At 50.9% G+C, this 922,746-nt stretch carries 726 protein-coding genes, 8 tRNA genes and 2 pseudogenes (2 of these 736 only partly in view); 321 read left to right on the top strand and 415 right to left on the bottom strand.

Annotated elements, in window-relative coordinates:
- Window positions 1-2,320 carry the 5' portion of an Ig-like domain-containing protein gene (locus JT719_RS15735; RefSeq protein WP_207434270.1) on the bottom strand. Its footprint begins 1,688 nt before the window's first position, so the window shows 2,320 of its 4,008 coding nt (coding positions 1-2,320); its start codon is at window positions 2,318-2,320; its stop codon lies beyond the left edge, outside the window.
- A gap of 492 nt (window positions 2,321-2,812) precedes the next feature.
- Here JT719_RS15735 and JT719_RS15730 point away from each other — a divergent pair, with 492 nt between their 5' ends.
- The 5 genes from JT719_RS15730 to chrA (JT719_RS15710) all read left to right on the top strand — a co-directional run bounded on the left by JT719_RS15730 (window position 2,813) and on the right by chrA (JT719_RS15710) (window position 10,437).
- Window positions 2,813-3,658, top strand: coding sequence for a chromate resistance protein ChrB domain-containing protein (locus JT719_RS15730; protein ID WP_207434269.1), 846 nt, complete (start codon window positions 2,813-2,815; stop codon window positions 3,656-3,658).
- A gap of 545 nt (window positions 3,659-4,203) precedes the next feature.
- Window positions 4,204-4,274, top strand: a tRNA-Cys gene (locus JT719_RS15725).
- Window positions 4,275-4,776: 502 nt separating this feature from the next.
- The gene (locus tag JT719_RS15720; RefSeq protein ID WP_207434268.1) at window positions 4,777-7,653 is read left to right on the top strand and encodes a TonB-dependent receptor; all 2,877 of its coding nucleotides are present in this window, start codon (window positions 4,777-4,779) and stop codon (window positions 7,651-7,653) included.
- A 464-nt stretch (window positions 7,654-8,117) separates the two neighbouring features.
- A complete protein-coding gene (locus JT719_RS15715) occupies window positions 8,118-8,891 on the top strand; it encodes a DUF2490 domain-containing protein (RefSeq protein ID WP_207434267.1) in 774 nt (257 codons plus the stop codon).
- A 181-nt stretch (window positions 8,892-9,072) separates the two neighbouring features.
- Window positions 9,073-10,437: a chromate efflux transporter gene (chrA, locus tag JT719_RS15710; protein WP_207434266.1), complete on the top strand. Its 1,365-nt coding sequence runs from the start codon at window positions 9,073-9,075 to the stop codon at window positions 10,435-10,437.
- A gap of 26 nt (window positions 10,438-10,463) precedes the next feature.
- On the opposite strand, the gene JT719_RS15705 is transcribed toward chrA (JT719_RS15710), so the two are convergent.
- Window positions 10,464-11,576 carry a serine hydrolase domain-containing protein gene (locus JT719_RS15705; protein WP_207434265.1) on the bottom strand — a complete coding sequence of 371 codons (1,113 nt, stop codon included), beginning with the start codon at window positions 11,574-11,576 and terminating at the stop codon, window positions 10,464-10,466.
- Between the two features lie 188 nt (window positions 11,577-11,764).
- Between JT719_RS15705 and JT719_RS15700 the strand changes: the two genes are divergently transcribed.
- Both JT719_RS15700 and JT719_RS15695 read left to right on the top strand, forming a co-directional pair.
- Window positions 11,765-14,611: a sensor histidine kinase gene (locus JT719_RS15700; protein ID WP_207434264.1), complete on the top strand. Its 2,847-nt coding sequence runs from the start codon at window positions 11,765-11,767 to the stop codon at window positions 14,609-14,611.
- Window positions 14,608-15,243 carry a response regulator gene (locus tag JT719_RS15695; protein ID WP_207434263.1) on the top strand — a complete coding sequence of 212 codons (636 nt, stop codon included), beginning with the start codon at window positions 14,608-14,610 and terminating at the stop codon, window positions 15,241-15,243. The genes JT719_RS15700 and JT719_RS15695 overlap by 4 nt, the downstream gene beginning before the upstream one ends.
- A 100-nt stretch (window positions 15,244-15,343) precedes the next feature.
- Here JT719_RS15695 and JT719_RS15690 read toward each other — a convergent pair whose 3' ends face one another.
- Complete coding sequence (locus JT719_RS15690) at window positions 15,344-15,928, bottom strand: hypothetical protein (protein WP_207434262.1); 585 nt, start codon at window positions 15,926-15,928, stop codon at window positions 15,344-15,346.
- Window positions 15,929-16,174: 246 nt separating this feature from the next.
- A complete protein-coding gene (locus tag JT719_RS15685) occupies window positions 16,175-16,918 on the bottom strand; it encodes an SDR family oxidoreductase (protein ID WP_207434261.1) in 744 nt (247 codons plus the stop codon).
- A gap of 1,287 nt (window positions 16,919-18,205) precedes the next feature.
- Here JT719_RS15685 and JT719_RS25655 point away from each other — a divergent pair.
- The 4 genes and pseudogenes from JT719_RS25655 to JT719_RS15670 form a co-directional block, all read left to right on the top strand.
- Window positions 18,206-18,526, top strand: a pseudogene (locus JT719_RS25655) (immunoglobulin domain-containing protein); the annotation flags it as partial.
- Between the two features lie 645 nt (window positions 18,527-19,171).
- Complete coding sequence (locus JT719_RS15680; RefSeq protein ID WP_207434260.1) at window positions 19,172-22,690, top strand: T9SS type B sorting domain-containing protein; 3,519 nt, start codon at window positions 19,172-19,174, stop codon at window positions 22,688-22,690.
- Window positions 22,691-22,695: 5 nt separating this feature from the next.
- Window positions 22,696-23,688 (top strand): PorP/SprF family type IX secretion system membrane protein, encoded by a 993-nt coding sequence (locus JT719_RS15675; protein WP_207434259.1) that lies wholly within the window; start codon window positions 22,696-22,698, stop codon window positions 23,686-23,688.
- Window positions 23,689-23,708: 20 nt separating this feature from the next.
- Window positions 23,709-24,866 (top strand): hypothetical protein, encoded by a 1,158-nt coding sequence (locus JT719_RS15670; protein ID WP_207434258.1) that lies wholly within the window; start codon window positions 23,709-23,711, stop codon window positions 24,864-24,866.
- Window positions 24,867-25,959: 1,093 nt separating this feature from the next.
- Here JT719_RS15670 and JT719_RS15665 read toward each other — a convergent pair.
- The 11 genes from JT719_RS15665 to JT719_RS15615 all read right to left on the bottom strand — a co-directional run bounded on the left by JT719_RS15665 (window position 25,960) and on the right by JT719_RS15615 (window position 41,121).
- Window positions 25,960-29,382, bottom strand: a complete 3,423-nt coding sequence (locus JT719_RS15665; RefSeq protein WP_242693266.1) for an amidohydrolase family protein — start codon at window positions 29,380-29,382, stop codon at window positions 25,960-25,962.
- A 979-nt stretch (window positions 29,383-30,361) separates the two neighbouring features.
- Entirely contained in the window at window positions 30,362-31,324 is a 963-nt protein-coding gene (locus JT719_RS15660) for a sugar phosphate isomerase/epimerase family protein (protein ID WP_207434257.1), read from the bottom strand.
- Between the two features lie 66 nt (window positions 31,325-31,390).
- The gene (locus JT719_RS15655) at window positions 31,391-32,281 is read right to left on the bottom strand and encodes a hydroxypyruvate isomerase family protein (protein WP_207434256.1); all 891 of its coding nucleotides are present in this window, start codon (window positions 32,279-32,281) and stop codon (window positions 31,391-31,393) included.
- 16 nt (window positions 32,282-32,297) lie between these two features.
- Complete coding sequence (locus JT719_RS15650; protein ID WP_207434255.1) at window positions 32,298-33,581, bottom strand: nucleoside permease; 1,284 nt, start codon at window positions 33,579-33,581, stop codon at window positions 32,298-32,300.
- Window positions 33,582-33,937: 356 nt separating this feature from the next.
- Complete coding sequence (locus JT719_RS15645; protein WP_207434254.1) at window positions 33,938-34,675, bottom strand: 3-keto-disaccharide hydrolase; 738 nt, start codon at window positions 34,673-34,675, stop codon at window positions 33,938-33,940.
- 7 nt (window positions 34,676-34,682) lie between these two features.
- Window positions 34,683-35,153 carry a c-type cytochrome gene (locus tag JT719_RS15640; protein ID WP_207434253.1) on the bottom strand — a complete coding sequence of 157 codons (471 nt, stop codon included), beginning with the start codon at window positions 35,151-35,153 and terminating at the stop codon, window positions 34,683-34,685.
- A 252-nt stretch (window positions 35,154-35,405) separates the two neighbouring features.
- On the bottom strand, window positions 35,406-35,969 hold the full coding sequence (locus JT719_RS15635; protein ID WP_207434252.1) for a gluconate 2-dehydrogenase subunit 3 family protein: 564 nt from the start codon (window positions 35,967-35,969) through the stop codon (window positions 35,406-35,408).
- 59 nt (window positions 35,970-36,028) lie between these two features.
- Window positions 36,029-37,495 carry a Gfo/Idh/MocA family protein gene (locus JT719_RS15630; RefSeq protein WP_207434251.1) on the bottom strand — a complete coding sequence of 489 codons (1,467 nt, stop codon included), beginning with the start codon at window positions 37,493-37,495 and terminating at the stop codon, window positions 36,029-36,031.
- Between the two features lie 49 nt (window positions 37,496-37,544).
- The gene (locus tag JT719_RS15625; protein WP_207434250.1) at window positions 37,545-39,224 is read right to left on the bottom strand and encodes a GMC oxidoreductase; all 1,680 of its coding nucleotides are present in this window, start codon (window positions 39,222-39,224) and stop codon (window positions 37,545-37,547) included.
- 491 nt (window positions 39,225-39,715) lie between these two features.
- Window positions 39,716-40,504, bottom strand: a complete 789-nt coding sequence (locus JT719_RS15620) for a TerC family protein (protein WP_207434249.1) — start codon at window positions 40,502-40,504, stop codon at window positions 39,716-39,718.
- Window positions 40,505-40,629: 125 nt separating this feature from the next.
- Complete coding sequence (locus tag JT719_RS15615) at window positions 40,630-41,121, bottom strand: YajQ family cyclic di-GMP-binding protein (protein WP_207434248.1); 492 nt, start codon at window positions 41,119-41,121, stop codon at window positions 40,630-40,632.
- A gap of 109 nt (window positions 41,122-41,230) precedes the next feature.
- Between JT719_RS15615 and JT719_RS15610 the strand changes: the two genes are divergently transcribed.
- The gene (locus tag JT719_RS15610) at window positions 41,231-41,668 is read left to right on the top strand and encodes a GNAT family N-acetyltransferase (protein WP_207434247.1); all 438 of its coding nucleotides are present in this window, start codon (window positions 41,231-41,233) and stop codon (window positions 41,666-41,668) included.
- A gap of 89 nt (window positions 41,669-41,757) precedes the next feature.
- On the top strand, window positions 41,758-42,306 hold the full coding sequence (locus tag JT719_RS15605) for a lipocalin family protein (RefSeq protein ID WP_207434246.1): 549 nt from the start codon (window positions 41,758-41,760) through the stop codon (window positions 42,304-42,306).
- Between the two features lie 433 nt (window positions 42,307-42,739).
- Here JT719_RS15605 and JT719_RS15600 read toward each other — a convergent pair whose 3' ends face one another.
- Window positions 42,740-43,621, bottom strand: a complete 882-nt coding sequence (locus JT719_RS15600; protein WP_207434245.1) for an ion transporter — start codon at window positions 43,619-43,621, stop codon at window positions 42,740-42,742.
- 235 nt (window positions 43,622-43,856) lie between these two features.
- Between JT719_RS15600 and JT719_RS15595 the strand changes: the two genes are divergently transcribed.
- Together JT719_RS15595 and tamL are read left to right on the top strand one after the other, a co-directional pair.
- Window positions 43,857-48,875 (top strand): translocation/assembly module TamB domain-containing protein, encoded by a 5,019-nt coding sequence (locus tag JT719_RS15595; RefSeq protein ID WP_207434244.1) that lies wholly within the window; start codon window positions 43,857-43,859, stop codon window positions 48,873-48,875.
- A 17-nt stretch (window positions 48,876-48,892) separates the two neighbouring features.
- The gene (gene tamL, locus JT719_RS25545) at window positions 48,893-51,220 is read left to right on the top strand and encodes a translocation and assembly module lipoprotein TamL (RefSeq protein WP_207434243.1); all 2,328 of its coding nucleotides are present in this window, start codon (window positions 48,893-48,895) and stop codon (window positions 51,218-51,220) included.
- A 215-nt stretch (window positions 51,221-51,435) separates the two neighbouring features.
- Here tamL and asnB read toward each other — a convergent pair whose 3' ends face one another.
- From asnB to mutM, 8 genes are all read right to left on the bottom strand, one after another.
- Window positions 51,436-53,130 carry an asparagine synthase B gene (asnB, locus tag JT719_RS15585; RefSeq protein WP_207434242.1) on the bottom strand — a complete coding sequence of 565 codons (1,695 nt, stop codon included), beginning with the start codon at window positions 53,128-53,130 and terminating at the stop codon, window positions 51,436-51,438.
- A gap of 315 nt (window positions 53,131-53,445) precedes the next feature.
- Window positions 53,446-53,865 (bottom strand): inner membrane protein YiaA, encoded by a 420-nt coding sequence (yiaA, locus tag JT719_RS15580; protein WP_207434241.1) that lies wholly within the window; start codon window positions 53,863-53,865, stop codon window positions 53,446-53,448.
- Window positions 53,866-53,947: 82 nt separating this feature from the next.
- Window positions 53,948-54,511: a Crp/Fnr family transcriptional regulator gene (locus JT719_RS15575; protein ID WP_278251870.1), complete on the bottom strand. Its 564-nt coding sequence runs from the start codon at window positions 54,509-54,511 to the stop codon at window positions 53,948-53,950.
- A gap of 508 nt (window positions 54,512-55,019) precedes the next feature.
- A complete protein-coding gene (locus JT719_RS15570; RefSeq protein WP_207434239.1) occupies window positions 55,020-55,631 on the bottom strand; it encodes a DUF6985 domain-containing protein in 612 nt (203 codons plus the stop codon).
- Window positions 55,632-55,722: 91 nt separating this feature from the next.
- Window positions 55,723-56,352: a hypothetical protein gene (locus tag JT719_RS15565; RefSeq protein ID WP_207434238.1), complete on the bottom strand. Its 630-nt coding sequence runs from the start codon at window positions 56,350-56,352 to the stop codon at window positions 55,723-55,725.
- Between the two features lie 85 nt (window positions 56,353-56,437).
- Entirely contained in the window at window positions 56,438-57,265 is an 828-nt protein-coding gene (locus JT719_RS15560; RefSeq protein WP_207434237.1) for a hypothetical protein, read from the bottom strand.
- A 69-nt stretch (window positions 57,266-57,334) separates the two neighbouring features.
- Entirely contained in the window at window positions 57,335-57,937 is a 603-nt protein-coding gene (locus tag JT719_RS15555; RefSeq protein ID WP_207434236.1) for a hypothetical protein, read from the bottom strand.
- A gap of 204 nt (window positions 57,938-58,141) precedes the next feature.
- Window positions 58,142-58,957, bottom strand: coding sequence for a DNA-formamidopyrimidine glycosylase (gene mutM / locus JT719_RS15550; RefSeq protein WP_207434235.1), 816 nt, complete (start codon window positions 58,955-58,957; stop codon window positions 58,142-58,144).
- A gap of 392 nt (window positions 58,958-59,349) precedes the next feature.
- Between mutM and JT719_RS15545 the strand changes: the two genes are divergently transcribed.
- From JT719_RS15545 to JT719_RS15530, 4 genes are all read left to right on the top strand, one after another.
- Window positions 59,350-59,874 (top strand): YfiT family bacillithiol transferase, encoded by a 525-nt coding sequence (locus JT719_RS15545; protein WP_207434234.1) that lies wholly within the window; start codon window positions 59,350-59,352, stop codon window positions 59,872-59,874.
- Between the two features lie 120 nt (window positions 59,875-59,994).
- The gene (locus JT719_RS15540) at window positions 59,995-63,531 is read left to right on the top strand and encodes a DUF7948 domain-containing protein (protein WP_207434233.1); all 3,537 of its coding nucleotides are present in this window, start codon (window positions 59,995-59,997) and stop codon (window positions 63,529-63,531) included.
- A 233-nt stretch (window positions 63,532-63,764) separates the two neighbouring features.
- Window positions 63,765-64,328, top strand: a complete 564-nt coding sequence (locus JT719_RS15535) for a hypothetical protein (RefSeq protein ID WP_207434232.1) — start codon at window positions 63,765-63,767, stop codon at window positions 64,326-64,328.
- Window positions 64,329-64,486: 158 nt separating this feature from the next.
- Window positions 64,487-64,765 carry a (2Fe-2S) ferredoxin domain-containing protein gene (locus JT719_RS15530; RefSeq protein ID WP_207434231.1) on the top strand — a complete coding sequence of 93 codons (279 nt, stop codon included), beginning with the start codon at window positions 64,487-64,489 and terminating at the stop codon, window positions 64,763-64,765.
- A 69-nt stretch (window positions 64,766-64,834) separates the two neighbouring features.
- Here JT719_RS15530 and JT719_RS15525 read toward each other — a convergent pair whose 3' ends face one another.
- The 3 genes from JT719_RS15525 to JT719_RS15515 form a co-directional block, all read right to left on the bottom strand.
- On the bottom strand, window positions 64,835-65,368 hold the full coding sequence (locus tag JT719_RS15525) for a ferritin (protein WP_207434230.1): 534 nt from the start codon (window positions 65,366-65,368) through the stop codon (window positions 64,835-64,837).
- Between the two features lie 868 nt (window positions 65,369-66,236).
- Window positions 66,237-66,590 (bottom strand): hypothetical protein, encoded by a 354-nt coding sequence (locus JT719_RS15520; RefSeq protein WP_207434229.1) that lies wholly within the window; start codon window positions 66,588-66,590, stop codon window positions 66,237-66,239.
- Window positions 66,591-66,757: 167 nt separating this feature from the next.
- On the bottom strand, window positions 66,758-67,024 hold the full coding sequence (locus JT719_RS15515) for a hypothetical protein (protein WP_207434228.1): 267 nt from the start codon (window positions 67,022-67,024) through the stop codon (window positions 66,758-66,760).
- A 138-nt stretch (window positions 67,025-67,162) separates the two neighbouring features.
- Here JT719_RS15515 and msrA point away from each other — a divergent pair, with 138 nt between their 5' ends.
- Complete coding sequence (gene msrA, locus JT719_RS15510; RefSeq protein WP_207434227.1) at window positions 67,163-67,828, top strand: peptide-methionine (S)-S-oxide reductase MsrA; 666 nt, start codon at window positions 67,163-67,165, stop codon at window positions 67,826-67,828.
- An 85-nt stretch (window positions 67,829-67,913) separates the two neighbouring features.
- On the opposite strand, the gene JT719_RS15505 is transcribed toward msrA, so the two are convergent.
- Window positions 67,914-68,264 carry a histidine kinase gene (locus tag JT719_RS15505; protein ID WP_207434226.1) on the bottom strand — a complete coding sequence of 117 codons (351 nt, stop codon included), beginning with the start codon at window positions 68,262-68,264 and terminating at the stop codon, window positions 67,914-67,916.
- 46 nt (window positions 68,265-68,310) lie between these two features.
- Complete coding sequence (locus JT719_RS15500) at window positions 68,311-69,567, bottom strand: PAS domain-containing protein (protein ID WP_207434225.1); 1,257 nt, start codon at window positions 69,565-69,567, stop codon at window positions 68,311-68,313.
- Between the two features lie 267 nt (window positions 69,568-69,834).
- Here JT719_RS15500 and mfd point away from each other — a divergent pair, with 267 nt between their 5' ends.
- From mfd to JT719_RS15485, 3 genes are all read left to right on the top strand, one after another.
- Complete coding sequence (gene mfd / locus JT719_RS15495) at window positions 69,835-73,191, top strand: transcription-repair coupling factor (protein WP_207434224.1); 3,357 nt, start codon at window positions 69,835-69,837, stop codon at window positions 73,189-73,191.
- Between the two features lie 127 nt (window positions 73,192-73,318).
- Window positions 73,319-76,789 (top strand): PAS domain-containing protein, encoded by a 3,471-nt coding sequence (locus JT719_RS15490; RefSeq protein ID WP_207434223.1) that lies wholly within the window; start codon window positions 73,319-73,321, stop codon window positions 76,787-76,789.
- Between the two features lie 28 nt (window positions 76,790-76,817).
- Window positions 76,818-77,222 (top strand): response regulator, encoded by a 405-nt coding sequence (locus JT719_RS15485; protein WP_207434222.1) that lies wholly within the window; start codon window positions 76,818-76,820, stop codon window positions 77,220-77,222.
- Window positions 77,223-77,345: 123 nt separating this feature from the next.
- On the opposite strand, the gene JT719_RS15480 is transcribed toward JT719_RS15485, so the two are convergent.
- Window positions 77,346-77,504, bottom strand: coding sequence for a hypothetical protein (locus JT719_RS15480; protein ID WP_207434221.1), 159 nt, complete (start codon window positions 77,502-77,504; stop codon window positions 77,346-77,348).
- Window positions 77,505-77,712: 208 nt separating this feature from the next.
- Here JT719_RS15480 and JT719_RS15475 point away from each other — a divergent pair, with 208 nt between their 5' ends.
- The 3 genes from JT719_RS15475 to JT719_RS15465 all read left to right on the top strand — a co-directional run bounded on the left by JT719_RS15475 (window position 77,713) and on the right by JT719_RS15465 (window position 80,854).
- Window positions 77,713-78,696 carry a hypothetical protein gene (locus JT719_RS15475; protein WP_207434220.1) on the top strand — a complete coding sequence of 328 codons (984 nt, stop codon included), beginning with the start codon at window positions 77,713-77,715 and terminating at the stop codon, window positions 78,694-78,696.
- A 379-nt stretch (window positions 78,697-79,075) separates the two neighbouring features.
- A complete protein-coding gene (locus tag JT719_RS15470) occupies window positions 79,076-79,654 on the top strand; it encodes a uracil-DNA glycosylase family protein (protein WP_207434219.1) in 579 nt (192 codons plus the stop codon).
- Window positions 79,655-79,705: 51 nt separating this feature from the next.
- Window positions 79,706-80,854, top strand: coding sequence for a pyridoxal phosphate-dependent aminotransferase (locus tag JT719_RS15465; protein WP_207434218.1), 1,149 nt, complete (start codon window positions 79,706-79,708; stop codon window positions 80,852-80,854).
- 779 nt (window positions 80,855-81,633) lie between these two features.
- Here JT719_RS15465 and JT719_RS15460 read toward each other — a convergent pair.
- Window positions 81,634-82,173 carry a 5' nucleotidase, NT5C type gene (locus tag JT719_RS15460; RefSeq protein WP_207434217.1) on the bottom strand — a complete coding sequence of 180 codons (540 nt, stop codon included), beginning with the start codon at window positions 82,171-82,173 and terminating at the stop codon, window positions 81,634-81,636.
- 132 nt (window positions 82,174-82,305) lie between these two features.
- On the opposite strand from JT719_RS15460, the gene JT719_RS15455 reads away from it, so the two are divergent.
- Window positions 82,306-83,082, top strand: coding sequence for an amidohydrolase (locus tag JT719_RS15455; protein ID WP_207434216.1), 777 nt, complete (start codon window positions 82,306-82,308; stop codon window positions 83,080-83,082).
- A gap of 241 nt (window positions 83,083-83,323) precedes the next feature.
- Here the strand turns inward: JT719_RS15455 and JT719_RS15450 are convergent, their stop codons facing one another.
- A complete protein-coding gene (locus JT719_RS15450) occupies window positions 83,324-85,558 on the bottom strand; it encodes a T9SS type A sorting domain-containing protein (RefSeq protein ID WP_207434215.1) in 2,235 nt (744 codons plus the stop codon).
- A gap of 37 nt (window positions 85,559-85,595) precedes the next feature.
- Between JT719_RS15450 and JT719_RS15445 the strand changes: the two genes are divergently transcribed.
- A complete protein-coding gene (locus JT719_RS15445; RefSeq protein ID WP_207434214.1) occupies window positions 85,596-86,882 on the top strand; it encodes a UDP-N-acetylmuramoyl-tripeptide--D-alanyl-D-alanine ligase in 1,287 nt (428 codons plus the stop codon).
- A 559-nt stretch (window positions 86,883-87,441) separates the two neighbouring features.
- Here JT719_RS15445 and JT719_RS15440 read toward each other — a convergent pair.
- From JT719_RS15440 to JT719_RS15430, 3 genes are all read right to left on the bottom strand, one after another.
- Window positions 87,442-100,149: a DUF7948 domain-containing protein gene (locus JT719_RS15440; protein ID WP_207434213.1), complete on the bottom strand. Its 12,708-nt coding sequence runs from the start codon at window positions 100,147-100,149 to the stop codon at window positions 87,442-87,444.
- Window positions 100,150-100,781: 632 nt separating this feature from the next.
- On the bottom strand, window positions 100,782-101,324 hold the full coding sequence (rfbC, locus tag JT719_RS15435) for a dTDP-4-dehydrorhamnose 3,5-epimerase (protein ID WP_207434212.1): 543 nt from the start codon (window positions 101,322-101,324) through the stop codon (window positions 100,782-100,784).
- An 8-nt stretch (window positions 101,325-101,332) separates the two neighbouring features.
- Window positions 101,333-102,460: a glycosyltransferase family 4 protein gene (locus JT719_RS15430; protein WP_207434211.1), complete on the bottom strand. Its 1,128-nt coding sequence runs from the start codon at window positions 102,458-102,460 to the stop codon at window positions 101,333-101,335.
- Window positions 102,461-102,607: 147 nt separating this feature from the next.
- Between JT719_RS15430 and JT719_RS15425 the strand changes: the two genes are divergently transcribed.
- From JT719_RS15425 to ppk1, 4 genes are all read left to right on the top strand, one after another.
- A complete protein-coding gene (locus tag JT719_RS15425) occupies window positions 102,608-103,306 on the top strand; it encodes a SirB2 family protein (RefSeq protein ID WP_207434210.1) in 699 nt (232 codons plus the stop codon).
- A gap of 9 nt (window positions 103,307-103,315) precedes the next feature.
- Window positions 103,316-104,515, top strand: coding sequence for a GTPase HflX (gene hflX, locus JT719_RS15420; protein WP_207434209.1), 1,200 nt, complete (start codon window positions 103,316-103,318; stop codon window positions 104,513-104,515).
- 217 nt (window positions 104,516-104,732) lie between these two features.
- A complete protein-coding gene (locus JT719_RS15415) occupies window positions 104,733-105,230 on the top strand; it encodes a SixA phosphatase family protein (protein ID WP_207434208.1) in 498 nt (165 codons plus the stop codon).
- Window positions 105,231-105,265: 35 nt separating this feature from the next.
- Window positions 105,266-107,398 (top strand): polyphosphate kinase 1, encoded by a 2,133-nt coding sequence (gene ppk1, locus JT719_RS15410; protein ID WP_207434207.1) that lies wholly within the window; start codon window positions 105,266-105,268, stop codon window positions 107,396-107,398.
- Window positions 107,399-107,517: 119 nt separating this feature from the next.
- Here ppk1 and JT719_RS15405 read toward each other — a convergent pair whose 3' ends face one another.
- Both JT719_RS15405 and JT719_RS15400 read right to left on the bottom strand, forming a co-directional pair.
- Window positions 107,518-108,570 carry a DUF6268 family outer membrane beta-barrel protein gene (locus JT719_RS15405; RefSeq protein ID WP_207434206.1) on the bottom strand — a complete coding sequence of 351 codons (1,053 nt, stop codon included), beginning with the start codon at window positions 108,568-108,570 and terminating at the stop codon, window positions 107,518-107,520.
- A gap of 22 nt (window positions 108,571-108,592) precedes the next feature.
- Window positions 108,593-112,348, bottom strand: a complete 3,756-nt coding sequence (locus JT719_RS15400) for a metallophosphoesterase (protein WP_242693264.1) — start codon at window positions 112,346-112,348, stop codon at window positions 108,593-108,595.
- A 573-nt stretch (window positions 112,349-112,921) separates the two neighbouring features.
- Between JT719_RS15400 and JT719_RS15395 the strand changes: the two genes are divergently transcribed.
- A complete protein-coding gene (locus JT719_RS15395; RefSeq protein ID WP_207434205.1) occupies window positions 112,922-114,109 on the top strand; it encodes a Pycsar system effector family protein in 1,188 nt (395 codons plus the stop codon).
- 82 nt (window positions 114,110-114,191) lie between these two features.
- On the opposite strand, the gene JT719_RS15390 is transcribed toward JT719_RS15395, so the two are convergent.
- Both JT719_RS15390 and JT719_RS15385 read right to left on the bottom strand, forming a co-directional pair.
- Window positions 114,192-115,334 carry a DUF2652 domain-containing protein gene (locus JT719_RS15390; protein WP_207434204.1) on the bottom strand — a complete coding sequence of 381 codons (1,143 nt, stop codon included), beginning with the start codon at window positions 115,332-115,334 and terminating at the stop codon, window positions 114,192-114,194.
- A gap of 429 nt (window positions 115,335-115,763) precedes the next feature.
- Window positions 115,764-115,964, bottom strand: a complete 201-nt coding sequence (locus JT719_RS15385; RefSeq protein WP_207434203.1) for a hypothetical protein — start codon at window positions 115,962-115,964, stop codon at window positions 115,764-115,766.
- Window positions 115,965-116,318: 354 nt separating this feature from the next.
- Between JT719_RS15385 and JT719_RS15380 the strand changes: the two genes are divergently transcribed.
- A tRNA-Arg gene (locus JT719_RS15380) sits at window positions 116,319-116,390 on the top strand.
- 576 nt (window positions 116,391-116,966) lie between these two features.
- Here the strand turns inward: JT719_RS15380 and JT719_RS15375 are convergent.
- Window positions 116,967-117,335: a T9SS type A sorting domain-containing protein gene (locus tag JT719_RS15375; RefSeq protein WP_207434202.1), complete on the bottom strand. Its 369-nt coding sequence runs from the start codon at window positions 117,333-117,335 to the stop codon at window positions 116,967-116,969.
- 152 nt (window positions 117,336-117,487) lie between these two features.
- On the opposite strand from JT719_RS15375, the gene JT719_RS15370 reads away from it, so the two are divergent.
- From JT719_RS15370 to JT719_RS15355, 4 genes are all read left to right on the top strand, one after another.
- A complete protein-coding gene (locus tag JT719_RS15370) occupies window positions 117,488-118,606 on the top strand; it encodes an NAD(P)/FAD-dependent oxidoreductase (RefSeq protein ID WP_207434201.1) in 1,119 nt (372 codons plus the stop codon).
- Between the two features lie 234 nt (window positions 118,607-118,840).
- Complete coding sequence (locus JT719_RS15365; protein ID WP_207434200.1) at window positions 118,841-119,950, top strand: type III polyketide synthase; 1,110 nt, start codon at window positions 118,841-118,843, stop codon at window positions 119,948-119,950.
- Window positions 119,943-120,668 (top strand): methyltransferase domain-containing protein, encoded by a 726-nt coding sequence (locus tag JT719_RS15360; RefSeq protein WP_207434199.1) that lies wholly within the window; start codon window positions 119,943-119,945, stop codon window positions 120,666-120,668. The genes JT719_RS15365 and JT719_RS15360 overlap by 8 nt, the downstream gene beginning before the upstream one ends.
- A gap of 224 nt (window positions 120,669-120,892) precedes the next feature.
- Window positions 120,893-121,039, top strand: a complete 147-nt coding sequence (locus tag JT719_RS15355; RefSeq protein WP_207434198.1) for a hypothetical protein — start codon at window positions 120,893-120,895, stop codon at window positions 121,037-121,039.
- A 67-nt stretch (window positions 121,040-121,106) separates the two neighbouring features.
- Here the strand turns inward: JT719_RS15355 and JT719_RS15350 are convergent, their stop codons facing one another.
- Complete coding sequence (locus tag JT719_RS15350; RefSeq protein ID WP_207434197.1) at window positions 121,107-122,009, bottom strand: histone deacetylase family protein; 903 nt, start codon at window positions 122,007-122,009, stop codon at window positions 121,107-121,109.
- Between the two features lie 175 nt (window positions 122,010-122,184).
- On the opposite strand from JT719_RS15350, the gene JT719_RS15345 reads away from it, so the two are divergent.
- Complete coding sequence (locus JT719_RS15345) at window positions 122,185-122,820, top strand: porin family protein (protein ID WP_207434196.1); 636 nt, start codon at window positions 122,185-122,187, stop codon at window positions 122,818-122,820.
- 169 nt (window positions 122,821-122,989) lie between these two features.
- On the opposite strand, the gene JT719_RS15340 is transcribed toward JT719_RS15345, so the two are convergent.
- Window positions 122,990-123,547 carry a type 1 glutamine amidotransferase domain-containing protein gene (locus JT719_RS15340; RefSeq protein WP_207434195.1) on the bottom strand — a complete coding sequence of 186 codons (558 nt, stop codon included), beginning with the start codon at window positions 123,545-123,547 and terminating at the stop codon, window positions 122,990-122,992.
- 72 nt (window positions 123,548-123,619) lie between these two features.
- Between JT719_RS15340 and JT719_RS15335 the strand changes: the two genes are divergently transcribed.
- A complete protein-coding gene (locus tag JT719_RS15335) occupies window positions 123,620-124,150 on the top strand; it encodes a TlpA family protein disulfide reductase (protein ID WP_242693263.1) in 531 nt (176 codons plus the stop codon).
- A gap of 4 nt (window positions 124,151-124,154) precedes the next feature.
- Window positions 124,155-124,784 carry a thioredoxin family protein gene (locus JT719_RS15330; RefSeq protein WP_207434194.1) on the top strand — a complete coding sequence of 210 codons (630 nt, stop codon included), beginning with the start codon at window positions 124,155-124,157 and terminating at the stop codon, window positions 124,782-124,784.
- Window positions 124,785-124,892: 108 nt separating this feature from the next.
- Here JT719_RS15330 and JT719_RS15325 read toward each other — a convergent pair whose 3' ends face one another.
- Window positions 124,893-125,246 carry a hypothetical protein gene (locus JT719_RS15325; RefSeq protein WP_207434193.1) on the bottom strand — a complete coding sequence of 118 codons (354 nt, stop codon included), beginning with the start codon at window positions 125,244-125,246 and terminating at the stop codon, window positions 124,893-124,895.
- A 285-nt stretch (window positions 125,247-125,531) separates the two neighbouring features.
- Here JT719_RS15325 and JT719_RS15320 point away from each other — a divergent pair, with 285 nt between their 5' ends.
- The 3 genes from JT719_RS15320 to JT719_RS15310 all read left to right on the top strand — a co-directional run bounded on the left by JT719_RS15320 (window position 125,532) and on the right by JT719_RS15310 (window position 128,299).
- Window positions 125,532-126,176, top strand: a complete 645-nt coding sequence (locus JT719_RS15320; protein ID WP_207434192.1) for a C40 family peptidase — start codon at window positions 125,532-125,534, stop codon at window positions 126,174-126,176.
- A 301-nt stretch (window positions 126,177-126,477) separates the two neighbouring features.
- Window positions 126,478-127,356 carry a YkvA family protein gene (locus tag JT719_RS15315; RefSeq protein WP_207434191.1) on the top strand — a complete coding sequence of 293 codons (879 nt, stop codon included), beginning with the start codon at window positions 126,478-126,480 and terminating at the stop codon, window positions 127,354-127,356.
- A 190-nt stretch (window positions 127,357-127,546) separates the two neighbouring features.
- Complete coding sequence (locus tag JT719_RS15310) at window positions 127,547-128,299, top strand: M48 family metallopeptidase (RefSeq protein ID WP_207434190.1); 753 nt, start codon at window positions 127,547-127,549, stop codon at window positions 128,297-128,299.
- 749 nt (window positions 128,300-129,048) lie between these two features.
- Here JT719_RS15310 and JT719_RS15305 read toward each other — a convergent pair.
- The 8 genes from JT719_RS15305 to JT719_RS15270 all read right to left on the bottom strand — a co-directional run bounded on the left by JT719_RS15305 (window position 129,049) and on the right by JT719_RS15270 (window position 138,990).
- Window positions 129,049-129,306 (bottom strand): acyl carrier protein, encoded by a 258-nt coding sequence (locus JT719_RS15305; RefSeq protein WP_207434189.1) that lies wholly within the window; start codon window positions 129,304-129,306, stop codon window positions 129,049-129,051.
- Window positions 129,307-129,339: 33 nt separating this feature from the next.
- On the bottom strand, window positions 129,340-132,717 hold the full coding sequence (locus JT719_RS15300) for an efflux RND transporter permease subunit (protein WP_207434188.1): 3,378 nt from the start codon (window positions 132,715-132,717) through the stop codon (window positions 129,340-129,342).
- A gap of 67 nt (window positions 132,718-132,784) precedes the next feature.
- Complete coding sequence (locus tag JT719_RS15295) at window positions 132,785-133,915, bottom strand: efflux RND transporter periplasmic adaptor subunit (protein ID WP_207434187.1); 1,131 nt, start codon at window positions 133,913-133,915, stop codon at window positions 132,785-132,787.
- Between the two features lie 33 nt (window positions 133,916-133,948).
- On the bottom strand, window positions 133,949-135,430 hold the full coding sequence (locus JT719_RS15290) for a TolC family protein (protein WP_207434186.1): 1,482 nt from the start codon (window positions 135,428-135,430) through the stop codon (window positions 133,949-133,951).
- 5 nt (window positions 135,431-135,435) lie between these two features.
- Window positions 135,436-136,050, bottom strand: coding sequence for a TetR/AcrR family transcriptional regulator (locus JT719_RS15285; RefSeq protein ID WP_207434185.1), 615 nt, complete (start codon window positions 136,048-136,050; stop codon window positions 135,436-135,438).
- A gap of 307 nt (window positions 136,051-136,357) precedes the next feature.
- A complete protein-coding gene (locus JT719_RS15280; RefSeq protein WP_207434184.1) occupies window positions 136,358-137,101 on the bottom strand; it encodes a LytR/AlgR family response regulator transcription factor in 744 nt (247 codons plus the stop codon).
- Window positions 137,098-138,123 carry a sensor histidine kinase gene (locus JT719_RS15275; RefSeq protein WP_207434183.1) on the bottom strand — a complete coding sequence of 342 codons (1,026 nt, stop codon included), beginning with the start codon at window positions 138,121-138,123 and terminating at the stop codon, window positions 137,098-137,100. Before JT719_RS15275 ends, JT719_RS15280 begins: the two co-directional genes overlap by 4 nt.
- Window positions 138,124-138,195: 72 nt before the next feature.
- On the bottom strand, window positions 138,196-138,990 hold the full coding sequence (locus JT719_RS15270; RefSeq protein ID WP_207434182.1) for a LiaF transmembrane domain-containing protein: 795 nt from the start codon (window positions 138,988-138,990) through the stop codon (window positions 138,196-138,198).
- 269 nt (window positions 138,991-139,259) lie between these two features.
- On the opposite strand from JT719_RS15270, the gene pheS reads away from it, so the two are divergent.
- From pheS to JT719_RS15210, 12 genes are all read left to right on the top strand, one after another.
- Entirely contained in the window at window positions 139,260-140,285 is a 1,026-nt protein-coding gene (pheS, locus tag JT719_RS15265; protein ID WP_207434181.1) for a phenylalanine--tRNA ligase subunit alpha, read from the top strand.
- A gap of 205 nt (window positions 140,286-140,490) precedes the next feature.
- Window positions 140,491-140,564, top strand: a tRNA-Asn gene (locus JT719_RS15260).
- A 268-nt stretch (window positions 140,565-140,832) separates the two neighbouring features.
- Complete coding sequence (locus JT719_RS15255; protein ID WP_207434180.1) at window positions 140,833-141,387, top strand: GNAT family N-acetyltransferase; 555 nt, start codon at window positions 140,833-140,835, stop codon at window positions 141,385-141,387.
- 334 nt (window positions 141,388-141,721) lie between these two features.
- Window positions 141,722-143,449, top strand: coding sequence for a tetratricopeptide repeat protein (locus JT719_RS15250; RefSeq protein WP_207434179.1), 1,728 nt, complete (start codon window positions 141,722-141,724; stop codon window positions 143,447-143,449).
- A 445-nt stretch (window positions 143,450-143,894) separates the two neighbouring features.
- On the top strand, window positions 143,895-146,609 hold the full coding sequence (locus JT719_RS15245; RefSeq protein WP_207434178.1) for a TonB-dependent receptor: 2,715 nt from the start codon (window positions 143,895-143,897) through the stop codon (window positions 146,607-146,609).
- A gap of 37 nt (window positions 146,610-146,646) precedes the next feature.
- Window positions 146,647-147,681: a hypothetical protein gene (locus tag JT719_RS15240; RefSeq protein ID WP_207434177.1), complete on the top strand. Its 1,035-nt coding sequence runs from the start codon at window positions 146,647-146,649 to the stop codon at window positions 147,679-147,681.
- Between the two features lie 54 nt (window positions 147,682-147,735).
- Window positions 147,736-148,848, top strand: a complete 1,113-nt coding sequence (locus tag JT719_RS15235) for a phytase (protein WP_207434176.1) — start codon at window positions 147,736-147,738, stop codon at window positions 148,846-148,848.
- A 324-nt stretch (window positions 148,849-149,172) separates the two neighbouring features.
- On the top strand, window positions 149,173-150,228 hold the full coding sequence (locus JT719_RS15230) for a threonine aldolase family protein (protein ID WP_207434175.1): 1,056 nt from the start codon (window positions 149,173-149,175) through the stop codon (window positions 150,226-150,228).
- Window positions 150,229-151,445: 1,217 nt separating this feature from the next.
- Window positions 151,446-155,285: an Ig-like domain-containing protein gene (locus tag JT719_RS15225; protein ID WP_207434174.1), complete on the top strand. Its 3,840-nt coding sequence runs from the start codon at window positions 151,446-151,448 to the stop codon at window positions 155,283-155,285.
- Window positions 155,286-155,556: 271 nt separating this feature from the next.
- Complete coding sequence (locus tag JT719_RS15220) at window positions 155,557-157,035, top strand: PhoX family protein (RefSeq protein WP_207434173.1); 1,479 nt, start codon at window positions 155,557-155,559, stop codon at window positions 157,033-157,035.
- 67 nt (window positions 157,036-157,102) lie between these two features.
- Window positions 157,103-158,899, top strand: coding sequence for a cytochrome-c peroxidase (locus JT719_RS15215; RefSeq protein ID WP_207434172.1), 1,797 nt, complete (start codon window positions 157,103-157,105; stop codon window positions 158,897-158,899).
- A 327-nt stretch (window positions 158,900-159,226) separates the two neighbouring features.
- Window positions 159,227-159,919 carry a PAS and helix-turn-helix domain-containing protein gene (locus JT719_RS15210; RefSeq protein ID WP_207434171.1) on the top strand — a complete coding sequence of 231 codons (693 nt, stop codon included), beginning with the start codon at window positions 159,227-159,229 and terminating at the stop codon, window positions 159,917-159,919.
- A gap of 169 nt (window positions 159,920-160,088) precedes the next feature.
- On the opposite strand, the gene JT719_RS15205 is transcribed toward JT719_RS15210, so the two are convergent.
- The 6 genes from JT719_RS15205 to JT719_RS15180 all read right to left on the bottom strand — a co-directional run bounded on the left by JT719_RS15205 (window position 160,089) and on the right by JT719_RS15180 (window position 166,167).
- On the bottom strand, window positions 160,089-161,420 hold the full coding sequence (locus JT719_RS15205) for a DUF58 domain-containing protein (protein ID WP_207434170.1): 1,332 nt from the start codon (window positions 161,418-161,420) through the stop codon (window positions 160,089-160,091).
- Window positions 161,420-162,415, bottom strand: a complete 996-nt coding sequence (locus JT719_RS15200) for an AAA family ATPase (RefSeq protein ID WP_207434169.1) — start codon at window positions 162,413-162,415, stop codon at window positions 161,420-161,422. The genes JT719_RS15205 and JT719_RS15200 overlap by 1 nt, the downstream gene beginning before the upstream one ends.
- A gap of 11 nt (window positions 162,416-162,426) precedes the next feature.
- Window positions 162,427-163,605, bottom strand: a complete 1,179-nt coding sequence (locus JT719_RS15195; RefSeq protein ID WP_207434168.1) for a DUF4350 domain-containing protein — start codon at window positions 163,603-163,605, stop codon at window positions 162,427-162,429.
- Window positions 163,602-164,264, bottom strand: a complete 663-nt coding sequence (locus tag JT719_RS15190) for a DUF4129 domain-containing protein (protein WP_207434167.1) — start codon at window positions 164,262-164,264, stop codon at window positions 163,602-163,604. The genes JT719_RS15195 and JT719_RS15190 overlap by 4 nt, the downstream gene beginning before the upstream one ends.
- An 81-nt stretch (window positions 164,265-164,345) precedes the next feature.
- Window positions 164,346-165,224, bottom strand: coding sequence for a hypothetical protein (locus JT719_RS15185; protein ID WP_207434166.1), 879 nt, complete (start codon window positions 165,222-165,224; stop codon window positions 164,346-164,348).
- Entirely contained in the window at window positions 165,205-166,167 is a 963-nt protein-coding gene (locus JT719_RS15180; RefSeq protein ID WP_207434165.1) for a stage II sporulation protein M, read from the bottom strand. Before JT719_RS15180 ends, JT719_RS15185 begins: the two co-directional genes overlap by 20 nt.
- 70 nt (window positions 166,168-166,237) lie before the next feature.
- Between JT719_RS15180 and JT719_RS15175 the strand changes: the two genes are divergently transcribed.
- Window positions 166,238-166,966 (top strand): RDD family protein, encoded by a 729-nt coding sequence (locus JT719_RS15175; RefSeq protein WP_207434164.1) that lies wholly within the window; start codon window positions 166,238-166,240, stop codon window positions 166,964-166,966.
- Between the two features lie 29 nt (window positions 166,967-166,995).
- On the opposite strand, the gene JT719_RS15170 is transcribed toward JT719_RS15175, so the two are convergent.
- From JT719_RS15170 to JT719_RS15065, 22 genes are all read right to left on the bottom strand, one after another.
- The gene (locus JT719_RS15170) at window positions 166,996-167,484 is read right to left on the bottom strand and encodes a DUF421 domain-containing protein (protein WP_207434163.1); all 489 of its coding nucleotides are present in this window, start codon (window positions 167,482-167,484) and stop codon (window positions 166,996-166,998) included.
- 16 nt (window positions 167,485-167,500) lie between these two features.
- Window positions 167,501-167,974: a hypothetical protein gene (locus JT719_RS15165; protein ID WP_207434162.1), complete on the bottom strand. Its 474-nt coding sequence runs from the start codon at window positions 167,972-167,974 to the stop codon at window positions 167,501-167,503.
- A 291-nt stretch (window positions 167,975-168,265) separates the two neighbouring features.
- Window positions 168,266-169,870 (bottom strand): family 43 glycosylhydrolase, encoded by a 1,605-nt coding sequence (locus tag JT719_RS15160; RefSeq protein ID WP_207434161.1) that lies wholly within the window; start codon window positions 169,868-169,870, stop codon window positions 168,266-168,268.
- Between the two features lie 27 nt (window positions 169,871-169,897).
- Window positions 169,898-171,112: an aldose epimerase family protein gene (locus tag JT719_RS15155; protein WP_207434160.1), complete on the bottom strand. Its 1,215-nt coding sequence runs from the start codon at window positions 171,110-171,112 to the stop codon at window positions 169,898-169,900.
- Window positions 171,113-171,153: 41 nt separating this feature from the next.
- Window positions 171,154-172,239: a glycoside hydrolase family 43 protein gene (locus tag JT719_RS15150; protein WP_207434159.1), complete on the bottom strand. Its 1,086-nt coding sequence runs from the start codon at window positions 172,237-172,239 to the stop codon at window positions 171,154-171,156.
- 213 nt (window positions 172,240-172,452) lie between these two features.
- Window positions 172,453-173,613, bottom strand: coding sequence for a cellulase family glycosylhydrolase (locus tag JT719_RS15145; RefSeq protein ID WP_207434158.1), 1,161 nt, complete (start codon window positions 173,611-173,613; stop codon window positions 172,453-172,455).
- A gap of 181 nt (window positions 173,614-173,794) precedes the next feature.
- Window positions 173,795-174,943 carry a glycoside hydrolase family 172 protein gene (locus tag JT719_RS15140; protein ID WP_207434157.1) on the bottom strand — a complete coding sequence of 383 codons (1,149 nt, stop codon included), beginning with the start codon at window positions 174,941-174,943 and terminating at the stop codon, window positions 173,795-173,797.
- A 220-nt stretch (window positions 174,944-175,163) separates the two neighbouring features.
- A complete protein-coding gene (locus JT719_RS15135; RefSeq protein WP_207434156.1) occupies window positions 175,164-176,243 on the bottom strand; it encodes a glycoside hydrolase family 43 protein in 1,080 nt (359 codons plus the stop codon).
- Between the two features lie 310 nt (window positions 176,244-176,553).
- Window positions 176,554-177,774: a sialidase family protein gene (locus JT719_RS15130; protein ID WP_207434155.1), complete on the bottom strand. Its 1,221-nt coding sequence runs from the start codon at window positions 177,772-177,774 to the stop codon at window positions 176,554-176,556.
- A gap of 102 nt (window positions 177,775-177,876) precedes the next feature.
- Window positions 177,877-179,667 (bottom strand): T9SS type A sorting domain-containing protein, encoded by a 1,791-nt coding sequence (locus tag JT719_RS15125; RefSeq protein WP_207434154.1) that lies wholly within the window; start codon window positions 179,665-179,667, stop codon window positions 177,877-177,879.
- Between the two features lie 68 nt (window positions 179,668-179,735).
- Complete coding sequence (locus tag JT719_RS15120; protein ID WP_278251878.1) at window positions 179,736-181,223, bottom strand: RagB/SusD family nutrient uptake outer membrane protein; 1,488 nt, start codon at window positions 181,221-181,223, stop codon at window positions 179,736-179,738.
- Between the two features lie 67 nt (window positions 181,224-181,290).
- Window positions 181,291-184,428, bottom strand: a complete 3,138-nt coding sequence (locus tag JT719_RS15115) for a SusC/RagA family TonB-linked outer membrane protein (protein WP_242693261.1) — start codon at window positions 184,426-184,428, stop codon at window positions 181,291-181,293.
- A 1,649-nt stretch (window positions 184,429-186,077) separates the two neighbouring features.
- Entirely contained in the window at window positions 186,078-187,958 is a 1,881-nt protein-coding gene (locus JT719_RS15110; RefSeq protein ID WP_207434152.1) for a glycoside hydrolase family 2 protein, read from the bottom strand.
- Between the two features lie 131 nt (window positions 187,959-188,089).
- Window positions 188,090-190,981: a family 43 glycosylhydrolase gene (locus tag JT719_RS15105; RefSeq protein ID WP_207434151.1), complete on the bottom strand. Its 2,892-nt coding sequence runs from the start codon at window positions 190,979-190,981 to the stop codon at window positions 188,090-188,092.
- Between the two features lie 112 nt (window positions 190,982-191,093).
- Window positions 191,094-192,224 (bottom strand): exo-alpha-sialidase, encoded by a 1,131-nt coding sequence (locus JT719_RS15100; RefSeq protein WP_207434150.1) that lies wholly within the window; start codon window positions 192,222-192,224, stop codon window positions 191,094-191,096.
- Between the two features lie 202 nt (window positions 192,225-192,426).
- Window positions 192,427-193,461 carry a glycoside hydrolase family 43 protein gene (locus JT719_RS15095; RefSeq protein WP_207434149.1) on the bottom strand — a complete coding sequence of 345 codons (1,035 nt, stop codon included), beginning with the start codon at window positions 193,459-193,461 and terminating at the stop codon, window positions 192,427-192,429.
- Window positions 193,462-193,513: 52 nt separating this feature from the next.
- Window positions 193,514-195,244: a sugar-binding protein gene (locus JT719_RS15090; protein WP_207434148.1), complete on the bottom strand. Its 1,731-nt coding sequence runs from the start codon at window positions 195,242-195,244 to the stop codon at window positions 193,514-193,516.
- 223 nt (window positions 195,245-195,467) lie between these two features.
- The gene (locus JT719_RS15085; protein ID WP_207434147.1) at window positions 195,468-196,589 is read right to left on the bottom strand and encodes a glycoside hydrolase family 43 protein; all 1,122 of its coding nucleotides are present in this window, start codon (window positions 196,587-196,589) and stop codon (window positions 195,468-195,470) included.
- Window positions 196,589-197,764, bottom strand: a complete 1,176-nt coding sequence (locus tag JT719_RS15080; protein WP_207434146.1) for a cellulase family glycosylhydrolase — start codon at window positions 197,762-197,764, stop codon at window positions 196,589-196,591. Before JT719_RS15080 ends, JT719_RS15085 begins: the two co-directional genes overlap by 1 nt.
- 11 nt (window positions 197,765-197,775) lie before the next feature.
- Complete coding sequence (locus tag JT719_RS15075) at window positions 197,776-198,882, bottom strand: glycoside hydrolase family 43 protein (RefSeq protein WP_207434145.1); 1,107 nt, start codon at window positions 198,880-198,882, stop codon at window positions 197,776-197,778.
- Window positions 198,883-199,022: 140 nt separating this feature from the next.
- Window positions 199,023-200,555, bottom strand: coding sequence for a RagB/SusD family nutrient uptake outer membrane protein (locus JT719_RS15070; protein WP_207434144.1), 1,533 nt, complete (start codon window positions 200,553-200,555; stop codon window positions 199,023-199,025).
- A 22-nt stretch (window positions 200,556-200,577) separates the two neighbouring features.
- On the bottom strand, window positions 200,578-203,592 hold the full coding sequence (locus JT719_RS15065) for a SusC/RagA family TonB-linked outer membrane protein (protein ID WP_207434143.1): 3,015 nt from the start codon (window positions 203,590-203,592) through the stop codon (window positions 200,578-200,580).
- 837 nt (window positions 203,593-204,429) lie between these two features.
- Between JT719_RS15065 and JT719_RS15060 the strand changes: the two genes are divergently transcribed.
- On the top strand, window positions 204,430-205,515 hold the full coding sequence (locus tag JT719_RS15060; protein ID WP_207434142.1) for a LacI family DNA-binding transcriptional regulator: 1,086 nt from the start codon (window positions 204,430-204,432) through the stop codon (window positions 205,513-205,515).
- Between the two features lie 270 nt (window positions 205,516-205,785).
- Here the strand turns inward: JT719_RS15060 and JT719_RS15055 are convergent, their stop codons facing one another.
- From JT719_RS15055 to JT719_RS15045, 3 genes are all read right to left on the bottom strand, one after another.
- A complete protein-coding gene (locus JT719_RS15055; RefSeq protein WP_341350769.1) occupies window positions 205,786-206,868 on the bottom strand; it encodes a glycoside hydrolase family 43 protein in 1,083 nt (360 codons plus the stop codon).
- A gap of 72 nt (window positions 206,869-206,940) precedes the next feature.
- A complete protein-coding gene (locus tag JT719_RS15050; RefSeq protein ID WP_207434141.1) occupies window positions 206,941-208,497 on the bottom strand; it encodes a RagB/SusD family nutrient uptake outer membrane protein in 1,557 nt (518 codons plus the stop codon).
- A 34-nt stretch (window positions 208,498-208,531) separates the two neighbouring features.
- Window positions 208,532-211,657, bottom strand: a complete 3,126-nt coding sequence (locus JT719_RS15045) for a SusC/RagA family TonB-linked outer membrane protein (protein ID WP_242693259.1) — start codon at window positions 211,655-211,657, stop codon at window positions 208,532-208,534.
- Window positions 211,658-212,320: 663 nt separating this feature from the next.
- Between JT719_RS15045 and JT719_RS15040 the strand changes: the two genes are divergently transcribed.
- From JT719_RS15040 to JT719_RS15030, 3 genes are all read left to right on the top strand, one after another.
- Window positions 212,321-213,958, top strand: coding sequence for a sodium/sugar symporter (locus JT719_RS15040; protein WP_207434140.1), 1,638 nt, complete (start codon window positions 212,321-212,323; stop codon window positions 213,956-213,958).
- Window positions 213,959-214,044: 86 nt separating this feature from the next.
- The gene (locus JT719_RS15035) at window positions 214,045-215,211 is read left to right on the top strand and encodes a galactokinase (protein WP_207434139.1); all 1,167 of its coding nucleotides are present in this window, start codon (window positions 214,045-214,047) and stop codon (window positions 215,209-215,211) included.
- A gap of 38 nt (window positions 215,212-215,249) precedes the next feature.
- Complete coding sequence (locus JT719_RS15030; protein ID WP_207434138.1) at window positions 215,250-216,275, top strand: UDP-glucose--hexose-1-phosphate uridylyltransferase; 1,026 nt, start codon at window positions 215,250-215,252, stop codon at window positions 216,273-216,275.
- A 321-nt stretch (window positions 216,276-216,596) separates the two neighbouring features.
- Here JT719_RS15030 and JT719_RS15025 read toward each other — a convergent pair whose 3' ends face one another.
- On the bottom strand, window positions 216,597-218,138 hold the full coding sequence (locus JT719_RS15025) for a SulP family inorganic anion transporter (RefSeq protein WP_207434137.1): 1,542 nt from the start codon (window positions 218,136-218,138) through the stop codon (window positions 216,597-216,599).
- Between the two features lie 423 nt (window positions 218,139-218,561).
- Here JT719_RS15025 and JT719_RS15020 point away from each other — a divergent pair, with 423 nt between their 5' ends.
- Window positions 218,562-219,929 (top strand): MBL fold metallo-hydrolase RNA specificity domain-containing protein, encoded by a 1,368-nt coding sequence (locus tag JT719_RS15020; protein ID WP_207434136.1) that lies wholly within the window; start codon window positions 218,562-218,564, stop codon window positions 219,927-219,929.
- 131 nt (window positions 219,930-220,060) lie between these two features.
- On the opposite strand, the gene JT719_RS15015 is transcribed toward JT719_RS15020, so the two are convergent.
- The 3 genes from JT719_RS15015 to JT719_RS15005 form a co-directional block, all read right to left on the bottom strand.
- Entirely contained in the window at window positions 220,061-222,031 is a 1,971-nt protein-coding gene (locus JT719_RS15015; RefSeq protein ID WP_207434135.1) for a YDG domain-containing protein, read from the bottom strand.
- Between the two features lie 623 nt (window positions 222,032-222,654).
- Window positions 222,655-224,379 (bottom strand): T9SS type A sorting domain-containing protein, encoded by a 1,725-nt coding sequence (locus JT719_RS25540; RefSeq protein WP_207434134.1) that lies wholly within the window; start codon window positions 224,377-224,379, stop codon window positions 222,655-222,657.
- A gap of 875 nt (window positions 224,380-225,254) precedes the next feature.
- Window positions 225,255-229,586 (bottom strand): T9SS type A sorting domain-containing protein, encoded by a 4,332-nt coding sequence (locus JT719_RS15005; RefSeq protein WP_207434133.1) that lies wholly within the window; start codon window positions 229,584-229,586, stop codon window positions 225,255-225,257.
- A gap of 1,125 nt (window positions 229,587-230,711) precedes the next feature.
- On the opposite strand from JT719_RS15005, the gene JT719_RS15000 reads away from it, so the two are divergent.
- Together JT719_RS15000 and JT719_RS14995 are read left to right on the top strand one after the other, a co-directional pair.
- On the top strand, window positions 230,712-231,881 hold the full coding sequence (locus JT719_RS15000) for a S8 family serine peptidase (protein ID WP_207434132.1): 1,170 nt from the start codon (window positions 230,712-230,714) through the stop codon (window positions 231,879-231,881).
- Window positions 231,882-232,320: 439 nt separating this feature from the next.
- Window positions 232,321-232,491, top strand: a complete 171-nt coding sequence (locus JT719_RS14995) for a hypothetical protein (protein ID WP_207434131.1) — start codon at window positions 232,321-232,323, stop codon at window positions 232,489-232,491.
- An 89-nt stretch (window positions 232,492-232,580) separates the two neighbouring features.
- Here JT719_RS14995 and JT719_RS14990 read toward each other — a convergent pair whose 3' ends face one another.
- The 4 genes from JT719_RS14990 to JT719_RS14975 all read right to left on the bottom strand — a co-directional run bounded on the left by JT719_RS14990 (window position 232,581) and on the right by JT719_RS14975 (window position 235,632).
- Window positions 232,581-233,189 carry a sterol desaturase family protein gene (locus JT719_RS14990; RefSeq protein ID WP_207434130.1) on the bottom strand — a complete coding sequence of 203 codons (609 nt, stop codon included), beginning with the start codon at window positions 233,187-233,189 and terminating at the stop codon, window positions 232,581-232,583.
- A gap of 87 nt (window positions 233,190-233,276) precedes the next feature.
- Window positions 233,277-233,798 (bottom strand): shikimate kinase, encoded by a 522-nt coding sequence (locus tag JT719_RS14985; protein ID WP_207434129.1) that lies wholly within the window; start codon window positions 233,796-233,798, stop codon window positions 233,277-233,279.
- A gap of 171 nt (window positions 233,799-233,969) precedes the next feature.
- Window positions 233,970-235,082 (bottom strand): BT_3928 family protein, encoded by a 1,113-nt coding sequence (locus JT719_RS14980; protein ID WP_207434128.1) that lies wholly within the window; start codon window positions 235,080-235,082, stop codon window positions 233,970-233,972.
- Window positions 235,063-235,632: a DUF1599 domain-containing protein gene (locus JT719_RS14975; RefSeq protein ID WP_207434127.1), complete on the bottom strand. Its 570-nt coding sequence runs from the start codon at window positions 235,630-235,632 to the stop codon at window positions 235,063-235,065. The genes JT719_RS14980 and JT719_RS14975 overlap by 20 nt, the downstream gene beginning before the upstream one ends.
- Window positions 235,633-235,673: 41 nt before the next feature.
- Here JT719_RS14975 and folP point away from each other — a divergent pair, with 41 nt between their 5' ends.
- The 4 genes from folP (at window position 235,674) to JT719_RS14955 (ending at window position 241,539) form a co-directional block, all read left to right on the top strand.
- Window positions 235,674-236,537, top strand: a complete 864-nt coding sequence (gene folP / locus JT719_RS14970) for a dihydropteroate synthase (RefSeq protein ID WP_242693258.1) — start codon at window positions 235,674-235,676, stop codon at window positions 236,535-236,537.
- Entirely contained in the window at window positions 236,534-237,364 is an 831-nt protein-coding gene (gene cdaA / locus JT719_RS14965) for a diadenylate cyclase CdaA (RefSeq protein ID WP_207434126.1), read from the top strand. Before folP ends, cdaA begins: the two co-directional genes overlap by 4 nt.
- A gap of 468 nt (window positions 237,365-237,832) precedes the next feature.
- Window positions 237,833-238,759 (top strand): serine hydrolase, encoded by a 927-nt coding sequence (locus tag JT719_RS14960; RefSeq protein WP_207434125.1) that lies wholly within the window; start codon window positions 237,833-237,835, stop codon window positions 238,757-238,759.
- A gap of 11 nt (window positions 238,760-238,770) precedes the next feature.
- On the top strand, window positions 238,771-241,539 hold the full coding sequence (locus JT719_RS14955; RefSeq protein WP_207434124.1) for a DEAD/DEAH box helicase family protein: 2,769 nt from the start codon (window positions 238,771-238,773) through the stop codon (window positions 241,537-241,539).
- A 179-nt stretch (window positions 241,540-241,718) separates the two neighbouring features.
- On the opposite strand, the gene JT719_RS14950 is transcribed toward JT719_RS14955, so the two are convergent.
- Entirely contained in the window at window positions 241,719-243,164 is a 1,446-nt protein-coding gene (locus tag JT719_RS14950; RefSeq protein ID WP_207434123.1) for an FAD-dependent oxidoreductase, read from the bottom strand.
- Between the two features lie 131 nt (window positions 243,165-243,295).
- On the opposite strand from JT719_RS14950, the gene JT719_RS14945 reads away from it, so the two are divergent.
- Both JT719_RS14945 and JT719_RS14940 read left to right on the top strand, forming a co-directional pair.
- Complete coding sequence (locus tag JT719_RS14945; RefSeq protein WP_207434122.1) at window positions 243,296-243,973, top strand: 3'-5' exonuclease; 678 nt, start codon at window positions 243,296-243,298, stop codon at window positions 243,971-243,973.
- Window positions 243,974-244,201: 228 nt separating this feature from the next.
- Window positions 244,202-245,539, top strand: a complete 1,338-nt coding sequence (locus JT719_RS14940; protein ID WP_207434121.1) for an erythromycin esterase family protein — start codon at window positions 244,202-244,204, stop codon at window positions 245,537-245,539.
- A 199-nt stretch (window positions 245,540-245,738) separates the two neighbouring features.
- Here JT719_RS14940 and JT719_RS14935 read toward each other — a convergent pair whose 3' ends face one another.
- Window positions 245,739-246,662 (bottom strand): NYN domain-containing protein, encoded by a 924-nt coding sequence (locus tag JT719_RS14935; RefSeq protein WP_207434120.1) that lies wholly within the window; start codon window positions 246,660-246,662, stop codon window positions 245,739-245,741.
- Window positions 246,663-247,539: 877 nt separating this feature from the next.
- Entirely contained in the window at window positions 247,540-248,733 is a 1,194-nt protein-coding gene (kbl, locus tag JT719_RS14930) for a glycine C-acetyltransferase (protein WP_207434119.1), read from the bottom strand.
- A 169-nt stretch (window positions 248,734-248,902) separates the two neighbouring features.
- On the opposite strand from kbl, the gene JT719_RS14925 reads away from it, so the two are divergent.
- The 12 genes from JT719_RS14925 (at window position 248,903) to JT719_RS14870 (ending at window position 262,336) form a co-directional block, all read left to right on the top strand.
- The gene (locus JT719_RS14925) at window positions 248,903-249,865 is read left to right on the top strand and encodes an NAD-dependent epimerase/dehydratase family protein (RefSeq protein ID WP_207434118.1); all 963 of its coding nucleotides are present in this window, start codon (window positions 248,903-248,905) and stop codon (window positions 249,863-249,865) included.
- Between the two features lie 294 nt (window positions 249,866-250,159).
- Window positions 250,160-250,819: an outer membrane beta-barrel protein gene (locus tag JT719_RS14920; protein ID WP_207434117.1), complete on the top strand. Its 660-nt coding sequence runs from the start codon at window positions 250,160-250,162 to the stop codon at window positions 250,817-250,819.
- 242 nt (window positions 250,820-251,061) lie between these two features.
- Window positions 251,062-251,790, top strand: coding sequence for a DUF3891 family protein (locus tag JT719_RS14915; protein WP_207434116.1), 729 nt, complete (start codon window positions 251,062-251,064; stop codon window positions 251,788-251,790).
- A gap of 197 nt (window positions 251,791-251,987) precedes the next feature.
- Window positions 251,988-252,317, top strand: a complete 330-nt coding sequence (locus JT719_RS14910; RefSeq protein ID WP_207434115.1) for a thioredoxin family protein — start codon at window positions 251,988-251,990, stop codon at window positions 252,315-252,317.
- A gap of 79 nt (window positions 252,318-252,396) precedes the next feature.
- A complete protein-coding gene (locus JT719_RS14905; RefSeq protein ID WP_207434114.1) occupies window positions 252,397-253,833 on the top strand; it encodes a DUF4403 family protein in 1,437 nt (478 codons plus the stop codon).
- Window positions 253,834-254,035: 202 nt separating this feature from the next.
- Window positions 254,036-254,998 carry a YihY/virulence factor BrkB family protein gene (locus tag JT719_RS14900; protein WP_207434113.1) on the top strand — a complete coding sequence of 321 codons (963 nt, stop codon included), beginning with the start codon at window positions 254,036-254,038 and terminating at the stop codon, window positions 254,996-254,998.
- 456 nt (window positions 254,999-255,454) lie between these two features.
- Window positions 255,455-255,949 (top strand): hypothetical protein, encoded by a 495-nt coding sequence (locus JT719_RS14895; protein WP_207434112.1) that lies wholly within the window; start codon window positions 255,455-255,457, stop codon window positions 255,947-255,949.
- 205 nt (window positions 255,950-256,154) lie between these two features.
- Window positions 256,155-256,826, top strand: a complete 672-nt coding sequence (mnmC2, locus tag JT719_RS14890; protein WP_207434111.1) for a tRNA (5-methylaminomethyl-2-thiouridine)(34)-methyltransferase MnmC2 — start codon at window positions 256,155-256,157, stop codon at window positions 256,824-256,826.
- A 51-nt stretch (window positions 256,827-256,877) separates the two neighbouring features.
- A complete protein-coding gene (locus JT719_RS14885) occupies window positions 256,878-258,182 on the top strand; it encodes an outer membrane beta-barrel protein (RefSeq protein ID WP_207434110.1) in 1,305 nt (434 codons plus the stop codon).
- A gap of 169 nt (window positions 258,183-258,351) precedes the next feature.
- On the top strand, window positions 258,352-260,862 hold the full coding sequence (locus tag JT719_RS14880; protein WP_207434109.1) for a S9 family peptidase: 2,511 nt from the start codon (window positions 258,352-258,354) through the stop codon (window positions 260,860-260,862).
- 453 nt (window positions 260,863-261,315) lie between these two features.
- On the top strand, window positions 261,316-261,906 hold the full coding sequence (locus JT719_RS14875; protein WP_207434108.1) for a hypothetical protein: 591 nt from the start codon (window positions 261,316-261,318) through the stop codon (window positions 261,904-261,906).
- A 46-nt stretch (window positions 261,907-261,952) separates the two neighbouring features.
- Window positions 261,953-262,336 carry an SRPBCC domain-containing protein gene (locus JT719_RS14870; RefSeq protein WP_207434107.1) on the top strand — a complete coding sequence of 128 codons (384 nt, stop codon included), beginning with the start codon at window positions 261,953-261,955 and terminating at the stop codon, window positions 262,334-262,336.
- A 97-nt stretch (window positions 262,337-262,433) separates the two neighbouring features.
- Here JT719_RS14870 and JT719_RS14865 read toward each other — a convergent pair whose 3' ends face one another.
- From JT719_RS14865 to JT719_RS14840, 6 genes are all read right to left on the bottom strand, one after another.
- Window positions 262,434-263,855 (bottom strand): SusD/RagB family nutrient-binding outer membrane lipoprotein, encoded by a 1,422-nt coding sequence (locus tag JT719_RS14865; protein ID WP_242693257.1) that lies wholly within the window; start codon window positions 263,853-263,855, stop codon window positions 262,434-262,436.
- Window positions 263,856-263,866: 11 nt separating this feature from the next.
- Window positions 263,867-267,067 (bottom strand): SusC/RagA family TonB-linked outer membrane protein, encoded by a 3,201-nt coding sequence (locus tag JT719_RS14860; RefSeq protein ID WP_207434106.1) that lies wholly within the window; start codon window positions 267,065-267,067, stop codon window positions 263,867-263,869.
- 492 nt (window positions 267,068-267,559) lie between these two features.
- A complete protein-coding gene (locus tag JT719_RS14855; protein WP_207434105.1) occupies window positions 267,560-268,039 on the bottom strand; it encodes a hypothetical protein in 480 nt (159 codons plus the stop codon).
- Window positions 268,040-268,058: 19 nt separating this feature from the next.
- Window positions 268,059-269,519, bottom strand: coding sequence for a SusD/RagB family nutrient-binding outer membrane lipoprotein (locus JT719_RS14850; RefSeq protein ID WP_207434104.1), 1,461 nt, complete (start codon window positions 269,517-269,519; stop codon window positions 268,059-268,061).
- Window positions 269,520-269,532: 13 nt separating this feature from the next.
- On the bottom strand, window positions 269,533-272,622 hold the full coding sequence (locus tag JT719_RS14845) for a SusC/RagA family TonB-linked outer membrane protein (RefSeq protein ID WP_207434103.1): 3,090 nt from the start codon (window positions 272,620-272,622) through the stop codon (window positions 269,533-269,535).
- A gap of 323 nt (window positions 272,623-272,945) precedes the next feature.
- The gene (locus tag JT719_RS14840) at window positions 272,946-273,536 is read right to left on the bottom strand and encodes a hypothetical protein (protein WP_207434102.1); all 591 of its coding nucleotides are present in this window, start codon (window positions 273,534-273,536) and stop codon (window positions 272,946-272,948) included.
- A gap of 199 nt (window positions 273,537-273,735) precedes the next feature.
- Here JT719_RS14840 and JT719_RS14835 point away from each other — a divergent pair, with 199 nt between their 5' ends.
- Window positions 273,736-275,319 (top strand): PQQ-dependent sugar dehydrogenase, encoded by a 1,584-nt coding sequence (locus JT719_RS14835; RefSeq protein ID WP_207434101.1) that lies wholly within the window; start codon window positions 273,736-273,738, stop codon window positions 275,317-275,319.
- Window positions 275,320-275,362: 43 nt separating this feature from the next.
- On the opposite strand, the gene JT719_RS14830 is transcribed toward JT719_RS14835, so the two are convergent.
- The 9 genes from JT719_RS14830 to rpmB all read right to left on the bottom strand — a co-directional run bounded on the left by JT719_RS14830 (window position 275,363) and on the right by rpmB (window position 283,739).
- Window positions 275,363-275,959 (bottom strand): 5-formyltetrahydrofolate cyclo-ligase, encoded by a 597-nt coding sequence (locus JT719_RS14830; protein WP_207434100.1) that lies wholly within the window; start codon window positions 275,957-275,959, stop codon window positions 275,363-275,365.
- A 1-nt stretch (window position 275,960) separates the two neighbouring features.
- Window positions 275,961-277,517 (bottom strand): bacillithiol biosynthesis cysteine-adding enzyme BshC, encoded by a 1,557-nt coding sequence (gene bshC, locus JT719_RS14825; protein WP_207434099.1) that lies wholly within the window; start codon window positions 277,515-277,517, stop codon window positions 275,961-275,963.
- 627 nt (window positions 277,518-278,144) lie between these two features.
- A complete protein-coding gene (gene rimO, locus JT719_RS14820; protein ID WP_207434098.1) occupies window positions 278,145-279,506 on the bottom strand; it encodes a 30S ribosomal protein S12 methylthiotransferase RimO in 1,362 nt (453 codons plus the stop codon).
- A 128-nt stretch (window positions 279,507-279,634) separates the two neighbouring features.
- Complete coding sequence (locus JT719_RS14815; protein WP_207434097.1) at window positions 279,635-280,219, bottom strand: cysteine hydrolase family protein; 585 nt, start codon at window positions 280,217-280,219, stop codon at window positions 279,635-279,637.
- 35 nt (window positions 280,220-280,254) lie between these two features.
- The gene (gene ftsY / locus JT719_RS14810; RefSeq protein WP_207434096.1) at window positions 280,255-281,214 is read right to left on the bottom strand and encodes a signal recognition particle-docking protein FtsY; all 960 of its coding nucleotides are present in this window, start codon (window positions 281,212-281,214) and stop codon (window positions 280,255-280,257) included.
- Between the two features lie 111 nt (window positions 281,215-281,325).
- Complete coding sequence (locus tag JT719_RS14805; protein WP_071885388.1) at window positions 281,326-281,478, bottom strand: DUF4295 domain-containing protein; 153 nt, start codon at window positions 281,476-281,478, stop codon at window positions 281,326-281,328.
- Window positions 281,479-281,480: 2 nt separating this feature from the next.
- Window positions 281,481-281,669: a 50S ribosomal protein L33 gene (rpmG, locus tag JT719_RS14800; RefSeq protein WP_062543030.1), complete on the bottom strand. Its 189-nt coding sequence runs from the start codon at window positions 281,667-281,669 to the stop codon at window positions 281,481-281,483.
- Window positions 281,670-281,870: 201 nt separating this feature from the next.
- Entirely contained in the window at window positions 281,871-283,454 is a 1,584-nt protein-coding gene (locus JT719_RS14795; RefSeq protein ID WP_341350768.1) for an aminopeptidase P N-terminal domain-containing protein, read from the bottom strand.
- A gap of 45 nt (window positions 283,455-283,499) precedes the next feature.
- Window positions 283,500-283,739, bottom strand: coding sequence for a 50S ribosomal protein L28 (rpmB, locus tag JT719_RS14790; protein ID WP_205500663.1), 240 nt, complete (start codon window positions 283,737-283,739; stop codon window positions 283,500-283,502).
- A 53-nt stretch (window positions 283,740-283,792) separates the two neighbouring features.
- Here rpmB and JT719_RS25650 point away from each other — a divergent pair, with 53 nt between their 5' ends.
- The 3 genes from JT719_RS25650 to hemB all read left to right on the top strand — a co-directional run bounded on the left by JT719_RS25650 (window position 283,793) and on the right by hemB (window position 286,972).
- Window positions 283,793-284,275: a hypothetical protein gene (locus JT719_RS25650; protein ID WP_423227976.1), complete on the top strand. Its 483-nt coding sequence runs from the start codon at window positions 283,793-283,795 to the stop codon at window positions 284,273-284,275.
- On the top strand, window positions 284,272-285,513 hold the full coding sequence (gene rocD, locus JT719_RS14780; protein WP_207434093.1) for an ornithine--oxo-acid transaminase: 1,242 nt from the start codon (window positions 284,272-284,274) through the stop codon (window positions 285,511-285,513). The genes JT719_RS25650 and rocD overlap by 4 nt, the downstream gene beginning before the upstream one ends.
- A gap of 478 nt (window positions 285,514-285,991) precedes the next feature.
- Window positions 285,992-286,972 carry a porphobilinogen synthase gene (gene hemB / locus JT719_RS14775; protein ID WP_207434092.1) on the top strand — a complete coding sequence of 327 codons (981 nt, stop codon included), beginning with the start codon at window positions 285,992-285,994 and terminating at the stop codon, window positions 286,970-286,972.
- 104 nt (window positions 286,973-287,076) lie between these two features.
- Here the strand turns inward: hemB and JT719_RS14770 are convergent, their stop codons facing one another.
- The 3 genes from JT719_RS14770 to JT719_RS14760 all read right to left on the bottom strand — a co-directional run bounded on the left by JT719_RS14770 (window position 287,077) and on the right by JT719_RS14760 (window position 291,397).
- The gene (locus JT719_RS14770) at window positions 287,077-287,844 is read right to left on the bottom strand and encodes a TlpA family protein disulfide reductase (RefSeq protein WP_207434091.1); all 768 of its coding nucleotides are present in this window, start codon (window positions 287,842-287,844) and stop codon (window positions 287,077-287,079) included.
- A gap of 107 nt (window positions 287,845-287,951) precedes the next feature.
- A complete protein-coding gene (locus JT719_RS14765; RefSeq protein ID WP_207434090.1) occupies window positions 287,952-290,831 on the bottom strand; it encodes a FlgD immunoglobulin-like domain containing protein in 2,880 nt (959 codons plus the stop codon).
- Between the two features lie 86 nt (window positions 290,832-290,917).
- On the bottom strand, window positions 290,918-291,397 hold the full coding sequence (locus JT719_RS14760) for a hypothetical protein (protein WP_207434089.1): 480 nt from the start codon (window positions 291,395-291,397) through the stop codon (window positions 290,918-290,920).
- Between the two features lie 167 nt (window positions 291,398-291,564).
- Here JT719_RS14760 and JT719_RS14755 point away from each other — a divergent pair, with 167 nt between their 5' ends.
- From JT719_RS14755 to JT719_RS14745, 3 genes are all read left to right on the top strand, one after another.
- Window positions 291,565-292,377 carry a metallophosphoesterase family protein gene (locus JT719_RS14755; protein ID WP_207434088.1) on the top strand — a complete coding sequence of 271 codons (813 nt, stop codon included), beginning with the start codon at window positions 291,565-291,567 and terminating at the stop codon, window positions 292,375-292,377.
- Window positions 292,377-292,994, top strand: coding sequence for a hypothetical protein (locus tag JT719_RS14750; RefSeq protein WP_207434087.1), 618 nt, complete (start codon window positions 292,377-292,379; stop codon window positions 292,992-292,994). The genes JT719_RS14755 and JT719_RS14750 overlap by 1 nt, the downstream gene beginning before the upstream one ends.
- 144 nt (window positions 292,995-293,138) lie before the next feature.
- Window positions 293,139-293,666, top strand: coding sequence for a CopD family protein (locus JT719_RS14745; RefSeq protein WP_207434086.1), 528 nt, complete (start codon window positions 293,139-293,141; stop codon window positions 293,664-293,666).
- A gap of 406 nt (window positions 293,667-294,072) precedes the next feature.
- On the opposite strand, the gene hemN is transcribed toward JT719_RS14745, so the two are convergent.
- The 12 genes from hemN to ruvX form a co-directional block, all read right to left on the bottom strand.
- On the bottom strand, window positions 294,073-295,470 hold the full coding sequence (hemN, locus tag JT719_RS14740) for an oxygen-independent coproporphyrinogen III oxidase (RefSeq protein WP_207434085.1): 1,398 nt from the start codon (window positions 295,468-295,470) through the stop codon (window positions 294,073-294,075).
- Between the two features lie 224 nt (window positions 295,471-295,694).
- Window positions 295,695-297,032, bottom strand: a complete 1,338-nt coding sequence (locus JT719_RS14735) for a hypothetical protein (protein WP_207434084.1) — start codon at window positions 297,030-297,032, stop codon at window positions 295,695-295,697.
- Between the two features lie 286 nt (window positions 297,033-297,318).
- Window positions 297,319-297,699 (bottom strand): co-chaperone GroES, encoded by a 381-nt coding sequence (locus JT719_RS14730; protein WP_207434083.1) that lies wholly within the window; start codon window positions 297,697-297,699, stop codon window positions 297,319-297,321.
- A 200-nt stretch (window positions 297,700-297,899) separates the two neighbouring features.
- Entirely contained in the window at window positions 297,900-299,858 is a 1,959-nt protein-coding gene (locus JT719_RS14725) for a tetratricopeptide repeat-containing sensor histidine kinase (protein WP_207434082.1), read from the bottom strand.
- A gap of 275 nt (window positions 299,859-300,133) precedes the next feature.
- Window positions 300,134-301,333, bottom strand: a complete 1,200-nt coding sequence (locus JT719_RS14720; protein ID WP_207434081.1) for a homogentisate 1,2-dioxygenase — start codon at window positions 301,331-301,333, stop codon at window positions 300,134-300,136.
- A gap of 277 nt (window positions 301,334-301,610) precedes the next feature.
- A complete protein-coding gene (locus tag JT719_RS14715; RefSeq protein ID WP_207434080.1) occupies window positions 301,611-303,263 on the bottom strand; it encodes a S41 family peptidase in 1,653 nt (550 codons plus the stop codon).
- Between the two features lie 136 nt (window positions 303,264-303,399).
- Window positions 303,400-304,125 carry a hypothetical protein gene (locus JT719_RS14710; protein WP_207434079.1) on the bottom strand — a complete coding sequence of 242 codons (726 nt, stop codon included), beginning with the start codon at window positions 304,123-304,125 and terminating at the stop codon, window positions 303,400-303,402.
- 135 nt (window positions 304,126-304,260) lie between these two features.
- Window positions 304,261-304,962 (bottom strand): hypothetical protein, encoded by a 702-nt coding sequence (locus JT719_RS14705; protein ID WP_207434078.1) that lies wholly within the window; start codon window positions 304,960-304,962, stop codon window positions 304,261-304,263.
- Between the two features lie 114 nt (window positions 304,963-305,076).
- A complete protein-coding gene (locus JT719_RS14700) occupies window positions 305,077-306,039 on the bottom strand; it encodes a zinc dependent phospholipase C family protein (RefSeq protein WP_207434077.1) in 963 nt (320 codons plus the stop codon).
- 352 nt (window positions 306,040-306,391) lie between these two features.
- A complete protein-coding gene (locus JT719_RS14695; protein ID WP_207434076.1) occupies window positions 306,392-306,901 on the bottom strand; it encodes a hypothetical protein in 510 nt (169 codons plus the stop codon).
- A gap of 403 nt (window positions 306,902-307,304) precedes the next feature.
- Window positions 307,305-307,871 (bottom strand): peptide deformylase, encoded by a 567-nt coding sequence (def, locus tag JT719_RS14690; protein ID WP_205500348.1) that lies wholly within the window; start codon window positions 307,869-307,871, stop codon window positions 307,305-307,307.
- On the bottom strand, window positions 307,868-308,287 hold the full coding sequence (ruvX, locus tag JT719_RS14685; protein ID WP_207434075.1) for a Holliday junction resolvase RuvX: 420 nt from the start codon (window positions 308,285-308,287) through the stop codon (window positions 307,868-307,870). Before ruvX ends, def begins: the two co-directional genes overlap by 4 nt.
- Before the next feature lie 194 nt (window positions 308,288-308,481).
- Here ruvX and JT719_RS14680 point away from each other — a divergent pair, with 194 nt between their 5' ends.
- From JT719_RS14680 to JT719_RS14670, 4 genes and pseudogenes are all read left to right on the top strand, one after another.
- Window positions 308,482-310,065: a serine hydrolase gene (locus tag JT719_RS14680; RefSeq protein WP_207434074.1), complete on the top strand. Its 1,584-nt coding sequence runs from the start codon at window positions 308,482-308,484 to the stop codon at window positions 310,063-310,065.
- A gap of 335 nt (window positions 310,066-310,400) precedes the next feature.
- Window positions 310,401-311,597, top strand: a pseudogene (locus JT719_RS25645) (M16 family metallopeptidase); the annotation flags it as partial.
- Window positions 311,598-311,750: 153 nt separating this feature from the next.
- Complete coding sequence (locus tag JT719_RS25640) at window positions 311,751-313,385, top strand: M16 family metallopeptidase (protein WP_423227978.1); 1,635 nt, start codon at window positions 311,751-311,753, stop codon at window positions 313,383-313,385.
- A 176-nt stretch (window positions 313,386-313,561) separates the two neighbouring features.
- A complete protein-coding gene (locus JT719_RS14670) occupies window positions 313,562-314,305 on the top strand; it encodes a hypothetical protein (protein ID WP_207434072.1) in 744 nt (247 codons plus the stop codon).
- Here the strand turns inward: JT719_RS14670 and JT719_RS14665 are convergent.
- Window positions 314,302-316,566 carry a TonB-dependent receptor gene (locus JT719_RS14665; protein WP_207434071.1) on the bottom strand — a complete coding sequence of 755 codons (2,265 nt, stop codon included), beginning with the start codon at window positions 316,564-316,566 and terminating at the stop codon, window positions 314,302-314,304. The genes JT719_RS14670 and JT719_RS14665 overlap by 4 nt on opposite strands.
- 402 nt (window positions 316,567-316,968) lie before the next feature.
- Here JT719_RS14665 and JT719_RS25635 point away from each other — a divergent pair, with 402 nt between their 5' ends.
- From JT719_RS25635 to JT719_RS14655, 3 genes are all read left to right on the top strand, one after another.
- Window positions 316,969-317,295 carry a DUF7683 domain-containing protein gene (locus JT719_RS25635; RefSeq protein ID WP_423227977.1) on the top strand — a complete coding sequence of 109 codons (327 nt, stop codon included), beginning with the start codon at window positions 316,969-316,971 and terminating at the stop codon, window positions 317,293-317,295.
- 4 nt (window positions 317,296-317,299) lie between these two features.
- Window positions 317,300-317,521 (top strand): hypothetical protein, encoded by a 222-nt coding sequence (locus tag JT719_RS14660; RefSeq protein WP_207434070.1) that lies wholly within the window; start codon window positions 317,300-317,302, stop codon window positions 317,519-317,521.
- Window positions 317,522-317,821: 300 nt separating this feature from the next.
- The gene (locus JT719_RS14655) at window positions 317,822-319,588 is read left to right on the top strand and encodes an APC family permease (RefSeq protein ID WP_207434069.1); all 1,767 of its coding nucleotides are present in this window, start codon (window positions 317,822-317,824) and stop codon (window positions 319,586-319,588) included.
- A gap of 152 nt (window positions 319,589-319,740) precedes the next feature.
- On the opposite strand, the gene JT719_RS14650 is transcribed toward JT719_RS14655, so the two are convergent.
- Window positions 319,741-320,775 (bottom strand): LLM class flavin-dependent oxidoreductase, encoded by a 1,035-nt coding sequence (locus JT719_RS14650; RefSeq protein ID WP_207434068.1) that lies wholly within the window; start codon window positions 320,773-320,775, stop codon window positions 319,741-319,743.
- A gap of 253 nt (window positions 320,776-321,028) precedes the next feature.
- Here JT719_RS14650 and JT719_RS14645 point away from each other — a divergent pair, with 253 nt between their 5' ends.
- The 7 genes from JT719_RS14645 to JT719_RS14615 all read left to right on the top strand — a co-directional run bounded on the left by JT719_RS14645 (window position 321,029) and on the right by JT719_RS14615 (window position 326,909).
- Window positions 321,029-321,943, top strand: coding sequence for a pirin family protein (locus JT719_RS14645; RefSeq protein ID WP_207434067.1), 915 nt, complete (start codon window positions 321,029-321,031; stop codon window positions 321,941-321,943).
- A 35-nt stretch (window positions 321,944-321,978) separates the two neighbouring features.
- Window positions 321,979-323,091 (top strand): DUF4932 domain-containing protein, encoded by a 1,113-nt coding sequence (locus JT719_RS14640; protein ID WP_207434066.1) that lies wholly within the window; start codon window positions 321,979-321,981, stop codon window positions 323,089-323,091.
- A gap of 139 nt (window positions 323,092-323,230) precedes the next feature.
- A complete protein-coding gene (locus tag JT719_RS14635; protein WP_207434065.1) occupies window positions 323,231-323,815 on the top strand; it encodes a Crp/Fnr family transcriptional regulator in 585 nt (194 codons plus the stop codon).
- A 93-nt stretch (window positions 323,816-323,908) separates the two neighbouring features.
- Complete coding sequence (locus tag JT719_RS14630; RefSeq protein ID WP_207434064.1) at window positions 323,909-324,262, top strand: nuclear transport factor 2 family protein; 354 nt, start codon at window positions 323,909-323,911, stop codon at window positions 324,260-324,262.
- Window positions 324,263-324,274: 12 nt separating this feature from the next.
- Window positions 324,275-324,736: a DoxX family protein gene (locus tag JT719_RS14625; RefSeq protein ID WP_207434063.1), complete on the top strand. Its 462-nt coding sequence runs from the start codon at window positions 324,275-324,277 to the stop codon at window positions 324,734-324,736.
- A 276-nt stretch (window positions 324,737-325,012) separates the two neighbouring features.
- Window positions 325,013-325,897 carry a PhzF family phenazine biosynthesis protein gene (locus tag JT719_RS14620; RefSeq protein WP_207434062.1) on the top strand — a complete coding sequence of 295 codons (885 nt, stop codon included), beginning with the start codon at window positions 325,013-325,015 and terminating at the stop codon, window positions 325,895-325,897.
- A 1-nt stretch (window position 325,898) separates the two neighbouring features.
- Window positions 325,899-326,909: a quinone oxidoreductase family protein gene (locus JT719_RS14615; protein WP_207434061.1), complete on the top strand. Its 1,011-nt coding sequence runs from the start codon at window positions 325,899-325,901 to the stop codon at window positions 326,907-326,909.
- Window positions 326,910-327,016: 107 nt separating this feature from the next.
- Here JT719_RS14615 and JT719_RS14610 read toward each other — a convergent pair whose 3' ends face one another.
- Entirely contained in the window at window positions 327,017-329,653 is a 2,637-nt protein-coding gene (locus tag JT719_RS14610) for a glycoside hydrolase family 3 C-terminal domain-containing protein (RefSeq protein WP_207434060.1), read from the bottom strand.
- Between the two features lie 430 nt (window positions 329,654-330,083).
- Here JT719_RS14610 and JT719_RS14605 point away from each other — a divergent pair, with 430 nt between their 5' ends.
- Both JT719_RS14605 and JT719_RS14600 read left to right on the top strand, forming a co-directional pair.
- On the top strand, window positions 330,084-330,644 hold the full coding sequence (locus JT719_RS14605; protein ID WP_207434059.1) for a cupin domain-containing protein: 561 nt from the start codon (window positions 330,084-330,086) through the stop codon (window positions 330,642-330,644).
- 95 nt (window positions 330,645-330,739) lie between these two features.
- A complete protein-coding gene (locus JT719_RS14600; RefSeq protein WP_207434058.1) occupies window positions 330,740-332,782 on the top strand; it encodes a S9 family peptidase in 2,043 nt (680 codons plus the stop codon).
- A 161-nt stretch (window positions 332,783-332,943) separates the two neighbouring features.
- Here the strand turns inward: JT719_RS14600 and JT719_RS14595 are convergent, their stop codons facing one another.
- Entirely contained in the window at window positions 332,944-333,573 is a 630-nt protein-coding gene (locus JT719_RS14595; RefSeq protein WP_207434057.1) for a hypothetical protein, read from the bottom strand.
- A 166-nt stretch (window positions 333,574-333,739) separates the two neighbouring features.
- Window positions 333,740-334,330: a Crp/Fnr family transcriptional regulator gene (locus JT719_RS14590; protein WP_207434056.1), complete on the bottom strand. Its 591-nt coding sequence runs from the start codon at window positions 334,328-334,330 to the stop codon at window positions 333,740-333,742.
- A gap of 459 nt (window positions 334,331-334,789) precedes the next feature.
- Here JT719_RS14590 and JT719_RS14585 point away from each other — a divergent pair, with 459 nt between their 5' ends.
- The 19 genes from JT719_RS14585 to JT719_RS14495 all read left to right on the top strand — a co-directional run bounded on the left by JT719_RS14585 (window position 334,790) and on the right by JT719_RS14495 (window position 354,414).
- Entirely contained in the window at window positions 334,790-335,788 is a 999-nt protein-coding gene (locus tag JT719_RS14585) for a PDDEXK nuclease domain-containing protein (RefSeq protein WP_207434055.1), read from the top strand.
- Between the two features lie 169 nt (window positions 335,789-335,957).
- Window positions 335,958-336,446 carry a hypothetical protein gene (locus tag JT719_RS14580; RefSeq protein WP_207434054.1) on the top strand — a complete coding sequence of 163 codons (489 nt, stop codon included), beginning with the start codon at window positions 335,958-335,960 and terminating at the stop codon, window positions 336,444-336,446.
- A gap of 96 nt (window positions 336,447-336,542) precedes the next feature.
- Window positions 336,543-336,977, top strand: coding sequence for a hypothetical protein (locus JT719_RS14575; RefSeq protein ID WP_207434053.1), 435 nt, complete (start codon window positions 336,543-336,545; stop codon window positions 336,975-336,977).
- Window positions 336,978-337,084: 107 nt separating this feature from the next.
- Window positions 337,085-337,666 (top strand): Crp/Fnr family transcriptional regulator, encoded by a 582-nt coding sequence (locus JT719_RS14570; RefSeq protein ID WP_207434052.1) that lies wholly within the window; start codon window positions 337,085-337,087, stop codon window positions 337,664-337,666.
- Window positions 337,667-337,868: 202 nt separating this feature from the next.
- Complete coding sequence (locus JT719_RS14565) at window positions 337,869-338,453, top strand: hypothetical protein (protein WP_207434051.1); 585 nt, start codon at window positions 337,869-337,871, stop codon at window positions 338,451-338,453.
- Between the two features lie 182 nt (window positions 338,454-338,635).
- Window positions 338,636-339,484, top strand: coding sequence for a hypothetical protein (locus tag JT719_RS14560; RefSeq protein ID WP_207434050.1), 849 nt, complete (start codon window positions 338,636-338,638; stop codon window positions 339,482-339,484).
- 225 nt (window positions 339,485-339,709) lie between these two features.
- On the top strand, window positions 339,710-340,600 hold the full coding sequence (locus JT719_RS14555; protein ID WP_207434049.1) for a pirin family protein: 891 nt from the start codon (window positions 339,710-339,712) through the stop codon (window positions 340,598-340,600).
- Between the two features lie 109 nt (window positions 340,601-340,709).
- Window positions 340,710-341,309, top strand: coding sequence for an NADPH-dependent F420 reductase (locus JT719_RS14550; RefSeq protein ID WP_207434048.1), 600 nt, complete (start codon window positions 340,710-340,712; stop codon window positions 341,307-341,309).
- A gap of 311 nt (window positions 341,310-341,620) precedes the next feature.
- Window positions 341,621-342,220 (top strand): hypothetical protein, encoded by a 600-nt coding sequence (locus JT719_RS14545; protein ID WP_207434047.1) that lies wholly within the window; start codon window positions 341,621-341,623, stop codon window positions 342,218-342,220.
- Between the two features lie 322 nt (window positions 342,221-342,542).
- Window positions 342,543-344,111: an ArnT family glycosyltransferase gene (locus JT719_RS14540; RefSeq protein WP_207434046.1), complete on the top strand. Its 1,569-nt coding sequence runs from the start codon at window positions 342,543-342,545 to the stop codon at window positions 344,109-344,111.
- Window positions 344,095-345,093, top strand: coding sequence for a glycosyltransferase family 2 protein (locus tag JT719_RS14535; RefSeq protein WP_207434045.1), 999 nt, complete (start codon window positions 344,095-344,097; stop codon window positions 345,091-345,093). Before JT719_RS14540 ends, JT719_RS14535 begins: the two co-directional genes overlap by 17 nt.
- Window positions 345,094-345,361: 268 nt before the next feature.
- Window positions 345,362-346,150: a nucleotidyltransferase family protein gene (locus JT719_RS14530; RefSeq protein WP_207434044.1), complete on the top strand. Its 789-nt coding sequence runs from the start codon at window positions 345,362-345,364 to the stop codon at window positions 346,148-346,150.
- A 176-nt stretch (window positions 346,151-346,326) separates the two neighbouring features.
- The gene (locus tag JT719_RS14525) at window positions 346,327-347,793 is read left to right on the top strand and encodes an SDR family oxidoreductase (RefSeq protein ID WP_207434043.1); all 1,467 of its coding nucleotides are present in this window, start codon (window positions 346,327-346,329) and stop codon (window positions 347,791-347,793) included.
- Between the two features lie 264 nt (window positions 347,794-348,057).
- The gene (locus tag JT719_RS14520) at window positions 348,058-348,561 is read left to right on the top strand and encodes a VOC family protein (RefSeq protein ID WP_207434042.1); all 504 of its coding nucleotides are present in this window, start codon (window positions 348,058-348,060) and stop codon (window positions 348,559-348,561) included.
- A 146-nt stretch (window positions 348,562-348,707) separates the two neighbouring features.
- Window positions 348,708-350,102: an MATE family efflux transporter gene (locus JT719_RS14515; protein ID WP_207434041.1), complete on the top strand. Its 1,395-nt coding sequence runs from the start codon at window positions 348,708-348,710 to the stop codon at window positions 350,100-350,102.
- Between the two features lie 195 nt (window positions 350,103-350,297).
- Window positions 350,298-350,657, top strand: a complete 360-nt coding sequence (locus tag JT719_RS14510) for a DUF6370 family protein (RefSeq protein WP_207434040.1) — start codon at window positions 350,298-350,300, stop codon at window positions 350,655-350,657.
- Window positions 350,658-350,670: 13 nt separating this feature from the next.
- Entirely contained in the window at window positions 350,671-352,077 is a 1,407-nt protein-coding gene (locus JT719_RS14505; RefSeq protein ID WP_341350767.1) for a glycoside hydrolase family 140 protein, read from the top strand.
- Between the two features lie 84 nt (window positions 352,078-352,161).
- A complete protein-coding gene (locus JT719_RS14500) occupies window positions 352,162-353,973 on the top strand; it encodes a serine hydrolase domain-containing protein (RefSeq protein ID WP_207434038.1) in 1,812 nt (603 codons plus the stop codon).
- A 90-nt stretch (window positions 353,974-354,063) separates the two neighbouring features.
- On the top strand, window positions 354,064-354,414 hold the full coding sequence (locus JT719_RS14495; RefSeq protein ID WP_207434037.1) for a hypothetical protein: 351 nt from the start codon (window positions 354,064-354,066) through the stop codon (window positions 354,412-354,414).
- A 27-nt stretch (window positions 354,415-354,441) separates the two neighbouring features.
- Here JT719_RS14495 and JT719_RS14490 read toward each other — a convergent pair whose 3' ends face one another.
- Window positions 354,442-355,356, bottom strand: coding sequence for a M90 family metallopeptidase (locus JT719_RS14490; protein WP_242693256.1), 915 nt, complete (start codon window positions 355,354-355,356; stop codon window positions 354,442-354,444).
- 315 nt (window positions 355,357-355,671) lie between these two features.
- Here JT719_RS14490 and JT719_RS14485 point away from each other — a divergent pair, with 315 nt between their 5' ends.
- From JT719_RS14485 to JT719_RS14475, 3 genes are all read left to right on the top strand, one after another.
- Window positions 355,672-356,127, top strand: a complete 456-nt coding sequence (locus JT719_RS14485; RefSeq protein WP_207434035.1) for a DUF1801 domain-containing protein — start codon at window positions 355,672-355,674, stop codon at window positions 356,125-356,127.
- A 128-nt stretch (window positions 356,128-356,255) separates the two neighbouring features.
- Window positions 356,256-357,329 (top strand): hypothetical protein, encoded by a 1,074-nt coding sequence (locus tag JT719_RS14480; RefSeq protein WP_207434034.1) that lies wholly within the window; start codon window positions 356,256-356,258, stop codon window positions 357,327-357,329.
- A gap of 98 nt (window positions 357,330-357,427) precedes the next feature.
- Window positions 357,428-357,988 (top strand): dihydrofolate reductase family protein, encoded by a 561-nt coding sequence (locus JT719_RS14475; protein WP_207434033.1) that lies wholly within the window; start codon window positions 357,428-357,430, stop codon window positions 357,986-357,988.
- 422 nt (window positions 357,989-358,410) lie between these two features.
- Here the strand turns inward: JT719_RS14475 and JT719_RS14470 are convergent, their stop codons facing one another.
- Both JT719_RS14470 and JT719_RS14465 read right to left on the bottom strand, forming a co-directional pair.
- Window positions 358,411-359,205 (bottom strand): SDR family NAD(P)-dependent oxidoreductase, encoded by a 795-nt coding sequence (locus tag JT719_RS14470; RefSeq protein ID WP_207434032.1) that lies wholly within the window; start codon window positions 359,203-359,205, stop codon window positions 358,411-358,413.
- A gap of 279 nt (window positions 359,206-359,484) precedes the next feature.
- Window positions 359,485-360,363, bottom strand: coding sequence for a c-type cytochrome (locus JT719_RS14465; RefSeq protein WP_207434031.1), 879 nt, complete (start codon window positions 360,361-360,363; stop codon window positions 359,485-359,487).
- Between the two features lie 247 nt (window positions 360,364-360,610).
- Between JT719_RS14465 and JT719_RS14460 the strand changes: the two genes are divergently transcribed.
- The 4 genes from JT719_RS14460 (at window position 360,611) to JT719_RS14445 (ending at window position 363,265) form a co-directional block, all read left to right on the top strand.
- Window positions 360,611-361,117: a GbsR/MarR family transcriptional regulator gene (locus JT719_RS14460; RefSeq protein ID WP_207434030.1), complete on the top strand. Its 507-nt coding sequence runs from the start codon at window positions 360,611-360,613 to the stop codon at window positions 361,115-361,117.
- Between the two features lie 73 nt (window positions 361,118-361,190).
- The gene (locus JT719_RS14455) at window positions 361,191-361,559 is read left to right on the top strand and encodes a hypothetical protein (RefSeq protein WP_207434029.1); all 369 of its coding nucleotides are present in this window, start codon (window positions 361,191-361,193) and stop codon (window positions 361,557-361,559) included.
- A gap of 2 nt (window positions 361,560-361,561) precedes the next feature.
- Window positions 361,562-362,473, top strand: a complete 912-nt coding sequence (locus tag JT719_RS14450; RefSeq protein WP_207434028.1) for a TIGR01777 family oxidoreductase — start codon at window positions 361,562-361,564, stop codon at window positions 362,471-362,473.
- Between the two features lie 54 nt (window positions 362,474-362,527).
- Window positions 362,528-363,265 carry a YqjF family protein gene (locus JT719_RS14445; protein WP_207434027.1) on the top strand — a complete coding sequence of 246 codons (738 nt, stop codon included), beginning with the start codon at window positions 362,528-362,530 and terminating at the stop codon, window positions 363,263-363,265.
- Window positions 363,266-363,313: 48 nt separating this feature from the next.
- Here JT719_RS14445 and JT719_RS14440 read toward each other — a convergent pair whose 3' ends face one another.
- Both JT719_RS14440 and JT719_RS14435 read right to left on the bottom strand, forming a co-directional pair.
- Window positions 363,314-365,437 (bottom strand): sensor histidine kinase, encoded by a 2,124-nt coding sequence (locus tag JT719_RS14440; protein WP_242693255.1) that lies wholly within the window; start codon window positions 365,435-365,437, stop codon window positions 363,314-363,316.
- Between the two features lie 264 nt (window positions 365,438-365,701).
- Window positions 365,702-368,497 (bottom strand): outer membrane beta-barrel protein, encoded by a 2,796-nt coding sequence (locus JT719_RS14435; protein WP_207434026.1) that lies wholly within the window; start codon window positions 368,495-368,497, stop codon window positions 365,702-365,704.
- Between the two features lie 392 nt (window positions 368,498-368,889).
- Here JT719_RS14435 and JT719_RS14430 point away from each other — a divergent pair, with 392 nt between their 5' ends.
- Complete coding sequence (locus JT719_RS14430) at window positions 368,890-371,880, top strand: M16 family metallopeptidase (RefSeq protein ID WP_207434025.1); 2,991 nt, start codon at window positions 368,890-368,892, stop codon at window positions 371,878-371,880.
- A 339-nt stretch (window positions 371,881-372,219) separates the two neighbouring features.
- Window positions 372,220-372,885, top strand: a complete 666-nt coding sequence (locus JT719_RS14425) for a YceI family protein (RefSeq protein ID WP_207434024.1) — start codon at window positions 372,220-372,222, stop codon at window positions 372,883-372,885.
- A gap of 131 nt (window positions 372,886-373,016) precedes the next feature.
- Here the strand turns inward: JT719_RS14425 and JT719_RS14420 are convergent, their stop codons facing one another.
- From JT719_RS14420 to JT719_RS14410, 3 genes are all read right to left on the bottom strand, one after another.
- Entirely contained in the window at window positions 373,017-373,676 is a 660-nt protein-coding gene (locus JT719_RS14420) for a hypothetical protein (protein ID WP_207434023.1), read from the bottom strand.
- 221 nt (window positions 373,677-373,897) lie between these two features.
- On the bottom strand, window positions 373,898-374,809 hold the full coding sequence (locus tag JT719_RS14415) for an alpha/beta hydrolase family protein (protein WP_242693254.1): 912 nt from the start codon (window positions 374,807-374,809) through the stop codon (window positions 373,898-373,900).
- Window positions 374,810-375,073: 264 nt separating this feature from the next.
- Entirely contained in the window at window positions 375,074-376,120 is a 1,047-nt protein-coding gene (locus JT719_RS14410; RefSeq protein WP_207434022.1) for a hypothetical protein, read from the bottom strand.
- Between the two features lie 763 nt (window positions 376,121-376,883).
- Between JT719_RS14410 and JT719_RS14405 the strand changes: the two genes are divergently transcribed.
- Together JT719_RS14405 and JT719_RS14400 are read left to right on the top strand one after the other, a co-directional pair.
- Window positions 376,884-377,192: a hypothetical protein gene (locus JT719_RS14405; protein WP_207434021.1), complete on the top strand. Its 309-nt coding sequence runs from the start codon at window positions 376,884-376,886 to the stop codon at window positions 377,190-377,192.
- A gap of 227 nt (window positions 377,193-377,419) precedes the next feature.
- Entirely contained in the window at window positions 377,420-377,869 is a 450-nt protein-coding gene (locus JT719_RS14400; protein WP_207434020.1) for a hypothetical protein, read from the top strand.
- A 191-nt stretch (window positions 377,870-378,060) separates the two neighbouring features.
- Here JT719_RS14400 and JT719_RS14395 read toward each other — a convergent pair whose 3' ends face one another.
- The 3 genes from JT719_RS14395 to ettA form a co-directional block, all read right to left on the bottom strand.
- On the bottom strand, window positions 378,061-378,261 hold the full coding sequence (locus tag JT719_RS14395; protein ID WP_207434019.1) for a helix-turn-helix transcriptional regulator: 201 nt from the start codon (window positions 378,259-378,261) through the stop codon (window positions 378,061-378,063).
- 4 nt (window positions 378,262-378,265) lie between these two features.
- A complete protein-coding gene (locus tag JT719_RS14390; RefSeq protein WP_207434018.1) occupies window positions 378,266-378,712 on the bottom strand; it encodes a hypothetical protein in 447 nt (148 codons plus the stop codon).
- 216 nt (window positions 378,713-378,928) lie between these two features.
- Complete coding sequence (gene ettA, locus JT719_RS14385; protein WP_207434017.1) at window positions 378,929-380,596, bottom strand: energy-dependent translational throttle protein EttA; 1,668 nt, start codon at window positions 380,594-380,596, stop codon at window positions 378,929-378,931.
- Between the two features lie 253 nt (window positions 380,597-380,849).
- On the opposite strand from ettA, the gene JT719_RS14380 reads away from it, so the two are divergent.
- The 4 genes from JT719_RS14380 to JT719_RS14365 all read left to right on the top strand — a co-directional run bounded on the left by JT719_RS14380 (window position 380,850) and on the right by JT719_RS14365 (window position 384,231).
- Complete coding sequence (locus JT719_RS14380; protein ID WP_207434016.1) at window positions 380,850-382,166, top strand: DUF349 domain-containing protein; 1,317 nt, start codon at window positions 380,850-380,852, stop codon at window positions 382,164-382,166.
- Between the two features lie 50 nt (window positions 382,167-382,216).
- Window positions 382,217-383,014, top strand: coding sequence for a porin family protein (locus JT719_RS14375; protein WP_207434015.1), 798 nt, complete (start codon window positions 382,217-382,219; stop codon window positions 383,012-383,014).
- A 167-nt stretch (window positions 383,015-383,181) separates the two neighbouring features.
- Window positions 383,182-383,403, top strand: a complete 222-nt coding sequence (locus JT719_RS14370) for a DUF2795 domain-containing protein (RefSeq protein WP_022821757.1) — start codon at window positions 383,182-383,184, stop codon at window positions 383,401-383,403.
- Between the two features lie 90 nt (window positions 383,404-383,493).
- On the top strand, window positions 383,494-384,231 hold the full coding sequence (locus JT719_RS14365) for an ABC transporter ATP-binding protein (protein ID WP_207434014.1): 738 nt from the start codon (window positions 383,494-383,496) through the stop codon (window positions 384,229-384,231).
- Window positions 384,232-384,330: 99 nt separating this feature from the next.
- On the opposite strand, the gene JT719_RS14360 is transcribed toward JT719_RS14365, so the two are convergent.
- The 4 genes from JT719_RS14360 to queA all read right to left on the bottom strand — a co-directional run bounded on the left by JT719_RS14360 (window position 384,331) and on the right by queA (window position 389,987).
- On the bottom strand, window positions 384,331-385,044 hold the full coding sequence (locus JT719_RS14360; RefSeq protein ID WP_207434013.1) for a 2-C-methyl-D-erythritol 4-phosphate cytidylyltransferase: 714 nt from the start codon (window positions 385,042-385,044) through the stop codon (window positions 384,331-384,333).
- A 135-nt stretch (window positions 385,045-385,179) separates the two neighbouring features.
- Window positions 385,180-387,759, bottom strand: coding sequence for a PAS domain S-box protein (locus JT719_RS14355; RefSeq protein ID WP_207434012.1), 2,580 nt, complete (start codon window positions 387,757-387,759; stop codon window positions 385,180-385,182).
- A gap of 362 nt (window positions 387,760-388,121) precedes the next feature.
- Entirely contained in the window at window positions 388,122-388,766 is a 645-nt protein-coding gene (locus JT719_RS14350; protein ID WP_207434011.1) for a CatB-related O-acetyltransferase, read from the bottom strand.
- A 174-nt stretch (window positions 388,767-388,940) separates the two neighbouring features.
- A complete protein-coding gene (queA, locus tag JT719_RS14345) occupies window positions 388,941-389,987 on the bottom strand; it encodes a tRNA preQ1(34) S-adenosylmethionine ribosyltransferase-isomerase QueA (RefSeq protein ID WP_207434010.1) in 1,047 nt (348 codons plus the stop codon).
- A 238-nt stretch (window positions 389,988-390,225) separates the two neighbouring features.
- On the opposite strand from queA, the gene JT719_RS14340 reads away from it, so the two are divergent.
- The 8 genes from JT719_RS14340 (at window position 390,226) to uvrA (ending at window position 399,848) form a co-directional block, all read left to right on the top strand.
- Window positions 390,226-391,479, top strand: a complete 1,254-nt coding sequence (locus JT719_RS14340) for an ABC transporter permease (RefSeq protein ID WP_207434009.1) — start codon at window positions 390,226-390,228, stop codon at window positions 391,477-391,479.
- 112 nt (window positions 391,480-391,591) lie between these two features.
- Entirely contained in the window at window positions 391,592-392,455 is an 864-nt protein-coding gene (locus JT719_RS14335) for an LOG family protein (protein ID WP_207434008.1), read from the top strand.
- A gap of 132 nt (window positions 392,456-392,587) precedes the next feature.
- Complete coding sequence (locus JT719_RS14330; RefSeq protein WP_207434007.1) at window positions 392,588-393,214, top strand: PepSY-associated TM helix domain-containing protein; 627 nt, start codon at window positions 392,588-392,590, stop codon at window positions 393,212-393,214.
- A gap of 127 nt (window positions 393,215-393,341) precedes the next feature.
- Window positions 393,342-394,223, top strand: coding sequence for a helix-turn-helix domain-containing protein (locus tag JT719_RS14325; protein WP_207434006.1), 882 nt, complete (start codon window positions 393,342-393,344; stop codon window positions 394,221-394,223).
- Window positions 394,224-394,337: 114 nt separating this feature from the next.
- On the top strand, window positions 394,338-394,934 hold the full coding sequence (locus tag JT719_RS14320) for a 3-keto-alpha-glucoside-1,2-lyase-like domain-containing protein (RefSeq protein WP_207434005.1): 597 nt from the start codon (window positions 394,338-394,340) through the stop codon (window positions 394,932-394,934).
- A gap of 212 nt (window positions 394,935-395,146) precedes the next feature.
- On the top strand, window positions 395,147-395,791 hold the full coding sequence (locus tag JT719_RS14315; protein WP_207434004.1) for a hypothetical protein: 645 nt from the start codon (window positions 395,147-395,149) through the stop codon (window positions 395,789-395,791).
- Window positions 395,792-396,022: 231 nt separating this feature from the next.
- A complete protein-coding gene (locus JT719_RS14310) occupies window positions 396,023-396,640 on the top strand; it encodes a hypothetical protein (protein ID WP_207434003.1) in 618 nt (205 codons plus the stop codon).
- A 181-nt stretch (window positions 396,641-396,821) separates the two neighbouring features.
- On the top strand, window positions 396,822-399,848 hold the full coding sequence (gene uvrA / locus JT719_RS14305; protein WP_207434002.1) for an excinuclease ABC subunit UvrA: 3,027 nt from the start codon (window positions 396,822-396,824) through the stop codon (window positions 399,846-399,848).
- 152 nt (window positions 399,849-400,000) lie between these two features.
- On the opposite strand, the gene JT719_RS14300 is transcribed toward uvrA, so the two are convergent.
- The 14 genes from JT719_RS14300 to rpoN form a co-directional block, all read right to left on the bottom strand.
- Entirely contained in the window at window positions 400,001-400,264 is a 264-nt protein-coding gene (locus tag JT719_RS14300; RefSeq protein WP_207434001.1) for a hypothetical protein, read from the bottom strand.
- Window positions 400,265-400,483: 219 nt separating this feature from the next.
- The gene (locus JT719_RS14295; RefSeq protein WP_207434000.1) at window positions 400,484-400,795 is read right to left on the bottom strand and encodes a hypothetical protein; all 312 of its coding nucleotides are present in this window, start codon (window positions 400,793-400,795) and stop codon (window positions 400,484-400,486) included.
- Between the two features lie 246 nt (window positions 400,796-401,041).
- On the bottom strand, window positions 401,042-401,905 hold the full coding sequence (locus JT719_RS14290) for a DUF4142 domain-containing protein (protein WP_207433999.1): 864 nt from the start codon (window positions 401,903-401,905) through the stop codon (window positions 401,042-401,044).
- Window positions 401,906-402,030: 125 nt separating this feature from the next.
- Window positions 402,031-402,261 (bottom strand): hypothetical protein, encoded by a 231-nt coding sequence (locus JT719_RS14285; RefSeq protein ID WP_207433998.1) that lies wholly within the window; start codon window positions 402,259-402,261, stop codon window positions 402,031-402,033.
- A 152-nt stretch (window positions 402,262-402,413) separates the two neighbouring features.
- Complete coding sequence (locus JT719_RS14280; RefSeq protein ID WP_207433997.1) at window positions 402,414-403,076, bottom strand: DUF4142 domain-containing protein; 663 nt, start codon at window positions 403,074-403,076, stop codon at window positions 402,414-402,416.
- A 62-nt stretch (window positions 403,077-403,138) separates the two neighbouring features.
- Window positions 403,139-403,729 (bottom strand): DUF4142 domain-containing protein, encoded by a 591-nt coding sequence (locus JT719_RS14275; protein WP_207433996.1) that lies wholly within the window; start codon window positions 403,727-403,729, stop codon window positions 403,139-403,141.
- Entirely contained in the window at window positions 403,730-404,314 is a 585-nt protein-coding gene (locus tag JT719_RS14270) for a DUF4142 domain-containing protein (protein ID WP_207433995.1), read from the bottom strand.
- A gap of 288 nt (window positions 404,315-404,602) precedes the next feature.
- Entirely contained in the window at window positions 404,603-405,070 is a 468-nt protein-coding gene (locus tag JT719_RS14265; protein WP_207433994.1) for a hypothetical protein, read from the bottom strand.
- A gap of 8 nt (window positions 405,071-405,078) precedes the next feature.
- Window positions 405,079-405,264: a hypothetical protein gene (locus JT719_RS14260; protein ID WP_207433993.1), complete on the bottom strand. Its 186-nt coding sequence runs from the start codon at window positions 405,262-405,264 to the stop codon at window positions 405,079-405,081.
- A gap of 122 nt (window positions 405,265-405,386) precedes the next feature.
- On the bottom strand, window positions 405,387-407,036 hold the full coding sequence (locus tag JT719_RS14255) for a beta-N-acetylhexosaminidase (protein ID WP_207433992.1): 1,650 nt from the start codon (window positions 407,034-407,036) through the stop codon (window positions 405,387-405,389).
- A 154-nt stretch (window positions 407,037-407,190) separates the two neighbouring features.
- Window positions 407,191-408,747: a M20/M25/M40 family metallo-hydrolase gene (locus JT719_RS14250; protein ID WP_207433991.1), complete on the bottom strand. Its 1,557-nt coding sequence runs from the start codon at window positions 408,745-408,747 to the stop codon at window positions 407,191-407,193.
- Window positions 408,748-408,856: 109 nt separating this feature from the next.
- A complete protein-coding gene (locus JT719_RS14245) occupies window positions 408,857-409,447 on the bottom strand; it encodes a hypothetical protein (protein WP_207433990.1) in 591 nt (196 codons plus the stop codon).
- A gap of 130 nt (window positions 409,448-409,577) precedes the next feature.
- Window positions 409,578-410,198: a hypothetical protein gene (locus JT719_RS14240; RefSeq protein ID WP_207433989.1), complete on the bottom strand. Its 621-nt coding sequence runs from the start codon at window positions 410,196-410,198 to the stop codon at window positions 409,578-409,580.
- A 149-nt stretch (window positions 410,199-410,347) separates the two neighbouring features.
- The gene (gene rpoN, locus JT719_RS14235; RefSeq protein WP_207433988.1) at window positions 410,348-411,829 is read right to left on the bottom strand and encodes an RNA polymerase factor sigma-54; all 1,482 of its coding nucleotides are present in this window, start codon (window positions 411,827-411,829) and stop codon (window positions 410,348-410,350) included.
- Between the two features lie 223 nt (window positions 411,830-412,052).
- On the opposite strand from rpoN, the gene asnS reads away from it, so the two are divergent.
- The 5 genes from asnS to JT719_RS14210 all read left to right on the top strand — a co-directional run bounded on the left by asnS (window position 412,053) and on the right by JT719_RS14210 (window position 417,136).
- Window positions 412,053-413,441 carry an asparagine--tRNA ligase gene (gene asnS, locus JT719_RS14230; RefSeq protein WP_207433987.1) on the top strand — a complete coding sequence of 463 codons (1,389 nt, stop codon included), beginning with the start codon at window positions 412,053-412,055 and terminating at the stop codon, window positions 413,439-413,441.
- A 355-nt stretch (window positions 413,442-413,796) separates the two neighbouring features.
- Entirely contained in the window at window positions 413,797-414,273 is a 477-nt protein-coding gene (locus tag JT719_RS14225; RefSeq protein WP_207433986.1) for a cell envelope integrity TolA family protein, read from the top strand.
- A gap of 712 nt (window positions 414,274-414,985) precedes the next feature.
- Window positions 414,986-415,828, top strand: a complete 843-nt coding sequence (locus JT719_RS14220; RefSeq protein WP_207433985.1) for a hypothetical protein — start codon at window positions 414,986-414,988, stop codon at window positions 415,826-415,828.
- Between the two features lie 185 nt (window positions 415,829-416,013).
- Complete coding sequence (locus JT719_RS14215) at window positions 416,014-416,475, top strand: GNAT family N-acetyltransferase (RefSeq protein WP_207433984.1); 462 nt, start codon at window positions 416,014-416,016, stop codon at window positions 416,473-416,475.
- Between the two features lie 85 nt (window positions 416,476-416,560).
- The gene (locus JT719_RS14210; protein WP_207433983.1) at window positions 416,561-417,136 is read left to right on the top strand and encodes a DUF4252 domain-containing protein; all 576 of its coding nucleotides are present in this window, start codon (window positions 416,561-416,563) and stop codon (window positions 417,134-417,136) included.
- Between the two features lie 124 nt (window positions 417,137-417,260).
- On the opposite strand, the gene JT719_RS14205 is transcribed toward JT719_RS14210, so the two are convergent.
- A complete protein-coding gene (locus JT719_RS14205; protein WP_207433982.1) occupies window positions 417,261-420,170 on the bottom strand; it encodes a CHASE domain-containing protein in 2,910 nt (969 codons plus the stop codon).
- Window positions 420,171-420,303: 133 nt separating this feature from the next.
- On the bottom strand, window positions 420,304-421,653 hold the full coding sequence (locus tag JT719_RS14200; RefSeq protein ID WP_207433981.1) for an FAD-dependent oxidoreductase: 1,350 nt from the start codon (window positions 421,651-421,653) through the stop codon (window positions 420,304-420,306).
- 105 nt (window positions 421,654-421,758) lie between these two features.
- On the opposite strand from JT719_RS14200, the gene JT719_RS14195 reads away from it, so the two are divergent.
- Window positions 421,759-422,262, top strand: a complete 504-nt coding sequence (locus tag JT719_RS14195) for a methylated-DNA--[protein]-cysteine S-methyltransferase (protein ID WP_207433980.1) — start codon at window positions 421,759-421,761, stop codon at window positions 422,260-422,262.
- A gap of 111 nt (window positions 422,263-422,373) precedes the next feature.
- Here JT719_RS14195 and JT719_RS14190 read toward each other — a convergent pair whose 3' ends face one another.
- The 5 genes from JT719_RS14190 to JT719_RS14170 form a co-directional block, all read right to left on the bottom strand.
- A complete protein-coding gene (locus tag JT719_RS14190; protein WP_207433979.1) occupies window positions 422,374-422,991 on the bottom strand; it encodes an alpha-ketoglutarate-dependent dioxygenase AlkB family protein in 618 nt (205 codons plus the stop codon).
- Window positions 422,992-422,998: 7 nt separating this feature from the next.
- Window positions 422,999-424,318 carry a cation:proton antiporter gene (locus JT719_RS14185; RefSeq protein WP_207433978.1) on the bottom strand — a complete coding sequence of 440 codons (1,320 nt, stop codon included), beginning with the start codon at window positions 424,316-424,318 and terminating at the stop codon, window positions 422,999-423,001.
- Between the two features lie 210 nt (window positions 424,319-424,528).
- Window positions 424,529-425,377: a glutaminyl-peptide cyclotransferase gene (locus JT719_RS14180; protein WP_207433977.1), complete on the bottom strand. Its 849-nt coding sequence runs from the start codon at window positions 425,375-425,377 to the stop codon at window positions 424,529-424,531.
- Between the two features lie 98 nt (window positions 425,378-425,475).
- Window positions 425,476-426,747 carry a kynureninase gene (gene kynU, locus JT719_RS14175; RefSeq protein WP_207433976.1) on the bottom strand — a complete coding sequence of 424 codons (1,272 nt, stop codon included), beginning with the start codon at window positions 426,745-426,747 and terminating at the stop codon, window positions 425,476-425,478.
- Between the two features lie 145 nt (window positions 426,748-426,892).
- Window positions 426,893-427,942, bottom strand: coding sequence for an amidohydrolase family protein (locus tag JT719_RS14170; RefSeq protein WP_207433975.1), 1,050 nt, complete (start codon window positions 427,940-427,942; stop codon window positions 426,893-426,895).
- Between the two features lie 228 nt (window positions 427,943-428,170).
- Here JT719_RS14170 and JT719_RS14165 point away from each other — a divergent pair, with 228 nt between their 5' ends.
- From JT719_RS14165 to JT719_RS14155, 3 genes are all read left to right on the top strand, one after another.
- Window positions 428,171-428,554: a RidA family protein gene (locus JT719_RS14165; protein ID WP_207433974.1), complete on the top strand. Its 384-nt coding sequence runs from the start codon at window positions 428,171-428,173 to the stop codon at window positions 428,552-428,554.
- Between the two features lie 256 nt (window positions 428,555-428,810).
- Window positions 428,811-429,668, top strand: a complete 858-nt coding sequence (locus JT719_RS14160; RefSeq protein ID WP_207433973.1) for an SDR family oxidoreductase — start codon at window positions 428,811-428,813, stop codon at window positions 429,666-429,668.
- Between the two features lie 65 nt (window positions 429,669-429,733).
- Entirely contained in the window at window positions 429,734-430,453 is a 720-nt protein-coding gene (locus JT719_RS14155; RefSeq protein WP_207433972.1) for a YebC/PmpR family DNA-binding transcriptional regulator, read from the top strand.
- 127 nt (window positions 430,454-430,580) lie between these two features.
- On the opposite strand, the gene JT719_RS14150 is transcribed toward JT719_RS14155, so the two are convergent.
- From JT719_RS14150 to JT719_RS14140, 3 genes are all read right to left on the bottom strand, one after another.
- Window positions 430,581-430,934, bottom strand: coding sequence for a DUF5615 family PIN-like protein (locus tag JT719_RS14150; RefSeq protein WP_207433971.1), 354 nt, complete (start codon window positions 430,932-430,934; stop codon window positions 430,581-430,583).
- Window positions 430,931-431,167, bottom strand: coding sequence for a DUF433 domain-containing protein (locus JT719_RS14145; RefSeq protein WP_207433970.1), 237 nt, complete (start codon window positions 431,165-431,167; stop codon window positions 430,931-430,933). The genes JT719_RS14150 and JT719_RS14145 overlap by 4 nt, the downstream gene beginning before the upstream one ends.
- A 190-nt stretch (window positions 431,168-431,357) precedes the next feature.
- Window positions 431,358-431,888 carry a 3-hydroxyanthranilate 3,4-dioxygenase gene (locus JT719_RS14140; RefSeq protein ID WP_207433969.1) on the bottom strand — a complete coding sequence of 177 codons (531 nt, stop codon included), beginning with the start codon at window positions 431,886-431,888 and terminating at the stop codon, window positions 431,358-431,360.
- 165 nt (window positions 431,889-432,053) lie between these two features.
- Between JT719_RS14140 and JT719_RS14135 the strand changes: the two genes are divergently transcribed.
- The 4 genes from JT719_RS14135 (at window position 432,054) to JT719_RS14120 (ending at window position 437,105) form a co-directional block, all read left to right on the top strand.
- On the top strand, window positions 432,054-432,842 hold the full coding sequence (locus JT719_RS14135) for an SDR family oxidoreductase (RefSeq protein WP_242693253.1): 789 nt from the start codon (window positions 432,054-432,056) through the stop codon (window positions 432,840-432,842).
- A 34-nt stretch (window positions 432,843-432,876) separates the two neighbouring features.
- Window positions 432,877-433,314 (top strand): hypothetical protein, encoded by a 438-nt coding sequence (locus tag JT719_RS14130; RefSeq protein ID WP_207433968.1) that lies wholly within the window; start codon window positions 432,877-432,879, stop codon window positions 433,312-433,314.
- A gap of 38 nt (window positions 433,315-433,352) precedes the next feature.
- Entirely contained in the window at window positions 433,353-434,795 is a 1,443-nt protein-coding gene (locus tag JT719_RS14125; RefSeq protein ID WP_207433967.1) for an aldehyde dehydrogenase, read from the top strand.
- 111 nt (window positions 434,796-434,906) lie between these two features.
- Window positions 434,907-437,105 (top strand): S9 family peptidase, encoded by a 2,199-nt coding sequence (locus tag JT719_RS14120; protein WP_207433966.1) that lies wholly within the window; start codon window positions 434,907-434,909, stop codon window positions 437,103-437,105.
- Between the two features lie 629 nt (window positions 437,106-437,734).
- Here JT719_RS14120 and JT719_RS14115 read toward each other — a convergent pair.
- From JT719_RS14115 to glmM, 3 genes are all read right to left on the bottom strand, one after another.
- On the bottom strand, window positions 437,735-438,697 hold the full coding sequence (locus JT719_RS14115) for an L-threonylcarbamoyladenylate synthase (protein ID WP_207433965.1): 963 nt from the start codon (window positions 438,695-438,697) through the stop codon (window positions 437,735-437,737).
- A gap of 148 nt (window positions 438,698-438,845) precedes the next feature.
- A complete protein-coding gene (locus tag JT719_RS14110) occupies window positions 438,846-439,988 on the bottom strand; it encodes a cysteine desulfurase family protein (RefSeq protein WP_207433964.1) in 1,143 nt (380 codons plus the stop codon).
- A gap of 100 nt (window positions 439,989-440,088) precedes the next feature.
- Window positions 440,089-441,483: a phosphoglucosamine mutase gene (glmM, locus tag JT719_RS14105; protein WP_207433963.1), complete on the bottom strand. Its 1,395-nt coding sequence runs from the start codon at window positions 441,481-441,483 to the stop codon at window positions 440,089-440,091.
- A 553-nt stretch (window positions 441,484-442,036) separates the two neighbouring features.
- Here glmM and mazG point away from each other — a divergent pair.
- From mazG to JT719_RS14070, 7 genes are all read left to right on the top strand, one after another.
- Window positions 442,037-442,849, top strand: a complete 813-nt coding sequence (gene mazG, locus JT719_RS14100; RefSeq protein ID WP_207433962.1) for a nucleoside triphosphate pyrophosphohydrolase — start codon at window positions 442,037-442,039, stop codon at window positions 442,847-442,849.
- A 268-nt stretch (window positions 442,850-443,117) separates the two neighbouring features.
- Window positions 443,118-443,966 (top strand): MotA/TolQ/ExbB proton channel family protein, encoded by an 849-nt coding sequence (locus tag JT719_RS14095; protein ID WP_207433961.1) that lies wholly within the window; start codon window positions 443,118-443,120, stop codon window positions 443,964-443,966.
- A gap of 29 nt (window positions 443,967-443,995) precedes the next feature.
- Window positions 443,996-444,601, top strand: a complete 606-nt coding sequence (locus JT719_RS14090; RefSeq protein ID WP_207433960.1) for an ExbD/TolR family protein — start codon at window positions 443,996-443,998, stop codon at window positions 444,599-444,601.
- A 15-nt stretch (window positions 444,602-444,616) separates the two neighbouring features.
- Window positions 444,617-445,156 carry an ExbD/TolR family protein gene (locus JT719_RS14085; RefSeq protein ID WP_207433959.1) on the top strand — a complete coding sequence of 180 codons (540 nt, stop codon included), beginning with the start codon at window positions 444,617-444,619 and terminating at the stop codon, window positions 445,154-445,156.
- A complete protein-coding gene (locus JT719_RS14080) occupies window positions 445,156-445,980 on the top strand; it encodes an energy transducer TonB (protein ID WP_207433958.1) in 825 nt (274 codons plus the stop codon). The genes JT719_RS14085 and JT719_RS14080 overlap by 1 nt, the downstream gene beginning before the upstream one ends.
- Window positions 445,981-446,359: 379 nt before the next feature.
- The gene (locus tag JT719_RS14075) at window positions 446,360-447,307 is read left to right on the top strand and encodes a PstS family phosphate ABC transporter substrate-binding protein (protein ID WP_207433957.1); all 948 of its coding nucleotides are present in this window, start codon (window positions 446,360-446,362) and stop codon (window positions 447,305-447,307) included.
- 40 nt (window positions 447,308-447,347) lie between these two features.
- Window positions 447,348-448,844, top strand: coding sequence for a tetratricopeptide repeat protein (locus JT719_RS14070; protein ID WP_207433956.1), 1,497 nt, complete (start codon window positions 447,348-447,350; stop codon window positions 448,842-448,844).
- Window positions 448,845-449,236: 392 nt separating this feature from the next.
- Here the strand turns inward: JT719_RS14070 and JT719_RS14065 are convergent, their stop codons facing one another.
- The 13 genes from JT719_RS14065 to JT719_RS14005 form a co-directional block, all read right to left on the bottom strand.
- Window positions 449,237-450,307 carry an RluA family pseudouridine synthase gene (locus JT719_RS14065; RefSeq protein ID WP_207433955.1) on the bottom strand — a complete coding sequence of 357 codons (1,071 nt, stop codon included), beginning with the start codon at window positions 450,305-450,307 and terminating at the stop codon, window positions 449,237-449,239.
- 94 nt (window positions 450,308-450,401) lie between these two features.
- On the bottom strand, window positions 450,402-451,016 hold the full coding sequence (locus tag JT719_RS14060) for an OmpH/Skp family outer membrane protein (protein ID WP_207433954.1): 615 nt from the start codon (window positions 451,014-451,016) through the stop codon (window positions 450,402-450,404).
- 19 nt (window positions 451,017-451,035) lie between these two features.
- The gene (locus JT719_RS14055; RefSeq protein WP_242693252.1) at window positions 451,036-451,719 is read right to left on the bottom strand and encodes an OmpH/Skp family outer membrane protein; all 684 of its coding nucleotides are present in this window, start codon (window positions 451,717-451,719) and stop codon (window positions 451,036-451,038) included.
- 26 nt (window positions 451,720-451,745) lie between these two features.
- Complete coding sequence (locus tag JT719_RS14050; RefSeq protein ID WP_207433953.1) at window positions 451,746-454,328, bottom strand: BamA/OMP85 family outer membrane protein; 2,583 nt, start codon at window positions 454,326-454,328, stop codon at window positions 451,746-451,748.
- Window positions 454,328-455,080, bottom strand: a complete 753-nt coding sequence (locus tag JT719_RS14045; RefSeq protein ID WP_207433952.1) for an isoprenyl transferase — start codon at window positions 455,078-455,080, stop codon at window positions 454,328-454,330. Before JT719_RS14045 ends, JT719_RS14050 begins: the two co-directional genes overlap by 1 nt.
- Before the next feature lie 53 nt (window positions 455,081-455,133).
- Window positions 455,134-455,925: a type IX secretion system protein PorG gene (gene porG / locus JT719_RS14040; protein ID WP_207433951.1), complete on the bottom strand. Its 792-nt coding sequence runs from the start codon at window positions 455,923-455,925 to the stop codon at window positions 455,134-455,136.
- Window positions 455,926-455,952: 27 nt separating this feature from the next.
- Complete coding sequence (locus JT719_RS14035; RefSeq protein ID WP_207433950.1) at window positions 455,953-456,912, bottom strand: DUF6089 family protein; 960 nt, start codon at window positions 456,910-456,912, stop codon at window positions 455,953-455,955.
- A gap of 121 nt (window positions 456,913-457,033) precedes the next feature.
- A complete protein-coding gene (locus tag JT719_RS14030) occupies window positions 457,034-457,912 on the bottom strand; it encodes an NAD kinase (protein WP_207433949.1) in 879 nt (292 codons plus the stop codon).
- Between the two features lie 79 nt (window positions 457,913-457,991).
- The gene (locus JT719_RS14025; protein WP_207433948.1) at window positions 457,992-458,657 is read right to left on the bottom strand and encodes a CBS domain-containing protein; all 666 of its coding nucleotides are present in this window, start codon (window positions 458,655-458,657) and stop codon (window positions 457,992-457,994) included.
- On the bottom strand, window positions 458,654-459,418 hold the full coding sequence (locus tag JT719_RS14020) for an alpha/beta fold hydrolase (protein WP_207433947.1): 765 nt from the start codon (window positions 459,416-459,418) through the stop codon (window positions 458,654-458,656). Before JT719_RS14020 ends, JT719_RS14025 begins: the two co-directional genes overlap by 4 nt.
- A 35-nt stretch (window positions 459,419-459,453) precedes the next feature.
- Window positions 459,454-460,029: a glutamine amidotransferase-related protein gene (locus JT719_RS14015; RefSeq protein ID WP_207434316.1), complete on the bottom strand. Its 576-nt coding sequence runs from the start codon at window positions 460,027-460,029 to the stop codon at window positions 459,454-459,456.
- Window positions 460,030-460,205: 176 nt separating this feature from the next.
- Window positions 460,206-460,715, bottom strand: a complete 510-nt coding sequence (locus JT719_RS14010) for a CvpA family protein (RefSeq protein WP_207433946.1) — start codon at window positions 460,713-460,715, stop codon at window positions 460,206-460,208.
- 12 nt (window positions 460,716-460,727) lie between these two features.
- Complete coding sequence (locus JT719_RS14005; RefSeq protein ID WP_207433945.1) at window positions 460,728-461,189, bottom strand: GatB/YqeY domain-containing protein; 462 nt, start codon at window positions 461,187-461,189, stop codon at window positions 460,728-460,730.
- 117 nt (window positions 461,190-461,306) lie between these two features.
- On the opposite strand from JT719_RS14005, the gene JT719_RS14000 reads away from it, so the two are divergent.
- The 4 genes from JT719_RS14000 to JT719_RS13985 all read left to right on the top strand — a co-directional run bounded on the left by JT719_RS14000 (window position 461,307) and on the right by JT719_RS13985 (window position 464,268).
- Complete coding sequence (locus JT719_RS14000; RefSeq protein ID WP_207433944.1) at window positions 461,307-462,023, top strand: pyridoxine 5'-phosphate synthase; 717 nt, start codon at window positions 461,307-461,309, stop codon at window positions 462,021-462,023.
- Between the two features lie 82 nt (window positions 462,024-462,105).
- Entirely contained in the window at window positions 462,106-462,672 is a 567-nt protein-coding gene (locus JT719_RS13995; protein ID WP_207433943.1) for a PH domain-containing protein, read from the top strand.
- 39 nt (window positions 462,673-462,711) lie between these two features.
- Window positions 462,712-463,479, top strand: a complete 768-nt coding sequence (locus tag JT719_RS13990) for an alpha/beta fold hydrolase (RefSeq protein ID WP_207433942.1) — start codon at window positions 462,712-462,714, stop codon at window positions 463,477-463,479.
- A 69-nt stretch (window positions 463,480-463,548) separates the two neighbouring features.
- A complete protein-coding gene (locus JT719_RS13985) occupies window positions 463,549-464,268 on the top strand; it encodes an SAM-dependent methyltransferase (RefSeq protein WP_207433941.1) in 720 nt (239 codons plus the stop codon).
- A 336-nt stretch (window positions 464,269-464,604) separates the two neighbouring features.
- Here the strand turns inward: JT719_RS13985 and JT719_RS13980 are convergent, their stop codons facing one another.
- The 7 genes from JT719_RS13980 to JT719_RS13950 all read right to left on the bottom strand — a co-directional run bounded on the left by JT719_RS13980 (window position 464,605) and on the right by JT719_RS13950 (window position 472,555).
- Window positions 464,605-465,858 carry a murein hydrolase activator EnvC family protein gene (locus JT719_RS13980; protein WP_242693250.1) on the bottom strand — a complete coding sequence of 418 codons (1,254 nt, stop codon included), beginning with the start codon at window positions 465,856-465,858 and terminating at the stop codon, window positions 464,605-464,607.
- Between the two features lie 133 nt (window positions 465,859-465,991).
- Entirely contained in the window at window positions 465,992-466,753 is a 762-nt protein-coding gene (gene lolB1 / locus JT719_RS13975; protein ID WP_207433939.1) for a lipoprotein insertase outer membrane protein LolB1, read from the bottom strand.
- Window positions 466,746-468,503 carry a tetratricopeptide repeat protein gene (locus JT719_RS13970; RefSeq protein WP_242693249.1) on the bottom strand — a complete coding sequence of 586 codons (1,758 nt, stop codon included), beginning with the start codon at window positions 468,501-468,503 and terminating at the stop codon, window positions 466,746-466,748. The genes lolB1 and JT719_RS13970 overlap by 8 nt, the downstream gene beginning before the upstream one ends.
- An 18-nt stretch (window positions 468,504-468,521) precedes the next feature.
- The gene (locus tag JT719_RS13965) at window positions 468,522-469,529 is read right to left on the bottom strand and encodes a sugar phosphate nucleotidyltransferase (protein WP_207433938.1); all 1,008 of its coding nucleotides are present in this window, start codon (window positions 469,527-469,529) and stop codon (window positions 468,522-468,524) included.
- 123 nt (window positions 469,530-469,652) lie between these two features.
- A complete protein-coding gene (dut, locus tag JT719_RS13960) occupies window positions 469,653-470,099 on the bottom strand; it encodes a dUTP diphosphatase (RefSeq protein WP_207433937.1) in 447 nt (148 codons plus the stop codon).
- 19 nt (window positions 470,100-470,118) lie between these two features.
- Window positions 470,119-471,615, bottom strand: a complete 1,497-nt coding sequence (locus JT719_RS13955; RefSeq protein WP_207433936.1) for a lipopolysaccharide biosynthesis protein — start codon at window positions 471,613-471,615, stop codon at window positions 470,119-470,121.
- Between the two features lie 157 nt (window positions 471,616-471,772).
- Window positions 471,773-472,555 carry an enoyl-CoA hydratase/isomerase family protein gene (locus tag JT719_RS13950; RefSeq protein WP_207433935.1) on the bottom strand — a complete coding sequence of 261 codons (783 nt, stop codon included), beginning with the start codon at window positions 472,553-472,555 and terminating at the stop codon, window positions 471,773-471,775.
- Window positions 472,556-472,822: 267 nt separating this feature from the next.
- Here JT719_RS13950 and JT719_RS13945 point away from each other — a divergent pair, with 267 nt between their 5' ends.
- The gene (locus JT719_RS13945) at window positions 472,823-473,221 is read left to right on the top strand and encodes a hypothetical protein (RefSeq protein WP_207433934.1); all 399 of its coding nucleotides are present in this window, start codon (window positions 472,823-472,825) and stop codon (window positions 473,219-473,221) included.
- Window positions 473,222-473,453: 232 nt separating this feature from the next.
- Here JT719_RS13945 and infB read toward each other — a convergent pair whose 3' ends face one another.
- The 5 genes from infB to JT719_RS25630 form a co-directional block, all read right to left on the bottom strand.
- Window positions 473,454-476,765 carry a translation initiation factor IF-2 gene (gene infB, locus JT719_RS13940; RefSeq protein ID WP_207433933.1) on the bottom strand — a complete coding sequence of 1,104 codons (3,312 nt, stop codon included), beginning with the start codon at window positions 476,763-476,765 and terminating at the stop codon, window positions 473,454-473,456.
- 170 nt (window positions 476,766-476,935) lie between these two features.
- Window positions 476,936-478,189: a transcription termination factor NusA gene (nusA, locus tag JT719_RS13935; RefSeq protein ID WP_207433932.1), complete on the bottom strand. Its 1,254-nt coding sequence runs from the start codon at window positions 478,187-478,189 to the stop codon at window positions 476,936-476,938.
- Between the two features lie 7 nt (window positions 478,190-478,196).
- Window positions 478,197-478,670: a ribosome maturation factor RimP gene (locus JT719_RS13930; RefSeq protein WP_207433931.1), complete on the bottom strand. Its 474-nt coding sequence runs from the start codon at window positions 478,668-478,670 to the stop codon at window positions 478,197-478,199.
- Window positions 478,671-479,002: 332 nt separating this feature from the next.
- Window positions 479,003-481,165 carry a ferrous iron transport protein B gene (feoB, locus tag JT719_RS13925; RefSeq protein ID WP_207433930.1) on the bottom strand — a complete coding sequence of 721 codons (2,163 nt, stop codon included), beginning with the start codon at window positions 481,163-481,165 and terminating at the stop codon, window positions 479,003-479,005.
- A 3-nt stretch (window positions 481,166-481,168) separates the two neighbouring features.
- The gene (locus JT719_RS25630) at window positions 481,169-481,417 is read right to left on the bottom strand and encodes a FeoA family protein (RefSeq protein ID WP_207434314.1); all 249 of its coding nucleotides are present in this window, start codon (window positions 481,415-481,417) and stop codon (window positions 481,169-481,171) included.
- A 150-nt stretch (window positions 481,418-481,567) separates the two neighbouring features.
- On the opposite strand from JT719_RS25630, the gene JT719_RS13915 reads away from it, so the two are divergent.
- Entirely contained in the window at window positions 481,568-482,320 is a 753-nt protein-coding gene (locus tag JT719_RS13915; protein WP_207433929.1) for a Bax inhibitor-1/YccA family protein, read from the top strand.
- A 304-nt stretch (window positions 482,321-482,624) separates the two neighbouring features.
- On the opposite strand, the gene JT719_RS13910 is transcribed toward JT719_RS13915, so the two are convergent.
- The gene (locus JT719_RS13910; protein ID WP_207433928.1) at window positions 482,625-485,096 is read right to left on the bottom strand and encodes a bifunctional UDP-N-acetylmuramoyl-tripeptide:D-alanyl-D-alanine ligase/alanine racemase; all 2,472 of its coding nucleotides are present in this window, start codon (window positions 485,094-485,096) and stop codon (window positions 482,625-482,627) included.
- A gap of 250 nt (window positions 485,097-485,346) precedes the next feature.
- Between JT719_RS13910 and JT719_RS13905 the strand changes: the two genes are divergently transcribed.
- The 5 genes from JT719_RS13905 to JT719_RS13885 all read left to right on the top strand — a co-directional run bounded on the left by JT719_RS13905 (window position 485,347) and on the right by JT719_RS13885 (window position 493,632).
- Complete coding sequence (locus JT719_RS13905) at window positions 485,347-486,252, top strand: EamA family transporter (protein WP_207433927.1); 906 nt, start codon at window positions 485,347-485,349, stop codon at window positions 486,250-486,252.
- Window positions 486,253-486,282: 30 nt separating this feature from the next.
- Window positions 486,283-487,611 carry a glycoside hydrolase family 2 TIM barrel-domain containing protein gene (locus JT719_RS13900; RefSeq protein ID WP_207433926.1) on the top strand — a complete coding sequence of 443 codons (1,329 nt, stop codon included), beginning with the start codon at window positions 486,283-486,285 and terminating at the stop codon, window positions 487,609-487,611.
- 764 nt (window positions 487,612-488,375) lie between these two features.
- Window positions 488,376-491,444, top strand: coding sequence for a SusC/RagA family TonB-linked outer membrane protein (locus JT719_RS13895; protein WP_207433925.1), 3,069 nt, complete (start codon window positions 488,376-488,378; stop codon window positions 491,442-491,444).
- 12 nt (window positions 491,445-491,456) lie between these two features.
- Window positions 491,457-492,971 (top strand): RagB/SusD family nutrient uptake outer membrane protein, encoded by a 1,515-nt coding sequence (locus tag JT719_RS13890; protein ID WP_207433924.1) that lies wholly within the window; start codon window positions 491,457-491,459, stop codon window positions 492,969-492,971.
- 199 nt (window positions 492,972-493,170) lie between these two features.
- Complete coding sequence (locus JT719_RS13885) at window positions 493,171-493,632, top strand: hypothetical protein (RefSeq protein ID WP_207433923.1); 462 nt, start codon at window positions 493,171-493,173, stop codon at window positions 493,630-493,632.
- Window positions 493,633-493,755: 123 nt separating this feature from the next.
- Here JT719_RS13885 and gloA2 read toward each other — a convergent pair whose 3' ends face one another.
- The 5 genes from gloA2 to JT719_RS25535 form a co-directional block, all read right to left on the bottom strand.
- Window positions 493,756-494,145: an SMU1112c/YaeR family gloxylase I-like metalloprotein gene (gloA2, locus tag JT719_RS13880; protein ID WP_207433922.1), complete on the bottom strand. Its 390-nt coding sequence runs from the start codon at window positions 494,143-494,145 to the stop codon at window positions 493,756-493,758.
- Between the two features lie 65 nt (window positions 494,146-494,210).
- A complete protein-coding gene (locus JT719_RS13875; RefSeq protein ID WP_207433921.1) occupies window positions 494,211-496,853 on the bottom strand; it encodes a DUF5686 and carboxypeptidase regulatory-like domain-containing protein in 2,643 nt (880 codons plus the stop codon).
- Window positions 496,854-497,028: 175 nt separating this feature from the next.
- Entirely contained in the window at window positions 497,029-497,892 is an 864-nt protein-coding gene (locus JT719_RS13870; protein ID WP_242693247.1) for a DMT family transporter, read from the bottom strand.
- 175 nt (window positions 497,893-498,067) lie between these two features.
- Window positions 498,068-499,174: an alpha/beta fold hydrolase gene (locus JT719_RS13865; protein ID WP_207433920.1), complete on the bottom strand. Its 1,107-nt coding sequence runs from the start codon at window positions 499,172-499,174 to the stop codon at window positions 498,068-498,070.
- Between the two features lie 106 nt (window positions 499,175-499,280).
- The gene (locus JT719_RS25535) at window positions 499,281-500,432 is read right to left on the bottom strand and encodes a helix-turn-helix domain-containing protein (RefSeq protein ID WP_207433919.1); all 1,152 of its coding nucleotides are present in this window, start codon (window positions 500,430-500,432) and stop codon (window positions 499,281-499,283) included.
- 81 nt (window positions 500,433-500,513) lie between these two features.
- Here JT719_RS25535 and JT719_RS13855 point away from each other — a divergent pair, with 81 nt between their 5' ends.
- Window positions 500,514-501,062, top strand: coding sequence for a regulatory protein RecX (locus JT719_RS13855; RefSeq protein WP_341350765.1), 549 nt, complete (start codon window positions 500,514-500,516; stop codon window positions 501,060-501,062).
- A gap of 433 nt (window positions 501,063-501,495) precedes the next feature.
- Here the strand turns inward: JT719_RS13855 and JT719_RS13850 are convergent, their stop codons facing one another.
- The gene (locus tag JT719_RS13850; RefSeq protein ID WP_207433918.1) at window positions 501,496-502,134 is read right to left on the bottom strand and encodes a DUF4230 domain-containing protein; all 639 of its coding nucleotides are present in this window, start codon (window positions 502,132-502,134) and stop codon (window positions 501,496-501,498) included.
- Window positions 502,135-502,275: 141 nt separating this feature from the next.
- On the opposite strand from JT719_RS13850, the gene JT719_RS13845 reads away from it, so the two are divergent.
- Window positions 502,276-503,409 carry a glycosyltransferase family 39 protein gene (locus JT719_RS13845; RefSeq protein WP_207433917.1) on the top strand — a complete coding sequence of 378 codons (1,134 nt, stop codon included), beginning with the start codon at window positions 502,276-502,278 and terminating at the stop codon, window positions 503,407-503,409.
- Window positions 503,399-504,610, top strand: a complete 1,212-nt coding sequence (locus JT719_RS13840) for a hypothetical protein (RefSeq protein ID WP_207433916.1) — start codon at window positions 503,399-503,401, stop codon at window positions 504,608-504,610. The genes JT719_RS13845 and JT719_RS13840 overlap by 11 nt, the downstream gene beginning before the upstream one ends.
- Before the next feature lie 5 nt (window positions 504,611-504,615).
- Here JT719_RS13840 and JT719_RS13835 read toward each other — a convergent pair whose 3' ends face one another.
- From JT719_RS13835 to JT719_RS13820, 4 genes are all read right to left on the bottom strand, one after another.
- Window positions 504,616-505,524 carry a 1-aminocyclopropane-1-carboxylate deaminase/D-cysteine desulfhydrase gene (locus tag JT719_RS13835; RefSeq protein ID WP_207433915.1) on the bottom strand — a complete coding sequence of 303 codons (909 nt, stop codon included), beginning with the start codon at window positions 505,522-505,524 and terminating at the stop codon, window positions 504,616-504,618.
- Between the two features lie 83 nt (window positions 505,525-505,607).
- On the bottom strand, window positions 505,608-508,025 hold the full coding sequence (locus tag JT719_RS13830; protein WP_207433914.1) for a YfhO family protein: 2,418 nt from the start codon (window positions 508,023-508,025) through the stop codon (window positions 505,608-505,610).
- 61 nt (window positions 508,026-508,086) lie between these two features.
- Window positions 508,087-508,386 (bottom strand): DUF4834 family protein, encoded by a 300-nt coding sequence (locus JT719_RS13825; RefSeq protein WP_207433913.1) that lies wholly within the window; start codon window positions 508,384-508,386, stop codon window positions 508,087-508,089.
- The gene (locus tag JT719_RS13820; protein ID WP_207433912.1) at window positions 508,386-509,138 is read right to left on the bottom strand and encodes an FkbM family methyltransferase; all 753 of its coding nucleotides are present in this window, start codon (window positions 509,136-509,138) and stop codon (window positions 508,386-508,388) included. Before JT719_RS13820 ends, JT719_RS13825 begins: the two co-directional genes overlap by 1 nt.
- A gap of 296 nt (window positions 509,139-509,434) precedes the next feature.
- Between JT719_RS13820 and JT719_RS13815 the strand changes: the two genes are divergently transcribed.
- Window positions 509,435-511,099 (top strand): T9SS type A sorting domain-containing protein, encoded by a 1,665-nt coding sequence (locus JT719_RS13815; protein WP_207433911.1) that lies wholly within the window; start codon window positions 509,435-509,437, stop codon window positions 511,097-511,099.
- Window positions 511,100-511,333: 234 nt separating this feature from the next.
- Entirely contained in the window at window positions 511,334-512,572 is a 1,239-nt protein-coding gene (locus JT719_RS13810) for a serine hydrolase domain-containing protein (RefSeq protein ID WP_242693246.1), read from the top strand.
- 99 nt (window positions 512,573-512,671) lie between these two features.
- Here JT719_RS13810 and JT719_RS13805 read toward each other — a convergent pair whose 3' ends face one another.
- The 8 genes from JT719_RS13805 to JT719_RS13770 form a co-directional block, all read right to left on the bottom strand.
- A complete protein-coding gene (locus JT719_RS13805) occupies window positions 512,672-514,912 on the bottom strand; it encodes a glycoside hydrolase family 3 N-terminal domain-containing protein (RefSeq protein WP_242693245.1) in 2,241 nt (746 codons plus the stop codon).
- 386 nt (window positions 514,913-515,298) lie between these two features.
- On the bottom strand, window positions 515,299-516,777 hold the full coding sequence (locus tag JT719_RS13800; RefSeq protein WP_207433910.1) for a glycoside hydrolase family 30 protein: 1,479 nt from the start codon (window positions 516,775-516,777) through the stop codon (window positions 515,299-515,301).
- A gap of 143 nt (window positions 516,778-516,920) precedes the next feature.
- On the bottom strand, window positions 516,921-518,357 hold the full coding sequence (locus tag JT719_RS13795) for a glycoside hydrolase family 30 protein (protein ID WP_207433909.1): 1,437 nt from the start codon (window positions 518,355-518,357) through the stop codon (window positions 516,921-516,923).
- Between the two features lie 291 nt (window positions 518,358-518,648).
- On the bottom strand, window positions 518,649-520,076 hold the full coding sequence (locus tag JT719_RS13790) for a glycoside hydrolase family 30 protein (protein ID WP_207433908.1): 1,428 nt from the start codon (window positions 520,074-520,076) through the stop codon (window positions 518,649-518,651).
- A gap of 296 nt (window positions 520,077-520,372) precedes the next feature.
- Window positions 520,373-522,103 (bottom strand): SusE domain-containing protein, encoded by a 1,731-nt coding sequence (locus JT719_RS13785; RefSeq protein ID WP_207433907.1) that lies wholly within the window; start codon window positions 522,101-522,103, stop codon window positions 520,373-520,375.
- Between the two features lie 180 nt (window positions 522,104-522,283).
- On the bottom strand, window positions 522,284-523,768 hold the full coding sequence (locus JT719_RS13780; RefSeq protein ID WP_207433906.1) for a RagB/SusD family nutrient uptake outer membrane protein: 1,485 nt from the start codon (window positions 523,766-523,768) through the stop codon (window positions 522,284-522,286).
- 12 nt (window positions 523,769-523,780) lie between these two features.
- Complete coding sequence (locus tag JT719_RS13775; RefSeq protein WP_207433905.1) at window positions 523,781-527,059, bottom strand: TonB-dependent receptor; 3,279 nt, start codon at window positions 527,057-527,059, stop codon at window positions 523,781-523,783.
- A 146-nt stretch (window positions 527,060-527,205) separates the two neighbouring features.
- The gene (locus tag JT719_RS13770) at window positions 527,206-528,240 is read right to left on the bottom strand and encodes a FecR family protein (RefSeq protein ID WP_207433904.1); all 1,035 of its coding nucleotides are present in this window, start codon (window positions 528,238-528,240) and stop codon (window positions 527,206-527,208) included.
- Window positions 528,241-528,439: 199 nt separating this feature from the next.
- Between JT719_RS13770 and JT719_RS13765 the strand changes: the two genes are divergently transcribed.
- On the top strand, window positions 528,440-529,066 hold the full coding sequence (locus tag JT719_RS13765; protein WP_207433903.1) for an RNA polymerase sigma factor: 627 nt from the start codon (window positions 528,440-528,442) through the stop codon (window positions 529,064-529,066).
- A 111-nt stretch (window positions 529,067-529,177) separates the two neighbouring features.
- Here the strand turns inward: JT719_RS13765 and JT719_RS13760 are convergent, their stop codons facing one another.
- Together JT719_RS13760 and JT719_RS13755 are read right to left on the bottom strand one after the other, a co-directional pair.
- Complete coding sequence (locus tag JT719_RS13760; RefSeq protein WP_207433902.1) at window positions 529,178-530,023, bottom strand: hypothetical protein; 846 nt, start codon at window positions 530,021-530,023, stop codon at window positions 529,178-529,180.
- Between the two features lie 130 nt (window positions 530,024-530,153).
- Window positions 530,154-530,229, bottom strand: a tRNA-Gly gene (locus JT719_RS13755).
- 211 nt (window positions 530,230-530,440) lie between these two features.
- Between JT719_RS13755 and JT719_RS13750 the strand changes: the two genes are divergently transcribed.
- The 7 genes from JT719_RS13750 to carB all read left to right on the top strand — a co-directional run bounded on the left by JT719_RS13750 (window position 530,441) and on the right by carB (window position 542,399).
- Window positions 530,441-532,384, top strand: a complete 1,944-nt coding sequence (locus JT719_RS13750; RefSeq protein WP_207433901.1) for an LTA synthase family protein — start codon at window positions 530,441-530,443, stop codon at window positions 532,382-532,384.
- 468 nt (window positions 532,385-532,852) lie between these two features.
- On the top strand, window positions 532,853-533,497 hold the full coding sequence (locus JT719_RS13745) for a DsbA family protein (RefSeq protein ID WP_207433900.1): 645 nt from the start codon (window positions 532,853-532,855) through the stop codon (window positions 533,495-533,497).
- A gap of 109 nt (window positions 533,498-533,606) precedes the next feature.
- On the top strand, window positions 533,607-533,846 hold the full coding sequence (locus JT719_RS13740) for a hypothetical protein (protein ID WP_207433899.1): 240 nt from the start codon (window positions 533,607-533,609) through the stop codon (window positions 533,844-533,846).
- Between the two features lie 243 nt (window positions 533,847-534,089).
- Window positions 534,090-534,548, top strand: coding sequence for a MarR family winged helix-turn-helix transcriptional regulator (locus tag JT719_RS13735; RefSeq protein ID WP_207433898.1), 459 nt, complete (start codon window positions 534,090-534,092; stop codon window positions 534,546-534,548).
- A 56-nt stretch (window positions 534,549-534,604) separates the two neighbouring features.
- A complete protein-coding gene (locus tag JT719_RS13730; RefSeq protein WP_207433897.1) occupies window positions 534,605-535,720 on the top strand; it encodes an alkene reductase in 1,116 nt (371 codons plus the stop codon).
- A gap of 510 nt (window positions 535,721-536,230) precedes the next feature.
- Window positions 536,231-539,179, top strand: a complete 2,949-nt coding sequence (locus JT719_RS13725; RefSeq protein WP_207433896.1) for an ATP-dependent DNA helicase — start codon at window positions 536,231-536,233, stop codon at window positions 539,177-539,179.
- Between the two features lie 406 nt (window positions 539,180-539,585).
- On the top strand, window positions 539,586-542,399 hold the full coding sequence (carB, locus tag JT719_RS13720) for a carbamoyl-phosphate synthase large subunit (protein ID WP_207433895.1): 2,814 nt from the start codon (window positions 539,586-539,588) through the stop codon (window positions 542,397-542,399).
- Between the two features lie 728 nt (window positions 542,400-543,127).
- Here the strand turns inward: carB and JT719_RS13715 are convergent.
- Window positions 543,128-543,529, bottom strand: coding sequence for a thiol-disulfide oxidoreductase DCC family protein (locus tag JT719_RS13715; protein WP_207433894.1), 402 nt, complete (start codon window positions 543,527-543,529; stop codon window positions 543,128-543,130).
- Between the two features lie 211 nt (window positions 543,530-543,740).
- On the opposite strand from JT719_RS13715, the gene JT719_RS13710 reads away from it, so the two are divergent.
- The 3 genes from JT719_RS13710 (at window position 543,741) to JT719_RS13700 (ending at window position 545,982) form a co-directional block, all read left to right on the top strand.
- Entirely contained in the window at window positions 543,741-544,169 is a 429-nt protein-coding gene (locus JT719_RS13710) for a hypothetical protein (RefSeq protein ID WP_207433893.1), read from the top strand.
- 101 nt (window positions 544,170-544,270) lie between these two features.
- Complete coding sequence (locus JT719_RS13705) at window positions 544,271-545,770, top strand: HTTM domain-containing protein (protein WP_207433892.1); 1,500 nt, start codon at window positions 544,271-544,273, stop codon at window positions 545,768-545,770.
- 35 nt (window positions 545,771-545,805) lie between these two features.
- Window positions 545,806-545,982 (top strand): hypothetical protein, encoded by a 177-nt coding sequence (locus tag JT719_RS13700; RefSeq protein ID WP_207433891.1) that lies wholly within the window; start codon window positions 545,806-545,808, stop codon window positions 545,980-545,982.
- A 108-nt stretch (window positions 545,983-546,090) separates the two neighbouring features.
- Here the strand turns inward: JT719_RS13700 and JT719_RS13695 are convergent, their stop codons facing one another.
- Window positions 546,091-546,594, bottom strand: coding sequence for a hypothetical protein (locus JT719_RS13695; RefSeq protein WP_242693244.1), 504 nt, complete (start codon window positions 546,592-546,594; stop codon window positions 546,091-546,093).
- Between the two features lie 292 nt (window positions 546,595-546,886).
- On the opposite strand from JT719_RS13695, the gene JT719_RS13690 reads away from it, so the two are divergent.
- Window positions 546,887-548,230, top strand: a complete 1,344-nt coding sequence (locus JT719_RS13690) for a DEAD/DEAH box helicase (protein WP_479725267.1) — start codon at window positions 546,887-546,889, stop codon at window positions 548,228-548,230.
- Between the two features lie 125 nt (window positions 548,231-548,355).
- Here the strand turns inward: JT719_RS13690 and JT719_RS13685 are convergent, their stop codons facing one another.
- Window positions 548,356-548,682 (bottom strand): hypothetical protein, encoded by a 327-nt coding sequence (locus JT719_RS13685; protein ID WP_207433889.1) that lies wholly within the window; start codon window positions 548,680-548,682, stop codon window positions 548,356-548,358.
- Window positions 548,683-549,292: 610 nt separating this feature from the next.
- Between JT719_RS13685 and JT719_RS13680 the strand changes: the two genes are divergently transcribed.
- Window positions 549,293-550,585 carry a M20/M25/M40 family metallo-hydrolase gene (locus tag JT719_RS13680; protein WP_207433888.1) on the top strand — a complete coding sequence of 431 codons (1,293 nt, stop codon included), beginning with the start codon at window positions 549,293-549,295 and terminating at the stop codon, window positions 550,583-550,585.
- Between the two features lie 787 nt (window positions 550,586-551,372).
- On the opposite strand, the gene JT719_RS13675 is transcribed toward JT719_RS13680, so the two are convergent.
- Window positions 551,373-553,778: a TonB-dependent receptor gene (locus JT719_RS13675; protein WP_207433887.1), complete on the bottom strand. Its 2,406-nt coding sequence runs from the start codon at window positions 553,776-553,778 to the stop codon at window positions 551,373-551,375.
- A gap of 31 nt (window positions 553,779-553,809) precedes the next feature.
- Window positions 553,810-554,289 carry a GNAT family N-acetyltransferase gene (locus tag JT719_RS13670; protein ID WP_207433886.1) on the bottom strand — a complete coding sequence of 160 codons (480 nt, stop codon included), beginning with the start codon at window positions 554,287-554,289 and terminating at the stop codon, window positions 553,810-553,812.
- Window positions 554,290-554,551: 262 nt separating this feature from the next.
- On the opposite strand from JT719_RS13670, the gene JT719_RS13665 reads away from it, so the two are divergent.
- A complete protein-coding gene (locus JT719_RS13665) occupies window positions 554,552-555,757 on the top strand; it encodes a C40 family peptidase (protein ID WP_207433885.1) in 1,206 nt (401 codons plus the stop codon).
- 429 nt (window positions 555,758-556,186) lie between these two features.
- On the opposite strand, the gene JT719_RS13660 is transcribed toward JT719_RS13665, so the two are convergent.
- A complete protein-coding gene (locus JT719_RS13660) occupies window positions 556,187-557,569 on the bottom strand; it encodes a D-alanyl-D-alanine carboxypeptidase (RefSeq protein ID WP_207433884.1) in 1,383 nt (460 codons plus the stop codon).
- Window positions 557,570-558,046: 477 nt separating this feature from the next.
- Here JT719_RS13660 and JT719_RS13655 point away from each other — a divergent pair, with 477 nt between their 5' ends.
- The gene (locus JT719_RS13655; protein WP_242693243.1) at window positions 558,047-559,099 is read left to right on the top strand and encodes a S66 peptidase family protein; all 1,053 of its coding nucleotides are present in this window, start codon (window positions 558,047-558,049) and stop codon (window positions 559,097-559,099) included.
- A 124-nt stretch (window positions 559,100-559,223) separates the two neighbouring features.
- Window positions 559,224-562,280 (top strand): serine hydrolase domain-containing protein, encoded by a 3,057-nt coding sequence (locus JT719_RS13650; RefSeq protein ID WP_207433883.1) that lies wholly within the window; start codon window positions 559,224-559,226, stop codon window positions 562,278-562,280.
- A 432-nt stretch (window positions 562,281-562,712) separates the two neighbouring features.
- Here the strand turns inward: JT719_RS13650 and JT719_RS13645 are convergent, their stop codons facing one another.
- From JT719_RS13645 to JT719_RS13610, 8 genes are all read right to left on the bottom strand, one after another.
- Window positions 562,713-563,603, bottom strand: a complete 891-nt coding sequence (locus JT719_RS13645) for a carboxypeptidase-like regulatory domain-containing protein (RefSeq protein WP_207433882.1) — start codon at window positions 563,601-563,603, stop codon at window positions 562,713-562,715.
- A 139-nt stretch (window positions 563,604-563,742) separates the two neighbouring features.
- The gene (locus tag JT719_RS13640; RefSeq protein WP_207433881.1) at window positions 563,743-564,843 is read right to left on the bottom strand and encodes a DUF3616 domain-containing protein; all 1,101 of its coding nucleotides are present in this window, start codon (window positions 564,841-564,843) and stop codon (window positions 563,743-563,745) included.
- A gap of 134 nt (window positions 564,844-564,977) precedes the next feature.
- Window positions 564,978-565,457, bottom strand: coding sequence for a hypothetical protein (locus tag JT719_RS13635; RefSeq protein ID WP_207433880.1), 480 nt, complete (start codon window positions 565,455-565,457; stop codon window positions 564,978-564,980).
- 91 nt (window positions 565,458-565,548) lie between these two features.
- Entirely contained in the window at window positions 565,549-566,664 is a 1,116-nt protein-coding gene (locus JT719_RS13630; RefSeq protein ID WP_205500599.1) for an efflux RND transporter periplasmic adaptor subunit, read from the bottom strand.
- 374 nt (window positions 566,665-567,038) lie between these two features.
- Complete coding sequence (locus tag JT719_RS13625) at window positions 567,039-568,289, bottom strand: ABC transporter permease (protein ID WP_205500600.1); 1,251 nt, start codon at window positions 568,287-568,289, stop codon at window positions 567,039-567,041.
- A 168-nt stretch (window positions 568,290-568,457) separates the two neighbouring features.
- Window positions 568,458-569,702, bottom strand: coding sequence for an ABC transporter permease (locus tag JT719_RS13620; RefSeq protein ID WP_205500601.1), 1,245 nt, complete (start codon window positions 569,700-569,702; stop codon window positions 568,458-568,460).
- Between the two features lie 12 nt (window positions 569,703-569,714).
- On the bottom strand, window positions 569,715-570,434 hold the full coding sequence (locus JT719_RS13615) for an ABC transporter ATP-binding protein (protein ID WP_207433879.1): 720 nt from the start codon (window positions 570,432-570,434) through the stop codon (window positions 569,715-569,717).
- 375 nt (window positions 570,435-570,809) lie between these two features.
- Window positions 570,810-571,679 carry a hypothetical protein gene (locus JT719_RS13610; RefSeq protein ID WP_207433878.1) on the bottom strand — a complete coding sequence of 290 codons (870 nt, stop codon included), beginning with the start codon at window positions 571,677-571,679 and terminating at the stop codon, window positions 570,810-570,812.
- A gap of 105 nt (window positions 571,680-571,784) precedes the next feature.
- Here JT719_RS13610 and JT719_RS13605 point away from each other — a divergent pair, with 105 nt between their 5' ends.
- The gene (locus JT719_RS13605) at window positions 571,785-572,756 is read left to right on the top strand and encodes an isopenicillin N synthase family dioxygenase (protein ID WP_207433877.1); all 972 of its coding nucleotides are present in this window, start codon (window positions 571,785-571,787) and stop codon (window positions 572,754-572,756) included.
- Window positions 572,757-572,853: 97 nt separating this feature from the next.
- Window positions 572,854-574,029: a chromate efflux transporter gene (gene chrA, locus JT719_RS13600; RefSeq protein ID WP_207433876.1), complete on the top strand. Its 1,176-nt coding sequence runs from the start codon at window positions 572,854-572,856 to the stop codon at window positions 574,027-574,029.
- A gap of 121 nt (window positions 574,030-574,150) precedes the next feature.
- Here chrA (JT719_RS13600) and rfbA read toward each other — a convergent pair whose 3' ends face one another.
- From rfbA to prmC, 7 genes are all read right to left on the bottom strand, one after another.
- Window positions 574,151-575,035, bottom strand: a complete 885-nt coding sequence (rfbA, locus tag JT719_RS13595) for a glucose-1-phosphate thymidylyltransferase RfbA (RefSeq protein ID WP_207433875.1) — start codon at window positions 575,033-575,035, stop codon at window positions 574,151-574,153.
- A gap of 4 nt (window positions 575,036-575,039) precedes the next feature.
- The gene (locus JT719_RS13590) at window positions 575,040-576,047 is read right to left on the bottom strand and encodes an SDR family oxidoreductase (protein WP_205500607.1); all 1,008 of its coding nucleotides are present in this window, start codon (window positions 576,045-576,047) and stop codon (window positions 575,040-575,042) included.
- A gap of 231 nt (window positions 576,048-576,278) precedes the next feature.
- The gene (gene rfbB / locus JT719_RS13585; RefSeq protein ID WP_207433874.1) at window positions 576,279-577,325 is read right to left on the bottom strand and encodes a dTDP-glucose 4,6-dehydratase; all 1,047 of its coding nucleotides are present in this window, start codon (window positions 577,323-577,325) and stop codon (window positions 576,279-576,281) included.
- Between the two features lies 1 nt (window position 577,326).
- Window positions 577,327-578,358 carry a UDP-glucose 4-epimerase GalE gene (gene galE, locus JT719_RS13580; protein WP_207433873.1) on the bottom strand — a complete coding sequence of 344 codons (1,032 nt, stop codon included), beginning with the start codon at window positions 578,356-578,358 and terminating at the stop codon, window positions 577,327-577,329.
- A 9-nt stretch (window positions 578,359-578,367) separates the two neighbouring features.
- Window positions 578,368-579,657, bottom strand: coding sequence for a nucleotide sugar dehydrogenase (locus JT719_RS13575; protein WP_207433872.1), 1,290 nt, complete (start codon window positions 579,655-579,657; stop codon window positions 578,368-578,370).
- Window positions 579,658-579,668: 11 nt separating this feature from the next.
- Window positions 579,669-580,259 (bottom strand): acyltransferase, encoded by a 591-nt coding sequence (locus JT719_RS13570; protein WP_207433871.1) that lies wholly within the window; start codon window positions 580,257-580,259, stop codon window positions 579,669-579,671.
- Window positions 580,260-580,399: 140 nt separating this feature from the next.
- Complete coding sequence (gene prmC / locus JT719_RS13565; RefSeq protein WP_207433870.1) at window positions 580,400-581,257, bottom strand: peptide chain release factor N(5)-glutamine methyltransferase; 858 nt, start codon at window positions 581,255-581,257, stop codon at window positions 580,400-580,402.
- A 77-nt stretch (window positions 581,258-581,334) separates the two neighbouring features.
- On the opposite strand from prmC, the gene ribD reads away from it, so the two are divergent.
- Window positions 581,335-582,372, top strand: coding sequence for a bifunctional diaminohydroxyphosphoribosylaminopyrimidine deaminase/5-amino-6-(5-phosphoribosylamino)uracil reductase RibD (gene ribD, locus JT719_RS13560; protein WP_207433869.1), 1,038 nt, complete (start codon window positions 581,335-581,337; stop codon window positions 582,370-582,372).
- Between the two features lie 187 nt (window positions 582,373-582,559).
- Complete coding sequence (locus tag JT719_RS13555) at window positions 582,560-583,042, top strand: GAF domain-containing protein (RefSeq protein ID WP_205500614.1); 483 nt, start codon at window positions 582,560-582,562, stop codon at window positions 583,040-583,042.
- 178 nt (window positions 583,043-583,220) lie between these two features.
- Here the strand turns inward: JT719_RS13555 and JT719_RS13550 are convergent, their stop codons facing one another.
- The 4 genes from JT719_RS13550 to JT719_RS13535 all read right to left on the bottom strand — a co-directional run bounded on the left by JT719_RS13550 (window position 583,221) and on the right by JT719_RS13535 (window position 587,274).
- Window positions 583,221-583,907: a phosphatidylserine decarboxylase family protein gene (locus JT719_RS13550; protein ID WP_207433868.1), complete on the bottom strand. Its 687-nt coding sequence runs from the start codon at window positions 583,905-583,907 to the stop codon at window positions 583,221-583,223.
- A gap of 115 nt (window positions 583,908-584,022) precedes the next feature.
- Window positions 584,023-585,297 carry a Glu/Leu/Phe/Val family dehydrogenase gene (locus tag JT719_RS13545; protein WP_207434307.1) on the bottom strand — a complete coding sequence of 425 codons (1,275 nt, stop codon included), beginning with the start codon at window positions 585,295-585,297 and terminating at the stop codon, window positions 584,023-584,025.
- 128 nt (window positions 585,298-585,425) lie between these two features.
- Window positions 585,426-586,256, bottom strand: coding sequence for a phosphatidate cytidylyltransferase (locus JT719_RS13540; RefSeq protein ID WP_207433867.1), 831 nt, complete (start codon window positions 586,254-586,256; stop codon window positions 585,426-585,428).
- A gap of 73 nt (window positions 586,257-586,329) precedes the next feature.
- The gene (locus JT719_RS13535) at window positions 586,330-587,274 is read right to left on the bottom strand and encodes a CPBP family intramembrane glutamic endopeptidase (protein ID WP_207433866.1); all 945 of its coding nucleotides are present in this window, start codon (window positions 587,272-587,274) and stop codon (window positions 586,330-586,332) included.
- Between the two features lie 56 nt (window positions 587,275-587,330).
- Here JT719_RS13535 and dusB point away from each other — a divergent pair, with 56 nt between their 5' ends.
- Together dusB and JT719_RS13525 are read left to right on the top strand one after the other, a co-directional pair.
- Window positions 587,331-588,329 (top strand): tRNA dihydrouridine synthase DusB, encoded by a 999-nt coding sequence (gene dusB, locus JT719_RS13530; RefSeq protein WP_207433865.1) that lies wholly within the window; start codon window positions 587,331-587,333, stop codon window positions 588,327-588,329.
- Between the two features lie 359 nt (window positions 588,330-588,688).
- On the top strand, window positions 588,689-589,597 hold the full coding sequence (locus tag JT719_RS13525; RefSeq protein ID WP_341350764.1) for a DMT family transporter: 909 nt from the start codon (window positions 588,689-588,691) through the stop codon (window positions 589,595-589,597).
- Between the two features lie 9 nt (window positions 589,598-589,606).
- On the opposite strand, the gene JT719_RS13520 is transcribed toward JT719_RS13525, so the two are convergent.
- Together JT719_RS13520 and JT719_RS13515 are read right to left on the bottom strand one after the other, a co-directional pair.
- Entirely contained in the window at window positions 589,607-590,029 is a 423-nt protein-coding gene (locus JT719_RS13520; protein WP_207433864.1) for a hypothetical protein, read from the bottom strand.
- A 161-nt stretch (window positions 590,030-590,190) separates the two neighbouring features.
- Window positions 590,191-591,933, bottom strand: coding sequence for an amino acid permease (locus JT719_RS13515; protein WP_207433863.1), 1,743 nt, complete (start codon window positions 591,931-591,933; stop codon window positions 590,191-590,193).
- 93 nt (window positions 591,934-592,026) lie between these two features.
- On the opposite strand from JT719_RS13515, the gene JT719_RS13510 reads away from it, so the two are divergent.
- The 3 genes from JT719_RS13510 to JT719_RS13500 all read left to right on the top strand — a co-directional run bounded on the left by JT719_RS13510 (window position 592,027) and on the right by JT719_RS13500 (window position 594,361).
- Complete coding sequence (locus JT719_RS13510) at window positions 592,027-592,770, top strand: carboxypeptidase-like regulatory domain-containing protein (protein WP_207433862.1); 744 nt, start codon at window positions 592,027-592,029, stop codon at window positions 592,768-592,770.
- A gap of 142 nt (window positions 592,771-592,912) precedes the next feature.
- On the top strand, window positions 592,913-593,563 hold the full coding sequence (locus JT719_RS25245) for a carboxypeptidase-like regulatory domain-containing protein (protein ID WP_207433861.1): 651 nt from the start codon (window positions 592,913-592,915) through the stop codon (window positions 593,561-593,563).
- A 108-nt stretch (window positions 593,564-593,671) separates the two neighbouring features.
- Window positions 593,672-594,361 carry a peptidase associated/transthyretin-like domain-containing protein gene (locus JT719_RS13500; protein WP_207433860.1) on the top strand — a complete coding sequence of 230 codons (690 nt, stop codon included), beginning with the start codon at window positions 593,672-593,674 and terminating at the stop codon, window positions 594,359-594,361.
- Between the two features lie 42 nt (window positions 594,362-594,403).
- Here JT719_RS13500 and JT719_RS13495 read toward each other — a convergent pair whose 3' ends face one another.
- A complete protein-coding gene (locus JT719_RS13495; protein WP_207433859.1) occupies window positions 594,404-595,591 on the bottom strand; it encodes a sensor histidine kinase in 1,188 nt (395 codons plus the stop codon).
- 181 nt (window positions 595,592-595,772) lie between these two features.
- On the opposite strand from JT719_RS13495, the gene hemA reads away from it, so the two are divergent.
- Together hemA and JT719_RS13485 are read left to right on the top strand one after the other, a co-directional pair.
- The gene (hemA, locus tag JT719_RS13490; protein ID WP_207433858.1) at window positions 595,773-597,047 is read left to right on the top strand and encodes a glutamyl-tRNA reductase; all 1,275 of its coding nucleotides are present in this window, start codon (window positions 595,773-595,775) and stop codon (window positions 597,045-597,047) included.
- Window positions 597,048-597,122: 75 nt separating this feature from the next.
- The gene (locus JT719_RS13485) at window positions 597,123-598,076 is read left to right on the top strand and encodes a phosphodiester glycosidase family protein (RefSeq protein ID WP_207433857.1); all 954 of its coding nucleotides are present in this window, start codon (window positions 597,123-597,125) and stop codon (window positions 598,074-598,076) included.
- A 71-nt stretch (window positions 598,077-598,147) separates the two neighbouring features.
- Here the strand turns inward: JT719_RS13485 and JT719_RS13480 are convergent, their stop codons facing one another.
- Both JT719_RS13480 and JT719_RS13475 read right to left on the bottom strand, forming a co-directional pair.
- On the bottom strand, window positions 598,148-598,705 hold the full coding sequence (locus JT719_RS13480; protein ID WP_207433856.1) for a Riean_0653 family protein: 558 nt from the start codon (window positions 598,703-598,705) through the stop codon (window positions 598,148-598,150).
- A gap of 305 nt (window positions 598,706-599,010) precedes the next feature.
- On the bottom strand, window positions 599,011-599,319 hold the full coding sequence (locus JT719_RS13475; protein ID WP_048921996.1) for an ArsR/SmtB family transcription factor: 309 nt from the start codon (window positions 599,317-599,319) through the stop codon (window positions 599,011-599,013).
- Window positions 599,320-599,421: 102 nt separating this feature from the next.
- On the opposite strand from JT719_RS13475, the gene JT719_RS13470 reads away from it, so the two are divergent.
- Both JT719_RS13470 and JT719_RS13465 read left to right on the top strand, forming a co-directional pair.
- Window positions 599,422-600,495: an anhydro-N-acetylmuramic acid kinase gene (locus tag JT719_RS13470; protein WP_207433855.1), complete on the top strand. Its 1,074-nt coding sequence runs from the start codon at window positions 599,422-599,424 to the stop codon at window positions 600,493-600,495.
- Between the two features lie 585 nt (window positions 600,496-601,080).
- A complete protein-coding gene (locus tag JT719_RS13465; protein WP_207433854.1) occupies window positions 601,081-602,307 on the top strand; it encodes a Glu/Leu/Phe/Val dehydrogenase dimerization domain-containing protein in 1,227 nt (408 codons plus the stop codon).
- Between the two features lie 107 nt (window positions 602,308-602,414).
- On the opposite strand, the gene JT719_RS13460 is transcribed toward JT719_RS13465, so the two are convergent.
- Window positions 602,415-602,786 (bottom strand): hypothetical protein, encoded by a 372-nt coding sequence (locus JT719_RS13460; protein ID WP_207433853.1) that lies wholly within the window; start codon window positions 602,784-602,786, stop codon window positions 602,415-602,417.
- Between the two features lie 109 nt (window positions 602,787-602,895).
- On the opposite strand from JT719_RS13460, the gene JT719_RS13455 reads away from it, so the two are divergent.
- Window positions 602,896-603,969, top strand: a complete 1,074-nt coding sequence (locus JT719_RS13455; RefSeq protein WP_207433852.1) for a mechanosensitive ion channel family protein — start codon at window positions 602,896-602,898, stop codon at window positions 603,967-603,969.
- Between the two features lie 328 nt (window positions 603,970-604,297).
- Here JT719_RS13455 and JT719_RS25430 read toward each other — a convergent pair whose 3' ends face one another.
- Both JT719_RS25430 and JT719_RS13445 read right to left on the bottom strand, forming a co-directional pair.
- Window positions 604,298-605,143, bottom strand: coding sequence for a tellurite resistance TerB family protein (locus tag JT719_RS25430; protein WP_207433851.1), 846 nt, complete (start codon window positions 605,141-605,143; stop codon window positions 604,298-604,300).
- A gap of 115 nt (window positions 605,144-605,258) precedes the next feature.
- Window positions 605,259-606,431, bottom strand: a complete 1,173-nt coding sequence (locus JT719_RS13445) for a serine hydrolase domain-containing protein (RefSeq protein ID WP_207433850.1) — start codon at window positions 606,429-606,431, stop codon at window positions 605,259-605,261.
- 392 nt (window positions 606,432-606,823) lie between these two features.
- On the opposite strand from JT719_RS13445, the gene JT719_RS13440 reads away from it, so the two are divergent.
- The 5 genes from JT719_RS13440 (at window position 606,824) to JT719_RS13420 (ending at window position 612,540) form a co-directional block, all read left to right on the top strand.
- Window positions 606,824-606,898, top strand: a tRNA-Val gene (locus JT719_RS13440).
- Between the two features lie 79 nt (window positions 606,899-606,977).
- A tRNA-Val gene (locus JT719_RS13435) sits at window positions 606,978-607,052 on the top strand.
- 498 nt (window positions 607,053-607,550) lie between these two features.
- Window positions 607,551-609,977 carry a TonB-dependent receptor gene (locus tag JT719_RS13430; RefSeq protein WP_242693242.1) on the top strand — a complete coding sequence of 809 codons (2,427 nt, stop codon included), beginning with the start codon at window positions 607,551-607,553 and terminating at the stop codon, window positions 609,975-609,977.
- Between the two features lie 24 nt (window positions 609,978-610,001).
- Window positions 610,002-611,246, top strand: a complete 1,245-nt coding sequence (locus JT719_RS13425; protein WP_207433848.1) for a DUF4374 domain-containing protein — start codon at window positions 610,002-610,004, stop codon at window positions 611,244-611,246.
- 73 nt (window positions 611,247-611,319) lie between these two features.
- Window positions 611,320-612,540 carry a PepSY-associated TM helix domain-containing protein gene (locus JT719_RS13420; RefSeq protein ID WP_207433847.1) on the top strand — a complete coding sequence of 407 codons (1,221 nt, stop codon included), beginning with the start codon at window positions 611,320-611,322 and terminating at the stop codon, window positions 612,538-612,540.
- A gap of 256 nt (window positions 612,541-612,796) precedes the next feature.
- Here JT719_RS13420 and JT719_RS13415 read toward each other — a convergent pair whose 3' ends face one another.
- Window positions 612,797-613,264 carry a hypothetical protein gene (locus tag JT719_RS13415; RefSeq protein ID WP_207433846.1) on the bottom strand — a complete coding sequence of 156 codons (468 nt, stop codon included), beginning with the start codon at window positions 613,262-613,264 and terminating at the stop codon, window positions 612,797-612,799.
- Between the two features lie 227 nt (window positions 613,265-613,491).
- On the opposite strand from JT719_RS13415, the gene JT719_RS13410 reads away from it, so the two are divergent.
- The 3 genes from JT719_RS13410 to JT719_RS13400 all read left to right on the top strand — a co-directional run bounded on the left by JT719_RS13410 (window position 613,492) and on the right by JT719_RS13400 (window position 615,378).
- Entirely contained in the window at window positions 613,492-613,992 is a 501-nt protein-coding gene (locus JT719_RS13410) for a GNAT family N-acetyltransferase (protein WP_207433845.1), read from the top strand.
- Window positions 613,993-614,233: 241 nt separating this feature from the next.
- Complete coding sequence (locus tag JT719_RS13405; protein ID WP_207433844.1) at window positions 614,234-614,632, top strand: hypothetical protein; 399 nt, start codon at window positions 614,234-614,236, stop codon at window positions 614,630-614,632.
- A gap of 185 nt (window positions 614,633-614,817) precedes the next feature.
- Window positions 614,818-615,378 carry a heme NO-binding domain-containing protein gene (locus JT719_RS13400; RefSeq protein WP_207433843.1) on the top strand — a complete coding sequence of 187 codons (561 nt, stop codon included), beginning with the start codon at window positions 614,818-614,820 and terminating at the stop codon, window positions 615,376-615,378.
- A gap of 43 nt (window positions 615,379-615,421) precedes the next feature.
- Here JT719_RS13400 and JT719_RS13395 read toward each other — a convergent pair whose 3' ends face one another.
- Genes JT719_RS13395 through JT719_RS13380 form a run of 4 tightly spaced genes read right to left on the bottom strand, consistent with a single transcriptional unit; the run spans window position 615,422 to window position 622,025 of the window.
- Window positions 615,422-616,621 carry a sensor histidine kinase gene (locus tag JT719_RS13395; RefSeq protein WP_207433842.1) on the bottom strand — a complete coding sequence of 400 codons (1,200 nt, stop codon included), beginning with the start codon at window positions 616,619-616,621 and terminating at the stop codon, window positions 615,422-615,424.
- Window positions 616,611-617,183, bottom strand: coding sequence for a chemotaxis protein CheB (locus tag JT719_RS13390; protein ID WP_207433841.1), 573 nt, complete (start codon window positions 617,181-617,183; stop codon window positions 616,611-616,613). Before JT719_RS13390 ends, JT719_RS13395 begins: the two co-directional genes overlap by 11 nt.
- Window positions 617,183-618,013, bottom strand: coding sequence for a CheR family methyltransferase (locus JT719_RS13385; protein WP_207433840.1), 831 nt, complete (start codon window positions 618,011-618,013; stop codon window positions 617,183-617,185). The genes JT719_RS13390 and JT719_RS13385 overlap by 1 nt, the downstream gene beginning before the upstream one ends.
- The gene (locus JT719_RS13380) at window positions 618,003-622,025 is read right to left on the bottom strand and encodes a response regulator (RefSeq protein WP_207433839.1); all 4,023 of its coding nucleotides are present in this window, start codon (window positions 622,023-622,025) and stop codon (window positions 618,003-618,005) included. The genes JT719_RS13385 and JT719_RS13380 overlap by 11 nt, the downstream gene beginning before the upstream one ends.
- A gap of 418 nt (window positions 622,026-622,443) precedes the next feature.
- Here JT719_RS13380 and JT719_RS13375 point away from each other — a divergent pair, with 418 nt between their 5' ends.
- Entirely contained in the window at window positions 622,444-622,638 is a 195-nt protein-coding gene (locus JT719_RS13375) for a hypothetical protein (protein WP_207433838.1), read from the top strand.
- A 77-nt stretch (window positions 622,639-622,715) separates the two neighbouring features.
- On the top strand, window positions 622,716-623,882 hold the full coding sequence (locus JT719_RS13370) for a hypothetical protein (RefSeq protein ID WP_207433837.1): 1,167 nt from the start codon (window positions 622,716-622,718) through the stop codon (window positions 623,880-623,882).
- A 392-nt stretch (window positions 623,883-624,274) separates the two neighbouring features.
- On the opposite strand, the gene coaE is transcribed toward JT719_RS13370, so the two are convergent.
- The 8 genes from coaE to JT719_RS13330 all read right to left on the bottom strand — a co-directional run bounded on the left by coaE (window position 624,275) and on the right by JT719_RS13330 (window position 631,430).
- A complete protein-coding gene (gene coaE, locus JT719_RS13365) occupies window positions 624,275-624,886 on the bottom strand; it encodes a dephospho-CoA kinase (RefSeq protein WP_207433836.1) in 612 nt (203 codons plus the stop codon).
- Window positions 624,887-624,891: 5 nt separating this feature from the next.
- Window positions 624,892-625,872, bottom strand: coding sequence for a YbbR-like domain-containing protein (locus JT719_RS13360; protein ID WP_207433835.1), 981 nt, complete (start codon window positions 625,870-625,872; stop codon window positions 624,892-624,894).
- A gap of 8 nt (window positions 625,873-625,880) precedes the next feature.
- Window positions 625,881-626,213, bottom strand: coding sequence for a preprotein translocase subunit YajC (yajC, locus tag JT719_RS13355; RefSeq protein WP_207433834.1), 333 nt, complete (start codon window positions 626,211-626,213; stop codon window positions 625,881-625,883).
- A 15-nt stretch (window positions 626,214-626,228) separates the two neighbouring features.
- Entirely contained in the window at window positions 626,229-626,774 is a 546-nt protein-coding gene (locus JT719_RS13350) for a DUF1573 domain-containing protein (RefSeq protein ID WP_207433833.1), read from the bottom strand.
- Between the two features lie 31 nt (window positions 626,775-626,805).
- On the bottom strand, window positions 626,806-627,804 hold the full coding sequence (locus tag JT719_RS13345) for an isocitrate/isopropylmalate dehydrogenase family protein (protein WP_207433832.1): 999 nt from the start codon (window positions 627,802-627,804) through the stop codon (window positions 626,806-626,808).
- 11 nt (window positions 627,805-627,815) lie between these two features.
- Window positions 627,816-628,121: a YtxH domain-containing protein gene (locus JT719_RS13340; RefSeq protein WP_207433831.1), complete on the bottom strand. Its 306-nt coding sequence runs from the start codon at window positions 628,119-628,121 to the stop codon at window positions 627,816-627,818.
- Between the two features lie 130 nt (window positions 628,122-628,251).
- Window positions 628,252-629,391: a transcription antitermination factor NusB gene (gene nusB, locus JT719_RS13335; RefSeq protein WP_242693241.1), complete on the bottom strand. Its 1,140-nt coding sequence runs from the start codon at window positions 629,389-629,391 to the stop codon at window positions 628,252-628,254.
- 938 nt (window positions 629,392-630,329) lie between these two features.
- Window positions 630,330-631,430, bottom strand: coding sequence for a Glu/Leu/Phe/Val dehydrogenase dimerization domain-containing protein (locus JT719_RS13330; protein WP_207433829.1), 1,101 nt, complete (start codon window positions 631,428-631,430; stop codon window positions 630,330-630,332).
- 145 nt (window positions 631,431-631,575) lie between these two features.
- On the opposite strand from JT719_RS13330, the gene JT719_RS13325 reads away from it, so the two are divergent.
- Together JT719_RS13325 and JT719_RS13320 are read left to right on the top strand one after the other, a co-directional pair.
- Window positions 631,576-633,363, top strand: coding sequence for an ABC transporter transmembrane domain-containing protein (locus tag JT719_RS13325; protein ID WP_207433828.1), 1,788 nt, complete (start codon window positions 631,576-631,578; stop codon window positions 633,361-633,363).
- Between the two features lie 111 nt (window positions 633,364-633,474).
- Window positions 633,475-633,548: transfer RNA gene (locus JT719_RS13320), tRNA-Pro, on the top strand.
- A gap of 121 nt (window positions 633,549-633,669) precedes the next feature.
- Here JT719_RS13320 and JT719_RS13315 read toward each other — a convergent pair.
- The 15 genes from JT719_RS13315 to JT719_RS13245 all read right to left on the bottom strand — a co-directional run bounded on the left by JT719_RS13315 (window position 633,670) and on the right by JT719_RS13245 (window position 650,759).
- Window positions 633,670-634,290 carry a DUF2490 domain-containing protein gene (locus JT719_RS13315; RefSeq protein WP_207433827.1) on the bottom strand — a complete coding sequence of 207 codons (621 nt, stop codon included), beginning with the start codon at window positions 634,288-634,290 and terminating at the stop codon, window positions 633,670-633,672.
- Between the two features lie 204 nt (window positions 634,291-634,494).
- A complete protein-coding gene (locus JT719_RS13310; RefSeq protein WP_207433826.1) occupies window positions 634,495-636,519 on the bottom strand; it encodes a DUF3857 domain-containing protein in 2,025 nt (674 codons plus the stop codon).
- Window positions 636,520-636,622: 103 nt separating this feature from the next.
- Entirely contained in the window at window positions 636,623-638,536 is a 1,914-nt protein-coding gene (locus JT719_RS13305; RefSeq protein ID WP_207433825.1) for a DUF3857 domain-containing transglutaminase family protein, read from the bottom strand.
- A gap of 29 nt (window positions 638,537-638,565) precedes the next feature.
- Window positions 638,566-640,599 (bottom strand): DUF3857 domain-containing protein, encoded by a 2,034-nt coding sequence (locus JT719_RS13300; RefSeq protein ID WP_207433824.1) that lies wholly within the window; start codon window positions 640,597-640,599, stop codon window positions 638,566-638,568.
- A 373-nt stretch (window positions 640,600-640,972) separates the two neighbouring features.
- The gene (locus tag JT719_RS13295) at window positions 640,973-642,193 is read right to left on the bottom strand and encodes a carboxypeptidase-like regulatory domain-containing protein (RefSeq protein ID WP_207433823.1); all 1,221 of its coding nucleotides are present in this window, start codon (window positions 642,191-642,193) and stop codon (window positions 640,973-640,975) included.
- 144 nt (window positions 642,194-642,337) lie between these two features.
- Window positions 642,338-643,696, bottom strand: a complete 1,359-nt coding sequence (locus tag JT719_RS13290) for a sensor histidine kinase (RefSeq protein ID WP_207433822.1) — start codon at window positions 643,694-643,696, stop codon at window positions 642,338-642,340.
- Window positions 643,686-645,065, bottom strand: coding sequence for a sigma 54-interacting transcriptional regulator (locus tag JT719_RS13285; RefSeq protein WP_207433821.1), 1,380 nt, complete (start codon window positions 645,063-645,065; stop codon window positions 643,686-643,688). The genes JT719_RS13290 and JT719_RS13285 overlap by 11 nt, the downstream gene beginning before the upstream one ends.
- 412 nt (window positions 645,066-645,477) lie before the next feature.
- Window positions 645,478-646,452, bottom strand: a complete 975-nt coding sequence (locus JT719_RS13280) for an adenylate/guanylate cyclase domain-containing protein (protein WP_207433820.1) — start codon at window positions 646,450-646,452, stop codon at window positions 645,478-645,480.
- A 32-nt stretch (window positions 646,453-646,484) separates the two neighbouring features.
- A complete protein-coding gene (locus JT719_RS13275) occupies window positions 646,485-646,790 on the bottom strand; it encodes a GNAT family N-acetyltransferase (RefSeq protein WP_207433819.1) in 306 nt (101 codons plus the stop codon).
- Between the two features lie 28 nt (window positions 646,791-646,818).
- Window positions 646,819-647,457, bottom strand: coding sequence for an alpha/beta hydrolase (locus tag JT719_RS13270; protein ID WP_207433818.1), 639 nt, complete (start codon window positions 647,455-647,457; stop codon window positions 646,819-646,821).
- 18 nt (window positions 647,458-647,475) lie between these two features.
- Complete coding sequence (locus JT719_RS13265; protein WP_207433817.1) at window positions 647,476-648,024, bottom strand: NADPH-dependent FMN reductase; 549 nt, start codon at window positions 648,022-648,024, stop codon at window positions 647,476-647,478.
- A 39-nt stretch (window positions 648,025-648,063) separates the two neighbouring features.
- The gene (locus JT719_RS13260; RefSeq protein ID WP_207433816.1) at window positions 648,064-648,441 is read right to left on the bottom strand and encodes a cupin domain-containing protein; all 378 of its coding nucleotides are present in this window, start codon (window positions 648,439-648,441) and stop codon (window positions 648,064-648,066) included.
- Between the two features lie 10 nt (window positions 648,442-648,451).
- Window positions 648,452-649,387 carry a ring-cleaving dioxygenase gene (locus JT719_RS13255; RefSeq protein WP_207433815.1) on the bottom strand — a complete coding sequence of 312 codons (936 nt, stop codon included), beginning with the start codon at window positions 649,385-649,387 and terminating at the stop codon, window positions 648,452-648,454.
- 7 nt (window positions 649,388-649,394) lie between these two features.
- The gene (locus JT719_RS13250; protein ID WP_207433814.1) at window positions 649,395-650,105 is read right to left on the bottom strand and encodes a pirin family protein; all 711 of its coding nucleotides are present in this window, start codon (window positions 650,103-650,105) and stop codon (window positions 649,395-649,397) included.
- A 117-nt stretch (window positions 650,106-650,222) separates the two neighbouring features.
- Window positions 650,223-650,759, bottom strand: coding sequence for a YceI family protein (locus JT719_RS13245; protein ID WP_207433813.1), 537 nt, complete (start codon window positions 650,757-650,759; stop codon window positions 650,223-650,225).
- A 404-nt stretch (window positions 650,760-651,163) separates the two neighbouring features.
- Here JT719_RS13245 and JT719_RS13240 point away from each other — a divergent pair, with 404 nt between their 5' ends.
- The 8 genes from JT719_RS13240 (at window position 651,164) to JT719_RS13205 (ending at window position 660,102) form a co-directional block, all read left to right on the top strand.
- Complete coding sequence (locus JT719_RS13240; protein WP_207433812.1) at window positions 651,164-652,414, top strand: efflux RND transporter periplasmic adaptor subunit; 1,251 nt, start codon at window positions 651,164-651,166, stop codon at window positions 652,412-652,414.
- A 212-nt stretch (window positions 652,415-652,626) separates the two neighbouring features.
- Entirely contained in the window at window positions 652,627-653,316 is a 690-nt protein-coding gene (locus tag JT719_RS13235) for an ABC transporter ATP-binding protein (RefSeq protein ID WP_207433811.1), read from the top strand.
- Window positions 653,317-653,327: 11 nt separating this feature from the next.
- Window positions 653,328-655,742, top strand: a complete 2,415-nt coding sequence (locus JT719_RS13230; protein WP_207433810.1) for an FtsX-like permease family protein — start codon at window positions 653,328-653,330, stop codon at window positions 655,740-655,742.
- A gap of 304 nt (window positions 655,743-656,046) precedes the next feature.
- On the top strand, window positions 656,047-656,913 hold the full coding sequence (locus JT719_RS13225) for an STAS domain-containing protein (protein WP_207433809.1): 867 nt from the start codon (window positions 656,047-656,049) through the stop codon (window positions 656,911-656,913).
- 11 nt (window positions 656,914-656,924) lie between these two features.
- Window positions 656,925-657,323: an STAS domain-containing protein gene (locus JT719_RS13220; RefSeq protein ID WP_207433808.1), complete on the top strand. Its 399-nt coding sequence runs from the start codon at window positions 656,925-656,927 to the stop codon at window positions 657,321-657,323.
- On the top strand, window positions 657,307-657,720 hold the full coding sequence (locus JT719_RS13215; RefSeq protein WP_207433807.1) for an anti-sigma regulatory factor: 414 nt from the start codon (window positions 657,307-657,309) through the stop codon (window positions 657,718-657,720). Before JT719_RS13220 ends, JT719_RS13215 begins: the two co-directional genes overlap by 17 nt.
- On the top strand, window positions 657,710-658,753 hold the full coding sequence (locus JT719_RS13210; protein ID WP_207433806.1) for an ATP-binding protein: 1,044 nt from the start codon (window positions 657,710-657,712) through the stop codon (window positions 658,751-658,753). The genes JT719_RS13215 and JT719_RS13210 overlap by 11 nt, the downstream gene beginning before the upstream one ends.
- Window positions 658,754-658,761: 8 nt before the next feature.
- Window positions 658,762-660,102: a sensor histidine kinase gene (locus JT719_RS13205; protein WP_207433805.1), complete on the top strand. Its 1,341-nt coding sequence runs from the start codon at window positions 658,762-658,764 to the stop codon at window positions 660,100-660,102.
- Window positions 660,103-660,192: 90 nt separating this feature from the next.
- Here JT719_RS13205 and JT719_RS13200 read toward each other — a convergent pair whose 3' ends face one another.
- Window positions 660,193-660,615, bottom strand: coding sequence for a response regulator (locus JT719_RS13200; protein WP_207433804.1), 423 nt, complete (start codon window positions 660,613-660,615; stop codon window positions 660,193-660,195).
- A gap of 351 nt (window positions 660,616-660,966) precedes the next feature.
- Here JT719_RS13200 and JT719_RS13195 point away from each other — a divergent pair, with 351 nt between their 5' ends.
- The gene (locus JT719_RS13195) at window positions 660,967-661,371 is read left to right on the top strand and encodes a hypothetical protein (RefSeq protein WP_207433803.1); all 405 of its coding nucleotides are present in this window, start codon (window positions 660,967-660,969) and stop codon (window positions 661,369-661,371) included.
- A 20-nt stretch (window positions 661,372-661,391) separates the two neighbouring features.
- Here the strand turns inward: JT719_RS13195 and JT719_RS13190 are convergent, their stop codons facing one another.
- The gene (locus JT719_RS13190; protein WP_207433802.1) at window positions 661,392-661,712 is read right to left on the bottom strand and encodes a hypothetical protein; all 321 of its coding nucleotides are present in this window, start codon (window positions 661,710-661,712) and stop codon (window positions 661,392-661,394) included.
- A gap of 139 nt (window positions 661,713-661,851) precedes the next feature.
- On the opposite strand from JT719_RS13190, the gene JT719_RS13185 reads away from it, so the two are divergent.
- The 3 genes from JT719_RS13185 to JT719_RS13175 all read left to right on the top strand — a co-directional run bounded on the left by JT719_RS13185 (window position 661,852) and on the right by JT719_RS13175 (window position 665,158).
- The gene (locus JT719_RS13185; RefSeq protein ID WP_207433801.1) at window positions 661,852-662,022 is read left to right on the top strand and encodes a hypothetical protein; all 171 of its coding nucleotides are present in this window, start codon (window positions 661,852-661,854) and stop codon (window positions 662,020-662,022) included.
- Window positions 662,023-663,233: 1,211 nt separating this feature from the next.
- Window positions 663,234-663,908 (top strand): hypothetical protein, encoded by a 675-nt coding sequence (locus JT719_RS13180; protein ID WP_207433800.1) that lies wholly within the window; start codon window positions 663,234-663,236, stop codon window positions 663,906-663,908.
- A 104-nt stretch (window positions 663,909-664,012) separates the two neighbouring features.
- A complete protein-coding gene (locus JT719_RS13175; protein WP_207433799.1) occupies window positions 664,013-665,158 on the top strand; it encodes an alkaline phosphatase D family protein in 1,146 nt (381 codons plus the stop codon).
- A 60-nt stretch (window positions 665,159-665,218) separates the two neighbouring features.
- Here the strand turns inward: JT719_RS13175 and JT719_RS13170 are convergent, their stop codons facing one another.
- The 4 genes from JT719_RS13170 to JT719_RS13155 all read right to left on the bottom strand — a co-directional run bounded on the left by JT719_RS13170 (window position 665,219) and on the right by JT719_RS13155 (window position 669,354).
- The gene (locus tag JT719_RS13170; RefSeq protein ID WP_207433798.1) at window positions 665,219-665,743 is read right to left on the bottom strand and encodes a GyrI-like domain-containing protein; all 525 of its coding nucleotides are present in this window, start codon (window positions 665,741-665,743) and stop codon (window positions 665,219-665,221) included.
- Between the two features lie 123 nt (window positions 665,744-665,866).
- On the bottom strand, window positions 665,867-667,633 hold the full coding sequence (locus tag JT719_RS13165; protein WP_207433797.1) for an ABC transporter ATP-binding protein: 1,767 nt from the start codon (window positions 667,631-667,633) through the stop codon (window positions 665,867-665,869).
- Window positions 667,634-667,925: 292 nt separating this feature from the next.
- Window positions 667,926-668,729: a tRNA pseudouridine(38-40) synthase TruA gene (gene truA / locus JT719_RS13160; RefSeq protein WP_207433796.1), complete on the bottom strand. Its 804-nt coding sequence runs from the start codon at window positions 668,727-668,729 to the stop codon at window positions 667,926-667,928.
- A 181-nt stretch (window positions 668,730-668,910) separates the two neighbouring features.
- On the bottom strand, window positions 668,911-669,354 hold the full coding sequence (locus JT719_RS13155; protein WP_207433795.1) for a hypothetical protein: 444 nt from the start codon (window positions 669,352-669,354) through the stop codon (window positions 668,911-668,913).
- Between the two features lie 239 nt (window positions 669,355-669,593).
- Between JT719_RS13155 and JT719_RS13150 the strand changes: the two genes are divergently transcribed.
- Window positions 669,594-670,061, top strand: a complete 468-nt coding sequence (locus tag JT719_RS13150) for a DUF4293 domain-containing protein (RefSeq protein ID WP_207433794.1) — start codon at window positions 669,594-669,596, stop codon at window positions 670,059-670,061.
- A gap of 450 nt (window positions 670,062-670,511) precedes the next feature.
- Here the strand turns inward: JT719_RS13150 and JT719_RS13145 are convergent, their stop codons facing one another.
- The 6 genes from JT719_RS13145 to JT719_RS13120 form a co-directional block, all read right to left on the bottom strand.
- A complete protein-coding gene (locus tag JT719_RS13145; RefSeq protein WP_207433793.1) occupies window positions 670,512-671,198 on the bottom strand; it encodes a proline and serine-rich protein 1 family protein in 687 nt (228 codons plus the stop codon).
- Between the two features lie 151 nt (window positions 671,199-671,349).
- Window positions 671,350-672,519: an AIR synthase related protein gene (locus tag JT719_RS13140; RefSeq protein ID WP_207433792.1), complete on the bottom strand. Its 1,170-nt coding sequence runs from the start codon at window positions 672,517-672,519 to the stop codon at window positions 671,350-671,352.
- Window positions 672,520-672,931: 412 nt separating this feature from the next.
- The gene (locus JT719_RS13135) at window positions 672,932-674,851 is read right to left on the bottom strand and encodes a CHU_0125 family OmpA-like outer membrane integrity protein (RefSeq protein WP_207433791.1); all 1,920 of its coding nucleotides are present in this window, start codon (window positions 674,849-674,851) and stop codon (window positions 672,932-672,934) included.
- Between the two features lie 15 nt (window positions 674,852-674,866).
- Window positions 674,867-675,358: a hypothetical protein gene (locus JT719_RS13130; protein WP_207433790.1), complete on the bottom strand. Its 492-nt coding sequence runs from the start codon at window positions 675,356-675,358 to the stop codon at window positions 674,867-674,869.
- A 521-nt stretch (window positions 675,359-675,879) separates the two neighbouring features.
- On the bottom strand, window positions 675,880-676,653 hold the full coding sequence (locus tag JT719_RS13125) for a (Fe-S)-binding protein (RefSeq protein ID WP_207434305.1): 774 nt from the start codon (window positions 676,651-676,653) through the stop codon (window positions 675,880-675,882).
- Window positions 676,654-676,782: 129 nt separating this feature from the next.
- Window positions 676,783-678,135 carry a 4Fe-4S dicluster domain-containing protein gene (locus JT719_RS13120; protein WP_207433789.1) on the bottom strand — a complete coding sequence of 451 codons (1,353 nt, stop codon included), beginning with the start codon at window positions 678,133-678,135 and terminating at the stop codon, window positions 676,783-676,785.
- Between the two features lie 181 nt (window positions 678,136-678,316).
- On the opposite strand from JT719_RS13120, the gene JT719_RS13115 reads away from it, so the two are divergent.
- A tRNA-Phe gene (locus JT719_RS13115) sits at window positions 678,317-678,392 on the top strand.
- 84 nt (window positions 678,393-678,476) lie between these two features.
- On the opposite strand, the gene JT719_RS13110 is transcribed toward JT719_RS13115, so the two are convergent.
- On the bottom strand, window positions 678,477-679,064 hold the full coding sequence (locus tag JT719_RS13110) for a C39 family peptidase (protein ID WP_207433788.1): 588 nt from the start codon (window positions 679,062-679,064) through the stop codon (window positions 678,477-678,479).
- A 349-nt stretch (window positions 679,065-679,413) separates the two neighbouring features.
- Window positions 679,414-679,824, bottom strand: a complete 411-nt coding sequence (locus JT719_RS13105; protein WP_207433787.1) for a cupin domain-containing protein — start codon at window positions 679,822-679,824, stop codon at window positions 679,414-679,416.
- A 556-nt stretch (window positions 679,825-680,380) separates the two neighbouring features.
- Here JT719_RS13105 and JT719_RS13100 point away from each other — a divergent pair.
- Entirely contained in the window at window positions 680,381-680,980 is a 600-nt protein-coding gene (locus JT719_RS13100) for a DUF2971 domain-containing protein (protein ID WP_207433786.1), read from the top strand.
- 52 nt (window positions 680,981-681,032) lie between these two features.
- On the opposite strand, the gene JT719_RS13095 is transcribed toward JT719_RS13100, so the two are convergent.
- Window positions 681,033-682,175: a putative sensor domain DACNV-containing protein gene (locus JT719_RS13095; RefSeq protein WP_207433785.1), complete on the bottom strand. Its 1,143-nt coding sequence runs from the start codon at window positions 682,173-682,175 to the stop codon at window positions 681,033-681,035.
- Between the two features lie 412 nt (window positions 682,176-682,587).
- Here JT719_RS13095 and JT719_RS13090 point away from each other — a divergent pair, with 412 nt between their 5' ends.
- Together JT719_RS13090 and JT719_RS13085 are read left to right on the top strand one after the other, a co-directional pair.
- Window positions 682,588-683,463, top strand: coding sequence for a DNA/RNA non-specific endonuclease (locus JT719_RS13090; protein ID WP_207433784.1), 876 nt, complete (start codon window positions 682,588-682,590; stop codon window positions 683,461-683,463).
- 66 nt (window positions 683,464-683,529) lie between these two features.
- Complete coding sequence (locus JT719_RS13085) at window positions 683,530-683,922, top strand: nuclease A inhibitor family protein (protein WP_207433783.1); 393 nt, start codon at window positions 683,530-683,532, stop codon at window positions 683,920-683,922.
- A 38-nt stretch (window positions 683,923-683,960) separates the two neighbouring features.
- Here JT719_RS13085 and JT719_RS13080 read toward each other — a convergent pair whose 3' ends face one another.
- The 4 genes from JT719_RS13080 to JT719_RS13065 form a co-directional block, all read right to left on the bottom strand.
- A complete protein-coding gene (locus tag JT719_RS13080) occupies window positions 683,961-684,101 on the bottom strand; it encodes a hypothetical protein (RefSeq protein WP_207433782.1) in 141 nt (46 codons plus the stop codon).
- A gap of 298 nt (window positions 684,102-684,399) precedes the next feature.
- A complete protein-coding gene (locus tag JT719_RS13075; RefSeq protein WP_207433781.1) occupies window positions 684,400-684,990 on the bottom strand; it encodes a hypothetical protein in 591 nt (196 codons plus the stop codon).
- Window positions 684,990-685,793 (bottom strand): metallophosphoesterase family protein, encoded by an 804-nt coding sequence (locus JT719_RS13070; protein WP_207433780.1) that lies wholly within the window; start codon window positions 685,791-685,793, stop codon window positions 684,990-684,992. The genes JT719_RS13075 and JT719_RS13070 overlap by 1 nt, the downstream gene beginning before the upstream one ends.
- 651 nt (window positions 685,794-686,444) lie before the next feature.
- Window positions 686,445-687,530, bottom strand: coding sequence for a tetratricopeptide repeat protein (locus JT719_RS13065; protein WP_207433779.1), 1,086 nt, complete (start codon window positions 687,528-687,530; stop codon window positions 686,445-686,447).
- A 239-nt stretch (window positions 687,531-687,769) separates the two neighbouring features.
- On the opposite strand from JT719_RS13065, the gene JT719_RS13060 reads away from it, so the two are divergent.
- The 3 genes from JT719_RS13060 to JT719_RS13050 are packed head-to-tail and all read left to right on the top strand — an operon-like array spanning window position 687,770 to window position 689,548.
- Entirely contained in the window at window positions 687,770-688,141 is a 372-nt protein-coding gene (locus JT719_RS13060) for a phage holin family protein (protein WP_207433778.1), read from the top strand.
- Between the two features lie 14 nt (window positions 688,142-688,155).
- Window positions 688,156-688,791 carry a hypothetical protein gene (locus tag JT719_RS13055; RefSeq protein ID WP_207433777.1) on the top strand — a complete coding sequence of 212 codons (636 nt, stop codon included), beginning with the start codon at window positions 688,156-688,158 and terminating at the stop codon, window positions 688,789-688,791.
- A gap of 40 nt (window positions 688,792-688,831) precedes the next feature.
- Window positions 688,832-689,548, top strand: coding sequence for a geranylgeranylglyceryl/heptaprenylglyceryl phosphate synthase (locus JT719_RS13050; RefSeq protein ID WP_207433776.1), 717 nt, complete (start codon window positions 688,832-688,834; stop codon window positions 689,546-689,548).
- A gap of 243 nt (window positions 689,549-689,791) precedes the next feature.
- Here JT719_RS13050 and JT719_RS13045 read toward each other — a convergent pair whose 3' ends face one another.
- The 7 genes from JT719_RS13045 to panC form a co-directional block, all read right to left on the bottom strand.
- Entirely contained in the window at window positions 689,792-690,712 is a 921-nt protein-coding gene (locus JT719_RS13045; RefSeq protein WP_207433775.1) for a helix-turn-helix domain-containing protein, read from the bottom strand.
- 168 nt (window positions 690,713-690,880) lie between these two features.
- On the bottom strand, window positions 690,881-692,020 hold the full coding sequence (locus tag JT719_RS13040; RefSeq protein ID WP_207433774.1) for an acyl-CoA dehydrogenase: 1,140 nt from the start codon (window positions 692,018-692,020) through the stop codon (window positions 690,881-690,883).
- A gap of 220 nt (window positions 692,021-692,240) precedes the next feature.
- On the bottom strand, window positions 692,241-692,921 hold the full coding sequence (locus JT719_RS13035; RefSeq protein ID WP_207433773.1) for a zinc metallopeptidase: 681 nt from the start codon (window positions 692,919-692,921) through the stop codon (window positions 692,241-692,243).
- A gap of 25 nt (window positions 692,922-692,946) precedes the next feature.
- Window positions 692,947-693,438, bottom strand: a complete 492-nt coding sequence (gene rfaE2, locus JT719_RS13030) for a D-glycero-beta-D-manno-heptose 1-phosphate adenylyltransferase (protein WP_207433772.1) — start codon at window positions 693,436-693,438, stop codon at window positions 692,947-692,949.
- A 121-nt stretch (window positions 693,439-693,559) separates the two neighbouring features.
- On the bottom strand, window positions 693,560-694,576 hold the full coding sequence (locus JT719_RS13025) for a lysylphosphatidylglycerol synthase transmembrane domain-containing protein (protein WP_207433771.1): 1,017 nt from the start codon (window positions 694,574-694,576) through the stop codon (window positions 693,560-693,562).
- Window positions 694,577-694,589: 13 nt separating this feature from the next.
- Window positions 694,590-694,937, bottom strand: coding sequence for an aspartate 1-decarboxylase (gene panD / locus JT719_RS13020; protein WP_207433770.1), 348 nt, complete (start codon window positions 694,935-694,937; stop codon window positions 694,590-694,592).
- 87 nt (window positions 694,938-695,024) lie between these two features.
- Window positions 695,025-695,867, bottom strand: a complete 843-nt coding sequence (panC, locus tag JT719_RS13015; RefSeq protein ID WP_207433769.1) for a pantoate--beta-alanine ligase — start codon at window positions 695,865-695,867, stop codon at window positions 695,025-695,027.
- 142 nt (window positions 695,868-696,009) lie between these two features.
- On the opposite strand from panC, the gene JT719_RS13010 reads away from it, so the two are divergent.
- The 7 genes from JT719_RS13010 (at window position 696,010) to JT719_RS12980 (ending at window position 706,098) form a co-directional block, all read left to right on the top strand.
- Complete coding sequence (locus JT719_RS13010; protein WP_207433768.1) at window positions 696,010-696,822, top strand: glycogen/starch synthase; 813 nt, start codon at window positions 696,010-696,012, stop codon at window positions 696,820-696,822.
- Window positions 696,806-698,206: a DUF4270 family protein gene (locus JT719_RS13005; protein WP_207433767.1), complete on the top strand. Its 1,401-nt coding sequence runs from the start codon at window positions 696,806-696,808 to the stop codon at window positions 698,204-698,206. Before JT719_RS13010 ends, JT719_RS13005 begins: the two co-directional genes overlap by 17 nt.
- A gap of 48 nt (window positions 698,207-698,254) precedes the next feature.
- Window positions 698,255-700,093 carry a glutamine--fructose-6-phosphate transaminase (isomerizing) gene (gene glmS / locus JT719_RS13000; RefSeq protein ID WP_207433766.1) on the top strand — a complete coding sequence of 613 codons (1,839 nt, stop codon included), beginning with the start codon at window positions 698,255-698,257 and terminating at the stop codon, window positions 700,091-700,093.
- Between the two features lie 383 nt (window positions 700,094-700,476).
- Window positions 700,477-701,229: an SRPBCC family protein gene (locus JT719_RS12995; RefSeq protein ID WP_207433765.1), complete on the top strand. Its 753-nt coding sequence runs from the start codon at window positions 700,477-700,479 to the stop codon at window positions 701,227-701,229.
- A gap of 29 nt (window positions 701,230-701,258) precedes the next feature.
- Window positions 701,259-702,437 (top strand): zinc-dependent alcohol dehydrogenase, encoded by a 1,179-nt coding sequence (locus JT719_RS12990; RefSeq protein ID WP_207433764.1) that lies wholly within the window; start codon window positions 701,259-701,261, stop codon window positions 702,435-702,437.
- Window positions 702,438-702,775: 338 nt separating this feature from the next.
- Window positions 702,776-704,806: a DUF1800 domain-containing protein gene (locus JT719_RS12985; protein WP_207433763.1), complete on the top strand. Its 2,031-nt coding sequence runs from the start codon at window positions 702,776-702,778 to the stop codon at window positions 704,804-704,806.
- Window positions 704,807-704,829: 23 nt separating this feature from the next.
- Window positions 704,830-706,098: a DUF1501 domain-containing protein gene (locus JT719_RS12980; protein WP_207433762.1), complete on the top strand. Its 1,269-nt coding sequence runs from the start codon at window positions 704,830-704,832 to the stop codon at window positions 706,096-706,098.
- A 520-nt stretch (window positions 706,099-706,618) separates the two neighbouring features.
- Here the strand turns inward: JT719_RS12980 and JT719_RS12975 are convergent.
- Complete coding sequence (locus tag JT719_RS12975) at window positions 706,619-707,020, bottom strand: hypothetical protein (protein WP_207433761.1); 402 nt, start codon at window positions 707,018-707,020, stop codon at window positions 706,619-706,621.
- A gap of 48 nt (window positions 707,021-707,068) precedes the next feature.
- On the opposite strand from JT719_RS12975, the gene JT719_RS12970 reads away from it, so the two are divergent.
- Complete coding sequence (locus JT719_RS12970; RefSeq protein WP_207433760.1) at window positions 707,069-707,452, top strand: RidA family protein; 384 nt, start codon at window positions 707,069-707,071, stop codon at window positions 707,450-707,452.
- A gap of 181 nt (window positions 707,453-707,633) precedes the next feature.
- On the opposite strand, the gene JT719_RS12965 is transcribed toward JT719_RS12970, so the two are convergent.
- A complete protein-coding gene (locus JT719_RS12965; protein WP_207433759.1) occupies window positions 707,634-708,587 on the bottom strand; it encodes a YihY/virulence factor BrkB family protein in 954 nt (317 codons plus the stop codon).
- Between the two features lie 210 nt (window positions 708,588-708,797).
- Here JT719_RS12965 and gltX point away from each other — a divergent pair, with 210 nt between their 5' ends.
- From gltX to JT719_RS12950, 3 genes are all read left to right on the top strand, one after another.
- A complete protein-coding gene (gene gltX / locus JT719_RS12960) occupies window positions 708,798-710,336 on the top strand; it encodes a glutamate--tRNA ligase (protein WP_207433758.1) in 1,539 nt (512 codons plus the stop codon).
- A 228-nt stretch (window positions 710,337-710,564) separates the two neighbouring features.
- The gene (locus tag JT719_RS12955) at window positions 710,565-710,930 is read left to right on the top strand and encodes a hypothetical protein (RefSeq protein WP_207433757.1); all 366 of its coding nucleotides are present in this window, start codon (window positions 710,565-710,567) and stop codon (window positions 710,928-710,930) included.
- A 12-nt stretch (window positions 710,931-710,942) separates the two neighbouring features.
- A complete protein-coding gene (locus JT719_RS12950) occupies window positions 710,943-711,704 on the top strand; it encodes a TIGR00266 family protein (RefSeq protein ID WP_207433756.1) in 762 nt (253 codons plus the stop codon).
- Window positions 711,705-711,800: 96 nt separating this feature from the next.
- Here JT719_RS12950 and JT719_RS12945 read toward each other — a convergent pair whose 3' ends face one another.
- From JT719_RS12945 to lptB, 3 genes are all read right to left on the bottom strand, one after another.
- Window positions 711,801-712,421 carry a c-type cytochrome gene (locus tag JT719_RS12945; RefSeq protein WP_207433755.1) on the bottom strand — a complete coding sequence of 207 codons (621 nt, stop codon included), beginning with the start codon at window positions 712,419-712,421 and terminating at the stop codon, window positions 711,801-711,803.
- A 506-nt stretch (window positions 712,422-712,927) separates the two neighbouring features.
- Window positions 712,928-714,445, bottom strand: coding sequence for a GH3 auxin-responsive promoter family protein (locus tag JT719_RS12940; RefSeq protein ID WP_479725266.1), 1,518 nt, complete (start codon window positions 714,443-714,445; stop codon window positions 712,928-712,930).
- Between the two features lie 316 nt (window positions 714,446-714,761).
- Complete coding sequence (gene lptB / locus JT719_RS12935; RefSeq protein ID WP_207433753.1) at window positions 714,762-715,493, bottom strand: LPS export ABC transporter ATP-binding protein; 732 nt, start codon at window positions 715,491-715,493, stop codon at window positions 714,762-714,764.
- A 293-nt stretch (window positions 715,494-715,786) separates the two neighbouring features.
- On the opposite strand from lptB, the gene JT719_RS12930 reads away from it, so the two are divergent.
- Window positions 715,787-716,422 (top strand): glycoside hydrolase family 25 protein, encoded by a 636-nt coding sequence (locus JT719_RS12930; protein ID WP_207433752.1) that lies wholly within the window; start codon window positions 715,787-715,789, stop codon window positions 716,420-716,422.
- A 76-nt stretch (window positions 716,423-716,498) separates the two neighbouring features.
- Here the strand turns inward: JT719_RS12930 and JT719_RS12925 are convergent, their stop codons facing one another.
- The 3 genes from JT719_RS12925 to recJ form a co-directional block, all read right to left on the bottom strand.
- A complete protein-coding gene (locus JT719_RS12925; protein ID WP_207433751.1) occupies window positions 716,499-716,870 on the bottom strand; it encodes a spore germination protein GerW family protein in 372 nt (123 codons plus the stop codon).
- Window positions 716,871-717,007: 137 nt separating this feature from the next.
- A complete protein-coding gene (locus JT719_RS12920) occupies window positions 717,008-719,932 on the bottom strand; it encodes a S9 family peptidase (RefSeq protein ID WP_207433750.1) in 2,925 nt (974 codons plus the stop codon).
- A 260-nt stretch (window positions 719,933-720,192) separates the two neighbouring features.
- Window positions 720,193-721,902, bottom strand: a complete 1,710-nt coding sequence (gene recJ, locus JT719_RS12915) for a single-stranded-DNA-specific exonuclease RecJ (RefSeq protein WP_207433749.1) — start codon at window positions 721,900-721,902, stop codon at window positions 720,193-720,195.
- Window positions 721,903-722,228: 326 nt separating this feature from the next.
- Here recJ and JT719_RS12910 point away from each other — a divergent pair, with 326 nt between their 5' ends.
- Window positions 722,229-722,663 (top strand): PH domain-containing protein, encoded by a 435-nt coding sequence (locus tag JT719_RS12910; RefSeq protein WP_207433748.1) that lies wholly within the window; start codon window positions 722,229-722,231, stop codon window positions 722,661-722,663.
- 81 nt (window positions 722,664-722,744) lie between these two features.
- Here JT719_RS12910 and JT719_RS12905 read toward each other — a convergent pair whose 3' ends face one another.
- The 10 genes from JT719_RS12905 to JT719_RS12860 form a co-directional block, all read right to left on the bottom strand.
- On the bottom strand, window positions 722,745-724,568 hold the full coding sequence (locus JT719_RS12905; RefSeq protein WP_207433747.1) for a tetratricopeptide repeat protein: 1,824 nt from the start codon (window positions 724,566-724,568) through the stop codon (window positions 722,745-722,747).
- Between the two features lie 162 nt (window positions 724,569-724,730).
- Window positions 724,731-726,836, bottom strand: a complete 2,106-nt coding sequence (locus tag JT719_RS12900; RefSeq protein ID WP_207433746.1) for a peptidylprolyl isomerase — start codon at window positions 726,834-726,836, stop codon at window positions 724,731-724,733.
- Window positions 726,837-726,919: 83 nt separating this feature from the next.
- A complete protein-coding gene (locus JT719_RS12895) occupies window positions 726,920-728,185 on the bottom strand; it encodes a hemolysin family protein (RefSeq protein WP_278251866.1) in 1,266 nt (421 codons plus the stop codon).
- A 16-nt stretch (window positions 728,186-728,201) separates the two neighbouring features.
- Window positions 728,202-728,360, bottom strand: coding sequence for a hypothetical protein (locus JT719_RS12890; RefSeq protein ID WP_207433744.1), 159 nt, complete (start codon window positions 728,358-728,360; stop codon window positions 728,202-728,204).
- Window positions 728,357-728,923, bottom strand: a complete 567-nt coding sequence (lptC, locus tag JT719_RS12885; RefSeq protein ID WP_207433743.1) for an LPS export ABC transporter periplasmic protein LptC — start codon at window positions 728,921-728,923, stop codon at window positions 728,357-728,359. Before lptC ends, JT719_RS12890 begins: the two co-directional genes overlap by 4 nt.
- A 98-nt stretch (window positions 728,924-729,021) precedes the next feature.
- A complete protein-coding gene (bamG, locus tag JT719_RS12880) occupies window positions 729,022-730,362 on the bottom strand; it encodes a BamG family beta-barrel-assembly machinery protein (RefSeq protein WP_207433742.1) in 1,341 nt (446 codons plus the stop codon).
- Window positions 730,355-731,071, bottom strand: a complete 717-nt coding sequence (locus JT719_RS12875) for a type III pantothenate kinase (protein ID WP_207433741.1) — start codon at window positions 731,069-731,071, stop codon at window positions 730,355-730,357. Before JT719_RS12875 ends, bamG begins: the two co-directional genes overlap by 8 nt.
- A 15-nt stretch (window positions 731,072-731,086) precedes the next feature.
- On the bottom strand, window positions 731,087-732,883 hold the full coding sequence (locus JT719_RS12870; RefSeq protein ID WP_207433740.1) for a pseudouridine synthase: 1,797 nt from the start codon (window positions 732,881-732,883) through the stop codon (window positions 731,087-731,089).
- Between the two features lie 51 nt (window positions 732,884-732,934).
- Window positions 732,935-733,504, bottom strand: coding sequence for an SMC-Scp complex subunit ScpB (gene scpB, locus JT719_RS12865; RefSeq protein ID WP_207433739.1), 570 nt, complete (start codon window positions 733,502-733,504; stop codon window positions 732,935-732,937).
- A gap of 16 nt (window positions 733,505-733,520) precedes the next feature.
- Window positions 733,521-733,904 carry a TraR/DksA family transcriptional regulator gene (locus JT719_RS12860; protein ID WP_205504279.1) on the bottom strand — a complete coding sequence of 128 codons (384 nt, stop codon included), beginning with the start codon at window positions 733,902-733,904 and terminating at the stop codon, window positions 733,521-733,523.
- 317 nt (window positions 733,905-734,221) lie between these two features.
- Between JT719_RS12860 and JT719_RS12855 the strand changes: the two genes are divergently transcribed.
- Both JT719_RS12855 and JT719_RS12850 read left to right on the top strand, forming a co-directional pair.
- On the top strand, window positions 734,222-734,755 hold the full coding sequence (locus JT719_RS12855; protein WP_207433738.1) for a DUF3575 domain-containing protein: 534 nt from the start codon (window positions 734,222-734,224) through the stop codon (window positions 734,753-734,755).
- A gap of 350 nt (window positions 734,756-735,105) precedes the next feature.
- Window positions 735,106-735,648 carry a DUF3575 domain-containing protein gene (locus JT719_RS12850; protein WP_207433737.1) on the top strand — a complete coding sequence of 181 codons (543 nt, stop codon included), beginning with the start codon at window positions 735,106-735,108 and terminating at the stop codon, window positions 735,646-735,648.
- Between the two features lie 79 nt (window positions 735,649-735,727).
- On the opposite strand, the gene ribH is transcribed toward JT719_RS12850, so the two are convergent.
- The 3 genes from ribH to pdhA all read right to left on the bottom strand — a co-directional run bounded on the left by ribH (window position 735,728) and on the right by pdhA (window position 738,220).
- Window positions 735,728-736,210 (bottom strand): 6,7-dimethyl-8-ribityllumazine synthase, encoded by a 483-nt coding sequence (gene ribH / locus JT719_RS12845; protein WP_207433736.1) that lies wholly within the window; start codon window positions 736,208-736,210, stop codon window positions 735,728-735,730.
- Between the two features lie 163 nt (window positions 736,211-736,373).
- Window positions 736,374-737,063, bottom strand: a complete 690-nt coding sequence (locus tag JT719_RS12840; protein ID WP_242693238.1) for a tetratricopeptide repeat protein — start codon at window positions 737,061-737,063, stop codon at window positions 736,374-736,376.
- A gap of 110 nt (window positions 737,064-737,173) precedes the next feature.
- Window positions 737,174-738,220 (bottom strand): pyruvate dehydrogenase (acetyl-transferring) E1 component subunit alpha, encoded by a 1,047-nt coding sequence (pdhA, locus tag JT719_RS12835; RefSeq protein WP_207433734.1) that lies wholly within the window; start codon window positions 738,218-738,220, stop codon window positions 737,174-737,176.
- Window positions 738,221-738,358: 138 nt separating this feature from the next.
- On the opposite strand from pdhA, the gene recF reads away from it, so the two are divergent.
- The 4 genes from recF to JT719_RS12815 all read left to right on the top strand — a co-directional run bounded on the left by recF (window position 738,359) and on the right by JT719_RS12815 (window position 741,505).
- Entirely contained in the window at window positions 738,359-739,477 is a 1,119-nt protein-coding gene (gene recF, locus JT719_RS12830; RefSeq protein WP_207433733.1) for a DNA replication/repair protein RecF, read from the top strand.
- 593 nt (window positions 739,478-740,070) lie between these two features.
- A complete protein-coding gene (locus JT719_RS12825; RefSeq protein WP_242693237.1) occupies window positions 740,071-740,397 on the top strand; it encodes a DciA family protein in 327 nt (108 codons plus the stop codon).
- A gap of 39 nt (window positions 740,398-740,436) precedes the next feature.
- On the top strand, window positions 740,437-740,766 hold the full coding sequence (locus JT719_RS12820; protein ID WP_207433732.1) for a hypothetical protein: 330 nt from the start codon (window positions 740,437-740,439) through the stop codon (window positions 740,764-740,766).
- Window positions 740,767-740,929: 163 nt separating this feature from the next.
- Window positions 740,930-741,505 carry an acyl-CoA thioesterase gene (locus tag JT719_RS12815; protein ID WP_207433731.1) on the top strand — a complete coding sequence of 192 codons (576 nt, stop codon included), beginning with the start codon at window positions 740,930-740,932 and terminating at the stop codon, window positions 741,503-741,505.
- 165 nt (window positions 741,506-741,670) lie between these two features.
- Here the strand turns inward: JT719_RS12815 and cls are convergent, their stop codons facing one another.
- From cls to JT719_RS12780, 7 genes are all read right to left on the bottom strand, one after another.
- On the bottom strand, window positions 741,671-743,143 hold the full coding sequence (cls, locus tag JT719_RS12810) for a cardiolipin synthase (RefSeq protein ID WP_341350763.1): 1,473 nt from the start codon (window positions 743,141-743,143) through the stop codon (window positions 741,671-741,673).
- Window positions 743,144-743,228: 85 nt separating this feature from the next.
- Window positions 743,229-744,278 (bottom strand): metal-dependent hydrolase, encoded by a 1,050-nt coding sequence (locus tag JT719_RS12805; RefSeq protein WP_207433730.1) that lies wholly within the window; start codon window positions 744,276-744,278, stop codon window positions 743,229-743,231.
- Between the two features lie 304 nt (window positions 744,279-744,582).
- Window positions 744,583-745,275, bottom strand: coding sequence for an ABC transporter ATP-binding protein (locus tag JT719_RS12800; RefSeq protein WP_207433729.1), 693 nt, complete (start codon window positions 745,273-745,275; stop codon window positions 744,583-744,585).
- Between the two features lie 37 nt (window positions 745,276-745,312).
- Complete coding sequence (locus JT719_RS12795) at window positions 745,313-746,800, bottom strand: DUF5687 family protein (protein ID WP_207433728.1); 1,488 nt, start codon at window positions 746,798-746,800, stop codon at window positions 745,313-745,315.
- 600 nt (window positions 746,801-747,400) lie between these two features.
- Window positions 747,401-748,039, bottom strand: coding sequence for a hypothetical protein (locus JT719_RS12790; protein ID WP_207433727.1), 639 nt, complete (start codon window positions 748,037-748,039; stop codon window positions 747,401-747,403).
- Window positions 748,023-748,541 carry an RNA polymerase sigma factor gene (locus JT719_RS12785; protein ID WP_207433726.1) on the bottom strand — a complete coding sequence of 173 codons (519 nt, stop codon included), beginning with the start codon at window positions 748,539-748,541 and terminating at the stop codon, window positions 748,023-748,025. Before JT719_RS12785 ends, JT719_RS12790 begins: the two co-directional genes overlap by 17 nt.
- Before the next feature lie 730 nt (window positions 748,542-749,271).
- Window positions 749,272-750,696, bottom strand: a complete 1,425-nt coding sequence (locus JT719_RS12780; protein WP_207433725.1) for a Glu/Leu/Phe/Val family dehydrogenase — start codon at window positions 750,694-750,696, stop codon at window positions 749,272-749,274.
- A gap of 217 nt (window positions 750,697-750,913) precedes the next feature.
- Here JT719_RS12780 and JT719_RS12775 point away from each other — a divergent pair, with 217 nt between their 5' ends.
- From JT719_RS12775 to JT719_RS12765, 3 genes are all read left to right on the top strand, one after another.
- Complete coding sequence (locus JT719_RS12775) at window positions 750,914-752,290, top strand: M28 family metallopeptidase (RefSeq protein WP_207433724.1); 1,377 nt, start codon at window positions 750,914-750,916, stop codon at window positions 752,288-752,290.
- Window positions 752,291-752,454: 164 nt separating this feature from the next.
- Complete coding sequence (locus tag JT719_RS12770) at window positions 752,455-753,822, top strand: HTTM domain-containing protein (RefSeq protein WP_207433723.1); 1,368 nt, start codon at window positions 752,455-752,457, stop codon at window positions 753,820-753,822.
- 352 nt (window positions 753,823-754,174) lie between these two features.
- The gene (locus JT719_RS12765; RefSeq protein ID WP_207433722.1) at window positions 754,175-756,493 is read left to right on the top strand and encodes a patatin-like phospholipase family protein; all 2,319 of its coding nucleotides are present in this window, start codon (window positions 754,175-754,177) and stop codon (window positions 756,491-756,493) included.
- Between the two features lie 92 nt (window positions 756,494-756,585).
- Here the strand turns inward: JT719_RS12765 and JT719_RS12760 are convergent, their stop codons facing one another.
- The 3 genes from JT719_RS12760 to JT719_RS12750 form a co-directional block, all read right to left on the bottom strand.
- Window positions 756,586-757,584, bottom strand: coding sequence for a hypothetical protein (locus JT719_RS12760; RefSeq protein ID WP_207433721.1), 999 nt, complete (start codon window positions 757,582-757,584; stop codon window positions 756,586-756,588).
- Window positions 757,585-757,779: 195 nt separating this feature from the next.
- Window positions 757,780-758,775 carry a hypothetical protein gene (locus JT719_RS12755; protein ID WP_207433720.1) on the bottom strand — a complete coding sequence of 332 codons (996 nt, stop codon included), beginning with the start codon at window positions 758,773-758,775 and terminating at the stop codon, window positions 757,780-757,782.
- A gap of 419 nt (window positions 758,776-759,194) precedes the next feature.
- Window positions 759,195-759,923 (bottom strand): head GIN domain-containing protein, encoded by a 729-nt coding sequence (locus tag JT719_RS12750; RefSeq protein ID WP_207433719.1) that lies wholly within the window; start codon window positions 759,921-759,923, stop codon window positions 759,195-759,197.
- Between the two features lie 263 nt (window positions 759,924-760,186).
- Here JT719_RS12750 and JT719_RS12745 point away from each other — a divergent pair, with 263 nt between their 5' ends.
- The gene (locus JT719_RS12745; RefSeq protein WP_207433718.1) at window positions 760,187-762,556 is read left to right on the top strand and encodes a TonB-dependent receptor; all 2,370 of its coding nucleotides are present in this window, start codon (window positions 760,187-760,189) and stop codon (window positions 762,554-762,556) included.
- Window positions 762,557-762,577: 21 nt separating this feature from the next.
- The gene (locus tag JT719_RS12740) at window positions 762,578-763,381 is read left to right on the top strand and encodes a DUF4249 domain-containing protein (protein WP_207433717.1); all 804 of its coding nucleotides are present in this window, start codon (window positions 762,578-762,580) and stop codon (window positions 763,379-763,381) included.
- Between the two features lie 114 nt (window positions 763,382-763,495).
- Here the strand turns inward: JT719_RS12740 and JT719_RS12735 are convergent, their stop codons facing one another.
- The 5 genes from JT719_RS12735 to JT719_RS12715 all read right to left on the bottom strand — a co-directional run bounded on the left by JT719_RS12735 (window position 763,496) and on the right by JT719_RS12715 (window position 770,499).
- Window positions 763,496-763,996 (bottom strand): fasciclin domain-containing protein, encoded by a 501-nt coding sequence (locus tag JT719_RS12735; RefSeq protein ID WP_207433716.1) that lies wholly within the window; start codon window positions 763,994-763,996, stop codon window positions 763,496-763,498.
- A gap of 101 nt (window positions 763,997-764,097) precedes the next feature.
- A complete protein-coding gene (locus JT719_RS12730) occupies window positions 764,098-764,718 on the bottom strand; it encodes a rhomboid family intramembrane serine protease (RefSeq protein WP_242693236.1) in 621 nt (206 codons plus the stop codon).
- A 268-nt stretch (window positions 764,719-764,986) separates the two neighbouring features.
- On the bottom strand, window positions 764,987-765,961 hold the full coding sequence (locus tag JT719_RS12725; RefSeq protein ID WP_207433715.1) for a polyprenyl synthetase family protein: 975 nt from the start codon (window positions 765,959-765,961) through the stop codon (window positions 764,987-764,989).
- Window positions 765,962-766,144: 183 nt separating this feature from the next.
- Window positions 766,145-768,496, bottom strand: a complete 2,352-nt coding sequence (gene rnr / locus JT719_RS12720) for a ribonuclease R (protein ID WP_207433714.1) — start codon at window positions 768,494-768,496, stop codon at window positions 766,145-766,147.
- Between the two features lie 179 nt (window positions 768,497-768,675).
- The gene (locus JT719_RS12715) at window positions 768,676-770,499 is read right to left on the bottom strand and encodes an ABC transporter ATP-binding protein (RefSeq protein WP_207433713.1); all 1,824 of its coding nucleotides are present in this window, start codon (window positions 770,497-770,499) and stop codon (window positions 768,676-768,678) included.
- 229 nt (window positions 770,500-770,728) lie between these two features.
- Between JT719_RS12715 and JT719_RS12710 the strand changes: the two genes are divergently transcribed.
- Window positions 770,729-771,340: a hypothetical protein gene (locus JT719_RS12710; protein WP_207433712.1), complete on the top strand. Its 612-nt coding sequence runs from the start codon at window positions 770,729-770,731 to the stop codon at window positions 771,338-771,340.
- Window positions 771,341-771,390: 50 nt separating this feature from the next.
- Here JT719_RS12710 and JT719_RS12705 read toward each other — a convergent pair whose 3' ends face one another.
- Complete coding sequence (locus JT719_RS12705) at window positions 771,391-772,008, bottom strand: lipoprotein signal peptidase (RefSeq protein ID WP_207433711.1); 618 nt, start codon at window positions 772,006-772,008, stop codon at window positions 771,391-771,393.
- A gap of 98 nt (window positions 772,009-772,106) precedes the next feature.
- Window positions 772,107-775,664 (bottom strand): isoleucine--tRNA ligase, encoded by a 3,558-nt coding sequence (gene ileS, locus JT719_RS12700; protein ID WP_207433710.1) that lies wholly within the window; start codon window positions 775,662-775,664, stop codon window positions 772,107-772,109.
- A gap of 513 nt (window positions 775,665-776,177) precedes the next feature.
- On the opposite strand from ileS, the gene JT719_RS12695 reads away from it, so the two are divergent.
- Window positions 776,178-777,455, top strand: coding sequence for a dipeptide epimerase (locus JT719_RS12695; protein ID WP_207433709.1), 1,278 nt, complete (start codon window positions 776,178-776,180; stop codon window positions 777,453-777,455).
- 714 nt (window positions 777,456-778,169) lie between these two features.
- Here JT719_RS12695 and JT719_RS12690 read toward each other — a convergent pair.
- Window positions 778,170-779,666 (bottom strand): glycine--tRNA ligase, encoded by a 1,497-nt coding sequence (locus JT719_RS12690; protein ID WP_207433708.1) that lies wholly within the window; start codon window positions 779,664-779,666, stop codon window positions 778,170-778,172.
- A gap of 243 nt (window positions 779,667-779,909) precedes the next feature.
- On the opposite strand from JT719_RS12690, the gene JT719_RS12685 reads away from it, so the two are divergent.
- Window positions 779,910-781,316, top strand: coding sequence for an inorganic phosphate transporter (locus tag JT719_RS12685; protein WP_207433707.1), 1,407 nt, complete (start codon window positions 779,910-779,912; stop codon window positions 781,314-781,316).
- A 602-nt stretch (window positions 781,317-781,918) separates the two neighbouring features.
- Here the strand turns inward: JT719_RS12685 and JT719_RS12680 are convergent.
- From JT719_RS12680 to JT719_RS12635, 10 genes are all read right to left on the bottom strand, one after another.
- The gene (locus JT719_RS12680) at window positions 781,919-782,398 is read right to left on the bottom strand and encodes a hypothetical protein (RefSeq protein ID WP_207433706.1); all 480 of its coding nucleotides are present in this window, start codon (window positions 782,396-782,398) and stop codon (window positions 781,919-781,921) included.
- Window positions 782,399-782,968: 570 nt separating this feature from the next.
- A complete protein-coding gene (locus JT719_RS12675; protein ID WP_207433705.1) occupies window positions 782,969-784,558 on the bottom strand; it encodes an Ig-like domain-containing protein in 1,590 nt (529 codons plus the stop codon).
- Between the two features lie 68 nt (window positions 784,559-784,626).
- Window positions 784,627-785,514, bottom strand: a complete 888-nt coding sequence (locus JT719_RS12670) for a class I SAM-dependent methyltransferase (RefSeq protein WP_207433704.1) — start codon at window positions 785,512-785,514, stop codon at window positions 784,627-784,629.
- 1 nt (window position 785,515) lies between these two features.
- Window positions 785,516-787,378, bottom strand: coding sequence for a tRNA uridine-5-carboxymethylaminomethyl(34) synthesis enzyme MnmG (mnmG, locus tag JT719_RS12665; RefSeq protein WP_207433703.1), 1,863 nt, complete (start codon window positions 787,376-787,378; stop codon window positions 785,516-785,518).
- A 70-nt stretch (window positions 787,379-787,448) separates the two neighbouring features.
- Window positions 787,449-787,880 carry an rRNA maturation RNase YbeY gene (ybeY, locus tag JT719_RS12660; protein WP_205501136.1) on the bottom strand — a complete coding sequence of 144 codons (432 nt, stop codon included), beginning with the start codon at window positions 787,878-787,880 and terminating at the stop codon, window positions 787,449-787,451.
- The gene (locus tag JT719_RS12655) at window positions 787,861-788,280 is read right to left on the bottom strand and encodes an ATP-binding protein (RefSeq protein WP_205501138.1); all 420 of its coding nucleotides are present in this window, start codon (window positions 788,278-788,280) and stop codon (window positions 787,861-787,863) included. Before JT719_RS12655 ends, ybeY begins: the two co-directional genes overlap by 20 nt.
- Window positions 788,281-788,313: 33 nt before the next feature.
- Window positions 788,314-791,604: a DUF4175 family protein gene (locus JT719_RS12650; RefSeq protein ID WP_242693235.1), complete on the bottom strand. Its 3,291-nt coding sequence runs from the start codon at window positions 791,602-791,604 to the stop codon at window positions 788,314-788,316.
- Between the two features lie 401 nt (window positions 791,605-792,005).
- A complete protein-coding gene (locus JT719_RS12645; RefSeq protein WP_207433701.1) occupies window positions 792,006-792,785 on the bottom strand; it encodes an exodeoxyribonuclease III in 780 nt (259 codons plus the stop codon).
- Window positions 792,782-793,126: a hypothetical protein gene (locus JT719_RS12640; RefSeq protein ID WP_205501145.1), complete on the bottom strand. Its 345-nt coding sequence runs from the start codon at window positions 793,124-793,126 to the stop codon at window positions 792,782-792,784. Before JT719_RS12640 ends, JT719_RS12645 begins: the two co-directional genes overlap by 4 nt.
- A gap of 236 nt (window positions 793,127-793,362) precedes the next feature.
- Window positions 793,363-793,719: a carboxymuconolactone decarboxylase family protein gene (locus tag JT719_RS12635; protein WP_205501147.1), complete on the bottom strand. Its 357-nt coding sequence runs from the start codon at window positions 793,717-793,719 to the stop codon at window positions 793,363-793,365.
- 71 nt (window positions 793,720-793,790) lie between these two features.
- Here JT719_RS12635 and JT719_RS12630 point away from each other — a divergent pair, with 71 nt between their 5' ends.
- A complete protein-coding gene (locus JT719_RS12630) occupies window positions 793,791-794,504 on the top strand; it encodes a ComF family protein (protein WP_242693234.1) in 714 nt (237 codons plus the stop codon).
- 68 nt (window positions 794,505-794,572) lie between these two features.
- Here JT719_RS12630 and gldJ read toward each other — a convergent pair whose 3' ends face one another.
- Together gldJ and JT719_RS12620 are read right to left on the bottom strand one after the other, a co-directional pair.
- Window positions 794,573-795,760, bottom strand: a complete 1,188-nt coding sequence (gldJ, locus tag JT719_RS12625) for a gliding motility lipoprotein GldJ (RefSeq protein ID WP_207433700.1) — start codon at window positions 795,758-795,760, stop codon at window positions 794,573-794,575.
- Window positions 795,761-795,834: 74 nt separating this feature from the next.
- Window positions 795,835-796,911, bottom strand: coding sequence for a PorP/SprF family type IX secretion system membrane protein (locus JT719_RS12620; RefSeq protein WP_207433699.1), 1,077 nt, complete (start codon window positions 796,909-796,911; stop codon window positions 795,835-795,837).
- Between the two features lie 45 nt (window positions 796,912-796,956).
- On the opposite strand from JT719_RS12620, the gene JT719_RS12615 reads away from it, so the two are divergent.
- Both JT719_RS12615 and JT719_RS12610 read left to right on the top strand, forming a co-directional pair.
- Window positions 796,957-799,974, top strand: coding sequence for an AsmA family protein (locus JT719_RS12615; RefSeq protein ID WP_207433698.1), 3,018 nt, complete (start codon window positions 796,957-796,959; stop codon window positions 799,972-799,974).
- Between the two features lie 149 nt (window positions 799,975-800,123).
- Window positions 800,124-800,915, top strand: a complete 792-nt coding sequence (locus tag JT719_RS12610) for a DUF4382 domain-containing protein (RefSeq protein WP_242693233.1) — start codon at window positions 800,124-800,126, stop codon at window positions 800,913-800,915.
- Window positions 800,916-801,027: 112 nt separating this feature from the next.
- Here JT719_RS12610 and JT719_RS12605 read toward each other — a convergent pair whose 3' ends face one another.
- The 3 genes from JT719_RS12605 to JT719_RS12595 form a co-directional block, all read right to left on the bottom strand.
- The gene (locus tag JT719_RS12605) at window positions 801,028-801,513 is read right to left on the bottom strand and encodes a DinB family protein (protein WP_207433697.1); all 486 of its coding nucleotides are present in this window, start codon (window positions 801,511-801,513) and stop codon (window positions 801,028-801,030) included.
- Window positions 801,514-801,602: 89 nt separating this feature from the next.
- The gene (locus tag JT719_RS12600; protein ID WP_207433696.1) at window positions 801,603-801,989 is read right to left on the bottom strand and encodes a diacylglycerol kinase family protein; all 387 of its coding nucleotides are present in this window, start codon (window positions 801,987-801,989) and stop codon (window positions 801,603-801,605) included.
- A gap of 156 nt (window positions 801,990-802,145) precedes the next feature.
- Window positions 802,146-803,276 (bottom strand): acyltransferase family protein, encoded by a 1,131-nt coding sequence (locus JT719_RS12595; RefSeq protein WP_341350762.1) that lies wholly within the window; start codon window positions 803,274-803,276, stop codon window positions 802,146-802,148.
- Window positions 803,277-803,880: 604 nt separating this feature from the next.
- Here JT719_RS12595 and JT719_RS12590 point away from each other — a divergent pair.
- The 3 genes from JT719_RS12590 to JT719_RS12580 are packed head-to-tail and all read left to right on the top strand — an operon-like array spanning window position 803,881 to window position 809,625.
- Window positions 803,881-806,973, top strand: coding sequence for a SusC/RagA family TonB-linked outer membrane protein (locus tag JT719_RS12590; RefSeq protein WP_207433695.1), 3,093 nt, complete (start codon window positions 803,881-803,883; stop codon window positions 806,971-806,973).
- 11 nt (window positions 806,974-806,984) lie between these two features.
- Complete coding sequence (locus JT719_RS12585) at window positions 806,985-808,685, top strand: SusD/RagB family nutrient-binding outer membrane lipoprotein (protein ID WP_207433694.1); 1,701 nt, start codon at window positions 806,985-806,987, stop codon at window positions 808,683-808,685.
- Between the two features lie 13 nt (window positions 808,686-808,698).
- A complete protein-coding gene (locus JT719_RS12580; protein ID WP_207433693.1) occupies window positions 808,699-809,625 on the top strand; it encodes a DUF4397 domain-containing protein in 927 nt (308 codons plus the stop codon).
- A gap of 162 nt (window positions 809,626-809,787) precedes the next feature.
- Here the strand turns inward: JT719_RS12580 and fumC are convergent, their stop codons facing one another.
- The 4 genes from fumC to JT719_RS12560 form a co-directional block, all read right to left on the bottom strand.
- A complete protein-coding gene (gene fumC / locus JT719_RS12575; protein WP_207433692.1) occupies window positions 809,788-811,185 on the bottom strand; it encodes a class II fumarate hydratase in 1,398 nt (465 codons plus the stop codon).
- Window positions 811,186-811,318: 133 nt separating this feature from the next.
- Window positions 811,319-812,860 carry a glycoside hydrolase family 10-like protein gene (locus JT719_RS12570; RefSeq protein WP_207433691.1) on the bottom strand — a complete coding sequence of 514 codons (1,542 nt, stop codon included), beginning with the start codon at window positions 812,858-812,860 and terminating at the stop codon, window positions 811,319-811,321.
- 131 nt (window positions 812,861-812,991) lie between these two features.
- The gene (locus tag JT719_RS12565; RefSeq protein WP_207433690.1) at window positions 812,992-813,711 is read right to left on the bottom strand and encodes a M15 family metallopeptidase; all 720 of its coding nucleotides are present in this window, start codon (window positions 813,709-813,711) and stop codon (window positions 812,992-812,994) included.
- Window positions 813,708-813,872, bottom strand: a complete 165-nt coding sequence (locus JT719_RS12560; RefSeq protein WP_207433689.1) for a hypothetical protein — start codon at window positions 813,870-813,872, stop codon at window positions 813,708-813,710. Before JT719_RS12560 ends, JT719_RS12565 begins: the two co-directional genes overlap by 4 nt.
- A 350-nt stretch (window positions 813,873-814,222) precedes the next feature.
- On the opposite strand from JT719_RS12560, the gene JT719_RS12555 reads away from it, so the two are divergent.
- The 4 genes from JT719_RS12555 (at window position 814,223) to JT719_RS12540 (ending at window position 818,706) form a co-directional block, all read left to right on the top strand.
- The gene (locus tag JT719_RS12555) at window positions 814,223-817,087 is read left to right on the top strand and encodes a M16 family metallopeptidase (protein WP_242693232.1); all 2,865 of its coding nucleotides are present in this window, start codon (window positions 814,223-814,225) and stop codon (window positions 817,085-817,087) included.
- A 241-nt stretch (window positions 817,088-817,328) separates the two neighbouring features.
- Complete coding sequence (locus JT719_RS12550; protein WP_207433688.1) at window positions 817,329-818,033, top strand: hypothetical protein; 705 nt, start codon at window positions 817,329-817,331, stop codon at window positions 818,031-818,033.
- A 104-nt stretch (window positions 818,034-818,137) separates the two neighbouring features.
- On the top strand, window positions 818,138-818,458 hold the full coding sequence (locus JT719_RS12545) for a thioredoxin family protein (RefSeq protein WP_207433687.1): 321 nt from the start codon (window positions 818,138-818,140) through the stop codon (window positions 818,456-818,458).
- A 5-nt stretch (window positions 818,459-818,463) separates the two neighbouring features.
- Window positions 818,464-818,706, top strand: coding sequence for a DUF6952 family protein (locus JT719_RS12540; RefSeq protein ID WP_207433686.1), 243 nt, complete (start codon window positions 818,464-818,466; stop codon window positions 818,704-818,706).
- A gap of 78 nt (window positions 818,707-818,784) precedes the next feature.
- Here JT719_RS12540 and JT719_RS12535 read toward each other — a convergent pair whose 3' ends face one another.
- The 4 genes from JT719_RS12535 to JT719_RS12520 all read right to left on the bottom strand — a co-directional run bounded on the left by JT719_RS12535 (window position 818,785) and on the right by JT719_RS12520 (window position 823,361).
- Window positions 818,785-819,393 (bottom strand): TetR/AcrR family transcriptional regulator, encoded by a 609-nt coding sequence (locus tag JT719_RS12535; protein ID WP_207433685.1) that lies wholly within the window; start codon window positions 819,391-819,393, stop codon window positions 818,785-818,787.
- Window positions 819,394-819,700: 307 nt separating this feature from the next.
- Complete coding sequence (locus tag JT719_RS12530) at window positions 819,701-821,128, bottom strand: hypothetical protein (protein WP_207433684.1); 1,428 nt, start codon at window positions 821,126-821,128, stop codon at window positions 819,701-819,703.
- A 178-nt stretch (window positions 821,129-821,306) separates the two neighbouring features.
- A complete protein-coding gene (gene crtD, locus JT719_RS12525; RefSeq protein WP_207433683.1) occupies window positions 821,307-822,794 on the bottom strand; it encodes a 1-hydroxycarotenoid 3,4-desaturase CrtD in 1,488 nt (495 codons plus the stop codon).
- Window positions 822,795-822,917: 123 nt separating this feature from the next.
- Entirely contained in the window at window positions 822,918-823,361 is a 444-nt protein-coding gene (locus JT719_RS12520) for an SRPBCC family protein (RefSeq protein WP_207433682.1), read from the bottom strand.
- A 106-nt stretch (window positions 823,362-823,467) separates the two neighbouring features.
- On the opposite strand from JT719_RS12520, the gene JT719_RS12515 reads away from it, so the two are divergent.
- On the top strand, window positions 823,468-824,163 hold the full coding sequence (locus JT719_RS12515) for a hypothetical protein (protein WP_207433681.1): 696 nt from the start codon (window positions 823,468-823,470) through the stop codon (window positions 824,161-824,163).
- 215 nt (window positions 824,164-824,378) lie between these two features.
- Window positions 824,379-825,038, top strand: coding sequence for a hypothetical protein (locus tag JT719_RS12510; protein ID WP_207433680.1), 660 nt, complete (start codon window positions 824,379-824,381; stop codon window positions 825,036-825,038).
- A gap of 208 nt (window positions 825,039-825,246) precedes the next feature.
- On the opposite strand, the gene JT719_RS12505 is transcribed toward JT719_RS12510, so the two are convergent.
- From JT719_RS12505 to rbfA, 6 genes are all read right to left on the bottom strand, one after another.
- Window positions 825,247-826,887, bottom strand: a complete 1,641-nt coding sequence (locus JT719_RS12505; protein ID WP_207433679.1) for a hypothetical protein — start codon at window positions 826,885-826,887, stop codon at window positions 825,247-825,249.
- Window positions 826,888-827,077: 190 nt separating this feature from the next.
- The gene (locus tag JT719_RS12500) at window positions 827,078-830,017 is read right to left on the bottom strand and encodes a DEAD/DEAH box helicase (protein ID WP_207433678.1); all 2,940 of its coding nucleotides are present in this window, start codon (window positions 830,015-830,017) and stop codon (window positions 827,078-827,080) included.
- Between the two features lie 226 nt (window positions 830,018-830,243).
- Window positions 830,244-831,467, bottom strand: a complete 1,224-nt coding sequence (locus JT719_RS12495) for an FtsX-like permease family protein (RefSeq protein WP_207433677.1) — start codon at window positions 831,465-831,467, stop codon at window positions 830,244-830,246.
- Window positions 831,468-831,621: 154 nt separating this feature from the next.
- A complete protein-coding gene (locus JT719_RS12490) occupies window positions 831,622-832,095 on the bottom strand; it encodes a GNAT family N-acetyltransferase (RefSeq protein ID WP_207433676.1) in 474 nt (157 codons plus the stop codon).
- A gap of 177 nt (window positions 832,096-832,272) precedes the next feature.
- Window positions 832,273-833,082: a class I SAM-dependent methyltransferase gene (locus JT719_RS12485; RefSeq protein WP_207433675.1), complete on the bottom strand. Its 810-nt coding sequence runs from the start codon at window positions 833,080-833,082 to the stop codon at window positions 832,273-832,275.
- Window positions 833,083-833,127: 45 nt separating this feature from the next.
- Window positions 833,128-833,580: a 30S ribosome-binding factor RbfA gene (rbfA, locus tag JT719_RS12480; RefSeq protein WP_207433674.1), complete on the bottom strand. Its 453-nt coding sequence runs from the start codon at window positions 833,578-833,580 to the stop codon at window positions 833,128-833,130.
- A 96-nt stretch (window positions 833,581-833,676) separates the two neighbouring features.
- On the opposite strand from rbfA, the gene JT719_RS12475 reads away from it, so the two are divergent.
- The gene (locus tag JT719_RS12475; RefSeq protein WP_207433673.1) at window positions 833,677-835,086 is read left to right on the top strand and encodes a hypothetical protein; all 1,410 of its coding nucleotides are present in this window, start codon (window positions 833,677-833,679) and stop codon (window positions 835,084-835,086) included.
- A 791-nt stretch (window positions 835,087-835,877) separates the two neighbouring features.
- On the opposite strand, the gene rpiB is transcribed toward JT719_RS12475, so the two are convergent.
- The 10 genes from rpiB to JT719_RS12425 all read right to left on the bottom strand — a co-directional run bounded on the left by rpiB (window position 835,878) and on the right by JT719_RS12425 (window position 847,664).
- A complete protein-coding gene (gene rpiB, locus JT719_RS12470) occupies window positions 835,878-836,309 on the bottom strand; it encodes a ribose 5-phosphate isomerase B (protein WP_207433672.1) in 432 nt (143 codons plus the stop codon).
- 12 nt (window positions 836,310-836,321) lie between these two features.
- Window positions 836,322-837,176: a twin-arginine translocase subunit TatC gene (gene tatC, locus JT719_RS12465; protein WP_242693231.1), complete on the bottom strand. Its 855-nt coding sequence runs from the start codon at window positions 837,174-837,176 to the stop codon at window positions 836,322-836,324.
- Window positions 837,177-837,191: 15 nt separating this feature from the next.
- A complete protein-coding gene (locus JT719_RS12460; protein WP_207433671.1) occupies window positions 837,192-838,466 on the bottom strand; it encodes a serine hydroxymethyltransferase in 1,275 nt (424 codons plus the stop codon).
- A gap of 172 nt (window positions 838,467-838,638) precedes the next feature.
- Entirely contained in the window at window positions 838,639-840,630 is a 1,992-nt protein-coding gene (locus JT719_RS25530; RefSeq protein ID WP_207433670.1) for a T9SS type A sorting domain-containing protein, read from the bottom strand.
- Between the two features lie 577 nt (window positions 840,631-841,207).
- Window positions 841,208-842,395: an IPT/TIG domain-containing protein gene (locus JT719_RS12450; RefSeq protein WP_207433669.1), complete on the bottom strand. Its 1,188-nt coding sequence runs from the start codon at window positions 842,393-842,395 to the stop codon at window positions 841,208-841,210.
- Window positions 842,396-842,962: 567 nt separating this feature from the next.
- Window positions 842,963-844,759, bottom strand: a complete 1,797-nt coding sequence (locus JT719_RS12445) for a T9SS type A sorting domain-containing protein (protein WP_207433668.1) — start codon at window positions 844,757-844,759, stop codon at window positions 842,963-842,965.
- Between the two features lie 498 nt (window positions 844,760-845,257).
- Window positions 845,258-845,953 carry a metallophosphoesterase family protein gene (locus JT719_RS12440; RefSeq protein WP_207433667.1) on the bottom strand — a complete coding sequence of 232 codons (696 nt, stop codon included), beginning with the start codon at window positions 845,951-845,953 and terminating at the stop codon, window positions 845,258-845,260.
- A gap of 201 nt (window positions 845,954-846,154) precedes the next feature.
- On the bottom strand, window positions 846,155-846,397 hold the full coding sequence (locus JT719_RS12435) for a hypothetical protein (protein ID WP_207433666.1): 243 nt from the start codon (window positions 846,395-846,397) through the stop codon (window positions 846,155-846,157).
- 57 nt (window positions 846,398-846,454) lie between these two features.
- Complete coding sequence (locus JT719_RS12430) at window positions 846,455-846,742, bottom strand: hypothetical protein (RefSeq protein WP_207433665.1); 288 nt, start codon at window positions 846,740-846,742, stop codon at window positions 846,455-846,457.
- Between the two features lie 61 nt (window positions 846,743-846,803).
- Window positions 846,804-847,664: an SDR family oxidoreductase gene (locus JT719_RS12425; RefSeq protein WP_207433664.1), complete on the bottom strand. Its 861-nt coding sequence runs from the start codon at window positions 847,662-847,664 to the stop codon at window positions 846,804-846,806.
- A gap of 208 nt (window positions 847,665-847,872) precedes the next feature.
- Here JT719_RS12425 and JT719_RS12420 point away from each other — a divergent pair, with 208 nt between their 5' ends.
- The 6 genes from JT719_RS12420 (at window position 847,873) to JT719_RS12395 (ending at window position 852,263) form a co-directional block, all read left to right on the top strand.
- Window positions 847,873-848,121 carry a 4a-hydroxytetrahydrobiopterin dehydratase gene (locus JT719_RS12420; protein ID WP_207433663.1) on the top strand — a complete coding sequence of 83 codons (249 nt, stop codon included), beginning with the start codon at window positions 847,873-847,875 and terminating at the stop codon, window positions 848,119-848,121.
- Window positions 848,122-848,225: 104 nt separating this feature from the next.
- Window positions 848,226-848,915 carry a 16S rRNA (cytidine(1402)-2'-O)-methyltransferase gene (gene rsmI / locus JT719_RS12415; RefSeq protein WP_207433662.1) on the top strand — a complete coding sequence of 230 codons (690 nt, stop codon included), beginning with the start codon at window positions 848,226-848,228 and terminating at the stop codon, window positions 848,913-848,915.
- Window positions 848,887-850,521, top strand: a complete 1,635-nt coding sequence (lnt, locus tag JT719_RS12410) for an apolipoprotein N-acyltransferase (RefSeq protein WP_242693230.1) — start codon at window positions 848,887-848,889, stop codon at window positions 850,519-850,521. The genes rsmI and lnt overlap by 29 nt, the downstream gene beginning before the upstream one ends.
- Before the next feature lie 42 nt (window positions 850,522-850,563).
- Window positions 850,564-851,364, top strand: a complete 801-nt coding sequence (locus JT719_RS12405) for an inositol monophosphatase family protein (protein WP_207433661.1) — start codon at window positions 850,564-850,566, stop codon at window positions 851,362-851,364.
- 128 nt (window positions 851,365-851,492) lie between these two features.
- Complete coding sequence (locus JT719_RS12400; RefSeq protein WP_207433660.1) at window positions 851,493-851,678, top strand: FeoB-associated Cys-rich membrane protein; 186 nt, start codon at window positions 851,493-851,495, stop codon at window positions 851,676-851,678.
- Window positions 851,679-851,927: 249 nt separating this feature from the next.
- A complete protein-coding gene (locus JT719_RS12395) occupies window positions 851,928-852,263 on the top strand; it encodes a hypothetical protein (protein ID WP_207433659.1) in 336 nt (111 codons plus the stop codon).
- A 38-nt stretch (window positions 852,264-852,301) separates the two neighbouring features.
- Here JT719_RS12395 and JT719_RS12390 read toward each other — a convergent pair whose 3' ends face one another.
- The 5 genes from JT719_RS12390 to radA form a co-directional block, all read right to left on the bottom strand.
- Window positions 852,302-853,282 (bottom strand): mechanosensitive ion channel domain-containing protein, encoded by a 981-nt coding sequence (locus JT719_RS12390; RefSeq protein WP_207433658.1) that lies wholly within the window; start codon window positions 853,280-853,282, stop codon window positions 852,302-852,304.
- Window positions 853,283-853,386: 104 nt separating this feature from the next.
- On the bottom strand, window positions 853,387-854,412 hold the full coding sequence (locus JT719_RS12385; RefSeq protein ID WP_207433657.1) for an SPASM domain-containing protein: 1,026 nt from the start codon (window positions 854,410-854,412) through the stop codon (window positions 853,387-853,389).
- Between the two features lie 95 nt (window positions 854,413-854,507).
- Window positions 854,508-854,945, bottom strand: coding sequence for a DUF5713 family protein (locus JT719_RS12380; protein WP_242693229.1), 438 nt, complete (start codon window positions 854,943-854,945; stop codon window positions 854,508-854,510).
- Window positions 854,946-854,980: 35 nt separating this feature from the next.
- On the bottom strand, window positions 854,981-856,402 hold the full coding sequence (locus JT719_RS12375) for a peroxiredoxin family protein (protein WP_207433656.1): 1,422 nt from the start codon (window positions 856,400-856,402) through the stop codon (window positions 854,981-854,983).
- 110 nt (window positions 856,403-856,512) lie between these two features.
- On the bottom strand, window positions 856,513-857,892 hold the full coding sequence (gene radA / locus JT719_RS12370; RefSeq protein ID WP_207433655.1) for a DNA repair protein RadA: 1,380 nt from the start codon (window positions 857,890-857,892) through the stop codon (window positions 856,513-856,515).
- A gap of 209 nt (window positions 857,893-858,101) precedes the next feature.
- Here radA and JT719_RS12365 point away from each other — a divergent pair, with 209 nt between their 5' ends.
- The 3 genes from JT719_RS12365 (at window position 858,102) to JT719_RS12355 (ending at window position 861,168) form a co-directional block, all read left to right on the top strand.
- Window positions 858,102-858,536, top strand: a complete 435-nt coding sequence (locus tag JT719_RS12365) for a hypothetical protein (RefSeq protein WP_207433654.1) — start codon at window positions 858,102-858,104, stop codon at window positions 858,534-858,536.
- A gap of 124 nt (window positions 858,537-858,660) precedes the next feature.
- A complete protein-coding gene (locus tag JT719_RS12360) occupies window positions 858,661-859,665 on the top strand; it encodes a hypothetical protein (RefSeq protein ID WP_207433653.1) in 1,005 nt (334 codons plus the stop codon).
- A gap of 87 nt (window positions 859,666-859,752) precedes the next feature.
- On the top strand, window positions 859,753-861,168 hold the full coding sequence (locus JT719_RS12355) for a methyltransferase RsmF C-terminal domain-like protein (RefSeq protein ID WP_207433652.1): 1,416 nt from the start codon (window positions 859,753-859,755) through the stop codon (window positions 861,166-861,168).
- Window positions 861,169-861,824: 656 nt separating this feature from the next.
- On the opposite strand, the gene JT719_RS12350 is transcribed toward JT719_RS12355, so the two are convergent.
- Window positions 861,825-863,012 (bottom strand): class I SAM-dependent rRNA methyltransferase, encoded by a 1,188-nt coding sequence (locus JT719_RS12350; protein WP_207433651.1) that lies wholly within the window; start codon window positions 863,010-863,012, stop codon window positions 861,825-861,827.
- 166 nt (window positions 863,013-863,178) lie between these two features.
- On the opposite strand from JT719_RS12350, the gene JT719_RS12345 reads away from it, so the two are divergent.
- Window positions 863,179-864,180 carry a dipeptidase gene (locus JT719_RS12345; RefSeq protein ID WP_207433650.1) on the top strand — a complete coding sequence of 334 codons (1,002 nt, stop codon included), beginning with the start codon at window positions 863,179-863,181 and terminating at the stop codon, window positions 864,178-864,180.
- 162 nt (window positions 864,181-864,342) lie between these two features.
- Window positions 864,343-867,054 carry a TonB-dependent receptor plug domain-containing protein gene (locus JT719_RS12340; protein WP_207433649.1) on the top strand — a complete coding sequence of 904 codons (2,712 nt, stop codon included), beginning with the start codon at window positions 864,343-864,345 and terminating at the stop codon, window positions 867,052-867,054.
- 75 nt (window positions 867,055-867,129) lie between these two features.
- On the opposite strand, the gene JT719_RS12335 is transcribed toward JT719_RS12340, so the two are convergent.
- Window positions 867,130-867,885 (bottom strand): hypothetical protein, encoded by a 756-nt coding sequence (locus tag JT719_RS12335; RefSeq protein ID WP_207433648.1) that lies wholly within the window; start codon window positions 867,883-867,885, stop codon window positions 867,130-867,132.
- A gap of 181 nt (window positions 867,886-868,066) precedes the next feature.
- Here JT719_RS12335 and prfA point away from each other — a divergent pair, with 181 nt between their 5' ends.
- From prfA to JT719_RS12320, 3 genes are all read left to right on the top strand, one after another.
- Window positions 868,067-869,140 carry a peptide chain release factor 1 gene (prfA, locus tag JT719_RS12330; protein WP_207433647.1) on the top strand — a complete coding sequence of 358 codons (1,074 nt, stop codon included), beginning with the start codon at window positions 868,067-868,069 and terminating at the stop codon, window positions 869,138-869,140.
- Between the two features lie 118 nt (window positions 869,141-869,258).
- The gene (locus JT719_RS12325; RefSeq protein WP_207433646.1) at window positions 869,259-870,677 is read left to right on the top strand and encodes a hypothetical protein; all 1,419 of its coding nucleotides are present in this window, start codon (window positions 869,259-869,261) and stop codon (window positions 870,675-870,677) included.
- 12 nt (window positions 870,678-870,689) lie between these two features.
- A complete protein-coding gene (locus JT719_RS12320; RefSeq protein WP_207433645.1) occupies window positions 870,690-871,112 on the top strand; it encodes a secondary thiamine-phosphate synthase enzyme YjbQ in 423 nt (140 codons plus the stop codon).
- Window positions 871,113-871,202: 90 nt separating this feature from the next.
- Here JT719_RS12320 and JT719_RS12315 read toward each other — a convergent pair whose 3' ends face one another.
- Window positions 871,203-872,084 carry an outer membrane beta-barrel protein gene (locus tag JT719_RS12315; protein WP_207433644.1) on the bottom strand — a complete coding sequence of 294 codons (882 nt, stop codon included), beginning with the start codon at window positions 872,082-872,084 and terminating at the stop codon, window positions 871,203-871,205.
- A 204-nt stretch (window positions 872,085-872,288) separates the two neighbouring features.
- Complete coding sequence (locus tag JT719_RS12310) at window positions 872,289-874,523, bottom strand: ATP-binding protein (RefSeq protein ID WP_207433643.1); 2,235 nt, start codon at window positions 874,521-874,523, stop codon at window positions 872,289-872,291.
- A gap of 171 nt (window positions 874,524-874,694) precedes the next feature.
- Here JT719_RS12310 and JT719_RS12305 point away from each other — a divergent pair, with 171 nt between their 5' ends.
- Window positions 874,695-874,994: an antibiotic biosynthesis monooxygenase family protein gene (locus JT719_RS12305; protein WP_207433642.1), complete on the top strand. Its 300-nt coding sequence runs from the start codon at window positions 874,695-874,697 to the stop codon at window positions 874,992-874,994.
- 6 nt (window positions 874,995-875,000) lie between these two features.
- Here the strand turns inward: JT719_RS12305 and JT719_RS12300 are convergent, their stop codons facing one another.
- Window positions 875,001-875,639, bottom strand: a complete 639-nt coding sequence (locus tag JT719_RS12300; RefSeq protein ID WP_207433641.1) for a hypothetical protein — start codon at window positions 875,637-875,639, stop codon at window positions 875,001-875,003.
- 125 nt (window positions 875,640-875,764) lie between these two features.
- Window positions 875,765-877,300 (bottom strand): 2,3-bisphosphoglycerate-independent phosphoglycerate mutase, encoded by a 1,536-nt coding sequence (gene gpmI, locus JT719_RS12295; protein WP_207433640.1) that lies wholly within the window; start codon window positions 877,298-877,300, stop codon window positions 875,765-875,767.
- 141 nt (window positions 877,301-877,441) lie between these two features.
- Here gpmI and JT719_RS12290 point away from each other — a divergent pair, with 141 nt between their 5' ends.
- From JT719_RS12290 to JT719_RS12245, 10 genes are all read left to right on the top strand, one after another.
- Window positions 877,442-877,843 carry a DUF4783 domain-containing protein gene (locus tag JT719_RS12290; protein ID WP_207433639.1) on the top strand — a complete coding sequence of 134 codons (402 nt, stop codon included), beginning with the start codon at window positions 877,442-877,444 and terminating at the stop codon, window positions 877,841-877,843.
- A gap of 77 nt (window positions 877,844-877,920) precedes the next feature.
- Window positions 877,921-878,784, top strand: coding sequence for a carboxylating nicotinate-nucleotide diphosphorylase (gene nadC / locus JT719_RS12285; RefSeq protein ID WP_207433638.1), 864 nt, complete (start codon window positions 877,921-877,923; stop codon window positions 878,782-878,784).
- A 132-nt stretch (window positions 878,785-878,916) separates the two neighbouring features.
- Complete coding sequence (locus JT719_RS12280) at window positions 878,917-879,516, top strand: hypothetical protein (RefSeq protein ID WP_207433637.1); 600 nt, start codon at window positions 878,917-878,919, stop codon at window positions 879,514-879,516.
- Window positions 879,517-879,561: 45 nt separating this feature from the next.
- Window positions 879,562-879,858: a hypothetical protein gene (locus JT719_RS12275; RefSeq protein ID WP_207433636.1), complete on the top strand. Its 297-nt coding sequence runs from the start codon at window positions 879,562-879,564 to the stop codon at window positions 879,856-879,858.
- An 81-nt stretch (window positions 879,859-879,939) separates the two neighbouring features.
- On the top strand, window positions 879,940-880,230 hold the full coding sequence (locus JT719_RS12270; RefSeq protein WP_207433635.1) for a heavy metal-binding domain-containing protein: 291 nt from the start codon (window positions 879,940-879,942) through the stop codon (window positions 880,228-880,230).
- Window positions 880,231-880,294: 64 nt separating this feature from the next.
- Complete coding sequence (locus JT719_RS12265) at window positions 880,295-881,029, top strand: SAM-dependent methyltransferase (RefSeq protein WP_207433634.1); 735 nt, start codon at window positions 880,295-880,297, stop codon at window positions 881,027-881,029.
- Window positions 881,030-881,031: 2 nt separating this feature from the next.
- Window positions 881,032-881,817, top strand: a complete 786-nt coding sequence (locus JT719_RS12260; protein ID WP_207433633.1) for a ZIP family metal transporter — start codon at window positions 881,032-881,034, stop codon at window positions 881,815-881,817.
- 235 nt (window positions 881,818-882,052) lie between these two features.
- Window positions 882,053-882,727, top strand: coding sequence for a DUF2939 domain-containing protein (locus JT719_RS12255; RefSeq protein ID WP_207433632.1), 675 nt, complete (start codon window positions 882,053-882,055; stop codon window positions 882,725-882,727).
- A 96-nt stretch (window positions 882,728-882,823) separates the two neighbouring features.
- Window positions 882,824-883,654, top strand: a complete 831-nt coding sequence (purU, locus tag JT719_RS12250; protein WP_207433631.1) for a formyltetrahydrofolate deformylase — start codon at window positions 882,824-882,826, stop codon at window positions 883,652-883,654.
- 186 nt (window positions 883,655-883,840) lie between these two features.
- Complete coding sequence (locus JT719_RS12245; RefSeq protein ID WP_207433630.1) at window positions 883,841-885,742, top strand: redoxin domain-containing protein; 1,902 nt, start codon at window positions 883,841-883,843, stop codon at window positions 885,740-885,742.
- Window positions 885,743-885,836: 94 nt separating this feature from the next.
- Here the strand turns inward: JT719_RS12245 and JT719_RS12240 are convergent, their stop codons facing one another.
- From JT719_RS12240 to JT719_RS12230, 3 genes are all read right to left on the bottom strand, one after another.
- Window positions 885,837-887,204: a deoxyguanosinetriphosphate triphosphohydrolase gene (locus JT719_RS12240; RefSeq protein WP_207433629.1), complete on the bottom strand. Its 1,368-nt coding sequence runs from the start codon at window positions 887,202-887,204 to the stop codon at window positions 885,837-885,839.
- A gap of 168 nt (window positions 887,205-887,372) precedes the next feature.
- Window positions 887,373-889,451: an IPT/TIG domain-containing protein gene (locus JT719_RS12235; protein ID WP_207433628.1), complete on the bottom strand. Its 2,079-nt coding sequence runs from the start codon at window positions 889,449-889,451 to the stop codon at window positions 887,373-887,375.
- 688 nt (window positions 889,452-890,139) lie between these two features.
- The gene (locus JT719_RS12230; RefSeq protein WP_207433627.1) at window positions 890,140-890,541 is read right to left on the bottom strand and encodes a YciI family protein; all 402 of its coding nucleotides are present in this window, start codon (window positions 890,539-890,541) and stop codon (window positions 890,140-890,142) included.
- 197 nt (window positions 890,542-890,738) lie between these two features.
- Here JT719_RS12230 and JT719_RS12225 point away from each other — a divergent pair, with 197 nt between their 5' ends.
- The 4 genes from JT719_RS12225 to JT719_RS12210 all read left to right on the top strand — a co-directional run bounded on the left by JT719_RS12225 (window position 890,739) and on the right by JT719_RS12210 (window position 895,601).
- Window positions 890,739-891,197 (top strand): hypothetical protein, encoded by a 459-nt coding sequence (locus JT719_RS12225; protein WP_207433626.1) that lies wholly within the window; start codon window positions 890,739-890,741, stop codon window positions 891,195-891,197.
- A complete protein-coding gene (locus JT719_RS12220) occupies window positions 891,169-892,311 on the top strand; it encodes a hypothetical protein (protein ID WP_207433625.1) in 1,143 nt (380 codons plus the stop codon). Before JT719_RS12225 ends, JT719_RS12220 begins: the two co-directional genes overlap by 29 nt.
- A 72-nt stretch (window positions 892,312-892,383) precedes the next feature.
- Window positions 892,384-894,570: a prolyl oligopeptidase family serine peptidase gene (locus JT719_RS12215; RefSeq protein ID WP_207433624.1), complete on the top strand. Its 2,187-nt coding sequence runs from the start codon at window positions 892,384-892,386 to the stop codon at window positions 894,568-894,570.
- Window positions 894,571-894,755: 185 nt separating this feature from the next.
- On the top strand, window positions 894,756-895,601 hold the full coding sequence (locus tag JT719_RS12210) for a LytR/AlgR family response regulator transcription factor (protein WP_207433623.1): 846 nt from the start codon (window positions 894,756-894,758) through the stop codon (window positions 895,599-895,601).
- A 64-nt stretch (window positions 895,602-895,665) separates the two neighbouring features.
- On the opposite strand, the gene JT719_RS12205 is transcribed toward JT719_RS12210, so the two are convergent.
- Window positions 895,666-896,364, bottom strand: coding sequence for a hypothetical protein (locus tag JT719_RS12205; protein ID WP_207433622.1), 699 nt, complete (start codon window positions 896,362-896,364; stop codon window positions 895,666-895,668).
- Window positions 896,365-896,546: 182 nt separating this feature from the next.
- Entirely contained in the window at window positions 896,547-898,625 is a 2,079-nt protein-coding gene (locus JT719_RS12200; protein WP_207433621.1) for an acylase, read from the bottom strand.
- 331 nt (window positions 898,626-898,956) lie between these two features.
- Between JT719_RS12200 and JT719_RS12195 the strand changes: the two genes are divergently transcribed.
- Window positions 898,957-899,433, top strand: coding sequence for a GNAT family N-acetyltransferase (locus tag JT719_RS12195; protein WP_207433620.1), 477 nt, complete (start codon window positions 898,957-898,959; stop codon window positions 899,431-899,433).
- Between the two features lie 139 nt (window positions 899,434-899,572).
- Here the strand turns inward: JT719_RS12195 and JT719_RS12190 are convergent, their stop codons facing one another.
- The gene (locus tag JT719_RS12190) at window positions 899,573-899,878 is read right to left on the bottom strand and encodes a DUF4286 family protein (protein WP_207434294.1); all 306 of its coding nucleotides are present in this window, start codon (window positions 899,876-899,878) and stop codon (window positions 899,573-899,575) included.
- 92 nt (window positions 899,879-899,970) lie between these two features.
- Between JT719_RS12190 and JT719_RS12185 the strand changes: the two genes are divergently transcribed.
- On the top strand, window positions 899,971-900,780 hold the full coding sequence (locus JT719_RS12185) for an energy transducer TonB (protein WP_207433619.1): 810 nt from the start codon (window positions 899,971-899,973) through the stop codon (window positions 900,778-900,780).
- Between the two features lie 47 nt (window positions 900,781-900,827).
- Here JT719_RS12185 and JT719_RS12180 read toward each other — a convergent pair whose 3' ends face one another.
- Entirely contained in the window at window positions 900,828-902,063 is a 1,236-nt protein-coding gene (locus JT719_RS12180) for an MFS transporter (protein ID WP_207433618.1), read from the bottom strand.
- 206 nt (window positions 902,064-902,269) lie between these two features.
- Between JT719_RS12180 and JT719_RS12175 the strand changes: the two genes are divergently transcribed.
- Window positions 902,270-903,157, top strand: a complete 888-nt coding sequence (locus JT719_RS12175) for a TraB/GumN family protein (protein WP_207433617.1) — start codon at window positions 902,270-902,272, stop codon at window positions 903,155-903,157.
- Between the two features lie 154 nt (window positions 903,158-903,311).
- On the opposite strand, the gene JT719_RS12170 is transcribed toward JT719_RS12175, so the two are convergent.
- The 3 genes from JT719_RS12170 to JT719_RS12160 form a co-directional block, all read right to left on the bottom strand.
- Window positions 903,312-903,866 (bottom strand): hypothetical protein, encoded by a 555-nt coding sequence (locus tag JT719_RS12170; protein WP_207433616.1) that lies wholly within the window; start codon window positions 903,864-903,866, stop codon window positions 903,312-903,314.
- Between the two features lie 36 nt (window positions 903,867-903,902).
- Window positions 903,903-906,305, bottom strand: coding sequence for a TonB-dependent receptor (locus JT719_RS12165; protein WP_207433615.1), 2,403 nt, complete (start codon window positions 906,303-906,305; stop codon window positions 903,903-903,905).
- A 150-nt stretch (window positions 906,306-906,455) separates the two neighbouring features.
- A complete protein-coding gene (locus JT719_RS12160) occupies window positions 906,456-906,809 on the bottom strand; it encodes a hypothetical protein (protein ID WP_242693227.1) in 354 nt (117 codons plus the stop codon).
- Window positions 906,810-907,104: 295 nt separating this feature from the next.
- Here JT719_RS12160 and htpG point away from each other — a divergent pair, with 295 nt between their 5' ends.
- Entirely contained in the window at window positions 907,105-908,925 is a 1,821-nt protein-coding gene (gene htpG / locus JT719_RS12155) for a molecular chaperone HtpG (protein WP_207433614.1), read from the top strand.
- Window positions 908,926-909,012: 87 nt separating this feature from the next.
- On the opposite strand, the gene JT719_RS12150 is transcribed toward htpG, so the two are convergent.
- Complete coding sequence (locus tag JT719_RS12150) at window positions 909,013-909,933, bottom strand: hypothetical protein (protein WP_207433613.1); 921 nt, start codon at window positions 909,931-909,933, stop codon at window positions 909,013-909,015.
- 285 nt (window positions 909,934-910,218) lie between these two features.
- On the bottom strand, window positions 910,219-911,169 hold the full coding sequence (locus JT719_RS12145) for a hypothetical protein (protein ID WP_207433612.1): 951 nt from the start codon (window positions 911,167-911,169) through the stop codon (window positions 910,219-910,221).
- 242 nt (window positions 911,170-911,411) lie between these two features.
- Between JT719_RS12145 and JT719_RS12140 the strand changes: the two genes are divergently transcribed.
- Complete coding sequence (locus JT719_RS12140) at window positions 911,412-912,680, top strand: exo-beta-N-acetylmuramidase NamZ family protein (protein WP_207433611.1); 1,269 nt, start codon at window positions 911,412-911,414, stop codon at window positions 912,678-912,680.
- Window positions 912,681-913,235: 555 nt separating this feature from the next.
- Here the strand turns inward: JT719_RS12140 and trxA are convergent.
- The 11 genes from trxA to JT719_RS12085 all read right to left on the bottom strand — a co-directional run bounded on the left by trxA (window position 913,236) and on the right by JT719_RS12085 (window position 921,253).
- Window positions 913,236-913,556: a thioredoxin gene (trxA, locus tag JT719_RS12135; protein WP_207433610.1), complete on the bottom strand. Its 321-nt coding sequence runs from the start codon at window positions 913,554-913,556 to the stop codon at window positions 913,236-913,238.
- Between the two features lie 78 nt (window positions 913,557-913,634).
- Window positions 913,635-914,447 (bottom strand): AraC family transcriptional regulator, encoded by an 813-nt coding sequence (locus JT719_RS12130; protein ID WP_207433609.1) that lies wholly within the window; start codon window positions 914,445-914,447, stop codon window positions 913,635-913,637.
- 85 nt (window positions 914,448-914,532) lie between these two features.
- Window positions 914,533-915,300 carry a DoxX family protein gene (locus tag JT719_RS12125; protein ID WP_207433608.1) on the bottom strand — a complete coding sequence of 256 codons (768 nt, stop codon included), beginning with the start codon at window positions 915,298-915,300 and terminating at the stop codon, window positions 914,533-914,535.
- Between the two features lie 245 nt (window positions 915,301-915,545).
- On the bottom strand, window positions 915,546-915,908 hold the full coding sequence (locus tag JT719_RS12120; RefSeq protein ID WP_207433607.1) for a hypothetical protein: 363 nt from the start codon (window positions 915,906-915,908) through the stop codon (window positions 915,546-915,548).
- A gap of 12 nt (window positions 915,909-915,920) precedes the next feature.
- A complete protein-coding gene (locus JT719_RS12115; RefSeq protein ID WP_207433606.1) occupies window positions 915,921-916,595 on the bottom strand; it encodes an HAD-IA family hydrolase in 675 nt (224 codons plus the stop codon).
- Window positions 916,596-916,699: 104 nt separating this feature from the next.
- The gene (gene ygiD, locus JT719_RS12110; protein ID WP_207433605.1) at window positions 916,700-917,530 is read right to left on the bottom strand and encodes a 4,5-DOPA-extradiol-dioxygenase; all 831 of its coding nucleotides are present in this window, start codon (window positions 917,528-917,530) and stop codon (window positions 916,700-916,702) included.
- 174 nt (window positions 917,531-917,704) lie between these two features.
- Entirely contained in the window at window positions 917,705-918,295 is a 591-nt protein-coding gene (locus JT719_RS12105) for a Crp/Fnr family transcriptional regulator (RefSeq protein WP_207433604.1), read from the bottom strand.
- A gap of 5 nt (window positions 918,296-918,300) precedes the next feature.
- Window positions 918,301-918,627, bottom strand: a complete 327-nt coding sequence (locus JT719_RS12100) for a DUF5615 family PIN-like protein (protein WP_207433603.1) — start codon at window positions 918,625-918,627, stop codon at window positions 918,301-918,303.
- On the bottom strand, window positions 918,611-918,853 hold the full coding sequence (locus JT719_RS12095; protein WP_207433602.1) for a DUF433 domain-containing protein: 243 nt from the start codon (window positions 918,851-918,853) through the stop codon (window positions 918,611-918,613). Before JT719_RS12095 ends, JT719_RS12100 begins: the two co-directional genes overlap by 17 nt.
- A 340-nt stretch (window positions 918,854-919,193) precedes the next feature.
- Window positions 919,194-920,138, bottom strand: a complete 945-nt coding sequence (locus tag JT719_RS12090) for an NAD(P)H-dependent flavin oxidoreductase (RefSeq protein ID WP_207433601.1) — start codon at window positions 920,136-920,138, stop codon at window positions 919,194-919,196.
- 116 nt (window positions 920,139-920,254) lie between these two features.
- The gene (locus JT719_RS12085) at window positions 920,255-921,253 is read right to left on the bottom strand and encodes a sugar phosphate nucleotidyltransferase (protein ID WP_207433600.1); all 999 of its coding nucleotides are present in this window, start codon (window positions 921,251-921,253) and stop codon (window positions 920,255-920,257) included.
- A gap of 318 nt (window positions 921,254-921,571) precedes the next feature.
- Between JT719_RS12085 and JT719_RS12080 the strand changes: the two genes are divergently transcribed.
- Window positions 921,572-922,150 carry a LemA family protein gene (locus JT719_RS12080; protein WP_207433599.1) on the top strand — a complete coding sequence of 193 codons (579 nt, stop codon included), beginning with the start codon at window positions 921,572-921,574 and terminating at the stop codon, window positions 922,148-922,150.
- Window positions 922,151-922,323: 173 nt separating this feature from the next.
- Window positions 922,324-922,746: the 5' portion of a TPM domain-containing protein gene (locus JT719_RS12075; RefSeq protein ID WP_207433598.1), read on the top strand. Its footprint extends 39 nt past the window's final position; 423 of the gene's 462 nt are visible here — the first part of the coding sequence; it begins with the start codon at window positions 922,324-922,326; its stop codon lies off the right edge, out of view.

The following is a 922,746-nucleotide window of genomic DNA, read 5'->3' as shown; positions in this document are numbered from 1 at the left end:
TCACGGTTACGGTAACCGTACCGGCCACACTGCTACAGCCATTGATGATGGCCACTACACTGTAAGTACCGGAGTGAGCAGTGGTGGCATTTGGAATAGTTGGGTTCTGTTGGGTTGAAGTGAAACCATTTGGCCCGGTCCAGGAATACGTGGCACCGGTTACGGTACTGGCACTCAGTTTCAGGGTACCACCCACCTGGGTTGCCGAGGCAGTGGCTACCGGCGTTGCCGGAGTAGCTTTTACTGTAGCAGTAACAGGAGTTCTGGTGCTTTCGCAATTAGCGCTGCTTACCACAGATACATAATAAGTAGTGGTGGCGCTCAGGCTTGGGGTGGTATAAGAAGCACCGGTAGCACCGTTGATGGCGGTTCCACCCGTAGCCACTATGTACCAGCGATACGTGGCTCCGGCGGGAGCACCACTGGCAGTTAAGGTGAGCGAACCCGTACCACAACGTTCCGCAGCTGTTACAGTTGGGGCATTGGGTTCAGCATTGATGGTAGCTGTTACGGCTGTTCTGCCGCTCTCGCAGTTGGAGCTATTCACCACCGACACATAGTAAGTAGTGGTGGCCGTTAAGCTTGGAGTAGCGTACGTGGTACCAGTAGCCCCACTGATTGCTGTTCCGCCCGAAGCGGCAGTATACCAACGGTAGGTGGCTCCAGCTGGCGCCCCGGAAGCTGAAAGCGTCACGCTTCCGTTTCCGCAACGCTCAGCACCTGTAACAGAAGGGGCGGCAGGTACTGCATTCACGGTAACAGTGACAGCCGTTCTGCCACTAACACAACCAGCCGTGCTGGCAGCTTCTACATAATAAGTAGTGCTGGCGCTCAGGGTAGCGGTGGTGTAAGAAGAACCGGTAAAGAAAGCAGTTCCTCCGGTAGCTACCGTGTACCAGCGATAGGTATAGGCAGTATTGGGCGAGTTCACCGCAAGCGTGGCTTTCTCCCCGTTACAAATTGCTGCATTAGAAAGAACCGGACTGGCTGGCACCGGAGAAACAGTTACTTTCACAGTAGCACTTACATTTACCGGGCAGGAATTACCCGAGGTTACTTTTCTTCTGAACCAGGTATCAGCGGTAAGAGCCGCAGGAGAATAATTCTGTCCGGTGGCTCCGCTGATGGGTGCGAAGGTAGTGCCATCAGCACTTCTCTCCCACTGGTAGGTATAGGTACCGCTACCACCAGTTGGCTGGGTACCGGTCAATTGCGCAGGGACGCTGCCACTACAGATGGTCTGGGCGGCGGAGATAGTGTTGTTCGTTAAAGCAGGCACCACGGTGGCGACTACGGCCACCCGGCTGCTCTCACAACCGGCACTATTGGCGGTGGCTACATAATAAGTTGTAGTGGCACTCAGGCTTGGGGTAGTGTACGTAGCTGCTGTGGCACCGCTAATGGCGGTTCCGCCGGTAGCTACGGTGTACCAGCGGTAGCTACCTCCCGTAGGGGCTCCACTGGCCGTCAACGTCACGGTTCCCGGTCCGCAGCGCTCAACAGAAGAAATGGTGGGGGCTGATGGAAGCGTACTGATGGTGATGTTGCTTCCATTATCTGTTCCCGTGATAGCCGGAGAAGAAGAAACCACTCTGATTCTGTATCCCGTCCCTTGCACGGTAGTAGCTGGAATAGTAGCAGCAATGGGGCTAGCAGCACCTGTTCCAATTACCGTAGGGCTGGCAAAAGATCCGCTTGCGTTAGAAAGTTGTACGGAGAACGTGTTATTGGAAGTGTAGCTGCCTTGTCTTGTGAAGGCTACGCTTACGCTGCTCCCGGCACAAAGGCTATTATTGGAGAGGGCACTGGTAGTGATGGCATATGACGGCACTTGCACCTTACCCGACTGCACCGATGTCTGTGCCGTAGCAAAAGCCTTGTCTACAAACTCCAGAGGAACGGGACTATTGGTAAAGCTGATGCTGGTATTGGTACCGTAGGTTCCCACCACCTTCAGCCGGATGACAAAAATCATGGAGCCATCTGTCAGGGTCTTGCCCGCCAGGGTAGCATCATCCCAGGAGAAAACAATTCTACCGCTGCTGGCCTGGGTGGTTCCAAAATTGGAGCTTGTCATGCCAGGCAACCCGTACTGCTCTACTCCCACATAGGTGGCCACCGCCGGGTTAAAGGTGATGGTTCCCTGGCCAGTAATCATGTTGTTGAAGCCTTTCACCCGCACCGGTACTAACACCTCAGTGTTAGGCAGACCGGCCACAGAGTCTGCATAGAGGGTGATGGCTTCCGCCGCGAGAGCTCTATTTGCCTGCGGCGATTTCTCTTTACCTGAAGCAACCGCATTCCCTTTAAAGGGTAGCATGGCTGCGCCAAGCGTCAATAGGAAAACAAAAAAGAAGCGAAGTAGATGTTTAACCATATAGTTGTTTGTTCAAGAAGTGCAAGGGGAGGAAGGACCCTGATTGACGGAATCCACTATTACCAAATTCATTTGTTTGTATATCAATATTTTATAACCTTAACAACCTATATTTATCTCTATATATGAATATTATTTTATAAAAATTTCCTAAAAGTATGATTATTCTTCTTCCTCAACAAACCTTTATAAATATTTTTATTAATTAATTGTATTGATCTGAAAGGGTTAAAAACTTCAAGCTAAGTTTTTGCATTTCTAACTGGACCAACAAAGGCTTAGAGCTCTGTAATGACATGTTAGGTTAAGGACATTGAGAACCGTTTCTCCCCTGTTTCCCGGAAACCAACCCTAAAACACAAACCTCCTCTACTACCTTTATCCAACTTACCCCTTATCTTTACTCAGGGCATCAAATCAGGCCTTGAACAACATATGAAATGGATTACCCGCGAGCGTCCCAAAATTGACCGGTTGGCCTGTCCCTGGCTGATCAGGCGTTTTATTGATGCCTCGGCGGAAATCATCTACGTGCCCGAGAACCAGGTGCTGGACAAGGCAAAGGAATTGGACGCGGTGCCCTTTGACATTCCGGGGGTGGAATACTCACACTACCAGGACCGCTGCACCTTTGACTATTTCCTGGAGAAGTACAACCTTACTGATCCGGCATTGCAAACCATGGCCGTGATTGTGCGCGGCGCCGATACCGATGACCATAGCCTGGCGGCGCAATCGGCGGGGTTGTGGGCCATCTCGCACGGCATGTCGTTCAACATCTCAGATGACCATGAATTGCTGGAGAAAGCCATGGTACTTTATGACGGGCTCTACAGTTGGGCCAAGCATCTGCAGAAACAGAAGCATACCACTGAGCCCACGGAGCAGCTGTTTCTGCAGGTGTACCACAGGTATCTGCAGGAAAAGAAAGAGAATCAGCAGAAAGTACCGGCCTGGGCGATGCACCTGAAAGAAATCATCCAGGACCAGATTGATACCAACCTGAACCTTAACCTGAAGGAAATCTCGGAGGCGCTGGACGTTCACCCGGCCTACGTGTCCAGAGTGTTTTCCAAGTACTTTGATAACCTCTCGTTTGGCGAGTACATCCGCAAGCTACGTATTGAGAAGGCGCTGAATTTGCTGCACACCTCTGGCTACTCCCTGGCCGAGGTAGCTTACCTCACTGGTTTCTCAGACCAAAGCCATTTCACGCGCATTTTCCGGCAGTACATGGGCCAGAGCCCTTCTGAGTACCGGAAAAAGTTGCGCAAAAAGTAAACCCCGTTCCAAAGGTTAACTGCGTTCTAGCATCTCCAATCCCCTCAGCGTAATCTTGCATTGCTTTTAGCTTGATTCCGGAATTGTAGCCGATAAACGGGACTCAATTCTGGCTACGGCTCTTGTTTTCACGCTGCCTATCAAAGACTACGAAGCGTTCTGAATGACTTTCCCAAGGAAAGGCACTGCCTAATACCCGAGGAATTCTGGGATGGTCTGCCTCCACGTCTCAGCAATGCCACATACCCATAAAAGGCTCCCTTTTCAACAAACCGGAAGAAGGCAACCTATCAGGCAGACTCAAAAAACAGCAAAACTGCCTGCCAAGCGAAGAAAAACCGGAAGCCACGCGCTAACTTTAATTTACTAACTATCAGTCTATTATGAAATTAACCTCAAAAATTTGTGAGTAAAAATTTGCAGAAGCCGTAAAAAGCAATTCTATTTGTCTACCAAATCTATAGAGATTAAGAGTATATAGAAGATCAAGGGATTAAATTGCTCACGAAGCTTCTTTTGGGTTCTTCTCTCTGGTGATTTATACAGGTCGTGTGGCTGAGTGGCTAAGCAAAGACCCGCAACGTCTTTTACGGTGGTTCGATTCCGCCCGTGACCGCAACCTTCCTCTACCCAAAGAGCTCCGCCGAAGCAGGTAAGGGACAATCGACGGAGCGTTTTGGGGCTGTTTTTAGAAAACAACTCTAAAACGGTAAGGAGGAGGAGTACGGTGGGTAAGAGATTGGTAAGGCCATTGCGGGTATTAGGCCAAGCCGTCTCTCCCACCCTACTAACAAGATAAAGCGAAAGCCTACGCCTGAAACCCGTGCAGCCACATAACAGAACAGTAGAATTTAACTCAAAAACCCAAAGCCCCTGCACCCGCAACTACCATGTGTTGATTCACCCCGCAACCAGAAGAAAACACCATGGTATTACCCGTGAAAAATCATCCATAAACACCGCATCAACCCATCAAGTTAAAGTTCTATGAAAACCGATGTCTTCCTGAAAAGAGCCAAGAAACGCATGCAGGGCCAATTTGCTGGCTTTGGCTGTTGTTGCTGTCGCTAATCGCCTCCAACCTCCAGTTTCCTCCTTATTTTTTTAAGACATCATCCATGAAACCAAAATATTTACTTCTTCTTCATTTCCTTTTTCTTCCACTCATCGCCCTGCACGCGCAGGAAACCAATCTGGTGGAAATCAGTGGTCGGGTAACCGATCAAAGCAACAAAGAGCCACTGCCGGGCGTGAGCGTGTTTGTGCGCGGTACCGTAACGGGCACCACCACCAATGCCGCCGGTGAATTCATCCTGAGAACCCGTCTCAAATTCCCGTTCAACCTGGTCATCTCTATGTTGGGCTACCAGTCCCAGGAGTTTAACATCACTGAGCCGGGCTCCAAGCTGGACATCGCGCTGGTGACTCAGACCCTCTTGGGCAAAGAAGTGGTGGTAACGGCCTCACGGGTGGAGGAAAGCATCCTGAGATCGCCGGTGGCCATTGAAAAACTGGATGTGCGGGCCATCAAGGAAACCCCGGCCCCCAGCTTCTATGACGCGCTGGAGAACGTGAAAGGCGTGCAGATGACCACTTCCAGCCTTACGTTCAAAGTGCCTAATACGCGCGGTTTCAACATCCCCAACAACTTCCGGTTCATGCAGCTGGTAGACGGCGTAGACATGCAGGCCGCCACCCTGGGCGTGCCGCTGGGCAACGCCATCGGACCCACGGAGCTGGACATTGCCAGCGTGGAGATTACCCCCGGCGCGGCCTCGGCGCTGTATGGCATGAACGCCATCAATGGCATGGCCAACCTGATCACCAAAAGCCCTTTCCTGTACCAGGGCCTGAGTGTGTACCAGAAAACCGGCATCAATCACGTAGACGGCAAAGACTACGACCCCAGCATTCTGTCTGAAGTGGCCGTGCGCTACGCCAAAGCCTTCAATGACAAGTGGGCCTTCAAAATCAACGCCAGCTACATGAGCGGCACCGATTGGCGCGCCAACACCGCCACCGACCAGAACCCCAATACGCTGAACACCGCCAACCCCTTGTTCCCCGAGCTGTCCGGCGCCAACAACCCGGCCTATGACGCCTGGAACAAGTACGGCGATGAGAACAACAATGCTGTGACCATTAGTGGCGTGCAGTACGGCGGCAAAAACCAGACGTTCCTGGTGCGCCGTACCGGTTATTGGGAAAAAGACGTGGTGAGCCCCAAAGTGGATAATTTGAAGTTCGATGCTGCTCTGCACTACCGCCTCTCTGATAACGCCGAGCTTTCCTACGGTTACCGCATCGGTAAAATGGACGGTGTGTTCCAGCGCGGAAACAAGATTCAGCTGGATAACGTGGTGGTGCAGAACCACCGCTTGGAGCTGAAAGGCGCCAACTACTTCCTGCGGTCCTACGTCTCCCTGGAGAACACCGGCGATTCTTACAACGTGAAGCCCATGGTAGACAACCTGGACATCACCAGTGGCGGCTCTAACAGCGAGTGGGGCGCCAAGTTCAAGACTTCTCTGCAAACGCAACTGGACGCTGGTACTGATCTGGCCACCGCCATGCAGATTGCCCGCCAGGCCGCCGATGCTGGCAGAGTGGTGCCCGGCACGCCTGAGTTTGAGGCTTTGAAAAATACTATTAGAGGCATTAACAACTGGGACCACGGCAAAGTAATTCCGGGCGCTCCGGCTACCGGCGGGGCCTGGCTCACGCAGAAAAGTCGTCTGTACCACACCGATGCCCAGTGGGATTTCACCGATCAGATCAAGTTCGCGAACGTGCTGGTAGGCGCTGATGCCCGCGTGTACGAAGTCATCCCAGACGGGAACAACTTCGTGGATTTCACCCGCCCCATTGAGCAACGCACGCAGCCCGGCGGCAACAACGTGTACTACAAGAAATTTGGGGCGTTTACGCAGCTTACCAAAACCTTCTTCGCCGATAGGCTGAAACTGTACGGCTCCCTGCGCATTGACTACAACCCCGAGTTTGACCCCAAACTGAACCCCAGAATTGCGGCAGTGTACACCTTCGCGGAGCACCACAACTTCAGGGCTTCGTTCCAGAATGGGTTCCGGTTCCCGGCGCTGTTTGAGGCCGTGTCTTATGTGAACAACGGAAACGTGCGTCGCGTGGGTGGCCTGTCTTACATCAACGAAGGCCTGGGATACCTGGACAACTCTTACACGCTGGCCTCGGTGAACGATTTCAACGCCGCCGTGAACCGTGACGTGACTGCCGGGCTTGCCCTTAACGATGCCGCCTTGAAAAACCGCAACGTACTGCAGATTACCAGCCTCTCGCCTACCCGCCCCGAGCAGATCAACTCCTTTGAAGTGGGTTACAAGAGCGTGCTGTTTGACAGCAAACTGGTGATTGACCTGGATACCTACACCAACGTGTACGATGGATTTCTGGGCCAGGTAGAGGTATCGGTACCGAAGAACAACACCGTGCAGGTGGGCACCGATGAAGCCGTGATTGCCATGCTGGCCGCCAACCGCAACGGGCAGCAGACCCGCTACCGCGTGTACACTAATGCCAAGAACAAGTACAACAACTACGGTTCCTCGTTGGGCATCACGTACAACTTCTACAAGAAGTTCACCCTCTCGGGAAACGTCAACTACAACGACATCAAAACCAACGAGGAGCGTGACATCTTCGTGACGGCTTTCAACACGCCCAACTGGATCACGAACGTGTCCTTCGGGAACCGCGAGATTGTGAAGAACCTGGGCTTTAACGTGGTGTGGCGCTGGCAGGACTCATTCCTGTGGGAAAGTCCGCTGGCCAACGGAACCGTTCCGGCGTACCAGACGGTAGACGCACAGGTGACGTTTACCGTGCCTGAAAGCAAAATCACCATCAAAACCGGAGGCACCAACATCTTCAACAAACGCTACATCCAGTACGCCGCTGGCCCCACCATTGGCGGACTCTACTACGTAGCCGTAACCTTAGACGGTCTCCTAGCCAAGTAATTAAACCAGCAGCGGCAGGGTAAAACCTGCCGCTGCTGGTTTCTACCTGTTTTTCTGTTATCAGCCCGATTTTCAGAAAATAGGTAGAAAATGAAGTCTATTTCGCAAGCCACTTCTCAAGATTCAATTTTTTCATGTCTGGCTCACCGGACCATCTCTCAGAATTTTGAGCAACTTTCTCGTCCCCTTTGAAGGGGGCAGGGGGATGACAAAACGGATTGAAGAACCGTTTTCTTTTGCTATTAAGCAGCTACTATGGCGCAGAAGTTACTTCCGTGACTTCCACTCAATACAAAAATCACACGCCATAGAAAAAAATGTGTTTATCCGAACTGCCCTGATCCGCACGAGTCATCATCCCCCTACCCCCTTCGAAGGGGGACGAAGTTCCAGAAGCATTTGCCAGACTTAACTATCCATTAAGAGTCATTCCACATACAACCACTCCTAACCTGCTCTACCCTATGAAACAACTTCTACGCATTCTCATTTCAGCTGCTTTTCTGCTTCCTTTCCAAACTCAGGCACAAACCCCGGAAAAGCAGGTCACCGATCGGCAACAAGTTTGGTTGGGCTACTTCAACCAGACGCGGCTATCAGACAAGTTCTCTCTGTGGTTGGACCTGCACTCCCGCCGTACGGATTTCCTGGACCGCTGGGCCACTACCATTGTACGCCCCGGGCTTACCTACCATATCTCAGACCACACGCGCTTTACCGTGGGCTACGCCTACGTTTCGCACTGGCCCGCCTCAGAAACCGAGGAAACCGTACGCCCCGAGCATCGGCTGTGGCAACAGGTGAACTGGTCTGGCAAGAGCAAGCGCCTGCAAACCAACCAATGGGTGCGGCTGGAGGAACGCTTTAACCGGAACATCGCCAATGATCAGTTGCAGGAAGGCTACCATTTCAATTTCAGGGCCCGGTACATGATTGGCCTGATGGTACCCCTCACCGCCGATGCTATTGCGCCGGGCGTACCGTTCCTGGTGCTGAATGATGAGTTGCACGTGAACTTCGGGAAGGAGATTGTCTACAATTACTTTGACCAGAACCGATTGTTCGGCGGAGTGGGCTACCAGTTCTCCAAAGGCTTTAATGCTCAGCTGGGCTACATGCAGGTGTTTCAGCAAACGGCCGCCGGTAACCGGTACTTCAAAACCCATGCGCTGCGGCTTTTCCTGTTCCATAACATAGACCTGCGCAAACCTAAGGCAGACCCGGCAGCCGGCAAATAACCAGAATGTTTTTAGCCTGTTTTTGTAAAAAGGAGCCTGAAACAAAGCCAATGGCAGGCTTGGGTGGCCTTTATGAACAGAAAAAGTTTGCCCAAAAGTAAACCTCGTACTAAAAGTTAAGCTTGTTCTATCTTACCATTTCGGCCCTACGTAGTATTGTAATGATCTTTAAGAGAAAGGTATGACACAGAAAGTTCTACTTACGCCGGAGCAAGAGGCTGGCCTCACTCCCCCAGAAAAGCCCTCGTTTAGAGAGGCATTTCTGTTTTGGCTTAAACTGGGGTTTATCAGCTTCGGCGGGCCGGCCGGGCAAATAGGCATCATGCACCAGTTTGTGGTGGACGAGAAACGCTGGGTCTCTGATTCCCGGTTTCTGCACGCGCTCAACTACTGCATGCTGCTGCCCGGCCCCGAGGCGCAGCAATTGGCCACCTACCTGGGCTGGCTCATGCACGGCGTGCGGGGCGGCCTGGTGGCCGGCATCTTCTTTGTGTTACCCTCGGTGTTCATCTTGCTGGCGCTGAGTGCCGCCTATGTTACCTTCGGGACCATTCCGTGGGTATCAGCGCTATTCTATGGGCTCAAACCAGCGGTAGTAGCTATTGTGATATTGGCGCTGATGAAGATTGCGGGAAAGTCTCTGAAGAGCTGGTTCCATTACGCGGTGGCGGCCGTGAGCTTTATCTGCATTTTCTTTCTGAAGGTTCCATTTCCTTTGATCATCCTGGGCACCATAGTGCTTGCCTTCATTCTGCAGAAGTTCCATCCGTCGTTCCTGGCCGAGAAACCCTCTACCGCCAAAGCTCAGTCAAACGAAGACGGCTATTACCTGAACGCCAACAGTGCTGTGGTGGGCGAGGGAGTAGGCCTGGGCACCAGTATCATGCGGTTGGTCATCACCCTGGTTCTGTGGGCCTTGCCGCTGACATTGTTCTACCTGCTCACCAGTGAGTTCGCCTTCTGGAACACGCTCATCCTATTCTTTACCAAAGCCGCCCTTATCACGTTTGGGGGCGCCTATGCGGTGTTGCCGTACGTGGCCCAGGTAACGGTGGAGCAACTGAACTGGCTTACCAAGTACCAGATGATTGACGGCCTGGCCCTGGGCGAAACCACGCCGGGTCCGCTCATAATGGTGCTAGCCTTTGTGGGATTCATGGCCGGGCACAACCATTACGGCGGCTCCCTGGCTATGGGCGCGGTGGGCCTTTTCACCACTACGTTTTATACCTTCCTGCCCTGCTTCCTGTTCATTCTGGCCGGGGCTCCGCTTATTGAACGCACCCGCAGCAATACTGCCGTAAAATCAGTGCTGGGCGTGGTGACAGCGGCCGTGGTGGGCGTAGTGCTGAACCTGACGGTGTACTTTGGGCAAGCGGTTCTGTTCCCCAGGGAAATCTCGTTCACCGGACTGGACTACTTCGCCTTAGCCTGGACGCTGATTTCCTTCGTGGCCATGTACCGCTTCAAAATAGGCATGATCACCTGGATCGGCATCAGCGCTTTGGCTGGGTTAGGATATTACCTGATTACCGGAATCTCCTAAAAAACCGGCTTGTTCACAGATGGGTGTTACTCCAGGGTTAGCCAATAGTTGGGAGGCAGGTTGGGGTTCCTGAGGCCGGGAATGTAGTAGGTAGCCAGTTTCTTGGCTAAGTACGGATAAAAGCCCCGCTGATTGGTAAGCACCACAAAGGTTAGTTTCTGGTCATCGAAGCGCACGAAATCTGCCAAGGCTGGTCCGCCGCTGTGCCCCGAGGTTTTGTGGCCCTGGTACATCTCAGAAACAAACCCCACCCCAAAATCGCCTTTCCCTTCTGTTTTCAAAGGCAGGTTGTTCAGCAGCAAGGCTTGCGTAGCCGGGGTAAGAAACTTGCCATTGTCTAAAGCCTGGGCAATTTTAGCCATATCCAGGATGGAGGTGTACACGCCCCCGGCGGTGTAACCGGTGCCGGTGAATTGCATATCGCTCACTTTGTAGGCATTGTTCTGATAGGTATACACGGTGGCTTCTTTGGGCAATACCGCATGCGTCCGGATAAAGCTGTCGTCATTGTTGTTCACAAAGGTGTGTTGCATGCCCAGCGGGTCCAGCACATAGCTTTTCAGGATCTGGTAATAGGGCTTGCCCAGTTTCTTCTCCATGATGTGCTGCAGAATCCAGTAGTCTGAGCTCACGTAAAACGATTTGGTCCCCGGCTCATAGCTCATCTCCTGTTTTTTAGCCAGGTCAAAAGCTTCTTTGGTTGTTTTCAGCTTAGCGAAATCAGCGATCCAGATGCCCGATTGGTGCGCCGCCAGTTGCTGAAGGGTGATGGGTTTCCAGTAGTACGGAATAGAATCCAGCAACTCGCCCATGGTTTGCTCAGGTAGCAGTACCTTTTCATCGAACAAACGACCTAACAGGAGGGCGGTAAACAACTTACTGCAGGAGGCCGTCTGGAAAACCGTCTCTTTGTCTACCGGTACGCTCCAGGAGAGATTCGCCATGCCGTACTGCCCCTGGTGGAGAATCTTTCCGTCTTTCACTACGGCATAGGCCAAACCGGGAATGTGCTCGCGGTCCATGATTTCCCGCAGGAACTTGTCGGCTTCCTTCGGAAGAGTTTTCTGGGCCATCGAAGCAGTGGCCATGAGAAGGGCTACCATCAACAGACTGCCCCATTTTTGAAGTGTTTTCATCATTTTAGAAGGGTTTGAAGTGCTTGAAAGAGAACAGGTCAAAGATGGCAGATTTACCAACCGCACGTCAATCGCATAAAAGGGGGAAACACCTGTGCACCCAGCCGGGCGAATCCCATAAACGGGGGATATTGCGCGCAGCTGTTTCAGGATAAGCCGCTAACTAGTACCTTTAGTTAGAGCAACTTCATATGCGAAATCCACGGGCACTCTTTGGTTGGGCACTCCTCGTTTTCGGGCTGTTTTTAGGCTTTGAGGGGAGGACCGTGGCAACGCCTCACCCTTACGTGTACCAGCACCTGGACCGCGAGGACGGACTGGCCAGCAGCATTGTGCTGGCGATACTGCAGGACCAGGAAGGTTACATGTGGTTTGGCACTGACAATGGCTTGCAGCGCTATGACGGCCGGCAGTTTCTGCATTACCGGTTTGAGCTGAACAATCCCAATAGCCTGGCCTCTGATATTGTGGAGGCGCTTTTTCAGGACAAACAAGGCACCATTTGGATTGCTTCCCCAGACCAGGTTACCCGCTATTCTCCCCAAAAACGGCAGTTCACCCGTATCCCCATCCGCAAGGCCGCCCGGTACGCCAGTGGCCCTAAACGGTGGCGCCTGCTTGAATGCGGGGGCAGTATCCTGCTGCAATCCGGGAATCAGGAGGAAACTTACGTGTACGCCCCGCATCAGCAGGCATTTGTTTCGCCCGGCTCAGCTTTCAGACAAAAGAATTCTTGCCTGGCAGCAGCATCTAACCTGGCCGTGCCCGCTCCCAGCCACGAGCCCTATGTTTACCTGCAAGACCAACAAGGCACCCTCTGGGCCGCCTCAGAACAGCTGTTTTTCCGGAAACCCGGTGCTATACCATTTGAGCAGGTGCCCCAGAACAATGATTTCCGCTACGGCATTTCCTATGACCAGATCTATAGCATCGCGCAGAACCGCGAGGGTACCATCTGGCTGGGCACCAACAAAGGCCTTTATTATTTCAACCCCCAAAAGCAGCAATTCACCACCATCAGCACCTTTGGTAAGGCCCAGGGCCAAACGAAAGAACTGGGCGTGGTCTCTGGCTTTCTGGAAACTAAGAATGGTGAGATTTGGGTAAGCACGCTCAACAGCGGAATACTAGTTTATGACCAGGCACTTCGCTTACAGAGGAGCTACGGGAAGGAAACCTTTGGCAAGACATCGCAGGTCTGGTGCCTGATAGAAGACCAGTCTCGCCGTATCTGGGCTGGCTCTGAGAAGGGTACGCTCCTGCTCCTGGAGCCGGGGAAAGCCTCTTTCAAGCCTGTTGCCCCACCTGCGTTAAAGGGCCTCAGCATTCTAAAAGGGGCCATGGATGCACACGAGCAGATCTGGTGGGGAACCAGCAAAGGAGAATTGGTGCAACATAACCCTAGCACAAATCAATTCCGGGTGTTCGCCTTCCGGGAGCAGCTTGCTGGGCAAGAGCCAGGGTCAATCAAGCGTATTCTGTTCGGTGATAATAACTCTGTGTGGCTGGCTACTTCCCAAGCCGGGGTGTTACGCGTGGATGCTACCACCGGAACCATCAGGAAGCAGTATTCCGCAGGCACCAAACCGCAAGCCCTGCTGAGCAATGCCGTTGGGGAAATAATCTGGCTTCATGACAGCACCCTGGCTATTTCTACCAGTTTAGGTATTCATTTTCTGAACATTCCCAAAGACCAGGTAACTACCCTTACCACGGCTAACGGTTTGCCCTCCAACACCATTCTGAATCTGGTGAAAGCTACGCCCACTCACCTGTTTTTCACCACTCAGTTCAGTTTAGGGCGCTGGAACGCGCAGACCAAAACAGTTACCACGTACGGCACCAGAGATGGTCTCATCAACGAGTCTTACGCCTTCAATACCGCTTATACCCTGCAAGACCGGCGCATTCTGCTGGGCACGCTCCAGGGCTTTTACTATTTCCATCCAGACAGCCTTACCCAAGCCGCAACGCTGCCCCCAGTAGCCATTACCGGGTTTAAGGTCTTTGACCAGAACATTGCCTTAGATGCCACTACTCTAAACAAAAAAGGACTTCAGCTGGCGTATAACCAGAACTTCTTCACCATAGAATTTGCCTCGCTCAACTACTACGATGACGCAAAGATCCGGTACCAGTACCAGCTGGAAGGCGTAGATGACACGTGGCGGCAAGCGGGCAGCAATAGGTTTGCCAGTTACACCAATCTGGACGGTGGCACGTACCTGTTCAAGGTGAGAGCATTCAGTGATGACGGAGCTATTACTCCGCAGATCACCACTTTGCAGCTTTCCATTTCCAGCCCCTTTTGGAAAACCTGGTGGTTTTTGACCTTGCTGGTTCTGCTGGCGGCAGCCGGCGTGTACGGGTTGTACAGGTTGCGCATCAACCGGCTGTTGGCTTTGCAGCAAGTGCGCACCCGCATTGCCCGCGACCTGCACGATGACATGGGCTCTACCCTCAGCACCATCACCATTTTCTCTGACCTGGCCGATCAGCAGGTGCTCGCCAACCCTACCCTGGCGAAGGGCTATTTACAGAAAATCAGCCGGTATTCGCACCAGATGATGACCGTGATGGATGACATTGTCTGGTCTATCAATCCGCACAACGATCTGGTGCAGAACCTGATCTCCCGCATGCGCGAAGTGGCCACTGAGCTGTTTGAAGCCAAAAACATAGCCTCCGTTATTGAGGCAGACCCCGCCGTGAACACCCTGCGCTTGCCCCTGGAGGCCCGGTATGACTGCTTCATGATTTACAAAGAGGCCCTGAACAACATTGCCAAGTACGCCCACTGCCGCCAGGTCTGGATCAGCGTTCACCTTACCGGCAATGGCTTACACCTGGAGATCACTGATGACGGGCAGGGATTTGACGTGCATGCCGCCCATGACGGCAACGGCCTGCTGAACATGCAGAAACGCGCCCACAACCTGAAAGCTCAACTGAACCTTACCTCGGCACCGGGCAAGGGCACTACCCTCCGGCTCAGGGTTCCGCTTCCTAAAACCACGCTCCAAACCTTACGGGTATGATCAAAATCCTACTTTACGAAGACAACGCGCCCCTGCGGGAAGGGCTCTCCATGCTGTTCAACGGCACCCAGGGTTTTTCTGTGGTAGGCGCTTTTCAGAATTGCACGCAGGTGGTACAACAGGTCAGCCACCTGCAACCCGATGTTATTTTGATGGACATTGACATGCCCGGTCTAGGAGGCATTGCCGGACTCAAGCTCATCAGGAGCCAGTTTAAGCAGGTGAAGGTGGTCATGCTCACCGTTTTTGACGATAACCAGAATGTGCTGGAAGCCATGCAAGCCGGGGCCGATGGCTACCTGCTCAAGAAAACCCCACCCGCCAAACTCCTGGAAGCCGTTGCAGACGTGTGCGAAGGCGGCGCACCCATGACCTCCTCCGTTGCCCGGCAAGTGCTGCAGTTATTCGCGCATAAAGCCCCGGCACAAGCGCCTACCTCCTACCAGTTAAGCGACCGCGAGAAAGAGGTTCTGCATTGGCTGGTGCAGGGCTACTCGTACAAAATGGTGGCGGCCCAACTCTTTATCTCCCTGGAAACGGTGCGGTCTCATGTGAAAAAGATTTACGAGAAACTGCAGGTCAATTCAAAATCTGAGGCGGTGGCCAAGGCTTTCAAAGAGAACATCACGTAGCTGAATAAAGGTGGCTATGGGCCGTTAACCCGATGACCTAAAAAGCAGAAGCCGGGCATTTACCCGGCTTCTGCTTTTATATTAACCTAGCAGCCAACGCCTAGTCTCTGCCATCTATGTAGTTAAAATCACCGGAATAATTGCCTTTCACGGTTTTACCGCCATCCAGGGTAAGGTTATATTCCACGGTGTAGTCATTGTTGGAGCCTGACACCTTTATTGTTCCGCCGGTGACCTCCAGATAGTCATCGTCCATATCCAGCATATTGTCATTGTTTGAGTCTACCACCACTTCGACATACTCAAAGACATGCTTGTCCCGGTTCTGGGCCGCATTCACATCTTGCACGAACGTGAACGTGCCCACCTCAAAGGCATCTGCGCCCGGAGACAGAAGCTCAGCGTACACAGAAATCTTGGCGTTGGGTATCTCAAAAATCTCCTCGGTGTCTGGCAAGATGCCATCTGTAACCATAAAATCATAGTTGTAATGAGTATCCTCATCGCCGGTTACACCATAGTCTATAACCACCCCTGATTTAAGGGTATAGGAAGCGCCATTGTACTCAATTCTGTTTTCGGTGTCAGGCGATACCTCATCGTCATCGTCGGAACAGGCTGAGAACGTGAATCCCACCAAAACGGCAAGGGCAAGAGACCTGATTGGGTAAAACTGTTTCAGCATATCGTTAGGATAAATGGGTGAGAAAAGAAATAAATGTAACGATGTAGACTGACCGCTGAAATACCGATAAATAGGTAATCTTGCTCCTCTTTAGCTGCGCAAAGCCCTATGCTACAGCCCCTTCTGTGGAAGAAGGCTGCAGTTAAAAAATCTGAGGCTGATGCTATCCAATGGCCGCACAGACCATCTGGGTAGAAGAGAAAACCTGTTTTGGGGCTGTTTTCAGGAAAACAGCCCCAAAACAGGTTAAGCCCAGCGGGAATTCATTTCCTGGAAGAAAGCGTCGTTCTCTTCGCGGGAGGCTTTTCTCCTAACCTCTGAGGTGCCAAAGCCTACTTCCAACTCACCCTGGTCAATGCGTTGCATCACAGAGTCAGCGAACTCATTCAGCGGTGCCCCAAAGGTGTGCAAACCGGCCCCACCCAGATCAGTATTCACGGCCGGAGGCACTATCTCCACTACTTCCACGGGGGTATTTCTCAACAGATACCGCAATGACAAGGTGAAGGAATGCAGCGCCGCTTTGGTGGCGCAGTACACCGGCGCAAACACCGCCGGCGTAAAGGCTAGCCCCGAGGTTACGTTGATGATGGCCGCCGAGGCTTGCTGCCGAAGATGCGGCACAAACAGATTGCACAGGTGAATGGGTGCTTCCAGGTTGATGGCAATCTCCTGCTGCGTCTGGCTCCAGGGCTCCTGCTCTTCTATGATGTTGACCCGCCGCTGAATCCCGGCGTTGTTCACCAGTACATTCAACTGCGGAAACTCAGCGGTAGCCCGTTCCAGCAAAGCAATACGGTCGGTTTCCTGGGCCACATCACAGACAATGGTGTGCAGCGCTGGATGCTTTTCTTTGGCTTCGTTCAGCTTATCGGCGCGGCGGCCGCAGATGATGACGGTACTGCCTGCATTCAAAAAGCGCTCGGCAATGGCCAGGCCAATCCCGGAGGCTCCCCCGGTTACCAGCACGGTATTTCCAGTTAATTTCATAAGTCTTGTTAATGGTTGATGGATCTAGATCTTTCTGTGTTTACTGATTGGCACTGCGGGAGGTTCTACGCGACTAACCTCCAGGGACTGCAAACGGGTTTTCGTCTCCTTTTTAGAAAATAGCCCTGAAACCCACTTGTAAAGTTTGCCGCTGGGTTCTGCCCCCCTGCTCTCCAAAGCAGATTGCCACATAGAAAGGGCGCTTTCCGGGAAAGAGGGAACCTGCGTTTCTAAGTTATTTGCTCTAAACAGGCTGAAAAACGCTCTACTGGCACGAAGCTTACTGCAGAAGCCTTGCTTCTTTTATTCCAGAACAGGTTTTCACACAGAGAAAGCATTCCTAAAAGTACAATTCAGGCAATTCCACCTTTCTCACTTCGCTTTATCACTCCATCCTATAAATCAAGTGGTACTCCAATAAAGATATTTATTTCAACCAAAGCTCTTTACTCAGCATTAAAATTTATAAAATCATATTTTTATCAAGCTCAGACTACCAAATAACTAAATTGACCAGAACCTATAGTATATACAGAAAACCAAAACAAGTTACCAGAAAGCTACGCACAAGTGAATCAACGTTCAAGACCTTTCAAGTTGAACTATCACAAGCAATCACAAAGGCCAACTTATAAGTTAAATTCTAATTTTAGCACTTAAAAAAGGCACTATAGTTAGTTTCAAAGTATTTTAATCAAAATTTTGCACCAACAAAAAATTGTTAAAAATTTGCACACGCTAAAAAAATCTTCATTCAAAGGATTTTAGAACTTGCTGTTACATCCCCAAAACAGCTAAGGAAAACACTCATTTATATAGCAACTTCTATCCACAGATAGACAACACAGCTTTCATGACCCACAGTTACGCCTGACGCAAATACATCATAAATTCTATTTCATTCTCTTTGCTTCTCAAGACAGATCTGCTGACAAGCACAGGAACCCGAAATAGGAACGCAGGTGGTTAAGACTCCCCAACAAGCATGACTCTTACTTTAAACAATGATCCTATAGTTTAATTTCTACTATCCCATTCCCATGAATTTCTTTGTCGCTAACTCTTCATAAAAAGAGTGAAAGTAAAAGCCACGTCCTCTTAAAACTGCTTCAATCAGGCTTTACCAGACATGGCAACACAAGCCTCTTGAACCAAGAGCAACCTACCACGGGCCCTTTATGGTTCTGACACTCCTACCAGAGAGCCATTCTCTGTGAGGCTCACCTTTCTTCTCCTGAAAGGTGAGTCTGCGCGCTCATACCCTACTAAACCAATTAACCCTTTATTATGAAACACTTATACGAACCGCCATCCTCACCCCGATGGCAAAATCTAGTCTTCAGTAGAGCAAAGGCTAAAATGCCCTACCTCTGGTTTATTCCAGCACTCCTTTTGGGATTGTGTTTTAACAGCCAGGCACAAATCATCAATTTACCTGCCCCAAATGTTACAACTCCTGTTAATGCGTGTTCTGGTAGCCCAGTTACGCTTACAGCTTCTCCTAGAAGTGGTGGATCTTTAACCTGGTATACCACTGCAGAGGGAGGAACCGCTATTGGCACCGGAACATCCATCCAGGTAAATCCAGCGATTAACACCTCTTATTTTGTTCAAGAAAATGTGAGTGTGAGCAACACCGTTGATCATAATTCTCTCACCGGTGATGACAGAGGAAGCATTGCTGTCACAAATAACCATGTTTATGTGACAGGTGACCAAAATACTGCCCGGTTTAATCTGGATTTAACTGGCGGCATTTCCTTACCTATGCGTGACGCAATTTTCTCAGACCTTTCAACAGGACAACTTTGGTCTTTTGTTGGAGACGCAAATCCTACACAACCTATTGCGGAATACTATGATGGTAGTAATTCGTTTATAGGAATTGTGCGATTAGATGAGAATACTTTAAACGCACAAGGGGCAATCATTCCATTGAGTACTGGAATCCCCTTCTCAGAAGGAAGTATATTAGCAGCAGGTCCTGGATATGTACTTTTGCATTTACAATATGCTTATAATAATACATTCTACAAAATAGCGCTTCCATCTGGTCAAGTAACAGCAATTCAGGGACCCGATATCACAGAATTCATGGGGCCTGAGTCATGGGCGGCATATGGGTGGTCTGAACAAGTGGGGAATGACTATTATCTAATCTATAGGAGTAGTAACGGCAACGAACAAATTGTTAAAAGGAACATTAGAACTGGTTCTGAATCCGTCCTGTACGAGTTCAATAACCTTTCTGACATGGCCGCCATTACGTATGCACCGTGGGTTAATCGTATGTATTTCCATCATGAGGGCACTAGCCAATTCGGGGGCGGATATGAGACTCTAGGGTACTTGACTAGTACGTTTAATAGCCCGGTAATAGGATTTGAAAGTCCAAGAGCTGAGATAGTTGTTACAATTAACACCGCTCCTACTGTAACAGCACCTGCCAACATTGTAATCACTTCAGAAGCAGGAAGAAACGGAGCTTCCGTTCCTTTCGCAGCAACCGCTATTGGAACTCCAAATCCAACCATTGCTTACACAATCAACGGTTCTGCTGTTACTTCTCCTTACTTCTTCCCCATTGGGGTAACTACGGTAAAGGCAACAGCTTCTAATTCCTGCAGCACAGACTCTAAGACTTTCACCGTTACGGTAACTGACACCCAGAAGCCTACCATAACGGCTTCCAACGTAACGGTGAACACAGATGCCACTAGTTGTAATGCGCAACCAACCATACCAACACTGACGCTGAATGATAACTCTGGCATAGTAGGCTATATTGAGACCTTTGAGAAGTTCACGGTAGGCAATGTAAGTGGCCAGAATGGCGTATGGGCGGCATGGCCTGGAGGCGCATCGTCTTCTCAGGTAAGCTCCTCCCAAGCCAGCAGCGGGCAAAAGAGCCTTAAAATTGAGGGAGGACGTAACGAAGACCAGCTTTTCTTCATGGGAGACCAAACTTCCGGCACCTGGACTCTCAAGTTTAAGATGTATGTTCCCGTTGGCAAAAGAGGCTACTATAATATCCAGCATACCGAGGAACCCGGAGTTGAGTGGGCACACGAAGCCTACTTCTATGAAGATGGAACCGGTGAATTCTACGCCGGAGCTCCCCACGCATTTTCCTATCCACAAGGCCAATGGTTTGAGGTTTCCCAAACCATGAATTTAGACACCGACCAGGCTACCCTATTGATCAACGGGGTGGAGGTTGCTACGTGGCAATTCTCTAACCAACAATCAGGTGATCCGGGCATCAAAAAACTGGGTAGCATAGACTTCTACCCAGCCGATGAAACATACCTGTTCTACGTGGATGACCTCGCTCTCTATGGTACCCCAACCGCTATGGGGCAATACGTTGCCAGAACCCTTACCAAAGCATATGCTACCGGTAAAACCACGCCTACGTTCACCATCTCTGACCTGTCAGGCAACACAGAAACGGCAAGCTTTGATGTAACCGTAGAAGATAAAACCAATCCGGTAGCCATCGCTAAGAACATCACAGTACAATTAGACGCTACTGGTGCTGTTTCCATCACCGCTAACCAAGTGAACAATGGCTCTACAGACAACTGCGGCATCGCGTCTCTGGCTTTGTCCAAAACTACCTTTGACTGCAGTAACGTGGGCCCTAATCCCGTTACCCTCACCGTAACCGACAACAGCGGCAACACGCATACCGCCAACGCCACGGTGACAGTAGAGGACAAAGTGAAACCAGTGGCGCTTGCCAAGAACATTACCGTTCAGTTAAACGCTACCGGCAGTGCCACTATCACTATTGACCAGGTAAACAACGGCTCTACCGACAACTGCGGAATCGCTTCGGTTACCCTGTCCAAAACAGCCTTCACCTGCGAAAACGTAGGCGCCAACCAGATAACCCTTACCGTAACCGATGTGCACGGAAACGTATCCACCGCTACCGCTACGGTAACTGTGGAAGACAAAATCAATCCTACGGCTATCGCTAAGAACATCACAGTTCAGCTGAATGCCCAGGGTACCGTTACCATCGCCCCGACCGATGTAAACAATGGTTCTTCTGACAACTGCGGGATTGCCTCTGTTACCTTAGACAAGACATCGTTCAATTGCGCCAACGTAGGGGAAAACACCGTTACCCTGACCGTAACCGATGTCAACGGGAATTCTGCTACTGCCACAGCAGTGGTTACCGTGGAAGACAAGGTGAAGCCGGTTGCTTTGGCCAAGAACATCACCGTTCAGTTAGACGCCACAGGTAACGCCGCTATCACTGCCGCTGAGGTAAACAACAACTCTACCGACAACTGCGGCATTGCTTCTGTCACCTTGGATAAGACAAGCTTTACCTGCGCCAACGTAGGTGCCAACACGGTTACCATCACCGTCACTGATGTGAACGGCAATGTATCTACCGCCACTGCCACGGTAACGGTGGAAGACAAGGTAAAACCAGTAGCGCTTGCCAAGAACATCACGGTGCAACTGAACGCCAGCGGTACTGCCACTCTTACTGCGGCAGACGTAGACAACGGTTCTTCAGACAACTGCGGCATCCAGTCCATCACGCTGTCTAGAACTGCTTTTGACTGCGCCAATGTGGGTACCAACAACGTGACCCTCACCGTGACCGATGTACACGGCAATGTGTCTACCGCCCCGGCGGTTGTGACCGTGGAAGACAAGATCAACCCAACCATTACGGCGCCGGCAGCGGTGACCGTGAACGTGGATCCGGGTAAGACTACCGCTTCCAACGTGAACCTGGGCACTCCGGCAACGGCAGACAACTGCTCTGTAGCAACGGTGACCAACGATGCCCCAGCTGAATACCCAACAGGTACCACTACCATTACCTGGACCGTGACCGATGCCTCCGGCAACACCTCTACCGCTACGCAAATTGTTACGGTAAGACCAAACGCGGTATCGGTGGTGAGACCTGCCACCCTGGAGGTGCCTATCCGCACCACTTTTGCCCAGGTAACCAAGCCTGCCACCGTAGGCGTGACGTTCACTGACGGCAACACCGTGCAAGTACCGGTAACCTGGCAGCAAGGAACCTACAACGGCTTGGAAAACGGAGATTACGAGATCACCGGCATCCTGAGCGTACCTTCAGACAAATCAAACGTGAACAACGTGGAGGCGAAGTGGACCGTGCGGGTAATGCCAAACAAGGCTCCTACCAACATCACCCTGAGCAAGTCTACTTTCCAGCCTAGCATAGGGCCAGATCAGGCGATTGGTTCTTTCACCACCACTGATGAGGACGACCCAATTGACAACCAACCGGAAAACCAGCACCTGTATGAACTGGTAACGGGTGCCGGCAGCACAGACAATGCCCTGTTTGAGATTGACGGTAACCAACTGTACCTGAAATCAAACAAAGGCCTGTCCGGCAAAACGTCCTTCTCCATCAGAGTGAGAACGGTAGACCCTTACAACAACACGTTTGAGAAAACCTTCACTCTTACCAAAGAAGGGTACAACGTGGCTACGGTAGATCTTAAGATAGTGAATGCCTTTTCTCCTAACGGCGACGGCGTGAACGACAACTGGACGGTACCAGAGCTAAGATTCTACAACAATGTGGAGGTGCAGGTATTTGACCGCGCCGGGGTACGCTTGTTCCACACCACCAACCCTGAGCAGGGCTGGGACGGCCGCAACCAACGCGGCGAGGTGTTGGCAGGACCTTACCTGTACATCATCCACGTGAAAGACATCAACTATGTGAAGAGAGGTACCGTGACCATCCTTAAGAAATAACGAAGATGAAAAAGTTGACCCTATCTATTTGTTTACTGCTTTCTGCTCTGGGCGTTTCCGCCCAGAGCCGGAAACACATTGCCAACTTCTCGCTGTTCCAGCAGTACTTCAACCCGGCCCTGACCGGTTATGAAGGCTCTATGGTGAAAACCTTTTACCGCGACCAGTGGAGTGGCTTTGAAGACGCACCGCGCACCCTGTTCGCCTCGGTGGAACTAGACCAGGCAGACATCGCAGCCTGGAAGAAAACAGACGTGCTCAAAACCCGCGAGACCGACTATTACAGCCGTCAGGCCGGTGCCAAGCACGCCTGGGGATTATCGGTGCTGCATGATTCCTTCGGGCCGTTCGTGCAAACCCAGTTCAACCTGAGCTACGGTTCGCGCATCCGCTTATCAGAAACCCTGAGCCTGCGCGCGGGTGCCGCCGTGACCTATGACCTGCAGCGCTTCAACGGAAACAAACTGGTGCTGGACCAATCCGGTGACCAGGAGTTTGCCGAGTACCTGGGCAGAGAAAACAGGGTGGGTAAGCTGGACGTGAACCTGGGCGCCATGCTCACCGGCGAGGACTTCTACCTGGGCTATGCCCTGCAGGATGTGTCCCAGGGAAGCCTTACCTCCGGTGATGATTTCATGGAAAACACCTACGCCCTGCAGCACGTGGCGCAGGCTGGTTACCGCACCGCTTTGTCAGAGCAGGTAGGTCTGGTGGCGAACGGAATCTTCCGCTATGACAGCAAGCAGAAAGAAACCACCGAGGTGCAAGCCAAAGCCGTGTTCCAGAACATTATCTGGGCCGGGGGCGGATATCGCCACAACCTGGCGTACACGCTTAACGCGGGCATCCGCCTGAATCAGTTCAGAGTGGGGTACGTGCTGGAGATGCCTACCGGCGATGCCAGCCACGTGGGCAGAAACACCAGCGAGTTCATGGTGACCTACAACCTGTTCTCGGTGAAGTACCCTAAACTGGGCAAGAAAGTAACTATGTGGTAACCCGTACGCACGCAGCATCAATGAAGAAGACTATTTACACCATTGCTTTACTTCTGTCTACGGCGGCAGTAACCCATGCCCAGACTCCAATCAAAGAAACCCGCGAGAAACTAGCCGATGTGTTCCTGGTGGGCCAGGACCTGGTCCTGTACACCGTTAAAACCCAGGAGGGGCAGTTGATCTACTCTGAGAAAAGAAGCGATCAATCTTACAGAAAAGAAACCGCGCTGAACGCCGGAGCCGTGAATGGCATTATTGGCGCCAACGCCGCCGGAGATGAAGTGTACGTCTATCAGAAAACCAGCCCTACCAAAGAGAAGATTGCGATCTACCGCTGGAATGGGGCTGATTTCCAGAAAACAGGCGAAAAACCGTTTCCAAAGCTCACCAACCATTCCTACAACCTGGGAGCTTACCTCTCGCCGGACCAAAGCACGCTCCTGCTCACAGCCGATCTGCGGAAAACCAAAGGTTACGAGGATTTGTACCTGAGCAAATGGGAGAACGGCAAGTGGTCTAAACCCGCCAATCTGGACGTGCCGGTGAACACCCGTGAGGCCGAGTTTTCGCCCTACGTGGTGAATGATTCGCTGTACTTCTCCCAAAGAACAGGCGAGCAAGCCTTTGTCCACTCCCTGCCTTTGGGCAAGGATGGTAAAACGACTGGCCAACCCACGAAGGTGGGCAACGTGGTGAACAAGGAAAATGCCTTCACCTCGGCCTACAAGCGCCTCGGGAAAAACGAGATGTGGATTTCCCGCACGCCAGACGGCCTATACACCGCCTACCTGACAGGGCAAGCCAAAATGCAGGAAGCACCTGTGGTAGCTCAACAGCCCACCGAAGTTGCCCCTGCTACTGCTCCTGCTCCAACCGAGGTAACGCTCGCTTACGGCTTCAACGAAGTGTACCTCTCTATCGGCCAGACGGCAGCGTTTGACGCCTTCCTTTCCCAACAACCCGACAATGCGTCGCTGTGGGTGAAAGGCTACTCAGACAATGTTGGTCCGGACAAAGGCAAGAAACAGGTGGCCAGGCTGCGCGCCGAGTTGCTGAAAAAGTACATCCAGCTATACCACGGCAAACGCAACTTCAAAGTGGAAACTTCCAACGATGTGCTTGGCGGCGAAGGCCAGGAGTACCGCAAAGTGGAAGTGCACCTGCACTCGCAGTTCTAAGCTAATTTAGAACCGTTTTCTCAAAAGGAGGCTCTTTTCAAAAGGAGCCTCCTTTTTTTTATGGACCTAAGCATCCTCCTTTCTGCGCTGAAAAGTTATGGCTGGAGCGAAAGCGTTTCTGGGCTGTTTCAGGAATGAGGTTTTAAGATTGTTTTGCAGAAAATAGACCAAAAACAGTTTTTCAGCAGATTGTGACCTTAGAGGCAGCGAAGGAGATACTTACTGTTCTCCCCCCTCCTTCCTGGTTCAAGTCTGTGACTTGGACCTATTATTGTCTGAAGTTTGCAACTTTAGTGAGGCACCAGCCTCATAATCACTATGGGCACTATGGCGCGGATTTACTTCCGTGACTCACTTTCTTCTGCCTTTGCTTCCTACTTCCTTCCTTACAAACTCCCGTTCGCCGTCGTTCGCCGTTGTTGGAGTTCTCACCAACAACCCAAACTGCGCCTCTACCTAACTTAAGCTCCTACTTCCTATTCCCTTCCATACCAAGCCTAAGGGCTGCAGCCGCGGTCTGCCCGCGTTTGTCACTTTTCTCCTTGATGAGAAAAGTAACCAAAAGAATCAAGAAGAAAAGAAACTCGCTGCCGCTCAGACAGTCTTTTCTTCATCATGGTGACACCTGGCCACCGTCCTCTGTTGCATAGCTAGCCTACGCAACTACCAATTGAGGAGCCACTGCTTGCGGTCAGCGGAGGTTGGGTTACGCATGCGCCCAACCTCCGCCTCCCTACATGTTCCTCCCTTGGTTCTGGAACCGCTGCAATGCCTGCATCGTCCTTCCGGACGAAAATTGGGAAATGAGGCAAGAAATACACCAGGAGGTAGGGCCGAGATAACCATATTTTTTATTCTGGTTCTCGGCGAGTCTGGAGACTCGCATCATCCCAGGTCACGAGACTGGAGTCTCGCGCCAGCGACTTCAATCTCCGTGCTCCAGCAATGACGCTGCTCCAAAGACCTCGTAGTGTGCGCAGCTCCTACGAGTGTCTCCGCCAATCCCGTTTCAAGCCCAACTTCCAAAACCAGCCCCAAAACAAAAACGCCTCACCCGCTTAGCAGGTGAGGCGTTTTCAAAACATCAGAAAGGTTATTCCTGAATACCGGGCACGCCCAGCGGAAGGGCGCTGTGCCAGTCAAAATCAGGGGCTTTCTTTTTGGTTGGAGCCAGTTCATCTAACGTGTTGGCATCGTAGAGACGACCGTTGCGCATCACGTATTTGATGGTGTTGGTGTTGCGGATGTTCTCCAGCGGGTTCTGGTCCATGATCACCAGATCCGCCAGTTTGCCGTTCTGGATAGATCCCAGGTCACCGTCTAAGCCCAAGGATTTCGCACCCAAGATGGTGGCTACTTTCAAGGCATCCAGGTTCTTCATGCCTCCCGACTGGATAGACCACAGTTCCCAGTGGTAACCCAAGCCCTGCAACTGACCGTGTGAACCCACACCAGCCAGACCACCGGCTTTCACCAGGTTATCCACAAACTGGGCATGTTTGTCAAACACGTGCTCTTCTTTCATGAACCAACCGGCTCTGCGGCGAGACTTCTCATCCAGCTCCACTTTCGGCGTGAAGTAGTTCAGTTTCTTGTCGCCGGCCAGGTTCTCGGTGGCGTAGTAGTAGTTCTCGGCCCAAGGGCCGCCGTACGCCACCAACAAAGTTGGCGTGTAGGCAATCTGCGACTTAGACGCGAAATCAATCATATCTTTGTACAGCGGATAGATGGGGTACGAGTGCTCGTGGCCCGGGTAGCCATCCAGAATCTCCGTCAGGTTCAGTTTGAAATCCAAACCGCCTTCGGTGGTAGGCATCAGGCCCTGCTCTTTGGCCGCCATAATGATCCACTGACGGTGCTGGCGGTTACCCACCAGGTACATTTTAATGGTCTTGGTGTTGTAGTAGTCTGAGTACTGCTTCAGCACACTCTTGGCGTGATCCAGGCTCTTCAGGTTGTAGGACCAGTAACCAACGCCTGGACCAGTAGAGTACACGCGCGGCCCAATCATTTTGCCGGTTTCCACCATGTCTGAGTAGGTCAGTACGTCTGTAGTGGCGGTTTGTGGGTCGCGGGTGGTGGTGACGCCGTAGGCCAGGTTAGCGGCGTAGATCCACACCTGGTTGGAGTGCACACCCCAACGTGGCCACATGTGCGCGTGGGTATCCACAAAGCCCGGCGTGATGGTTTTGCCTTTCACGTCCATCACAGTGGCGTTCTGCGGCACAGATAAGGTACCCGAAGCACCTACGGCTTTGATGCGGTTGTCCTGGATCAGGATGTCGCCGTTTTCAATCACTTCATCGCCGTTCATGGTGATGATGCGGGCACCCTGCAATAGGATATTTCCGGTTGGTATGTCACGCGGCACTGTGATAGCAATTCTGGTTTCCACCGGCTTGTAGCCTTCAATCTTCACGGCTTCTTTGGCGCCGGTGCTGTCTTTCTTAGCTTCAGTGCTTGGCTTGGCTTCTTTCTTCAGCTCCTCGGCAGCCTCCATCTCGCGTTTCTTCGCGAAGGCCTGGTCTAAGTTATAAGCGAAGAACGCGTTCCCGATGGACCAGTACACAGATTTTCCATCCGCAGACCAGCTTGGGAACTGACCCCCAATATCGGTCAACTTCCAGCTTGGGAAAGAAGAACTGGCTACATCGGCTACGGATATAGTTGGCGTTTCACCACCCACAAACGGAATGGTCACCACGTAAATCTCGTTGTTGATCAAGGCCAGGGCTTTGTCGCCTTTAGGGGCTTTGATTACCGTAGTAGCGGTAGAAGCCTGCATTTGCGGCTCACGCTCGTTTACGTGCGTGTTGTGGCTCATTTCTTCTTCCAGCATATCGGCGAACGATCCGAAGGTGGTGATCCCTTTCACTTTCACGTACGGCTTCTTATCAGTACCATCCCAGCGGATAGAAATCAACCCGTCCGAGGAGCTGTACAGGTAAATGCGGTCATCGCCTTGCACAAAGTGCGGGTTCGCGCCCAGGTTGGCCTTGGTCACAAACGTGCTGGGTCCGCCTTTAGACGAAATCCAGTTGATGGTCTGGCGAGAATCAAACGCACCCGGACCGGCCGATTCGCGGTAAGTCTGCGCTGAGCCTTTCACGAACACAATCTTGTCTCCTTTAGGCGACCAAACCGGCTCCTGGAACACCGAGTTCTCCTGGCTCAACTTCACCGGTTTTCCTTTGCCGTTGGCGGCCACTTTGTAGATAGCGCCGCCGGTTTTCTCGTGCCAGGTCACAAACACCAGTTCCTTGCCATCGGGCGACCAGGCAGGCTGAGCCTCGGTGAAATCATTGGTGGTAACGCGTTTAGGCGTACCGTTGGGGTACTCGGTTACGTACAAGCGATCCAGCGCGGTAAAGGCCAGGCGCTTGCCATCTGGTGACATAGCCGCATCGCGGATCTGCGTCACCTTCATGGTTTTATCGTCGTTGATGGGGTATTTGAATTCCAGTTTCGGACCGATGGCAATTTTGGTATCCACCTCAAACGGGATCTCCTTGGCCGCCCCGCCGTTCACCGGAATGCGGTAGATTTTACCACCGTAAGACGCCACCAGTTCTTTGCTGTCTGGCGTGAACGACATGGCCGGCAACACGCCCAGCGGCGCAATGGATTCCTGCTCGTCGCGCTGCACCGGATACGCCAGCCACTTCTCGTCGCCGGATTTCAGGTTCTGTACAATCAGGCCGGTCTGGTTATTGTAGCGGGTTCCGTACACCAGCATAGTACCGTCTGGCGACAAGGTTGGCGAGAACGCCGAGCCGTAGCGCGAGGTTCTGGTATCGGTCTCACCGGTTTCGCGGTCAAACGTGGCCAGCTGGTACTGCGGTAATTGCGCGTTGTAGTTCCAGGCCCCTGTCCGGCGCGAATACCAGATGTACCGGCTGTCTTTCCCGAAGGCGGGCTCCACGGTCTTCAAAGTCTCCGGGGTTTTGATCAACGCCGTTCCGCTGCCGCTGTCTTTGTGGTACAGGTGCAGTTTCAGGTTACGGCGCCCCTGCGACACCACCAGGTACTCGCCGTCTGGCGTCCACTCGGCCGCCTGAAAGTTCTCATTCTTGCTTTTGCTGATCTGGCGGGTTTTCTTGGTAGCCAGATCCATGATCCAAACGTTGTCATTCCCGTCGCGGTCCGAAAGGAACACAATAGACTTCCCGTCCGGGCTGAAACGTGGCTGCACATCCAGGGCCATGCCTTCGGTGAGCTGCTGGGCTTTTCCGCCGCCTATGGGTAGCAGGTACAAATCGCCCAGCAAGCTGAAGATGATCTGGCTCCCGTTGGGGTGCACATCCAGCGCAAGCCAGGAGCCCTCGTTGGTTTTGATGTCAATGGTGCGGCCCGCCTCCAACGGCAGGTCCTTTTTCTCTTCTTTTTTGGGGTTGTCTTTCTTGGCAGGCGCAGGTGCGTTCTGGGCCATGGACGGCTCCACGAACAGCCCTAACGTGCAAAGCAGCAACACGGGTTTCCGCCAGCCAGAGACATGGTTGGTAAAAAACTGCTTCATAAATAAAGGGTTAGTGGTGTGTTTGGGATTGGTGAAGATAAGGATTGTTTCTAAATTTTATGGATGATTTAGCATCTGTTCGAAAATCCTCTTATTAAGAAGCACCACTTACCCGGTAAGAAATATTGGGAACTGAGGAGACAAGGCATGCCTTGTCTCCTCAGTTCCCCTTGCAAAAATCTGTTGCTTTCTAAGAAGACAGGAATTCACATTTCGGGCCTATTTTCCGAAAACAAACCCGAAATGGAATCAGGCGTGTACAACCTAACCTACGCTTACGTACCGCAGATTCCCCCTTTGAAGGGGGCCAAAGGAGATGTTTACACCTGCCAATGATTCTTTTTCCCTATGGTTCAAGTCTGAGACTTGGACCTACCATGGTCTGAAGTTTGCAAATCAGTGAGGCGCTAGCCTCAAACCTCTTTGCCTTCTATGGCGCGGAAGTTACTTCCGTGCCTTTCTTTATTAATTGCTGTTTCGCCAGCCGTCCGCCGTTGTTGGTGTTCTCACCAACAACCCAATCTGCCCCTTAAGCCGCTACTTCCTATTACCTTCTCTCTAACTTCTGGACTTCAGCTGCGCTCTGCGGGCGTTTGTCACTTTTCTCCTTGATAAGAAAAGTAACCAAAAGAATCAAGAAGCCTCAAACTCGCTGACGCTCAAACAGTGAGGCTTCGGATAGGTACCACCGGGCACCGTCCTCTGCTGTGTAGGGAGCGTGGGCCATTGCCACTGGAGACGCCAATGCTTGCCCCAGAGCCCCTGTTGGGTTACGCAGGCGCCCAACAGGGGCTTTCGGGCAAGAGCCGAATTTGGGCATGAACCACTGCATTGCTTTCATCGTCCTGCGGACGGAGTGGAAATTTCTTGTTTGTTTTATGCCTATTTCTAAAGAAATAGGCATAAAACAGAACGGCATACCTTGCTTCCAGATGGGAAGCAAGGTATGCCGTTCTGTTTTTGGTATGTACCGGGTGACTTAAGCCAGCAACGTATTTTTCACGTAGTCACGGCTTTGTTTGATGCTTTGGTAAGGGTCCTTGGAGGCGGCAAAGTTTTCCTGCTCCACGAAGATGCGGTCCACGCCGGAGGTTTTGGCCTGCGCGAAGATGGCTTTGTAGTCAATGGAACCGGTGCCTACCTCGGTGTTCAGGTCTGGCGAGTTTTTGTCCATGTCTTTCACGTGCCACATCACAAAACGGCCCGGGTTCTGGCGGAACATGTCTACCGGTTTGCGGCCGGCTTTTTCCATCCAGAATAAATCGGCCTCGAAGCTTACCAGCGCCGGATCGGTTTCTTTGAGCAGGATGTCGTAGCCGGTGGTGTTGCCGTATTGCTTGAACTCGAAATCATGGTTGTGGTAGGCCAGTTTCAGGTTAGAGGCTTTACACAGCTCGGCGGCTTTGTTCACCTTCTCCGCAATGTTTTTGTAGGCATCGGCACTGTTTCTCAGTTCCTCGCCCAGATAAGGCACCGTAATGTATTTGTGGCCCACAATATTGCCCGCCTCAATGTAGCGCTTCACAATATCGGTGTTGCCGTCTTTCATGTACTGGCCAAAATCATAGTGCCCGCTGGTAGACACCAGTTTGTTGTCGGCCAAGAGCTGTTTGAACGCTTTGGGCTCCAGGTTCCAGTAGCCGGTTTGGGTAGAGTAGCCGTAGGTTTCCACGTCATTGTAGCCGGCCTGCGCCACTTTGCCAATCACGCCTTTAGGGTCTTTGGGCAGGAAATCGCGCAGGGTGTACAGCTGAATACCGATGTCGCGGATGGCAGCGGCGCTGCTTCCGCCAGAGGTGTTAGCGCTGCTGGACTCGGCTGTGGAAGAGGCCGTTCCCTGGTTTTGGTTGGAAGAATCGCAGGAGGTGAGCAAAGAGGGCGCAACGGCAACCCCCACGGAAAGAAGCCCTAGCTTCTGTAAAAAAGATCTTCTGTTGTTCATTTATTTCGGGTTAAAGCGAAGTTGAAAAACGGGTAATTTTCTGATTTCAAGCGAAAAACAAGCACCTCAGACATCACAAATCTGAACGGCTTGCCTCAGAGATTGCAGCTTGTCTTTGGCCTGCGGGATGAACTCCTGCGCCACGTAGCCTTTGAAACCAGTGGCTTTGATGGCCCGCATAATGGCCGGATAATTGAGTTCCTGCGTGTCATCCAGCTCGTGCCGACCGGGTACCCCGGCGGTGTGGTAGTGCGCAATGTATTGGTGGTTATCCCGGATGGTCTGGATCACGTTGCCCTCGTCTACCTGCATGTGGTAGATGTCATAGAGCAGCTTGAAGTTCTCGGAGCCCAGCCGTTTGGCCAGCTCTGCGCCCCAGGCGGTGCGGTCGCACTGGTAATCGGGGTGGTTCACTTTGCTGTTCAGCAGCTCCATCACCAACACTACTTTGTGCTTCTCGGCGAGGGGCAGCAACTTCTTCAGGCCTTCTACGGAGTTTTTCAGACCGGTTTCATCGTCCATGCCTTTGCGATTACCACTGAAGCAGATGAGGTTCTGGTAACCGGCTTTGGCCACCAGCGGAATCATGTCTGAGTAGTTTTTCAGCAAAGTGGCGTGGTACTGCGGGGTATTCCAGCCCTCGGTGAGGCTGATTTCCGCACCGTTGCACATGGTAGACACCAACCCGTATTTCTGCAGGGTAGGCCAGTCTTTAGGGCCCACCAGGTCAATGCCCTTCAGACCCATTTCCTTCGCCACTTTGCACAGTTCCTCTACTGACAAGTCATTGAAGCACCAGCGGCAGACCGAGTGGTTAATGTTTCCTTTCAAGGCATATTTCGTTTCGGCTTCCTTCTCGGTGGCCGCAAAGCAGGCCAGGGAACCCGTAGCCGATAAGGCAGCGGTACCGGCCAGAATGCCTTTGAGCGCCGTTCTCCTTTTGTTTACAAATGCCATAAGTAGCCTGAAAACGTTAGGGCAAGCTGGTTACTGCCGGTGATTTATCAGTCTCGGGTTCAAATGTTCCGGCGGGCACCTTTGGCGCGCTTTGGTCTCTGAACAGCAGCAGGAACAGCACTGCCACTACGGCCGCAATTCCGGCTGGCACCAGCCATACGCTTTGCCACAGGTTCTCCGCGCCTGCGCCTCGGTAATACTCACTTACGTACCCCGCAACCCAGAACCCAATGAGCATGCCCACGCCATACGTAGCCAGCGTCACCAATCCCTGGGCCGAGCTTTTATATCTTTCACCCGCGCGGGCATCAGTATAAATCTGGCCCGACACGAAGAAGAAATCATAGCAGATGCCGTGCAGCGCAATGCCAATGATAAGCATAAACGACAGCTCGCCCGCGTTCCCGTAAGCGAACAGCACGTACCGAACGGCCCAGGCCAGCATGCCCACCAGAATGGTTTTCTTGAACCCGAACCGGGAGAAAAACACCGGCAACAGCAACAGGAACAACACCTCAGAAATCTGCCCGATGGTCATTTTCCCGGTGGGGTTATCCAGCCCAATGTCGGTGAGGAAGGGGTTGGCGTTTTGATAGTAGAACGCCAGCGGAATACAGATCAGCACCGAGGCCAAAAAGAAAATCAGGAAGTCTTTGTTCTTCAGCAGCTTGATGGCGTCCAGGCCCAGAATCTCGGAAATAGAACTGCTTTTGGCCTCGTTTCTCACCGGCGGCGTTTTAGGCAGCAAAAAGCTGTAAATGCCCAAAATCAGCGAAGCGATGCCAGCCATCATAAAGGTATTTCTCAGCAAACCCTGTCCAATGCCCTCGGCTGAATCCCAGTGGAAAATGTAGCTGATGGAAAGACCGGCCGCAATCCAGCCAATGGTTCCCCACACCCTAATGGTGGAAAACTCTTTCTCGGGGTTTTTCATCTGCCGGAAAGACACCGAGTTCACCAGCGCCAGCGTGGGCATATACGCCACCATGTACGCAAACACGTACGGGTAAAAGGTGCTTACATCATCTGAATTGTACATCTGGTACATCAGGAAAGCGCCCACCAGGTGCAGCATTCCTAAAATGCGCTCGGCGTTGAAGTATTTGTCGGCGATGAGGCCGATGATGAAGGGCGCGATGATGGCCCCGAAGGATTGGGTGGAGAAAACGCTGGCCGTTTCCAGCTCGGAGGCTTTCAGGTTGTTGCCCAGAAAGGTCCCCAAGGTTACGAACCACGCGCCCCAGATGAAAAACTCCAGGAACATCATGGCCGATAACTTAATGCGGGTAAGGGTATTCATAGTTGGTTTTGTTCGTTCAATGGGTGTTAAGTGTGGGAGGTCTCTCCTTCCGTTTCTGGCTTCTTCTGGCGCGTGTCTCCAGACTCGTGCCTACGGTTGCCGGGTAGTCTCCAGACTACCCTCGCTGCCCCGCAGCGACACTACGCATGGCTGGTTCCAGAGCATTTCCTGATCATGGTTCCCGGCGAGTCTGGAGACTCGCTTCATCCGAAGGCACGAGTCTGGAGACTCGCGCCAGCGTATATTTCAAATGCTGCCGGAAATCTTCCAGCTCAGATTCATTCAACTGTTCTAAGCCTACTTTTCAGAAAACGGGCTTAAAATGCTTCCGTCTTCCATAATCCAGCCGTGGCGGGCTACAACCGTTTGATCTGGATGTTGCGGTACCAGACATCATCGCCGTGGTCTTGCAAAGCAATCTTGCCGGACTTGAAAGTGCCGAAGCCGGGCATGCTGGCGAACTTGCTTCCGGCAATGAGGGTGCGCCAGTTATCGTCCCACATGGTGGTGGAGACCACTTTCTTTCCGTTCTGGATTACTTCCAGGCGGCCGTTCTGACTGATGATCTCTACCTGATTCCACTGGCCTGCGGGTTTCGCGGTCTCGGGGCTGCTGGCGATAAGGTCATATACATCGCCGGCGCGGTGCTTGTGGATTTTGGCATCGGGGTGGCCGGCGTTGTCCAGCACCTGAATCTCCAGGCCGGTGTTCCAGGTCTGCTGGTACTTGGCGGGATCTTCCTGCACAAACAGAATGATGCCGCTGTTGCCGTTAGGGGCAATCTTCCAGTCCAGTTTCAGGTGAAAGTTGTCGTAGCTCTCTTGCGTGACAATATCGCCGCCCTGGGCCTGGCCGGCCTTGAGAGCGGCGGCATCCAGGTGCAGCGCTCCGTCTTCTACTTTCCAGCCGTTGCTAGCAGTGGTTTTGCCGTAGGTGTGCCAACCCTGGGTGGATTTGCCGTCAAACAAGGACTGCCACTCTCCCGCTTTTGATCCAGATGATTGGTTTTGGCTTGTCATGGAGATGGAATCTGAGGACTGGCAAGCCACCAAAGCCGCCAGGGAAAGAACCGGAAGTAGATGACGGAGCGCCATAGGTTATCTATTTTTTAAGAGATAAGATGTACTGTGCCATAGCCTTGGCGTCTTCCTTGCTAAGGTCTGGGTGCGGTGTCATCGGGATTTCGCCCCAAACGCCTTTTCCGCCCTGGATGATCTTGGTAGCCAGATAATCGGTGTCTTTGTCATTGGCCTCGTATTTCTGGGCCACGGCTACGTAAGCGGGTCCTACCAGTTTGTCTTCTATTTTATGGCAGCCAGTACAGTCAGACTGGGCAATGAGTTGGGCTCCTTTTTCATGTACACCGCCACCGCCGGCGGTACGTTCTGTGCCAATGTTCATGCTGCTGGTGTCTGCATCGTTCTGGCGGGTAGCGGCACTCATGGCCGCCGCATCTGCCGAGTCAGCGTCTGCCGCCGCAGTGGTTCCGTTGTTTTCATTAGCAGTAGAAGAATTGCTGCTGCAGGCTGCCATAAAAGCGCAGCAGGAAAGAAGGAGAAAAGCTTTTTTCATGGGTGTGTTAAAAGTTTGAAACAGTAGCTGAACGCAGACAGGTATTTTCTGTCTGCCTTTGGTTCTATGAACCAATCTGCCTCTTTTCTATCTATTTGTCAATTTTTATCTGAAATAAGTTAAACTCTGCCCACGGCCTCTGAACCGTTTGCCTTTTGTTAGAGGCTGTTCTGCCAGAATTCTGTTTTTGGGCGTATTTGCGGGAAACAGCGTAAAAACGGGGCATCCCATCAGCACGCCACAAGCTTTACCTCAGATTGCCCAGGCTTTATCGCCTTTCTTGTAAGGCATGCAGCCATCATAGCGGCCGGGCACGGGCAGGTAGCGCAGGGCCTGGGTAGCGCCCACCTCAGAGGTAAAGTAGCCCAACAGGGTGAGTTCCTTCATCATCCGGAAGTAATGGTTAGGCTCTTCTTCTTTCTTGTTAAGCTGGTGCTTCTTCTGCTCGGCATCCAGTTGGGTGAGCAGGGCGGTACGCTCCTGCGGCATGGCCTTCATGAACTTCTTATCATATTTCTTCTCGCAGGCCTCGTCTAGTTGCTTGATGCCGTTCAGGAATACCTTCTGGTCCTCGGCGTTGTAGCAATCCTGCACCATGGTGGCCATGAAATTGCCAATCTTAGCGGCTTTGGCCCCGGGCGTGGACGTGGTGGGCAGAATGGTCTCGCCTACCTCGTCTAAAAAGGCTACCTGGTCCTGGTCAAATAACTTGTTTACCTTAGCCGAGCTGGAAGTGCAGGACACCAGGAACTCCGCTCCTATCAGGGTGCCGCCTAACATTAACCCGATGGCTGCAACTGCTTCTCTTCTGTTCATATTTACTGCAGGTTATTCTTCTTTCTTTTTAAGTGAAGGCATGGTTCAGCACCGGCCCATCAGGCTCCTAAGGTCCAGCCGCTGCGGTACTCGCGCTTCACAAATTGGTTTACTTCGTCAAAGTTGGTGATGCGCATGTTCTGGTTGTCCCAGAGCAGTTTGATGCCGCGGCCGGGGTAATCAAACCCGGTTCCGTCGGCTTTGGAGCGGCGTACGTCCACGCCCCTGATGGCCAGGTTAGCCATGAGCAGGGCCTCGGTGAGCGGACCGGCAATCTCAAACGGAGAGCTTACCTCCATTTTGCCTTTGCCCGCCAGACAGGCTTCTACCCACTGCGCGTAGTGCCCCTCGGCCCCGCCGGGTACCCGGGCTAACTGGTGCTTGGGTTTTACCTCAAAGGTGCGGGAAGTAGGCAATAAACGTGGATCGGCGCCATAGGTGCTGCACATCATCTTGCCTTTAGTGCCCACAAACAGCGTTCCGTTACCGCCGTCGCCAAACACTTCATTAGGTCCCAACTCCTCCGGACGAACGGGCTGAATGCCGCCGTCCATCCAGTGCAGGGTCACCGGGCCTTTGGTTTTGTCTGTCTTGGGGAACGTCAAAGTCACGTGGCTGGAAGGCGGACAGCTTTCTGGGAAGTAGCCGCGCTTGAACTCGTCCACGTACACGCTGCCCACGCTGGCCTGCACATCAGAGGCGTAGTCCAGATCCAGTACCCGGAACGGTGCTTCAATCAAATGGCAACCCATGTCGCCCAGGGCACCGGTGCCGTAATCCCACCAACCGCGCCAGTTAAATGGCACCAGTTTGGGCACGTAGTCTTTGTACGGCGCAGTGCCCAACCACAGGTCCCAATCCAGCCCGGCCGGCACCTCGGCTTTAGCGGTAGGCCACGGAATGCCTTGCGGCCACACGGGCCGGTTGGTCCAGCAATAGACCGTGTGCACTTTGCCAATGGCTCCGGAATCATACCACTCGCGCAGTTGGCGCACGCCATCGCCGGAGGCACCCTGGTTTCCCATCTGGGTGACTACGTTGTAGCGTTTGGCGGCATCGGTGAGCACGCGGGCCTCATAGATGTCATGGGTGAGCGGTTTCTGCACGTACACGTGCTTGCCCAACTGCATGGCCGCCAACGTAGTGATGGCGTGGTTGTGGTCTGGCGTAGACACCGAAACGGCATCAAAGTTCTTGTGTTCTTTGTCAAACAGCTCGCGCCAGTCTTTGTAGTATTTGGCCTTGGGAAAGCGCTGCCGCGTGTTGGCGGCGCGGGTATCATCCACATCGCAGAGGAAACCGATTTCGGCTTTGCCGCTGGCGTGGAAACTCTGGATGTCGCTTTCGCCTTTGCCGCCTACGCCCACAGCCGCTATAACCAGGCGGTCGCTGGGGGCCAGGAAACCTTTGCCACCCAGCACGTGGCGGGGCACAATCATGAACCCAGCCGCCGCCAGGGCACCGGCTTTCAGGAACTGCCTTCTGCTGTTGTCCTGGGCTTTGGGTTTATTTTCTTCGGAAGCCATACAATTTGAGGGAAAATGCGTTTTAAGGCTAATTTGCGGAAAACAGGCGTTAAATGTTCAGCTTTTTCATCTCGCCCACGGCGTGGTCTACGGCCCGGGCAGTGAGCGCCATGTAGGTCAAAGAAGGGTTCTGGCAACCCGCCGAGGTCATGCAGGCTCCATCGGTCACGTACACGTTAGGCGCATCCCACACCTGATTGTGCTGGTTCAGCACCGAGGTCTTGGGATCTCTGCCCATGCGCGCGGTGCCCATCTCATGGATGCCCTGGCCCATGGCGTAGCCGGAGTCATAGGTGGTCACGTTCTTGAGACCGGCAATCTCCAGCATCTCCTTGGCGTCATTGGCCATGTCTTTGCGCATTTTCAGCTCGTTTTCTTTGATTTCGCAGCTGATATCCAGCACCGGCAGGCCCCACTTGTCTTTTTTGTCTTTATTCAGTCTAACCATGTTGTCATGGTACGGCAGGGTCTCGCCAAAGGCGTTGATGCCCATGCGCCACGGGCCGGGCTCGCACATAGCGTCTTTGAAATCGGCCCCGATGCTCATCTCGGCAATCTCGCGGCCCCAGCCAGAGCGACTGGCGCTGCCCTGGTACCCGAAGCCCCGGATGTAATCACGCTGCTCGCCGTTCAGGTTCCGGAAACGCGGAATATAGATGCCGTTAGGTCTGCGGCCGAAATAGTATTTGTCATCATAGCCTTCAGCATCGCCGTTAGCGCCGGCCCGGAAGTGGTGGTCCATGAGGTTATGGCCTAACTGCCCGCTGCTGCTGCCCAGGCCGCCTTCCCACACATCGGTGGCGGAGTTCATCAAGACCCAGGTAGAGTTTAAGGTAGAGGCGTTCAGGAACACCACTTTGGCGAAGTACTCATAGGTTTGGTTTGTTTCGGCATCCAGCACCTCCACGCCTTTGGCTTTCTTGGTGTCTTTGTCATACAGGATCTTGGTCACGATGGAGAACGGCCGCAGCGTCAGATTCCCCGTAGCCACAGCTGCCGGCAGCGTAGCCGATTGCGTACTGAAATAAGCCCCAAACGGACAGCCCAGCCAGCATTTGCTGCGGTACTGGCAGTTCACGCGGTCATGGTGCGGTGCGGTTAGGTTGGCCGTGCGCCCGATGATCATGTGCCGGTTGCCTTTGTAGTGCGATTTGATGCGGGAGGCCACGTCTTTCTCCACGCAGTTCATGTCCATGGGCGGCAGGAACTCGCCATCGGGCAACTGACTCAGCCCGTCTTTGTTCCCGCTGATGCCCGCGAATTTCTCCACGTAGCTGTACCAGGGGGCAATGTCTTTGTAGCGGATGGGCCAGTCTACGGCAATACCGTCTTTGGCATTGGCTTCAAAATCCAGGTCAGAAAGACGGTAGCTCTGGCGGCCCCACATGAGCGAACGCCCGCCCACGTGGTAACCCCGGTACCAGTCAAACCGCTTTGATTCTGTATACGGGCTTTCCTTTTCGTTTACCCAAAAATCAAGGTTGGTTTCCTGCAGGGGGTAGTCGCGTTTGAGAACGGGATAGTTCTCTATCATTTCCTGGGTTCGGCCGCCGCGGTGCGGGAAGTCCCAGGGGTTCTTGTTGGCGTTGACGTAATCTTTGACGTGTTCAATATTTCTGCCTCGCTCCAGCATGATTGTTTTGAGTCCTTTCTCGGTCAACTCTTTGGCGGCCCAGCCTCCAGAGATTCCAGAACCTATCACAATTGCGTCGTAATGATTATCGGCCATAACTCAGTAAAGAAATTTATTGGGTTTAGTAGAGACTACACGTAGCTTACCTTTAGCAAGCACAATAAGAAAATAGCAGCAGTTTAGTTAACATATTCATCTGTGTTAAAATAGTATCAACAAAACGGCCTTTTAATAATAAATTTTAAAAATCAGAAAAACAAACTAGAGGTAGGCAGTCGGGGCAAAAAACGCTGTTTCGGCTATATTTTTCAGAAATGAAGCCAAAAACCGAAGCGATCAGGAAAGCGGCAGAGCAGAATAAGGCGGCTGTGGCGGTTAAATAAAAGTTACTTTTCTATGGGGGTGGCGAGCCGCATAAGAAAGGAATTGGGCAAAAAGAAGAGCCTTCTGTTTTAAGCCCGTTTTCTTTAAAACAGACTTAGAACAGAAGGCTCATAACCCAGACCCGAAATCAAGCAGGCCTATAAAGCAGAAGCGGGAACCAATCACCTGGCTCCCGCTTCTGCGGTTACTTTCTATATATAAGGTTAGCGCCCTTGCACCGTAATGTCTTCGGTCTTGATCTCGCTCTGGCGCAACTGCACCGGATCTGATTTCTTCCGAAGTTTCATGTTCAGCATTTCCACTACCAGTGAGAAGAACATAGCGAAGTAGATGTATCCCTTAGGAATGTGGGCGTGCAGCGCCTCTACCACCAGCATCACCCCAATGAGGATGAGGAAGGAAAGCGCCAGCATTTTCACGGTTGGGTGGTTGTTCACAAAATCGCTCACGTATTTAGAGAAGGCCAGCATGATACCCATAGAGATAATCACGGCCACAATCATCACGCTCACGTGGTCTACCAGACCCACCGCGGTTAAGATGGAGTCAAAGGAGAACACAATGTCTACCAGCACAATCTGCACAATGATTTTGCCCATGGTAGAATTTCCGCCGCCGGCCCCGTGATGCTCTTCCTCGCCCTCCAGTTTGTTGTGAATCTCGGTGGTACTCTTGGCCAACAGGAACAAGCCCCCGGCAAACAGGATAATATCACGCCAGGAAACGGCATACGGCTCATCCAGCCAAGGCAAATTCCAGGTGAACAAAGGTTGGTTGGCGTGTACAATGTAGCTGATGAAAGACAGCAGAATGATACGGAACACCAAGGCAAGGATCAACCCAATGGTGCGGCCTCTGCCCTGCTGCTCGCGCGGCAACCGGGACACCACAATAGAGATGAACACAATATTATCAATCCCCAAGACTACCTCCATGAAGGTAAGCGTGAGCAGACTTAGCCAGACATCTGGGCTGGAAAATACATCAAACATAGTTTTATCAGATCAGGTAGAACGTACTAGGTAGCAGGATACCTGAGTTAAACGCAGAGTATCCGGCTGGGTTAAACCAACTTGGGCTAACCTTTCGCTTTTGGGCAATGGGCAGGCAGCGTTGCTTACGACTTCATGTTCACAAACTGCAGCGGAATGCCCAGTTCGGCCCGTCTCAGCATGCCAATCACCTCCTGCAGATCATCAATCTTTTTAGCCGTTACGCGCACCTGGTCATCCATGATGGCGGGCGTTACTTTCAGCTTACTGTCTTTGATGAGCTTCACAATCTTTTTGGCATCCTCTTTGTCTATACCGGCCCGTACCTTAACGTCTTTCTTGATCATGGGACCACTGGGGAACGCCTCGTTGCTGAAATCAAGGGCGGTGGAGTCTATCTGCTGCTTTACAATCTTGCTCAGGATGATGTCCTCAATCTGGCGCAAGCGCATGTCATTCTCTGTGACGATGTGCACAATGTTGGATTTCTTGTCCAGCTCCACGCTGCCTTTGGTGTCTCTGAAGTCATAGCGGGTCTGGATTTCCTTTTTTACGGTGTTAATGGCGTTGTCCAGCGTCTGCGGATCAACTTTACTCACAATATCAAAAGAAGGCATAGATCTAGATTTAGTGGAAAGAATAGGTATTTAGAACTTTTATTGCCGGAAGCCGAACAAAGTTACTAGTTTAGCGGAATTTTACGGAAAAGAGCTAAAAAACGCAGTCATGCAAATTATTAAGCCCTCTACCTTTCACGAGTTTGAGCAGTATTACCGCCTGCGGTACGAGATGTTACGCAAACCTTGGCATCAGCCTTTCGGCAGCGAGCGCGCCGAGGACGATGACCATGCCATTCACCTGATGGCTATTGACGAGAACACCGGCGAGATCATGGGCGGTTGCCGCGTACACATGGAAAGTGATTCTGAAGCGCAGTTGAGATTCCTGGCCGTTGGCCCCAAGTACCAGAACAAGCAAGTTGGCCGCCGCCTGCTGCAGGCCGTGGAAGATGAAGCCCGCCAGATGGGCGCCAAAGACCTCATTGTACAAGCCCGCGAGTACGCCAAAAACTTTTACAAGCGCAACGGGTTTACTGAAGAGTACCCTACGCACTTGCTCTTTGGAGAAGTGCAGCATTACCAGATGCGCAAGCCCCTCCAATAACCAGCGACGGATAAAGGCCATTGCTCCGCTTGCCATCTGTGGTGTTCCAGACCAACAGGGTAGCGGACGCAATCTTTTATCCACCTGACATGAAAAAAGCACTTCTCTTTGCCGGAGTTACAGCGGTTTTACTGGTGGTAGCGGGCCTTTACATGGCCCTGAAACCCAAACCCGCCCCTCTGCCCACCGTAGCCTCCGTTGACTTGCAGCGCTACGCCGGCAAATGGTACGAGATAGCTCTTATTCCCAACCGGTTTGAGAAAGGCTGCCACTGCACCACCGCCCAATACTCACAAAAAGACGGGTATGTGGAGGTGCGAAACACCTGCCGCAAAGACAGCCCCACCGGCAAAGACGATGGCGCCTTGGGCAAGGCTTTTCCGGTAGAAGGCAGCAACAACGCCAAACTGCGGGTCCAGTTCTTCTGGCCTTTCTGGGGCGATTACTGGATTCTGGATCTGGCCCCAGATTACTCCCATGCTCTGGTAGGCTCCCCAGACCGCAAATACCTCTGGATCCTGGCCCGTTCCCGCCAGTTAGCTCCTTCTATTTACCAGCAATTAGAGCAGAAAGCCCAAGGCCTGGGGTTTGATACGCGCCTGCTTGTCAAGACGGATCAAAGTTGTGGGGAGCGGTAAATGCTGATCTCTTAGGCTGGCCTGGAGCAGGCAGGTTGCCGATGCTGGCGTAGGGTACGCTGATTCAGTGGTTCATAAGCTTAGTTGTTTCATAGCTACCCTCCGTGCGCTCACGGCCGCGGGGCCCCGTCTTCCGCGCTCGCGCTGTACCAGCTTCCTTTGCTCCCTTGCGGTCGCAATGCCTGCGGCACCGGAACCTGCTAAGGCGCTCGCCCGAAAGACTGGAATTGGGGAAAGTAACAGAATCGGTGACGATGGTGGTGGAACCGTAGAGACAAGGCACTGCCTTGTCTCCTGCACGCATTGCACTTCCTCCCCAAAAGCGTATTTCCCTCTTGAGAGGGGAAGGTTGGGTTCTGTTTCCCAAAGCAATACCGCTTATGCAAAAGACCTCGTAGTGTGCGCAGCTCCTACGAGTGTCTCCGCCAAAGGCTTACCCATCTAGACCGTCATGGTTCTTATCAGCCCCGGGATTTTGGGTTGGAGTACCAGAAGCAGCATTTTGATGCAGCGCCAGCACCGCCCTCAACTCCGCGCGCAGTTGTTTTACTTCCTGATGCAGTTGCTCAATCTGTTGGGCACCGGCCACTTCTGAACTGTCACTGGCGGCATCGCGGTCCAGGAAAAAACTGGCCAGCAAGGCAGTGAAATACCCAAATACGGCAAACCCATAGAGGGCCAGCACGAAACACAAAGCCCGGCCTTCGGGGGTTTTAGGCCAGTACTCGCTACCCAGTGAAATCAGGATCATGGCCGTCCACCAGAGCGCTTCGCCGTAAGAGGCAAGTCCGCCCGGCACTTCGTTTTCAAAGGCGTACATGCCCGCCGCCCCTGAGAACAAAACCGCCAGCGACAAGGTGAGCATGTACCCAAAACCTCTTCGGCCCATGGTGGCTCCCAGGCTCTTCATGCCCCGGTTCAATGAACTGAGCACCCGCACCAGCCTGATGCCTCTGATGGCCCTCACCGTCCGGAAGACTCTAAGGAAACGCGTGATCCGCAATACCCTTAAGGCGGGCACAGCCAGAGAAACAAGGGTTAGCCAGTTCTGCTTTATGAAAGTCAGTTTCTCAGGGGCAAGCGTAAAGCGCAGGGCAAAGTCCTGAATGAAAATCACCCAGATGGCATAGTTGAGCAGCTGCAATACCGGGCCCAAACCCCAGATCAATTCTACCACTATCAACACCAACCATACCAGCCCCAGCAAGATCATAGGGCCTTCCAGGGCATGCTGAATCCGGCGGAGCAATTGCCGGCGCTCCTGGTTTAAAGCGGTGTCTGAGTTGCGGGGTTTAGGAGTAGGTTGAGGAGGCATTTACAGGTGCTTTTCTTGTAGAATACGCAAGCCCTGCGCAAGGTTTGGCACCGGCCGGGCTCAACTCAGAACCACTGCAATAGCAGGCGCAGGGAGCAGCGCCTGTTTTGGACTTATTTTCATGAAAACAGCTCAAAAACTACGCTAAACTCATTGTTTAACATACAAATATGTAACCACAGCTATATAAGTGGAGTACAAGTAGCATCTCCATTAACTGCTACCCTTTTTCGTTTTGTCTACGCATACTATAAAGAAATATACGCTAAAGACACTGGCCGTACTGCTATGGATTATAGGCATAGTGTTGGTACTGGTAGTGCTTCTGTTGGTGGCTCTGCAGATCCCCAAAGTGCAGGATTTTGCCGCCAGCAAGGCCGAGAACTACCTGCAGAACAAGCTGGGCACCGAGGTGCAGATTGGCAAGTTCCGCAGCGATTTCCGGAAAGACATTCTGCTGGAAGGCGTGTACCTGGAAGACCAGAAAGGCGACACGCTCTGGTACTCGCAACGGCTGGCCGTGAACCTGGACATTCTGGGAATCCTGAAGTCAAAGGTTGCCTTGAAGTCCCTGGAACTGGAGAACGCCACTGCCCACCTCTACCGCACCCTGCCCGACAGCACCGCCAACTTTGATTTTATCCTGGAGGCCTTCGCCTCACCCGCAGATACCACCACCGTCACAGATACCACCAGTGCCGGGTTCACCTATGACATAGGCACCATTGACCTCAAGAACATCTTTCTCACCTACCGCGATGAGGTAAACGGCCAGAACGTGCGCACCCGCGTGGGCAACCTCAACGTGAAGATGGATGAACTGGACCTCACCAAGGAAATCTACCGCATTGGAGACATCGCCCTGCGCGACACCTATGTAGACATGGTGCAGACCAAGGTTCCGCCCGAAGGCGAGCAGGAGCCGATGACCATGCAGTTCGGTTTGAAGACCGTGGCTCTGGACCGGGTCAAGCTGAAATACCGCAACGGCGTGGCCAAACAGTACATTGACGTGAACCTGGGCCAGGCCCGGATGGCCTCCGAGAACATTGACCTCATCAACTCGCGCATTGACCTGCGTAACCTGGAACTGCACAACAGTACTCTGGCCTACGCCCAGAACGCCGAGATGCCCGCCGAGTACCGCGTAGTGAACCCCGCCGAGGCCGTGGAAGCCATTGAAGAAGCCGTTTCCAAAGCCACCGGCGAGCCTGTGAACTGGGTCTTTACCCTGGACAGGCTGAACGTAACCGAAGTAGACGCCGCCTTTGACAACTACGATGCTCCCAAGCAAGCCCGAGGTATGGATTATAACCACCTCATGGTCCGTAACCTGAACATTCAATTAAACGATCTTTTTTACAGCACCAACCGCACCACGGCCAAACTGGAGCAGCTCACGTTCCAGGAGAAAAGCGGCTTTGAGGTACGGCAGTTCACCGCTGGCATTCTGTTTGATTCCGTTGAGACCGAGCTTTCTGACCTGGTGCTGGAAACCGGTAACAGCCGCATCGCCCGCCGTATTAAAGTGGGCTATCCTTCTCTGGAAACAGCCGCCGATGACCTGAGCAAACTCACACTTTCCGCCGATCTGCAGAACACCTACATCGGGTTCCGGGACATTGCTTTACTGCAACCGGCCTTGGTGAACCAGCCTCCGTTGGCGGGCAATCTGAACCAGACTGTGCGGCTGAGTGGCGTGGTAAACGGCCGCATGGACAACCTGCTGCTGAGCAACGTGCGCGTGAGCGGCTGGCGCAACACAGAACTGGCCCTGAACGGCCGTATCCGGGGTTTGCCTAACCCAGACAACCTGGCCGCCAACATCCAGATCAACCGGTTCCATACCACCGCTGCAGATGTGAAGTCCCTGTTGCCTGCGGGCACGCTGCCGGCCAACATCACCTTGCCGCCATCCATGGATGTGGAAGGATCCTTTAGCGGCACCATGACCGCCTTTGACGTAGATGCCACCGTGCGCACCACCTTCGGGAACGCCGTGGCCCGGATAGACATGACACCCGGCCGGGCACCGGGTCAGGAGCGTATTCAGGGCAATGTGCGCCTGTTACGCTTTGATTTAGGAAAACTGATGCAGAATCCGGCACTGGGCCGGGCAACGTTAGGGGCAAACATCAATGGCACCGGGCTTACCCCTGAGACCATGGTGGCCAGCATAGACGGTACCGTGCAGAGCTTTGAGTACGGCGGCTACAACTACCACAACATCGGGTTTGACGTGGATGCCAACCGTAACCGTTACGTCATCAAAGCCAACAGCAACCGGGACCCCAACCTCAACTTCGCCCTGAACGGAACCGTGAATTTACGGGGCACCCAACCGGCCATTGCCATGAACGCCAACCTGAGAGCGGTAGACTTCCAGGCGCTTAAGCTGTACTCAGAAGACCTGCGCCTGCGCGGCGATATTGTAGCTGATCTGCGCGGGGCCGATGCCAACAGCCTGAACGGCTCTATCATTGCCCGCAACACGGCCCTCACCAGCAACAACCGTCCGCTCCGTTTTGACTCCCTAGCGGTTTACCTGGTGCAGCAACCCCGCAGAACCGAAGTACGAGTGCTGTCAGACGTGATCACGGCTAACCTGAACGGCAACATCGGGTTGGGTGATATTGGGCCTGAACTCATGAACCACATCAGCCGGTACTATGACCTGGGAAGCGGCCCTTACAAGCCAAGCACCTCGCCGCGTCAATTCACGTTTGCCATGGCGCTGCACAAGCCGCGTGTGTTCCAGGCGTTCGTTCCCGGGCTTACCCGTATCCGGTTAGACACGCTGTACGGGGGCTACAACAGCCAGACCGCCAACCTGCAGGTGGTTGCCAACGTGCCGCGGCTGCGCTATACCACTACCCGGCTTGACTCGCTGGTGCTGGAAATGAACTCTAACCCAGAACAGCTGAACTATGCCGTACGGGCCGAACGGGTGCGCCAGGACACCTTGAAGATTGAGAACATTGTTCTGGCAGGCAACGTGCAGGACAACATTGTAGCCACACGGGCCGCCATTCAGAACGAAGCCGGCGAAGACCAGACCTCGTTGGGGGTTCGATTGCAGCAGTTGAACAATGCGCTGGAAGTGCGTTTTGACCCTGATTTGCTGATAAACCGCGATAAATGGAATGTCTCAGACAACAACTACGTGCGCTACTATACTACCTCCGGGGCAGTAGTGGCCGATGCCCTGCGTTTGTCTAACGGGCCTATGTCTCTGGCCTTGCAAAGCCAGAATCCGCAGAATCCTAACTCACCGCTCAATGTCAACATCACTGATCTGGACATTGGGTACCTGGCCCGCGCCTTTATGGACCAGGACAGCTTGGTAGGAGGTATCCTGAACGGTCAGGCCACGGTGAACGATATTACCGGCAACATGAGCTTTACGGCAGACATGCGCCTCACGGGCCTGGAGTACCAGACTTTCCCGGTGGGTGATCTCACCTTGCTGGCCAATAACCCAAGCCCTAACCGGTACAACATGACCGCCCGTCTCACCGGCTACGGCAATAACGTGACCATGGACGGGTATTACCTCACCACCGAAGGGCAGCCAATGTCCTTTGATGTAGACTTAGGCCAACTGAACCTGGCCAGTATCCAACCCTTCACCGCGGGCATGGTTAAAAACATGGGAGGTAATCTGCTGGGCACGGTAGCCATCCGGGGTACTGTGAATGATCCAGATATAGTAGGTGATCTGCAGTTCAGAGATGCCACCTTCAACGTGGCTATGCTCAACTCCACCTTCCGGGTACCTGAGGAGCACATCAGCATCAACAACCAGGGCATCCAGTTCAATGACTTTGTGATGCTGGACTCTCTGAACAACCGGGCTACTGTGAACGGAGCCATTCTGACCTCCAACTTCACAGAATACCAGTTTGATCTGCGCGCCACCACAGATGACTTCATGGTCATGAACAGCACCGCCCAGGATAACCCGCTGTATTACGGCCGGGTGCTCCTGGACAGCGACACCCGCATAACCGGTGACCTGAACGTGCCTGTCATCAACACCACCGTAACCGTGGCGCCTAACTCCAATTTCACGTATGTGGTGCCGCAGGAAGAAACCACCGTGAACCGCGAGGGCATTGTGGTCTTCATCAACCCAGACAGCAGCCGGTTCCTTAACCGGAAAAAGGACATAGACACCACCGAGGCTGAAGTACAGGGTATTGAAATGACCATGACCCTGAACCTGACAGATGAGACTCCTATTTCGGTGATTGTAGACCCTGAGACTGGCGATAATCTTACCATTAGAGGAGAAGCCAGCCTGAACGTGGGCTATGACGTAACCGAGAACATCACCTTGTCTGGCCGCTTTGATGTAACGGAGGGCCGTTACGCCATGAATCTGTACGAGCTGGTGAAACGTGAATTCACCTTTGACCCGGAAAGCTACATTGCCTGGACCGGCGACCCTTACAATGCAGACGCCAACATTACCGCTATTTACAACGTGGAGGCAGCTCCGCTGGAGTTGATACAGAGCCAGACTGCCGGGTTAGACGCAGCAACAGCAGGGCAGTACCGCCAGAAACTTCCGTTTGATGTGCGCCTGAACATGAAAGGTGAACTCATGAGACCTGCCATTTCCTTCAACATTGAGCTGGACGAGAAAGCCAGGGGCGGCATTGTGGAAGAAGTGGATGCCCGTCTGGAACAATTAAGCCAACCAACGCAGGAATCTGAACGCACCAAACAAGTCTTCTCGCTGCTGGTGCTGGGCCGGTTCATGGCGCAGGATCCGCTGGCATCTTCAGGGGGTGGCGGTATTAACAGTGCCTTGCGCGGTAGTGCCAGCAAAGTACTCTCAGACCAACTCAATGCGCTCACCGGCAGGTACCTGGGCGGCCTGGGCCTGGAACTGGGCCTGAACACCTATGAAGACTATTCTTCCGGCGAAGCCCAGAACCGTACAGACCTGAACGTGGCTCTGCAACGCCAACTGCTCAATGACCGCTTAACAGTACGTTTTGGGGCAGACATAGGCTTAGAGGGTAGTGAGCAGAACCTGGGCAATAACACCAGCGGTTTTGCGGGTGATGTACTGGTAGAATATTCCATTACCCAGGACGGCAGGCTCCGGCTGCGGGCCTTCAGGCAGAATGCGTATGAAGGCTTCCTGGACGGACAGCTGCAACGTACCGGGCTCTCCCTCATTTTCGTGCGCGAGTATGACAGTCTCGCTGAACTCTTTAAAAATACTGGTAAAGCAAAAGAATGATATCGCCTTACAAACCTGTGAAGTACCTCCGTTCCTCTCTTCCCTTCAGCATGCCTTTGGTATTGTTGCTGGCCTTTCTGGCTGGTTGCAGCAGCACCAAAAGCGTTCCCCAGGGCGACTACCTCTACATCGGCGGCGATATCAAGGTCAACTCCCCTAACCCAGACACAGACACCAAAGCCCTGGAAACTGAACTGGGAGCCGCTATAAGACCGCAACCCAATATCTCTTTTCTGGGCATGCGGCCTAAACTCTGGATCTACAACGCTATGGGCGGAAACCGTGAGCGTAAAGGGATAGCCAACTGGATCAAAACCCGGTTGGGGGAACCGCCCGTGCTGCTGAGTGAAGCCCACCCAGAGCGGGTGCAGGGCCAGATGATCAACCGCTTGTACAACAACGGCTACTTTGCGCCAACCCTGGAGCACCGCATTGACAGCACCAGCAAACGCAAAATGGCCAAGGTGCACTACACGGCCACCGTGAACAAGCAGTACACCATCCAGCAGATTCAGTTCCCGCAAGGAAATGACAGCCTGGCTTTGGCCATCAGGGAGACCGAGCCGCAGACCCTGCTGAAGGTGAACGACCCTTATAACCTGGAGACCTTGATTGCGGAACGGCTGCGTATTAATGATGCCTTAAAAGAAAAGGGCTTTTTCTTCTTTGACGAAGACTACCTCATTTACCACGTAGACAGCACCCTGAACAACAAGGTCAACATCTTTTTGCGCATAAAAGATACCGCTCCCACTAAAACGCTGATTCCGTACCGGTACCAACAGGTAAGAATCTTCAGTGACTTCTCTTTGGGTGATACCCTGGGCGACGTGGGTCCGCCGGTGCACTACCGCGATTACCTCTATTACCCAGACGAGAAAACCTTTAAAGCCCGCACTATCCTGAACGCGGTGTTCATTGAAAACAATGACCTGTACAGTCGCAAACGGCACCTGCAGACCATTAACCGTCTCATGGATCTGGGCACCTTCAAGTTTGCCGAGGTCCGGTTCACGCCGCTTGACTCTGCCGGGCGAGACGGCCGCCTGAACGCCGATATCTTGCTCACGCAGGCTAAAAAGAAATCACTACGGGCAGAGATACAGACGGTACAGAAATCTAATGGCTACGCAGGCCCTGGGGTCACCGTCAGTTTCCGGAACCGGAACGCGTTGCGCGGGGCGGAGCTGTTACTCATAAACCTGGTGGGTTCTTTTGAATCGCAGATCAGTGGTGATTCGGCCCGCACTGGTCTTTCCTCTTTTGAAGTAGGTGCCGATGCCGAGATGCACGTGCCCCGCATTATCTCGCCGTTTGACATCCGCATCTCCACCAGTATGTACCAGCCCAGAACCCGTTTCAGGTTGGGTTTCCGGTTCATTAACCGGCAGCAGTACTTCCACCAAAACTCCTTCAACTTTGAATATGGGTACTCCTGGCGGCAACGGTCTACCACTGAGATCTCCATTAACCCGGTGCAGGTACAATACGCCCGCTTGTTGAATACCACTCCAGCTTTTGAGGCAGAGTTGGCAGCCCGTCCGTTCCTAGCCAGGTCCTTTGACCAGCAGCTGATCATTGGCGGGAACTACCGGTTTGTCTACAACACGCAAGGCCTGGAAGGGCGCAAGCACCAGTTCTACATCAGCCCGGGTTTTGACGCATCTGGTGGGTTATGGGGCTTGTTCTACCGGGTGAAGAATCAGCGGCCCGCCGATCCAGCGAACCCTAACCGTTTCAGAGGGCAAGCGTTGTCTCAGTACGTTAAGTTCGATCTGGAAACCCGGTATTACTTCAACATCACCGATAAACTGGTACTGGCTACTCGCCTGCTAGGCGGGTACGGTTTGCCTTACGGAAACTCTAATGTGTTACCCTACATTAAACAGTACGGCATAGGCGGACCCAACAGTATCAGGGCGTTCCCGGCCCGCAGCATTGGCCCGGGCTCTTATGACCCCACCAGGTTGGTAAACGTGGGCGACCCGGTTTCGCAGAGCTTCACGTACTTTGACCAGACCGGTGACATCCGCCTGGAAGGTAACGCGGAGTTCCGGTTCCCGCTTTTAGATCCTTACCTGAAGGGGGCTGTGTTTGTGGATGCGGGTAATATCTGGCTCGTGAACGAAGACCCCACCAGACCGGGCGGAAAGTTCAGCGGCAACTTTATGAGCCAACTGGCCATTGGTGCCGGTGCGGGGGTTAGGATAGATGTGCAGTTCTTTGTGATACGGGTAGATTTGGCGTATCCGCTGCGTGACCCTACCTACCCTAACGGAGGCCGGCCCGCCTCGGGACTCTTCGGGACGGGCGTGCTGAACCTGGCCATCGGCTATCCATTCTAAAAAACTTAGTTACCTATTGCTCCCGTTTCAAGGCTGTTTTAAAGAAAACTGCCTTAAAACGGGAGCTTATTTATTGCCACTTCCCTACTTATCCACTACCAGTATCCTGTTTTTGCGCTGCGTCCTTTTTCCAGGATTTCAGAAAATCAGCCCATAAACAACAGAGCCCTGCCCGCTTTTAAGCAGACAGGGCTCTGTTGTTGTAAGACGTAAATTTAATTAGCTGTCTCCGTAACCAGGTCTTTTTTATACGCATCGGCGTGCACGTTGGCCACGGCTCTGCCCGATGGGTCGTTCAGGTTCTTGAAAGAGGCATCCCACTCCAGCGCAATAGGCGTGCTGCACGCTACGGATGGCACCGAAGGCACCGAGAGGGCGGCGGCATCGCTGGGGAAATGTTGCTCAAAGATGGAACGGTAGTAGTACTCTTCCTTGCTTGAAGGCGGCTGGATGGGGAACCGGGTGCTGGCGTTGGCTAGTTGCTCATCGGTCACTTTTCTGTTCACCATTTCTTTCAGGGTATCAATCCAGTTATAGCCTACCCCGTCTGAGAACTGCTCTTTCTGGCGCCAGGCCACGCTGGCTGGCAGGTAGTCTTCAAAGGCTTTCCGCAGCACCCATTTCTCCATGCGCTCGCCGTTAATCATCTTGTCTTTAGGGTTGATGCGCATGGCTACGTCCATGAACTCTTTGTCCAGGAACGGCACACGTCCTTCAATGCCCCAGGCGCAGAGAGATTTGTTTGCACGCAGGCAGTCATACATGTGCAGTTTGTCTAACTTCCGGACGGTTTCCTCGTGGAATTCCCGGGCGTTTGGCGCTTTGTGGAAGTACAGGTAACCACCAAAAATCTCGTCTGAGCCTTCGCCTGAGAGCACCATTTTAATGCCCATGGCTTTGATGGCGCGGGCCATCAGGTACATAGGAGTAGAAGCCCGTACGGTGGTTACATCATACGTCTCCAGGTGGTAAATCACATCTTTGATGGCGTCTATCCCCTCCTGGATAGTAAACTTTATCTCATGGTGCACGGTGCCTAAATGGTCGGCTACTTTCTGGGCGGCGGCTAAGTCTGGCGAGCCTTCCAACCCGATGGCGAACGAATGCAGTTGCGGCCACCAGGCAGCTTCTTTGTCATTGCTTTCAATGCGCTTATCGGCATACTTTTTGGCAATGGCCGAGGTGATAGAGGAGTCTAACCCACCCGATAGCAATACGCCATACGGCACGTCGCTCATTAACTGACGGTGCACCGCGGCCTCCAGCGCTTCTCTCAGGGCCTGGATATCGGTTTCGTTTTGGGCCACGTTTTCATACTCCGTCCAGTCGCGGGAATACCACCGCTGGAAACCTTCTTCTTTGCTGGACAGGTAATGGCCCGGCGGGAACAATTCAATTTTGGCGCATTTTCCTTCTAACGCCTTCAATTCAGAGGCCACATAGAATGTACCGCTTTGGTCCCAGCCTATGTACAGCGGAATAATGCCCATGTGGTCACGGGCAATGAGGTACTCATTGTTTTCTATATCATAGATGGCAAACCCAAAGATGCCGTTCAGGTCGTCCAGGAACCGGGTGCCTTTCTCTCTGTACAGCGCCAGGATTACCTCGCAGTCTGACTTGGTCAGGAAGTTATATTCTATATTGAGATTGGCGCGCAGCTCCAGGTGGTTATAAATTTCTCCGTTTGCCGCGAGCACCAGTTTACCGTCTTGGCTAAACAATGGCTGCTTGCCCGAGGTAGGATCTACAATAGCCAGGCGCTCATGCGCTAAAATGGCTTTCTCGTTACTGAAGATTCCGCTCCAGTCTGGCCCACGGTGGCGAATGCATTTCGCCATTTCCAAAATCTGAGGTCGTAACGCTTCAGAAGTTTCCTTTAGATCAAAAGCACAAACAATTCCACACACGATACTTGAATTTTAAAGTTATGATTAACAAATATCGTAGTATTCATTTAAAAACAAAGTAATATTGACAAACTTTTAAGTTTTTTGTTAGTAATTATTCAACCAAACAGCTGTTTGGTTAATGTCTTTGCTCCTGAAAAGAAGGAATTTTTCAGAAAATACCCCTAAAACGGTATCAAGTTGGCAAAGTGATGAAAGGGCGTTAGCAGAGATGGGAGAAAGGAAAACAGTGGATGGGTAGTGACCACTTATAGGGAGTTTACTTGGTTGGCTTGCCTTTTCTGCTTTCCTCTTGAGGCAAACCCTGCCATACTGTTAATAAACCTCAGCATTGTTCTTAGCAGGCGCTTCTTTCCCTAAGCTGTCTCTGGTGTTTTTCTGAACCGTGATAGCAGCAAAAAGGCTTAGTAAGAATGACATTGCATAAAAACCTTTTTCGCTAAGAAGTAAACTGGCGTTCCAAAGCCCCACTGTTAGCAGCACCACCGCCAGAATGGTAGAAAACCAACTGAGCCCATAATAGATACTGGTAACAGGTATGCCGTCCAATTGGTCGCGCACGCTTTTCTGGAGGGAGATGGCCGAGAACAAACCGTACATCAGGATGGTGAAAAAATAGCCTTTTTCGTTCAGCAACATTTCGGCATTCCACAGCCCTATGATGTATGCGGTTACACCAGTGAGTAAAGTAGCCCAAGCGGCCGCAACAAACGCGTTTGAAGGTTTCTGATTCATCTTTGTCTTTTGTGAAGTGATGAATCAAAGGTATACCACCCCTAACTCCTTTCTTTTGACAATTGTCAAAAAAGGCAGGAAACTAAACCTGGCTTCTGATCCGGCTCAGCGTTTCCTGGCTGATCCCAAGGTAAGACGCTGTTTGCCCCAGAGAGATCCTCTGAAGAATATGCGGGGAGGTTTCAATGAGCTGTTCATACCGCTCCCGGGCCGTTTTGAACTGCAGGCCCATCAACCGTTCTTCCAGCCTGATGTAGTACTGCTCATTTATGATACGAACAAGGCGCTCAAGATCACTATGAAGATCAAACAACTGGTTCAGGGCTTCAAAACTGATGCCCCACAAGGTGGAGTCCTCTAAGGCTTGTATGTTTTCTACGCCCGGTTTCCGGGAAATGAAGCTGTAAAATGAAGTAATGAAATTATTCTCGAAGCCAAACCAATAGGTAATCTCCTTCCCATCCAGGTTATAATATCCGCGCAAACAACCTTGCTCCAGAAAGTACAGATGATTGCACACCGTTCCTTCCTGTACTAAAAAAGAATTCCTTGAAAGTTCTACCCGTGTTAATGCTTTGGAGAGGGCCTCCCAAGCTACTAAAGAAATGGGATGGTATTGCGATATGCAATGAAGCAATGCATTCATTAATAAGCTCTTTTACTTTGGATATGGAATGAGGTTTACTTAATAAGGAAAAGGGATTTCAATCTTTAATAGTAGCCTGATGGTCTTGTCATGAGGCGTGCAGGACCTACAGACAAGGTGACGTTTACCCATTATTCTTCTACTGCTTTATAAATTGATGTTGATCTTCCTTTATCTGAGCCCCCAGCAAAAAGAGCAAAGCCCCATGCCAGAAAAATGATCTATCTTCCCAAATACAGTATCCTGAACACCATTATAGCGACCATTTAACTTTATTAATTCGGTTTTAGAGATCGGTTCAATTAGATACGTTGCAGGGCTCAAATTCCTTAAAGGGCTACACCCTACAAGTAAAACCACTGGAATCAATATCAAGAACCTAATTATTCCCATTTAGCTATACGTCCATTGTATTTCTTAATCAGCGACAATGGTCACAAATAAGAGTAGTGGAAGATTTAAGACCACAGTCTTTTCCACCAAGACCGTATTTTATCTTTACTTTCTTTTAGCTCAACATTTTCCCTGCCATTGCTCTTATGCATTGTTGGCGGTTGGCTTTTTCTTCCATTTCAAATTGACTCAACAATTCATCTTCTTCGTCTGGTTTGTCATAAGCATCTGCATCTGTCAAGTGTCCGTCAATTTGGCTAACTCGGGCTATTTTCTTCCCCTGTCTAAATACTAATTGCAACCCGTGTTCTTGTTCCCAGTCACATTCACAATTAATATCAACATAAACATCTTTGTCTTTGTAAGGTCTTCTAGTAATATAAATATGACTTGGCTGAACGTGATTCCAGATTTCATTTTTGTCTTTCATTCTCCAAAGCGACTGATCAGTTTCATCATATTCAATAGCATTTAGAAAATCCATACAGTTTTTATAAACAAGACCAGAAATCAGAAATTTATCAGTCCCAGCCTTTTGCAAAAAGCTTTTAAGTGCTTCGTCAGATTCTTTGATAAATTCAGGATCACTTTCAGGAACAAAATACATAAAGGTGATTTTCATCTTTTTATTGAAAAAAGGAATCTCAATCAATTCGCTTTCCCACCAATCTTCAAACTCGTCATATTGTCTTAGTTCACCTATGATGTTACTGGTTATTGATTTCATTTTTTAAGCTTGTTGCTAACGTATGGTATAAACGACAGGCAAAGCCATCGACTGAAGCTGGCGTTTAGGTGTTATTACAGCCTGATCTTTTTTAAACGATTGAGTAACTCAGCGTAATGACCTTAACTTCTGGCCCCAACTCGCGAACAATTGAATAGTTCCTATCTATCAAAATCTCATTTGAGAATGACGCTATATCTGCGTGGTCATATTTCTCAACCTTTACTTTATTCAATTCTATGTCCTGTTTGAGTTCTTGGTAGTCAAACTCTTTGTCAAGAATCTTTGCAACCCACAGCACTTTCTTGTAGACGTTACGCCATTGGGTGTAGTCAGTTTTGTCGTTTCTTAGCCTGAACTCAGCCGATACAGTAAAGTGGTTGCAACCGCCCCTGTAGATTAACAGCGTGTCACCAGTTTCAAGCACAAAGGTCGCTGTCCGTTTTTCATGGTCCCACTTGTAGCCATTGAGTTCTTTAATATTCCGCAGGAACTTATCGGTTTGAGTTGTCTGATCAAAAACACATTCTTCAGATTCTTCTTCATCAGGAGATGTGTCCGCCACTTTTTGAATGGAGTCCCCATGATGTTCCTGGGCTGGTTGGATGACAGAATGCGCTGTCGGCTTTTCTTCTATTGAAGTGCTAGGCGCACTTTCTTGGGTTGAGTTAGAACAAGATGTAATTAAGAGTACAAATAAAATTTTGAATACATGTTTCATTCATTATAATTAATAGAGTTGGCCATAACGTACTTCTCTAAGGCAGACTTTATTGTGCTTTGGCTGTTGCTGTGAGGTGTACTTTCTATTCTTCTTTTATTCGTGAGTAATACTCCACAAGGTATCTGCTTTCTTTAGTCTCTCTTGAACAGCCAAACAGAGTCTCCACTGTTGGCACCTCTTTGTAGACTTGCTCAATCCAATCTTCTACCTGTCTTTGATTCCTGAACTTATCCTTATGCTTTTTATAGTATTCAATTGCTGTAAGCCTACTGGCTGGGTTTATGGAGTACATCAACAAGATAGCTTTCTCTGATGACAAGCCAGGTTCAATACTGATAAACTCCTCTCTGTTCGATAATAATTCGCCACTGTAGCCGCCTGCATACCCATATGTTGTTCCTGAATATGGTGTCATATAGGTAAGAACCTCATGGGAAACTTCTTGGGTTGTTAAAGGACCATCGTACTCTGCTAATGGTTTAAATAGAGAGCTTTCTCTATATCTGTAGGGCTTTACCTTTCCTGAATCAACATCAAAGGTTTTCTCAAACCATTTAGTGTATTTCCCAATTAACTTTTTGTCGTTGGGCAAGTCCGAATACATTCTGTAGCTGATAATACTGTCATTGTGATAAATAATCACAGCGCTTAGTGAGATATAACCGCCACCTATTCTTGTGTTCCATAATGACCAGCCGAAACCCAGATTTACTTTTTCAGGATTACGTCTATGTTGTAAGAAGAAAGACTCAACTTGGCTAGGATCAGCTTTATCCAACTCATTAAGCTGCTTCAGAATTTTCTTGTCCATTTGAACCCAGAATGGATTTGAAGCTAATGAAGCAAGGCAAACCATCCAAAACAAAAAAGTTATACCGATTCTCTTCATATCTGGATTATATCCATGCATACTCCACAACAACGGCTAAACGAAGGGCAAGTCCGCCGGCCGAAACTGACGTTTAGGTGTTGTAGGTAGTTATTTTTTCCTCACGAACTCAATTACCCCGTTCAGTCCGATGAGACCGTATTTTTTATATGCAGGCTTACCTCTTAAGATGCTCATAGAGTAGTCGTCGCTTTTTACCTCGCTTAATCTTTTTCTCAACCTCCTGCTCATCTTATAGTCCTTCCTAACCAATCCGTATCCGTCTACTACTGCTGCACGTTGCTTAAAAACCTCTCCCTCTATTGCGTAGATGGTGTATCTATCCTTAACTAGGTTCTTATCAATATAAGTATAATCAGAAACAAAGTCATGAAGCTTATTCTGAGTATTGGTAGTGAAGCGCGAGTCAAGAAAGCGCTGTATCAGCGAGTCATTTTCAACTGGTTCTGTAGCTGAAAAGTATATTGTATCGTCCTTTTTTGTGTAGGTTAAATGGAAGTCTCTTTTTTGCCTGACCATTGCATCCGCATGGTTGCGCGCTGGAACTGCAAGTCTGCAATTTTTACTATCGAGAAAGATTAAGTAGTGAATCGGTTTATTCTCTTCGGATACTGTTCTATACCATGCGCCAATCTTTTGCGCTGTCCCGCAAGTAAAGGTGAGCGCAAAAAAAAGTGTCAACAATAAGCGCATTTTTTATTTCATTGATTACCTAAAACTATCATATAACTACAACCTACTCCGGTTCTCAGCTCTCTACCTACAGAATCAGGTTCGGTTATCCAACCAAGGGTAGACTGATAACCAGAACTGAACGAACGAATATACAATATTTCGTCAGTCATATATAGCCTCATTTTCCCCTTTTCACTTGAAACGGATTGACCCCAGGAAGAATCATACCTGGCAAGTGGGGCAAAAGTAGGTGGCGCGGCCGGCCACGTATTTTTTCTGGATGAAGGTGCCGCAGCGGGGGCAGTTGAGGTGCGCATTGGTTTCGGCAGACACAGGCGCGTCGTCCCATTCACGGGCGTGGATGAGGTAATGCGATGGGAAATCGCGGTAAATGGCTTCGGCGGCGATAGCCGTTTCCAGCACTTCCCGGATGGTGGTGGCCAGACGGTCAATCTCGGCGGGCTGCAGGGTATCGGCGGGGCGCTCGGGTTCCAGCTGCGCCTGAAACAGAACTTCATCGGCAATCCAGTTGCCTACACCGGGCGCAATGCGCTGGTCCAGCAGCAGGGGCTTGATAGCCGATTTCTTTTTGGCTATCCCCCGGGTCAGTTCCTCGGTGGTGAGGGTGAGGGCATCGGGGCCTAGCTTTTTCTGCTGCCGAAAGGCATCTACGCTCTGGGCAAGCCCTAAACGCCCGAACTTACGGGAATCAATGAACGCGAATTTAAAGCCTGTCTCAAAGTAAAACACCGCCCGGGCAAACCGGGGCGTATCGGCTTCATCGCGGTAGTAGGCCACATCGCCGGTCATTCCAAAGTGCATGGTCACCAGGGGGCCATTTGCGGTGAGCAGGAACAGTTGCTTGCCAATGCGTTGGGTACCGATGAACTGATTACCCCGCAAGGCTTTCCGGAAATCGTCCAGATCTACCAGCAACTGGCGCTTGGGGTCCTGCACCTCTACCTCGGTAATGAGTTGGTACAGGCAGGTTTCATCAATGAATCGGCGGTAAGTTTCTACCTCGGGCAACTCCGGCATGGCAGCAATGTTTGGTTTGGGGCTGCTTTCAGAAAATCAACCTGAAAACGATGCACTACCTTCAACCACCAGCGGCCATACATTGTTGCGAAACGGCTTATTTTAGTTGGTTCCTGAGCGTTGCGTTTGGCCCTGCAAAGCACCAATGAATGCTTTTTCCATCCCGCTTTCATGGTTTGGGAGCTGGCCTGCGTTTCTTTCTGCCAGGATAACGGCTCCTCAACTCCTTCTCGGTTTTCTGTAAACGAGTAAATACGGAATCAACTCCGTGGGTCATAGGCTTTTACCCTGAAAATCAAAAATACAGGCCAAAAACGCAGCCTAGAACCGTGTTATTCGTTAGATTTGTTAAGACCAGTTCTCTTATCTGTATGGAAACCTCTACTCTACCCTTGGAAAAACTAAGATATCCTGTAGGTCGGTTTGAAACCCCACCCCTGTACCGGTCAGCCCTTGTGAAACAGGCCATGGCGTCTATTGAGGCGCTTCCGGCTCTGTTGCGGGCAGCGGTGGTGAACCTTTCAGACGAACAACTGGATACTTCTTACCGGGCCGGCGGCTGGACCCTGCGGCAGGTGGTGCATCACCTGGCCGATAGCCACATCAACAGCTACACTCGCTTCAGGCTGGCCTTAACCGAGGACCGTCCTTTGATCAAGGCGTATGAAGAATCTGCGTGGGCGTACCTGCACGACGCCCGCTGGGCAGATACAGAATTGTCACTGCGTTTGTTGGAGGCGCTGCACCACCGGTGGATTCTGCTGCTCAGGTCTTTTGACATGGAAGACTGGCATAAATCTTTCCTGCATCCGCAGAACGGTGAGGTGTATTTGTTTCAGGCGGTGGGCATGTACGCCTGGCACGGCGAGCACCACCTGGCGCACATTACTTCCCTAAAAGACAGAATGGACTGGTAGTTTGGGTTTTGTGCCTCTTTTTCCCAAAATCCTTTTAAAACAGCGCAGGTTTAAGCAGGTATTTCAACTATCATATAAACAATTTTAGCTAGATTAGTCAGAAGTTAATGATTTCTGACCATGTGCCTGCCTGCCCCCGCTTTTGTAATTACCGCGTTCTGGTCGCTGTTACAAATCTTCCTGAATGCACCTACTCCTGCGGTTGTTCCAACGCCACAGGCCATCGCCCCTGCAAGCAAAAATATTTCTGACTCAAGAACCCTGGAGTTTGTTGAAAACCGGGGGCAATGGCCCAAACAGGTCACCCATGCCGCTGATGTTCCCGGCGGAAAGATGTTCCTGCAGCCCAATGGCTTTGTGTACGTTTTGCGGGATCCATCTGCTACGGCAGCCCACGGCCACACCTCAGAGAAACCGGCTCCTACCCTGCGCGCCAATGCACAGGCAGACAAACGACAGAGCCACGCGTATTCTGTCACCTTTGAAAATGCCAACCCGGCGGCTTCTGCACAGGGGCAGGAAGCCACTCAGGGTATCCGGAACTATTACCTGGGCAAAGACCCGGCTAAGTGGGGAACCAACGCCCGGGGCTTCCGGCGGGTACAGTACCAGAGCCTTTACACCGGCGTAGACATGGCTCTGTATGAACAGAGTGGCAAGCTCAAATATGACCTGCACGTGGCCGCCGGCACTTCACCGGATCAAATTAAACTCCGGTACAACGGAGTTAGCCAGCTCTCCTTACAGGATGGCAATCTGCACGTGGAAACATTGGTGGGCAAGGTGCTGGAGCACAAACCTATTGCGTACCAGATGATCCAGAACCGGCGCGTGGCAGTGCCTTGCCAGTACCAGCTTAACGGCCAGACGCTTTCTTTTCAGTTCCCAAAAGGATTTGACAAACGGCACCCGCTGGTGATTGATCCCGTGGTAGAATTCTCTACGTTCAGCGGCTCCACCGCCGATAACTGGGGCTTTACCGCCACCTATGACAGCCAGGGCAATATGTACTCTGGCGGCATTGTGTCCGGCGTTGGCTACCCTGTTTCTTTGGGCGCTTTTGATGAATCTTACAACGGTTCCTGGGACATGGCTATCACCAAGTACAATACCCAAACCGTAGGCGATGCCGCCATGTTATACGCTACCTACATTGGCGGCATTGAAACAGATACTCCGCACAGTCTGGTAGTGAACTCCTCTGATGAACTGATCATCTTGGGCACCACCAGCTCCGCCGATTATCCCACCTCCCAAACCGCTTTCAGCCGTGATTTCAAAGGCGGGCCGTTTATTGCTCCTTTAGGCGCAGGCGGCAACCCGGCCTATTTTGAAGGCTCAGACCTGGTGATCACGCGGCTCAGCTCTAACGGAGATCGGATGCTGGCCTCCACGTTTCTGGGCGGCACCGACAATGAAGGACTCCTCTCCCGGATAATCACCCCGGCATTGGTGCAAAACTACGGCGACCAGCACCGCGGCGACATCATCACTGACCCAGACGGCAACGTTTACATTGCCACCAACACCGCCTCCAATGACTTCCCGGCTCAGAACGGTTTCAAATCTCAGTTCAACGGGGGCTCGCATGATGCCGTTATCTGCAAGCTTTCCCCAGATTTAAGCCGCATCCTTTGGTCCAGCTTCTACGGAGGCAACGGTTCTGATGCCGCTTACTCCATCCAGGTAGACCAGGACCGCCAGGTGTACGTCTGCGGAGGCACCACCAGCACTACCCTGCCCGGCACCGCCAATGGCTTGAATCCTGCCTCGGCCGGCGGCACGGATGGTTTCGTGCTCAAGATCAACAGTACCGGTACCGCCACCATGGGCGCCACGTTCCTGGGCACTGCTACCTATGACCAGACCTATTTCCTGCAGTTAGACGGAGACAACAGCGTGTACCTGCTGGGGCAAACCCTGGGCAGTTACCCGGTTTCCCGGGGCAGATACACCAACAACAACGGCCGCCAGTTCATCCATAAACTAAGCAATGACCTTACTACCAGCACCTGGTCTACCGTGTTTGGCTCGGGCAGGAGCAGCATAGATATCTCGCCCACTGCCTTTCTGGTAGACGAATGCCAGCGGATTTATGTGTCTGGCTGGGGTGGCAGCAACAACGGCGGCGTGTACGGGAACGGCAACACCATTGGGTTACCAGTAACCCCAGGCTCTGCCCAGACCACCACCGACGGCGGCGACTTCTACCTCATGCAATTAGGCACCGATGCCAGCGAGCTTTTATACGCTTCCTTCTACGGAGGCAACCAGCAAGTTACCGGTGGCAGCAATGAGCACGTAGACGGCGGCACCAGCCGCTTTGACAAAAAAGGATATGTGTACCAGGCCGTATGCGGCGGATGCCAGGGTCGGTCTAACTTTCCGGTTCCTATTGGGGCTAACTTCTATTCCAGAACCAACAACAGCGCTAACTGTAACAACGCCTCCTTTAAGTTTGATTTTGCCGAGGAACTCCGCGCCGATGCCGGCCCTGACCAGGAAATCTGCGCAGGGGCTGTCCCTACCATCTTGCGCGGCACTCCTTCCGGCGGGGTCTGGTCCGGCGATGGTGTTACCCAGGTGGGCGGAGTATTTCGGTTCACGCCTACTAACGCCATGGTTGGTACTCACACGCTTACCTACACGGTAACCGGTACCGGTTCCTGCTCCATTTCCAACACCATGGTGATGAACGTGACGCCACCGGCACCGCACACCCTGTCTGTCCCAGAAACTAAATATTGCGCCAACGCCAATGTACAGGTGCCCTTGACTGGCTCTCCGGCAGGAGGCGTTTTCTCCGGCCCAGGCGTAAGCGGTTCTAATTTCAACCCGTCTGTGGCAGGGGTTGGCCGCCATACCATTACCTACCGGAGCGATGGTTCCAATGGGTTCTGTGGCTCCATTACCCAGGAAATAGAAGTGATTCTGCCGCAGGTGAGCCTGGGTCCTGATACTACGCTTTGCCCCGGCAGTACTACTCCTTTCCAGTTAAAGGCTAACCTGGCCGGCGGAACCTGGACCGGAGCCAACGTTTCGCCTACCGGCATTTTCACGCCGCCACCCGGCTTTGAGGGCACCATTGAGGTAACATACTCAATCACCTCGCCCTGCCCAGCCACCGACACCAAGCGCATTACGGTGCCGCCTAAACCAACCATGGAGGCCCGCTTGACCAATGCGTGCTCGGATAATCCTGAGATCTCGGGGTATGCGCCGTTCAATGCGGCTTTCTTCAATGGCACCAACAATGCCGTAAGCTTCACCTGGTTTTTCGGGGACGGCTCCCAATCAGATGAAAAGTCGCCGCGGCATCTCTACCAGCAGCCGGGCAAATATAAAGTAACCCTGGTTGCCACCTATGGCAACGGCTGCCAGGAAACCCTGGAGATAGGAGATGTAGTGGTGGCCCCTCCGTTTGTGCCCAATATCTTCACGCCCAACGGCGATGGCAAGAACGATACCTTTGTGCAGCACTTCAGTTGTTTCCCTACCGAGATCATCATCTATAACCGCTGGGGCAAACAGGTACACCAGGAGAAAATCTACAACCAGAAGTGGGATGGCGGCAAGCTCTCAGACGGAAGTTACTTTTATATCCTGAAAGACACCGAGGGGAATTCGGCCAAGGGCTGGGTTGAAATTGTAAGATAAAAAGCACGGCTTGCTCTTACTGCACAAGCAAGTCTGCATCTAAAGATACGAGGTCAGTTTTAGGGCTGCTTTCCAGAAAATAGCCCTAAAACTGACCTCGTTTTTATTGAAAATCCTTTCTTCAGGCATCATACGATACACCGCACAAACGCATAAGAATACCGGAAAGAAGCGAACTCTTCTAAACCCCCAATAGTTTTAATATTTTTAGGACCTGATACATTTTAGATACTATGTCAAGACGCGGTAGACGCACTTTAGGCGTTCCTACTTTCCCCATGCCCATCTCGGGCCGGTTTCTGCCTGCTACCATTCTGATTATCCTGGGCTTGGCTCTCCTGATTTTCAAGAGCTTCACGCAGGAAGTACGCGGCGAGCAGGACCTGGTGGCAACAGAAGGAACCCTCAGCAATTATTCATTCAAGAAAACCCCCGAGGGGGAAAAGGATTACGGCATCTGGCTCAGGGAATTCTCTGAGCGCTTTGAACTGGCGGGCCCGCAAGAGACCTCTTTTGACACGGCGGCGTTTAGGGCCCAGGTGAAACCCGGCGACAAGGTACGGGTAGAGTACAGCACCCGTGAAGACGTGATTGAAACTGGCGGCACCCGAAAACTCTACGGTCTGGCGGCACCGGCCAAGAACCTCTCTTTCTTTGTGGGCAGCGAAAGCGTGGCCAAACAAAACAGCGGAGGCATCAACTATGCCATTTACGGTTTTCTTGCGCTGGGCATTTTGTTGTACATCTGGCAAGTGGTAAGGTCGCAGCGCCGGTCCACTGCCTACGATGAAGAATAAACCCTGCACCTTTCCGTTAGGCTGTTTTAGAGGTATTTTCCTTGAAACAGGCTAGAAACACCCGGAATACTTTTTCTTAACCTAGCAGCTCTTCTCATGTAAACCAGCCAGTGCCCAGGATTGGCCGTACAACCACGGAAGAGAGGCAAAAAGCAATTATGAGTAAAAGCCCCAAAACGCCCCGCCAGGTTATCTATGCCTGTGGCAGCGGCAAATGCCAGAAACGCGGCGGCAAAGAGATACGCAAGAACATGCGCGACCAATTGAAGATGGCGGGCCTCAAAGACGAGGTGGAGATCATCAAAACCGATTGTACTGACCGGTGCAAGCACGGCCCTATCTTCAGCATACAACCGCAGAATGTTTGGTTGCAGGACATGACCGAAGGCCAGATTTTACAGGTTTTCCGGGAGCAGGTCCTGAACCAGGGCCAATAAAAAAATCCCTCAGACTTACGGGCCTGAGGGATTTTTCTTTCTTATACGCATAGCCGACTGGCCAGGTTGTTACTCGTCGCCGTTATCGTATTTTATTTTACGCACCTGCTTGTCAATCTCCCAGCGGCCGGTGCCTTCTTCGCCAATCACATCAAACAGTTCCAGGGCGCGGCGGGCCACATACTCTTCTTCCACCTGCTCTTTCAGGAACCACTGCAGAAACTGGAACGTCATGTAGTCCCTTGATTTCATGCACTGATCTGCCAGGCGGTTGAACTGCTGCGTCACGAAGATCTCCTGTTGCAGCGCCTTTTCAAATACATCTCTAAAAGAGTCAAACTCCTGCGGAATGTTCACCACCTCCGGCGAGATAGCGTTGCCCCCCAGGTCACACACAAAGTTGAAAATCTTAAGCATGTGCTCACGCTCTTCATGGCTCTGCTTCATGAAGTAATCGGCGGAGTAATCAAAACCCTGGCGGTTGCACCAGGAAGACATAGCCAGGTACGTAGCCGAGGAATGCGCTTCTACTTTTATCTGTTCGTTCAAGAGCGTCTCTATTTCTTCTGAAAGCGAGGTACGCAGTCTCAATAAATCTTTCATAGTCTAAATCTCCATTGTAACGGCACTTCCAAACACAAGCGCCTCAACTCAAATATACCGGTAAAACCCTTCATTGGTTCTTCCAGATGCACCATTTGGGTTAATACAGATTCAGTCTAAATTCAGGAAAGGACAAGCGTAAGTCCCCTGCTTCACTCCTTGCAAGATCAAGCCCAAAGCCACACGTCCGCAGAACGATGAAGGTATTGCAGCAGTGAAAAACAGCAATCAATTGAATGCCCCCAAGCCGCTGTTGGGCGCCTGCGTAACCCAACAGCGGCTTGGGGGCAAGCAGTGGCTTTTCCCTTGGCAACGGCCCACGCTCCCTATGAAACAGAAGACGGTGCCGGGTGGTACCGAAATGAAGCCTCACTGTTTGAGCGTCAGCGAGTTTGAGGCTTCTTGATTCTTTTGGTTACTTTTCTCATCAAGGAGAAAAGTGACAAACGCCCGCAGAGCGCAGCTGCAACCCGAAAGTTAGGAGAAAGGAAGTAGGAAGTAGCGGCTTGAGGGGCAGGTTGGGTTGTTGGTGAGAACACCAACAACGGCGGATGGCTGGCGAAACAGCAACTAAAAAAGAAAGGCACGGAAGTAACTTCCGCGCCATAGAAGGGCTCCAAAGAGTTTTTGAGGCTAGCGCCTCACTGAAGTTGCAAACTTCAGACCATGGTAGGTCCAAGTCACAGACTTGAACCATGGGGAAAAAGAAGGTTCAGTAAATGAAGGTTCAGTAAATGTAAATAAACATCCCCTTACCCCCTTCAAAGGGGGTAAGGGGATGTTTAGTAGCGCTCTTGTGGTTTGAGATGATATGAGGAAAAAGAGGCTACTTTCAGGAAAATAGCCTTGAAACGTCTAAGGAAAACCCTTAGTACACTACCGGAGCATACAGACATTCATACAGAATGCTGTTCAAAGAAAGCATCACCTTGGCGCCCTGTAACAACTCCTGAAAGTGCAGCACATCAGTCAAGGTAAGCACAAAGCAGCGCTCAGAACGGTAAGGCATTAAGATATGGACGTCTAACGCGCGGGAAGGATCCTTGGCCATTTCTTCTACGTTGATGGCATCCACCTGCTGCTTCAGGGTAAGGAAATCCTGCACCTTGAATGCCGAAATGCCCCCGGCAAACTCTACAAAATAACAGTTGTAACGGTTGCATTGGTACACAGCGCCGTAAGCAGTCCGGAATAACTCAAGCAGGTTGGGGGAAGTTGGCATAAGGCAAGGTCTCTGGTTGCTCAAAAGGAACAGCACAAATTTAGCCTCTGTTTAGAATTGGTCCAAATAATAATTAATGAATTTCTCACTTCATAGACAATTCTAAACTACGTTTCGGGCCTGTTTTACAGAAAGCAGGCCCGAAACGTGAGTTGCCGAACAAAATACTAGTCGCGGTTCACCAGTTTGGAGAAGCGGCTGTCTTTCTCGTCCTGGTACAGGAAGGCGAGTTTCTTTTCCTCAAACTTCTCAAAGAACTCCTCCCAGGTAATGTCCTCCAGGTTGTCTTCGGCGTAGCCGGGGAAGTTGATGCGCAGCAGACCGGCCTCCTCGCCTTTGCCGGTGCCTTTTACGGTAGCCGGTTTGCCGTCGCGGGCCTCGGCCCATTTGCGGATAGTATCATGATCGGTGGTGGTTTTCGCTGATTCAGACATAGTTTTATCTTGCTTTGGTTTACAGGTATTTGGACGAGACGAGGCTTAAAAAGTTACCCTGCCGCCTCCGTAGTCTTAGAAACTTCTACCGTACTTTTACGGTTGTACCTGTAGCCATTACGTGCACCCTCTTGCCTTATGAAACATCTCCTCTTTGCCTTGGTTTTATTACTGGGTTTCACCTCCTGCGCCCAGAGCCGAAAAGAAAAACAAACCGCCTCGCAGAAAACACCGGCGCAGAAGGAAGTTGCTATTCCGCGCGACAGCCTGGCCGTAGCCACCTTTGCCGGAGGTTGCTTCTGGTGCACAGAGGAGGCCGCGGAGAAACTGAAAGGCGTACATGACGTGGTTTCTGGCTATACCGGTGGCGCAACCAAGAACCCCACCTATGAACAGGTGAGCACCGGGCTTACGGGCCACGCCGAGGCCGTTCAGATTTACTATGACCCCAAAGTGATCTCGTACCAGACCCTGCTGGAAGCCTTTTTTGCAGCGCATGATCCTACCACGCTCAACCGTCAGGGCCCCGATGTAGGAACGCAATACCGCTCGGCTATTTTCTACCGCACGCCGCAGGAGAAAGCCCAGATAGAAGCGTACATCAAGAACCTGAATGCCACCCGCGCGTTTCAGGCTCCTATTGTGACGGAAGTGGCCGCCCTGAAAGAATTCTACCCCGCCGAGAAGGAACACCAGGATTTCTACCGGAACAACCCCAACAACCCGTACATGCGCGCAGTGTCTACACCCAAGGTGGAGAAGTTCAAAAAGAAAATGGAAGGCAAACTAAAGGAGGGCGAGTGACCTTAGAAAACCTCATTAACCTATATAAAGAAAGGGCGCTGTTCTGGTTAGAACAGCGCCCTTTCTTTATATGTTTTTATTTGATCTAAGCGGCCAGTTTTCCTTCCAGCCTGGAGAGGAGCTCCAGGAACTGCTCAGACAACTTCTCAATCTTAACAAGGCCATTCTGCGCCTCATCTATTTTTCCCCGTTCATAGAGGCTAAACAGGGAATCGGCGACGGAGCTCAGGTCTTGTTGCACCTGCTTTAGCTCCAACATCTCAGACACGTTCCTGTACCTGGAGAAACCCACGGAGTTAAACCAAATGTTGATGGGTCCATTACGCGAAAAGAAGTCAGCATCGTACGTGCCGCCGTAAAGCACAGACCGTACTTTTGACTTGAAAAGAATATGCTTGATCCGTAACTGTTGGAAATCTACCTGCGCTTGATTCATTTGCAGCAAACTACTTTTATAGATAGTTCTAAACCTCAACTAGGGGTTACCCTTTTCTGAGTGTTTCCAACTCTTGTCTTAACTTAACTTTATCTGTGACATTGTACCCAAAAACAATGATTCCGGTTACCTTGTCTGCCTCAATAAGAGGCTGGTACGTGGTGGTGAAGTAGCGTTTCTCTACCTGCCCGGTGTTGTCCCAGTCCAGTTCTACCCCAATTTCTTCGGCCACAAAAGGAGTACCAGAACTGTAGACATTGTCCAGAATCTGGAGGAATCCTTGCTCTACTACCTCAGGCACAGCTTCTGCTACGGTGTTGCCCACCAGATCTCTTCCCGGCATCAGTTGCTGGTATTGCGGGTTCACCAGTTCAAACCGGTGTTTTTCCCCTTTCAGGATAGCGAAGATAGCAGGGGCCTGCATAATGAGCCGCTCCAAGGTCAGGCGCTGATCCTCGGCTTTCTGAAAGGCTTGCTGCACCTGGTCAGAGAGGAGAGACATCTGCTCATTGGATTCCAGGATCTCCTGCACCATTAGTTTGGTGCTGTGGATGTCATTGGCACTGCCCACGCGCATGATCACCTTGCCTTTCTCATCCTTCATGGGAAGGCTTCTTACCAGGTGCCAGCGGTAGCTGCCGTCTTTGCTCCTGATGCGCAACTCAGCCTGGAACTCGGTCTCGGCGTAGACAGCTTCCTTCTGCCGGTTTGTGACCCGGTAAATATCCTCTGGGTGAATTACTTTCTGCCAGCTGTTGCCCATGAACTCCGCAAACGGCAGACCGGTATAGTCCAGCCAACGCTGGTTCACGTAGGTACAGGCCCCGTTTGGCTCGGCGGTATGGATGAGCTGCGGCACGGCATCGGTCAGGAACTTGAATTTCTCTTCGCTGGCTTTGCGGGCCTGTTTGGCTAGTTCGCGCTCCGTTACGTCATGGGTGTTCTGGATCACGAACCGTACATTCCCGGCCTCGTCCAGCACCGGCGTGTGCGAGGCCTCCCAGTAGCGGGCTTCGTAGCCGCCGCCTTCACCTTCGGGCTTTTCCAGATCGTATCTAAGCACATCCAGAAAGTCTACCTTCTTGGTTTCTATGGCTTTCCTGATGGAAATGATCACCGGGTTTTCCTCAAAAGAGATAGACGGGTCCTGGTACACTTCCTTCAGGAAAACCTTGCCTATAATTTCTTCCCTTCTGCGCATGGTAGTTTTCAGGTACCGGTCTGTGGCAGCCAGAATCTTGAAATCAGGAGAAACAATCACGATGTTCTCAGGGACATTGACGAAATAATCAAAGAATTCCATATGCAGAGGTTAAGCTTAGGAAGGAATGCGGTGCCAAAAATAAAGCATTTGCAGTACATATTTTACTGCGTAATCAAATTACCTCTGGTTTGCGTTAGGCCAGCGTTCTCCATTTTTTGACTGTTTTGGAGAAAATACGCCTAAAATGTTGTTGACAGATAGGCCTATACCTTTAGGTTTGAAGGCAACTAAGCCCTCTTGCTCTTCGTTTCCAGTAACCGGCAAGAATGGCTAGCTTTGCCCCTGTTTTTCTAGATTAGATTTACTTTGAAAGCAACTCAATTTTTGGAACTGTACCGGCAAGACCCCGTGGTGCAAACCGTGGCGCAGCGCCTGCAGTCTCCTGAACCTCATCATATACAATTGAAAGGGCTGGTGGGCAGCTTAGATGCCGTGGTGGCGTCTGCCCTGCAAACCCTGCAGCCCAATACGCACCTGTTCATTCTGCATGACCGCGAAGAGGCCGCTTATTTCTACAGCGATCTTTCTAACCTGCTGGAGAATGACCAGGAAGTGATGCTCTTCCCCAGCTCGTACAAACGGGCTTACCAGTTTGACCATACCGAGAACGCCAACATTCTGCTGCGCGCCGAGGTCCTGAACCGCCTCAATGACCGCGCCGGAGCCGGGTCTTTCATTGTGACCTACCCAGAGGCCCTCACCGAGAAAGTGATCAACAAAAAATCACTGGTGGCCAATACGCTGGGTGCCAAAGTGGGCGAAAAGCTGGACGTGAATTTCCTCTCTGAGGTACTCACCAGCTATGACTTTGAACGTACCGATTTTGTCTACGAAGCTGGTCAGTTTGCCGTGCGCGGGGGCATCATTGACGTGTTCTCCTACGCCAACGACCTGCCTTTCCGCCTGGAGCTGTTCGGTGATGAGATTGAAAGCATCCGGACGTTTGATCCCAACACGCAGCTTTCGGTAGAGCAGAAGAAGCAGATCTCCATCATCCCTAACGTGCAGACCAAACTGCTGCAGGAAACCCGGGAGTCGTTTCTGGACTTTATTCCTGAAAACAGCAAGATTTGGGTGAAGGACTATCGCCACACCGTGGAGGTGGTGTCTGAGTCTTACGAGAAAGCCGAGCAGTCTTTCCAGGAAATGCTGGAGGCCAGCGCCGGCGTGCAGATTGTGTCCAAACCCGAGGATCTGTTTGAATCTGGCAAGGGTTTCAAGAAACGGCTGGAGGCATTCACTTTGGTGGAGTTTGGCAAGCGCTTCAACTTCAAGAACGCCGAGGTCATCCAGTTCCAGGCGCACCCGCAGCCTTCGTTCAACAAAGATTTCCAGCGGCTGGTGAGCAACCTGCACGAAAACCAGAGCAACGGTTACGTGAACGTGATTGCTGCTGAGTCGCCCCGCCAGGCAGATAGGCTCCGCACCATTTTTGACGAGTTGGACCATGACGTACGGTTCCAGCACATGATGCTGGCCCTGCGCGAAGGGTTCATTGATGATCTGGTTAAAGTGGTGTGCTACACAGACCACCAGCTGTTTGAGCGTTTCTACAAGCACAAAACCAAAGAAGGCTACTCCAAATCAAAGGCCATCACGCTTAAAGAACTGCGCACCCTTAAACCCGGCGACTACGTCACGCACATGGACTACGGCATCGGGCGTTTTGCGGGGCTGGAGAAAGTGGAAGTAGGCGGCCGCCTGCAGGAAGCGATACGATTGGTGTACCGCGATGACGATTTGCTGTACGTGAGCATTCACTCGCTGCACAAGATCAGCAAGTACACCGGCAAGGAAGGCACGCCGCCTACCATGAGCAAACTGGGCTCGCAGGAATGGGAAAACAAGAAGAAGCGCGTCAAAAGCAAAGTCAAAGACATTGCCGCCGAGCTTATTTCTTTGTACGCCAAACGCAAAGGTGCCCCCGGGTACGCCTTCTCCCGCGATGGTTTCCTGCAAGCTGAGCTGGAATCTTCGTTTATCTATGAAGACACCCCAGACCAGGGCAAGGCCACCGAAGACGTGAAAAACGACATGGAGCAGCCCCACCCTATGGACCGGCTGGTCTGCGGCGACGTGGGCTTCGGGAAGACCGAGGTGGCCATACGGGCGGCGTTCAAAGCGGCCTGCGACGGCAAGCAAGTGGCCGTGCTGGTGCCTACCACCATCCTGGCCATGCAGCACTACAAAACGTTCCGGGACCGTTTAGAAGCATTTCCGGTAAACGTGGAGTACATCAACCGCTTCAAGACCACTAAGCAGATAAAAGAAACCCTGGGCCGTTTGGCTGAAGGCAAAACCGATATTCTCATAGGCACGCACCGCCTGGTGAGCAAAGACGTGAAGTTCAAAAACCTGGGCCTCCTGATTATTGACGAGGAACAGAAATTTGGCGTGAAAACGAAAGACCGGCTCAAGGAGATGAAAGTGAACGTAGACACGCTCACGCTTACGGCCACGCCAATTCCGCGCACGCTGCACTTCTCCCTGATGGGGGCTCGTGACCTTTCCGTGATCGCTACGCCGCCGCCTAACCGCCAACCGGTGCAAACCGAGCTACACGTCTTTGATGAAAGCCTTATCAGAGATGCCGTATCGCATGAGCTCAAGCGCAAGGGGCAGGTGTTCTTTGTGCACAACCGCATTTCAGACATTGAGGAGATGGCTAACCTCATCCTCAAACTGGTGCCCGATGCCAAGATCACTTACGCGCACGGCCAGATGGACCCAGAGGAGCTGGAGAAACGCATGATGCGCTTTGTGGAAGGCGAGTACGATGTGCTGGTGAGCACCAACATCATTGAAAGCGGGCTGGACATTCCTAACGCCAACACCATCATCATCAACCGGGCGCACATGTTTGGGTTAAGCGATCTGCACCAGATGCGGGGGCGCGTGGGCCGTTCCAACAAGAAAGCGTATTGCTACCTGTTAACGCCTCCGGTATCCGGTTTGCCGTCTGATGCCCGCAAGCGCCTGAGCACCCTGGAAGAGTTCTCAGACCTGGGCGAAGGCTTTAAGATTGCCATGCGCGACCTGGACATCCGCGGCGCGGGTAACCTGTTGGGCGGCGAGCAGAGCGGGTTCATCAATGACCTGGGCTTTGAGGCCTACCACCAGATTCTGGACGAGGCCGTGCAGGAACTCAAGGAAACCGAGTTCCGCGACCTGTTCTTCAAAGACATGGAACTGGAGAAAGTGATAGAGCCGGTGCGCGAATGCTCTGTAGAAACCGACCTGGAGATCCTCATCCCAGACACCTACATCAGCAACATTTCTGAGCGTCTGCAGATGTACAGCAAACTGGACAGCGTGAAAGACCTGGAGAGCCTGGAGAAACTGGTGGAGGGCATGGTAGACCGGTTCGGGCCGCTGCCGCCCGAGGTGCAGCAGCTGGTAGCCATTGTGAAGATGCGTTGGGAAGCTTGTCACCTGGGTTTTGAGAAACTCACGCTCAAAAAAGACACCCTCAGGGGGTACATCCCCAGCCAGAACAATGACTCCTTCTTCCACTCTGAAACCTTTAGCCGTATTTTGCAGTACGTGCAGCAGCACTCCCGCCGGTCCAGATTGAAAGAAGCCAAAGACAAGCTTATTGTAGTTGTGGAAGATGTATCTACCTTAGATGAAGCGAAGGAGATCTTTGAGCAACTGCAGGCTTAAGGTTGTTTCCAGCCTGTTTCACAGAAAACAGGCCGGAAACAAACAAGCTGTTCTTCGGTTATCCTTGGCAATTGGCAAAATGCCGTTTATGAGGTGAATCTCACCAGAACTTTTGAATTCATTGCGCATGAACTCGTCTACAGTCCCAGCTATTGCCCAAGATATCTTATCTGTCTTTAGGGCATTACCTGGGCTTTATATTGTGCTTACCCCAGACTTCACCATTGTGGAGGCTAGTGACGCTTACCTGCATTCTACCTTCAAAGACCGGTCAATCATTGGCCGCGGTTTGTTTGAAGTGTACCCAGACAACCCAGATGTGCCGGAGGCCAAGGGCGTACTGAACCTGCGCCGTTCCCTGGAATACGCCAGAGACCACAAGGTTCCGCACAAAATGGAAGTGCAGCGCTACGATGTCACCAAGCCCGCAGCCTTAGGGGGCGGGTTTGAGGAGAAATACTGGCAACCGCTGAACACTCCGGTGCTGGACCCAACCGGCGACGTTCTCTACCTCATCCATAACGTAGTAGATGTCACGCAGGAGCAGAAAGAGAAAAAGAACTCAGAAACGGCCCATAACAGCCTGGTTGCCATTGCCGAAGCCTCAGGAGGTGTTTCCTGGGACTATGACGTAGAAAGCAAGAAGTTTTTCTGGAGCAAGAACTTTGAGCAGGTCTTTGGCTACCAGGTTTCAGAAGACGGAGAAGCCCCAGACTCCTGGGACTTAAAAGTGCATCCGGAAGACTACACGCCCATCAAACAAAGCCTGCGGCACATCATTGAGCGGAAAGAGAAAGTCTGGACGGGCAGCTACCGCTTTCAGAAAGCAGACGGCTCCTTTACCCAAGTCACAGACCACGGGTTCATTCTCTATGACCAGGCCGGCGAGCCCTACCGCATGATGGGTACCATGGTAGACATTGAATACCAAGAAAGCCAGGCCCGGCAAGCCAGAGAGAACCTGAAGCGTTTTGAACTGATTGCCAAAGCCACCAATGACGTTATCTGGGACTGGGATTTAACCGATGACACCATCTGGTGGAACGACGGGTTCAAAATCACCTTTGGGTACAAAGAAGAAGAAATAGAGCATGATGTAAACTCGTGGTACAGCCGCATTCATACAGAAGACGCCCAGCGCGTGGTAGACGGCATCCATGAGGTCATTGACGGTGACGGCGTCACCTGGCAGGATGAATACCGGTTCAGGAAGGCAGACGGTACCTACGCCGAGATCCTGGACCGTGGGTTCATTTCCCGTGATGCAGACGGCAAGCCCTTGCGCATGATTGGGGCCATGCTGGACCTCACAGAGAAAAACCGGTATGCCGCGGAACTGAAGGCCAGCGCCGATCACGTACGCGCCTTGCTGGAGGGCATCCCGGAAATAGCCTGGGTAGCCCGTGCCGATGGCTACATTTACTACTTCAACAAAGCCTGGTATGACTACACCGGCAATCAGGGCCCGGATGAGGGCTGGGACAAAGTAGTACACCCAGACGACCTGGCTTCTACTGCCGCTATCTGGGCCAGGGCGCTGGAGAGCGGCCAGGAGTACGTGAACGAGGCCCGGCTGAAGCGAGCCTCAGACGGCCAGTACCGCTGGTTTACCATGCGTGCCACACCGCTGCATGATGAGCAGGGAAATATCCAGGCCTGGATTGGGGTAGACACAGACATTCAGGAGCAGAAAGACATACAGCAAACCCTGCGGGAGCGGGACAATTACGTGCAACGCATGTTGGCCCAGGCCCCGGTGCAGTTTGCCGTTCTCAAAGGTGCCAACTGGGTAGGCGATTTCGCCACGCCACTGTTCAGACAACTCATTGGTGGCCGCGACATTGTAGGCAAACCTTTCAAAGAGGCACTTCCAGAATTAGAGCATCAGGGGTATTTTGACATCCTGGAGAAAGTGTATGCTACCGGTAAGTTGTACCGGGGCAATGAGCAGCAAGCCTATCTTGACCGCCAGGGCAACGGCACCCTGGAAGTAGGGTATTTTGATTTCATCTACCAACCCTTGTTCAGCCAGGACCAAACGGTGGAAGGCGTCATGATGCTTATTGTGGAAGTAACTGAACGGGTACGGGCCAAGCAAAAAGCTGAAAAACTCACCGCCGAACTTCAGGCTTCCCATGACCGCATAACCCAGATCCTGGATGCCCTGCCCCACATGACCTTTACCAGCAAGCCAGACGGGTACATAGATTACTACAGCCAGCAATGGTATGACTATTTAGGAGGCACCCGTGAGGAACTCACCGGCTGGGGTTGGGAAGAATACATCCACCCAGATGACCTGCAAGCTACCAACACGGGGTGGCAGCGCTCGCTGGCTACCGGGCAGCACTTTGTCATTGAAAACCGGTGGCGTTCCAGCAAAAGCGGAGAGTACCGGTGGTTCCTGGTAAGAGGCGTACCCATGCGCGACGCCCAGGGCAACATTACCATGTGGGTAGGCTCCCACACCGATATCCACGACCAGAAAGAAACCCAACTGGCCCTGCAGGAAAGCATCCGGCAGTTCCAGTTCCTGGCAGAAAGTATGCCGCAACTGGTCTGGACCACCGATGCCCAGGGCTACCATGACTACTTCAACCAGCGGTGGGTAGACTTTACCGGCTATGACGTGGAGACCAGCAAAGGCAAAGACATGTGGAACAAACTCCTGCACCCAGATGACCAGGAACGTGCCGCAACCCGCTGGCAATACTCCCTGGAGACCGGTGCCCCCTACGAGATTGAGTACCGCTTTAAGCGGAGTTCTGACGGAACTTGGCGCTGGTTCCTGGCCCGGGCATTGCCTCTGCGCGACCAGGAGGGCAACATCATCAGGTGGTTTGGCACTTGCACCGATATTGAAGACCAGAAACAGAACGAGGCTCTCATGGAGCAGACCAACCGTGAGTTGCGCAGCATCAATGAAGACCTGGACAGCTTTGTCTACACCGCCTCGCATGACCTCAAGTTGCCCATCATCAACATGGCCGGCATTTTCCAGGAGCTTACCCAGAATGCCACGTTCCATGACCCAGACGCAGAACTCTTGATCAGTATGTTCAACAAGTCTCTGCGGCAGATCAATACCACCATCTCAGACCTGGCCGAGATTGTGAAGGTGCAGAAAGAGATTGATGCCCACCTGGAGGAATCTTCGCTCTCTGAGTTGGTAGACGAGGTAAAACTCAGCATCCAGGACCTTATTCAAAACTCTAAAGCCAAGATAACCTGTGACTTCTCCCAGGCTCCTACGCTGGTATTCTCCCGCGTGAACCTGAAAAGTATTCTGTACAACCTTATCAGTAATGCGGTGAAATACCGCTCCCCAGACAGAGTGCCGGAGGTGTATTTGCACACCTACAAGCAGGCCGACTTCACTGTGCTCAAAGTACAGGACAACGGCATGGGCATGGACCTGGAGAAACACGGCGCCAAACTGTTCCAGATGTTCAAGCGCTTCCATAACCACGTAGATGGGTCTGGCCTGGGACTGTATATTCTGAACCGGATTGTGCAGAAAAACGGAGGCCGCATAGAGGTGGAAAGCGAAGTAGGCCAAGGCACCACCTTTACTATTTATTTTAAAAATAACGCTTAATAGCCTACTGGCTTTCTATATTTGTCCTATGAAAAGGTTGAACTTGATTTTGCTGGTAGACGATGACGAAACCACCAACTACCTGAACAAACGGCTTCTCACCCGTATGAACATTACTGACCAGATTGAAGTGGTCACCAACGGAGAAGAAGCGCTCAGGTATTTGACCAACGCCATTGACAACAACCAGCCCCTCCCAGACCTGATGTTCCTGGACATTAAAATGCCGGTGATGGATGGATTTGAGTTCCTGGACCAGTACCACCAACTACCCGAGTCTGCCCAGAAATGCATTGTGGTCATGATGCTTACGTCTTCGGCCAGCTTCTATGACCTTGAAAAGCTGAAGAAATACAACGCCGTACAGCAGCATATCTCCAAACCCCTGGAAGAAGCCCATGTGCGCGAAATCCTGCAAGACTACTTCCAATAACAAGATAACGCTTAAGAAAAGCAGAAGGGCGGCCCGTACTGAACGGGCCGCCCTTCTGCTTTTTTGTTTGGTTTGTTGGTGTAAGAGGCATTTCTGAAAGCTTACGCAGCCCTCAGCCCCTCGTTATGGGTGCATGTTGGTTTCAGAAGCCACGTGTGCTACCTGCTGCACAAAAGCCGTTTTAGAAACATTTGATTCTTTGCGGGGCTCCCCGTAGGCAAACCCAGACATCACCAGAAAAAACAACAAGAAAACACCCAGCAGAGGTAAATATCTTTTCATAAATGGAGCTAAAAAAGTTGTCACCTGCTCTTACTGTTTTTTGCCTCAAAGGTTCTGAAAAAGTCTGTTTATAGCCTGCATTTACAGAAATAAGGCAAAAACCGCCAACCCGGCATAGCCCAACTTAACCCTCTGGCAAGCCTACCGTACATATACCTATCCGCCTCGCAAACAGGGGCATTGTTCTTAGAATCTTAAAATTACTACCATGCAGGATAATCAAAGAAACTGGCAATCTCCGGAACAGAATGACGAGATTGAAAACCACCGCGTTGGTCGTGAATTGTACCAAAGAGACCAACAACGCAACCAACCTACCCAACGCTCGCATGACAACCAATGGAGCAACGGCAACAATTTCCATACTGGGTATAGCAACCAAAACCGGAGCCACTTCCCAGAAGATTCGCACCAGCGCAACTCCAATGCAGATCTGGGCGGCAGCTTAGGCAAACACTACGGCGAGCGCGAGCACAGCGTGTACCGCAACCCCAACAGCCTGAACTACGGCGATGGCCGGGGCAACAGCACCCGCTCCTCTAACCAGCACCAGGACAGACCGGCCTTCGGGAACCACAATAACCAGAACCAGAACCGGTCTCCGTACGGCGACGGACGCGGTAATTACTCGGCCCGTCAGGACTCCTACGGACACGGCCACGACCGCATCCATTCAGACAACAGAGTCAATGAGCAGCGCCGCCGCGATGACTCCAACGAGAACTACTACCGTGGTGCCTACATGGAGCCCCGCGGCGTACGCGATGAACTGCCTCGCCCAGACTCTAACCCGTACAATGAATATCCGGGCTCACGCAGCCGCTACAAAGACGATGACTACCGCTACGGCAGCGGAAACCACACCTGGTATGACGAGCACCGCTACACCGGTAACGATGGCCGCCGTGCAGACCGCGACCGTGGCGATGTGATTGGCGACATGGGCGAAGGCTTACGCGAAGCCTGGCATGACATCAAACACGGCGTACAGAACATGTTCAACCGGTCAGGCAACCAGCATGACAACGATCGTGATCACCGCTGGAACGATCAGGACAACCGCCGGAACAACCATGAGTACCGCTCCCGCGATGACCGCGGCTATGAAAGAGGTCCGCGCTGGTCAGACGAAACCGACAGCGGAGACGATTCTTTCCCTTACAACCGCGACAATAACCCACGGTACTATTAATCAGTAGCCTTTCATTCTGGTCAAGATGAAAGCCCTCATGATTACCCTTGCCGTGACCAGCGTAGCTATCTCCATCTTGCTTCTGAGAGCTTTTCCGGAAGACGAGGTATCTACCGATGGTTTACTGGACACCTAGAAACAACTTCATAACAGTGCCGGGAAGTCGGTGCCATCAGGCATCGACTTCTTTTTTGCGTAACTACTTTCCTTACGTTACCCTCGTTCGCTTCTGGCACCCCTGAGTTGCCATGCGGAATTGCTGCACACAACCCAAGCCTTTGGTCTACTGTTCAGGGGGGAAAGAAAAGGCAGAAAATATCCTCAAGCGTTTTGGCGTTATCTTCCCGAAATTTGCCCCAAAACCCTGCTTTACCCTTTCATGCTAGAAGAACTGCTGCCCCAGATAAGAGCCTGCCAGCTATGCGCCGCCCATTTACCGCACGGCCCGCGTCCGGTACTGCGGGCGGCGGCCTCGGCCAAACTCATGATTGTGGGCCAGGCCCCGGGCACCAAAGTTCACGCCACCGGCATCCCCTGGAACGACCAAAGCGGGAAACGCCTGCGCCAATGGCTGGGCCTCTCACCCCAGGAATTTTACGATGAGCAGAACGTAGCCATTGTGCCCACCGCGTTCTGCTATCCGGGCACCGCCCGCTCCGGCGACTTACCACCCCGCCCTGAGTGTTTCCAGCACTGGCATCCGCAGTTACTGCCCTTGCTGCCCAACATCAAATTAACCCTGCTCATAGGCACCTACGCCCAAAAGGCTTTTCTGGGAAGCGTCGCCAAAGCCACCCTCACCGAAACCGTAGAAGCCTGGCGTGATTACTTGCCCAAGTACCTGCCTCTGCCTCATCCCTCGCCGCGGAACATTGCCTGGTTTAAGCGCCACCCGTGGTTTGAGATGGAAGTAGTGCCCACGCTACAAGAGATTGTGCAGGCCACGCTGCATGGCTAGGTTGGCCTAATCTGTTTTTTGCCTATTTTCACAAAAACAGGCCGAAAGCGCATGAGCATTTCTTTGCAGAGCAAGCTACCCAACGTAGGTACCACCATTTTCTCTACCATGAGCCAACTGGCCCAGCAGCACGGGGCCATTAACTTGTCACAGGGTTTCCCAGATTTTGATTGTCCGCCGGAGTTGGTGGACTTGGTGACGGAGGCCATACGGGCTGGCTTCAACCAATACGCGCCCAGCCCCGGGTTACCGTTGCTCCGCCAGAAAATTAGCCAGAAAACGCAACTGCTGTACGGCCACCTACCCAACCCAGACACCGAGGTCACCGTCACCTCCGGCGCTACCGAGGCGCTGTTTGCTGCCATTGCCGCCGTGGTGCAGCCCGGCGATGAGGTACTGGTGCTGGAGCCCTGCTATGACTCCTATGTGCCGGCCATTGAGTTAAGCGGCGGCGTACCGGTGTTTGTGCCCCTGCGCTTCCCGGATTTTAGCGTAGACTGGCAGCAGGTAGAAGAAAAGCTCACCCAGAAAACGCGCCTGCTCATCATCAACTCGCCGCACAACCCCAGCGGCGCCGTATGGCAAAAAGAAGACCTGGAGGCGCTCACGCAACTCACGCAAAAGTACCCATTCCTTATCCTCAGCGACGAGGTGTACGAGCACATGGTTTTTGACGGGCAGCCGCACCAGAGCGTACTTACGGTACCCGCTTTGGCAGAGCGGTCCTTCGTAGTTTCTTCCTTCGGGAAAACGTACCACACCACCGGCTGGAAAGTAGGCTACTGCATTGCCCCCGCCCTGCTCACCACCGAGTTCCGGAAAGTGCACCAGTACCTCACCTTCAGCACCGCCACACCGCTCCAACACGCCATCGCTGCTTATTTAGATAACCAGGAGCATTACCTAACGCTGCCCCAGTTCTACCAGCAGAAACGTGACCTGTTCACCTCCCTGTTGCAGCCCTCCAAGTTTGAGCTACTGCCCAGCGCCGGCACGTATTTCCAACTCGCCCGCTACCCCCAAATCTCTGATTTATCAGACGTAGAATTCTCACAATGGCTCACCAAAGAAGCCGGTGTGGCCGTGATCCCCGTATCCGTGTTCTACCACAACGGCCTGGACAATGGCGTCATCCGCTTCTGCTTCGCGAAGAAAGAAGAGACTTTGAAGGCTGCGGCAGAAAGGCTGTGCCAACTGTAGTCCTGAGTTCTGAGCTTTAGGGCCATCCCATTGGGGTGCCGCCTCTATGGCGCGGAAGTTACTTCCGTGACTTCCGCGCCATAGAAATAAGGAGGACTGGCAGGTGTAATCATCCCCCTACCCCCTTCAAAGGGGGACTTAGCGTTTGAGGAGCGTTGTTCAGGTTGTTGATGAAAACACCAACAACGGCAGAATTCAACGGTAGAAATCAATTATGGCCGTCCGCAGGACGATGAAGGCATTGCAGCGGCACCAACAGCAAGAAGCAGAATGCCCCCAAGCCCCGGTTGGGCGCCTGCGTAACCCAACCGGGGCTTGGGGGCAAGCAGAGGCTTTCCCAGTGGCAGTGACCCACGCTTCCTATGCAACAAATAGCGTTTACCAGGTGGTACCGAAATGAAGCCTCACTGTTTGAGCGTCAGCGAGTTTGAGGCTTCTTGATTCTTTTGGTTACTTTTCTCATCAAGGAGAAAAGTGACAAACGCCCGCAGAGCGCAGCTGCAACCCGAAAGTTAGAAGACAGGAAGTAGGGAGTAGCGGCTTGAGGAGCAGATTGGGTCGTTGGTGAGAACACCAACAACGGCGAATGGCTGGCAAAGCAGCAATAAAAAAGAAAGCCACGGAAGTAACTTCCGCGCTATAAAAGAGCAAGAGTGAATTTGCGGCTAGCGCCTCACTGATTTGCAAACTTCAGACCATGGTAGGTCCAAGTCACAGACTTGAACCATGAACCCGTTTCAGGGCTGATTTCCTGAAACCAGCCCTGAAACGACATAACGTTACAATAACTTCTCCGCTACTTCCCTCCACGTACTCACCCGCTCAAACTCATGAATGTTCACGTTATGCGGCGAGGTGAACAGCATCTTCCGTTCCCCGGTGAAAGTGCGCAGGTTGCGCGGACGGTCATCAATCATGATATCGGCACCAATGATGCTTTTGTCGCCGCACAGCACGTAGTTGCGCCAGCTGATGAACGGGAAATGGTCCTGCAGCCAGTCAAACTTGTCAATAAGCGAGTTCCGGAACTCCATGCCCGCGCTAACAATAAAGACATCATATTTCTCGCACAGCGCCTGAATGACCTCTTGGGCATCTGGAATTACGTTAAGGTCGCGGAAGAAGCCCTCGGCATTGATATACTCCCAGGTTTTGCTGGAATGCTCAGGCGGCACTACCTCGTGGATGTCTTTTCCGTGCAACGCTTCTAAGGTCAGTTCCAAGGCACAGTCGCGGTTGTATAGTCTGATGAATTTCTCGATGGGGTCGGCCATGACCTCGTCCATGTCAATGGCAATCTTTTTCTTTTGTATCTCCATGGGGGATTGTTTGGTGTAAACAGAAGTGAGTACTTTTATCGTGTTTGAAATGGAGAAGTTCTCCTGTCCCAGAAAAATCAAGGACAACCGCCTCAATTTCTAACTTCCACTTCTTAATTTCTAATGAAACAGATGTCTGATCTGCGTGTTTCCCTTCTTCAGTTAGACCTGGTGTGGCACGATGCCGCCGCCAACAGAGCCAGGTTCCAGGACAAAATACAACAACTCCCTGAAACGGATCTGATCATCCTGCCCGAGATGTTCACCACTGGTTTCAGCATGGACGCGCCCGCGTTGGCCGAGGAAATGACCGGCGAATCGGTGGCTTGGATGCGGCAGATGGCCCAGGAGCGGAACGCCGTGGTCATGGGCAGCCTGATCATCACCGAAAACGGAAACTACTACAACCGCGTGGTCTGGATGCGCCCCGATGGCACCCATGCGCACTATGACAAACGCCACCTCTTCCGGATGGCGGGTGAGTGCGAGGCCTATTCTCCCGGCACTGAGAAACTGATCGTAGACTTAAAAGGCTGGAAGATATGTCCGCTGGTGTGCTATGACCTGCGTTTCCCGGTTTGGTCGCGCAACACGCCCATTGCGTATGATGTGCTCATCTACATCGCCAGTTGGCCAGACCGCCGCCGCCTGGCTTGGAGAACGCTGCTGCGGGCCCGTGCCATTGAGAACCTGTCCTACTGCATTGGCGTGAACCGCGTAGGCACCGATGCCAAAGGTCACGCCTACTCCGGCGACTCGGCCGCTTACAACCTACTGGGCGAGGAACTGACCCACCATGAACACGAAGAAGCCTTGACCACCCTCACCTTATCGCGCCAGCACCTGGAGGAAACCCGCCAGAAACTCCCCTGGGACATTGACGCTGATGCGTTCACGATCCACGTGTGATTGAGTGAATGAGAGATTGAGTGAATGTGTGAATGTGTGAATGAGAGATTGAGTGAATGATAAGATGAAGGAATGTCTTCCTTTGTGTCATCCTGAAAGGACCTTGGTAGCGAACTGTGACTGTGCTTCTAAACGCTATTACTGCTTGCCACAAGATCGTTTCAGGATGACAAATGAGAGAGATAACATTTCTATTCAAAAGTCCTTTTCCTGAAATCAAGCTAAAAACAGGAAATACCCATTAGTGCCTCACCACCAACTTATGCGTCACGGCGCGGCCATCTACCAAATGTACCCGCAGGAAGTAAAGACCTGCCGGTAAGGCTGCGGTGGAGATGTAATAGGCTTGGACGGCCAATGTCTTTCCTTTAGAAACCAGAGCTCCGGCGGCGTTGTGTAGTTGGTAGGTGGCGTTTTTGGGCGTGATGAGTTGCACCGCTCTATCTGCGGGGTTGGGGAAGAGTTTGATGGCGACTAGCTCTTCTTGCAGGCTCTCCACGCTTAGCGGTTCAGAGATGGCTTTCAGGAAACGAAGGCCGCCGGCGTGGGTTCCTAAGATGAGCTCGGGCAACTGATTTTCCTCTTGGTCCAGATTTCCCGTTGCGATCACCAGCCCTGGCCCGAACTTGGCTTTTCCGTATTGCTGCTTGAACGGTATCCAGAGCACGCTTTCCTCTGCGGGGAATGAGCCGGTGAGATGCGCCTGAAAAGCAGGGAACACCCGCAGTTGACCGGAGTTATCGGTGGCAAGCAGATCGGGTTGGCCGTCGCGGTTCAGATCGGTGACGGTGACCTGCAAGCGGTTACGCTCCGGATCGGCGGTAATTCCGCCAAGCGCTTCAGAGACCAAGGTCCAGGTAGGGGTGGCAAGGGTACCCGAGTTTCGGTAGTAGGTTAATCCGCCGGAGGCGCGGCCAATCAGCACGTCCATCTTCCCGTCACGGTCCACATCGTACCAGTACGGCGTATCACCCCTGAACAGCAGAATGCCGGGCACGGTCACGGCATTCGCCATGGTGTACTGGGCGGGCTGACCCACCGGGGCTTCGTTCAGAATGTACCTGAATTCCACGGTATTTGCCGACTGCCGGTAAGCGCTCCAGGCCAAATCTGTTTTCCCATCGGCATTCAAATCTACCAACTGGGGCTTGAGGGAAGTGAGGTTCTGCGCCGAAAAGCTAAGGTAATCTATGGCAACTGCTTCAAAAGCAGCCTGGCGGGCGATGCCTTTGTTCTCGTACATCGTGAGGGAGGCAGTATAGCGGCCATTCTCCAGAACCGCCGTGTTGCCTACCAGCAGATCCAGGGTTCCGTTGCCGGTGAGGTCTGCCAACGCGGGCGCAGCTCCTTCGCCCACGTCTACCATCTGGTCTTGCAGGAACGGCTGTTTAGGACTGTTGAACCGGGGCTTGGCGGCGGTACCGCTGTTGGCATACACCCACACCGAATTTTTCAGGTTCACGTTCTGGTGCGAGTTGGAAGTCATGTTAGGCGCCACCACCAGATCGGGGAGGCCATCAAAAGTCACATCCAGGTAATAGGCCGCCGGGAAAACACTGAACTGCTGGCCGGTGATATCGGGCGGAAGGTTGTAAGCGGCACTGGTAATTTTAGGCTGCAGGTTGGTACCCGTGTTGTAAAGGCTCACCAGATCGGGGCAATCGTCATGGCCGGTCACCAGGTCCAGCACGCCATCGTCATTCAAATCCAGGGGCAATACGCTGGAACCGCCAATGTGCTCCGTTGACGGGCACGTTTGTCCAAAACTGTAGTTGTTGCAGGAACCTACGCAGCGGGTCACCTGCCCCCACCAGGTAGAGACACGGGTAAACGTAAGCGAATTGCAGCCTAGCCCCTGCTCTACCCGCTCGTTCCGGTAGTACTCCAGTACGGTGCCGTGCGTCCACTCCCAGGTAAGAATGTCCAGGTCGCCGTCGCCGTCCATGTCTACAATGGCGGGCATGTCCTCAGAACCCACCAACAGGTTGGCCCCTGAATTGAAATACACCACCGGGTGGGTAAGGTCAAACTGGAGCCCTATACTGGCCGAAGACGTATTGGTGTACACCACCAAGCCCAGGTTAGAAGCCGTGAACAGGTCTGGAGCCCCGTCACAGTTGAAATCGCGGAGAACGGCAAAGAAACGCAGGCCGGATGGAAAGGCGTTTTCGTACTGCGGTGCGTGCTGGTAAGACCATACCCCATTGGTCTGCACCGCCAGAAAAGTGGTTACCTGTTGCGAGCTTCGGTCAAATACAAATAAATCCTGCTGCCCATCGCGGTTCAGGTCAATGGCCGAGAACTGCGGGCTATTGAACCCACCCGCCCACGGCAGGAGTAGCGCTTGTCCGGCCTGGTTCCGTAGCTCGGGTCCGGTCACCTCTTGTAGTCTGATAGGTGCCTGGGCCAGGACGGTTTGCCCCAGCGCACCTATCCAACTTAAAAAAAACGCTAGTACCTTTAATGCTCGATTCATTTATTCGTATCCTTGACTTGACAAAGCAATCTATCCTATGGCGGAGCTAATAGAGCACCTGTATCAGAAATATCTGGAGTGCCGGAAAGTAAGCACTGATTCGCGGGCCGAACAAGACAACACCCTTTTTTTTGCCTTAGACGGGCCTAACTTCAAAGGCAGCCAGTTTGCCCAAATGGCCCTGGACAAAGGCGCCCGCTATGCCGTTGTGCAAGACCCAACTATCACGGGTCCTAACATCATCCAGGTGGAAGACTCTCTCAAGGCCTTACAGGCTTTGGCGCTGCACCACCGGTTGCAATTGAACATCCCGTTTATTGGCATTACCGGAAGTAACGGTAAAACCACTACTAAAGAACTCATTAATGCGGTCCTGAGCCAGAAATACAACGTGCTCTGCACCAAAGGGAACCTCAACAACCACATCGGTGTGCCGCTCACCTTGCTCAGCATTCAGCCGGAGCACGAGCTGGCCATCATTGAGATGGGTGCCAACCACCCCGGCGACATCGCGGAGCTTTGCTCTTATGCGCTGCCTACCCACGGCATTATCACCAACATTGGCAAGGCGCACCTAGAGGGCTTCGGGAGCCTGGAGGGTGTGGCCCGCACCAAAAGCGAACTCTACCTGCACCTGGACAAAGCCGATGGAACTGTGTTTGTGAATACTTCTAACGAACACCTCATGCGCATGGTACGCAGAATAGCCAAGAAAGTCACCTATTACCAACCCGAAGATGATTATACCGCCGAACTGCTTCAGGCCGCCCCACAGGTGATTTACCGCGCCGCCAACGGAGAGGAAGTGCATACCCACCTGATGGGTTCCTACAACTTTGAGAACATGGCCGCTGCTGCGTGTATCGGGCAGTTTTTTGGCGTGCCGCACGAGGCAATCAACGCCGCCATTGCCGGGTACGTGCCCACCAACAATCGCTCCCAGATTGTACAGAAAGATACTAACACCGTGCTGCTGGATGCTTACAACGCCAACCCAAGCTCTATGGGCTTATCGGTTTCCAACTTCGCGCAGATGGCCGGTGAATCAAAGGTGGTCATCTTGGGCGACATGTTGGAACTGGGCCAGGAAAGCGAAGCCGAGCACCGCGCCTTAGGCGAGCAACTGAATGGACTGAACTTCGCGCAGGTGTTTCTCTGCGGCAAGGAAATGCGCTACGCCGCCGAGGTGAACCCCGACTTCCGCTACTTCGCCGAGAAAAGCGCCCTGGAACAATGGCTCACCGATCATCCCGTGCGCAACAGCCACGTGCTCATCAAAGGCTCCCGCGGGATTGGCCTGGAGACGGTGGTGAATTTGCTGTAGTGGCTTTTGGGTTGTTTTTAGGAAAACAGGCCTGAAACGCTACTGTCGAAGACACTCGTAGGAGCTGCGCACACTACGGGGTCTTATTGAGTTCTGAATTCTGAGTCCTGAGTCTAAATGATAGAAAAGCTGGCGCGAGACTTCAGACTCGTGACCTGGGATAAAGCGAGTCTCCAGACTCGCAATAAACCACCAGCCGGAACTCGGGAGTCTGGAGACTCCATTCATCCAGCGGCACGAGTCTGGAGACTCGCGCCAGCACATTGCCAAAATAGACCTCAGTTGCGGGAACAGGTAGGCTCCAAAGACCTCGTAGTGTGCGCAGCTCCTACGAGTGTCTTCCGCAAACGGCGTTTCCCAAATCGCCCAGACAACAGGAACAAAAACCCTCACAGGTCTTCAAGACCTGTGAGGGTTGAACTCGCCGGCACTGCAGGAGTTCTCACAAACGATTTCAGCCTGTTTTTCTGAAAACACCCGCAAACGGTAGCCACTTCTATCTGCCAACAAAAAGGGAGACCATACACATGGTCTCCCTTTTTGTTGATGGGCAAGCTTTTTATTGTCTCACCACTGTGTTGTAGAAAATCTGGTCTTTGTCAATCAGCCTCATGAAGTAAGCACCGCTGGCCAGGTCGCTCAGATCCAGCTCAACTTTGAACGAGCCATTCTGCACCTTCACTTCTTTCTCCAGGATAGGCGTACCCACCGCGTTGTAGAGAATGATGGTCACTTTCTGCGAGCCTTTGCTTGAGGTGTATTCTACCTGCGCCTTGTCGCGGGTTGGGTTAGGATACAGTTTCACGAAGGCGTTGCCCAGACCGTACGGCGAGCCGGTGATGCTGTTCTTGGTAGTAGCGTTGGCCACGGCACTGTACTCAGACTGCGCGTTGGTGGCGTTGATGGCTTTCACGCGGTAGTAGTACGTGGTTTTCGCTACCAGGCCATTGTCGGTGTAGGCGGTGGTGTTGGCCGGCAAGGTAGCCACTACCGTAAATGGTCCGTTCTGCGCGTTGGCCCGCTCCACTACTACGCCTGTTTCAGAGGTGGTATTATCTGCCCAGGTTAAAGCGATCTGAGTAGAAGTGATGCCCTCTGCGGCAAGCGTGGTGGGTGCCTGAATCACTGGGTTCACCGCAATGGTTCTGGAGGCCGAGGCACCGCAGTCTCCGTTCACGGTGTAGGTGATGGTGAAGGTTCCGGTTTCTACCAGGGCAGGATTGAAGGTTCCGTTCACAACGCCCATCCCGGTGTAGGTACCTCCGGCCGGTGAACCACCGGTTAAGGCAAACGGGGCCGCAGATTCTGCAACCGGGGCAATGGCCGCTAAGGTCACCGCCGAGGCCGCTGTCACGGTCACTTTCTTCGTAGCAGTGGCAGTACAGCCGTTCACTTGCACCGTGTAGGTGAGCGTATGGGTTCCTACGCCGGCGGTGGCCGGGTCAAATGTTCCGGTGGCGCTTACGCCGTTTCCGGCCCATTTTCCGCCTTCGGGGCTAAAACCACTGAGGGCAAATGCCGCCTGGTTCTGGCAAATAGTTTGGTCTGCCCCGGCATTCACCGGCGTGGTGATGCCCACGGAGAAAGGCTTATCGCTCACGTCTTTCACATTGGTGTTAGCGGCGTCTTCCACCTTAATCACCACGTTGTCAGAGGCGGCCAACGTGGCAGGAACCGTCCAGTTAACAGAACCCGTAGCCGCTTGGTTTGTGGCGATGCTCTGGAACGATTGTCCGCCGTTGGTTGAGTAGAAAACATTCACGTTCTGCACGCCCTGACTTCCCCACGTTACCTTAACCGGTGAACCTGGGCAGTACAGCTCGCCGCCGTTCGGTTGCAGCACGGCCACTTTGCGGGTATTGTCATTGCCTTTCACCAGCAGACAAGCCTCGCCGGTAAATTTCATGGCTTCCAGGTTGCCCACGTTGTCTCTGCCTATGGAGAAGAAGCAGTAGGTTTTGCCCGGCTGACCCGTGAACGCATAGGCCGCGGTTGGCGCCAGTTTCTCTTTCAACAAGGTGAAGGCACCGCCGTTTTCAGACACGTACAGGTCATAAGACTGCACCCCGCTGCCTTTGGCCTCGTCCTGGATGGTAACCGCTACCGCCGTAGAGGCTTCCACAATGGCTGGCAGATCCGCTACCTTAGATTCCGGCGCTTTCGCATCCAGGATGTTTTGGGCCCGGTTGGTGATAATCGGGTCATTTGTATCGAAGACAATGGAGCCTCTGGCGTGGATAGTGTCTCCGGTGGCAGCGGCGCTCTTCGGCAGCACGGTGTAGGTCACAAAGCCTTCTCCGGCCCCGCTGGCGTTGTTCTTCGGCAGGAAGCCTTTCAACGGATCTGCGGGTGGTAAACCGGTAGCTGGGTCAATGGTTTGCAACATCCAGAAGGCTTCGTTCTCCAGTACGTCTACCCCGGCGGTTACTTCCACGTTGTAGCCCAAGGTATCGGCCAGCGCCAAGGTAGTCTGGTAACTGGCGACATCTGCCGGCACGTTGAAAGTGAACGGCCCGAACCCAAAGGAACCCAGTCTAAAGCTCAGCGGATTCAAATCAGCATCCAGCGGTACCTTCACCCGTACGCGTTGCGCCGGTGCCGAGGCCAGGGTTGAGTCATTCTCATAGGTTACTTTGTAGCTCATCGGCATGGTAGCCGCCACCATGCGGTTCGGCCCGAAGCCTACCGGTCCTATGATCTCGTTCGGGTCACAGGAAGCCACAATATCCGTGCAAAGGGCTTTACCGGCACAGGTTGCGATGTTAATGGCCACCTCTATGCCCGAAGAACCATTGAGACAGCTGATTCCGTCAATGATGTACTGGATCATCTGCTTTTTCCAAGGATCCGTTTCTGCACAGTTTACCCAGGAAAGGCCAAATTTCACCACATTCAGGCCGGTGCTTACGCCCAGCACAATTGGGTTTGGCCCACCCGTAGAGACGGAGGCAATCAAGCTATTGAGTCCATCGCCCGCAATACCCACCGCAGCACTTATTCTACAATCAGAAATGGAAGTAGAAACCATGCCCACTGCCGCTGAGTAAGGATCACTGGCACCCGTACGCACTTTGACCACCTGGTTTAAGTAGTCCAGGCTTTTCTTACAGTCATCGGCTGAGAAGAGCGTCTCGTCACACTTCTTCGGATCGGTGGGCGGTTCCACGTCATCTTCTGGTTGCTGCGGCTGCTGAGGCCAGTCAGGAATGTACGATTTGCTGTACCGGTAAGAACCCGGTCCTTTTGGTCTGGAAGTTGGTCTTCTGTGCGGAGGCGTACCCGGAGGGGTTCCCGGAGGCGGGCCTGGTTGCTCTGGACCCACCGGACCTGTAGGACCGGTTGGACCTTCCGGACCCGGGCCTTGCGGGCCTGGACCACCTTCACCTCCACCGCCGCCCTGGCCACCACCCGGACCACCGGGTCCACCAGGACCGCCTGGCCCACCAGGGCCCGTTGGACCTGCCGGTCCGCCTTTACCGCCTGGTCCACCCGCACCGCCGTTTGGTCCACCGGCTCCCCCGGGGCCACCTGCGCCCGGTCCAACAGTTCCCGTGCCAGCACCACCTTGCCCGCCGGGGCTTCCGGCTTCGCCCCATCCGCCGGGGGCACCCGGCACGCCTTGTTCGCTTGGTTTAGGCACATAAGCGGTAAAACACAGGTATAACGTGTTGCCGGTCACCCGCAGCGAGAACTTGCCTTTGTAGGTATAGTTGTGGGCCACAAAGCGCGAAGTGTCAATCGCGAATTTGTTTTCGGCGAAGCCGGTGATTCCGCCTTCGGCTACGGCAATGGGCCAGCACTTATCCACAGCCGGGTACCAGCCTGCCAGGTAGCTTGGGTAATTGTCATAATCCAGCGAGGAAACCCTGATCACAAACGGGTTCTGGGCCGTAGCCGTGATGTTCAAACGACCATTGATCTTGATCAGATCCCAGCCTGGATCTGCCCCCGCAGAGCCATTGTACTTGTTGATCTCCCACAGGTAATCCTGCCCCGGCGCAAAGGTGGCCGTAGGCATGATGATGGATCCCGGGCTCGCCCCTGGGTCATAGTCAAACGCTACTACCTCTGGGTTCTGCTCTTCTGCTTCATCGGGTTGGTTGTTCGCAGGTACGCTACCGCAGGTTGGACAGGTAAAATCAAAGCCGGTCGTATCGGCGGTGGCCAGGAACCCGTTGGCGAACAGAGGAGCAATGGCTTGGTCAGCGAATTTCCGCTGGTTGCCTGCCAGGTTAACCAGCCCATCAATTTTGTGTGCATTCAACAGCTCCGGATTGACCAGGATGGCCCGTCTGGTGATTTCAATCTGCTCAATGAGGTTAGTCATGAAATACTCCTGCGGATACGCCATCAACTGCACGGTGAGCGGGAAGCGGTTCAGTTTGAAATCCTTCAGCCCAACATTCACTGCGATGGTCAGTTTTTCGCCGGGAGCCACATTCCGGGCGATAAACGGAACCTGTTTTGAGCCGCCCACAATGGTGTAATCTGAATTGGGTACGCCCGGGGCCAACGGCCAGTCAGAGCCGGTCAGGAATTTTCCTTCTACTTTCTCCACCGATACCTCGGCATCATCCAGCATGGTGAAATTGCCGTGCAGCACCGGAATGTCTACGTTAGACGTGTTGCGGAACGAGAAGGTGTACAAGCCGCCTTTGCCCTTACGCAGCACATTGGGCGCCTGCGGAATGTAGTCTACCGTGTACGGCTTGATCTCTTCCACGGTCACTCCTTTGGCCAGCACCTGTTGCTGGTTGTTAGGATTGGTGGCCACCACATCATAAATCCCTTTTGGTGTGTTGGTCAGGTTCCAGCGCAGTTGCAGTTCCATGCTGCTCACCATTTTCACTACCTGAGCGGTTGCTGCCGTAGCACCATTAGCACCTTTCAAGGTAACCTGAATGCCCTGGCGGAACCCGGCTCCTTGCAGCGTACCGGTCACCTTGCCCTGCCCCATGCGGTTAGGCGTGATGCCCATGATGGAGAAAGGCAGTGACTTGGCCAGCAAGGTAACGTTCTGGCTTCCGCTGAACCCTGAAGAGGCCCTTACCAGCACATAGTAGTTGCCGGCTTTGGTCTGCGGAATGAGTACCTTCTGGTTAGGTCGGTTGAGGTCTGAATACTTGAAGTCAAAGTTGGCGGCCGTTGGAATGCGGTTGTAGGCTACGTACACCTCGTTCAGGCCATACTCCTGGTCGCTGTTCAGGGTCAATAACAGATCTTGGTCAGCGGTAACGGCTACCTGGTAGAACAACTGGTCATTCAGCTTCAGCGGCGCGATTTCCGGCACATTCAGGAAAAGCGTCTTGATTTTCACGTTGACCGGCGCGTCTCCTGTTTTCTGGTTGTTATTCAGGTTATTCTCAGCAACAGCGTTGCTGGAGTTGGTGAGCAGGATTCCCTGGTAGTTGGCAGGCAGCAAACCGGGTACCGGCGCCATCAACGTTCCGGAGAACGACTTGCCAGGCTCCAGGTTGATGCGGGTTTCTCCATAGTTGAGCAGCACATCAGAGGCCGGGTTCAAGTTACCATCAGCGGAGAGGAAGGCGCTATTCCGCAGGTTGCCCACGGCCGGCACGGTGCCCACGTTTTTCACGGTATAGGCCGCCTGCAGATTTTCGCCCAGGTAAACGCTTGGCGTGAGGTTCACTTTCTCCACGATCAGGTCAGCCGGAGGTGCGGTGGTGATCTTCACCGGAATGGCCACTGAGAGGTTATTCTCTTCCTTGTCATGCTCAAACACCATGTCCTGGTTATCGGCGCGCACAAAGAGGTAATACTCGCCGTTGAGGTACGTTGGAATCTGCACCTCAATGCTGTCTGTATAAGAATCGCCTTTCGCCAACGGGTCTGTTTTCTGGTTGCTGCCCAGCGTCTGGCTCGTAGCCTTGGAAGCCAAAGCCGGATCTAATCCCAACCATACGGCATCGCGCCAGTAGGCCAGATCTGGGTACTTGCTGGAAGCTACTCCCTGGCCCTGGTTCTTGACGGTGAACTTCACCTTCAGGTACTGGCCCGCGTAGGCTTCGGCCGGAGCCTCGATCTTAGTCACTACCAGGTCTGCCGGCGGAGCTGTTGATAAGATGATTTCTTTAATTTCCAGGTTGTTCTTGCGGTCTGGATCATTGGTCACCAGTTTGTCAGGGTCCGTGAGTACAATCAGGTAGTAGGTTCCGGACAGGCCTTTCGGCACTTCGGTGGAATACGTAGCGTCGTAAGAAAGGCGCGGGTTCAGGCCACCGCTGCGGAAGTATTTAGAGAAGAGAACCTTATCTCCGGCGTCCAGAGTCCGGTCTTTGGAAAGGTACACGGCATCTGACCAGGTAGAAACCTCGGGGCTACCGCTTCCTATGTTAGACACTTTCCAATCCAGTTTGATGGTGGTTCCGGCCTGGGCCACCGGCGGCACGGTAAAGTCTGTCACCTTCAGGTCTGGTTCCAGAGGTGCATATTTCACCGTCACTTTCTTGCCGTACGTTTTCAGGTTGTTTTCCTCATTATTCTCGTAAACCTTGCCCGAGAAATCTGTCTGCACAAAGAAGTAGGCATCGCCTATGGCATAAGGGGCTCTTACGATCATTTCTCTGTTCTGCGTCTGTTTTGGCTCTGGCTGCCCGTCATAGTTCTGGGTCTTCAGGCTTTTGGTAGGATCCCAGGTGGTGGTGCTGGAATAAGAGGTCTGGTCCTGGTACACCCCGGCTGGTTTACCGGTACCGTTGTTCTTCACCTGGTACTTGATTTTGAACTCAAGCCCGGCAGTTACCTCATCTGGCATATCAATGTTGAGCACTTCCAGATCGGCGTAACTTCCCACGGAGATGTTGATCTGTTTATCGCTTCGTTTCTGGTTATCTGAGGTAAAAGTGTGCTCAAACACCTTGTTGTCCTCGTCGGTGATCAGGTAGGCATAATACGTACCGGAGATTCCGTCTGGCAAGCGGATGCTCTTGGTCTCGGTGTAGGAACCCTTGTTGCCCACGAAATCAGGACCGGCGGTATGGTAGAATTTGCCCAGGCTGATGCTGGTAGCCTTGTCAAAGGTGCTTTCCTTGGAAATGTACAGGTGATCATGCCACACATTTTCTGTAGCCCTTGGCGCGGAGGCTCCGCTGTTTTTCACTGTCCAGGAGAAAGTAGCCTCTTTTCCGGCAACCCCGGTGTTCTGAACGGTGAGCGCACTTACCTCCAGGTTGGGTGGAGGCGTCAGTTTGATGTTGATTTCCCCGCTGGCCATCACGTTGTTGCTCAGGCGCGCCCCTTCATCTACTCCGTCTTTATCGGCGGCTACCACAAACACGTAGTATTTCCCTAACTTATCTACCGGCAAGGTGACCGGGGTAACCAGGGTATAGTCCTTTTTAGTGGGCAGCGGAATGCCAGCAAAATCACCGCAGGCGTTTTTCTGAGTGGTGCTTTTCAGGCTCACAAACGAGGCACCCAGGTAGATGTCTGTCTCAGGGGAGAAATTCTTGTCCGTAGACAGGTAGATGCCGTCTTGCCAGTAATGATCATAGCAATGGGCGGTGGCTCCCAAGCGGGCGCCTCTTCCCCCAAGCACTTGCGTCTGAGGAATTACTCCACTGGCATACGTTTTCTTACCCAGGGCACTGGCTTCGCCCCTGTTGAAAACCTTATAAGAAACGTCAATAGTGCTTCCGTTGAATACTTCTGATTGTACCCCCACAGAAATCATCTCTAAGTCTGCCGTTGGCCCGGTCTGGATGTTGATGAGCTGGTATGCGTAGTTGTTCTGTTCATTGGCCTCGTGGAGGTTATGCGCCCCAATCAGCCGGTCAAGAGAGCATTTATCACCGGTGAGGTCTCCTCTACAGTTGGCGTGCTCATTATCTGTGATGATAAAGAGGTAATAGGTACCCGGCGTGGAAGGTAATTTCACTTCCTGCACCTGCCGGTACGATTGGCCAGGCTGCAGATACGTCATCTGTGGGAAGGTGCCCAGCAACTCGTCTTCATCGGCGCGCAGATCCAGGTCGCTGGACAGGTACACTCTGTCTACCCACTGGGCACTGCCTGTTCCGGCTTTTCCGGTGTTCTTCACATCCCAACTCACCGGAATGGTGCCACCGCTGGTAGCCGTTGCCTGTACAGACTTGTTCAATACCTCCAAATCTGGCAGAGGTCTGGTATGGAACGTCTGAACAGGTCCTTCGGTCTGCTTACAGTTGTTGCGAGACACTACCTGCCATTTGTACGCCACGTCTGAATCAAGATGCCGCGCTGGCGGAATGGTATACCCAGGTTCCTCTACATTAGCTACAAACGGATGGTTTGGACGGGTAGCTTCTGACGCTGGCCAGATATAAACATCATAGGAAGTGGCGTTGGCCGCCGCCGCCCAGGAGAGACTTGCCGAGGGAAGCACGTTTTTCATGTCATTTGCCGGCTTCATGCTGGTGACTGCCGCCGGAGTAACCGGGTTGCCTACCACCACGGTAAGGGTCTGGGGCTCTCCTGCGGCTCCGCAAGCCGAAACCGGTGTAACCGTAATGGTGTAGGTACCCAAAGCAGTCCAGTTGATGGTCACCTCCTGGTTGTCTTCGGTCTTGGTGCCACCTCCTGAAATTTGCCACCTGTGCGTGGCGCCGTTGCTGTTTTTAACCTGGTATTTCCAAATACCCGGACAAACGTTCACTACCCCTGTAATGGCTTCTGGCTTATAGGGAGGCAGGCAGGACGGTTTCAAAGTTTGAACGGGTCCTTCTTTCTCCTTGCAGGCATTCTTGGCCACCACCTGCCACTTGTACTGCACCCCGTACTGAATGCTACTGGTCACCCGTACCGTAGTAGCGGTTACATTATCATAGGTAGGGAACGCTGGCCGGGGCTTTCCATCATCGGGCCACAGGTATACGTCATAGGAAGTGGCATTCTGAGCAGCGGTCCAGGAAAGATCAAAAGGTACCAGCAAATTGGTAGTTCCGTTTACCGGCTTCATATTGGAAACTACTCCCGGAACAGGCGGATCTTGCACCGTTACCTGTATGGTCCGCGCCGGACCTGCCTGTCCACAACCCACCGAAGGCGTTACGGTCAAGGTATGGGTACCGGCCTTGTTCCAGGTAACCTGCACCATGTTTCCGGTTCCGGACACAGTACCGGCCCCGTTGGTAGACCAGGTATAGCTGATTCCGCTTACCTGAATCACACTGTAGGTCTGCTGAACACCCAGACAAACATTGGCCACGCCTGTAATCGCCGAAGGCTGACCTGGGGTAACGCACTTGAGGGTGAAGGTCTGGGCTACGCTTTCCACCTGGAAGCAGCTGTTCCTGGCTATTACCTGCCATTTATAAACCTCGCCATAGTTCAACCCGGTGGTGAGGGAATATGAGGTAGTAGTAAGGTTATCTGCCAGTGGTGCGCTTGGTCTTGTGGTGCCGTCTTTCCAGACGTAGACATCATACTGCGTGGCATTGGTTGAGGCCGCCCAGATGAGATTCAGCGGTAAAGAAAGATTGGTGCTTCCGGAGGCCGGCTGCATGTTGGTAATGGCAGTAGGTAGCTGTACGTTCTGTACCGTCACCTGCAATGTACGGGCAGGCCCGCTCTGGCCACAGCCCACCGATGGGGTCACGGTCAAGGTATGCGTTCCGGGTTTGGTCCAGGTCACCTGAACGGCGTTGCCGCTGCCCGAGATGATTCCGGCCTCTGACGCGGACCAGGTATAGGTCACTCCTTCTACCCGTTCTACACGGTATTGCTGCTGCTCCAGGCAGACGGTCGTTTTTCCGGAAATGACGCTTGGCTGCAGAGGTGCAACGCAGTTGATGATGAACGTCTGGATGGGCCCATCGGTCTGGTGGCACGTATTTTTGGCTACCACCTGCCAGTTATAGGTAACCCCATTGATGATGTTGACATCATCATCGGTGAGGGAGGCAGAGAGGGCCTGTAAGTCTGCTTTCACCGGCGAGAAAGGACGGGTAGTACCTTCGCGCCACACATACACGTCATACAGCGTAGAATTGGCGGCGGCAGACCAGGACAAGCTAAGCGGAAGCGAAAGATTCCCGCTGCCAGTAACCGGCTTCATATTGCTTACCTGACCCGGTGCCGCCATCTGCTTCACGGTAACCTGAATGGAGCGCGGGGTACCTGCAATGCCGCAGCCTACCGGGGTGACGGTAAGGGTATAGGTACCCGGCGTTTTCCAGGTGATCATCGCCAGGTTTTCCACGGCTTGCACCTCTCCCCCGCCTGACAGAGTCCAGTTGTAAGTGACTCCATTGATTGAGGCGACGGAGTAAATTTCCATTCCGGCACAAACCTCGGTTTTACCGGAAATAGCAGCGGGTTGCGCCGGAGGAGTACAGCCCAGGGTAAACGTTTGTACCGCACTTTCCGTGGACTGGCACTCAGACTTGGCTACCACTTTCCACTTATAGGCTACGCCATTGGTCAAACCAGAAGTGATGGATACCGTGGTACCCTCCAGATCATCTTTAAAAGGGGTAGAAGGCGCATTCGCCAGACTTGCCGGCCAGATGTACAGGTCATAACTAGTGGCATTGCTTGAAGCGCCCCAGGAGAAGGTGAGCGGCAAAGACAAATTAGCCGCATTCTGCGCTGGTACCAGGTTGGCAATGGCTCCGGGCTTGGGGCTGGTAATAACGTCTACTTCATACGTCTTGGTGATTCCGGTTGGCTGGCAGTCACTGGAGATGGTAAGGGTGAGGGTGTGCTTGCCGGTTCTGGCCCATTGTACGGTCACTTCATCCTTGGTAGAGCTCAGGATGGTTCCGCCGGAAGAAACCGTCCATTTGTAGATGGCTCCTTCCACTTCACCGGCCGAGTACGTTTGGGTTCCCACGCAGTTATTCCCCTCCACGTCAATGTCTTCCGGCATCACAATTTTTACGCAGAAGCTTCGCTCCACCGCCGGGGCCGGGGCATACACGCTGTTCCCGTTCTGGTTGGCCGTAACGGTTACTTTCCCGAACCCATTCAGTAAAACCAAATTGCCGTTGAATAACTGGGCAGGACCAGAAACGGAATAAGAAACGGGTAACCCTGAACTGGCTTTGGCATTCAGGGTTAGTGTTTCGTAGCTTTCCCGGTCTTGTATCTGGTCAAACGTGATGGTTTGGGCGGTTTGCCCGGTAGACAGCCTGCCCGCCCCGGTCAATTGCAGGACCACAACCCGCTGTGTATGGCTTCCCCCCTGGCTATGGCCTCCTTGGTTGGTGACCACCGGTAAGTCTGTACTGAACGAGGAACCTACCGCTACCACATTCCCTTCAGCATCTGTTGCAACGCCCTTTAGGATCTCTTCCCCGGTTGCCCCGTAATACGTAGCCCATTGGCGAGCCCCCGCGGCATTGAATTTCAAAAGGTACCCATCTGAATAATCATCCCCGGAACCTTGCAATTGGTTTAACCCACCGGCAATGGCCTGGGTTGGAAATGCTACTCCGTTGGTAGAACCAACCACAAAGATGTTATTGCTTTTATCGGCGGTTATGCTGCTGCCCAGGTCTTCGTCTGGACCACCGTAATAGGTAGCCCAAGTGCTGGCTCCCCCGTTGGTGAATTTCAGGATAAAGGCATCGCTCTCGCCCCCGAAGGTGCTTTGGTTGTATGCGCCGGTTAAACTCTGCAGCGGGAAAGACATGCCGTAGGTGGTACCGGTCACCAGCACGTTGTTGGCCGCATCAACGGCAATGCGTTCCCCGGAATCATCGGCCCTGCCGCCGTAATAGGTTGCCCATTGCCGAACGCCCCCCGGCGAGAATTTTAGAAGGAAAGCATCGGTTCCGTTGGAAGAACCGGTGGCAAAGGTCTGGTTATAGGCGCCGTTTAAGGTGTGCAGCGGCATGCCGACTTCGGCTGATCCCGTTACCCAAATGTTTCCGTTCTGGTCGGTGGCTACCCCTTTGGCTATTTCTTCCTCGGCTCCGCCATAATACGTAGCCCACTGCCGGACACCACTGGCACTGAACTTCAGAATGAACGCATCGTCACTCCATCGGCTGGAACCGCCGCCCCGGGTAGCTTGGTTATACCCTCCGGCAACCGCCTGCACCGGGAAATTGGTGCTGTACGTACGTCCCACCACAATGATGTTCCCGGAGTTGTCAATGGCTACATCGGTTCCTTCTTCCTCTTCATCGCCGCCGTAATAGGTACTCCAAAGCCGAACCCCGTTGGAATTCATTTTTAGGATGAAAGCATCCTGGTTTCCTTTGAGCGTGGTTTGTTCGTATCCGCCGCCTGCTAATCTGGGCAGGTTGGTGCTGGAGGTATAACCGGTGACCACCACGTTGCCGCTGGCATCAACGGCCAGGCCATTGGCTTCCTCATTGCTGCCTCCGCCAAAATAGGTGGCCCATTTCAGCACTCCGTTTTTATCGAATTTTACCAAAAACGCGTCATAAGCGCCGCCATGCTGCGTCTGGTTGTAACCGCCGCCAATGATCTGGGTAGGAAAATCCTCACTGTATGTTTTACCGGTGAAGTAGATGTTGCCCGCTGCATCGGTGGCTACATCAGTGGCTTCATCCAACAGGGAGCCTCCGTAATAGGTAGCGAAGGGATCTATGACCAAGTCTTTTTGAGTGTCATACTCCCCTACCTTGAAACCGATGTTGTTCTTGCTTTTAAGCACGAAGTTGGAGTGAACCGCTCCCTCTTTGCCTTCCTTTTTCTGGTAGGTATAAGGCGCCTCCTCCTGAATGCCTCCCAGCGGATGCTTGATCTGCAAGTGCCCTTTGGCATCAATGCTGATGTCGGTGGCTCCTTCATATTGCATCTGGATATCGGCAGGGTTACCGCCCGGGTGCACCACAAAGTCATATTTCACCCCCTCAGGATTGGCATGGAAGACCAAGTCTATGTTAGGGTACACCTCTTGGTACACCAGTTGCTGATAAGCGGGCACCCCGGTAATGCCTTGCGGGCAATGGGGCAAATAGTAGTTATAGAACTCCCCCGCTTTCTGCTCGCTCAGGATCTTAGTCTTCGGATTGGCATTCACTAACCGCATCACCACTTGTTGGGTTTTGCTTTTACCGGTACTTTCTTTTTGCTGAAAGTTATACACCACCCTGTCTGGCGTGAAGTAAAGCGTAGCCCCGGGCACCGTAGCCGTGAACGCCACCCGAGCACTGGAATTTACCGCCTGAATCTGCCCCCGGTTCTGGATGAAGTGAACAGGTTTGGCTGGCTTGACTGGTGCCGCTTGCAGGTGCAGCACATTTACTAGAAAGACAAAGAACGCAAGAGAAAATCTGGTACAGTAGCGCTTCATTGGCAAGGGTTAGCTGAAGGTAGGTTATAGGAAGTAGTTGCACTGAGAAAGGCAGGAATGATGCAAGGCTAAGGAGTTGAGGCAACCGGGCATTTGCAAAGTGGCTTATCGCTCCAAAGAGCAGCCGCTTTGGGGAGCCAGAAAGAAATCAGCGCGCTCCGTACACCCTTTTCTCATCTCCTTAAAGGAAAACATCACTCATGTCTAGAGATGATAGACAGGGCTAAAGAAGAAATCCCCTATAAGTATTATAAAAAATTAAAATAATTTTAAAACAGGAAAACTTTAGGATATTTCTGTAAGGAAGAAGAGCTGTATTGTGGGAGGTTGGTAAATTTTATACTACGTTTCTTGCCGTTTTTGCCCTGTTTTTAAAAACTAACCCTTAAAATGCAACTAAGCCTAACCCAATTTGTGCGACTGCTTTCAAGTTTAAGGAGAGGAAAACCAGTAAAGGCGGAAGGCCTTACGGCGATTAGTGAAGGGACTGCAGAAGTTTAGTGTTTGCAGCAACTGAGAGAACGGAGAAGCTGTTTTTGCCCCTTTTTCACAACCCGTGCTTAAAACAGACAGACAATAAAAAAAGCCTCTGCTTGTGGGCAGAGGCTTCTGTTTAGGGGCTGAATTCTCAATTAGAAAGGAGAATCAAAGTTCTCAAGCGTAGGAAGAATTTCATCTTTTTCAGATACTAAAGGAGTTTCAATTCCCCAATCAATGGCTAACGCCGGATCATTCCACAGCAGACCACCTTCCGATTCTTTATGATAGTAGTTGCTGCACTTGTACTGGAAAATGGTGCCTTCTTCCAGGGCTACAAACCCATGCGCGAAGCCAACCGGGATGAAAAAGGAATTCCGTTTTTCGGCGTCTAAGATGCAAGTCACGTGCTGCCCGTAAGTGGGTGAATTTTTGCGGATGTCTACCGCCACGTCCAGTGCTCTGCCCACGGTCACGCTCACCAATTTCGCCTGCGCGAAGGGTGGCTTCTGAAAGTGCAGCCCGCGCACCACACCTTTTTTGGAAATGGACAGGTTATCTTGGACAAAGGTCTCGGTGACACCGGCTTCTGCGAACAGTTTCGCGCTGAAGGTTTCCAGGAAAGCTCCGCGGTCATCGGCAAAAATTCTGGGCGTGATTTCTAATACTCCCGCAATTGGGTAGTTCTTTACTTGCATAGGATCTGTTATTTTATCTTTCTGGCTACTTTCCCGGTAGCACCTTCTATGGCCGCAAAATAGCGATCAATCACAAATTTCTCGTCGAATTTTTCTTCTGCTAAGCGGCGGCTCTTCTGGCCCATGCACTGGAGTTCCTGGTCTGATAGTAGATAGACCTGCTCCATTTTGGCGGCCAGATCGGCGCCGTTGCGTACCTCGCAGAGATAGCCGTTGTAGCCGTCTACCACGGTTTCCTTGCAACCAGGCACGTTGGTAGTCACAATGGGTTTGCCCATAGCGGCCGCTTCCAGCAGGGTGCGCGGGGTTCCTTCGCGGTAAGAGGGCAGCACCACGCAGTCAGAGCCGTGCACTACGCTGGCCACATCATCTGAGGTACCCAGGTACTCCAGCCATCCTTCGTTGGCCCATTGCTCTACTAGTGCCCGTTTGATGCCAATGTTACCTTCCTCGTCAATGGCACCCAGCAACTGGACACGCAAATTTGGGTATTTCACTTTCAGGATTTTGCTGGCCTCCACGTACTCCACCAGACCTTTCTCATAAAGAGCCCGGGAAACCATCAGGAACACGAAAGGCTCCCGGCGTTTGAAAGCGGCGGGTTGGTATTTCTTGGTGTTGATTCCCGAACCGGGAATGACTTCGGTGATGGAGTCGCGCACCAGTTTCCGGTCCAGGAACAGGGCCTGGTCATCGGAGTTCTGGAAGAAGACTTTGGCCGGGAACTGGAACGAGAACCGGTACAGCGCCATGGCAATCTTGGACACCAGGTTCTGCACAATGAAAACCGTCCCCAAGCCAGACACGTTGTTGATGGTAGGAATGCCCGCCAGTTTGGCCGCAATGGAGCCGTAGATGTTGGGTTTGATGGTGTATTGCAAGATCACATCGGGCTGCACGCTTTTGTAGGCCTTCAGGAATTTGCGCACCAGCAGCATGTCTTTGAACGGATTGGTGCCTTTGCTTTCCATGGGCAGATGCACAAACTGGCATCCTTCGGCTACCAGTTTAGCGGAATAAGCATCTTCCGGGGCAATGGCCACCACCTCGTGCCCGGCGGCCAGAAGGGCTTTCACTAAGCTTAATCTAAAATTGAAGATATTCCAGGACTTGTTGATAACAATGGCAATGCGCATGGGGTAGTATAAAGCAAAAGACAAAGATAGCAGCAGATTCGGCAGCAACCTGCACCTACGGACAGAAACTGTTCTGGTTTGTCGGTTTTCAGGGCCTTTGTGCTTATTTTGCGCCGAAACCAGCCTTCGGTTTGCCGTTTTATTTCTATGACCACCGCTTTCTTGCATACCCATGTTCTGGTAGTAATCCTATTCCTGATCCTGTTTCTGGTAAAGGCGTTTCTGCTGTTTCTGAACAAACATGACCACCTGAACAGAACCCGTTCCTCCACCAAAATGCTGGACATGGTGTTTGGCGGCCTTACCCTCGTTACCGGTGGGTACCTGGCCTTCAGCTACAACGGCCCGCTCCCAACCTGGCTGTTTGTGAAAGCAGTGCTGGTGCTGGCAGCCATTCCCCTTTCTATTGTGGGCATCAGGAAGCACAATAAGCTATTGACAGCCACCGGGGTACTGATCTTTCTCTATGTCTATGGCGTGGCCGAAACCAAAAGCCTGAAAATGCGTCCTGATAAAGGTGAAGCGGTATCGGTCTCCCCCAACGGAGAGATTGGCACCGCCTCTCCTGACCCCGAGAAGGCCAGCCACCCTATTTTGTCTCAACTGGAAGGAACGCAACTGGAAAACGCCAAAGCCATCTACAACAACCTGTGCGCCAACTGCCACGGAGAAGACGGCCAGAAAGGCGCCAGCGGGGCGGTAAACCTGCAGTTGAGCACCTTGAACGTGGAGGGTCGCCGGGAAGTGATTGCCAACGGACGCGGGCTTATGCCGGGCTTCGGCTCCCAATTATCGGAGCAGGAAATAGAGGCCCTGGCGCTCTACTCCACTTTGCTTAAAAAGTAACCGAACTACATGAAAAACCAATTATACATCACGGCCAAAGAACAGGAGACCGCTGTTTTGGTAGCCGTTCCGGAATACCGCCAGTCAGACGAGAAAACCAAGGAGTACCTGGATGAGCTCGCGTTCCTCACCGAGACCGTAGGCGCCAGAACCCTCAAGCGCTTTATCCAGAAACTGGACAAGCCAGACTCCAAAACCTACGTGGGCAAGGGCAAGCTGGAGGAGATTGTGGCCTACGTGAAAGAGCACAACGTAGACATGGTGATCTTTGACGATGACCTCTCCCCATCGCAGGTGCGCAACCTGGAGCGCGAGCTGGGTGTGAAAATCATTGACCGCAGCTTGCTCATCCTGGACATCTTCGCGCTACGGGCTCAAACGGCCACGGCCCGCGCCCAGGTGGAAATGGCCCAGTACCAGTACCTGCTGCCCCGCCTGACCAACCTCTGGACTCACTTATCGCGGCAACGAGGCGGGGGCGTGGCCATGCGTGGTCCCGGTGAAACCGAGATTGAGACCGATAGACGGATTGTGCGTGACAAGATCTCTTTGCTTAAAGAAAAGCTGGAGAAATTTGAGAAGCAGAACTTTGAGCAGCGCAAATCGCGGTCTGGCATTGTGCGCGTGTCTTTGGTAGGATACACCAACGTGGGCAAATCCACCATCATGAACCTGCTGGCCAAGGCCGATGTCTTCGCCGAGAACAAACTCTTTGCCACAGTAGACGCCACGGTGCGCAAGATTGTGATTGACAACGTTCCGTTCCTGCTCTCAGACACGGTAGGGTTTATCAGAAAACTGCCCACCAAACTGATTGAAAGCTTCAAGTCCACGCTGGACGAGATCCGGGAATCTGACCTGTTATTGCACGTGGTGGATGTGTCGCACCCGTCGTTTGAGGAGCACATTGAAGTGGTGAACGATACCTTGAAAGATATTCAGTCTGCCGAAAAGCCCGTCATCCTGGTCTTCAACAAAACCGACCTTTACCTGGAGCAACGGGAGCAGGAACTGAAAGAAGACCACCCAGATGCCCGACCAGACATTAACGAACTGAAATCGTCTTACCTGGCCAAGCAGCACACACCGGCCATCTTCATTTCGGCTACCAACCGGAACAACATTGATGAGATGCGCCAGGTGCTGGTAGAGCAGGTTTCCAGGATCCACTTTGAGCGGTACCCTAACAATGCGCCCCATGTAGAATAGCGTCTGTTTCGGGCTTGTTTTAAGTAAAACAAGCCCGAAACAGACCAGAAAGCCTTTGCCAGGGAGGCCTGGTTCCCAGGGTGAGCATCCGTCCAGAGTGCAGACAGAAACTCCGCAAGGCAGGCTTTCCAAAGCACAACTATTTTCCAGCGCATCCAGTAAAGATGAAAGCCACAGCTGTCTGTCAGTTGTGGCTTTCATCTTTACTGGATGCCAAATGAAAACGCTATATCTGTTAAGACACGCTAAATCCAGCTGGGACTTTGAGGAGCTGAGTGACCATGACCGGCCTTTAAGCACGCGCGGGCGCTCTGATGCTCCGCTGATAGGTCAGGAATTGTCAGAAAGGAAAGTGAAGTTGGATCTGATTATCTCCAGTTCAGCGGTAAGAGCCATTAGTACGGCCACCCTGGTAGCCAAGGAGCTTGGTTTTGCCCCAGAGAAGGTTGGGGTGCAGGAAGAGCTGTACCATATCACCGCTGAGGATCTGCTCATGTTCATCCAGTCACTGCCGGAGGAGTATACCCATGTGATGCTGGTGGGCCACAACCCCACCTTCACGGAAATAGCCAATCTGCTGCTCCCGGAAAGAAGCATTGTGAACATACCCACCGCTGGTATTGTGGCCATCAGTTTTGACTGCGGCTACTGGGGAGAAATCTCGCCAGACAATTCCAAGCTACTTTTCTTTGATTACCCTAAAAACTATCGTTAACGCGTGCCCGTGCTGCCACGCATAACTCCACCTGAATGGCTGCCAACGAACCAACCGCCCCTACAGAAACTACGCTCGCCAATGCTGCCCAGCCCTCGGTCCCGCTCATCAGCAGAGACATGAGCTGGCTGGCTTTCAATTACCGGGTGCTGCAAGAAGCCAAAGACCCGCGGGTGCCCCTGTTGGAGCGCCTCAACTTCATGGCCATCTTCTCCTCTAACCTGGATGAGTTTTTCAAGGTGCGGGTGGCCACCATGCGCCGCCTGGTCAACCTGAAAAAGAAAACCCGCGAGAAACTGGAAGAAGACCCATCGGCGGAGCTGGAGAAGATCATTGAGGAGGTTTCAAGGCAACAGAAAGAATTTGGGCAGGTGTTCCGGAACGAGCTGTTGCCCGAGCTACGCAAAGAGCACATCCACCTGATTAATGAGGCTGAGTGTACCGATGGTCAATTTAACATGGCCCTGGTGTACTTCCGCCGGAACGTGAAGCCCTTGCTGGTGCCCATCATCTTCAGCACCAACCCAAGTCCGCTCTTCCTCAAAGACCAGACCGTGTACCTGTTGGTGCGCCTTAAACCCAAGGCAGAGCAGGCAACAGCCCAGGAACAATACGCCATTCTGGAGATTCCTACCCAGAAACACGGCAGCCGTTTTGTGCAGTTACCGGCAGAACAAGGTGAAAACTACGTCATGCTGCTGGACGATGTCATCCGGTTGGGCTTGCCGGAACTGTTCCCCGGCTTTGCCCAGATTGAGGCCTACGCCGTGAAACTCTCCCGCGATGCCGAGCTGGATATAGAGGAAGAAGTCTCTGGTAACTTAATGGCTAAAATCAAGAAAAGCCTCAAAAAACGGGAGAAAGGGCACCCCAGCCGTTTGCTGTATGACCCCGCCACGCCGGAGCCTATGCTGCAGGCCCTGTTGGAGCGCATTGGCATCACTACCGATGAATTGGTAGTAGGCAGCCGTTACCATAATTACCGTGATTTCTTCGGGTTTCCTAAGTTCCAGAAGCCTGATCTCTCCTATGAGGCCAAGCCACCGCTGCCGCACCCCGGCCTGGAGAAGGCCAGCAGCATCCTGTCGGCCATGAAAGAGCAGGAGTTCCTGGTGCATTACCCGTACCAGAAGTTTGACTACGTCATCAGATTCTTTGAGGAAGCCGCCAATGACCCGGCCGTCACCAGCATCAGCGCCACCCTGTACCGCGTAGCCGATAAATCAAAAGTGGCCAAAGCCCTGGTGCGCGCCGCCGAGTTCGGGAAGCTGGTAACGGTGGTGGTAGAGTTAAAGGCCCGCTTTGATGAGGAATCCAATATTTACTGGGGCAGCAAACTGGAGAAAGCCGGAGCCAACGTGATCTACAGCTCACCAGATTTGAAAGTGCACAGCAAGATTGGGCTGGTTACCCGCCAGGAAGAAGGGAAAGCTGTGCAGTATGCGTACCTGAGCACCGGTAATTTTAACGAGAAAACCTCGCTCATTTACACAGACCACGCGCTTTTCACCACAGACGAAAGGCTTACGAACGAGCTCACCAAGGTCTTCAATTTCCTGGTAGATGGCGGCGGAGACCAAACGTTTGAGCACCTGCTGGTGGCTCCCATTAACCTGCGCGAAGGGTTTGAGGCGTTGATCCAGCACGAGATGCAACTGGCCCGCGAAGGAAAACCCGCCTACCTCATCGCCAAGATGAACGCCCTGCAAGACACCCGCATGATCAAGCAATTGTACGCGGCCAGCCAGGCGGGCGTGAAGATTGAACTGCTGGTGCGCGGCATTTGTAGCTTGATTCCGGGCGTGCCGGGTTTCAGCGAGAACATCACGGTACACAGCATTGTGGACAGGTTCCTGGAGCACGGCCGCATCTATGTGTTCGGTAACGGGGGCGAAGAGAAAATCTACATCGCCTCCGCCGACTGGATGAACCGCAACCTGAGCCGCCGGGTGGAAGTAGCGTTTCCGATGTATAATCCGGAATTAAGGCAGGAAATACGGCAGATGCTGGACCTGCACCGCAAGGATAACCAAAAGGCCCGCACCACCGACAACCAGTACTGGGTGTCAGACGATCCCTCGGTCTCTGTAAGAGCCCAGTACGAAGCCTATGATTTTCTGAAAGCAAAAGCCGTTGCCGCTGGCCTCCTGCCTGAGGCGGAAGGTTAGAAAATATACTATCAAAAAAGCCAGAAGCCCGCTTCTTCTCAGAGGCGGGCTTCTGGCTTTTCTATGCAACCTGTTTTGGGGCTGTTTTCAGGAAATCAGCCCCAAAACAAAGGCTAAAGTTACTGCTTGAGGAACCGGCGCGGCGGCACCAGGAAGAGCTCTACGTTAAAGAATACGGCGTCTTTGATGTGGGTTTCAATCAAAGGATTGGCATCACGCCGGCGGCCGTCATACACGTTGAAGCGGTGGTTGTACCGGTAACCGGTTTCCAGCCCAAACCACAGGAAATCATAAATCTCGCGGTCCCATCTCAAGCGGCCTTTGATTTCAGACTTGCGCAGTTCCACGGTCTCGTACTGGTTGAACGGCGGCGTGTCTATGTTGATGTTGTAGGTGGCCCCGTCAATTCTGTAGCCCATGTACAGCAATGATTTTTCTGAGAAATTCCGCCGGAACGTCACGTTGGCCGGAAAGATGGCTTCCACGCCCCATTTATCATTGAAGGTGCGGTTATAGAGCAAGGCCGGGTAAATGGTCTGCCGCCCAAAGGCATAACCCAACTGCACCCCTACCCCAAAAGACAGGTACGGACTTTTCTTCCAGCCGTAGATGGCTTCCATGGAGGTTCTCAGGTAGCGCGTCAGGCTGATTTTGTCATTTTTACCGTAATCGCCGTTCAGCTCGCCCTTCACCCGAAAGATGATGTAATTCTTGTGGTTGAGGGGTTTAAGCATGACCAACTGCCCGTCCAGTGACCGCAGGTTCTTGTCTTCCAGCCGCTGGTACAAAGGATATTGCTGCGTCTCGGGCTCTTTGTAGTTGAACTCCTCCAGAAAGTAGCCGCCGCCCAACACCAGCTTGAAATGCGGGTTGTTCACCAAGGGCGCATAGGCTTTGAACTCAAACCGGTTGCTGCGGAGTACATCGGCGCGGGCATCTTCCACGGTACTTTGTTGCCCCCGGGAATGCATGCCAAACCGGGGCAGACGCTCATACCGGATGATCACCCCTTTACTTTTTCCCTGCCCCAGCACAGAGGGGTTGGCTAGTTCCTGCGGGTCAGTGGAATCACGGGCGGCGCGGAGGGCATCAGAGAAAAGTCCCTGTGCTGTTGCCTGCCTTTCTGCTCCTATTAAAGCCAAAATCCCCACCAGAATAAAAAAGCGTTTCATAAAAGTTGAATAAGAGGACTTGCTAAAACAGGAACCCAAAATTGAGGTTGAACAATTTTTCATCTTCGCCGGCGGTATAGGTCGCGTTGATGACGGCCTGCTTGAGCACGTCAATCCAGATACCGCCCCCTACGCCCCGGTGGATTTTATTGGAGCTTTCGCCATCGGCCCACACGCGGCCATGGTCTACCAAGCCCATTACCCCAAACTTGCCGGGGAACAGGTATACGTTGAATTTGAAGACCTCCAGCCTGATCTCGGTGTTCTGGTACAGGGAGCTGCGGCCGGCAAAACGGGTACGGCGGTAGCCTCTCAGGTTGGTCAATCCGCCCAGGGTGTTGGCCTGGTAAAAAGAGAAGTCCCCGAAGTTATGCGCCCCGCCAAACCGGGCGGCCAAGGTCAGCTGGAACGGCAGTCGCGGCCCGATGTAAAACATGAACTCAGATCCAACGCGGGTAAAGTTCTTGCCTTCTCCGCCAATCTGGTGGTTGTAGGAAACCTCGTTCAGCCATTTCAAGCCAATGCGTGGATTCACCGGCGTACTGACCGCCTGCAGGTTCATAAAGGCCCTTACCCCCGTAAACTGCTCCATGCCAAATACGTCTTCAGAGAAGATTTCATCTACATAGCGGCCAGGGTAATGTTGTAACTCAAACCGGTCATAGAACGGCCCAATTCCCAGCCTCACAAAGTGCGTGAAACTGGTATTGATGGTAGGGTTCACCAACATACGAGCCAGGCGTACGCGGTAATATTCTATATCATCGCGCTCCTGCCGGGTCTCGTTCCCTAACCCAAAGAAGTTGATCTGGTACTGCGGCCCGTAAATGGCGGCCTTTACGCCCAGGTCTAATTTATCATTGAAAATTTGCTTGAATTCTGAGTCATACCTGATGTTATAGGCCCGCGTGGCAAGCGCATAATTGGCCCGCAGGTAATGTTCAGAGGCATACGGCTTCTTCCGGAATTTATGGTTGCGGTACAGTAAACCACCGCCCAGGAACAGACCATCGTCTACGTTGTATTCAACAGAAAGCCGGGGCCCTAAGTAAGCCAGTTTGTAGTTATCGCGGTCATAGAGGTTGACGTCCTCAAAATCCTCGGTTTTATCTTCCGATTCACTGCTCAGGCTCAGCACGTTTTTCTCGCCGGTAAAGTCGTACACTTTGGTCCTGCGTACCCCACCGTTCACGTGCGATCTGTCTGTGATGGAGTCATTTCCTTCTCCGCCAATGATCCGGACCATGATGCCCCGGCCAACATCGCCGGTAACCTCAAACACATCATCTCCGCCTAAGCCGTACAGCCTGATTTCCTCGGTTTCGCCGTGGAAGAATTTGCGCCGGTACAGCTCTTTGCCAAGCGCCCCTTGGTTGGTGATCTTGCGCACAATGACATCGGTCTCCTCATTGTTGAGGCGGTTAATTTCAAATTTTTCGCGTTTGTCACTGCCGGCAATGTCTACGTCCTCGGCTAAGTGCACGTAATATTTCTCGGCTACTTTGGGCAGCAGATCCCGGCGCGATTTCAGTTTAGCCACAATCTCAGGACCAGAAAGCGGGTACACTTCCGGAGGCATCTGGCGGACGGCTTCTTCAATGGCCTGGTCAGTCAAAGAGTTCTTCATTTCGTTGGCCAGGGCAACCCACTGCTCCCGCGTTACGCTGGACAGGAAGGTGCGGTCTACGGTAAGGGCGGTTAGGTTGAGGCCTTTGTAATCGGCGTAATCTTTCCCGAAGTTCTGGAAGTTGCGCACCGCCCACCGGCGGCTCACCAGCCAGGGAATAAGACCATCGCCTTTGAAGAAAGCCACGTCGCGGTCTTCGGGCACCGGGCGGTAGGTACGGTTGTCTTCGCCGGAACGGGTCTCTACCCAGCGCCATTGGCCCTCGTGACGGTCCCAGTCGCCAATGAGCATGTCCAGCAGGCGGGCTCGGGCAAATTCCTGCTCGTTTACGCGGTTGTCATTGTCATTGCGTCTGCGCTCCAGCACTTTTTCTGTGCCCACAATATTAGTGGCGTTGCCCAGGCTGGCTACGTCTGAATGATCTTCATCGGCATCTTCTTCCAGGAAGGCCATGGTGTTGCTGAACTCATCCAGGTACTGGCGCAAACGCGGATCATTGGGAATATACACCAGTTTAGGGTTGGTGTGGTACACGCCGGCGGCATCTGCTAACCTGGCGGCAATGAGGGCTCCGTACGGATGCTGCGCCGAGATCTGGTCCTGTAGCAAATCTCGGGCGAAGGTTTCCTGCAAGGCCTCAGGCAAGACGTTGGTAGGGTCTTTGTTGATGGAGCGCAGGGTGTACTCGCGGCCTTCCTCGTTGCGGAGTTTCAGCGAGGCCGTCTGTTTTCCGCCTCCTTTTTGGTAAGGAGTCAAACCGCCTCTCTCGCGCTGTAAATCCAGTAACGGAAGCTTTATCGGCGTATCCCAAACCTGGCGGTAGTGCTGGCCCAGCAAGCTTTTCTTTACGCCTCCCCCGTTTGCATACACCGGGTTAGCCGGCAAAGTAATGGTGCTGTCTTTGTAGTCTTCGGTGGCAACGGCAATGTGCTCCTGCACGGTTCTGGTTTTGGCGTACATAGGCATCCGGAAGGTCATGACCCCGGCGGCATCACCGGCGTTTTCTGAGGTCCAGAATTCTACCCACGCCTCGCCGTTGCGGTAGTAGTTGATCTTGGCAAAGCCTTTGGTTTTATGGGCATACAGGGCATCGCCGCCGTCGCGGGCGTGCTGCGTTTTACAGCCCGAGCCGCTGATAATGTGCGGCAGTTTGCCGTGTTTGAAGTACTGCAGGTTATGCTCGTGCCCCGCTGCGTACACAATGTTGTCATACTTCTCAAACACGCCCAGCAAGCCTTTGATATACGCTTGGTAGCTTGGGTGCGGAATGTCCTGGCTGATGCCGCCGTACTTGCGGGCCAGCGGATAGATAGACCCGATGATGGGCAAAGGCAAGACAAAACCTTTTCTGAGGATGGTCAGGGGGAACAGGTGGTCTGTGAGCGTGAAGTACCCCCCGTGAATACCGGCGCTAAACAAGGGGTGGTGCCCCACTACCAGTATGTTTTTGCCCTGGTTTTTGGAAATGATGTCTTCCAGCTGCACCAGCATGTCTACCTCGTTCACCACGCCGCAGACGTTGTCATTGCCGTAAGGGCGCTCATACGGGTGCAGCCACCACTGGGAGTTGAGGGCAATCAACACAATGTCTTCTGAGATGAACGTCTCAAACGGACCAGGGCAGCCGTTGCCAGGCACAAAGAAATCGGTGCCTACTACAATGCTGCTGTCAGAGAGGTATTCTTCCACAAAGCGCTCCTCGCGGATCACGGCCTGCAGCCCGTCTGGGGTGCCGCTGCCGCCGCCCCAGTCATGGTTGCCGGGAATCATGTATTTCTCGCCTTTGTAGCCCTTCAGGATGTTGAGCTGGGCCTTCATGCGGTCCTCGGCGGTCTTGCGGTCATAAGCGTCTGGCTCTGGCAAGCCGTTGTGGTAAATGTTATCGCCCAGGTACACCACCGCGCTGTTTTCGCCGGCCACGTCAATCTGCGACTTGAGCAACATCAAGGTCGGGTCGGGTTTGTCTGTAAGAGGCGCGCCGGCATCGCCGATCAGGAAAACAGAGTAGACAATTTCAGAGGAATCTTTGGGTGTCTGTGCCTGCCAGTTAGTGACGGTGCGGTCGTAAAAAGGTCTTCCTGTGGTACAGGCTTGCATCAGCCAGATCACAGCCATTGGAAAGAAAAGGAGGTAGATGTATTTTTTTTTCATGAACAGGATTTGCAAAGCTTCCCACTACTGCGCCCGACCGGGTAATTGCGGCCGAAATCATTCCAATCCGGGAAAGCTGCTCTTTATACGGAGCCAAGGCCTCTGGGATAATCCCGATTCCTTTAAATAGCTTTCACAGAATATTTGCTCTATGACGTAAGGAGCAGGCTTTGGGTTAGAGAAAATAAAGAGAGACCCCGTGGCTTGCCTCTGCGCTCAGACAGCTTCTATTCTGGGCCTGTTTTCTGAAAAAGAGCACGGAAACAAATAAGCGTTAGAGAAAAAATTCAGCCGGATTGGGCCCAGGGAGGAAGCGGAATCTGAGCAGTGCTGAATCTCAGGAACTTCAAAGCAATAGTACCACCAATTTACTTTGCCGGTGTTTTGCCAAAAACAGGCTTAAAACCCGGGTTACTTCCTACCTAAGCCCCGTTAGCCAACCAACCAGCAGCAATTCTGCTAACCTTAAAAGGACATTTCGCGTTGTAGACCTTTGGATTCATCTACATTCAGCAACAGCCCACTTGCTGCTGCCGATAAAGTGCCACAGGCAGTACCGCTCTCACCTAATCTATGGAAAAAGAAGATCTCATCCGGAAAGCTGGCAATTACGTGTTCGCGCTTTTCAAGGAGAAATTGTCAAAGAAGCTGGTTTACCACAACTACAAACACACGTTTGAGGTGGTGAAGGAAGCCAAGTCATTGGCCGAAGGATGCAACCTATCTGAAGAGGAGATGGAGATCCTTACCCTGGCCGCCTGGTTTCATGACACCGGCTACATTAGCACCTACCAGAACCACGAAGAAGAAAGCGTAGACATTGCTACTGCTTTTCTGCGCGAGGAGGGATATCCAGAAGAAAAAATTGAGCAGGTTAACCAGTGTATCATGGCCACCCAGCAAGGCCAGATCACGCATCATCTCATTGAAGACCTTCTGGTAGATGCGGATATCGCCAACATTGGGAAAGACACCTTCTTTGCCACCGCCGAATTGCTGCGCGTGGAGTGGGAAATTTTCCAGAACCGAACGTTCTCTGACCTGGAGTGGGCCCAATTCCAGCTGGATTTCCTGCTATCGGTCAGTTTCCGGACGCAGCCGGCCCAGGCCAAATACTCCAAGCAACTCAGCAAAAACATTCAGGCGCAACGCAACCACCTGCAGGAATTGGCCAAGAAGAAAAAGAAGAAAGAGAAAAAGAACCGCGAGAACCTGGCCCAGCCCAAACGAGGCATCGAGACCATGTTCCGGAGCACGTATGACACCCACATCAGTCTTAGTGCCATTGCGGATAACAAAGCCAACATGATGATCAGTCTGAACGCTATTATCATGTCCATCATCATCACGTACCTGGGTACCAAGTCCTCTATCATTGGGGCCGAGTTCACCCGTAACCCCATCCTGATGATCCCGGTGGGGATTCTGCTGGCCACCACCCTGGCCTCGGTTATCTCGGCCATTATCTCGGCGCAGCCCGAGGTAACCAGTTTCCGCCTGCGGCCAGATAAACTCACCAGCCGGCGCATTAACCTGCTCTTTTTCGGGAATTTCACCAAAATCCCGCTGGAGGATTTCCAGAACGGGATGCATGATATCATGCGCGACAAGAATGCGCTCTACAACAACATGATCACCGATATTTATTACCTGGGAGATGTCCTGAAAAACAAGTACCGCCTCCTGCGTATTTCCTATACCATATTCATGATAGGCATTATCTTAACGGTGGTGTCTTTTGTGATTGCCATTGCCCGGTAAAATCCGTTTACTCCCTAAAACAGAAAGGGCTGCCATTCCTAAAATGGCAGCCCTTTCTGTTTTAGGGAGTGTTTGAAAGCAGTTACTTCTTCCTGTTCTGGTGGATCTGCTCACACAGGGCTTTCAACTGGTTCAGAGAGGCTTTCATAAAGCCTTTGATCTGCTTGCGGCCGAAGTAGTCGTAGAAATAATCGCCTACTGATACGCGGCTGTAGTGGAACTCTAGGGTAACGTTGGTTTCCTCATTGTCTTCGTACAAATAGTAGAAAATAAGCGAATTAGGGAACATCTTAAAGTTCGCCATTTTCTCAATTACCTCTATTTTCTCTGGGGTTACCCTGCTTTGCAGCGTCTGCATCTCAATGGAACCGCCCTTCTCCATCTCGCAGAGATAGTTGGTCCCAATGCGGTTTATCTTTTTGGTGTCAATCTGGGCGCTCTTCACGCGGTGCATCCATTTGGGCTTAAGCCGGTAGTTCTGGATGACGCGCAGCACCAACTCCACCGGCGCCTTGATACGGTCTTTCAGGGGAAAGGTATTGGGGTACTGCTTATGCGAGTGCTCTACCTCAGGATCGGTTACCAACAGCCGCAGGGGCGTGAGGAAAGCATACTTATAGCGGATTTCTCCCACGTGGTCATAGGCATTCATTCCCTCTTTCAGCTGGGTCCACTCAAAGTTCTGGGTTACCGCCTCCGGATCCTGGGTGTTGAGATAGCCTTCGGTCAGGAGCACGTATTCTGAGCCTTCTATGCTGTTTTTGAGCAGCCGGTGGGCCAGGATCACATCGGTGCCCATGAGTTTGATATGGTCTCTTATCTGGGTCACAGAAATGCGCCCGTAATGCACAACAATTTTGAGGGTGAGCTTGTTATCTGAGAGTTTGGGACCGGGCATTAGCTCATCCCGCTCCATGATGCGCAGGTAATTCTGGAAATCCAGGAAAATCTGTTTGCACTGGCTTACCAGCTGGTCAATGGCCGGCGGATCTCCCAGTTTGTAGAACAGAATAGCATCGCCCTGGATCTCACACACCTCCATGTTCAGGATATTGGCCTCAATGATTATCTCCAGCAGGTCTGCAATGAGGTTACGGCTGTACCGTACGCCGTTTTCATGCATGAAACGCGTAAAGCCACTAATATCAGGGATGAACAGCAGCGCAGGCTGCGTGTCATCCGCCTCATGGGGTGCTAGAGAAATATTGGTCACTGTTGACTCCATGGAATACAATCAAAATCAGAAGCCTTTCAGCTATGCTCTTCAATGGGAGTACCCATTTGGGTTACCTTCCAACGCCACATATACGTGAATAATGGCTATTCATTTGCCTTAAGCGGGCACTTGTTTCGAAAATTTTCCTGAAGCTGACAATAGGGCCTTGCCAACTGCTCTAATATTCCTGTGGATGTTGAAAAGATTACTTAAAACGGAACAGAAAGGCTCAAAAAGAAAGGTCGCGGGTTTCCTTTAGGGAAAGGGAGTGCAGAGCAAATGTAATAAGCGATGCAAAGCCCTGCCTTAATAGAGTTACTATTGTTAGTTTAGATTTCTTCTTTTTAAAGAGTTTTTGCGGAAGAAGCCGGCAAACAGAAAGGGGTGAGAAACCAATGATTTGGTTTCTCACCCCTTTCAAAAAAACGACGGATCAACTTAGGAATTAGCCTCTGCGTTTTTAGGCTTACGGCCTCTTTTGGCACCTGCTGGTTTGTTCATTGAATCTGGGATCTGGTTTAAAGCCTCGTTCATTTGGCTGAAAATACCCAACATCAATTGAACATCTTCCACATTTTGACACTCACGGATTACCTCCATTTGCATCTTGTCAAGTTTACTTTTTAGTTGCTCTTTCATGATGAATGTGTTGTTAGGAAATAAAGTCTGCGCAAATATATTAATTACCCTTAATATTCAGCCAACCCCCACAATTTATTCTGGTTTATTTACACTACGAGTATTGAAAATGAATTTGTTTCCATTTTTCTCAAATTAAGCGTTTTATACATCCTTTTTATTAAGGCGCTATTAGCTAAAAAGAACCAATTTACCTTTCTTTAAAATCCTGTGCAGAAATTGTGTCTTACGCACAAGGCTCCCTGGACTTTAACCGGTGCAATAAAATTCAGTCAGATTTGATGCCGCCGTATTTCTTCACAATCAAAATTCATTTACTTTTGCAACCACCTGGAGGTAGCCACCTTTAAAGGAGGCCTCGTAGTTCAACGGATAGAATAGACGTTTCCTAAACGTTTGATCTGGGTTCGATTCCCGGCGAGGCCACTACCTTCCCTTTCCCCCACCTGTTCATCTCTAAAGGATTAATTGGCAGCTTTTGAAAAGTTTGCCCAGCTATCTCTATGTGTTTTGCTTAACATAGCAGTTCACACCCTCTTCTGTTTTTAACCTGAATTACAGAAATTAGTCTTATTTTAACCTAACGCACATAGTTGATTTATCTGCAATTATATACCGTAGTATTCCCTATAATCTAATCCGTAAAACTTCAATCGCCCCAATGAGCCTTATTTGATAAATACTAAGATTTGCTTTTTGGGGCAGAAAAATCTCTAGTATCAAAAATGCCGATAATTGACCTCCCGCAGAACCTCATAGACACTTCAATGTTCAATAGAGAGGATTTAACTTTTTAATTTAATTACAAAAAGTACCTGGGCTAAAAGCATTGACTCCTTCCTTCAATTTACCTGCAAAGACAGAACAGCAATGCCCAGCATTTCTGGTTTCTAAAAGATAGTAAGCATTGAAATGGAAGCCAGACCATGAATTTGCTCAACAGCCGTAAATAAAAAAGGCAAAGCTTTACGCTTTGCCTTCTGTTATATGAGATGCTTAGAGCTAACGAAGAATCACTTTCCTGATTTCGCTATACGTGGGGGTTTCCAGTTTTACGTAATACAAACCTTTGGCTAATTTGTTTAAGTCTAAGGTTTTGGCGTATCGGGCTTCCGGGTCTTGGATCACTTCCCGGTACACCACATTGCCTATCACGTTCAGAATCTTTAAATCGGTCTTTTTTCCTTCAAAGCCATCTAATGAAATGGTAATCACGCCACTAGACGGATTGGGGAACACAGACATTGACTGTTCCTCATTTGCTGCTTTAGCTTCTTGGCTCTGTTCGGTGGGCAACGCCCGAGGCTTCACCTGGGCCGGCAATTCTAAGAAGCTGAAACAAATAAGAAGTAAGAGTATAAGGTGTTTCATGTGTTTTTCCTTAATGTTGAATACCAGAACTTTACAGTTCCCATACTTGACTTTACGAGCAACGCGGCACTGGGTTTTGCATTTTAAGAGAAACAAACAAGCCAATTTCCTGTTATAATTCGTCAGTTATTGCATTAAACCATTATTCCTTTATGAACACCCGCAAAGTCATAATTATTGGTGGAGGTTTAGCTGGTTTAATCAATGCTTTGCAACTATCAGGCCAAGGCGCAGAGGTAACCGTTATTGAGAAAAAGAAGTACCCTTTTCACAAAGTCTGTGGTGAATACATCTCCAACGAGGTCATCCCCTACCTGCAAACCCTTGGAATTGAAGCAGATGCTCTTCAACCGGCCCACTTAACCCATTTTCAGCTTTCCTCCCCGGCAGGCCGCCTGCTGCAGACTCCGCTGGACCTGGGCGGGTTTGGTGTAAGCCGGTACCGGTTAGATTATTTCCTCTTTGAGCAGGCGCAGCGCCAGGGGGCAGTGTTCAGGCAGCAGGTGAGCGCCACAGATGTCTCTTTTGACGGTCAGCTGTTCACCGTTAGCCTCTCCACCGGAGAAACGTTGCAGGCTCCTGTGGTGATTGGTGCATACGGCAAACGCAGCACCCTGGACAGAAAGTTCAACCGCTCGTTTTTTGAGGAACGATCTCCGTATCTGGCAGTTAAATACCACCTGCGCACCCAACTGCCCAAGCATGTCATTGCCCTCCACAACTTCTCAGACGGGTACGCCGGGGTTTCGGCCATTGAAGAGGACCGATACTGCTTTTGCTATCTCACCACGCGCCAGAACCTCAAGAAACACGGCACCATTCAGGAACTGGAAGCACGTGAGCTAAGCAAGAACCCGCACTTACTGGACCTCTTCCGGAACAGTGAGTCTTTGTATGCCCAGCCAGAAGTCATCAATGAAATCTCGTTTGCCCCCAAAGCCTGCATAGAAGACCATGTGCTCATGAGCGGCGATGCGGCAGGCCTTATTACGCCCTTGTGCGGCAACGGCATGGCCATGGCTATCCATTCGGCCAAGATTCTGTCTGCCCAGGTTCTGCTTTTCCTGAACGGCCAGCAGACCCGGCCACAACTGGAAGCAAATTACACAAGATTATGGAACCAGCAATTTGGGGCCAGGCTACAGACCGGCCGGTTGGTGCAACGCCTGTTCGGGCATCCGGTGCTGTCTGAAATAGCGGTGACCACTCTCAGGCAACTTCCTTTTGCGCTAAAAGCCATCATGAAACGCACCCATGGCAAGCCTTTCTGATTATTCCGTTTTCATGCCCGTTTCTGTAAAACAAGGGCAAAACACCCTTTCTGAGCATCGTCTTTGAGCCGCAGAGCAGCGCCAGGTTTCTTCTGGCATAGCAAGCTCCTAAAACCTAGACCGGCTCCAGAGAGTATGGGAACAACGGCGGATGCTATTCCTTTCTTCAGGTTGCCAGGGCAAAACACCTACTGCTTTTAAACATCTTGCCGCTTTTTTGCTTATACTTAAGATATGAAGAGTTACCTCTGCGCCATCGGCACGGCTAATCCCCCGCATGCTTTTCCTCAGCAGCAGATTGCTGATTTTATGGCCGAGGCGCTTCAGTTAGACGAGCAAGACACCCGCAAGCTAAAGGCCTTGTACCGCGTCTCGGGCATTGACCAACGCCACACCGCCTTGCCAGACTATGGCCGGCAGAACGGCGATTTTGAGTTTTACCCCAACACGCCCGGGCTGGAGCCTTTCCCTACGGTGGGCGACCGCATGCGCGAGTACCGCAAAGCCGCGTTGCCCCTCTCTGTGACAGCGGCGCAGGAGTGCCTGTCCCAGGTGCCAGACCTCAAGGTAAGCCAGATCACGCACCTGATCACGGTCAGTTGCACCGGCATGTACGCCCCGGGGTTGGACATTGAACTGGTAGAGGCATTAGGCCTGCCTCCGCAGGTACAGCGTACGTGCGTGTATTTTATGGGCTGCTACGCTGCGTTCAACGCCTTAAAGCTAGCCGATACCATTTGCAGGGCCCATGCCGATGCCCGCGTGCTCATTGTCTGCACCGAGCTTTGCACCCTCCATTTCCAGAAACAAACCGAAAGCGATCACCTGGTCTCCAACGCGCTCTTCGCCGATGGCGCCGCTGCCGTCTTGGTGAGCCCTCAGCCACTCTCGCCTTTGTCTTTGCGGGTAGATGCCTTCCACTGCGATCTGGCTCCGTCGGGGCAAAAGGAAATGGCGTGGCACATCCATGACTTCGGGTTTGAGATGACGCTTTCTTCTTACGTGCCGGCCTTGATCAAACAGGGCATTGTGCAACTCACCCAATCTTTGCTGCAGAAACTGAATTTAAAGCTGGAAGATGTGGATCTGTTTGCCATCCACCCGGGCGGTCGCAAGATCCTGGAGGTGATAGAACAGGCGCTGGGGCTTTCGGCCAAACACAACAAACACGCCTACCAGGTGCTGCGGCAGTTCGGGAACATGTCGTCGGCCACGGTCTTGTTTGTGCTGCGGGCCCTGTGGGAAGAACTGCAGCCAGACCGCCACGAGGCGCCTATCCTTAGCTTTGCCTTCGGCCCGGGCCTCACGCTGGAATCCATGCTTCTTTCAGTGCACTATGTTTAAGCAGCGGTCTACGGAACTGGAGCTGATGGATGACCTCACGCTGGCCAGCGAGGACCTGCGCCGCAACCTGGAGGAACTGGAGTTTATCAACGTGTGGCTGGGCGGTCACGATGTGGTGCGCAACGGCTTACAGCAAATCATCCGGCATCCGTTTTCTGGCCCTTTTTCAGAAAAGAAGCTCAAAATAGCCGATCTGGGCAGCGGCGGCGGAGACACCCTGCGCATGGTGGCCCGCTGGGCCCGGCAAAACCAACTCTCCGTGGAACTGGTGGGGGTAGACGCCAACGCGTTTATGCTCCAGTACAGCACCTCGCTCAGCCAGGACTACCCTGAGATCTCCTACCGGCAGTATGATGTGTTCTCAGAGGAGTTTGCCCGGGAGAAGTTTGACATTGTGATCTGCAGCCTGTTTCTGCACCATTTCACAGACCGGGCGTTGGCCAGTTTACTCGCGCAGCTCAGGCAGCAGGTGCGCCTGGCCGTGCTTATCAATGACATCCACCGGCATCCGCTGGCGTATTATTCCATCAAAGGGTTCACTCAGGTGTTTTCCCGTTCTTACCTGGTGAAGAACGATGCCCCTCTCTCGGTGCTGCGCTCGTTCACCCGCTCAGACTGGCAGCGCATTCTGGCCAAAGCCGGCATTTCCACGTATCAGATCAAATGGAAATGGGCATTCAGGTGGCAGATTGTTTTTGGCCCCATTTCAGAAAAATAGCACCAAAATCAAAAATATTCCATAACTTACTATAACAGAATAAGTTCTGCGGTAAATACTTAGTATAAAACCGGCAGCTCTTCTTCTGGGAAAGCGCAGATTCTGGATGAGCTGGTATTGTTGGCGCTTATTGTTTCACCAAATCTTTACCCATGGGCCGAAGTTCCTCAAAACAACCACTTCAATTCTGGCTGCTTTTAGCGGCATCTGTTCTTTTATCAGCCATGGTCATCAGCCTGTTTTTTGAGACAATGAAGGTGATGATCTACTTACTGATGGTGCTTCTGCTGGTACCAGCCATTTACCTGGTACTGAAACGTTCCCTCCCTTACCTCAGAACCTCCGACACCAAGCTTAAAACCCGCATTTGATGGTAGCGCGTAGTGCGGATCAGGTAGCAAGACTTTTTTGTCGTGATGCCTGATACGCACTACCAACTTAAAAGAAGATCTGCTGCGCGAGCCGGAAGGTATTGGCGTGCGCCTCTACTATGTCTGCGATGCGGGTGGAATAGCCGCCGCCCATGCTGGCGCAGACGGGCACGTTATGCTGATGGCACAGCTCCAGCACCAGGCGATCGCGTTCTTTGCAGCCGGCGTGGGTAAGCGCCAGTTTGCCCAGTTTGTCTGAGGAAAGCACGTCTACCCCGCTCTGGAAAAACACGAAATCTGGCTCAACACGGTCCAGGAGGGCGGGCAGGTGTTCGCGCAGCAGCTGTAGATAGGCGGCGTCTTCTATGCCATCGGGCAAAGGCACATCTAGATCAGATTTCTCTTTGTGCAGCGGGTAGTTGTTGCCGCCGTGCATGCTAAACGTGAACACCCGGGGCTCATGCGCGAAGATCTGGGCGGTACCGTTGCCCTGGTGTACATCCAGATCCACAATAAGGATCTGGTGCGCCTTGCCTTCGTCTAATAAGTACTGCGCCGCCAGGGCATTGTCATTGAGCAGGCAAAACCCCTCTCCCCGGTCAGTGAAGGCGTGGTGCGTGCCGCCCGCAATGTTCATGGCCACGCCGTACTGCAGGGCAAACTCTGCCGCCTGCACCGTGCCGCCCATAATAATGATTTCCCTTTCCACCAATTCTTTAGACAGCGGAAACCCGGTCTTTCTGATCTCAGAGGCAGTCAGTTCCAGGTGGCTTAATCTCCGCCAGTAGTCTTTCTCGTGCACCCGCACAATTTGGTTTTCCGGTAGAGCCGTGGGCTTGAAAAAATTCTCCTGGCTTACCGTTCCTTCGTACAACAATTGTTCGGGCAGCAACTCGTACTTGAGCATGGGAAACCGATGGTTCTCGGGCAAAGGGTGAGCGTACTCTGGTGACCAGGCAATCTTAAGCATATTCTGGAGCGAAGGGTATAGGTATTTTCCTACTTTACTACTTGCGTTCGACGACAAAAGCAAGACCTATTTTGCCGTGCTTTTGACGTGCAACATTATAAGCAAGACGCAGTATAAGAGGTAACCCGAAATAACACAAAGGGTTTAACAACTGACATCAAAAGTACGATAGACTATGAAAAAACTTACTTTGCTTTTAATATGTACGTTCATATTTGGTGCCGCCCAGGCCCAGGAGCGCGTCTTGAACCGGGGAGTCATCAACCATAACGAAGAAACCGGCGGCTTGGACCGCAACAACAGCGGTTTTGGGGTGAAAGGCGGGGTGCTTTTCAACACGCTGTACGGCGATGGCAAAGACTTTCTCACAAACGTAAAAACCGCCACTAACTGGCACGCAGGTTTCTACTCACAGTTCAGTTTAGGCCGGGTATTCTCCATTCAACCGGAGGCCCTGTACTCTCGTCGCGAAGTGAAGTCTGATGACGGTAACATGCAATTTGACTACATTGACGTACCGGTGCTGGGCGTGGTGAACCTTACAGACAACATCAGTATCCATGCCGGCCCGCAGGTGGGCGTGATGCTTACTGCCAAGCAGGATGACAAGGAAATAGACAAAGAAGGGTACAACAGCTTTGACTACGGTGCGGCGGCCGGTTTGGAGGCCAAGGTGTTCATCTTCCGGTTAGGAGGCCGTTACTACCGCAGCTTTGGCGATCTTGGCAAGTTTGACTCTGCCAATGCCCAGCGTTTCATGAATGATGTGAAGACGGGCAACTTTCAGGTTTATTTAGGCGTAGGCTTCTAGTAAGCGTTAATAAAGGGTTTAGGCAAAATGGATGTCTCTGCTAAGAGGCATCCATTTTTGTTGTCTGTCATTTCTAGCCTGTTTCCCTGGAATTAGCTCTAAAACGCAAGAGCCGGTAGTGGATGCTACCGGCTCTTTTACATTTACATTAGCGTTCTCTGCAGAAGGCTTAGAATGAACTGTGTTTCCCTTCAGCAAATTCTTCAATCATCTTTTGGTTGAAGGCCGGGATATCATCGGGCTTACGGCTGGTGACCAAACCGTTATCGGTGACTACTTCCTCGTCTACCCAGGTGGCTCCGGCGTTGGTGAGGTCAGATTTGAGCGATGGCCAACTAGTCATTGTACGGCCTTGCACCGCCTGGGCCTCAATCAAGGTCCAGGGGCCGTGGCAGATGGCCGCAATGGGTTTGCCGTTATCGCTGAAAGCCCGCACAAACGCAACCGCCTGGGGGTTCACACGCAGGTAGTCTGGGTTCATGACTCCGCCGGGCAGCAAGAGCGCATCATAGTCAGCGGCCGTGGCTTGCTTCAGGTCTACGTCTACGTTAAACTCTTTCCCCCAATCGGTCATGTCCCAGCCTTTCACGGTACCAGACTGTGGGGAGATGATATGGGCCTCAGCACCGGCTTCTTCCAGGGCGGCTTTCGGCTTTTCCAGTTCTATCTGTTCAAACCCGTTCTCTACTAAAATGGCAATTTTCTTGCCGGCAAGTTTTTGTGACATGGCAGTACGTTTATCTTACTGTTAAAATCGTATAGGAGTGTACTTCTGTACTAAAAGAATCGTTACATTGACATGAAATACAATGCATTTATGTTCTTCCGTAGAATCTTTTGTACCATCGTTTTACTCCTTGGTTTCCTGTGGGCGGGCAATGCCATGGCCCAAACCAATAAGGTAACCATGGAGAAACTGCCGCACCTGCAGAAATACCTGAACTCCTCTTCAGATACCACTTACATTATCAACTTCTGGGCAACCTGGTGCAAGCCTTGCATTGAGGAGTTACCCAACTTTGAAGCCATTCAGCAACAATACCAGAGCAAACCGGTGCAGGTGGTGTTGGTGAGCATGGATTTTGCGAAGGACTTTGAGAAAAAAGTGATACCGTTTGTTTCCCGGCACAAGTTGAAGAGCACCGTCTTTCTGCTGGACGAGCCAGACCAAAATGCCTGGATTGATACGGTAGACCCCTCGTGGAGCGGCGCTATTCCGGCCACTCTTTTTGTGAACAATTCGCGCAAGCAACGGCTTTTCCTGGAGAAGCCCATTACGCTGGCGCAACTGCAAGAGTACCTTACTTCCAAATTCTCACAAAACCCCTAACCGTATGAAAAAACCCTACCCCCTCTTCGTTCTGCTTCTGAGCATGCTGGCGTTGTTTTCGTCCACAGCATACAGACTTGCCGAGACCGGCTATCAGGTTGGCGACACTGCCTCTGACATTAGACTGAAAAACGTGAACGGCCAGATGGTGAGTTTACGCGACCAGAAAGACGCCAAAGGATTTATTGTGACGTTTACCTGCAACACCTGCCCGTACGCCAAACTGTATGAAGACCGCCTCATTCAACTACACCAGAAATACGCCTCTAAGGGATATCCGGTCATTGCCATCAACCCCAACGATGTAACCGCCTCGCCGGATGATTCTTATGCCGATATGCAGAAGCGGGCCAAAGACAAGAAGTTTCCGTTTGTGTACCTGCATGACGAAACCCAGGAAGTAGCCAAACGCTACGGCGCTACCCGCACCCCCCACGTCTATGTCCTGACCAAATCGGGCCAAGACTTGAAAGTGTCCTATATTGGAGCCATTGATGACAACTCCGGAGATCCTGCCAAAGTACAGAAACGCTACGTAGAAGCGGCTATTGATAATCTGCTTTCTGGTAAAGCTGTGCAGCAAGCCAGCACCAAAGCCATTGGCTGCACCATCAAATGGCGTAACAACAGCTAAAAAGAAAATATTTTAATAACTAAGAAGGTCCGGTGTTTCGGGCTTGTTTTCTCTTAAACAAGCCCGAAACACCGGATCTTCTTTTTATTGGGCCTCTACCATAAGTATTTATACCGTAGAAGAGGGCGGCGAGGCCTGATTTTGCTTCGCCAGCAGGCTTTCTTTCACTCCGGCCATGCGCGCCTCCACTTCATACTTATTATTGTAGTAGCCTACCTTTATAGACTCCAGCAGGTACAGCCATAAAAATCTAAGGTAGCCATGCTCCTGGAACTGACGCACATGGCACAACTCATGAGCCACCCAGGCACTGTCCCGCAAAAAATTTTCTTTGGAAACTCCGCTAAGGTGTATAGTTTTGCCCAGCACCATGGCCACGTTGGTACTCTTCAGCTTCCAGCGGGCAATGCGGGCCAGAGGTGAGTTCTCAATAATTTTCAAATTATTTTCCAGGGACCTCATCTTTTTATTTTGCCAAATTATACGGCATTCAGGCCAATCAGGCTACATTCTTGACTTCTTTTCTCTTCTTTACAATTTTAAGGCAATAAAACCGCGCTTATACGAGTTTGGTTTTAAAAGGTTTCATATTTACCTTTGAAATAATGAGAGTATGTTGGATAACAATGTACCTCTTGTAAAAGGGCTTTCTTCCTGTTTTCCGGCGTCTTTGGCGCTTACAGTTGGAAGGGCCGCAAGTGGTCTCTGCTGCAGCCGGTACCACTTGATGTTTCACCATTAAAACAGATGATGAAAAGTTACATTCTGTCTGCACTAGCCTTAGGCTCTGCATTTCTGTCCTTCTTTTATGAAGTACAGCCTTCTTCAGCCACCAACAACATTTCTGAAGAAGCCCAGATGGTCACCCCTGCTGAACAAATGCAGGAATGGGCCTTGGAACACAACCGTTTCAACTACTCAGACCCTCTGGCCGAGGCCGCCAAAACCAAAAGCCTCAACTACAAAGATTCCCTCTTTTACAACTACTACTCGCAGTCTCTGGGGCTTAAGCTTGACTACACCGAAGACAAAGACCTGCTGGAAACTGTATCTGACTGGATCGGCACCCCGTACCGTTCCGGCGGAAACACCCAGCGCGGCACAGACTGCTCAGGCTTCGTGAGCAAAGTCTACAAACAGGTGTACGGCATCACGCTCACCCACAGCTCCCGCTCCATGTTCCATGAAGTGGACAGAGTTCCTAAAACCGAGATGGAAACCGGGGACCTGGTTTTCTTCCGCCGTGGCCCCGGGCAACCCATCTACCACGTAGGCATCTATCTTAAAAACGGCAAATTCATCCATGCCGCCTCTAACGGTGGGGTCATGATCAACTCTCTCATGTCTCCTTACTACAAGAAACATTTCTACGCTGCCGGGCGCGTGATCTAATTACTCTCCCCTGCTCAGCATAAAAAAAGCGCCTGCTCATCTTCATGAGCAGGCGCTTTTTTTATGTTCCCTGTTTTGCCCCTGTTTTTCTGAAACAATCCTTAAAACGACAGAAATTAAGGGAAGGCCTTTTAACTATTTAGAGCCAAAACAAGTATAGAAATCTATACCAGCCAGAGCAGCCTGGGCGTTTTAAAAGTTAGCGATCAAAATCTGTTTCCCTATTCATTTTTTCGTTACTTCGCCTCCGGTTTATATATAATCTGGACTATATACCCGTTCCTTTAACACAACTGCTTATATGGAAAACCAAACCAATAATACCAAGAACGTACACGAGTCATCGGTTTTTAAACGCTTCCTGAAAAGCGCCGAAGAATACCTGAAACAGCCTTTGCGCATCAAGCAGCTCCTGAACGATGCCTTCAGAAAAGCCACCGAGAAAAAGGACCTGGGCACCATTGCGGGCGAGGTCTTTGAGAACTTTTCTATCTTATTGCGCATGATCAAAGCTGCCATTTCCGGCGACTACAAGGGCATTCCTAACAATACGATTGTAATGGGAGTGGCTGTGCTGATCTACTTCTTGTCTCCTATTGACCTGATTCCGGACTGGTTGCCTATCATAGGCTTGTTGGATGATGCTAGTTTGCTGGCCTGGTTTATGACCACCATCAAATCTGAGATTGACAAGTTCCATGCCTGGGAAGCTGCACAACCCGTAAGAACCACCGCCGCTGACCCAAGCGCCGACTTGGCCACTGCCATGAGCGTGGACACCTCGGCCCACACTCCAAAGTACGAGAACGAACCCGCCGGCCAATATGGCACCGGCCGTGAGACAGCTCCGTCTAACAGTGGCATCGGTTCTTCGGCGCAGCCGCAAAACCCTACTTACGGAAGCGGCAACATGCAGATGGGCAATGACTCTACCGGCTCCCAGGGATCTACCGGCGGCATCATTCCAAACCAGAACAGCGCCCCGGTTACCAGTTTACGCAGCGTGGAAGGTACCCCTGAGCAGGAAATAGACCCGACCTCTAGCCTGGATGCCCGCCCCACCGATCACGGCGTGCCTACCGGCTATGGGGAGCCCAACGTACGCGCCTCCACCACAGACAGCACCCGCGTGCCCAGCAGCAACAGCTACGACACGGACCATGGCGGGAACGTGCGCTAAAGATTGATTGAGAGAATGAGTGAATGAGAGATTGAGTGAATTGTTTTTTGCCTGATCAGGTGCTTCTCAACCAACCTCTTTAACTATTAGGTAATTTTAAAAGCGTCTCTGCGGAGGCGCTTTTTTTATGCCCTTTGTTCTTCTGTACTAGCCAGAATTTTAACGCGGCAACCCTATCTTTGTACGAGATATGGAGAGTAAGAAAAGCGCCTCAGCCCTGAAGAAGGAAGTACTGGAGAAAGAGATTGACAACATCGGGGTGGTACGGTTTGTGCCTAGCGCCACCGCCAAATACGTTAGAATCAGCATCAGACCAGGGCAGGGAGTGCGGGTGACGTTACCTAAGCGAGCCTCATTAGCCCAGGCCGAAGCCTTTGTGCAAGAGAAAGCTTCCTGGATTAGGAAACACCTGGATTCCCAGCATCAGGAACAACAAAAGAAGACCCTTTTCTCTCCGGATACTGAGTTCCGTACCCGTTTTCACCAATTGCTTCTGCTTCCTCATCCGCTGCCGCACTGCAAAAGCAGGCTGAAAGACGGAGTGCTGTATGTGTGGTACCCAGAACAGATTAATCCGGAGCACGCAGACATCCAAGACTACATCCGGAAATCAGTGGAATACACCCTTCGTCTGGAAGCCAAGCAATACCTTCCGCAGCGGGTAGCGTATTTCGCCCGGAAGTTTGGGTTTTCCTACGAGCAGGTTACCATCAAGAACGCCAAAACCCGCTGGGGAAGTTGTTCCCACACCAACAACATCAACCTGAACCTGCACCTGATGCGCCTCCCGGAGCACCTCTGCGATTACGTGATCCTGCACGAGTTAGCCCACACCGTAGAAAAGAACCACGGCCCCCGTTTCTGGGCCCTCCTAGACCAAATCAGCGGCGATGCCAAAGGCTTGGACAAACAACTAAAAGCCTACCGTTTGCAGGTGTTTTAGGGGAGTTCTGATAGTGGAGTTCTGAGTCTTGAGTTCTGAGTCTAAGGAAAAGAATTTCTGACCTGTTTTCAAGAAAGCGGCTCTAAAACTGCATCTGGTCCCATTCATACATCTGCCAATTCCGTCCGCAGGACGATGAAGGTACTGCAGCTGCACTAACAGTAAAAAGCTACTTGCCCCAAGCCCCTGTTGGGCGCATGCGTAACCCAACAGGGGCTCTGGGACAAGCAGTGGCGCAACATATGGCAACGGCCCATGCTCCCTATGAAGCAGAAGACGGTGCCGGGTGGTACTGAAATGAAGCCTCACTGTTTGAGCGTCAGCGAGTTTGAGGCTTCTTGATTCTTTTGGTTACTTTTCTCATCAAGGAGAAAAGTGACAAACGCCCGCAGAGCGAGTCATGAGTCAAGAGTTCTGAGTCAGGGAATAGGAAGTAGCGGTTTGAGGAGCAGATTGGGTTGTTGGTGAGAACACCAACAACGGTTGGCGAAGCAGCAATTAAGAAGCAGCAATTTAAAAGAAAGGCACGGAAGTAACTTCCGCGCCATAGAAGGGCAAGAGTGAATTTGAGGCTGGCGCCTCACTGATTTGCAAACTTCAGGTCATTTTAAGTCCAAGTCACAGACTTGAACCATGAATACGTTTCGAAGCAAATTCCCCGAAATCAGCCATGAAACGAGCATCAAAAAAAGGCAGAAGGATCATCCCTCTGCCTTTCAAGTGTAAAAATGAGCAATGTAATAAAAGGTTTAGCTAGCTTGTCGCATGGTATGCGTTGAGACATAATCCACAAAATCTCCAACTGTATTCAGCGGCACCTCGTCTGGGATAACAATCTTGAAGTTCTTTTCCAACTCTAGGATAATATCCACGACATCCACAGTATCAAACCCAAACTCCTTGCTCAGGTTGGAAGTAACCCGGAGACGTGACGGCTTAATCTCCTTGGTCTTGCTAATAATTCTAACTACCGTACGTGCGATAGAGGGTGTATTTGCGGTTATCATATAGGTAAAAATAAAGTCCTTAGTTCAATCATTTCAGCCAACCAAAACAGCCTCTTGTTTGTGGCGTTTGGTGTGCACCCGGTTCTTGATCTTCTCATTAATCAGGTACATCATAGGCACTACCAACAGGGTAAGGAACGTAGCAAAGCTTAATCCAAAAATGATGGTCCAGGCCAGGGGTCCCCAGAAATCTGCGTTTGCGCCGCCCAAAAAGAAATGCGGCTCAAAATCAGACAGCAAAGTGAAGAAATTGAAGTTCAACCCAATTGCCAGCGGAATTAACCCCAGGATGGTGGCGGTGGCGGTCAGCAATACCGGACTCAGACGAGTTTTTCCGGCCATTACAATCGCCTCCTTCAGCTCCATGCCCTCTCCCAGCAGCACATCTGTGAATTCCACGAGCAGAATCCCGTTCTTCACCACTATCCCGGCCAGGGCTATCAGGCCAATACCGGTCATCACGATGGACATGTCCATATTAAAGACAGAGAAACCCAGCAATACCCCTATCACAGAGAAGATAACTTCTGATAAAATTATCAGCGGTTTAGACACAGAGTTGAACTGCGTTACTAAGATCAAGAAAATCAGGCCCATAGAAGCAATACCGGCCAACGACAGGAAGTCCATGGTTTCTTTCTGATCTTCCTGCTCCCCTCCCATTCTGATCTCGTAGCCTTCTGGGGTTGGGAATCGGTCTAGGGTGGTCTGGATGTTGCCTACCACTTCATTGGGATTATAGCCGCCCAGCACGTTAGAAGAAAGGGTGATGACCCGCTTGAGGTTCTTCCGCTTGATGCCGCCGTAGGTAGTGGAATATTTGATGGTGGCTACCGCCGATACCGGCACCTGCCGCACCCTGCCGGTGGCATCCCGGAACGTGAGCACCATGCCCATCAACTGGTCAATGTTCTTGCGGTAATTCTCGGCCAACCGGATCTGAATAGGATACTCGTCTTCGTCTCTTTTGAATTTGGAAGCCTCCTTCCCGAAGATGGCCGTCCTGATCTCTGAACCAATCTGAGCAGTGCTCAGGCCTTCGCGGTTAGCGCGTACACGGTCAATCTCCACGGTAATTTCCGGGTTCTTGTCCTCCAGATCGGTGCGCAGGTCCTCAATACCGGCAATCTGCGCCGAATCAAGGTAGCGCTGCACCTGCTTGGACAGCCTGACCAGCCCATCAAAATCCTCGCCGGCAATCTCCACCACAACGGGCTTGCCTACCGGAGGTCCGCTTTGCTCTTTCTCCACGGTGATCTCGGCGCCGGGTATGCCTTTTACCGCTTCCCTTATCTGATCCAGGTATCGAGCCGTGCTTACGCCTTTCTCGCGGTACTGGTACTCCTCAAAGGCTACCGTTACCCGCCCTTTGTTGGACTCGGCCTGCCTGCTCCCCGACATTGGGTCACCGGCCCCTACCGCCACGTTAGAAATCACAGATTCCACGTTGGGGTTGTCTTTGCCAATCACGTTGAACACCCGTTGCTCCACCACTTTGGTGATAGAATCTGTGACGGCCTGGTCTGTACCCACGGGCATGCTGATGTAGGTGTAAATGAAGTTGGGATCTCCGCCGGGGAAGAAAACCACTTTGGGTGCTCTTAGAGCGGTAACAAAGAAGGAGACAAACAGCAGGCCAACCACAAACGCTACTGCTTTGTAAGGCCGGCGGCCCACCAACATCCAGCGCAACAGGCGCTCGTAGCGGTTCATGAAAGCCGGCAGCACCCGCTCCTGAAACTTATTGATCCAGCCGGTGAAGACAAATTTGTTCAAGGCCACAAACACCATGATCACCACCATCAGGCTACCCAGGGCGGTTACCCCCATGGCAAAAGCTGCCAGTGCTACCCCTCCCATGATCAGCATGGACAAGCGGAAGGTTCTTCTTTCCCGGGCGGGGTCATGGTCGCGGCGCATAAAGGACACCGCAAATACCGGGTTAATGATGAACGCCACCACCAAAGACGCCATCAAGGTCAAGATCAGGGTAATAGGCAGAAAGAACATGAACTCGCCCACTATGCCCGGCCAGAACGCCAGCGGCAGGAATGGAGCCACGGTGGTAAGCGTACCCGCCATTACCGGCAGAAATACCTCGCCGGCCGCCATCTTCGCAGATTTGGTAATGCTCCAGTGGGTTTGGTGGAATATGCGGTGGGTGTTTTCAATCACCACAATGGCATCATCTACCACAATGCCCAGGGCAAGCAGAAAGGAAAACAGTACAATCATGTTCAGGGAGAACCCAATCATTGGCATGATCAGGAAGGCGATGAACATGGAAATAGGCACGGATAACCCCACAAACAACGCGTTGGTGGTGCCCATGAAGAACATGAGGATGAGCGTTACCAGAATAAACCCGATGATGATGGTGTTGATCAGGTCATTGAGCGTGTGGCGGGTAGTGGTGGATTGATCGCCGGTTACGGTGATGTTGAGGCTTTCGGGGAGTTGGGTACCATGGGCTTCCTCAATGATGGCGTTGATTTTGTCTGAGGCCTCAATAAGGTTCTCGCCGCTGCGCTTGACAATGTTGAGGGTGATTACCGGCAGATTATCCAGGCGTGCAAAGCTCTCGCGCTCCTCAAAGGTGTCAATTACCTGCGCAATGTCTCTGAGGTAGATGTTGCCGCCGTTCAAAGATTTCACCACAATGTCGCCAATAGCGACCGGATCTGTGTACTGGCCTACCACGCGCACGGCCCGTTTCATGTCTCCTACCCGCACGGTACCGCCCGAGATGGTCATGTTCTCGGTGTAAATGGCGCGCTCAATATCGGCAAAGGTTACCTGGGCCACCTGCATCTTATACATATCCAGGTTGATCTGCACTTCCTGCTCCAAAGCCCCTACAATGTCTACGCGGGTGATCTCGGGCAGGGCCTCAATGCGGTCCTGCAGGTCTTCGGCAAACTGTTTCAGTTTCTCGGCGCTGAAGTTCCCGGAGAGGTTCACGTACATGATGGGCATCTCAGAGAAGCTGATTTCCTGCACGTTGGGTGCCTGGGGCAGATCGGTGGGCAGATCGGTCTGGGCTTTGTCTACGGCGTCTTTTACCCGCTGCTTACCCACTTCCACGTCTACATCGGTGTTGAATTCCACGGTGATCAGGGCAAAATCCTGCATGGAGGTGGAGGTTACCCTTTTCACCCCGTTCAGTGATTTGATCTGCTTTTCAATGGGCCGGGTAACCAGGTTCTCCATGTCTGACGGCGAGGTACCGGGGTACACCGTGGTCACAATCATGGTAGGGATCACTATATCCGGGAAGTTCTCTTTCTGCAAGCGGTTGTAGGCCAGAATACCCGCAATGGTAATAATGAGGGTAATGATGTAGATACTGGTTCTGTTATCTATGGCCCAGCTGGTAGGCTTGTATTCTTTGATGTTTTCTGATTGTTCCATAAGATGGGTTGTTTAGGCCGCCTTTGGCACCCGGGGTGCGTTTCAGGCTTCCTTTTTGAAAAACTCCTTAGAAACTCACCGGCTGGCCCTCGTTCAGGTTTTGGGCGCCGGCACTAATCACCTGATCGTTGGCGTTGAGCCCGGTCAGAACCTCTACTTTACCGCCATAAGAAGTACCCGTGGTAATGGTGCGCTTGGCGGCAATGCGCTGCTTGCCTTTCTCCTCTACCACGTACACAAAGTTGCCTTGTTCGTCTTTCTGCACCACATCCAGGGGCAGGGTGAGGGCATTGGGTTTCACGTAATCCTGGATGCGCACCACGGCTACCATGTTGGGCCGCAGGTTCACCTTGCCCTGCTCTGATGGTTTCACGCCCAGCTCCACATTGAATGACCGGTTGGTAGGGTTGATGTTAGAGCCCACTACCTTCACTGTAGTCATGATTTCCTGGTTCAGGTCCGGGAACAGCACCAAGGCATCATCGCCGCGTTTGATCTTGCTGGCATACGCCTCAGAGACCTCCGCCACAATCTTGCCGCTGCTGGCATTCACAATCCGGATGATGCCTATGCCCGGGGCCACGGCTTCGCCAGATTTAGGAATGACTTCATCCACCTCGCCGGAAATCGGCGCCTTTACCACGTACTGGGCCCGGGTTTCGCGCATGGTGGCAAGCTGCCGTTCAAGACTCTCCACGTTGTTTTTGGCTTGCAGGTACTGGATCTCGGTGCCTATGCGTTGATCCCACAGGTTTTTCTGCTTCTGGTACACCGTGCGGGCCAGATCCAGGTTAGGGCGCAGCGAGGCTATCTGCTGGTCCAGCACGCCCGCGTCAATGGTAGCCAGCGTCTGTCCTCTGCTCACGCGGTCTCCAGGGTCTATGCGCAGGCTGGTGAGTACGCCGGGTACTTTGGCGCTGACCATCACGTTCTGGTCAAAATCCACGCGGCCCTGTACTTCCAGGTAATGGCGGAAAGTCTCCGGCTGCACCGCCACCACCGATACCGGCACCGCGGCCACGGTTTGTTTGGTTCCTTTGCCCTCTTTCTGCAGTTCATTTTCCAGTTGGGCAATCTTTCCGGCAATCTCCGCCTGCTCTTTCTTCAACTCTGCCAGTTGCGTTTCCTTGTCTTTCTGGGCGCAGGCTGAGGCTAATAGAGCCATGGCGAGGAAACCTGAGATGATTTGCGTTTTCATAGAAGCTATGCGTATAGGATTCTTTGGGATGGGTTATTTCAGGAGAAGGGCACCGGTAGCTTTGTCTGCGTCTACCTGGGCAATGAGGGCGTCATAAAGGGCACTGTAGTAGTTGGTTTGGGCGGCCCTGAGGTCGGTCTCGGCGGTGATGACTTCCAGGTTGGAGCCTACGCCCTGCTGGTATTTGATGCGGGCCACGCGGGCAATCTCCTCGGCCAGTTCCAGGTTCTGGCGCTGCGCCCGCAGCACACTTAACGTGTTTTGCATGGTGGCATCTGACTGGCGCAGTTCCAGGTCAATGGCTTGCTTGAGTTGCTCAAAGCCCAGTTTCACGTTCTCCAGCTGTATTTTGGATTGCTGCACCTGGTAGCTTTTGCGCAGCCCGTCAAAGATGGGCACCTGCAAACTCACGCCCACCACTCCAAAATCAAACCAGTTACGGGTAGTGGTATTGTTAGCGCCGGCCTTTACATCCAGCAACCTTCCGGCCGAGGTTCCTACGCCGTTATACCCATAATTGGCGCTGAGCAACAGCCTAGGCCAGTAGCCAGATTTGATATTCCGTTGGTTGAGCACGGCCAGTTCCCGTTGGGTTTCCAGGATGGAGTACTCTATGCGGTTGGCGTATTGAAAGCTGGTGTAGTTGATCCTGGGCTCGTTATTGGTCAAGCCGGTTTCGTTCAGCTGATCGGTGAGCAGGATGGGCTGTTCCTGGGGCAGTCCCATCTGAAACTTGAGCAGCTGTTCACTCAGAATCAGCAGGCGCTGGGCTTTGTCTCGGTCAATCTTGAGGTTGTTCAGGCTTACGTTTAACCGGTCAACGTCCAGTTTCTCCACAAACCCGTTGCGGTTCATGACCATGGTTTGGTACAGCAGCGTGTCTAGCCGCACCAGGTTCTGGTCTAAAAGCTTGATCTGCTCCCCCGCTACCAGTACGCCATAATAGGCTTTGCTCACCTGCTCAGCCACATCAATTTCTCCCTGCTGGGTACTTTTTTTGGAGAGCTGGGTGTACGTGGAAGCTGCTTTCAACCCAATGAGGTAAGAACCGTCAAAGAGCAGCTGCGAGGCAGAAAGAGCGGCAGCTCCGGTCCAGGGCTGTACAAACGTGATGGCCTGCGGACCCGCCATTTCCTCCGGAATGGTGTAGGTAGGCGTTAAAACAATGTCCTGGCCCGAGTTAAGCTGCTGCTGCGTAATCACGAAGCTGTTTAGCTGCCCGCCTCCGCCAAACGCACTGAAATCTACAATGGATTTCTGCTGGATAAAGTTGTTGCTGATGTCTACGCCGGCGTTTACCTGCGGAAGGCCAATAGACCGTACCTCGCCTACTTTGGCTTTGTCTATCTGTTCCTGGTTGCGCAAGGTCTTGAGACTGGGACGATTCTCCAGGGCGTACTGAATGGCCTGTTTCAGCGAGAATGACTGGCCCTGCGCCCAGGCGGGCACAGAGGGGAACAAGGCGGTGAAAAGCCAGCCCAGAAGTAGCCAACTGACCTTCGTTTTCTGTTTCATAGGACTTATTCTTCTTCGGTGATTTTCTTGTAATCATTGATCAGCTTATGCCCTTTGAGCGTAGCCAGCCCTAGTATGAAGTGCTCCAGCAAGGCTATCTGCACTTGCTGCCGGTCAAACTGGGAGGCCGGGTAAATGGCCGAATCAAACCCCAGTTCCACCTCGGCTAACCTCAGCCGGGCCAGCACTTCCACATCGGCGTCTTCCCTGAACAACTTCTCCTTAATGCCCCGCTGGATGTGCTCTTTGGTCTGTTTCAAAAAGAACTGGTCTTTGTGTTGTTGCCACAATTGCCAGGCCGCGGGGTGGTATTTCTGGAGATCATAGAAGATGTTGGGATGGATCTGGCGCATGATTCCGCGCACCATTTCCACAATCTGAAGCATGGCTTGCATGGCGTTCCCGGCAGAGGCGATCTCCTGGCTGCAGGTTCCCTCAATTTTGGTGATGTACTGCTCCATGGCATCATGCACCAACTGGTCTTTGTTCTCAAACCATTTATAGATGGTCTTTTTAGAGATGCTCAAGTGCATCGCCACGTCATCCATTGAAACTGCTTTGATTCCCTTCTGGAAAAAAAGCATCTGTGCTTCCTGTAATATTCTCTCTCTGATTTCCATGTGTTTGCGTCAACTCCTGCACAAACCTATGGAAACTTTTTTTGTTTCCTAAGTTTCCATCAGAAAAATTTTAGGCACTAGGAACAAACTAACTATCTGTGTATGAACTGGTTTATTTGCGCACCGGAAAGCTACAGACCGGGAACCAAGAAGTAGCACCAATTATGATGAACCGGCTAAATAGGCCACTGAAACCGGTTATTCTTACTATGAAGCAGATCCTGTTCCAAGGCAGATTTTAGGAAAAGAGAGCGAAAACAACGTTCAACTATCAGTGAAGCGGGTGCGGGTAAATTGAGGATGGAAGCTAAATGCCTAGCACACTTTTAAGCCGGGTGTAGCCATTTTTGCTCAGCGGAATGCGGGTTCCGTTCCGGAGAAGCGCCACGTGGGTCTCCTTCTCCAGCGGTTCAATGCGGGTGAGTTGACTCAAAGCCAGAATAAACGACCGATGCACCCGCACAAACTGGTTTCCTTCCAGGGTCTTCTCATAATAGCCCATGGTTTTCTTCTTCAGGAAACAGCCGTAGGTGGTATGGATTTTCACGTAGTCATCGTAGGCCTCCAGGTACAGAATGTCCTGCACCGGAATTATGCGGATGTCATTGTTTACCCGTACAACAATGCGCACCTGCTCTTCGGGTTGTTTGGCAGACACCTCTTCCAGTTGCTTCACTCCTGCCTCCGGCACCGGCTGTTTCTTTTGCTGCAGCCACTTCTTCATGGCGGCATCAAAACGCTCCTGGGTGAAAGGCTTGAGCAGGTAATCCACGGCGTTGGTTTCAAAGGCTTTGATGGCATACTCGTCAAAGGCCGTGGTGAAGATTACCCCGGGCACCGATTCCACCAGTTCCAGCATCTCAAACCCGTTGATCTTAGGCATCTGAATGTCCAGGAACACCAGCTCGGGCTGGTGCTGCATAATGGCTTTCACACCTTCAAACCCATTGTTGCACTCCTGCACCATCTCCACCTCAGGGTACTTTTGCAGGTATTCACAGACAATGCTGCGGGCCAGAGGTTCGTCATCAATTACCAGGCACTTGATCATGATTTCTGAGGTATTTTAACGGTGGTGATGAATAGATTGTCTTGTTGGGAGGTGGTCAGTAAATCGTGCCGGGCATACAACAGGTACAGGCGGCGGCGCACAGAATCTAACCCGAAACCCGTGCCCTGCTTATGCTGCAACAGCGCCGAGTCATAGGGATTATGGGTGCTGATGACCAACATGGAGTCCTGCACCTGGGCGGTTATCTGGATCAGAATATCATCTATGGTGTCATAAAGACCAAATTTGATGGCGTTTTCCACAATGGGCTGTAAAAGCAGGTAGGGCAAACTCAGTTTCAGGCTTTCTTCCTGGTACTCCACGGCGGTTTGCAGGCGGTGCCCAAAGCGTACTTTCTCAATGTCCAGGTAAATCTGGAGGTGCTGCAGTTCATCGGCCAGTGGCACCATGGTCTGGTCGTCTTTGCGCAACGTGCCCCGCAGGAAATCTGATAGTTGCTGCACCATCTTCTTGGCCTGATCGGGTTGCGTCTTCACCAGCGCGCTGATGGAGTTGAGGCTGTTGAACAGAAAGTGAGGCTGCAGTTGCTGGCGAAGATTGAACAACTCGGCTTCGCGGGCCAGTTTCTCAGTGGCGGCTTTGCGGTCCTCGGCCTCCTGCTTATCGCGGGCGTAGAACCAAAGCCAGTTCTGCAGCACTATGAACAAGAGCATAAGCCAGGCAAAAGCAAACCGCACCGAAAACGTTTTCTCTACAAACGCCAGGTACTCTCCCTGCTGCGGCAGCAGGTATTCCAGCACCAGGTCAGAAATAAGCAAACAGATGCCCGCCACCGCCATGCTGGAACCCAGAAGATAGACCACTTGCCTCACTCCTGGCCTATAAAAGCGCAATGCAACCGACATCAGGTAGCCACCCCCTACTACCACTGCGTTCGTGAGGACTGCATCGGTTATGATAGGCTCCAGCGAGAACCCGGCCTGGGAGACCACACAACCCTGTACCGCCGCCCACAGTGCCGCCCAACCCAGGTACAGCAGAATTACACGTAGAGTAGACATTGATTCAGAGGTTGCGGTGGAAAGCAGCAGCAAAAAAGGACACTTGTCACGGAGGGCTGAACAGAATGTAAATTAATAACTTTTAATTTCTATTCCGGCAAAGACCATGGTTCCTTTCAGGACCAACACTTTGTTTGATTCCATGAAGGCCTCACTAAAAGGCCGGTTATCACTAACTCCGGCAAAAATGGTGGCTACCTCTGAGCGCACCCGCCAGTGCGCCGGAAGTATCAGGCTGACACCCCCACAAATCTGAGTCACGTTCAGGACCGCTTCGCCCTGTATATCAGCGTGGGTAAGATCGTATCGGCCACCGCCGCAGAATGTGACAAGGTCTCCCCCTTTGAAATCTTTGGTGATCACGTTTTTCTTGATGCCGCCAAAAATGGCGCTGGCGGTCAGGAAATCTTCTTTGGAGAAATTAGCACTTGTACTACTCGTGCCAAAGCCTTTGCCACTCACCGGTGGTCGGTTCATGTACTGTTTCCGGAAGTGCTTCTCGCAGGTATGCCGGGGTTTGAAAATAATCCAGAGCCCGGCCCCAATGATGAGCGCCGGCCACAGAAAAGGTTTGATAGACGCGCCCGGCACCAAGTCCTCTACCAGGAACAAGCCTCCAATGATGATGGGGAAAATCCAGCCCGCATTTCTGAAAGAATGCTTAAAACCGGTGTATAAGCCCACCAAAATCAGGAACACTTTCCAGGAGAACACCCATCTTGGCAGCACCAAAACATCTAACTGGTACGCCAACAACGCCGCTCCCACCGCCACTACCAACAGCCCTCCGGCTACTCTTCCACCCCGGCTGGCGGGTTGCCCCCACTCCTGGTAGTTTTCTGTTCTGTTTATGTGTTGATTTTCCATAACGTTTTTAAGTATGGTCCAAAGCTATAGCAAGGGGCCACCGGGTACAAGGTGAAATAGGCTAAGAAAAGAGAAAAGTAGGTAAACGGCAGGTTTGCGTAGGTGAATGGCGTTACCGCCGGTGAACATGCCTGGTCAAGGCCTTTTAGCGGGCGTTTCAGGCCTGTTTTCAGGGAAAAAGCCTGGAAACAAAAGCGGCGGCAAGTGAGAAGCTCAGGTCTTCGGGACAAAAGCTTACGCATTCACCATTACTTCTTTATCTTTGCGCTATGCTATTTGAGAACATTCAACGGCTTACCCAAGAGGTAGAAGCCTATACAATAGAGAACAAGGAGCAACTGGAGGCGTTCCGGAATACGTATGTGAGCCGCAAAGGCCAGATTGCTGCGCTGTTTGACGAGATGAAAACCGTTGCCCCTGAGCAGCGCAAACAGGTAGGCCAGGAGTTGAACCAGCTCAAGCAGTTGGCCCAGCAGAAGATGGACACCGTGCAGGAAGCGCTGGAGCAGAACGCTACCCCAGATGCGCTGGCGGGCCTTGATTTCACCTTACCGCCTGTGCCTAATGCCTTGGGCACCCGGCATCCGCTGGCTCGCGTGCGGGAACAGATCATCCGGATTTTCGAGCGCATTGGGTTCAACGTGTCTGAGGGCCCCGAGATGGAAGATGACTGGCACAACTTCTCGGCTTTGAACTTCCCTGAGAACCACCCCGCCCGCGACATGCAGGACACGTTCTTCCTGAGCAAGAACCCAGACATGCTGCTGCGCACCCACACCTCCAGCGTGCAGGTACGCGTGATGGAGCACCAGAAACCACCTATCCGTACCTTGTCGCCGGGCCGTGTGTTCCGGAACGAGGCCATCTCGGCAAGAGCGCACTGTGTGTTCCACCAGGTGGAGGGCTTGTTTGTGGACCGGGGCGTAAGTTTCAAAGATCTGAAAGACACCTTGTACTACTTCGTGCAGGAGTTGTTCGGGCCAGACACGCAGATCCGTTTCCGTCCGTCGTTCTTCCCGTTCACCGAGCCCAGCGCCGAGATTGACATCACCTGCCATATCTGCAAGGGCGAAGGTTGTAACATCTGTAAATACAGCGGCTGGGTAGAGATTGGCGGCTCGGGCATGGTAGACCCGCAGGTACTGGAAAACTGCGGCATTGATTCAAAAGAGTTCTCCGGTTTCGCCTTCGGGATGGGCATTGAGCGGATTACCATGCTCAAATACCAGATCAAAGACCTGCGCCTGTTCACCGAGAACGATGCCCGCTTCCTGCGTCAGTTTGAAGCCATCTAGGTTTTTCTAATGTAAGAGCCGAAAATTGAATACTGTTTCGGTGTTGCTTTTCAGAAAACAGCCACCAAACAGAAAATTTTTAGGTTTCATTTTCAATCACTTACCAAAAAACCTAAAATTTTTCTTCGGCAACACTTGCGCCATAAGACTACAGCCCCTACTTTTGCATCATCATTCAAGGCCACACAGCCAGAAAGTGATAAACTCCTCCTTAGCTCAGTTGGTTAGAGCACATGACTGTTAATCATGGGGTCCTTGGTTCAAGCCCAAGAGGGGGAGCTTCTAAATCAGCCACTTACGAGACAAAGCTTGTAAGTGGCTTTTTTGTTTTCCCACCATTTGCACCTAGGTCATAGGAATAGGCGTCATTGTTTGTACCCTATCCTAAACTTCTCTCCTCCTACCTCATTTCCACAAAATCAGGAGAAAAGCTTCTGGCAATGCCCAAAATAGTAGAACAGGCCAAGGCGTACTTGTTGGAAGTTAGTGGAAGGCTCGCTTACTTAGGTAATCCCTGATGTAGCAGTGCCTTGAACCTGAATTCCATATGCCGGCAGTATACCATTCTAAAAAAGCAGAAGACTTACGGGAGGAAGAAATCGCCACTATTCTGGAGCATTGGGAAGTACCCGAGTGGCGACAGATGGATGCAGAAGCTTTCCGGGAGAAATTCGCTAAATCGGATTTCCACCTTTTGGTGGGCGAGCGGTCTGAAATCCTGTGCGTGGCCCGTATCAACTTCGATTTCCGAATCAGAATAAACGATCAGGAGCATGACTTTGCCGAGTTCGTGGGGTTTGTGGCCATGGAGAAGGGAAAAGGATACGGCACGCAGTTACTGGAAGCAGTAGTGGGATCCATGAAAGCGCGGAACGTAGAAACCATTGGCTTCTGCGAACAGGAACTTCGACCTTTCTACGAGAAGTGCGGCATAGAAATCCTATACGATAAGGCGAAGCGGCTAAGGGAGATGGAATCGGACCAATGGGTAGTCCCAACTGATGATGATATCCTGGTCTTAAACTTGTCCAGTGAGAAGTTAGAGGCTTTGAGAAACCTGAACGAAGACAATCTGGGGTACCTGATTTGCCCAGATATTTAAACTCACCGTTGATCTGCTCAGGCACTTTGCTTGGGAAAAGAAAGGAACAACCAACCACCTAAAGCCCTGTTTTGTGCCTAAAATGGGGTAAACAGGCGGAAAACAGTAACCGCAAACTCACAGCCCCCCCCCGGCTTGCCTTAAGGTAGCACCACAAGCCCCTATTGCCCTGACACTTCACTTAAACTGCTCCAAAACATTCTTTTACCCCCCCTTTCATTAATCAATGCAAGCCGACTGCGCTTATAAAATCACGGATTAGCATTACCGGGATAATATTCAGGTAACAATCAATGTCCTTCTTTGTGAACGTGTTACGCAAACAGGTTACCTCATGCAAGTTCTGTTCACAAACCCATTTCGCAACCCGCTTCTGTTTTTGGGCAAAAGCACCCTTGCAAAAGCCACTTTCTTCTGCGTCAATTTGTTGCTGCTGAGCATGGGCGTCTGCGGCCAGCCTGCTGCTTTAAGGCAAGCCAAGGAACTAGCGCAGCACCGTCCAGACTCGGCTTTCAGGTTGCTGAAGAATGTGTTGCAGGAAGCGGTGCAGCAGAAAGACAAGAAAACGGAAGGGCTCTGTTTGCAGCAGATGGGTCAGATTTTCTACCACCAGGGGCGTTACCCACAGGCGCTGGATCACCACCTGCAAGCTGATAAAATCTTCAGAGAACAGCAGTTACCAGAGCAGCTGGCACATAACCTCAATGAAATGGGCACGCTGCATTACTATAACCGGCAGGAGGAGGTAGCGCTGAAAGAACACCGGGAAGCTTTAGGTATTTTCAGGAAGACGCAGGACCGAAAAGGAACGGCTTTCACGTACGGCAACATAGGTCATTTCTATGAAAAGCGGCAGGTGCATGACAGCGCTTTTCATTACCAGCGCATGGCTCTGGGGTTGTACAAACAGATCAAGGATAGCAGCGGCATTGCCAAAATCTTCGAAAACCTGGGCAGCATCTTTGAAGACCTGAGCAAGTATGACTCGGCGCAGTATTATTTCCAGCAGTCGCTTTCCATCAACCAGCGGCTCAACGACCAGTTAGCCCAACTGGAAGTGCTCAATAACATGGGAGACGTACTCCGGAAAACGGGGGAATATAGAAAAGGACTGGCATATTCCTGGCAGGCGGTTCGGTTGGCGAAAAAGTTGGGGGAACTGTACCAGCTGAGCAGCGGCTACCGCGATCTGGCCAAAGCCTACCACTTCCTGCACCAGGATGACAGCGCTTTCTTTTACATGGAACAGAACCGCGATGCCCTGCTCAAAATATACTCAGACGAGAACAACAAACAGGCCGCCCTGCTCAGTACGCTGTATGAAATAGAAAAGAAGAACAACGCCATTACGCAACTAGAGAATGCCCGCCAGCGGAACGTGTTGCTGAGCATAGGCGCAGGTATTATTCTGGTGCTGTTGCTTTCCTTAGGGTGGGTAGTCATCAGCAGGCAAAAACTCAAGCTACAGAACGAGCAGACTCTGCGGGAGCAGAATGAACAGATGTACCACACGCAAAAGGAACTGATGGAAACGGAGCTGAAAAACAAACAGCTGCGGGAGCAGTTCCTGAGATCTGAGCTGGAAACCAAAGGCAAAGAGCTATCCAGCCACACCTTGCACGTGATTCAGAAAAGCCAGTTGCTGGAACAGCTGCGCGATAAGCTACAGGAGATGGTAAAGGAAGACAAGCGCGACCAGAAAAAGCAACTCAAGCAACTGTTGGTACTCATTCAGCAGAACTTCAGCCAGGATAAATACTGGGAAGACTTCCGGGGCATTTTTGAACAGGTGCATGAGTCGTTCTTCCAAAACCTGAAACAGCGCTGTCCAGACTTAACCGCCGCAGACCTCAGGCTAGTGGCTTTGCTTAAAATGAATCTCACCTCTACCGAAATTTCTACGCTGCTCAACATTTCACTGGATAGTTTGCGGGTATCCCGTTACCGCTTGCGCAAGAAACTCAACCTGCCCCAAGGCGAGAATCTGGTCGCTTTTATTCAGGGCCTGCAAGAGGTGCCCGCGCAGGAAGAAGTACTGGAAGATCTGTTGCTGGAGGCTTAACAGGTATCTTCTGTTTTAGGCCTGTTTTCAGAAATCAGCCCTAAAACGGCAAAACTCTATGGCGCGAAAGTTACTTCCGTGACTTAAGATTCAGTTGTAAGTCACGGAAGTAACTTCCGCGCCATAATAAGAAGTAGTACAGGAATATAAAATACGGACTTCAGCCCAAAACTTAAAGTCCGATTTCGGCCTGGTTTTCAGAAATCAGCCTGAAAATAGAAAAAGCGAAACCTCCTAACGCTCTGGTAACGGTGGCATAACAATAACATAATGACTGTTTGCAACGGGCGTTTTATGCTGATTTCCAGGTGTATAGCAAGATACTGTTAACCTTGTTGCCTTCTTGTTTACGGTGCCCAAAGGCTTGTTCACATTTTGTATACGCCCCAAAATTGATTCTGCCCTGTGGAGAGCATCACCTTTACAGCGTCAATCAACCAACGCTATGAGGTATAAACTTTTACTCAGCTTTTGCTTTCTGGTCATGGGGTTTTCAGGAGCCGCCCACGCACAGCAAGCCATCTTACGAGGCAAGATTACAGACGCAGTAAATCAGGAGCCGCTGGCAGGAGCCGCCGTAGAACTGGCAGGTACCAGCAACGGAGTATCAACCGGACTCAACGGGGAGTTCAGGCTGTATGCTACGCCGGGCAGTTACACTTTAAAAGTACATTACCTGGGCTACCAGGACACTACGTTTTCGGTAAGTGTGGCCACTGGTGAAACAGCACTGCTGCAACTCAGGCTGAAAAGCAACTCCAACCATTTGAGCGATGTATTGGTAACCGGCTCCCTACAGGGCCAGGCTAGAGCACTAAACCAACAGAAGAACGCAGACAACATTAAGAACATAGTAGCGGCTGACCAGATAGGCCGTTTCCCGGACCCGAATGCCGCCGAGGCGTTGCAACGCGTGCCCGGCGTAAACATTGAGCGCGACCAGGGCGAAGGCCGTTACGTGCTGGTAAGAGGGCTGGCCCCTCAGTTTACCAACATCAACGTGAACGGCGAGCAGATTCCGTCGCCAGAGGCCGATGTGCGCTTTGTGGCACTGGATGCAATTCCATCAGACCAACTGGCTTCTATGGAAATCTCCAAGTCCTTAACACCCGACATGGACGGTGACGCCATTGGTGGTTCTGTCAACCTGATCACCCGTACTGCGCAGAGTGGTCGTCCGCAAATCTCCGGTTCCCTGGCGGGTGGATATAACAACCTCATGGACAAACCTAACGTGAACGGGCAATTGCAGTTCGGGCAGCGGTTTGGAGCCAATGAGAAGCTGGGCTTTTTGGTAAACGCCAACTATTACCAAAATAAGCTGGGCTCCGATAACTGGGAGTACGCCCCGCAAGACAATGAACTGGAGCTACGTGATTACGAGCTGACCCGTACCCGAACCGGCCTTAGCAGCACCATAGATTACAAGTTTAACCCCAACCACGAGGTGTACGTGCGCGGCTTGTACTCCCGCTTTACCGACCGGGAATGGCGCCGCCGCTACGTGTTTGTGCCCGAAGATGAGGAAATTGAAAAGCTTACCAAAGACCGTTTTGAAGAGCAGTCTATCCTTTCCATCAACGCAGGTGCCAAGCACACCTTTCAACGGTTTTTCCTGAACTATGAGGCACAGTACTCTTACGGCGAGCAAGATACGCCTTATGACAATGAGGTAGGTTTCATTGCGGGCTTACCGGCTACTTTCGGTTTTCCCACGCCTAAGTATCCGCAGATTGATGCCGAGAACTTCACAGACAACACCCAGTATGAGCTGGATGAAGCCGAGTTCGGGCATACGCTGGCGAAAGACCGCAACATCACGGCTAAGTTAGACCTGGGCATTCCGTACAAGCTGGGCGATAACAGTGGCCTACTCAAGTTTGGAGGTAAAGTGCGCCGTAAACGCAAGAGCTATAATATCACCGCCAACAAGTATGAAGGCAGAGGCGGCGTTCCTACGCTAGATGCCTTTGCCGGTTCTCCGGTGAAAGACTCCTTCCTGGGTGGCCGTTACAACATGGGCAATCCGCTGGACGTGACCAGCTTCATTCAGTACTTCAACGCCAACCCGGCGCAGTTTGAGCTGAACGTAGAAGACAAGAACATCGACGAGGCCTTAGAAGCCTTTGACGCCGAAGAGAACGTGTACGCCGGTTACGGAATGGTGCGCCAGCAGATGGGGCCTTTGATGGTGCTGGCAGGTTTGCGTTACGAGAAGACTAACGTAAATTACTCTTCTAAAGACGTGATCATCAACGCAGCCGGTGACCTGGAGTCTATTCGTCCGGTGGAAGGAAGCTCCAACTATGACTTCTTGCTGCCGCAACTGCACCTGAAGTATGAACTGAACAAATTCACCAACCTGCGGGCCGCCGCTACTTACACCTACGCGCGTCCTAACTTCAGTGAACTAATTCCATCGCAGGAAATCAACCGCGAAGACAACCTGGCAACGGTAGGCAACGCCAACCTGAAACCGGTAAGCGCCTTTAACCTGGATGTACTAGCCGAGCGCTACTTCGGGAACGTGGGGGTACTTTCTGGTGGGTTCTTCTACAAGAAGCTGGATGACTTCATCTACCGCAAAATGATCTTCGCCAGCCCGTATCCACTAGTAGGCGAGCCCATCATAGACCGAATAGACATTGCGCAGTCGCAGAACGGTAACCAGGCTAACTTAACCGGTTTTGAAGTAGCTTACCAGGGTAACTTAACCTTTCTGCCCGGCTTCCTGCGCAACTTCAGTTTGTACACCAATTACACCTACACCCACTCAGACGCCAAGATTCAGAGCCGTTCGGCTAGCAGCAACAATCCCAATGCTACTGAGAGCCTGCGTTTGCCGGGTCAGGCCAAAAACGTAGGAAACATCTCTCTTAGCTACGAAGGGCAGAAATTCACCGCCCGTGCTTCTATGAACTTCAACGGTGAGTACCTGAGTGAAATAGGCGGTGTGGCCGAGGAAGATATCTATGTGAAGAACCGCGCACAATTAGACTTCAGCGCCAGCTATGCCTTCAATTCCCGCTTCAGGCTGTTCACTGAGTTCATGAACCTGACCAACCAGCCTTTTGAGCGCTACATGGGCCATAAAAACCTGCTCATTCAGCGCGAGTTCTACTCCTGGTGGAGCCGCATAGGCGTGAAGTTCGACCTATAAGTCAAGCGCTGTTTTTTACCTAAAATCCGCAAAACACATGAAAAACATAAAATTCTGGGCGCTCGCCGGGGCGTTCCTCTATGCCCTGTCGGGGTGCGATGACAAAGACGACAACGTAGTAACGCCGCTCATGGATGTGGCTTATCCGCAGGTGCTGTTGCTCTCAGATGAAGGCAATGGAGACCTAGAAGACGAAGACAAATTCAGCTTCAAAATAACCCTGGCCGACCGCGTAGACCCACAAGGCGAAGAACTGGGCGGCAAAGTAGTACCGCTGGAGAAGGATGTAACCGTGCAGTTTCAGGTTACAGATATGGAGGGCTTCAGCAAGCTTTCAGACTACGTCAAAGACTGGACGGCTTTCTATGAAATAGATGACTGCACCACCTCAGAAGACCAAAACATAAACCTCAACCTCACTTTTGACCCGGCTACTGGCATCGGCTCGGTACGGTTTCCGGCCGGAGTAGAGGAGATTGAAGTAGAGTTTGAAACCGACGAGGATTTGTTTGACGATGACACGTTCAATGCTGAAAGCAGAGGACTGGTACTCAAGCTGGTCGGGCTCAATGCCAATGGCCAGAACGTGGTTGCCAACACCACCAATGCGTTTGAATACAAGGTGCTGGATGATGAAGGCGTTTATGGCGAATGGGAAGTAGGCGTTGATGATGCTACCGAGTTCCAGAACTTCAAAAACCTGTTCGGGCTCATCAATGAAGACATCAAACACCTGGACGCCGATGAGGTGGAGGAAATCACCCTCTCTTTTGAATACGGCGAGTGGAAAGCCGAAGTGAAACTGAAAGAAACCGAAATGGTGGAAGAATGCGGTGAGGTAGAGGAAGAAAACAAGGTGATTGAGATAGAAGCCGAGTTTGAGGAGCTGGAAGATGACAAGCTGGAAGGTGACCTGGAGTTTGCCGAAAGCATTGAACAGGAAGATGGCTCTGAAATTGACTTCGCGTACGCCGGTTCTTTCAAGGTGCAAGGCAAACGCCTCACGCTAACCCTCAAAGGCGAGTATGATGATGCCGAAACCAGTGCCATTACCCTTCACCTCAAGAAATAACAATCCGTCAACCCAGGTTTTTCGCCTCCTGACATCATCCCCCAATCTACTAACATGTTCACATCGTCCTTTTTGAAAGAGGCCAGCCTGGTTTTTATTCTGGCAGCCTGTTCCGCTCCTAAAGCAGAAACCATTAGCACTCCCCCGCTAGAGCAAAACGCAAATCAGTCTGTTGCCGGCAAAGTAGTGCAGGCAACTGTGATTACAGACACGGTTCAGTTTGACTCTGATGACCCCGCCATTTGGGTTAACCCTAAGAATCCCGCAAAGAGCCTCATCATTGGCACCGATAAAGATGCCCAGGGCGGCCTCTACGTTTTTGACCTGGATGGCAAAATTATCCCTGAAAAGACCGTCAAAAACCTGCAGCGCCCTAACAACGTGGATGTTGAATATGGCCTTCTGCTGAACGGCAAGCCCACCGACATAGCCGTGGCTACCGAGCGCATGACGCACAAGCTCCGCATCTTCTCAGTGCCCGACATGAAACCCATTGACAAAGGCGGCCTGGACATGTTTGTAGGCGAAACCACCGAAGGCTACCGTGACCTGATGGGCGTGTCTCTCTACAAAAACAAAGCGGGTAAAATTTATGCCATTGTTGGTCGTAAAGCAGGTCCGCAGGACGGCACGTACCTGTGGCAGTACCTGCTGGAAGATGACGGTACCGGCCATGTGAAAGCTACCCTGGTACGTAAGTTTGGCGAGTACAGCGGCAAAAAAGAGATAGAAGCCATTGCCGTAGATGATGCCCTGGGGTACGTGTATTACTCAGACGAAGGCCTGGGCGTGCGCCAGTATTATGCAGACCCCGAGAAAGGCAACAAGCATCTGGCATTATTCGCTACCAAAGACTTCACCCGTGACCATGAAGGCATCTCCATCTACGCCCTCACAGACAGCACTGGCTATATTCTGGTATCCGACCAGGAGGCTAACCGCTTCATGGTGTTCACCAGAGAAGGAACCGCTTCTAACCCCTATGAGCACCGCTTCCTGAAAAGCGTGAACGTGTCTGCTATCAACAGCGATGGCTCAGAAACCGTGGCAGTTCCTTTAGGGAAGAAGTTCAAGCACGGCCTGTTTGTGGCCATGAGCACAGATAAGACCTTCCATTTCTACCCTTGGGAGGATATTGCCGGAAAAGACCTAAAGATGATCAAATAATGGCCACGTATTCCTAAATCAGTTCACATGAAGGCACAAGCCCGCCTTCATGTGAACTGATTTGATTTAGTGAATCTCGGTCATTACTCAGGCAACGGGCGCATTTTTCAGATGATGGTTCCTGGCATATTCCTCGTCACAAGCTACTGCAGACCCATTTAGAGAACTTACCTGACATCAGCACCAATCAACCGCCGGCTTAAGGCAAGTGTAGATAATCCTGTCACTTTATTCGCTCAAAATGATGGAAGCCCTTCCTGAAAACTTCTGGTTCTAAGATTCAGACGTATCTTTGGCAGAATTTTCTTAAGTCCTTACCCCATCATGCTTTACAGTTTCACCAACGACTACAGCGAAGGCTGCCACCCCAACATTCTTGAGAGATTAGCAGAAACAAATCTTACTCAGCAGGCAGGATACGGAAACGATCAGTTTACTTTGGAGTCGGTGGCCGCTATCCGGAAGCTGTGCCAGAACCCCGAGGTGGATGTGCATTTGGTGGCTGGAGGCACGCTGGCCAACTTGATTGTGATTAGCGCTTTCCTGAAATCGTATGAATCTGTGGTGGCCGCAGAAACCGGGCATATCAACAATCACGAGGCCGGGGCCATAGAAGCTACCGGGCATAAAGTAGAGACGGTTGCCACTCCAGATGGCAAACTCAGTCCGGAATTGATCCAACCTGTTCTGAACAAATTTCCGGAGTACCACACGGTAAAGCCCCGGATTGTTTACATCTCCAACTCCACCGAAATCGGTACCATTTACAGCAAAGAGGAGCTAACCGCACTGTCTGCCTTCTGCAAACAAAACAATCTCTTGTTGTTCATGGATGGGGCAAGGCTGGCAATGGCATTAGCCGCCCAGAACAATGATCTCACCCTAGCCGATATTGCCTCCCTAACCGATATTTTCTACCTGGGTGCCACCAAGTGCGGGGGATTGATTGGCGAGGCCATTGTGATTGGGAACGAGGCACTGCGGAAGAACTTCAAATACTACATCAAGCAGCGCGGGGCCTTACTGGCCAAAGGAAGGCTGTTCGGGATTCAGTACGCTGAGTTGCTGCGAGACAACCTCATGTTTGAACTCGCCCGCCATGCCAATGAGCAGGCTCAGCGCATTGCCCAAAGCCTGCAAGAGCTTGGATACACCTTCTTAACCCAATCTAACACCAACCAGATCTTCCCTATTCTTCCCGATTCCTCTATTGCAGAGCTTTCTAAAAAGTACGGGTTCTTTGTGTGGAAAAAGATGCAGGAAGAATATTCTGCCATCCGGGTGATTACCTCCTGGGCCACTCCGCAGGAATATGTAGACCAATTCATCCAAGACATAAGAGACCTCTCCAGAAAGCTAAAAGAGGAAGCATCTATGTAAGTCAGATTTCCATCTTCAATAGAGCTTTTGAAGCACTTGAACAGCCTTGCAGCATGTATAATCCCGTCATGCCGCAAGGCTGTTTGCGTGTCAGGGGATAAGGCTCTAGTTGATAGTTAAGCTTAATTGATGGAGGATTTTTTTGAACTTACCAGCCTATATCTTGGCATGAGCATGTTCCTCCCAAACACAATTTGCGTTCTATGGCTACAAATCAGGGAAATTGCTATTTGCATCTTTTCAAGGTATCAACTACAAAATACTTCCGCACAACTTCTATCTTAAGAGACTTAAACCCTTAGCTTTCTTCGCCTTATTACTCCCCTAAGTTTCTGTGGAGAACTTGACTTATTCTCTATTTATAGCCTTAAACATTCCATTGGAGCCAAAACCCTACATAGCTCTGATTTTAGCCTACTTTTAAGATTCGAAGCATAAACTACCTTTAGTACAAATTCTTGAAAAAAAGCCTAGAAACTAAGATCTTGAGTTCTCCCCGATAGGAATAGAAACTAGCCTATTACATCTTTTATGGTGTGTTCAATAGCTTATTCTTTCTGCTCAGAGCCTCACATAAAAGTCATATCAAAACCAAGATTATATCAAGTATCAATAGTTTTGAACTATATAAACAAGCTCAAAAAACTTATTGAATTATAAGTATATACATCATAATTTCACAAAGAAGCCCCCAAGCACCAGTTACAACTAATTGACGCATATTGCCTTATACTACAATCAAGCATCAATACACTCAGACTAATTCTTTGTTGAAAAAGCTAAGCTGTCAGCAAAGCACTGTCTCATTCCTTAGAAAGAACCGGCACCTGAAAGGAGGCCATTGATCTTTCTACTTAGCACATGTATTTCAATCCATTAGGTGGCTGCCATGCACTGCTTAAAAATACATTGGTTTTAAAGGCAGGTAATAACTCCATAAAGTAAACATCTCTATGGGCAGAAATTCTACGTTCACTTTTTTATTAGCTTTAGTTTTATCAATCGCGTTCATTCCCGCTTACGCTCAAAAGCCTGTTTATCTAGGAAAGATCAAGGAGGTGGCCGCTTCCTATAAGAAAAAGGCCGAGGCAGCAAACCGGGGCTTGGTTAAGCAGGAAGCACGAATAAGTCATCAGCTAGTTTCAGGCAAACTTTTAAATCTCAGGCTGAAATCAAGTAAGCAAGCAGGCACGGCCCAGCAGTTCTATGGTGAAGTGGTGGATGCACCTTATAGTAACTTCTTCTTAGAGATAACCAACCGTGAAGCCAGGGGAACTATCATATTAAGAGAGCAGAAGAAGCTGTACCGATATTCCTCCACCTCAGATGGCTCCGTTTACCTCACCGAGGAAGACATTGATAAGGTTTTATGCATTGGGTTTCAGGAAGAAAAGCAAACGCTTAGTTCTTCCATCATACAGAATTCCACTGTTGCCGCGGCCACGCCTCTGCTTGAAAGCTTTCCGGGGGCAAGTGCCGTTTTATACCTGGATTTTGATGGACAGACTGTAACCAATACCTATTGGAACTCCCATTTTAACAGTGGCAATCCTATTGTGGCTGCTCCGGCCAACCTCTCTGCATCTGCTATAACTGAAATCTGGAAGATCATTAGTGAAGATTATCGCCCTTTTGGGCTTAATGTGACTACCAGCGAGGCCGTTTTCAACAGCGCGCCTTTGAACCGTCGTATGCGGGTTATCTTCACGCCTACCAACTATTTTTATCCCAATGCCGGGGGCGTGGCTTATGTTGGTTCTTTTACCTGGGGAACTTCCAGAGGAGCAGAACACCCTTGCTGGGTATTTAACTCCTCTATTAAGGGAGCCGGAGATTGCGGCTCCCATGAAAGTGGCCATACACTAGGCTTAGGACACGACGGAAGAACTACTCCTACAGAAGCCTATTTCCAGGGTCAGGATTCCTGGGCTCCCATTATGGGGACTTCCTATTACAGATCAGTAGCCCAGTGGAGCAAGGGAGAGTATTCCTACGCAGACAACACAGAAGATGATTTGTATAAGATAGCCACCATGAACGGCTTCAGCTACCGCGCAGATGACCACGGCAACGTCAACAGCACAGCTACCCCACTCAAAGTTGATGAAAGCGGCAGGATAGTGGAGACTTCCAACAAAGGCATTATAGGCACCAGAACCGATGTGGACGTATTTTCTTTTACTTCCATTGGAGGTACAGTTACGTTGACGGTTTCCCCGAACCCTAATTACCCCAACCTGGATATCCTGCTAACCTTACGGAATGGGGCGAATACAGTGGTAGCCAAAGCAGACCCCACCACCCTGGACGCATCTTTATCGGTCACGCTACCCGCCGGCACGTATTATCTAGCCATTGACGGGACAAAAGGCAGTTTAGGCGCTGATTCTGACTACGCCTCCCTGGGCGAATACACGGTGTCGGGCCTAATCCCCAATGGTTCTCCAAGCATCAGCATCACCTCTCCCACCGCTGGCGCTAATTTCAATGCTCCGGCCAGCTTTTCTATTGCAGCCTCGGCCACCGATACCGACGGGAGCATAACAAAGGTTGAGTTCTTTCAAGGCACCACCAAGCTGGGAGAAGACTTAAGCGCTCCTTATTCCTTCAGTTGGAATGGAGTAGCGGCCGGCACCTATTCCCTCACCGCCAAAGCCACAGACAACTCGGGCAAAACCACTACCTCGGCTCCGGTTACGGTTAGCAGTGTGGTACCAAGCTATTGTGCGGCTACCTATTCCACGGGTTGCTCCGCGGCTGATTTCATCAACAATTTCAGCTTTCATACCTTGGCCAACAACAACTCGGGCTGTAGCAATGGCACCTCACCGGGTTATACAAGCTATGCCCCCACCGGTGCCCTAACCACCACTGTCACCCGAGGGCAAACTTACAGGGTTAGTATACAGTCTGGCGCAAGCTATGCCCAGGGCTTTGGCATCTGGATAGACTATAACAACGATAAAGACTTTGCTGACCAGGGAGAGTTTGTGTATGCAACCCCTTCCTATTCAACAACCGCGTTTGTCACCAACATCACCATTCCGGTTACGGCAAGCGTGGGTTCCATCAGAATGCGGGTGAGAAGTAAATATGAGGCTATTTTCTCCAGCACAGAGTACTGCTCTTCCCTTACCTATGGAGAGGCAGAAGATTACACTATCTCCATTGTAAATACGCCGCCTGCGGTTACGCTCTCCTCTCCTTCTGCGGGATCTTCGTTTACGGCACCGGCCACTATTAGCATGGCAGCCTCAGCCAACGACCCAGACGGCAGAATAACCAAGGTGGAGTTCTTCCGGGGCACCACCAAACTAGGCGAAGATCTCACCGCGCCTTATACCTTTACCTGGACAGGCGTACCTAGCGGAACCTACTCCCTTACGGCTAAAGCCTTTGATAATTCGGCGGCTACTGCTACTTCTACGCCGGTCTCGGTGACCGCGCATCCTTCCATCACCTCAGACACCCAGTGGAACTACCGGTTTGGAGGCTCAGGCAACGACCTGCTTACCGTCATGATTAAGACAACGGATGGAGGCTATCTCCTGGGAGGAACTTCTTCCTCTTCTATCAGCGGGGACAAGACTGAGGACAGCCGGGGCGGGAAGGACTTCTGGATAGTGAAGATTAGCAGCGCCGGCACCAAACAGTGGGACAGACGCTTTGGCGGCACCGCCGATGAGGAATTGAATTCTCTTATTGAAACCACTGATGGGGGCTACTTACTGGGAGGTTACTCTGCCTCTGGCATAGGCGGCGATAAATCTGAGGCAGGCCGGGGAGGAAAAGACTTTTGGGTAGTAAAGGTGAGCAGCGCGGGCACTAAGCTGTGGGATAAACGTTTCGGGGGCTCTGCCGATGAGGACCTGCGCTCTGTTCTTCAAACCCGAGACGGAGGCTACCTGCTGGCTGGCACTTCGCTTTCCGGCGCTGGCGGAGACAAGTCAGAAGTTAGCCGCGGGGGCATTGACTACTGGGTTGTTAAGATCAACAGCACCGGCACCAAATTGTGGAACAAACGGTTTGGGGGCTCTGCCCATGACGAGTTAACGGCCGCGCTTGAGACCGTAGACGGTAGCCTTCTATTAGGCGGATATTCTGCCTCGGGCACCAGCGGAGACCGGAAACAAGCAAGCCAGGGCCTCACCGATTACTGGATTGTGAAACTGAGCAGCACCGGCTCTAAACAATGGGATAAACGCTTTGGCGGAACTGCCGAGGATGTATTGCAAGCGATAACCCCAACTACTGATGGTGGATTCCTGCTAGGCGGTTCCTCTTTTTCTGGAAAAGCAGGCGATAAATCAGAGGACAGTAAAGGCAATAAAGATTTTTGGGTATTGAAAGTAAGCAGCTCCGGCAACAAGGAATGGGACAAAGGAATGGGTGGGATAGCCGATGATGAACTCCGCTCTTTACTTATAACCTCTGATGGCGGATACTTATTGGCCGGTTCTTCTGCGTCGGGTATTAGCGGCGACAAGACAGACGGCACCCGGGGAGGCAAAGATTACTGGGTTGTGAAAGCCACAGAAAACGGCGCCAAACTCTGGGATAAAACCTACGGCGGCGCTTCAGATGAGGAACTTAGAACCATTCTCCAGACCTCCGATGGCGCTTACCTACTAGGTGGACTCTCCGCATCTGGCGTGAGTGGCGACCGAACGCAGCCCACCCAGGGCCTCACCGACTACTGGATTGTGAAAGCAGGTCCCAGCACCAACCAGGCACCTACAGCCTCAGCAGGTGCAGTAGACAAAAGCCCAACCGCTCATTCTCCGGAACACCCAGAAAATACTTTGAGCACGGCACCCAACCCATTCACAGAGAAGATAACGCTGCAATTCAAGCTAGCCCATCAAGATCATGTTACCCTAAAAGTATTCAATGAGCAGGGACTGGAAGTGGCAAGCTTGTATGAGGGCGAAGGCGAAGCAGGAAGACATTACTCCTATGAATGGAATGCGAAGCAGCAAAAGCCCGGGGTTTATATCATCAGGCTAGTGACCACTGCGGGTAAAACAATTCATAGAAAGGTGGTGCTTATTAGATAGCATTTTCCAGGAAGTGGACCCATAGGCGGCTCCAATTCCAATCTCTAGGTGACAAACCTGTTGTTCCCGCAGGAATTATAAAACGGGTGTATTGGCAAAAAGAGGTCAAAAACACCCTTTCAGGGAAATATTATGGGCCTCTGGTAGCCTGCCGGCAGCAACATTCTCATGCCAACCACTTAAGCCCTTTCTCACATTTAATACACTGTTGACACTGCTTTAATCTTGACATAATACTGGTTTAATAGTTTTGATCATCAAAACTATAACCATGAAACATCTAGTTACCCCAAGATTTGGAATTGCTTTAGCCTTTGCGGCAACAGGCTTAGTCTCTGCCTGCAATGACGATGACGCTACAACGGATAACCCTGTTGTTGACTCCGTTGAGCTGAAGAATTACTCCGTGAATCCCTCATTGGTGAAGACGTTGTCAGGGTTTGAGAACGTGAAAATCAATACGCTCATCAGCAGCGATGACAAGCTTCCAGAGTCTCCAGAATTTGTGTTCGGGGCGCAGCCAGACGGTGGCGGGATGATCAAGAACCCCAATGGCGAAGGCTACATCATGTTGAACAACCACGAGATTCTGTTCTCGGTGTCAAGGGTGTACCTGGATAAGAACTTAAAACCCGTAAAAGGCGAGTACATTGTGGATGCCGCTGGCGGAAAGATGCGCTTGTGCTCGGCCACCCTGGCCACACCGGAAGAGCATGGCTTTGGGCCGGTATTCCTGACCGCGGGTGAAACCGACGGAGAATCCATGATCCACGCCATTGATCCGTTCGCGCCGGTGTACAACAAGAAAGCCGACCGCACCCTGAAAGCCTTAGGAAAAGCCAGCGCCGAGAATGCCGTTCCGTTCCCAAAAGACGCCTACGCCGGTAAAACTGCCATTTTCATTGGCGAAGATGAAAGCTCCCGCAAAGGCTTGGGCCAGGTGAACATGTACCTCTCCAACACCGGTGACCTGAACAACGGCAAACTGTACATGCTGCGCCGCACCAACCTGAACGTAGTGGAGACTGACATGCAGGTAGGCCAGGGCTACGATGTGGAGTTTGTGGAATACGACAACGTAAGCACCAGCACTGGTGCTCAATTAGCCGACCAGACAGTTGATAAAAGTGCTATCCAGTTCGCCCGCGTTGAGGACTTGGATTACGGAAAAGGCGGCGGAAACGCCAGCAGAACGCTTTACTTTACCGCCACTGGGGTAAGCCAGTCAGACAAGAGAACTCCGGTGACAGGTCTTACCATGTGGGGCCGTGTGTATAAACTGGAGTTGAATGCCAATGATCCGCTGAAAGGAAAACTCACTCCGTTGATTGACGGCGTGGAGAACCCCGGCAACAGCATTGTGAACCCAGACAATATCTGCGTAACCCAGAACTTCATCTACATTCAGGAAGACGGCGATTCTTACTACGCCGAGAACAAACACGATGGCCGTATCTGGCAGTACAACATTGCCACCAAAGCCTTGAAGCCGATGCTGGAAATGGATCACCGCCGCACAGATGCAACGTTCAACGGCAAGTACAACCCGGGCAACGACCTGAGAACCAGTTCCTGGGAATACGGTGCCATGTATGACATCTCTGACCTGGTGGGTAAACCCGGCACGTTCGTGGTCAATATTCACCCCCACACCTGGACCCACGACAACTTCCGTAACGCCGATGGCAGTGGCCTCACCACAAACAAAGAAGGCGGCCAAACCGTCATTCTAACCGGTGTAGAAAGATAGTCACCAGAAAACAGCAGTTTGTGAGAGCCTTCCGCAGGAAGGCTCTCCTCTTTTTACAAGTAGTAAGATGACATCAGCTAAACCTCTTTTCTTAGTCCTTTTCCTATTGTTGAGCCTTGCTTTCAAAGCTTGTACTCCTTCCGCCTCCAACAACACCAGCCTAAGCGAGAAAGTAAAAACCCGCCTGGTGCATCAGATCGATTCCCTGCAGCACCTGGTGGAGCATGATTTGTTATACGCTGCCCAAAACGGCACTGATGCGGAGGTAAAAGAAGCTTTTCATCAGAGCCGCAATGCCTACAAAACCATTGAATGGTTCACAGAATATTACGCCCCCACCGCCAGCCGGGAAATCAACGGGCCGCCTTTGCCCGAGATAGAAATTGAGGAAACCAAGGTGATGCCACCGGCAGGGTTTCAGGTGATAGAGGAACTTGTGTTTCCGGCTTTGTTAGGAGAAAACCGGCCTGAACTGGTAAGGGAAACCAAATCTTTGCTGTCTTCCCTGAAAAGAACCCAGCGCATTGCCGAAGAGGCTGAATTCACCCCGGCTCACCTCTTAGATGCCTGCAAGCAGGAAATCTTCCGTACCCAAATCCTAGGCATCTCGGGGTTTGATACTCCTTTGTCGCAGGTAGGCATCCAGGAAACGGCGGTGGCCTTAAGCTCTGTCCAGGAGGTTCTTTCCTTCTTGGGCGAGAATGCGCAACTCACCAAACTGTTTGAAAAAGCAACGGCCTTTCTTACTGCCAGCCCCAGCTTCAATGAATTTGACCGGCTGGCGTTCATTACCCGGTACGCAAACCCTATCACCAGAGAGATGGTGCGGTGGCAGCAGGAGATGAACATCGCTCCGCTGGAAAATTCGCTGGCACTAAGCCCCACCGCCACTACCCTCTTTGACGAGAAGGCCCTTAACAGCAACCACTTTGCGGGAAGCCTGGAGGCTCAGGCCACACCGGCCAAAATTGAGTTAGGCAAGGCTTTGTTCTTTACGCCGGTGGCCTCGGGAGGGAACCGTACATGTGCCAGTTGCCATAATCCAGAGTTGGCCTTTACCGATGGCCTCCCTAAGAGCGTCGCTTTGACCAAAGGTAAATTTGTGCAACGCAATGCCCCTACGCTTCTCTATGCCGGTCTGCAGAACGCCCAGTTCTATGACATGCGGTCTCCCACGCTGGAAAACCAGGCCATGGACGTAATGGCTAACAAAGATGAAATGCACACGCCGGTAGAAACGGTTGCCTCTCAACTCAACCAGAAACCTGAAACGGTTTCGGCGTTTAAGAAAGCGTTTCCCGCCATAGAAACCGAGATCAAGCCCCGGCACGTCATGATTGCCATTGCCAGTTACATACGTTCCCTGGCTCCGTTTTCGTCCCGTTTTGACCAATACATGCGCGGCGACACCACCCAACTGAACAGCCATGAGATAAAAGGCTTCAACCTGTTCATGGGCAAAGCCAAATGCGGAACCTGCCACTTTATGCCGCTCTTCAACGGTACGGCCGGCCCCTCATTCGCCAACACCGAGGGCGAAGTGTTAGGCGTTCCGGCCCAGGCGCAGGCGAAAAATCCAACCATAGATCCAGATCTGGGCAGATACGCCCACAACAAAATAGAGGAACTCAAATTCGCGTTCAAGACTCCCACGTTGCGCAACATAGCCAAAACCGGTCCTTACATGCACAACGGGGCTTACCGCACCTTAGAAGAAGTGCTGGATTTCTACAACAAAGGCGGCGGACAAGGCTTGGGGCTATCGGTAGAAAACCAAACGCTGCCCGCCGATCCGTTGAATCTGAGTCAGGACGAAATCAAAGCGATAGTAGCTTTTCTGGGCACCCTGACGGATAAGGAATAGGAAAAACCAAATCCCAGCTTTCCACCTGCTCCTTTTATGTAATCACTTCATCAACCCCTTGGAAGAGTACTCCGCACCCACTCTATCTTTATTGAATCAGTTACGCTGCCTTAAGCTACTTTGCAGAGTAAACCGCTGCTTTCAGAGTCACCCAACCGGGTGACTCTTATTGTTTTATAGCTTTTTATCGATTTCAGTGTATTATTCACAACAAATTAGACAATTTATTATTTAATAAATCCTTATTTTAGAGCAATAGTTGGGGCTTTTATAAAAGTGCCTTATAGGAAAAAGTACATATTCAATATTCTGTAATAGAAACATATAATGAAAAATCCTCAGAAGGTATGCCATAGGCAAATAATAGAGGAGAGAATTTCTGGAATTGCGGCCATTGCAGATCACCTACCAGGGGTAATCATTATTCATAACATCAAGAGAAATCTGACGGTTGAATACATGTCGCCCCGGGGCCTGCAGCAGATAGGAGTCACGTTGGAAGAGTTGCAGCAGATGGGAGCAGAATTCCATACCCGGTTTTTCAATCCATCAGAATCTGCTGACTATGTGCCTAAACTCATCAATGGCTTGCTCCAGCGCAATGACGAAAAAGAAGTTCTCTCATTTTTCCAACACGTACGGTTCAAGGAGCAGGAAGACTGGATGCTTCATCTGAGCACCGTGAAGATTTTCATGCGCGATGAAGACGGGCTTCCCTTACTCACCATTACCCTGGCCATTACCGTGGACCCCATGCATCACTTAACTTCCAAAATCAACCGGATTATTGATGAAAACGCCTTTTTGCGGCAACACTACCAGAATTTTTCCCAATTAGGTTCAAGAGAGCGGGAAGTACTCAAGCTGGTGGCACTGGGCAAAAGCTCCCACGAGATAGCCGATGAAATGTGTATCTCTGAGAAAACGGTGAACACCCACCGCCGCAACATCAAACTGAAACTGGGTACACATTCCTCGTTTGATCTTAACCAGTACGCCCGGGCATTTGATCTGATTTGACCTGGTTGCGTGTGTTTTAGACCTGTTTTCTAAAAAGCAGGCCTAAAACTAAACATGAGGTTTCTATGGATGGCTAAGGAATGATAACCGGTTCCTTGCAGTGCTGTTTTAACCGTATTTTTCTGAAAACAGCTTAGAAACAGAGAAGAAGGTACTTGAAAGCCATTGGCTAGAGCAGCCCTCGGGCTTTAAACTCCAGGTACTTGTTGATGGTATTGATGTTCAACTTGTCTGGGGGCGTTAACACCGAGTGGATGCCGTGGGCGGTGAATTCCTTTACAATCTGGCGCTTCTCATAGGCAACTTTCTCCGCGATGGCTTTGAGGTAGAGTTCCTCCATGGTATCAGCAGGTTTTTCCAACAGCTCGCGCGTCTCGGTGTTTTCAAAGAAGATGACCAGCACCAGGTGGTGTTTGGCCAGTTTGCGCAGGTACGGCAATTGGCGCTTGGCCCCGTTGAGCGTTTCAAAGTTGGTGAACAGCAACAACAAACTCCGTTGTTTAATTTTGGACCTGATGGTTACGTACAGCCGCTGAAAATCGGTTTCCTGGAACTTGGTGGTCTGGTTATAGAGCAGCTCCAGAATCTTCTGTAGTTGGGAGGCCCGGCGCTCGGCGGGCAAGATTGACCCGATCTGGTCAGAAAAGGTGATGACCCCGGCTTTGTCTTCTTTCCGCAGGGCCACATTAGACAGCACCAGCGTGGCATTGATGGCGTAGTCCAGCAGACTCAGTTCCGCGAAGGGCATTTCCATGACGCGACCTTTGTCAATGAGGCAATACACCTGCTGCGATTTCTCGTCCTGGTAGTGGTTCACCATCAGCTCGGCTTTCCGGGCAGAGGCTTTCCAGTTGATGGTGCGCTGATCGTCTCCGGCCACGTACGACCTGATTTGCTCAAACTCGGCGCTGTGCCCCACCTTGCGCATCTTCTTGATGCCCATAGCCGAAAGGTGCTGCGAAGCCGCCATGAGTTCATACTGCCGCATCTGAATGAACGAAGGGTACACCGGCACCTGCTGCCCCTGCCCAAACTGGTAGCGCCGGCGCACCAACTGCAATGGGCCGTTCACCAGCACATTGGTAGCCCCAAAAGAATATACGCCTCGCTGCACCGGCCTCACCTGGTACTCAATCACGTGCGTTTCGCCTTTGGGTACCTGCACCCTGAAACTGGCATCGCGTTTCTGGAACTGGAAAGGCAACTCCTCAATCACCTCCAGCCGAACGGGAAAGCCGTACCGGTTCTCCACATACAAGTACACCGGGTTCTCGCTGCCGTTGGAAAGCTTTTCCTGCATGCTTCTGGAAGCCACCACTCCGTCTGCGTGGCGGAACAGCGCAGCCATGTCTACTCCCACAAACAGCACCAACACCCCAAACAGAACCTTCACCAGAAACAGGAACGCCGGGAAAAAGAAGGCCAGCACAAACAACCCTACCGCCGCCAAGGCAGCGTAGAAAAAGTACTTGGTGAAATACAGGCTGCGGAGAAACTTCACTAGCGCGGAACGTCGGTTTTCTGGATGATTTGCTTGATCACATCGTCTGGGGTGGCACCTTCCATTTCGCGTTCAGGCGTGAGCAGCACGCGGTGGCGCAGCACAGAAGGGGCTAACTCCTGCACATCCTCGGGCACCACAAAAGAACGGTTCCTGATCGCTGCCAACGCCTTGGCACTGTTCAGTAGGGCCAGAGAAGCCCGGGGCGAGGCTCCCAGATACAAAGACTTGTTTGCGCGGGTTTGCACCACCAGTTGGGCGATGTACTCCAGCACTTTAGCGTCTACGTGCACCTCGCGCACCTGTCTGCGGAGCGCGGCTACTTTCTCAGAAGTCAGTACCGGCTGAATCTCCTCCAGTTCCCGCTGCAAGGTGGGCCGTTGATGATGCACCGCCAGAATGGCTACTTCTTCCTCCAAAGAAGGATATTGCACCAGAATCTTGAACATGAAACGGTCCAGTTGCGCCTCAGGCAGCCGGTAGGTTCCCTCCTGCTCAATGGGGTTCTGGGTGGCCAGCACAATAAACGGATCGGCCATGGGGTACAAAGTGCCGTCATGGGTGATCTGCTGCTCTTCCATGACCTCAAACAAAGAGGCCTGCGTTTTGGCGGGAGCGCGGTTGATCTCATCAATCAACACAATGTTGGAGAAGATTGGCCCCGGCTTGAACTGGAACGTGGCCGTGCCCGGATGGAAAACCGAGGTTCCCAACACATCGGAAGGCATCAGGTCTGGCGTGAACTGGATGCGGTTAAAATTCACGTCAATGGTGTGGGCCAGCAATTTGGCCGTCAGGGTTTTCGCGATGCCGGGTACTCCCTCAATCAGCACGTGCCCATCGGCTAAGATGGCAACCAGCAAGAGGTCTATGAAGGCTTCCTGCCCTACAATGCGCTTGCGGAGTTCTTCTTTGATTTGCTGCACCGCCTCCTGTAATCCTGAAAAATCGGCCTGCGGGGCCAGGCCCAACGCGGTGTCTTCTAGTGGTTCCATAATTATATGCTTTAGCGGCTTGCCTGCCGGTAAAAACTCTCTAACATCTTATTTAGCTGCCACAGACTCTTTTCCTCCAGTTTCTCTGAAGTTCTGATGTGGCTGATCAATCTGAATAGCTCTGCAACGTCTGTGCTGTCTACCCCAGATTTGTGGGCAACCCGGTCCTGCAGTTCCTGGTCCAGCACGCTGGTAGACTCGTAGTAATGCAGGCGCAGGTACTCCAGAAAGTAATTGATTTTTTTCTCGGCGATGACGCGGTGGTCACGGTGGTTGAAGTACAGGCTGCCAATGACGCGCACAAACTCCAGCGTGGTATTTCTGGGCTTTTCCAGGATGGGGATAATGCGTTGCGTGCGTTTGCTTTCAAATACCACAAACAGCAGCAAGCTCCCCAAGGCTACGTAGTAGGCCCAGGCCAGGGCATCATGGCTAAGCAACACCCGGAACACGGAATCACTGCCTTCTGCGCCTTGTTTCTGGTACTCGTCCCACCAAACGGGCCGTACGGGCAAGTGCGATAAGGCCAGCGCTACATAGTTGGTTTGCGCCGGATCTATGACATGGTAGTTGGCAAACGCCAGAGGCACCGAGCTCAGGAAGAACTTGCCCTTTCCATAAGGCACCTGCACAAAAATGGTATCGCCGGCGGTATTCTTGCCCAGCACCATGGCTTTGCTGGCAGAATCCAGCGACAAGGTGTTGTTTACCTTATTTCGGGCGTAAAACACCGGCTTTGTTTTCTGTAGTTGCGGGTGGGTGAAGACCAGGCCCAGAGAATCGTTTTGGGCTTTTTTGGAAAAATTGGCGTCAAAACCCAACGCGTCCTCCAGCAAAGGAGAAAACTCGTGCGCACTGATGAAGACATCGTTCCCCTGCTCTACAAACTGCAGAAGAGACGCCAGCCCCAGACTATCAAGCTGAAAGTTGGAATTGACAAAGAGGTAGTTCACGTGCTGCCCGGTGCTATTCTCCACCTGATTTACCAGCGGCAGCCTTACCGATGTCACCGGCTGGTTCTTGAACAAATCGGGTAGCAGTTCATAGAGCACGTAGGTGCCGTACGGGATTTTGTCTTTGTTGGAAAACGTCTGTCGCCAGTCAATGGGTTTGGGGCGGTAGTATTCCACCACTACAAACACGGCAAACAGCAGCCCCAAGCCTAACGCGTATGCTTTGTAGCCTTTCATGCCGCTTTGGTTAAGGACTGGTTGAACTCCAGGAACGATCTGCGTACTGCCTCAAACTTTTGCCCATCCAGGGATGAGCCGCCGTACCACACATACTCAAACAACTGTGTGATGTGCTCAAACGGCCGCCGGAGCGATGATTGGCTCAGTTCATTCACGTAGCTTCGGTTGGTTTTGCCCGGTTTCCAGGAAATAAGCCCTAAATCTGTGAGGCTCTTGAGGGTACGCAGATAGTGTAGCCGGATGGCCCTGCGATAGTCGCCCTGCGCCTCGGCTTCTTCAATCAGCTTGGCAAAATCTATCTCGTGGATGTTCTCGCGGTAAGTGTCAAAAGTAATGGGTGCCGAAGTAGATTTTCTGCCGAACAACCCGGTAAAATCTACCTGCATGAGTTTGAGCACCACAAACACCGTAATGCCAATGGCAAGGGCGTACAGCACGTATTTCCAGAAACTGTCATAAGACTGGGCCTGTAATACCTCAGAGATGTACCGGCCCACGCGCCGCCAAAAACGCTCCCAGAAAGACATATCGGGCCTTACATCCTGCTGGTATTGGAAATCTCTGCTCTCGCGCAACTCCTGTATCTTCTGAGGATCTGGATACCGAATCTGCAAGGGCTGATACGCAGCGGTTTCTTTCTGCGCCGGTACTGCCATACAATTAGCTGTACCCACTGACAAATGCAGAAACAGAGAAAAGAAAAAGATCAGGAGAAAGCGCACAGCCGTTTGGTGGGGTTATTCTGTTTCTACAAAAGATTTGGGTTGGGCACCAATCTGGTTCACCTGCTCCAGCAGCCCGATACCTTCTTTCTTCTCCACCAGGTCAAAGTACAGGAAGGCAATGGCCGTAATGCTGATCACGTACAGCAACAGCCCTACAATGGTGGTAACAGAACTGGCCACGATAAACAGCAGGTCATTACTGCCGCCGGGCAGTTGCAGAATGCGGAGCACGTACACCGCAATGGCCGGCAAAGACGCCACGTAACTGATCACGCCCTGGATCAGGAACGTTACCAGCAGAAACCCGAAAGCAGGCCACCAATAGCCTTTTACCAGGTAAAAGCAGCGCTCCATGGCCTCTACCAGGCTTATTTCTTCCACCAGCATGACCACGGCAAACATGCACAGCGGTACCATCACGTAAATACCCGGCACCACCAATACCAAAGTGGCCAACCCGCAGATAACCAATATCCCTACCGCTGAATACAGCACCGGAATAAAGTTCGCTTTGATAATCTCCCAAACATGGGTCATCTCTACTTTCCCTTGGTTGGCCATGTACTGCAGCATGTAGGAATAAATGGTGAGGCTCAGCAACACAAAGCTCACCAGCGAGAAAAACATACTGATCCAGTAGTGGAGCGAGTTCAGGCTGCTGGCGAACGCGTACGCGCCCCAGGAACCATACTCATAGGCTCCTCTCATCTGGTCTATCTGCGTGCTTTGGTAAATGCCGGAGAAAATACCCGCCAATAGCGCAAATGGCACCACAAAAAAGAGGATGCACTGGCAAAGCGGCTTGAAATTCTGCCGCAGAAAGGTGAAAGTGGCATTGAATTTCTGCCCTAAGTCCCGCTCTTCTCTAAATTCAATGATTTGGTCTCTCATGAGATGCTTTGGCCTGCAGCCAGTAAGGGTAATAGATAAAGTAGAAGACAATCAAAGCCGCCGAGCCCAGGATAATGGAAAGGCTGGCGTACAGGGGCATTTCGGTATGGCGGGTCACAAAACCTTCCAGGAAACCGGCCATCATGAAAATGGGCACCAGACCCACCACCAGCTTCATCCCATCTTTGGCTCCGCGCTTGAAAGACTCCAGGCGGGAGAAGGTTTTAGGGAAAAGTAGGCTATTGCCCATGACAAACCCCGCACAACCGGCAATAATAATGGCCGAGATCTCCAACGTACCATGAATCCAGATGGTGAGCACCGAGGTCAGCAGCAGGCCCTGTTTGTAAAAGAAGTATTGGAAGGCACCCAGCATGATGCCGTTTTGCAGCAAAATCCAAAAAGTACCAATAGAAAACACCGCTCCCATCACAAAAGCAGTGAAGGCCACCTTAATGTTGTTGTAGGTGATGAACAGGAACATGCTGGTTTCATCGGCTTTCTTGTAGACGGCCATGGGATCACCTTTTTTGATGTTCGCCAGGGTTTGGTTCACGTAATGGTCACCAAGAATCAGCCGCACGAAGGTATCATCGTACGCCGCTGATATAGCTCCAATAAAGCAGGCTGCCGAAAAAATCAGGAAGGCGAAAAACAACTGCCGGTGGTACTGCCCCATGAGCAAAGGCAGTTCCTGTTTCCAGAAAAGCACAAAGCGGTTGGTTTTCTCTTTCTTGTTGCGGTAAATAGTCTGGTGCACTTTGCCGGTAAGGGCGTTCAGGTACTCGGTGTTGTCAGACTCAGGATAGAACGTGCGGGCGTACGAGAGATCATCGGTCAGTTCAATGAACCTATCAGCTAGCTCATCTGGATTGGAGGTGGGCTCAGAGGCATACCGCTTCCATTTGGCAGAGTTCTGTTTTATAAAAGCGGCCTCACGCATGCCTGGTGTTTTTGTTTCCTACCAAATATATCTAACTTAGGGAAGTTACAAAAGCAGTTTGATTTTTTAAATGGACACCATCAAGATCAAAACCACGCAGAACGTGGAGGTGGAATACCCAATCGCCAGCATAGGCGACCGAATCCTGGCGTACTTAATCGACTCTGTAGTGCTTGGTGGGTGGATTCTGGTCTGCTTTTTTGCCATTGCCTTTTTAGTTTCCTCCAGCCCGGGCAATACTGTACTGACGGTTATCCTGGGGGTAATTGCCGCTATTCCTTTTCTTTTCTACCACCCCATCTGTGAGATCTTCCTGAACGGCCAAAGCATTGGGAAAAGAGCGAAAGACATTAAGGTTATCAAACTAAACGGGCAGTCTCCCAGCGTGGGCGATTACCTGCTCCGGTGGCTTCTCAGGATTCTGGACATTACGTTCTACGGCCTGGTGGCTATTGTCACTATTGCGGTGAATGGCAAAGGGCAGCGCCTGGGCGATCTGGCAGCCGGCACCTGCGTGATCAGAACCACGGCCGTAAAAAGAAGAAATCCTTTCCAGGTGAAACTGGAAGAAGATTACGTCATTGTTTTCCCGGAGGTATCGGTGCTGTCAGACAAAGACATGGCCCTGATCCGGAAACTGCTGGCCAAAGCCATTGAACACAAAAACGAAGTCCTGCTTACCCGCATTGCAACCCGAGCCAAAGAAGTGATGGGCGTACAGCCTGATATAACGGACAGGGAATTCCTGAAAACGGTCATCAAAGATTATCACCACCTTACCGCCAACATGGAGGTTTAGCCTAATAATGGCATATTCCCATTTGGGTTCTAGGCTTCCTCTATCAGGTTGGGCTTCACGCCATTTTCATTCAGGTGAAACGGAATGATGCTGATAGACCCGTCTTTTTCCAGCACGGCGTACTTGATCTGGCTCATGTTCTCCAGGCCCTGCGTTTTGCGGGCGGCTTCCAGAATGTCGTCTTCCTGCAGGCGGGCTTTGTCCATCCGGTCTTTTAATGGCTTTCCGTTCTCCAGGATAATGAGCGGAATTCCGTTGACTATGCTATCCAGAAACCTGAACCTGTTGGTGGCCAAGGATACCATTATGTCTGCGAATACCAGCGTTAAGATCACCAGGAAACTTCCGGTAATGGACTTGTCATCATCTACCAGGGCATTCTGCACGGCTTCACTTATAATGAGCAGCAAAACCAGGTCAAAAGCGGTCATTTCCCCTAAGGTACGTTTGCCCGCCATGCGCAGAATAATGAAGACCAGGACGTAAACAATCAGGGCCCGTAACACAATTGACTCCATAACAGCTGAGTTTGGTTTAGAAGTAGATAAATTGATTAGCGGTCATCTGCGCATTGCCAACAGATACCTCTAAGTGCTGTGAGCCCATTTTCATAGGAACCAGGTAGAAGGTGATCAATCCTTGCTGAATAGAATTGAAGGTATAGATCAGGGTGTTGTCTTTTATTTCTACGGAGACCGGCTCAGGAATAATCTGGTCAATTCTTACTTTCCTGATGTAATCATTGTTGATGCTGATTTTTGCTTCCTGCCCTAAATCACCCACGGTAATCAACAACTCGGTGCCTTTCTCTACCCGCATGAACTTGTTGTACTCAAACTGAACACCGTTGGCCGTGTAGGTTTTATCGCTAAGCAACCCGCGCCCAAAAAGGCCCAGCGCTGCCCCAGCCAGTATCAGGCCCATCAACATCCAGAATACCCGGAAAGCCTTCCACTCTTTCTTCTGAAACGCATAGAAGTCCTCCGCCAATCTTATATCCTTGTCCATACCCGAAAAGATTAAGTAACCATCATTCTAGAGTGTTACCCGCTTCTTGGGTTAATGTTGCTTTTCACCGGTTTATTTACAGGTGCTGCTACTGCTACAGCCTTGTTTTAAGACTTTTTTCTGCAAAACGCCCAAGAAACACCTGGCTACCTAACAGGTATAAAATCTTCCTTTCGCCTGAAGACAATTGCAAACTGCCGCAAACGAAAAAGAGGTGTTTTAGCCTTGTTTTGGAGAAAACGGGGCTAAAACACCTCTGCAGAAAGCCAGAATGCTTTTACTAGATCAGTTCTAATGCGTCAGTTTAAACCATTCAAACCCGGCGGTTTGAGAGGCCGGGCCTTTCGCTACCATGCCTACCCGCACGCCGCGGTCCCAGGGCGGTAAAAAGGAGCCGTTGATGGCAGTTCCATTGTTCATCTGGTTCCAGTTGGTGCCATCGGTGCTCCAGGCAAACTGCAACTGATCGCCATTGGTGGTGGTTAGCCTGAACTGAAGGTTGCCTTGGGTAGAGACCGAAGCCTTGTCTATCACCTCGGTTTTGTTTCCTTTGGTAGACCACAACTGGATCTCACCATTAGCCACCGAGATACCCACGGCATTCTCCGGATCGCCAATGGCCGCCAAGCCCGCTGATACGCCCTGGCCTACCATCTTTTGGTTCAAAGCGGTGGTTGCGGTATATTCATTCTGGATGGTCCGCTGCGAAAGCACGTTCCCCACTTTATCCGGCGAGGCCTGCAACAGCAATCTTCCGCCGTTTCCTGTCTGTAACGAGTAGGTAGGCGTTTTCTCTACAAACCATTGCCACGATTGCGGCAACCTGCTGGCCGTAAACTCTTCCTGCACATCCAGAATCTCGGCCCGATTGGTATTGTAAGGCGCTTTGGCGGTCAAAGAAGGAGAGTTGTTCTGGAACGAAGGCCACCCATCGGTTCCCCAGATGATCTCATCCAATAAGCCTTGCCGGCCCGGATACACGGTGCTCTTGGTGCTGTAAGCGTGGTACATGAAGTAATCCCGGCCTTTACCATCAGAAACCACCGTGCCGTGGCCGGGGCATTTCCACTCCTCGTTTTTCTTCATGATGGGGTTATTGGCGTATTTTTCCCAAGGACCTCGCAAATCCTTCGCGCGGGCCACTCCTACGCCGTACGTACACTCGCGGCCACAGCAGGCATCACCGGCGTAGAACAGGTAGTAGTAGCCGTTACGCTTGACCAGGGCCGGACCTTCTACCAGGCCGCCTTCCCAGGTGCCTTTCTCGTTCCGGAACAGCTCAAATTTCTCGCCTAGCAGAGCGGTTCTTTCCTCGTTCATGCGCTGGCCCCAGAGCGGCGTTGGCTTGCCCACGCTGTTGGCGTCTTCTTTCCAGATGAGGTACAGTTCGCCTTTTTCGTCCCGGATGGGAAACCCATCAATGGAACCCACTTCCTGGCAAACCAAAGGGCCCAGATCAGTATAAGGACCGGTTGGCTTGGTGGCGCTGGCTACGCCTACGCACAGGTTGCCGCCTTTCTTTTTGGCCGTGTAGTAGATGAAGTATTTGCCGTTGTCATAGGTAATCTCGGGGGCCCAGAAATGCGCCTCGGCCCAGTCTGGTAACTTGTTGGGGAACACGTGCCCCACGGTTTCCCAGTCTACCAGGTTCTTGGAGTGCAGAATTGGGTACAATGGGGCCCACTCAGAAGACGTGGCAGTGGCCCAGTAATCGTTCCCCACCCGGATGACCGAGGGATCTGCGTAGTCGCCGGGCAGTACCGGGTTGGAGAAGGTGACCGCCGGCGTGTTGGCGGCTGGGGTATCAGAAGCACTTTGGGAAGTGGTGCCTTTGTTAACATTACATCCCAAAGCCAGCAAGCTGACGAAACAAATTGAAAGTAAGTTCTTTTTCATAAGCAGAAGAAAGGCCTGGTGAATAAATTATTTCTGAACCGAGAATTGATACATACTACTGGTTCTATACGTATCTCCGGGCTTAAGAACGGTAGACGGAAAGGTGGGCTGGTTAGGCGCATCGGGGAAATGCTGGGTCTCCAGGCAGAAAGCGGTTCTGAAATCATCTTTGCTGCCGCCTTTGAAGGTGTTCTTGCTCTGCATGAAGTTTCCGCTGTAGAACTGCAGCCCTGGTTCCTGCGTGAGCACTTCCATCACAATGCCGCTTTTGTCTCCCACCACTCTGGCGGCTCTATTCAGGCCGGTGCCCTGGTTTTTGTTCAGCACGAAGTTGTGGTCATACCCCTGCCCGTTCTTCAACTGCTCGTTCTGGACGTTGATGCGGGCCCCGATAGCGGTGGGTTGCCTGAAATCAAAAGGCGTTCCGGCTACGGGCACAATCTTGCCGGTAGGGATGAGCGTGGCATCTACGGGCGTGTAAGAATCGGCGTTGATCTGCAGGGTATGCCCTAAGATGGTGCCGCTGCCCTCCCCGTTCAGGTTGAAGAAGGCGTGGTTGGTGAGGTTGACAATGGTGGTCTTGTCAGTGGTGGCCTCGTAGTCCATCTTCATCCCGTTGTCATCCGTGAGGGTGTAGGTAACTTTGGTGGTTAAGTTACCCGGGAATCCTTCTTCCATGTCTTTAGACAGGTAAGTGAAAACAATGGTCTGGTCATTGGTTTGCTGCGCATCCCACATCACGTACTGGAAGCCTTTCTTCCCGCCGTGCAGAGTGTTGGGGTCATTGTTGATGGGCAGCGTGTATTCTTTGCCCTCCAGGGTGAACTTACCCCGGGCAATACGGTTCCCGACCCGCCCGATGGTAGCCCCAAAGTAAGGCTCGGTGGCGGTTTCATACTCAGCGGAGCTGGCCATGCCCACTACCACATCGGTTAGCTTGCCGTTTTTGTCCGGCACCTGCAAACTTACCAGGCGTCCGCCGTAGTTGGTGAAAGTGGCTTTCACGTTGTTTTTGTTGATGAGGGTGAACAGCCGCGCCTCGGTTCCGTCTTTCAGTTTCCCGAAAGACTCGCCTTTGAAAGTAGTGTTCGTACTGTCTGTAGTAGCGGAGGTTTGCTCAGTGCCAGAGGTCTGCTGCTCGTTTGCTTCTTGTTTGGTAGAACAAGCCGATAAACCCACCGCGGAAATACTTCCCAGAAGCGATAAGGACAGAACAGCCTGCTGCAATGCTTGTTTTTTCATAGTTTGATGGTTGGCGCTGGAAAGCGCTTGTTTGTAAAAGTTTATTTCTGACCAGACGGCACCGGAACAGGCACCCCTGCCGGAATGGGCTGCCCGAAAACCGGGTACCCATCTGCAGACCAGGTGAATTTCTGCATCCTGATGTCCCGCTGCCAGCCCGGCGTGGCCGATTTCTTGGCATGGTACAGAATCCAATCTTCAGTGTTGTCCGGCGAGGTGGTGAAACTGCAATGCCCTACGCCCAACACCTGCTCCGTTCCCTCAAACACTGGCCCGCTGGATTTAACCCAGTTACCGGGCTGCATCGGGTCTGCCAGGGTATCAGAAAGAGTGAGTTGCCCTAGCCGGTACTCCTTCAGCCAGGACTCGCGGGTAGAATAAATCACGAAGGCTTTCTCCCGCTTCTTCAGCAGCTCGGGCCCTTCGTTCAGGTCCAGTTCGCCGCCGGTTTCCCAGGGTTGCGTGGGCGAGGAAATCTTCACCCGGTTAGAGCTGATGGTCCACGGGTTACTCATTTTAGCGATGTACAGGTGCTGCTTGGTTTTGTCTGTGGGGGCATTTTCTTGCCACCCCGACCAAATGGCGTATAGCTGCCCGTTCAGGTAAAACGGCGACAAATCAATGGCCCATTTCACGGTGCTGGGGTCTGACAGGTTATCGCCGGTGTATAGCATGCCTTTGTCAACGTACGGCCCAAACGGACTGTCGGTGGTTGATTCCAACACCCCGGAGCGCTGATGGATGTACGGCCCGCCCGGCTCTTTCCCGGCGGTGTAGTAGATGTACCACTTGCCTTGCAGGTAATGAATCTCAGGAGCCCAGATGTTGTGCGCGTTCCAGCCCGTGGCTGGTGCTTGCCAGACGGGTACCCTTTCGCCTAACTGGGTGAGCTTGTTTGACTGGGAAACGTAAATTCCTTTATTAGCCGATCCGCAGGAGTAATAGATACTGTCCTTTTTAAGCACCCAGGGATCAGCGCCATTGGCAATGGGGTTGGTGAAGTATTGGGTTACTTCTTTCCTGGTTTGAGTATCGGCAACGGAAGGTTGTACCGCGGTGGTCTTACACCCCAGCAACCCAACCTGGCAGATACCTACTACCAAAAACTTAATTAAACTTTGCTTCATGCTTCCTTGAATCGCTTACCATCTGCTGGCAAGTATATCTCAAACTTTCCTTTTTGTGACCGGCTGGCCAGCACCCTGTCAACTTGTTTGTACAAAATCCTGCTTTCTGTTTCTGGACCATCTTTAAAGAAATGGGCCAAAAACAGAAAGCAGGACTTATTGTGCTTGTATGAAGTACGTACTTGATTTTCAGCAACTCATACCTATTTTGATTTACCTGGATGCGGTTGCCTGAACGGCGGTCATGCTTTTGATCAGTTCTACTTCTTCCTGGCTGTAAGGCGTGCCGTCTTGCCGGAAAATGTCATGGAACCATACTTTAGGCTCACTGGTGTACTGCTTGTCCCAGCTATCCCAGGGGTAAATGGTTTGGGTCTTCCCATTTACAAAGCCCCAGTTGATCATGCCTACGTTGTATTTCCTGGCAATTGGCAATGAACTCTGGAAAGTACTGCCATTTGGCCGGGCCATGTACTCTGTGCAGATCAATGGCTTACCGTAGCGCTGTAACCAGGTAATACGTTTTTCCAGCTCCTGAGGCCCATCATAGTTATGGAAAGTGATCACATCAGATTGCTCAATCATCACTTTCTGAATGGCCGTTAAACTATCATGGCTAGACCAGTTCCCTTTCCAGACAGCAGCGGTTACCGGCTGAGAAGGGTTGGCAGAACGAGCCCATACAAAGGACTTCTTCAGCAAAGGCAGAACATAGTCTAACTTATTAGGCAGCTCCTGCTTTCCGTAAGCAGAGCCTTCGTTCAGGTTGTAAGGTTCATTCCAGATATCCCAGGCCAGAACCCGTTCATCCTTGGCAAACTTCCCGATCACTCCTTTCACGTACCTTTCCAGGCGCGGATACTGGGTAGAATCTTGCAGGACTGCAGAACCAGGGCTTTGCACCCAACCCGAGTTATGCACATGGGGCCGAGGGTCACGCTGCTTGCCCAACTTTGGATGCGGATCCCAGACAGAGTCAAAAATCACCAGCATGGGTCTGATGTTATGGCGCTCCGCGATGTCCAGGAAAGTGTCTATTCTCTGCAGGAAGCCGGCTGAGTCTTGCTGATACAGCAGGTCATGCAGATACACCCTGGCCGTGTTCATCCCGATGGACTCCGCCCAGCCCAGTTCCCGGTTAATGGTGGCCGTGTCAAAGGTTTCGGCCTGCCACATTTCCATTTGGTTAATGGCCGTACTAGGCGAGAAATTTGGCCCGATCAGGAAGCCTTGCTTGCCGTACCATGCTTTCGCCTCCTCTTTCGTCCAAACTGCCCTGGGCTTAACGGCTTTGTTTTCGGCCTCCTTTCTAAAACAGCCCTGGGTAAAGAGGCAAACCACCAGTGCTAGCAAATACAGTTTAGTATGCTTCATGGGTACTGTGTTATTGGAATCTTGTTTGGTTTGAATGAAAACAGGCTCTGTTCCTAAGCCCAAAAGCAACGCTGTTTTCTTCCTGGTTTCTGAGAACAGGGCTTAAAACAGAATATGCCTGAGAGAAAGAAGCCCGCCCTTTTGGGACGTAGCTCCTTCCAATCAAAGCACCTCACACAAACTAATTTACTTCCAGATCATTTTTAGACGGCAGTTTGGGGAACGGAGCATGCGGCTCTGTCTGGTACCAGAAAACCACCGAGCTAATGTCTGATTGCTGCGGCAGATACCGGTGTTCGCTGCGCCAGCCCAAATCCTGAATGGTTATTCTCAGGTCTTTGTCAAACCTGATGGGGTCTACAATATGCCAGCGGTACATACCAAATCTCTGCTGCGCGTTGTACAAGCCGTCTGGCCTTATCACCTGGTGCAAGCCGGCATAAGCGGTGGAATAGGGTTCATATTGCCGGGTCTTTTTATTCTCAAAGTTGTAAGAACCGCAGAAGTAGTCTTCGGCCCCGGTTCCGTTGATGGTTGGGAAGTCTTTGTCGCCATCCATGTAGAACTTGATCTCGCCTTCACCCCACCAGCCGTTGTTGTTTACACCCCAGGCCATGTAAGTACCCACGTAGTGGCCTTTTCCTTTGATGCCATCAATCAGGGTATAAAGCGATCCTTTGGTTGGGTTGCTCCGGCGGAACTGAGCGTGGAAGTAAGCGGCATCGCTAGGGATATCGGTTAGCGTGTAATCAACCTGGTAGAACAGGTTCATGCGCTCAGAACTGGTGTTCTCCATGGTTATGCGGCACTTCTTACGGAAGGGCATCACCCAATAAGAGTTGAAAGCGCTACCCGGGTTTACCGTTACAGCCAGCGAGTTCAATGGTGCATACTCGCCCCATCCCATCCCGAAGAAATCACCTACCGGTACTTCAATGGAAGGCTCTTTTTCATCGTCCCAGTAGAATCTAAGAATAGAGTAGCGCCAGTTACCGGTTGGCGTCATCCAGATGTGCTGGATAGCGCCTGGTCCCTCAATTTCGGCTAGGGTGATGGTTTTGCCACCCTCAATCCATACGAAGGGGTTTATTTTCCAGCCCAATCCTAATTCACGCGCCTGATGCCCATGTACCCCTTTGTCTAAGGGGGTCATGCCTCCTTTGCCTTTCGCGCCGGTTATGTTTTCAGGACTAATAGAACGGGACTCAGCGTTAGACAACCGGAAGAGGTTACCCAGGTTCATTTCCAATCCAGTAAAGTTGCCTGCCTTTTGAGCATAGGCTCCAAAAGAAAACATGACAACAGCCAATAAAGCAAGTACTTTTTTCATCAGAATTACTTCTTTTTGATAGATTATAGTTATTCAGAAAGGTTAAAAAACTCAGCTAATTACTGCATTAGGCCACTATATAAACCTATGATTGCGTGGATGATTCACTCAAATAGCAATCACAAACCTGCCAAATGGGCAATACCATTCCCTCCTCAAAAAGAGGCATTATTGAAGAATCAAGAAACGCACTAGGTGGGCTTATTACTTGTAGTATTCTTTACTTTATTTCCCCTGACGGTCTTTTAATTTTGGTATTGATGTTTACCGGCTCCCCAAAATCAGGAGTGCCATCTCCCCGCCAATTGATCTTTTGAATGCGTGGGCTTCGCTTGTCAGCGCATCCTTGCCCCGCCAGTGGGTTGGCGTGGTAAATGATCCAGTCTTCCTTGCTATCTGGCGATTTAAAGAAACCGTTATGCCCTGGACCAAACGCGCTGCTCTCAGCTTTGGTAGAGAAAACCGGATTGGTAGATTTCACCCAATCTTCTGGCTTCAGGGGATCTCCGTTTTCCTTTAAGGTGAGCATTCCCAGGGAATAGCTATCTGTCCAGCAACCGCTTGCTGAATACACTAAGAACGGGTTTCCGTCTTTGTTTTTAAGTACTTCTGGCCCTTCGTTAACCAAGCCATTTCTTTCCCAGGTATAGGTGGGTCTGGAAATCATTATCCTCTCCCCTTCAATGGTCCAGGGATTACTCATCTTGGCTATATAAATCTGCTGCCTTCCAGAGTTAGCGTTAGGATCTGTTCCTTCCCAGCCTGACCAAATGAAATACAGTTTGCTATCATGCTCAAAAACAGAACCATCTATCGCCCATTTATCTGACGGATCAGAAATTTTGCCTTTGAAAGTCCACGTACCTGATAAGGGGTTGTCACTGGGGTTTTCCAGTACATACATTCTATGGTTTGCGTCATTTCCATCATCAGCCGCGAAATACACATACCACTTGTTATTTATTCTATGGATTTCTGGTGCCCACACGTTTCTGGAATAAGCCCCGGTAGCAGGTGCTGTCCAGATGGTCACGTTAGAGGCTTTGGAGAGCTGGCTTATGTACTGGGTTCTGTAGATACCAATCCTGTTCCCCATGGTATGGGTATAGTAATAGAAACTACCATGATGCACTACCCAAGGGTCTGGACCACTCGCCAGCAACGGATTTGTAAAAGTTGAATCAACTGCAGCTACCGGGGGCTTGGGCGTGACGTCATTAGTATCCTCTGAATCTGCTCCGCACCCTAGCGTGAACAGAGCAACAAACAGAGAACCATAAACAAACTTTCTGATAGACATTTTAGCTGTAAATTTTAACAAGCCTCCCAACTCCATTTTAAATGCATCATTTGTTGACTCTTCCCTACTTTATCCTTCATCTTTATTATTCCCCTTGGTATTTGTGATGCAGAAATAAAGGATTAACAAAGAGAAAAAATTAATCTTAAACACTCTACCTGATAGGCAAGATAAACTGAGGCACAAAACGTTAATATTCATGCTCTATCCTGCGGTAATAAGATCAAATAGACGCTACTCTTATTACTTGGATAACAGGAGCAATTTAAAAAGGTTAATCGATTAAACAAATTCTATTACCGTTTTTTATTTATCGTACTATTTGCCCCTCTTTCATATAAATTTCGCTATGCCCGTCACTAAAGTTCCTGGTTGTAAGAGCTACTATAGTATTGGCGTCTTTCAGGAAAAGCGAGTTATAATACGCCCCCTCGGTAGCAGGCAGATTAGGCCAGGGGTAAGATATATTGGTAAAGTTTTTGGCAACGCTGTTCCCTACCAATACCAACATTGTATTTTTCTTCCAGTCCGGTACACTTCTGCCCCCTGCATCCTGGCAAGACAAAATGGTTTGACCAGAAGGCAGTTGAATGATGTAAGGCGCACCGCCCCAAATATTTTGCGTTGTAGCTAGCCACCTTCTTCCGTTTTCCAGGGAAGCAGTTGATTTATAGTTCCAACTTGCGCTCAAAGAAGACCACACCATCCAGGGTGATTTTGAATCCTTTACGCTTTCAATCGGGAAAACAATTCCTTTGTTATCGTTCAACACCAAGGGAACCGGCATCCCGTCACGCATATTGTTTGTATAGGCAACCTGTTTGGGAGACTTCCAGGTAGCTCCGTTATCAGTTGAACGCACCATTAAGATTTCCTGCTGTTCAGCTACAGAACCAGGTCCGTTCCAGAACCTTGCCTCGCTGGCATAGAACAGCTGTATTTCACCATCGGGCAATTGAATCATGGCTGGTTCCCATGACCTGCCTCTGGCTACAACCTTTGGGGGACCAAATGTCCAGCCCCGGTCATTGCTCATTCTGATTTGCACATTGCTGTGTGCGTTGTCATCGGGGTTTCCTCGTCCTGCATACGCCAGCATCACAGAACCATCTTTCAAGACAATTATCTCGGGGTTTGAAAAACCATAGTAATCTGGCTTATCATCTGCCACTATGGTTTCTGGTGCTGACCAAGTGGCACCGTTATCAATACTTCTTCTGATGGCGATGTTATCCCACTCGTTGTTTCTGGGGCCGAAGTGGTAGGTAAGCAAAAGAGTATCACCTTTCACCCGGTGTATGCGCGGGTACTCCGCAAAATATACATCATGGGATAGCTTAGTGGCAGTGTTACTCCAGGTGATAGTTAAAGAGGGTGTAGAATTATCCTGCTCCGGATAATCGTCTGCGTGTACCTGGGAAGGTTGTTGGGGTCCTACCGGGGTAGGATCTTCCTGATCACTCTTACATGCAGAGAAGGTAAGAATGCCAAGTGACAGATATAAAAACCCAATTTTCTTAAGCTTTATCATAAACTTCTAACTCGCTAATCAATCCTTTACTTTTACTTAATTGACCTATTAAAAAAAACTGGGATAGCCCCACACTAAAGGCTATCCCAGTTTTTAAAAAAATTATTTAACAACTATTCTGCGAGTATCAACGCCGCCACGAGGGTCTGTCACGTGCAGCACGTAGACACCGGCACGTAAATCTAAATGCAGGGTTCCTGCTACTGCCTGCTCTTTTACCAACCTGCCATCTACGGTATTCACTCTCACCTGGTATTTCTTACCTTCTTCAAACTTCACCATTACTTTACCAGGAGAAGGGTTAGGATACACTACCATAGCAATCTTTGTTTTTTCATCTGCCACCTTGGTAAGCACACCGTTAGAAACAGTAAAGTGCGTTTTCATGAAGGGAGATCCTACGAAACTGTTGTCTATGGCTTGTACTCCCCAGCGATACTTACCTTCCGGCAGGCCTTTCAACGTCCAGGTTTTATTTAGCTGCACATTTCCCATGCCTGGAGTTCGCACCATTCCCGAGGTAGTGTCTGCTAATGCATAAGTATATTGCTTGCCGTTAGGTCCTACCACAAATAGGTTATAGGTTAAAGCAGCACTAGGGGTGGTATCATCAGTAGAGGCATTCCAGGCGAAAGTGATATCACCATTACCTGCCAGGGTTGCCCGCAAGTTAGAAGGCGCAGAAGGTGCTGCATTGGTGGCTGTTGTCGGGTTTACAACAACCAGAGAAACGTTTCTGCTGAAAGCACTATTGGCGCCATTGTAGTTGTTACCTGAAAACCCGGTCATGATAAGATCAAGGTCCTTATCTCCATCAACATCGGCCACTTCAATTGCGCTTTCAGACACACCCGGGATTGAGGCATTATTTGAATGCGCTGTGAATGTACCATTGTTGTTTAGGTAGATGTCTGTTGCCTGCCGTCCTTGGTTATGGCTCCAACCGGTAACAATCACATCCAGATCACCATCGTTGTCCCAGTCTGCAAATCTTCCACCATCACCGGCAGATAACTGCCGATAATCCTGAAAGGTAGAAGCCGCTACAAACGCACCTGCGTCATTTCTGTAAAGGCGATAAATATTATCATTGTTTTCCCCAGACTCTAACCAACCGTCGCCATTCAACAACAGGTCTAAGTCACCATCACTATCATAGTCTCCCCATACAGCAGAGCCCCAGCCTTTTGGCATGAGATTCAGGTTACGCTCTGTAAAGGTTCCACCATTATTATCAAAGATTCTGGAAAAACGGCGATCCCCTCCGGTTTGGACGTTTGTTGCCATTACAAATAGGTCCAGATCACCATCATTATCATAATCTACTGGTGATACCATAGGGTCAATGAACTTATAAGACTCAAACTGAGATGATTCAGTATATCCCCCTTGTTTATTATTGAATAAAATCTTGGGTCTTCCTAAATCCTGATTTCCAAAAACATATACATCCTGATAGCCATCATTATTCAAATCGGCTATACCTATAGTAGGCGCCATCTGCGGCAATGGAGAGGAAGCTTGCTTGGTGAATACCCCTGCATTATCTGAAGTAAACAGGTCTGCAAAAGGCGGCCCTCCGAAACCAGATTGCACCATATCCAAGTTGCCATCATTGTTGACATCTCCCCAGCCATAGGTCACGTGCGCGCCGCCCGTAAACGGATGCTCTGCCGGCGTAAACTCCCCACTTCCATTATTTTTATACAGCATCACATTATTCCCCGACCCACCTATCAGCAAATCCACATCTCCATCTTTGTCAATGTCAATAGCTGAAATTTTTGCGTGCTGGACCTCTAATTCCAGATTCCTGACAACGAAAGGCCCTTGGGCATAGCTTGCCAATGGGCCTAATAGCCCTAAGCTAAAAAACAGTAGATTTTTTTTCATAATAGTGGATTTAGTTTTGGGAATAAGGTAAAGCCTTGGGGCTATTTACCCCAAGGCTGTGAATATGATTACCAATTTGGATTTTGGGTAAGGTTTGGATTGATGTCTATATCACGTTGTGGAATAGGCAGCAACTCATGCTTGCCTACCTCAAACCGCGCAAAGGCTGGATCCCTTTGGGCTAACTGTGGCCCTAAGTCACCCCATCTGGCTAAGTCATTCCATCTATGACCTTCTCCGGCAAGCTCAGTGATTCTCTCGTGCTTGATTTGAGCCAGGAACTCAGATTGTGACATTCCGGGTTTCGCATCGGTCAGCCTGGGCAAACCAACTCTCTGTCTTACTCTATCCACGTACTGGTAGGCATCCTGGGTTCTGCCTACCGCGTTCAGACATTCTGCGTACATCAACAATACATCTGCATACCTGATGTAGCGCCAGTTATTTGGAGAGCGGAAACCTTCTGTATTTTGGGTTGCGTCATTCAAGAATTTCCTGAACCATACCCGATTACGGAAAGCATGAGAAGGATTATAAGCTACTGCCCAGGTCTGGTCATATACCCTTGAGAATTGTGGTCCTCTCACATCAGTAGAGTCATATAAGAAAGTAGCGTCTACTCTTGGGTCTCTTTGGCCTGTTGAGGTCTGTTCTTTCAAGAACTCTCTTGGTACCCATCTAAGCGCCTCAGCATCCTGGAACCCTTTAGGCGAAAAGAACTGAGCAATAGAAGTTCCATAGTTCTGATCCGGAGTTGCAATGTCATTATCGGTTGTTTCTACCGGGTTAATTGCAAACTGTATCTCAAAAACAGATTCTCTGTTGTTTTCAGTAGTACTCAGGAAATTATCACGGTAATTAGGCATCAGGCTGTAAATGTTTCTGCCCTCTTCCTCTACCAGCCATTTCAGGGGAGTAAGTGCCTCATTATACTTACCATCTTGCATGTAGGCTTTGGCTAACAAGGCAAAAGCAGCTCCCTTTGTAGCCCTCCCCAGATCAGCAGGATTCTGGTAGCTAGTAGGCAACCCTGCCGCGGCTTCTGTGAGGTCCTTTTGTATCAGAGCCCATACTTCTTCTTGTGAAGCCTGCTCTGGCACATCAGTAGGGGTGGGAGTTGCAAGCATCAAAGGAACGTTACCCCACAAGCTTGCCAACTGATAGTAGAAAAGGCCTCTCAGGAACTTTGCCTCTCCTATCAGCCGCTGTTTTAGCGTCTCATCCATTTGAATAGCCGGCACATTGTCCAATACCTGATTTGCCCGGTTTATTCCTACATACATTTCATGATACAGCGTTGCTGTCTCCCAAAGGTTGTAGTCTGGCTGGATGAATTTGTCTATTGCATTTGCAAGGGTAGGGTTAGGGCTATAACTAACTCCTAAATCTGACCTTGTGATTGTCAGGAAAGGCAATAGCCTGGAAAAACCAACCCGGTGGAATGTACTATAGACAGCGTTTACCCCCTGTTGAGCGTCAGAAGCATTTTGCCAGAACACTTCTGTAGTTGGCCGGTTAGGATTATCTATATCTAGCTCATTATCACAGCTTGACATTACTAACCCTGCTGCTAAAAGTGAATATATTAATATCTTTTTCATGTAACTCTAACTCTGTTTTGTATTAAAAACCACACTGAATCCCTAAAGAGAACATTCTGCTGGCTGGCCAGTTTCCTGCATCAAAACCACGGTCAAGGATTCCACTACCTACCACATCCGGATCCAGACCAGTATATTTTGTGATTGTGAATAGATTTTGCCCGCTTACAAATACACGAGCAGTTCCAACTCCAACACGGTTTAGCAGGTTTGCAGGAATGTCATATCCAAACTCCAGATTTCTCAGCCTAACATAAGAGCCGTTTTCTAACCATCTGTCACTGGAGAAAGTATTGTTAAGGGCAATGGCAGGATCACCTTCTTCCAGGCCAAGGCGAGGATCATCTGTATTGGTGTTATCTGGTCTCCAAGGATTGATGTCTCTTCTGAAGTTATTCAGCTGGTAGCCGTCAAGATCTCTTCTAACTCCGTTGAATATCCTGTTCCCAAATACACCTACTAACTGAACATTGAGGCTGAACCCTTTGTAAGAAGCATTGAATTGGGCACCTGTCTGCAGGGTAGGCCAGGGAGAACCTCCCACAAATGTTCTGTCCCCATCTTCTGTGATACGTCCGTCGCCATTTACATCCACAAAACGGATATCACCTGGTTTGGCATCAGGCTGGATAATGGTTCCATTCGCATTTACGTGGGCATTTACTTCTTCCTCGCTTTGGAAAATCCCGTCTGTTTTCAGCAAGTACCACTCTCCAAGAGGTCTGCCCACCTGGCTGCGGGTAAGACCAGTAGAAATGTAATTCTGCACACGGCCGCTGTTACCCAAATCCACTACTTCATTTTTGATGGTAGTAGCATTGGCAGAAACTTCCCACTTAACGGCGTTCTCATTGTTTCTGTAAGTAGCTCCAATCTCAAAGCCAGTGTTTCTGATAGAAGCCGCGTTTACTGCCGGATCTCCTTCCAGGTTACCCAAGTACCAGGCAATAGGCAGATTCACCAATACATCTTTAGACAATGAGTTATAAGCATTGAACTCAATGGTTACTCTGTTATTGAACAAGCCAGCATCAACGCCAATGTTCTTCACTACACGGCTTTCCCATTTCAGGTTAGGATTGGTTAATCTGGCCTGGTAAGCACCAATAGCGATTACCTCTGAGCCGTTAGGTCCAAATGGCGCTCTAGGGTTACTGTTCAGGAAGCCGATGTAGTCCCATGAGCCTAAGGTATTGATACCAAGTGTACCATAGGAAGCATTAATCTTCAGGTCAGATACCCAAGGAGCATTGAAGAACTCTTCTTCACTAATTCTCCAGGCGGCAGAGAAGGAAGGGAAAAATCCGGTTCTGTAATCTTTACCAAATCTTGAGTCTTGATCAACACGGCCAGTGACAGTGAACAAATACCGGTCTTTCAGCACATAATTCACTCGTCCCAGGTAACCAATGTTTCTATAATCATTACCCACATCGCCGCTTGCAATAGCTGAGCCTCTTGCGGAGTTGATGGTGGTATAGTACTGGCCATTTATCACCTGCAACCAAGTACGTCCGGCAGTTGCCCCTTCACTTTGAATATGCTGTTGAGTTACACCTAAAACTCCATCTATGTGGTGAGCCCCAAAGTCTTTCGTAAAGTTTAAGGTATGATCAAATTTGGTGTTGAGGAATCTTCCACGATAATCGTCAATTCTGGTAGAGTCGTCTACCATCTCATACCGCCAATCTCCCCGCTTTCTGGTAGTTTTTACATTATCAAAACTTACCTCAAGGCCGGCATCAAATTTATAGGTAAGCCAATCTGTGATTTTAACTTCCACGAAGCCATTCCCGATCAGCTTAGAGAAGTTCTCTCTTCTTCTCCACAGCTCGTTTACGGCTAGTGAATTCCACGCATAGGTTTCAGCATCGGGATTCCCAAGCCCCCAACCTCCGGGGTTATTGCCACCTACACCTATATAAGCAGGGCTTTGCACTGGTATTACCGGCAACATTCTGGGAAGATCATAGAATGGGTTCCCTCCTGCAGGCAGGTTCCGTACAGTATTGGTTAAAAGAAGGTTTTCACCGAAAGAAACACGTCCTCTTTTGCTTCTTGTATTGATTCTCAAGCTTCCTCTCTCAAAGTCATTCCCCACCAGGACGCCTTTGTTTGTGAAATAGCTACCAGACACCATGTAAGTACTTGTAGCAGAACCTCCAGACACATTCAGGTTATAATCCTGCACATTGCCTAACCGGAAAGCAGCGTCCTGCCAATCTGTATCTATAGATGGGTCAAACTGATCTCCCACACTTGCCGGAGGCGTTAAACCAGCATTCTCAAACTGCGTTCTTTGCATGGAGGCAAACTCAGAAGCATTCATCATATCCCAGCGCTTTGGTATTTGCTGCACACCATATTTTGCGGAGAAATTAACCTTGGCTGGTCCTTCGCGCCCCTGTCTGGTAGTGATGATGATTACTCCATTACCGGCACGAGAACCGTAGATTGCGGCAGCCGATGCATCTTTCAGGATCTGAATCGATTCGATGTCGTTGGTGTTAACGGTGGTATTAGCATCTGAGAGCATACCATCGATCACGTACAAAGGAGAGGTATTTGTGAAACTTGCCGCTCCCCGAATCTCAATGGCAGCCCCTTGCCCCGGAGCACCACCGGTTCTCACCGTTACCCCAGGAGACAAGCCCTGGATAGACTCTGCTACGGTAGTTGCCGTCACTCTTCTGGACTGCTCAGGATTAACCACCGAGACTGCTCCTGTCAGATCTCTTTTCCTTACAGTCTGGTAACCAATTACCACAACTTCATTCAGAGTCTGCTCATCAGACTGCAAAACGGCATTCACTACAGACTGCCCCGAGATAGGCACTTCTCTGGTAACAAATCCGATGTAAGAAAATACAAGGGTACCGTTCTCCTGCCCACCAGCGAGCGGAACAAGGTAGTTTCCGCTTGCATCAGTAGAAGCCCCGTTTGTTGTACCCTTTACCAATACGGTAACCCCCGGGAGGCCCTCCCCTGCGGCATTTGTTACACGCCCAGAGATGTTTCTGCCTTGCCCGGCTACTTCCTGCGCCAATGCGCTAATAAATAGGAAAAAAATAAGCAAAAAGCTGCTAGACTTCCGCAGCATCTTCCTGAGATGCAACGCCTCGTCTCCTTCTTGCAATTCAATAGGTAACTTTTTTTTCATGTAAACTAGAGATTGGAATGGTTAAAGCAATCTATGATTTAATAAAGAATGCCAAAGGGAGGCCAGGGCATAAACTTAAGAAATCTGTAAATTAACGTAATCGTTTACGTACTGCATTTACAATCCTAAAATTTAACAACCCTAAAAAGTTTAGCCAAAACTACGGCTAACTATTAATATTCAAAAAAAGTTAACCGATTAACAACAACAAACATATAAATTATTTTTAAAAAACAAGGCCTGTAATTATGGTTTTATAATTCAGCACTTGCGTCACCAATATTACAAATATGGCAACCCTCCGCTTCTTCATGTAATCGATTACATACCATGCAACGGATCACCTTACACGATATCGCATAGAGTTAGGAAGCACGGCGGCTACCGCCTCCCCCGCGTTGGATGACTACCCTTCCATCAGCGCAGCTGCTAAAGCTCTCGCGCGGAAGACCACACAAAAACTTAACTATTAGCAAAACCAAGCCGCCTCTTCCCTAAGACTAGGCAGATGTCTCCTGCTTGAGGTTATCATTCCCAGCGCCGAAAACCAGTTTCTTGGGCTCAGTGATTCACGGCATTGAGCAGGTTGCCAAAAGCCAAGGTCACACGGTACTGCTTTTTTTAATCCAATGAGTCTTACAAGGATGAGGCACGGGGCGTGTAGACTCTTTTGCAGTCTAATGAAGATGGAATCATCGTCCCTATTGCCAGGGAGTCAATTAAAAACCAGACCTCTTCCTGGAGGTTAAAAGGTGCAGAGTGCCGCTGGTACTCTTTAACCAAGTTATGAATAGCTTGGGGCCAATCCGTAGTAATTGATGACTACAAGGCGCCTACCTTGCTACCGAGCATCTAGCCTAGCAGGGATACTCGACGCATTGCTCATCTCTCTGCCCTAGCACATCAAGATGCTCCGAGCTATGCAGACGCTCTCAAGCCTCACAATCTGGAAGTAGACTATAAGGCAAGGTAGACCAAACCCTGTCTCCTAGCGGAATTTTCTTGCTCCTTTGTTGTTAGTACGACAAACCTCAACCCGACTTGCAGTGGTGAAAACTGAACTAAATACTGTTAACTCTTTATTACAGTCTTAAACTGTACAAGCCATTCGCCCTTAGCATAGTGGTTGAACAGGGTACACACTGACGGCCCTTTTAAAACGCGAGAAACATATAAAGCTTAGCCTATTCAATAGTGGGCAAATACCCGTCCCGCATATGAGAATTTGACCTTGCCGTAGCTATCTATGGGTTTACTATTCAGGACTACCTTACAGTATCAAATATCCACGCTGCGCTTTGCTTCTTAGGCAAGGCAGTTTGGTTTTTTATTTCTTTTATAGAAATAAGTCAAAAACAAAAATCCACTAAATATACCGGTTAGAAACGCAAAAGGGCAGAAGTATTCATCTGCCCTTTTGCGTTTCCAACCTATAATTGAAAAAAGACACCATTTTCAAGGCAGAGAAATACTCTTGTCTAAGCCAACAGTATTTCTCTGCCTTGTAGATGCTGAGACAGATACGTGCCTACTGCCTATATTCCTTCATGAACAAAAGTGAACTGGAGTAAACTAATCCTGTGTTCAAACCTTCAATCAATTGGGTAGTAAGCAACCTATTTCCTCCCATATTTTACCAGATCAAAGTCTCAATTTCTTTTATTAGTTGCTGATGCCTTCACATTTACCAGGGAAGGATTGTAAAGCTTGGTATGTACTTCTTTTAACTTCTCGGTGGGCACCTTGATCACTTTTCGGTCATAGGTCATGAAGCCGTTTGTTTCCACTTCCACATCTGTTGTCTGGGTGTATACTGCCGCTGAGAGGCCTTTCTTGATCAACTCTTCTAGTTTATTTGTGAAAGACTTATACCTGTCAAACATCTCGTCGGCGGTCTTGAAGCTTTGATACCCCCAGTTATCCTTTTGTTGCCAGGTATGCCCTTCTATGGGCAGACCTAACCCTCCATATTCACCCAGTACAATGATCTGGTTTTGTCCGAACAGATCTGCTCTTGGCATTGCAGGCCCCGGATAGTTGTGTAAGTCTATAATATGCCCCACCGGATGGAAGTTACCACCGCTGGCACTGTTCACCAGTCTGGATGGATCCTGCTGCATGGTCCAGTTCGTGATCTCAGCAGTCTTGAATTGGCCCCATGCCTCGTTGAAAGGCACCCATACCAGAATGCTGGGGAAGTTGTGCAGGTCTTTCATGATCTCCGCCCATTCTGTCCGGTAAACCCTCTCTGACTCCGCTGTCCGGTTCATGTCTTCGGCTACTCCCTCAATGCCTGGCTGGTTGCCCCAACGGGCACCCAAGTCTCCGCTTGGCATATCCTGCCACACCAGCATGCCTATTTTATCGCAATAGTAATACCAGCGGGCGGGCTCCACTTTTACGTGTTTCCGGATCATGTTAAAGCCCATCTCCTTTGTCTTGTTAACATCAAAAAGCAGAGCCTCTTCGGTGGGGGCTGTGTAAAGTCCATCGGGCCACCAGCCTTGGTCCAGAAAACCGTACTGGAATACAAATTTGTTGTTGAGCAGCATGCGCTGGGTTCCGTTTGCGTCAGGAGCCATGCTGATTTTGCGCATTGCAAAGTAGCTTTTCACTTCATCCACCACTTTCCCGTTGCGAACTACGGCCACTCGCAGGTCATAGAGGAAAGGGTTTTCGGGTGCCCAGAGCTTTGGGTTAGGAACCTTTAGCGCAGCCGTACCATTGGCACTTACCTCTTGTTCTGCCACTTTCTTTTTTCCGTCCCAGGCAGACACTCGTACCCGATCGTTTGCCTGCAGGTTTTGCACCTGGGCCGCCACATTCACAACCTGCTTATCTATGTCTGGGGTTTGTTTGGTAGAGGCGATGTAGGTTTCAGGAACCGCCTCCAGCCATACCGTTTGCCAGATGCCGGTTACAGGGGTGTACCAAATGCCTTCGGGCTTTTTCACTTGTTTCCCTCTTGGCTGGGGACCTTCATCGGTTGGGTCCCAAACCCGAATGGCTATTTCCTGCTGGTTCCCTTTCTTCAATGCCGAGGTGATATCCATGCTGAAAGGGTCGTAGCCGCCCTGGTGCGAACCTACTTTTTGTCCGTTTACAAAAACATCGCACTGCCAGTCAACGGCCCCGAAGTGCAGCAGCACCTTTTGCTTCTGGAGTTTTGAAGGTACGTTCACTGATCTTTGGTACCACAGTACATTTTCCTTGCTCACAGTCTTCCCAACCCCAGACAGAGCAGACTCAATTGGATATGGCACCAAAATGCTTCCCTCAAAAGAGGCAGGAATGCTCTCGTTCTGGCTTTGGGGCTGCACGGTATATTGCCATAGCCCATTCAGGTTTTGCCAATTATCCCGCACCATGTGTGGGCGGGGATACTCCGGCAGAGGATTAGCGGGGTTCACTTTTTCTGCCCAAGGTGAAGTTATCTTGCCCGCTACAGGTTTCCAGTCTGCTTTTTGGGCATTCACAAATTCTGCCTGAAACAGCAGAATAAAAAGGAGTAGAAAGGGGGTTCTCTTCATATTATGAAAGATTAATTATTTCCTATTCTGGTGATTGACGTATCTGCTTTTAGATGTAAAATTTGCTTGAAAGCCAGTTATGATGCTTCATCACTCCATTTGATAGCTATGAGGCATTTCTTCCTTCTCACTTATTGCCCATCAGGCAAGTGAAACACAGTAATTCCGTTAAACCTGGCTTTGGTCTGATCTGTATGTAATCCTATCTGAGAAGCCGGGAAATCGTTCTTCAAGCGTAGCACCTCTTGCCCATCAACAAAAAAGATAATTGCGTCTTTTAACCTGCTTACCCTTAGGTTGTAGGTTTGCTTGAACATCTCCTCTACCCATACTTTGTAGAAGTAAAAGTTATGGTCTGAGGCGTCTTTGTTTACCAGCCTTATTTGCTCTGCTTCAATTGGCTCAAATGATATTTTACTGAACCCCGGATGGACAGAGGACACCTCTTTAAAGGAGGTCAAAGGATGCCACTCGCCAGCGCGCTTATAGAAGATATCAACCTTCTGGTGTATATTCTCAATGGTGGTGTCTTGCTTTAAATGAGGTGTTTTGTTAAAGCGAATGGAGTTAATGAAAGTGGGAGTATTGAAAGAAAAATACTTCTCCATAAAATCTGTATACTTCATATCAGCATAGAGACTCTGGCTTTTCCGGAGTACTACTTCCTGTTTTTTAATGGATTTGCCTCCCCTTATTCCTTCAACAATAAACTTTTGATTTTTAAAGTCGAAGGCCGCTTTCAGGTAGTTATTGGCATCTACATAAACCGGGTAAATGCCTGCACTTCCCGTCTTGTTCTCTGAAGAAACCTGTACGCTGACTTCGTAAGTACTTAGGGCATCTCCTTTAAAGATGGCTGATTCACCTGTAGCTTCGGTTTGGGTAAATCCGTTCTCAGCAACTATCCAGTTCCCTTTTTTGGAAGACCCTTTGGCTGAAGCGCCCCAACCAGTGATCGTGTTATCAAATTCATCCCAGCCTATGGTATAAAGTACTCCATCAAAGGCAGTATTTGCTCCATCTGTATAGAGGCCAGGCACCCCTTTACCAGAGAAGTTTGTTTGGATCAGGGCACCTCCTGGGGCTGGCAAATCATCAATCTTAACAGAAAACCGATTGCCGTTTTTATACACTCCTAAGGTATGGTATACATCATAGTTAAAATCTACAGGCAGAGCATATGCCTTAGACTGCAGTTCTCCGGCAACATTTAGAATGCAGGTCCATTGTTTCTGCTGAGGGTTTAGCACTACCTTCACCCAATTACGATCATCTTGCCACCAGGCATAAATTCCTGCTTTTCCAGTGGAAGAATTACCTATTTTAACCCCAGCTTCAAAAAGATAATTGGCAGCTGGCGTACTCTTCACCAATGCCTGCGCGGTGGTTTCCTCAGCTTGCTTTATTTCTTTGTTCTGTAGGTTCCAACGGTCGCCGCTAGTGTTCCATTTAGCTTGCCATTGCCTGGTATCCCCCTCATTAAACAAATCAGAAAAGGTGGGAGCCGCAGGGGCTGGATGGTAACCAGCAGTATGCGTACTGCTAATTCCATCTACCGTCATGGTTTTATCAAAGAAGTGCACTCTATTAATATACTGCCCTCTTCGGTCAGCATTCTTGTTGGCCATGTAGATAAGCCACCATTCAAAGCCATTTGGTCCGCGGAGGATATTAGGTTGGCCGGGCGAAAAAAGAATATCATCTCCGGTTTGGTCCTTTAGGTCAAACAAGGAAGCATCCAGAAAATTGGAGTGATCCCCCTTTGAGCTTTGGATTGCCAACGTGTTATTTCCTTCTTTCAGGAGGGAAGCGGCTTTCTTATCCAGGTTCCAGGTTGTGTATTTTCTGCCTTCTCCTTTGTAGATAGATTTACCATTCAAAAAAACTTCGGTATCTCCGTCATGATGAATCCTAAGCATTAAATTACCGGTGTTTTTCTTATCAGCGGTAAAGGACTTTCTTACCCAGATCTGCGGCGATTTCCAGTCTATCTTGACCTTACGAGTGGTAGAGTTCTCGATTACTCTTGACCCGAAACCCGCTTGCGCTTTTTGCCAGACTGCGGTATTAAAATCAGGTTCTTTCCAGTTCCCGGTTGGCTGTTCAGTTGTATACAGAAAAGAAGCACTCTCTTTGGCCGGATATTTCAATAAATCTACATAGGTATCCTCCAGGTCTATCTGGTTAGATTTTACCACCGGATAGGGATACTTTGTACCATGATTAAAGCCCAGAGGGTTATCTGCTTCTGCCACACCCAGGGCATAATTGCCCCACTCAGTACCGGTGTGGTTTGAATTATACATTAAATAATACCGGTTCCGGTATTTGATCACCCAAGGCCCTTCTTCTACCCTGTTATCAAGTGTCTCCCAGGTACCCTGTAAGGATGAAAACAGGTAGGTGGGGTCACCGGCAAACGTACCGGGATCTTTCATAGGCCTTGCCCAGATAGTATTGCCATCGGTAAACTTTACCATGTACAAATACAGCTTACCATCATCATCAATGAAAAGATCGGGGTCAATCCGGTTATCTAGCCAGGTAGTCTTTACCGGTTCTTTGTAAGGCCCCAGAATGTTGGGGGATACAGCATGCCCTATATGAATGGCATTTCTATCCTTGCCCCAATAATTAACGGACCAATACATGTGAAACACCCCGTTGATATAGTTGATATCATTAGCATGAATCTGGTCATCTCCGGCAGATCGCCCTTGGGTCCAGTTATTATCCATGGAGAACACATGCACCGGGCCATCCCATTTCACCAGGTCTTTAGATGAATAGAAACCACCGTTGGTAAATACCCCGCCTATGTAATACTCTCCATTGTATTTGATGACACCGGCATCTGCCACACCGGGCAGAACAGGATTAGCAATGTTGGGGCTTATTTGACTATACACCGGTAAACAGGAACCGATCAGAAGTACAGACAAACCCAGCAGATTTCTCAACGATCTTCTATCCGTTTTGATATTGCTGTAGAGTTGCTGACTGTTGTCTGATTTCCTTTTCATAGTGTCTACTGATATGCTAAATACCTTGGGCATGAACTTGCGGTAGAACTTTCATGCGCTACCTGCTTGGCGTTCATAGATCTGTGATGCGTTACTTGCGTTTTAAGGCTACCTATTTCTTTATTTTGCCAAACCGTACCTGAATGTTGTGCCCGCCTTCTGTTCTTCTCACTGAATTGATTATCCCCACTTCCTCTTTGCCAGTCTGGTAGATAGCGGGCCATAGAGTGTTTTCCCAGGCTGGGGTGGTTTTATACCAGGTTTTCCCATAGTCTTCACTGATGGAGACAGTACTCTGGTTAGAAGTGACAATCAGTCTCCCGTCAGTCAGGGATATAATGTAAGGACCGCCTAATTGATCAGGGATGATGGTTCCTAAACCAACTGGCCAGGAAATACCATCATTACTTGTCTTGAAGTAGATGTTACATTTCTCGGGGCCGCATATCTCATACACCACAATGTATCTGCCGTTCTTCATTTTGGTCCAGACAGGCATACCGGGCCTAGATGAATTGTGCCCGGGTTCATAGGCCACCCATATCTCTTCTCCCCAGGTTTTACCATAATCGGGAGAAATCTTCTGCGAGATAATCTGGCTGTAGGAGACACTATCTGTCACGTGTTTCTCACTGGCGTACATAACAGAAAGCCGTCCATCGTTCAGGAAATAGAAATGAGGCTCGTACACGCCCTTGTCTGGCTTACCCAACTCACCGGGCTTTCCTTCATTTGTGTCAATGGTGCTTAGCTTCACCCAGGTACGTCCGTTGTCGGTGCTGCGGTAAACCGGCAGCCTGTAAGACTCCTGCCACCGGACCGATCGGCACGCCAGCAAAATGGTTTTATCTGGAAGTTGTATTAACTGGGCGTTATCCAAGTCCCTGCCTTTGTCTGAGATGGTAGCTATTTTCTTCCAACTTCTTCCGTTATCAGAGCTTTCTGCCACTTCAAGTTCAAGGCCTCCTTCAGGATCTTTCGCGTACCCATTGTTTCTGGAAACGGTATACCCCACCATCCATTTCCCATTGGCCAGCTTTAGCATCCGGCCGTACTGCGCCCCAAACATACCGTGGTGCCGGCCTGCGGTTCCGCCGGCTTCAGACACTTTGCCAAGATCATTAAATACAGGCACATTGTTAATCAGCACCTTTTCGCCCCATTCAATCTGGCTGTTTTGGGCAATGGCCACCCCTTGCGAGACAAGGAAAAAGAAAAGAATCTTTAAGGTCAGCTTTTTCATATTGATGATATAGTAAGCATTCTCCTCATTGAGCTTCGGCTCCCTTGGTTGTGAGCTAAAGCCATCTCTAATTCACTTGAACTAGTTCACCTCTGTTTCAAGGCTAGTTTCTAGAAACTGGCTAAAAACGGCAGACTAGATTTGAAGCTCCTGACAAAAGGTTTATCAAGGAACTTACAACCTCTCTGTAATCGGTTTCCAGCTATTGCTTCAATGAAGCTTGCTTAGGGTAATAAAAGGTTTTGTGATCGACAGTGAGATTGGCTTTACCGTTGTTGTTCTTTTTAGAGAAGTTGGCCTTCACGATGGCGGTTTGCCGTGGTCCTACCTGGGCATTAGAGTTGTGCGTATGGAAAACATAGTACAGGGTACCTTTCTTGTCTTGGAAGAAATCACCGTGCCCGGTCCCGTTTATGCCCATACCTGCTCTGCTAATGATGGGGCTATCCTTTTGTTTCTCCCAAGGCCCTAATGGATTTTTGCTGACGGCATACCCCACAGCATAATCAGGGTTCCTGAAATCATTGGCAGAATAAACCAAATAATAGAGATTCTTATGCTTTAGAATAGAAGGCCCCTCCACTACCGGCCATTCTGCACGAACGGTATGTTCCCAAGGTTCTTTTGCGCTGACGCACTCCCGCAAAGTTTCTGGCTTGATGGCGGAGAAATCATCGGTCATTTCAGCCACAAAGATTCTATTTCCCTCAATCAGCCGGACGTGGTACAAGTATTTTTTACCGTCTTCATCTATAAACACGAAGGGGTCAATTTGCTTTACCGGAGCGTCTAAGGATTTAAGCTCCTTTTGGGTAAATGGCCCCAAAGGGCTATCGCTCTCAGCAATGGCAATGTTTTCATTGGCGGTATAGGCCATGTAGAACTTGTTTTTATGGTAAAAGACCTGCGGAGCCCAGAAGCCTTTGGCGCCAAAAACATCGCCCTTCTTCAAAGCAAATCCATCCTTTGCCCCTTTGGGCCCTTCCCAAGATTTCATGTCTGAAGAAGTGTACACCAAAAATCCCTCGCCGCTATTCCCTTCCACGGTACCGTACAGGTAGTAGACTCCGTCATGAAAGAAAATAGTGGGGTCTGCCAGACTGATTTGCCCTTTCTGATTTACGGGTTGAACGGCAGTAGCCTGGGCGAAGGCAGTGCCAGAGGTGATACCCAGAAGCAAGAACAGGAAAAGGATTAAGGCTCCGTTTTGGGGGTACTTTTGATAAAAATGCTTCATTTTAGTTTACTCCTATTTTACTATGATCAGAAACTACTGCACAGGTTCACTTTTATTTGAGGGTGAGGGTCAGCCAACTGAAAGGCTGATCTGAGTTATTGGCCGAAATACTCTCTCTATAATCTACCTGGCCTTTGCCTGAATTTTCGGTTAAGCTGATATTGAGCCCCATGCGCGTATGAAGGGCGGGCTTACCTCCCACCAGAGCCCAGGGAATAGCCAGTTCCTGCACATATCCGGTTGTACTGGCCTTGCCTGAATGCTTCAGATTCTTAACATCGCTCAGCACAACCCACTTGCCCCCTTCGCCTACTTTGGCCACCAGTTGGTTGTCTGCCGACAGGAAGAAGCTATACACTCCTTTCCCGGGCTTTTCATAGGCTGTGTTGGTGGCATCAATCTGCACCGTGACACCGTCACTTCCTTCGGGATTCTGCGCATCCTTGACCACTTTTCCGTCTTTCACTTTATGGAGCACATACAGGAACTGGTCATCATAGGCCAGAGAACTGGATACTTGGGTTAAACTTTTCTGCCCAATGAAGACGGGGAACGACTCTGCCCATTTACTCTCACTTTGAGACCCGTCAACGGTAATGGTGCTTTGCTCAGCCGCTATCTCAGGAATTACGTGCCCCTTGATCATCCATACCTCGGTTGCCCCGTTGGTAGAGTAAGCGTTGGTGCTGGTAAGGGCAATTACTGTATTATCTTCCAAAACACTGAGACTATTCCAGAGGCCCGATTTATCCTCGGGGATGGCGAAAGGAGATGTCTTACGGCTAAAATCCCGGGCTTCCTGGTTTCCAATGACCACCTTCATTTCGGCAAAATCCATCTTATTGGTCCTTCCTTCGGTTCCCTGGTAAGACAGGATGGTCTCGCCGGTTTTTAGCTGCCGCAGGTAAGGTGCTCCTGCGTAAACAAAGTCATTGATTTTCTCGGCCAACGCGTAATTGCGGTCGGGGCTGTCTGCATTTACCGTATTTGACCAGTTTTTGGCAAAAGTGGTTCTAACGGTAAAAGGCTTGAACTCACCGGGTCCATTGTCTTCAATAGCCACCATAATATCCTGCCCATTCTGCAGCAATAAAGGAGAAGGCATTCCGTCTCTTTTGGATGCCCTGAAACTGACAAACTGGGGTTGCCTGGTCCAGGTTAACCCGTTATCAGAGGATCTTACCAGGGAAATGTTCTGCTCCGCTGAATATGGATAAGGACCTTCATTGGCGAAGAACAACTGAATCTCTCCATTGGGCAACTGGATGGCCGAAGGTTCCCAACAGCCATTTTCGAATTCATGGCCTGCTTCATACAACAGCCGTTCATCCTGCCAGGTCTGGCCTCCATCATAACTCTTCTTGGTACGAATGGCAAACCTTCTTGCCGGGTTTATGTCAAAAGGTCTGGGGTTATAGCAAACCAGAATGGAATGGTCTTTTAGCTCCAGCAGATCTGGAACCGCCATGTTGAACCCATCTTTTTTTGCGGCTACCGTTACCGGCGCAGACCAGGTACTTCCCTGGTCATGGCTCTTAACCACCACCACGGTTCCGTCTGCCTCGTACGCACAAAGCAATGACTGGTCATGTAGCTGAATTACCCGGGCGTAGCCATTGTAGCGCGCACCTGTTTCTGCAGAAGATACTCTCTTAAGGGTGCTAAAATCCCAGGCTATTCTACTACCGCCTACAGAAGCCCTTGATTTTACTTCTTCAATAGCTGGAACTACATCTGGATTGTTGTCTTTGCTACAGCCTATACAACTGAAGGAGCAAAGCATAACCAACGCAGCTTTTGAGATTCTTGCAACCATTCTAACCATTATTGAAAGCATGAAGCCGGTGAGGGCTTTTATAAGACCTGACACAGTGCGCACCCGTGACCAATTTGATAGCAATTCTGTTTTAGGCTCTCATTTTCAGAAACAGGCTCAAAACAAGGGGAAGAACAGAAGTTGCAAGAAGAGCTTGAGTAGCTTCTTCCTGTAACATTGCTTACTCCCTCTACTTAACCTCTCCAGATGGCCTTGGCACCTCTGTGTATATTTTGACCGGCTCCCCGAAATTGGGGGTTCCGTCTGTATTCCAGTTCACCTTCTGCATCCGGGGATTTCTGGCACCGCTGCATCCCTGCCCCGGTTCATTGTTTGCGTGGTAAATGATCCAGTCTTCTGTGCCATCAGGTGACTTAAAGAAACCATTATGCCCGGGGCCATAGGCCTTGCTCTCTGGTTTCTTGGTAAAAACCGGGGTGTCTTTCTTCGTCCAATCAGCGGGTTTCATAGGATCACCGCCTTTCTTTAGCCGCATCAACCCCAAAGCATAGTCATCGGTCCAACATCCGCTGGCAGAATAAACCAGGAACACATCTCCTTCTTTATTCTTTAGAATTTCAGGTCCTTCATTTACACTGGGCAGGCCTACCTGCTCCCAGGCATACCTTGGAGCAGAGATCTCTACCCGGGCACCTTCCAATGTCCAGGGGTTTGTCATTCTGGCGATGAACAGCCGCTGGGTATTGTCTGTGGCTGAAACATGCCCACTCCAGATAAAGTATCTGGCACCCTCATGCTCCAGGATAGTACCATCTATGGAGAAGAAATCCGCGGCTGGGTCTGCTACCTTGCCCTTTTCCACCCAAGAACCCTCCAGCGGACTGGCTGAGGAGTTCTCCAGCACAAATGACCTCTGCGTGCTCAGGTCCGGTGATGCCCCGGCCGTATAGTACATGTACCATTTACCATCCAGAAAGTGGAGCTCCGGCGCCCATATATTCTGGGAGTTGGCCCCTGCTGCCGGAGGATTCCAAACCGTTTTCACCGGCGCGTCCCGCAACTGCGACACCGCCCTTGTTTTATAAAGAACGATGTTGTTGCCAACGGTGTGGGTATAGTAGTACAGGCTATCCCGGCGGATTACCCAAGGGTCTGGTCCTGTCGCCAGCAACGGATTGGTAAAGGTTACCTTTTCCTCCTTTGCCGGAGGGATTGCAGACTTAGCAGGGAGAACTGCTTCCTGCTTACAACCGGCAACTACTGACAGTTGCAGGAAGACGGCATAGAGAAAAATCCGCTGTGCCGCTACAGCACCCAGCCTCCTACTAAATTTAAGAAGGATGCTCTCCATCACTTCACTGTAACGCTGGCTCCTGTCAATTCACTGATCAGCTCGGTCTCCTCCTCCCGGTAAGGTGATCCGTCTTTTCTGAAGATATCATGGAACCATTCCTTCGGCTCAGAGGTGTACTGCTTCACCCAGCTGTCCCAGGCGTATTTGGTCTGGGTTTTGCCATCCACAAGTCCCCAGTTGTACATTGCCACGTTGTGCCGCTTGGCCAAAGGCAAGAACCCTTGGAAGGTGCTTCCATTTGGGCGGGCCATATACTCGGTGCAAAGGATGGGTCTGCCGTACCGCTTCAGCCAGGTCACGCGCTCCTCAAAATCAGAAGGCTTGTCATAATTGTGGAAGGAAATCACGTCTGATTGCTCCACCTGCAGTTTTTCAATAGGCTTCATCACCTCATGCGAAGACCAGTCTCCTACCCAGATCCCGGAGGTGAGCGGCTGCGACGGGTTGGTTGCTCTGGCCCAAATGAACGCTTTTCTCAGCAGAGGCAGAACGTAGTCTACCTTGTTTTTCAGCTCCACAGCTTCGTAGGAAGGACCAGTCATGTTATCGGGCTCATTCCACACGTCCCAGGCCAGCACCCGGTCGTCATCGGCAAATCTGGTGAGCACCCCTTTCAGATAGCGCTCCAGGCGTGGGTACTGAGTGGAGTCTTTCAGGGCGTTCTGTCCTGGGCTCTGCACCCAACCGGAGTTATGCACGTGCGGCTTAGGCGCTCGCTGGGTACCTAACTTGGGAAACGGATCCCAGCAGGAGTCAAAGAACACGAACAGGGGCTTGATGCCGTGGCGTTGCGCGATGTTCAGAAACGTGTCCATCCTATTCAGGAAACCGGTTGAGTCCTGTTCCCATAACAGGTCATGCAGGTAGACCCGGGCGGTGTTCATTCCAATGGACTCGGCCAACCCCAGTTCCCGGCTAATGGTGGTGGTATCAAAGGTTGCGGCCTGCCACATCTCCAGTTGGTTGATGGCATTGCTGGGGATGAAGTTGCTGCCCACCAACCATTCCTGCCGGGCATACCATTTATTCGCTTGGTCCTTGGACCAGATTTCTCTTGGGATTCTCCTCTCAACTGATGCAACTTGTTTGGCCTCGCGCTGAGGCGAGGTACAACTTTGAAAGAACAGGTATACTAAGCTTACTAAGAGGTAGAACTTTGATTGGCTTTTCATTCCTTACTAGATTATTGTTCAACTTGAGGGTATTTCTTTTCATCTTCTACCTTAAGCACGTCAGGCATATTATTCTCGCCGGTCACAAAAGCGGCTTTGCTGTAGACAACTTTCCTTGGGGTGGGAGCCTGGGAACTTTGGTGTGCATGGTAGAACATGATTAATTCATTTGCAGGGGTGGTCACAAACTCGCATCCGCCGGTGCCACGTGCGGTATTATCATTCTTGATCAAAGGGTTATTAGTGTATTTTACCCATGGCCCTAATGGAGAGGAAGAAGTAGCATACCCAACGTTGTAGTTTGGGTGTCTGAAGTCGTTTGCTGTATAGAAGAGGTAGTAAGTATTTTTATGTTTAAGCATTGCCGGAGCCTCGGTTACCGGCCAAAGGGCACCAGAAGCAATTTCCCATTGCTGTGATTGCTTAATACATTCAGTGATTGTGTTCTCCTTAACAGATAGGAGATCACTATTCAGTTCTGCCCCATAACTTCGGTTACCGTTATCAAAGCGCACAAAGTACAAGTACTTTTTTCCATCCTCATCTACAAAAACATGAGGATCAATCTCTTTGATATCGGGGTGAAGGGGCTGCTTGTTTGTTTGCGTAAAGGGACCTAAAGGAGAGTCGCTCACAGCTACGGCAATGTGCTCGTTAGCAGTATAGAACATATAGAACTTGTTGTTCATATATAGTACATAAGGTGCCCAGAAGCCCGTGTCTCCATAGCTTTGGCCTTTATTCAGCGCATTACCTTCTCCGGCAAGCCCTACAGGTCCTTCCCAGTTAACCAGATCCGTTGATTTGTAAACAGGTATACCCAGATTGGGATTAACATCTGATGTCCCGTATAGGTAATAAGCTCCTTCGTGTCTAAAGATGAAGGGATCTGCAAGTAAAATATTCTGCTTGGTTACAGGCGCGGGGTTAGGCGCTACATCCGCCTCCTCGTCTTGCTTGCAACCAGCCAAACAAAAAGCCAAACATCCCAGATAGACAAGGGCTATATATAACCTATACTGATGCTTAGCCCTATTCAGCAGCTTAGAATATAAGCCGTTGCCAGGCACCTCCCATTTGTTCAATGGCAGCTTTTTAGAAGAGTTAAATGAAATCAAAAGCAAATTTTTAAGGGGGGGGTTAATGCTTAATTAAATTTCATGCTTGGTACTCACATATGCTCCAGGACGCAGAGATGCTCCTTTTTTAAGTTGAAATGATGGCAAGCAAGCCTTGATGGCTTGCTTGCCATAAGGAATTAATATTTAGGGTTTTGGTTAAGGTTAGGGTTGTTTAGAACCTCACTCTGAGGAATTGGTAGCCTAATGTGCTTTCCAACCTCAAAGTTGTTGAAGTCAGGATCGCGTTGGGCTACCTGGTCTACTTTCGCGTCAGTTTCCAGATCTCCCCATCTTTTCAGGTCTGCCCATCTTACGCTTTCACCATACAACTCCTTAGCCCGCTCTATCTTTAATCTCTCTCTGAACAGGCCTTGGTCATTTCCAATCTGCGGATAGGCTTGCGCCAGTGGTCTTAGATTTGCCCTGCTACGTACTTGGTCTACATATTGGTGGGCTTGTGCCGTCTGGCCAAGTTCATTCAGGACCTCGGCATACATCAGCAGGATATCGGCATAACGGATAACTCTAAAGTTTACTTCAGAGAAGTAATCTTCATTGTTACGGTAGTAGTCACGGGAATACTTTCTGAACCAGGCTTCATTATCTCCCCACTCCCAGTTTCTTCCGTAGGTTTTGTCACCAAAATCCTCCTCTAACTCAGGGTAAAACAAGGTATAGCGAAGGCGCTCATCAAGTCCGCCGGCTTGCGTTCTTTCACTCTTGAATTCATTTATAATCCAAGGTCTGGCTTGCCCATCGGACCAACCAATGCCTCTTGGCGCAAAGAACTGAGCTCGGTTAGTTCCCATATTGCTATTAGGTCCATCTCCTTCGCCGGTTTTGTTAGCATCAGAGAATTGGATTTCAAACACAGACTCTGCGTTGTTCTCATTCGTATGTCTGAAATTATCCCTGAAATTGGCTACCAGGCTGTATTTCCCGGCTCCCTCACCAGTAATGAAATAATCCAGGGCTGTTTTGGCACTTGCCCAATCCCGTTGTTGCATATGTGCCTTGGCCAAGAAAGCCATCACAGCCCCTTTAGTAGGCCGCCCTACGTTGGCAGCATCCCATTGAACGGGCAACGCTGGCAAAGCTTCTGTCAAATCTTTCTCCACCTGAGCCCAGACTTCATCTAAAGTTCTCTGCATTGGAAGGTCATCTGGGTTAGAAGGCTCCAGTACCAGAGGAACATTTTCCCAAAGGATGGCAGCATAGTAATAGTAGAAGGCTCTTAGGAATTTGGCCTGGGCTATGATCTGCTCTTTCTTGGCTGGATCAGAGAACTCAATGTTAGGAACATTGGCAATAACCTGGTTAGCTCTGAATATAGCTTTGTAAATGTCGCGCCAGGTATTGCTGTTGCCTTCCCAGAAATTGTAGTTCACGTACTGGAAGCGCGTCCAGTCTGCTAATTCTACCCAAGGGCTGATGCTATACCCTTCATCAGAAGTAAGGTCTAACCTGAAGTAAATCCACCGGTTAAAGCCTCCGTTCTGATAAAACATATGGTAAACTGCATTTATCCCTTTTTGGGCATCACTTTCTGATAGCCAAAACTGTTCCTGTGTTATGGTATTAGGGTTATCTACATCCAGAAGGTCCTCACTACAAGATGAAGCGCTAAGGAATGCAAACACTAAGGCTGCTTTATATATTATCTTTTTCATATTAGCCTGTTTCTAGTTTTCATTAAAAGCCAAACTGCAATCCTACAGAGTACATTTTGAGGTTAGGGAAAGCGCCAAAGTCATAGCCTCTTTCATAAATGCTTCCGTTATTGAACTCTGGGTCCAAACCGGTGTATTTTGTGAAGGTCAGCAGGTTTTGTCCAGAAATAGAGACTTGAGCATTAGCTATTCCAATTCGCTGGGTAATGGCAGCAGGAATGGTGTAAGCTAAACTGATGTATTTAAGTCGCATAAAGCTTCCATCTTCCAACCAACGATCAGTATCACCTCTTGAATTAAGCGTAGAGGCATAGTAGGCTCTTGGCACATCGGTGTTAGGGTTTTCTGGTGTCCAGGGCTGCACTCCCGCGCGGTAATTGGAGTTATCATCAAACCTGTCCATTATACTGCGAGGCCCGTTGAACACAGTGGCGCCAAAAGACCCGAACCAGTTCATGGTCATTTCAAATCCTTTATAAGAAGCACCCAGGTTTATGCCAAGCTCAAAGTCTGGCCAAGGATTTCCTACTACTACCTTGTCATCATTGGTGATGGCCCCATCTCCATTATGGTCTTTGAAACGGATATCGCCAGGTTTAGCATTTGGCTGGATAACTTGTCCCTCTGCATTTCTGTAGCTTTGAACCTCTTCATCGCTTTGGAACAAACCATCTGTTTCTAACACAAACCAGGCACCTATAGGCTGCCCTATCTCGGTCACTGTGTTTCCAACAAAGATGTTGTTTCTGCCATAACCTAGTTCTAACACTTCATTTCTAAGAGTAGTCAAGTTGATTCCAGCAGAATAATTAAAGGCTTTGCCTTCTTCTGTATAAGTCGCAGAAAACTCAAACCCCTTGTTCTTCAGGCTGGCAGCGTTTACCACCGGGTTTCCGCCATCATTACCAGTTGTCATAGCAATAGGCATACCGGTTAACACATCTTCCGTTTTGGCAATAAAATACTCAGCAGTAATGGCCAACTTATTGTTTAGGAAGCCCAGGTCAACACCAAAGTTTGATTGTTTCAGGGTCTCCCATCTCAAGTCTGGGTTAACTAATCTTACTTGTGTGGCTCCAGACTCAACATGCTGATCTTGCCCTATAGCAATGGTTGAGAATGTGTTGATGGTGCCCAGATAATCCCAGTAACCGATGTTACTGCTTCCCAGAGTACCGTAACTAGCTCTAAGTTTGAGATCAGAGACTAAAGGCAGGTTGAAGAAACTTTCTTCGCTAATGCGCCAGGCGGCAGAAACAGAAGGGAAGTTACCCCATTGGTAATCTCTTCCTAAGCGGGAAGTTCCATCTCGGCGGATAACCGCATTGAACAAGTATCTGTCACCGTAGTTGTACTCTAAACGTCCTAGATAAGACAACAAAATGGCTTCACGGGCAAACCCACCCGTCTGAGGCTCGTTTCCTTGATCTAATACCGGATAGTATTGCTGTGTAGTAGGGTTATAGAGAATATTCCGCTTGGTTCCCCAGATTTGCTCATATTTTTCACGCTGGTAGGTCTGCCCTCCAAGTAAAGTGAAGGTATGCTGCCCAAATGCTTTGTTAAAGGTTACGGTATTTTCAACCAAGCCACTGCTGTACCTTGCTCTGTTTTCATTTGCAATAGCTGGATCAAAGGCCTGGTTCAGTGTCCAGTTTCCTTGCTTACGGAAATAGGAATAGTGGTCACTGCTGGTTTCGTATCCTAAATTGAGCCTGTAGGTCAGGAACTCAAATGGTTTTAGCTCCGCAAAAATATTACCTCTAAGTCTCAGGTTCTCATTTGTACGATCCTCAAGATCAGCGATAGCCACCGGGTTTGTACCAAAGGTTCTACCTGTAGATTCGTTTCCATAGCCATAGCCACCTGGGTTTCTTGGATCATACACCGGGATAGTAGGAAGCAACCGAACAACATCCACAATTGGGTTGCCCGACATTTCATCTGCTTTGGAGTTAGATATGGCAATATTCTCTCCTATGGTAAAAATCCCTTTTGTACCTCTTGAATTTACCCGCAAGCTAAGTCTATCAAACTCAGTGTCTATTACCGTACCCTTGTTACCGAAGTAGTTGGCAGAAACCAGGTAGCTTCCGTCTTTACTACCGCCGGAAAAGCTTAGATTATAATCCTGAATATTACCCGTCCGGAACGCTTCATCCTGCCAATCTGTATTGATGCTTGTATTCAGGTTTTGCCTTGGCACATTAGCATTGTCATAGGCCATGTAATTTATCCGGGCAAACTCGTCTGTTTCTGCCAAATCATACCGTGGCATGGTTTGTAAGCTACTTTTACCAGAAAACTCAATTTTCATCGGGCCTTCTTTACCTTTTCTGGTGGTAATGATGATTACCCCATTGGCAGCTCTGGAACCATAGATGGCCGCAGCAGACGCGTCTTTCAGAATCTGAATGGATTCAATGTCATTTGGGTTGAAATCCCGGTTAGCGGTAGTGATCAAACCATCAATCACATAGAGCGGATTAGCTCCTGACAAGTTTTTCAAACCCCTGATCTGGATTTGGGCCTCTGAACCCGGTTGACCACCACCTCTCACCACAACACCAGAAGCCAATCCTTGCATGGCTTCTGCAACTGTGGTAGCCTGTCTTTTCTGAATCTCCTGAGGTTTAACCACTGAGATGGCACCTGTCAGGTCTTGTTTCTGTTGGGTACCGTATCCTACCACTACCACTTCTTCCAATGCTTCTGCATCAGGAACTAATTGGATGTTAATGGTTGAACGGTTATTGATAGCTACCTCATGCGAGACATACCCTAAGTAAGAAACCACCAGGGTACCATTGCTTTGCCCACCTGGAACTGTAAGAGCAAAGTTTCCGTCTGCATCTGTTGAAGCTCCTACCGTTGTACCTTTCAAAACAACAGCCACACCGGGAAGCCCACTACCCTTTTCATCTGTCACAGTACCCCGCACTGCAATCCCCTGGGCAAATACCCCAGAAGTAGATGAAAAGATGAGCATTAGTACAACCAAGTACCATACATTCTTAATAAGATAATTGTGCTTCATACATTTTGTTTTAAATTTTACAAACGAAACCCTAAAAAGCTGCTTAAAATGAAATATTGAAGAATCTCTTCATACATGACACATGCTCACAAACTCATTGGTAACTAAATAGGACACGACTACTACAATTGACCTTGAAGCAGAAAGAATAAGTTGTTTTCTCTTATTGCTAGAGGATAAACTTGAAGCGTTGATTTCCCTTTCCCTAAAAGGAAATCAACACAAATGTGAGCGCTACTTGATTTTCCATGCTCCTGGCCTTTAGGTTAACAAAGTAAGTTGCAGATACTGCAAGGCTTTAGTTGCCCACTTCAGTACTAGCCCTTCAATCTGCCTACAGATCCCCTTGGACAAACAGGACTACTATTTCCTTCCTTGAGACAAACTCAAATGCTCAATTTGCGCTCACCTACTCAATAAGGTTGGTCAGCCATAACCCCCATCTTACAGCTCCCTATTCCTATTGGTACTACTGTTTAAATATCACCCTGGCAGAAAAGAAGCTTTCATAAACTTGATCGTTTTGAATCCTTAAATCTTCTAAAACTGGCGGTAAGCTTGAAAAGCAATTAAGCTACACTCTTGAGAAGACCGTAAATCCATGTAATCGTTTACGTGCTATATTCCCATTTTTTGAATTAAGGCAGCTACTGTTACTTAGTAAATCAAAGGGATGTCATTAACAGTAACATAAAGTTAACCGTTTAATGATGGCAAACATATAAAAAAATATTAAACAGCAAGTCTATTAATTACATTTTTATAATTTAGCGACAGTTAATCCAGAATTACGAATATCATAATTCACAAACTCCCCCACGCAATCGATTACATACCATGGCACGGACCACTATACACGACATAGCAAAGGAACTGAACACAACAGCAGCCACTGTTTCCCGTGCCCTAAATGACCACCCTTCCATCAGCACCGCCACTAAAGAGGCAGTAAGGCAAGCAGCCCTTAGACTAAACTACCAGCAAAACAGAACGGCCTCTTCGCTGCGTTTGGGCAGAACATTTGTTTTGGGAGTGATCATCCCCAGTGCCGAGATAAGCTTTTTCGGCTCCGCCGTACATGGCATTGAGATGGTAGCCAAAACCCAAGGCTACACCGTGCTGCTTTTCCAATCAAATGAGACTCAGGAAGACGAGGCAAGGGGCGTGCAGACGCTGCTCCAATCCAACGTGGACGGAATCATTGCCTCTATCGCCAAGGAGACAACCAGCTTAGACCACTTTTTAGAAATTAAAAGGCGCAACGTTCCGCTGATTCTTTTTGACCGCGCCACTGACGAGCTAGGGGTACCCACCGTAGTCATTGACGATTACAAAGGGGCCTACATGGCTACCGAGCACCTGATCCAGCAAGGATACCGGCGCATTGCCCATATCTCCGGACCGCAGCACATTAAGATTTTCCACGAAAGGCTCCGGGGGTATGTAGACGCGCTAAAAGCCTATAATTTTAAGATAGATGGGGATTTGATTATTTACGGGAAGGTTTCTATAGTCACAGGTCGTGCCTGCGCTCAACAATTATTGGCTATGCCCAACCGCCCCGATGCGATCTTTGCCGTGGAAGACTTTACCGCCCTTGGCGCCCTGCAGGCCATCAAGGAGTCACCCTGGAACAAACCCGGACAGATTGGAGTGGTGGGCTTTGCGAACGAGGCGTTCAGTGCTTATATCACCCCGAGCTTAACCACCATTGACCAGCAGACAGCCTTGATGGGACAGGAGGCCGCCAACCTTTTCATGGATATGAAGCAAGAAGAGCATGACCCCGCCTTACCTCCCAGAAAAATCGTTCTTGACCCTGTGTTGGTTATAAGGCAATCGTCTATCCGCCGTGCCACAAGGGGAAAATTGACTAAAGAAGAGAACCATCTAGCTCCTGATCATGCAAGCCATCTACCCTAGCAACTTGCACAACCAATTATTAACTGCGTAGAAAGGCACACAGCTTCTCCAATATTTTGAGTAGTACTGCATCAATATAATTTAGTGCTGTTGCTGCTTACAGTCTTAATCACCTGCAGTCAATTCTGTACTTATTTATAAAGATTTTCAGTTCCTATCATAAGCTCTACAGGTAAATGTAGTACACTACTCTTTTTAGGGGGTTGGTGCCCACACAGCCGTTCCAGGCCAATTTTCCAGGAAGCAGCCTTAAAATACCTCTGCACCATATTATCTTACCTCGCCAGAAGGACGAGCCATGGGAGTTCCCACTTTTACGGGTTCTCCAAAGTTAGGCGTACCGTCTGCGTTCCAGGTGAATTTCTGGATGCGGGGGTTCCGGGTATCACCGCATCCTTGGTTGCTGAGCGTATTGGCGTGATAGATAATCCAATCCTCGGTGCCATCTGGTGATTTAAAGAAACCGTTATGGCCGGGACCATACGCGTTGTTTTCTGGTTTGGTGGAGAAAACCGGGGTGGAATTCTTCACCCAATCCTCTGGATTCAAGGGGTTGCCGCCGTCTTTTAACGTGAGCCTGCCCAGGGAATAGCTGTCGGTCCAGCAGCCGCTGGCTGAGTAGATCAGGTTCACTTTGCCGGTAGGGCTTTTGATTACTTCCGGCCCCTCGTTCACCAGGCCGTTCATCTCCCAATTGTAAGAGGGCCGGGAAAGCATCACCCGGTCGCCTTCCAGGGTCCAGGGGTTCGTCATTCTGGCTATGTAGATTTGCTGGTTCCCGGGGTTATTGGTGCCCTCCCATCCAGACCAGAGAAAATAAAGCCGGCCGCTGTGCTCAAAGACAGATCCATCAATGGCCCATCTATCGGTGGCGGGGGTTAGTTTCCCTTTAAAGGTCCAGTTGCCGGTGGTGGGGTCTGCCGATTCATTTTCCAGCACGTACATCCGGTGGTTGGCATCATTCCCGTCATCGGCGGCAAAATAAACGTACCATTTCCCGGCTATCTGGTGCAGTTCAGGCGCCCAAAGATTGCGGGAATAAGCAGTACTGGCAGGAGGTGTCCAGACGGTGGTAAACCGTTCTTGCTTTAATTGGGAGATAGCCTGCGTTTTGATTAGCCCGATGCGGTTGCCCAGGGTATGCGTATAGTAATAAGTGGTATTCTGCTGATACACCCAAGGATCTGGCCCACTCCCTAAGATGGGATTGGTGAAATTGGTAGCGGGGTTAGGATTAGGGGTGACAGGTACTACCTTCTCCTCATCGCTTCCACCGCATTGTACAAACAAAAGCACCCATGCCAGCAACAGCCAAACCCCTGGCTTCCTGATTTCTTTCTTTCCTGTTTCCACCCGTTTTATGCTTAATTTTTTAAAAAATGGCGAGAAAACGCTTTCAACGTCTTTCTCGCCATTTTACCTACATTAGAAGTTCTGGTTAAGGTTAGGGTTGATGTCTATTTCGCTCTGCGGAATAGGCAACCACTTATCTCTTGGGATGTCAAAATTGTTGAATTCAGGATCACGGGCTTCCAGTTCATTGACTCTGGCAGGATCATCCAGGTAACCCCAGCGCAGCAAATCTAACCACCGGGTGCTTTCGCCGGTTAATTCAGTGATCCGCTCGTGCTCTAGTTGCTCCATGAACGCCTGCTGCGAAAGCCCGGGTCTGGCAGTGGAGAGCGGGGCTAATCCTGCCCGTTGCCGCACCCGGTCTACATGCGGATACGCTTCAGCGGTACGGTTCAAGGCATTAAGGCACTCCGCGTACATAAGAAGCACATCGGCATACCGGATGACCCGGAAGTTGATGGGCCCCTCAAAGGTCTCATCAACCCTATGGTAGTCGTTGAGGTACTTCCGGTACCAGGCTGCCTGCATTAAATTGTCAGGAACCAGCTGGTCAAAGGTTCTGCCGTAGAAAGTACCCGGGTTACCGTTAAAGATGGCAGTAGCGTACAACCGTGGGTCCACGGCGTTGCTGGTGGTTCTCTCCTGCATGAACTCATCTATTACCCACCGGTGCATCTGGAAGTCATTGAAGCCCGCCTGCGGATCTCCCTGATTTCTGCGGCCCGGGCCAAAAAACGGTCCCCGCTGGTTTCCTAAGTTAGAGGTGGGCGCATCTTCATCGGTGGTAGATTGCAGGGCCAGGAACTGCACCTCAAAGACTGATTCGCGGTTGTTTTCTGTTGTGTGCAGGAAATTGTCACGGTAATTAGGCACCAGATCATAGAGGTCATTCCCAGACAGCCCTAGCCGGGAACCGTCTCCGTCTACTAACCAGGCAAAAGCATCTAAGGCCTGTTGGTATTCCCGCTGCTGCAGATGCGCTTTCCCTAGCAAGGCATAGGCCGCTCCGCGCGTGGCCCGTCCCAGGTTTTCCAGGTCATATTTGGCGGGCAGATTTGGGGCTGCTTCGGTCAAATCTCGTTCAATCTGGGTCCAGGTTTCCTGCTCTGTTACCTGGAAAGGCAAATCGGTTAGCCTGGATGGGTCCAACACCAATGGAACCGATCTGAAAAGCGACACCAGGTTAAAGTAATGAAGCGCCCTCAGGAACTTAGCCTCCGCTATGTACCGCTGTTTCAAAGTCTCATCCATCTGGATGTTGGGCACGTTCGTGATTACCTGGTTCGCTCTGTAAATGGCGCGGTAATGATGGTCCCAGATATTGCGGGTTCCTTCAAAATTAAAGTCCAGTTGCGTAAAGTCTATGGTGCTGCGCAACTCTCCCCAACCGGTAGAAGCGAACCCATCATCTGAGCGGGGATTGAGGTACATGTGCAGCCAGCGGGCATAGGTGCCATTTCGGTAAAACGCCCCATAAACGGCATTCACCCCGGCCAAGGCTTCGGCTTCGGTACCCCAGTAAGTTTCCACACTCACTTGGTTTGGATCCTCAATTTCCAGCGTATCCTCACAAGCCAGAACGGTACCGGTAAGCGTAAGGGCTATGATATAGTTGAATATCTTTTTCATATGCTAAGTAGATTATAGTAAGCACTGACTCTTCTCAAAATCCGAATTGAACCCCCAGAGAGTAGATTCTCAAGGCAGGATACTGTCCGTTATCCAGACCGCGCTCAAAGATGTTCACCCCGGCAATATCTGGATCCAGCCCTGTGTACTTGGTGAAGGTGAGTAGATTCTGGCCGCTCAGGCTTACCCGGGCAGATTGCAGCCCAATGCCCTGCACAAGGGTTGGTGGCAGATTGTACCCAATTTCCAGGTTCCTCAGGCGCAGGTAAGAGCCGTCTTCCAGCCAGCGGTCGGTGTCGGGCCTGGCATTGAGCTGTATGCCTGGGTCTGTGTTCCCGAAGCCGATTCTGGGGTCGTCTGTATCGGTGTTGGTGGGCGTCCAGGGCGAGTAGTCGCTGCGGTAAGAGGCGTTTTCATTCCCCCGGTCCATCCAGAAGCGCGGGCGGTTGTAGATTTTGTTTCCTGCCACGCCGTACCACTGCATAGAGAAACTGAAGTTGTTGTAGGAAGCATTGAACACAAGCCCCCCCTGGATGTCTGGCCACGGACTACCTGCATACGTACGGTCTTTATCCACATTCAAGGTACCGTCTCCATCCACATCCACATACCGGATATCACCTGGTTTGGCATCTGGTTGTATCCCGTGAGCAGCAACTTCTTCCTGCGTCTGGAAAATACCGTCGGTCCTCAGAACATACCACTCGCCAATGGCCCTGCCAACTTGGGTACGGGCATCTCCGCTCTGGATGTAAGTTCTGCCTTCGCCCAGGTTACCCAGTTCCAGCACCTCGTTTTTGATGTGGCTGAGGTTTAAACTCACATCCCACTTAACAGGATTCTCCACGCTGCGCAGGGTAGCGGTTAACTCCACCCCTGTGTTTTGCAGGGAAGCCGCATTAATGGGAGGGTCACGCAACACCCCGGCCGGGGCCGCATTACCAATGGTGAGCGCTACAGGCAGGTTTGTGAGCACATCCTCTGTTTTAGAGATGAAATACTCAGCCGTTATGCTCAGCCGGTTGTTCAGGAAGGCAGCGTCTATCCCGAAGTTGGTGGTTTTCTTTTCTTCCCAGTGCAGGTCTGGGTTGGCTAACTGAATGTTGGTAGCACCCTGGAAAATGGTTTGCTCCGGCCCAAATATGGCTCTTGGGAATGGGCTGATGCGGCCAAAATACTGCCAGGGCGAAAGTACCTCGCTGTTCCCCAGCGCCCCGTAGGATGCCCGCACTTTCAAATCACTCACCCAAGGCAGCGCAAAGAAGGGTTCTTCGCTTATTTGCCAGGCCACTGACACAGACGGGAAGTTCCCCCACCGGTAATTAGGTCCAAACCGGGAGTCACCGTCTCTCCTGAAGGAGGCACTCAGCAAATATTTGTCCCTGAAGCTGTAGTTCACCCTACCTAAGTACCCCAGGTTAGCCCATTTGTTTGTGTAGCTCCCCACGATGGGGTTATTACCCTGGTTGAGCACCGTATAGTACTCGCCAGTTATTGGGTTTCTGGGAAGATTCTGTTTCTGGCCGTAGATCTGATCATACTGGAAAATCTGGTTACTCACCCCAGCCACGGCACTTACCCTATGCTCGCCAAACTGCCGTTCAAAGTTCACCGTGTGCTCTAACAGGGTGGAAAGAAACTGAGCCCGGTTTTCATCGGCGGTGGCCAGCACGTTGGGGGTACTTTGCCTTACCACTCCCGGCCGGCGGAATCCTCTGAAATTATCAAAAGTAGACTCTAAACCGGCGTTGAACTTGTAGGCCAATCCTTCAATGATCTCAAACTGCACAAAGGCATTTCCCCTGGCCCTATAGCTATACAGATCGCGCTGGAGCAGATTCTGCAAGGCAACCGGGTTGGTCCCGAAGGTATTGGCAAAAGTCTGGTCACCAATGGCCCAGCCTTCGGGGTTGCTTGGCCCCACATACCGGCTTCCCTGGATGGGCATAGTGGGCAGCATCCGCAGCATTTCTACCAAAGGCTCTCCTTCCAGGTAATCATCATGGGTATAGGAAAACAGGAAGAACTCCCCAAACGAGAACCGGCCCCGCTCCCCGGTGGTGTTCACCCTGAAGTTGGCGCGTTCAAAACTATTGTCAATGATGGTGCCTTTGTTTTTGAAGTAGTTTCCGGAAATCAGGTACGTTCCGGTGGCGCTACCGCCCGAGAGGGTGAGGTTGTAATCCTGGGTGGAACCGGTCCGCATGAGGGCTTCCTGCCAGTCTGTGTCCACATTGGGGTCAAATTCCGTGGAAACGCTGGTCTGCGGAGGCAAGCCAACATTGGCGTACGCCTGGCGGTTCAGCTCGGCAAACTCTGCGCTGTTTCTAAGGTCCCAGCGCTTGCGGAACTGCTGGATACCCGTTTTCACGTTACCGGTAATCTGTAAAGGCCCTTCCTTCCCTTTTCTGGTAGTGATGATGATTACCCCGTTGGCCGCCCTGGACCCATAGATAGCCGCCGCCGAGGCATCTTTCAACACCTGGATAGACTCAATGTCATTGGGGTTGAAGTCAGGAGTAGCATTGGAGAGCATCCCGTCAATCACATACAAAGGCTCGTTGGCCCCGAACGTACCGGTACCCCTGATGTCAATTTTAGCGGCAGCCCCCGGTGCCCCGGTGTTACGTACCGTTACCCCGGCCGCTAACCCTTGCAGAGACTCCGCCACGGTGTTGGCAGTTACCCGGCGGGCATCGCTGGCCTCTACCACAGAAACTGCCCCGGTCAGGTCTTCTTTTCTTACGGTCTGGTAACCAATCACCACCACCTCGCTCAACGCCTGCTCATCTGACTGCAGGGTAGCATTCACGGTGGTCTGCCCTGCAATGGGCACTTCCTGTGACCGGAACCCGATGTACGAGAAAACCAGGGTGCCATTCTCCTGTCCCGACGCCAGGCTAAGGGTGTAGTTACCGTTGGCATCTGTAGAGGCTCCATTGCTGGTACCCCTTACCACCACCGTTACTCCTGCCAATGCCTCGCCATCTGCGCTGACCACTCTTCCGGTAAGAGTTCTCCCCTGGGCTTTCGCCTCATAAGCAAAGGAATTTACCAGCAGACCAACCAGTAACACCATAAGCCATTGAGCAACCTGCTGTTTTCTCAGCGGATGTTGGCAGCCCCCAATCCATTGACTACTTTGTAAAGCTTTTTCCATAAATTATAGATGTTAAGTGGTAAGACGCTGTGAGGTATTTGCTCCTGTAAACCGTAGTAACATCTATGGGTACCCCTGTACTAATACCCATCGCAGAAACCCGCATATATGGTTGTCAATCAACGGCTTACTGTAATCGTTTACGTTAGATATTTATTATTTGATTATAGTTTACCCTTGTCTTTGCGTATAAAATCGATTGTTTTTAAAGTTTCTATAACGCTCTGAGCTCTAAGCCCAAATACATTGACAAAAACTTAAGCAAAGACAATATTTTTATGATATTTAAAACAACTATTCAGCTCAGGTTTTGGCAGGCAAGCAATCATTGACATATATTTACGCAATCGATTACATTAGATTGGCGAGATGCGCCTTCTATAAGGGGAGGGAATAATAGACGGTCTTAACCACTTGCGCGCTTTGAAAGGCGCACGAGCTACTGGTTTTCCTTTGTATTTTGGTTATTACTTGATTATGCCCGGTGGTAAGGAAGGACTTTAGCTGCAACCGATAAGCGTTGATTTGCCCGAGAGAATCGGCCAGGAGAGGCAAATAGAAATTTCTTAGTATAAGGCTTAGTATATAATAACTAAAAACCGATATATTCACAAATCCGTCAGAAAATTTAAAAACTAACAAACCACTGTCACACTTCTTACTATGGGCTTACAAACCATTGACTACATCATTTTCCTTGCCTACTTTCTGATAGTCTCGGGCTACGGATATTGGATTTACCGGCAGAAAAAGGCAGACCACATGGACTCTAAGGAGTACTTCCTGGCCGAAGGCTCTCTTACCTGGTGGGCTATTGGTGCTTCCTTGATCGCTTCCAACATCTCTGCCGAGCAGTTTATTGGGATGGCTGGTTCTGGCTTCGCCATGGGTCTGGCAATCTCAACTTATGAATGGATGGCCGCCCTTACCCTGGTGGTAGTTGCGGTATTCTTCATTCCTATTTACCTGAAAAACAAAATTTACACCATGCCTCAATTCTTATCGCAGCGGTACAACGATGCGGTAAGTACCATCATGGCGGTATTCTGGTTATTGGTGTATGTATTTGTAAACCTTTCCTCTATCCTGTACCTGGGGGCGCTGGCCATTGAAACCATTACCGGTATTGACTTCTACTACTGTATGTACGGTTGTGCCATCTTCGCTATTTTTATCACCCTGGGTGGTATGAAGGTAATTGGTTACACAGACGTAATTCAGGTATTTGTACTGGTATTGGGTGGTTTAGCTACTACCTACCTGGCGCTTGACCTGGTATCTGACCACCTGGGCGGCTCTGGCATTTGGGATGGTTTAACGTTCCTGCGGCAGCAAGCCGGTGACCACTTCAGTATGATTCTTTCTGAAGGCGAAATCATGATCCCGAACGGTGAAGGCGGTACCCGCGATGCGTACATGGACTTGCCGGGCCTTTCTGTTCTTCTGGGAGGTATGTGGATTGTGAACCTGAACTACTGGGGTTGTAACCAGTACATCACCCAGCGTGCCCTTGGTGCCGACCTGAAAACTGCCCGTAACGGTCTTTTGTTCGCTGGTTTCCTGAAACTGATGATGCCTATTATTGTGGTATTGCCAGGTATTGCGGCTTATGTGTTGCATAAAAACGGCATGTTCCAGGCAGAAATGGCTAATGAATTAGGCCACGTAAAACCAGACCACGCGTATCCGGTATTATTGAACCTATTGCCAGCCGGCTTGAAAGGTTTGTCTTTTGCCGCGCTTACTGCCGCTATTGTGGCTTCTCTGGCCGGTAAAGCCAACAGTATCTCTACTATCTTCACCCTGGACATCTACCGTAAGTTCTTCAACAAGAATGCCTCTGAAACCAGATTGGTAAACTTTGGTAAAATCACGGTAGTGGCCTCTTTTGTGATTGCGATTGTGGTGGCTCCGGTTCTTCGTAACCTTGACCAGGCATTCCAATACATCCAGGAATATACCGGTTTCATTTCTCCTGGTGTGTTCGCCATCTTCGCCTTGGGCTTCTTCTGGAAACGTACTACTGCCTCGGCAGCATTGGTAGCGGCAGTCTTGACTATTCCGCTTTCCACTTTCCTTAAGTTCCAGTTCCCTGAAATTCCGTTCCTGGACCGTATGGGTATCGTGTTCCTGGTGTGCGTGTTCCTGATGGTACTTATCACGTTGCTGGATCCTAAGAGCAAGAACAATCCTAAAGGTCTGGAAATTGATTCTTCTATGTTTAAAACCAGCACCGGCTTTGCCATTGGGTCTGTGCTCATCTGCGGAATCTTAGCAGCACTTTATATCATTTTCTGGTAATAAAAAGCTATCAAAGCATTTTAACTTCCGTTAGTAATATCTCCGGGTGAGCACCTCACCCGGAGATTCACTTTTATAGAGCAACCATGGTTGAAGACATTGTAGCCAGATTCAAAGAGCTATTCAAAACAGAGCCGGTGGTAGTCCGGTCGCCTGGCCGGGTAAACCTCATTGGAGAACACACAGATTACAATGAGGGCTTTGTATTACCGGCAGCCATTAACAAAGAGATCTATTTCGCCATTGCGCCAAACGGCACCCAGACCATGCGGGCCCATGCCTTTGACCTGGATGAAAGCGCAGACTTCTCTCTCACAGACGTGCACCGCACCGATAAAGGGTGGGCCAATTACCTGCTGGGGGTAGTGGCGCAGCTGCAGAAAGCCAACTATGAGGTGAAAGGGTTTGACCTGGTGTTTGGGGGCAACGTGCCCATTGGCGCCGGACTTTCTTCTTCGGCGGCGGTGGAATGCGGTCTGGCGTATGCGCTGAACTACCTGTATGCCTACGGTATTGAACGGTTCGACATGGTGAAGATGGCCCAGAAGGCCGAGCATGAGTACGCGCTGGTAATGTGCGGCATCATGGACCAGTTCGCCAGTATGTTTGGCAAGCACAACCACGTGGTAAAGCTGGACTGCCGCTCACTGGAGTACCAGTACTACCCTTTCAACATTGATGATTACCGCATCGTGCTCTGCGACACGCAGGTGAAACACTCCCTGGCTTCCAGTGAGTACAACACCCGTCGGCAGGAATGCGAAACCGGCGTGGCCATTCTGCAGAAACATTATCCACAGATTCACAGCTTGAGAGACGTGACCCTGGAGATGCTGTCGCAGCACCAAGCCGAGTTTGACCCGGTGGTATACCGCCGCTGCACCTACGTGGTACAGGAAAACCTGCGCGTAGAAGAAGCCTGCCAAGACCTGGAGCGTGGCGACCTGGAGGCGTTCGGGCAGAAGATGTTCGCTTCGCACAAAGGATTGCAGCATGACTATGAGGTGAGTTGCCCTGAGCTGGACTTCCTGGCCGACAAAGCCAGAGACTCAGACGCCGTGCTGGGGGCCCGCATGATGGGCGGAGGATTTGGAGGTTGCACCATCAACCTGGTGAAACTAGCCCAATTGGATGAGTTCACCCGCCAGATGACCGAAGCCTACCAGGAGCAGTACGGCATCACGCTCAAGACGTACGTAGCCGAGATTGTGGACGGCAGCAGCCTGGTCCCGCTTGACTTCTCCAAAAAATAACCAGCACCGGCTCTCTTCCATTCTTACCTTTAGAAACTATGAATTCATTCGATATCACGGAGCACTCGCACCGGCGCTTCAACCCTCTCTTGGGGGAGTGGGTGCTGGTGTCACCGCACCGCTCCAAGCGCCCCTGGCAGGGGCAGCAGGAGACCGCCGAGAAGGACACCCGGCCGCAGTACGACCCGGGCTGCTACCTGTGCCCCACCAACGTGCGCGCCAACGGCGAGACCAACCCCGACTACCCCTCCACCTTCGTGTTCACCAACGACTTCGCCGCCCTGCAGGCCGACAGCCCCACCGGCTCCTTCGCCAAGGGCGGGCTGCTCCGGGCCGAGAGCGAGCGCGGCATCTGCAAGGTCATCTGCTTCTCGCCCCGCCACGACCTGACCCTCTCCGACATGGAGACCCCGGACATCAAGAAGGTCGTGGACCTGTGGCAGGAGCAATACCTGGAATTGGGCGCTATGGAGGAGATCAGCTACGTGCAGATCTTCGAGAACAAGGGCTCGGTGATGGGCAGCAGCAACCCCCACCCGCACGGGCAGATCTGGGCGCAGAGCTCGGTACCAGGTGATCCGGCCAGGGAGACCGTGCAGCAGGAGGCCTACTTCCAGGAGAACGGGAGAAGCCTGCTTTCTGATTACCTCGCTTTGGAGCTAGAGGAGAACAAACGCATCGTAGCACAGAACGGGCACTTCGTGGCGCTGGTGCCCTTCTGGGCGGTGTGGCCCTTCGAGACCATCGTCATCCCCCGGCGGCACTTCGGCCACCTCGGTGAGATCACCGAGGACGAGAAGCTCGCCTACGCCGACATCATGAAGCGCCTCTCCAGCGTGTACGACAAGCTGTTCAATACCTCCTTCCCGTACTCGGCCGGCATCCACCAGGCGCCCACCGACGGCAAGGACTACCCGGGCTGGCACCTGCACATGCACTTCTACCCGCCCCTGCTGAGGTCCGCCACGGTGAAGAAGTTCATGGTCGGCTACGAGCTCATGGCCAACCCGCAGCGCGACATCACTCCCGAGAGCGCCGCCGAAAGACTCAGAGCCCTGCTGTAAGTTGTTTTTAGGCTGTTTTCAGGAAATCAGCTTTAAACCAGAATACTAAAACAGAAGACCTCACAGGTTTTAAAAACTTGTGAGGTCTTTTCGTTTAAGGAGAGGCAGGTGACATAAACACTCGCAGGTCCTCCGGACACTACGAGGTCTTTTGAGCAAGCGCATTAAGTTCAACCAAGCCCTTGGATTAGCTTAGCGATTAGAGCCATTTTTCAGAAAATCAGCCTTAAAACAAACATCTGATTCTATAAACCAAGTCCCGTTTTGAGTCCGATTTTCTGAAAATAAGCCCGAAACGAAACTCTCATTTAAGAGGGAAGACTACGCCAATTTATCCGTTACCACGGCGTACTGCGGGTCTTCCAGGATGTTGACGTCAATGACGGCATCGGCGTTTTGGAGCAGCAGGCGGCAATCGGGGCTCAGGTGGCGCAGGTGCAGTTTCTTGCCGGCTTTGTGGTAGCGCTCGGTGAGTTTGTGCAGGGCATCAATGCCGGACATATCGGCCACGCGGCTTTCCCTGAAATCGATGATTACTACCTCGGGGTCATTCTGAACATCGAATTTCTCGGTAAAGGCCGTGACTGACCCGAAGAACAAGGGACCATACAGTTCATAGTGCTTCACACCTTTCTCATCCACGTACTTTCTGGCCCTGATGCGCTTGGCGCTCTCCCAGGCAAACACCAGCGCCGAGATGATCACCCCAATAAGCACCGCCAGAGCCAGGTTGTGCAGCCAAACGGTGATAGATGCCACCAGAATCCCCACGAACACATCGTGGCGGGGCATTTTGTTGATGATCCGAAAGCTGATCCACTCAAACGTCCCGATGGAGACCATCACCATCACGCCCACCAGTGCCGCCATGGGCACCCGCTCTATCACCGGGGCGCCCACCAGGATAATGGCCAGGATAGTGAAGGCCGAGATAATCCCGGCCAGCCGCGCCCTGGCCCCCGCCGAAAGGTTCACCAGCGTCTGCGCGATCATTGCGCAACCGCCCATGCCAAAGAAAAAGCCGTTCAGCACATTCGCGCTGCCCTGCGCCACGCACTCGCGGTTGCCGTTGCCTCTGGTGCCGGTGATCTCGTCTACCAGGTTCAGGGTCAGCAGGCTTTCGGTTAGGCCTACCCCGGCCATGATGAGGGCGTAAGGGAAAATGATTTGCAGGGTCTCCAAAGTAAACGGAAGCTGCGGAACATGGAAAGGCGGCAACCCTCCGCTTACGGCGGCAATATCACGCACCATCTTGGTCTCGATGCCGAAGCCCATCACTACCGCAAAAACCACGATAATGGCCACCAACGACGGCGGCACCGCTTTGGTGATCCTGGGCAAAACGATGATGATGCCGATGGTCAACGCCACCAGACCGGCCATGATGTACAAAGGCTCGCCGGTAAGCCAAGTGGTCTCGCCGTTCACCACCGTCTTAAACTGGCCTATCTGCGACATGAAGATGATGATTGCCAAACCGTTCACAAAACCGTACATCACCGGCTGCGGCACCAACCGGATGAACTTGCCCAGCTTGAACATGCCCACCAGAATTTGCAGAACCCCGGCCAGGGCAACCGCCGCGAACACGTACTCCAGGCCGTGCGACTGCATGAGCGCGATCAAGACCACCGCCGTGGCCCCGGCTCCGCCCGAGATCATGCCGGGCCTACCACCCAGCACGGCCGTCACCAGCCCCATGATGAAGGCAGCGTACAAACCCACCAGCGGCGGAAAACCCGCCAGAATGGCGAAGGACAAAGACTCGGGAATCATGGTCATGGCCACGGTGAGCCCGGCCAGAATCTCTTTTTTATAATCTACTTTTTGGCTGAAATCAAATAAGCGTAAAGAAGGAATCATGGTACTAAAACTCTAAAAACAGAAAGTACGGTTACGGCTACGCCACAGGCCTATGAAAGGTCTGGCAACCCTTAACCGGACAGAACTCAACAGCAGAAAAGAAAGGAAACGCCCCTGCCAGAAGGGTGGAGCGGACTGGTACTCACGGCGGAGTAAGCGCTATAAATTGGAGGAAATTTGACATAGCAGGTGCAAAGGTACCATTTTTCTGCCACTCTTCCTTCCGGCGCCAGGGCAGGTCGCAGGTGTGTCCAGACAGTGATGCATTGGGTGTTTTAAGGCCGATTCATAGAAAACAGGCCCAAAACACGTTTACCTCTCACCACTAAGAACACTTTCCTGTCTTTTGGTTTAACGGTTTGCCACAACCACGCAGCTCCTCGCCCGTACAAAAGCCACCTATTTAGATTTAGAAGAACCTCTATGACGATATCTTTTTACGGTGCGGCCCAGACCGTGACCGGCAGCAAGCATTTAGTGACGTTGGAGAACGGGAAGCGCATTCTGCTGGACTGCGGCTTAACCCAGGGCATGGGCGACAAAACCGAGGAACGGAACAGCTCCTTTGACTTTGAACCAGAGAACCTTACCTGTGTCATTCTCTCGCACGCCCATATTGACCATTCTGGTTTGCTCCCACGGCTGGTGGCCGATGGGTATTCAGGCCCCATTTACTGCACCCCGCCTACGCTGGAACTCTGCAAACTGCTGCTGCGGGATAGTGCCCGCATTCAGCAGAACAACAGCAACGGCTCCAGCAAACCGCTTTACACCGAGGAAGATGCCGAGAAAGCCCTGGAGCAGTTTGTAACGGTGCCATACAACGAACCTTACCAAATTGCCGAAGACATAGAACTGCTCTTCACCGACACCGGCCACGTACTGGGCAGCGCCGCCATTTACCTGCGGCTGCAAGACGATGGCCGCGAACGCACCCTTTGCTTCAGCGGCGACATCGGGCGGTTTGCCAACCGTATCCTTAATCCGCCGCAACCCTTCCCACAGGCCGAAATCATCATCTGCGAGTCTACTTACGGCAACCGCGTGCACGACAGCCTGGAGAACACCGAGGAACGTTTGCAGAAAATAGTGCAGGAAGTGTGCGTGGAGCGCCAGGGCAAACTGCTGGTACCGGCGTTCAGCATCGGCCGCACCCAGGAGCTGATCTACTCGCTCAACTACCTGGCCGAGGAAGGCCGCCTGCCCGATGTGAAGGTGTTTGTAGACAGCCCGCTTTCCGTCTACGCCACTGACATCATGCGCGACAACCCGCAGTACTTCAACGAGACCATGCAGGAGTACATCAAGGACGACCCAGATCCGTTCGGGTTTCCGCAACTGAGCTACATCACCGAGGTCAGTGATTCCAAAGAACTGAACAAGATTGACGAACCTTGCGTGATCATCTCCTCCTCGGGCATGATGGAAGCGGGTCGCATCCAGCACCACCTCAAGACCAACTTACCAGACCCCAACAGCGCGGTGCTCATCACCGGCTACTGCGAGCCTTCTACCGTAGGCGGCAAACTCATGAACGGAGCCGAGAAAGTCTATATTCTTGGCGATGAAGTGGAGGTGAAAGCCGAGATGCTGGTTATGAAAGAATACAGCGCCCACGCAGATTACGGCGACATTGCCAAGTTCCTGCACTGCCAGGACAAAGAGAAGATCCAGCGCATTTTCCTGGTACACGGCGAGAAATCGGTCATGCACCAGCTCCGCGATGACCTAACGGAGCTTGGCTACCAGAACATAGAGATCCCAGAGTTCCGGTTGTCTTATGTAGTGTAACATTCGACCTCCTTTACGCAGAGCGTTTTAGACCTGATTCAGGGAAAACAGACCTAAAATAACCTGTTCATAAACAGAAAGGCCATCTCATAGGAGGTGGCCTTTCTGTTTATGGGCTGTTCTGTTGGTGCTTATTGCTTCACTACTCGGGTGGTAGTTTTACCAGTAGTGGTTTGCACCTGCACATAGTAGATACCCGGAACCTGACCGGCAAGATCAAGGGACAATTCCTGACCTTGTTCTACCTGCTTCTGCACTACTACCCTACCACTGCTGTGGTACAGGATAAGTGTTACAGGCCCAGATGCTGCATCTGTGGAAGTGAATACCACTTTGCCCGGTGTTGGGTTGGGCTTGGCCACCAAGGTAGCTTCTGCGCCACTTCTTCCGTCTGCTTTCACGGCGATCACCTTGGAGTACTCAAACTTGCCATCATAGTCCACCTGCTTGAGACGGTAGTACACGGTGCCAGCTGGAGCAACACCATCTGTGAAGCTGTAGTTCTGAACCACATTGGTAGTTCCATTTCCTTTTACCTGGCCGATGGCAATGAAAGCCTTGCCGTCTTGGCTGCGCTCCACTTGAAAGTAGTCATTGTCTTTCTCGGAGGCCGTTCTCCAATACAGGTAAACGGAGGCATTCCTCTGCTTGCCTTCAAAGTCTACCAAAGTTACAGGCAGCACTTTATTTATCTTGGCAAAAGCATCAGCGACGGAGGTGAGCGAATAGTTACCTGCGTCCGCTCCTGTTAGGGACGCATTGGTCATGTCAAAAATCACCCGCTTCAACTCCTCACTTGAATGCGGATCCTCAAAGTGGGCAACACCTCCAATAAGACTCACCAAATCCCCTGGAATTGTACCAACTAATTCCCGAGTCAGAATAACAGCATCTGTCTTACCATCGTGTGTCTTATCATCTGCAGTAAACTTGCCTGTAATTCCTAACGAACTTATAGCAATACCAGGCACCTGTATAGACAAAGGAATATCGTAATTGACAGCGGCAGCTTCTGTGAGTTTATATCCAGTCACAGTCACAATCTTATTAGGATTAACAATTTTATCCGCAAAAGTTGCAGTTGGGGAAACATTTGGGTCCAGAAATTCAATATTTGCATCACGGGCTAATACCCCACCAACTGACATGTTACTGACAAGAAGCGGAACTGTGACCTTGCCGTCATACACCTTATTTAATTGGCTTTTGTCTACCACTGTTACCGTAAGAAGTATTTTATTTATGGTAAGTTTTATTGGAGTTCTAACCGTAGTTGCACATGAGCCACGCGCTTGAGCATAGAAAGTATAGGATTTAGCAACTGCTACAGAAGGAGTAAAGCTTGAGGTTACCACCTTAGTTGTAAGGTTAGTAGTCTCTATTGTATTTGAAGCATTGGAGACCAGATTACCGTCTGCATCATACCAATCAATTGATTGCCCCTCATATGCTGTAGCGCTTAAACTCGGAGTCTCTCCATAAGTAAACGACTTGTCTCCACCACTCACGGGGGCTCCCGCTTTTACAGTGATAAGATCACTAGGCAAACTTTTAACAGCTGGAGATATAGTATTAGCCGGAGGTACGGAATGCACTTGAACCCTGTAACTTCCTGAAACTAAACCAGCGGGAAGATTTACTGTTCCTGTATAAAAATTTTCAGCGTTCCTACCTGTTTGAAAAGTAGCATTGGTTCTTGTAACGGTAAATCCATTTACCAAACTAAATGTTCCGGCTCCGCCAGGTTCACTTATATCTAATCGGAAAATAGCATTGTTTACAAACCACTGTCCGCTACTTGCGCTATTTGATGTTCCATTTTTGGCAGTAAATCCAACTGTAATTGAAGAACCTGCACAAAGGGAAGTAGGCACAACACTTGTAACTCTAATTTCTTGAGCCTGCACCAAATTAGTTCCAGACAGGAACAACACCCCCACAAGGAATAAAAACAAAGAGACTCTTTTAAGAGCAGAAACACTCCAAGGCATATTGCTCTTTGGCATCTTGTTAAAAATTACTTTAGAAGCCTGAACAGTAAGCTTAACATATGCCCTCCTTTCAACTAACCCTAGCCCGTCAACAGAGTACAAGTTTCTCATAAATTATTCTATTAAGATCTATTGATATTGAATTACAAGAATATTTTCTTGTATTAATTACACAAATCTGATAAGAATGATTCATTTTTTGAAGAGGCAAAAAACTACGAAATAGAATTTATACTTCTACATCATACAATTTAATATATTTTATATTATAATTTTTTTTAATTATAAGTCTGCTTATATACTAATACTCTGCTTTTAGATTTTAATAATTTTAAGTTAAACTTTATATCAAAGACTATTACCACCATAAGTTTTCATCTTACAATACAAAAGTTCTTTATATTATTATATATTTTATTAACTATTTTATAAACTAAAAATTCTAAACACAGTATTCTATCTCAATCAATGGTATATCATTAGAATAGACCTGTAAACCCTACACCAGACATTTATCTAAAGCCCCAATCAATCTGCAAAAGGGAGAAAACACGCTATACAACAAAGCCAAAACAAGGTAAACTTCACTCTAACCATAGAAAGCCATAATTTTCTGATGGGCCAATAAGCGCTGAGCGCAAACCTTCAGAGATATACTCCTTCAACATACCCATCAAAACGAAAGAAGGCTGCCGTATCCGGCAGCCTTCTTTCGTTTTGATGGGAAAAAAGCTTTACTTCCTAATCACCTTAGTAGTTGCTATCCCGTCAGCAGCTACAAGCTGCACCAGATATGTACCTGGAGCCAATTTATTTAAGTCTACAGAGAGGCTTTGCCCCGCTTCCACCTGAACCGTTTGCGTGAGCACCGCTTTTCCGACACTGTTGTACACCGTTACCGTACCTGCGCCCAAAGGAGCCTGGGAAGACAAATACACAATTCCCTCCGTAGGGTTAGGGCGAGCCATCAATGAGGGAGTAGCATCAGCTTGGTTGAGCAAGTCATTTTCAACACCATTATCTGTATCGGTTTCAAGCGCACTGGTGCCGGAGGTAGTCACAGTACTGGTTCCTATCTTATTCACCACTTTCTTGCCAATGTAGCTCCCAACTTTGAAGGCAAAGTTACTGGCATCTACAGAGGCGCCTCTTTGCATACGGTAGTAAAGTGACAAAACACTTGATTTATTGTATGTGTTTTGCACTTTCAAATCCCATACATTCCCTTTGCCTATCACCTCCACCACGGGCACTTCCACTCCTGCAGACTTAATAGTAAATCCTTCTTTAGTCAGAACAACCGGACGATCAAACACCACCCGCACTTTGTTAACCTCGGTAATAGTGGCACTCGTGATCTTAGGAGGCAGTACATCCAGAGCCGGATCAGCAAAAGTCTTTTTCTCCTTGAATAGGTTGATCAGGCCAGTAGAGGAATTAAACGAAACCTTATCTAGGGTTCCGCTTTTTACTACTACAGAGGAAATGCTTCCGCCCTTTAGCAACAGAGACACATCTCTGAAACGGTTGTGCTCCGGAATTTTTGAGTAATCAAGAGTGATCACCAATTTCTTAGTAACGGCATCATACGTTGAGGTTCTAACCAAAAGTCTCTTCACCTCAAAATACTCTATCAACTCCTGAAAAGAAGGCACCCAAACCCGGTCTTTGGAGGCTGTCTGCAGATAATCCATCAACTCTGCGAATTTGGGCACATCAGGCCCGTGCGTGCCTAACCTGAACATTTGAGGCGTAGCCGGGGTAGCTTTTGCCAACAAAAGCCTGTCAAACTTCTCTTTGAAAGAATTAGTAGTGGTTTGATCCCATTTATCATTGAAGGACCTGTGGGTATACAGCATCTGGCTCCAATCGGCGGACAGGGCAGCATAGCCAAAGAACATTGGGCCCTCGTCACGCTTCGTTTGGGTGGTTAGCCCAATGTAGCCCAATTGCTTGCTGGTGGGGTGATACCCCTCGTCATTTGTTGGGGTTACTGCTACCCGCATCCTAAATGGCAGACCTGCCGCCGCCATTTTAGAGTAAAACACTTTGGTATTTTCGTGGATGTTCTTGGCTATGTCTCCATCAATTAAAGTGTTGCCAGCACTATGGGCGTAGCCATGATTTTCCAGGGTCCACTTGCTTCTCACCAAAGCATTCAGCCCTTCCTGGTTTATTTTTTTCCCGGAAGAGGTATACACAATCTGGTCCTGGTTGTAATTGTTAAGGTAGTTCAGGGCAATAGCCCCGCGGTAATGAATTGTATTTCCACAACCATCGGTGAAAGTTTTACCGGTGTAAGTCACGCCATTAGATGCCGTACCCCCGCTCAACACTTTTAATACATCTACTGCTTTGCCACTGTTGTCGTCTAACTCAAAGGTGAACACCCCTGCTTTGTTAAACTTCAGGTTAGCATATTCTAAAGAGGGAGCAGTTGAGACATTCTGAAGACTCACCTCAATAACTACTTTATCAGGAACTGTGCTTTGAGTTTGCGCTAAAAAAGCAGGCGCATCAGTTTTTTGGCACTTTAAAGAAGATTTACCACTGACTTCTTTAGAGTTACTTCCAGGAATGGTAATCTTTTCATGCGAGAATGCTTCCTTACCCAGGAAGCAGGCGAACACGAGCAAAAACAGAATTTTAAAAGAATAAAGGTACTTCATAGAACTACTAAATTGAACATTTCATCTGCGTATGCATTCCTGAAAGAGCAAGAAGCATATTCATTACAGCCCTCAAAAGTAGCCCTACTATCTAAATTGTTCAAATTCAGAAGTTTACTCTATTAGCTATGTACAATTTGCAGACCTTTACAGAAAATAAAGCCCTTTTAGTAAAAGAGATAAGTTTCTTAGTCACTAAGGCCAAAATACAAGTAGGTACATCTAAGTTTTACCAATTAAAACCTACGATGCTCATTAACTTTTTAATTCATTGCCTTTGAACTTCAAAATTGACATACAGATAAAAAATTTTCCTTAGTCATATTTGTCCAAAGATTCTTTAACCATTTTTTGCAAATATAATTATTCAAATATCTCTATGGATATAAAGCGGTCTCCGCTCTTCCCAATTCTCTTTATGCAACCTTTAGCTTAAGTTTTTTTCTTGAGATAGTTTACACCCAAGGGTAGATGCCATTCAAACTTATTCCTTCTGAACAAACCCAGCCAGCATAGGATACTATAGAGCAACTAAACCCTTCCATGCTTGCAACAGCCTTGCCACAGCAACCCAAGGCTACTACCAAATGACAACAAGAAAAAAAGAGGGCAACCCATGCAGGCTGCCCTCTTTTTATTAGGTAAGAATTCTTAAACTTTCACACCTATTGTTTTACTATTCTGGTTACCGCAGTACCTGTACTGGTTTTTAACTGCAGAATGTAAACACCAGGACTAAGTTTGCTCAGGTCTAATTCTAGCGGCTGACCAGCCACCACTTGCACCTCTTGCGTTGACACGGCTTTTCCGCTGGTGTGCAACAACGTAACACTTCCGGCACCTTCCAAATTTGAAGCAGTTAAAAACAGCTTGCCAGGTGTTGGATTTGGTTTTACCTCCAAAGATGCCTGAACACTTGTCTTGCCATCTGCTTTTACCGCAATCACTTTGGAGTACTCAAACTTACCGTCAAAGTCAACTTGCTTCAGGCGGTAGTACACGGTGCCGGCTGGAGCAGTTGCATCAGTGAAACTGTAGTTTTGCAATACATTGCTGGTTCCGTTCCCTTTCACTTGGCCAATGCTTACAAAGTTCTTAGCATCTAAGCTACGTTCTACCTGGAAGAAGTCATTGTCTTTCTCAGAAGCAGTAGCCCATCTTAGTTGAACTCCAGTGGTTTGCTGAGAAGCTGCAAAACTGATTAACTCAACAGGAAGAACTATTGGATCAAGTGGTCGCACAGCGGCAGTAGGATTTCCGTCTGGGCTAACACTATAGGTCACAGGGACTCTACTAACTTTTCCAGTTCGAGTATTGGTTGCAAAGATATTAGCCGTTTTGGTACCAGTAGCCAAAGAGCCCAAATTAGAAACATAGATTTGACCTGTTTTAGAGTCTACCGCTGTACCGATCAGCAAGTTATCACCGGTGAAAGTATAAGAACTATCTGGATTTGTGATAGGTGTAGCCATTATCTCATACATAATATACTCACGTCTTTGGTAAGCCGGTTCTACTTTATAGGTAATATTGCAGTTAACAACTTCCAACTTTATTGCTGACGAAACAGGGCTTTCGCAAACACCTGCAATCGCTTTCACTTTGTAGTAGGTTGTTTCTTTTACATTCACATAAAACTCAACAGAACCAGAACCCATGTAAGCTGGCCATGTAGTCACAGTCTCACTCACCCCATTCTCTGATGTTCCTTTCATTAGCTCATATCTGTAACCAATCTGAGGTGAAGAAACACTTATGGTAGTAGACCCGCTACCGCAAAACGCAGTTGCACCAGAAGAAACAATAGGCGCAGCGACTGAGGTAGTTGTAATAGTGAGTTCATTAGAATTTGCTGACATACAACCCTCGCTCGATGCCACCACTGTAAATTTAGTAGACGCAGCATTTACAACGGGCGTGAATTCAACCTTGTTAGAACCGTTATAAACGATCACCTCTCCTTCAGCAGTTCCGTTCCTATACAATCTGTAAGAAAGTCCTCTCACCAAGTTAGAGGTAGCGGAAATAGCAACCGTCTGCCCAAAGCAAACATTAGTAGACGAAGCAGAAATACCTGCTGCTACGGGTGTTGGGCTCAGGGTAATGACTATAGGCGTATTTTCAGAAAGTGTTACTTCACAACCCCCTACCACTTGATAAGCTTTTACAAACAAGTTGTGTACACTATTCACACTGTTAGAAAGAGAGGACGAAGTAAGCTCAATGGCTGCTCCAGTACCCAATACGGAAGAACCGGTATATGCTCCTGTGGTCTGGTTAAAAATCTGGTAAACAACACCTTCTTGCGAGCTGCTTGTGGTCAAGGTGACTGTACCACCTGTACATATAGTTCTGGAAAGTGGAGATACTGTAAATGTCTTCACAGGAGGTGCGCAGGAGACAGCTACCGCTTGCGTTTTTTCTGTTTCACCACAACCAGTAGTTTCTGAGATAGAAATCTGCACAGGCAAACCTGCCACAAGAACACCCTGGGTAATACCGCTAACAGTCCAATTAACAGACGCTCCGCTAGAAGTAACAGTGGCAGTTTGGCCTAGTTTCTCACCATCTACGTACACAAAGATAGTACCTGATTTTGTGCTGGTACCCGACAGAGCAATTGCACCATTTGGGATGGGTGAAGTTAGCACCAGTCCTGTTGAAGCAGATCTGCCAGTTACAGTCGCGCTAGTAGTGTTAGTACTTACACTCTTTCCTACTGCCGTAGCTGTGGCATAGAAAGTTGCAGTAGGCGTTAACACCCCGGCAGGAATGCTTGCTGACCAAACTCCACCAGCCAGAACAGACGCAGTACCAATAGGCGTGGCCGTTCCTGTCTTATATACATTTATTGTAGTGCCTTGCATCTCGGAAGATGTTCCATTCACTGCAAGAATAGACGTAGAAGTACAATAAGTGCCTGTAATTGCAGGAGTTGACGTTACCGGCAAAGCACTTGCAGTTACTGTTATTACAGAACCACTTTCCGCAGGGCAGACAGCAGTTGCATTACCTAAAGCTCTAACTAATAAAACATCCCCGCCAGAAAGATTAGAAATTTGACTTTGAGTTAGGCTAAAAGTATAAGTCGCAGTTCCTCCAGATACTAAAGGCGAAGTAGCTAAAGTCACGTAGCTGTAAGCAGGCGCTGTGCCAAATCTTTTCACCAAACTAAATGTTACCTGTGAAAAGTCAGCATTATTCGCTATAGTGGTTGACACCTGAATGGATGCTGATACATCAGTTGTTTTCAGTGAAGATGTACTAACGGTAGAAGATGATGTGGTCATGGTCCAAGTTGGCGTAGCTGCAGAGGCAGTTTTATTGCCTAAACATGCAGGTGGGGAATAAGCTGACTCACACCCGGTCCCTAGCTTTGCAGTAATCACATAGGAACCTTGATTTAGTGTCTGCCCGGTTCCACCAAACCCGTATGAGTAGGTGCCTGTAGCAGAAGACACGTCCTGGGTTACTGGCCCGGTTCCAGCTTGATAGATGTCACTAGCCAAATTGCTATATCGTCCATCTGCCATAATTTTGTATATAGTGAAAGTGATAGTCGAATTACTAACACCTGTGTAAGTTCCGTTTATATCTTTATTGCTTCCTCCATTAGAAGCATTTGGAGTTAACGGAGCCGGAGTGGAACAAATGCCTCCAATCACTTTAATGGCAGTAGAATAAGCAGAAACACACCCTTCTGTAGAGGTTACAACAGCCCGAATAAAATCATTCTCATTTATAAACACCCCTCCAGCGAGGGTTGCAGTCCAACTTCCTCCTGAAACAACTACCGTTGCTGAAGTTGCAAGCAAAGTACCTCCCGTTAATGAGCCATCAGCACCAACAGTTCCATTCTTATAGAGCTTGATTGTAGATCCATCACTAACATTAGCAATACCTTTGATTGTAGTATCGTAAGCTTTTAAGGTACCTATGATGGCAGGAGTAGATGGCTTGACACAACCAAACCCTCCATTTTTAATTTCATTGAGCGAGGTTGGAGGAAACGCTGGTATAACATCTTTCCAGATCTTTGTCTTATCATTACCATAGCTCTTGTCATTCACGCCACCAATATCAGAGATAGTTCCCTCTAAGCCAGTTTGTGCACTTGTGACTGTGGAACCACTTATCCGCAACTTCTGATCTTCTGTAATACCTCCACCAAAGGCACTTAATGGCACATAAAAATCATAAAAGTAATCAGCATTCCCTCCTTCTGTGGTTCCCGCTATTGATTTTTGGGAGTAACTTGTGTATCCGCCATTCTTTGAGGCTTCCCAGATGATGTTGCTAGAATATGAAACAGGGTCATTTGCATCGCCGCTTCCTTGGTGCCGGTAAACCAGCACATCAAAATTTGAAGCAAAAACAACCTCATATTCAAAACCATAGTTTTTCACATCAGAAGGTGTTCTATAGGAAATCAATGTGCCATTTTGCGCTTTGATGGCATTGAAAACTCCATCGCCATCAATCACAAAACTGTACCCTTTTGATGCAGTAGAGTGACCGCCTAATCTCACCCTGAAGTAAACATTAGTCCCATCAAACCACATCCCCAGGGGAGCATTAGCTAAATCTGTGTGCCCTCCATTGGACCCCGTAGCCAAATCATTTAGTGGCTCAGGAGAAGTAAATTGAGGAAGCATTTTAAAAGGGATTTCACTGTTTGCACCCGTGTCATTTGACCCAGAAAAACCAGATTTAGTTTTGGACACATAGCCATTATTATCTGGATCCAAGACCGCCACTCCATTGCCTGTTGCTTTCTGAATAATCATTCCTGGGGTTTGCCCAAAGCTACTTTGAACAGAAAACACCAGAAAAAATAAAAAGCATAGAGCCAACTTTCCAGCACAGTAATAAGTTTGCCCTGGAAAATCTGTTTCTTTACTAAAGGTTACTTTTGCTCTAAGCAGTCTCAGCACAAGCAGCATCTGCGAATAAAATACCGCAATGCCACTCCTCAAGAGCGAGTACAAGTTTTTCATAAAAGGGTTAAGTAATATTCAATTGTATTTGTATTGCTCAATTATATTATTGACTTACTCCTACAAAATTGAATATGAATTTTGTCAATTCTACCCTTCTAATAATTATAATTATTCCCCTTAAATAGTATAAATACTAAAGTTTACAAGTATAAAATACTTAATTTAAATCCTAGACAACCATCCTTTATCGTTTTCTATACAAGTCACTTATGTTTTACCGAAGCAAATATCTTATCAAACCTTTCACATGGTTCATACTCAAAGAACTCTTAAAATATTTATAAACTCCTTTCTATAAATTCGTATTAAAATTAAATATTTTATTAAATTAACACAGAACCTTTTATCTCAATTCTAAGTAAGACCATATTTTATGTAACTACACATAAGTAAAATATTACAATAATTTATTATGCATGCATAATAAATTATAAGAACTTTCACACAATTTAGGCTTAACCTCTACTGTTTAACTATCTATTGTAGCATTAATCCAATGCAATCGCCTATTTAGGGAACCCTATAGTTTCATCTATGACTCAGATAACTTCATCTGTGACTCAAGGACAATTTTGCATTAAGCATTTGGATGATTACTAGGGTACAGACTTACAGCACCTAACCTAAAGATGCAAGCAGGACCAACACAGCACAGAAGCATGAACATATTGCCTTGTGGCATATAAAGACTTATTCCATCCACACCAATTCTTCTATCAATAGGACCATCTAATATTGACTAAAAGTAGAGGATCTGTAGAAATGACAATCAGTTAGGCAGACTCAGGCAACCACCACACATTTGTAGCTTATCATCTGTGCTAAGGATTCCTTTCATACCTTGGAGATTTATTACTTTTCCAAAGCCTTCTCAGGTTTGACATAAGTTTATACTATCATCAAGCATTTTGACATTGAATAAAGTTGGTAAAAGTTTAAGTCATAGCTTCTCTTCTTTAAAAGCAATTCTCCAATGAAAACCAACAATTTGAGGCTAAACTCCCAGGAAGTCCCCACTTTTCTAAGACATGATTGAACCTTTACAGGAGGCGGAAAGTTACGAAGAAGCACAACCAAAGGTTACGCATACAATTGTCTTTAACTTATAAAAAAGGATGGACCATGAAGCCTACTAATTTCAAAAAAGCAGTCTCTTTCTTTGCCCTTGCCTCTGTTTTCACTATGGCTGGTTGCCAGAAAGAAGAGCTTTTAGAAGAAACTGCAACCACCCCAGTTGCACCTGCTACTTCTTCAAAAGCAATAGAGGGTAAATTTATTGTAGTAATGAAGGAGGGCAACGCTGCCTCCAAACAGGAAGTAAGAGACCGCTTATTTAAGAGATTAGGGATTTCCCAAGACCGGCTAAGCAATGTATTCACGGGAGCATCTGATGGCTTCACTGGCAATCTTACCAAAGAGGAAGTAAACCAATTGAAACAAGATGAGAGCGTAGCCTACGTTGAACCGGAGCAAGCCGTCATGCTGGGCAGCGCAAACCTTTCCTCTACTATCACTACAACTACTACCGTCTCCGCCCAAACCATTCCATGGGGAGTGGCTCGCGTGGGTTACGGCGATGGCACCGGTAAAACTGTGTGGGTAATTGACTCAGGTGTGCAGTCTACGCACCCAGACCTGAACGTAGACAAAGTAAGAAGCAAATCTTTTATCTCCGGGGTTACTTCCTGGGAAGACGGGTACGGTCACGGCACAGGCGTGGCAGGTATCATTGGCGCTAAAAACAACAACGAAGGCGTAGTAGGCGTAGCTGCCAATGCCACAATTGTAGCCTTAAGAGTATTTGACAACACAGGTTACGGCACCCTTACCCGCATCTATTCTGCCCTTAACTATGCCTACCAAAACGGAAAACCAGGCGATGTGGTGAACATGAGCTTACGGGTTGATGGCTCCACCATGCTGGATGACCTGGTGAAGAAAACAGCCGCCAAAGGCATGTTTGTAGTAGTGGCCGCCGGCAACAGCTACATTGATTGCAAAAACGATTCTCCTGCCCGCGTAGTAGCCCCTAACGTATTTGTGGTGTCTAACATGGATTCTTACGGAAAATTCAACTCCAGCTCTAACTTTGGAGCTTCTGTGAGATTTGCAGCTCCTGGCACCAACATCCGTACCACCTGGAAAGGCAGCAGCTACGTTTCAGGGAATGGCACTTCTTACGCTGCTCCACACGTAGCTGGCATTGTAGCCCTCACTGGCGGAAGAGTGAATTCACAAGGCTTCGTTACTGGTGACCCAGATGGCAAACCAGATCCAATCGCATTGAAATAATAAAATCCTCCTCTGTAGTATCAACTTCAAAAGGCTCGTTTTGCAACGAGCCTTTTTTGTGCTTTATGGCACTGTATGATATATAAATGCTTGGCGCCTAATCTATCTACTTCTGCTTTTCTCTTTGAACCTTCTGCATCATTTCTCAGAGTCACCTTCTCCAAAGCAGATGGGTAGTCTAAAGGGGATTGGCAAGTAATTACCCCAGAGCTCCTGGAAAGCAATTGGACAACAAGCTATTTTCTCACGGCATCATGCTTTGCTACAATTCTCGCTTCTCTCCACAAGTTACCACTCCCTTATCTTCAACTAGCCACATCTTTGTGAATCTTATAGTTATAAAAATCACACCAACCTTTTATGTAAAAACCTAGTACTCAAAATATCCAAAGGCGCAGCATACAACCTGAGCCGTTTACTTTGACAAAACACTACAACTATGAAAAATCTACAGGCATATTTTTATTCGCTTCTGCTCTTGCTCACTCTTTCTTTGTCTAGCTGTGAGTTGGTTGGCGACATCTTTGAAGCTGGTATGTGGACGGCCGTAATCATCATTGTGATCATTGTGCTCCTGATCCTATGGCTTCTTAAGAAGATCCGCAGATAAGGATTTTAGATGTATTTTCGGCTAAACAGCCTTAAAACAGAGAAGGCCACCTATTACAGGTGGCCTTCTCTGTTTTGCTATTGAATGGGTTATTTCTTGCGTTCAGGCATTGTACCTAGCACCCAGTCCCAAAGAGGAGTTGACACCCCGTAAGCCCGCTCGTGGTCTTTGTAGTGGTGGATGGCATGGTGTATCCAGAGTTGCTTCAGGAAGTTCTTAGGCGGCGCGTAGGCGTGCACCGCATAGTGCACAAACAGGTACAGCGCATAACCGAACAGGAAACCGGCCACTATGCCAAATACCATGCTCCCAAAAATCAGTTTAAACAGGAAAAAGAAAAAAGACGCCAGAAACAGACTCACAATGGGAGGCATGGCCAGACGGGTCTTGTCTTTGGGATAATCATGGTGATTACCATGAAACGTATACTGAATGTTTTTCTTGAACTCATTGGTAGGCGCCATGTGGAAGATAAACCGATGGGCCATGTATTCTACCAGAGAGAACATGAGCCAACCCAGCATGAACAAGCCAACAGCCGAGAGCACATCCAGAAAGCCATACCTAAAACCATAAATCAGCAGGCCGGTTGCAATTACTAAAAAGATAGAAATAGGAAGCGCAATGTGGGTATGGGTAAGGCGCTCCAGCACTGGGTTTTTAAAAAGCGTTGCAGATCCTTTGTGATTCGGTTTCATAGTAAACGTAATTTGTGTTCAAATGCCTCTTGCCGAGGAACGTGCAAAAATAACTAAAATTATCCAGATAGTGCCTCTTGCCGGGTTTTATGAAGCACCCAGGCACTGCTCTATCTCCTGCGCAATCTCTTCTACGGCACCCCTGCCCGCCGCCACTGTGCAGGGGGCTTCTTTATAGAACTGCTCGCGCTGGTGCAATGTTTCAGTTAAATACTGCAGCAATTCTGCCGTGGTTTTGTTCCGTAGCAAAGGTCGTGCCTGTAAGTCCAACTCGGTTAGCCTTGAGACCAGATCCTGCGGAGAAACCTTCAGGTAAACCGTTAATCCGTGGGTGAGCATGAAAGGCATGTTCTCGCAGAAACAGGGAGCCCCACCGCCGGTAGCCAGCACAACGTTCTCAGACCTGGAAGCGGCCAGACGCAAGGCCTTGGCTTCGGCTTGCCGAAAGTAGTCTTGCCCCCGTTGCTCAAACACCTGCGGCACCGTCATGCCTTCCTGCTCCTCAATGAGGGTATCCAGATCCAGGAAGGTGTAGTTCAGCCGCTGTGCCAGCACTTTGCCCACCGTTGATTTTCCGCACCCCGGCATGCCTACCAGAAAGATCTTCATGTTTTTTGAAATGAGTGATGGAGTGAATGAGTGATTGAGAGAATGAGGAATGGAGTGAATGAATTTGGGAAGTTGAACTGGTATAAAACAGCAAATGTGTTTTAAGCCTGATTTCTAAGGAACAGCCTCAAAACACATTTTACCTGTTTACTACATCACTCCATCGCTCATTCACAAAAGTTGCTGTACCTCTTGTAGCGTGGGCACATCGTTGTAGTGCCATTTGCCTACTACCACGCCGTCTTTGAACAGCAGCAAGCCGGGGTTGGAGCGGATCATGGTTTTCAGCACAGTAGCATCGGCGAAGAAGTACGGAGCCGCCAGGTTTACCTCGTGGCGGAACACGTCAAAGTCCTGGCTGCTGCTGGAGGTGATGACCACCGGCACAATCTTGGGGCTTTGGTCTTTCTCTACTCCGGCTAGCAGCGCGTTAATCTCCTTGAAACTCTCCTGATCGGCTTTCTTCACGTCTTTCACCAGAATGAGCAGACGGTTGCCTATGAACAGCTCCTTTGTGAAATCGCCTTGGTCGTTCCAGATGTTGAAGTCCGTGATTTTGGGGCCATCCTCTGGGTTAAGGGGCACCATCTTTTTGAACTTGTAAGTAGTATCAGTGGGATAGCTGGTCAAGGTGAACTCCTGGCCGCCTTTCTCCATGATGTACTGGTAGCGGATGGGGGCCGAGGGTTTCATGAGTTTGGGGATGTTAGCCCCTACTCTGTAGGCCCTGAAATCAATAAAAGGCTCATGCCGGTACGCGTACACCGAAATAGCGACAGAAAACACCAGCGCTACCAATACAATTGCCCCGGTTACTCCGGCATTCATGCGCGGGATAGACAAAATGTGCCTCTGCGTGAACAGCAACACCAAGATAAGCACCAACAAGGCCACGTCTTTCCCGAACGATTGCCACGGCGTGAGCTTGATGGCATCCCCGAAGCAGCCGCAGTCGGTTACTTTGTTGTAGTACGCTGAGTAGAAGGTGAGAAACGTGAAGAACACCGTCAGGAAAAACAGCAGCCAGACTACGGTATTCAGTCGCCAGCGCACCAGCAGGGCCACGCCCAGCACCACTTCCAGGGTACTCAGGAAGATGGACATATAGATGGTAAACGGCTTCAGAGACAGAAACACCGAGGAGAAGTCTGAGGAAAACACCTCAAAATACTCTTCCAGTTTGATAGCGGTGCCTACCGGGTCGTTTAACTTGATAAGGCCAGAGAAGATGAATAATCCTCCCACCACTATCCACGCAAAACGGCTAAGCAGACGGAGTGCCATGGTCAGGGTAGTTTAATTTTATAAGACAGAAGACCGCGTAATTCAGCATGTCGCGGTAATTGGCTTCCACGCCTTCAGACACCAGCGTTTTCCCGGCGTTGTCCTCAATCTGCTTGGTGCGGTAAATCTTCATCAAGATCAGATCGGTCATAGACTCTACCCGCATGCTGCGCCAGGCTTCGCCGTAGTCGTGGTTTTTGTCTTGCTGCAGCGCGTGCGTTTTCCTGATTTCCTCTTCGTACAACTCCCGTACCCATTCTACCGGCAAGGCCTGTTCGGTCTCGCCCTGCGCCAGCAACTGCTCCTGCATCAAGGCAATCACGCAATAGTTGACAATGGCCACAAACTCTGAGGCAATGTCATCCTGGATCTTTTGCGTGCCCTTCTCCTGGATTGACCTGATGCGCTGTGCTTTAATGAAAATCTGGTCTGTGATGGAAGGCAGGCGAAGGATTCGCCAAGCGGTTCCGTAGTCTTGCGTCTTCTGTAAAAACAGCCGTTTGCAGGCTTCTATCACTCGGTTGTATTCCTGGGCAGTTTGGTGAATCAAGTTTTTCGTTTTACTTTTATAGGAAATGAGAAAATAGCCAATTGAACGCGAAAGATACACTTTTTTGCAAAAAAACCACCCTCAACTGTGGTGGCCGATTGGTCCTGTTGCAGCGCCCCACCGTGATGGGGATTCTTAACTCCACCCCAGACTCTTTCTATGCCAACAGCAGACTCCAGGGAGTAGAGCAAGCCATAGAACAAGCGGGCAATATGCTCCGGGCGGGAGCCACCTTTCTGGACATTGGCGGGTATTCTACGCGCCCCGGCGCCCCCGAGGTTACGGAACAGGAAGAGCTAAATCGCGTACTACCCATTATAGAGGCGCTCTCCAAAGCATACCCGCAGGCGTTGTTGTCAATTGACACGTTCCGGGCCCGGGTAGCGGAAGCAGCGGTACAAAGTGGGGCTCACCTCATCAATGACGTGTCTGGCGGCACCTTAGATGAGGCCATGTTTGCCACAGCAGGGAAACTGCAAGTTCCTTATATACTCATGCACATGCGTGGCACTCCGCAGAACATGGCCATGCAAAACCAATACCCCAACGGGATGATGGAAGAACTGGTTTCTTTCTTCTCTGAACGGGTAGCGCAGCTGAAGGCCGCGGGGGTGAAAGACATTCTGCTAGATCCAGGGTTTGGCTTCGCAAAAAATGTGGAGCAAAATTACCAACTGTTACGCCGCTTAAAGGAGTTGCAACTGTTTGAGTTACCGCTCTTAATAGGGCTCTCGCGGAAATCAATGACCTACAAGCCGCTACACGTGGGTCCTGAGGAGGCGCTAACGGGTACAATTGTTGCCAACACCCTGGCGTTACTGAACGGAGCCGATATTTTGCGGGTGCATGACGTGAAGGAGGCGGTACATACTATTGAGATTGTTAAAAAGATGTTGACGGCGTGATTCCATTATTTTCCATAGGGTTTTTAGAGATTGAGTGGCTGGATATCATAGATATTCTGCTGGTAACGGTACTATTGTACCAGCTCTACAAACTCCTGACCGGAAGCGTGGCGCTGAAGATCTTCCTGGGCTTGCTTTCTATTTACCTGCTGTACCTGGTGGTGAAAGCCGCGGGCATGGAGCTGCTCACCATTATTCTGGGGCAGTTCATGGGCGTGGGCGTTTTGGCGGCCATTATCGTATTCCAGCCCGAAATCAGGCGGTTCCTGCTCATGATCGGGAAAACCACCAGCTTGAACAACGAGCGTCTGTTCAAGGGATTTCCCTGGCGCCGCACAGAACCCGCCGACAAACTTTCCATCACGCCGTTCATTGAGGCCGCAAAGTCTTTGGCCGGTAAAAACACCGGTGCCCTCATTGTGTTTGCCCGCAGCTCTGAACTGCGCTACTTCGCCGAATCTGGCGATGCCATTGACGCCATTGTGAGCAAGCGTCTGCTTATTTCCATCTTCAACAAGAACAGCCCCCTGCACGACGGGGCCGTCATCATCCAGGGCAACCGCATCAAAGCCGCCCGCTGTATCTTACCCGTCACCGAGAGCAATGACGTACCCGCCTCTATGGGACTCCGGCACCGGGCCGCCATCGGGCTTTCTGAAGTAACCGATAGCGTGGTTCTGGTAGTTTCTGAGGAAACCGGCCAGATTTCCCTGGTGCGCAACGGCACCGTCTACCGCAACCTGTCGGCCGCCGATCTGCGCTCCAAACTCAATCACTTCCTGTTTGATATTGAGCCCAAAGTGGTAGAGAAAGTTGCCGCCGCATAGCTGGTTGCTGGTTGTTAATTGCTGATTGCTCATTGTTCATTGCTGATGGCTGGTTGTCGGAGCAATTTGTTGTTTATCATCCGCTCTTCAGCTTTCTCCTCATCATCTAAAATAACGCTGGCGCGAGTCTGGAGACTCGCGCCTACAGATGCCAGGTAGTCTCCAGACTACCCTCGCTGCACCGCAGCGATCCACGCATTGCTGAACCAACCAAGGCACAGAACCCCTCCGTTTCTTTTAAAGAACCATAAGCAACAAAGCTGCGTCCTTCCTAATACCCGTCACAAGCACCCCGCGAGTCTGGAGACTCGCTTCATCCAACGTCTCGAGACTTCAGTCTCGCGCCAGAGGGGATCTCTATGTTTCCAAGCTGTTTTTCAGAAACCAGCCAGAAAACCGCCACACGTTTGGCGGTGCCAAAGGAAGATATAGGAAAATGTGTATCTTTTAGGCCTCAACCCAATGACCATGCGATTCCCTCAACTCTTCTCGCTTCTTCTCCTGCTTTCCTTCACTTTCCCGGTTTTCGGGCAGAAAACGGCAAAAGAAAAAACCGATGCTAAACTCACCCAGAAACTGGAGGCACTCACCAAGGACTTCCAGGGTGACGTGGGCATTTACGTGAAGCACCTCAAGACGGGAAAAACGATTGCTATTAACGCAGATACCCTCTTCCCCACGGCCAGTATGATCAAAATACCAATCATGGTGGGCATGTTTGACAAAATAGAGCGCGGCGAGATCGACCCAAAAGCCACGCTCCGCTACCGCGATTCGCTCTACTATGCCGGTGAAGACATTGTAGGGAATTTCAAAGACAGTTCTACGGTAGCCCTGAGCAAAATCCAGATGCTGAGCATCACCACCTCAGACAACACCGGCAGTCTTTGGTTGCAGCAGTTAGCGGGTACCGGTACGGCCATTAATGCGTGGCTGGAGAAAAACGGCTTTGTCTACACCCGCATGAACTCCCGTACGCCGGGCCGCCGACCTAACTGGGAGAAGTACGGCTGGGGCCAGACCACGCCGCGCGAGATGGCTACTCTGGTCACCATGATCCGGGACGGAAAAGCGGTGAGCCCTGCCGCCAGTGAACGCATGTACCGCAACATGGGCCGGATTTACTTTGACGGGGAAGCACTTTCGCAGATACCACCTTATGTGCACACGGCCTCAAAATCCGGGGCAGTAAACCGCTCCCGCTCCGAGGTGGTGCTGGTCAATGCCCCGCACGGTGATTACGTGTTCTGCATCATCACCAAAAACCAGCAAGACGAAAACTGGGAATACAACAATGCCGGCTACGCTTTGATAAGAGCTGTCTCCAGAACGCTTTGGCAGTACTTTGAGCCAAAATCTGACTGGAAACCGGCTAAAGGGGTAGAGAAATATTAACTAAGGCACCTATGGAGGAAATACTTGGTTTAACGGAACGAGAAGAGACCATCCTTAAAGAATTTCCTTCGGGAATCCAGTTCTTATATCCTTGGCGCAAATATCAGGAGCGCGTACTGAATGAACTAGACAGCCACTTAGAGAACGGGCACCTGCATGTAATTGCGCCACCAGGTTCAGGGAAAACAATCCTGGGGCTGGAAGTGATGCTGCGGCTCAACAAGCCTACTTTGATTCTAGCGCCCTCGCTGGCCATCCGGAACCAGTGGATTCAGCGTTTCTGCGACCTTTTCCTGAAAACAGCTCAGAAACCAGACTGGATCTCCCGCGACATCAGGCAACCGGCCTTTGTCACGGTGATCACCTACCAAGCCCTGCACGCGGCCTGTAACAATCTTTCTGTCTCAGAAGAAGAAGAGGAGATATCAGAAGCAGAAGATACCGAGGCAAAAGCCTCCGCCCGCTCCAACTCAAATCTGGAAGGTATCATTAAATTGCTCCGGCAACAGCGGGTTCAGACCATTGTGGCAGACGAAGCCCATCACCTCAAAAATGAATGGTGGAAAACGCTTATTCAGGTGAAAAAGAAGCTCCGCCCCACTGTTGTAGGACTTACCGCCACACCGCCCTATGATGTAACGCCTCTGGAATGGCAGCGGTACACAGAACTGAACGGACCGGTTGACGCTGAGATTTTTGTTCCGGAGTTGGTGGTAGAGCAGGACCTATGCCCACACCAGGACTACGTCTATCTCTCCACCCCCACGCTGGAGGAGTCAAAGAAAATTGCGGAGTTCAGAAGCAAGATCCTCCAACTCTTTGAAGAATTGAAGCAAGACTTAACGCTGGCGCAGGCGCTGGAACACCACCCCATTTACGCCCAGCCGTTAGAACAGCTGGAGTGGATCTACACAAATCTCAAGTGCTACTCGGCCACGCTCATCTTTCTGAACGGCATCGGGAAACAAATTTCACCGGCCCATTTAGAAGTCATTGGTGATCCTGAGTTCAAGATTCCGGAGCTCAATTATGAGTGGATGGAAGAAGTGCTACAATTTTATCTGTTCCTTGACCCTGCAACTTTCCTGGGCTTTGAGGAGCATCAGGAGCACCTGAAAAACAAACTAAAGCGCTACAGTGCGCTGGAGAAAAGGCAGATTAGCCTCAGGCACAGCCACAGAATACAATCTTTCCTAGGCACCAGCTTGAGCAAGCTCAAAAGTATAGAGCAGATTGTTTCTTTTGAACACCAGACGTTAGGCAAGGACCTCAGGTTGGTGGTGCTCACAGACTTCATCAGGAAAGAATTCCTACATCCGGCCGGCCACCAGCTGCCCTTGAACAAAATGGGTGCTTTGCCCATCTTTGAGCAGTTACGAAGAAGCCTGGAGAAAACCGTCAGGTTGGGCGTCCTGACAGGCTCCGTGGTGATTCTGCCGCAGACTGCCCTCCCTGCTCTTGAACGGTTTGCCCTGGCGGCAGGTATCCTAACCATAGCTGCAACCCCGCTTGCCTACGATGCCAGTTACCTGCAAATCCAATTCACGGAACAACTGAAACACGCCCTGGTACACTTAGTCACTCAGGTATTTCAGGCCGGGGAGATTGAGGTATTGATTGGCACCAAATCTTTGCTGGGCGAAGGATGGGACGCTCCCTGCATCAACACGTTGGTATTGGCTACTTTGGTGGGCTCCTTTGTATCTTCCAACCAAATGCGCGGACGCGCCATTAGAGTACAGGCGGGCAACACTGCCAAAACGGGCAATATCTGGCATCTTGCCTGCCTTGATGCCACAGACGCCCACGGCGGAAATGACATGGAAATGCTGCAGCGGCGCTTCAAGGCTTTTGTGGGAGTTTCTCTCAAAGAAGAAATAATTCTGGAAAACGGGTTGGGCCGGCTTAATTTGCCAACCGGATTTCTAACTACAGATCAGATCAACACCAGTAATGACCAGATGCTTGCCTTTGCCGCTCAACGGCACCAGTCGCAGGAACGCTGGCAGCTAGCTCTGGCCAAAGGCATGTCTCTGGTAGAAGAGATCAAGATTCCCTTCCCCGAAGCTCGCCGCAGCTACCAGGCTTCTAAATCTCTGTTTTACAACCGCACCATCGCCTATCTTTTGGCAGAGTTGATCAGCATGATCCTGGCATTTAGTAACGGTGCCCTTCAAGGTTTAGGCCGTTCAGCCCGCCATATTCGCACCACCACCGACCTGTTCATTTACCTGGCTTTTATAGGTGTCATTGGCATGCTCTTTTTTGGAAGGAAGCTGTATACTACGGCTCGGCTATATATCAAGTACCGCGATATTTCCGAAGACTTCAGACAAATTGGCGAAGCCCTCCTGCAATCATTGGCAAAAGCAAGAGTGTTACAGACGGAGGTAGCCAGGCTCAGTGTGGTCTCTTCTGTAGACGCACATGGCAACATCTACTGCCACCTAAACGGCGGCACCACCTTTGAGCGCTCTTATTTCATCAAAGCCCTGCGGGAGATGATTGGCCCGGTGGGCAATCCTCGGTATATCATCATCCGGAAGAACTCTTTTTTAAAGTTTCTGCTGCAGAAAGACTATCACTCCGTTCCAGAGGTGATTGGGAAAAACAAAACACTAGCGGAATTTCTGGAAAATCAATGGCAGAATCTGGTAGGGCATTGCGAATTGGTTTTCACCCGTAATCTGGAAGGGCGCAAGCTATTGTTAAAAGCCCGCCTGCACTCTCTTGCCTCAGAGTTTGAAGACAAAACCGAGCAGGTAAACAAGTGGCGCTGAGCCTTTCCTGTTTCCAGCCTCTTTTTCAGAAAATGAGCAAAAAGAGGCCATAAACAGAAACTGCCTATAAGAATAAAGCCCACCCTCCGCGCCGAGACGCTTCAGGTGGACTTTCCCCTTCATGAGATAGTAAGACCGCTATATTTGTCTCTACCCCTATCTCCTTTAATATTTTTTCTTCAGGATAATTTTGGAGCCGATAAGCCGAACATGTCTTTCAGGGCTCTTCGGGCGGCGTGATAGCCACACATGCCGTGCACCCCTCCGCCCGGCGGCGTGGAGGAAGAACACAGGTAAACGCCCTTAGCCGAGGTCTGGTAAGGCGATAATCCCACTACCGGACGGGTATACAACTGCCCCAAATCAATGATGCCGCCGTTGATATCGCCGCCAATGTAATTGGGGTTATGCGCCTGCATCTGGACCGTGTTGAACGTATGTTTGGCCAGAATCAGGTCCTTGAAGCCGGGCGCGAAACGTTCCACCTGGCTTTCAATGGCCTCGGTCATGTCTACGGTGGAACCGTTGGGCACGTGGCAGTACGCCCAGGCAGTGTGCTTGCCTTGGGGAGCGCGGGTATCATCAAACAGGCTTTGCTGCGCCAAGAGCACAAATGGTTTCTGCGGATGCTGCCCGTTAGCCGAGGCATGTTCTGAGGCAGCTATCTCTTCCAGGGTATTCCCCAGGTGCACCGTTCCAGCCTGTCTGCATTGCGGGGCGGTAAATGGAATCGGTCCATCCAGCGCCCAGTCTATCTTGAACACGCCCATGCCGTAGCGGTAGCGCTGCAATTGGCTTCGGTACAGAGAAGACAACTTGTCGCCGGCAATCTCCAGCAGTTGCTTGGGAGTCACATCCAGTAACACGGCCTTGCTTTTGGGCAACTGGTCCAAGGTTTTCACATAGAAGCCGCTTTCAATTTTCCCTCCTATGCTCTTAAAGTAAGAAGCCAAGGCATTGGCAATCTGCTGGGAACCGCCTTTGGGAATGGGCCAGCCTTGCAAATGCCCGACCGCCATCAGCACCAGGCCAATGGCCGAGGTGGTCAGGTTGGTCAACGGCTGAATGGAATGCGCTGCCATGCCCGCCCATAGTCCTCGGGCTTCCTTCGTCTTGAACCGCCGGGCCAGAAACGTAGCCGATGTCAGTGCGTTCATGCCAAAGGCCGCCATGTCCAGGGGATGGTTGGGGATCCGCAGGGGGCCCAGCACATCCGTTGCCAAGGCAGGCCAGCGTTTCACCAGCGGAGTAAGAAGGTTTAGGTAAGATTGCTGGTCTTGCCCCAATGACTGGGCAGTTTCCTGTAAAGAAGTAGCCAGAGCGGCGGCGGTACCGTCATCAAAGGGGTGGGCGGCCGCTAAGCCGGGGTACAGGAACTCCAACCCGTGGTCTTTCAGGGGAAGCGTCTTGAAAAAGGGAGAGCCTGCCGCCAGCGGGTGAATGGCCGAGCAAACGTCATGCACAAACCCCGGCAAGGTTAATTCCTGAGAGCGCAAACCGCCCCCAATCTGATCTTTGCCTTCTACCAGCAGCACTTTTAACCCAGCCTGCTGCAAGGTGATAGCGGCGGCTAATCCGTTAGGTCCGGAGCCAACAACCACTGCGTCATATTGCGTTGTACTCACGCTTGCTTTTATTTAGATGTATCCTGTTCTCACCTGTGCGGCAGGTCCATTTTAGCTTCTCTTTCTGAAAAACAGGGCTAAAACAGATTGCGGCTCTTGCGTATACGTGCTACAAGCTACTTAATTTTTTCATGTCAAACGCGCCTTATCTTCCGCTTTTTCCGCACCTAACGTCCATTCTGGAGAATGTGACAGTTCTTGATTTTGAGACGACAGGCGTAAGTGGCAGTAAAGGCAGAGTGATTGAGATAGCGGCCATCAAGGGTAGCAACAGCCAGATCACCGGAAGGCTTCATACCCTGGTAAAACTGAAAGGTGAACTCCCCAAGAAAATCACCGAGATTACCGGCATCACGCCGCAGGATTTGGTCAACGGCCTGGAAGAACGCACGGCCTTTCTCATTCTGCAGGAGTTTATTGGAGATAGCACCGTTGTGGCCCACAACATTCCGTTTGATTTGGGATTTCTCTACAGCACCTACCGGCGGCTGAAACTGAATCCAGTACAGCACCCGTTTCTGGACACCCTATCGGTTTGCCGGTTACGCCAGCCCTCGCCACGAAGCCTGCCCGATATGTGTAAGGCCTATAACATTCCATTAACCCGTTGGCACCGCGCCTTGCCAGACGCCACCGCAACCTGGCATCTCCTCCACCGGCTACATGAGGAAAGCCCGCTGGATTACATGCGCAACAAACTGGTCTTGAATACTAAATACGGCACTCCTTACTGGCTCCCACCTTTAGCGGAAGTGCTCCCGGCCACAGATACGCCAGAAGCCACCGGATCAATCTCCCTTCAGGAATAAGATCCGGCCTAAACATCCTATCCAGAACCTGAATAAAACATTTCTAATAACCATCTCACCTTTCTCACTTACGATTTTTCGTATTTCCCACTCCTAAATGCCGTATTTATTCAAAATACAAAGGTTCATCTTCTCCGTTTAAGCAAACATTAGGCATAGGACCGAAAGCTATTTTAGCACTATTCCTTTTCCCAGAACTCAAAACAGAAGATTAATCATAGAGAGAAGATGGCAAAGATGCGGTTGATTTGGATAGTTCTGCTGAGTGGTTGGCTGTATTCCTGCTCCTCTGAGGAAGACCCGGTAGCGGAGCTGGAGCAGGAAACAGGCTTCCTCACCAAGGGTGTCTACCCACTGGAGGATATCCAGGATCTGGATGTTGTGATCAATGAGATTGGCAACAGCCAGTACGTTCTCATAGGGGAAGCCAGCCACGGAACCTCTGAATTCTACACCTGGCGCGCAGATTTAACCCGGCGCCTCATTCAGGAGAAAGGCTTTAACCTGATTGCCGTGGAAGGAGATTGGCCGGCAGCCTATTCCCTTAACCAATACATTCAAGGGCAGCAGAACGGAACCGCGCAACAGGCGGTACAGTCCTTCCAGCGGTGGCCTACCTGGATGTGGGCAAACCAGGAAGTGGCCAACTTCTCTGAGTGGCTGCGGCAACATAACCAATCTCTGCCCCAGAACCAGAAGGTAGGCTTCTACGGCATGGATGTGTATAGTCTGTGGGAATCTCTGGAGGCCGTGCGGTCCTATTTCACTTTCTCCAGTGCTGATCCGGCAATTGCCCAGTTGGCCCAGAGTGCCCAGCAGTGCCTTGCTCCTTATAACCAGAACGAACAACTTTACGCGGCGGCCACTACCCAAGGCTCTTCCTGCGCCCAGCAGTTGGAACAACTACTGGAAGCCGTACAGGCGTACCGGGCAAGACAACCCGCCAACCATGAAGCAGCTTTCAATGCCGAGCAGAACGCCCTGGTAGCCGTAAACGCCGAACGCTACTACACGCAGATGGTACGCAGCGATGCCGGTTCCTGGAACGTGCGCGACCGCCACATGCAGGAAACCGTGAACCGCCTGATTGCCCACAGGGGTAATGGCGCCAAGATTATTATCTGGGCCCACAACACACACGTTGGCGATGCCCGTTACACAGACATGGCCTCGGCCGGGATGGTCAATATCGGGCAGTTACTGCGGCAGCAGCACGCGCAGGCAGGTGTTTACCTGGTGGGCTTTGGCACGTACCAGGGCCAGGTGATTGCCTCTAACCAATGGGGTGGCACCGTGCGGGTCATGAACGTGCCGCCGGCCATGCCCAACAGCTGGGAAGCGGTGTTGCACGCCTACAGCGCAGAAGACAAGTTGTTGCTGATGCGCGAACTGCAGGACATTCCGGAAGCCATGCAATCCAGAGGCCACCGGGCAATTGGTGTCACCTATAATCCTACGTACGAAGCCGGCAACTATGTCCCCACCATTTTGCCCCGCCGCTATGATGCGTTTCTGTACATAGACCAGACAACGGCTTTATCGCCACCGGCGGGAGGCAGCTTCTAAAATTTTACCTGAACAACTCTGTAGCTTTTGACCCGACGAGGAAACTGCCAGTTTCCAAAAAGGAAAGGGGAGCATTTCTGCTCCCCTTTTTTACTTGTTGTTTCAGTTGTACTCTTTTCAAAGCAATGAATAGCTTCAGGCGTGTTCCTCAGGCAGTTAGTCAGGCTGCCGCAGGATGGTGCAACAGTTAGTCAGGCTGTTACAGCAGTCTTACGCTTTTGGCTACATCGTTGCCTTCTCCGTCTTTTTCAATCTCAAACTCCACTCTATCGCCTACGTGCAGCTCATTGAAATCTGTGTCTATCACGTTGGTGAAGTGGAAGAATAAATTGTTGGGCGGATACTTAATGAAACCATAGCCGTTTTTCAGGCTCATGATCTCACCTTCGCCATGGCTCTCAAACCGATTCCCGATGTTGTCCTGATCGTGGTCTTCGTCTTCCTCCCGGGAAACGATGGTCCGTTTCTGGTCTGGCTGCACAAACAGCCGCTGGATGGTGGCGTCATTACGGGCAATGCGCTGGTCAATGATGCCGTGCATGGCCATAGGGTAGGTTACCTCGGCCAGGAGGTCCTGTGAGGGACGCGTTGTCATCCGCTGTCCGTTGTCTGTGGTGTACTCAAACTCCCAGGTCAGGGCCATGATACGGGTTCCCAAAGTATTGATCTTGCGCACCATAGGCACGTAATCTCCGTCTGAAGAGATCAAAACCAATACATCAAACCGCTTGTAAAATGCCTGCTCAAAAGCCTCCAGTGCCAGCCACACGTCTATGCCGCGCTCCTGCTTGTATCCTTCCGGTGTAGTCCGCACCGGCAGATAGTGAGTAGTCACGCCCTCAGACATGAGGATGTCATCGAACACCCGGTCCCAGTAAAGGGTATCGCCGCGTTGGCTGGCTTCATATGCATTAAGCCGGCCACGGAAGTAATGGGCATCTACGATCCGGCAGAAGCGCGGATCTACCCCTTCTTCCTCCGCCACTTGTTCCCGAATGAACTCGTGGAGGCCAGAGATACTTATCCTACGTTTGCGCTGGTGGCCGTAGGCATAGTAATTACTGACCTGTAAGAAGTAGTTACCGTCATAAAAGACGCCAATTCTTACTAATTTGTCTTGCATGTTGTTGTCTGTTTTTTGTCTTTCTGTCTTTCTGTCTGTCTTTTAATTTGTCTGTCTTGAGTTTTTATGTTTGTTGCTGTAAAACGGGGTAAAGGGAAATTACTAGAAGAAAGCGGCAAAAAACAGAGAGACTTCAGGGGGTATGGAGGAGCAGGAACTAGTTCTATATTGGCTATGGGATAGAAACTTCTGGTTTGGATTCTGCTATTAATTGATGATACCTTCATTTAATTCGTCTGGGGGACTCTTAATTTACTTTTATTTCTTCTGCTTGTGCTAGGGCAACAATTACCGGCACAAACCTTATGTTTAGTTAGGTTTACTACACATTTCCCGCGAAAGAAAGAACTTTTTCTTTAAAGCGCTGTCGGGCAAAAGTAGGGAATCATTACTTTGCTAACAACCTTAATTATTCAAAGCTTACTATATAACAAACGAAAGGGCAGAATGTTCTAGTACCTGCCACCAATACTGTTTTGGTGCCATTTTCTAAAAACAAGCTAAAAACAACACAAACGGTTACAATTCATCAGGTTTTCTGCACCAGAGAACTGTTTGAGGAAGCTAATCCAAGAAAAAAGATGCTTTTACTTAAAGAAAGCCGAAATCTGAAAATTCAGACCCGGCTATTAAGGGCTTTTATATTTTATTTCAATTCACCTGTAATTGGGCGAAATTCCTTTCTTCATACAACTTAAATGCGCTGGAATTTAACCCCTGATTCATGCTTGTATTTTACACATTAATTAAAAAATTTAATAAGTAGCATTCCTCAAGCAGATTCCAGAAAACAAGTTCTCTTGAAATAGAAAAGCCTGCCATCTTTTTCAGACAACAGGCTTTTCTATAGATTTTTGCAAAATAGGCCAAAAACAGATTAGGCTTTCAGTACTCCCAATTCTCTTCCAACCTCGGTAAAGGCCTGAATGGCTCTGTCCAGATGTTCCTGGGTATGTTCTGCCGAGAGCTGTACCCTGATGCGGGCTGCCCCTTTGGCTACCACCGGGTAATAGAACCCAATGACGTAGATGCCTTTCTCCAGCATTCTGGTGGCAAAATCCTGGGCCAGTTTTGCATCATACAACATGACCGGTACAATTGGGTGCACACCTGGCCTGATGTCAAACCCGGCAGCAGTCATGTTCTCTCTGAAGTATTTGGTATTCCACTCCAGGCGGTCGCGCAGTTCAGTGGTAGAGCTCAACAGTTCCAGTACCGCCAGAGAGCCGCCCACAATAGCCGGAGCCAAAGAGTTAGAGAACAGGTACGGCCGCGAGCGCTGGCGCAGCATTTCTATGATTTCCTTTCTGCCGGTGGTGAAACCGCCCATGGCTCCACCCAAGGCTTTGCCTAAGGTACCGGTAATAATATCTACCCGACCCATCACATTGTGGTACTCATGGGTACCCCGGCCGGTCTTGCCAATAAAGCCGCTGGAGTGCGACTCATCAACCATCACCAGTGCTTTGTACTGATCTGCCAGATCACAGATTTTGTCTAGCTGGGCAATGGTGCCGTCCATGGAGAAAGAACCATCGGTGACAATGATGCGGTGCTTGGCGCCCTGGGCTTGCTGTAGTTTGGCTTCCAGATCGGCCATGTTGTTGTGCTCGTAGCGGAAACGTTGCGCCTTACACAGCCTGATGCCGTCAATAATGGAGGCGTGGTTCAAGGCATCAGAAATGATGGCGCTTTGCTCATCAAACAAAGGCTCAAACACGCCGCCGTTTGCGTCAAAAGCCGCGGCGTACAGAATGGTGTCTTCGGTGCCCAGGAACTCGGCCAGTTTCTGCTCCAGTTGCTTGTGGATGTCCTGGGTTCCGCAGATAAACCGCACGGAGCTCATGCCGTAGCCGTGGGTGTCCAGGGTGCGCTTGGCGGCCTCCAGTACCGCTGGGTGCGAGGAAAGCCCCAGGTAGTTATTGGCGCAGAAGTTGAGCACCTCGCCGGTCTGCTGGGTCTTGATCTGGGCGTGCTGCGGGGTGGTAATGACACGTTCTCTTTTATATAAGCCGTTCGCTTGGATGTCGGCTAACTGCTGCTGTAAATCAGGTTGCAGGGTTTCGTACATATAATCGTGGTTATTGGTTCGTGGTGTTCGTTGAGTCAGATGAAGTCAACTTTTCCTGGTAGAAGCTGTACGCAGGTTTTGGTTTCCAAAGATACGAAACGTAGGCACCTCCCCTAATTTTTTGGAGCCGCTTGAATAACGTACATTTGTTTTTCTATTCAGCACCTTCATGACAAAAAAGACCCATGCCATTCTAGTGATAGGCGCCTGCGGCCAGTTAGGCTCTGAACTCACCCTGGAATTGAGAAAGATCTACGGCGATGCCAACGTAATAGCCGCCGATATCCAATACCCCAAGCAAGCCGAGTTACGCGAGACTGGTCCGTTTGAAATCATAGACGTACTTACGCCACAGCATCTGGAAGACCTTACCTCCAAATACAAAATCAAGCAGATTTACCATTTGGCGGCTATTTTATCGGCCACCGGCGAGAAGAACCCCAAGTTTGCCTGGCGCCTGAACATGGACGGCTTATTCAACGTGCTGGACTTTGCGCTGGAGCACAAGGTAGAGAAAGTGTACTGGCCTTCTTCCATCGCCGTTTTCGGGCCGAATACTCCGCGGGAGAACACCCCGCAGCACACCATCATGGACCCCAACACCGTGTATGGCATCAGCAAACAGGCCGGTGAGCGGTGGTGCGAGTATTACTTCCTCAAGTACGGGCTGGATGTGCGCAGCCTGCGTTACCCGGGCCTCATTGGCTACAAAGCCTTACCAGGCGGCGGTACTACAGATTATGCCGTGGATATTTACCACCAGGCCCTGGCTAAGGGCACCTACAAGTGTTTCCTGAGCGAGAACACCCGCCTGCCCATGATGTACATGCCCGATGCCCTCAAAGGCACCCTGGACCTGATGCACGCCCCGGCCGAACAGGTGAAAGTGCGTTCCTCTTACAACCTGGCGGCGATGAGCTTCACGCCGCAGGAGATTGCGGCCAGCATTCAGCGCCACTACCCAGATTTCACCATTACCTATGAGCCCGACATGCGGCAGCAAATTGCCGACTCGTGGCCACAGAGCATTGATGACCTGGCTGCCCGCCAGGACTGGGGCTGGAATCCGCAGTATGACCTGCACACCATGACCGATGACATGCTCCTGCACCTGAAACGCATCAACAACTAAGGTCCTGCCAAAAAAACTGGCCCAAACGCTTCAAAGTGCCTGCCGTTACCCCACGGCAGGCACTTTGTTTTTCACCTGTTTTCTCCAAAACAGCCCGGGAACTGCCAGCTAAAACACTCCTCTGTGACCTAAGCCACATAGAGAAAGCGGCTTTTTCTACACTTCAAATCTATCTGGTTCATTAGCAGCAGGATAAAGAAGCAAACCTTCTATTGGTTACCAAAACTTGCTGTAAATAGATATTGCTTCCTTAATATTGAGCTTTCTTTTACCCCCTTATATACTATTAAAGCTATGTTAAAGAAAGTTTTTTCAGCTGCTGCGCTTTGCTTCTCCCTTGCCTTTGGGGCATCTGCCCAGGACGGCGGCGGGATTAAACCGGCGGCTGGTGAGGTAACCGGCGAAGTCCAATTGAATCTGACTGGTACCAACACCGTTGGTTTAGGCCTAAACCAATTGCGCGGCCGTTACTTCCTGGCCCCCAACACGGCAATCAGGGCTTCTTTTATCCTGGATGTTCAGAATGACACTGAAGACGATGATTTCAGCCGTACTTCTACCCTGTTTGTGCTGGCTCCTGGTATTGAGAAACACTTTGCGGGCACAGAGCGCTTGTCTCCTTACGTAGGCGCTGAGCTAAGCTTCACCAAGTTCTCGGCCAACGAGGAAGGCGATAACTACGAGATTGACGGTGCCTGGTCTAACGGCGGAAATAACATCACCAACCGCAACTACTTCGGGTTTGGGTTAGGAGCCGTAGCCGGTGCTGATTACTACTTCGCCCGTCACGTGTACCTGGGCGTGGAGTTCGGTTTCGGTCTACAGTACAGAAAAGAAGGAGATGTGGAAATCAATCCAGAAAGTGGTCCTAACACCACCATTGACGGCGAAGGAGGCTCTCTAAGACTGCGCCCTACCGTGAACAGCGGCCTGCGTCTGGGCTTTGTGTTCTAGTCCCAGAATTACCCTAACTTACCTGGCCCGGCACTAGTCTCTAGCGCCGGGCTTTTTATTTTCTGCCCTCCTTGCCACAGTTCTCAACTGCAGAGCCTATGGTATTCCGGCTGCTCTCTGTTTTAAGGCCTTTTTGCGGGAATCAGGCAGAAATCATCTGCAGCATATCTGCCTAAGCACCACAACCTTTCCGTTTTAGAATCAGTTAAAAAACGCGGCAAACGTTACGGCAGAAAGAGGTTATGATTGTAAATCCGCACGAGAAAGGATGGGAGATTGTTTTCCAGCAGGCACACGCACTATTGGCCGCCGAGATTGGATTTGCGTGGCAGCCAGAAAAAAAGCCATTGCACTTCATGCAGACCTTAGCCGCCATAGCCCAGCATGATGATGGCCAGAAAGACTGGTCTGGGCGGTATGCCCTCACCCCGGCCGGAGCCCCCGCTAACTTTACCCAACTCCCCTTCTGCCTGGAGCAGGCCCAGCAGGTCATGAAAGAGGCCAGGTTCCAGGGCCGCTGGCGCAGTCTGCTGACCAGCATGCATTTGTCTTTTCTGTACGAGGAACTACGAGGCAAAAAAAAGCTCTGGGACGAGTTCCTGGATGAGCAGCGCTCCTGCCAGAAGAAATGGCGCCAGCAGCTGAAGATTTCCAAAGCCGATGCCCAGTACGCCTATGACTTCATGCAGTGGTGCGACCGCTTCTCCCTGATTCTCTGCCGCAACGAACTACCCGAAATGGAACGCGCTCTGGAAATAAGCAACGGCCCAGACCAGATCAGGTATGAGGTAACGCAGTTGAAAACCGGCCCGGTGCTGGTAGAACCCTGGCCGTTTGAGGTGAAGCAGATCCAACTCTCAGTAGAGGCCCGCTGTCTTACCCAGCTTCAGTTCTCCTCAGACCAGGAACTGGCCGATGCCATCTGGCAAGCTCCCATTCTCCGCAAAGAGTGGCTCCTGCAGCAGGCCTAGGCCAGGAGTTGAAACCAGGCACCTGAGAACCCGCTCTGCGCTTCTATCTGTTTTCTGCGTTTTTAGAGAAAACTAGCCTCAAAACACCTGCAGCACCAGGCCCAAACCAAGGACCCGTGTTTTCCGCTAAGCCGGCACCAGCCTTAACCTCCGCAATTGAATCCTCGTTAAGTATAGTTTAACCAACTTTTATCCTAATGGCCATTCAGATATCGTCTGACAACGAGCTACGTTCCATCATCTTTCAGCGCGAACGGGTAATTGTCAAGTTCATAGATGAGGACTGCGAGATTTGCAAACTGCTGGCACCCTCTTTCAAGCAATTTTCTGAGGATCCCAAGTACAAAGACGTGACCTTCCTGCAGATGGACGCCTCTGAAAATCCGGTTTCCAGCCAGGAGGTAAAACTCACCGGCACCCCGTTTTTTGCTATGTATTTCAAGGGCACTTTGCGGCATTGCAGTTTGTTGTCCTCGGAAGACGAGGTCAGGAAAATGCTGGACCGCCTGCTGGCCTGCAAAGCGTAGCCGGTTTTAAGGCTGTTTTTCCTGACCTGGCCTGAAAACAAGGCTTTCGGCTTTGTCTTCCGTCCCTTAATTTTACAGCATGCGCAGGCGTTGCTTTCTTTATTTCGTTTCTATTTTGCTGGCCTCGGGCCAATTGGTAAGCTGTCAAAAATCTACAACGCTGGCAGACACCAACCCCGGCACTGCGGTAAGCCCCCAACCGCTGCCAGAGCCACCGCTTTCCACCATTACCTTACCGGTTTCTATCTCGGTTGCTGCCCTGGAAGAACGCCTGAACCAGGAAATGAAAGAGGTCCTGTACCTGGACAACAACCTGGAAGACGATGACCTCATGGTGAAAGTCACCAAAACCGGCCCCATCAACATGCGGGCCGAGTCCAGCAAACTTTACACCGAAGTACCCCTCCGGATCTGGGCCAAGGGCCGTTGGCAATGGAATGCCTGTGAATTCTGCAAAAAGCTGCAGAAAACAGAGGAAACCGAGTTTGAGATGACGGTGCGCACCGAGACCCGGCTCCAGATTCTGCCAGATTATGTCTTAAAAAGCTACTCCTCCGGTGATTTCTCCTGGGGCGAACGCAAGCCCACTTTCTCTCTGGGACCTTTGAAAATAAACCTGGCTCCGTTTATAGAGCCCCGTCTGAAAGCCCAGCTCAATCCCATGCTCCAGCAATTGGACCAGGAACTGCAGAAACGGGTTCCGCTTAAAACCTATCTGTCCCAAGCCTGGAGCCAATTACAGGCACCGGTGTTGATCAACTCCCAGTACAATGCCTGGCTTGCCATGGAGCCCCGGGCAGTGAAACTCACGCCCATTGAATTGCAGAAAGATGTATTGAGCTTGCAGATTGGGATAGAGGCCCTGGTGAGGGTTTTACCCGGCCAGAAACCCGCGCCCAGCAAACCCGTGGCGCTGCCGGCCTTTACGGCTGTTCGTAACCTGCCGCCGGTAGCCCAGCTCAACGTCTCCAGCGATGTCTCCTACGGTTACCTGACCCAGGTTTTGCAGAAAGAACTCAAAGGCCAGTCGTTCTCTTTTGAGAACGGCAAACACCAGCTCACTGTGCATGACATTGTGGTAACCGGCAAAGGCACGCAGTTGCTGCTGGCCCTGGATGTAAGCGGTCAGTCCAAGGCTGGTTTCATCACCAAAAAGCTGAACGGCAAAGTCTGGCTACAGGGCACCCCTTACTATGACGCGGCCTCCCAGGAGATAAAAGTGCGCGACTTGTCTTATACCCTCCAAACCCGCGACCAACTGGTAAAAACCGCCAACTGGCTTCTGCAGAATAAATTCAGAACGCAGGTAGAACAGCAAATGACCTTCCCTGTAAAAGGCCAGCTGACTACCGTGCGCCAAGCCCTGCAAACCGGCCTGAAAGAAACCCAGCTTCAGGACAAACTGGTGCTGCGCGGTTCCAATTTCACTCTTGAGCCAGATACCATGTTTGTGACCGAAAACGGCCTGCGGGCGCACTTTCTGGCCACCGGACAGTTGGGTCTGTTCTTCCAGTAAACCAAGCCTGGCAAACAGAGGCATCACCCCGCAGCTCTTGGTGCTTTGCTCATCAACAGCTTGCTAGCCAAAGGTATTTATTCGCCAAAATCCCGCCTATTTGCTTCTTCGGCATCGCCGCAGGTATCTACAAAAGGCCCCTTTTATCAACAATTGGGCACTTGTTCCCGTAGGTTCACGTAAGACATATCAGAAAAAGCGAATGGCAAAGTATACCGCAAAAAGCATCTTAGGTCTTATCACCAACTCTGCGGGAGAGTTCATGAAGAACAACTCGTTGCGGCTGGCGGCAGCGTTATCCTATAACACTATCTTCTCTTTGCCTCCGCTTCTCTTCATAGTGGTACGCACCGCTGGTTATTTCTTTGGCGAGGAGGCAGTCACCGGGCAGCTCTACAACCAGATCAAAGGCCTGGTAGGCCCAGAAGCCGCCACCGAGATCCAGACTATGATTACCAAACTGCATCTGGAAGGCCCTAACCCGGTGGCTACCTGGGTGGGTATTGGTACGTTGGTGTTTGCCGGCACTACCATTTTTGTCACCCTGCAGGAATCATTGAACCAGGTGTGGAACCTCCAGACCAAACCTAAGAACGGCATCCTGAAACTGGTAAGAGACCGGGTCCTGTCTTTTGGGCTCATTCTGAGTATGTCTTTTTTACTGCTGGTAAGCTTGGTAGTGAGTGCCGTCCTGGGAATCCTAACCGATTACCTGCAGAAACTACTTCCTGGCCTGGCTATTGTGTTCATATACATACTGGACATTGCGGTCTCCCTGGGCTTTATCACGCTGCTCTTTGCATTGATTTATAAATACCTGCCAGATGCCCACATCCGCTGGCGCGATGTGTGGGTGGGCGCTTTGGTAACCGCGTTCCTCTTCCTGCTGGGCAAGTACCTGATTGGCTGGTACATTGGTCAAAGTGATTTCAGCAGTTCCTACGGGGCCGCCGGGTCTATGGTCATCCTGCTTTCCTGGGTTTACTATTCCTCGCTCATCATCTTCTATGGGGCCGAGATCACCCAGGAGTACGCCGATACCTTTGGCCAGCCCGTAACGCCCAACCACAATTCTGTGAGGTTTGAGATAAGGGAGTTACCGCACGAGAGCAGCAACGAGGCCATGGCCGGCCGCCCGCCCGCCGAAGGCAGATTCCGCAAATAGCGGCCTCCGGGTTTCTACTGTTTTTGAGCTGATCCAGGAAAACCAGCCCCAAACGGCCTTGTCTTTCAGGCTGGTTTTGGCTATATTACAAATAGAACTCCAGTACTCGTACCCATAAGCTTATTCTTACTCACCAAAAATCAGAACAGAATTTTGGAGGTATACAGAGGGTAACCGCACGTTCAATGGTCTAACCAAAAGAATTGTGGCACTTCTGTGTAGCTTTACACGAGGTTTCCCCGTATAAAATCTACCTTCCTGACTAAACCTCTTTTTTGTTTCTGTACTGGTATGCGGCGGCTGATAATGCTTTTGTGTTTGCTCCCTATTTGGGTATATGGTGATTGTCAAACCAGACAACAACCTGATTCTCCCCGGGTAGCTGCGGTGTTGCCTAAACCGCGCACTAACAGTCCCAAACCAGCTCCTCAGCGGTACTTTAACAATACGGCCAGCATGCAGGCCTTCTATGAGCGCGTAGAAACGCTGGCAGAAGACAACCCCGAGGTATTGAAAGCCATTGAGTTTATTTCCAATCCTTTCTTGACTGAGGAAGAGGAACCTGCCCTGCGGCATTATACCGCCCAGGTACGCACGGCCACCCAGGTTCTGAAAGACACCATCACCAACGTGCACAACGCCCGGTACATAGACACGCTTTTCCAGCTCAACTTTGACTCCAGCACCGTAGAGCTGTATTACCCTATGTACACCAAGCGCTTCCTGCTTTCCTTCGCCGATATCAAAAGCCCTAACCTCCCCCTTAAAAACGGGATTAAAGTAGGCTGTACCAGACAGGAACTGTTGCAGAAACTACAAGGCTATAAACTGTTTATCAAAGAGAACAGGAATGTGGTGGAAGTCTGCGACGTAGAGCAAAACCTATGGCTCAGGTTTAATCTGGCTAAAGGCCGGGTGAGCAGTATCCAGTACGAAGGCTACGTAGATTAATTAGGAATTGAGAATTGAGAATTAGGAATTAAGAATTTCTTCATATCGCCCTGGGGTGAAGTATGCTTTGTCTCTTGCCATTTGCTGGTTTATTGCTCCTGAGGCTGAGAGTTGTTTTTAGTCTATCTTCCAGAAAACAGGGCTAAAACAGGGGTGCCTTCCGTCTCCATTCTTAACTTTGATTCCCAATTCCTAATTTCACCCCATGGACCTGGAAGTAAGACAAACCAAAGACGGCTCCACCACGCTGTACGTGCCTGAACTGAATGAGCATTACCACTCAGTGCACGGGGCATTGCAGGAGTCTTTGCACGTATTCATTAAGATGGGTCTAGAGGCTACCCTGGAGCGCCTTTCTACCGTGCGCCTGCTGGAAGTGGGGTTTGGTACCGGCCTAAACGCCCTGCTCACCCTGCAACACACCCTGGCCTCTGGCGCTACCGTGCAGTATGACACGCTGGAAAAGTACCCCTTGACCCCAGAGGTGGTAGCGCAACTCCAGTTCGATAAATTCATCCTCAACCCCGAGTTGCTGGACTTCTTCGGCCCGCTTCACGCCGCTCCCTGGGAGCAGCCGGTTTCTATTACTTCCTCGTTTACCCTCCGCAAGCTGGAAACCGATCTGGAAACCTTCGCTCCGGCCCCGGAAAGCTATGACCTGATTTATTTTGATGCCTTCGCCCCGGAGAAACAGCCCCACCTCTGGACCGATGCCGTCTTCCAGAAAATGTATGATTGCCTCGCCCCGGGCGGTACCCTGGTCACTTACTGCGCCAAAGGAAGCTTCAAACGCAGCCTGAAAGCCGCCGGCTTTACGGTAGAAGCATTGCCCGGCCCTCCCGGCAAACGGGAAATGACGCGCGGCGTGAAAAAGTAAGCTCCCATTCCTTTTATTCAACATTCAATATTCCATTTTTAGATTCTTTACATGAAAAGAACCTTTACGCTATTCCTTTGCCTTTTTCTCTGCTCGTTTCTTTTACAAGCCCAAAATAACTTCAGGCCGGGGTTGGTGGTGGCCATCGCCGGCGATACCCTGAGGGGATTCATAGACCACCGGGAGTGGCTGCGCAACCCCACAGAGATTACCTTCAAAGCCACTGCCTCCGGCAGTACTGAACAAAAGTTCACCCCTGCCACCAGCCGTTACGTTCAGATTACCGGACTTGAAGCCTTCCAGAGCCAGGACACAAGGATTTCCATGGGATCAGTGGATTTGTCGGGTTTGAGCCATGGTCCGGATACCACCTCCACCAGAGCCACAGTTTTCCTGAAGGTGGAGTACGCAGGCCCCAAGGTTACTCTTTTGTCTTATACAGATGTAGTAAAGACCCGTTTTTACCTACAAGAACACAAAGAGGGCACCCCTCCGCAGGAATTGGTCTACAGAAAGTATTATGCCGTGGGGCAACAGAACCAGATGGCCACAGATCCTATTTACATGAACCAACTCTGGGCCAGTGCTATCAAAAATGGGGTGGGCACTGAAGATTTCCTTCGGAAGATAAAGTCCACTACTTATACCGCGCAGAACCTGTTGGCCTTGGTACGGCACATCAACGGACCGGAAGAAACCAAGGCTAGCCCCACAGCATTTGCGAAGAAATCCAGAACCAGATTTGTGGCGGGCCTATGGCTTAACAGAACCACTATGAGCCAGGACAGCGAAAGCAAATTTGCCGATGGCGCTACCCAGCAGGATTCTTACCTTCCTAAACTAACCGTTGGGCTGGATGCCTTCGCTAATCCTGCCACGCAGCGCCTGGTTATCAGAACTGAGCTTTCGGTTACCTGGGCCAACCCCAGCTTAAGAAAGGAAGTGAGCTATACCCACTCTCCTATCACTACCCTCTACACCTATGAGTACTCACAACTCACGGCGTCGCTTAACCCGCAGGTGCTTTATAACTTCTTTAACTCAGACAAGCTGAAAATGTACCTGGCGGCAGGAGTAGTTGGTACTTACGCGCACTACTTCAAAGATAGATTTACGACTGTCAATTACTTCAGCAATGACGGCACCCAAACCACAACCGTGGCAGATGGCTATGAAACACCGCAAACATTCTGGTACTCTTACTCAGTCAGGGCCGGAATTGTGCTGTTTAATAAACTAGACGTAGCCGTGTTGTATACCGCTAATGATATTTCTACCCGCCCTGCGTATTCTATCAACACGCAGTCTACCAGCCTGGGGGTTAGTTACCTCTTTCAGCGGAAGAAGGCACAGTAAGTTCTCTCCTTCAGAGGGCTTTTAGAAGCCTCTCCTACAGTTATTCAATCAATTAAACAGAAAGAGCCAATGTCAACCTCCTGATATTGGCTCTTTTTGTTTAGCTTTAAGTTTGGTAAAACTGCTCATATTCTTACACCCATCATTCTACCTTACACAAACCTTTTTCATGAGACTTGTTTACACGCTGGCCGTAGTGTTATGGACCAGCCTGGGGCTGCACGCCCAAACCCCACAACCTGCTAAAGCCAACTACCAGCTGGCTTCCCGTTTCTCGCCTAAAAAGCTGGAAAAACTCATTTTCACCACCAGCCTGGATCCGCACTGGCTTAAAAAGACAGATCGGTTCTGGTACATGTATGAGACCCCCAACGGCAAAAACTGGTACATTGTAGACCCGGCCGCCAAGTCCAAGCAGGCCATCTTCAACACCGATAAACTGGCCGCCGACATTACCTTAGTGGTACGTGACCCCTTCGATGCCCAGCATTTGCCCATTGAGAACCTTAAGTTCACCGAAGACGAGAAGAACGTTCAGTTTGAGGTAAAGAGCACCATTGACCAGGTAAAGAAAGACCGCACAGACAAAAAGGCCGCCGACTCATTGGAGAAAAAAACCTTCTACTTCCAGTACAACCTGGCTACCCGTCAATTGACCGAACTGAAGGATTACAACAAGCCCAAGCGCAAGCCTAACTGGGCGTCTATCTCGCCAGATCAGAAGTTTGTGGTGTTCGCCAAGGAGCACAACCTCTACTGGATGGACCGCGCCAATTACGAGAAAGCCCTCAAAAACGAGAAAGACTCTACCATTGTAGAGCACAAATTCACCACCGACGGTGTGGAGAACTACTCTTACGGCGACTCTCAGGGCGAAACCAACGTGGAGCGGGAGAAAAACAAGAAGAACCGCAAACCGGCCTTCATCATGTGGTCACCGGACAGCAAATACTTCATCATGACCCGCACCGATGCTCGCAAAGTGAAAGATCTTTGGGTGTTGCACCACACTGCCGCTGGCCGTCCGGCGCTGGAAACCTACAAGTACCACATGCCCGGCGAGAAAGAAGCCCCCATCCGGGAGCTACTTTTGTTCAATTTTGCGGAAAAGACCTCTAAAAAGATCAGCACGGCGGCCTTTAAAGACCAGGAAATCTCGGTGTGGCCAGCACCAGCCAAGCAAAGCTCCCGCGATGACGAGTTCCGCGCCAATCTGTGGCACGGCACCAACAACAAGGTCTATTTCACCCGCACCAGCCGCGACCTGAAAAAGATTGACGTATTGTCTCTTGATGTTCCTTCCGGAACCGTGAAGCCGTTAATCGACGAGCGCTTCAACACCTACGTGGAAGTAAGCCGCGTAGGCCTGGTGAACGGCGGCAACGAACTCATCCACTGGTCTGAGCGCGATGGCTGGGGCCATTTCTATCTGTATGACGGCAACGGCAAACTGAAAAACCAGATTACATCCGGCCCTTTCCACTGCGAGGAAATCATCGGGATAGATGACAACGCCCGCGTGCTGTACTTCACCGCCAACGGTCGCGAAGCCAAGGAAGACCCCTACTACCTGCACCTGTACCGCATCAACTTTGACGGTTCTGGCCTGAAACTGCTTAACAGCGGCAACTTTGACCATCAGGTGAGCATGAACGATAGCCGCAAGTTCTTCGTGAACACCTCCTCCCGCGTGAATACTGCGCCCGTTTCTGCGCTGTACAACAGCAACGGCAAGAAAGTGATGGACCTGGAGAAAACCGATCTGTCCCGCCTCATGGCCGCCGGGTACAAGTTCCCGGAGCCGTTCACGGTGAAAGCCGATGATGGCGTGACTGATCTGTACGGCGTCATGTACAAGCCTTTTGATTTCGACTCTACCAAAAAGTACCCCATCATTGAGTACATCTATCCGGGTCCGCAGACCGAGGCTGTGAACAAAGCCTTCGGCCGCAGTATGGACCGCATGGACCGCCTGGCTCAGATGGGCTTCATTGTAATCACCGTAGGAAACCGCGGCGGTCACCCGGCCCGCTCTAAGTGGTACCACACCTACGGCTACGGCAACCTGCGTGACTACGGCCTCGCCGATAAGAAAGCCGCCGTTGAGCAATTAGCCGACAGATACGACTTCATTGACATTAACCGCGTGGGCATCACCGGTCACTCCGGCGGAGGCTTCATGTCTACAGCTGCCATGCTGGTGTACCCAGATTTCTTCAAGGTAGCCGTATCGGGCGCCGGAAACCACGAGAACAACATCTACAACCGCTGGTGGTCTGAGAAGCACCACGGCGTGAAAGAAGTGATTTCGGCCAAAGGCGACACTACCTTCCAGTATGCCATTGACAAGAACCCAGAACTGGCCAAGAACCTGAAAGGCCACCTGCTGCTCACCCACGGCGACGTGGACAACAACGTGCATCCGGCCCACACCATCAGAATGGCCGATGCCCTGATCAAAGCCAACAAACGCTTTGACCTGGTGATCATGCCCGGCCAGCGCCACGGCTACGGTGACATGACCGAGTACTCCTTCTGGATGACCGCCGATTATTTCTCTAAGCACCTGCTGGGCGACTTCTCCCAACCAGTAGACATCATGGAGATGAACAGAGAAGCCGAACAAAACAACAAACGGCCTCAAACCAATAGAACTGCCCAACCAGAAGACGAGGAATAATCCGTAGTTGACAAGCCAAAGAAAAGCCGCAGCCTTAAAGAGAGGTTGCGGCTTTTTTGTGACCAAACCCTCGGGGCTACTTTAGTTTAAACGTATTTACAGGGCTTTTCTCTTCGCTCAGCCTGAAAGCATCCTCATTCCCGCAAATCAATCCCTCGCTCGCCTCCGGCGAGTGTGAGTTACTTGGCAGCCTCTGGCTGCTATACGATCTATTATAAATGTATTCTTAGCGGCGAGACACCGCAAGTAACCCACACTCGCCAGAGGCGAGCGAGGACGTTGGAAAGTATCAGCCAATCCGGCAAAGAGGACATTTTACTTGCTCTCCTTTTAGAACTATTTGCAAAAAGGGTCAGCAAAACAGCTTTCTACCAACAATACACGCCTTCAAACCGGAAATTCTTACACCCGAGGGCCAATCCTCTTATATAGTACTTCCCGTATAAAGCTGCTATGAGAAAACTATTCCCGTGTTTGACGCTTTCTTTCTTTGTCTTCTTCTCCTGCTCCCGAGACAATACCTCGCAGTCTGAAATCAACCCCATTGCCGAGCAAGTGGTGGATGCTTCCCCAGCAGTGTCCTTTACAGAGTTTGCTTCTGAGTTGCCAGTTCTCCCATTGCCATTTACCGCCACCTGTGGGTTTGCTTACACCACCGGCTCCCGGTTAGATACCACCGTTGCCAGCACGTACCTGAAACCCCATGAACTGCCTTACCGGCGGCTCCCAGTCAACCAGGAAATAACCGCCCTGCTGGTGCTTTATCCGGCCGACGAGACGCTTCCCAGAATCAGGACCTATAACCAGGCGGGCCTACTTCTGGATGAGCAGGATCTGAAGTTCACCCCTTGCGGGGAAGAACCCGGCATCAAGCATAGTGAGCAGTACACCATTCAGAAAGACTACACCATTGTGCACGTAGACAGCACTACCCGCTGGCAGGTTGATGCGCAGAGCAACGAAGTGCCCAACACCAGAAAGTCTACCGTCACCCGCAAACGATTCAAGATTTCTCCGCAAGGGCAAATCACTGAGATAAAATAATCCCAGAAGTCAAAAGCGGTTTTACCTTTACACAAACATCAGCCACATGAAAGACTTCAAGAAATATTTCACCATACCTGCCACCCCAGAAGAAGTATACATTGCCCTTACCAACCCCATCACCCTGGAGATCTGGACCGGTGACAAAGCCGAAATGTCTACCCAGCCCGGCTCTGAGTTCTCACTCTGGGAAGGCAGTATTGTGGGCAAAAACCTGGAGTTTGAGGAAAACAAGAAGATAGTGCAGCAGTGGTATTTTGAAGGAGAACCAGAGGATTCTATTGTCACCATCAAGCTGCACCCGCACAAACAAGGCTGCTCCCTGGAAGTGCGCCACACCAACATCCCAGACGAAGCCTACGAAGACATATCCCAGGGCTGGGAAGAGAGTTACGTAGGCTCGCTCATCGCGTTCTTTGATGAGCAGTAAGTTGAGCGTTTTCTTACCGCTTTTCTTGAAACTGCCCCAAAACAACAAAGGCCGGTATAGTACCGGCCTTTGTTGTTTTTATCAGATGTGGATACGTTTAGTCTTTATCCCACCAAACTTTGCCATATAGCCCATCTACACCACCAAATTGGCGTTGTACAGCTTCTTTGTAGTTTGCAGTGTTGTTAAACTCTTCAGTGGTTGGGTATCCTTGTCTGGTTGGAATGGCTTTTCCGCCAGGGCTGATCAGTTCATTTGGGTAGCCTGTACGTCTCCATTCGGCCCAAGCTTCAAATCCGTGCATGAATAAATGAATCCACCGCTGCTCAGCAATCTGCTCATATCCGGTAGCCGGATTGTACTCTACCCCTGGTTTGGCAAGCAAAGCATTGGCGGCCGCCACTGCATTGGCTTCAGAATAGGTTGGGCTTACAGTCCATTGAATGACAGAATTCCGAATTGCTAGATCGTAGTTTGTTTTTGCTTCGGCGTCTCCACCGGAAATCCAGCCAATTTTAGCTGCCTCGGCTTTGGCAAATAAAGCCTGTGCAAAGGTAACCAGGTAGATTGGGGCATCTTGCTTCCAGATAGCACTGCCAAGAAGCGAAACAGAAGTGGTGCTCAGGTTTTCGGTTTTCCCAAACTCCTGCCCAACATACTGACCCGCAGAGTTCTTGTTGCCGTAAACGGCCAAACGAGGATCATCTACCGGCTTCAACTTATCCACTAACGTGTTGCTCAAGGCCCACCATTGTCTTCTTTGATCATTGATCTGGTCATACCAGTAGTTCTCATTGGCGGCCTCGGCTAAGTGCTTGAAGACAAAGTTATCAGCGTTGGAAGTCATTATACCTGCCGTAAGCGCCTTATTGAACTCTTCCTGTCCTTTGGTAGGGTTCACTTTGGACAACCTTAATGCCATTAACAACCGCACGGTATTTCCAAACTTCTTCCACTTGGCCATATCACCGCCGTAGATGATATCATTGGTGATATTCCCCGGAACAACTATCTGCTTATCTGCTTCCTCTAACAAGGCGAACAGACTATTGTAGATGAACTCCTGAGTGTCATATTTAGGAGTGAAGCCTTCCCTTCCTTTCAAAGCCTCGGAGAAGGGAACATCTCCCCAACGGTCGGTGACGTGCCAGAAATAATAAGCCTTCAATATCTTGGCAACCGCTAATTGGTTTACAACAGGCCCTTCCTTGACATCCAGATTCTGAGAAGTAAGCACCGCCTCCAGGTTCATCAGGGGGCCTTGGTACAGACCATAAAAGCTTGCGCTCACCTGGTTGTATAAGGACAAGTTAGGGTACTGCGTCTCTGATAGATATTGCGCAAAATACTCGCCCTGCGGCACAGAGCTCAATCCTGGCAGTGCCAATTCTGCGTTGGCGATTAACTGGGTGTTAGACGCCTGAGTTGGTAAGTTAGGATTTAAGTTAATATCGTCTTCAAAATCTACGCACCCACCTAGTGTTAAGCAGGCAAGGGCCAGAATATATATCTTTTTCATGATGCTACGCCTTAAAAAGTGATGTTTAAGTTAACTCCGTAAGAGCGAACTGTATTTGACTGCCCAGACTCATACCAGCTGATAGCCTGTGCACCGGTGGAAAGTTCAGACGGATCTAATCCTTTAGGTGCCTTCTGCCACAGTTGCGCCACGTTGCGGGCGATGAATGCAATTCCTATGTTCTGAATAGGCAGGCTCTTCAGCAAAGCTTTGTCAATGGTGTATCCTAAGCGGATTTCTCTCAGTTTGATGTAAGAAGCGTCATAGATCCATTCTTCATACACATGGGTACCCAGAGTAGTTCTGTAATAGGCTCTGGCGTCTACGTAGCCATTGAACTCCTGACCGCTTACATCTTGCCCATTAATCACAGTACCTGGAGCATAGATTCCGCTTACTTTTACACCACCACCCTCAGAAAGAGGATCACGCACGTTCTTTCCATTGTCATTCAAAGCAGCAGTTTCAGGAGCCATACCTGTTTTCACAGCCAGCATGCGTGATCTGCTGAAGAATTGACCGCCCATTTGGTAATCTATCATAGCACTTAGGTCAAACTTGCCAAAGCGGAAGGTGTTCTGGAAACCACCCGTGAAATCAGGAAGAACACTCCCAAAATTATGGTTGGCTTCTGTGAAGGTTGGCAAGTTGGCTTTATCTAGCAGGATTTTACCGGTGGCTTCATCTCTCCTATAGGCCTTTCCTATCAGGCTTCCGAAGGGCTGACCAACGTAAGAGTTCAGGTATGCGGTAACGCCTGAGTAAGTGCTTTGATCGTAGATGTACACATTTGAGCCTGGCGTCAGCTCCTTCACCATACTCTCATTTCTGTTCAGGTTGAAAATGGCATCCCAGGAGAATTTGCTTGTCTGAATAGGAGTACCGGTAAGAGAGAGTTCAATTCCTTTGTTTTCAATAAGCCCGGCATTGATATCGGTTGAACCGTAACCGCTTGCCCCGGATATGTCAAAAGAAAGCACCTGGCTTTTGTTTCTTTGCAGGTAATACGTAAAGTCTATCCCCAATCTACCGTTAAAGAATTTCAGATCAACCCCAGCCTCGTAAGAATTGGCAAATGCTGGCTCTAACTCTGGATTAACCAGGTTGTCTCTTATGAATAATGTATTAATCCCATTGTATACTCCGCCTACCCCATAGTTAAAAGAAGTGGCATAGGTGGCTACATCGCTGCCGGCTTGGGCATAGCTTGCTCTTAATTTACCTAAAGACAAAGGCTTCCATTTCAATAGTTCGCTAAACACAAAGGAGCCTGAAACAGAAGGGAACCAGTAAGGGTCTGGCAAAGTGGAAGAATGGTCTCTTCTTAAAGACGCATCTAAAAAATACGTGTCTTTATATCCTAAGGACACCATTCCATAGCCACTGGCAATTTTCTTTCTGGTTAAATTAGAGGAAACAACTGGTCTGTCTCTTGACGCAGCCAGATTATAAAATCCTGGGCTAGATAATCCACCAGCAGTAGCTCCAACCACGTCTGTGTATCTTCGGTCAAATAAGTTGGCACCTAAGTTCGCCTCTAAAGAGAAATCTCCAAACTCTTTGGAATACTGCGCCAGAAACTCATAGTTCATTTCTCTACCTTGATACTTCCCATTTGTGTAAGCCGGAACTCTTCTTCCTCCAAAGGCAATTCTGGTCTCAATCTGTTGGGTGTACATGTCTGAGCGAACAAATCCGCTCAACTTCAGATCTGGCAATACCTGGTAGGTTAACCCTACATCTCCAAAGAACCTATCTCTTCTATCATTACTTAGATTTTCATACGCATCAAAATACGGGTTATCCCAATACAGCCCTGTGAAGTTGGTGATCTCGCCGGTTGTAGCATTAGGCCGACTTAAATTCCAGTTCAGAATTGATCCATCTGGATATCTGTAGTTCTCAAGACGGCTCATGTCTACATTTCGCTGGAACCACTGCACCAGGTATCTTGCTCCCCACTCTGATCCTTGGGAAGGACGCTGCGCTTTGTTTCTGGCGTAGTTAATATTGGTAGACAAACTCAGCTTTTTGTTTAAATCAAGTGAAGCGCTCAGCCCAAGGTTGTTTCTGTCTAACCAAGTATTAGGCTCTACCCCTGTAATTCTGGTATCATTAAAACTTAAGCGGAATGTTGAGTTTTCATTTCCGCCAGAGACAGAGATTCCGTTATTCAGATTAGTACCTGTCTCGTAGAAATCTTCAATGTTATCTGGATGCGCTACAAACGGAGTTAACTGGCCGTATTCTGGATCCTGCGGATAAAAACTGAACACCTGGCGCACTAACGTACCATCCATTCTAGGTCCCCAGCTTTCATCAATGCTCATATCTACATATTTCTGACCATTAGGAAGTGTGCGCCAGGTCTGGCTGGAACCACCACCGTATAGATTCTGCATCGGCATAAAATTGCCTGCTTTCTCCATACTGAAAGCAGAATTCAACTGTACAGATACCTTCTTAGCACCTTTTGCACCTTTTTTGGTAGTAATCATGATAACACCATATTGACCGCGCATGCCGTAAAGAGCAGAAGCAGTTGGGCCTTTCAGAACGTTCACAGACTCTATATCTTCTGGGTTGATGTCTTGGCCCAAGTTCCCGTAGTCTGCTCTGTCGCTGCCGGCAAAGTTGGAGTTAGAAATTGGAGTTCCATCTATCACAATCAGCGGCTCGCCTCCACCGGTGATAGAGTTTACCCCACGGATCTTAATTTTCTGAGTACCACCCATGCTTGCCCCAGATGAACCCGTCACCTGTACCCCAGCTACTTTACCAGCTAGTGCGCCTAGCACGTTCTGCTGTTTTGTGAAGGTGAGGTCCTCTCCTTTCACTTCCTGCGTGGAATACCCTAAAGAGCGCTCGCTGCGCTCAATGCCCAAAGCAGTAACCACTACTTCATTCAGTTGCTGGTTATCTGGCGACAAGGTCAGATTGAATGAGCTTTGCCCGGCCACCGGTACTTCTCTGGTCACATAGCCCAGGTAGCTAAGTACCAGAACAGCGGCTTCATCGGGTACGCGTAATTTGAAGTTTCCGTCAGCGTCGGTGGAAGTACCGGTGGTGGAGCCTTTGACTACCACGCTTACGCCCGGCAGTCCGCTTCCGTCATCTGAGGAAGTGATTTTACCGCTGATTTCTCGCTGTTGAGCATAGGCCATGCTCCAGGCAGAAATTAGCATGAGTAAAAGGAGTACTGTTTTTTTCATGCGTTTTTAAAGGTTTGTTAGGAGGATTTGTTGTTTGTTTGGGAAAGGCAATAAATATTCATTTTGAAGTATATTGATAAAATCATTTATCTCCTACACACCTTCTAAAAAAATTTAATCTTATTTTAATCATTTGTTAATACATAAAATATCATTAAAAACTTATGCTAATTATTATCAAAACTGCAACATCTGTAAGTCTATCTTAGAAGAAGAGGAAAGCTGCACATCGAAAAATGGTGCCTTCATACCCTACTTTCTGGATCAGGTAAAAAACGTTAGTTAAATCTTTAGACAAGCATCAGATCAGAAGCATCTGCGCATTGCCAGGAGTATAAAAACTACCCAAACCATGCGTATACTACCTCAATTCTGTTTTAAGCTTCTTTCCTGAAAATCAAGTCCAAAACATAGTATACACCAGGAGCTTATACCAAAAGAAAAGCCTCCAGAATTTCTGGAGGCTTTTCTTTTGAATATTTTAAAATACTGCTACTGCTTTAATCTGATCCATAGGGTCCGGATCACGTTCAGGTTGTTCTGGTTCAGGACCTCGGTTTCAATTTTAACATTGGTATCCACGGGTGCCTGCGGAACGGTATAGGACACAATCAATGTATCGGTGCGGTCTGTTTTGGAGAAGGCCGGTTGGTAAGGATAGGTCCTTACTTTGGTCCGCTGACCGGTGCCCACTGTTTCGTACACGTTAATTTCTTTCACCGGAGATTCAGAAAAGAACTGCAATTCATAGCGTATTTCTGTACCGGCTGTGTATTTCGTGGTGGTTGCGTTATTAGAGGTAGAGATGGCGGCGTTGGTGTTCAGGTCCCGCAGCTCATTGGCGCTCACCGGCGCGCTACCCACCCCGGTGGGCGTAGTGTTGTCTTTGATGAAATCTGGTTCATCATAGCAGGCCGTAAGGAAGAAACTACCAAAGGCCAGAAGCAGGGCGTAGAATGCTATTTTTCTCATTTGATTTCTGTTTGTTAGATTATAAATCCCACCACATTTTCTCAGCTAAGCCTTTGGTTACCCTTGCTACTTCATCGGCGTTGCGGGCAGCCTCGGCTTCTGGGTAGAACACCCTCCGGATGAATTGACCATTTAAGGCTGGGTTGTGCTCGGCGGGCAATTCCATGCCAGGGTAAATCTCTGATGAGTAATCATACCGGCGCACATCAACCCAGGCTTCGGGGTTCAGGTACAGCGCGATGAGCTTTTCCTTCATGATCAGCTCCAACGTGAGGTTAGCCGCCCCTACCCCTACCAGCGGGTTAGTTAGGTAAGCATTGATATCTGCAGCGGGCACCCCTAACTTCTCCATATGCGCTCTGATTCCCGCCAGGTAAGCCTGATACGCCTCCTCTGTGCTGCCTACTGTAGTACTGGTTCCCCCATTGGCTACAAAGCGGGCTTCGGCCTCAATGAACTTCATTTCACTGTAGGTTACCATCATCACCGGGGCGGCTGGTTTGGCGTAGAAAGTATTGGCGGTAAGGTTGGTATTTCCGCCGGAGCCTAAGCCGTTCCTATACCCGGCGTAGTTACCGGCACTAGTCCCCTTGTCGGCCATGAGAGGCAACCGAGGGTCCGTCAGGCCGGCGTAAACGTTCCCGTTCATGAGGTTAATTAAGGTCTGGGAGGGAGCCACAATAAAGTTACCGGTGGTGGTACCAATAGCAATGCCGCGGTTCCAGGGATTCAGGTTCCGGTCATTGTATACCACCTGCATGTCCTCGGTATTGCTGGTGAACGACTTCGCTACAAACCCCAGCGCGGCATTGGCGGCGTCTACTCCCTCCCTTTCCAGCAAGTGGATGGTGTACCGGGCTTTCAAGGCATTGGCTGCCTTAATCCACAAAGCAAGATTTCCGCCGTAAATCACGTCATCGGCACCGGGCTTCACCAGGGAGGTAGGACTTTGCAGGGCTGTTATGGCTTCATCCAACAATTGCTGGATAGTAGTATACACCTGTTCCTGTTCATCATAGGGCGGCGTTAATTCTGCCGGCCCCTGAAAAGCCTGCGAGAACGGCACGGCACCCCAGGTATCGGTCAGCAAACCCAGATTCAGCGCCTGCAGCACCTTTCCTATGCCCACGTAATGCGTGGAGCCTTCGGCAGTGGCCTGTCTGACCAGGATATTGGCATTGTACAGGTTCCGGAGGTAAATGTTGTTCCAGGCCGTGTTGATGCGGGCATCAATGTGCCGGTCAAACTGCTGCGGCCCCGAGGTGTACGCCGCCAGCTGCTGCGCAAACAGGCTGGTGTACTGCCCCAGGTCAAAATGGGCATCGGCGGTGGATACCTCAATGGGAGTAAGCAGGGCATCTGAGCTTACGGTAGAGGCCCGGGTAGGATCATCGTTGACATCCAGGTAAGAGTCACAACCGGCAGCCATGAACAGCGCCAGACATCCCAGAATGATATATCGTTTATGGAATTGTAGCATAGGAAAATTCATGTTATAGCGTAACGTTCAATCCAAAAGTGTAGCTTCTGACCGCCGGAATGCCGTATCCGGTGTATCCCAGAGAATTACTGCCAGAACCGTAGGTAGGAGTTTCGGGGTCAAAGCCTTCAAAAGGAGTAATCAGGAACAAGTTATTACCGGTAATGCTCACCCGTACGCTCTTGAACGGGGTTCTCCCGATGAGGCTGGCCGGCAGCGTGTAGGCCAGCTGGGCGTTTCTCAGGCGCACCCAGGAGGCATCCTGCAACAGAATATCGGCGGCATCATTGTAGCTGCCGCTGTTGCGGTAGAAGTTCTCATCCAGCACCACCGGAATGGTATTGGGTTCTCCGTTGGCGTTCACGCCATTGAAAATGAGTTGCTGGTACCGGTTCTCGGTTCTGATGTCAATCCCGTTTCTGATGCGGTTTCGCAAACTTACGTCGTAAACGTCGCCGCCCTGCCGTACATCAATCAAAGCGGTTAAGCTCAGGCCTTTCCAGATGATGGTGTTGGTGATGCCTCCCTGCCAGTCTGGAAGGGCATTGCCCACCTTCACCAGCGGCGCGGCCGGACTCAGAGTGGGCAACCCGTTGGTCCCGATGATCAACCGGCCCTGGTCATCACGCTGGAACACGCGTCCGTACAAATCACCGGCCGAGCCACCCACCACCAGGCGGTTCACAATTCGGTCATCCTGGAAAGTGATTTCACTTACCGCCGGATGGATTGATAGTACCTCACTGCGGTTACGGGACCAGTTCACTATCACATCCCACCGGAAGTCATTGATCCTGAGCGGTGTGCCAGAGACCAGTAATTCTATTCCTTTGTTCTGGATTTCACCGGCATTGCTGGTGTAGTTGGTGATGCCGGAGGTAACGCTGGTTGGAATGGCCAGAATCTGGTCAAAGCTGTTGGACCTGTAGTACGTAGCGTCAATAGACAACCGGTTCTGGAAGAACTGCAGCTCTGCGCCAAACTCAATAGAGCGGGTTCTCTCTGGTTTCAGTTGCGGATCACCCTGCGTGGTGCTCACCACAAAGCCGTTGCGGTTCCCGAAGGGGAAACCAACGGCCGAACCAAAATAGGTACCTACCCGGTAAGGCTGGGTGTCTTTCCCCACCTCGGCCCAGGAAGCCCTGATCTTCCCGAAATTCATGAACCGGTTATCGGCCAGGCCTAACAGTTCTGAGAACACAAAGCCGGCACTCACCGATGGGTAGAAGAAAGAACGGTTTTCCTTGGGCAAGGTAGACGTCCAGTCGTTACGGCCGGTCACGTTCAGGAAGAGCATGTTTTTGTAGTCTACCTTGGCGTCAAAGAAAGCCCCGATCAGGCGCCGTTCGCTGATGCCGTTGGTGGTGAAAATGTTGGCCGTGTTAGACAGGTGGTAAAACAAAGGCACGGTGAAACGTTCTCCGCGAGTATTCAGGATGTCTGAGTACTGGTTTTCCACACTGTTCCCCAACATAATGGAGGCATGCAGGTCATCGGTGAACTGATGTTCTGCGGTTAAGAACGCGTTGGAAGTGATTTCCCGGTAATTCACGCGCTCCTCTATCAGGAAACCGCCCGTTCCGGCAGCAATATCCAGCGTGGGCGCTCCCTGGAAGATGGGCCCCGGCACCAACCGCTGACGGCTATCGCTGTATATATCGGCCCCAATGCGGTAGCTGAACCGCAGCCAGGGCGTAAAATCATAGTTGAGCCCAATGTTCCCAATAACCCGGTTCACGTCATCTTCCAGCGTGCTGTGCTCGGCCAGATAGCGCGGGTTGTCAATCACGCCCGGTGAGTACACTTTCATGGTGCCGTCTGGGTTGATGTAGTCATTCACATCAAAAGTGGTGGTATGATAGGTCAGCGCCGACATGATGCCTTTGTCGCCGGAGGCGGCTTTGTTTCCGCCAGACTGGCTGTACGTCACGGTTCCGTTCACGCTGAACTTGGGAGATACCGTAATCATACCGCCCAGTTTCACCGTGGTGCGGTCCCAGTCTGAGTTAGGCACAATTCCTTCCTGGTTAAAATGGGAAAGAGAGGTGTAAAACGTGGCTTTCTCGTTACCGCCCGAAATGCTCAGGTTGTTGTCAAAGCGGGTGCCGGTCTGGAAGAAGTTCTTGAAGTTATCATAGAAAGGATCATCGGTGATGGGCGGCCCGAACGTCTGGAAGCGGTTTGGCGCGCCCGTGGAGGTGTACCGAAGCCTGCCTCCCAAGCCTTCCCGGTATTTGGTCTGGTACTCGGGGGTTTTGTTTACGTTGTCAATTCCGTAATTGGAGCTGAAACTAACGGTGGTGGCCCCGGCCTTTCCTTTCTTGGTGGTGATGATGATAGCGCCGTTGGCGGCCCGAAGCCCGTACAAAGCGGTGGCCGCTGCCCCTTTCAGCACGGTCATGCTTTCCACATCCTCGGGGTTGATGTCAGCGGCCCGGTTGGTAAACGCGAAAGATTGCTCATTTCCGCCGGCTTCTGCGGTGGCCACCGTACCGGCGCTGGGCAACTGGTTTCCGGCAATGGTTTCGTTGCTGATGGGAATACCGTCAATGACAAACAGCGGCTGGTTGTTGGCCCCGGGATTCAAAGAGTTAATGCCCCTGATCTGAATTCGGGAACCGGCCCCGGGAGTACCGCCCGTGCCTATTACCTGCACCCCGGCTACCCGTCCCTGAAGGGAATTGACAATGTTTGGGTTCTGCGTCTGTTCAATCTGCTCAGCGCCTACTTCCTGCACAGAATAGCCCAAGGTTCTTTTCTCCTGCTCCCGTCCAAAGGCTGTTACCACAACCTCCTGCAATTGCTGGTTGTCTGGTGCCAAGGTCACGTTCACGGTGGTTTGGCCGCTTAAGGGCACTTCTCGGGTCTCGTAGCCCAGGAAACTGAACACCAGCACCGAGGCATTGGGTGCAACGCTTAGCCGGTAATTACCGCTCGCATCTGTAGAGGTACCAACGGTGGTTCCCTTGACAACCACACTCACGCCGGGCAAGGCACTCCCGTCGTCGGCGGTGGTTACCCTTCCGCTGATTTCCCGCTGTTGGGCCAAGGCCATGTGCAGCGTAGAAACCAGCATAAGTAAAAGGAGTAATGCTTTTTTCATGCTTGGTTTGGGTTAGTGAAGTGAAAGAAATTATACTGAACCGGGAAGACGGCGCGTTCTTCCGCAGACTGATGTTGCTAAATTTAATCAAATAACCCAGAATTAAAAGCCTGTATCCTAGCTATTTTAACCCAAATCTATTCACCTAACTAAGAAGACGCACCCTAAACAACCCGCCACATTACATTGCACATTTACTATATATCAAAAGCAAAAGACCTGACTTCTTGTTTCAGGGCTGCTTCTGGAAAAGCAGCCTTAAAACAAGAAACCAGGTCTTTGTATAAGAGGAAAGTACCTCAGCTCAGAAGAACCTGATGCGCTTAGAGCAAGCGGGCTTTCCTTTTGCTGATGGATTTATCAATGACGTACGAGGTAATGCCTACCACATTCAGCCCAATGAAATTGCGCCAGAAGACCGGTGCCCCAGAGGTAGGTTTCACAAAGTAATGATGGGCGGCCAACGCATTAAAAAGCCCGATGTTGACAAAGTACGTTTGGTCGTTTTCCGGCCAGCCACCGCTTCTGGTAGGAGGAGTCAAGGACATGAGATGCATACTCGCCGCCGACCAATAGGCTCCGTTTTTGGCAAACCCGATTGAACTCACCAGACCTGCCATGACCTCGGAGACCAGAAACATCAAGACCTTGTTCTCCTTCTTAGGTTTAACCTCCTGCCTGAAAACCCTATTTTCTTTCAGCCTTTCCGAGAAGCTACCTTGACTTAACTTATAAGAACTAGCAACCGAAGGTAAAGACCTCTGAAGCAGGATAGTAGTAGGTGCGCTGCCCGATACAAAATCCGTTGTATTGCCATAGGAAACAGAGTCCGCTATGAATGCGTCAGTTTGCCCATAGCTCTGGAACGGGCACCCCGCCAGCAGGATGATCAGGAAAGAGAGTAGTTGTTTCATAAAGGTGTGACGGCTATGTGTAGCTGCGCATAAGCAAAGCCAAGCCTATTTTATATGAGTTTAATTCAAAATAAGTAGACACTCGTATATATCAAGGCATTCTCCTCTTCTGAGCAGTACCTTCCATTTTTAGAATGCCTAGAGCTCTCCTAAGACTTGGATGTTGAGTGATTCCCCTACATGCCGTAAAGAAACAAACATGAAGCACCTGATTACTAGCTACTTAATTTTAGCATCTGTTTTGTCTGCTTCCCTGGGGTGGGCGCAATCTGTTCCCGGAGCCACTGAACGGGTCTTGGTATCGGTGCCACAGGGGATGCGGAGCGGACCTTTCAACACAGACCGGTACGTCACGGTACCCAAGCACTTCGCTCTCTCAGTGTACGCCCGGGTGGCGGGTGCCCGTTTCATGGCCATCGCGCCCAACGGCGATCTGCTGGTATCGGTGCCTGGCCAGGGGCGGGTGAAACTGGTACGCCCCAACGGCACCGGAGCGCCTATGATTACTGACTTCGTGACGGGACTGCAAAGGCCACATGATTTGGTGTTCCACCAGATCAATTCCACTATGTACCTCTATGTAGCGGAGAAAAATAAGGTGAGCCGTTACACCTACCAGAATGGCGATGTGACGGGCCAGAACCGCGAGGTAGTAGTGGACAACCTGCCGGATGCCAGCCTTCCGGAGCTCAATGGCAATTATGGCCACGAGTTGAAGAACATCGCCCTTGACGGCCAGCATAATCTTTATATCTCCATCGCGTCTACCTGCAATGCCTGCCTTTCAGATACGCAGAGCGATCCGGTGAGAGGGGCCATTTATAGGTATACCGCCGACGGGAAAAACGGCCGGCTCTTCGCCCGGGGGCTGCGCAACGCCGAGGGGCTGGCTTTCCTGCCGGGCACCAATGAACTGTGGGTGACCGTGAACAACCGCGACCAGATCAAGTACCCGTACAATGACAATACCGGCAACTACGGAAAAATCATTCCCAGCTTTGTAGACAACAACCCACCCGAGGAGTTCACCAAGGTGCGCGACGGCGGCAATTACGGCTGGCCTTTCTGCAACCCTAACCTCAAGGAAGGCTATGACAACCTGCCCTTTGGCCCTGACTATGACCTGAACCGCCAGAACACCGTTGACTGTGGCACCATGGACCGCATCTCCAAGGGAATTGCCGCCCACTCGGCTCCGCTGGGTTTCATTTTCACGCAAGGCACCGCGTTACCGGCTCCCTATAACAAAGGCGCGATTCTGGCTCTGCACGGCTCCTGGAACCGCACAAAGAAAACCGGCTACAAAGTCATCTATTTCCCATGGAACGAGGCCACCCAGACGCCCGGACCCCAAGTGTCGCTGGTAGACCATATTCTTGACCAGGACTCTGCCTCGGCCTGGGCGCGGCCCGTGGATGTGGCCGTTGACCTGCAGGGCAACCTCCTGATCTCCGATGATCAAAGCGGCACCATCTTCAAGCTGTCTTACCAGGATCCGTTATTGGTGAAGGGAGATCAGGAAGAAAGCCCGTGGCTTTCCGTAGCACCGGTTCCGGCGCAGAAAAGCACTACGGTCACCATTCAGACGATTAGAAGCACCCGAGCCACGGTGAAGTTAATGAATCTGCAGGGAGCCCAGATCTGGGAGAGCAGCTATTCCTTGCAGGCGGGCACCAACAAGCTGCCGCTCAACACCCAACCGTTTGCCAATGGCATGTACATTCTGCAGGTCATCGCCCCGGAATTCAAAGGTGCGAAACGGCTCTGCATCCTGAAAGAATAACAGAGAAGCTGATCCGAAGCCGCTTAAATGAGAGTTGGTTTGCTTAGGATTTGGCAGAACTCGCCCCGAAACGCCATACCTGCTCCGGGGTGATCACCGCATCCAGGGTGAGGTCTTTGGCGTGCACATCATCAATGGGCTCCACAGGTGGAAACAGAGCCAAACCCAGTTTCTGGCTTGTTTGGGGCAAAAGAGCCAGAAAACGGTCATAGAAACCTTTTCCGTAGCCTACCCGGTGCCCATTCAGATCAAAAGCCACCAGGGGCACCAGCACCGTGGTAATCTCTGATTCTGGGAGCGGAAGTGCGTTCACCGGCTCCGGAATGCCCCACTTGTTTTCCTGCAACTGGGTGCCTGGCGTGAACAGGAAATGCGTCATGGAGAAGTCCTGCGCATTGGCTACCGGAACTGCCACCTGCACCGCAGGGAATTCCTGCCAGATGCGTTCAATTATAGGCCAAGTGTTGATTTCGCTATGCTGCAGAATGGGCAGAAAGGTATGCACCGTTTCTCCTGCGGTTGGCGCAAAACCAGCGAAAAACCGATCAGCGATCTGTAGACTCAGCGTTCTTATCTCCTGCTGCGAAAGTGCGCGCCGCTGAGTCAGTGCCGATTTCCGCAGATCTGCCTTTAACCCCATATTAATCTTCCTGCAGAATGGTAAAGCAATAAGCGAACGGATCAAAAGCGGCCACCAGCTCTTGTATGAAATTAGGGTTGTTGGTCTGGTAGGTAAGCAGGTTGTCTACCCGCTCCTGCAACACGCCCGTTGGGAACAGCTTTTCCTTTAGGTTGGCCAATTGGTTATAGGCTGTCTCGTTTTTGCTCTCAATGGCTTTGTTCAGCTTCTTTTCCAGCATCTGCAGGCTGTTCTGAGCTTTCTGCGCCTCGGCTCCTACCGCCTTCACCAACGTAGGATCAATGGACTTAGCCAGTTCCTCTACCTGCCGGAACGCCTCTTCTACAACAGTCCGTTGCTCTTGCAGACTCAGTTCTTCCTGGTTCAGCAGCTCGGCCAAGCGTTTCTTCAGTTCGGGCAATTCTTTGAACATCTCCAGCACCGTAAAGCCCAGTTTCTCCATGCGCTGCCGGTTGGCTTTGTTGATGTACAAAGCCGAGTTCCGCAGCATCACCGCCGGGTACGGTACGCCCAATGCCTCAAACACGCCTTTCAACTGGAACCAATAGGCCACTTCGGCCCCGCCGCCAATGTAGGCCAGGTTAGGCAACACCAGTTCCTGGTACACCGGCCGCAGCACCACGTTCGGGCTGATTTTCTCGGGTTGCTCCTGCACCAACTGCAAGATCTGTTCCTGGGTGAAAACCAGATCAGTGTTCAGCGCTTTGTAGCGGTCACCCTCCTTCACGATGCGCTCGCGCAGGTTCTGGTCCAGGTAAAACAGGTTGATTTCGCGCACCATTACCTGTGGTTTGTAGTGTCTTTCCAGTGCCGCGTTGGTTTGAGAGATAGCGTTAAAGCCTACTTGCTCGGTCAACTCACGCTGGGCCACGGGAACGAACGCCCGCTTCAAAGCCGGACTGTCCCCATCCACGCACACCACCCCGTATTCGCCAAACAAGCCGTTCACAATCTGGCGCATGGCCTGGGCCAGGGTAGCGCACTCGGTATAGGCTTGCTCAAACAGCGGGTAATCCTCGGGCATCTCGTCCAGAAGCTCGTTCAAGCCGTCCGTGGCAAACCGCCCCACGGCACCTTTGGCATCGCTCTCCCAGGTATAGGTCTTTCCGAAAAGGGTGAAATGGTTCACCTCGGCAAAGTCGTGGTCCTCGGTGGCCATCCAGTACACGGGCACAAACTTCTGCTCTGGGTAGGCTTTCTGCAGTTCCTGTGCGGTTTTAATAGCCGTCACAATCTTGTACACAAAGTACAGCGGACCCGTGAACAGGCTGAGCTGATGCCCGGTGGTGATGGTGAAGGTATTTTCATGGGCTAGGGCCGCAATATTGGTCTGTACCGCCTCAGAAACCTCCAGGCTTCCATACTGCCGCTGCAGTTCCTCCACCAACGTCTGCCGCTGCTCCTTCGGGAAAGCGCGTTCTTTGATCAACGCCGGAAACGAGCTGATTTCGGGAAAATGGGCGTAAAACGGCTGAAGCTTCGCATCCTTTCTAAGGTAATCCAACACGAGCGAAGAGAAGGCACCGGTGGCGCTATAGTCAATACAGGAAACGTTCATATCAAGGGCATGCCGGCGTTAAGCGCGCACGCCGTGCAAAGGTAAAATGTATTTTCAGAAATATACCGGTAGTACGTTCCTAAGCGCTTCAGGGATGGTGTAATGCAGGAAACTGCGTAAGTTGGCGGTGTTTTAGGGCTGATTTCTGGAAAACTGGCGGAAACTGTGATTAGGAGACTGGCAGAAACTGTGACTGGGAGCTTGAGGATAAACCCTCTATGGCGCGGAAGTAACTTCCGCGCCATCATATGAAATAGGTTTTAAGGCTGTTTTCTGAAAAGCGGCCAAAATAACAACGCTTATTAAGAATCTCTGGCGCGAGTCTCCAGACTCATGCCTCCGGATGGCGGGAAGTCTCTGACTACCCTCGCTGCGCAGCAGCGAAACCACTTTGGAAGATTTCCCTGTCTGGCAGTAAACAGGTGCTTACCCAAGAACTCCATCTCATGGTTCCCGGCGAGTCTGGAGACTCGCACCATCCAGTGGCACGAGTTTGGAAACTCGCGCCAGAGATTGATAGAAAGACGGTACATAAAACAAGAAGACCTCACAGGTTTTGGAAACCTGTGAGGTCTTAAATATGCTTCTGTTTTAAGCCAGATTTGTGGAAAAGAACCGAAAATCGGCTTAGTTCACCGCGGCGTCTTTGGCTACGGAGTGTTTGCTCTCGTAAGCATTGCCTACCACTTCGCCGTACAGGTCGAAGTCTGAGGAATCGGTGATTTTCACGTTGGCGAAATCACCCAGGCGCACGTAGTTGGAATCGGCAGGAACCAATACTTCGTTATCTACCTCCGGGGAATCGTATTGGGTACGGCCCACGAAGTAACCGCTCTCCTTCCGGTCGAACAAGACTTTGTAGGTATTGCCTACTCTCTCTTCGTTCAGCTCCAGGGAAATGCCTTGCTGCAGTTCCATGATGGCATCGGCGCGCTCTTGTTTTACCTCGTCCGGCACGTTGTCTTCCAAGGTGTGCGAGTGCGTATTTTCTTCGTGCGAGTAGGTGAAGATCCCCAGACGGTCGAAACGGGTTTCCTCTACCCAGCGGTACATCTCCTCAAAGTCCTGCTGCGTCTCACCAGGGTGACCGGCAATCAACGTAGTGCGCAGGGCGATATCTGGTACGCGCTGACGGATGGTGTCTACCAGTTCCAGCGTACGGCGTTTGGTAATACCGCGGCGCATGGTCTTGAGCATGTTGTCTGAGATGTGCTGCAGCGGCATATCCAGGTACTTGCAGATGTTCTCGCGCTCTACCATTACATCCAGGGCATCCATCGGGAACTGGCTTGGGTAAGCATACTGCATTCTGATCCACTCAATGCCGTTCACGTCTGACAGACGCTGTAACAGCTCAGCCAGTTTGCGCTCACCGTAGTGTTGCAGACCGTAGTAGGTTAAGTCTTGGGCAATAAGGATCAATTCTTTGGTGCCCATTTTGGCCAGACGCGTAGCTTCCTGCACCAGGCTTTCCATTGGGCGGTCCATGTGCTTGCCGCGCATCAACGGGATGGCGCAGAACGAGCAAGGACGGTTACAGCCCTCGGCGATCTTGAAGTAGGCGTAGTGCTTGGGCGTGGTGAGCAGACGCTCGCCAATGAGTTCGTGCTTGTAATCGGCTTCCAGGGTCTTCAGCAACTGTGGCAACTCCAGGGTTCCGAAGTAAGCGTCTACCTGCGGAATCTCCTCTTCCAAAGAGTCTTTGTAGCGCTGCGAAAGGCAACCAGTAACGTAGAGTTTATCAATAGCGCCGGCTTCTTTGGCATCGGCGTAGCGCAGAATGGTGTCAATGGATTCCTGCTTGGCGTTGTCAATAAAGCCGCAGGTATTCACGATGATAATGTTGGCGTCATCTTTCTCTGAATCATGCACCACCTCGCGGTCGTTGGCGCGCAATTGGCCCATGAGTACCTCAGAGTCTACCAGGTTTTTGGAGCAACCCAGCGTGATAACGTTGTATTTGTCTTTTTTAAGCGATCTTACTTTCACGTGCCTGTCTTAGGGAATTTATGTAGAAAGGCAACACCAAAACATGGGGAATTGGTTTATTTGCTGCCAGAAATTCAATTGGTCTTTAGGAGTATCGGGCTAAAAGCACCACTAGCACCGTAATGGATCTATATGGATACTTTTGAATCACCTATTAGCTTGAGAAGCTCATCTGCCTGAATAACAGTAGCAAATTCATTGTGCAGACTTGCCAAGGCTGTATCATGGATAATCTGGGCCGAGAACTTTTGTCCGTTTACCCCTACTTTATCAAATGTGGAGCAGGCATCAGCTACCAGATAAGTCTCATAGCCAAAATTACCGGCCATTCTGGTGGTAGTAGACACACAATGATCTGTAGTTAAACCGGCAATAACCACTGTCTTTACATTTAAAGCATCCAGCTGCTGCTTTAAATCTGTGCCAATAAAAGCACTATTCACATTCTTCCTGATCACAGGCTCCCCTGCTTCTGGCTTGACTACGTCCATGAAGTCGTTCCCAATTTTGCCTTCTGCCAGGCGTGACTCAGGATTGGTAGAACAGTGCTTCACATGGAATACAGGTAAACGGTTCTCTCTCCAGTACAGCAGAAGCTGTCCCGCTCTTTTCTCTGCTTCAGGATTATTCCTATCCCCTCCCCAGTACTCAATGTCATCAAAACCCTTCTGAATATCTATGAGTAACAAGGCCGGTCTTTCGCGTTCTGTCATGTCTAGAATGCTAGTTAGCGTTGGAAGGAGAAGTCTTATTTTTTAGAGAACAACGAATCCACGAACTCGCGTTTGTCAAAAACCTGCAGGTCTTCCACGCGCTCACCTACGCCAATGTACTTCACCGGAATCTTGAACTCGTCTGAAATGCCTATGATCACGCCGCCTTTGGCCGTACCGTCTAGTTTTGTGACGGCGAGGGCGGTTACCTCGGTGGCTTTGGTGAATTCACGGGCCTGGATCACGGCGTTCTGGCCGGTGCTACCGTCCAACACCAACAGTACTTCCTGCGGAGCATCTTCAATCACTTTCTGCATCACGCGTTTGATCTTGGAGAGCTCGTTCATGAGGCCCACTTTGGTGTGCAGACGGCCGGCGGTGTCAATGATGACCACATCGGCCCCCATCTCTACGCCTTTGCGGACAGCATCATAGGCCACCGAGGCGGGGTCTGTGTTCATGCCGTGGTCAATCACCGGAATGCCTACGCGGTCGCCCCAGATTTTGAGTTGGTCTACGGCGGCAGCTCTAAAGGTATCACCAGCGCCTAGCACTACTTTCTTGCCAGCTTTGTGGAATTGTGAGGCCAGTTTCCCGATGGTGGTGGTTTTGCCCACGCCGTTCACGCCCACTACCATGATCACGTACGGATTGCCGCCGGTGTCTGGCAAGCTGAAATCAGCTGCCACTCCGCCTTTGCTTTCTTCCATGAGCGCCATGATCTCCTCGCGCAGGATGCGGTCCAGCTCAGAGGTACCCACGTATTTGTCACGGGCCACGCGTTTCTCAATCCGGTCAATGATCTTAACAGTAGTATTGATTCCCACGTCGGCGTGCACCAGCACAGTCTCCAGCTCGTCCAGTACCTCTTCGTCTACCTTTGACTTGCCCACCACCGCTTTGCTGAGCTGGTCAAAGAAACTGGTTTTGGTTTTCTCCAGACCTTTGTCCAGAGATTCTTTTTTCTCTTTGTTGAAGAAACCGAAAAGTGCCATAGCCGTGCTGGGTACTATTGGTGGTAAAAAGGATTAAAAAGGGGCGAATACCAAAAAAGTCCCGCGTATGGAGGGACTTTTACAGGTATATCATTAATGCGATATCGGCAATTATTTTTTCAGGGCGTCCTGAACTTGGTCTACAGGCACCATTTCTTCTCTGAAGGTGTAAGCACCAGTCTTAGGAGACTTAACAGCTTTAATTACCTTCGCCCAGTCTTTACCGGTTGCGGTCTTCAGGGTAGCAACTACTTTCTTAGCCATGGTTATTTAATTTCTTTATGTACAGTTACTTTCTTCATGAAAGGATTGAACTTCTTCATCTCCAAACGCTCAGGAGTGTTCTTTCTGTTTTTGGTAGTGATATACCGAGACATGCCAGGTACGCCGGAGTTTTTCTGCTCAGTGCACTCCAAAATCACCTGAACTCTATTGCCTTTAGCTTTCTTTGCCATCGCGAAGTTGATTTTTTATTTAGGACTGCAAATATACAGGCCTAATTACTTAATTACAAATGCTTTTCTAGTTTTTTCCTGATGAATAACAGAGAGCCTGGCAAAATCATTCAAGAAGAAGTCAGAAATTCAGCTGTTTTAATGCCGTTTTCCCTGCATCTTGCCCAAACCAGGCGCATCTCTTTCAATTAGCCGCAAAGATTAATTCAAGGCAGGCAGCTTGAAATTATCCAGCGGACTAGGCTTGGCCATGGTATCCTCAATCTCCTTCACCGTGCGGGGCGCGCCTGCAGAGAGGTTTTCCCAGCCTTTCTCCGTAATGAGCACATCATCTTCAATGCGCACGCCAATGCCCCACCACTTCTTATCACACGGGCTGCCTTCCGGGATGTAAATGCCGGGCTCAACCGTAATCACCGTGCTGGGTTTGAAAGCGCCGTAGGTACCACGGTCATGCACATCCAGCCCTAAGTAGTGCGACACGCCGTGCATGGTGTAGCGGCGGGCTTCCGCCGGGTTCTTGATGATACCCAGTTTCACCAGGCCATCGGCGAGTACTTTCTGGGCCGCGGCGTTGGTGGCGTTGAACGGATTGCCCACTTTGCACTCCTTAAAGCCGGCTTCCTGGGCGGCATACACGAGCTCGTAAATCTGTTTCTGCTCTGGCGTGAACTTGCCGTTGGCCGGAATGGTACGGGTCACATCGGCGGTGTAGCCGTGGTATTCGGCGCCCAGGTCCATTAAGACCAACTCATTGCCCAGCTTGGGTTTCTCGTTCTCTATATAGTGCAGAATACAGCCGTTGCTCCCCGCCCCTACTATAGACGGATAGCCTTCGTACTCTGAGCCGTATTTCTTGTAGACGAACTCATGGATTCCCTGCACCTCGGTCTCAGACATGTTGGGGTGCATGGCCTTCATGACCTCTACCTGCCCAATAGCTGACATGGCAATGGCCTTGCGGAGCAGCTTCATTTCCTCGGGGCTTTTTACTTCCCGCATCTCGTTCAGGAAACCTTCCAACGCAGAGACGTCAATCTTCTCCTTGGGCATTTTGCTTACCAGAGCAGCGCGGGAGGCGGCATCTTTGGCGGCTACGTAGCTCTGCAGGAAAGCATTGCTGCTTAACGCCGGATTAGCCGCCAGCTGGCGCTTCACCTCTTGCTGCACCCGTTCGCCCGCCTGGGCATCATACATCCGAATGACTTGGTAAAGCTCCTGGTGCGCCAGATCCTGCCCTTGTTTCAACCCTACTTTCTGCCGGAACTGCGCCACCAGATCAAACAGGTCGGCTTGGTCTCCGGGATCGTTGCGCAGGTCGTGCGGCAGGTCTAGTAAGAGGACATGCTCAAAGGCGGCGGTGTCTAGCTTGAAGCCGGCAAAAGAGGTAGCAGGCAATGCGTGCGTGAGCCCCAAATGTTGTTTCACTCCTTCCTCGCCCAGGCGCTTCCCGGTCCAGGACTCGCGCTGCGCGTTGCGGGGCTGCGCGAAGAGCACCTCCTGCGTGGCCACTCCGTTTATGACGTGTTGTTCCGAAAACAGGAGCAGAACGGCGTTAGGTTCGCGGTAGCCGGTGAGGTAATAAAAGTCCGGATCCTGGTGGAAGTGGAAATCCACATCGTTGGCCCGGTTGCGGAGCGGGTTGGAAAACAAAACGGCAACGGAGTTGGCCGGCAGCTGTTGCCGCAGGGCCTCTCTCCGTTGCCGGTGAAATTCTTTGTCCAGGAAATCAGCGGGTTTGTCCGGGCCAGTGTTTTGCGCGGTCACCCCTATCGGCAGCGACACAAGCAATGTTAAACATAGGTGTCGCAGTGCCTTCATGGCAGAAGCTTAGTAAACGATGTAGCCTTGTTCTTTGGCTTTCTTCAATACAGAAGAGATACCGTTTTTAGTAATGTTGCGCAGGGCAGACGTAGAAACTTTCAAAGTTACCCAAGCATCTTCTTCAGGGATGTAGAAACGCTTCTTCTGTAAGTTAGGGTAGAATCTACGCTTGGTTTTATTGTTAGCGTGCGATACGCGGTTACCCACCTGCACTCTTTTACCGGTTAAATCACAAACTCTTGCCATTTTATCTTTAGTATCGTTTATTTCAAAAGGGATGCAAATATCCACAAAAAGTAATGGAATGTCAAGGACACCCCGCAACTTTTTTCTTTAATCTGCTCTTAAAAAGCTATTTACCGCGTTTTACCGGCATTTTCGCTTCCGTTTTCAGCCCCAGAATTGCCTTTTTTCCGGAATCCGTAAGGGCAATGGCGGCAGCCGCTCCGGCAGCAATAACCCCGCCGCCGGTGGTATTGTTCCGTGAAAACCATCAGCCCCTGCTCGTTGAAATAATAGTCGCCGGGTTCCAAAGGAAGCGGTTTTGGTTTCATGCCGCAAAGATACAAACTCGCTTTTTCAATGAAAAAACTCCGCCCGACTTCCGTTTTGGGGCAGTCTTCCGGGAAACAAGTCTAAAACAGAGCAAGCCCAGGGCTGCGGCTTACGCATTGCAGACTTTTCTTTACTTTTATCCCTGCAAGCGGTTCTCCGTACATAAAAGCATCAGGAAAGAGCTACCGGTTTCTTTTCGTTCACCCTTAATTCTAATATCTGCATGAATACTTCCACCATTACCTCCAGCCAAGAGGCCATTGCCTTAGAAGAAAAATACGGGGCGCACAACTACCATCCTCTGCCCGTGGTGCTCAACCGTGGCGAAGGCGTTTTTCTTTGGGATGTGGAAGGTAAACAGTACTATGATTTCCTGTCTGCCTACAGCGCCGTGAACCAGGGGCACTGCCACCCGCGCATCATTGGCGCGCTCACGGAGCAGGCCCAGCAACTGACCCTTACCTCGCGTGCGTTCTACAATGACAAACTGGGCCAGGCCGAGAAATACCTGGCCGAGCTTTTCGGGTATGACAAAGCGCTGTTGATGAACTCCGGGGCCGAGGCCGTGGAGACAGCCATTAAACTGGCGCGCAAATGGGGCTACAAAGAGAAAGGCATTCCGCCGCACGAGGCCACCATTCTGGTGGTAGAGCACAACTTCCACGGGCGTACCACCGGTATTATCTCATTCTCCACCGATCCTACCAGCACCGTTGGTTTTGGGCCGTACATGCCGGGCTACAAAGTGCTGCCTTATGACAACCTGGAAGCGCTGGAGCAAGCCCTGAGAGAAAACTCCCACATCTGCGGGTTCCTGGTAGAGCCTATCCAGGGGGAGGCCGGTGTGGTGGTTCCTTCTGAGGGCTACCTGGCCAAAGCCAAGGCGCTGTGCGAGCAGTACAACGTGCTCATGATCGTGGATGAGATCCAGACCGGCATCGGGCGCACCGGTAAACTGCTGGCCTCGCACTACGAAGGCATCAAAGCCGATATCCTGATCCTGGGGAAAGCCCTCTCGGGTGGCGTGCTGCCGGTTTCCGCGGCCTTGGCCGATGACCACATCATGCTCTGCATCCAACCCGGCGAGCACGGTTCTACCTTTGGCGGTAACCCGCTGGCCTGCGCCGTGACCATGGCCGCCCTGGACGTAGTACAGGACGAGAACCTGACCGAGAACGCTAATCGGCTGGGCGAGATCTTCCGGGCCAGAATGAACCAACTGAAAGACCGCCATCCTGAACTGGTAAGCCTGGTACGGGGCCGGGGCTTGCTCAACGCCGTCATCATCAACCCAACGCCCGATGGCCGCACCGCTTGGGATGTGTGCGTGAAACTGATGGAAAACGGTCTACTGGCCAAACCCACCCACGGCGACATCATCCGTTTCGCGCCGCCGCTGGTCATCACCGAGGAACAACTCAACACCTGCTGCGACATCATTGAGAAAACGCTGGCGGAGTTTTAAATCCTGCTTTGCTATAGTTTTATAAGAAGGCTGCCGAAGGTTAACACTTCGGCAGCCTTTGTTTTTGGGCTGTTTTCAGGAAAAGGGTTTGAAAATGAGCGCTCCTACTCTAACCCTCTATGCCGCGGAAGTTACTTCCGTGCCTTTCTAAGCAGTATCTGTAAGGCACGGAAGTAACTTCCGCGCCATAGGAACCATAAGAGCCATAAAATGCTATAGAGGTCCACTCCATAGAGGCAATTCGGAGGCACTACATTTTCCGGCTGGTTTTTCAGAATAACGCCTGAAACACGCCGCTGGCCTTTCTCGCATCTTTGATAGCATCTGACCAACACGTGCCGTACCTTTGCGGCCGCAGCGCCCGCTGATTGCCCGGAAAACTTTCAGGCAGTTATAACACTTTTCGCGGCGCTCTTTTGTTGTATCAGCAGCAGGCCACACGTTCTTATGACAGGCTTGCCTAACTCTATCAGCTGCTATGAACCATTTAAACCGCCGGCCTCGCCGGAACCGTAAATCGGAGGTAATCCGGAATTTGGTACAGGAAAACCATCTCACCTTACACGATCTCATCTTCCCCATCTTTGTTACCGAAGGCCAGAACGTAAAGCAGGACATCCCGTCCATGCCCGGCATCGCCCGTTACAGCTTAGACCGTTTGGTGGACGAAGTGGGTGCCTGCGTGGAACTGGGCATCAAGGCATTTGCGCCCTTCCCCAATATTTCTGAGGACAAAAAAGACCGTTTCGCGCTGGAAAGCCGCAACCCAGAGGGTCTGTTCCTGAAGACCATCTCTGAGCTGAAGCGTCAGTTCCCAGACATCGTTTTGGCGACCGATGTGGCCATGGACCCGTACAGCACCGACGGCCACGACGGCATTGTAGACAACGGTGAAATCATCAACGATGCTTCTCTGGAAGTACTAGGCCAGATGGCCTTGGCCCAGGCGCAAGCCGGTGCCGACATTGTAGCCCCTTCTGACATGATGGACGGCCGCGTGGCCCATATCCGTCAGCTACTGGACAAACACGCGTTCAGCAATGTGGCCATCATGAGCTACACCGCCAAATACGCCAGCGGTTTCTACGGTCCGTTCCGTGATGCGCTGGAGTCGGCTCCTAAGCACGGCGATAAGAAAACCTACCAGATGAACCCCGCCAACAGCCGTGAGGCCCTCATTGAAGCCGAGCTGGACACCCTGGAAGGCGCCGATTACCTGATGGTGAAACCCGCTCTTTCTTACTTAGACATAATTAAGTTGTTGAAAGACAATTCTAACTTGCCTATTGCCGCCTACAACGTAAGCGGCGAGTACGCCATGGTGAAAGCTGCCGCCCAGAACGGCTGGCTGGACGGCGAGAAGATCATGCTGGAAACCCTGTTGAGTATGAAACGCGCGGGGGCAGACATCATCCTCACTTACTTCGCGAAGGAATTTGCCCAATTTATCAGGCGCTAAGCGTTTGGGGTCTGTTTTTCAGAAAACAGCCTGAAAACACCATATGCAAAAGGGAGCCTCTCGGGCTCCCTTTTTTTGTTTGTTCCAAAGATCTGATGCGGCGTTTACTCCAGCAACATCCGCTGGATGGCGTTGCTCAGTTGCTCCACGGTACCGCTATGGCTGCCCAACACCACGTTCCGGATGGTTCCTTTTTTATCTATCAGGAAAGTGGTGGGCCAGTAAGATACGTTGAAAACGTCTCGGGCTTGTTTGCCAGACTTCGGCAGGAAAATCAACCTGGAGGTGGAATCGTTCACAGGCAGATTCTCCACTCCCGGCATCAGGAAAAGCACTTCCGGCACTTCGGGGTTGGGCTGAAACCGCCTGGCTACTTCCTCCAACATCCCTGTCTCTTTGTGGCAAGAAACGCAGCTGTTATACCAGAAACTGAGGATAACTACTTTCCCCGTCAGTTGCGGCAAGCGGTAGAGAACCCCGCGGCTGTCCTGGAAGGTAACGTCTGGCACAGGCTTTCTTACCCAACTTTGCTTGTAGCGCTTCCAAACTTCTTCGCGGGCTTTTACTTCCTCCTCAGGCACCGGCACAGCTCTCTGCCCTTTCAACAGCAGGGCTCCATTTGGCAATCTCTCCGCTGCACCAGCTTTGATGAGACTGTCTATCTGAGCCGGAGTATGTTTCTGGCCCCGAGGTTGTGGGCTTGTGCTCTTTTTAAGGACAACATGATCGGCGGCCTCGCCGGGAGCAATCTGGGCAGTTGAAAATGAATAGCCGCCCCTTCTGGTGGCAGGCTTGTTGTTCACGTCTTGGGCCCCGGCGGTAAAACACAGCAGCAAGAAAACAGCACTGATGAAGCCTCTTGTTTTATCCATGCTCTAAATATGCACAATTCTCTATCTTCTACCGTATTCAGTCTATACTAAAGGAAAGGGAGCAGATACGTTACTCACCTGCTCCCTTTCACGCACTTTTCAGAAATCTACCGCAAAAACACAGTTCGTCTGGTGTAGCGCTTTCCGTCCACAATGAGCTGGTACAGGTACGTGGAAGATGGCATCCACTGCCCTGCTGCGCCTCTTCCGTCCCAGGTTACCTGATGCTGGCCGGCTGACTTTCTCCCATTTACCAACGTAGTAACCACCCGGCCACCCAGGTCATACACTACCAGTTTCACCTCGGCGCTTTTCTCTAAGGCAAACGGTATAGTGGATACCGTTCCTTGCCGGAATGGGTTAGGGTAACTCTGCTGCAGACCAAACTTAGCCGTATTCTCTATTTCTTCTTTAGAAGCCAGCGGCCCGTTGTAGCGGCGGCTGTACACCCCATTGCCGTGGGTTCCAACCAGCACTAGGTTGTCGGTGGTTCGGCTGATGACCATGTCTACCGGCACATTGCCTATAAAGCTGGCTCCTTCCTGAATCCAGGTGGTAGCAGAGCCTTGCAGATTGGCAGTGGAATACAAGCCGGTGCTGGTTCCCACAAAGTACTTGGCTCCGCCTCCTGCCTCCGGCAAAATGGAAACCCACCGCGTAGATGGGCCATTACCGGTAGTGGCGTTGCCGTTTTCTTCCAGGTTCCCGGAAATAGCGGTCCAGGAGGCTCCCCCGTTGGTGGTGTAGAAGAGGCTTTCCACGCGGTAGTTTGTAAAGGTGACCACTACCTTGTTTGCATCCCGAGGATCAACAGTAATACACCCAATATTGGCGTTCGCCGGGAAATTGGTTCCTGTTACATCAAGGGTCTGAGAGGGAGAGGCACTTACCGAAGCATTGCCAGACGCATCCTGAATTTTGTACAGCTTTCCGGCCCTCGTTCCGAAGTACAAGACATTGGCCGGGGATTTACTCACGGCTACCGCCGAGATGATCTCGGCATCATTCAAATCAGCGATTACTTCCCAGCCAGAAGCCGACTGCGCTCCGCCCGTGGGCAGCACCCGCACGTTCTTGTTCCGCCACAGAGAATCACCCGCCGGAATGTACACGGTGTATTCATTGTTAGGATCTATGGAATACGGGTTGATAAACAGATATCCTTTTGCCTTGGGCGGGTCAATGCGGGCATAATTCACGTAATTGCCCGCGTCATTGAAGATGTAGCGGTAAACCGTTCCGTTCTGAGAAGAGACAAAAAGCGAGTGGGTGGTAACAGCCGTAAAGGCCCCGTCGCCGCCTAGTTCTTCATCCCATAAAGTAGTGGCGTCTATGTCGCCCACAGACCAGGTTCCGTTATCCTGCATCCCACCCACCACAAAATCATCGGTGGTATTCATGTCCATGGCCACGGTATAGAACTGGGTGGTTTGATAGCCCCGGTTCAAAGACTCCCACACCACAGAATCGGCCAACACATTGCTTGTTCTGCTTACCCCGCCGTCATGCCCAGAGAGCGTTCTGCGGGTGTTAGATGGGTAGAAAATGAACTCGTGCTGGTCTGGATGATGGTTAAGGTACAAGGAGTAATTGTTATTGGTTGGGGTGTAGCCGCCAATCTTGCGGGTATTGGCCGTAGAAGCGAACCCATTGGTTGAGATGTACAGGTTGGTTCCACCCAGCACCACCACGTTAGGGTTATCGGGCTTTACCTTGACCACCATGTTATAACCGCCTTGCAGGTCCAGATCGCCCGATCTGCCACCCAGCATGGGCAGGTTGGCAGACAGATTGGTCCAGGCACCGCCTGCTCCGCTTCCGTCACCAGAGAGATACTCATATTTCCAGACGTTGGCTTTGGCGGTTGTATTCTCGTCTGTGTACAGAAAGAAGTACACGATGTTCTCATTTGACGGTGCCACATCCATGACAATCCGCCGGTAGGTAGCGGGCCAGGTGGTTGGGGTGATGTCTACCCACGTTACCCCGTCCAAAGACCGGAACGCGCCTTTTTTCTCTGCTTCGCCGCCCGAGGCGAACTGGCTCATGCCCGCGTATTTTACCCCGCCGGGGCTTACCTCAATGTCTGTATAATAAGAACTGGTGCTGAACTTACTAACGCCACCGCCCAGTACCACAGACCAGGTAGTGCCGCCATTGCTAGAACGCCAGATAGCTGCCGGGGTAGCCGCGTAGACTTCATCTTGCGTGGTACTGGGCGCAGTTGCTACCCTGTACACGTATTGAAACAGGTTGTTGAAGGTAGTGGTGGTTCTGGTTTGGGTAGACGGAAGCGGGTTCCAGGTAACGCCGTTATCAATTGATTTGAAGATACCGTTCCCCATGTAGCTGGCCCCAATTTTACCGGCAGAATTTCCCAGGAGCTCGCCAGTGCCATAGTACCAGATGTTGCGCTTGCCTGCACGCTGATCTTGGGCAATAGTGGTCACGCTGTGCAACTGACCGGGATCGGTTACCTTGGCCCAGGAACTTCCGCCGTTGGTGCTGCGCCACACGCCACCAGAGACACCACCCGCCAGAATATGGTTTTCATTGGCTACATCCAGCGCCAGAGCCCGGGTGCGTCCGCCCACATTGTACGGCCCTCGTTTACTCCAGGCAGAAGTAGCCAGCAACCCGTAAGGATTTTTCAGGCGCTCTAACCGCTCCACCGAAGGAATAGTAGCCGCAAACGCCAGTTCCAACTCTCTGATTCCGGTAGGAATAACACCCGTGGCAGGATCTCTCAACCTTTCCAGTTCGTACTCGGCCCGGGCGGTAAGTTTGTCTTTGGTGCCAATGGAGCCCTTTTTGTGTAACCGCTCGGCTCTTGCCACACGGCCTGCTTCTTTGAGCCCGGCTAACGTAAAATGAGAACTCTGGCTTTTGCCTACCGGAATAAATGAGGCAACATACAGGAACACTCCAAAAAAGAGGAGAAAGGCGCCAGAATACCAGACCTGCCGCTGTCTGCTAAGGTAATCCATGAAAATAAAGGGTAGAGGTATTTGAATAGTAATGGATTGGGGTGAATCAGAAGAAGCTAACCCTTCTTCTAAAAGATAGGATTATTTTATTTATCTATTTTTGAATAAGAATTGACGGTTAACCACTCGCTTTCCAGCACAGGGGCTTGCAGGTTTACGTTCAGCCTGTCCTGCTCTTTCAGGCGTTTTCCGCCCGTATTCTGGGTTTTCATCGGAAAATAGACTTTTATGCTTTGCCTGTTGCCTAAGGCTAGGTCAAACCCCGCCCCGTAACCAAGGACAGTTTCCACCTTAGCCTCTGCCCTTTGCGGCTCCTGCCCGGCAGCACCGCCCTTAGCCGGGTCTGCCAGAAACTTCTCAATCCGGATGACTACCTGCGCACTTCCCGGCGCAATGGGTTCAGGAGCCTGAATGTTAGGCCTTTCTCGGCCTGATGCATCTTTGGTCATAGAAGATTGAGCGGGCGTACTTTCGTTTTCTTCTGGGCTGTTGGTGCGCTTACAAGAAGCGCTGTTCAGCATAAACAGAAGCACCAGAAGCAGAATATTATAATTCAAAGACTTCATTCCAAAAGGCAAAAACAAATATATCCATATAATCCACATTTCTAATTGCTTGGATGGATATTATTTAACTTCCCGGCTCTAATATTTTTTTATTTAAAACATACAGCAGCAACTCTTGTTCTTTAAACAAGTATAGAGAACGAACAATATAAAGTACCTATCCATCCATGAGAACAAACTACCTGCCACCGGTTTACAAGTGGCTGGCTTTATCCATTCTCCTGCTGTTTTCTGCCTGTGATCTTTTCCAGTACCACCCATATGAGGGTAATCTTGAGTACAAAAACCTCACGGCAGAGAATGTAGCCAGAATCAAAGCCTTAGAAGCCCAGTATACCCCTCAGACTACCCTTCGCTTTGCGTTTACCGGAGACACCCAGGGCTACTTTGCCGAGACCGAAGACATGGTGAAAGACATGAACACCCGTGACATAGCGTTTGTGGTTCATGCCGGCGACATCACCAACTACGCCTTCACCGATGAGTTTGAGCGCATGCACCAGGAGCTGTCTAAGCTGAAAGCGCCCTATATAACCGTTATTGGTAACCACGACTGCCTGGGCGATGGCGACAAGCTGTACAAAGAAATGTATGGCCCCCTGGACCACTCGTTTACCTTAGGCCCCCACAAATTCATTTTCCTCAACACCAATTTCCTGGAGTTTGATGAAAGTGTGCCTAATCTCACCTGGTTGGAACAGGAGCTAAACACCTCCCCCAGCATATTGAACAAGTTTGTGATCTCGCACATCAGCCCAGACAACGCCGAGGCCAACCGCGCCAAAGAACAGGAGTATGCCCGCCTCATGCGCGACTACGATGTTCGCCTTTCCCTGCACGGCCACACCCACAACTACAAGGCAGGACAATTGTATAACGATGGCATCACCTATGTGACCACGGCGGCCTCGCTTAAGCGCAGCTATGTACTGGTGACGGTAACGGGCACCCAGGCAACCTTTGAAAAAATTGAATTCTGATGCGTATGCGTTACCTCTTCTCTCTTTGCCTGTCTGTATGGCTTGCCTTTCCATTTATCTCCCACGCCCAGGACGCCGCTGACAAAGTAGACCGACCTAAAAACGCGTGGTACGCACCAGACTATGTAGTGGCGCAGCATGCCGGTCTTATCGGGATTCTTGCCGCCGGAATTGGGTATGACTTCGGGAAGCATGACCGTACCAACGCCGAGCTGATGTATGGCTTCACGCCCAACTATGGCTTCAAGAACACTACCCATACCTTTACCACCAGAATCTACTACCAGTCGCACCCCAAACCGCTGTTCAAAGGCTTTCAGATCAGCTGGATCAGGGCGGGCGCGGGCATCAGCATGACCATTGGCGAGCAGTTTGAAACGTTTTTCCCCAAGAAATACCCCAACGGCTACTACATCTGGCCCACTGCTACCCGCATTCTGCCGTTTGTAGGCTCGGCGCTGCGGCGGGAATTCCAGGGCAAAAAACGGCCTCATTTTGGCGAGTTGTATGGCGAGATAGGCACCACCGATGTCATGATTGTGGACAAGTACCGCAACAAAGGCATCTCGGTGCCAGACATCCTCAACCTGGCAGTGGGCCTGCGTTACAGCCTATAGCTGTTTCGGGGCTATATAGGCAAAAACAGCCCCAAATCTCTTCTTTCCAGAGGTAAGCCAGCATAGGTTAGTGTAGGTTTCCAGCGCATTATCTGCCATTTTTGCACCGCATTTCTCTTATTTCTTTCCCAAGCGGATGTCCTTATGGATTATAATTACCTGAAATCGCTGCACATCATTTTTGTGGTTACCTGGTTTGCGGGCCTGTTCTACATTGTGCGGTTATTTGTCTATTACGCCGAAACGGCCCAGAAACCCGAGCCGGAGAAAAGCATTCTGCAAAATCAGTTCGCGCTCATGCAGAAGCGGCTGTGGTACGGCATTACCTGGCCCTCGGCGGTGCTCACGGTCATCATGGGCCTGAGTCTGCTGCATTACTACAACCCCATTCCTACCTGGCTGTGGATTAAACTGGGCTTTGTGGCGGGGCTGCTGGCCTACCACCTGTACTGCCACCGCATTTTTAAACAGCACCAGCGCGGCGAAATCAAACAAAGCTCCACCGCCCTGCGCATCTGGAACGAAGTAGCCACGCTTTTCCTGGTGAGTATTGTGTTTCTGGTGGTCCTGAAGAACGGCCTCAGCGCCACCTGGGGCGTGCTGGGCTTCATTGGGTTATCCGTGGTACTAATGGCGGCCATTATGGTGTACAAGAAACTGCGGAAGGCCTGAGGCTTTTACTTTTCTTCGGGTTGTACATACACCGGCCTTCCTTTGCTCATTACATTACCAATTTCTTTCACCAGTTCTTGCCCCTCCCCTCTGTCATCCTGAAAGGATCTTGTGGGCAAGCTGTAACAGCGTTTACTTCAACACCTTTTCAGAATAAAAGCAAAAGCGTTTCGGACCTGATTTTCACAAATCAGGTCCGAAACGCTTTTTGAGGCTATCGCCTCACTGAAGTTGCAAACTTCAGCCCATTATGGGTCCAAGTTGAAAACTTGAACCAGAGAAGAGGTAGAACTACCCACCCCTATCTCTCCGAGGAGGGGAATCTCTTCAATGTCCTTCCAAACTCCTTTTTCTCTCCGAGAGAACTTGTCGCTTTTGGCGCTAGTGCATCGATAATTCCAGATGATTACACAGCTTTGCTGAACATGGGTTTGGCGGCGGTGTCCTGGGTGTTGGCTTTCAGGTAGAAGTCAAAGGCGGCGCAGACAGAGCGCAGGAAACGGCGACCGATGGAGGTTAACGCTAACTCCTCTTCTCCCAACTCAATCAAACCATCGGCTGCCAAGTCTTCCAGCGCAGGCCTTACCTGTTCCTCTATTAACGCTTTCTCGGGGCTGTGCTGCCAGCTTGTTCTGCCGTTGCAGGCAATGCCCAGAATGTGGCGGCGCATCTGCACGTCTAGCTCAGATAGCAGATAGCCTTTCAACAAGGGCCACTCGCCCATGGCCAATAATGCGTAGTATTCTTCCACGGTTTTCACGTTCTGCAGGTAGCCGCGGTACAAATCACTGATAGAAGACACGCCTAACCCGATCATGAGTTGCGTCTGGTTGGTGGTGTAGCCCATGAAATTGCGGTGCAACCGGGCTTCGCGTTGGGCTACGCAGAGTTCTTCCTCTGGGAACGCGAAATGGTCCATGCCCACGTCTTCGTAGCCGGCTTCCAGCAGCAGGGTTTGACCCAAGGTGTAAAGGGCCAGCTTCTCGGAGTCAGAAGGCAGATCGGCCTCAGAGTAGTGACGCTGCGATTTCTCTTTCCACGGCACGTGCGCGTAGCTGTAATACGCGATTCTATCGGGCCGCAGGCCGATGACCTGCCGGAAAGTGTCCTCAATGCTTTCCAGGGTCTGGAACGGCAAGCCGTAGATGAGGTCATAGTTCACGGAAGTGTAGCCAATCTGGCGGGCCAGTTCGGTGGCCTGCACCAGGTTCTCCAGCGGCTGGATGCGGTTAATGGCTTTCTGCACTTTCTCAGACAAATCCTGCACGCCGTAGCTCACCCTCCTGAAACCTACTTCATACAAGGCCTGCAGGTGCTCAGCGGTGGTGTTGTTCGGGTGGCCCTCAAAGCTTAATTCGTGCTGCGGATGCACCTCGGTTTGGGCCAAAATTTCATTGATTAAGTATTGGAGGTTCTCGGGGCTGAAGAATGTAGGCGTGCCGCCCCCCAAATGGATTTCCCGAATCACGGGTTTTTCCGGAAACAAGGCCAGATACTTGTCCCACTCCTGCAGCACCGCTTTAAGGTACACCGGCTCCACCCCGTGGTTTCTGGTGATGCGTTTGTTGCAGCCACAGTAGGTACACAGGCTCTCGCAGAACGGCAGGTGAATGTACAGACTGATGCCTTCTTTCTGGTTGGAGGCTTCAAACGTGGAAAGCAACACCCGCTGCCACTCTTCTACGGCAGGCAGGTTGTTTCCCCAGAAAGGCACCGTGGGGTAACTGGTGTAGCGGGGAACCGGCACGTTGTATTTCTTCACTAAATCTGCCGGGGGTGTAGGGGTTGTAAGGCAAGTTTCCATGGCACAAAGTTCGGGAGGGGGCGGCTTGCAGGAATCGCAACCTCGTCACCCGGCCAGATGATTTTCATCAGTTTACCTGATTTCTCTGGCCGGAAAGCCTCAGTGTTTTCACCCTGTTTCCCTAAAATCGGCCTTAAAACGGAAGCTTTGCTTACGAATGGTCCTAAAAAAGAAGCGGCCCCAGAAGGGCCGTCTCTCTACAAATAAACCAACATGATTAAAAGCTACTGGTAAGCAGCAATGACTTTTTCGTATTCATATTTAGAACCCACGGTCTTTGCTGCCTGGGCATACGCTTCTTTTACTTTTTTATCGTCTTTGGGCAAGTGAGCCGCCATTTTGCGGAGCAGCTTGGCTTTCTCGTAGTCTGAGCCAATGGCTTCGCTGGCTTTGAGCAGCGGTACGTACTGGCTGGCTCCTAACCGGGTATTGCTCAGAAGGCCGCTGTAGGCTTTGGCTTTCTCGTAATCAGAGCCGATGCCGTTGATGAGCGGCAGCACTTTATCAAAATACGTTACCACCTGTTGCTCGTGGCGCATGAGGGTGCCCAGCCCTTTAGTGCGCTCGTAATCTGAGGAAACGGTTTGCAGCGCGCGCATGGTCAACTCAAACTGCTTCTCGGTCAATTGCGGACGCTCGGCCAGTGTGGAAAGCACTTTCACCTTCTCATAGCCGGAGGTTATGCTTCCAATGGATTCGGCGGTTTTGTCCAGGGCTTTCTCGGATAGCTTTTCCTGCCGGAGCAGGTGCTTTAAGGCCCGGCCTTTCTCGTAGTCAGAGGAAAGGGTGGCGCTGGCGGCGGCGTATGCCTCAGCGGTGCCAGACTGCGCCAGGTGCTCTACGGGAACCTTGGTCATGATTGAGGCGGCTTCGTAGTCTGAGGTTTTCCCCTGGGCAACCTGCTCCAGCAACTGCCTCATGTCATCAGACTTCAGGCCCTGTTTGCCCATCAGGTGCTTGTACATCTTGGTGCGGCCGGTGCCCGGCTGCATGGTAGCCGTATGGGCCAGCACTTTCCTGGCGCCGCCTTCCTGGTACAGGCGCTCGGCGCGGGCTTCGGCTCCCAGGCCGGTTTTTGAGATCATTTCGGGCAGGTACTTGGCCAGCCATTCTTTTCCGGCAGTGGCGTACTCCTGCGCCTCGCCGTCTACCCAATATTTTCCTTGCAGCTGCCCATTATTGCTTTCCAGCACTACCTTATGCTCAGGGGCGCCTTTCTCGCGGCGGGAGAATTCAAACCGCCCGTTCTCGCTGAGGCCCGAGATGGAGCGCTCATCTTCTGAAACCGTGACGGTGCCTTTGGTGATCAGTTGCAGACGCAGGCCGTTGTCATCGGTGGTGATGTACACGGTTTCGCCTTTTTCGCCATTGGTGGAGAAGGAACCATTGATAACGTTCACGTCATCATAGTTGCGCGTGGTGGTGCGGGTACTGGCAGATGCTTTGGTTTCTTTCTTGGCAGGCGCAGAGGTCTGGGCACCCACTGGCAGCACCAGGTTCATACAGCCTAAGGCAATGAAAGAGGAAAGTAGAAAAGGACGCATTGTATCTCTGTTTTTCATATCAGGATGTTTTCTCAGTACCAGAACCAAATCTTTACTCTAAAGACAAACCCGTTTGGGCGAGGTTGCACGGTTACCTGCAAAAAATCATCTACCCTCCTATTGGCAAGGCCTGTGCCAAACAAAATACCTGCTGATTTTCAATGGTTTACATATTTATCCAAAACAAAAAATGTTCGCTTCTGAACAGATTCTATTCAAAAGCGAACACCAGACAGATACGTTTTATGCCTGTTTTACCGTAATGGGCAGCAAAACAGGGAACCGGTTGCGGCAGATGGCCTGGCTATTCCTCTTCCCGTTCCAGCAACAGCACCGCCGATTGAGGCACGATGAAATATTTATCGCCCAGGTAGTTGATTTCTACGGCATCGCGCTGGAGGTAGATAGCCAGATCTCCTTCGCGGGCCTGCAAGGGGATGTAGCGCACCGCCTCTTTCTCGTCCTGGTTCCAGATCTCGTCATCTAACCCATAGTCGGCCGGAATAGGGTAACCAGGACCAACGCGCATCACGTAGCCTTCCTGCACTTTCTCTTTCTCCTGCACGCCGGGCGGCAGAAACAGCCCACTTTTAGTCTGGTCTTTGGTGCTCTTGGGTTTAATGAGCAGACGGTCTCCTACAACAATCAGTTTCTGCAGTTTGCTTGCGGGTGAGTCTTGAGACATGGCAATTAACAGTTAAGGTAAATCGGGCTGCAAAGATAAAGCACCAAAAAGGTATTACGCTACATTGAAAAGGAATGGCCGAGGTGAGGAAAGTTTGTTTTAAGGCTCTTTTGGCAAAAGGACGCCGTAAACAAAGGAACGCGTCTACTCAGAAGCAAAACCGAACGGGATCACAGACCCATTCTAGCAGCATAGCCCCGCTATACCGCCACGGCCAGCCGCTGGGCAATAGCAGAAGCCGGAAGCTTGACCGTGAACAGAGATCCCTTGTTTACCTCGCTTTCTACCAGGAGTTCGCCTCCGTGCTTACTGATCAATTCCTCGCAGATCATCAGCCCGAAACCGCTGCCGCGTTCGTTATCGGTACCCATGGTGGTGAAATAGCTTTTGCGCTTGATCTTGTTTAAGGCGTCTTCGCTGATGCCTATTCCCTGGTCTTCTATCTTTACCAGCAGGCCTCTCTGCACTTCGGCCGTTACTAAAATTCTGCCTTCTTTTCTGGTGAACTTAACCGCATTGGACAGCAGGTTCCGGAACACCACCTTCAGCATCTCAGGATCGCCCTCCATCCATAGCTCTGCATCCACTTCGTTTAAGATGGAGATGCGTTTGTTCAAGGCAGCGGCTTCCTGTTCCCCAATCACTTCCTGGAGGAGAGTTTTCAGGCTGAGTTTCTCTGGCCGGATGGTGTCTCCCTTCACCTGGCTTTTGATCCAGAACAAAAGGTTCTCCAGCAACGCCAGCGATCTTACATACTGCTTTTCCAGCTCTACCAGCATGGGCTTATACTGCTTCTCTTCCAACCGCCCGCTATTGATTAGCTGCAGAATGCCTTTGGTGTTAGCCAGGGGTGCCTTTAAGTCATGGGAAAGAATGGAGAGCAGCTTGTCTTTCATCTGGTTTGTCTGCTCCAGGCTTTCGTTCTGCTTTACGATGCTCTTGTTGAGCGTATCCAGTTCCAGAGAGTGCTTTTCAATGACGGCATTTTTGGTCGCCAGTTCTTCTTTGGCATCCTGCGCTTTCCGGTAGTTTCTTAACAGCAGATACACAATGGTGGCCAGCGCAATAGAGATTCCCATGACAAAGGCTAAGGCGTAGGAGGTGATCTTTGCTTTCTGAGAAGCCAGCAGCGCGCTCTTTTCATAGGCCAGTTGCTGCTCCTGCTTTTCTTTGAGCACATCAAGAAAATTCAAGGCAAAGGTTCTTTCCCGCGCAAAAAGCTCTGACTCTTTTTGAATAAGGGAGTCCTGCCAGCGCGCCACCTCTTCATGCTTCTTCTGGGTTTTGTAAACTGCCACCAGCGTCTGCATGACCTCGGCTTCCAGCTTGGCCGCGTTAATGGAACGGGCGTCTTGCAGGGCAGCGGTAGCCAGGTTAATTGCCTCCTTGTAGTTCCCCTCTCGGCTAGAAACCAGGGCTAATTTGTTTTTGGCAAGCGACAAACCATACTTATCATTGGCTTTTTGGTCCAGTTCCAACGCGTTCTGGAAGTAAACCCTCGCTTTGGGTAGTTCTCCAGTTTTCAGGTAAAGCAGCCCCAGGTGGAAGTTTGCTTTCTTGAAGCCGTACTGATAGTTTTTGGCTTTGCTCTCCTGCAGGGCCTGGGTGAAGTATTGCTCTGAGTGGGCAAACTCATTCTGCTCCAGTTCTATCAGTCCAATACTGTTCCTGACGTTTACCACATCCTCCCAGCGCTCAAGGGCAGCGTAGTTTTGCAGCGTCCGCACGTAGATTTGCTCGGCTCTGTCTAACTGCTTGTCTTCCAGCAAGGCATTGGCCACCTGCTGTAGCGCCCGGGCAATGTTGAAGGTGTCCTTTGTAGCCTGACTTATCTCTAAAGCTTTGTAGTAAAGGGAAAGAGCGCTTTTTGAATAACCGTTCTGCTGATAGATCCCCGCTTCATACAAGTAGCAGGTGGCCTCTCCTTTCTTGTAATTGCTACTTTGGGCCAACAGCAATGCTTTCTGGAGCAAGGATAAAGCTTTATCAACATTCTGCCGCTTCACACTAAATGCCAGTTGATTCAGGGAGTCTACTTCAGCTTCTACCCTTGAGACTCCCTCCTTGTATTGTCCTTTACCGCCTGTCTGCGCCTGGGTTGGCAAAGCCAAGATCCAGAACAGGACAAGGATAGAGGATGCTTTTATCCATTGCACCATCTTTACGCACCTATAATGTAACAAATCAAAGGATATAGAATCTTCCAACCAGGTTGGAAAACACCCTACATCCTTCTTTTTGTACAACAAACAACCAACAATATTTAGGGGAGCACAAAGATAAAGACAATAAAAGCAAACTCAATACAATCTCACTTACCAACAGTATAGTTGTTGGTATTCTACAATGAATTCAGCTTTTCCCAGAGCCGCACAGGAAAAAGAGACAATGCCATCTCTTTTAGGTGTACTTTCCAGGAAACGGTCCGAAAACGCTACTCCATCATGTCGGCGGGTCTGGGTGCGTGTACGGCAGCTTCGGGATTCCAGCTCATGGGGTAGTTCTGGTCCAGGAACTCCAGGGCCTCGGTGGTAAGGTAGAGCGGTTTAAAGGTGTCAATCATGACCGCCAACTCGTGCGTCTCCTTTTTCCCGATGCTGGCCTCCACGGTGCCGGGGTGCGGCCCGTGCGGAATACCGCTGGGATGAATGGTGAACGACCCAATGTCAATGCCTTTGCGGGACATGAAATTGCCGGCCACGTAGTACAGGATCTCGTCTGAATCTACGTTGGAGTGGTTATAGGGCGCCGGAATGGCCAGCGGATGGTAGTCAAACAGCCTCGGCACGAAGGAACACACCACAAAGCCCTGCGTCTCAAAGGTCTGGTGTACGGGCGGTGGCTGGTGGATGCGGCCGGTAATGGGCTCAAAATCATGGATGGAAAACGCGTACGGGTAGAAATAGCCATCCCAGCCCACCACATCCAGCGGCGAGAAATCATAGTGGTACTGGTGCAGGAATCCTTCTTTCTTGATCTGGACCAGGTAATCGCCGGGCTCAGTTTCCTGAATTAACTCGTGGGGTGGCCGCAAATCACGCTCGCAGTAGGGCGAATGTTCCAGCAACTGCCCGAAGTGGTTGCGGTAGCGGCGTACGGTCTCCACGGGGCTGAAACTCTCAGTGATGAGCAGGCGCAGCGGCCCTTCGTTCCATTTCCACTGGTGGATGATGGTTCTGGGAATGACCACGTAATCGCCGGCTTCCACTTCCAGGCGGCCCATTTGGGAGCGTAGTTCGCCTGATCCTTCGTGGATGAACACAATCTCATCGGCCAGCGCATTCTTGTAGAAATAATCCATGGTGCGCTGGCGGGGCAGGCAGATGGAGATGGTGCAATCTTTATTCATCAGGAGCGTCTTGCGGGCGCTCAGGTAATCCTCGCCGGTGGTTTCTCCTTTGAACGGGCGCAAATGGTACGGCGCCAAGGGCACGTCTGATTTCACCGGTCCGTAGGGCACCGGCTTCTCTATGCGGGTAATCTTAGTAGGCGCGTGCCGATGGTACAGCAACGAAGACACCCCCGAGAACCCCAGCGTGCCCACCAACTGCTCATGGTACAGACTGCCGTCCGGTTGCCTGAACTGCGTGTGCCGCTTGCGGGGAATGTTGCCTAACCGATGATAGTATGCCATATCGAATGAGTGAAGGAGTGATGGATTGAAGGAGTGAATGCCTCCTTAAAGAGGCATCCGGTATTCTTACCAACGAACCAAAAGGCCTGCCTCCGCCGCTATCTACCACCACCTTGCAGTTTCTCGCCTGTTTTAGCCAAAAGAGCCTTAAAACAGCCCCGAAAGATCGCTCTGCTTTAAGCAGGAGCTACCCAGAAGCGTTGCCGTGAATAAGTTAAAACTATCCTCCTTACAAAGCAAAAGCGCCGCAGAAAATCATTTCTGCGGCGCTTGAAGGTTACTTTCCTAAGCTGATTTGCTTGGCCTGGTCAAAGAGCCCTAAGGCTCGCTGGAAGTCTGGGTCTACCTCGTTCAGCACCGGATAGAACCCGGCGGCCTCGTAGCGGCTGCGGGCAATGAACGCTTTCAGGTTGTTCCTAATGGTGCGTTCAGAGCGTTTCAGGTCTTTGTTATCCACTTTGATTTTGGCCTGTTTGGCTTCTTTCAACAACTCCTGCATCATGGCATCGGTTACGTGGAAAGACTCCAGGAAGCTGTTCAGCGGAGTGTTCTCTAGTTGTTTGCGGTGCTCCCGGAAGTACGTCAAGGCGTACTCACGCAGCACGTTCTTCTGGAACAGCTCGGTCAGCAGCTGGGTATTATCTGTGGTATCGCGCGGCACAAACACGTCTGGCATGATACCGCCGCCGCCGTACACAATGCGCCCGCGGCTGGTTTTGTACTTCAAGGAATCATTGAACTTGATGCTGTCCTGGCTGAAGAACTCCCCGTGCTTGTAGCGGTTCATGATGTCGTTCTCGTACTCCTCCGCCGACTCTGGGTTGTACGGTTTCTGGATAGACCGGCCGCTTGGCGTGTAGTACCGGGAGATGGTCAGGCGCAACTCAGAACCGTCTGATAACGGAATAGGCACCTGCACCAGTCCTTTCCCGAAGGAACGGCGGCCCACAATCAACGCGCGGTCATGGTCCTGCAAGGCACCGGCCAGAATCTCAGAAGCCGAGGCACTGCCCTCATTGATCAAGACAATCAGTTCGCCTTGCTCAAAATCACCTTTCACCTTGGCGTAGTAGTTGGCATCGTACTTAGAGCCTTTGCCGTCTGTGTACACCAGTTTCTTGTTTCCGGCAATGAACTCATCAGCCATGCGGGTGGCGTGGTCTAAATATCCACCGGGGTTGTCGCGCAGATCCAGGATCAGGCGCTGCAAGCCTTGTTTCTTCAGGGCGCTCAGCTTGGACTTGAACTCCTCATAGGTACCGTTAGAGAACCGGCTCACTTTGATGTAACCGGTCTTGTTATCAATCATGTACCCGGCATCTACCGACACGGATGGAATCTTACGGCGGGTCACACTGAACTGCATGGGCTTGGATTCATGCGGACGCAGCACGGTCAAATTCACCTTGGAGCCTCTGGGGCCTCTCAGTTTCTTGAAAACGGTCTCGGTAGTGATGTTTACCCCGGCAATGTTTTCGCCGTTTACTTTCAGGATCTTGTCGCCGGCCTGGATGCCCACCTGCTCAGAGGGACCTCCGCTCAAAGGCGCAATCACGTACAGGGTATCGCGGAAGATGTTGAACTCCACGCCAATCCCGTCAAAATCGCTCTCCAAGTAGGAGCGCGCAATGGTCAGGTCTTTGGCCGGAATGTACGACGAGTGCGGATCCAGTTTCTCCAGCATCTTGTTGATGGCGTACTCAGAAAGGCGCTCGGTGTTCACGGTATCCACGTACTCGCGGTCTATGTAACTCAGGATTTCCCTGAACTTAAGATACCCACGGGCCGTGCCCTGCGGATTGTTGGAACTGGGCTGAAACAGCGTGGCACCTAGTAAAATACCCACCGCTACGGCCAGACCTAAGAAGAAAGGCAAACGCACCTGGAACAAAGAGTTCTCTATTTTCTTGTGCTCATTTTTCTCAGTCATATTACTCTGGTCACTTAATGGCAACTATTCTTCTTCTCCAGAAGAAGTACTTTTTAGATCTATTCAATTACCATGTTCAAGAAGAAGTCTTCCTCTTTAGTACAAATTCTAAGCCAGTAAAGTTGCCTTTACCAGCTTATACTTCCTGACCTAAGCGCTGGGCCATTTTCTTTAGTTCACGGGCGTAGATCTGACGGTAACTGCCGTTGCGGGTAGTAGTGTCTGAGGCGGCCGTAATAGGTCTGGCTTGCACCCGCTTGGCCGTGGAAAGCGCGGCCTGGGCAATTTTCTTGTCATCCCAGTGGCCCTTGAGGGCGCGCAGGCATTTGTAGATCAGTTCAGAATCTTCAGACCTGGCCTCAAGCAGTTGCTCTGTGTAGTACCCAATGGTGTTGAGCACGGCGGTATTGGTCATGTCCTGGTAATAATGCGGGAACAGCTCATTGCGCAGCATCTCGTTGGCTCCCTGCTGCTGCAACACAAACAGGTAGTCTTCCTGCCCGTTCTGCAGCAACACACCTTTGATGTCGGCGTGCTTATCGGCCCAGTTGGGCTCCCCTTCGTGGGCTTTTATGATTTTGGGAATCTCCTCAAACGGGTTAGACTTTGCCTTGGCGGGCGGAGTAAGGTTTGCGTATTTAGATCCCTTGGGGTACGTGATCTCGTATTCTGGCTCTTTGGCTGCCGTGGCCGTAGCGGCGGCGGCTCCTTCACTGGCGGTGGCGGCTGAGTCTGCCTGCTCCTGCTGGCCGGTATTGGTTTTGGTGGCCATGTCCCGCAGCATCTTCTCACACGAAGAAAGACCGATAACACTTACACAGGCTAGTGCCAACACGGCACGTTTGGGGAAAGAATAAATCATCTAAAACTTAAAATATAAAAGACAGCAATATGACAACCGAAGGGCAGGGTAACCCTACGTGTCGGTTCTAAAGTAATACTTTAGGTCAGTTCCTTGAAGAAATTAAGGGAGAATCTTTGTCCACAACTTATCCACTTAGGCCCTGTTCTGCAAACGGCTTCCCATCTTCCTGAGTTCACGGGCATAGACTTGCCTGTGGTACCCTTTCACGTTGGTTGTGTCTGTTGCAGCTTTCTGGGCTCTGGCCTGCACCCTGGAGGCCGTGGCAAGCGCCACTTCGGCAATCCGTTCCTGAGGCCAGTAGTCCCTTAACGCCCGAAGGCACATATATATTAGCTTGGCGTCCTCAGATTTCGCTTTTTCCAGTTGCTCGGTGTAAAACGCAATGCCCTCCAGCATGTTCTGCTCCGAGGGGTCTATGTAGTAGTGGTGGAACAATTCGTTCCGAAGCATTTCATTGGCGGCCTGTTGCTGCAACACAAACAGGTAGTCTTTGCCCTCGTGTTTCAGGAGCAGTTGGCGCATATCGGTGTCTTTGCCGGCATAGTCGCGCACGCTGCCGTTTTGGCGCTTTATCCGCTGCACTTCCAGAAAGGGGTTGGGCTTCACGCCCGGCGGGGGCGTCAGGTCTTTGTATTTGGAGTCTTCCGGAAAAGTCAGTTCCCAGTCAGGCCCACCAGCACGGGGCGACTGAGCCGAGGCAACCACGGGCCCGGACGGGGAAATCTTCACGCCCCTGGGCTCTGAGGCAGGCAAGGGCAGAAAGAAGCGCTGCACTACCAGGGTAGCCAGTCCCAGGGCAATTAAGATGATATCTAGTTTGTAAACGCCTTTCATGTTTTGGTTTCCTGTTCAGCATGCACTTGATCTCAACTCCCACCGGCTCCTCTTTTAATGACAAGATGCGTTTTAGGATTGTTTTCCACAAAACACCTGTGAAACGATTGTAGGTTACGGCTCCCGGGCGTCATGCTCGCCGGTCTGGTACTGCAGCTTCTCCTGCTCCAACTGCTGTTTCTGCTCCGGCGTGAGCGGGGCCAGATGCTTCAGATCGGGCTGGCCGGCGTCTACCCAGGCGGTGTACCAGTAACTGGCCACCCGGTGCGTGGCTAACCTGATCTGCCGCTCTACCTGCCCGTGCAATCCCCGGCTGTACGCCTGGCTGAAGTCGCGGGAGTATACTTTCACGGTGGTGGCGCCTCTTTCCTCCAGGCTGTATTTCCTGTCCTCAGAAAACGTCTGCGAGAGTTGCTTTTCCAGCGAGAACACGGAGTCTAAAGCGGCATGGGACCGGGCCACAATCTCCCAGGCCGCCCGGCTGGGATTCTCTAAGTATTGCGGCTGCCCCAAGAAGAAATCATATTCTGCCGCGAAGAGTTCCGGCACCCGGCTTTCCCACAAGCCATGAATGCCGTGTTGCCCGGTAAGTTGCCCGTTGTAGTTGCGGGTGGTATGCAGCGGCACGCAGGCATCGGCTACGTAATGGCCCAGCTCGGCGGATAAGCGCAGGATGCGTTGCAGGTCATGCTGCTTGAACGCCTGGGTGAGTTGGTACTGCACCAACCCGATGTGCCAGGGCACAATGCCGTGCCGCTGCAGGGTATCCAACGTGAATTGCTTTACGGCATCCTCCCACCGGCGGGGCAATTTCTGCGCGGCGCTATCGCCGTACACTTCCAGGTCAATGTAGTGGCGGGCACCTTCCTCCGGCACCGCATACCGTCTTTTATCAGGGGCTACGGCCTGTTCTATGATGTAAGCCAGATGCTGTTTGTAGAAGCCCACCATCTCGGGCGGCAACATGAAAACCGCCTGCCGGTTGATCCGCTGGTGGGCATAGAATCCCCAGCCAGATGCACCTAGAGGCACCACCAGGAACAACAGAAGAAATAACAGACCCGAGAAGAAGCGCATATACCTGTATACGAACAACCTACACGTGCCAGTTCTCTGCTTTTGGGCTTCTTCTGGAAAAACAAACCGGAATCAGAAGCAAAGCCGGGAAAAGCCTTTTCACCTTGAAGAAAAGGTCGGCGACGGCAAGCATTACCAGAAAATTACTGCAGCTAGCGTTGGAATTGGCTTAGGGCAATACACCGGAACAATTCATGGCTCAGAGAAGCCTGGGCTACAGATCCTCGTTAAACCAAAGCCCTTCGTTTTAGGCCTGTTTCCAAGGAAACACCGCCAAACCGAAGGGCTCTGCCATGGCTATTCGCTGCCAATTTCCAATGCCAGAATAGGACTGATAATCTGAGTACTGGTTTTACAGACGGGCGTTCTTTTTGGCTTCCAGGTAATCTTCTTTGGCGAAGATCTTGATGCCGTAGTAGTCAATCTGCTTGTAATCATAGATTCGGGCCACCACCAGATCATCGGCGTAATCGGTGTAGGCGTCCAGAAAGTCAAGGCCTTCGGCCTGTTCCCCTTCTTCCAGCACCGCCATCTCCCGCTGCTTTACATGCTTCCTGATTTTGTCAAAGGCGGGTCCCTGGGCATTATAGAGGATTCGGTTGGGCTTGCCTTCGCCGTAGTACAGGATGCACCAGGCATCGGCCCCTTCGCCCTCAGGGTTGAACGCCCACACGGCCTTGCCTAATTTCTCCGCCGATGGAGCCGCATCTGATTTGGAGACCCAACCCTTCTCCTCCAGAAAAAGGCCGATCTCCTGTTTGCCCATGCTTTGCAGCTTCAGGAGCTGCGCCAAATTCAGGCTCTGCCCCATGCTGGCAAAAGAGAGCAATACAAAAAACGGATAAAGAACAAGCTGCTTCATACATCTTCCCTGATAACAACTGCATGTCAGGAAGATACATTAATAAATCAAGAAATAAAAGAAGTAAACCTACAATCCTATCTGGCAGTGTTTCTTCTTAACGTGCTACCCAAGCTGCCTGTAAAAGCTTTACAACCCCTCGCTCGCCTCCGGCGAGTGTGAGCCACCGGGCAGCCTCTGGCTGCTATGCGGAACATCAAAAATTCTTGCGCTCCTCTCCTAGTGGCCAGAGGCCACAAAATAACGTACACTCGCCGGAGGCGAGCGAAGGATGAAGGAAACATCACAAGAGAACAACCTGAACAGCTCTGTTTCAGGCCTACTTCCGGCAAAATACCCCAAAAACAGAAAACCTCACAGGCCTGGCAGACCTGTGAGGTTTGAAAAGCTAACCGGAAGTTTATTACCGGCGGCCGGCGGCGGCAAATTTCATGCGGTAATCGGCGTCTACGTCTCCTTTGGAGATCTTGGTGAGTTTGCCTTTGAGGAGGCGCTTCTTCAGGGCAGAGAGGTGATCGGTGAAGAGGATGCCTTCAATGTGGTCGTACTCGTGCTGGATCACGCGGGCGGTCACGTCATCGTACTCTTCCTCGTGCTGTACCCAGTTTTGGTCATAGTACCGGATGCGGATGCGCTCCTGGCGCCATACTTCCTCGCGTACGCCGGGAATGCTGAGGCAGCCTTCGTCAAACGCCCACTCGTCGCCGGACTCTTCCAGGATCACCGGGTTGATGAACGCTTTCTTCACGCCTTTGTCTTCTTCGCCCTCGTCCATGAACGGCTTGGAATCGATCACGAACAGCCGGATGCTTTTCCCGATCTGCGGGGCGGCCAGGCCTACGCCGTGCGCGTGGTACATGGTTTCAAACATATCCTCAATGAGCTTGTCCAGCTCCGGATAGTCCTGGGCAATGTCTGTGGCTTTGGTGCGCAGCACCGGATCGCCGTAGGCAACTATAGGGTAGATCATAGATATTGTCTGCTCTCTAAATAACTCTGTAAAATGATGGTGGCGCTGATCTTGTCCACGGTGGCTTTGTCGGCGCGGGCTTTCTTGCCGATGCCGGCGTCTATCATGGTCTGGAACGCCATTCTGGACGTAAACCGTTCATCGTGGGTCACCACTTTCTTGCCGGGGAACTGCTTCCGCAGCTTCCGCACGAAGCCCACCACGTGCTGGGTGTTGTTGGTGTCATTCCCGTCCAGGTGCTTGGGCATGCCTACCACAAACTCGTCCACCTCCTCTTTCTGGCAGTACTGTGCCAGGAACGCCAGCACGTCCTTGGCGTGCACCGTGTCCAGGCCAGAGGCGATGATCTGCAGCGGATCGGTCACAGCCAGGCCCACGCGTTTCACTCCGTAATCTATGGCCAGTATACGCCCCATGTTTCTGTTTTTACGATGATTTCCGGAAATCAGCCCGAAATGGCGGCGGAGCCCTGCCTTCTGTGGCAGTTTTCAACGCAACACCACTGCAAAGGTAGCGCATTCTTCTGGAAAACCTTTTCTCTTGCGGGTACTGCCGTTTTCAAAGCGAGGTGCTTTTGTGTAACTTACGCGTTAGAATTACACCTTATTCCATGTCTAACAAACCTTTTGGCCGGACTTACCGGCTCTTGCTCCTGGCGCTGCTGCTCTGGAGCACCGCTCTCCCCTCTTTTGCCCAGGTTGATTTCCAGAAGCTGGATGCCTATTACCAGAAAGCCATCAAAGACTGGAACGTGCCCGGCATGGCCATCGCTATTGTGAAGAACGATTCAGTAGTGTTTGCCAGAGGGTACGGCGTGCGTGATGCCCAGAAAGGCGGCACCGTGGATGCCAACACCCTCTTCGGGATTGCCTCCAACTCCAAGGCCTACACCGCCGCGGCCCTGGCCATGCTGGTAGACGAAGGCAAACTGAAGTGGGACGACAAAGCGACCCAATACCTGCCCTACCTGCAACTCTATGACCCGTACGTGACTGAGCAACTCAACATAAGAGACCTGCTGAGCCACCGCGTGGGCCTGCAAACCTTCTCCGGCGATTTGCTTTGGTACAACACCACCTTCAGCCGCAAAGAGATTCTGCAACGGGCCAGGTACCTGAAACCTACTTACCCGTTTAGGGGCGGTTACGGCTACTCTAACCTCATGTTCATTGCCGCCGGCGAGGTGATTGAAACCATTACCGGCAAAACCTGGGAGCAGTTCATCCAGGAGCGCTTCTTCAAGCCGCTGGGCATGACCAACTCCTACACTTCGGTGAACCAACTGAAAGGGGTAGACAACGTGGCGAGCCCGCACGCCAACCCAACCACCGAGGGCGGAAAACCGGTGCCTACCGTGTTCACCGCCTGGGACAACTGGAACCCGGCCGCCGGTATCTTCACCAGCGCGTACCAGCACGCCCAGTGGATGCGCCTTCAACTGAACCGCGGCACCTACAAAGGCCAGCGCCTGTTCTCTGAAAACGCCTCCCACACCATGTGGACCATGCACAACCCCTTCCCCATCGCGCCGCAGGCCGAGGCCCTTACTCCTTCCACCCACTTCTCCGGCGCCGGACTGGGCTGGATGCTGAACGATTACCAGGGACGTAAAATAGTTACGCACAGCGGCGGCCACGAAGGCATGAACAGCCGCACCATGCTGGTGCCCGAAGAGAAACTGGGCATTGTGATCCTGACCAACAGCATGAGCAGCATCATGACACCTATGGCCTACTACACCGTAGATCAGTTCCTGGGCATCAAAAACGGCCGCGACTGGAGCCAGTTCAGCTTAGAAATGGCCGCCAAAGGCAGAGAAGCGCAGCAAGCCGCCGAGGCCAAGAAGCCTAAAACGAAAGAAGCCAAAGCCAAGCTCACCCGTGACCTGAATGCCTACGCCGGTACCTACCACAGCCCGCTGTATGGCGATGCGGTAGTTTCTGTCAAGAACGGCAAACTGGTGCTGAGCCTGCCATCGGCCCCGGCGTTGGGCGGCGAGCTCTCCCTCTGGAAACCCGACATCTTTGACTTGGCCTGGAAAAACAATTTCGCGCTGCTGACCCCAACCAGAGTCCGCTTTTTGACCGGACCGGAGGGCAGCATCCAGGAACTTCGGTTAGATTCTGAGAACCCAGACTTCCACTTCTCTGAACTGGAATTCAGCCGCGTCCCTAACCCCAGCGCTTCGCTTTAAACTAGGAGCCAATCAATTACAAACGTTAAATCAACAATCCCTGCCTTGTTCAGGGAACCAGAAGCCCTCGCCAAGCATTTGTGTGGCGAGGGCTTTGTTTTAGGCGTGTTTTCAGAAAAACAGAATTAAACTGATTGCGCCTGTAATATCCTTGCCTTGCCAGCGACAAATGCCGCATCGCCTGCTCATCAGCAATGGCGGCATCTTTGGTTCAGTGTGTTTACCTGTAGAAAACATATCTGTTAGTGCCGCTTCCCCGCTGGGAGAAGTAGAAATAAATACTTAATATTATTTTTTTAGAGCAACCCTTTTACCAAACATAAACAAGCTTTCACATGTCTAAAAAGAGTACCCTGGCCATCTTGCTGGCCGCCGCTCTGTTAACGCAGGCGCAGGCCCAGACTACCAAGAAGGCCACTCCGGCCAAAAAAGCCACCACAGCCACCAAATCCCAAACTGGCACCCGTAAGATTGAGACAGTAACCCGCAAGGGAAGCGAACTGGTTATTCCTTACGAGAAATACCAACTGGCAAACGGCCTTACCGTGATTGTGCACGAAGACCATTCAGACCCAATCGTACACGTGGATGTGACCTACCACGTGGGCTCGGCCCGGGAAGAGGTGGGCAAGTCTGGTTTCGCGCACTTCTTTGAGCACATGATGTTCCAGGGCTCAGACAACGTAGCCGATGAAGAGCATTTCAAGATCGTCTCTGAGGCCGGCGGAACCCTGAACGGAACCACCAACCGCGACAGAACCAATTACTTTGAGACCGTTCCTTCAAACCAGTTAGAAACCGCGCTGTGGTTAGAAGCTGACCGCATGGGTTTCCTGCTGGATGCCGTAACGCAGCAAAAATTTGAGGTACAGCGTGAGACCGTGAAAAACGAGCGCGGACAGCGCGTAGACAACGCCCCTTACGGCTTGTCTTACGAGAAAGTAAGTGCCGCCCTTTATCCGTATGGTCACCCGTACTCCTGGACCACCATCGGGTACATTGAAGACCTGAACCGGGTAAACGTAGATGACCTGAAGAACTTCTTCCTGCGCTGGTACGGACCTAACAACGCTACCCTAACCGTGGGTGGTGACGTTACCCCTGAGCAAGTAGTAAAGCTGGCCGAGAAATACTTTGGCTCTATCCAGCGCGGACCTGAAGTGAAGAACATGAAGCTGCCTGCGCCGGTATTAGCCCAAGACCGTTACATCTCTTACGAGGACAACGTGCGCTTCCCGCTGGTGCAGATGACCTTGCCAACCGTGCCGGCCAATCACCCGGATGAGCCTGCCCTGGATGTTCTTTCTGACATCATTGGCGGTGGCAGAACCTCTATCATCTACCAGAACATGGTAAAAACGCAGAAAGCCAACCAAGCCGGTGCGTACCATTCTACTTCTGAGTTAGCCGGTGAATTCACGCTTTCAGCGCGCGTACTGCCTAACCAGAACTTAGCTGATGCTGAGAAACAACTGCGCGAAGCCATTGCTGAGTTTGAGAAAAAAGGCGTGACCGATGAGGACATTGCCCGTTACAAAGCTTCCTATGAGGCGAGCATTATCAATAGAATGTCCAGCGTATCTGGCAAGACCTCTACTCTGGCAGCCAACCAGTTCATGACCGGCAACGCGAACCACCTGGTAAAGGAAAGACAGGCGGTAAACGCGGTGACCAAAGCCGACGTAATGCGCGTGTACAACCAGTACGTGAAGGGCAAAAAAGCCGTGATCCTGAGCGTGGTGCCCAAAGGCAAGTCTGAGCTGATTGCCAAAGCCGACAACTTCAAGGTAGACCCAAGCGGTTACAAAGCCCCGGCCGACCAGTACTCTGGCCTGAAATACGTAAAAGCCAAAGATACTTTTGACCGCAGCAAGCGTCCGGCCGCGGGTGCCGTTCCGGCCATCACCGTGCCTCCGTTCTGGAAAGAAAACCTGGCCAACGGCATCAAAGTAATCGGTGCCAAGTCTGACGAAGTGCCTACCGTTACCTTGCTATTCACCCTGCAGGGCGGGCACAAACTGGAAGCCAACGATCCGTCTAAAGCCGGTATCGCTTCTTTGACCGCCTCCATGCTTAACGAGTCATCCCAGAAATTCACCGCCGAGCAAATCAGCAGCGAACTGGAGAAACTGGGTTCCTCTATTGGTTTTGGCAGTGGCGCAGAAAGCATGACTGTCTCTGTATCTTCTCAGGTGAAAAACCTGGATGCTACGCTGGCCCTGCTAGAAGAGCGCATGTTCCACCCGCGCTTTGACGCGGCTGAGTTTGACCGCATCAAGAAACAGCGTTTGGAAGCCATCAAAAACCAGAGCACCCAACCTACCGTGGTTGCCGACAATGTGTACTTAAAAATGCTGTACGGCGAAGGCAACATCCAAGCCATTCCGGTAGCGGGTACCGTGCAGACCGTGGAAAGCATCACCCTGGATGACGTGAAGAAATTCTACGCAAACTACTTCTCACCAAGTGTGACCAACCTGGTAGTGGTAGGTGATGTAGACCAGAAGCAAGTGATGCCTAAACTGGCGTTCCTGAACAAGTGGACTCCCAAGCAGGTGACCATGCCGTCTAACTCCAAAGCAGCCAGCATTGACAAGACCAAAATCTTCATCGTGGACAAAGAGAAAGCCGCCCAGTCTGAGATCAGAATAGGCTACATGGCACTTCCGTACGATGCCACCGGTGAGTACTACAAAGCCAACCTGATGAACTACGTTCTGGGTGGGGCCTTCAACAGCCGCATCAACCTGAACCTGCGCGAAGACAAAGGCTACACCTACGGCGCCCGTTCCGGCTTCAACGGCACCGAGGAAGCTGGTCCGTTCACCGCTATGGCCGGTGTGCGTTCCAATGCCTCTGATGCTTCCGTTGTGGAGTTCATGAAGGAGATCAAGCGCTTCAGGGAAGAAGGTATCACTGATGCTGAATTAGCGTTCATGAAGAACGCCATTGGCCAGGCCGATGCGCGTCGTTATGAGACCTCGTTCCAGAAAGCGGCCTTCCTGAACAACATGCTGCGCTACAACCTTTCTCCTGATTACGTGGCCAAGCAGAACGAGATCCTGCAGAACATCACCAAAGAGGAAATCAACGCATTGGCTAAAAAGTACCTGCCAGTAGATAACATGAGCATTATGCTGGTGGGAGACAAGGCTTCCATCAAACCAGGCCTAGAGAAACTGGGCTACGAGGTGGTGGAACTGGATTCAGAAGGTGCTCCGGTACCCGCTAAAGTGGAAGCCCCAGCCGTAAACGCTGAGCCGAAAAAAGCTGAGCCAACCAAAGGCCGCAAAGCCAGAAAAGAAGGCCGCGTTTTCTAAGCGATTTTGCTGAATCTTCCTGAAAACAGGAGGAGTATATTTTAAAGGCGTTTTCGGGAAAAGACCCCGGAAACGCCTTTTTTCGTTTTCCACCAAGACCCATCAACTTTCCTGTAAACCAACGGGTTACCTAGTTCTACCATCCGGGATTAAATAGAAACAAGGAAGTTCAAATCATGCGGCACCTTCTCTCCTTTTCCATTCTTCTGTTGGCCGTTCTACAGGCCTGCTCCTCTGACCCTGAACTGCAGTTTGAGCAGCCTCAGCCGCTTTTGGGCGAAGAGGAAAAAGCCATTCCGGCCGCTCTTGTGGGGCAGTACCAAAATCCGCAAGACAGCAGCCTGTTGCTCATCACGACCAACGCCGTAGTGCAGCAGGAACAGTTCATCTGCCCTACCGCAATTCAGGAGCTTACCAAAGACTCTGTGGAATACCGGATAGAGAAAGGACACTTCTATTCCTCAGAAAACCCAGAAGGTGTACCAGTGCTGCGGCAAACCCCTGATTCGCTGTATCTTCTTTTCCGTTTGCAAGACACGCTTTACTCCGCAGAGGACCGCTACCGGCTCAGAAAATTCAAGGGCTTGTACGTCCTGAACAAGCAAATAGCGCCTAAGCGGTGGAAAGTGCTGCTCCTGAAACCAAACGGCAGAAAATCCCTGCAACTGCAGCAAGTGGCAGATTCACTGGACCGGGTGAAACTGAAGGAGATTATCACGCTGCGCGAAGCCGAGAACCTGTTTCTGGCCAACCCATCGCAGAAAGAACTGCGCAAGTTTCTGCGGCAAGGCGGCTTCCGGCAGAGAACAACGTTTCTGCGCGTAACATACCCGGCACAACCAGCCAGACCTGCCTTGTCTTCTGCTGCTTCTCAGTTAACCAACCGGTGTTTTCAGCCTGATTTCAGGAAAACAGCTTAAAAACTCTTTTTCAACTGAACGCCTCCGTAAAAATTGCGGCCCGGCGCAGCCTGGAAGTAACGGTTCCCAAAGGCGTTCAAGTCGTTGCCCAGGCTGTAGTCGCGGTCTGTGGCATTGTCTACCCCGCCGTACAGGTCCACGCTCCATTGCTCCAGGAACGTGCGTCGGAAACCGACTCTGGCGCCCAGGATGAAGTAATCTGGGGCGTACACCGTGTTGGCATCGTTGAGCGGAATTTCATCTGAGTAGTTGGCGGTGGCATTCAGGTAGAAACCAGGATTGGTTTCCACATCCAGCCCTGCCACGGCTATGTGCGGTGCGGTACCGGTGAGGCGGTTGCCTGAGAAATCATTCTCGTTCTGTTGGTAATTCCTGAATCTAAAGTGGTTGTAGGTGTACGTACTCCAGAGTCTCACCAGGCTCAAAGCTTCTTCGGGAGCCTGTACAAACGCATACCCAGCCGCTACTTCTACGCCTTGCTGGCGGGTGGCTCCGGCGTTGGCGAATACGGCTACGCCGCTTGGGGTGGTGCGGCTCACAATGGTTTCCTTCAGCTTGAAATGGAAGGCCACCACGTCAAAGGTGAAGCGTTGGTTCAATAGGTTTCCTCTTACACCCATCTCGTAGTTGGTGCCGCGCTCAGGCTGTAACCCGAAGTTGATACTGGCATCTGAAGGACGCACCTCGGCCTCGGTGGGGGGCGAGAACCCGGCACTCACGCTGGCGTGCGCCGATAACGTGGGCGAAATCACTTTCACCAACCCAATGCGGGGCGAGAACTGCGCGTCAATTTTACGGGTTAGTTGATAATTGGGGTTGGTGGCGGCTTCGGAGACGCGGGCGATGTCATACCGCAGGGAGTTCACACTGGCTCCCAGGGTGAGCAGGAAATCCAAAGGCAGATCTACCTCGGCCTGCCCAAAGACAAAGCCTTCTTTTACGGTCACCTCATCGTCATAATTCAGCTTACCGGGCGTACCGGCATTGTTCACGTACTGACGGGCATTGATAAAGCGCCGATGCGCCTCGGCTCCCAGAGTGAAACGGGCCGGAAAGTCTCCTACCATCGTTCGGTAGGTGGTGCGGGTGCGCCCACCGAAGTTCTGGTTCGTGTTCCGCTCGTAATCGGTGACGAAGGGATGGTTGAGGAAACTGAACACGCCAAAGAAAGAGGTAGTGTTGCTCCACCGCTCATTGAACTGGTAGTTATGCACAAAGCCCAGGTTCAGGCCTTCCACGTTGAGCGAAGCATTCTGGTCTTTGTTCAGTTGCCGGGCGGCTCGAGGATTTTGCTCAAACTGCTCGCGGGTGAGGGCACCAGGCAATTCATAGAACAAATCAGAATAGAGGGCATGAAACGAGAAGTTTTGCTTCTGATTTGGGTAGAACTGCCCGGAAAGCAGCAGGGTTTTGCGGTCCATGGCACTTTGCTCGCGGTAGCCGTCCAATGTCTGGCGGTCAAAACGCAGAAGCAGGTTAGATTTCTCGGAGGCCACGCTGGCTCCTACAAACCCTCGGCGCAAACCGTAGGAGCCTACCAAACCACCAGCCATGACGCTGCTCTCGGTGGGTCTTACCGTTTCCAGCAAGACCGTTCCGCCCGTTCCGGCCCCGTACACGCTACCGGCTGGACCTTTGATCACTTCCACGTTGCCAATGGTGGCGGCATCCAGCATGTTCAGCGGAATGGTACCGTTGGCTTCCACCAGGGGCACCTCGTTCAGGTAGATTTTCACATTGCGTACGCCGTAGGGAGCCCGCAGAGAACTGCCTCTAATGGAAAGCCGGTAACTGGCGGTGGCGCGTTCTTCCATGCGTACGCCGGGCAAGGTATTGAGCGCGGGAACCAAGGTAGTCTGCGGAAAGCGCTCCAGATCACGAGGCGAAAGCAGGCCAATAGCCCCGGCGGTTTTCTGCAGGGGCCGACGGGTTTCATAGCCTCTTACCACCACTTCCTGCAAAGCTACGGCCAAAGGCTCCAGCATGATCACAAGCTGTTTGCGGCTCTGCGGTACGGCCAACTTTCGCATGCGGTGAGAAGTGGTGCGTTGCACCAGCAGGGAATCAAACCGAGAGGCAAGCACAATCCGGAACTGACCGGTGGCATCGGTGAGGGTTTGGGTGCCGGTTTTGTCTTCGCTCACCACCGCTCCCTCCAGGGGCTGTTGGGTACGGGCATCCAGCACGCGTCCATTCACGGTGAACTGCGCCGAGGCAGGCAAAATAGAAATCAGGAAAAGAAGCGGGAAAAGGTATTTCATGGTACGTCAATCAAAAAGAACAGCCCTATGCTGCGAGGAAACCAGGCACAACCGTTTCTTGTCTCCGCAGCATCTGACCTAATAAGGAACTGGCGCAAAGGTAAACATTCCGCCTCAGCCCGATTTGCTTACGAAATCTGCCGCCGGTTGACTACAGGATACCATTAAAAAGCTTAGGCTTTGGCGCTCTTCCCTTCCTGCTTTCTGGCAGACTAGGCTTTAAGGCAAAAATTTATCAATGGTCAGGTAATTCCCAATATTATACAAGGGCTTTTCAGGTAGGCTTCTTTGGAGAGAAAACTATCATTGCAAGCTTAGCGCAGTTGGGTTTTACTCAGAATAATTCTAGCCTGCCACAGGCTCTTTTAATTGGATAAAATCTACATAACAGGCTTAGTAGTTATGGTGCAAAAATCCTTCTATATTTGGCCCAAAAAACTAAAAACACCCAAAAAACACCTTTATCTCCATCAATTTATAAGTATGAAAATTATGAGGCAGTTCAGTGTCTTGGACAAGGAAACAGAAGAGTTGATTGATGAAATTCCGATTCCTGATTTCAGCCTAGAAGAAGTAAAAAAAATCATCAAACCCTCTCAATATGATCTAAACTTATACGACTGCTACAAAATCACTGGATGTTTAAAAGAATACTTTGAAAGTATAGGCTTCTGCTTCGATACAGATAACAAATTGTATTTCCTTTGCTGCTACAAAATCCACGAATAGCTATTTGAAGAAACTCCTACTACTTGCATTCCTGCTTTTTTCCTTCCTGCTTATTTTCTTCTATGTTGGATTGCTCTACGACAAGCTTGTCAGGCCGCAGTTCAAGAACTTAGGAACCGAAGGCTTTGTCTTCTGGGGCTTGTTTGTGGCTTTTCTAATCATCTGGGATGTTGTGATCATCCGGTGGTTTATCAGACAGAGAAAGAAAAACAAAACCCAGTTTTAGGAACTCAACGCATGAGGTGTGTAGTGGCTACCTGCCGCACATATCTCATGCCTGGGGTTTCTACCCGCATCAGAAAGGGAGCGGAGACCCTACCCTGGCGATGTAAAGCTTTCCGCTACTTTTTTTCATATCCAGTAACAACTCCATATAGAAATTTTGATATCTTCCATTCAGGCTTCTATCGTATAGTAGTTTGGTTCTGAATACCCCTGGTCACTGCTGCACCTGCAACGTCTGAAGCAGGCACTCCAGAAATTTTGGGAAAGAAACGGCCGCACATAGCCTTATAGAGGAAGATTGATGGAAAAAGACTTAACCAATGCTATTTCCCCTACGCACGCGCCTAAACTGAGAGAGTTAGCGGCCACGGCCATTTGCGGGAACGATATTACGTCTTCGTGTCTGTACGTGTCGGCGCTTGCTATTCTTTACGCGGGGCAGTACGCGTGGGTGGCGCTTCTGATGGTGGGTGGGGTTCTGTACCTCTTCCGGAGCATCTATGCCGAGGTGGTGGGTGCCCTCCCCTTGAACGGCGGGGCCTACAACGCCTTGCTCAATACCACCAGCAAGAGTACCGCTTCCCTGGCCGCCTGCCTTACTCTGCTGTCTTACATGGCCACGGCCGTGATCTCTGCCACCGAGGCCATGCACTACGTACATCACCTATGGGAGGGCCTTCCCATCATGTACGCCACCATCGGGTTGCTGGCTTTCTTTATGGGCCTGACCATTATGGGTATCGGGGAATCATCCATTGTGGCCATCATTATCTTTATCACCCACATTACCACGCTTACCCTGCTGGTATTGGTGGGCTTCTTTTATCTGTTTAACCACGGTTTTGATACGCTGGCCCTCAACTACAGCCAGCCTTTGCAAGGAAGCATTTGGCGGGCCCTGTTCTTCGGGTTTGCGGCGGCTATGCTGGGGATTTCGGGGTTTGAGAGTTCCGCCAACTTTGTGGAGGAGCAAGCGCCGGGCGTATTCCCCAAAACCCTGCGCAACATGTGGCTGGCGGTTACCATTTTTAACCCGTTAACGGCGTTCCTGGCCATAGCCATTGTGCCCATGGCGACTATACCAGAACACCAGGCCGCGTTGCTGGCCTACCTGGGAGAAGTAGCGGGCGGTCATTGGCTGGCCATCCTTGTCTCGGTGAATGCCGCGATGGTACTGAGCGGCGCCGTGCTTACTTCCTACGTGGGGGTAACGGGCCTGGTGCACCGCATGACCCTGGACCGCTGCCTGCCCCAGTTTCTCCTGACCACCAATAAACGAGGCTCCGCTTACCTGATCATGATCAGCTTCTTTCTGCTGTGTGTCTCCATTCTGTTGATCACCCGCGGCGATATCGGGGCCCTGGCAGGCGTGTACACCATCTCCTTCCTTTCCGTGATGGCCTTGTTTGGGATTGGCAATATTCTGCTGAAAATACGCCGGAATCGGCTTCCGCGGCCGGTACGTGCTACTGGCATTGTTCTGTTTGTGGCTATTTCTGCGGTGCTTGTGGCCCTGGTGGGGAACGCTATCCTGAACCCCGCCTATCTGGTAGTGTTCCTCAAGTACTTTATCCCAACGGTATCGGTGGTGTTTATCATGCTGTTCCGGATCAGGCTGCTGCGACTTTTCACGTATTTGCTGCAGCAGATAGAAGGGCCTCTGGAGAAGATACTGCCGCTTACCTCGTACAACCTCATGCGCCTGATCCATAAAATCAGATCGCAGGAATTCGTCTTTTTCACCCGCGGCGACAACATCGCCAACATCAACAAGGTGATGCGCTACATTGTGCAGAACGAGCAAACAAAGAAAATAAAGATTGTGAACGTGCTGCGGGAAGGCGAAGAACCACCTACCAAACTGATGCACGAGGTAGAAGTGCTGGATCGGGCTTATCCAGAACTGGAGGTAGATTTTGTGGTACTCAGGGGGCACTTCGGGCCGCAGCTGATCCAGGAGCTCTCCACCAAGTGGAACATCCCCAAAAACTTCATGTTCATTGGCTCTCCCGGAGACCGGTTCATCTACGGCCTGCAAGAGTTAGGCGGTGTACGGTTGGTGATCTAAGGCTTGGTGCGTTTAAGCTTGTTATTTTGCCCCTCAACCTGCTTACAAAACACAAATCCCCGGCATGGGTGCCGGGGATTTGTGTTTTAGGGCTATTTCTGTGAAAACAGCTCTGAAACGGATATCAACCGATGGCTTGAACGAGGAAGTAGTTACTTAGCCACTGCCTTCTTCACCGCCGGGGCTACCACCGTGCCTAGTAGTTCAATGGCGCGGAGCACTTTCTCGTGCGGCAAGGTGCCCACGCTGATGTGGAACAGGAAACGGGTGTTCCCGAACAGCTCGTACTCCCACAGAATCTTGTCAATCACTTGCTGCGGGCTGCCTACCAGCAAGGAACCCTCGGGGGCGCGCATCATCTCAAACTGCTCCCGGTTCATAGCCGACCAGCCCCGCTCCCGGCCTATCTGGCTCATGAGGTAGGCATAGGGTCCGTAAAATTCATCAGCGGCTTTCTGGGAATCATCCGCGATGTAGCCGTGCGAGTTGATGCCTAATTGGAACTTCGCCTGGTCATGGCCGGCTTTGCGGTAGACTTCTTTGTACAGATTGGTGAACGGCACAAACCGCTCCGGCGAGCCGCCGATGATGGCCAGCGCCATAGGCAGACCGTTGCTGGCCGCCCGCACCACCGATTCCGGTGTTCCGCCCACGGCTACCCAAATGGGTAGTTCTTTCTGGTGCGGCCGGGGGTACACGCCCAGGTTGTCAATGGCGGGCCGGTGCTTGCCTTTCCAGGTTACTTTTTCGGTTTTGTTCAGCAGCATGAGCAGTTCCAGCTTCTCAGAGAACAGCGTATTGTAGTCTTTCAGATCTTGCCCGAAAAGCGGAAAAGACTCAATAAACGACCCACGCCCGGCCATGATCTCGGCCCGGCCCCCGGACAGCAGATCAACGTGGGCAAAGTCCTGGAATACCCGCACCGGATCATCGGAACTGAGCACCGTCACCGCGCTGGAAAGTTTGATGTTCCTGGTCTTCACCGCCGCTGCCGCGAGCACTACAGCCGGTGAGGAAACAATAAAATCGGGCCGGTGATGCTCGCCAATGGAGAAAACATCCAGCCCCAGTTGGTCGGCCAGTTCTATCTCCTCCATCAGGTTGCTCATCCGCTCATAGGGGCTCAAGAGTTTGCCGGTCTCGGGGTTGGGGGTGTTTTCAACGAACGTGGTAATGCCTATTTCCATAAATCAATGTTACTACATCTTTTTGTGTAAGTAAAGCCCTGCAGTAAATTGTCTCTACGAAAGCCTGCCCGAATGGCTCCTGTTTTTATCCACACCAAACAGGTTCAGAGCACTTCGTTCCCCTGGATCTATCCTTACTTGTGCACCTTCTGGTGGGCAAAGCCTGCTCTGCCCCAAGTACCTGATTCTGAAAATTCTTCTTGCCAATCTGCCAGGTATTTAGTTTTTTAAAGTAGGAAAAAACCAAACCCGTATGCTGGACCTTGTCATTGAAGCCCGAAAAGCATCGCTGGCCCCCGGAATGGATGTGCGCCGGATTCTCCCCTTCCGCCTGCGCCGCATGGTGGGGCCTTTCATCTTCATGGACCATGCCGGTCCGGTAGACATTCAGCCGCCGTTGGTGCAGTCTTTGGATGTGCTGCCGCACCCGCACATCGGCCTGTCTACAGTCAGTTACCTGTTTGGCGGCCAGGTCACGCACCGCGATAGTCTGGGCGTAGAGCAGATCATACGCCCGGGCGAGGTGAACTGGATGACGGCCGGCAGCGGCATTGCCCACTCAGAGCGCTTTGAGGACCCGGCTACCCTGGCGGGCGGCGAACTGGAGATGATCCAGACCTGGGTGGCCCTGCCCGAGAAAGACGAGGAAGCCGCGCCCGCCTTTGACAACTACAGACCCGAGCAACTGCCCATCTACACCGATTCCGGTGTGTGGATGCGCCTGATTGCCGGCGATGCCTTCGGGTTGCGGAACAACGTCAAGACGCATTCGCCGCTTTTTTACCTGCACGTGATCCTGGACCAGGACGCGCGCTTTGGCCTGCCTCAGGAACATGCCGAACGCGGCATTTACATTGCCAAAGGAAGCCTGGAAGTAGCCGGCAGAACCTACGGCGCCGGGCAGATGCTGGTGTTCAACAAAGGCGTAGACCCGGTACTCACCGCCAAAGAACCCACCACGCTCATGATGCTGGGCGGCGAACCGCTGGGCGAACGGTTTATCTGGTGGAACTTTGTCTCCTCCCACAAGGAACGCATTGAACAAGCCAAAGCCGATTGGAAGGAAGGTCGCATCCTGCTTCCGCCCAATGACAACTCTGAATATGTGCCGCTGCCCGAAGACAAATCCCGCCCGGCCGGCAGTCCCTCGCCACAAGCCCTTTCCTGAGAAAATCACTTCAAAAGACTCTGAACTGAACGACTGTGAACGCCTCCCTGCCACGGTTCCTTTGTCTCGCGCTGGTGCTTCTCTTGTTTGGATTCCAGGCAATAGCCCAGCGGAAAGAGATTCTGGTGGAAGTCAACAGGAACATTGAGCTGCTGAGCACGCTCAACAACCAGATCTCCACGGCTTTCCTGAAAGACTCCGCAGAAGATCCTTATCTCTACAGAACCACCCGCCTGATGCGGCTCAACTATGAGCACTTCAAGCCCTACAAAGACCATCCGGCGGTGGTGGCTACCCAGCGCATGTCAGACAAGATTGGGACCGGGGTGTATCTGCTGGGCCTTTTTTACACTGATTTCCCGAAACCAGCCCTAAAACACCCGATTTCTGAGGTAATCCTCCGGGAGATCCATCCTAATCTTGACTCGGCGAATTTGCTGGTGCAGGAGTACTTCAGGCTGGCTTCCCGGTTTTACCAGGAGGCTAGTTTTGAGAAGTACTTCGCCCAGAACCAACTGCTTTACAAACTGGCCAAAGAGGAAGTGCAGCGCAACCTGCCCGGGGCCAACTTCATCCCGGCGCTGGAAGCCTACTACGGCGCCAAGAAAGACAGCTACCATTTGGTGGTCATGCCTTCCTTCAAATCGGGTTGGGGGCTTTCCTGGCAGATCCAGCACAACGGCCAGGTACACATCTACAACATTGCCGCGCCGCTGCAGGAGCAGCGCCTTGGTGCCGGGGCAAAGGTGCTGGAAGCGGGCTACGATAATCCGGCAGAGATCCGGAATTTATCGGTACATGAGTTCGGGCATTCGTTCGTGAACCCGCTCACGTCGCAGCCTCGCCTTGCGGAGCAGATCAACCGATACCAGCACCTGTTCAAACCTATTCCTAACCAAGGGCAATATTCTGATTGGCTTACCTCATTCAACGAGCACCTGGTCCGGGCCGGCGAGATCAGGATTGCCCAGCAGATGGGGAACCAGCAGGAAAGCCAGAACCTGCAACGCGCCTACCAGGACTGGATGTACCTGCCGCATTTCCTGCAACAACTGCAGCACTATGAGCAGAACCGCAAGCAATACCCCCGCCTGGAAGACTACCTGCCGGTACTTATTGCTTCCTTGGGTGCTTTGCAAGCGAAGTAGCCGCTTTCCTGGCCTTTGAAACTTCGCTGTCATGTATCATTTTAGGGCTCTTTTAAGAAAATCAGGCCTGAAAAGCAGCGAGGGAGAATAAAAAGAAAACCTCAATTTTACAGGCACTCACCGCAACCGAAAAAGTAACATGAACGCACAACCGCTACTCGCCTACATCAGAAACTACATTGACCTGACGGAGGAGGAGGAAACCATTCTGCTTTCCAGGGTTAACTCCCGCAAGTACCTGAAAGGCCAGTTTGTGGTGCAGCAGGGCGATGTGTGCCGTTATGAGAACTTTGTGGTGTCTGGCTGCCTCAAGACGTTCTACACCGATCAGGAAGGCCAGGAACACATTGTGATGTTCGCGGTTGAAAACTGGTGGACCTCTGATCTGGGCAGCTTCATTACCCAAACCCCGGCTTACTACAACGTGCAGTGCCTGGAAAACTCTGAGGTAATGCAATTCTCCTATGAGAACCTGGAGCAGCTCTACCAGGAAATCCCCAAGCTGGAACGCTTCTTCCGGATTATTCTCCAGAAAGCGTACGTGGCCTCTGAGAAGCGCATTATCCAGAACTTCAGTTCCACGGCCAAAGAACGGTACCTGCGGTTCAGGGCGCAGTACCCGCAGATTGAGCAACGGGTGCCGCAGTACATGATCGCCTCGTATTTGGGCATCACCAAGGAGTTTCTGAGTAAGCTGCGCCACCAGCTCATTCTGGAGCAGTGACATTAATCTAGGTTAACCTCCTTTCTTAACCTAGTTCATTTCGGGCCTGGCGGCGCTCTATGATCTTTGTAACAATCAATTAACCCAAAGATCATGGAAACATTACTCCAAAAAATCAGCGACCTGAACGACCTGGTGCTTCAGGACAAGGCTTTAGAAGCCTTTGAAAAGTATTACCACCAAGACGTGGTGATGCAGGAAAACGACCACCTTCCCACCGTGGGCAAAGCCGCCAACCGCCAACGCGAAGAACAGTTCTTCCACTCCATCACCGAGTTCCGGTCGGCCAAGCCGTTGAAGGTGACCGTGGGCGAAGGCGTGAGCATGGTAGAATGGCACTACGATTACACCCACAAAGACTGGGGGGTGCGCAACTACACCCAGGTATCGGTGCAGGAATGGCAAGACGGTCAGATCATCAAGGAGAAATTCTACTACAACGCCTAAGCCCGAAGAACCATGAAAAAGTTATTCTTTGAGACCGATGCGTCCTGGTCTCTTTCCATCCTGAGAATCTTGTTAGGCGTGGTGGTGCTAGCGCACGGCGCGCAGAAATTGCTGGGCCTCTTCGGCGGATACGGCTTCACCGGCACCATGACCTTCTTCACCGATACCATGGGTCTGCCCTGGCTCGTAGGGTTCGTAATCATCCTGCTGGAATCTGTGGGCGCCGTGGCGCTGATTGCGGGTATTGCCACCCGGTTCATTGCTTTCGCTTACACGCTGCTGGCCCTGGGCATTGTGTTCACTACGCACATCCAGAATGGGTTCTTCATGAACTGGTTCGGGAACATGGCCGGCGAAGGTTATGAGTACTTCCTGCTGTGGATTGGCATGTCCCTGGCCCTGTTCATCTCGGGTGGCGGCAAGTACTCCCTGGACCGGGTGATCAGCCCGAAACAAAAATCCTCCCACGCCTGACGGAGAATCTGCGATTAGGCCTACGATGAAGCCAGTGACGATAAAAGCGTTTCCATCGTCACTGGCTTCATCCAATAAAGAATTCTGGAATTCCTGCCAGAAACGGCACAGTTCACCTTTCCTGCTGTTTTAAGGTCCTTTTAACTGAAACAAGCTTGAAATCGCAAACTTCAGCAAGGTTAGGGGTGCCGGCAGGTTCCGTTGTCAAGAGTATTCGAACGGTGATTGAATTCGCATTATACCCCAGAAACAGAACCCTCTATCAACTCTAAAAACATGGACCTTCCTACCCAAGTAGAAGTAACTATCTTGAACGCCTTTACTGACCACAACACTGGCGGAAACCCGGCCGGAGTGGTGTTAAACGCTGACCACCTTACCAATGCACAGAAGCTGCAGATTGCGGCTAAACTGGGATTATCTGAAACTGCTTTTGTCTCAAGCTCAACGGTGGCAGATTTCAAGCTTGATTTCTTTACGCCTACCCGGCAAATTGCCCACTGCGGGCATGCCACCATTGCTACTTTTTCTTACCTGAACCAGCTGGGTAAAATCAAAAGTCAGCATTCTTCCAAGGAAACGATTGACGGTACCAGAGCCATTTTGCTGGAAGGAGAACAGGCTTTCATGGAGCAACCGAAGCCCTCCTACCTGGAGATAAACGCCAGAGCCGGGGAGATACTTGCCTCCTTGTCCTTACAAGAGGAAGACCTGTTAGCCGGAGCTCCCATCATGATTGCCAGTAGCGGAAATTCCTTTGCCCTTATTCCGGTCTCGGGGCCACAGGCACTCGCCAGGATCATTCCAGATCTTGCCTTGATTCATAGAATCAGTGAAGAACTTGATTTGATCGGCTATTATGTTTTCTGCACCCAGACAGAAGAACCCGGTAGAGATGCCAGTACCAGAATGTTTGGGCCCAGGTACGGTATAGAAGAAGAAGCCGCTACGGGAATGGCGGCCGGGCCTCTGGCTGCTTACCTGTATGATGTCCTGCATGTAAAGAAACAGCAGTTCCTCATTCAACAAGGGCACTTTATGCCAACTCCTTCGCCTAGCTTGCTCACTGCCAATTTAACGGTGACAAATGGAGAAATTGAGAAAATAATGGTTGGAGGAAAAGGCGTTTCCACGCGTCGGGTTTCCTTCAGTATTGAATAGAATGAAAGCAGTTGTTCTGAAAGGATTTGGCGGCGCCCACAACTTTGTAATTGAAGAAGTAGCCATGCCCCAAAACACCGCCAGAAATGTATTGGTGAAGATCAAAGCCACTGCCTTCAACCCCATTGACTACCAAATGCGCCAGGGGGCAACAGAAAGCAAACTGCTTAGCTCGCCAATTCTGGGGAGAGAATTGTCTGGGATTGTGACAGCAGCAGGAAGCGAGGTGGATGCATTTTCAGAAGGCGATGAAGTGGTGGCTTATGTGGGAAGCCTGGGCTCGAACGGCACGTACGCAGAATACATCAGCATTCCGCAGGAACTCCTTGCCCTCAAGCCCCGGAACATTAGCTTTGAGCAGGCGGCCGCCCTGCCCATGGTGGGGCTTACGGCCCTGCAATGCTATGAGCGCTTGGCCGCTGCCAAACACCACTCCCTGTTCATTGGAGGTGGCGCTGGCGGCGTGGGCACCATGCTGATAAAGCTGTTCATCTCTAACGGCTACCGCCAAATCATTACTGCGGCCGGAAGCAGTGAAAGCAAAGACCATTTGCTCAGCTTAGGCGTTCCAGAAGAAAATATTCTGGAATACAGAAGCCCCGTATTCGCCCAAAATCTATTAGCCCGCAACAACGGTCGCCCCTTTGATTACTGCATTGATCTGGTAGGCGGCGAAATCTCAGAAGTCTGCAGTGAGGTTCTCAAAGTAAACGGTGTCTACACTGACATCACATACCTGGCAACCAATAAGGCGAAAGAGCTTTTGTTTGACAAAGGAGCCACCATTGTCAGTATCTCAAACTACGCCTACACGTTAAGCGGAAACCGATCTGATTTAGCCTATTATGGCCGGCAGCTCCAAAAACTTCTTCACCTGATTGACCTGGAACAACTCACGCCACCTCCCATCCATCTTGTGGGCGGGCTTTGTGTTGAGAGCGTGCAGCAAGCTCACTCCCTGTTGGAAAACAACCAGGCAAAGGGCCGGAAGTTGGTGATGAAGATCGCCTGAAAAAACCAGCCCCGATTCTGGCCTGTTTACGTTAAAACAGACCAGAATCGGGGCCAAATCACTTAAAGAGTTGCATGCCTATGGGCAAGCTTCCCTTTGCAATTCCTTTACTTGCTTAAAGCCAATGTGCCTTCCACCGTTTTCTTGCTTTTTTTGGTAGCCGCATCTGACTGACCTCCGCCTACGCTAATGGTCACGTTACCGGGCAGGTGTCGGGCCGTACCGTCTACATCAATCACCGTTAAGTCTTGCGGACGAAGCGTAAACGTCACCACTTTGCTTTCGCCGCGTTTCAGGCTGATGCGTTCAAACCCTTTCAAGGCTCTGATAGGTGTTTTGTAGCCGTTCACCTGGCGGTTGAGGTACAGCTGCACCACTTCTTCGCCGTCCCTTTTGCCGGAGTTGGTCACGCGCACGCTCACGGTTACCGGGGTGTTCACTTTGCTTTCTTTAGGCAGCTCCAGTTTGTCATAGGTGAAGGTGGTATAGCTAAGGCCATGCCCAAAACCATACAGCGGTTGCCCTTTGAAGTAGCGGTAAGTGCGGTTCTCCATGGAGTAGTCGCCGAAGCCTGGCAGATCTGCATCGCTTTTGTAGAAGGTCACCGGCAAACGACCGGCAGGGTTGTAGTCCCCGAACAGCACATCAGCGATGGCCGTACCTGCACTCTGACCCGCATACCAGGCGTTCACGATGGCCGGGATGTTCTGGGCTTCCCACGGAATAGCGATGGCGCTACCGGTCATCATCACGAACACCACAGGCTTGCCGGTGGCTTTGAGTTCTTTCATGAGATCGGTCTGCACTTTGGGCAACAGGATGGAGGTGCGGTCGCCGCCGTTGAAGCCGGGCTCGTTCACTTTCATCTCCTCACCTTCCAACTGCGGCGAGATACCGCCCACGTAGATGATGGCATCGGCGTCTTTCACGCGGTTGGCCAAGGCCTTGAAATCTGACTTGGCCAGGTTACCGGCGCGCAGCTGCACCGAGGCTTTGCCGCCATCCTGGTTGTATTCCAGTACCAGGCGGTAGGTTTTGCCTTGCTGCGTAGCCAGTTTAAAGCTCTTCGCACCCCAGCGGTTACGGGTCCAGGCGTTGAGCTGCTCTTTGCCGTCTACCAACAGGCGGTAGCCGTCATCGCCTTCTACTTCCAGGGTAATGGAGCCGGTGTTTTTGGCGGTGAAATCTGTGGTGTAGCGGGCCGAGAAGTTATAGGCTTTCATGGTACCTACCACGGTCTCGCCTTCCTGCCAGAAGTTGTTGATCTCGGCTTCCTGGCGGGTGGCTACCGGCTGACCTTTCAGTTCGGCGTTGTTGAAGTACTCGGCTTTCACGCCGGGTTTGCCCTCAAAACTCAGCTGCGACTTAATATCGGTGTAGACCAGCAGGGTGTCTTTGGTGAAGGTAGAAGCCCGCTCGTACACCACTTGCGTACCGGTGCCTACTTTGTTTTTGATCCCCTGCAGGGCGGTCACAATCTCAGAAGGAATCCCGTTGTAGTTCCCCAGCACGGCAATCGGGTTATCGGCGTTAGGACCGATCACAGCGATTTTCTTCAGGTTCTTCTTGAGTGGCAGAGTGTTCTTGTCGTTTTTCAGGAGCACCATAGACTGCTGCGCCATTTTAAGCGAGTGGGCCTTGTGCGGAGCGCTTTCCAATACGTCGGGCGAGGTCTGCGCGTATTTCACCATGGCGGCCGGATCAAACATGCCCAAACGGAAACGGATGGTGAACAAACGCTTCACCGATACATCAATCATGCGCTCAGTGATCTTGTTTTCCCGCACAGCTTGCACCAGGGCCTTGTACGCATCGGTACCGCAGTCAATGTCGGTGCCGTGCATCACCGCGTCAGCTGAGGCTGAGGCAGCGTCTGGGTGCGTTTTGTGGTTCTTGAAGAAGTCGTCAATGGCCCAGCAGTCAGAGGTGACATAGCCGGTGAACTGCCACTGGTTGCGCAGGATATCGTTCATGAGCACATCGGAGCCGCAGCAAGGCTGGCCTCTGAAGGCATTGTACGCGCACATCACCCCGGCTACTTTGGCGTTCACCACCAGTTCTTCAAAAGCGGGCAAATAGGTATCCCACAGGTCATAGTTGGTAGCGGTGGCGTTGAACACGTGGCGCTCGGGCTCCGGACCGCTGTGCACGGCGTAGTGCTTGGCGCAGGCCGCCGCTTTCAGGTATTTGGGGTCATCGCCCTGCAAGCCGCGCACAAACGCCCGGCCCAGCATGGCGGTAAGGAACGGGTCCTCGCCATAGGTTTCCTGTCCGCGGCCCCAGCGTGGATCCCGGAAGATGTTGATGTTAGGCGTCCAATAGGTCAGACCCACGTAGCGCTGTCCGCTTTTACCCTCCTGAATGGCTTTGTTGTAAATGGCACGGCCTTCCAGGGCGGAGAAATCGGCCATGACCTGCAGGGAAGTGGTGTCAAAGGTAGCGGCCATCCCGATGGCCTGCGGGTACACGGTCACTTTGTAAGGCGTACGGGCCACGCCGTGCAGCACCTCGTTCCACCAGTCGTAACTGGGAATGCCCAGGCGGTCAATGGCCGGGGCCGAGTTGAGCATCTGCGCCACCTTCTCTTCCAGGGTGAGGCGTGAGACCAGATCGTTCACCCGGGCCTCAATGGTGAGGGACGGGTCCTGGAACGGATACGCATATTTTTCTTCTTTTTTAGCGGAGGTAAACGCCGCTATGCCAACGATGGCACTGAGAAAGACAAAAAGAACCGCTTTTTTCATGAAACAAGGGAAATTTAGCCCAGAAATAGTGGATGAACCCGTAAGTTGGTGATTTTTTCAAAAACTTCCGCTTAAAACGGAGCAATATTGCTGAAATAGCAATGTATTTTTTAGGGATCACTCTTTTCAAAAACCGCTGCTTCTGCCTATCGTTTCACGCTTGTTTTTCAGAAACTCGGCTCAAAACAGGTACCTTGAAATACCTACGTCTCGGGGCTGCTGGTTGGTTTTGCCCTGGGTTTGCCAGAACGGGCTAAAAACAACTCCCGCTATAATAAATGAGCATTGCAGATTGTACCGCCAGAAATTTCATTTAGGGGAAACAATTGCTAACTTAGGTAGCCACTCACCGCTATCTCCTCTCATCACCAGATAGCAAAAACGCCTCCTTCCCCGCGTACTAAGGACCTTCCGCTTTTTCCCTTAATCCATGAAAAGAAGCAGGTTTTTACGCACCCTCCTGGCCGCCACTCCCCTGTTCTCCTTCACCGGCCTAACACTACGCGCCCCTGATCCAGTTAAAGGGTTCAAAGTGAATGTTGGCGAGGGAAGATACCACGGGCACCTGCGTTTGCGGGGAGTCAATTCCAATGTGCTGGATGTAAAGGTATCGGGAAAAGACACCAACGGGGCGCTGGCCATCTTTGAGCAAACCAGCTTATCGCCCCTGCGGGGCACGCCCTTGCACGTGCATCCCGGGCAGGATGAGGTTTTCCGGGTGCTGGAGGGCGAGTACCTCTTCCAGGTGGGCGCAGACAAATACCGCCTCGGTCCGGGCGATACTATTTTCCTGCCCCGGAAAGTCCCGCACGCCTGGACCCAGGTAAGTTCTACCGGCAAGATGACGGTGCTGGTGCAACCCGCCGGTAAACTGGAAGAATTCTTTGTGACGATGGCCGCTTTCCAAGGAGAACCCACGCCGGAACAGATTGCCCAAATTTTTCTCCAGCATGAGATGGAGATTGTAGGCCCCACGCTGGCGGTAGACTAATCTGTGCGCTACCTGCCCTTTTCAGCTCTTCGGTTCCTTTATGAAAGGTATGACTGCTGCTTGAAACGCGTTTTTCTCCTCAAATCAGAAAAATCATGCAAAAACGTATCCGCTTGTTTCTGGCCTTGATCCCGTTGCTGCTTTCCCTTGAACTGGCAGCGCAGAAGACCCAACAGAAGAGCCAGCTTCCCGCGCTCATTGACCGGGAACTCTTCTTCGGGGACCCCGAGATCATCAACGCCCAACTCTCCCCAGACGGTGCTTACATCGCCTTCATCAAACCCTACAAAGGCACCCGCAACATCTGGGTGAAGAAGCGCGAAGAGCCTTTCTCGGCCGGCAAACCCATGACCGCTGATTCCATCCGCCCCATCAATGCCTACACCTGGTCCAGAGACGGGAAAAACCTGCTCTACATCCAGGACAAAGGCGGCAATGAGAACTTCCAGTTGTATGCCGTGCAACCCAGTCAGGCACCGGCTGCCGGGCAGGCGCTTCCCCCTACCCGCGCCCTCACCAATGTGCCTAACGCCCGCGTGATGATCCAGCATATGTCCCGCTCAGAGCCCAACATTATGTACATCGGCCTGAACGACCGCGACAAAGCCTGGCATGACCTGTACCGCCTGGACATTACCACCGGCGAGAAGACCCTGGTACGGCAGAACACCGACCGCATCACCGGCTGGACCTTTGAATGGAACGACAAACTGCGGCTGGCCACCCGCTCAGCCCCGGACGGCTCCACCGAGATCCTGCGCGTGGATGACCAGGGCCTGAAGCCCATTTACAGCGCCACCGTGTTTGAGACCAGTGCTCCCGTAGGGTTCCACAAAGACAACCAGCGCTTCTACCTGAGAACCGATACCGGCAACCGCAACCTGCAGCAACTGGTGTTGTTTGACCCCGTCACCCTGAAAGAGGAACTGGTGGAAACCGATCCCAAGAACCGGGTGGATGTAGGCCAGGTGCGTATTTCTGAGGTCACCCACGAGCCTATCTTCATCAACTACCAGGATGACAAGCTGCGCCGCTACTGGAAAGACCAATCCTATGAAAAGAACTTCAGCCCGATAGAGAAAAAGTACGCCGACAGAATGGTGTTCCCCGGCTCGGCTACCCTGTATGAACAGTACTGGATGGTGCATGTCGTCAGTGATGTGAACCCCGAGGAAGTGTACCTGCTGGACCGCAAAACCCAGCAATTGACCTTCCAATACCGGCCTCGGCCCAAGTTACCGGTGAAGGATCTGGCGCCCATGCAGGTGATCCGGTACAAATCATCTGACGGTTTGGAGATTCCCGCGTACCTCACCTTGCCCAAAAACAGCCCAGGTAAAAACCTGCCCCTGATAGTGGTGCCGCACGGTGGCCCCTGGGCACGTGATATGTGGGGCTACAACAGCTACCACCAGTTCCTGGCCAACCGGGGCTACGCGGTTCTGTCGCCCAACTTCCGGGGCTCTACCGGTTTCGGGAAGAAATTCCTGAACGAGGGCAACAAGCAATGGGGCCAGAAAATGCAGGACGATATCACCTGGGGTGTGAAACACCTCATTGCGCAGGGCACCGTTGACCCCAAACGGGTGGGCATCATGGGCGTCTCGTACGGCGGCTACGCAACCCTGGCCGGACTGGCCTTTACCCCCGATGTGTATGCCGCCGGGGTCTCTATTGTGGGCCCGTCCAACCTGATTACCCTTCTGAACACCATTCCGCCCTACTGGGAATCTATCCGGAAGATGTTCGCGCAACGCATGGGCGATGCCAGCACCCCACAGGGCAAAGAACAGCTCATGCGGCAATCGCCGCTGAACTCCGCGGATAAAATCAAGGCCCCGCTGCTGGTGGTGCAGGGCTCCAACGACCCACGGGTGAACAAAGCCGAGTCTGACCAGATTGTGGTGGCCCTCCGCACCCGCGGTTTTCCGGTAGAGTACCTGGTGGCCCCAGACGAAGGCCACGGTTTTGCCCGGCCGGTGAACAACATGGCCATGCTGGCTGCCGCTGAGAAATTCCTGGCCAAGCACCTGGGCGGCCGCTACCAGGAATCCATGTCTCCGGCGGTAGCCACCCGCTTGAAAGAGATCACCGTTGACGTGAAAACCGTAGCCATTACCACTCCTAAAAGCGAGTAAAGTAAGCGGCTACCCATCTTCTTATCATTGCAAAAAGGTTCTGGTTTCCTCTGGCAGTCTTTCCATGTAATTGGGAAAGCACTTGTTCAGGGAAACCAGAACTTTTTGATTTTTAAAACATTTGGGCAAAGAATCCATTTGTTCCCAACTGGGCACGTTCGTCACTCAGCCATTAAATGCTGTTTCAGTAACATTTTGCTAATAGCAGTATATGTAACACTAGCCGGAATAGTGATGATGAGCCAGAGCAGAAAATCAGCCATCAGGCCTTGAATATCTTTTATGAAGCCTTGCCACGCTGCAAGTCCTACTGCTATGCCTACTATGGCCCCAATCAAGAGGATTACCACACTTTGCCAAGCCCACTTTTTACCGTTGGCAAAGTATGATTTCAACCGGAAAGCATTGATGCCGCCAATTGCCAGGTACATAAACAGAATATCAAAAGGAATGTACAGGGTGTAATATCCTAACCAGAAAGCGGCCGGAATGATGATCAGGAAATATCCTAAATCGGTGAAGTTGCCCCGGTCAAATTTGAGTTGCAAGGCTTTGTTCTGCAGCAGATTCAAAATAAAAGCAAAGGCCAGTAGAGAGGCGGTGTGGGCAGCAAATTGCACCGGAGTTAAATCAACCCCATGCCTACCGGTAGTGCCGTGCGAAATAGCGGTGTGCAACAAACCCATGCCCAGCACATTAGCCAGGACATGGTTGGTTTGCCAGGTTTTCAGGAAAGCCTGGTTACGGTTTACTTCTGTTTTAGCGGAAGTGAAAGGGATGGTAGTTTCCATAGTTTATCAAAAATTAAAGTTAATGACCGTCATGGTCAGCAACCGGAACCTAGCTCTTGAGCGCTTCTACTTGTATCTTCCAAATGGTTGAATGTAGATAGCAAGAAGGTTTAAGTTGCTGATTACCTGACAAAACTACAGAGGACACATCCCTGAACTCGTTGACTTAAGTTAAGATTTTGCGGGGCGTCAAAATTCTTTTCCTGATGCGGCTCAAACTTTCCGGACTGATGCCCAACATGCTGGCGATATACTTTTGCGGCACGCGCCGGAACAATTGCGGGTTCTGTTCCAGCAGGGTCAAGTAGCGTTCTTCGGGTTTATCAGAAGTAAGCGAAGCCGCCCTGGCCGAGGCAGCCTGGGCAGATTTCTCCGCCATTAAGCGTCCTAAGGATTCAAAAAGCGGACTCTGCTGGTAAAGTGAATCCAGATTAGGTTTGGTAATGGTTAAGACCAAAGAATCTTCCAAGGCCTGCGAGTTACTGATGGAGGGGAGGCGGTTGTAAAAGCTGTCATAATCGGTGAAAAACATGTTTTCCAGCGAAATACCGCAGGTCTTTTCTTCGCCGTCTTTACAGAAAAAGTGGCGTATGGCACCGTGGCTAAGGAATCCGATGACAGGACAAATCTCTCCGGCTCCCCATAAAAATGCTTTCTTCCGCAGTTGTACCGGCTTAAAGTAGACATCTATCAAGGCCAGATCCTGAGCGGGCATGCTAATGGTCTGGCGACAAAATTGTTTCAGGCCCTCGGTCATATCTAGAATGGGTTGAAAATGGAATAGGCAGCAGGTAATCAGCAGTAGAAAAACAACAACAGCGGCTTAGTATCAGTAATTTACAAATAATACAGGCTCTATACAACAACCTGCTACTTACCATAGAAAAGCAAAGAACACAGACACTATAACCGCTCTGCAATCACTTCTCCTGTGATTTTCTCAACAGTTTCTGAGGCCAAACCAACGCTTGCCTGAGTTTGCTTCCTCTCTATAGGCTTCCAGGTAACTCTTCTACAAACAAACATGAGGTGAGCCCTAATTAAAGGTCATGCGTTCTATTGGATAGATACCACCACAAAGATTTAGTTAGCAACAGGAGAATATATTCTCAACCTTCAATAGAAGATGTAACTTGCTAATCAACTAGTGAATGGATGAGCCGGTAAATGCAAACCGGCTGCTTATTCTTTTTTCTAAACCGGGCAAAGAAGCCAAATGAAAGAGCTGCAACCATACAATGGATTAATCAAGCAAATTGGTGAGTTGCTCCAAGCGGGGCGTGCCCAAGCAGGTAGGGCCATCAACACCATTCTGGTGCAGACCTATTGGCAGATTGGCAAACACATTGTAGAATTTGAGCAAGGCGGAAAAGCGAAAGCCGAGTACGGTTCTGAGCTGTTAAACCGTCTAGCCAAAGACCTGACCCTAGAATTTGGCAAAGGCTTTAGCCGGTCAAATCTGTTTCAGATCAGGCAATTCTATCTCCGGTTTCCAAAAGTCCAGACACTGTCTGGACAATTAAGTTGGAGCCACTACTCTGAGATTTTGAAAGCTGACAATGACCTTGAAATCAGCTTTTACGCGAAGCAATGCGAAAAAGAAAATTGGAGCGTGCGCGAGCTGAAACGCCAAATGAAAAGCATGCTGTTTCATAGGTTAGCTTTAAGCAAAGACAAAGCTGGCGTTTTGCAAATTGCAGAACAGGGAGCCGATATTCAAAAGCCGGCTGATATCATCAAAGACCCATATGTTTTTGAGTTTCTAGGCATCCCGCAGCAATACCAGTACCAAGAAGGCGAACTAGAAGAAAAACTGATCCGGAATTTAGAGGAGTTTCTGTTGGAGTTGGGCAAAGGCTTTGCTTTCATTGGCCGCCAGTATAAAATCAGTTTGGCTAACCGGCATTTCTTTGTGGACCTGGTTTTTTACCACCGCATCCTTAAATGTTTTGTGTTGATTGACCTGAAACGCGGCGAAATAGAACACAACGACATCGGGCAGATGAACCTATACCTGAACTACTTCGCCAAAGAAGAAAACGTGGAAGGCGACAACCCGCCCATCGGGATTGTATTAGGCGCTTACAAAGACCACATTTTAGTAGAATACGCCACTGAAAACATCAGCAACCAGCTTTTTGTAAGCAAGTACCAACTGTACCTTCCTGATAAAGCGTTGCTTTCTGCGGAGTTGGAGAAACTGCTGGAAGGATAGTAGTAAATCAAGCCTTTATTGGCCAATTATACTTCAACCACATACTATGTTTGTTAACCCGACTCCGGTTATTAGTCATTTTTGGTTGTAAACAGGATGTTTTACTCCATTCATGGTGCCAATAACCGGAATAGTTCCTTATACACAGTAGTTGGCAAAAATTATAATAATGAAAAAAGGCTTCTTTACGCTTTTAATTACAATACTTATCGTTGGAATTGCAAACGGGCAAACTTATGAAGAAAGAAGAAAAGTAATTGTATCACCAGGCGTTTCTTACCAAGGACAATTCTTTGGAGAGTTTAATCTTATGTATTCAAAACTTTGGGGAGAACATTTTGGAACATTTCTCATTGGCCCAAGATTAGGAATAGAGACAAATTTCAACCCGACAAACTTCATCTACGCTCCCAAAATCGGATACGAAATATCTGGATTGCTATTTTCAACACGAGCCAACATGGTCGGATACATTGAAAATGAAAATCTGGACTTGCGACTATTGCCTGAATTGGGCACAAGTTTATTAGGCTTGGTCAATCTCAATTACGGATATAATATTCCTTTGAAAACTTTTAGAGCAACCGATGTTTCAAAGCACAGAGTAACGTTAACTGCAAATGTTGACATTGAATTATGGGAAAGGTTGAAAAAATAACTTTTGCCAACAATGCATAAACATCATGCTACGGCCGACGGCCTAGCACGTTGTTTATACGAGACCGTTGGGCGTAATTAAAAAAAACAGATTTGAATGAGTTATGATTTGATAGTTTTTCAAAAGGATTCCGCTCCATTAAGGAAAAAAGAATTTATGGAGTGGTATGAAAATCAAACTGAATGGACAGAAAACCACAGTTATGATGACCCTGCAAATACTACCGCTGAGTTACGAAATTGGTATGCAGAAATGCAAGAGACCTTCCCTGATTTGAATGGGCCTAACGCGAATAACGATAATGGAAGTCCCAATGAAACGGACTATAGTATCGGAAGAAATGTGATTTATGCGGCATTTAACTGGTCCCAAGCAGAAACTGCTTATCAAAAAACAATAGAATTGGCAGCCAAACACAAAGTTGGCTTTTTTGATGCAAGTGGTTCAAGTGATATTTGGATTCCTAATGGTAATGGAGAGTTGAAATTATTAAAAGAAAGTGAAACAAAACCTTGGTGGAAGTTTTGGTAAAATAACTCCGCCCAACATTGCGCATAAGTCATGCCACGGCCGACGACCTTGCACGCCTCATGCACGAGACCGTTAACCGTTGACCATAATAATCTCAAATTCTCCCTATGCACTCCTCCCTCTTCACCTACATCAGCCAGTACACCCAAACCACGCTTACCGAGGAAGAGCAGGCATTGATTCAACGCGCCTTCCAGCCGAAGAAGCTTCGGAAAAAGCAATACCTACTGCAGGAGGGAGACATTTGCCGGTACATGGGGTTTGTGGTAAGCGGGGCTATGCGGCAGTACAGCGTAGATGAAAAAGGCACGGAGCACATGGTGCAGTTTGCCATAGAAAACTGGTGGGTAGGTGACCGGGAAAGTTACCTCATGCTCACGCCCTCCTTATACAACATAGATGCGTGGGAAGACACCCAGCTGCTGGTGGTGGAGAAAGCAGACCTGTTGCAGTTGTATGAGCAGGTGCCCACCTTGCTGCAAATGGCCCGGCAAATGGATGATCGCCACTCCATGGCCACCCAGCGGCGCATCAACGCCGCCATCAGTTACAGCGCGGAGAAACGGTACGCCGAGTTTGTGGAGTGCCACCCTGAGTTTCTGCAGCGCTTCCCGCAACACCTCATTGCCTCGTACCTGGGCATCACTAAAGAAACGCTCAGCCGTATCCGGAAACAGCAGACGCACTAATATATTTTCCCTTCGTGTTCCGTAAACCTTTCACATTTGGAGAGCTCTCAAAAAGCGTTTCTACCTATTACCTCTTTTACAGGAAGGCACCTGCGGTTGTGTAAGTAATCTTTTGCAAGTCGGCTCTTTTCGTTACCTTATCCTTGCGCTAGAGGAGCTAGTGTTGTCAGGCTTTCACACCATCCATCATTAAGGTAACGCAATGCAAACACACTCTTCTAAACAGGCCATTAAGGCTCTAACCACGTTTTTAATTTCTCTTGTTCTTTTTAGCCAAGGCTGTGACAGTGAAAGTGAAGAGGAGTGGCCCAACAGCATTGGAGGATTTTATAAATATGAGTCTCTGGTAGCAGACCGACCGGTAGATTTAAACCAGGACGGAAAAGCTTCCACAGATCTTCTGAGAGAAATACAGCCGTTTAACTTCAACTTCCCGGATGCGGCTTTTGAGGTAATGCCTACGTATGAGAGGGACAGAATCAAAGACGAACTCTATCTCTTCTTTCCGCACTCTGACTATTTAGACTCTGAGCCTAACCGCCCCATTACCTATTCTCCCTCGTCCCTGGAGTACAAATACACTTACCACCCTGACCGGAAAACCATAGACCTGCGGCTCCGCCTTCCCGAGTACCCAGACAAGGAAGCCAAGTTTGGCAAGCTGGAGAGACTCACCGTGCTGGATGGCAAGCATCTGGAAGCTAAAATAAGCAAGCGGTTCTTTGACTTTAAAACCAGAAGCTGGGTAAGCCTGAACATGACAGGGGTGTTTCAGAAAGTGCGGTAGAGAACCAACACACCCTAACCACAAAGCTCTCGGGCAAGCATTCATTTATTTTCTCCCTTCTCCGTAGCTGGTAAGCCACAGCAGTGGAAAACCTATGCCATTACAAGCCTACGTTGGAGTTGTACAGCAACCCTGTATTTGCTAAGTTTAATCAGCATTTAAGCGTTAGTCTCACTATTTCTATGAAACAAGTAGCAGGGTTTTCTTTCTTATTGGTTCTTTTCCTACTCTCCTCCACTCAAAAGGAAGCCAAGTCACCGGAAGTTTCTGGTACGGCAGTTTCTCTGCCCGTGGCTTCTGCCTCTACATCGGCAGCACCTACCCTCACAACCGTGGCAGTTACTTCTCCTGCACCGCTACCGCCTGCCAACACAGACCAGAAGGCAGAACTTCTACAAGTCCTGAGCTATCATGGCGACGAAGTAAGAACAGATGCCCCTAAGCTTCGCTGGTTTGGGTTGTTCAAGAACTCTAAAGGCTGGTACCTGAAACAGACCAACCTAAAAACCGCTCGGGAGTATGACCCTATCGTGGACGATGAAAATGGAAAGAAAACCGGTATAGCGGTTACCGTTTCCAACCCAGACACCTCGCTGCTGCTGGTTAGTGGCCTGGAGTATTTGCGGGAACGGCAGGTACCGGCTTTCAACCTGGGTAAGAACCAAATCAACCCTGGCGAAGAGGTAACATTCAACTATAAAGGCAACACCTATCGCCTGTGGGCAACCGGCAAACAGGAAAAAGTAGATCCTGCCTTTGATGAATTAACCGTTTCAGACTATAAACTCTATCTTTCCACCACCAGAAATGGGCAAGAAGTAAAACAATTGTTGGTGGAAATACCTGCCTTTGATGCTACTATGGTGCAGGTTCTCTTTGCCGGCGATATTGACGGCGATGGCTTCCCTGATCTTTTTCTGGATACCGCCGACCACTACAACGTCAGCAACATTGCCCTCTACCTGTCTGCCCCGGCAAAAAAAGGACAGCTTGTGAAGTTGGTTGGCACCCATACCTCGGTAGGTTGTTAACCAGCGCAGAAAAGTCATTCCCGCTTCGCGCCTTCATGAACTTCTAACCATACAGGCTTGAGTTGATCTAACACGGCAACTCCCTTCTATGCCTTGGTTATGTTGACATTTGTCAACGTGTTTTTTTAACCTACATCATCGTGCGGCGGAGGGGCTTTGTGGCACCTTTGTATCGTTCCTGGTGGCAGAAAAGAGCCCGGGAAATCACCCTCTAACGATACAGATATGAAAAAGACAGTAAGTTTCTCTACCCGCGGCCAGCGCGCTGATATAGGTGATTTAACCATTTACCGCATGCTGCCCAACCGGTACGCCCAGGCGGTAGGTCCTTTTGTGTTCCTGGACCACATTGCGCCCAAAGTGCATGATGCCGATGCCCCCCGCATGGAAACCGGCACCGGCGCCCATCCGCACCGCGGCATTGCCACGCTCACGTACCTGTTGCACGGCGAAGGCGAGCATTTTGACAGCGCCGGGCACCACGCCAAAGTAACCAGTGGCGGTATCCAGTGGATGAAAGCGGGCAACGGCGTGATTCATGACGAGAACCTGAACCCAGATCCCGCCGAAACTACCGGCCTTACCCACGCCCTGCAGTTCTGGATCAACCTGCCCGCCCAGCATAAAGCCGAAGCTCCCGCGTACTTGGCCGTACAGGCGCCAGAGGTGCCGCAGAAACCCTTGCCCGAGGGCAAAGGCTGGATCAAGGTCATTGCCGGAAGTTATAAAGACCTCACCTCACCCATTCCCAGTTATTCAGCGCAGTTTCTGTACCACCTGCACCTGGAAGCCGGCCAGCAGTTTTCCCTGGCCACCCCTCCGGGCGTGGAGTACGCCGCCTTCCTGCTGCAAAACGACGCCGTTCTGAACGAAGAAAAGCACCAGGCCGGTGAGTTCGTGGAGTTTGACCGCACCGAAGGCGTGCTGGAAGTAACCAATGATTCCCGCGCAGCCCTGGACCTGATTCTGTTTGGGGGAGAGCATTATGGAGAGCCCATTGTGGCCGAGGGGCCTTTCGTGATGAACAGCAAAGCCGAGATCGCCCAGGCTTACCGCGACTTCTTCAACGGCCAATACGGGCAGATTTCCTACTCCAAAGCCAACCCAGTAGCGTAACTCACCTTTTCGGCCTGTTTCTGGAAAATCAGCCTAAAAACCGGTCTCTCACTGTAAGTTCTTACTTCAGAAAAGACTCATTTGGTCAACTCTCAAAACCAATTCAACCATGACTAAAATTGGAATCTTAGGCGCGGGCAAGATAGGCCTGGCCTTTGCCCGGCACACTGCCAGAGCCGGCTATGACACCATCCTGAGCAACAGCCGCGGCCCTGAGTCGCTGCAAGCGGCGGTAGCAGAAATTGGCCATTGCATTAAGGCGGGCACTACAGAAGAAGCCGCTACCGCAGACATCGTGTTTCTGTCGGTGCCCTGGCAACATCTGGAAGAGGCAATTGCTCCGGTTTCCTCCTGGGAGGGCAAACTGGTGATAGACGCCACTAACCCCGTGCTGCCCGGCATGGTTGCCGCCCCGTTAGACGGCAAGCCCTCCAGTCAGGTAGTCTCGGAGTTGTTGCCGGGTGCCCGGGTGGTAAAAGCGTTCAATACCCTGCTCTTCTCGCTCCTGGCATCGGACCCGCACGAGGCAGGCGGCAACCGGGTGGTTTTCTACTCCGGGGATGACCCCGCTGCTAAGAAAAGCGTGCTGGAAATCATCAGCCGTCTGGGCTTTGCCGGCGTTGATTTAGGCACCCTGCAAGATTCGGCCAAACTGCAGCAGTTCCCCGGCGGCTCCCTGCCCGGTCTCAATCTGATTCAGTTGAAGTAAAGCGTAAAGAGAATAGCATCGCTGAAAGTATTTGCAGGTAATCCATCGGTTTCATTTTCGGCCTGTTTTGGTGAAAACAGGCCGAAAATGCTTTGGGGCAAGCCGTAGTTGTTTAGGCTTACAGCACTAACCATCAGGCAGTAACAGCTCATTCAGAAGGTTAATTTTTCAAGCTGCGCATAGGGGAAACCGAAGGGGAAAGCATCCTATATTCTATAACCCATAATTGGGGAGGCCATGCTTTGCCCTGTTTCAAGAGCTGAAGCTGCCAATACAGGTTCGCGCATTCTATCCTCCAAACCTATACGCAAATGATAAGAACTTTTAACCCCCACCATCCCTCTGTCTTTTCTCTGGCGCTGGCCTTGTTTGCCTTGCTAGCTTTCCCCTCCTGCTCTGATGATGATGCCGAAGACCAGATCCCGAGCATAGCCGGATTTTACCAGTTTGTGTCAATAGAGTCTGCCACAGCCGTTGACCTGAACCAAGATGGAGTGGCCTCCACCAATTTACTGGCCGAAATAGAGGACTACAATTTCTCTTACCCCGAGGCGAACCTTGAGCTTAGGCCCACCAAGTACAACAATACCCATTACAAGCTCATTGACATCTTCTTTCCCCACCCTAACCTGGTACTTGACATTACTACCGGGCAAGAGGTTATGATGTACACAAAGAATGCCCTGAACGGCACCGGGTATACCTACAATTATAATGAAAGGACCTCGGCTGTAGAAATCATCCGTTCTGCCAATCACCAGGAAACAGAGCAGGAATGGGGCAGGTTGAACAGCCTTACTGTGGTAAGATCAAACCAACTGGAGGCCAATATCTCTAAAAAGTATTATGACTTTCAAACCCAGAACTGGGTTACGTTGAACATCACGGCGGTGTATGAGAAAGTAGAGTAGTGGCCATCCACAACATAATGCCTGCTAAAAAATACATCTGCCCTTGTAGCAATGGGCAGGGAAAACAGAAGGGGTAAAAATTTATAGCACTGCCTACGTGCTTCAGGAGAGAACTATGCCCTATATTTATAGACCGCATTTGTAGCCGGGTTTCTGTTCTGGTTTACAAACCAAAGCTGCTCCGGCACAACCGGGGTTTTCTGCTACAGTGGGCTTTTTAAGCTACCGCACATGCAAAACCCAACCTGTTGCTACAAAGCGGGAGGTCTACAACCTTTATCCTGAAAGCATTCAATACCTGTCTAAGTTCACCCAGATTTCAATGCAAGAGTTAGAAAAGCCAGCAACACAAACCCGAGGAAATACGACCACCGCAAGCCCGTCCTTTACAGAGCATACAAGTACCAACTATAAAGCATTAGCTTACCTGTTTTTCACGAAGTACTTCCCGCACTTGCTTCTGGCGTATCTGGTTCTTGTTCCTATTTTCAGTAAACTGGATGCGTTGCCTATCAGAACCTGGGATGAAGCCCGGCAGGCCATTAACGCCTATGAAATGCACAAGAATGGCAACCCCATTGTCACGTATTTTGAGGGAGCGCCTGATATGTGGAACACCAAACCCCCTTTCCTGATCTGGATACAGGCCTCTTTGATGAAAATAATAGGAGTAAGTGAGTGGTCGGTGCGGTTACCATCAGCCGTTGCCGCCTTACTGACCTGCCTCACCCTCCTGGTCTTTTCTGTTCGTTATCTTAAAAATTATTGGTTCGGCTTTATAGCGGTTCTGGTATTGGTCACATCGCAGGGCTATATCAATTTCCATGCAACCAGAACAGGTGACTATGACGCTTTGCTCACCTTATTCACTACCCTAAGCGGTTTGTTCTTCTTTGCCTTCTGCGAGAAAAAAAAGACTAAGTATCTCTATTTCTTTTTTGCTTTTACGGCGCTGGCAGTGCTTACTAAAAGCATTGCCGGGCTACTGTTCCTTCCGGGGTTAGCAATCTACAGCCTCCTGCAAAGGCAGGTATTACCCCTGCTAAAGAACAAACATTTTTATATAGGGGTAGTCTCTTTTATCTCTGTTGTGGCAAGCTACTACCTGTTACGGGAATGGCTTAACCCGGGCTATCTTGCCGCCATTCAGGCGAACGAACTGGGAGGAAGATTTGCAACCGTGAATGAAGGACACAGTGGTGGCTTCTGGTTTTACTATGACCTGTTGGTTACTTACAGGTACTCGGCGTGGTATTTATTGATTCCCTGCGGATTATTGATTGGGTTGTCAGTGAAAGACCAAAGGGTAAACAGGCTCACCCAATTCTCTGCCCTAATGGCCCTCACCTTCTTCCTGATCATCTCTAAGTCAGAGACCAAACTGGAATGGTATGATGTACCCTTGTACCCGTATTTCGCAATTCTGGTGGCAGTGTTTATCACGTATGTATTTGAGTTCCTCAGAGACTCTGCCTGGGTAAAGGAGACCACAAAAGTCAACATTGTCCCGTTTGTCTTTCTGTTCATCCTCCTGATTACTCCTTACAGAGAAATCAAAAACAAAACCACCAGACCAGAGGAAGTAGGGACCGATAAGGAATTCTACGAAATAGGTTACTATCTCAAAGACGCTATCAAGGGAGTTCATGAGGTGAATGGTAAGTTCCTGCTGTACGAAGGGTACAGGGGCCAGAATCTGTTTTACCTGAATATCCTGAAGGATAAGGGAGTTCAAATCTCGTTCAAAGACTGGGACAAACTAGATAATGGAGACATTGTCATTGCGCACCAGGGGCACGTAAAACAGTATGTGATAGACCATTATAACTATCAGGTACTTAAAGAAGTGGGGAACGTGATAAGCTATAAGATAGATGGCAGAAAACAGTAAACTCCTCATTGATTTGTCTGTGGTTGTTCCCATTTACAATGAGGAGCAGATCATTCCGGAACTGTATGAGCGTTTGCAGCATACAGTTTCCCAGATTACCCCCCATTACGAGCTTATTTTTGTCAATGACGGCAGCAAAGACAGCTCTCTGCTGCAACTGGTTGCGCTAAGCAAGCAGGCGCCCAACGTGTATTATATCAACTTCAGCCGGAATTTCGGGCACCAGATAGCCGTTACGGCTGGGCTGGATGCCAGCCGGGGCAAAGCCGTGGTCATTATTGACGGCGACCTGCAAGATCCCCCGGAGCTCATCCTGGACCTGTATAAAACGTACCAGCAGGGCTTTGAGGTGGTATATGCCAAACGCGCTGAAAGAAAAGGCGAGAGTCTCTTTAAGAAAGCCACCGCCAAGCTCTTTTACAGAGCCATGAGAGCCCTTACCAACATCAATATACCGTTAGACACCGGTGATTTCAGGCTGATAGACCGGAAAGTAGTGGATTACCTGAAGCTGATGCCCGAACAGAACAAGTTCTTACGCGGCCAGATTGCTTGGCTGGGCTTCAGGCAGACACAGGTAGAGTTCAGCAGAGATCAGCGGAAGTACGGGAAAACAGGGTACCCTTTGAGCAAGATGTTTAAGTTTGCCATGGACGGGATCACCAGTTTCTCAGACCAACCGCTCTTGTTTGTCAGTCGGTTGGGGTTCACTATTTCGCTTATCTCCTTTGCGGTTATCCTGTACGCCATCTATTCCCACTACATTCTGCATCAAACCATCACCGGCTGGACTTCTCTGATTATCAGTTCCATGTTCATTGGCGGGGTGCAACTTATCTCTGTGGGGATTATTGGTGAGTACATCAGCAGAATCAATAAAAACGTGCTGAATCGCCCCTTGTACATTATTGAAAACAGCAATCTAAACCACGAGGAATTGCCTCAGGAACCCTATACCAGGCACACCGCAGTAACTCACTGAGGCATATCCGTAGAGGTTAGTTGGCCGGAGTCTCTCTCCGTTTTCTGCCCTTTTCAGAGAAAACAGGCAAGAAACCGGAGGAGTGCTTCTACCTCCATCAGCTTTCTTAAACTTGTTTTAGCTTTCTGAATTCAGTTGACACCCTGTACTCTTGCACATCTTGCCAAAGGTGCCGAGATTAAAGGATAGAAAACCGCGCTTAGTAATTGGTGTTTAACCATGTGCGCCTCGCCTGCGGCGGGATAGGTGCATTCTTATTGTTTCGGCTATGATTCAGAAAGACTTTGCCCAACACGTGGCCGCGCTTGTACAGGAAGATTCCTCTTTGCTGGGCTTGGCCGTGGGTGGCTCCTGGCTGACGGGTGAGCTAGACCAATTCTCAGACCTTGATCTGGTGCTGGTCACCCAGGAAAAAATCACGGACAGCAAAGAGCAGATGCTGGCCTATGCGCGTCGGTTTGGGACTCTTCTGACGGCATTCACCGGGGAGCACGTGGGCGAGCCCCGCCTGTTGATCTGCCTCTATGACCAGCCGCTTCTGCACGTAGACCTCAAGTTTGTCACCTTAGAAGAGTTTGCCACCCGCGTTGAGAACCCGGCGCTGCTGGTAGACAAAGGCGGGCAACTGAAGCAGGTGATCAGCCAGACCGAGGCCCGGTTCCCCTTCCCGGATTACCAATGGATAGAAGACCGCTTCTGGATCTGGGTTCATTATGCCCTCCTCAAGATTGGCCGTGGAGAGTACGTTGAGGCGCTGGATTTCTTTGGCTACCTGCGTATGACGGTGTTTGGGCCGTTGCTGCACCTTAAGAACGGCAACCTGCCCCGAGGTGTCAGGAAGGTAGAAACGATGTTAGCCCCTGAGGACCTGGCCCGCCTGCAAGCCACCGTTTGTACAGACCTGAACAAAGCGGCTTTGATGGAGGCGCTGGAAAACGCCATTGCCCTTTATCAGCATCTCAGAACTGCTTTGTACAATGAGCAGATACACCAGCATCAGGTAACGGAAGAAAGAGTGAAGGCTTTCTTGCAGGAGATCAAATCGCAGGAAGCCTGACCTGGCTGGTGCTTGCCTTTTCATCAGGCCACCTCTAATGCTCCGGGCAGTTCTCTTTCCAAAGAGGCGTCTATTTTCGCCCTCTTTTCTGGAAAGGAGGCCAAAAAAGGTTTGTCTATAACCTTCCGGGCCGAGGCTTGTTTTGGTTTAAATAACAAGGGGAAATCCATTGGGGCATGAAGATTTTGTTGACAGGAGCTACGGGCTACATTGGGAAAAGGCTGCTGCCGGTGCTGCTGGAACAGGGCCACAAGGTCATCTGCTGCGTGCGAGACAAGAACCGGGTTCCGGCCGAGGGCGCGTACCAACACCCCAGGGTTTCTTTGCTGGAGATCGATTTCCTGCAGCAAAAGAAGACACCTGAAGCCATCCGGGACATAGACGCGGCCTATTACCTCATTCACTCCATGAGTTCTCCGCACCAGGACTTTCAGAAGCTGGAGGAAACCTCGGCCCAGAATTTCATGCAGTTGGTGGCGCAAACCTCGGCCCGGCAGATCATCTATCTGGGCGGCATTACCAATGAAGAGAAGCTTTCCCGGCACCTGGCCTCCCGGAAAAAGGTAGAGGAGATTCTGCGGCAAAGCTCTGTTCCGCTTACCTGCCTTAAAGCGGCCATAATTGTGGGCTCGGGCAGCGCTTCGTTTGAGATCATCCGGGATCTGGTGGAGAAACTGCCCGTCATGATCGCACCCAAATGGCTCAACACCAAGAGCCAGCCCATTGCCATCCGCAACGTGCTGGAATACCTCACCGGCGTTCTGCTCCGGCCCGAGACGTATCACCAGTCCTATGACATCGGCGGGCCCGATGTGCTGTCTTACAAAGAGATGCTGCTCCAGTTTGCCGAGGTGCGCGGCCTGAAACGCTACATCTTCACGGTACCGGTCATGACCCCGCGGCTCTCTTCCTACTGGCTGTATTTTGTGACGTCTACTTCTTACACACTGGCCGTGCACCTGGTGAACAGCATGAAGGTAGAGGTAATCGCCAAAGACAACGCGTTGGAACAACTGTTGGGTATTCAGCCTATTTCCTACAAAAAGGCCGTGAAAATGGCTTTCCAGAAGATAGAGCAGAACAACGTGGTCTCCAGCTGGAAAGACGCGCTGGTGTCCAGTTACCAGGACAACTCACTGCTGCAGCACATCCACGTGCCCACCAACGGCGTGTACGTGGATAAGCGGCAAAAGCCTATCATCGGTGATACTGGTCAGGTGCTGGAAAACATCTGGTCTATTGGCGGCAACCGTGGCTGGTACTACGCTGATTGGCTTTGGGAACTGCGGGGTTTTCTGGACAAAGTCTTTGGAGGGGTGGGTCTACGCCGCGGCAGAACCAATGAGCACGCCATCCATACCGGCGACACCCTGGATTTCTGGCGTGTTTTGGCCGCCGACAAACAAAACCAGCGCCTGCTGCTCTACGCTGAGATGAAACTGCCCGGCGAGGCCTGGCTGGAGTTCAACATCACCAGGAAGGAAGGCAAACAGTACTTAACCCAAACCGCCACGTTCCGGCCCAAGGGTTTGCTGGGCCGGTTGTACTGGTATTCTGTGCTGCCGTTCCACTTCTTCATTTTTGATGGCATGGCCCAGAATCTTGTAGCGTATCAGCCTACGCCCCGTGCTCTTACTACTTAATATCTGGGAAAAGGAAGAACAAAGGCTTTTTTCGTCTCAGAAGAGGGACCATTTACAGGCTGTTTTCAGCAAATCAGCCTGTAAACGGTCTCCTTTGATGGTCGCTGCTTACTGCTTCGGAAGCATTGAGTTGAAGCAAAGTGTGCTTTCCTCGCCTACAAAAACAGCCCAAGGCGCAAACCACCCCTTCTTTTGTCGTGTCTGCACCGCCTTTAAGTCAAAGGTTACCAGTACGTTTGTATAGAACAAAACAATACAGACGCCATGGAAATACAGCAAACGTACCAGCAGAAAATTACGCCGTTCTTGTGGTTCAACGGCAACGCCGAGGAGGCCATGAACTTCTACACTTCTATTTTCAAGAACTCCAGAATCAAGTTCATGACGCGGTACGGAGAGGCCGGTCCGGGGCCTGCAGGCGAGGTGATCACCGGCAGCTTTGAACTGGAGGGGCAGGAGTTCATGGCCCTGAACGGCGGACCGGCCTACACGTTCACCCCTGCCCTATCGCTCTTCGTGCACTGTGAAGACCAGGCAGAAGTAGACTACCTCTGGGAAAAACTTCTGGAGGGTGGCGTACCCAATCGGTGCGGCTGGCTGCAAGACAAGTTTGGAGTCTCCTGGCAAATCATCCCCAGAATCTTAGGCGAACTGCTGCACGGTAAGCACGCCGACACCTCTGGCAGGGTGATGCAGGCCATGCTCCAGATGACCAAGATAGACATTGCTACCCTGCAGCAAGCGTACGAAGCCGAAACGGTAGCATAACCTTGCGCATTTCCTGAACTGACAGATCGCAAAGACAAGGGTTGCGTTCTGCCAGAACGCGTATCTACCTCGCCCGCTAAGAACGTCCTGCCTGATTTGTCATCCAGAAAACAAAACTTCCTTCTCTAGAAATGGTATCTTTCCCTATGAATTCGCGCAACGAACTGCTCCAACTCATCTGGGCTGCTGTGAAGGGGGAAGAACAGGACTACACCCGCCTCAGCCTCAAGAGATCTATTCTGCTACTGGCCACTCCCATGATTCTGGAAATGCTCATGGAGTCGTTATTTGCGGTGGTAGATATCTTCTTTGTGGGCAGGTTGGGTCCGGCCGCCATTGCCACGGTGGGCCTCACGGAGTCGGTGCTCATGATTGTGTACTCGGTGGGCATGGGCATCAGTATGGCGGGCACAGCCATGGTGGCGCGGCGCGTGGGCGAAAAGAAATACCGGCAGGCCGGCACCGCTACGTTTCAACTATTGGTCACTGGCGCGGTGCTGGCGGTGTTGCTGGGTTCCATTACGGTTGCTTTGGCCGGAGATATCCTTCGGCTGATGGGGGCTTCCCCGGAGGTTCTTTCCATGGGAGTGCCGTATGCCCGCGTGATCTTCGGCGGAAATCTGGCCATTATCCTGCTGTTCCTCATCAACGGGGTTTTCAGGGGAGCCGGGCAGCCGCACCTGGCCATGCGGACGCTTTGGTTTTCTAACGGAATCAACATCATCCTGGCGCCGGTGCTCATTTTTGGGATCGGCCCTATAGAAGGGTTAGGGCTGGTGGGTGCCGCCTGGGCCACCACTACCGCAAGGAGCTTGGGGGTACTGTACCAGTTTTACCACCTGTTCAACGGCAAGCACCTGCTCAAGATCACCCGGGAGAACATGCTGCTGCGCTACAAAGTGGTGGTCAAGATTCTCAAAGTATCGGCGGGCGGCATGGGCCAGTTCATGATCGATTCGGCCAGCTGGATTTTCCTGACCCGGATCATCGCCGAGTTTGGCAGCAACGCCCTGGCCGGTTACACCATCGCGTTCCGGATTATCACGTTCACCCTGCTACCGGCCTGGGGACTGTCTTCGGCGGCGGCCACGCTGGTGGGTCAGAACCTGGGTGCTGAAAAACCGCGCCGCGCCGAACTCTCTGTATGGCTCACGGCCCGGTACAACATGATCTTTCTGGCAGTGGTCACGCTGGGTTTCTTCCTGTTTGGCAATCACCTGGCGGGCTTCTTTACGCAGGAAGCCCAGGTCATTTCCATTGCCTCAGAAGGTCTGAAGATTATTACGCTGGGCTATGTGTTCTTTGGGTTGGGCATGGTCATGGTGCAGGCCTTCAACGGCGCCGGTGATACCAGAACGCCCGCTTTCATCAACATTCTGGTGCTCTGGGTCATTGAGATACCGTTGGCGTATTTGCTGGCCGTCCATTTTGGCTTTGGCATTACGGGCATCTTTGTGACCATTGCCTGCAGCCACTCCAGCCACGCGTTGGTCAGTTGGTGGGTGTTTAGAAGGGGCCGTTGGAAAACAGTGAAAGTGTAGCCTCTCTGTCTGCTGATTACCCTTTCAAGATGATTGGAGGAGCCCGCCGAAAAGGTGTGATAGCTTTCTGCTGTTTACCCTTACAGGACCATGACTTTTTACTATCTTACCACCTCTATAAAAGGCGTAAGTGGAAAATAGGGTGCAGTGCGCCGTAGTACCAAAGTGATTTAACCCTCAGAACAGGACAACGTTATGAAATCTCTACTCCTTGCTTTGTTCGTCAGCTTCTCTTCTTTGGTCGCCATGGCCCAGGAAAAAGCGCCCGCCCCTGCTGCCCCAGACCCCACCAAGGAAACGCTTTTAGTAGAGGCCTCCTGCGGACAATGCAATTTCAAGATGACCGGGCAGGGATGTGATCTGGCGGTAAGGATCAACGGGACCGCGTATTTTGTGGATGGGTCAGATATTGACTCCCACGGCGATGCCCACGCCAAAGATGGTTTCTGCAGCGCCATCCGGCAAGCCAAGGCTCAGGGCCAACTGATAGACAACCGTTTCAAAGCCACCTACTTTCAACTAGTTCCGGAAGACCCTAAGCAGAAGAAGAAATAGCCGCTGATTCTGCGTGATTTTGCTAAAAGCCGTTCATGCCCCTCGCCGCACAGGGCACCTGAAAACCATTTTTTTGGGTGCTTTCCTGTTTCTGTGCTCATTTTGGAGTTTCGGGCAGAAAACACCCCTGTTAAAAGTCAGCGCAGACAAGCGGTACTTGGAAACCCAAACCGGCAAACCGTTCTTCTGGCTGGGCGACACGGCCTGGGAACTGCTCCACCGCCTGAACCGCGAGGAGGCAGACCTTTACCTCAAAGACCGAGCAAGCAAAGGGTTTACGGTTATTCAAACCGTAGTACTGGCGGAGCTGGATGGCTTGAAAACACCCAACGCGTACGGGCACCTTCCCCTGCTCAACCAAGACCCTACCCAGCTGAATGAACAATATTTTGCCCACGTAGATTACGTGCTTAAGCGGGCCGAAAAGCTGGGCCTTTACATTGGCCTGCTGCCCACTTGGGGCGATAAATTCCACAAAGCCTGGGGTGTGGGTCCTGAGATTTTCACGCCCGAGAACGCAAGACAGTTTGGCCAGATTTTGGCAAAACGATACGCAAAACAGCCCAACCTCATCTGGATTCTGGGCGGCGACCGCTGGCCCGAAAACGCGGAAGACAAGCAGATCATCCGGGCCATGGCCCAGGGCATCAGGAGCGTGGACCAGCAACACCTCATCACCTACCACCCCAGCGGCGAGAAGAAAGCCTCCGATTTCTTCAATGAAGCTTGGCTTGAACTGGACATGTTTCAGGCGGGGCACAGCCGGCAAAGCCATGATTATAAGTATGTGCGAGACAGCCGGAAAGTAACCCCTGCTCGCCCCGTGATCAACGGCGAACCCCGCTACGAAGACCACCCCGACCGGTTCAAGCCCGAGGAGTTCGGCTGGATGGATGCCTCAGACGTTCGTTCCTCGGCCTACTGGACCATGTTCTCTGGGGCAGCGGGCTACACTTACGGCGCGCATGGCATCTGGCAGATGTACCAAGCCAACCAAAGCCCCGTTAGCTGGGCCAGAACAAGCTGGAGAGCGTCTTTAAACCTTTCCGGCGCCACCCACCTCCTGCACCTGAAAAAGCTGCTTTCTGCTTTCCCGTGGCAGCAACTGCGCAACGACCAAGCGCTTATTCTGAACGACAATCCCGTAGGGGAAGCCCACCAGGTGGCAGCCATGGGTGAGCAAAAGGATTTCCTGCTGGCCTACACGCCCATGGGCAAGGCTTTAAAGCTGGATCTTTCTAAACTGGCAGAAAACAAATGGGAAGCTTTCTGGTTTAACCCTAGAGACGGGCAGTGGAAGAAGATAGGAAAATACAACCGCACCGATCAGCCCACCTTTACTCCCTGGTCTGCAGGCAGAGGAAGCGACTTTGTTTTAGTACTTCTGCCGGTAAACTCGCCCTACCAACTCCCCTGGTAGTTACTATGCCCCCTGCCAGACGCTTTTTGTCTGAACCTCCCCCGCTAAGTACGCTTCTAAAGTACCGTTTTCTGAGGTTACATCATGGACAAAAAGCTTTTAACGCTGGCTTTTCTGCTCTGCTACTGTTGGGAATTACACGCTCAGCCAGCACTTCCTGCAAAAGAGATCCGGCAGGTTGAAAATAACCTGATCCCGTTTGTGCCAGTCAACGGCTTTCCGGGCTGGAACATCCATGAACGGATGAAGCACTACCATGTGCCCGGCCTCAGCATTGCGGTGATCAAAGACTTCAAGCTTGCTTGGGCGAAAGGCTACGGCCTCGCCGATACAACAAAGAAAACGCCGGTCACTACTCAAACCATGTTTTCGGCGGGTTCCATTAGCAAGCTGGTCATGGCAGCCGCGGCCTTGCGTATGGTGCAGGACGGCAAACTAGCGCTGGACGACCCCATCAACCAGTATCTCACCTCTTGGAAAATCCCGGAAAACGACTTCACCCGTAAAACCCCCATCACGCTCAGAATGCTGCTGAGCCACACAGGGGGTACTACCCAATCTTCTTATTTCGGGTTTACGCCAGACAAGAAACCGCTGCCCACCATCGTGGATATTCTGAGCGGCACGGCCATAGCAGAGAGCAGACCCGTGGTGGTGAACAGTGAACCGGGCAAGGAATTCCGTTACTCGGGCGGGGGCAGCATGATCGCGCAGTTGGCTTTGATGGATGTGGCTAAGATGGACTTCGAGTCTCTGGTGAAAAAGACGGTGTTTAACCCGTTAGGCATGCAGCACTCCACCTTCGCGCAGCCGCTGCCTCCGGAGTTTGCGGCCAAAGCGGCGTGGGCGTACTCGTCGGCGCCTTGGTTCAAGGGCATGCCGTACGTGTATCCCCAGCAGGCCGCCGCCGGTTTATACACCACGCCAACGGATCTGGCCAGGTTCTTCCTTGATCTCCAGAACGCCTACCAGGGAAAAGGGAAGCTTCTGCAGCAGGCGTTGGCCCAACAGATGTTCACGCCGCAGGTCACCGTGTCCGAAGGGTTCTACAAAGAACAGATGGGCCTGGGTCCGTTCCTGCTACAGCGCACCGACAACCAGGAAAACAAGGGCATCTACTTTGAGTTTACCGGGGTCAACGCCGGGTTCCTGGCCTACGGAATCGCCAGCCTCACCGAAGGCTACGGGGTGGTTATCATGCTCAACTCCGGCGATGACGTAAATGGACTGGGCAAAGAGATCAGACGAGCCGTAGCCAAGACGTATGGTTGGCACAACTTCCTCCCGGAGGCCATCACGCCCCTTGCTTTAAGCACCGCCGAGCTGGGCCAGTTCACTGGCCGCTACCGGCGCGGCCTCGATGAAGTGGTGTACCTGCGCCGGGAAAAGAACTACCTGGTAGAAAACGTCAACGATGGGCCAGCCATTTACACGTTCCCCGTCGCCAAAGACACCCTCGTTTTCACCGATTTCAACATTAAAGGATTTGTGCGTCGCGATGCGCAAGGCAAGGTAATTTCCCTGCAAACCGCCTGGCAAGACAAGCCCATGCCCCGCATGCGGGACGATGAATTCACTCCCAGCGAACTCCTGAAAGCGCAACGGTTCGCCGAGGCCAAAGAAGGTTTCCGGCAGTTGAAAATGAATGAATCCCAGCTCACGTATCTGGCCTACGAGCTGCTAAACAAGCCCACACCAGCTTTAGCAGCGGCCAAAGCCATCCTGGAAGTAGCGCTGGAACAATATCCCACCTCGGCAATGGTGCAGGCCCGTTTCGGGGACTATTTCGCTAAAATGAACGATAAACCCAACGCCATCCGCTCCTACACCAAAGCCCTGGAACTGGACCCTTCTGATCTCCAGGCCAAAGAGAAACTGAGCCAGCTACTAAAATAATCTCTCTCCCCTGGAATCTTCTGACGCCACCGCCCTTGTGAAGAATTTACCTTCCATTTTCCTGCAAAAACACTCACTTAGAATTAGCCCATGAAAAACCTTTCTCTGGCAGTAGTTACGCTCCTTTGCCTGACCTCCTGCGCCTCGCTCAACTCTACCACTTACATCAGACCCAACGATACGTTTGTCCTGGGCAATAACCAGCACGGCTCTTTTCAGGTAAACCTGAGAAACGCCTCCCAAACCAGTCTCTCTATTTACCAGGCTCCTTTAGACGGAGGCACCCATTCTCCTTTGAATGTGAAACCCAACCAGCGGGCCAGCCTGAAAGTAGACAAAAACACCGCCCTCATCATCAGTAATACTTCTAATGACACCGCAGCCGTGGACCTGAAAATAACCGGCGATCTGGGTCTCTCCATGGGGTATAAAAAGCGGTAATCACCAGAAGCCTAAAATCCCAGAAGATTAAGCCGCCGATCTTTTGGGCAGGCAGCAGTTCTTGTACTTCTGGCCGCTGCCGCAGGGGCAGGGCTCATTGCGACCCAGGCGCTTGCCGTAGGGGTTGAGCAGTTCCCGGAAATTGAGGCTGAACCGGCGTTTTGGGTTCTGCTTGAAAATGCGGGTGAGCATGGCGTACAGTTTCGGGTGCTTCTCGGCCATCTGGCCCGGTTTCTCAAAGAAATACTCCGTGGACACCGCGAAGAACTCCGCCTCATTGGTGGCTCCGTACGGGTTAATATCCGATTCGCCTTTCTTGATTTCCTTTATTTTGCGGTCTACCAAGGCTTGCCAGGGCTGAATCAACTCATCGGGCAGGTAGGCGCTGGGGGTTCCGTTGATTTCGCCGTCTGCCTGGTCCAGCATGTGCGCAAACTCATGGATGCCCACGTTCTGGCGGTCGGCCATGTCATTGAAGCCGCGCTCCAGGGCGGGTTTGGAGAGGGTCACGTAATGGTCGTTCTGGAAAGGGTTCACGCGGCCCAGTACCTCAGACACGGCCTCGCTGTCTTCGTCCTTGAACCGCTCCAGGCTGCCTGGAAACACTAAGACTTCGCCCAGGTTCTGGTACTCCCAATCCTGTATCCCAAACGTGGGGATAATAGCGCTGGCGGCCACCAGTAACTTAGTGGTATCATCAATGACGGTTTCAATGCCCGTGATGCGCTTCTCAGACAAAAATAACTGCACCATCTTCTCGAAGCGCTGCTTTTCCTCATCGGTTTTGAGCGTATGGTAAAAGCCTACCCGGTCGGTGAGGATTTTGCGCCACTCCGCCGGAAACTCCTGCGCCAGCACTTTCTTGCGCCTTCTTGATTTACGGGTAGCCCACCTGTAAAACAGAAGAACCACTACCGCTACCACAACTACAAATGCTACCATTCCCATAGCCGATACCAACGTGGAAATGGGCAGAAAGATGTGCTACATTTTAAGGTGTTTTTGTAGCAGAGATCAGATAAGGCAAATATTCCTGACGCAGCAAGGAACAACTGCCTTTTTAGCCCTCCTTTCCTGAAAGCAAGCCGAAAACGCCTCATTCACCAGCTTCTCCTTTTCCGGGGTCAACTGAAAGACCTGCTCCTGCGCAGGATTGCACCTTCTGCTTGCAAAGCAGGAAATACTTGATAAATTTGGTTACCGGCTCCGCCGATATGCCCTTGCCAGAAGTGTTCTCTCTCCTTTAATTTCCTACCAATGCAAACTACCGCCCTTAGCCCCCAAGGCTACCTGGATACCTTACCCGATGACCGGAAACCAGCCATGGCTCACTTGCGGAGCACCTTGCTGGAAAACCTGCCTAGCGGCTTTTCAGAGGAGATGAGTTACGGCATGATCGGGTACGTGGTGCCGCACACCCTTTATCCGGATGGGTACCATTGCAATCCCAAATTGCCGTTGCCGTTCCTGAGCATCGCCTCGCAGAAAAACTTCATTGCCGTGTACCACATGGGCCTGTACGCAGATCCGGAGCTGCTAGCGTGGTTTACCGCTGAGTACCCCAAGCACAGCAAGACCAAGCTGGACATGGGCAAAAGCTGCATCAGGTTCAAGAAACCAGACCAGATTCCTTTTCAGCTCCTGGGAGAACTGGCCTCCAAAATGACCCCGCAAGACTGGATTGCGCGGTATGAAGCCCAGTATAAAAAGTAAGGTTCCTGGTCATCAGGCCACCGCGGATGCTGGTTTCTTGCTTTCTTTTCTCAGAAGAATAAAAATGCCTATTCACATAGGGTATGCTGGTGTTTGCCTGTCTTTAGTGAAAGATTGACCCTGCCCCAATGCACTTACTTTTCAAGAGAGTTCTGCTGGTTTGCCTGAGTTTTTCACTGTGGAGCTGTGAAGAAACAGAGGAAGAAGAGGTTACCCCCAAAACGCCGGAGGCTACCTGGCAAGAAGACGGCCGTTTCCTGTATGACACCCGCGTGCAAACCAACAGCCACGCCGTAAGCGGCAAACTGTTTGTGATGGGCCTGAACAGCCTCACCACGCTTGCGCAGGACAAAGGCAAAGACGTGACTACCCGCAGTATTCTGGAAAGCGTCAGAAATCCTACGCAGTACAAGTACCCGGTCTCGGATGATCTGTTGGCCGTGGCCTTTGATCAATCAACCGTGGTTTGCTATCCCAACTACTGGCCCTCTATCCAGTCCGGGGTAGGCATTCACCTACCCACTATAGATCCCAAGTTCAGAGAGTTTGATTTCCCACTTGCCGCGCAGAGCGAGTGCATGAAGATTTCGCCCAACAAGGTGCTGGCCATTCCTTACCAGGCCATCGACGGGATGAAGGTTCTGCTGGTCAGGCTACAGATACAGCCCAGCACCAGAGGTTTGTGGGACGAGGTGTCTATCACCAACACCCAGATTGTACAGATAAGCTCTAATCATGTGTACACGCAGTTCCTGAGTTTTCTGGAAGATGGTTTTTACCTGGGCAACGGCGAGGCGACCTTCCATCTTTCCGAGAACGGCTCCCTGCAAAAGCTGCGCGACAACGGGCTGCGGGGTTTGTTCACGTACAAGCAGAACATTTACGGCCTGTTCAACGATGGCCTGCACCAATCCACTGATGGCAAGAGCTGGAACCTGAAAGCCGATATCAGCACGCTCAACCTGCTCTCCTACACCAGCCTGAACGATACGCTGCTCATTGGCACCTACAATGACCAGATGTTCCAAATCAGGATCAACCCTACTACCCTCAGTATGTTGGAGCTGAAGAACGAGGGCATGAAGGGCCACAAGATTACCTCTCTGGCTTTGTTCAACCACAAGGTCTTTGTTACCACTCTTTCCGGGGTGTTTGTGAAAGAAGAGAAAGACTTCCTTTCCTACAAGGAACAACTACTGTAGGCAAGGCACTTCCACCGCACAGCTTTATCATCTCCTTGAAACGCCTTTTCTGCCAGGCGTTTCAAGGCTTTTTTCTGAAAACCAATCATAAAACATACATGAGACAAGTAGTCCTCTACATTGCCATGAGTCTTGACGGCTACATAGCCAAAGAAGATGATAACATTGATTTCCTGTCTATGGTGGAAAGACCCGGCGAAGATTACGGGTACCAGGCTTTCCAGCACACGGTAGACACCCTCATCTGGGGCCGCCGTACGTATGACAAAGTCCTGTCTATGAACATGCCCGAGTTCATGCACAAAGACAAGAAGTGCTATGTGCTGTCTAAAACAAGAACCGGCCATGACGAGAATGTGGAGTTTTACGGCGGCGACCTGAAAGACCTCATTTCCTCGCTGCGGCAGCAACCCGGTAAAAACATTTACTGCGACGGCGGCGGTGAGGTGGTGTACGCCCTGCTCAAAGACAAACTCATTGACAGGCTCATCATCTCGGTGATTCCGCACTTGCTGGGGAGCGGCATCCGGTTGTTCAAAGACGGTAGACCCGAGCAATACCTCACCCTCACCCAAAGCCTCACCTTCCCTTCCGGCTTGGTGCAACTGTGGTACAACGCCCAACCAACAGAGCTCAACCAGGACACCCTTTTAGCTTAGAAACGCAAAGGCGTTTCTGGGCTGTTTTGCGTAATTCAGCCCTACAACACGCCCTCGCTCGCCTCTGGCGAGTGTGAGTTATCTGGTGGCCTCTGGGCACCGGATTGGAGTAGCTTACATGGGTTGTTAAGGCTGAGTCTTAAGGCTGGGCTATGCTCCTTTTGTAACTCTGAGGCAGTTCTATGGCGCGGAAGTTACTTCCGTGCCTTTCGTTCTGATTTGCATAGCGGCCAGAGGCCGCGGGATAACTCACACTCGCCAGAGGCGAGCGAGGGAAGTGATGTGCTTGATGTAAAGCATTTAGCGGAAGAAACACTATCAATAGACTATAAAAAGAAAGGCGTTTCAGGGCTACATTCAAATAAATAGCCTTGAAACGCCTTCCTCCTTCAAACCGGGTTTGCCGTTTACATTACGTCAATTTACTCCTCGCTGGGCTTTGACATTTTGTGCATGTTCTCGGCTACCATGCTGTCGGGCATGAGTTTGCTGGCACCTACCATTATTTTGTTTTTCAGGCCGGAGATGATTTCCAGTTCGCCTTTCATAAGGGCTTCGTAGCCGTCTTTGGCTACTTTGGCCGGATCTGCCAGATCGCCTTCCTTGATCATCCTGGCTTCTTCCATGTCTGCTTTGTGGAAAAAATCGGTGGCGGTGGGGCCGGGCAGCAGCTTGGTGATGGTTACGTTGGTCTCTTTCACCTCGTTCTGGATGGCCTCCGTGAAGGAAGTGATAAAGGCCTTGGTGGCGTGATACACCGATTGCAGCGGGCCGGGCAGTTCGCCGCCAATGGAAGACACCATCAGGATTTTACCCTCGTTGCGGGCCACCATTTCTTTCAGGAAAGACTTGGTTAACACAAGGTAGGCCCCAATGTTGAGCTGCACAATGTCCAGTTCGCGGTTGATGTCGGTTTCAATGAACTCGCCGTACTGGCCTTGTCCGGCGTTATTCACCAGCGCGTCTACCTGCAGACCGCGGGCTTTCACCTCGTCGTAGACCTCAAACGGAGCCTGCCGCTGAAACAGGTCTTTGGCAAGGGTAACTACGTCCACCCCATAGTTCTGCCTGAATTCACCGGCGCAGGTGTCTAGTTCGGTCTGGTCTCTGGCTACCAATATGAGGTTGTACTTGTCCTGGGCAAAGAGTTTGGCCAACTCATAACCAATGCCCACAGTGCCACCGGTAATGAGGGCGTATTTTGCTGTATTCGCCATGACTTTTCTGGTTTGGTGAGCTTTTATTAACGAGGCAAAACTGGTCTGGTTTAAGGAAACCGGCCTAAAAACGCGCTTCAGAAGCCAACAACACATTTCATTATCAACGCTTTACACAACCTTTACAACCTTCCTGCTGATCAACAGCCACGGTTTAGGTAACTAAAAGGCAACTCCCGTTTTGGGTTGGTTTAAGCTAAAACCAACCCAAAACGGGAGTTGCCTTTCCTTGCTAATCTTCTCGTAATGCTGTCCTTTCCGGAACAGACGGGGCGTTAGCTATTGAATAGACTGGCAGTATTTGTAGATAGAGGCCAGTTCTTTGTCTGTGTATTGGGCCGTCATTTTCCAGGGCATGTTGTCATTGCTCAGCTGCTTGCCCTCGGGGGTTTTACCGGTGCGCAGCGTCTGTATGAACTGGGCCTGGGTCCATTTGCCCACGTGTCCGGCCTGGGTGATGTTGGGTACCGGCGGATAGCCTGGGGCCACGGGGTCTCCGCCCTTCAGGTTATTGCCATGGCAACCGCTGCACGCCACCGCCAGGTATTTGCCCATGGCTACCCCCTCTACGGTATCTACCTGCGTCACCATGGGCTTGCCGTGGTCAATCTTCTCTACCGGAAACAACGGCATTTTATCCAGGTAAGCCATTACTTTCACCACCGGCCCCACTTCTATGGCAGGCAAGGGTTTGTTCACGGGCTCTACGCTTTGGCAGTAGGCAATGATGGCCGCCATATCCTGAGCCGACAGCAGGGTGGTTTCATGCGAAGGCATGAACAGCAAGGCCTGTCCGTTTTTGTCTACTCCGTGCCGAAGCGCCTTTACCCAGTCTGTAGTGGTGTAATTGGCGGGCAATCCGCCCTGACCTTTGGTGAGGTTGGCGGCTACCAGGCGGCCCAGCGCGCCGTCTTCTACCAACACTTTCCCAGACAGATCGGTACCGTGGCAGTCGGTGCAGCCTTTGATGGCCACCAAATGTTTTCCGCGGCTCAAGAGCGCCTGATCCTGGGAAACGTCAAGGCTTTCCGGGGCAAACGTGTACTTCTTCTCCATCCGCTGCCCTATGTTATGAGACACGTAGAAGTATGCCAGGCAAAGAAGTAAGATGACAGAGCCCAGGACGATACCAGTCCATTTCAAGATTTTCTTAATCATAGTAGGGGTGCAGTTTTTAGCCGTTTAGAGAAAAAGGGTTCAGGTTTGCTTTCCTGTAAAGACAGTTTACCCCATTCACTACCCCTACTAATTATTCATATTTCAAGCCAAAACATAGTTTTGCAAAGCTCCCAATTTAAAAAGCGTTCTAAAAGGCAGATTTCCCCTGCCTGGCGAAACTTTTATTTTCTGCTGAAGTATGTTTCAATAAATATTGAAAGTTTCAAAACTTGTTTATCTTTGGGCCATGGAATTAGCCGAGGCGAAACAGAAATTCATAGAGGCTTGGGGTAAGCTGGGATCTGAGTGGGGCATCAACCGCACCATGGCCCAGGTACATGCCTTGCTCCTTATTTCGCCGGAGGCCCTCACCACAGAGCAGATCATGGAGCAACTGCAGATTTCCCGCGGCAATGCCAACATGACCCTCAGAGACCTGATCAACTGGGGACTGATTGAGAAACAGCACCGCAGCGGTGAGCGCAAAGAGTATTTTTTTGCCGAGAAAGATGTCTGGACCATTGCGCGCCAGGTAGCCAAGGAACGGAAAAGACGGGAACTGGAGCCGGTGCTCAAACTCCTGAATCAGCTGCAGGAAGTACAAGGCGATGAGCAGGACCCGGAATACAAGACGTTCAAAACCTCTGTCACCGATATCAACAAACTGGCTTCTAACGTGGACAAAACCTTGGAAACCATGCTGAAAGCCGAAGAGAATTGGTTCTTCGGTTCTATTTTCAAGCTATTCAAATAATTTTTTTGCCTTATATTTTCAATTTTTTCTGAAAGTTCAATATAAACAATTCACCACTTAACCAATAAACACTATGAACTACTTTATTCTCACTTACACTATTTACCTGCTTGTGAGCATCGCCCTTACAATCTGGGTAGCCCGGGTCTTGTTCAAGAACGGCCGCATTTTTCTGGTAAACATTTTCCACGGCAATGCAGACTTAGCCGATTATGTGAATAAACTGCTGGTGGTAGGCTTTTACCTCATCAACATTGGGTACATGACCCTGGCGCTGAAAGAGGTGGGCACTATTGGGTCTGTACAGGCAGTGGTAGAAGTCCGGAGCCAGAAACTAGGCTGGATTATCCTGATCCTGGGCGGCATGCACTTCCTTAACCTGATCATCTTCTTCAAGCTCAGAGCCCGGGCGCAGCAGCAACTCCAACCTATCACTCAGTAACCATGGGCAGAATCATTCTGGCGGGTGGCAGTGGCTTTATAGGCCAACTGCTCACCCATCATTTCACCAGCCAGGGCAACGAGGTCATTGTGCTCACCAGAACGCCGGGCAAGGGACAATCAGCGGCGAAACACGTCTATTGGGATGCTAAAAACCTGGGCGAGTGGGTGCAGTACCTGGAACAGGCCGATGTGCTCATCAATCTTACCGGCAAAAGCGTGAACTGCCGCTACCATGCGCGCAACAAACGCGAGATTATTGCCTCCCGGGTCAACGCCACTCTGGTTCTGGGCCAAGCGCTGCGGCAGCTGAAAAGCCCACCCAAACTGTGGATCAACGCTGCCTCTGCCACCATCTACCGCCACGCCCTGGACCGACCTCAGGACGAGCTTACCGGGGAGCAAGGTGCAGGGTTTTCCGTAGAAGTGTGCCAGCAGTGGGAAAACACCTTCTTCTCCCAGCAGCTACCCGGCATCAGGAAAGTGGCTCTGAGAATAGCCATTGTCCTGGCCAAGGAGGGTGGGGTCATGCCATATTACCTGAACCTCGCTCGCTTTGGCTTGGGGGGCCGACAAGGCAACGGCTTGCAGTGCTTCAGCTGGATTCACGCGCAGGACCTGGTTGGCAGCATAGATTTCCTGATCCAACACGAGGAGCTGGAAGGCGTTTTCAATCTTTCTTCTCCCAAACCTGTTCCTAACCACCATTTCATGCGGGCCGTTCGGGATGGCCTGAAGGTTCCGTTTGGCTTACGGGCCACCAAATGGATGCTGGAACTGGGTGCCCTGGTGCTAGGCACTGAGACCGAGTTGCTGCTCAAAAGCCGTTGGGTGGTTCCTACCCGGTTGCAGAAGGCAGGCTACCGCTTTCAGGTGGGTTCTGTGGAGGAGGCGGTGCGGTTGTGCGTTTCCTGAGTGTTTTACGCTTGATTCTCTGAAAACAGGGCAAAATCAACAAAAACCCGTTTTATGAAAAAGACTTTCCTGAAAGCAGAATGGCGAAAACTGATTATGGCCAACTACAGCATAGACAGCCAAGTGCTGGCCAGATACCTGCCCGCCCAAACCGAGCTGGATTTTTGGAACGGCACCTGCTACGTAAGTTTAGTGGGCTTTATGTTCCTGAATACCCGCCTCAAAGGCATCCGGATTCCGTTCCATACCAACTTTGAAGAGGTGAACCTGCGGTTCTATGTGAAGCACCTGGCGCAAGGAAGTTGTACGCGAGGCGTGGTGTTTATCAAGGAGATTGTGCCCAGGCCCGCCATCACCTTTGTAGCCAATACCTTGTACGGAGAGCATTATGCTACCATGCCCATGCGCCACCACTGGAAAAGCAGTGCAAGCGTACTGGAGGTTGAGTACGGTTGGAAGGCAAAGCACTGGCAATCTCTGGGAGTAATTGCCCGGCCTGTTCCGCAGCCAATTGCGGCAGGGAGCTTGGAAGAATTCATCTCGGAACATTACTGGGGCTACACCAGACTAGATGACCGCAGAACCTCCGCTTACCAGGTAGTACACCCAAAATGGGAAGTCTATCCAGTGCAGGAGTACACCATCTCCGTTGACTTTGGCGCTGTGTACGGCCCAGAGTTCAGCTTTCTCAACTCGCAGAAACCTGTCTCCGTTTTCCTGGCCGAAGGTTCAGAGGTCTCCATCAAAGAAGGCACAAACCTGCAGGTAAAAAACCGCTGGTTTTCAGGTTGAAGAAAGACGTTTGTGTAGACCTCAAAGCCTAAGCCAAAGGCTTTGCTTCTACCGTTTAAAGTACACCCTAAAGGTAGAGCCTGTGCCCTTTTCGCTTTCCACCTCAATTCTGCCGCCGGCGTTCTCCACAATGCGTTTCACAATGTAGAGCCCCACACCGGTACCTTCCACGTGGTCATGCAGACGCTTGAACATGGTAAAGATTTTAGCCTTGTCTTCGGGTTTCAGGCCTAAACCGTTGTCAGAGACAGACAGGACCAGAAAACCGGGTTCTACCTGCGTGGTGATTTTCACCTCTGGCGTGCGGTCGGGCGAGCGGTACTTCAGGGCGTTGCTGAGAAGGTTATACACCACGCTACGCACGTTCTTGGCCGAGAACCTGACCATAGACTCCGGTGCGAAATGGGTAATGATACGGGCACCCGTGCTGTTAATGGTGTTCTCAAAGTCAAGCTGCACATCGGCTACCACGTCTGGCAGGTTGATGGAGACAACGTCTTCACCGGAACCGCGCTGGATTTTGGCAACTTCGGTTAAGTCGGCCACGGCGCGTTTGAAGCGGTTCACGGACGAGTGCATCAGGCTGATGACCCGCTGCACCACTTCCTGTTCCTTGATGTCAGTGGGCAGGAACTCCAGAAGGGTATCCATGAGGCCTTCAATGTTGGAAATAGGCGCTTTCAGGTCATGGGAGGCCGAGTACACAAAGTTGTCAAGGTCTGCGTTAATGGCGCGCAGCTCGGTGTTCATGGCTTCTATTTCGTGGCGGGCCTGCACCTGCTCACTCACGCCAATAGCCACGGCAATAACCCCCACAATGTTGCCCCGGCGGTCGCGCATTGGGTGGTACACAAAACTGAAAAACACCGGCTCCAGCTTTCCGTTCCGCTCCAGTACTACTTCCAGCTCGTTGTTCACATACGGGATACCGGTGTTATACACCCCATCCAGCAGGTCCTTGATGCCCTGATCTTTTATCTCCGGCAAGGCGTCCAGAATGGGTTTGCCGATCACGTCGCCGTGCCGTTTTCCCCAAAGCTCACAGATGCCGGGGTTAGCCAATTCCACCACGTGCTCTGGGCCCCGCAGAATACAGATGGCCACCGGGGCCTGCTGGAAAAGGTCGGTCAGCTCGGCTTGCTGGCGGGCTGCTTCTTCGCGGGCTTTTATGCTGGAAACGGAGGTGGCAATCTGCCCGGCTATCAGTTCATGGAAGTTCTGGTAATCTGCATCGTACTCCAGTTTAGAGCTGATGCCTGCCACCAGAAAGCCCATGACCTGGTCATGACCGGGCCGAAGAATGGGAACGATGGCCGCCTTCTGCGGAAGCCCCGTGGAGGAAGTACTTGCCTGCGGTTCCAGAAAGCCGTCCAGGTTATCCAGCAGGAGCACACTTTTAGAAGTTTCCACTTCGTGCAAAGGCCATGCTTTGCCGGAGGCCGTTCCAGCCAAGGACACCGTCTGGGCCACGTTGGGCTTTATAGCGCCTGCAGCACCGGTGAGCACGGCCTCGGTACGGCTGCGGTTCAGCAGGTAAATCTGGCTGAAAGGAATATCGTTTTCATTCTGATCCAGGAGCTCGCAGGCGGTTTGGCAGGCCTGCTCCAGGGTCTGGATCTGGGGCGTGGCATCGGCAATGTCGCGGAGGGTTTTAAGCCGCCGCTGGCCCAGAATAGTGCTGGTTACCTCTGTACAGGCGCAGAAAACCCCAAACTCGCCTCCCTCGTCATTGAAAGCGGGGCTGTAGGAAAATGTCCAGTACGTTTCTTCTGAGAAGCCTTTCCGCTCCAAGAAAAGCCGTAGGCCCTCGGCATAGAAAGGTTTGCCGCCGGCCAGAATGCTTTCGGCAATGCCGCCAATGTCTGTCCAGATCTCAGACCAAACCTCTCGGGCCGGAGTGCCCAGCGCCCAGGGGTGTTTCTTGCCAAGGGCCGGCAGATACGGGTCATTGTGGAAGGCATACAGATCCTTTGACCACCAGATGAACATGGGGAAACCCGAGTTCAGCAACAGCCGGATGTTAGTCTTCAAACTCTGGGGCCATTGAGCCGGATTTCCCAGCGGGTGCGCATCCCAGTCGTACGCCCGCATCATCGCTCCCATCTCACCGCCTCCCTGGAAAATACTCAACGCATCTGCTGCGGTAGACTCTTGGTTGTATGCATTTGTCATAAATGAGGGGAAAGCCGATTACTTTATCTTGATAAAAGCGAACTGTAGGAGTATGGCAAGAAAGGAACCACCTTACTAGAAATTTACACTTACGTTACTCTGGCAAAATTGGGCATACGGCGTCTATAAAGCAAAAAGAGCCCTTTTGCGTTTTAGGGCTCTTTATACAGAAAGAAGGCAAAAAATGTTTCAACTTTGGCTGAACTACATGGCTTTTCTCTTTGATTCAAATAGTTACATTTCCTGAACGCTCTGTTTTTCTTTCTAGAACCGGAAGAAATTGTTGGTGCCGCCCACTTTTCCGCCAAAATTCCGGATGTTGTAGGTGAACGTGAGCAGGGCATACCGGGTGAGTACCTGCGTCTGGAAATCCTCAATCAGGTTCTCCCTGATGCTGCGGTACGCGCTGATGTTCTGGTCCAGCAGGTCATACACAGAAAGCTTTAGTTGGGCGCGGTCGTTTTTCATGAACAGGAACGTAACCCCGGCATTCAGACGGCTCACGTCTTTCCTGATGCCCGGCGCCGTGTTGGAATTGTAGGTGTAATCAAAGGAGGCTTCCCACACCATGCGTTTAGGCGTGCGTACCACCACCCCGGTTCTGGAGGTTCTGGTTTGAAAACGCAAATCCCGGAAGGCATTGTCTTCATACACGCTCCGGCGGAAACCCAGGGTGAATGACTCGTTGAACTCAAACTTATCATTGAGGTTCACCCGCGCGTTCAGGCTGGGGTTTAACGAGAAAGACTGTCCGTAGCTGCGCAAGTTGTTCAGGATGATGAGCGTTTTCACGTAGTTTCCCCAAATAGAGGCCGATAACGAGAACTGCTTTTTGCCGTCAAATTTCCAGTCTTTGGAGATATCAGCGTTGCCGTTCAGTTGCCAGTTGCCGTCTGTGTTCACGGGGCGGGTGGTCTGCTGGCCGGTGGTTTCATCCAAAGTTCTGGCGCGGGTCACGGCATCGTTGCTGATGCTGCCAGACAGGTACGCCCAGTAGTTGATAGAGCGCTTGGTGTCAAACTTGCGGTAGTACAGGTTCACTGAGTTGGAGATGGTGGGAGTCAAAGCCGGATTACCGTACTGGATGAACAGGGGGTTAGACAAATCAGTGACGGGCTGCAGGTCTGCCGCCGAGGGCTCTTTCACGTTCACGTTGTAGCTCAGGTTAAAGCCTTTCCAGTTGACAATCAACGACGGGAAAACGTAGAAGTACTCCTGCTTAATGGGTAACAGCTTCTGGAACACATTGTCAATATTCAGCTGCGTGAACCGGATGCCGGGTTGCAGGGTCAGCTCTTTAATTTTCCACTTCACCCCGGCGGTCACGTAATTGCGCCAGCCGCTTCTTTCCACCTCGTCTGAAAGCTCAGAGATCAGCACGGTGTAGCCAGAACCTTCGGGCCCGGCGTCAAAGGTGTTCACCAGGTTGTTATCCCTGAAATATTCAGAATTCAGCCTGAAAACGGCACTCAGGTTTTTGCTGAACGGCTCAGTGTACGAGAATGAGGTATTGACGGCGGTATTGGCCACGGTGTTGTCTCTCAGTTGGTCCAACACTTCTTCTGAAGGCGTTGGCCCGTAAAAACGGCTGAGCACCTGGTAGTACTGTTCCTGGTCCCCGTCATTGAAATTATAGGTTCCGTAGAAGTTGAATAACCGGCCCTTCTTCTTGCGGGAGCTGCGGTCAAAAGAGAGAGTACCCGAGTGCGTAACCGTGCTGTTTTCCTGCAATTGCTGGTTATAGCTGTCATTGAGCGGCTGATTGAAACCCCGGAACGTGTTGGTGAACAGATCCTGGTCAGAAGTGCTCTGGGACAGCACCACGCTGGGCGTAAAGCTCAGGTTGGTTAAAGAGTCTATTTTCCAGTCTAGCCTTCCTCCAAACCGGTGGGTTCTGTTGTCACTGTTCTGGGCTCTGGTGCGGCGCGAGATAAGCGTATCGGTCTGCAGGGTTTGGGCCGAGTTCACCAGTTGGTTCAGGTCTGCGTCAATGCCGCCGTAGAAGTATTGCAGGTTCAGTTTCACATCGCCTTTCAGCAGCGTGTTGAAATTACCGCCCGCCCCGGTAGACCGCTGGATTCCATCTTCGGTACCGCCAAAAGAGATTCCGTTCACGGCAAAACCGCCATCGCTCCGCACCATAACGGAGTTCATGCCGCTGCGGCTGAAACCTCCTATGCGGGAGATGTCCTCAAACCCGAAGGCGGGCTTGTTCAGGTTATTGGAGTAGCCTAACAAACTGACCTGCGTGGTATCCCTGAAGATGTTCAGGATGCCTCCGCCTTCATACCTGTTATCAGAGCCGGTGCCCGCGTACACCTTCCCGAAGGCTCCCTGTTTTATGCCTTTCTTCAGTTTCAGGTTAATGACCTGCGGAATCTCGCTTGCCGGCAGATCAGGGTCTTTCCGGAGGGCATCGGGGTCGTTTACCACCTGTACCTTGTCAATCATATCGGCGGGCAGGTTGCGCGAGGCTACCTTGGGGTCGTTCCCGAAGAACTCTTTGCCGTCTACCAGAATCTTCTGCACTGAGCGCCCGTTCACTTTAATGTTGCCATCTGGGTCTACCTGCACGCCGGGCAGTTTCTTGAGGAGGTCTTCCAGCAGGGCGGTAGGCAGCGTCTTGAAGGAATTGGCGTTGAACTCCAGCGTGTCTTTGCGCACAATAACGGGTGGCGCTTCGGCGGTAATGATTACTTCGTTTAACAGGTTATCGGCCTGTAGCATTTCTATCTGCCCCAGATCCAGAGACAACTGCGCCGGCGAAAGCGAGAACTCCTTTCTGTACACCTTGTAGCCCGTCATGGTGATCACCATCCGGAGGGACTGGTTCAGGGTTAAGCCGGGCACCCTGAATGCTCCTTTGTCATCGCTTACCCTAAATGTGACCAGCGTGGTGTCCTGCGCGGTGTACACGGCAATGGTGGCGTAAGACAAGGCTTCTTTGTGGGCGGCATCCCAGAGCTTTCCTTTCACCTCCCCTTTCTGGTTCTGAGAAAACGAAGGTTCTGGCAAGAGAAAGCACAGGAACAGGAGGCAGACAGATAGAAGTTGCTTCATAAGCAGGTTGAGTTGTTCTAAGGGTTGAGTGAAGGTGGTTTAGATCTATAGCCGTTTTGGTATAATAATAGTGAAAGGTAGCAGCCCTTCTTTCTGGCATTGGAATATTTAACAAACATTAACATTCCGGCACCAGGCCAGCCAATCAGTACAAATCTCCTTTTGCCGTTTTAAGCCTGTTTTTCCCATCTGTCTTCCATTACGTCCAGCTTGTTCAGGTGAAAAGCCAATAGGACTGCCCTGTTTTTCAGTTAGTGACACTCACCTGCCCAGAAGTTGCAGCCCAAATAAAATTTTCTTCTGCGGCAGAAAACCAAAGCCATTGTAATGAAAATTTTATAAATATTATTTATATTTCACTACTGAGTACCTCTAACTAAACAAACAGCCTTATGGTAAGAAAGAGAACATTAGCTGTGTTGCTGGCGGCATCCCTGCTCACGCAAGCCCAGGCGCAGACACAGAAAAAGGCCGCACCGGCGAAGAAACCAGTAGCCTCCGCAGCCAAAACTCAAACAGGCCAGACAAGATTGGTTGAAGAAGTTACCCGTAAAGGTGGCGAGCTGTTGATCCCCTATAAGAAGTATGTGCTGCCCAATGGCTTAACGGTAGTAGTTCATGAGGACCACTCAGACCCCATTGTGCACGTAGACGTGACCTACCACGTGGGCTCGGCCCGGGAAGAGGTGGGCAAGTCTGGTTTCGCGCACTTCTTTGAGCACATGATGTTCCAGGGATCAGACAACGTGGGCGATGAAGAGCACTTCAAGATCGTTTCCCAGGCCGGTGGCGATTTGAACGGTACCACCAACCGCGACCGCACCAACTACTTTGAGACCGTGCCTTCTAACCAACTGGAAACCGCCCTCTGGCTGGAAGCCGACCGCATGGGTTTCCTGCTGGATGCCGTGACCCAGAAGAAATTTGAGGTACAGCGCGAGACCGTGAAAAACGAGCGCGGCCAGAATTATGACAACCGCCCCTACGGCCTGGTGTATGAAAAAGTGAGTTCTACCCTGTACCCGTACGGCCACCCCTACTCCTGGACCACCATCGGGTACATTGAAGACCTGAACCGCGTAGACGTGAATGACCTCAAGAACTTCTTTCTGCGCTGGTACGGACCAAACAACGCTACCCTCACCGTGGGTGGTGACGTAACCCCAGAGCAAGTGGTGAAACTCGCCGAGAAATACTTCGGCTCCATTCCGCGCGGGCCAGAGGTGAAGAGCATGAAGCTGCCCGCCCCGGTTCTTACCCAGGACCGCTACGTTTCTTACGAAGACAACATCCGCTTCCCTATGGTGCAGATGACGTTCCCAACCGTGCCCAACTACCACCCAGATGAAGTCCCATTGGATGTGCTGTCTGAGATTATTGGGGGCGGGAAAACGTCTATCCTGTACCAGAACCTGATTAAAACGCAGAAAGCGGTACAGGCCAGCGCCGGGCATCCTTGCTCTGAGTTAGCCGGTGAGTTCACCTTGAACGTGCTGCCGCTGCCCGGCCAATCTCTGGCCGATATGGAGAAGGAGATGCGCAACGCGTTTGTTGAGTTTGAGAAAAGAGGCGTAACCGATGATGACCTGGAGCGGTTCAAGTCTACTTATGAGGCCAACATCATCAACAGCCTTTCCAGCGTGGCCGGCAAAACCTCTACCCTGGCGTCTTACCAGACGTTCACCGGAAACCCTAACTTCCTTACCAACCAACTCAAAGCGCACCGGGCAGTTACCAAAGCCGATGTGATGCGCGTGTACAACCAGTACATCAAAGGCAAGAAAGCCGTGATTTTGAGCGTAGTTCCCAAAGGGAAGCCAGAAATGGTGGCCAAAGCCGATAACTTCACGGTGGACAAATCGGGTTACAAAGCACCCGCTGATCAATATGCCGGCCTGAAATACGTAAAAGCCAAAGATACCTTTGACCGCAGCAAGCGCCCGGGAGCCGGGGCCAACCCCACCATCACCGTTCCGCCGTTCTGGAAACAGAATATGGCAAACGGCATCAAAGTAATAGGCTCTAAGAGCGACGAGGTGCCAACCGTGACCCTGCTGTTCACGCTGCAGGGCGGGCACAAACTGGAAGCCCATGACCCATCTAAGGCGGGGATTGCCTCTTTAACGGCGGGCATGATGAACGAATCATCGCAGAAATTCACCGCCGAGGAAATCACGACCCAACTGCAGAAAATGGGTTCTTCCATCAACTTCGGGAGCGGTACAGAGACCATGACCGTTCAGGTTCAGTCCCAGGTGAAAAACCTGGATGCTACCCTGGCGCTGCTGGAAGAACGCATGCTGCACCCCCGCTTTGACGCGGCCGATTTTGACCGGCTGAAGAAACAGCGCCTGGAAGCCATCAAAAACCAGAGTACCCAACCTACCGTGGTCGCCAACAACGTGTACAACAAAATGCTGTACGGCGAAGGCCACATCAAAGCCATTCCGGTGATGGGCACCATCAAAACCGTGGAGAACATCACCCTGGACGATGTGAAGAAATTCTACCAGGATTACTTCTCGCCCAGCGTGACCAACCTGGTAGTAGTAGGCGATGTGGAGCAAAACCAGATTATGCCTAAACTGGCCTTTCTGAACAAATGGGCCGCTAAACCAGTGACCATCCCGGCTGAGCCAAAAGTGGCCAACATTGACAAGACCAGGATTTTTGTGGTAGACAAAGAGAAAGCCGCGCAGTCTGAGATCCGCATTGGGTACATGGCCTTGCCGTACGACGCTACCGGTGAGTACTACAAAGCCACGCTCATGAACTATGTACTGGGCGAGGCCTTCAACAGCCGCATCAACCTGAACCTGCGCGAAGACAAGGGGTACTCTTACGGCGCCTGGTCTTATTTCTCCGGCACAGAAGCGGCCGGACCTTTCACCGCCGCTGCCGGGGTACGCTCCAACGTTTCTGACAGCTCCGTGGTAGAGTTCATGAAAGAGATCAAGCGCTTCCGGGAAGAAGGAATCACCGATGAGGAACTGGCTTTCATGAAGAGCGCCATCGGGCAGAGCGATGCCCGCAAATATGAGACCTCGTTCCAGAAAGCCTCGTTCCTGAACAACATGCTGCGCTACAACCTGGATGCCGATTACGTGGCCAAGCAAAACGATATTCTCAAGAACATCACCAAAGAGGAAATCAACACCTTGGCCAGAAAATACCTGCCGGTTGAGAAAATGAGCATCATGCTGGTGGGCGACAAAGCCTCTATTAAACCAGGCCTGGAAAAACTGGGCTACGAAGTGGTAGAACTGGACTCAGACGGTGCGCCTTTGGCTCCCGCTATAGAAGCTCCGGCGGTAGTGGCAGAACCTAAGGCCACAGAACCGGTGAAGGGCAAGAAAGCCAAAAAGCAAGGCCGCATTTTCTAGGTTTGCTCTGATAGATTCTGTTCTCTGTTTTAAAGGCGTTTCCGGGAAATCACCCCGGAAACGCCTTTTCTTTTTATCACTACTTAACAACTCCCTCGCTCGCCTCCGGCGAGTGTGAGTAACCGGGGGCCTCTGGCCGTGTTGGGGAGAACTTTACTTGTGAATTGTACATAGCGGCGGGACGCCGCTCATTAACTCACACTCGCCGGAGGCGAGCGAGGGGAACAAACAACCCTGCAAATGAACACCTATATAAACTATATTTAATATAGCTCCGTTATATAGCAAACCACCTATAAACTTGTGTAGGTACATTGTTCCACTTTACGCTTTACAACTATGAAAATCAAAAGCTTCTGCATAGCACTTGTGGCAGTCGTGGTATTTGCCTCCTGCAACCAGGCTCCTAAAGGCGACCAGGCCACCATCACCGATGCCCAGCAAACTGCCAGCACCGAGGGGCAGACCTTTGTGGTAGACACCGCCGCCTCTGAGGTGCAGTTCACCGGAAACGGCGTGGGCAAAAACCACCCGGGCACTTTCTCCCTGTCTACCGGAACGGTCTCTGTAGCCAATCAGCAGATCACCGGCGGAGAGTTTACCATAGACATCAACTCCCTTACTTTGAAAGAACAGGGAGAGATGTTCCAGAACAAGCTGAGACCGCACCTTTTGAGCGGCGATTTCTTTAACGTCGAGAAATTTGGTACCGCCAAGTTCGTGATCACCAAAGTGGAGCCGTACAAAGCCAACGGACAGGATACCTCCCTGGTGGAAGGCGCCAACTTCAGCGTGAGCGGCAACCTGACCCTGAAAGACGTTACCAAAAACATCACGTTCCCGGCCCGCATTGAACTGGACGAGAATGCCTTGAAAGCCGAAGCTAACTTTGACATTGACCGCCGCCAGTGGCAAATGAATTACGGCAATGACAAAACCCTGGGCGATAAGTTCATCTCAGAAACCGTGAACATTGAACTGGATCTGGAAGCCAAAAAGCAATAACCTTCACCTGCCATTTAATGGTAGAAATGAAAAGAGCCCGGAGACTACGTTTCCGGGCTCTTTTCATGATAATAGGTCTAAAACAGATTGGCCGCTGATTCCTCCTTAACCTTCTTCCTGAGCAGAGGCGGCTATTTGATCAGGTTCTCTTTCTGCATCTGGCCTACCGTGACTTCCCCGAACTTCTGGGCGAAGCGCTGGAGGCTGGTTGGATTGTACGATTCAGACTGAGCAGACCACAAAAGCCTCTCAGATTGGGCATCGTACAGGTTTGTTTCCAGGAAATACACCTTGTCTTCACGGTAATAGCCAGGGTCATAGAGCATGGGGCGCCAGTAGGTGTAATACCCCCGGAACGTGCCATACCAACCAAACCGGGTGATGGGCGTGTACATGGTTTGCCCCGGCACGTGGCGGGTCTCCGTCTCGGTGTTCACCAAGGCCACCGTCAGGATGGCGTCATGCTGGTCTCCTTTGATTTTGTTCAGGATGGCATCGGCGGTGGTGCCTCCGTCGCGCATAATGGCCGGCGGAAACAGGTCTATGCTTTTGGTGGCGTTGATGCCGCGCTGTTGCAGTTGGGTCTGTAACTGCGCCTCTATGGTTTGCCGGGCAACGGCATTATCTGTCAGGGCTGCTACAATGATTCTGTTAAAAGTGCCAGCGGTGGCCTCGGGACTCTTCCAGGTTCCGGTAATTGCCGTGGAAGGCGCACACCCCACCATGAAAGTCATCAACATGAACCATCCTGCCACTGCTCTGCTCTCTCTTCTCCAAAAATAAAGTCCCATATTCTTTCAATGTTTTTAAGCCTCACTTACTGCTTAGAAAACGGGAAGAAAGAAATTAGGATGCTGATTATCAGAAGGAGTCGCAAGAATACAAGCCTTGCTTCGTCAATTCACCGGATCAGAAAACAAGTTTGCCCCGAAGCTGTTTTACGCCTGGTTCAGGAAAAACAGGTGTAAAACAGCTTCGGGGCAGTTTCGCTCTATAGCAATTTGATTTTTGATTATTGGCCTGATTGGAGGCCTAGCACTTCTGCCACGGCTTTCTCCACGGCTGTCCAGGCGGGGGAAGCAGGTGCCACCAGATCGAAATGGCCCACCTGCGGAAGCAAGATTACCTGGGCATCGGTGCCTTTTACTTCGGCCAGCGCCGCAAACTTCTGCGCCTGGGTAACCGGGACAATCGGGTCACGGGCCCCCTGGACAAGCCTTACCGGTACTTTCAGGGGCAGTAGTTGCATGGGCGAGGCTTCTGCGTAGCGTTCAGGCAATTGATCGGGTAAGCCGTCCATGAGCTTTTCCACCGCGGCGTTACAACTGCCTTTGTCTGCGCTGTAGCCCGCCAGATCGGCAATACCGGCCAACGAGACTACGCCCGTCACTTTCAGCGGATTTCTGATGTACAATGGACTAGTGCGGGGCAACTTGGTACGGGATGCCGCCCACAGCGCCAGATGCCCGCCTGCGGAGTGGCCCATTACCGCTACTTTTCTGGGGTTGACCGGATATTTCTTGGCGAGTTCGCGCACGTAATCTACGGCTTTGGCTACGTCCAGGAAGGTACCTGGCCAACCTCCGCCCGGGCTTCCCACCCGCCGGAATTCAATGTTCCAGGTGGCATACCCGGCTTTGGTAAGCGCCGCGCTCACGTGGTTCATATAGCCAAGGTTGTACTGTGATAGCCAGCACCCGCCATGAATCACCACCACTACCGGGAAAGGGCCTTTCCCCTCGGGCACCCGCAGTTCGCCAAACTGTAAGGAATCTGGTCCATACATGATGCGCATGCCGGCCTCAGGACTGGGCAACTGCATCAGGTCCTGCCAGGAAATCAGCTTGGCTTCCTGCCCCTGGGCTTGGCTTGCACCAGCCGTAAAAAGAAATAACAACAGTAACGCAGAGAAAAGGTGTTTCATATAGGGAGTTTTAGTTTAAGGTTGATCCAACCACCAGATCATTCTGGCTTAGAGATACCAATGGCCTTTCTTCAGGCGGGCACGCGTAAAGAAAGGCCATTACGTACTCTTTTGGTGCTATAAACGGAAGAGCAAGGCAGACGTTTACCATCCTAACTATTGTTTAAGAAAGATCCGAATTAACTGATAACCCTTAGGTTAGTGCTATCGTTATAACTCATCCATTTCTCACATTAAACAGCCTAGAATAGCTAGTCAACTTTATCAATACTCTATATTTTGCTGATTCCTTGTACTCCTAAATGCGGGCATAATTAATCTCTCAGCGCTAAGAGCAATTGATAAACCGAGGGCAGGTGCAGCCAGATACCACATTCTCCCAATATCTCCTGAAATCAATACGTGAGCCAGCACTATGCCTAAAAACACTAGTTGCATCATAGCAATACGGGAAGAAAATCTTATGGAAATAACTTTCAAAACCAATCCTGCTACAATTAATAGATTAAAGAAACCAAAAGCACTAAACCAAGCTAAAAATCCATTTATTGTAAAAATCCTTTTCAGATTAATTAGTAGTTTATCCAAATGGCTCACAGCACCAATTACTCTAGGAGAAGCAGGCAAACCAAAAAAGTAATCTACTGCATAGTTTACCAAAACAAACAAAACAATAGAAATAACCAGACAAAATAATACTTTATAAAAAGAAAAAAAACGACAGAAAATAAAAACGAAAGGAATAAATAACCAAAATGATTCTTTCGCTAAAGGCCCCAAGACAACACAACAGAAAAGACTTAATTTATTCTCTGCTAAAACAGAGTAAAACAAAAGAGTTACTACTAAAAAATAGAAGCTATCTACTAATGCCAAGCCACTAAAATATGTACAATAACCACTTGTTATTACGCTTAACATGGCAATACATGCACTTGCATCACTTACGTTCATGAGCTTTGCAACTTTGTAGATGACCATTCCTGATATTGCCATCAAAGTAGAATTAACAAGAAAGAAGCTCATACCTAATGGTAAACTATCCATCTCTCTTCCTAAAGCAGCACCTGTTAGTTGTATAAGAAAAGCAACTCCACGAGCTAACACAGGAACAACAATCCTATACCTATGGATAACCGATACATCCCAATTACCATTCCCCATTGACAAGTAACTTTTTTCATCACCGGCAAAATTTGGATCATGGTTCACCATGATCAAATAAGCATTACCGTATATTATAAAAAACGAAAGTGCAAAAACTATAAACGTTTCAACTCTACTAGAAACCCTTGTTATTTCTTTTCTCATTTATATTTTTTATCAAAGATACTATTCTTTTATAGCATTATGCTAAGAAGCTCTTTATCCGTTTAAGTTCTAATAAATTTAAATGTAAACACCCAAGACATGTACTTACCACATCCTATATGCAGTAAATTTTGAGTATAGATTTGCGCATCAAGCTACCTACCCTTCAAAAATACTGGCAACATAGACCATCGTCATACTAGTATTCGTTCATCTTCTCACTAAACAGGCACTAGGCAAACCTGAAAAAGAGGATATCTATTTAAGTAACAACAGTTGCTTAATCAGGAAAAAAGTCTAAAACTTTGCAATCCCCTAACTACCTACACTCCTTTAAACGGCATAGGTGTTTTGTCAATAAAGAGCATCTGATGCAAATATCAAAGTTCACCAAATAGCACCTGATGCTTTATTTATAAAGCCTTCATCCACAAACATTAGAAAAGTTTCTCACAGGTTATAAGAACGGCAACATCTTACTTGGGAACTAATTCTTTTGTTCGCCTATACAATTTTATTGTTGTGGTGGCATAAAAGATTATATGTAGCATCAGCCAATTGAATCAAAAAAATTTCAAACTGGCTAGGGGTAAAGTTATATCTCCGTGTCTACTCTTTTGAATGCACGAAAGCTTAAGCCCGCTTCTACTGCATGTTGCCAGCCTGTGGCAGGCACTCAGTTTAACAATCAACCTAGCGTAGCCAGCTGCTTTCAATCTAAACAGTTCTGAATCTAATATATAACAACCCCCTAACTACAAGTATGAAAAGGATCTATCTTTTAGCTTTATTAGCAGCTACCTTTAGCACGCTTAGCCTCTCCTCCTGTTCCAGCGATGACGATGGCAATCCGGTTGAAGACCCTTGCGGCATCAAGAATGAGACTGAGGCATATATTGCCGCCATGCAAGCCTATAGCCAAACTCCTACCCCTGCAAAATGCCAAGCCTTCAAAGAAGCCGCGATGGATTACCTTGAAGCCGCCGATGATTGTAGTGCCCTGAATGAGGAAGCCGAGGAATCTTTGGAAGAGGCAAGACAAGCAGTGGAAGACCTTGACTGCGACGAATAAGCAAAAGAGTAATACCTCATCTTATGAGAATAGCCCGGGAACTTACGTTTTCGGGCTATTCTCTTTTAAAAATAACCAAACTAAACAGAAGCACCTGTCAAATCAGATACTTTATATAATACAATTAACACCTATCCAACCAAGCAAATCATCTGTTATTTTTGCAATTGAATTTATTTTACAACAACCCTTTATTTCATCCCAATTTCTAAACCCATTTTATGAACATGAAAAGAATCTTACACTACTTTTTATGTCTGAGCCTGCTTACCTCTTTTACAAGTTGCGACATGGAAGAGGAGGAACTTTCTGAGCTTGTCACCACTAATTTTGTAGAAGGCCACTGGACCCTCACCGACCTGATCTATGAGGAGTTCTACAACGGCCAATTGGACACCTCCAATGGAGAGCATGAGACCCCTAATGCTCCGGTTACAATGGCAAACGGCAAGTTAATGTCTCCCGGAGAAACCACCGCCGATTATGTCCTGACTAAAGTGGACGGTAAAAACTACATCTCCATCACTGAAAACGGCAAAGACAAAGGCACTTATGAAATCACCAAATTAACCACCGAGGAAATGGAGTGGGTGCTTAAAGAGATGGAAGAATCTTCCCGAGGTCCTTACAAAGCCGTTCATACCTATAAGTTCAAAAGGAAAGAACCACTTCTCTAATCATCTCCTATGAAAAGAGCCCGGGAACGTACGTTTCCGGGCTCTTTTGGTAAAAGCAGGTTCAAAATATCTGCTTCGTCTAGGCAACGAATTTGCAATCCGTTTCCCTTACAGATTTATGCCGTTGGTGTTGTCGTCAACAACGGCGGCGAAATCAGCGAAGCACTGGCTTTCACCCAAGCCTTTTTGTCCTAATCAGAAGCTTCTAGTTCAAATAAGTCTTCTGCTCTTTTTTGGAGCGCTTGGGCCAACTTCAGTGCCAACACTGCCGAAGGTAAATATCTGTTTGTTTCTATGGAGATGATCGTTTGCCTGGAAACATGCACCAAATCGGCTAATTGAGCTTGGGTAAGTTGCTTTTTGGCTCTTTCCTCTCTGATATAGTTCTTCATTATGTCATTTCAGCTTGACATGAAGCATATAATGAAACCTGGTTATAAAACCGAACCAAAATACGATCAAGGCGGCAGCCAGCACAAGAATAATGACTTCTTGCTCTTTGGTATTGCCTGGAATCAGAAGTGAGAAAAAGCCACAGATTATTAAGGGCAATTGAATCAAAGCCGCAAATTGGAAGCTATCCATCCTAATTTTTTGCACCATCTCATCTTCAATCTTTTCTCTTGAAAAGGCGAGGCAGTACACACCTAACAGAAAGCCAAAGAATGAGATACTTGCCACCACTATATTTACCATGCGGTAATCAAAGTAGTTCACTTCCCCAAATAAAAGGGTGAGTAACAGAGTAATCATACCTTTTTGCATCAACAACCAAAAGGCGAAACTCAAAGGGATCATTACAATTCCAATTTTCTTGAATCGGTGGGGCAACAGTAAGTTCATAATGGATAGCTTGTTAAATGATAGAAGTGAGTTGTGTATAGATTGCTTAAATGTAAAGCAAACTTTACATTTAAGCAACACGCTTTCACTTTTGCATAATCTTTTATTCAAACCATTGCTCTACCAGCCGTTCACTTATTGATAACTACCTAAGCAAAAAGAGCTCGAAAACTTACGTTTCCGAGCTCTTTTCATAAAACTAGGTGCTAAACAGACTTAGTCCATCAGCTTTTTGTAACGGATACGCTTCGGCTCCACGTCACCCAAGCGTTTCTTTTTGGCTTCTTCGTAGTCTGAGAAGTTTCCTTCAAACCAAACCACTTGGGAGTCGCCCTCAAAGGCCAGGATGTGGGTGGCAATTCTATCCAGGAACCAGCGGTCGTGGGAGATGACTACGGCGCAACCGGCGAAGTTCTCCAGCGCGTCTTCCAGAGCGCGGATGGCGTTTACGTCCAGGTCGTTGGTAGGCTCATCCAATAACAACAGGTTGGCGCCTTGCTTCAGGGTCATGGCCAGGTGCACGCGGTTACGCTCTCCCCCGGACAGCACGCCTACTTTCTTCTCCTGGTCACCGCCGGTGAAGTTGAACTTGCTCACGTACGCGCGGGCGTTCACCTGGCGGCCGGCCAACAGCATGGTCTCGGTACCACCGGAGATGGTCTCAAACACCGATTTGTTCGGGTCCAGGCTTTCGTGCTGCTGGTCTACGTAGGCGGTTTCCACGGTTGGGCCCACGGTGATGGTTCCGGCATCGGCTTGCTCGCGCCCGGTAATGAGGCGGAACAAGGTAGATTTACCCGCGCCGTTCGGACCGATGATCCCCACGATACCCGCCGGTGGCAAGCTGAAGGTCAGGTCTTCAAACAGGAGTTTATCACCGAAGGCTTTGCTCAGCCCCTCGGCCTCAATCACCACATTCCCCAAACGCGGACCGTCTGGAATGAAGAGCTCCAGTTTCTGCTCTTTCTCTTTGGCTTCCTCAGAGGCCATTTTCTCGTAGTTGCCCAAACGCGCTTTGGATTTGGCCTGGCGGGCCTTCGGGCTCATGCGGGCCCACTCCAACTCACGCTGTAAAGTCTTCTGACGCTTGCTTTCGGTTTTCTCTTCTTTGGCTAGGCGCTCGGCTTTCTGCTCCAGCCAGCTGGAGTAATTACCTTTCCACGGAATACCTTCGCCACGGTCCAGTTCCAGAATCCAGCCGGCCACGTTGTCCAGGAAGTAACGGTCGTGGGTAACGGCGATTACGGTGCCTTTGTATTGCTGCAGGTGTTGCTCCAGCCACAGCACAGACTCGGCGTCTAAGTGGTTGGTAGGCTCATCCAGCAGTAGCACGTCTGGCTCTTGTAACAGCAGGCGGCACAGGGCCACGCGGCGTTTCTCACCACCGGACAGGTTGCCTACAATGGCATCTCCCGGAGGGGTGCGCAGGGCGTCCATGGCGCGTTCCAGTTTGCTGTCCAGGTCCCAGGCACCCAGGTGGTCCATTTTCTCCTGCACTTCGCCCTGACGGGCCATTAGTTTGTCAAAATCAGCGTTCTCATCGGCGAAGGCTTCGTTGATTTCCTCAAATTCTTTGAGCAACGCCACCGTCTCGGCGGCGCCTTCCTGCACAATTTCCATCACGGTTTTAGACGGATCTAGTTGTGGTTCCTGCTCCAGGTAGCCCACGCTGTACCCTGGCGAGAAGGCCACCTCGCCCTGGTACTGTTTGTCAACGCCGGCAATCACCTTCAGCAAAGAAGATTTACCAGAGCCGTTGAGACCCAGCACGCCAATCTTGGCACCGTAGAAGAAAGAGAGGTAAATGTTCTTGAGAACTTGTTTCTGCGGCGGGTAAATTTTATTCACCCCCGCCATGGAGAAAATAATGGTTTCGTTACTCATGAATGTTATAGGTTCAGATCAGTCAAAACGAGCGGGACCGTTTTCAGGCTTGTTTCTGAAAAACGGGTGCAAAACAAAACAGATAACCCTTGTTCCCTAAAATCAGTATGCAAACAAACGTCAGGTTTCGTCTTTTTCCTGCTCATGGTAGCAAATATCGGAAATTTTGGCGGGGGTGGGTTATGAAAATTGGCGTTAATTCATAAACTTGTACCAAAATAGACTTTGAATTTTTCAGTTAATTATCCAGTAGATGGAAACCAAAGATTTGTCTGAGGAGGCCCATAAATACGGCTACATTGAGGGTAACCAGGTGTGGTTGAAGCCATTTATGCATTTTCCCGCGCGCCAGGTTGGTGAGGTAAAAGAGGTCCCCGAGGAATCACTGCAGTACTTTGCTCACAGGTTTGAGAACTTCAAACAGAAGGTAGATGCCCTTCTGGAGAAGATTGCCACCTCTGAGAACAAAGGTTCTTTCCTGATGAAGGTACTGCACTTAAAAGAGCAGATTGAGAAGTATGACGCCATTGGCGACTTTGAATCTTTGCACCAACGTCTTTCAGCCGCCGAGGCTGAAATAAAGGAGGCTATTGCCAAGAACCGCGATAAAAACCTGGCTACCAAGATCACGCTCATCCAACAGGCCGAGGCCCTGCAGAACAGCATTGACTGGCAGGAAACCACCGAGAAGCTGAAAGAGCTGCGCCAGAACTGGATAAAGACCGGTCCGGTAGACAAAGCCCTGACCGACGAACTGGAAGAACGTTTCAAAGCTGCCCTGGAAGGCTTCTTTACCCGCAAGAAAGAGTTCTTCCAGGACAAGAAGGACATGCTCTCCCGCACCATTGACAAGTACAAGGCCCTCATTGCCCAGTCAGAAGCCCTCAAAAACTCTGATGAGTGGGAAGAGACCAGCAAGAAGCTGAAAGACCTGCAAAACCAGTGGAAAGAGATTGGCGGCACCTTGCCCCGCAAGATGTCCAATGACCTCTGGAACAGCTTCAGGGCGGCCAACAACCACTTCTTTGAGCGTCTTAAGAGACATATCAACAGCCAGAAATCTGAGTCCAAAGAGAAGTACCTGGAGGAAAACCTGCAGAAAAAGAAATCTTTAGTAGCCCAGGCCGAGCAGCTGTTAGACCAGCCCGTACAGCAGGCCGTTCCAAAAGCCAAGGAGCTACAAGCCGCCTGGAAAAAGATAGGTCCTGTACGGCAAGAAGAATCTGATGCCGTTTGGGAAAGCTTCCTGGTAGCCTGCGACAAGATATTTGAACTGAGCAGCCTGGAGCATTTCATGCGCAAGCGTCCGTTGCCAGAAGGCAAGAACTCTGAGACAGACCAGATCCAGGCCCGCATCAATGCCCTGCGCGACTTCATTAAGTATGACAAGCAGGAACTGGAAGTGCTGGAAACCAACCTGGGTAGATTAAATCCAAATCCTGGTAACGAGGCGTTCCGCTCTATGCTGGAAGGCAAAATCAAGAATTTTAACCGGAAAATCCGCACTAAAAACGAGTTAATAGATCTTTTACGCAAAAAGGCAGGCGTACCTAGCAACAAAACTGCCTAAGTCATTCGTAAGGCGTTAGAAATAATATACCATTTCTAACGCCTTACGCTATGAAGAAATACTTTTTACTACTTTTCCTATCTCTTCCTTTCCTGTCAACGCAGGCCCAGAACATCAAAGGTCCTTACCTGGGCATTACCACGCAATTTCAGAATACCTGGATCATCAATGATGAACAGTATGAAGATGTGAATTACAAGCACCGCTTTACCACCAAATGGGCCCCCATAGGCGCGGTTTTAGGTTATAAATTCAACGAGAACCACAACGTACAGGTAGAACTCTACAAATCTAACCAAGGCGAGAAGTTTGACCTCATTGACCAGGCAGGCAACAAAGCCGGCGAAAAGACCATTGACCTGGAGTATTGGAATATTCCGTTGTTATTCAAATACACCACCACCGGTACCTTACGCTTCAATTTCCAGGTAGGCCCGCAATTAGGCGTCTTGCAGAAAGGCGAGGAAGAAAACCGTTTTTCCCGCACCGCTTCTTACCAGGTGAAAGACAGAAGCTTTACCATTGGGCAAGGCACGCACCTTATGGCCAGCACCGAAGATAGCGACCGGGAAAGAGATGCCAGAGTAGGCGAATTCAATGAGTACGACCTGGGCATTTTACTGGGCACCGGCGTGGAATACAGCCTTAACACCAACCTCATTCTAACCGCCAATCTGCGGTACAGCTACAACTTTGTGAACATCCGCAAAGAAGAGCACATAGAAGACTACGCTCGTGACCCAGATTACTACACCCTGCGCCAGAACATGGTAGCCGGTATTCAGGTGGGCGTCAACTATCTCTTTAACACCGGCGATGGCCGAACCAAAGCCCGGCACCAAGAATAAAACAAGGATTTAACTAAACATTTTACAAAATTGAACGTTGTCTTTTAGCGTTGCAGGGGTTGAACCAATAAGAAGAACTCTTTGAATTGTCAAACACTTTTTTATCTTTGCAGCCCGTTCATTCCTGCAACTTATTTGTATAGCCATACTTAAAACGCGAATTTACTATGTATTGGACACTTGAACTTGCCTCCTATTTGGAAGATGCGCCCTGGCCAGCTACCAAAGATGAATTAATTGATTACTCTATCCGCTCTGGCGCCCCTATGGAAGTGGTAGAGAACTTGCAGGCACTGGAAGATGACGGTCAGCCTTACGAAAGCATTGAAGAAGTTTGGCCAGATTATCCAACCAAAGAAGACTTCATGTTTAACGAAGACGAATACTAATCTCAATTAAGAATTGAGAATTAGGAATTAAGAATGGCATCACCTGCCCCTAATTCTTGATTTTAAATTCCTAATTCTTAATTAAACAGGTTGAGCGTCTTAGAAATAAAAGAACTGGTTGCGGGATACGACGAGCGCGTACTCATCCGCAACCTTTCTTTTTTAGTGCCGGAGCCATCCTTCATCGCCATTATTGGGCATAACGGCAGCGGCAAATCCACCTTTCTCAAAACCCTTACCGGCCAGGTTCCTTACCAAGGACAAATCCTGGTACAGGGACAGCCATTGGCTTCGCGCTCCGGGGCCATAGCCCGTTCCCTCTCCTATCTTCCGCAGAAAAACAATGTGGCGTTCCCCATCAAGGTGCGGGAACTGGTAGTGATGGGCTTGTTCCGGCAGAAGCGATTGCTGGAGCACTACACCTCCGCCGATTACGCCCGGGCCGAGAACATGCTGCACCAGCTGCACATGGCACACCTGAGCGAACGCTCGTTTACGGATCTTTCTGGCGGAGAGCAGCAGTTGGTGTGGCTGGCCCAGTTGATGCTGCAGGATGCCCCCATCGCCTTACTGGATGAGCCTACCCAACAACTAGACGTTTACCATAAAAAAAGGGTCTTTGATCTGATGACCGGCTGGGTACGGGAAGAACAAAAAACGGTGCTATGCATCACCCATGACTTGCTGAATCTGCTGCCTCTGCAAGGATACTTGCTCAACATCTCGCAACCCTCTCCCTCATTAGAGAAAATCTCACCGGAAACGGTGCTGGCGCACCAACGCTTTTTGGAAGAAAAGGCAGCAAACACCCCCAGCAGTGTGAAGTAGGAATTGCAAGCGTTTCGTACCTACCGGGAAGAAGATTCTTTTGCGCTTACGCTGTTCTAGGGCTGTTTTTCAGAAATCGCCCTAAAAACGAACTTAAACTTATAGGTTCTGCGCGGCTCCGTTTTTCTCCTGCAGCAGGAATGCCTCGGCTAATACCAGATCTTCGGGGGTAGTTAGTTTGATGTTGCGGTAGTTTCCTTCCACCAGCTTGATTTTATGCCCGAAACGTTCTACCACCGAGGCATCATCGGTGAAGAGCGGGATCTCAGGCTGGGCATAGGCTCGGCGCAGCAGGGGCAACCGGAAGCACTGCGGGGTCTGCACCAGCTTATAGGCGGTTCGGTCCACGGCTTTAGAGCTTGCGCCGCGCACTCTCCTGATGGATTCTTTGAGAGAAACAGCTACAATGGCGGCCCCGTTCTCCGCTGCGGCAGCATATGCTGCCTGCAGAATGGCATTGTCAATAAAGGGCCTTACGCCGTCATGCACGGCCACCACGCCATCTTCTTCGGTTCCCAACGCCTCCAACCCATTCTTCACCGATTGAAACCGGGTGCTTCCGCCTGTGACCACCCGGTGGGCTAACGTAAAATGGTGTTGTGCACACAACGCTTGCCAGGTAGAAATCTCGGCCTGGGGCAGCACCAACACCAGCGGCATCTCAGGGTCAAACGCATGGAATCTGCGCAAGGTATGCATAAGTACCGGCTCGCCGGCAATGGGCAAAAACTGCTTGGGCATGGACGCCTGCATTCTGCTGCCGGAGCCACCGGCCACAATAATGGCGTAGTTTTTCAGGGGAGTTGAAAGCATAATGGCGCAAGATACACATTCCGGGCAGCCAAGACCACTTCTGATTTGCGCCTGATTTGCAGAAACCGGACCGGAAACGACAAGACAAAAAATCTACCTTCCATCAGGAAAGCCTACTTGTTTCAAGCGTTGCGGCTAGAACTCCAGAATGAAGGTGGCTCCTTTGTCTACCTCGCTGACCACGCTCAGGTTGCCGCCCATGGCTTTGGCCTGGGAGTGCGCAATGTAGAGCCCCATGCCTTTACTGTCTTTGTGCTGATGGAAGCGCTGGTACAAACCAAAAATGCGCTCGCCGTATCGCTTTAGATCAATGCCCAAGCCGTTGTCTGAGAAATAAAGCAGTTCTTTCTCGCCTTCTTTTACAGACCTGACGCTGATGTGCAGTTTCCGGTCTGGGGAACGGTATTTGATGGCGTTGGTGAGCAGGTTCAGCAGAATGCTGTGCAGGTAACTGGCGTTGTAATACACCTGCGGCACCTGTGAGAAATCTGTCTCCAGTTGCACATCGGTTTCGGCGAGCATTTTATCCACAGACATCACCACCTGTTCAAAGGCTTTATGCAGGTCTACCTGCTCTTTGTTGCGGTGCGGATTATTCTTGATAACCAACACCTCCAACAGATCGCTGATGATGGTGTTCATCTGCGCCGTTGCCTCCATGAACTTCTGGATCAGGAGCTTGTTTCGGCCTTCCGGTACGGTGTCTAGGTTGATCATGTTGGCAATACCGGTGAGGTTCGCCAAGGGGGCGCGCAGGTTATGGGAAGTAATGAAGGTGAACTGCTTTAGGTCTGCGTTGTTCTGGGTTAGCTCTGAGATGAGCACCTCCCGCTCCTGCTGGTAGTGCTTGCGGGCCGTGATGTCTCTGATCATGGAAACCCAATGCGTGATCTGCTGCTGCTCATTGAAAATAGGAATCAGCAGCAGTTGTGCCCAGAACCAGGTACCGTCTTTCCGGTAGGTTTCTATTTCGGCCTCACAGGGCTGCCGGTTTTGCATTCCTTCCCTCAGGTTTTCCATTACCTGGGTGTTTGTCTCGGGTCCTATCAGGAATCTCGGATTCTTGCCTAACACCTCGTCCAGCTCGTAGCCGGTCATCTGCAGGAAAGCCTTGTTAAAGAAAATCGCCTCCACCTCCATAGGTTGTTCCGGCGAGGTTTTGCTGATGATGATCCCGTCGCGGGAATTGGTGATCACAGAAACCAGCAAGCGCTGGCGCTGTTCTTCTTCTTTCTGCCGGGTGACATCGGTCAGGAGCGCAAAGATGCTCTCGCACTTGCCCTGGTCATCAAACAGGGGTTGTACCTGCATTTTGACCCAAAACTTTTTGCCGGCTTTGGTATACTGCACAAGCTCTGCCTCCAGGGGCTCCATGGCCTGCATCTTGCCCCGGATAAGCTTGACGGTTTCCATATCGGTCTCGGGGCCATTCAGAATTTCCCCGGGCGCCTTGCCTACCACCTCCTGCCAGGGGAAACCGGTCATTCTGGTAAAGGACGCATTCACCCACTGGATGGACCGGTCAGGGTTCATAATGATCACGCCATTGATGGTCTCCCGGGCTATTACGGAGAGCTTGTGCAGCCGCTCTGTCGCCACCTTCATTTCCGTGACGTCTTGCATGGCTCCTACCATCCGCACGGCCCTGTCCTGCTCATCTTTGATCAGGGAGCCGTGGTCTAACACATGCACGTATTCCCCGTCTGCTCTTCTGAACCGGTATTCTTCCCGCCAATGGTCTTTATCAGCCTTGGCAATGGTTCCGTTCAGGGAAGTCAATACTCTATCCAAATCATCTGGGTGCACGTGCTGGGCCCACACATCTACTTCAGGCCCGAATTCCTTTATAGCATACCCAAACAACCGCTCAAAACCGGTGCCCCAATACACTTTATGGGCAAGGATATCATAGTCCCAGATGGCATCATTGGTGGCAATGGTGGCATAGTAGTAGCGCTCATTGCTCTGCCGTAGCTCTTCTTCGGCCAGTTTGCTTTCCAGAATCAATTGAAGCAGGCTCCTGATGCTCTCTAAGGTTTCTTCTTCCTCTGGCGTGGGCGCTTTCTCTTCCTGGTAATACACGGCCACCGTACCTAATACCTTCTGGTTGGTTCCTATCAGGGGGAAAGACCAGCAGGCCTGCATCCCGTAGTTCAGCATAAAGCTGTAATGATCTTTCCAGCGGGGATCTGTCTTAATGCTGGTGGCAATTACTTTCTGCCCAAGGTAGGCGGCAGTTCCACAAGAGCCGGCATTTTCATTGATGAAAATACCGTTGGTACCCTCCAGAAAGCTAGCCGGCAGGCTAGGTGCGGCAATGTTGTATAATTGGTCTCCTTTCAGGCGCATGCAGGAGCAGAACATTCCTTTATGCAGGTTTTCAATGCCCTTCAGGTAAAAAGACACGGTAGACTCCAGCGTACTGCCGGGCATGGTGCTCTTCTCCAGCACTTGCTTGCCTAACCGCTCCAACTCCATGACCCGTTTGTACTCACTTACCTCCAGGAGCAGGTTGGTGTTGATTTTTTCGGAGGCCATCCGCCGGATTTCAGCTTTTGCGGTCTCCAGTTCCTGACGGGTGCTTTCCAGTTCCCGGCGTACTGCCTCCAGCTCCTTTTGGGTCGGGGAAGCCGGTGCCTCTACCGCCGATGCTTGGCTGGTGAGGTTATCCGCGCTGGGGGAAAGGGACACATCATTAACATCTTTCGCCTTCATAGTGCCTAAACAAAGAACCAATTGGTTGCTGTATTTTCTGCTTGCTTCTTATGAGCTATTCTTCACCCCGCAACTGCAGCATGAATCAGAGGTTGATCAGTGAATGGGCAGACATTGCCAGTTTAACGCACAGTGGCAATGTCCAATTTTATTTATAAAAAATATTTTTATGTTTCTATATACGAAGAATTTTCTGAAAGAAACGTTTCTTGTAAAAGAAAGCTAAAAACGGCTCTGTAATAGCCTAGAACTGTTACTCTTCCCTACCAAACCGCGCAGCATCACACCTGAGATTAATTTGCTACCTGTTTTAGAGGTATTTTCTTCAAAACAAGCAGAAAAACGCAAAGCACCCACCTACATTATTTAGCAACGGCTTCCAGGGCCTCAATGTTTGCCGAGTTGATAAGCTGAAGATGCTCTGTTATTTTCTCTACCGGCCAATTCCACCAGGCAAGGGTCTGCAGTTTCTCAATCTGTTCTTCTGAGAAACGCAGTTTTACCACCTGCGCCGGGTTACCGGCTACTATGGCATAAGGAGGCACGTCTTTAGTAACCACGGCTTTGGTAGCCACCACGGCCCCGTTGCCAATACGCACACCGGGCATGATCACGGCCTCAAAGCCGATCCAGACGTCATGGCCAATAAGGGTATCGCCTTTGGTAGGGTATTTCTCCTGCAGGTTTACGCCCTCCATGACTTTCTCCCAGCCGTTCCCGAAAATCCCGAAGGGGTAGGTAGACACAGGCCTGGTCTCGTGGTTTCCGCCATTCATAATGAACTTCACCCCGGAGGCAATAGCGCAGAACTTCCCGATGATGAGTTTATCACCCATGAAGTCAAAGTGGTACAGCACGTTCTTCTCAAAGTTCAGCGGATCTTCCAGGTCATCATAATAGGTGTAGTCGCCCACCTCAATCATAGGGCTCTGGATGATGTTTTTCAGAAACACCAGTTTATGGTGATGCGCCAAAGGATGAACAGCGGATGGATTTGGCCCTAACATGACAAAGGAATCTAAGCTGGAAAATTGGAAATTAAACTTAGTAAAACCACAGGTCCTAGCCTAACCGTTCCTGGGTTTTGTGGCCTTTTTGCCAGATTTAACCTAAAAACGAAAGCCTCACCAGCGTTATACTGGTGAGGCTTTCTGTAAAGGATTCTCTGTCTTCTCCAGAGCTTAGATGATGAGCATTACATCACCGTAGCTGTAGAACTTGTATTTCTCTTTGATAGCCACGTTGTAGGCTTCCATGATGAGTTCATACCCACCAAAGGCCGCTGCCATCATGAGCAAAGTAGACTCAGACATGTGGAAGTTGGTCACCAGGCTATTGGCAATTTTGAAATCATAAGGAGGGAAGATGAACTTATCGGTCCAGCCTTCATTGGGCTTCAGGCGGCTGTTGGCCGAAACCGAAGACTCCAGGGCCCGCATGGTGGTGGTACCAATGGCGCAAACGCGTTTTTTTGCATCCAGGGCTTTGTTCACCACCTTGGCAGTCTCCTCAGTTACAAAGAACTGCTCAGAGTCCATTTTGTGCTTGGTAAGGTCTTCCACGTCTACTTGACGGAACGTACCCAAGCCCACGTGCAGGGTGATTGGAGTCACGTCCACGCCTTTCAGTTCAAGGCGCTTCAGTACCTCGCGGGTGAAGTGCAGACCGGCGGTTGGGGCGGCCACGGCACCGGTTACCTCAGCGTACACGGTTTGGTAACGCTCTTCGTCCTCTGGCTCTGGCTCGCGCTTAATGTATTTAGGAAGCGGGGTTTCGCCCAGGCTGTGCACCACTTTGTAGAACTCCTCGTCTGGTCCGTCATACAGGAACTTGATGGTACGGCCGCGCGATGTGGTGTTGTCAATTACCTCAGCTACCAGGTCGCTATCCCCGAAGTAGAGTTTGTTGCCTACCCGTATTTTACGAGCCGGGTCTACCAACACATCCCACAGGTGAATACGCTTGTCCAGCTCACGCAGCAAAAACACTTCAATCTTGGCACCGGTTTTCTCTTTATTTCCGTAAAGGCGCGCCGGAAACACCTTGGTGTTGTTGGTCACCATGACATCGCCCTCGTCAAAATAAGAGATGATGTCTTTGAAGATTTTATGTTCTATCTTGCCGCTATCGCGGTGCACTACCATCATACGGGCTTCATCGCGGTTCTGGGCCGGATGCGTGGCCATCAATTCGTTGGGCAGGTCAAACTTAAACTCTGATAACTTCATTTTTAATATTACGGTATTAAAATATTGGCAAAAATGGAGTGCAAAGGTAGGTAGTTTGCATTAAATTATTTTACTTTTAAGCAAATTAAGTATCTTAGCCGCCTTGCCTGGTGCATTGCCCGCACCTAAAAGCCAGAAACAGGCCAGGTACTTCCCTGCAGATCAACCATTTAAACAAATAACGATTTCATAAAGAGCTTGTTCTCTTTCCCATCGCTTAAACCTGTATCTTTCCTCCATGATTTACATACGGCTGGTGTTAGAGAGTTTTCGGTTCGCGTGGCAGGCCCTCAAGGCCAACGTGCTGCGTACCATCCTTTCTTTGCTGGGCGTGACCATAGGTATTTTCGCCATCATCTCGGTGTTCACCATTGTAGACTCCCTGGAGCGCAGCATTAGGGAAAGCATGAGTTTTGTGGGCGAGCGCATCATGTACGTGGAGAAATGGCCCTGGATTTTCAGCGACGAAGACATTCCCTGGTGGAAATACATGCAGCGCCCCTCGCCCAACATGCGGGAGTTCAGGTTCATGAACGAGCAGCTGGAGAACGATGAAGGCGTGGCGCTGGTGGCCCGCCGCTCTGGCAACACCTTCAAGCAGCGCAACAACAGCATCAGCGGCATCATGCTCCAGGGCGTGACCGAGGATTTCAACAAAGTGGCCGAGGTGCCCATTGAAGAAGGACGGTTCTTCACCCAGCAAGAAATAGACGGCTCCCGCAACGTGATCATCATAGGTGCCGAGGTGGCCGAGAATCTCTTCCCCTACGGCGGGGCGCTGGGCGGCAACATCAGGATCAGGAGCCAGAAATTCACGGTCATCGGTGTGATGGAGAAACAGGGCACGGGGCTCTTTGAGGGCATGCCCACCAATGACAAAAACGCCTACGTACCGTTTGGCGCCTTCGGGAAGATGTTTGCCGGCGGCCCCAGGGGAATCCAGCCCACGCTCATGATCAAAGGCCGCGCCGATGACGAGAACCTGCAGAACCTGGAGTACGAGGTAAGAGGCAAGATGCGTACCATCAGGGGCCTGAAGCCGTACGAGGAAGACAACTTCGCCGTGAACCGCTCTGAGATGATGGCCGATGCCATTGGCAAGATGTTCTCAGTGATTGGCATTGCGGGTTGGGTCATTGGGGGCTTCTCCATCTTGGTAGGCGGATTCGGGATTGCCAACATCATGTTTGTCTCCGTAAAAGAACGCACCAACATCATAGGCATACAGAAATCACTGGGCGCCAAAAACTTTTTTATCCTGTTCCAGTTCCTGTTTGAGTCTGTGTTCCTGAGCCTTATAGGCGGTGGGGTGGGAATCCTGCTGGTGTCACTGATAACCTTTATTCCCATGGGCTCGTTGGACATTATCCTTACGCCCGGCAACATTCTCCTGGGCTTAGGCGTATCTGTGGTGATTGGCGTACTCTCAGGCATCATTCCGGCGGTCATTGCTTCCCATCTGGACCCCGTTATTGCCATAAGGTCTAAATAAGCCTGTCCAGACCACCGTTTGTTTACTTCACTAAATTTTTTGTAGAAGATTCATTTGACGCGCCTGTTTTTGCGGCCATTTCCGTAGAATAGGCTATATACATGATTGATATATGACGAAGTTGAGAAAAACCAGCAAGACTAAGTTACGAGACGAGACTACCAATGTAGGCAGCGGCACCGTAATTGTCCAACCAGACGCTAATGACAACAAAGTAGCTTCTTTGAAGGAAGCCAAGGAAATAGCCCAGAAAGAAGCCCCCGACTTCACCGAGGACGACAAGCGCATCCGCGAGGCCTTTACTGATAAAGACTGGAACGAAATTAAAATAGCAGACTCCTGGCAGATCTTCAAGGTGATGTCTGAGTTTGTAGAGGGTTTTGAGAAAATGGCCAAGATTGGCCCTTGCGTGTCTATCTTCGGATCTGCCCGCACCAAGCCCGAGAACCCGTATTACCAGATGGCCGAGGAAATTGCCGCCAAACTGGTGCGCCACGGCTACGGGGTAATCACGGGCGGTGGCCCTGGTATCATGGAAGCCGGTAACAAAGGAGCACACTCAGAAGGCGGCCGCTCAGTGGGGCTAAACATCCACCTGCCGTTTGAGCAGTTCCACAACGTGTACATTGATTCAGACAAACTCATCAACTTTGACTACTTCTTTGTGCGCAAAGTGATGTTTGTGAAATACGCCCAGGGCTTTATTGTAATGCCCGGCGGCTTTGGCACCCTGGACGAGCTGTTTGAGGCGATCACCCTTATCCAGACAAAGAAAATCGGTCGGTTCCCTATCATTCTGGTAGGCCGTGCCTACTGGGGCGGACTGTTTGACTGGATCAAAGACGTGATGCTGACGCAGGAAAGCAACATCAGCCCAGAGGACCTGGACCTGGTGAGCATTGTGGACAACGCCACCGATGCCGTGAAAGTCATAGACGATTTCTACAGCAAATACCTGCTTTCTCCAAACTTCTAAGAGCAAGCCGCTTTTGCCTTATTTTCAGAAAAAGAGCCCGGAATCGCCTCCGGGCTCTTTCTGTTTTTTGCCGGAGCAGGAAACACTAACTTTGGAGGAGAGCAGTTACTAAAGAAACCGTTCTCCTCCCCCATGACCGATGCTACCAAAAGACAGAAACAAGCCCGTGTGCTGCGCGACTTCCGCAAAGTCCACCGGATAACCGGGGCCTTGCTGTTCGCCTTCTTCTTCGTGATTTCTGTTACCGGGCTCCTGCTGGGTTGGAAGAAACACACTGGCGGGCTCATCCTGGCCAAAACCCACACCGGCACTTCTACCAACCTGAAAGACTGGCTTCCGGTAGACAGCCTCACCAACAATGCTTTTCAGGCCATGAGAGACTCTTTGGGCACCAACACTTCTTTGACGCTGGACCGCATAGACATGCGCCCGGATAAAGGCACGGTCAAGTTTCTCTTTGTGGAAGATTACCTGGGCGTGCAACTAGACGCTGCCACCGGCAAAGTACTGCACCTAGAATCTCGCCGTGCCGATTTTATTGAGAACCTGCACGACGGCACCATCCTGGACCGGTGGTTTGGGGTGGACAGCGGAGTTTTAAAAGTCCTGTACAGCACCATTATGGGCGTGGCGCTGCTTATCTTCACCATCACTGGTTTCTGGTTGTGGTACGGCCCTAAGCGCATGAAACAGGAAAAACCCGGCCCTGCTGCCAAGCGCAACAGTCCCCGCCAGGGAAGTGCCGTTCAGCCCACTTAGCTTTTCACTATCTGCTGTTTTTCGCCTGTTTCAGGGGAAACAGCTTAGAAACAGCTTAACAGGCAATAGGGAAAGCCCGCTTGCCAAGCTTTGCCTAAAAGACTAAACTTGTTTACATTTTCCAGCCATGCCCCAGCTTACCCGGCATATTCCGCGCTATGACTTTCTTCGGAACAAATATGGGCCGGAGTTGCTGCTGGATGTTGGGCACATGGAAAGCCTGAAGAACTTTGTGCTGGATAACACCCCGCACACGCTGTCTTTTTATGACGTGATGTTCATTCTGGAAGGCAGCGGCACCTTCAGTCTGGATCAGGTAGTGCATACGGTGGAACCTGGCAAAATCATTTTCACCTCGCCGGGACAGGTGCGCCGGTGGCGGGTAGAGCAACCGGTGCGGGGTTACACGCTGTTCTTTGAGGAAGGCTTTATCTCGTCGTTTTTCAATGACCCACTGTTTCTGCATCGTTTTCAGTTTTTCCACAATCCTACGCGGCCCAATGCGGTGAGCACCTCGGCAGAGGAGTTTCAGAAGTTGATTCAGCGGGTAGAGGCCATGGAACAGGAATTTCAGCACCTGCAGAACGACAGTCCGCACATGATCAGGGCGCTGCTGTACCAGATGCTGCTGCACCTGAACCGCCTGTTCGCCCAACAACACCAAACCGATGCTGATACCGAGGGGAACGCGTCCATTTACTCTTTCCGGAAGCTGCTGGAAATGCACTTCAGGACACGGCACCAGGTACAGGACTACGCCGATCTGCTGCACATCACACCCGCCCATCTGAACGAGATTACCCAGCGCTACTTTGGCACCTCAGCCTCCGCTTTGATCAAAGGCAGGCTGCTCCTGGAGGCGAAGCGGGAACTCTTGTACACGCCTAAAACCGTGTCAGAGATAGCGTATGACCTTCACTTTTCAGACACCGCTAACTTTAACCGGTTCTTTAAAACCAGTTGCGGGCTCACCCCTAAAGCGTATCGGGAGCAGGCGCTGGCAAAATGACCATAACCGCCTGTAAACTGACCTGTTTTCTCTCTGCCTTTCCCAACACCTTTGTATCAGTCAGTGGGGTTCATTGCTCCGCTGAAATTCACTAAACACAAAGGAGGCAAAAAGATGAAAAACGTATTGTTAGGCTTGGCATTCGCTTCGTTGACTGCCAACGCTCAGGTTGAATTGAAACGCGATTTCCTGCCCGCCACTTGGCAACTCCCGGCAGGGCAAAGCAGCATGGTGCACTATCTGGGCCAGGAAAGTCTGTACCTGAGCAAAGGCGTTGCGCTCTATGGCGACGGGAAATACCACGAGGGCATTATAGAAGTAGACATTGCCGATGATGACGCGCAGGGAGAAGCCGGCATCGTTTTCCGCCATACTTCAGACGGAGCCTACCGGGGCATCACCCTTGACCTACACGCGCTCAACTCTCCTGACACTGCCCACCCCACGGCAACTGCCTTAAAACAGAATGCATCGACCTGCACTCCGCACGCTTCCAAACCTGCATCCTGGACGCACCTGAAAATCATCATCCAGGACAACGTAGCCCAAGTTTTCCTGAACGATGCCCCTGAACCCGCCTCCGAGATAAAGTTACCACCCACCAAAAAGCCAGTGAAAGGGCGGATAGGGTTGATGGCCTCAGGCGGTGCCTACTTCAGCAATTTCAAATATTCTCCTTTGCCATCCGCTTCCATTGTAGCCAGAAACTAATGGTAGACCAGCCTATCCTCCGCTGGCGAGTGGTTGCAGCTCGTGACCTCGCGCTTGCCTGACTTTCTTTTTATCTGCAAATGTGTTACCTGAGAAAGGAAGGCACAAGCTGCAACCACTCACCAGCGACCAAACCGATTTGACCCTGATTTGTGGAAATGAAATCAAAACCGCATCTTCTAAAAAGGGAATAGATCTATAACGTTAAAAAGATGCGCTCCAAGAATCTTACTTTCTGCTGCCTCCTTCTCAGCATTGTGATCCTATGCCTTTATGGCTGTGGATCTAAGGAGCAGAAAAGGCCTAAACTTAACAAGGTTCAAAACATCACCTTTATGGTGATTGGGCGTGCCGATTCCGCCACTCAACAGAATAAGGGATATGGAATTGCCCGGTACATCTACTTAGATTTAGAACACAATAAAGTTTCTGCTTATCGTAAAGCACTTGATACGGCTACATTCTTACCTTTCAATAGATATACTTTAGATTCCACCTTTACAGATTTAGAAAAACATCCTGCTCTTCAAAAGCTTCTGCAACAAGACACCACCTTGATTGGAAGAGGTCTTGCAGCTAGGTACACCAATGACAACGTAGAAGAACCTCTTGATTTTAGGTTTAATGAGTACTTTTATCTCATCAGGACAAAAGTTGATTCCTCTGAAAAGCTATACTTATTCAATAAAAGAGACTTTACTCCGGCACTTGACAGCACACTCAATTTCTTCCTTGATATCACAACAAGAGAAAGAATGAAGCCAACTTCTAATAAAATGAATGAAGATAGTATTCTGCTGCCTGTCCTTTCTCTCCCAAAATATTCCTTTACACCAAATTTACCTGAGCATCCTTAGCTCTTAGTCGAAGCTCAGGTTAATTTTCGTTCCCATCCTTTTCCTAAAACCAGGCCCAAGATGCTCCCTCAACAACTCCTGCAATCAAAAGTCACGGAAGTAACTTCCGCGCCATAGAAAAGCTAGTGTTAGCTTACAGACTGTACCAGAAGTAAACTGTTCATGGCTGATTTTATGGAAAACAGGCTCAAAACGCATCTTACTTCAAAACAGCCCATAAACATCAATTAGATGCGAATCACTTATTCTGCCAATCTATATTCGTTGCTCCTGTGCAGCATAACAGTATGGTTTTATACCTGCACACCCAAGCCGGTTTCAGAGAAAAACCTCACCCTTATAACTCTTGGCTTTGCCGACTCAGCGAATGAGCAGAATAAAGGACTAGTCATTTCTAGCTATGTCTTTATAGATTTGAATAAAGACTCGGTTTATGCCTACTCTAAATACTACCCTGATCCACTTGCTGAAGCAGAAATCAGCAGCTATTCCGGAATCATCAATGACATAGGGAAAAAGGACAGTACCTTGTTAAAATTCATGGATCGCAGCAAACATCTGAAACTGAAATCAGATTCAGTTGCAGACCAAGCATTTAGTTTTCATTGTGTCCCTTCATTTATTCTGATCACCCAGGAAGGTTTATCAAAAAACGTCATTTTCTCAGGCAATTATCAGTATGATGCTGCAACAGAATATAATGCAAGGTTTATCAGAGACTTGTCAAATAACAAGCTATTGAAGAAAGTAAATATTCCCCTCAACCAAGACAGCGTTTTAAGTTCCCTTCTATCTCACTCAGAATTATCTTCAGTCCCAGGACCACCACCTATAAGAGAGTTAAACTAAACTCTCTTATAAAAACTGTTTCCCACCCCTTTCCCCGAAACAGCCACAAAACGCTTCCCTCAAAAACTCCGCCCCGCCACTAAACTAATCCGCTGTAAATTCGGTTAAGAAGAGATGGATTGCTCGCTGCGTTTCTAGCGCGGGAATGCCTACCTTTGCTCTTTAAAACCGAACCTATCGGATGACGCCAAAAGAATCTGCCGCTACGCCTGTAGCCAATCATAGTTCCACCGCGGATGTGCCTTTCATTGAAGTATATGGCGCCCGCGAGCATAACCTGAAAAACATCAGCCTGAGAATACCGCGCAATGAGTTGGTGGTGTTCACGGGTATCTCGGGCAGCGGGAAATCCTCGCTCGCCTTTGACACCATCTACGCCGAGGGGCAGCGCCGCTACATGGAGACGTTCTCGGCCTATGCCCGCTCGTTCCTGGGCGGACTGGAACGCCCTAACGTAGACAAGATTGAGGGGCTTTCGCCGGTGATTTCCATTGAGCAGAAAACCACTTCGCGCAACCCGCGCTCCACGGTGGGCACCATCACCGAGATTTACGACTTCCTGCGCCTGCTCTACGCTCGTACCGCCGAAGCCTTCAGCTACGTGACCGGCGAGAAGATGATCAAGCAGTCCGATGATCAGATTGTGCAGCACGTGCTGGAGCATTTCAGCGGCAAGCGCACCATTGTGCTGGCCCCGGTGGTGAAAGGCCGGAAAGGCCACTACCGCGAACTGTTTGAGCAGATCCGGAAGATGGGCTTCATCCGGGCCCGTATTGACGGCGAGTTGGTGGAGCTCACGCCCAAGATGCAGGTAGACCGCTACAAGATCCACGACATCGAGATTGTGATTGACAAGCTGGTGCCTTCTGTTGAGGACCGTTACCGTCTGTCAACTTCCATACAGAATGCGCTGCAGCACGGCAAAGGCACGGTGCTCATCCTGGACGCCGACACCAACGCTACCCACTTCTACTCCCGCCACTTGATGGACCCAGCCACCGGCATCGCCTATGATGATCCGGCGCCTAATACTTTCTCGTTCAACTCGCCGTACGGGGCCTGCCCGGTGTGTAACGGCTTGGGCGAGATTGAGGAACTCACCGAAGACTCCATTGTACCAGACAAAGGCGTGAGCATCAGCCGGGGTGGCATTGCGCCGCTGGGCGAGTACCGTGACATCTGGATTTTCTCCCAGATACAGGCCCTGCTCAAGCGCCACAAAACGTCCTTGACGGTTCCTATTGCTGATATTCCCGCTGAGGCCTGGAACCAACTGCTGTACGGCTTTGAGGAAGAAGACCCTAAGGGCAAAAAAGAGCCGTTCGTGTTTGAGGGAGTCATGAGTTTCCTCAAAAAGCAGCTGGAATCTGACTCTGAGAACGTGCGAGCCTGGATTCAGGAATACACCACCCAAAGCACCTGCCCCGAGTGTAACGGCTACCGCCTGAAAAAGGAATCGCTGCACTTCAAGCTGGACAACAAACACATCGGTGAGCTGTCTGAGATGGACATTGCCGAACTAGCCGGTTGGATGGCGAACCTGGAAGAACGCCTGAGCGAGCGCCAGAACCTCATTGCCCGTGAGTTACTCAAGGAAATCCGCAAGCGGATCGGTTTCCTGGTAGATGTGGGATTGGAATACCTGCACCTGCACCGCTCCGTACGTACGCTTTCCGGCGGCGAGAGCCAGCGGATTCGTTTGGCTACCCAAATCGGGACGCAGTTGGTGGGCGTGTTGTACATCATGGACGAACCCAGCATCGGGCTGCACCAGCGCGACAATGAAAAGCTCATTAAGGCCTTGCAAGATTTGCGCGACCTGGGCAACTCAGTAGTGGTGGTGGAGCACGACAAAGACATGATCCTGAACGCCGATTACGTGGTGGACATCGGGCCGGGTGCGGGGGCGCACGGAGGCCAGGTAGTGACGGCGGGTACCCCGAAGGAGATGATGGAAAGCGGCACCGTAACGGCAGATTACCTGAGCCATCGCCGCGGAATTCCGGTTCGTAAGCAAAAACGCGCCGGAAACGGCCAAAGCCTTATTCTGCGCGGTGCCACGGGCCACAACCTGAAAGACGTGACGCTGGAATTGCCGCTGGGCAAGTTCCTGTGCGTGACGGGCGTATCGGGCTCCGGGAAATCGTCTCTGATCCATGATACGCTGTTCCCCATCCTGAACAAGCATTTCTTCAACGCCAAGCGCGAGCCGCTTCCCTACAAAGAAATAGAAGGCCTGAAGAACATTGATAAGGTAATTGAAGTGGACCAAAGCCCCATCGGACGGACGCCGCGCTCTAACCCGGCTACGTACACCGGTGTGTTCACCGAGATTAGAAGCCTGTTTGCGTCCTTGCCCGAGGCTAAAATCAGAGGCTACTCGGCGGGAAGGTTCTCGTTCAACGTGAAAGGCGGTCGGTGCGAGACGTGCGAGGGTGCCGGGATGCGCACCATTGAGATGAACTTCATGCCCGATGTGTATGTGCCCTGCGAGACCTGCAAAGGCAAACGCTACAACCGCGAGACCCTGGAAGTGCGCTTCAAAGGCAAGTCCATTACGGATGTGCTGGACATGACCGTGGAGCACGCCGTGGAGTTCTTCGAGAACCAGCCGCGTATCCTGCGCAAAATTCAGACCTTGAACCAGGTGGGCTTAGGTTACATCACTCTGGGTCAGCAGGCTACTACCTTGTCAGGTGGTGAGGCGCAGCGCGTGAAACTGGCCACCGAGCTTTCCAAGAAAGACACTGGCCGCACGCTCTACATCCTGGATGAGCCTACCACCGGTCTGCACTTCCAGGACATTCAGCACCTCTCAGACGTGCTGAACCGCCTAGTAGACAAAGGCAACAGCGTGCTCATCATTGAACACAACATGGACCTGATCAAGGTAGCCGACCATATCATTGATATCGGGCCGGAAGGCGGCGCCAAAGGTGGAACCATTGTAGCTCAGGGCACGCCGGAAGAAGTAGCCGAAAGCCCGATTGGCTATACTGCCCGTTTCCTGAAAGAGGAGCTGAGCACCAGCCTGTACGTGGACGCGCCGGTGTACGTGGAGGAAACGCCGGAAGAAGACGAGCCGGAAGAACCCGCCGAACCGGTTAAGAAGACCAGAGGCCGGAAGAAGAAAGAGACCGTTGAGGCAGATGCTGCCGCTCCGGTTAAGGAAAAGAAAACGCCGGGTAGAAAGAAGAAAACCGATTAGCGTTTCCTGGCTTCTTCTTAGGAAACAGCCCTAAAACAGAAAAGCCTTGCTCTCAGAGCAAGGCTTTTCTGTTTTACCAGGAAGCAAAAACAGGATTTTCTGAGATTGAAACCCTTGCCTTACTTCTGTAATGACACTAAGTTTTTAGATTACTAGTGAGCGGCTTCTTCTGTATGGGCAGCTTCTTCGGCTTTAGGGGCAGCGGCGCTGTCAGCTTTCGCCTCAGTGGCGGCAGGAGCCGGAGTAGCAGCTGGCTCGGTGGTGTGCGCTTCGGTGGCAGGAGCGTCTGTCACCACATCTTCCGTGAGGGCAGTGCCGGAACCTTTGTCGTTAGGATCGGTGGTGGAGGTATAGGTAGAGCAGGCTACACCGGCAAACAGGGTAAAAGCAGCAAATAAGGGCAGTATATGTTTCATTGTTTTTGTAAAATTTGGCCCAAAGGTACGCTGCGGCACTTAAAAAACAATTGACCTTCTGGTTTATGAGAAGCTTCTACGCCGCTCTGTTTTATGCTTTCTTTTCAGTAAACGGCTTAAAAACAGATCGCCCGCACTTTGGTGCGGGCGATCTGTTTTTCTGGCTAAGCAGATGGTCTTCAACTTGCCTAGTTTCAGGCAGACATAAGGCAGGCTGGCTTATTGCCCGTCTGGGTTGCTGGACTCTACTTTCACCGGAGTTGACTGGCTTGCCGCTGCCCGGGCGGTGCTATCTGCCTGCGGACTGGCCTTGGTGCTGTCGGTGGCTGCTCCGGTGGCCTGGTTATCAAAGGTGGCGTTGTTGTTGGCTTCTGCCACACCCAAACTGCTGTTGTTACCAGTACCCTCCTGATTATTAGTTAAGCCGTAGCCTGTTCCAAGATCATCGGGATCGGTGCTGGAGGTATACGTTGAACAAGCAGCACCCGTCATTAACAGGGCCGCTGCAAAGGCAAACATCTCTTTTTTCATAGTCTTCATATGGTCGCTTAGTACTGATTTCCAGTTCATTTATACGAATGCTCCTACTTGGAGTTGAACCATCACTGATTCTACCAATAAGGCTATTTGATTTGTGCAGAAACTCATCCACACCACATCATCAGGCAAAACACTGGCACTATTCTTAGCCAAGGCTTACAACAAAGCCTGTGCTTCAGGAGCGTTTAACGGAAAACACCCCTAAAACACAGGCTTTCTGTCTAGTACAGATTGAATTTAATCCACTTTATCTTCCAGCTCAGTAGCTGATTTCTTATGCGTTCTGAGCATAGGCAAGGTTTTGGTAGCCAACGCTTTTACGGTAGGAGTTTCAGCGTTATTGCTTTTCATCTCAAACATGGCAATGTCCATGTTGTGGGCGGCTTCCATGGCATCCATGTAGCTTTCGTCAAAGTCTTTGCCGGTTTTGCCTTTCAACCTATCCATGATGGCTTGGTGGGGCGGCATTAAGGTTTTAGGCAGGGTCACGTTCATTTTTGAGGCAAGCGTCATCAACTCCTGGTTTGCTTTGGTGTGGTGGTCTTGCATCATCTGGGCAAATTTCTTTACATCAGCATTCATGGCGTTTTGAGTAGCCAGCTTGCCAGCCTGAATTTCCAGCATGTTGCTGCTGGCGGCAGTCATCAGGAACATGGCATCGGTCATGTTAGCCATGTCAGCGGTTGCACCGGCTGTGCCCGCACCACCGGCTGTTCCGGCAGTTCCGCCGCCAGTGGTGGTTCCGGTAGTAGTACCGGTAGTTCCGCCAGTTGTAGTACCGGTGGTGGTTCCAGTTGTAGTTCCTGTAGTTGTTCCGCCAGTAGTGGTGCCAGTAGTAGTACCGGTAGTTGTACCGGTGGTACCGCCGCCAGTGGTTGTGCCGGTGGTGGTTCCGGTAGTACCGCCAGTAGTGGTGCCGGTGGTTCCTCCGGTTGTCATTCCGCCCGTGGTTCCGCCCCCGGTAGTGGTGCCTCCGGCAGTTGTACCAGTGGTTCCTCCTGTAGTGCCTCCGGTGGTTCCATCCGTTGTACCTGTTGTACTGGTACAGGCTGTGCCCGCTAGCATCGCTCCGGCCACTAACATTGACATTAATTTCTTCATAATTCTATCTGTTAATTCAAGAACATTTTGCCTTATATACGCCCTTATTAGTAAGGAGTTAGCACATTTAATATGTAATAAATACTATTTCTGCGACTTAACTCCTTCCCCGAGAGTCCAAATTTCTATTGATGATCAGCTGAATCAGAGAGAATGGTGTCAGAAGCCAGAGCATGCGTGGAGGTAGATCCGCCCATGCCACTACTACCGGCACTGCTGGTGGCGGCGGTTGGGCTTCCATCCCCTTGGCTTCCGGCATCTACGTCTGTAGTGGAGTGCGTTCCTTTCTGGTCATTGCTGCACGCCATACCAGAGGTTAGCAGCAACGCCACGAAAGGATAAATGAGCTTTTTCATAGTTTATACTTTGGTTTTGGAGACTTTTGGTCTAAGCAGGCCAGAAACCCATTTCTCAGAATCCCTTCCTATTTCTTTAACAACAGGCGTTGGGTTAGTGTTTAAAAGAATAAAGCCCGCATGGGCAGGCTTTACTCTTTTGGGCACAGCTTTTATTCTACTTTGTCATCCAGTTTATCGGCGTGGTGTTCGTGCATTCGCAATACCGGCAGGGTCCTGATGGCAAACGCTTTCACGGTAGTAGTGGGCGCCGCCGTGCTGACGACTTCATACAAGGCGATGTCTCTTTCATGGGCTTCCTCAATCTCATCCATGTACTTCTTGTCAAACTCATTGCCGGTCAGTTTAGAGAGTTTATCTACCAGTTCCTGATGATCGGGCATAAGCCCGGTAGGCAAGGTCAGATTCATGCCCGAGGCAAGGGTAGTCAGTTCCTCGCTGGCTTTGGCATGGTGGTTCAGGATCATACGGGCAAACTCCTTTATCTCTGAACGGGAAGATCTCTCCAGCGCCAGTTTAGCCAACTGCATTTCCATCATGTTGCTGCTGGCCGCCTCGGTCAGGAAAGAAGCCTCGGTGATGGTGCGGGTGCCGTACAGCATGGTGCCGGGCACGGTGGCATTGGAAGCGGGAGTTGTAGCGTAGGCATCCGCCGAGGTGGTGCCAACGGCACCGGCACCCGCGTGGGTAGAAGTTACCGTTGCGGCATAGTTATCTGCCGTGGGCACTGTGTTAGAGGTGTTGGCATCTATTCTGCTACACCCGGTGCTTGCCGCAACAGCGCTTATTCCTAAAACATAGAGTATCTTTTTCATAGCTTTCTTCATTTTAGTGGGCATTTCTGCCGCCTTGTTCAACATCAGACACAATTGCTGCGCTAAGGCAGTATATTCTTAAGCTGCGTGGCCAACTTGAGTTGCCCTTGCATAATGGGGGTAGTTTTCAGGATATGGCCCCGTAACGCCAGATTGGTGGTTACTGCGTTTCCGTTCTGATAACTGGAAATATCCTGCTGGAAAGACTGCTCCATGGCCCGCGTGAAAGCCCGGTCAAATTCAGAGCCGCTCAGCTTCGCCACTTGGTCATAGGAGGACTGATGCTCTGATCTGAGCGTGCCCGGAAACGTGACACCCAATTGCTGCGCTATGCTCTTCAGCTCTGACACCATGCCGCTCTGCTGGGTCACCATCAGCCTGGCAAATTCTCTTACTTCCAGGTTGGAGGTTTTCTGCTGGGCCGTTTCGCTTAGCCTGAGCCGTAGCTGCGCGCCGCTGGCGGCACCTTCCACAAAAGACCGCTCGGCCTGGGTGGTGGTGATAGGTCGAGTCCCGGTATCCGTGCCCGTTCCGCCTGTGCCGGTGGCCAGATCAGTGGTAGCACAGCCGGTGATCCACCATAAAAAACACCCTAGTAACAAGGCCTTGCCTCCGCGCTTCTTCACTTCCATTACTTCTCTTTCTGATGACAATTACTGTTGCGTCTGTTCTTCTAGCTGATCTTCCAGTTGCTCGGCCTGGGAAAGGTGCGACTGTAGCATAGGAAGCCCTTTGCTGGCAAAAGCCTTGAGTTCTGTATCGGTTCCTTTCTCAGCCATTTCCTCAAACTGGTCTATGGTCCGTTTGTGGTCTTTCACCATGGCCTCTACATAGGCTTTGTCAAAGGCCGCCCCGGAGAGCCCCAGCACCTGGTTGAAGGTTTCCTGATGATCTTTGTCCATGGCGGTGGGCACCATCAGGTTTTTGAGATCAGCAATCTGTTTCAGTTGGGCATTGGATTGCGTGTGGTGGTCCATCATGAGTTGGCCGTACTGCTTTACGCCCGCGTTCTGGCCTTTGCTGCTGGCAAGCCGCCCCATTTCCACCTCAAACAAGCTGCCACTGGTGACCTCAGCCACAAACCAGCCTGCTTTCTCGTCTTTACCGGTGCTTTCCAGCAGTTCCTCATTGTGTTCACCGGCGGCATCTACAGAGGTAGTCTCAGCGGAATTGCCGCCACAGCCGGAGACCAACGGCACCGAGGCCGCAAACATCAGGTAGAACAGAAAATTTTTCATAGTTTAGATCTTGTACTGATGGCATACAGGAAGTCCTGTCTGTTCCTATTACGGGTATACCACAATAGGGTTAACATCAGCTAAATACGCTGTCTGCGCAGACTCGCATATCACTTGTGCAGGATTGCTTGAAACCCGCCTTTTTGTAGAAAAGTAAGATTCTGGATTTCAGCCGGTAGACGCAGCACGTTAGGCCCACAAAAAAGCCGAAGGGCGTTTTGGGGCTGCTTCCAGGAAAACAGCTCCAAAACGCCCTTCGGCTAATGATTGATTTACAGCAGAACCAGCTTACAGACTTACGCCTTTTCTTCTGCCGGCACTGCGGATGGCGTTGCGTACCGCCTCTTCGTACTCCTCGGGGATAGAGTCAAACTCTACCTGGCCGGTTTGCCCTGAGATGAGCCGGTACAGCAGTTTGTCTGGCAGCACGCGCAGCAGGCTGATGCTGCTCCAGGGCAAGGTAACTGGCTCCTGGGTAAGGGAAAGTTTCAGTTCCAGGTGCTCCTCAGTGACCTGCACGTAGCGGGTGCCAGACGGCTTGCGCCGGCGCCAAGCCACAATGATGTACGAGATAGCCAACGCCAACTGCAATACGGGCAGAATGTACACCGTGGCAGCCACTTCATCGGCGGTGTAGTGCCGGTACACGCCCAGCCCGCCTAGTATAAGAAACACCGCCGCCATAAACAGGTACAGCTTGGCTAGAGCAGAACCGTTCTGGTTTCCGGGCGATAGATTTAAAAAGAATGATTCCATAGACACAACTACTTGGACGATTTACTTTTCCGTTCCCGCAACACGACAATGATCTTCAGAACCACAAACATCATGAATCCCAGGAAGGCCGCTAACGAGACAATGATGTTTGGATCTTCCAATCTCCACATCATGATCAGGAACGAGACGGTGAGCATGCAGTTAAGCACCAGGTTGGCAGAACGGGAATTCATGGGTAAAAACTATGGGTAATCAGTAAAGATACAAAGTTGCACCCAGTACTCAAGTCTCCCTCTGTTTCTGAGCCGCTTTTTTGAAACGAGGCCTAAATCAAATTAGTGCCCTTTCTTCGCTCTTATTTATCAGCGATGGTCCACCGCTCAAAGTCCTTGAAATAGGCGCTGCCCCAGAAAGCATAACGGGGCAAAATGGCCGTTTTCAGCCTCCTTTTGAAATCTGCGAAGTCTTTCTGCCGGGGATCGGTCCAGAGCACCTCGCTCAGGGCGGTCATGCGCGGGAACACCATGTATTCCACCTTGGAGGGGTAGCCCATGTACTCAGTCCAGACGTTGGCCTGCGCCCCCAGAATGTAGCGGTCAAGCTTTAATTGCTGCAGTTCTGCGGGCACCGGGTTGAAGTTGTACACGGCATCCAGCGGGTTGTAGCCATGGATGGCCAGGCTGTCTTTGGGGTCTTTGGACTGGTAGTTGTCAAAATACAGCGGATTGCCCGGCGACATGATCACGGGGTGCCGGCGCTGAGCGGCTTCAATCCCTTGCTTGGCTCCGCCCCAGTTCATGACCACGGCGGTGGTATCTAAATTGCCTTCCAGGATCTCGTGCCAGCCAATGACTTTCTTGTTCTTCTGGGCCAGATACCCCGACACCTGCTTGATGAAATAGGTCTGCAGTTCTTTCTCGTCTTTGAGGTTGTTGACTTTCATGAAGGCCTGCGTCTTGAGATCGGCTTTCCACCACATCTTGCTGCACTCATCGCCGCCAAGGTGGATGTACTCAGACGGGAACAGATCGGCTACCTCGTGGAACACGGTTTCTAGGAACTTGAACGTACCCGGATTGGGCGCCAGCACGTTGTTCTGCCGGTTGTACATGCCCCACGTATTGGCCACCTGCCAGGCCGAGTCTGGTTTGGTGCTGAATTCTGGATAAGAGGCGATAATCGCGCGGCTGTGGCCCGGGATATCAATCTCAGGGATTACGTTGATGCCCCGCACGGCCGCGTACTGCACAATCTCCCGCACCTGGTCCTGGGTGTAAAATCCGCCGTAGCGGGTAGAGTCATAGCGGGCGGGAGTGTCTTTGAAGTGCCCAATGAGGGTGGAGTTACGCCAGGCGCCTACCTGGGTGAGTTTAGGATAACTTTTAATTTCAAGGCGCCAGCCCTGGTCATCGGTGAGGTGCCAATGGAAGTTGTTGAATTTGTGGAACGCCAGGTAATCAATGTACTTCTTCAGGAAATCTACGGGGAAGATGTGGCGGCTCACATCCAGGTGCATGCCGCGGTAGGCAAACCTTGGGTAATCTTTGATCTCCACCGTAGGGAACTTCACTTCCTTCACCTTGCCCAGCGGCAGCAGCTGCAAGAAGGTCTGAATGCCGTGTACCATGCCCGCCACGTCGCGCGCCTTTATCCTGACAACCGGTCCACCAGATTCCAGCCAATACATCTCGGGCCGGTTGGCTTCAATGGTGTCGTGCACCAGCATAATGCGGGAATGCCGGCCCAACTTGGTGTCAGGAGTGGCAATGGCCAGGGCCAGATCACACTGGTCCAGCAGCAGTCCCTGCAGGTACTCGGCTTGTGCTTTGTACTGGTCATCGGCCAAAATCACGGTGTGCCGACTGAGGGTGACCGGTCTTTCATCAGTGGCAATATAGGAAACGGGCTTGGGGACAATGTTATTGACGGAAGGTGCCTGCCCCCGGCAGTGCAGGGAGATAACAGTTCCTAAAACAGAGAACAAGGTCAGCCAGCGTTTCTTCATGGGTCAGGGGTTTTGTGAGGTTTAGCGGTACAATGCCGCAAGCAGATGGAAGGTGTAAATGTAAGCGCAAATTCAGGACAGAGGCAAAACAAAACGGCCTTTCTTCAGAAGGACTGAAGAAAGGCCGTTTTCAAGGTGATTTTTCTAAAACAGCTTAAGACTGCGGCTTCACCTGCGGAAGCGCCTTGCGCGGCAGTTTGTCTTTCCGGATGGCGGTCTGGTACACGAACGACGCCACAATTACGGAGGCTTGCTTCAGGTCATCGGCCTGCAGACGGTCATAGGTGTCCATGTTGGTGTGGTGCGTACGGGTGTTGTACTCCAACCCGTCCTGGATGAACTGGAAACCGGGTAAGCCCAACCCGTCAAACGAAAGGTGGTCGGTGCCGCCGGTGTTGCGATTGGTCACGGTGGTGGCGCCCAGATCATGGAACGGCTTCAGCCACTCTTTAAACAACGGAGCCACGGCCTCGTTGCCCTGCGTGTAAATTCCTCTGATTTTACCCGAGCCGTTGTCCAGGTTAAAGTAACCGGCAATCTTGGCGTGCTCAGGCAACAGTTTCATGGTAGCCGGGTCGCCCAGGTGTTTCTTGGCGTATCCGCGGGAACCGTGCAAGCCTTGCTCCTCGCCGCCCCATAGCGCAATCCGGATGGTGCGTTTCGGTTGCAGGTTCAGAGCCTTAATGATACGAACGGCTTCCATCATCACGGCCACGCCGGCGGCGTTATCGGTGGCGCCGGTAGCCGCGTGCCAGGAATCAATGTGCCCGCCCAGCATCACAATTTCTGATTTCAGTTTTTTATCGGTGCCCGGAATCTCCGCGATCACGTTGTAGCCTTGCGGATCTTCGGTGAGGAAACGGGTTTTGCTTTCCAGCTCCACTTCCACGGGAATACCGGCGGCCAACAGGCGGCTCATGCGGGCCAGGTCTTCCTGAGCCATCTCAAACTCAGGCAACACGGCTGGCGCATCCATGGCGTAAGAAGCGCCATTGGTAGTGAAGTACGTTCCATGCGAACCACCGCGGCCGCTGAACACGGCTACGGCTCCTTCTTTCTGGAACATCTCGTTCATCTTGGCCATGAGGGCGCGGCGGGCCTGGAAAGCGGCTCTTTGCTCCTCGGTCATGGGCGTGCGGCCCGCAGATGATTGTACCGGCTCGGCTAGTTTCTGCAACTGCTCATCGGTGTAACGGGTGGCATCGGCGGTGAAGGTGGTTTTAATAGGGGTGGTTACTTCCATCATCACTACTTTGCCTTTCAGCTTACCGGCGTACTGCGCCAGGTCCTCTTCTTTGGCGGCTTTCACCAGGGCCACCTGTGCCTTGATGGCTCCGTTGGTGCCCGGTGTCCAGGCTTTGGGCGAGCCAATCATAGGCTGGTAATACGGCTTGGTAAGCGCCAGATACGATTTCTCCACTTCCCATCCTTTGCCAAACGTACCCCAAGGCTCAATCACGGCGTTTTTCAGGCCCCAGGAAGTCAGTTTGTCTTTGGTCCACTGGTTGGCTTTGGCCAGACCGGTAGAACCGGAAAGACGCGGGCCGTTTACATCGGTCAGGTAAAAGGCGATGTCCATCACCTGGGAGTTCTTCAATCCTTCCTGGCGGATTTTCTCCACCACGGCGGCATCTAAAGGCTCCACTTGCTGGGCAAAGGCAGGCATCGCCAGAAAAGCGGCGCCTAAAATCAATTGTAGGGTTTTGTTCATTAGAGAAGTGGTTTATGCTGGGTAAATATAGAGAAGCCTATATATCAAACCAAAGAAAAACTAAAAACCTGTAACTGAATCATATAGAAACAGCCTGGTTTCAAAAAACTTAGTTCTCAGTTCTCTGGTAGCAGTTCTCAAACTTGAACTGCCCTGATTTTAAGATTCGGTACGCCTCAACGCAGGTCCAACGGCTATACACCTTTTCTGAATGGAAATGCCGCTTCACCAGCACCAGGTTTTTAGAAGGAATCACAACAGGATAAGAATAGGCATAATATGCCGCGGGCGCTAACCCCAACTCCTGCACCACAATTGTTTTCTCAGTGAAGTCAGCCGAGGTCCACTCCTTCTTTTCCTGTTTCCTGATCTTAGTTTTAATGCGCTCGAAATCTTTGTTGGTAAGGGCGTAATCCATTTTAAGCTGAGGGCCGCCGCCGTACAAACCTTGCCGGGCGGCAATCCGGCTTCCGTCAGAAATATTGACTTTGGCCCACAGGGAGTCATTCAGGTACACTTCGGGCAGTTTCCAGGGCAGGATGTTTTTATCCACCCGGTTGTGCATGCCGTTCTGCGAGGCCAGGAACTTCAGGAAATTTTGGATGATTTGCGCCTCTGACGTACCCGTTTGTGCTACACTTTCAGCAGAACCAAACAAGAACAAGCAAAATAGGAGAGACAACAGATACTTAAAACGCATGATGGGCTAATCAGAAATTGTTCTCTAATATCTGAAATTTTTCTGACAGCCAGATTTCCTGTTCTGTTTTCGGCCTGAATTTGGAACGATGACGAAAAACTGGTTCAGGTCTGTTTCAGGAAAATCGGGCTTAAAACTGGATTCCCCACAGGCTGATGCCCAACAGGAAGCCTAGCAGGAAACCGGTGTACACTTGCTTTGTGGTGTGGGCTCCCAACGCTAACCTGGCCGAAAGCACCGCTCCGCAGATGATGCATCCGGCCACAATGGGGTAAAGCAAATACGCCTCGGGGAGCCATACATGGAGCAGCACCAGAATACCCAAGGCTCCGCCTAAGCCAATGCTGTGGGCGCTTATCTTCCAGAACTGGTTGATGACCAACGCCAGGTACACCGATGCCGTGATAATGCCCATCATCATGTAAAACAAATGATCAAAGAAAGACATGCGGTAGAACACCACGGTTAGCACGGTATAGCAGGTAGCCGCCAACAGCAAAGGCCACTTACGGTCTGTGCGTTCCTCTAAGGTAAGCGAGTCCACAAACCCGGCATGCTGCATCAGGAGGGTTCCCAGGGTAGGCAGCAGAAAAGTGATCATGAACACCAACAGCACAATCAGCCGCCGGCCCTCCGGAGGGTACGAGAACACCTCGGGCGGCAGATAGTACAGCAGCAGACTGAACAGGTAGGTAGGGATCAGCAACGGGTGAAAAACTACTGAAAGGGCCGTTGCAAGGCGGGAACTCACTCTTTTTAATTAAGAATTAAGAATTGACAATTAGGAATGAACATTGGTTAATCAGAACCAGAAGTAGGCAGAACGAACATCTAGAAAGGCGGCGCTTCCCCAATCTTAATTCTTAATTCCTAATTCTGAATTCTCAATTAACCTGCGTGTTAGAGTTCTTTGCGCAGACGGGCCACCGGGATATTCAGCTGCTCGCGGTATTTGGCCACGGTGCGGCGGGCAATGTTATAGCCTTTCTCGTTGAGCATCTTCTCAATCTTGTCGTCTGAGAGCGGCTTGCGCTTGTCCTCTTTGTCAATGATGTCTTTGAGAATGGCCTTCACCTCCCGGCTACTGGCGTCTTCGCCGGCATCGGTGGCAATCCCTTCTGAGAAGAAGAACTTCAACGGAATAATCCCGAACTCGGTCTGCACGCTCTTGCTGTTGGCTACCCGGCTCACGGTGGAGATGTCCATGCCTATGTCCTCGGCAATATCTTTCAGGATCATGGGCTTGAGCTTGCTTTCATCGCCTTCCAGAAAGTAATCGTACTGGCGGCGCATGATGGCTTCCATGGTGCGGAGCAGGGTGTTCTGGCGCTGTTTAATGGCATCAATAAACCATTTGGCGGCATCCAGCTTCTGCTTCACAAAGGTGACCGTCTCCTTCAGTTTCTTATCTTTCTTGGCGCTCTTGTCATAGGCGTCAAACATTTCGGCGTAGGAGCGGGAAATGCGCAGATCCGGGGCGTTGCGGGCGTTCAAAGAAAGCTGCAACTGCCCGTCTTCATTGGTGATGATGAAGTCTGGGATCACGTACTGCACCCGGGTAGCCCCGCCAGATCCGCCGGGCTTGGGATTCAGCTTCAGGATGAGGTCAATGGCTGCTTTGAGCTCATAGTCTTCCAGCTCCAGTTTCTGCTGAATTTTAGAATAGTGCTTCTTGGTGAACTCGTCAAAGCAGTCATGGATGATCTGCTCGGCAATCTCGGTGATATCGTCTGGGTCGCGGCGTTCCAGCTGGAGCAAGAGGCACTCCTGCAGGTCTCGGGCCGCGATGCCGGGCGGGTCAAACGCCTGGATACGGCGCAGCACATCTTCAATCTCCTCTACGCTGGCGTCAATGTTCTGCGAGAAGGCCAGGTCATTGGAAATGGCCTGCAGTTCGCGCCGGATGTAGCCGTCCTGGTCAATGCTGCCAATGAGCTGCATGCCAATGGCAAACTGTTTTTCGTCTAAGTTGAGAAAACCTAACTGGTCAATGAGGGCATCGGTGAGAGAACCGGTGAACGCAATGGGCATTTCACGGTCTTCTTCCTCGCCGGGGCCATCGCCCTGCATTTTGTAGCCGGCAATCTCATCATCGTTGAGATAGTCTCCCAGGTCTACGTCATCGTCATCACGGCGTACTTCCTCATCGGCAAAATCATCCTCGGTGTTGTCGAATTCATCATCGGCATCACTACTGGAATCCTCGTTATCGGCCACAGGCTCATCGGCGGCATCTCCCTCTTCCAGAGCGGGATTCACCTCCAGTTCTTCTTTGATGCGGGCCTCCAGCTCAGCGGTAGGCACCTGCAGCAATTTGATGAACTGGATCTGCTGCGGTGATAATTTCTGGGATAAAAGCTGTTTTAGGTCAAGTCTCTGCATAAGCGAACGGCACATGCCACACAAGTGCGGACTATGCCAAAGTTATGGATTTTTACTACTGGATTGCAAAAAAGGTTAATTTTGACCCCTCCCAGGTAAATGCCTGGCCGATTTTAAACATATAACGTGCAGAGAGGCGGTTTCTAACGCATGTATTCTCTGCATTTTAGCATAAATTTGCTTGATTTTGCCCCTGTTTCAGGGCCGTTTTACACAAAACAACATGAAAAGAACCAAAGTAAAAGCAGTTCTCCAGACAGCCCCCGAGGGCCAGGAGGTGTTGGTAAAAGGTTGGGTGCGCACCAAGCGTGGCAACAAATACGTGACGTTCATTGCCGTGAATGACGGCTCTACTATTCATAATATCCAGGTAGTGGCAGACATGAACTTGTTTACTGACGAGTCTCTGCGTGATATTACTACCGGCGCCAGTGTCTCTGTACTGGGCACTTTGGTTCAGAGCCAGGGCAAAGGCCAGACCGTGGAAATCCAGGCCCGCACCATTGAGGTGTTAGGCACCGCCGATCCAGAGACCTACCCGTTGCAGAAGAAAGGCCACTCACTGGAGTTCTTGCGCGAGATTGCCCATCTGCGCCCGCGCACCAACACGTTTGGCGCGGTATTGCGCGTTAGACACGCCATGGCTTTTGCCGTGCACCAATATTTCAACGAGAAAGGGTTCTTCTACATCCACACGCCTATTGTGACCGCCTCTGATGCCGAAGGCGCCGGCGAGATGTTCCGCGTGACCACGCTTGACCCGGTAAACCCACCGCTTACCGAGACCGGCGAGGTAAACTTCGCCGAGGACTTCTTCGGGCGCTCTACTAACCTCACGGTTTCTGGTCAGCTGGAAGGCGAGGTTGTGGCAATGGCACTGTCTGAGATCTACACCTTTGGTCCTACGTTCCGGGCCGAGAACTCCAACACCAGCCGTCACCTGGCTGAGTTCTGGATGATTGAGCCTGAGATGGCCTTCTACGAACTGGAAGACAACATGGACCTGGCCGAGGACTTCCTGAAGTACCTGGTACGCTACGCCCTTGACAACTGCCAGGACGATCTTCAGTTCCTGAATGACATGTACGACAAGGAACTGCTCAACCGCCTGAACTTTGTGGTAGGCAATGAATTCCAGCGCCTGACCTACACCGAGGCGGTGGAGATCCTGAAAACAGCCAAGCAGAAGTTTGAGTACAAAGTAGAATGGGGCACCGATTTACAGAGTGAGCACGAGCGTTACCTGGTAGAGAAGCACTTCAAGAAGCCGGTAATCCTGATTGACTACCCTAAAGAAATCAAGTCTTTCTACATGAAGCTCAACGAAGACGGAAAAACCGTACGCGGCATGGACGTGTTGTTCCCGGGCATTGGGGAGATTATTGGTGGTTCTCAGCGGGAGGAAGACTACGAAAAGTTGGTGGCCCGCATGCGCGAGGTTGGCGTACCGGAGAAAGAAATGTGGTGGTTCCTGGATACCCGCCGTTTTGGTACGGTTCCGCACAGCGGCTTCGGGTTGGGCTTTGAGCGTCTGTTGCTGTTTGTGACCGGCATGGGCAACATCAGAGACGTAATCCCCTTCCCACGTTTCCCTAAAAACGCTGAATTCTAGTTTTAGCCAGTTCTTACATAAACAGATCAAAAACGCCCTGCTGACCATATCAGCAGGGCGTTTTTGCTTTATAACGTCTATTGTCTATAGTTAAGCCGGGCAACTATAATATTCCCTTCTCCCAACCAAACTTCCAAGATTATACGTATTAAGACCCTGCTTAACCAAGGCTGGCTCCAGCCGATGAAACTACTTATAGTCTACTATTATATGCTACAATACTATCAAACCAGTCCAAAGCTCTTTATTAAATCCTATGTCAATCTTATTATGATTTAAATTACATCCATTTTATTGAATTTTATCATTATTATATTTTACTTTGACCCTAAACAACAAGAAAGACAAAAAAACTATGATGAAACATGTTGCTCTTCTACTGATGGTACTTGCCTTTATGGCAGGCTCTGCACACGCACAAAGCTCTAAGCAAAAAGAAAAAGAACGCGCCGCCCTGATGAAACAGAAGGCGAAAGAGCGCGAAGAACTGGCCAAACAAAAAGAGAAAGAGCGCAAAGAGCTCGCCAAGCAAAAGCAGATTGCCCGCGAGGCCGCTCTAGACGCTAAGTACGCCGCTCTGGACGAAGCACTGGCTCAGAAGGAAGAGGCAAGAAGATTAGCCGCAGAAGAAAGAGAAGAAGCCCTGAAGGCTAAAGAAAAAGAAAAGAAACAAGCCCTTAAGGAGAAAGCCTTAGAATCAAAAGAGAAAGAGCGCCAGGCAAAGCTTGCCCAAAAGGAAAAAGAGGAAGCCAGAAAGCTAGCCGCTAAAGAACGCGCACAGGCTCTGAAAGAAAAAGAAGCTGCCAAAGACATGGCCTCTAATAAAAAATAAAACCCCTCTTACAGCATTTCCCCTAGTACAGGTTTAGAAGCCCCAAAGCAGGGAGGGCCGGCGCTTGAGCCGGCCCTCCCTGCTTTGGGGCTTTCCTTTTTCGGCCTGCTTTCCGCAAGAAAGCAGAAAATCGATCCTGAGAAATTTCTGTAGCAACCCGATGCCTTCAGAAGCACCTTCGTGAAAGATATCGCAGGCAGATCAACTTTAAAGTACAAACGGCTGACTTACACTACATTACATCCAAAATGTAAAAATCTACCAAGATGAACTGCTCGGTTCATACGCTATCAGCAGTAAAACACGACCCTTTAAAAACTTGAATAGCAAAAAAAATTGCGATTGCAATTATTCATGCCACTTCAAAGCTGCCGAGTAGCCAAACCCAAACACCCAACCGACTTTCCTCTAAGAACCAGCCTATTATTTCTCTCCCCATAAAGACTGAACCACAAGGTAATTGTGGCATAATTCAAAAAGCGGCCTAACCGCAAAGAGCAGTCAGTCAAAATAGAACAAATACATTAATAGCATTTCTCCTATTCTTTACAGACAACAATTGCAGCAGAAATTCCTAAGAATCAGCATTATATTCATATTAAAAAATCTTTAACTTATATTAAAATTTAAAGTAATAGACAAAACCCCAAGCCTCTCTGCACTTCAGCAGGTAGGGATAGTATTCTCTTGCAAATTTTATAACTGTATGCGTATGGACAACTTTTACCATCTGAAATCTTCTACTGTACTAAGGTCTTTGATCTTTATTCTTTTGGGCTTACTGATTTTGAACCTGACTGCCATAGGGGTTGAGTATTACCTAAACTTTTACACCCACTCCTCCATTACAGGCTCCTATTCCTTTAAGCACTATGTAACAGAGCTTTTCAACTTTGACGGGGAAAGAAACCTGCCCACCTACTTCTCTACCCTCAACTTTTTCATTGGCGCCGGGCTGCTGTTTACCATTTCCAGGGCGGTGAAGAAGTCACAGCACGCTCCATACCATCGGCAATGGTACCTAATGGCCTGTGTGTTTGTTTGGCTGGGCATAGATGAGCTGATCTCCTTGCATGAACTGCTGGTGAAGCCAACCCGGGCTTTCCTGAAAGAGACGTTGCAGCAAGACAACCTGGGGTTCCTGAATTTTGCTTGGTTTGTGCCCTATGTTCTGGTCTTTGCTTTAATGGGGCTATACCTGCTCAAGTTTGTGCTTTCTCTCCCTAAAAAGACGCTTATCAACTTTGTAGCGGCAGGGGTTATTTTCTTAACCGGAGCAGTGGGCATGGAGATGGTAGGCGGCTTGTTCATGGCAAACCAGGGCAATGGGCTAAGCCTTACCTATAAACTGTTGACTTCTTTTGAGGAGATGCTGGAAATGCTGGGCATTATCTTCTTTATCTATTCCCTCATCAGGTACATAGAACACCAGCAGGATTTAAAGAATGTCATCGTCATGGCCATTGCCATCAACCCTTCCCAGGAGAAACAGGCTCACGTTCCCTCTATCCCTCGCACGACAGAAGGTGAGTTGGCTATGGCAAAGGTATCTTAACGGGTTGTATTTGCTTTCTTGTGCATCAGTCCAAGCCAAGTTGTAAAGCAACGCTCAGGAGTACACTTCTTCAATGTGCTTCTGGGAACTCTATGTTTAACCGAGTCCACCTTATATAATTTATCTCCTAAATATTTTACTTTTTAAAATATTTTTATAATATTCAGTAAACCATTCTAGCTGTTATGCATTTCTCTGCTCCTTCTCCAGAAGTAAACCCAAACGGTTATCTTCTAAGTTTTGATAAAGAATTACTCCAACTGAATGTCATTCATGACTTCCTGAGCCAGTCATATTGGTCTGAAGGCATTCCCAGGTCTACCGTGGCCCGGGCCATCAAAAGCTCTCTGTGCGTAGGCGTTTACTATGCCGGCGAACAGGTGGGTTTTGCCCGCGTGATTACCGATTACACCACCTTTGCATACCTGTGCGATGTTTTTGTGCTGGAGCCTCATAGAGGACAAGGCTTGGCCAAGTGGATGGTGAAGGCTTTACAATCTCACCCAGAATTGCAGGGATTACGCCGCTGGATGCTGGCTACCGCCGATGCCCACCACTTGTATGAGCAACGCGGTTTTACGCCTCTTGCCCAGCCAGAGCGGTTCATGCAGATGCATACGCCCAACGCTTACCGCAGGACGTACTAAGCACCAGCCCCGCCGTTGCCCCTGATGCAGACCTGAGCGTTTTTCTGCTCTTTCCCGTAAAAGAGCAGAAAAACAAAAGTTCAGTATGCATCAACAACATTTTTATAACACGTGCACACCCGTTCTTCGGCGGTTCCTGCTTCTGGCAGGCATGGCCGTAATAGCTATGGTACAGGCTTGTAGCAGCACCAGCAAACTGCCACCGGCCCAATCTTCCACTGAGTTTTACCAGAAGTACAAGTCTGAGGCTGGCTTTAAAGGAACCACCATTCCTGTGGGCTTGGTGACCAGGCTCTTTGCCAAAGAAGTACAAGATACCACCGTGCGGGCGGCGCTCTCCAACATCACTTCTGTGCGAGCGCTCACCTTTACTCCTACCAACCGTAAAGCCCAGCGATTGCTGGAGAACGGCCTCACCCAGGAACTGGACCAGGTTCTGCAGAAAGAAAATTATGTAGCGGTTCCCTTGCTTGATTCGGCGCCGGGCACTTTGCAGTTCAGGATGCGGCAGTCCAATGAACTGATCCAGGAGATTGTGGGCTATCGTAAATACGGCAATAACTTCCTGATGCTCCAGGTCAACGGCCGGTTCACGCCCAGCCAGGTACAGCAACTCCTAAAGAAGGTTGACCCCGAGGTGTTCCTTCCTCTGATAGAATAGAGACATTGACAAAACAGCAAAGCCCGTTTTAACCCTGCATCTGTAAAACCAGGCTTAAAACGGGCTTTGCTGTTTTTCGGGGCCAATAAGTAGCAGAGGCGCAACCTCGCTCAGCAGGCAGATATTATTCTTCAGTAGCTGCGTCCAGAACCACCGGGGCAACTCTAGCTCCTTCGGCTTTGAAATACACCGTGAAGGTGGTGCCTTTACCGGGCTCACTGCTCACTTCAATACGGCCACCGTGGTTTTCAATGGTACGTTTCACAATGTACAAGCCAATACCGGTGCCCTCTACGTGCGAGTGGAACCGCCGGAACATGGTGAACAGCTTTTCCTTCTGATCTTCCCGTATACCCAAGCCGTTGTCTTCCACTTTCAAGATAATGTAGTCGTCTTGTTGCTCAGTGTGCACAAACACCCTCAGCTTGCGGGCAGGATCGCGGTACTTCACGGCATTGGAAACCAGGTTGTACAGGATACTTCTCAGGTTCTTGCGGGCGTACCTGATTTGCCTCACCTTGAACTTAGCGTCTATCACCGCTCCGGCCTCCTGGATCATTGGCGCTATGTCCTCTTCAACCCCGGCCAACACCTCGGCAAACGTAAGCACCTCAGACTGGGCATCAAAGTCTTTCTGCACCTTGGTGATCTCGGTCAGGTCATGGATGGTGCCTTTCAGTTTGGAGATAGAAGAAGCCACCATGTGCAACAGCAGGTACTCTTCGCTGTCTTCTTTGCCTATCACGGTTTCCAGCAGGGCGGCGGTGAGTCCTTCCAGGTTGGCCAGCGGCGACCGCAAATCGTGTGAAGCTGTGTAGACGAAGTTATCCAGGTCATTGTTGATCCTGATGAGCTCCTGGTTTTTGCGGTTCAGTTCATCGTTGATAGAAGAGAGCTGCTCGCGGCTTTTCACCTGCTCGGTCACTTCCACCGCAAAGGTCAGAACAGATTCCACCTCGCCTTTACTGTTCCGGATAGGTTCGTACACAATGTTGAAGAATCGCATGTTTTCGCGCCCTTCCGGCGAATCATCAAAGTAAACCGGAACTTCCTGCCCAATGAACGGCTCGCCCGTTTCCCCTATGTTTTTGATCACAGACCGGAACAACTCCCGCTGAGATTCTGGCAAGGCATCTGTTGCCGTGGTGCCTACCGTGGCTTTCCCGTCATAGAGCTCACTCAGGTAAGAGTTTACCAGCGTGTACTTCAGATCCTTCACCCGTACCAGGCCTACAATGGCCGGCACCTGCATGAATATTTTCTGAAGAGTAGCCGCGTTCTCTTTCAGTTGATGCTCCATTTTGATACGATCACTGATATCAATTACGGAGCCCATGTACCCCAGGAACTCCCCTTCGGCCCCAAGGCGCGGAATGCCCGTAGTCACTACCCAACGGTAATCTCCGTTCCGGCGGCGCAGGCGGTATTCTACCCGGTATTCTTCCTGTGCCTTGTGCGCGGTGGTGTACGCCTGGGCCGCACTGTCTGCATCTTCAGGGTGAACGAACTGAACCCACCCAAAGCCCAGATTCTCTTCCAGCGAGGAGCCCGTAAACTTGAGCCACTGCCGGTTTATGTACGTACAATTGCTGTCCTGATCAGTGACCCAGATCATTACCGGAGCGCTGTCTGCCATGTTGCGGAAGCGGGCTTCGCTCTCCAGCACGGCTTGCTGGGCTTTCTTCTCTTCGGTGACATCGCGCACCTCCAGGATATGCCCCACCACTTCACCGCCTTGTTTCACAAAACGGGTAGCACAGGCCACCGGAATAGAATTGCCGTTGCGGCAGATGAAGACATCTTCAAACGCAAAAGATTTTTGGGAAACCAGCTCGGGAGCCAGGTTACCGGCTTCCTGTTTGGCGTGCACCAACTCATACAAAGGCCGGCTTTTCAATTCTTCCAGGCTGTAGCCCAACAGGCGCTCAGCGGCAGGGTTCTGGAACGTACAGTGACCCCGTTCATCCAGCATGAACAACCCTGCGGTGGTATTGTTGGTGATGAGCTCGGTTAACTGGTTTGACCGCAGGTACCGTTGCAGAGACCAAACCACAAAGAAGATAAGCAAACTGATGATGCACCCAGCCAGCAGAATAAGATCGTGCTGGTCAACGCCCGAGGCCTCGGCAAACTCGCGGGTAGCCTTGTAGCGCAGGGTCCAGGTACGGCCGGCAACGCGCACCACATCTCTGCCATACAACAGACTATCACTGCTTTCTACCAGGTCGGCCTCTGTCTTGTTTCTGAACAGCAACGCCTCTTCTTTTATCTCTTTGCCGTCATAGATAGAAATGCTGATATCAGAGAACTCATTGCCGATGGTACTGGAGAACAAGTCAGTAGCCCTGAACGGGGCGTATACAAAGCCTTTCAGTTTATTACGGCGCTCTACAGGGTCTACCGGGGCTTCCCCGCCATAGTACACCGGCATGTAAATGAGCAACCCGGGCTGTACGTCTTTCCCGTTTTCCTGCACCAGGCGCACTTTAGCGGTCATGGCGGGCTTGTTGTAGTCGCGGGCGGCTTCCATGGCCTCGCGGCGGGTAGGCTCATTGAACATATCAAACCCAAGGGCCCTGCGGTTCTTGGCGTTTAGGGGCTCCAGGAAAATGATGGCCGAATATTCTGTGCGCGGCCCCGAAGGCGTAACCTGAAAGTTGAGGTATCCTTCTGCCCGCATACGGCTCTCCAAGGCCGGCAATTCCTCTGGCGTGACCATTACCGCAAAGCCAATGCCCTGCACCCCCGGATAAATGGAATCTATCTGCAGGGTATTCAGGAAGCTTTTAAAGTCTTCGCGGGTGACGGTATCTGAGGCGGAGTACAACCCGCTTACGCTTCTTAAGGCCTGCAGGTAATAGCCCATGCGTCGCTCCATTGTGCCTTTTATCTGCACCTTTCTTACCTCAAACAACTGGGCATCTTCTGCCTGGTCATTGGCTTTGGATACATAATAGGCATAAAAGGTGATCCCCAGCACCAACACAAAGGAGCCTATGGCCAAATAATAATCTTTTAAGCGGGAAAATATCATGTACGGTTAATTCACTTCACTTAAAACTGCGTTGCTGCGGCAGCAGTACGTACTCTGCCCAAACAGATGCACCAGGGGGAATTGCGCCTCTTTTGGGAAAAACTGCCAATAATCTCTTTCGCTCTTTAGCCGATTACCCCAGTTGCTCCTGCAGCACCTGCTGCACTTCTGGCTTGTTGTAATCTTCCTCGGTCTGGATATATTCCATTAATCGGCGCATAATCTCTTCCTGCCGCTTTCCGTTGGCCAGTGCCTCGGCATACGGCAAATCGGGAGAAAAGGTGACCATGGAATACAAAGGAAGCCAGGAGTCTGGATATTGCGCCGTGATTTTAGCTTCTATTTTCTTTTGAAGCAAAAAACGAGGATCGGCAACCTTGTCGCGCATCTCAATAAAGTTATACACCGCAAGGTCAGCGATGGAATCTGTGTTGGGTTTGCGCATTTCCTGGAACGTCTGGAAAATGGTTTCCCAATCGTCTTTGTGCTGCTCCAGCAGCCCCCGCAGTACGGTACAGTCTTCAAAGCCCGCATTCATGCCCTGCCCGTAGAACGGCACAATGGCGTGGGCAGCATCTCCCAGAAGCAGGATTCTACCTTTATGCTGCCAGGGCAGGCATTTGATGGTGACCAGAGACCCGGTTGGGTTTTCATAGAACTCTTCTACCAAGTCTGGCATCAAAGCCGTGGCATCTGGAAACACCTCCTGGAAAAAGCGTTGGAGTTGCGCCGGCGTCTGCAAGGATTTAAACGAAGGCTCGCCTTCATAAGGAAAAAACAAGGTACAGGTAAAAGAACCGTCTATGTTGGGCAAGGCAATCATCATGTACTGCCCGCGGGGCCAGATGTGCAGGGCGTTCTTCTCCAGTTGCCAGCCTCCGTCAGCGGCGGGCGGAATGGTGAGCTCTTTGTAACCGTAGTCCAGATAGCTTTGCTCGTAGTTGAACCGGTCGGTTTTCTGCAGAGAAAGGCGCACCATAGAGTACGCCCCGTCGGCGGCAAACACCACATCTGGGTTGATCTGGTATTCTTCTCCCGAGAGGTTGTCCAGCATGGTGACTTTATTGGACGCTACCTCCACCTCCATAACCTGTTGTTGAAAGTGCAGCGAGATATTAGACTGGGACTCGGCGAGATCCAGCAAGGCCTGGTTCAAACCACCGCGGGAAACCGAGTAAATGGCCTGCCCTTCCTGCCCGTACGGCTGAAACGACAGGTTGCCGTTCTTGTCATGCATCACTCGCCGGTACATAGGAATAGCCACTTTCTTGATATCCTCGGCAATACCAATGGTCTCCAGCGCCCGCCAGCCGCGGTCGCTCAGGGCCAGGTTAATGGAGCGCCCTCCGGCAATGTCTGTGCGGCGCAGATCTGGCCGGCGTTCATACACATCCACCCGGTATCCTTGCTTGGCGAGGTACAAAGAAAGCAGGCAGCCTACCAGGCCCCCGCCCATGACACTGAGTTGGGTGGTTTTCTCCATTTATTTAGGTTAAGATGCAGCCGTAGGCGCAGAAATGATCTCCAAATACTGCTTTCTACGAAAAGAAGAAGTAAACTTGGTTAATTTTCATGAAAAAGCCTTGCTATGCCTGCTCCTTCGCCGCTCTTTGTGTTGCATGTAGCCACGCCCATCGGTACAATGCAGCTTAGCTCCACGGAAAACCACTTGTTTTCGGCTCGTTTTCTGGAAAACGGCTTCGAAACCGATAGCCCTGACATCCCCGACTGCCTGGCACTGGCCGCCACGCAATTAAACGAATACTTTGCCGGTACGCGCCAGACGTTTGATGTTCCTCTGTACGGCCAAGGAACCTCTTTCCAGCAACAGGTATGGCAGGCCCTCCGGCAAATCCCCGCAGGCCGCACCGACCATTACCTGGGCTTAGCCAAACGCATGGGCAATACCGGAGCAGTACGCGCGGTGGGTGCCGCCAACGGCGCAAACCCGTGGCTGGTGCTGGTGCCCTGCCACAGGGTCATTGGGGCGCGAGGCCAACTAGTGGGTTACGCCGGCGGCCTCTGGCGCAAGCAATGGCTCCTGGAACACGAGGCAAAAATGAGCGGCACGTACCAGAGGGGGCTCTTTTGAAATGAGTGATTGAGAGAATGAGTGAGTGGGTGAATGAGTGAATGAGAGATTGAATGATTGAGTGATTGAATGTTATTTCCTTGCATTCTCTCAGTCACTCAATCATTCATTTCAATAAATAACCCGAAACGTGAGGTTGATTCTGGGTTGCTGTGGTTTGGTGGTTTTAGGGAGCTGATGGTGCCAGAAATGTTGGGTAGGGCCCGCCATCAACAGCAGACTGCCCGAAGGTAAGACCAGTTGGTGTTTCAATTCTTTTTGCTGCCGGTGCCGGAAAGAGAACGTGCGCTCCTGGCCTAAACTGATGGAGGCAATGATAGGATTCTGGCCTAACTCAGGTTCATCATCGGCGTGCCAGCCCATGCTGTCCTGCCCGTGCCGGTATAGGTTCAGCAACACGCTGTTGAAAGAGGCGCCGGTCAATTGTTGCAATTGTTTTCTGAGGGCCGACAATTCAGGCAGCCACGGCAACGGCTCCCAGGTAAGCCCCGAGTAAGTGTAGGCTTTGCCAGCATCGGCGTACCAGGCGGTGAGCCGGGGCTGGTCTACTTCCCGACCAAACATCCTGATCTTTTCCTGTCGCCAGGCCACGTTTTCCTCCAGCGCCTGCTGCAAAGGCTCTTGCGCTGCCTGCGGAATGAAATCAGGTAACAGGTACACTTCTGCGTCTGGCAAGGGCAACTTCTGCGAGGCAAACTGCTGTTGAAACTCTGGAGAAAGTAGCGGCATTGGTAATCTATTCCTTGGCTTCTTTTGAGTCTGGGGCAGAAAACTCTGTTTCTTCTTCTACCATGCCCTGCTTGGCTTTATGCGGATCAATGAAATCGTTGGGTGTCCGTACGCGGTCTAGATGGCGCATGATAGGCGTAGCCAACACTCCGTGCAGGAAGATGGAAAGCAGAATGGTGAAACCCGCCACCGCCCAGATTTCCTCCGGATTCTCGAACCGGGCTTTGCTCAAGGCGAAGGCTAGGTAAAAAATAGAGCCAATGCCCCTGATCCCGAAAAAACTAATGGCCCATTTCTCGCGGGTTCGCACCGGTACTCCTAACAATCCTATGTAGCCTGCCAGAGGCCGCACCAACAGCAAGAACCCTATGCTCACCAAGGCACCCTGCCAGGTAAGTGCATCTAACAACCCCCGGGCTAGGCTCCCACCCAGCAACATGAGCACCACCACCACTAAAAGCCGTTCAATCTGGTCGGTGAAATCGTGCAGCTCACGGTGGTAGGAGTAATCTTTTTCCTGGTGTTTGATGGTAAGGCCGGCCAGAAACACCGCGATGAATCCGTAGCCATGCACCATCTCGGTGAGGCCGTACACCAGCAGCGTAGCCGAAATAGCCACAAAGCCGTCGTTGGTTTTGGGGAATTTACCTCTTTTGGGCAGTTCAAACAAAAGGAAGGCTAAAACGCGGCCCAGCAGATATCCCACGCCCACGCCCACCCCAATGCGGTACAGCAGGTCATAGGAAAGCCAGTGCCCCAGCCAATCTTCGGGGGCCAGGCCGTGCAAAGCCAAGGCAATGGCCAGCCACGTGAACGGGAAAGCCATGCCGTCGTTCAGTCCGGCCTCAGCCGTGAGCGCGAACCGGGGGGCATCTTCCACTTCCTCGCTGGGCGGACCAACCTGCACATCAGATGCCAGAACGGGGTCTGTAGGAGCCAAAGCGGCAGCCAACAGCACTGCCGAAGCCACCGGGAAACCCAGATACTCCCACGCCAGCCAAGCCAACGTTCCAATGCACAGCAGCATGGTCCAGCTTACTAGCCGCAAAGGCACCTGCCAGCTGAAAAACGAGAACCGCCGGTTGATTTTGATGCCCGTGCCCATGAGCGTGATGATGACGCACAGCTCTGAAAGGCGCAAGGCCAATTCATTCTCGCGCAGCGGATCTGGCTCTGGCAAGCCCAGGGGCAGTTTGTACAGCAGGTATCCTACCAACACAAACAGCATGGCATAGGAGAAAGGAACTTCCTTAAACCAGGTCGGGAGCCAGGCCATGGCCAGCGCAGCTACCCCAATTACTACAAACGAAACCAGGTAAGCATCCATGGCTGAGGCATTTCGCGGGAATAGGTGAACATAGGCATACGTACAAATACCCATGTTCATACGGAAAATTGGCTTCTTGTTTCTGCCTCCTTATTAGAAAAGTAGCAGAAAATCAGAATAGTAAGCAGAAGTAGCCAGATAGATTGGCCCGAGGCTATGTTAGAGCAGCTTCCTTGCCCAACCCTGGAGTAGCTGCTTTATGCCTGTTCCTCAATAGTTGAACTTGATGGCATACATGGTAGGCCAGAGTTTACCGGTCACCAGAACATGACCGGCGGTTGAGTCATAGGCAATCCCGTTCAACTCCAAAGAGTTCCTATTTTTCCTGAGGGCATCCTGAGCCAGCGAAGTCAAATCAAGGCGCCCCACTACCTCCCCGTTCTGTGGATTGATTTTGACGATGTAATTGGTAGTGTAGATGTTGGCGTACAGAAATCCGTTTATGAACTCCAGTTCATTGATGTTGGCAACGGGGCCGTTGTGGTCATACACCTTCAGCTCTTTGACCTTTTTAAAGGTAACGGGATCTAGGTACGAGAGTACGTTGGTACCGTCGCTCATAATGAGATGCTTGCCTTCTGTGGTAAGCCCCCACCCTTCTTTGCTGGCAAAGGAAAACTCCCCTACCTTCTGGAACGTGCCCGCATCATAGACAAACCCCACTTTGCTCTGGTAGGTGAGCTGGTACACCTTTCCGTTCAGGAACACAATTCCTTCTCCAAAATACTTTTCCCGGTCTATCTCTACCTTGGGGATAAGCTTACCCGTTTCTAAATCTACTACTCCCACCACAGACCGTGCCTGGGGCAGGTCCTGCGGAGAACCGGTGCTTTCGTACAGCTGCCCGTTGTACACCTGCAATCCTTCTGTGAACGCAGTAGTGTCATGGGGCAGGGTTTTCACCACCCCGTAGTTGATAACGGCGGGCTCTGCGTCTACTTCTGATGCAGAGCCTCCAGCCGAGGTTTTCGTTTCATTTCTGCAGGCAGCGAAGAGCCCCAGCAACATTAACAAGAGGCAGGCTTTCCCACCTTTGAACGGGTGCACCCAAGTCATCATGGTGTTACCTTGGTTTATAGAAACACTTCCTGCTGTTTGCGGCCTGCTTTTCAGAAAACAGGCCGCAAACAGCAGGAAGCTCTCTCCTTTACAATAGATTATTTCTGAAAGTGCGCCGCCAGGAACTGCCCGAACCGGTACACGTCTTCAAAGGTGTTGTACAGCGGCGTAGGCGCTACGCGGATGACGTTAGGCTCCCGCCAATCCAGGATGAAGCCGTTGGCCATAAGGGTCTCGAACAATTGGCGCCCGTTCTGGTGCACCAGCAAGGACAACTGACACCCCCTGGCCGAAGGGTCTTCAGGCGTGATGACTTCCAGGGCTTCTTTGGGTTGATTCAGTTCTTTGATCAGGAACTCCAGGTAGCCGGTGAGTTTCTCGCTTTTGGCCCGCAGATTGTTCATGCCCGCCTCGTCAAAGAGTTGCAGGGAGGCTTTGTGCACGGCCATGGGCAGAATCTGGCTGTTGGAAAGCTGCCAGCCTTCGGCCCCGGGCATAGGAATAAAGCCTTTCTTCATCTGGAACCGCACGCTCTGGTCATGGCCCCACCAGCCGGCAAACCGGGGCAGCGATGCGTCTTCGGCGTAACGCTCGTGCACAAACACCCCAGACGTTCCGCCCGGGCCCGAGTTAAGGTATTTATAGGTACACCACACGGCAAAGTCCACGTCCCAATCGTGCAGGCGCAGGGTCACATTACCGGCGGCGTGGGCCAGGTCAAAGCCACAAAGGGCACCCACGGCGTGCGCAGCCTGGGTGATAGCCGCCATGTCAAACACCTGACCAGTGTAATAATTTACTCCGCCCATCATCACCAAAGCCAATTCTTCGCCGTGCTGTTGGATGATTTGCACAATGTCTTCGGTGCGAAGGGTATGTTCTCCGGCTCTGGGCGCCACTTCTATGATAGCCTCCTCTGGCGCATAGCCGTGGAATTTCACCTGGCTCTCCAGTGCGTATTGGTCTGAAGGGAAGGCCCCGGCCTCGGTGAGAATCTTGAAGCGTTTGCCTTGCGGCCGGTAAAACGATACCAGCATGAGGTGCAGGTTCACGGTGAGCTGGTTCATGACCACTACTTCCTGGGGCTTGGCTCCTACCACCCGCGCAGTGGGCCCGGCTAAAGCGGCATGGTACGTAAACCAGGGAGTATCGCCTACAAAGTGGCCTTCCACACCTAACTCGGCCCACTTGACCATTTCTTCCTCCACTGCGACCCTGGCCGATTTGGGCTGAAGTCCTAACGAGTTGCCGCACAGGTACACCGTGTCTTTCCCGTTGTGCTGCGGAATATGGAACTGCTCTCTGAAGTGACGAAGGGTATCTGCCTGGTCTTGCTCCTGGGCGTAGGCTAATGTATTTTGAAATGACATGAAAGCGATGTAAAAAGTAAAGAGTGGTTCTGTGGCTAAATTACCTAACAGGCGTTAGAGAACCATAATTATTTTACCTGATGCCGGGGCAAGAGGTTACTTCCTGTTTCGGGTCTGGTTTTCAGAAAAGAGCCCTGAAACCGACTTAAGAAGAGTAGGTGCTTTTTGTTTTTTGCAGGAACTGCTCCTTGCTCAGGCCCAGCCACTGCAACGCCGAGCCGCCCAGCAGCAACTCCTTCACCTCCGGTGAGTAATCCATGGACTCAATGAGCTTGCCGGGCTCCAGTTCACCCAAGGGGAACGGGTAATCGGTGCCCAAGGCCACCTTCTCCGGCCCAAACTGCTTCACCACGTAGTCTAAGGTGTTGCGACAGTGCACCAGGGAATCAATCCAGAATTTGCCTACGTAATTTTCCGGGGCCACGGGGTTGTCTACGGCGCAGAGATCGGGGCGTACGTCAAAGCCGTGCTGAATGCGACCCAGCGTGAACGGGAACGATCCGCCACCGTGCGCGAAGGCCAGCCGCAGATGAGGCAAGCGCTCCAGCACGCCCCCGAAGATAAGCGAACAAATGGCGCGGGACGTCTCGGCGGGCATACTCACGAGCCAGGGTAACCAGTACTTGCGCATCTTCTTCTCGCCCATCATGTCCCAGGGATGCACAAAAACGGCGGCGCCCAGGTCAGCGGCGGCTTCAAAGATGGGAAACAGCGAGGCATCGTCCAGGTTCATGTCGTTCACGTTAGAGCCAATCTGCACGCCGGCCAACCCCAGTTCTTTCATGCAGCGTTCCAGTTCCTTGATGGCCAGCGCCGTGTCCTGCATGGGCAAGGTCCCCAGGCCTACAAACCGGTCTGGGTAACTCGCCACCACCCCGGCAATATGGTCGTTCAGGATTTTGGAAAGGTCCCAGGTGTGCTCGGGCTTGGCCCAGTAGCTGAACATGACGGGTACCGTGCTCAGTACCTGCACATGCACGCCGTGGTGGTCACAGTCTTTCATGCGCACCACCGGGTCCCAGCTGTTGTCCTGGATCTCGCGGAAAAACCGATCGTCCTGCATCATGCGGGCGCAGCAGGGCTTGTGGTGCTCCAGCCTGATGAAACCGCCATAGCCGTACCGCTCCCGCAAATCGGGCCATTTCTCCGGAAGGATGTGCGTGTGGATGTCTATTTTGAGCGGAGGGTGCAACATGGGAATAAAAATGGGGAACCAGAATCTTTGCTCAACTTACGAAATCTCCCGCACATAGGCTGCCCCAAACGCCCGATCTCCGTTTCCAGTACGATTTCCCCAAAGCAGGCCCAAAACGAATTCGAAAGCGACGCTCCTACCTCTCCCCCTGATCTGCCGGAAACTTTTCTGGCGGTTTTGCCCCAGGTTCTGTATTCTTGCTTTGTTTCAACTTTCAACATAAAAGCAATGCCTCGTCAATTATTCTCTTCCGGCGCTCCCTGGGAAAGCACCGTTGGCTACTCCCGCGCGGTAAAAGTTGGTCCCATCATAGAAGTGGCCGGCACCACGGCCGTGGAAAACGGTGAAGTAGTGGGGCCCGATGATGCCTACACCCAAACCGTCTGTATTCTGCAGAAGATAGAGCGGGTGCTGCAGGAGGCGGGCGCTTCGCTGGCACAAGTCACCCGCACGCGCCTATTCGTCACCGATATCAGCCGGTGGGAAGAAATCGGCCGGGCGCACGGGGAGTTTTTCAAGGACATCCGCCCGGTAACGACCATGGTGGAAGTCAAAGCCTTGATTGACCCAAAGCTGCTGGTGGAGATTGAAGCTACGGCCTATTGTGAGTGAATCAGTTTTGGGCTTCTTTTGGCTAATACAGGTAAGAAACAGGATCTGGTCAGGATAATGGCAGGCCGGTACGCGGAACCGGGTATTCGTTCGTTACCTCAGAAACATAGTGGAGTGCCTTTTGACATCCCGTCAAAAAAACTGCTCCTGTTTTACTGATTTCAAACTCAGGTTCCAAATGGTTTGCTGAAAACGCAGACAATGCCTAGTTTAGAAAACCAGAGGTAATTGATCACCCCAACCTTTCGCCAGGTTTATGGAAACTGTACTTGTACTAGGAGGCACCGGCAGTTTGGGCTCCAGCATTCTGGAAGTCCTCAGACAGCGGGCCTACCGGATAAGGGCTACGGCCCGCACGCCGTTGAAAGCGGAGCAACTGAAACCATCGGTCAATGAGGTAGTGGTCTGCGACCCCACCAAACCCGAAACGCTTCAGCCCAGCCTGGTACAAGGAGTTGATTACATTATTTCGGCGTTGGGCAAAAGCCTCAGCCTCTCAGACACCAGCCGCGCCTCTTTCCACGACGTGGATTTCCAAGGCAACCTGAACCTGCTCCAGTTAGCGCAGGCCCACGGGCAGATAAAGAAGTTTGTGTACGTGGCGGCCTTCAGCGGCGAGAAACACCCCAACGTTGCCTATTTCAAAGCCCATGAGACCTTTGCCCAAGCGCTGCAGCAAAGCGGCATAGAAGCTACCATTATTAAACCACCGGCTCTTTTCTCGGCGTTTCTGGATCTGCTGCCCATGGCCCGCAAAGGCAGGTTGGCCTCGGTAGGTCCCGGCGACTGCCTCACCAACCCAATCCACGAGCACGAAGTGGCCGAGGCCTGTGTGCAGGCACTCACCAGCCCCGAAACCGTGGTAGAACTGGGCGGCCCTGTTTCCTATTCCCGCCTGGAACTGGTGCAGTTGGTGGGCAAAGCGGTGGGTAAAAACAAACCTGTTACTAAAGTGCCTTACTGGCTGGTGAACTCGTTTCTGCCGATGGTGCGCCTGGTAAACCGCTCGCTTTATGAGAAAGCCGCCTTCTTTGTGGAAGTCACTAAAACAGACTGCGTAGCCCCTAAAAAAGGCCATTTACGCCTGGAAGATTATTTAGCCGAACATGTGTAGCAACCCGCTTGGGGCATCCGCCGTTTTTCCCGATATTTGCCTGTACTTCGTTTTAGACTAACCACATGGGAAGAGCATTTGAGTTCCGGAAAGCCCGGAAGATGAAACGCTGGGACATGATGTCCAAGCAGTTCACCCGCATAGGGAAAGAGATTGTGATGGCCGTGAAGTCCGGTGGTCCTGATCCCGCTACCAACGCCCGCCTGCGGGTGTGTATCCAGAACGCCAAAGGGGTGAACATGCCCAAAGACCGCGTAGATGCGGCCATCAAGCGTGCCCAAGGCAAAGATGAGAGCGACTACTCAGAAGTAGTATATGAAGGATATGGTCCGCACGGCGTGGCCGTTCTGGTAGAAACCGCTACCGACAACGTGAACCGTACCGTAGCCAACGTGCGCATGCACTTCAACCGCACCGGCGGAGAGCTGGGCCGCACCGGCCAGTTCGATTTCATTTTTGAGCGCAAAGGCGTGTTCCACCTGGATGCCGAAGGCCTGGACATGGAAGAACTGGAGCTGGACCTGATTGACTTCGGGCTGGAGAGCATTGACAAAGACGAAGAGGAAAACGAGATTATCATCCAAACCTCGTTCGCTGATTTCGGGGCCATGCAGAAAGCCCTGGAAGAGCGCGGCCTCAACGTGAAAAGCTCTGAGTTGCAGCGCTACCCAACCGTGCTGAAAGAGTTGACACCCGAGCAGCAGGAAGACATGGAAAAACTCATCGACCGCCTGGAAGAAGACGATGACGTGCAAGCCGTGTACCACAACATGAAAGAAGAATAGCCTGTTTTAAGGCTGATTTCTGAAAATCGGCGCTGAAACGGCAGTCATAGCAAAGGCCCGCTTTCTCTAGAGAAGGCGGGCCTTTGTGGTTTATGGGGAACTACCTAACTCAGGAAAGAATGGCTTCTTATGAATGAACCACAATTTCTGTTTTTGTGACCTCTATGAGGGAATGTGTCAAAAACAGATTGACCATGAAATCGAAGTTCTTAACGAACAGGTCCATCAACTCACTATTCCTGATGTTGCCGGTTTTAATTAGCAACAGTTTGGGAGGTTCTTTCCTTAGCAGATAAGACCCCAGAAAGTCTGCGTCTTTTGTAATGACGATAAACTGCTGTTCCACGGCTAATTTAGTGATGTACCCATCCTGAGTTTTATTCTTATCTGGCAACTCAAGGGTATGAATGGACTCTACCCCTTTAGAGTTGATGAAGACAGAAAGTGCTTTAGGCAGTTGGGCGTCTACTAGAAACTTCATGAAGCTATCCTGTAGATACTTTTTATCTGGGTCAGCTTAGCCGCATACTGGAGACAAGCCAGAAAGTCCTCTTTCACTAAATCAGGATAATCTTCAAGAAGTTCTTCTATAGTCATACCAGAAGCTAGAAGCTCCAGCATGTTTTCTACAGGGTACCGTAGTCCTCGGATAGTAGGTTTTCCGTGACAAATGTTTGGATCAATTGTTATCCTGCTTAGGAGTTCCTCTTGCATATCTGCTTTTACTTAATAGAATCAAAAATAACCAAAAAATCAGGGCCTTACCAACCGTTATTACCCAAGTCAGGTGCCAACCATCGCTTAAAGGACAGGTCATCTTAGTTCGCCCACAAGGTTCTTTCAGGATGACAAAAGGGTTTAGAAGGCCACACTACTTTCTTTAATTACCTACTGCTGCAATTACCTACTGCTGCACCGGAGCCGGTTTGGCCAAGACCTCACCACAGTTAGAGCAGGTGCGTTTCTCCTCAGATTCCCAGAAAGCGTTCATGACCACTGGCAACTGGCCCACGATGTCTGAGACAGGGATAAACTCTTCGTACAGTTTAGTGTTGCAGCTCTCGCAGTACCACTGGAAACCGTCCATCTCGCTTTCGTTGCGGTAGCGCTCCATCACCAGACCAACCGTGTTGGGTCCGCGGCGCGGGGAGTGCGGCACGTTGGGCGGCAGCAGGAAAATATCGCCTTCCTGGATGTGGATGTCTTTGAACTCGCCGTTGTCAATGACCTTGAGCACAATGTCGCCCTCCAGCTGAAAGAAAAATTCCTCGCCGTTGTTGATGTGGTAGTCTTTGCGGGAATTGGGGCCGCCCACCACCATCACAATGAAATCTTTGTTGTCTTTGTACACCTGTTGATTGCCCACCGGCGGCTTAAGCAGGTGGCGGTGTTCGTCTATCCATTTATTGAAGTTGAAGGCAGGTTGTAAGGCCATAGAAATAAAAGTTAAATCCCAGGAATCTCTTAGCACCAAGCCAGAGAATGCTCCAAGGTACGAAACCTATCGGGAAAAGGTAAATGCTGTTTTAAGGCTAGTTTCAAGGAAACAGCGCTAAAACACCCGTATCCTCCCTTCGGAATAATCAGTACATTTACCTCTATGGATTTGAATTTACAGCACAAGCACGCCGTGGTATGCGGTAGCACGCAGGGCATAGGAAAAGCCGTGGCGCTGGAGTTGGCGCAGTTGGGCGCTACCGTCATGTTGGTAGCCCGCAACGAGGAACGCCTGCAGGAAACCTTGCAAGAACTGTCTACCCAGGCAAGTCAGCAGCACTCCTACGTGGTCGCCGATTTCACCCAGCCGCAGGAAGTACAGCAACGCATAGAAGCGCACCTGAAAAAAGTTGGCCAGGCGCACATCCTGGTGAACAACACCGGCGGACCAGCGGGCGGACCAGCCCTTGATGCCGCCGTAGAGGAGTTTGAAAAAGCCTTCGCTGCGCACCTCATCAGCAGCCACGTGCTGGTGCAGGCCGTGACGCCGTACATGAAGGAGGCGCAGTACGGGCGCATCATCAACATCATCTCCACCTCGGTGAAGCAGCCTATTAAAGGGTTGGGCGTATCCAACACCATTCGGGGAGCCGTGGCTAACTGGGCAAAGACACTTTCCTTTGAGTTAGCTCCGTTTGGGATCACCGTGAACAATGTGCTGCCCGGCGCCACTGTCACGGCTCGGCACCACTCCTTGATTGAAACCCGCATGCAGAAAACCGGCCTGAGCCGCGAAGAAATTGAGAAAGAAATACTGGCGGGCATCCCGGCCAATCGGTTCGCGGAGCCCGAGGAAGTGGCTGCCGCCGCGGCGTTCCTGGCCTCACCGGCCGCCGGGTACATCAACGGCATCAACGTGCCGGTAGACGGCGGAAGATTAGGCAACCTCTAACCAGAAAAAGAAAAGACTTATCAACCCCTCGGCCGTGAAACAGCAGAAACTCAACTTCTACTTAAGCCTGTACCAAGCCCTTGGGTTTTCAGTGGTCTCTCTGGTGTTAACCATCATGTGGATCAAAGCAGGAGGAATGGCCGTTTACCTGATTTTCTTCATGGCGCTGCTGTTTCTGCCGTTCCTGCTGCTGTCCATCTCAGAGCTGCTCAAACCTCTATTGGGGAATCAGAACCTTAAGCTGTGTATCTACCTGGCGCTGGGGTTTCTGGTAATTCCCGCGTTGGCGTTACCTCTCTTCTTTGAGTTGGGCGGATTTCTGATCGCGTTGTTCAGCCTCTCCTTTGCCGGATTGGTGTGGCTGCTGAAGGATTGGCACCACAAACTGTTAGCGATAAACGTCTTGGGAGGTCTGGTCCTGTCGGCTATTCTGCTGTATCTCTTCTGGAGTATCGCCAGCTACATGAGTTGAACTTTCACAATTGCTGCCTTAACCCGAACCGAAGCTCTATGCTCCACCTCCAGAACTACATTAACGGAACCTTCGTTGGCCCCGACTCCGGAGCCTATCTGCCCAACATCAATCCGGCCACCGGAGAGGTGTATTCGCAGATTCCGGATTCTGATGAACGCGACGTGCAGGCAGCCGTAGAAGCGGCGCAGGCGGCGTTCCCGGCCTGGTCTACGATGCCCGCCGAGAAACGGGGCCGCTTTCTGATAAAGCTCTCCGAACTGATTGACCAGAACCTGGAGCGCCTCGCCGTAGCCGAGACCACCGATAACGGCAAACCACTCTCGCTCTCCAGAACCGTGGACATCCCAAGGGCCAGCAGCAACCTTTATTTCTTCGGGACGGGCGTGCAGCATTTCGCCTCCGAGGCCCACACCATGGAAGGCGTGGCCGTGAACTACACCGTGAGAAGGCCACTGGGCGTGGTGGCCTGCATTTCCCCGTGGAACCTCCCGCTTTACCTGTTCACCTGGAAGATTGCCCCTGCCTTGGCCGCCGGAAACTGCGTGGTAGCCAAACCCTCAGAGATCACGCCTTACACTGCTTACTTGCTAGCAGAATTGTGTGTTGAGGCAGGCTTGCCCGCGGGCGTGCTGAACATCGTGCACGGCACCGGACCCAAAGTAGGCGCGGCTATGTGTGCCCACCCTGAGGTCAAAGCCATTTCCTTCACCGGCGGTACCCAAACTGGCAAAACCATCGCACAGACAGCGGCTCCCATGTTCAAGAAACTGTCGCTGGAACTGGGCGGCAAGAACGCCACCATCATCTTCGCCGACTGCGACTTTGAGCGCACCGTGAACACCGCCGTGCAGGCTGCCTTCGCGAACCAAGGCCAGATTTGCCTCTGCGGCTCCCGCATCCTGGTGGAGCGACCGCTGTATGACCGTTTCAAGGACACTTTTCTGGAAAGAGTCACAAACCTGACCGTGGGCGACCCTATGGAAACAGGTTCCAAAATGGGTGCCCTTGTTTCTGAGGCACATTTACAAAAAGTGCAGCAATACATTGCCTTGGCGCAGGAAGAAGGTGGCACGTTGCTACTAGGTGGCGAGCGGGTGCATCTGGAGGGCCATTGCGCGAACGGCTACTTCCTGCAGCCCACCGTCTTTGAAGGCCTTCCCCACACCTGCCGCACCAACACCGAGGAAATTTTCGGCCCGGTAGTCACGCTCATGCCGTTTGACACCGAGGAAGAGGCGCTCACCTACGCCAACTACACCCAATACGGCCTGGCCGCCTCCGTCTGGACCCAGGACCTCACCCGCGCCCACCGCGTGGCACACGCGCTTCAATCTGGGATTGTGTGGGTGAACACGTGGCTCCTTCGGGATTTAAGAACTCCGTTTGGCGGCACCAAGCAAAGCGGCGTGGGCCGGGAAGGCGGTTGGGAAGCGTTGCGCTTCTTCACCGAGCCGCAGAATGTCTGCGTGAAGCTGTAGCTGTTTAAGGGCTATTTTCTGCAAATCAGAACTAAAACGAACGTTCTTTTGGCTGTTCCCGATCCAAAATAAATGCCTACTTTTAAGGCTACGAACTTTCTAACAAACCCCATGAGACATACGATTAACCGCTGGTTTCTAGCGGCTTCCTGCCTGGTGCTGACTTTGAGCGCGCAGGCCCAACAAAAACGCGACTTTGATTTAGACGACATTTTCCGGAAGGGCACCTTCCAGGCCCGCTCGGTGTACGGCGTGAACTGGATGCGGAACGGCCAGTTCTACTCCTCGCAGGTAGCGGACCAAGCAAACCAAGCCGTGGATATTGTGCAGGTGGACGTGACCACCGGTCAGCCGGTAAGCACTATTATTGAGGGCGAAGCCATCAAGGTAAACGGCAAAACGCTGGAATATGATGACTACAGCTTCAGCACTGATGAAACCAAAATCCTGTTTGAGACCGAGCACGAGCCTATTTACCGTCGGAGCAGCAAAGGCCATTTCTACGTGTATGACCGCGCAAGCAAGCAGCTTCAGAAACTGAGCCAGGGCGGAAAGCAGAGCTACGCCACCTTCTCGCCTGATAACAAGTACGTGGCCTTCGTGCGGGACAACAACTTGTTCTACGTAGACCTTGCCACCATGCAGGAGCGCCAGATTACGAATGACGGCAAGTGGAACTTCATCATCAACGGCGGCACCGATTGGGTGTACGAAGAAGAATTCGGCTTTGCACAGGCCTTCTTCTGGTCACCGCAGGGAAACCAGATCGCATTCTACAAATTTGATGAGAGCCAGGTACCCGAGTACAACATGCAGATGTGGGGCCCGCTTTATCCGCAGGACTATAAATTCAAGTACCCCAAAGCTGGTGAGAAAAACGCCACGGTAGCCATCTACACCTTTGACCTGGGCTCCGGCAAAACGGTTAAGATGGAAACCGGCAACGAGGCTGACCAATATATCCCACGCATCAACTGGACCAACACGCCTAACCTGTTGTCCATCCGGAGAATGAACCGTTTGCAGAACACCTTGGAGATTCTGCACGCCAACGCGCAGACCGGCCAAAGCAAAGTGGTGCTGAAAGAGACCGACAAAGCCTACATTGACATCACCGATGACCTGACCTACCTAGCCAACGGCAAACAGTTTGTGCACAGCTCGGAGAAAGACGGCTTCAACCACCTGTACCTGTATGACATGAACGGCAAACAGGTGCGCCAAATCACGAAGGGCAAGTGGGAAGTGAGCAGCTTCTATGGCGTGGACGAGAAGAACAACGTGGTGTACTTCACCTCTACTGAAGCATCGCCACTGGAGCGCCATTTGTACAGCATGGGGTTGAACGGCAAGAACAAGAAAAGCCTCACGCCCGCCAAAGGCACGCACACCATTAACCTGAGCCGCGACTTCAAATACTACCTGGATTACTACTCCACCATCACCACGCCGCAAGTGGTGAGCCTGCACACCTCAGACGGAAAGCAGATAAAGGTATTGGAAAGCAACGAGAACCTGAAGAACACCTTGGCTACCTACAACCTGCCTAAGCCCGAGTTCTTCCAGTTCAAGACTTCGGAGAACGTGACGCTGAACGGCTATACCATCAAGCCTACCGACTTCGACCCGAACAAGAAATACCCAGTGTTGATGTTCCAGTACAGCGGTCCCGGAAGCCAGGAAGTGGTAGACAGCTGGAGAGGCCGCAATTACCTATGGCACAGCTATCTCACCAAACAAGGCTACATTATTGCCGTGATTGATAACCGGGGCACCGGCGGACGTGGTGCTGATTTCAAAAAAATGACTTACGGCAACTTGGGTCACTATGAAGTGATTGACCAGATAGAAGGCGCGAAGCATTTGGGCAGCCTGCCGTACGTAGACAAAAGTCGCATAGGCATTTGGGGCTGGAGTTTCGGGGGTTATATGAGCTCGCTGGCCATCACCAAAGGCGCCGATGTGTTCAAAGCGGCCATCGCGGTGGCCCCGGTGATCAACTGGCGTTTCTATGACTCCATCTACACCGAGCGCTTCCTGAAATTACCGCAGGACAACGCCAAAGGTTACGACGACAACTCCCCGATCACCCACGCGAACAAACTGCGTGGCAAGTACCTCCTCATCCACGGCACCGGCGATGACAACGTGCATTTCCAGAACTCCATAGAGATGACCAATGCCCTAGTGAAAGCCAACATCCCGTTTGAGAGCGCCTACTACCCTAACCGGAACCACGGCATCAGCGGCGGCAACACCAGCATCCACCTGTTCACCAAAATGACGGAGTTTATTCAGCGTAATCTTTAAGCTGTAACTACTTTAAACAAAAGCGCCGACTCTTACCCAGGGTCGGCGCTTTTGTTTTGAGGCTGTTTTCAGAAAAGTAGTCGCTAAATGAAATAGGCAGAGACAATAGCAAAACCTCACAGGTCTTCAAGACCTGTGAGGTTTCAAAGATTAGCTAGCGCTTCTATGGCACGGAAGTTACTTCCGTGACTTGCTTTCAGGTTTTCAGATGTGTTTTAAGGCTACTTTCTGAAAAACGGCTTTAAAACGAAGCTTCAGGAACTACTTACAAGTTCCCAAGCCGCTGGCGCGAGCCTCCGGCTCGTGTCCGCACGCATTTAGAAAATCTTTGTTTCCTGCTTAGGCATTTTGTTCCTTTCTAAAAAATTCCCCTCCTGTTTGTCATCTTGGAAAGAACTTGTGGGCAACTAAAAAGGCATTGAAGAAACGGCTCTACCGTTGGTTCACAAGATCCTTTCAGGATGACAAATGAGTTAATTGCAACATGTGCGGACACAAGCCGGAGGCTCGCGACAGCGGGATTTGTCAGATATCTACCGATTTCTCTTATGTCCTCGTAGCGTGCGCAGCTCCTACGAGTGTCTTCACCAACTGCAAGTCAGGCTGATTTCCTGAAAACAGTTGGCGCTTTATCCTTGAAAACTGGCCCGTTGCAACCTATCGTTAATGGCGAGGCCCAGACCATGTTCCGGCATCGGTTCTGCCAGAATCAGGTCAATAGGTTGGGCATCCAAGGTGCGTAGGGCGGAGAAAAGGTTTCGGGCGGCTTCGCTCAGATCACCGGAAGTGGAAAGTTGGATTTGCTGTTCACGTGGAACTTCAGGAAAACTTTGCTGAAGCGAAATCACTCCAACCCGGGCTAGGTCTACTTTTGACAGGTTTTCGGGAATTGAGCCCAATAACATCTTTTTGCGTGGCGAATAGTGACTGCTCAGCATGCCAGGCGCGGCCGGATTAGAGGCCGAGGTTTTGATGCGGGCCTTGGAGATGTGCACCACTTCTTCCAGTTCTTCCAAAGCCAAACCGCCCAAGCGTAGCACTTCCACCTCATCGCCCTCAATCCGGAGGATGGTAGATTCAATGCCAACCTCGCAGGCTCCGCCGTCCAAGATGTAAGGGATACGCTCGCCTAACTGATCCTGCACATGCTGGGCCGTGGTAGGGCTCACGTACCCGAATGGATTAGCACTGGGCGCCGCCACCGGGAAAGGCAGTTGCCGCAGCAGCTCCAGCGTGAGCGGATGACGAGGAATACGCACGCCCACCGAGTCATGCCCCGAGGTTACCAACAGCGGGATGTGCTCGGCTTTGGGTAAGATCAAAGTCAGGGGGCCGGGCCAGAAACGCTCGGCTAGTTTGTAGGCCACCTCCGGCACCTCGCGGGCGATGTTGCTGATCTCTGAAACAGAATGCGTGTGCACAATGAGCGGGTCAAAAGCGGGCCGGTTCTTGGCCTCGAAAATCTTGACCACCGCTTCCTCTTCGAAAGCGTTTGCCGCCAATCCGTAAACGGTTTCGGTGGGGATGGCCACCAGATCGCCCTGCGAAAGAAAAGTTACTGCGCGCTGTAAATCAGTGCCAATGTCTGCCATAGTACTATGATAATCCTGCAAAGCTACTACGATGTTCGCTCATTTCTGGCCGGGAATTCTGTTTTAAGTTTGTTTTAAGAAAAATAGCCCTAAAACAAATCGCCCCGCTTTGTGGGCGGGGCGATTTGTTTTATAAAGATGTTTAAACCTATACGATTACTTTCTGGTACAGCTTGGCCAGGGTGTCCACGGCGTAATCAATCTCCTCCACTGTGTTGTACTTGCTGAACGAGAAGCGTACGTTGCCTCTCTCCATATCTGAGTTGATGGCGCGCAGCACGTGCGAACCCAGGTCTACGCCGCTGGTGCAGGCGCTTCCGCCCGAGGCTGAAATCTTGTTGATGTCCAGGTTGAAGAGCAGCATCTCGTTCATCTCAGACACCGGCAAACTCACGTTCAATACCGTGTAAAGGCTTTTGTCACCCTCGGCGGAAAGGCCGTTAAACTGCACGTCTTCAATCTGCTCGCGCAGTTTCACAATCATGCGATCTTTCAGGCTCTGGATGTGTCGCTGGTGCTCGTCCATGTCGCGATACGCAATCTCCAGGGCTTTCGCTAACCCGATGATGCCGTACACGTTCTCGGTGCCGCCGCGCATGTTCCGCTCCTGCGATCCGCCCTGGATCAAGGGATGGATTTTTACCGCCGAATCCACGTAGATGAAACCCACACCTTTGGGCCCGTGGAATTTATGCGCAGAACCTACCAAGAAGTTCAAGCCGAGGGCCTGTACATCATGGCGGTAGTGCCCCATGGTTTGCACCGTGTCTGAGTGGAAGATGGCGTTATACTTCTTGCAGATCTCGCCAATAGCCTGAATGTCGTTCAAGTTCCCGATCTCGTTGTTGGCGTGCATCACCGAAACGAAGGTGCGCGGCTGCGAGGCCAGCGTTTCTTCCAGGTGCTGCAAATCCAACACGCCGTTAGCGTCTACCTTGAGCAAGGTCAACTCAATCTCGCCGGTTTTCTCCAAGGCCTCCAGGGAGTGCAGCACTGCGTGGTGCTCCAGCGGGGAAGTGATGGCGTGCTTCAGTCCCAGACTGCGAATGGTACAGATGATGGCCAGGTTATCGGCCTCAGTACCGCCCGAGGTAAAGAAAATCTCAGAAGGAGACGCATTGATCAACCCTGCCACTGTTTTACGGGCGCTTTCAATTGCTGCCCGCACCTGCCTGCCGTGTGCGTGTATAGATGATGGATTTCCGTAGTGCTCCAACATGAACGGAGCCATTACCTCAAAAACTTCTTTATCGAGGGGCGTAGTAGCCGCATTATCTAAATATACACGCATGATTATTCTTACTTTTTACAACAACAACAGGTGAAACAGATACGGTTCATAGGAATGGTTCCTTGAAGAGATATTTTTTGGTAAAGGTTTATATACGGAACTACTCGGCTTTCTCAGAGATAATTTCTTTGATGTCACCAATGATCTTATTGGCCAGGTGATCTGCGGTGGAAAGACTATCAGACTCGGCATAGATCCGGATGATAGGCTCAGTGTTAGACTTGCGCAGGTGCACCCACTCTTTTTCAAACTCAATCTTTACGCCATCAATGGTATTGATCTGCTGTTTGGCGTAGTGCTGCTGCACCTTTTCCAAAACGGCATCCACGTTGATGTCTTTGGTGAGCTCAATCTTGTTTTTAGAGATATGATAGTTAGGGTACTTGCCACGCAGGCGAGACATGCTCAACCCTGACTTAGCCAGGTGAGAAAGGAACAAGGCAATGCCCACTAAGGCATCGCGGCCGTAGTGCAGCTCTGGGTAGATGATGCCCCCGTTACCTTCGCCGCCAATCACCGCGTTCTGGGCTTTCATCAGGTTTACCACGTTCACCTCGCCCACGGCAGAAGCGAAGTATTTTCCACCGGCTTTCTCGGTGACATCGCGCAGGGCACGGGTAGATGACAAGTTAGAGACTGTGTTTCCTACCTGGTTTTGCAGAACGTAGTCAGAAACGGCTACCAACGTGTACTCCTCGCCAAACATGCTGCCGTCTTCGTTCACCAAGGCTAAACGGTCCACGTCTGGGTCTACCACAATACCCAGGTCAAACTTACCCTTCTCCATGATGCGGGCAATCTCGCCCAGGTTCTCTGGGAGCGGCTCTGGGTTATGGGCAAAGTGGCCGGTGGGCTCGCAGTGCAGTTTCTCAATCTGCTGCACACCTAAAGCCTCTAACAGCATAGGCACGGCAAATCCTCCGCTGGAGTTCACGGCATCTACCACCACGCTGAAGTTTTTGGCTTTGATTGCCTCTACATCTACCAGCGGTAAATCAAGAATGGTTTTGATATGCTCCTGCAGGAATTGGTCGTCTTGGGAGTAGGTTCCAAGCTTGGTTACTTCAGCAAACTCAAACGCTTCCTGCTCGGCCAACTCCAGCACCAACTTGCCTTCGGCATCGTTGATAAACTCACCTTTTTGGTTCAGCAGTTTGAGGGCGTTCCATTGCTTAGGGTTATGGCTGGCGGTAAGAATGATTCCGCCGCCGGCGTTCTTGGCAGGTACCGCCATCTCCACCGTTGGGGTGGTAGACAAGCCCAGATCAATCACGTTAATGCCTAATCCCTGCAGCGTAGCGGCCACCAAACGGTTCACCATTTCGCCGGAAAGGCGGGCATCGCGCCCAATTACTATTGTATCATTGTTGGTGGTCTGCAGTACCCAAGTACCAAACGCCGCAGCAAATTTCACTACATCTACCGGGGTAAGCGCGTCTCCTACCTGACCTCCAATTGTTCCTCTAATTCCTGAAATTGATTTTATAAGTGCCACTGGTTCCTAGTTTTGAACACGCAAAAGTAGTAAAAATGAAATGATTCAATGCAACTGAGGAACACAGGGCTACTTTCATCTTGGTTTCTTACCGCCCTAAATACTTGGCTGAGGCAACAACTTTTCCTTTTCATATTCCGTTGAGCGGCATCAATGGAGATGAAAAGGTGGTAAAAGATCACTTGTATTCGCAAGCCAAAACAGCCTTATAAAAACAGATTGCCGTTTTTTATGCTTATTTTCAAAATCTCTCGTAAAACGCACATGTAAGAGTCACTCTGCAAAACTCCTTGCAGAAAAAAACTTAACTTTTTTTGAGTTGATTTATGGAATCCCGGAAGAGCGTGCATCATGGAAGAAAAATCGCTCTTCTCCGGGACAAGGTCCTGGCAAGATCGGAACCTGTTCTGAGCCTGATTTTCAGAAAGAAGGCTTAAAACAAGTTGGGCAATCTCCCCCTGCGGGGAAAGGGTTAATGTTTTGTTGTGTTACTAAATCTTTAACAAAGTATGCATACATCATAAAATGTTGACATTACGTTTATCTTTGCATAATGGAAAAACCGGAAGTACCCTCTTACAAGCGCCAGGCCCAGTTAGATGCCTTTAACCGTCTGCTGGATATACTGGATGATTTGCGTGAAAAGTGCCCTTGGGACCGAAAACAAACCATGGAAAGCCTGCGTCACCTGACAATAGAGGAAACGTACGAACTTTCTGAGGCCATTCTAACCCAGGACCTGCCGGAGATCAAGAAAGAGCTGGGCGATGTAATGCTACACCTGGTCTTTTATGCCAAGATTGCTTCTGAACAAGGAGAATTTGACATTGCAGAGGTTCTCAACACCCAATGCGACAAGTTGATTTTCCGGCATCCACATATCTACGGAGAAACTAAAGCAGACACTGAGGAGGAGGTTAAAAGAAACTGGGAAAGTCTGAAACTAAGAGAAGGCAATAAATCTGTTTTGAGTGGCGTTCCTTCATCGCTCCCGTCCATGGTGAAAGCCATGCGAATCCAAGAGAAGGCCCGCGGCGTTGGTTTTGACTGGGATGAACCGTCAAAAGTATGGGAGAAAGTGGAAGAGGAGTTAGCCGAATTCAAAGCTGAGTTTGACCAGCCTACCTTAGACCAGGCAGCTAAAGAGAAAGCCACAGATGAACTGGGCGATGTTTTTTTCTCTCTGATAAACTTTGCCCGCTTTCTGGATCTCAACCCAGAAGAAGCTTTGGAGAAAACCAACCTAAAGTTCATCAAGCGGTTCCAGTACCTGGAGAAAGCGGCCTCCGCACAGGGAAAGAAACTCAGCGAGATGACCTTGGCAGAGATGGATGTCTACTGGAACGAAGCAAAAACAATACGCTAGCCAAAGGATTCATAAAACAGATAGTAAAATATTTCTGATGCAGACTTGTACTTTTACAATGAATTTTAAGAGATAATTTGATATTTTGCATTTAAATCCCTAGGCTTGTATTTAGGTTGTTCTTAAACTTGAGTAAGGCTCTTAGCAAAATACTGCATAGAGGGAATTATTAAAGCTTAAAGAGCATTTAACATTTTAACAACCCCTAATTCATTTTTTAACAACTAACACAGTAACACAAACAACTAAACCTAAATTTTTAGAAACAATGGAAAAAAAGAGTGCACCTGCGGCTGCAAAACCAGTACAAAAAAATGAAGGCAAAGCAGGCTCAATGTTTGCCAGCATCGTAATTCCGATTGCAATTATCGCTGCTGTATGTATTTACTTATTTATTCTTGGTAACCCAGCCAACTTTGAGGGCGGCGACAACAACAACCACCCACTACCAGGCAACATGCTAGGCCAGGTATATAAAGGCGGTTTTATTGTACCAATCCTGATTGCGATCAACATTCTGGTAATAACTTTCTCTATTGAGCGCTTTTTGACCATCAGCAAAGCAAAAGGTGGTAAAGGCCTTGAGGCTTTCGTACGCAGCGTGCGTCAGAAAATGAACGCCGGTGACGTGAACGGTGCTATCGCTATCTGCGACCAGCAAAAAGGTTCAGTAGGAAACGTGGTGAAAGCCGGTCTGTTGAAATACCAAGAAATGCACAATGAGCATGGCATGACCAAAGATCAGCGTATCCTGGCTATCCAGAAGGAAATTGAAGAAGCTACTGCTCTTGAATTGCCAATCCTGGAGAAAAACCTGGTAATCATCTCAACTATTGCCTCTATCTCTACTCTGGTAGGTCTGATCGGAACAGTATTGGGTATGATTAAAGCGTTCGCGGCTCTTGCAACTGCAAGTGGTGCTCCAGATGCAACTCAGCTGGCAAACGGTATCTCTGAGGCCTTGATCAACACTGCCCTTGGTATTACTGGTTCTGCTATCGCTATCGTTGCTTACAACTTCTTCACAAGCAAAATTGACGAGTTGACCTACAGCATTGATGAGGCTTCTTACAGCATCATCCAGACGTATGCCGCTCAACACACTGACAGAGTTTAATTGAACTTCTGTATTAGAAGGAAAAAACAATGCCTAAAGTAAAAGTACATAGAACCTCTCCATCCCTGGACATGACTCCAATGGTGGACTTGGCATTCCTTCTGGTAACGTTCTTCATGCTTATCTCGAAGTTCGCACCAGAGGAAGTGCTGGTGGTGGATACGCCGTCTGCAACAACAGAAATCAAAGCTCCAGATGCCAACGTTATCACAATTAGCATTGGTAATGATGAGCGGGTTTTCTTTGGGGTGGATGACAAAAACACTAAACTGAGGCTAATTGATAAGATCAGCGAGAAATACGGAGTAGCCTTCACGCAGCAAGAAAAAGATGTATTCGCATCTCTTGCCTCATTTGGAGTTCCTATTGCTCAACTGAAGTCTTATCTGGCCCTGAAACCCGAAGATCAGAAGAAGGTAAACCAGCCAGGTATTCCTATTGATTCTACCAGAAATGAGTTAGGTGACTGGGTTCAATTAGCCCGTTACTCCAACCCACAATCTGTAGTAGCCATCAAAGGAGACCAAACGGCAAAGTTCCCTGTAGCTGAGCGCGTGATTGCTATCTTACAAGACAAGAACGTAAACCGTTTCAACCTTGTAACTGATATGGAAGCTAAACCTCGTAACTTATAACGAAAGGTAACCGACATGGCAGAAATACAACAGCAGGGCGGCGGAGACGAAGGTGGTAAGAAACGGGCCAAGAAAGGCTCTACCAAAGTGGACATGACCCCAATGGTGGACCTTGGCTTCTTATTGCTTACGTTCTTCGTAATGACCACCACGCTGGCAAAACCACAGATCATGGAGATCAACATGCCAGTGAAGCCCAAAGAAAGAGACCAGCAAAACGAACTGAAAGCGTCTAACGCGATGACCGTTCTGCTTGGATCAGATAACCGGATCTTCTATTACAAAGGTCTGCACCAGCCAGCTGAGGGAATTATCCCTCAATTGGAGGAAAGCAACTGGTCAGCGAAAGGGATCAGACAGACTTTGTTAACTGAGACTCGTGCTAATCCTAAATTGGTAGTTCTGATCAAAGCCGATGAGACTTCTTCCTATAAGAACCTTGTGGATATCTTAGATGAGATGAGCATCACCGGAACTCAGAAATATGCGATTGTGGAATTAGACAACGCAGACGCAGGCTTACTTAGAAATGCAGAGAAAGGAGGAGCGCAATAATGGATAATCAACGTTTAGCAACCGCCTCTCTGGATGACATGGTCTTTGAAGGCCGTAACAAAGAGTATGGCGCGTACATGCTTCGTAAATTGTATACGAAGCACGTTAACCGGGCAATTGTTATTGCAATCATTCTCTTCGTTCTTTTCCTGAGTATTCCATTGATTCAATCAATGTTCAAGGAAGAGGAAGAAGTAGTGAAAGCTCCGGTTGTGAAAGTAGTGGACTTGGCTGCTCCACCTTCAGTAGAGAAGGTAGTTCCACCACCGCCACCACCACCAGATGCACCGCCACCGCCACCACCAGTTCGCTCTACCATCAAATTCACGCCTCCGGTTGTGAAGAAAGATGAAGAAGTACAGAAGGAAGAGATTCCAGATGTAAAAGAGCTTCAGAAAACTGATGCTGGTACTGAAACGGTAAAAGGTGACCCAACTGCACCACCTACCTTAGAAGGTATTGAGAATGGTACTGGTCCTGCAGGTCCGGCCCAGGAAGTATTTGAAGAGAAAGTTTACATTGCGGTAGAGAAAATGCCTGAGTTCCCTGGAGGACAAGCGGCCATGTTCAAATACCTCAGTGATAAATTCCGGATTCCATCAGCAGCTCAGCGTGCTGGCGCAGAAGGAACCGTGGTTCTTAGCTTCGTGGTTGGCCCAAGCGGCGAAATCAGCAACATTGAAGTAATGAAAGGCCTGGGTTATGGTCTGGATGAAGAAGCCGTTAGAGTAATCAAGGGTATGCCAAAATGGAGCCCAGGAGAGCAAAACGGTCGTAAAGTATCTGTAAAATATACAGTACCATACCGCATCGTGATCAAGTAACCAACCCTTCACTGGTTCTTACAGTAAGAACTCCGAAGACAGACATTCTAAGAATGATCAGTCTTCGGAGTTCTTTTTTACCGGCTAGCACATTTTCCCGTATTATCCTATACGGTCAATTAATGAAGCTAAATCATGAATTATTCAAGAAGACCACAACGACAGCGCCAAACTGGCACTTATAGCAACGTCATGAAATATATCTCCTTATTGATGGTGCTGCTATACTTTGGCTTCGGTTTGTACGTTTTACTTTCTAGTCCGCAACGGTTACCTTTTCCCAAGGAGTATAAAATAATCTTAGGCGGCCTGCTCCTTTTCTATGGAATTATTAGATTTGTGAGAGCTTATCAACAATATTTTAAAAGATCTAGACGAGATGAGGAAGTTTAAGCAATTAACTTTTCTGTTAACGGCGTGTGTAGCTCTAACTACATTCTCCTGTGGTCAGTCTGGTAATGGCCCTGCAGAGTCTACCACTATTGGTAACATTAAGATCAGTGCCGATGAGTCATTCTCTCAGATTATAGATGCAGAAGTCCGGACGTTTGAAGGCTTGTATAAGTATGCCAATGTAGAGGTAGTGTACAAGCCCGAGGTACAAGTTGTGAAGGACTTGCTAGAGGATACAATCCGCTTTGCCGTAATGGCCCGGCAACTGAACGATCAGGAGAAAGCAGCCTTTGAAAAGCTGAAAATCACGCCTAGGGTTTACAAGATAGCCATTGATGGTATTGCCCTTATCCTGAATAAGGAGAACACAGATACTACCTTAACCATGGATCAGGTGCGTAGCATCTTCACGGGCCAGACTACCACTTGGCGTCAACTAGATCCAAGTGCCCAGGATGGTAAAATCACCATTGTATTTGACAACAGTAGTTCCAGTACAGCAAGATTTATCCAGGATTCAATAAACCAGAAAAAGCCTTTGCCGGCTAATACCTATGCTACCAATTCAAATGCGAAGCTGGTAGACTATGTGGCCCAAAACCGCAACGCCATAGGAGTGATTGGAGTAAACTGGATCAGCGATCGGCATGACAGTACAGCCATTAGCTTCCTGAAAAAAGTTAACATAGTAGGAATCAGCCCAAACAACAATCCTGCTTCAATTGATGATTACATTCAACCGTACCAAGGTTATTTAGCTCAAGGAACTTATCCGCTAAGAAGAGAAGTTTACATAGTAAGCCGCGAAGCTAGGGCTGGACTTGGCACAGGTTTTGCATCTTTCATCACCGGAGACAAAGGACAACGTATAATATTGAAGTCTGGGTTAGTTCCGGCCTCAATGCCAGTGCGGATAGTAGGGTTTTCAGAGTAAATCAACACAAGAGTTTCACTAACACTAACAACCATAACCAATGATTAAGAACTGGAAGACGTATGGAGTTTTAGCGGCCGCTTTCTTTACTGCCGCCGGAGCTTCAGCACACAGCAACGGGCTGCGTTCTGGTAAGATTGAACAAACACTTTTAGTTATACAGTCCCCCCAGGAGCAAGTAAACTTTGCTTCTAACGCAGTACAAGACAACTCCCCTGCTGGCTTGGTACAACAAGGAAAAAAAGCCCTTGAGCAAAATAAGCTGGCTGAAGCACAACAGTTGTTTGATAAAGCATTGTCTGCAACAAAAAACAAAGACAATAATATCAAATTGATGATTGGTGAGGCGTATGTTACGTCTGGCGTTAAGGATTTGTCTCAAGCTATCAAACTTCTGGAAGAAGTAGTAAGCAAAGACACTAAAAATGCGAATGCTTATGTACTGTTAGGTGATGCTTACCTCCACAACAAAACCGTAGATGGTGGTAAAGCAATGGCCAACTATGACAAAGCAATTGCGGTAGATAACAAATTTGCGAAAGCTCACTTACGCAAAGGTCAGTTGTATGTGCAGTCTCGTAACTTCACCCAGGCAAAAGAAGCATTAGATGCAGCTGTAGCATCAGATCCAAACTACGCTCCTACTTATCTGGAACTAGCGGAACTGTACTACCGTGCTGAGCAATTCCCTAAGAGTTCTGAGTACATCAAGAAGTACGTATCTATGGCCGAAAACACGCCAGAAACACGTGCCAAGTATGCTTCTATCCTGTACCTGACCAAGGATTACGCCAATGCGATGAATGAAATTCAGAACGTATTGAAGAGTGATCCTAACAACATTGCCATGAACCGTTTGTTGGCATACACTTACTATGACACCAAACAGTATGATAAGGCTTTAGCGGCAATGCAGGCGTATTTCACCAAATACGATGAAAGCAAACGTATTCCGTCTGACTACGAATACTATGCTAACATTCTGGTAGAAAATAAAAAGCCACAGGAAGCGGTAGCGGTTATTGAACAAGGAAAGAAACTTGATCCTAAAAACCCGCTGTATGATGACTTGTTAGCCAAACAATACATGAGCTTGAAGAACTATCCGAAAGCGATTGAGGCTTATAAATCTAAATTCGCTGTTACGCCACCTACCAATACCGATCTGTTCTACTATGGTTATACCCATGAATTGAACGATGATTATAAAACGGCTGATAGTGTGTATGCCATCATTACCACTAACAACCCAACCTATGCATACGGTCACTTCTGGAGAGCACGGGCAAACTCAAACCTCGATCCAGAAACTAAACAAGGTTTGGCTAAGCCGCATTATGAAGAGTTCATCAAGCTTGCCACAGATAAGGAGAAGTACAAGAAAGACCTGATCACTGCGAACAACTATCTTGGCTACTACTATTATCTGAAAAAAGACAAAGCAAACGCCACTAAACACTGGCAAGAGGTTAAGACATTAGATCCAACTAATGCTGATGCCTCAAATGGTTTGAATGGCTTAAAAGCAATGAAATAATCCCTAAAGGGTACAATAAAAAAGGCCTCCATTATTGGAGGCCTTTTTTATTGTATGATGTCTAGGAGTGAGATCGGTTTCCACCTTAAATCATATCATTTGAAACTCAGATAAAACATCGAATAAAGCTAAGAGCAAAGAACTTGAATAATGCGCTATAATGATGCAAGTGGAAATTATAGGGAGTTAAATTAAGGAAGGTTAAAACGCTAAAAATTAATTCCAAAACATTATTGCCATTGCAGCCTGACCTCAGCCGTTTATAAGCTAATTCTCATAAAACTGCCTAAAAACAGGATTATGAAAGATTAAGCATTAAGCCATACTTTGACCAACACTTCAATTTCTATAGTACCATTAAAACCTATATAAAAAGGAAAACCAAGGATAACTTACAGGTCTGCCCTGCTTTGTAATACTTGACCATACTGCCTCCACCTCTCTAAACCAGCTAAGAAATCTTCGGGTAAGTCAGATTCAAATTGGATGTATTGGTGAGTAGTAGGGTGAATGAAGCCTAAGGATTTAGCATGTAGTGCCTGCCTAGGCAATGCTTCAAAGGTATTCTGGACAAAGGCCTTGTAAGAGCCAGTCTGTTGCCCTTTCAAAATCTTATCACCGCCGTAAGTACCATCATTAAAAAGAGGATGGCCTAGGTACTTCATATGGGCCCTGATCTGGTGCGTACGTCCCGTTTCCAGGTTACACTTGATCAGACTACAGTACGTGAATGATTCCAGTACCTCATAATGCGTGATCGCTGGCTTCCCGAAATCACCTTCTGGGTACACTGCCATCACTTTACGGTCCTTGGCACTGCGCCCAATATTACCTACAATAGTGCCTTTGGGCTGGGCAGGAATACCCCATACAATGGCATAATAAGTACGCTCAATAGAATGATCAAAAAACTGCCTAGCTAGATGCGCCATTGCCAGTTCAGTTTTGGCAATGACTAATAACCCAGAAGTATCTTTATCAATCCGGTGTACCAAACCAGGCCTGATTTCACCGTTACGAGAAGTAGGTAGGTTCTGCAGGTAAAACACTAGGCCATTGACCAAAGTACCCGACCAATTATTATAGGCAGGGTGCACTACCATACCGGCAGGCTTGTTGATCATCATCAGTTCCTCGTCTTCATACACAATGTTAAGGGGAATATTCTCCGGAATTACATCTGTATCGCGGGGAGGCGTAGCCAACGTGACAGTGATCACATCCAGGGGCTTTACCTTATAACTAGCCTTTGTAGCCTTGCCATTTATCCTTACAGACTCTGCTCTTATTGCCTCTTGCAGCTTATTACGGGTCACATTAGGCAAACGGTCCATCAGGAACTTATCTAGCCTCAACAAGGCTTGCCCTTTGTCTACCTGAATGCGGTGATGTTCATATAGCTCATCTGAGTCGGCACTGGCTACATCATCAAATTCTTCGTCACTGGCGTCAGATAGTTGCATGGCGTTTTAAGCTTCATTTTCAAAATATAGCACAAAAATAAAAAAGCCGGTTACCATAACGTCACCGGCTTTTCTAATAAAAAGGACTTAAACCTTATTTTTTCTTTTTAGCAGCAGGAGCTGAAGAAGAAACAGATGGCTTTGGAGTTGAGGCACCAGGAGTAGCTGCAGAAGCAGCAGGAGCGCCTTTAGGAGCAGGAGTTACCCCCAGATCCTTCAACACCAAGTCAGTGAAAGCGTTTCCGTCCTCAGGACCATACAACAAAGCCTCAGCAGTAAAGATGTGGGTATAACCGTTCTCTTTTGCTACTTTGTCAATTGACTTCTGGATTTTCTCCATTACAGGCTGAAGTTTTTCCTGCTCTTTTTTCTGCAAAGAAGCATCTGCATTACGCTGGAACTCTTCAATAGAAGCTTGTAACGTAGTCAATTCTTTTTCTCTATCAGCACGTACCACATCAGTCATCTGGCCAGCACCTTTTTTATAGGCTTCAACTTTCTCCTGATAAGACTTGTACTTGTTCTGAAGTTCTTTCTCCAATTGGCCGCTGTGCGCTTTCAGATCAGATTCAATCTGACGGCTCTCAGGCAACTGGCTAATGATGTAGTTCGCGTTGGTATACCCAATTTTCACAGTTCCTGACTGCGCAAATGAAGCTACGCTCACTAATAAGAAAGCTGCTACCAACAGAGATTTCAATTTGTTCATCTTAGGTTACTTAGGTTGTTTAGTTGTTTTTCTTTTTTACTGGTGCCGGTGGGCGGGAAGTTTGAGTTTTCTTGTTAGTTGGATTTGCTGGGGTTGTGGCTCCTTCAGGCAGTGGAGGAATATCAGCCGGATCATCTCTCAATGCATTTGCCGGCTGGGCACCTGCCGCATTCTGTTCCTTAGAAGCTAAACCAAGTTCTTCCAGTACAAACTCTGTGTAATCATGCCGAGGGTCTGTGTACAGCATCACCACATCGCCAGATTTGTCAAACATAAAATTCAATCCCCGCTGACGGACAATCTTTTCTACAGCCTCAAATAATTGATCCTGCGCTGGTCTGATGAGTTCCTGGCGTCTTTTGAACAAAGCACCTTCAAACCCGAACATTCTGCGCTGAAACTCTCTTATCTCGGTGTCTTTTTTGTTGATTTCCTCTTGCCGCTTCACCTTCATATCAGGTGTAAGCAGGATCTCCTCAGCCTGATAACTCTTTTGAAGCTTATCTAGTTCCGCCCGCATATTCTCAATTTCCTTCTGCCAAGACTGAGAGAGTTTTTCTACTTCAGCTTGGGCATTAGCATAGGCGGGCATTTTTTGCAAGATAAAACCAGAATCTATATAGCCAAAGCGCTGTGCATTGACTTCTTTCCCAAAAAGAAAGAAAAAAGATATCAATAGAACGCACCCTAACCTTTTCATCATTCTTTACTTATCAAATTCTGTTCCAATTATCTGATTTGCTGACCAATGATGAAGTGGAACTGACCACCGCTAGCACCTGGTAGACCAGGCACTGTATCAAGCCCCCATCCATAGTCAAAGCCTAACAAACCGAAGGCAGCCATAAATACCCTGGCTCCTACCCCTACAGAACGATATAGTTTGAACGGATCGTATTCACGGTAGCTTCCAAAGTTATTACCTGCCTCGGCAAAACCAAGAACATAAACCGTAGCGGCAGGGTTCAATGAAATTGGATAGCGCAGTTCAGCCACATATTTGTTGAAAGCGATACCACCGGCTGCATTAGGGGAGATACTTTCGTCTTCATACCCTCTTAAGCCAATGTAGTCAGTGGCAACAATGAAGGAACCACCTCCTAAACCAGAACCACCCAACTTGAAGCGCTCAAACGGACCAATAGTTTTGCCAGAACCGTACGTTCCAATGAAACCGAAGTGCGCTCTTGTGTTCAACACCAGTTTGCCGTCTCCGCTTAATGAATGGAACCATGAAGCATCAAACATCCATTTGTGGAACTCAATCCACTGGAAGGAATTCACATTATCTCTGAACAAAGAGTAAGGTGGTGTAAAGGTCACGTTCAACCCAATAGAAGAACCAGAGCGGGTGTACGTAGGGTTGTCAATACTGGAGCGAGCAAAGGACGTGATGAAAGAAATATTGTTCGCATCAGATATTTGGTTAGCCTCAGAGTATCCTCTAAAGATGGTAGAGCCATTGCTCATATTATACCTGAAGTAAGAGATTGAATTACTCAAGGTAAAATAATCATCTGGCCACCGAAGTCTACGTCCTAAGTTTACGCTACCTCCAGTAATGTCAATGAATGCATCCTGCAACTGACCAAATTCATCACGCTCATTGAAACGCTGGATAGACTTGCTCAAACTTACGGTTAAGGAGTTTGGTCTCCGGCCACCTAACCACGGCTCAGTAAAGGACAAAGAGTAAGACTGGTATCTTTTTCCGTTTGCCTGAATGTTCAGAGCCAAGCGCTGACCATCTCCAGACGGAACAGGTCTCCATTGTTTCCAGTCAGTAGCTTTCCGCAGGGAGAAGTTATTCAACACCAGACCAACGGTACCAACAGCACCAAGGCCACCACCCCAACCACCGGAGAGGGTGATCTGGTCGTTAGGTCGCTCCTCTACTGTATAATGGATATCAACTGTTCCATTCTCCGGATTTGGCACCGGGTTCATTCCAATCTTTTCCGGGTCAAAGTAGCCAAGGTTAGAAAGCTCCCGCTGCGATCTGATCAGGGCAGAACGGCTAAAGTTCTGACCTGGCAATGTGCGCAATTCACGCAGAATTACGTGGTCGCTAGTCTTGGTATTACCTGCAACAGTGATTGAGTTGATGGTAGCTTGTGAACCTTCGCTCAAGCGCATCTCAATATCAATGGAGTCGCCTACTACAGCAACTTCTACTGGCTCAATCTGGAAGAACAGATAACCATCATCCATGTAAAGGGATGTGATATCATTCCCATTAGGGTTATAGTTCAGACGTTTATCCAGCTCTTCTCTGTTATAAATATCTCCTCTCTCCAGGCCCAATACTCTGGCAAGGAAAGCATCGTCATAGAGATAGTTTCCACTCCAGGTGATGTTGCGGTAATAATATCTACGGCCTTCGTCCACTACCAATTTGACCCCAATTCTATCATCGCTGATTTTGTAGATGGAATCAGAAACAATAGAGGCATCACGGTAGCCCTCTTTGTTGTAGAAGTCAATGAGAAGCTTTTTATCTTCTTCGTACTCAGTTTTGTTGAACTTAGCACCGGTAAAGATCTTATAGAACTTCTTCTCCTTGGTTTTTTTCAACTGACGTTTCAGCTTTGTTTCACTGAAAGTCATTTCCTCATCATCCCCGAAAATACCAGAAAAGAACCCAGCAATACCGCCTTTTTCTATTTTATCAGTAGCAGCGTTGATTCTTTCTATATCTACTTCGCCAATACGTACCTTCTCCCCTTTATCAACTCTGATTTCAAGGGAGACGCTGTTTGCAATAACTGAATCAGGGATTTGTCTGATAACTACCTGCGTATTCAGATAGCCTTTGTCCTGAAAGAATCTTTGAACAGTAGTACGGGTTGAGTTTAGGACTGCATCTGTCACTACTCTTCCCTTGTTTAGGGCAATCTTTTTCTGGAGGTCTTCTGCCTGAGACTTGCTTGTTCCGGAGAAATCAAATCTTGATAACCGAGGACGTTCTGTCAAAAAGAAATCAAGGTAGATCTTGTCGCCCTCAATTTTAGTGGCACGCACATCTACCCCGCCCAGAATACCCTGATCCCAAAGCTTCTGGATTGCCCGGGAAATAGCGTCTCCAGGAACATCAATCTGGTCTCCTACTTTTAACCCCGTCAGGGAAATTAACGTAGTAGGATCTAAGAACCTGGCACCACTGACGGTGATGCCTCCAATTTCGTATTTCCGAGGATTGGCATAATCAACGGATGTCTGGGCATTACCGCCTCCTACACCCAGTCTGATTTGTGCTGTGGCAGTTATACCAGACGTCACTAAAAGGCATAACAGCCAAAAGTACTTACTCATTAAGAATGTGCTTTTTGTAATTGTTCGCTTGTCTTTCCAAACCGGCGCTCACGTTGCTGGAAAGAAAGTATGGCTTCATAAAGATGTTCTTTCCTAAAGTCAGGCCACAGAAGATCTGTGATGTACAGTTCTGTATAAGCTAACTGCCAAAGCAAGAAGTTACTGATCCGTTGTTCTCCGCTGGTTCTGATCAGAAGCTCAGGATCAGGAATGCCAACCGTATTCAAACAGCTCTGAACAACGGCTTCATTAATGGCCTCAGGTTCCAACTCTCCCGCTTTTACCATGGCTGCCATTTTCTGCATGGCATTGATCAGCTCCCACCGGCCGCTATAGCTTAATGCCACCACCAAGGTCATGCGGGTATTTTGGCTGGTCATCTCAATTGCCTCTTCCAGCTGCTTTCTACAAGCAGAAGGCAAGGCCGCCAAATCACCAATGGATTGTAACCTGATATTATTTTTGTTTAACGTTTCTGTCTCCTTACGAATTGTGCTTACCAGCAACTGCATAAGGGCATCTACCTCATACTTAGGTCTGGACCAGTTTTCCGTAGAAAAGGCATAAAGGGTCAAAAACTTAACACCAAGCTCAGCCGCACCCTCAACTGTATCACGCACAGCTGTGATGGCATTCTGGTGGCCAAAAATTCTAAGGTTGCCCTTTTTCTTTGCCCATCTTCCGTTTCCGTCCATGATAACGGCAATATGTTGGGGCAAATTGCCTGTGTCTATCTTTTCCTTAAGGCTCATCAAAAAGAAATTTCAATGCAATTTAGGAAAAGCTTAGGACTTTTCACTTATACTTATTCAGTCCTCTTGTTACGAGCGGGTTTAACAGGGCAATTAATTTTATAGAAAGTATAGGAAATGCTTACACCATTGTAGAAGTACAAATCTCTATCGTACTTATTCATGACCTGTTCATTCTGCGAGCTCAGGTTATCAAACTCGTCAGTAAACAGAACGCGTACTCCCGCTTCAAAGCCTAAGTTCCAATGCTCGGAAAGGGCGTATTTGACTCCCGCACCAACCGGAACCGCTAAGGTAAGGCCGGTTCTGTAAGCCTCGTCTTTCCCGCTTCCTGCAGGATAGATAATCTCAGGATTTACTGCTGTTGTCTTATTATTATAAAGTACTCCTGCTACATTCACTGTAAAGTAAGGCGTCCATCTTACATTACGTCTGAAATCATAGTAGTCAAGGAAATTGTAATCAATACCGCCGCTTAGCTCCAGCAAGCTCGTAGTCACATCAGCTCTTCTATAGATCCCCAACGGCAAATCTTTTGCGAAAGCAGATGTTCTTTCAGTAGCATCTTCGGCATGTATTCTACCAATCAGAAGGCCTACCTTCCAGGCAACTGCACTAGAAATATCCTTCTTGTAGAACAGGTTAAGCGCCGGTCTGTTTCCTCTTAACCTGTACCGGGGCGCTACTTCGCCTTTGTATACCACCCCACCAAGGCCAATTCCAATCTCAGAAGTTGTTCTTGGCTGGCCTGTTTGCTGCTGGGCAAAAGAAGTTGAAGCAAAAAAAACACTCCCTATTTGTACAATCGTGCAAATAAGGAGTGTGCGTATTTTCGGTAAAATCATGTACTCAAAGTAAAAGGTGTTTCCGGATTAACGGAATTTCGGTCCTCTTCTTGCAGGGGCTAGGATATAATTTAGAGAAAATCCGGTTGAGATGTACCAGTCATCATCTGAGGTATCGCCTCTTTGGTCACCTTTACGGCCGTAACCTTCTAATCTAGAGAACTCTCCTTCAGTAATTATATTATACTGACCGTTTCTGGCTCTTTCGTTTTCAGCACTTCTGTCAGACAGAATTGCGGCTGTGCGGCTCAAGTCACTCTTATCTGCATAAACAGTGCTTACGTCATCCAGATAGTCAGTGAAGGTTTTGCGCCAGGTGATTTCAAATGCCACATCCCAGCTTCTAGCAAGTTTATATTTAACACCCAGTCCAAAAGGAATGGCAAACTGAACTTTCTTGTAAGGCTCTGGATAATCATCTTGATTACGCTCTGCATATTGTCCTTCTGTTCCTAACGGCTGTAACTCATACCATCCAGCGGCCAGCAAGTCACTACCGCCATAGTATGCTTTAGGATTGTGATGGAAAACAGCTACGCCTAAAAAGGCATAAGGAGTAAAATCTGGGCGACGCAGGTATGTTCTGCGGTTTTCAAAAAGATCAATGATACCCGTTAAGCTCAGTTCTTTGATGTCATTTCTAAAGCTCAGGTTACGCTTATATCTTGGCTCGTTTTCTGGCTCAGAGAAATCGGCGCTTTTGCTGTCATCTCCGGTGATTCTGCCCCAGGAAAGAGCAGCTCTACCATAAATCCGGGGAGTAAACTTGCGGGTGAAATGCACAGAAACGCTTGGGCGAGTAGAGTTGAGACGTAAGCTAGTAAAGTCTGACTCCGGGGTAACGTCGCCAAAGTAGTTCATGGCGTTCAAGCTAACCCCTACACTATTGTAAAGATTTCTCCTACTAAAACGTTGTGCTTCTGCCTCTGTTAAAGCAGTGGTAATGAGAATAAACAAAATTAAAGAAGTAGAGAAAATTTTTTTCATGCCATCAACTATTACTGAATTACGAATCATTTGCAAGCGTACTTGCCCTAGCAGGACAAAATTATACCTTTTTTTAATACCACAAGTAGGTATATAGGATTTTTTTATATTCTGATTTTACTTATCCATTTCGTTGATCTAGTCCCCAATGCATTTTAGTCCTAAGTGTTGTTAAAAAATTAACCTGGTTTAACTTTATCAATCTGGCGTTGAAATCTTCCCGCCTAACGGCTAATTGGATGGAGGCATCCACCGGCCTGGACCTGGAATCTAACGACACCAAATATCTTGTGCTTCTTCCTTCAATCTCAAATGAAATAACACTCTTATCTGAGACCACAAGGGGGCGCACGTTCAAATTATGAGGGCATACGGGAGAGATTACAAAATTGTTTGTCTGGGGCATCATCACCGGACCACCGCAGGACAATGAATAACCGGTGGAACCAGTAGGGGTTGCCACTATCAAACCGTCTGCCCAATAGGAGTTTAGGTATTCACCGTCAATGTATGTATGCACCGCAATCATGGAAGAAGTATCTCGCTTTAAAATTGAAAATTCATTCAATCCAAAGTTGATACCGTCAAAAACTTCTTGGTCGCTATCCAGGTGAATCAGAGACCTATCCTCTAATGTGAAATGTCCTTTCAGTAAAGAATCTACCGCAAATTCTAACTGAGCGTAGGGCACAGAAGCCAAGAAACCCAGGCGCCCCATATTGATGCCCATAATAGGAATTTGCAAAGCCCCTACGTAGGTCACTGCATCTAGAAGGGTGCCGTCTCCGCCTAAACTGAGCATGTAAGACACATCTTTCAGGCTGGTGTTACGGGTAAAAACCTCGGTTTGCGCCGGGATGGGCATGAAAGGAGCCAAGGACTCGGCAAAGTGGTCTGCCACAGTAATCGCAATCCCCTGCCGTAGCAGAAGGTCAAATAGCCGGCCTACAAAAGGAATCACTTCCTCCTTTACAGGTCTGCCAACTACTGCGATTTTCATAGTGAACTGTGCTAAAAAATTAACCTATACGTATTCCGCCCTCAGGAGAACACATATAGGCTCTAAATATATAGAAAGTTTAAATATTTAAATAACGCAGCAGCATATCCAGTCTGTCCTGGTCTTCTGGCGTGCTGCTTGTATCATGGAACTGAGCGGTAATCTTGTACCCAAACCGCTCAAGAGTGGCCACAATGCGGGATAATTCAACAGTATTTATCTTCAAGGTTAACTTCATCTTGAAGATATCTGCTTCGTCTGGGGAGACGTAGGCACTCAGAATTTTGGCATTGTTTGACTCTACCAACCTACTGATCTCACTAAGAGAGTAGTCGCGTTCGGCCATGCAGAGCACCAGAATACCGCCCTGACCTTGTAAGGCAGACATTTGCCCGAAGGCAGCAATGGTGTCATTGACCGTTATAACGCCTAAATACTCCTGCAAATCATCCAGCACGGGCACCACCTGCACTTTGTTTTTGATGGCCAGTTCCATCACATTATAGAAGTGCTGGTTCTGTTGCACGTGCACGTGCTCAAAGTCGAAAGGAATGTTCTCTAATACCTGCTTTGGGTTCTTGGCCTCCAGTACATTCTCCTCGGTGATCAGTCCTAAGTATTTGCGGTTTTTAACTACAGGCAGTTGGTTCAGCCGAAACTCATCCATCCACCGCACGGCTTTCTCGCCGGTGTCCGTGAGTTTGAGGGGCGGAACCATCTGGTTTATCAGTTCTTCAGCTATCATACGGAAGCAGTCTTTATCAGAAATCTCTCTAAGATACTGTTAAAGGCGTCCGGATGTTCCATCATTGGTGCGTGGCAGCAATGATCAATGAAGTGTAGTTCTGAATTATGGATCAATCTGTTGAACTCATGCGCCACCATTGGCGGCGTAATGGTATCATTTAGGCCCCAGATGAGCAGCGTAGGCGCTAAAATTTTCCCTAAATCTTTTCCTAAATTATTTCGCTGCGCAGACTTAGCAATAGAGATAATCCGGAGCACTTTAGGGTTACTGTTGGTGATATCAAACACCTCGTCTACCAGTTCCTGGGTAGCCACCGCAGGGTCATAGAACGTATAGGCCACGCGTTCCTTCACAAACTCATAGTTGCCGCGCTTAGGAAACGAGCCGCCCATGGAATCTTCAAACAACCCGGAGCTGCCCGTCAACACCACCCGTTTCACGTTGTCTGGATTCTTGATGGCATACTCCAGGGCCACGTGGCCGCCCAGAGAATTTCCTAACAGACTAAGCGCAGTCAAATTTTTATGCGCCACAAACTCCTCCACAAACTCTACTAAGCCGGGTACGCTGGCCTGCGGCAAAGGCATCTCGTACAGCGGCATGAGCGGAATCACCACCCGGTAATTCCTTTGGAAATAAGAAACTACACCTTGCCAGTTGCTGAGCGCGCCAAACAGACCGTGCAAAAGCAAAAGCACATCGCCTTCGCCTTCATCAATGTATTCAAACCCGCCTTCCTTCTTGATTTCCAAGTTCATGTGAGAAAATCGCTTGTATTGATAGTAAGTAGAAACTAGTATAGGGATGTAATATTAGCAATATTCACCCAATTTCTGAGCATATCCAGCCCATGTTGGGTCAAAGCAGCCTCCGGATGGAACTGCAAGGCATAGAGAGGCAGATGCGCGTGCCTGAACGCCATGAGTTCACCCTCGGCGGTTTGGGCCAGCGGCACCAGGTCTGCCGGTGCGTCCTGCACCACCAGTGAATGGTAACGCACTACCGGAATTTTGGCCGGAAGTCCCGCAAAAATGGGATCTGGCTCGCAGTAGATCTCAGACAATTTCCCGTGCATGGGCCTGAGGCCTTTCACCACCATCGCCCCGAAAAACAGCCCTAGCGCCTGGTGCCCCAGGCAAATACCCAGCATAGGCAAGCGGTCATGGTAGTAATTGATGACGGCAGGCATCACCCCGGCGTTCTCCGGCGTGCCCGGCCCCGGCGACAATACAATGCCTTCAATGGGCAGGGCCTGCAACTCTTCTAAAGGCACATCGTTCCGGCGCACTTCTACCTCTACTCCTAACTGCCGGAAATAATCATAGAGGTTGTAGGTAAAGGAATCGAAATTATCTAAAAGCAACAGCACAGAGAAGAAACGCAAACGAAGAGAAAAAGGTATGCCTGTTTTACGCCTGATTTGAGCAAAACTGACCTAAAACAGCCTGCAGCTAATCTGGAACAGGCAAATACTCAAACTCCGTTCTGAGCCTGTTTTCTGTAAAACAGCCCCAAAACGGAGTTCATAAGAATTGTTGAGATTACTTACGCGAAAGACTCTAACGCTTCCCGCCCGAAGGGGATGATCCATTGCACAAACGTCCACACCCCGGGAGCGGCCTGCAGATAGTACGGATACACCTCAGATTCCCGCACCGTCTGGAAAGTGGTGTCCAAGCCGGTGGCATTGGCGAAGTACACCAACAGACAGATGGCGATGCCCCATTTGGCCGCGCCAATGCCGGCACCAATCAGGTTATCCATCATCCCGAAGGGAGTAAGATGCACGCCTTTCTTCACCACCATGCCAATAGACCGCACCACAAACCCAATGCCGATGAACACCAGCAGAAACGGCAGGAACGGCAGAAAACCGGCGCTGTCGCCCAGCCATTTGTGCACGGGCGGCGTCACCAGGCCCACCAGCTTCATCCCGAAAACCGTGAGGATCACGAACGTGGCCAAGGAGGCTATTTCCAAGATCAATCCTTTAAAGAAGCCCCGAAACGCGCCGTAGGCTACCGGCAATAGCAAGAAAAGGTCAAACGTACTCACCCTTGGGTAGAATTAGGCGTTAGGGTTATTTAACAACGCATTCACCGCATTGGAGATGGCTTTCCCATCGGCTTGGCCGGCCAACTCACGGGAAGCCACGCCCATCACTTTGCCCATATCAGAAGGGCCCAAAGCACCCACGCGCTGGATGATCTCCAACAAACGCTCGCGCAGGTCTCCTTCGTCCAATTGCTGCGGCAGGAATTCTTCAATCACGGCCAGCTCGGCCAACTCAATTTCCTCCAGGTCCGGGCGGGACTGGGAACGGTACACTTCGGCAGACTCGCGGCGCTGCTTAGCAGCTTTGGTCAGCAGCTTCAGCTCGGTATCCGGAGTGAGGGCTTGTACGCCGCCTTTCTCGGTCTCGGCCAATAGAATCTGAGACTTGATGCCGCGCAGGGCTTGCAGACGGGTTTTATCTTTCGCCAGCATGGCTTGCTTAATGCCGGCTTCTACTTTTTCTTTTAGGCTCATAGTTTTATAAACAGTAAAGGTGCCAAGGCACCGGGGTCACAAATGAGTAGACGCGTGACGTCAAGTTTCTTTTATCTTTGCCCCATCCATGAGGAGCAACGCTAACGTAAGACCAACATGACGAAACTGAGCGTAAATATAAATAAAATAGCCACGCTACGGAACGCCCGCGGCGGCAACCGTCCCAATGTAGTACAAGCCGCCCTGGACTGCGAGCGCTTTGGCGCGCAGGGCATCACCGTTCATCCGCGGCCCGATGAGCGGCACATCCGTTTCCAGGATGTGTACGATCTGAAAAAAGTGGTGACCACCGAGTTCAACATCGAAGGCAATCCCACGTCCGATTTCATCAAACTGGTACTCGCCGTGAAGCCCGAGCAGGTGACCCTGGTGCCCGATGCCCCTGATGCCATCACCTCCAACGCCGGCTGGGATACCCTCAAGCACAAAGATTTTCTGGTGGATGTGATTGGCCAGTTCAAAGCCGAAGGCATCCGGACGTCCATCTTCGTGGACCCCATCAACGCCCAGGTGGAAGGCGCCGCCCAAACCGGCACCGACCGTATTGAGCTCTACACCGAGGCCTACGCCCACCAGTACCACTCCGGCCGCGAGGCTGCCGTAAAGCCGTACGCCGAGGCCGCCCGCGTAGCGAAAGAATGTGGTTTGGGTTTGAACGCCGGCCATGACCTGGACCTGGACAACCTGCGTTACCTGAGAGAACAGCTGCCCAATCTGGACGAGGTTTCCATTGGCCACGCCCTCATCTGTGATGCGCTGTACCTGGGTCTGGAGAACACCATCCAGTTGTATTTGCGCCAATTGAATTTCTAATGCGGTACATTCTGTTTCCGGCTTATTTCCAGCAAAACTGCCTTAAAATGCCGCTCGGCTGCATCTGCTCATGCTAGGTCTCTTGCTTAAGATAACGGCCTTTATCATTGCGGCGCAGTTTGCGGTGCGGTTCCTGGGGTGGCTTATGCAGAAGCAGCAGCGGGTGTACTACCTCTCGTCTATGCGGCAGTTCAAGATGATTTTCTGGTCATTGCTGAGTTGCTGGCTGGGTGCTTCCATGCTGAGTCTGCTCCTACGCGACCAGAACCCTACGCCGCTGGAAAAAGGCATCGCTATTGGGTTGGGCTCTGTGCTGTTTCTGTTCGCGCTGCCTACGTTGCTGGTGCACTTCCAGTATTGGCGCCACGAGCGGGAAAATGCGCTGGAATTGGAAAAAGAGACCAAAACCGCGTTGCTACTGCAGCCCTCCGGAAAATATCTCCTGAACCAACAGTACATCCGCGAGATCCAGGAAACCAGGAGCCCATCAAGACGCTTTTTCTGGAGCTCTTACCGGTACCTCACGTTGTTCTTATATGACGGCCGCCAGGTGAGAATCACGTCTCTGTTCATGGATTTAGAGCAACTGAAGGCGCTTTGGCCGCGGGTGCCGTACCAGACCAGAACGAAATGGGTCTGTTTTCTGTAAAACAGGCCAGAAACCAACCTCGCACTCAACCCTCCTATTATGGAATTAAATAATAAAACCATGGGCGAAGGCCAGCCTTTGCTCATCTTACACGGCCTCTTCGGGACCCTGGACAACTGGCAGACCCTGGGCAAGGAGTTCTCCAAAACCTACCAGGTGTACCTCATTGACCTGCGCAACCACGGCCGCTCGCCGCACTCAGAAGAGTTCAGCTACCAGCTCATGACCGATGACCTGCTGGAGTTTGTGGAGCAACACCAATTGCAGGACATTTACCTTATTGGGCATTCCATGGGTGGCAAGGTGTCCATGAACTTCGCGCTGCAGAACCCTGGCAAAGTGGCCAAATTGCTAGTCGCTGATATCGCGCCGAAGGCTTACCCGCCGCACCACGACGAGATCATCGCCGGTTTCCGGTCCATTGATTTAAACGCCATCCAAAGTCGGCAGGAAGCCGATGCTCAGTTGGCCCAGAATGTGCCAGATATTGGCACCCGCCAGTTCCTGCTCAAGAACCTGTACCGCCAGGACGATAACAGCTTTGCTTGGCGCCTGAACCTGGATGCCATTGAACGCAACCTGCCGTACATTCTGGGCAACATTGAGTCTGAAACACCTTTCACCAAACCCACGCTGTTTCTGCGGGGCGGCAACTCGCGCTACATCAAACCAGAGCAAGATGCGGCGCAGATTCAAGCGCTTTTTCCAAATTCCAGGATAGAAACCATTGACAACGCCGGACACTGGCTGCACGCCGAGCAACCGCAGGAGTTTTACCGCTTAACCATGCAGTTTCTGCAAGCTTAGGCACATCAACTTTGATCTATTACTTGTAGAGCCGCCCGCCGTTGCGGTTCTACCCTTTTACAAACCATTATGAGCACTCCCGCCAAAGGCACTCTTTTCCTGATTCCTACCATTCTGGCCGAAGACACCGCCTCGGCGGTCATCTGCCGGCAAGTGGCCGAAGTCACCGCGCAGCTCAAGTACTTTCTGGTGGAGAATGCCCGCACCGCCCGCCGGTACATCAAATCCATTGCGCCTTCGCAGACCATTGAGGAACTGCAGATCACAGTCATTGACAAGAATTCCTCTGACGCGGAACTGACGGCGGCCCTGAAACCGCTGCTCGCGGGTCAAGATGCGGGGGTGATTTCGGAGGCCGGTTGTCCTGGCGTGGCCGATCCGGGCGCGGAACTGGCCCGGCTGGCGCACCAACACGGCGTGAAAGTAGTGCCCCTGGTAGGTCCCTCGGCGATTCTGATGGGCTTAATGGCCTCGGGCTTTAACGGGCAGTCTTTCGCGTTCCACGGCTATTTACCCATTGAGAAGCGTGACCGCATTCAGGCGCTGAAAGCATTGGAGAAGGAGATGGTGCAGAAAGACCAAACCCAGATTTTTATGGAGACTCCCTACCGCAACCGGCAAATGATAGACGACTTGTTACAGCACCTCAGCAAAGACACCAAGCTCTGCATCGCGGCCAACATCACGGGCCCCAACGAGTTCATCAAAACCCTCCGCATCGCGGACTGGAAAGGCAAAGTACCCGATCTGCACAAACAACCAGCCGTTTTCCTGATTTACAAACGCTGATCCATTAAGCATTTTAGGGCCGCTTTCTGAAAAAGGAGCTTAAAACGGAGAAACTCCTTGTCATAGCTCAGGAGCAGAAAGCGAGAAATATTAAGAACGAAAGGTATTTGCGTTTTTGGACTGATTCTCTGAAAACAGGCCAAATTGAAGTTTCTGTTTAAAAAGCAACTCCTAAGCAGAAACTCCGCCGTTGTTGGTGTTCTCACCAACAACGCAAACTGCGCTGGTCACCTCATGAAGAGGAAGGGCAACTACAGGAATTATCCCTAATGGATCAATCTAATTGAAAGGTGTTTCAGGCCCAATTTTCAGAAATCGGGCTCGAAACACCTTTTCTTATTTAGGCAGCAACCAGCCTTGTGGGTTAAGGTTGGTTTGGTTTTTCCAGATCTGGAACTGAAGTTCAGAGGTCCCCTCGGCATCGGTGTATACCGTGCCTATGGTTTGTTTCGTGGTGATTTCCTGGCCTTCGGTCACGCTCACCGAGCGCAGTTTGGCGTACACCGTGAAGTACTCGCCGTGCTGCACCATCACAATGTTATTCATACCCGGAATGGTATGCACCGCCAGCACTTTGCCGCCGAAAATAGCCCTAACTTTCTCGTTGGCTCCGGTCTGGATGTCAATACCGCGGTTCTCTACCACTACGCCTTTCAGCACCGGGTGTGCCTGCCGCCCGAAGCGCTGCGAGATAAACCCACGCTCTACGGGCCAGGAGAAACGTCCCTTGTTGTTGGCGAAGTTAGAAGATAAAGCCGCTGCTTCGGGGGTAAGTGTCACCCTATCGGTGCGGGAAACGGTGGTTTTAGCTCTAGCAGGGGCACTCTCCGCAGCACCGGTAGCCGTTTCAGGAGCGGGTTTTCCGGCTTTTGCAGCGGCGGCTCTGGCGGCTGCCTCCCGCGCGGCTTTGGCTCTGGCGGCCGCTTCGGCAGCACGGGCAGCTCTGGCAATTTCCTCCCGTACGATGGCCGCAATCAGTTTATCCAATTGACGAACCGCTTTTTGGCGCTGCTCCACTTCCTGCTTCAAAGACTGCTCCTGCAAGCTCAGCTGCTGGATTACCTGGTCCTGCTGGTCGTGCATGGAAACCAGGTTCTGGTTTTCCTTCAGCTGCACGTTCAAGAGGCTTTTCTTCTGCTGCTTCTGTGACGTGAGCGTGTTCAGCTGGCTGCTTAGGTTTTGTTGGACAGATTCAATGGCGGCGGCCTGTTGTTTCCGGGCCTCGGTGTAATGCCGCAGGTAGCGCATGCGCCGCATCATCTGGTTAAAAGAATCAGAGGCAAACAGAAACATGAGTTTGTTGTAGCTGTTAGCCGTTTTAGAGGCAGCGTAGATCAGGCGGGCGTATTCCCTTTTAAGACGCTGCAGGTCTGATTGCGCCTGGGCCACCTTTTCCTCTGTGGTGCGCAGATCCCGGTTCAGGTAAACTATCTCAGAGGAAATGTTTTTGATAACACCTTTCTGAACATTTATCTTCTCTTTGATCACATTCAACTGACCCAGAGAAGCCTGTTTCTTCTGCGCGGTTTGCGCCAATATGCGGTTGGCTTCCTGAATGCGCTTGAGGTTCGCATTTTTTTCGCGCTCCAACTGCGCTTTACTTTTGACAGGCGCCTTTTTTGCTGACGTTCTGGAAGTGGTACGGGTAGTTTTCTTCTGCTGCGCCTCTGCAGAATTCAACCCAATCAAGAAAAAGAATAAGAAAACTGAAAGTAGCCCCGCCCTATTTACGTTCATAGTTCGAAGGTACAGAAAAAGGGAAATCCAGGGAAGTCTCAGACGTGGAAACCTGTCTGTGCTTCACCGCTACTACGTTGGTTTTGGCGGCGTTCCCCTCGGGCTGCTGAATAGAAAGCAACAAGGCCATGGCAAACGGTTTGCCGTTCACGTCCTCAAACTCCTGGTAATCTACACTCATGTAGTCTTTGGTCTGCAGGTTACGCACCTCGGCCCGTTTCAATTTGTAGCGGGTGGTATCTACGTACTGGTCTATCTGCAGATTGGAGCGCAGGGTACGCAAGTGCTGCATAGGACCATCTTGCTCCAGTTTCTCCCGTTTAGGGTCACCGGGCACAAAGTTCCCGATGATGATTTCCTGCAACGTTTTGAAATCCACGTCTACGTTGAACCGCTGCCGGAGCATGTCATAAGAACCTACCAGGTACTCATCTTTCAGGCGGTTTACTACATACACAGAGTCTGGCGTTACCTTCAGGCGGGCCGCCTCAAAGCCCAACGCCTGCACTGAAGCCCAGATTACTTCGTCTTTCTTCATGCGCAGGGTAAGGTTGGCACTGAGCTTACTGTTCTCACTCTGTACCTTGCCTTTGGCGGTGAAGTAGGTGTAATCTGTATTCACTACGCTTACCTTGTTCAGGGTCTCTGGTGCCGTGGAGGTGGAAGCGCCCGGAGTAGCTTTCTTCTGACAGCCGGCAAGTACCAGTAAACTCAACCCAAAGGCGTAGATGTATTTGATGCTATTCATATAGTTTCTTGTCTTTGATCTTCTTGCTGATGCCCTCAGAGGCGCCCCCCACCTGGTTGGCGCGCACCCACTGCTTCAATGCTAAATCCCGCTGCCCCAGCTGGTAAAGCACATCGCCGTAGTGTTCAATGATTGTGGCATCTGAAGAGACAGCTACGGCTTTTTCCAGCAAGCGTTTCGCCTCCTGGTATTCTTTCAGTTTGTACAGCACCCAGGCGTATGTGTCAAGATACGTGGGATTATCTGGGTGCTGCGCAACCAATGTACCAGCCATGGCTTTCGCTTTAAATAGATTTTGCCCTCTGATAGACAAGAAATAGCTGTAATTGTTGAGTGCATGCGGGTTGTTAGGGTCCAGCGCCAGCACGGCTTCATAAGCCTGGTCTGACAGAGCAAATTGCTCCATGGAGTGGTAGGCGTCTCCTAACTGCAGGTTGAACTGTAATTGCAGATCTGGGTTGGTGGCAGACAAACGCCGGCCGTATTCCAAAGACTTAACCGCCTTAGGATAATTCTTGTTGATGAGGTGCGCCGTTCCGTTGTAGAACCAGAACATAGGCTGGTTAGGGAAGAACTCCAGCGCCCGCTCAGAGTGTGCAATCAGAGAATCGTTCTGGTTCATTTCGCCGTCCAGCACCACAATCTGCTGCCAGATTTTGTAATGGCCGGGGTCAAGGGCTACTGCTTTCAGGTAACTATCGCGGGCGGGCAGTTTGCGCTCTGCGTTCACGTAAATGTCACCGGCTACGGCAAAGGCTTTGGCTTCCCTGGGGTGCGCCCTAGTGGTGAGTTCCGCCAGTTTAATGGCTTGAGCCGCCACCTTCTCGTTTGGTAAACGACGGATGTAGTCTACCAGAATTTTCACCTTGGAATCTATGTCCAGCGAAGGATTCCCGAAGGCTAACTCCAGTTGGGCATCGGCCTCGGCGGTTTTGCCTTGCTGCTGCAGCAAGTCTGCCAGCATCAGGCGGCCGTAGGCATTATCTGGGGCTACTTTCAAAGCCTGCTCGGCTACTTTGATGGCATCGGCAATTTTCTTGTTAGCGGCTAATATTTCTGCCTGCGCCAACAGGTAACGGGCTTCTTCGGGGTTGGAGGCAATCAGGTTCTCCCCTTCTTTCAGAGCCTGCTCCAGCTTGTTCTGCTTTAGATAAATCTGCTGCTTTTTAAACGAGATTTCCTCAATTAAGCCGTATTTCTCTTCAATCTGGCTTAAAGTGCGCAGGGCATCGTCTAACCTGTTTTTGGCCAGATAGAGGTCTGTCAAGTTGAAAAGGTACTGCTCTGTATGCGGCAGTTCCTGGGTAAGCCGGGCGTAGACTTTGATGGCGTCATCATACTGCTGCTGATTGGTGTATATCTGGGCCAGCAGCAGATGGTAATAAGGGTTGGAGGGATCTAACTCCAGAGCGGCTTTAGAGAAGGGCAAGGCGCCCCGTACATTGCCCAGCAGCAGGCTGGTTTCGGCCAGTTTGTAGTTGACCGCGGCATTAGCCGGGCTAATGGCATAAGCCCGCTGAAAACGGTCTAATGCTTTGTTGTATTCTTCCAGCACGAAAAACTTCATGCCTTCCAGAAAATAGGACTCACTAAGCTGCTGCTCCTGCGGGCTAAGCGTGAGAGAAGGCATACCGGTTGACTCGGCTAAATTCTGCTTCTCTTTTTTGCGCTCAGACTGGGCAAAGCTTTGCTCACTCGCCACCACCATCCCGCACAAAGCGGCCACTATCGTGAGTCCTCTTTTCAGCATAAAAATAAAATTTCCTGACTAGCCACGCAGGACGTTGTAGTCACCTAAGCTCAGGTCAGATGGAACGCCCTCATATACAACGAAGTTCCCTACCATTGAGTTGGAGATCAGGGCATTATTTACTTTGCTGCTCTCCTGTACAATGCTGTTGCTGATCACCGAGCCAGATACCTGCGTGTTGTTTCCGATAGAAACGTGCGGACCTACCACTGAATTGTTCAGCACCACGTTTTCTCCCACATAAACCGGCGGAATAATCACGGAGTTGGTTAACTGGGCCGAGCTGGCTACCAAACCTTCTTCGTCTTTGATGTACTCCAGGTAACGCTGGTTGGTGTACACGGTAGAATCTTTGTTTCCGCAGTCAAGCCACTCAGAGATCTGGCCCGGGATGAACACAGAACCTTTGCTCTTCATGTTCTCCAGCGCGTTGGTGATCTGGTACTCGCCTTTGTCTTTGATGTCGTTATCCAGCAGATACTGCAGCTCATCACGCAGGTACTCGCCGTCTTTGAAGTAGTAGATACCAATGATAGCCAGGTCAGACACAAACTCCTGTGGTTTTTCCACAAATTCAGTGATGTGGCCTTGCTCGTTCAGCTTCACCACCCCAAACGGACGCGGGTCTTCTACTTTCTGTACCCAGATGGTTCCCTCGGCAGAAGTATCCAGTTTGAAATCGGCTTTGAACAGGGTATCAGCAAACGCTACCACCACATTGCCTTTCAGCGCGTCTTTGGCACACAGAATGGCATGAGCCGTTCCAAGAGGCTGGTCCTGGTAGTGGATAGAGCCAACGGCACCAACAGACTCGGCAATCTTCAATAGTTTGGCCTCCACTTCTTTCCCGAAGTTACCTATGATAAAGGCTACTTCTTCAATGGGTTCCTGGCACACCTTAGCAATGTCTTCCACCAAACGCTGCACAATTGGTTTTCCTGCAATAGGTACAAGAGGCTTAGGAACAGTAAGGGTGTGAGGACGCATGCGCTTGCCCATGCCGGCCATTGGTACAATAATTCTCATAGTGTCTTTTGAATAGGTTGCTTAAGTATGGCCTACCTACGGTTTTTCGCCAATTAAGATATAGGCGTTTCCCGCTTTAAGCCTATTTTTTCGAAAATAGAGTAAAAACTGAAGATATAAAATTTAATTTTTACCGGTACTGCCGTATCCGCCCGCTCCCCGGTGGGTCTCTGACAGTTCCTCCACGGCTTCCCAAGCCACGCGCTCATATCTGGCTACCACCATCTGGGCGATGCGTTCGCCGTCTTCGACCACAAAATCGGTGTCTGAGAGGTTTACCAGCAGAACCTTTATCTCGCCACGGTAATCGGCATCAATGGTGCCGGGGCTGTTGACAATGGAAATGCCGTGCTTGAAGGCAAGTCCGCTGCGGGGCCTGATTTGGGCCTCGTGGCCTTCGGGCAATTCAATGCTCAAACCCGTAGGGATAAGCGTACGCTGCAGGGGTTTCAGGGTAACCGGCGCCTCCAGATTGGCCCGCAGGTCTAACCCAGCGGAGTGTTCTGTGGCGTAAGCCGGCAGCGGATGCTTGCCCAAATTGATGACTTTAACTGGAAGGGTGGTATTCATAGGAAGCTAATATACAAAATTAACTATTTATCCGTCGCAGGCCCGGTTTCTCTACAACCCAGACCACCGCCACAAACACAAGACAGAGCGCTAGGTGGTAGGCTTGCCGCAGCCAGAAGTTCTCCATCTCCACCACATTGGCTAGCCAGATAAGCCCGGTAGCCAGCAGAAGGTACCCAAAAATGGCCTTAATAGGATACGGCACCGGAAAATACTTCTGCCCAATGGCATAGCAAACCACCGACATAGTAAAGTAGCAAAGGAAAGCCGCAATAGCACTACCCATGTAGCCCAGCACCGGAATAAGGACAAAGTTTGCCACTACCGTCACGATAGCGCCGAAGATGGTGATGTACGTACCGTATTGGGTCTTATCGGTGAGTTTGAACCAAACGGTAAGGTTGTAATAAACGCCATTGAAAAGATAGGCCAGCAGAAGCACCGGCACAATCTCCAAACCGGTGCGGTATGGTTTTCCGATGAAATGCTGAAAAATGTCCAGATTGGCACTAATGCCTAAATAGGCCAAGGCGCAGACAATGACAAACCAGCGCATGACCACCGCAAAGGTAGCCGGGGAGTTCTTGTCTTGTGACTGCGAAAAGAAAAACGGCTCCGCCGAATACCGGAAGGCCTGAATCATGAGGCTCATCATGATAGCCAGTTTGTAATTGGCCCCAAAAACACCCAGGGCCTGTTCATTGGTCATTCCCTGATAGAACCCCTCCGGCAACCAGTCTTCCAACATCAGACGGGAGAGCATTTCATTGGTGGCACCCGCCAGTCCCATGATCAGGATAGGGAAAGCATACACCAGCATGGGGCGCATCTCGTCCAGGGAAAACTTGAACCGGAAGTCTGCAAATTGTTTCCACAGCATGGGAATGAACAACAAGTTGGCCACCATGTTCACCACAAAAATGTAGCCTACGCCCAAGTTAGGATCATAAATGGCTTCCACCAGTGGACGTAACTCCGGCAAATATTCCCCTTCGTACACATGCCGGCAGAAAAGCAGGAAGAAAAGATTACCGCCTATCACCAGAAAAATGTTGGACAGGCGGATGATGGCAAACTGGGCAGCCTTGTTCTCTAACCGCAGACGGGCAAACGGAATGGCGGTTATGGCGTCTACAGCCATAGTGATGGCCAACCAGGTAATGTACTCCTCCTTACCGGCATAGCCTAAGGACGCAGCAACAGAGGAATTGAACACCAGCAAAAGACCTGTAAACGTAAGGCTGGTGGTGATAACCAGGCTTTGTACTTTGTTGTAGAGGTCCTTTCTGTCGGCCCCTGGTTTATTCGCATACCTGAAAAAGGCCGTTTCCATGCCATAGGTATACACAATGTTCAGAAAAGCGACAATGGCGTACAGTTTGGTCACCACCGCATATTCTTCCCGGGCGAATATTCCTGTATAAAGGGGCACCAACAGGTAGTTCAGGGCCCGCCCCACAATGCTGCTCAAGCCATACGCCGCCGTTTGCCCCAGCAGTTTTTTTGCGATACTCATAGTTGGCTAATCGGGTGATTTACATCTGAGGCTGCTTTGTTAAGCAACCCGGTATTTACGTCTGCTCCCGTTTCAAGCCTGTTTTCTAGAAACCGGGCCTAAAACGGGAGCAGGTATTTTGTTAAGGATAGCGTTTAATGTGAGAGGTGGTGAACCACTACTCGCCTTTGAACACAGGTTTGCGCTTCTCTAAAAACGCCGCAGTGCCTTCTTTGAAGTCATCTGACCCGCAGCAGCGGCTGAACGAATTGGCCTCAGTCTGATAACCGTTTTCCTCTTTATCATACCAGGCGTTTACGCAGTCCACGATCATGCCTACCGCCAAAGGAGCTTTGGCTACAATCTTCTGCATGATCTCCAGGCACTTCTCCATAAGTCCCTCGGGTGCGGTGACATGGTTCACCAAACCGTACTCTTTGGCCTCGGCCGCCGAGATCATATCGCCTGTCATCATGAGTTCCATGGCGCGGCCTTTGCCTACTAACTGCGTGAGGCGCTGGGTACCGCCGTACCCGGGTATAATGCCCAGGTTCACCTCCGGCTGCCCGAAACGCGCGTTCTCACTGGCGACTCTGATGTGGCAAGCCATGGCCAACTCACACCCTCCGCCTAAGGCAAATCCGTTTACCGCGGCAATCACGGGTTTGGGGCTTTCTTCAATCATAGAAAACACGTCCTGTCCCCGCTCCGCAAAGCGTCTGCCGTTCACCTCGTTCAGCTCAGCAATCTCCGCTATGTCTGCCCCAGCCACAAACGCCTTCTCGCCGCTTCCCGTCAAAATCACTCCGCGCACTTCCGGATCATCATACACCTCCTGCATGGCGGTATTTAGTTCCTTCACTGTCTCAATGTTAAGGGCATTCATCTTGTTAGGTCTGTTCACCGTAATCACCATGATGCCGCCCTTGTTCTCCAGCAGAAGGTTGTTGTATTGGGTCATGTTCTATTTTCTAGAGGTCAGTTTTTTTAGAAATAAGAGGGGCAAATATAAAGAAATACCCACAGATTATTCTCTCTTGGGCTCACCCCAGAAAAATACTCTCAAATGGCATATTATTTGCCCGTAAGCTTAGGAAAGTATAATATTTTTACTCAATTTAAGTTCGGATAAAAGGAACAGTTAAGCTGTATCCCACGTTACAGTTCAAATTCCAATTTCTCTTCCCTGTTCATGATGGTCAATTTCTTCAGATATGTTGTATTTGCCATGTCTGTGCTAGTGCTAGGCGCTAGCACGCCCGCTGAGGCCATGGCTCAGAAGCCCCGCAAACAGAAGCGCGAAGCTAGCCGCCGCGGACCGGATGGTATAAAGAAAGGCCAGTCGGCAAGTGCTAACGTAGACCGGAAAATGCTCCTTGATCGGCAGAAAGCCATTGCAGAAGCTAAAACCAGTGGTGGTTTTTACAGCGGACCGCGCTACTCCATGCCCGATAACAAATATGAAAACGGAAGAGGTGGTTTTTCTTTGGGAAGCTACAAGAACAAGGTTAAATCACCCAAGGTAAAGCAGCGCAAATCAAAACGCCTGATTGACAAGGACAACCCAGACGGCAAACTCTACCAGCAAAGCCTGAAAAAGCGTAACCGTAAGTTCTTGTTTTTCTAACAAGCCTCTTAGAACATAAAAGCAAAGGCCTTTCCATGTAGATGGAAGGGCCTTTGCTTTTATGTGGCTTTGTTGGGTTCAAGAGACGGCACTGCCTCTCCCGTTTCTGCCTCTCTTTCAAAGAAAGAGCCCGAAAACACCTTCTTTGGGAAATATGGCAAAAAAACAAAAGCCCCACCTTTTCAGATGGGGCCTTCTTTTACAAGCTATTTTATACTATTTCTTTCGCAGATTACAGCGTCCGTTTTACTTCACGCTCTTCATACGCTTCAATTACGTCACCTACGTTCAGATCGTTGAAGTTTTTGATGCTGATACCGCACTCGTAACCTTGGCGAACCTCTGAAGCATCGTCTTTGAAGCGTTTCAGGGCCAGGATTTCGCCGGAGTGTACCACGATACCATCGCGCACCACCCGGATTTTCGAGTTCCGTGTGATGGTACCATCGGTGACCATACAGCCGGCAATAGTACCCACTTTGGAAATCTTGAACACCTCGCGTACTTCTACGTTGGCTACTACCACTTCCTGTACGGTTGGCGCCAACATACCTTCCATGGCGTCTTTCACCTCGTTGATGGCGTTGTAGATGATAGAGTACAGACGGATGTCGATCTGCTCGTTCTCTGCCAGTCTGCGGGCGTTGGCCGACGGACGAACCTGGAAACCGATGATGATCGCATCTGAGGCAGAAGCCAACAGAACGTCTGACTCGGAGATCTGCCCCACACCTTTGGACAGGATATTCACCTGTACCTCTTCGGTGGACAGTTTCAATAAAGAGTCAGAAAGCGCTTCCACGGAACCATCCACGTCACCGCGTACAATCACGTTCAGCTCCTTGAAGGTACCGATAGCCAGACGGCGACCGATCTCATCCAGGGTGATGTGCTTCTTGGTACGCATGCTCTGCTCACGCTGCAACTGCTGACGGCTGCCGGCAATCTCACGGGCTTCGCGCTCCGTCTCCATTACCACGAATTTATCACCCGCCTGCGGCGCTCCGTCCAGACCCAACACCTGGATTGGTGTAGACGGCCCGGCTTTCTTGTGGCGTTTGCCCAACACATCGGTCATGGCTTTCACACGACCATAGTGCGAACCGGCTACCATTACGTCCCCAACTTCCAGGGTACCGTTCTGTACCAGCACGGTAGCTACGTAACCACGGCCTTTGTCCAAGGCAGCTTCAATTACAGTACCTACTGCTCTGCGGTCTGGGTTCGCTCTCAGTTCCAGTAATTCGGCTTCCAGCAATACTTTTTCAAGTAGTTCGTCAATGCCTTGACCTGTTTTAGCCGAGATTTCCTGGCTTTGGTATTTACCACCCCACTCTTCTACCAGTACGTTCAACTGGGCAAGTTCCTCACGGATCTTGTCTGGGTTAGCGGTAGGTTTATCTACTTTGTTAATGGCAATTACAATAGGTGAGCCAGCGGCTTGTGCGTGGTTCAACGCCTCTTTTGTCTGAGGCATTACGCTATCGTCAGCGGCTACCACAATAATTACCACGTCGGTTACTTTGGCACCACGGGCACGCATTGCGGTAAAGGCTTCGTGACCAGGAGTATCCAGGAACGTGATGTTCTTGCCATCTCCGGTTGTAACCTGGTACGCCCCAATGTGCTGGGTAATACCCCCGGCCTCACCGGCAGTTACCTTAGAACGACGAATGTAGTCAAGCAAGGAAGTCTTACCGTGGTCAACGTGACCCATGATGGTAACGATTGGCGCACGTGGCTCCAGATCCTCCTCTGAATCTACCTCTTCTACTCCAATGTTCTCTTCTTCTTCAGCAGAAGCAAACTGAACATCATAGCCAAACTCATCGGCAATGATGGTGATGGCTTCTGCATCCAGACGTTGGTTGATAGACACGAACATACCCAGGTTCATACAGGTCTTGATCACGTCGTTCACGCTCACGTCCATCAGAGCCGCCAGGTCATTAGCTGACACGAACTCTGTCACGCGCAGAATCTTAGATTCCAGCTGCTCCTGTAATCTACGCTCATCGGCAGCCTCAGCCACGGCAGAACGCTTCTCACGGCGGTACTTGGCACGGTTACCCTGGTTTCCTTTACCGCCGCTCAAGCGGGCCAGAGTAGCCTTAATCTGATCCTGGATTTCTTTATCCGTTAATTCAGCCCGCGGAGCTGCCGGTGCCGGACGATTACCGCCACCGCCACCCGGACGCTGTCCTTGATGATGACCTCCGCCACCCGGACGCGGTCCACCATGCTGTTGGTTTCCGCCACCCGGACGATTAGCGGCCTGACCGGTTCCTAACGGACGGTTTCCACCGCCTCTTTCGCCGGCACGGTTAGGCTGCGGCTGATTGTTGTTATTAGTGTTATTGTTTCCGCCAGCACCTTGGGCACCCGTTCTAGGCACTTCAATGCGCTTGCGTTTTTTCTTATCTCCACCGCCTTGGTTTTGTCCCTGACCTTGGCCCTGACCACCGCCAGGTTGGTTTCCACGACGACGCTCATCTGAAGAAGCCACTGGTTTACCACCTTTGCCACGGCCACCGCTCACCGGTAATTCAATCTTGCCAAGTACAGTCAAGCCTTTCAGCTGATCTGCCTGTGCCTTGATAGTGCCTTGCTCAGGAGTCGGAGCTGCTGGTTCAGCAGGTTTTTCTGCCGGCGTAGCCACCATGGGAACTGGTGCTGCAGGTGCTGCCGGAGCAGGCTTAGGCGCTTCCTGTGGCTTAGGTGTTTCAGCAACCGGAGCCGGAGCCGGGGTTGGAGCTGACGAAGGAGCCGGAGTCGAAGTTGGAGCTGGCGCTTCTGCTGGTTTAGCAGGAGCAGGAGCTGGTGTTAAAGCAACTGGTGCTGAAGCCTGTGGCTGCACCGGAGCAGCTGGTCTTTCAGTCACGGCAGGAGCTTCAGGGGCTTTCGCTTGCACCGGAGCTTGGGCAACCGGAGCTGGCGCTGGTGCAGAAGCTGGTACTGCCGCCGGAGCTGGTGTTGTTACAACTGGTGCAGGTATTGGCGCAGGCGCCGGTGTTTCTGCCGGTTTAGCAGGTGCCGGAGCTGGTGCCTGAGCAGCTGGTGCTACTGGTGCTTGCGCAGCAGGAGCCGGCGCTGCCTTAGGAATTGGACGGCCTTTGGCATCCAGGTCAATTTTGCCCAGGATTTTGATACCCGGCAAAGAGCTTCCACCTGCGGGCTTTTGGGTTGCTTCCGCCGCCACAGGAGCAGGAGTTGGCGTAGCTGTACGCTGCGGCTCTCCCTGTGATCTCACCTGGTTTGAGCGGATAAATATCTCTTGTTCCGGCTCAGGCTGCTTCTTAGGCTCTGGACGCTCAGGCTCCGCATGCGGCTTTTTCCCGATGTTCAGTTCCGCCGCCTCAGCCTTAGCCTGCATTGAAGAGGCAAATTCTTTCGACAGCATATTGAACTGCTCCGGGGTAATTTTTGAAGTAGGTTTATTCTCGATCTCAACCCCTTTTTTACCCAGGAATTCCACTACAGTGGAAATACTGATGTTCAAGGTGGTTGCTACCTGTTTAAGCCTCATCGTTCTTTCTTCTGACATGTTCAAATATGCTGTTTTATTTTACTTTAGTAGTTACTTGTTTCTTACTCATTAAAAAGGATGGGGTGGCCTTAACGACTTCGCGTTTTTGTCCTGATTTCCGGAAAATAGGCCATAAACGGCACCCACCCTCCGGTAAGGTCAAATAACCCGGCACATAAAGCGCACCACTAGTTGTTTTCTTCTGAATCAAACTCTTGGCGGATGATCTGGAGCAAGTCTTCCACAGTCTCTTCTTCAAGCTCTGTGCGGCGCACCAAATCTTCCTTGCTGACGGCCATTACGCTGCGGGCTGTGTCCAGACCAATGCGCTTCAGTTCGTCAATAACCCAGCTTTCAATCTCATCTGAGAATTCTTCCAGGTTGATATCTTCTTCAAACTCTTCGGTTTCACGGAACACGTCAATCTCTAAACCAACTAACTTGCTGGCAAGTTTAATGTTCTGACCTCCTTTACCAATGGCCAGGGAAACCTGGTCTGGCTTCAGGAACACAGAGGCGCGGCCCGTTTCTTCGTTTATCTTGATGCTGCTGATCTTGGCAGGGCTCAGCGCCCGCTGGATGTACAGCTCCATGTTGTCTGTGTAGTTGATCACGTCAATGTTCTCGTTCTCCAGCTCACGCACGATGGTATGGATACGGGAACCTTTCATGCCCACGCAGGCACCTACCGGGTCAATACGGTCATCGTAAGACTCCACGGCTACTTTGGCGCGCTCGCCTGGCTCACGTACAATCTTCTTGATGGTGATCAGGCCATCGGCAATCTCAGGAACCTCGTTTTCAAACAGGCGCTCCAGGAATTGCGGAGAAGTACGGGAAAGAATGATTTTAGGATTACCGTTAGTGATCTCAACGCGCTGAACAACTGCTCTCACCACATCGCCTTTGCGGTAGCGGTCTTTGGGGATCTGCTCGTTTTTAGGGATAAGCAATTCGTTTTCCTCAGAGTCCAGAATCAATACCTCACGGTTCCATACCTGATACACCTCACCGGAAATGATCTCGCCTACCTGGTCTTTGTATTTCTGGTACAGCAGGTCTTTCTCCAGGTCTTTCACACGCTGAATCAGGGTCTGGCGGGCAGTTAATACGGCACGGCGACCGAAGTCCTCTAACTTGATCAGTTCAGATACTTCTTCGCCTACTTCAAAATCTGGCTCAATTTTACGGGCCTCAGAAAGGCTTATTTTATCATCATCCCAGATATCCTCTGAGTTATCGTCTACAATTTCGCGGTTACGCCAAATCTCAAGATCGCCTTTCTCTACGTTCAGGATGATGTCAAAATTTTCATCAGTAGACCATTTCTTCCGAATCATGGTGCGGAACACGTCTTCCAAGATCCGCATCATGGTAGGGCGGTCAATGTTCTTGAATTTAGCGAACTCCGCAAACGACTCGATCAATACTGAACTATCCATGTCTTTCTTATTTAAAAGAGATTACAATCTGCGCTTTCACAATATCACTGTAGGCCACGTGAACGGGCTCCAGCAACGCTTTCTTATGCTTTTGTTTTACTTCCTCGGCGAACAGGATGCCGTCTTCCAGCACGTCTCTGATCTCACCGGTTTTCTCTACGCCACCTGCAAAGGTGAGCTTCACGGTGCGTCCTAAGTTCTTTCTGTAATGCCGCTCTGAGGTAAGCGGGAAATCCACCCCCGGCGAGGACACTTCTATCACGTAAGAGATCTCCTCTCCGTAAGTATCTTCAATTCTCTTGGATACCCGGCGGCTTATCTGCGCGCACTGGTCAATGCTGATGCCTTGGTCACCGTCGGCGAGGATGGTTACTTTGGGTCGCACTGGCGTATCAGACACCTTTACGCTCACAATGAACAGGTCTGGTTCTGGCAAAGCTGCCTGCGCAAATTCCTCAATTACTTTTTCCTCTAAAGCCATTCGCAATCTGGGTAACAAATAAAAAGGGGGACTCTCGCGTCCCCTCCATTTCACTTTAATCGCACAAATTTATAAATAAATCCACTGAAACACAAGCAACAGCGTATTTAGTGCGTTTTAAGTTATTTTAAAATAAAATCTAAGGGAGAAAACTCCTGGTTTAGGAATCTTCTGACAGAAATCTTTACAGAGTTCCCGCCTATGAATTAACCAATGACATGCGGGGATAGTTCAATATATGAATATTGAATTTTAGCCTTCCACCAAAGATTGTTTGAAAACGTTTCAGGCCTGTTCTTGAGAAAACAGGCCTGAAACGAAGGACGATTTATTTAAGAAAACAACCGAAAGACCAGGAACGCCGAGGCGTACGCCAGGCCGGTCATATAGATCAACTGCAGAATTGGCCATTTCCAGCCTTTGGTCTCACGGTACACCACCGCAATAGTGCTCATACACTGCATGGCAAAGACGTAGAAAATGAGCAGCGAGAAAGCACGTGCTGGGGTGAAGAATGGTTGCCCGTTGGCGTCTTTCTCGGCCAACAGTTTTTCTTTTACGGTGGAAATATTCTCAGAATCGCCTACGCTGTAGATGGTGGAGATGGTCCCCACAAACACCTCACGGGCGGCAAAAGAGGTCAACAACGCAATGCCCACTTTCCAGTCATAGCCCAGCGGACGGATGGCCGGCTCAATGAATTTCCCGAACTGCCCGGCGTAAGAGGCTTCCAGTTTCTGACCGGCTATGTGGGCCTCGCTATCGGCTTCGTTCAGTTGCAGGGCAGCAATCTCTGACGTGGCGCGTTCCTCGGCTTGCTGCACCGCCTCGCCCGGACCGTACGAAGAAAGCACCCACAGAATAACCGAGATAGCCAGAATCACCTTACCTGCCTGGAACACAAACGCTTTCACCTTCTCCACAATGGTGAGGCCCACGTTCTTCCAGCGCGGCATCTTGTAGGTGGGGAATTCCATAATGAAGTAGCTGCGCTCCTTGGTTTTGAGCACCCACTTGAGCAACGCCGCCGACACGATGGCCGCCACAAACCCGATGAGGTACAAGCCCATGAGCACCAGCCCCTGCAAGCTCAGAAAGCCCAATAAATATCTCTCCGGCACCACCAGCGCGATCATGACCGTGTAGATAGGCAGACGCGCCGAGCAGCTCATGAGCGGCGTCACGAAGATGGTGATCATGCGATCTTTCCAGTTGTCAATGGTGCGGGTAGCCATGATGGCCGGAACGGCACACGCTACGCCTGAGATCAACGGCACCACGCTTTTCCCGTTCAACCCGAACTTGCGCATAATTTTATCCATCAGGAACGTGACACGGGCCATGTAGCCAGTCTCCTCCAGAATGGCGATAAACGCAAACAAAATGGCAATCTGGGGCACAAACATGAGCACACCGCCCAAACCGGCCAGAATGCCTTCGGTGAGCAGATCTACCAGCGGTCCCTCGGCCTGGGAATGAATCCAGTTGTTGAGCGAGGCAATACCCAGGTCAATCATGTCCATGGGGTAGCTGGCCCACGCGAAAATAGCCTGAAAGATAACGAACAGTACCCCGAAGAAAATCAGGTACCCGAAGATCTTATGCGTGAGAATCTGGTCAATCTTGTTGCTGACCTGCTCGTTGTTCTCGGCGCGGGTCACGCGCATGGTGTCCAGCAGCAACTCATTGATGCGGGCGTACCGGTCAATGGTCTCGCTGGCTTGCAGTGCGTTGGAATGGAAATTGTATTTCTTGACCAGCTCGCCAATGTATTCCTTGTCGTCTTCAGACAGGAAAGAGAGCTTCTGGTATTGATGGGCGTAGTGCCAGGCCAGGTAATCGTTGCTCAGTTCAAAGTAGTACCGGATCTGGCGCACCATGGCCAGCAATTCATCTGCCACCTGGAAGAAGGAGCTTTTGGGCTTCTCCAGTTCCTGCGAAAGCACAATCTTAAGCGCCGCCAAGCCACTGCCGGTACGGGCATTCACCGGAATCACCGGCACGCCCAATTGCTTTTGCAGCTCGGCTACGTCAATCTTCACGCCGTGCTTCTCGGCCACGTCCAGCATGTTCAGGGCCAATACCGCCGGAATCTTGAGATCAGCGAGTTGGGTAAACAGCAGAAGATTGCGCTTTAAGTTAGAGGCATCGGCGGTGATGATGAGCACGTCTGGGTAAGACGCCGACTTTTTATCATGGAGCAGGTCAATGATGACCTTTTCGTCTAGTGATTTGGGATAAAGGCTGTAAGTACCGGGCAGGTCAATAACCTGCGCCTTTAAGTTAGGAGTGAGTTGGCTGATACCGGTTTTCTTGTCGACGGTGACGCCCGGGAAGTTCCCTACCTTTTGGTTCAGTCCGGTTAAATGGTTGAACAACGATGATTTCCCCGAGTTTGGGTTCCCGATAAGAGCCACTTTGGCCACCTTGCGGGAGGAAGAAACGGAGGAGGTATGAGGAACGGAGGCGGGGGCCGGCGCAAGAACTTCAAACATAGACTAAGCCTTTAACTTGATGGTAGCAGCTTCGTCTAAACGCAAAGAAAGGGTGTAATCGTTCACAATAATAGTAATGGGGTCGCCAAGCGGGGCACGGCTGTTGAGTTTCACCTCTTCACCGGGAATACAGCCCATCTCCAGCAGTTTCAAAGACATTTCGGGGTCAGTTAAACAACAAATAATGCCCTTCTCCCCTATCTTCAAATCCCGCACACTTTTTTGTTCCTGTTGCACCTGTCTTTGCTTTATTTAGACTTGTTATAAACAGTCGCAAGGTACAAGGTGTTCCGTTTGATTCCAAAAAGATCAGGATGTTTTGCCTCTTCAAGGGGGAACCTGCACGTTTTTTGTTGTAAAACCAGCGTTTTTTGGGTATATTTCGTAAAATCAATAAAAAATATGTCACTATTCACTTCAAACAACCCTACCCTCAAAGAGGAGGCCTTTACCCAGGCGGCGCTGCCGCAGACCTTAGCAGACGCCAAGCCGATGACCCTGAACGGCACCATTGGCAAGACTGCTTTGCTAGTGGGCATTGTAGTGGTTTTCGCGGTGTTTGCGTGGGATCTGTTTAGCCTTATGGGCGTTCCCCTGCCTTTTCTGATTTCTATTCCGTTGGTGGGCGTGGCCCTGGCGTTCCTGATCACGTTCAAGAAACACCTGGCACCGTACGTGGCACCTATTTACTGTGCGCTGCAAGGACTGTTCCTGGGCGGAGTTTCCGGTATTCTGGAAATGAAGTTCCCGGGCATCGCAAACCAGGCCATGCTGCTAACCTTTACCGTGTTCGGGGGCATGTTGCTGTTGTACAGCACCCGCGTGATCAGGGCCACAGATCGGTTCAAGTCCATCATCATTACCGCTACCTTCGGGATTTTCTGCTACTACATGGCGGCGTTTGTGCTGCAGTTCTTCGGCGTAGAAATGGCGTTGATCCATAGCAGCGGCACGGCGGGCATCATCTTCAGCGTGTTTGTGGTGATTTTAGCCGCCATGAACCTGATTCTGGACTTTGATACCATTGAGCAGGGTGTGGCCCACGGCGCTCCTAAAACCATGGAGTGGTACGCTGCCTTCGGTCTGGTTGTCACGCTGATTTGGCTGTACGTGGAGATCCTGCGTCTGCTTTCTAAACTGTACAGCCGCGACTAACCGGCAACAGCAGGGGTTGGCATCCGTAAAGATTATAAATCAACCATTTACGATCATGCCAAAGACCAAGAAAGACCAGAAAAAAGAAGATCCGTGCTGGAAAGGCTATGAACAAGCCGGCATGAAGGACAAAGACGGCAAGAAAGTGCCTAACTGCATCAAGAAAGACTAATCAATATGATTGACATAGAAAAGCCCCGGCACTTGCCGGGGCTTTTTTCATGCTGTTTTTAAGCCAGTTTTAGGAAAATACCTTCAAAACGTAAAATGGTTTATCTATTCACTCATTCTCTCAATCACAAACTCACTCATTGAAGAATACCCGCTTCACCCGCGTGCTCACGTTGGTAAGCAGTTCATACGGTATGGTCCCGATGCGGGAAGCCAGTTCTGTGAGCGGAAGTTCCTGCCCGAAGATAAGCACCTCGTCGCCGGCCCGCACGTCTAGCCCCGTCACGTCTACCATGCACATGTCCATGCACACGTTCCCGATGATGGGCGCGCGTTGGCCGTTGATGAGCACCTCGCCGGCTCCGTTCCCGAAACGGCGGTCATACCCATCGGCGTAGCCAATGGCAATGGTAGCGGTCTGCTTATCAGAAGTGGCTACGCCCCGCCTACTGTAGCCCACGGTTTCGCCCGCTTTTATGGATTTCACCTGAGAAACGGTGGTTTTCAGCTGTCCCACGGTTTGCAGGGCGCTTTGCTCCGAGCCAGAGGATTCCACGCCGTACAAGCCAATGCCCAGCCGCACCATGTCAAAGGCCTGCTCCTGCCCAAACCGGATGATGCCCGCCGAGTTGAGGATGTGTTTGACAACCGTATAACCCAGTTCCTGCTCCACCCGCGCCGACATGCTTTTGAACCTGGCAATCTGCTCCTGTGTGAAATCATTGTACAGGGCTTCATCGGCCCCTGCCAGGTGACTGAACACGCTTTCTACCCGCACGTGCGGCACTTGCGTGAGCACTGCCAGGGCTTCTTCCAGCTCAACGGCATCAAACCCGAGGCGGTGCATGCCGGTATCCAGCTTGAGGTGAATGCGCGGCGTTTCGGGGCTATCTTCCGGGAAATAGTCTAAAAACCGGTGCAGCAGATCTGGCGAGTAAATCTCGGGTTCCAGGGAGTACTGCTGCATTTTCAGGAAGCTGTCGGGGCTGGGGTTCATGACCATGATGGGCAGCGTGATGCCGTTCTCGCGCAGGGCTACGCCTTCATCGGTGTACGCCACGGCCAGGTAATCCACGCGGTGGAACTGAAGCAGGTTAGCGATCTCGTAAGATCCGGCTCCGTAAGCGAAGGCTTTCACCATGACCATGATCTTGGTGTGGGCGGGCACTTTGCTGCGGTAGTAATTAAGGTTATGCACCAGGGCATCCAGGTTCACCTCCAGCACCGTGCCGTGTACCTGCTGCTGCAAAGCGGTCACAATCTTCTCAAACTGGAACACGCGCGCTCCTTTCACCAGAATGGTTTCCTGCCGGAACCGCTCAGGATGGAGCTGGCCCAGGAAAGAATCAGTGCCCAGGTAAAACTCGCTGCCCGCGGGGAAAAGGTCCTGATGGCGGGTGATGATGTCCCCGATGCCGATGATGCGGTCCACGCCCCTTGACTTGATTTCCTGCGCCACCTGTTGGTACAAGGCATTTTCCTCTACCCCGGCTTCCAGCAGATCAGAAACAATCAACGTCTTGCGGCCCCGGCGGGCCTGCTGGCCCAGCACATCCAGGGCGATGCGCAGACCGGCCAGGTCATTATTATAGGTATCGTCTATGACGTAGCAGCCGTTGATGGCTTCTTTGCGCTCCAGACGCATGGCTACGGGGTGGAGGCGCTCAAACCGGGAAGGCAGTTCTTCGGGCTTCACGCTCACGTACAGCAACGTTGCCAAACAATGAAGAGCGTTTTCCAGCGAGGCCTCATCGGCGAAAGGCAGCATCAGGTCCTGGCCTTTTCCATCGTACCGAAACCGGATCTTGGTTTTGCCGTGGTGCATTTCCAGCACCTTGATCTTTACCTGCGCCGCTGCGTGGTCATGGGTGCTCCAGGCGAAAGTGGGCAGACCAGCTTTACTGATGGCCTCGTGGACCTCGGATTGGTCAGCGCAGTAGATCAGTTCTTCCACGTGGTCAAACAGCTTCAGTTTTTCTTCCAGTTTCTGGGCGTGATCTGTGAAGCCTTCATCGTGCGCTGAACCCAAGTTGGTGAACACGCCGATGGTGGGCTGCAACACGCTGGCCAGGTGCTCCATCTCGCCGGGCTGGGAAATGCCCGCCTCAAACACGCCAATGGTATGACTCTCGTTGATCTGCCACACAGAGAGCGGCACGCCAATCTGGGAATTATAGCTCCTTGGGCTTTTCACCACCCGCTCTGATACGCTCAGCAACTGCGACAGCCACTCTTTCACAATGGTCTTGCCGTTGCTGCCGGTGATCCCGATAACCGGGATGTTGAATTTGCGTCTATGATAGGCGGCCAGCCGCTGCATAGCCTGCACGCTGCTGCTCACCAGCAGGAAATTCCCCTCGGGGTAGGAAGACAGGTCCATCAGGCCCGAGGCATCTTCCACTATGAACTGCCGCACGCCGGCCTGGTAGAGTTCCGGCAGGTATTGGTGCCCGTCATGGAATTCGCCTCTGATTGCAAAAAACACCGAAGAAACGGCATTGGCAATTTTACGGCTATCGGTGAGCAGGTGCTGTCCGGGGTACGTTCCTTTGCACTGAACCAACATACCTCCCGTAACCTGCGCAATTTCTTTGAAAGTAAACATGATTTAATTTGACTGGTAGTCAAATATACAACAGATCACATACTCCCGCACCCTGTATTTTCGGCAAAGCCCTTTGGTTGCAGGAAGGCATTTTCGGGCTATTTCTGGAAAAACGGGGCAGAAATGGAGCCTGTAAGTTCATTTAAGCCTATTCTTAAACAGAACAGCTGCGTTTTTGGGCAGAAACTCCTCTGTATTAGGCCATGCGGCCCGTAACGTCTACCTTTGCCCTCTTAAAAATTTTTCTGAAGTGAAATTCAACAAGTACCACGGCGCAGCCATCAGTGCCTTTGTCATATGGGGCTTTATCCCCTTCCCGCTCAAAGCCTTAACCGCTTTCCCCAGCAGCCAGATTCTGTATTTTAGGATATTGGTATCGGTGGTGACGTTGCTGCTGATTTCCGGCACCACCCGGCGGGAGAAATGGCGGCAGACCATCCAATTATTTAAAGAGCATGGCCCCATTGAAAAGCGCCGGTTCATCTTGTACACGTTGCTGGGTGGTGCGCTGCTCACCATCAACTGGTTGGCGTTCATTTACGTGGTAAACCATGTAGACATCCAGACCGGCTCTTTCTCTTATCTGCTGTGCCCCATCTTAACCGCAGCCCTGGGCTTTCTGATTTTGCACGAACACCTGCGGCTGAACCAATGGCTATCGGTGGGGTTGAGTTTGATGAGCTGCCTTCTGGTAGGTACTGATTCTATTTACAACCTGCTGTTCAGCCTGCTGATTGCCGCCTCTTACGCGTTCTACCTCATCACGCAGCGCCTGCTGAAAGAGTATGACAAAATAGTGCTGCTCACCTTGCAATTATTGCTGGCTTTTACGTTTATTGGCCCCAGTTACCCATGGTTTGTAGGAGAAGCCGCGCAGCCTATCACTGGGCACTTCATTGGCCAGATTGTGTTGCTGAGCTGGCTTTTCACGGTGATTCCCCTGTTTCTGAACCTCTTTGCGCTAAAAGAGCTGAAATCTGCCACCGTAGGGGTGCTCATGTACCTCAACCCTATCATCAACTTTACCATGGCTTTCCTGTATTTTGGGGAAGTAGCAAGCGAGCAGAAAATACTGGCGTACTTCGTCATCTTCGCCTCAGTGGTTTTATATAATCTGCCCATCGGCAAGAAGAAGGAAGCTACAGCCTCAGCATAACCCACCAGACACCAACTACTTTCCTATACCATGAAAGCATCTCTGTATCGTAGTCTGCTCTATTGTTCTTTAGCGACTTTGCCTCTCTCCTGCTCCCAGCATACCACGCCGGCCTCTCAAACCGCTTCCACCGCCGAAGCATCGTCCCGAGCCATCAAAGTAGAAGTTAGAAAAGAGAACGGACACTACCGTTTATACAGAGGCGGACAGCCTTACTTTATCAAAGGGGCGGGCGGCAGCCGTTACCTGGATCAACTGGCGGCTTACGGCGGCAATTCCATCCGGACCTGGAGCACCCATAATGCCCAACAAGTTTTGGACGAGGCTCACAAACGAGGCTTGACCGTAACCATGGGCTTAGACGTGGCCCGGGAGCGGCACGGTTTTGACTACAATAACCCCGAGGCCGTTGCCCAACAACTGGCTAAACTGCGCGAAGAAGTGCTGAAATACAAAGACCATCCGGCTCTGCTGGTTTGGGGCATTGGCAATGAACTGAACCTGAGTTATTCCAATCCCAAGGTGTGGGATGCTGTGAATGACATCGCCAAGATGATCCATGAGGTAGACCCCAACCACCCCACCAGCACCATGCTGGCCGGGCTCAACAAAAAGGAAGTGGACTACATCAAAGCGCAAGCCCCGGAGGTGGATTTCCTTTCTATCAATGCCTACGGCGATTTACCTTCCATTCCTAAACGCGTTCGGGATTTCGGCTGGGAAGGCGCCTACATGATCACGGAATGGGGTCCTACTGGTCACTGGGAAGGTCCGCAAACTCCCTGGAAGGCCTCGGTGGAAGAAACCAGTTCTGAGAAAGCCAAGGTATACCGTAGCCGCTACGAGGTCACCATGCAGCAAGACACTGAGCGGTGCCTGGGGTCCTATGTTTTCCTGTGGGGCCAGAAGCAGGAAAGAACCCCCACTTGGTACGGCCTTTTCACCGAGCAGGGCGAGGAATCTGAGGTAGTAGACGTCATGCAATACCTCTGGACCGGATCATGGCCCCAAAACCGCGCTCCGCACCTAAGCTACCTGCACCTGAACGGCAAAAAAGCCACTGACAACATCTACCTCAAGCCCAATCAGAACTACACCATTCAGACCCAGGTAACCGATCCGGACCAGGATGCGCTCACCTACCGCTGGGAATTGCTTCCCGAAAGCACCGACCTCAAAGAAGGTGGCGATGCCGAAAGCAGACCTGGCGCTATCTCTGGGCTGGTACAAGACCAAGGCAAGGGTCAGGCACAGCTCAAAGCCCCGGAAAAAGAAGGTGCTTACCGCTTGTTTGTCTATGCTTATGATGGCAAAAACAACGTAGCCACGGCCAATGCTCCTTTCTATGTAAAGCGATAACAGACTGGGTTTTAGCCCTGCTTTACCAAAAGCAACTCAGAAACAGAAAGACAGTTAACAAAAGAGCCCCGTGTTTTGGGTCTGTTTTCATAGAAACAGCCTCAAAACACGGGGCTCTTTTGTTATTGGGCAGAGGACCATTTGTTAAGGCCATTTCTAACAGCCTCAGAATGCCATTTTAAACCTGAAAAAAGCGGCTCACACCACTTTGTTGACCCTTTTTACCTAAAATAATGGGACATTCTTCAGATAATAATATTAGCCTTGCTGCTACCCTTAAGCTGAAAAAGCAACCAACAACTTACATGATTTACCGATATTCCTGCCACAATCTAACCTAAAACCCTATTCTCCCAGGCAAACTCCTTGATTCAGCACTGAAATTCAGGCTTTAGGAGCAAACTTCTTCCCCCGAAGCCCTGATGATGTATTGTCCCTCCTTACTCTGGCTGACTACAACAAAGAAGCAGTCATATAGAAAAAAGTATAAAACAGAAGAGATCTATTAGCTTTCAAATTTGAAAATATGTCATTTAAACACTTAAAAACGCCTCGAAATTTATCAGAAAAAAATTTTAATGGCATAATTATTCAAAATATGGCCTATTAGCTCACAGAAGGCGTTTTTCCCCAGATTGATGTATTACTGATGTATCCCTAAAACAGGCTGATGTATTGATGATGTAGTTAAAGAAGGGTTAAGATTTTATCAAATACATATATTTCGATATAGAAATCAGATCCTTTTTAACAAAACTACATTTATGAAGAATTATTTACTCCTCTTTCTGCTACTCCATTTATGTGGGGTGGCACTTGCTCAGACCTCAATTAGTGGCCGGGTTACCGGTCGGGGTGGAGAGCCGCTGCCAGGTGTAAGTGTGGTAGCAAAAGGAACTACAGCGGGTGCTACAACAGATGTGGAAGGCAGATACCAATTGCAAGCCCCTGCCACTGCCACCACCTTAGTGGTAAGCTATATTGGATATACAAACCAGGAGGTACCTATCAATGGCAGAACCACCATTAATATCACGTTGCAAGAAGATCAGCAGGCTTTAGAAGAAGTAGTGGTGGTTGGGTACGGTACCCAACAGAAAAGCCTGGTGACAGGTGCAATTTCTTCTGTGAAAGCCGAAGAAATTGCCACCGTTTCATCTAGCCGGGTAGAGCAAGCCCTGCAAGGCCGTACCGCCGGGGTAACCGTATTACCAGCCTCGGGTTCCCCGGGCAGCGGTATGCGGGTACGGGTAAGAGGTACCGGTTCAAATGCCTCATCAGAACCGCTTTACATTGTAGACGGAGTACGGGCAGGCGGCATTGAATACCTGGACCCTTCAGAGATCGCTTCTATTGAAGTGCTGAAAGATGCCGCCTCTGCGGCCATCTACGGAGCAGAAGGTGCTAACGGGGTGGTCATCATCACCACCAAAACCGGCAAAACCAATACTTCAGAATTCAGCTACGGTTTCCAGTACGGAATCCAATCGGTAGGTGACCTGATGCCTATGATGAATGCGCAGCAGTACCAGCAATACCTGGAAGCAGCCAATTCTCCCGGCAGACCCACCGCAGCAGAGGCAGCAGCAGTAGGCGAAGGCACGAACTGGTTTGAAGAGACTTTCGAATCTGCGCCACAGCAACGCCACTCGCTCAGCTTTAGCGGCGGCACAGAGAAATCAAGCTTTTTGGTGAACGGTAACTTCTTTACGCAGGAAGGTGTCATGGGCGGCGATAAAGCCAAATTTGACCGCTACACTGTACGTATCAACTCAGACCACAAAATCAAAGACTGGTTAAACATTGGGGAAAGGTTCTCTTATTCTCATTTCACCCGGAGAGCCCTTGCCGAAAACGACGAATTTGGCGGCTTGATCAGCAGTGCCCTTTCCCTGGACCCATTAACGCCTGTTATCTACAATGGCCCGCTTCCGGCACACGTGCAAAGCGCCATTACCGCAGGCCAGCCCCTGGTGCGCGATGAGAACGGCAACTACTACGGCATCTCTAACTTTATCAGAGGAGAATACGGGAACCCACTAGCCAGAATTTCCTTAGCCAGAGGCTATACCAACCAAAACAAAGTGGTAGGTAACGTCTATGCCGACATAGACATTCTGCAGGGCTTGAGATTCACCACCCGCTTTGGCATTGACGGAGCGTTCCAGCGGCAACACGGCTGGACTCCCCGGTTCTGGTTCTCCAGCGAAAGTCAAAACACCGTAGCTAATGCCTCAGACTCGCAGAACAACTGGTTTACCTGGCAGTGGGAAAACTTTGCTACTTACCAGAAAACCATCGGGAACCATGGCTTTACGTTGCTGGCAGGTACCTCTGCCGTAAAACGGATGTGGAATTACATTGGAGGCAGCTACTCAGGCCTTTTCAAAGAAAGAGAAACATTCTCCTATGCAGATACCACCCCAGATGCGCTTGACAGAATAGGCAGCAACGCCTCCACCAGCACCCTGGCTTCTTACTACGGCAGGTTGTCTTATGACTACGCCGGCAAGTACCTGTTAAATGCCACCGTAAGAAGAGACGGTTCTTCCTTATTCGCTCCAGACAAAGCCTGGGGAACCTTCCCTTCCCTGTCGTTGGGCTGGGTTGTTTCTAACGAGGATTTCTTCCCTGAAACCAGCATCAACCACTTGAAACTGCGTGCCAGCTGGGGGCAAAACGGTTCGCTTTCCAGTGTTCCGATTGGCCAATGGTTTTCCGCCGTATCTGTTATCGGCCGATACCCAGATGCTTCTGGCAACTACCTGGTGGGCGCCGCACCTACTAACTTACCAAACCCAGACCTTACCTGGGAGACAAGCGAGCAGTTAGACTTTGGTATTGACGTGGCCTTGTTCAACAATAGATTGACTTTCACGGCAGATTATTTCGATAAAAAGACCAAAGACCTTCTTACCCCAGGCGTAGCGCCAGGCTTTGTGGGAGCTGCCCTGCCCTTCGTGAATGGCGGAGATGTGCAGAACAAAGGCTGGGAGTTTGAATTAGGCTACCGCAACGATGCCGCCAAAGCGTTCCAGTATGAGATCTCAGGGAACATCACTACCATCAAAAACAAGGTGACGTACCTGGATCCGGACGTGAACGAAATCCTTGGTGCCAGCGTGGGAACGGGCTGGAATGCGACTGTTTTCAAAGAAGGACTTCCTATCTGGCATTTCAGAGGCTATAAGACAGACGGCATCTTCCAGAGCCAGGAACAAATCAGCGCTTACTTAAACTCCACTGGCATCACCGGTTACAACCCTAAACCAGGTGACCCCATTGTGGTAGACGTGAACGGCGATGAGCGTATTTCACCCGCTGACCAAACCATGATAGGCAACCCACACCCAGACGTAATATTCGGGGCCCGCGTGAACCTGGCTTACAAAGGATTTGACTTATTGGCCTTTGTGCAGGGACAACTTGGCAACGACATCCTGATGGGCTTCAGCCGTACCGACCGCCCTACTGCCAACAAACCAGCCTTCTTCTTCGAGGACCGCTGGACCGGCGAAGGAAGCACCAACAGCTGGTTTGCTCCCAATACCACCAGCGTTTACATCTACAACAGTGACCTGATGGTGTTTGACGGATCTTATGCCCGCATACGCCAGTTACAACTAGGCTATACCCTTCCTAACACTCTTACCAGCAGAATAAAGGTGAGAAACGCCAGAGTGTACGTGTCGCTTGACAACTACTTTACTTTCACAGACTATCCTGGTTTGGACCCAGAAGCAGGCAGCAACAATGTCAACAGCTTAGGTATTGACCGTGGTACCTATCCGGTTCCAAGAATAGCCATGTTTGGTTTAAACTTTAACTTTTAAGTAACAGAATCCATGAAGAAGAATTATATAAAAATTGCAGCATTCAGCTTAGCCCTGATGACCATGACGGCGGGCTGTAATGATTTCCTGGAGCAGGAGATACCCGGCAAGCTCCCCGTGGAAGAGTTTTACGCAACAGATGAAGATGCTCTCCAGGCCACTACTGCCATCTATGACATCATGCAGGCGCACTACAACACCGCCTGGAGCAGTATTTACATGGTGAAGACCATGCCGTCAGATGAAAGCAACGCCTCAGGCAGTGGACCCGGTGACCAACCCGCTTACCAGACCCTGGACGATTTCAACTTTGACAGCGAGAACGATGCCGTGAAATGGGGCTGGCGCTTAACCTATGCCGCTATCTACCGGGCCAACAAGGTGATCAACAATGTTCAGCCGGAGACAGAGTTGCGCAAGAGACTCATTGCCGAGGCCAAATTCCTCAGGGCCTTCAACTACTTTGAACTGGTTTCCCTCTGGGGCGATGTTCCTTTGGTAACCGATGATATCCCGATAGAGCAATGGACCAGCACTGGCAGAGCCAGCAAAGCCGATGTATATGCCCTGATTCAAAAAGACTTACAGGAAGCCATTGCAGACCTGCCTCTAAAAAGTGTCTACTCAGGCGCCGACCGGTTCAGAGTATCCAAAGGATCGGCGCAGGCTTTACTTGGCAAGGCCTTACTCTATCAGCAGAAATGGGCAGACGCTGTTACTCAGTTCGAGGCGGTGATCACTTCTAACCAATATCAACTAGAAGAGTCTGTGGGTAAGGTATTCTCCAAATCCGGGGAGTTTGGCAAAGAGTCTTTGTTTGAAATCTCTTACATAGAAACCCAAAGCTATGACTGGGGCAACTTCCCCTGGGGCGGACAACCTGAAAGCAACATTCACCTCCAGTTAATGGGGCCAAGAAGCGACTTCTACGTGAAAGCGCCTTCAGACTCTTTGATTGGCGGCTGGGGCTTCAACTCTCCTAAAGCCAAATTATTCCAGGCCTTTACCGCTGCCGGCGATGTGGAGAGAAAACGTGCCACCATTATGTCTGAGGCAGAACTGAAAGCCATGGGCGGCAACTGGACCACTACCAACGCCTATGACTACGAAGGCTACTTCCAGAGACGCTATGGTACGTTCAGCACGCAAACGGCAGGTCCGGTGAATGAATTGAACTACGGCACCAACTGGCGCATGATCCGCTATGCAGACGTTCTCCTGATGGCCGCCGAAGCCCACTACCGGGCCGGCAACGAAGGCAAAGCACAGGAATACCTGAACATGGTAAGAGAGAGATCTGAGTTAGACCCTATTACCCCAAGCGGATCTGCCTTGTTTGATGCCATTGTGCGGGAAAGACAACTGGAACTTGCGTTTGAAGGCTTCCGCTACCTGGATCTGGTACGCTGGGGATTAGCCGACCAGGAACTCGGCCCATTAGGCTACGTGGAAGGCACGCACAACCTTCTGCCTATTCCGGGTGAGGACATCAGAACCGCTGGTCTATCGCAGAACAATGGCTACTAAGAAGCTTTGTAAGTTCTCCTAAAGAAAAAGGGCCCGTCATTTTTTTGGCGGGCCCTTTTTCTTTAGGAGAACTATCTGCCAATCAATGACGCCAAACCAGGAAGTTTTCCCTAAGCACAATTATTTCACCAGATATGCAACCATCCTTCTGTTTTCTGGCTCTTCTAGATAAATGGGCAAAGAAACGCCCTTCGCATTTATGAAAAGCAGTTACCTGGCAATGGCAGGCCTTCTCCTGATGGGCTGTGAGCATACCGAGAATTTTACTTCCACAGAGCAACAGACCTCTGCCAACCAGCAGCAGACTGAGGCGCTAACATTAGCCCTCCAGAAACCGGCCACTACGCAAGGTCTTACGCTTACCCTGCAGAAAGCCGAGGACAGCCGCTGCCCCATGAACGCGATGTGCATCCGGCAGGGCTCTGTGATTACGCAGGTACAGGTGAAAGATGCCCAGGGCAATAATGCCACTAAAATCCTTTACCTGGGCGATGCCTTGACAGCCCCTGAGAACCGTGGTGTGCGCAGCGCCGACACCGTAAACGTAGCCTTGGGCAGCAAAACCTACCGCTTGATTTTAACCGAGGTGCAGCCGTACCCCAATACCTCTGACCCTAACCCGGCAGAGAAAACGGCTAAGATCTCCGTCACTGCATTATAGATTTTTTTGAGGGTTGTTTTGAATGGGTGAGCCCGTGGCAAAAGCTGCGGGCTTCACTTTTCTGGCGCAGCGTAGTCTCTGTTTTGAAGCCAATTCCCAGAAAACAGTCTTGAAACGGAGAGCCTACCGCTCGTACAATTCCAAAGGCAGATTGTCCGGGTCCGCGAAAAAGCAGAAGCGTTTGCCCGTGTGCTCATCCACCCTTATCTCCTGAACGTCCACCCCATGGTCCAGCAAGCCTTGTCGGGCTTCTTCCACGTTGTTTACTTCAAAAGCCAGGTGCCGCAGACCGGCCGCCTCGGGGTAAGACAAACGGGCGGGTACATCGGGGAAAGAGAATAATTCCAGCACGTACTGACCGTTTAGCGCCAGGTCTGCCTTGTAGGAATTCCGCTCGGCGCGGTAGATTTCCTGCTGCAGGCTAAGACCCAGCACCTGGGTGTAAAAGGCCTTGGAAACTGCGTAATCTGTGCAGATCACGGCAATGTGGTGGATGCTTTTCAACTGGATCATGGGGCAAAGGTACGCATTGCCTCGGCCAAAGAAAGGCGGGACAAAGCTCTATATCGCCCGATGCCTTAAAACCCGTACCCGATCCGGATGCCGGAGCTCACTTTCTCGCGCTGCTGGAATCCGGTCACAAAATCTACCCGGAAGACTTTGAACAGGTGCTCCAGTCCCACACCTAGCTCCAGGTAATGCCCGGCGGCAGCGGTGTGCAGGTAGTTCACGCTGCCCACTTCCTGCCACTTCAGCTTACGGATGAGCGGCAGCTTGTTCAGGATAAAGCCGTTGAAATGGTGGCTGTAGTGCGCCTCCACGTACGTTTTCTGGGTACTGTAGCGGTAATAATCCAGCAACTGGAACCCGCTGAAATCGCCGGACAGGATGGTGCGGTTACCCGAGAAATGCCGGAAATCCATGAAGTACAGCTGGTTTTTCCGCCAGAACGTGCCCACGCTGGCCGAGTAGCTGCTGGTGCCCAGCAAGCCCAGACTCAGGTCATCGCTCACGCCAAAAGAAACGAAATCATAGTCCACGTCGCTGCCCAGCACCCCGGAGATGCCTTTGCGGTAGGTGAGATTGAAAAGCGGCCATTTGGACCCGAGGTTGATTTTCCGGTCCGGGTGAGAAATGTACTCGGCGCCCGGCCGGTACGTCAGCCGGAGAACCGCCGTGAGCGCCTGGTGGCGGGGGAAAACGGTGCTGCCTACCTCGGCGTTGTACGGGTCGTTGGGCGTGAATTCCCTAGAGGCTCGGTCCCGCACTACGTAATCGGTGGTGTTGAAGAGCATCTCGCGCTGGGCGTACTCGGCCTGGAACGTTGCGGAGAGGCCGTTCACCAGTTCGCGGTTGTGCCACAGCCGCAGGTAGCTTTTCTGGTACAGTTTCGCGTAATTCTCCTTAAACAGCAGCGTGTAGACGGTGTTCACAAACGGCGTAATGGGCTCGGCCTCGTTGAGCTGGTTCACAAAGCGCCCGCCCTCAAAACCCGCCGAGCGGCGGTTCACCATATCGTACTGGAACGAGGCCGCGAGTTTGGCCTGGGGTTTTTCGTTGCTGAACCCGTAGCGAAGCGTGGGCGCGATGGTGTAGCGGCGGCGGTCCTCAAAGCGCTTGGTGTACTCTATCTCCAGGTTCGCCACCAAACCTTCCACGGTGTTGTACTGCCAGATGCGCGTAACGGGCTCAATGCTGAACGACGTGCGCTCAAACGAATTCTGGTACGAGTACCCCGAGAGCAGCAGATCTGAGGCGCTGAATTTATTGTTCTTCCGGTCCAGAGAGTCTTTGTAAGGCTTGGACTCCTTGATGACCTGCAAGCTGTCTTTGGTATGGTAATCAGCCACCTCTTCCTCAGTGAGGGGCACGGGCCGCATCTCGGCCCAATACGAACTGTCGCGGGTGTTGGCAGATTTCTCAATCAGCAGCACCTCTTTTTTCTTGAAGTACTCGGCATCGGGTACGCCGTTGGCCGGCGGGTTATCCCGAAGGGCTTTCCGCTCTTTCCGGCTCAGTTTGGGCGATGGGGCTGCCGCTACTACCGGCGGACTCACAACTTGAGCGGGAGCTGTTTCCGGGGCCGCCGCCGGTGCAGGTTCCGGTTTCACAAACGAGGCCGGTTTTACGCGGTATTTGCTGTAAACAGCCATAAAATAGCCGTTACCCCTGAAGCCGTAGCCTTTTACATCAAACGTGAATTTCTGCGATTGCAGCACCCACACGTTGCCCGCTACTGGCATGAACTGCTGCGTGATGCGCAACGTGTCCACAAACTCAATCTGCTGGTCTTTGGTCACGTACAGGTTGAGGCTGTGCAAGCGCCAGGATCCGTCCACAATGTATAAATGGCCCGCCACCACGGGGTCCGTCTTGCGCTTGGGAATGACTCTGATGCGGTGCACCAACCGCCCGTTGTTCTGACTGCTGCCCACCAGCTCGTAGTTGTAAAAGAACATGGCGTTGTTGGCCAGCGGCGAGACAAACCCGCGCTCGTTCACGCCTTTGGCCTTGAGCAGGTTCTGGTAAAAATTCACATTGAACTCCGAGGCCTGGTTATAGCTGAACGCCCGGCTACTGCCGCTCACTTTGGAGGAGATCATCCGCTCGCGGTACTTACCGGGCTGCATAAAACTCAACTCCGATACTGATTCTGACAGGTACAGAATGCCCGGTTTCAGCCCGGCGGGCACTTTGATGATGCCCAGCAAACGTTTGGGCATGTCAATGAGGCGCTGCAAGCCTTTCACGTACACCTGGGCGGTGTAGGCCTGCACTTCCTTTAAATGGTACTCGCGCTTGGCAATGACCTGCTGCATGATGCCGTAGGCCGGGTCTTTGCCGCTGAGGCTCACGCGCACCTCGTTGAGGTTGTAGACATCGGGCTGCAGTTGCACGTTCAGCACCAGGGGCGTAGGTTTCTCCTCTTCAGGGACCTCAATTTCACGGGTCTGGCTTTTGTAGCCCACGTACTGGAACACCACCGTGTACTTGCCCGGCTCCACGGTGAACTGGTAATCGCCGTGCTCATTGGTGGTAGACCCCGTAGTGGAGCCCTGCAGATACACCGTCGCGAAGGCCAGCCCTTCGTTTTTCTCGTTCGTCACCCTGCCTTTCAGAGTGCCCGCCTCGGCCCAACTCGCCAGCAAAAAGCAGAGCCCGAAAACCAGCAAAGCAACGTTGTGTCTGGAAGAACTCAGGAAAGGCAAGCGAGAAAACATACACAAAGGGGTTTTGCTAGGTAACGAACTCAGGCCCAGTTCTCACATAAGGTTCTGACCCAAATACGAAGGAATAAGCCAGAAAGTAACTTTTACAAGTAAGCGAAGAAGCATTGCTCAGCCAAAAACCGAAAGCCATTTTCGGCCTGTTTTCCCTTAATGATACCTAAAACGCTCAGGAGGTTGCCTGCGCCGCCTCTTGTTTCTGCAACTTCCTGCTGTACTGCATGTTCAGCACTACCCCCAACAGCACCAGCGCGATGCCCAGATACGAGTACAGATGGAAAGTTTCCCCGAAGAACACAAACCCCAAACCCAGCGCGTACAGGATCCCGATGTAGTTGAGGTTGGCCACGCGCGCCAGTTTCTCCACCTGGTACGAACGTGTCATGAAGTACTGGCCCAACTGCGTCAGAATGCCGGTGAGGCACAGCCACAGCCAGTCCAGTCCGCGCACCGGCACCCAATCAAAAAAGCAGAAAATGAGTGACAGCGGCAGTGACACCAACGGAAAGTAAAAGACGATGACCAGCGGATGCTCCGTCTCGCTCAGTTTTCTCACGGAATTATACGCCACCCCCGACAGAAACGCACTCCCAATACCGATGAGCAGGTAATACAGCGAGATGCGCGTATCCACGCCTTCAATCACCAGCACGCCCGAGAACGAAACCAGGAAGAACACCCACTGCCACGGCGCCACTTTCTCTTTGGCAATAAATACGCCCAGCAAGGCTGTGAAAATAGGCGCCAGGTACTGAATGGTCACCGCCCCGGCCAGCGGAATGTTCTGCAGCGTGGTGTAAAACATCAGCAATGAAAAACCGCCCGCCAACCCGCGCAGCACCAGAACCGGCTTCCGGTTACCCCACGGCGAGACCTTCGCCCGCCGGATCATGGCATAACTCAGCATCAGGGAGATGATGGACCGGAACAGCACCACTTCCATAGGCGGCAAATGCGACAGAAACTTGACGCACACGTTCATGAGCGCAAAAAAGAACGTGGAAAGCAGCATGAACTGAACACCCTTGGTCATGGCGGGAAGCGGTAAAAATGAGGCCGCAAAGGTCGGGCTTTTTTACCAGATCGCTAACCAGATTCAGAGATAACGGTTTATCGGCAGGCGCAAAAACTTCTGTTTTGGGGCTGTTTTGGGTAAAACAGCATTGAAATAGGAGCCATAGCCCAGATCAGAAAGCTGTTTGTTCAAGCTATTCCGGTTCTTGCTGTGCTGCTTCCAGAATGGCCTTGAACTCAGAGATCACCACCTGATTGAACCGCTGGGGTTCCTCGAAAATGAGAAAGTGCGCCGATTGCTCAAAGGGATAAAATTTCTTGTAGGGCGTTTGTACCCGCTGGAAATACTGCTGCACCAACGGGAAGGGCGTGTTGAAGTCTGCTCTTCCGGCCAGAAACACCACGGGCACCTGCAAGGAAGGGGCCTGCTCCAGGAAATTGATTTTCTTCTCGTCCTCGGCCAAGTGCCACGCCGAGAACCCCGAGCCTTTGCCGTACCGGATGAGATCACCCAGGGTATATTCCCGGGAAAACCAGAGATCGAAGATGAAGTCCCGGTAGTGACGCTTGGCTACCCGCTCGCCCCCAAATTTCAGGAGCCATTTGCGTTGCTTCACCACGTCCCACAGGTGCTGGTACTTTCCGTTCACGGGCGGACCTATCGTTTCCAGTTCCTGCAAGGCTTTGGCGTGATTAAAGGTTTTGGCCTGCTGCAGCGTGTAGTCATAGGAAAGCCGCTCACCTTCAGCCGTATGCACCACCTGCCCTACACCCAGGTACGCGTGGTACTTCTCGGGATGGCGCTTCACCAGTTCAATTCCCAGCACGGTGCCCCAGGAATGCCCCACCAGAAAGATCTTGTTTTGTTTGAACCGATGGCGGAGGTAATCGGTGAGTTCATCGGCATCGGAAAGGAACTGGGCTAGGTTCATGGAGGCCTCTGGAATGTCTTTGCTGTATGATTTAGCCGTGCCGCGTTGGTCCCAGTACACCACCGTGAAATGCTGCTCAAGTTCGGCGTTGTACTTCCGGAGCATGGCCGTTTCAGAGGCACCCGGTCCGCCGTGCAGGAAAAGCAACACCGGTTGCTGCACCGTATCCACTCCCCTGATCAACAGCCACTGCGGCCAATTGCCCAGCGGCACGGTTCTCATCTCCGCGATTCCCTGCCGGGCCCGCTTACCATCACTGGTGCGCATGGGCGCAGTGGAAACGCAGCCGTTTAGGAAAAACAGCCCCAAAACAGAGAACAGCACGAGCCGCAAAGCCAGCATCCGCCGGCGAAGAAAAGTAAAGTTCATTGCCTTTCGATTTCGTTAAACCGAGGCAAGAATAGAGAAGAGCCTGCAACGGAGCGTCGCAACGGGTAGGATGCGACTCATTTGACCCAAGATTTGAGCTGCATTGCTACTTGCCGGCCGGTTCCAAAGGCGTTTTGCCGTACTCTGAGGGAGTTTGCCCCGTGAACTTCTTGAAGGCCCGGTTGAAGGATGCTTTGGAGTTGAAACCAGCCTCCAACGCCAGGGCCAGCAACGTAAACCGCTCGTGGTCTCCCCTGGTCAGGCGTTCTTTTACCTCCTGCACCCGGTAGCCGTTCACAAAATCAGCGAAGTTCTGCCGCGCCTGCTCATTGATCACCTGAGATAATTGGTTCGGGGACACGCCCATTTCTGCGGCCAACTGAGCCAGCGTAAGCTCAGGATTCAGGAACGGCTTTTGGGCTTGCATGTGCGCCTGCAACTGCCGCCAGTATGCCTCACTGGCTTCGGCCTGCAACCCAGATTTCTGGTATTTCCCCTGAAGCAGAGACTCCGGATTTTCTACCACCGGAGCGCCGGAATCTTGGCTTCCCTTTTCGAACGAAGGACGTGGCTCCGGATGATTCGTGAAGATGAGCGTCTGCCGGAACCCGAAATACGTGATGCCAATCACCAGCACCGCCGCCACGCCATTCACCACCAGGTCTTCGCGCTCAGTCAGCCAGCTCAGCTGTCCGGTATGGAAAAGAAATTGACTCACGCCACCCAGCAATACAATCGCCAGAATACAAATGGCCACCACTTTGAGCCAGTTCAACTGCAGGTGCACGGGATAGGAAAAGTACTCCTGCTCATTCTGTTTCAGCTTTCGTAGTTGCACCAGAATAAGGCACATGTAACCGCCCACGCTGATCAATTTAAGCAGAGTCAGCCCGCCCCGTAAGGTGTCTGAAAGCGGCGCCAGCGACCCTTGCCAGACACTGGGCAACACCAAGGCCAGGTGCAGCAAAAACGGAAGGAAATGCCAGCTTTGACGGAAGCTCAGGTTGAAGTCGCGTTCGGTAAGGGCTTTGGTGTAAAACCAGAGCAACACGCCCTGCAGCAACACCGCCGCACTGCTCAGCTCCAGCAGGAAATGGAAAGGCTGCCGCTGCTCTACGTAAAATCCCACCAAGTGCAGCAAAATCACGCTTAGCCAAGCGATTAGCCAGCCATCATGCCGTTGCTTGCGTGGCTTACCGATCAGCAGGGTGCCCGCAAAAAAGACCAGAATTCCGCTGATTAGATAGAGATGCTCCACTTGCTTGCTTTTACAAACCCAGTATAAGCAAATTTCAAATTTCACAGCTCCCAAAAGAAGAATTCCACCTCGTATTTTTAGGTGGCGCGCAAACCCAAAACTCCTCAATTTTGTTCTTTCAGAGCCACCAACGTATACCGCACCGTGTTCCAGCCCAAGAAAAAGAAAGTCTACACAAAAAAAGAAGCGCTGCCCAAGATTGCCGCGTACTGCGCCTACCAGGAACGCACCCAGAACGAGGTACGCGCCAAACTGTTGGACTACGGCCTGGACCTGGACGAAGCCGATGAACTGGTCATTCTCCTCACCCAGGAAAAGCTGCTGGACGAGGAACGCTACGCCCAAGCCTTCGTGCGGGGCAAATACGGCCTCAAGCGCTGGGGCCGCCGCAAAATCCAGCTAGGCCTCAAAGCCAAGGGCCTCTCTGACTACTGCATCCGCAAAGGCCTCCAGGAAATTGATCCGGATGTCTATTGGAACAATCTGTTGCACCTGCTGGAAAAGAAAAACGCCACAGAAGGCCAGCGCAACCCCATGGTCCGCCGGCAGAAAATCCAGTACTTCCTGCAAAGCAAAGGTTATGAACTGGACCTTATCCAAGACGCGTGGCGGGTACTGGGCTTGGGTTGATTGATGTGCTAATTTCTTAATGTGCTGATGTGCTATTGTTCTGAAACAATGCTTGGAAAATGAAGTGAGGTGATGTGAAGATGTTTTGCGAATCAATCGTTTTTGGCCTTTTCCCTGAAAAGAAGCGGTAAAACACCTAAGCATTTCTGGCGCGAGACTTCAGTCTCGTGACTACAGATGTAGCGAGTCTCCAGACTCGCCGGGAACCACTTCCTTCCTGATGCACTATGGCGCGGAAGTTACTTCCGTGCCTTTCTTTTGTAGTTCCTTTGCAAAACCGGTAATTATTTTGCTCAGCACCCCATTTCGCTGCTTTCGCAGCGAGGGTAGTCAGGAGACTACCCGCCATCCGTAGGCATGAGTTACAAACTCGCGCCAGACAAGTTTAGGTTGCCTGGTTTGTTTTAATCTGACCGGCTGATCAAACAAGGAACTATCTTTTCTTCTCTATCGGCGGGGCAGCCATGGTTTCGCGGGGCATGAGGTAGACGCGACGACCGGTCATATTTTCTAGCATCGGCTTCAGGATTTTCTCCGCATTCACGGAGGTCTGTTTCAGGATTCCACTGCTAAGAGCCGCCTGCTTCACGTTTTCCTCAGCATACTTATAGCCTTCGTCTACCAGATCCGCGTCCTGGAAATAGGTGTTCTCCTTACTGAAAACCTTGGATTGCGTGTGGTCCACGCGGTAGTAGCAGATCTCCGGCGCGGGCAAGCTCACGTGCAGCACTGAATCCCCGATGAACTGCAGATCGCTTTCCTGTAGTTTCTGCAGGTCAATGCAGCCCACCGCCTCGCCCCCTACAATCAAGGCCACTTTGGAATCGGGCAGAAAGCGGGAGACCTCTTTCTTGTATTCTACCACGTCTTTGAAGTTGTAGCGCACCAGTTCCAGTTTGCCCATCTCCTCAATCTTGGTGAGGATGGTGTTGTGCGTCACCTCCACGGCCGGTTCCTCTTGGGGGTTCAAGAAATTCTTGACCGGTATGAGCAGGTAGCGCCACGCCAGACCGGCCACAATCAAAAGCAAAACCCAAGGAATCAGTTTACGGAGCAAAAAGAGTAGACGCATTGAGCAAAGATTGTTCTCTTTAAGTATAAGCGAAAATTGTTCCGAAAGTTACTTTTTCTGTTTTTAACATGCTTTTGAACATCCAGGGAATAAACAGCGAGTTTGAGGGAATTTGTACCTTTGTTGTCTGGCTCGAGTAAAATGAATAAAGAATTAGTTTGTAAGGGAGTGCTGTTTATAGGTTGGTTAGCACTACAGGCCTTTTTGTATAACTATTTTGGAGTTAGAATTGTCTATGATAGTCATCGGTTTATAGAATTTACCACTCAATTGGTACAAGAAAAACCTATCACTAACCCACACGTGCTGCGGTACCTAGGTTACCCATTTTTTTTGTTTCCTTTCTTCAAACTTGATTTATCATTTCAGTGGGTGATATTTGCACAAGCCGCAATTTCAGGATTGGCGGGAGTAATGCTTTACAAGGCGGCAACTACCTTAACGAATAATCACTGGACTGCCACCATAGCTACGGGTTTGTTTCTTTGGAATCCTGACTTACAAGCCTATAATTGCTATATCCTAACAGATTCTCTTTTTATTAGTTTAACGACCATCTGTCTTGGTTTTACCTTAATACAAAAAAAACGCTTCCTGTGGTTTATCTATCTTGGAATGATAGCTTGGGCCACGTTGGTAAGACCTAATGGATTTTTGGTACCCATTACTCTTGCCATTTACACTCTATTAGAGAAAAAACCATTTGCCTATCTAGATAGATGGATATTGGTAGCATTAACCGTGGTAGCTTGCGGGGGGCTCATTTGGGTGATAGATCGGTTTCTGCTGCCCACTTTTGGATTGATGCATACCTATGAACGGGGAGACATCATATTCGGGTATTATGATATTTTGCTCAATAAATACCACCAACCCCAAATCCCCCCAGTCTCCACTTCACGACTGCAAGAACTAGGATGGTTCATAGTTAAAAACCCATTTTATTTTTTAGGGGTAGCTTTACTTAAAGGCTTCTTCTTTTTGATCCATGCCAAACCCTATTACACTCTTGTTCACAATGTTCTAATTGTTGGGTTCTTACTGCCTCTGTACTATTTTGCTTGGATAGGTTGGCGGCAATTTGATCTTACAAAATCCCAGAAATGGTTACTGCTTATCCCGTTCTTGCTCCAATTAGCAATTACTATGCTCACCATTGAAGATTGGGATGGCCGATGGCTATACCCTGTCTTGCCACCGATATTTTTATTGGCGGCTATTGGGTTTCGCTCATACCTTTCTAAGGTTATAAATTCATCGTTACGTGCAAAATAGTCAATTGCATTTTTGGTCTTCTGCCCAGAGTATTCGCATAGCAGGTATAACATTCCTCCCATTTGTGGTTTGGGGACTACTGCAAATACTGCTTTATCACAAATTTGGCGTACAGGTTCCTAATGATGCCAAGTTCCGCTACATTCCTTACGCACAAAATATTGCCCAACACTTTTATTATGACATGGGGCAGGATATAAGGTATGCTGGGTATACCACCATCTTGGCCGCGTTCTTTAAAATTAATCTTCCCTTCTCGTATATAGTTGGGTTTCAAATCCTCCTTTCTGGCCTGGCTCTTTTCTTGGTGCAGCGCATAACATTGGTTTTGACTAACAACAGGGTTTGTGCGTTTGTAGTAGCTCTTTTAGTGGCATCATGCCAGGACATTCACCAATGGAATTTTTATATTTTAACAGAATCTATTTTTACAAGCGCCTTCATTTTTTGCTTTGCCACATTAGTCTTGGTAAAGAAACGGATGTACCTATTGCTCAGCATACCCCTATGGCTTTTCACTTGCACAATAAGGCCTAATGGCTTCATCATAGTAGCAGCAGCCGCCGTGTACTTCATTAGCTCTTACTACAGGCAGGCTACACTGCGCCAGCGCCGTGCTCTTCTGTTACTCACCAGTATTACAGGCATTGCACTTTTAGGTATTATTAATAAACTATTAGGTCCTTTCACATTGGTAGAGACGTACGCTCGGGGCGAAGTAATTTACGGCACCTACTATTCTGATCTTACGCCTCCTGGTTCTTCTTTTTTCTACCGCCTTACTCCTCCTACCACTTTAGAAATGCCACCTGCTAATTCCTCGGCTTTGCAGAAGTTATTCTTATTTTTTTGGCACAATCCACTTTTTAGCCTCAAACTAGCCCTAGCTAAGGGCTTCACCTTCTTGGCATTCGCCAAACCACATTTTTCCAAAGTACATAACCTGATTATTTTTTTCACGGTGTACCCATGTTACTACCTGGCCTTCAAAGCATGGCGCCAAAATTTCAATTCGCCTATCATTCTTTCACTTTTTACCATAATAAGCTTACAGACTATTATGGTAATGTTTACCGTGGAAGATTGGGACTGCCGTTTTACTGCACCAATTCTGCCGTTTATCTTTATCCTAAGTGGACTAGGTATAAAATGCTTATGGGGAACAAAACTTCCCATCCAGGACAAGGTGAATACCAAGTGAGTAGACTATAACTTTGGCCAATCCAGCCCGTACCGTTGCGCGTAGCCAACCCAGCCTTGTTGGCCGCCGGTGTGCACGGCAATTAACCTAGTGCCCTCAAGAAAATAGTCTTGCTTAATGAGGTCAAACACGCCGTACAGCATTTTTCCGGTATAGACTGGGTCAAGCAGAATGCCGTGCTGCGCGTGGAAATCTTGGATAAACGTAAGTAGCTCCGATTTGTGCTTGGCGTAGCCGCCGAAGTGGTAGCCTGTTTGCAGTTCCCAGTTCTGGTAAGTTTGTCCACTGTACGCTTGTACTAAATCCGTCACGTCCTTTTGCAGGAACTCCCCACCTTTCAGCGCAGGGAAGCCGAGGATGTGGCCTTTCCCCAACGCTCCGGCGATGATCCCCGCCAAAGTGCCACCCGTCCCGGCAGCTACACACAACACATCCCAGCGCTCCGTTAGCTCGGTCACAATCTCAGTGCAGCCTTTTACAGCCAGCGGGTTGGTGCCGCCTTCGGGGAGCAAGTACGGTTTTGGGGCTATTTTCAGGATTTCGGCCTGGAAATGGGGCTCGTTCCGGAGGCGGTAGTCTGAGCGGGAGAGATAGCGCAGTTGCATACCGCAGTTGGTGGCAAATTGCAGCGTGGGGTTCAAGGGCAAGGTCTCTTCGCCCCGGATGTAGCCGATGGTGGCGAACCCGAACTCCTGCCCAGCGGCAGCCACGGCGGCGATGTGGTTGGAGAAAGCTCCGCCGAAGGTGACCAATGTCTTGCAGCCTTGCTCCTGTGCCGCCTGCAGGTTGTATTTCATTTTCCGCCACTTGTTGCCCGGAATGCCAGGGTGCAGCAAATCTTCACGCAGCACAGACAAGGTCACTCCTTTTTGGGTGAGCAGCGGATCTGAAAGGGGCTGAAGCAGAACGGACATACAATGTATTTATAACGCAGAACGCCCGTTCCAAGCCTGTTTTAAGAAAACAAGCCAGAAACGGGCGCTGTAATTCAGGTGAACTAAACGTTTGTTGGTCTGCGGCGGAAGCCGTACGCAATGGCCCCGATCACGCCGGCAAATACCAGCAAGGAAGAGATCAACGCCACGGTGTTACCCAGGCTGTACTCGTTCGGTTCAAACTTGAACTCCACCACGTGGTTACCGGCCGGCATGTTCATAGCACGCAGGATGTAGTTGGCCCGGAAATGATCTACTGGTTTGCCGTCCAAGTAGGCTTGCCAGCCATCTTCGTAGTAGATCTCAGAGAACACCACAACGCCCGGTTGCGCTACCACAGCCGTGTACTTGAGGTAGTTAGGCTGGTACTCTATCAGTTTGATGATGGAACCGGTGGTAGTGTACCGCTGCGGCTTCACGTTCGGGAACTTGGAGACGTCCACAATGGCTTCGTGCTTGGCGTCAATGCCTTTGAGGGCAGCCAGTTCCTCGTCTGGGGAGTTCACAGTGCGTACTTCGTCCACGTACCAGCCATTGCCCAGGTACCCCGGAATGATCTGCACTGGGTTCTGCTCCTGTCCCGTGATGGCGTATTTGGCGTTGAGCATGTTCAGGACCTGAATGTTGCCTTGGGCAATGTGCTGCTCAATCACATCCTGGTAGCGGCGCAGCTTGGCTCCGTGGTACCCGCCAATGGATTTGTGGAAGTAAGACGTACGGGCCTCGTTGAACGGATTGGCCACGTTGTACACCCGATAGCTCAGCTCTTTGTCTTGCAGAATGATCTGGTCGGCGCGGGTTGGCTGGAAATAGGTTTTGCTGTAGTCTTTCTGGAAATCGTCGTTGTTGAGGTAACGTTTGTCTACTGTCCAGAGGTCTACCAGAATCAAAAGGCCAATCACGGCAGTAGCCATGAACGAGGACATTTTCTTTCCGGTATAGAAGTACAGCGTACCGGCGGCCAGTACAATGAAGATCAGAGACCGTAGCGCATCACCGCGGAGCATAGAGGCTCTATCGGCACGGATGGCTTCTATTGGATACTGGTATTGCGCCAGTTGCTCGTCTACTGCTCCTACGTAATCAAAGGTACCGCTCAGCAGCACCAGCAGCAGGCAAAGTCCGCCAGTGGCACCTAACGCGTACAGGATTTTCTTCTGCAGGTTTTCTACCGGCTCGTTCTGGATCACGCGGCACAAAGCCAGCACGGCCAGCAGCGTCATGGTTACCTGGGCAATCACCAGGGCCATGCTTACTGCCCTGAACTTGTTGTAGCCCGGGAAGTAATCAAACATGAAGTAGTTGAAGGCCTCAAAGTTCTTACCCCAGCTTAACACAAACGATAGAATAGTCGCGCTCAGCAGCCAGATCCAGAGGCGGCGTGGCGTTACCAGCAAGCCCAGCACAAACAGGAAGCAGACAATGGCGCCCATGTACACCGGACCGCCCACAAACGACTGATCTCCCCAGTAGAATGGCATGGTGGCGTTCTGCAACTGTGATTCTGGCACGCCGCCCTGCACCAATTGTTTGTAGGTCTCGGAGTCTTTCTCCAACGGCCCCTGCGAGGCTCCGCCGTAGAAGTTTGGCACCAGTAAGGTCATGGTCTCGCCCACGCCGTAGCTCCACTGGAAAGCGTATTCGCGGTCCAGACCGGTTCCTACCTCGGCGGCATCTTTGCCCTGGGTCAATTCAGAAGCTCCCCTGATGGAATATTTGCCGTACTCCGCGGTGGTGTAAATACGCCCGAAACTCACGCCAGCCGCTAAGGCAGCGCCAATGGCCAGAAGCACGGTGCGCTTGAAGAAATCTGCTATTCTACCTTCCTTAGCCCAGCTTACCAGCTCCACAATGCCGAAGATGAGCACGATCATGAGCAGGTAATAGGTGATCTGTAAGTGATTGGTGCGGATGTGCATGGTTAACCCGAAGGTGAACAGCGCCGCCCCAATCAGGAGGTTCTTGCGGTAGGCGTACCACATTCCTGCCAGCACCAAGGGCAGATAGGCAATGGCCAGAGACTTGGTGTTGTGCCCGGCCTCCAGAATGGCGAAGTTATAGGACACGAAGGTGTACGCGATGGCTCCTACGGCTGCCAGCATCGGCCGGAGGCCAAATACCACAAACATGATGTAGGCGCACAGCAGCGTGATGAAGATGTTAGAGGCTACCAACGGCAACCCGGCGGTGAAGAGCGAGTGCACGTACTGGAACAAATCACCGGAGAACTTGACGCTGATGAGGTAGGCTGGCATACCGCTGAACATAGAGTTGGTCCAGAGGGCTTCCTCACCGGTTTTCTCCCGGTAGTCGGCAATCTCTTTGGCGCCGCCCTGGAACTGCACCACATCATGCTGCATCAGAGATTTGCCATCGAAGAAAATAGGAGAGAAATAGGCTACTACCAGCAGCAGGAAAAATAGAAGCACCAGCAGGTGCGGCAACACTTGGCGGTTGAAATCTAGTTTAGAAGAGGCCATGAGGTTTGATTGCAATAAAAAAGCCCGATGCGTAAGGCATCGGGCTTGAAAGATACTCAGTTTATTTCACTTCTTCATAATCTACGTACTCGCCGCCGGGGAAGTCTTTACGCGGTCGCTTGTCTTCGGGCACGTAGGCTACCTGTACCTTACAGCCTCCGGAAGAAGACTGGCTGCGGCTCTGCTGCTGATATTGCTGGTTATACGGCTGCTGCTGGTGCGGCTGCCCCTGAAAGGCTGCGTATTCCTGAGCCTTGCGCATCTGTTTCTGGACGAACGTTTTGAGTAAGAAGCGGATGATGTACGGCATTAAGAACCGCATCAAAAACATCACCGCCAGCATGATCAAAATAAATTTCACTAGGCGTTGGGGTTTGGTTTGAAATAAAAATCGCCCCCTTGGTATTGGTCTATCTCCTGAGGGCTACAGGGAGATAACGTATGACCACCGCGTAACGTGTACACGAAGTAGCCTAAACGGGTTAAAATCTCTACCACTGCCCGGCGGTTCTCTGTGCCGTTCAGCTCTGTTTGAATCAACGGTTTGTGGCGTTTTATAGTTTCCTGCAGGTGGGCAAACACCTGGTGTTCATAGCCTTCTACGTCGCACTTGATAAAGTCCAGCCGGTCCAGATCAGCGAATAACTCGTCTGGCACCCGCATTTCTACCTGGTAGGTCTGGGCGTATTCCTCTTTGGCCGAGCTGGCGATTTTGGTCATGCCGTGGTGTACCAGCCCGTTTCTTACCGGCGTGCCCATTTCAATGGTGGTGTTCTCGCCGCCCAGCGCGTAGGGCAACAGCATGAGGTTGTCAATGCCGCTGGCCCGCACGTTGTCTCGCCAGATGCGGCCAAACAGTGGCACCGGCTCCACGGCCAGCACTTTGCCGTTAGGCCCGGTCAGTCTGGACAGGAACGTGGAATAATAGCCCAGATTCGCGCCGATGTCTACACACGTAAACCCCGGACGGATGATTTTGCGCAGGAAGAACAGCTCTGGGTACTTTTCACGGCCCCGGCCCGAGCCTACCATGATGATGTACATCCGGCTGACCAGCCTGAGATAGCCCTCAAACCCGAGCGCCTTGACTAATAATTTGCGGAGAAGTTTCACGCAGTAAAGTTCTGCAATCTGGGGGGAGAAAACAAAGGGGTGCGTTTTGGATGTGTTTTGGGGAAAAGAGGCGAAAAAAACAGAAACACATTTTTGCTTTTAGTCCACTCTACCTAACATCTATTGAGAAGTTTTGTCCAGTTACTCAGTATGGCAACTTGCAAAAGCTTGTAAATCAATAAAAATATTTATGTTTATAGATATTCCCAGCAAAGAACTTACTTTAATTACATTTATCTTATCCCCAAAAACCTGATCTTAAAAACTAACCTATTATATAAAGCATTTGCTACCAAATGAACAGGACACTCCTACTTCAAAAAACGATATCAGCTTCAATCAAATTAACTGTATCATTCTTCTTAGCTGTCTTTGTACATAGCACCCTCCTGGCACAAGCACCTGTCTTAAAACAGTGGGATAAACGCTACGGTGGCAGTGATTGGGATGGTTTTGAATCTATTATCTCTACTCCTGATGGAGGATATCTGGTTGGAGGCAGATCCAGGTCTACTAATGATGGTGACAAAACTGAACCAGAAACAACAAAGGGCGAGTTTGATTATTGGGTGGTCAAGCTGAACGCAGATGGAACAAAAGCTTGGGACAAGACCTACGGAGGAACACGTAGTGACAATTTAACAGCGCTTACCACTACTTCAGACGGAGGCTATTTACTAGGAGGATACTCCTTTTCATCCATTGGTGCTAACCGCACCGAAGACTCCAGAGGGAATGGTGATTTCTGGATAGTTAAGATCAATGCTACTGGCACAAAAATCTGGGACAAACGCTTTGGCGGTAATGGCAATGATCTCTTGTCCTCTTTAGTTTCTACCCCAGATGGAGGCTTTCTGGCAGGTGGCAGTTCAGATTCCAACATAGGTGGCGATAAGACTGAAAACTCAAACGGTCCAGGAGACTTCTGGCTTTTAAAATTGACTGAGGATGGAACAAAAGTTTGGGATAAATCCTATGGAGGGAGTAACGCCGATGAGATTATTTCTATCGTTCCAAGCCAGGACGGCGGGTATCTTCTGGGAGGCTGGTCAAACTCAATGGCTACGGGTAGCAAATCAGAAAACACCAAAGGCAGATACGATTATTGGTTCGTAAAGATAAACTCAGACGGAACCAAAGTTTGGGACAAATCCATTGGAGGGGCTCTTAATGAATACTTATTCACCCTTACCCCAACGCCAGATGGTGGCTACTTAGCAGGAGGAGTATCTGAATCAGGGGCTGGGGCAGACATAACTGAGAACTCAAAGGGTAACCTTGACTATTGGGCTGTGAAATTGGATGCCACTGGCAATAAGAGCTGGGATAAACGGTTTGGCGGCACTGGCTTTGATAATTTATACAGCCTTATTGTTACACCAGATGGAGGTTACCTATTAGGTGGGGTCTCAGACTCAGGGGTTGGCACAGATAAAACAGAACCGACCGTGGGCAGTTGGGACCATTGGATTATCAAGCTTGATTCTAATGGAAATAAACTATGGGACAAGACCATTGGCGGAGACGGGCCTGAAGAATCTACAATTTTGGTTCTAGCTGAAGATGGCTTTGTTATTGGAGGCACCTCAGAGTCTGGAGCAACGGGTGATAAAACGAAAACCTCAAGAGGAGACAGAGACTATTGGATAATAAAAATGGGAGTGACTCCTGTTTTAGGCGTAAAAGATCATAATTCCTTTGAAAATGCAAGTACCTCTATTTTTCCCAATCCAAGTAATGGGAGCTTTACCCTTGCCATAGATGGCATGAAGGATACTACTAAAGATATTCTGGCAACCCTAACCAATAGCCTTGGACTACCTGTGTTAGAACAGAAAATTAGCAGAAGTCAGGCACAAAAAGGTATTCCTATTTCAACCAAGAATTTATCTAAGGGAGTATATTATCTTCAATTAAAGATTGACAGCAGTACACTTACCAAAAAGGTAGTAATAGAATAACCGTTCTGAGCTTGCTGGAAACTAAGCTATAATCATATACAACTTCTCCATCATAGCCTCTTGAGCCTAAATACCTTGGTAATTCTGAATACTTTTTAACTTAAGGCAACTATATAGGCTATGAGGTAAACCAACAGGCCTCCAAAATTGCAGAAGATAACTTCATCATTTTATAGGAAAGATTTTCTTTCGTTGCCTTATATTTATAGTCCGTTTTCTTGTTGGTTTTCAGGTATGGCTTTTCTCAGAACAAAATCGGTGCTTTTTGGCTGCCTTACGGCAATGGTATGCTGTTTCTCCCTGTTAGGTTGTGAAAAATCAGGGAGCAAGAAATCATTGTGGAGCGGAAGCGATGAAGACGACAAGGAAACCGTAGCGATTCCGGCTTATTTTACCGCAGACAGCGCCAAACGACTGGGCGTAAAGCTGGACTCCCTGTTCCGGTATTTCCACAAGCGCAGGGGCTTCAACGGGGCGGTGCTGGTCACCAAGTATGATAAGGTAATCTACAAAGGAGCCTTTGGCTTCGCCGATTTCTTCCGGAAAGACACCCTCACCACCGAGACCGCTTTCCAGTTGGCGTCGGTTTCCAAGCAGTTCACGGCCATGGCCATCATGATGCTGAAAGAAGAGGAAAAGCTCAGCTACGAGGACAGCGTGCAGCAGTACATCCCTAATTTCCCGTACCACGGCATCACCATCCGGCAGCTGCTCACCCACCAGTCGGGTTTGTCTAACTACACCTATTTCAGCGACAAGCTGTGGCCAGACCGCAACAAGAACCTCACCAATGAGGATGTCCTGAATTTGATGGCCACGCATCAACCCAAGCCCTACTACCAGCCCAATACGCACTTTGATTACAGCAACACCGGCTACAGCCTGCTAGCCTCTATTGTGGAAAAAGTATCGGAGAAGCCTTTCGCGGAGTTCCTGCGTGAGCGCATCTTTGAGCCGCTGGAGATGAAGCACACCTTCACCTACAGCCCAGACGTAGCCACGCTTACCGGGCAAATCGCCACCGGCCACACCCGTTTCCGGCAGAAAAGAACCACCGATTACCTGGACACCGTGCTGGGCGATAAAGGCGTGTACTCCACCGTAGAAGACCTCTACAAATGGGATCAGGCGCTATACACCCAAAAGCTGGTGAAACGCGAAACGCTAGACGAGGCGTTTACGGGCGGAATTCTCAAAAAGAAGAAAAAACAGACCGAAGATTACGGCTTCGGATGGCGCATCCGCCCCATTGAGAACGGCGACACGGTGGTGTACCACGGCGGCCTGTGGCACGGCTTCTCCACCTACCTGCTGCGCAACACCAAAGAACACAGCGCCCTCATTGTGCTCAGCAACCTGCCTAACGGCAGTTTCAGTTTCCTGCATGATATCCGGCAGTTCCTATACCCGGCCCACCCAGACAGCGCCTCCAAATACAAGAATCAGGGCACGTTGGTGAGCATGCATCCGTAAAAGAAGCTCTCTGTATTTCGGACCTTGTTTTCTTAAATATCAATCAAACAAAAAAGGCCCTGCTTCATCAGCAGGGCCTTTTCATTTCATGCACAAACCTTACTTCAACTCGAAGGTTTGCTGCAGCTTGATGTTGTCTGAGGCGGTACCAATCATCAACTGGAACTGACCGGGTTGAGTGATCCACTCCAGGTTGTCGTTGTAGAAGGAAAGCTTCTCAGCATCAATGGTAAAGGTGATGGTTTTGCTTTCGCCGGGTTTCAGGGCTACTTTTTCAAAACCTTTCAATTCTTTCACCGGACGTACGGGCTGGGCCACCACATCACGCAGGTACAGCTGGGCCACTTCCTCGCCGGCTACTTTACCGGTGTTGGTGAGCGTGAACGAGGCCGTGATGGTCTCGCCTTTGCCCATGCTTGGCTTACTCAACACCAGGTTGCTGTAGCTGAAAGTGGTGTAGCTCAAGCCGTGCCCAAACGCGTATTGCGGGCTTTTCACCATGTCAATGTAGCCGGAGCGGTAATTGGTGTCCTGGTCGTTCTGGCTCGGGCGGCCGGTATTGTAGTAGTTGTAATAGATAGGAATTTGGCCTTCGGAGCGCGGGAACGTCATGGGCAGTTTCCCGGACGGGTTGTATTTGCCGTAGAGCACATCGGCGATGGCGTTTCCGGCCTGGCTGCCCAGCCACCAGGTGTAGGCGATGGTAGGCACATGCTTAGCGGTCCAGTCAAACACCAACGGGCGACCAGCCATAATAAGCACCACGACCGGTTTGCCGGTGGCCTGGATGGCTTTGATGAGTTCTTCCTGTACACCGGGCAGATGGATGTTGGCGCGGCTCTTGGCCTCACCGCTCATATTGGCTTGCTCGCCTACGGCCATCACCACCACATCGGCTTGTCTGGCCACGGCCAAGGCCTCCGCGAAACCGGCTCTGGAGGTATCCTGCACTTCGCAGCCTTTGGCGTAGAGCAGTTTGGTGTTACCGGCCTGGTTTTGCATGCCCTCGTAGAGCGATACCAGCTTGTCTTCCTTGCCCCAGTCAATAGACCAGAAGCCCTGCATGTCTTTCTCAGCTTTCACCAAGGGGCCAATTAACGCCACAGATTTCAGGTCTTTAGAGAGCGGCAGCACCTGGCCTTCGTTTTTCAGGAGCACGATGCTTTTGCGGGCCACGTCGCGGGCGGCTTCCAGGTGCTCTGGTTTGTTGAGGGTTTTCTTCTCGCGTTTCTCATCGCTGAAGCGGTAGGGATCATCGAACAGCCCCAGCTCAAATTTCTTGCGCAGGATGCGGCGCACAGCATCGTTGACCAGTTCTTCTTTTACCTTTCCTTCGCGCACCAACTGGGCCAGGCTGCTGATGTAGCTGCGGCTTTCCATGTCCATATCGCTGCCGGCGTTCAGGGCCACCTCGGCGGCGTGCTTGTTGTCCTGCACGAAACCGTGGGCAATCATCTCGCCTATAGAACCCCAGTCGCTCACCACGAAGCCCTGGAACTTCCACTGGCCCTTCAGGATGTCGCGCTGCAGGTAGCTGCTGCCCGTGGCTGGAATCCCGTTGATATCATTGAACGAGTTCATAAACGTGGCCACGCCGGCATCCAGCGCAGCTTTGAACGGCGGCAGGTACACTTCGTGCAAGGTGCGCAAACCCATCTCCACGCTATTGTAATCCCGACCGCCAATAGCGGCACCGTACGCCGCGAAGTGCTTCGCGCAGGCCATCACGGCATCCACGTTGCCCAGACCTTCGCCCTGGAAACCCTTCACGCGGGCTCTGGCAATAAGCGAACCCAGATACGGGTCTTCGCCGGCTCCTTCCATCACGCGACCCCACCGCGGATCACGCCCAATATCCACCATCGGCGCAAACGTCCAGTGCAGCCCTGAAGCGGCAGCCTCAGTGGCGGCAATGCGGGAACCTTGCTCAATGGCTTTCAGATCCCAGCTGGCGGCCTCGGCTAGAGGAATAGGAAAGGTCACGCGGTAGCCATGGATCACATCCTGCCCAAACAACAGCGGAATCTTGAGCCTCGACTGCATGGCGGCATCTTGCAGCGCTCGGGTGTATTTCACGCCGCGCACATTCAGCATGGATCCGATCTTGCCTTGCTTTACATCCGCTACTTTGTCGCCGGAAGCGGTGATGGGCCCGGTGGCATCCTGGTCGCCGGTGTACTGGTTCAGCTGGCCTACTTTTTCCTCCAGGGTCATTTTCTGGAGCAGTTCGTTCACCCGCTGATCAATGTTTGCGGTGTTCACTTTGGCGGGTTTCTTCTGCGCCATGGCACCGGAGCTGAGCAGCACCGCCAAAGCCAGAGAAGAGAGTTTTAGTTTCATTGGTTTAATGTTATATGCTTTGATGTTCTTTTAGCAAGCTTGATTGTTTTAGCCGATTAAGCATTCCGTCCCCCTTCGAAGGGGGGTAGGGGATGACAAGGGCGGTTGAAGAACCAGAGGCTTTTCTACAGAGCGGGGACTTCAATGGTGCTTCTCCTGCAAGGGCAACCACAAGGGATTGCCCCTACAAGGGAATGCCATGATCTGCACGAGTGATCATCCCCCTACCCCCTTCAAAGGGGGACGGAATGCGTGAGCTTCGCAGCTGCAGCTTACCAGTCAGTTTCTATTTTCAACCTGTTTTCTGGAAAACGGCCTTAAAAAAGGCAGACGCAAGTTTGCACCTGCGTCTGTCCTAAAAAAATAAATTATAAGAAAACTGCTTATTACAACACCAGCGTGGCAATAGAGTGCGGCAGGCTCTTGGCATCGGCGGCTTTGCCGTTGATCCAGAGTTTGTAGTCCAGCGGTTTGTCGGTGGTGTTGAGCACGATCACGGCTACCTTGCCGTCTGGGTTCAGGAAGGCGGTGGTTTGCAGGGCATCGCGGTTAGATGAGCTAATGATGCGCTTGGCACCCGGCTTCACAAACTTAGAGAAGTGGCCCAGGTAGTAGTAGCTGTTGGTATAAAGGACTTTACCGTTGCGGGTATCGGCGTGGATAGGCGCGAAGCAGAAGTTACCCACGTGGTTAGGGCCGCCTTTCTCGTCCAGCACCATGTTCCAGTCGGTCCAGGCCACGGTTCCGGCGTTGAAGTCGTTCACCATAGAGTAACCGTAGCGCTCGCCCAAAGACCAGTCATTAATGCGGTTGAAATCGAATTTCTCAATGCAGCCCTCGGTGAAGATGAGGTTGGTCTCCGGGAAGGTCTCCTTCACTTTGCGCAGGTTGTCAAACAGCATGTCAGAGCCGGTCCAGGTTTCGTACCAGTGGTAGCCAATGCCCCACACGTATTTAGCTGCCTCAGGGTCGTTCAAGACGGTGCTGGCGCGTTGGTAGATGAGGTCACGGTTGTGGTCCCAGGCAATCAGCTTCTTGTCTTTCATGCCACTTTTGTGCAGCGTAGGCCCTAAATACTCCTTGATGAAATCGCGCTCTTCCTCACCGGTGAAGATGCAGGACTCCCACGTCTGCTTGGCCATAGGCTCATTCTGCACACTCAAGCCCCAGATAGGAATGCCCGCCTGCTCGTACGAGTTGATAAATTTGATGTAGTAATTCGCCCAGTTCTGACGATACTCAGGCAACAGTTTACCGCCGCGCAGCATGGTTTTGGTGTCTTTCATCCAGGCCGGAGGGCTCCAGGGGCTCACGTACATGGTCAGTTTTCCGCCTGCAGCCTGAATAGCCTGCTTGATGAACGGAATGCGGTATTGCTCATCGTGCTTCACGCTGAAGGTCTTCAGCTCTTTGTCATTGTCCTCCACGTAGGTGTACGAGCCGCTTGAGAAGTCTGAGCTGTGGATGGTGGTTCTGCCCAAGGTATACCCGATGCCATTGGTTGGGTCATAGTACGCCTTCATAATTTCCTGCTGCTTGTCCTTCGGCATTTTGGCGAAGGTCTCGGCGGTGGCATCAGTAATGGCCCCGCCAATGCCCACCATCGTCTGGAAGGTCTTGCTGGGGTCTACAAACACGCACACCTGGGTTTCCAGCGGCTGCCCGAAATCCTGGAACCGCAGCGTTCCGTTCTGCGACAAACGCAGATCGGTGTCTTTGGCAGTGGTGTACACCGTTACGGACCGGTTATCTACCTGAAAGGTATTGTTGCTGGTTTTGCTTTGGTTTGTTTTCACCTGCGAGCAGGAAAACGCTACACCCGCGGCCAGCAAGGTAAGGGATGCTAGGGATTGTATTTTCTTCATTTTTGGAATGAGTGATTGAATGATTGAGAGAATGGGTGAATAGAAGCTGTTGTACTGCTAAGGTAAAGCCGTTTGGGGCATGTTTTTCTTAAATCAACCCGAAAACAGTTTTACGCCAGCCGCTGCTCACTCCTTCTGGAAATTTACCACACGTAGGTACCTACCGCACCCGCGTTCAAGGTAGCCGAAACGGTTTTCCCTTTGTGCCGGATGTTGAAAGTTTGCGTAGTCTCCCCGTTGTTCAGGACAATGACCACACGCTCGCCTTTAGGTGTTTTGAAGGCTACGTTGGGCAGGTTAGTCGGTACGTTAGACGCGATTCTTACCGAACCGGGGCGCACAAACTTAGACGCGTGCGCGATGACGTAGTAGGCCGGGTTACGAATGACCTTATCGCCATCGATGGTCAGGGCGCCTAAGCACTCGGTGCAACCGCCGGGGGTGTGGGGTTTCTGCTGCGGATCAGCGGCCAGGTTCCACTCCAGCACGTTGCGCGCCCAGTTACGCGGCGCGCCTATAATCAATTCGCGCACGTGCCATTTGAGGTCACCGGGGAACTTGCCGGGAGCACCAATCCACTGCTCGGTGAAATACACGTGCTTGTCTGGGTGGGCATTGTGCACCTCAGACATCGCCTCGATCTTGCCGCCGTACAAGTGGAACGCCGAGCCATCGATGTATTTCTTCGCCTCGGGATCGTTCAGGATAGTGATGGGGTAATCCGGACGGTCCAGGTTGTGGTCGTAGACGATGATCTTGGTCTTTACGTTCGCTTTCTGAAAAGCAGGCCCTAAATGGTTCTTCACGAAAACGGCCTGATCAGGCGCCAGCATCAGCAAGCTAGGGTTGTTGCCCGGGTGCAAGGGCTCGTTCTGTACCGTAATGGCGTCTATCTTGATGCCTTCTTTGGCCATTTCCTGCACGTACTTTACGAAGTACCGGGCATAGGCATCGTACCACTCCGGCTTCAGGGAACCGCCTTTAGAGTTGTTGTTCGTCTTCATCCAGGTAGGCGGCGACCACGGCGAACCCAGAATTAAGATTTTGGGGTTAATAGCCAGAATCTCCTTCAAAACGGGAATCAGGAACTCACGGTCTGGCGCCAGGCTGAACTTCTCCATATTGGGATCGGTCTGACCTTCAGGCAGGTCGTTGTAAGAGAACACCTTCTCATCCAGGTCAGACGCGCCAATGCTCACGCGCAGGTAACTTACGCCAATGTTGTTTCCGTCCGTCGCGAAGAGCTCTTTCAGAATAGCCGCCCGCGCCGCCGGAGTCATTTTGTGCAGGTGGTACGCGCTGCCGCCGGTCAGGGTATAGCCAAAACCATCGATGGTCTGGAAGGTCTGCTGGTCATCAATGTCAATGACGGAGGAAGCCGTAGCTGCCGCCGCATCGGTGAACGCCAACGACTGCGCCTGCTTTTGGAACAGCGCAGATTTATCAGCATTGGTCAGCCATAGGTCAGCCTCATTCTTAGAGAAAAGGCCTTTGTTGGAGGTACAGCCCGCCGCACCGCCCAGGCAAAGCCCACCGATGAGCAGGGTGTGTACCCACTGTTTTTTGAGGGAATGAATCATGAATAGGTATTAAAATAATGTTGACTCAGTAGAGCACGCTTTGCAGCGGAGGTTTCAACCACTACCACTCTCCTCATTTTGTCATCTTGGAAAGATCTTGTGGGCGAACAGCAATAGCGTTTAGGGAAGGGCTACCTAGTTCGCTCACAAGATCCTTTCAGGATGACAAATGGGTATGTGATTTCTTTACTGAGTCAGAATTTCAAAATGTAAACCGTACTGCCTTACTGCAGGACAGGAACCTGATTAGGGGCTGCTTTCTCTAAATCAACCCCGAAACAGAAAATGTAATTACCACACGTAGGTACCCGTAGCGCCGCCTCTCAGAGTAGTAGAGACAATCTGGCCGCGGTAGCGAATGTTGAAAGTCTGGTCAGAACCGGTTTCGTTCAGGACCAGCAACACCTTCTTGCCCGCCGGGTTTTTGAACGCCACGTGCTGCAGGGTGTTGAACATCTCGGTATTCTGGGAATTCAGAAGCGTTGTTTTCACCCGCACAGAGCCGGGCCGCACGAACTTAGACGCATGCGCGATGATGTAGTAGGCCACGTTGCGGGTAGCGTTGTTTCCGTTGATAGTCACCGCTGGCAAACAAGTGCTGCACCCACCAGGAGTAAAAGGTTGGTTGTTGGGGTCAGCAGTCAGGTTCCACTCCAAGGCGTTCTTGCTCCAGTTGCGCATACTCCCGATGATCACGTTGGTCATGTGCCATTTGAGGTCCTCAGAGAAGTTACCCGGCGCGCCTACCCATTGCTCGGTGAAGTACACGTTCTTATCGGGGTGCGCATTGTGCACAGTGGTCATGGCGCTGATGTTGCCCGCATACAGGTGGAAGGCTGATCCGTCTACATACTGTTTCGCTTCCGGGTCATTTAGGATGCTGATCGGGTAATCCGGACGGTCCAGGTTGTGGTCATACAGGATAATCTTGGTTGCCAGGTTTGCCGCGCGTAAGGCTGGCCCGATGTTGTTCTTCACAAAATTGGCCTGATCCTGCGCCGACATGTACATGCTGGGATTGTTACCGTCGTGCAGAGGCTCGTTCTGAATCGTGATCGCATCAATGGTGATGCCGGCCGCTTTCATGCCCTGGATGTAATTCACCAGGTACTCGGCGTAATCATCATAGAACTCAGGCTTCAGAGAACCTCCTCTGGGGCTGTTGTTGGTCTTCATCCAGGCCGGTGCCGACCACGGCGAAGCCAATAGTTTGATGCTCGGGTTGATGGCCAGGATCTCCTTGAGCACCGGAATGTAATAAGTTTGGTCCGGAGCCAGGCTGAAGGCGGCGCCCATCACATCCTGGTACGAATACACCGTAGGGCTCAGGTCAGAGGCACCTACGTTCAGGCGCAGGTAACTCACCCCAATGGTACCTTCCTCCTCATCAACCGCAAACAACTCCCTTAACAGATCAGCGCGGCTGGCGGAAGCCATCTGGTTGAGCACGTAGGCACTGCCGGTGGTCAGGGTATACCCAAAGCCATCCACGGTCTGGTAAGTCTGGGTGGTATCCAGGTCTATGGTGAGGTTGTTGTTTGACTCGGTTTTGAAGTTCAGGGCAACGTTCTGCTTCTTGAACAACACCGATCTGTCTGCGTTGGTGAGCCAGAACGCTACCTGGCTGGGACCAGTACCGCCTGGGGGGGGCGGGGGGGCTGGAGTGGGGTCTGAACTGTCTCCGCAGCTGGCTACCGTACCAGCTATCAGAGCCATCATCAAAAGCTTAGATATTTTCTTGAAGGGACTTCCCATGGTTACTCTGTAAGTAGAGGCGTCTAAGGCTCAAAGAAGCATTAGACGCCTCTTATGAAACATTCGCTTTCTGCCGGAACTTGTTAAGCGTGGAGCTTTGTCCATTCCCGGCCATCAGCGTTTTTCTTTTCAGGCACGTTGGAGTTTCAGGTCTGTTTGAGAGAAAACAAGCCGGAAACACTTCCAAAACATGCCTGCATTACATTTCTTAAAGAGACCGGGCGCTCCCTCCTATCTTAAAGGCTGAGCGCCCGGTTCTTTTATTGTTTCACGAAAGAATACTCAGCGGTTTGGTAATCATTTGCCACGGTGATGGTGGCTTTGTAATTACCAGCCTGCGTAATGCCTTTGTAGTTAGGGCCTTTATGGGTCATGGTACCGGTAAGAGCCGTGCTATTGGTACCAAACTCTACTTCCCACGGCGAGTTAAACTTAATGTCATAGTTCGCTTTAAGGGCATGCGTTCCTTCAAAGGTGTAAGGGTGCTTGTAAGTCATAACTAACTCATTGCGGGCATCCCATCCGCCGTTATTGTCCCAGTGGAAAAGCTTGATGTTATAGTATTTCCAGGTAAGCTTACCGGTCTGGAAGTTCAACGTGATTTGGTAGGCTTGATCGCGGGCTACCGCAATGGCAGCGTTACCGGTACCAAAGTCAACCGGTGAAGAAACGGCATCGCCATTAGGCGCAGTGGTCTCGCCAATTTTGGCGCCAATGGTGTATGAGGTACCAGAACCGTCATTGGCAGAGTTCAGTCTGTACTCTTTGCTTGCCTCCAAGGCCAGGAAGATGTTTGACTTGAAGTTGTTGCCGTCTTTGGTGAATTCTGCTACCACGGTATTGCCCTGCAACAGGAACAGCTTGTCTGGCATGGTGGTTGGCGGTGGCACCGAGGTATCTTTCTGCAACGAGTAAGTGTACTGATCGCCAGACAGGTTCAAGGTCACAATGTGACGGCCTGTGGCAGTAGCCGGGATATCTTCTACCTCTACACCTGCTCCGCCTGCCTGAGACTGTAGCATCAGTTGGTTGGTAGTACCTTTTACCCGTTTCATTTGATAGGCCCAATCACCATTTGGTCTGAAGATAAAACCTTCGGTTTTATCAATATTCAGGGAAGCCTCCCATACACCATTTCCTTTGTATTGCAGCGGCTCATCGCCACCCCAACCAGAAGCAAACGCGCCTCCTACGGCACTCCATCTGTCAATCTTCAGGAAGCTGAAAGTATTGTTGTTCAGGTCAACGGTAACGCGGTAGGTACCAGCACCAGGTGCCGTGATAGGAGCTCCTTTCTTGCGTAATCCACCGCCGCTGGCAGCGCCGTACACCAAAGAGTTAGCGTTCTGCTGGCTGTAGAATCTGAAAGTACCGCCCTCGGTTAAACGGGTGTACACTTCAAATACGTTGGTGCGGTTTCCGTTGGCATCTTTCAGCGGGCGCATGGCAATGGCTTGGCCGATGTCGGTGCCTTTCTCAGTAGCCGAGCCTGAAATATACAAGCGGTCTGGATGAGTCTCGTTCTGGAAGCGTGTGATGTTAATGGTTTTGGCCTCAGAAACGGTTTCTTTGCTTAGGGACTGCGCCACAATAGCCCATTTCAGTTGCGCTGCTGAGTTGGCATCATAACCAGCCATTGACAAGGCCTGGTCAATCTGCATGGCGGTTGGCGTAATGAACAGGTTTTTACCTCCGTTACCGGTAGGCATGCTCAGGATTGGGGTACTAAAGTCTGCGTTGGCGGCAGAGTCTAATACCAGTTTGTAGGTAACGCCGTAGTTTTTGCTGGAAACGGCAGGCTGCCACTCAAACCGGATAGTAGCGTTAGGGTTAGCCTGGTCCAGGGTGACGGCGGCATTCTCTGCCGGGCCGGCCAGCACCGGAGCGCTCAGCTCCCAATTGCCCACGGGCTCAATATTGTCTTGCTCTTCACAGGCGCCTACCACAAACAGCAGGGCCAGAAGTTGCAGAAGTACGTTTATCTTTTTCATGGATGATGTTTTTTGGACATGAATTCTTTAAGAGAATCAGCCGGGTACCAGCCTGTTTCACCCTGCCACCCTCTGCCGGATTTCTGCGGAGGATGGTTGTTTCGGGGCTGATTTCATGAAAACAGCCCCGAAACGAATACAGGTGAAATGATGGAAGCTGGTGCCCTTCGGCCGGAAAGCTTAGTTATAGCCAGGAGTCTGTACCAACTGCGGGTTTCGGTTGATTTCTGACTGCGGAATAGGCAGGAACAGCTCATGCGGCGCCACGTTGTACTCCTTAGGGGTGTTGGTGCGCAGGTCAATCTCTTCGAGGTTCTCCATCGTTTCAATCGCTTTCCCAAGCCGGCGAAGATCATCCCAACGGTGTCCTTCCTGAGCCAGCTCCAGACGACGCTCCTTCAGGATGGCGTCTCTCATTTCCTCTTGGTTGGTGGAGGTATTAGGTCCTAAACTCACTCTTCTGCGCACGGTGTTCAGCACGGTTCTGGCATCTTCCAGGCGGCCTAACTCGTTCAGTGCTTCGGCTTTCAGGAGCATGATGTCGGCTAGTCTGAAGATATACTGGCGGTTGGTGCTGGCCCAACCACTGGCACTTTTCCAACGGTAAGCAAAAGGAATGCTTCCTCCGGTGCTCACAGACCAGAATTCATCTGACCAAGGGGCGTTCTCAAACAAGATGGTAGTATTCTTCCGGATGTTATCCTTCTCAGAATCGTAGGCTTCCACCAGGTTATGGGAAGGCGTCATGAATTTGCGCCAGGTATCACCACTTAAAGACGGTGGAAGCAACATCTGAGGCCCCCAGTTGGCTTCGTTCCCGCCAATAAACTGCACTTCCATGATAGACTCGGCATTGTTATAGTGCGCGCCATCAAACAGGTGATTGAAGTTGGCCAACAACTCATAACCGGCCGGGCTGTTGATCACGGCGTCTGCGTACTGCAGCACTCTGTTGTAATCGCGGTCTGGGCGTTGGGCCCAGACTTTCGCAAGTAATGCATTGGCGGCACCGCGGGTAGCCCGGGCTTTGTTCACACTGGCATTGTCTCCGTAAGAATCTGGTAAACGGTTCTCCAAGGCAAAAGCCAGGTCGGTCACAATCTGGTTGTACACTTCTACCTCGGAAGCGCGTGGTTTCTGGGTAACGCTAGGATCCAAAGACGTAACCGGCTCCAGTACCAACGGCACCCCGCCCCACATTTTTACCAGTTGGAAATAGTGGTACGCGCGCAGGAAAGCGGCCTCGCCTAAGATCTGTGCCTTACGGGTTCCGGAAAGCTGCGGGTCTGTGATCTGAGGAACCTTCTGCAACACCACGTTTGCTTTGGCAATGGCGTTGTAGATCTGGCTCCAGTTGTTCCACAGACGGCTGTTGGTAGGCGTTATGGCTACGTTATCCACCGCGAAAATCTCAGCGTTATCCCCGCCAGCGTAGTAGTTATCTGACAAGATTTCGCTGAACACCAGGTTGTCCCAGATGTAGTATTCCGCCTGAAAAGACTCGTACACCCCGGTCAGGGCAGCTTCGGCATCGCTGGCGGTTTTATAGGCGTTTTCCGTGGTAGCCTCAGAAATGGGCTCCAGTTCCAGGAAATCGTCACAGGCGGGGGCTCCCATCAGAAGAGCACCGGCTAATGTATAGATGGCTATTTTATTCAGTTTCATAACTTTTCTCAATTAGAAGGAAAGGTTCAAACCTAAGATCAAGTTGCGCGTCTGCGGATAAGTACCATAGTCAACGCCCTGGGCTCTGTTGGCACCTCCAAATGCGTTCACTTCTGGGTCAAAGCCTGAATAGTCTGTAATAGTGAAGAGGTTCTCTCCGGTAGCGTAGATGCGCAGGTTGTTCAATTTGATCTTAGACAACACTGTAGAAGGCAGGTTATAGCTCAGAGTAAGAGTCTTTACACGCAGGTAAGAACCATCTTCCACAAAGCGGGAAGAGATGCGTGAATTGTCTGTGTTAGCCCAAACTGCTCTAGGGATATCGGTTACATCGCCTGGGTTTCTCCAGCGGTTGATTACTTCAATTCCCTGGTTTTTAGGATCTGACATGCCTTCCATCTCAATGCGGCTAGCGTTGAAAATGTCATTGCCTTGTGAACCTTGCAGGAAGATGCTCAACCCAAAATTCTTGTAAGAGAACGTGTTGGTTACCCCATAGATGAAATCTGGGTTAGGGTTACCAATGATGGTGCGATCTTCTGGTGCAGGAGTGAAAGTGCTCTCACCGTTTCTGTTGATGTAGTACGCCATACCCGTGGCAGGATCTACGCCACCCCACTGGTAACCATAGAACATTGCCAGTGGAGCACCTTCTCTTGACAAGCTTACGTCTCCTCTACCGGCTACGCCTCCATAGAAGACATTTTGCCCTAAGATGTTGGTTACTTTGTTTCTGTTGAATGACAAGTTCAGGTCAGTAGTCCAGGAGAAATCACCTACCAGGTTCTGGGAGCTCACCAAGAACTCAAGACCCTTGTTCTGCAGGCTTCCTACGTTGGCATCACCGTTATTGTAACCAGTAGATCTTGGCACTTCAACTTGTAATAAGAGATCAGTGGTTTTCTTCAGGTAGGCGTCAACGGTTAAGGAAATGCGGGAATTCAGGAACGCAACATCCAAACCTACGTTGGTTTGCTCAGATGCTTCCCAACCTAGCTGATAATTCCCGATAGAAGAAGGATAGCTACCTGGTTGGGTAACACCTCCAATTGGGTAGTTAGCACCATAACCTACGCGAGGCAGGAAAGAATAGGGTGCTAAGCCAGTATCATTCCCAACCAAGCCCCAACCAACGCGCAGTTTCACATCGTTCACCACATTGGTTTTAGGGAAGAAATTCTCCTCAGAGATTCTCCAGCCCAAAGAGGCAGAAGGGAAATAGCCCCAACGTACTTCCGGACCGAACACCGAAGAAGCATCTGCTCTGAAGTTGGCGGTTAACAGGTACTTGTTGGCGAAGTCATAGGTCACCCGGCTAATGAACGAGGTGTTGGTCTTCTCAGATTTGTTCGCGTCTGCCGATTGGATTACCGCTCCGGCACCTGGCGTAGTCACGGCAGTACCAGAAAACTCAGTACGCTCAATGCTGTTGTTTTCCCATCTGAATTTCTGCTGCACAGAACCCACCATGGCACTGAAGTTATGGTTGCCAAGGCTCTTGGTATAAGAAAGGGTGTTGTCCAGAATCCAGTAGTTGGTCAGGTTGGTGCTGTTGCGGCCAATCCCTTTTCTGGCACGGCCATAGCTGGTTCTGAACGGATCCAGGAAGTAATCATTCACAGCACTGATGAAATCAATACCAAAGTTAGCGCGGTATTTCAAGCCTTCCAGTAACTGCACCTCGCCGTACACATTACCCAATAAGCGCTGGTTTTTGTAATTTCTGTCAGAACCATCGGTGAAAGCAATAGGGTTTTCCCAGTCCTGGAAAGGGTTGCTGGTGAAAGTCCCGTTCGGGTTGTACACGCCAATTACCGGCGGAGTAGACAGTACGCCTAAGATCACCCCGCCTTGGTTTACGGCTTGGTTGTCGGCTACGTCTACGTCATGGTAGCGGGTGTAGCCCATGTTGGTACCCACGGTTAACCATTTGGAAAGCTTCTGCTCCAGGTTCACCTTAAAGCTGGCGCGGTCCATGGTAGAGCTGCGCACGGCTCCGTTCTGCTTCATCCAGCCACCAGAAATGTAGTAGTTGGTTTTGTCAGTTTTTCCGGAAACGGATAACTGGTAGTTCAGAGAGCTTCCGTTCCGGAAAACTTCTTTCTGCCAATCGGTATTCTCCTGGTAGCGGCTCCAGTCTGTGTTCTGACCCAGTTCGGTCATCAGATCGCGGTACTGCTCGGCGTTCAGAACATTCAGGGTGTTCCATACCTGAGAGATACCGGTGTAGGTGCTGAATTCAAACGTTGGTTTTTCGGTTCTACCGCGTTTGGTAGTGATCAAAACCACCCCGTTGGCTCCTTGCGCACCGTAGATGGCGGCAGAAGAAGCGTCTTTCAGGATGGAGATAGTTTCAATATCGGCTGGGTTAAGGCTTCTGGTATCGGTGGAAGGTACGCCGTCCACCACGTACAAAGGATCGCTGTTAGCTAATAACGAGCTTGTTCCCCGAATACGGATGTTAAAGCCCGCTGATGGTTTACCGGAGTTAGTCAATACCTGCACCCCAGCGGTTTTCCCTTGAATCAGGTTCCCTACCTGGGTGTTAGGACGGGCATCAAATGCCGTGTTGTCAATCACCGATACAGAACCAGTGATATCTTCTTTCTCCTGGGCACCGTACCCTACCACTACCACTTCTTGCAGGGCTTTGGCATCTGGCACCAGAGCAACATTCACGGTTGAACGGTTCTCCAGGGCAACTTCCTGGGTCTGGTAACCAATGTAAGAAAATACTAAGGTACCAGTGTTAGCAGGCAGCGTGAGGGCGTAGTTCCCTTCCACGTCTGAAGAAGTGGCATTGGTAGTACCTTTCACAGAAACGGTTACTCCCGGAAGCCCGGCACCGTTTTCGTCGGTTACCTTACCCGTCACCCGGAAAGCACCCTGCTGCACAGTTTCTACAAAAGCCTTAGGCTGGGCCACTTTTTTTCTGGCGCGCACGTGAATGTTGTTGTTCACCTGCTTGAACTCCAGGTTGGTGGTAGCAGCTACTTTGTCCAGCACCTTGTCCAAGGGCTCATTTTTAGCCTGTACTGAAACTTTAGCTTTGCTAAGTACCTCATTTTCATCAAACGTGAATTTGAATAGGGTTTCGGCTTCTACCTTCCGGAAGAACTCCTGCAGGGTGCCATTGGTAATGGCAAGCGTGATTTTGGTTTTTTGGATTGTGTTCAAGGGTGCTCCGTTGGGAGCGGCAAATCCTGAGGAGACGCAAGCCAGGAACAGTATGAGCACTGCCAGAGCCCTGCATGCTACTCCTTTTAGGAAGCCGTAAACGTTTTTTTCCATATCTTGGGAGTGTTTAGTTTTAATTGTTTGAATTGCCTTCTGGTCATCAGATGCGCCAACATCTGATTTTCCAAGGGTAATGACAGGTAGGCCACCCAGTGGTCTGCCTGTTAAGCAGAACCAATCTTTATCTCATAGGCCGCTCATCAGTTGAAAGTAATTTGCACTTGTTTGTCATCTAGTGTATAAGAAAAGTCTTTCACGAACCCAATGCCTTCCAGTACCTGAGACAGGGGCTGCCGCACGTATTCGCCGGTGTAGCTCCAGTCGCCCAGGTCTTTTGAATCAGCACCTTTTACCTCAATCTCCACGCCGTACCAGTTTTCAAGGCCGGTTACCACTTCTTCCAGGCTGGCTTTTTTGAAGAACAACACGCCGTCTTTCCAACCAAGCACCTCGCGGTTTTCAAAGGAACCTACTGCGTGTTGCTGGTTTTTCCGGTTAAAAACTAGTTGCTGCCCCGGCACCAGTTCGGCCAGGGTTTCCTCTCCTTCTTGCTGCGCCTTGCTGATCTTTACAATACCGGTAGCCAGCGCCACGGAAACCGCGGTGTCATTCGGCAGATATCTGATGTTGAAGGAAGTGCCCAGCGCCTGGGTATAGATGGCTCCCGACTTTACCACGAATGGGCGTGCTTTGTCTTTGGCTACCTGAAAGAAGGCCTCGCCTTCCAGCGTGATGTCTCTTCTGTCACCGCTGAAGGGAACCGGATAGCTTACCTTACTGCCCGGGCGCAAAACAATGGAAGAGCCGTCTTCCAGCTGGATGGTTTTCTGGTTTCCGGGGGCGGCTTGCACAGCCACTAACGGCCCACCTACTGATTTATTTTGGAGGTACTGGCTGGCTACAAACCACACCAACCCCAGAGGCAGCAGAATTGCCGCCGCTACCCGTGCCCACTTCCCCCACCTTGCCTCTCCCCGCATGGGCACCACTACAGCTTCCTGCTCTGTGCTCAGGCTACTTTGTTTGATAGACGCTTCAATGTTGCGCCAGATCTTATCTGAATCATGCGAAAAGGTGGAGTCTGTTTTTTGTTCGCCGGCCTGGTGCCACAGTTCCTGCAACTGGCGCTCCTGCGCGGGCGTAGGTTCTTGATTTTTAAACCATTCCAGAACCGCTTTCACCTCCTCGGGGGTGCATTCTCCTTTGTAAAAACGGTTGATCAGGTCCTGATTCATGCGTAAAAAATATTGGCGCTTTTCCCTATTACACACCAACCGCGCGTAGCACCACCTCCGCTTTCAACTTTTTTGAAGAAAAGTTTCGGTTTTTGTTTTTTCCACAAATTGGGCTACATTTATCCTGAAAATTTTATGGTTTTTTCAAACTACCTCTTATTGAAGAGCAGGAGAGTTGGGTTAGTGTAGATGTAGTAACATGATAGTCAAGTACTTCACCAAAGAAACCATGCCCGTAGAAAACCCGGACAGCATCATGGCAGATATTGAGGCGCTCTCCAACGGAGACGTGGCTGCCTTTGAACGCCTGTACCGGAAGCTGGAACCCAAGCTATTTTCTTTCGCCGCCAAGCTGGTCAAAAGCCGGGAAGATGCGGAGGAGATAGTGCAGGAAGTGTTCCTGAAACTGTGGGAGAAAAGGACTTCTTTGGATCCTAAGCAAAACCTGGACGGGTATCTTTTCACCATCGCCAAAAACCTGGTGTACAACAAGGCCCGCCACCGGGTATATGAATTTGCGTTCAGCCAATACCTGGCCGAACACGCCACCGTAGCCGAGGACTCAACCCAGCTGGCCCTGGAGCACCAAGAGTTGCTGCAGTTGTTTGAGGAAGTGTGCGCCTCCATGCCTCCCGTACGGCGTCAGGTTTTTGTGATGAGCCGGACCGAAGGGCTAAGCAACACCGAGATTGCCTCTGCCCTGAACACCAGCAACAGCAACATTGAGAACCACATGAACAAGGCTCTGAAGATGTTGCGCGAGAAATTCAAGAGCTATGACATTGTTTACGGGTTCCTGCTGGCTTGCGCGTTCTTGCTCCGGTAATCTAAACCAAGTTTAACAAAAACGAGGAAGTCCGTTGGAATTGGTTTTCGCCAGTTTCAACGGACTTCCTCGTTTCAGGGCTTTTTTCTGGAAACAGCCCTGAAACACCCTTTATCTTTTACCTGCCTTGCCCTGGCCCAGCCCAATCTGCACGCCCAATGATGGCACAATGGTAATACCGGAGTAGCTCACCTGGTCGTTTTCCAGCAGTTCATAGGTACCGTAGTTCTGGTAATACATGGAAAGCGCCGGCAACAGGTAAATGCGCTTGGCGCCTATCTTAGCATTCACGAAAATTCCGTAGGATGGGAAGCTTTGTTTTCTGGTAAGCCCTTCTATTTGCTCCACATCGCCGCCGGCTTTCTTGTACAGCCTGCCAGGTTCTAAACCGTACTCCAGGAAGGTGTGGTTATAAGCCACCCCAAAGGAGAAGTTCCCGAACTCTTCGTCCTGCCCAAAGGAGCGGCTGAACACCAACGGCACCAGAATGTCTTTCCGCTTGGCCTGAAACTCCAGTACCGGAGCCAGTTTGGTCAGGAAAAGCTTGTCCAGAATGTCTGAGCTTTGCCCGGCGTACTGAATGCCCACGCTGCCGTACCACCGGTCCTGCGGGCTATTGCTGGCGGTACCGGCTACCGGCCCCAGGAACTGGTACATGGCATCCAGCACGTGTACGCCCGAGGCATATTTGTACCCCACATCTACCCTGGGGGCCAAACCATAGCGCACGTAGAAATCAAACGTTGGCCCCACTGGGTCCAGCGAGTACGCAATAGCCGCCTGGGTAGCCACTTTCACCTGCTCCCCGTAATACACAGAATCCCGGTTGGCCAATGCTTCAATGGCGGCCTCGGTGATGTCTTTCAGTTGGCTGATGGGCTCCGTGGCCACGTTTCCGCCAAAATTGGCGCCTACCTTAAACTGCCCGTGTGGCGTCACCCTGCCCGAGTGGATCACAGATCTGGGAGCTGTACAGCTTGCCAGTGCTACCAAAAATACAATAGAGAAAAACCGCTGTAAGCGAGAAGAGCTAAGAAGGCCACACATACCCACCAGTAAAAGACTTAAGAGAGATGAAAGTTAGATTTGGAGCGAGAAACGGGATTCGAACCCGCGGCCCTCAGCTTGGGAAGCTGATGCTCTACCACCTGAGCTACTCTCGCTGAACTCAATGATTTACGAACAAATATAGGTTGGTTTTCTCTGGTCTACAACACTCTCCACCTCCCCGGTGGCTCTTAAATATTCCTGATTGTAGTTGCCAGAAACAGACTCTTCCTATTTCATTTCCGGCCTGATTTTCTGAAACCGGGAGAAAAACGCGCGTTTATATCTGCTTCGGGTTCAGTAATTTTGCGGTTCTTTCTTAAGAACATGATAAAATCTTTTCAGCCGAGAGCTTTCCGGCGGAGCGTGCATATAGCCATGTTGCTGGCGCTTGGTGTAGCCATGCTCCTTTACACCGTTTGCCGGCTTCTTTTCTATTTTTTCAACAAAGGCTTCTTCGCCGAGACCTCTTTCTCTGACTTGCTGTACCTCATGTGGGGCGGACTCAAGTTTGACCTGGCGGCTATCATCTACACCAACCTTTTGTTTCTGGTGCTCATGTTGCTGCCCTTCCGGTTCCGGCACCATCCGGTGTACCAGAAGGTGGTGAAATGGGTGTTTCTGGTCTTCAACGGCCTGGGGCTGGCGCTCAACTGCATTGACTTTATTTACTACCGCTTCACCCTGCGCCGCACTACCGGGAGCGTGGTGCGGGAGTTTGGAAATGAAGATTGGGGTGGTTTCGCTTCCAGTTTCCTGGTCGATTTCTGGTACATCGCCCTGATCTGGATAGGCTTGGTGGCCTTGATGACCTGGCTGTACAACCGCATCAAACTGGAGAAAGCACCTTCCTACAACCCGTGGTTTTATTACCCATGGCACACCGTAGTGCTTGTGTTGACCATTGGCTTGAGCATTGCCGCCATGCGCGGGGGTTTTAGGCATAGCACACGGCCCATCACGCTGAGCAATGCTGGGGAGTACGTGGAGCGTCCGCAGGAAATGTACATCGTACTTAATACGCCTTTCTCCATCATCCGGACCATCAACAAGACCAGCTACCAGAAGGTGGCGTATTTCCCCGAGGAGCAGGTGGCGCAGGTGTACAGCCCCATTCATCAGCCTGTAGATTCTGCCAGATTCCGGAAAAAGAATGTGGTGGTGATTGTACTGGAAAGCTTCGGGAAAGAGGCGGTGGGAGGCTACAACAAGCACCTGGAGAACGGAACTTACACTGGTTTCACACCTTTCCTGGACTCATTGATGCTGCACAGCAAAGTGTACTGGAACTCCTTCGCCAACGGCCGCAAGTCCATTGATGCTCTGCCCTCGGTGCTCACCAGCATCCCTAGCATTCAGGAACCGTTTGTTTTGACGCAGTACGTGAGCAACAACCTGCCCAGTTTGCCCCGCACTCTTAACGCGAAAGGTTATCATACTTCCTTCTTCCACGGGGCGCCTAACGGTTCCATGGGGTTTGACGCATTCATGAACCTGATTGGCGTGCAGGAGTACTACGGCATGACCGAGTACGGCAAACCCGAAGACTTTGACGGCATGTGGGGCATCTGGGACGAGGAGTTCCTGCAGTTCATGGCGGGCAAACTGAACACCTTCCAGGAGCCGTTCATGAGCGCGGTGTTCACTACGTCTTCGCACCACCCGTACAAGGTTCCGGAGCGGTATCAAGGCAAGTTCAAGAAAGGCCCGTTTGAGATTTTTGAGTGCATCGGGTACTCAGACATGGCCTTGCGTAAGTTCTTCCAGAAAGCCAGCCAGGCGCCGTGGTTCAAGAACACGCTCTTCGTGATCACCGCCGACCACTCCGCCACCCACACCTATTATCCCGAGTACCAGACTGCCTGGGGCAACTTCGCGGTACCCATCCTTTTCTACGCTCCCGGCGATCCTTCCTTCAAAGGCGTGGACCGGGAGCGGGTGGTGCAGCAACTGGACATCATGCCTACCGTGCTAGGTTACCTGGGCTACGACCAGCCATACTTTTCCTTCGGCAAGAACATGCTGAATCCGCAGGAAGGCAACTTTGCCATCAGCTACCAGGGCGGTTACCAATGGACCGAAGGTGACTACTTCCTCCAGTTTGACGGCACCAACACCTTAGGCCTGTTCAACTACAAGGAAGACAAGTTCCTGAAGAACAACCTCAAGGACAAGGAGCCGCTCATCAGGACAGCCCTGGAAAACAAACTCAAGGCCTTCATTCAGCAGTACAACAACCGAATGCTGGAGAACCGCCTTACCACGAATTGATTGCTGGTTGTTAGTTGTTGATTGTTGGAATCCCGTTTAGAAGCTGTTTCATGAAAAGCAGGTCCCTAAACGGGATTCTTCTTACCTCATTAAATCTCCTCCTTAATAAGGCTTCACAGGTATTTTGTCCCCCTTTGAAGGGGGTAGGGGGATGATAAGGCCGCTTCAAGAACCGTTTACCTTCCGCTAAGAGCAAGGGCAACCACAAGGGACTGCCCCTACAAGGACTTCGAGAATGCCCAATCTGCACGAGTAATCATCCCCCTCCCCCCTTCAAAGGGGGACAATCAGCTACCATTAAACATTGCCTCGTCTAAGGTTTACCTGTAGAAACCAGTCCAAGCTAAGAGGCAAGGTTCTCCCATCGTACCTTTGCTAGCACTATTTCTGGCTCAGTATTCTGGAAACAAGTCCAGAACACCCCAGCCGTTTACACGTTTTATACTCTTGACTCAAGACTCAGAACTCATGACTACTAACAATAAGCCTACCCTTTTCTATATATCAGATGCGCTGTGCGGCTGGTGCTTCGCCATGGGTCCGCAGATTGAAAAACTGCACGCCGCCTATGCTGACAAATTCCACTTTGAAGTGCTGAGCGGCGGCATGATTTTGGGTGACCGCGTGGGTCCTATCGGGAATATGGCCAGCTACATCAAGCAAGCCATGCCACGGCTCAATGAAATCACCGGCGTAAAAATGGGCGAACCGTATTTCACCGAGGTACTGGACAAAGGCACCTACATCTCTAATTCGGAGCCACCAGCCATTGCTCTGAGCATCTTCAAAGAACTGCATTCAGACCAGCAGGTGAAGTACGCCAAAGCCATCCAGGACCTGCAGTTCAAAGAAGGAAAGGATTTCAACCAAATAGAAACATACCTGCCTTTAGCACAGGAAGCTGGTATAACTGAGGAGCAGTTCCAGGAGCGTTTTGCCGATGAGAAGTACCGCCTCATGGCCCAGCAGGAGTTTGCGCAGGTGCAGGCCTGGGGTATTCAAGGCTTCCCGTCTATGGTGGCGCAGAGCGGCAATAACCTGTATCTGGTCACCCGCGGCTATGCCAAGTTTGAAGACTTAGCTCCCGCTTTGGAGCAGGTACTGGAGCAATAAAACAGCATCCAATCTTCTGCGAGCAGCCTCTGAGAAAGGGGCTGCTTGTTTTCTTTTGGCAGTTTCTCTGAATTTTCCGTAGAGTAGAAAAACTTACGTATCTACCGCTATGAAAAAGGAATCTACGCTACAGCCAACTCGTTCCTTCTGGAGAACAGGAATCTTTGCCGCCACCGCCAGCTTGTTTCTGCTGGGCGCCTGTGAGGCGAAACAACCAGCCGACCAGGAAGCGAAAGACCGGGATGAAGCCACGACTGACATCACCGAAGACGCTGATCCAGACAGCACCGTAGAATCTCCGGCCACTACGGGTTATATAGCTCCACCGGCCGGACCCGACCTGGTGTAGGCCCGGAAACCAGGTTACCCTAAGAACACCCATAAGCGAACAAAGCAGAGTGTTTGGCAGGAGACAAAAACCGCTTCCAGGGTTATTATAAGGCTATTTTTATTAAAAAGAAGCCCTGAACACTTAGGCTGTTTTACCCCTGTAAATACCATTCGTTTTTGGTTTTTCCTGAAACTATATTTATACAATAGTTGTATATACAATAGAGCAACGTACATTTGCCGCATGAACGGCAGAAAGCCCATGAAATTAGAGGACGAATTGAAGCAGAAGACATTTGGCAGCCCCTACCGCCGCATGGTGGTGAACGTTATGTTCACGGGCAATTGGCTGCAGAAAGAATTCTCCTGCCAGTTGAAGCAGTATGGCTTGTCGTTGCAGCAGAACAACGTGTTGGGCATTCTGCGCGGACAGTACCCTAATCCGGCCACGTTGGGCCTGATCCAGGAACGCATGCTGGACCGTGACTCCAACGCCACTCGTCTGGTAGACAAACTACTGGAGAAAGGCTTGGTGACCCGCTGCCAGTGCGCCGATAACCGCCGCAAGGTAGACATTGTGATCACCGAGAAAGGCTTGGAACTGCTGAAGCAGACTGACACCATTATGCAGAACCTGGAAGAGAAATACAGCCAGATTACCCCAGAAGAAGCCGTACAGATTGGCGAACTGATGGACAAATTAAGAGAACGAGAAGGTTAATATTTTTTTACCCATATAGTTGTATATACAACTTATGTTTACACAGAAATAAGATTATGAGCCAAATAGAAAATCAACCGCTGTTACAGCCTTATCAGAAAGGCGCCTTACAACTGAACAACCGTTTAGTCATGGCCCCCATGACCCGCAGCCGGTCTAATAACCCCGAGAACGTACCCACTGAGCTGAACGCCGAGTACTACGCCCAGCGCGCCAGCGCCGGTCTTATCATCTCAGAAGGTACGCCGGTGAGTCCGCAGGGTGTGGGCTACATCAACATCCCGGGCATTTACTCTGCCGCGCAGGTAGAAGGCTGGAAACTGGTGACCAACGCCGTGCACGAGAAAGGCGGCAAAATCTACGCGCAGTTGTGGCACGTGGGCCGCATGTCGCACCCAGATTTCCACAACGGTGAATTGCCGGTAGCTCCTTCGGCTATCAACCCCAACGACCAAGCGTTCACCGAAGAAGGTTTTAAACCAACCGTGACGCCACGCGCTTTGGAGACCGAGGAAATCAAAGGCATTGTGGAGGACTTCAAGAAAGCGGCTGCCAATGCAGTGGAAGCTGGTTTTGACGGTGTGGAGATTCACTCTTCCAACGGCTACCTGTTCCACCAGTTCTTCAGCCGCTGCGCAAACCAGCGCACCGATGAATACGGCGGAACCATCGAAAACCGCGCCCGCTTCTTCTTCGAGGTGCTGGATGCCGTAAAGGAAGTAATTGACCTGAGCCGCGTAGGTGTTCGTCTGAACCCGTCTATGCACGAGCAGTTCGGCATCACCGTTGATGAGGAAACCGCGCCTACGTTTGAGTACATCGTGAAGCGTCTGAACGACTACAACCTGGCTTATCTGCACCTGACCGAGGCTTCTCCTAAAGTAGCCGAGTTGCCTTACGCCATCAAGGAAATCGCCAAACACTTCCGTCCGTTATATAACGGCACCTTGATTATCAACGGCGGCTTTACGCAGGAAACCGGTAACAAAGTGTTGGCCGATGGATTCGCTGATTTGGTGGCCTATGGACGTCCGTTCATCGCGAACCCAGACCTGGTAGAGCGTTTCGCGCAGACTGCTGAGCTGAATGCCCCAGATTACAACACCTTCTACAGCAACACCGCAGAAGTAGGCTACACCGACTACCCTACCTTGGCTGAGGCTGCTGCATAACTTATAAGATACTATATCAGGAATAACACAACTGCATATATAGAAAAGGGCCGCACGCTTTGTGCGGCTTTTTTCGTTTCAGAGGTGCTCTGTGGAAATTAGGTTAAAATCGAAGCGGTTCCAGTCTTTTCTATGGCGCTTAAGTTACTTCTGTGCCATAGCAGCTCTACTAAAGCAACCCACCCCTACCCCTCCCAGGAGGGGAACTTTCTCCTGATGTATTCTCCATAGCCGGGGCAGTAGTCAAAATCAGCAGCCATTGATTGGTTCTGCATACCTAAAACCATTTGACACGCATATTGAAAATTCCCCTCCTGGGAGGGGTAGGGGTGGGTTATCCCGGAAAGCGGCAATATTGCATATCAAACCATCCCACTTTAGACCTACTTTCCCCAAAACACCCTCAAAACAAACTCCTCTAAACTCCTTAGCATCCAGCACTATTTTGCGGCAAATTCCTTAGCATAGAGTACCTTTGTGGTTCTGCTTAGACGAGTGAACGAGGTCCTGATGAAAGCTGATTCCCCATCCTTTGCCATCCTGCATTTATTTGCCACCGGCCCTTACGGTTCCAAACATGGGCTGCTGCAGGTGGGCGTGTTGTCGCTGCAGAAGGGGAATGCGGTGCTGAAGGAGTGGTTTGTCAACCCCGAGGCGGAGTTTGGCCGAAGCGTACAGAAACAGTCTAAAATCAGCAAAGAGCTGGCGAAGAGTGCCCCCACCTGGCAGGAACAGAAAGCCGAGGTGCAGGCATACCTAAGCTCTTTCACGCACGTGTTCTTCTTCCACGAACGGCACGAGCAAACCTGGCTGAAGCATTACATCCTGGCAGGCATGACCTCGCCGCCCGTCTGCGCCGACTTGGCCGTACTGTCCTCGTTCTTCCTGCCGCACCTCAACCTGATGGAGATAGGCGATGTGGTGGCCCGTTCCACCGCCGCCCAGAAAAAGCCGGCCTCTCAGCCCATGCACGTGGCGCTGGCGGCGCTGCACACGCACCTCTTCCAACTGCTGGAGGTGCTCTTGCAGAAAATCCCCAGCACGCCCGAGGATGAACCCGGTGAACCTACCCTGTTCATGCAACTGCTAAGGCAAGTGCTGGACTTAGGCGCCATCTTCATGGGCACCGCCTGGCGCACCTTGCTGCACGCCGCCGAGCACATTGAGACGCTGGAGCCGCTGGATTTGCACTGGCTTACGCCGCCTGCCACCACCCAAGTGCCCGTGTTGCCGTTTCACCTGCGGGAACTGCTCACTTCCTGGCTCCCTACCGTACCCGATGCGCCCACGGTAAAACCCCGCGTAGACATCGCCCAACCGTCTGACCAGCTCATCCATGATGCCCTGCACGCCTGGTACAAGAAACACGGCCTGCCCGAGCGGTATGCCCAGATGCAGTACTCCAAATTCTGCAACAAAGCCCTCACCGACAAAGGCACTTTTGTGGCCGAGGCCGGCACCGGCACCGGTAAAACCATGGGCTACCTCATGGCCGCCGCCGAGCTGCTGCGCCTGAACCCTGGTCGCAAAGTGGTGGTAGCCACGGCTACCAAAAACCTGCAGGAGCAAGTCATGCAGGGCGAGATTCCGCGCCTACGGTTCAAGGGCGGTTTACACGCGCATCTGCGGCCCGCCATTGTGAAAGGCAAAAACAATTACCTCTGCATCTCGGCGCTGCTGGATTTGTATGACGAGCTGGTGGTGCAGGAGAAAGGCACCATCCGGGAAGGGCTGAGCTGGCTCTATTTAGTGCTGCGCGTGCACCATACCCAAGGCGAGGTGGAAGAGATTCCGCACAACATCAGGGCCATCTTACCGGATACTTACCGATTGCTCAGTGAGGCCAACGCCCAGGAAGTCTGCGTGCCCAAACTGTGCCTGGAACCCGCCAAGTGCACGTACGCCCGCCACATGGAGCAGGCCTACGCCGCCGATATCATCGTCACGAACCACCACAAGCTGCTGCAGTTGCCGCCCAAGCTCACAGATTTAATCAAGCACTGCATCATTGACGAGGCCGACCAATTCCCTGATTTCGCCCGGAGCGCCCTCAGCATGAACTTCAGTTTGGCCGTGATGGAAGCCCGGCTACTGCGCCCGTTGTTGGGCAAAGACTACCGCAAAGGTTTCCTGGACATTGTGGCCGAAAAAGTAGCTAACCAGGCAGACACCGAAACCGCCCAACTGGTGCTAGCCGAGATTGACTCCATCCACCGCGACTGTACTACCATCAGGGCCAGTGGCGAGTTGATTCAAGCCCTTCCCATTCAAGGGGAGCAGCGGTGGCAGGAGGAAGTGGCGCTGGTAGAAAACGGCCGCTGGACCAAAAGAGAATTCAGTGCCGATATTGAACAGGCCCTGCAGGAACTCCTGACGGCCGTTCAGTTTGTGGCCGGCAAGATAGACCGCATTCTCAAGCTTCTGAAAAAGCCCGAGGACAAGACCTACAGCCGCCTGGAAACCTACAAAGAAAAAGCCGCCGAGTTCGCCGATTCGCTCATGAAAATTACCAGCGATTTCCCGGCCCGCAAGTGGATTCATGTGCTGGAGAAAAGCGGTCAGCACTGGTCGGTGAGCAAGATGCCGTACTACCTGCAGGACGAGATGGACAAACTGCAGAACATCTACCCCAGCCTGCTGTTCACCTCGGCCACGCTGTACGTAGGCGGCAACACGCAGTACTTCAGGAACCAACTGGGCCGCCAAGAGCCGTTTGAACAGGAAGTGCGCTACCTGTCGCCGTTCAACTATGAGCAGCAGGAAAAGGTCCACGCCGTAGTGCCCGCGTTCATCCCCTGCTATGAGCACAAAATGCCGCTAGACCAGAAGCAGGCTTGGCTGCAGACTTCCATGGAAACGTTGCTCAAATGCATTGTGGCCCTGAACGGCCGAACATTGGTCCTTTTCACCAGCCGCCGTGACATGGAAGATGCTTACCGATGGCTGCACCCGCGCCTGCCCGCCTATGACATTGAACTGCTCAAGCAAGAAGGCACTAGCTTGTGGGAAATCAGAAGGTTCCGGCAAGAGGAGCATTCCGTTTTGCTGGGCCTGGACCGCATGTGGTCAGGCGTGGATTTCCCGGGCGTCACGCTCTCACAGGTGATTGTTTTCCGGTTGCCGAATGCCTCGTTGGGAAACCCCTTGGTAGCGCACCGCCGCGAGGTAGAGGGCGGTTATTTCTGGAGCAAATTCTATTATCCGGCCAGTCAGCACAAGTTACGCCAGGGATTCGGGCGCTTGGTAAGGCGCGAGAAAGACAAAGGCGCTTTTGTGATTCTGGATTCCCGCGTGCACCATACCGCCCGCATGCAGCACCTCAAAGATGAACTTCCGGTAGACATCACGCCTTTCCACGCCGGGGAAGAAATGGAAAATTGGTTGCTGAAGATACTGCTACCGAAACTGGAGTTAGCCTCTGAGTGGGAACGCCGCGGGGTTTCGTTTTCACAATCCTAATCGTTTCAGGCCTGCTTTCCAGAAACCAGGCCTGAAACGCACCTCTACCTAATATTCCGATGGAATGCGTACGACGTTATAGTGTAACGTCGCTACAGGGCAATATGTAGCGTCGTTGCACTGCAACGACGTCAGCCAGCAGGATAAAAAGCCGCTGCCCTCTAAAGCAATACAAGCAGGGCGCAAGACGCCTTCCACATGCGTCAGCGTTATTCTTTGTTCTTCCTTCCTGATATTCAGGAACTCTTCCGGCGCCTGCTGCTGTTCACAATCGGTTTCTGTCTTCTTACTGACAATCAGGCAGTTCAAGCGCAGAAGCGAATAATTTAACCGCCCAAGGCAGTTTATTTCATAATTCTAAACTTTCTGCCTTAACTTTGGGCAATTTATACATACCGCTTTACTAATGCCGAAAGATAATTCCATTAAGTCAGTCTTAATCATTGGTTCCGGTCCCATCGTTATTGGGCAAGCCTGCGAATTCGACTACTCTGGCTCCCAAGCCGCCCGCTCCCTGCGCGAGGAGGGGATTGAGGTAACCCTCATCAACTCAAATCCCGCCACCATCATGACCGACTCTATCACCGCGGACAACGTGTACCTGAAGCCGCTGGAGAAGAAGTCTATCATTGAGATTCTGGAGAAGCACCAAATTGATGCGGTACTCCCTACCATGGGTGGGCAGACTGCGTTGAACCTGGCGATTGACTGCGACAAAGCTGGTATTTGGAAAAAATACGGGGTACGCATCATTGGTGTAGACATCAAAGCCATTGAGACCACCGAAGACCGTGAGAAATTCCGTCTGCTCATGCTGGATTTGGGCGTAGGTGTCTGCAAAGGCAGCACCGCAACCTCGTTCCTGGAAGGGAAAGAAATCGCCCAGGAAATCGGCTTCCCGTTGGTTATCCGTCCGTCGTTCACCCTGGGTGGAACCGGTGGTGGTTTCGTGAACTCTCCAGAGGAATTTGACCAGGCCCTTACCCGCGGTCTGCACGCCAGCCCTACCCACGAGGTACTGGTGGAGCAAAGCATTATGGGTTGGAAAGAGTATGAGCTGGAGCTGTTGCGCGATAACATCGGGAACGTGATTATCATCTGCTCCATTGAGAACTTTGACCCGATGGGTATCCACACGGGTGACTCTATTACAGTAGCCCCAGCCATGACCCTGCCAGACACCATCTACCAACAGATGCGTGACTTGGCTATCAAAATGATGGCGGGTATCGGGCAGTTTGCCGGCGGCTGTAACGTGCAGTTCTCGGTGAACCCTGATGATGACAGCATCATCGCCATTGAAATTAACCCCCGCGTGAGCCGCTCCTCGGCGCTGGCTTCCAAAGCAACCGGGTACCCTATTGCCAAAGTAGCCGCGAAACTGGCCATTGGCTATAACTTAGATGAACTGAAAAACTCTATCACCAAGACTACCTCGGCGTTCTTTGAGCCCGCGCTGGACTACGTGATTGTGAAGATACCGCGCTGGAACTTTGACAAGTTCAAAGGCGCGAACAAGAAACTGGGTCTGCAGATGAAATCTGTAGGCGAGGTAATGGGTATTGGCCGTACTTTCCAGGAGGCGCTGCAGAAGGCTTGCCAAAGCTTGGAAATCAAGCGGAACGGCCTGGGCGCCGATGGCAAAGAGAAAACCAACTATGACCAATTGATGGACAGCCTGGCCAACCCAAGCTGGGACCGCCTGTTCACCATCAAAGACGCCATGAAATTTGGTGTAGCCACCAGCACCATACAGAAGGTGACCAAAATTGACCCGTGGTTCCTGCAGCAGATTGAAGAGCTGGAGCTGACCGAGCGTGAGGTGCTGAAATACACCATCGACAATATTCCGGTGGACCTGATGCGCTCTGCCAAAGTAAAAGGCTTCGCTGATAGACAATTGGCGTACCTGCTGCGTTGCAAAGAGAGCGAAGTTCACGAGAAGCGCACGAGCATGGGTATCAAGCGCGTGTTCAAAATGGTAGATACCTGCGCCGCCGAGTTTGAGGCCGTGACGCCTTACTACTACAGCACCTTTGACGGCGAGAACGAAAGCGTTGTCACCGATCGTAAGAAGGTAGTGGTATTAGGTTCTGGTCCTAACCGCATCGGGCAGGGCATTGAGTTTGACTACTCCTGCGTGCACGGCGTACTGGCGGCCAGCGAGTGTGGTTATGAGACCATCATGATTAACTGCAACCCCGAGACGGTAAGCACAGACTCAGACATTTCAGACAAGCTGTACTTTGAGCCAGTATTCTGGGAGCACATCTACGACATCATCCTGCACGAGAAACCAGAAGGCGTGATTGTGCAGTTGGGTGGACAGACCGCTCTGAAGCTGGCTGAGAAATTGACCCGCTATGGCATCAAAATCATGGGTACTACCTATGAGAGCCTTGACCTGGCCGAGGACCGCGGTGCGTTCTCTACCCTGCTGAAAGAAAACAACATCCCGTACCCTCCGTTCGCGAGCGTGACTTCTGCCGAGGAAGCGCTGGAAGTGTGCAAAGACCTGAAGTTCCCGCTGTTGGTACGTCCTAGCTACGTATTAGGCGGTCAGAACATGAAGATCGTGATCAACGAGAAGGAGCTGGAAGCGCAGGTACTGGACATCCTGAAAGATAGCCCGGGCAACCACGTACTCCTGGATCACTTCCTGGACCGCGCCATTGAGGCCGAGGCAGATGCTATCTGTGACGGTGAGAACGTGCACATCATTGGCATCATGGAGCACATTGAGCCAGCTGGTATCCACTCCGGTGACTCGTACGCGGTGCTGCCTCCGTTTGACTTAGGCGAAGACGTGATCCGTCAGATTGAGGAGCACACAAAGAAAATCGCGCTGGCCCTAAACACGGTTGGTTTGATCAACATTCAGTTCGCCATCAAGAACGGAATTGTGTACATCATTGAAGCGAACCCACGTGCCAGCCGTACCGTGCCGTTCATTGCCAAGGCTTACCAGGAGCCGTATGTGAACTACGCCACTAAGGTGATGCTGGGCGAGAAAAAGGTAACCGATTTCACCTTTAACCCAGTGAAGAACGGTTTCGCGATCAAAGTACCGGTGTTCTCGCACAACAAGTTCCCAGAGGTGAACAAAGAGCTAGGCCCAGAAATGAAGTCTACCGGCGAAGCCATCTACTTCATCAATGACCTAGAAGACGAGTACTTCACTAAGGTGTACTCAGAGCGCAACCTGTATCTGAGTATGTAATTCTGGTAGCACGTAGCTCGTATCACGTAGCACGACGTTAATTGATAAAGAAAAGGCTGTTCCGGTTGGGGCAGCCTTTTTGCGTTTTAGGGCTAATTTGAGAAAAGAAGCTGTAAATCAGGGCAAGATCAGCAGATGTAAACATCCCTTTCTCTTCTTGAGGGGAATATGTGGTTGGTGAACGCAGTTCAGAAATCTTGACGTGATGGAAGTACAGAAAGGCGGTGTGTGGGTTGATGAGAACTCCAGACTATTTAGTGAAGCTTTTCTGGAATGCGTGCGGACACGAGCCGGAGGCTCGCGCCAGCGGATCAGTACACGTGCATTTGAGGCTATCCCCTCACGGCAGTTGCAAACTGCCGACTATTCTAGGTCCAAGTCACAGACTTGAACCAGGGGAAATACTCAAGGAAAGCAATAGGGTAAGACCTTAAATAGCCTGCTCTGCTTTGATAAACAACCTCTGCTTTGTTATACAACGCAGCAGCCCAAAGAAGCCGATTCCAGTCTTTCGGGCGAGCGCCTTAGCAGGTTCCGGTGCCGCAGGCATTGCGACCGAAAGGGAGCAATGGAAGCTGGTACAGCGCGAGCGCGGAAGACGGGGCCCCGCGGCCGTGAGCGCATACCGCTCCCTATGCAATGAGCCGCTCATGAGTCACTGGATCAGCGGTCAAATCGCTAGCATCAGCAGAAGCTATCTAAGCGAAAGCGTATCAAACAACCAAAAATCAAAGAAAGCGAGCCTTCAGCTCCGGGGTAGGCAGCATACAGCTTTCCTGTTGCCCAAACCATTTGTAGCGGTTGCGCGAAACCCAGTCATAAAGAGGGTCTCGCAGGAAAGTGGGTACCAGCAGAAAGGCATACAGCAGGGACCAACCTCCGTTAAGCCGACGCACAATGCGCAGGGCGGCGGTGGAGCGGGAGTACAGTTTCCCGTTTTCCAGAAGCAAGACAGTCTTGAACTGTTCCGTGGGCAGGCCATGCGCTTTCAGAACTTTCTGCCCCATCTCAGACTGCAATGAGGTAAAGTGGAAATATCCCTCAGGATCATGGTTGATCACGAACTGCACAAACCCGTTGCAGAGGTTGCAAACGCCGTCAAATAGCACCGTGGTAGTGGCTGGAAGCATAAGGCATCTTTTCTAAAGAGGTACAGAAACCGGTACGTAATGGTACGCAGTTAGCACGTATGAATACGTACCACACACCCTATTTACGAAAACTTTACACGTATAGCGTAATAATTTTTAGCAGAACATGGCACCTTTCTAAGAAGCACTCGTAAAAGATGAACTTGAAAAGGATAACCATTAATTCATCTTTCATTAACCTATCGAAACTATGAAAAAAACATTTGTAAACCTGTTCGCGGTTGCCGCTTTCGTTGCAACTTCGGCGCTGACGTCCTGCTCAGGTACAGGTGAGACCACTACGGACACCACCACTACAGACATGAGCACTGAATCTGGTACCACTACTGGTACTACTGGCACCACCGGAACAACTGGTACAACCGGCACTACTACTGGTACCACCTACGGAACCACTGGCACCACCACTGGTACTACCGGAACAACTGGTACTACCACCGGAACCACTACTGGTACAACAGGTACTACCGGAACTACCGGCACCACAGGTACAACTGGTACCACCGGAACTACAGGCACCACTACCGGTACTACCACAGGTACAACTGGTACTACCACCGGAACCACCACTGGCACTACAACTGGTACCACTACCGGTACTACTACAACTGGCCGCTAGTAGCTTGAGATAAGCGTTCTTCGGAACCGCAATGTATTGCAGAAAAGGCAAGACCTGGTGGTTTTGCCTTTTCTGTTTTCACTCTTCACGCACAAACCATTATGCATCTACTAAGACAGTATCTGGAACGCGTATTCTACACCGATACCCGGGCGCTCTCCCTCATGCGGATCTGGGTGGCCAGCGTATTGTTATTGGACATTTGCATCAGGGCAACCGACCTGGAGGCGCACTATTCCAACATGGGAATCCTGCCTCTCCACGTGCTGCACTCCAACGCCTGGAACCAGTATTTCTTCTCCTTTCATGCCTTAAGCGGCATGTGGCAGTTCCAGGCCGTGCTGTTTGCCATTGCGGCGGTGGCGGCTATCTGCCTGTTACTGGGCTATCATACCCGGTGGGCCACGTTCGTTTCCTGGATCTTACTGCTCTCGCTGCAAAATAGAAACCCACTCATTTCCCAATCTGGCGACAGCCTGCTGCGGATGCTGCTTTTCTGGGGCATGTTCCTGCCCTGGCACCGGCATTACTCCCTGGATGCCCGCCGGGCTCCTATCATAGAAACCACAACCCGGTATCTTAGTGTTGCCTCGGCGGCTTACATCTGCCAGGTAGCGTGGGTGTATGTCTTCACGGCCTTGCTGAAAAGCGGCGCAGACTGGACAACAGACGGTACCGCCCTTTACTACGCCCTCAGCCTTGACCAGATCCTGATGCCTGGTGGGCGCATTCTTTACCAGTATCCCTTACTGATGAAGCAACTCACCCACATCACCTATTTTATGGAGTTGTGGCTGCCGTTTATCTTGCTGATTCCGTGGCGAAATACCTGGTTCAGGATGGTGTTCTTTGTTGCGATAGTAGGCCTGCACATTGGCATAAGTTTAACACTGTTTGTGGGCTTGTTCTATCTTATCAGCATCTCGGCGGTAATGGGTCTGTTGCCCACTCCGGTGATGGATGTGGTAGACCGGTACCTGCGCTATGGCTATACCAAAATACAACGCAGGTGGGCTCAGATGGGGCATGGCTGGCGCTCTCCGGTAGACATGCAGGTGCAGTTCAAATGGAATTCCCCCCAATGGGCTGAGTCGCTCAGGTACCTGCGCGAAGGAGTGGTCCTGGTGGCCTTTGTGTTGGCGCTGTGGTGGAACCTGAGCACTTTGGGCAAATCCTACTTCCAGATGCCATCTGGCTTTCACTGGGCTACGCTGATTCCCAGATTAGACCAGAACTGGAGCATGTTCGCGCCCAATGTGTTTAAAGAAGATGGTTGGTATGTTCTGGAAGGCACCACCAACAGTAACCGCAAGGTAGACCTGAACCAGCAAGGCAAGGAACCAGACACCGCAAAACCGGCCTCGGTGATGAGCATGTTCAAAAACGACCGGTGGCGCAAGTACTCAGAAAACTACCTGTTTGTACCCAATGAGTACATGCGGCCTTACTATTGTTTTTACCTCCTGCGCCGCTGGAACGAAGAACATCCGCAGCCTGAGCAAATCAATGAACTGAACGTGATCTACATGAAAGAAGTGTCACTACCAGATTACAAAACCGAACCCATTAAGCGGGAGGTGCTTTGCAACTGCAGGCCTTAAAATAGTTAGATGTTCATCAATCCAAATCATTAGTTATGCCACGAGGAGATAAATCTGCTTACACAGACAAACAGAAGCGGCAAGCAGAACACATTGAAGAAAGCTACGAAAAACGTGGCCTGAGCGAAGAAGAAGCAGAAAAACGCGCCTGGGCAACCGTCAACAAGCAAGACGGCGGTGGTAAGAAAAGCGGCTCCGGTCGTAAGCATTAAACCAGCGTTTCATGGATGCTTAACCTAAAAAAAGCCGAATCGGGGCTGTTTTCAGGAAAACAACTCCGATTCGGCTTTCTGATTGACATTGGTAAGGTGGCGCTTTCCTTAAACTTTCACCTTCCGCAGCCATCTAGCTACACCACCGGCCACAACTCCCGCCAGCAAATAATAGCCAATGGTAAGTGCCTGCGTTTGTTTGGTTCGGCCGCTTGGGGCAACGCCCAATCCCATGGGTCCGGGCAGAACTACGCCGCCTACACCCGCTAAGGCTCCCAAAATGGTGCCGCGCCACAACGCTTTTTTACCGCCTCCGGTTAAGCTGTAGTACACCCCGTTGGAGACAATATCTCCCACCAAAGACCAGGCGTGCAGTTTATCATCATCGGGGGGCGTCTGGCCGGCGTACCGCAATCCCTTGGCAATGGCGCGCATGCCCAATATGTCCATGCGGGGAGCCTCAGGGTAGAAGCGCCGCACGCTTTCATGGACAATGGTGACGGCCACAGCTCCTGCCAGTCCGCTTAGGCCCGACCGGAGCCATTTGTTCAATCTTTTCTTAGATGCCTTTTTGGTGGTTTTATCCCGTCTTACTGTTCTGGTAGCTTCCATAGTTTCTTGGTTTAGAGCAGCACCCCGCGTTGCAGGCACTGGTATTACTTCATGAGATTTAACCGTTTTTTTACGCGAAGGTTGCTTGAACGGCATATCACCTCTCAGGGTAAGTCTGAATCAGGGTTATTTTGGTTAAAACAAGCCCAAAACCCATACTGAATCTTTTTACCTATCTTTGTGTCTACTAAGGGGGCAGATAGTGTTGCCCCTCTTTTTTTATGCAGGCCTAAGTGGTAGGCCTTTATTTTTTATAATGACATTTTCTGAACTTCAATTAATAGAACCTCTTTTGCAGGCACTGCAGGAAGAGGGCTACACCTCCCCCACCCCCATCCAGGAACAAGCAATTCCGCCCGTATTGAACGGCGATGACCTACTGGGTTGCGCGCAGACCGGCACCGGAAAAACGGCGGCGTTCAGTTTGCCGCTCCTGCACCGGTTGCACGAGGCAGGTCCATCGCACCCGGCTAAAGCCATCAGGGCGCTTATCCTGACCCCAACCCGGGAACTGGCGCTGCAGATTGGCGACAGCATTCAGGCCTACGGACGTCATACCAAAATCAAACACACCGTTATTTTTGGTGGTGTTGGCCAGGTACCGCAGGTAGAGCAGATCAAGCGCGGAGTGGATATTCTGGTGGCTACCCCAGGCCGATTGCTGGACCTGATGAACCAAGGCTTGGTGTCGCTCAAGTACATTGAGACCTTCATCTTGGACGAGGCCGACCGGATGCTGGACATGGGCTTCATCCATGACGTGCGCAAGGTTATTGCCCAGATTCCGGCCAACCGCCAGACGCTTCTGTTCTCGGCTACCATGCCGCAGGAAATCCAGAAACTGGCCAACAGCATTCTGAAAGATCCGGTGTATGTAGAGGTAACGCCAGTATCAAGCACCGCTGAGAAGATTGACCAGAAGGTGTTTTTTGTGGAGAAAACCGCTAAGCGGGCTCTGTTGAAGCACCTCCTGAAAGAAACCGGCATTAAAAGAGCCCTGGTTTTCTCCCGCACCAAACACGGCGCAGACCGCATTGCCAAAGAACTTTCCAAAGTGGGCATCGCGGCGCAATCCATCCACGGAGACAAAGCCCAGAGCACGCGGGTGAGAGCCCTGAGCCAGTTCAAAAACTATGAACTGCAGGCTTTGGTGGCTACTGATATTGCGGCCCGCGGGATTGACGTAGACGACCTTACCCACGTTATCAACGTGGATTTGCCAAACGAGCCCGAAACCTACGTGCACCGCATTGGCCGTACCGGTAGGGCGGGCGCTGAAGGGTTGGCCCTCTCTTTCTGCGATGACACTGAGCTGCCGTACCTGCGCGACATTGAAAAGCTCACCAAGCAGACGATTCCGGTAGAAGAGGAGCAGCCTTTCCACGCCGATTACAAGAAACTTCCACTGGCTGGCGGCAAGGCCACCGATAAACTGGCCAAAGCAGCTTCCGGCGGAAACAGCCAAAGCCGAGGGCCAAGAAGCGGCGGCCAGAATAACCGCAGACCAGAGCAACGCCCTGCTGGCTCATCTGGCCAGAGCAGCAACAGAAGACCAGAGCAGCGCCAGGGCAACAGCCAAGGCAGCGGCGGTAGTGGCAACAAACGGTCGAGCCGAAGCCGAGGTCCCAGAAGATAACCGTTACCAAACAGAAAGGCCGAGCACGTACACATGCTCGGCCTTTCTGTTTGTTTAGAGACAGTCTTACTAGAATCTTGCAACTACATTTCCTGGCAAGAATCCGTTTCTAAAACTGTTTTCAATTAAGAATTCTGAGTGCTAGAACCCTTAGATTTTTTGCCAACTTTAGATTGTCCGCCAATCCAGCCTTGGTTGTTGGCCACCCAGTAAGTAGCTCCCAGCAATGCTGCGCCACCCAATACTTTCTGAGTAGTGCTCATGCTGTTGTAAGAACGGCCCACAGTAGAACCAAGGTTTTTCACCGCTTGTGGCATTTGGATGTTTTTCACGCCGCTGGTGATAGAGCCTACAAGCCCGCCTTTACCTTGGTTGGCAGATGATCCGGTGTTTGAATCTTGTGAGTAAGAAGTTGCATCCTGAGATGCAGCAGATGGCTGTTGATTTTCCATAGTTGTAAATAATTTATGATGTTCAGTTCATTTTCTCGTTCCAGGCAGTGAGCTCGGCAAGCCTTCCTCGTAACCCGGCGAATCCATTTTATCGCAAATAAGCCCGAATGGTTGCACTCCTTTCTGAATTTTCTACCATTATTTTCAAAAGAGCAGATTCCAAGAAACTACATCACAGCAGCGCTATATACTTCAATTGGTATATAGAAGGTTTAATTTCCAGAAGAAAACGCGCTCATTCACAGGACACTTCTAAATTGGCTTTCCCATGAACTTCTCAATAGTACTAGGGTCAATTGCCTAGTATTTACCGCAAGCCATTCTTGGGAAAGTATTAGTTGCGGTTCTCTCACAGAGTATGCCTTTGACGGGGGTTGTTCAAGGCTTCTCTTCTGTAAAACGGCTATCTGTTTTAGGGCTATTTTTCGTAGAAAGCTTCTAAAACAAACCATTTTGTTCGAAGCCTTGAATGGGTTATCCTGCTCGTCTGGCTTTTCTTATGCAAAAGCCCTTGTAAGAAAAACCATTAAAGCTGGACTAATAGGTTGTTTTATATAGAAGACGCTATATTTACTCACTTTCCCACGAATCCACTTACCCACCTCAGACCATGATCTATAAAAAGACGCTTACCCTTTGCCTCTCCCTCCTGCCGTTTACCGGAGTCTTTGCGCAAAAAGACATCCAGCAGAAAGACGTGGAGCGCATCATCCGCACCCTGGCCGCCGATGATATGATGGGCCGCAAAACCTTCACGCCGGGCGTGGAGAAAGCCGCCGATTTCATCTCCAACGAGTTCAAGCAGATTGGCTTGCAGCCCTTGGCCGGTGACACTGATTTCAAGCAGGAGTTCAAGGTATTCACCCTGAAGCCCAGCAAAGCCGATATTGAGATCAACGGTAGCCGCCTGAAGCCTGAGGAGTTCTTCTTCAGCACGGTGCACCGCAAAGTGGAATGGGAGGAAAAAGCGCCTCAGCCTATTTTCATTGGTGAGAACGATGATTTCCGGCAGGGTATCAACAAGGCCCGTCGGGTAGAGAAAGACGCCTTGGTGATCATCCACCCCAAGCACCAGGAGATGTTTAACCGCTACGCCGGGTACTTCAAGCAATCTGCCCCGGTGACGGAACTGGGCAAAGGCAACACCAAAATCTTCGTCTTGTCTCCGCTTACGCAGGTTACTTCCTTTGATATTGAGATCAAGAATGACGTAGAGGAGCTTCCCTTGGCCAACGTAGCCGGCATGATCCCCGGCAATCGTACAGACGAGTACATCGTGTTCTCCGGCCATTATGACCACATTGGCACCATGCAACCCGTAGCCGGCGACTCTATTGCCAATGGCGCCGATGACGATGCCTCTGGCACTACCGCGGTAATCACCCTGGCCAAGCACTTTAAGAAACAAGCCAAGCCTGAGCGCACGCTCCTCTTTGTGGCCTTCACCGCCGAGGAAATTGGTGGTTACGGCTCCCAGCACTTCTCTCAGCAACTGAACCCCGATGAGATTGTGGCCATGTTCAACATCGAGATGATTGGCAAAGGCTCCAAGTTCGGCCCGAACAGCGCCTACATCACCGGTTTTGAGAAATCTGATTTCGGTACGCTGTTGCAGCAAGCCGTGAAAGGTACGCCGTACAGCTTTCACCCAGACCCGTATCCGTCGCAGAACCTGTTCTACCGCTCAGATAACGCCACGCTGGCCCGTTTAGGCGTTCCGGCCCATACCATTTCCTCGGTGCAGATTGACAAAGACAAGCTCTACCACTCCGTGGATGATGAGGTAGAAAGCCTTGACATGGCCCACATGACCAACATGATCAAAGCCATTGCCATGGGTGCCAAAGACTTCGTGCAAGGCAAGAAAACTCCTAAGCGCGTAGACAAGACGCAGGTGCAGTAATCTATACCACGTTGGACCTTTTCACCTTTATCCCTTTAGTAGTCAGTCTTAGTTTTTTAGGAGTAGGCTTATTTTTCATCTATCTTGACCATAGATGTGCCAAGTACGGGTTTCACGCTGTAGGCACTATCATTAAGTTAGAAGGTGGGTGGAGGTTTAACACAGGTAGTATCAGCTACATGTATTCCCCAATTGTTCAATTCCACTCAGATAACCACCAGTTAATAGAGCAAGAGCTGGAAGTAAGGGCCAGCATTCCTCTTTACCGAAAAGGGCAATCTATACAAGTGGCCTACTACCAAGGGAAAGTGTACCCAACAGGAACGGGATGGAAGTTGTTTTACTGGAGTGTCTTCCTGCTGGGCTTAGCAGCAACGCTTTACCAGATTTACAAGTGGTAAATTTTCTACTAAATTGCCTCCCCTTATAGATAAGCGAATCCCCTGTTTTTGATCTGTTTCTCAGAAAGCAGACAAAAAACAGGGGATTCGCTTTTGCCATATTGTACAGCCCCCTCTTTTTTTGTCATCCTGAAAGAATCTTGTGAGCTAACTAGGGAAGCATTGCTCAAGCGCTATTACCGTTCGCTCACAAGATCTTTCCAAGATGACAGTAGAAGTGGGTATTGACCTCGTAATGTGCGAAGCTCCTATGAGTGTCTCCTCCAAAAGCAAAAGACCTCACAGGTTTTCAAAACCTGTGAGGTCTACACAACCGATTTCCGTTTATGGGCTCCTTTTAAATAACCAAGCTTTAAACAGCGGTTCTGTTTTTAAGAGAAATCAATCTAAAAATTCCCTCGCAACGTCAGCATAAAATTGCGGCCGGAAGCGCTTACGCCCGAGGCATAGACGCGGTAGAACTTGTCCAAGATATTCTCTAAAGCAGCCTGCACCTGCACTCTGGGGTGCAACTGGTAAGCGGTTCTCAGGTTGAGGGTGTACCAGGTGGGCACGCCCTGCGGGGTGGCGTACTGCAGGTTGTCCTCGCCCACGGGGTTGTAGTCTTCCAGGTGTTTCCAGCCGTTGTACTGCACGAAGAACTCAGAACGGAACTTAGGCAAAGTCAAAAACAGGCTGGTTTTACCGAAAACCGGCGGTATGTGGTCCAGCGGGGTCTCGCCGGTTTCAGCTTTAATGCGGCCGTAGGTGCAAGTGAGCGTGGAAGCCAGACGGAAGGCCTGGGTCACATCGGCGGAAAGTGTTCCGCTGATGCCGTAGACGTAGGCTTTGTTCGCGTTCACGTTCGCTACTACGCGGCTTAGTTGTCCGTTGTACTCTACTTCGCTCTGGCCAAGGTACGTGAACGGCTGCGTGGTGATGGCATCGCGGTACCAGGTGTAGAACCCAACGCCTTCCACCCGCACGGCTTGCGCAATGGTCTTCCCGATGGATAGCTCCGCGTTGTAGGTGTACTCCGGCTTAAGAGTAGGATTGGGCACCACCAACTGACCGGCCACCGATTCGAACACCTTTGCCAGGTCATCTACGTTGGGTGCCCGGAACCCCGAGGAGGCCACAGCGGCAAAACGCCAGTCACGGCCCGGTTGGTACACCAGGCCCAGGTTGCCGTTCAGGGCAGTATTCTTCTGCGTTACGTCATCAAACGGAAACGGAAAAAAGGTTTTGTCCTGGGAGAAATCGGCGTTCAGCTCTACCCGGCTCAGGCGGAACCCATCAGAGAAAATCCATTGCGGCGTAATCTCCCAGGTGTGCGTGAAATAAGCAGCGGCGGTGCGCATGTCTGAGCCGCCACCGGGGTAACGGGTATCCAGGGGCGAACGCTCGCCGGTAGTCAGGTTAGTGCCGTAGGCGCGGGAGGAGACCTCATTGTAGGTTCCCTCCAGGCCGTAGCGGAGTTCGTGCTCGCCTAAGATCCGGCTGGCATCTGCGTTGAGGGTGTAGACATCCACGTGTTCCAGGCGGTTCTGCAGCGGACCGCGGTTGAAGCGGCGGTTATGGCGACTTTCCTCCACGCTCTGGTAAGCGGCGGTCACGCGTAGGTTTTCCAACCAGCCCCGACCTTTGGTGGTGAACGTGTAGGCGGCCAGCCAGCGCTCCTGCGGACCGTAATACCACTCGCCGTGGTTCAGGCGGCCCTGGGCATCTACCTCGGTGAGGCGGTCGTAGCGCGGAATGTCTGAAGAGGTGGAAAACTGTAGGTTGAGCAGGTGCGCGGTCTTAGCCGAGGGCTGGAAAAGCACTTTCTGCAGCACATCGTACTGTTTGTAGCCGGTGAATTTCTGCACGTTGATGTTCTCATTGGGCACCATCACGTCCTCGCCATTGATGCGTTGGGCATAGTAAGGCCGAAGCCCCCAGGTGCCGTAAAACGGATTGCGGTTCTTGCCCTGGCGAAGATCCCCGAAGTCTGAGTAAGTGAAGCTGGTGAAACTGCCCCACTTGCGTCCGCCCACGGAGAAATCCACGTGACCGGTCTTTTCTTTGTTGGCGGTAGCGTAGCGGGTGAAAGCGCCGCCGGTCACGCGCACTCCGGCGCTATCGGCTAAGACGGGGTTTTTGGTGTAGAAATGGATGACGCCGCCCAGGGCATCGGAGCCATACACCACTGAGCCGGGGCCAAACACCATCTCCACTTTCTCCAAAGAAGCATTGTCTACCGTGATCACGTTCTGCAGGTGACCGCCGCGGTATATGGCGTTGTTGAGGCGCACGCCGTCTATCACCATCAAGACCTTGTTCGCCTCAAAGCCGCGCAGGATGGGACTGCCGCCGCCCGCCTGGCTTTTCTGCACCAGCACCTGACCCGTTTGCTGCAGGACATCGGCGGAGGTCTGGTTGTTCTGGAAGGCCAGTTCCCGCGCTTTCAGCACCTGAAATTGCTGCGGCACATCGGCACGCTTCTCCTCAAATTTACTGGCCGAGACCACCACTTCCTCCAGCGAGTAACTACGCTCAGTGAGCAACACCCGGTAATGCAGGCGTTCCAATTGGTTCACGGCCACGGTGCGGGGCTGGTAATCGGCGCGTTCAAAGCGGAGGCTGTCGGTGGGTCTGAACTCCTGCACATTGAACCGGCCTTTGGCATCGGTGAGCACGGTGCCGCCGCCCTGTACGGGCACAACCCGCACTCCAACCAAGGGCTGAAGATTGGCCCGGTCCTGTACGGAAACCCTCTGCGCCGATGCCGCCCAGGGCAACGCTATCAGCAGCAGAGCAAGATAAGATTTCATGAAAAATGAGATAAAAAGTAGGGGATCTTAATTACAGCGCCATCTCCATTTTGATGTCGGCGCGTTTGTACTCCTTAAGTTCGTCGGGCACTTCCACAAATCCTAATTTGTGGTACAGGTGCAGCGCCGTTTCCAGTTTGCGGTTTGAGAGCAGCATGAGCGTGGAGGCTCCCAGTTCCCGGGCTTTCTGGATGGCGGCCTCGCCCAGGCGCTTACCAATTTTAAGGCCTTGGGCCTTATCGGTCACGGCCATCTTGGCCAGTTCATAGGTCTGGTCGTCTACTTTGATCAGGGCGCAGGTACCCACAATCTCGCCGTTGTACTCGGCCATGAAAATGTGCCCGCCTTTGGCAATGATGTAGCCGTCTGGGTCGCCCAAAGATTTGAAGTCCAGTTCCTCCATCTCAAAGTAGCGCTCAATCCAGGCTTGGTTCAGCTCACGGAATTTAGCGGCATGAACGGGAGTATAGTCAATGATGGAAACGGTTGCGGGTGTAGAAGCGGTAGTCATAATTTTGAAAGTACTAGCGGGCAAAGATACTGAAACCACCTTGCGTTTAGGCTCCACTTTGCAGAAAAGAGGCTTAAAACAAAGTCTTCTCCTACCACTAAGGAGAGCCTGCTGATTTTGGGCTACTTTGGCTAAAACAGGCCTGAAAAAGAAAAGAACTGGAATTTGCCTGTATAAAGACAGGCATCCGGAACGAGTTGTGCGTTCTGCCTGTTCGGGTTTAAAGGAAAAAACCTATATTTCGCCCACAGACAAATCTCCCATGAAAAAGAATTTTCCTTTCCTCCTCCTATTGGGTTTTCTGGCGGCCTGCTCCAGCTCCAAACCCTCGCCCGAGGTGGTGGCTGTCGCGAAGGCAGTGGCGTCACAGGCTCCTTCAGAGTACACGCCGCACATTGACGAAGTACGTAAACAGTTTGCCCCAGACAAACGGGTAGCTTTATTTGACGTGAAGGCTTACAGCAACGTACTCACCGGCGAAACCAACTTACCTGCCGCCAAAGCCGCCTTACTGGAACGACTGCGCTCTGCCGGCATCACGTACCAGGACAGCATTCAGGTGCTGCCGCAGGCGGAGCTGAACGGGAATCATTATGCAGTAGTGACGTTGTCTGTCGCGAATCTTCGGTCTGAGCCCAAGCACCCCGCCGAACTGGCTACCCAGGCCACCATGGGTACTCCCCTGCGGGTCTGGAAACAGAAAAGCGGCTGGTACCTGGTGCAAACCCCGGATCAGTACCTGGCGTGGGTAGACGGCAGCGGCATCAAACTGATGGACCAAACCGCATTTACCGCCTGGCAGAAAGGCGAAAAGCTGCTCTATACCAATCCCTACGGCTTTGCCTACGCCACCCCGGACACCAAAGGCGCTACTGTGTCTGACCTGGTGTACGGCGATGTACTGGTGCTGAAAACCCAGACCAAAGGCTTCTACGAAGTGGCTTTCCCTGATGGCCGCACCGGCTTTGTTTCTGCTCCCGAAGTGGAGAAATACAACAAATGGGCCTCTACTCGCCAACCTACTGAGCAGAACCTGGTGGAAACTTCCAAGCGCCTGCTGGGCCTGCCTTACCTCTGGGGCGGTACGTCTTTTAAAGGTGTTGATTGCAGCGGCTTCACCAAGACCGTGTACTTCATGAACGGCCTGGTATTGCCACGCGATGCCTCCCAGCAAGTCCATATCGGTGAGCTGATTGACACCCAAAGCGGCTTCCAGAACCTGAAACCCGGCGATCTATTGTTCTTCGGGTCACCGGCCAAAGACGGCAAGCCCGAGCGCGTGGTGCACGTAGGCATGTGGATCGGCAACAACGAGTTCATCCACTCGGCCGGCCGCGTGCGCATCAACAGCATGGACCCCGCCGCCCCCAACCACGATGCCTCCGAACTGAAGCGTTTCCTAAGAGCCAAACGCATCTCCCCGCAGGCCACTCTTATAGACCTGAGAACAGCCTCGCTTTTCCAGTAAGCAGATCCATCATAAGACAAGCGCCTCGTTTTCGCCCTGATTCCCACAGAACAGGCCGAAAACGAGGCACTTTTTTGTTTAAAGGAGAAAGCTTTCCCAAGCTGTGTATTTGCTAAACGAAAGTCTCTGCAGTAGTCTGGCCCGCTCCCGCATTCCTTCGCTCGCCTCTGGCGAGTGTAAGCTATTCTGTGGCCTCTGGCCACAGGAAACCACTACTTGACATTTGATTAACAGCCCGCAGGGCGGCGAGACGCCACCCGATGACTCACACTCGCCAGAGGCGAGCGAGGGCTTGAGAACCTGGTCCAAAGCTCTCTGTATACTGACTTTCAGAACACATGAATACACATAAGCCGTTTCAAGACTGTTTTATAGAAAACAGCCCCGAAACGGCTTCTTTTCAACTCCACTCTAAGCGAAAGCTATTTCTCAATACTTCTCATGCACCTCCGTCATAATCCTGACCATCTCGTTACGGATATCCCCGGAAGAGACTTTAAAGTTGTTGTTCATAAAGCTGAACAGCAGCAGTTTCCCGCTCTTGGTTATAATATAGCCGCTCTGGTTATGCACGTGCGCCAGGGTACCGGACTTGCCGAAGACAAAAGGAGGCTCCGCTTTGTAGATGTTCCGGAAGGTGCCGGGGCGTCCGCCGGTGGCCATTAAAGGCAGGAGGCGTTCGGTGGGGCGTTCCTGCTGTAGTTTCTGCAGAAGGGCAATGATGCTGCGGGGCGTGAACATGTTCATGGAAGAAAGCCCGGAACCGTCTACCCACACCGGTGCATCGGGCAGGTCACTCAGGTAGTTCTTCACGGCGTGCTTAATGGCGCGCTCCACCGAGAGGGTATCAGATAAGGTGCCGGAGCACAGGGCCATTAGCTGCTCGGCAAAGAGATTGTCGCTTACCTGCAGCATGCGTTTGTAGACGGAGTCTGAAGGCAGGCCATAGAAGGTCTGGGCGCCTTGCGGCAGAGAACGGTTCTTGAGCAAGGTGACTTTCCGCTTCAGGGTGTCGGTGAGCAGACGCACGGTCATGTCCGGTGAGGGGATGAACGGCACCTCTACGGCGAAATCGGCGGAGGCGTGTTTGGGATAATAGGTCAGGTCATTGGTGCGCCAGGCCCGTACAAAAGCGTCGTTGTGGGAGTAGCGGGCGGTATCGGTTTTGACGGTGCGCTTGAAGATGGCCGGGGTGGTGGTATAAGGTTTTGCCGCGCCTCCTTTGCGGGCGAACTTCACCACGTTGCCGTGAATGGGGAACACGCTGCGCTCGGGCTGGTAATAATAGTTATAGTCGTCCCAACCCCAGTTGGTGGCGAAGGGCGTGCTGGTGTAAGGCGCTTCCAGGTAGTACAGCTTTTCCTTTCGGTTTTTCAGGAAATCATAGGCCACAGTGTTCTTCAGGTCCATGTGGGTGAAGGTAGGATCGCCGGTACCCCAGAAAATGAGGGAATCGCCGCGCACCACGTACTTGAGCGCCGGTATGGAATCGCCTAGCATTTTAAGGCAGGCGTAGAACGTGAACAGCTTGGTGTTGGAGGCCGGCACAAAGTACTTATCTACGTTGTGTTCCACTACCATTTTGCCCAGCGCCGGGTCATACAAAGCAAACCCCACAAAGCGGTTCTTGCCAATCTCAGATTCCAGCACCTGCCTTTTGATTTCCTCGGGACCGTAAGGCGGCGGCGTGGGTGCAACCGGTGGTGGAGTAGTGGCAACTGGAGGGGTTTTGGTACTGCTACAGCCTAGCAGAAAGAACAGGAAAAGACAAGGCAGCGAGAGCCATCGACGACCGAAGAGAAGGGTGTGCATAAACGGGGTAGGTTTCAGAACCCTTAATTAATCTAAGATTCTGACAGCATCAAAGATTACTTGAAAAATTTGCCGGCTTCTTCTCTCAAGCTAAGCCTTTCTTGTCCTGTTTCCTAGCGAATGGCCCTTCGGAAGAATTCCAGCACGCATTTCGTCCCCCTTTGAAGGGGGTAGGGGGATGATTACTCGTGCTGAGTATGGCATTTCTGGATTTTTGTAGGGGCAATTTCTTGTGTTGCCCAACTATGGCGCGGAAGTTACTTCCGTGACTTTAGTCCACAAGTCACGGAAGTAACTTCCGCGCCATAGAAAATAGAAAGAAGACGATTGTTAGGATTCACCTGGCACAGAATAGCCGTACTGCTTCTAGTTTTGAGCCACCATTTGAAAAACCAGCAGAAAAACAGGTGAAACAGGTGCAAACTCATTATTTTAACGCGCTCTTTCATCCGCACACCTGCTAAACCTGTTTTTCCTATGACGCTTAGAACCCGCCGCGAGGTGCTGGCTTCGCTTTCTATGGCCACTGCGGCCCTTCCCCTGTTGGGCTTCACCTCTGTCCCCGCTGTTAAGAAAGCCCCCAAAGCGATTCTTCCACCCCGCCTCAAACCCGGCGATACCGTGGGTTTGATCTGCCCTGCGGGCGCAGCGTTCAGCAAAGAGGTGGTGCAGATCACCAAGGAATCCATTGAGGCGCTCGGGCTGAAAGTGAAGATGGGGAAACACGTGTTTGACCGGTTCGGGTACCTGGCAGGCACAGACCAGGCCCGCGCCGAGGACGTGAACAGCATGTTCGCTGATAAAAGCGTGCAGGGAATCTTAGCCATTCATGGTGGTTGGGGCTGCGCCCGCTTGCTGCCGCTGCTGGATTATAAGACCATCCAGAAAAACCCGAAACCACTCATTGGGTACTCAGACATTACGGCGCTGCTTTTGGCCATAAACGCAAAAACCGGGCTGATAACGTTCCACGGTCCCGTGGGCTCGGCTACCTGGAACAAGTTCTCAGTAGACTCTTTCCGGCAGGTGTTGTTTGACGGTAACCCGGTGCTGTTTGAGAACCCCAAAGAACTGGGCGATAACCTCACCCTCACCAAAGACCGCATCACTACTATTACACCCGGCACCGCCCGCGGCAAACTGGTGGGCGGCAATTTAACGGTGCTCACGGCCATCATCGGTTCAGACTACCTGCCCAACTGGAAAGACGCCATCCTGTTCCTGGAAGACACCAACGAGGCCGTGTACCGGGTAGACCGCATGCTCACCCAACTAAAACTAGCCGGCGTGCTGGACCAAGTGAAAGGCGTGGTGTTTGGCAAGTGCTCAGATTGCGACCCGGGCCGAGGCTACGGCTCCCTTACCCTGGAGGAAGTGCTGGAGCAGCACCTGCAGCCGCTTAAGGTACCCGTTTACTCCGGGGCCATGATTGGGCACATCACGCACAAGTTCACTGTTCCGGTAGGCGCCGAGGCCGAAATAGACGCTACTGCCGGCACCATAAAGTTATTAGGCAGTGCCGTGTCCTGATGCTGAACTTTGCAGGTATATGGTCCTGTTTTTGATATAATTACATTAGTTTTGCATCCTTTCCCGCTAACTATATCCTACTATTTCACCTATTGCCTTGAAAAAACATCGTTTTCTCCCCCTAATGCTCCTGTGCCTCTTCTTAGTTGGAGCATTGAACCTGCAGGGGCAGAACCGTGGCTCCAAGTCCACTAAATCTGCCTCAAAAAAGACGGCTACTACCAAGAAGCCCAAAACCAAAAAAGGTGCCGCCGCATTCAACCCCAAGACCGATCCGCCTTTCCTGGGAGCCAACCAGAAGTGGGTAGATTCTGTCTTCAAAACCCTTACGCCCGAAGAGCGCATTGCGCAGCTCATCATGATTCCGGTGTACTCCAACAAAAACCAGGTGCACATTGACTCCATCAGCCGCCTGATCACTACTTACAAAGTGGGTGGTCTGATCTTCTTCCAGGGCGGACCGGTACGCCAGGCGCACATGACCAATCGCTACCAGCGCGAAAGCAAAGTGCCTTTGATGATCTCTATTGACGGCGAGTGGGGTCTGGCCATGCGCCTGGACAGCACCGTGCGGTTCCCGTACCAGATGGCGTTGGGCGGTATTGAAGACGAACGCCTGATCTATGACATGGGTGCCGAGATTGCCCGACAGTGCCGCCGCCTGGGCATCCACGTGAACTTTGCGCCGGTAATTGACGTGAACAACAACGCCAACAACCCGGTCATCGGCTTCCGCTCCTTCGGCGAAGACAAATACAACGTGGCCCGCAAAGCCATGGCCTACGTGAAAGGTATGCAGGACAACAAAGTGCTGGCCAACGCCAAGCACTTCCCCGGCCACGGCGATACCAACGTAGACTCGCATTACGGTTTGCCGGTCATCCACTTCTCTAAACTGCGCCTGGATTCTCTGGAGCTGTACCCTTTCCGGGAGCTTATGGCAAACGGCCTGGGTAGCTTGATGGTGGCGCACATGAACATTCCGGTACTGGACAACACCAAAGACCTGGCTTCTACCCTTTCCAAACCCATTGTAACCGATTTGCTCAAGAAAGAAATGGGCTACAAAGGCCTGGTGTTCACCGATGCCCTGAACATGCAGGGCGTGGCGAAGTTCTACGCCCCCGGGGTAGTAGACGTAAAAGCCCTGCTGGCCGGTAATGACGTGCTCCTGAACACCATGGATGTGAAAACCACCATTGAGGAAGTAAAGAAAGCCATCGCTAACAAAGAAATCACGCAGGCCGAGATTGACACGCGCGTACGCAAAGTGTTGGCCGCCAAACAGTGGATGGGCCTTGATAACTGGAAACCCATTGAGACCGAAAACCTCATTGCCGACCTGAACAACCCTACCGCCGACTACATCAACCGCCAGCTGACCGAGGCCTCTTTGACGCTTCTGCGCAACAAGAACCAGATTCTGCCTATCAAGACGCTGGACACGCTGAAGATTGCCGCCCTGGCCATTGGTACCAACACCGAGACTGATTTCCAGCGGAACCTGGCCAAATACACCCAGGTAGACAACTTCTTCCTGCCCCCTACCAACTCCATCGCTGATCTGCAGGCCTTGAAAGACAAGCTGAAAGGCTACAACCTGATACTGGTAGGTGTGCACAAGCTGCAACTGAAAGCCTCCGGCACCGGAACCTTCGGGATTACCGCCGAGATGAACCTGTTCCTGAAAGACCTCATCCGCTCCAAGCCAACGGTGGTGAGCGTGTTCGGGAACGTATATAGCCTCACCCGCTTTGAGGATATTGAGAAAGCCCACGGCGTACTGGCGGCTTACCAGGAAAACGAACTCACCCAGGACGTAGCTGCCCAGATCATTTTTGGCGGGGTAGGCGCGAAAGGCAAACTGCCGGTGAACGTGTCCAACTCCTTCAGGATTGGCGATGGTCTGAGAACCGAAGGCGGTCTTAGACTGGCGTACACGCAGCCAGAGGCCGTTGGCCTGAGATCAGAGGATTTTGCCGGTATTGATACCCTGGTAAACGAAGCCATCAGAGCCAAAGGCACGCCGGGTGCGCAGGTACTGGTAGCCAAGAACGGTAAAGTGATTTACTATAAATCGTTTGGATACCACACGTATGAGAACCAGACCCCGGTTCAGAACACCGATTTGTACGACCTGGCTTCCGTTACCAAAATCACCACGGCACTGGCCGCTTACATGAAACTGAACGGCGAAGGCAAATTTGACGTGGACAAAACCCTGGGCGAGTACCTGCCCCTGATGAAGGAGTCTAACAAAGAGAACCTGAAGTACCGCGACATCCTTACCCACCAGGCCCGCCTGAAATCCTGGATTCCGTTCTGGAAAGAGGAATTGAAGAAGAACGGCGAATTGAAGAGCACAGTTTTCAGCCCAGATTCATCGGCTAAATTTCCCATCAGAGTAGCCAAGAACCTGTTCATCAACAAAGACCACGCGCAGGAAATCTACAGGCAAATCAAAGAATCTCCGCTCAACGACAAACCAGGCTATGTGTACTCAGATTTGTCGTTCATTCTGGCCCCGCTGGTAGTGAAAAACATTACCGGCGAGGATTTTGAGTCTTACCTGAAGAAGAACATCTACAAGCCGCTGGGCGCCACTACGCTCACGTTCAACCCGTACAAGAGCTATCCATTGTCTCGCATTGTGCCTACCGAGGTAGACACCCTGTTCCGCAAGCAACTGCTGCACGGCACCGTGCATGACGAAGGCGCTGCCATGCTGGGCGGCATCAGCGGTCACGCTGGTTTGTTCGGGAACGCGAATGACCTGGCCAAGGTGATGCAACTGTACCTGAACGACGGTATCTACGCCGGCAAGCGCATCATCGCCGATAACGTGGTGAGCACCTTCAGCAAATGCCAGTTCTGCCCAGACAACTACCGCGCCCTCGGGTTTGACCGTCCGTCTAAGCCAGGCACGGTGAACGGAAACGCTGCGCAGAGTGCCCCGGCCGAGAGCTTCGGGCACACCGGCTTCACCGGCATCTATAGCTGGGTTGATCCGGTAAACGACCTTGTGTACATCTTCCTGTCTAACCGCGTGCACCCCACCCGCGAAAGCTCTGTGCTTAGCAAGCTGAACACCCGCACCAAAGTAATGCAGGTAGTGTATGACGCCATGGCCAAAGCCAAATCTGCCCCTAAAGCAGAAAGCACCCTGGAAAGCAAGCGTTAGTCAAGCATTCTAGCAGATATAAAAAAGGCCGCTCTGGTTATCCAGGGCGGCCTTTCTGTTTGGTGGTATTTTTAAGCTGATTTACTGAAAGCAGGTCTAAAACGAAGAATCAATCTTTGCCAATCTTTAATCCATTTGACTACCCCTCCTACCATTCTTTCAGCTATCCCCTTTGTCATCCTGAAAGGATCTTATGAGCGAACGGTAAAGGCGTTTCTTTAGAGCCTTCTTAGCTTGTTCACAAAATCCTTTCAGGATGACAACACAGGAAGGGCACGATGACTATGGGAATTAGAAAGGACAGAAAGACAATGGGAAAGAAAAGGACAGGAAAGTGACAGAATAGAGCAGGTAGTAGAAAAGGATAGTCATGCCCCGAGTTTGCATCGGGGGACTTCCTGAGCCAGGTTCCTCCAGAAACAGTTTGACGGGTCAATTACTCAGCGTCAACTGGAAGTGCGGCGTGGCCGAGGTAATGGCGTCACCTTCGCGTTGGTTGGTGCTCACCCATTTACCCTGATGGTAGATCCAGCTGTTGGGGCTTTTGTTCTCGGGGCCGTAGCAGCGGAGGCTGGGTTCATAGGAGATGCGGGCCGAGCCTTGTTTCTCACCGGTCTCGGGGTCTACCGGCTCGTAGCGGTTCTGTTTGATGATGAGCCACTCAAAGGCAATGAAAAACCCTTTGGTTGGCATCTGCAAATCGTACTGGCTTACATTCAGACTCACGGTTCTGATGCCTTTAGGCGCGTTGCCCATGAGCGGTACTGAGAGCAGGTGCTTGCCTGGCTCGCCGTTTTCCCCTACCTGCAGCAGATGCAACCGGAACGAGGCATTTTTTATATTGCTCAGGGCCACCAACGAGATCTCATCCAGGAAAGGTGTAGCGGCGTAGGAAGGTTTGTAGGGAATGTACTGGGCCACAATCCAGGGTGTGCCGTTGCTCCCGAAGGAGTACTCCGTGCGGTTGTCCAGTTTGTTGATGATGAATTTGCTGCGCTTGGTGCTCTTTTTCACCGTTACGGTGCTCAACGCCACCGCAGATGGCACCAAGGCTACCTTCATGTTCCCGGCCGGAATGGTGAGACGGGTTCTTTCGTAGCCTAGGCAGGAAATGACCAGCGTTTTGCCCTGCAGGTTGGTTTGCCCCAGACTGAACTCGCCTTTCTCCGTGGAGGTGGTGCCCAGGTTCTCGTCTTCCACCCAGATGTTGGCGTAGGCCACAGGTTTACCGCTGGCTTTGTCTGTGATAGTTCCTTTTACCTGACCAAATCCCGCGCTCGCAGACCACAGGAAAACGAAAAGCAGAAGAATCGCTGGTTTCATGCCGCGTGCGTTGGATGAAGAAGCTGTTTTCAGGCTGTCTTGCAGAAAACAACCCGAAAACAGGATTTTGAAGAGAGATCAATTCCTTCAACGCTGATCTTGGGTTCTTATTTGGTGCGCCTTTAAATTTCCCGTGAGGTTACACCTTGTACACATCGGCTAAGACTACGTGCTCATCTGGCTTCCGATTGTCGGCGGGGCTGTCAAACACCACCAGCAGGTGCTCGTCATCCAATACAGCCAGTCCTTCGGCTTTGTCCTTGCCCGAGGTGGGGCCGCTGCCGTGGGGTACGTCAAAAAGGTGTTCCACTTCTTTGCGATGCACCATCTGTTCGCCTTTTCTGGTCTTGTTCATGGCATCGGGCCAGCGGAACACGGCAATGGTGCCGTCCAAATCCATGGAGGGGCCCGCCAGAATGTACAGATCATCTCCTTTGGTCCTGAGTTCCCTAATTCCCTGCCCACCCAGGTGCAGGAAGTGCTTTTTGTACAGCGTGCCGTCTTCATTGGCCTTCAACTGCAGGTATCCTTTTTCCTCTGCGTCTTCCAGTTGCAGCTCGAGGATTATGGCCCAGCCGCGCAATACGGGGCCACGCAAGCCTACAAAAACGCGCCCTTGGTGAATGGATAGTCCCTCAATGTCAAATCCGTTGTCTTTTCCGGGAATAGGCAGGAAATGGGCCAGGTGCGGGTCTTTCTCAATGGCGTCCATGAGCTGGTTGGTTTTGCCCGAGCTCATGAGTTGTGCCGCCCGCAGGGTTTTGTCCGAGTCCTCGGGGTCAGAGCATTTCTTGCACAGGGTGTACTCGCCGGTGGTGGCGTCCTGCACCAGCGGAATACGGGCCAGCAGGTAGCGGTTGGACTCGCCTTTCACCTGCGCCAGGCGCTTGATCTGCTTCTCCACCGAGTCTTCTTTGCGCGGTTTCTTGCGCTTGAGACTATGCGAACCCACCAGCCAAAGGTACCCATCACATTCAGACAGGCCTTCTATGTCTATCTCAGAATTGGTGCCGTCGGGCAGGTCCAGGTACTGGGTGAGGTCAAAGTGCACGTGCTCGCCAAAGGAGTGTTCCCCGGTTTTCTTCAGGCGCTCCAGGGTGGTTTGCTCATCGCAGCTCAGCCAGAGGTAGTCGCCGGTGCGCAGGACCGTGGAAAGGCCGTCTCGCACGTGTTTGCCGGTGGCCGTGATGCTGTGGGTGGAGTTAAACTGAAGTTCAAGATGAAAGGCAAGGTGCTTCATAGGTTTGGCTTTGCGAACGGGATGCTTCTTTAAAGTAACGCCTTTTACGGCTATTTTAAGAAAAGTACGGCAAAAACAAAACGCGACAACCCGGGGAGAGTTGTCGCGTTCTGGGTGCTTCTCAGAGGAAAGGTCTATTCACCGTCTTCTTCGGCGGGCTCTTCTATGATGTTGCTGTCTCTGTCTGATTTGAAGTTAGGGAAAGCGGCGTTGCCTTCTTCCAGCGCTTTGGCCAGGGCCGGATTCGCCTGCAGGCGCTTGCTCACCGATGGGTCAAACATGAGCTCAAAGATGGACTTGAAATACGGTTTGGCCTGAAAGCGCTTCTGAAACGCCTCTTTCTCGGCTTCGCCCAGGGCTTTCACTTCCTGCGCCCACTTCTCCAATTCGGGTTTCAGCTTGCGCATCTCGGCACCGGCTTCGTTGGAGGCGTTTTTGAGCATAGTAATGGTTTTCTGGTCATCTTTCTCCTGGAACGCCAATTTCATTTTACTGGCGTAGGTGTTCATGATCTTGTCCATCTTCGCTTCGGTGGGGTTGATGCCCGCCTGCGCCGACACCATCAGCAGGGAGAACACCAGACTCAGCAACCCCGTGGCAATCCGTTTCATCATCTTTTTACCTGATTGAATTAAACAATTTATTTAAAGCATAGACCACCAAGGCAGCGGCCGTCCTTCTGTGATTTTATCCTAGCCTACTCTTTTACGACTCCTTTTTAGGCTCATCTGGTTTGGCGGCTTCTATGACTTTCACCTTGTCATTAGGCTTGAGGCCTTCCACCACCTGGATGTTGATGCCGTCAGACAAACCAGTTTTCACCAGTTTCTTTTGGAACTGCTGCGGCGCGGTCTCCACCTCTACAAACACGCTGTCTTTGCCTTTCTTCCCGAACTGCAGCAAGCCCTCTTTAATAGCCAGCACATTGTCTTTCTGGTCCAGCACAATATCAGCGTTGGCGCTGTAACCGGCCCGCAGGAAATCGCCGGGCTGCAGCAGCACCTGCGCTTTCACCTGGAACTTCACGGCTCCTTCTTCCAGCACACCCTTCGGCGCGATGTACTCCAGTTTGGCCTTGAACACCTTGTCTTCAATGGCCCCGATGGTGAGGTTCAGATCCATGCCTTCGCGCAGTTTGCCCACCTCAGACTCATCAATCTTGCCCTCAAAGATGAGGCTCTTCATATCGGCTACGGCGGCAATGGTGGTGCCCTCGTTGAAGTTGTTGCGCTCAATCACCGAGGCACCCACTTTCACGGGCACGTCCAGCACCATGCCGTCCACGGTGGAGATGATGATGTTAGAACCGCCGGTCCGCCGCGAAGTGCCCGATTTCACCAGTTGGCGGTTGTTCTCCGCCGAGGTCAGGTCTTCTCTCCGCAGCCGGTACTCCATTACAAACTTGTTGTATTCCTGCTCGGCAATCACCTTTTGGTCAAATAGTTGTTTCTGGCGCTCCATCTCGCGCTTGGCCTGCTCAAAGGCAATTTTGGCGGTCTGCACGCTGGTCTCGGCGTTGTTCACGTTCACCATGTTGGGCACAATCCGGATCTTGGCGATCCGCTGCCCGGCACGCACGCTCTGGCCCGCCTCTACGTACAGTTCTTCCACAATGCCCGATACCTGCGGCTTGATCTGGATTTCCTTTCTGGGCACAATAGAACCGGTGGCTACGGTTTTCTTCACGATGTCGGTGTAGAACGGCTTCTCGGTCTGGTACACCACAGGGTCGGCGTTCGCTTTCTTGTAGAAATAGTAGCTGATCCAGACGGTGCCGGCCAAGAACAAGAGAATGAAAAAACCTAATACTACCTTTTTCATGATATTACACTGCTTATGATGTTTGAATGCGCGGTTACCCCTATCCCGGGGCTGAATCTTCCTTCGTTTAATGCTCGTTTTCTATAAATCAGGCGGAAAACAGAGGTTCCTGCTTCTGGTGTTTCTCGTCTTATTTAGTTCTACTGGCGCGAGTCTCCAGACTCGTGCCTCTGGATAACGGGAAGTCTCCAGACTTCCCTCGCTGCCCCGCAGCGAAAGCGGGACTGCTGATTTTCTTTAACGCGGATTTACTCATGGTTCCCGGCGAGTCTGGAGACTCGCATCATCCCACGTCACGAGTCTAGAGACTCGCGCCAGCCGGACCAGCCACTACAGCATTAGCACATAAGCACATTAAAAAGTCAACCCATTGGTTACTCATCTTTGAGCGCCTCCACGGGGTTAACTCTTGCTGCTTTAGTAGCCGGAATGAGCCCCGCCAAGGCTCCCATGACCACCAGCAGTACCACCGCCATAAGCGCCACCCTGGGGTCCACCTCCGGGCTCGCGAAGAAGCCGGCGTCCACCTTAAACTTGTTCATCAGGTACTCAATCAAGGCCACCAGCCCGGTGCCGGCAATAAGCCCGGTTAAACCCGCAATGCTAGTAATCACCACCGATTCCTGTAAAATCAAGCTGATCACCGACCACGGCGTGGCTCCCAAAGCTTTCCGGATGCCGATTTCCTTCGTGCGTTCCTTCACCACAATGAGCATAATGTTGCCCACCCCAATAATGCCCGCAATGATGGTCCCAATGCTCACGATCCAGCTGAACCCCGAGATACCGGCAAACAGCCCCTGCACGTCTTTGAATTCTTTCTCCACGTTGGCTGAGCCGAAGGCTTTCAGATCCGTGGGCGCTACCTGGTGGCGCTGGGCCAACAGCGTTTTCACTTTTTCCTCCACTACCTCGGCAGGTACGCCCGGCGCCGGAATGATCTTGAAGTGCCCGATGCGGTTGGGCTGGTTGAAGGTCTGTTGCAGCGTAGTATTGGGGATGTAAATGGTCTGGGAAGCGTACACAATGTCCTCTCCTTTGCCTACCGGCGTGAACATTCCCACCACCTGGAAATGGCTGCCCTTGATGTTGATGTATTTGCCAATAGGGTCTTCGCCGGTTTTGAACAGCACTTCCTGCACCCGCGGACCAATCACCGCCACTTTGCGCTTCTCCTCAATGTCAATGCGGTTCACGAAGCGACCGGTGGAAATGGTGAGCGGGTCTACGTACAGCATCTCGGGGTAGTCGCCGCTCACGTTGAAGGAGGAGTTCTTGTCGCCGTAACTCACCGTAAAGGTGCCGTCCAGGCCGTTGCTGGGCGAGAGTACGCCTACTTCGGGAACCTGCTCCTGAATGGCCTTGACATCGTCATTGGTGAGGTGCACAAACCGGCCTGCTTTCAGGCCCATGTAGGGTACGCTGGTGCGCTGGGTCCAGACAAACACCGCGTTCTTGGCAATGTTAAAGTCATTGGTAATGCCGTGCTCCAGTCCTTTGCCCGCGCCCAACAAGAGCACCAGCATGAAGATGCCCCAGAACACGCCAAACGCCGTGAGCCCCGTCCGCAGCTTGTGCTTCTTGACGGTGGCGTAAATCTCAGCCCATTTGTCTACATCAATCATTTTTGGGGAGTTCTGAATCCTGAGTTATGAGTCTTGAGTCAATTGTTGTTTTGGGTCTGTTTTCTTGAATTCAGCCTGTAAACAGCTTATGGAGTTCCGGGTGAAGAAGGTGTGGGGCACCTGTCTGCAACACTTCCTAATTCTTAATTCCTGATTCTCAATTCTGAATTATTCCGCCCTGAGGGCTTCAATGGGTTTAATGCTGGCGGCTTTGAGGGCGGGCATGAGTCCGGCCAGGGCTCCGGCCAGTACCAGCAGCACCGTGGCCGAGACGGCCACACCCAGATTCACCCCCGGACTGGCGAAGAACGGCAGCTCTGCGCCGGATTTCTCCAGAGCGTAGCGCATCAGATCCAGCAGCCCCACGCCCGCCAGCAGCCCCAGATAGCCCGAGAAAGCCGTGATTACCACTGATTCCTGCAAAATCATGCTCACAATAGACACCGGCGTAGCGCCCAACGCCTTGCGCACCCCTATCTCACGGGTGCGTTCCTTCACAATGATGAGCATGATGTTGCTCACGCCCACAATCCCGGCGATGAGCGTGCCTACGCCCACCACCCACACAAACATGTTGATGCCGTTGAACAGACCCATGATCTGCTCGTATTCCTTCTCTCCGTTGTTGATATCCAGCGCCTGGGCATCCTCCGGGGAGAATTTGTGCCGTTGCGCCAGTAGGCTTTTCACTTTGTCTTCAATCACCTGCGCTTTCACGCCGGGTTGGGCCACCATGGCCACCAGTTGCACCTGGTTAGGCTGGTTGTAAGTGGTCTGCAGCGTGGAAAAAGGAATATAGGCCCGTTCCTCCCTCCGGCCGCCGTTGTTGCCGCGCACGGTAAAGATGCCCACCACCTTGAAGTGAATGCCCTGGATGTTCACGTACTCCTCCAGGCCGGTTTTATCTTTGAACAGTACTTCGCGCACCTTCTCGCCCAGCACAATCACCTTGCGTTTCTCTTTGATGTCGTTTTCGTTGAGGAGGCGGCCCACTTTCAGGCGTTCGCCGTTCACTTCCAGGAACTCCGGCGTGGACCCGAAGACCTGGTAAGAGCCATTCTCCGTCTTGTAGTTGATGGTGTATTCGCCCCAAAGGCGGTTACGTGGCGAGATGATCTGCACCTGGGGTACTTCGCGGGAGATGGTGGCAAGGTCCTCGTTGGTGAGTTTTATCTCACGGCCGGGCCCCAGGCCTTTGTGCGGCATGGAAGATTTTCCGCCGGAAAAGAAGATTCCGTTCTTGGCTCCGTCGCCAAAGCGGTTGAACACCCCGTTCTGCAAGCCTTGCCCAAAGCCCAGCAGCATCACCAGCATGAAAATGCCCCAGAACACGCCAAAGGCCGTGAGAAAGGTGCGGAGCTTGTTCTTCCGGATGGTGCCCAGAATCTCCTGCCATTTGTCAATATCAATCATGTTCTGCGGGTGTCAGGCTTGGGAATAAGCAACTGGCGTCAGAAAATCCTCGGTTTTATTTCCCAGCCCATCGTCCAGGATTAGACCGTCTTTAAGCCGGATCACGCGTTGGGTTTGGTCGGCAATGTCGTTTTCGTGGGTAACAATCACCACGGTCATGCCTTCGCGGTTAACTTCCTTGAAAATCTCCATTACCTCGTTGGTAGTGGCGGTGTCCAGGGCACCGGTGGGTTCATCGGCTAAGATCAGTTTGGGCTTGCTGATGAGGGCCCGCGCAATGGCTACGCGTTGGCGCTGCCCACCGGACATCTCGTTGGGCGAGTGCTCGGCCCACTCTTTCAGGCCCACGCGGTCAAGGTACTCCAGGGCCAGTTTGTTGCGCTCTTTTCGGCCTACTTTCTGGTAATAGAGCGGTAACGCCACGTTTTCCATGGCGTTTTTGAAGGTAAGCAGGTTGAAGCTCTGGAAAACGAAGCCCAGGAACTTGTTGCGGTAATAAGCGGCTTTGGCTTGGGAGAGGTTCTTGATGGGAGTGCCTGCCAGCGTGTAGTCTCCGGAGTCAAAATCGTCCAGAATGCCCAGGATGTTGAGCAAGGTAGATTTGCCGGAGCCGGAAGAACCCATGATAGACACCAGTTCTCCTTCGCGTATGTGCAGGTCAATGCCTTTCAGCACATGCAGTTTGTGCTGCGCCATGGCGTAATACTTATGGATGTTCTGGAGCTGTATCATGGTCAATCAGGGTTGAAATGCTCTTCTACAAACTCTTCGGCTAGAATGCTTTCCTTTACAGATGCTATTCTATTGGCTTGGGTTGCTTCTCCCACAAAAAAAGATGTGCTGTTTTAAGCCAGCTTTTTCCAAAACCGGCCTAAAACAGCGGTGTGAAAGCAACTACCTTATTTGTAGCATTCACCCTTTACTTCTTACAACAATTTCAAGACAAATATTTGGCAGTTCTCCCCTATCCCGTATCTGCGAATGCTTTCCTTACCCAAGTTAATCGATTATGAATCAGACTACTACATTCTTAAATCATTTCCTGGACGCAACAAAAAAGCCGCTCCCGGTAAAGGAAGCGGCTTTCTGCTTTAAGAGAAGTTTTTTTTATTGTTTCAGGGTGATTTTACGCTCAACGGTGTTAAACGGACCAGGAATCACTTTCCCTTGGTTGTCAATTAACTCCAGTTTAAAGGTGTTCTCGCCCATCGGCAGGCCTTCTACCAGGTACGGCAGCCACTGATCCAGAATAAACTCGTTCCCGTTAATGGTGGCGCGCACCTTGTTTCCATCTTTGGCCAGTTCAGTATTCACCAGGTAGAAATCCAGCATGATTTTGCGGGTATCGGCACCGGTGTACTCTCCTTTAGGGCGGCTGTAGAACAGGTGCTGGCCGTTCTCGTCAAACTTGGCGGTGTTGCCGGTGGCATTGCCCACATTGATCACGCGCAGATCATACGCTTCTTTGTGCTTGATGCTCTCGTGGTAAGAACGAGACAGGAACGACAGCACCACGTGCTGGCCCGGCTTGATGGCTTTCTTGAACGTAGGTTTGTAATGCGCGGTATAAGGCTCATTGTCTACGATGTTGTGGATGTGCTGGCCCTCTTTGGAGTTGGCGTGCTCATGGGTACCCGCGTCTGGCGTCTGCTGGCTCAGTTGGAAGTTGTTTACCGCATACTCAAACTGCACCGAGTCGCCGGTTACTTTCCCGTTTTTCTCGGGTCTGTTCAGTTCCAGATCGGCATCAGGGAAATCAACGGAGTTGCTGTAAGAATATACTTTCAGGCCGCCTTTCTCCATAGGCGTACCCATGGTGCCCTGGTGCTGCACACCGGCGGTATCATGGTCCATGCCCGCGTGATCCGCGGCAGCGGTGGTATCGGTATCGGTGGTAGAGGCAGCGCGCTTTCCGTCACAGGCAGAGGCAAATAGCAGGGCGGCTACTGCCAAAAAAGACAAATGTTTCTTTTTCATAGTAGTTAGGTTTTCGTATAAATACGCAGAATGTTTCAAAGATAGAAATTTTGTAACTTGCAGCCCTTTTTAGCACCAATTAAGAAGACGTCAAAGGAAGACATCATGAGCGATAAATTATTAGAGGAAATTCCATCGTTAGACTTAGCCGATTTCGTTTCCGGCGACCCGGCCCGCAAGGCGGCTTTCGTGCAGGCGTTGGGCGAGGCTTACCAGAACATCGGTTTTGTGGCGGTTAAAAACCACGGCTTAAGCAATGAACTGACCGAGCGTCTGTATACTGCCACGCAGTCGTTTTTTGCGTTACCGGATGACGTAAAAAGCAAATACGAGATTCCGGGTTTGGCTGGTCAGCGCGGTTACGTGGGCAAAGGAAAAGAGCACGCCAAAGGCCGCAATACCGGTGACTTGAAAGAGTTTTACCACGTAGGTCAGATCGTGACGGATAATGACCCGGTGAAAGACGAGTACCCAGAGAACGTATGGCCTGCCGAGGTTCCTGATTTTGAATCAGCTACTTCCACAGCTTACAAACTACTGGAGAACGCCGGCAAGAACATGCTGCGTGCCATTGCCCTGTACCTGGAACTTCCGGAGGATTACTTCGATGCCAAAGTACACAACGGGAACAGCATCCTGCGCGCTATCCACTACTTCCCCATCGAGGACCCAGACAGCGTACCCGCCGATGCCGTACGCGCCGCCGAGCACGGTGATATCAACCTGATTACCTTGCTGATGGGTGCCTCTGCCGATGGTCTGCAAGTACTGCGCCGCGATGGTAAATGGATTCCAATCACGGCCTTGCCAGAGCAGATTGTGGTAAATGTAGGCGATATGCTGAGCCGCCACACCAACAACAGGCTGAAGTCTACCATTCACCGCGTAGTGAACCCGCCGCGCGAGCTGATGCACACTTCCCGCTACTCTATCCCGTTCTTCATGCACCCACGCTCTGAAATGGACCTGACCTGTCTGGAGAGCTGCATTGATGAGCAGAACCCAAAACAATTCCCAGACACCACCGCCGGTGAGTTCCTGAACGAGCGTCTGATTGAGCTAGGACTTAAGAAATAACCCATTGCAAAATTTAGAAAGGGGCCTTTTGGGCTCCTTTCGTTTTTATGCCTATTTTTAAATAAAGGCTTAAAAACGCGTCACAAGCCCACACCATTTGCGCCCTCGTAACTACATTTTCCTGAAAGATGTTGCGTATCTCTCGCTCACCGCGTTTGGTGGGCCGCAGGCGCATATTGCCATGATGCTGCGCCTGATGGTGGAAAAGAGACGGTACATTACAGAGAAGGAACTGCTGGAACTCAACGCGCTCTGCCAGATCTTGCCTGGCCCTTCTTCCACCCAAACCATCACAGCCATCGGTTTCAAGGTAGGCGGCCCTAATCTTGCCTATCTTACCCTGCTCGTCTGGATTGCCCCGGCGGCCTTGATCATGATTGGCGCGGCTTTGCTGATCTCCTTTCTGCAAGGCAAAGGTGCTCCACTGGGTTTTACCCGGTTTATTCAGCCTATGGCCGTAGGCTTTGTGGCTTTTGCGGCCTGGCGCATCAGTTCTAAGGTAGTGCATACCAAAGGCGGCATTGTGATCATGGTGATCTCTGCCATCCTCTCGTTCTTCTTCCGATCACCGTGGGTGTTCCCGGCACTGCTGTTGGCCGGTGGGAGCCTGACGGCGCTCCGGTTCCAGGACCAGCCGGTGCTGGAAAAGAAACCCATGCGGGTAGAATGGGCCAACTTCTTCCTGTTTCTGGGGGTTCTGATCGCCGCCGCCTTGCTGGGAAGATACACGCAACTAAGGGCGGTACTGCTGTTTGAGAACTTCTACCGGAACGGCAGCCTTATCTTTGGGGGTGGCCAAGTCCTGATTCCGGTGATGTACACTGAGTTTGTGGAATTCAAAGGCTATCTTAGTTCCAAGGAGTTTCTGTCTGGTTTTGCCATGGTACAGGCGCTACCGGGCCCCGTTTTCTCTTTCTGCTCCTACATTGGCACCTTATCCATGCGACCCTACGGATGGGGAGGGCAGATTATTGGGGGCGTAGTTTCTACCATCGGCATCTTCCTGCCGGGCACGTTCCTGATCTTCTTTGTGATCCGCTTCTGGGAAGAACTCCGCAAGTACCGGGTTATCCAAGCCTCCATGGAGGGAATCAATGCCGTAGGTTGTGGAATGGTTTGCGCTGCGGCTATAATGCTCTACCACCCCATTGAGAACACCCCTTACAATTTTGGTCTGGTGGTAACCACCTTCGCGTTGCTGCAATGGACCAGAATCCCGGCTCCGGTACTTATTTTGACTGGGCTAGTCATAGGTCTGCTTTTCCCCGAATGATCATTTTGGCCTAGTTTCTTTAAAATAAGCTAAAAAAGAGAGCCCTGTAAGAGTAAAAATCTTACAGGGCTTCCTTTTTAAGCTTGAAACAGGTAGTGTTTTTAAGTACCTGAAGGATGTTTTACAAACTTCCAGACATGTTTTTCTCTTTCAGGATGTTCAGCAGGTAATCGCCGTAGCCGCTCTTGCGTAGTGGATTTGCAATCCGTTGTAATTGCTCGGCATCAATAAAGCCCATCCGGTAGGCGACTTCTTCAATGGCTCCAATTTTCAATCCCTGGCGCTCTTCAATGACCTGCACAAAGGTGGCAGCCTGCATCAGCGACTGGATGGTACCGGTATCCAACCAAGCAGTTCCGCGGTCTAAGATTCCTACCTTCAGTTTCCCCTGGCGCAGATACTCTTTATTTACATCGGTAATTTCGTACTCGCCTCTGGGGCTGGGCTCCAAATTTTTGGCAATTTCCACTACTTGGTTGTCATAGAAGTAAAGACCAGGTACCGCGTAGCTAGATTTTGGCTGCAAGGGCTTTTCTTCGATAGAAATGGCCTTCATGTTATCGTCAAACTCCACCACTCCGTAACGCTCTGGGTCATTCACATGGTAGGCGTATACCACTCCTCCGTCTGGATCATTGTTTGCCTGTAGCAATTTGCTCATGCCCGATCCGTAGAAGATATTGTCTCCCAGAATAAGTGCGGCTTTGTCATTTCCTATGAAGTCTGCCCCTAACACAAAGGCTTGGGCCAGTCCGTTAGGCACTTCCTGCACCTGATAGCTGAAATTACACCCAATCTGGCTACCATCTCCCAACAGACGCTCAAACATGGGCAGGTCATGCGGGGTGGAGATAATCAGGATATCCTTGATCCCCGCTAACATCAACGTTGACAACGGGTAGTAGATCATGGGCTTATCGTACACAGGCATCAGCTGTTTACTTACCGCTAAGGTGAGCGGGTGCAGTCTTGTTCCTGAGCCTCCGGCTAAGACAATTCCTTTCATGGTCTTATTTTTGGTTGTAGATGAAGTCTTGGTTCTCCCGGAACCAGGCCAGCGTTCTTTGCAGACCTTCTCTGATTTTGATTTGCGGATCATACCCCAGCAGGTTTCTTGCTTTGGAGATGTCGGCTAAGCTATCTCTGATGTCACCGGCACGTTCTGGGCCATATTCTGCCTCTACGTCTACCCCGGCCTCTTCTTTCAGGATGTTGAACAGATCGTTCAAAGAAGTTCTGTCACCCACCGCAATGTTGTACACTTGGTTGATGGCCTCGGGGTTGGTAACCAAGGCGGCTTTAATGTTGGCCTGTACGCAGTTCTCCACGAAAGTGAAGTCACGGGTGTGCTCGCCATCGCCGTTCATTCTAGGGCCACGGTTATTGAGCACCGCATCAATGAACAAGGGAATTACGGCTGCATATGCCCCGTTTGGATCCTGACGCGGCCCAAAAATGTTGAAGTAACGCAGCCCGATGATCTCCATGCCATAAGTTTTGCCAAAGACATCGGCATACAGCTCATTCGCGTATTTGGTAACGGCATACGGTGAGAGGGGCTTGCCTATCTTATCCTCCACTTTAGGCAGGGATTTGCTGTCGCCGTAGGTAGAAGAAGAGGCCGCATACACGAACCGCTTTACCTTTTGCTCTTTGGTAGCAACCAGCATGTTCACAAAGCCACCCACATTTACATCATTGGAAGTGATGGGGTCCTTCACGCTTCTGGGTACAGAACCCAGAGCTGCCTGATGGAGCACTACATCCATGCCTTCGCAGGCTTTCATGCAGTCTTCCAGATTACGGATATCGCCTTCCTGCACTTCTAACCGTTCATTTCCCTGAAAGGCTTTGAGGTTCTTGTGGAATCCGTTGGAGTAGTTATCCAGGACCCGTACTTTCTTGGCGTTGTACTTTAAAAGGTATTCTACCAGGTTTGAACCAATAAATCCGGCACCACCGGTGATCAAGAATGACGTCTGCTCCAGGGAGCCGTCATGAAAAGGATGCTCGTACACTTGTGCTAATTAAGAATAACGAATTAGGAATTAAGAATCTCTGCTCGTTTAAGGCTTGGTTTACCCATAAACTGCCAAAAACAATACCTTCTGAACAGAAGGGCAGAGATCTTTTTATTTGAGAGGAGAATTCTGGTAAATGACTGCTGTCAAACCATGGAATTGCCTCTAACAAGAAGTGCGTTTTAGGCTTCTTTCTGTTGAAACAGACCTAAAACGCACTCTTGATTTTTAGCGGGCGTATTGCTCGTTGTAGTACTCCTGGTAGCTGCCCGAAGTCACGTTCGCCAGCCACTCCTCATTTTGAAGGTACCAGTCTACCGTTTTCTCTAGGCCTTCTTCAAACGTAACGGAAGGCTTCCAGCCTAACTCCCGCATGATTTTAGAGGAATCAATGGCGTAGCGCAGATCGTGTCCGGCTCTATCGGTTACAAACGTGATCAGCTTCTGGGAAGTCCCTTCTTCACGGCCCAGTTTACGATCCATGATATCACACAGCAGGTGAATCAGGTCAATGTTACGCCACTCGTTCACCCCGCCAATGTTGTAGGTTTCACCCACCACACCTTTGTGGAACACATCATCAATAGCCCGGGCGTGGTCAATGACATACAACCAGTCTCTGATGTTTTCGCCTTTGCCGTATACCGGCACCGGTTTCATGTTCTTGATGTTGTTCAGTGCCAACGGAATAAGCTTCTCTGGAAAGTGGTTAGGGCCGTAGTTATTGGAGCAGTTAGACACTTTTACCGGCATGCCATACGTATGGTAATAGGCCCGCACAAAGTGGTCTGAACTGGCTTTAGAGGCTGAGTAAGGAGAACGAGGATCGTACTTGGTTTCCTCGGTGAATAACCCTTCTTCGCCTAGGGAGCCATACACTTCATCGGTGGAAATGTGGTAGAACAGTTTTCCGGTGAAGTCTGATTTCCACAGTTCTTTGGCAGCGTGCAACAGGTTACAAGTCCCATTCACATTAGTGCGAACGAATGCCATAGGATCTGTGATGGAACGGTCTACGTGCGACTCCGCAGCTAGGTGTACCACAGCATCAAACTGCAAATCCTGGAACAAGCCGTTGATATACTCCTGATCTGTGATATCACCTTTAATAAAGGTGTAGTTTGGAGCATTCTCAATGTCGGTCAGGTTCTGCAGGTTGCCCGCGTACGTTAACTTATCTAGATTGAATATCTGATAATTAGGATACTTGGTAACGAATAACCGAACGACGTGAGAGCCAATGAACCCGGCTCCGCCTGTGATTAGTATTTTCATCTTACTTTGAAGTATTCTTCATCAATTGCTGTTGCCAAGCCCAAGAACTTCCCAGACTATCTTCCAGCGACAAAGACGTTTTAAATCCTAATTCCTGTGTGGCTTTGGTCACATCGGCGTAGATGGCAGGTACATCCCCCGCGCGGCGCGGCCCTATTTTGTAGTTGAATTTCTGACCCGTAGCGTTTTCAAAAGCTTTGATTACTTCTAGTACGCTGCTGCCTTTGCCCGTTCCAATGTTGAACACCTCATAAGGAAGAGCATCTGGTTTCTCCAGACGTTTGATAGCTGCCACGTGGGCTTTGGCCAGATCCACTACGTGTACATAATCACGGATATTGCTCCCGTCAGGCGTATCGTAGTCGGTGCCGAACACGGTTAAACTCTCCCGGATACCGGCGGCAGTCTGGGTGATAAACGGCACCAGATTGCTTGGAATACCAAGTGGCAACTCTCCAATCAGCGCTGACTCATGGGCACCCACGGGATTGAAGTACCGCAGGGCAATTGACTTAACAGCATAACTGCCACTGTTGGCTACATCCTGTAAAATCTCCTCGTCAATCTTCTTGGTATTGCCGTAAGGCGAGTTCGCTTTCTGGGTAGGGGTTTGTTCCGTTACTGGTAGACTCTCTGGAATACCATACACCGTGCAGGAAGATGAGAATACCAGTTGTGTTACCTTGTTCGCCTCCATTACCTGCAACAACGTGATCAATCCGGTCACGTTGTTGTGGTAATACTTCAGAGGCTCTTTCACAGATTCACCTACTGCCTTGTAGGCAGCAAAGTGAATCACTCCCGCGATATCTCCTTCTTTTGAGAAGACTTCCTGCAACGCTACGGCATCAGTACAATCTACCCGGTAGCAGGGTACTTCTTTGCCTAGTATCTGCGCCAACCCTTCCAACACCCGCTCTTCAGAGTTACTGAAATTATCAACAATGATGGGTGTATAGCCGGCCTGGGCCAGTTCAACTACTGTGTGGGAGCCGATATACCCCGCTCCACCGGTTACAAGAATCTTGCTCATAAAGATAGGTTACAAACTCCAGTAAGGTAATGTATTAACTTTTCCCCGATAAATTCCTTTTAAATCTATAACAATCGGGTTATCGGTGGAAATACTTTTGAAATAATTTTCATCAAAGCCCAAGTAATCCTTGTGGTTCACGGCTACCACAACGGCATCATAGTCGTTGCTTGGGGTTTCGGTGAGGGCAAATCCGTACTCATGCTCCAGTTCCTCAGAAGAGGCGTAAGGGTCTACTACGTCTACCTGCACTCCAAAGCTTTTCAGCTCGTTGATCACATCGGCCACTTTTGAGTTACGGATATCCTCCACGTTTTCCTTGAAGGTAGCGCCCATCACCAACACTTTGGCTTTGGAAATAGCTTTGCCTTCTTTGATCATCATCTTGATGGCTTTGCTGGCTACGTAAGCGCCCATTCCGTCGTTGATGGTACGTCCGCTTAAAATAACTTTGGAATCGTAGCCCAGAGATTTGGCTTTGTAGGTCAGGTAATAAGGATCAACGCCGATGCAGTGACCACCCACCAGACCAGGGAAGAATTTCAGGAAGTTCCACTTAGTACCGGCAGCTTCCAACACCTCGTAGGTGTTGATGTTCATGCGATCAAAGATGATAGACAACTCGTTCATCAAGGCGATGTTCACGTCACGCTGGGTGTTCTCAATGATTTTAGCAGCCTCGGCCACTTTGATGGAAGAAGCCCGGTGTACACCAGCCTCTACTACCAGTTCATACACTTTGGCAATAATGTCCAAAGACTCTTCGTCACAGCCAGACACCACTTTCACAATCTTAGTAAGGGTGTGCTCTTTGTCGCCTGGGTTGATGCGCTCGGGAGAGTAGCCCACTTTGAAATCCGTTGGGAACTTAAGGCCTGACTCGCGCTCCAAAATCGGAATGCAGTCTTCCTCGGTACAGCCTGGGTAAACCGTAGATTCAAATACCACATAGTCTCCTTCTTTCAACACTTTCCCTACCGTGGTGGAAGCGCCAATCAAAGGTTTCAAATCTGGTAAGGCATGGTTATCAATAGGAGTGGGTACGGCCACTATGAAAAAGCGCGCCTCTCTGAGCTCATCCAGATTATGGGTAAATGTAATATCACAACCTTCGAACGCTGATGACTCCAGCTCACCACTTGGGTCAATATTGTTTTTCATCAACTCCACGCGCTTGGCGTTGATGTCAAATCCAATTACGCTAATTTTCTTGGCGAACTCCAGGGCAATGGGAAGTCCTACATATCCTAATCCGATGACCGCCAGTTTGGCTTCTTTGTTGAGGAGTTGTTGGTACACAATTAATCTATTTAAATGGATAATTTGGTTACTTGGTTATTAGCTAAAATATATTTCTCGCCCGTTTCGGGGCAAACAGCCTCATCTTGCTCATTAAAAGCCAACTTATGCCCTGCCTCGCTTACCCAACCGTGCTGCTTAGAGGGGTTACCATACACCAAAGCATAAGGAGGCACATCTTTGGTCACCACCGCCCCGGCTCCAATCAAGGCATAGGCTCCAATGGTATGGCCGCACACAATAGTAGCATTGGCTCCTATGCTGGCTCCTTTTTGCACTAAGGTCTTCAGGTATTGGTCACGCCGGTTGATGGCGCTTCTGGGGTTGAGCACGTTGGTGAACACCATGGAGGGACCTAGGAAGACATCATCCTCGCACACCACCCCGCTGTACACCGATACGTTGTTCTGGATTTTGACATTCTCCCCTAACACTACACCGGGGGAAATAACTACATTCTGGCCGATGTTGCATCGTTTGCCGATCACACACCCGGGCATGATGTGCGAAAAGTGCCATATTTTGGTTCCCTCTCCAATCTGACAACCATCATCTATAACGGCGGTCTCATGGGCAGTGTAAGGGGGAGCAGAATGCGTCATGAACAAATTCCTTTCAAAAGAGTCGGGCTCTTTACGGATGAGCGCGCCCTTTGGATATAATTTTTTTTGCAAGCGCAAAGGTAAGCGTTTTTATAATATTTATTAGATCAGGCGGTTAAATCCCCCGCCTCAATTTGCATTTAGCCCCAGGCGGCTTCCAACATGCGGTCTTTCCCCCGTAAATCCTGAAAAATTTGCACATTCTGGTAGTTCATCTGGTGCAGCATTTCTTTCGTTTCCTGCGCAAATTTCTCATTTATCTCAAAAAACAGCTTTCCGCCTTTCTTCAATAATCGCTGTGCTACCACCGCAATACGCCGATAGAACAGCAGCGGGTCTTCGTTGGGCACAAATAGCGCCAGTGAAGGTTCAAAGTTCAGTACATTTTGCCGCATCAGGGCTTTTTCCTCTTCCAATACATAAGGTGGATTGCTGATCACGGCATCCAGGCTGTGCGGCTCGATGGCTGGTATCTCCTGAAGTATGTCTTGCAGTAGCCACTCTACCTTCTGACCAAGCTTTTCGGCATTTGATTTTGCCACTGCCAAGGCTTCGGGCGAGACATCCAGGCCCCAGGCCTGCGCCTGAGGCAGTTCTGCCGCCAAAGTAATGGGAATGCAGCCGCTGCCGGTTCCAATGTCCAATAGTCGTACCTGGGGTTGGCGCTGGTAGGTTTTGATGACTTTTTGCACCAACTCTTCCGTCTCAGGACGGGGAATCAGGACGGCGGGTGTTACGGTGAAATCTCGGCCGTAGAAAGAAGCCTCACTCAAAACGTACTGCAGGGGTTCATGCTGCAACAGACGTTCCTGGTACTGCTGCACCTGGGCTTGTAATCCATCCGGGGCAGGGTCTTTCCGGCGTTGCAGGAGTTCGAACCGACCTACTCTTAACGCGTGCTGTAACACCCACTCGGCCATGGTGCGGGCTTCAGGCTCTTCATAAAGCGTTTGCAATTGGCGGGTCAGGTTCTCTAAAATCTCTCCAATGGTGAGCATACTGTCAGTTTTAGGCAATTTCTGAAAAAACACCCGATATTCGGGCAAAGAAACCACCGGAACGCGTAAATACATACATGAGCAGCGACGAGAAATACATGCAACGGGCTTTGGATCTGGCAGCATTGGGCACCGGACAAGCCAGACCTAACCCCATTGTAGGCTGTGTGGTGGTACACGGTGACCAGATCATAGGCGAAGGCTGGCACCAGAAGTTTGGCGGCCCGCACGCCGAGGTCAATGCCATCAACAACGTTGAAAACAAAAGCCTGCTGCCCAAAAGCCGCGTGTACGTGACACTGGAACCCTGCTCGCATTATGGGAAAACCCCGCCCTGCGCAGATTTCCTGATCCAACACGGCGTAAAAGACGTGGTCATCTGTAATACTGATCCTAACCCGCTGGTGGCCGGACGCGGAATCCAGAAACTCGTGAATGCCGGTTGCAAGGTTCATATTGGGGTGTTGGAGCAGGAAGGCCTGGAGCTCAACCGGCGCTTTTTCACGTTCCAGACACAGAAACGCCCGTACCTAGTGCTGAAATGGGCGCAATCCGCCGATGGTTTCATTGCCCTGCCCAACTACCAGCCTTGCCAGATCTCGGGGCTTCTAGCGAAACAGTTGGTGCACAAATGGCGCACCGAGGAGCAGGCCATTCTGGTAGGCACCCGCACCGCGCTCCATGACAATCCGCAGTTGAACACCAGGCATTACCCGGGGCCATCGCCGCTCAGGATAGCCATTGACAAACAACTGCAGATTCCGGCCACTCACCACCTGTTGGATGACAGCCAGCCCACGCTCATCTATACCTTACAGCAGAAGGAACCCACCGGCCAAACCGAGTTTGTTTCCTTATCTCCCGAGGGCAACTTTCTGGAGCAACTGCTCGCAGATCTGTATCAGCGCAACGTACAGTCTGTATTGATGGAAGGCGGCACAGTACTACTGGAAGCCTTACTGCAGCAAAATCTCTGGGACGAGGTCCGGGTTTTCAAGAGTCCGGTTAAGTTAGGAGATGGCATCAAAGCACCTCATTTTCCTCCTCTTCCGTTTTCTTCCCGCAACCTGGTGGGCGATGACGAACTAACCATTTACCGGAACATCAACTCGTAAACACCTGTTTTGGGGCTCTTCCAAGCAAAACAGCACCAAAACAAACAAGCCAAAGCTTTACCAATTTGCTGGTTTCCTCCAGGACAGTTGCTCCAGGAAACTAGCAGGGCTACCTTTGCCGTTCAAGAAATTATTGTGCTTCAAGTGCATTGGCACATCGGCACATTTACCAATTAGCACATTACCCATGGCCGAAGACTTATTTATTGACACCACGCTCTCCAAAGAAGAGAAATACAAAGCCCTGCTTCCACAGATAGAAGCACTGGTTGCCCCCGAGACTGACCTGATCGCCAATCTTTCCAACGTAATGGCGGCCCTGAAACAAGGATTTGACTTTTTCTGGGTGGGCGCTTACCTGGTAAAAGAAAACCAACTGGTGCTGGGGCCCTTCCAGGGGCCGGTGGCTTGCACCCGTATCCCGTTCCATAAAGGCGTATGCGGCGCCTGCTACACCCGCCGCGAGACCATTGTAGTACCAGACGTGGAGGCTTTCCCGGGCCACATCGCTTGCAGCAGCGCCTCCAAATCTGAGATTGTGGTACCCGTGATCAAAGACGGTGAAGTGAAAATGGTGCTGGACGTGGACAGCGACCGCCTGGATGATTTTGACGAAGTAGACCAGAAATATCTGGAGCAACTGATGAAACTGGCCGAGAACTGGTTCTAAGTTTAGTATCACGTAGCACGTATCAAGTAACACGACTTTAGACTTGCCGATTCAGGCCCGATTTCTGAAAAACAGCCCCAAAACGAAGAAGCCTCATCTGGATTAGATGAGGCTTCTTCGTTTTTATGGGACTCCTCGGGAGTCGTGCTACTTGCTATGTGATACGTGATACCAACTACTAGCTAAAGAAAGAACCGGTGTTGCTGGTCTTCAGCTGAGCGATTACCGTCTGGCCGCCTTTGGTTTTTTGACCTAATTCCACTTTCACCTCCGTGTCTACGGGCACGAAGATGTCTACGCGGGAACCGAACTTGATGAACCCGAACTCCTCGCCCTGGTTTACTTCATCACCCTCGGTTACATACCACACAATGCGGCGGGCCATAGCCCCGGCAATCTGCCTAAACAATACCTGCGGACCCGCCAGAGACTCCACTACCACCGTGGTACGCTCGTTCTTGGTGCTGGACTTTGGGTGCCACGCCACCAGGTAATGTCCTGGATGGTACTTGAAGTATTTCACAATGCCAGACACCGGGTTACGGGTAATGTGCACGTTGATGGGCGACATGAAAATGGAAATCTGCTTGCGCACATCCTTGAAATATTCGGGTTCTTCCACGTTCTCAATCACCACCACTTTGCCATCGGCGGGAGCTACCACCAGGTCTTCATGAAGCAGCAGATTGCGGTACGGGCTGCGGAAAAACTGCAGAATCAGCAGGAAAACGATGAAGGAAATTGCGGAGAAGATCCGGTTGAAGGTGAGGTGTTCGCTGTTGAAGTAATAAAGCACCAAGTTCACGACCAGGAGGCCCAACAAGGTAAAAAACAGGATCTTTCGTCCTTCCTTATGAATTTTCATCAGATGCTTTCTTAGGCTTAAGAAACAAAATTATAAAAAAAACCGCCTCCAGTCTAAAAAAAAGACCGGAGGCGGCAAGTTTATGTGATTCTGACCGTTGCGGGGAAGCCTGTACTTAGAAGCCTCCGCGGAATTTGTAGGTTTGGGCTACTTTGTCAATGGCCACAATGTAGGCCGCAATGCGCATAGGTACGTTGAACTTCTGCGAGGTGGCGTACACCTTGTTAAAGGCCTCGGTCATGATCCGGTCAGAGCGCTCGGTGACCATGTCTAGGCTCCATTTGTAGCCTAAACGGTTCTGCACCCACTCAAAGTAAGACACAGTTACCCCACCGGAGTTGGCCAGGATATCTGGCACTACCATAATGCCCTTCTCATTGATGATGGTATCTGCGTTGGCCGATGTTGGTCCGTTGGCCCCTTCCACAATCAGTTTGGCTTGAATCAAATGCGCGTTATGGGCGGTGATCACATCCTCCACTGCGGCAGGCACCAACACGTCTACTTTAGAGGTCAGCAGTTCTTCATTGCTGATGGGCTCTGCGCCTAAGAAACCTTCCAGACGACCGTTGTGGGCATTTTTGTAGGCGATGGCTTCCTCAATGTTGATGCCGTTGTCGTTCCAGTAGGCACCGCTCACATCGCTCACGCCCAGGATCTTCACGCCACGCTCGGCCAGCAGTTTAGCCGCCCAGGAACCCACGTTCCCGAAGCCTTGCACCGCGGCCGTAGATTGGGTTGGGTCCATGCCTAATACTTCCATCGCCGCCATGGCGGAAACCATTACCCCGCGTCCGGTAGCTTCCACGCGGCCCAAAGAACCGCCCAGTACCAACGGTTTCCCTGTCACTACCGAGTTCACGGTCATACCTTTGGTTTTGGAATATTCGTCCATGAGCCAGGCCATCTCGCGTGGGCCGGTACCCATGTCCGGGGCCGGAATGTCCTGGTCTGGGCCGAAGGTGTCAATCAAAGCAACGGTATAGGCACGGGTAAGGCGCTCAATCTCACCGGCAGACATGGTGGAAGGATCGCAGACAATACCGCCTTTGGCTCCGCCGTACGGAATGTCTACTACGGCGCATTTCCAGGTCATCCAGGCAGCCAGGGCCTTCACCTCGTCCAGGAAAACACCTTTGTCATAGCGGATACCGCCTTTGGAAGGGCCTAATATGTTGGAGTGCACTACTCTAAAGCCTTCAAAAACCTTTACACGGCCATCGTCCATGGTAACGGGCAGGTTCACAATCACCTGCCGGGCCGGCGATTTCAGGACCTCATACGTTTCATCATCCAAACCCAACACTTCCGCCGCAATGTTGAAACGGGACATCATAGACTCAAAAGGATTTTCCTTGTCTTTGATAGGCGCCGGCTCTTTATAGGCCATTTTGCTTTGAATCACTGCCTTATATGCTGCCATAATTAGTAATTTAATAATTCAGAGGTAAAATATGGGCTCAAAATTACCAAATTCCTAAAACAAAACTAACGTTTGGCGTTTTTATCAGCAGAGATTTAGCGCATCAATTCCAGAAAGGCGACCAGAAATGGCACCACCAGGATGAGACTGTCAAAGCGGTCCAGAATGCCGCCGTGCCCCGGAATCAGGGTTCCGGAGTCTTTCACGCCCAGGCTGCGCTTGAGCATAGATTCTACCAGATCGCCCAGCACCCCGAAGATGGAGACCAGCACAGCCATTCCCAGCCAGCGCACCAGGTCCAGGTCTTCAAAATAACGGGAGAGCAACCAGGCCACGCCCAGAGACAGGAGCACGCCGCCAACCCAGCCCTCCCAGGTTTTGCCAGGCGAAATTCGGGGAAATAATTTGTTTTTCCCAAAGGTCCGGCCGGCCGCATAAGCCCCCGTATCAGAAGCCCAGATCAGAAACATAATACCCAGGATAATCTGCCAGCTGTATCTATCGGGCAGAAAAGCCAGCAGGTGCAGCAACGAGAACGGCACAGCAATGTACAGCACCCCCAACAGCGTAAGCCCAATGTTCACAAACGGCTGCTCTTTCTTGCGGTACATCTCAGCTACCAACGTGAGAAACACCACCGGCAGCAACAGAAACATCCATTTTGAGTCTAATTCTGCGAAACTACCCCAGAAAACCAGGCCGTACAGCGATACGCCCGCAAGCACCCCAAAGAACTCGTTCGGGAAGAAGCCTTTCTCTGACAGCAGGCGGTAAAACTCCAGCAGGCCCAGCACCGTGAGCACCAGGAAAAGCAGGAAAAAAGTCCACTGATTCCAATAGATAGCCCCTATAAAAACGGCTCCGCCAATCACGCCGGCCAGTACACGCAGTTGCAGGTTGCTTAATTCTTTCTTTTGATTCTCCATTTAATAGGGCATATACGGACGAAGGCGAAGGATGTAGCTACGCCGGTTTTCGGGCCGATTTCTGAATTTGAGGTTAAAAACGAGGTTCTGGTTGAGGGGAAATGGGCTGTTGCCGGAAGTTTCTGTACAAGCTGTACAGCAGCGCAGCCGTGATTACCAGGGAAATAACAGACAGCATCACGCCGGCCGGCTCGGTGGAGTCCACATCCATGGTCACCGCCTGCCGCTGGGCCAGGTACATCATCAGCACCATAAACCCGTTATTGATAAAGTGCCCGATGATAGGCACCAGAATATTCCCCGACCACCAGTACAGGTACCCGAACAGCACGCCCAGCATGATGCGCGGCACCACGCCGTAAAACTGCATATGAATCAACCCGAAGATGATCGCCGACACCCAGATAGCCAGGTGCGGATTACGCCACCAGCGCTGCAACTCCTGCTGAATCACGCCCCTGAAGACCAATTCCTCGCCCACGGCGGGCAATATGGCAAACACCAGCAAACCTAAGACCAGCTGCGGAATGGTGGTGATTTTGGTCAGTTCCAGGGTCAGTTCGCGCAGGGTGTCTTCTTTTTCGCGGGCCCAGCGTTCAAACCCCTCCATAAACGCCGGGAAATCCACGTTGGCGTTCCAATGCACCAGCCAGGAGGCCGCGGGCATAATCACCAACAAGAGCACGGCACTGCCCAAAAGCAAATGGAACGGCACGCTGCTGCGCGGCGAAAGGTAATCGGCCGGCCGGTGGGCATACACCCGTAGAAACATCAAAGACGAGATGGTGAATCCCGCCAGGTGCACCACGCCCTGGAACAACACCAGGGCACTGCGGCTCTCGGGGTAATCTTTGGGCCGGGCCAGCATATTGGCCGTCTCGGTTATGCCATAGCCCCAGATGGCCTTTACCAGCAGCATCGCCAGGAAATTCCCAATGAACATACCCGCCATCACAAACAAAGTAAACAGTAAAAGTGACTTAAAAGGGTGCAGCGAAGGCGAGATGAAACCTTTCATATAGGCGGTGTGGTTTTAATGAGGTAAATTTACGCGAAATATTTAAACTCAATCACGTGGTAAAAATCGGCAAGATAGAGCTTCCGGAGTTCCCGCTGCTGCTGGCCCCCATGGAAGACGTCAGCGATCCGCCTTTCCGGGCGGTCTGCAAGGCCAACGGCGCCGACTTAATGTATACGGAGTTCATCTCCTCTGAGGGGCTTATCCGCGATGCGGCCAAGAGCCGCCAGAAACTGGACATCTTTGATTACGAGCAACCCATCGGGATCCAGATTTTCGGGTCCGATATTGATTCCATGCGCGAATCGGCGGTGATCTCGGCGCAGGTAGGTCCAGATTTAATTGACATCAACTACGGCTGTCCGGTGAAGAACGTGGCCTGCAAAGGCGCCGGCGCGGCCCTGCTGCGCGATGTGCCCAAAATGGTGGCCATGACTTCGGCTATTGTGAAAGCGGTAGAGCCTTTCGGCTTGCCGGTGACGGTGAAAACCCGCCTGGGCTGGGACGATGCCACTAAAAACGTGGAGGAAGTAGCCGAGCGCTTGCAGGACATCGGGATTCAGGCTTTGACTATTCACGGCCGTACCCGCGTGCAGATGTACAAAGGCGAGGCCGATTGGACCCTGATCCAGAAAGTGAAAGAAAATCCGCGCATCCAGATCCCTATCTTCGGGAACGGCGACATTGACACGCCGCAGAAAGCCGTGGAGTACAAAAACAAATATGGCGTTGACGGGGTCATGATTGGTCGCGCCTCTATCGGTTACCCTTGGATTTTCCGGGAGGTGAAGCACTACATGCAAACCGGCGAACTGCTGGCACCGCCCACCATCCAGGAGCGCATTGACATGTGCAAAATGCACTTTGACAAGAGCCTGGAGTGGAAAGGTCTGCGCCTGGGCATTTTTGAGATGCGCCGTCATTACGCCAATTACTTCAGAGGTTTGCCTAACGTGAAAAGCTACCGCACGCGTTTGGTACAGACCGAAGACCCGGCCGAGATCTACGCCATCCTGGACGAGATCGCCAACTCCATGGAGTACGCCGAGGTGTAAAGCTCTTACATTATAATGAGAAGCGTTTCAGGACTGATTTATGGAAATCGGCGCTGAAACGCTTCTTTGTTTGCAGGGGCATCAGTCTTTGGCAGAGACACTCGTAGGACCTTCGGACACTACGAGGTCTTTTGAGTGAGCGGTGTTGTGGTGACTTTCAACAGTTCTTGGAAAAACCTCACAGGTTTTAAAAACCTGTGAGGTTTGATAAAGTAATACCGCCAGTTCTAAGACCTCGTAGCGTCCGAAGGTCCTACGAGTGTCTGCGCCAATACCTTTTCCAGCCTGTTTTCAGCAAAACGGCGTCAAAACGTCTGGCCAACCCTTATCTTTGCCTCTTCATTTTTCAAGCTCTTTCCGTGTCCACCACAACTACCCCACAGGCCTCGGCCACCACTTCCACGCCCGCGCTGGCGTGGGTCATCTTAGCGGGACTTTCCCTTATCTGGGGCACTTCTTTTATCCTTATCAAGAAAGGCCTGGCGGTCTTCTCCTCAGATGAGCTGGGCGCGGTCAGGATCACCATTGCCATGCTGGCCTTGCTGCCGTTCGCGCTGAAAGGACTAAAAGCACCTAAGCCGGGCCAGTGGAAGTTCCTGTTGGTAAGCGGCCTGATCGGCAACTTGATTCCGGCGTTCCTGTTCGCCTACGCCGAGACCAAGCTGGCGAGCGGTCTGGCCGGGGTATTGAATTCGTTGACGGCCTTGTTCACGCTTATTATTGGCGCCATTTTCTTTCAGCAGAAGATCACGTTGCTGCGGGTGCTAGGTATTTTGATTGGGATTGGCGGCACGGCCGTGTTGATTTTCTCGGGCAGCGCCCAGGAAACCTCCTCTAATTCTTTCTATGGCTTGTACGTGGTACTTGCTACCATTTTGTATGGCGGTAGTCTGAACATCATCAAACACTGCCTGGCGGGCATCAAGCCGCTGACCATGGCCAGTCTGGCCTTGCTGACGGTGGGGCCAATTGCGTTTGTCTACCTGTTTACTACCTCGTTTTTCGAAAAAATGGCTACTCAGCCGCAGGCCTGGGAAGCGTTGGGCTATATCACGCTGCTGGCGGTTTTCAGTACGGCCATTGGGTTGGTGTTTTACAACAAGCTCATCCACATGACCAATACGCTGTTTGCCAGCACCTCTACGTACCTCATGCCTATTGTGGCGTTGATCTGGGGCGTAGCCGATGGTGAGACCATCCACCTGATGCACTACGTGGGCATGGCCATTATCCTGGGTGGCGTATTGCTGGTGAACAGAGCGAAATAAAGGAAGAGATTATCTATCGGCGCGGCTTTTCAGGAGCCACGCCACCGCTTCCTGCTCAGCCATAAAAATGCCTAATTTGGTTTGCTCACTGAAGTTGTTCACAAAATCCAACCCATAGTTCGCTACTATGTGCGCGTAATGGCTGGGGGTCACCAGGTTAGCGAGGTAGTTGGTATGCTCCAACTCTGTTTCAATTAACGGGAAAAACGTCTGAAGCAACCAGGCTTCATCTTCCCCAGCTACCGGGCCCCTACTGCGTAGGTCAAACATCCAGTAAGCACCGCCTACCTCTTTGGCTAACTCCAGGGCCTGCATATACCCTTGGCGTAATTGTTCAGAATCGGGTTGGCGGAACCACCGAAGGAACAGGATTTCAAGATCCCTTCTGTACGTCAGTTGCAGGCTGCTTTCTATAATCTCTCTCTCAATCACGACCTCGGCTTATTAGAAATTGGCAGATAGCAGGCGCAATACGGGTATCTCCCTGCTTACATTTTAAGCAAGGTAAAAATTTTTGGCAAAAAGTTGCCGGTTTCTGTAACCTTTCTAATCAAAAACCGTACTTGCCCGGCAATCTTCGTATTTCTACTTTCCTAAGCCCTATTTTGCACAGCCAGTTTGCTGTGTTTATAGCTATACCCAAAGTAAATACCCAGGCCAATCAGGAGCCAAACGGTAAAGAGCAGCCAGTTGTTCACGCCTAACTGGGTCATCAGATAGAGGTTGGTCAGAAGCCCCAGAACCGGCAGCAATGACAAACTTTTTCTGAAAGAGGCAAACGCCAGCACCACGCAGGAAATCAGGAATACCAGCATGGGAATCTGGTGGCGGAATTCTTCATACCCGCCGTTACCGGCCACGGCAGACCAGAACTCATTCACGGCATCGCGGTTGTAGATCAGCACCAACACTCCGGCCACGGCAAGCAAAAGCGGCACCCACAGTTTTCCGTTCAGATAAGGCACTTTGAAGCGGGCATCGGAGGTGCCGTGCGGGTCAATGATGAGAATACCGCCGCATACCAACGCAAACGCGAAGAGGGTACCAATGCTGGTGAGGTCAATTACCAGATCCATGTTCAGCAGGAGCGCAGGCACGCCCACAAAGAAGCCCGTTACCAGGGTAGAGAAAGACGGAGTCCTGAAACGCGGGTGCACTTTAGAGAACACCGGGGGCAGCAAACCGTCGCGGGACATGGTCATCCAGATGCGGGGCTGCCCAATCTGGAACACCAGCAGCACCGAGGCCATGGCAAAGATGGCACTCACCGCCACTACACCGGCCAGCCAATCTACCCCAACCTTGGTGAACACGTACGCCAACGGATCACCTACCGCCAGTTCTTTGTAAGGCACCATTCCCGTAAGTACCAGCGTGATGAACACGTACAGAATGGTACAGATGATGAGCGCGTAAATCATGGCCCGGGGCAAATCACGCTGCGGGTTCTTACACTCCTCGGCGGTGGTACTGATGGCATCAAACCCGATGTACGCGAAGAATACCGCCGATACGCCTTTCAGCACCCCTCCAATTCCGTTAGGCGCAAACGGGCTCCAGTTGGCGGGCTCCACGTAGAATATTCCCACGGCAATCACCACCAACACCACTGCCATTTTCAGGAGCACCAGCAGGTTAGACGCGTTTTTAGACTCTTTTATCCCGATGTACACCAAAGCAGTGATCACGAAATTGATGAGGAAGGCAGGCAGGTCTACCACCAGTTTACCGCCCAGAAAATCGGGCGCGGCCACCCAGGCGTTATAGGCTTCCAGTTGGGCCGGATCTGCCGCCGAAAGTGGCTGCCCCGATTGCAGCAGCGCTTGCACGGCCTCATAGCCTTTGTGCGCGCTCTGCGTTCCCATGGTGAGCCAGATAGGTATATCCAGGCCCACGCCGCTCATAAGACCGGTGAAGTAATCACTCCAGGAGATGGCCACCACAATGTTCCCCACTGTGTACTCCATGATCAGCGCCCAGCCAATGATCCAGGCGGCTAGTTCCCCAAAAGAAGTATAGGCATAGGTGTACGCCGAGCCGCTCACCGGAATGGTAGCCGCAAACTGGGCATAGCACAACGCGGAGAACGCACACGCAATAGCCGTGAACACGAACAGCAAAGATACCGCCGGCCCTCCGTCATAACTCGCGTTCCCAATGGTGCTGAAGATACCGGCCCCAATAATGGCGGCAATCCCCAAAGAAGTTAAATCTCTGACGGTTAAGTTACGCTCCAACCCCTCGTGTACCGTTCCCACGTGGGACTCTACATCGGCGGGCGGGGTATGTAATATAGTACTTAGGCTCTTGCGGCGAAAAAGACTTTTTAGGCTCACTTGTTCTGATGGGTGTAAAAATTCAGGGTAAAAGTTAAGGAAAATATTCTGAACGCAGTGGTCTATACGTATATTTAGGGAAACCGCTCCCCTATGCCTGTCCGTCATCTCACCGTTTCCGTGCCCCAACCGTGCCAGGAAGATTGGCACAGCATGTCGCCTCAGTTTCAAGGCCGTTTCTGCCAAAACTGCCAGAAAACAGTGGTGGATTTCACTCAGATGACCGATGCCGAGGTGGTGAGTTGGCTTTCCCATCAGGAAGGTCGCACCTGCGGAAGATTTAGGCCAAATCAGTTGGGGAAAGAATTAACAGCAGCCACTTACAACCGCAAGCGCTGGACATTGCGAACCATAGCCTTGGGCCTATCTGCCTGGCTAAGCACCAAAAACGTTGAAGCAAAGCAAGTACCTACTTCTATTTCTAGTGCAGGCCAACAAGCCGCTTCTGAGAATCTGGGAAGGGAAACAAAAAAGCTTTCTGAAAAACCTGTTAGCCAAGTTATTTTAAAAGGCAAGGTGGTAGATGCACGAAGCAAGGAGACCTTGCCTGGAACAACCATTATGTTGAAAGGAACTTCTATCGGGGTTCCAGCTGACCGAAACGGTAACTTTGAATTATCTATTCCTGCTCACCTAGTGAATAAGAAGCAGAAAGTCACTTTCGCCTTTATTGGGTATGAGATGAAAGAAGTAAAGCTTTCTAAATTACTTAAACAGGAGAAATCAGAGATAGTCATGACTTTAGACACTTCAGTTTTAGGGGGTATAGCTATTCAGGTTAACAAACCATTACCTGAACCTGGATTCTTTCAGAAGGTAAAGCAACTGTTCTCCTAATCTGTTTTTGCGTCACTTTAAGAAACAAGCCATGCCAACTCACCGCCTCACCGTCTCCATACCACAGCCTTGCCACGAAGACTGGAGCAGGATGCTTCCACAAGAGAAAGGCCGTTTTTGCCAGAACTGCCAGAAAACGGTAGTGGATTTTACGAAGATGACTGATGCAGAGGTGGTGAATTGGATCTACAAACAGAAAGGCAACACCTGTGGGCGTTTCCGGGAGAACCAGTTAGGCAGAGAGTTAATAACCGTGACTTTGCCACAGAGAAAACGGGCATGGCGGGCTGCTTTAATGGGGATTTTGGCTTGGCTAAGCTCCAAAACCGCAGAAGCACAGACTTTAAACACACAAACTCCTGCACAGGAGCGTGTGCAGGCCTCACCTTCTATAATCCCCAATTCTGCCGTACCCTCATCTTCTATTTTCAGAGGGATATTTGTGGATTCTTCCAGCCTAGAACCCATGCCCGGTGTCAACGTGCGGCTCGCGGGAACTTCCATAGCAAAAGTTAGTGGCGTTCACGGAGAATCTGAAATTGTGCTTCCGGAGGGAACAGCCAAAGAAAACCTATCGCTCGTCGTCTCTTTTATTGGCTACATGACAGAGACTATTCCTCTGAAAGAATTAAACTCCCAAGTTTCCAATAAAATCAGACTGCGGCCAGATCGTGCCTCCCTGAAAGAAGTTGTAGTAGTGGCAGGGAATGTACAATTGGTGAGGAACCCTCCGGTTCAGCAAAACAAACCGCAGTCTAACTTCTTGCAGCGGCTAAAGGAAAAACTCTTTTAGATTTTATTCCCGGCCTTTATTCCAGAAATCAGCCTCAAAACAGGATATATGTTCAGAAACCGCATCTCTGTCTCCATACCACAGCCTTGCCTTGAAGACTGGGCTTCCATGACGCCTCTCATTCAAGGAAGATTCTGCCAGAACTGCCAGAAAACGGTGACTGACTTCACGGCCATGTCTGATGCGGAGGTGATGGCGTGGCTGACGAAACATTCTGGAAATGGCTGCGGAAGGTTCCGTGAAGATCAACTGGAACGGGAATTCAGGCCCAAAGCTGGTTCCAGAAAGAAATGGACTTTACCGGCCCTGATTCTGGGTTTAGCAACATGGATATCCGCTCGGCCAACTGCTGCCCAGCAAATTCAACAACTTAGCACAGAAATAGAACTCCTACCGACAACCAGGCATCCTCTTTCTCCCTCTGCTCCTGTTCAGGACAGCACCTCTATGAGTGGGAATATCCTGGCAGGTGGGAAATCAGCACTTGTAACTATTAGGCTGAACGACACCGTGGAGACGAAGGCAGATGCTCTAGGCAATTTCCGTCTGCCGTTCTCTAGCACAATGCCGCTGGAGAACCAATGGATGGTAATCTCCGCGGTTGGCTATCAAACTCAACGGCTCCGTCTTTCAGACTTTGAAAACCTACAGGCAATAAGGATTGCGCTGCTGCCAGAGAAGGCTATTCACAATGAATTTCAAGGAGTATTGGGCGGCATTTCTGTCATCGGAGTCCCAGCAAGAGACACTAGCTTTTCCAAAAACGTGTTCTACCGAATAGAGGATTTCTTCCGCTAGCGCGTTTCCCAGCTTCTTTCTCTAAACCATGCCCAAAACACCCTATCGGTTCAACACAACCCTAAACGTAGTTCCTTTCCCCACTTCAGACCACCGCACGTACAGGCGGCCCTGGTGGTAGTTCTCAATGATCCGGCGGGCAAGCGCCAGGCCAAGGCCCCACCCCCGCTTCTTGGTAGTGTAACCGGGCAGGAACACCTCTTCCTGCCTCGTCTTAGGAATCCCTTTGCCGGTATCCTGGATATCCAGGGCAATGGCGCCCTTGGTGTTGGATTTTACCAACCGCAACGTAATGCTGCCCTTGCCCTCCATAGCGTCTACGGCGTTTTTGCAGATGTTTTCAATTACCCACTCAAATAGGGGCACGTTCACTTTGGCCGTAGTCTCGGGCGGAAACTCAGATTCCACGCAGATAGACACTTTGCTGGAGACGCGGTTGCGCAGGTAGGCAATGGCATTCTCCACCACTTTCAACAGCGGCTCGTCTTTGAGCACCGGCACTGAGCCTATGTTGGAGAACCGCTCCGTGATAATCTCCAGCCGCCGCACATCTTTGCCCAGTTCCTCCACAATGGGCTCGTTCTCAAATTTAGGGCTGCTTTTCAGGTACTCAAACCAGGCCATGAGCGAAGACAGCGGCGTGCCCAGTTGGTGCGCGGTTTCCTTGGCCAGACCCACCCACACGCGGTTCTGCTCGGCTTTGCGCGAGTAACTGAAGGCGTAATAGGCAATGACTGAGAGGCAGGCAATGACCGTGAGCTGCACGTACGGGTAGTAGCGCAACTGGGTGAGCAACTCAGAATCTTTATAGAAAATGTAGTTCTTGAACTCCTGTTGGTAAGACACCACAATGGGCTTGTGCTGCGCCTTCATCTTGGCTATTTCGCGTTGCAAAAGCCTTTTTTTGCGGTTTTCGGAAATCTTTTCGGGGATATCAAGGTTCTTATAAGCGATGACATTCTCTTTTTCATCGGTCTGAATAACCGGCACCGTGCGGTTGGCGTCAATGATCTCTTCTTGGATAAACACCAGGTTGTCTGAGTCAATCTCAGCATTGATCATGTAGCGCAAACCCTTGGCGTAGAGATCAATCAGCTGCTGTTCACGCTCAGAAAGCCTGACTACCAATAGGTTAGAATAGATAACGGTAGCCGCTCCAATGGCAAGGGCAAACGCAATGATCAGGAGCTTGAGCCGTGATCTTTTAGAATAAATGGAGGTTGGAATCATGTACAAGGCAACGCTAGAGAGAGTACGTCCGTCTTGGGTTTGAGTTCTTTGTTAACGAAGATAGCACAAGAAGCGTCTGTCTTCTGTAATTTGGAATGAGTACAAATAACAGAAAGATAAAAAAGATATTCATTTTTAAAAGATAGCGCAGTAATTTTGCATGCTATTTCAAAACTGCCGTATGCTTCACAATTTTAGAGCCGTCAGTCTTTCACATAAAAAAGCTCCCTTAGACATAAGAGAGCTTATCGCCTTGGATGAGGGGTCGTGCCGACAGTTCCTGCAAACGCTCAAAAATTTCATTCAGGCAACTGACATATTAGTTCTTTCCACGTGCAACCGCACCGAGGTGTATTACACTTCTGACGCTGACTACAGCCACGAGATCGTGAAGCTGTTGGGCATCAGCAAGGGTATTCAGAATATTTCCCAATACCTGGACTACTTCACCATTGTCAACGAGCACAAAGATGCCGTGCAGCACCTGTTCAACGTGGCCATGGGCCTTGATGCGCAGGTGGTAGGTGACATGCAGATCTCTAACCAGGTAAAACAAGCTTACCAGTGGAGTGTAGACAACGAGGCCGCCGGACCGTTCCTGCACCGCCTGCTGCACACCATCTTCTTCACCAACAAGCGCGTAGTACAGGAGACCTCGTTCAGAGACGGAGCCGCTTCTACTTCTTACGCCGCCCTGGAGTTGGTAGAGAGCCTTACCGCTGACATCGCCAACCCTAAGATCTTGGTAGTTGGCTTAGGTGAGATTGGCGCCGATGTGTGCCGCCACCTGCAAGACTCAGACTTCACCAACGTAAAAATATCTAACCGCACCCAAGCCAAGGCCCAGATCCTGGCCGATGAGTGTGGTCTTCAGGTATTACCGTTTGAGGATCTGGTGGAAGGCATGAAAGAGGCCGATGTGATCATCTCCTCAATTGCCCGCGATGAGCCGTTCTTCACCAAGGAAATGGTAAGCCGCCTGAACGTTCTTTCTTACAAGTTCTTCATTGACCTGAGCGTACCGCGCAGCGTAGAGCCTGAGGTTGAGCAGATTCCGGGTGTGTTGGTGTACAACATTGACACCATCCAGAGCAAAGCCTCTGAGGCCCTGCAACGCCGTCTGGATGCTGTGCCGCACGTGAAACAGATCATCAGCGAGTCTATTGCCGGGTTTGAAGACTGGAGCAAAGAGATGAACGTGTCTCCTACCATCCAGAAACTGAAGAACGCGCTGGAGTCTATCCGTCAGGAGGAGATGGCCCGTTACATGAAGAAGCTTTCCGCCGAGGAAGCCAAGCACATGGACGAGATCACCAAATCCATGATGCAGAAGATCATCAAATTGCCGGTACTGCAACTCAAAGCCGCCTGCAAACGCGGCGAGGCCGAAACCCTCATTGACGTGCTTACTGATCTGTTTGACCTGGAGAAACAGCACGCAGAGAACCACGGCTAATTAGCCTTTGTTATTTCCCTTATACAAAGCGGGACATTCTTTACAGAGTGTCCCGCTTTCGTTTATATTGGCGGCATGAAAAAGCTGCTCCTCTCCCTCACTGCCGCGCTGGTAAGCGTCTACGGTTTCGCTCAGGTGAAATGGTCTCCCTCGCCCCAATACCAGCAAGGTCTGCCCGCCTCCGTGAAAGTGTTCACCACGGCAGATTCGCTGGATGGCAAACCGTTCAAAGCCTACTACCTGGAAGCCGATCTGAAAGACCCCAAACTGGAAATCCTGACACGCGTGGGCAACGGCAAGCGCTACACGCCGCAGCAATACTATGCACAGGAGTCCGGCAACGTGCTGGCCGTAGTGAACACCACGTTCTTCTCCTTCGCCGACAACAGCAACCTGAACCTGGTCATCAATGACGGGAAAGTGCTGGCACCGCAAGCCTCGGTAAGGCGCAAAAACCCCAAAGGCACCGATACCCTCACGTTTTATCCTACCACCGGCGCCATCGGGTTCTTCCGCAACCGCACCGCCGATGTGGCCTGGGCCTATAACGTGGGCAAAAAGAAAAAGACCGTGGAACTGGCCGCACCCTATGACTCTGACCTGAATGGCCAACCGGCACCTGAACCCTCCAAGCGCACCGTAAAAGAGATCAAGCGTTGGAAACCGCAGACAGCCGTGGGTGGCGGCCCGGTATTGGTGCAGAACGGCAAAGTCCGCATCACCGCTGAGGAAGAGATGCGCGGCGGCGCCAGTTTCCGGGGTCCGCACCCGCGTACCGTTATGGGTTATACGCCGGACAATAAGCTCATCATCTTAATGGTGGAAGGCCGCAACAAAGGCATTGCCGAGGGCGCCAGCTTAGACCAATTGGCGAAGCTCATGGTAGACCTGGGCTGCCAGGAAGCTCTGAACTTAGATGGCGGCGGCTCCAGCGCCCTGTATGTGAAAGGCAAAGACACCATCAAACCCTCAGATAAAGAAGGGCAGCGGCCCGTGCCTGCCGTGCTGGTGTTGAAGTATAAAGAGTAAGCGACAACCTGAACTGTGTTTTTGGCCTGTTTTAGAAGAAACACGCCAGAAACACAGCTTAGAGTTCCTGCTTAAAACCTCATGTCAAAGCGGCCTTCCCGCACCTCCACCTTCTCGCCCGCCGAGTTCACCGCATCGAACCAGAACGTGCCCGCTACAATCCTCTTCTGGTGGTCCAGCTTGGTGATGCGCAGCTCGCCCGTGAGCGGGTAGGATACGCTGTGCCACTCTAGCCCCGCTGGAGCTTTTCTGAAGTAATCTCCGAATGCCCTTCCTTCGATATAGGGGGTCGTCAGGGGGTACACTCCTCCTTCCATGATCTCTAGGGCGTAGGTACCTAACGTTACCACCGGCTTGTCTGGACTCTCCAAATCCGAGGCAGAGACCTTGAAAAACCAGCCTTTCACGGGATTGTAGGACTGGAATACGTACATGTTATAGCACTCGTAGGATTTATCACCAAAAAAACTGCCCCCCTTAGGCACATGTACCTTTCCGTTCACCAAACAACCAAAGGTGTTCAGTCCTTGCCGCGTAGCCGCGGGAAGGCGTGGCCCGTCATCATCATCGTCATCAGAGCAGGAAATGGTTAGAGCAAGTAGCAGACATACGCTTGCCAAAAAGCGCATGAAACCGAATTTGTTACGGAAGCAATCCATAGAATGACAGGCTGTACATCTGAGATATAATATTGGATAGGAATATGTAGTAAAAGATAAGAAACTCTTTACTGGAATAATCCTCCCCCAATAAAAAAACCTCTGCCGTGCAGAGGTTTCCTTCTCCAGATGGAGTTTATAGCCATTCGCTTTCTCTGGTGTTCTTCAGAAAAAATAAAACCGTTTCTGGCCTACTTTCTAGAAAACAGGCTGGAAACGGTTCCTGGGATTACTTACTTGATGGGGGAGAACTACGCGAACAGGAGCGCTACAGGTTAAAGGTCACCGCAACACTCCTCTAAGCAGTCAATCACATCAATCAGCTTGGGAATAGAAAGGGAATAGTAGATTTTGGTGCCTACTTTAAAAGACGAGAGCACCCCCTTGTCTTTCAGCGTGATCAAATGCTGTGAGGCAATTGCCTGGGGTAAATCCAGGTAATTATAAATCTCCGTCACAGTCATCTTGTCTTCCTTACCCAGGAGATCCACGATGGCCAGCCTTTTTGGGTGCGCCAATACCTTCAGCATAGACGCCGCCTTATCTATCTTCTTTGATTCCACTCTGGATAATAAACTTTTCATAAGGAACACTAAAACCTGTACTACATAATGCGCAAACGCGCCCATTAAACCCGCCCGGCAGTCCGTTTTGCTTACTACCTGAACATTACGTTACTTTAACGCATGGCGACTTACCATGTTATAGGTATCATGTCCGGCACTTCGTTAGACGGAGTTGACTTGGCTTATTGCAGATTTACGTATAATGATCACAATTGGATATATAAAATACTTAATACTGAAACAGTTCCATATTCAAATATTTGGGAGCAACGTTTAGCAGGCCTCACAGAGGTAAGCGCCGCCGAAATAATTGCCACTGATAGAGCGTACGGACACTATTTGGGCGAGTTGGTAAAAGCCTTCATAGAACAAAATAATTTGCAGGTAGATTTCATTGCCTCGCACGGCCACACGGTTTTTCACCAGCCGCAATTGCACATTACGTTTCAGGTAGGCAGCGGTGCATACCTGGCCGCCGCCGCCGCCCGGCCTGTGGTCTGCGACTTCCGCACCCTAGACATCGCCCTGGGCGGACAAGGCGCTCCCCTGGTACCCATCGGGGACCGATTGCTGTTCTCTGAGTATGATTTCTGCCTGAACCTGGGCGGCATCTCCAACATCTCGCAGGAAGGCCAGGACCGCAGGGTAGCCTTTGACATTTCCTGCTGCAACATGCTGCTGAACCCTTTGGCCGAGCAACTGGGCCAACCTTTTGACAGGAATGGAGAGTTCGCCCGCTCCGGCCAGTTCAACCAGGGCTTGTTTGACAAACTGAACGAGCCCAGTTATTTCGCGGCTCCTTTTCCCAAATCCATTGGAAAAGAGTGGGCCGATACCTACAGCCTGAAAGCAATCAAAGACTCTAAGCTTCCGGTACAGGACAAACTGCACACCGCCTGTCACCACATTGCCTGGCAGATTGCCCAATCGGTCAAACAGCACTCTTCCGTAGCCCAGGGCAAACTGCTGCTTACCGGCGGCGGCGCTTTCAACTCTTTCCTGGTAGAGCAGATCAGATATTATCTGGGACCAGACTTTGACGTGGTGGTGCCGGAGCCCGAGTTGGTAAACTTCAAAGAAGCCCTCATTTTCGCGTTTCTGGGCGTACTCCGCTGGCGGCAAGAACCTAACTGCCTCCGCAGCGTCACCGGCGCCCAACACGATAACTGCGGCGGCGCCATCTACTGGAACTAGCATTTCAGGGCTGTTTCCTGTAAAAGAGGCCTGAAATTGATAGTCTATTGAGGACACAACTTCTTTCCTGATGTAGAAGGCACGAGCGGGACGCTCGCGCCAGCGGATCAGCAATCGTGTCTTTGAGGCTCTCGCCTCAGGGCAGTTGCAAACTGCCATCATGGTAGGTCCAAGTCACAGACTTGAACCATGGAAAGGAAATGCGTGCAGGAGACAAGGCAGTGCCTTGTCTCTACGAGAATACGAGGCCCAATAGCATTACTGCTTCTGCTGCTTTTCCCCGATTCCAGTCTTTCGGGCGAGCGCCTTAGCAGGTTCCGGTGCCGCAGGCATTGCGACCGAAAGGGAGCAAAGGAAGCTGGTACAGCGCGAGCGCGGAAGACGGGGCCCCGCGGCCGTGAGCGCACATAGCCAGCTATGCAAAGAGCCGCTCATAAATCCATAGACAAACCGTCCCTACGCTAGCGAAAGCAGAATTCCACAACTGAACTCGGCAAGAATTCCTGAAAACAACCCTTCCCTATATCAACTAACAACCGTTAACCCCTACCTTTGCGGCACAAAAAGCAAAACACACTTCCCGCTATGAAAGACCTATTGGCCAAATTTGAGAACAAGCGTCCTGAGATTGTTTTTGAGTGGAAAGATTCTGAAACCGAGGCCGAGGGCTGGGTGGTCATCAACTCGTTGCGGGGTGGAGCGGCCGGCGGCGGAACCCGTATGCGCAAAGGCCTGGACAAACGCGAGGTGGAGTCCCTGGCCAAGACCATGGAAGTGAAGTTCACGGTATCTGGCCCGGCCATTGGCGGCGCAAAATCCGGGATCAACTTTGACCCGGCAGATCCGCGCAAACAGGGCGTGCTGGAGCGCTGGTACCGGGTGGTGTACCCGCTGCTGAAGAATTACTACGGCACCGGCGGCGATTTGAACGTGGACGAAATCCACGAGGTAATTCCCATCACCGAGGAATACGGCCTGTGGCACCCGCAGGAAGGCATTGTGAACGGCTACTACCGTGCTACCGAGCCACAGAAAATAAACAAACTGGGCCAACTGCGCCAAGGCGTGAGCAAGGTGCTGGAAGACGCGCATTACTCCCCTTCCCTCGCCCGCAAATACACCGTGGCCGATATGATCACGGGGTACGGCGTGGCCAAAGCCGTCAGCCATTACTATGAATTGTGGGGCGGTGAATTGACCGGCAAACGGGCCATCATCCAGGGTTGGGGCAACGTAGGCGCGGCGGCGGCTTTCTACCTGGCGGCGGAAGGCGTGAAAATTGTAGGCATCATTGACCGCGTGGGAGGCCTGATCAAGGAAGAAGGCTTCTCGTTTGAGGATATCTCCACGCTTTTCCTCAACCGCGTGGGCAACACGTTGCACGCCGATGAGCTGCTGTCCTTTGAAGAAGTGAACAACCGTATCTGGGACCTGAACTCTGAAATATTCATCCCGGCGGCGGCATCAAGGTTGGTGACCCGCGACCAGGTGGAACGCATGTGCCAGCACGGACTGGAAGTGATCTCCTGCGGGGCCAACGTTCCGTTCCAGGACCCGGAGATTTTCTTTGGGGCTACCGGCGAGTTCGCCGACCAACAAGTATCGGTGATTCCGGACTTCGTGGCCAACTGCGGCATGGCCCGCGTGTTTGCCTACCTCATGGAGCAGGACGTGGAGATCACCGATGAAGCCATCTTCTCTGATATTTCCCGCACCATCCGCCAGGCTTTGGAGAGAGCGCATGAGCGTCATCCGCAGAAAACCGAGATTGCCAAGACCAGTTTTGAAATAGCCTTGAGCCAACTGCTGTAGGCTGTTCAGAAATAAAGAAGCCTTTCTGTTTCTGCTGTGGTTTCCAGAAATCACGGCAGAAACAGAAAGGCTTTGTATTTAGAAGGAAACAGGCAGATATGCTTCTTTTATATCTTCTTGAACCCAACGGCCAGCAACTTGGTTACATCCTCCTCGGCCACTTTCACCTTGAATACCCTCCCCGATGGGCAATTACAGGCGGTACAAACAACGCCGCTGCTTTCTTGGTTAGGAGTAGAAGTAATGTCTGCTACGGTATAACCCTGTTTTTCCACGTACTCTTTCACGCACACCCGCTCATCGGGGTTCTTGTTGCAGTATCCCCACGGGTCGGCGCATTGGGTGTCTGTGTAGGCCAGCCACTGGCCGGTGGCAAAGGCGTCATCGCCCTCGCCTACCTGGCTCTCGGGTATCTGGCAGGCGGAGAATTGAAGAAGTAGTCCTAAAGCAAAAATCTGGAATAAAATTTTTCGTTTCATAGTTTTGCTATTCGTTTCCCTGATGACCCTTGCCGCCCTCCATTGGTTGCAAGCCGACTAAACTTTTCAGATGCAAGATCAACTCTCCCAGATTCTTAAACTCGTTTTCATGGGCAATACCATACAGCAGTACCTCATTTTTGTGGGCGTTATGCTGTGCGGCTTCCTGTTCAAGACAGTCGTTTCCAAGCTCTTTTCTGAGATTCTGTTCAAAATCATCATCAAGCGCATCAATGACGAGGTTACCAAAGAGGAGTTCAAGCGCCTGCTGGTGACGCCGCTGGAAGTGCTCTCTTTTCTGGTGTTCCTTTACTTTGCGTTTGACCAGTTAAACTATCCGCCGGAACTGGGCCTGCCCACCAAAGACGAACTGGGGCTCAAACGCATTCTGCAGCGCATCTACAGCATTTTTCTCATCTGCTCGCTCACCTGGGTTACCATGCGTTTGGTGGATTTCTTCGGGATGATGTTCTCCAAACGCGCCGCCCGTACGCTCTCAAAGCTGGATGACCAACTGGTGCCGTTCTTCGTGGATTTCTCCAAAGTGATCATCGTGATCATTGGGTTCTTCGTGATTCTGGGCACGGTGTTCAAGGTGAACGTGGCCGGGTTGGTAGCCGGTCTGGGAGTGGGTGGTCTGGCTATCGCGTTTGCGGCCAAGGAAAGCCTGGAGAACCTGCTGGCCTCCTTCACCATTTTCCTGGACCATCCGTTTGTGGTAGGCGACCTGGTGCAGGTAGGCGAGATCACGGGTACCATTGAGAAGATTGGTTTCCGGAGCACGCGCATCAGAACGCTGGAGAAAAGCTACGTGACGCTGCCCAATAAAAGCATGATTGACAAACCGTTGGATAACCTCACGCTGCGCACCTTCCGGCGGGTGAAATTTGATCTCTCACTCACCTACCATACCACCTCAGAGCAGCTCAAAGCCATTGTAGCCGATATTCAGCAGCTCATTGACGAGTACCCGCGCACAAACCAGGATGGCCGTGTACGGTTCTTCCACCTGGGTCCGCACTCAAAAGACATTATGGTACTGTATTTCATTGACACCCTGGACTATGACCAGTACATTGACGTGAAAGAGGAAATCAACTACCAGATTGTGGAGATTGTGGAAAAACACGGCGCGGAGTTCGCCTTCCCAACGCAGACCGTGTACATGAAACAGGAAGTGTAGGAGATTTGAAGATGGTCTGAATGTAGGGGCAATCCCTTTTGGTTGCCTTTGCGCGTTGCACCTGAATTTTGGTCGTTGGTGATAACACCACTAACGATAGGCTAAGGAGTGGCAGTGCCAGTTTCCCCTGTAGTACCACCTCGTTACAGTGTAACGAGGCTACATTTTAGTTATGTAGCGACGTTACACTGTAACGTCGTACGCATTGCTACTTCACTAGATGGCTTTAGTATTATCACCAACAATGGCAAAATAAAGATCTCTGTTTCAGTGCCGATTTTGGGAAATCGGCACTGAAACAGAGATCTGCTTTTATCTGGAAACCAGCTTACCAGCCGGTGCCGCCTCTTCGGCCACCGCCCAGGATGCCGCCCAGCAAGCCGCCTAAGCCACCTGAGCCAAAACCGCCCCCGTAGCTGCTTCGGCCTCCCAGCCCTCCCAGGATAGAGGCCATGGAGCCCAAACCGCCCATGCGGCCTCCGCCGTACATGCCGCCCCGGCCCATCATTCCGCCACCCATGGCACCGCCCAGAACGCCACCCAGCAAGCCGCCGAGTCCGCCGCCCATGCCCATGCCACCGCCCATCATTCCTCCGCCCATCATGCCGCCCCGGCGTTTGTTCATCATGCTGCTGATCACAATGGGTGCCAGTACGCCCAGCATACCGGTGACCATACCGGGTGAAATGCCCGAGTTCTTAAACATATCCCCGAAACCGCTCTTGCTCATGAAAGATTGCGAGGTGGGGTCTTCGCCTTGCTGTTGCGCCTGGTTGGCCTTGTCTACAAACTGATCCAGGATGCTGAACTGCTTCTGGTCTATGCCCAGGTACTTGCTTACTTCGGCAATGCGCTGCTGTTCCTCCTGCGAGTATTGGCCGTCTGCCTTCGCAAAGCTGATGATATCGGTAATGAACGAGAAGCGCAGCTGGCTGCCTTTAAGCACATCCAGGCACCGTTGCAGGCTAATCTGCGAAGGATTTTTGGCAATGGAAACTACTTCCTGCTGCAGGTTGACGGGTAATTCGGCGGCTTCGCCTATCAATTGTAAAAACTCAAGTTCCTCTTCAGACACATGCCCATCTGCCGAGGCAATGGTAGCCAGAGCCCCCAAATAGGCGCCCTTTTCTTGATCTGAGTACTCTTTTAACAGAGTGGTGGGTTGTTCAGTCATAGCTTCATTGTGTTGGTTTAGAATTACACAAACGACTTGGCTAAAAACGAGTTGGCGTTTAAGGCCAGTTTTTGGTAAAACAACCCTGAAACGCCAACGCTCCTGAACGAACAGTCTACTGCTTTACCGCCGCGATGATGCGGCGGAAGAACTCGTCTCCGTTGGTCTGATGCCAACGCCATACCACTACTATGTCGTGCTCGGGATCAACCCAGATGGTGTTAGAACCGGCTCCCAAAGCCGCAAAACTGGTGGCCGGGGCACTGGGCCATTGCTTTTTCTGGGTATTCAGCCACCACAGGTAGCCATAGTCGGGCCCATGTGGACCGGGCGTGGTGGCTTGCTGCACCCATTTCTCTGAAATGATCTGCTTGTTTTTCCAGCGACCTTTGCGCAGGAACAGGTAACCGAAACGGGCCTCATCGCGGGTATTGATCCAGAGGCCGCCGCCCCACCGGGTACCGCCGCTCACGCTGGGTAACTGCTTGCCGTCTACGTCTACATAGGAATTCTTGTAGGGCAGGTACTGCCAGGTATCAGAAGCGCCAATGGGGTTCATGATGTGTTCTTTGAGCACCTCGGGCAATGGTTTTTTCCACAATCTCAGCAAAGAGAGCGAAAAACGGTTGATGCGCACATCATTGTACTCATAGAACGTGCCGGGCTCTTTAAATTCGCGGGGTTTGCGCTCGCCGCTGCCAAACTCCTCTTTGCCCACAAAGGTGTGCGTCTTCCCGAAGAGCTTTCCCTCCCACTCACTGGTCTGCTGGGCATGGTGGTGCCAGGTCACTTTGCGGTTGTGTTCTGAGTCATAGCCGCCGTCTTTGATGTATTGGCCCACCGGATCATGGATGTCTTTGATCATGCCTTTGTCCAGCGTGAGGCCCAGAATGGTAGACAGGAAGCTCTTGGCGATGCTGTAGGTAGGATCAGCGCGTTTGGTATCGCCCCACTCCGCCACAATGTAGCCGTTCTTCAGGATGATGCCGTTGGTGCCTGCCCGGTCCTTGGGAATAGGACCCAACAGCTTCCCGAAAACCTCTTCCTGGTTGGAGAAATCCCGCGGCCATTTGGTCTCCTGTGTCTGGGCGTATTCCACGGCTTGCGCCAGCAACTGCGGGTCCATGCCCACTTCCTCGGGGTTCTTGCGCTGCCAGTCATCGCCGGAGCCGGGGTAGTAGACTTTAACGTCTGATTTTTCTGCCGTGGAAGACCCCGATGGTGTAGAGTGGCAGGCCACCAGGCCGAGGAACACAAACGGAAGCCACTGGCGGAAGTACTTTTTCATGAAGTAGCGTGTGATGTCTGCTTTGAACTTAGTTTCGGGAAAATACATCAAAAACAGGTGAGTTCACTTCCTTTAGCGCTATAAATCAACCTGAGGGGAAAGTCAAAGCCCTTATTTCTTGTTTTCATTTCTCAGTCCTGCTTCATCTTTCTGCTTTTAAGCTGTATCTCCCGGTATCTTAAGCGTTGGGCTCTGAAAATTCATTATTATGACTGTTCCTTCCTTTTGCTAGTATCTTGCAGTAAATAAAGCTTTTGGCGTCCATGCTGGAACTTCCTTCAACACTGCCTGTAAAATTTTATCTACTTTTTTTGGGCCAGTATTTGGTGATTAAAATTCTACCTGCCATATTTGCATCATCAAAACGGAGACAGCAGGTCTTCTACCGATTTGGGATGTTAGCTCAGCTGGTTCAGAGCATCTGCCTTACAAGCAGAGGGTCGCTGGTTCGAATCCAGCACGTCCCACACAGGAAAGCCTCTCCTTCTAGAGAGGTTTTTTTATGAAGAGATTACCCTTGAAGACAACAGGTCTTCTACCATTTAGGGGATGTTAGCTCAGCTGGTTCAGAGCATCTGCCTTACAAGCAGAGGGTCGCTGGTTCGAATCCAGCACGTCCCACTCCTAAAAAGCCCTTACAAGGAAACTTGTAAGGGCTTTTTTTATTTGCAAACAATTTGCAAACATCCTGTTTCTTTCCTTTTCAGCTAAGTCACCTTCAGGCTTAAAAGTAGTTGTAAACAAATCTGCAGCCACCCCTCCTAAAGATCAATCGGGCATAAGTGAGAATGCGCAAGAGGTGCAAACCTGTGATTAGCTGCAATGTAATTTCCCTGATTTTGTATCCATTGAGGAATCACCAAGCGCTTTTAGCTTACAAGCTTATCTGGTCCCCTCCTTCTGCTATCTGCCAATCTCCCCAAAAGCAAGTGTTCTGCACCGGTAACTAAGCCCTTGATACCTTAAGCCATCTGCCTCCTTTCTTAGCAACACCTATCCCAGTAATAGGAACTTCTATAGAATCATTCTAAATAACTTTGGTTTCTAGAAAGTATCTAGTAATATTGAGCTACAATTTAGATTTAGTCTAATTAACAAGTCAGAGACTTGTCTAGATACATGAGCAAACTATCTACCTGGCATTATATCAAGTATACTATTCCCTTTAAGCCGGGATTCTACTTCTTTTTTCTGTTACTTCTTGTTTGTCCTAAAGTTGGGCAGGCACAAAATACAGGATCAGTCTCTGGGAGGGTGACAGATGCGGGAAACAAGGCAATAGAATTTGCCAACGTTTCTATCAGGGGCACCGAAGCCGCTGCGCAAACCAAGGCAGACGGATCTTTCTTTCTTTCTGCTCCGGCAGGCGATTATGAGCTGGTGGTCTCGTTTGTGGGTTATTCCACCAAAACAGCCCGAATACAGATCATAGCCGGACGCACTAACAACCTGGGCGCAATTGCCTTATCCGGTAGCCTGAACATGGATGAGGTTTTGGTCACCGGCAAGACGCAGAACACCGCTATCAAAGAAGAAGGCTTCAACGTGACCGTGCTGGATGCCAGGAAGCTGTACAGCACCTCCGCCGATCTGAACCAGGCCCTGAACAGAACCACCGGCATTCGGGTGCGTGAAGATGGCGGCGTGGGCTCCAACTTCAGCTTTTCTTTGAACGGGTTCACCGGAAGACAGGTCAAAATTTTCCTGGACGGCATTCCTATGGATAATTTCGGCTCCTCCTTAACGCTTAACAACCTGCCGGTGACCATGGCCGAACGGGTGGAGGTCTACAAAGGAGTTCTCCCGATCCATTTGGGAGCAGATGCACTAGGCGGGGCCGTGAACATTGTCACACGCGCCAACCCCAACTTCTTAGACGTTTCCTATGGCGTTGGCTCGTTCAACACCCACAAGGCCTCTGTGAACGGTGCCTTTACCAATCCTACGAATGGGCTTACGTTCCGGGCAAACGCGTTCTACAATTACTCAGACAACAACTACAAGGTAGAGGTAAACCCCATTGATCTATCTTCAGGGCAAAAGGCGGAAAAGTCGGTAGAAGTAGAGCGTTTCCATGATGCCTACAAATCAGGTACCCTCCAGTTAGAAGCGGGGGTTACCGGTAAGCAGTACGCTGACCTCCTCTTGGTTGGACTGATTGCTTCTGGAAACGATAAAGAAATCCAGACAGGCGTGACCATGGAACAGGTATTTGGCGCCAGAACCTCCCGTTCCTCTTCGGTGATTCCTACGGTAAAGTACAAGAAAGCAAACCTTTCTGTAGAAGGATTGGACCTGAGCCTGTACAGCGCCTATAACATGACGCAGAACAGGTTTGTGGACACTACTCGCCTTAGATACAACTGGTATCAGGAGACCGTAACCACAAGTGCCGCTGAGTTAAATAGAACCCAATTAAAGAACAAAGACAATGAAGGTTTAGTGACGGCTAACCTCAGCTACGCGATCAATCCGGTTCATTCTCTTTCCTTTAACTATGTGATGTCAGATTTCGGGCGAAAATCAAGTGACGTTGAGGATCCTGAAAACGTGACGTTCCAGTATCCCCAAGCCCTGAACAAACAGGTAATGGGGCTTGCCTGGCAAGTGAACAAGAAACGGTTTAACGCTACGGCATTCTCAAAGCTCTACCTCCTGAATGCCAGTTCATTCCAGCAAGTTTTAGACGGAACTGGTACCGGCAGCTACCAGGCAATACAGACCAAGACGAGTAATATAGGATATGGCGCAGCTGTGGCCGGCTTTCTTTTGCCTCAACTACAGCTAAAGGCTTCTTACGAGCACACCTATCGTTTACCCGAAGCCATTGAGCTCTTAGGGGATGGCTTGTTTGTCCGGAGGAACTCTGCCTTGAAGCCTGAGAACAGTGATAATGTAAACGTGGGAGCTATTTATTCCTTTAAGCTCCGCACAGACCACCACTTCGCGGTGGAAGCAAGCTACCTCTATCGGAATTCCCGCGATTACATCCGCCTGGACCAGCAGCAAACCCAGCCTATCGACCGGCAATACATCAACGTTGGAGATGTCATCACCAACGGAGTGGAAAGTGACTTCAGGTACTCCTGGAAGAACAAGTTACAGGTCGGTTTGAACCTTACCTACCAGAACATTATAGACAGACAGGAATTCTACATTAGTGAGAATTTCATGGGTACTAAGACTGAAAGGAATTGGGGATATAATTACCGCATCCCCAATACGCCCTATTTGTTCGGGAATGCAGAAGCAGGATACTCCTTCACCAACCTTGGAACAAAGGACAATGTGCTTACCCTCAATTACAGTCTCAACTATGTGGAGGAGTATTACCTGACACCGCATCACCTAGGGTTTAATAACGATGATGTAATTCCGCGCCAGGCTGCCCATAACGCCATGGTCAACTACACGCTGCAAAATGGCAAATATGGTTTATCACTGGAGTGCAGAAACCTAACCGATAGTAAGCTCTTTGACAATTACCTGCTTCAGAAACCCGGCCGGTCCTTCTTTTTAAGAGCCAGATACTTTATCAACAAGTAAAATCACCAACCAATACCTACCTAAATGAATTCCACGATCAAACAATTAGCCAGATTCAGCTTTATAGCAGGAGTAGTTTTTACCTCCTTTTCCTGTAGCGATAACGAAAACAACGATCCAACTCCGGTTTCAGAAACCGATAAAGTATATGCTTTGGGCGTGGGCGTGACTACTTCCACGGCTACCACCAACTATGTGGTGCAGACCAGTAACCTCATGAGCGGCACCATTTCCCTGACCGGCAACGGCCTGCTGCAGTCTGGCTACCGTGACTATGCTTTCGGGGGCGGCAATTTCTACAGCATCGGCGGTTTAGGTATTACAGACGTTAATACCATCAGCCTGAACTCTTCTAACCAGCTGACGACTAAAACAGGGCTTACGTTTGAACTGGCCAACAATGACTTTATAGATCCTACTGGTGCCGGTACCACCATGGTTGGGGTTTCCATGCCCTCCAGCCCTACGGCCGGCCTGAACGCCAAGTTCTACACAGTTGATGTGGCCTCCAATACCATTGCCAGCAGAGCAGATGTGCCCATGAACAGCATTCACCCCAGCAACCGAGACTGGTTGTTCCATACCGGCATGAAAGTAAGAGGCAACCAACTGTTCCAGACCTTCTACCCGGTGAACCATACCACCTACGCCACTACTAATACTGATACCTGCTACGTGGCCATTTATAGCTACCCTGGCTTTGCGCTGCAGAAAGTGATCAAAGACACCCGCACTGGTCCGGCAGGAGCATTCAATACCCAGTCAGGTATTTTCAAAACCGAAACTGGTGATCTTTATACCGTTTCCAATAGCAGCTACTATAACGGCTATAGCCAATCTACCAAGCCAGCCGGTATCCTCAGAATTGCGGCTGGTTCTACAGAATTTGACCAAAACTACTTTTTCAATACCGATGCCGCTCCTAACGGCGGAAAAATCGCGCACGCCATCTACATAGGCAACAATAAGCTGTTTGCGGCCATTACCACCGTAACTCCTACCCTGGCAGACAGATGGTCTGACAAAAACCTTCGTCTGGCCATTGTAGACCTTTCGGCTAAAACCATTACGCTGGTAGCCAATGCGCCTGTATTCACCGGCAATGGCGGCAGAAGCTTTGCGGCCCTGCTGGACGAAGGGAAAGTATACACCGCCATCTCTGTGAATGGAGTGGTGAATATCTACCAGACCGATATTTCCACCGCCACCGCCACCAAAGGCGCTGAGATTGAAGGCTCTTTCCTGGGTGGTATTGCCAGACTAAAATAACCCCGAACTACCATCCTCTGCGGCTAAGTGGAGGATGGTAGTTTCTTTCATCTTTCCAAAATTCAGCACAAAAATGAAAGGCAAGAAAACAAACAACCCAAGTTTGGTTAGGCGCGTGAACGATTGGCTCCACCTCTGGCTGGGCCTGGTGTCAGGCATTGTGGTGTTTATTGTGAGCATAACGGGTTGCTTTTACGCTTTTCAGCAGGAAATAAAAGATGCCCTGGAGCCCTGGAGGTTTGTGGAGGCGCAGGAGAAAGCTTTTGTACCGCCCAGCCAGTTGCTGGATACTGCCCTAGCCTACATGCCCGGTGTAAAGCCCACCGGCCTCACCTACAGCAACCGGGAAGGCGCCGCTGCAGTTGGCTTCCAGAACAAAGAGCATTTTACGGCTGTTTTTCTCAATCCCTACACCGGCGAATTTCTGCAGAAACAACAATCTATAGGCAAAGGGGAATTTGATTTCTTCCGGTTCATCATTGATGGGCACCGGGCCCTTTGGCTTCCGTATGAAATTGGCAGGCCGATTGTGGGGGTTTGTACCCTCATTTTTCTGGTGCTGCTCATTACCGGATTGGTGATGTGGTGGCCCAAACGCTGGAACAAATCTAACCGCGATAAAAGCTTCAAAATCAAATGGAGCGGCAGCTTTAAACGGGTCAATTACGATTTGCACAATGTTTTGGGCTTCTACAGCCTGCTTTTGGCCCTTGCGCTAGGAGTCACCGGACTGGTCTGGAGCTTTAAATGGTTTGAAGAAGGCCTGTATTACGTGACCTCGGGCGGAAAAGAACTGCCGGAGCACCACCATCCGCATTCTGATACCACTAAAGTGGCACTGCTTGCCAACAACACAGTCTCAGCGCTGGACCGGGCCTGGTACAAAACCATAGCCGTAGAATCAAAGGCGCAGGGCTTCTACATGACCCCTATCTTGGAAGACAAGGACGATGCCATTGAGATTATCGCTTACCAGGACCACGGCTCCTGGTATAACCGGAACGAATATTTCTATGACCAATACACCCTGGAACTCTTCCGGGTGCAGGGCGATCGTTATGAAGAAGCAGGTTTCGCTGATAAATTGTCTTTGCTCAACTACGACATCCACATAGGAGCCGTCTGGGGCTTACCGGGCAAGGTATTGGCGTTCTGCATCAGTTTGATCTGCGCCAGTTTGCCAATCACTGGCTTTCTGGTGTGGTGGAACAAAAAGAAGAAACCAAAGAAGACTACTCCTGCCAAAAAACCTGAGAATCTTGTAGTAAAAAACCTGAACACGGCAAAGGTTTAAAGCTCCTCTGCTTTAATTCTCATCCCAGCAAGAATAGCAAGGGCATTGCCTTGAAGCTGGAGCAGCAGCTAACATCTCACTTAGAAAAGCACTGATAAGGCTCTTCCTTGTTAGTGCTTTTTGAGTTTAACAGGCCTAGGTAGAAGACTAATCAAGAATCTTCTGGCAACTAGAAGCGGGTCACCTATCCATCTGCTGTGTTATCTGCTGCCTTTGCTCCTAGCAGCACCGCCTCTGTATTACAGGCTAAATGTAGTTATTGCAGCAGATTTTCTTGTGTTTCAGTGCCTTCTTCAGAAAGGAGCCAGTTTACGGCAGTGCTGTGGTCAGGGAAGACTTCGTGTTGAATCATTCCTTTTTCCTGATAACCCTCTTTCCCTTTTTCTGTGAATTCTGTATTAGCTACCAGCGAGGGATAGAAATCTGGGGTTACTACGGCTAGCTTCAGAATGGTGGTTTGGGAGGCCTCGTCCTGAAACTCAGAGAGAACCCACTCCTTCTCCTCCGGCGTAATAATGGAGAGTTGCAGGTCATCTATCAGCCAGTACCTGATCCCGTTCTTCCGGGTTATTTCCAACGCCTTCCTGAAGCCCACTTTCCGTTCTTCTAACGTGATTTGGCGCTTCCATTCCAACAAGAGCAGCGAATGGGATGCTAGAAAATGAATGGAGACGAAATCTTCCTCAAAATCTGGTTGGGGCAAGTCCCCAAAGAGCATTTGCATGTTCATCCCGAAATCTAGTTAAATAAGGTTACTACACGCGGTGAGAATCGTTGGGGTAAGCGGGACTTTAGGTGAATGCGCAAAATACACGGATGAACCACTACTGCTCAATGCCATAGGTCACGCCAATGCCATTGAGCAGCATATGACCCGTGGATTAGAAGTAAGTGTATTTTAAGTTAAACTAATAAGCTTTTAAGATCAATGCAATATTCTTACCTATGTAAATGCAAACTAAGATCAGTACAGACCGGCTTTCACTGGAGCTATTAACAGAAACCGACCACAGCTTTATACTAGAACTGGTAAACTCAAAAGGGTGGCTGGAGTTCATTGGCAACAGAAACATCCATTCAAAAGAGGAGGCAGTTGCCTACATCAGGAGAATCAACGGTACCCCAAACATGACCTACTGGACCGTTAAGACCAAAGCAGATCTTACCTCCATCGGGATCATCACGTTCATTAAACGGGATTATCTGGAGCATTCTGACATTGGCTTTGCTTTTCTTCCTGAATATAGCGGCAAAGGCTTTGCCTATGAGGCCGCCCAGGCAGTGCTCTCAACTTTGAGCCAAATTCCCGCCTATTCTACTATCCTTGCCACCACCATGCCTCAGAATACAAAATCCATTCACCTGCTGGAAAGGCTTGGTTTCCGTTTTAATAGGGAAATAGAAGTAAATAACGGGAAGTTGCATGTGTACGCTAACCAAGCGCCGGCGTAGCACGCTCATTCACAGAGAGAAGAAGCGCTACCAGTAAACAACTCCCAGCTGACAAGTGAACTTAGCCTAGGCCTTTTTACCTACTATTGAGACTTCTGTTTCCATATATTTAACATAAGAGTCTATTGCCTCGTAGACAGGGAGCCAAAGAAAGTTTCCTGAACAAGAGCACCAGAGTTTGAGAGCCTTCTGTTGACACTGAGTGAGGACAATGTAAAGTCTCACTAACCAGATACACCTTATGAGCAGTCAGATCTTAGTTAAGAAACCTTATATCATCATACAGTACGATGTGGTGAACGACCTTATCTATGCTGACTGGTCAGGGGAGCAAACAAAAGAGAGTGTCATTGACGGGTGCGAGGAAATTTTAAGGTGTTTAACCCTGTACAACTGCCATAAGGTGCTCAATGATAACACGCACGTCAAAGGCATGTGGTCAGATGCGGCAGAGTGGGTTGCGCTGGACTGGATTCCGAGGTTGGGCAAGGCAGGCTGCAGATTTCTTGCCCACGTGTATTCCCCCGATGTGTACGCCAAACTTTCGGCAGACAAGGCTGTGGAATTTGGCCTGAAAGACGTCATGGTCACTACGTTCCAGGGGAAGGTAACCGCCGAAGCATGGCTAAAGGCAGTTTAGATCATTCTATAGATTATTATATAACAATAAGTATATATTTTTAGAATAACCTGTATTTGAATTGTACATTGGGCTACTGCATCAAGAAAGCTGCCCTCTAAGTGAGAGCTAATTAAAAGACAGTACAGCCTACCGTAGAATCATATAGCAGAATTGAATCTTAAGAAATCAATAAAGACAACCAGATGGGTAGCCAAGATCTGATGCATGGTTCCATTTTCGTGTTACTGAAGCGGTACGTAGAAAAAGAATATGACTACAGCGCGTGGATGAAGCTGCTGGAAAAAGTAGGAATAGAGCGCACCGCTTATCAAATGCACGAGATGTACCCCACCGATGAGCTTTTTGCGCTTGTACACCAGGCCTCAGAAGATATGGGCATCTCTGCCTATGACTTAATGGAACAGTATGGCGAGTTTATAGTACCAGACCTGTTGTTGATGTATAAAAAGTACTTCAAGCCAGAGTGGCGTACCTATGAAATGCTGCTGTATACCGAAGAAGCAATGCACGGGGCCGTTAAAAAGGAAGACAGCCGGACAAGCCCCCCTAAACTACTAGTCACCAAACAAGGAAATAGCCGCCTCATTATTGACTACCACTCCAAGCGCCGCATGTGCGGGGTTGCCGTCGGGATTGTCAGGGGCATCGCGAAGTACTACAACGAGAGCGACAAAGTACAAGTCACCCGCCTGACCGACCCATATGCTGAACGCGTTCAGATATTGGTTGATTTCCAGAAGTAGGCTACCCAACCATCCGTCCATCAACGTACTCATTTAGGCCCTCTTATTTCAAATATACCTGAAAAACGGTGCCCTGGCCTAACTCGCTTTCAAACTCAATTTTACCGTCGCAGTTCTCCACTATCCTTTTTACGATGGCCATGCCCACACCGGTTCCTTCCACGTGCAGGTGTACGCGTTGGAACATGCCAAACACTTTCTCTTTGTCTTCATTCTTAAGCCCGAGGCCGTTGTCCTGCACAGATAGAAGCGTGTAGGAATCTACCTTGGTGGTAGTCACCAGAATCTCCGGCGCACGCTCCGGTGATCGGTACTTGATGGAGTTGGAGACCAGGTTGTATAGAACGCTCCGCAGGTTTTTCCTGGAGAAGAAGATTTCCGGGGCCTGGGAGAAATCGGCGGTGATAGTGGCGTGGGCACTTTCAATCAGGTCTTTGATGTGCACTTTCACATCGGTTAGGAGCTCGTCAAAGCGCACCACGTTTTTACCGGCCGCTTCATATTGCACCTTCGCGATTTCGGTTAAATCCTGTAAAGTAGCCTTAAAACGGTCCACGGAGTTGTTGATCATTTCCAGTATAGGGGCTACTTCTTCGCGATTGATGGTGTCTTCCTGCAGCGTATCCTGCAAGGCAGCCATGAGCCCTTCAATGTTGTGAATGGGGGCTCGCAGGTCATGGGAGGCGGTGTAGACAAAGTTATCTAAGTCTCTGTTTACCCGGGTAAGTTCTTTGGTGCGTTCTTTCACCCGTTCCTCCAGTTCCTGGTTCATTTCTAAAGCCAGTTTATTCGCTTTCTCCAGGTCTTTTCTCTGCAGGAAGAACTTGACAAAAGCCGATACTTTGGCTTTGGTGATGTATGGGTGCAAAGGCTTGAACAGGAAATCTACCGCACCGGCCTCAAACCCTTCTATCACGTGGGTGTCCTGCTCGTCTATGGCGGTCACGAAGATGATGGGAATGTCCCTTGTTTTGGAGATATCGCGCAGGTAGCGGGCCACCTCGTAGCCGTTCATGCCGGGCATCTGCACGTCCAGCAAGATGAGGGCCAGTTCTTCCTGCAAGGCAACTTTCAGGGCCTCTTCGCCAGACTCGGCAAACAGGTAGGTTACCCCCTCTTCTTCCTTGTAAAGCAAGCTCTCCAGGCTGACCAGGTTCTCTGGTTTGTCATCTACCAAAAGAATCTTAACGGCTTGTACTTCGGGGGAAATCATGGGAGCAGTAAGGGATTGGTCAGTGGTCATGCAAAGAAAGTAAAAAAGCTTGGATACGCTCTGAATTCATTATCTGGCAATCGGGCACCAGGGCAATTGCCGCCAGGGGCATGGTGTCTACTTCGGCCTCCTGCGGGTCCTGTACAATAACCGTCCCGCCTCTTTCCGCAATGTACTTAAGCCCGGCGCTACCGTCTTTGCTGGCGCCGCTCAGCAGAATGGCAACGGTATTGGACCCGAACGCATCTGCCGCGCTGGTAAACGTTACGTCAATGGCCGGACGCGAGTAGTTCTCCAGTTCTGAAACGTCCAGAGAGAACGTTTGGTCTTTTTCCACCAGCACGTGGTAGTTAGACGGTGCCACGTACACGTAACCGGGCTTCAGTTGTTCCTTCTCTTCTACCTCGGTTACCTGCAGTGCCACCCGTTTCTCAAACACTATTTGCAAATTGCCGTCAAAGTGGCGGAGCCGGTGCAGCACCATTACTATAGGAATGCTGTAGGAAGCAGGCAACTGCTTGAGAATAGCCTGCGAGGCCTTGATGCCGCCCCAAGACCCTCCTATCACAATTACCTTTGCCTCTTTCTTCATCAGGTGGTTTTGCGGTAAATGCGGTTACTTTTATCCACGCAGGTGTAGTGGCCGTTGATCTGCGACATGGCCAGGGTTTCTTTTTTGCCCAAAGCCAGGTAGCCCAAACTCACCAGACTTTCGTCAAACAAACTGAAGACCCGCTCCTGCAAGGTCCGGTTGAAGTAGATGAGCACGTTTCTGCACAGAATTAAGTGAAACTCATTAAAAGAAGAATCGGTAGCCAGGTTGTGCGGGTAGAACACCACGTTCTTCACCAACGAAGCGTCAAACTTTGCGCTGCCGTAGCTGCTGGTATAGTAGCTGGAGAACTCGTTTTTGCCCCCGGCCGCGTAATAGGCCGTAGTGTAAGCCGCCATGTTGGCCAGCGGAAAAATACCTTCCTTGGCTTGTTTGAGTACCTTCTGGTTGATGTCTGTGGCGTAGATTTTGGTTCTGTCCAGCAGGCCTTCCTCTTTCAGGATAATGGACAGGGAAAACAGTTCCTCGCCGGTAGAGCAGCCTGCGTCCCAGATCTTGATGAATGGGTAGGTAGACAGAATGGGCATCACGTTTTCGCGCAGCGCCAGGAAGAACGTCGGGTCCCGGAACATCTCCGTGACGTTCACCGTGATTTCCTGCAGGAAATTCTCAAAGAAGTAAGAATCCTGGAACAAGTTCTTACGCAGTTCTTCTATAGACGCCAGGTTCTTGTTGCCCAGAAACCGCCTGATCCTGCGGTACACCGAGGCCCGCGCGTAGCCGCTGAAATCATACCCGTACTGGGTATGGATGTCCTGGATAAGCGTTTCTACCGCCTGCTCAAAAAGCGCATCGGCCTCAAGCTTCATACAGCCACACCCGCATTAAAGTCAATAATTTGTCGGTGTCTACGGGTTTGGCAATGTAGTCTGATGCCCCGGCGGCAATGCACTTCTCCTTGTCTTCTTTCATGGCCTTTGCGGTGAGCGTAATAATTGGCAATTGCTTCAAACGAGGATTCTCTCTAATTCGTTTTGTGGCTTCAATGCCGTCCATCTCGGGCATCATCACATCCATAATGACCATGTCAATGCCTTTCTCGGTGTCCAGTTTCTGGATGGCCTCCTTGCCGTTGTACGCCGTCACTACCTCCATGCCGTGCTGCTCCAGTAAGCTACTGAGCGAGTAGATGTTGCGCACATCGTCATCCACCACCAGCACTTTCTTGTCTTGCAGCACTTCTTTGGGCACATGCAACTTCATCTTGAACTCGCTGCCCGATGGAAGCTTCTGGTTCACCTTGTGCAGGAACAACTGCACCTCATCCAGCAGCCGCAAATAAGAATACTCGTTTTTGATGATGATGGTATTGGCGAACTCCTTCAGGTCGGTTTCCTCTTCCTCGCTCAGGTCTTTGCCCGAGTAGATGATGATAGGAATATCGGTGAGGGCGGTCTGCGACTTGAGCTTCTTCATCCACTCGTAGCCTTTCATGCCGGGCAGGTTCAAATCCAGGATGATGCAGTCTACTTTCTGCTTGGCCAGGATCTGTTCGGCTTCTTCGGCGGAAAACGCCGAGGTAGATTTCAGCCCGTGCGCCAGCAGCAGCTCGGCCACCGCCTTGTTCTCAATCTCGTTGTCTTCCACAATGAGAATATTCTCCAGCGCCGTGCCCGACATTTCTGAGATAGATGAGAAAGCCTTGTTGAGCATCTCCAGGGTTACGGGTTTAGGCAGGTATTCTTCTTTGTGCCCGTGCTCATTGATCACCTCCTTGTCATACGCCGACATCACGTGCACATTGAGGTGGCGCAGGTCGCGGTCTTCCCGCACTTTCCTGAGCACTTCCCACCCGGTGATATCCGGCAGATGCACGTCCAGCAGCATGGCATCGGGTTTCTCCAGACGGGCCAGACGCAGCCCCTCCTGTCCGGTGAATGCTTGATGTACCACAAACTTTTTGGCTCTTGCAAAATCAGCTAAGATATCGCTGAAGCCTTTGTCGTCTTCCACAATCAGCACCGAGATGTCTTTCTTGTCTTTCTGCTCTATGCGGTCCAGCACCTGATGTGCGTTTTCGGCCTTGTTTGGCAAAACCGGGGCCGAAACGGGTTCTTTAACAGGCTGCGGTTGTTGCCTTTGGGCAACCGTAACCGGGGTAGCCGGCAGGTACAAGGTGAAAGTACTGCCCTGGCCCGGCTCGCTTTCCAACCTCAGTTCCCCGCCCAGCAGAGAAGCCAGTTCTTTGCTGATGGTGAGGCCCAGGCCCGTTCCGCCGTACTTGCGCGTAGTGGACGTGTCTGCCTGTTGGAACGCCTCAAACACCATTTCCTGCTTGTCTTTGGGAATACCGATACCCGTATCGCGCACCGCAAAAGCAATGATCTCTGGCTGCTCGCTCAGCTGCTCAGACCGGAACTTTGGCCGGTTGCTCAACGGATAAATGGAAAGCTCCACCTCGCCCCCTTCGCCGGTGAACTTGATGGCATTCCCAATGAAGTTCTTTAGGATCTGCTCCAGCCTAAAGCGGTCTGTGACAATGGCTTCCACATTGCCCGGCCTAATGTTCTCCCGGTAGGTGATTTGCTTTTTAGCGGCTACTTCCTTGAACATAGGCGCCAGCGAAATGTCCTTGAGCTTGATTTCCTCGGTTTCCAGCTTAATCATACCCGATTCAATCTTGGAGAGATCCAGAATCTCGTTGATCAATTTGAGCAAGTCTGAGCCGGATTTGTGGATGATCTGGGCGTGGTCAATCTGCTTGGTGGAGAGCGTGTTCTCTACGTTATCGGCCAGTAGACGGGAAAGAATCAGAATGCTGTTGAGCGGCGTGCGTAACTCATGCGACATGTTAGCCAGGAAGTCGCTCTTGTACTTACTGACCGTTTCCACCTGCTTTATCTTCAGCTCAATGGCCTGGCGGGCATCTTCCAGGGCCGTGTTTTTGGACTGGAGCGCCTCGTACTGTTCTTCCAGCAACTGGGCTTTTTCTTCCAGCTCGGCATTTTTCTCCTGCAGTTCTTCCTGGTTTACGCGCAGTTCCTCTTCTGAGGCTTTCAGTTCGGCGTTGAGGTGGCGTAGTTCTTCCTGCTGAGTTTCCAGTTCCTCGGCCTGGTTCTGGGTCTCATACAGCAGTTCCTGCGTCTGTAAGTGCGCCTTCAGAGTATGAATGATCACCGAAATCCGTTCCGCAACCGTGTCAAACAGCTTCTGCTGCAACTCTCCATACGGTTGACGAGAACACAGCTCCAAGGCACCCACCACGCTGGACGAGAAGTAAAGCGGCACAATGATAATATTGGCGGGCTCCACTTCAGACAAACCGGTCTTTATTTTCAGGTACTCCTCGGCTACGCCTTCCAGCAGTTTCACCTTCCGCTCCTGCACGGCTTGGCCTACCTTCCCGGTCCCAATCCCGAAGGCGGGCAGCTGCTCTTTGCTGTAGGCTACCCCGTGCGCGGCGGCGGGCTCCAGTTGGCCGCTGTCGTTGTGCAGGTACAGAATACCAGCCTCAGATTTGGTATAGTCGCAGAGGAAAGCAATGGCTTTCTCGGCGACGCCCTCCATGGTGGTTTCACCGCTTACCAGATTATTCAGCTCAGAAACGCCCGTGAGCACCCAGTTGCGGTTGGCGTTCTCGGTGGTGAAGGTCTGCAGGTTGTCCTTCATGTCTTTGATGGCGTGGCTCAGTACGTCTTCGTCGCTTTGCACAGCTACTTCCACCTCGTACTGGCCCTGCCCAATGGCTTTGGCCACCCTAGACAGCGCAATGTTTTTCTCCACCACTTCCCTGAAGGAACTGGCCACGCTGCCAATCTCATCTTTGCTGTCAATGTCAATGACTACATCGGTGGCGCCCAGTTTAATGCGATCTGCGGCGGTTTTTAAGGTAGAAAGCGAAGATGAAATAAGGTTGAAGATGTAGAACGACAGGAACGCGGCCAATCCCAGAATCAGGACCATGATGATGGTCAGAAACGTAAGGTACTGCTGTTTCGCGCTAATCTCCTTTTTGACCTGTTCTCTGATCTTACTGATTAGAAATTCTTCGGTTTTCCGGTATTCTTCAATGCTTTGGGTAAAGACATCAAAGATTGCATCTGGCTGGAAAGTGGTTAAGTCCAACGCAGGGTTGGCGGTGATGTCCTGCAAAATGGTGTCTACGGTTCTGTACTGCGCTGATGAAGTAAGCTGCTGTACCCTTGCGCTGGAGGCAGGTCTGGCGTATCTGTAGAAAGCCGTCAGTGAACGGTCATAGGCCTCTATCTGAATCTTGATCTGGGCGTAGTCTTCGTAGGAGAAGCGCTTTTCGGGGATTACCTTCATGAGCAAGCTTCTGATTCTGCCCAGCTGGACTTTGGCCTCAGCCAGATTTCTGAAACTGGCTAACTGCCGGCTGATCTCCACATTCCCCAGCCCCGTGGCATTGGCGTCTATTCTGTCCAGGAAACTGAAGAGCAAATTGGTGGAGTACCGTCTGAAGGCCATTACGTCCAGCCTGTTCTGGTCAAGGTTGTTCCGGTATTCTTTCAAGTCATTGAGGAGCGCAACCTCGGGCAACACACGGCCAGATGTTTCCAGAAACTCCTTCAGGTCTCTTTCGGCGGCATCTGTCTTGCTTCTTTCCGCCCGTGCCTCAGCCAGGAATCTAGCGTTACCATCAACCGCAGCCAGAATACGACCCCGCTCTTTCTGGAATGCGTGTACGAAGCCAGAGATCCTTTCTGATTCTTCTAACTGCACCGCTTCCTGTTTTAACCTTTGGTTTGCTTCAACTTCCACTTTTATGGTAGAGAAAACCAGGTACAGCAGCGGCACCAGGAGCAGGGTTAAGACAATGGAGAGTTTATCCCTTATTTTTAGATTCTTGAGTAAGTTCATTTATAGTAATCCCAAGGGGGTGAAGGTAATTCTACTGCAAATTATGAAAACTGGCAGGATTCAACGAATGTTACCAGGCCGGGAAGCAAACGGATTAGTCCAAACGGGAGCAGCTACCATTAAAATGGGTCTTACTTTCACCGCCACTCTTCTCTGGTAATCTGCCAAAGCAAAAGCCCTGTAAAGAGTTGCAGAATTGTTTTAACCTGGATAGTCTTCCTTTACTGGCATACCTATTGATTTCTACAGCGCACCCAAGGCTCTTCAAATTCTACAAACAACTATCAGTCAGCAACTTTCTTCAGAAAATTTAAACCTGCCCATAGATTTCCCGTTTTACAAAATAACAATTGCACTTTAACCTTGCCTGATGAACGACCCATACCCTACCTGCCAGAAATAAGCACATATGATTAAGATGGAAGAAGACACTCAGATATTGCTGGCCCAGGGCTGGCACCTAGCCTTCAGGCCTGTATTCTTTTTAGGCTTTGATATCTCCTGGTTAGTCATGGAAGAGGCTTTTGTCAGCCCCTATGACCATAAGGAATATCGTTTCAACGAAGCCATGCACATTGAAAGCCAAAACCATCGGCTTGGCAGGGCTGCGTAAACACCCAAAGAGAAAACGACATTCTTAGGGCGCTTCGGCGTAATTGCATATTTTTGCTTTTCTTAGCTCCTCTGGATATGCAATTACTTGAAGTCAATAACGCTTCCACCACCAAAGCCTTCTTAGACCTTCCTGCTTCCATTTACAAAGACCATCCCAATTGGATTCGTCCGCTGGACAAAGACATTGAGGCGGTTTTTGATCCAAAGCAAAATCCAAATTTCAGGAATGGCACTGCCACCAGATGGGTGCTTCAAGACAAGCAAGGCCGATTTATCGGTCGGGTGGCTGCTTTTGTCAACGGCAAAACCAAAAACGCTTCTGAGTACGTGACCGGGGGCATGGGCTTCTTTGAGTGCATCAATGACCAGGCTGCCGCCAATCTTTTATTTGATGCCTGCAAAGACTGGTTAGCCGCACAGGGCATGGAAGCCATGGATGGCCCCATCAACTTTGGGGAGCGGGACCGTTGGTGGGGTTTGTTGGTGCATGGGTTCACTGAGCCTAACTATGGCATGTTCTACCATCCGCCCTACTACCAGCAATTGTTTGAGGGCTACGGGTTTCAGGTATACTTCAAACAGTATACTTACCATATGCAAACCCGACCCAAGCTAAGCGATAAGATCTTACAGCGCTCCAAAATTCTGGATGAAACGCCCGGGTACAGTTTTGGGCACCCTTCCAGAGACAACCTGGAGAAACTAGCGCAAGACTTCCTTGACGTGTACAACAAGGCCTGGGCGGGGCATTCTGGCATCAACGAGATGACCTATGAAAAAGCCCTGAAGATGATGAAAGCCATGAAACCCGTCATGGTAGAGCAGCTTATCAATTTCGTTTACTTTGAAGGCAAGGCGGTTGGTTTCTTCATCATGCTCCCGGAACTGAACCAGATCTTCAAGCACCTGAACGGCAAGTTTGACCTGCTGGCGAAACTGAAATTCCTGTACCACCGGTGGCGCTACAATAAACGCGATGACAAGAAGGTCTTCGGGGTGATTTTTGGCATAGTGCCGGAGTTTCAGTCAAAAGGAGTGGATTCTTACCTGATTACCCACTCGCAAGGCCCGGTGAACGAGTATGGGGCTCGGGAAATAGAAATGAACTGGGTGGGTGATTTTAACCCTAAGATGATGATGGTGACCCGTGGCTTAGGCGCTGTCATCTACAAGACGCACATCACCTACCGTAAGATTTTTGATCCTACCAAACCCTTCACCCGCTACCCGATTATCAAGTAAGCGATGTGAAGTTGTTCGCTGTTGCTGGCGGAGGTTATGTTTGTCTATTGACTTATAGGCTGTGTTGTTGCATAGTTATTGATAAGCGCTCACGGCCGCGGGGCCCCGTCTTCCGCGCTCGCGCTGTACCAGCTTCCTTTGCTCCCTGACGGTCGCAATGCCTCACGGCACCGGAACCTGCTAAGGCGCTCGCCTGAAAGACTGGAATCGGGGAAAGTAAGCAATATTGGTGTTGGTTGTAGAGTCTCGTAGAGACAAGGCACTGCCTTGTCTATGGCACGCATTTCCTCCTAGAAAGATTGTGTTTTAAGCCTGCTTTAAAGAAAACGCTTCTAAAACAGTGTTCCTACAGCTGAAACACACTAGCGTATTGGGATTTGTTGGTTGAGAGATTATAGAATGCTTTTATCAACTGCCAACGCCAGAAATCTTTGATGCAGTTGCACCACCTGCGGAAGCACTAATTGTGCATCATCGTTATACAAGACAAACTGCGCGCGGCGGATGCGTTCTTCTTCTGAGAGTTGTTTGTCCATGATGGCGTCTACCTGGGCGGCGTTGCGGTGCGGATCGCGCAGGAGAGTACGGGCCCGGCGCACCTCTATGGGTGCCGAGACGGTGAGTACATGGTCTACCTGGGTATAAGCGTTGGACTCAAACATCAGCGCGGCTTCTTTCAGCACATAAGGCGCCTGGATATTTACGTCCAGCCATCGGTAAAAATCCTTGCGCACCTGCGGGTGCACCAACCCGTTCAGTTTAGCTAATTGTTCGGCATCGTGGAATACTCTCTGGCTTAGATAGGTGCGGTTCAGCTGCTGCTGGGCATCGTACGTCTCCGGCCCGAAGGTAGAGATCAATTGTTCCCGCAACTCTGGATCAAAGTTCATCACCCATTTGGCGCGGGTATCTGAGTCATACACGGGCACTCCCAGCAACTGGAAGCACTTACAGACAATGCTCTTCCCAGAACCAATGCCTCCGGTAATGCCAATCTTGAGCATAACGTTTATTGCGGGGTTAATGAGATTTGTACCCTGCCTGGCAGAACATTTACCTGCTTTACGTGGGGACCTTTCTGCAAAACCGTGGGCACAATGGTAGAATCTGCCGGATTGAACTTCTGGTAATCCAAAGCCACCTGGATCAATTCAGGATTAACCAAATCCCGGTTTCTGGGCAGGTAAGAGTAGTGCGCAACCAGTGGCCCGGTTACCAACCGCAGGTTATAGCCAGCGGGGAAATTCTGTAGAACAGGCTGTACCGGAACCTCCTTGCGTTCCAAGGCTACTACTCCAAACTGGATTTCGGCTTCACTTACATCCGCTTTCACCAAGGAGGTATAGTCATGTGTAAGCGGCACATCTCCTTTGAAAGGTGCTCTGATGTTTTCTGCCGGAAGGCTTAACAGGAAAGGATCAGGGAACTGCTTTAAGATCAACTCTGGCCCAGTGAAAGTAACTGAGTCTGGTAAAATCTTCACCGGACCTACAAACGCAAACCCCGGCCCTACTTTCACCTGGGTGGTGTCAATGGCCAACGGGAATTTACGGGTTACCAGCCGGTCAAAATCAAAGCTGATGGAGTCTGTGACCACAAAGTTGAGGCTGAGCCCATCCAATACGTTGGAGATAGCCGGCCTAAGTGCCTGCCCGGGCAACTGTTTCACGTTGGGTAAGCCCCTGATGGTAAGCTCTGCCGGCCTTATGTTGAAGAACAGGTTCTTGCGGAGCAGCTTCCAACCTTTGCCGGTTACGCTGATCACCACTTCATCTGGGAGCGGTTTCACCGGCACCAGGGCCTTGGGATTATATTTGAAAACGATGGGGTACGTTACCTGTGTGGTGTAGCTCTTGTTCAGGGCGTTCAAGAGCCAGAAAGTGCTTGCCGCAAAAAAGCAAAGCAACACCACCCTCCAGTACTGTTTCTGCTTGGGCGAAAAAGGCCTCAGTAACCAGAGGAGGGCGTGCTTTGCTTTATCTAATGGCAAGGTAACTTTTAGGTATTAGAGGTGTCTGTGGAACCCGCATTCACTCTGGAGGTGGGCTCCATGGCTATAGCCACTTTATCAAACTTCAGTTTGATTCCTTTGTCTACTTCAATCCAGACAGTATCATCATCAATACTGAGCAGGCGTCCGTGCAGACCACCAATGGTTACCACGTTCATGCCACGCTTCAGCTCTTCCCGGAACTTCTTCTGGTCTTTGGCTTTCTTCTGCTGCGGGCGCACCATGAAGAAATAGAACACCAGGATAATAAGCCCGATGAACAGGAAATTGGCGTATACGTTTGCCCCTTGTGCGGTGGCTTGCAATAATACAGTTAGCATAGGTTGTTCTGAGAATTATAAGCGAACAGGTCCGTCTGCTCCTGCCTGAGGCACTGCACCAATGATATTGGTTTTAATGCTTACCTGGTTGATCTGCGGATCAGTGTTGGCGGTAATGGTAATTTGCTTTGATTGCTGGCCAGATTTTCCGGTTGGGTCAAAAACCACTTTGATTTTGCCGGTTTCACCTGGGGCAATTGGCTCATGTGGCCACTCTGGTACAGTACAGCCGCACGTAGCAGAGGCGTTCTCAATCACCAACGGAGCCTTACCGGTGTTGGTGAAGGTGAAGGTGTGCTCCACTTTCTTGTCGGCTTTGATGTCTCCAAAGTCAAACTCGGTTTCCTTGAACGTCATTACCGGTTTAGGAGCGTTAGGATTCACTTCCTCCTGGCCGGCCACGTTAGGATTGGTGGCAGGGTCATTGGCGGCTACAGCGCTGCCTTCAGAAGCGTTCTGCTCAGTGGCAGTAGCTTCTTGGGTTGTATCTGCTTTTTTCTCGCAGCCAGAGGTCCAAAGGCCACCGGCTACAAGCAACGCGATCAAAAATTGCTTTTTCATAAATAATCTATCCTCTTAATAATAGGACAAGTTACAAATTAGAAATTATATGCTGCGCAAATTCTGAGGTAGAAGCGGTGCCTCCTAAGTCTCTGGTGCAGCAATTTTTGTCCAACAGGGTTTTCTCTAAGGCCGCCTCAATTCTGTTGGCGTACTCATGCAGGCTCATATGCTCCAGCATCATGAGCGCAGAGCGTAACAACGCAGTTGGGTTGGCCAAACCTTGACCGGCAATGTCTGGGGCAGAGCCGTGTACGGCTTCAAAAATGGCCATATCATCGCCAATGTTGGCGCCAGACACCACGCCTAAACCACCTACCAGACCAGCGCACAGGTCAGACAGGATATCCCCGAACAGGTTGGTGGTTACTACCACGTCAAACTGCTCTGGCTTGCTTACCAGCTGCATGCACATGTTGTCAATGATCTTGTCTTCCCACGGCACGCTTGGGAATTCTTTGGATACATCGGCGGCGGCCTCCAGCATCAATCTACCGGCGTTTTTCAAGATGTTAGCTTTATGCGCCACTGTAACCTTAGAACGACCGTGCTTGGCTGCGTATTGGAAAGCGGCACGTACAATTTTGTGGCAACCTTCTACCGTTACGCGGGAGATAGAGTCAGCAATGCCCAGGCGCTCATCAAAAATTTCCAGACCGGCGTACAGCCCTTCGGTGTTCTCGCGGAACAGTACCAGGTCTACCTTGTCAAAACGGGTTTTAACACCGGCTGTGGTTTTGGCAGGGCGCACGTTGGAGTACAGGTCGTACTTCTGGCGCAACTGCACATTGATGCTTTTGAAGCCTTTGCCTACCGGGGTGGTGATAGGGCCTTTCAAGGCAATTCTGTTGCGCTCCAGAGAGGCAAGCAATGAAGCGGGAATCAACTCACCAATGCTGTCAAAAGTGGTTTGCCCGGCATTTTCTTCTTCCCAGGTGATGGGCACTTGTGCGGCTGCAAAGATCGCCTTTACGGCTTCCGTGATCTCAGGACCTATCCCGTCGCCGGGAATAAGGGTAACGGTTGTCATGGTCAAGGGGGCTATATTTCTCTTCTACTGTTAATTTGGTTGATAAGGGAATCTACGTCTACCAACAGGCGCTCTGCTTTGTCACGAGCGTCATTGATCACGCGTTGCCCTTCGGTTTTGGCGGCAGAACCTTGCTCTTCTTTTCCGGTAATCAGGTCGTTAGTCAGATCCAACAGCCTGGCGCGGTATTTCTCTAACTGAAAGCTCAGTTTGTCACGCGTTTCACGGCCTTTCTCAGGCGCAAACAGGATACCTAATACCGCACCCGTGGCGATACCAGAGGAAAAGGCAAGGATTGCATTCGTTTTTTTGCCCATAGTTTTTGGTGGTGTTATAGTTAGTCAGCAAGAACTCTTCGCTGCGTTTCTGGCCCAAATTTCTAAAATTAAGCCAGAAACGCAGAGATAAAAGTTTCTTTTCTCCATACGAACGAAAACCGGCCCGGGATTATTTGTTATCCAGCAAGCCTCTTCCTGATTTCCGGATGGCTCCGCTGGAGATCAGATCTTGTGACAGTTTATCCAGGATACCGTTGATGAACTGCTTGCTCTTGGGCGTGCTGTACACTTTGGAGATGTCAATGTACTCGTTGATGGTCACCTTTACCGGAATGCTCCGGAATATGTGCATCTCGCAGAGGGCCATCTTCAGGATGATTTTGTCCAGTTGGGCTACACGCTCCACATCCCAGTTTTTCACGCTTTCTGAGATCATGGCCTCGTACTTCTCATCGTCCTTGAGAGTCTCGTAGTACAGTTCCTCGAAGAAGGCTTTGTCGTCGTCCCAGCTGGCCGACAGGTCTAACAACGGCAGGTTCTCATCGGTGTTTTCTTCCAGCATCTTGATGGATTTATTCACCAGATTCTTCACTACCGATTTGTTTTCTACCCAGTTCAGATCTTTCTCCTCAAACAGGGCCTGCAGGTTCTCGTCCTTAAAGATAACGTTTTTGAAGATATGTTTGAGCAGTTCGTGGTCTTGCTCGTAGGTTGGGTCCTGGATATCCAGATAAGCCAATACCTGCTCATCGGTCTTGAGGCCGTTGCGGTAGATTTTCTGGATCACTTCCTGGTCACCGGCCCAGGTCAGGTTCCGGCGGATGACGCGTTGCTCCAGGAACTTGTTGCTCAGCAGTTTCTGCAGGGCTTTGTTGCTGAGCAGCTTGCGCAGGTTTACGTCTTTGCGCTCAGTGAAACGGGTGGCGGCTTTCTGCTCTTCGCCTTCAATCTGCTTTACCAGTTCTTGGGCTACCAACAGGGTAAGCAGGTACCGGTCATATATTTCCTCGGCGGCGGTGAGCATCTGGTTCCCGAAGAATTTGAGGTCTTTGCGCAGCGAGTTCTGGTAGAAGTTCACGGCGGCCTGGGCGGCATCTAAGATCTCACGGTCTTTTTCCTCGGTATCAAATTTTCTGGTCTCGTACCACTCTTTGAACAGCAGGCTGGCGATCTGCTTCTGGCCTTCCAGTTTGTTACGGTCCTGGGCCACAACGGCCATCAGGTCTGGGGCAAATCTATCCGCAATCAAATCCAGGGCCAACTGGTAGTTAGATCCTTCTGCCTGTACATAGGCATAGATGGCTTGCATCGCTTTGATTCGGAGTATTCTGCGGTTGAGCATGATAATAAGGAAAGAACGTGGTGAACGTGAAAATAAGGGTAAAAGTTGGCGGCGGAACGGTGTTTTTAACCTGTGGCACCGCTCCCCTCCAATTCTGCCGCAAAGGTCCGAACTAACGGGGCAAGAAGCAAACGGGAGTTATTTTAAATTTACAATTTCTGCGGTCTCTGTACGGCTAGTGCCGGGATGGTACTGTTTTCATCCAGTTTTCTGAAAAATAGGAAGGAAATGGTTATAACTCAGTTTTCAGTTGAGTACAACTTGTACCGTTTATCTCCCCATGGTTCAAGTCTGAGACTTGGACCTGTCATGGTCTGAAGTTTGCAAATCAGTAAGGCGCTAGCCTCAAATTCACTTTTGTCCTTCTATGGCGCGGAAGTTGCTTCCGTGCCTTTCATTTCTACTTGCTGCTTTGCCAGCCATTCACCAGCCATTCCGCCGTTGTTGGTGTTCTCACCAACAACCCAAACTGCCTCTCCCCTTTCTAGAAGCAGCTACTTCCTATTTCCTTACTTCTAACTTTTGGGTTGCAGATGCGCTCTGAGGGCGTTTGTTACTTTTCTCCTTGATGAGAAAAGTAACCAAAAGAATCAAGAAGCCTCAAACTCGCTGACGCTCGGACAGTGAGGCTTCGGATGGTACCACCGGGCACCGTCCTCTGCTGCGTAGGGAGCGTGGGCCATTGCCACTGGAGGCGCTACTACTTGCTCCCAAGTTCCTGCTGGGTTACGCATGCGCCCAGCAGGAACTTGGGAGCATTTTGCTAATTGGTCTTTGGGCCGTTGCAATACCTTCATCGTCCTGCGGACGGGTGGGGTGTAAAAAGAAAATGCGTTTCCGGCCCAGTTTGTTAGAACCAGACCGAAAACGCATTCACTGCTTGTATCCTCTTTTGAGAGGTGAGATTAGTATGTCTGCTTGATCTTGGCCATATCGTCAATGCGCTTCTGCGCAAGTTGTGTGGCGGCTTTCTGGGTGTGGATTCCGTCTGCCTCGGCTTTGGCGAAGATGTTCAGCGTGGTGTTGTAGATCTGCTCGGTTTGCTGCATGGCCCACTCGCGGTTCAGCTTTTTCACTTCTGAGTACACGTTGATGATACCACCGGCGTTGATCAGGAAGTCTGGGGCGTAGATGATGCCCAGTTCGTCCAGAGCGGGGCCGTGTACATCTTCGTTTTTCAGCTGGTTGTTGGCGCAACCGGCAATCACCTGGCACTTCAGGCGGCGCAGGGTATCGTCGTTGATGGTGGCTCCCATGGCGCATGGCGAGTAGATGTCCACGTCTACGTCGTAGATTTCATCCAGACCTACTACGGTAGCACCGGTGTTCACGGCAATACGCTTTAGGCGCTCCTGGTCAATATCAGTGATGAACAGCTGGGCACCTTCTTTCGCCAGGTAATCGATCAGGTAACCGCCTACGTGGCCTGTTCCCTGTACTGAGATCTTTTTACCGGCCAGGCTATCGTTGCCCCACGCTCTTTTTGCGGCGGCTTTCATGCCCATGTAGGTTCCGTAGGCCGTAACTGGTGACGGGTCACCGCTACCGCCCTGTGACTCTGGCAAACCAGCCACGTATTTGGTTTCCATGCCAATGTAGGCCATGTCCTGGGTAGTCATGCCCATGTCCTCGGCGGTGATGTATTTGCCGTTCAGGTTGTTCACGAAACGCCCGAACTTGCGCATCATGGCTTCGGTTTTACCTTTTTTGGAGTCGCCGATGATCACGGCCTTTCCGCCGCCCAGGTTCAGGCCCGAGATAGCAGATTTATAGGTCATGCCGCGGGAAAGGCGCAGTACGTCACGCAACGCTTCGGCTTCAGAGGCGTAGGTCCACATGCGGGTTCCGCCCAGAGCAGGTCCCAGCACGGTGTTGTGGATGCCGATGATGGCTTTCAGGCCGGTGTCGTGGTCATGGCAGAAAACTACCTGCTCGTGCTGGTGTTCGCTGATTTGCCCGAAAACCGAGCTTTCTTGCGCAGTTTCTATTTCTTTAACTTCTATCATGTTGTATAGTGACTATAATACCACTTTGCTTTTGTTAGATAATGGGGAAGCTAATTGGTAATTTCGCCCCAAAATTACCTTTATTTTTTATTACACAAAGAAAAAACTAACAAGTGTTAGTACGTAATTCTTTAAACACCCAGACGTGAAATCACTTAAATACCTGAATAAATATCTGCTCAAATACAAATTCCGCTTCTTCTGGGGGATTGTGTTTGTGATTGTGTCCAACATCTTCGCCATTATACCGGCGCAGGTGGTGCGGCACGCCTTTGACCTGGTGCGCGAGGGCATCTCTATGTACCAGTTGCACGAGGGGTTTGCCCAGCAGGAAGAGGTGTACAGCAGCTTCGCCCGCAGCACCTTGTTCTATGGCGTGGTGATTGTGTTGATGGCCTTGCTGCGCGGGATTTTCCTGTTCTTTATGCGGCAGACCATTATTGTGATGAGCCGTTTGATTGAAAACGACCTCAAAAACGAGATCTACGCCCATTACCAGACGCTGCCCCTCTCCTTCTACCGCAAGAACAACACCGGTGACCTCATGGCCCGCATCTCTGAAGATGTGAGCCGCGTGCGGATGTACCTGGGGCCGGCCATCATGTACGGCGTCAATCTAATTGTCTTGTTTTTGATGGTGATCCCGTACATGCTTACCGTGAACGTGGAGCTCACCATTTACACGCTGCTGCCGCTGCCCATTCTTTCGGTGAGTATCTATTATGTAAATAACATCATTGAGCGCAAGTCAGACGAGATTCAGAAAAGCCTCAGCGGCATTACCACGTTTGTACAGGAGGCGTTCTCGGGCATTAGGGTGCTGAAATCGTTTGTGCGGGAGCAGGATTCCCACGCCAACTTCACCAAAGCCAGTGATACTTATAAAGACAAGTCCCTGGAGCTGAACTTTGTGAACTCGCTGTTTTTCCCGCTTATCCTGTTCCTTATTGGCCTGAGCACCATCATTACCGTGTGGCTGGGCGGGAAACAGGTGATCAACGGCAGCATCACGCCGGGGGTTATTGCCGAGTTCCTCATTTACGTGAATATGCTTACCTGGCCGGTGACAGCGCTGGGCTGGACCACGTCTCTGGTGCAACGGGCCGCCGCCTCGCAGCAGCGCATCAACGAGTTCCTGAACACCAAGACCGATATCCTTTCCCAGAAAAACCTGAAGAAAGACATCAAAGGTGCCATCATTTTTGACGAGGTGGACTTTGTGTACCCAGACACCGGCATTCATGCGCTCAAAAAGCTGTCGTTCCAGATTAACCCCGGCGAGACGCTGGCGGTGATTGGGAACACTGGTTCGGGCAAGAGCACTATTGCCGCGCTGGTGTGCCGCCTGTATGACACTACCGGCGGACGCATTCTCATTGACGGCGAAGACATCAGGGACTATAACATTTCTAATCTGCGCAGCCAGATTGGGTACGTGCCGCAGGATGTATTTCTGTTCTCAGACTCTATTAGAAACAACATCGGGTTTGGCGTGGACAACCTACCCGAGGAGAAGATGCTGCAAGCCGCCAAGGATGCCGATGTCTACGAGAACATCATGCATTTCCCGGCCAAGTTTGACACGGTGCTGGGCGAGCGCGGCATTACCCTTTCCGGCGGACAGAAGCAGCGGGTTTCCATTGCCCGTGCGCTGGCCCGCGAGCCTAAGATCCTGATCCTAGACGATTCGCTCTCGGCGGTAGACACCAAAACCGAGAACGCCATTCTCAACAGCCTGCACCGCGTCATGGCCAACCGTACGTCTATCATTATCTCGCACCGGGTAAGCTCCGTGAAACTAGCCGACAAGATTCTGGTGCTGGACGATGGCGTGGTGGTGCAGCACGGTACCCACGAGGAACTGATGCAGGACCTGGCCGGCTTGTACCGTGCCCTGTATGAGCGCCAGCTGCAAGGCGAAGAAATGGAGTAAAGCCCGTTTTCTGACTGTTTTCAGGAAAATAGCTTCAAAATGCTGGCAAACTGCATTTGCTCTTTCGCTGGAAAAGATTTTTTGCTTTCTTTGCAGCAGATACCAATTGATCGGGGTGTAGCGTAGCCTGGTATCGCGCCAGCATGGGGTGCTGGAGGTCGTGGGTTCGAATCCCGCCACTCCGACGAAAAATTAAACGCCCGTTGTTTCAGGACAACGGGCGTTTTGCTTTCTAAGCTATTCTGGTTTCAGGCCTTCTTTCCAGAAAACAGGCTAAAATCAGAGACACTTCTTTCTTGCCAAGGTTTATTCCATCCTCCCGAAATCATGTTTAAGGATAAGCATGGTGAAGTGCTGATGGTTTCCGCCGCCGTGCAACTGTGACATCCACATGCCTTCTACGCTCAGGTGCTTGCTGAACGTGTATCCTACCCCGCCAAAGACCCGGTTGCTGTCAAAGGGTTCTTCCCGCACAATCACCCGCACCTCGTTCCGAAGAATGCCGTACAGTTGCTGTTCTTCCCTTTTAAGGATAGGTAGCCGCAGGGCAAACGAGTACCGGAAGCGGGTCTGATAGCCTTGGGAAAGCCACCTCTGCTCTACCTGGTACCGGTGCGTGACGCCCGCTTTCCACAACTGCCCCCGCACAGCAATCTGCTGGTACAAGCGGTTCTCGTGGCTGTGCGTGACTTCTTCTGGGGTGGCATAGTTTCGGTTACTTAAATGCGTAAACCCCATCAAGACAGAGACCGGCGCCTTTTTGAAATTGTGCTGCACCTCTGCCCCGGTAAACAGCACCCGCATGTCATGCAGGGGCTCATACGTTCTTACCTGCACGTTGCTGGCTATCACCCACTGCGGACTCACCCAGAAAGACCCGGAGTATTGCATCCAATGGTTGATGTTATTGGGCTGCCCCAATGCCATAGTTGAAAAAAACAGCCCCACAAGCAGGCTCAACAATGCTTTCATTTGATTCTGTGTCTCCCTTAGATTCTCCCCCTTCTTACGCCTCAAACAACGCTTGAGACAGCTAAAAAAAGAAGCCTCGCTCGCAGGCAAGGCTTCTTGTATCATACACGTTTAATTGGTCTGGCTGGTTTCTAAATTCTAGTAACTGCGCCTACAAACCTACATCTTTTTTTTCAGGACGATCTTCTCAGCATGCTTGGCCACCAGCCGGTTGTAGAACTCGCGCAGGTTACCGTACTCTGCCGGCTGGAAAACTGTTTTGTTGATGTTAAGCTTACTGGTGATCTGCAGTTGCCCGTTGACCATCTGAGCCACATAGGTAAACTTGGCCGCATTGCCCGGTAAACTCATGTTCGCCGATTTTGGCATTTCTTCTACTTCATAGCCTGCCGGCAATTCATAGGTGAACATGTAGGTTTCGTCTACCGGCGAGGCAAAGTCAATGGGGTACAGCCTGGTAGCCAGTTTGAACGGATTCTGGTCCTGGGCATGGGTGAGCAAGGGAGAAATGTACAGCAGGTCGGCCGCCTGGTTGTCACCGGTTTTGTTTAACTGGTACTCGGTTTTGAGGGGCTCCTGCAGGTTATCCAAATTCAGAATCTTCACTTGCTGACGCACCCAGTCTGGACCGGCATTGGCAAACTCCTTCAGGTAGGTTTCCTGCCCTTTGCTCCGGATGGAAGAACGGGCGTGCAAGGCTGGTACCCCCTGGTAATTTTCCACCAGGTTTCCGGTTACTTCGCCGGTAGGTTTAATCTTAAGCTGACCAGTCACCAGTTGCAGGTTTTTCTCAGTGCCGGTTAAGGGCACCCATTTCCCTGCCGGCGATTGCACCACCCAGCCCTGGCCGTTCAGGCAGCGGAAAGGCAGCATGCCAAAGGGTAAATCCTGCTCGGTGGCATCTAACAGGTAAGTTTTGTCTCCTACTGATACATGGGTGATCACGTAATCAAACTTACTAATCATAGGAGAATTCACCACGGGCTGCCCATGCTCCCGGGTACTGATCAACATAGGATTTGCCGCAATGCCCGCCTCGCGCAGCAGAGCCGTCAGCAGCAGGTTCACTTCAGCAGAGGACCCAGACCGGTTGTCATACGCCTTGCGCAGGTTCTCTGTGTAAATGCGGTGTTTGCCGTTCCAGCGCACCTGCCCTTTCACATGCTCCAATACCGCCTTTACCTTTTCCAAGGGCTCGGTTTTCCCGGTTACCAGGGTTTCAGCGGTCTTTTTCAGGAAAGTTGTATTGGTAAGCTGTCCGCCAAACTCCTCCTCTTTCAGAAGTTCGGTGGTGAAACTCTGCCAATCGCCGGTGGTGTACGTTGGTTTCTCGTCTGGGTACTGTATTTTGGAGAGCTCAAATTCTAGTTTGGAGATATAATCTCTTGAATTCGCTAGGTATGGTTCCTCGGTAAAAGCAGGCACATCCTTCATGGCCCACCGGTACTGCACCACTGACATAGAGATGGAACCCCGCTGTTCTGTAGTAGCAAGCCCAACAGTCCTGTTCCAAGCAATAGCCGCCGTTTTATGCTCAATTTTTGCATCATTGATGTGAAACGGATGTACCCCATGAAGGGCGTGTTTGTATTCAAAGAACGGCACCATGCCTACCCTGTACTCGCTCCACTTCACCGGAATGTTATGCTGAAACTCCCAATCGCGTAAATACCGGATAAAATCTGATTTAATGGTATAAGATAACTCAATCACTGAACCTACTTTAACGCCAGGCATGGTCAGCTTCATAAGGTGCTGGTTGGCATCTAGCTTTTCATCAAAAATGGCCTTGTCATCCAGTTTCGTTTTCACCACCTCACCGTTCTCAAGGTTATACGTGACGCCTTTTAGATTAAGGATTTCTTCTTTGGTGCCATCTTTCCGCACGTAATAAGGAATGACGATGTTTGCCTCATCGAGCCCGTTCTTTTTCAGAATCTTGATGCGCGTGATGCGTTTGAACTGCAGTTGCGTGCCCTTGGTGAACAGGAAAGAAGACTCTCCCAGGTCATACAGCACCACTGCCGCCGCGCTGGTATCTGGCACGTAGGAGGTCATTCTCAGTTCTTCTGAGGTGACTTGCCCCATTTTAAAAGGGTCTTCACATAACCCAGGGGTGGCAACACCTACTACCAGCAATAGCAGTAAAAGCCAGCGTTTTTGAAGCGTTTTTTCAATTCTCATATTAAAGGGAATGTTTTAGAAAATGGGACAGGGCTGCTTCTGAAAAGAAATGGCCATGAGGGTGCCTATCTTAGAAACAAACGCCCTCATGGCCATTGAAAAATCAGGTTGTTTCAGCGGCCAGCACCACTTGTTGCTGGTCTGCCTTAGAAACCTGCTTCAAGAAATTCACGAACTCCATGTACTTAGAAGCCTGGAACCTTCCTTTGTGCATGGTCATCTGGCGCACGTACACCAGCTTGTTTCCTTTGATCTGCACCTGCGCCTGGTACTCGCCGTAGACCGAGGCAATTTTCACGGGCTGAGGCACACTCTCTGGCTTGTAACCGGCCGGAATCTCGTATTCCACGGTGTCCACGTCATGGTAAGGATAAGACAGCACCACGTCATGCTTCCGGTTCTCCAAGGAGGGCGGCACCGTAGTGCGCCGGTTCATTAGGTTGGGCGTGATGAAAAGGCGTCTTCCACTAACCGAAGCCACCTTAGGAAGATCTAATTGCAGTTTCTCGTTTACCTGCGGCTTGCCTTTCACTTTCTCCAGCGAGAAGCTTTTGATCTCAAAGGCCGGAATCTCAATCTGCTTGTACAGCCATTTCAACTGCTTATCAGGGTCTAACTGATGGATGGCCTCATTCCGGTCTTCGTGCTGCCGACCAGCAAACTGTGTGAGCACCTCGCCAACTCCGCCGCCCTGTGCATTCAGTTTTACTTTTACTGTGCGCAGTTGGGTATTATCCTGGGCATTGAACCGAGGCGTTGGTACCAGTTTACCGCCTTCTGGCGTCACCAGCAGTGAGTAACGGTCACCAGTGAAGGAGCCGGTGTATCCGGCATCGGCTAACTGGTTTGTACATTCCAGCCAAACAGTATCCTTGGCTGTAGGAACGCACAATACTACGTGGTTGAACTGTTGGCTTGGGAATTCCTTTATCATTGCAGGATTATCATCCCCACCATAAATAATGGCGTAGCGGCTGGGAATACCTACTACTTCTAACAATGCTTTAGTGTAGTTACTAAGAGCTTTGCAGTCACCATAACCTTTGGTATCTACCATTGAGGCTTCAAAAGGTTGAAAACCACCAATGCCCAATTGTATAGAAACATAACGGGTCTTGTTTTGCATAAACTGGTACACCGCTTTGATTTTCTCTTCAGGAGTAGTCAAATTTTTGGTAAGCGCCAACACTTGTTGCTTTGTAGCTTCAGGCAACTGTTCTCTACCTGCATTCAATTTATTTAGCCAATTGCCCATTGATTCCCAAGAGTCTAGACTACCAGCGTACCCTTCTACCTCAAAAGCGGAAGGAGCAGTTCTTACTTGAGGCACAATCTCGGAGAACTCTGGTCCGTAGACTTCTGTTTCTACTGGAGTTAACCCTTTTACCTGCCACCGGTAAACCTGCTGATTTCCTTCCTGGCTGGATTTCATCTTTTCGGGCATTAACTGTTCATGGTACCGCAAGCCCATTCCGGCAGGCATGTTCACTTGGAAAGAGGCTTGCTCTACCGAAAGCTTCTCGCCTGAAAGGGGCTGCCAAATTGGGTAGAGCAACATGTTACTGGACGTGGTCTGATACTCAAACTCAACTGTGTAAGGATAGGTATGGTTCGCCCACTCAATTACCTTCGCGCGGTTATCACCGTACAGAGTACCTTCCCCATTGGCACTGTAATCTTTGATGTCAGAACCTTTCAGCCCTCCCACTTTCTTTCCTAACATGTCATAGAGCGTACCCTTGATAAAGTCTACTTTTTTTAGTTTGTCATAGTATACCACCAAATTTCCGTAGCCTCTACCATCTTCGTTGAGCACCGTTACTATCTGCCGCACTTTCTTGGTTGCAGATTTGGCAGAAGAAACCGTATAAACCGTCTCCTCCAGCCGGATCACTGCATTGGCTCCTTTCGTAAGAGCCGAGTTAATGGTCAGCGCCGAGTACGTGGGAGCATCTCCCGCCCAGGCAGACACGCTTGCCAGAACGGACAGCAAAAGTAAAATGAACCGTTTTTGCATGGTTTTCTAGAAAATAGGCCTGAAACGAATTACCCTTTCTTCTTTAAAACAATCTGCTCGGCGTGCTTGGCCACTATCTGGGAGTAGAACTGTTTCAGGAACTCATACTCCTCTGTGTAGAAGACGGGCTTGGAAAGCGTTACTTTGCTCATCACCTGAATGGTGTTGCCTCTGGTTTGCAGCATGTACGTGAACCGGCCTCCGTTTTCTGGCAGCGCTAACACAATGTTCTTAGGCATTTCCTCCACTGCGTAGCCTTCTGGCAAAGTGAAATTGCAGATGTACACTTCTTCCATAGGATGGCCGAAATCTACCGGGTATTTGCGGTTAGCCACTTTGAAAGGATTCTCCTGCTGGGTTTTCAGCATCATTGGGTTCAGGTAGATGACATCTTTGGCCTGCTCATCTCCTGTGCTCACCACTTCATACTGCAAGCCCACCGGCTGGTGCAACTCCTTCAGGTTTTTCAGGACTGGCTTCTTGCGCTCATATTGATTCTGGTTGTTCACCAGTTTCTCCAGGTACTTTTCTTCACCGGCATCCTGAATAGAATGGCGCAGGTTGAGTGCCCATAAACCACTGGTAGACTCAGACACTTTCCCGCTTAAAATACCGGTAGGCAGTACCTGCAGGTCTGCATTCACCAATTCAGTGGTGCGCATTGCTGACTGAAGCGGAATCCAGTCTCCACCGGTTTTGGTAACCAGCCAGCCATTTCCGTTTAAACAGTGCTTGGGCAGTAACCCCAGAGGCATCAGCGGATCAGTTGCATCCAGTAACAGGTGCTGATTTCCTAACTTCAGATAGCCTATCACATAGTTGAACCTGCTAACCACCGGGGTATAAGGCGCACGGCCGTTGTCACGGGTACTCAGAATGACAGGATGCGCTTCAAGGCCGGCATCACGCAACATGGCCACCAGCATAAGGTTAATGTCTGCCACGTTTCCGGTTTTGGCATCAAAAGCTTTGCGCAGGGAGGTAGTCACGTACTTACCACCTTTTCCGTTCCACTTTACAGACTTCTTCACAAATTCATAGATGGCATTCACGCGGGCCAGCGTATCTTTTATGGATTGCATGGCCGCTACCTCGTTTTTGAAGAATCCGGTGCGGTTCAGCTGCACCCCAAACTGCTCCTCGTCCATCAGCTCTTCTGAAAGGCTGCTCCAGTTTCCGGCAAATCTTTTTGGAGCTGAGTTAGGGTAACGCACCCATTCCAGCTCAAATTCTATCTTGGACACGTAGTCATCCAGCGTAGTGATGTATTGCTCAGAGGCAATGGCCGGGACGTCTTTCATCACCCAACGGTGATTCACGCATTTGGCAGTAATCGCCTCAGAGCCGCCTGCGGTACGTCCACCGCCTATGCCAGGCTCAATGGAACTGCTCCACCGCACGGTGAAATTCATGGTGCCCGGCACCGATTCACTTACCACAAAGGGCTCATAGCCTTGAGGGAGCTGTTTGTACTCATAATATTCAGGGATCGTAGCTCTGTATTCACTGTGTACTACCGGTACAGAGTGCTGAAATGTCCAGTCCCGTAGATTGAAAATGAAATCAGAGGTTACGGTGTACGATATTTCCAGCACCGATCCTTCCTTTACGGCCGGCAGCGTAAATTTTTTGTTAAACCAGTTGGCAGATACCTTTTCATCAAAAACGGCCTTGTCCTCCATTTTCACTTTCACCATCTTACCGTTCTCCAGATTGTAAGTCACGCCTTTAATGTTGACAACCTGTTCTTTCTGGCTGTTTCTCTGGTAATAAGGCACTTCTACGTTTGCCCAGTCATAACCTGTTTTCTTCAGGATCTTAATGCGCATGACTCTCTCAAAGTTGACTTTGAAATCTTCATGATAGGTGAAGTAAGACCGACCGTAATCTGCTAAGATCACCGCGGCGGCACTGGTGTCTTTGTCATAGACACGCATTTTCAGCTCTTCTTCCGTTACTTTCCCGAATTTTACGGGAGCGTCTTGGGCGTATGCCACAAATTGGCACAAGAAGAACAGCACAACCAGAAATGGCCGTGTTTTTAAAAGAGTAGAATCGGGCATAAAGAAGGGTTTAGTATAAATTTTATCTCAGATTATATATTATATTTTTAGCTCATATTTTCAAAAGAACTAAGAAACCAGAACTGTCATTGCTATTAATTCTTAACAAGATTTATAAACAAGCACATCACAGACTCAACCCCTCTTTGTTTATTTTATACTTCTTAAAATATTGACTTTTAGAATGCCTTAATAGAAAAAATTCCTCATCCGCAGCACCAACTTCTTTTTTGAACCAAGATAAATAGCTTCTAGCCATTTTCCTAGAAAAGTGCTACTGATAACAAGAATTTAGCATGACGCTTATCAGACTTCAGCCTCAGACGAGTTTCTATGAATATTCTGGGTTGTTTCTAACTTCAGAAAATAGAGCTTATTCTGCTGGAGTATAATCCAATGGCAGCATCTCGGCCAGCTTTTCAAAAGCCCAGTAGCCTTCCACCATGTGAGAGTATGGGTTAACGATCATGCCGTTGGGTTCAATATAAGTGTAAGGCTCTGTTAACGTGATGAGGGAGGTCTGGAACGTGGGGGCTCTACGCTGGCTAAACGGCTGTTGGTTCACATACCCCAACTCTTCTTTCTCTTTTGTGTACACCACGTTCAGGTAATCAGAAAACAGCAGTTTAAGCTGCCCGTTGCGAACTGAATCCGGGGCGATGATCTGGTGATAAGGAATTGGATCTTTGTATAGATAGGTGACTGTCTTATCCAGGCGGGACATGCGCATCCAGTATTGCAGGCTATCTTCTGGGCCACTGCTATTGCTTTTCACCACAACAGGGCCGCTCATCTGGCTACGGGCTCTTTTTAAACCAGCTTGTATCTCTTCCTCGGGTGGTCGGTTGGGGTTTGGCAAGCGCTGCAACCGCCGTACATTGAAGCCTTCTGCCTCTAGCTTATTCTGGTACAAGGCTCGGGCAAAGTGCATCATGGAACCTCTGTATGCTTTCAGGCGAGCTTCTCCCCAGCGTTTTTCCTGCGCTTTCCCGCGGGGCTTCATTTCCTCAAACCGGGGATGCCCCGCATGAAAGGTATGCCCGTTCTGGAAATCCACCTTAAAATCCTGCAATACAAAGTGTAGCCGATATCCTAGGGCTTTGTTCTCAATAACCAGCGGTTTGATGGCTTCTGCAGAAAGCACCCGTTTTTCAGGATCAAAATCAAAATACAGCACATCAGAATTGACGATAGTGGTTTTTGCTGCATTGGCCGTTTGCCCCAGAAAGTTCTTGAGAAACACATTGTAGTTGTAGCGCCAGTTGGTGTCTGGCCTGATCACCACTTCCTGTAACTGATTGGCCGCCGGCATCAACTCAAACCGAAAAGCCAGCTGTTGCCCGGGTTGCAACGTGAATTGGTGTGACAGCGTCTGGTACCCCAAGAAAGACACCACCAGTTCATGGCTTCCGGAAGGCAATGAAATCAGTTTAAAGGTACCGTTTTCAGCGGTATTGGTGCCGTAGGTGGTTTGGGCAATGAACACAGTGGCAAAGCCAAGCGGCTGCTTTGTGTGCGCGTCAATCACGGTTCCTACCACAGTGCCCCGGCCTGCTGCCTGGCCTAAGACTTGCCCCTTTGCACACAGCAGCATGCACATAACAAGGAGCCAGAAAAACCAATACTGTTTCGCGGGGGAAGCCGGCATAGCAGAAACTTTACTTTGGAAAGTTACAAATCTGCTAGAAGAAAACAGCAGGGAGAATTCCTGTTTCAGGCCTCTTTTGCTCAGAACAGGTTAAAAACGCATGGTAAACGTAGTGCCTTGCCCCAGCTCTGAACTCACCGTGAGCGTGCCTTTGTGCAGGCGCATGATCTGTTTAGACAAACTCAGGCCAATACCGGTGCCGGTAGGCTTGGTGGTGTAAAAAGGCAGGAAAATCTGCTCCAACGCTTCCTCGGCAATGCCGCTGCCGTTATCTGTGACCTGCAGCACTACGCGGCTGTCTGGGTCTGAGTAGGCTTCTACCTGAATCACTTTGGTGGGCTTATCTGCCACGGCGTGGATGGCATTCTTGATCAGGTTGATGAGTACCTGCTCTATCAGTTCCCGGTCGGCGAGCACTTGCAGGCCCGTGGTACGGCAGTCTACCTGAAACTGGATATGTTCATGCGTCAGTTCTTCCTGGAACAGCGTCTGGAGCTGCTTCAGCATGTCTGAAACCGAAAACAGCTGTTTCTTAGGCACCGGCACCCGCGCCAGACTCCGGAAATCGTGTACAAAACGCACCAACCCCTGGCTGCGCCGTTCAATGGTTTGCAGGGCCATGCCCATGTCTTCGGTTTCCTCGCGCTGCAGCAGGATCTGCCCGTTGGGTTGCGCCTCCAGATAATCCTGAATATCGGCGGCCACGCTACCGGCCAGGGACGAGATAGGCGTTACGGAATTCATGATCTCGTGGGTGAGTACCCGGATGAGGTTCTGCCAGGCCTCCATCTCTTTCTCCTCCAGTTCTCGTTGAATGTTCTGGATAGACGCCAGCCTGAAATCCTCGCCGCGCATAACCAGATCCACCACAAACAAGGAAACCGGTACCCGCTCTTTGCCATGCTTCAGGTGCAGAACAATGCTTTGGCCCGGAGCCAGTTTCAGCAGTTGCTCGGCTATCTGCGACGACTCGGCCCGTAGCTGTTCCACGTGGGTGAGGGACGGGACCTGCAGCAGGCGTTTGGCGGCATTATTGATGAGCTGTATCTCGCCGTTCTTTTTGAAAGTAAGAATCCCGATGCCGATGTGCTGCACCACCGTCTGGAAATACTGCGTGGTGGCTTCTTTCTCAGAGCGGATGTCACGGAACTTCCGGATGACCTCGTTGTAGCGCTCGTAGAGCTCGTCAAACACCTCCCCTTCGCCGCGGGAAGAGAAGACCTCAGAGAAGTCATCGTATTTGATGGTGTTCAGGAATTTGATGAGCCGCTCGGTGGTGCGTTCAATGAACAGAATCAGCGCGATGGTCTGAACCACAATGAGAATACCCAGCGCTACTTGCGTGGCAAACAGGGTAGACTTAAAATCCAGCTGGAAAAACAGGAATACGGTGAGCACCAGCAGCAACACCCGCACAATGACCTGAAACCGGAAATTCTTAAAGCCCATACTTCTCCAGACGGCGGTACAGCGAGGCGCGGGAAAGGCCTAATTCTTTCGCGGCTTTGGAAATATTCCCGTCGTGTTTGCCCATGGCTTTGACCACGGTGGCACGCTCCACATCGTCCAGGTTGATGGACTGGTCCACCGGCTCCGCCGATAAGGGCTGCTGCATCTGCAGAAAGAAGAAATCCTGGGGCTGCAGGACCTGGTTCTCGGAGATGATGGAGGCCCGCTCCAGCACGTGCTCCAGTTCCCGGATGTTGCCGGGCCAGTCATACCGCTTTAACCGCTCCAATGCCGCCGCCGATACCGATTTGGCCGGTTGCTTGTACTTCTGGGCATAGCGTTTTAAGAAATGGTCTACCAAGAGCGGCAGGTCTTCCAGGCGCTCACGCAAAGGCGGCAAATTGAGTTCAATGGTGTTGATGCGGTACAGCAAATCCTGACGGAATCTTCCTTGCTGCACCATCTGCTGCAGCGGCATGTTGGTAGCGCAGATCAACCGCACGTTGATAGGAATAGGCTGTCCGGTCCCTACCCTGATGACCTCCCGGCGCTGCAAGACGGTGAGCAGTTTGGCCTGCATGGCCATGGACAGGTTGCCTATCTCGTCCAAGAACAGGGTGCCGCCATTGGCCATTTCAAAGCGGCCCACACGGTCTTCGCGGGCATCGGTAAAGGCTCCCTTCTTGTGCCCGAAGAGTTCGCTTTCAAACAGGGTTTCGGTGAGGGAACCCATATCCACGGAGATAAAGACTTTATCCGCCCTTGCCGACTGCTGGTGCAGACTGCGCGCGATGACTTCCTTACCGGTACCGTTCTCGCCCAGGAGCAGCACATCGGCATCGGTTTTGGCTACGCGGTTCATGAGATGCAACAGCTGCTGCATGGCCGGGCTCTGTCCGGTCACCAAATTCACGTTCTGGCTCAGTTGCGATGCCAGCGCCGAGTTGGCCTTCTTAAGCGTAGAGATTTCTTTGTAGGAGGTCTTCAGCTTGGCTGCCGAAGACAAGGTGGCAATCAGTTTCTCGTTCTGCCATGGCTTGAGCACAAAATCGGTGGCGCCTTCTTTCAGGGCCCGCACCGCCATTTCCACATCGCCAAAGGCCGTAATCATGATCACCACCGCGCTGGGATCTTTGGTCAGGATCTCCTTAAGCCAATGGAACCCCTCATTGCCGCTGGTAGTGTCTTCCCGAAAATTCATATCCAGCAGGATGAGGTCATAGGTGTCCTGGTTCAGTAGGAAAGGAATTCTGCGCGGGTCTTTCTCAATAAGCACCTGCTGGGCATACTTCTTCAGCAGCATTTTAGCCGAGAAGAGAATGTCCTCGTTGTCGTCTATGATCAGGATCTTGCCTAGGTTCTGTTGCACGGCGGTCTGGTTACGTTAGTGAAAGATAAACCGAAACTGTGCCAGACAGAAAGAAGGGGCTTGTAAGTGGCTGGCGAGGTGAATTTACAAAATCAGCGGTAGAATACTGTTCGCCGCTGAACAAAAAAGTGTCCGTTGGTGAACACTTCGATTGGGAATCCGATTTCCTGTTTTGCGCCTGTTTTCAGGAAAACGGAGTTAAAAGGAGGCCCAAAGTTGAAATCTCATTATGGCCTTCTTTGCCCCCTTCTATGGCTCTCCTATGGCGCGGAAGTTACTTCCGTGCCTTGCTTACCTTTCCAAAAGACCCGGAAGTAACTTCCGCGCCATAGTAAAGCTAAATGGCCACAGTAATCTAAATTCCTGTTTTAGGCCTGCTTTCAGGAAAACGGGCTGAAATTAGACTCTTGCTTTAACTTGAATGACTTGCCGAGTTCTCTTCTACCCTGACTGGCGCAACCAGAGATTGATAAGGCTTGCCTATCAGCATTACTTCAAAGGGATGGCTTACGCCTTTCAGATTGAGCTTGGCGCAGCCCGAGGCGAACGGTGGGTTCCTCAAAAGACTGAATGCCCTTTCTGAGATCACGAAGCTGTTGTTGAGTTCTTTGGTAGCTGCCTGCAGTCGGGCCGCGATGTTCACGGGATAGCCCATCACGGTCAGGTTATTGGTTAAGCCAATTCCCACGTTGCCGTAGATCACGCTGCCCACGTGTACGCCAATGCCCACCTCAAAGAAATGACTGAAATAAGGCCGCAGATACGTGTTGTTGAAGATCTTGATGTCTTCCATGATCTTCTGGCCGGCCAGAACCGCCGACTCCGTTGCCTGCTTTATTTTACAATCCAGGCCAAAAACAGCGTACAAGCCATCGCCGGCGGTATCAATAATGCGGCCGCCGTACTGCTCTATGGCGTTGCGCAACAAAGTGAAAATACGCCGCATGATGTGAATTACATCAAACGGCAGTTGGGCTTCTATAAACGGGGTGAAATTGCGGATATCAATGAAAAACAGCGCCAGTTTGCGGCGCACGCCCATGACCTCAGTGGTGTTCTCGTCGTTGCCGTTGATGAAGATGTAGCGGTCCGTCTCGTCTTTGATCAGCCGGTGCACCTTCACGCCGTCGCCGGTCACATGGCTCTGGCAGGCCAGCCGCACCCCGTCGGGGAAATTGCGCACCGTTTTAATGGTCTTTTCAAAGACGGTCAGTTCAGACAGGGATTTCTCGCCCTCCAGGACCAGCACCCGACAGGTGGTGCACTGCCCTTTTCCGCCGCAGGCATGGTAATGCGGAATTCCGGCCGCCAGGGATGCCTCCAGAAGAGACTGCCCTTCTTGTACCGGAACCATCTTCTCGCCTTTGAAATCAACCTGATAGAGCATAGCTACCGCAAAAAGTTGGCAAAAGGGAATCCTTATACTTTCTTCAGCCTTAAGCTGGCATCGGGCTTTACCAGGTACTGGTACTCTGGGTGCCTTTTGAGATAAGCCGCCATGTACGGGCACAAGGGCACTATCTGCAGTTTCTGGGCAATGATGTACTCCAGCACATGCTTGGACATGGCGCCCGCAATGCCTCGGCCTTCCAGCGCCTGAGGCACCTCTGTGTGCAGCACCCACATGACACCCGGCCGAAGCTTATAGTCAATAAAAGCAGTAATGCCCTCCACGGTGGTCTCAAACCGATGGGCAGCCTCGTTGTTAATGATGGTTAAGTCCATAGAAGTTAGCGGCTTGTGTTCTCCTAAGTTAGCTATTCGCGGAGGCTTTTGAAAGGATTTGGGCAGCTAAGTCTATCTCTTCCTGCAAAATTGTGTGCGGCCGGCCTTTGTAGATTTTCTTGGTGACCACGGCGCCCTGTTCTTCCATGAAAGCCACGGTTTCTTCTACCCTACTCACCGGTACGTGCGGGTCTGGGTCGCCAGTGGTGATCAGGACCGGAGTGCCGGCAAAATCGCCTTGGTAATTGGCGGTTTCCAGCTGCTGGCCTACTAAGCCGCCGGTGAAAAGGAACAAGCCGCCGTAGTGCCGGGCATGGCGCGTGGCGTACTCAGAGGTCAAACACGCGCCCTGTGAAAAGCCCAACAGATAGATATTCTGGCTGCTGATGCCTTGCTCCAGAATGCTTTGTACGGTACTGTCAATCAACTCCAGGGCAGAGTCCAGCGCGGGTTGGTTCTGGGAGGCCGGGGCCATGAAACTGTATGGGTACCAGCTCTGGTTGGTGGCCTGCGGGGCGTACAAAGTGAAATCTTCTACGGGCAGGTACTCGGCTAGAGACAAAATGCTGCCAGCGGTGGCCCCGCGACCGTGGATCATGATCAAAGCTTTTCCGGTTTCAGACAGGGGTTTGCCGCGGGTAATGACTTTTTTCTCGTGGGTATACATAGCTTGGGAAATCAAGAGTTAAACGTTGGTGGCCTGAATGGCTTGGGCCAGCCACAGGAAATCGGTCAGGAATTTATCCAGGCGGGTTCCGTAACCGGCATCTATCAACTGACCGTCCTGGAAAAGCGTCTGCACCTTGGGCGTGAGCAAAGCGTTAGGCAATACAATCCCGTTGAGCGTAAGGGCGTAGTGCTGCAGGCTTTTGGCGGCGTTGATCCCGCCCAGCATGCCCGCCGACACGGCCACTATCCCAAACGGCTTCCGGAAATACTCTTTGTAGAAGTAATCCATGGTGTTTTTCAGGGCTCCGGAATAGCTGCCATTGTGCTCCGGCGACACAATCACCAGCCCATCGCTCTGGGCAATGGCGGCACTGACTTCCTGCATCTTTCCAGAGAGCGGTGCCGCGGGGTCATAGACCCTTTCCAGCAAAGGGAAATTCAAATCGCGCACGTCCAACAGGTGCACCGTATGGCCTTTCTCTTCCAGTCTCTTCCCCACTTCCAACGCCACCTGATGCGATTGCCGCTGCGGGCGCGCACTGCCAGATACTACTACTAAGTTCATGATGTCAGTTTTAGAATGGATGGATATGTACCCCAAGCTTTACTGTGCTTCAGGCTGGGGCTTCAACGTGACGAAGATAGACTGCCTTATTTCCGGCCGAAGGTTCCTGGTGCGGTGTCCTTTGCCGGTGGTGTCTTCCACCAGCAGCACATCGCCGCCCCTGAACCGCCGCTTGTCTCCCAAAGAGGTTTCTATCTCAATCTCGCCGTCCAGCAGAATAATGTACTGCCGGGCAGGCGCGGTGTGGAAATCATAGTCATAGGTGGGCACCACCTGCCGGAACGTGAGGTGCTCCACTTCCTCGGCCTCGGAGAGAAAGCCAATCTCACCCGCGGAACGCAACGGTTTGGAGATTTCCTCAAAGTGACTGTCTCCGTTTCCATCGGCGTACACGCGGGTGATTTTGAACGCTTCCATAGCGCTGTTTTTAGTCTAGTTTTGGTAAAACAGCCTCAATATCGGCGCGGCGTGGCTCGTACTGCGGCGGCAACAGCAGGCTCTGGCCCAACTGATCCCACGGCTCGTCAATCCCGAAACCAGGGTTGTCAGTGGCGATCTCAAACAGCACCCCGCCCGGCTCCCGGAAGTACAGCGAGTAGAAGTAATTGCGGTCTATCTTGTTCGTGATATTCAGGCCGCTGGCGCTGATTTTCTTCTGAAAATGCATGAGCACGTCTTCGTCCTGCACCCGGAACGCGATGTGGTGGTTGGTACCAGCCCCGCCAATACCGCGCGCTTCGTTGGGCAGTTGCACCAGGTCAATGACATTGGCCGCGTCTACGTTCTCGTTGATGAACCGGTAGCGGTTGCCGCTTTGCTCCACTTCCTTGTAATCCAGAAGCTGAGTCAAGACCGCAGCGGTCTGGCGGATGTCTTTCAAGGTCAACGTCACACCGTGGAAACCTCTGGTGGCCACTTCGGCGTTCACGGCTCCGGTTGTCCATGGGGTGCGGCTATCCTGGTTTTTAGGCACCACCAACTCCAGTTTCAAACCGTCCGGGTCCAGGAAGGTCAGGTACTTTTCGCCGAACTTCTCAGAAGGCTTGTTGTAGATGACGTTGTGCTTCTCAAAGCGGTCGATCCAGAAATCGAAGCTGCCCTCGGGCACGGAGTAGGCGATGTTGGTAGCCATGCCGGTGCCGGCGCTGCCGCGGCGGGCACCCTCATAAGGGAAGAACGTGAGGATGGTACCGGCGCTGCCTTTTTCGTCGCCGTAGTACAGGTGGTAAGTGCCGGGATCATCAAAATTGACGGTCTTCTTGAGCAGACGCAAACCCAGCACATCGGTATAGAAATCAAGATTCTTTTTGGCCTGATCGGCGATGGCCGTGATGTGGTGCAGACCTAAGATTTTATTTTCCATGGTTTTATTAGTGATTGATAGGCACCTCAATCAACAGGAAGCGACTATCGGTTTCAAAAGTGAAGTGAAGTTGATCTGTGTCCCAAATACCAATGGCTTCGCGCTGCCGGAGCGTCTGGTCATTGACCTGTAGCGTACCGCCGATGTTGAACACGAACACGGCCTTGTTCAGCGGTTTGAATTCATACGAGAGCGACTGCCCCTGCTCAAAGTAGCCCAAGGAAAGCTTCGCGTTCTGGTTGATCCAGCAGTGGGCCGGGCCTTCCTCGTTGCTCACAATGGTAGTGAGCTGGTTCACGCGCTTTTCCTCGGGGAAGTAGCGGCGCTGGTAGCGGGGCGTGATGTTCTGCAGCTTGGGCTCAATCCAGATCTGCAGGAAGTTGACCTCGTCCTCGCCCACATTGTGCTCCTCGTGCCGAAGCCCGCTGCCCGCGCTCATGATCTGCACCCAGTCTTTGTGTACCACCTCTTTGTAGCCCAAAGAATCAATGTGGTTCATGGAGCCCGCCAACATCACCGAGATGATCTCCATGTTGGCGTGCGGATGGATGCCGAACCCGTTGCCGGGCTCTACATAATCATCATTGAAAACCCGCAGCAACCCGAACCCGGCCCGCACAGGGTTGTAATGCCCCGAGAAGCTGAAGACGAAATTGCTCTTTAACCAGCCCAAATCTTTCAGGCCTCTTTCGGCGGGGTTATAGCGTTCGAATTGCATACTAGTTTTTGAAGATGTTTACGGTTCTTACTTTAAGAGAATCAAGTTAGCCTAAATCTGTTTATGGCCTGCTTCGGGCAAAAGCTTTTAAAAACAGTTTTTGCCCGAAGCAGCAGCTTAGGCTTGTTTCACCAACTGGATCTCGGCCTGCAGCTTGATCTCGTCGCTTACCACTACGCTTCCGGCCTCGGTTACGGCGTTCCAAGTAAGCCCGAACTCTTTGCGGCTGATTTTACCGGTTACGGTGAAACCGGCTTTGGTCTGTCCGTAAGGGTCTACTACAATGCCGCCAAACTCCACGTTCACGGTCACCGGCTTGGTAGTGCCTTTGATAGTGAGGTCACCGTGCAGTTTGAACTGGTCATCGCCAGCCGCCTCGTAGTTGGTGCCTACAAAACGGATCTCGTTGTGTTGTTCGGCATCAAAGAAATCCGGTGATTTCAGGTGCGTGTCGCGCTGCTCGTTGTTGGTGTTGATGGAGTTAACATCAGCGGTGAAAACCACGCGCTCAGCACTGGTGAACTGCTCATCAGCGGTTTCAGCCTCTACGTTGAAAGACTGGAAATAACCGGTCACCGTGGTGATCATCAGGTGCTTTACCTTAAATTGAACCTCTGAGTGCATTGGGTCTACTGCCCATTTAGTAGTTGCCATGGTATTTACTTTATAGTTTTAAGTTCTGGTTTAGATTCTCTTTTTGTGAATCAATGGTCAAATGTATGTACATTTAATGTATATACATATATCTTGAGTTAAAAGTTTCAAACTTTTTTTTCATGGCCTTAACAGAACTTCCTGCGGCTCTACTTAACACCTCAAAGTTGCCAACGGATGGTGCGGCACTACAACGCTATAGCGCAATTGCGTTTTGCGCCTGTTTCCGGAATTTGGCCGGTAAACGCCTCTCAGCAGATATGCCAGAATGTTCAGGCCCGAACAAGAAAGTGTCCGCTGGCGCACACTTCTAACCGAACACATTCATTTTAAACTTGATTATCAACGTTTTACAAAAGTGGCACAGCAATTGGCAGAGATAAAGCAAAATAGAGTGTATCACCATGGACCGGATCATAGAAAAAAAACGCTGGACGCCTACAAAGATCGCCGGATACGTTGCGGCCGTCGCAATCATAGGCTTGGCTACGTACTTCATCGCCTTCGCCGATAATAGCTCCAAGCTGAACGTGGAAACCCAGAAGACCACCATCGCCTCGGTGAGCCAGGGTTCTTTCCAGGAGTTCATTCCGGTAGACGGCACGGTGCACCCCATCAAGACCATTATGATTCCGGCGGTGGAAGGCGGTACGGTAGATGAGAAGTACCTGGAAGGCGGTAAACCCGTGAAGCAGGGCGACCTGATCCTGAAGCTGTCCAACAACCGCCTGGTGCTGGATTTCATGAATCAGGAAACGCTCATGAACGACCTCATCAACAACCTGCAAAACTCCAAACTGAGTCTGCAGCAGAACAAATTCAACCTGCGCCGCCGCCTGGCCACCTTAGACGCGCAGGTAGATGCCGCTAAAGATATTTATGAGCGCAACATCAGTTTGTATGAAGCCAAAGCGGTTTCGCAGCAGGAGTTCTTCGGGTTCAGAAGGGAATACGAGCGCCTGAAAGCCGAGCGCGCCATTGAGTTGGAATCGCAGAAGTTTGAGGAAAACAACGCCCGCCAGCAGATAGCCCAACTGGAAACCACCATTGCCCGCACCAGCCGCAACCTGCAGATGATGGAAGACAACCTCAAGAACCTGTACATCAAAGCCCCTATTTCCGGCCAGCTTTCTTCTATTCAGGTGGAATTGGGTACGCCGGTGCAGCCCGGCCAGGTGATCGGGCAGATAGATGACCTGAGCGGCTTCAAAGTGAAAGCCGAGCTGGACCAGCACTATGTGAGCCGCGTGTTTGCCGGGCAACAGGGCAATTTCACCTACAACGGCCAGACCTACCCGCTAGAGATTTCACTGGTGTATTCAGAGGTGACCAACGGAAGGTTCCCGGTAGACATGAAGTTCATTGGTAAAGTGCCTGAGGGAATCAGAAGAGGCCAGACCTTGCAGATTCGTTTGCAGTTGTCAGATCCGGCCCCGGCGGTATTGCTGCCCAGAGGCGGTTTCTACCAAAGCACCGGCGGCGCCTGGGCCTACGTTCTGGACGAATCCGGAAAAGTAGCCACCAAACGCAGCATCCGCCTGGGCCGCCAAAACCCCGAATACTACGAAGTGCTGGATGGGCTGAAGCCCGGCGAACGGGTGATTGTCTCCTCCTATGACTCCTTCAACGACAAAGACAAGCTGGAGCTGAAATAGCTGTGCTAGTTCTGAGTTGAGAACGCATTTCGTCCCCCTTTGAAGGGGGTAGGGGGATGACAAAGACGCCAGAAGAACTGATAAAAGATTAGATAATTAACCTCGGGAATGATTGATCAGCAAGAGAAATCATCCCCCTACCCCCTTCAAAGGGGGACCGATCTGCAAGAGTAAATAAACAATCAACAAACAGCAATTAACAATCAAGATATATGTTAAAGACCGTCAACCTCCAGAAGAAATATACCACCGATGAAGTGGAAACCACCGCGCTGGTGAATGTGAATCTCCACGTGAAACAAGGCGAGTTCCTGGCCATTATGGGTCCGTCGGGCTGCGGCAAGTCCACGTTGTTGAACATCATCGGGCTCCTGGACAACCCAACCAGCGGCGAGTTCTATTTTCTGGACAAAGAAATCTCCAAATTCAGTGAGCGGCAGCGAGCCAACCTGCGCAAAGAGCACCTGGGGTTTGTGTTCCAGAGCTTCAACCTCATTGACGAACTGACGGTCTATGAAAACGTGGAACTGCCTTTGATTTACCTCAAGGTAGGCACCGCTGAGCGCAAGCAGCGCGTGGAGCAGGTGCTGGAGCAGATGCAGATTGCGCACCGCCGCAACCACTTCCCGCAGCAGCTTTCGGGTGGTCAGCAGCAGCGGGTGGCCATTGCCCGGGCGGTGGTTTCCAAGCCTAAACTGCTCTTAGCCGATGAACCTACCGGTAACCTGGACTCAGCGCACGGCCAGGAAGTGATGCAGTTGCTGAGCACCCTCAATGAGCAAGGCACCACCATTGTGATGGTAACCCACTCCCCCACCGATGCCGACTACGCCCACCGCATTGTGAACCTGTTTGACGGGCAGATCATCTCTGAAAACGTGAAAGAACTGGCTATCCTGTAATCCCCACGGCCATGCTGAAAAACTATTTTTTAGTTGCGGTGCGCACCCTGCGCCGCAACCTAGGGTATACTACGCTCAATGTGGTAGGTCTGGCCATGGGCATTACCTGTAGCTTGTTGCTGTTCCTGGTCATCAGATACGAGTTAAGCTTTGATACTTTCCACAGCAAAGCCGATCGCATTTATCGCATCAATATTGATTCTGATGACCAAAACGGACACCATAATTCGGCAGGTACTCCTTACCCTATGCTGGCGGTGCTTAAGGCTTCTTTGCCTGAACTGAAACCAGCCACGCACCTTTATGAAGAAGAAGGCGGCACCTTCGCCATCCTCACCGATGATTCTGCCCAAATCTCAAGAAAGTTCAGGGAAGAAGGATCAGTGATGTTTGTGGAGCCGGAGTTCTTTGACCTGTTTGATTTTGAAACCAACGGCGTAGACGTGCGGCAAGCCTTGAAAGACCCTAACTCAGTGCTGCTCACAGAATCCATCGCTCAGAAGTTTTTCCCGGAAGGCGATGCCTTGGGCAAACTGGTGCGCATGAACAACAGCGTCAATTTGCAGGTGAAAGGGGTAATCCCTGATGCGCCTTCCAACACAGATATTCCGTTTGTGATGCTGGTAGCGTATGACGCCTCCAAGAAAATCAACTCCCTCTTCCAGAATGACAGCTGGAACAGCACCAGCAGCAGCCAGCAAGTGTATTTTGCCCTTGCGCCCGGCGCCTCTGTAAAGCAGTCAGAAGACCAGGTGAATGAGATTGTGTACAAAAACCGGCAGCGCAGACCAGGTGAGAAAGAACGTTTCACGCTCCAGTCTTTAACCGATATTCACTATAATGAAGCGTACTCTAACTACAATGACCGCACCGTAGACAAGAAAACCCTGTGGGCGTTGGGCATTATAGGAAGCTTCCTGGTGATTATTGCCTGTATCAATTTCGTGAACCTTGCCACCGCGCAAGCCTTACGCAGAGCCAAAGAAGTGGGCATGCGCAAAGTATTGGGTGCCAACCGGCCCCAGTTGATGGTACAGTTCCTGAGCGAAACCGGGCTCATCACCCTTTTGGCTCTCCTGATTTCCGTGGTCTTAACGGAGCTGTTGCTGCCTTACCTGAATCAGCTGCTGGAACTCCACATCTCTTTCTCCATTCTGCACAACCCCGATGTGGTTCTTTTCCTGCTCGCTATTCTGCTCATTGTCACCTTCCTGGCGGGTCTGTATCCGGCCATGATTTTGTCTGGTTTCCAGCCTATCTCTGCCTTGAAAAGCAAGGTGGCCACGGTTCAAACGGCAGGTCTGTCTTTGCGCAGATCTCTGGTGGTGCTGCAGTTCACTATTTGCCAGGTTCTCATCATCTGCACCATTGTGGTCCATAACCAGATGGAGTATTTCCGGAACGCGTCACTGGGGTTTGACAAAGAGGCCATTGTTTCCATGCCGATTCCCGCCTCAAAAGCCGAAAAACTGGTAGCTCTGCGGCCGCAACTGGAAGCGCACCCTGGTGTGAAATCCACCACCTTCGCCTTGTCACCGCCCTCGGCCAACGTGACCATGAACATGTCGTTCAACTATGATGACTACACTGTTGAGCGCAATTTCAACGTGAACTTCCGGTTTGCCGATGAGCACTACCTTAAAACCTACAACATTCCGCTCATAGCCGGCCGCATGTATGAGAAAAGCGACACCATCAGGGAGTTTGTCGTGAATGAGACCTTCCTGCGCCAGGTAGGCGAGAAAAACCCCCAGGCAGCTTTGGGCAAGAAGATGAGGGTGAACGGCGGACGCAACGAGGGCCATATTGTAGGAGTAGTGAAAGATTACCACGTAGGCCCGCTGCGCTACGATATTGACCCGGTGGTTATGTCTACCTACCAGTATTTCTACTATAACCTGAGCGCCAAAATTGAGATGAAAGACGCCACTTCTGCCATTGCCCACCTGCAGAAGGTTTGGTCATCGGCTTACCCAGAAGACGTGTTCTACTACGAGTTCCTGGATGACAGCATCGCGGAGTTCTATAATACCGAACAACGCCAGGCGCACTTATTCAAAATCTTCTCTGTGCTGGCCATTTTAATTGGTTGCTTAGGGTTGTATGGCCTAGTATCTTTTATGGTAACCCAACGCACCAAAGAAGTTGGGGTGCGCAAGGTATTGGGGGCTAGCTCAGGCAGCATCGTTGGTTTGTTCTCCAAAGACTTCGCCACGCTGGTGCTGGTAGCCTTTATCATTGCCGCGCCTATCTCCTACTACTTCATGGATAAGTGGCTGCAGGATTTCAAGTACCGCATTGACATCAGCTATTGGGCCTTCTTAGCGGCCGGTGCCCTTACGCTTCTCATCGCCCTTACCACAGTGAGTGTACAAGCCTTGAAAGCTGCTTTCTCTAACCCCGTAAGGGCCCTGAAAACTGAATAGATTTTCCTGGCCCAGCGTTTCTGCTCCATTTCCCAAAAACAAGCCAGAAACGCAGACCTAGCTTTTCCTCAGGCGCCAAAGTCAGCCTTCCATCATCTGAGTCCCCACTGGTTATAACCGTGGGGATTTTTTTGTTCATGTTAAGGGAATATTAAGCCTTGTAAAAACATCTGACAAAGTATCCCGTTAAAGCGGCATTATTTGTTACTTTTACTCCGTGTCTCACCTTCCCATTTCAGGGCTGATTTTCCAAAAAGAGGCAACAAACAGATTATCTATTCCTTAGCACGCCTAAACACCCTTTATGAACAAAGATACCGCTGCCTACCTGAAAGGAAAGAAAAAGCAAATTCTGGAAACTTGGATGCACAACCAGGTGCAAGACGCTGCGCTTCGGGACGACCTGATGAGTGTAGCCGAGCTTCAGCAGCAGTCTGAAGAGTTCTTGTCAGCATTGCTGAACGCCTTTGGTACCCCTGAAGCCGAAGACACACAGTCTGCCGGGTATGAGCCTATCAATGACATCCTGAGCGAGATTGCTATTTCACGGGCCCGTCAGGGCTTTTCTCCCCGGGAAACCAACACCTATATCTTAAGCTTAAAGCAGGTATTAAGCCAGCAGTTGGAAGAATTCCTGTCTGATAATACGGCCCTGCTATACCGGGAAATCCTATCCATGAACAGCATCATGGACAGCCTGGCGGTGATTGCCATGGAAACCTACATCAAAGGCCGCGAAGAAGTGATTCTGCGCCAGACCAATGAGATGAGTGAGATTTCCACGCCGGTGATCAGAGTATGGGAAGGCATTCTGGCCCTGCCCATCATCGGGACTCTGGACAGTGCCCGCACCCAGGTGGTCATGGAAGCGCTGCTGGAGGAAATTGTAGCCACCGGCAGCCGCATTGCCATTCTGGACATTTCTGGGGTACCCACCGTTGACTCTCTGGTAGCGCAGCACCTGATCAAAACCGTAAGCGCCGCCCGCCTGATGGGTGCCGAGTGCGTGATCAGCGGCATCAGGGCAGAAATTGCCCAGACCATTGTGCACCTGGGCATTGACCTTACCAACATTTACACCAAAGCCTCGCTGGCCAGTGCGTTGAAAATGGCCTTCTCCATGCTGAACATCCAGGTGACGCGTGGGTCTAAACAGAATACCGGTTTCTAACACGTACCTTCATGGAAAGAATTCCTATTCTCAAGATGGGGCCTTTTCTGTTGGTCACCATCCAGGTAGATCTGTATGACCGACTGGCCCTTACCCTGGAGAACGACCTCATCAACATGGTGAGCAAAACAGAAGCCAAAGGCGTACTCATTGATATCTCTGCCGTGAGCATTGTAGACTCTTTTATGGGTCGCATTCTGGGCAATATTGCTTCTATGTCCAAAATCATGGATGCTGCCACCGTGGTGGTAGGCATGCAGCCAGCCGTAGCCATTACGCTGGTAGAACTGGGGCTTACCCTTTCTGGCGTACACACCGCCCTGGACGTAGAGCAAGGCATGGAATTGCTGCGGAATAAAATTGGCCACCTAGACACCGATGAGGAAGGCCTCTATGATAGTTTTATCTAAAGAGAAGCTTCCTATTCAGAGAGAGCAGGACGTGATCCTGTTCCGGAACCGCATCAAAGAACTGGCTACCAAAACCGGCATGAGCCTGGTAAACCAAACCAAACTCATTACGGCGGCCAGTGAATTGGTGCGTAACATGCTGCGGTACGGGGGAGGCGGAGTGACGCAGCTTGAAATTGTAAGTAAAAACAGCATACCGGGCGTGCGCTTAACGTTTAAAGACGAGGGGCCCGGCATCCCAGATGTGCAGCAAGCCATGAAGGATGGGTTCTCTACCGGAAAAAGCCTGGGTCTGGGGCTACCTGGCGCCAAAAGGCTCGTAAATGAGTTCGATATCAAAAGCGAGCCCGGCAAAGGCACCACAGTCACAATTACCCGGTGGAAGAATGGACTTTAATTTCAACGCGCACCAACAGATACAATTCCCAGACAAAACGTTTCAGAACATAGTCCGGCGGGACATTGCCAGGATAGCCGAGAGCTACGGTTTCTCTGAGGCCGATACCGGACGCGTGAGCATTGTGGTTTCTGAGATGGCCACCAACCTGCACAAACACACCAATACCAAAGGCGGCGAGTTTCTGGTAAAACCCATATGCCTGGAAGGCGGCGAGACCTGCGGGATAGAAGTACTCTGCTTAGACAACGGCCCCGGCATGCGCGATCCTGAGCGCATGATGGAAGACGGCGTCTCCACCTTCGGGAGCATGGGCCAGGGCTTAGGCGCCATTAAACGGCAATCAGATTTCTTTGACATTTACTCGCAGCGCGGTCTGGGCACGGTCATTCTTTCCCGCATTTACCGGAAAAACATGGCCCCGAAGAAAAATGCGCAGAACCCCCATAAGTTTCAGCTAGGCGCAGTGATGGTCCCCAAGCCCGGCGAACAGCTAAGCGGCGATGGCTGGGCTTTGCGGTTAGCGGAGGAAGGCGCTTACCTCATGGTACTGGATGGCCTGGGCCACGGCGAACACGCCCACCAGGCCGCGCAGAATGCCATTGAAACGTTCAAGAAGTTGCCTAAAGGCACTCCTTCTGAGATGTTGCGCACCGTTCATACCGCCATTAAGAAAACCCGCGGAGCGGTAGGCGTTATCACGCGCTGGAGCGCTGGCGAGAACAAGGTACAATACTGTGGCATTGGGAACATTAGCGGGCGGTTGTTTTTACCAGACGGCATGAAGAACCTGCTGTCTTACAATGGCACCCTGGGCATGACCGTTCCTACCACTATCAATGACCAGCAATACAGTTGGGGAGCAGGCCACCTGATGGTACTGCATTCAGACGGTCTAAAAAGTCGCTGGGATTTTTCTAAGTACCCGGAACTGACCAGGCATGATCCTACGTTGATTGCAGCAGTACTATACAAAGACAATACCCGCACGGTAGATGATACTTTAGTAGTGGTGGTCCGAGCCACTGCTTAGCTTTCTCCATGGAACAGCCTATTACTACTATTAAACTACAGAATGAACTAGACGTGGTACTGGCCTACAAACGGGCCATGCAACTCTCTGAATTCACCGGTTTGCCTGTAGCAGCGCAAACCAAATTTGCAACGGCTGTTTCTGAAATCAGTAGAAATGTACTAGAGCACGTGGGTGAAGGATCTATCCGGTTCAACATGGTGGAAAACCGGGGACTGATGTCTCTGGAAGCCTATGTAACCGACCGGGGCCGCGGTATCCCAAACGTGCAGGAAGTACTGGACCGCAAGTATCCTTCTGCAACTGGCAAGGGCCAGGGCATCTACAGTTCCCGCAAACTGGTAGACCACTTCCATATTGACAGCGATTTTGAGCGTGGCACTCGGGTACGTCTGCAGAAGCGTATTCCGGCCAATCATCCGCCCATCAACAAGGCCATTATCCAGGGCTGGGCAGATTACTTCAATCATGAATCTGAGATTTCTCCGTACGCTGAGATCAAGCGCCAGAACATGCAGCTCATTGAGCTAATGGAGCAGTTACGCGTCAGAACCATTGAAGCCGAGTACCAGTTGCAGGAGATTCAGCACCTGAACCAGGAACTGCAAGCCTCTAACCAGGAGATCCATGCCCTGCTGCAGGAACGCGAAGCCCAGAACAAGCAATTAGCCAAGGTAAACCGCACCCTGGATGAGTTTGCCCACACCGTTACCCATGATTTGAAAGCGCCTCTCCAGAACATCACAGGGCTTACCGAGGCCGTGGTTGATTTCCTGGAAGAAGACAGCAAAGAAGAGGCCCAGGCAGTTATGCCTATGATCCAGTTACAGATCAAGCGCATGGAGCACCTCATCCGGGACGTACTGGCATATTCTTTAACGGGCCGGCAGCAGATCCAGAAGAAGCTAATCTCTGTTGGCGAACTGGTTTATAATATCATTGAAACCCTCACTATCCCGGATGGCATCCATATCTATGTGCCAGATGAGTTGCCGATGGTGCTTGGCGAGGAAATCTACCTGCAGCAGATTTTCAGTAACCTGCTAAGCAACGCCATCAAGTACCATGACCTGCCCCACGGCACTATTTGGGTGAAGGCTTTCCAGACTAACCACGGCTGGGAATTTGTAGTGGAAGATGACGGGCCGGGAATTCCGAAGGAAGACCAGAATAAAATCTTTGAGTTGTTTGAAACTACCAATGACGTGAACCACCCAGACAGCACCGGTATTGGTTTGGCCATTGTACGGAAAATCATGCAGGAAAAAGGAGGCAAAGTATGGGTACGGTCTGCAGGAAGAGGTACCGCCATGCACTTCACCTGGCCTATGGAATATGAACCCGCCTAGGCAGGCACCAGTTTGGTGTTAAAACCACAGGCATATAAAAGAGAAAGGCGCAGTTGGTTCTGCGCCTTTCTCTTTTATATGCTGTAGCAGTTAGTTCTGCTGGTAATACTCGTTCATGATTTCCCTTACATCTGCCTCAGTTAAAGCCTTGGAGAAGTGCTTTTTCACTGATTCGTATCCCTTCAGGCGCTCCAGGTCATAGAAACTAGCCGAAGAAGTCAACATCAGGATAATCATGCTGTTGTTCTGGAATAACTTCTGGTTATGGTACTCATCCAGAAAACTGAAACCATCCATCACCGGCATCTTGATGTCCAGGAAAATAAGGTCTGGGTAAGCTACTCCCTCTTTTGAAGAACTCTGCAGGTATTCTAATGCCTCTGCCCCATTCTTTTTAACGATGATTTCCTTGGCTACCCCAAGCTTTATTAACAACCTCTTGTTAACGAAGTTGGTGGTGTCATCATCATCTACCAACATGATCAAATCCAACGGCTCAAAGTGGGTCTTCATACAAATTACCTTTGTTACAAAGCGGCTAATAGAACAGACAATGCTTGTCTATCGGACAAATATAGTAAAACAATATCAATCCTTTTTTCAACATATTAATTCTTAGAGGAAAAACAGACCTCCGCTTCTTCTGCGCATTCATCCAACAAAGAACATGTAGGGCCTTTGGGGCTTAAGAACCAGCTCATTGGACTTTAGGTTCAAGGAGGTGACTTGAACAGCTACGGGCTTTAACACATTTATGCGTCTTGCGTATGAAGACCAAGGACAGACATCGTGCTCGTACGGCTTTTCTTTTTGTACCGAGATCCGGATGCCCCCGTTTACTCGTACTTCAAATAACATTGAGATATGGCAATTAACCTTCAGCAGACCAGCGCCCGGCTAAACTTCTATATGCGCATAAAAGAGTTGGATGTATACCAGCTCAGTCAGCTTACCAAAACGCCTCCGGAAACCGTTGGCTGTATTTTGCAAGGGGAAGATTACTGTATGGATGATTTAGTGGACCTGCTGAAGCAGTTACCAGACCTTAACTCCCGCTGGGTGATTTACGGCGAGGGCAACGTGTTCAAATCAGAAACCAAGGGAGGCGAAGAAACCCCGCCCGTGGGTTTAAAGAAAGACCGGGCGGCTTACCTGGCCGAGATGCAGGCGCTTCTGCACCAATTGGAGGAGATTGAGAAACAGAAACAACAACAAAGCAATCTTGACCAGCTGCGCAGCAGAATCAGGGAGCTGACCAAGCACATCTAAACTCCGTTTTTGGCATAGTTTTAGCAACTGATGCTTAAAACAGAGTTACTTGAGAGTACGGGAGCGGTGGAAGGGAGACTGTTAGCTCCCTGATCGGTTAAATCGTGGTAGAGTTGGTAACCAAACAACCCTGGTGCCAGTACTATGAAAAACAGCATCAGGTACTGCTGCGGGGTTTTGGGTGATTTTTGCCCGGCAGGTTTCCGCTCTCCAGACAGAGCCACCGCTATGCCAAGGCTACCCCAGGCCGATGCAGACACATATTCCTGGGAGAAGATGTGCAGCAAGGCCACCAATAACAGCAAGGCTACCGTAAAAATCCGTCCTGACTTTGTTTTCATTTTAGTTTGTAGTACCCAAGGCGTACATCATCTGCAAAGATTTTAGTCTGCCCGGGCTTTGAGAATGAATGTGTAAAATGTAAAACGTGTGTGTAGGGGTAAAGCCCTCTAATTAAGTCTTATTAACAGGAGGTACATTATGAAACACCGTAAACTGGAATTGCCAGAAGAGTTGCAGTATCGCAACCGTAACCGATGGGGTTTTGTATCAACCAACAACCCCCCTTTGGTGTTGCAAGAAACCTTGCCACCGGTGGCCCCGCTCGCTGAGATCTATAACTTCTGCGGTTATACTTTCTCAGAAAACTAACAAACAACAACAATTCACCCTAGGCATCGGGACGTACTTTGCACACCGGTGCCTGGGCGGTTTTGTTCTCCTCTCTCTTTTCCCCACAGTTTCTTCGGTAGGTCTTCTCTTACCGGGCCTAAAACCTTACTCCTTTCCTCTCTGCTTCTGCTGAATTACGCCAAGTGTTTTCCCACGCATTTACAGAAGTCTTAAACAATGAAGCATCCATGAGAGAAAACTTTCTGCTTTAACTTACATGCAAGACTACCATTATCCAAAGCAGATAATTTTAGCAGTTTTCGATTAAATGTTTTTGTACTCTACTAAGTTGGTCTTTTGTAATAATAATCTGCTTTTTCTTCTCATATAGGTTGATGAGGTACAATACTTATTTTATAGACATCGTTATTTATACTGACAGACTCATCCAAGAAAAAGACTATCTAGCTAATCAATCATTTTTCATAAAAACGCATCAAAAACAAGAACAGCAACGTATTACAAATATCTACACCAAGTAAATATTAGTTAAAATACAATTTAAATCTACATTTGATGCAGTAACTTGACTCTTTATTTTTAAGTATAACTACTTTATAAGCTCTTAGCAGAGGGGAGGTAGAGAGTCATGATGGAAAAACTCAGGAGGATTAAATTGGAACTGTATAATTTGAAGACCAAGGCCAGAAAGATATTCAGACGTGGTTATGAAGACCTAACCATGTTGATTTACTATCATGACCTGAAAGATCAATTCAAGCTCTTGATAGTAAATACAAATGATCTTTTGCTCTTGGAAAAAGAAATTACCCGGGCAGAAGCCTTCCGGATTATGAACACCCGTTAACCCCAGAAATTGTACCCCATATGGGGCTAGCTATATATCCGGCGCAAGCCACGCTTACAAACGAAAGGACCAGCCCCAAAGCTGGTCCTTCTTTTTTATGCTGCTTTTCTGCACTTGCCAGAAAGAGAAATTCTATTTCTTATGCTGAGAAACTGGTTTGTATTCATCAGCTACTTACTAATTTTATTGCCCTTGCTTTTAGATTCATTTTGTGCAAAAAACCTTCATTCTTAATGAATGATATAAGATTTTATTCCTTTTCTTAAATAATCTTAGATTTTACTCGTTAGTCTGGAAAATGATTTATAAAGTATTTGCTATATAGGAAGCAGCTATGCTTAATACAGACTATTAACTTTCACTTATATCCCCTGGTTAATCCATGAAAAGAATTTTGATGATTGCTGCTTTTGCTAGCGCACCATTTCTAGCTTCTGCCCAAGACTTCGGGAAAACCCTTGTTTCTGGCTATTTAAGCTTTAGTTCAAACAACCATAAACTTCCAATGTCACCCACCCGAGAAGTTGAGCAAAACACTTTTACGATTAGTCCACAGGTGGGATTTTTCGTTTCTCCTAATTTGGCAGTAGGCGTATCTACTTCCTATTCCAGAACCTCAAGCAGTTATACAAATACAAATTACATTCCAGGAGGAAATGAAATGAATCAGTATGTTGATGAAAACACTCAGAATGAATATTCAGTTGGTCCTTTTATTCGGTTATATAAGCCGATAGGGAATCGGGTTGCTTTCTTTGGTCAAGGATCTGCTTATTACTCATTTGGAAAATCAAAGTATGAAAGTACTTACCCCAATTCTACACCTTCAACTACTCCCTATAAGGAATTAGGAGTTAATCTCTCACCAGGCCTGGTATTCTTCCCCACCCAAACACTCGGATTAGAAGTAACTTTAGGAAAGGCCGGATATTACAGTTCAAAAAGTGAACCGGAAGATTCTGAACCATTCAAATCCAGAGGGTTTGATGTTGCCTTTGGGTTAAGCAATGTCTCCTTAGGCATCTCCCTTTACCTGGGCCGAACTGCCGCTGAATAACAACTGCAAACCATCATAACCACAAACCCACAGCCCCGCTGTGGGTTTCTTTTTGCCTGCTACCCCCCCGCATCCCAAGCCGCTGCCCTGCCGTAGGTAGGCGTATGCACCTCCTTAGAACCTGGCTTGTCCTCTTTCTTGCCTTTCTGTTTTCCTGTTCTTCCGCTGATACCGAGCGCCACCTGGAATCTTTACCACCGGCCAGTTCCAACACTCCCCTGTCGGTGATTGCCTTGGGTTCCTGCAACTCTCAGGACCGGGATCAGCCGTTGTGGCGCGAGATTTTGAAGAACCAGCCTCAGCTCTGGATCTGGTTGGGCGACAACATCTACGGCGACACCGATGACATGCGGGTACTCAAAGCCAAATACGAGAAGCAGCTTCAGCAGCCCGACTACCAGCAATTGGTGCAAAACGTACCCGTGATTGGTACCTGGGATGATCATGATTATGGACGCAACAACGCCGGCAAAGAGTACAAGTTCAAGAACCAGAGCGCCCAACTGTTCTGGGATTTTATGGCCGAGCCCCTGCAGAGTCCGCGCCGGAAACAAAAGGGCGTGTACAGCGCCCATACCTACGGGCCACCCGGCCAGCAAGTGAAAGTGCTACTTCTGGATGTACGTTACCACCGGGACTCGCTGCAAGGCAAGGAACCCACCTATCACCCCAACAGCAAAGCCGATATCTTGGGCGAAACCCAGTGGCGCTGGCTGGAACGGGAGCTGAAAAACAGCAAAGCACAATTCCACCTGATTGGGAGCGGCCTGCAGATTATTGCCAACGAGCACGGCTATGAGCGCTGGGCCAATTTCCCCAAATCAAGGGAAAGGCTCTTCAACCTGATTGCCAAAACCAAAGCCGCCAACGTGATTCTGCTCTCGGGCGACCGGCATTTTGCGGAGCTTTCCAAAATTTCCTGGCCAGGCGTGCCCTACCCTATCTATGATTTAACCACCAGCGGACTTACGCATTACTGGATGGGCGGCCTGGTGAATGAACCCAACGCTAACCGGGTAGGCCAGATGCATGACAAGCTCAACTTTGCGGTTATGCGCTTCCATTGGGACCAGACCCCGGCCGTGGTAGACTTTGAGATAAGAGGCCGGAACAATGAACTGCACCAACTGGTGAAAGTAGAATACGCGCTGCCTGCCCCAAAGCCAGACATCAGCAAAACTAATGTGGGCTCTCAACCGCTCCGCAAAACTTCTTCCAGCAAAACAGCACCAGCACCTGCAAAGCCGTAGCTCTACAGGCGCTGGTGCTGTTTTAAGGGTCTTTGCAGAAAATAAGGTCTAAAACGGAGGTTACTTCTGCGCCAATTCTGCCTCAATCACGGCGGGCGCGTCTTGCGGGAAACGTTCCACGTAGAACTCCTTCAGCTTGATCTTATTTTCTTTCTCGTAATCAAAAAGGGCGCTGTAAATGCGACGGGGGGCAATGTTGATACTAGCTTCCAACTCACCTCTGAGCACCGGCCGGCCGGCGGGTACCACACGTACACTGAAGCCCTGGGGCAACGTGGTGGTATCTTTCACGGCAACGCCAATGAAAGCCTTCACGGTTTTGGCTTCCCGGCTGGGGTTGTTGTAGTAAATCCCGGCAAAATCGCCGGTCAGCTTCTTTTCCTCCACAGCTTTTCCTACTTCCTGGTAAATCTGGCCCAACGCCTCGGCATCGGTTTCCCCTTCATAATATTTACCGGCAATTAGCAGCTGGGACGAGGTTGCCTGCGAGACCTTCACCTCAGCAAAGCCGCCCATGTACGTGTACACCACTAATCCCAGCCCCACAATCACCGCCAACCCGATAAGGTACTTCTTGGTTCTCATTTATTCTCTCTTCTCTGATTTTGGTTTGAACAGGAACAAACCTGCCAGCCTTGATCTGCCCCTGTCTCTGACACGTGCGTTTTAGAGCTGCTTTTAAGGAAACAGCTCTGAAACAGCCCGCGATTATACGAAATTCTTGTATTGCATTTCGTGCAGCTGGGCGTAGTAGCCACCGGTCTGCAGCAATTGCTCATGCGTACCGCTCTCTTTGATCTCACCGCGGTCCAGCACAATAATGTTATCGGCTTTTTGGATGGTGGACAAGCGGTGCGCGATCACGATGGACGTACGGCCCTGCATCAGCTGTGAGATAGCGAACTGGATCAGTTCCTCGGTCTCTGAGTCAACGCTAGAAGTAGCCTCGTCCAGGATGATGATTTTAGGGTCATACACCATGGCGCGCACAAACGAAATCAGCTGCCGCTGCCCCACAGACAAGGTAGCCCCGCGCTCCATCACGTTGTAGTACAGACCACCCGGCAAGCGCTCAATAAACTTATCGGCGCCCACCAGACGGGCGGCTTCCCACATCTGCTCCTCGGTGATGTCTTTGTTGCCCAGGCTGATGTTATCGGCGATGGTGCCGGAGAACAGGAACACGTCTTGCAACACCACCCCAATATGACGGCGCAGCACCTCCAGGTCATACTCCTTCACATCACGGCCATCTACCCGTATAGTGCCTTTGTTTATCTCGTAAAAACGGCTCAGCAGGTTGATGATAGAGGTTTTACCGGCTCCCGTGGCCCCTACTAGCGCCACCGTTTGCCCCGGCTGCACCTGGAACGAAATGCCTTTCAGCACCCAATCCTCTTCATTGTAAGCAAACCATACTTTTTCAAACTCCACGCCGCCCTTGATGGTCTTAGGCGCATACGTACCCGAGTCTGAGATCATCTCCTGGCTTTCCAGCAGGCGCATGATCCGTTCTGAGCTCACCACACCCAACTGCAGCGTGTTGAAGCGGTCGGCAATCTGGCGGATGGGCCTGAAGAACATACCAATGTACATGATAAAGGCGATGAGTGAGCCCAGTGTTACCGTGTCCTGAATCACGCCTTTGGCCCCGTACCACACCAACAAACCCGTTCCGGCCGCACCAATCACCTCGGCCACCGGGAAATAAATGGAGTAATACAGCACCGATTTGATGTTGGCGCGGGTATGTTCTTTGTTGATGGCCTCAAACTTCTTCATCTCGCGCTCTTCGTTGTTGAAGATCTGCACCACCATCATGCCCGTGAGGTGTTCCTGCACAAAGGCGTTCAGTTTGGCCACGGCCCCGCGCACTTCCTGGAACGAGGCTTTCACCTTCTCCTTGAAAATATAGGTACTAATGATGAGCAGCGGGAACATGGAAAGACTCACGAGCGTGAGTTTCCAGTCAATCCAGAACATGTAGCCCAGAATGAAGAGCAGCTGCAACACATCGCCAATCATGGCGGCCAGTCCCTCTGAAAACACATCGGAGAGCGTCTCCACGTCGCTCACGTTACGGGTCACCAACGTACCGATGGGTGTGCGGTCATAGAACTTGAGCCGAAGTTTGAGGATGTGCTCATACAACTTCACCCTAATGTCACGCACCACGTACTGCCCCAGCCAGCCCGCAAAATACGTGTGGAAGTATGACACCACCGTATGGGCCACCAGCAAGCCAATGAGCCACATGAACATGCGGTTCACACCCTGCCAGTTGTACTGTAGAATCTGCTTGTCCACCATTTCCTGGATGAGGAACGGCCGGATGGTTGCTAGAATAGCCGAGGCAACCGTTAAAAAAACTACCAGATAGAACACCTTCTGGTAAGGCTTCACAAACCTGAATATCTTCCGCAGCACTTCCCAGTCAAATGCACTTCCGGTTTTGCTGCCTCCTATTTCACTCATGTATAGAATCTCTAATTACTGATTGCTGCTACTGCTAACGTAGAACAGACCCACGCAGGTGCAACACTTCTTTTTCTTCGCTCATTTTCAGGCTGTTTCTACGGAAACACCTTGAAAACGCGCTTTGTTTTGGCTGGCAAAAGTACGCAACAAACCGCGCATCTCTCTTTACGCCTATTTCTGCCCTTGGCTAAGCCCGTGCTAAACTTTTAGGGTCTAGCTTACTTAGAAGTATTTCTAAGAAGACACGTTTACGAGCCGTTTCCCTGAAAACAGGTTAAAAACAAGGGACTTATTTTTCCACGTTCTCTTTTAGGGCTTTCGCCTCCTGGTCAAACAGTGCCTGTTGCTGCTCAAAATACCCTTGCGGATACTCTACGCGGTGAAGAAACAGCCCCTCAGCGGGAGCGGCCCCGCTGGCCAGGCTTCGGTCTTGCTTTTCTATAACTTCTCTGAACTGCGGCACCGTCAGTTTGCCTTTGCCCACGTCCAGCAAGGTTCCTACCACCAGCCGTACCATGCCGCGCAGAAAACGGTTGGCTTTGATGGTAAAAATGAGCAGATCGCCCTCCTGGCGCCAGAAAGCCTCGGTGATGGTGCAGCGGTAGTGCTTGGTATCGCCTTTCACTTTGGAGAAGGTGGTAAAGTCTTCAAGCTCCAACAATGCCTGCGCAGCCTGGTTCATGACGGCCACATCGGGCGGGCGGGAAAGGTAATAGGCGTGCCGCACCAGAAACGGATTTTTCTTTAGCGTGATACGGTACTCATAGGTCCGGCTAATAGCATCAAAACGGGTGTGCGCCTCGGGACCCACCGCCCGAACTTCGCCCACAGAAATGTCTGAAGGCAGAATGCGGTTAAGTTTGTACTGCATCTCCTCTGGGTGGAGCACCTGTGGCAGATCTACGTGCACCCATTGCTGCGTGGCGTGTACGCCGGTATCGGTGCGGCCGCTGCCTACGGTCTCTACCTGAGGCACCCGGAACACCCTGCGCAGGCAGTCATCCAGCACCTCCTGCACCGAGAGGGCATTAGGCTGCACCTGCCACCCGTGGAACCGGGTCCCGTCATACGTCACTTCAAGAAAATACCGCATGATGCAAAGATACGCAATAACCTGCTGAGTCTTGGAATTCAGAGGTATCTGCGGGGAAAGTGACGCTGTTTCAGTGCCGTTTTCTCGAAACAAGCCCTAAAACAACTGATTTCTCATAGGCACAAAAAAATCGGTCCCTGGCAGGAGACCGATTGAGGATCTATAAATCAACAGCGCTGGCTTACAACATCACCAGGGAAGAAGCGCTTCTGGCCTTCTCCCATTTGGCTTGCCGTTGGTCACGGTCGCGCTCGTAGCGGGCTTTCAGGGATTGTTGCTCACGCTCGTAATCGGCTTTCAGTTCAGCCTGGGCGCGTTCAAACTCGCCGTTGGCGCTGCCTCTCCTGGCGTACCGGTCGCTGAGTTGGTGCTGTTTGCGGTTATACTTCAGTTTAAGCCGGTTCTGGTCCAGTTCATACTTTGCTTTGGCCTTGGCTAAATCCCGCTGATACTTTTCATCGGTTTTAGCGGCTTTGGCAATGGCTTTGGCACGTTTCTTCTCGGCGTTGGAGAACTTTCTGTTTTTCATCACCTCCACCTGAGCGGTACCTGAGGTATGCGCCGAGGCCTCTTGGCTTCCAAACAACAGCAATCCTGCTAAACTGAATAGGGCTAACCGTTTCATTTTTCTAAGGTTTAGGTATAACTCTGGTTTGCAACGTTCGTGCCAAAATAGGCCGTGAATCAGGGAAAACCTAAGCAGGAAACCGTCCTGACTAGCCTTTCCTTAGTAACCTACTCTTTTTCAAGACTATACCTTCTGCTTTTTTCCACCAGCAATCTCCGGCGGTTAAGCCCCGGGAAGCAGCACGGATTAACAAGTTTTGTGTAGTTTTGCAGTTCATACTGAAACACATATTTAAGATGATACAAAGAATCCAGAGCGTTTTCCTGTTCCTGATTGTAGTAGCCATGGTGACCATGTTTTTTGTGCCGATCTGGTCTAAAACCAACCCCGCCGATGGTCAGGAATATATCCTGAACGCTTACAAATTAGGCCCCGCCAATGGTGCCGCCACCAACAACACCATTGTAATTGCTATTCTGGCCGGTGTGGCCGCCCTCATTGCCTTGTATGAGATCTTCCAGTACAAGAGCCGCCTGACCCAAATGAAACTGGGCTTGCTGAACTCCCTGGTGATGGCCGCCCTCATGGGTTGCGCTTTCTACTTCTCTTCTTACGTAGGCGAAGACCTGGTGAAAACCGATCAGGAAGGCGAATACATGTCTGGTTTCTACTTCCCGGCTGTAGGCTTGCTGCTGAACGTACTGGCCAACCGCTTCATCAAGCGCGACGAAGACCTAGTTCGCTCCATGGACCGTCTTCGCTAAGAAAAAGACAATAGACGTTAGAGATTAGACTTCTGCTAGCCTCCCAAGTACCAACTCAAAACAGAATGGGCTCCGTTTAGGTAAACGGAGCCCATTCTGTTTTTAAGCCAGTTTTGTGATTTTGTATGTGAACTGTGTGAAGAGTAATCAAAAGTGAATTCAGCGTTATCTGCTCATCCCCTTGCTACTTATAAATTCCTCAAAGAGAAGCTGTTCCTTTCTTTGTTCTTCGGTTAGGTCGTCTAGTTGATGGTTGCTCATTCCAATTGGGGAGTAGAATGTCCACTGCCAAATGGGTCGATGTTTTATAAATATATGCGTTTCTGCATATTCGTCATGATGGTAGACCCCAACCCAAAGCCGGGTCAGGAGACCTATGATTCCTAGCAATGTACTACCAATAACTGTCTTCTTCATTCCTCTATCTGGCATGAACTAGCTCCTACAAACTTATCGTTTATAGAGGAAATCCTGCATTTCGCGTTTGCTGCTGGAGAAATCAAAGGCATCGAACACGCGACTGAACTTGTTTCGGTCACAGACATAGTCATAGGCGAATTTAGCCAGAGCCACCTTGCGGTCTTCAAAGCTGAGGGCTTTCATGAGCAGGTATAAATCCTCGGTCATGATGCCGCCTGCCAGTTTGATCTCGCCTTTGGCAATTTCCAGCCGACGATCGTCAAAGCCTTCTTCTTTCATGAACCGAAGCACGCGGTCCACGTCTTCCGGTTCCATCACGTACCGGCACACATCACGGCCATAAGAATCAGCGGGTGGCACCGGGCGAGACAAAGGAACTTCCTCTACTTTACGCAACACCAAAGGAAAGCCCCGCCGCGACGGCTCCAGTACAAAGACTGTCTCGTAGTTGGCAGACAAGATCACCCCGGCGTTGAGGTTCTGGGTTCTGCGGCCGCGCATGAGCACGCGTATGTTCAGCTGGTGCCTTCCGGCAGGCAGATGATCCACGGCTACCCGGTTAGAGGCCACCGGATTGATGATGCGTCCTCCTACGGCCAGTTGAAAGAGTTCGCCGCGCTGGCTTTCCACCAGAATGGCCGCTTCAGGAACTATCTGCGCCTGCAAAGCCTGGGCGAAGAATAGCAAAAGAAAACCGAGAAAGTAGATTCGTTTCATAGCGGTAATGGATAAGTGATATACTGACCCAAATCCAATATTGTGCCAAACCTATATTTAAATAAAGATTCCTTTCCGTTTCAAGGCCGTTTTGTGAGAAACAGCTTTAAAACAGAAAGGAATCCCTTTTTTGGTTACTTATTTTGGCGGCTTAGCCTTCGTAGTAAAACTGGCCGTACGGGCTCTGGATGGTGAGCTCGTTTCTCTCGCTGGTCTCTACCCTGCCTATCACCTGCGCGTCAATGTTGAACGATTGGCTGATGTTGATCAGGTCCTGCGCAATTTCCTGCGGCACGTATAGCTCCAGGCGGTGGCCCATGTTGAAGACCTTGTACATCTCCTGCCAGCTGGTATTACTTTGCTCCTGGATCAGCCTGAACAGCGGCGGCACCGGCAACAGGTTGTCTTTGATGATGTGCACGTTCTGGGTGAAGTGCAGCACTTTGGTCTGCGCCCCGCCGCTGCAATGCACCATGCCGTGCAACTGGGAACGGTAGTCTTTCAGAATAGCCTGCACCAGCGGCGCGTACGTTCTGGTGGGTGACAGCACCAGTTTGCCCACGGTTAAGCCGGTTTCCTCGTTCACATCGGTGAGTTTGCAGGCGCCGGAATATACCAGGTCAGACGGTACGGCGGGGTCAAAGCTCTCGGGGTAGGCTTGCGCCAGGTAATTGGCGAACACATCGTGCCGGGCCGAGGTAAGCCCGTTGCTGCCCATGCCGCCGTTATACTCGCTCTCGTACGTGGCTTGTCCGTAAGACGCAAAGCCTACTATCACATCGCCGGGCTGGATGGTGTGGTTAGAGATCACGTCCGCGCGCTTCATGCGGGCCGTCACGGTGCTGTCTACAATGATGGTGCGCACCAGATCGCCTACATCAGCGGTTTCACCCCCGGTGCTGTAGATGCCGATGCCGTTGTCGCGGAGCATCTGCAGGACTTCCTCAGTGCCGTTAATGATGGCGGCAATCACTTCGCCGGGCACCAGGTTCTTGTTCCGTCCGATGGTAGAAGACAGCAAAATGTTCTCGGTTGCGCCCACGCACAGCAGATCATCAGTGTTCATCACAATGGCGTCCTGCGCGATGCCTTTCCAGACGGAGATATCGCCGGTTTCGCGCCAGTACAGGTAGGCCAGGGCAGACTTGGTACCGGCCCCATCGGCGTGCATGATGTTGCAGTACTCCGGGTCGCCCACCAGCAAATCTGGGATGATTTTGCAGAACGCTTTGGGGAACAAGCCTTTGTCTATGTTCTTGATGGCGTTGTGCACATCTTCTTTGGAGGCGGACACGCCGCGCTGCAGATACCGGTTTTCCATGGCGGGAAGGATAAATTTAATGCCGTTTAAGGCCTGATTTCAAGAAAACAGCCCCAAACCAAGGAGCCGCCCTTTGCGGGGCAAAAATAAGAAAGCCTCCCGGTTCTGAGAGGCTTTTCTTCTGGTATTTATAGTTGAGTAACAGATTACCCGGTGTTTTATCCCGCCCTTTGCTGGCGCGAGCCTCCGGCTCGTGTCCGCACGCATTTTAGAAATTACATCTTCCCTCTGCTGTCATCCTGGAAAGATCTTGTGGGCGAACTTGAAAAACGTTTATTCCAGCGCTAGTACCGTTCGCTCACAAGATCCTTTCAGGATGACAAATTGAGGGTGTGAATCGAAACCCTCAGGAATACCTGCGGACACGAGCCAGAGGCTCGCGCCAGCGGTGGTTAGTAAGCTGACTTTAATTCTATTGGCCTGGCTCGTCAATGCGGGTCACCTTAAACTCGGTGCGGCGGTTCTGCTGGTGTTGGGCCTCTGTTTTAGCGTTCCGGATGACCGGTCTTGACTCGCCGTAACCGCGGGCCGTGATGCGTTTCGGGTCTATGCCTTTGGAGATGATGTAATCCACGGCACTCTGGGCACGGCGCTGCGACAGATCCTGGTTGTAGATGTCCACGCCGCGGCTATCGGTGTGGGAGCTCAGCTCGATGGTAATCGTCGGGTTGTCTACCAGCGTTTGTACCAGTTTATCCAGCTCCACTGCCGCATCTGGGCGGATGTTGGCTTTATCGTAGTCATAGAAGATGTTCTCTACCACAATGGCCTTGTTGCGCACAATCTTGCTGAGCGTGAGCGTAGCCGTAAGCCGAATATCTGTCACCGGTTGCGTCAACTGCGACTGTGGCGGCGTCTTGCCTTGCGTGATAACCGATTGACGAGCCGCGAAATAGCCCTGCCGTTCAGCAATCACGGAATATACGCTGGCCGAATCCAGCCGGAACGTGAAGGCTCCTTTGGCATCGGCGGTGACTTCTTCCACTTTCACGCCTTGCGCGTTCTGCAGTGTGACACGGGCATTGGGCATAGGCGTGGTGTTGCCTTTCTCGTTGCGCTCCAGCACGCGGCCGTCCACGAAGAAGTTCACCAGTTTAGGCTGGCGCTTCACAAACGAGTACAAGTCATCGCCGCCCTGGCCACCTCCGCGGTTAGAAGCGAAAAGTCCCTGGTCTTCCCCCGTCATCAGAATGGAGAAGTCATCACCAATGGAGTTGATAGGCGCCCCCAAGTTGATTACGGAGTCTCCGCTCACACGGAAGATATCCAGTCCGCCCAGACCAGGATGCCCGTCTGAAGCGATATACAAGGTGCTGTCCGGGCCTACGTACGGGAAGGATTCGTTGCCCGGCGTGTTGATTTCAGGGCCCAGGTTTACCGGACGGGAGAAACGCCCGCCGGCATCCAAAGTGGTTTTCCAGATATCACGGCCACCCTGGCCGCCGCGGCGATCTGAGGAGAAGTACAGTGTACGGCCATCGGGCGAGAACGCGGGTGAGGCATCCCAGGCCACCGGGTCGTTGAAGCTGGCGATGCGGGGTTCAGACCATTCGCCGGTTTTGTATTGTGAGATGTACAGGTCAACGTTGGCGGTTCCGCTTTTCTTGCCGGTATTGCTGCGGGCAAAAACCATGGTGCGGCCCTCGTTGGTGAACGCCGGGGAGGCATCATGCACCTCAGGGGCGTTCAACGCTGCGGCAAACGGCCTCACCTGCGTGGCGGTGGTGTTGCCGGTATCGGCCATAGGCACCACGTACAGGTTCAGGAAGCCTTCGCCGTTGCCTTTGTATTTGGTTTCTTCGCGGGTAGAAGAGAAAATGAGCTCGTTGTTGAGCACGATGGGCGAAAACTCAGACGCCGCCGAGTTAGTGCCCGGCACCGGTTTTACAATCCGATACGTTGGCGTATTCGCAATAGAGGCCACCTGCTTGAGGTTCTCCACTTCGCGCTGCGCCAGCCTGATGAACGTCTTGTTGGAAGCTACCGCCAGATAGCTCTGCAACTGGGTGGCGGCTTCCTCATATTTGCCGTTGGCCTTGAGCGCCATGCCGTAGCGGAACATGGTTTCCTCGTTCTTACGGGCATCCAGGGCGGCTTTGTAGTACTGCTCGGCCTGCGGCATGCGGTTAGACAAACGGTACGCCTCGGCCAACTTGAAATTCACCTCCGCTCCCGTACGACCCTTGTTCAACGCAGCCTGGTAGTGATCAATGGCCAGCTGGTACTCTTCTTTCTCAAAGTTTTTATTGCCTTTCTGGACAGAGCTGCGGAACGGTCCGCACGCCACTGCTGCCAGAGACAAAGCCAGTACAAGGGTTTTATGTCGCATCATGTGCTTTCCTACGCGTTATTGGCTCTGAAAATAGCGAGCCAGCCATGTATCTTTCGCGGGTTTGGGCCACTGGTTCTGCAGCTCTCCCACGGTTGGAACTAAGGTATCAAAATAAAGAGAATCAGGCGAGAGTGCCCCGGCGGTTACCAAGGCCTTTACCTCAGACATGGGCACCGTCCGTACCTGGTCTTGCTCCCTGAACGCCAACTTGGTACGATCAAATAATTGAACGTTAAACTCCTGCTCTAATTGTCTTAAAAACGCTACTGATTTATCTATGGAACACCCGCTGGCCGAGGCCACCTGCTCATTGGTAGCCAAAAACAAAAAGTGGTGTTCTTTGATGCTGAAAGATGCCTGCAGGTCACGGCCGTGGCTGCTCCACTCCGTTACGAAATCCTGCAGCCGCTGGTTCATCTCCGCCTCCTCTTCTGGGGCGAGCGGACGATTGATCTGGTACACCCAGATGCGGCTATACGGCGGTAATTGTTCAAAAGGAACGTACATTCTGGTAATCTGCTAGTGTTTGGGACACGCGTATCAAGAAACACGGTTCTCCCTTTTTATTAATTCTTGTTTTAAGCCCGATTTCCTGAAATCAGCCTTGAAACGATTACTTCTTGCCGCTTTTCACGGCCTCGTGCTTGTTGGTGATAACACCAACAAGGGCGGAAATTTAAAATAGACACAGTTAGATACAAGTATCATGTATCAAGACTTCGCGTTGGTGCTTTAGGCCCATTTTCCATAAAGCAAACCTGAAACGCTTTTTCTCCTGCTGCACTACCTCGTTACAGTGTAACGAGGCTACATTTCCGGTCTGTAGCGACGTTACACTGTAACGTCGTACGCAATGCCCATAGCCAAACAGCTACTTGCGATCAAACCCTACGCAAGTTTGTAACCTGTGATAAGGCAAGCTCCAAGTTAGAAACTTGAAGCAGAGTATTCTATTTCAAATCTGTTTTCTAAAAAACAGCCCAATATTGCTTCTTTTTAGAACAAAAAGTCTTGCTACGTAATACGTGCTACGCATTGATACCCTCAGCCTGGGCAATCAGCTCAGCGATGTCAAAGACTTTTACTTTGTCTTCCTGGTTCTGGCTTTTCACACCGTCAGACATCATGGTCATGCAGAACGGACACGCGCTGGCGATGATGGTGGCTCCGGTCCCGATAGCTTCCTCGGCGCGCTCCACGTTAATGTCTTTGTTGCCTGGCTCGGGCTCTTTCCACATCTGGGCTCCGCCGGCACCGCAGCAAAGGCCGTTGGCACGGCTGCGTTTCATCTCCACTAAATCAGCGTCCAAAGCGGCTAGAACTTCACGGGGTGCCTCGTAGATGTTGTTGGCGCGGCCCAGGTAGCAGGAGTCATGGAAGGTGATGCGCTTGCCTTTGAACTCACCGCCGCCGGCAATCTTCACTTTGCCTTCGTTGATGAGGTTCTGCAAAAACGTGGAGTGGTGAATTACCTCGTAGTTTCCGCCCAAGGCAGGGTATTCGTTTTTGATGGTATTGAAGCAGTGCGGACAAGCCGTCACAATGGTTTTAATGCCGTAACCGTCCAGCGTGGCGATGTTGGTCATGGCCTGCATCTGAAACAGGAACTCGTTGCCTGCGCGTTTGGCGGGGTCACCGGTGCAGGTTTCTTCCATGCCCAACACGGCGTACTTAATGCCCACGTGCTCCAGAATGCGCACAAAGGCGCGGGTAACATTTTTGTAACGGTCGTCAAAGGCACCAGCGCAGCCTACCCAGAACAATACTTCGGGAGATTCGCCACGGGCAGCCAGATCGGCCATTACGGGTACTTGTATCTGTTTTTTCTCTGACATCAGGGTAATGTGCTAATTAGAAATTGTGCTTATGTGCTAATTTATTCGGCATGCCGCACAAAAGCTAATGAGCGTTAGGTTTATTCTGTTTTGAGGCTAGTTTTTGGTAGCCATGAACAAATCATCGGCCCAGTTGAAGCGGTCGCTTGGCGAGAAAGCCCACGGGGCCCCGTTGTTCTCAATGTTGTTGAACATGGCGTTCAAGGCCGCCGGAGCCGCAGATTCTTCCAGCACCAGGTAGCGGCGCAGGTCCATGATGGTAGACAGTTGGTTGATGTTTACCGGGCAAGACTCTACGCAGGCGTTGCAGGTGGTACAGGCCCACAGCTCCTCTGGTGTTACGTAGCCGCGCAGCAGGGTTCGCTCTTCGGTTACTTTTACCCGCTCAGATTCTTCTTTGTAGTGTGCCGGCGCAAAGATCAACGGCGATTCGCCTTTTTCTTCCATGCGGTCACGGGTATCCATCACAATCTTACGGGGCGATAGCAGCTTACCGGTAATGTTAGCCGGACACACGCTGGTGCAGCGGCCGCACTCAGTACAGGTGTAGGAATCCATGAGCTGTTTCCAAGTAAGGTCTTCCACGTCTTTGGCCCCAAACTTCTGCGGATCAGCTCCTTCTGGCGCGGGCGGTACCACGTAGCTAGGGTCCAGCATGGCTTTGATCTCATGCGTAATGCTTTCCACGTTGCTGAACTGGCCCTTCGGCTCCAGTTTGGAGTAGTACACGTTGGGGAAAGACATGATGATGTGGAAGTGCTTGGAACTGGGCAGGTAGTTCATGAACGCCAAAATGCCAATGATGTGCACCCACCAGCCGGTAGCAGCAATGATCTTCAGGGTCTGCACATCGCTCCCAAACAGGTTCACCAACCCAGAGGTTACCGGGAAAGCCCCTGCTAACTGCACACCGTTCAACTGCGAAAGTTTCTGATCTGCGATGTTAAACGCGAACAAGGCCAGCATGAGCACGATCTCGGTGATGAGGATCACGTTGGCGTCCATCTGAGGCCAGGCCCGCATCTCTGGTCCACGCGTGAGGCGCGGCACTTTGGTGATGTTGCGGCGTGCCAGGAAAATAACGCAGGCGATGATCACCAGCAGCCCCAGTATTTCATTGATGGCCATGAGCACGCTGTACACCGGCCCCAAAAAGCCCAGCACCCGGTGCGTCCCAAACGTACCATCAATCAGAATCTCTATCAACTCCACGTTGATCACCAGGAACCCGACGTACACAAACAGGTGCAGCACGGCTGGCAGCGGGCGCTTGAACATTTTTTGTTGGCCAAAAGCCACCAATAAAAGGGTATTTATTCGCTTAGATACGTCACCGGAAATCTCCTTATCACGTCCCATGTTGATGTTACGGGCTATCTTGCGTATCTGCCACACAAACAGACCGATACCAAGCACCGCGACAATTATAAAGGCAATACTACTGATCACAGAAAGGGAGTTTAGCGTTAGAAACTGCTACTATTACGAACGAATTTAGCAAAGTATTCTGAAAAGGGTATAAAAGATTTTTTTGCCTGAAGTTTTGCAAATACAAATTGCCTTCCTACATTTGCATACTTTTTCACCAGAACGGTAGCGAAACACCTCCAACCTGGTTCTAAAAGATGCTGGTGATGTAGCTCAGTTGGTAGAGCAAAGGACTGAAAATCCTTGTGTCGTTGGTTCGATTCCAATCATCACCACCAGCAGAAAAAGAGAATCCCGCTTCAGAAATGGAGCGGGATTTTTGTTTTTATCAGCTCTCCACATTCTGCAAGCACTCCCGGCGTCTACTGCACGTTGACCGTCATAAAACCAATCAACCCCTGGCTGGTCAGGTCTTGCATGGTAAACTCCTCCATCTTGCCTGGGTGAACAGGATTCAGGAACCTCAACTTTGTTAATTGAATGGCTCCGCCCGTGTTAACGTAGTCAGCGCCTACGCAGACTCTTCCGTGGACACCCGTTGCCATGACCAAAGGAATGCCCCGGCTCAGTTGCCTGATGATTATTTCAGAATCATTGCTGTTCTTTTGCGACAGGTACGACACGTACGGTTCTACGCTGATGTAATCATCTGTCCTGCTTAGATGGTACGTGCCCGCAAGCGAGGCCTTAGCTAGTTCATAGTTAGTTCCTGCTCCTTTATCCACCAGTTCCCCATGCAGCTTTATGATCTGGTTCTGCTGTGTCTCCTGGATGCCAATTGCTTTTAACAACATTTCATTACATGCGGCCCAGCACCAGTTTGCCTGCGGTTGCGCCACATAGAAACTGGAACAATTGGGTATATCAACGGAGTAGCGACTGGGTGCCTGGGCGTTAACTCCAACTACGGCAAGTAGCTGCAGCAAAAAATAGAAGATTGGCTTTTTCATGATTATGATTTCCCAAGGATCAACCGCTTCAGTGACTCCAGCAATCAATAAACATGTACCAAGAAGGTAGAAAGGCGGGCAAAAAACTGTACACCTAAGGTACTTATTCCTTATCCCATTTTGAAGGTTTATTTCAAAAATTTGAGCTAAAATGAAAAGGCAGATTGCTCAGGGTACGTGCACCAGTTTTGAGCCAGCCTTTCTATCTGTACAAACTCCCAAAGCTATTTTTGCTATGCGCACCATAACCAACAAGCAGCAGAATAAAGAGGCCCGCTCCATTCCTGAAGCGGGCCTCTCTTTTTCTTAGCTCTCATTCGGGGCTAAGTATACCTAGTGCGGTTAAAATCTACTCTTCTGCTTTGGGCAATAATCTGTGGTGGTGAAAGGTTTCCATGCCTAACCGGTTAATGGTCTCTTTCTCAAAATCGAATTCAATTAAGACAGCGGGCTCCTCTCCTACTACCCAGCCATCATGTCCCGGCTCAATGACCACCGCTTGCGGCGCTACAAAGTCCTGGGTCACGCCATCTGCATATTGAATCCGGAGACGTCCCTGGGCCAGAAAACCCAGGTGCGCATGCATGCACAGGTCTGTTCCTACAATCTGCTTCATGTGGGTGGACCACTTAAAGCCCGGCCGATAGATGACTCTTTTCACCCGCGCCTCGCCTGCTTTCACAAAGTCCATCTGCACGCCACCTACATCTCTGTGCTCGGCTCCTGGCATAGGCGCCAATAGTGTTTCTGTTGTATTCATAGCTTATCTCTTAAAAGGTGAAGAAAAGAACATTCCAACTATGTACTATCTGCGATCCCGAAGCCTGCCGCCGTTTCCTACTTTAATTTAGCACATTATTTCTAATAAGCACGTCAATAATTTGTATTATCTTTTTACCAATAAAATCTGAGTAATACTATTATTGTATAATAATCCAAATCCACAAAGCTCTTAGTTAATTAAAAGGCCATGGTAGAAAATTGGAGTAGGAAAAACTAGCAAATATTTTTTAACTCATTAATATCATATGAAATAAGAAATACTATACCGAGAATTCGAAGTCCCATTCGGAAAGAAAAAGTTAGAAGTTTATAAACCTAAGCTTCCAACTCATACAACTGGAATCGGAGCCCATCCAAAGATCTTATTTAAGTACAGAGATTGGACTGATATTTGGAGCAAGAAAACTTTAACAGACTTACAAATTTATTTATCACCACCTAGCTGGTTCAATGATCCATTTGATTGTAAGATCCCATTCAATTATAACTTACTAAAAGATAGAAATATTAGAAGGAACTATTTTATTGAAGTCTTGAGTGGAATAAACGAGTTGCTAGGGTATGAGTATTATAATGACAAACATGTTGAAGAACATGTAAATAGATTTACATTTGAAGAATTTGATTCAACGAAAGCAACAGAAACATTCTTCCAACAGTTTGTGAATAAACTAGGGATATACTGTTTAACACCTCATAATGACAACATTTTAATGTGGTCACATTATGCTAAAAACTCAACTGGGTATTGCATAGGATTCAATACAGAATACCTCATGAATTACATGGATGGTATTATTGAGATCAAATATATAGATCAGTTAGAAATACCTAAGATAGATATAACTAGAAACTTTTATTTAAAAACACAGGACCTATGTGGCCAAAAATTTTCTGTTTGGAAATATGAGAATGAGTATAGGCTTGTGAAGATATCCCCAGAAGAAAGAGTCCTTCATTTGAACCCCCAGTGCATTAACTCAGTTGTTTTGGGCCCAGCTATGTTAGATCCTCAAAAAAATGAAATAAAAAGCATATTGAAGAAGAGCTTTTTTGAACATGTGAAGCTATACCAAGCAAAACAGTCATCAAGTAAGTTCCAGATAGAAGTTGATGAAATATCAAAAGACTAGTTATCCAATTTTACTCTTCAAGGGATGCACTAATATTGAATCTTCTTACCTATTACAACAACAACGAATCTACCCGGTGGGCGTGCACCATCATCTCGCAGGGAGCCCAACTGAAAATGGTAAAGCGGCCGTCCTGGGATGCGACTAAGGCAAGGGCATCGCGTTGGTCATGCACGAACTGGGCAGCGGAAAGATGGCGGGTACCGCCGTTCTGGGTGGGGTGAATGATGATGGGCTCATTGCCTAATACCGGCTCTGTGACCACAATCTGCTCTACCAGTTCATTGCTATCTGAGCGGACGATCTTTGCCCCGAAAGCCAGTAGTTCATGTTGATCGGTGATGATGGTAGCACCGTCTATGGCAGTGAGGCCGGCCAATCCATCAATCTCACGGCGCAGGGCACCTTGCCAGATGCTTTGGCTACGGTTTTCCTTTTCCTGGTGCATTAACTCAGTTAAGCCAGAAAACGCCGGCGAAACCGCATAAGGCAAGGGATGCACAATAGATTCCTTCCACTTGTCGGTGCCGGTGGGGACTACCAGCAGAGAGCCACCCCGTCCGTGAGCACGCATAGACACCGCCAATTGCACCAGTACATTTACAGAATCGTTCCAGGAAGCCGGGGCGGTGAAACCCAGCAGAGACGTCACTACGGCGGGGCAATCTGGGAGGCTGTCACTGTTTTCGTCAATGATCTTGATGACATCGCCTTTGAGCACCGCTACGTTGGCAAACTTTCCAAACCCACTGGCCCGCCGGTGTTTTACTACTAAGAGGCCCGGCTCAGAAACATCCAGCACAAAACAGAAGCTGACTATTTCACGGGTAGTGCCCCACATGTACAGTTCCCCGTCTTGCTGCCACACGCCAATATGAATGCCGGCCCGTTCCACCCCGGGTGCTAGCTTGGTCAAATTCTGGGAAGTCAAAGGCAGGCGCTGGGCAAACAGAAGGGGTTTGCCGGCCTGGTCGGGGGGCAGGAATGCCAGGGAGATCCTGGGCGACTGCCCTTCTTCTTTGCGGAGGCTGGCCCAAAAAGCGGTGTCAATCATTGATTCTATCACCTTCACCGGCGGAACCGGGGCCAGGTGCACCTCTCCATGTTGGTGGGCTTCGGCCTGATGCTGCACAAAATGGCTTTCTATAACGGGCGCCACAGACTTGGCCGCGGCATAGGTGGTTTTACGAATCATGTACCAAACTCTTTGAAGAAGAAAGCACCAGAAGTAGCCATGAAACGGCAGTTCTCTGTTGCTACAAACAGCGTGTGCCTACTGCGAATCTCAAAGGAACACCGCTTGCTGCTTTCAGATTCTAACTTACATTTAGTTTTGCTCTGTACAAGCCATTCGGCTGAATTGTTTTACCGGCAACGGCACAAACCTGAAACCCAGGCATCTGCTTTATAACGTGCGTCTTTCCCCACACCTAAACCGCAGCCGTTTTTCACCTGATTTCCTGGAAACAGCTAAAATACTGTAGCTGTGCCTGATACGTCTCCGCGCCTCCGTTCACAATTATTTAACATGGCATATTCCTATCATCTTGCTTGTTTATAGCCACCTGAGCGGTATCTTTCTACAAATAATCAAACTACCTTCCTTCATGAAAAATGTGTACCGTTCTTTGCTTTTAGCCCTTCTCCTGGGCTTTGGCGCTTCCTGTTCTGTGGAAGAAGTAGAACCCAGCAACCCCATCAATGGTGGCACTACTTCCAGTGACGCCACCGCCACCCAAGATAATCATTTGGCCATGGGCAATCCCAGTGCCGCCGGTTCCAGCTACAGCAATTATCTGGTGAGCAAACCGCAGTACGTGATGTCTTATAACAGCTACCGGGGCACTCCTAACTGGGTAAGCTGGCACTTGAGCAGCGCGTGGGTGGGCAGCACTCCCCGTCAGGACGATTTCAGGGCCGATACCTCCCTGCCCAGCAGCTTTTACCGGGTACAGTCTTCTGATTACACCGGCAGCGGGTTTGACCGGGGCCACAATTGCCCTTCCGCCGACCGCACTCTCACCGTAGCCGATAACTCTGCCACGTTCCTGATGTCTAACATGATTCCGCAGGCCGGGCCTAACAACCAGCAGACCTGGGCTAACCTGGAAAATTACTGCCGTACCTTGATCAATGCGGGTAATGAGCTTTACGTGATTATGGGAAGCTACGGCAAAGGCGGTACCGGCCTCAACGGCTACAAAGAAACTCTTGCCGCTGGCAAAGTAACCGTGCCAAACCGTATCTGGAAAGTGATTGTGGTGTTGCCAAATGGCTCCTCAGACATAAGCCGCATTACCACCAGCACCCGCGTCATTGCCGTGAACACTCCTAATACTACCAGCATCAGCAGCACCTGGGGCTCTTACCGCACCACGGTAGATGCCATTGAAGCTGCCACTGGCTATGACTTGCTTTCCAACGTACCTGCCAGCGTACAATCTACCATTGAGGCCAGAGTAGATTCAGGCTCAACCCAGTAAATAACAAACCCGCAGAGAGGCTTTGCTGTACAAGAGCCTTTCTGCGGGTTTTTCATCATCATGGTTATGTCTTCTCTTCTTTCACCACTGGCGCAAGCCACTCAAGGATTATGGTTCATCAGCGAGACCGAAGCTCCGCTGGAGCCTTTCGCGCTTCCGGTTGGCACTGCCGTCACAGATGAGGCAAGTTTCTTAGCCGCAATCAAACAGCCAGACCAACCCATTGAGCAAGTGACCTTGCCTTATTTCTTCCGGAACATGGTGCGCACCTACCCAGAGCAAGACGCTGCCCAGATAGCCATTGCCCAGCGGTTTCTGGCGCTGCAGCAGTGGTTAGAAACAAATCTGCAGGAGATACGGGTGTACCGGGTAGGGCAAGTGCAGGTGCAAGCCTACGTCCTGGGGAAGGCCCCAGACGCAACATGGCTTGGCTTGAAAACTACTCTGGTTGAAACGTAAATTTTATCGCATTCGCTTTTTTTGAGGTTCAGGAGGGGCTATACCAATTGCTTCAAAAGGTTCTCCATAGAGGTAGTCTGCAGATAAGGGTCTAGTTGTTCCTGCGAGGTGAACGTACGCACCATGCCAATACTGCCGCAATGCTCCAGCAGCCAGACCTCGGCGTAGAAAGTACCCATAAAATACAAACTGATGTGGCACCAGCCCTTCAGACGCGCATGCAGGTATCTCCCGCTATCTTGTACACACTTGATCTGTTCTGTTAGGGACAATTGGCTAAATTCCTTCACTTTCATTTCCATCACTACTTAGGCCGATTTCGTTACCTCTTACGCAGAGAATTCGGCTTTAGTGCTTAAGTTATCACTTTTTTTATGTTTTCCCTGAAAAGTGAATGGAAGTTATTTCTTTCTTCATATCTCACTTGAATAAGCCTGCTTTTGCCCTAGTAGCTGCCTGCTGTTTAGTCTTTTAGGCTCAGAGCCGCATCTTAGCGCCCAGTGCCAGGTGAAAGATCTTGCCGGGCCCCAGGTAGCCTGGGTTCTGCAGGTAAGACAGCAGGTATTCTCCCATGGTGCCCACCTCATAGTAGGCTCCAAAGCGCCTGAACTTCTCTACCCTGGTGAGATTCACCTGCCCTCCCGCGAAGAAATACAGGTGGAGGGCCGTGGAGAAGCGGTAATAACGGTTAGGATACCGGCTCAGGTACCTCTCTGAGGCGAAGAAATCATCCCCGAAGGTGTAGCTCAACTGCATGCCGGTACTGAAGGCGTGCCAGTCCACTTTCCTTATCCTAACGGGCCTGAACGGCAACAGCGTAGATTTCAGGGCAGCGGTGAAGAGATGGTCACCCCCTATCTTTTTGGGCAGGTACCCCACAGACACATCGGTTTCCAGCTTCCGGTTGAAAGACTGCTTGCCAACCCCCACCGACACCAGCCCGATGTCTCCGGCAAACTGCGTCTTCAGGTAAAAGGAAGACAACTCTTTCTCCTGACCAAAACATAGACCGGAAACAGAGAAGAGTACCGCCCCTAGGAGCGCACGGATAGTAAAGGTTTTCATCATCAGAACTCCATTTGTTCTACAGAATATCCTTTATCCCAAACCTTCATATAGGTAAAGCCGCGTTTCTTCACCGTGGTGGTCACGTGGTAGAGGACGTGGTCATCATAGGTAGATTCAGAGCTCCAGCCGTGGCGGTGCCCGTGCAGACTAAGAGACACTACCCCACTGCTGGCCAGCGCATCGTGGTAGGGCATTTCCAGTTGCCGGTCAAAATCACTGTCGAAGGGCGGTACGTGTGAGACCACAATGGCCTGGGTCCAGTTTTCGCCGGAGACGGGTTGCAGCTCACGGGTGAGCCAGCCCAGGTCGGGCACCTTGCCGTTAAAGCCGTACTCGCGCCCGTTGGTGTCCAGGAACACGAACTTGGTGTGCCCGTAGGTGAAGGAGTAGTTCAGCTCGCCGTACATCTGGCGGTACACCTGGCGGGCGTTGCCCAGCATGTCATGGTTACCGATGACCGTGAGGTAAGGCCAGCGCAGGTCTTGCATGATATCATGCACCCACTGGAACTCCCGTGCCATGCCAAAGTCAGAGATATCGCCCAGGTGGATGACGAAATCTATGCCTGAGAGGGAGTTTGCCTTCTTCACGAAGTCCTGGGTCTCGTCATAGAAGCGCTGGGTGTCGCCCATGACCAGGATGCGGAGGGTGTCTTGCGGGGTCTGGGCGCTGATCTGCCGGAGATAGCGGGCGGTGAGGTTTTTCTCGTGGCTTTTCAGCCGGATCTGGTTGGGATGGTACTCAAACAGCTGCTCGCAGGAAGCCAGCAACAGCACCAAAGAAAGAAAAGGAAGGCGTTTCATAGTGTAAGCGGAATTAAAAACCAAGAAGCCAGGGCTTCTTAGCAGTAAGGCTGCGCCAAGAATCAAAAGTCTTATTCAGCAGGAAGCATGCTTCCCTTAGCGGGAAAGCGGGTCAGATTCACACGATCTTTACCGTAGTTGATTGAATAGTGAAGGGGCGGGATACGGAAGAGCGTAGGGTCGGCATCAAAGGCAAGGCATTGCTTTGATGAAAGCGCTGTCTCCGGCCTTGCAGAAGACCAGGAGAAAGCCAAAGATGGTGCTGTTTTCTATCTGTTTTTCATTTTTAAGCTCCAAAACGGAGAAGCTACATTTGAGTAAGGACAATCTTTGAGAGGGGTTCCCCCATTAAACGGCCGTATTTCTTAGGCCGCGCCAGTTCTGTTGAGGCAGGAACCAAGCCCTGCCTGAAGTCCTAAAAGAACACGCCAAAGGTAAGGGCTTTTTGATAGGTATACGTAGCAACAACCCAGTATAACAGGTATACCACAGGATAGCAGTAAAGCAGGAAAGTTTTGTTTCTGAGAGATATTGAAAGAACTGAATAGGTCTGGGTAAACCCAAGCGTTTTAAAGCAGTTTCCTGAAAAAGAAGCTTAAAACGGGCAAGAAGAAACCCGCAATCCACTTCCTGAGTCCCGTTGCCACTACCTTACGGCTGGCATTGGTATCTAACCTCTTGCACGGCCAAAGCAAAGCCTAACCTGGCAGCTTTTTTGAGCAGCTCGCAGCTGGCACCGGTGTCTCCCTGGGCTTGCCTTATCATGGCCTGCAGGTAAAAGCCTTTGGCATTGGCCGGTTCCTGCCGAAGCGCCTGTTCAGTATCTTGCCAGGCGTTCTCCAATTGCTGCATCCTGAAATACGCAAAAGACCGGTACAGCAAGGCCTCGGTGGTTTTGCCGGTTGTTCCCACTTTCTGCAGGTATTTGCTGATGTCTGCCTCGGCGGCCTGCCAGTTGTCTTCCAGTTCCAGGTGCACCCGGCCCCTGTCCAGGTACGCTGCGGTTTGGGTGGAGTCCAGGGAGAGGGCTTTGCTCAGGTCTTGCAGGGCTTTCTCGTATTGCTTGGTTTGCAGGTAGCTTTTACCCCGGGCGGCATACCAGGCAGCCTGGGGCCTGGCATTTTCCTGAAGGGCTACGGAATAGTCTTCAATAGCGCCTCCGGGGTTTTTCAGGTATTTCAGGCGCAGGATTCCCCGGCGCACCCGCGCTTCCTCCAGGTCTGGCTTGTGCTCCAGCGCCGTGGAATAGGCCTCATGGGCCTTGGACCACAGCTTCTGTTCCTCGGCTTTCTGGGCCCTGTTCATAGCCCTGGTGGTGGCAATCTGGCTCCAGCCCACGGTAATGCCTAGAATGATCAGCACAAACAAGAACAACGCCCCAGCCACAATCTGGACATCGCGTTTAGAGATATGGGTGTGTTTCTGGGGCCGCTGGCGGTAATGCCGTTCCTGGAAACCGGCGGGCTGCCGGGTATGATGGTACCGGGGCTCAGCATACGCCTGCGCTTGCCGCCGGTACTGCTCATATTGCTGCTGCAGGTCAAAAGCGGCCCGGCGCCGGGGATCAGACAGGATCTGGTAGGCCTCGTTCACCTGCTTAAACCGGTCCTCAGCGTGCTGGTCACCGGGGTTTTTGTCTGGGTGAAATCTAAGGGCCAAGCGTTTGTACGCCGCTTTGATCTCAGCGGCGGTAGCGTTGGAGGAGACTCCCAGGATATGGTAGTAGTTCTTGCTCAATCGTTCGGGGGCGGGCGCGCCTTCCGCAAAAATACAAGTTCCGTCTTCTGCGTACGCGGCCTTTTGTGCGTTTTTACCTCAATTTCCGGAAATCAACTTAAAAACAACCGGCAACATATCACCTGGCGGTTATCCCTTCCAAAGCCTTTTCCGTAAGCAACTTCTAAGGAATTTTAATTTTCGAATATTTTCCAGCGATGTTCCGTATATCTACTACGCACCATCAATTAAAAAGACACATGGCTACCGAAGACAAAAGCAAAACAGATAGCATCATCGCCAACCTGATTGGTTATATAGATACGCGCATTGATCTGATCAAACTAGATCTGCAGACCAAACTCAAAGGCATTTTTGTAAGTACCATCCATGGCGTGTTGCTGGGGCTGGTGGCCTTGATGGTGTTGCTTTTCCTGAATGTGTTCATTGCCCTACTGCTGAACGATCTGCTGGATAGCCGCTACTGGGGGTTCGGGATTGTGACGCTTTTTTACCTTATCTTGCTGGTCATTCTGCTGGTGGGCTTGGATAAAAAGGTATTTCAGGGAATGGCAGATAAAGCTTTCCGGAACACCATTTACAAAACAGATGAATCTAACCAAACGATCTAACCTATACCTGTGCCATGACCGAACTAAACAACCCGCTTTTTGATGACCCTCGCGAGTTTCTGGAACGTCAGAAAGAAGAATATAAAAACGCCTTGCTCAGCGATGTCTCTGACCTGAAAGACCAATCCCAGAAAATGGGCAAGAACCTGCTTATTGCCGGCGGACTGCTGGTGGGCATATACTTTCTGGGCAGAGCGTTCAGCGGAGGAGGAAAAGAGGACGAGAAGTCCAGCAAGAAAAAAAAAAGTAACCGTTTAGAGAATCCCGCCCGCTTCAAGGGTGCCGAGGACCGCGCCTGGATTTCCTCTATCCCAGACGTGGAGGATGACGAGCCGCTCTACAGCGCCATTGAACGCACTTACCCGGCGGTGTACCATCCGGCTACCGGAACGGTGGGTACCTCTCACAGAAGATTCGCCAAAGGCAAAGAGGAAACTTCTAGGCTGAAAGCGTTCTTCCAATCAGATTTATTTAAGATATTGGAGCAGCAGTTGGCGGCCGTGCTCATGGTGTATCTCACCAAAATGATTGAGCAGCACCTGCAAGCACCTACCACTACCACCCAACCGGTTCTGGTGGAAGAAGCCACCACTGTAGAGTACGAATTACAGCCTGATCACACCACGGATGCCCAACCGCCGCAGTACTAATCTTTTTCCTTCATTGCATACTCCAGATCCTGCCAACCGGATGAAACGGCTGGCAGTTCTCCTGGACCCCGACCACCTCACCGTTGCGCGCTGCCAGGAGATTCTGGCACTCAGCCACCGGCATGAGGTGGATTTCTTTTTCATGGGGGGCAGTCTTATCTCTAACCCAGATCAGGCTTCGTTTGTAAGCTACATAAAGCAGCACAGCAGCATACCGGTTATTCTGTTTCCCAGCAGTGGCCTGTACATAGACGCGCAGGCAGACGGCATGCTGTTGCTTTCCCTGATTTCGGGCCGGAACCCAGATTTCCTGATTGGCCAGCACGTAGCAGCAGCGCCCTTGCTCAAGAAAAGCGGCTTGCCCCTTTACCCTACCGGCTACATGCTGATAGACTCTGGCCGCCAGACCACTGCCTCTTACATGAGCGGCACCACGCCTATCCCGCATGACAAGCCCTCTATTGCGGCCTGCACTGCCATGGCCGGCGAGATGCTGGGCTTGCGCTACATGTACCTGGACGGAGGCAGCGGCGCCATGTACCCTGTTAGCCCCGCCATGATCCAGGCAGTACGCCAGGCCATCTCCTTGCCCATTATTGTGGGAGGAGGCGTGAACACCACAGAGAAAGCAGAAGCCGCCTGGAAAGCCGGTGCCGATATTCTGGTGGTAGGCAACCACATTGAAAAGAGCCCGCAGTTCATCTCTGAGGTAAGTGAAGTAAAGCAGCGGTTCAACGTAGCGCTTCCGCAGGATTAACTTTTTGGAGCCCCTTTTTCTTTACACTCCTGATTTTAGGCCTTTTTCAAAAAACAGGTGAAAAACAGGAGCGCGATTTTTATTCAAACGATATATAAAGAGCAGAGACATGCATGTGCTGAGGCAAGCCACTTCTTGTCTCTATATTCCTCAATTATCGCTTTCTTTTCAGGGAACAGGGTAAAAACAGAAAGGCCCGCATGCAGCGTTGCAGCGGGCCTTTCTGTTTGCCAATGGCAGTGATTACACGTTCATGGATGACTCACGGCGGCGCATTTTACCGGCCGGAATACCGAACATCATTTTAAAGCGACGGCAGAAGTACGCGGTGTCTTTGTACCCCACATCTTTCCCGATCTCGCGGATGCTCTTCTTGGTAGTACGCAGCAAGAATACGGCACGCTCCATGCGCTGGTACTCAATGTAGTCTTGCGGGTTAATACCGGTGAGCATTTTGAAGTACTGCCCCACGTAGTCTTCAGACACGTTGGCCACGTTGCTGAGCACTTTGTTAGACAGGTCTCCGCCCAGGTTCTCTTTGATGTAGTTGAACAGGTCAATAAGGCGGGGGTCCTTAAAGTACGTGCTGTTGGTAGCCAGCTGCTCCACAAACATTTTGTTTTTCAGAATGTAGCGGATAAGCTCTACCACCATCTGCTCTGTGTACAGGCTGATGATACGCTCTTTACCTGGCAGATCCTGCATGCTTTCCTCTACAATCTTGATCACCAGCGTAGCCAGCTTGTTGCTGGAAATCACAAACGCCGGCACCTCCAGAGAAGTGAAGAAGTTTACAGAATCAAATACCTTGGCCTCAAAGCTCACGAAGCTGTGGCTGTCGTCTGCCTCACCAATCAGGTCAAGGTCGTTATTGCTCTTAAAGAATTTATCTTTGGTGGTGATGTAATCATCATTGGAGATTACGCGGCTCTCGGTATCTCCATAATAGAGCTTTGTGCTACGACCGCCCGGAATGAAAAGCAACTGGCCTTCTTCCGCAATTTGTTTATCGTCTCCGAAAGCAACAACACCGTTGTGTACTAAAATAAGATTGTTTCCTACATCATAATAGTTCCGAACGGTGAGTGGCTGCTGCAATACAAGGTTTTTAGCCTTGATGTACCGCACTTTCAGCGACTCTATGATTTTATTGTAATCTTCCATGTAAGGACGCTAAATTAAGGGTTTTGACTTTTGTTGATTTTTTAAGTTGTCTGTCGGGTTAAAAGTAGTACTTATCTTTTAACTTATCAAACATTTAGGTACTATATTTATAAATGTAGAAATACTATATACTTAAATATCAACTTGAATCCGTAAAAAAACCCTTTTCTACTTTAGTATTTCCCGTGAGATTACTATTTTCTGTATTTCAGACGTACCCTCGTAAATTTGCGTGATTTTGGCATCGCGCATGAGGCGCTCCACGTGATATTCTTTCACAAAGCCGTACCCACCATGGACCTGAACGGCTTCTACGGTGGTTTCCATGGCTACTTTTGACGCGAACAGCTTGGCCATTGCCCCAGATTTTGAATAATCCCGGTGCGCGTCTTTATCTGCGGCGGCTTGTAAACAAAGCAATCTGGCTGCATCAATATTGGTAGCCATGTCTGCCAGTTTGAATTGGATGGCCTGGTGTTGTGCAATAGGTACGCCAAATGCCTTTCTTTCCTTTGAATACTTCAACGCCAGTTCATACGCGCCAGAAGCAATACCCAAGGCTTGCGAGGCAATTCCAATGCGGCCACCGTTCAAGGTAGACATCGCGAACTTGAAGCCAAAGCCGTCTTCGCCAATCCGGTTCTCCTTTGGTACCTTAACGTCTGTAAACATCAGAGAGTGTGTGTCTGACCCTCTAATTCCCAATTTATTTTCTTTCGGTCCTACTTCAAACCCGGGCATACCTTTTTCTACAATAAGGGCGTTGATGCCTTTGTGGCGTAACTCTGGGTTGGTTTGGGCAATCACCAGGTATACTGATGCGGTGCTGCCGTTGGTGATCCAGTTCTTGGTTCCGTTGAGCAGGTAGTGGTCGCCCATGTCTACCGCGGTGGTGCGCTGCATGGTGGCATCTGAACCAGCCTCAGGCTCAGACAAGCAAAAGGCACCAATAATTTCACCGGAGGCAAGGCGCGGCAGGTATTTTTGCTTCTGCTCTTCTGACCCGTATTTCTCCAATCCCCAGCACACCAGGGAATTGTTCACTGACATGACCACGGAAGCAGAGGCATCTACCTTGGAAATCTCCTCCATGGCCAACACGTAAGAAATGGTATCCATTCCGCCGCCGCCGTATTTGGGGTCTACCATCATGCCCATAAAGCCAAGCTCCCCCATTTTCCTGATCTGCTCTGCCGGGAACTTCTGGTGTTCGTCTCTTTCAATCACACCTGGTAGCAATTCATTTTGTGCGAAATCCCGGGCAGCCTCCTGCACGGCTAAATGCTCTTCCGTTAATTTAAAGTCCATAGAGTATGTTACTTATGAGTAGGGTGGTTTATTAATGAGTACAACTAAAGCTACTGAATTTTAGTATGCAAGCAGCATATTTCTTCTAAAACGTTTCCAAAGCTAACATTTGTTCGGCAAACTGAAACGAAATTTTCTGCATGCTTTATTGTGCCTGCCAGAAACAAAAAAGAGGGCGGTTTGGCCGCCCTCTTTTACATATTATGTGATTACTAGGTTACTAGTCTCTTCTTCCAAACAGGAAAGAAGCGTAGTACAGCAAAGTAGCCAAAGAACCGATGGCCGCTACCACATAGGTCATGGCAGCCCACTTAAGCGCATCCTTTGCCATGCCGTGCTCTTGCGTAGTCACCACCCCGCGGGTGCTCATCCAGGCCAGGGCTCGTTTACTGGCGTCAAACTCCACGGGCAGAGTGATAAAACTGAACAGCGTAGTCAGGGCGAACAGCGCCACCCCAATGGCCAGAGGCAGGATGGTAGTCTGAATCATCAGGATACCAATCAAGATAATCCACTGCATGTAGCGGCTCGCCACACTAAGCGCCGGCACCATGGCAGAACGGAACTTCAAGAAGGCATAGGCTTTGGCGTGCTGCACGGCGTGACCGCACTCGTGGGCCGCAACAGCCGCAGCCGCGGCGCTTCTTGCTTCATACACGTACTCACTCAGGTTTACCGTTTTATCTGCTGGGTTGTAGTGGTCCGTTAACTTACCAGGGGTTGAGATCACCCGCACATCGGTAATACCGTTATCAGCCAACATCAACTCGGCTACTTCCCGGCCGCTCAGGCCAGAGCTTATCCCCATTCTGGAGTACTTCTCAAATTTGCTTTTAAGCGTCCAGCTGACCAGCATAGAAGCCAGCATGGTCACAATCACTATTAAATAAATCCCTCCCATAGTTCTCTTCCTTTTTATTCTGATGTTATTGGGTGCTATCTCTCAGGATTTTAGACACCACCTGTGTAGTAGAATACCCTTTTACCAGTGGAATTGTTTTCACCACCCCTCCTTTTTCCAGAACGATGTCATGCCCCACAATGGTTTCTATGGTGTAGTCATCGCCTTTCACCAGCACATCTGGCTGTACCGCCTTGATGAGTTCATAAGGAGTTTCCTGGTCAAAGAGCACTACTGCATCTGTAAACCAAAAGGATGCCATTACCCTGGTTCGTGACATTTCGTCTTGTAATGGCCTGGTAGGCCCCTTCAGCCTACTGACAGATTGGTCAGTATTCAAGCCCAGCACCAGTTTATCGCCCAGCAAACGGGCCCGCTCCAGATAATCCACGTGGCCAACGTGCACAATATCAAAGCAGCCGTTGGTGAACACTATTTTCTGGCCTTGCGCTCTCCACTCGGCCACTTTCTCTAAAAGCTGGGGCAGCGCGACGATTTTCTCTTGGGAAGGAAGCATATATGTAAGGGATTGGGAAGCAACACAAAAGAGCAGTTAAGAGCTACTCTATAATATATGATACACGCAGAAACGAGATACCGTTTTACGCCTGATTTGGCAAAAGCAGAGCTAAAACAGGTTAAGCGTATTTTTTTCTTACTGGCACTGATTTGGTCTGCACCAAGCTAGCCACCAGGCTGATAGCCCCCATGAGAACGACCAGTATGGCACCGGTGGTGTGGGTAATGAGGGCATAGGCCATGCCTTTGTCTAACGGAACGGCGTACAGGAGCAGCGCCGTTCTTACTAAAATATGGTACACGCCAATCCCGCCTTGCACCGGAGCCGACATCCCGATTCCACCCACCACCAGAATGGCTAAACCAGCCTGCCAGGTCAGATCCTCAGTGCCTGGCAAAGCGAAAAAGGCTAAGTAACTGGTGAGGTAGTACGTCACCCAGATAAAGACAGTATGGAAGATGAAAGCACCCTTCTGCTCCATTTTCAAGACGCTGAAAATGCCTTGCCAGAGCCCGCTCACAAAATCGCTCAGCTTCCGGAAAAAGGAGTTCTTCCGAAGGTTCTCAATATTCTTGTAGAGGTACCAGGCCACAAAGCCCGTTCCCAGGATTGCTACTGCTCCCAGGATATAAAGAGTTTGCTGGTTCTGCTCAAAGGATTTATACTTTTCAGAGAAGATCTCCAGAAAGAATTGGTACAGCCGGTCAAACTCCAGCAGAAGGGTCATTCCCATGCAAAGCAGCAGCATAAGCAAGTCAATGACCCTTTCTGTGATAACGGTACCCAGTGACACATTCACGGGCACATCTGCGGAGCGTTTCAGGAAAGTACACCGGATCACTTCGCCCGCGCGCGGAAGCACCACGTTGGCCAGATAGCCCACCATGAGCGCATGGTACGTTTGCCCTGGCGTAGGTTTATAGCCTAAAGGAGCAAACTGCATGCGCCACCTGATGCCTCTGCTCACGTAACCCGCAATGGAAAGCAACAAAGTAACCGCAATCCAGGTGTAGTTGACCTGGGCTAACTCTGCCTTCACTGCAGCAAAGTTGATACTGCGCAAAGCATACCACATCAAGAAAACCGATACCGCCAGCAGCAGCAGGTACTTGAATACGTTTACGGCTTTCTTCATGCAGGTAAAGGGACTACACTAGCCGGTTATGCTGGTCTGGGAAAATAACGGTTGGTTCGTGAGAACGCGCCTCTTCAAAGTTGATCAGGGCGTAGGAAATAATGATGATTATATCTCCTACCTGCACTTTGCGGGCCGCCGGGCCATTCAGGCAGATCATGCCGCTGCCCCTCTCCCCTTTGATAATGTAGGTTTCAAACCGCTCTCCATTGTTTACATTGACAATGGTTACCTTCTCGTGGGGAACCATGTTGGCAGCATCCAACAGATCTTCGTCTATGGTAATGCTACCCACATAATGCAACTCGGCCTGCGTTACCTTAGCCCGATGTATCTTGGATTTAAGAACTTCAATCTGCATCAAAACAATCTAAAAACATGCAAAGTTATAGATTATTTATGACACAAACAGGCCCTTACAAATTCCCTTAATCTATTGTTTTTTATATCAGTTAAGCAGCAGATTATCAATAAGCCGCACCTCCCCCAGGAAAGCCGCCAGACAGAGGGCCACCGGAGTTCCACCAGACACTTCCGGCACCGGTTGCAGCGTCTGCGCGTGCACCACCTCCAGGTATTCCAGCCTGATTTCAGGAAATTGGCCTAAAAACGCCTCGGTCTCTTTCTTTGCTTCTTCCACGGAGCTGGTCTGCAGCTTTGTGCGCAACAACTGCAGTGCTTCGTACAATTTAGGGGCAATGGACCGTTGCTCAGGGGTGAGACGCCGGTTTCTGGAAGACATAGCCAACCCATCTTCTTCCCTGATGATAGGGAAACAAATCAATTCCAGGTCAAAGCTGAGGTCCAGCACCAATTGTTGGATTATGGCAAACTGCTGCAGGTCCTTTTGCCCGAAGAATGCCTGGTGCGGTTTCACCAAATGGAACAATTTACTTACCACGGTAGCCACCCCGTTGAAGTGGCCCGGCCGGTGCGCCCCCTCCATTACCCTTTCCAGCTCCCCAAAGTCAAACGTAAGCCTGGCTTTCTGCCTGTACATTTCCTCTGCTACCGGGGCAAAAAGCACATCGCACCCCTCCTGGGCCAGCATTTCAGCGTCTTTGTCTAACAGGCGGGGATAAAGCCGATAGTCTTCCGGATTGTTGAATTGAACCGGGTTTACAAAGACACTACACACCGTTACGTCATTCTGGCTTTTGGCCGCCCTGATCAACGAAAGGTGTCCTTCATGCAAGGCACCCATAGTAGGCACAAAACCAATACGTTGGCCTTGCTGGCGCAGCATTTCAGTGTGCTGCCGGATATCAGATAAAGAAGAAAGCTGCAACATGAAAGGCTGCTGATTTAGTTAACTGGTGGCAAAAGACGCCAAAGGTATGATTTTATTCAAATAAATTGAGAATCAGCCAATAATTGCTTAATTTTGCACTTCGCAATACCTATTGCTTAATTTTATTTAATCACTCCAACCTATGTCCAAATTGAGAATCTTATACGCGGCCACTGAGATTGATCCTTTTCTGCAAACCACAAAAGTAGCGGAATTCCTGAGGATGTTGCCACAAGCGATGCAAGAGCGTGGGATGGAAGTACGTATTTTTGTTCCTCGTTTTGGTTTAATCAACGAACGTAAGAACCGGTTGCACGAGGTTGTACGCCTTTCTGGCATTAACATTGCCGTAGGCGAAGAAGAGAAACCCCTGATTATCAAGGTGGCTTCTATACCGAATGCCAAACTGCAGGTATATTTTATTGACAACGAAGACTATTTCCACCGCAAATCCGTTTTGGTGGACAAAGACAACAAATTCCACGCAGACAATGATGAGCGTGCCATCTTTTTCTGCAAAGGAGTTTTAGAGACGGTGAAGAAGTTAGGTTGGGCCCCGGATATTGTACACTGCAATGACTGGATGACTAGCCTGATCCCGCTTTACCTGAAGACTACTTACAAGAATGATCCTATTTTCAAGACAGCTAAATCTGTTTTCTCTGTTTACAACAGCGAATTCACCCACAAGTTTGAGGGTGACCTGCTGGAGAAAGCCAAAATGCTGGACATTGAAGATGATATGCTGGCCAACCTGAGCTCAGGAGATTTTGGCGCTTTCATCAAAATGGGACTGCAGTACGCTGATACGGTGATTAAATCTACAGAGGACTTCAGCGACAATTTGAACGCGCTGTTCCAGGAGTATAACAACACCAAGCAGATTAACACCATCAGCACAGACGAAAACACTTTAGATTCTTACTTTGACCTGTATAATGAACTGGCGAATTAGTAAAGTAGCTGCCGTACTCTTTCTTTCCTCTTTCTTTTTTACCGCGTGTGAAGATCCTACTGCCATAGGTTTAGAACTGCAGGAACCAGGTACCCAGATAGGTACCAGTTACACAGACACGGCCACAGTAAGTGCTTCAACCGTTCTACTGAAAGATTCCATCTTTGCGCTGGGGGCAAGCCGTGTGCAGGTTGGAACCATGACCGATCCTAACTTCGGAACCGTAACCGCCAGAACATTCGCAGAGTTTGGGCCTTTGGCTTTCCCAACCCATGCAGATTCAATTGATGTCACCAAAGGGGCCGACTCTTTGATCATCAATTTGGACTACAACTATGCTATTGGCACCACCTCCCAGCCTACTACCATCAATGTGCATCGCTTGACAGAAGGTTTCCGGGATGATGACACCTACTTTTCTACCAGAAAACTGGCTTATAACAATACCACAGTAGGTTCTGTGACATTTCTTCCTCAGCCAGACGCTACGTACAAGAACCCTAACGACACCAGCCAAACGCTTCCGGTCCTTATCAGGATTAAAATCACCGGAAACTATGCGAATGAGGTGCTTCAGGCGTTGGCTCAGACTTCAACTGTAGATAACTTCGTTACGGCGGTGAAAGGCCTGACCTTTAGCCCAGAAGAAGGAAGCAGTAGCAGCATCATTGGATTTTTGCCAATGTCTACCTATACTACTTTGACCTTGCACTATAAGTCAAAGAAAAACATAGCGAAAGTCACAGGCTTTGTATTCACAGACCGGTATTACAACCAGATAGAAGCAGACAGAACCGGTACCCCACTAGCCTCTCTTACAGCTAACGGCAACACCCTCTCTTCTCTGGAGGCAGGCAACAGAACTTTCCTGCAAGCAGGAACAGGTCTGATGACCAAAATAAACATGCCTTACCTGGCTAATTTCCGTAAATCACTGACCGGTGAGAACCAGCACTTAGCCATCAACAAGGCCGAACTGATTATTCCATTGGTAGAGTCAACCGTGCTTACCGCCAAAGATTCTGCCATGTTGCCGTCCGTTATTTCTGTAGTAGAGGCTACCGCTTCCAACAGAATAGCAACAACCCAAGGTGTTCCTAACTCTCTGGTTGCAGAAGGAACAACTCAGCGAGCCACTTTACAGTATAGGGGCAAAGCCGGAGGATATGTGTATGTAGTCAATATTACCAGCTACATCCAGAACCTTCTATATAACAGAATGAATAACAACGGACTTATTCTATTGCCTTCAGAAATTAACAGCAACGTTTCTACGCCAACAAACCTGGCACAGACTGTGAACCGTGCTATCATTGAGGCTAATCAAAATCCCAGCGCAGCCCGCCGTATCAAGCTCCGTTTATTCTACTCAACCGCTCAATAGTATTTTTCATTTTATTTATACCCTAGCTTAACAGAAGATTACATCACTATGTGTGGAATTGTAGCTTACGTAGGGCAGAGAGAAGCCTGCCCCATCATTTTGAAAGGTTTGAAGCGTTTGGAGTACCGCGGCTATGATAGTGCCGGTGTTGCTTTATTAAACGATGGCAACCTGAATGTTTATAAGAAGAAAGGAAAGGTTGCTGATCTGGAAGCCTATATTGGCGATAAAGACACCTCCAGTAACATTGGGATTGGACATACCCGTTGGGCTACCCATGGCGAGCCAAATGATGCCAATGCTCACCCACACTATTCAAGCTCTAAGAAGATTGCCATTATCCACAATGGTATCATTGAGAACTATGCTTCTTTGAAGAAGCACTTAATCAATAAAGGCTACGAATTCCACAGCGATACTGACTCTGAAGTATTTGTTAACCTGATTGAGGATATCCAAAAGAACAACAACGTTTCTCTAGCAGAGGCGGTACGTTTGGCTCTCCATGAAGTAGTAGGAGCTTACGCGATTGTGGTTATCTCCCATGACTCTCCCACCCAACTGGTAGCAGCCCGTAAAGGTAGCCCCTTGGTGATTGGCGTAGGAAAAGGTGAGTACTTCCTGGCTTCTGATGCAACCCCAATCATTGAGTACACGAACGAAGTAGTCTATGTGAATGACTACGAAGTGGCGGTAATCAAAGACGGAGTACTGGACATCCGTACCAAAGAAGACGTAGTTCAAACTCCTTACATCCAGAAGTTAGAGCTGGAGTTGGAAGCCATTGAGAAAGGTGGTTACCCGCACTTCATGCTGAAAGAGATTTTTGAGCAGCCTCGTTCAATCATGGACAGCATGCGCGGCCGTTTGGTAGCCGAGAACACGCAGCTTACTATGTCCAGCATCAGAGAGTATGCTACGCGCTTCAAGAACGCAGATCGTATCATCATCGTAGCGTGTGGCACTTCCTGGCACGCTGGCTTAGTAGCCGAGTACATGATTGAGGAATTCGCTCGTATCCCGGTTGAGGTTGAATACGCTTCTGAGTTCCGTTACCGCAACCCAATTATCCGTGAAGGAGACATTGTGATTGCTATTTCACAGTCTGGTGAAACGGCAGATACGCTTGCAGCCTTAGAACTGGCTAAGTCTAAAGGAGCCATGATCTTTGGGGTATGTAACGTAGTTGGTTCTTCTATTGCCCGCGCTACCGATGCAGGAGCCTATACCCACGCAGGTCCGGAAATTGGGGTAGCCAGCACCAAAGCGTTTACCGCTCAGGTTACGGTTCTTTCCCTGATTGCTATGATGATAGCTGAAATGCGCGGAACCATGGAGTTGTCTGCCCTTCGTCAGCTAATGCTGGAGATGGAGAAAATTCCTGCCAAAGTAGAGCAAGCACTTCAGTTAGATAAAGAAATCCAGGCTATCTCTGAGATCTTCAAAGACGCTTCTAACTTCATCTATCTGGGTCGTGGTTACAACTTCCCGGTAGCGTTGGAAGGCGCTCTTAAACTGAAAGAGATCTCCTACATTCACGCAGAAGGATACCCAGCGGCAGAAATGAAGCACGGGCCTATCGCGCTGATTGATGAGAACATGCCGGTAGTGGTTATTGCCACCAAAGACAGCTCTTACGAGAAGATTGTTTCTAACGTACAGGAAGTTAGAGCCCGTAAAGGTAGGGTAATTGCAGTGGTAACCGAGGGCGATACCGTTATTCCACAAATGGCTGAGTTCGTGATTGAGGTGCCAAGCACCCATGAGGCCTTAATGCCACTTCTTTCTGTAATTCCTTTGCAGTTGTTGAGCTACCACATTGCTGTGATGCGCGGATGTAATGTTGACCAGCCTCGTAACTTAGCTAAATCTGTAACTGTTGAATAGATTTTTACCAACCAGATAATAGAAAAGGGAAGCCAAATGGCTTCCCTTTTCTATTATCTGGTAACCAAATGGAATGCTTCAAGCGACAACCTTCCATTCTACGTTCCTAATGTATCACCAAGCTCTTCTTATACAAACGTTTTGAAGCTGTTTTTCTCAAATAAGGTTCAAAACAGACATTCCCATCTTCAATACTCATATCAGTTCTGGAGAAACCTTTCTGTAACAAAGCCTTTCCATAAGCCACTAGAACCTGTTCTACAAAGTCTAAAGCATCTATTCTATCTCCTAATAAACCTATTTAAGAGTCAATTACTGGCTAATTTCCTGAACAGAGGCGAAAAGTGCTCGTAAGTAACAAGGCGGAACAAACCTTTCTATTTATGGCAGTAAATCAGGCAATTGCGAGTTTAAGGAGGCATTTCCTCTCTGATCAGACACCCGCCACAGGAACGGCTAAGATCAATGTTGGCACCACTGAGCGATTGCTTTCCACGGCTGGAGGTGCTTTGCTCACCTACTACGGAATAAAAAGGGGAACCTCTCCGGGTGGAGTCACTATGGCTACTTTAGGGGGAGCCTTGCTTTTCAGGGGAGCTACCGGTTACTGTTCGGTCAACGAAGCTCTCGGCAGAGACACTTCAGACCATGAACTTAAGCCCATTGAGATCACCCAAACCTTCACCCTATTCAAGTACCGCCATGATGTTTACAATTTCTGGCGCCACCTGGAAAACCTGCCTCGGTTCATGCACCACCTACAGAAGGTAACCCAACTAGACTCGAAGCGCTCGCATTGGGAAGCAAAGATCCCGGGAGGATTAGGCACCATCGCCTGGGAAGCGGAAATTGTGGATGATCGGCCTGATGAGTTGATCTCGTGGAGATCATTGCCGGGCTCGCAGATAGATAACTCCGGGGAAGTGACTTTCATAGAGGCTCCTGGCGGCAAGGGCACCGAAGTGCAGGCCACTATCTGCTACCGGGCTCCCATTGGGGCCTTAGGCAAAAGCGTGGCTACACTACTCAACCCGGCACTGGCGCAAATGGTGCGGGAAGACCTACGACGTTTCAAGCAGTTAATGGAATCCGGCGAGATCCCTACCATAGAGGGACAACCTTCTGGCCGCGCTTAGTCCACCTTCATCTATAGACCAAGAAAACTATGAGAGCACTCTGTTGGGTAGGCGTAAACGACCTCAAGGTAGAGCAGGTACCTGACCCGGGCATCCTGAACCCCAAAGACGCCATTGTGCGGGTAACCATGTCTTCTGTGTGCGGCTCAGACCTGCACTTACTGGGCGGCTATGTACCGGCCATGCGGGAGGGCGACATCATTGGCCATGAGTTCATGGGCGAAGTGGTGGAAGTGGGTTCTGAAGTAAGGAAACTGCAGAGAGGAGACCGGGTGGTGGTAAGCTCGGTGATTGGGTGTGGTGGTTGCTGGCACTGCAACCAGGGCGAGTGGTCTCTTTGCGACAACTCCAATACCGATGCGGGTCTGTTGGAGAAAGCCTACGGCTACTCCGGAGCGGGCATCTTTGGCTACTCCCACGCATTTGGAGGCTACGCAGGCAGCCATGCCGAGTACATCAGGGTTCCCTACGCAGACAATGGGTCGTTCAAAATTCCGGAGGGTGTTAAAGATGAATCGGCTTTGTTTGTCTCTGATGCATTCCCCACAGGGTTTATGGCCGCTGATATGTGCGGTATTCAACCCGGTGATGTGGTAGCGGTCTGGGGCTGCGGCGGCGTTGGGCAGATGGCAATCCGGAGTGCGTACTTGCTGGGTGCCAGCCGGGTCATTGCCATTGACCGGTTTCCGGAAAGGCTGGAGATAGCCCGCACCATCGGCCAAGCCGAAACGTTGAACTATGAAGAAGTAGACGTATTGGAAATGCTGAAGGAAATGACCGGTGGCCGGGGACCAGACCGCTGCATTGACGCCGTAGGCATGGAAGCCCACACTACCGGGGTTGAGCACCTCTATGACAAAGCCAAACAGATGGTACGCCTGGAAACCGATAGACCGGCCGTGCTTCGGCAAGCTATTATGGCGTGTAGAAAGGGCGGTACGGTATCTATTGTAGGCGTGTACGGAGGTTTGCTGGACAAATTCCCGATGGGAGCAGCCATGAACAAGGCCCTCACCTTCAGGATGGGCCAAATGCATGCCCAGAGGTACATTCCGCATCTGCTGGACATTGTGCAGCGCGGCGAGGTAGATCCTTCCTATTTGCTCACGCACCGGTGGCCGCTGGAAAAAGGCATGGAAGGCTATACCATGTTCAAGAAGAAAACCGACAACTGCATGCGAGTGGTTTTCACGCCTCAGGAAGCTTAGAATACAAGGCCGGAGGCAGCATCAATGCCAAAATACCGCTTCTGTTTTCTGCTTTATTTTGGGAAAACACCTCCAAAATGGTCATCGGGTGGTTTTCCGGCATCGCTTTCTGGTTGAAGGATGAACCGTTTATCGCCTCCTTTTTCTTCTTCGGGGCAAAACCGTAACCGATTTATAATCAATAAATCAGCCTGAAAAGTGTGCCTGAAAAATTTTATCTTTAAATAATTAAACCAACGGCTTACGTTTCCATCTATAGAGAACAACTAAGCTTATCCTTTAGGAACAATTCTTGAGGATAAGTCCCTAAACCCGGCAGATCATCCCAGTTAAGCGACATGAAACGCACGCCTAAACTTCCTTTTTCGGTTTTGTTCTTCCTGGTGGGGGCTATGCTTCTGTCTTCTTTCGGGGAGAGGAACAATGAAGCAATCAAAGCCCCTAAGTTCCCCTACAAAAAGGCCGGCCTCACAGACCGGCAGGCAGCTGCGCACTTACTCAACCGGTTTACGTTTGGCCCTAAGCCAGGTCAGGTAGACGAAGTGCTGAAAATGGGGCTGGAGAAATGGTTTGTGCAGCAGCTTCAGGCGAACCTCCCAGACAATGACCTCAGGCAGCGATTAGCCCCGTACAGCTCCCTGAGCATGAACAATGAGCAGATTGCCTACTACTATCCATCCAACGGGCAGGTATCAAAACTGGCCATTGACGAGGGTGTGATAACTAAGGAGGAAACCAAAAATAACAACAGCGAAGACAAAGAGACCCGCGTAGCCTACAAAGCCAAGATTAGCGCCTTTATGCAGGAAAAAGGGTTTAAACCGCAGGGGCAGCTGCAGAGAGAACTAATCAACCAGAAGATTGTGCGGGCGGCGTACACAGAAAACCAGCTACAGGAGATTCTTACCAGTTTCTGGTTTAACCACTTCAACGTGTCGCTTACCAACCAGAAATGCACCCACTATGTCACGTCTTACGAGAAAGATGTGATCAGACCCAACGTATTGGGCAAGTTTGAGACCCTTTTACTGGCTACGGCCAAATCTCCGGCCATGCTCGCGTACCTGGACAACTTCAAGAGTACCGTTTCAGACAAAGACCTCACGCCTGAGCAGAAACTACTGGAAAAACGCCAATTGCAGAAACTGGAAGCCCTGCAGGCGCAGGATACCCTTATGCAACAAATGCAGGTAGTGGAGAAAGTGAGAAATGGCCGCAGGAACAAGGGCCTGAATGAAAACTACGCCCGCGAGATCATGGAATTGCACACCCTGGGCGTAGACGGCGGCTACACCCAGCAAGACGTGACGCAGGCAGCCCGTATCTTAACCGGCTGGACCATCAACCCAGACCTTGACAACTACCGCCTGACCAAAACTCCGCCTGCCGCCAATAACCCCAAACGCCTTGAGGTACTGGCAAAGATGGGGTTTGTGCAGGAAGGCGATTTCCTTTTTGCCGCCAATAGGCATGACAAAGGCGAGAAAGTGGTACTGGGCACTACATTCCCCCCAGATGGAGGCTACGAAGAAGGCGTAAAGCTGATCAAGTTATTAGCGCATCATCCCTCCACAGCTCGGTTCATCTCTACCAAACTGGCTACCCGCTTTGTGAACGATGCTCCGCCCAAAAGCCTCATTGACAAAATGACCAAGACCTTTCAGGAGAAAGACGGAGACATTCAGCAAGTATTACTGACCATGGTTTCTGCACCGGAGTTCTGGAGCAAAGAAGCCTTGCGCGAAAAAACCAAATCGCCGTTTGAGTTGGCCATCAGCTCAGTTAGGAGCCTGAACGCCGAGGTGCAGGAGCCTTACCAGCTCTACAACTGGATCGCCAAGATGGGCGAACAGATGTATAAGTACATCGCCCCTACTGGTTTCCCAGACAGAGGCACCTATTGGATCAATACCGGCTCTCTGCTCAACCGCATGAACTTTGGGTTGGCCTTGGCTACGCAGAAAATAAAGGGCATATCTTTTGACCTGATAGCGCTCAACCAAAACCGCGAACCAGAAAGCGCCGAAGCCGCACTGCTCACCTACAGCCAGCATTTGCTACCAGAACGAGATCTGGAGCAGACCATCAGGCGGCTCACTCCCACCCTCAATGATCCCAGCTTCAGCCAGAAGGTAGGCGCAGCCGCCAGCAGAACCCAGCCAAGCGCCCAAGCAGAGAACATGGAGATGGAAGGCGAAATAATGATGGAAAAGCCGCAGAAGAAACCCCAGAACAACACCGCTGAGAAGAAACAGAACACAGGCAGCTTACAGAATGCTGTGGCTATGAAAGCGGGGAAAAGCAATTCGCACATGCTGGCGCAGGTGGTAGGCATCATCATCGGGTCACCGGAGTTTCAGCGCAGATAGTTTGATTCAATAAAGACATTGCTATGACTACCAGAAGAGGATTTCTTAAATCAGGGGCTTTGGCGCTATTTGCGGCAAGTCTGGGGGGCATTCCAAACTTCCTGGCCGAAGCCGCCCGCAGCAACAAACTGGTATTGCCTTACAAGAAAAACAAAATCCTGGTCTGCATCTTCCAGCGGGGTGCTATGGACGGGCTCATGGCAGTGTCTCCGTTCACCGATGAGTACCTGAAACAAGCCCGTCCCGGCCTGTTCATGTCAGCGGCGCAGACGGCCAGCAATCCGCTTATTGACTTAGACGGGAAATTCGGCTTGCACCCGGCCATGCGCTCTTTTGAGCCTCTTTTCCGGGAAAACCGCCTGGCCATTGTGCACGGCGTGGGCTCTCCTAACCCAACCCGCTCGCACTTTGACGCGCAGGATTTTATGGAAACCGGCACTCCGTTTGACAAAGGCACTCCCAGCGGATGGCTGAACCGCGCGGTGGGCCTGTTGGGCCATGAAGCCGCCACTCCGTTCCAGGCGGTAAGCCTTACCTCTTCCCTGCCCCGCTCCTTCTACGGCGATCATGCTGCCATCGCCATCAGCAACATTCAGGACTTTGGCATACAGATGCGCGGCGACCAGAAAGGCGCCCTGCTGGCTTCCCAGAACTTTGAGGATCTGTATGACCAGACTTCATCCTCGCTGCTGAACAAAGCCGGGAAAGAAAGTTTTGAGGCGGTGAAAATGCTGAAGAAAGCCGATTCGCAAAAATACGTACCGGCTAATAACGCCGTGTACCCCAACAGCTCCTTAGGCAAATCTTTGAAGCAGATTGCCCAGCTCATCAAAATGGATGTAGGTCTGGAGATAGCTTTCGCTGAGTCTGGCGGCTGGGACACGCATTACAACCAGGGAACGTCTAACGGAACCTTCGCCCGCAACGTGAATGACCTGAGCCAAAGCATCACCGCTTTCTGGACCGATTTAGATGCCTACCAGGACGAGGTAGACGTAATGACCATGACCGAGTTTGGCCGCACCGTACACCAGAACGGCAGCAGCGGCACCGATCACGGCCGTGCCTCCTGCATGTTCATCCTGGGCAATAATGTGAGCGGCGGCTTAGTGCACGGCAACGTGCCTGTGCTAGCAAAGGAAAACTTGGAAGATGGCCGCGACCTGCCCGTGACCACCGATTTCAGGAGCGTTTTCAGCGAAGTAGCCGGGAAACATCTCAGCATCCAGAAAGAACACGTGCTCTTCCCTGACTGGGATGGAAAGAAGATAGGCGTTATGCGCGAAGGTTGATCTTACTGGTAGATACCAATCTTTAACAGAAAAGGGAAGCGTTTATAGCTTCTCTTTTCTGTTTTATGATCGTTTCCTGTTTTTAGCTTCTTTGATGGAAAACACGCTCAAAACCCATTCTGCCTCTTTTACAATGCCTGTCCAATGTGGTAGGGAACATAATCTTTTTGCCAGACGCTCTTCCCGCTGGCGCGAGCCTCCGGCTCGTGTCCGCACGCATTTAGGATAGTGTTTCCTTGCTTCCCAGAGGTTAGGCACTTTTCCTATGAAGGCCTTCTTCCACCCGTTTTTGTCATCTTGGAAAGATCTTGTGACCGAACTAGATAGACGTTTATCAACATTAATACCGTTTGTACCAAGATCCTTTCAGGATGACAAAAAAGAGATTGTAATTTCCTTCAGCAATGCGTACTGACACGAGCCGGAGGCTCGCGCCAGCGAAGGAAAGCATTTCAAAATTTCCTACTGCTGCTCTTTCCCGTTTTAAGGCCCTTTTACAGAAATCAGGCGTGAAACAAGTTTACACCAGCTTGTACAAGGAGGCCAGGAACACAAACGATTTATCTACTGCGCGTTTGGAGGCATCGCTTAGGATACGGACTTCTATGGTTTCGCGGTCAAACAAGGGCGCGCCTCTCAGGCCAACTAAATGGAAGTTCAGGGGTGCGTAGGCTCCGGCGAAACCGGCCAGGTCTATTGCATTGGCATCAATGAAAACGGTCAGTTTATCGCCTTTTCCTTGTTGGTTATACTGCTCTAAGCGTTCGGGTTGCTCGTGCAGAAACAAATCAAACACGATATCGGCTTGTGGGAGCCAAGCTTTCAGCTCGGCGGGGTCTTGTATGTGCAGGAAGGCTCGGTTCCGGAATTTCAGGCTGTACTCTTCTTCCTGTTCCGGGGTGGCCAAAAGCAATGTATTCATATTTCTGTACCTTTAGGCCCGTAAAGATACTGATAAACCACTCCTTTTATGGCAACCAACATCATAGAAAGCAAATCTGCCCCCGCCCCTATTGGGCCTTACAGCCAGGCTGTACTAGCCGGCAATACCCTGTATGTTTCCGGCCAGATCGCGCTGGACCAGGAATCCGGGCAACTGGTGCAAGGCGACATCCAGACCGAGACCCACCAGGTCATGAAAAACCTGCAGTTCATCCTTCAGGAAGCCGGCATGGACTTCAGCAACGTAGTAAAATGCAGCATCTTCGTGAAAGACCTGGGCAACTTCGGGGCCATCAATGAAACTTACGGAGGCTATTTCACCAGCAATCCACCGGCCCGCGAAACCGTGGAAGTTAGCCGCCTGCCCAAAGACGTAAACGTAGAAATCTCCTGCATCGCGGTGAAGTTCTAATGAGAGATCGAATGATTGAGAGATTGAATGATTGAGGGAGTGAATGAATAGTGACTCATTGGTGGAGTTTTCCCAAGCTGCGTTTTAGCTCCATTTACCTGAAAACAGGGCTAAAACACACTTGAAAATCCACTTCAGCATTCACTCACTCTATCAATCATTCAATCATTCACTCTCTCAATCACTCATTGGGCTTATTGGGCCCAACGTCTTCGTTCACAGGGGTATGGCCTACCTCTACTTCTTTGTTGATCACGCGCACGGCGTAGTCTGAAGGATAGATATCAGCACCGTAGTGGCGGGCGTACACCAGGGTGAACTGCGCCCCCAGAAACACGATCTGCGAGGTATAGAACACCCATGTGAGCACGACAATCACCGATCCGGCTGCCCCGTAGATGCTGGCGAAATTGCTGTTTCCCAGGTAAAAGCCTATGATGGATTTCCCCAGCGTAAACAGCAGTGCCGTTACCAGGGAACCCACCCAAACATCGCTCCAGCGGATTTTGGCATCTGGGAGGAACTTGTAAATCAGGGCGAAAAGAAACATCACCACGCCCGTAGAGCCAACCAGGTTGGTGAACTGCGTGATCAGCAGGATAGACTCGTCAATTCTGTTGGTCAGGTAAGAGGTGATGGCTACCACCGCGGTATGGATCACCAGACTCACCAGTAGCAGGAACACAATGGCTAGGATCATGGCGAAGGACAGCAACCGGTCCCAGAGCAGTTTGAGGTACTCATTGCGGGGTTTGGGTTTCACGCCCCAGATCTGGTTCAGAGACTCCTGCAAAGACACAAACACCCCGGTAGCCCCAATAAGTAAGGTAGCTACGCCCACTATGGTGGTAAAGGTGAAATCTGCCGAATGGTTGATGTTCTCCACCATCTCCTGAATGTCTGAGGCGCCTTTGCGGCCCAGCAGATCACGCAGTTGGCTGTACACCTGCCCCCGCACGGCTTCGCGGCCAAAGATAGCTCCGGCGGTATTGATGATGATGATGAGGATGGGCGGCAACGCGAAGATGGTATAATACGCCAGGGCGGCCCCCTTCTGAAAAGAGTTATTATCCATGAAGTCAAACACAACTTCCTTGATAATTCCCCAACCCTCTTTTAACTTCTCTTTCAGCATCTTCGCTAAATTTTCCTCTTCATACGTACATGCTTCAAGAGGTTTACAAACTCGTTGAAAAGCAGCTACTTTCTTCAAAATAGCCTTAAAACGGGAAAAAGCCTCAGAGTTGAATTTGTATTCAGCAGACTGGTAAGGTTTTAAGGGTAAAATTTCAAGAAAGGCCTGAAATACCGTACTTTTGCACCGCTATTGAAATACCTATATAACATGGAAAGAGAAGTACGAGTACGCTTTGCCCCCAGCCCAACCGGGCCGCTGCACATTGGCGGGGTGCGCACGGCGCTGTATAATTATCTGTTCGCGAAGAAGATGGGCGGCAAAATGTTGCTGCGCATTGAAGATACTGACCAAACCCGCTTTGTGCCCGGCGCAGAGCAATACATCTTTGAAAGCCTGGAGTGGTGCGGCATTAAGCTGGATGAAAGCCCGGTGCACGGCGGTCCGCACGCGCCTTACCGCCAGTCTGAGCGCAAGCCCATGTACATGCAGTACGCGCTGCAACTGGTAGAAGCCGGCCATGCTTATTATGCCTTTGACACCGCCGAGGAACTGGACGCCATGCGCGACCGCCTCAAGGCCGCCAAAGTAGCTACCCCGCAATACAACGCCATCACCCGCGCCACCATGAAGAACTCCCTCACCCTGCCCGAGGACGAGGTGAAACGCAGACTGGAAAGCGGCGAACCCTACGTCATCCGCCTGAAAGTGCCCCGCAAGGAGGAAGTAAGGCTGAAAGACCTCATCAGAGGTTGGGTGATGGTGCACTCTTCTGCCCTGGACGATAAAGTTCTGATGAAATCAGACGGCATGCCAACCTACCACCTGGCCAACATTGTGGATGACCACCTCATGGGCATCACCCACGTGATCAGAGGCGAGGAATGGTTGCCCAGCGCGCCGCTGCACGTGCTCCTGTACCGCTATTTGGGTTGGGAAGACACCATGCCGGAGTTTGCGCACTTACCTTTGCTCCTAAAACCAGACGGCAATGGCAAACTGAGCAAGCGCGACGGCGATAAACTGGGCTTCCCGGTGTTCCCGCTGCGTTGGGTAGATCCGGTTACCCAGGAGGTTTCCAGCGGTTACCGCGAGAGCGGTTATTTGCCTGAGGCGTTCATCAACTTCCTGGCATTCCTGGGCTGGAACCCGGGCACGCAGCAGGAGCTCTTCACCATGGACGAACTGATTGAGGCTTTCAGCATTGAGCGCATCGGTAAGTCCGGTACCCGTTTCGATATCCAGAAAGCCCGCTGGTACAATGAGCAGTACCTGCGCGCCAAACCAGACGCCGAGCTGGCCCAGTACCTGCTGGCCGCCCTGCCCGAGCAAGGCATTGACTGCTCTGAAGAGCGCGCCGAGAAGATTGTGAGCCTCATGAAAGAGCGCGTGACCTTCCCGCAGGATTTCTGGAAAGAAGCGTCTTACTTCTTTGTGGCCCCTACGCAGTACAATGAGCAGGTAGCCGCCAAGAAATGGTCTGCCGCCGCCGCTGGTGCGTTTGAGCAATTCAGAAATGAGTTGGGAACTCTTTCTGATTTCAACGCCGACACCGTGAAAGCCCTGCTTTTACAGGTTCTGGAAAGAAACGGCCTCAAAATAGGTCAGGTGATGCAAGCCTTGCGTATCGCGTTGACCGGCGTAGAAGCCGGACCGGACTTGATGGCTATTATTGAGATCATCGGGAAAGAGGAAACCGAGCAGCGCATTGACGCCGCATTGAGCAGACTGGCCCAGTACGCCGCTTAAGCTCCGCTTTCCATAGAGCACGTTTCAGGGCTGATTTAGGCAAAACAGCCCTGAAACGCTTTTCCTGCACTTCATGGTAAAACCGCCGTTTTAAATAAGCCCTTGTTGCTTGCTTAAGAGGGCGGTTTCTTTTTAATTCGTTTATCCTTCTGCCGGATTTCCCGTTTGTAGTAAAAAAGAACAAACCGGGCCGCTTTCTTGGTTGGGCCTGGTGCAACGTTTACTACCATGGCGAAGAAAAAGGCAGATAAAGACAAAAAAGAAAACAAGCCAGAAAGAAAAGCAAAGGTACACCCAGAGCTGGAAGGCTTTGAAATCAAGATCAATCCCTTAGGCGATATTACCTCTAACTTCAACATTGACCAGTTGAACGCCTTCCTGGACCGCAACGTCACCGACAAGAAACTGGTGGGCGACCAGGGCAAGAAACGGCCCCAGGAAGAAGAAGAGGAATTCCCTATTGAGGAAACCGTGGATGAGGAAGAGAACGAGGAGGATTTCTTCAAAAATGGGACATCTTTAGACGATGAAGAGGACGACGACTTCACCGGCAAAGGTGAGGACCCGTCGGGGCCCAAGCCCAAGAAAAAATAAACCTAAACTCTTATGAGATCCCACGAAGTAGACTACCGCATTTACGGCTCAGACATTCAGGTACTGGAAGTAGAACTGGACCCGCAGGAAACCGTGATCGCCGAGGCCGGCGCCATGGTGTTCATGGAAGACGGCATTCAGTTTGAAACCAAAATGGGCGATGGCTCCAACCCCAGTTCAGGCTTCTTCGGGAAGCTGATGCAAGCGGGGAGCCGCATGATTACCGGTGAGTCTCTGTTCATGACACACTTCACCCACCGCGGGTACGGCAAAGCCAAAGTAGGCTTCTCGGCGCCTTACCCGGGCACCATCATGCCTATTAACTTGGCAGAGTTCCCCAACGGACTCATTGTGCAGAAAGACGGCTTTCTGGCGGCGGCTTTGGGCACCAAGATCGCCCTGCACTTCAACCAACGGCTGGGCGCTGGCTTCTTCGGGGGCGAGGGCTTCATCATGCAGCGCTTGCAGGGCGATGGCTTAGCGTTCATCCACGCGGGTGGTACCGTTATTGAGCGCCATCTGCACAACGAGACCCTGCGCATTGATACCGGCTGCGTGGTAGCCTATGAAAACGGGATCGATTTTGATATTCAACGGGCCGGAGGGCTGCGTTCTATGGTGTTTGGCGGCGAAGGTCTTTTCCTGGCTACCTTGAGAGGAACCGGCCGCGTCTGGATCCAATCTATGCCAGTGAAGAAACTGATCCAGGCCTTGATGCCGTACGGCGGAAATTCCAACAAAGAAGGTGGTTTGCTGAGCAGTTTCCTGGAATAGCGCTTGTGGCGGGGAATACCCCTCCTTTTCACAAATCAACCTTAAAACAAAGGCAGAAGGCTCCAGCAGCCTTCTGCCTTTGTTTTTTTCAGGAAATCAAGCCGAGGGTGGAATTGGCGCGGGCACCACGTTCTTCACGGGTTTGATAGACTTGAGGTACGTAAAGATGGCTTCTACGTCTTCGTCTTTCATGTTGCGGTAATGGGGCCAGGGCATGGGCGGAAGCAGTTGTCTGGTATTATCCATTCCTTTGTATTTCCCTTCCCTGAGCGCCTTCTTGAAGTTATTCAGGGTCCAGTTCCCTATGCCGGTAGGGTCTGGAGTCAGGTTCGCCGAGAAAGAAACACCCCAGGGGCCTACCGCTGCCGTATTGTCCATACTGAACATGACCCATCCGCTTTTCCCCGCGTCTTTAGGTATGGGAGCAAGTTTAGCAGATGCGGGGTGGCCAGACAACAACCGGTCAGGATCTGCCGTCATGGGTGGTATCTTGTCTGTAGGAGCCAGTTTGGGCGAATGGCAGTCGTTGCAGGCTCCAATAGTGACCAGATACTCCCCTCGCTCTTTCAGGGCTTCCTGGCTCATTGCCATAGGCTGCGTGGCCGATTGGGTGACCGCACTGACCATACCTGCCTCCGTTGTGGTGCTTTCCTGAGGTTTGTTCTCGCAGCTATAGAAAAAAGCGGCTGTACACAGAAGAATAAGAACTCTTTTCATGGCTTCTATGGGTTTAGGTTGGAGAAACAAATAGGTCCCGCCGCACAGGAGTTCCTTAGCCGGAACCCTGCATTGGGTGTTCTATGAATGGATTCTAGAAATGGTGGGGAACCTTCCTGATGAACCGTACTGGCTTCTCCGGCCACGTATAAGCCGGCACCTTGGATCTGGGATTACTTGATAGCAGCTACAGGCTACTTGCGCCTCAAAAAATGAGCGACACTGCTCCGGGATTTGCGTTAGATAGAATAAAGATAAAATATTTATTTAATTATCTATATACTATCATTATTAAATGCAATATGGATATAAAGGCAAAGCGCCGGTTGCATAGGCACATCCTTTAGATATACCGCAGCAACCGTTATGAGGGTGATTTTCTGAAATCAGGTAAAATCCGGCAGACTATCGGCCCAAATCCTTGATGCGCTGCTTCTACCCTGCTTTTGGGAAAACAGGCGCTAAACGCTGGTGGTAGTGCGTAAGTAGAGCTTGTTCTCTGGCAATTACAAATGGTTTACCGCCAGAATCTCCTCCAGGTACTCGCGGGTGTTGGAGAGGCGCGGTACTTTGTGCTGGCCTCCCAGTTTTCCTTTGTGCTGGAGCCATTTCATAAAAGCCCCAGCCGGCGCCACGGTGATTAAAGGAGCCTGTAAGGCCAGATCCTTCTGGCGTTTGGCGTCATAGTCTGAGTTGACGGTGCGCAGCGTCTGGTCCAGCACCTCTGTAAAGCGCTCCAGGCTGGAAGGTGCTTGGGAGAACTCAATCACCCATTGGTGGCCGCCTTTGCTTTTGCCTTCAAAATAGATAGGCGCGGCCGTGAAGTTAGTGATGGTGGCCCCGGTGGCTTCACATGCCTTGGTGATGGCAGTCTCAGCGTTCTCCACAACCACCTCTTCGCCAAAAGCATTGATGAAGTGCTTGGTTCTACCTGATATTTTGATGCGGTAAGGATTTAAGGACGTGAACTTAACGGTATCACCTATTTTGTAGCGCCACAACCCGGCATTGGTAGAGATAATCAGCGCGTAGTTCTTGCCGAGTTCTACCTGGTCTAAAGTGAGCACTTTGGGGTTTGACTCGTCCATCTGGTCTACCGGAATAAACTCATAGAACACTCCATAATCCAGCATCAGGAGCATCTCATCTTTGAGGCTAGGCTCGTCCTGTATCCCGAAGAAGCCTTCCGAGGCATTGTACACCTCCAGGTAGTTCATCTTCTCGGTAGGAATCAACTGGCGGAACAGCTCCCGGTACGGCCCAAACGCCACAGCCCCGTGGGTGAACAACTCCAGGTTAGGCCACACTTCGGTGATGTCTTTGGCACCGGTTTCCTCCAGAATGCGGTTAAGGAGCACGTAGGTCCAGGTGGGCACGCCGGAGAGGCTGGTCACGTTTTCCTTGACGGTGATTTCCACCATCTTCTCTATTTTCTCTTCCCACTTGTCCATGAGGGCCACTTTGAGCGGCGGCGTACGCATAGCCTCGGCCCAGATGGGTAGATTCTGCATGATTACCGCCGAGACATCGCCGCAGCGGGTATCTGAATTAAACTCGTTTGGGTGGTGGCTGCCGCCAATAGAGAGTCCTTTACCCGAGAAGACCTTGGTATCTGGGTAGTTGTTCACGTAGATGGACAGCATGTCTTTGCCACCCTTGTAGTGACAGTCTTCCAGCGCCTCTGGGGTAACGGGAATGTATTTGCTGCGCGCGTTGGTAGTACCTGATGATTTGGCAAACCACTCTACTTTACTGGGCCACAGCACATTCTGCTCGCCCCGCATTACGCGCTCAATGCACGGGTACAGGTCTTCATAGGAGCTGATGGGCACCCGCTCCTGAAACTCCCGCACGCTTAACTGGTCTGAGTAGCCGTATTTCTGACCCCACTCGGTATTTCTGGCAGTGTTGATGAGGTTCGTAAACAATTCGTTCTGAACATCATGCGGGTATTTCCGGAAGAGGTCTATCTGGTGAATCCTCTTCTTCATTACCCACGTCACAAGCGAATTGATTATCTCCACTATCTGATTGTTAGTTGTTGGTTGTTGATTGTTTTGACCTTTACGCTTCCCGGATGCCTTTTAGAAAGTTCTAAAGGCATGATTTGGCAAGGCAAGTGATCTGCTTATGTTGAAGAACAAGTGCTTGTACTGTTCTTGGGTAATCAAGGTTCTGCCTTTTGTGCTTGCTAAGGCAGTATATTCCCATATGGTCATCCTGAAAGCATCTTGGCAGCAAACGGTGATTACGCTGACAAGAAGCCTTTCTAGTTCGCCCACAAGATCCTTTCAGGATGACAAAAGAAAAGAGCCTGAAAGAAGCATAATCAGCAATCTGCTAAACCTTCCGTTTCAGCTCAAAGTGCTTGCCCAGGTACACGCGGCGCACCTGCTCATCGGCGGCTAGGTCCTCTGCGGTGCCAGATTTCAGGATCTTACCCTCAAACAGCAGATAGGCGCGGTCCACGATGGAAAGGGTTTCGTTTACGTTGTGGTCTGTGATGAGGATGCCGATGTTCTTAGTCTTTAGCTTGGCCACGATGCTCTGGATTTCCTCCACCGCAATAGGGTCTACCCCGGCAAAAGGTTCGTCCAGAAGTACGAAATGGGGATCAACGGCCAAGGCCCGGGCAATCTCGGTACGGCGGCGTTCGCCCCCAGACAATACCACGCCTTTGTTTTTGCGCACGTGCGTGAGCGAGAATTCCTCCAGCAGCTCCTCTACTTTCTCGCGGCGCTCCTGCTTGCTTTTATTGGTCATCTCCAGCACCGACATGATGTTTTCTTCCACCGTCAGGTCGCGGAACACCGATGCTTCCTGCGCCAGATAGCCCACGCCTTTCTTGGCACGGCGGTACATAGGCAGTTCTGTGATGTCTTCCTGGTCCAGGAAAATACGCCCAGAGTTGGGTTTCACCAGCCCCACAATCATGTAGAAAGAAGTAGTTTTCCCGGCACCGTTTGGCCCCAGAAGCCCTACAATCTCTCCTTGGTTTACTTCCACACTCACATCGTTTACTACCGTGCGAGACTTATATTTTTTGAATAGGTTTTCGGAACGTAAAATCATCGTCTAAAATTAAGGAATAAACCTCAGATGTGGTACGGTTAACCAAAAGAGGTTCAGCTACGTGGTTCTGTTAATTAGGTTATGCTTTACCGTTGAACTTAAGAAACAACTTAATTGCATTTATTAAACATCGCTTGCAGAAATGCGCATTTACTTCTAACTTTTACTACTCTTTCTTCCATGTAAGTCCTTCAATGTTCTCGCTACCAAGAAAATCAGGTTTTCGTGCGGCTGTGACGGCTGCCTTATTCAGTTGCTGTCTCTTCTTATGGAGTGCCAATGGTCCTTCCTATTTGCATGGAATTGATGTGTCCCGTTACCAGAAAGAGGTGAACTGGGAACACGTGAAAGAGTCTAATATCCATTTCGCCTTCATGAAAGCCACCGAGGGCGATTACCTGAAAGACCCTTACTTTGAGCGCAACTGGGAACATGCCCGGCAGCAAGGCATTAAACGCGGCGCCTACCACTTTTATTTGCCCTGGGTAAGCGTGGAAAAGCAATTAGAGCATTTCAAACGCACGGTAACCTTGCAACCTGGTGATCTGGCCCCGGTACTGGACGTGGAAACCATTGCCCATGAAGTGCCAGATGCCCAACTGCGCACCGATATCCGCAAGTGGCTTACCGGTATTGAGGCCCACTACGGCGTAAAGCCCATCATCTACACCTACCAGAAGTATTATGACCAGAAACTGAAAGGTCATTTCCCGGGCTACCATTTCTGGATTGCGCGGTACCAGAACGCTGAGCCCATCCTGCACTCTAAAGACAAAATGGCTTTCTGGCAGTATTCAGAAAAGGGTATTGTGAAAGGCATTGAGCAACCGGTAGACGTGAACTGGTTCTACGGTGATGTGGCGGCGCTTAACACTTTCTGCGTGCCAGCGCTGCCCGCCTCAAACGGGGTGATGGCACAGAACGAATAGCCGTTTTAGGCCTGTTTTCCAGAATTTACGCCCGAAACAACACGCGGCTCTCTCTTTGAGAGTTGTTAACTGGAAGTCAGCCCTTCGCTTTTCTTGTAAGCAACCAGCCGGTCAATAAACCTATAGCCGTTCCCAACAGAAACGATTGCGGCGAGTACAATGGCACAAACCGGGTTTTCTTGGCTGTGATCTCAAACACCCCTTTAGGAATGGTGTACAGCCCTGCTCCTGCCCCGGCTCCCTCTCCCTGGGTATTATCTGCTTCTTCATTCTTTTTGCCCTGCCCGTAGCCGCCGCCCAAGCCCATAACATGCTGGGCTACGGGAATAATGGTTTTGCCCTGAGTTTCTATAGGCTCACCAAAGATGTTTCGGATGGAGGCATTCTGGTTCAGGCTGTTGGTGATGGCGGCTCCTATGTTTCTATCTTCTGGGGCAGTTTCTGACATGGGAATTTCCGTTGATGATCTTGCTTCTACCCGTTTCTCATACGGATTGTTGCTTCGCCACCTAAAAGCAAAACGCCCGGCCTCTTTTTCAGAAGCCGGGCGTTTTAAGGGTATTTCCAGGAAATCAGCCTTGAAACTTATTTCTGAGCCGATGGCTGAGTAACTGGATTGGTAGCGGGCTGCTGGCCCGGTGTTGGCGTAGTGGTGGCCGGTTCCTCAATCAGCTCCAGGCCGTATTCTTTGCCTTTCACTAGGGTAGGCACGCCTTTCTTCATCCAGGCCGGTTCTGGGGCTCCTTTCAGGTAATGGTCAAAGAACTGCGACATGCGTACCGAGAGGTCTTTGCGGTTCTTGCGCTGCATAAGGTTGTGCGCCTCGCCGTTGTACACCAGTAACCAGGCTGGCTTGTTCAAACGGCGCATCGCCATGAACATCTCAATGCCCTGATACCACGGCACGGCGCCGTCGTTGTCGTTAGCCATCATGAGGAGCGGCGTTTCAATCTTGGGAGCGTAGAACAGCGGCGAGTTCTCAATGTACTGCATGGGTTTCTCCCACAGGGTACCGCCAATGCGGCTCTGCGTGCGCTCATACTGGAACTGACGGCTCATGCCGCTCTCCCACCTGATTCCGCCGTAGGCACTGGTCATGTTGCTCACCGGAGCCCCGGCCATGGCAGCTTTGAACAGGTTGGTCCGCGTCACCAGATAAGCCACCTGGTAACCGCCCCAACTCTGTCCCTGGATGGCCATGTTCTTCTCGTCCACAAATCCTTTGGCCACCAGGCTCTGCACGCCCGGCACAATGCAGTTGTAAGCGCTCTCACCAGGATAACCGTCTTTGTACACAATGTCTGGCACAAACACCAGATAGCCCTGGCTCACGAACAGTGGAATATTGATAGTAGAGGCACTTGGCGCGGGGGCCCGGTAATTGTGCAGGGTCTCGGCGTTGCGCTCATAGAAGTACACCAGCATGGGGTATTTCTTGCTGGCATCAAAGTTCTCTGGTTTGAACAACAGCCCTTCCAACGGAATCCCGTCCGCTGATTTCCAGTCTACTTGCTCCACGCTGCCCCACAGGTATTCGCTCTGCTGCGGGTTGGCGTTGCTGATCTTCTGCGGCGCGTTGAAGTTGGTGTTGGTCACCCACACATCTGAAAACTCCCTGAAACTTGCCTTCCGGAAGATGAGGCGGTCATTGTCTTTGGCTTTACGAACGCCCGTGAAGCTGTATGGCTCCATCATTACCTTCTGCGGAGCTCCCGCTTCGGTCACGTAATCGGTGTAGAAGCCGGCGTCTTTGGTTCTCAGGTTGAGCGTACGCAGCAGCAGTTTCTCTTCAGACGGCACCACGCGCTGGCTAGGGTCCAGGCTTAGGTAACGGAACTGCAGGTTATTCTGGCGGCCATAGCCATCGGTGATGTTCACGGCCTGGGCTTTGCCGGATGGGTCCAGGCGCCAGATGTCGTAACGGTCGTTTACCAGCAGGTAAGCATCGTCTTTGGTCCAGCCGGTGAGGCCGTAGTCGTCGGGCAGGGCGGGCATGTCGTTCTGCTCATCGTAGAACGACACCTTCAGCTTTTTGGTCAGGTTCGCCGGGGTACTGGCTTTCACTGCCATGGCTTTCCAGGAACTGTCCGATGGTTCGTACCAGTACAGGTATTTGCCGGCAGGCGATAATCTGGGGTTGCCGCGGGTGTCTTTCACGGCCAGTTTACGGCTGCCATCCTTCAGATCGATGAGCCAGGCATCCTGCCTGGAGGGCGAATCATACCCCACGCTGAGCAGGTAATTCACGCTGCTGGTTCCTACGGCCACGTCTGACGTGCGGCCGGGGTTCAGGGCTACATCGGGGATCTCGGGGGTAGCCAGCTGCACCATTTTCTTGCCTTTTAAGTCATAAAGAGCCAAAAACGAACGCTTCTGCTCGCGCTCCAGCTGCTTCATCTGCATGGGTTGAATGAGCGGGTCACGGTAGGTCCAGACGTCCAGGCTTACTTTCTCCTCGTCCAGTTTGGTGGTGTCTTTCTCGTACTGCGTGGGGCGCGGGAACGTCCCGAAGAACAGGCGGTCGCCTTTGTCAGAGAAGCCCAGCTGGGCGTGCTCGCTCACCATCCACTTGGCCGGCATGCCTTTGTAAGCGGTATCGGCCAGCACTTTGGCTTTGTTGTCTTTGGCTACCCAGTGCAGCAGCTGGAAATAGCGCAGCTCTTTGCCAGTGCTGTCTTTGCTGGCCACAAACGCCAGTTGCTCGCCGGCTTTGTCAGCCACCAGGTTCTTGTACGTTACGCGGCCGCTGTCTACGGGCATAATCTTGCGCGAGGCCGTGTTAAAAGCGAAGACCCCGGCTTTGTGCTGCGCGTCTTTCTCGGCTTTTACAAAGAACAGCCTGTTGCCTTTGTCTGAGAATAGGAAATCAGTGACCCGGTCAAACCGGTATTCCTGGCCAGTGGGCAAGTGGCGCAACACCAACTCGGTGCCCTCTTCTTTCTTGGATGCGTTGCTGCCCGTGGCCTTGCCGGCTGGTTTGCCCGCGGCCGGAGTTGCTTTGGCAGCGGCAGTATCTTTTGGGGCTTTAGTAGCCAAAGGAGTCTCTAACTGGTAGGCCAGCCACTCTCCGCTAGATTTAGGCAGTTTGAAGGCTTTCACCCGCGCCACGTACTGCGTGCTTCCCTTGCTTACATCATGAATAGCCAGGGAGTCTTTGGGCATTTCCTCGGGCTTTTTCTTTTTGAGTTTAGCCTGGCGGGTAGCGGCGTAAGCGGGCTTGATCTGAAAGATGGCAAACTTACTGTCACAAGTGAACGCGCTCTTATAGCCTCGGGGGAAGGTTTTATGGGTATTTTTAGATAAATCCCGCAGAAACAAAGTGCCGTCGCCTTCCTGCGGATTCACGGCGTAGAGCAGGAATTTGCCATCATTGGAAAGGGAATCGGCCTCAATGTTTTTCCAGGAGTCGTACACCTCGTGGGTCAGGGGTTTCTTGGCCGGGGTTTGGGCCTGCGCCGTGAGGGCACCGGCACTCAGTAAAAGCCCCACCAATAGAAATTTGGGGTTCATGTTAGAAGTAGGTTGTTTGTAATTAGGTAGCAAGCTGTAAGTTACAGGTTTTGCGGCAGAGAACTACACGCGCCTCTCCCCTTTCTCAGGAGAAAAGCTCTACGCTGGACAGGGATGCAAAAGGCAGGGCCACAAGCTAACGCGAATCACCTTCGCTTAACTCCTTATTGGCTGGTGAAGACACCTGTTTTCCGGAAAACAGGTCCAAAACGCTCCTGCGCTGACAGCAGAGTTTTAGCAGAAACTATCAGGATTTACTTTTAGGCAAACCGAATGTCTTTGATGCGCAATTGCAGGGTCACGTTCCCGCGGAAAACGTTCTCCTCAATGCAGTAACACACATCAAACGGTATTCCTTTCTGGATGCGCGGATAATACTCGGCCATCCCGAAGGCAATGGCATCGAACGAGGTTTCTCCGTCTTGGGTGAGGCGCAGTTTCAGATGAGAATCGCCTACCACGCGGGCAGAACCGGTGTCATACACGCAGGTGCTCATGAACACGGGCGCCATATTCCCCGGCCCGAACGGCTCCATCTGTTTCAGGATATTGAAGAAGCCTTGTCTGATTTGATAAAAATCCAGCGGCATGTCAATCTCCACCATGGGCACCAGTTGTTCTTCCAGAATGGTGCTGGACACGATCTGCTCAAAGCGCTCTCTAAAGGCCGGCACGTTCTCCACGGGCAAGGTTAACCCGGCGGCGTACATGTGCCCGCCAAATTGGTCCAGCAAATCAGAGCAGGCCAGGATAGCCTGGTGCACATCAAACCCGTGCACCGAGCGGGCCGAGCCGGTGGCTTTGCCGTTTGATTCTGTGAGGATGATGGTAGGGCGGTAGTATTTCTCAATGCAGCGGGAGGCCACAATGCCCACCACGCCTTTGTGCCAGCTTTCCTTGAACAAGACCGTAGAGCGGGCGCTGCGCAGAAAATCATCTTCCTCAATCATCTGCAGCGCTTCTTTGGTGATGCTGGTGTCATGCCCCCGGCGCGCCGAGTTGGACAGATTGATTTTCTGTACCTTCTCAAAGGCTTCCTCCTTGGTTTTGGCCAGCAGCATGGCCACTGAGTCTTTGGCATCGCCCATGCGGCCGGCGGCGTTGATGCGCGGCGCAAAACCGAAGACAATCTGCGTGATGTCTAACTCACTGCGTAGCTCAGCCAGTTCTTTCAGGGCTTCCAGCCCGGGCCGAAGCGGTGCTCCGCTGTTCATGCGTTTGAGGCCGTGGTAGGCCAGAATGCGGTTCTCGCCGGTAATAGGCACTATATCAGCGGCGATGCTTACCACTACCAGGTCCAATAACTGGAACAAAGGCTCTTCGTCAATGCCTTGCTGCTGGCAGAACGCCTGCATGAACTTGAAGCCCACGCCACAGCCAGACAGCTCTTTGTAAGGATACGGGCAATCGGAACGTTTGGCGTCCAGCACGGCAACCGCCTGGGGCAGCTGGTCATCGGGTAGGTGGTGGTCACAGACAATGAAGTCAATGCCTTTTTCCTTGGCGTAGGCAATCTTGTCAATGGATTTTACACCGCAGTCAAGAGAGATAATCAGGCTGTAGCCGTGTTCCTGGGCCCAGTCTATGCCTTTGAAGGAAACGCCGTACCCTTCGGCGTAGCGGTCTGGGATGTAGTACTCAATCCGGCCCTCGAAATAGGGCTGCAAAAAGCTGTACACCAAGGCCACCGAGGTGGTGCCGTCTACGTCATAATCGCCGTAGATGACAATGCGTTCCTGGCGGTGCAGGGCTTCAATTAAGCGGTTCACGGCCTTGTCCATGTCCTTCAACAGGAACGGGTCATGGAGGTGCTCCAACGAGGGACGGAAATAAGCTTTCGCCTCGTCAAAAGTGCAGATGTCCCGCTGACAAAGAATGCCCGCCAAAGGGCGGCTGATGTTCAGGCTATCGGTTATATTCTGTACTTTTGCGGCGTCCGGCGCTTCCTTTACTACCCATCGTTTCTGCATCGGTGTTGCTGCGGCTTAATCTGTGGTGAAGAGGTTGCAAAAATACAAAATCTGTGACAGAACCGGGCACTCCTTCTTAGCACTTCCTGTTTTTAAAAAAGCAGACCTTCTAATTAGCTCAGTTCCGTGAAAAGATTAAAAGAGATTTACCGCAAATACAAAGACTACGGAATGGTAGACATTCTTATGTATTTGTCTTTCTTCCTGTTCCTGGCCATTCTGTTCATCTTCTTCCGGGACTAACGTTTTAGTCCTCCTTTGGAGAAATCAGGCCAAAAAAGGCAGACCACCGGTGGATTGTTTTTACCTTAGACAAACCTCCCAAGATGGCGACTGTAACGTTCCCTTCCTCTAAAAGCTGGGTGAGTACTCTGGCAATCTGGGGTGCTACGCTCCTTATGCTGGTGGTCCTGGTGCAGGAGTTACAAAGTTCTATGCCCCTTCTTGGGAAGATAGCACTGGGGATCTTCACGGTATTGGTTAGTAGCCTCCTTCTCTGGATCTGGTTTTCCACGTACTACCGCATCTCCGGCGAAATGCTTCACTATAGAAGCGGACCCATCCATGGCACTATCCCCATTCAGCAGATAAGAGAAGTAGCGCTGAACAAGTATCTGTGGTCTGGCATACGGCCGGCGCTGGGGTTTAAGGGCCTGGTGGTGCGCTACAACAAGTGGGATGAGATCTATTTCTCCCCGGCAGAGAAGGAGATTTTTTTGAAAGCGCTTCAGGAGGCAAATCCTGCCATTGTGGTGAAATAAGACGGTTCTAAAAAGCAGCCGGTGTTTTAAGCTTGATTTTCCATAAACAGGCTTAAAACACCGGCTTTCTTCTTTCTGGCTTTATACCTTATCTCCGCGTAGTTTTCTGAGCCGCTTCCGGGCCTCGGCCACAAACACACTGCCAGGATGCTTGACCAGTAACTGATTGAACAGTTCCTGCGCTTTTACCGGCTGGTTCAGGTTTTCCTCGTTCAGTTTAGCCAGCAGGAACAGCGCATCGTCTGAGAGGATGTCATATTTGGGGTTGTCGATGATCAGCTGCAGGTTCTGGGCGGCCTCGGGGAATTGGCCCATCTGGTGCAGCAACTCGGCTTTCTGGAAATAGATTTCATCGGTGAGGCTGTGGCCGGGGTACTTGGTGAGCAGTTTGTCCAGGGAAGCCAGTGCCTCGGGGTATTTATGCTGAAACACCAGGAAATCTATGGCTGCGTATTCTTTGAGGGCCGCCGCAGAGGTATCTAAACCCGTGTTGTCAATGATAAGCAAACTCAGATCCAGGGCATCATTGGCGATCTCACGGCTGGTGGCCAGCTTCAGAATATCCAGGTGACTTTGGGCCAACACGAAATCGCCTTTGTAGTAACTGAGGCGGGCGTTTCGGAGTTTGGCCTCGTAGCCCAGCGGCTGTTCCTTGTGCGATTTCTCTACCTGGCTGTACAGCAAGGTACTCTCCCACGGCTCACCACGCAGCAGGTACACATCGGCCAAAACCAGTTTGGCTTCGGCTACAATGTTCGGGTTTGCCCGGGGCATGTCTATCGCTTCCTGCAAGTTCTTGATGGCCGGTTCCTGGGCATCCAGGTAAAAGGCCTGCAGCTCGCCTAGTTCTTTGATGACTTCGGCGGTGCGGTCGTTGCGGCCCAGTTCCTGAATGAGGTTCTCGTACTCCTGCGCCAGCAGCCTTATTTTCTCTTTATCAATGGGGAAGGTATTTTTCACCTGCTCTTCCCGGGCCTGGATGATGCGTTGCCGCGCAATGGGGTACAACTCCCCGGTGCGGTACTGCTGCATTACATAAGTATAGCCTTCAATGGCCGTAGCGTAGTCTTTATTGCGTAAGCTGATGTCAGCGAGGGAAAGCACCCGGGAGCCTCCGCCCTGGGTGCGCCGGTCTAAGGCGCGGGTCTGCAACAGCGCCGGCCCGAAATCCTTACGCTGCAGCAGGGTCCAGATCAACAGTTCCTGCACGGCAGTGGCATCAGGATCGGCTTGTACGGCGGTCATCAACCGCTGCTCCAGCATAGAAAGAGCCTCATCGTCCCGGAGGGCATTCTGCAGCATGTTCTGGGCATAGGTCAGCGGTACGGCACTGCTTTTCACCTGGCGCAGCACTTCCTCCACCAATTGGTCGGTCTTGCGTTGGTAGGCGTAGAGTTGCAGCAGCTGGGCCGCGAAGTTCTTTTCGCTTCCGCTTAACTGCCTGGCCCGTAGGTACACTTGCTCTGCGTAGTCTAGCATATCGGCTTGCTGAAAAGCACTGGCTACGCCGTACACGTTCTCGGGGGTAGTTGTCTGCACCAACTGCGTCCATTTCTTTTCGGCAGCGGCATTATTCCCCCCGGCCTGTAGCACCCGTCCCTCGTCTACCACATACGCTGGCACCGCCGGATATTTCTTTTGGGCGCGTTTTACCAGTTTCTCGGCTTCTTTATAGTTGCGCAGCGCCAGCAGGGTCTTGAGGTAATCTGGGTAGACTAAGCCAAACTGCACGTCCTGCTCAATGAGTTTACTGAACAACGCCTCGGCTTTGGCATAGTCGCTTTGCCGCAGGTATTCCTTGGCTAATGCCATTTGCTCTGGGGTACCCTGCGCCATGCCTTGGGGTATGGTCATGCCCAGACCGCCTATTGCCACAAGCCAAATCAACAATAACTTTCTCTTCATGGTAGTCTCCAGCTAAGCTATTCTCCCTTAACGTATTCTGCCTTTGTTCAATATACCATTTTTGTGCTCTTTTTCTAAAAACAACACTAAAACGGATTTACCCGAAAACAAAAGAGCCGCGCTGGGTGGCGCGGCTCTTGTTCTATTCTGAAAGAAACCTGATTAGAAGAATCTAACGCGGTTGTCTTCAATCTTCGCGTTTTTGCGTACGGCCTCGTAAAGGGCGCCTTGTACACGACCGGCACGCTGAGCTTGTACTTGCTGTCTCATAGATGTGATGTCAGCTACTGGGGTGGCAGGCGTTAAGCTGGTTAACTCTACAACCACAACTCCGCCTTCACCGTCTACCGGAGCAGTACGCTGACCTGCCTTCAGGCCGAACGCTCTGCCAATAGCCACTGGCTCGTAGCCTAAGCCTGGCGCGTTAGCAGCACCTAAGGTTACATCTGTGGCAGGACGAACGATAGCATCTGGACCGTATTTAGCAGCAATCTGCTCTAAAGAACCAGAGGCAGAACCTAACTTCTCTTTGATCTTTTTCGCTTTCAATTCATTTCTAACAGCGGCAGTAAGCTCTTCGCGTACATCCTCAATTTTGGCAGTACCTTTCTCACGCTTGCCGGTCAGAACCGCTACCACGTATTGGTCATCCATAGTCATCACCGGAGAAACTTCACCTACTTTGGTTTCTTCAGAGAAGGCCCAACGTACCAGTTCACGGGCGTTTTGCAGGTTGTTCACGCCACGGTCAGAAGCAGCGATGTTCTTGGCTTCAGCCTTAGCCAAACCTTTTTCACTAGATACAGCTTTGTTGAATGACTCCAGGTCTGAGCTGTTAGCGGCAATAGCTCCGGCACGGCTGAACGCGTACTCACGGGAGTTATCGCTTGGGGTTATGGCACGGGTTACTTGCGCGATCTGGTATGTTCTGGTTGTCTTAGGCTCAGTGATTTTCACAACGTGGTAGCCGTAGTCTGTCTCTACCAGGTTTGGCAACAAGCCAGGGCCTTTCGCGCCAAACACTGCTTTCTCAAACGAAGGAACCATGCGGCCTTCTGTGAACCAGCCCAGGTCACCACCTACAGAGGCAGTTCCATCGGTACCATGCTGAGCAGCCAACTGCGCGAAGTTAGCACCACCTTTGATCTGGTTTAAGATGTCTTGTGCTTTGGCTTTGGCAGCAGCTTTGGCCTCTGGCGTGGTGTTCTCTGGTTTGATAAGGATGTGGCTGGCGCGTACAGAAGCTTTACCACCTTCTTTCACGTCCATTACTTTGTACAGGCTAAATGCGCCGTTCTGGTTGAATGGACCATACAGTTTGCCTTTCTCCAGAGTCTGTGTTTTCAGTTCTTCTGGCAGCTCGTTAGCTGGCAAGTAAGCGCTGTTGAACGGAGTATCAGACTCAGCTTTCACAAACAGAGAATCATTGTCAGTTGCCGCGAAACGGGCCGCCAGCTCAGAAGTCTCTCTGCTGTACTCAGCGCTGTCTTCTCTGGAAGCAGTTACCGGAACAGTCACGTAGGTGATTGAACGGCCTTCTTCCACTTCAAATTTCTTTTTGTTCTTGTTCAGGTACTCGCTCAACTGATCATCGGTTACCTTGATGGTAGAGTCAGCGATGCTGAAGTACGGTACAAACAAGTATTTCAGGCTAGCACGGGTGTTTTGCTCTGTGTTGAAGCGCTTAGCTTCTTCTGTGGTTACGTAGTTTGAAAGCGTGAACAGGTTGTAGTACTTGTTACGCATACGGTCTGTAGCCAGATCCTGCTCATATTTACGCCAGGCGGCTTGTTGCTCTGGAGGCATGCTGCCCAGGTTGCGCAGCGTTTGCTTTACCTGCTCCAGGTTGAATTGACCGGTTTGTGGGTCAGTGAACATCTGCTTCAGGGCTGGGTGCACGTTACGGCCTTGTACCATGTCTACCTGCTCTTCCTCAGAAACGCCCACGCCTACTTTCTCAAATTCTTCTTCAAAGGCATACTTGAACACTAACTGGTTCCAGGTCTGCTCGCGCAGAGAAGCCATCTCAGGTTCAGAAGGCTGGCGGCCGTACTGGTTGGCATAATTGTTTCTGGCCTCCTCAAACATGGCCTCAAACTCCTGCACAGACACTTCATGTCCTGCCACTTCCCCTACTACCATTTTGTTTCCGAACAGCCGGGAATTTGGTCCCAACAGGTCTCCCAACACAATGAAAATGAGCAAGCCAATAGCTATGGCGCCAATGGCGAAGCCTGACTTCTCCCGAATCTTGTTAATTAATGCCATCTAAGTTTTTGACGTATTTTAAGCGTTATGCAAAATAATTGCAATAAGTGATAAAATCAAAATATAAGTATCTATAGAGCAGGTTATTCTTCAATTTGGGCAGACCGCACAGAAAGATGTACCGTGTTTATGCGATGGTCGTCCATGGATAGGATTCTGATCTCAAAGGGCGGTACTACCACAACGTCTCCTGCCGTAGGTATTTCTTCCAATACAGACAAGATAAAACCGCCTAAAGTTTCATAATCGCCCTCGGGCAGGCCCAAGTTGTATTTCTCATTGAGGTAGTCTACTTCCTGGCGGGCACTGAACAGGTAAGAACCGGGTTCAGGCAGGGCTTGCTCCAGCAGGTCTTCCTCGTCGTACTCATCGTTGATGTCCCCCAGGATTTCTTCCATGAGGTCTTCCAGGGTCACCAAGCCCGAGGTTCCGCCAAACTCATCCAGTACTATGGCAATACTGCGGTGCTCCGTAATGAATTTCACGAAGAGTTCATGCGCCAGCATGCTGCCCGGCACCGCCTCCATGGGCGTGAGGATCTCCTCAATGGTAGAAGGGTTTCTAAACAATGAGAATTGATGGCAATAGCCTAAGATGTGGTCCAAAGAATCCTGGTAGATGAGGATTTTGGAATGCCCCGTTTCTATAAAAGCCTCCCGCAATGCCTCTACTCCGTCTTCCAATTCTATGGCGTCAATCTCTGTGCGGGGCACCATGCATTCGCGGAGCTTCACATTTTTGAACTCCAAGGCATTGTGGAATATTTTGCTGTCTACCTCGTTGGTGGGCGTTAGCACCATTTCTTCGGGGGAGTGCAGCTTCACGGCAAAAGGCTGGAAAGCAAGCGAATTGGCGACTAACTCAGTCTCGGCTTCGTCGTCTTTTTCAGAAAACAGGCCAAAAACAGAGTTGATCAGAAAAGTGACCGGATAAAACAGCACAAAGAAAAAGGCCACCGGCGCGGCTACTCCGTTCAGCAAACGTACCGGCGCCGCTAGGTTCCCAATAGTGCCTATCACTACGTACAGGACCCAGGCTCCCAGAATAGCTCCTGCTCCTGCCAAAATAACGGCTACTTCGCTCATGAGGTACTGCTGCAGATAGAACAGCAGAATGCCAAACACGCCCAACCCCAACAACAGCAAACTAAGGGTCAGGCCCAGGTGAATGGTAAGAAGAGTCTGTCTTTCGCGGCGCAGCAGGAAACTGGTTAGTGACTGCTGATTCTCTTCGGCTTTTAGCCGGATGTAGGACCGCCCAATATGCCGCATGGCTATCTCTGCCACGCTAAAAAGCGCAAGCAACAGAAGTCCTGCCGCAGCGACTATGTATAAGGAGACCAGGTCCATGACAAGAAGGATAAGATCAAGGCTTTGCCCTGTTCATACGGAAAAGCATTAGAAAGATAACAGATAGCATGAATATCCAATAACTTTCCATCACTCCGGCTACAATAGACTGGTGCACGCCAATGACCAGGAAGGCCACGGCTAGGGCCATGTAGATGGTTTGCTTTAAATTCATTGTTTCAACACAAAAGATCCGGAGAACTGTTTCAGAGTATAGTCTGAGAAATCTTGCTTGGCGGTGAGCCCCACACCGGTTACTACCTCGTCTACACTCGTGATCCGGACAAATTTATCAGTAAAAATGGTTTGTTTCTGGCGTTCCCAGAAGAGCTCCTCGGTGTTGAGCTGCTCGTTCTTCACAATGTTCTTAACCACCACATCATTGCGGGCAAAGTATTGCTCTTTGGCTTTCTCGTATCTCCCGTATTTGGCCGTAATGATGGTAGTTGGTGCTCCGTTTTCATAGAAGGTAATGTACATGCCTTTTGGGTACACCACGTCTCCGTTCTGCAACTGTTGCTCAACCGGGGCGCTAAGCTTCAGTTTCATCATGGCAGAATCACTGTAGATGGTTACCTGGTTGTAGGTTTCTGAGATTGGCCCGTTGTATTCTATGGGCTTGATGTTCTCATCGGCCTGCTGGCAACTCCAGCTAAAAGCACCCAGCAACAAGGCAAAGCAGAAGGGAAGCTTTGCTACGGAAAACCTTTTAAGCAGAATGTGAAGTAGATTACTCATTCCTTTAAACGCTTCAGATACCAGACCCAAAAATCAGCGAAGGATTTTTGAACCTGGTATCTGCTTAGTGTGAGTCTTTTCTAAAGAAAGCCGGTGACTTAGTCAAATCTACGTTTGATGAACCAACGGTTATTGAAGGTGATGCCTACGTTTACCCGGAAGTATTGCTCTTTCAGGCCAGAATCTTTGCCCTCTAACTGCCCAACCGTAAAGCTGGTGCTCAGCAAAGACTGGGTATAGTCTGGTGGACGAACGCCTCTTCCCAGAGGAAGGGTAAAGCCCAGCGTAAGACCTACATCCTGCAAGTCATGTCCGGTTACGGCGCTGCTACCTGATGCCAAAGCATTGATTTGAGAATTGCCGTAATACCCCCCGAAACGATACGTTACCCGCTTAAAGTAGGAACTTACAGAACCTGCATCTGGAGTGAACTCTGTTCCTGCTCCTACTCTATAGCCATCGCCCAGTTCCTGACGTCCTCCTTCTTTCTCCAGGGAGAATCCTCTGAAATCAGAACCTTTGGTCATGGAGTAATCTGCCACTACAGACCAGTTCTTGTTGTTGTCATAGGTTAAACCCACCTGTAGCATCTGCGGAAGTGTGGTATATCCTTCCAAGCTGTCTGACACCAGGCTGGAGATAAGCGATTCATCCAGGAAGCGACGTTCCTGGGCTACCTGCCGGTCTGTGCTGATGTTCGCTTTGGCTGTATAGCTGGCTCCTACGCCCAGGTTTGCTTTGTCTGACAGCTTTTTGCGGTAATGCAGCCCGCCTTTGAACATCAACCCATTGTACCTGGTAGTGGTGTGGATCAAGGTTTTCTGCAAAGCGCTGGTCTCGTCTTGGGTATCTACCAAAATAGTAGAGGCCTGGCGGTCAATGGTCCCGAACAGGTAGGAACCAGAAATGCCCCCGGTTAAGCCGTTGGCTATTCTAATTCCGTGGGCGAAGTAAACTTCATTTAAGCCGCCTGTACCGGTGTACTGGGTAAAAGCAGTAACCGTGTTTTCTGCTCCGGGGACCGGTGTGCTCAGAATGGTGCTGTAGTTAACCCGGCTGTATGGCTTCAAACCAATGGCAGTTGTCCAGCGGCGGGAGAGCGGAATAGCCAATGAGATATATCCCAGGTTAGCAGTACCATCTACCTGAGAGGTATTTTTGTCTGACAACCGTTTCAGCTCAGAAGCAACGGCGGCTTCAAACGTTACCAGGTTGTTGTAGTACAGCAACGCCGGGTTCATATCATTGATGAGCGCACCGTTCGCGCTGGCTACTCCGGCCTGTCCCATACCGGCGTTACGGATGGAACCGGTACCATGTACCAGGTCACCTACGCCAAAGCGGGAATAAGGAGAGTTGGAGAGCTGTTGCGCCTGTAGTTGCTGAGATCCAATCACTAAACCAGAAATCAATAACAGAGCGCGGAAAGGCTTATACATTATACTCAAGTATTCGGTTTAACCCGATTAAAACCAATTCGGGAATGACAAAGATGCGTGCTTTTACTGTACTTTCAAAAAACGGGGCGTCACCGCCGCACATTATGATGGTCAATGGTTTGTATTGACGCTCATAATGTTGAATCATGCCTTCTGCCTCTGCCACGGCCCCGTACAGAATCCCGCTCTGGATAGCCTCAGCAGTGGTTTTACCCGGCATAGGCGGCAGTTCATATCCTTCTACCAGGGGCAGCTTTCCGGTAAACGTATGCACTGCCTGGTAACGCATGGTAACGCCCGGCGAGATACTGCCTCCCTGAAACGTTCCGTTTGCCTCCAGCAGGTCATAGGTAATACAGGTACCCGCGTCTATGATGAGGCAGTTCCGGTCTTTGAACAGGTACTGCGCCCCAACTGCGGCAGCTAACCGGTCTACCCCCAAGGTATGGGGTGTTCCGTAGTTGTTGTGCACCGGCACCGGCGTCTGCGAGTTAAACAGAACATGCTTCCCCGATACCGGAATGTGCTGCACCAACTCTGCCGGTTCCTGGCTCACCGATGACATGATGGCGTTTTCCAGGGACGTTCCCGCCAGTTTCTCGCCTAATTCTGAGAAATCTGCGCAAATGTACTGTTGCACCAAAAGCCCGTCTCTGAAGAGACCGGCTTTGATGCGGGAATTGCCCCTGTCTATCGCCAGATTCAGCATTCTATGAACGACAGATTACATAAAGTATTTCAGGCGCACTACTTCTTTTTCTGTCAGATAGCGCCAGTTACCTCTGGGCAGGTCTTTTTTGGTTAAGCCGGCATACTGCACCCGGTCCAGCGCAACTACTTCGTACCCTAAGTGTTCAAAGATGCGGCGCACGATGCGGTTTCTGCCAATGTGGATCTCAATACCCAGGAACTTGTTGCTTTCGCCTAGCAGCGCGATGTCATCTACATCGGCGCGGCCGTCTTCCAGCTCCAGACCTTCCTGAATCTGCTTCACGTGCTCCTGTGTGATAGGCTTATCAAGCTCTACCTGGTAGATTTTAGAAACCTTGTTGGAAGGGTGCGTCAGTTTCTGCGCCAGCTCGCCGTCATTGGTGAACAGCAGCAAACCGGTGGTGTTTCTGTCCAGACGGCCTACCGGGAACAAACGCTCTTTAGAGGCATTTTTCACCAGCTCCATCACGGTTTTGCGACCTTCCGGGTCTTCTGTGGTGGTAAGGAAATCCTTCGGCTTGTTCAGCAGCACATACACCGTTTTCTCGCGGTTCAGGATCTTGCGGCCGTATTGAACGGTATCGGTAGGGCCTACTTTGTAGCCCATCTCGGTTACCACTTGTCCGTTCACCTTGATCTCACCGGCGGCAATCAGTTCGTCGGCCTCGCGGCGTGAACAGATACCCGCGTTAGCGATGTAGCGGTTCAGGCGAAGATCTTCATTGCCCTGGTCTGGGCTCTTGCGCTTTCTGCGTTCTTCGTAGCGCTTAAGGTTGTAAGAAGGTGCTTCCTGGGTTTCTTCGTCGGTACGCCCGAAACGGCCTTCTTTATTGCCTCTGGCTCCTCTGTCTGCACGGTCATTGCGCTCTGGGCGGCTACCACGGTCAAACTTGCTGTCACGTCTTTGGAAAGAAGAGCGCTCTCCGGGGCCGCGGTTTTCACGTGGAGCACGGTCAAAGCTTCTTTCGCCTTCTCTGCGGGCCGGGCGCTCAAAGTTGTTTTCGCCCTCATTTCCAGAAAACGAGTTGTTTTCACGTGGAGCGCGGTTCTCGCGGTCGTTGGCCCGGTTGAAGCCTCTGTCTTCGCGGCGATCGCCACCACGGGTAAATCCGCGGTCTTCTCTATCGCCGCTTCTTTCTCTTCTGTCTTCGCTGCGGTTAAAACCACGGTCATTGCGGTCAGAGGAGAAACCTGGCTTACGGAACCCGCCTTCGCGGCGATCTCCGCCTCTATCTTCTCTGGCAGCGCCATAAGACGGACGGTCACCTCCTCTGGAAGCACCACGATCCTCGCGGTTCCCGAAGGAACGACGCTCGCCTCTTTCTCCGCCACGGTTTGCGTTGGTGCCGCTTTCCCAGTTATCCTGAGAAAAGCCTCCGTTGCGGTTGCCTCTGCCTTCGCCCCGGTTGAACCCGCCTTCTCTGGAAGCACGGCGGTCATTCTCTCCGCGTGGGCGGAAGTCAGGACGGTCATTGTTGCCGCGGTCTGGGCGTTCAAAGCCCCGGGCCGGACGGAAATCGCCGCCTCTGCGGTCGCTTTCTCTTCTGGGGGCACGTTCGCGGTTTTCGCGGTTGGTGTTTATATCGCCATCACGGTCATCGCGGCGCGGTCTTTCAGCGCGGTCGCGGTTTCCGTAAGGTCTGTCTGAATTTTCTGAATTTCTTTCTCGGTTGCGGAAGCCCCCTTCTCTGTCGCCGCCTTCCGGACGGTCAAAGCGGGTGCCTCTGCCAAATACTTTCTTGCCCTGCGCCCATGAATTACCACGGGGGCGGTTGTTGCCTTCTTGAGGCGTATCTTCGTTTCTAGCCATGTTGTTGTGAAAAATTGCAGTATCGCTACTGTATAAAAGATGTGATGTAACTTAAAGGGCGGCAGATTCGCCGATGGTGTTCGTGTTCTCTTCCGGAGCCAAATCTCTGAGTTGCGGAAGGTCTTTCAGGTGGTTCAGGCCGAAGTAGTCCATAAATTTCTGGCTGGTGCCAAACAAAACGGGACGGCCAATGGTGTTGGCTTTGCCTTTGATCTCCAGCAAGCCTTTCTCCAGCAGACGCTGGATGGCGTAGTCACAGCTTACGCCTCTTATTTGCTCTACCTGTGAGCGGGTAATGGGTTGTTTGTACGCGATAATGGCCAACGTCTCCAAAGCTGAGGCCGACAGCTTCTTCTTGGACTTATGCTTCAATAAAATGCTCACCGAGTCCTGGTAAGCGGGTTTGGTCAGGAACTGGTACCCACCGCCAATGGCGTAAATCTGAAACGCGAACGCATCGGTAGAGAATTGAGCATTCAGCTGCTCAATTCCCTCCAATACATCACTTACGCTCACCTCGGTGACCAATGCCTCAGAAAGGCATTTCTGCAGGTCTTCAATAGACACCGGCGAGGTGGCGCAGAATATCAGCGCCTGAAGATGATTCAGTAGCAGGTTCAAATTGTATTCGGTTTAATTAGTCGTTGCGGCTCATTTTAGCCTCAATGGTGTGCTGCGTATGCGGCACGGCCTTTAACCGCTCCTTTGGGATCAACTTGCCCGTTTTAATGCACACGCCGTAGCTTCCGTTTTTAATGCGGATGAGTGCATTCTCCAGCTGCTGAATAAATTTCAACTGACGGGAAGCTAGCTGGTTCAAGCTCTCCTTCTCGGCAGTATCTGCTCCATCTTCCAGTACTTTAGAAGTTGAAGCAGTATTATCAGTACCGGAATCGTTACGGCGGCTAAGGGTCTCCTTGATAAAGGCAACCTCTTTGCGGGCGTTGTTCAGTTTCTCAATGATAATTTCCTGAAATTCGTTCAACTCCTCTTGGGAATACCGTTGTTTTTCTTCACTCATGGCTTTTTTGGTTCGAAACGGTTGTGCGATAGTTTGTTAGTATGTAAGATTTCATTGCCGGTTAAGCAACTGCTATATCTACGTCTAGTACTGAATTACGGTGAATTTATACTATCTGCCGATTTTACAATGACCCGGCTGCTTATTTTTTGCGCAAAAATACAGCTATTATTTGGTAAAACTAAACAGAGTATCAAAATGGTAGGTGAATTTTACAATTCCTTAGCTTAAAAATTTTCAAAACTCTCTTCGGCTAAGCGGCTTACCTAAGTTGGCATCATTTCTGAATAAGTGCTTCTGCATTAAACTTTCAACTCATGAAGAAGCTCTTTTCTATTCTTGCCCTTTGTTTAGGTATGTTTCTGCCGCAGGCTTTGCAGGCTCAGCAGATAACCTTGAAGGCAAATATCCTGAGCCCCATAGTAAAAACGGGCTCTTTCTTTGGCGAATATGCCTTCTCCCCTAACCTGAGTGCCCAGGTGGGTTTCTTCAACACTGGTATTAAAGTGAAAGACACCCGGTTTGACGGTATTGGCGTAACCCCCGAACTGCGGTACTTCTTCTCTGGCAATGCTCCTTCTGGCTTATATGGTGCCGGTTACCTCCGCTACCAGGACTTTGACCTTACCCGCGAAGACACCCAAGCCACAGGAACGCTCACCTCTTTTGGAGGCGGGGCCTTGTTAGGATACCAATTGATAGTGGGGAAACACTTTGTGGTAGACCTTTTTGCCGGCCCGGGATTCAACGCGGCAACCGTGAAAGGCGGAGGCGGCGAAAACAATTTTGACCTTGGTACCTTTGGCGGATTCAGCCCCAGAGGCGGGTTGTCCCTCGGGATTGCCTTTTAACAGAAGTATTACTACTATTTAATTCTAAACTTATCTGAAAGCCGTTTTAGGCCTGATTTGCAAAAAGCCGGCTTAAAACGGCTTTTTTGATGATGCTTTCTTTTTTCGGAATTGAGTAAGAAAACTGGCACATCGACGGGAAAAAATGTATCTTCCATTCCCCCTCTTTAGCCAGTAGCGAATACTTTTTCAGCTCCCTTTTTCAAGAAAATGCTAGCTACTGACTAACAGCTACTTACTTTTATTCTGATTAGGTTTCATCAATATTATGCCATTTCCTGGAACTGGCACATAGGGGTAAAACTGGCGTCTGCTGTCTTTCCAACACTAAACCATAAACCCTTCCTTTCATGAAAAAGCTCTTCTTCATTGCCCTGCTCGGCTGCTTCGCATTCCTGAGTAAACCTGTGCAAGCCCAGAACAACTTAGTAAAGTTAAATCTACTGGCGCCTCTGGTTTCTACTGGCTCTTTCTATTATGAGCGCGTACTTGATGACTCCAAAGCGGTCCAGTTAGGTGTGTTCTTCACCAAATACGATGAACTTTCTGGCTTTGGTGTAACACCTGAATACCGGTTCTATCTATCAGACACACCAGCCCCAAATGGGTTCTACGTAGCGCCATTCCTCTCCTTTATGCGCTTCACCGTTGAGAGTGACGAGGATTTCTTTTCAGAGGGCAGTTACAAAGGCAGCATGACCAATTTTGGTGGCGGATTAGTTGCCGGAAGGCAATGGATCTTCAAAGACAGAGTTTCCTTTGATATTTTCCTGGGCCCTGAATACACTACCGGCTCCGTGAAAGTAGAAAGCGGCGATGAGGATGATATCCAATCTGCCGGCCTTAGTGGCTTTATTGGCCGAGCTGGTATCAGCTTAGGTCTTAAGTTCTAATTACATAGTTAAGCGTTCAAAACAGGAAAGGCAGCCATTCACGTGGCTGCCTTTCCTATTTTGTTGTATATAAAAGATTCTACTGCACCCAGTTCAGCATCTGGATGGCGGTAGCTGCTGCTTCTACGCCTTTGTTACCGTGCTTGCCACCGGCTCTGTCCCAGGCTTGCTGCTCGTCGTTGGTGGTCACTAGGCCAAAGATTACCGGCTTATTAAATTTGAGACCTACCTGGGTTAATCCTTGTGCTACGGCATGGCAGATGTAATCGTCATGTTTGGTTTCGCCTTTGATCACTACGCCTAAGGCAATCACCGCGTCTATTTCATTGCTTTGTGCCAGGTACTGCGATCCCAGAGTCAACTCAAAACTACCGGGCACTGTGTTACGGACAATGTTCTCTGGTTTGGCCCCGTGCTGCAGCAGGGTTTCATAGGCTCCTTTGCACAGGGCATCGGTAATGGCTTTATTCCATTCTGCTACTACTAAGCCAAACTTTTTGCCGGAGATATCAGGTAGGCGATCAGAGTTGTATTCGCTAAGGTTCTTTAAGGCGCTTGCCATTGCTTTTAACTGATTAAGGGAAATGTGGTCTGGGCTATGTTTTCAGCTTGTTTTACTGGAAAGAGCCCGGAAACGGTTGTACGCAAAAATGCATAAAAAAACGGAGCGGCTGCCGAATTTTATTTCAGCAGCCGCTCCGTAATTAAGTATCTCAAGCGAGAGATTATTTCTTGGTTAAACCTTCGGCCCGAGCCTTGTATTTCTTGGCGTCGTTTACTTCTGGGCTCAGCGGGTAGTCGTTGATGATACGGTCGTATACCTCAATGGCTTCTGAGAACTGGTTCGCAGACTCATAGGCCACGGCAGCTTTCATCAGGTACTGTGGTGAGAAGAAATCATTGGCTTTGTGCTCAGCTGCTTTTTTGTACAGTTCCGCAGCCTCTGCTTTCTTGCCTAACTCTAAGTTTGCATCGCCTTGCAGGCTGTACACACGGGCTTGCAGCAAGAGGTCATCAGACTTGAATTCTTCCAGGTAGTTCAGGGCCTCCTGGTATTTGCCTTGCTTCAGAGAAGCCACACCGGCATAGAAGTTGGCCAGGTTACCAGCCTTTGTACCACTGTATTCATCGGCTACGGCTTTGAAACCATCGTTCTGGCCATCACCGTTCAATGCTTTGTTCAGAGAGTCTGCTTCAAAATAATACTCAGCCTGGAACATAGCGGCCAATGCTTCCTGGTTTTTAGTTTGCTGGTTCTGGTAGTACAGGAAACCGCCCACTACTGCGGCCGCAATGGCCACAAACAAACCTATCAGCAAGTTTTTATGGCGCACCACAAATTCCTCTGATTGCACAAGGCGTTCGGCCAGCGCATCTGGATTCTCCACTAGCTCGAATTCGCTCTCTCGCTTCATTGTGTTATTAGACATCAGTAAGTATAAAAAATGATTAGATGCTACTCTGTTAAAAAGCCTTGTCCGCTGAACCCCAAAATCTTAGCTCTGGTTCCCGCAAACGCGGTTTTTTAGACCATCACGTACGGATAGTCCTTCTCTACATAGATATCGGTGTACAGTTCTTCTGGGGCTGGGTACGGAGACTTCTCGGCGAACTCCACAGACTCCTGCACCTGGGCCTTGATCTTGTTGTCAATCTCTTCCAGTTCCTGCTCAGTGGCGTAGTTGTTCTCCAGGATGGTGAAACGCACGCTCTCAATTGGGTCCTGGTTACGGTAGCTCTCCAACTCTTCTTTGGTGCGGTACTTAGCGGGGTCAGACATAGAGTGACCTTTGTAGCGGTAAGTACGGAACTCCAACAGGGTTGGGCCTTCACCGGCGCGGGCACGCTCAGCGGCGCGGGCTACGGCTTCGTGCACGTCTTCGCAACGCATGGCGTTCACGGGCTCAGAAGGCATGTCATAAGACAAACCAAGTTTGTAGAGCTCGGTTACGTTAGAGGTACGCTGTACCGAAGTACCCATGGCGTAGCCGTTGTTCTCAATCACGAAGATCACGGGCAGTTTCCACAGCATGGCCATGTTGAAGGCCTCGTGCAGGGCACCTTGTCTAACGGCACCGTCGCCCATGTAAGTGATGCACAGGTTGCCGGTTTTGTTGTATTTCTCGGCGAAGGCCAGACCAGCGCCCAATGGCACCTGACCGCCTACAATCCCGTGGCCACCCACAAAGTTTACTTCTTTGTCAAAGATGTGCATGGAACCGCCTTTGCCTTTGGAGCAACCGGTGGCTTTCGCGAACAGCTCGGCCATTACGGCGTTTGGAGAAGTTCCTAACCCAAGTGGGTGTGCGTGGTCACGGTACGCGGTGATCCATTTATCGTCTTTGGTGAGCGCGGTGATGGCACCGGCCGCACATGCTTCTTGTCCAATGTACAAGTGACAGAAACCTTTGATTTTCTGCTGGCCATACAACTGACCGGCTTTCTCCTCAAATTTGCGCATGAGCTGCATCATCTCATACCAGCGCAAGTAGGTCTCTTTTGAAAATGCTGGGGCAGCGTTTACCTTTGCCTTGTTCGCATCTTTCGTCTTCGCTGCTTTTGTCTCCGCCATACTGTATGTTTTGTTCGTAAGGGTTAAGTCAAAGTTTCAGAACGTCCCAAAACGCCTTTTCTTGTTAGAATTAGCGTAAAGATGGTTCTGTAAGATATTCTATCATGCGAAATTAAGTAAAAATCTGAAAACAAGTTCATGCTCCTCGAAAATCTACATGTCCTGCACTTCAAGAACTACGAGGAGGCCACCTTGCCTTTTTCTACCCACATCAACTGTTTCATTGGCGATAACGGCAGCGGCAAAACCAATCTGCTGGACGCTATTTACTATCTCTCGCTCACCAAAAGCGCCTTCACCGCCTCAGATCAACAAAACATCAAAGAGGGCGAAGACTACTTTATTGTACGGGGCCGATTTAAAACAGACGAAAAAGTTAGCGCTGTTCAGTGTTATTTAAAAACCGGACAGAAAAAGATTATCACCATCAATAAAACCCCTTATGAGCGGGTGAGTGAGCACGTGGGCAAGTTTCCGGTGGTTCTGATCTCGCCGTATGATACCGACCTGATCAGGGAAGGCAGCGAGGAACGCCGCAAGTTCTTTGACAGCCTCATGGCCCAGCTAGACCACTCTTACCTGGAGCTGCTCATCCAATACACCTATGTGCTAAAGCAGCGCAACTCTTTATTGAAGCAGTTTTACGAAAGAAACTACGTGGACAAAGAGTACCTGCAGATTCTGGACGAGCAGCTGATGCCGCTGGGCACCGAGCTAAGCATTAGAAGAGCCGCGTTCCTGGAGACCTTTGAGCCGGTGTTCCAGCGCCACTACCGGCATCTGTCAGATTCCTCTGAGCTAGTCACGTTAAGTTACCAGAGCCAACTGATTCAGCAGAACTATGCGTATCTATTGGACCAGAGCCAGCGCAAAGATCTGATGCTGCAACGCACCACCGTGGGCCCGCACAAAGATGACTTTGTGTTTCTAATGGACCAACGAAGCGTGAAGAACTACGGCTCCCAGGGGCAGCAGAAAAGCTACGTGATTGCCCTCAAATTGGCCCAGTTTGAGGTACTTTCCCAGAAAAACGGCCAAAAACCGCTCCTGCTCCTGGACGATATCTTTGACCGCCTGGACCAGAAACGCATCCAGCAGCTCATGCAACTGGTAGCCAACAACACCTTCGGGCAGATCTTCCTCACCGACACGCACCTGGAACGCACCGACGCCATTCTTAGGCCACTCTCCGAGAATATCCGAAGATTCAGGATTGCCGCAGGAACGGCGGTCACCATTGATGATGAGGAGTTCTAGTTGGTAGAATTTAGATTCTGCTTCTAGTTTCAACTTTGTCGCTGGCGCGAGCCTCCGGCTCGTGTCCGCACGTATTCAGAAAATCTTTGTTTCCTGCTTCGGTATTTTGGTCCTTTCTAAAGGAATTCCCCTCCTGTTTGTCATCTTGGAAAGATCTTGTGGGCGAGCTAGACAAGCCTTGGAGAAACGCTATTACTGCTCGCTCACAAGATCCTTTCAGGAGGACAAAACAGAGGGATTATATTTTTCCGGAAATACGTGCGGACACGAGCCGGAGGCTCGCGCCAGCGGAGATGATGCTGATGCTACCAAATTGTGAGAAGTCTTTCTGGAGTAACCCAACCTTTTAGCTACTTTTACTTATACACAAGGGGCTGGCAGAACAATGAACAGTACCAACACAGAGTTTTCCAAGAAGGCCGTAAAAAAGCAGTTTTCGCGATGTTTTATGCACAATATGGCAAAAACAGAAGGGGAAAAACTCCTTTGTTCTGGGGATAACTGAGTTGGTAAATTCATCTGCCCTAACCCCTGCTAGGCGTGTAGAAATGGAGTAATTTAGCGCCATAGCACAACCAAAAAACCACTCCACTATGTCCCTGCGTCCGCTTAACCCAACCAGTCCGTTTATGCGCAAAGCCGATACCATTACCTTGAAAGACAGCATTGACGCCATGCTGAAAGCGTATAAGCTGAACGGGAAACTGAGCGAGGTGCAGTTGGTAAGCTCCTGGGAGAAAATCATGGGCAAAGCCATTTCCCTTAAAACCCAGGAAGTGTTTGTGCGCAACCGCAAACTGTTTGTGCGCCTCACCTCGGCCCCGCTCAAGCACGAACTTAACATGGCCAAAACCAAAGTAGTAACCCTCATCAACACCCAGATGGGCGAGAAGGTGATTGATGACGTGGTGTTCCTGTAGGAGCTCTCTTCCTAACATCAATACCAGCAACTCTGATCAATGCTTTCAACCCTTAAGTGGACACTTATTTTGTCTCTACTTACCCCAATCCTGCTGATTACTGTGGTTTTTCTGGCGGGAGGTGGTCATGGCTGGTATGGCCCTGCCTTTCTTTTATTTCCCTGGGCTTCTATGCCAATGGTATTTATGAGCCCTGCTCCTGAATTCATTATTATTAGTTTAGGCCTACTTCAGTACCCCGCCTACGGGCTTTTAGTTGATTTTAACCAAGGGACACCACGCTTCAGAAGTACTCTCATCAGTTTAGTTTCATTACACCTTCTCTTCGCAATGCTGTTACTGCTCTTCAGTAATGAAACCTGGAGTTGATGTTTCAGGAAACCTTCGGCAAAAACCTAAGCAGTAAAAAACTTCCTTTACATATCAAGTAGCACCCAACCCTGTGAAGTTCCATTGCCTTTCTTGGGCTCACTGAGAGCAGGAAGTTTTGCTCTTTTTGCCTTACTTTTAGGAAAACAGCGTAAAAACGGCCATGCAAAAGCCTCTTGAAGAACCTGATTTCTATAGACCAGTTTCCTACTCCCGCACTACCCTCACTGAGTTGATGATCCCCAGTTATGCCAACTTTGGGGGGAAGATACACGGGGGTATTCTGCTCTCGCTCATGGACAAGGTGGCCTACGCCTGTGCCGCCAAGCACGCCGGCAACTACTGCGTAACCGTGACCGTGGACGGCGTCAATTTCCTGCAGCCCGTGGAAGTAGGCGAGTTGGTGAGTTTAATGGCCTCGGTGAACTACGTGGGACGTACCTCGCTGGTGATTGGCATCAAAGTCATTGCCGAGAACGTGAAGTCTGGTTTTGTAAAGCACACCAACACCTCTTATTTCACCATGGTGGCCAAAGGCGAAGACGACAAACCCACCAAGGTGCCAAGCCTGCTGCTGGAAAACCCAGATGATGTGCGCCGCTTTCTGGAGGCCCTGCAGCGCAAAGAGATTAAAGCCCGCTCAGAGCAGGAATTCAAGGAAATAAAAACTACCCTGGAACTGCGCCAGAACATATCGGCGCTGGTTGGGCAACGGTGTACCCTGGGCTTTGAGCTGTAGGCAGTTTCAGACCTGTTTTCGGGAAAAGACCTGATAAACAGGTACAGGTAAAGGGGATATTTCTTAGCTAAACCTAAGCTTTACTACCATCTTCAGAAGGCATAACCGAACTGCCAGAAGAACATAGTAGAAGAAGCCGGTTCAGTAATCTTCAGGATAAAGCTTCTACAGCAACGGAGAGAGCAGCCGCGCCAGTTTCTCAAAGAACTGCTTCAGGTGCGGCCGGTTACGCCATTCTGCCAGGTCAATCTTTTGAGAGTGCTGCAGATCCTGGTAGAAGATATCCCTGAGTTGTTGCGAAATGTCTCCGTCATACACCACGGCGTTCACCTCAAAATTCAGTTCAAAGCTGCGGTTATCCATGTTAGCGGTGCCTACCATGCTGATGGTCCCGTCTATTACCACAGTTTTGGAGTGGATGAAGCCTTTCTGGTACAGGTAAATCTCTACCCCGGCATTGAGCATATCGTCATAATAAGACCAGGCGGCCGCATTTACCAGCGCCGAGTCTGAGATCCCTGGCACCAGCAATTTCACCTTCACGCCACCCAGAGCCGCCACTGTGAGTGCCTGCAGAATTCCTTCGCCGGGGATAAAATAAGGCGTAGTGATGAGAACTTCCTTTTGCGCCAGATAGATAGCCTGCAACAAGGAAAACAAAATAGTGGGCATAGGGGAATCTGGGCCGCTGGCGGCAATCTGCACCAGAGAATGGGACTGGGGCTGCGGCCGGGCCAGGAAATACCCTTCGTGCGGACGTAACTGCTGGCCCGAGGAGAAATTCCAGTCGCAGAAGAAGATGTATTGCAGGTAGTAGATTCCGGGGCCGTCTATGCGCAGGTGCGTATCGCGCCAGTACAACCTTTTCAGGTCATCGGGATTATTGATGTAGCGGTCTGCCACGTTAATGCCGCCCACAAAAGCCGTGTGGGCATCTACAATAATGATTTTGCGGTGGTTCCGGTAGTTTAATCGGTTGGCCAGCAGCAGGAAGTGGACCTTGTGGAAAGGGCACGCCTCTACCCCGGCAGCTTTCAGTTCCTTTACGTACTTGCGCCGGATAGATCTGCTGCCGTAATCGTCATAGATAAACCGCACCTTTACCCCTTCCCGTGCTTTCTGGATCAGGACGTCTTTGATTTGGTTTCCTATGTGGTCGTTGTCAATGATGTAGTATTCTATATGGATGTGGTGCCGGGCTTGACTTAGGGCTTGCAACACCTCGGGGAATTTCTGCTCACCGTTCAGGAGAAGTTTCACGTGGTTTCCTCCCGTGAGCGGACTCAGTCCATCGTTGAGCAACAGTTTTACCAGTTCTGTGTAGCCTTGCACGGTAGGGCTGCTGGCCGCCAGTGTTTCTTCTGTATGGGCATGTACCCGCTCCTCCAGCCTCCGCAGGAAGATCTCGTCTTCCACCAGTTTTTTAGTGTAAATGCGGCGCTTCTTATAGTTTATCCCGAAGGAGAAGTAAATCACAATGCCGCCTATGGGCACAAAGATGGCCAGCAGTAGGTAGGCCAGCGTTTTGGAGGTAGAACCTGTGTCATAGATAATGCGCAAACAAACAGCCACCAATACCACAAAGTAGAGGATGTTCCAGATAAGCAACCAATCTATGCTTCTCAGCAGATATGCCACGGGTAGGTTTCTTTCAGATTAACGGAAAAAGGGTAATAAACGAAATCAGTTCTATAGCCTCCATTCGCAGGACACTGCCCAAATGTTACCGGCGGGTAGTTTCAGAGGCATTTCTCTCTGACTCCGCAAAAATAAGCTGCAGCATGTGTTGGAAGGCTTCCCCAGACCAGCCCTTGGCTCTGCCGCGTTGCATCACCAGTTTGTTGTCCAGCCTCGGCGGACTCAGAAAATAATGGAAAGTGAACCGGGCATTGGGGTTTTGCCAACCCTGCATCTGCCCAAACCGGGGAATGTTAAACACCAAGGTGTCATTCCAGTGGTCTAGCGTGTAGTACCCATCGGCGAACACTTTAAGATCTTCTACCTCCTGCGGGTCCTCTGCCTTAGAAAGCAGTTCCTGATTTTTGGGGAAGAACCTGAAATCAGCCTGGGAAGACTTCGGCCAGAAAACCGAGCGATGCCCCACGTACAAGCCAGAATCTGCCTCTACCACCGCCATCCAGAGCCAGGTATTAAAGGGCGTGGGCGTGAGAAAGAAGCGCGAAGAACCTATCTGCTGCTGCTCTAAAGATGCTTTTACCTGAGCCTGCACCTGGTTTTTGTTAAAAGCGGCATAACCCAGATACGCTCCGGCTAACCCCAGCCCTGCCACTGCCCAGCGTACCCTTCTCAGGTTCGTAGATTTGAGCAAAAGTAGAACCCCCAATGCGATGAGTGGCCATATGGTAAAAAGCGGATCTGCCACATACAGCAAGTGAAAAGAAAAGCGCTTTTGGGAGAATGGCTCCAGCAAACCAGTGGTGTAGGCATTGCAGGTATCTAACAGGTCATGCACCAGTAACTGCACCAGAAAAAACAGGAAGAAGTGTCGCCAGGGTACGCCTTGGGCCTTGTGCCACCGGTTGGCAATGACCGTTAGCAGCAGCGCTCCCAGGAAGGCGAACAGAAAGGAATGCGTAAAGCCCCGGTGGACCAGCAAGTTTCTGGAAGGCGCCAGCCACAGCGCTGCAATGGTGTCAATGTCTGGGAAGTTCTGGGCAAAGGCTCCCCAAAGCAGGGCTCGCTTTCCCAACTTTCTGGAGAGCATCAGTTCGCCTAGACAAGCACCTATGGCAGCGTGGGTCAGTGAATCCATTTATCTTCTGTAAGGCCTTTCTATACGCACCAGAGCGGCTGTCGTTTTTGAGGTGATTTCCAGAATCCGGCCCAGAACCGATGCGTGGCCTCCTGGCTTCTCGGCTGCGTTTTATTTGAGGGCTTTAAGCACTACAAACTCTGCTATAGCTGCTTCTTTTCGCGTTAGTAAATACAGCAAAAGCCCCTTGTTTTACGGCTACTTTCTGGAAAATAGCTGTAAAACAAGGGGCTTTTGCCTTCCTGAGAGCTGTGGATAAGTCTAGCGGCTGTTAGCTTCTATCCACATCAACCATTGTGGACAACTATACTGTAAAGTAGCTTTCCAGCTGCTGGAGCGTGGTTTCGTTGGTTTTCATATCTTCCACCACCTTGCCTTTTTCAAGCAAAACGATGCGGTCACAAACCTCAATCACGTGGTTAAGATCGTGGCTGGAGATGAGCATGGTCATGCCTTGGGCTTTGAGGTCTTTCAACAGGTTTTTGAGCCTGATCTGGGAGCTTGGGTCCAGGTTGGCAAAGGGCTCATCCAGGATCAGCAGCTCCGGGTCTGACATCACTGCGGCGGCAACGCCCACCTTCTTCTGGTTCCCCTTAGAGAAGTCACGGATGTACTTGCGTTGCTCCAGAATCTCGCCGTTGAAGAAATCGCGGAAGCGCTCCAGAAACGCCTGCACATCGCCGGAAGTCAATCCGTTCAGCTTACCAATGAAGCTGAAATACTCCTCCGGGGTCAGGAAGTCAATCAGGAAGCCTTCGTCCAGGTGCGAGCCGGTGTATTGCTTCCAGTCTTCGTTGGAGCGTACGTTTTCACCTTTGCTGAACACCTGCCCCTGCGTGGGCCTGATCAGGTCCAGGATCATCCGGAAGAAAGTGGTCTTACCGGCTCCGTTGTTGCCTACCAGGCCAATGGTCTCCCCTTTCTGCACAAGGAGAGACGGAATGTTCACCACGGTAACACCGTTGTAATTCTTTTGAAGATCGCGTACTTCTATCATATCGTTTTGAAGCTATTTTTCAGAAAACAAGGTGAAATCAGGACTGGCGGAAGCCGGCGGCAATGGCGTATTTCTCCCGCTGGAAGCGCTTCACCACCACGCCCAGTAATTGCCTGTGGAAGATAAATCCCAGGACACCTAACAGTCCTATGGCGGCTATGCCCCACCACGGGTTTTCCATCAGTCCAAACGGCAGGTAAATCAGGATAGGAATGATGAGCGTGGGCAGCATCATGATGAACTGCGAGGCTCCTACACCTTGCCAGTTAAAGGAGGCGCTTTTACTCAGGTCTATGCGCTTTTTGTTGTACGTACTCATGAACAGCACCACAAACGTATTAACGCCTATGTTGTACAGGAAGCAGGCCGTATTGATGGCCATAATCTTACCGCCAATGGTGGGCATAAACCCGTACAGCAGCGTTACCAGGTAAGCAAAGGCACAAGCTGGCACAAACATCCAGAACTTGCCCAAATAGAAGGTATAGGGGCTCAGCCGTTTGGTGAGCAAGGCATCAAAGTGGGCACTCTGCCAGCCCGGCACAAACTGCCCGTAGCTCATCATCATGAAACCAGTCATGAAAATGCCCGGGAAAATGAGCATGGCAAACCCATCGGTGTACATTTTGTTGGTGTAGAACAAGAAGCCATACGCCAGAAAAACGATGGACAACATGGTGGTGGACTTGGAGCGCTTGTGGCGCATGATCAGTTTCAATTCCAGGCCAATCAAAGTCCCCAGTTCGCCAAAACGCTGCAGAAAACCAATCTCAGCGGATTCGCCTATGCTGGATTGCTTGCGGACACGCATCTCCTCTGGGTAAGTATGCGCAATCAGGAACCTGTAGTTGAGCAGGTAAATGGCTACAAACGCCACTAAAGGCACTGCTACCCACCCCATGTTAGCCCCCAGGGCGTGGAAGAAAATGCCGGAAGCAGCTCCTACAGAAATGAAGTTGAGATAATCTAGCGTGGCCAGGGCAACCACTACCAGCAGGAAACCTACCGTTACCAAAGGTTTCTCTACCAATTGCCGCTTGAAGTAAAGGGTTAAGAAGTTGTTCACCAGCGTAATCAAGAACATACCCAGAACCCACATCCAGGTACCGCCGGTGCCATACACCTCGGGCAACATTCTCACGGCAAACGGAATGAACATCAGCAGCGGCAGGAAGTTGAACAGGCTGGTAATAGATTTCCACAGCACGAAATGCACCAGCTTTCCTTTGCCAACTGGCAGGTGCAGGTAAGGCTGAATCCCTAATACCGGTAGTTCCTGCATGAAGAACCGCAAACCAAGGTCTGTCAGAAAATAGTAGAGCAACGCCCGGTTTACCATCTCCACCGTGTTGGATCCTGGTTTCAGTGCCTGCACCAGCTCATTCATAAAAAAGCCGATTAGCACCACATACAGGAGCATAATCAGCATGAAAAAGCCAAGCACCAGGTTCACGGCTAAGTTCTTCTGCCACACACTGGAACGAGAAGCTTCCTTCCACTGGTGAGAAAGTAATAGTTTAATCATAAAGGGTAGGTTTGTTAGAGAGGCTGTTTGACTAGTTAGTCTGCAGAACTGTTTAATTCTTACAGTTTTGGGGAAATTTTTCTGCAGGAACTACATGATGGGAATGGATGAATCTGCTATCATCTGCTTAGGAAAGCGTCGCAGCTCACAGCAGATTTAAGGCAAAAATAAGATTTATCAGGTAGTGCCATTTGAGGCTAGTGCCTTACGGCAGTTACAAACTGCCATCATGGTAGGTCCAAGTCACAGACTTGAACCATGAGAAGAACATTGCGCGCAGGAGACAAGGCAGTGCCTTGTCTCTACGGTTCCACCATCACACGATTCCATCATTACTGCTTCTGCTTCTACTACTTTCCCCGATTCCAGTCTTTCGGGCGAGCGCCTTAGCAGGTTCCGGTGCCGCAGGCATTGCGACCGAAAGGGAGCAAAGGAAGCTGGTACAGCGAGAGCGCGGAAGACGGGGCCCCGCGGCCGTGAGCGCACGGAGGGTAGCTATGAAACAACTAAGCTTATGAGCCACTGAATCAGCGTACACTACGCCAGAGACAACAAAAAAAGCAGTATTGAACATCAGTGGCAAAAAGGCTTTAGAAAGAACTACGCCGCTACATCCACAGTCTCTAACTCACAATAAGCTGCTTTCAAAGCCTTCAGGTGATCCCCGAACATCTTTCGGATGTACCACTTCAGGAAGAAGTAGCCCAACACAGCGCCAATCACAAAACCTAGGATCAGGCGCAGGTACATCTGCTCCCAGGGCAGGTGTGAGATGTTGATGCCTTTGGCCAATTTCAGGTAGGCCAACTGCCCCGCAGCAAGGCCAATAGGCGCCAGCAGCATATTGGTCCAGAAATAGAGTCTGGTGAGGCTGGTAAGCATTTCAATGAGGTTCCGCAGGGTAGCCCTTAGGTTGGCGGTGGTTACGTTCAGCGTTTTCACGTAAGAGAGGCGCGCCCAGAAATAGCCCAGAAACGGAAGACACACCACCATGATAATCACGCAGAGTGCCTGAAACGCGACATCTACTTTCACCAGAATAGCACATGCGCCAAACAGCAAGACCGTGAAGGCCTGCACTGCCAACTCAAAGTAGATGTTGCGCTTGAGCTTGGTCACGGCATTCTCGGTCCGGACCTTCAATAAGCCCGCAATCTGGTGCTCGGTGACCTGGTGGGCCGCTGCTGTCTGCGCCGCGTAGGCTTTCCAGGTATCTTTGAGGCTATCTAATTTCATCATACACCGGGGTTAACAGCTTCTCTAATTTCGCTTTGATGCGGTTCAACTTTACGCCTACGTTCGATTTGGTAATGCCAATGATATCGGCCATTTCCTCGTAGGACTTATCTTCCAGGTACAGCATCACAATAGCCTTCTCTACCTGTGAGAGCTGGTCAATAGCGGCATAGAGGTACTTGATTTTCAATTCGTACTCTGCGGAGGTATCCGGCGAGGCCGGGATCTGCAGGTCCATGTCAGAGAGGGAGCCGTGGTGCGGCCGCCGGCTTTCTTTCCGGAAACTGGAGACGGCCGTGTTCAGGGCCACCCGGTACATCCAGGTACTTACTTTGGACTCGTGCTTAAACGAAGGAAAAGACCTCCAGAGTTGCAGCACAATCTCCTGGAACAAGTCTTTCCGCTCCTCGGGGTCCCGGCAGTACATACTGCATACCTTATGGATCAAGGCCTGATCCTGGGCGATGAGCTTAACAAATTCCTCGCGAAGTGCCGGATTCTCCAACGTTGTACGTAAAGGTTTGTTCTATTAGTAGTAGGTACTGCCCCTAACTTACACTTTCTGCCGGAAAAACTCTGCACATGTAGCGTTGCCGCGTTTTGAAGCTGTTTTTTGGGAAATTGGCTGAAAACAGAGGTTTAGATTGGCTGACGTAAACATCTTCCTACTCGTTTTGAAGGATGACTCTGCGGTTTTTGGCCTCTATTACTGTTCAGAAAAGCATTTCTGGAATGCGTGCGGACACGAGCCGGAGGCTCGCGCCAGCGGATCAGCAATCGTGTCTTTGAGGCTAGCGCCTCACGGCAGTTGCAAACTGCCCTCATGGCAGGTCCAAGTCACAGACTTGAACCATGGGAAATACTCAAGGAAAGCAATAGGGTAAGACCTTAAATAGCGTGCTATGCTTTGATATACAACGCACCAGTTGGAAGAAGCCGATTCCAGTCTTTCGAGCGAGCGCCTTAGCAGGTTCCGGTGCCGCAGGCATTGCGACCGCTAGGGAAGCAAAGGAAGCTGGTACAGCGCGAGCGCGGAAGACGGGGCCCCGCGGTCGTGAGCGCTTATCGCCAACTATGGAAAAAGTAGCCCATAAATCCATAGAAAAGCCGCCGCTACGCCAGCATCAGCAGAAACAATCCAAGCGAAAGCAAAAACACAAAAACGCCTCACCAGAGTTACTCCAGTGAGGCGTTCCGTTTTCAAGCTGTTTCAGCAAAAAGAGCCTTAAAACAAATCACGGGAAGATACCCAGTGACTGGTAGCTCACGCCAATCTTCTCAATGGCGGCGTAGAAACCGGCGGTGCGCAGATCGGTAATGCCTTTGACCTGGTGGGTCACTTCGCGCATCTCCTGGTAGGCCGTGATCATGGTGTCTTCCAGACCGGAGTAAACCAGATCGCGTTCATCGGCGCCGTGGATGATCAGCAGCTTTTCCTCGGCGGAAAGGCTCTTGCCGGTGGTTTTCTCAATGGTGCTCACCAGACGCTTGAGGCTGGCTTCCTCGGCGCGTTTCCCCATCCGCCCGAAACGTACGTTGGAGAGGTTTTTCAGCCACTCAAAATAAGACACGGTTACCCCACCGGCGTTCAGGTACAAGTCTGGCAGAATGACTACGCCGCGGGCGTGCAGAATACGCTCGGCTTCCTGCGTGATAGGTCCGTTGGCCCCTTCGGCGATGAGTTTGGCTTTGATGCGCTCGGCGTTACCGCTGTGGATCTGGTTTTCCAGGGCGGCAGGCAACAGGATATCGCACTCGTACTCCAGCATCTCAATGGAGTTCTCAATAAATTTGCCGCCCGGGTGCCCATTGAAACTGCCGGTTTGTTTGCGATAGTTGAAGAGGCTGTCAATGTCAAGGCCGTCTGGGTTGAAGATACCGCCCTCGCGCTCGGCCACGCCAATGATAATGGCTCCCTCCTTCTGCAGGAACATACCAGAATGGTACCCCACGTTTCCTATTCCCTGGATGATCACGCGTTTACCGGCCAGGCCAGAAGAAGTGCCTGTGGCTTTCAGAACCACGGTGTCTTCAAAGGCTTCGCGCAGCCCGAAGAAAATTCCCAGACCGGTGGCCTCGTTCCGGCCCCGGATACCGCCCTGACCCACCGGCTTACCGGTCACGCTGCCCAAGGCGTTGGTTTCCCCAAATTTGAAGGTATGGTACGTATCGGCAATCCAAGCCATCTCGCGGCTGCTGGTTCCGTAGTCAGGTGCGGGCACGTCAACGGCCGGACCTATCAGGTTTTTCTTGATCAGCTCGGTGGCAAAACGGCGGGTTACTTTCTCCAGCATCTCAGGCGAAGACGTTCTGGGATTGATTTTCACCCCGCCTTTGGCCCCGCCAAACGGCACATCCACCACGGCACATTTGAAGGTCATAAGGCTGGCCAGCGCCACTACCTCGTCTTCGTCTACGTGCATACTGTACCGGATACCGCCCTTAGTGGGCAGCTTGTGCTGGCTGTGCTGGGCCCTGATTCCCTCAAACACGTGCACCTGCCCGTCTACCTCCACCGGGAAATTCACTTTGTACACGCTGTTGCAGACCTTGATCTGCGACAAGATGCCCGGGTCTAGTTTGGAGTGCTGGGCGGCTTGGTCAAAATAGTAATGCACACTATTCAGGAATTCTTTGCCAGGCGAAATGTTTTGGCTCATAGTTTTTCTGGATTGGTGGATTTGGGTTGAACGTACTTATACCAACTCACGTTGCTTTTATCATAGAATGTTCCACGAAGAACATTTTACCTTTCGGTTTTTGCCTTATTCCTGGAAAACATCCCAAAAACCACTTCTGGGTACCCCCAAGGATTGGTTTCTGCGGAATATTACGGAAATTACAGGACAGATTACACAAACTACAGACAACCTATTTATGTTTCATTCTGTTTCTTCGTTTGCCCGGGCGGGTGCCACCGCGCTGGGCATCCTACTTTTCCCCCAACTCACCTCGGCACAGGATATCATCAAGACAGACCCCACCATCAAAACCATGACCGAGCAGGTTTCTGCCCAGGAGCTGGAGCGTTTGGTGCGCGGCTTGGTAAGCTTTGAGACCCGCCATTCACTGAGTACCGTCAAAGACAAAAAGAAAGGCATTGGCGCCGCCCGCAACTGGGCCCAAGCCGAAATGGAGAAAGCCGCCGCCACCTCAGGCGGGCGCATGACCGTGACGCAGGACAAATACATTGTGAAAGCCGATGGCCGCCGCATCAAGGAAGACGTGGAGATGGCCAACGTGATGGCTACCCTCAAAGGCACCGACCCCAATGATGACCGCGTGTTCATTGTGAGCGGCCACATAGACTCCCGCAACACCGATGTGATGGACGTCAAAGGCAAAGCGCCGGGCGCCAATGACGATGGTTCCGGTACCGCCGCGGTCATTGAACTGGCCCGCGTCATGGCCAAGCAGCAGTTCCCGGCTACCATCATCTTCGTGTGCGTGCAGGGCGAAGAGCAAGGTCTGTACGGGGCCAAGCATTTGGCAGAGAAAGCCAAGGCCGAGAACTGGAACCTGGTAGCCATGCTCAACAATGACATGATCGGTAACTCCTTCTCAGACGAGACCAACCTCAAAGACAACACCCGGGTGCGGATTTTCTCTGAAGGCGTACCGGCGTTTGAGACCCCTGAGATGGCTGCCCTGCGCAAGAGCATTGGCGGCGAGAACGACAGCCGCAGCCGCCAGCTGGCCCGCTACATGAAAGAGATGACCGCCCGCTACGTGCCGCAACTGGAAGTAGTCCTGAACTACCGCACCGACCGCTTCCTGCGCGGTGGCGACCACACGCCATTCAGCCAAGCGGGTTTCACGGCCATCAGAGTATGTGAGATGAACGAGAACTACCAGTACCAGCACCAGAACGTACGCACCGAGAACGGCATCAACTACGGCGACTTCCCGGAGCACGTAGATTTTGAGTACGTGCGCAAGAACACGGCCATGAACCTGGCTACGTTGGCAAACCTGGCATTGGCTCCGGCCTCACCCGAGGAAGTAGGCGTGGTCACCAGCAACCTCACGAACCAGACCGAACTGCGCTGGAAAGCACCGTCAAAAGGTGAAAGACCAATCGGCTACTACATTCTCATGCGTGAGACGTCATCGCCTATGTGGGAGAAGAAAATCTACGTAGACGGCACCACCACTACCCTGCCGTACTCCAAAGACAATTATTTCTTTGCCGTGCAGGCTGTAGATGCTGAGGGGCACGAAAGCTTACCGGTAGTTCCCAAGCCTCTCCGGTAAAAAGCATTTCAAGCCTTTTTTCCTGAAAACACCTCTAAAACAGCCCGGCACTTGTAATGCCGGGCTGTTTTGGTGTAAGACTGTTTCTTTTGGTTTACTTCATGGGCAAAGAGCCGTAGACTTGTACATTCAACTGTTTTATCTTGCCTGGAGTACAACTATCCATGGGCCCAACCGCTGTCTTACAAACTTCTAAACCCTCATTCCTGACCTGGCTCCGTGAACCGGTAGACAATGCGCCGCTTATTGTGTTCAGGTGGTTGTTTGGCTTGCTGTTGTTTCTGGAGACGGCCGGTGCCATTCTAACGGGCTGGGTGAAGAAGAACCTGGTAGAGCCCACGGTCTTTTTCCCGTTCATCGGGTTTGAGTGGCTCAGGCCTTTGCCCGGTAACGGCATGTACTTCTACTATGGCACTATGGCCGTATTGGGCTTGCTGGTGATGGTAGGGTTGTATTACCGGGCCAGCATTATCCTCTTCACCGTACTTTGGTGGGGCGCTTACCTCATGCAGAAAACCAGCTACAACAACCACTATTACCTGTTGCTGGTGCTGTGTTTCCTGATGCTGCTGGTACCCGCCCACCGGTACGCCTCTCTGGATGCCAGGCGCAAGCCGGAGCTGAAATCCCTTTCCTGCCCGCGCTGGTGCCTTTGGGTTTTTGTGGCCCAGATGGGAATTGTCTATACCTACGCCGCCGTTGCTAAAATGAATGCAGATTGGCTGGCGGGTATTCCCATTAAAGTCTGGTTTGGGAACAAAACGCATTTCTGGCTTATTGGCGGGCTTCTCCAGGAGGCCTGGTTTCAGAAGCTGGTGGTGTACGGCGGCATCTTCTTTGATCTCCTCATTGTTCCGCTGCTGCTCTGGCCACGTACGCGGGTCCTGGCCTTCTGTATAGCCATCTTCTTCCACGGCTTCAACTCGGCCATCTTCCATATCGGTATTTTCCCGTACCTGGCCCTGGCCTTGTGTTTGTTCTTCTTTCCGCCGGAAACCATCAGAAAAAGGTTCCTCCGCAAGAAGCCGGTATTTACGCCCACTGAAAAACCCATTCAGGAAATAAGCACCGGAAAAAGGCTTTTTTTCTGGCTTCTGGCAATCCATTTTCTGGTTCAGATTCTCCTACCGCTGCGGCACTGGTGGTTTCCGGGCAACCCTAACTGGACCGAGGAAGGGCATCGCATGTCCTGGCACATGATGCTGCGCACCAAAAGCGGCTATGCCAGCTTTAAAGTGCTGGCAGATAACCAGCTGTTCTGGGAGTATCCAGAGAACCATCTCACTCCAAAACAAGCTCGTACCGTAGCCACGCACCCAGACCTTCTGTGGCAGTATTGTCAGTTCCTGGAGCGTAAGTACCGGCAACAGGGCTACAAGCAAGTGCAAGTGTTTGCCCATACCCAGGTGAGCCTCAACAAACGGGCTTCCCAACCTTTGGTAGATTCAACGGTGAACCTGGCCGGGGTTCCCTGGTTGCCGCACCAGCATTCTCCCTGGATTGTCCCGCTGCAGGAGACCAAGCGCCCTTGAATTTCCCTACCTCCCGCTAGGCTGTTTTGCAACTGAAATCCTTGAAACGGCCCTGAAACGGAACTTCCAATCACCGCAGCCAAGCCCGTGCTCCTCTGATTTGTGCAAGATTCCTGGGCAGATTTGCCTTGCCTTTGGCGGGTAAGATAAAACCAAGCCTTTTCTGGTTCAGGACTCCAACCTTTTCCGGGCTATGCCAGTAAGTGCTCCTAAGCGGCTTTGCCTTTGATTTTTAGTGTTTTCTTACCGGTTTTCTCGTTTAACAGAAAAGTCCCCCCCTTTCTGCTTCCAGGAGAACAGAGCAATTGCAATAAGCCAATTCTTTCAGATTCATTTTCTAGTCAGATTTCATATGATTAAACTCTTATCTCGGTTAAGGGTATTCCTGTTCCTGCTGTTATTTGTCTCCTGGCAAGCCTCTGCCCAGAAGGTGGGCCTGGTGCTCAGCGGCGGCGGCGCCAAAGGCTTGGCCCACGTGGGCGTGCTCAAAGTGCTGGAGAAAAACAACATTCCCATTGACTACATTGTGGGCACCAGCATGGGCTCTGTGGTGGGTGCGCTGTACGCCGCCGGCTACTCGCCCCAGGACATTGAAGACCTGGTGTTGTCGCCTAAATTCCAGTACTGGGTATCTGGCCGGCCGCTGGAAGAACACGCCTTCAACTATTTCAGCTTAGACCCCTCGCCGGCGGCGTTGCGCTTGCCTATCTCCCTGCAGAAAAGCATCAAAGTACAGACCACCAGCGGACTGGTAAGCGACGTGAACCTGAACTATGCCCTGGCCTCTACTCTGGCGGCAGGCGGAGCCATCTCCAAGTATGACTTCAACAGGTTGTTTGTGCCTTACCGCAGCCTTACCGCCGAGATCTTCACGCGGCAGCAGATCGTGCAGCGCGGCGGGTCGCTGGCCGATGCCGTGCGCAATTCCATGGCTGTGCCGCTGGCGTTCCGGCCCATCCGGCAGGCCGATGGGCGCTACCTGTTTGACGGAGGCTTGTTCAACAACTTCCCCACCGATGTGATGCGCACAGAATTCAAGCCCGACGTGATCATTGGCGTAAACGTGGGCGATGTCTCCTTCAAGAAATACCCGCATGACAAAGACGATGAACTGCTAAGCTCTTCCCTGGTTTTCCTGGGCTTTGACGTAGCCGATACCCTGGCCGTTGGCCCCAACGGCATCCTCATCCAGCCCGATCTGGAGGGTTACGGCACCACTGCCTTTGACCGGGTGCGGGACCTGATTGATATCGGGGTAAAAGCCGCCGAGGAAAAGCTGCCGCTCATGAAACAGCGCATCCGGCGCGAGGTAGACTCAGTGAGTTTGCAGCAAAGAAGGCAGGCGTTCCAGAAGCAGGCACCGCCGCCGCGTTTCGCCAGCGTTAAGATCCAGGGCCTGAAAGAAAACCAGCACAACTACGTACGCAACTTCTTCCGCCGCGGCAATGACAACCAATATGAGATAGGCGACATTGAGGAAGGCTACTACCGTTTAGCCGCCAATGATTTCTTCAAAGGGATTTATCCGCGCATCCGTTTTGATAGCTTGGCCGGAGGTTATGAGCTAAGCATTGACGCGCAGCAGAGCAACAACGCCACCGCCGAGGTGGGCGCCGTTTTCAGTACCCGGCCGGTAGACAACCTGTACCTGGGCTTGGAATACCGTTACCTGAACCGGTTGCTGTACACCGTAGGCGCCAACGCCAACATAGGCCGGTTCTATGCCGCCGGGCAGTTCGGTTTTAGGGTGAATATACCAGCCAAGCTGCCGTTCTACGTGGAACCATCGGTGATGTACAGTTCCCTCAACTACCGTGACGTAAACGACTTCCTGAACCGCGATGCCGCCAGCACGCAGGTGCGCCAGCGTGATTTCAAATTGGGCATCCAAGCCGGGTTCAGCCATAATTTCAGGAGCCGGGTAGTAACGGATGTCTCGTATTTCTCCAATGAAGATGAGTACGCCAACGTGAGGACTGTTTCTTCTGAGGATGTACTGGACGAGACTGATTTCACCGGCTACACGGCGGCTATTCGGTTTGAGCGCAACTCCCTGAACCGCAAAATGTACTCCACGCGCGGCCGAAGGGCGGTGATGGGCATCCGGGGCGTGACGGGCGAGGAAGCCTACAAACCCGGCACTACTTCCCTAAATTCGGACAGACGCACGGCAGACCATCAATGGCTCCAGATCTCTGGTACGCTGGAAGAGTATTTTCCCTTCAACAAGGATAGAAGCACCTGGGGTTATTTTCTGGAAGGGGTCGTCAGCACGCAGGGCACCTTCTCCAATTACCGGTCATCGCTCACCAGTTCCCCGGTTTTTGCGCCGTTGCCAGACTCCCGCACGCTGTTCCTGGACAAGTACCGCGCCACCCGGTACGGAGCGGCCGGTCTCCGGTATTCTACCACCTTCCTGACCAAGTTTGAATGGCGCACCGAAACCTATGTGCATGTGATTCACAGGCCTCTGAGAGAAGGTCCTATGCAGGAAGCCATCAGAGCCAACGGGTTTGAACGCCCAAGACTCACGGCCAGCACCGGGGTTATTTTACATCTGCCCATCGGGCCGGCGGCCCTGCACTTCATCCACTATGACAATGATGAGCACCGCTGGAGCGTGTTTGGGCAAGTTGGTTTCCTGTTGTACCGGCCACGCACGCTGCAATAGCATTCCCTTGAAGCCGGCAAACTCCTGAAAGCAAAAGTGTTTCTGACCAGTTCTCCTAAAAGCAGGTCAGAAACGCTTTCATTTAATATCCATTACAGAGAGGCAGCGGAATAGTATTGATATACGGTTTTCAGGAAAGGCAGTTCTTTGCCGTCTTCCATTTTGTAATGGAGCGTAGTCTGCAGTTTACCGTCTGGGCTATAGCTGTTCACTTCTTTCAGGAATACCTTATTGCCCCGGCTGATGGTTTTCCCACTTACCTGTCGCTTCTCGTTGTAGGCGATGTCAATGAATTCTGACTGCAGATCAGAGCCAGATCTCAGTTCCAGTCTGGCGGGCAGCAACTGTTCATTGTATTGGATCTTCACCTTTTTCAGGGGTGGGCTACCGGGTTTGCCCAACAACTTTCTTGTCCTGATTTGCCCTACCACCTGTGAATAGCGCCACTGGGGCCCTACTTCGTTGAGTAAATGGTTAAGATCATACTGGTGGATGTACTGCTCATAGGTTTGCTCATCTGCGGGAGAAGCTGAGGTTACTTTCCCGGCAATTCCCTGGTGGTTTAACTCTACTGAAGCCAGCAATTCTTCCTTTTCGCCGTTAAGTGAAAGCACTTGCTTTTTCTGGATGTAGCCGGGCAGATAGCTGAGATTTTTCCTGAATTTGATTCCTACCCCGGCCAGCTCGTGGGTAGTGACTGAAGTGTATTCGTCTTCCAGTTCTCTCCCGGCTATGGTTTCAGCAATCAGCTCAGCGAGCAGTCCTTCTTTCTGCAGGCGGGTACTTTGGTTTTTGTTCAGCAAGAGCACCGCATCCATGCCCTGCTGCTTGGCTTTGGATTTCACGGCATCTACCAGAGTGCCGTAGGCAACTGCCCCATCAACCTTATGCTCCAGAATTGCCACTTTCACATACGTGCTATCGGCCGGGTACTCCCCGGGAAAGAACACCTCTACCTCTTTGTTCTGGTCTTGGTAGGGAGTTGGAATGGAGGATAGGCGGTTTTCGGTGCCGTTTGGCCAATAACGCTTCATGCAGCCAGTACTAACCAGCCCAGCCGCTAAGAGCGAGGAGTAAAGCAAATATTTCATGGGGGAAAGCTTGGGTATTTTGTAAGAGATTTCTCAACAAAATATAGCTCAGATTTTCTGAATAGCAAGCTTCCGGAATGCTGGAAATAAAACCATCCAGCCAGCTTGCTAAAGAAAGCTCTCTGGCAAACTGGCTGGATGACGGAATTTGGCTTGTTTTCAGGAAATAAGCCTTAAAACAGCGGGCAACAGAAATCAGTTAAGCGAAAGCAGAGAATAGTAGTTATAGACTGTTTTAAAGGCAGGAATGCTTTTGCCCTCGTGTATTAGTTCATGCAGGGTGCTTACCAGTTTACCGGCTGTGTCATAGGTATTGGTTTCTTTCAGATACAGCTGCTTGTTCCGGAAAACCTGTTTCTCCACCACCTGATTTTGCTCATTGTAGCCGATGGTGATTACTTCTGTAAGGGGCAGATTGGCGTTGTACAGCTCTAGTTTAACGGGTAGTTGGGCGGCATTGTACTTGATCTTGACGGTTTTCAGAACACCGGCCCCTTTGTCGCTGATCAGCTTTCTTTTCTGTACCAGTCCGCCATAGGTAGAATAGCGCCAGTTGGGTCCTTCCTCTTTCAGGAGATGGTGCAGGTTGTAGCGCTGTACGTTGTTCCGGTAGGTATTTTCGTCGGTCTGGTTTGCCGTTGTTATTTTCTTGTCTGAGCCCTGGTAGTCTACCAATACCGTGGCCAGGGGTTTTTCGGCTCCGTTTTCCAGCGCATACACCTGTTTGGTTTGCACGTACTCCGGCAAGTATTGCAGGTTGCGTTTGTATTTGATGCCCACTCCGCTTAGTTCATGGGTAGTGACAGAGTAGTAGTTGTCTCTTATTTCTTCGCCCGAGGTGATTTCTACCAGCGTCTCTAATAGGCCTTGGTCGCTTTTCAGTTTGGTGCTCTGGTTCTTACCCAGGAGCAGAAGGGCGTCCATGCCCTGCAGTTGGGCTTTCTGTTTCAGTTGCTCTACCAATTGGGCGTAGGCTACCTCGCCTTCTACTTTGTGCTCCAGTACCGCAATTTTCACGTAGGCCGTGTCTTTGGGGCGCTCTCCCGGAAAGAAGACCTCTACCTCCTGCCCGTGCACAGGCGTAGGAATAGTAGACAGTCTATCGGCGGGCATTAAGGTCTGATAACCGCTCATACATGCCGTGCTGAGTAGCGCCACGGCAACAAGAAAGGAAAAAGACAAGGTTTTCATGTTAGGGAAATTTGGTGCGTACACTCCTTTTGACAAAAGAAGGCGCTTCTTCCCCTATTGTGCTTCTTAGATTGAAGCGCTTTGAAACACAGACACTTCTTTCAACCCGGTTTCATCAAACCTGCTACAGGTAGCCGTCAAAAGAAAACAGGTAGGCAGCTTACGGGCCACCTACCTGTTTTTATTAGCTATAATAGTTTGCCAGTAGTGCAGGAAATCTGCCTTCATTTCATGTTTCTCTACAAACATGGTCCAAAAACCAGAAGAAACTACGGCTTATTTCCTTTGCACTAGCTGGCATGGCTCTGGTGGGAACATAGGTGCTGCTGTTTTGGAACCGTTTTACGAAATGCAGGGAATAAACGGCCCCTATAGGGAATGGACAGCGGTGCACCTACTCCAGAGCACTGTATCTTTGGTTAGCCCCGTTTGCTTACCGATCCGCTTCCGCTTACGCGGCTGTCTACGCTGGGTGAGCCTTCATAGAACACGCGCCCGCTGCCGCTGATGTTGGTTTTCAGGGTTGAAGTAGCGTTTACCTCAGACGTGCCCGAGCCGCTGATGCTTACCTGAGACTCATCGGTTTTGAAGTTGTAGCCTCTCAAAGAACCAGATCCGCTGATGGACACCTTGCTTTGCTTGCCTTCGCCCTCCAGTTCAATGCTGCCAGAGCCCGAGATGCGGCTGGAAACCTCGTCTACTCTGGCGTTCAGTTGGATGCTGCCAGAGCCGCTCACGGCCAGATCCATGGAAGAAGCTTTAAAAGTACCTTCGCCTTTGATTTTACCCGAGCCGCTCACGGCCAAACCTTCAATGCTTGGTGCAGTGATGTAGATTGTAACTCTTCTCCTACCATTGTTCCAGTTGATTTCCTTGTCCCGGTCTCTTCTCTTGATAGACAAGCGGCCATTTTCTACCTCGGTGACCAGTTGCTCTAACTGGTCAGCATCTCCTTCTACTTTCAGGCTGTGGGTATTGCCCTGGCGCAGGATCACATCGGCTGGGTAAGCCAAGCCAATCTTCTTGAAAGCCCCTACCTCACGGGTTTGTTCGTCTTTTATAACATCGCTTTCGGTGGTCCGGAAAGAGGACAAAGCAACAAAGAAGGCCAAAACCGCCAGTAAAGGGAAGATGTTCTGTTTTTTCATAGTGGTTGGAGTTACGTTACATCCTAAAGATGCAGGACAGGGAAAAGGGTTGCTTCCCCCTATCATCTTTTTTTCCGGGACCCTGTTTTGACCCTATTTCACCTAAAACTCCTCTAAAACAGCAGGGCAGTTCATCTAAACTATCTTTTGGTTCATAGAAAGAATCAGCGGTTTAGTCTTCTTAACACAATATTAATGCGCATCTATATAGGGGTAGAAGGTGCTTCTATGGTCAAGAAGTGAATATATGCTTAACCAGTATCATGCAATCACTTCATTACAACCAGCGCGGAAGACTGCTTTTTCTGCTCTTCTTCTGCACCTTTCTCTTGGCTCTCCCCTTTTCTGGCACTGCCCAGCAAAAACTAACGCTTAGTGGTTATGTGAAAGACCAGTCGTCCGGCGAGGGTCTTATTGGCGCCACCGTGAGCGTGCGCGAGCTCTCCGGCGTGGGCGCCGCCACCAATGAGTACGGCTTCTTTTCCCTCACCCTGCCGCAGGGCACCTACACAGTAGCGGTAAGCTACCTGGGTTTCGCCACCCACACCCAAACCGTGGTGCTCTCCGGTGCGCAGAAACTGAACATCGAGCTCAAAAACGACCAGACTGCCCTACAGGAAGTAGTGGTCACCAGCACCGACGTGAAGGACGAGAACGTGCGCAGCATGGAAATGAGCACCATGAAGATGCAGGTGGCCGAGCTCAAGAAGATGCCGGCGCTCATGGGCGAGGTGGACGTGATCAAGGCCATCCAGATGACGCCGGGCGTGCAGACCGCCGGCGAGGGCACCAGCGGCTTCTACGTGCGCGGGGGCGGCGTGGACCAGAACCTGATTTTGCTGGACGAGGCTCCCGTGTACAACGCCTCCCACCTCATGGGCTTCTTCTCGGTCTTCAACGCCGATGCCATCAAGGACGTGCAGCTCTACAAAGGCGGTATCCCCGCGGAGCACGGCGGCAGGCTGTCCTCGCTGCTGGACATCCGGATGAAAGAAGGCAACAGCAAACGCTTCGCGGCCTCGGGCGGAATCGGGACGCTGAGCAGCCGTTTAACGGTAGAGGCACCTATCGTGAAGGACAAAGGCTCGTTCATCCTCTCGGGCCGGAGAACCTACGCCGATGTGTTCTTCAAGCTCAGCTCAGACGAAGGCATCAAAGACAATCAGCTCTATTTCTACGACCTGAACCTGAAAGCCAACTACATTCTGGGTCCGAAGGATAGGCTGTTCGTGAGCGGGTACTTCGGGCGCGATGTGGCAGGCAACAACTCCGGCGCGTTTGACTGGGGCAACGCCACCGCCACTCTTCGCTGGAACCACCTCTTCAATGACAAGCTGTTCACCAACACCACGCTCATCTTCTCCGACTTTGACTACTCGCTGGGCTCCAAAGAGAAATCCTCTGAGTTCACCTGGACCTCGCACATCATTGACTACAGCCTCAAAAACGATTACACCTACTACCTCAATCCGCAGCACCAGTTCAAGTTCGGGTGGGTAGGCACGTTCCACCGGTTCCAGCCGGGTGTAGTGAAGCCAGGCCCCGAGTCTTACTTCAACGAAATCAGGCTGGATGGTTCAAACGCCCTGGAAGCTGCCGCGTACCTGAGCCACCAGTATGAGATCACGCCGCGCCTTTCTATGGAGTACGGCCTGCGCTTCTCGTATTTCGCGAACGTGGGCAAAGGCACCGTGTATGAGTACGCCGAGGATGGTTTCACCAAGATCGGGCGCAAAGACTACGGTTCCCTGGAGGTGATCAAAGACTATATGGGCTTTGAGCCGCGCTTCTCAGCCAAGTACCAGGTAGATGAGAAAAGCTCGGTGAAAGCTTCCTACAACCGCATGCGCCAGTACCTGCACCTGCTGTCTAACTCCACCGCCTCGCTGCCTTTTGACGTGTGGGTCCCCAGCAACCACTACACCAAACCGCAGATCGCCGACCAAGTGGCCGCCGGATACTTCCGCAACTTCCAGGACAACATGTTTGAGGCCTCGGTGGAGGTGTACTACAAGTGGATGCAGAACCAGATTGACTACAAAGACAACTCAGATGTGTTCCTGAACAACCGCATTGACACGGTGCTGTTGCGCGGCTCCGGTACGTCTTATGGCGCGGAGTTTATGCTGCGCAAGCAGAAAGGCGATTTCACCGGCTGGATTGGCTACACCTGGTCTAAAACCGACCGCACTGTACCCGGCATCAACGGCGGCAAAGCCTATCCGGTACGCTATGACCGTCGCCACTCCGTGAACGTGGTTTCTACTTACCAACTGAACCAACGCTGGAGCTTCGGGGCTAACTGGACATACGCCACCGGCGGAGCCACCACCATGCCCGTGGGCCGGTTTGAGTACGAGGGGCACTCCTATCCTATCTACTCTTCGCGCAACGGGTTCAGGTTGCCCGCTTACCACCGCCTGGACCTGGCCGTGACCTATGACCGTCCGCGCAGCCTTACCGGTAAGAAGCATGATAGCAGCTGGAGCCTCTCGCTCTACAATGCTTACAACCGCAAGAATGCTTTCTCCATTGCCTTCCGGGAGAACGAAGACGATACCAGCAAGACCGAGGCCGTGAAAACCTACATGTTCGGGATCATCCCAGCTATTACTTACAACTTCAATTTCTAAGTGAATCACCCATAATAGATCATGAAAAAATATCTGTTTTCCCTGCTTTCCTCTCTGCTTTTGTTCAGCAGCTGCGAGGAAGTCATTGACTACGATTTACCTGAGGACGCCGCCAAAGTGGTCATAGAAGGCTTGGTGACCGATCAGCCGGGACCTTACACAGTGCGCATTTCTACGTCCAAAGGTTACCTGAACCAAGGTCCGGCCGCCGGATTGGAAAACGCGGTGGTAAGTATTAAAGACAGCGAGGGCTTTGAGGAGATCCTGCAAGCCAAAGGCAACGGTCTGTACCAAACGAGCCAACTGCAAGGCAAGCGCGGCAACACCTACTACCTCAACGTGCAACTGAACGGCCAGGAGTACACCGCCAGCAGCTTCCTGAAACCCGTGAGCACCTTGGATTCTCTCACCTACCATTTCAAGGAAGGCAACGCCCAGGTAGAAGAGGGCTACTACGCCACCATCTTTTTCCGGGAACCCCCCGGCAAAGGCGATCTCTACAAGTTCAACATCTACGTGAACGGCGAGCGCGACAAAGAAATAGTAGCCATCAACGATGACCTCTACGACGGCAACTACGGCGACCCCGAGATTGGCATTGAACTGGAAGAGGGCGACGTGATGAAGGTGGAAATGCTCTCGCTGGACCGGCCCGGGTACGAGTTTTTCCGGGTGCTTTCACGCATGCAGTACTACACCGGCGGCCCGTTTGATGCCCCACCCGCCAACGCGCCCGGTAACATCAGCAACGGAGCCATCGGGTACTTCGGGGCCTCGGCGGTATCCAGCATTGAGCGCAAGGTGGAGGCAGATAACATCCGGTAACGCTGTTTCAGGGCTGTTTTACGTGAAACGCTCCTAAAACACAAGTACTTAACCGTTCAAATAAAAAGGGCTGCCAGGTGATGGCAGCCCTTTTTACATTCACATAAGGTATAATTACAAAGAAGGTTTACCCGGCTGGAAAGCGCCGTTCAACCTATGCCAAACCCCGTTGGCGTATAACTGATCTGTTTCTTCTAGCCGCACTCCTGAAACCATCACCGTTCCCTTTTTCCTGCAGATACGCAGGCTGTTTCCGCTTAAGGTTTTGAGATTTGCCCCATCGCGCAGGGCATCTTTGGTGAGCGCACCTTTCACAATATGCTGCTCCAGAAAGGCCCTAAGCTGGTCCGGAGAATCGCCTTGGTGCAACATGAGGGCCTGTTCTGAGGGAGCGAAAAGAGTATGCTCCTCCCCGTTAGATAAAACGGGCATTAACCCGGCTTTGGTAACCAGATCCAGAAGCAGCCGGTCTTTCTGGGCAATACCCTCGGCCATGCTCATACGTGCTACTTTGCTGGTAGCAGCCACTTCGGCCATGAAGGCCTGTGCTTCTCCCCTAAACTGCAGGGCCAGGCAGAAGCAGAGCACAATTCCTACCTTTATATAGTTAAACATTTCTTTTATCTCCCCTTCTTTAAACCATCTGTAATACAATAGTATACGCAGGTTCAGAAGAAAAGATAAAGGCGCACTTCCTCAGGAAATGCAAGTACTACCTACTGCAGGATAGAATAGATGAAATTTTGGATTTGTCCGGGCACCAGGATGATACTTAACACAAACCCGAAGGCGGCTCCGTAGAAGTGGGCACTGTGGTTAATACCGTCGTTTCCTCTTTTGCTGAGGTAGTAAGAATAGAAAAGGTACAGCACCCCAAAAATGTATCCTTTGAGAGGAAAAGGAATAGGGAAAATAATCAGCTCAGAAAGCGGGTTGAAATAAATGCTGGAGAAGATGATGGCCGCCACCCCACCAGAGGCTCCCAGTGAATAATACCGGCTGTCGTTCTTGTGCTTGAACATGGAAGGCAGGTCAGACACGACAATGGCTGCCAGGTAAAAGAGCACGAAAATGATGGCCCCGTTCGTAAACCCGAAAATGGCCATGAACTGCCGTTCCACCACTCCTCCAAAAAAGTAGAGCGAAAACATGTTGAAGAACAAGTGCATGAAATCGGCGTGCAGAAAACCCGAGGTTAACAGCCGCCACCACTCCTTGCTGCGCACCACCGACTGCGGATGATGCACCCAGTTCTCCATCAAATTCTGGTTCTGCCAGGCATACAAAGAAATTAAGACCGTGATTGCAATAAGGATGATTGTGATGCTGATGACCATGCTGTGTTTCGGAAGGAAGTGGTCCCAAAGCTTACGAAAGCCTGGGCGATTTTGACCTCAATATTGTTAAACCCGGTAAAAAGCTGCCACTGCTGTAGGAGTGCCGCTTACTACCAGAAGGTAATTCTAAACCATATTTTTGCTCACGTCAGCTAAAGACAACTGACCATGAAAGAACGATAAACCGCTTCAGGCGTTTCCCGGCTGTTTAGAGTAAAACAAGCTGAAAACAGGTAAAGAAGCTTTTTGTTGCTACCAGCCCTGAAGCTTAGTTGTCGCGCTCTATCAACTGGATAGCCAGTTGCCGGAGCAGTTCTTTTTTGCTGTTGAGCGCGTTTACCTCGTTCAGATGGTGCAGGCCTTTCTGGAAGTAATGGTTGATCTGGTTCTGAGTAAGGTTCTGGATGTTCAGCTCATCGTAGATTTCCTTTACCGCCTTTACTTTCTGCTGTTCCTGCCCGTTCTCCACGGGGCCTTGCCATTTCTCCAGTTCTTTGCGTTGGGTGCCAGAAGAGCGTTCCAAAGCCATCAGGAGCAGGTACGTTTTCTTGTCAGAGACAATATCGCCGCCCACGCGCTTGCCAAACTTTGCCTGGTCGCCGTAAACGTCCAGTAAATCATCGCGCAACTGGAACGCAATACCCATGTTGATCCCGAACTCCTTCAGGTGGCGGGCATCTTCAGGGGCGGCGTTGTTCAACAGGGCCCCCAACTCCAGGCTGAAGCCCAGCAGCACCGCCGTTTTCAGTTTAATCATGTGCAGGTATTCTTCAATCTGCACGTTGTTGCGGCTCTCAAAGTTCATGTCCAGCTGCTGGCCTTCGCAGACCTCGGCGGCGCAGGTACTGAATAGTTGCAGTGCCGTAGGGAGTTTAGCGGGTTCAATGCCCAGGAAGAACTCATAGGCGCGTACCAGCATTACGTCGCCGCTCAGGATGGCGGTGCTGGTGTTCCATTTTTCGTGCACGGTTTCCTTGCCCCGGCGCAGCGGCGCGTTGTCCATGATGTCATCATGCATGAGCGTGAAGTTGTGGAAAACCTCTACGCCAATGGCCGGCATAAGGGCCTTCTCCACGTCGTCATGGAAGAGGTAAGCCCCCAGTAAGGTAAGCAGCGGACGCACTCTTTTGCCGCCCAGTTCCATCATATAACGGATTGGCGCATACAGCTCATCCGGCTTCTGCCCATACTCTAATGTGGACAGGGTTTGGTTGATGCGTTCCGAGAAATGTGAGATATCCACAGCTATGAATTTTAAGCGAATAGGTAAAAATACCTTTTAATGAACAGTTAAAGGCCTCTTTGCCTGTTGCCAAAGCTACAGCAAAATAAAGAAAGCGCTTTTTTTTTATTTTATTTAAAAAGCGTTTTTGGTGCCCTTTGCAAGAAAGAGACCAAAAACGCTTTACGTATTTACTGGCTGATCTTATTTTTTGACGGTATCAATCAGTTCTAAGTCAATGGTGCGCTCCAGCACGTTGGCGGCTTTCACCTCTACTATCACCTCATCACCAAACGAGATAATGCGCTTGTTGTTCTGCCCGATGAGGCGGTAGTTAGCTGAGTCAAGCTCGTAGAAATCGTCCTGCAGATCGGCCAGGCGAACCATGCCTTCGCATTTGTTCTCCTCAATCTCCACGTACATGCCCCACTCAGTCAACCCAGAGACAATGCCTTTGAACTGCTGCCCAATAAACGCACTGATGTACTCTACCTGCTTGAACTTGATGGAAGCCCGCTCGGCATCGGCGGCGCGTTTCTCCATGTCTGAGGAATGCTCGCAGCGCTCTTCAAACTCCTCTGGATCGGCGGCATCTCCTCCGTGCTGGTACCGGTCAATGAGGCGATGGGCCATCATATCCGGGTACCGGCGGATGGGCGAAGTAAAGTGCGAGTAGTGCGCGAACGCCAACCCGAAGTGCCCTTCCGGCTCGGTGCTGTACTTGGCCTTGGCCATGGTTCTGATGGCCAGGTTCTGCAGCACGCTCTGCTCTGGTTTGCCATCGGTCTGGTCGGCCAGCTTGTTCAGCTCTTTGGAGACATCGGCACCTTCGTCCAGATTCACCTGGTAGCCAAACTTACGGGCGAACATAGAGAAATTCAGCAGTTTCTCTGGGTCTGGCGCGCCGTGCGTACGGTACACCATGGTGAGCTTGTTCTTGCCTTTCTTGAGTTTGTAGACGTGCTCAGCCACGTATTTGTTGGCCAGCAGCATGAACTCCTCAATGAGTTTGTGCGCGTCTTTCCGCTCTTTCACGTACAGGTGCAGCGGCTTACCGTTCTCGTCTAGCTTGAATTTCACCTCAATGGTTTCAAAGTTCACGGCTCCGTTCTTGAAGCGTTTGGCTTTGAATTTCTTGGCTAAGTCATTCAGCAGGGTAATTTCAGTCACGAAGTCGCCTTCACCGGTTTCAATCACCTGCTGGGCTTCTTCATAGGCAAACCTACGGTCTGAGTGGATGACGGTGCGGCCAATCCAGTAATCATGAATTTTGGCGTTATGGTCAATCTCAAACACCACCGAGAACGTGAGTTTGTCTTCCTCGGGCCGCAACGAGCACAAGCCGTTAGACAGGCGCTCCGGCAGCATGGGAATGGTACGGTCTACCAGGTACACCGAGGTAGCCCGGCGGTACGCCTCTTTCTCCAGTCTGGTGTTGGGCTGCACATAATGCGTTACGTCTGCAATGTGCACGCCAATCTCCCAGTGGCCGTTCTCCAGTTGCCGAACGCTCAGCGCATCGTCAAAGTCTTTGGCATCGGCGGGGTCAATGGTAAACGTAGTCACGTCACGGAAGTCGCGGCGTTTGGCAATTTCCTCCGGGGTAATGCCCTCGGGGATTTCCTCGGCCTCGCGCTCCACTGATTCCGGGAACTCAAACGGCAACCCGAACTCGGCCATGATGGCGTGGATCTCGGCGTTATGCTCTCCGGCCGGACCGAATACGCGGGTGATTTCGCCGGTTGGGCTTCTCTCCGGGTCTTCGGGCCACTCGGTGATTTTCACCAGCACTTTGTCGCCGTGTTTGGCATCGGCTAAGCCGCGCTCGTTCACGAACACGTCAAAGTACATGCGCTTCATATCTGGCACCACAAACCCGAAGCCTTTGGACATTTCCAGACGGCCTACCACTTCTTCGCGCTCGCGCTTGAGCACTTCCACTACTTCACCCTCGGGGCGGTCATTGGCTTTGCGGCTGCGGCGTAATTGCACGCGTACGGTGTCGCCGTCCATGGCAAACATGAGACGTTCCACGGGAACGCGCACGTCCTGCTCAGATTCATCACTGATCACGTAGGCATGGCGGGAATTGGCCAAGTCTACAATACCGGTTAAGATAGGTCCTCCTCTTCTGGAAACCACGCCTCCCCGGCCACCTTCCCGGCGGCTACCGCGTTCTTCACGGTCATGGCCGCTGCGTTTGCCTCTGAACTCAGGATTTAAAAGGTAAGAGTCATTCTCCAGGTGAATGATTTCCCCGTTTTTGCGCATTCTTTTCAGGTGCGCCAACACTTCCTCCCGGCCTTCTTTGTCGTTCACGCCTAAGCGACGGTGTAATTGGCGGTACGTAAATACCTTGTCTGGGCTCTGGCTGAAAATGTTCAGCAGAATAGCGGATGAGATTTCGCCTACATCCTGGTTCCCCTGGCTGCGGCCATTTCTGCCACCCCCACGGGAAGAGCCCCTCTCACGACGCGGACCGCCTTTTTCTTTTTTTCTATCGGACCGGGGCGCAGCACCACTGTCTGCTTTCCGGCCTCTTCTGTTTCTTTCCATTGATTCTTTTCAAATAAGCTGCCCCTGGTTGGATTGACCTCAGAGGCAGTGTGGCTGCTACTTTGCTGCCTAGTGATTTTTTGATTTATACCTCCTTCCGCAAGAGGTTTCTCCTGTTTTAGGCTTGTTTTCATGAAACAAGGGTAAAAAGGTTTTTTGAGGAAGCGGCACAAATATACCTATTCGTCTATACTTGCTTTGTACGCTTTTCGTTTCTCCTGCGCTGCTAAAATATCAGAGATGTCTCCGGAGGGAATAGCCTGCAGCAATGTCTTGGTATACGGATGCTGCGGATTTGAGAATATCTGCTGCACAGAACCTTCTTCCACCACACGGCCCTGGTCCATGACCAACAGCCTATCGGCCATAAATCTGGCTACCGACAAATCATGCGTGATAAAAAGAAGCGTGAGGTCGAATTCTCGCTTAAGACGATTCAGGAGGTTGAGTACCTGCGCTTGCACAGATACGTCTAATGACGAAACAATTTCGTCGCAGATGATACACGTGGGTTCCAGGGCCAACGCTCTGGCAATGCAGATACGCTGTTGTTGACCGCCGGAAAATTCATGGGGATAACGTTCAAAATGTTCGGGAAGGAGGCCTACTGTTTCCAGTAACTGCAAGGCGCGCTGTTTTCTTTCCCGCTGAGTAGGTAACACCTGGTGCACCAGCATGGGTTCCATAATGGCTTCGCCGATTTTCAGGTTTGGGTTCAATGAAGCATACGGGTCCTGAAAGATCATCTGGAAGTCTTTCCTTTTCCTTCGGAGTTCCTCTTTAGGCAAAGCCGCCCAATCTTGCCCGTGGAAAAGTATCTTCCCGGAGGTTGGCGCTATCAACCGCAACAAGGTCCGGCCTAAGGTAGTTTTTCCACAGCCAGATTCGCCCACTATGGCAATGGTCTCTCCGGGGAAAGCTTCAAAGGAAACACCGTTTATAGCCTTGTTTGCTTCTTTTTTCTGCCAAAAGAACAACCTGTTCTTTTTGAATTCCACGTGGATATCCTGTATCTGCAGAAGCGGCATCTGGCGGGTTCTTATAGCGTGTGGATTGGCAGAAAGGCTTTGTGCTGCAACCCGTTTTTCCACCGTTTTAGCCTGTGGTTCTGTAATGCTCAAAGGCAACGTTTGGCCAGACGACACATCTGTTTTCGTCATGAAATCTGCAACCGTGGGCAAAACTGGAACATCGGTTGTAAGGGTAGGTCGGCAGGCTAGCAAAGCTTGCGTATAGGGGTGCTGCGGATTGGTGAAAATCTGCGCTACAGGTCCCTCTTCTACAATCCGGCCCTGGTACATGACCAACACCCGATCAGCGATCTCGGCTACTACTCCCAAGTCATGCGAGATAAAGAGCATGGCCATTCCTTTCTTCACCCGGAGTTCATTGAGCAACTGCAGAATACCGGCCTGCACCGTTACATCCAGAGCAGTGGTGGGTTCATCGGCAATGAGTAAGGAAGGTTCACAGGCCATGGCCATGGCAATCATGACCCGCTGCTTTTGTCCACCCGAAAGTTGGTGTGGATAACGGGCAAATTGCTTCTCTGGCTCCGGAAGCTTTACCAGCTTAAAAAGCTCAATAGTGCGCGTATACGTTTCTTTTCTGGAAATAGGAAAGTGGATTAACAAGGCTTCGGCAACCTGTTTTCCACAAGTGATAACCGGGTTCAAGGAAGACATCGGGTCCTGAAAAACAATGGAAATGTCCTGACCTCTGACTTTCCTTAACTGCTTTTCTGGCAAGGTGAGCAGGTCTACTAACCCCAATTGCGGAGAATCAAATTCTGCTTTGCCAGAGATTGAGGCCCCGGCAGAAGGCAGCAGTTGCATCAAAGACAAACCCGTTACGGTTTTGCCTGACCCAGACTCTCCCACAATGGCCACTGCCTCTCCTTTCCGGACCTGAAAGGAAATATCACTTACAGCCTGCACCACTCTCTGCCGGGTCTGAAAAGAAATGCTGAGATGGTCTACTTGTAACAAAGGAGCAGAGGACATGCTGTAGGAGGAGTATCTATAAAACCAAGGCGTTTGTACGAAGAAAGCCGCCTCTGAAGAGACAACTTTTTCAATCTAGAATTGAAAAAACAGGCAGAAATCTCTCCTCCGGAATCCGCGTATAAACCGAAACACTAAATTCTGCTGGCCACACAACTTAAATAATTAAACCTAAGTATTGACAGTACAATTTAGCTATTTCTGCCGTCTCCTTTTTAGATAACCGTTTATGAAACACCTCAACTACTCAGGTACCCTTTTAAAATCGGCTTTATTGGGGTTCTTCCTACTTTTTGCATTTCAGGGAGCTTTTGCCCAGCACCGGTATCCAAACCATTTCAGGACGGGAGTCGGCTTTGCGTATATTCTGGATGATGATAACAGTGGTGCCTTGTTCTCGCAGCAATACACCCGTGAACTCACAGATCACTTACATATCACCGTCTCTGGCGAATACCTGAGTTCTTCCAGGTATGATAAGCAAAAGCAGCTTTTCACTTCCAGAAAGGCCTTTGTGATGTTTGACGCCTCTTTCTTCTATGATCTTGTTGAAACCGAAAGATACACCATAAAGCTAGGTGCCGGACCTGCCGTACGTAGACGCTCAGAACTGGACTTAACCAGAGGAGAGATTCCCGAAGGAGCTATTACTACCCCGGGCAGAAATCCTGATGAGTTCTTTGTGCATATCAGGGAAAGAGACTTTGGCGGAAAAGCGGTACTGGAGACAGACTTTTTCAATGACAACCGGCTGTTCTTTGGGATGCGGGCCTCAGGTTATTTCTATAACAAAGGCACTTCCATCTTTGCGATAGGGCTGAATATGGGCTATTCTTTCTAAAATAGGCGTAAAACGAAAAGCGGGCTGCTCTTCCTGAACAGCCCGCTTTTTTATGCCTCTACTATGTTGATTTCCCGCTTCTCTCTGTCCGGAGGTTGGTTCAGGAATTTGTTCTGGTTGAAGATGATGATCAGAACGCCCACAAAGATGGCCGCATCTGCTACGTTGAAGATTGGCCACAAAGACATGGGCGTGCCCCCAATAATGGGAATCCAGCTAGGCACAATGCCTTCCCATATATCAATGTAGAACATATCAATTACCTGGCCGTGCAGCCAGGGAGTAGGCGCTCCGTAAGGTGCATTGTCCAGCAGTACGCCGTAGAAGATACTATCAATCAGGTTGCCTACGGCCCCGCCCAGAATCAGACCCACGCACCAGATCAGGCCTTTGTTGTAGCGGTTCTGCACCAGGTAATACACCAGGTACCCGATGGCCACCATGGCTACCATCCGGAAGACAGTGAGAATAATCTTCCCGTAGTCTGAACCAAGCTCCACCCCAAACGCCATGCCCGGGTTTAAGGTATAATGCAGTTTGAACCAATCTCCGAACACAGGAATCTGCCCGGGCAGGCCCATCTGCATGTTATTATGAACCAGCATTTTCACCGCTTGGTCAATGGCGATCACCAGCAAGGCAACCAGATAGTATTTCGCGTACTTCATGATGAAAAGTTAACCTGCCGTTTCTCTCCTGTTTTAGTGAAAACAAGCTGAAAACGGCAGGCGATTATCTTCTATTTTGTGTCTGCAACGGAAGTCTGCTAACGGGCTACCTCAATGCGAACCGGCAGGTTAAAACCTTCCATGTCCAGCACGGTTGCCTCTGCGTCTGGCAGGCTAGGTACCAGCGACAATTCTACCGCTTGCACCTCTTCTGAGATGTAGCCTCCAAAAGCCTGAACGGCCGCCGCCACCTCTTCATTGCCATCCTGCAGGAATACTCTGATTTTATCCTGTACTTCCAGACCACTGTCTTTGCGCAGGTTCTGCAGACGGTTCACCAACTCGCGGGCCATTCCCTCCAGACGAAGATCTTCGGTGATGGTGATGTCCAAGGCTACGGTCAAGGCTCCTTCCGAAGCTACCAGCCAACCCGGGATATCCTCAGACATGATCTCCACGTCTTCGCGACTCAGCACCGTAGTATCATCTTCCACCGGAATCTCGAAGAAACCTTCACGCTCCATTTTGGCAATGTCTTCCTGACTCATCTGCTGGATCTGGGCTGCCACTAACTTCAGCTTCGGCCCGAATACCTGACCCAGGCGCTTGAAGTTAGGTTTGATCTTTTTCACCAAGATACCGGTAGTGTCTTCCAGGTATTCCAGCGTTTTCACGTTCACCTCAGACAAGATCAAGTCTTCCACGCCTTGCAGCTGGGTCTTCATCTTCTCATCCAGAATAGGCACCAGGATGCGGCTCAATGGTTGACGCACTTTGATCATCTGCTTCTTCCGCAGCGAGTGCACCAAAGAAGAAACTGTTTGCGCCAGGTGCATGCGTTGCTCCAGGTCTTGGTCAATCAGGTCTTCCTGCACTTGCGGGAACAGCTCCAGGTGCACCGACTCAGCCTGGCTGCGGCCACTCACGCGGCTCAGATCCAGGAACAAGCGGTCCATGTAGAACGGCGCAATCGGCGAAGCCAATTTGGCCACAGTCTCCAAACAAGTGTACAGCGTTTGGTAAGCGGCCAGTTTATCCTGGTTCAGTTCGCCTTTCCAGAAACGTTTGCGGTTCAGGCGTACGTACCAGTTACTAAGTTCATCGGCCACGAAGTCCTGAATAGCGCGGGCGGCTTTGGTTGGATCGTAATCGTCAAAGTAGCCGGCTACTTCTTTCACCAGTGTGTTCAGGCGGGAGATAATCCAGCGGTCACTTTCGGTGCGTTGCGCTACCGGAATTTCCTCGCCTTCGAACGTGAAACCATCCAGGTTGGCGTACAGCGCGAAGAACGAGTACGTGTTCTGCAAAGTGCCGAAGAAACGGCGCTGCACTTCGGTTACGCCGTCCAGGTTGAACTTGAGGTTGTCCCACGGTGGCGCGTTCACGATCATGTACCAGCGGGTGGCATCAGGTCCGAAGCGGCCGATGGTTTCAAACGGATCCACGGCGTTGCCGAGGCGCTTGCTCATCTTGTTGCCGTTCTTGTCCAGCACCAGACCGTTCGCGATTACGTTCTTGAACGCCACGCTGTCTTCCAGCATCACGGCCAAAGCATGCAAGGTGAAGAACCAACCACGGGTCTGGTCCACACCTTCGGCGATGAAGTCGGCCGGGAAGCTGGCTTCAAAGACGTCTTTGTTCTCCAATGGATAATGCCACTGCGCGTACGGCATGGCGCCGGAGTCAAACCAAACGTCAATGAGGTCTGCCTCGCGCTTCATGGGTTTGCCGCTTGGGCTTACCAGTATGATGTTGTCTACGTACGGACGGTGCAGATCAAAGGCTTTGTAGTCAAATCCGCCGAAACCGTTTTCCACACGTGGTTCTTCGGTTCCAGTAGGGCTGAGCGCGAATTCACCGGCAAACTCCAGCAAGGTGTTGGCCTGGTGCTCGTCTTCAGAGCCGGTGTTTTGCACAGGCTGTCCGGCTTTGCGCAACGGGTTCTCGGTCATGAAACCAGCGGCAATACTGCGCTCAATTTCACGGTTCAGCTCAGCCACGGAGCCGATGCAGATTTCCTCATCACCTTCCTCGGTGCGCCAGATAGGTAGCGGCGTTCCCCAGTAGCGCGAGCGCGACAGGTTCCAGTCTACCAGGTTCTCCAGCCAGTTCCCGAAACGACCAACGCCTGTGGATTCTGGTTTCCAGTTGATGGTTTTGTTCAGGTCAATCAACCGCTGCTTTACCGCCGTGGTTTTGATGAACCAGCTGTCTAGCGGATAATACAGAATCGGTTTATCGGTACGCCACGAGTGCGGGTACGTGTGCTCGTACTTCTCAACCTTGAAGGCTTTGTTCTCTTCCTTCAGGATGATGGAGATGATGACATCCGTGGTTTTGTAATCCGGGTGGCTTTCATCTTCATTGGTGTAATTTTTTACATAGAAGTCATCGGGCCCAAGTGGTTTATGGGTTTTGATGTTATACTTCGCAACGCCTTCCTGCAGTCTTACCCCAATCTCGTTGATGAACTTTCCTCTCCGGTCAACGGTGGGGAGTTCATTGCCCAGCTCGTCTTTGATGGTGAGGGCTGGGATGCCGTGTTGTTTGGCTACCCTAAAGTCATCGGCCCCGAAGGTAGGAGACGTATGCACCACGCCGGTACCATCCTCGGTGGTCACGAAATCTCCGGCCACTACCTGGAATGCTTTATCCGCATCGTAGAAAGGCTGCAGATACGGCATCAGTTGCTCGTACCGAAGACCCACTAATTGCTTCCCGGTAAACTCCTGCACAATCTCAAATGGGATGGCTTTGTCTCCGGGTTTGTAGTCTGCCAGGGAAAGACCTTTGTTCTTTTCTGAAAAATATTTTCCTACCAGGTCTCTCGCCAACACCACACTCACCGGTTTGTGGGTGTACGGATTGAAGGTATTTACCTGCACATAGGTAATTCTGTCGCCAACCGCCAAAGAGGTGTTGGAAGGCAAGGTCCAGGGAGTAGTGGTCCAGGCCAGGATGTAGACATCGCCGGTAGGGTTATTGAAAAGGAATTCTGATTTAGAATCTTTAGTAACCTTAAACTGCGCTACGATAGACGTGTCCTTCACTTCTTTGTAGCAGCCTGGCTGGTTGAGCTCATGGGAGCTTAGGCCTGTTCCGTCTGAAGGAGAGTACGGCTGAATGGTGTAACCTTTGTACAGGAAACCTTTGTCATAAAGCTTCTTGAGCAGCGCCCAGTTAGACTCTATGTACTCGTTCTCAAACGTGATGTACGGATTGTTCAGGTCTACCCAGTAGCCCATGCGCTCAGTGAGGTCGTCCCACTTGTCTTTGAAACGCATCACGGTCTCGCGGCAACGGGCGTTGTAGTCCTCCACCGAGATGGTCTTCCCGATGTCTTCTTTGGTAATGCCCAGTTCCTTCTCTACCTGCAACTCAATAGGCAGACCGTGGGTGTCCCACCCGCCTTTGCGTTGCACCTGAAACCCTTGCAAGGTTTTGTAGCGGCAGAAAATGTCTTTCACGGCACGGGCCATCACGTGGTGAATACCCGGCGCGCCGTTGGCAGAGGGTGGTCCCTCATAAAAAACGAAGGTAGGCTGACCCGCCCGGGTCTCCACCGATTTTTCAAAGATGCGGTTCTCTTTCCAGTAGGCTCTCACCTCTTCGGCCAGACCCGCATAGTCCAGTTGCTTATACTCGTTGTACTTCACCTTATTGTTTGTCTGGTGTGCTCGCTGTTATTCAATATCTAATCTGAATCGGGTTTTCGGAAAGTATGTTTTTCACCCCCGGCGTAGATTGAAGCTTTACGATTCGAAATAAATTCTATGTACTTCGCCCCGCTCAATTTAGCAAAGTTAAGCAATAAAAAACTTGCGGAGAGATTCCTAGCCTTTTTTCCGTTTCAGGGCTGATTTTTTGAAAACAGCATTGAAACGGTTCGCTAGAAGTAACTAAAGGTTAAACCTGCAATAGCTTCATCGCTGGCGCGAGCGTCTCGCTCGTGCCTTCACATTTCTGAGTTGTCCAATGCTAGTCGAAAAAGAATTTAGGAATACGTGCGGACACGAGCGGACGCTCGCGCCAGCGGTAAGAGCGAGTGAGTAGCTACCCTCTTTATCCCTAAAGCAATATGGCGCGGAAGTTACTTCCGTGACTAACGAACATCAGAGTAGGAAGTCACGGAAGTAACTTCCGCGCCATAGTAGAATGTAGCTTAAGGCTTGAAAAGCTGCCGTGGAAAAATCCTCATTTTGAGGGTGATTTTCAGAAAACGCCTTGAAAACGGAAAAGCCGGTTTTTCACAGGATAACTTTCGCGCTTTCGGCCTTAGCAGATTTTATTCGCGGTTTTCTTGTTGGCTGCATTTCCTTTCTTTGTTTCTTTGCTACTACACCTATACACAAAAAAGCATGAATTCTACCCAAATCGTCTCGGTGAGTTATCAACCGTTGAACTTGCCGCTGATAGAACCTTTCGCCATTGCCACGGGCACGCAGTACCAGGTGGAGAATGTGGTGGTACAGGTGCAACTGGCGGATGGGACTACGGGTTTGGGGGAGGCGGCTCCGTTCCCGGCAGTGAGCGGCGAGACACAGGAAAGCACCTTGGCAGTTCTGCAGGAGTTGGAGAAATACTTGATTGGCAAAGACGTCAAGAACTGGCGCACCTTGGCCAAGGAATTAGATAAACTTGTACATGATGCACCCGCTGCCCGGTGTGGGGTGGAGATGGCCATTCTGGATGCGCTCTGCAAACACTACCAGATGCCGCTGTATGTCTTCTTCGGGGGAGTGCATACGCAGTTGGTCACCGACCTTACCATCACCGCCGGCGACGAGGCGCATGCTGCAGCTTCGGCGAGGTCCATCGTGGAACGTGGGTTCTCTATTATTAAGGTGAAAACCGAGGGAACTGATGTGGATTATGATCTCCGCCGACTTCAGGCAATCCACAATGCGGCACCGGGGGCAAAATTGATTGTAGACGGAAATTGCGGCTATGATCTGGCGCGCGCCCAAGCATTTGTCAACAGAGCCGCCGAAGCCAAAATACCTATTATCTTACTGGAACAGCTCCTTCCACGTGAAGCTTGGGAAGACCTAGCGGTGTTGGCAATAACCTGTCCTTTCCCCATCGCCGCCGATGAGTCTGCCCGCAGCGCAGCCGACGTGGCAAGGCTTTCTCAAGATAAAAGCGCCTCAGTTGTCAACATCAAATTGATGAAGTGCGGCGTGCTGGAGGCATTGCAGATGGCGACCTTAGCACAGGTCCACGGACTGGGGCTGATGATCGGCGGCATGGTGGAGAGCATTCTGGCCATGACCTTCTCTGCTCATTTCGCCGCCGGCATCGGTGGGTTCGGCTTCATAGATTTGGACACTCCTTTATTTATTGCGGAGCATCCGTTCAGCGGTGGCTTTGAACAAACGGGTGAAGTGCTGCGGCTGAATCCTGAAGTGGCTGGTCATGGAGTGGACTTCGCTCCTACCCTATCCTGAGAAAATTCATCTGCAAATTGAAAAGCGAATCGGGGCTGTTTTGATCAAAACAGCCCCGATTCGCTTTTCCGCTTTTAAGTATTTTAATTGAAGTCTCCTTTAGAATTGCCATGGTTCAAGTCTGTGACTTGGACCTACTATGGCTGCAGTTTGTAACTGCAGCTAAATGATATTATTGCACGTTCGCTGGCGCGAGCCTCCGCTCGTGTCCGTACACATTGCTAATAGCGCTTTCTTCTTTTTTAAAGGTCAAGCTTTAGGCCTATCAAAGCCTTTACCCTCTTCTGTCATCTTGGAAAGATCTTGTGGGCGAACTAGAAAAGCAGTGATTTACCATTAATACTGTGGGCCCACAAGATCCTTTCAGGATGACAAAATAAGGAGTATGCAGATTCCGTCTTGGGCTTGCGTGCGGACACGAGTGGGACGCTCGTGCCAGCTGTTTACTTCATTATATATTATAATATGTACTCTGTTGAAGCTTACGCTTCAATGCAGTTGCAAACTGCAGACCATGGTAGGTCCAAGTCGCAGACTTGAACCATGGAAAACTTTGGAAAATGTGCAGGGTGAACCACGTGGAAAACTGCGCTCAGCGGATTTCCTCCTTCTGCTTTTTATTCACACAAAAAAGGTCTCTACATTTCTGCAGAGGCCTTTTTCGTGTTAATGCGTTTAGAAGCTGTTTTTAGAAAAAAAACTGAAATCCACAGCTTACAGTTTCTCGAAAATACGCTTGAAACTCACGGCGTCGCCGATGTACTGGCGGAGCTCCGAGATGTGCATGCGCTTCTGCTCGCGGCTGTCGCGGTCTCGGACGGTGACGGTGTCGTTCTCCAGGGTCTCGTAGTCTACGGCGATACAGAACGGGGTACCGATCAGGTCTTGGCGGGTGTAACGTTTTCCGATGGCGTCGCGCTCTTCGTAGATGATATTGAAGTCGTATTTCAGGTCATCGAAGATCTGCATGGCTTTGTCTGGCAAACCGTCTTTGCGCACCAGCGGGAAGATAGCGGCTTTCACCGGGGCAATGGCCGGGTGGAATTTCAGGAAGGTACGGGTTTTGGTGTTCTCGCCTTCGGTGATTTCCTCTTCCTGGTACGCGTTGCAGAGGGTCATCAGGAACAGACGGTCAGCGCCCACGGAGGTCTCTACCACGTAAGGCACGTAGTTTCCGAATGGTTTGCCATCTTCGTTCAAATCATTGTCAAAGTACTGCTGCTTTTTGCGGCTCAGTTCCTGGTGCTGGGTCAGGTCAAAATCAGTGCGGGAGTGGATACCTTCTACCTCTTTGAAACCGAACGGGAATTCAAACTCAATGTCTACGGCGGCGTTGGCGTAGTGGGCCAGTTTCTCGTGGTCGTGGAAGCGGAGTTTCTCGGTAGGGACACCCAAGGCCTCGTGCCAACGGCGACGAACGCTTCTCCAGTGCTGGTACCATTCCATCTCAGTACCAGGGCGCACGAAGAACTGCATCTCCATCTGTTCAAACTCGCGCATTCTGAAGATGAACTGACGGGCCACAATCTCGTTCCGGAAAGCCTTACCAATTTGGGCAATCCCGAACGGTACTTTCATACGACCCGATTTCTGCACGTTCAGGAAGTTCACGAAGATTCCCTGGGCAGTTTCGGGGCGTAGATAAATGGTGCTGGACTCTTCGGCCACAGAACCTACCTGTGTGGAGAACATCAGGTTGAACTGGCGCACCTCAGTCCAGTTAGATGTGCCTGAAATTGGACATTTTATACCTTCTGAGATAATCAGTTCCTGTACGCCTTTCAGATCTTCGGTCTCCAGCAGACGCGCCATTTCTTTGAGCAAAGATTGGGCTTTCTCCACATTGCCGGCTTTCTCGTACTCGGCGGCTTTGTCTTCCAGCAGCACGTCGGCGCGGTAGCGTTTCTTGGAGTCTTTGTTGTCAATCATCGGGTCGTTGAACGAGTCCACGTGGCCCGAGGCTTTCCAGGTAAGTGGGTGCATGAAGATGGCGGCGTCAATGCCCACCACGTTCTGGTTGAGTTGCGTCATGCATTTCCACCAAAGCGTTTTGAGGTTGTTCTTCAGTTCCACCCCGTTTTGTCCGTAGTCATACACGGCCTGGAGTCCGTCATAAATCTCGCTGGACGGGAACACGAAGCCGTATTCCTTGGCATGCGAGATGATATCTTTTAACTGTGCGTTTTCTGTGGTTTTCTCAGTTGTGCTCATGGGCGCAAATATAGAGGTTTCTTGGGCACTTTCTTTCAAACGCCGCCTAGGTTTGGTTAGGAAGATACCCCATTTTACTTGTAAATGTTCGGGTAAAAATACTGAGGATGAGAAGGGTTTGCTCCTACTTTGTACTTTTGTGGCCGTATAACTGCCTTTCTGATGATTCCTTAACAATTCGGTAACATTGAAAGAAAATTATTCCGTTACTTTTGGCACCTTTTTTCTCACCTATACTTAATTATGTTCGGATTAGAAACAGATCTGTTGATCTTGCTGGTAATTTGCTTACTGGCCGCGTGTGCTTTTGAATTTGTGAATGGTTTCCATGACACCGCCAATGCCGTAGCCACCGTCATTTACACCAACACCCTGCGCCCCTGGGCCGCAGTAGTGTGGTCAGGTCTCTGGAACTTCATCGGGGTTTTCGCCGGAGGAATTGGGGTAGCCATGGGGATTGTGTACCTCCTGCCCATTGAAACCTTGATTGACCAGGATGTCTGGCATGGAATTGCCATGGTAGGCGCTCTATTATTAAGTGCCATTATCTGGAACGTGGGTACCTGGTACTACGGTCTGCCTTCTTCCAGCTCCCACACCTTGATTGGTTCTATCTTAGGTCTGGGGATTGCCTACTCTCTGCTGCCTTCAACCCGTGAAGCCACCTTTGCCTGGTCTGAGGCCACCAAAACCGGGATGTCCTTGATCGTTTCTCCGTTCCTGGGCTTCACTTTGACCGTTTTCCTGATGTTTATCTTAAAACGGTTCGTAAAGAACAAGACCATCTTCAAGGAGCCGCACAAACGCAAAGCGCCTCCGTTGTGGATCCGTATCATCCTGATCATTACCTGTACGCTGGTGTCTTTCTTCCACGGTTCCAACGACGGACAAAAAGGAGTTGGTCTGGTAATGTTGATCTTGATTGCCATTGTGCCAACCTATTACGCCCTGGACAACGACAAAGACCCGATGGGCCTGAGAAACTCGATCACGCAAGTAGAGCAGGTGCTCTCTAAAGTAGACAGCACCACCCTTTCTGCTTCTGATGCCAAGCAATTAGCCCTCCTGAACACCGAAGTTGCCGAAATGCGCAGCGTACTTGCTGCTAACCCTACCACTGAAAGCCTGCCTAAAGATTCCCGGTTTGTATTGCGCCGCGATATCCTGTTGATCACTAAAGGCACCGATAAACTGATGGACAGCCCAGATATTACCCTGAGCCAACGTGATCGTGATCAGTTGAAAGCCGGTGTAACGGGTATGCGTTCTTATACAGATTATGCTCCTAACTGGGTAATTATGATGATTGCGCTTTCCCTTGGTATCGGGACCATGATCGGCTGGAAGCGGATTGTGAAAACCATTGGGGAGAAGATCGGAAAAGAGCACTTGACCTATGCCCAGGGCGCTTCAGCTGAATTCATGGCGGCCAGCGTGATCGGGTTCTCTACGTTTGTGTTCAAGCTGCCCGTAAGTACCACGCATATTCTTTCTTCTGGTATTGCGGGTAGTATGGTGGCCAACCGCGGGATCAAAAACCTGAATGCCGGCACCATCCGGAATATCGCCCTGGCTTGGGTGTTGACTTTGCCAGTTTCCATGTTCCTGTCTGGTACGTTGTTCCTGCTTTTCCGCTGGATGTTCGCTTAAGACTACATAACTTATAAAACAAAAGAGCCGCTCCAGTGTATGGAGCGGCTCTTTTGTTTTACATCCTTCTGAAATCCTTTGCTGCTGTCCCTCCTGGTGGAGCTGTATCCATTTTCGGCTTGCTTTTAGTAAAACTGCTCCGAAACCTAACTTCCAAAAGCTTTCACTTGGGCCTATCTTATTTCTGGCCATCTCTCATTTCAAGATTACTCTTCTATTCTACCTCGGGGCACTGCTTACCTAGAGTTTAATCCTGAAAATCCATTTTGCGGATACAGACCTTTTAGAAGACGATGGAAGGAGTTAGCTGACGAGAGTTCGTTATTTCTGTACCGATGGCTTGAAGGTGCTTAAAATCGCTTCTCTCGGGGCCTTCTTTTTGGCTGTTCCACGGGATTTTTCGTGGAACAGCTAATATGAACGCTCCGCAGCTTTCATATTTAGAATCCATCGGCCCTTTCCCTTAGAATTCCTGCGTGATTCAGGGCTCTTTTTGGGAAAACAAACCCGAAACGCCTTCCTTTAAGAACATAAAAAAAGAGAGCCGCTGGTCGCGGCTCTCTTTTTTTTGCTTTCAATCTGAGTGAAAGGTCTGGGTTTCTCTACTTTGGTTGTGGCCAGAGCACTTCCAGGTTATCGTCCATGTGCACGCCAAAGTTCACGGCCAGCAGTTTCCCGTCTTCAAAGTACAGGTCAATCATCTCGCGCTCGTAAGAGAGGCAGGTCACGTTGTTCTCTATCTTCTCTTTCTCTACGTTCTGCACGCCGTTCTGCTTAAACAGATCTTCCACTTCCTGCTGGCTCATTTCAAAAATCTTCTTCCCGAACAGCGTCACGTTGGGGTTGGCAGTCTCTATGCAGCTCAGGCGGTAGTCGTCTTCTTTGTCAAAGTAGAACGAGAAGCCGCTGTCCCAGTAGTTCCAGGCCTTGTGCTCAAACTCATCTTCATCGGTAGATTCTTCAATCTCCTCGGGCTCGCCCATGATGTCTTCCACGTCATCCATGCTCAACCCGAATCGCAGATCTCCTATGCCGTAGCCCAGCTTTATCTCATTGTCAAATTGCTCTCTGTCCTGTTCCATAGTTTCTATTGGTTATATGGTGTCCCGTTTCCGGTTTGTTTTTCCTAAAACTACTCAAAAGAAGCGGTTCTTCCGCATTTTGGGTGGTTGGGGACCCTGGCCGGCAAACCGCGGCCGCGCCCCCCAGCTCCCCTTTCTCTTTTCTGATCTGCGCGCTTTTCCCACTTTTCCACGAACTCAACCTGATATCTATTATAAAATGATTTTTTTAAAAAGAATCTTGTTCGTCATTAGGGCTGTGCAGAAGTGGATAAAAAATCTTATCCTCAGGTTTTCCCCGCACTTCTGGAATATCCTCGCGGTACCCACCTTTATTCCCACAGCCGTGTGGATTGTTCTTTTATCATTTTCAAGCATTTATCTCAGATTTCCACTTCTGCACACAAAAAGGGTCTGAAATAGGCTAACGTTTATACTCAGGTTGATAACTTCTGAGAAATTCTGATTTTATGAACTCTTACCCACATTCTGGTCTGTGAACGTAGATTTTTCGGTTTCGGATTTCTGAATTTTCAGACTTGCTCCAGTTTTATCCATAATATTGTCCACAGTTATCCACGGGGTTTCCACCTAAAACCTGATTTCCTGAGTTTCTATCTCCCAATTGGTTCTGATCTCCCAGGAATCTGTGGGTAATACCACTGGTTCGGGTAATTTTCGGTCTTTCAGGGAGCCATTGTCCCATTTTCCGTTGCCGTTTTCGTCTACCAGAATTCTGAGGTTGTAGGTGCCGGGCTGCAGATCGTTCCACAGAATGGTTTTCTGGTTCTTCACTTCCTTCACCACCGCGTTCTGCCGCAGCAACTGTACAATGAAGCTTTTCTGTTCTGTGGCCAGGATCACTTTCAGGCTGCCGGCGTCCACTTTCTCGGTGATGCTAAGTTTCTCGGTTTTGGTTTCATAGTGCGCGCCAATGAACGGCACCACTTTGGTGGTATCCATCTGCAGCGTGATGTCCTTTTTTGCCGTCAACGGAAGGTTGAAGGTGATCTGGGTACCCTCCTGGTTCAGGCGCATTTGGGTGGTGTCTTTGGTGGTGACGGTGGTGGTTGAATCTAAGAGAAAGGTGAAGGCTGCTTCTGGATTCACAATCTTGGTGGGAACCTCAAATTGCAGCCTGATCTGCTCGCCGGGTTTGATAGTGCCGCCGTTTAGAACCGTGTAGGAGTTGTTTCTCCGGGGAGCCGCATTGCCGCTGAGCCGGATGGCTACAGTATCTATCCGTTGGTTGTCGGCGCTGTCCTGGACCTGCACAAACCATCTTTTCTCGTCTGGTACTCCTGGAAACAGCCGGAGCGTTTTCCCGTTGTTGGCGATCAGCCATTTTATATTTCTATCGTTATCGGGCGCGGTGACGGTTGCCTTAGAGATTCCTTCATTATATTCCACCTCATACACGTTCAGGAAACTTTTGCGGGAAACTACGTTAGGCCGGGTCACATCCTGGGTATGCAGCTGCAGCTGAATATTCTCCACGGCCGGCCGAACCTGAATTGAATCTGGCGTGTAAGCGATGTTCTCCTTCTCGTTGTCATAGCGCAGGTTGTTGTTGGTCTCGGTTAAGCCGTAGATATAGTAATTACCTTCTTTGATGTTTCTGAACTCAAAATTGCCGCTGGAGTCGGTGCTGGTCACGTAAAGCGGCCGGCCTTTGGTTACCTGTGAAGTGTCATTGGTGGGATACAGCAGTACATTTACTTCTTTGGGCGGCGTGTTGCTGAACAGTTGGGTGGCTTTCCCGCTCACTCTTCCTGAGTCCAATAACGGACCGGTACTGAAGGTGATGATGACGTTTTTGGCTGGATTTTTCTCCGTGATGTCTGCCAGGCTGTTTCTGAAGTTCAGGCTGTAGGTGGTGTTCTCTTCCCATGGTTTGCTGAAGGTCAGTTCCACGGTTCTGTCCTTCACCCTGCTCTTATACGTGTTGTCTGTGAACGGCGCAATGATGAGCTGCCGCGTGAGATCCACGGTCTGAATGGCTTCATCAAAAGTTAAGATGATGGTTTCTGGTTTTACGTTGGTTTGCCCGTTTCTGGGATAGGCGGTAACCAGTTTTGGCGCGGTGATGTCTTTCTCTCCTCCTTCGGGGCTACTGATGCTGGCGCATCCGCACAGGAATAAGGCAACGGCGGTGAAGGCGTTTTTAAGCTGATTTTTCATTTTTGGCTTTAAAATGGAAATGACCTTATAGTGTCAAACTATAAGGTCATTACTCTTAGTGTATCGGTTTAATTTTTCCTTGCTATGAAGATCTGACTGGAATAGGAATTATCATTTTGTGAGCCGTGGAGGTTAGACCTGAAACCCGTATAGAACGAGTCCAGCATCTTGGTTTGCCCGTGCTTGTACTTCTCACTCAGGATGCTCACGTAATAGGCGTCCCATTTCATGGGCAACACTTCTTTCAGCTGCAGGCGGTGTTTTTTCAAAAGCCGCTGCATGCTGGCTTTGTTGAAGTGGTACAGATGCCGCGGTACGTCATAGGCGGCCCAATCTGCTCCGTACTTCTTAGCGTCGTAGGAATCGGCGTTGGGGACGGCTATGACCACGTGGCCGCCGGTTTTGGTAGCGTTTACCAGTGCCTTGAGCGTTTCATTGAGGGTATGCACATGCTCCAGCACGTGCCACATGGTAATCACGTCAAAGCTCTCCACCCCTAATTCTTCCAGCGAACCCTGGTACAAAGGCTTCCCGATTTTCTCTTCGGTCTGCTTGCGGGCTACTTCGTTGGGCTCAAAGCCTTCCACTTGCCAGCCATCTTTCTGGCATGCCTGCAGGAAATACCCTACTCCGCTACCATAGTCCAGGATTTTGCCTTTGCTGCCCAGGCGGTTCACCAGTTCCACTTTGTTCTTTACCGCCATGGATCTGACCAAACGGTAGGTTTTGTTCAGCAGGCCTTTGCTGGTATCTGAATGGGAAATGTACGCCTCGGAAGCATAGTACGGGCCTATGCTTCCTTCATCCGGGCGCGGGTTGGTGAACTTGAGCTGGCAGTGGGTGCACTGCACAATCACGAAGCTCTCCTGGCTTACGCTCTTGTCTTGTACTACTAGAAAATTTTTAAACTCTGTTTTGGAACAAATGGGGCAATGGTCTAGCCGTTCGTAGCTCATTCTATTTTCCTAAGTATACCATCAGGATGGAGATATCTGCGGGAGATACGCCACTGATGCGCGATGCTTGTCCTAATGTTTCTGGCTGGATTTTCAGCAATTTCTCGCGGGCTTCATTGGAAAGCGCCGTGATGGCTTTGTAGTCCAACCGGTCTTTGATGCGGTAATTTTCCAGTTCCTCCATCTTAGAGGCCATCTGGTGTTCTTTCTCAATATAGCTGGCGTACTTCAGCAAGATAACCGCTTGCTCTAAACTTTCCGGCAAATATTTGCTCAGGTACAGCTTCAGGCTTTCAGATGACTCCAGTAAGTGCTCCAGTTCCACGTTGGGGCGCTTCAAAAGATTGCCGGCTTTGGCCCGCTCGCTGATAGGCGCTGAGTCTAAAGAAAGCAACGTTGCATTCACTTCTTCCGGCTCTATTCCTTTCTGCTGCAGGTACGTCAAGACTTCCTGCGTTTCCTGTTTCTTGCGGTTCACTTTCTGCAGACGCTCCTCAGAAGCCAGACCCAGTTGGTAGCCTTTCTCAGTAAGACGAAGATCGGCGTTGTCTTGGCGGAGTAAGATGCGGTGTTCGGCGCGTGAGGTGAACATGCGGTATGGTTCGTTTGTACCCTTGTTTACCAAATCATCAATCAAAACGCCAATGTACGCCTCTGATCTTTTCAAGACGAACGGCTCTGCGTTATGCACCTTGTTGTGGGCGTTAATTCCCGCCATAAGGCCTTGGCAAGCGGCTTCCTCGTATCCGGTGGTACCGTTGATCTGCCCTGCAAAGTAGAGGTTTTCCACCAGCTTGGTTTCCAACGTCAGGTTCAATTGGGTTGGTGGGAAGAAGTCATATTCAATAGCGTAACCGGGGCGGAACATCTTGGCGTTCTCAAATCCGGGGATTTCTCGCAGGGCTTTGAACTGCACATCTTCCGGCAATGAGCTGGAGAAACCATTCACGTAAACCTCCACGGTGCTCCACCCTTCCGGTTCCACGAAGATCTGGTGACGGTCGCGTTCCGCGAAGCGGTTGATCTTGTCTTCAATGGATGGGCAGTAGCGCGGGCCCAATCCTTGGATTCTTCCCTGGAACATAGGCGATTTCTCAAACCCGGTTTTCAGGATTTCGTGAACTTTGGAGTTGGTGTACGTGATGTAGCAGCTCCGCTGATTCGTGAGCGCCGGCGTATCGGTGTAAGAGAACTTAGACGGATTCTCATCTCCCTTCTGCTCTTCCATGGCTTCATAGTTCAGGCTACGGCCATCTACGCGGGGAGGCGTTCCGGTTTTCATACGGCCGGCTTCAAAGCCCAACTGCACCAATTGTTCCGTAATGCCTTTCGCAGATTTTTCGGCGGCTCTGCCGCCGCCCAATTTTTTCTCCCCAATATGGATGATGCCGTTCAGGAAGGTTCCGTTGGTCAAGACTACGGCTTTGGCTCTGATCTCAATGCCCAGGCTGGTCTTCACGCCTACGGCTCTTCCCTCTTCCACCAAAATCTCTGACACCATTTCCTGCCAGAAATCAATATTAGGCGTTTGCTCCAGGGCCATTCTCCATTCCTCAGCGAAACGCATGCGATCACTTTGGGCACGGGGACTCCACATGGCCGGACCTTTGGACATGTTCAGCATCCGGAACTGGATCATGGTTTTGTCCGTAATGATACCGCTCATGCCACCCAGGGCATCAACTTCTCTTACGATCTGCCCTTTGGCCACGCCACCCATGGCAGGGTTGCATGACATCTGAGCAATGGTGTTCATGTTCATGGTTACGAGCAATACCTTCGATCCCATGGTGGCGGCCGCATGTGCTGCTTCACATCCGGCATGGCCCGCCCCTACTACTATTACATCATAACTTGTGAACATAGTGTGGATTAATGTGGTGTTTCACGTGAAACATTGTTGATAAGTGAGGTAAAACTACAGAAACTAGTGTTTACAACTGCAGGAGTTTTAGACACTCATTTTCTTTGGAACGCATCAAAGCTTGTTTTTCAGGTGTTTTGTCTTCAAAACCAAGCAAATGGAGCAACCCATGTGCCATTACCCTGTGAAGCTCCTCTTCGGGGGTAATGTTGAAAGTTGCCGCGTTATCCACGATCCGGTCAATACTAATAAAAACATCACCTTCAATAACTCCTTCAAAGTCGGAATTATCAAAGGTGATGACATCAGTGAGCGTATCATGCTCCAGGTATTCTACATTCATCTGATGAAGATATTCATCGGAACAAAAAATGTAGTTTAAAGATTCTAATTCGAAGTCATAATTCGAAATTATTTGTGAAAGCCACGCTTTGACTTTCGCTTCGTTCTTTACCTCAAAGTCTACCTCCTCGGTAAAGAACTCAATGGGTAGTTCCTGCATTCTCTATATTAAAAGTTAAAGAGACGGTACGACCATCATTGCTGAAGGTAACGTCGTCGCACAAGTTGCGCATTAAGAAGATGCCGCGGCCGCCGGGGTTCTCCAGGTTCTCAGGAGCGGTGGGGTCTGTCAAAGATTCTGGGTCAAAACCGTTGCCTTCATCCTGCACTTCAAACCGGAGCTTGTTGGGTTCTACAAAAAGAGAAAGATAAACATTCTTATCCTTATCAAACTTGTTGCCGTGTCTGATGGCGTTGTTCACAGATTCCGTCACGGCAACCATGATATTACCATAGATGTCATCTTCAATCTGGAATTTCTCACGGGAGTTGTCAATGAAGCTCTCCACGATTCTGATATTCTCAATGATAGAAGGAATCTGAATTTTTACTTGATTCATAATATGTTTACTATATCTGAAATGTCTGCAAATCTAATAACCTAATCGCTTAAAATAAGCATCTACTTGCTTTTTATAATAAGGTGTTAAAGCAGGTAGGTTCTGACGAAGCGTTTCGGTCTGCTGTTTCTGGCGTTCCTGGTACTTCTGAAGCGATGGCGGGATGCGGGCGGGCAATTCCCTGGCGGTATTTGCCTCTCTTTTCTCGTCCAAATCACGTTCATTGGCGGCCTTTTCTGCCTGCAGCAGACGCGTCAGAATCTCTTTCTGGCGCATCATGGTCTGCTCCGTAAGACGTTTATTAACGAGATCAGTTTCGGTTTGTTCCATCAGTTTGCTCAAATTACTGAGTTTCTCCCCTCCTTCTTTCCCGCCGGGCTGGGTGGGCGAAGGCGCCAGTTCTTTCATGGCGTTGCGGAGCATTTCCTGCTGGGCTGCCAAACGGGCCAACGACTCAGAGAGTTCTTTGCCGCTCTGGCCGCTTTTCTGGAGCTGCTGGATCTGTTCATTCAGTTGCTGTTGCATCTGGCCCAAGGCTCCCGGCTGGTTTTTGCCGTTCTTGCCTTTGCCTTTCTTCTTACCCGGGCCGCTCTGCTGCATGGCCATCATGGCCTGCTGCATCTGCTGCTGCACATCGCTCAACATCAGGGCCAGGTTGTTCATGGAAGTCATGGCCATTTGCTGGTGCGTGCCGGTTTTAGACAGGTTGCGGTCTTTGATAGACTCAGAGCTTTTGTTCATCTCCTCCTCCATGGTGCCCACCTCCCGCGTCACGAACGACTGTATCTGCGGCACGCGTTTGGCCAGCGAGAGCAAACTGTCTTCAATGATCTTGGCGTCATCTGAGAGTTTCACCTGCTGCTGGGCCAGGCCAATGAAGCGAGGGTCGCTCTGCTGCACATTCCGGAAGTCTTTCATGAGCTTCTCCTGGTCAAATGAAAGCGTTACCAAGTTCTCCAGAATGTCGCGGAGGTGGTCCAGGTTCTGCTGGGCTTGCTGCATGTCGCCTTCCATTTCCTGGCTTTCCATCTGCTGAGACATCTGCTGCATTTTCTGGGCCGCCGATTTCTGCTGCTGACTGGCTTTCTTGTTCTGGCCTTTCTGCATAGACTCCTGAGCATTCTCCTGTTCCTGCTCTATCTGCTCTTCCAATTTCTCGGTGTCAGGCATGTCTTCAGGGTTCTCCAGTTGCTCGTTCATCTTTTCGGTTTCCTTCAGGTCTTCCTGCATCTGCTTGAATTCTTCCTGAAGGTTTTTCTGCTCCTGCTGTAGGCTTTGGTCTGGCTTGTTGTTCTGCTCGCCGGTTTTGTTGGCCAGGTCTTCCTGTTTCTTGGCTAGTTCATCCAGTTTTTGCTTGGCGTCTTCCAGTTTCTGTTCCACCTGCAGTTGCTTGAACATCTCCAGCAGGCGGTCTAATTCTTTCTGCAGGTTTTCTTCTTTGTTGTTCAGTTTGTCCAGAAGCGGCTGAATCTGCTCGGGCCGAGGCTGCTTTTGCTCCAAGAGTTTCTCCAGTTGCTCATAAAGCTTCTTGGTTTCCTCATCCAGCAGCTGATCCATCATCTTCTTGAGCTGATCGCGTTTTTCGGCTAGTTTCTCGTTTTCGGGCGAAAAACGCTCCTGCTGTTGGTTCAGCTGATCGTTCATCTTCTGAAGCTCGGCCAGTTCTTCCTGCAGGGCTTTTTTCTTCTCGGCCAGCTCCTGCAGTGCTTTTTTGTCCTGGTAAGACAGTTCTTTCTTCAGCTTGGTCTTCTCTTCGTTCTGCTCCAGTGATTTCTGCAGTTCCTCGGCTTTGGTGAGCGAAGACTTCATCTGAGACTGCACTTGCTTAGACGTTTCCTCAATGGATTTCTGCAATTCCGCCGGGTCTGGGTATTTGAAAATGAAGGTGGAGGTGCGGGCGCTCTTCGGTTGCGGCACCTGGTCGTTGTCGGTGACCTGCACGTAGTACTCCAGCTTATCGCCGGGCTGCAGGTTGAACGGTTTCAGGTTCAGCTGCCGGAAATACGATTGCGTAGCCAGGTTGCCGCTGAACGGAATAGCCACGGCTTTGTAATCGCTGGTGGCTTTGTTGCCTTTGAGCACACGATAATGCAGCGCCAGACGGCTGAAGCCATAGTCATCTGAGATGGTTCCTCCCACCACCAGGTACGAGTACAGCACCGAGTCACGGAACTGCTCCAGGGTAATCTCCGGAGCTCGGTCTGGGATCACAGTAATCTGGTGCGAGATCTGCTCTTTGTTTTCGGCATAGCGGTTCTTGAGGTGCATGCTGTATTGCTGGCTCTGCAGGAATGTCTTGCGCACCACGTATTCCTCGTCCTCGGTTTGGGCTTTCACAGTCTGGGCCGGCGCATCGAACTTGAGCCACAGTGAATCGGCGTTGTCCGCAGCCAGGCGCCAGGTCACCTGGGTGCCTTCCGGAATGGTGAGATCACCGGTGTTGTCCAGCGTTTCGGCGGGCTTTTTGGTATAAGCGGGGTATTTCAGCTCAGCTTTTAACTGCCGAAGCATAGGCCGGGCCACCACCGATAAATGGTTTTCCTCCGAGAAAAAGCCTGCGCCGGTGAGCTGGAAATCCACGGATTCCTGCACTTGCTGGAAATCGTGTACGTAGGTCTGCTCGTCCAGCTTTTTCAAAGGAATAACCCTACCATCAATCACCAGAGACACTTCCTCAGGCACGGAGCTGCCTTCAATGTTCACCTTCAGTTGGAAATCCTCGCCTTTGAATGCCTGCAAATTCGGGTTCTGAATCACGAACTGGAACGGCGCTTTGGGCGCGTAATGCCGCTTGAAGTGGATGATCCGCTCGGTACCCTGCACAAAAAGCGTAGGGTAAATGAACGCCAGCACCAATACCAGCGCTAAGGGTAGCAGCACATATTTGAAGTAAGATCGGTTCTGGGTGAGCTTAATCCGTTCCGGGAAGTGGTAACCGGCTAGTTCCTCGGAGCGCTGCTCCACACTGGCGGCCACCAGGTCATTGTTCATCGCCACATTCTTCAACTGCAGCAAATTCAGCAATCGATCCTGGATCTCGGGGAAATAATGCGACACCTGCACGGCGGCCTGTTCATCTGACAGGAGCTTCTTGAGGTTGGTCAACGCCATGAGCGGCGTCCATAACCAACGAGCCACGGCAAACGCACTGATGGCTAGAAACGAGAACAGCAGAAACGCCCTTACCCCTGGCTGAAAGTAAAAGAAGTACTCCAGAATGGTGATGAGCAGGAAAGAAGACAGTACTAACCCCAGGGAAAGTAATGCGCCTTTGACCAACAGGTTCAGGTAAAATTTGCGCTTAAACGCCTGAAGCTGCTGCAAAACTGAGTCTAAAGAACCGGCAGCCCGCATAGTAAAACGTAGAATTAGAAAGGTAGCCCAGAAACGATGCAAAAGAGAGAAGAATTCTCAGCTGTTTCCTTTGATTACATACGTAATTGATCAGTAGAGTATTAACTCTTTTACTTACTAATTTATTGTTTATTCTTTGATTTGGAACCTACCAGTGCGGTTTTTGGTAAGTTTTCGGGAAATCGGCCTCAAAATGGAAGAGGTGGCCGTTGGGATTGTCCAATGCAGAGCACGGGCTGGGTTCCTTTCCTCTAAATAGGCCTTGAAGAAAGCTTGGTAGTAGGAACCAGACCGCTCTAAAACAAAAATGCGTTTTGAGCCTGCTTTCTTCAAAACAGTCCCAAAACGCACTCTTGTAAAATGAGGGTAATCTATGCCTCTGCTTCTACCGGGTGCATCTCCAGCAGCACCGGGCAGTGGTCTGAGTGCTTGGCCTCCGAGAGGATAGCTGCCCGTTTCATGTAGGGCTTCAGGTGCTCAGATACTAACAGGTAATCGATACGCCAACCCAGGTTCTTGGACCGCACGTTGGCGCGGTAACTCCACCAGGTATACTGGTGCGGCTCGGGGTTGAAGTGGCGGAATGAATCTATGTAGCCGTCCTGCAGAAAACTGCTGAACCAGTTGCGCTCCTCGGGCAGGAAACCTGAGCTGTTCGCGTTCGATTTAGGGTTGTGGATATCAATGGCCTGGTGGCAGATGTTGTAGTCGCCGCAAATGACCAAACCGGGCACTGTAGCCTTTAAACCCTGAATGTACTGTTGAAAATCGCGGAGCCATTCCATCTTGAATGCCTGGCGATGTTCCCCGCTGGAGCCCGATGGCATGTACACATTCAACACTGAGTAGCCGTCATAATCGGCCCGGATTAAGCGTCCCTCCTGGTCATACTGCTCTATACCGCAGCCGATGCACACGTTTTTGGGCTCCTTTTTGGAAAGGATAGCTACTCCGCTGTAGCCCTTCTTCACCGCCGGGTGGATGTACACGTGGTAGCCCAGTTCCTCAAAGCAGGCTTTGTCAAACTTGGTCTCATCGGCTTTGATTTCCTGCAGGCAGAGCACATCGGGGTTGGCGGCTTTTACCCAATCCAAAAAGCCTTTGGAGATAGCAGATCGGATTCCGTTTACGTTATAGCTAATGATTTTCATCTGTTCATTTGGTCAAAATACTCCAGTGCGTGCCACTTGAGCATGCGTTCCTGTTCCTTAAGATTGCATGCCGGCAGCGGCTTCACCGATTTCCAGTGTGGCCAGCCCTCCTGATCCAGACCCTCCAACTCATAGTACCCTGATAAGCTCAGCAGCTTGCAGGTGGCAATGTGCATGAGGTCCTGCTTTTCTTCTTTGGTGAACTCCCTAACTCCCTGCCCTAGTTCCTGCACACCAATCAAAAAAAGAATGGCGTTCAGATCGGGCTTTTTCCCAAACATCTTTTTGATGTTCTGCCGGAGTTCGGCCCACCGTACATCAAAATCTTCTTCGTTCTCCATTTAAGTAGGTGTTGATAAGTGCAGCTTAACAGAAGTGGATTACTCTACTTTTTCCACTGACTTTGAAGAGTGTTTTTGGCCTGTTTTCCTTTAAAAAGCCTTAGAATGCAGCTTTAAAGTAAGATTTCACATAAAAGCACTTTCTGATTTCTGAAGGCGATTGATTGAGAAATCCACACGAAAAGCAAATTGGTTTTAAGAGCGTTTACCGGAAAATAGGCCTAAAACAAAACGCCTTATTGCTGCGCTTGCTGCTCAGTTTTCAGTTCTTCCCAGTACTCCACAGCTCTGCGGAAATGCGGAATCACGATGGAACCACCAATCAAATTCGCGATGGCAAAAACCTCGTATACTTCTTCATCTGAGAGGCCGCACTCAAAGCATTTGCCCAGGTGGTATTTGATGCAGTCATCGCAGCGAAGCACCATAGAACAGGCAAGGCCCAGCATCTCTTTGGTCTTCACATCCAGGGCACCTTCAGCGTAGGCATTGGTGTCAAGGTTGAAAAAGCGCTTGATCACTTTATTGTCCGCCTCCATGATCTTCTCGTTCATGCGGGTGCGGTAGTCGTTGAATTCTTTTATTAAGCTCATTGTTGTGTTGAATTAAATTTGGGTGATGTTAGCCCGTATGCAAAGTTACATCAAATAAACGGCAAGTATTTATGTTGCAGCTGCAGACAGAGTTCCGGATGCTCTACCATGACTTCCTGGCCTTGCTATTTCCGGAGGAATGCCGGGCCTGTGCCGGCGAACTAGCCATAGGCGAAGAGGTCATCTGCAGTCATTGCCGCATCAAACTACCCTATACCAATTTCCACCTCTCCCCTACTGACAACCCTTTGCATCGGGTTTTCTGGGGCCGGGTTCCGGTACAACTAGCGGTGGCGTACCTCAAGTTCCAGGAGAAAGGACGCGTGCAGCGTCTCCTGCACCAACTCAAATACAAAGGACAGGAAGAGGTAGGTGAAACCTTAGGCCGATGGTTTGGCAATTCTCTCAAAAGCCAGGAAGCTTTTCAGGAAGTAGAAGTGGTAGTGCCCGTTCCTTTGCACCGAAGTAAACTCAGGCAAAGAGGCTACAACCAGGTAGAAGGGTTTGCCCGAGCCATTGCTGAGGCGTTAACTGTTCCTTTGTCTACCGAAGCCTTGCAGAAGAACAAAAGCCAGGGCACCCAAACCACCAAGAACCGACAGGCCCGCTGGGAGGCCATGAAGCAATTGTATGCAATCGGTCAGGTGAAGGAAATAGCGGGTAAGCATGTGCTGCTGGTAGACGATGTAATTACCACCGGTGCCACGCTGGAGGCCTGTGCTGATCTGCTGCTCAAGAATGGCGCCCGGGCGGTAAGTGTTGCTTCTATTGCCTACACATTATAATAGGTACATAAAACAAAGAAGGCCGGTGTAAACCGGCCTTCTTTGTTTTATCCTTAAGATGTAAATTCTTATTTGTTGGAACCAGTGTTGATCATGGCGCAACGGAAACCGATGGTTGAAGTAGCAGAATCCTGCTCCATGTAACGACGGGTACCTGGAGACAACCAGTACGCTACGTCTTTCCAGGAACCACCTTTGTACACGCGAACGGTGTTGGTGATCAGAGACTGGAAGCCAGCTACGTCATAGTTGGTAGTGTCATCCATTACCCCATTTCTACGAACTGGGTTCAGGTCTTCCACGTCCTGGAAGGAAAGCGGACGGTATACGTCTTGCACCCACTCGTTCACGTTACCAGCCATGTTGTACAGACCGAAATCATTTGGCGGATAAGCGTACACGTACTCTGTGATCATCGCACCGTCGTTCAAAGAACCAGCAATACCGGCATAGTCACCGCGGCCACGCTTGAAGTTAGCCAGGAACTGGCCTTGGCCTTTGCCGTATGGGTTACGCACCTGGTGACCATCCCATGGGTAGATACGCTTGTTGGTTTGGTTTTCTTCTTCGCTCAACTGCGTTCCAATCAAAGCCTGGGCAGCGTATTCCCACTCAGCCTCTGTGGGGAGACGGTAGTTGGGAAGAATAGCGCCAGACTCAATAGGAGGAGTTGTGCCTTCCGGAAGATCTCCGTCATAGTTAGCCGCCAGGTTTTTGTTTACCATAGCAGTTCTCCAGGTACAATAATCCTGCGCCTGTAACCAGCTCACCCCTACCACTGGGTAGTAACGGAAACCTGGGTAGCGCAAATAGTAGTTTACGTAAGGGTCGTTGAAAGATAATTCACGCTCCCAAACGGTAGTATCTGGCAACGCCTTAGCGTAGATTTCTTCAGAAGAGTCTTTCCGGATGTAGTGCAGGTACTCCAGCCAGTGAATGTTGGCCACCTCAGCTTCATCCATGTAGAAAGACGCCACCGTTACGGTACGCTCAATGTTGTCACGGGTCATTGCCACATCTTCTTCAGAAGAACCAAGGGTTGTTCTACCCCCTTCAATGAATACCAGGCCGGGTCCTTCAGGTACGTCAGAATAGTCCGCTACAGCAAAGCCTCCTTCTTCATCATCATAGGCAATCCCAGTGGCAGTACTATTCTTCCCGGGGTCTTGACTAGTGGGACGTTTGTTCTTGGAGCAGGAGGAGAAAACAATTGCTCCTGCGGCCAACACGTACAGTAAATGTTTAGACAGTTTCATAAAATCGGTAAATACCTAGTAAAATTGTATTCTTTTGGACAAATGTGGCTTTTAACACGCAATAATATAGAAAATTAAAACGCAGGGCAAGCAATCCGATTGTATTTTTTGTCGTAGCCTGACCTTTTGAAAATCTTCAAGTAATCCACTTTCTCAAAGGAAAGAACCAACTCGTGCGAAGGACCCAAAGCAACCGGATTAGATGCCAGCGGATGCCGGTACCCGTAACCTACTTTAAATCCTTTATGCGTAACGCCAACTATCCCCTGAATAGTACTTGCCAGTGGCGTATTTTTTGTGCCCGGTAGCATTGTCATTCCAAGACCCATGGTAACGGGAGTAATGTTTGCGTAAATAGTTGCATCTAAGCGGTTAAAGGTGCGTTGATGCGTATACGAAAGAGTTGGAATAAAGCTGATTTCTTCAAAGTGATTTTTATCAAAATGGCTTCTCACGTAAAACTTATATCCGGTCTGTAATTGAAAGCCTGGAGACACAGTACTGGAAGCCACCTCCCCCACGGTTGGACTATTTAAATGATGTCCTGACACACCCAGCCAGAATTGTGAAGTGAAAAGCATCAAGCCTGCAGACACAGTTACATAAGAGGTTTTATCCAAATTGAAAGTCTCTGCGGTTGGGTTGTTCACCAATCCATCTGAGCCTAACTGGTCCTCAAATACCAACCCGTAGGCAGAAGGTTTCTGCGAGCCGTAGCCAACCTGTATTCCGGCGCTTAGATCCAGTTTTTCTCTTAGTTTGGTATGATAGGCGTAAAGCGCCCCTACCTGTAATTTCTGGTAACCACCGGCTGGGGCTTTGTCATTTAAGAGGGTAGCACCTAGGGCATTCTTGTTTTCCCTAAACCGGTACTCGCCGCTTCCCCATTGGGTACTGAATCCGTTTTGTACACCCGTCCATTGAGACCTATGCCCAAGGGTCACACTGTAATCAGACAATAAACCGGTAAATGCGGGGTTAAGAAAGAGACGGTGCGCATACGGCATGGTGCTGCCTGTTTCCTGGGCAAATCCTGTAAAAGGGACAAAAAGCAAGAATGCACCGGCCCCAAAAAGCCAGCGTTTACCTACAAGGGTTGAGCTGAATAGGCGGCATATTAATTGCGGTACTCTACAAGAGAGTATATTCATTTGAAAATACCTAAACTTACAAGCTGAAAACACATCATCACCAATATGAGGAAAGTATTTATAGGTCTGGCAATATTTATAGTAGTATTGCTAGCCGCTGCTGCTCTAATCCCAGTCTTCTTCAAAGATAAAATCAAAGAGCGGCTAGATAAAGAAATTGCCAAAAGTATCAACGCCCGCGTCTTATACGAAACAGATAACGTAAGTCTGTCTCTTTTTCGCACATTTCCGGATCTTGGCTTAAGCGTGAAGGAGCTCACCATTGTGGGGAAGGATTCTTTCCAGCGCGATACCCTGGCCTACCTGCCTGATTTCAGCCTGGGCCTGGACCTGATGAGCGTAATCACCGGTGACCAGATGGAGATCAAATCAGTGCAGATGGACCAACCCCGTATTAAGCTGCTGGTGCTGAAGAGCGGAAAAGCCAACTGGGACATCTTCATTCCAGACACCACTACCGCCCCGGAAGCGCAGGACACCACTGATTTCAAGATGGGCATTGACGAATGGAAGATCAACAACGGGCAGATTGTCTACCAGGACCTGAGCATCCCGTTTGGGGTGAACGCCTACAATGTACAGCATACCGGCAGCGGCGACCTGGCCAAGGATGTGTTCGATATGGAAACCAAAACCCAGGCCGAGCGCTTCACCATGACCTATGGTGGCGTGAACTACATCGAGAACAAAACCCTGGATGCCGATGTGACCATGGCCATGGACCTGGCAAATGCCAAATACACTTTCAAAGACAACAACTTTAAGGTAAATGATTTTGTAATGGGGATGGCCGGTTCCATTGCTATGCCCTCAGATGACATCAATCTGGACCTCACCTTCAAAGCCCTGGAGACCGATTTCAAAACCATCTTCTCTCTGGTGCCTGGCGTGTATACCGATAAGTTTAAAGACGTGAAGACCGATGGCAAAGTAGCCTTTAACGGTTACGTGAAAGGGATCTTCAACGAGACTTCTATGCCGGGCTTTGGGGTAGACCTGAAAGTGGACAACGGTACCTTCCAATACCCAGACCTTCCGCAGGCCGCCAAGAACATCAACATTGACATGAGCGTGAAAAACACCGATGGCAATGTAGACCACACCTTAGTGGACGTGCGCAAACTGCACCTGGACCTAGGCAAGAACCCCGTAGATGGCCGGGTGCTGATAGATGGCCTGGAACCCATGAAGATTGACGGAAACCTGAAAGCCAAGCTAGACTTAGCTGAAGTGACCAAGGTGTTCCCGGTAGAAGGTACCACGCTGCGCGGCTTGCTGGATGTGAATGCCCAGGCCAAAGGCGTTTACTTTGAAAACCACATGCCCGTAGTTACTGCCGTGCTCAACCTCACCAATGGCTACGTGAAATCTTCTGAGTTCCCTGCTGCGCTGGAGCAAGTAACGGTCGCCTCCACGGTGACAAACCGCACCGGGAACGCCGCCGACACCGATATCCAGATTTCCCGCTTTAGAATGCTGCTGGACCGTGAACCGCTGGAAGGACGTGTGTTCGTGAAGAACCTGGCCCAGCCTCAGTTCGATGCCGACATCAAAGGCGTGCTGGATTTGACCAAACTCACCAAGATCTTCCCCATTGAAGGCACTACCCTTAGCGGCCGCTTGAACGGGAACATTCAGGCCAAAGGAAAGATGACCGATGTGGATGCGGGCCGTTACGGAAATGTGCAGGCCAGCGGGGCAGTACAAATAGCGCAACTGAACTACAAGAGTACCGATCTGCCCCAGGGTATGCGCATCAACTCGGCTAAGGCTACTTTCAACAATGAGCAGGTGGCCCTTCAGCAGTTGAATGGTTACTTAGGCAAGAGCGATGTGCAGATGGACGGAACCGTTTCTAACTACATGGGTTATCTGTTCTCAGAGAACCAGCCTCTGCGCGGGAACTTCACGTTAAGGTCTAACAACTTCAACGTGAACGAGTGGATGGTAGACGAGCACACCGGGCAAGCAGTTCCGGCTTCTACGCAGGAAGCACAAGGGGTTGTGCAGGTGCCGGCTAACTTAGACATGGTGTTGACAACTCAGGCTGGAACCGTGGTATATGATAACCTTAAGCTGCAAAACCTGAAAGGTAAAGTGACGCTTAAAGATCAGATTGCCAGACTGGAAGATGTATCTTTTAATACCTTGGGTGGTCAGTTTTCCACCACCGGTTCGTATGACTCCAGAGACCTTATCCACCCTAAATTCTCCTTCGGGCTGGACATCAAGAACCTGGATTTTCAACAGTCTTTCAATTCTTTTAATACCATCCAATATCTGGCTCCAATCGCCAAACTGCTGAAAGGCGAGTTTTCCACTAAGTTCAATATCAACGGAGAACTGGGCAGCGACATGATGCCTGTGTTGAACTCGCTTACCGGAAAAGGAATGGTGGAAGTAGTAGAGGCGGTGGTTACCAACGTGAAAGCTTTGGCCAAAATCAGCCAGGTAACGAATTTGAAAGAAGTGCAGAATTTTACGTTGAAAAACCGGGGCTTCGCCGCGGAGATTGTTGGTGGAAACCTGGTGGTGAAACCGTTTGATTTCTCTGTGGGCGACATCAAAATGACCGTGGGTGGCACCAACAACCTCAGTGGAAAAGTAGACTACGTAGTGGCCATGGATGTACCTTCTGGCAAGGTAGGAAATGCCCTGGCCGGTAAAATCACCAGCCTTACGGGTGTGCAAAACCTGAATAGTTTAGAGCGGGTAACCCTGCAATTAGGCGTGAGCGGTCCCTTCAATGATCCGGCGGTAGCATTGAAAGGCAGCAGCCTTAAAGCCGAGGCTTCTACCCTGGTGAAACAGGTAGTAACCTCTAAACTGGAAGGCGTGAAAGAAAAGCTGAACGTGAATGTGCCCACTAACAAAGACAGCCTTAAAGTGGAGCTAGCCAGAAGACAGCAGGAAGCTGAACTGAAGGCGCGTCAAGAGTTGGAGAAGAAACGCCAGGAAGCAGAGCAAAAACTAAAAGAAGAAGCTAAGTCGCGGTTAAACAAATTGTTAAGCCCAAGAAAGCCTGCCGCCGCCGCTCCAGCCGATACTTCCAAGAAGCAATAATCCCCCGGGTGGCATAAAGTTTGTTTTAGGCCTGTTTTTCTGAAAGCAGGTCTGAAACAAACTTTTCTGTTTTAGGTGGTACTACTTTCTGGGTGCCGTGTACAAGGACCTGCTACAGAAACAGCCATTTATCCACCTTACCTTTTTACATGAGAAAGAGATTCTTTTTTGCCATGCTGTGGACGGCAGCCATCGGGTTTGCCTCTTGTTCAGATGAAAGTGATCCGGCTGGGTCAGCGCACATGGAAGTTCGCTTAACCGATGCTCCCGGCGATTACGAAGAAGTAAACGTAGACATCCGCTCGGTGCAAATCCTGCGGGAAGCCACCGATGATGACAACGGCTGGATCACCCTGGACCACATTTCGCCGGGCGTGTACAACCTGCTGGATTTCGCCAACGGCCGGGATACCTTACTGGCCTCCTCCACCCTACCAGCGGGCCGCATCTCGCAGATCAGGTTGGTACTGGGCAACAACAATTCCTTGAAGTTGAAAGGTGAGACAACGGCCCGACCGCTGACTACCCCAAGCGGCCAAACCTCTGGGTTGAAATTGCAGATAAATGCAGACCTGAAGTCAGACGTAACGTATGTCCTGCTCCTGGACTTTGATGCCGCCAAGTCAATTGTTCCACGTGGTAACAGCGGGCAGTACAACCTCAAGCCGGTGATCAGAACCATAACGCAGGCCGTAGCCGGAGGCATCAGGGGAACAGTAACTCCCGCCGAAGCTAAGCCGGGCATTCTGGTAATCTCCGCCGCGAATGATACGATAGGCGGCTTCGCCGATGAAACCGGGAATTACCTTATCAAAGGCGTACCGGCCGGGACATACAAAGTGCAGTTCAGCACGGTGGCTCCTTTCCAGAACAAAGAGATCACCAACGTTGTAGTCACCAATGACCAGATCACGCAAGTACCAGCCGTGGACTTAGATTAACTTTCACATACTAAAAAGAGAAAGGGGAAGCTGTTTCGGCTTCCCCTTTCTCTTTTATATAGCGGATGTTTTAAAGCTGATTTCAGGAAAACGGCCTCAAAATAAAAACAGATTAGATCTCCAGATCCTGCCCGTACTGAATACGCACATAGGTCACGTAGTCTGAGTTGATCGGCTCATGGCCCGCCAGGCGCAGTTCCCGGGCCACTTGTCCGCGGTGGTAGGTTGCGTGGTTAATGGCGTGGGTTAAGATATCACGTACTTTGGTGGAGTAAGCCTTGCCTTGGGTGTTGGTGTACTCAATGGTACGGTCAAGTTCCGCTTCATCTGCGTTGGCGTACAACTCTACCAATTTAGGCGAGGTTTGCTCATGCAGGCGGTGCAGTTCTTCCAGCGTATGTCTTTGCAGAACGGTAACCGGGCTTTTGGTACCCGTGATACGGGCAATCCAGATAGCCTGAGCATTTAGGACGTGGCTGAACATCAATTGAGCATAATCAGGAAGTTCTCCGCCAATACGGTCAAAGCTCTTTAGTACGCGCCAGTTCGCCCATACATTATACTCGGTCAGGTTTTTTAGAACGTCATTTGAAGTCATGGGTCAGGTAATTTAGTCTACAGAATAGGCCTGTGCCTTTCAGATTCGGGCAAATGTAGTAAACGCGCCGTTCAGTTCTAATGTTTATTTTACTTTTGGAACAAGGCCATCAAATAAGGAAAGAACACTAGGACTCCGGCAATAGCGGCAGTGATGGAAGCAATTAGTACAGCTCCGGCAGCAATGTCCTTCGCCTTGCCGGCCAACGGGTGCCTGCCCGGCGAGACCAGGTTTACTACCACCTCCAGAGCCGTGTTAAAGAGCTCGGCCATCCAGACCAAGCCAATCGAAAAGCAAATCACCACCCACTCCAACACAGAAAGCCCGAAGTAAAACCCCATGGCCACCACCAGCCCGGCAGATAACACGTGCCACCGCAGGTTTATCTCTGACTTAAATGCCGCAGCAATGCCTTGCAACGCAAACCCAAAGCTGTTGAGGCGAGTCCGTATAAAGTTAGGCCTTTGTTTTTCCATGTGTGGTGTTTACGGTATGCCGAGTCTACAAGTGCCAAGTTACCGCTGTAAAGTTTCTGTCACCAAACCTCAACCTTGTTGTTTTTACTAACTGCAAAAAGCAGAAGGCCACCTTACAAGTGGCCTTCTGCTTCTATGAACTTCAATCAAAAAGGATTACACTTTGATGATAATGTTCTTTCTATACATAAAGTAGAGAATGATCATCCAGAACAGAATCCAGGTGAGTGCCCAAGCGAGCGAGGCATTATAAGGGCTTAAATGTGGGGTATAGAAAGTTTCATACAGATAAGTTTTGCTGTCTACTTCGCCGGCGGGCGTATCTACCTTAATCATGCTCATAATTCTTGGGATTATGCCTGACAGGAAGAAGACTGTGATTGCATTCACTCCATATACCAGAAAGGGAGTGGTGTATTTCTGATAGCCTTTCACGTCAATTATCCAATAGCATAATCCCAAGCCCAGCATTGCCAAACCTCCCGTGTACAACACAAAGGAACTAGTCCATAAACTTTTGTTGATGGGGAAATGAAGGTCCCACACCAGACCCAAACAGGTACAGATCACGCCCCACACCATCAGCCAGGCTATCTTATTGCCGGGTTCGTCTTTCTTCTTTAACCACTGCCCGGTGAGTACCCCAAGCAGGCCAGTCACTACCGCCGGAAGAGTGCTTAAGATTCCTTCGGGGTCCCAGACTTTGGAGGATTTCCAGAGATGACCGGGCAACAAGGTATTGTCAATCCATGCTGCCAGGTTAGTGGTAGGCTGCAGATTGGCAACTCCTACCCCTGGCACCGGAGCAAACATCATGATTGCCCAATAGCCCACCAGTAAGGCGCAGATGATCAGGATTTGGGTGCGACGTTCGGTTTTCAGGAAGATAATACCGGCAATGATAAACACCACCCCAATACGCTGCAGTACCCCGGGAATACGCACTGTATCAAACTCAAATTTGGGAAACAAGGCTAAAAACAGCCCTAAAGCGAACAAGGTAAGCCCCCGCCGAATGATTCTGAAGATAGTAGCTGTATGTTTCTCTGGGATTTGCTTTGTGCCAGACAAGGCATACACAATGGAAACCCCTACTATGAACAGGAAGAAGGGAAATACTAAATCTGTAGGAGTACACCCGTGCCAGGTAGCATGTTTTAATGGCGCATAGATTTTTCCCCAGTTTCCTGGATTGTTCACCAAAATCATGGTCAGCACCGTGATACCTCTGAAAACATCCAGGGACTTGAGCCTTTGTTGAATGGGCTTCATTTCAGAGTCCTGCAAGACTCTTTCTTTTTGGCTTGAAGTAGTTGGGGAGACCATGTTTACTGTAGGTAGGGTTGTGGGTGAGTTACTTGTGACAAGCTTTCAGTAGCAGTAGCCAAGTTATTGTTTTCTTAAGGATGTTGCCAGTGTTTCTAGCTTACTTTTCGGGAGGAAACCGGGAGAACTTCATCGTTTGTACATGAGTGAAAACCATCAAAATGGATATAGTTTTTAATTTATTTAAGTTAATCAAGAATGATATTAAATAATTGTTGTTAATTCTTGCGTAACTCTCAAAGCTTCAATATCTTTTCTGCCATCTTTCAAACTCCAGAAAACTTCTTCTTTTTTTGAGATTTTCCCTTTTGTGCACCTTTCTTACAGAGTTTTTCAAAAAAAGCAGGTATTGTTCTTGGTTTTTAGTTAAAAAAATAAAACTAAGCCAAAAAAAGGAAGCTTTTTTAATAAATCTATAATTTCGCGTACCAAGTTGCTCAACTTTGCGATAAATTTGCCACCCCATAAATACCTCTTAACATAGGCCTATGAACTAACCCCTTATCTACTCTAAAATGATTGCAGATCAACAACAAAAACAATCAGTACTCCTAAATCCTTTTTTATGAAAATAATCTTACGGTTAATGTTATTTGCGCTGAGCATTTGTATTGCTCAGGCAGGTTTTGCCCAAAGCAAGACCATTACCGGAAGGGTCACCTCTTCCGAAGACGGCTCTGCCATGCCTGGTGTGAGCGTGGTTTTAAAAGGTACCACTGTAGGGGCTTCTACAGATGGTGATGGGCGTTACTCCATCCAGGCTCCTGTAGGAGGCGTGCTGGTGTACAGCTTTATTGGTACCATCTCCTCAGAACGCACCGTTGGTGAAAGCAATACCATTGATGTAGCGCTAAGAACAGATTCTAAAGCTTTAGATGAAGTTGTGGTTACTGCCTTGGGTATTGAGGAAAAGAAAGCTGCCTTAGGATATGCCATCACTGAGGTAAAAGGAGCCGAGGTAGCCCAAACCCAGCGGGAAAACTTTGTGAATGCTTTAGCCGGCCGTGTGGCTGGGGTAGATGTACAGGCAACTTCAGGTTTGCCAGGTGCCTCGTCTTCTATCACAATTAGGGGGGTGAGTTCTTTGAGCGGTAGCAACCAGCCACTGTTTGTGATTGACGGTTTACCTGTAAGCAATAATACCTTCAGCTCTGGCAATTTTGCCGGTGCAAACCAACTTGAGAACAGAGGAGTTGATTTTGGAAACAGAATCGCTGACATCAACCCTGAAGACATTGAGACCATCACTGTACTGAAAGGACCAGAAGCCTCGGCCCGTTATGGTATTGATGCTGCCTCGGGAGCTATTGTAATCACTACTAAAAGAGGTAAAGCCGGAGCTGCTCAAATTAGCTACAGCAACAGCTTCCGGATGGATCGTATTGTGAGGTTCCCTGAAAAACAAACTATCTATGGAAGAGGAGTTCAAGGGGTAACAGACGAAGGAAGCACTATTACTACTTACTTTGGTGAAGCGTACCCAGAAGGAACGCAGATTTATGACAACGTAAGAAACTTCTTTCAGACCAGCACAACCCAAAGACACAACTTATCCGTTTCTGGTGGCTCCGAAGCATCAACTTACCGGGTTGCCGCTTCTTACATGGATGTTGGATCTTTCATTCCTAATGCAGGACAGCAGAGATTCAATATTACTTCTGCCGTAACCTCAAAACTGAACAAGTACATTTCAACAGATGTGTCATTTGCATACACAAAATCAAATGTCCAATCTGTATTCAACGTGAATGGTGGTCCTATGCTTGGCCTTTTAGCATGGCCATCAGATGATGATGCAAGAATCTACTTGGATGAGGCTGGTAACAGAAGGTTCTTCTCTGCCGCCACTACCACTTCTGAATTGGAGAACCCGTTCTTTAACGTAAACATGAACGTTAATGACAATGACAGAGACAGCTATGTTACAAATGCTAAAATTGTCATTGACCCTGCTCCCTGGTTAAAATTTGTTGGTAATGTAGGTTTTGACTATTTCTCCCAACAAATAAGACTGGTTCGCCACCCGCAATCAAGAATGTCAGGTTCCACTGGTGGTATCTTCGACCAAAGCTTGAACACCAGCCGGAACATCAACATTCAGTATTATGCTGAATTGACCAAGGCATTCATGTCTGATAAACTTTCTACCACTTTCAGATTAGGTAGCGCTGTCAATGACCAGAACTATTATTCACAGGCAGTGAATGGTACTAAGTTCATGGCTCCAGGTCTTTTCTCTATTGAGAACACAGACCCTATTACCCATAGAGGAAGAAACAGACTATCTCAAAGACGTTTAGTAGGTGCTTTTGCTGACCTTACGTTAGGTTATAACGGTCTTCTTTACCTGAACTTTACCGGTAGAAATGACTGGAGTTCTACCCTTCCTGTGCAGAACAGATCTTTCTTTTATCCATCGGCTGGGGTAAGCTTTGTCTTTACTGAACTTACACCGTTTGCCAGTATCAAGAACGTGCTTTCATTTGGTAAGTTGAGAGCTTCTGCCGCTCAGGTAGGTAAAGATGCAGATCCTTATTCATTGCGTCCCTGGTTAGAAGCCAGAACTACAACTGGTGGTGGTTTCGGGTATGCCTTTACTGGTGCAGCAGAAGAATTGAAGCCAGAAATGACTACCTCTTATGAAGTAGGAGCAGAATTGAAATTCTTCAATGACCGCTTAGGTATTGACTTTGCTTACTTCAACAAAGTTTCAAAAGACCAGATAGTAAGAAACATGCGCTTGAGCTATGGTACAGGCTTCGTGCTGAAAACCTTCAACGCAGGTGAAATTGAAACCGGTGGTTTTGAATTCCAGATCAACTCCACTCCTCTTGTGATTAACGACTTCACCTGGGATTTGAACTGGAACTTTAGCCACAACTATTCTAAGTTGTCTAAACTGCCTTCTTCTATCCCTGAGTACTACAACTCTGATACCTGGTTGTATAACAACATTAGAAATGGTGCAAGAGTAGGCGGCCCGGTGAACTCCTTTACCGGATATGATTACCAGAGAAATCAAAATGGTGAAATCCTGATTAACCCTTCTTCTGGTTATCCGCTTAGAAATACATCTGAATGGGTGGTAGTTGGAGACAGAACTCCAGACTTTACCATGGGTATCAGCAATAGGCTTGCTTACAAAAACCTTTCCCTGGATTTCTTATTTGAGATCAGAAAAGGTGGTGATGTGTTCAACGCCACTGAGCACTTCTTAACTGTACGCGGCTTGAGTCTTAGAACTTTAGACCGTTACCAGCCAAGAGTTTATGAAGGCGTTTTGGCCGATGGCCTAGAAAATACAGCTAATCCTACCAGAAACAATATTGTGATCAACCCAGCCTGGGATGCCAGCTTCTACTCTGCCACTTCTGGTGAGATTGATTACATAGAGAAAGACGTTAACTGGCTTCGCTTAAGAGATGTGACCTTGCGTTACACCTTGCCAACTTCATTATTACAGCGCACCAAGGTGGCTAAATCTGCCAGCGTCTTTGTGACAGGTACAGACCTGTTCCTAATTACAAATTATTCAGGCCTTGATCCAGTAGGAAGTGCCACTAGTTTGGCAACGGGTGGTAGCGGCGGTTACGGATTTGACTATGGTAACCTGCCAATGCCAATGGGATTGAATGTTGGGGTTAGTATTGGATTTTAATTAAGGAAGAAATGAGAAAATTAATTTGTGCTTCTCTTATAGCAGCTAGTTTATTTGGTTCTACTAGTTGCGAGAATTGGTTAGATGTAAACACTAACCCAAATGGTCCAGATCAGGTAGTAGACCCTCATCTGTATCTGGCTCCTATCATGTCAGAAGTAGCTTTGGGTATCCAGTTTGATGCTCGTTACTTAGGCATGTATGTGAATAACTGGCATTCCACCACTGCCGGTTATGCTTGGGATATACACGGATATAACACAGCAAGTGACAATGGAGGCCAAATCTGGAGGTCTACCTACTATACAAGCGGAGTTAACTTACGCGACATGATCGCAAAGGCTGAGGAACAGAAGAAATGGGATATTGTTGGTGTGGGGTATGCCATTCAAGCGTTCAACTGGCAAATCACCACTGACTACCATGGTGAGATTATCATGACTCAGGCTTTTGATCCAAGCCGCGCGGCATTTGATTACGACAAGCAAGATGTGGTGTATGCAGAAGTAAAGCGTTTGTCAGAGTTGTCCTTGCAGTACTTTGCGAAAGCCAAAGCTGAGCCGCATGCAAACTCTCGCTTAGCAGAAACTGACCTTATGTACGCTGGTGATGTAGCTAAATGGGAGAAGTTTGTATATGGACTACTTGCCATCAATGCGCACCACCTGTCTAATAAGTCAACTTATGATCCGGCAAAGGTCATTGAGTATGTAGATAAATCGTTTGCAGGAAACGCAGACAATGCCATGGTTCGTTTTACCGGAGCAGTATCTACAGATGCTAACTTCTTTGGACCAATGAGAGGGAACTTGACAAATTCTACTTTGAGCCTTCGTCAATCAGATTTCATTGTCAGCTTATTAGATGGTACTAACGCCAAGTTAACTGACCCAACCCTTGTGGGGCAGGACCCAGTAACTGCTTTTGCTGGTCAGCACTTGAAAGATCCTCGTTTACCGGTAATGTTGGCTCCTGCGCCAGATGGCCAGTACAGAGGTTTAGGATATAATGGATTAACGGCTACTTACACAGATGCAAACCAGCGTCCATTGAACCTGTGGGGAACAACTTCAGATGTTACTAACACTTCCGCCACCGGAAAATATCTGTTCCAGAATGCAACTAGTTTCCCACTGATGACTTATTCCCAGTTACAGTTTATCAAGGCTGAAGCAGAATTCATCAGAAATAATTATGTAGGAAATACTGCTGCATTGACAGCTTATAAGAACGGTGTTGAGAAACACATGGACTTTGTAAAAACGTTTACTCCTGCTGCTGAAGCTACCACTTTTGATGCCAGAAGAGCGAAATACCTGGCGAGCACAGTCATGATGCCAACTGATCCTGCTCAGCTTACCCTTCAGCACATTATGTTGCAAAAGTACATTGCACAGTGGGGTTGGGGCTTTATTGAGCAGTGGTCTGATCTTAGAAGATACCATTATACTGCTACTTTTGAAAACGGTAAGGTGGCAAACAATACCTATGAAACAGGTACTTCTACAGATCCGGTTAAGAGAGTGTTCACTCAGTACCTATTACCTACTGAAGCCAATCCTACACGTGCTTTCGCAAATGGTGGCCCAGCTTACAGAGTTCGGCCAAGATACAACTCTGAGTATGTTTGGAACGTGGAAGCTCTTCGCCAGATTGGTGGATTAGATCCAGCCTACCAGACGTATGAGATGTGGTTTACAAAGCCTGAATAATCAATAGAGACACATGAAGAAAATATTCAATAGAATAGCGGCCTTTCTGGCAATCGGCTTTGCATTGGGAGCCTGTGAAGAAAACGCCATCCCAGAGAGAACAACCTATGTAACCTCTGGTGCCCAGGTTAAATTCTACAACCACGTGGAAGGCTCACCTATGGTTAACTTTTATCTGAATGATCAGAAGGTAACTACTGCTACGGCAACTGCTACCGGTGCTCTAAGAGGCTTAGCCTTTGGGGCAACGTACCCATCAACCTACGGATACGCCTCTGTTCCTTCCGGGTCATTTACCATGGCTGTTAGGGATACGGCTACCAGAGAGGCGGCCTCTTATGATCCGGCGGCAAGTTGTAAAGTTCTTACCTGGAAAGATCTAGCATCTCCCTACAGAACAATTATAGACAAAGCTGTGACACTGGATGAAGGAAGTAACTACTCCGCTATCTTAGTGGGTACTCCTGCGGTTATGGGTACTACTGCTACAACTTGTGGTCAAGTTGTAACACAAGCTAATTATGAGCTTATAGTTTCCCGTGATGCCCTACCGGCTCCTGCCTTTGACAAAATCTATTTTAGATTCATGAACACGCTTGCCGGCGCTCCATACAATTTTGACGTAGTGGCCACTCGTCTGGCTAATGCTGCTTCAGGATCTACTCCGGCAAGAGACAAAGTTGAAATTGTCATTGCTCAAAACATTGGATTTAAAGAGTTTAGCCCTTACGTGGAAGTACCCATGGGGAACTACAGAATTGACTACTACAAGGCTGGAACCTATAAAACAGCCAATGAGGTAAAATATCTGTCTTATCCTTCAACCGCTACTTCTTCTATTTCCACCTTGGCGCTTGGTAGAGTATACACCCACTTCTTACGTGGAACTTACTCTAGCCCGGGAAAGTCAACCCACATGGATTACTGGAGAGAGAGATAATACTTTTTCTTAGTGTTAATGTTAAAGGAGGAGCCTTAGGTAGGGCTCCTTCTTTTTTGCATTCAAGGTTTCATTCTAATAAACAGAAAAGCCCTTCCGCATCAGCAGAAAGGCTTTTCTGTTTTAAGCATGTTTCAGACAAATTAGGCCGAAAACGGAGTATTATTTCTTCAGGCTTCCGATCATGTCCTCCGGACGTACCCAGTCGGTGAACTGCTCGTCGGTTAACAAACCTAAGTCAAGGGCTGCCTGGCGCAGGGTAGTGCCTTCTTTGTGGGCTTTCTTCGCGATTTTAGCGGCGTTGTCATAGCCTACGTGCGGGTTCAGGGCTGTTACCAGCATCAGGGAGTTCTCTAATTGGCGTTTGATCACCTCGTGGTTCGGCTCAATGCCTACGGCGCAGTGCTTGTCAAAAGAATCGCAGGCGTCTCCAATGAGGCGGGCGCTCATGAGCAGGTTGAAGATCATCACCGGCTTGAACACGTTCAGCTCAAAGTGACCGTTCATGCCGCCAACTGATACCGCTACATCGTTCCCCATTACCTGAGCGCACACCATGGTCATGGCCTCGGCCTGGGTTGGGTTTACTTTACCGGGCATGATAGAAGAACCGGGCTCGTTTTCTGGGATGATGATTTCCCCGATGCCGGAACGCGGACCAGAGGCCAGCAGACGGATATCGTTGGCAATCTTCATAAGGCTCACGGCCAGTTGCTTCAGGGCACCGTGGGTTTCCACAATAGCATCATGCGCGGCCAGGGACTCAAACTTGTTCTCGGCGGTTCTCAGTGGAAGACCGGAGAATTCAGCTATTTTCTGGGCTACCAGTTCGGCATAGCCTTGGGGCGTGTTCAAACCAGTTCCTACCGCCGAGCCACCCAGGGCAAGTTCGCTCAGGTGATCTAAGGTGTTACGCAGGGCTCGCATGCCGTGGTCCAGCTGTGACACGTAACCAGACAGCTCCTGGCCCAAGGTCAGCGGAGTGGCATCCATCAGGTGCGTACGGCCAATCTTCACCACGTCCATGAACTGCTGTGATTTGCTGTGCAGGGTATCGCGCAGTTTCTGAACCATAGGCAGCGTATGCTGGGCTACAATCTTGTAAGCCGCAATGTGCATAGCCGTCGGGAAGGTATCGTTAGACGACTGTGATTTGTTCACGTCATCGTTCGGGTGGATTTTCTTTTTCTCATCCATCAGGTCGCCACCCAGCAATACGTGCGCGCGGTTGGCGACCACCTCGTTCACGTTCATGTTGCTTTGGGTACCAGAACCGGTCTGCCACACCACCAGCGGGAACTGATCGGCTAATTCGCCGGCCAGGATCTCATCGCACACGTGGCCAATGATTTCCGCTTTATCCTGGGAAAGTACGCCTAATTCGGCGTTGGTGTAGGCGGCGGCTTTCTTCAGGATTGCGAAAGCGTCAATCACTTCGGTAGGCATCAACTGCCCGCCAATGGTAAAGTTTTCTTTGGAACGTTGGGTTTGGGCACCCCAGTATTTTTCGGCGGGCACCTCAACCGGGCCCATGGTGTCTTTCTCTATGCGTACGCTCATGTCTGTTAGAATATGGTTTATACTTTAGATGGCTCAAAACTACGCAATTATTCATAAAAAACGGGCGACGATCACGCCGCCCGTTTCGGGCTTGTTTTACGCAAACCAGCCTTAAAACGCTTAGTTCAGCAGGTTATTTCTTCCGCCTCCCTCCTACTTTGTCAGACAGGCTGCTTTCATTGTGCAATCGGTCTACGGCGGTAACGGCATAGGTGTAGCGTTCGCCGGGCTTCGCCGATTTGTCTACGTAAGCAGTACCGCCGTTATGTATAGCCAGCATATGCGCCGGGTTGTCCTGGTTAATGAGGTATCCCTGCGGCACGCGGTAAATGACGTAATACCGGGTCGTGTTTCCGTCTGAGGCTTTCTCCGGTGCGGTCCAACGGAGCGATACGCCTTCTACTGTGTTCTGTACTTTCAGGTCTGTAGGGGCCAACGGCGGAATGCTGTCCAGCCACGGCATGGTAGGCAACAGGGCCGGGTTGCGGTAGTAGTTTTGCCGAAGGCTGTCCTGCACGCCCAGCGGATTCGCCATCACTGATTTGGAGCTGAAATACACTTGCCCGTGGGAGTTTGCCGTAGCCCGGGCCAGGCGCAGTTGTCTGCCGCTTTCCCGCGGGTCTGACCATTCCTTGAACCGAGGTTCCGCATTCACTTTGTAAGTTCCCACGCCAATATAAGTGTGCTTCCCGAAGCTGTTTTTGGTCCACCAATCCAGGATCTTGGCATAATCGGCAACGGGGTAGCCAATATGGAAGTAGATCTGCGGCACGTTGTAGTCAATCCAGCCTTTCTCCAGCCAGCCGCGCACGTCTGAGTACAAATCATCGTAGTTGTTGATGCCGCCCTTGGTGTCTGAGCCGCGCGGGTCCTGCGATTGGTTCCGCCAGATGCCAAACGGACTAATCCCGAACTTCACATACGGTTTCTCTTTCTTGATATTTTCCGAGAGGACTCTGATCACCTCGTCTACGTTGTGGCGGCGCCAATCGGCTTTGCTGGCGAAACCGGCACCGTATTTGGCAAAATCCTCGTCGTCTGGGTACGGGTCTTTGGTGGGGTACGGGTAGAAATAGTCATCAAAGTGGACGGCGTCAATGTCATAGCGGCGCACCACGTCCATAATCACGTCAATGATGTATTGCCGTACCTCGGGCAAGCCGGGCTTGAAATATTTCTTGCCGCCGTAGGTGATGAACCACTCGGGCCGGGTTTTGGTAATATGGTCTTTGGCAATGTTGGCACTGATGGTGTCATGAGTGGCGCGGTACGGGTTAAACCACGCGTGGAACTCCATGCCTCTTTTATGCGACTCCTCTATCTGGAAGGCCAGCGGATCATACGGCGGATTAGGTGCCTGGCCCTGCTTACCCGATAGCCAATGCGACCACAGTTCTTTGCCACTGCGGTACAGGGCATCGGTGGTGGGGCGCACCTGTACTACCACCGCGTTGATGCCGGTTTTCTGGTGCTCATCCAGAATGTACCGGAATTCTTCCATTTGGGTAACCGGCGAAAGACCCTGTCTGCTGGGCCAGTCAATGTTGGCTACGGAGGCAATCCAGACGCCGCGGAACTCCCTTTTAGGTGAGGGCTGGGCTTGAGCAGTGCATATAAGAAGGGCTAGCAAAACCGCCAGCACAGCGGCCTGCCTCAGGAGGAGAGGTTTTCTCATAGGTGGAGGAAAGGGTTATAGATCTGAAGCAGCAAATAACACCCAATCGCCTTTTCCTGCAAGAAATTTCCTAATTGAAGCTGATTTTTGGTTCGTTTTTCTAAAAACAGGCTAAAAACAAGACGAGGTGCTTAGTTTTTCATCGCTTTCAGGTCCTCAAACCGAATATCCATCAGTGGGTACTTGGGCCACTCGTTGAAATCATAGTGCCACCATTCATTGTGGAAAACAGTAAAACCGTGCCGTTGCATGGTGTTGATAAGTAGCGCCCTGTTCTTCTTCACCTGCTCAGAAACGTGCGGATAATCTGGGTGCGACTGTTTCACCGTGGCATCGTACGGCGTGGGCATTTCCAGTTCCTTTCCGTCTTTGAGTGTGATGAGAGTCAGGTCCATGGCGCAGCCGCGGTTATGGCGGGAGCCGTTTTTAGGATTGGCTACGTAGGCCTTCTTTTTTACTTTTTTGAAGAAAAGCTCCGTGACGTGGTATGGGCGGTAACCGTCATAGATTTTGAGGCCCAGCCCCAGCGGTTTTAACTCTTCCTGGATTTTCTTCAGGGCATCGGCTACGGGTTTGCGGGCGTAGGCGGTGGCCATGGTATACACCGGCTCCTTCACCAGGTTGTCTGGGGTGGCGTATTTGATGTCCAGCACCAGCCCCGGAATGTAAGTGGCTAGTTCCACCAGTTCCTGGTCTGGGTTCTGCTCTACCAGTTGCTGGTACAAAGCGGTGGAAGAGACCACCTGCAGGCCGTACTTGTTTTTAGGGATGGTGACCGTGGCTGGCTTCTGTGCCCGGGCACTCACGCCAACCACTGCCCACAACAGCAAAAGGATAAGGTGTTTTTTCATTTACGTCTGTACACAATGTACGCTAAGATGCCCGAGGCCAGGAAAGTCACTAACCGTAGCCATTCAATGCGGCCGGTGGTGAAGTACGTGAGGCATAGGGCTGTCCAGGCTAATAGAGTTCCTAAACAGAAAAGGAATAAGATCAGCTTTCTATTCTTCATGAAGGTGTTACGTAAAGGCAAGAGCGCTTACTGGCTCAGAAATTTTTGCTTTTTCATTGCCCCAACAACTATTTTCCGGAAAAAACTCGTTTTCAGCCGCTTTTTATGAAATTAAGCTGGAATCGGCTACCTGCCCCTGCAGAATTGCCTGAGGCAGAGATAGCGGTTGCTAATATAGAGTTTTGCTAATAAACTGCCGAGTTAATTATTCTATTGTTCCCGCAAGGCAAACCACACAGGCAGCGTTCTAAAAAGAAGCGCATTCTGTAATAAAAATGCATCTTCGTCTACTAACTATTCTACAAATACAGATTGGGCTATCCAAACCTTGTAACTAACCTACCCTTTATATGAATAACAACCTGAAGACCGTTTGTCTTTCTGTCTTGATGAGCGGAATGGTCTTGAGCTCAGGGCAACCAGCCATGGCGCAGACCACCAAGAAAGCCGCCGCCAAACCTACCGCCTCAGCGGCTTCGCAGTTCGAGCTGAAGTACGAGAAATATAAACTGGCGAATGGCCTGGATGTGGTGTTGCACCAGGACAAATCAGACCCTAAAGTAGCCGTGGCTATCATGTACCACGTGGGTTCTAACCGGGAGAAACCGGGCCGCACAGGCTTTGCGCACTTCTTTGAGCACATGTTGTTTCAGAACTCAGAGAACGTGGGCAAGGGCAATTTCATCAAAGCCATTAACCAGGTAGGCGGTAACTTCAACGGCGGTACGTTTGAGGACGGAACCGTGTACTATGAGGTGGTGCCTAAAGATGCTCTGGAGCGTGTGCTCTGGCTGGAGTCTGACCGCATGGGCTTCTTTGTGAATACCGTAAGCGAGTGGGGCCTGGAAAACGAAAAGCAGGTAGTGAAAAACGAGAAGCGCCAGAGTGTGGATAACCAGCCTTACGGCCACACCAATTACGTGATTCTGAAGAACCTCTACCCAGCCGGGCACCCGTACAGCTGGGACGTAATCGGTTCTCTGGAAGACCTGCAGAACGCCACCTTAGCCGATGTGAAGGAGTTCTACAACCAGTGGTACGGTGCCAGCAACGCTACCTTAGTGTTGACTGGTGATTTTGAAACGCCTGAAGCCAAGAAGCTGATTGAGAAGTATTTTGGGGAACTAAAAGCAAAACCAGAGCCCAGGAAACTTCCTGCCATGCCCGCGAAACTGACGGCTACCAAGTCACTTTTCCACGTGGATAACTTTGCCAATCTGCCGGAGTTAACCATGGTGTTTCCCACAGTGGAGCAGTACCACAAAGACTCGTATGCCTTAGACATGCTGGGCAGCTTGCTGTCTGACGGCAAGAATTCTCCGTTTGAAAAAATCATTGTAGAAGACCGTAAACTGGCGCCGGGCGCCTCTGCCTCTAACCAATCCAGTGAAATTGCCGGTACCTTCAGAGTTCGGGTGCGCGCCTTCGATAAAAAAGACCTGGACGATGTGCAAGCCGCCGTTTTCGCCGCCTTTGACAAGTTTGAGAAAGAAGGCGTGAACGAGAAAGAGCTGGAGCGCATCAAGATTAAGCAGGAAACCGCACTGTACAACGGCATCTCCAGCCTCCTGAACAAAGCGTTCCAACTAGCGCAATACAATGAGTTTGCCGGTGATCCGGGCTTTGCCAAGAAAGACATTGCCATGACCCAGGCCGTGACCGCGCAGGACATCATGAACGTGTACCGCAAGTACATCAAAGGCAAACCGTACGTGATGACCAGCTTCGTGCCGAAAGGACAGGAAGAACTGGCCGTGAAAGGTGCTGTGAAAGCCGATGTGGTGGAAGAGAAAGTAGTAGCCGGGGCCGAAGGCAATAACACCGGTCAGGAGCCTACCTCCTTCCCTAAAACGCCTTCCAAGATTGACCGCAGCAAGATGCCGGAGCTGAGCAACAACTTCAAGTTCACCGCTCCCGCCATCTGGACTTCGCAGCTCAAGAACGGCATGAAAGTCTCTGGTATTGAGCAGAACGAGTTGCCGCTGGTGCAGTTCAGCATCCAGATCAAAGGCGGCATGCAGCTGGATGAGCCCACCAAAATTGGGACAGCTTCTCTGGTAGATGCCATGCTCATGGAGGGCACCAAGAACAAAACGCCACAACAGTTGGAGGAAGCTATCGGGCAATTGGGAGCATTCATCAACGTGACCTCTTCTTCGGAGAACATCACCATCTCGGGCAACACCTTGTCCCGCAACTTTCCGCAGGTGATGAAACTGGTGGAGGAAATCTTATTGGAACCACGTTGGGATGAAGCCGAGTTCGCGAAAGTGAAGCAGGCGGCCATCAGCCAGATCAAGCAGATGCAGGCCAACCCATCGGCTATTGCTTCTCTGGCGTTCAACAAAGTATTATACGGTGAGAACAGCCGCTTCGCCTACCCTACTGCCGGTACGTTGCAAACCGTAGAGGGCATTACGCTGCAAGACCTGAAAGACTACTACCAGAAGAACTTCTCGCCTAGTGTGGCCAGTTTCCAGGTAGCCGGTAACGTGAAGCAAGCTGATGTGACCAAAGCCCTGACTAGCTTAGAACAGAAGTGGGCCCCTAAAAACGTTGCCTTGCCTTCGCCGGTAACGGCAGCTGCCAAGCCATCGGCCCGCCTGTACTTCATTGACCAGCCAGACGCCAAACAATCGGTGATTTACCTGGGGTATCTGGCGGTGCCAGTAGGTTCTGCCGAGTATCCGGTGATGCAGGCCATCAACCACAAACTGGGAGCCGGTTCTGCCTCTACTCTGTTCAATGTTTTGCGTCTGCAGAAAGGCTATACTTACGGCGCGTACTCAAACTTCTCCCGTAGGCCAACGGCGCCGGGTACGTTTGTGGCCTCGTCTAGTGTGCGTACTAACGTGACCAAAGAGTCTTTGCAGACCATTGACGAAATCCTGAAAACCTACGGCACCAGCTACACTGAGCAAGACCTGGCTACCTCTAAAGGAGCCCTGTTGCGCCAGACTGCTTTAGGCTATGAGACTTTGGGCAGCTTGGTTGGCCTGCTGGAAACCATTAATACCTACAACCTGCCTACTGATTACCTGAAGCGCGATGAGCAAGCCATCCAAAGCCTGAGCTACGCGCAAGCCAAGAGCCTCATCAGCAACTACATTGACCCTAACAAAATGGTCTACGTGGTAGTGGGTGACGCTAAAACCCAGTTAGCCGGCCTCAAAGAGTTAGGCTTAGGCGAACCGGTAGTGTTGCAGAACAAATAAGCAATTTGCTTGTTCTTCTATAGAAAGCCCGTTGCCTTGGCAGCGGGCTTTTCTTTTGCCTGGGTTTTGGGGCTGATTCTTGGAAAAAGATCAAAAAACAACGATGCCCATTTTTCTTGCCCTAAAGTTGAACAATTAGAATAAACCCTCAGCCTGGGCTTTTGCGTTGTGTATAACCAACCCATGCCCCATCTTTGTTATACCAAAAGCACAGGGGTGTCTTTGGGGATGATTTAACCTCATGATCAGAAACAATTTATACCTCTTTCTGCTCTTCCTCGGGCTGTTCAGTACAGCCTGTGAGCCTGAGAAACTGGAGCGCGGAAAAGAGATGGCCGTGGAAGCCGAGCGCCACAAAGTAAAGCGCATTACCCAGGAAGACATGGAAAAGCAGTCCCTTTTGGCCGGCGATACTATTGTTGGCTTGGTGGAAGGGGCTTTTCTGCAACTTGCCGAGAGTCAGCCCAAGGAGCAAGCCCTGTTTGTGGCCGAGCCTGATAAGTTGCCAACCGTAAGCAGCATCCTGAAACGATACAACGCCACCCTGGAGCGGAAAACCTTCGGCTCGCCGGCAGAGGCCCAACAGTACTTTGCGTCAGAAACCGGCTCCTTTAATCAAAAGAGCCCCAAAACGCAGGTGAAGCTCAACGTTGCCCAGCAAACCTTTGAGTACCAGAAACCCCTTCTGATAAGACGCCGCAACTGCGCCAGCTGCGATGAACCCAGCCTGCTGGACTTCAGTGCCCGTACCCTGGAGCAGTTAAGAGTGCCTTCGGCGCTGGGTAAGCCCGATGGTTTTGAGGAGGGGCAACTTCGCGGAGCGTGGCTTATTTCCTTTCCCCGGCCCAAGGTGATTGAGCAGATTACACTTAAAACCAAGCCCTCCAGGCGCGGCCGGGGAGGTTTGTTCGGGAAAAAGCCAGATTCCACCGCTCAGAAACCATAACCTGATTTGGGCTGTTTTCGTCTTGGTCTCAGGAAATTAAGGCAAAAACCGTTTACTTTGCGTAATCAAAGTTAATTAGTGTACCTACATTAAATTTAAATACTATGGCTATTATTCAAGCTACTGATACAGATTTTCAGGACGTGCTCCAAAACAACGAGCGCGTAGTGGTGAAATACTATGCTGACTGGTGCGGTAACTGCCGTCTGTTCTCCCCTAAGTTCAAGCGCATGGCTGCCAACGAGGAGTTTGCCAACGTGGCCTTCGTAGACGTGAATGCTGAAACCAGCCCCGAGGCCCGTAAACTGGCCGGCGTAACCAACCTGCCTTTCTTTGCCGTGTTCAAGAACGGTGAGTTGGTAGAAGGTGCTGCTACCAGCAAAGAAGATTTCGTGTTAGGCCTGGTTAAAAAAGTTCAAGAGTAATTTCCATGAAAATACCCGCTATCAAGAAACTGGTGGAGACGCAGACCATTGAGAGCCTGCGCGAAGCCGAAGAGCAACTGATCAACGAAGAAACGCCTGCCTTTGAGATTGAAGGCGCAGACGAGGGTGAGAAACTGACGCACGTATTTGGCGCCATCTGGATCCTGAACCACATGCAAGACAACGGTTCAGATTTCAAAACCGCCCTGCGTGAATTCACCCAGAAAGTACGCATCTCTATTAGCTAACCTTTGGGTTTGCTGCAAAAAAAGAGCGCCTGCCAAGTAGATTGGCAGGCGCTCTTTTTTTATGCGTTTTAGTGAAAACTATTTCAAACCAGCGAAGAAGTCTTCTGCTTTCTTCATGCCGTCTTCTGTGCAGATTCCTCTGATATAGTACAGGAAAACGCTTCTGAACACCTCGGCAATGTTGTACCGGTCTGGCGGGAACACCATGGGGTTCACAATCATGGAAAGCTGTTCAATCATGATCTTGGTCACCAACTGAATGTTCAGGTCACGGCGTAATTCTTTCTGCAAGACCCCGTCATTCAGAAGATCGTGTAGCAGGTAAGTGGTATACTCATTGGAGTGGTTCCAATACAAACGCCAGGCGTTGGGGTATTTTTCCTGTATCTCCATCAGAACGGTGGGCTGCGTCATGCGCAGACTCTCCAGCGCTACCTGCACAATCAGAAGGAGGCGGTGCAAGGGGCTGGGCTCGTTCGCAAACAATCGCTCATGCTCTTGCTTACGGCTCTCCAGGTCAAATTCCACTACCTGGGTAACCAGGTCATCCATGCCATTGAAGAACTCTCTGAACGTGGCGGAGGAAATATCTACCCGGGTGATAACTTCCTGTTCATTTAGATGTGATAGACCTTCATGTCTGATAAGGGTGAGCAATTCCTGTAGAACGGTTTGCTTAAAAGTCATTGATACGGTTGAGGTTCAGGTTTAAATCAGATGTTTAGGCGCAGCTTTCTTTAAGAGCAAGCAAAGTTAGTACTTTCTTGAGACGAGGCCATCAGTACTTTCCGCAGATGAAGTGAATGCGCCAGTGAAGAAGAAAGCGAAAAGGTAAGGAAAAAGTTCTCCGGTTCCGCATCGGCCTTATAGATGAAAATGCTTTTTAAGTGATCCTTCTGTGTTGCCGCTGCTCACTAGCTAGAGTTAAGCAGAGCAGAATCAAGAACCGTTTTTGAGCCGATTTCTGGAATACAGGCCCAAAACAATGGTTCTCTCAGGGAGACGCTGCCTTCTTTTGGTAAAGGCGCATGAGTACCTGCCCTTCTCTCAGTTCATGCCGCACAATCCAGTCTTTTCGCAGTGCCTCCAGTTCCTGGTCTGTGAAACCGTTGAACACGTTGGAGTAGAAAATGTAAGATTGGGTGGCCAGGTCTTTCGGTTGAAACTTACGGTGGTCCTGGGTCAGGTCTGTCTCTGCCGGGGAGGCCAGGTTAGGGAAATCACTGCCCACCTGTTCCCACGCTATCTGCTGCCGGTCCAGGTAAACCAGCATGTGCGTTCTAAGCTTGAAGTACGGCAAATGGCCCAGGGTAGCATCCCATCCTTTGGCTATTTTCTCTGGGTACAGCCAGAAATGCCCACTTACCAGGCTTGCGCACAACACCAGGAACACCGCTAAACGTCCCTGCCGTAACGTGATGTGTTGCAGGAGATGTACCGTTAGCAGCCCTAAAAATACATAGACCACCAGCCAGTACCGGTGCCCGATGGGATTGGTGAACCAAACCAGCACCGAAGAAAGAGTGAACAGCGGCACCAGCAGTAGAAACAGTAAATCTCTGGTGTGTGGGGAAAGATTCTTTCTGAACAGCCAAAGCAGAAGTGTGCTGGTCAGCCATAAGGCTACGTGGCCGTAATCCAGCAAGCGCCAGGCAATAAGCGCCAGGTTGCGCAAAAATCCTTTTGGGCTGACAAAAGCAGAGTAAGCGCCCCAATCTGAACTGCGGGAATACCCAATCCACCCGAAATGCTGGTAGTGCAGCATAAGCCAGGTACCTAAAGCAATTCCGGCGGGCAGATACGGCAGTAGTGCTCTTGCTACCCCCAGAAGCGGAGATTTCCTGTTTTCGGGCCAGTTTAGCAGAAAATGGGTCAAAAACACGGCCACTACCAGGATTTGACTTCTGGGGGTATGGAGAGCCATGAACACCAACGCTACGCTTAAAAGCAGCGGTCGTTTCTGTAGAATGGCATTTGCGCAAAGCAAATACAGAAACAGCAGCACCAGGTCTGAGGCCACCTGAGCGGCCTGGGCCAGCAGAGTCGGATCAAGGAAGATGAGTAACATGCCCAGGTAAACCCATCTGGGAGAAAGATACTGTTTCGCTAAAACGTACACTTGCCAGACAATGCCCAACATGAAAGGCAGCATCAGGAAATGGCTTGCCTGTACTGTTTTGCCAAACAGATGCCACCCCGCGGCTAAATACATCCCAAACAAGGGCGGATAGCCTGCCAGCGCAGGGGGGACAAACAACGTAGAGAAGCCGGTTTGGTAGTACCATTGGCCGTACTTAGAGGCCAGTAAAATGCTGTCCCAGAAGAAGCCGTTATCCCGCACATACCACGTGAGCAACCCCATGAACAGCCCAAACGGAGCCACAGTAGGCAAGGCTTGGCGGATGGTAGATGCGTGCGGCATTCTCAAGAGGGCTGATCTATAACAGGTATGAATGGTTTAAATGACCATCTAAGGCCCTGCAAAGAACAGCAATTACACCAGAAAACCCACAGAAGTGTTAGGTTAAAGAAATAAGGTTAGATAAACGTACACGTGAAGCAAGAACGATACACAGCAGATACTATAGTAAGCGGAGCAATCATGTAGTAGCGGGAGAAGAGACAACAGGAGCCAAATCAGTGGCAATCTTAGCCGAGAGCAAACACAACGGAATACCTCCGCCGGGATGCACGCTGCCTCCCACAAAATACAGGCCCTTGAGTTTACTTGAAAAATTAGGATGCCGCAGAAATGCCGCCATCCGGTTGTTGGAGGAGCTACCGTACAAAGCGCCGGCAAAGGAAGACGTATCTGCTTCAATACCTTTAGGGTCCCAGACGCGTTCCGCGGAGATCAAGGGTCCTATCTCCACCCCCAGGGCCTGGCTTACTTTCCGGAGCACGCTCTGGCGGGTTTGCTGAATCAGCTTCTTCCAGTCCTGACCGGCATTGTGGGGTACGTTCACCATTACAAACCAGTTCTCGTGGTCGGTGGGCGCGTCTGAAGGCGTGTACTTAGACGTGATGTTCACATACACGGTGGGGTCCTCAGTTACGGTGCCTTTCTTGAAGATGTGCTCAAACTCTGCTTTATAGTCCTGGCTGAAGAAGATGTTGTGCAGGTCCAGCTCCGGGAATGAGCGGGAAATGCCCCAGTAATAGATCAGCGCCGAACTGCTGCGCGGTTGCTGCAGGGTTCTCTCCGGGGCCGGTTGGCTAGGCAGCAACTTCCGGTAAGTGGGCACCACGTCCATGTTGCTCACTACCAGATCGGCTTCATAAACTCCCTGGCTGGTGCGTACGCCGGTGGCGCGGTTTCCCTGGGTAATGATTTCCTGCACGGGCTCCTGGTACCGGAATTCCACGCCTAGCTCCTCCCCTAGCTTCACCAGACTCTCCGCGATGGCGTAGATGCCACCCTCGGGGTAAAAGGCCCCTATGTTGAATTCCAGGTGCGGAATCAGGTTCAGGGTGCCGGGGGCTTGGTACGGGTCTGAGCCATTGTAGGTGGCGTAGCGGTCCAGCAACTGCACCAAGCGCGGGTCTGAGAACGCCTTGGCGTTGGCGGCGTGCATGGTGGTGGTGAGGCCGAGTTCTGGTAAAGCAGGCAAGGTTTTCAGCACATCGGCACTGATATAGGTGTCCAGCTTGTGCAGCGATTTGTGCAGGAACGTATTGGCGGTGGCGTGGTACAGGCGGGCTACCTTCTGCAGGTGTTTTTTCAGTTGCACTTTGGGGATGCCCAACTTGGTTTCCACCTCCTGGGCGAAGTCCTCTGAGGAGGCGTGGGCAGTGAGGCGGGTACCATCTGGCCAGAAATACTGCGTCACAATGGGCAGGCGCTGGTACCGGAAGTAGTCTTTGGGGTTTCGGCCGGCCAAAGAGAAAAGCTCGTCCACCAGGTGCGGCAAGGTAAATAAGGAGGGGCCGGCATCAAAGCGGTAACCGCCGGGCAGCGTGAACTGCGTCATCTTCCCCCCGAACGAGGCATTGGCTTCCAGCACTGTCACAGTGTAGCCTTTCACCGCTAACCTGATGGCTGCCGCTATGCCGCCAATGCCTGCTCCAATGATGATCGCTTTTGCCATGTTGCCAATCTACGTAGTTTCTGCTTTTATCTGGATAGAACTTGTTCCACGTGTAAAAGTTTTGGAAGGGAGTCGATGTTGCCTCTGTTTCAAACCTATTTTATAGAAAACAGCCCCAAAACACTACCGCACTTTCCCGAAGATCCTGCGGTACACGGGCCCTCGGGCGGCAAACTGCGCGTACATGACCGGGTACAGCAACGCATCCAACACCACCGAGCCGGTGCGGTATTCAATCAGTTCATGGATGACGCTGTGGTGGTCTTCCCGCGTGATGAGGTGCTTGTGTCGCCAGAAGGTTAAGGGCGCGGGCAGTTCCTGGCCTTCGTCTACAAACCAGGCCTCATGGTCGGTGACCTGCCGTTCGGTGATGAGGCTGGTCCAGCGGCGCCGGATGGGACCGGCCTGCAGCTCCACCTCTACCCTGTCGCCGGGGAAACTTCCCTCGAAACGTAAAATTTTTAGCTTGGGGAATGGGGGTGAAAGGGACCTAAACAGGTCTACTGTAAAACCTTCCAAAACGGCCTGGTAATTCTGGGCCACGGGTATCTGAAGATGGAGTCTCATGCAGGCGAAGATGGTTTGGTGATTAACCTGTTCCCCGTGATAAAGTTATCTTAAGATGCCATAACCTGAGAAGGTTTGTGCGCCAAATAAGAAAATCAGATCAAAAATGAGACGAGCGTTCCTGCTGTTAGTAGCTACGGCACTGTTGGGGTTGGGCAGCTGTAACCAATCTAGAAATATTTACACCAGCCGCGCTTTTCCGGCGGCGGCCAAGCAACATAAGACTATTGCCATTTTGCCTTTTGATGTGCAGGTGGGGTTACGGCCTAACCAAATGCGCCAGTTAACGCCTGAGCAGTTGTATGACCTGGAACTGAAACATGGCAGGGCTATCCAGAGCGCTCTTCAAGTCCACTTCCTGAACAAGGTAAACCGGAACGAGGAGAAAGTAGCCGTGCAGGATGTAAACGTAACCAATTCTATCCTGAAAGAGCGCGATATTCAGCCCGAGGAACTGCAGGCTATACCGCCGGCGGAGTTGGCGCAGATGTTGGGCGTGGATGCTGTTATGGTAGGTTCCCTAACTACCCAGAAGCCATTGTCCAATGCGGTGGCGGCGGCCCTTACCATCTACAATTTTCTGTATACCCCTTACGTAAGCGGTGGCGGACCTACCAACTCGGGCAATGCGGCTATCAAAATCTATGATGGCGCCTCGGGAACCTTGCTGTGGAGCTATGAAAAGATGCTTTCCAGAGGCTTGGGCAGTGATACGCACAACATTGTACGGGCTATCACCCGCAAAGCCACCAAGAAGATCCCCTATACCAAGCTTAAGGTAGAAGCCCGGCAAAACAGCTAGGGCAGCCTTCTGCCAAGCCTTGTTTATCCGATTGGCTCTTGCTGAACGAGGCTTGAATAGCCCCAGTTAAGACAACCACCAGACTCTCCGCTGAGATGAATACTATGTTAAGTATTTTTCTTTCCTATATAGTACTTAATTGATATAATTTTTTATTTTCACAGTCCCAGACTTTGTTCAACCTATCAACTTCTTCATTTTTAAAAACCTCTTCTATGAAACGTACTTCAATCTTCCTCGCCCTTTTTGCTCTGCTGCTGAGCTTTGGAGCTTCTGCCCAAACAAGGGAAATCTACACTAATCCGGCATTTGCCACCCTGGCGAAAAGCCACAAAACCTTAGCCATCCTGCCGTTTGAGGCTACTATTGGCCTGCGTCCTAACCAGCAGAAAAACCTGACGCCGGAGCGCATCAAGGAAATGGAGAAAAACGAGGGCTTGGCCGTGCAGAGTGCCTTGCAGACCTATTTCCTGAAAGTGAGCAGCAAAGACGATTTCACGGTTTCTTTCCAGGATGCGGCCACTACCAATGCCATGCTGATGAAAAACAACATCACCGCCGAGAACATCAAGAGCTTCACTCCCGCCGAGTTGTCCAAGGTTTTAGGCGTGGATGGCGTAATCACCGGTACCTTCAGCACCGATAAACCAATGTCTGACGGCGCTTCTTTGGCCTTGGGCTTGGTGGTAGGCTTCTACGGCGCTACCAACTCTGGTAAAACCGCTATCAATATCTATGATGGTACTTCGGGGGAGTTGCTCTGGAAATATGAGAAGAGCCTGTCAAGAGGCTTAGGCAGTGATACCAACACCATCATCACTACCATCATGCGCAAAGCCTCTAAGAAATTTCCTTACGCTAAATTGAATTCATAAGCTCTTTGTAGAGCGAAAGCAGAATCGCCCGCTGGTGCATAGCCATCAGCGGGCGATTCCTATTTTAGCTCTAAAATGTAAATGCAATAAAGTTCACAATTACATATGGCTTTCGGTTAGCTTATTAATTATTATCCGTTTATATATATTACAACGAGTAAGCGTGTTATTAAAGTCAAAACTAATTGTTTTTGTTAATAGGAATAAATTACTCACAAATTTCATTTACTATTTCTAGAACTTTAATTATTAGCTTTGAAACTTTTATAATCCTTTCTTTTGTCCAATCATCTTCTTCCCATAAATATGGTAAAATATGAAACGGAATTACAGATTCACTATTTGATATTGCTTTTAGCCAATCTGAGAATATTATAGTGTAATCATTGGGAGTGTCAGTATTAGAAACTATCTGAGTATATATATCTTCAGAAAGGGACTCTATCTCTAAATATAAGGAATTCTTTAAATTCTCGTCAATGTTTTGTATCAAGAAATGAACAAAAGATAAGATGTCGGAAGTAAGTCTATTTCTATGCTGTATTTCTGTAGTAGTTATTACGCCAATTATTTTATCAATTTTGTTGTCATATGAATCATCTAGTAAAATTGTCTTACTTTTAAATTCTTCTAATGTTGCTTTTTTTATTACATCGCTTGAAATAGAAGTATAAGGTAACAATTGGAAATCACCAAGCGTATATTGTGGGCAATATATATAACCAGTTTCTTTATTAGTAGAGGTTACAATTTTGTTGTTTGCTATTTTGTCAAAATCTTCTGCATACTTTAAAAAAGGTTGATCAAATTTTTCTTCTGAAAGTGGAGCTATTTTTAAGAAATTATTATAATGCCTTTGTGCATAATATTGGGCAAAGTAATATAAGAATACTTCTTCGTCGAAAGAACTAAATAGTTCAGAAAGGGTTCTTAGTATCTTAAATTCAGATTGTAGCTTCTCCTCTATTCCTATTGCTACTTCTCTTTCTTTTAATTCAATTAATTTTGAAATATAGGGAGGTAGTAAATGTAAGTCCTTTTTAGGTATTTGATCTAAAGGTTTGCCTATAATCCTTAATATTTCTTCCTTCTGAGGCTCTAAGGATTTTTTCCCCCATATTAATTCAGCTAAATCCCTAAAGCTCTTAGCGTGTTGAGTTATTTCTGTTTTGTTTAAATTGCTTTTGTCTGGGTTATGATCCGATATTCCAAAAGTTTTATACTCTAAATTTAATGTTCGATATATTCTTTTTCTTTTATCTAGGCATATTCTTAACTGGTTTAAGAACTCCTTAGGGGTGAATAGCTGATTAATAGATCGATTATACTTGACCCATGTAACATCCGCTAGTAAAACACTTATCTTTTTTATTCCAACTGAATATGACATCCTCAAAGTTCTACCTATATCGGCAAGTAACAGAATTGTATCTGAAGTTGGTGAAAGGCCATGGCATAATAATAAGGAACTATAAATGTTGTCATTTATCTTAGTATTTAGATTGAATAAATCAATAAACTTATAATTATCACTAAACGAACTAAAATATTTATATAAAAGCTCTGGATGATTAACGTCTTCATGCAATTTCCTAGACGAACTCCAACCTAAAGCGTACATTTTAGAGAAAAGTATTTCTGGGAATGCTACTGATAATGCTAAAGTTTTATCTGTTAAAGTTACTGTATTTGTTATTCCTAAAGTTGCACGACCTAATCGTGTAAAGTAGGTTTCATTTTTCCTTCTTTCTATTCTAGCTATATCTATGTTCTTGGTATTCTTGGCTTTGTCAATTTCCTGTTGAAATCTATTATTAGAATGTTCAATAATATCTTTTAGATTGAGCATAGTTTATTTAGTTTGTAGTAAAAAAATATGTTAAAGTAAGTTATAATATTTATACTTCAGTATATAATTGAATTTACATAAATACAGTATATAGTGTAATTCTAATCGTTATATAAGGTAGTATCTAGTTTTACTTATGAACATACAGCCACTTTAAGGTCTACTTTCACTAAAACCAGCCCTTAAACGCTTAGCTCAATAAGTTCTCAATGTCTTCTTTGGTGAGGCGTTTGATGACGGCTTCATCGGTGGAGATGAGGTCTGAGACCATTTGCAGTTTCTTGTCCTGCAGGGCCAGGATTTTCTCTTCTACGCTGTTTTTGGTGATGAACTTGTAGGTGAAGACGGTGTTCTGCTGGCCAATCCGGTGCGCACGGTCAACGGCCTGGGCTTCCACGGCGGGATTCCACCAAGGGTCCAGGATGAACACGTAGTCGGCGGCGGTGAGGTTGAGACCTACGCCCCCGGCTTTCAGGGAGATAAGGAAGACCGGTAACTTGGGGTCGTTCTGGAAGTTGGCTACCTGGGCCTGACGGTCTTTGGTGGAGCCGTCCAGGTAAGCGTATTTGATCTTGCGCTCGTCCAACGAAGCCCGCACGATATCCAGGTGCTTTACGAACTGGCTGAAGATAAGCACTTTGTGCCCCTCGCTGACCACGTTGCGGGTTAAACGCATCACTTCGCCCAGTTTGCCAGATTCGGCGGTGGACTCCGGATCGGCCATGCGGGGGTGGTTGGCAATCTGCCGCAGTTTCATCAAACCCTGCAAGAGCATGAACTGAGACTTGGCGGTGCCTTGCTCCTCAATGTTCTTCAGGATCTTGTTGCGGTAGTAAGACTTGGTTTCCTCGTAGGCATGCTCCTGCTCCTCCGTCATCTTGCAGTAGGCAACGTGCTCAATCTTCTCGGGCAGTTCTTTGGCTACCTGGCTCTTGTGCCTACGCAGAATGAACGGCTTGATGAGCGCGTGCAAACGACGGGTTTTCTGCTCGTCTTTCAGCTTCTCAATAGGGCGCAGAAATTCCTTCTTAAAGAAATTCTGCGTACCCAGCAGCCCCGGATTGATGAACGACATCTGGCTCCACAGATCCAGCGTGCTGTTCTCCACGGGCGTACCCGTGAGAATCAGGCGGTGCTTGGATTTCAGATCCCGGATGCTGATAGACGTGTTGGAGTTAGGATTCTTGATAGCCTGACTCTCATCTAAAATGATGTAGTCAAACATGTACTTCTGCAGAATCTCGTGGTCCAGGCGCACAATGCCGTAAGACGTGAGAATAAGATCGTAATGCTTGAACTGCGAGACGCTCTTGTTGCGGTACGTGCCGGTGTAGGTAAGAATACGCAGCTGCGGGGTGAATTTCTGAGCCTCTGCGAGCCAGTTGTAGATCAAAGAAGTGGGCATCACCAGCAAGGAAGCACTCTGGGCGCCGTTCTCTTTGCGGTGCTGCAGCATGGCCAGCGTCTGCACGGTTTTTCCCAGACCCATGTCATCGGCGAGGCAGCCACCAAAGTGGTATTCCTGCACAAAATGCAGCCAGTTATAACCCGCCTTTTGGTACGGACGCAGCTCGCCTTTAAAACCGGCTGGCAATGGTTTGTCTTCCACCACTTCAAACTCGCGCAGTTTCTCCAGTTTGCGGCTCATGGTCACGTGGGCTAGGTTACCGTTCTGCAGATCGCTTACCAGAGACAGGTGGTGCTTGCGCAGCTTCAGCTCGTCTTCGCCCTCAGAGAAGGCAAACAGCTCCAGGTATTGGGTAAACCACTCCTCAGGGATGATGGCAATCTGGCCGTTGGGTAGCTTGTACTCGCGGCGCTTGGTGAGAATATGGTTCCTGAGCTTGATAAACGGAACCTCATAGGGCCCAAACCGAACGGTACCGTAGATATCAAACCAGTCATTGGTCTCATTAATGCCCACGTTCACCGAGGTTTCGCCTATGAAGTAGTTCTTCTCAGACTGGCTCTGCTTCAGGGTAAAACCTAGTTCTTCCAGGGTCTTGGCATGGCTGTTCAGCCACCAAAACGCCTTAGGTTTGTCCATGACAGCCTTGCCGTTTCGGATGTCCAGGCCGCGGCTGGAAAGCTCCCGCAGGAACTGGGCCTCCTGGCTCAAGTCACGGTGCAGGCGATGGAATATGTAGGAATCAGGGGTTTTCTCCACGCTTACGCTGATTCGCTTAGATTCCTGCGTGCCCACGGTATAGCTTCCGTATCTGAAATTCAGCTGGAAAACGATCTTGTCGCCCTCAGACGGATTCCTGATCTCCTCTTCCTCCTCGTCATCACCGGCGGTGGCAAACAAAGCCGGAGAAGGCTCCGCCACGGCCAATTCAGAGAACTGGAGTTGCGGCTCTGGCACGTAGCGTTCGGTTTTTATATCGAAGCCCTTGGCGTACACATCAAACTGCTCTACCAGCGGGGCCACAAACTTGCGGTAATAGCTTTCCTCCACGTTGCGGGGCACCACTATGAACTTCTTGTTCAGGAACGGCTGCAGCTTTTTGCCGTCTACCTGTTTCTCAAAGCTGTACAGGCAGTCGTTCAGGAGCAGCCAGGCGGGCTCTTTGCAGACCAGCACGGCGTCTTTGTACTGGAAGTCCAGCTTCTCGCCTTTGTACTTGATGGTGGGGAAATAATGCGTGTTGTCGTCGTTACGGCGGAAATGGAACAGCACGGTGGCCTTCTCGGTGGCCATGCTCAGGCTTTTCCAGGTAGGCTCGCCGTCTTTGCCCATCACAAACACCATCTTGCCGTTCAGCAGCTCCAGAATGCGAGCCATACGGCTATGGATGTAATGCTCAATGTTCTCCTGCAACAGCTTATCGCCTTTAGCGGGATCATAGGTTTTGAAGAAGAAATCGGCGAGGGTGGTTTTCTTTACCGCGAATTTCTTGAACACCGCATCCTGCTGGATCTGGTCTGTGAGTTCAATGAGCTCAAAATCCGTTTCCTCTAAACGGGCGGCAAATTCATCGGCGTTCTTGCTGGAGATGTTCTGGTGCTGGAGGGTGAGTTGCTTCTTGGAATTGACCTGCACCACGTAAGACTCAAACAGATAACCCAGATATTCATGCTCAAAGAGTGAATATATGATCTGAAAAGGCTGTGTGGTGAATACTTTCATGACAGAGGCTCGCTTTCCCAATCTTGAAAGTACAACAAATTATTTTCTTCACCGCAGTAAAAGGCAGAAATTTTAGCCCAACTTCTGCTTTTTAGCTGAGGTTTGTCCTATTTTAGAGCTGTTTTCTAAGAAAAAGGCTCAAAACACCCGCTTTGTACACCTCCAGGTTCAAGGATTGGCACTATCTGTTTACCAGTTCTTTTTCTAAAAAGAGTCCTAAAACGGATTATAAATTCTCCCGAATGGAAAGAGCGGCGGCTTTTCGGGCCGGCCTAATGGAAACAATAAGGGTGATGCACACAATGGCCACCGCCGTTAAAAGAAAATCGGTGGGCCGCATCAAGACCGGGTACGCCTCCACCACCGAGGTGCTCATGCCCATAGAAACCAACCCAAAGGTCTGTTGCGCCCAGCAGAGTGCCCCACCCAGCACTAGGCCTACGAAAGCGCCGGAGAAGGCTACAATCGCCCCCTCGGTTAAGAAGATGCGCCGAATGGTAGAGGCGTCTGTGCCCAACGATGCCAGAATAGCAATGTCTTTCTGTTTGTCCAGCACCAGCATGGAAAGCGAGAAAAAGATGTTGATGGAGGCAATGAGCAGCACGAACGTGAACGTGACAAACACAAACAGCTTCTCCACTTTCACGGCCCTCAGCAAGCTTACGTGCTGTTCCTCGCTGTTTTGTACGTTGAAGTTCTTGCCCAACAATTTCTGCAGTTCGGTTTTCACGTGGTCTATGTCTTCTACTTCCCTGGTTTTGATCTCCAGGGAGGTGCGTTTGTTTTCATAACCCAACAGTTCCTCGGCAAAGGTGATGGGCACAAACACGTACTGGTCATCGTACTGCCGTTCAATAGCGAATACGCCGCCCGCCTGGATGCCCAACTGCCGGAATGCGTTTTCTGGGTTAATCACCGTTTTCTTGCCTGCTTTGGGGTACAGGAACTGCAAAGGCGTAAAAGGGTTTTCTGGCCTGATGGAGAGCTGGTACTGCACGCCGCGGCCAATCAAGGCGAATTGTTTCCCGTCCCGGACCAGGTGGTGGTCACCGTCTACAATAGCCGAGTCAATCTGGTTCTGCTGAAAGAAATTGTTGGTCACCCCTTTGATCTTCACCACCATCTGGCGGTCATTGTAGCGCAGCAGGGCATTGTCTTCTATGACTTCGGTGAGCAGGGCCACGCCCGGCGTTTTCCTGATTCTTTCCAGGAACTGGGCATCGGTCTCAAAAGACTTTCCTTGTACCGGGGTGATCTTGATTTCGGGGTCAAACTTGCCGTACAATGACCGGATCAGGTCTTCCAACCCGTTGAACACCGAGAGCACCACAATCAGGGCCATGGTGCCCACTCCCACGCCAATCATGGCAATGATGGAGATGATGTTGATGATGTTGCGCTTCTTCTTGGTGAAAAAGTACCGCCGGGCGATAAAAAGGGCAACGTTCATCTTTGGGTAATACGTGAATGAGTGATTGAATTAATGAGTAGCCGGAAAGACATCTTTCCAGTGCTCAGGTCCCGTTTACTGTTCTAAGGCAAAAGGGTTATGTTTTCTGTACCGGTGAGCGCAGTTTCCTGCTTGTAACGCAGCTTGCCTGGTCCTATTGTTCCTGCACTTTAACAGAAGCAGTGGGTTTGGTCATGCACACGCTGTTTTCAATGTTGGCATATTGGCCGTAGTTAGGAATAACGGTATAACCGCTCTTGGTGTACAGCCTGATAGCCTCTGGCTGGGCTTTGCCGGTTTCCAGAATCAGGTTTTGGTACTCCATTTCGGCGGCCCAGCGCTCCAGTTCTTGTAAGACCTGGCCGGCAATGCCCTGTCCTCTGAATTCTGGCAGCACAAACATCCTTTTCACCTCCATAGTGTCTGGGGAATAGGCTTTAATAGCCCCACACCCTACCGGAACCATCTTATGATAGGCCACCACCACGTGCTTGATATGGTTAATCTTATTGAACTGGGCATAGAAAGAGTGGTCATCTCCGTCCCGCACGTGGAGGTCGGCGTCCAGCAGGAACACTAAGTCTACAAAGTCTTTGTTGCTTGAATCTGTTCTGACTAACTCTATCATTTTTCCGGATACAATAAGGGGATATAAGTGTATTATCCGGTGAAGGTAATGTTTCTGAAGAAATTGTCCAAATCAAAGAAAAATGTCTGTTTTAGAGCTGTTTTCCTGAAAACAGGCCTAGAACAGACACCTTGGTTTGGCTTCCAAAAACACTATTTCACCGGTTCACCTACCGCCTTATTTCCAGGCTTTCACAATGAGGCCGGTTCCTGTTTGGTGTTTGCCGTTCACGTCAAACCAGTTCAGGAGGAGGCAAAACGGGTACACCAGAAGATAATAGAACGGCAAGATCACGAAGAACAGCTTGCTGGCCCCCAGCATCAGAATGGGGTACTTCATGCTCAAACGCCAGGAAATCTTGCCGGGAGAACCGTAAGAATAGTGGGCCTCGGTACGGCTGAACCCGGCGCTTTTCAGTTTCTGCTGGATTTCCTGGATGTTGTAGCCATCGCGTACGTGCTCTTCAATGAACGAACTCTCGTCATCGCCGTGCACGTCTGAGCCCCCCTGGTCAGATGGGGTGGAGATCAGCAGCATTCCGCCCGGGCGCATAGAGGCATGAAAGTTCTTGAACACCTCCACGTCTTCCAGGATGTGCTCCATCACGTCCACACTCAGCACCAGGTCAAAGGCCTGCGGATCACGGAAGGTCACCAGGTCTTCTTTCCGGAACATCACGTTGTGACGCTTGATCTTCTGGAAGAAGTTGGCGCAGTCGGCAATCTGCTCGTCTTTTACGTCTACGGCCAGAATGCGCCATTTGGGGCTCATGCCAGACATGTAATACGTGTACTGCCCGAAGCCGGAGCCGGCATCCAGAATCTGCACCGGGTGCTGACGCTTGTTTTTAGCCCAGGCGCGAAGTTCTTTGTGGATGTGCCACGTGCGCAACAGAAGCAGGTCTAGGAGATTGTAAAAAAGCTTGCGCAGGAAAGGCGTTTTGTTGAACGCCTCACCCAGAACGCGTTTAATTGGATCGTACTGCATGGGTGGGTTTAGTAGCTGGCTTGCGCTTAAGGAACGATTACGGCATTAACGGCCATCGGCATCTTCGTCATCGTCGTCAATGTCTTCGTCGTAAAAGTAATCTTCGTCTTCGCGGCTGAACGGGTTAGTGGGATCTTCTTTAGACTCGGCGGGGATGTCCAGTTCAGAGATGATCTTGTCCATTTTGGCGGCGTACTCAGCGGTTTCATCCAGGTAGAAAATCAGTTCCGGGATAACGCGCACCTGGTTTTTGATGCGCTTGGCCAGCTCGTGCCGGATGGTCTTGGCATTGACGCGGATTTCATTGAGCAAATCACGGCCTTTGGGGTTGAGCAACAGGCTGAGGTGGATCTTGGCCACCCCCAGATCTGGGGACACTTTCACCCCGCTGACAGATATATATGCCCCCTGAAACAAATGCGAGACATCGCGCTGAAAGATCTCAGCAATCTCTTTTTGAATCAAGCGGGCGAATTTTTGTTGGCGTTTACTTTCCATGGTTCGACAAATATCGTATTAATTTCACATTTTTACCCCACAATCCGTCCTCCACTTTGGCTACAGGTCAGAGTGGAGGCTAAGTCGCGCATACGCTTGATACGATTCTTCCGCAGTTTGTTTCCGTCCAGGTGGGTGGTGTTGGTGCTGCTGTTTCTCCTAATTCGGCTTCCGTTGCTCTTTTTGGGGCTGCCTACCACGCTCTCAGAGCTGCACTACGTGCTGGTGGGGGAGCGCCTGAGCAACGGGTTCATGCTCTACCAGGACCTGTACGATACCACCGGGCCTCTCTCGGCGGCCGTGTACTGGTTTCTGGATTGGCTTGCTCCGCGTTCTTACTTGTTGCACCGGTTAGTGGCCACCGCTCTTGTTGCGTACCAGGCTTTCCTGCTGAATTTTATTTTCAACCGCAACCAGGTGCATCCTTACAAGTCTTACGTGCCGGCCTTGCTGTACCTTTTGTTTGGGAGCATCTTCTTTGAATTGGACGTGCTTTCGCCGCTGTTGCTGGGGCATACTTTTGTGATTCTGGCCGTGTATAGTTTTACGGCTATTTCAAAGGAGGCCACCAATGCCGGACGCTTGTTTAAAGCAGGTTTCATGTTGGGCGTGGCTGCGCTGTTCTACCTGCCGCTGGTGTGGTTCCTGGTGCTGGGCTTCTTCGCGATCATCTACTTCGCCTCAGCCGCTTTTAGGAGCACGCTGTTGATGCTCACGGGCTTTGTGTTCCCCTTTACCGTGGTGCTCACGTACTTCCTGTACCAGAATGCTCTGGTGCCTTTTCTGGAGCAAGGGCTAACGTGGTCCTGGCAGTTTACCTTCACCTTTGGCTTACCAGGCCCCCAGGTGCTGCTAGTGGCGGCAATTCCGCTGGGTATTCTGGCGTTGTCTTTCCTGAGCTTACCGCTTATTTCCCTTGGTCCCAACTACCAGGCCCGCTTCCTGCAATTCATGCTCATTTGGGTGATTATGGTAGTGCTGGTGCTCATCAGCGGGCACGACGGATCGGCTAAAGGCTTGATTCTGCTAATGCCTTTGATTTCCTACTTCGGGATATTCCTTTTCAGTCTCTGGGGAAACCGGGTCTGGATAGCCGAGATCCTCTTTCTGGTGATTGTGGCCGCTGTGGTAGCCATGCGCTACAACCCTTTGAACCTGGTGTACCCTTCCCTGGGAATTAAGCCCGAGCTGGTGCAAGTGCAGGATTCCCCTAAGTACCGGCAGATAGCAGGCGAGAAACTGCTGGTGCTAGGCCCAGACCTGAATTATTACCAGAACAACAGCCTTGGTTCTCCTTACCTGCGCTGGGACCTGGCCAAACCTTACTTCGGGCGCCTGAACCACTACGATGCCCTCTTCACCGTACTGCAAGACCTCCGGAAAGACCTCCCCTCCTACATCGTAGACCAGCAGAACCTCATGCCCGAGCTCCAGTACAAACTGCCTTTGGTATTCCAGCGGTACGAGAAAGTAGAAAACGGGCCCTTTTACAAGCGCGTTCGGTAGGTATAGTACTATTTCAAAGAGTAGCATTCTTGGCTTGTTTTGCTGAAAACAGGCCAGAAACGATTTCACATTCCTTTCCCCTTAGAAGCTCATCTACAACAAACCCGTCCACAGGACGATGAAGGTATTGCAGCAATGAAAACAGCAGTCAGTTGAATGCCCCAAAGTCGCTGTTGGGCGCATGCGTACCCAACAGCGACTTTGGGGCAAGCAGTGGCTGATCAATCGGCAATGGCCTGCATCCCGATGAAATAGATAGCGGTGCCGGGTGTCACAGTTCCGAAGCCTCACTGTTTGAGCGTCAGCGAGTTTGAGGCTTCTTGATTCTTTTGGTTACTTTTCTCATCAAGGAGAAAAGTGACAAACGCCCGCAGAACGCATCTGCAACCCGAAAGTTAGAAGACAGGAAGTAGGAGGTAGCGGCTTGAGGAGCAGACTGGGTTGTTGGTGAGAACACCAACAACGGCGAACGGCAAATGGCGGGCGAAGCGGCAAGCTAAAAAGAAAGGCACGGAAGTAACTTCCGCGCCATAGAAGGTATCACTGACTTGCAAACTTCAGACCATGGTAGGTTTAAGTTGAAAACTTGAACCATGGAGAAAGATGGATTTGCAGGTGTAAACATCCCCTACACCTTTCAAAGGGGAAATCCAGAGACTGAGACGCAGCTTAGGGTGTTGAGGGTAGAGTTTACCTTAAATCAGCAAGAGTAACAATAAAACGCCGTTTAGGGCTTCCTTTCAGAAAAGTAAGCCCTAAACGGCGTTTTTATTAAAAGAGAAAAATCAGCCTTAAACGCAGGCAATCTTATCAACCCGGGTCTGGTGGCGGCCGCCTTCAAACGGAGTAGTCAGGAAGGCTTCCACCATTTGGCGGGCTACTTCCTCACTCACAAACCGTGCGGGGACGCAGAGGACGTTGGCGTTGTTGTGGGAGCGGGCCAGCTCGGCGAGTTCTCTCTGCCAGCATAGCGCGGCCCTGATTCCGGCGTGTTTGTTCGCGGTGATGGCTACACCGTTGCCGCTGCCGCAGAGCAGGATGCCCAGTTCATACTCCTTGTTCTCCACGGCAGTAGAAAGCGGGTGCACATAGTCTGGGTAATCCACGGAAGCCTCAGAGAACGGTCCGAAGTCCTTTACCTCGTGGCCCAGTTCTTCCAGTTGCTGTTTCACTATCCCTTTGTATTGATAACCGGCGTGGTCGCCGCCCAATGCTATTTTCATGGTTGGGTAAGTTTAAGAAGTAGCTTGTTCATTTAATTTGGCCAGATCGCGCCGGCGTACCCACCAGGAGATGTTGATACTCACCTCGTAGAGCAGCAGCAGAGGAATGCCCATCAACGTCATACTCAGCACATCCGGCGGAGAAAGCACCGCTGCCACAAAGGCAATCACCACAATGGCGTGCTTGCGGTAGATGCGCATCAGCTCAGGTGATACCAAGCCCGCCCGAGACAGGAAGAACACAATCATAGGCAACTCAAACATGATCCCGCAGGAAAGCACCAGCGTGATCAAGGTAGAGATGTAAGAAGACAAGTCAAACTCATTGGCGATACTAGGGTCTACCTGGTAAGAGGCCAAAAAGTTGATGGAGAGCGGCGACACAATGAAGTACCCGAACAAAGACCCCAGCAGGAACAGGAACGACACGAAGAACACCGCTCCGCGCGAATTCTCCCGCTCATTGGGGTACAAGCCCGGTTTAATGAAGCGCCAAATCTCCCAGAACAGGTACGGGAAGCCCAGCAACAAACCAATCACAAAAGAACTGGTCAGGTGCATGGTGAACTGCGAGGACAGCTCCCGGCTCTGCAGGGTAAAATCCAGTTTGTTGATGCACAGGCCCGGCGAGTTAATGGCCGCCCCCACCTCACAGAGTTTCCGGTACGTGAAAAAATCTGTGCGGGAGGGGCCCAAAATAATGTCATGGAAGACAATGTCTTTATTCACGAAGGCCAGGCCCGTAAATATCACCACGGCAACAGCCGAACGGATCAAGTGCCACCTGAGAATCTCCAGGTGGTCCAAAAAGGTCATTTCATGCTCTTCTCCGCCGTACGCTGCCACCTCTCCGGAACGTTGTGCCATGTAGTTTAGTAGTGCTTAGTAACTGAACAACGGGAATTGTTGCATCCAATTGTTGATTTCTTTTCTGGTGTCTGAGATGATGGTCTCGTTGTCATGGTTCATGAGCACGCGGTCAATGTAGTCCACAATGCGGTCCATGTCTTGTTCCTTCAGTCCCCGGGTAGTTACGGCGGCGGAGCCGATTCGGATTCCGGAGGTCACAAAAGGAGATTTATCATCAAACGGTACCATATTCTTGTTGATGGTGATATCTGCTTTGATCAAGGTGTTTTCGGCCAGTTTTCCGGTAAGGTCCTTAGAACGAAGGTCGATCAGCATAAGGTGGTTGTCAGTTCCACCGGAGATCAGCTTGTAACCGCGGTCCACGAACGACTTAGCCAATACCTGTGCGTTCCGCTGCACCTGCGCTGTATATTCTTTATAGGAAGGAGACAGTGCCTCAAAGAAAGCCACCGCTTTGGCCGCAATCACGTGCTCCAGTGGTCCGCCCTGGGTGCCTGGGAACACGCCACCGTCCAGCAGAGAGGACATCATGCGCAGTTCGCCCTTCGGTGTTTTCAACCCAAACGGGTTCTCGAAGTCTTTCCGCATCATGATCATCCCGCCGCGTGGTCCGCGCAGGGTTTTGTGGGTAGTGGTGGTCACGATGTGGCAGTGCTCAAACGGATCGTTCAACAAACCAGTAGCAATCAAACCAGCCGGGTGCGAGATATCGGCTAATACCAGAGCGCCTACCGCATCGGCGGCTTCGCGCAGGGCTTTGTAGTTCCAGTCGCGGGAGTAGGCCGAGGCGCCGCAGATGATCAGTTTCGGTTTCTCGCGCAGGGCAACTTCTCTTACTTTGTTCCAGTCAATCTCGCCGGTTTCGGGCTCCACGCCATAGAAAGACGGCTGGTACAGTTTGCCCGAGAAGTTCACCAGAGAACCATGGGTCAAGTGTCCGCCATGCGACAAATCGAAGCCCAGGATCTTATCGCCGGGGTTCAGAACCGCCAGCATCACAGCCGCGTTGGCCTGTGCGCCGGAGTGCGGCTGCACGTTCACCCACTCGGCCCCGAACAACTGCTTGGCCCGGTCAATGGCTAATTGCTCAGACTGGTCTACAATCTCGCAGCCACCGTAGTAGCGCTTGGCTGGTAAACCTTCTGCGTATTTATTGGTGAGCACACTGCCCATGGCTTCCATTACCTGGTCAGAAACAAAGTTCTCAGAGGCAATAAGTTCTATGCCATGCAGCTGGCGCTGATGCTCTTTCTGGATAAGATCAAAGATTTGGGAATCGCGTTGCATTTGTATTCTGTTAGTAGGTGCCCAAAAGTACAGCCATTGCAGCAAATTACCAATGTTTTAGCTGAGCAAGCGGTTGTAGAAAGCGGTAAGTGCGTTTTGAGGCTGTTTTTCTGGAAACAAACAAAAAACCTCAGGTAGTGCCTGAGGTTTTTTGTTTGTTTTCTTTTCTACTCTATTGCTTGATCATTCTCTGAGAAAGACGCTCGCCGTTCAGTTCTGTTACCAGCAGGTAAATACCAGATTTTACTTTGGATGAAATTACCAACTCGGTTTCAGAAGCTCCTTTGGAGACTTTGATTTTCTTTTCCAGTACCACCTCTCCGTTTTCAGTGAGAAGCTTTACCTGCATTTCCCCAGCCTTCTCTGCATTTACCGCTAGCTTAATCTTATCTGAGAACGGGTTAGGAGAAGCCTGCACTACTGGCGCGTATGATTTGTTTTCAACCATAATGGTCTGGCTGTAGGTGAAGGTGCCATCTGTTTTCACTTTCTTTAAGCGATAGTAGTTGGCCGGGCCTTGGGTTGGGTTGAAGTCTTCGGCATCATATACATACACTGCTGCCTTGCCGCTGTTTTTTCTTTCAACCTGTTGAATGGCTTTGAAGTCGTTGCTTTCTGCGCTGGTAGCGGTTTGTACCTCATAATACGCCACATTGCTGTCAGCAGGGGTTTTCCACTTCAGTTTCACCGTTTTGGCATTGCGGTGACCTGTAAAGTCGATCTCTTCAATAATCACTGGCTTAGGCTGTGAAGCAACAAAATCAATGGCTGTCCCTCCATTGTGCAGGTACAATTCAGTGAAGTCGGTGATTCCGGTTAGTTCTGTTGTGAAGTAGCTGCCAGCAGAAGTCTGAGTAGGGTTACTGATGAGGCTAGTTACAGAGCCTTCGGCAACGTTGTCCAGATAGTTGCAGTTTTCAGTACTGTCTGCGCTGCTGTAGGAAGTAACAAAGAGGTCGTTTAAACCCGTTACGCTGGTATTCTTTGCTTTGTAGTTGTCAAATTCCGTTTGGACAGTATACAGTCTAATGCTGATAGGTTTGTCAGTACTAGGTTGGTTTGCGGCTTTTACTCTCCAGTTTCTAGGCAATAAGTGAATGTTAGTGTTGGTGCCGTTTTTCGCTGCTCGGCTAGCATTAGAACTCACGGTGAAGTCCATAGACACCTCTCCTAGTGCATTGCCGCCATCTTTAATAGCTCCTACTAATTGGTTATTGAATCTTACTTCCTGCCATTTGTTAGTTCCGGTAGATGAGATCACTACGGTAGAGAAAGTCGTATCATAGTCTGCTGCAGTTTTGGGAGCATATACCGTTGAGCCGCAGCTGAAGAAGTTCCAGCCGGTGGTGATGCCACTACTTTGGCTGGATAAGCCCGCATAGTAGGTACCAGTACCTTTAGCAGTTACGTCTGATATGGTGAGGAAATCTGTGCAAAACCGGAAAGAAGTAAAGTTGATGTCAGCTACCCTACCTGCAACTGATGACTTGATTGTGGTGTAGGGAGCAGACCCCGGAGTGAATAAACTCTCAATGGTTTGGGTCTGGCCACTCTCTAAGGTTAGGGTATTGCCACTAGTAGCACTCAGCATGGGAATTGACAGCTCTTTGAAAGAGTTGCTCTGGTAGATGATTGATTCAGGTCCGTGAAAAATAACTGTTTTATAAGCCTTGCCTCCCCCGTTGAACAGGTGCTTTTCTGGCCCGTTCATGGTAATTCTTGATGCTTCTGCATTTAGTTGCAAAGAGGGAGAAATATTCCAGTGTGTAAGTTTTGTGACAGAGGATGTGCCCAGAATCAAAGCTCTGGTTTTCTCCCCAGCAGAGTTGAATGTAGTAACGGCAACCGGTTGCCCGTTGGTGTTAAGAGTTCCCTCGTTCAGGTTGATTGTTCCCCCTTGTCCCGCATTGAGATAACTCTGAAGGGTCCAGCTACCTGTTCCCTCAAAGACGATGACTGCTTTTGGGGGCAAGAGTTTACCCGCTGTATTGATCAGGTTGTCGTTTGAGGAAGCTCTGAAGTTAATATAGAACCCGTTAGATCCTATAAATGCCAAATTAGTATGAGCCTGTAGGGAGCCATACACATTCAATGCTTTGCCGTTCGTGTCAAAAGAAGAGATAGGTATGCCGGTCCAGGAAATGCTGTTCACCGTTGCCTCCACATCTAAGGTTACTTTTTGGCCAGTCTGGAGAAATGAGTTAGCGTCAAAGACTACATTATCTGCTGGGGTGGGAAGTGAGGTATGTTTCTCTGAACCTCCGCTAGTGGTTGCCCAATGGCCTAATTCGCTCCAGGAGCCGCTGCCATTATTGCTTGCTCCAAAAGGTACCCAATAGTATGTTTTGCCTTCACTCTCGTTGCTTGTAGTGGGAGCAAGTCCATTTGTTAGCTGTTGTGAACTGCTTAACAAAATAATCTGCTGAGATAATGGGGTGGTATCTTTAAGCACACTACTGGAAAAAGACACAGACGTTTGAAAGTGTGTGCCATACGAATTTGTAGCCCAGGCACAAAGCTGGGTAATCAATAACATGGTCAGTATTCTTGCAAAAACAGTAGAAGTTTTGTCCATAGTAGATCATTTAATGGTTGAGTTCAAAAAAGACATATGACGTTTGATGCTGCTACCTAACCGCCAATAAGGGTGAAAAGGACTTTGCTTGTAGTTTACTGAAGGCCTATTCTGTATTAGTGTTGCCATGGTATGGCAAGTGGAAAGAGATAGAGTAGTTCTCTTATTACCTTTTTACAACACTTATGGAACTGGTATGACCGTTGAGGTTCGTCTTAAGTATATACAGACTTGGCTTGAGTGTGCCTGGAAGAGGCAGGTCCAAAGTAGAATGACCAGCCTCTACATGTAGAGACGCTTCGGTTACTTTGTTGCCCATCAAGTCATAGAGAGAAGCTGTTATTTCCCCAGTTTCGCTGGTTTGCACCTCCACGTTCAGGCTGTGCTCTTTTGTAAAAGGATTAGGATATGCTTTTATCTTAGTACTAGTACTGGTGTGATGCTTGGTTGCTACGGCAATGACTTTACTATACTCAAAAGCACCATCCAAATCTACTTGCTTTAAGCGGTAATATGTGACCGGCCCTTTGGCTGGGGTAAGGTCTTCTGTCTGGTATAAAAGTGGGACTTGACTGTTGGTAGACTGGCTATTTAGTCGCTTGACGGTCTTGAAGCTTTCTTTCACAGGATTTGAAGAGGATTGAACTTCAAAGTAGTCGTTGTTTTTTTCTGAGGCAGTTTGCCAAGTAAGTGACACTCCACTGGAAAAGGGTTGAGCACTGAAGGAGATAAATTTTACCGGCAGAATAGTTTCCTCTGTGACTGTGTACCTCTGTGTACCCTCTGTGGAAATTCCGTTTACTGTAATGGTGACTACGTATGTGCCCTCTTGTGCTGAAATAGGAACTTTTGTCTGTACTCGGTTGTGGGAAATAAATTTATTATCGTTTATATCGGTTTCAATAGGGCCGTAGCTTCCAGTAAAGGTTACCTCAAAATTCTCTGTGAATCCTGTTCCATCAATAGATATAAGTGTCCCTGCAGGACCGGCAGTTGGTGATATAGAACTGATGGAAAATGTAACAGTGAATGGCTTTGTCGTTTGAATTTTTTCTCCTGTACTTTTTGTAAGGGTAATTTTCCCTGTATTAGCTCCATAAGGAACCTGTGCTATTATTTTGTGATCATCTACTATTTGTATATTAGTTACCTGTTTCTCGTCTGCGAAGAAGACTTTATCAACGGTAGTTAAGTTGTTGCCATATATAGTAACGTAAGTTCCTGTCGGGCCAGTTTCTGGCTCGAACGAGGTTATCTCAGGTGCTTGTGCTAGGGCTTTCTCAATTCCACTCACTAGCAAAATTGCAAATACTCCCACAATAAGCTTCAGAAGTTTAGTAAAGGTATTGTCCATATATCTACTCTTTTGTCTTTTGGCATTTAATATAGTTCCTGGTAAACAGTAGTGGAAAGCTAACTCCTACCATTCTGGTGGCATTATTTCATGTGTTGGTCTTTTCATGCTGATAGTGAGTTTGTTCAAGTATTCTGTTTGAATAATCATAATTCGTTCTAAATGGCATTTGAATATATATAGCTTAGTGATATATAGACTAAATTGTATAACAATTTTTTTAAATATATTAGTAATATTATATTATTGGTAAATGATATAGGAATGGAGGTAGATGATGTGTTATGGATTTATTGGTTTTATTATATCTATGTCTTATTTAAGTAGTAGGTTGTAGACTCATGCCTCAACGTAGGGCATACTACCCTCATAAGTGCTTGAATAACTAGTTTTGAGGTAACTGATCAATAGAGTTGGAGGGCAAGGGCGAAGTTGCTTTATGGAGCGAAATAGACAACCTCTAATAATGTAAAGGATGGAGAAGGCCTAGACGGGCAGTTAGTTCCAATACAAAAAAGAAAGGGGAAGCATTTGCTTCCCCTTTCTTTTTTGTATGTATTCAGTTCTTTATTTTTTGATCAAGTGGGTTGTGCTTACATCTCCATTTAGTTCTGTAGATAAGATGTACATGCCAGGATTAAGCGAGATGTTGTTCAATGGAACTATTAGTGTTAAAACCCCGCTCACCACAGCGAACTCCTTTTCATAGGCCTTCTTGCCGGTAATGTTGTAGATTGCAACGCGTAATTTACCATCCTTTTTGCTATTTACATTGATGGTTAACTCCTCTTCAAATGGATTTGGATAGGCTTTGATGGATAAAGGTGTTTGTGCTACTGCTTTGGTTTCTAAAGCGATTACTCTTGAGCTCTCAGACTTGCCGTCAAAGTCATACTGGGTTAAGCGGTAATAAGTAGTGCCTGACTGTGTATTTAGGTCTACAAAAGTGTACTTCTGCAAGGTGTTGCTGTTGCCTGCTCCTTGTACCTCGCCAATGGCTATAAATGTTTTAGCATCTGAGCTTTTCTCTACAACAAACTTCTCGTTGTTTGTCTCGCTAGCTGTAGCCCAATACAGTTCGGTGCCTTGCAATGCCTTTTTAGCGGAAAATGCAGTAAGTGTTACAGGTAGTGGAGAAGGGGTTGGGTCAGAGAAAGTAATATCTGAAATACCTATTCCCTGTATACCACTTGCACCCTCATTGTAATATGTGATTTCTAATTTATCAACGCCTGCTGGGAAAGTATAGGTAATGTCTGCGCCAGTTGAGTTGTTAGGGACTGAATTATATGGCGTATTATCGTGAGCATCTACTAGTTTAGCAATTGCTTTGCCTGAAATAGCATCATATTCGTTTACCCTGGTAACCTGGACTCTTTGTTTTGGAGCAATCATAGCCTTAGAATTAGTGTATCCTTTTACCACCACTGCATCTCTGTATTGTCCATCTGTGCGGTCTACGTCTATGATAGTAAATGTGAGATTCTCAACAGTTTTGTTAAAGGTAAGTGTGTAAGCTCCGCCACTAGTAGAGCCTGCCCCTGTCTGAGAGATGTGAAGAACTTTACGAGGATCAAAAGTGCTATTGATTTTTGTAGAGCCTGTTATGCTGGTTGGTACCGATTTCGTCCAACTCATTGTAACATCACCAACTTTGTATGGAGATGTTGTTGGAATGGTTGTTGGATCCTCTTCCATGCTTCTAGAGGCCCATGAAAAAGTAGAGGTTCCAATCATAGGCTTGCCAGAGATCAGGATATCATCTATAGAGTAGGTTCCGCCACCAACTGTTTCAAAGGTCCACCGGAATAGCACATTAGTTACTCCGGCTATTTCTTTAGGTAGGCTGATTGGAGTGCCATTATTCACTTTTTTCCAATCTGTAGTAGAAGTTGAATTAGAAGATCCCGCGACAACATCTGCAAACCCATTAACTTCTTGGTAGGTAGAACCTCCGTTAACACTATATTCTAGTTTTATATTTTTGGCAACAGTTCCTGTTTTCTTCTTCCCTATCCAAGAAATAGTGAGATTCTGATAGCCAACTGTTGAGATGCCGTTAGAAATGTAAAAGACACTTGCTGTGCTGCTGTTGGTTCCTGCTGCAAGGTAGGGCCGGCCTGAACTGTTAACAAAGTCATTTTTCACAGCATTTGATTGGGCCCATGCTGTGGCTCCAATAGGTGTGGATACGCCTATTACTGGGTTCGAAAAATCTTCTTTGTAAATAGTAATAGGTTCTGCCATTTCAGGAGAAGATTGCCCAAATGCATTGTAGTTAAAACAGGCACCCACACAAAGCAGTAATAATCCTTGTGTTCCTTTGATTCTCTTAAAGTTAAATCTGTGTAAAAGTTGTTTCATACATCTGGATTTGTTTACTGAGTATTCCTTTGTTGACTATCTGTTATTTATTAATCTGTCTGAGCTTTAATCCATTATTTGCTTTTTACATCACTGATTTATCTTATATATATGATATCTCTAATATATTTGTAGGATCAGTTATGTAAATTGTTCTATAATGATCTTTGTTTTGTTATGATGACAAATGTAACTATTTAAATTTGTTATGAAACTATGAATTGAAAATAAATTCATTAAAGATGTTGTTGAAGTGGATTTGATAAGGTGGAAAATGATTATGCAATACTTGCAATTAGAAGATTCTGTTTGATTGTTTATCTGATTAAGGGTTGTGAATATTAGAGGATGCAGCTTTAAGCGCATTTTTAGTAGCTAGTATAGAAGGTTTAGAAAGTGTATGCTACTAAAAGAGACTTTGTAGCAACCCTAAAGCTACTTATGCAAAGTAGGACTTTATGATCAACGGTAATGTTAAATTACTTGTAATATTTTGGCTTATTTATGTTTGATAGAATAGGGCTTATCTAGATTATCAATATTTATCAGTTGTAAGGAGTCCATGTTTAAGGCGCATAATTGCCCAAACTCTTCATTGAGGTAATAAACACAACCAGCATCCAGGTTGATGGCCGGCCTTTTCCTGGCTATCGCATTCTCTATAGTAGCTTTAGGTACTGGCAAATGGCCGTGAAGCAATCTGCGCTCACCTAGCTTGGCAAGGGAAGGCTGCATGTGCTTGGTGTTCAGGAGAAGGTGGTTATTAGTGAGGAGTGGGTTGGTGAGGGTGAAGTCTAATCCTGCATGGACCAGGATGTAGTCATCTAGCAGTACCATCAGAGGCATAGACCTTATAAAGGAGATGTATTCCGGGGCGATGTCTTTGAACTGGGAAACGCCAAAGTTCTCCAGGTTTTTTTGCTTATCCTCGGGGGTGAGCCAAACGGTGTGCTCGCCTTTGTCTATGGCATCCAATATGAGTTGGTCATGATTGCCCCGGAGGCAGGTAAGTCTATACCCCTTTTGCTGAAGGGAGAAAATATAGTCTAACACGCCTTTGCTGTTGGGCCCTTTGTTGATGTAGTCCCCTAATAGATAAAGATGGTCATGGAGTTGTAGTTTGATCACCTCTTCTACCATCGTCTTAAAGGTGATCAGGCAACCATGAATATCAGAGATTGCGTAGCGGGCCATGAGCAAGCATGTTGGTGAGTGAGAAGGACGTCAGGGGCTAAAACCCTTGGGCTTTAAATGAGATATCCCTGCAGTGTATAGCTAACAGAGACAGAACCTATGAAAGTGTTTCAGGGTTGATTTTACAAAAAGAGGCCAGAAATGGCATAAAAAAGCACCTTCCGGGAAAGAAGGTGCTTTTTTATGCAGAATAGATTCTGATCAAGTGCCGCCGTAGCCAGGTTTGTTGATATCTGGTTTGTGCAGGTTACGGTTTGGGTGGGTCATCACATCTGGACTTGGCATTCCGTCTTCATCCAAGTGTCTGGCCGCAATCTCCTCAGAGCGATCAATTGCCTCAGGGCCTCCGGTAGATTTCGCTCCGGCTTTGCTGATGCCTTCGCCAGTTGGCTCCCCTTTGTTTGACTTAGAATCGTGGCTGGTGTTCTTGCTTTTATAAGGCATGAGTTCCTCCTTTTCTACTTTGATTGAACATTGAATAAAACGCTGCAGAAACGGGCATCAGGTGCCGCGTCCTTCCTCATCGGTGCGTATATTGTCTTTGTTGGGCTCGGTTCTGTCTGCATCCTCGTTCACGCTCACGCCACTTGGTCCGTCTGAGCTATCAACGCCGTAACCTTCCTTGCCGTCTCTGTTGCCGAAGCCTCCGCGCTGGGCTTCGTTCTTGGGCGGATCAGCGCCGGGAATAATGTGTCCGGCCATCATGTCCTCTAAGTTGGCAGCAGTATCATCTATTACCCTGATAGGACGGTCATGTCCGTTTGGGTGATCTTTATTATCAGTAGCCATAGGCATTGGGTTAAAGGTGATTCTTCTCTGTTTACTGCTTTCCACGTGGAAAGGTTGAGGTTTATCCGCCTATCTGTTCGCCACCGTTCACGTGAATGGTCTGCCCGGTAATGTAGGAGCCGTCTTCAGAGGCCAGGAACACGTAGGCCGGTGCTACCTCAGAAGGCTGGCCTAGGCGGCCCATGGGCTGACTTTTCCCAAACTCGCCCACTTGTTCCAGGGTAGCCGGGATGAGCGGCGTCCAGATAGGGCCTGGTGCCACCGCATTCACTCTGATTCCCTTTTCGGCTAAGTTCTTGGAAAGTGAGCGGGTAAAAGACGTGATGGCTCCCTTGGTGGCTGAGTAATCCATGAGGTGGTCAGAACCACGGTAAGAGGTTATGGAGGTGGTGTTGATGATGGAATCTCCTTTCTGGAGGTGGTTCAAAGCTTCCTGTGCCACGAAGAAATAGGCGAAGATGTTGGTCCTGAAGGTTTTCTCCAGTTGATCAGAGGTGATCTCACGCAAATCATCTTTTTCATGTTGTTCAGCGGCATTGTTCACTAAGATGTTGAGTCCGCCAAGTTCTCTTACTGCCTGCTCCACACAGCTTCTGCAGAACTGTTCATCGCGTAAATCGCCGGGAATGATCACGCACTTCTGCCCTTCTGCTTCTACCATTTTTCTGGTGTCTTCGGCGTCCTGGTGTTCATCCAGGTAAACAATGGCTACATCGGCTCCCTCGCGGGCGAAGTGTACCGCCACTGCCCTTCCAATACCGCTATCACCCCCGGTGATCAGGGCTTTTTTGCCTTTCAGTTTTTCGCTGCCCTTGTAGTTCTCCCGGATGACGATGGGCTCTGGTCCCATTTCGTGCTCCAGTCCGGGCTGGTGCGATTGGTGCTGGTCTGGAACTTCCTTCGGTTTTTGTTCTTCTGCCATGATTGTAGTAGTTGGTTTGTGGTCTTTGGATTTCTGAAACTGAAGTCAAGCGTGTTATACTGCTTGGGAGTAGAAATAAGAAATACGAGGAAGTCTGAAAGAAGAGCCACGTTTTGCACCCGTTTTTCAGAAAAGACAGTAAAAACAGACAAGCAACCAGCTAAGGTTTATAGTGCCTTGCCAACAGTTTTAACTTCCTTGCAAACCCATGTGGACAGAAACAGACAACCAACTTACCTGCAGCTTTACGTTCCAAGACTTCAAAGAGGCCTTCGCCTTCATGACCGAGGTGGCCGTGGTAGCTGAGGAAATGAACCATCACCCGTGGTGGAGCAACGTGTACAACAAAGTGGAGATAAGGCTTACCACCCATGATGCCGGAAACACCGTCACTGAGAAAGACCAAGTACTTGCCCAGCGGATCAGCGTGCTGGCCGAGCGGTACCAAGCGAAGTAAAAGGAGGTGGTTGTTTTTGCGGTACTTTCTGCAAAACAGCTCAGAAACAGGGTGTCTGCCCTAAAACGTCTGCCGTATGCGGCTCATTTACTATCTTTGAGACTATGGCCGAGTCTGTAGAAGAAACCTGTTTGTATTTAGTGCCCACTCCTATCGGGAACCTGGAAGACATCACCCTCCGGGCCATCCGGGTTTTGAAGGAGGTAGATGTGGTACTCGCCGAGGATACCCGCACCAGCGGAAAACTGTTAAACCATCTGGGCATTGAGAAGCGCATGCACAGCCACCACCTGCACAACGAGCACAAAGCCGTGGCACATCTGGTGGAACGCCTGAAGAAAGGCGAGAAGATGGCCCTGGTCTCCGATGCCGGTACGCCCGGAATTTCTGACCCCGGTTTTTTGTTGGTAAGAGCCTGCGTGCAGGAAGGCCTCAAGATTGAGTGCCTGCCCGGGCCTACTGCCTTCGTGCCCGCCCTGGTAAAATCAGGGTTCAGTACGGATAGGTTCACGTTTGAAGGGTTCCTGCCCATCAAGAAAGGACGGCAAACGCGTTTGCAGAGCCTGGCCCAGGAAGAACGCACCATGATTTTTTACGAGTCGCCGCACCGGGTGCTCAAAACGCTGGAGCAGTTCAAGGAAGTGTTCGGGGCCGATCGCATGGTCTCGGTGAGCCGCGAAATCAGTAAAATGTTTGAGGAAACCCTCAACGGCACCCTAGAAGAGATGGTGCAGACGTTTACTACCAAAGCTATCAAAGGAGAATTTGTCATTGTTGTTCAAGGAAGCAAATAATCGTTTTTACCTCCCCGTTCTGGCGTTTCTGAGCGCCTTTTTGCTGTGGTTAGGTTGGCCAGTAAAACCACTGGCTTTTGTTTTGTTTGTGGGTTGGGTGCCTTTCCTGTTCATGGAACGGGCCATTTCACAGAAAGTAGCCCCAAAACGCAGTCGCACGTTTTTCAAATACGCCTACCTCACGCTGTTCCTCTGGAATGTCTTCACCACGTATTGGGTGAGTTATTCCACACTGGGCGGCGGCATTGCGGCCGTGGTATTCAATGCGCTGTTCATGAGCGTGCCCATGATGGCCTTCTTCTGGACCAAACGAGCAGCTGGAAACACTTTGGGCTATCTCAGTTTGCCAATCTACTGGATCGCGTTTGAGCAGTTTCACCTCAACTGGGACCTGAGCTGGCCCTGGCTCACGCTGGGGAACGGTTTTGCCGCGGTGCCCAGTTGGGTGCAGTGGTACGAGTACACAGGTTTCCTGGGCGGCTCGCTCTGGGTGTGGGTGGTCAACTTGCTGGTGTTTTTCGCCCTAGTTTCATCTTCTAAAGGCGCGAAGAAATGGGCTGCTCCGGTGCTGGCTGTTGTGTTGCCGTTGGTGCTTTCCTTTTTCATCGGGAGCCGCTACCAGGAGAAAGGCGATCCGGGCGAGGTAGTGGTAGTGCAGCCCAACGTTGACCCGTACAAAGAGAAGTTTGAGGGCGGCGAAGGCTACATTCCGTTTGAGAAACAGCTGGCCCGCCTCATCACCTTGTCTGAGCAACAGATCACGCCCAATACCAAATTCGTGCTCTGGCCCGAGACTTCCATCAGCAACGGCATCAACTGGGAAGAAAATTTTGCCCTGAGCCCGGTGAGTTATACGCTGCGCGATTTCCTGGCCCGGCACCCCGGAGTGGAGTTGGTAGCCGGCATCACCTCGGGCAAGGTGTATAAAGATTCTACCCAGAAGAGCAGCACGGCCCGGTTCCATCCGCAGGTGGGGTACTATGATGTGTTCAACGCAGGACTCCACTTCAAGCCTACCGGGCAGCACGAGTTCTATCATAAGTCTAAGCTGGTGCCGGGGGTGGAGAAAACGCCGTATCCGGGTGTGTTCAAGGTGTTGAAAGCGTTCGCCATTGATCTGGGCGGCATTGCCGGGAACATGGGCGTGCAGGAAACCAGGTCTGTTTTCCCCCATAGCCAGAATCCGCAATTGTCTGGCGCGCCCGTGGTGTGCTATGAGTCCATTTATGGCGAGTACGTGAGCGAATACATCCGCAACGGGGCCAATGCTATCTTCATCATCACCAACGATGCCTGGTGGAGCGATTCGCCGGGGCACAAGCAGCATTTGGAGTACGCCTCTTTGCGGGCCATTGAAACCAGACGGGATGTGGCCCGTTCAGCCAATACAGGTATCTCGGCGTTTATAAACCAGAAAGGCGAAATCTTGCAGAGATCAGGGTGGTGGGTGCCGGCCTCGTTGAGGGGCGTAATCCGGTTCAATCAGGAACAGACGTTCTACACCCGTCACGGCGAATTCATTGGGCACGGTACCCAATGGTTGGCAGTAGGGCTTGTGGTATTGGCCGTTGTGCTTGCCTTCACCCGCCGTTCGGCCAGAGCTTAATTCAACACGCATTCCGCTCCCGCGGATATACAACCTAAAACTATGAAAGACATCTCAGCCCTCCGCAACCAAGTGGTGGAACTCACCAAGGAAGTAGGGAAATTCATTTTCCAGGAGTTTACCAATTTCGATGTCTCCAGACTGGAGCTCAAAGGCCTGAACAACCTGGTTTCTTACGTGGACAAGGAAGCCGAGGAGCGCCTTGTGGCCGGTCTGGAGAAGTTCCTGCCCGAGGCCGGATTCGTGACCGAGGAAGAAACCAAATCAGAGCAGGCCGAGGAGTACAACTGGATCATTGACCCGTTGGACGGCACTACCAACTTCATCCACGGCCTGCATATTTTCTCGGTGAGCATCGCCTTGATGCAGCATGACGAGCTGGTGCTGGGTGTAGTCTATGACATCTGCCGAGATGAGTGCTACCATGCCGTGAAAGGCGGCGGCGCTTACTGCAACGACCGGAAGATCTCGGTATCGCAGGCTCCTTCCTTGGGTGATTCATTGATCGCCACCGGTTTCCCGTACTACAGCTTTGACCTGATGCAGAAATACCTTCAGGTGATGGGTTCCTTCATGGAAAGCTGCCACGGTGTGCGCCGGTTGGGTTCTGCCGCCTTGGATCTGGCCTACGTGGCGGCCGGCAAGTTTGAAGGCTATTTTGAGTTCAACATAAACTCGTATGACGTGGCAGGCGGTGCCATTCTGGTGCAGGAAGCCGGCGGCCAGGTCACCGATTTCAGGGGTGGCAAGAACTACGTGTTTGGGCGCGAGATCTGCGTGAGCAACAACCCCACCGTGCAGCAGGAAATGCTGAAATTGATTGAGCCGTTCTGGAAGGAATAAGTCGGTTTCAGGCTTCTTTTCTGGAAAGCAGGTTAAAAACAGGGAGTGGTTTACAGCAGGAAACCCGCAGACAGAAATCTGAGGCTGCGGTAAACTATTCGTACCTTTGCGTGCGTTAAGCCTTTGTTATGGTACAGGAAATCATCATCTTCATTGTGTTCGCTCTGGCGGCGGGGTACATGCTTCGGCAGGGATATAAAAGCTTTTTCTCCAAAGAAACAGGTTGTGCCAAGGGCTGCGGCGGTGCCTGTTCCACCATTGACCTGGCTAAAATCCAGCGGGAGATGGAAGCCCGCAAAGCGTCTGCCAAATAGTTAATTCAGAAGCCTTTTTGCTCCATATATCACAAGGCCACCTTAACGGGTGGCCTTTGTTGTTTAGGCGCTGTTTTCCAGAAGTTAGGGCAAAAACGTAGGCAAGGCAAAGGGTGCGCTACTTTCTTGGCTTCTTAGCCTGATAGATGTTAATATCTTTTTCTTTGAATATATGCAGCAACCAACCCTAGGTTTTACGTATAGCCCCATACCGGTAAATGATATTGATTACATCTAACATATTTGGTTATGCAAGACAAAGAAGAACTAACCAGCCAGGTAAAGGTTGAGGCAAAACTTAGAAAAGAGGGCTATACAGAAGATTTCAGAGTGGCTGAAGATGAGCGCCTGTGGAACTACAAAGGAGATAAAAGCTTTGGGGTAGAAGAGGTTACCATTGTCAACTTCTACCGTTTTGAGGGCGAAACCAACCCAGATGACATGGCTATTCTGTATGCGCTTGAGTGCAGCGACGGAACCCGCGGAATCATCTCTAACTCCTACGGCCCTTACGCAGACCAGAACATTGATGCTTTCATGAGAAAAGTAGAAGACCTGGGTAAAAACATAGACAAAGCGAAATAGAACTCGTCTTTACTCCAGAATAAAGAAGCGGCCGATGATCATTCTTCGGCCGCTTCTTCGTTTTCATCAATGTCGTCTGGGTCTTTGGCCTTCACTTTTATCTCAGACATGTGCCCTTGCCCTTGCTGCGGCTGCCCGTCTTTCAGTTCAATAGACAGGTCTTTGCCGCCTTTCACCCCAAAGTTGAGGGTAGTAACCGGGAACGGTATCTCAATCTTATGGGTGTCAAACGCTTTTTTGATCTTGATGATGGCCTCGCTCTTGGCGTACACAAAATCGGTCTGGCGCTTGTACTGGATCCAGTAGCGCACCAGAAAGTTGATGCTGCTGTCGCCAAACTCCTCGTATACCACTTCCACTTCTTTGCTGGTGATCATATTGGGGATGCCCACCATGGCCTCTTTCACCACTTGCTGCACCCGCTCCAGGTCCTCGGCATAGGAAACGCCTACTTTCAGATCAATCCGCCGGATGCCGTAGTGCGTGAAGTTGGTCAACGCAGATTCAAAGACTTTCCGGTTGGGCACCTTCACCAACTCACCGGTTTGCCTTCTGATGTCCACGGTTCGCAGGTTAATGCGTTCAATAGTCCCGAAATGGTCATTGGTGTCTATGACATCGCCTACCACAAAAGGCTTCCGGAAGGCAATGATCACCCCGGAGATGAAGTTAGCGGCAATGTCCTGAAAGGCAAAACCCAGGGCCAAACCTATGATACCGGCACCCGCCAACAAAGTGGTAACCGTTTTGTCCAGTTTCAGGATACTTAAGCTGAAAAAGATGCCCAGGGTAAGGGCCGCTACATACACCGTAGTGCCTACCAGGTTGTTCAGGGCGCTGCTATGAGTGAACCGGATGAGCAGTTTGTCTGAGGTGCGGCGTAATAGCTTGGCGGCATAGAAGGAAACCACCAGTACCAGAATAGCCAGAAAGATATTAGGCAGCATGAGGACCAGTTGCTTGAGCCAGATCTCCAGCTTGCGCCACAAAAGTTGAAAAGCTTCGTTTATTTCAGTCACGGATATGAGGAGGATAGAGTAACACAGAACCAGCGCTCAGGCAGGCGCTAAATTCCTCATACGGAAGAGAAGGGAAACAAGCTACAGAAACTACCGGAAACTATTTAGCCCCAGACTTTTGTGCCCTCAGAGCAGTTACGGCACATTTCTATCTGGCTGCGGCCCTTAAGCAGAGAGCCTCTGAACTGCTTATAAGAGTCGCTTTTCCAGAGTTGTTTAAAGCTCTGCTGCTGCAGGTTGCCCAGGCGGTAATGGGCGTCTTTGTCAAAGCAGCAGGGCACCACCAGGCCGTCCCAGGTAATGACGCAGGAGTGCCACATTTTCCAGCAGCCGTCAATGAGTTTGTTTTTGAGCGTGTAGGTGCCGTTGGGCTGCGCCTGATAGCGGGAGTAATAGTCTATAGTGGGAATAAGCGGCGATCCGTGCTCGTAATCATAGATCTGGGCGGTTTTGAACCAGACATCGTCCACACCTAGCTCTTTGGCTAGCTTCTTGGCGTCTTCAATCTGGTGTTCATTGGGCTTTACCACCAGAAACTGGAAGATAAGGTACGGCGTCTTGGATTTCAGCTCGCGTTTGTATTTCACCAGCCGTTTGGTGCCCTCCAGCACCTTGTCCAGCTTGCCGCCCACCCGGTACTGTTTGTACACGTCCTGCGTGGTGCCGTCTAAGGAGATAATAAGCCGGTCCAGGCCAGACTCCACGGTGCGGCGGGCGTTCTCTTCGGTTAAGAAATGGGCGTTGGTAGATGTGGCCGTGTAGATGCCTTTGCCGGAGGCATACTTCACCATATCCAGGAACGAGGGGTTCAGGTACGGCTCTCCCTGGAAGTAGAACAGCAGATACAGCAATCGGTCATGCAACTGGTCTATGGTCTGCTTGAAAAGGCTGTCCTGCAGCATGCCCGTGGGGCGGGTAAAGGAGCGCAAACCGCTGGGGCATTCCGGGCAACGCAGGTTGCAGGAGGTGGTAGGCTCAAAGGAAATGCTTACCGGAGTGCCCCAGTGGCGGGGTTTCTTGGTGAGCCGGGCCAACGCGTAGCTGCTTACTACCTGCAGCGCGTTCCAGGCGCGGCGCGGGGTAAGCTTAGACGCTAAATTCAATCCATCCTGAAAGGTGCCTCGGGTCAAGGTGCTGTGCTGCTAAGATAAAACCAAATGCCGCCTTTTACGGACTGCACCTGGTTCTGTTTTCAACCTGTTTCCCCAAAAGTAGGCAAAAAACATTACCAGTTTCGGGTAGCAATTAATTCTTCAACATCAGCGTCAAACCCGTAAGCCTTTGCAATAAAGTCAAAGTCCATTGCAATGCACTCTCTTGCTGCGGTTTCTAGCTCACTGTCGTGTTCAAAGAATTCGTCTTCCAGGTCATTGAATTGATCAGTTGAAGCGTGAGTCAGTTCATACAACTGCTCTAAATTTTCGGGTTTCTGATCTTCAATCCGTAGGCACAGCTCTGTCAATATTACCTTTCCTTTGTCAACAAGAAAATCCGGGAAATAGGAATCATCATACATGTCTTTAAGAAATGCATGATTCTTGACCTTCTCGTTCTTGATATTGGCTTGAACTACCACTGTATTTAATATCTTATCTGGATTCTTCTGATCTGGATCGCAAGCAACTAAAAAGAGTATAAGAACAGCTAGTGCGTGCCTTTTCATTTTCAACCTGTTTCTCCAAAAGTAGTCAAAAAATGCTACTTCTTGGCAGACTTGTGGTATTGGTCTATGGCGGCGGCAATCTCGCGGGCTCCCTCGGCATGGCCCGGCCTGCGGGCGTTGGTGCTGATCAGGGTGCCATCCGGGGCAATCAGGAAATACGCCGGGAAGCTCTTTACATCATAGTCCTTCAGGATTTTGGCCGAAAGGTCTGGCGCGTACAGATGAATACCAGGGTATTTTTTCTGGGCTACGTTCTTTTTCCAGGTGTTGAGGTCCTCCCCTACTGATACCTGCAGCAGCACAACGTCTTTTTCTGCCAGTTGCTCGGCAAAGTATTTATAGGCCTGCTGGTCTACGGTGCAGATGCCGCAGTGAGTACGCCAGAAGCCCAGGTACACCATTTTGTTTTTGAAGCTGCTCAGGGAAACACTGTCGCCTTCGGCGGAGAGCAGGGTAAACGCCGGAGCGGTGCTGCCCAGCCCTACCCTTCTGAACTGCTTGTACTGGTCCTGGATGTATGAAATGAAGTTAGCGTCTTTGGCTTCTTTCTGGAAATCAAGGTACATGGCATCAGTGTCTGGCACGTACCCAAACCGGAAAGCCTGCGAAAGAATACGGGCCATCATCATGTCACGGGCAGTTCCCTTTAATTCCTGTTTGGCCATGGCGTACAGCGTAGGGTAATAATCGCGCTCCAGATTAGCCGGTTTGGCTTGCAGTGCCTTGAACTGGAAATAATTATTCAGGAAATCAAGGTACGCCTGGTTTCTCACCGCCCCCGGCATGTTAAGATCTACCTGATTCAGGAAATCATAGTAGTCTGGGGAGAGTTTAGGAGGCAAATCGCCCACGCGCTTACGGATGTCTACATAGGTCAGGCGGTCATTGGCGTAGCTGAATTCAATCTGGGCCTTGGCGTAATTCTTAAATGCCTCTGAGGTCTGGTGCTCTTTCAGGAATTTCTCCAGGAACTTGCGCTGGTCCTGGCGGCGCTCCTCCAGGAAGAGCAAAAACTCTTTTTCCCGCTTATGGATGTTATCAGGCAATACCTGGTAGTCTTCCTCTTCTTCAAACTTCAGCTCAAACTCCAGCAGATAGCTATTCTCCTCAAATCCTTCGCCCTTCATTTTCACTGTATTGAGAAAATCATTGGCGTTGGCGCGTACATCCAGGTTGTCGCCGGGTTGCAGGAACAGGATCACAGACTCTGAGCCGTGTACCAACTCGCCCAGCAGAGGTTCTTTGACCGGCGCCGTAATGGTGAACTCCCCGTTTTTAGACAAGGCCACCGTGTGCGACTCACCTGAGTAAGAAGCCGGAACGGTATACAACTCCAGCAGGACACTATCACTAACCGGATTGTTGATTTTGCCGGTAAGGGTCACGTTTGACTGCGCCTGCGCCGAGGTTAGCCCGCCTAGGAAAAGCCCCAGGCAGAGCGCTATAGAAGAAAACAACCTATTGGAGGAAAATAGCATTGCTGAATTTGATTAGGTAGATGAAATATTAGGTTCAATAATGGCATAGGAACGCCCGCCCTTATAGGAATAGTTCAACGTGCCGTGAATTACCCAAATAAACCACTGAAGACTTCCTCCAGCCGACTTGCCGCATGAATTCTGATATTAAACCTGTCTAAATCTACTCCTTTTTTGTTGTACTTGGAAATATAGATATCCTGAAAACCCAATTTTTCGGCCTCAGAGATGCGTTGCTCAATGCGATGTACGGCCCGTACCTCGCCCCCCAAACCAACCTCAGCGGCAAAGCAGGTGGTATGCGGAATGGCTACGTCCTCAAAGGAAGAAAGCAGGGCAGCGCAAATGGCTAAATCCAATGCGGGGTCCTCCACTTTGAGGCCACCCGCGATGTTTAGGAACACGTCCTGAGTGCCTAGTTTGAAACCTCCGCGCTTTTCCAACACGGCCAGGAGCATGTTTAGGCGCTTTACGTCAAAGCCGGTGGCAGTGCGTTGCGGCGTACCGTAAGTAGCGGGGCTCACCAGGCTTTGCACTTCAATGAGCAGCGGCCGGTTTCCTTCCATGGTGCCTCCAATGGTAATGCCGCTGAACGACTCCTCGCGCTGCGAGATCAGGATCTCCGAAGGATTGCTCACTTCTCTGAGGCCGGTGCCCAGCATCTCGTAAATGCCCAGTTCAGACGTGCTCCCGAAACGATTTTTAGTGGTGCGCAGAATGCGGTAGGTCATGTGGCGGTCGCCTTCAAACTGTAGCACGGTGTCTACCATGTGCTCCAGAATCTTAGGCCCGGCCAGGTTGCCTTCTTTGGTGATGTGCCCGATGAGAAACACCGGTGTACCGCTTTCCTTCGCGAATTTGAGCAGCTCGGCGGTACATTCCCGCACCTGCGCCACACTACCCGCGCCGCTCTCAATAAAGGAAGAATGCAGCGTCTGGATAGAGTCAATGATCAGGACATCGGGCTGAAGCTGTTCTATTTGCTTGAAGATGTTCTGGGTGCCGGTCTCGGTGAGGATAAAGCAGTTGGGGTGCTGGGTGCCCAGGCGTTCGGCGCGCATCTTAATCTGCTGTTCGCTTTCCTCGCCGGAGATGTAGAGCACGCGCTGGCTGCGCAGACTCAGGGCAATCTGTAGCATGAGCGTAGACTTGCCAATGCCAGGCTCGCCCCCAATGAGCACCATGGAGCCGGGCACAATACCGCCGCCCAGCACACGGTTCAGCTCGGCGTCCTCGGTGATGATACGGGCCTGTTCAGAATAGGTGATCTCGCCAATGGGTTTGGGCTTGCTGGCCACCTGCTGGCTGCTGGTGCCTACTTTCCAGGCGGTGGTGGGCGTTACGTCTTCGCGGGCCACCACTTCCTCCACGTAGGTGTTCCACTCGCCGCAGGCCGGGCAGCGGCCTATCCATTTAGCCGACTGCGCACCGCAGTTCTGGCAGAAATATGCTGTTTTGATTTTAGCCATAAAGATGATTGTTCCGCGCCGCGAAATAAGGTGAAGTTAAGGATTAAGCGGCAACTAACTAGGTACAGAGATAACAACTTCTTCCGTATAAATACTCCGTTTTGTCCTGTTTTTCTCAAAATACCCTGAAAACAACCCAATTGACTTTTCCTAAGTGTAGCCGTTGAGGCTTCTTTTTCGTTTATAGGTTCTGGGCTAACTCTAAGACCATGAAGAACATAAAGATTCCATTCGCATATCTCGTATTAGTGCTACTTGTCACGGTTGCCGGGTTTGGCTGCCAGACTGCAGCTCCGGTTGGCACAGATACTTCGGCCAACGCCGCCGCTGATGCCAGAACTCAGAACAGCCTGGCTCCCACCCGGGTAGACCTCAGGGGAACCATCACCCGTCGGGTGTATGACCGGGGCCAGGTGACCATTGAAGTAGAAGGCTACGGTACCGATACCCGGTTTTCCCGTTATAACCGGGGCTACGTGTTGGTAACGCCCGTTACCCAGATTGTGGGGCTGAACGGAGGCTCTATTAGCCTGAGCGAGCTCTACGAAGGGCAGAACGTGGCCATTCTGATGCGCGGCGGCGGACGCGGAAACTTTGTGGGGCTGGGCGTTGCCCGAAAGATGTGGATTGAGCCGCGGTACTGATTCTGAGCTGGTTTTCGTAAATTGCCGCCAAATTGGTTTTTCTTCTGCTCTCTGTATGTGTAGCTCTTTCTTTCGTTCTGCCCTGTTGCTTTGTGGGATATTTTTAATGTGCTCTTTGGTTTGTGTGGCGCAGGCCGGAAAACCCATCAAAATTGCCGATCTGGAGATTCAGGTGGCCGGAACCAAACAGCCAGCGACCCAGTACCAGTACGCTTTTCAGGCCGGCGATGTGATTGTACTGGACCTGGAGAACAAAACCAAGACCAACTACAAGGTAACCGTGCAGGAATATTTCTCTAAATCGCCGCTGTATAGCATAGAGGAAACCAGGAAACTGAACAACTTGCGCCTCACGGTGCCGCAGAAATCGGTGTACACCATCACGCTGCAGAGTCTGTCTGAGACCAGCACCAGGAGCCATTTCACCCTCACCCGCATCCCCGGCACTGAGGCCACCCAGAATTTCAATACGCTGGTGGCCTGGCGCACCGTGCAAGACACCACCTGGACCACTACCACCGAGAAAGTACTGGTGAAGAACGATCTTAAATCTGAGACGGTAGTAGACAAGACGTTTCAGCTGGCTTCCCTCACAAATATCACCCGCAACAACCGCAGCACCGAGCGCTTTAAGCTGCCCGCCGGTACCAAGCATTGGGTATACTGGGTTGGGGTGGGGCAGGAATCTGTCCAGTCTTTGCAGGAAACCGGTAAGACCCTGGCCAAAGGTGCCACAGCCCTGCTGACCGGGGGCAACCCCTTGGTGGCGTTCGGGTTGGGATTGCTGCCGCAGCTGCCGCAGGTGAAATCCAGCGGGTACATCAGTTATTACCTGTTCAACAAGAACAACGCCTACCTGTTCACCGAGGATGAGGACGGCTGGAAACCCTACGGTGTAGCCAAAGGCAAAGACGTACTCTCAGATTACGGCAAAGTACTGGCCAACCAGACGCCTAAAACTGATGACGGCTACCTGTACCTGGGCTTTGAGAACCCCAGCACCATAACCGGCCTGGATCTGACCTTGAAAGTGGTGGCTTTTATAGACAACCCCGTGTACCAGACCCGCACCGTGCGTAAACCGGCCAAGATCACCACGCGCCGTGAGCCTATCCTGGCGGCGGAATGAGCCCTTTAAGGTTATATTTTCAGAAACAGGCCTAAAACAGAATCGGTATCTTTGCAGGAGCTTCGGTTTAAGCCGGGCACCACATGTATGAGCCTAGAACTTCCCGCTTCTTTCCAGACCCGCATGCAGAACCAATTGGGGGAGACTTTCCCGGCCTTTGCCGAGGCATTGGACCAGCCCTCGCCCACCAGCATCAGGGTGAACAAAGCCAAACTGCCGGTGCCTGCCGGTTTGCCGCCGGTGCCCTGGACCGAGACCGGGTTCTACCTGCCCTCGCGCCCCAGCTTCACCCTTGACCCGCTGTTCCATGGCGGCGCCTATTATGTGCAGGAGGCCAGTTCCATGTTTCTGGAGCAGGCCCTGAAGCAAAGCGTTGACCTAACCGAGCCCCTGGCCGTGCTGGACCTATGCGGTGCGCCCGGCGGAAAATCCACGCACATCGCCTCGCTTATTTCTCCAGGTAGTTTGTTGGTGGCCAACGAGGTCATCAAACCCCGGGCGAATATCCTGGCCGAGAACCTGCAGAAATGGGGCAGCGGCAACGTGATCGTGACCAACAATGACCCCAGCCACATTGGCCAACTCACGGGTTTCTTCGACGTGATGGTAGTGGACGCACCCTGCTCCGGCGAAGGCATGTTCCGCAAAGACCCTGATGCCATCAACGAGTGGTCAGAAGCCAACGTGAAGCTCTGCTCTGAGCGCCAGCGCCGTATTCTCATGGACGTGTGGGATGCCCTCAAACCCGGAGGTGTCCTGATTTATAGCACCTGCACCTACAACCAGGAAGAAAACGAAGAGAACCTGGCCTGGCTGGCCCGCCAGCAAGACGCCGAAACCATTCCGCTGCAACTTCACCCTGATTGGGGTGTGACCGCCACCGAACTGGAAGGCATGCACGGCTACCGCTTCTACCCGCACCGCACCCAGGGCGAAGGCTTCTTCCTGGCGGCCGTCCGCAAAACCGAAGGCGAGGAAGCCCGACCTTACCGCAAGAGCAAGCGGCCGTTTCTGGTGAGCGCCTCTAAGCAGGAAAAGGGTTTGGTGCAGGATTGGCTAAAAGAGCCCCAAAACTGGGAGATTGTGAAGCACAAAGAAACCCTTCGCGCCTTGCCCAAAGCCTGGATGTTGGAACTGGAGCAACTGTACGAGAACCTGCGTGTGGTCTACGGCGGCATAGAGGTGGCCGAGGTCATGAAGAACAACGCCAAACCGCTGCCGGCCCTGGCGCTTTCCCAGCATTTGTCCCCAGACGCTTTCCCGCATGCAGAGGTAGACCTGGCCACCGCCCTCAAGTTCCTGCACCGCGAAGATGTGGTGCTGGAAAACTCCGCCAACGGCTGGGTGCTGGTACAGTTCAACGGCGTGGGCCTGGGTTGGGGCAAAAAGCTCCAAAATCGCGTCAACAACCATTACCCCAAAGAATGGCGCATCAGAATGAGCCTGGATGAAGCTTTGCAACCGGAGAATCTGGCAGGGCTGTTTACCTTAGGACGCGTTTGATGCCATGTAGTGGCAGCTTACACAGTTAGACTGCTTCTGCTAACCCCTCCGTTGGCGTGAGTTTGCAACTCATGCCTGAAGACGTTTCCGCTGGTGCGGATCTCCAGACTTGTGCCTACAGATGCAGGGTAGGGTAGTCTCCTGATTATCCTCGCTGCACTGCAGCGAACCTACGCATTGCTGAGGAGCTATAGTTAAACTACAGCGCGGGAATTATTCCCTTTTTATGCTATGAAACTACTTGAGAAAGGCACGGAAGTAACTTCCGCGCCATAGGGCAACATCAAAGATAGTTCCGGCGAGTCTGGAGCGTTCGCACCACCCTTAATCAGGAGACCAGAGTCTCGCGGCAGCGGTTCTCTAAATTACCCCAAGAGTAATCCTGGGTTCAGGAACCCCATGCGCTACTATCCGCTACTATGGCGCGGAAGTTACTTCCGTGCCTTTCCCCTTAACACAAAGTATGAAAGTAACTTCCGCGCCATCATGCACATCAAAATGTTGCAGGGCCGTTTGCTTCATTTCACTGTTAGCTTATAAAAATTGGAAATGGTGTTTGGGAGCCGATTTCCAGAAATCAGTTCCGAAACACCATTTTTCCTCTAAGCGCTAAAATCTAAGGTCTTGCTACGTGATACTTGCTACGTGCTACCTCCCTACTCCACGTACAACACCAGGCCTTTCAGGTACTCGCCTTCCGGGTGGAAGATGCTCACCGGGTGGTCGGCGGGTTGGGAGAGGTGGTGCATCACTTTCACGTTACGACCAGCTTCAATAGCCGCCGCCATAACCGTGCTCTGGAAGAGGTATTTGTCTACTACGCCGGAGCAGGAGAAGGTGAACAGGATACCGCCCGGCTTTATTTTCTGGATGGCCTCGGCGTTCAGGCGCTTGTAGCCCATGAGCGCGTTGTGGCGCACTTTCTGGCTCTTCGCGAAGGCCGGCGGGTCCAGGATGATCAGGTCGTACAGGCCTTCTTTGCCTTTCAGGAACTCAAAGGTATCCACGGCGTAGGCCTCGTGGCGGTCCTGGTCCTGGTTCAGCTCGGCGTTCTGGTTTGTGAGGTCAATGGCTTTTTTGGAGACATCCACGGAGTGAACAGCCTTAGCCCCGGCGTTGAGCGCGTAGATGGAGAAACCGCCGGTGTAGCAGAAGGTGTTCAAGACGGTTTTGCCGGGAGCGTAGTGCGCGAGCAGATCACGATTCTCACGCTGGTCAATGAAGAAGCCGGTTTTTTGGCCGGTGACCCAATCCACCAGGAACTTGTTGCCGTTCTCGGTAACCACATGCGGCACGGGCGTGTCGCCGTACAGGTAGCCGTTCTGGCCCTGAACCGGACCTTTGGCGGGCAGCGTCTCGGCCGATTTATCGTACACAGCGGTCAGTTTTCCGTCATACACCTCCATCAAAGCCTGCGCGATGTGCTGTCGCACGTGGAACATGCCCACGTTGTGCGCCTGCAGCACGGCGGTATTGCCGTAGATGTCTATGATCATGCCGGGCAGTTGGTCGCCCTCGGCGAAGACCAGACGGTACACATCGGTGTTGGGGTTGTCCAGGAAGCCCTGCTGGCGGCGGTACTCCACGGCTTTCTGCACACGGCTGCGCCAGAAATCATAGTTGGGCTCTATTTCATCAAAGGAAAAAATCCGCACGGCAATGGAGCCGGGTTGGTAGTGGCCGATGCCCAGGAACTCGCGGCGGTTAGAGTAAACCGCCACGATATCACCTTCCTGCACCTCGCCCTCAATTTTCTTGATGGCCCCCGAGAAAACCCACGGGTGAAAGCGTTTGAGCGAGATTTCTTTGCCGGCGTGCAGTATAACAGAAGGAAGTGTTGTCATAATCCAGAAGGTACGCGGTAGAAGCAGCGTACGTTTTTGCGTTGTTTCTGCAAAATTCGGGAAAAAATCCGGGTTTGCGGCGGGAGATGGAACGGTTCTTCGTAAACTCGCTCTGAATGAATCTTGCAACGCTCATTCACCCATTCACTCCATTACTCATTCAAAATTGGAAGATACCCGCTTGCCCATTGTTGACCTGCACTGCGACCTGACCGGCTACCTGGCCTGGATACCGGGTTCCACGCCCATGGATGTGGACATCATAGGCTGTGCCATTCCGCATCTGCAGGCGGGTCGGGTACGCTTGCAGACCATGGCCTTCTTCACCCCTACTGAGCCGGGTAGCGCTGCCTTTACCTTAAAACAAGCCCGGCTTTACAAGGAAAATCTGCTGCAGAATACCGAGGTGTTTGCGCAGGTGCGACCCAAAGAACTGACGATGCAGGTGCTCCACGGGGAACGGGTGGCCATAGTGGCAGCCATTGAGAACGCCTCAGGCTTGTGCGAGGAGGACGAACCGCTAGACTTAGCTTTCAGAAGACTGGAGGAAATCATCCAACTGGCCGGTCCGTTGTTGTACATCAGCTTTACCCACGTAGATGAGAACCGCTTCTCCGGCGGAAACTTCACGCCAGGCGTTGGCCTGAAACCCGATGGCGAGGAACTGCTCCGGTACCTGAGCGGCAAGCGCATTGCCGTGGACTTGGCCCACACCTCAGACGCCGCTGCTTATGGTATGCTGAACTTCATCGACAAACACGGCTTGGACATACCTGTCATCGCCAGCCATTCTAATTTCCGGGAGGTGTATGACAATGCACGCAACCTGCCGCCGGAATTAGTGCAGGAAGTGGTGCGCCGCCAAGGGCTGATAGGCATTAATTTCCTGAAGAAGTTTGTGCACCCAACCCGGCCCGAGGTGCTGCTGGAGCACATCCGCCACGGCTTTGAGCACGCCCCGCAAGCCCTCTGTTTCGGGGCTGATTTTTTCCAGGAGTCCGGCATCATGGAAGGTGGCGAATCTTATTTCCATCCGCAGCACCGCAACGCAGCCCAATACCAAACTATACTGGAGGCCTTGAAAGAACAGTTCTCGGCAGAGGAGCTGGCGGCGCTCAGTTACGGAAACGCTGTGCGCTATATGGAAAAGCTGTGGGGCGAAGGTTGAGGCCGGGAGAGCTGTTTTAAGCCTGTTTTCGGGAAAATAGTCTTAAAACAAAATACGGCAAGGGAGTATGGAAAATCTGCAGGAATCTTTGTAGGTTACTAGCACAATCATCTGTTAACCACACGTACCTACCCCCTTTTGAACGCTCTTCCCCCAACCCGTATGTCCCCGAAAAGCTACTTACGTCTTGCGCTCTTTTCTCTGGGCCTGTTATTGGTGTGCGCCTTCGCCCCGAAGCAGTGGCAGGAAAACGAAGTCCTCAAAAAAATCATCGCCCAACTGCAGCAGTTCACCAAGGATTATCCGCAGGAGAAAGTCTATTTGCACCTGGACAAACCGTACTACGCCGCCGGGGATGATTTGTGGTTTAAAGCCTATCTGGTAAATGCATCATCCCATGAGCCTAGCTTGGTAAGCAAGGTGCTGTACGTGGAGTTGGTGTCACCGGAGGATTCCATTTACCGCCGCATTGCAGTGGACGTGAAGAACGGAATTGGCCACGGCGACCTGGCTCTGGAAGACACCATCCCGGAGGGACTTTACCGTCTGCGGGCTTATACCAGCTGGATGCAGAACTTTGACGAGACGTATTTCTTCCATCAGAACGTACAGATTTTCAATCCCAGATTAGCCGATTTGGTGCCCAAGGTAGATTTTACCTTCAAACGGTACGCGGCGGGAGATTCTGTCTGGGCCGATGTGTCTTTGAAGAACCTGAAAGAAGAACCACTGGGGCAACGGTCCCTCACCTTCCATACCCGCAACCGCATGGGCAAAATGATTTCCCCGAGGCGCAACGGTCAAACCAACAGCCAAGGGCAGGCGCGTTTTGCATTCTTTTTACCGATTACGGAAGCCCAGCAAGACATCCGGCTTTGGATGACTGTCAAAGAAGGGGAAAATGAAATTCAGCGGCGCTTCAAGATTCCGCAGGTAAGCGAGAAAGTGGATCTGCAGTTCTTCCCTGAGGGAGGAGAGTTGGTCAACAACATGTGGAGCGTGGTGGGGTTCAAAGCCATAGATGCCAATGGCATGGGCAAAGACGTGCAGGGTACTGTGCTAGAGGAAACCGGAAAGAAAGTGACAGACTTCAAGAGTCAGAAATTTGGGATGGGACGTTTCGGGTTTCTGCCGCAGCCGGGCAAAAACTACTTGGCCATCCTCAGGAACGAAGATGGGACAGAAACCAGGTACCCTTTGCCAACAGCCCGGGAGAAGGGCGTGGTCATGCGTGTGGACAACAGCAAGCCAAACGCGGTGCAGATGAGGGCCTATCTGGTAGGTTACCGTGGATACGAAGGCCGGCCCACCTCTATCAGTATGGTCGTGCAGAGCCGGGGAAACATATATTTTACGGGACATGCCACCACCGACAAAGACCTGATCCAGATCAGTGTGCCCCGGGAAAAACTTCCCTCGGGCGTGGTGCAGTTTACCTTATTCTCCCACCCCGGCGAGCCCTTGGCTGAGCGGTTGGTCTTTGTGAACCGCCAGGATCAACTGCAGCTCACGCTTACGCCAGATAAGCCCAGCTACAAACCCCGCGAGAAAGTAACCATGCACCTGCAGGCTAAGAACGCAGCGGGCTCTCCGGTATCAGGGCATTTCTCCGTAGCCGTTACCGATGCCCAAAAAGTAACTCCGGAGCCCTACGCCAATACCATCCTCACCAACCTGTTACTCACCTCAGATCTGCGAGGCCACATTGAGCAACCAGGCTACTATTTCTCTTCTCAGGAACAGGGTGCCGCTGAGGCTTTGGATAACCTGATGCTCACACAGGGCTGGCGCCGGTTTGTCTGGAATGACCTGCTGCAAAACAAGCCTCTGCCCCTGCCTTTTCCCGTGGAACGTGGAATGGCAGTGACGGGCACGGTTCAGAAACTATCTGGCAAGCCGGAACCCAAGGCCATTGTCACCTTAATCAGTCTCCGCTCGCCCGGCATGATTCTCATAGACACCGCTGATGCTCAGGGGAAATTCGCTTTTGCTGTGAGCCAGTTGGATGACAGCGCCCGTATTGCCGTAAAGGCCCGCTCTGCCAAGGGAAAAGATGTGCTGGAGGTGATCATGGATAAAGGGGTGCCTATTACGCTGGTTACTCCGCAACCTCCTTATGACGTACCACCCGCGATGCTGTCCCAAAGTACCTGGGCATACCTGAGAAGCAACCGGGAGCAGTTGAGGTTAGATCAATTGGCCGGAAAAAGCATCTTACTGAGCACCGTGGAAATCAGGGCCAGAAAGATACGTGAAGAAGAAGAGATGCGCCGTGGCCAGTTATACAATCAACCAGACTACAGCCTCAAAGGCTCAAACCTGCCACAGGCGCAAGATATTATTTCAGCGCTCCAAGGACGGGTGGCAGGTTTGATGTCAAACGGCGGAGAAATCTCCCTACGCGGAGGTGACCCCCCGCTCTACCTGTTGGATGGCATGCCCATAGATGTAGAGTATGTAAGGGGTATTTCTATGACGGAGGTAGAAGCCATTGACATCATCAAACCCGGACCATCGTCAACCATTTTTGGCTCACAGGGAGGTAACGGCGTAATTTCAATTATTCTGAAACAAAGTGGCCCCGGAACATTTACCAGTAAGGCGCGCTACCGCGGAGTGGCCGCTTATAACGGAGTCAGGATGCAGAAAGCAAGGGAGTTCTACATGCCCCGCTATGATCAATCTTCGGAAGTGGAACTACCCGATCTTCGTACTACCCTTTTCTGGAGCCCCACCATAGTGACGGATACTAACGGGCAAGCTACATTCTCTTTCTACTGTGCAGACGCGCGCACTTCGTACCGGGCCGTGGTAGAAGGGCTCACCGCCAACGGGCAGTTGGGCAGGGCTACCGCAGACCTGCAGGTAAGATAGTTACCCTGTTTCTGGCTTATTTACCTAAAACCAGGTGAAAAGAGAAAATTCAGAATGCTCCTATCATCCGCAGGATTACGGCATAACAAAGGGCAACACTACCGCATGGTTGGTATTCATGCTGGTGGGCACTTGCACATTGCTGCCGGGTACTGAATAGCCAACTGGTACAGCCGCATCGGTATAGGCCACCACGTAAATTGTTTCGCCTGTTTTTATACCTGTGCGGGATTTAAAATCCATGGTGCTCAGAAGCTCAAGGGAGACCTCTTCTCTATAGAGGTTGAATTCACCGGCAGCTATGTAGTTGGTGGCAGAAACATTGGGGGTTTTACCTATAAACACTTGGGCTTTCAGCATTTTTCCGGCAGGAATAGGAGCGCTTAAGCGGGCAGAGAGAAATAGCCTGTGGGCATATCCGTTGGTTACTGGCAGGCTGAGGGTGGGAGCCACAAAGTACTGAGACGGTGCTTTAGAGGCGATAATATCCATGGCGTAAGGTTCTCCCCTGGTGTAGTACCACTCTCTACGGTAGCCATCAATAAAACCAGGTGTGCTTATCTTTAAGTCATACGTACCGGAAGGAAGTGACCCAAATTTAAGGGTGTAAAGCCCACCCACATCCGGCGAAGTCTTGATCTCTGTGTTCTCCACCGATAGAACCAAGCTGGAAGGGTCTTGAACTTCACCGTACTCATTACGCACTACCGCCCGGCCAGAGATTTTGCCGGTAGGTTCTGGCGTGGCATCATCGTCAACTGAACAGCCAGAGAAAAGAATGGCACAGCTCAAGAGCGAGAAAAGGTAGCAATGCAGGCGTACAGGTTTCATAAGTTTTCCAGGGGGTTTACTTACAGACGAGGCACACAGCCTTTTCCCCTACATATCAGGGATGGAGCAGAGCAACTTTTTCCGTTTCCGGGCTGTTTCATAGAAAACACACCAAAAATAGGACTCCGCAAATGCCACGGAAATTACGTAGCTTTGCGCCCTGAATTAAGTATAGCAGAAGATGTTAGATAAACTGGAAGCCATAAAGCAGCGGTTTGAAGAGGTAAATGAGCAACTCATCCAACCAGATGTAGCCAGTGACCTGAAGAGATATAAGGCTTTGAACAAAGAGTACAAAGACCTGGAGAAGATTGTAGCCGAATACGAGCGCTACAAACTGTTGCTGAGCAACATTGAGCATACCAAAGAAGTCATCGCCACGGAGAAGGACGAGGATTTCCGCGAGATGGCCAAAGAAGAACTTGATGAGCTCCTGCCGCAGCGCGACGACATGGAGGAGACCATCAAGGAGATGCTCATTCCCAAAGACCCTAATGACAGCAAAGACATCATCATGGAGATCCGCGCCGGAGCCGGTGGTGATGAGGCCTCTCTGTTTGCCGGTGACCTGTACCGCATGTACAGCCGCTATGCTGAGAAGCAGGGCTGGAAAATGGAACTGATTGACGCCATGGAAGGTACCGCCGGTGGTTACAAAGAGATCATCGTGAACATCTCCGGTGAAGACGTGTACGGTAAGCTCAAGTTTGAGTCTGGCGTGCACCGCGTACAGCGCGTTCCGGCCACGGAGACTCAGGGCCGTATCCATACCTCAGTAGCCTCTGTGGTAGTGTTACCCGAGGTGGAGGAGTTTGACATTGAGCTCAACATGAACGACATCCGCAAGGACCTGTTCTGTTCTTCCGGTCCGGGTGGTCAGTCAGTGAACACTACGTATTCTGCCGTGCGTCTGACCCACATCCCTACCGGTATTGTGGCGCAGTGCCAGGACCAGAAATCGCAGCTGAAGAACTTTGACAAAGCCTTGGCGGTATTGCGTTCGCGTATCTACGAGGTAGAACTTGCCAAGAAACAGGAAGAAGAAGGTGCCCAGCGCAAGAGCATGGTGGGTAGCGGCGACCGTTCCGATAAAATCAGAACCTACAACTATCCGCAGGGCCGCGTAACCGATCACCGCATCGGGTTAACGGTGTACAACCTGCCAAACGTGGTAGACGGAAACATTGATGAATTTGTAGAGCAGCTCCGGATTGCTGAGAACGCTGAGCGTTTGAAAGAAGGAGCCCAAGTCTAAACTTTATACGCATTGAAAAGCGCGGCTCATTTGGGTTGCGCTTTTTTATTGCCCTTTATTTTAGGGTTGTTTTCCTGAAAACGGCCTTAAAAGATTAAACCTGATTCCTGCTAACCTAATGCTTCAGCGCTTCTTCCCTACTGGTACGTGCACCGCTTTCCTGCAAAGCCTGGCTTTTCTGTGCCTGGTGGGCTGGTGGATGAGCGCCTGTACCCCGCGCGAAGAGGAAATCACGCCAGATAGCGGCGCCCTGCTGCGCTTTGAGGCCGATACGGTGCTGTTTGATACGGTGTTCACCCAAGTGGGCAGCATTACCAAGCGCCTGAAAGTCTACAACCCCAACAAGAATGCGGTCCGCATCTCAGAGATCAAGGTGGGCGGATTGGGTTCTTCGCCGTTCCAGGTGTTCATCAACGGCATGGCGGGTCCGCAGGTAGAGAACGTAGAATTGCGGGGCAAAGACAGCCTGCTGGTTTTGGTGAAAGCCACCATCAATCCTACTACCCAGGAGCAGCCGTTCCTGGTCAATGACTCCCTTTTGTTTTTGACCAACGGAAACCAGCAGAAAGTGAAGTTGGTGGCGTACGGACAGAACGCCCAATATTATCAGCGCAGCTACACCACTTCTCCCAACGAGACCTGGACGGCCTCCAAAGCACACGTGATCTATGACTCGGTAACGGTGCCGGCCGGGCAAACGCTTACCATCCAGAAAGGAACGCAGGTGCACCTGCACAGCAAAGCCAAAATCAAAGTGCTGGGTACGCTGCGGGTAGAAGGCGAGCACGAGAAGCGGGTGGTGTTCCAGCAGGTGCGCAAAGAAGAACAGTACCGCAACGCCCCGGGCCAATGGCAGGGACTGGAGTTTGTGCAATCTGGGCAGGGAGAAATCAGCTACGCCGAGATCAAGAATGCCGTGAACGGCGCGTACCTGAAAGCCGAAGGGAATACGGTGCCGCAGGTGACGTTTCAGAATAGTTTTCTGAAAAACATGCTGCAAACGGGTGTGCTGAGCGTAGGCGGCAACGTGCGGCTGGAGAACAGCATCATCACCAACTGTGCTGAGTACGCCTTGGCCGGCTTAGGTGGCGGACGGTATGACGTGGTGTTCAGTACGCTGGCCAACTACGCCTATGACTTCATCCGGTTCTCGCCCTCGGTGGTGTTTGAAGAACGGTACCAGGTGGAGAACAAAATTATCCGGCAGGGCAATTACCAGGTGAACATCCTGAACAGCATTGTGTGGGGCCGCCATGAAGAGGAACTGAAGTTCGGTGAGATGACTGGTTCTTCTGGCAGAACTATCCGGAATTCTTTCCTGAAAACCCAGGCCTATAGAACCGAGTTCGGGCAGAACGGAAACCAGCTCAACGTTGACCCGCAATTCCGCGATGCGCCCAAGTTCGATTTCCAGATCATCAAACTGTCCCCGGCCAACGCAGCGGGAGTTCCGGTCCCGGGAATCACCCTGGATTACGAAAACAAACCCCGCGATGCCCAGAAGCCCGATGCCGGGGCCATGGAAGTGGACTATTAACCTTGCCTGTTTATGAAGTGGTTTCAGAAATCTTTGCGCTTACCAGCCGTAAAACGCGGCTTCCATCTCATCACCGATCTGCTGGAAGCCCAGTTGCCAGAACTGGAGGAAATTGAAGTGGGCCTGGCGCACATCTTTATTCAGCATACCTCGGCCAGTCTGTCTATCAACGAGAACGCTGACCCCACCGTGCGCCACGATTTTGAGCAGCATTTCAACCGCATGGTGCCCGAGAACGCGCCTTACTACCGCCACACCCTGGAAGGATCAGATGACATGCCCGCGCACATCAAAGCGGCCTTGCTGGGCAATTCAGTAACAGTGCCTATCACCAACGGAAGATTCAATTTGGGCACCTGGCAGGGCATTTACCTTTGCGAGCACCGCAACCATGGCGGCAAACGTACCGTGGTGGTCACGTTGCAAGGGAAGTAACACCGGTACATACATAACAAAGAATCCGTTTTGGGTCTGTTTTCCGGAAAGCAGACCCAAAACGGATTCTCTTTTTAAGCCAATTAAGAATTAATGGTTGAAGCGTAAGCCCACCGATACGTCTAACCTGGAAAGGTTTTCATAGTTCTCGGGCTGGAGTTTGATCTTTTGGGTAGTGGTTCCGTTGCTCACCTCCATTTGTCTGAGTGTGCCAGTTACAAACGAAATCTGCAGTCCCACCGAGAGCTTTTTGGAAATACGCATGTCATAGCCCGCATCGGCGGAGAGGCCAAAAGTGCTGCCCTTGAACGTATAGCGTTCATTTACCTGCAACGCTTTGTCTGTGTAGCCCAGGTACCCGAAACCTACGTTGAAGATCCAGGCATTGAGTTTGTTGCGGTTGAGCGTTCTGGAACTGAAGTACGGCCCCACATACGTGATGTTGATTTTGTCGCTCAGCGTTCCGGTAACCGTGGTGCCGTCTGGCATAGTGGCCGTGACATTATCCAGTTCGTTTGCGGCATGGTAGGTGCTGTATCTTAGGCCCGCTCCCATCTGCTCATTGAAATAGTAAGCCGCGTCTCCGTTGATATGGAAGCCTTGCTTCAGGTTGTCTATGTACTCTTTATAGAAAGGCTGGAGACCATCGGCGGTTCTGGCTATCCGGTAACTCCATCCGCCGCTCACCCCTAACCTATAGCGCGAGAAAGCCTGCTCGCTGTACTGGTATTCAGAAGTCTCGGGGATTTCACCGTCGGTGAAGTAATTGCGCTGGTATTGCCTGATCAGGTGCTTGGAGAGGACCGTGTTCTTAGCGGCTCCCTTGTACATGAACGTGAAGTAAAGCCGGTCTTTGGCCTCTCTTGTGATTTTGCAGTTAAGGGAATCTCCTTCATAGGTAACCACCAGGTCCTGGGCTTGCAGAAAGTGGCAGCCCAGCATCAGGAGCAGGGAAAGAAGTAGCTTTTTCATGTTGATCATCTCTTCTTGCCGGAAGGCAGGCACAGCGCACCGCTTTCAGAAGCGGGCTAACTGGAATCTCCTCCGGGCAAAGAAGTTGCTAATGTTACTAAAGGGTTGTAGGTGAATAGGACGCATCTAATATAGAGATTTCCTATGTATTGTCCTAGAAACGGACTGGCAGTAGCCCTTTTTACACCAGCAAATCAAATGGTTTTAGCGGGCCGAATGAGAGTAGTCAATCTGGCCGAAATTCACAGTAAAGGTAGTGCCTTGCTCCGGTGCGCTCTCCACGTCTATGGTGCCGCCCAGCGCCTTCACCTGCATTCTGGTAAGATACAGCCCCAACCCTTTGGACTGCTCTGTGTTATGAAAGACCTTATACAGGCCAAACAACTTGTCTCCTACCTTGGTCAGGTCCATGCCCAGGCCGTTGTCTGAAACCGAAAGGTGCAGCGTGTGTCCGGTGCGCCAGCTCCTGATTTTCACCACCGGTTTCCGGTAGGGTGAGCGGTATTTCAAGGCATTGGAAATGAAGTTGTGCAGAATGCTTTCCAGATACAGTTTAGGTATGTAAATGGAAGGTACTTCCAGCTCAGTGATGATCTCTGCGTTGGTTTGCGCAATAACCGCCGCCAGGTTCTGCTTCTCTTTTTCAATGAGTTCAGCTAGCTGCACTTCCTCGTGGGGGAGCTGCTGCACCAGGTGGGTTTTAAGGATAACGTTCAGGTCATTGATGGTCTCAGACATGTTATCGCTTACTTTCTGCACCTTCTCCATCACGTAAGCGGCGCTTTCCTCGCCTGGTTCAGCGGTGTAGAACTGGTGCAGGCTCTTCACGGTAGCCAGCGGTGACCGCAGGTTGTGCGAGATAATGTAGGCGAAATCTTCCAGTTGCGCGTTGCGGGTGCGGAGCTGCTCGGCGTTAACCAAGTGTTCCTGGTTCAGTTTCTGCAACTGGGCGGTCTGGTTCCGGAGCCGGATGGCAACAAGGTCTTTCAGCAAGGCCTGGGTGATTTCCACTTCGTTCATTGTCCAGGGCTGCGATTTGCCCCTGATCACCTCTACCCACTTCTCAAAGGATTTCCGCGGATGGATGTGCAGGTTACCGCCTAACACCGGCTTTTCTGGGTTACCCGCCCAGGTTCTGGTCTGCCTGATCTCAGGTTTGAAGAACAGCAGGTATTCCTGGTTATACCTGGAGATTTCCAGCGCCAGTAAACCGCTGGCTTCTTGCTGGATCGCCTCTGCCTCTGGCCACTCGGCAGACAGGTTGCGGGTATGGAAAACACCATCGGTCACGTGTTCAGAAAGCCACTGGGTAAGCTTCCGGATGGTTTCCTCGGGCGGCGTTTGCCCGGTTGTGGTTAGGGCTTTGTCCAGTAGAAGGGCAGCTCCGTGGCTCTGGGTGAGGTCCAGCAAAGACGGTTGTTGCTGGAAGAGCCCCTCGGTTATGCTTTCTCCGTTGTTCAGGCGGTTCACCAACGTGCGGTGTACTTCTTTGTAGCGGCTGAATTGCTCCTGATCGCGTTTCTCCTGGATGGAAGCAATCACGTTCCCAAAGGTCTTCACCACCAGGTCACAGAGCTGGCGCCGCCAGATCTCAATGTAGGTAGGCTCTATGTTATGGCAGGCAATCACGCCCCAAAGCTGGTTTTTAACCAGAATGGAGAAGGAGATGGTAGCCGCCACGCCCGTGTTCCGGATGTATTCCAGGTGAATCTCAGAAGGATTGCGCAGCTCAGAGCGCAGAATGTTGGTAGGTTCTCCCGTGCTAGGGTTGAAGTACGGGTAAATCTCTACTGCCTGCGCGTTCACATCCGGGATCTGGCGTACATGCTTTTGCTTTAGAAGCTCCCGGGCCGGGGCCGGAATGTCAGAGGCCGGGAAATGGTGCCCGATAAAGGAGTTCAGGCGCTCATTGCGGCTCTCGGCAATCACGTCTGTGTGCCAGTCCTGGTCAAACTGGGTAACGTCTACCCGGTCATAGCCCAGAATGGCCCGCAGGGTATGGGCAACGGGCTCGGCTACGCTCTCTACGGTATACAGGTTGTTAAGCTGGTTGTGCAGCTGCCACAGAATGGTATTGTGGCGCAGCTTTTCAGAGTCTGGGTAAGGGGCGCTGGGCTCGCATTCCAGGATTGTTTTTGTGCCAGAAACGTGAAAATGACCGATAAACGGACGCTGGGCCAGCGTGAGGAACTGCGAACCCGTAAAGCCTGAGTCAAAAGCAACACTGCCCGGTGAAAGAATAACGCTGAGGGACTTGCCCAGAAGTTCTTCCAACCCATAAGGCAGAAACTTGTCTACGTTGCGGCTGGCCTGTTCAATGATCAAAGATTCCTGACCCAGTACCAGTAAGAACCCGTGCGGCTGAATGCGACCTATAATGTGGATAGGCTCTTTGTCACAGTTGGATAGATCTACCCGGTGGTTCTGATAATTTTGCATGCTCCTTCTTGCTCCCCCCGCGCCTTGAGGGAAAACCCCAGCTGCGAAAATGCGGTTAACGGTGACAGGTTCAATTACGTTACAAATTTCCTTAACTTACCGGCTATCACCTCTTACTAATCTGAACGTTTACCTATCACAAGGTAGTATTCAGTATTTATACGTACAAGTATGTTTATTTCTATCAGTACATTTACTATTGCCAATGACACCGAAGAGAGTGTAAAAGAGGCGTTCCGGAACCGCCCCCATATGGTTGATGATGCCCCTGGTTTCCTGAAACTGGAGGTGTTGTCTCCGCAAGACAATCCTAAAGAAATCTGGCTGAAAACCTATTGGCAAGACGAGGAGAGTTTCAAAACCTGGTACAAAAGCCACCAGTACCATGATGCCCACAAAGGTATCCCGAAGGAAACCAAACTGGTGCCCGGCAGTGTGCGTGTGCGGTACTTCTCGCTGGTAGGGGAATAACGGAGGCTACAAGGCCGCAGGCGTTTGTTTGACGGCCACTTCGCCCGTTATTGTGTAGCGCTGCGCATCCATCAGCATCAGTTTCTGGGTTTCATCCAGGAAATACCGGACTAGCCGCGGCGATGGACCGGAGTGCGCTTCCAGGTGCAGGAGTTTCTGCGTCTTGAAAAGAAAGTTTTCCTGCACAATGGTGGCATCTAGCTGCACCAACTGGCCCTTGGCGTCAAGCGTGTAGGTTACCTGTTGAATGTTGGTGGAGGCGTCTTCCTTGGCTTTGTAGCGGTGCACCTGCTGGCCCAAGGCATCAGAGGAAACTTCTTTGGTGAAAACCCCGGCTAAGGCAGGTCTGTTTATATCCGCATCGGCAAAGGAACCTAACTCCTCGGCCCAGTTGATGGTGGAAATAATCTTCGCCTCGGTGACGGAGCCGTCCTGAGAGACGCTTTTGCGGGAAACGGCATTCAGGTCAGAAAGGGCTTTCGCTTCCTGGTCCAAGAAGCTTACCAAATCATACGCTTGGTGGATGCGTCTGACCACCGGAGCGGTTGTTTCTTCCTGGCAGGCGCTTGCCCCTAGAGAAAGCGCCGTGAATAGAAGAACCGCTGATTTCCTGAACCATTGATTGACAAGCATTGAAGTACGCATGGTGTAAGCGAAAGCTAAAAGTAAGTGAAAGGCGTTTTGCGCCTGTTGTACGGAAAACGGATGAAAAACGGAGACAGAGAAAGCAAACCTGCTTTTCTGTCTCCGTTTCTTGGTTTAAGCAGGAATTACTCTGCGCCTGGGATCAACAAGGAAGTGCCGCTCATATCGGCGGGAGCCTGTACGCCTAGTAAGGCCAGCACGGTAGGGGCAATATCGCCTAGTTTACCGTCCTGCAACTCACCTTTGTAGTCGTTATCGGCTAAGATCACGGGTACCAGGTTGGTGGTGTGGGCGGTGTTAGGCGTGCCGTCTGGGTTGCGCATGATATCGGCGTTGCCGTGGTCAGCGATGATGATGGACGCGTACCCATGGGCCAGAGCAGCGGTCACCACGGCTTCGGCGCACTGGTCAACGGTCTCAACGGCTTTCACAGCTGCTTCAAACACGCCGGTGTGGCCCACCATGTCTGGGTTGGCGAAGTTGAGGCAGATGAAGTCGGCGGTCTCCCCTTCTATCTCCGGCACAATGGCGTCTCTGATGTCAAAGGCGCTCATCTCGGGCTGAAGATCATAGGTGGCCACTTTAGGCGATGGGCACAGCAGGCGTTTCTCGCCTTCAAACGGCTGCTCACGGCCGCCGGAGAAGAAGAACGTTACGTGCGGGTATTTCTCGGTCTCAGCAATTCTAATCTGGGTTTTACCGGCGTTGGCCAAGACTTCGCCCAGCGTGTTGGCCAGGTTGTCTTTGTCAAAAATGGGCTGTACGCCTACAAAAGTATCATCATAGTTGGTGAGCGTGTAGTAACGCAGTTTCAAGGGCTGCATGTCCTGCTCAGGGAACTCGCGCTGCGTTAAGGCTTGCGTGATCTCGCGGCCACGGTCTGTCCTGAAGTTAAAGCAGATGACCACATCGTCTTCGTTGATTTTAGCCGTGGGCTCTCCATTTTCATCCAGGCACACAATCGGTTGGATGAACTCATCGGTCACGCCGTTGTCATAAGACTCCTGGATAGCCTCGCGCCAGTTTGCGGAGCCTCTGCCCTGGGCGCGTACCAGCAGGTCATAGGCCAGTTTCACGCGCTCCCAGCGATTGTCGCGGTCCATGGCGTAGTAGCGGCCAATGATGGAAGCCAGCTTGCCGCCAGTGGTATCCAGAGTGTTCTGCAGATCGGTCAGGTAAGCCATGCCGCCTTTCGGGTCGGTGTCGCGGCCATCGGTAAAGGCATGCACAAATACATTAGGCACGCCTTCTTCCTGCGCAATGGTGCAGAGCGCTTTCAGGTGGTCAATGTGGGAGTGTACGCCGCCATCGGATACCAGACCTATGAAGTGCACGGGCTTGTTGTTCTCGCGGGCATACTGCCAGGCATCCTGCAATACAGGGTTCTGGCCCAATGTTTTTTCTCTGATGGCTACGTTCACCCGCACCAGGTCCTGGTACACCACGCGGCCGGCACCCAGGTTCATGTGGCCTACCTCAGAGTTCCCCATCTGTCCTTCTGGCAAACCCACGGCCTCACCGGAGGCTTGCAGGCGCGCATGCGGAAAACGGTGGAATAAAGAATCCATGAAAGGAGTATTGGCGTGCTCAATCGCCGATACGGAAGGGTCTGTGCCCAGCCCCCATCCGTCTAGAATCATCAAAAGTACCTTTTTGCTCATGCGCGTAAAGATACAAGCCACAGTTTAAAAAGAAGCGTTTGGCGTTTGATTCTGCTTATTTCCTGTATCTTTAGGGCCTTGAACTTATCTGCCTTTGGCATAGTTTTGGCATAGAAGAAGTAAAACTTGGAACACAAAGACATGAAAAATTTCAGAAGATTGATGGCGATGACCTTGGTGCTGTTAGGGATACTGGTGGGTGCCGGACAGGTTACTGCTCAGTCTGACGTAATGGGCGGGATCCAATCTGCCATTAGATCTGGTTCTTCCCGTGATTTGGCGCGCTACTTCAACTCTAAGGTAGAGGTAAACATAGACGGCGACAACGGCAGCTACAGCCAGAGCCAGGCCGAGATGGTGGTGCGTAACTTCTTCAGCAAAAACGCGCCGGTAGGGTTCAGCTTTGATCACCAGGGCGGTTCAGAAGACGGCCAACGCTACGCCATAGGCAAATACACCCACAAAGGCGGCCGCTATAACGTGGTAGTGAAGGTGAAGAAATACGGCGATTCCTATAAGATTGACACCATTGAGTTTAAATAACAGCATATAATTGTCTCTAACAGGACAATCCATAGAAAAGGCACCGAATGTTTGGTGCCTTTTTTTATTTTTGCAGCGTGAAAGCATCCTACCTTACCCAAGAAGGCATTAGGGCATTTATCCGGCAGGCCCTGCAGGAAGACGTTGCCGACGGCGACCACTCGTCACTGGCCTCCATTCCCGAGAGTGCCCAGAACCAGGCAAAGCTCCTGGTGAAAGACCGGGGTGTGCTGGCCGGCGTAGAGTTGGCGTGGAAAATCTTCCATGAAGTGGACCCTACGTTGAGGCTGGAGGTGTTTTTACAGGACGGCGCCCAGATCAACCGCGGAGACATTGCTTTTACTGTGCACGGCAAGGCCCAGTCTATCTTAACGGCTGAGCGTTTGGTGCTCAACTGCATGCAGCGTATGAGCGGTATTGCCACCTACACCCAGAGCCTGGTGAAGCTGATTGAAGGAACCGGCGCCCGTTTGCTGGATACCCGCAAGACTACGCCTAACTTTAGGATGATGGAGAAATGGGCCGTGCTGATTGGCGGCGGTACCAACCACCGGTTTGGGCTGTTTGACATGATCATGCTCAAAGACAACCACGTGGACTACGCCGGCGGCATCAGGCAAGCCATTGAAGCCACGCACCGCTACCTGGAGAAACTGGGCAAACCGCTCAAGATTGAGGTGGAAACCCGCAACCTGACCGAAGTACGCGAGGCGCTGGAAACAGGCGGCATCCACCGTATCATGCTGGATAACTTTGAGGTAGACAAACTGCGCGAGGCGGTGGAACTGATAGGTGGCCGCTATGAGACCGAAGCCTCTGGAGGTATAACCGAGGAAACCATTAGGGCAGTAGCCGAGACCGGTGTCAACTTCATTTCAGTGGGGGCATTGACGCACTCTAACCGCAGCCTGGACCTGAGTTTGAAAGCGTTCAAAGATTGAGGGGGTGTAACAGTCCACTACTTTTAAAATATCGTAAACAAAAAAGAGAGAAAGAGGAGAAAGCAGCCGTCGTGAGTTTAAAAGCCTGTTTCCTAGCGCTTCACAGTTCACCGGCTGACATTAATTAAAATTATGCAACATCCAAATCAAAGAGGGGGGCAACGGGTTCAGCAACAGCAGCCTTTCAATCCGCTGGCAATCCGTACGAAGAAGAACCAGCTGGACAAGAACGATTACGCTAAAATGGCGTTGGGCCAGGTCTGGAAGAAAGAGTGGTGGAGAGCCCTTATTCCGCTGGTGCTTTTCTCTCTGCCAGCCGCGGTTGAGTTCTCCTGGTGGTGGGTGGCCGGTGCCGTTATAGTGACTGTTCTGTACGTACTGGTGCGTTCTGCCCAGGTGATGGGCGTGACCCAGATGGAGCAAAGCAACGTGCTGTTTGAGCGCGTGATGTACGAGATTGACCAGCGCCAGATCCTCATGAAACGCAATGACCGCGAAGGCATGGCCCTGCAGTGGGACATGATTGACCGCGTAACCCAAACCAAAGATGCCTACCAGATGTACCTGAAAGGCCCTACGCCAGACCAGTTGCCCAAAGGCTGGAAAGGCTGGTTAGCCAAAACCTTCAACGTGCCGGTGTTCCTGCACCTGCCTTACAAAATCTTCAACAGTCCCAATGATTTAAAACTCATGGAGTCTCTGTTGCGCCGTAAAAACCTTATTCCTGCATAAGCGTCTAAAACAATAGAACCTGTTTCAGACTTAATTTCCCTAAAAATGATAAAAAACATTCTTTCCGTTTTCGCAGTGGCTGGTGTACTTGCACTGGCTTCTTGCAGCAGCGAGCCTTCTGACCTGCGTCCTGAGGTAAAAGTTTCTGATGACTACGTGCCACCAGGAATGCGCAACAACACCTCTAACATTGACAACGCCAGCAGCGAAGAAGAGGTAACCCGCGAGGATGTGCACATCAACCATGACGAGCACGAGAACCCAACCAATACCAGAAAACAGGAAGAAGTTGCTCCTGCCCAAAAAAGCAACCAAAAAGAAGCGGTAGAAAACCACGAATAATCAACCTTGTTCAAAGCCCGTTTTTGACTTGTTTTTCTACAAACAAGCCAAAAACGGGCTTTGGCGTATCTTCTATTTTCTATGAGAAAGATTTTCTTCACCTGGGCACTGGCCTTGTCTGCAGTAGTCTCTGTTTCTTCCTGTAACAATGCCTCTTCCGGTGACCAGCCAGAAACAACTGCCACGGAGCAGGAAGGCGCAGCCCAGGACAGCACGGCTGCCGGCACCCAGACCCAGCAACTGGCTTATATCTGCCCAATGGAGTGCGAAGGCAGTGCCAGCATGGAGCCCGGCAAATGCCCGGTGTGCGGCATGGACCTGGAGAAAAACCCCAAGTACCAGGCAAGCGCTGACACCACAGCCACAAGGTAAGTTCTGCCCGGTGAAAAGGCACCGGAACGCTTAATGCCTTCTCACCTCAATTCCTGCACCCTGCATGACACATCCGGCAGAATGGTTTCATACCTGGTTTGATTCTCCGTATTACCACATCTTGTACAAGAACCGCGATGCCCAGGAGGCGCAGCGGTTCCTGGACAATCTGTTGCGTCATCTTCGGCCCAAACCCACCTGTAAACTCATGGACCTGGCCTGCGGCAAAGGGAGACACTCCATTTACCTCAACCAGCAGGGCTATGATGTAACCGGCCTGGATTTGTCTGAGAAGAGCATTGCCTATGCCCGGCAGTTTGAGAACGAGAAGCTGCACTTCCACGTGCATGACATGCGCGAGGTGTTTCGGCCAGAGACCTTTGACTTTGTGTTCAACCTGTTCACCAGCTTTGGGTACTTCAAAGCCGATTACGAGAATGTGGTGGCTTTGCGGGCTACTACAGCCTCTATCAAAACCGGCGGCAAGTTCATCATTGATTTCATGAACACGCCCCGGGTAATCAACAGGCTGGTGGCCAGGGAAACCAAGGAGGTAGAAGGCATTACCTTCCATATTACCAGAAAAGTAGAGGCGGGCTTTATCTTTAAAACCATTCGGTTCCAGGACCAGGGCCAGTCCTATGAATTTATAGAAAGAGTGCGGGCGCTCCATTACCATGAGTTTCTGGAGTACTTCCAGATGGCTCAGTTGCGGTTGGCCGATGTGTTTGGGGATTACCACCTGAACCCGTTTGACCCCGAGAAGAGCGAACGTATGATTTTCATCCTGAAGAAATAACCATGATAGTAGCGGTCTCCGTTCTATTTAGTACTGTATTGCTGGCCGGTTGGCTGGTGCGTTTTCTGCCCCAGAATAACCAGCGATGGCTTAAATTATTGCTGGCGTTTAGTGGGGCCTATCTGTTTGCCCTCACCATCCTCCACATTCTGCCCGATGTGTTGCTCAGCACCGAGGACCCGCACCGCGTAGGTTTCTACATTCTGGCCGGGTTCTTTCTGCAACTGGTCCTGGAAGTATTCTCGCACGGAGTAGAGCACGGGCACATCCACGCGCACCCCGGCGGGCACCAGGACCATCACCATCAGCACGCCGTGCCGGTTCTGTTGCTGACTTCTTTGGTCATCCACTCCTTTCTGGAGGGCAGCGTGATGGTGCAGAGCCGAATGGCCGCCCAGCAGGTACATGAGCATTTGCACAGCCACAACCACGTAGGCGATAACTTCTACCACATTCTGGCGGGCATTGCGCTGCACCACATTCCGGCGGCTATCGCGCTCATGTCAGTGTTGGTGGCGCGGCTGCATAGCTTTAAGAAAGCCTTTGGGTACTTGCTGCTGTTTGCGGCGGCCTCGCCTCTGGGACTACTGTTCAGCAACTATGTGGCCCTGGAGAAACTTCTCTCCGGCGAGGCTTACACGGTGCTGTCTGGCCTGGTGGTAGGAAACTTCCTGCACATCTCCACCACCATCCTGTTCGAGACCAGCCCAGAGCACCGGTTCAACCGGGGCAAATTGCTGGCCACCCTGGCCGGGGCTTTGATCGCCATTGGCGCCGGTATGCTGTAGGTAAGCAAGTTCACTTCTGAAATATTCAGAGCCGCTTCGCTGTTTCTGGCTTTCTTTGAAGGAGGCTAGAAACAGCGAAGCGGCTTTTCTGTGCCCGTTCAACGCGGGCGTACTTCTTCGTTTCAATGGTGTTTTGGCTGAAATCCAGAAAAAACGGGTTTGTAAAGCGGTGAGTATCGGCGGATGACAGGAATTTCCGTAGAAGTAATTTACCTTGTGATAGATCACCTTTCCTATGAAGAAAACAATGGTTTGGCTCTCGGTGCTGGTGTTGGTGGGGGCCGTAGGTTTCTGGCTGTACAAACGCTACGCGCAGGGACCGGAATTCTCTTTATACCAAATCAAGAAGGCAGTTGACAACCGAGACATGGCAGCGTTGGAAAAGTACGTGGATGTAGACCGTACCACCGCCAGTTTCCTGGACCAGGCCGTGAAGGCGGGCATGGCCGAGCTGCCGCAGAAAGAACAGGCCATTGCGGCTATGGCGCTGGGCATGGCCATGGCTTCCAAGAAAGGCGAAGTGCTGCAGGCCCTGCGGGGCGGCATTGAGCAATACGTGCAGCACGGCAAAGCCGGAAACGGGCCGCCCGCCCAGATCAGCGAAGAAGAGTGGCAGCAGTTGCAGCAAGTGTTGCCCGTGCAGAAGCTGCTGGAGGAAAACCCGCTGCGCAACAGCCGGCTAGAAGGCATCTCCTACGTGAACCGCGAAGATTCTGTGGCCGTGGTGGGCTTGGATCTGCGCGTGCCCTCGCACCCCAGCCCGGTGATTGTGGAAGTGAGAATGCGCGATCAGGGGAATTACTGGCAGGTGGTGGGCTTGCCTAACGCCGGGGCTGTGATGAAGCAATTGGGCCTGCTGGAAACCTTCAAAAACCTCAGGAACCTGCCACAGCTGCAACTTCGGCTGTGAAAACCTATCTTTCTCTAAAGCTATCCATCTGCTTCTGTTTTAAGGCTGGTTTGCGCAAAAGAGCCTTAAAGCAGAAGGTCTTCACTTTCTCAATCCATGGTGCACATTTTACTTATTGACTGCCCAGACCGCAAAGGTCTCATCTTTACCATTACGCAGATCGTTTTCAGAAACAACCTCAACATTACCAGCAACGATGAATTTGTGGACCGGCAGCAGAATCAGTTCTTCATGCGCGCCGAGCTGGCCGGAGACGTAATGCCCCAGAGATTGGTAGAGGAACTCCGGGCCGAGCTTCCGCCCGAGGCCAACATCCGGTTGGTGGCCGAACGGAAAAAAGACATTGTGATTTTGGTTACCAAAGAGCACCATTGCCTGGGCGATCTGCTGCTGCGCCACGAGTACGGTGACCTGAACGCCAACATTCTGGCGGTGCTGGGCAACTACGCTGAATTGGAATCTTTGGTGTCCAGGTTCGGGATTCCGTTCCATCACATCTCACATGAAAGCAAAACGCGCGAAGAGCATGACCAGGAAATGAGCCAGGTGATTGCGTCTTACAAGCCAGAATACGTGGTACTGGCCAAGTACATGCGGGTGTTGAGCCCGGGGTTTGTGGCGCAGTTCCCTAACCGGATCATTAACATCCACCACTCGTTTTTGCCCGCGTTTATCGGGGCCAATCCGTACCGGCAGGCTTATGAGCGCGGTGTGAAAATCATTGGGGCTACGGCGCACTTCGTGAACAGTGATCTGGACGAAGGGCCCATCATTGCGCAGAACGTAATCCAGGTGAACCACACCCAAGGCGCTCGGGACATGGCTCAATCGGGCCGAGACGTGGAAAAGATTGTGCTGGCGCAGGCGTTGAAGCTGGTCTTCGCGGAGAAGGTGTTCGTGAGCAACAACAAAACCATCATCTTCTAAGCTGCCCTTCTCCTGAGTAAAACAGGAACGATTTTGCCTTGTTTTTAGGAAAATATCCCTGAAATACAGAAAGTTAAATCTATGTTAAAGGGCAGGGCTTTCTAGGTTTACTCCTATTGTTTCTGCATATTTACTTAAGCCGTCTCCGGTTCAGGAGAGGTTTTACCCGGCTAACCTTTGCAGCGTATGAAAAAGAATTTACTACTAGTGCTGGGAGTATTCAGCAGTGTGCTGGTGCAGGCCCAAACCCCCTCCGGCTCTTTCACCCTCAAGCCCGAGAAGCCCAAAGTAGGACAGGAAATCAGGTTCAGCTATAATCCGGCCGGAACTTCCCTGAGCCATGCCGCCTCCGTAACCGCTCAGGTGTACGCCTATGATGACCATAAGCCCAAAGTGCAGGAAATCCCCCTCAAAAAAACCAGGCACGGCTGGGAAGGCCGCTTTAAACCCGCTCCTGAGGTAGACGGAGCCATCCTTACCTTCCGGGAGGAGGAAACCATTGACAACAACGGCGGCAAAGGCTACGCTTTTTACCTCTATGACGCCAAAAAGCAACCGGTGCCCGGCGCAGTGTACGGCATGGCTGCGGCTTTTTCTGAGTGGGGCCCCATGATTGAGATGGACCTTGACTACAAGAAAGCGCTGGAGCTGCTGGAGCAGGAATTAACCAACTACCCAAACCGCAAACCCGATGTCCTGCAAACCAAGCTGTATGCCCTGCTTTCGGCTTACAAAGGCGAAGAGGGCAAGCAGAAAGTAAAAGCCGAGCTGGAGGCGCTGAGCCAGCAGAAAGACTTAACGGTGAAGCAACTGGGCATGCTGGCCAACTTCTATGACCGCCTTGGCGACAAAGAGAAAGCCGCTCAGTACGCCGCGCAGATCAAAGCCCAGGAACCAACTGGGGAGTATGTGCAGAACGAGCGCATGATGGCGTACTACATGGAGAAAGACCCCGAGAAACGGAAAGAACTGGCGATAGCCTTCGCGAAGGATTTCCCGCAGCACGCCCACCTAGCCAATATGCTGATGGGCATTCCCCTGGAATATGCCTCAGAGGGTAAATGGCAGGAGTTTGATGCCTTTATGGCCCAATACCCCGTGGTAGCCACCGCTAACGTCTACAACTCGGCGGCCTGGCGTTTGTATGAGAGCGGCGAGAACCTCTCCAAAGCCAAAGAACTGGCTCAAAAAGGCTACCAGATAGCCCAGAAAGAGGTTGCCCAGCCCAGCGGCAAGAAAGACGACCTCATCACCGAGACCGACTGGAAAAGAGGCCACCAGATGAGCTTAGGCCAGGTAGCCGATACCTACGGGGCCATTCTTCTGAAGGAAGGCAACCGGGCGGAGGCCGAAAGATACCTGGCCGAAGGGTACCAGTTCACCCGCGGCAACAACCCGGAAATCAATAACCGCTACGCCGAGGTGCTGGCTACCGGCCCCGATAAAGCCAAAGCCCAGAAGGTGCTTGAAACCATGGTCTCCAGCGGGCACGGCACTTCCAAAATGAAAGGCTATCTCAAAGACCTGTACACCCAAACCAACGGGGAGGCCGGCTTTGACTCTTACTGGACCAAAGTGGAAGCGCCCGCCATTGAGAAAATGCGCGCCGACCTGAAAAAGAAAATCATGCTGGAAAAAGCGCCATCTTTTGAGCTCCGCGACCTGAACGGCAACGTGGTTTCCCTGGCATCCCTCAAAGGCAAAACCGTGGTGGTAGATTTCTGGGCTACCTGGTGCGGCCCGTGTATTGCCTCTTTCCCCGGCATGCAACAGGCCGTGGCTAAGTTCAAAGACAATGACAAAGTAGCCTTTGTGTTTGTGAATTCCTGGGAGAACGGCGAAGACCGGCACAAGAAAGTCGCTGATTTCATCTCCAAGAAGAACTACACGTTCCAGGTGCTCATGGACGAGGAAAACAAGATGATTGATGCCTACAAAGTATCGGGCATCCCCACCAAGTTCATCCTGGACGGCAACGGCAACATCCGGTTCAAGAGCATGGGGTACTCCGGCAACAATGACAAAACCGTGCAGGAACTAAGCATGATGATAGACATGCTTCGGCCGGAGGCCATGGCGGTGAACTGAGGCTTGGCCAAGTATTTAAAAACAGAGAGGCTCCTGGTTGTGACAGGAGCCTCTCTGTTTTTAAGCTGATTCTGAGAAAACAGGACCGAAACTGTTAATACATGCGGGGCAATTCAATCCCTTTGATCTTGCGGAACAGACTAATGGCGCTGCTATCGGTCAGGCCTGAGATAAAGTCTGTGGTGTTCATGATTTTCTCGTAGGGTTCCTGCGGAAGCTGGCGCCCAGGGCTTAGGAATTGGTCAGGCACCAGGTCCAGGTATTTGCGGTGTTTTCCGGAAGAGGGCTCAAAAACGGCTTTCAGGAAGATGTCTAACAGGCCGCCTAGCACATCAAACCCGGCGGCTTCAATCTCCAGCACGGGGCGGTTTCGGTAGATGCGGTCAACAGAGATTTTCTTGATCTCATCCAGGGCCGCTTTCTGCTGCACCAAATTGATCAGGGAAACATCAAAGGTACCGTTCAGGATGACTTCTTCGTGGTCCAGGAAAATACCGGCGCACTCATAAATCAGGTTGTTGATGATGACCGCGCGCCACACGCCCAATTGTTCCCGCCAGTCATAAAAGGTGGTGCTGTGCACTTTATCGGGGCGCTCGTTCAGGAGCGGGCGCAGCAGTTCTCTGGCCTGCTCAAAGGGAATCAAGCCCAGGCGGCAGCCGTCTTCAAAGTCAATGATGCGGTAACAGATATCATCGGCGGCTTCTACCAGAAACGCCAGCGGATGGCGGTGAAATGCGTGCTCGCCGTCTGGTAACATGCCCAGTTCTTCGGCAATCTTTCTGAAGTGAGCCTTCTCTGTTTGGAAGAAGCCGTACTTCTTCTCGCTGGCGCGTTTGGTGCCTTTGACCACCGCATCTGAGGGGCGCGGGTATTTGGTAAACGTGGCCAACGTACTGTAAGTAAGGCGCATGCCACAACTGCCGTTACTCTGCCCCGGATACGTATGCGTCAGGATTCTAAACCCGGCGGCGTTGCCTTCAAAGTTCTGCAGGTCAGAGATCTGGGCGGGGGTTAGGCCTTGCAGGAAACCGGCTGCCTCGGGGCTTCTGAAATAGGCCGAAATGGCGTCTTCGCCGGAGTGGCCAAAGGGCGGGTTCCCGATGTCATGCGTAAGGCACGCGGCTGCCACCATGTCCCCAAAGTCAGATTCCAGCATGCCGGGGTGGGCCTTCTGAAGATGTGGATGGCGCTCCAGCAGCGTTTTGCCCACCATGCGGCCCAGGGACCGACCCACGCAGGAAGTCTCCAGGCTGTGGGTAAGCCGGTTGTGCACAAAATCACTCTCGGGCATGGGCATCACCTGCGTTTTGTTCTGCAGGCGGCGGAAAGGGGTGGAAAACACCAGGCGGTCATAATCGCGCTGGAACTCTCCGCGCACAGACTCATCGGTGGCGTGCTTCTGGGTTTGGGCATCAAAGCGTTTCTTGGAGATCAGGCGCTCCCAATTCATCTGTGGCATGGCGTAACTCTAAAACCCTAAACTACTGCTAGCCATCGTTCTGTGCAACCTTCAGGGCCGTAAAAGAAAATCTCCGTTTCAGGGCTGCTTTATGAAAAACAGGCCTGAAACGGAGATCACAGGAGAGCGTATGGGTTCTGCTTTCAGAACTAAAAAGACCCGAGAAGCTTAGTCAAGTTTCAGATACCGGATGACACCATTGCCGCTAGGGGAAGTCCACCGGATAAGGAACAGTCCGCGGTTGGCGTAAATCTTATCCTCGTCTTCTTCCTCGTCTGAGCCACTTGGGAACAGCGTAATGTCATAGCGGTTAGATTCAGGAGTAACCGGCACGCTAAAGCTGCGGTAGAAACGGCCGGTCACATCATAGATGGCCAGTTGTACCTGTTCTTCCTGCGTGGCATTGTAATAAAAGGATGTCTGGTTTCCGCCGGGGTTTGGCGCCAACTGGATCCTGAAGCCCGGACCAGCCACCTGCGCTACCTCTGAATACTCTGAGAGGTTAGACGACCTGACTACCCGCAGGCGATAAAAGTTCAGGTTCTGATAAGGGTTAGGGTCTATGAATTCATAGGTACTGGGGCTGCCCTTAGCCGGTACGGTGCCAATAGTGGTGTAGGTAGAAGCGTTTCCGTTAGGGCTTCTCTCTATGATGAACTCAACAATGCCCGGTTCGTTTTGGGTGCTCCATTCCAGGCGTACCCGGTTGTCTGCCAGTAATTCCCCTTCCAGCTCTATCAGTTCAATTGGAATAGCGCAGGCATCAGGCGATTTCGGTTCCATCAGGTCTACATCACAGGCAAAAGGCACCAGGCTGCGGGTAATCACGTAATTACCGCCGGCAATGTCATTGGTGGGGTTCAGGGTGCGCGAAGACTGCCCTCTGCCCACGGCGTAATGCATCACGGCTCTTGGCAGAATAAGGTGGCTCAGCTGATGGCCGTGCCCCAGTTCATGCACCACTACCGACTGGAAATCGAATTGCTGATTGGTAGGGGCATCGGGGCCAAACTGCCAGTTGAAGTTAGGGGCGTATTCCATGTCAATTTCACTTACCCAGAAATTCACCGTGGTCCCGCCTATGATACACCCTTCGTAGCGGCTGATGGTGCGGCCTAATACGTTGGCCGGAAGCTCGCCGTTATTAGCGAACCTGATAGCGTTGATCTCGTCATCGGCGGTGCTGGCCACCGGCACGTTGGAGGCTGCTACCCAGTTCACAAACGTGGTGCAGGACCACTCATTCATAGCGCGTTTGAAGGCGTACAGCGCAGGCGTGTTGCTCTCAAAGCTGGCCCCGAACCGGAAGGTGTAGCCACCCTGCCCGTTCTGCGAGATAAGCCGTGGCTGGTAACTCTGCAGCGGAATGTTCCGGTCCTCGTCTTCGTATCCAACGTTGGAATACGCAAACACAATGGTGACCGGCGTTGCCGAGGTAGCCGTATTGGGGTCATTGTTCACTACCCTGAACACGCCGGTTCCGGCCGTGCCTCCGTCCTCGCCGTAGGTAGGTACCTTCACGCGTATCTGCGTGTCTGACCAGCTTACATAGTCACTGGGCAAAGGCTTGATGAACGTTTGGCCTCCGTCATCGGCGTTGCGGAACTCCACGTACCCGTTGCCGCGCGTGGCCCCAAAGTTGGTTCCGTTAATGGTGAGCACATCCCCTACCCCGGCCCGCAGGCTGGTGGGGCTGAAAGTAGTAATTGCCGGAATTAACCTGCGCTGGTTCTGGGTGGTTGGCTTCGCTTTCAGGGCGTTCTCCAGCTCTGGGTTGGCTTTGATGGTACGCAGGCTGATGCCCGCAATACGGGCCAAAGAACCGTGTACCTGCAACGGGATAGACGAATACTCTGCAAACGGGTCTTTAGCCGTGCCTTGCGGCAGTTTATACTTAATGAAGCCCTGCATGCTGCCAAACACAGAGTAGCGGGCCTTGGCCGCTTTCCCGGCCGGAGATTTAAGGAAGAAGACACCCTGCTCCTGTGACTTCAACTGAAGGGTAGCCGAGTAAACGTGAATGTCCATGCCCACTCTACCGCCTTCGGTTACAATCTCCACCGTGTTGGAGCTAGGCGATCCTTTGAATACTTTGAAAATCTCCACCTGGTGTGCGGTGTAGATGTTGTGGTGCTGATCGTCCCAGAAAGAGCGCTGGCTTGTTACTTTCCCTTCTACCACCAGATCTGCGGCAGTTACCCGTTCCTCCAGTGACAAAGGAATCAGCAGACATACATCCTGGGCCATAGCCGTGCCCGGAAGCCAGATTGAAAGACCAAGTATCAGGAAAAAGGCTAAGGAAAGTTTCTCTTGAAGGGAAGAAAAAAGGCGGGTAAACCTATGCTTCATAATAACCATTGATTGTTAAGGCGGAACTAGGATAGCAACGTGGAGTCCTCCGCTCAAGAAAGATACTGGTCCGGCGACACCAATGCAATATTAGTACGGATATATACTTCCGGTGGATGGGGAATTGAAGGGCATCGGGTATAAAAAATTGAGGCACCTACCATTGCTGATACATGCCTCAATAAGCTAAACAGAAACTACTTCAGGATAGAAACGGGCAGTGCCGCTGTATATTGTTGAGTCGTAAGAAAATATATGGCTGTTTTGAAGCCGTTTTCCTGAAAATTGACCCGAAATCTGAGGGATAAGCTGCTTTGAACAAGTGCCGGATGAGGCAGAAATTTTTAGACGGTCTGGTGACCGTTATGGCAATGGCATCTGGTAATTACAAGGAGTTTTCTTTCGCGGCCAGGGAACTGCCTGAAAACACAGCGGGATTTAACTTGGCTTGTTAAATCCCGCTGGTACGTACACAACAACTATTACGCCCTATAAACGGAAGCTTGTTGGGGTATATTGTGTGGTTGCAAAATTTTTTTTCGGTTTTGGGGCTGTTTTCTGCAAAGGGCGCCAAAACGAGTTGGGCTTACTGCAATTTGGCGCCTTTCTGGGCATACCAGGGGTGCAGTTCCATGACTAATCGGCCGGCTTTCACCGCCGGGTCTGCCTCCGTGAGGGCTTTGGCTTCTTCCATGGTACGCACGTTGAAGATGAAGATGCCCCGCAAATCGCCATCGTCCAGGAAAGGACCGGCCAAAGTGAGTTTGCCTTCGGCGGCCATTTTGTTGATGTGGGCCATATGCGCCTCCTGAATTTTGGCGGCAGTGAGCGAGTCATGCCCGCGGTTGGGGCCTTTCTTCAGGAATGCCATGTAATAGGTTTTCATATCGCCATCTGTGGGTTCTTTGGCGGCGGGTTTGGTTTGGGCCTGAACCGTGGCTGCCCCTAAAAGGAGCGCAACAAACAGGAAAAAGGGCTTTAGGTTCATGAGGATAGAAGTAGGCTTAGCGGAACGCTAAGTTAAGGTTAATCCCAAAGCTGCTTGCGGGGGAAATCGGCCATAAAAACAATTCTGGGTGAAGATTTCAGGAGCCGGATGGAAGCTGCCTGTGGGGCCGCGGTCCGGCTTTATTGGGAATATAGGAATACTTTGGCTAATATAGATCAACAAATTTGCTTCGGCGTATGCCCTCCTCTTATCGGCGTTTGGTTTGGCTTAGGGTGCTGGTGGTGGTTAGTATCATCGGCTCCTTATGCTCCTCGTTTACCCTTATCCAAGGCTGGGGCGAGCTGTACCCGTTTGCCAACTGGAAGCTCTTCACCCAACCCCGCGGCAGCGACAACCACTACAGCACCTACCGAATCTATACCCGCACCTCCGGGGAAAAGACCTTCCAACGACAAGCCGTGAGTTCCACCCGCACCTTTGACCGAGACGATTACGTCTACACCCTGGACTATTGGGTGAACCGCACCTTAGCTGATTCTGCTAGCAAAACCAACAGCAAAGCCCGGCTGCATACTTTGGTGAAGTACCTGCATCCAGAAGCAAGTGAATACCGCATCGTGCGGGAAAGCACCACGGTGCAAGAACTGCTGCATCACCCCAATAACTATGAAGCCGATACAGTGGTCTGGTTCTGATTCTATGGAGGCAACGGCAGAAAGAAAGCATCAGACCAGCACTCATGTCGTCAATAACCAATACCTGCGCGCGAGCATAGATTTCTTCTATGCCGAGCTGGCTTTGCGGCTCCTCACGTTTTTCTGGCTCTATTGGGCAGTGCAGAAGTTCAACCTGTACTTAGGCCGCCCGGCCGAGTTGTTTGAGCCGCTGAATATGGTAGGCCGGTTGGTGGCCCCTGCCTTGCCGCAAAAGGAAGTATTCTGGGGCGTAATGACCGTAGCGGCTCTGGCGAATGGGAGTAAGTTCTTCCTCAGAAAGGCGATCCTTCCACAGATGGTTTTGGCGGCGGCCTTGCTGTGGATCAACCTGGTGCTGTGGAGTTACGGCTATCTGCCGCACGTGAACCATCTGTTTTTGCTGGCGCACCTGTTTCTGATCTTCGTGGCGGTGGAGCGTCCCGCGGTGAATGCGCCTGACAAGTACCAATACGCGGGCATCAACTGGTTTTACTTCGGGTTGCTGTTCGTGTACACCTTGTCGGGGTTGTGGAAGATAGCGGCTTTGGGCAAGAAACTGCTGTCCCACTCGCCGGATGTGCATTGGCTCAAACCCGAGGCGGCCCTGTACAATGCGGTGGTGAGTTTCCGGGACTATGACCAGCCTTTTCCGTTCGCCCATCTGTACCTGGAGTATCCGTGGGTGTGGCAGATAGGGTTTGTGGTAACAGTGTATTTCCTAACCTCGGCGGTAGTGGCGGCGTGGCACCCTCCCCTGCGGCCCTGGATCGGCGCTTTGCTCATTTGCTTTCACCTCATCAACCAGTTCGCCTTCCTGATCTTTTTTGTGGTGACCTGCCTGACCGTTTTCTGCCTCTTTTTTCCATACAGCCTGATTTTCAGGAAGCATCAGACCCGATACAGTTTTCCGCGGGAAATTCGTTTTACAGGCCGGAAACAGCAGGCTTGCTATGTGCGCCAGTATGAGGACGGTGAGCAGGACGTTTACCTCGGCTTTGAGGCCTACCGGCAACGGTTGCTGGACCAGCGCTACTACCTGGCGGGGCTGCTGTATTTCCCCGGAGTGAAACCATTCACCGAACTCTACTGGAGAGTCATCCGCCCGAAATTTTAAAATGATTCATTTGGTGAGTAAATTGGGGAAGGCTGAATAGCTTTCGCTAACTAAAAACAAACCCGAAACAACATGAACAAACCGTCTGCGTTTCTATGCCTTGCCGCCTTTGCGGCAATCACCGGCTGCAAGACCAATGCTCCGTCGGCTTCTGTTTCTACAGATAATAAGGCCGCAGTGACGGCGGCAGCCACTGCTAAACCATCTTTTATGTACCCGAAAACCGAGAAAATAAACCACGTTGATACTTACCACGGCACCCAGGTGCCCGATCCTTACCGCTGGCTGGAAGCTGATACGGCCCAGAACGTAGCGGCCTGGGTCAAAGCCCAGAACGAAGTCACCTTTGATTACCTGGAGAAGATCCCGTTCCGGGAGCAGATCAAGCAGCGCCTCACCAAGCTGTGGAACTACCCCAAGTACGGCGCTCCGTTCCGCGAAGGTGACTATTACTACTTCTACAAGAACGACGGTCTACAGAACCAGGCGGTGTTGTACCGGCAGAAAGGCCTGAATGGCACCCCGGAGCTGTTCCTGGACCCCAATAAGCTGTCGGAAGACGGAACCACCTCGCTGGGTAGCCTGACCTTCAGCAAAGACGCCAGGTACGCGGTGTACACCACCTCCACCGGCGGCTCTGACTGGCGCGATGCCTACGTGCTGGACGTGGCTACCGGCAAGAAACTAGCGGATGAGCTGCACTGGATCAAGTTCTCCGGCACCAGCTGGCACAAAGACGGGTTCTTCTACAGCCGGTATGCGGAGCCTACCAAAGGTTCTAAAATGGCCAACAAGAACGAGTACCACAAAGTGTACTACCACAAAATAGGCACGCCGCAGAGTCAGGACAAACTCATCTGGGAAGCCAAAGAGCACCCGCTGCGCCTGTTATTTGCCGGCACTACCCAAGACGAGAAATACCTGATTTTGACTGCCTCTGAAGGCACCAGCAACAACAGCCTGTACGTGAAGGATCTTTCCAAAACCAATAGCCCCATTGTGCCGCTGGTGGAAAGCTTCGACAAAGAATACGGTGTGGTGGAGAACGTGGGCGATAAACTTATTGTGCTCACGAACCAGGGCGCGCCTAAGTACAAACTGGTAGAGGTTGACCTGAAAAAGCCGCAGCAAACCAACTGGAAAACTTTGGTGCCCGAGACCGAAAACGTCTTGAACTCGGCCTCTCTGGTGAACGGGCGCTTAATCCTGAACTACATGAAAGATGCTGCTACCTTGGTGCGCGTGCATGACACCAACGGCAAATGGCTGCACGATGTACAGCTGCCTACCTTGGGCACCGCCGGTGGTTTTGACGGGAAGAAAGAAGACAAGACGGTGTTCTACACCTTCACGTCCTTCACTTACCCCAGCGCCATTTACCAGTACGATGTGGTCACCAATACATCTACCCTGTTCCGCAAGGCTGAGGTAGACGTGGACATGGACGCCTACGAGACCAAGCAGGTATTCTACACCAGCAAAGACGGCACCAAGGTACCTATGTTCATCACGCACAAGAAAGGCCTGCAACTGAACGGCGACAACCCCACCTACCTGTACGCCTACGGCGGCTTCAACTCAGCAGTAACGCCTGGTTTCAGCATCTCGCGCATGCTGTGGCTGGAGAACGGCGGGGTGCTGGCCATTGCCAACATCCGGGGCGGAAGCGAGTACGGTGAGGCCTGGCACAAAGCGGGTATGACGCCCAACAAGCAGAACGTGTTTGATGACTTTATTGCCGCCGCCGAGTACCTGCAAAGCCAGAAATACACTTCGCCGCAGAAACTGGCCATTGCCGGTGGCTCTAACGGAGGCCTGTTGATTGGGGCGGTAGCCAACCAGCGTCCGGATCTGTTCAAAGTGGCCCTGCCGGCCGTGGGCGTGATGGACATGCTGCGTTTCCACAAATTCACCATCGGCTGGGCATGGGTGCCGGAGTACGGTTCCTCAGATGATCCGGCGCAGTTCCAGAACCTGATGAAATTCTCGCCCATCCATAACATCAAGGAAGGCGTGAACTACCCGGCCACGCTGGTGACCACCGCCGATCATGACGACCGCGTAGTGCCGGCGCACTCGTTCAAGTACATCGCCACACTGCAGGAGAAAGGCGCCGGACCTAACCCGTACCTCATCAGGGTAGACGTGAAAGCCGGGCACGGCGCCGGGAAATCCACCACCGCCCAGATCGCCGAGGCCACCGATGTCTGGTCCTTCACCTTCTACAACATGGGCGTAAATCCGTACGCGGCGCAGTAAGAACCTCGCATTAGCATATAGCCAAAAGCCGATATTCTCCTGGAGTATCGGCTTTTGTGCTTCTTTGGGTAAATCGGGCCTAAAAACGCAGGTAAGCTTCCATGTGAAAAAGAGCACCACCTGAGGTGGTGTCCTCTCCGACATATTTGTATCTTTAAAGAGCAATTTACCTTATTTCGGCAAGCATGGCACGTTACCCCGACCTGAAAACCAGATTGGCCGTGGCTCCCTTCCTGGGGCTGCTGTTCAGGCACGTGGGAGAGCCCGCGCCCCTCATTGAGCTATTGCGCAACCCCGATTATTACGCCGATCTGGGGGTGTGCATCGTCTCCATGTGGGTGCTGTGGGAATACAACCATCGGGTGATTGAACGGCTGGACAAACGCTATTCCTGGCTGGAGGCGCCCTTTGAGCGGGGAGTTCAGCAAGCGTTGCTGGGGCTGGGGATAACGGTGCTGTATGTCACGCTGGTTTCCTTTGTCTATAATGAATTCATCATGAATGCGCACCGGGCCGCGGTTTTCAACATCACGGTGGTGTTTGTGACCGATGTGCCCGTCTCTTTCCTCATATTCCTGAGCCTGCACCTGGTGTATATTCTGCTGCGGGTACAGCAGGAATACGAGGTCAAGCTCCAGGGCCTGCAGAGGGCAATGCCCGTTCCTGAGTTGAAACCAGAGGCATCGGCCCGCAACATCATGGCGCAACAAGGCAAAGCCTTGGTGCCGGTTCCGCTGGCCGAGGTAGCGTATCTCTACAAAGCCAAGGAACTTACCTTTTTGCGGACCTTCGCCGGGAAAGATTACCTGGTAGATGAGACGCTGGAGCACTTTGAGAACACCTTGCCCTCCGAGACGTTTTTCCGGCTGAACCGGCAGGTGCTGGCGCAGATGAGTTCCATTCAGAAATTCACCTCAGACGGAGCCGGCCGGCTGCTGATCTCGTTAGAGCCATCCTTCAAAGAAGAAGTTTTCGTGAGCCGAAGGAGAACCCCCGAGTTCAACGGCTGGATGCGGGAAGTGGCGGTATAACCCAACGGCTCCACCCTGTTTCAGGGCAATTTTCAGGAAAACAGGTTCAATACAGAGAAGAGCTTCAGGGTGCCAGTTCCACGTACTCCACGTACACGCCCAGCAGAATGTGCCACAGCAGGTAATGCGATAGCCTGATCAGCAGCGTAGCCAGGAACCCCGCTTTCTTGAGGTAAATGGCCTGCAGCAAGTTAAAGGCGAAGCCCGAGGCAAACGAGTACGCGACAAACCACCAAGCCCCGTCTGGGAACTGCTCCAACGGCTCGCGCAAGGCACTCAGAACGGCAATGCCCCAGAAGGCAATGCTGGCATATTTCCCTTTACAGATAATCCGTTCCAGCAGCAAAACCAGCGTGATGGGCACCAACCGATAGAAGACTTCCACATACAGCGCCCCTGAGAAATACAGCCCGATGGAGTAAGGAAACGGCTGCAGAAAGGGCGGAAGCTCGGTATACGGCTCGGGGTGCAGGATCATCTTCACCACCAGAATGTCCAACGCACCAAATACCAACCCAATGGCAACGGGCAGCCAGATCCTTTGCTGGCGGTACACGGTGGGTTCCCAGAGGTTGGGCAACCCGGCCTGGGGCTGTAGCCAGAGAAACGGCAGCGCCACCATCAACCAGGCTATCCCGTCAAGCCCCACGAGGCGGAGGTTAGGTGTGTTCTCGGGAAAGCGCTGTCCCCAGAAAAACGTGAGCACTACCAGTAACAGGAAAAAGAAAAAGGTAAATAGGGATTTGGTTCTTTGCAGGTGCATGGGATAAAATCGAAAAGAGGTTGAAATCAGAAAGTAGCATGATGAATAAAGGCACAGAGCTTCCCGTTTCTGGCCTGTTTTGCGGAAAACAGGCCAGAATGGAGTATCAAAAAGCGTGAAGGTGAAGCCGCGGTGGAGTCAGGCAGCTTTTTGCCGCCGCTGATGTACCGCTGAAAGAAGAACTAGGGATGGTGTTGCAGCACCTCTTTTTTCTCCATGTTCCGCAGGATTTCCTGTTTCTCCAGCAAGGCCGCACGGAGCTTCTTCTCTGACAGCAATTGGAGTTGGTCGCCGCGGTGTTTGCTGCCGGGCTGGGTGGCGTTGCCATAGCTGAGCAGCACCTGGGCTCTCACCTTGTCCCCGAACTCGGTGATGGCCACGTAGGAATCCCCGTGAAAGGCGTATTCCTTGTTGTCCTCGGCGCTGTAGTAGTACATGGCCCGGAAGACGCCGTAATGGCCGGGTGCGCCGTTGCCGGGCACGTTGTAATCACCTACCCTGAAGCGGTAAACATCGCCCCAGGCCACATCCAGGGAGCCATACTTTTTTTCTACTTCGTGGGCGGTGGTGACCAGCAGGGCCACGGCTTTCTGCGGATCTTTGAGGCCGCCTGGGGTGGTGAACGGCTGATCGGGGTTCCAGGGCGTGGTAAACATGTCTTCGCGCAGCTTGTCAAACCAACGGGCGAAGAGGATGGCGCCTTTGCTGTGGGCCTCGGTCTGTTTGTCCCATTTCTGCAGCACGGCGGCGGCTCTCTGGGCCATAGGATCAGGGTGTTTTTGCACCGCTTTCAATAAATCATCCAGAAAACGGTCCGCCGATTCCATGCCGGTGTTCATCTTGTAAGCCACCAGTTCGTCAAAAGAGATAGAGGCATCTTCTTTGAGCATGTTCACGGCGCGTTGCGGGCGCAAAGGCGTTTCCTGCGGCGCCATGTAAGGCGGGAAATCAGCGGGTTTGAGGGCTACGGGGTAGGTGCTGGTCCAGGGCGCATCGTTGGCGTTCTGCACGAAACCAGTGCCGGGGTTGAAGACTTTGGGTAGGTCCTCGTAGGAATGGTAGGAGTTCCAGATGTACTTGGAGGACCGACCGTCTACGGTGCCGTTCCAGAAGGCCCAATCGCCCTCGCTTCGTTTAGGCACGTTGCCGTTGAACAGGTAAAGGATGTTGCCGGCTTTATCGGCGTAGATGATGTTGAACAGCGGGTTCTGCAGCATTTTGATCGCCGCTTCAAACTCCTGCCAGTTTTTGGCCTGTGCCATTTTGTGGTACTGCGTGCCTAGGAGTCCGTTCTCCAGTCCGGCAATGCGCACGGCATAAGCTTTCCCGTTCTTCTCTCCTACCACCGGACCGTGTTTGGATGAAGCAAGGACCAGGTTCTCCGTTTTCAAAGAGCCATCGGCTTGCCGGATCTTCAGCGGCACGGTCCTTTTCTCGAAGGCCTGAACTTTACCATCCAGCAGGTAGCCGCCGTTCTGCAGCGTGAGCTCGTAGCGGTCCGAGGCATCAATGGTGTTCACGGTGTGCGTCCAGCCCAGGTAATCATTGAAGGCGATGTTCAAAATAGGCTGCCCCACCAATGACACTCCGTAGGCGTTGAACCCCGGCGCCGACAAGTGCGCCTCAAAGAACACGAAGAAATTCTCCCAGGGCAGATGCGGATTGGTCACCAGCATGGCTTTCTTTGACGCCGACCGGGATGGCGCGATGGCGTAGGCGTTGGAACCGGGCGTTATCTCGCGCACCGCCGCCCTAATGTCATCGCTGCCCAGGAACTCCAGGCAAATGACACGGGAACTGTGGGCCAGCACATCATAAGCCGTAATAGGCAGCACCTGCTTTTTGGCCGGATCAATAGCTTCTGGGTGCATCTGGGCGTAGGCGTTCACCCCGCGCACGAAGGCGTCTAAGTGCTGCTTGCCTTCTAACGGTTGCTGGGCGTACTGCTTTTTGGCCGTTTCGGGCAAACTGAAAAGGTGTACCTGCTTGTCGGAATCGAGGTATTTGTCGCCCCAGTATTCCGAGGCGCGACCCCGGGCTTGTCCGTAGAGTTCCAGCAGGAGGTTGGCGTGGTTGTGCATCTGCGCCCACCCGAAGGCGTAGTACATCTCAGGGGTGTTCTGGCTATACACGTGCGGCACGCCATATTTGTCCCAGATGATTTCAGAGGGAGCTTTTTGGGCCTGAAGGTTGCCTATGGCCGTACCCAGAAAGAAGGCCAGCAATGCAAGGGTTTTGAGAGATGACTGTAATTGCTTCATAATGCCGGTGGTTTGACGTGGTACTTGCCGTTCTTTCGTTCCAGAATGATTTAAGCTTTTATTTTCCATATAGGTGTGGTTGTTTTTTGTTTCAGGGGAAAAGCTGTTTGGCTGTTTGTCTGGGACAATATTAACTCCATTGGAAACTGAAAACCGTCCTGATTAAGCGGATGAGACGTTTTCTGAGGTGAGTGGTAGGTGTTTGAAAGGTGAATGGCAGCCGGAGCCGGCTTGGTGAATTGGTGAAAGTGGTGCCGGAGCCCTTTTGGTTTAGGCTTGTGGAGACGTAATTTGCAGCACCATCGGCCGATAGGCCGTTTAAGAAAGCATTATGAGTTTAACTGTATCTGTCCGTAGAGGAACCGAGGCCGATCTATCCGGCGTGCATGCCCTGATTGTGGAATTGGCGGTTTATGAGAAAGCCCCCAACGAGGTTTCCAACACCATTGAAGACATGCGCCAGGATGGCTTCGGGGAGAAGCCGATTTTTGAGTTCTTCGTGGCCGAGTCTCCGGAGGAAGGCATTGTGGGCATCGCGCTGTATTACACCGCTTACTCCACCTGGAAAGGCAAGATGTTGTTCCTGGAAGACATTGTGGTGACCGAGCGGCACCGGAGGAAAGGCATTGGCCGGTTGTTGTTCAACGAAGTAGTGCAGGCTGCCAAAGAAGGAAACTACAAGCGCATGAAATGGCAGGTACTGAACTGGAACGAGCCCGCTATCAACTTCTACCGCAGTATAGGCGCCAACCTGGACGGTGAGTGGATCAACTGCAATCTCACGGCAGAGCAGCTACAGCGGTTTTAAGCCTGTTTACACCAAAACAGCCCGAAAAGCAGGAGGTGCTTTCGGGCTGTTTTGGTAAAAGAGAGGTAAAAACAGAAGGAACCTATCATTTAGGTTCGCTTTAATGTGCTAAGAACTGGGAACGAACAACTATCGCTAATTACCCTACCACTTCCAACACGGTTCTGAAAGCGGCGTACTGACCGGCGTATTTGGCCTGCATTTTAGCTTGCATGGCTTGGTCATGGTCGCGGTGGTATTCCATCAGGTCATCCATGTGGCGGGCGAAGTATTGCACGGCGTAAGTAGTCCCTCCGGTGTCTTCCTCCTCCATCACTTTGGCAATCTGGAACTTTATAAAGTAAGTAGTGGCCATCACCTCCGGGATATGCGTTTCCTGCATCCACTGGAGCCACTCAGCGGCCACGGCGTTGTCTATGCTAACGGTTTCGTTGAAAAGAATCATTTCCAAAAATACTGCTTATCTTGCTATAACATACAAAAGCGTACAAAAGGTGCCTTGCAAACCAACGCACGTCTAAGTTTATCTAAAATCTAATGAGAAAAATTTTACTAGCCATGCTGTTATGGCTAGGTGGCGCTGCCACTGGTTTTTGCCAGACAGATTCCACCATTATCTACCTAAACACCGATTTTGATCAGGTCTCTAAAGAGGAGGCTGCGTATTATAGAGTTGTTCGGATCACTGACCCTGGTACCGGCCGAGGGTATAGGAAAGATTTTTTCATTACCGGAGAGAAGTTTGAGGAAGTAAATTTCAGCAAAACAGACTCTGTACGAGACGGCTTGTCCCAAACCTGGTTCAAGAACGGACAACTGAAAGAAAAGAAACAGTATGTGAAAGGTAAGCTGGAAGGGAAATCAGCAGTATGGTTTGAGGACGGCAAGAAGAAATGGGAAATGACTTATAGAAACGGGGAGTTGCATGACACCTTAAAGACCTACCATGCCAACCAGCAACTCAAGCGCCTGGACGTATATGCCAATGGAAAGCTGCTGCGAGGACAGTGCTTCAATGAGGCGGGAACATTGGTGCCTCATTACCCTTTTGAAGTGATGCCTGAGTTTCCTGGGGGGCAAAGAGCCATGTTCCAGTTCCTGGCCAACAATATGGAAATACCCAAAGACATGCGGAAAGGCCGGCAGAACGGACATGTAGTCCTGTCCTTTATGGTAGGAGCAGATGGGGAACCAGGAAACATTAAGGTAGTGAAAACAACCCATGCATCATTGGCTGCGAATGCCATACAGGTGATTCAAGCCATGCCCCGTTGGCGCCCCGGGATACAGGATGGTGAAAAGGTGCCCGTAAGGTACACGGTTCCTTATAACATAAAGGTAAACTAAACAGATTTCCATTTAGGGGCTGTTTTCACCAAAACAGCCCCTAAACGTTACTCTACGTAGTCCAGGTCTTTGCTGAAACTCTCAGGCAGCGTGCTGATGGAAACCAGGGCGATCAGGAGGGTGATGGCGCCCAGCAGTGCGGCGGTGGTGAGCAGGCCCAGATCATCTTGCAGGCCTTTAAACGAGAGCGTAAGCGCCACTACGGCCCCGCGCACGAAGTTGGGAACAGTGGTGGTTACCGTAGCCCTGATATTGGTCCCGAACTGCTCCGCCGCAATAGTCACGAATACCGCCCAGTAACCGCTCGCGAAGCCCAGAGCAACGCACAAACCGTAGAAGTACGTTTCACTGGCGCCTTGGGCCAGCAGAAACAACGCAATAATTCCCGCCAACAGGAACAGAAACAGCACCACTACCTTTTTGCGGCTGCGCAGTTTCTGGCTTAACAGCCCGCTAGCCAGATCGCCCAGGGTAAGGCCGAAGTAAGAAAACGCAATGCCTTTGGCCGCGGAAATGGGCACGGTGATTCCCAACGCCTGGCTGATCTCCGGTGAAAAGGTGATCAGTACGCCAATCACAAACCAGATGGGCACGCCAATCAGGATGCATTTTAGATACCTGAAGAAGCGGGCCCCGTTAGTGAACAGACTCAGGAAGTTGCCTCGGGCTACTTGCTGCTGCTGCGCTTTCTCAAACATACCAGATTCATATACTCCAATTCTCAGCAGCAACAGCAGCAAGCCTAAGCCGCCGCCTACAAAATAAGCTGTGCGCCAATGGAAATATTCGCCAATCACCCCTGCCAGAATGGCCCCCGAAATACCCACCGAAGCGACAATGGTGGTGCCATACCCTCTTTTCTCTTTCGGTAAGACCTCAGAAACCAACGTGATGCCAGCGCCCAATTCACCGGCTAACCCTATGCCCGCAATCAGCCTAAGCCAGGCGTAAAGCTCCAGATTAGAAACAAATCCGTTAGCAATGTTCGCGGCAGAGTACAAAAAGATAGAACCGAAAAGAACGGAAATTCTGCCCTTCTTATCGCCTAAAACTCCCCAGAAGATACCGCCTAGCAACATGCCCGTCATTTGCATATTTATTAGGTAAACACCGTCTTCTAGCAGCGCGGTAGCATCTGTGATACCTAAGTCTTTAAGGCTTGCTATCCTTACAATGCTGAAAAGAACCAGGTCATAGATGTCTACAAAGTAGCCTAGGGCGGCTACAATAACGGCAGTATTCAGTAATTTGCTTGTAGGAGCCGGAGTAGTGCTGGTGTGCATGCAATAAGAGGGAAATTCTGTTTGTAGAACTGTTTTGTACTTTTGCTATAAACCTGCATATATAGTTTAAATGCTATAATTGCTTTATCTCCAGTTGGTTAGGTTTGGTCGCGTATTTATACCGTTTTATCGGAAAATTGGCTAAAATCATATTGCGCCCTGAAAAAAAGTTATACTTTTGTTGAAGTTATGTAACCTTCATCTCTATGGGCACGTATAAAGGCGCTTTTTTTTGGTTGTTCATCGTTAGCTTGTTCTTTGGGATCACTATCCCGAAGAATGGCGCTTGCGAAACCCCCGGTACCAAAAAGAATTCGCTGCTTTGGAAAGTAAGCGGCAAAGGGCTAAAGCCTTCTTATCTCTATGGTACCTTTCACCTGGTGCCTAAAGAACAGTTTGTTCTGCCTAGTAAGGTAACACAAAAACTGGAAAAATCAGAAACCGTGGTCTTTGAAGTTGACCTGGACAGCCCAAAACTGACACGGTTGCTTTCCAATTCCATGCGCATGAGCAAGCCCATAGAAACTTTGATGACGGCGCAGGACTATAATCTACTGTCTCAGTTTGTGGAAGATTCCTTGGAGCGCAGCCTGCAGCAGTTCCGTTACATCAAACCCGGTTATTTAGGTCAGTTGTTGCTGTACCCAAAGCTGTTGGGCTACAACCCTGAGTCATATGACTTGGAATTGCTGAATTTGGCCAAAAAAGCCCGCAAGACGGTGTATGTATTAGAGTCGCCTGAAGAGCAGGTAGCTTTGTTTGATAAAACCACCCTGGAGTCACAGACTTCGCAGTTACTGAACAGCGTAAAACAGTTTGACCGCCAGCGTAAGCTCATGAAGAACATGCTGAACCTGTATCAGCAGGAAGATCTGGCCGGGCTGTATGCCTTGATTATGTCTCAGGAAGATGGCGAGGAGTCACAAAAGCTGATGCTGGAGGAGCGCAACAAGAAATGGGTAACACCTATCATCAACATCATGATGAAGAAGCCTTCTTTTGTAGCGGTTGGAGCCGCGCATTTACCTGGCAAAGACGGGTTAATTGAGTTGCTCCGGGCCCAAGGATATAAAGTGGAGCCTGTGCTGGAATAAGCGGTACTACTCTTAAGATAAGCAAAAAGGGTTGGTTCTCATTTGAGCCAACCCTTTTTGCTTAGGCGTATTCAAGTTCTTTTCCTGAAAACAGGCCTAAAACAGAGAAGGCTCCGGTATTTGCCGGAGCCTTCTCTTGTAGTGCTTATCTCCTTTATTGAACGGTAATAGGGAAAGTAACTTCTGCGTCTGTTTCACCGGTGTTAATGGTGCTGGTAGCGCTTTTTTGGTTGGGTTGGTGCTTCAGGACTACTTGCAGGTTGCCGGTAGAGGCTGCTGCCGTGGTGATTCTGGTGTGAATGCCAATGGGGCGGTTGTTGCTGTCGGTGTCATTGTAAGCCACCGTCAGGTTCAGGCCGTTGGAAACTACGTAGAAGAATTGGTGCTCATCGCCTTCCTCCTCTACTTCCTCGGTAATGTCCTCGGCGGGGTTCTTAGACTCATCCAGCACTTGCACGGTCACTTCGTAGGTCTTGTTGGCGGCCAGCGTAGCGCCGGTCACGGTTGGGGCTGCGCCGCCATCGCCGTCCAGGTCACGGTACGTGGCGGTTACGGTAGTTCCTCCGCCCTGGGGAACCATGGTCAGTTGCAAGGTGGTAATCAGTTCTTCCTCGTTGGTAGGCACCGGGTCTTCGTCATTGCTGCACGAGGTCAGGAACACAGAAGCAGCGAACAAAATAGCGAGGGAAGGTTTCAAAAATGATTTCATAGGGATTTAAAGTCTTTATTCTGGTGAAAAATACGGTTAGAAATTCAGCGGGATGCTCACCCGCAGGGTAATGGACCGGCCTATCTCATCGGCGTAATACCGGAAACGGTTCAGGTAATCACGGTAGGCAGTGTTTAAGAGGTTCCGGCCAATCAGGCCTACCTCAATCTGCTGCTTGCCTAGTTGCAGGGTGGTGCCCGCCTCGGCGTTCAGCAGGAAATAACCAGCGGGTGGCATGGCGTAATCCCGAGCCAGGTAATTGTCTGGAATGTGACGCTGCCGGGCTACGGCTAAGCCACTTACTTGAATAAAGTTTTGCGCAAATACTCCCCGGGCTCCCAACTGCTCTACAGAATAACGCAGGCTGTTCTCGTAGCGGTCTGTGGGAATCCAGATCAGGTACTCATCGGCGGTACGGTTATAAGCCCGCACAAGAGACGCCTTGGTGGCGAACAAAAGGTGATCCGTTAACTGGTAAGACGCACTCACATCTACCCCGGTAAAGGTGGCATTGGCTTGTTTCTGACGGGCCGTTAAGAAAGCCCCCCTGATGGTAAGCGTAGGCACCGTATCGGGTTCCTGGTAAATGTAGTTGTCTATGTAGTTGCGGTACACACTAATCTCGCCGTTCAGGCGCTTGTTCTGGATGTAAGCCAGCGTAGCCATGAAGTTGTAAGCCCGCTCCACGCCCAGGTTGGCGTTGCCGTACTCATAGGTGCCCGTACCGTGGTGGATACCGTTGCTGTACAGCTCACTGGTAGTAGGCGAGCGCCAGGCCGTGGAAGCATTCAGGTTAAGGTCCAGGTGCGGCCCGAAGTGGTAGATGGCCCCCAGTGTACCAGACAAGTTCTGGAACCGGTGCGTGGGCGTGAGCAGCTCGTTGTCAAGCGCCGACTGACCGGTTCTCTCCGGGGTGTCTTTGCGGTACAGCTTGGCCTGCAGATAGCGGTAATCGTACCGAACGCCTGCTTCTACGTGCCACTTGCCTTTCTCCCAGTGCTCAATCCAGAACAAACCACCGGTGTGCATCTGGTAGAACGGCACAAAGAACCTGCCCTCGTACCGGTTGAACTGGTACTGGTACGTGGCCCCGATGCTGCCTTTCAGGTTCCTGATGAGCGGGTGTTCCCAGACGGCCTCGGTGCTATGGGTGGTGATCTCAAACCTCAAGCCAGGGGTGCTTTGGTCGCCGTGGGCGTCATACTCCTCGCGCTGGTTATATTGCCGGGCATAGGTGAAGAGCAGTCGGCTGGCGGGTCCGGTGCGGTAGAAGCCGTGCAACCGGAACAAGTCATGCGTCACGTTTTGGTAAGGCACACCAATGTCATAAGTGAAATCGGCTTCCGGCTCCGGGTGTTCCCGTTGCAGGGCGTTGCGGATGTCGGTGAGGTTACCCACGTGTGAGGCCGAGAACACGCCCAGCTTGGTGTCAAATCGGCTGAAAAAAGCGTCCACCCCAAACTTCTCGCGGGTCCAACCGGCGGCGGCCGAGAAGTTCTGCTCCTGATAACCGGTGTTGGCCAGATAGTAGTCAGGGGTTTTGCTGTTCCCGGCCTTTTTGAGCGTGCCCTGCAGACGCCAACTCAGCGACGGAATACCCGCCGGGTTGCTTTCCACCATACCAGACAGCACACCCTGGCGGTTGTGGCTCACCCCTACCAGGTTCAGCTCGGCGCTGGTGCCCGCGGAGTCTCTCAAGGGCTTGGGTTCTACCAGAATCACGCCGCCTATGGCATCGGCGCCGTAACGTACGCCGGCAGCACCTTTTACTACCGTCAACTCAGAAGCCACAAACGGGTCAATCTCTGGCGCGTGCTCAGAACCCCACTGCTGGGCCTCGTGGCGCACGCCGTTGTTCATGACCAGTACGCGGTTGCTGTGCATGCCGTGGATCACGGGTTTGGCGATGCTGGGTCCCGTCTGGATGCTGGTAAGCCCCGTCATGCGCTCCAGCGACTGGGCCAGCGACTGACCCTGGGTCTGCCGCAGCTCCTGCCCTTTTAGCTGGCTGGTAGCCTGGGTAACTTCTTCGCGTTGCCGGGCCACCCGCACTTCCACCGAGTGCAGTTGCAGGGCGTCTGGGTGCATCCTGAAATTGATTACCTCGGGTGCCCGTACCGATTTTTCCAGGCGTTCTGGGTTGTAGCCAATGTAAGACACTACCAACCGGTACGTGCCGGGGCAGAGATCGTGGAAATGGTAATGACCGTTGGCATCGGTGATGCTGGTGTGTTGGGTGCCCTCCAAAACTACGGTGGCACCTATCAATGGGCTGCGATCTTCGTGGTCTGTAACCGTGCCAGACAAGGTAATGCCGCAATCTTCGGCAGAAGGGGCGTCTTGCAGGGGCGGTACCGGACCCGTTTGTGCCATGGTTCCGGCCGAAGCCAGACCAATGCACAGCAGAAGCAGCACAAAATAGCTTATGTATTTGCGCAACTCAGTAAGAAAAAAGAAATGGAAAAACAGGAGGAGCGTCCTCCAAACGTCCTTGGGAGTAAGCCAATGTTTCCGGCCTGTTTGCAGGAAAACAGCCTCAAAATAGCTCAGCGCAGAAGTGCCAGGCTATCCTTACCCGCAAGGAAAAAGCTAGGAAAGTTGCATGGCGGGTGGGCCGCGGAGGAAATGATGGGTAGCAGAAGTGCTATAACCTGCCTGGGGCGCAGAGACTCCAAACGGGATCTCATACGTGACAGGCGAGGGAAGAACCACCGCCTCTCCGGGCTGGAAAGGGGCGTGGAAAAGGTTGTCGGTATGGCAGTGGGTGTGTTTCTGCCCTATGTGCGTCTGCGACTCGTCATGGGGCTTTTCCTGGGTATGTTCGTGCGCGTGCAACCGTAGCAGCAGCTCGTTGGGGGTCATGACCCGCGCGAACAGCAGCAGCAGAAAAAGGGCACTATACCGGGTAAAGTTTTTCACCGCACAACCAAGGGATACAGACAAATATACGAAATGTTTGTAGGTACAGCCAAAATCCTGCCGCTTTTGCGCACGCCAACGCTGACATCCTGTCATTTTTGCCCGGCTGGAACAGCTTTTGCCAAAGGGAGAATTGCTGATTGTTCATTGACAATTGCTTTCAGCAATGGCGCGGATTCAAGAAGTTGCTCTTTAGAGAGGAACGAAGAAGTGCTTGTTCCTGGCCTGTTTTCTGGAAAACAGATTAAAAACAGGGAAACAGGACACCGAAAGAGAAAAAAAATAGTAATTAATTACATACACATCGATATAAACGGAAATGGAAGAAAAAGGCACGATTTCGATTCACACCGAGAACATTTTCCCCATCATCAAGAAGTTCCTGTACTCAGACCACGAGATCTTCTTGCGTGAGTTGGTTTCAAACGCCGTAGACGCGAGCCAGAAGGCCAAGCGTTTGTCGGTGATTGGTGAACTGAAAGGCGACCTGGGTGACCTGAAGGTGACCGTGAAGGTGGACAAAGAGAAAAAGCAGATCATCATCTCGGACAACGGGATAGGGATGACCGCCGAGGAGATCAAGAAATACATCAACCAGATCGCTTTCTCCGGCGCTACTGAGTTTGTGGAGCGCTACAAAGACTCTACCGACAAGAGCCAGATCATCGGGCAGTTCGGTTTAGGTTTCTATTCTGCCTTCATGGTGGCCAGCACCGTGGAAATTGACACTTTGTCGCACCAGGATGGCGCGGAGCCTGCGCACTGGATCTGCGACGGTTCTACGGAGTTCTCCATCACTACCGGAACTCGCACCGAGCGTGGTACCGATGTGATCCTGAACATCGCCGAGGATTCTGAGGAGTTCCTGGAAGAAGCCCGCTTGCAATCTATCCTGAACAAATACTGCAAGTTCTTACCCATTCCGGTTGAGTTCAACGGCGAGACCATCAACAACCCGAGCCCGATCTGGACCAAGTCTCCGTCTGAACTGACCGACGAAGACTACAAGAACTTCTACAAAGAACTGTATCCTTTCTCTGAGGACCCGCTGTTCTGGATTCACCTGAACGTGGACTATCCGTTCAACCTGACCGGTATTCTTTACTTCCCTAAAGTGAAGAATGAGTTCGATTTCCAGAAAAACAAAATCCAGCTCTACAGCCGCCAGGTATTCATCACCGATGAAGTGAAAGACGTAGTTCCGGAGTTCCTGATGCTGCTGCACGGCGTGATTGACTCACCAGACATTCCGTTGAACGTGAGCCGCTCGTTCCTGCAGGCCGATGCGAACGTGAAGAAAATCAACACCTACATTACCCGTAAGGTGGCCGATAAACTGAACGAGATCTACAAAAAAGACCGCACCGCTTACGAAGAAAAGTGGAACGACATCGCGGTGTTCGTGAAGTACGGCATGTTGTCTGATGACAAGTTCTACGAGAAAGCCAAAGACTTCGCCCTGCTGCAAAGCACCGACGAGAAATTCTACACCCTAGAAGAGTACCGCAACTACGTGCAGGCCAACCAAACCGATAAAAACGGCCAATTGGTGATCTTGTACACGACTGATGCCGAGAAGCAGCACGCCTTCATTGAGACCGCCAAGAACCGCAACTACGATGTGGTGAAGCTGGACACCATGATTGACCCGCACTTCATCGGTCAGTTAGAGCAGAAACTGGAGAAAACAACCCTGAAACGCGTAGACGCCGACACCATCGATAAACTCATTGAGACTGATGCCAAACCGGCCAGCGTATTGTCTGAAGACGAGACCAAGCGTTTGAAGGAGCTGTTTGAGAAAGCCATCAACAACCAGAACATGACCGTGGGTGTAGAGGCTTTGAGCACCGATGACCAGCCGGTAATCATCACCCTGCCTGAGTTCATGCGCCGCATGAAAGACATGAACCGCATGGGCGGCGGTGGCATGATGATGGGCAACTTCCCAGACATGTACAACGTGACCATCAACGCCAACCATCCTATCAACCACCGCATCCTCAAGCACAACGACGAGCGCGGCGAGAAGATCGCGAAACAGGCCTACGACCTGGCGTTGCTGTCGCAGAACATGCTTTCCGGTGCTGCCCTTACCGCGTTTGTGAAACGTAGCGTGGAGCTGATTGACAAAGAATAGTAGTTCCCATTTTAGAGTAGTTTTATAGAAAAGAGGCCGGAAACGAAAGTTTACCGGCCTCCTTTGTTTTTTATATGGGATTATACCTCAATCTGATACTGGGTTGTATATTATTCCTGCTTTCTGGTACTGCTTTAGTAGGGCATTAGCAGTGGCTGTGTTACCTTTCTGAAGCGCTTTATAATAGGGCTGAACAACTTTGTTCGCTTTTGAATTTGGGGCCTTCTTTTGTAAATACTGGTAAGCCTCTGCATAATAAGAATCTAACCTATTATTTTCAAAACTTAGAACGGGGGTATTGTCCATTCCCGTTAAGATAATTGTCATATAACTCTCCAAAAGCATTTCTCCTTCTTTTTGAAAAATGAAGTTAGGGTGCTTCTCAAGAAAATTCTCCCACCAAATAATTCTGTCAGCAAATTGAGTGGGGGTAACAGTTATACCTGCATCTTCATCAAAGCCTTCTTTGTCTTCTTTATTTACTTGTTCTAAATATTCTTTTAAGTCTGGGCTTACAAAGGTATAGAAATGATTAGCTACAAAGTCACGGTTTTGGTCGAGATAGGTGCCTCCTTCTGTCACCGCTATTTCAAAACCATTTGCCTCAGCTTTTCTTTCATAATCCACTAACTTCTTTGGAATAGGTCCTTCTGTTTCTGTTACTAAAGGATAAAAATCAGTAGTGTCATTTAAATGTATTTCGTTTATAGTGTTGTCTACTCTTAAGTAAAACCTATCGAAAAATACATAGCCAGAGTCTGCAATTGAAGTGGATTGGCTGTTGAATAAAGAGGTGTACTTGTCTGCTGCCTTAGATACGCTGGTAACATCTCCGCTATCTAGTTTCGCCAGGAACTGCTGATATTCTGTTAGCGGAGACACTTTTGGTGTACTTGTTTCCTCAGAAAGTTGCGCTGGCGCCTTCGTCTCTTGTTGGGGGGGACTAGTTTTTTGGCATGCCGCTGCAAGAAGCAAGACGCCTGAAAGCAAATAGAGCAATCCTCTCATAGGTCTGGAAGATGGGAAGTGATTGGATCTAAAGTAACAGTTTTAAAGTAGTTTTTACCAAAAGAGCCTGGAAACTCACGTTTCTAGGCTCTTTGCTTTTAGGCTCCTTTCTGTCTCTCTTCTGTCATCCTGAAAGGATCTTGTGAGCGAACGGTAGTAGCAGCTATTCAATGCCTCTCTAGTTCACCCACAAGATCTTTCCAAGATGACAGGAGATGGTTAGAGTTGATTATTCCAAGTTGCACAGTAACCTCCTCCAAAGAAGTATTCCTGCTTTATATGGAATCAAGACTCCGGTTCTGACGCATTAAGGATAATCCCGTCTTTTTTGTACTGCTTCAGCAGCGCATTCGCCCGGGTTCTGTCTGAGCGTTTCAAGGCTTTGAGGTAAGGTTGTACCAGCTTGTTGGCTTCTGAATAAGGAGCGCATTTATGTAACTCCTGGTAGGCCACCGCAAAATAAGTGTCCAGCTTATTTCTTTCCAAAGAGAGCACGGGGTTGTTGACCAGGCCTTGCAGCAGAACGGTGAAATAGAACTTCTTTCTGGCCTCGCTTTCTTTGGCCCAAATGAAGTTGGGATGCTTGGCGACAAAGTTCTCCCACCAGATAACCCGGTCCACAAAGACTTCTTCAATAATGGCCAGGCCGCCTACATCAGAGAATCCTTCTTTGGTTTCTTTGTTTATCTGCTCCAGGTACTCTTTCAGATCAGGGCTGATGAAGGAGTAAAAGTGAGTGGCTATGAAGTTTCGGTTTTGCTTTAGGTAGGTGCCTCCGTCCAGCAGATCAATGAGAGCAACTTCAAACCCGTTCTCTCTCATGATCTGGTTGTAGTCCATCAGTTCCTGAGGCAAGGAACCCAGACGGGATTCTTCGTAATTTACAGCCAACGGCCTGAAATCGGTGGAGGCTCTGCGATGCAGGTGGTTGAGCGTTTTATCTACCCGCTGGTAAAACTGTTCAAAAAGCACGTATCCTGAATCTGCGAGTGGCTGGGGCTGTCCTTTGAACAAAGCAGCATACTCTTCTGCGGCTTCTGAGACATTGGTGACCTCTGCACTGTCTAACCGGGCGAGGAACACTTCATACTCTTTCAGGGGAGAGTTGCTGGGTTGCAGTTGCATGACCAGAGACAGAAGAGCGGTGCTCATTCCTTTCATTTGAAGATCTGCCTTGTTCTGGCAGGCGGTCAGCAGAAGAAAACCGAAGAACAACAGGCGGTACATTTTCTCCATAGACGTACATAAGATATGGTTCTATGCCATGTAATGGTGGTTCAATATACAAAATACTTAAGGGAAGAAGCCCGGTTTTGTGGCTGCTTTCCAGAAAACCGGCGAAAAACGCAGCGTCTTTCCCCCATGCTCCCGAGCTCTGTTGCCTGGAATTCAAATATTTCAACTCAGACCGCCGTTCAATTGCTACTTTGGCAGCAAACTTTCATCTTGCGCCTTTATCGCACTATTTCTCCCAAACTATGACTAAATCCCTCCTGTCCTGCCTGTCCATTGGCTTGCTCTCGCTGATGCTGGGCTGCTCTTCCTGTTCTAAAGCCTCCACCACTACCGCTTCGTCCACGGCTTCATCGGGTGGTACTGCCGAGGTTAAACCGGCTAAAACCCTGATGACGGGTGCCGACCAAACCCAGAAATACGTGCCGTACCTGAAAGGCAAGAAAGTGGCCATGGTGGTGAACCCGTCTTCCATCATTGGGGGCAAATCCAGTGTAGATAGCCTGTTGGCCTCCGGAATTCAGATTGTGAAGGTGTTCGGGCCCGAGCACGGGTTCAGAGGCAACGCCAGCAACGGCGCGAAGGTAGACGACGAGGTAGACGCCAAAACCGGCATTCCTATCATCTCGCTGTATGGTAAAAAGCGGAAGCCCAGCAAAGAAGATTTGGCGGGCGTAGACGTGCTCATCTATGACATCCAGGACGTGGGCGTGCGCTTCTACACCAACATCAACACCCTGCGCGACGTGATGGAATCCTGCGCCGAGCACAACGTGGAGCTGATGGTACTGGACCGCCCCAACCCACACGCTTACATGATTGACGGACCCATCCTGGACATGAAGTATAAATCGGGCATCGGGCAGTTTCCTATTCCTATTGCGCACGGCTTAACCGTTGGTGAGTTCGCCCAGATGGTAAACGGCGAAGGCTGGATGGAGAAAGGCCTGAAACTGAACAAGCTTAACATCATCAAGATGGCCAATTACAACCATGACATGCCGTATGTGCTGCCGGTGAACCCCTCGCCTAACCTGAACACCCCGCAGAGTGTGATGCTGTACCCAAGCCTGTGCTTGTTTGAAGGAACCATCATCAGCCAGGGACGCGGTACGCACATGCCTTTCACGGTGTTAGGTGCTCCGGCGCTGAAAGGCAAATACGATTTTACTTTCACCCCCGTGAGCATCAAAGGCATGAGCGAAACCCCGCTGCACATGAATGAAGCATGCTACGGCCTGGACTTGCGGAACTATGACGTAGAGCAACTCAGAAAGAAACGCCAGATTAACCTGAGCTGGATGATAGAACTCTACAAAGCCTACCCCGAGAAAGCGCGGTTCTTTGATTCTTCTTACAGCAAGCAGATGGGCGTGATTGAGCGCCTGGCCGGCGTAGCCGATTTCCGGAAACAGATAGAAGAAGGTTGGTCTGAAGAGCAAATCCGGAAAACCTGGGAGCCCGGCCTGAAAGCCTTCAAAGAGATGCGCAAGAAGTATCTGTTGTATCCGTGAGAAAAACAGGTAGACTTATACTTAAGCAAGGATGAAAATTCTAATGAATGGAATCACTTAAGAAGGCCGAGTTAGAAAACGCTAGTTATACCTTGATGTTCTACTTTGTTGTAGTCATTCTGGTCACTATATTCAATACTGCTTCACAGTTCAAGTCTGGATCGTGTACACCCAATCTTGATGTCTTTTCTTTCTTCTTGGTAGGCCTCATGAGCCTAGTCTTGCTTTTTGTCAATGTAATCCGAAGGATAGTTAGAAAGCGGGATACCCTTTACTCGTCCATTCTCCATCTAGTTGGATTCTCCACTTGGTGCTTAATCCTTCGCTTTGGAGGATAAGGGTTGAACTCAAAGCCCAAGAGCATCATATTTCAACCCTGTTTTCACAAAAAGAGGCCGGAAACGCTCCCGCCTCTTTTGTTTTTAGCAGCTATTCCTCCCTTTGTCCTCCTGAAAGGATCTTGTGGGCGAACTAGAAAAGCCGTACTGAAACGCCTCTGCCGTTCATACCTAAGATCCTTTCAGGAGGACAGGAGAAAAGAATAGTTAAATCTCCTTACAAGTGCGCCGCCAGTTTTTTCTCCAGCACATACTTGGGCACGGCGCCCACTTGCTTGTCTACCACTTGGCCGTTCTTGAACACCAATAGCGTAGGCATGTTGCGCACGCCGTATTTGGAGGTAATCACCGGGTTGGCGTCTACGTCCAGCTTGCCTACAATGGCTTTGCCTTCGTATTCCTTCGCCAGCTCTTCCACTACGGGGCCTATCATGCGGCAAGGTCCGCACCACTCGGCCCAGAAGTCTACCAGTACGGGTTTGTCAGATTGTATGGCCTCCTCAAAGGAAGCATCGGTGAGATGAATTGCTTTTACCATGTCCTTGATTGTTAAAGTACAGGGCAAAAGTAGAAGCGCCCGGAGCCGAAGAATTGTACCAGAACGACATTTTTCAGGTTACAGCTGCAAGCCTTGGGACTGCGCGTCCTCAGAGAAATACGTGGTGGGCGTGACGCCGGAGTACTCCTTGAAATCACGATTGAAATGCGCCTGGTCATAGTAGCCGCTGGAGAGCGCCAACTGCGTGAAACTCTGGTCCGGGTCTTGTTGGTAGCGCTGCAGGGAGTACCGGAACCGCTGAATCTTGGTGTATTCCCGCGGGTTAAAGCCCAGCAGATCTTTGAACCGGCGCTCAAACTGCCGGCGGGAGAGGTACAGTTGCTCGTAGAGTTTCTCGGCATCGGGCAGTTGCCCGGCATCAATCTCGGCTTTGATCAGCTTTACCAGAGGTGCATAGCTGCGTTTGTTGTGCAGCAGGTGCCCGGCTAAGAACTGGGTGAGCAAGGCCATGCGTTCCTGGTGCGAGGCCGAGGTGGCGATCTGCTCTTCCAGCACCCGCAAGCCGCTCCCGAAAACATCCTGCACCACCGTCACCTTGTTGCTCACCTCCTGCCCTGAGGTCCCGAACAGCAAACTGGCCGTGTACGGGTACAGTGCCACCCCTATCATCCCGAAGTTCTCCTGCGTGATGATCTCGGTGGGTTTATTGGACGGGCCGTACAGGTAAAACTCCGGCACCGCCTGGTTAGAGCAGGGCGAAAGAAACGAGCCTTTGTAGTGAAACGTGAGCTGGGCGCAACCATTGGCCACGGAGCTGAAGTGGTACGGTGCCGAGATCTCCTGCCCCTCGGCAACCCAGAAATACCGCACGAACTCGGCCAGATGCGGCGGAGGCGGAAACTGCTGGTAAAACGTGGTAGGTGCTGCCATGGCGCTGCTCGGTTAGCCGTTCAACAGGAATCTTCTCTATCAAGTGAAGCCACAGCAAGGTAGTAATTCTCGGGTGTTTTTTCGATTATACCGCCGAAACAGAAGGTTCTGATTGGATTGCCGGGGCGCTTCTGGATTTCAACCAGAGGTTCACCAACAGCAGCACCAGCAATATGCCCGAGTTCACGGCTAGCACCGGCAAAGCCCCGGATATCTTCCCTAACGTCATCAGGAACATATTGGCAATAGCCTGCGCCACCATCACTTTCTCCAACTTGCTAAGTGCGGCCGGCAACAACACGCACGCTCCGGCTAACCCAAAGGTCAGCAGCCCGAACCCGTTGGTCACGTCATAACTGAATTGGGTGGAAACCATGGTGCCCAGCGCTGCTGCTAATATAGCGTAAGGCAACTTCCCGCTCCGGAACTGCTCCAGCGGAGTGACCTCGGCAGAAGTTACTACATCGGAAGAAAACAGGAACTGGAACCGTTTGTATTCATACAATAGCAAGCTCAGGTTCAGCAGCAGGAACACGGCATTCACATACGGCGTGCCGGTCCAGTTCTGTGAAACGGTGACCGCCAGAATGGATACGTTCATGGGCACCAGCATCACGGCACCCAGCAAACTGAACCGCTGCGTGAACAGCAAAGTGCCTACTAACACCTGACATACCGCCACCACCTGCGCAAACAAGCCAAGACCGTGCTTGGCTAACGCTTCCTCCAGCCAGGGCGGACCAATCAGCTGCCCGAAGTTCCCGTGCGTGAGTTTACAGATTCCTGCCGAGAAGAAGACGTAGCCTAAAAAGAGCCGGATGAGAAGCACGAGAAAGTCTTTGTTTCGGAGCATGGCCTGGTAAGTTTAGGTGGAAACTTGGAGCCCGATTTCAACCATCGGCTCCTTGCATGGCTCCAAGTAAAACAGAGTTCAGCAGCCTGAAAAATCATTTAGACCAACCGCCCAATCACTTAGACGAATCCTCAGAAATGAGATGAAAGGATTTCCTGTTTTAGAGGCAGTTTCGGGAAAATGGCGGGAAAACAGGAGTGAGAGTGCCGGGTGGTCTCTAGCGCTTAGAACTCATCTTGTAATTTCTAGCGCGTGAATTTGTTAGCTAATTCAACGTATTTATCTGATTTGGCAAACTCAATACAGTCATCGATAACTCTACTCAGAGCTTTCCTTTCTTCATTTTTGATGCTACTACTAAATTCTGCCTTGGCAACTGCGGCAAGTATCTCTTCCTCATCTTTGGATCTGACTTCGATTTCGTTTCCGTTCAAGAGTAAGCTTCCTGGCCGAGGTAAATTTTCATACCGCTTGAGACTCACCTTTTGAACAAACTCAATCTCGCATGTTTTGGAGTTGTGTTCTTGCAGCGTCAATGTAACAGTTCCTCCGTCCATCCACATCTTCACATCTTCAATTATCAACTTATTTGGTTGAGGGAATACCATATTGATGAGCTGTTAAATAACAGGAATGACTTTCAAAATCTCCCCGGGAGAATGCGCCAGGTAATCCGGGGCGGCGGGCTGCACTACTTCCAGCGCATCGTATCCCCAGCTGACCCAGATGATTTTGATGCCGCTTTTCCGGCAGGCCAGTACATCGCGGAGTTCATCGCCCACGTAGAGCACCTGCGGCGACGTCAGGTTTTTCGCTTTCAGGAAACGGTTGATCATGGTGTCCTTCCCGAAGATTCGGCTCGAAGTCAGGACTTCTTTTATCTCCTGAATGCCGTGTTGCTCCAGAAACGCCCTGATATTGGCCTCTGAGTTAGACGAGACAATGACCGGTTCAACGCCTCGTGCCGCCAGCGTCTGCAGCATCTCCCGGATGCCCGGAAACAAAGCCAGTTGATGCAGTTGCTGCTTGTAGAGCTTGTACAGCCTGAGGGTGAAGAACGGCAGTTTGTACAGCGGAAAGTTCAGGTGCCTGGCGCGCTGCGGAATGGTGAGGGTTCTTAGGTAGGGCAGTTCCTCGTGCTTCAGCGGGAGAAAGCCTTCCTGGGCGGCCAGTTGGTTGAAGACGGTCAGGAAAGCGTCTTTGGAGTCTACCAGCGTGCCATCGAAATCGAAAAGGACGTATTTGATCATCGTGCGGCCACTCACGGCGGCAAGTGCCCGTGAATGCTGCCCCAAGGTAAAAAATCAGGAGAAAGAAGCTGCGTTTTGAAGCTGTTTTAAACAAGAGAGGCCGAAAACAGATCGGCCTCTTTTGATTGGAAGTATGTTCTGCCTTGAGGTTACGCCCCAATTTTCACGGAGGTCATGGTCAGCGAGCCACCCACCATTTTATCGTTGAAGAACGAGGCTTCTTCGTCTTTGCCCTGCAACCCCAGCGTGTAAATGAGCGGCAGGTAATGCTCTACCGTAGGAATGGCCATCAGCGCTTCCTTGCCCAGGGTCTGGTAGTTGATGAGCGGCTGGTGATCGCGGTTCAGGATGAGATCCTTAAATTTCTCGTTCATGGTGTGGGTCCAGTCATAACCGCCCCCGTTGATCATGGCCCAGTTCATCATGCGTAGGTTGTGCACCATGTTGCCGCTGCCGGCAATGAGCACGCCTTTCCTGCGCAGCGCCTGAAGCTCTTTGGCCAGCTCATAGTGGTACTGCGGCCCTTTGGTGTAGTCAATGCTGAGCTGCAGCACCGGAATATTGGCCTCGGGGTACATGTGCCGGATGATGGTCCAGGTGCCGTGATCCAGGCCCCAGTCATGGTCCAGCTCCACGTGGGCGCTCTTGATCAGGTCAACGGTTTCCTGGGCCAGCGCAGCATTGCCGGGAGCCGGGTACTGCACCGCGAACAGTTCCTGGGGAAATCCGCCGAAATCATGGATGGTCTGCGGGAAGTCCATGGCCGTGATCTTGGTGCCCTTGGTAAACCAGTGCGCCGATACCACCAGCACCGCCTTGGGCGTGGGAATCTCCTGCGCCATCTTCTTCCAGCGTTGGCTGAATTCGTTGTCTTCAATGCCGTTCATGGGAGAGCCGTGCCCAATGAAGAGCACCGGCATGGTATAGTCCTGAGGCGTCAGTTCCTCGGTGAATTTCCGGAATGCGCTTAAAGTTGTCATGGTGATTGCTCCTGCTGCCAGTGATTTAATAAAAGTTCTCCGTTCCATCATGTTGGCAAGTATGGATCAAGAAAAGTGAAATCGCCGCGGCAGCTACTGGCAAAACAACCTCTCTCTGCCGCAGGTTCACAGTACAAAGATCGCGCGCGGCGGAGCCGAAAAGAATAAGGTAGTTTAAGAAATCGCCTGCCGGTACAAATCCAGCCCCTCAGATTTAATGGTGCTGAAAAACTCCGGCGTAATGCCTAGATACGAAGCGATGTGGTACTGCGGAATGCGCTGGCTCAGGTCTGGGAACTTGAGCAGGAAATCGCGGTAGTTCTCGGCGGCTGTTTGGGTCATGCCGGTGAGCATCCGCTTCTTGAACGCGAAGTAGCCGTTTTGGAGCAATTTCCTGAAAAACAGGTTGAAAACGGGGCGTTCCTGCGTGAGCTGCTCAAAGGCATTGATGTTGATCTGCGCGTACTGCGTAGCTTCCAGCGCCTGAATAGACAGCATGGCCGGTTTACTGAACGCGATGTCGCTGATCCAGTAGCGCTCCACCGCAAACTCCAGATTCACCTCCTTACCCGCCTTGTCAATGATAAACGACCGTAAACAGCCGCTTTGCACAAAATAGATGGCATGGTTCAGCTCGCCCGTGCGCAGCAAATACTCCTTCTTTTTCGCCTCCTGTGTGGTGCAGATGGCCAGGAACGCCGCTTCCTCCTCTGCGGTGAGCGAGACGTGTTGGGCAAGGGCGGCGGTGAGGAGGTTTTGGGACAAAGGATTTATGAAGTTGTGATGATGATTGGTCCCGGCACCAATGGCGTAGCCAAAACTTCCTTCAACGCGGGGACAAGTGCCTTCAGCGTGATATAGGTGTTATCTGGAGCGGCCAGGACGAGAACCGGAACGGCGTATTTGGTGAAATTCTGCTGGAATTGAAGGTTTCTATCGAAGGTAAGGAGGGCATCAAAATCTTCTGCCAGGAGCAACTGCATTAACTCTCCGTTCTTCTTCCCGTTCCACCCTTTGTCCCACACGGTATAAATTTCATGTTCCTCGAAATCCAGCTTCAGTCGTTTAGGGAGGTTCTCGTCAAGCAGCAGTTTCATACAACTGCTCTATGTTTTTAGACGTGACCAGCTTTCCGGCTATTCCTAACACGGCTACGGCTTGTTCTCTATCTACGGTAGGGAAATCCTCTAAGAACTCATCCAGTGAAACCCCCTTTTCCAAGTGCACGAACAGTGTCTCAATAGGGACTCGGGTTCCTTTGAACACAGGCTGACCTGCCAGAATCTCTGGGTCAATGGTGATATAATCTTTGATGGTTGCCATGGTGAAGTATACGGAGAAGATGTCTTCTGTAGCGTGTTGAAATACCTTTATATAATGCTGCTCTTTTCTGTCATCTTGGAAAGATCTTGAGAGAAGGCTAGAAAAGCGCTGGAGTAAACGTCAATACCATTCGCCCACAAGATCCTTTTAGGAGGACAAGGAAAGTTCTTTGTAGAATGCTTTCAATGGCGCGGATCTACTTCCGAGACTTTCTCTTTAGTTACGGAAGTAAATCCGCGGCATAGTCAGGAATGGCAAAGACATCCCTCTCCGCTCTCATCAAGGAAGAATCTACCGTTTTATCCTGTTTTCTTAAAATATGGTCCTAAACGGAAGGGTACTACCACTCCTTGCAAAACTTCGCTTTCGCCTCCAGAAGCTCCTGCCACATCTCCTGCACTATTTCACCGGCGGGTTTAATGTCCCGCACAATGGCGGCGGCCTGCCCTATCTCCAGTTCGCCCTCTTCCAAGTCGCCCTCGTACATGCCGCGTTTGGCCCGGCGGGAACCTAGTAACTGTGCTAACTCCAGGTTGGTGGCTCCCCGCAGTTCCGCAGCTTTCACGTCCTGGTAGAACTTGTTTTTGAGCAGGCGCACGGGGGTGAGTTGTTTCAGGGAGAGTTCGGTGTCGCCTTCCTGGGCGTTTATCACACGTTCCTTGAAGCTGGGATGCGCACTGGACTCTACGCTGGCCACAAACCGACTGCCTACCTGTACGCCCTCGGCCCCAAGCGCCAACGCCCCGAAGATTCCGGCTCCATTCGCAATGCCGCCCGCGGCGATTAGAGGCAGGTTTACCGCCTGGCGCACTATGGGAATAAGGCAGAAGGTAGTCGTTTCTTCGCGGCCGTTGTGGCCCCCGGCTTCAAATCCTTCGGCCACAATGGCGTCTACTCCGGCTTCCTCGCACTTGCGGGCAAATTTCACGTTGCTCACCACGTGCACCACTTTGGCCCCGTCTTCCTGCAGCACCTTGGTCCAGGTCTTGGGGTTTCCGGCCGAGGTGACCACCACCGGTACTTTCTCTTCCAGGATGATCCTGAAGTGCTCCTCCAGGTCTGGGTACAGCAGCGGCACGTTTACGCCAAAGGGTTTGTCTGTCGCCTTCTTGCATTTCTGAATGTGCTCACGCAGGGTGTCTGGGTACATGGAGCCAGCTCCAATCAGGCCCAAGCCACCGGCGTTACTCACAGCCGAGGCCAGTTTCCAGCCGCTGCACCAGATCATGCCGGCTTGTATAATGGGATATTGGATATTGAAAAGCTGGGTGATTCTGTTGCTCATGGTCTCAAGTATCATGTAGCAAGTAGCAAGACTACAGCCTTGTTTGATGCTACATGATGGATGAATGTTCTACTATAAAGTCGTGCTACCTGATACGTGCTACTTGCTACTAAAAATCAGTGGCTAAAATCAATCTCGGTGCTGTCGCCAATGTTCAGGCGCTGGCTCAGGCCTTTCAGGGCAGAGTCTGAGCCTACCAGCGAGTCCTCTAATACGGCGTAGCCCAGTTCGGCGTAGCCGCCGATGATGGAGTTACGCACAATGGTGTAGTTGAGGATGGCACCCTCGCCAATGGCCACGTTGGGCCCCACAATGGAGTTTGTGATGTGCACGCCCTTGCCAATGCTCACCGGCGGAATGATGATGGTATTGGGGAAATCCAGGTACTCTACCCGCTTGAACTCGGGGCGGTTGAGCAGGGTGGCATTGGCCTGGAGCAGTGTGTCTTTGCGGCCGCAGTCAAACCAGTGGTCCACGGTGAGCGACACCATCTTCTCGCCGTTCTGGATCATGTGCATCAACGCATCGGTGAGATGGTACTCGTTCTGGGTTCTGATATCGTTGACGATGATATGCTCCAATGAATCCACCAGTTTGGCCGGGTGCGCAATCTTGTACAGGCCCACCAGCGCCGAGTTTGATTTAGGAATCTTGGGTTTCTCTACTACTTTGGTGATAAAGCCCTCGAGGTCCATTTCGGCAATCCCGAACATGGTGGGCGTTTTCACGGTCTTTACGGCCAGCATGGTGTGTTCAGACGCCAGAAGCTGTGCCATGTCCACATCCACAATGGTATCGCCTAACTGGATGAGCACGTTTTCCTCGTTCCGGAAAGACTCCCGCGCCGACCACAAAGCATGGCCCAAGCCCTCGCGGGGCTGCTGAATCACAAATTCTGCCTCAATATTGGGGTACTTGCGTTGCACGTAGTGCATGATTTTCTCGCCCAGGTAGCCTACCACAAAGACAAATTGCGTGATGCCTGCGGCTTGCAGCCGTTCAATAATATGCCCCAGAATGGCTTTACCGGCAATGGGAACCAGCGCCTTAGGTTGAGTGTGGGTGTGGGGCCGTAAACGGGCACCCATTCCAGCTACCGGAATTAGTGCTTTCATATTCTGCAAAAGAAGGCTTCTCACCACAAGCTACGCAATTCCTCTGGTTTTCCGGCATTCTGCCTGCCCAGAAGAGCCACCTACTTGTATCGCCTTCAAAATATTAATAGTGTTTTCTGAATATTTAAAAAGAAGCTTCTTATCTTTAGAAACAAGCTTTTACGTAAACCAGTGAGACTTGGTAGCTTACCGTTTTAGGGCCGGTTTAAGGAAATTATGTTGAAAACGCATATTTTCTCTTGCTGCTACGTATAGAAGGTGCCTCTGGGCAAAGAAATACCCATGTAATAACTACCTATTTTGATAAACAACCCTACTATGAAAAAAGTATTGCTTTACCTTGTTGGCTTGGTGATTCTGGCTTCGCAGAGTTCCTGTGGATACAACACCATGGTACAGATGGACGAGAACGTGTCCAGCCAATGGGCACAGGTGCAGAACTCCTACCAACGCCGGGCCGACCTGGTGCCTAACCTGGTGAACACGGTGAAAGGAGCCGCCAACTTTGAGAAAGAAACCCTTACCCAGGTAATTGAGGCCCGTTCTAAAGCCACCAGCATCCAGCTGAACGCCGACCAACTGACGCCCGAGAACATCCAGCGGTTCCAGGAGGTGCAAGGTCAGTTAAGTGGTTCTTTGTCGCGGTTACTGGCTACCGCCGAGGCGTACCCCGACCTGAAAGCCAACCAGAACTTCCTGGAACTGCAGGCGCAGCTGGAAGGCACTGAGAACCGGATCTCCGTGGAGCGGCAGAAGTTCAATACCTCCGTGCAGGAGTATAACTCCTACATCAGGTCGTTCCCGCGGAATTTCTTCGCCGGCTGGTTCGGGTTTGAGCGCAAAGGATACTTCCAGGCCGAAGCCGGTGCCCAAAACGCCCCTACGGTCCAGTTCTAAGCTGGCAGTAAGTAGCACGTATCACGTAGCAAGATTTCCGTAACAGTTATTTTGCTAAGTAATCCGTACTCTGGAAATCATTGCTGCTTTTGGCCTGTTTTACTTAGAACAGGCCAAAAACACCTCCTTCATACTTCTTAATTCCTCATTCCTAATTCTTAATCAAAAGAAGGATGCCACGCGATACCATCTCTGACACAGACGAAGCCGTCATTCTACAGGCCATTCAGGAGGCCGAGCGGAATACCTCGGGCGAGGTACGGGTGCACATTGAGGATACCTGTGAGGGTGAAGTGCTGGACCGTGCTACCCAGGTTTTTGCTTACCTGAACATGCACAAAACCAAACTCAGGAACGGCGTGCTGTTCTACGTGGCCATGAAAAGCCACAAGTTTGCCGTCCTAGGCGATGCCGGCATCAACGCCGTGGTGCCCAAAGATTTCTGGGTAGAAATTAACAAAGTAGTGATTGCCGATTTCAAACAGAGCAAGTACGCCGACGGTCTGAGCAAAGGCATTAAAATGGCCGGCGAACAACTCAAAAGCTATTTCCCATACGCCGGAGACCACTCAGACATCAACGAGCTGTCTGACGAT

It is taken from the genome of Sabulibacter ruber, from assembly GCF_017355955.1.
Lineage (GTDB): Bacteria > Bacteroidota > Bacteroidia > Cytophagales > Hymenobacteraceae > Nibribacter > Nibribacter ruber_A.
Note: the sequence above shows the minus strand (reverse complement) of the source record. Positions and strands in the feature narration are given on the sequence as shown.

Excerpts from the sequence above, each read along its gene's own strand:
- JT719_RS15730 (WP_207434269.1), top strand. The coding sequence starts at position 2,813 with ATGAAATGGATTACCCGCGAGCGTCCCAAAATTGACCGGTTGGCCTGT.
- JT719_RS15720 (WP_207434268.1), top strand. The coding sequence starts at position 4,777 with ATGAAACCAAAATATTTACTTCTTCTTCATTTCCTTTTTCTTCCACTC.
- JT719_RS15715 (WP_207434267.1), top strand. The coding sequence starts at position 8,118 with ATGAAACAACTTCTACGCATTCTCATTTCAGCTGCTTTTCTGCTTCCT.
- chrA (WP_207434266.1), top strand. The coding sequence starts at position 9,073 with ATGACACAGAAAGTTCTACTTACGCCGGAGCAAGAGGCTGGCCTCACT.
- JT719_RS15705 (WP_207434265.1), bottom strand. The coding sequence starts at position 11,576 with ATGATGAAAACACTTCAAAAATGGGGCAGTCTGTTGATGGTAGCCCTT.
- JT719_RS15700 (WP_207434264.1), top strand. The coding sequence starts at position 11,765 with ATGCGAAATCCACGGGCACTCTTTGGTTGGGCACTCCTCGTTTTCGGG.
- JT719_RS15695 (WP_207434263.1), top strand. The coding sequence starts at position 14,608 with ATGATCAAAATCCTACTTTACGAAGACAACGCGCCCCTGCGGGAAGGG.
- JT719_RS15690 (WP_207434262.1), bottom strand. The coding sequence starts at position 15,928 with ATGCTGAAACAGTTTTACCCAATCAGGTCTCTTGCCCTTGCCGTTTTG.
- JT719_RS15685 (WP_207434261.1), bottom strand. The coding sequence starts at position 16,918 with ATGAAATTAACTGGAAATACCGTGCTGGTAACCGGGGGAGCCTCCGGG.
- JT719_RS15680 (WP_207434260.1), top strand. The coding sequence starts at position 19,172 with ATGGCCGCCATTACGTATGCACCGTGGGTTAATCGTATGTATTTCCAT.
- JT719_RS15675 (WP_207434259.1), top strand. The coding sequence starts at position 22,696 with ATGAAAAAGTTGACCCTATCTATTTGTTTACTGCTTTCTGCTCTGGGC.
- JT719_RS15670 (WP_207434258.1), top strand. The coding sequence starts at position 23,709 with ATGAAGAAGACTATTTACACCATTGCTTTACTTCTGTCTACGGCGGCA.
- JT719_RS15665 (WP_242693266.1), bottom strand. The coding sequence starts at position 29,382 with ATGAAGCAGTTTTTTACCAACCATGTCTCTGGCTGGCGGAAACCCGTG.
- JT719_RS15660 (WP_207434257.1), bottom strand. The coding sequence starts at position 31,324 with ATGAACAACAGAAGATCTTTTTTACAGAAGCTAGGGCTTCTTTCCGTG.
- JT719_RS15655 (WP_207434256.1), bottom strand. The coding sequence starts at position 32,281 with ATGGCATTTGTAAACAAAAGGAGAACGGCGCTCAAAGGCATTCTGGCC.
- JT719_RS15650 (WP_207434255.1), bottom strand. The coding sequence starts at position 33,581 with ATGAATACCCTTACCCGCATTAAGTTATCGGCCATGATGTTCCTGGAG.
- JT719_RS15645 (WP_207434254.1), bottom strand. The coding sequence starts at position 34,675 with ATGGCGCTCCGTCATCTACTTCCGGTTCTTTCCCTGGCGGCTTTGGTG.
- JT719_RS15640 (WP_207434253.1), bottom strand. The coding sequence starts at position 35,153 with ATGAAAAAAGCTTTTCTCCTTCTTTCCTGCTGCGCTTTTATGGCAGCC.
- JT719_RS15635 (WP_207434252.1), bottom strand. The coding sequence starts at position 35,969 with ATGAACAGAAGAGAAGCAGTTGCAGCCATCGGGTTAATGTTAGGCGGC.
- JT719_RS15630 (WP_207434251.1), bottom strand. The coding sequence starts at position 37,495 with ATGGCTTCCGAAGAAAATAAACCCAAAGCCCAGGACAACAGCAGAAGG.
- JT719_RS15625 (WP_207434250.1), bottom strand. The coding sequence starts at position 39,224 with ATGGCCGATAATCATTACGACGCAATTGTGATAGGTTCTGGAATCTCT.
- JT719_RS15620 (WP_207434249.1), bottom strand. The coding sequence starts at position 40,504 with ATGTTTGATGTATTTTCCAGCCCAGATGTCTGGCTAAGTCTGCTCACG.
- JT719_RS15615 (WP_207434248.1), bottom strand. The coding sequence starts at position 41,121 with ATGCCTTCTTTTGATATTGTGAGTAAAGTTGATCCGCAGACGCTGGAC.
- JT719_RS15610 (WP_207434247.1), top strand. The coding sequence starts at position 41,231 with ATGCAAATTATTAAGCCCTCTACCTTTCACGAGTTTGAGCAGTATTAC.
- JT719_RS15605 (WP_207434246.1), top strand. The coding sequence starts at position 41,758 with ATGAAAAAAGCACTTCTCTTTGCCGGAGTTACAGCGGTTTTACTGGTG.
- JT719_RS15600 (WP_207434245.1), bottom strand. The coding sequence starts at position 43,621 with ATGCCTCCTCAACCTACTCCTAAACCCCGCAACTCAGACACCGCTTTA.
- yiaA (WP_207434241.1), bottom strand. The coding sequence starts at position 53,865 with ATGAATCAGAAACCTTCAAACGCGTTTGTTGCGGCCGCTTGGGCTACT.
- JT719_RS15575 (WP_278251870.1), bottom strand. The coding sequence starts at position 54,511 with ATGAATGCATTGCTTCATTGCATATCGCAATACCATCCCATTTCTTTA.
- JT719_RS15570 (WP_207434239.1), bottom strand. The coding sequence starts at position 55,631 with ATGAAATCAATAACCAGTAACATCATAGGTGAACTAAGACAATATGAC.
- JT719_RS15565 (WP_207434238.1), bottom strand. The coding sequence starts at position 56,352 with ATGAAACATGTATTCAAAATTTTATTTGTACTCTTAATTACATCTTGT.
- JT719_RS15560 (WP_207434237.1), bottom strand. The coding sequence starts at position 57,265 with ATGCATGGATATAATCCAGATATGAAGAGAATCGGTATAACTTTTTTG.
- JT719_RS15555 (WP_207434236.1), bottom strand. The coding sequence starts at position 57,937 with ATGCGCTTATTGTTGACACTTTTTTTTGCGCTCACCTTTACTTGCGGG.
- mutM (WP_207434235.1), bottom strand. The coding sequence starts at position 58,957 with ATGCCGGAGTTGCCCGAGGTAGAAACTTACCGCCGATTCATTGATGAA.
- JT719_RS15540 (WP_207434233.1), top strand. The coding sequence starts at position 59,995 with ATGTGCCTGCCTGCCCCCGCTTTTGTAATTACCGCGTTCTGGTCGCTG.
- JT719_RS15535 (WP_207434232.1), top strand. The coding sequence starts at position 63,765 with ATGTCAAGACGCGGTAGACGCACTTTAGGCGTTCCTACTTTCCCCATG.
- JT719_RS15530 (WP_207434231.1), top strand. The coding sequence starts at position 64,487 with ATGAGTAAAAGCCCCAAAACGCCCCGCCAGGTTATCTATGCCTGTGGC.
- JT719_RS15525 (WP_207434230.1), bottom strand. The coding sequence starts at position 65,368 with ATGAAAGATTTATTGAGACTGCGTACCTCGCTTTCAGAAGAAATAGAG.
- JT719_RS15520 (WP_207434229.1), bottom strand. The coding sequence starts at position 66,590 with ATGCCAACTTCCCCCAACCTGCTTGAGTTATTCCGGACTGCTTACGGC.
- JT719_RS15515 (WP_207434228.1), bottom strand. The coding sequence starts at position 67,024 with ATGTCTGAATCAGCGAAAACCACCACCGATCATGATACTATCCGCAAA.
- msrA (WP_207434227.1), top strand. The coding sequence starts at position 67,163 with ATGAAACATCTCCTCTTTGCCTTGGTTTTATTACTGGGTTTCACCTCC.
- JT719_RS15505 (WP_207434226.1), bottom strand. The coding sequence starts at position 68,264 with ATGAATCAAGCGCAGGTAGATTTCCAACAGTTACGGATCAAGCATATT.
- JT719_RS15500 (WP_207434225.1), bottom strand. The coding sequence starts at position 69,567 with ATGGAATTCTTTGATTATTTCGTCAATGTCCCTGAGAACATCGTGATT.
- JT719_RS15490 (WP_207434223.1), top strand. The coding sequence starts at position 73,319 with ATGAACTCGTCTACAGTCCCAGCTATTGCCCAAGATATCTTATCTGTC.
- JT719_RS15485 (WP_207434222.1), top strand. The coding sequence starts at position 76,818 with ATGAAAAGGTTGAACTTGATTTTGCTGGTAGACGATGACGAAACCACC.
- JT719_RS15480 (WP_207434221.1), bottom strand. The coding sequence starts at position 77,504 with ATGAAAAGATATTTACCTCTGCTGGGTGTTTTCTTGTTGTTTTTTCTG.
- JT719_RS15475 (WP_207434220.1), top strand. The coding sequence starts at position 77,713 with ATGCAGGATAATCAAAGAAACTGGCAATCTCCGGAACAGAATGACGAG.
- JT719_RS15470 (WP_207434219.1), top strand. The coding sequence starts at position 79,076 with ATGCTAGAAGAACTGCTGCCCCAGATAAGAGCCTGCCAGCTATGCGCC.
- JT719_RS15465 (WP_207434218.1), top strand. The coding sequence starts at position 79,706 with ATGAGCATTTCTTTGCAGAGCAAGCTACCCAACGTAGGTACCACCATT.
- JT719_RS15460 (WP_207434217.1), bottom strand. The coding sequence starts at position 82,173 with ATGGAGATACAAAAGAAAAAGATTGCCATTGACATGGACGAGGTCATG.
- JT719_RS15455 (WP_207434216.1), top strand. The coding sequence starts at position 82,306 with ATGTCTGATCTGCGTGTTTCCCTTCTTCAGTTAGACCTGGTGTGGCAC.
- JT719_RS15450 (WP_207434215.1), bottom strand. The coding sequence starts at position 85,558 with ATGAATCGAGCATTAAAGGTACTAGCGTTTTTTTTAAGTTGGATAGGT.
- JT719_RS15445 (WP_207434214.1), top strand. The coding sequence starts at position 85,596 with ATGGCGGAGCTAATAGAGCACCTGTATCAGAAATATCTGGAGTGCCGG.
- JT719_RS15440 (WP_207434213.1), bottom strand. The coding sequence starts at position 100,149 with ATGAAGCGCTACTGTACCAGATTTTCTCTTGCGTTCTTTGTCTTTCTA.
- rfbC (WP_207434212.1), bottom strand. The coding sequence starts at position 101,324 with ATGCAAGTAAAGAACTACCCAATTGCGGGAGTATTAGAAATCACGCCC.
- JT719_RS15430 (WP_207434211.1), bottom strand. The coding sequence starts at position 102,460 with ATGCGCATTGCCATTGTTATCAACAAGTCCTGGAATATCTTCAATTTT.
- JT719_RS15425 (WP_207434210.1), top strand. The coding sequence starts at position 102,608 with ATGACCACCGCTTTCTTGCATACCCATGTTCTGGTAGTAATCCTATTC.
- hflX (WP_207434209.1), top strand. The coding sequence starts at position 103,316 with ATGAAAAACCAATTATACATCACGGCCAAAGAACAGGAGACCGCTGTT.
- JT719_RS15415 (WP_207434208.1), top strand. The coding sequence starts at position 104,733 with ATGAAAACGCTATATCTGTTAAGACACGCTAAATCCAGCTGGGACTTT.
- ppk1 (WP_207434207.1), top strand. The coding sequence starts at position 105,266 with ATGGCTGCCAACGAACCAACCGCCCCTACAGAAACTACGCTCGCCAAT.
- JT719_RS15405 (WP_207434206.1), bottom strand. The coding sequence starts at position 108,570 with ATGAAACGCTTTTTTATTCTGGTGGGGATTTTGGCTTTAATAGGAGCA.
- JT719_RS15400 (WP_242693264.1), bottom strand. The coding sequence starts at position 112,348 with ATGAAAAAAAAATACATCTACCTCCTTTTCTTTCCAATGGCTGTGATC.
- JT719_RS15395 (WP_207434205.1), top strand. The coding sequence starts at position 112,922 with ATGGAAAAAGAAGATCTCATCCGGAAAGCTGGCAATTACGTGTTCGCG.
- JT719_RS15390 (WP_207434204.1), bottom strand. The coding sequence starts at position 115,334 with ATGGAGTCAACAGTGACCAATATTTCTCTAGCACCCCATGAGGCGGAT.
- JT719_RS15385 (WP_207434203.1), bottom strand. The coding sequence starts at position 115,964 with ATGAAAGAGCAACTAAAAAGTAAACTTGACAAGATGCAAATGGAGGTA.
- JT719_RS15375 (WP_207434202.1), bottom strand. The coding sequence starts at position 117,335 with ATGAAACACCTTATACTCTTACTTCTTATTTGTTTCAGCTTCTTAGAA.
- JT719_RS15370 (WP_207434201.1), top strand. The coding sequence starts at position 117,488 with ATGAACACCCGCAAAGTCATAATTATTGGTGGAGGTTTAGCTGGTTTA.
- JT719_RS15365 (WP_207434200.1), top strand. The coding sequence starts at position 118,841 with ATGAAGAGTTACCTCTGCGCCATCGGCACGGCTAATCCCCCGCATGCT.
- JT719_RS15360 (WP_207434199.1), top strand. The coding sequence starts at position 119,943 with ATGTTTAAGCAGCGGTCTACGGAACTGGAGCTGATGGATGACCTCACG.
- JT719_RS15355 (WP_207434198.1), top strand. The coding sequence starts at position 120,893 with ATGGTCATCAGCCTGTTTTTTGAGACAATGAAGGTGATGATCTACTTA.
- JT719_RS15350 (WP_207434197.1), bottom strand. The coding sequence starts at position 122,009 with ATGCTTAAGATTGCCTGGTCACCAGAGTACGCTCACCCTTTGCCCGAG.
- JT719_RS15345 (WP_207434196.1), top strand. The coding sequence starts at position 122,185 with ATGAAAAAACTTACTTTGCTTTTAATATGTACGTTCATATTTGGTGCC.
- JT719_RS15340 (WP_207434195.1), bottom strand. The coding sequence starts at position 123,547 with ATGTCACAAAAACTTGCCGGCAAGAAAATTGCCATTTTAGTAGAGAAC.
- JT719_RS15335 (WP_242693263.1), top strand. The coding sequence starts at position 123,620 with ATGAAATACAATGCATTTATGTTCTTCCGTAGAATCTTTTGTACCATC.
- JT719_RS15330 (WP_207434194.1), top strand. The coding sequence starts at position 124,155 with ATGAAAAAACCCTACCCCCTCTTCGTTCTGCTTCTGAGCATGCTGGCG.
- JT719_RS15325 (WP_207434193.1), bottom strand. The coding sequence starts at position 125,246 with ATGAGGTCCCTGGAAAATAATTTGAAAATTATTGAGAACTCACCTCTG.
- JT719_RS15320 (WP_207434192.1), top strand. The coding sequence starts at position 125,532 with ATGATGAAAAGTTACATTCTGTCTGCACTAGCCTTAGGCTCTGCATTT.
- JT719_RS15315 (WP_207434191.1), top strand. The coding sequence starts at position 126,478 with ATGGAAAACCAAACCAATAATACCAAGAACGTACACGAGTCATCGGTT.
- JT719_RS15310 (WP_207434190.1), top strand. The coding sequence starts at position 127,547 with ATGGAGAGTAAGAAAAGCGCCTCAGCCCTGAAGAAGGAAGTACTGGAG.
- JT719_RS15305 (WP_207434189.1), bottom strand. The coding sequence starts at position 129,306 with ATGATAACCGCAAATACACCCTCTATCGCACGTACGGTAGTTAGAATT.
- JT719_RS15300 (WP_207434188.1), bottom strand. The coding sequence starts at position 132,717 with ATGGAACAATCAGAAAACATCAAAGAATACAAGCCTACCAGCTGGGCC.
- JT719_RS15295 (WP_207434187.1), bottom strand. The coding sequence starts at position 133,915 with ATGAAAACGCAAATCATCTCAGGTTTCCTCGCCATGGCTCTATTAGCC.
- JT719_RS15290 (WP_207434186.1), bottom strand. The coding sequence starts at position 135,430 with ATGAAACAGAAAACGAAGGTCAGTTGGCTACTTCTGGGCTGGCTTTTC.
- JT719_RS15285 (WP_207434185.1), bottom strand. The coding sequence starts at position 136,050 with ATGGAAATCAGAGAGAGAATATTACAGGAAGCACAGATGCTTTTTTTC.
- JT719_RS15280 (WP_207434184.1), bottom strand. The coding sequence starts at position 137,101 with ATGATCAAGTGCCTGGTAATTGATGACGAACCTCTGGCCCGCAGCATT.
- JT719_RS15275 (WP_207434183.1), bottom strand. The coding sequence starts at position 138,123 with ATGTCTACTCTACGTGTAATTCTGCTGTACCTGGGTTGGGCGGCACTG.
- JT719_RS15270 (WP_207434182.1), bottom strand. The coding sequence starts at position 138,990 with ATGGAAAATCAACACATAAACAGAACAGAAAACTACCAGGAGTGGGGG.
- pheS (WP_207434181.1), top strand. The coding sequence starts at position 139,260 with ATGCTATTTGAGAACATTCAACGGCTTACCCAAGAGGTAGAAGCCTAT.
- JT719_RS15255 (WP_207434180.1), top strand. The coding sequence starts at position 140,833 with ATGCCGGCAGTATACCATTCTAAAAAAGCAGAAGACTTACGGGAGGAA.
- JT719_RS15250 (WP_207434179.1), top strand. The coding sequence starts at position 141,722 with ATGCAAGTTCTGTTCACAAACCCATTTCGCAACCCGCTTCTGTTTTTG.
- JT719_RS15245 (WP_207434178.1), top strand. The coding sequence starts at position 143,895 with ATGAGGTATAAACTTTTACTCAGCTTTTGCTTTCTGGTCATGGGGTTT.
- JT719_RS15240 (WP_207434177.1), top strand. The coding sequence starts at position 146,647 with ATGAAAAACATAAAATTCTGGGCGCTCGCCGGGGCGTTCCTCTATGCC.
- JT719_RS15235 (WP_207434176.1), top strand. The coding sequence starts at position 147,736 with ATGTTCACATCGTCCTTTTTGAAAGAGGCCAGCCTGGTTTTTATTCTG.
- JT719_RS15230 (WP_207434175.1), top strand. The coding sequence starts at position 149,173 with ATGCTTTACAGTTTCACCAACGACTACAGCGAAGGCTGCCACCCCAAC.
- JT719_RS15220 (WP_207434173.1), top strand. The coding sequence starts at position 155,557 with ATGAAACATCTAGTTACCCCAAGATTTGGAATTGCTTTAGCCTTTGCG.
- JT719_RS15215 (WP_207434172.1), top strand. The coding sequence starts at position 157,103 with ATGACATCAGCTAAACCTCTTTTCTTAGTCCTTTTCCTATTGTTGAGC.
- JT719_RS15210 (WP_207434171.1), top strand. The coding sequence starts at position 159,227 with ATGAAAAATCCTCAGAAGGTATGCCATAGGCAAATAATAGAGGAGAGA.
- JT719_RS15200 (WP_207434169.1), bottom strand. The coding sequence starts at position 162,415 with ATGGAACCACTAGAAGACACCGCGTTGGGCCTGGCCCCGCAGGCCGAT.
- JT719_RS15195 (WP_207434168.1), bottom strand. The coding sequence starts at position 163,605 with ATGAAAGGCTACAAAGCATACGCGTTAGGCTTGGGGCTGCTGTTTGCC.
- JT719_RS15190 (WP_207434167.1), bottom strand. The coding sequence starts at position 164,264 with ATGGCAGTACCGGCGCAGAAAGAAACCGCTGCGTATCAGCCCTTGCAG.
- JT719_RS15185 (WP_207434166.1), bottom strand. The coding sequence starts at position 165,224 with ATGAGAGACCAAATCATTGAATTTAGAGAAGAGCGGGACTTAGGGCAG.
- JT719_RS15180 (WP_207434165.1), bottom strand. The coding sequence starts at position 166,167 with ATGCGTGAGGCCGCTTTTATAAAACAGAACTCTGCCAAATGGAAGCGG.
- JT719_RS15175 (WP_207434164.1), top strand. The coding sequence starts at position 166,238 with ATGGACACCATCAAGATCAAAACCACGCAGAACGTGGAGGTGGAATAC.
- JT719_RS15170 (WP_207434163.1), bottom strand. The coding sequence starts at position 167,484 with ATGGAGTCAATTGTGTTACGGGCCCTGATTGTTTACGTCCTGGTCTTC.
- JT719_RS15165 (WP_207434162.1), bottom strand. The coding sequence starts at position 167,974 with ATGGACAAGGATATAAGATTGGCGGAGGACTTCTATGCGTTTCAGAAG.
- JT719_RS15160 (WP_207434161.1), bottom strand. The coding sequence starts at position 169,870 with ATGAAAAAGAACTTACTTTCAATTTGTTTCGTCAGCTTGCTGGCTTTG.
- JT719_RS15155 (WP_207434160.1), bottom strand. The coding sequence starts at position 171,112 with ATGAAAAAACAAGCATTGCAGCAGGCTGTTCTGTCCTTATCGCTTCTG.
- JT719_RS15150 (WP_207434159.1), bottom strand. The coding sequence starts at position 172,239 with ATGAAGCAAAGTTTAATTAAGTTTTTGGTAGTAGGTATCTGCCAGGTT.
- JT719_RS15145 (WP_207434158.1), bottom strand. The coding sequence starts at position 173,613 with ATGAAGCATACTAAACTGTATTTGCTAGCACTGGTGGTTTGCCTCTTT.
- JT719_RS15140 (WP_207434157.1), bottom strand. The coding sequence starts at position 174,943 with ATGAAAAAAGTACTTGCTTTATTGGCTGTTGTCATGTTTTCTTTTGGA.
- JT719_RS15135 (WP_207434156.1), bottom strand. The coding sequence starts at position 176,243 with ATGTCTATCAGAAAGTTTGTTTATGGTTCTCTGTTTGTTGCTCTGTTC.
- JT719_RS15130 (WP_207434155.1), bottom strand. The coding sequence starts at position 177,774 with ATGATAAAGCTTAAGAAAATTGGGTTTTTATATCTGTCACTTGGCATT.
- JT719_RS15125 (WP_207434154.1), bottom strand. The coding sequence starts at position 179,667 with ATGAAAAAAAATCTACTGTTTTTTAGCTTAGGGCTATTAGGCCCATTG.
- JT719_RS15120 (WP_278251878.1), bottom strand. The coding sequence starts at position 181,223 with ATGTCAAGCTGTGATAATGAGCTAGATATAGATAATCCTAACCGGCCA.
- JT719_RS15115 (WP_242693261.1), bottom strand. The coding sequence starts at position 184,428 with ATGAAAAAAAAGTTACCTATTGAATTGCAAGAAGGAGACGAGGCGTTG.
- JT719_RS15110 (WP_207434152.1), bottom strand. The coding sequence starts at position 187,958 with ATGAAGAGAACCCCCTTTCTACTCCTTTTTATTCTGCTGTTTCAGGCA.
- JT719_RS15105 (WP_207434151.1), bottom strand. The coding sequence starts at position 190,981 with ATGAAAAGGAAATCAGACAACAGTCAGCAACTCTACAGCAATATCAAA.
- JT719_RS15100 (WP_207434150.1), bottom strand. The coding sequence starts at position 192,224 with ATGAAAAAGCTGACCTTAAAGATTCTTTTCTTTTTCCTTGTCTCGCAA.
- JT719_RS15095 (WP_207434149.1), bottom strand. The coding sequence starts at position 193,461 with ATGAAGCATTTTTATCAAAAGTACCCCCAAAACGGAGCCTTAATCCTT.
- JT719_RS15090 (WP_207434148.1), bottom strand. The coding sequence starts at position 195,244 with ATGCTTTGCTCCTTCAGTTGTATAGGCTGTAGCAAAGACAACAATCCA.
- JT719_RS15085 (WP_207434147.1), bottom strand. The coding sequence starts at position 196,589 with ATGGAGAGCATCCTTCTTAAATTTAGTAGGAGGCTGGGTGCTGTAGCG.
- JT719_RS15080 (WP_207434146.1), bottom strand. The coding sequence starts at position 197,764 with ATGAAAAGCCAATCAAAGTTCTACCTCTTAGTAAGCTTAGTATACCTG.
- JT719_RS15070 (WP_207434144.1), bottom strand. The coding sequence starts at position 200,555 with ATGAAAAAGATAATATATAAAGCAGCCTTAGTGTTTGCATTCCTTAGC.
- JT719_RS15065 (WP_207434143.1), bottom strand. The coding sequence starts at position 203,592 with ATGAAGCACAATTATCTTATTAAGAATGTATGGTACTTGGTTGTACTA.
- JT719_RS15060 (WP_207434142.1), top strand. The coding sequence starts at position 204,430 with ATGGCACGGACCACTATACACGACATAGCAAAGGAACTGAACACAACA.
- JT719_RS15050 (WP_207434141.1), bottom strand. The coding sequence starts at position 208,497 with ATGAAAAAGATATTCAACTATATCATAGCCCTTACGCTTACCGGTACC.
- JT719_RS15045 (WP_242693259.1), bottom strand. The coding sequence starts at position 211,657 with ATGGAAAAAGCTTTACAAAGTAGTCAATGGATTGGGGGCTGCCAACAT.
- JT719_RS15040 (WP_207434140.1), top strand. The coding sequence starts at position 212,321 with ATGGGCTTACAAACCATTGACTACATCATTTTCCTTGCCTACTTTCTG.
- JT719_RS15035 (WP_207434139.1), top strand. The coding sequence starts at position 214,045 with ATGGTTGAAGACATTGTAGCCAGATTCAAAGAGCTATTCAAAACAGAG.
- JT719_RS15030 (WP_207434138.1), top strand. The coding sequence starts at position 215,250 with ATGAATTCATTCGATATCACGGAGCACTCGCACCGGCGCTTCAACCCT.
- JT719_RS15025 (WP_207434137.1), bottom strand. The coding sequence starts at position 218,138 with ATGATTCCTTCTTTACGCTTATTTGATTTCAGCCAAAAAGTAGATTAT.
- JT719_RS15020 (WP_207434136.1), top strand. The coding sequence starts at position 218,562 with ATGACGATATCTTTTTACGGTGCGGCCCAGACCGTGACCGGCAGCAAG.
- JT719_RS15015 (WP_207434135.1), bottom strand. The coding sequence starts at position 222,031 with ATGAGAAACTTGTACTCTGTTGACGGGCTAGGGTTAGTTGAAAGGAGG.
- JT719_RS15005 (WP_207434133.1), bottom strand. The coding sequence starts at position 229,586 with ATGAAAAACTTGTACTCGCTCTTGAGGAGTGGCATTGCGGTATTTTAT.
- JT719_RS15000 (WP_207434132.1), top strand. The coding sequence starts at position 230,712 with ATGAAGCCTACTAATTTCAAAAAAGCAGTCTCTTTCTTTGCCCTTGCC.
- JT719_RS14995 (WP_207434131.1), top strand. The coding sequence starts at position 232,321 with ATGAAAAATCTACAGGCATATTTTTATTCGCTTCTGCTCTTGCTCACT.
- JT719_RS14990 (WP_207434130.1), bottom strand. The coding sequence starts at position 233,189 with ATGAAACCGAATCACAAAGGATCTGCAACGCTTTTTAAAAACCCAGTG.
- JT719_RS14985 (WP_207434129.1), bottom strand. The coding sequence starts at position 233,798 with ATGAAGATCTTTCTGGTAGGCATGCCGGGGTGCGGAAAATCAACGGTG.
- JT719_RS14980 (WP_207434128.1), bottom strand. The coding sequence starts at position 235,082 with ATGGCACTCCGTCTGCTTAGCCGTTTTGCGTGGATAGTGGTGGGAGGA.
- JT719_RS14960 (WP_207434125.1), top strand. The coding sequence starts at position 237,833 with ATGCGATTCCCTCAACTCTTCTCGCTTCTTCTCCTGCTTTCCTTCACT.
- JT719_RS14955 (WP_207434124.1), top strand. The coding sequence starts at position 238,771 with ATGGAGGAAATACTTGGTTTAACGGAACGAGAAGAGACCATCCTTAAA.
- JT719_RS14945 (WP_207434122.1), top strand. The coding sequence starts at position 243,296 with ATGTCAAACGCGCCTTATCTTCCGCTTTTTCCGCACCTAACGTCCATT.
- JT719_RS14940 (WP_207434121.1), top strand. The coding sequence starts at position 244,202 with ATGGCAAAGATGCGGTTGATTTGGATAGTTCTGCTGAGTGGTTGGCTG.
- JT719_RS14935 (WP_207434120.1), bottom strand. The coding sequence starts at position 246,662 with ATGCAAGACAAATTAGTAAGAATTGGCGTCTTTTATGACGGTAACTAC.
- kbl (WP_207434119.1), bottom strand. The coding sequence starts at position 248,733 with ATGTACGAAACCCTGCAACCTGATTTACAGCAGCAGTTAGCCGACATC.
- JT719_RS14925 (WP_207434118.1), top strand. The coding sequence starts at position 248,903 with ATGACAAAAAAGACCCATGCCATTCTAGTGATAGGCGCCTGCGGCCAG.
- JT719_RS14920 (WP_207434117.1), top strand. The coding sequence starts at position 250,160 with ATGTTAAAGAAAGTTTTTTCAGCTGCTGCGCTTTGCTTCTCCCTTGCC.
- JT719_RS14915 (WP_207434116.1), top strand. The coding sequence starts at position 251,062 with ATGATTGTAAATCCGCACGAGAAAGGATGGGAGATTGTTTTCCAGCAG.
- JT719_RS14910 (WP_207434115.1), top strand. The coding sequence starts at position 251,988 with ATGGCCATTCAGATATCGTCTGACAACGAGCTACGTTCCATCATCTTT.
- JT719_RS14905 (WP_207434114.1), top strand. The coding sequence starts at position 252,397 with ATGCGCAGGCGTTGCTTTCTTTATTTCGTTTCTATTTTGCTGGCCTCG.
- JT719_RS14900 (WP_207434113.1), top strand. The coding sequence starts at position 254,036 with ATGGCAAAGTATACCGCAAAAAGCATCTTAGGTCTTATCACCAACTCT.
- JT719_RS14895 (WP_207434112.1), top strand. The coding sequence starts at position 255,455 with ATGCAGGCCTTCTATGAGCGCGTAGAAACGCTGGCAGAAGACAACCCC.
- mnmC2 (WP_207434111.1), top strand. The coding sequence starts at position 256,155 with ATGGACCTGGAAGTAAGACAAACCAAAGACGGCTCCACCACGCTGTAC.
- JT719_RS14885 (WP_207434110.1), top strand. The coding sequence starts at position 256,878 with ATGAAAAGAACCTTTACGCTATTCCTTTGCCTTTTTCTCTGCTCGTTT.
- JT719_RS14880 (WP_207434109.1), top strand. The coding sequence starts at position 258,352 with ATGAGACTTGTTTACACGCTGGCCGTAGTGTTATGGACCAGCCTGGGG.
- JT719_RS14875 (WP_207434108.1), top strand. The coding sequence starts at position 261,316 with ATGAGAAAACTATTCCCGTGTTTGACGCTTTCTTTCTTTGTCTTCTTC.
- JT719_RS14870 (WP_207434107.1), top strand. The coding sequence starts at position 261,953 with ATGAAAGACTTCAAGAAATATTTCACCATACCTGCCACCCCAGAAGAA.
- JT719_RS14865 (WP_242693257.1), bottom strand. The coding sequence starts at position 263,855 with ATGAAAAAGATATATATTCTGGCCCTTGCCTGCTTAACACTAGGTGGG.
- JT719_RS14860 (WP_207434106.1), bottom strand. The coding sequence starts at position 267,067 with ATGAAAAAAACAGTACTCCTTTTACTCATGCTAATTTCTGCCTGGAGC.
- JT719_RS14855 (WP_207434105.1), bottom strand. The coding sequence starts at position 268,039 with ATGAGAAAAATAGCATTCTACGCCCTGCTTCTGGCCTTTGGTAGTTTC.
- JT719_RS14850 (WP_207434104.1), bottom strand. The coding sequence starts at position 269,519 with ATGCTACAATTCCATAAACGATATATCATTCTGGGATGTCTGGCGCTG.
- JT719_RS14845 (WP_207434103.1), bottom strand. The coding sequence starts at position 272,622 with ATGAAAAAAGCATTACTCCTTTTACTTATGCTGGTTTCTACGCTGCAC.
- JT719_RS14840 (WP_207434102.1), bottom strand. The coding sequence starts at position 273,536 with ATGAAACAACTACTCTCTTTCCTGATCATCCTGCTGGCGGGGTGCCCG.
- JT719_RS14835 (WP_207434101.1), top strand. The coding sequence starts at position 273,736 with ATGAAGCACCTGATTACTAGCTACTTAATTTTAGCATCTGTTTTGTCT.
- JT719_RS14830 (WP_207434100.1), bottom strand. The coding sequence starts at position 275,959 with ATGGGGTTAAAGGCAGATCTGCGGAAATCGGCACTGACTCAGCGGCGC.
- bshC (WP_207434099.1), bottom strand. The coding sequence starts at position 277,517 with ATGAACGTTTCCTGTATTGACTATAGCGCCACCGGTGCCTTCTCTTCG.
- JT719_RS14815 (WP_207434097.1), bottom strand. The coding sequence starts at position 280,219 with ATGACAGAACGCGAAAGACCGGCCTTGTTACTCATAGATATTCAGAAG.
- ftsY (WP_207434096.1), bottom strand. The coding sequence starts at position 281,214 with ATGGCACTTTTCGGTTTCTTCAACAAAGAGAAAAAAGAATCTCTGGAC.
- JT719_RS14805 (WP_071885388.1), bottom strand. The coding sequence starts at position 281,478 with ATGGCTAAGAAAGTAGTTGCTACCCTGAAGACCGCAACCGGTAAAGAC.
- rpmG (WP_062543030.1), bottom strand. The coding sequence starts at position 281,669 with ATGGCAAAGAAAGCTAAAGGCAATAGAGTTCAGGTGATTTTGGAGTGC.
- rpmB (WP_205500663.1), bottom strand. The coding sequence starts at position 283,739 with ATGGCAAGAGTTTGTGATTTAACCGGTAAAAGAGTGCAGGTGGGTAAC.
- JT719_RS25650 (WP_423227976.1), top strand. The coding sequence starts at position 283,793 with ATGGAATGTCAAGGACACCCCGCAACTTTTTTCTTTAATCTGCTCTTA.
- rocD (WP_207434093.1), top strand. The coding sequence starts at position 284,272 with ATGAATACTTCCACCATTACCTCCAGCCAAGAGGCCATTGCCTTAGAA.
- hemB (WP_207434092.1), top strand. The coding sequence starts at position 285,992 with ATGAACCATTTAAACCGCCGGCCTCGCCGGAACCGTAAATCGGAGGTA.
- JT719_RS14770 (WP_207434091.1), bottom strand. The coding sequence starts at position 287,844 with ATGGATAAAACAAGAGGCTTCATCAGTGCTGTTTTCTTGCTGCTGTGT.
- JT719_RS14765 (WP_207434090.1), bottom strand. The coding sequence starts at position 290,831 with ATGGATTACCTTAGCAGACAGCGGCAGGTCTGGTATTCTGGCGCCTTT.
- JT719_RS14760 (WP_207434089.1), bottom strand. The coding sequence starts at position 291,397 with ATGAAGTCTTTGAATTATAATATTCTGCTTCTGGTGCTTCTGTTTATG.
- JT719_RS14755 (WP_207434088.1), top strand. The coding sequence starts at position 291,565 with ATGAGAACAAACTACCTGCCACCGGTTTACAAGTGGCTGGCTTTATCC.
- JT719_RS14750 (WP_207434087.1), top strand. The coding sequence starts at position 292,377 with ATGCGTATGCGTTACCTCTTCTCTCTTTGCCTGTCTGTATGGCTTGCC.
- JT719_RS14745 (WP_207434086.1), top strand. The coding sequence starts at position 293,139 with ATGGATTATAATTACCTGAAATCGCTGCACATCATTTTTGTGGTTACC.
- hemN (WP_207434085.1), bottom strand. The coding sequence starts at position 295,470 with ATGGAAACTTGCCTTACAACCCCTACACCCCCGGCAGATTTAGTGAAG.
- JT719_RS14735 (WP_207434084.1), bottom strand. The coding sequence starts at position 297,032 with ATGAAAAACAGAGATACAATGCGTCCTTTTCTACTTTCCTCTTTCATT.
- JT719_RS14730 (WP_207434083.1), bottom strand. The coding sequence starts at position 297,699 with ATGTCTCAAGACTCACCCGCAAGCAAACTGCAGAAACTGATTGTTGTA.
- JT719_RS14725 (WP_207434082.1), bottom strand. The coding sequence starts at position 299,858 with ATGGTGCAATGGATAAAAGCATCCTCTATCCTTGTCCTGTTCTGGATC.
- JT719_RS14720 (WP_207434081.1), bottom strand. The coding sequence starts at position 301,333 with ATGGCATACTATCATCGGTTAGGCAACATTCCCCGCAAGCGGCACACG.
- JT719_RS14715 (WP_207434080.1), bottom strand. The coding sequence starts at position 303,263 with ATGACTGAGAAAAATGAGCACAAGAAAATAGAGAACTCTTTGTTCCAG.
- JT719_RS14710 (WP_207434079.1), bottom strand. The coding sequence starts at position 304,125 with ATGATTTATTCTTTCCCCAAACGTGCCGTGTTGGCACTAGCCTGTGTA.
- JT719_RS14705 (WP_207434078.1), bottom strand. The coding sequence starts at position 304,962 with ATGAAAGGCGTTTACAAACTAGATATCATCTTAATTGCCCTGGGACTG.
- JT719_RS14700 (WP_207434077.1), bottom strand. The coding sequence starts at position 306,039 with ATGCGCTTCTTCTCGGGTCTGTTATTTCTTCTGTTGTTCCTGGTGGTG.
- JT719_RS14695 (WP_207434076.1), bottom strand. The coding sequence starts at position 306,901 with ATGAAGCAGCTTGTTCTTTATCCGTTTTTTGTATTGCTCTCTTTTGCC.
- def (WP_205500348.1), bottom strand. The coding sequence starts at position 307,871 with ATGATCTACCCTATAGTTGCCTACGGCGATCCGGTGCTGCGCACCAAA.
- ruvX (WP_207434075.1), bottom strand. The coding sequence starts at position 308,287 with ATGGGGCGTATACTGGCCATAGATTACGGAGTGAAACGCGTGGGCCTG.
- JT719_RS14680 (WP_207434074.1), top strand. The coding sequence starts at position 308,482 with ATGTCTAACAAACCTTTTGGCCGGACTTACCGGCTCTTGCTCCTGGCG.
- JT719_RS25640 (WP_423227978.1), top strand. The coding sequence starts at position 311,751 with ATGCGCGTGTACAACCAGTACGTGAAGGGCAAAAAAGCCGTGATCCTG.
- JT719_RS14670 (WP_207434072.1), top strand. The coding sequence starts at position 313,562 with ATGCGGCACCTTCTCTCCTTTTCCATTCTTCTGTTGGCCGTTCTACAG.
- JT719_RS14665 (WP_207434071.1), bottom strand. The coding sequence starts at position 316,566 with ATGAAATACCTTTTCCCGCTTCTTTTCCTGATTTCTATTTTGCCTGCC.
- JT719_RS25635 (WP_423227977.1), top strand. The coding sequence starts at position 316,969 with ATGGTGCAAAAATCCTTCTATATTTGGCCCAAAAAACTAAAAACACCC.
- JT719_RS14655 (WP_207434069.1), top strand. The coding sequence starts at position 317,822 with ATGGAAAAAGACTTAACCAATGCTATTTCCCCTACGCACGCGCCTAAA.
- JT719_RS14650 (WP_207434068.1), bottom strand. The coding sequence starts at position 320,775 with ATGGAAATAGGCATTACCACGTTCGTTGAAAACACCCCCAACCCCGAG.
- JT719_RS14645 (WP_207434067.1), top strand. The coding sequence starts at position 321,029 with ATGCTGGACCTTGTCATTGAAGCCCGAAAAGCATCGCTGGCCCCCGGA.
- JT719_RS14635 (WP_207434065.1), top strand. The coding sequence starts at position 323,231 with ATGAACGCACAACCGCTACTCGCCTACATCAGAAACTACATTGACCTG.
- JT719_RS14630 (WP_207434064.1), top strand. The coding sequence starts at position 323,909 with ATGGAAACATTACTCCAAAAAATCAGCGACCTGAACGACCTGGTGCTT.
- JT719_RS14625 (WP_207434063.1), top strand. The coding sequence starts at position 324,275 with ATGAAAAAGTTATTCTTTGAGACCGATGCGTCCTGGTCTCTTTCCATC.
- JT719_RS14620 (WP_207434062.1), top strand. The coding sequence starts at position 325,013 with ATGGACCTTCCTACCCAAGTAGAAGTAACTATCTTGAACGCCTTTACT.
- JT719_RS14615 (WP_207434061.1), top strand. The coding sequence starts at position 325,899 with ATGAAAGCAGTTGTTCTGAAAGGATTTGGCGGCGCCCACAACTTTGTA.
- JT719_RS14610 (WP_207434060.1), bottom strand. The coding sequence starts at position 329,653 with ATGAAAAAAGCGGTTCTTTTTGTCTTTCTCAGTGCCATCGTTGGCATA.
- JT719_RS14605 (WP_207434059.1), top strand. The coding sequence starts at position 330,084 with ATGAAAAGAAGCAGGTTTTTACGCACCCTCCTGGCCGCCACTCCCCTG.
- JT719_RS14600 (WP_207434058.1), top strand. The coding sequence starts at position 330,740 with ATGCAAAAACGTATCCGCTTGTTTCTGGCCTTGATCCCGTTGCTGCTT.
- JT719_RS14595 (WP_207434057.1), bottom strand. The coding sequence starts at position 333,573 with ATGGAAACTACCATCCCTTTCACTTCCGCTAAAACAGAAGTAAACCGT.
- JT719_RS14590 (WP_207434056.1), bottom strand. The coding sequence starts at position 334,330 with ATGACCGAGGGCCTGAAACAATTTTGTCGCCAGACCATTAGCATGCCC.
- JT719_RS14585 (WP_207434055.1), top strand. The coding sequence starts at position 334,790 with ATGAAAGAGCTGCAACCATACAATGGATTAATCAAGCAAATTGGTGAG.
- JT719_RS14580 (WP_207434054.1), top strand. The coding sequence starts at position 335,958 with ATGAAAAAAGGCTTCTTTACGCTTTTAATTACAATACTTATCGTTGGA.
- JT719_RS14575 (WP_207434053.1), top strand. The coding sequence starts at position 336,543 with ATGAGTTATGATTTGATAGTTTTTCAAAAGGATTCCGCTCCATTAAGG.
- JT719_RS14570 (WP_207434052.1), top strand. The coding sequence starts at position 337,085 with ATGCACTCCTCCCTCTTCACCTACATCAGCCAGTACACCCAAACCACG.
- JT719_RS14565 (WP_207434051.1), top strand. The coding sequence starts at position 337,869 with ATGCAAACACACTCTTCTAAACAGGCCATTAAGGCTCTAACCACGTTT.
- JT719_RS14560 (WP_207434050.1), top strand. The coding sequence starts at position 338,636 with ATGAAACAAGTAGCAGGGTTTTCTTTCTTATTGGTTCTTTTCCTACTC.
- JT719_RS14555 (WP_207434049.1), top strand. The coding sequence starts at position 339,710 with ATGAAAAAGACAGTAAGTTTCTCTACCCGCGGCCAGCGCGCTGATATA.
- JT719_RS14550 (WP_207434048.1), top strand. The coding sequence starts at position 340,710 with ATGACTAAAATTGGAATCTTAGGCGCGGGCAAGATAGGCCTGGCCTTT.
- JT719_RS14545 (WP_207434047.1), top strand. The coding sequence starts at position 341,621 with ATGATAAGAACTTTTAACCCCCACCATCCCTCTGTCTTTTCTCTGGCG.
- JT719_RS14540 (WP_207434046.1), top strand. The coding sequence starts at position 342,543 with ATGCAAGAGTTAGAAAAGCCAGCAACACAAACCCGAGGAAATACGACC.
- JT719_RS14535 (WP_207434045.1), top strand. The coding sequence starts at position 344,095 with ATGGCAGAAAACAGTAAACTCCTCATTGATTTGTCTGTGGTTGTTCCC.
- JT719_RS14530 (WP_207434044.1), top strand. The coding sequence starts at position 345,362 with ATGATTCAGAAAGACTTTGCCCAACACGTGGCCGCGCTTGTACAGGAA.
- JT719_RS14525 (WP_207434043.1), top strand. The coding sequence starts at position 346,327 with ATGAAGATTTTGTTGACAGGAGCTACGGGCTACATTGGGAAAAGGCTG.
- JT719_RS14520 (WP_207434042.1), top strand. The coding sequence starts at position 348,058 with ATGGAAATACAGCAAACGTACCAGCAGAAAATTACGCCGTTCTTGTGG.
- JT719_RS14515 (WP_207434041.1), top strand. The coding sequence starts at position 348,708 with ATGAATTCGCGCAACGAACTGCTCCAACTCATCTGGGCTGCTGTGAAG.
- JT719_RS14510 (WP_207434040.1), top strand. The coding sequence starts at position 350,298 with ATGAAATCTCTACTCCTTGCTTTGTTCGTCAGCTTCTCTTCTTTGGTC.
- JT719_RS14500 (WP_207434038.1), top strand. The coding sequence starts at position 352,162 with ATGGACAAAAAGCTTTTAACGCTGGCTTTTCTGCTCTGCTACTGTTGG.
- JT719_RS14495 (WP_207434037.1), top strand. The coding sequence starts at position 354,064 with ATGAAAAACCTTTCTCTGGCAGTAGTTACGCTCCTTTGCCTGACCTCC.
- JT719_RS14490 (WP_242693256.1), bottom strand. The coding sequence starts at position 355,356 with ATGGTAGCATTTGTAGTTGTGGTAGCGGTAGTGGTTCTTCTGTTTTAC.
- JT719_RS14485 (WP_207434035.1), top strand. The coding sequence starts at position 355,672 with ATGCAAACTACCGCCCTTAGCCCCCAAGGCTACCTGGATACCTTACCC.
- JT719_RS14480 (WP_207434034.1), top strand. The coding sequence starts at position 356,256 with ATGCACTTACTTTTCAAGAGAGTTCTGCTGGTTTGCCTGAGTTTTTCA.
- JT719_RS14475 (WP_207434033.1), top strand. The coding sequence starts at position 357,428 with ATGAGACAAGTAGTCCTCTACATTGCCATGAGTCTTGACGGCTACATA.
- JT719_RS14470 (WP_207434032.1), bottom strand. The coding sequence starts at position 359,205 with ATGGCGAATACAGCAAAATACGCCCTCATTACCGGTGGCACTGTGGGC.
- JT719_RS14465 (WP_207434031.1), bottom strand. The coding sequence starts at position 360,363 with ATGATTAAGAAAATCTTGAAATGGACTGGTATCGTCCTGGGCTCTGTC.
- JT719_RS14460 (WP_207434030.1), top strand. The coding sequence starts at position 360,611 with ATGGAATTAGCCGAGGCGAAACAGAAATTCATAGAGGCTTGGGGTAAG.
- JT719_RS14455 (WP_207434029.1), top strand. The coding sequence starts at position 361,191 with ATGAACTACTTTATTCTCACTTACACTATTTACCTGCTTGTGAGCATC.
- JT719_RS14450 (WP_207434028.1), top strand. The coding sequence starts at position 361,562 with ATGGGCAGAATCATTCTGGCGGGTGGCAGTGGCTTTATAGGCCAACTG.
- JT719_RS14445 (WP_207434027.1), top strand. The coding sequence starts at position 362,528 with ATGAAAAAGACTTTCCTGAAAGCAGAATGGCGAAAACTGATTATGGCC.
- JT719_RS14440 (WP_242693255.1), bottom strand. The coding sequence starts at position 365,437 with ATGACAAATGCATACAACCAAGAGTCTACCGCAGCAGATGCGTTGAGT.
- JT719_RS14435 (WP_207434026.1), bottom strand. The coding sequence starts at position 368,497 with ATGAAGCAACTTCTATCTGTCTGCCTCCTGTTCCTGTGCTTTCTCTTG.
- JT719_RS14430 (WP_207434025.1), top strand. The coding sequence starts at position 368,890 with ATGGTAAGAAAGAGAACATTAGCTGTGTTGCTGGCGGCATCCCTGCTC.
- JT719_RS14425 (WP_207434024.1), top strand. The coding sequence starts at position 372,220 with ATGAAAATCAAAAGCTTCTGCATAGCACTTGTGGCAGTCGTGGTATTT.
- JT719_RS14420 (WP_207434023.1), bottom strand. The coding sequence starts at position 373,676 with ATGGGACTTTATTTTTGGAGAAGAGAGAGCAGAGCAGTGGCAGGATGG.
- JT719_RS14415 (WP_242693254.1), bottom strand. The coding sequence starts at position 374,809 with ATGAAACACCTTTTCTCTGCGTTACTGTTGTTATTTCTTTTTACGGCT.
- JT719_RS14410 (WP_207434022.1), bottom strand. The coding sequence starts at position 376,120 with ATGAGAAAAGAAATAACAAGGGTTTCTAGTAGAGTTGAAACGTTTATA.
- JT719_RS14405 (WP_207434021.1), top strand. The coding sequence starts at position 376,884 with ATGAAAAGGATCTATCTTTTAGCTTTATTAGCAGCTACCTTTAGCACG.
- JT719_RS14400 (WP_207434020.1), top strand. The coding sequence starts at position 377,420 with ATGAAAAGAATCTTACACTACTTTTTATGTCTGAGCCTGCTTACCTCT.
- JT719_RS14395 (WP_207434019.1), bottom strand. The coding sequence starts at position 378,261 with ATGAAGAACTATATCAGAGAGGAAAGAGCCAAAAAGCAACTTACCCAA.
- JT719_RS14390 (WP_207434018.1), bottom strand. The coding sequence starts at position 378,712 with ATGAACTTACTGTTGCCCCACCGATTCAAGAAAATTGGAATTGTAATG.
- ettA (WP_207434017.1), bottom strand. The coding sequence starts at position 380,596 with ATGAGTAACGAAACCATTATTTTCTCCATGGCGGGGGTGAATAAAATT.
- JT719_RS14380 (WP_207434016.1), top strand. The coding sequence starts at position 380,850 with ATGGAAACCAAAGATTTGTCTGAGGAGGCCCATAAATACGGCTACATT.
- JT719_RS14375 (WP_207434015.1), top strand. The coding sequence starts at position 382,217 with ATGAAGAAATACTTTTTACTACTTTTCCTATCTCTTCCTTTCCTGTCA.
- JT719_RS14370 (WP_022821757.1), top strand. The coding sequence starts at position 383,182 with ATGTATTGGACACTTGAACTTGCCTCCTATTTGGAAGATGCGCCCTGG.
- JT719_RS14360 (WP_207434013.1), bottom strand. The coding sequence starts at position 385,044 with ATGCTTTCAACTCCCCTGAAAAACTACGCCATTATTGTGGCCGGTGGC.
- JT719_RS14355 (WP_207434012.1), bottom strand. The coding sequence starts at position 387,759 with ATGAAGGCGAAAGATGTTAATGATGTGTCCCTTTCCCCCAGCGCGGAT.
- JT719_RS14350 (WP_207434011.1), bottom strand. The coding sequence starts at position 388,766 with ATGTTAGGGCCAAATCCATCCGCTGTTCATCCTTTGGCGCATCACCAT.
- queA (WP_207434010.1), bottom strand. The coding sequence starts at position 389,987 with ATGAAGTTATCAGAGTTTAAGTTTGACCTGCCCAACGAATTGATGGCC.
- JT719_RS14340 (WP_207434009.1), top strand. The coding sequence starts at position 390,226 with ATGATTTACATACGGCTGGTGTTAGAGAGTTTTCGGTTCGCGTGGCAG.
- JT719_RS14335 (WP_207434008.1), top strand. The coding sequence starts at position 391,592 with ATGACGAAGTTGAGAAAAACCAGCAAGACTAAGTTACGAGACGAGACT.
- JT719_RS14330 (WP_207434007.1), top strand. The coding sequence starts at position 392,588 with ATGACCGATGCTACCAAAAGACAGAAACAAGCCCGTGTGCTGCGCGAC.
- JT719_RS14325 (WP_207434006.1), top strand. The coding sequence starts at position 393,342 with ATGCCCCAGCTTACCCGGCATATTCCGCGCTATGACTTTCTTCGGAAC.
- JT719_RS14320 (WP_207434005.1), top strand. The coding sequence starts at position 394,338 with ATGAAAAACGTATTGTTAGGCTTGGCATTCGCTTCGTTGACTGCCAAC.
- JT719_RS14315 (WP_207434004.1), top strand. The coding sequence starts at position 395,147 with ATGCGCTCCAAGAATCTTACTTTCTGCTGCCTCCTTCTCAGCATTGTG.
- JT719_RS14310 (WP_207434003.1), top strand. The coding sequence starts at position 396,023 with ATGCGAATCACTTATTCTGCCAATCTATATTCGTTGCTCCTGTGCAGC.
- uvrA (WP_207434002.1), top strand. The coding sequence starts at position 396,822 with ATGACGCCAAAAGAATCTGCCGCTACGCCTGTAGCCAATCATAGTTCC.
- JT719_RS14300 (WP_207434001.1), bottom strand. The coding sequence starts at position 400,264 with ATGAAACATATACTGCCCTTATTTGCTGCTTTTACCCTGTTTGCCGGT.
- JT719_RS14295 (WP_207434000.1), bottom strand. The coding sequence starts at position 400,795 with ATGAAAAAAGAGATGTTTGCCTTTGCAGCGGCCCTGTTAATGACGGGT.
- JT719_RS14290 (WP_207433999.1), bottom strand. The coding sequence starts at position 401,905 with ATGAAGAAATTAATGTCAATGTTAGTGGCCGGAGCGATGCTAGCGGGC.
- JT719_RS14285 (WP_207433998.1), bottom strand. The coding sequence starts at position 402,261 with ATGAAAAAGCTCATTTATCCTTTCGTGGCGTTGCTGCTAACCTCTGGT.
- JT719_RS14280 (WP_207433997.1), bottom strand. The coding sequence starts at position 403,076 with ATGAAAAAGATACTCTATGTTTTAGGAATAAGCGCTGTTGCGGCAAGC.
- JT719_RS14270 (WP_207433995.1), bottom strand. The coding sequence starts at position 404,314 with ATGAAAAATTTTCTGTTCTACCTGATGTTTGCGGCCTCGGTGCCGTTG.
- JT719_RS14265 (WP_207433994.1), bottom strand. The coding sequence starts at position 405,070 with ATGGAATCATTCTTTTTAAATCTATCGCCCGGAAACCAGAACGGTTCT.
- JT719_RS14260 (WP_207433993.1), bottom strand. The coding sequence starts at position 405,264 with ATGAATTCCCGTTCTGCCAACCTGGTGCTTAACTGCATGCTCACCGTC.
- JT719_RS14255 (WP_207433992.1), bottom strand. The coding sequence starts at position 407,036 with ATGAAGAAACGCTGGCTGACCTTGTTCTCTGTTTTAGGAACTGTTATC.
- JT719_RS14250 (WP_207433991.1), bottom strand. The coding sequence starts at position 408,747 with ATGAACAAAACCCTACAATTGATTTTAGGCGCCGCTTTTCTGGCGATG.
- JT719_RS14245 (WP_207433990.1), bottom strand. The coding sequence starts at position 409,447 with ATGCGTTTTAAGTATCTGTTGTCTCTCCTATTTTGCTTGTTCTTGTTT.
- rpoN (WP_207433988.1), bottom strand. The coding sequence starts at position 411,829 with ATGCAGAGACTTGACCTAAAACAGCTTTTATCCCAGAAATTATCACCG.
- asnS (WP_207433987.1), top strand. The coding sequence starts at position 412,053 with ATGAAAAGAACCAAAGTAAAAGCAGTTCTCCAGACAGCCCCCGAGGGC.
- JT719_RS14225 (WP_207433986.1), top strand. The coding sequence starts at position 413,797 with ATGATGAAACATGTTGCTCTTCTACTGATGGTACTTGCCTTTATGGCA.
- JT719_RS14220 (WP_207433985.1), top strand. The coding sequence starts at position 414,986 with ATGGACAACTTTTACCATCTGAAATCTTCTACTGTACTAAGGTCTTTG.
- JT719_RS14215 (WP_207433984.1), top strand. The coding sequence starts at position 416,014 with ATGCATTTCTCTGCTCCTTCTCCAGAAGTAAACCCAAACGGTTATCTT.
- JT719_RS14210 (WP_207433983.1), top strand. The coding sequence starts at position 416,561 with ATGCATCAACAACATTTTTATAACACGTGCACACCCGTTCTTCGGCGG.
- JT719_RS14205 (WP_207433982.1), bottom strand. The coding sequence starts at position 420,170 with ATGATATTTTCCCGCTTAAAAGATTATTATTTGGCCATAGGCTCCTTT.
- JT719_RS14200 (WP_207433981.1), bottom strand. The coding sequence starts at position 421,653 with ATGGAGAAAACCACCCAACTCAGTGTCATGGGCGGGGGCCTGGTAGGC.
- JT719_RS14195 (WP_207433980.1), top strand. The coding sequence starts at position 421,759 with ATGCCTGCTCCTTCGCCGCTCTTTGTGTTGCATGTAGCCACGCCCATC.
- JT719_RS14190 (WP_207433979.1), bottom strand. The coding sequence starts at position 422,991 with ATGCCGCTACTTTCTCCAGAGTTTCAACAGCAGTTTGCCTCGCAGAAG.
- JT719_RS14185 (WP_207433978.1), bottom strand. The coding sequence starts at position 424,318 with ATGGATGCTTACCTGGTTTCGTTTGTAGTAATTGGGGTAGCTGCGCTG.
- JT719_RS14180 (WP_207433977.1), bottom strand. The coding sequence starts at position 425,377 with ATGATGACTTGGGTGCACCCGTTCAAAGGTGGGAAAGCCTGCCTCTTG.
- kynU (WP_207433976.1), bottom strand. The coding sequence starts at position 426,747 with ATGTCATTTCAAAATACATTAGCCTACGCCCAGGAGCAAGACCAGGCA.
- JT719_RS14170 (WP_207433975.1), bottom strand. The coding sequence starts at position 427,942 with ATGTTGCACCCTCCGCTCAAAATAGACATCCACACGCACATCCTTCCG.
- JT719_RS14165 (WP_207433974.1), top strand. The coding sequence starts at position 428,171 with ATGCCTCGTCAATTATTCTCTTCCGGCGCTCCCTGGGAAAGCACCGTT.
- JT719_RS14160 (WP_207433973.1), top strand. The coding sequence starts at position 428,811 with ATGGAAACTGTACTTGTACTAGGAGGCACCGGCAGTTTGGGCTCCAGC.
- JT719_RS14155 (WP_207433972.1), top strand. The coding sequence starts at position 429,734 with ATGGGAAGAGCATTTGAGTTCCGGAAAGCCCGGAAGATGAAACGCTGG.
- JT719_RS14150 (WP_207433971.1), bottom strand. The coding sequence starts at position 430,934 with ATGAAGTTTCTAGTAGACGCCCAACTGCCTAAAGCACTTTCTGTCTTC.
- JT719_RS14145 (WP_207433970.1), bottom strand. The coding sequence starts at position 431,167 with ATGCAAGAGGAACTCCTAAGCAGGATAACAATTGATCCAAACATTTGT.
- JT719_RS14140 (WP_207433969.1), bottom strand. The coding sequence starts at position 431,888 with ATGGCCTTACAACCTGCCTTCAACTTCAATAAATGGATAGACGAACAC.
- JT719_RS14135 (WP_242693253.1), top strand. The coding sequence starts at position 432,054 with ATGGATTTGAATTTACAGCACAAGCACGCCGTGGTATGCGGTAGCACG.
- JT719_RS14125 (WP_207433967.1), top strand. The coding sequence starts at position 433,353 with ATGCTCCACCTCCAGAACTACATTAACGGAACCTTCGTTGGCCCCGAC.
- JT719_RS14120 (WP_207433966.1), top strand. The coding sequence starts at position 434,907 with ATGAGACATACGATTAACCGCTGGTTTCTAGCGGCTTCCTGCCTGGTG.
- JT719_RS14115 (WP_207433965.1), bottom strand. The coding sequence starts at position 438,697 with ATGGCAGACATTGGCACTGATTTACAGCGCGCAGTAACTTTTCTTTCG.
- JT719_RS14110 (WP_207433964.1), bottom strand. The coding sequence starts at position 439,988 with ATGCGTGTATATTTAGATAATGCGGCTACTACGCCCCTCGATAAAGAA.
- mazG (WP_207433962.1), top strand. The coding sequence starts at position 442,037 with ATGGAAAAACCGGAAGTACCCTCTTACAAGCGCCAGGCCCAGTTAGAT.
- JT719_RS14095 (WP_207433961.1), top strand. The coding sequence starts at position 443,118 with ATGGAAAAAAAGAGTGCACCTGCGGCTGCAAAACCAGTACAAAAAAAT.
- JT719_RS14090 (WP_207433960.1), top strand. The coding sequence starts at position 443,996 with ATGCCTAAAGTAAAAGTACATAGAACCTCTCCATCCCTGGACATGACT.
- JT719_RS14085 (WP_207433959.1), top strand. The coding sequence starts at position 444,617 with ATGGCAGAAATACAACAGCAGGGCGGCGGAGACGAAGGTGGTAAGAAA.
- JT719_RS14080 (WP_207433958.1), top strand. The coding sequence starts at position 445,156 with ATGGATAATCAACGTTTAGCAACCGCCTCTCTGGATGACATGGTCTTT.
- JT719_RS14075 (WP_207433957.1), top strand. The coding sequence starts at position 446,360 with ATGAGGAAGTTTAAGCAATTAACTTTTCTGTTAACGGCGTGTGTAGCT.
- JT719_RS14070 (WP_207433956.1), top strand. The coding sequence starts at position 447,348 with ATGATTAAGAACTGGAAGACGTATGGAGTTTTAGCGGCCGCTTTCTTT.
- JT719_RS14065 (WP_207433955.1), bottom strand. The coding sequence starts at position 450,307 with ATGCAACTATCTGACGCCAGTGACGAAGAATTTGATGATGTAGCCAGT.
- JT719_RS14060 (WP_207433954.1), bottom strand. The coding sequence starts at position 451,016 with ATGAACAAATTGAAATCTCTGTTGGTAGCAGCTTTCTTATTAGTGAGC.
- JT719_RS14055 (WP_242693252.1), bottom strand. The coding sequence starts at position 451,719 with ATGATGAAAAGGTTAGGGTGCGTTCTATTGATATCTTTTTTCTTTCTT.
- JT719_RS14050 (WP_207433953.1), bottom strand. The coding sequence starts at position 454,328 with ATGAGTAAGTACTTTTGGCTGTTATGCCTTTTAGTGACGTCTGGTATA.
- JT719_RS14045 (WP_207433952.1), bottom strand. The coding sequence starts at position 455,080 with ATGAGCCTTAAGGAAAAGATAGACACAGGCAATTTGCCCCAACATATT.
- porG (WP_207433951.1), bottom strand. The coding sequence starts at position 455,925 with ATGATTTTACCGAAAATACGCACACTCCTTATTTGCACGATTGTACAA.
- JT719_RS14035 (WP_207433950.1), bottom strand. The coding sequence starts at position 456,912 with ATGAAAAAAATTTTCTCTACTTCTTTAATTTTGTTTATTCTCATTACC.
- JT719_RS14030 (WP_207433949.1), bottom strand. The coding sequence starts at position 457,912 with ATGAAAATCGCAGTAGTTGGCAGACCTGTAAAGGAGGAAGTGATTCCT.
- JT719_RS14025 (WP_207433948.1), bottom strand. The coding sequence starts at position 458,657 with ATGATAGCTGAAGAACTGATAAACCAGATGGTTCCGCCCCTCAAACTC.
- JT719_RS14020 (WP_207433947.1), bottom strand. The coding sequence starts at position 459,418 with ATGAACTTGGAAATCAAGAAGGAAGGCGGGTTTGAATACATTGATGAA.
- JT719_RS14005 (WP_207433945.1), bottom strand. The coding sequence starts at position 461,189 with ATGAGCCTAAAAGAAAAAGTAGAAGCCGGCATTAAGCAAGCCATGCTG.
- JT719_RS14000 (WP_207433944.1), top strand. The coding sequence starts at position 461,307 with ATGACGAAACTGAGCGTAAATATAAATAAAATAGCCACGCTACGGAAC.
- JT719_RS13990 (WP_207433942.1), top strand. The coding sequence starts at position 462,712 with ATGGAATTAAATAATAAAACCATGGGCGAAGGCCAGCCTTTGCTCATC.
- JT719_RS13985 (WP_207433941.1), top strand. The coding sequence starts at position 463,549 with ATGAGCACTCCCGCCAAAGGCACTCTTTTCCTGATTCCTACCATTCTG.
- lolB1 (WP_207433939.1), bottom strand. The coding sequence starts at position 466,753 with ATGAATAGCATCAAATACATCTACGCCTTTGGGTTGAGTTTACTGGTA.
- JT719_RS13970 (WP_242693249.1), bottom strand. The coding sequence starts at position 468,503 with ATGCTGAAAAGAGGACTCACGATAGTGGCCGCTTTGTGCGGGATGGTG.
- JT719_RS13965 (WP_207433938.1), bottom strand. The coding sequence starts at position 469,529 with ATGAGAATTATTGTACCAATGGCCGGCATGGGCAAGCGCATGCGTCCT.
- dut (WP_207433937.1), bottom strand. The coding sequence starts at position 470,099 with ATGAATACCACCCTTCCAGTTAAAGTCATCAATTTGGGCAAGCATCCG.
- JT719_RS13955 (WP_207433936.1), bottom strand. The coding sequence starts at position 471,615 with ATGAGTATCGCAAAAAAACTGCTGGGGCAAACGGCGGCGTATGGCTTG.
- JT719_RS13950 (WP_207433935.1), bottom strand. The coding sequence starts at position 472,555 with ATGACCCAATACAACAACCTTCTGCTGGAGAACAAGGGCGGCATCATG.
- JT719_RS13945 (WP_207433934.1), top strand. The coding sequence starts at position 472,823 with ATGTCTGTGCTAGTGCTAGGCGCTAGCACGCCCGCTGAGGCCATGGCT.
- infB (WP_207433933.1), bottom strand. The coding sequence starts at position 476,765 with ATGTCAGAAGAAAGAACGATGAGGCTTAAACAGGTAGCAACCACCTTG.
- nusA (WP_207433932.1), bottom strand. The coding sequence starts at position 478,189 with ATGGATAGTTCAGTATTGATCGAGTCGTTTGCGGAGTTCGCTAAATTC.
- JT719_RS13930 (WP_207433931.1), bottom strand. The coding sequence starts at position 478,670 with ATGGCTTTAGAGGAAAAAGTAATTGAGGAATTTGCGCAGGCAGCTTTG.
- feoB (WP_207433930.1), bottom strand. The coding sequence starts at position 481,165 with ATGTTTGAAGTTCTTGCGCCGGCCCCCGCCTCCGTTCCTCATACCTCC.
- JT719_RS13915 (WP_207433929.1), top strand. The coding sequence starts at position 481,568 with ATGTCACTATTCACTTCAAACAACCCTACCCTCAAAGAGGAGGCCTTT.
- JT719_RS13910 (WP_207433928.1), bottom strand. The coding sequence starts at position 485,096 with ATGTTTACTTTCAAAGAAATTGCGCAGGTTACGGGAGGTATGTTGGTT.
- JT719_RS13900 (WP_207433926.1), top strand. The coding sequence starts at position 486,283 with ATGAAAGCATCTCTGTATCGTAGTCTGCTCTATTGTTCTTTAGCGACT.
- JT719_RS13895 (WP_207433925.1), top strand. The coding sequence starts at position 488,376 with ATGAAGAATTATTTACTCCTCTTTCTGCTACTCCATTTATGTGGGGTG.
- JT719_RS13890 (WP_207433924.1), top strand. The coding sequence starts at position 491,457 with ATGAAGAAGAATTATATAAAAATTGCAGCATTCAGCTTAGCCCTGATG.
- JT719_RS13885 (WP_207433923.1), top strand. The coding sequence starts at position 493,171 with ATGAAAAGCAGTTACCTGGCAATGGCAGGCCTTCTCCTGATGGGCTGT.
- gloA2 (WP_207433922.1), bottom strand. The coding sequence starts at position 494,145 with ATGATCCAGTTGAAAAGCATCCACCACATTGCCGTGATCTGCACAGAT.
- JT719_RS13875 (WP_207433921.1), bottom strand. The coding sequence starts at position 496,853 with ATGTTTTCTCGCTTGCCTTTCCTGAGTTCTTCCAGACACAACGTTGCT.
- JT719_RS13870 (WP_242693247.1), bottom strand. The coding sequence starts at position 497,892 with ATGACCAAGGGTGTTCAGTTCATGCTGCTTTCCACGTTCTTTTTTGCG.
- JT719_RS13865 (WP_207433920.1), bottom strand. The coding sequence starts at position 499,174 with ATGAACTTTACTTTTCTTCGCCGGCGGATGCTGGCTTTGCGGCTCGTG.
- JT719_RS13850 (WP_207433918.1), bottom strand. The coding sequence starts at position 502,134 with ATGCGTCTACTCTTTTTGCTCCGTAAACTGATTCCTTGGGTTTTGCTT.
- JT719_RS13845 (WP_207433917.1), top strand. The coding sequence starts at position 502,276 with ATGAATAAAGAATTAGTTTGTAAGGGAGTGCTGTTTATAGGTTGGTTA.
- JT719_RS13835 (WP_207433915.1), bottom strand. The coding sequence starts at position 505,524 with ATGTCCGTTCTGCTTCAGCCCCTTTCAGATCCGCTGCTCACCCAAAAA.
- JT719_RS13830 (WP_207433914.1), bottom strand. The coding sequence starts at position 508,025 with ATGGCCTCTTCTAAACTAGATTTCAACCGCCAAGTGTTGCCGCACCTG.
- JT719_RS13815 (WP_207433911.1), top strand. The coding sequence starts at position 509,435 with ATGAACAGGACACTCCTACTTCAAAAAACGATATCAGCTTCAATCAAA.
- JT719_RS13810 (WP_242693246.1), top strand. The coding sequence starts at position 511,334 with ATGGCTTTTCTCAGAACAAAATCGGTGCTTTTTGGCTGCCTTACGGCA.
- JT719_RS13805 (WP_242693245.1), bottom strand. The coding sequence starts at position 514,912 with ATGAAACTAAAACTCTCTTCTCTGGCTTTGGCGGTGCTGCTCAGCTCC.
- JT719_RS13800 (WP_207433910.1), bottom strand. The coding sequence starts at position 516,777 with ATGAAGAAAATACAATCCCTAGCATCCCTTACCTTGCTGGCCGCGGGT.
- JT719_RS13795 (WP_207433909.1), bottom strand. The coding sequence starts at position 518,357 with ATGATTCATTCCCTCAAAAAACAGTGGGTACACACCCTGCTCATCGGT.
- JT719_RS13790 (WP_207433908.1), bottom strand. The coding sequence starts at position 520,076 with ATGATGGCTCTGATAGCTGGTACGGTAGCCAGCTGCGGAGACAGTTCA.
- JT719_RS13785 (WP_207433907.1), bottom strand. The coding sequence starts at position 522,103 with ATGAAAAAGATAAACGTACTTCTGCAACTTCTGGCCCTGCTGTTTGTG.
- JT719_RS13780 (WP_207433906.1), bottom strand. The coding sequence starts at position 523,768 with ATGAAACTGAATAAAATAGCCATCTATACATTAGCCGGTGCTCTTCTG.
- JT719_RS13775 (WP_207433905.1), bottom strand. The coding sequence starts at position 527,059 with ATGGAAAAAAACGTTTACGGCTTCCTAAAAGGAGTAGCATGCAGGGCT.
- JT719_RS13770 (WP_207433904.1), bottom strand. The coding sequence starts at position 528,240 with ATGAATCAGGACCTGATCAACCGTTTTTACAAAGGAGAATGCACCCCC.
- JT719_RS13765 (WP_207433903.1), top strand. The coding sequence starts at position 528,440 with ATGATAGTCAAGTACTTCACCAAAGAAACCATGCCCGTAGAAAACCCG.
- JT719_RS13750 (WP_207433901.1), top strand. The coding sequence starts at position 530,441 with ATGATAAAATCTTTTCAGCCGAGAGCTTTCCGGCGGAGCGTGCATATA.
- JT719_RS13745 (WP_207433900.1), top strand. The coding sequence starts at position 532,853 with ATGACTACTAACAATAAGCCTACCCTTTTCTATATATCAGATGCGCTG.
- JT719_RS13740 (WP_207433899.1), top strand. The coding sequence starts at position 533,607 with ATGAAAAAGGAATCTACGCTACAGCCAACTCGTTCCTTCTGGAGAACA.
- JT719_RS13735 (WP_207433898.1), top strand. The coding sequence starts at position 534,090 with ATGAAATTAGAGGACGAATTGAAGCAGAAGACATTTGGCAGCCCCTAC.
- JT719_RS13730 (WP_207433897.1), top strand. The coding sequence starts at position 534,605 with ATGAGCCAAATAGAAAATCAACCGCTGTTACAGCCTTATCAGAAAGGC.
- JT719_RS13725 (WP_207433896.1), top strand. The coding sequence starts at position 536,231 with ATGAAAGCTGATTCCCCATCCTTTGCCATCCTGCATTTATTTGCCACC.
- carB (WP_207433895.1), top strand. The coding sequence starts at position 539,586 with ATGCCGAAAGATAATTCCATTAAGTCAGTCTTAATCATTGGTTCCGGT.
- JT719_RS13715 (WP_207433894.1), bottom strand. The coding sequence starts at position 543,529 with ATGCTTCCAGCCACTACCACGGTGCTATTTGACGGCGTTTGCAACCTC.
- JT719_RS13710 (WP_207433893.1), top strand. The coding sequence starts at position 543,741 with ATGAAAAAAACATTTGTAAACCTGTTCGCGGTTGCCGCTTTCGTTGCA.
- JT719_RS13705 (WP_207433892.1), top strand. The coding sequence starts at position 544,271 with ATGCATCTACTAAGACAGTATCTGGAACGCGTATTCTACACCGATACC.
- JT719_RS13700 (WP_207433891.1), top strand. The coding sequence starts at position 545,806 with ATGCCACGAGGAGATAAATCTGCTTACACAGACAAACAGAAGCGGCAA.
- JT719_RS13695 (WP_242693244.1), bottom strand. The coding sequence starts at position 546,594 with ATGGAAGCTACCAGAACAGTAAGACGGGATAAAACCACCAAAAAGGCA.
- JT719_RS13685 (WP_207433889.1), bottom strand. The coding sequence starts at position 548,682 with ATGGAAAATCAACAGCCATCTGCTGCATCTCAGGATGCAACTTCTTAC.
- JT719_RS13680 (WP_207433888.1), top strand. The coding sequence starts at position 549,293 with ATGATCTATAAAAAGACGCTTACCCTTTGCCTCTCCCTCCTGCCGTTT.
- JT719_RS13675 (WP_207433887.1), bottom strand. The coding sequence starts at position 553,778 with ATGAAATCTTATCTTGCTCTGCTGCTGATAGCGTTGCCCTGGGCGGCA.
- JT719_RS13670 (WP_207433886.1), bottom strand. The coding sequence starts at position 554,289 with ATGACTACCGCTTCTACACCCGCAACCGTTTCCATCATTGACTATACT.
- JT719_RS13665 (WP_207433885.1), top strand. The coding sequence starts at position 554,552 with ATGAAAAAGAATTTTCCTTTCCTCCTCCTATTGGGTTTTCTGGCGGCC.
- JT719_RS13660 (WP_207433884.1), bottom strand. The coding sequence starts at position 557,569 with ATGCACACCCTTCTCTTCGGTCGTCGATGGCTCTCGCTGCCTTGTCTT.
- JT719_RS13655 (WP_242693243.1), top strand. The coding sequence starts at position 558,047 with ATGACGCTTAGAACCCGCCGCGAGGTGCTGGCTTCGCTTTCTATGGCC.
- JT719_RS13650 (WP_207433883.1), top strand. The coding sequence starts at position 559,224 with ATGCTCCTGTGCCTCTTCTTAGTTGGAGCATTGAACCTGCAGGGGCAG.
- JT719_RS13645 (WP_207433882.1), bottom strand. The coding sequence starts at position 563,603 with ATGAAACCAGCGATTCTTCTGCTTTTCGTTTTCCTGTGGTCTGCGAGC.
- JT719_RS13640 (WP_207433881.1), bottom strand. The coding sequence starts at position 564,843 with ATGAAGCACCTTGCCTTTCATCTTGAACTTCAGTTTAACTCCACCCAC.
- JT719_RS13635 (WP_207433880.1), bottom strand. The coding sequence starts at position 565,457 with ATGATGAAACGGATTGCCACGGGGTTGCTGAGTCTGGTGTTCTCCCTG.
- JT719_RS13630 (WP_205500599.1), bottom strand. The coding sequence starts at position 566,664 with ATGAAAAAGGTAGTATTAGGTTTTTTCATTCTCTTGTTCTTGGCCGGC.
- JT719_RS13625 (WP_205500600.1), bottom strand. The coding sequence starts at position 568,289 with ATGATTGATGTAGACAAATGGGCTGAGATTTACGCCACCGTCAAGAAG.
- JT719_RS13620 (WP_205500601.1), bottom strand. The coding sequence starts at position 569,702 with ATGATTGATATTGACAAATGGCAGGAGATTCTGGGCACCATCCGGAAG.
- JT719_RS13615 (WP_207433879.1), bottom strand. The coding sequence starts at position 570,434 with ATGATACAGCTCCAGAACATCCATAAGTATTACGCCATGGCGCAGCAC.
- JT719_RS13610 (WP_207433878.1), bottom strand. The coding sequence starts at position 571,679 with ATGAAAAAGAAACATTTGTCTTTTTTGGCAGTAGCCGCCCTGCTATTT.
- JT719_RS13605 (WP_207433877.1), top strand. The coding sequence starts at position 571,785 with ATGAGCGATAAATTATTAGAGGAAATTCCATCGTTAGACTTAGCCGAT.
- rfbA (WP_207433875.1), bottom strand. The coding sequence starts at position 575,035 with ATGAAAGGAATTGTCTTAGCCGGAGGCTCAGGAACAAGACTGCACCCG.
- rfbB (WP_207433874.1), bottom strand. The coding sequence starts at position 577,325 with ATGAAAATACTAATCACAGGCGGAGCCGGGTTCATTGGCTCTCACGTC.
- galE (WP_207433873.1), bottom strand. The coding sequence starts at position 578,358 with ATGAGCAAGATTCTTGTAACCGGTGGAGCGGGGTATATCGGCTCCCAC.
- JT719_RS13570 (WP_207433871.1), bottom strand. The coding sequence starts at position 580,259 with ATGACGCATTCTGCTCCCCCTTACACTGCCCATGAGACCGCCGTTATA.
- prmC (WP_207433870.1), bottom strand. The coding sequence starts at position 581,257 with ATGCTCACCATTGGAGAGATTTTAGAGAACCTGACCCGCCAATTGCAA.
- ribD (WP_207433869.1), top strand. The coding sequence starts at position 581,335 with ATGAGCAGCGACGAGAAATACATGCAACGGGCTTTGGATCTGGCAGCA.
- JT719_RS13555 (WP_205500614.1), top strand. The coding sequence starts at position 582,560 with ATGGCCGAAGACTTATTTATTGACACCACGCTCTCCAAAGAAGAGAAA.
- JT719_RS13550 (WP_207433868.1), bottom strand. The coding sequence starts at position 583,907 with ATGAAAATTCATAAGGAAGGACGAAAGATCCTGTTTTTTACCTTGTTG.
- JT719_RS13545 (WP_207434307.1), bottom strand. The coding sequence starts at position 585,297 with ATGGCCTATAAAGAGCCGGCGCCTATCAAAGACAAGGAAAATCCTTTT.
- JT719_RS13540 (WP_207433867.1), bottom strand. The coding sequence starts at position 586,256 with ATGGAGAATCAAAAGAAAGAATTAAGCAACCTGCAACTGCGTGTACTG.
- JT719_RS13535 (WP_207433866.1), bottom strand. The coding sequence starts at position 587,274 with ATGAAAGGTTTCATCTCGCCTTCGCTGCACCCTTTTAAGTCACTTTTA.
- JT719_RS13510 (WP_207433862.1), top strand. The coding sequence starts at position 592,027 with ATGCCTGTCCGTCATCTCACCGTTTCCGTGCCCCAACCGTGCCAGGAA.
- JT719_RS13500 (WP_207433860.1), top strand. The coding sequence starts at position 593,672 with ATGACGCCTCTCATTCAAGGAAGATTCTGCCAGAACTGCCAGAAAACG.
- JT719_RS13495 (WP_207433859.1), bottom strand. The coding sequence starts at position 595,591 with ATGATTCCAACCTCCATTTATTCTAAAAGATCACGGCTCAAGCTCCTG.
- hemA (WP_207433858.1), top strand. The coding sequence starts at position 595,773 with ATGCTTCACAATTTTAGAGCCGTCAGTCTTTCACATAAAAAAGCTCCC.
- JT719_RS13485 (WP_207433857.1), top strand. The coding sequence starts at position 597,123 with ATGAAAAAGCTGCTCCTCTCCCTCACTGCCGCGCTGGTAAGCGTCTAC.
- JT719_RS13480 (WP_207433856.1), bottom strand. The coding sequence starts at position 598,705 with ATGCGCTTTTTGGCAAGCGTATGTCTGCTACTTGCTCTAACCATTTCC.
- JT719_RS13475 (WP_048921996.1), bottom strand. The coding sequence starts at position 599,319 with ATGAAAAGTTTATTATCCAGAGTGGAATCAAAGAAGATAGATAAGGCG.
- JT719_RS13470 (WP_207433855.1), top strand. The coding sequence starts at position 599,422 with ATGGCGACTTACCATGTTATAGGTATCATGTCCGGCACTTCGTTAGAC.
- JT719_RS13465 (WP_207433854.1), top strand. The coding sequence starts at position 601,081 with ATGAAAGACCTATTGGCCAAATTTGAGAACAAGCGTCCTGAGATTGTT.
- JT719_RS13460 (WP_207433853.1), bottom strand. The coding sequence starts at position 602,786 with ATGAAACGAAAAATTTTATTCCAGATTTTTGCTTTAGGACTACTTCTT.
- JT719_RS13455 (WP_207433852.1), top strand. The coding sequence starts at position 602,896 with ATGGGCAATACCATACAGCAGTACCTCATTTTTGTGGGCGTTATGCTG.
- JT719_RS25430 (WP_207433851.1), bottom strand. The coding sequence starts at position 605,143 with ATGACTGAACAACCCACCACTCTGTTAAAAGAGTACTCAGATCAAGAA.
- JT719_RS13445 (WP_207433850.1), bottom strand. The coding sequence starts at position 606,431 with ATGAAAAAGTACTTCCGCCAGTGGCTTCCGTTTGTGTTCCTCGGCCTG.
- JT719_RS13430 (WP_242693242.1), top strand. The coding sequence starts at position 607,551 with ATGAGCAAACTATCTACCTGGCATTATATCAAGTATACTATTCCCTTT.
- JT719_RS13425 (WP_207433848.1), top strand. The coding sequence starts at position 610,002 with ATGAATTCCACGATCAAACAATTAGCCAGATTCAGCTTTATAGCAGGA.
- JT719_RS13420 (WP_207433847.1), top strand. The coding sequence starts at position 611,320 with ATGAAAGGCAAGAAAACAAACAACCCAAGTTTGGTTAGGCGCGTGAAC.
- JT719_RS13415 (WP_207433846.1), bottom strand. The coding sequence starts at position 613,264 with ATGCAAATGCTCTTTGGGGACTTGCCCCAACCAGATTTTGAGGAAGAT.
- JT719_RS13410 (WP_207433845.1), top strand. The coding sequence starts at position 613,492 with ATGCAAACTAAGATCAGTACAGACCGGCTTTCACTGGAGCTATTAACA.
- JT719_RS13405 (WP_207433844.1), top strand. The coding sequence starts at position 614,234 with ATGAGCAGTCAGATCTTAGTTAAGAAACCTTATATCATCATACAGTAC.
- JT719_RS13400 (WP_207433843.1), top strand. The coding sequence starts at position 614,818 with ATGGGTAGCCAAGATCTGATGCATGGTTCCATTTTCGTGTTACTGAAG.
- JT719_RS13395 (WP_207433842.1), bottom strand. The coding sequence starts at position 616,621 with ATGACCACTGACCAATCCCTTACTGCTCCCATGATTTCCCCCGAAGTA.
- JT719_RS13390 (WP_207433841.1), bottom strand. The coding sequence starts at position 617,183 with ATGAAGAAAGAGGCAAAGGTAATTGTGATAGGAGGGTCTTGGGGCGGC.
- JT719_RS13385 (WP_207433840.1), bottom strand. The coding sequence starts at position 618,013 with ATGAAGCTTGAGGCCGATGCGCTTTTTGAGCAGGCGGTAGAAACGCTT.
- JT719_RS13380 (WP_207433839.1), bottom strand. The coding sequence starts at position 622,025 with ATGAACTTACTCAAGAATCTAAAAATAAGGGATAAACTCTCCATTGTC.
- JT719_RS13375 (WP_207433838.1), top strand. The coding sequence starts at position 622,444 with ATGGAAGAAGACACTCAGATATTGCTGGCCCAGGGCTGGCACCTAGCC.
- JT719_RS13370 (WP_207433837.1), top strand. The coding sequence starts at position 622,716 with ATGCAATTACTTGAAGTCAATAACGCTTCCACCACCAAAGCCTTCTTA.
- coaE (WP_207433836.1), bottom strand. The coding sequence starts at position 624,886 with ATGCTCAAGATTGGCATTACCGGAGGCATTGGTTCTGGGAAGAGCATT.
- yajC (WP_207433834.1), bottom strand. The coding sequence starts at position 626,213 with ATGCTAACTGTATTATTGCAAGCCACCGCACAAGGGGCAAACGTATAC.
- JT719_RS13350 (WP_207433833.1), bottom strand. The coding sequence starts at position 626,774 with ATGAAAAAGCAATTTTTGATCGCGTTGCTTGTAGCCGGTGGCCTTTGG.
- JT719_RS13345 (WP_207433832.1), bottom strand. The coding sequence starts at position 627,804 with ATGACAACCGTTACCCTTATTCCCGGCGACGGGATAGGTCCTGAGATC.
- JT719_RS13340 (WP_207433831.1), bottom strand. The coding sequence starts at position 628,121 with ATGGGCAAAAAAACGAATGCAATCCTTGCCTTTTCCTCTGGTATCGCC.
- nusB (WP_242693241.1), bottom strand. The coding sequence starts at position 629,391 with ATGCAAGCCATCTATGCCTATGTACAGGCAGAAGGATCTAACTACCAG.
- JT719_RS13330 (WP_207433829.1), bottom strand. The coding sequence starts at position 631,430 with ATGATAGAAGTTAAAGAAATAGAAACTGCGCAAGAAAGCTCGGTTTTC.
- JT719_RS13315 (WP_207433827.1), bottom strand. The coding sequence starts at position 634,290 with ATGGCATTGGGGCAGCCCAATAACATCAACCATTGGATGCAATACTCC.
- JT719_RS13310 (WP_207433826.1), bottom strand. The coding sequence starts at position 636,519 with ATGAGAATTGAAAAAACGCTTCAAAAACGCTGGCTTTTACTGCTATTG.
- JT719_RS13305 (WP_207433825.1), bottom strand. The coding sequence starts at position 638,536 with ATGCAAAAACGGTTCATTTTACTTTTGCTGTCCGTTCTGGCAAGCGTG.
- JT719_RS13300 (WP_207433824.1), bottom strand. The coding sequence starts at position 640,599 with ATGCCCGATTCTACTCTTTTAAAAACACGGCCATTTCTGGTTGTGCTG.
- JT719_RS13295 (WP_207433823.1), bottom strand. The coding sequence starts at position 642,193 with ATGCTGCTGTGTGCAAAGGGGCAAGTCTTAGGCCAGGCAGCAGGCCGG.
- JT719_RS13290 (WP_207433822.1), bottom strand. The coding sequence starts at position 643,696 with ATGGGCTTTAAGAATTTCCGGTTTCAGGTCATTGTGCGGGTGTTGCTG.
- JT719_RS13280 (WP_207433820.1), bottom strand. The coding sequence starts at position 646,452 with ATGCTCTATCAGGTTGATTTCAAAGGCGAGAAGATGGTTCCGGTACAA.
- JT719_RS13275 (WP_207433819.1), bottom strand. The coding sequence starts at position 646,790 with ATGGACTTAACCATCATTAACAACGAGGCTGCCCATCGGTTTGAGACC.
- JT719_RS13270 (WP_207433818.1), bottom strand. The coding sequence starts at position 647,457 with ATGTATACCCACGAGAAAAAAGTCATTACCCGCGGCAAACCCCTGTCT.
- JT719_RS13265 (WP_207433817.1), bottom strand. The coding sequence starts at position 648,024 with ATGAACTTAGTAGTAGTATCTGGCAGTGCGCGCCCGCAGCGGCAATCG.
- JT719_RS13260 (WP_207433816.1), bottom strand. The coding sequence starts at position 648,441 with ATGGAAGCGTTCAAAATCACCCGCGTGTACGCCGATGGAAACGGAGAC.
- JT719_RS13255 (WP_207433815.1), bottom strand. The coding sequence starts at position 649,387 with ATGGAAAATAAAATCTTAGGTCTGCACCACATCACGGCCATCGCCGAT.
- JT719_RS13250 (WP_207433814.1), bottom strand. The coding sequence starts at position 650,105 with ATGCAATTCGAACGCTATAACCCCGCCGAAAGAGGCCTGAAAGATTTG.
- JT719_RS13245 (WP_207433813.1), bottom strand. The coding sequence starts at position 650,759 with ATGGCAACTACTAAATGGGCAGTAGACCCAATGCACTCAGAGGTTCAA.
- JT719_RS13240 (WP_207433812.1), top strand. The coding sequence starts at position 651,164 with ATGGACCGGATCATAGAAAAAAAACGCTGGACGCCTACAAAGATCGCC.
- JT719_RS13235 (WP_207433811.1), top strand. The coding sequence starts at position 652,627 with ATGTTAAAGACCGTCAACCTCCAGAAGAAATATACCACCGATGAAGTG.
- JT719_RS13230 (WP_207433810.1), top strand. The coding sequence starts at position 653,328 with ATGCTGAAAAACTATTTTTTAGTTGCGGTGCGCACCCTGCGCCGCAAC.
- JT719_RS13225 (WP_207433809.1), top strand. The coding sequence starts at position 656,047 with ATGAACAAAGATACCGCTGCCTACCTGAAAGGAAAGAAAAAGCAAATT.
- JT719_RS13220 (WP_207433808.1), top strand. The coding sequence starts at position 656,925 with ATGGAAAGAATTCCTATTCTCAAGATGGGGCCTTTTCTGTTGGTCACC.
- JT719_RS13215 (WP_207433807.1), top strand. The coding sequence starts at position 657,307 with ATGATAGTTTTATCTAAAGAGAAGCTTCCTATTCAGAGAGAGCAGGAC.
- JT719_RS13210 (WP_207433806.1), top strand. The coding sequence starts at position 657,710 with ATGGACTTTAATTTCAACGCGCACCAACAGATACAATTCCCAGACAAA.
- JT719_RS13205 (WP_207433805.1), top strand. The coding sequence starts at position 658,762 with ATGGAACAGCCTATTACTACTATTAAACTACAGAATGAACTAGACGTG.
- JT719_RS13200 (WP_207433804.1), bottom strand. The coding sequence starts at position 660,615 with ATGAAGACCCACTTTGAGCCGTTGGATTTGATCATGTTGGTAGATGAT.
- JT719_RS13195 (WP_207433803.1), top strand. The coding sequence starts at position 660,967 with ATGGCAATTAACCTTCAGCAGACCAGCGCCCGGCTAAACTTCTATATG.
- JT719_RS13190 (WP_207433802.1), bottom strand. The coding sequence starts at position 661,712 with ATGAAAACAAAGTCAGGACGGATTTTTACGGTAGCCTTGCTGTTATTG.
- JT719_RS13185 (WP_207433801.1), top strand. The coding sequence starts at position 661,852 with ATGAAACACCGTAAACTGGAATTGCCAGAAGAGTTGCAGTATCGCAAC.
- JT719_RS13180 (WP_207433800.1), top strand. The coding sequence starts at position 663,234 with ATGAAAAGAATTTTGATGATTGCTGCTTTTGCTAGCGCACCATTTCTA.
- JT719_RS13175 (WP_207433799.1), top strand. The coding sequence starts at position 664,013 with ATGCACCTCCTTAGAACCTGGCTTGTCCTCTTTCTTGCCTTTCTGTTT.
- JT719_RS13170 (WP_207433798.1), bottom strand. The coding sequence starts at position 665,743 with ATGAGAACCAAGAAGTACCTTATCGGGTTGGCGGTGATTGTGGGGCTG.
- JT719_RS13165 (WP_207433797.1), bottom strand. The coding sequence starts at position 667,633 with ATGAGTGAAATAGGAGGCAGCAAAACCGGAAGTGCATTTGACTGGGAA.
- truA (WP_207433796.1), bottom strand. The coding sequence starts at position 668,729 with ATGCGGTATTTTCTTGAAGTGACGTATGACGGGACCCGGTTCCACGGG.
- JT719_RS13155 (WP_207433795.1), bottom strand. The coding sequence starts at position 669,354 with ATGAAACGGTTAGCCCTATTCAGTTTAGCAGGATTGCTGTTGTTTGGA.
- JT719_RS13150 (WP_207433794.1), top strand. The coding sequence starts at position 669,594 with ATGATACAAAGAATCCAGAGCGTTTTCCTGTTCCTGATTGTAGTAGCC.
- JT719_RS13145 (WP_207433793.1), bottom strand. The coding sequence starts at position 671,198 with ATGAAACGAATCTACTTTCTCGGTTTTCTTTTGCTATTCTTCGCCCAG.
- JT719_RS13140 (WP_207433792.1), bottom strand. The coding sequence starts at position 672,519 with ATGGAAAACCGGTATCTGCAGCGCGGCGTGTCCGCCTCCAAAGAAGAT.
- JT719_RS13135 (WP_207433791.1), bottom strand. The coding sequence starts at position 674,851 with ATGATGCGACATAAAACCCTTGTACTGGCTTTGTCTCTGGCAGCAGTG.
- JT719_RS13130 (WP_207433790.1), bottom strand. The coding sequence starts at position 675,358 with ATGTACGTTCCTTTTGAACAATTACCGCCGTATAGCCGCATCTGGGTG.
- JT719_RS13125 (WP_207434305.1), bottom strand. The coding sequence starts at position 676,653 with ATGGCCGATCTGGCTGCCCGTGGCGAATCTCCCGAAGTATTGTTCTGG.
- JT719_RS13110 (WP_207433788.1), bottom strand. The coding sequence starts at position 679,064 with ATGAAAAAGCCAATCTTCTATTTTTTGCTGCAGCTACTTGCCGTAGTT.
- JT719_RS13105 (WP_207433787.1), bottom strand. The coding sequence starts at position 679,824 with ATGAATACAACAGAAACACTATTGGCGCCTATGCCAGGAGCCGAGCAC.
- JT719_RS13095 (WP_207433785.1), bottom strand. The coding sequence starts at position 682,175 with ATGATTCGTAAAACCACCTATGCCGCGGCCAAGTCTGTGGCGCCCGTT.
- JT719_RS13090 (WP_207433784.1), top strand. The coding sequence starts at position 682,588 with ATGAAAAATGTGTACCGTTCTTTGCTTTTAGCCCTTCTCCTGGGCTTT.
- JT719_RS13085 (WP_207433783.1), top strand. The coding sequence starts at position 683,530 with ATGTCTTCTCTTCTTTCACCACTGGCGCAAGCCACTCAAGGATTATGG.
- JT719_RS13080 (WP_207433782.1), bottom strand. The coding sequence starts at position 684,101 with ATGGGTACTTTCTACGCCGAGGTCTGGCTGCTGGAGCATTGCGGCAGT.
- JT719_RS13075 (WP_207433781.1), bottom strand. The coding sequence starts at position 684,990 with ATGATGAAAACCTTTACTATCCGTGCGCTCCTAGGGGCGGTACTCTTC.
- JT719_RS13070 (WP_207433780.1), bottom strand. The coding sequence starts at position 685,793 with ATGAAACGCCTTCCTTTTCTTTCTTTGGTGCTGTTGCTGGCTTCCTGC.
- JT719_RS13060 (WP_207433778.1), top strand. The coding sequence starts at position 687,770 with ATGGCTACCGAAGACAAAAGCAAAACAGATAGCATCATCGCCAACCTG.
- JT719_RS13055 (WP_207433777.1), top strand. The coding sequence starts at position 688,156 with ATGACCGAACTAAACAACCCGCTTTTTGATGACCCTCGCGAGTTTCTG.
- JT719_RS13050 (WP_207433776.1), top strand. The coding sequence starts at position 688,832 with ATGAAACGGCTGGCAGTTCTCCTGGACCCCGACCACCTCACCGTTGCG.
- JT719_RS13045 (WP_207433775.1), bottom strand. The coding sequence starts at position 690,712 with ATGGAAGATTACAATAAAATCATAGAGTCGCTGAAAGTGCGGTACATC.
- JT719_RS13040 (WP_207433774.1), bottom strand. The coding sequence starts at position 692,020 with ATGGACTTTAAATTAACGGAAGAGCATTTAGCCGTGCAGGAGGCTGCC.
- JT719_RS13035 (WP_207433773.1), bottom strand. The coding sequence starts at position 692,921 with ATGGGAGGGATTTATTTAATAGTGATTGTGACCATGCTGGCTTCTATG.
- rfaE2 (WP_207433772.1), bottom strand. The coding sequence starts at position 693,438 with ATGCTTCCTTCCCAAGAGAAAATCGTCGCGCTGCCCCAGCTTTTAGAG.
- JT719_RS13025 (WP_207433771.1), bottom strand. The coding sequence starts at position 694,576 with ATGAAGAAAGCCGTAAACGTATTCAAGTACCTGCTGCTGCTGGCGGTA.
- panD (WP_207433770.1), bottom strand. The coding sequence starts at position 694,937 with ATGCAGATTGAAGTTCTTAAATCCAAGATACATCGGGCTAAGGTAACG.
- panC (WP_207433769.1), bottom strand. The coding sequence starts at position 695,867 with ATGTTGCAGCTTTCTTCTTTATCTGATATCCGGCAGCACACTGAAATG.
- JT719_RS13010 (WP_207433768.1), top strand. The coding sequence starts at position 696,010 with ATGTCCAAATTGAGAATCTTATACGCGGCCACTGAGATTGATCCTTTT.
- JT719_RS13005 (WP_207433767.1), top strand. The coding sequence starts at position 696,806 with ATGAACTGGCGAATTAGTAAAGTAGCTGCCGTACTCTTTCTTTCCTCT.
- glmS (WP_207433766.1), top strand. The coding sequence starts at position 698,255 with ATGTGTGGAATTGTAGCTTACGTAGGGCAGAGAGAAGCCTGCCCCATC.
- JT719_RS12995 (WP_207433765.1), top strand. The coding sequence starts at position 700,477 with ATGGCAGTAAATCAGGCAATTGCGAGTTTAAGGAGGCATTTCCTCTCT.
- JT719_RS12990 (WP_207433764.1), top strand. The coding sequence starts at position 701,259 with ATGAGAGCACTCTGTTGGGTAGGCGTAAACGACCTCAAGGTAGAGCAG.
- JT719_RS12985 (WP_207433763.1), top strand. The coding sequence starts at position 702,776 with ATGAAACGCACGCCTAAACTTCCTTTTTCGGTTTTGTTCTTCCTGGTG.
- JT719_RS12980 (WP_207433762.1), top strand. The coding sequence starts at position 704,830 with ATGACTACCAGAAGAGGATTTCTTAAATCAGGGGCTTTGGCGCTATTT.
- JT719_RS12975 (WP_207433761.1), bottom strand. The coding sequence starts at position 707,020 with ATGAATACATTGCTTTTGGCCACCCCGGAACAGGAAGAAGAGTACAGC.
- JT719_RS12970 (WP_207433760.1), top strand. The coding sequence starts at position 707,069 with ATGGCAACCAACATCATAGAAAGCAAATCTGCCCCCGCCCCTATTGGG.
- JT719_RS12965 (WP_207433759.1), bottom strand. The coding sequence starts at position 708,587 with ATGCTGAAAGAGAAGTTAAAAGAGGGTTGGGGAATTATCAAGGAAGTT.
- gltX (WP_207433758.1), top strand. The coding sequence starts at position 708,798 with ATGGAAAGAGAAGTACGAGTACGCTTTGCCCCCAGCCCAACCGGGCCG.
- JT719_RS12955 (WP_207433757.1), top strand. The coding sequence starts at position 710,565 with ATGGCGAAGAAAAAGGCAGATAAAGACAAAAAAGAAAACAAGCCAGAA.
- JT719_RS12950 (WP_207433756.1), top strand. The coding sequence starts at position 710,943 with ATGAGATCCCACGAAGTAGACTACCGCATTTACGGCTCAGACATTCAG.
- JT719_RS12945 (WP_207433755.1), bottom strand. The coding sequence starts at position 712,421 with ATGAAAAGAGTTCTTATTCTTCTGTGTACAGCCGCTTTTTTCTATAGC.
- lptB (WP_207433753.1), bottom strand. The coding sequence starts at position 715,493 with ATGATTTTACGTTCCGAAAACCTATTCAAAAAATATAAGTCTCGCACG.
- JT719_RS12925 (WP_207433751.1), bottom strand. The coding sequence starts at position 716,870 with ATGTCAGAAACTGCCCCAGAAGATAGAAACATAGGAGCCGCCATCACC.
- JT719_RS12920 (WP_207433750.1), bottom strand. The coding sequence starts at position 719,932 with ATGAACCCCAAATTTCTATTGGTGGGGCTTTTACTGAGTGCCGGTGCC.
- recJ (WP_207433749.1), bottom strand. The coding sequence starts at position 721,902 with ATGCAGAAACGATGGGTAGTAAAGGAAGCGCCGGACGCCGCAAAAGTA.
- JT719_RS12910 (WP_207433748.1), top strand. The coding sequence starts at position 722,229 with ATGGCGACTGTAACGTTCCCTTCCTCTAAAAGCTGGGTGAGTACTCTG.
- JT719_RS12905 (WP_207433747.1), bottom strand. The coding sequence starts at position 724,568 with ATGAAGAGAAAGTTATTGTTGATTTGGCTTGTGGCAATAGGCGGTCTG.
- JT719_RS12900 (WP_207433746.1), bottom strand. The coding sequence starts at position 726,836 with ATGGCATTAATTAACAAGATTCGGGAGAAGTCAGGCTTCGCCATTGGC.
- JT719_RS12895 (WP_278251866.1), bottom strand. The coding sequence starts at position 728,185 with ATGGACCTGGTCTCCTTATACATAGTCGCTGCGGCAGGACTTCTGTTG.
- JT719_RS12890 (WP_207433744.1), bottom strand. The coding sequence starts at position 728,360 with ATGAATTTAAAGCAAACCATCTACATGGCCCTAGCCGTGGCCTTCCTG.
- lptC (WP_207433743.1), bottom strand. The coding sequence starts at position 728,923 with ATGAGTAATCTACTTCACATTCTGCTTAAAAGGTTTTCCGTAGCAAAG.
- bamG (WP_207433742.1), bottom strand. The coding sequence starts at position 730,362 with ATGTATAAGCCTTTCCGCGCTCTGTTATTGATTTCTGGTTTAGTGATT.
- JT719_RS12875 (WP_207433741.1), bottom strand. The coding sequence starts at position 731,071 with ATGCTGAATCTGGCGATAGACAGGGGCAATTCCCGCATCAAAGCCGGT.
- JT719_RS12870 (WP_207433740.1), bottom strand. The coding sequence starts at position 732,883 with ATGGCTAGAAACGAAGATACGCCTCAAGAAGGCAACAACCGCCCCCGT.
- JT719_RS12860 (WP_205504279.1), bottom strand. The coding sequence starts at position 733,904 with ATGAGTGAAGAAAAACAACGGTATTCCCAAGAGGAGTTGAACGAATTT.
- JT719_RS12855 (WP_207433738.1), top strand. The coding sequence starts at position 734,222 with ATGAAGAAGCTCTTTTCTATTCTTGCCCTTTGTTTAGGTATGTTTCTG.
- JT719_RS12850 (WP_207433737.1), top strand. The coding sequence starts at position 735,106 with ATGAAAAAGCTCTTCTTCATTGCCCTGCTCGGCTGCTTCGCATTCCTG.
- ribH (WP_207433736.1), bottom strand. The coding sequence starts at position 736,210 with ATGGCAAGCGCCTTAAAGAACCTTAGCGAATACAACTCTGATCGCCTA.
- JT719_RS12840 (WP_242693238.1), bottom strand. The coding sequence starts at position 737,063 with ATGAAGCGAGAGAGCGAATTCGAGCTAGTGGAGAATCCAGATGCGCTG.
- pdhA (WP_207433734.1), bottom strand. The coding sequence starts at position 738,220 with ATGGCGGAGACAAAAGCAGCGAAGACGAAAGATGCGAACAAGGCAAAG.
- recF (WP_207433733.1), top strand. The coding sequence starts at position 738,359 with ATGCTCCTCGAAAATCTACATGTCCTGCACTTCAAGAACTACGAGGAG.
- JT719_RS12825 (WP_242693237.1), top strand. The coding sequence starts at position 740,071 with ATGTCCCTGCGTCCGCTTAACCCAACCAGTCCGTTTATGCGCAAAGCC.
- JT719_RS12820 (WP_207433732.1), top strand. The coding sequence starts at position 740,437 with ATGCTTTCAACCCTTAAGTGGACACTTATTTTGTCTCTACTTACCCCA.
- JT719_RS12815 (WP_207433731.1), top strand. The coding sequence starts at position 740,930 with ATGCAAAAGCCTCTTGAAGAACCTGATTTCTATAGACCAGTTTCCTAC.
- JT719_RS12805 (WP_207433730.1), bottom strand. The coding sequence starts at position 744,278 with ATGGATTCACTGACCCACGCTGCCATAGGTGCTTGTCTAGGCGAACTG.
- JT719_RS12800 (WP_207433729.1), bottom strand. The coding sequence starts at position 745,275 with ATGATAGAAGTACGCGATCTTCAAAAGAATTACAACGGTGTTACCGTG.
- JT719_RS12795 (WP_207433728.1), bottom strand. The coding sequence starts at position 746,800 with ATGATTAAACTATTACTTTCTCACCAGTGGAAGGAAGCTTCTCGTTCC.
- JT719_RS12790 (WP_207433727.1), bottom strand. The coding sequence starts at position 748,039 with ATGATGAAATTAGATAGCCTCAAAGATACCTGGAAAGCCTACGCGGCG.
- JT719_RS12780 (WP_207433725.1), bottom strand. The coding sequence starts at position 750,696 with ATGAGCCAAAACATTTCGCCTGGCAAAGAATTCCTGAATAGTGTGCAT.
- JT719_RS12775 (WP_207433724.1), top strand. The coding sequence starts at position 750,914 with ATGTTTCATTCTGTTTCTTCGTTTGCCCGGGCGGGTGCCACCGCGCTG.
- JT719_RS12770 (WP_207433723.1), top strand. The coding sequence starts at position 752,455 with ATGGGCCCAACCGCTGTCTTACAAACTTCTAAACCCTCATTCCTGACC.
- JT719_RS12765 (WP_207433722.1), top strand. The coding sequence starts at position 754,175 with ATGATTAAACTCTTATCTCGGTTAAGGGTATTCCTGTTCCTGCTGTTA.
- JT719_RS12760 (WP_207433721.1), bottom strand. The coding sequence starts at position 757,584 with ATGAAATATTTGCTTTACTCCTCGCTCTTAGCGGCTGGGCTGGTTAGT.
- JT719_RS12755 (WP_207433720.1), bottom strand. The coding sequence starts at position 758,775 with ATGAAAACCTTGTCTTTTTCCTTTCTTGTTGCCGTGGCGCTACTCAGC.
- JT719_RS12750 (WP_207433719.1), bottom strand. The coding sequence starts at position 759,923 with ATGAAAAAACAGAACATCTTCCCTTTACTGGCGGTTTTGGCCTTCTTT.
- JT719_RS12745 (WP_207433718.1), top strand. The coding sequence starts at position 760,187 with ATGCAATCACTTCATTACAACCAGCGCGGAAGACTGCTTTTTCTGCTC.
- JT719_RS12740 (WP_207433717.1), top strand. The coding sequence starts at position 762,578 with ATGAAAAAATATCTGTTTTCCCTGCTTTCCTCTCTGCTTTTGTTCAGC.
- JT719_RS12735 (WP_207433716.1), bottom strand. The coding sequence starts at position 763,996 with ATGTTTAACTATATAAAGGTAGGAATTGTGCTCTGCTTCTGCCTGGCC.
- JT719_RS12730 (WP_242693236.1), bottom strand. The coding sequence starts at position 764,718 with ATGGTCATCAGCATCACAATCATCCTTATTGCAATCACGGTCTTAATT.
- rnr (WP_207433714.1), bottom strand. The coding sequence starts at position 768,496 with ATGGAAAGAAACAGAAGAGGCCGGAAAGCAGACAGTGGTGCTGCGCCC.
- JT719_RS12715 (WP_207433713.1), bottom strand. The coding sequence starts at position 770,499 with ATGTCCTCTGCTCCTTTGTTACAAGTAGACCATCTCAGCATTTCTTTT.
- JT719_RS12710 (WP_207433712.1), top strand. The coding sequence starts at position 770,729 with ATGAAACACCTCAACTACTCAGGTACCCTTTTAAAATCGGCTTTATTG.
- JT719_RS12705 (WP_207433711.1), bottom strand. The coding sequence starts at position 772,008 with ATGAAGTACGCGAAATACTATCTGGTTGCCTTGCTGGTGATCGCCATT.
- JT719_RS12690 (WP_207433708.1), bottom strand. The coding sequence starts at position 779,666 with ATGAGCACAACTGAGAAAACCACAGAAAACGCACAGTTAAAAGATATC.
- JT719_RS12685 (WP_207433707.1), top strand. The coding sequence starts at position 779,910 with ATGTTCGGATTAGAAACAGATCTGTTGATCTTGCTGGTAATTTGCTTA.
- JT719_RS12680 (WP_207433706.1), bottom strand. The coding sequence starts at position 782,398 with ATGGAACAGGACAGAGAGCAATTTGACAATGAGATAAAGCTGGGCTAC.
- JT719_RS12675 (WP_207433705.1), bottom strand. The coding sequence starts at position 784,558 with ATGAAAAATCAGCTTAAAAACGCCTTCACCGCCGTTGCCTTATTCCTG.
- JT719_RS12670 (WP_207433704.1), bottom strand. The coding sequence starts at position 785,514 with ATGAGCTACGAACGGCTAGACCATTGCCCCATTTGTTCCAAAACAGAG.
- mnmG (WP_207433703.1), bottom strand. The coding sequence starts at position 787,378 with ATGTTCACAAGTTATGATGTAATAGTAGTAGGGGCGGGCCATGCCGGA.
- ybeY (WP_205501136.1), bottom strand. The coding sequence starts at position 787,880 with ATGCAGGAACTACCCATTGAGTTCTTTACCGAGGAGGTAGACTTTGAG.
- JT719_RS12655 (WP_205501138.1), bottom strand. The coding sequence starts at position 788,280 with ATGAATCAAGTAAAAATTCAGATTCCTTCTATCATTGAGAATATCAGA.
- JT719_RS12645 (WP_207433701.1), bottom strand. The coding sequence starts at position 792,785 with ATGAAAATCATTAGCTATAACGTAAACGGAATCCGATCTGCTATCTCC.
- JT719_RS12640 (WP_205501145.1), bottom strand. The coding sequence starts at position 793,126 with ATGGAGAACGAAGAAGATTTTGATGTACGGTGGGCCGAACTCCGGCAG.
- JT719_RS12635 (WP_205501147.1), bottom strand. The coding sequence starts at position 793,719 with ATGAGCTTAATAAAAGAATTCAACGACTACCGCACCCGCATGAACGAG.
- JT719_RS12630 (WP_242693234.1), top strand. The coding sequence starts at position 793,791 with ATGTTGCAGCTGCAGACAGAGTTCCGGATGCTCTACCATGACTTCCTG.
- gldJ (WP_207433700.1), bottom strand. The coding sequence starts at position 795,760 with ATGAAACTGTCTAAACATTTACTGTACGTGTTGGCCGCAGGAGCAATT.
- JT719_RS12620 (WP_207433699.1), bottom strand. The coding sequence starts at position 796,911 with ATGAATATACTCTCTTGTAGAGTACCGCAATTAATATGCCGCCTATTC.
- JT719_RS12615 (WP_207433698.1), top strand. The coding sequence starts at position 796,957 with ATGAGGAAAGTATTTATAGGTCTGGCAATATTTATAGTAGTATTGCTA.
- JT719_RS12610 (WP_242693233.1), top strand. The coding sequence starts at position 800,124 with ATGAGAAAGAGATTCTTTTTTGCCATGCTGTGGACGGCAGCCATCGGG.
- JT719_RS12605 (WP_207433697.1), bottom strand. The coding sequence starts at position 801,513 with ATGACTTCAAATGACGTTCTAAAAAACCTGACCGAGTATAATGTATGG.
- JT719_RS12600 (WP_207433696.1), bottom strand. The coding sequence starts at position 801,989 with ATGGAAAAACAAAGGCCTAACTTTATACGGACTCGCCTCAACAGCTTT.
- JT719_RS12590 (WP_207433695.1), top strand. The coding sequence starts at position 803,881 with ATGAAAATAATCTTACGGTTAATGTTATTTGCGCTGAGCATTTGTATT.
- JT719_RS12585 (WP_207433694.1), top strand. The coding sequence starts at position 806,985 with ATGAGAAAATTAATTTGTGCTTCTCTTATAGCAGCTAGTTTATTTGGT.
- JT719_RS12580 (WP_207433693.1), top strand. The coding sequence starts at position 808,699 with ATGAAGAAAATATTCAATAGAATAGCGGCCTTTCTGGCAATCGGCTTT.
- fumC (WP_207433692.1), bottom strand. The coding sequence starts at position 811,185 with ATGAGCGTACGCATAGAGAAAGACACCATGGGCCCGGTTGAGGTGCCC.
- JT719_RS12570 (WP_207433691.1), bottom strand. The coding sequence starts at position 812,860 with ATGAGAAAACCTCTCCTCCTGAGGCAGGCCGCTGTGCTGGCGGTTTTG.
- JT719_RS12565 (WP_207433690.1), bottom strand. The coding sequence starts at position 813,711 with ATGAAAAAACACCTTATCCTTTTGCTGTTGTGGGCAGTGGTTGGCGTG.
- JT719_RS12560 (WP_207433689.1), bottom strand. The coding sequence starts at position 813,872 with ATGAAGAATAGAAAGCTGATCTTATTCCTTTTCTGTTTAGGAACTCTA.
- JT719_RS12555 (WP_242693232.1), top strand. The coding sequence starts at position 814,223 with ATGAATAACAACCTGAAGACCGTTTGTCTTTCTGTCTTGATGAGCGGA.
- JT719_RS12550 (WP_207433688.1), top strand. The coding sequence starts at position 817,329 with ATGATCAGAAACAATTTATACCTCTTTCTGCTCTTCCTCGGGCTGTTC.
- JT719_RS12545 (WP_207433687.1), top strand. The coding sequence starts at position 818,138 with ATGGCTATTATTCAAGCTACTGATACAGATTTTCAGGACGTGCTCCAA.
- JT719_RS12540 (WP_207433686.1), top strand. The coding sequence starts at position 818,464 with ATGAAAATACCCGCTATCAAGAAACTGGTGGAGACGCAGACCATTGAG.
- JT719_RS12535 (WP_207433685.1), bottom strand. The coding sequence starts at position 819,393 with ATGACTTTTAAGCAAACCGTTCTACAGGAATTGCTCACCCTTATCAGA.
- JT719_RS12530 (WP_207433684.1), bottom strand. The coding sequence starts at position 821,128 with ATGCCGCACGCATCTACCATCCGCCAAGCCTTGCCTACTGTGGCTCCG.
- crtD (WP_207433683.1), bottom strand. The coding sequence starts at position 822,794 with ATGGCAAAAGCGATCATCATTGGAGCAGGCATTGGCGGCATAGCGGCA.
- JT719_RS12520 (WP_207433682.1), bottom strand. The coding sequence starts at position 823,361 with ATGAGACTCCATCTTCAGATACCCGTGGCCCAGAATTACCAGGCCGTT.
- JT719_RS12515 (WP_207433681.1), top strand. The coding sequence starts at position 823,468 with ATGAGACGAGCGTTCCTGCTGTTAGTAGCTACGGCACTGTTGGGGTTG.
- JT719_RS12510 (WP_207433680.1), top strand. The coding sequence starts at position 824,379 with ATGAAACGTACTTCAATCTTCCTCGCCCTTTTTGCTCTGCTGCTGAGC.
- JT719_RS12505 (WP_207433679.1), bottom strand. The coding sequence starts at position 826,887 with ATGCTCAATCTAAAAGATATTATTGAACATTCTAATAATAGATTTCAA.
- JT719_RS12500 (WP_207433678.1), bottom strand. The coding sequence starts at position 830,017 with ATGAAAGTATTCACCACACAGCCTTTTCAGATCATATATTCACTCTTT.
- JT719_RS12495 (WP_207433677.1), bottom strand. The coding sequence starts at position 831,467 with ATGAACGTTGCCCTTTTTATCGCCCGGCGGTACTTTTTCACCAAGAAG.
- JT719_RS12490 (WP_207433676.1), bottom strand. The coding sequence starts at position 832,095 with ATGATAGAGTTAGTCAGAACAGATTCAAGCAACAAAGACTTTGTAGAC.
- JT719_RS12485 (WP_207433675.1), bottom strand. The coding sequence starts at position 833,082 with ATGCAGTACGATCCAATTAAACGCGTTCTGGGTGAGGCGTTCAACAAA.
- rbfA (WP_207433674.1), bottom strand. The coding sequence starts at position 833,580 with ATGGAAAGTAAACGCCAACAAAAATTCGCCCGCTTGATTCAAAAAGAG.
- rpiB (WP_207433672.1), bottom strand. The coding sequence starts at position 836,309 with ATGAAAATAGCATTGGGCGGCGACCACGCCGGTTATCAATACAAAGGG.
- tatC (WP_242693231.1), bottom strand. The coding sequence starts at position 837,176 with ATGGCACAACGTTCCGGAGAGGTGGCAGCGTACGGCGGAGAAGAGCAT.
- JT719_RS12460 (WP_207433671.1), bottom strand. The coding sequence starts at position 838,466 with ATGCAACGCGATTCCCAAATCTTTGATCTTATCCAGAAAGAGCATCAG.
- JT719_RS12450 (WP_207433669.1), bottom strand. The coding sequence starts at position 842,395 with ATGGACAATACCTTTACTAAACTTCTGAAGCTTATTGTGGGAGTATTT.
- JT719_RS12445 (WP_207433668.1), bottom strand. The coding sequence starts at position 844,759 with ATGAAACAACTTTTACACAGATTTAACTTTAAGAGAATCAAAGGAACA.
- JT719_RS12440 (WP_207433667.1), bottom strand. The coding sequence starts at position 845,953 with ATGGCCCGCTACGCAATCTCTGATATTCATGGTTGCCTGATCACCTTT.
- JT719_RS12435 (WP_207433666.1), bottom strand. The coding sequence starts at position 846,397 with ATGCCTTATAAAAGCAAGAACACCAGCCACGATTCTAAGTCAAACAAA.
- JT719_RS12430 (WP_207433665.1), bottom strand. The coding sequence starts at position 846,742 with ATGGCTACTGATAATAAAGATCACCCAAACGGACATGACCGTCCTATC.
- JT719_RS12425 (WP_207433664.1), bottom strand. The coding sequence starts at position 847,664 with ATGGCAGAAGAACAAAAACCGAAGGAAGTTCCAGACCAGCACCAATCG.
- JT719_RS12420 (WP_207433663.1), top strand. The coding sequence starts at position 847,873 with ATGTGGACAGAAACAGACAACCAACTTACCTGCAGCTTTACGTTCCAA.
- rsmI (WP_207433662.1), top strand. The coding sequence starts at position 848,226 with ATGGCCGAGTCTGTAGAAGAAACCTGTTTGTATTTAGTGCCCACTCCT.
- JT719_RS12405 (WP_207433661.1), top strand. The coding sequence starts at position 850,564 with ATGAAAGACATCTCAGCCCTCCGCAACCAAGTGGTGGAACTCACCAAG.
- JT719_RS12400 (WP_207433660.1), top strand. The coding sequence starts at position 851,493 with ATGGTACAGGAAATCATCATCTTCATTGTGTTCGCTCTGGCGGCGGGG.
- JT719_RS12395 (WP_207433659.1), top strand. The coding sequence starts at position 851,928 with ATGCAAGACAAAGAAGAACTAACCAGCCAGGTAAAGGTTGAGGCAAAA.
- JT719_RS12380 (WP_242693229.1), bottom strand. The coding sequence starts at position 854,945 with ATGAAAAGGCACGCACTAGCTGTTCTTATACTCTTTTTAGTTGCTTGC.
- radA (WP_207433655.1), bottom strand. The coding sequence starts at position 857,892 with ATGGCTAAAATCAAAACAGCATATTTCTGCCAGAACTGCGGTGCGCAG.
- JT719_RS12365 (WP_207433654.1), top strand. The coding sequence starts at position 858,102 with ATGAAGAACATAAAGATTCCATTCGCATATCTCGTATTAGTGCTACTT.
- JT719_RS12355 (WP_207433652.1), top strand. The coding sequence starts at position 859,753 with ATGAGCCTAGAACTTCCCGCTTCTTTCCAGACCCGCATGCAGAACCAA.
- JT719_RS12350 (WP_207433651.1), bottom strand. The coding sequence starts at position 863,012 with ATGACAACACTTCCTTCTGTTATACTGCACGCCGGCAAAGAAATCTCG.
- JT719_RS12340 (WP_207433649.1), top strand. The coding sequence starts at position 864,343 with ATGTCCCCGAAAAGCTACTTACGTCTTGCGCTCTTTTCTCTGGGCCTG.
- JT719_RS12335 (WP_207433648.1), bottom strand. The coding sequence starts at position 867,885 with ATGAAACCTGTACGCCTGCATTGCTACCTTTTCTCGCTCTTGAGCTGT.
- prfA (WP_207433647.1), top strand. The coding sequence starts at position 868,067 with ATGTTAGATAAACTGGAAGCCATAAAGCAGCGGTTTGAAGAGGTAAAT.
- JT719_RS12325 (WP_207433646.1), top strand. The coding sequence starts at position 869,259 with ATGCTTCAGCGCTTCTTCCCTACTGGTACGTGCACCGCTTTCCTGCAA.
- JT719_RS12320 (WP_207433645.1), top strand. The coding sequence starts at position 870,690 with ATGAAGTGGTTTCAGAAATCTTTGCGCTTACCAGCCGTAAAACGCGGC.
- JT719_RS12315 (WP_207433644.1), bottom strand. The coding sequence starts at position 872,084 with ATGAAAAAGCTACTTCTTTCCCTGCTCCTGATGCTGGGCTGCCACTTT.
- JT719_RS12310 (WP_207433643.1), bottom strand. The coding sequence starts at position 874,523 with ATGCAAAATTATCAGAACCACCGGGTAGATCTATCCAACTGTGACAAA.
- JT719_RS12305 (WP_207433642.1), top strand. The coding sequence starts at position 874,695 with ATGTTTATTTCTATCAGTACATTTACTATTGCCAATGACACCGAAGAG.
- JT719_RS12300 (WP_207433641.1), bottom strand. The coding sequence starts at position 875,639 with ATGCGTACTTCAATGCTTGTCAATCAATGGTTCAGGAAATCAGCGGTT.
- gpmI (WP_207433640.1), bottom strand. The coding sequence starts at position 877,300 with ATGAGCAAAAAGGTACTTTTGATGATTCTAGACGGATGGGGGCTGGGC.
- JT719_RS12290 (WP_207433639.1), top strand. The coding sequence starts at position 877,442 with ATGAAAAATTTCAGAAGATTGATGGCGATGACCTTGGTGCTGTTAGGG.
- JT719_RS12280 (WP_207433637.1), top strand. The coding sequence starts at position 878,917 with ATGCAACATCCAAATCAAAGAGGGGGGCAACGGGTTCAGCAACAGCAG.
- JT719_RS12275 (WP_207433636.1), top strand. The coding sequence starts at position 879,562 with ATGATAAAAAACATTCTTTCCGTTTTCGCAGTGGCTGGTGTACTTGCA.
- JT719_RS12270 (WP_207433635.1), top strand. The coding sequence starts at position 879,940 with ATGAGAAAGATTTTCTTCACCTGGGCACTGGCCTTGTCTGCAGTAGTC.
- JT719_RS12265 (WP_207433634.1), top strand. The coding sequence starts at position 880,295 with ATGACACATCCGGCAGAATGGTTTCATACCTGGTTTGATTCTCCGTAT.
- JT719_RS12260 (WP_207433633.1), top strand. The coding sequence starts at position 881,032 with ATGATAGTAGCGGTCTCCGTTCTATTTAGTACTGTATTGCTGGCCGGT.
- JT719_RS12255 (WP_207433632.1), top strand. The coding sequence starts at position 882,053 with ATGAAGAAAACAATGGTTTGGCTCTCGGTGCTGGTGTTGGTGGGGGCC.
- purU (WP_207433631.1), top strand. The coding sequence starts at position 882,824 with ATGGTGCACATTTTACTTATTGACTGCCCAGACCGCAAAGGTCTCATC.
- JT719_RS12245 (WP_207433630.1), top strand. The coding sequence starts at position 883,841 with ATGAAAAAGAATTTACTACTAGTGCTGGGAGTATTCAGCAGTGTGCTG.
- JT719_RS12240 (WP_207433629.1), bottom strand. The coding sequence starts at position 887,204 with ATGCCACAGATGAATTGGGAGCGCCTGATCTCCAAGAAACGCTTTGAT.
- JT719_RS12235 (WP_207433628.1), bottom strand. The coding sequence starts at position 889,451 with ATGGCCCAGGATGTATGTCTGCTGATTCCTTTGTCACTGGAGGAACGG.
- JT719_RS12230 (WP_207433627.1), bottom strand. The coding sequence starts at position 890,541 with ATGAACCTAAAGCCCTTTTTCCTGTTTGTTGCGCTCCTTTTAGGGGCA.
- JT719_RS12225 (WP_207433626.1), top strand. The coding sequence starts at position 890,739 with ATGCCCTCCTCTTATCGGCGTTTGGTTTGGCTTAGGGTGCTGGTGGTG.
- JT719_RS12220 (WP_207433625.1), top strand. The coding sequence starts at position 891,169 with ATGAAGCCGATACAGTGGTCTGGTTCTGATTCTATGGAGGCAACGGCA.
- JT719_RS12215 (WP_207433624.1), top strand. The coding sequence starts at position 892,384 with ATGAACAAACCGTCTGCGTTTCTATGCCTTGCCGCCTTTGCGGCAATC.
- JT719_RS12210 (WP_207433623.1), top strand. The coding sequence starts at position 894,756 with ATGGCACGTTACCCCGACCTGAAAACCAGATTGGCCGTGGCTCCCTTC.
- JT719_RS12205 (WP_207433622.1), bottom strand. The coding sequence starts at position 896,364 with ATGCACCTGCAAAGAACCAAATCCCTATTTACCTTTTTCTTTTTCCTG.
- JT719_RS12200 (WP_207433621.1), bottom strand. The coding sequence starts at position 898,625 with ATGAAGCAATTACAGTCATCTCTCAAAACCCTTGCATTGCTGGCCTTC.
- JT719_RS12195 (WP_207433620.1), top strand. The coding sequence starts at position 898,957 with ATGAGTTTAACTGTATCTGTCCGTAGAGGAACCGAGGCCGATCTATCC.
- JT719_RS12190 (WP_207434294.1), bottom strand. The coding sequence starts at position 899,878 with ATGATTCTTTTCAACGAAACCGTTAGCATAGACAACGCCGTGGCCGCT.
- JT719_RS12185 (WP_207433619.1), top strand. The coding sequence starts at position 899,971 with ATGAGAAAAATTTTACTAGCCATGCTGTTATGGCTAGGTGGCGCTGCC.
- JT719_RS12180 (WP_207433618.1), bottom strand. The coding sequence starts at position 902,063 with ATGCACACCAGCACTACTCCGGCTCCTACAAGCAAATTACTGAATACT.
- JT719_RS12175 (WP_207433617.1), top strand. The coding sequence starts at position 902,270 with ATGGGCACGTATAAAGGCGCTTTTTTTTGGTTGTTCATCGTTAGCTTG.
- JT719_RS12170 (WP_207433616.1), bottom strand. The coding sequence starts at position 903,866 with ATGAAATCATTTTTGAAACCTTCCCTCGCTATTTTGTTCGCTGCTTCT.
- htpG (WP_207433614.1), top strand. The coding sequence starts at position 907,105 with ATGGAAGAAAAAGGCACGATTTCGATTCACACCGAGAACATTTTCCCC.
- JT719_RS12150 (WP_207433613.1), bottom strand. The coding sequence starts at position 909,933 with ATGAGAGGATTGCTCTATTTGCTTTCAGGCGTCTTGCTTCTTGCAGCG.
- JT719_RS12145 (WP_207433612.1), bottom strand. The coding sequence starts at position 911,169 with ATGGAGAAAATGTACCGCCTGTTGTTCTTCGGTTTTCTTCTGCTGACC.
- JT719_RS12140 (WP_207433611.1), top strand. The coding sequence starts at position 911,412 with ATGACTAAATCCCTCCTGTCCTGCCTGTCCATTGGCTTGCTCTCGCTG.
- trxA (WP_207433610.1), bottom strand. The coding sequence starts at position 913,556 with ATGGTAAAAGCAATTCATCTCACCGATGCTTCCTTTGAGGAGGCCATA.
- JT719_RS12130 (WP_207433609.1), bottom strand. The coding sequence starts at position 914,447 with ATGGCAGCACCTACCACGTTTTACCAGCAGTTTCCGCCTCCGCCGCAT.
- JT719_RS12125 (WP_207433608.1), bottom strand. The coding sequence starts at position 915,300 with ATGCTCCGAAACAAAGACTTTCTCGTGCTTCTCATCCGGCTCTTTTTA.
- JT719_RS12120 (WP_207433607.1), bottom strand. The coding sequence starts at position 915,908 with ATGGTATTCCCTCAACCAAATAAGTTGATAATTGAAGATGTGAAGATG.
- ygiD (WP_207433605.1), bottom strand. The coding sequence starts at position 917,530 with ATGACAACTTTAAGCGCATTCCGGAAATTCACCGAGGAACTGACGCCT.
- JT719_RS12100 (WP_207433603.1), bottom strand. The coding sequence starts at position 918,627 with ATGAAACTGCTGCTTGACGAGAACCTCCCTAAACGACTGAAGCTGGAT.
- JT719_RS12095 (WP_207433602.1), bottom strand. The coding sequence starts at position 918,853 with ATGGCAACCATCAAAGATTATATCACCATTGACCCAGAGATTCTGGCA.
- JT719_RS12090 (WP_207433601.1), bottom strand. The coding sequence starts at position 920,138 with ATGAGCAACAGAATCACCCAGCTTTTCAATATCCAATATCCCATTATA.
- JT719_RS12085 (WP_207433600.1), bottom strand. The coding sequence starts at position 921,253 with ATGAAAGCACTAATTCCGGTAGCTGGAATGGGTGCCCGTTTACGGCCC.
- JT719_RS12080 (WP_207433599.1), top strand. The coding sequence starts at position 921,572 with ATGAAAAAAGTATTGCTTTACCTTGTTGGCTTGGTGATTCTGGCTTCG.